Origin of the sequence: [Leptolyngbya] sp. PCC 7376 (assembly GCF_000316605.1) — a bacterium.
In the GTDB taxonomy this organism is placed as follows: Bacteria; Cyanobacteriota; Cyanobacteriia; order Cyanobacteriales; family MRBY01; genus MRBY01.
This window is the reverse complement of sequence record NC_019683.1, coordinates 3,399,313-4,322,058: the sequence shown is the minus strand read 5'-3', so window position 1 is coordinate 4,322,058 and position 922,746 is coordinate 3,399,313. Positions and strand designations below refer to the sequence as shown.

Here is a 922,746-nt window from a genome sequence, read left to right as displayed (position 1 = left end):
AATTGCAACTGTATTTGGGAGGTGAAACCTGCCGCATCAACATTTTTTTGACCTACGGCCAACATCGATGGTGCTAAATCAGCGGCAATAATTTGCCATTGCGGGCGTTGCTCAGCGACAAAAATTGGAATTCTCGCCGTACCTGTCCCCAAATCTAAAACCGTTGCAGTAGGCTGCGGGTAAGTTGCGACCACTACATTTGCAAAATCTTGATTTACATCGGAAAAATCCATCGCATCATAGGCGATCGCCTCAGCGGGATCATCCATCACTTCCGGTTCCAAAATACGCGCAATAACCATTGATGACACTCTAAACACAAAAGGTTGCTTAAATTTTGTACACTGTGCGTGACTCTTTTACGACTATTTCCGTGAATCTACGCCTTCTTTCCTGTGCCAGTGTCTCATCTCTCAGCCTCATCACTCTCAACGCCTGCCAAAGTATTGACCCTGTAGTCTACGAATGTCAGGAGTTGCTTGAAACGATTAATGATGTCGTGATCGAGGCCCAAACAATTACTCAAGCTGAACAAACACTCGAAGGCGAAGAGCCGAACCTTGATGTCTGGCTCCAAGCAGCAGATACCTTAAAAACAGGAGCTGAGGCGATCGCCAATATTGATATCAGCAGCCCCATCCTAGAAAATTACCAAGACAAAATTAGCGAAGTCTACAGCGAGCAAGCAGCAGCAACATACAGTATGGTTGAAGCTTGGCAAAAGAAAAATCTTGAAACGGCTCTTGCAGCTCAAACACGCACTCAAGCTGCTGGTGAACTTGAGAAAACGATTGGTGAATCTTTAAATAATTACTGCCAAGACAAAGAAAAAGAATTACAGCAAACAGATACCTAATCTATTGATGATTAGGGAAGTGGGCGATCGCCACTCCAAATGTCCGCTCACAACAAAGGGTATGGTCAACTTAAGTTAACGTGAGTTCCGGATAAGGAAAAGAGACTCTAATTGAGTTGGAGAGAAGGTGTCTTAGGCTGATGACAAGAGGCAATCAAGCCACAGAGCAAATTGACGCAGAAGTTCGCTGGACTACGATGCCTAGAGTGCTCAATCTGAGAAATGTTCTTCAGTTGGTCAATCACGGTTTCAATCAAAGCTCGTTTACGAGCGATGAATGTATCTTGCCAGAGCATCAAGTGATTCTTCATATTGCGGCGAGGTTTAGCAATTAACATCACATCATGTTCTTCTTTGAGATGTTGTGCCAGAGCTTGGGACACATAGCCCTTATCTCCAAAGACTTTGCTGAATAAATTCCGTAACAGTTCGACGACAGGCTTTCTGTCATCAATATTGCCAGGAGTGATTTGTACATGAAGTAATTCTCCCCGATCATTAATGACCAGATGGAGTTTGAAGCCAAAGAACCACCCAACAGAGGTTTTACCTCTAGCGGCATGACCGTTAAAGACTCGATGTTGGACAATACGGCGATTGTGACAAACTTTGATACTGGTGGCATCAATGAAACTAATGCCTGTGCAATCTCCATAACAGTCACATAAATAGGCACATAGAGGCACTAAGCTGGAGGGCATCCATGCCACAAAGCGTTGATAACTCACTGCTTTGGGAAAGGCTTTTTGCCAATAGTGTCGCATCATCAGGAGATAGAAATACTTGAAATTACGATAGTGAGATTGATGAAAAGCGATGAGTATCGTCATCACCTCACTCAAGCTTAGGCTTCTAGAACGGTGACGATACCTTTTGCAAGAGCTAAGTAATTCTTGATGCCACTGAGGTTCAAAGACTGGGCAGAAATCGTCAACGTCACAAAATAAAGCGTCTAAACTAAGCATAGGAGAAAGTGCATATTGTGGAAGTTAATAAGCAGTCCACCAGCTTCTCCCATGACCAGTCTTTGAACCTCAATGGCAACAGCAATTACTGGCCTCAAAGCAAAAGCGACGGCGTCGCCCCAGAAGCCTTAGTCTCAGCGAGATAATGACGATATTGATTGCTTTTCACCAATCTCACTATCGTAATTTCAAGTATTTCTATCTCCTGATGATGCGACACTATTGGCAAAAAGCCTTTCCCAAAGCAGTGAGTTATCAACGCTTTGTGGCATGGATGCCCTCCAGCTTAGTGCCTCTATGTGCCTATTTATGTGACTGTTATGGAGATTGCACAGGCATTAGTTTCATTGATGCCACCAGTATCAAAGTTTGTCACAATCGCCGCATCTCTCAACATCGCGTTTTTGAAGGTCATGCCGCTCGAGGTAAAACCTCTGTGGGTTGGTTCTTTGGTTTCAAACTACATCTGATTATCAATGACCGTGGAGAATTACTCAATGTTAAAATCACGCCTGGCAACACCGATGATAGAAAACCGGTAGTGGAGCTTTTGAAAGGGTTATCGGGAAAAGTCTTTGCCGATAAAGGTTACGTCTCTCAAGCTCTGGCACAGTATTTACAAGAAGAATATGATGTGAGGCTTCTAGCTAAGCCTCGTCGCAATATGAAGAATCACCGGATGCTTTGGCGTGACAAAGTTTTGGCCCGCAAGCGAGCTTTGATTGAGACAGTCATTGACCAACTGAAGAATATTTCTCAGATTGAGCATTCCCGCCACCGCAGTCCTGCCAATTTTTGTGTCAACTTGCTTTGTTGTCTCATTGCCTATTGTCATCAGCCCAAGAAACCCTCTCTAAAACTTGATTAGAACATTTATTCCTTATCCCGAACTCACGTTAGTTAGTATTTTTCTGCATTAATTGGGCGACGCTTTCCACTTCTTTTATATTGTTTTTGATATTCACGGCGTTGCTTTGTCACTTCATATAAAACAATCCCCGATGTTGTGCCCAAATTTAGGCTTTCAACCATGCCAAACATCGGAATACTCACACACATTTCACTGTTTTTCACAGCAACCTTACTAATACCGTGGGATTCATTCCCAAACCATACTGCTAATTTCGTATAAACAGTGTAATCAACTTCATGGAGGATGCAGTTTCTTTCACCTTTAATATGTGGTGAAGTAACGATAGAGTGAAAGTGCTTATTCTTAAGATGAGCTAAGCAATCTTCTGTTGAATCAAAGCGTTTTACAAAACTCCATTTGATTGCAGAGACAGAAAGCCGCGATAAAGATTTACGTTCTCGCATATCTTGCCAATCATCAGGCAATTTTTTGAAAGGATCGATAATATAGGTTTTTTCAACTCCCAAAGCATTGACATTGCGAATTACTGAGCCGATATTTTCAATGTATTTGGGGTTTTCTATAACAGCAATTAAATTTTTACATTGATATCCTTTAATCTCATCTGCTCTTTTTCGTGCAGCACTTTTCTGCGTAGTATTTTCTTCGGATGTCATTCTGTATCTCCTCCAATTGAGCTTTTTTCCCTAATCGGCATCTAGAAAAAAAAGTATTTCTTCATGGTTTTTGAGAACTATGGCGATCGCCTCCTCTTTTTTGTATAGCAATTTCTAGTCGAGTGAGGTGCAATAGCAGCAATGTGTAAACCAGCATCGAATATCATCAAGGGTAATCTTGGAAAAAGCTACCTCAATTGCCTTGTCTAGAGCTAGATAAGTTCTTGCCCCGATACTTTTCAAGGTACTTTTCAACTTTGACCAGCAATTTTCAATGGGTGAAAAATCTGGAGAATAGGGAGGAAGGTAAATCAACTTAGCTCCCACGGCCTCAATCATTGTGCGTACTGACTCTCCTAAATGAATCGAACAGTTATCCATCACCACACATGCTCCCGCCCATAAGTTTGGTATTAACTTCTGGCTGATGAATGCTTCAAAGGTTAATCCATCCGTACTCCCCAGCAGATGATAATTAGCGACCATTCCCTTGAAGCCTAATGCTCCAATCAAAGAAACATTCTTGCCTCGTTTACTGGATTTCGGACTATAAGCTCGTTTCCCTTTCTCAGAACGTGCCCTCAGTCTTGTCATGGCTAAGTTCACGCCCGATTCATCGATAAAAATCAAGTTTTTCGCTAGAGTCGCTTGCATTTTCTGCCAAAAATCATATCTGGCTTGTTGCACTCGTTTTGTCGCCTTAAGGTCTGGATAGAATGTTTTTTTTGAGGCTATATCCCATTCTTCTTAAGGTGCGATGCATGGTGCTATTGGCCACACGGAGACCAGTGCGTTTCTCCATCTCATCACATAGTTCCGCTAGCGTCGCATCGTTTTTCTTGGTGAGCAACTGGCGCAATATTGTTTGATGCTCTTCGTTTAATTTGGGAGGTGTTTGTTGGCTTCGTTTTTTCGGAGCAATCGACCCTGTCAGTCGTTTTTGGTCGAGGAGCTTTTGTACAAAACTTTTCGCCACTCCAAATTGTCGGGCAAGACTACTTTGACTCACACCACCCCTTTCGTAGGCATCCACTATTTTCTGTCTTAAGTCTAATGAGTAGGCTTTCGGCAAGATGCTACTTTCTTCCTCACCAGTCAACTCACCTATACTACTTCATACACCTTGCTAGGCTGAAATTTGCTGTAAGGCATTACGGCAACTACATCATGGTAAACCCGATATAGAGCACCATTAATGCCATCATTTCTATTGATAAAATATGGATCGCCACTACCAATCAAACAAATTGCCACCGGAATAAAACCATCTGGAGCAACAGCAATGCCTGGATAAAATTCCTCACTTTCTTCTATCGCTTCATTCTCATTAAAAAATTGTAACTCAGCGCCGAGCCCCGATAAATCTTTGGATTTAGGAATGGTGGCGCTTTTGCCAGTTAGATAATGCTGTGCGAGAAAGTCAGACCAATATCGAGGAAACATTGTTATTCGTTTTTGTAAGCATCCATTCCTTCACATGAACAAACAAGGTTGCGATCGCCAAACGCATTATTAATTCTGCCAACAGATGCCCAGAACTTCGATTCTTTGAGCCAAGCCGTAGGATAAGCTGCCACTTCGCGGGAATAAGGATGCTCCCAATCTCCACAGATTAAAGATTCAGCAGTATGGGGAGAATTTTTGACGGGATTATCATCCTTGGCAATATTGCCGACTTCAATCTGGCGCACTTCCTCACGAATCGCAATCATTGCATCACAGAATCGATCTACTTCCTCAAGAGATTCACTTTCTGTTGGCTCGATCATCATCGTTCCAGCCACAGGCCAAGAAATGGTTGGTGCATGGAAGCCATAATCCATCAGTCGTTTTGCAATATCTTCCACTGTGATTTCCGCAGACTTTCGCATTTGGCGCAGGTCGATAATACATTCATGGGCAACACAATCATTTGCCCCCTTAAACAGCACTGGGTAATGCTCATCCAAGCGTTTAGCCATATAGTTTGCACTGAGGATTGCTGTTTTAGTGGCCTTTGTTAATCCCTCAGAACCCATCATGGCAATGTACATCCATGAAATTGGCAGGATGCTCGCACTACCCAAAGGAGCTGCCGAAATGAAACCGATATTGGTTTCATTTTCTGTGAGCTCGGTTTTGGGGAGGTAAGGAACTAAATGTGCTGCAACACAAATAGGGCCAACGCCAGGTCCACCACCACCGTGAGGGATACAGAAGGTTTTGTGTAGGTTGAGGTGACAAACATCTGCACCAAAATCACCGGGACGACAAACGCCGACTAAGGCATTCATGTTTGCGCCATCGAGATAAACTTGACCGCCATGGCTATGGATAATCTCACAGATACCTTTGATGCCTTCCTCGAACACACCGTGAGTTGAGGGATAGGTCACCATCAATGCTGCGAGATTATCTTTATACTTTTCAGCCTTGGCTTTGAGATCTTCAATTTCAATATCACCCTGACTGCTACAGCATTTCACCGGCACAACTTTAAAGCCACACATCACCGCACTGGCAGGGTTAGTGCCATGGGCAGATTCTGGAATTAGACAAATATTACGTTGGCGATCACCGTTCTTGATATGAAACTGACGGATAACTTGCAAGCCAGCATATTCCCCTTGAGAACCCGCATTCGGTTGGAGTGAAACCCCAGCAAAACCTGTGATTTCTGCGAGCCAGCCTTCTAGCTGGTCACACATTTCCTTATATCCTGCTGTTTGGCTACGGGGAGCAAAGGGATGAATTTTACCGAAGCTTGCCCAGGTGACCGGAATCATTTCCGCTGTCGCATTGAGTTTCATCGTGCAGGAACCCAATGGAATCATCGATGTGGTCAAGGATAAGTCCTTACTTTGGAGATGATGAATATAGCGTAAAAGTTCGGTTTCAGACCGGTGAGTATTGAAAACAGGATCGGTTAAAAATGCGCTGGTACGCAGGAGATTTTCCGGCAAAGCATCGGTGATTTCCCGCTCGATTTGTTCAAGGGTAAAGGGCAATTTTTCTTGTTCAGCAAAAAATCCCCATACAGCTTTCACGTCATCAGTGGTGCAAGTCTCATCAAAGCTAATGCCGATTTTTCCATCATCAAAATAGCGCAGATTATATTCTGCTGCTTCTGCATTTTCGCGAATAGTTGTAGCTTGTTCTGTTGTCGCGATCACCTGAATCGTATCGAATGTAATGGTCGAACTAATTCCAAAACCTAATTTTTCTAAACCTTTCGCACAAATTTGGGTCAACTGGTGAATTTCCGTGGCGATCGCCTTCAGGCCTTCAGCACCGTGATACACCCCATACATTGAGGCCATTACGGCGAGAAGAACCTGAGCCGTGCAAATATTACTGGTCGCTTTGTCACGACGAATATGTTGTTCACGGGTTTGTAGTGCTAAACGTAACGCAGGTTTACCGTGAACATCCTTCGAAACGCCTACAATTCTGCCGGGGATTTGACGCTTAAACTTTTCCTTCGTCGCAAAGAATGCTGCGTGGGGGCCACCATAACCCAATGGAACCCCAAATCTTTGGCTGGTTCCAACTGCAATGTCTGCACCCATTTCACCGGGCGTTTTCAGCAAACATAAGCTCATTAGATCGGTTGCGACTGTCGCAAATGCTTTTTGGTTGTGGACTTTTTCGATAAATTCGCTGTAATCAAAAACCGAGCCATTGGTCGCCGGATATTGCAGCAGTGCCCCAAACACATCTTCGGTTACTTCAAAGGTTTCGTGATTACCAATGACCACATTGATATCGAGGGGCATCGCACGGGTCAGTACAACTTCGATTGTTTGGGGATGGCATAATTCCGACACAAAAAAGGTATTGGCTGTTTTCTTCTTGCAGAGTCCATAACTCATGCTCATTGCTTCGGCGGCGGCGGTTCCTTCATCGAGTAGTGACGCATTGGCAATTTCTAATCCAGTCAGCTCAATCACCATGGTCTGGAAATTTAAAAGCGCCTCTAATCTGCCTTGAGCAATTTCTGCTTGGTAGGGTGTATAAGCGGTGTACCAACCCGGATTTTCTAAAACATTTCGCTGGATGACAGGTGGCGTGACGCAATCGTAATAGCCCATCCCAATCAAATTTTTGAAAACTTTGTTTTGGTTGGCGATCGTCTCAAGATCTGAAAGCGCTTTTACTTCAGTTCGTGCGTGGGGAAGACCGAGTTCTAATTTCTGACGAATTGGATCAGGCACAGTCTGACTAATAAGATCTTCGAGAGAATCAAACCCCAAAAATGCCAACATTTTTGCTGCTGCATCATCACTAATCCCGATATGACGGCGGATAAACGCTTCATTTTTCGGAGTTGCTGGCAGAGTAGGGAGCTGTTGCAGATTGACCATGAAATCACCAGAAAATTACAGGATTAGAATTGATCATATTATTAACGAAACGCAATATTTTGTTTCTATATCCAAGGAGACATTAATCTTAACTAGCTTTAATTCTGCCTATTTTTCGTTGCTTTTCGACGTCTTTCCTAAATTATCATCTGAAATAAAACTTCATAACTTGCTGAATCAAAAAAACTGTGATTAACTTGTGAGAGTGCCCGAAACGGGGGTGTGGCGGAATGGTAGACGCTGCGGACTTAAAATCCGTTGACTGTTATAGGTCGTGAGAGTTCAAGTCTCTCTACCCCCATCTAAAAATATTGAAAGTAGATAAGCCCTGATTAATTCTGCTTAAGTCTTTCTTGTTTAATCTATTTCTTTTCGAGAGTTTCAAGTAAGTAATGCTATAACAAAATGGAGTGAGTCGTTTCCTTGGAAGTCTCGCTATGACAATTCACTGTCCCCAATGTAATGCTCAAGACATCATCAAAAGTGGATTCGCTAAAAATCGTCAACGATTTAAGTGTAAGCAGTGCAATTATCAATTTACAAGCTTTTCTAAAGAGCGGGGCAAGCCTCTCTGGATGAAATTAGAAGCTGTATTGATGTATATGAGTGGTATGTCCATGAATGCGACAGCCAAGATTCTCGGTGTATCAGCTCAATCAGTGCTCAATTGGGTAAGAGATTTCGGTGAAGCCAATTATGAAAAGCCCACTCCTGAGTCTGCTGTCGTGGTGGAGCTAGATGAGCTATGGCATTTTATCCAAGAGAAAAAAACAAACTTTGGGTCTGGAAAGCATATGACCGTAATACTGGGCGACTCATTGACTGGGAATTGGGAAGTCGTGATAGTCGAACTTTAGGTCATTTACTAGAGCGGTTATCGCAATGGCAAATCACTGTCTATTGCACCGATAATTGGGAACCCTATCAACAGCTATTAGAGAATCACCCAGATGCTTTTCATGTCATTAGCAAGAAAGAGACAATAGCAATTGAGAGAAACAACTCAGACAATCGCCATTGGTTTGCTCGGTTTCATCGCAGGACGAAGGTCGTCTCTAAATCAAAACACATGGTGGACTTGAGCATGGCACTGTTTGCGAAATTTAGAGTGAATGGAAGTATTGAGCTACTGCGCAATTGGCGTTTAACATTACTCTCTTGAAACTCTCTTCTTTTCTTTATCTCCGAAGCAGAGTTCGTTATTTGAACATGCACAAAAAATAAGGGCTATGGTGTTCTTTCTCCATAGCCCAAATCCATATATTGCTTTTTTCGGCGATCGCCTAACCTATTTACGAACTGGCAAATCCTAAATTTTTAGAAGCGTTCAACACTACCAAGGAAAATCGGTTCAACGCGAATAGCATGAATGCTTGCGGGACGAACCACCATAAATTCTCCTTGGAGATTTTTTATGGGGACATTAATAAAACCCTTCTCATCAGCTTTTGGGATGAAAATATTGCTGTACCATTTCTGAAACTCTTTGATATCAGCGAAACGGACTTCCTCACGGTGACCACCTTCGATTAGGAAGTAAACGGCATATTCGTCTGCTTGTCTGGGCATAGCGTTGCTTGTCTTAAAAAAGTTGGAATAAAAGAATTAAAGCGTGGAGATAACCGTGAAATACAGTCTCCAGACTTAGTTTATCTCAGGTTGCTCAGAATGTAATTTAAGAAATCAGACGGTATGGTTGCAGGCTACTTTCAAGGAGAGTTGGCAACATTTTGGCCAGTTCTTGTTGGCTACTAAAGCCTAATTGACGGTGTTCTGGCAGATCAAATGGCATTGTCCCTGTTAGCTCTGAATCGGTTTGGGATAGTAATAAAATTTGATTAGTGTGTTTATTTTGTAAGCTATAGCCGAGTTCCAAGGCTACTTGCGGGTCGCAAATTAGTCGTCCGTTCTGCTCGGCGATCGCCGTAACATCGACTATATGCAATAGACTCTGCCGAATCGCCCGCAACTGAGTATTATTTACGCGCCAAGGTGCATCTGTTGGCGCTTGGGAAAGCTTAAGTTCGATGGGTATCCGGCTGGATTTATTCAGTACTTCTATAGCTTTCTCTAGTTCTATGGCGATCGCCTGATTAACCTTTTCCTTAACCGCTTGTGCACTCACAAAAATATACGGTTGGAGCCAGTTTGCTGTTTGTTTTTTTGCAAAGTAAATCTCTTGCGACAGTAAATCGACATTGGCGATTTCGTACGAACCACTGCCTTCAATATAAAATTCGACCGTTTCTCCCTCAAGGTAACGCTGAAACCAAACCGAGCTTTCGATAGATTTCGCTTCGTCGAGAAAATCAGTCCGCATTGCGGACTTCAACAGACTATTACGATTTAGCCGTAGATCATGGGGACGCTGAATCACATCAGCAACGGGCTGGTAATACTCCAAATACCAAGCCTTAAGCGCAATGATTGCCATGGGAGATATGCTCGATCAAAAATCAGTACTGATGATCTTAGCAGTAAACTCCGATATCTTCACCTACTTCATCGGCGAGATAGCATAATGCCCGGAAACGGAGCGCCACGAGTTCATCATAAACAGGGTTAAGTTTGCAGAGGGGCGGAATACTGAATAGGACGCGGCCGAGTAAGCTGACATCACGAGCAAAGGGACATTGGGCTGGAATAAGACGGCATACGAGACGAGCTGACTCTGCTTCAGAAAACTCGATGGCATTGAGCCAAAACCGGAGAGATTGAAAAATATCGAAACGACGGTTTTCGAAAGAACCAGAATACTGGAGATTGTTGCGATTATTGTCTGAAAGTTGCATAGTGAGTGCCTAGATAGTTAGGGACTATTGGAGTAGAAACGTCCTCACTCAAAATGTTCGAAGCGTGGAGGTTTCTTTCTATGTTTCTCTTCAAAGTTTTAGGGGAGAATTACAAAAAATATTTGTAATTTCAACGGAACGAATCAACTGCTTACTCTAAAGAAGGGAGAGAAAAATAGACTTTTGTTTAACTTAATTCCAGTATCTCTAAGGCTTTCTGGATAAACGGTGATCTAGGTAACACTTGGAGGTGACTAATGCAAAGAGTGGGTGAAGTTCGTGTAAAAATTCTATGCTTGGTCGAGAATTTCAGGTATTTCAAACTATTAGCTAGGTAAGGGGTGTATAAAGTTTGGTGGCATCTCTAGAGGTTGTACTGCCAGCGGTCTGGATTTCTCTGAAGGTCGCGGGTTTAGCGACGGTTTTTGCTATGGTTTGGGGCGGAGGTTTGGCTTATGTTGTGGTGCGGTATCGGTTTTGGGGTAAGTTTTGGCTAGAGGCGATCGCCACGTTACCGTTAGTCATGCCGCCAACTGTGGTTGGCTTTTTTTTATTGCAGGTATTAAGCACACAAAATTTTTTAGGGAAATGGCTGGAGCAGAGTTTTGGGATTCGACTTATTTTTTCTTGGCAGGGGGCGACAATTGCGGCGGCGGTAATGGCTTTTCCGTTAATGTTTAAAACAACGAAGGCAGCATTGCAAAGTGTCGATCCGATTTTTCTTGAGGCAGCAGCAACGCTCGGCCAGCCAGAATGGGCGATCGCCAGCAAAATCTGGATTCCTTTGGCAAGTCGGGGAATTTTAGCTGGGATATTATTGAGCTTTACGAGAGCTCTGGGAGAGTTCGGTGCAACGCTGATGGTGGCCGGAAATATTCCGCGTGTGACCCAAACAATGCCGATGGCGATTTACGAGGCGGTACAAACAGGCAATGATTCGCTAGCCATGATTTTTGTGGGAATTCTAACGAGTTTGTCACTGTTGAGTTTGGTGATGACGCAATATCTCGAACGCCGTTCCATTGTGGTTCATCATCATTTTTTGCGGTAGGACATGATGCGAGGAACACAGCGATTTTATGATTCAACATCATTCTGGGTATTACTCGGCGTGCTGTCGATGAGTTTGCATGGGGCGATCGCCTTATTTTGGTTACAGAAAGTGATTAGCCTTAATATTGCGGAGCCAACTTTTGTACCCATTGAACTTGTGACATTGCCTGAAACTTCAGCGAGTGCCATAACATTGCCACAATCCTCTGTGCCAGAAACTCAGACTGAGACAACGGACCAAGTTCCGGCGATCGCCTCGCCTGCCACTCCAGTTCCAGAGACCAGTCCGCAGCCATCATCACCCTCTCCAACGCCATCACCAACACGCCAACAACCATCAAATTCCCCCGCTCCAGCATCGACCCCAGCTCCCTCTAGCTCGCCTTCCCCAGCTCCATCACCCTCTCCAACGCCTACGCCTGCAACACCAACACCAACTCCTATTAGCCCATCCCCACAACCAGTTCCAACTCCTAATCCTGTACCTGCGAGTCCGGCACCAACGCCACAACCAACTCCCCTTAGCCCAATACCAGCACCTCCAGCTCCTGTACCAACGCCTACCCCACAACCAACTCCGAGTCCAGCATCAGCTGCACCAAGTCCAACACCGAATCCTATTCCTAGCTCTCTAAATGTTAGTTTTGGGAAATTTGAGTTGAGCGATCAAAATCGTGATATCCCTGACCAACCCGCTAAGCCCCTCCGCACCCAGCAGCAACTAGAGGCGATCGCCTATCTCAATAGCCCCGATTTATCTTTGAGCGAAACCATCACAATTGATGTGGTTTTCACAATTAATCAGCAAGGGCAATCTGAGCAAATAATCCAGGCCATTTCAACCAGCACAAGTATTACTAAATCTCAGGCTGAATCTTTAGCTTCCGAAATCCTTAGTCGCTGGCAATTTGACCCGACCTATATGGCGGGGAAACCCGTTTACCAATCCTACCGTGCCCAACTCAGAATTGAGCCTATTTTTTAGTGAAAATCACCTACTACTCTTGGCATTTTTAGAAGAAGACATTATACTCGTACAAGTGTCTAAACCATTTCTTGCGGGTGTAGTTTAGTGGTAAAACCTCAGCCTTCCAAGCTGATGATAGGGGTTCGATTCCCCTCACCCGCTTCCGGCGTAAGCCTACCATCATCCAGCTTTCAGGCTAGATAGCTTACCTACTTAACATAAAACAGAAACAAAACAGAAACAAAACTGGGTTAATTATAGCTCCCGCTCTAGTTGTTGGCGAAGCTGGCGTTCACGCTTTAGCTCTTCCCCGATGGCCATCATCTGTTCTGAATAAAAGATGATTACGTCAGAGCAACCGAAATAAAACTTGGCTAGTATAAACGAGCTGAGCAAGTACGTAAAAATTCTAAACGGTGGGAGTATCTCTCCTGCAATAATCAGGGCTGAATTAAGTACAGCTAGTCCATATATGTAGCGAGTAAAATCGCTTAATGCTTGTCTGTCTTTGCGTCTCATCATGCTTTTTTCATCTCCATAACTAATCCTTCATTGGCGTAGACCTGAGTGAACCTGTTTAGGAAATGTGCGCCGCCCCAATAAGTCCAAAGTGAATCTCTGTCATTACCATTCTTTTTCTTCATGCCTTCTGGATAATCAAAATTGATTCGATGGTTAGGCAAGCAAATGGCGCGGGCATACTTTTTGAACCAATGCTGCGATGTCTTGGTTTGAATCAACGAAGCATGGGTAAGAGTGATCGCCACTGCATCGGGATAACCTTGCAAGTACTCGCATAATCGAGCGATGAATGGATGAGAATTGCTGTAGGGCGGGTTCATATAGATTTGGCTAGACGGGAAACCGCTGCAAGCAGATGTCCAGTCAGTGGTTAAACAGTCATCTTGCTCGGTGATATGGAACATCGCATCGACTCTTTTATCAGGGTCAGCAGTGGGATCTAGATTGATGACCTGCAATGTGTCGTAGACAAGCTTTAACTCTTTAGATCTTGTGTATCTTTGATCTGATGGTTTCGACTGAAATTTCTGCATAGTTAGGGGCATTATTGAGGGTTAGGGTAATTAATTACAGTAAAAAACTAGGGTAGTTTTCGGATGGGTATGTCTTTGCGTCTCATTTCAATATCTCTCTAATTTTTTTTGTGATTTTCTGGATGGAGGTTTCGTACCGCTCAATAAGCTCATCATGTTTATTCATGACTTTGATTAGAGGTGTGCTTGAAAATTCTTTCTTGCCGTAAAGCCCTAGGCGATAGATCCCAGTAAAATCAAAAAATGACTTAGGCGAAGCCCTTGCGGAAAATTGCCCGTGCTTTTCACAGCAAATGATGTAGGTCGAATCACACCGAAACATTTTCAGCAAAGTTAATTGTTGTGAAAAGCCTAAATGCGAGGCATCACAGAAAAAACGTAATCCGTTTTGTGTCCTGAAAACATGGGCGCAAACGCCGTATTCGCTCCCTACTTTGTTGATTAACTCTAGTGCTTGTTTTTGAGTGGTTGGCGGGGTGTCTCTGTTGCCCTTGAAATCAATGTCACCAATAACAATGCTTCTCGTGTTGAGATAATAGATACCTTTGAGAGACTTGCTTACTGTGTAATAACTTGAAACATGACCCATTGGATCGCGAATAATCTTTTCTTTCTTTTTGGCAAAGGTGCTCATAGCTGAGGATTAGGGTAATTAATTACAGTAAAAAACTAGGGTAGTTTTCGGATCGTCATACCCTAGGACTTTGGTATTAGGTCTTCACCCAATAGCCACGTTTAGAGATGCTCTTGATTGTGTAACCAAGCGAAAGCATAGTCTCGGTAAGCTCCCTAGCCCGTGGTTTTTCGAGGATGACCTTTTGCTGTAGCCATGCCTCTATTTCAGCGTCAAGCTTGGATACCTCCATATTTGGAGACATAAGGTTATTTTCTTTAGCTTTCTCCTCATAGTCATGCAATTTTTCAGCAATTAGACGCTTCAATGGCTTAGTACCATCTTCCGCAATTTCTTCTTTGTAGATGAAGTATTTTTGCCAGAAAGAAACGACCTTATCTAATGGCATTAACCCAGTGGAAACCATCACCGCTGAAAGGTCATGGAGTACAGCTTTTTCACTTGCCCCGATATGGTTTAGAACTGTATCCAATGCATCACCAGCATCATTAAAATCAAGGACATAGTCTAGGGTATTCCAGTAGCGTTTATGCTCTGAATTAAAGCCCTTCCATTCAACACTAGGGATAGAGATTAATTGATTTTTATCGAAGCTTTTGACCTCATCTAATGACTTTGATTTAATCACTAAAGATCGTCTCTTTAGCTCAGGGTCATAGTTGAATAATGGCTGAGTAGAGCTGAGGATTTTAGGGCAATAGATGAACTGCTCGATAAGGCTTTCTGGCGACTCACCGCAAACTGAGTGTAACCGGAAGAACGGTCATAGCCTAGCTTTAGCAATCGGTAGATGAGTTCTCCATTCTGCTTAAGGACACCAAAATCTAGATCCTCATACACTAAAAAAACGTTTTGCTCATACTCTTTGGTGTTCTTGTATAAATACCTTGAATTGTTCAGGATTCGGCGCAATGCAGCTTCTGTATCATTCGATGTTCTGGACTTAACCCCAAACACCTTACAAGCGAGATGGCCTAAAGTTGATTTCCCTGTACCAGCAGTTCCATATACCTGCAAAATAGGTACTCTCTCAGTAATCGCTGAAGGGAAAATAATGTAGGAAGCAATTAAGGGGTATAGCCAGTCTTCAGGTATTACGAAAGAACGCTTAAGTATGTTTAGGATATTCTTTGGATATGACAGTTCATCGTCATATAAATCCTGCCATGACTGACGCTTGCGGCGTAGCGCTTTGAAGTCTAACGCTTGCATACCAATGTCATGCAATTCTGGCGGTTGCCTTGGCTCACTTTCTTTTTCTTCTTCCTCTAACCCTTCCTCGATTGCCTTTTTTAATTCTTCTCCCAATGCTTCTAAAGGCGTTGTTTTGTCTGTGCTGGGCGGTGGTGGCTGTAATTCTTCCTGCAAAGATTTCTTGAGCTGATCTAATTCATCAGCCAAAGATTCTTGAGGATCATCATCATCGTCAAAAGGACAAGGAAGTTGATCGCTATCAGTATCTGAAGGATCGTCTGATTTTTGTTCAGCGCTTTGATTACCATCCAGTTCGGCGCTAGCCTCGATGGTCTCAGGTTCTGTTTCGTCATTGCCATTGTTCTCTAACTCTACTTTTAGCTGTTGCTGTAGTTCCTCTAAATCCATCCCTAACTTGCCTCAGCTTCGGTATTTAATCTGAGCATTAAGAATTCTCTAAACTCTCTAAATTTTTTCCAGTCGCGTGACTTGGCGCTAGCCTCTAAACACTTGTGATTGAACCGATTAAAAGAGTCCAAGACCTGATAGGCAGACTTGATGCACTCTTTCAAATCAACGTATGTATCTAGCTCATCACCATCATTGGAAAGTGCCTTAACCGAGTAAACAACGGGGTCAACAACAATCCCCTTCTCAATCAGTATTTCCTCAAGGTTTAAAGCGACCAACTGATGACCGTTAATAGGACATTGATAATTTATTTCTACTTGCATTTCTATCCTTCAGTGGGGGGGTCAACTGAGGGTTACCGTAGTTTTTTACAGTAGTTTTTTACAGTAACCCTACGGGTGGCTATAGGCTGGCAATCAAGTTGATTACTACATCAACCATTGGGACTTTAAGTGATGCTGGATCATCAACATCGCTATCAAATAATCCAGACTGCGAACGGATAGCAAACGCTTTCTCTGTTGCTAGCTTGATGGTGTCAGCGTCCAGTTTTTCTAGTTTTTCCTTCAAGGTTGGGTAGCGACGACTATTAGCACCGCCATACTCTTGAGGCTCAGGCAAAGGATTGTCTTGCTTTTCAGGGTAAGTAACACCTGACACGAGCATCGAACCAACCATGGTCTTTACCGCGTCTTCTTCGTTGGCGTAATTCCCTACCTGAGCTTGAGCATTGCAATCATTGATATTCAGGGTGCAAGAAACTTGAGCTTCGAGGCCTAACTCTTCTGCATAAGCAAAAAGGAATTTCTCGAAGTTGGAAACAGATTTTAGTTGCTTATCTTCCCATTGCCCAGATGATTCATTCTTTTCGCGATACTTCATTCCATCGGTGTGGAAATCCATGATTACATCAACTGGGAAATTCTTGGATGCATCAAAATCTTTAGGCTTGTAAGCCATGTTTAGAGGGCTGATAGAACGTGCTTTACCACGCAATGAAATACCGCCTTCAATCTTCACAAACTGCATGTATTCCCAGTCGATAGTGCATGGAGAAATACCATCTTTATCAGGGGTGATAGTTGCATATGTACGAGTCTTGTAGGGAAGGGATACGATGAGTGTCATTGTTTATTCCGTAATGATTGGTTATTGATAGTTGGTCAACAGATATTTAATGTCTTTCTAGTCCCAGACAATTGAGCTATTTGTCTTTTACAGAGTCATAGAATGCAAGGGCATCATCGATTGGCTTTATTGTGCCCCCTGTTACGGTCTCAACAGTGCAAGTTTCTAGTTGGCGCTTTGCCTTTTGCAGAGTTCTAATGTACGAACTCAGAACATATACTTCGATAGTTGGATATGGCTTTGATTCAGGCAGAATTACCTTGTAGCGAAAGATAATCTCAGCTTCGTTGCTCTTGCACTTCCAACCTTGTCCCACTTCAACAGAGAAAGCGTTTTCTTGTCGATAATCTGCATTCTTTAGCCCTTCAAGCAATTGCTCAAAGTCTTCGATTTTCTTTTGATATTCTTCCTCCATTTTTGGAAGGTATTCTTGCAGGAAATTAATAGCTTCTTCGATGCGCTCGATTAGCTTTAGTCGATCTAGTTTTATACGTAGTGTTCCCATGTTTAATACCGTTAAAGTAGTTAGTTGTAAGTGCGGTTTTGGCAGTAATCAGAGATAGCGCCATCCAGCATTGATAAGCCTTCTGTAGCAGCAAGGGTCAAGAGACCTCCGATTAAGAGACTTATTAGGATGGTTGCGATTGTTTTGAGCTTCATGGCTTTACCTCAACTTGTGGCAAATGAAATTCGATTGTTGTGTCTCTGTGATTGCTGTAGTAGTAAACAAACAAGCCTAGGAATGTTGCGATAATAAGCATCACTAGAAAGGTTTCAGCTTCTCGATTCATCGCGATCAACAGCTTTTTTGGCGACAATGCTTGCGCTAGATTGGTTAACTTTTTCCATAGCTTCACTTGGAGAATTAGCGGATGTTGTTGTGTACGCATCTACCTTTTCCCCATTGCCAAGCTGTGCAGTGACTTCCACTGTGTAACGCTTTTTCATGATTATTCAGTTGGATAAAATTTACAGAGTTGTGATTAATGCTCGGTGTATCTAGACAGAGTTACCTCTAGATTTGGATACCTGATTTTTCCTTTGAAAAGAGCTTCTGTATCACTCATTACCTCTACTTGAAAAGGTAGTTGCATGAACCCGTTGCCGTCTTTTTTAGGGACTTTTCTGAATAAGGTGTAGATTCTCATTGTTCCAAGAAAGTGCTAATTACTTTCGGTAGTCTTGTAAGTGTGCAAGCTTTACCTTGTAACCATTTAGGAAGCTTTTGAATGTCCCTTTGGGACTTGGTTACTATCAGTAAGTTTGCAAATAATTTTGGGTGAACTGCATCAAGCAAGTTGAGCTTTAGCCTTGCTTCGGGCGTTAGTTTACCTTTGCTCTCAATGACTATCTGTTTGTTAGGGATAGCTATTAAAAAGTCAGCTACATAGTCGATTTTCGGAGAGTTTAAGCCAGCTTTTAGAGTGATAGGGAATTGCAACATCAACCCCTGTTTAGGGAGTGCTTGATAAGTATTAGCTTCAAGCTTTGAGTCGAACCTTATCCACTCAGGTAATTTGTCTTGATGAGGCTTTTCGTGGGTGGTAAGTTCAGTGTTCTTTTTGTTCACCCATGTGAACTTATTCCCATATTTTCGATAGCTCAACCCAAAGAAGCAATCAAAGCACTCAACGAAGCGTAAATGTCTCTCAATGCACTACAGTCTGGGAGTTCATCAGAGTCGCAGTTTTCGCGAATACTTAGAGCTGATTCATGGATTGCTGTAGGGGCAACGGATCCTACTTCAGGGCAATTCAGGGCGATCGCATCCCAAACTTGCTTGTAATCTTCGATAGTTTCAGCGTGAGGCATCAAGCGATTTAGTAGATTGCGTTCGATCCAGTGGCGGACATATTCAGCATCGAAAATCACATCGCCGTGATAAGCCTCAGCTCGTTTTGTGTGCTTAGACTTCGCGTTGTAAACCCAGTCAGTCTTAGGCAGGTCTTTGGTCGTCTTGCAAAATTTCGTGAGACCTTTCCCATCAAACATCTGAGGGTCTAATGGGGTCATCGCTGCTTTGCCTGTCCGCGTAACACTCCAGTAGATAGGCTCATCGACTTGTAATGGCTGTGCATCTTCGTTAGATGTCACAGTGTTTAGTACGTCTGTACTTTGGGGACTATTCCCACTTGTGGATACGGGATTCATCATCAATAATTGGGGTAGTTATTTAGTAACCGCCTAAGGGGTATTCAAGTACTCCTTAGGTTTGATTAGGCTTAGTTGCCTGGCACTTAACAATACAACCGTCATGCCGTGACGGATCAACAGTAAGTGCGAACTACTTTGAGCGTTTGTACCACACTCTCTTTATACTCATAAATCTTTGTTGCCAATGGATAGGCTAAAAGCCTTGATTTTAGAGAAATACACATCAGTATCCGAATGTGCCAAAGAAGCTGGTATGAGTGATTCGGTACTAAGGTCTTACATAAAAAAACGAGCAAAACCATCAATAGATTACTTCTTCTCTCTAGCCGATGCTTTAGAGATCACAACTGATGAACTACGAGAGTTGATGGACTATAGCGATAGTTTTGCTGTTGCTGAAAAGAAAGCTGACTATAAGTGCAAATAAAAAAATTACAGTAGTTATTTACTGTAATTAATTAGGGTAATCCTCCGAAGTGTTCTCTATCTATGATGAACAATAAGGACAATCGACAGCCGCCGCTATCATCATCTAAAACAACAGATTCTTTTCCTCATAAGTGTTGGAGACTTAATTGTTTCTAGGAATTATTCGTTTACTTCATGCCCGTTTGCTGATCGATGATTCCTCGTAAATACAATTTAACTATGCAATAGCATCTACAATTGTGTAGAAAAAACATTAGAGGTAGGTGCGTGCAGAGAATCAAGGACTGGCCTGTATTCGTCAAAATCTGCTTCGGGATAATTATTTCGGCACTATCATATGCAGGCATAACAGTCATACCGCAGATAGTGACTCAAGCCCCGATTCAGTCTGAGAATTCAGAGAGTGAAACCACAGAATTGATAAATGTTGAAATTATTGTGCTGGATTCTGGCGAAAATCTTCCAATACAAGATGTAGAAGTTCGCGTTGTCTCTACCGGGGGACCCGAAGTCAGAAGGACCAATACTGATGGATTTGTTCAAATTGAGATTCCCACAAGAGATGATGTTGGCATTACCTTAGCCAAAGACGGGTTTCAAACATCAAGACATTCGATTAATTTAAAGAACGATCCCAATCGAACCAGAGAATACTATCTAGTCAAAGAATAAGCTTATTAATCGAACTTTTGTTTAATGAAATCAATAATAAAAATTGACCAATTGTTCACTTTTCAACAGCCTCTTTTCCTCTCTCTATTCGAACTTATAACGGAACTTTTTGCATTAGGGATTTTTTCTGTTGAGGAAGGTCCAAAAGCATGGTTTGAACTCATATTAGTTACAGCAGCATTGTGTGGTGCATGCTCAATGGTTTGGTGGCAAACTGTCTTTGTGCTCTTAAGCATATTCCTTGCGACTCTAGCGGCTGGAATGTTTTCTGTCCTATCACCTCAATACTTGAAGGCAAATAATCAAGGAGTTGATCAACAGATCGTATCAAAGCTGAATAAAATATCACAAAAAACACTCAAAGAGATCCCTAAACTTTCAGAGACTGAAGCAAATATCCGCTTAAAAAAACTTGCTAAATTCAATAAAAAAATTTCTTCCTATCAAAATCTAGTCGATCTCATTCCAGAGATTCAGGACACCTTTGATAATTTGGAAGTTGCATATGAAGATATCAGAGAGAAAGTTGATAAATATGAGGAGCTTCGTGAAGAAGAGCGTAAAAAAAGAGAAAAAGAAGAAAGAGATTACTGGAAATATGTGTACTCAGAACGTAGCAAAAAAAACTTGGAGTTTGGTGTTCCTCCTAACAGAAGTAATCAATGTCCATGGGATTTTCCTATTAGAGCTACGGCTAACCTAAACAATTTTGATGCGAGAGGGATATATTATTTCGGTGATGAAAGGATCGGTGTTGATGTTTACTGGTGCTTTGCAGACGAAGATGAAGCTAGAGCAAGCAACTTTCGCCGCCCTAAAAAGAAACCACCGAAGCAGCAACCAAGATGATTTAAAAATCAAACTCAAAACATCCCCAAACACTCATCCATCCACAACCGCCACACCCACCACTACATTCTGACTGCCATCCACTTTGAGCATGATTTAATAGCATAAGTGTAATTCAGGCAATTAGCCATGCTTAGAACCCTTGCCACCGTATTAAGTTTGCTTGTTGTCGCCAGTGGTTTCCCTTTAAACGCAGCGGAACTACTTAAAGGCAAGGTGGTAAAAATCACTTATGGGGATACATTGAACGCTCAGGTAGGTAATTCAACAGTTCGGGTGCGACTAGCCTGTATCGATACACCTGAGAAAGATCAAAACTTTGGGTCACTTGCGACACAACGCCTTAATCAACTTGTACCCGTTGGTTCCACTGTCGATATCTACAAAGTCGATACAGATCGCTATGGCCGTACTATCGGTGTCATTGTTGGGAGTAGTGGCAACGTAAACCTTCAGATGGTTCGTGAGGGTTACGCCGTTGTATATGACCAGTACCTCTACAACTGCCCCAATAGTCGTAATGACTTACTCAATGCAGAGAATCAAGCAAAAGCAAACAGTCGCGTTTTCTGGAGTCAATCTAATCCTTGTATGCCGTGGGATTTTAGACGTAACCGTTGTTAACCAGATATAGGCACACATCTGAAAACTACAGTAATTAATTAGAGAGTTTCAATTCAGTAATGCTATACGCCAGTTGCGCAGTAAATTAATGCTTCCATTGACTCTGAATTTTGCAAACAATGCCATAGTCAAGTCAACCATCTGTCTCGATTTTGAGACAACTTTCGTCCTGCGATGAAACCTAGCGAACCAATGGCGATTATCTGAATTGTTTCTCTCAATTGCTATTGTCTCCTTCTTGCTAATGACATGAAAAGCATCTGGGTGATTCTCTAATAGCTGTTGATAGGGTTTCCAATTATCGGTGCAATAGACAGTGATTTGCCATTGCGATAACCGCTCTAGTAAATGACCTAAAGTTCGACTATCACGACTTCCCAATTCCCAGTCAATGAGTCGCCCAGTATTACGGTGATATGCTTTCCAGACCCAAAGTTTGTTTTTTTCTCTTGGATAAAATGCCATAGCTCATCTAGCTCCACCACGACAGCAGACTCAGGAGTGGGCTTTTCATAATTGGCTTCACCGAAATCTCTTACCCAATTGAGCACTGATTGAGCTGATACACCGAGAATCTTGGCTGTCGCATTCATGGACATACCACTCATATACATCAATACAGCTTCTAATTTCATCCAGAGAGGCTTGCCCCGCTCTTTAGAAAAGCTTGTAAATTGATAATTACACTGCTTACACTTAAATCGTTGACGATTTTTAGCAAATCCACTTTTGATAATGTTTTGAGCGTTACATTGAGGACAATGAATTGTCATAGAGAGAATTTTAAGGAAACGACTCCCCCCATTTTGCTATAGCATTACCTACTTGAAACTCTCATTAATTACAGTAAAAAATTGGTGTAATGGGACTACTCTGGTTCGTTATATGCCTAGACCTTCAGCAGTACCCATCAGCTTTTCGCCATCTACGTCGAACACCGCACAGACGATTTCACGGTCACCTTCTTCCCAGGTCGCCAAGGTGGGATAGAGCGTCAAGATATCAAGCTTGGAATCTTCATAAGTCCTGCCAACAAAATTATCAAAGCGTTTAGTACAGGCTTCTACTGCCAACCTAAAGGTCTCATCGTCAGACTCATAAGTTGGTAGTGGAATGTCGAATACCGCATAAACCTCATTATCATGGGGTTCTGCGCAAGGCACAGCAGGCAGAGTGGTTAGATTTGAGAAATCTGTATTATTGAAGCAATCACCTTGCTTGATCTCAAAGGAGCCGATTTCCCCTTCGCTGACAATATCGCCGCTGCCGTCCCGCCTAGCACTTGTGAAGTGATTATAGACACCGAATCCAATGAGGCTGATTATGAAAACAATAAGTCTAAGTTTCATCTCGGTCTCCTAGATAATTACGTTGCGTCAATAGTTAGATTAATAGATGAACAGTAACTTGAATGTTCATTTTCTGGCGTTGGTGAATTGAGGTATGAATCTATGAGGGTCGAGGGATAGGAACATCCCAGAACTTGAGATAGTGAATCAGCAATCGAATCGAATGCTCTAACATTTCCACAGACTTTGAATAACATAAGGTCTTTCGATGGAGTCGAGCGAGATAATGCCGCAATCGAGTGTTCTCTCCTTCGACTCGAGTCATATAGGTCTTACTGACAATCTGGTCCCCATCGGGTACAAAGATGGGATAAACTTTCCAGCCATCTGTGACGTAAAAGAAGCATCTCCAGAGACTAACGATTGCCCATAGTGGCTTGAATGTCTCTGCACTTCTGTCACCAATAGTCCAAGCAAGAATACCTGGTTGAAAGTGGTCTACTGCTGTCCAGAGCCAGACCTTGTTTTTTTAGCACCGACGAATGTTTGAAGTTCATCGAGTTCCCCGACCTGAGGCATCTCTTCCGGTTCATAAGCATCAGGCAGCAATGCACCGACTTGTTTGACCCAAGTGATGACGGTAGTGTGGTGCACTCCTTTCACCCGTTCAATGGCTCGAAAGCCCATACCGTTGACATACATTTTGAGGCATTCACGTTTGAAGGCATTTGAGTAGCCGAGCTGACTATAGTGGTCGATAAACTGACGACCGCAATCTACACAGATGTGATTCTGTTTGCCTTTTTTCTTTCCATTCTTACGGATATGAGTAGATTGGCATTCTGGACATTCCATTGAGTCAACAACCTCCATTCATACCTCTATTCTGCAACGCCCATTTTCTAAATACTTTTTGCTCAGTACACCCTTGATTGCTGGTTATGCATCTTGACCTTGAGGGAAGTTTCTCACAATCTCACAGACTCTTTCGTATTGCTCCTCTGACGGGAAATATTTCCTGGGTAAGAGATAGAAGGTGACCTGAGTTGTGAAAATCAAAATCATACTTGGAGTGATTACATGGTATTCAAACCATCGCAACACCCTATCCTCAGTGTCTGCGTAGATTTTGATGTCTTGTTCATTGAACTGAAATAGGTGTTCTTGACTATATTGCTTGCGGCATAGATGAAATCTAAGTCTGCCTTGCACACGGAAGAGGAGACGCTCAGGAAACGCGAAGATAAGCACAAGAATCAAACCGAATGCTGGAAGCAAAGTGTTGAATATATGTCCTCGCATAGCCCAAGTCACAATGTTCATCACAAAGTAAATCCCAGCCATTATGAGTAGCCCTTGCATGATTTTTATCACTGCACTCTGCCTAGCCCAAATTATGTTCGCATCTATATAGTCATTAACATTGAGCTTGAGTCGTACTTCTTCCATATCGATCCAGTGAGTGACTATTACCCGTTTACTTTTTACTCAGTTTGGATCTCATGTTAGCCAATACAACACTTACTCGATCATGTTCTTCGTCTTCTGCTTGGATCATCTTTTAACTTAATTCTATCTCGCCAACAAATCGTCCTCATCGACTTCTAATTGCACATCCAATCGTTCTTGGGAAAGAATAACTCCAGTACTATCTGCATAAAGGTAATCTTCTGGCAGAAATGTTACACCACCAAAGTTGATCGCTACATCTACTGCGCCAGTGCCCTGAGAGCTTGCCCCAACAGGGATAGAAGCTACAGCCTGAATTCCTACGGTCATTTCTCGCAATGCGTCAACCTCTCTGACACAACCATGAACAACCAATCCTTCCCATTCGTTTTCTTCTGGGTAGTGGTGCACTAGTAATGGTTGTGGAAGAATAGGGGCAAGATTAAACGTCAAGTCTCACCGTGCTCACTTGCCCTCAATGTCAGTCTCCCAGCACCATTAAATATGGTCACACCCATTCGGGAAAGCAGCGCTATCGTTGCCATGAATGTGGTCGCCAGTTTGTGGAACATCCTGCCCACCCTCCCATTGCAACTGACACTCGTCAATTGATTGACCGTCTCCTATTAGAACGTCTCTCTCTCGCTGGTATCACTCGTGCCACAGGGGTCTCTCTGCGCTGGCTACAGTACTATGTCAATGCCAAATTAGAGACTGTGCCTCACGAGTTACCTGTGACTCAAAAAAAAGAGGGCAACTGACCATCGAAATGGATGAATTGTGGTCTTTTGTCGGTAGTAAAGGTGAGAAAGCATGGATTTGGCTGGCTCTTGACCGAGACACCCGAGAGGTGGTGGGATATGCCATCGGAGACCGTAGTCAAAAGACTGCGAAACAATTATGGGATTCTCTGCCTCCTGTGTATCGTCAGTGTGCGCTGGTCTACACCGATTATTGGGATGCCTATGGCTGTGTCTTACCGAGTAAACGTCATCGAGTTGTGGGCAAGGAGACTGGACAAACAAATCATATTGAGAGATTCAACAACACTCTACGTCAGAGAACGTCCCGCTTAGTCCGTCAGGCACTTTCCTTCTCGAAGAAGTGGGAAAACCACATTGGAGCAGTGGTCTATTTTCTCAGACACTATAATCTCTCTCTTCAGTTATGACCATTACTTGTGCATCACTACCTTCTTCTGCTATTGATGCTAATTCGGCATCTACTAAAGCACGTTTTAATGAGCCACCACCATCAACCACGAGTATACGTCCTAGTCCGTCTTGTTCAAGAACCTCACGGATCAGACCGTTATCCTCGGAACATTTGATTGTTGTAATCTGCCCTGCAAAAGATGAGCAACCGCCAAATTCTTTAAGCAGCAGAGGCTCAAGTACGTTTATTTGTTCAGAATATGAAAATGTCAGGATTGGGTAGCCAAGTTGGCATCCAAGACGAAACATCATTTTTCTTCGATAAGCCTGTTGTTAAGCGGCATTGAAAATGCTGTGTAATGCTTCGATTCTTTGGAGAAACCTATCTCTTCGTTCAGACGAAGACACTACTTCTCCCATTTGACGACGAGGTCTCAGAACATTATTCACCTCATCAAAAGCCTGACAGAATCTCTGGGCTGATTCCAAGGCTCCAAATCCAAGAGTCGGATAATATCGGTCTTTCTGGCCACGATGACTTTGCTCCACTGGATTACCCTGACAGCCAATCACTTGATGCTCCACCTCTTTTCCTAATTCTTCATCAATGGCTCTGGGGTATGACTTAAGACCATCAGTAAAGACTTGCTCGGGACTTTCCCCTGATATCTCTCTGGCCATTTCAAAAAAGGCTTTAGTCCCTGCCATGTCCCGTTTATCAGAGAGCCTCACATCCACAAGATTGCCATCTTGATCAATGCCACGGTATAGATAGCACCATCGCCCAGAAACTTTGACATAAGTTTCATCAACAAACCAGACTTGCCCTATTTTTCCTCGTCGTTTTTCTCGAATGTGTTCGGTGAAATAAGGCAGGAAACGCTCCTCCCAGTCCCGAACAGTTTCATGGCTGAATTGAAATCCGCGAAGCAAATAGAATTCAGCGACATCTCGATAGCTGAGTTTATATCTGACTCGAACGAATAACACTTCGAAGATAATGTCTGTAGGCACTTCAATGAAATTGAAAGGTGTTGCAGTGCGCTCGTTATAGGTGCGATGGCAAGTTTTACACTGAAAGCGATCGTAACCAAGGTTAGTCTTTCGTTGTAGGACTGAAAATCTTGTCGAGTCACAATGAGGGCAGTCCATAGAACGGTTTGAGAGCGATGGTTTAAGTTGACTCAAACAATATCAGACGGTCACATTCAAACCTATTTTGACAACTCAACTCTGACAGAATCTTCTAAATCAGGAACAGCCGTCCTTGTAGAAAAATAGTGGCTACATTCCTAAAACCTTCAGTTAAGTTGACAATGCCCCCAGAAGCGATACGAGTATGCCTACAATAGAGCTTGTAACAAACCGCAACATTTACCGCTGCTATGTCCTTTCATGTCTCTGCTTGGTCGATAAAAAATCCCGTGCCGACCCTTATGGCTTTCATCATTTTGAGCATTGTGGGGCTCTATTCATTTTTTAATTTAGGCATTGACAATACGCCAAATGTGGATGTCTCGGCAGTGATTATTAATGTGTCGCAGCCCGGCGCAGCCCCAGAAGAGATTGAAACAGAGATTACAAAAAAAATTGAGGATGCGGTGGCGAGTTTGGCTGATATTGATCAGCTCACTTCGACTGTGACTGATGGTAGCTCCCAGACGATTATTAACTTTGAAATAGGCACCGATACCGACCAAGCCACCAATGATGTGCGGAATGCGATCGCCGAAATTCGGACATCATTGCCACAAGATATTACCGATCCGGTGGTACGAGAACTGGAATTTGCGGGTGGCTCGGTAATGACTTATTCGTTTTCGTCAGAGAAACGGAGTGTCGAAGAGCTTAGCGATCTGATTGACCGGAAAGTGGGACGTGAACTCGTTAATGTCAAAGGCGTGGCAGAGATTCGGCGTTTAGGGGGACTTGACCGCGAAATTCGGGTGGATCTCGACCCTCAGCTTTTGCAAGGCTTGGGAATTTCGGCTTCACAGGTGAATGACCAGATTGCGCGGTTTAATCTCAATCGTCCGGGTGGACGGGTAGAACTGGGCGGCAGTGAGCAGAATGTTCGGACTCTTGGTAGCGCTAAAAATATTCAAGAACTCCAGCAATATCCCATCACTCTCCCTAATGGCGATACCGTTGCGCTACAAGCCTTAGGACGAGTGGAAGATAGTTTCAGAGAACCTCGTGTAGCTGCGACTTTGGATGATGCACCAGTGGTTGCATTCTCGGTTTGGCGGAGTCCGGGTAGTACAACTTTTGGGGTTGATCAGGGCATCAGAAAGGCGATCGCCAAACTCGAAAAAACTTTACCTGATGACCTGAAATTCCAACTCATTTTCACTCGTGCTGATGAAATTAAAGCCTCCTATGACGGTACCGTTTTAGCCCTTGTAGCGGGTTGTATTTTGACAGTAATGACGGTAGGTATTTTTCTGAAAGATTGGCGTGCGACCCTTATCACCGCAACCGCTCTACCTCTATCGATCATTCCCACCTTTTTCGTGATGCGATCGCTGGACTATACGCTCAATGGCATGACATTGCTGGCATTGGCGTTGGCGATTGGTAATTTGGTTGATGATGCGATTTGTATGATCGAAAATATCGACCAACATTTGCAGATGGGTAAACGACCCTTTCAGGCGGCGATTGATGGCGCGATGGAAATCGGTCTGGCCGTTGTCGCAACCACTGCAACAATTGTGGCGGTATTTTTGCCCGTTGCCTTTATGGGGGGGGTTCCTGGCCAATTCTTCCAACCGTTTGGTGTAACCGTTGCCGTATCGACGATGTTTTCGACCCTCGTGGCCACGACCATGACACCAATGTTGAGTGCTTATTTACTCAAATCGAAGCTCGATGGTTTCAACGCAGATAATCAACCTGGCACCTACCGCAATATTTTGACCTGGGCACTCCGTCATCGCATCACAACGTTGCTTATTGCCTTCGCCTTTTTCGTTGGCAGTTTGCAGCTTGTACCCTTTATCCCAAAAGGATTGTTCAGTACGAGTGACACAGGCATTAGTGTGGTGTCCTTTGACTTGCCTCCCGGCTCAACCCTTGACGACAGTAAAAGAGTGATGGGATTTGTGGGCGATCGCCTCCGCGAAAATCCTGCTGTCAAGAGTGTTTTAGCAACAGCGGACAACATCAATAGCGGTTTAATTTACGTCAATCTGATCGACAAAAAAGAACGTATTTCCCAAAGAGAATTTGAACAGGGAATGCGCACAGAATTCCGCAAAATACCTGGTGCGCGTGTGGCTTTCCGTAGTAATAGTGCTGGGGGAACCTCAAAAGATTTAACGATTATTTTGAAGAGTGAGGATGCCACAACTCTTGTCGAAACAGCCCAAACCCTAGAGCAGCAGATGGCAAGCATTTCCGGTTTAGTGGAAATTGCCTCGAGCGCCAGTCTCGTTAAGCCCGAATTGATTATTAAACCAAACCCCCAACGAGCGGCGGATTTAGGTGTTTCCGTTGCAGCGATTTCCCAAACGGCTTCTTTAGCGCTGATTGGTGACCAAGACTTTAATTTGCCGAAATTTAATTTGAGCGATCGCCAAATTCCGATTCGTGTACAGCTTGCCCCTGAAAAACGTCAGGACATCGACACGTTGAAAAACCTGCTCGTACCAAGTAGCACCGGAGAGATGGTTCCCCTCGCCGCTGTTGCTGATTTGCGGTTGGGCAGTGGCTCCGCTCAGATTGACCGCTTCAATCGTTTCCGTCAGGTAGAAGTTGGCGCAAACTTACAGGGAGTGGCCCTTGGTGATGCCTTTGCACAAGTGAATGCTCTGCCCGTGATGAGTCCTCTCCCCCCTGCCGTTACTCTCGAGCCTTCCGGTGATGCAGAGATTATGCGGGATATTTTTAGCCGCTTTTTGACTGCATTAAGCGCTGCGATTATTTGTATCTACGCCATCTTGGTCTTGCTCTACAACAACTTTTTGTATCCTCTTGGCATCCTGTCTGCCCTACCTTTATCCATTGGTGGTGCGTTGATTGGTCTATTGATTACTCAAAAGGAATTAGGACTTTTCGCACTGATTGGTATTGTCCTGCTGATGGGTTTGGTGACAAAGAACGCAATTTTGCTGGTGGACTTTACCCTTGCTGGAGTGCAGGAAGGTAAAAGCTTGCGGCAATCGCTTTTGGAGGCTGGGGTTTCTCGTCTCCGCCCGATTTGTATGACGTCCATTTCCACCATTGCCGGGATGATGCCCATTGCCTTGGAATTAGGGGCTGATGGTGCAACTCGCAGTCCAATGGCGATCGCCGTGATTGGAGGGTTTAGCACCTCGACAGTCTTAACGTTGGTCGTTGTACCAGTGCTGTTTACCTATATCTATAACCTGACGCAATTTTTGATTAGACCCTTCCGTGCGTCGTCCCATATGCCGCAGGAAACTCAAGCCTAAACACCAAAACCATTGAGATAAAAAATTTGCCAGGAACCCTGCCATCAAATGGGAGGCGATCGCCCCTGCCAGCATGGTGTCAAGTTACAAACTGTGGTCAAAATTACAGATTTTGTCAGAACTGTTCTTTACACCAGATTTTTGTGTCACCATAGTACATCCGGAAAAAATATCTCCGGTAAAAAGTGATACCGAACTCATATGCCTGCTCCCTCACAGGCAGCCCTACCAGCTCAAAATCTAGAAGAAACTCTATGACCACGACAACTACCAAAACTTGGAAAGACGTTCTTGGCGATCGCATCACCCCACAGATGGCTGAGGAAATCGATACATTCGAGAATCAAATGGCGTTGCGCCGTCAAAACAAGCTAGATGAAAAGGTCTTTGCCGAGCTGCGATTGCGCCGGGGAGCCTATGGACAGCGCTATGACAACGGTTTTCGGAACGATGGCGAAAAACCTAAGCCTATTCCTTTCCCTCGCACAGAACTAACGAAAGGCCCTGATACAAAATGGCAAGCACCGGGAATGCAGCGCATCAAAATTCCCTATGGTGGCATGACTGCCGAGCAGATGGATCTGATTGCAGATATCTGCGAAGAATATTCCGACAATATTATTCACATCACTACCCGTCAGGACATTCAACTTCATTTCCTGTCCCTCGACAATATTCCTGACATGCACCGTCGTTTGGCGGCAGTGGGCATCACTGTTCGGGAAGCCTGTGGTAACTCTGTCCGTAATGTGACTGCTTGTCCTCTCGCTGGCGTTTGCCATGACGAAGTTTTTGATGTCTCTGGCCATGCCCAAGAACTTACAGACTTTTTCCTCGGACACCGTGATATCCAAGACTTTGGACGTAAACTCAAAATTGCCTTCTCCGGTTGTGAAGACAATCCCTGCGGTTTGACATCCATGCATGACCTTGGCTTTATTGCTAAGACAAAGGTTATTGATGGCGTCGAAGTTAAAGGCTTCAAAACATTTGTGGGTGGTGGTCTTGGTTCTGTACCATTCCTTGCCAAGCTCTATTCTGACTTCGTTCCCCTCGAAGAAATCTTCCCCCTCTCCCAAGCAATTTTCCGTGTCTTTGCTCGTCTCGGTGAAAAGCAAAACCGTAACAAGGCTCGTATTAAATTCCTCATCCAAAAACTGGGTCTCGATGAATTCCGTCGCTTAGTCGAAGAAGAACGCAAAATTATTGAACCTGATCCAGGTTGGACTTCATGGATTGAAAAGCTCTCCACTTACCAAGAAAGCGGTAAAGCAGAACCTGTATCTCCTGGCTCAACAGTGGATGACACTGATGCTTATGAGAAGTGGAAAACGACAAACCTCTACCCTCAACGTCAAGATGGCTATATCACCGTGGCGGTTTCTCTACCCCTTGGTGATGCAACATCTCCTCAGTTCCGTGGTTTAGCCGATATCGTTCGGAAATATACAAATGACACGATTCGGACAACTGTTGAACAGAACGTTTTAATCCGTTGGGTACATGAGGCCGACTTACCCGCGCTCTATATGGATCTAAAAGCGATCAATATGCACCATGGTGGCGCTCAATCCATTATCGACATCACTGCTTGTCCTGGTACTGACACTTGTAAGCTCGGTATTGGTAGCTCCCGTGGTTTGGCTGGTGAGTTAAGTCGTCGGATGGCTGTAAAGGGTTGGCAGTATAACCAAGCCATTAAGGATATTCGCATTAAGATTAGCGGCTGCTTTAACTCTTGTTCTCAGCATATGGTTGCAGAGATTGGTTTCTACGGTTCTAGTCGTCGCATTCAACGTCGCCGTGTCCCTCACTTTAACCTTGTACTTGGTGGAGCATGGGACAATAACGCCTCTACCTATGGCAAATCAATGGGTGTTTTGCCTTCCAAGCGTATCCCTGATGTGGTGGAATTCTTAGTTGATACTTTCATGAAAGAACGCCAAGGTGATGAGAAATTCCCTGCTTTCTTTAACCGCATTGGCCGTAAGGAAATGAAGGATCGCCTCAAGCCGTTTACTGAGGTTCCCAGCTATGAAGAGGATAAGTCGTTCTATTCTGATTGGGCTGATAGCCGTGAGTTTACCCTCGGTGATATTGGTATTGGGGAATGTGCGGGTGAAGTTGTAACCCTTACTGATTTCAGTATGGCTGATGCGGAAAGTCTTCACTTTGATGCAACAGTCCTACTCGATGAAGAGCCTCAAAATGGCAATATTCAACAGGCTGCGGATAAGGCGATCGCCTCAATGGTGAGCGCAGCCCAAGCCCTAATTAAATTCCAGAACATCGACATTAAAGATGATCCTGAAGTTGTTGCAGCGGAATTCCGTAAGTATTTTTACGATACGCAACTCTTCTTTGACCCCTTTGCGAAAGGTAAGTTTGCTCAGTATTTCTTTGCTGCTCTAGAAGATAAGGCTCCTGCTTCTGTAGATCGTGCCCAGCAACTTGTTGAAGAAGCACGTCTCTTTATTGAAGCGGCTCACTCCTGTAATTCCCGCATGGTGGACGAGGGGATTACGAGCCCTGTGAGCTTTAAGCAGTGGATGTTGAAGAAAGGCGTTAGCTAATTGCTTGTAGCGATGCTTACTTGAAGCACTTCTAGTCAGGTGGGACATTTCCGCCTGACTACCAATTTTTAAATTGACTTTTTATTTACTTAGAGATAAACCCGTGCATATTGAACGTTTTTGTGTGAAGTTTCCGGCCCAAGCTCCTGATGGCTTTGATGAAGGTTCTTTGATTGGTATTTTCCAAGAGTGGATTCGTAACGAAAAAATTGGTGGCACATTAATTGATGTTGTCGATTATCGTCATGTGCCCGATGGTCCCGGCATGATGCTGGTGACCTATGAGATTAACTATATGCTTGAGCACCAAGACTTCTACGGTCTCTATGTACAGCGTCGATGGCCAGAGGTTGAGGGTCAATCCCATGTTGATGGCATTATTGATCTCGTTAAATCTGCGGCAAAATTTGGCACACTTCTAGAAAAAGATGCGGGTGTCACCCTCAAAGGGAATGAATTTCACTACATCAGCAATGATCGCCTTAATGCTCCCAATACAGAGGAAGCTTTTAGCGCAGTGAAAGTCGATCTCTCAGAGGCTTTGGGTAAGATTTATGGTGGTGCAAGTTTTTCGATTGAGCGTTTGCAGAACAATCCGAAGGATCGCCTCACGCTTGTGGTCAAGGTAGATAGTCCAGTGGCGATCGCTGATCTTTATGCTGTAGCCTAGGGCGTTGCGCCAGACAAAAAAAATCGATTAATATATTCCTAACAGGATTAAGCCTACTGTGTTGGTGACTGCCAATATTGTTTGTTGATCTATGCTTGAGCTAATTGGGAACGCCAGTCATACGCTCGCTGAAGTAGACCGAGCTTGTACTCGGAAATGGATGCAGTAGCGATGATGTTCCCCCCTGGATTTTCCAGGTCAGAAGCTGAGGTAAGACGGCACGGCGGGTGGTAATCCTGTATTTTTTTGTCTGAAATTTTTGCCACAACCTAGATTTCGGCGCTGATCATGTTTGAAAGCTTCTTTTCATAAGGAAATTAATAGGCATGGACAGCAAGTTCTGTTATCTTTAGGGACTTAGAAAGTCTGGGAGTATGCCGCACGGAATGTCTATGTTAAAAGCTCTAAGGTTGGCGATCGCCTGTAGTGTGGCGAAGTCAGTGACGGCAGTGGTGCGGGGTCTGAAGCTCAGTGCTGGTAGCGTGTTGGCCGGGGCGATCGCCAGAAAGATTTTTCCCAACGTTTTGCCAGAGCTATTCGAGCAAGCAAAAAAAGGCGTTATTTTAGTCGTTGGTACCAATGGCAAGACCACCACATCCTTGCTTATTAAAGCCATTTTGACGGCACAGGGTTACAAAATTGCCCATAATGCCACCGGCGCAAACCTCATTAATGGCCTAGCGACAGCCTTACTTGAAAGGGCAAATTTAGTCGGTAAGTTGGATATTGACTATGCCATCCTCGAAGTAGACGAAAATATTGTTCCTATTCTCCTAAAAACTTGCACACCGACCCACATGGTCACGCTCAATCTTTTTCGAGATCAGCTAGACCGCTACGGCGAAGTGGATACTATCAGTAAACGTTGGCAGGAGGCGATCGCCCCTCTCCCCACAGAAACAACCATTATCGTGAATGGCGATGACCCAACCCTCAACCATTTTGGACAACAGCTTTCCCAAACTGTTAAGTTCTTTGGTCTCAGCGAACCAGACCTTTATCTTGATGCCATTCCCCATGCCGTGGACTCGATCTATTGTCCCCAATGTGGCGCATCGTTAAATTACAAAGGCGTATATTTATCCCACCTCGGTGATTATCACTGTGATAGTTGTGGTTTCTCGAAAAATGTCCTCGATATCCATAGTCCAGATTGGGGACAAATTTTGATCGGTGTTTATAACAAATACAACACCCTTGCCGCGGGATTACTTGCAGAAGATTTAGGCATTCACCGTGATGTAATTGACGAAGAGATTCAAAATTTCAAAGCAGCCTTTGGTCGAGCAGAGGAATTAGAAGTTGATGGAAAAGCTGTCCGCATCCTTCTCTCGAAAAATCCAGTGGGAATGAATGAAACAATTCGTGCTGTCACCGATCTCCAAAAGCAAGGTAAAACGTCTACGGCTCTCGTAATCCTCAATGACCGTGCTCCTGATGGTACCGATGTGTCATGGATTTGGGATGTGGATATGGAAAAAATCACCCAGTTTCCCGGCAAAATTATTATTAGTGGCGATCGCACCCACGATATGGCGCTGCGACTCCATTATTGCCAAGGCAATGCACAATTGGCAGTGGAAACAAATCTCGAAAAATCGATTCAAATGGCATTAGACGCGACCCCAGCAGACCAAACATTGCATATTCTGCCGACCTATTCTGCAATGTTAGAAGTGCGCCAAATTCTTACTGGTCGCAAAATTTTATAAGATTTTTTTAGTTAAAGATGGATACAAGCACCACCATATTGTTTGAGCAAGGAAAAGACGCATTTTTACAGGGTGAATATCGTCTGAGCCGTGATTTTTTACTGGAGGCGATCGCCAATGTCCCCAAACTCTCCCGCGAAGGGGGTGAACTGCGATTGTGGCTATCAAATGCATACCAAGCGAATAACCAAATTGAAGATGCGATTGATCTTTGTCGCGAATTAGCAACCCATCCTTTTCCTCAAACTGCTGAACGAGCTCGCCGTCAACTCTATATCCTCGAAGCACCAAAACTAGAACGGCCCAAGGAATGGCTCACCCAGATACCGAGCATGGAAAACTTTGAATCCACCCAATCCCTTTATGTCGAAGGGAAACAACAACCGACTAAAAAAGAATTATCTATTGACGATTTTGAAGATCTCTCGCAAATTGAAACCGAAGACAATCAGTTTGTGTGGGTTGCTTTAGGATTAGGCGTGGTTGGAATGACAGTTTGGGCGATCGCCGGATTTTAGAGGATATTCAATTTTCCTGTGATAGTTGCCTATTCCTTAGCGATGAGGTAGAGGATCGCGGTAAAACTCAACATAGAAGCATACACCTCGATAGGGAACAACCTCATGATGAATTGTGGGCTCTACAATGCCAAATTGGGTAGGAGTCAACAAAATTTCTTCGATAGTTGGTTCCAAAATTCGGTAGGTTAGCTCGCCTGCCAAAACAACGATTTTCCCCCAAACCTCTGCTTTTGTACTGTGACTATGGAGCAAGCCTTGAGGGATGGAAGTCTTGGTGAATTCTGGGGTTCTTTTATAAGCAACAAGATTGTCAGGTAGCGCCTTGAGCAAAATATTCGCCCTCGTTCTTCGTGATCTGAGTTTCCCACGATGAAAGTGATGACGCTACCAAACTTAAGTAATCCTACACACGACAGAATTTACGCTCATTATCTGAAGTTGGTTCCTGCCATGAATAAGCAAAATGACTGACGCTGTCGATCCGAGGGAAATTTGCGCGGATGGCGGCCATTTGATCTTTTAAGGAAGGACGATTGCCAATGGCCCGATCCCAATCTCCGGCGAGTGCTGGAATGATTTCAGTGTCAGAGGACGCAAATCGTACAACTCGCGCAATCTCATTGACAATGCATTGGGGGCTACCGCAAACCGAATAAGCCATCGCGTGCCATTCAAGGGAGGAAGGAAACTTATCCCAAGGTTGTAGGCGCGAATCAAAGCCTCGCTGACCGACAATTTGATTGCCCCCAGGGAAAAATACAGCACCTGCAGGAACGCCTTGTCGTTGCGGGGCTTGGGCAATCAAATTCACAAAATCAACTACACCTTGGGCTGCATGACCTACCGTCAAATACCACAAATCATTTTGTAAGCGTTGGTGAAGCTGGGAGTCTGAGAGATTCTTTTCGGAAGCTTGAGCATTACGTCCCTGCCAACGCGGTGTATCTTCATTGGGGTGTTGGGCGCGAACAGCTGTAACGTCACCAACGGTGATCTTACGGTTGCGGAGATATTTTTCGATGAGGACTAATCCTTGTTTATTCTGGGCGCGGTTGTAGAGGGCTTGGATTGCTGCTGGGCTATAAATCCACAAATCATTGACTGACGCTGTTACGGATTGGGTGCCAGTTCCCCGAGGATAGCGAATGTAGTCAAATAACACGCCATCAGGTTTGCGCTTCAGAATTTCTTTGACGAGTTTATAGTAATCTTCTTGAGCCGTACGATTGTAGGGATCTGCAAAGGCTTGGGCGCCATCTTTCACAAAATCGAGACTGGTTTGACCGAAGCCATTCCGTGCCATTACTGTGCGGCGATCGCTCCGATTTGCATAGACATAACCAAAATTAAGGCCAAACATCCAAGCGTAGACTTTCAAGCCACGGGCATGGCCTTTCGCGATGATTTCTGCCATGAGATCTCGATCTTCGAGACCGTTTGTCTTTAAAACTGAAGGCCAAGCGGTTTTATTTTGGTTTTCTGGGAGGAGTGCCTGACTGTCATAAAACACCTCAAGATAGAGGTGGTCATAGCCTTTATTAACGATGTCATCAAGGACTTTATCGATCACGCCTGCTCTGGTATCACAGGGATAAACACGCAGCCAAATAGCTTGATCTTTCGGCCAATTTTTCTGACGACATTCATTGAGCTGTTTGCCGTGCTCGTCGAGTAATTTTGTATATTCTTGCTGGGCGGTTTGGTCACCGCTTAATGCCTTTTCTCGCAGCTGATCTTTGGCGGCGATCGCCTGAGCATCGAGACGACAATATTGGTTTGTTTTTGCCTGAACTGGCTGAGATAAGAGGGCCAGTGGACTGAGACTACCGATGCCGAGGGCAAGGGATAAAGCCATTAATCGCTGCTTGAACTGAGAGAAAGTTGAGAAACCGAAACCACCCATAAATTACTGCGCCACGTTGGACTGTCTGCAAATGATAGCAAATAAGTTTTCATGGCCCACACACCATTTTCCGGTGAAGATGACAAAAAATTTTGACTGAATTTCACCAAGCTCTAAGGATGATTGGTTACTGCTTTTGAAAACAGCCTGTAATAACGTAATGCAGAGGTATTTATACTGGTTCGTTCGGGTTAATTACTATTTTGGGGAAGTTTAATATCAGGTAGCTCAATATTTTCGGGAAGCTCGACCCCTTCAGGTAGTTCAATATCTGAGAGGTCAATTTCAGCGGGAAGTGCTTCGGATAGTTCCTCTATGGATGTGGGTAAAATTTGCTGAAAGAATAAGGCTTGTAATTCCTGCATTGCAGGTTGACCGAGAGCAATCAACAATTTCTCGCTAATGTTTTCATCAGTCACATCGGTGATGGTTGTCGCTGGAATCGTGATGTTATGTTGCAATCGTTCTGTTTGCCAAGGGACTTCGAGATCAAGGTTTACGGCGATCGCCCCAATTTCTAGTTGTTCGATACTAAAATCAGTGGCTGATTGGGTCGTGTTATTCGACGTGGAGAGTTGATCTGCTAACTCGTCTAGAGCAACTTCGGAGTGCCCCGGCTGGCCACCATAGGCGAAGAAAGCGGATTGGAGCTTACTTGTATCTCCGTCAATATTGATTGTGATGCCTTCCACCTTTGCTTTGTCAACACTGACCGCATTATCTTTTAGGTTGGGCTTATCGAGGGTGAGTTGTTGAATGCTAAGGAGTTTTTCGGTCGCGATCCCCTCAATGCCATCAACTTGAATATCTTTGAGCGCTATCCTTTGGCGAAGCAATTGGACATCAACACTACCTACCTCAGACATACCGCCTGTCGCTTCGAGTAATTGTGCTTCAACTTCAGTTTCAGCTTTGTTATCCAGCCAAGAGTCCGCCAGTGCATAGCCACCGACACCCAGTACCGCAACTCCAGCGATCGCCACGCCAACAATGGTGAGTGTTTTATTCATGGATTTTGCCTAAATTTAGAAATAGGAATTTGCAGGATTACGTTCTAAACTTCAAGGTCATCCCAATTCATTTCTGAAAAATTCTGAGGAATTACCCGACGATCAATGCCCACTTTACGACTTTCCTGTTGCAGCCTCGGATTAATGGCGATCGCCTCGAAGCGAATTTCGATAGCTCCCTGGGGAATTAAAACTTGCGTCAAAGTCTCCGATTCACCATTGTCATTAGGCGTAAAATCCGTCAGTTGATAAGGGCCTGCCAACAAAGTTCGACTTTGTCGATCCTGTAGCCAAAGTTTGACGTAAAGGCGATCAGGATGGGGCGGTAAGGTGACTTGTACAACGGCCATATCTTCAGGTCGATATTCAGTTTTCGTCAAACTTAAAACCGGTTCCGGCGTTGGTTGAGACGCTTGAATGGCATTATCGGGAATATCCGAATCTTGCAAAAACTCTGGTGGGTGAGGCAATCCGGAGGCATCATAACTAGGTTCGATGGTTGCTTGAGGCTCTGCGGTTGCTTCAGCTTCTTCCCATAGACTATCTACCACGATTTCCATCGTATTTGGTAGACTTTCACCCTCTTCAGGATCTGGCGTTAAAGGCTGCATTGCCATTACATCCTTTTGGAAAATGACCACTGAATCTTCCGCTTCGGATTTGTTTTGTGCCGTATCCTCTAGCCATGCTGAGCCAGAAGTATCCGTTGCCATGACGTTAAGGCGTTGGAAGAAACGGGAATTCCAGTCGAGATCTGGTACGCCAGTAGAAGCATCTTCTTCTGTTTCTACCTCTGTTACAGTTGGTATTTCTTCATCAGTATTATCTTGGATTTCCCCATTCTCTTGAGTCTCCTCAGGCGTCAAAACAAATGGGTAGGGAATATCATCTTCTGCTTCTGATGTTGGGGTTTCTGAATCTTCCGTTGTTGGCGATCGCTCTCCCATCACAACTGGTTCATCGCCACCAGGTAGTGCTTTGGTCTCTGGTTCTGATGCTGAATCTGAATCTGAATCGGTGGGTATTTCAGTGATTTCTGCTTCTTCGAGGACAGCTTCACCAATCGGGGAATGATCTGCATTGGCAGATGTTTTCATAAATGTTGGCAATTCGGGAGCTGCCGCGGTGGTACGCCCTTGAGTGCTAAGTTTGGGCGGCAAAATCGTCGTATTAGGATTCGAGTCAGGGACTGTTTCTGCAACAACAAAAGACTCGGGTTCGGGCAAGTCAATATCACCATCGTTTAGTAGCGCTTCATCCTCAGGAGGCACTTCTGGAAGGTGAATATTTGCGGCGATCGCCTGATAATCAGCAATGAGATTTAAACCTTGAGTCGCTAAGATCTGTGGAGGCTGTTCATTCGTTTCTACGGTAATATCGCCCACAATTGTGAGGGTTTGCCAGTTTGGATCGATGGCAATCACTTGTCGGAAGTTGTGGGGAAATTCAGGGTTATTGAGTTGCTGCTCGACGGCAACTTGCTGCTGGGAATTTTGAGGGTTAACTAGCTGAAAACGGATTTTTATTTGTCTGAGGGCTGGCTGGTATTGTTCGGGAATATCTTTTGTCGCGCGTAATGTTCCTGCGATAGTGACCGGGCGATCGCCTTGCCATGTTAAAACCGGCTGCTCCAGAGTGACCGCGAGGAAATCAGGTTGCGATAACTCCTGTGCTGATTGAGCAGCTTGTTTTTGAGCCGTGCGATCCATTTCTTGCCAAATGGGCTCTAGCTCAGCCTTGAGGAGCTCATCTAACTCCTGCAATGAACCTTGTAAAAGACCAGCTGCCGTTTCGGTATCACTCCAATCTTCTAGCTCAGTTTCTGTGGGTGTTGCTTCCTGAACCTCAAGATCTTTGAGGGTATCGCTCACTGTTTCTTTTAGACTTTCGGCAGCAGTGGCATCCTCATTTTTCGTTGCCATCAATTTCGCGAGGGAACGATCTAAAACCGTTTCTTCGGTATCAACTGACTCAACAACTTGGGGTTCTGTTTGTTCTGGTTCGGTGGTGCCGAGAGAGCCATCAAAGGAAAAAAGGTTGGGGTTGGGAGGGAGCGGGAGCGGTTTGAATGTTTTTGGTTTGGCGATCGCCCCTTTGACCTGGATATTGAGGACTTTCTCCCAAGGATTATTTTGGTCAAGACTCTGACAGCTAATGGTCCATTGACCAGCTTTAAATTCGGTAAAGGGCACAATTGCCAACAATCCCTTCGCATTAGTACGTTTTGCTCGGGTTTGGGTTTTGGGAGCCTCTCCTTCCGATGCCGTTTCACTGGCAAACTCAACGGTGACTGCCACATCAACACTGGGATCTCCCTTCGCTGCAATGCGATAGCTCCCTGCCTTGAGTTTCAGATCGGATTTATGGGCAGTACCCCATTGTTTATCGCCTGTTTTTTGTAAGAGAAAGTCCCAGTTACCCATCGTAAAAATCCTTGGTTTTATGCCTGTTGCTTGGGTGTGTTCCATAAAATTTGTGTTTTCCAGAAACCGCTCTTATCGAGCAGCTCAGATTGTGCAAGGGTTAGCTGCTCCTTTGTTTGGAGCCACTTTAGTTGCACTTGGTCGTTTGCCGCTTCGTCATCGCCGAGCACCAGACAGGCGATCGCCCCGCTCCGGTCTGCCCGCTTAAACTGTTTCCCAAAGGCACTGCCACTAAGATCCAGCTCGACGGAAAAGCCTGCTAATCGTAATTTGTGCGCCAAAACTCCAGAAGAAGCCTCCGCTGCATCCCCTCGGGACACCACATAAAAATCAAGGCTTTGGGTCGGCGTTTCAGCCAACTGCTGCAATAGAATGACGAGTCGCTCTAAACCAATTGCCCAGCCCACTGCCGCTGTTTCAGGGCCACCCAGTTCTGAGACCAAACCATCATAGCGGCCGCCACCACAAACTGTTGCCTGTGCTCCCAAATCATTCGACTGAATTTCAAAGGCGGTGTGGGTGTAATAATCCAAACCCCTGACTAAACAAGGGTTGAGCTGATAATCGATACCCAAATTGGCGAGGGAGGCTTGCACCTTATCGAAGTGAGCTTTTGAGCTCTCACTGAGATAATCCAAAATGCTTGGGGCATCTTTGGCGATCACCTGAGTTTTCTTATCCTTGCTATCGAGAATGCGGAGAGGGTTACGGTCTAGTCGATCCTGAGAATCTTTATCGAGGTCTGCTTTAAAGGGTGTTAGATATTCCACCAAAGCATCTCGATATCGTTGGCGATCTTCTTTATTGCCAACAGAATTGAGCTGAAGACTTAAATTTTTAAGACCTAACGTGCCTAAAATTTGGGTAGCGATCGCAATTACTTCCACATCAGCGCGGGCATCATTAGTACCGAGTACCTCAACACCAACTTGATGAAATTGCCGTTGCCGACCAGCTTGGGGACGTTCATAACGAAACATTGGCCCCGTATACCAAAGCCGTTGCACACCACCCTGGGCAAATAATTTACGCTCGATGTAAGCACGTACCGCACCAGCTGTTCCTTCTGGTCTGAGGGTAAGGGAGCGATCGCCACGATCTGTAAACGAGTACATCTCTTTGCTGACGACATCGGTGGCTTCACCAATACCCCGCTGAAATAAATCCGTTTGTTCAAAAATAGGCGTCCGAATTTCTTGGTAGGTTGCCCGCCCTAAACAATCACGCACCACCGCTTCCACCATCTGCCAATAAGCGATTTCTGGTGCATAGATATCTTTTGTCCCTCTAAGTGCCTGAATATTTGCCATGAATTACTGAGATGGAGTGTTGTTATTGTTTAGCAGAGGTAAAACTACCATGTATCCAGCGCCAAACGCCGTCAGGATAATGGCGATCGCCGCGAGGACAATTACCCAACCATTAATCCCACCCTCAACATCTTCAGAGCTTTTGAGCTTAGGCTGAGCAACAGTTGTCACTTGCTTAGGAGCATTTGTTGCAGGGGTCATTGTGGGAGAGGCCTGGTATTGAGCCGTGCCATTTTGAGAAGGCGGTGCAGCGACAGGTTGAGGCGCTTGGAATTGTTGTGCTGAGGGATATTGTGCTGGAGGAGCTGCCGCAGGTAATTGGGGCTGAGGCGTGGGCGGCATCATTTGTTGAGGCGGTTGCGGAACGCTTTGTGCCTGAACTTGATAGGTTTCTGCCCCAAAGTCATAGCGATTCACCATCTGTTTGAGGTGTTCTGCTGCCTGAATAACCTGGTGAACCTGGTTTTGTAATTTCTGATTATTAGAGCGTAGTTGCTGATTTTCTGATTTCAGCGCCACCACTTCTGTTTTCACCACATTCAACTCTCCGGCAAGCTGTTTATAAACAGAAATTGGGACGGACGGGCTACTGTAATTTGCCGGGTTGGGAGTTTTAATTCGTTTTGGTTGGGGCAGCTCAGCGGGCATGGGGACTCAATAATTAGAGAAAGATTATGTTCTACATTATTATGATTTTTCAAATCTTGTCATCCCTCTTACGATCTCTTTAGGCTTAGGGCATTCGGGATCGATACACCCGGCGATCGCCCCACGAATAGGACAATTCAAATAATCAAGTTATATTTCAATCAGAGTGCTTGGTGACACTTTCCGAGTTTTTCGTCGCTTTCTCAGGCTGAAGATCTGTTGAAAGTTGTGGTTGCGGCTGAGTCTCAAATTCTTGAAGATGACCTTGTTCTACCGTCAGAATTTGCGCATGCTTAAGCCAATTTGCATCAAAAGAATTTAAATGAGTTGTCGTAATAATCGTTTGAAAACGAGACTGAATTGTATCGAGCAACTGATTTTGTCGTGACGGGTCCAACTCCGCTAAAACATCATCCAATAACAGCAAAGGGGGTTCTCCGACGACCTCTTCAATCAGCTGTAACTCTGCCAATTTCAGTGCCAAAACTAACGTTCTTTGTTGTCCCTGCGAACCATAGAAACGGGCTGGAGTGCCATTGATTTCAAACTCAATCTCATCGCGATGTGTTCCGACCATACTGCTACCTTGATGCTTTTCTGCCGTGCGTCGTTGCTCAATTTTTTCGAGGAAAGCTTGTTGTACCGATTCCGGCTCATCTTCCGTCCACACAACATTTGGTGAATAGGTAATTACTAAATTTTCGGTATGGCTACTAATTTCTCGATGCCACTTCTGCGCTAAAGGTATTAACCGAGCTAAACTCCGCGATCGCCGCCTTGTAACGCGAGATCCTGCTGCTGCCAATTGCAGATCCCAAAGTTGGAGTTCTTGCAACGCATCAGAAGACAGTGAAACCCCTTCCTGAGTGAGTTTACGAATTCTTTTCAGGAGTGCATTACGCTGCCGAAGCACCTGCTGATACTGCTGAGAAATATGAGCATATAGAGGCTCAAGCTGCACCAAAAGCCCATCAATCCAGTTGCGCCGATAATCAGGGCCACCTCTCACCAAATCCAAATCGAGACAAGAAAACTGCACCGAATTTAAAATACCAAGCGCATCCATTTGACGGCGGACAGTCTCCCCATTGAGTACAAGAGTGCGTCGACCCTTCGTTCGCAAAACTGCATTTAGTTCAGAATCTCCATATTCCCGACTAATAACCGCTTGTAATGAACCACTAGACTCTGGCTGTAGGACAAGATCAGCATCACGGCTAGTGCGATGGGTTTTTAATGTGGAGAGTAACTCCACCGCTTCTAAAAGATTAGATTTTCCTTGGGCATTATTGCCAATCAAAATTGTTTTCTGGGCAGTGAAGTCAATGTATTGCTCACGATAATTCCTGAAATTACGCAGGTGGAGACTTTTCAGATACATAGCTGACCAGAGCCGAAACAGAATTCTGATCCTACCTCAAGTTGCTTACTCTCTGTTGGAAAAGATACAGCTGCGATAAGCCATAACATTTCTAGAGAGAAGGGTTTTCTTTTAGATCAAAAGTATCTTTTTCTAAATCAAATAATAATTCTTCAAGAATGCCGAGTACTTGGGTCATCCGACCGATGGAATTGCCACTTGTCATTTTCTCTGCGAGTTGATTCAAACGCTTGACGTAGAGTATGTCTTGATTTTGAAAAAAGATCTCAACCAAGTTATTTACTGTTGTCAGCCAAGCCATAGATTGATAGTAATAATCTCTCTTACTATCTTCGTATTTATCGATATCATATTCTCGCAGCTTAATAAGATGATTTTGTCCTTTCTCAATCAAATTTTGTAATCGGTAAACAAAGGCTCCCAGATGTCTAACTTGTATTTTTTCTTGGGGATAAAAAAAGCCATCGAGGGATTCTTCTAAAATTTTGTTGATAATAAATTGATATCCTTCTTCAGATAAATCTCCTTGTTCTTGTAGCGTTCGGAGGATTGCATTATCTAGATAGAAAGAGACTTTTGTTTTGTTCGCTGGTTGCTGGACAATTGCGCCTTGGCGCGCCTCACTAAAATCGTATTCTGGTTTCATACATATATTTCTCTGAAGGTGTAGCCAGTCGCGCTGACATTATTTTAATGTGACTATCATGGAAATCATAGGCAATCACAGAGGTACGAAAAAGTTGATCGATACCGATTGCGATATATTTTCTGCCGCCTTCTATGAGTGTTTCACCGAGTTCGAGGGTATTGCTGTCATAGAAAATTGCGACGACATCAGAAAAGTGAAGGCCATAGGTCTGAAAATTGATGGCTGCAGTTTTTTTATCCCAAGTAATTTTCATCTATAAGTTGGAAGTTTGTCTCTTAAATTTCTTGGTTTAAACATTGACTTTATAGTTGAGCTTCGCTTCATCACCAGTCATCCCTCGAAATCCCCAATTACTGGCAGGAGATTCGATAATAGTAATTTCTACATCTACTGGCGAAATATCAAGCACCGATTCAATCTTTTCAAATAATAAGTGGATGAGTTTTTTCTTAGTCTCAACAGTCCGGCCAGCTATCATCGTAATTTCAATTACGGTGTAGGCTTCGGAACGGTCAGTTGGATAATAAAAGTCTTCTGAGGCAAGCGGTATAAATCGATGCGATCGCTTACTATCGGGAAATTTTAGTGTTTCCACCATGCAGTGATGAACCACATCCGAAAGTTTGGCTTTGATCGGATTTAGCTGTTCACGGATGCCATAGATACGAATCATTGTTTATCTCTGATAGTGATGATGTTGGGAAAGGATTAAAGGCGATCGCCCTTAGATTTTCAGAACTTAGGCTTTCATTTGTTGCTTTTTCTCTTTTTTGAGATCCCGCTTCGCTGCGGCGGCAAGATCTGCATCCATAAGAGTTTGACCGGTTGCTGCGAGATAAACATCATCCAAACTTGGGCGGGATTGACTCAAGCTAAAAATCGGTAAATTTGCAGATTGAATCGTCTGTTCAATAGCGCTGAGATGATTGCCTTGACGACTGACGACTAAATTTAAAGAGTTACCTTGAGCTCCATTTATAATAACTGTTTCGACAAAATCTAGCTTCTCAATAACCTCTGTGGCTTTTTGTGCCTCTTCATCAGATGTAAACTCTTGAATTCTGAGGGTAACGCGATCGCCACCAACTTTATCTTTCAGTTCGTTAGGAGTTCCTGCTGCAATCACCTTACCTTTGTCAATAATGGCGAGATTATCCGCAAGGGCATCAATTTCTTCGAGATAGTGGCTCGTAATAATCACTGTTGTCCCGGCCGCTCGTAAGTGCTGCAGGAAATCCCAAACGACCACCCGACTCTCGATATCGAGACCAACCGTCGGCTCATCTAAAACCAAAACGTCTGGCTGATGGAGTAGACCTGCGGCCAAATCAAGACGTTTACGCAGACCCCCCGAATAAGTCCCCGTTTTCTGGTCACCATATTCTGCTAAACCCAAAGCCCCAAGAAGTTGCTCTACTCGCTGGGGAATAAATTTTTTCGGGAGATGATAGAGCGCCGCTTGCAAATTGAGGAGTTCGCGTCCGGTCAAAATTTTGTCGATCGCTACCTCTTGCGCCACATATCCCAAGCGTTGTCGCACTGCTTTGGGTTTGGCTAAAGCTGAAATACCGCAGACATCAATGTTTCCTGCATCCGGTCGTGCCAAAGTACAGAGACACCGAATCGTGGTGGTTTTCCCTGCGCCATTTGGCCCCAATAATCCAAAAATTGTGCCACGCTCCACCTCGAAAGACACATCCTTTACTGCAGGATTTGTGCCGTAGCTTTTCTGAAGATTATGAATGGCAACTGCAACGGTCATGACTATCCTACGTCCCTTTTCAAATGCTCAATATATGCGCCCAAGTATTTTATCGAATTCCTTACAACTCGTATTTTTTCCCGCAATATCTTTAAAGGGAAGTGGAACTAACGGTTTCTGATGTCTGTTGTACGCCATGTTTGGAGAGCTGTGGAATCATCACTACAAATTCTGTGCCCTCACCAATTATCGAGTTGCAGGAAATATGGCCAAAATGTTTTTCAGTAATGATTTTATAACTAATGGACAGTCCCAGGCCTGTGCCCTTACCTAAAGGCTTAGTGGTGAAAAATGGGTCAAATAACTTTGCCTGAACTTCTGGTGGAATGCCACCAGCATTGTCGCGGATACAAACCCTAAGCCAGTTATCTTCGATTAGAGAGGTTGTAATCGCAATATGTGGATCTAGGGCTTCAATTTCTTCGTAAGTTTTGTCTTCTCCTTTACTCTCTAGGGCATCGATGGCATTGACAATCAGATTCATAAAGACCTGGTTGAGTTGACCCGGAAAACATTCAATATTTGGGAGCTGACCATAATTTTTTCTGATTTCGATTCTTGGGAAACTACCACTGGATTTGAGACGATTTTCGAGAATCATTAAGGTACTATCAATACCCTCATGAAGATCGACTGCTTTAAACTCTGCTTCGTCTAGTCGCGAAAAGTTACGCAGAGATTTAACGATTTCTTGGATACGTTCTGTGCCTGTCCACATGGATTGCAGCATCTTTGGCAGGTCTTCTTTGAGAAAATCCAGTTCAATTTCTTCTGTGAGATCCGCAATATCATCGGGAGGCTCTGGATTGTGGTCTTGATAGACATCTAGCAGTTCTAATAAATCATTTGTGTAATCGATCGTGTGCCTAATGTTGCCGTGGATAAAGTTAATGGGATTATTGATTTCATGGGCGACTCCTGCGACGAGTTGACCGAGGCTAACCATTTTTTCGCTCTGCATCAGCTGGGTCTGAGTCGTTGTCAGCTCTTCCATTGCAATTTGGAGCTTGAGGGCTTTTTCTGAGGCGATCGCCTCACTTGTTTTTAGTGCTTCAGCCTGTTCCTGTAACTCCTGAACTAAAGTGCGAACATTGCTGGACATCAGGTTAAAACTATTGGCAAGGTCAGCCAGCTCTTGTTCACCTGCCACTGTGATTTTTTGGTCGAGATTCCCTTCCGCCAAATCTTTGGTGGCGGCAGTGAGTTCCCGCAGAGATTCTGTAATAGAACGACTTAATATCCTTGCCAGGATTATGCCAATAACAACCGCAAAAATCGCTAAGACAAAACCTTGATTTCTCACGGCTGTAACTTTTGCTTTGAGAGCATCTGTAGACAGACCAATGGCGATCGCCCCCCACACATCACCGCCAATAGAGACAGCCCGACCCACAATCAGCTGATTGTCTTCCCAAAGGTAAACAATATTTTCGGAGGCGATGAGCTGTTGTCCGAACGGCTCCGCCTCTAGGGAATAAATTTCAATATCAGCTTGGTATGCGTCTGATACAACGCGTCCATCTGATTGGTAAACGCGTCCGAAGCTAAATAAATCATCTTCTAGGGTTGACCCCAGATTATCCATAAACCGCTCAAGATCATCGAAATCTCGCTGATAAAAAGCATCACTGGTCATGGCCACTACAGTGTTGAGCATCACTTCGGCTTGCTGCTCTAACTCTGAGCGGAAAGTGTTACGTTCTCTCGCAATCGTCAAACCACTCACCCCCGCAACGATACTGACAACAAGTGCTGTCATTGCGAGGGTATATTTCGCCGCAAGGGAGTTCGCTCGCAGACGAAACTTAAAGTGTTTTTTTAGGTGCTTCACGCTTGTTTTGTGTGGCGATCGCCCGCCATGAGAGAAAGAAATGAGCCGATTTGGAAATCAGTTTTGGGATTGTACTAAATCATAGAAAACATCCATTTTCTCAAGGGAACTTTCATCAGGCAGCTCATCAAATTGAGCTGTTTTTTCAAACAACTGGAGCACATCTTGACCTTCTGGTGTTTCATCCATATTAATCAACACCTCTTTAATCTTGGTTGTTAGTGCCTCATCTAAATCTGGAGCCACCATTGTTAAATTACGCGGCACAACTTCTGTTTCCGCAATAATCAACATTGCATCTCGTACAGATTGGTCAAGTTGATCAAAAGTTCTATTGTCAACAGCTCCCGCTTCAATCTCTTTACTAATGACCCATTCCACCGTATTTTCATCGTCACCACTAAAAATATAGCCAACAGTATCTTCGGTAGGTTGAGCGTTGAGAGAGGCTTTCTCTTCAACTTTAAATTCTGATTCGAGTAGAAAACCAATCGGCAACATAAAGCCCGTTGTTGACTCAGGTTCATCGATGGCAAGTAATTTTCCTTTTAGATCTTCGAGGCTTGTAATGCCACTTTCTTTTAGAACAAAGAATACTGTGTGATACTCAGCCTGTCCCTTTTTCCGTCGCCGTAGTAGTGGTTTTGCTTGGGCATTTTTTTGCATCAACATTGCCGGAAATGGACTGTCAAAATAGAGATCAACTTCGCCACTTTTCAACCAAGCGATCATCGTATCGATGTCCGGTGCAACTTTGACTTTTCCTTTGGTAATGCCTTCTGCTTCTAGTTGTGCTGCGAGGTAATCAGCTAAGGGCTGGAAACGCTCAATTTTTCGGGTAGGGTTTTCTGAAACATCTCCTAAAACAATCATTGACTCTGGATTTACAGCTTCTTTATCCGTTGAGCTGGAATTTTCTTGAGGTATTGTAGTTGTTGGGGATTGGACTTCTGGAGAAGTCGCACAACCTGAAAAAAAACTAACTAATGCGAAAGGTAAGAGCAAACGAAATATTGTTTGTCGCATGGCTTAGAGAAGAATTATTTTCTACCCATAAGGTGATCAAGATTCTTCTTTTTCTATTTTTGAAGGTGAGAAATAGAAGGTCTTATCTCCCAATTCTAAGCAACTCATCTAAGTCTAAATAAGTATTTTTCATGATGATTTAGTTGATTCAATTAATGCTAAGTAAAGATTGAATTAAAGTCTTTATAATTCATATTTTTCACATACGCGATCGCCAATAAATTGAACCAACGGTTTAAATATATCTACTAAATCTTCGCGACTTGCTGTGACACAAGGGAAAGGTCTACTGCCATAATCTTTGCCAATTTCTAACGGAAAAATCGCATTGGGTTCGAGGGTGGCGATCGCCCCACCAGCCGCTTGCACAATGGCCCAAACTGCGGCAATATCCCAAATTTTAGGTGTGGCTTCTACGCCACCGAGGGCAGCTCCTGTCGCCACAATGAGCACGTTATAACTCGCCACACCCATTAACCTAATTTTGCAAGGAAAAGATTTTCCTGCTGCCACATCGGTACTTCTGGCACAGAGATTAAAAATATGGTTGAGACTGGGTTCGTCGGGACTCGTATGAATCGGTTCGCCGTTACAGTAGGCACCTGTTGGCCCGGTCAAACCAGAATCCCCATACCAATAGCCATGAAAAGATTGGCGAATCACTGGGAAATGTACATATCCGAAAACTGGTGTGCCTTTATAGAGAAGACCGATAGAGATGCCCCAGATAGGAATGCCCCGTGTAAAATTTGTGGTGCCATCAATAGGATCAATCACCCAACACCAATCATTCGCCGGAAAAATATGTTCTGTCTCTTCGCTTAAAACGCCATGCTCAGGAAAAGTTGTGGCGATCGCCTGCCGAATCTCTGCATCAGACCATTTATCCGCTTCAGTGACGAGACTGCCATCATCCTTGCGTACCGCTTGTAACTTCCCAAACTTTCCGATCAGCTCATCCCCGATTCGATGACTCGTTTGTGAAGCGAACGTAAGGATATCATCCCAAAACAAATTCTCAGTCATAAAATCTTTGCCAAAAAGCTTGTATTTTTAGGTGGTGGCGATCGCCCTTAGCCTAGCAGTAGAGTTGCCCAGAAACAAGCTATACGTACGTATAGCAAGGCTTTGCAGGTCGTTGGGATGGTTGGTCTCTCCCCCCGTTGCATATGGCGCATCAATGAGTATAATTACAAATACGAATATAAAGATTCAGTGAAGACTCCTCAAAAACGCATCTACCATGGCCGTCCCTTGTAATTCTAAGCTCGATAAAGCACCATTTCAAACTTACCGCGACCCTGAAACAGGTGAATGGCAAATTGAGAAAGGTCAAGTAGAATCTTCCCCTAACTACTGTAAGGTTTTGCCGTTTCGCCGCTCGACACAGGCGTTCGCAGAAGCAAAGAGAAAAGCTAAGTAGACTATTTCCCATTTAAAAAAACGATGATTTTCTGAATACTTTCAGAAAATTTTGTCATGTTTTAAGGCAGTCTGAAATTTTGAAGCCCAAAAGAAATTCAACCAGATTAATCGCGGATAAATATTTGGTTTTCTCGCTTTAGTCACTACAAATATTTGAAGACATTAGGCAAAATTCAAAAGCTTTTAAATAAGTGTAAAACAGGCATGAATTGTTTTGATCACTTCCTTCTTTGTTTTTATAGAGTGTGGCGATCGCCGTTGAAATTCTCCCATTGCCAGTTCATCATCAGTTGCATTCTGCGGTTTCAACCATATCCATGCAATTGATCAGTTTTTTCTGAGTGCGTCCACTCCACACAAAAGCAACAATACCGACTAAAGCATTAGAAACCGTTGCCGCGACGAACACACCTGCGACGCCAAAAATACGACTGCCCAGATACGCCAAAGGAATATAAAAAACGAACATCCTCAAGGCTGTCATCGTAATCGCGGGAATTGGTTTACCTAGAGCATTAAACGCTGAGCTTGCTACTTGGATAATGCCACTTGCGCCATAGGTTACCGGGACAAACAATAGATAAACTGCGGCAATTCTGACCACCTCGCCATTGTCATTAAATAACGTTGCCAACTGTGTCCCAAAAATAGCAAGGGCGATCGCCATCAAGAGACCCCAGCCTAGACAGAAAATATAGCTTTGCTTAAGCGCTTCGGCGACCCGTCCATACTCCTTTGCACCCCAGTTTTGCCCCACGAAAGGCCCAATGCTGGCAGACAGTGCCATCAAAGCAATCATTGCAAAAGATTCGATACGTGATGCAATTCCAAAACCGGCCACAGCCACAGAACCATAACTCGCGAGTAGACCTGTGATAATGCCAATAGAGATGGGCGTAATCATACTCGCCCCAGCCGCAGGTAAACCCACAGATAAAATATCTCGCCAACACCAGAGTGTCTCCTCTAAATCTGGGAAGTGTGAAGACAACATATCCTCTTTAAATTTCAAGACACACAGAGACGCGGTTAGGGTGATTGCCCGAGAAATCAAGGTTGCCCAAGCAGCCCCTGCCAAACCCAATTCTGGAAAACCAGCCACCCCAAAAATCAACAGTGGATCAAGCAATATGTTGATTCCTGCGGCAAAGATCATAATCAAACTCGGCGTCACCGTATCCCCCGCAGCCCGGATTGCACTATTGCCAATCATCGGGATGACGAGAAAAACAATGCCAAAATACCAAATTTCCATGTATTGCCGGACATAAGGCAGCACTGCTTCATTTGCCCCTAGAGCCGTAAATAATGGCCCAATGGTCAAAAGACCAATCGAGGCGAGTAAGGCCACTGCCACCACACCGAGGGTCAAACTATTTGTCGTAAAACGTTGTACCCGACTGCGATCGCCCACACCGATAGCTCGCGCAATAATCGACGAGGCACCAATCCCCAAACCCATCGCTAAACTGCCTAAGGTCATAACCACTGGGAAGGTAAAACTCATCGCTGCGAGTTCATTTGTGCCGAGTTGACCGACATAGTAGGTATCAGCAAGATTGAACGCAACAATGGCGAGAATGCCCCAAACCATTGGCAAAGTGAGCTTCACTAGTCGTTGACCAATAGCACCTTCGGTAAGCGATTGTTTCATGGGAAATCTATTGTTGTAGGAGCCTTACTAGTGTGCAGGAAAACGTCCCCAGAATTCTGATTAATTAGGGAAGCGTACCGCTCTATTTTGCGTAAGAGAATTTTAGAAAACCTCTATCTAAACATCTCTAACTTTCTTCTGGAATATCGCAAGCTGGCATCTCGGTGATGGGCAAACAGACCGTAAAACAAGTTTGTCCTGGTTGAGATGTGACTGTCACAATTCCTTCATGGCGATTACGAATAATTCGACTCACTGCATCTAGTCCTAAACCAGAGCCTTGCCCCATCTGCTTTGTCGTGAAAAATGGCTCAAAAATTCTGGTCTGAATCTCTGGGTCAATACCAGCACCTGAATCAATGATTTCGACGCGCACATAATCGCCATCCCGACAGGTAATAATTTTCAAAGTGTCTTTTTCGTCCATCGCGGCGATCGCATTATCGATTAGATTCGTCCAGACCTGATTAAGTTCACTACCATAGGCGCAAATTTTGGGGAGGGAGCAATCATACTGCCGTTCGACTTTGATGCCATGCTTGAGCTTGAACGAAAAAAGTTTGAGCGTATCCTCCAAGCCACTATGCACATCCACAAACTGCTGTGCCCCGCGATCCATATGGGAATAGGATTTCATCGAAGTCACTAACTCAGAAATTCGCTCTGCCCCCCGCAAACCATTTTTGATCATCGACATCACATCAAAAGATACCGCTAGCCAGCGCACTCCCTGATCTCGCAATTCATCGGGGCGATCGCGCCACCGTTCAGTTAAACGCTCTAACGTTGCCGCTTCAATGCCTGCCGAAGCAAGGGGTTCTGTCAATTTCCACGCATCTTCTACACCATAATCTTCAAGCCAATCTAAAAGTTCGTCCTCGCGATCACTTAAAGTCATCGCATCCATGGTTTGATGCAAAATCACCTCGTAGCCCTGATCACGGGTATCCTGCCAATCTTGAGTATGTTCAGGATCTGGATTTTGTTGGCCATAAACCAAACTCATCCATTCCAATTCACGGATATTAGGCAATACATCTTTTAGAGCTCGGACTAACGCAGCGGCTGGATTATTCAGTTCATGGGCTAATCCTGCTGAAAGAGTCCCCAAAGCGGCCATTTTTTCTCGGCTACGAAGGAAGGATTCTAACCCTCTTGTGCGAGCTTGCATGGTGCGAAAAATACTCCGCTCAAAGCCTCGGCATTCATGGAGTAATGTCAAAAAATCACAGCAATTCAGTTGGTACAAATCGCATTCACTTAGGGCTCGCATTGACACAGCATGGGGATTTTCGGTCAGTACGGCAATTTCCCCGAAGAAGGCTGGTGCTTCCTGCTGTCCAATGGGCATTTCCACACCTTCACTTAAGCGGCTAATACTAATTTTGCCTTGCACCAAAATAAAAAAGCCATTGGGCGCTTCTCCTTCTTGCATGAGAAAGTCACCAGTTTTCAGCTTGACTTCTTTTGCTCGCTCACAAGTCCATTCCAGCTTGTCTTGAGGTAATTCTTGGAAAGCGTCGATCGCCAATAAATTTTCGATGCAAAGCATAGTGCTCTCCTATAGATTGCTGAGATAACGATGCACAAATTGCACGCAAATACTACCTTCCCCAACGCCAGAAGCTACACGCTTAACGGAACCATGGCGCACATCTCCAACGGCAAAAACACCCGGGACATTGGTTTCGAGGAGGAATGGGGCGCGCTCCTGCAACCAACGATATTGCCGGGGAATGCCTAGGCGATCGCCATGTAAATCTGGCCCTGTGAGAATGAACCCCCGCTCATCGCGACTGATGAACTCATCAAGCCATTCGGTTCTTGGGACTGCACCGATAAAGATAAAGAGAGATTTGGCGGGTTCGGTGGTGATGGTTTCTGTCGCAGAGTTTTGGATAACGAGAGATTCTAAGCGAGTCTCACCCTGAGCTTCCATGATGCTGGAATGGGTACGAACCTCGATATTTTCGGTCTCACCAATTTGATCGATGAGATATTGAGACATACTTTTTGTAAGGGATTCGCCCCGCACCAACATGATGACTTTCCGCGCAAATCTCGAAAAATACATGGCCGCTTGTCCCGCAGAATTTGCGCCACCCACCACATAAACATCTTCTCCTTTGCAAGCGATCGCCTCAGTTTGAGCAGCACCATAGTAAACTCCAGCGCCCGTAAATTTCTCGATTCCCGGCATGGATAACCGTCGCCAAGAAACCCCCATCGCCAAAATTACGGCGTGGCTCGTCAACTCTGCACCACTTTTTAGGGTGACAATCCGATAGTCATTTTCAATGCGAATGTTGGTGACCTCTTGGGGAGTCAGGATTTCTACGCCGAAGCGTTTCGCTTGGGTTACTGCTCGCCGCGCTAAATCTCCGCCGCTGAGACCGACTGGAAAGCCTAAATAATTTTCAATGCGAGAACTTGTTCCTGCCTGACCACCGGGAGCCTCCTTTTCGAGCATCACAGTGCGCAATCCTTCAGAAGCGCCATAGACGGCGGCAGCCAATCCGCCGGGGCCACCACCCACAATAATCAGATCATAAAAAGGTTTTTCTGCTTCGGTCTGTAAGCCAATCTTCTCGGCGATCGCCAAATTACTGGGTTTCTTTTGGGAGTCACCATCGGGAAATAAAACCAATGGCAAACAAGGATCTTGCACCTTGGCATATTCGATTAACTCTTTGGCCTTAGCATCCCGCTCAATATCCAACCAACGGTAGGGGATTTGGTTTCGTGCCAAAAAATCTTTAATGCGGTGGGAATCTGCCGACCAGCGATCGCCAATCACCCGTATCCCTTGAAATTCTGGCTGGAAACTGGCGAACCAATCATCGACTAGATCATCCAAAACCGGATAAAGCTTTTCTTCTGGTGGATCCCACGGTTTGAGCAAATAATAATCAAGCCGCGCCACATTAATCGCCCGAATCGCTGCTTCCGTATCTGCATAGGCGGTTAGCAAAACTCTCTTGGCTTCCGGGAAAACAGGCGATGCTTGTTCTAAAAACTCCACCCCAGTCATTTGGGGCATCCGTTGATCAACTAGAAACAGAGCAACAGTGTCATTGCGGAGTTTGAGTTTTTGCACCACATCCAAGGCTGTTTGCCCTGAATCTGCCCGGATTATCCGAAAACGATCTGCATACTTTTTTCGCAAATCACGGGCGATCGCCTGCAATACTTCTGGATCATCATCAACCGTAAGAATTATGGGCTTATTCATAGAAAAAATGTGCTGTGTGATCCAAGCAAATCGATAGATCTTATGGCGTTACTGGCATCCTAGCCCAATCATTCTGTTACGAATATGAAATTTAGTGATGGAATCATAAAGGCGATCGCTTCCCCTAAAATTCAACATGTGAGATCGGTCAAAAGATTGTTTCAAAGCGCTTGGCGATCGCCGAATTATCAGACCACGCCGAACAGGGTTAGAATAGGCGACTGACCCCTACAACGGAGATACATTCAGTGGAAACGCGCTACAGTGCTGCCGATATCGAATCAAAATGGCAACAGCAATGGCTAGAACTCGGACTTGATCAAACCCCGGCAAAAAGTGACAAGCCTAAGTTTTATGCCCTGTCGATGTTTCCCTATCCCTCCGGTAAGCTCCACATGGGTCACGTCCGCAATTATGTGATTACTGATGTGATCGCCCGCTACAAACGTATGAAGGGTTTCCGGGTGCTCCATCCTATGGGTTGGGATGCTTTTGGTTTACCCGCCGAAAATGCGGCGATCGATCGCGGTATTCCACCTGCAAAGTGGACGTATCAAAATATTGAACAAATGCGTGACCAGCTCAAGCAATTGGGTTTGTCGATTGATTGGGATCGTGAAGTTGCCACCTGTTCCCCAGACTATTACAAATGGACGCAATGGCTCTTTTTACAGTTTTATAAATCCGGCCTCGCCTATCAAAAGGAAGCCGCTGTGAATTGGGATCCCATTGACCAAACAGTACTCGCTAATGAACAAGTAGATGCGGAAGGTAAGTCTTGGCGTTCTGGGGCGATCGTTGAAAAGAAGTTACTTCGTCAATGGTTCCTCAAGATCACGGATTACGCAGAAGAATTATTGCAAGATCTCGATCAACTTGGAGGTTGGCCCGATCGCGTCAAAACGATGCAGCAAAACTGGATCGGCAAATCGTCCGGTGCGCTTCTCGAATTTCTCATTGTTGGGAGTGATGAGAAAGTCGCTGTATTTACGACTCGTCCCGATACCGTTTATGGCGTAACTTACGTTGTCCTCGCGCCGGAACATCCCCTCGTTGCACAGGTCACAACTGCTGCACAAAAAGCAACTGTTGATGCCTTTATCGAGGAAGTCAGTAACGAAAGCGAGGAAGAGCGTACTGCCGATGACAAGCCGAAGAAAGGTGTGCCCACTGGCGGTAAAGTCGTTAATCCTTTCACTGGTGAAGAAGTCCCGATTCTTATCGCAAACTATGTGTTGTATGAATACGGCACTGGAGCGGTAATGGGTGTTCCAGCTCATGATACCCGCGACTTCAAATTTGCCAAGGAAAATAGTTTGCCCATCAAAACAGTGATCATCCCTGAAGGTGGCGACGCTTCGGCTGAACTAGAAGAGGCATATACCGAAGTCGGTGTGATGGTGAATAGTGGTGAATTTGATGGCACTGTTTCTACTGATGGGAAGCAAGCCATTATCAAATTCGCAGAAGAAAAAGGTTACGGAAAAGAGCGTATCCAATATCGTCTCCGGGATTGGTTAATTTCCCGCCAGCGGTATTGGGGTTGTCCTATTCCCATGATCTACTGTGATGATTGCGGTGTCGTGCCTGTTCCTGAAGCAGATTTACCTGTGGTTCTGCCTGAAGATGTAGAGTTTTCTTCCCGTGGTGGTTCACCTTTGGCACAGATGGAAGATTGGAAGTCTGTAGATTGTCCTTGCTGCGGAAAACCTGCTCGTCGTGAAACCGATACGATGGACACTTTTATCGATTCATCTTGGTACTTCCTTCGTTATACCGACGCAAAAAATGAAGAAAATCCTTTCAAGCTCGATCAGGTTAATGATTGGATGAGTGTTGATCAATATGTTGGTGGTATTGAGCACGCTATTTTGCACCTTTTGTATTCTCGCTTCTTCACTAAAGTTGTTCGAGACAACAAGTTGGTATCAGTGGATGAACCCTTTAAGCGGTTGTTGACGCAGGGAATGGTGCAAGCGCTGACCTACAAAAATACGAAAACCAATAAATATATTCCCGTTGATCAAATTGATCCCGAAGATCCTAAAGATCCAGAAACTGGTGATGTGCTCAAAGGCTTCTACGAAAAAATGTCGAAGTCAAAGTACAACGGTGTAGATCCTCAGGTTGTATTGAGCAAATATGGAGCAGATACTGCACGGATGTTTATCTTGTTCAAGGCTCCCCCAGAGAAGGATTTGGAGTGGGATGATGCCGATGTGGAAGGTCAATTCCGTTTTCTTAATCGTATTTGGGCATTAGTTTCTGGTGCTGATTTGTCGGCTACAAAAGAGGCTTCTGGGGATTATTCTAAGGAAGAAAAAGATCTCCGCCGCGCTATCCATACCGCAATCAAAGAGATTCAGGAAGACCTCGAAGGTGACTATCAATTTAATACGGCGATCGCCGAATTGATGAAACTCAGTAATGCCCTCAAAGATGCGAAATGTACTGATTCACCAGTGTATGCAGAAGGCATTAAAGCATTGCTCTTACTAGTTGCTCCCTTTGCCCCTCACCTTGCCGATGAACTTTGGCAAAATTTGGGTCATGCAGAATCTATTCACACAGTCGATTTCCCAACTCTTGATAAATCAGCCTTAACTGTTGATGAAATCACCCTAGTTATCCAAATTATGGGTAAAACTCGCGGCACAATTCAGGTTCCTGCAGGGGCTTCCAAAGCAGAACTTGAGCAATTTGCGAAAGATTCAGAAGCGGCCCAACGATATATTGAAGGCAAAGAAATTCGTAAAGTAATTGTTGTCCCCAATAAACTTGTGAACTTTGTAGTTGCAAAGTAAAACAGCTTAAATCAATTCAATATTGTGAGAAGGAATCATTGTTTTTTAGCATAAGCAGTGATTCCTTTTCCAGTTGAAGCGAAATACTAAGACCAAGAAATTCCAACTAAACGATCCAGACATAGTAAAAACAATTTTGCATTGGGTAAATTCGAATAATTAAATGAGTATTTTCCTTTCCCAGACCACCACTTTGCATTGTTGTGGACAAAATTAAAATTGCCACTTCCAAGGGTGATTTTTTTCATGTCTTTAGCACCCACTCGCTGGGTCGAATTATCTTTTAATACAAACTCAAGAAAGCCGCTGCCAACCCTTACAGCTTTTGGATTTCCTTTCATTGCAAACTCAATAAAACCTTGTTTGTCTAGATCTTGATTAAGTTGTCGTAAACGATAATTGCTCCATACCGCTTCGCCAGAATTTGCACAATGCCAAGCATGCCCTTCTTCTGGCCAACCTTTTTTATTGTGATAGCTACCTGCTAGCCGGAAAGGTTTTGTTCCAGATTTTATCCATTTGTATAGATAGTTTGTCCCAGTGTAAACACCATTCGTATACATACGAGTTTGGGCTGTATATAAATCTTCTGCTTCATTGAATTTCAGTCTTTGGCTTATCAATTTACCTTGCCTAGATCCCGATATTTTATGTTCTTCAATACCCTGATCGCCCACATAAGAACACAGATATGAAAACGAGGTTTTCGTATGGATGATGAGTCCCACCGTCAATGCAGAAACAACAGAGGCGATGTGCCAGCCGATACTACTGCCTAAACCAAAAATTAGAGGAAGAATCTGAAAAAATGCACCACCCAAAAATGCCCCTAATAGGATAAACATCCAGCATTTACTCGTTTCCATTTCCTGTTTAGAGGTCACAAGATTACTATCAGCAGTAATAATTGTGCCAATTTCAGGAGATGGGGCAACAAAAAAGTCCGTGTCCGCGGCGATCGCCCCACCGGAATGGCGAGTAACCCCTTCAGAAGGATGCCATTTTGAGTGCTGCATAATGTCTCACTTAGAAATCCACTCTCATTTTGAGCGAGCTCACTAAACCTGCGCACTGCCACGCAAAATAAATTAGTAAACTAACGTTCAAAAATTACACTTAGGAATCAATAGTGAAGCTGTTTGCCATTTTTTCAAAAATTGGGCGACGCGTTTCAAAGTCTTCCTTTCCGGTGGCACAAGTAATGACCCATGCTTTATTATCGCCTCGCACAATATAAACAGATTCCTTCACTAAACTACCTGCCATTTCCAACTCAATAATTAAACGAACAGCTGGCTTTGAATTAATTTCAATAAACTCTTCTTCAACAATATTAAATTGTGCCGGCAACTGCTGTTTTGTAATATCAAGATAGGTCTCAATTGTGAGGTTACTAGGTAGAGCTTCACTAATAATGTTGATATTGGTTAGAAAAGGTTGCTCGCCAATTTCAGAATCAAATGCCAACAAACTAAACATGTCTGGATTTTGTTCGATCATTGTTGCGATCTGTTCAAAATCTGGATTGATTTCACGAATACGAGTGGCGATAAATTCAAGATCTTCACTAGGTACACCACCATCGTATGTTCCCGGTAACCAGATCGATGCACCTCCACCTTCAAACTTTTTCCAACCTTCTTCTGGCGCTGCCACTTCTACTTGTTCAACTGATTCTGCCTCTTCCTCTTCTGCCGCAGTCGGAGGCGTCTCAGTTTCTTCTGTTACTTCGACCTCAGAAGTTGTCGCTTCTTCGGCTGGTTCTGGAGTTGAGCCACCACACCCGAAGAGACCACCTAACAATAATAAGTTGAGGATCAAAAGAGTTGATATTTTTTTCATGAATAATATCCTAAGTTATTTTTAATGAATAATTGATGGAAGACCCCGGAAAAATAATCGCAAGAAAGAATATTTGCACAATGAGATATTGTGGCTTAAACAAAAAAATAAAATCCAATATAATTATAATCAAAAGAGCATTTCTCAAATATTAGTAATAGATATGGAAAACTTCTATTTGATATTGTTTTGATTTCTTCCTAAGGAATGCATCTATGTAAAGCATTTTGTCTATCTTTGATGTACATTTACAAACATGAGACTCAGCAATATTGAACACAACTAAAACTCGAAAACTTTAATTTAGGCAGCTATGGATTCTTTCTTTTGTTTTGGCGATCGCCGCCGCATCAGAGATCTAAAGGTTATCTTCAACCCATACTTCTGAAATTACAGATTTTAGTGGCCATGCTCGAATTGAAAAAAGTTGCTCGGCACTCACATTGAATCTTCTGGCCAAATGGAAAGTGTCAGGATTGAGTAGCCAAGTCAGTATTCGAGATGAAACATCATTTTCCTTCGATAAGCTTTTAGTTGAGTAGCATTGAAAATGTTGTGTAATGCTTCCACTCCATGAAAGAATCTATCTCTTTGTTCAGATAGAGACACGAATTCTCTCATTTGACGACGAGGCCTCAGAAAGTTATTAATCTCATCAAAAGCCTGACAGAATCTCTGGGCTGATTCCAAGGCTCCAAATCCAAGAGTTGGATAATATCGGTCTTTCTGGCCACGATGACTTTGTTCCACTGGATTACCCTGACAGCCAATCACTTGATGCTCCACCTCTTTTCCTAATTCTTCATCAATGGCTCTGGGGTATGACTTAAGACCATCAGTAAAGACTTGCTCGGGACTTTCCCCTGATATCTCTCTGGCCATTTCAAAAAAGGCTTTAGTCCCTGCCATGTCCCGTTTATCAGAGAGCCTCACATCCACAAGATTGCCATCTTGATCAATGCCACGGTATAGATAGCACCATCGCCCAGAAACTTTGACATAAGTTTCATCAACAAACCAGACTTGCCCTATTTTTCCTCGTCGTTTTTCTCGAATGTGTTCGGTGAAATAAGGCAGGAAATGCTCCTCCCAGTCCCGAACAGTTTCATGGCTGAATTGAAATCCGCGAAGCAAATAGAATTCAGCGACATCTCGATAGCTGAGTTTATATCTGACTCGAACGAATAACACTTCGAAGATAATGTCTGTTGGAACTTCAACAAAATTGAAAGGGGTTGCAGTGCGCTCGTTATAGGTGCGACGGCAGATTTTACAACGAAAGCGATGGTAACCAAGGTTAGTTCTTTGTTGAAGGAGAGAAAATTCTGTTGAATGACAATGAGGACAGTCCATAGAGAATGGTTTGAGGGCAAATGGTTTAGGCGGACTCAAACAATATCAGACAGTCACATTCAGAGCTATTTTGGACAATCAGTCCTGACAGAATCGACTCAACTCCTACTGAAATCTTCGCTAAGCAGTTGGTGAATGCTGCAACAAAACCAAATCCTCCAGCTATCATTCGCCTTGGTAAAAAGAGTTTTTATCTGCCCTTTCTCTATGCAGTTTTACCGACTCGCATCTTTGAGAACATCCTCTCTAAAAAGTTTTCTCTCGATCAACTAAATTGAATTTTTCAGAGTCAGCAAAAGGGCGATCGCCTCTGTTTCAATTTTAGAATCCGCATCTTGCGCTGGGAATTGTGTGACTACGATGGGACAAAGACACACAATTTTTTCTAGAAAGGTTAGGTCGTACCAGTGAATTTGAGAGCAGCACAGATTGTAATCTCCACAGGTGTAATACTGGGCGTTTCGTTTGGTTGCGCACAAGAAATTCCGGAGTCTCCTTCAGCAACCACATCAGAAGACACTCGTCCATCTGTCACTGAGTCACCAGAAGAATCTGAACTGGAACCCAAAGCTGTTGATCCGAAACCTAAAACAGCATTACCGCCCCAGACTAAAAACCCAGTTACTTCTAGCTCTGATGGATTGTATTTTTATGGCGAAGTCCCCACAACAGAAGCTTTAGGCAAAGAATATTTGCTCTTCCGCCAAGAAGGCACCCAAGTGATAGGTTGGAATGCTCGCTGGGCAACGGATGATCGCTCCTGTTTGCGAGGCCAGCGTCAGGGCGACAAAATCACAAATATTGAAACGGCTATTGCGCCCCTTGGTCCATCAGAGACTTGGGTGTTTTCGATGTTGGACGATATTCCTCTGAGTAATTACAGTGTGCTCCCAACTCAGCCATTACCGGAAGGTTCACAAGGGTTACTTGATGATTGCGTCAAGATTCTCGAATGGCAGACCAATGTCGCGCGATCGCCAAATTATGGCCTAAACAGTTGGGTCGGCAATTATACATTCAGTGAAGCCACAAGCTCTGGAGCACCACAGGTGATGGCTTATCAAATCGATATTTTCGGTGGTGAAGAACAAGGCAGAGGCAAAGTCAGTATTGATGGGCAGATGACGGCAGAACGCCTCATTGTCGAAGTTCGTCCCGAATCTCCCACTAGCGTTGGACTGTATTTCCAAGAACATACCGGGGAATTTCCAACAGAAAGATCTTTACTGAAGCCGGGCGATCGCCTCTTTGGTATAGAGCTGATCGATGGCGGTAATCTCCAAATTAGCTGGGATAAATGGGAACCGCTAATAATTGTCAATCAAGGCTTTTTTGTACCAGATGATCTCTCACGCCAACCTCTTTAAGAGACGAAAAAATTGATGCTACAAACTACTAAATCGCCAATTTTGGCTCGTATCCTAGGCAGCATAATTCTGGTTTTTATTGGAGCCTTGCCTTTCGCGATTAAACATTTCCCACGCCAGCAAAAATGTCCATCCTACGCCGAACAGAAGGTTCAAGTTTTGGAGGCAAATCCTTTTGTCTATGAGTGTGGTGGAGAATTTTATATTCGCAATGGCACAAATACAGGTTCAACACAAATCTACGTCGATCTTGAAAGCTTTGAAGTGCTGCCCGACTATTACGCCAAGGATAAAAACAACGTTTATTATGTGGCTCCCGTTGGTGATGATTTATTTGGTGGCCACGAATTCAGGGCGATCGCCGGCGCAGATCCCACAACATTTGATGTGCTCAACAGTGACTTTAGTAGTGATGCCCAGTGGATTTATTACCTCGATTCTAATTCTTGGGAAATATTGACCCTGCGTAAAGACAACTGGCCAGAGTTTCGGGATAATATCGAACAAATTTTGGTCACCATACCGAATAGAGACTAGTGGCGATCGCCGATTTAGTTTCCCAAAGGCTAGATAAATTATTTGTTACGATATGAAACTCCATAACAAAGCATTTGGGAGATTTGAGGGTATGGCGTGGGAATCAAAATTAGAAGCATTACAAGATTTCTTTAAAGAATTAGATCAAGCTCTCATCGCCTATTCTGGTGGCATCGATAGTACTCTCGTTGCAAAAGTCGCCCATGATGTCCTTGGGGAAAAAGCATTGGCAATGACTGCGGTTTCTCCGTCTCTACTCCCTGAAGAACTAGAAGATGCTCAGGTGCAGGCGCAAGAAATTGGGATTAAGCACGAGTTAGTAGAAACCCACGAAATGGAAAACCCCAACTACACCAGCAATCCTGTTAATCGTTGCTATTTCTGTAAGAGTGAACTACATGACACCCTTAAGCCCATTGCCTTAGAGCGGGGTTATCCCTACGTCATCGACGGAGTGAATGCGGATGATTTACAAGACTATCGCCCCGGTATCCAAGCGGCTAAAGAGAGAGGGGGGCGATCGCCTCTGGCAGAGGTCAGCATTAGCAAAATGGAAGTCCGCGAAATCTCTAAAAACCTAGGCTTACCTTGGTGGGACAAACCAGCACAACCTTGCCTAAGTTCTCGGTTTCCTTATGGCGAGATGATTACCACTGAAAAGCTACAACGTGTCGGACGCTGCGAGGTCTATCTTCGGAAATTAGGCTGGCAGAATCTACGGGTGCGATCTCAGGAAGATATCGCCCGTATCGAACTCCCTCCAGCACAAATTAAAGACTTTATGGCGCAGATTGATCTTGATGAACTTGTAAAAACCTTTCAAGGAAATGGCTTCACTTATGTCACTCTCGATCTCGAAGGTTATCGCAGCGGCAAACTAAACCAAGTTCTCGACACAAAAACCTTAGCCATCCATTCCGCCTAAAACCAAGAAAAAGTCCCCCTTTCTCAAGGCAGGGCTGTTTCATTCTTGAGAGAAAGAAGCTAAGCAGTACACAACGATAGTAAAAACGGTAATCGGTGAGAAATCAGAGCTATGGCTTCCGTTATGGATGAATAGCCGTTCAATCTCAATAGCGAGATTACCCAACTACGGAAGATGGCAAAGTTCTCTGGAGCATGGCCATCTTTTTGTTGTGCTTTGTCTTCCCCAAGAAGTGCATCCTTTACCCAATGTAGGTTGTTCTCGATTTGCCAATGCTGTCGAATTACTCGACTCAGCTTTAGTCCTTGTGGTGGTAATGAAGTGATGTAGAACATCTGATTTTCATAGTCTTGGCTCTGCCTCTGTCCCCACCGAGTCATGCGGACAACGGATTGTATATCTTTCCATTCTGGCGTTAGTGAAGTCGGCACAGACCAGACTTCTACTCGTCTTTTTTCAGAACGACCATGACCAACATTTTGGGATTCATGTTGAGCGATTGGCTTTTGTTCCTGACAGTAGTTTGTTAAAGCTTGATACAGCTTTTTCTGGTTGCCTTTGACTGTCACTAGGTAGTCATGTCCGCGTTGTCTGAGTAACTGGATTGTTTTTTTGAGTGTGTAAGGCATCTAAAGTCACAGTGGCTGATGGTAAATCTAACTCTGTCAGTAATTGCCGGATTACTGAGATTTCACTCTCTTTCTTATTCCGACTCATTTTCATGCCCAAAACAACTTGTCGCTGCTGACAGAATAAAGACACTGCTGTGACAAAATCTTGACTCTTGTTGTCATAGTTTTGCACGGTGTTTTTGAGGGATTTACCGTCCCCAGCCACAATGTCTCCCTTTCTCACATATTGTCTTGCCCATTGGTTAAAGACTTGTGTCACTTGCTGGAAATCTAATTCCATCATCACTCGCCGTACCGTTGAGTAGGAGGGGACACGAGCTTCAGGAATCTGTAAGGTGCTATAGCAGCGAAGGAGAAGGTTAGGACATAGAACAGAAGGCTATTCTGATGGCATCGAACAAATCCTCAGTCTTCTTGATGAGCTTACTTACCTCCTTCTTTAACCTCCCCCAAAACTTCTCTATCTTGTTCAGGTGTGGTGAGTAGGGTGGCAAAAATATCACTTCACATCCTGCCTTCGCCACCAATGTTTGTATTCTTTCCTTTGGATGAACACTGGCATTATCCAGAATAATAATTTGACCCGGAATCAACTCTGGCACTAAGCAATCCTCTACCCATTGGCAAACTAAGGCGCTGTTGGCATAGCCCTCAAATACCATCGGTGCTATCTGCTCTCCCTCTCGCCATCCTCCAATCACGCTAACTCGTTCTGTACGATGACCTAACTTCTCTGCGATAAACCTCTCTGACTTATGGCAGTAGCCATACCCATAATCTAAGGTATTATCAAATCCACTTTCATCGATATATACGAGTCGTTCTTGGCCATACTGCTTCAGTTGTGCCACAAATGCTTTTTCTAATTCTTTATCTCTCTCTTGATATCGATAGGTCTTTTTTTTCGAGTAAATTCAATTTTCCGTAGAGCTTCACGTCTGGATGCATCACTAATAGACTCTGGCCATTTCTCCGCCATTTCCTTCTGGGTTAGATGCCCATATTCCTCTGCAAAAGCACGAAAAGCATCTAGATCATTAATCTTCGGTTGAGGGCCTCGACGGTAATCTGTCTTCGGAGCGACTGAACCGATTTTCTCTCGTCGTTTCAGCCACAGGTCTAGCGTATTTCGGCTAATACCAAAGAAGCGACAGATATCACTTTTTCGTTCACCTTTATCGAAGGCGGCAACAGCTTTTAGGCGTAAATCAAGACTATGGGGAGCAGGCATGGCATCTATGTTTATTGCTTCTATCCTATTCTGTCTTAACCCACTCCTTGCCTGCTATAATCAGCTCCCGGCGATGTCGCTCAATAAATCGCCCAATACCTCGATATCCCCATTCACCACTCATACCTGCCATGATGATTATCAGTAATATCAAAGATAATGAGTGTCTTCGTCCGGAAGCCTGTCTCGGGTTTTCAATACGACTCAGTGCATCGAGTAAGCTTTCGCTCATTTTTCATCGTTGAACGCCTATCTCCTCTTATTCTCTCTATTTTTTCTAAGAATGAAACAACCCTGCCTTGAAAAAGGGGGATTTAGGGAGATCATCTTGTATTTGAAGTCGCTTTCGCTGCTTTATCTCTAAGCAGTCTGCGCTTGTTGAGGCTGCTTTTGAGGCTGGAATTGGAAGAGAGAATAAACTACATTCCGACGAATATCGATCATCATCTCAAGGAACATTTCGTAGCCTTCTTGCTTGTATTCGATGAGTGGATCTTTTTGACCATAACCTCGTAAGCCAACAGATTCACGCAATGCATCAATCGCCTGGAGGTGTTCACGCCAGAGCGTATCGATTTGCTGGAGGATAAAGAAACGCTCTGCCTGACGCATTAGACCAGGCTGATTTTGGTCTACCTGATGCTCTTTAATGTCATAGGCTTTCCGAATTTCCTCATGAAGGAACGTCTTCATTTCAGGCACAGTCATATCTTCAATATCGCTGGGCTGTAGATCTTCGAGGAGATAAACAAACTCTTTCGACTTATCGAGAAGCTTGTCGAGCTTCCATTCCTCAGGCGGTAAATCCTGATTCACATAAGCATCCACAATTTCACTCATGGTCTTCTCGGCGTACTGAATCACTTGCTCCTTAAGATCTTGACCTTCTAGGACGCGACGACGTTCTGCATAGATTGCACGACGCTGATTGTTCATCACTTCATCATATTCAAAGACCTGTTTCCGGGCATCGTAGTAGAAAGTTTCCACTTTCTTTTGTGCGCCTTCGAGGGAACCAGTCAACATCTTTGATTCAATAGGCATATCCTCTTCGACGCGGAAAGCATTCATCAGACCAGCGACGCGATCGCCACCAAAAATACGGAGGAGATTATCTTCGAGACTGAGGAAGAAACGAGTCGAACCAGGGTCACCTTGACGGCCGGCACGACCACGGAGCTGATTATCAATCCGGCGGGATTCGTGACGTTCTGTACCCATCACGTGTAAACCACCATTCTGAATCACTTCATCATGTTCAGCGCCAGTTAAAGAAACATAGGTAGACTCAATCGCTTTGTAAACTTCTCGTAATTTTTGAATTACAGGATCATCAGTCGGGGCATTCTCTGAGGCGATCGCCAACTTTTCCTCAGCTTCCAGTTCCGTGAGATTCTGCTCGCCATACTTACTCACTGCGAATTTCACTGCATCCTTGAGCATCTTCTCTGTTTCTCCAGATAGCTCAGTCGGATAGATATCAAGAGTTGTCTTCCAAGTCTTTTTCTTTTTCTTGGGTGCATTCGCATCAAATCCTTGACCGCCACCGCTACCATTGCCGCGGCCACCGGCAACTATCTGATCATCCTCAGGACGCACAATCATAGGCATAAAATACTCGCGCATCTTCAGACGCGCCATGTATTCAGCATTACCACCCAGAATGATGTCTGTACCACGACCAGCCATGTTGGTGGCGATCGTTACGGCCCCTTTACGGCCGGCTTGTGCGACAATTTCTGATTCTTTCTCTACATTTTCAGGACGAGCGTTGAGTAGATTATGCGGAACCTCAAGCTCTTGGAGATAGTTAGAGACAACTTCAGATTTCTCGACACTGGTTGTACCAACGAGAACAGGGCGACCTTTTTTATGCTCTTCGGCTGCCTCTTCTGCTACAGCCTTCCATTTCGCTTGTTCATTCTTATAAACAACATCCGACCAATCCTGACGTGCAATTGTACGGTTCGTCGGAATAATTGTTACTTCAAGGTTATAAACTTTTTCAAATTCAGTCTCTTCAGTTTTTGCTGTACCCGTCATGCCCGAAAGCTTTGGATAGAGCAGGAAGAAATTCTGGTAAGTAATATTCGCGAGTGTTTGCGTTTCCTTCTGAATCGGCACATTTTCCTGTGCTTCAATCGCTTGGTGTAAACCATCACTCCAACGACGACCAGGCATTACACGACCCGTAAATTCGTCTACGATCATGACTTCTTCGCCACGAACCATATAATTTACGTCGCGCTTAAAGAGTTCCTTAGCCTTAACTGCATTGAAGATGTAATGTGCCCAAGGATTATCTGAATCATATAGATCATTAACACCAAGTAGTTGTTCTGCCTTCGCAAAACCTTCATCAGTCATCAAGACGTTGCGAGCCTTTTCATCAACTTCATAATCACCAATGCCGTCTTCCTCTTCCTGAGGGATCAACTGACGAGCGATCTCAGCGGCTTGCATGTACTTTTCAGTTGGTCGCTCAACCTGACCAGAGATAATGAGAGGTGTTCTTGCTTCATCAATGAGAATCGAGTCAACTTCGTCAATTACGCAGTAGTTGAAGGGACGTTGTACAACCTCTGACATCGCTGTGGCCATGTTATCGCGGAGATAATCAAAACCCAGTTCAGAGTTAGTTGTATAAGTAATGTCGCAATTATAATTTTCAATCTTTTCGGCGGGACCCATTGCATTTTGGATTAAGCCAACGCTCAATCCTAAGAAACGATGCACTTGTCCCATCCATTCCGCGTCACGACGAGCAAGGTAGTCATTTACTGTGACGACATGAACACCTTTACCCGTTAAACCATTGAGATAGGAAGGAAGCGTCGCGACGAGTGTTTTACCTTCACCCGTTCTCATCTCTGCGATTTGACCTTTATGGAGAACGATGCCGCCCAGTAATTGCACATCAAAGTGGCGCATTCCAAGTACTCGACCACCAGCTTCTCTTACCAAAGCAAAGGCTTCAGGCAGAATATCATCTAAAATTTCTTCGGTTTCTTCGTCACTGTCAGATTTATCCAGTTTGTTGCGAAATTCTATTGTTTTGCGAGCGAGGTCTTCATCTGTGAGTTTCTCAAAGTCCTCTGCCAGAAGATTAATTTCCGCAACGATGGGTTGAAACTTTTTGAGTTTACGGGCGTTAGGATCGCCAAATAACTTCTTGAACATAGGATTTTTGGGTAAACCGACAGAGATAAAAAAGATGATTAAGACGGACTAAGTCTAAAACAGGGTCGCTTCAGACTAAAAATTTGGCAATAAGCCAAATCCGTGATGTGAAAAACCACTTACGATCCAGATTGTCATTATGTTATCACTCTAGTTTGCTGAGGGTGAGGGCGGTAAACGCGACATTCAATGCGGTTATCTCTTATAACTAGTTGCAACTTATGTAGTCTCGGTCAGTAGTGCAATGGATAAAACGCTATCATCACAGAATTTTGTCCATCGATGATTAGAGACTTGCTCTATCGATATCACAGACTTGATGGGCACAAATGAGATGAATATTCTGAGTGTTTCCAAATCGTAAATACCTCGTTTGTAATATGGTGCATATGTTTTGATGGTCAAACAGGATTCTCAATTCACCTCATTTGGCCGATTCTGTCAGGACTGATTGTCCAAAATAGCTCTGAATGTGACTGTCTGATATTGTTTGAGTCCGCCTAAACCATTTGCCCTCAAACCATTCTCTATGGACTGTCCTCATTGTCATTCAACAGAATTTTCTCTCCTTCAACAAAGAACTAACCTTGGTTACCATCGCTTTCGTTGTAAAATCTGCCGTCGCACCTATAACGAGCGCACTGCAACCCCTTTCAATTTTGTTGAAGTTCCAACAGACATTATCTTCGAAGTGTTATTCGTTCGAGTCAGATATAAACTCAGCTATCGAGATGTCGCTGAATTCTATTTGCTTCGCGGATTTCAATTCAGCCATGAAACTGTTCGGGACTGGGAGGAGCATTTCCTGCCTTATTTCACCGAACACATTCGAGAAAAACGACGAGGAAAAATAGGGCAAGTCTGGTTTGTTGATGAAACTTATGTCAAAGTTTCTGGGCGATGGTGCTATCTATACCGTGGCATTGATCAAGATGGCAATCTTGTGGATGTGAGGCTCTCTGATAAACGGGACATGGCAGGGACTAAAGCCTTTTTTGAAATGGCCAGAGAGATATCAGGGGAAAGTCCCGAGCAAGTCTTTACTGATGGTCTTAAGTCATACCCCAGAGCCATTGATGAAGAATTAGGAAAAGAGGTGGAGCATCAAGTGATTGGCTGTCAGGGTAATCCAGTGGAACAAAGTCATCGTGGCCAGAAAGACCGATATTATCCAACTCTTGGATTTGGAGCCTTGGAATCAGCCCAGAGATTCTGTCAGGCTTTTGATGAGGTGAATAATGTTCTGAGACCTCGTCGTCAAATGAGAGAATTCGTGTCTCTATCTGAACAAAGAGATAGATTCTTTCATGGAGTGGAAGCATTACACAACATTTTCAATGCTACTTAACTAAAAGCTTATCGAAGGAAAATGATGTTTCATCTCGAATACTGACTTGGCTACTCAATCCTGACACTTTCTTAATAGAATCAGATGAATTACGCTAACAAACACCAGTGTATGTGATGGAAAGAAATTCTAATATCAGATACATAAATAATAGAAGAAATGCTCGCAGTGATAAATGTGTCCTTGAAATATCTAATAACAATTTTGTGATAAAAAATACAATATTGATTCGTTTATCTTAGAAGGTTTCCTAGGTGAATCCTGGAGAGATATTGTATCTTTTTCGACAAATACAAAAAAGTTCACATCTCAAGTAAAAGTATAGTAAATATCTCTTGAAGATATTTACTATGAGATAGTAGGATTTTAATGGATGTTTAAAGCGACCTACACATCCTAGAAAACCTCACTAAAGTACATGACTAAATATTTTTTCTAGTCAAACAACTTAATAAATGGTCTATCTAACCCCTAGTTATTAGTGTTTCTCATTTTTAAAAAGTTCTTTCAGACATAACTCGAAAGAACTTTTCAAAAGGAATATTTTTATACTCTATTTATTAAATACAACTACTGCTTTGTCGGGAGATTTTTCTTCCCTCTTAAATTATAAAATCTATTTTACAAACAAATGGCAAGTCCCATGCTAGACAATAATATTTTAAATGCCCTAGGCTTGAGTGAGTATTACCCAAATAAGTTGGGTCGTGAAGAAGTATATACGCTAAGTCAATATTCTTTGTCTAACACAACTTCTCAGGCAACTCAAGACTTGCCATTTTATTTCCTTGCTAACTTATTAGCTTTAAATTATCAAGCAAGATGGCTTAAAGTCGAGTATCAAAGAGAGGAATCTGATGATGATGATGATATCTGGAACGAAGATGAATCTAATATTGAGCCGACTACACAACAGGTTCATCCATTAGATGTCATTATAGCGACCTTACTTTGCTGTCACCCTATTATCCATCAAGACCTTGTTGTGAAACTTTGGGAATGCAAGCTAGCCATTCCTTTAGTAGTTCAAGAAAGCCAAGAGCATCCTCCAAAGTTTTTCTTATGGGCTATGCGTGCTCTTGTCATGAGGTGGAAAAGAACTCAAGGCCAAGAACTCCGCTCTGAAGAACGGGCTATTGCTGATTATCCAATGCAAACGATCAGCTTTATTCGATTAGATCGATCTGAAATCTCAAAATCTGCTCTGCTTAATACAGTTATATTTGGGAGTAACCCTCATGATGTTTTCTTTCACAGAGACTCGGAAGGTTCTAATCACTATCGTCAACTTGCTGAAGGTTCTATTGAACTGGCATGGCACTTACCAGAAGGTGATTTTTTAACAAACACTGGGACTCAAAATAATTTCCAACTTGATAATATTACTGCTTTTGCCAATCTACGAGGAGATGCTAGACAGTATCCGCAACAACTAGAATTAATCAAGCATATCTCTTCATATATCTTTCTTTTTGTTTCTGCTAAAGAGCTCCAATCTTCCGTTTCTATTATCAAAAAATTCTTGTCCGCGGGTAAAGCTGTCATCTTATTGCTCACTAACAAGAGTATTGAACCTATCGATAATCAGTCGATCAAAGACTGGATAGAGAATTTCAAAACTGAAAATAAACTTAAACAAATCTCTTTTATTAAGCTTTCTGGAAAATCCATACCAGAAATTCGAGAAAAGATTCGACAGCAACTAACAAGATTGAATCCTATTATTGATAAACCTGAAATAAGCTTGGAAAGCCTTGCCGAAATAATGTCTCAAGAGGGTATGGATATTGATGAGTACGATGATGACTGTCAGCAAGGTATTCAACAAGCAAACAAAATTCTAGAAATTGTACGTCAATATCCCCCTGATGAACGAAAAGCAAAACTACTCCCATTACAAAACAAACTTTGGAAAGATTGGGCAGATGCAGACAAAGAAATGGTTCGACAACAACGCAAAACATCAACAGAATCATCGGGAGAGTATGCAAAAAAGCAATATAACCGTCGAGCTTGTAGCCGTAAAGAACAAATCCAACTAGTTCAGCAAGACAATCTACCATTTATTATTGTATTTTTCTGTAAAAAATTACTTCAGAATAGAGCACAAACAAATGAGTATTTTATTAGACAATTAAAACTCCAGTTGGATGCTTTATCAAGAGTGGAACTCCCTGAATTATATTCAGCCTATGGTGAAAAGATGAGGTTATTAGGAGAATATCCAGCCATTCCAATCTCAAATGAATTCAATGTATCTCAAGCTGATTCTCAAGAACAAGAATTACACACCAGAAATGCTATAAATCAAGAATTACAATTGATTGATGCAGAAATTACGTCGCAATCATTTGGATTGGAACATTTACTTCGAGAAATTGGACAAATCTATTTAGCTCTTAAAAGTATTGAAGCCTATGGGGAAAATCCTAAGCACAAATTTCATCGTACTAAAGAACAAGAGGAATGGTATCAAGAGCTTCCAAATATAGTTGCAAAATTACTGTTGTATGGTTATCCATTAGAGATTATGGATGGAGAAGTAAGTTCTGTTCCTTTGGCATGGGTTCAGGCAGTTCTCCAAGCATTTACTCAATTAGTTAAACGAAAACTAAACAAAGATAATCCTTCCATCTTTGCTTTATCAGCAATGGGAATTCAAAGTTCTGGAAAATCGACATTACTAAATGTTATGTTTGGACTGCAATTTGCAGTTAGTGCAGGGCGCTGTACAAAAGGAATTTTTCTACAACCTGTCAAACTGAGTGAAAGCTTACAAGAAAAGCTAAAAGTAGATTATATTTTTGTAATTGATACAGAAGGAATCAAATCCTCAGAACAATCTTTAGATCCGGACACACTACATGATAATGAACTATCAACCTTCGTCATTGGGTTAAGTGATCTAACACTTATTAAAGTATCTGGAGAAAATTCTGAATATCTAAAGGATATTTTACCTATATCTGTACAAGCATTCTTGAGAATGAGGCAAGTATCCTTAAAACCTAAAACTAAAATTATTCATCGTAATGTTGACACCTCTTCCTCAGAGAAACTAAACAAACAAAATGTACATTTGAATAATACTCTTGATAAATATACAGCACTAGCTTGTAGAGAAGAGAGACAACCGATTCAACCTTTTCGAAATATTATCAATTTTGATTTAAGAAAAGATGTGGAATATCTAGGAACTTTATATAAAGGAACTTCTGGAAGAAATCCTATAGATCCTGATTATAGTAAAAATGTAAAAGAAATAACAAACGAAATAATTGATGAAATCACCCAAGTTAGTATATCGTCCATCAATAAGTTTACAGAACACATTGAGAATCTTTGGGATGCAGTAAAAAAAGATGACTTTGTTTATGAATTTAAGAATACAATTCAAATTCAAGCTCGTGGAATACTTGATAGGTTTTGGAGCGAGATTATACAAGCTAGTGATGAGGATATTGCAAAGTTAGTAAGCCTTTCTTATAGAGAAATTCGTAGTTGTCGTTCAGAGTTAGATGTGGACAATGTAACGAGTAAGTATAAAAGAGAATTATCATCACTAGCTCAACAGATTTTAAAATCTAACAATGAGAAAATTGAGGATTTTTTCAAAGCACAAGATGGCCATTATGAAAATGCAATGAAAAAATGGGAAGCAAGTACTATCAACAGCTTTGAAGAATGGCTGGATAATAAAAAAAGAACTTCTATACAACAGATTGAATCTTATCATGACAGCCGACTCGCTGCACTAAAGCGAATGAAAAAATCTGTTGGCTATAAAGAGGTATTTACAAAGCGTATAACTGCATATGTTAAACAGAAAAAACAGAATAAGGGAGCAGAAATATTAATCAATCTCCAAGAAACAGAACTACGTCATGAGTTTGATTCTTTATGGGAAGACTTACTAAAAGAGATTAAAAGTCCAACGTTTAAGTCAGAAAACGTAGTGTTAGATATTGAAAGTATTCTTTCTGTTCGGTATAGAAAAACATTTAGCTCAATCACTCAGCGTAAGGGAAGAAAAGTATTACAAGATTGTCATATAGAAGAATTTAAGATTTCAAATGAATATTACAGAGAACTTGGCATACAAGGATTCATAAATACTCTTAATAGAAAAGATATTTTAGAGATTGAAGAACAGATTAATAGATTAAAAAATAATTTATTAAAAGAGTTATATGAAAAGTTAGATAGGGCAGAAAGAAAATTAACTCCATATAATCAAAATCTTTCAATGTTCAGTAAGTTTTTAGTTAGAGTGGATGAGCAGTTTCTTAAAACATCTGAAGATGCGCGAGGAGTATTGAAGATACTTGGTTTTATTCTAACTCGGGAATGTAAATCTGACCTTTTTATGATCATATCTGGAGAGGCCATCAGAAGGTTAGAAAAAATTCATAAACTTTGGCGTGAAGAGCAAGATCCAGTACTTACAATGGATAAAGAAAGAGAAAGCTATTGGCAGCTCTTTTTGACAATGTTTCAAAGTGCTAATTTACAACAGGCGACAATAGCTATTCTTAAAGAGATTATTGAAGAAGGAATATCCCAAAATATAGAAAATGAGTTGCCCAATTGGATATTAAATATACGCCAAGAACTTAAATATAATAAATTCTTCAGAACCAAGCAGTCCTTGATCGCTGGAATAATGATTGATTTATCTGAAAAAGATAATTTTGAAGACTATTTAGAATATATCCGATATCCTAAAACTGCCTTTAAAAAATGGTTTGCTCAACACATTGATCATTACAATCGAGATGGAAAGATTCGGAGGATTGTTGAAACAGAGATCGATACATCAGTTCAGCAAGCAATATCTATCATACAGAAGACAAATGCATCAATTTTTGATAGTTCAGACAAATCGTATTCCATATTAAATTGGTTAGATAAATTCTTAGAACTTGATGGCTCCAATTTAATTAGCGAAAATATTGAACGAATTGAACGACTGGCTGAACAATTCCCCAAAGAAGATTTTATATTTCCAGATAATGAAATCCATGAAAACTTACAAGAAGTGAAGAACAATCTACTTACTTCAGTTCTGTTAAGTCAGTTATCAAAAGCGACTAGTGAGAAATACCAAAAGATAAGAAATCAGGTAGTTCAAAAAATTTTCGATGACAACTTACAGTGCGTTGAATCTTGCCCATTTTGTGGAGAAATTTGTATGTTAGGTGCTAAGCATAAATCGGATATCTTACATGTTTCTTTTAAGAATATTCATCGACCACAAGGACTCACGGGATTTAGCGATGACCAAACAAACAGACTCAATATTGAAAGCTGTTCAGAACTCATAGCTGGAAATTATAGATTTAAAAACTATGACACCAACGGAGAGTGGAAAAATTATAAGAGTTATCGAGATATTTATCCTACTTGGGATATCAAAGGTGATTTTTCATTGGAAGTAGAAGATTACTGGAAATGGGTTATGTATAAATATAATAGTGAATTCGCAAAACAATATTCTGCAAAAGAAGCAGATATACCTGAAGCCTGGAAGATGATCACAAAGGAGCAAGCAACAGAAAATTTACGTCAAATCATTGATGGCCAACTTTAATAAAATCTTTAATATAAACCTAAAATGTTTGAACTATTGGGTCTAAGTGAGTATTACCCAAATAAGTTGGGTCGTGAAGAAGTATATACGCTAAGTCAATATTCTTTGTCTAACACAACTTCTCAGGCAACTCAAGACTTGCCATTTTATTTCCTTGCTAACTTATTAGCTTTAAATTATCAAGCAAGATGGCTTAAAGTCGAGTATCAAAGAGAGGAATCTGATGATGATGATGATATCTGGAACGAAGATGAATCTAATATTGAGCCGACTACACAACAGGTTCATCCATTAGATGTCATTATAGCGACCTTACTTTGCTGTCACCCTATTATCCATCAAGACCTTGTTGTGAAACTTTGGGAATGCAAGCTAGCCATTCCTTTAGTAGTTCAAGAAAGCCAAGAGCATCCTCCAAAGTTTTTCTTATGGGCTATGCGTGCTCTTGTCATGAGGTGGAAAAGAACTCAAGGCCAAGAACTCCGCTCTGAAGAACGGGCTATTGCTGATTATCCAATGCAAACGATCAGCTTTATTCGATTAGATCGATCTGAAATCTCAAAATCTGCTCTGCTTAATACAGTTATATTTGGGAGTAACCCTCATGATGTTTTCTTTCACAGAGACTCGGAAGGTTCTAATCACTATCGTCAACTTGCTGAAGGTTCTATTGAACTGGCATGGCACTTACCAGAAGGTGATTTTTTAACAAACACTGGGACTCAAAATAATTTCCAACTTGATAATATTACTGCTTTTGCCAATCTACGAGGAGATGCTAGACAGTATCCGCAACAACTAGAATTAATCAAGCATATCTCTTCATATATCTTTCTTTTTGTTTCTGCTAAAGAGCTCCAATCTTCCGTTTCTATTATCAAAAAATTCTTGTCCGCGGGTAAAGCTGTCATCTTATTGCTCACTAACAAGAGTATTGAACCTATCGATAATCAGTCGATCAAAGACTGGATAGAGAATTTCAAAACTGAAAATAAACTTAAACAAATCTCTTTTATTAAGCTTTCTGGAAAATCCATACCAGAAATTCGAGAAAAGATTCGACAGCAACTAACAAGATTGAATCCTATTATTGATAAACCTGAAATAAGCTTGGAAAGCCTTGCCGAAATAATGTCTCAAGAGGGTATGGATATTGATGAGTACGATGATGACTGTCAGCAAGGTATTCAACAAGCAAACAAAATTCTAGAAATTGTACGTCAATATCCCCCTGATGAACGAAAAGCAAAACTACTCCCATTACAAAACAAACTTTGGAAAGATTGGGCAGATGCAGACAAAGAAATGGTTCGACAAGAATACAATACTCAAGAAGAAGATAGTGGGAAATACTATAGAAGACACAATTCAATAAAAAAAAATAGTCGTCAACAACAATTAGATATTATTCAATCAAGTCAACTATCCCAAGTAGTAAGAGACTTTATAACAGGGTTATCTCAAAATAGTAAAAATATACGTAAATATTTTATCAAGCAACTACAGTTAGAGTTAGACAATCTTTCAAGAAGTATTCTTTCTGATTTGAACTCAGCATATACTAATAAAATTAATCAGTTGACAACTCATGATAAGTCTTTAGATTTAAAAAATAGTGATCAGCATCAAAAAATACATCGAGAGTTAGCGGAAATTGATAAACAAATCATAGCTCAGTCTCTTGGCTTAGAGAACTTATTAAGAGAAATTGGACAAATTTATTTAGCAATTGGGACGAGTAACTCTCAAGATTTAACACCTCTATTAAGGGAATTATATAAGAGTCTTCCACAATTAGTAGCAGAATTACTGATGAGTGGGTATCAATTAGAAATTATCGATGGAGAAGTAAGTTGTCTTCCTTGGGAATGGGTAGAAGCAGTACTACAACAATTTATTCAATTATTGAAAACGCAAGGTCTCCAGAATCCTCGTATATTTGTCTTGTCTGCAACTGGCATTCAAAGCTCTGGAAAATCTACACTACTCAATGCAATGTTTGGGTTGAGCTTCAATGTTAGTGTTGGACGTTGTACAAAAGGCATATCCTTGCAAACAGTCAAGCTAGATGAAAATTTACGGAACAAGTTTCACATAGACTATATTTTTGTACTTGATACAGAAGGAATAAAATCCTCAGAGCACTCTTCCCACTCAGGGTTAGAGCATGATAATGAATTATCAACCTTTGTGATTGGTTTAAGTAATCTTTGTTTAATAAAAATATCCGGAGAAAACTCTATTTACTTACAAGATACTTTGCCTATATCTTTAGAGGCATTTATGCGAATGCCTGAAATAGTTTTAAAACCTCAAATAAAAATCATCCATCGCAATATTGAAGTATGTTCTAGTGAAAAGTTAAATAAGCAAAATCTTATCTTGACAAATAAGCTGGATGAATATACAAAAATTGCATGTGAAAATGAAAATAGATCTCTCCAATCTTTCAATGAAGTCATCAATTTTAATATCAACCAAGATGTTCATTACCTAGGGGGATTATATAATGGTACATCTAGTTTGTCTCCTATATCAAAAAGCTATATTCAAGATATCCATAACTTAAAAAATAAACTTTTTGGAAATCTTGACATAACGCATATATATAACATAAATACTTTTTTGAGAACGATTCGAATTCTATGGAATTACATAAAGAATGATCAATTCATTTATAGTTTTAGAAATGTCATAGAGGTTAAATGTCAAATAGAAATTGATGATTTTTTGAACAAAGCTATTCAAAAGTTTGAACACGAAACTTGTGACCTTCTTCGTATAACTTACTTGGAAATTAGTAAGAGTTCATATACAGCATCTAATTCTATGATTCTTGATAAATCTGAAAAGAGAATTTTCGATTTTTTGAATAATCTTTGGCTTAAAGAGAACAGTAAACTCGATCTCTTTTTTGAAGATTTAAAAGCACGATATGGCAGGTCTTTCAAACAACAGAAATTGATATCTTCTCAAAAACTTGATGACCTGAGAGAAAGATTAAAAAGAGAATCAAGATGGAAAACGAAAAAGTACCAGGAAAATTATCATCATGACCTAATACTTGATAAAGATTCTAGTTTATTTCATCAGAATTTGATTGATGAAATCATCAAATTCACTACAAGAGAAAAAGAATTTTTGTGCAACTTATCACATCGAGAATTACGACAAAAGTTTGACATAAGTTGGGATAATTGGATTGAAAAAATATCTGAAAATATTTCTTGGTCTTTTACGATTGAAACGGATATAGAATATATTCTTCGCCATCAGTATAGTCTACTTTATAAGACTATCATTGTACGCAAAGGTAATAAAAATTTTCGTGACTGCCAACTACAAAGCTTTTACAGCCGTCGAGCATACTACAGCTATTTTAGTAGATCGATAGCAAGTGATATGGTGTTTAGAAATGAGACCTATATTCATAAGGTTATCCAAAGCTTGAGAGATGATTTATTAAAATCTCTAAGAGCAGACTTATATCATCGAGAGAAAGAATTACAGCGTTATGAGTCGAGTTATTTAAACGTTTTTCTATCTCAAGTCAATTCCTACTTTGAAAAAACCTCAATGAGCTTGGAAAAAGAAGGTGTGATTTTAACAAAGGAATGTCGAGCTGATTTATTTATAATACTTTGTGGTTATGCTATCAGAAAGTTAGAAAATATCGATTTTTTATGGCGAGAATCTTTAAAGCCAATTATCAAACTTAAACAGGAGAAAGAGAGGTATTGGCTGTTTTTTTTAAAAAATAGATGAAGTCACAGATTTCCTGAACTTATTCTTTCATCAGAAAAGCTTGTTTCCAATAAAAAATCACTAAGGTCTGAAAATAATGATGCCATAGGTGCACAATCTACTTTTTAGTTCTTCAAAGAATAGTTAAAGTCTCAGGATTCTTTTTGGAGAACGCAGACAACCCGAAAACCAATATCACCAAATTTAGCATCACGATTACAGTAGCGGCGTGATGCAGATCTACACGCTTCGAAAGTACTATACCAAGAACCCCCACGACAAACTTTTTGACGACTTGTATTCCTTAATAACTGGCTATTAAGAGAGTATTCTCTATAGCTTTCACTCCAATTGTCCAGACACCATTCCCATAGATTTCCATGCATATCATATAAGCCAAAATTATTTATCGGAAATCCCCCAACTTCAACGGTACTTGTAGAGCAACAATGAATAGCTTTTAGATCTTTATTGGAATATCCATAAGGCTGATAAAACTTTTCATTCCACTCCTGAATAAAAGATATTTCTTCTTGTTTTGATAAGAATTCACTAGAAAGTGATGTATGAAAATCATCAACTGATCTGCAAGCATATTCCCATTCTGCTTCTATTGGTAATCTATATTCTTTACCTGTTTTCTTACTCAGCCGAGCACAGAACTCTTTCGCATCATACCATGATATTTTTTCAACTGGTTTACTACTCCTACCCTTAAAGTAAGATGGGAGCAAATCTAACTTTCTTTCAACTTGATTCCAGGAAGCAACTTCTTGCCACTGCTCTTGAGTCACAGGAAAACGCCCTATATAGAATGCTGATACACTTACCGCATGCTGAGGTCTTTCATTATCTTGGCTATTCTCATCACTTATTGGTGCTCCTATAACAAAATTTCCTGCCGGAATGTAAGCCATTTCCAATAAAATTTTTGTCTTCAACTCTTTTTTTTGTTCAGAAGTCTTACTGCTTTCTAACAGTTTATTTTCGTTTAAAACTTCAATAAATCCATCTGCTATATCAACTTTATTTTGAGAATTTCGTTGATTTTGAGTCATCCATAAATTTCTCTTAATATCAATATATTTTTTCTGCCAGACATCTAACTTTTTAGCTAGTCTTGATTCTGGTTCTAGTTTACAAACTATTTCTCTTAGGTCTATAGCAAATCGTTCTAATTCTGTATACTCATCCCTTGAATATTGAGATAGTGAAAATAGTCGCTTTTCAAGATCTTTCAACAAAATATCATTGTCTTTTAACTGCTTTAAATCACTTTTTTCACGAAGTATTCGATTATAAAGCCCATCCAACAAATCATTAATTGAAATTTCTTTAGATTTTTCCAGCCTAAGTATATCAAATAATTCTTTTATTCGATCATCTTCACAGTACTCTTCTAAAGGCTTCCAAGCTCTCAATAGCAATGATGTTGGTATCATCAAAGCGACTTTGGAATCCGGATTTCTTGCATTTTCTCTCTTTGCAATACCAAGAAGCAACTGACTTTTATCGTCTATAATTGCGGTACCACTAAAACCAGGCTGAATTCTAGAACCAGTAATAGTTTCTCCATCAATCTGGATTAAACCATTACTAGTAACACCTCGAATCTTTCCTTTAGCCAGTTCACCGTCATTATTACCTGCAGGAAAACCAAAAGCAGAAACACTACGTCCAATCAAGCTAGAAATATTAACAGCTTTTAATTTGATATAGCGATCTACGACCTTTGGGTTATCATTAACTAGCTCTAAAACTACAATATCTTTTAAATCTCTAATCTTAGACACTGTAGGATACCAAATAATGACTTTGGCTTTGTATCGACGCAAAAACCTATCGTTTTTATCTATGGCATCAAGACAAGGGAATTCCAGTTCAATTAAGTCCTCTGGCTTTTCTTGAGTGTTTAACTTTAGGCCTAAACTCAACAGTACTACATGCGAACAAGTAAGAAGGTACCTCTCCGAAAAGAGAATAGCAGCGCCAGCAGTCGCCCCATTAACTTTATTAAAAATTCTTGCAGTCAAACAAATATAATTCATCATCCTCTAACTTTCATGATTGTCTAGTAATTCTTACTCTACAAGCTTTTCAAACCCAGTAGTCTCTCTGTATTTTAAGTCGATAATTCTATTTTGTTGGTGAATTGCGATGGCAATCACCCTCCCACCCCCCAAAAAAAAGAGAGGCGATGATTCTGTCAGAGTTGAGTTGTCAAAATAGGTTTGAATGTGACCGTCTGATATTGTTTGAGTCAACTTAAACCATCGCTCTCAAACCGTTCTATGGACTGCCCTCATTGTGACTCGACAAGATTTTCAGTCCTACAACGAAAGACTAACCTTGGTTACGATCGCTTTCAGTGTAAAACTTGCCATCGCACCTATAACGAGCGCACTGCAACACCTTTCAATTTCATTGAAGTGCCTACAGACATCGTCTTTGAAGTTCTATTCTGTCGAATCAGATATAAACTCAGCTATCGCGATGTCGCTGAATTCTATTTGCTTCGTGGATTTCAATTCAGCCATGAAACTGTTCGGGACTGGGAGGAGCGTTTCCTGCCTTATTTCACCGAACACATTCGAGAAAAACGACGAGGAAAAATAGGGCAAGTCTGGTTTGTTGATGAAACTTATGTCCAAGTTTCTGGGCGATGGTGCTATCTATACCGTGGCATTGATCAAGATGGCAATCTTGTGGATGTGAGGCTCTCTGATAAACGGGACATGGCAGGGACTAAAGCCTTTTTTGAAATGGCCAGAGAGATATCAGGGGAAAGTCCCGAGCAAGTCTTTACTGATGGTCTTAAGTCATACCCCAGAGCCATTGATGAAGAATTAGGAAAAGAGGTGGAGCATCAAGTGATTGGCTGTCAGGGTAATCCAGTGGAGCAAAGTCATCGTGGCCAGAAAGACCGATATTATCCGACTCTTGGATTTGGAGCCTTGGAATCAGCCCAGAGATTCTGTCAGGCTTTTGATGAGGTGAATAATGTTCTGAGACCTCGTCGTCAAATGGGAGAAGTAGTGTCTTCGTCTGAACGAAGAGATAGGTTTCTCCAAAGAATCGAAGCATTACACAGCATTTTCAATGCCGCTTAACAACAGGCTTATCGAAGAAAAATGATGTTTCGTCTTGGATGCCAACTTGGCTACCCAATCCTGACATTTTCATCTCTACAACATCAGCAACCAAACTGAGACTTTGACTTTCATTGATAGTTAAATCAGCAAAACTTTGGATACTCCCTTGATAATTACGGAGTGCATTGGGGAAGATCGCATTTGGATCAATACTGAGTAGTGCATCTGGTGCAGCACTTGAAATATTTAACAGACTGCCATCATTTAGTTCGATATCTGTTGCAGTAGTTGCAAAAAGAGAACCCCGGAGATCTAGACTAGCCTCTACTCCGAAAGTAATTCCATTGGGATTAATGAGAAATAGATTCGCACCACCATCAACCCCGAGAGTTCCAAAAATATTACTACCGTTATTTCCAGTTATACGGGCAATAATATTGTCAATACCTACAAGATTCTGGAAATAAACTCGTTGACCTAAATCAATATTAAAGTCACGAAAACTGTGGATTGTACTGCCATTAAGCGAAAAGCCACCGGTAATAGATTCCGCCAAATCTCCTTGCACCATCTGATTCGGCAGAACATCAGTTAGTGTAGTCCCATCAGGTATTGATTGCGCCAATACAGGTAGAGATATTAATGATAGAGAAATAGAAGTAATTACACCGGGTATTACGCTTGGGAAATAGTTCATAATGGGTCCTAAATATCTTGCTGAGAGTTGAAACTTATTGCTAACGATAAAAGATAAACTTCGATGTCTCATGCTTGATATACAAATATCAGTTTATGATCATTGTATTTATCAGAAGATGTTTTTTCAGTGATGAACAAGTCGCTCTCTAAATCATGAGAGAAAAGATAAATTGAGAGCCATAAAACAAACCTTACTTACTTAGCCAGTAGTTATGAATCATGTAAATCTAAGCTATTAGAATTAGAGTCGATAAGATATATTTTTTGCTCACAAAGGCTAAACATATTCACTTGGCTCCCTCAAGCTTAGTGATCTGAGATGGCATCACTTTCCTGTCTATAGAAAGATCATCAAAAGAAACTTCATATAGCAATTTCTAGTCGAGTGAGGTGCAATAGCAGCAATGTGTAAACCAGCATCGAATATCATCAAGGGTAATCTTGGAAAAAGCTACCTCAATTGCCTTGTCTAGAGCTAGATAAGTTCTTGCCCCGATACTTTTCAAGGTACTTTTCAACTTTGACCAGCAATTTTCAATGGGTGAAAAATCTGGAGAATAGGGAGGAAGGTAAATCAACTTAGCTCCCACGGCCTCAATCATTGTGCGTACTGACTCTCCTAAATGAATCGAACAGTTATCCATCACCACACATGCTCCCGCCCATAAGTTTGGTATTAACTTCTGGCTGATGAATGCTTCAAAGGTTAATCCATCCGTACTCCCCAGCAGATGATAATTAGCGACCATTCCCTTGAAGCCTAATGCTCCAATCAAAGAAACATTCTTGCCTCGTTTACTGGATTTCGGACTATAAGCTCGTTTCCCTTTCTCAGAACGTGCCCTCAGTCTTGTCATGGCTAAGTTCACGCCCGATTCATCGATAAAAATCAAGTTTTTCGCTAGAGTCGCTTGCATTTTCTGCCAAAAATCATATCTGGCTTGTTGCACTCGTTTTGTCGCCTTAAGGTCTGGATAGAATGTTTTTTTTGAGGCTATATCCCATTCTTCTTAAGGTGCGATGCATGGTGCTATTGGCCACACGGAGACCAGTGCGTTTCTCCATCTCATCACATAGTTCCGCTAGCGTCGCATCGTTTTTCTTGGTGAGCAACTGGCGCAATATTGTTTGATGCTCTTCGTTTAATTTGGGAGGTGTTTGTTGGCTTCGTTTTTTCGGAGCAATCGACCCTGTCAGTCGTTTTTGGTCGAGGAGCTTTTGTACAAAACTTTTCGCCACTCCAAATTGTCGGGCAAGACTACTTTGACTCACACCACCCCTTTCGTAGGCATCCACTATTTTCTGTCTTAAGTCTAATGAGTAGGCTTTCGGCAAGATGCTACTTTCTTCCTCACCAGTCAACTCACCTATACTACTTCATACACCTTGCTAGGCTGAAATTTGCTGTAGCAATCTCCATATGATGCGCCCAAATGATAGCCAGAAATTACTCCTTCACGGGATGTTTCATCATATTTAACAAGAACACGTGTGCCAAGCTTGAAAAATTCAATTTTCTTGAGGTGACTGGTTGAAACATTATTTTCAGCAAACCCAACATCCAGATAACGGACTTGATAAGTCGTAACATTTTTAGATGATTCGACACTTAAAATCTCTCCGTATCGCCAATCACCTTTTCGTAAGATCTCAACTGTTTCTCCAACTGTAAAAGCACTTGCTTCAGAAGTTTCTAAATTATTATTGCCCTTTGACTCTTTTGCCGTAGATACAGTCTTTCTATCAGATAGAAGCGGTTTAAGATCGTTGTTTTCTGCAAACTCATAATTGCTCTGAGCGATAGATAACTGAGGTGAAAAGATTGAGACACATACTACATAGATCCAAATACCTCTTGATAATCTCTTCGAGGTAATACGACCTATTTGCAATCGTTGTTTAAATCGAAACATCCGAGCCAATGAATGCAGTTGATCTATGTTTAACTCAGAAAATTGTTTTTGGCCTGATTGTTCTTCATGAGAGGTAGGTAACATATTCTTTCTCCTTAAGCACGAGGACTGCTTGATGCTCTTTTCTATTTTGGGATGAATTTCATCCCTACTAATTTCAACGACCCACGGGGAAATAATTCGCAGTTTGAGCTTTACGAAGAAAAATCAACCTTAAGTGCGAAAGACTGACTTAAGGCTCGTAGTAATACATAGGGGATCATCCAAGTGAATTTTTCTGGCTAGATTGGATTGCAACTCAATCCGGCATTCTAAGCTAGGGACATTCATATACCCAATCAAAACAAAGAATCCTTAAAACTTGACTATTTCTCATCTGATATATCTAAAATGGCAGTTCCTAACGATGATCAGTTACAAAAACTTGTAATGGAGGCTCATGCAACAGAACTTGGTACACCAAAATATATTCGTTTAATAGACCGTATTTTTATTGGTGTAATGAACTCTAAAAAGCTTTGGAAATCAAAAGAGGTATTCTATGAAGATGCATTGCAAGAAGCACTTGAATACTGCCTACAAAATCTTACAGAGTATGTAGAGCAATATTCTAAACTTCAAAGATTCATGACCTGGATTAACGATTGGGTCAGAAAGAAACTTCGACTTTACCGGGATAGGCAAAATCGACAAAGAAAACGTCAAATAAATATTTATTCTGCTGACAAAGACAAGGATGACTTGCTGGAAGAGTTACCTAGTAGAACAGATTTAAACCCTAGTCTTAGTATGTGGAATGAACTGCTTGAATGGATTGAGACTGACCCAGAGAAAGTTCTAATTAGCCGGAAATGTAAGAGATTTGCATTTATCAATGCTCAGGTTCTTCTTCTGAGAAAATTATCCTTGGACAATACCTCATGGGAAACAGTTGCAGAGGACTTGGGTTGTCCAACATCAGAAGGCAAGTATTTAGCTCAGTGGTATAGCCGTTACTGTAATCCCATAATACGAGAATGGGGAGAAAACAAAGGATTTATTTAAAAAACTAGACTGTAATTATAACTTATTGATCATGCTTACTGACTCCGATTTCCTCCAGGAATATATTACTCTTCCAATTACTGAACAAGCATTAGAATATGCAAGAAATTTTGCGGCTCTCCAACTTGAGTCTGAGCAATCTAAACGAGTTTTTAAAAATACTCTCACTGTATTTATAGTGAAAAAGTATTTCGATATCTTAGGGATTGCCTCAAATTTAGTTCAATGCGAAAGTTGGCATCCACTATTTCAGATGTCAGGTGATTTTGCAGATTTAGAAATTGTAGGAAAAGGAAAACTAGAATGTCGTCCGATTGACAATCAAGATAACTGTTTAAGAGTACCTTTTGATTCTCAAACTGGACGTATTGGATATCTCGCTGTCCAGATAGACGAGGAAGAGAAAGTTCTTCATCTTTTGGGTTTTACTGACTCTCTAGATGGTGAAGAAATTGCCGTAGATAAACTTGACCCAATCGAGAATTTTATCCCGTACATACTACAGGCTAGCCCAATTGTCAGATTAGATGAGTGGCTGAATGATAAATTTGATGTTTCATGGCAATCAACCGAAAAAATACTATATAATGTAGCGCCAAACTCTGCTCGTTATTCAGATCATCGTATTGTTTCTCGTGTAAAAAAACTCAAATGGTCTAAGACATCCGAACTACCGACTATCCTATTACTCGTTATGTTGAGTTCAGAAGAAGAGGAAGTTTATAAAATTCGGATACAGTTACATTCTCATATGACCACTCCTTCAAAGCCTTTGCCTCAAGGCTCAGTCAAGTCAGACTATAGATTCATTTCTTCTACTAAGCAACACCTTCCTGCAAATATGCAACTTTCACTACTTTCAGAAGATAATGAAGTGTTGCAAACAGTGACAACAAGAACAAATCCACCTGATGATTGGATACAACTTAATCAGATCCGTTGTAATGCTTTTGAAAAATTCTCAATTGAGATCAAACTTCTTGGTGAAGTAATTACTCAAGAATTCATTATTTAGAGGTATTTTGTTGATATCAACTTCTATTGAAGAATAGCGACTATATCTCAAGAATACTGAAAATCAATATAGAGGCAATATAAATCAGGAAGCGAGTAATGAGTCAGCTTGTTATTTTGAACTTAGGTTCTGGTGATTTAGAAAATGGTTTTCCAGGTATCGTCGCAGAAATTTGGGAAAGAGAGAACGAGCCACCAGTCAGACTCGTTGGCTCCCTACCTCCTCGCCCTAATCTTCAGAGACTTTATTATCGCTGGAAAGCTATTTATCAATCACTTCTAGATTTATCTCGCAAAAATCTAGACTATAGAATTGAGTTGGAACCTGATGAGAGCCCTAATAATATATCTATCTCAGAATTTAATACACTAAACCGAACATTACCTCAACAACTGAATATATGGCTAAATTCAAAAGGGTTTGGTCAGTTAGAGCGTCGACTAAGAGCAAGGCTTAATTCACAGGAAAATATACACTTCATTATTCAGGCTGAAGATAAGGTCTTGAGGTTGTTACCTTGGCACTTATGGAATCTATTTAAAGATTTCCCTAATGCAGAAGTCGGCTTAAGTTTGCCAGACTATGAACGAGCATCCGTTCAGCGAACAAAAATAGGTACAGTGCGGATTTTAGCTATTTTTGGTAGTGATGAAGGGATTAATCTCGACGTAGATCGCCAAATTCTCGATAAGCTTCCCAATGCTGAAGTCAGTATTCTCACTGAACCAGATCTCAAGAGATTAAATGAATATCTTTGGGATGAGAGAGGGTGGGATATTCTTTTCTTTGCTGGGCACAGCAATACTAACTTTGACAGTATGAAAGGCTATCTGGGCCTTCATCCTGGTTACAGTCTTTCGATTGGACAGCTTATCAATAGTTTTAAAAAAGCGATTGAACAAGGTTTACAAATGGCGATTTTTAATTCATGTGATGGCATGGGGCTTGCTACAGAATTAGCAAGATTAAACATCCCTCAAACCATCGTCATGCGAGAACCGGTGCCAGATATTGTGGCCCATGAGTTCCTTAAAGATTTTCTTACTTTGTTTTCTAATGGCCTGCCTTTATATCGAGCAGTTCGTCAAGCTAGAGAAAAATTAGTTGGATTAAAAGATTCTTTTCCTTGTGCAGACTGGCTTCCTGTCGTTTGTCAAAATCCCACTCAACCTCCAGCAACATGGCTGAGTCTACTGAGAAGCATGAAAGCAGAATTAACTTTGCCCTCTAATGTTTTAAGAGAAGAGCATACTGATAGTTTGGTGACATTAGTGTTTACTGATCTCGAAAATTCAACGTTACTGAAATCATCATTACCAGGGAAAGACATTACAGAAAAGAATCACATCTACTATGAAAAGTTTTTGCTACCACACCGTCGTTATATATCTGAAGGCATATCTGAATATGGTGGACGAGTAGTGGAGACTGAGGGTGATGGTCATTTTTTGGTATTTGGTAGTGCAATTAAAGCAGCTCAGTGGTCAATCAAACTACAAGAAGATTATCGTCTCAAGCCTATCCATACTCCACTGGATAGATTGAAGGTACGGATTGGCATTCATACTGGAAAACCTATTAAAGATGGCTCAGGATATAGCGGACAGGAAGTTGATAAAGCTGCTCGAATTTTAGGATTTGCCCACGGAGAGCAAATACTTTTATCCCAGATGACTAGTCTACTGATACAAGATTCAAAGGTTAAAGATTTAGATACATTCACTCATCCTCCCGTATTTTTAAAAGGTATCGGTAATGAAGTATTGACTGAGCTTTTGTATCTTGATAAGCAGCCTAATATTCCTCGAAGGCCATATGATTCTTTATCTAATCTTTTGAGCATTGGTGTGGCTACTCTGGCCAGTATTGCTGTTGTTGCCATGCGTCTTACTGGACTACTTCAGCCACTGGAACTTAATGCTTATGACCAGCTCATGAGAATCCGACCTATTGAAAATCCAGATACTCGTTTTGTAATCATAGAAATAACAAAAGATGATGTTGAAAGCCAAGATCTCCTAGATAGACAGAAAGGGTCTTTAGGAGATAAGTCATTGGATAAGCTACTAAGAAAGATCAATCAAGCTCAACCAAATATTGTCGGTCTAGATATTTACCATGAGCTTAAAGTCGAAGAAGACTATCCTTATTTAGCTGAACAATTTAGAAATAATGTTAATTTGATTCCAGTTTGCCAGGGAACATCGGGACCAAACCAAAGTGGGATTAATCCTCCACAAGAAATTCCAGAAGGAATTTTAGTTAATAGAGTGGGATATAGCAATTTTGTTTATGATGGATCGGATGGAAAACTTAGAAGGGCTTTAGTTGCGAGTAGATTTGACACAACTAACTCTTCATTATGTAAGGTTTATTTCTCCTTTAGTTATCTTATTGCTTATCGTTATTTAGTGGATAAAGGTTTTGAATTTGATTTTCATGAAGAGAGAGGTGTTTTAGTAAGTGATGAGAAAATATTTTCTCCAATGAAACTATTTAGTGGAGGTTATTATTCATTTGATAATTATGGATATCAAATCCCAATAAATTTCAGATCCAGAGAAGATTTAAAAGATATTACACTAGATTATTTGACTTTAACTGAAGCTTTAGATCATCCAAGCTTAGAGGAAGTAATTCATGACAAAATTGTACTGATTGGAACTACTGACTTAAGTTTTGGTGACTACCATAGAACCCCTTTCAGTAAAGGCTTTATTGGTAGAGATGCATCAACTCCGGGTGTGGTATTACATGCTCATATGGCTAGTCAGTTAATTAGTGCAGTGATAGATGATCGGCCAATAATATGGTGGTGGAATGAATTATATGAAGTTGTATGGATCTTAAGCTGGGGTCTGATCAGTGCATATATCTCTATACAATCAATGCCTTGGCTGAAACAGAAATTGTCAATATTAATTTTATCAATCTCTCTTGGATTGATTTGTTACATAACCTTGTTATATGGTGGCTGGCTTCCATTTGTTCCGGCACTTCTATCGATCATCCTAGCTTCTTCACTCGTATCGCGAAGACAGAAAATACTGGAAAACTTTACAAAAATAAAAAATATCAAGTTGATTTAGGTTGATAGTGCGAAAAATATCTATCATGGCCGTTGAAATAAGTAAGGCTCATCAACTTGATGTTGAAATCGTGTCGATTCATATCTCATCTGGCTATCAAATAAAGCAATGAAAAAAAATCTTCTTTTATCAAGCTTCAATTGCTCTACTAAGGCAAACCTACTTTTAGGTTTAGTGATCATCTGGAGCAGCTTATCAGTTGATGTTTTTTTCAATAGAAGCTTTAGTGCGTTTGCGACTAGCCTTGATTCTGAGGAAAAATCAGAGACACCGACACCACCACCTAATAACGGGGCTCCAGATAACACAGTTGCTGGAGGATCTCGTGGCGAGTGCACAGAAGACTCAACTCCTATCGCTCTGGCTCCCCGGAGAGGAACAGGAGCAGTTATGTCAGAAGGTTCAACAAAACTATATTTCTTTATTCCTCAAGGGGCTGATTTAGAAAGTAGCAACGCCACCGAGAAGGAAAAAGATACATTGACGTTTAGTTTCACTGATGTTTTAACTGGCGAGTCTCTATCTGAGACCAAAGTGGAGGCAGATACGCCATCATTATTGACAATTGATTTAGCTCTTTTAGATACACCAATTTCATTGGAAACAAATCGAAGATACAGGTGGAATTTGACTTTAGAGTGTGAGACCACCAAGGAAGTTGACAAGCAACCTAGTGTATCTGGATCTATCCAAAAGAGAGAATTTGATGCAGTTCTAATATCAGAGTCAGAGAAACTCGCGCTTTCAGAACGTCCGATATTTTTCTCAAATAATTGGTTGCAGTATGACGCAATCACTGCACTTATCGAGTGGGTTAAAGCTGATCCGACTGACCCAGAGATCAAAGAAGTATGGAGATATTTATTGCCTGATATACCTTTTGAGCTAGTTAAGCCAGGGTTCGAAAATGACTCTGATAATCAAGAAATTATGCCTTAGAGAGTGACCTTATTTCTGATAGGTATTAGAGAAAGTTATTGCTAATAGGTGAATTCAAACAAGCTACATCTATATAGAGGTGATTTTCTCTACTAAATCCAACTGATATCGGTTGAATCTTTATTTAATTACAGCATCTTCTTAAGTCGTTTTAGAGGCTGAGACTTAGACATGATAAAAATACATCAATCTAGTAAATCCAACGTTTGGGTTGCTTCTATTTCTCTATCGTTAATATCTCTCCCAGTATCAGCACAATCTATACTTGATGGAACTACACCAACTGATGTTCTGCCGAATCAGATGGTGCAAGGAGATTTGGCGGAATATATTACCGGTGGCTTTTCGCTTAATGACAGTACAATCCATAGTTTTAGTGACTTTAATGTGGATGTCGGCCAAAGAGTTTATTTTCAGAATCTTGTTGGTATTGACAATATTATTACCCGTGTAACTGGAAATAACGGCAGTAATATTTTTGGAACTCTCGGGGTTGATGGTGGTGCGAATCTATTTCTCATTAATCCCAATGGAATTACTTTCGGAGCAGAGGCTAGTCTAGATCTCCGGGGTTCTCTTTTTGCAACTACTGCAACAGATATCGAACTAAATGATGGCAGTCTGTTAAATATTTCAAGTGCTGCACCAGATGCACTACTCAGTATTGATCCAAATGCGATCTTCCCCAATGCACTCCGTAATTATCAAGGGAGTATCCAAAGTTTTGCTGATTTAACTATCAATGAAAGTCAAAGTCTCAGTTTGGTTGCTGATGTTGTAGAGATTGATGGTTCTTTGACTGTCCCTGATGGCTCTATTGCGCTTTTCGGAAACACAGTAAAGCTACTGGATAATGCAGACATTGCTACAGGTGATGGCTCGGTTGAGTTGGGAGATGTGGCTTCTGTAGAGGAGAAGACTGCTTATGTTGTGAATGATGGGCAAATTTCTGCTCAAGATATTCAGGTTAACGCGCGGACTTTAATTAATTACGACAGTCTAGATGTATCTGGGGAAACAGGCGGAAATATTCAGACGGATGTTGAGTATTTTTCCAGTAGTGCCAGAGGTGAAATTCTCGCAGATGGTAGTGCTGGAGATGGTGGAAGAATTTCTATTCAGGCAGATCAGAGCATTTTGTTTACTGCGGATAGCATCTTCTCCGCTCAGGGAAAAAATCATGGTGGTCACATCATTCTTGATGTGGGAGAAAAAAGAAATCAACTATTATCAGGAACTATTGATGTTTCAGGGAAAACTGACATTGGTGGGAATGTCATAATCACGGGAGATCGCCTAGGTATATTTGGTGCGACGATTAGAGCAGATGGGATGATTGGTGGTGGAACAGTCTTAGTTGGCGGAGATTACCAAGGCACTGGTGGTTTACAGCGCTCTTCAGCGACAACAGTAGGGCTAGATTCTTTAATTACCGCTAATGCATTAATTAATGGTGATGGCGGTAAGGTTGTCCTTTGGTCTGATGGTGTAACAAACTTTGGAGGAGCTATTGAAGCCCATGGGGGAGAACTCAGTGGTAACGGTGGTTTAGTTGAGGTTTCTAGTTTGGAGGGAGGGCATTTTGCCGGGATTGTAGAGGCCTCAGCTCCTAGTGGAAAAGCTGGCAGTCTTCTATTAGATCCCCAAAATATCACCATTGCCGATGAAATACTGAAGGGAGGCTGGAGCCTTGCTCAAACTTTCCTTAATCCTTCCACCACAGATAGTAGAGTGGTGGAGGGGTCTTCCTCACCTGTAGCGCTTGATGGTGACAATATTCTTATTGGTTCTCCTACCAATGATATTGAGGCACAAAATGCAGGTTCTGCCTATCTTTTTAATACCAGTGGTACTTTACTTCAAACATATAATAATCCCACCCCTGCTTTTTCTGATCGGTTTGGTTGGGATGTGGCAATCGATGGAAATAATGTCCTTATTGGAGAATTAGCCTTCCTAGGTTCTACCTATCTCTTTGATACCGAAGGGAGGTTGTTGCAAACATTTAATAACCCTACTGCTGATCCTCTTTTGAGCTCTTTTGGCAAGTCCATAGCACTCGATGGCAGCAATGTCCTCATTGGTTCTCCTCAAGAAACATCTTCTGTGGGTTCTGCTTATCTCTTTAACACAAACGGTACTTTACTCCAAACCTACAATAATCCCACTCCAGAAGAAGGAGATCGTTTTGGTTCATTTGTGGCGCTCGATAACCGTAATGTCATTATTTCGGCTCCTTTTGATAATACAGGGGCAGTCAGTGCGGGTTCTACCTATCTTTTTGATACCAGTGGTACTTTACTACAAACATACAATAATCCCACCCCTGCTTTTTTAGATCGGTTTGGTGATGGAGATATAGCAATCGAGGGCAGCAAAATCCTTATTGGTTCTCCTTATGAGGATGCAGGTTTGGCTTATCTCTTTAATACCAGTGGTACCTTGCTAAAAACCTATAATAATCCTATCCCTAATCCTAATTTTAATAGCAGGTTTGGCCAGTCTGTGGCAATTGATGGTAGCAATATTCTCATTGGTGATCCAGCAGGAAGATTAGATAAGGGTATTGGCTTTGCCTATCTCTTTAATATCAAGGGCAACTTACTACGAACATACAATAATTTCACCTCTGGTAGTCGTAGGTTTGGTCAGTCTGTGGCCATCGATGGCAGGAATATTCTTATTGGTGCTCGTTCCGATGAAACGGGGGGAAATGATGTTGGAGCAGCTTATCTTTATAGCTTAGACATTCCCAATCTCTTCAACGAAGAACCCAATGGTAGCTTTACCTTTGATGCTGACTTAATCACGAATACAACTAATACTGGTACCAATCTCACTCTTCAAGCTAATAATGACATCACCATAAATGAAGCCATTCTCAGCAATAATCTAAGTGGTAATGGCGGGGATCTTCTCTTCCAAGCTGGTCGCAGTATTAATGTCAATGCCGATATTTTTACCGATAATGGCTCTCTGAGTCTGACAGCTAATGATACTCTTGCTAATGGTGTTGTTAAGTCAGAGCGAGCTCCTGGGGTCGCCAATCTCATCATTTCAAGCGATGTTATTCTCGATGCAGGCACAGGAGATATCCGTCTAGTTTTAGACGATGGAAAAGGCTTAACTCATAGCGATAGTGGCTCTGTTATCCTCAGCAAAACAGAAAACCTTACCCAGATTAAAGCCCAAAATTTAACTGTTGAATCCAGTGGTTCAATCGCCGGCACCAGTGACTTAATTATCGCGAATGATGCCACATTTATTTCTCGTTTAGCTGAAGCCGGTACAGTCAATATCCTGACGGATGATGAGCCTCTCACTATTGGGACTTCCTCCATTGGCGGCAATCTCAATATCACTACAGAAGGAACAGTCAATCAGGCTATTGGCGAACCTCTCCAAGTTGCAGGAAATATTTCCATTAATGGAGGTGGTAGCGATCCTCTCATCAAAACTCTTGGCGATCCTTCTGGAGAAATCACTTTGCCCAATGGTGATGTCATTATCACTCAGGTTGGGACAGTGGATCTTGATGCCAAAACAGTAGCTGGCAACCTCACAGTTAATAGTATTCCAGAAGCAGTAGTAGGCTTTTCTGGCATCTTCGAAGATGTCGCCATTAGCTTGCTTGGCAGTAATTCATTTGGAGGCACAGTTCGTTTCCAAACATCCCTTGATGATGCGGTCACCATCTCCGGCACACCTGGTATCACCCAAAATGGTGCACTAGATGTTGCTGGCACAGCTCAATTCAATGCTGATATAGGCAACATCAACCTGAGTAATCCTACCAACCAATTCGGCAATCTGGGTTTTATTGGCAATGACGTTAATATTACTGAACTAAACGACAGCAATTTTGTCAGCTCCATAGCAACCGGCAATTTCTCCTTTCTTTCCGGTGGTCTGATTACCCAATCTGGCGGTCTCGATATTGATAGCAATATAGAGCTGATAACCACCCATCCCCAAGCAGGCAATGTTGAACTAAGAAACACTCTTGCTACATCTCTTAGTCGATCTCTAATCGGTGGTGACTTCACCCTCAATTCTGGCGGCGAAATCACCCAAGTTCCTGGTACATCTCTGCAAGTAGCAGGGGCACTTAGCCTTTCTCCAACAGTTGATCTAAGTACTTTTAATCTTGATGGTCTGATACCACGAGTTATCACCCAAGCCAATGGTGACGTAATTATTACTGATGTCGGACAAGTCGATCTTGCAGGTATGACTGTCAATGGTAATTTAACTGTTAATAGCCTTCCTGAACTATTAGATTTCAACAGTACTTACAATGGCGAAAATGGCATTATCTTAAATGCAAATAATGCCTTCAGTGGAAACTTAAAAATCACCACAGATGCCGATGTGATCATTTTAGAATCTGGGATTCCGGGTATAAGCCAACAAGACATTTTAAACGTTGATGGAACAGCAGCTTTTAATGCTGAAAATGGCATTATTGATCTCAATCTAGACAATAACTTTGGTCAGCTCGGTTTCTTTGGAGAAGATGTTTCTATCACTGAAGCTAGTGGGATAAATCTGATTTCATCCTTCGCCACTGGAAACTTAGAACTTACCGCCAATGACTCAATTACCCAGAGCAGTAGTATTCAAGTACAAGGCACATCCAAATTTACCGCAACTGATTCTCCGATTACTTTAAATCAAGCGAATCAATTTTCAGACAATATTAGCTTCAATACAAGTGGTGACGTGATTTTCACCAACACATTGAGTAATACCATACTTGGCAATAGCGAGATTGGTGGAGACTTTTTAATTACTTCGACTGGAGATATAACTCAAAATGCACCACAAAAAAACACAGGTTTAACACGTTTTTATGTTGGTAATGGTGACATCAATTTACCTGATGACAATGATTTTAACCGTATCAGCATTGATGGCGGTAATAATATCTTTCTCAATGAAATTACGGATATCAAAATTGAAGAATCAAATGTGACGGATAATCTCACTGTCCGTGCGCTCGGCAATATTAAAACAGATAGCATCTTTAGCCCTAGTGGTGTAATTGATTTACAGAGCTTTGCTGGTGATATCGATACGACAAATGGAACTTTAAGTACCTTTTCTCTAGGAGCAGGCGGTAGAATCACGCTTACTGCGGATAAAGGCAGTGTTTTTCTTGGTGATCTTAATTCTAGTGGTTTTAATTTTGCTGGTGGCGACATCAGCATTCTAAGCCCCAACGGTAATATTTTTGTTTCAGGAAAAACTATTGGGAGTAATACTTTTGGAAATAAACGAGCAGGAAATGTTAACTTTAGTGGAAAATTCATCCAGATAGATAACGAAAGTTTTGTCTCAGTAAGTACTTTTAGTCTTGGCTTGGGCGGAACTATTAATATTTTTGACACTGAAGAAATCCATCTTTTAAATGGTTCTCGTATCCTTTCCCGCGCAGTGAATGACGGTGATGCGGGAAGCGTGAAATTTGATGTACAAAGGCTTTTAATTCAAAACAGTACCGATAAATTTACGGGTATTGGCGCAGATACAGCCCGGAATGTCAGTGGTGCTGGTGGCAAAGTGGATATTAATGCCTCTGAATCAGTCATCATTATTGGGAATCAACCTGGAGCTTTCATACCAGACACGCTCAGCTTTAGTAGTATCCTTGCAGCTGGAGAAGTCAATACTGGTATTTCATCTTCAACTTTAGGAAGTAGTAATGCAGGAAATATCAATCTAAAAACACGCACTCTCATCGTCAAAAATAATGCAGGGATTGCGTCTGCTGCACTCAATCTCACTCCTGATGGCGGAGATGCTGGCTCACTGAGTGTGACAGTCAACAAATTTGAAGCTCAAGGATTAGCAGGATTAGCAACAACAACTATTGGGGCTGGGGATGCAGGGAAATTGTTTTTAGAAGCCAATAAACTAACACTGCGAGATGGAGCTGTTATTACGGCTGATACAATCAGAGGGGCATCCGGTGATGCTAACGATGTACAAATCAATGTTGCTCAGCTGAATCTTCTTGATGGTTCACGTATTGGAGCTGCCACAGCGAACGAAGGAAATGGCGCATTGATTGATATTTCCGCAACAGAATCTATCAACATTGCAGGCGTTTCACCAGATCCGACTATTGTCAGTGGTATTTTTTCGCAAGCATTGGAAGATTCAACAGGTGCAGCTGGAAATATCATCATCATAACGCCAGAACTCAGATTAGATGATCGTGCCACTATTGCGGCTTCTACTGATGGCTCAGGCCCTGCTGGAAGAATTCAAATAAACTCTTTACAAACATTTCTAGGCGACAGCTCCAGCATCCAATCAACTACATCTAATGGTCTTGGCGGCAAAATCTTTGTCGCTGGCAATCTTTTACAAGCTACTAATGGTGGCCAAATTAATACATCCACTTTTGGCGCTAACCCTGCAGGTGATATCGATATTCAGATCCGCGACAACATTACCCTTACTGGTGAAGGTAGCGGACTTTTTGCGAGTACAGCCCTTGGTTCGACTGGCGATGGTGGCAACATTGGCATTGATCCAATTCGCTTCAATATCTTTGATGGGGCGGCGGTTGCTGTCGATAGTGATGGTTCAGGTATTGGAGGGAATGTAGAAATCTTTGCTAATCTACTCAACCTGAATAAAGGGCGCATATCCACTGAAACCCTCAGTACTGATGGCGGTAACCTTTCTCTCAATATTTTTGACTACATTCTTCTGGAAAATAATAGTAATATCACCGCTACAGCAGGCACGGCTTTTGCAGGTGGGAATGGCGGCAATATCAATATCACCACTCCTTTCATCATTGCTATGCCTGGAGAAGATAGCAATATTCTCTCCCAAGCCTTTGCCGGAAACGGAGGCAATATTCTCATTAAAGCCTTTGAACTCTTTGAAATTGCTTTTACTGGAGCCGATATTCCGACTCGCAATGACATCAACGTTTCTTCTGTCTTTGGAAATGAAGGAACAGTCGACCTATCTCTACCAGAATTAGATCTAACTTCTGGGGTAAACGAATTATCAGGAGATTTGACTGACCCATCAGATAGAGTAGCTAGTCGCTGCTTGGGTGGAAGGAATATTAGTCAAAATGAATTCAAGGTAGTGAATGAAGGTGGCCATAAACCACAACCGGGAGGGACATATGATGTGGATCAACCCTTCGAGGATATGGGGCTAGCTCCTGAACAACTAACTGGAAATACATTAATCGAATCTACAGTTACAGAATCAGCAGGTTCCATGATTCCCATGGTTTCTTCCCAAGGTTGGCAACGCGTTCCGGGCAATAAAATTCAGTTAATTAGAACCAATCATCAAAACAGAATATTACCTCTCATTCATACTTCACCTCTCTGCAAATCTTAAATTGGGAGATATCAATGTATAGCTTGAAAATTCTATCTGCTCTATCGCTTCTAAGCCTATGTTTAGTTGGTACTACTCCCCTAGCATTTGGGCTTGATTCACCCAGTTTACCTAGCGCTACTCAAAATGCTGTGAAAACAAATCTCAGTGAAGTAAGTTTGACTGCAGCAGAATTATTAACCCAAGGAAGACAGCAATATCAGTCAGGTCAATATAGTGCGGCAAGTAATAGCTTGAAGCAAGCTATTTTACTGTCAGATAATGAGCCGCTATTGAAAGCAACTGCGCTTTCTAATTTAGCCTTAGCTGAAAAACAAACTGGTAATTGGACTACGGCCCAAAGCGCAGTGGATAATGCGAAAAAACTTCTTGTAAATCTTGAACCTGATCCAACAATCATTCGTGTTTTAGCCCAAATATGGAATACTCAGGGCACCATATATTTAGAACAGGGTAAATTTGATTTCTCTTTAGATGCTTTTAGGCAAGAAGAGAAACTATATGCATCTCTGCCTTCAAGTCAAGATAGGAAAAAAAGTCTGATCCGTAATCAAATTAATCAAATAAAAGCATTGCAATCGCTCGGTCTGTTCCAATCAGTCAAAGAAAAGCTAGAAGATTTAGAAGAAGATTTAATTCAGGAAACAGATTATTACTTTGCCGCAGAAGCATTACGTAACTTAGGGAATACTCAGGCAACAATTGGTCGATTAGCAGATGCAGAAGAGAGTCTAAAGCTCAGCTTGGAAAGGGCTACTACCACAAAGTCCTCTCTACAAATTGGCAAATCTAGGTTAAGTCTAGGTAGGGTGCGCCATGCAATGTGGAAATCGGGCAATAGTGGCAATGAAAAGGAACTCCCAGGCCTCGAGGCACTTGTAGAGAAAGATTATCTAGCTGTAATAAGTCGTGAGCTTCCAGAGCCTATTAGAGTTAAGGGATTAGTGAACTTACTACTATTTTGCTTTGATACAACAATTTGTATTAAAAATCCCCAAGATATACAAGCTGAAATTACAGAAATTTTGCCGCATTTAGCATTGAGTCGTTTTAGCATTAATACACAAATTCAATTTGCAGAATTACTTTATGAACTCCCAGTAGAGCAACTTTATGACTCACAAAACATCAAAAGTAAAGAGTCACAACAACAGAAAGTAATTTATTGGTTAAGGAAGGCGCTTGTTCAAGCTCGTCAGTTAGAAGATCAACGTTCTGAATCTTATGCACTGGGGATTCTTGGGCAGATTTATCAGGAAGCAGGCCAAACGAAAAAGGCAAAACAATTATTTCAGAGAGCCATTGATTTAGGAAAGTTGAGTGACTCTGACGATATCACTTATAAATGGCAATGGAAACAGGGCCAAACTTTAAAACAAGAAGGCAATATACCCCAAGCAATAGAAGCTTATGAGGGGGCAATCGCAACATTAAAAAATATGCGAGGAGATATTGCTATTCTCGATCCGGAGACACGTTTTAACTTTAGTCAGAGCATCGAACCTATTTATCGGGAAACAGTCAGTCTAACGCTTCAGTCAATTGATTCATCAGATTCTGAAGAAGAAGAACAAATACATCTCAAACGAGCCAAAGAATTAATCGAATCCCTTCAGGTCACTGAACTGGTAGATTTTTTTCAAGCAGATTGTATTGCTGAATCTCAAATTATTATCGATGAAAAATTAGAAAATAATGAAGTACTAATTTATCCGATTCTTGTGGATGACCGCATGGAAATATTGCTCAGTCGCAAAGACGAGAATATAGTCAGAAAGACTGTTTATCTGAATGCTAAAGACATTAACGATATTGCTAAGCAATTTCAAAATGCTTTGTCCCACCCTGACAACAGAAAACAAGCAGCAAGAGGTAATGGCATAACTCAATCAACTTGGGAAGTTCCTGACTTTCTACCTTTGGCACAAGAACTTTATTCCGTATTAATTGAGCCTGTGGAAGAAACATTAAATGCAACTGGTACCGAGACGATTATTTTTGTCCTCGATGGTACTCTGCGGAATATCCCAATGGCAGCTCTTCATGATGGTGAGAAGTATTTGGTGGAAAATTATGCTGTGGTTATTTCGCCTAGTTTAAAGCTTCTAAATCCTGAACCATTAGCTAGCAAAGATATTCAGGCAGTAGTGGGAGCCTTATCTGAAGGACGTTTTGAGTTTCCTCCGATACCAGCAGTAGAAGCTGAAGTAGAACAAATCAAGCAACAGGTAGATTCAGAAGTATTACTGAACCAAAATTTTCTTGACGAGAATTTAGAGAGAACAGTAGGTACAGTTCCATTCCCAATTGTGCATCTTGCGACCCATGGCCAATTTAGTTCCCGTAGAGAAGATACTTTTCTACTAGCTTGGAATAGAAAAATTGGAATTGAACAACTCACCGAGCTACTGCGTGATAGTGAATTAGAAAGAGGAGTACCAATAGAACTATTGATCCTAAGTGCTTGCGAAACAGCGAAAGGAGATACTCGGGCAGCTTTGGGTTTAGCTGGGATTGCTGTTCAAGCTGGTGCTCGAAGTACCATTGCATCTCTATGGAAGGTAAATGATGTCGCCACATCTGTACTAATGGGTCAACTTTATGAAGAGTTAGGAAATAAAGGGATTAGTAGAGCTTCCGCACTTCAGAAAGCACAACTCGAATTACTTTATGAGCCGACTGGTAGATATGCTCATCCCTATTTCTGGTCACCATTTGTCCTTGTGGGCAATTGGTTGTGAATTTAATAATCAATACTTCTTTCGGAGATCTCTCTTAACGGCATTGTCAACTTAATTTGTGTGGCTTCCCATTATGTCCCAGGATTCTAAACTCATTTAGCAAGAAAGATACGAATAAACAGTCTTCTATTAAAGTTAATCTTCAGATTTGCTCCAGATAAGAAATTTCACATCCTAGTGATCGCCCTTTAATTCACCCATAAAAAATCATGGTCTAGAATTGACCTAAATAATCCTGAAACGCTGATTTAGTAAGACTTTGCTAAGGCCTCATAAGCCCAAGGTCGGCAGTTCAAATCTGCCTCGAGCCATAGTGACAGCGTAGTATTTTTGTTCTCCTCTATATACAGGTAGTTCATCCTTACTAGTTATACCTACCTTGGTCTCAAGGCTTCGTGGGTTTCCCGCTTGGTCTGTCTTATTTAAGCCAGATTTAACACATGTTATAGCAGCGAAGGAGAAGGTTAGGACATAGAACAGAAGGCTATTCTGATGGCATCGAACAAATCCTCAGTCTTCTTGATGAGCTTACTTACCTCCTTCTTTAACCTCCCCCAAAACTTCTCTATCTTGTTCAGGTGTGGTGAGTAGGGTGGCAAAAATATCACTTCACATCCTGCCTTCGCCACCAATGTTTGTATTCTTTCCTTTGGATGAACACTGGCATTATCCAGAATAATAATTTGACCCGGAATCAACTCTGGCACTAAGCAATCCTCTACCCATTGGCAAACTAAGGCGCTGTTGGCATAGCCCTCAAATACCATCGGTGCTATCTGCTCTCCCTCTCGCCATCATCCAATCACGCTAACTCGTTCTGTACGATGACCTAACTTCTCTGCGATAAACCTCTCTGACTTATGGCAGTAGCCATACCCATAATCTAAGGTATTATCAAATCCACTTTCATCGATATATACGAGTCGTTCTTGGACATACTGCTTCAGTTGTGCCACAAATGCTTTTTCTAATTCTTTATCTCTCTCTTGATATCGATAGGTCTTTTTTTTCGAGTAAATTCAATTTTCCGTAGAGCTTCACGTCTGGATGCATCACTAATAGACTCTGGCCATTTCTCCGCCATTTCCTTCTGGGTTAGATGCCCATATTTCTCTGCAAAAGCACGAAAAGCATCTAGATCATTAATCTTCGGTTGAGGGCCTCGACGGTAATCTGTCTTCGGAGCGACTGAACCGATTTTCTCTCGTCGTTTCAGCCACAGGTCTAGCGTATTTCGGCTAATACCAAAGAAGCGACAGATATCACTTTTTCGTTCACCTTTATCGAAGGCGGCAACAGCTTTTAGGCGTAAATCAAGACTATGGGGAGCAGGCATGGCATCTATGTTTATTGCTTCTATCCTATTCTGTCTTAACCCACTCCTTGCCTGCTATAATACTGATCTTCGTGATTTGAAGGTCGGGGTTTCAGTGCAAATTAGAGGTAATAATCTCTATCTACAGGCAACCCGAAAACCGATGTCGATGTCCCTGAAGTCGCGCGAAATGTCGACACGATACGCAGACCGACAGTCCCACGGATAGCTGACCCAATCACCGCCGCGTCTTACTTTTGAAGCATTACTGTTATTTTTATCTAGCCATGCACTTTCATCAGTTGGTGCATTTTGATAGCTATCGTGCCAATCATCCTCACACCACTCATACACGTTGCCAGGCATGTCATATATCCCAAACCCATTAGCTAGGAAACTACCGACTGCCACTGGAGAACTTGAGTTGTAGCAAGCAACTTCTGGACTCAGGCGATCACCATAGCTATAGGGCTGATAATAATTCTCGTTCCAGTCTTGGATTAATGATTTCTCTGCTTGTGGCGATCGCTCTTCACTGGTGACTGATGACTGAAAACTGGCGATCGCTCTGCAAGCATATTCCCACTCAGCCTCACTTGGTAACCGATACTCTCTTTCTGTCCTTTGACTCAGCCTTGCACAAAACTCCTTTGCATCGAGCCATGACACTTGCTCCACTGGATAACGCTCATTACCACTGGATTCAGATGGTTCAGGTTCTAATTTTCTCTCTATCTGTTCCCAGCTAGCCACTTCACGCCATTGCTCCTGAGTGACGAGAAAGCGCCCTAAATAAAACTCCGGTACAGTCACCAAATGCTGTGGTCTTTCTCTATCAAAACTGTTGCGATCTGACTCCGGCGCACCCATTACAAAAGTGCCTGCTGGTATCCTCACCATCTCTAGCCCAAGCTGTGCCTCTAACTCTTGGTCACCTTCATAGGTCGCCATTTCCTCAGGCGTATAGCCTTCTTTCAGTATTTCGATCAAACCTTCAGTCGTTTTTGTTTCCCGCTCTAGCTCTTCCCCTACAAATCTTGCCGTCTCAAACTCAAAAGTAACCGTATCCTCAATAATCAGATCAACAGTTTCAAACTCCAGAGTTTTCCATTGAGGGTATTGATCGAGTAATAGGGCTTTTTGAAGAACTTCCCCTATGTGGGTATTAAGGGTGCGCATCAACGCCTCATCGTCCGCACTAAAACTCGCCCGCCACTGTTCTGGAGCTTCCGGCCAATTCTCTGGGTTATAGGGAGGAAACTCTCCTTCTTTTTCTTTGTTTACCAATTGGATCACACCAATTAATTCACCATCGGGGTTAAAGATGGGCATACAAAGCAAACTACAAGTACGAAAGTCACTCCGTTGGTCGGATGTTTTAGAACCTGCTGCATCAGGATCGTCGTATAAGTCAAATTGAATGTTGAGAATGTACCCATCTTGGGGGCGATCATCCTTGAGATTTTCTGCTACGACCTTACCCGCATAACCAATATCAATGGGAGTCCGTATTTCACTACTATGACCGTCAGGCATCCGAATTTTAGCCCAAAGATCATTTTGCTCATGATCGAGTATCCAGAGAGTACTACGAGCAGCATTCACCAGTTTTCTCGTTGCCCTTCTCACCGGACTAAAGATTGACTCAAGGTCAAGATTTTCTTCACTAAGAGCATTGATGGCATCGATCAGCGCTTGCCGTTGCTGCTTCTCTTGAAATACTGCTGTCTCAAACTCATATTCCAGTAGATTGCTTTCTTCCAGTGGTGGCGGTGGCATTGCCAGTTTCACCTGTCGGGCAAAGGAACTGTATTCACCCCCAAGATTACTCAGTACCTCCACACTGACCCGCGCAAATGGTAATACTCGTTCTCTATCCACTTCACTGTAGGAAGGCAACAAGGTTAACAGCGCCATAAAGCTATTCACCTGACGATTGAGGTCTTTCCCAATCTCGATTGATAGTTCATCTAGTACTTGCAGAAGCTCATCCCGTCGCATCAAACCATTCAGGATTTTGCGGACTCCCTTCACAAAGTCATAACGCCCTGGACTCTGGCGATCCGCTTCCATTAGCCCACCCATAAAGACCTCAGCCACATGTTGCGGAGCCGCATCTTTTAGCATCGTCTTACGAATGAGATTAACCACGCTCATATCCACTGGCACAGCCGACATCAAACCCGCTAACTGCTGGGAAGGAATTAGCGCTGTCGCCAAGAATCGATTTACTCGCATTTCTGGGGTGAGTTCAGTAGGAACCGTTTCTACAGATGATTGTTCATCTGGTTTTGACTTGCGTTTCGAGTCATAGAACTTCGAGGTATAGATGACGTACAACGGAATACGCCCCATCGAATTACCTGATTGCACCCGACACCATTGGTAAATCATCTCCCATTCCATTGTCAGAATCGGCAAGAACAAATCCTGTCGTGTTTTGAGACGGGGCTTTGCATAATTTGGCACATCGATCAGCTTTAAGCGTGAGTTGATCGACCCCATATCACTGGATTTCGCGAAGAACTTTTGACCATGATCGAGCCATGTACTTTGCCAGCGACTCTCCGGGAAAAGCTGCACCAGACCGAGCATGGTGGACTGAGACCATTTGTGTAATGTCGGGTAGATTTTTCCCTCTTCCCAAAGCGCAGAAGTGCAATCACTAACGAGTAGAATCATGCTCCGTCGTTCTGGATGACATAGCTCTTTGAGACGATGTTTGCGTTGCCGTTTTTTACTGCGATGCCGAGACTCCAGAACAATACCATGGCGATCTGGTTTCAGGTTCCATACTCGGATTTTTCGGAAAGCGCCGTGGGTTTCTAATATCTTCTGAAACTCATCGATCATCTCTTGCCAAATCATATTTGATTCGGTCACTTCGATCACGAGTTCGACATTAAGCCATCGTTCCCGTTCTGGTTTGGTTTCCACCGACCAAAATTCCTGACCATAAATTAATCTTTCGGCGATCGCCTCTACAGTTTTGTCTACATCGACTACCTGTGTGGTTTTTGAAGGAACCTTACGACGTAGGGGACGAAAAGCCTGTCGAATTAGACGAGTTTTTAAGAATGTTGGAGCTTTAGGGACACGAATCGGCAGGCTATCCATCTGTGGCGATCGCCCTTCAAATTTAGATTGCTCACCTTGGGTAGTGATATCTGCCTTTGGTGGTGGGCTATTGTAGTTGCCTGAAACTGTACTGGAGGATGTTCCTTGAGCTGGACGGCGATCACCACGATTCTCATTACTTGCCTGATCATCCGAGCTTTCATCTTCTGTCTCAGTAATATCCGGCGATCGCTCCTGTATTTGTTGAGCTAGCCAGAGCATATCGGCAATATCAAGATCATCTGCGCAAGTACTCTGAGGATTTTTGGTCAGCAGCAAATCTGAGCGTCCCAGTGTAGTGATGAAACCCTCTAGCGGTTTGTCTAGGATTGCCTTACTCAAAATCTCCTTCAACCATCCCGAGGTCTTTCGTTAGGATTTTGACCAAATCATCCTTCCCTTTGATTTTGCCGTCACACCGATTGTTGAGCACCATATAAACAGCATTTAAGAGCTGATCCGTAGCAAGGGTTTCAGCGCCAGTCTTGATGCGATCATGAAAGTTTTTAATCATGTCTTTAACGAGCTTGCTATCAATTTTCGTCTCATCAAATTCATCTTTGAAATGCGCTTTGACGATATCAGTCAACATTTCCTTTGTGGGATTCTCCATCGTCAGCCGCAAACAACGCCGTAAAAATGGGGCTGGGAAATCACGCTCACCATTACTGGTCAACACAATGAAAGGAAAGGATGTACAGCTCACCAAACCATTCTTGATTTCTTTGCGGCGATCGCCCTTCGTATTTTCTTCATCGTCGCTGTAGGAAGTCCTAACCCAAACCTTTGAGTCATTAGTCTTTTTACCAGAATTAAATTCTTGCTTAAGCCGTTCTAATTCTGGAATGATAAATTTTCCTTCCTCAAAAACCGTAAGCAAATCATTGGGTAAATCGATATCGCTTTTATCAATCTCATCAATAATCAATACCCTTGGTTTGTCCGAAGGCAGTAACGCCGTCCCTAATGGCCCCAATCGTATATAGTCTCCGATACTTCTCTCGCCAGCATCTGGATCTTTCACATCCTGCAATCGGGCGATCGCATCATAGTTATAAAGACCATCCTTTAGAGTTGTGCGGGTAGTGATCGGCCAATAAAGAACTTCGCCTAATTCCAACTGATGCGCGACAGCATAGGCGAGGGATGATTTCCCAGTACCGGGATTACCAGTGATGAGCAGAGGACGACGCAAAAACAACGCCGCATTAATCATCTCTTTTTCGTGTTCTCTAACCTGAAATGTCTCGCCACGTTTCTTAGGGCGATCGCCTTCTTTACCATCTGACTCTGATTGCTCTGCACCAAAAGTTCGCCAAGGTGGAGCTGGCGGTAGATCATCGTTCGCTAAACCGATCACATTGATCTTACCGTCCGCGTCATTACCCTTAAATACATACCAATCTGGTGACTTCTTACTCATGATGCTTAGGCTGGTTTAGGTAATTGTAAATGGTTAGTTGGCTTCGGTAAGTTCCACAAGATCACAACATTTTTACCAATGTGCTCACAATGTTCTTCAGTCTGGGCATCACAGGCATCTCGACGTGCTTCATAGATAGCCTGCGGTAAATCTTTTAGCAAACAGTCCTCAAACAGCTCTTCCAATGCCTTGCGGGAATTTCTCTTTAGGCGATCGCAGTTTTTCTTTGTCCAGACCACGATGATCAAACCTGCTTTTAAAGTCTCGAAAATAACCTCTTCTCGCTTCTGGGAGGTTAGGTACTTTTCAAAGGCGATCGCCGCCCGACTTTCTGGATAGATATTGAGCTTAAATTGTTTGACTGGAGTGTGGGGCAGAACCTCAATCAGTGCAGTTGTCGGGTCATCTAAACTCTGACTGACAAGTTTCGATTTTGCCCGTCGTAAGATTGCTGTTTGAATAAACTCCGGATTTTTTGCCAGATTATCCTGCTCTTCTTCCAGATTCAAAATAATTGGGCATTTCTCCCCAATACACAACCCAGAGAATGATTCCTTTAACCATGCATCGAGATGACAAAGCTTTGATTTCTGGTACAGGCTGGCGATCGTTGGGAATGAAAAATAGATTCGTTGTATACAAATCGTCTCTTCTTCAGTTTGAGCTAGATAACTATGACACTGACGAGACACCGAATTAACATAGGCTGTCATCGACTTTTTACAGGCTAAGTCGATATCAGTTTCACCAATAAAGTAAGTTTTCTCAGCACAATTATGACGATGATATTGGTCTATATCTTGTATCAGCCATGCCTTAGCAACAACTGACTTTTTCGATTGTCCCGGTAGTGGTGTACTACGCTCAAATTTCAGAAACAAAGCTGGTTTCCGAACTATTTTAAGCGAGTCTTTTCCTTTGCCTCCCTTACCTTTTTTCGTGTCAACAGAGGAAGGAAAATATTTAGTCAGCCATGTTTCTAGCTGCTCACAGAAATCTGTATCGGAAGCTTTAATTGCCTTCAGTTGTAGGACTAATGTCTGTAATTCCGAACGCTTTGATAAATCATCAAGTTGTTTCTCAAGGGTATTAAGCGAATCATCTCCAGCGACTCTCGGCAGAACACCTTTATCTTTCAAAATAGAGAAATATAGCTGTGCGATTAACGCTTCCATAGGTTGCTGCGTTTGCAGAATATCTAATAAATCCTCCACTGTATTACTCTCACAATATGAGGCAAGAGGCTCCCATGCCCTTAGGAGTAGCCGGGTTGGAATCATCAAAGCAACCTTAGCATTTGGATCGTCTGCATTAACCCTTTTTGCAATCCCCAAAATAACCTTATTCTCTCTGTCAAAAATTGCAGTGCCACTAAAGCCCTGTTTAATTTTTGAGCCACGCTGCTCACCATCAATCTCTACTAATCCTCGACCGGATATATCGACGACTTCACCATAGGCATTTTCACCATCAACATTTCCCTTGGGGAAACCAAAAGCAGCGATCTTGCGACCAATTAGCTGTTCACGAGTTAATGTTTTGAACTTAACTAGATTACCGACCGGATTAAGAATGTCTGGAGAATCACCAATCAACTCCAGTACGGCCACATCCTTTAATACTTTTCTCGGCACAACCGTCGGATGCCATCCCTCTTTCACAACCTTTGCTTTGTAAATTCGAATTTCATCGTTGTCCTCACTACCATCATCCAAACAAGGAAACTCCAGCGAAATCTCTCCTGTCGGAACCTCTTGAGTATTTGTTTTCAAACCTAAAGCGAACAGAACAACATGGGCACAAGTCATGAGATAGCGACCCGAAAACAGAAACCCAGATCCAGCCGTTGATATACCATCCCTTTCCAGGATTCTTGCTGTAACTAGATTCAAACCCATCTATTCTTCCGAATCTTCCGTCTGTTCAGCTTGCTGTTGTTGACGCTGCTGCTGTTCTAATTTTTTCTGCTTATTCTTCTCTCGGTTATCCCATTTCAGGGTGATTTCGTAATTAACCTCGCCACCAGTTTTCGCGACAATCGCCCCAAGATCCGCAGCCAGATTAACACCAAACGTCACTTCAACTTCATCCGCAGGTTCATTCATTTCCTGCACTCTTTGGACAATATTTTCACCGATACTATTGCCAATATCTTTGATGCTGGACATTGCGCCTTCAAAGGTTTGTGATGCGGCATGAATCAAATTCTCCGCAACATCACCAATACCCGCTAAGCCTTCGAGATCGGGGTGCGTCGCAGGGGTGGATCCAGCTAGTTTGTCCTCTACTTCCATATAGATAGAAGACCCGTCATCTCGCTTAAACTCAACAATCGCCATACTAAATCCTTAGCAATTTCGGTCATTCTATCTAAATCTACAGTGATTGATGCACACCTCTAAAATTCTGAAACAAATAATCAACCAGTACTGCTCAATCTCAAAAAATGATCGCCTCACGGCGAGATTTCATAGTTCATTTGTTGCAATGTTGATCTTCTTAGCCTAAAACCTACATGCATACTACAAAAAATTGCAGAGGGTTAAGGGATAAGTGTTAAGGGATCCCGGGGAAAGAACAGGCAACCCGAAAACCGATGTCGAAGTCCCTGAAGACGCGCGAATAGTTGATTCGACACGCAGACCGACAGTACCTCGGATTGCTGTACCAATCACCGCCGCGTATTACTTTTGGAGTATCTTCGTCATCTGTTTCGTCAAGCCATACGCTGCCATCTGTTGGTGCATTTTTATAATCGCCATGCCAATCATCCTCACACCACTCACCTACATTTCCGTGCATATCACTCAGCCCAAAGTCATTCGCTGGAAATGAACCCACAGGAGTTGTTTTCTGTCTATACTCGCCTTCAATCCCTCTGCCATAGGTGTAATTCGCACGATAGTTGGCTATTTCTGAGGTCAGCGTCTTCCCAAAACTAAATGGCTTGTGATATTTCTGATTCCATATTTGAATCACTCCGCCATCTCCCACCGGAGGGTTAGGAGGCATCTTCGTAGTTGCTCTACAGGCATATTCCCATTCCGCTTCGCTGGGGAACCTATAGTTTTTCCCTTTCGTTCTTTGATTTAGCCTCGCACAAAACTCCTTAGCATCCAGCCATGACACTTGCTCCACAGGTAGAAGATCCTCACCTTTGAAGTTTGATGGCTCAGGCTCTAATGTTTGTTCTACCTGCTCCCACCCCGCAACAACCCGCCATTGGGCTTGAGTTATTGGATACCTCCCCAAACAAAACTCTGACACTCTCACCATATGCTGAGGGCCTTCGTCGTCGTCTCTGTCCTCTTCTGTCTCCGGTGACCCCATCACGAAGGTTCCTGCTGGTATCTGCATCATATCCAGATCCACACCATCAAGGTCTTCCGTGAAATATTGAGCCGTCTGAGGACGTTGTCTTAAGATGATTCGCGGCATCTGGATTACCGGAGATTTCTACACAATTAGGGCGGAGCTAGACAACGTTTCGCATTTAGAACCTAAACCTACTAAGCCCTCTAGCCCCTTTGATTTTCGGATACCTAGAGAAACCTCTAGACATCGCCGGAATAGGTCTGGACTCCCCTTCACACTCTCGACGAATTCCCACCCGCCAACTCTGGCACAAGGAAGTACGGGGAAAGAACAGGCAACCCGAAAACCGATGTTGTTGTTCCTGTTGTCGCGCGAATTGTTGTTTCGATACGCAGACCGACAGTTCCTCGGATTGTTGTTCCAATCACCGCCGCTTTTACTTGCCTATCCCACCATCATTATCGAGTAGAGTTTCAAAAATTTCTCTAACGTTTTCTATATTTAGGAGCGTCTAGGACATTTGCCAGATATAGATTCTCTTCATCGCCGTAATACGTTCTGGAGTGCAGCCGATGAGTGAGCTATCGATTATTCAGAAAACCTATGACCTCCTGAAATGGTACATCCCGATCCTGAATCGATTACCCAAGGATTTTCGGTTTAGTTTGGGTTCCCGCATGAGTGATGTTCTCTATGGCCTACTCGAAAATCTACTCAGAGCTAGGTATGCGAAAGATAAAACACCGATCCTAGAAACGCTCTCTGGTGAACTCAATGTACTGATGTATCAAACTCGTTTACTTCACGATTTTGAATTGATATCGACCCAGCGCTATGAGTTTGCATCGCAGTTACTTGATGATCTTGGTCATGAATTAGGCGGTTGGCTCAAGCAACAATCACAGCAAAAGAAACGATAGCTCCGTGAAACGCTACGAAAATCTTTGGGGAAAGATTATTGATTTTCAGAATTTACTAGATGCCTCGAAACAAGCCCAGAAAAGCAAACGTTATCGGGATAATGTCCTCGCTTTTAATAATCAACGAGAACGTAATCTACTGAAGTTACGGCATGAACTCATCACCAAAAGCTACCGACCTGGTGGATATCGTACTTTTCGGATTTTTGACCCCAAACCTCGCTTGATTTCCGCTGCTCCCTATCGAGATCGAGTGATTCACCATGCGTTATGTAATGTGATCGTCCCTCTGCTAGATAAATCGTTGATCGATACCACCTACGCCAACCGAACTGGATATGGAACCCACCGTGCTTTAAAGCAGTTCATTACACTTGCGCGGTCTAGTCGCTACATTTTGCAGTGCGACATTTCCAAATATTTTCCGAGCATCGATCACCAGATTCTGAAGGCTCAACTCCACCACAAAATCAAATGCAAGGATACGCTTTGGTTGATTGATCTAATTATTGACTACAGCAATCCTCAGGAGCCAGTGCATCATTATTTTCCGGGGGATACTCTTCTAACTCCTTTAGAGCGTCGTCATGGTCTACCGATTGGCAATCTGACCAGCCAGTTTTTTGCGAATTTCTATCTCAATGGTTTTGATCATTTCGTAAAAGAACAACTCCACGCTCGAAAATACCTGCGGTATGTGGATGACTACGCGCTTTTTAGTAATGATTATGGTTTTCTCAAGGATGCCAAAGTTGCTATTCGTGATTATTTGGAGGGGTTGAGGCTACGTATGCATCCGATCAAAAGCCAACTGTTTGAAACAAAATACGGAGCAAATTTTGTGAGATTTAGGATTTTGCCGGATCGGGTGCGGGTCAGAAATGATAATCTGCGCCGCGCTAGACATCGCCTGAAACAGTTGCAACAGGATTATGCGACGGGAATGATTTCTCTGGCAGATTTACAGCTACGGCTCCAAAGCTGGGAAGCTCACCTCAAGCATGGGGATACGAAAACCCTTCGGCGCGATATTTTCAGTCAATATTCTTTTGTCCGCCCGGAACTAGAGGAATAAGCTAACTTTTAACCGTCTCAGAAAAATTGATCGCCGTAAGGCGAGATTGATGACCTGTTTGTTGCTATTTTGATCTTTTCGGTATTCGAGTTACATGCATACTACAAAAAATCGCAGAGGGTTAAGGGATAAGTGTTAAGGGATCTCTGGGAAAGAACAGGCAACCCGAAAACCGATGAGGCCGTTCCTGCTGTCGCGCGAATTGTGGTAGCGAGACGCAGACCGACAGAACCACGGATGGCTGTACCAATCACCGCCGCGTCGAATTTTTCTATTGCTGTCTTTTTTTAACCATGCAGAACCGTCATCAGGGGCATTTTCATAACTCTCATGGAAATCATCTTCGCACCACTCCGAGACATTACCATGCATATCATATAGCCCAAAGTTATTCGCCGGGAAGCTTCCCACTGCTGTTGTTTCTTTTCGGTATTCCCCTGATGTACCCCTGCCATAAACATTATTCGCGGCATAGTTAGCGACTTCGTCACTTAATGTTTCCCCGAAATGAAAGGGCTGTTGATGGTTCTCATTCCATTGCTTCTGATCTTGCTTTGTTAAAAACTCTTCAGACCATACTGCACGACAGGCATACTCCCATTCTGCTTCTGTTGGCAGTCGATAATTGCGTCGAGATTCTCTACTTAGCCGCGCACAAAACTCTTTCGCCTCTAGCCATGACACCCTCTCCACAGGTAAGTCATCTCCTTTCCAGTTCAATGGTTCTGGTTTCAGCGATCGCTCTACTTCCTCCCATCCTGCAACAACTCGCCATTGGGCTTGGGTTACCTGATATTTCCCAATAAAAAATTTGGGGATATTTACCCAATGCTGTGGCGATTCATTTCGATACCACTCATCACTATATTCTTTGCAGATTCGTTCTATTTCCTCGTTCGGGGTTCCCATCCAGAAGCCACCTGCCGGGATTTTCGTCATCTCTAGGGCAATTTCACTCGGCTCAGTCGCAAGGATTTCTTTGTAGTAGAGTGCCTTTCGTTTCGTTCTTACTAATTCCAGCTCTGCCATATGACCTCAGAGGTGAGCAGACATCCTAAGCTTATCTAACTCTTTGATATTGTTCTTCTTCATTTGTTGTTTGCATATATCGCTTCTTCTCGTTGGGAAAATTGCGGCGACCTAATTGTATTTTTCCCTCTGAGTTTGGGGGCGATCACCTTTCGAAACGGGTACCTGACTCACCATTTCAGACTATTCCCGACAAGGTGAAATCGCTCTATAAACCTTGTATAGTAGGGGGTCTAGACTAAATGCCGCGACTCCTCATAAGCCCAAGGTCGGCAGTTCAAATCTGCCTCGAGCCACTATATGTGGAATAAATTCTCGCGTCACACTAAATGTGGGATAGTGAGCACTCATTCTCGAATCCTATTGGCAACATAATTTTACATTCCCTTGCTTGGAACGTCTGATTTAGTCCAAATTTAGTCCATGAATTTGACTCAAATTAACGCCGAGCTAAAGGCTCTAAGCCTTGGTATTACAGTGGAAATGAGAGGTGGCAAGCTTTCCTTAAGAGCGAAGTTACCACCCAAATTTAAGTCCAAAAAGTCAGTTCCTTATCAACAACGCATCTCTTTAGGGCTTCCTGCGAATCCTGCTGGCTTGATTCGCGCCCGAGGCGAAGCAATCAAATTGGCAGGCTTACTCGCTTGTAATGAGTTTGATTGGTCGTTGTATATCGATGAGGAAGGTCTCACCTGTGAGGAGTGGTGTGCTCGGTTTAAACAAGACTACTTCCATCGCAGAGCTGACACCGCTCAAGTTCGCAATACCTACCGCAGTGATTATCACCAGATATTCAAAAAGCTGCCTCTACATAAGCCGATAACGGAGAAGATCTTGGTAGATACGTTGCTATCAATCAAGCCGGATACTCGACAGCGTAAACGTGGAACCGTTGCATTGACTCAGTTGGCTGAATTGGCCGGGATTGAAGTAGAGCTGGGACGATACAAAGGCAATTATTCTCATGCCAGCCGACAGCGTCGCAAGCTGCCCTCTGATGAGACCCTCATCAAGGTGGCTCAGTCTATACCCAGTGGGCGGTGGAAGAATTTTGTTTTATAGCAGCGAAGGAGAAGGTTAGGACATAGAACAGAAGGCTATTCTGATGGCATCGAACAAATCCTCAGTCTTCTTGATGAGCTTACTTACCTCCTTCTTTAACCTCCCCCAAAACTTCTCTATCTTGTTCAGGTGTGGTGAGTAGGGTGGCAAAAATATCACTTCACATCCTGCCTTCGCCACCAATGTTTGTATTCTTTCCTTTGGATGAACACTGGCATTATCCATACTACTAATTTCCCTCGCAATCAACTCCTGGCACTCATCAATCCTCTACCCATTGCCAAACTAAGGCGCTGATGGCTTACCCCTCGAATACCATCAGTGCTATCTGCTCTCCCTCTCGCCTTCCTCCAATCACGCTAACTCGTTCTGTACGATGACCTAACTTCTCTGCGATAAACCTCTCTGACTTATGGCAGTAGCCATACCCATAATCTAACGTGAGTTCGGGATAAGGAAATGAGGTTCTAATCAAGCTGAAGAGAGGGTTTCTTAGGCTGATGACAGTAGGCAATGAGACCGCAAAGCAAGTTGACACAAAAGTTCGCTGGACTGCGATGGCGAGAGTGTTCAATCTGAGAAATATTCTTCAGTTGGTCAATGACGGTCTCAATTAAAGCTCGCTTACGAGCCAAAACTTTGTCACGCCAAAGCATCAGGTGATTCTTCATATTGCGACGAGGCTTAGCTAGAAGCCTCACATCATATTCTTCTTGTAAATACTGTGCCAGAGCTTGAGAGACGTAACTTTTATCGGCAAAGACTTTTCCCGATAACCCTTTCAAAAGCTCCACTACCGGCTTTCTATCATTGGTGTTGCCAGGCGTGATTTTAACATTGAGTAATTCGCCATGGTCATTGATAACCAGATGTAGTTTGAAGCCAAAGAACCAACCCACAGAGGTTTTACCTCGAGCGGCATGACCATCAAAAACGCGATGTGGAGAGATGCGGCGATTGTGACAAACCTTGATACTGGTGGCATCAATGAAACTAATACCTGTGCATTGTGCTGTAGGTAGACACATAGAGGTACTAACGTCGAAGGCATCCACTCCACAAAACGTTGGTCACTCACGGCTCTGGGAAAGGCTCCTCGCCAGTGATGACGCACATTGATGAGATAGAAATACTTGAAGTGACGATAGTGAGATTGATGAAATGCAATCAATATCGTCATTATCTCGCTGAGACTAAGGCTTCTAGGGCGACGTCGCCGCCGTTGTTTCGAGGCCAGTAATTGTTGTTGCCATTGAGGTTCAAAGACTTGGCAGAAATCATCAATGGAACAAAACAAAGGTTCTAGACTGGTCATGGGAGAAAGTGGTGGATTGCTTATTAACGTGAGTTCTGGATAAGGAAATGAGACTCTAATTGAGTTAGAGAGAAGGTTTCTTAGGCTGATGACAATAGGCAATCAAGCCACACAGCAAATTGACGCAGAAGTTCGCTGGACTACGATGTCTAGAGTGCTCAATCTGAGAAATGTTCTTCAGTTGGTCAATCACGGTTTCAATCAAAGCTCGTTTACGAGCGATGAATGTATCTTGCCAGAGCATCAAGTGATTCTTCATATTGCGGCGAGGCTTAGCAATTAACATCACATCATGTTCTTCTTTGAGATGTTGTGCCAGAGCTTGGGACACATAGCCCTTATCTCCAAAGACTTTGCTGAATAAATTCCGTAACAGTTCGACGACAGGCTTTCTGTCATCAATATTGCCAGGAGTGATTTGTACATGAAGTAATTCTCCCCGATCATTAATGACCAGATGGAGTTTGAAGCCAAAGAACCACCCAACAGAGGTTTTACCTCTAGCGGCATGACCGTTAAAGACTCGATGTTGGACAATACGGCGATTGTGACAAACTTTGATACTGGTGGCATCAATGAAACTAATGCCTGTGCAATCTCCATAACAGTCACATAAATAGGCACATAGAGGCACTAAGCTGGAGGGCATCCATGCCACAAAGCGTTGATAACTCACTGCTTTGGGAAAGGCTTTTTGCCAATAGTGTCGCACCATCAGGAGATAGAAATGCTTGAAATTACGATAGTGAGATTGATGAAAAGCGATGAGTATCGTCATCACCTCACTCAAGCTTAGGCTTCTAGAACGGTGACGATAACCTTTTGCAAGAGCTAAGTAATTCTTGATGCCACTGAGGTTCAAAGACTGGGCAGAAATCGTCAACGTCACAAAATAAAGCGTCTAAACTAAGCATAGGAGAAAGCTGTGGATTGGTTTCAACTGCCACGATATGAGCTTTCTTCTTTTCTTTCCTTATCCAGAACTCACGTTATCGAAGAAAAATGATGTTTCGTCTTGGATGCCAACTTGGCTACCCAATCCTGACATTTTCTTTCGTTTCAACAAGAGTTCACTACCCTCAATAACTCTTAGGGTTAAGTATCTTAGGCGATCGCCTCCCAACCAACGCCTTCAAAGCGGAAGAATCCAGCGGCAACTTGATTCGCGATAACACTATCTCTTTCGATAATAGAATTGGTGAAGAAATGAGCGCCTGTATTGATATTAGAGAATCTATAAACGTCCGTTGCTAAGCTTGGAATAGAGTCCTCTAAAGCATAAAAGGCTATACCTTCATCTCGAAACACCCCTGCAGCTACTTGATTAGCTTGGACTGCCGCAATTTCATTTGTATCAGAGGTAAAGAAATGCCCATTTGTTTGCTTGTTATAAAAACGACGAACAGCTTTTAATCCATCACTGGGAGCATTACCCGCTAAAAATATTGCACCATTTGTCGCTACTCCTGCTTCTTCCGTGAAAATTCCTGGATTAGCTCGGAAGACAGCAATCTCATTAGGATCTGACGTATACAAATGAGACCCAGCATCTTTGCGGTAGAACCGATAAACTTCTGTTGTCATTCCAGTTAAAGGATCAAACTCTACCGTCGTAGTTGTATCGGCACCTAATGGTGTACTTTCTTCATTGCCGACATTATCTTTAGCGACACTATAAAAACTATAAGTGTTACCGTCCTCTCCGTTGTAGGTTGCTGCTATGTCGGTGGTATCGTCAAGCCAGAGATTGAAGCTACTGCCATTCTCAGAAACGTAAATGTCATAGGATGCAATGCCACTACCACTATCTGTTCCTGACCAGCTCACCTCAAAGTTGCCAGATGTTGTCATTGTAGGTAACGTGTTAACTCCGCTACTCGGAGCATCGATATCAACAATGCTAAAAATTTCTGGTGTTTCCACTAAATCATCGCCATCAAAAATAACGTTAGCTTGTGAATAGAGAATATCTCCAGTCTGTAGATTGCTATCAGTACTGACTGTATATTTGACAACACCTTTCCCCCCATTCTGAGCGTTATTTGGCATCAAGAAAGCAAGGTTAGGATTTGCAGGAAGTTCTCCTGTTGCTGGATCAATGGTTTTAAAGTTCCAGATCGCTTCGCCAGTGGCAGGATTAAAGTCTCCAGAAATATCTAGTAGAAAACCATAATCGGTTGTGAAGTTTATTTGATCATTAAAGGAAATCTCTTCACCATTGGGAACATCGAAAGTAAAGTCACCCCAACCAAAGCTATCTAGTTCAAATGAATCCCAGTCAAAATCAAGATCAAGGTTCTGGGTGATAGTTACTTCCTGAGTCGATGTTGTCGAAACTGCTTCGTTTTCAAAACTAATGCTGTATTGGAAAGTACTGGGGACAGAAATCCAGTTTTCAGAACCATTTAAGCTTCCATCAATGATTGTGAAATTAAATTCATCGCTGATGGTGTCACCTTTGTTATCATCAGCGGTTACTTTGACGGTGATTGTCTCGTCGGAGGTGGGTGTGCCGCTAAAGGTTTGGGTTGAGGGGTCAAAGTCTAACCAGGTAGGTAGAGCGGGGCCGTCTGCTAGGGTTGCTGTATAGATGAGGTTGTCATCGTCTTCATCCTTGAAGGTTTTGCTAAAGAAAGTGAAGTTAAAAAACTCTTCTATTTCAAGGATTTGGTCGGGGATGGTATTGAGCAGAATTGGATCGTTATTCAGCATGATGATAGTAGATACGTCGCTGGATAAAGGAAGCTCTTCGGTATTACCGACGTTATCGGTGGCAACGCTAAAGAAGCTATAGGTTTTGTCGAAGTCTCCGGTATAGCTACTAGATGTATTCGTTGTATCGTCAAGCCAAAGTTCAAAGCCACTATTATCTTCAGAAACGTAGATGTCATAGGTGGCAATGCTGCTGCCAAGGTCTGAGCCTCCCCAAGACACAGTAAATTGTGCGGTGTTTTGGTCTGTATAAATAATGCTATAGCAATTTCTAGTCGAGTGAGGTGCAATAGCAGCAATGTGTAAACCAGCATCGAATATCATCAAGGGTAATCTTGGAAAAAGCTACCTCAATTGCCTTGTCTAGAGCTAGATAAGTTCTTGCCCCGATACTTTTCAAGGTACTTTTCAACTTTGACCAGCAATTTTCAATGGGTGAAAAATCTGGAGAATAGGGAGGAAGGTAAATCAACTTAGCTCCCACGGCCTCAATCATTGTGCGTACTGACTCTCCTAAATGAATCGAACAGTTATCCATCACCACACATGCTCCCGCCCATAAGTTTGGTATTAACTTCTGGCTGATGAATGCTTCAAAGGTTAATCCATCCGTACTCCCCAGCAGATGATAATTAGCGACCATTCCCTTGAAGCCTAATGCTCCAATCAAAGAAACATTCTTGCCTCGTTTACTGGATTTCGGACTATAAGCTCGTTTCCCTTTCTCAGAACGTGCCCTCAGTCTTGTCATGGCTAAGTTCACGCCCGATTCATCGATAAAAATCAAGTTTTTCGCTAGAGTCGCTTGCATTTTCTGCCAAAAATCATATCTGGCTTGTTGCACTCGTTTTGTCGCCTTAAGGTCTGGATAGAATGTTTTTTTTGAGGCTATATCCCATTCTTCTTAAGGTGCGATGCATGGTGCTATTGGCCACACGGAGACCAGTGCGTTTCTCCATCTCATCACATAGTTCCGCTAGCGTCGCATCGTTTTTCTTGGTGAGCAACTGGCGCAATATTGTTTGATGCTCTTCGTTTAATTTGGGAGGTGTTTGTTGGCTTCGTTTTTTCGGAGCAATCGACCCTGTCAGTCGTTTTTGGTCGAGGAGCTTTTGTACAAAACTTTTCGCCACTCCAAATTGTCGGGCAAGACTACTTTGACTCACACCACCCCTTTCGTAGGCATCCACTATTTTCTGTCTTAAGTCTAATGAGTAGGCTTTCGGCAAGATGCTACTTTCTTCCTCACCAGTCAACTCACCTATACTACTTCATACACCTTGCTAGGCTGAAATTTGCTGTATTCCATATAAATAGTTGGCAATTCCTCCTCCGTTTTCAGAAGCTAAATTATTAGAGATAGTAGAATTACTAAGAAAAACTGAACTACGAAGTGGAGGACTGATTGCTTCTCCATAAAAATTAAAAATCCCCCCTCCAGATCCAAAAGCTTTGTTGCCTGAGATCAGCGATTGAGAGATAACTGCATCTCCAAGACTATTGTTAGTAATACCCCCTCCGCCCGGTCTGAGACCCTCTGGACCAGCTTCATTATCAGAGACAACTGAATGACGAAGATCTAGTTCCGCAAGGTTGGCAATTCCCCCACCTACATCACTTGCAGCATTATTAGAAATAGTAGAGTGCGTAATATTTACTTTGCCACGAAAGTTTAAAACCCCAATTCCCCCTCCACCAGAAACCCAGTTCATAATCCCGCCTCCTATACCCCCTCTCAAGCTGTCTCCAGACGCAGAGTTATTAGAGATAACTGAATTGTTGAGATTCACTTCACCACCAGCATTGGCAATTCCCCCCCCATAATTAGCACTATTACCTGAAATGTTGGAGTTGTTAATATTGACTATACTTTTAGGCGTTGTTAGATCTTCTATATTTTCAGGTATTATTCTAATTCCGCCACCACTTGTTACAACTGGATTTCCTTCAGCTCCAGTTTCTCCGCGTGTAATTGTTACATCGTTGATATTAATTGTTGATCTATTATTAATAATATCGATAACTCGTTGATCGCCTTTCCCACTCAAAATAATAGAGGTTTCTACTCCTGTGACTACTTCAATAGGAACTTCATCTACTCCTACGAAGAAAGTTCCATAAGTCAAGTTTGCTGGAGTTGCAGCTTGAAGTGTGACATCTTTATCGATGTTTATAGTTTTCCCCGCAAAAGTTGTAGTTTCTCCTACAGGAGCATGTAAATTAATAGTTGATTTTCCTGCTATATTACCTATCGAATTGATGGCATTATTAATAGAGTTTGAAGGAGGATTTATCTCCGAATTAACTGCATTAAGATTAAAAACTAAATCTCCACCAAGCTCAAAACTTCCAGAATCATGAATAAATCTTCTACCAGTTAGTGTTAGAGAATTCTTACTATTCGGATTTGAAACATTTGAATTGAGTGTGATGTCACCATTGCTAACCGGAAATGAAACAGCAGTACCCGTTACATTACCTGCTCCCTGAGTCGAAACCTCAACATTACTTGAAGCTAAATTAGAGGTGATTGTGCCAGCCAAAGCTGTATCAATCAGAATATCTACTGGGTCTAATAGCCAGGTTCCTGTAATTCCGATTTCTCCTCTGGTATCAATTAGTCCCGTCACATTTATGATCGGTGCTGAAGTCTCAATAAAACCGCCATCAATTGTTCCCGAAGCATCCAAAATCGAAGCACTCGATACTTGAACCGTATCAGCACCTAGAACATAAATATCTCCACCATTGATACCTGAAACATTAATAATGGCATCATCTAGAACAACATCACTTCCCAGAACAGTGACCGTTCCTTCTGCTGAAGTCAATGAGCCACTATGAGAAACTTGATTCCCTTGTAAGGTTAGAGATTGATTAGTCCCAACCGCCAAATTTGCGGCATTAACTATATCACCCTGATAATCTCTGAATGCATTATTGAATAAAGCATTAGGATTGACTGTCAACAACTCATTTTTTGTTGCAGTACTGATACTGACAAAACCATCTTCTGTCAGAATATTGCTTGTTGTTGACGCTGTAAAAGAACCTAATATATCTAAACTTGCATCTGCTCCAAAATAAATTCCATTCGGATTAACTAGAAATAGATTTGGGCTACCATACACCCCAAGCTTACCGAGGATATCTGAGGAATTATTACCTGTTACTCGTGTGAAAATATTGAGCACAGACGCTTCAGGAACGAAATAAACTTCCTCCAATGCTGGAACATTAAACTCTTGAAAACTATGAAAAAGATTGGTTTGTCTGAGTGCACCACCACCAATCTCTTGCCTAGTAGCATCAATGCGATTCACTACGGAACTTTCTAAACCCAAAGTTGCATCTGGTATAAGCTGCGCAGAAATTGAAAGAGGTAGAAGAGAGAGAGAGCAAGAGACGGAGATCGCCCCAGTCGCGAAGATGGTAGAGCTTTTCATAGGAGTTGGCTCAAGAAAAATAAGGCATTTACCAACCAATATAAAAGCTTTATCGGAAACCTTTAATCAACCAAAATAAATATTGATATTGAAGTATTTTCTTGGCTTATAGTCAAAAAAAGTCATGAAGCAATGCATATAGTTCTAGATAACTAAACTGTTTTTATTTTAAAAAATATGATATTAAAAAGTTGTCAAATATGACATTTTATAATCTTCAAGAACTCGCCATAAATTTCTTGAGGAAGTGAAGTGAAGCTTATATGAAATTGTGGCGCAATTAGACTTTCATTTTTTAGGACTTTGGCGTAAATATCACCTTTGATACTATGGGGATTTGCTGGAAAAAAATTGAGTTTTAGATTTGAAAATGGTTCGGGAAGTAATAATTCAAAATTGGATAAGAGTAAATATGCTTCATGCTCAGATAGTTTTTGGATATATGCTAAGTGAGGCTGCTCTTCAATGTCCTTACCTTCAACAAAATAAAAATTAATAGGTATTACTTTGGGTATAGGTCTTAATACTTTGACTTCACGGGGTATAATTCGCTGTGATAAATCGAGATCATATTTTCCTCTAATCCCACCAACTTCATAGATTGTGAGCGTTTTTGTTATTCCTTTAGGCGTGACTTGCTCATAACCAAGAATCATTAGTTGGTCTTGTTCCTTTATACTTTTGTAAGTATTCTCTGAAATGAGGATTTGGCCTCCTAAAGTATAGGATTCTATACGATAAGTCAGATTGACTTGATTACCAACAACACCATATTTTGATCGTTTCTTTGAACCAATATTACCAACTAACACTTCTCCTGTATTTATTCCTATACCCATTTCAAGAGGTCTTAGATTCATTGCTATAATCTTCTCATTAACTTTATCTAAAGCTTGTTGCATAGAAATAGCACAGGCGATCGCCCTTTCCGGATCATCATCACGCTCAATAGGAGCCCCAAATAAAACTAAGATCCCATCTCCCATAAATTCATCAATCGTCCCTGAATATCTAGTAATTACATCAGCCATTTTTCCTAAATATAAATTGAGGACTTCAATAACTTCTTCTGGATCATGACATTCAGAGAAACTAGTAAAACCTCGAAGATCTGAAGTTAGAATTGTAATAGTTCGTCGTTCACCACCCAAATTTAGACCACCAGGTTTATCCAGTAAAGTCTCCACGATTTCGTCACTTAAATATCGCCCAAAGGTATTACGAATTTTTCCTGCTAGTCTTCCAATAAATGCCGTGCTAGAGACAATAGCTAGAGTAAAGCTAGAAAAGGGAGCAACAAAAGGAATCCAAATATTTTCAAGAAAAAGCCAATAGGTTATTCCATACGATGACAATGACAATGGTATAAATAATAATAAAGCCAACCTTCTTTTTGTTGCATAGAGACCAAAGCTTGAGCCTAGAATTGCCCATAAAAACAGCCAACCCCATTCTGAAAATTCATGCCATGTCCGAAATAAAACATCCCCTTTTAATGCTGCATCAATCAATTGACTTGTGACATGAGCATGGATTTCAATACCTGAGAATAAATTTTGATTACTATTAGTATAAGGTGTACTATGCGAGTCGCTAAGACTAGAAGCAAAAGGTCCTAAAATAACAACTTTATTCTCAAGAAAATCCGAGTCTATTCGTTCTTCTAGAATATCTTCTACCGATACGATAGGAAATTTACATTGTTCGACTTTCTCACACGAGTTACCTCGATAATTTATTAAAATTTGGCTGCCATAAATTTTTTTTTGAGCATATCCACCATCATTTTCTTTAAATAAATGAAAAATACTCTCCCCTAATTGATACGAAGATTTGGTATTAGGGACTGCCTTAAGTTGAATATCTTCTTCTTCTAAAAAACGAAAAGCAAGCATCACAGCCAAGCTCATTTTTGGGTTGTTATCATCGCTTTTGACAGAGACAGTAAGAAAATAACGCCTAACTGAGGAATCTCTGTCAGTAATAAAATTAGATATCCCTACCAGTTTCTTTTCTTTAAGAACTACTGGAGGCTCAATATGATGAGGGAACTCATCTAAGTATTCAACGCCAATAATATTATTAGTATTTCTGAAAAAGTCAGCTAAGGTATCATAGCCATCCATTACAGGAATATCTCTATATAAATTTAATCCAATAACCCTTGGATTTTGCTTTTTGATGTTTGTCAAAATCTGAGTTAGTTTAAGATCAGATACTGGCCAACCGTTTAAATATTTTATATCTGATTCTGTGATGCCTACCAGTACTATATTGGGATCAATACTACGTTCAGGTCTTTTCTGAACTAAGTGATCAAAAAAATGTAATTCTGCCAATTCTAAGGCTCCATTAGAGCTGAGAATTATTATAACTAGCGTTGACAGCAAACTATTAACAGCAATAATACGTAAATTTCTGGATTTTAAAAACAAAAATAGTTTTACTATCATAAGACTTTAAAACATAGAGCTTTAAATTAGAATCCAAAATATTTTTAATAGACATGAATATCGGTGACTGGTGCATCGAAAAATATACTATTGAGATGGAGATAACTTTTTTTCTAGATTTTGAATATAGTTTTCCCACTCTTCCAACAAAGTTTCTTGGTTCGAGATAGTGCTATGATCTGGCGAACTTTTTAGATCAATTAGAGCATTAATAGTATCTATCCAAATACCATTTTCCAGATATCCTTGAAGGTTATTTGATATTCCACCATCCGGTATTCGATGAATAACTCCAAAATCTCCTACAATATTTGTGTTTTTTGGTATTTTTGCAATGTCTTCATGAGTCGCGCCACATAGAATTTGGATTTCCCATTGATACTTTTTGTTGACTAGTAATCCTTTATCAGAAGGGATTTGCAAAGAAATCAATCCATTTTCAGACAGTGTATATGGCTTTGTCACAATTTCAGGAAAAACATTAATCCCAATGTTCTCAAAATTAGTAGGCTTATCTATATCAGAAATATTAGAGCTGTTTTCGTTTTCTGCATCTAGAGGTGTGAGGCGTAAATTTACTTGCACAGCTAACTGTTGATTTTCTTGTTGAAGATTCCTGATATAAACCCAAAATGTCGGGTTTTCTTGAATGGTGGAAGTATAACCATGTTCAAGCATGATTGTCTGATAGTGACATTCACCTCGTGAGGCCCCCCCAACACCTCCAATATCTCCTTTTTTAACAGGCTTAGTCGGAGCAAAACCGTATTTTGATAAAAAAATTGAATCCTGGGCATAGCTACTATGTAAGTTATATCCCCAAATGGATATAGTACAGACGAGTCCCATCAATAAACTTTTTGGAATATATGAATTAAACAGGGATATCATAGTTTCAACGGAGATTTCAGATTGTACTAGATAGTAGGCTATTCAAGCTTTGCTACATATTAAGATTGTTCCCACTCTATAGACTAATTGCATTAGAGAATCATTCTAATATTTAAATACCTTAATAATTTCTTCTAATAAAAATCTAAAACCAGTTCCCAATCATTACAAATGGTGCCCAATAATAAGGATGTCGGAAATTAGAATCTTTGAGCAGTTCAAGTTGTGCGTAGCGTAGTGCATCAGATTTATTCAAAGTTGGGTCTTGGAGAGCATCATAAAATATGCCCATAAATTTGGCTGTGGATTGATCATTCACTGACCATAGGGTTGCGACAGTAGTTCGAACACCTGAGCGAACTGATAATCCGGCTAAACCAAGAGCTGCTCTTTTATCGCCTGCAGCAGTTTGACAAGCACTTAGAACCATCATTTCAATAGGAATTCTATCAGGACGATTTCGTTGTTCAAGCAATGTCCTAAGTTCTAAAATCGAAAGTTCTTGATCCCACATTCGCAAAAATGTTCCTTCGGGACTAGAACTAAATTCTCCATGAGTAGCGAGATGAACGATTGGGTAATTCAGATTCTTCACCAATTCACCAAAGGCTTTTTCTGTTAATGCTTCATTTAAGAGTAGTTGCTCTTCGGTACGAGCACTGATTTGCTCAACTTCCTTTGTAACATCAGGGAGGGGAGGACTATTTGGTGTTGATTTACTTATCCCTCCGAGAATGACTTGTTGCAGTTGTTGCGACGATAATTCTGGGGATTGAAGTAGCTTTAAGCCAGGAGTGAGGGCAATCGCATATTTTTCGATGAGATATTTTTCGCCATCATGGAGCGCTGCCATAGGAATATTTCGCAGACTACCATCAAGAACAAAGACTAGGCTGGTGACTTCTTGGTCTTGGAATTCATTTTCAAAAGGCTTTATTAAACTCTGATAAAACAATAAAGAAATTTCTATTCGCTTTTCCGTAGGGTAGGCTCGACTGAGAGAAGCTCGCATCTCTTGGATTACTAATTCAAGTCTTTCTGATTTAACCGAGGTGCTTTTATAGTCGAGCGTGCCGTTGGGGAAGGAAGTGATGACGGCTAGGCGATCGCTAAGAATGATTGGGTAGATAACGGCTGCACCTAATTCATTCTGGTCAATGATTTTATCAATTTCTTCTTCTTGGAATGGGATACATGCATCGCGAAAAAAGTTATCTAGTTCAGCGAGCTGAAGAGCTTCAAGTACAGTCCGAGCTTGAAGCAAATTTTCTTGGGATGGTTTTGCTTGGCCAGCATCTGGAGTGAGGAGTAAGTCAATAAACTCTCGATAAACCGGTTCAATCTCCTCGTTAAAAGAAAATCTAGTGTCAGAGGTAACAGCGATGAGTTCACTCCGAATCTCCTGGAGATTATCAAATGCTCCTTTATAAGCGATAATCGCCTCGATGTTGTTATCTTGTTGACGATATATTTTGCCAAGTTGCCATTGCCATTGATAACGTAAATCTTCTGAGCCAACTGGTAAGATGGCGATCGCTTCGTTAGTCAGTTTTTTGGCTTCTATGAGACGATTTCCTGTGAGATACAGTTTCCCGAGGAGTCCTAGGACATGGGATTTTGAGCGGATATCGCCTAATTGAATCGCTTGCTTATAAGTAGTGGTGAGTTGCTGTTGGATCAGATCGCTATTGGACGTTGGTTCTGAGAAAAGACGACGGACAAAGTTGATACGAGCATAAAGCACGGGACGAGTGGGTGGAAGTACTTTAAGACTTTCCTGGATCTGCTCAATTTGCTCTCGGGTCGTATTAGTCGTAATGTCAATTTCATCTGCTTTATTTTGCAATAACCCAAGGATATTAATCTGAGCTTGCACGCCAAATATGGTGTTTGTGGGAATGTGTTGGTATTGCTCAATTGCTGCAGTGTATTTCTCTTCTGCTAAAACAAATTTTTTCTTAGCCACTTCACCGACTTTTCCATTGTTTGTTGCTTTATATGCTTCTCCCTTACTTTGTTCTATATTTCCGAGTGACTGATAAGCATTGCCTAAATTCAATGCAAGTTCCGGTAAAAGCTCCACATAGTTATTGTTTTTAGCAATCGATTGTGCTTCTTCTAATTTGATGATCGCTTTCTCGTAACGATTGAGGCGGGACTCGATATCTCCAAAAGTTTGTATTGCTTTAACCTTTGTCGCATTATCGGACTGTTGTTTGAGCCATTCATAGTTTAGCTTTATCTGTTTTTCGGCTTGGTGATAATACCCAAGATTTTGTAAGGCTTGAATCTGATTCAGTACAGCAAGGGAGAGAGCATTGTTATCTCCAGCTTGACGATAAATAGCAGCTGTCTTTTTCCATGTTTCTAGAGCCTCAGTATTATTGCCTTGCAGCATACTTATGTATGCATCGACATCGAGGATATGAGCATGTAAATGATTGAATTTATCCTCACCTTCCGCGATTGTGAGGAGAGCTTCGCTTTCTTGTAATGCTTTTTTTGCCTTATCTAATTCGCCAGTTTTGGCATAGTAAAGCGCTGTGTCTCGCCATGTCTGCCAGTCCGCAACAGTCTCTCCGGTATTGGGTTGCTGTTGATCTGAGTTGATATTGATGGCGGATAAGCCATTACTAGTATCTATTGTTGCGGCAATGCTCGGTCGAATTTGAAGTGGGACAAAGCTCAGGAAAGTAAGGAAAAGGAAAAATTGTGGTTTCATTTTCTAGTTCTCCTGTGCAACGCAATAAGGGTGTTTAGGAAGTGAATTTTGTACAGTTTGGGATTCCGACGAAGGCATATCAAACGTCAATAGAAGAGTCCCATCTTCTAGCTGTTGCCAGCCTCGGGCCGTTTTGGGGACTACAGAAGAGTTTTGAGCGGCTACAGGTGATGTCTGAGAATCAGCTATTTCTTGAATATTATCGGGATTACCTAAATAAATCAGTATCGGTGAAGAGATACCCACATTTCCCTCAGGTTTATTTGATAGGCCTCCTTTTCCAATGAGAGTTAAATCACTGCCACCAGCAATTTTTTCATCTTCAACCGCACAGCCATGTAAACCCACTAAGTCTTCTGCATCAACTAAGTCCGCAGGTAATTCATTAAGACCTGCTGTTTCATCAATTTCTGGAAGGCTAATGAGGACTTCCCCATCTACTCCTAAGTCTGATTTTGCAGAAATATCGTTTCTAAGGGCTATGTCTTCTCCTGTAAATTCAATCCCGAATAGAGAAACTGAATCATAGGCTTTGGAAAAAATATTGATCTTACCTCCATTTCCAGCTATCGCTTCAGCCACAATATTATTGTCTTGATTGGGTAGGGCGATAATAAAAGGAGTAATGATATTTATATTGCCTCCATCGTCACCTGAATTAGTCGTGATATTACTGTCGCTTGTTAGAAATAAATATTCGGGGACAAAAACATTGATATTACCCGCGTCAGTACGATCACTTATTGCATTCAGTCTGGAGTTGTTGATGAGTGATAAACGATTTGATATTAATTCAATGCCTCCGCCAATACCATTTCCTTGAGCACTGACTGCAATATCTGAATTGTCTAAGACTGTACTGATTGGGTCGATAATTATGTTGCCACTATTGCCACTGGACTCGGGTAAGGCACTAGATAGAATTTTGCTATTTAGAATATTTAGATCTTCGGCAACCGTTAGCTTAATATTACCGGCGTTTCCTGAACCAGCAGTAGAAGTTGATATAGTTACATCTTCACTCAGCGTAAGATTTTGACTTGTAATATTGATATTACCCGCATCACCAGTGCTAGATGTTTCTGCTGACAATAGTCCGGCGCCACTAATCTCAATATTCCTAGGTGCTAAAACTATTAAATCACCTCCTCTTCCGCTACCAGATGTTGAGGCAGATATTTTTGAATTTGGGAAGAGTTCTACATTTAAATCAAGGTTATTTTGATATGGTTTTAAGGCTAATATTCCTGCTGGAGATTCTCCCTGTGTTTCAGCAAATATGCCTACTTCTCCTCTCAAATTCATTTGGTCAGAATTCAATCGAATACTGCCACCTCCTTCTCGACTTGAAGAGTTTTCGGTTGCTGTCGCTGTGACTCGTGCTGTATCAAAAACATTTAAGACAGGAGTATTTACAATGATATCTCCAGCTTTTCCAGCACCAGATGTTTCTACAGAAAGTATTGGAGAGAAATCTTGTACTCCACGACCTAGATTGACGTCGCTTGAAGCATTAATAGTTATTGTGCCGCCATCGCCTAATCCATTAGTTTGAGCAAGAACTCTACTCCCTTCTAAAATATTCAGAGTTGATGTATCAAATTGGATATTTCCGGCATCACCAAAATCGTTACTATCACTGATTACTGAGCTTCTAGCTAGAGTAATAGTTTTTGGACTAATTATATTTACATTTCCTGCTGGCTTACTACTATTACTCTCACTGGTAATGGAGCTATCAATTAAATTTATATTGCCCAAACTCTCAATCAATACATTTCCTGACTGCCCTAAACCACCAAGATCTACAGAGAACTTAATTTCAAATGGTTGACTTCCTAATTTAATTTCTAATTGTTTGCTTGTAACGACATCGATATTATTTAGTTCCAAGTCGTTACTGCCCAAAATGCTTACAGCTCCTGATTGTGACGTAGAAGAAAGAGTGAGAATTTCAACGTTTTCTAGTATATTCGGAGTTTCAATTATAATATTTCCACCAAAACCAGATTCCCCGAAAGTCGAAAATGTACTGGAAGTGAGCAAAGCATCACTTCTCAATAAAGAAGATACAATAGGGGCTAAATCCCCTTGAAAACCTCTGTCACTACCAACAATTGAGATATCGCCTTTTTCTTTGATTGACAGATAGATATCTCCACCATTTCCAGAATCTCCCAAAGGGAAAGAAGCACCACTCATCATTAAATTGTATAGTACTAAATCAGATAATGAAAAAGAAGAGGCAGATATAGCTTTTGATGTAATATCTCCGTTAAATGTAGATATCTGAATATCTCCAGCATCTCCTGAAGGTGAAACAACAAAGAAGTTAGAATTAGGGAAATTGGGATTAAAATTAGGATCAAAATCAGGATCAAGAATAATAGTAGAGTCAGAGCTTGTAGCAGCTATAGAATCAGAACTGATAAAACCTGTTTTGACATCCCCAATATTTGTCAATATCGAGATTTTACCTCCATTACTCCGAGAAATACCTCGTGAAGAAATTGCAGCAGAAAAAACATCACCTGTTACTATGCCTCCATTAATTGTCGAAAGGTTGATATTCCCTCCACCTCCATTAATATTAATATTTGAAAGTAAAAAAGAAAGAATATTCCCCACAAATATACTACCTGTATTAGTTGATATATTTATATCTCCCCCTTTAACTATTTGAGGGTGGAATTGAGGGACTTCAAACAGTTCAGAAGTGTCTAGTGAGGAATTTACTGATTCAATTAATATATCCCCTGACAGTGTCGATATACTCAGATCATTGCTGTTACGAAGAACATCACTAAAGCGTTCATTTTCAGAAGAGGTATTAACTTGACCCATTGAGATATCACCGGATAACGCAAATACGTTAATCTCACCTCCGATCACATTATCGGTTTGGATGTTTCCCGTTACTGTTGATATATTTATATTTCCGTTATCACCATGATAAAGAAATTGATTTATCTCACTAGTAGAAATGTCTCCTACTGTAGTCAACAAATTTATATTTCCATTATTCCCATAATAAAGATATTGCTCAATATTACCAGTCAAAATATCTCCTGTCATAGTCGATATTTTTATGTTCACATTCTCACCACTATAAGAGTATTGATAGATATAATCGGTCGAAATATCTCCTGTTATAGTCGATATATTTATATTTCCATTCTCTCCAGAATATGAGTATAGCAATTTCTAGTCGAGTGAGGTGCAATAGCAGCAATGTGTAAACCAGCATCGAATATCATCAAGGGTAATCTTGGAAAAAGCTACCTCAATTGCCTTGTCTAGAGCTAGATAAGTTCTTGCCCCGATACTTTTCAAGGTACTTTTCAACTTTGACCAGCAATTTTCAATGGGTGAAAAATCTGGAGAATAGGGAGGAAGGTAAATCAACTTAGCTCCCACGGCCTCAATCATTGTGCGTACTGACTCTCCTAAATGAATCGAACAGTTATCCATCACCACACATGCTCCCGCCCATAAGTTTGGTATTAACTTCTGGCTGATGAATGCTTCAAAGGTTAATCCATCCGTACTCCCCAGCAGATGATAATTAGCGACCATTCCCTTGAAGCCTAATGCTCCAATCAAAGAAACATTCTTGCCTCGTTTACTGGATTTCGGACTATAAGCTCGTTTCCCTTTCTCAGAACGTGCCCTCAGTCTTGTCATGGCTAAGTTCACGCCCGATTCATCGATAAAAATCAAGTTTTTCGCTAGAGTCGCTTGCATTTTCTGCCAAAAATCATATCTGGCTTGTTGCACTCGTTTTGTCGCCTTAAGGTCTGGATAGAATGTTTTTTTTGAGGCTATATCCCATTCTTCTTAAGGTGCGATGCATGGTGCTATTGGCCACACGGAGACCAGTGCGTTTCTCCATCTCATCACATAGTTCCGCTAGCGTCGCATCGTTTTTCTTGGTGAGCAACTGGCGCAATATTGTTTGATGCTCTTCGTTTAATTTGGGAGGTGTTTGTTGGCTTCGTTTTTTCGGAGCAATCGACCCTGTCAGTCGTTTTTGGTCGAGGAGCTTTTGTACAAAACTTTTCGCCACTCCAAATTGTCGGGCAAGACTACTTTGACTCACACCACCCCTTTCGTAGGCATCCACTATTTTCTGTCTTAAGTCTAATGAGTAGGCTTTCGGCAAGATGCTACTTTCTTCCTCACCAGTCAACTCACCTATACTACTTCATACACCTTGCTAGGCTGAAATTTGCTGTACTGGTAGATATCACCAGTTAAAATATCTCCTAGTTATTGTCGATATCTTTATATTCTCACTATCTTCAGAATCATAAGAATACTGTGTAATATCACCAGTTGAAATATCCCCTGTTACAGTCGATATATTTATATCTCCAATGTCTCCGTCATAAGCATATTGCTCAATAGAACCAGTAGAAATATCTCCTGTTACTGTTGAAAGGTGAATTTTAGCTCCAGTATTTATGTCACCTTGGATTTCCAGTATGCCATTCGCTGAGATATGTAAGCTTTCGCCAACCTTCAAATCTGCTTCACTTGTGATTTGTCCTTTATAGTTGCGAAGAGAATTATCGAATAAAGAATCGGGATCTATAGAGAGTAAATCACTAGGGGGCGCACTATTAATACTGAGTAGAGTTCCATTGTCTAACTCGATATCAGTAGCGGTTGATAATAACAATGAACCATCAATATCCAAGCTGGCATTATCTCCAAAAAAAATACCATGTGGATTTATCAAAAATAGACTTGCATTACCATCAACTCCTAACGTCCCAAGAATATTACTTGCTGTTGATCCAGTAACACGGGTAATAATATTGTCTATAGTGACTGGATTTGCGAAGTAAAGTCTTTGATGAGGATCGATATTAAACTCTCTAAAACTATGAAGGACACTTCCATTCTGAGAATCACCACCGATGACGTATTTTGCTAAGCCTCCACGAACTAACTGATCCGACAAAATATTTGTTGTTGTTGTCCCATCTGGCAACAATTGTGCGGATAAAGGTGAAGGAATTAACGTGAAAGAAACAGAAGCGATAACTATCGCAGTCGCGAAAATAGTGGAACTTTTCATCGTGAGGGGCAGATACGAGAACAAGGCTTGACAACCAATATAAAAGGCTTATTCGAGGGCTCTAAACAATGACAATAAATATTGATATTGAATTATTTTTTATCTTTTAGCCATGCAGTCAGGATGCATTGGAATATTTTGACTTGACTGCAGGGAGGATTGATTAACCAGTGCAATCTTGCCATCAGGAAGTCTTTGCCATCCTTTAGCTAGTTGAATTTCTTCAGGTGTCACTATTCTTGTCGTCGAGAGTGGTGTTGAATCGTGAGGGATATCGGTAGCGATCACCTGAATATTCTTAGGATTGCCAAGGTAGTCCAGAGTTGCAGTAGGGATACTTGAATTACCATTCGGGTTAACAGGTAAGCCTCCTTTCCCTGTGACCACTAATTCACTACCGCCAGCAATTTCTCCTTGCTCGACCGCGCATCCATGCAAACCAACTAAATCTTCCGCATCAACTAAATCTCCTGGCAATTCATTTAGTCCCTGGGCAGGATCAAAACTAAGATTCAGAAATGTCACGTTACCAGAGATACCTAACTGTGAGCTTGCACTGGCATCACTGCTTGTATTGTTACGTAATTCTAAAGTTGAAAAACTATTTTGAGGCGTTAACCCAAAAATACGATTAGCAGTAAGCGAAACATTACCACCGTTTCCACCGACTGCATTGGCTACAATGTCGCTGTTTTCATTAAATAACGCAATAATAAAGCCAGTATTTATATCAACATTGCCGCCACTACTTACATTAGCAATGCTAGTGGATTCAGCATTAATAAAACTACCTCGGCGCAAAAGAACAAGATCATTCACATCAAGTATGATATTGCCCCCGCCAAAATCAGAAGCTGTTCTTGCAGACAGTTCAAGTCCTTGGTCTAATACAACTGAATTGGCAAAAACATTTACATCACCTGTTTCACCAGAGTCTGATGATAAGCTTTCAACAGTTAATGCCCCTTTACCCTGAATAGTTACTAACTCAGTCCCCTCAATTGTGAGGTCACCCCCTCTTGCTGGACTGTTTGTTGTGGCACTGATTACGCTGTTATCTGCCAGAGTAATTAGTAAATTCGAGTTACTTCTTGACCTCAAAGTGACTGAACCAGCTGTTCCTCGATCAACAGTACTGGCACTGACTGCTCCCTTATTGAAGACTGAGAGAGTATCCGTCGTAATGTCAATGCCTTCACTATTGCCTGTCGCTCCTTCATTCACCTGACTGGCAATGGTAGAGCCAATGCCATCCACCAGGATATTGCCTGTAGCATCAATTTGTAATAGACCAGCATTACCCTCAGCCCCTGTAGAGGTATCTACTTTGCCACCAGCCAACACATTTAGATTTCCGGTATTGATGTCAATCCCTCCACTATTCCCCTTGGAACCTTCATTGACTTGACTGGTGATGCGAGAGTCTAGATCTCTTACAGGATCAACAACAGGAATATTATCGCCAATGACATTAATGTCACTCATAGCACTGATTTTCAATTGACCAGCATTCCCCTGAGCTCCATCAGTGGTCGTAGCAGTGATGAGACCTCGGTTTCGCACTGAGAGATTATTCGTAGTGATATCAATACCTTCACTACTGCCTGTAGCTCCTTCATTCACTTGACTCGCAATACTAGAGCCAAGATCCGAAACTAAAATATTCTCCCTAGCAGCAATTTGTAATAGACCAGCATTTCCTTGGGCTCCAGTCGAGGTATCTACTTTGCCACCACCTCTAACATTCAAGTTTGCAGTGATTATATCAATTCCCCCACTATTCCCCTTGGCTCCTTCATTGACTTGACTGGTGATGCGAGAGTCTAGAAACGTTTCTGGGTCTGTATTAGGATTGTTATCCCCAACAATATTTATATCGGCGATCGCATTAATCTTGACTAGACCAGCATTCCCTCGGGCTGCATTGGTAGTTGTCGCAGTGATCAGTCCTCGATTCTGCACTGAGAGATTATTGGTGTTGATATTAATGCCCTCACTATTTCCAGCTGCCCCTGGATTTACCTGGCTGGCGATGCTAGAACCCAGGCCATCAACCAAAATGTTTCCTCCAGTCGCAATCTTTAACAGGCCAGCATTCCCTTCCGAGCCTGTCGAAGTATCTACTTTGCCACCACCCATGACATTTAGATTGCCAGCAGTAATATCAATACCCCCACTATTACCTTCTGAGCCCACATTTACTTGGCTGATAATGCGAGAGTCAGCAATCGTTTCAGGGTCTGTCGCAGGATTGTCATCACCAATTACATTAATATCGCCTGTTGCAGTTATGGTGACTACGCCAGCATCGCCTTGAGCTCCATTAGTCGTCGTCGCGCTGATCAATCCTTGGTTCAGTACTGAGAGATTATTAGTACTGATATTAATGCCATTACTATTGCCTGTAGCTCCTGGGTCCACCTGACTAGCGATACTAGAGCCAAGGCCATCAACCAAAATATTTCCTCCAGCAGCAATCTTTAACAAGCCAGCATTACCCTCCGAGCCTGTTGAAGTATCTACTTTGCCACCACCCGTAACATTTAGATTGCCAGCCGTAATATTAATCCCGCCACTGTTGCCTTCTGAACCCACATTCACTTGGCTAACAATGCGAGAATCAGCAATCGTTTCAGGATCTGTTGCAGGATCGTTATCACCAATGATATTAATATCACCCATTGCAGTAATGGTGACTACGCCAGCATCACCTTGAGCTCCAGCAGTAGTCGTAGCGCTTATAAATCCCTGGTTCAGGACTGAGAGATTATTAGTAGTGATACTAATGCCATCACTATTGCCTGTAGCTCCTAGATCCACCTGACTGGCAATACTAGAGCCAAGGCCATCAACCAAAATATTCCCTCCAGCAGCAATTTTTAACAGGCCAGCATTACCCTCCGAACTCGTCGATGTATCGACTTTGCCACCAGCCCTAAGGTTTAGATTTCCAGTGGTTATATCAATGCCTCCACTGTTGCCCTCTGAACCCGCATTCACTTGACTAATAATTCGAGCATCGGAATTGGTGATGGGGTCATTGTCTCCAACCACATCAATATTACCCGTTGCAGAAATAATGACTAATCCAGCATTGCCTTGAGCATCGTTAGCGGTTGAAGCACTTATAATGCCTTGATTTTGTACGGAGAGATTATTCGTTGCAATATTAATACCATTGCTACTACCTACAGCTCCTTGATTTACCTGGCTAGCGATACTAGAACCAAGACCATCAACTAAAATATTTCCTCCAGCAGCAATCTTTAACAAGCCAGCATTACCATCAGCCCCGGTAGATGTATCTATCTTGCCACCAGCCCTAACATCCAGGTTCTCGGTTGTTATATCAATACCACCACTACTTCCTCCTGAACCTTCATTTACCTGACTAATAATGCGAGAGTTGAGAGGAGAGTCAGAACCATCACCAATAACATCGATATCACCTGTTGCCGTAATCTTCACTAATCCAGCATTACCCTGAGCTCCAGCAGTAGTCGTGGTACTGATAGCTCCTCTATTCTGAACAGAAAGATTGGTTGTAGCAATATCAATCCCTCCACTATTACCTGTCCCACCTGGATTTACCTGACTGGTAATACTAGAACCTACCCCATCCACTAAGGCATTAGTTGCAACAACTCGTATTTGACCAGAGTCGCTCTCATTATTTGTAGATGTATCAAGCTTTCCACCAGCAACAATATTCAAGTTTTCAGTGAGGACAATAATATCTCCTCCTCCTAACTGCTCTAGTGAAGCTCCGGAAACATTAATGTTCGGAGCTCTAAGGGTTAAATCATAGATTTCATCATTGGTCACACTATCATTGACCTGAATTGTTTCAGCAGCTTCTAAAGTCAGACTATTTTGACGCAGCAAGTTTCCAACTGTATTCGGCAATAGGTGAATATTTTGTCCTCCATATTCTGTCTCTGCAAGAAAAAAATCATCAAAGACTGGATCCTGTTCATCAGTCAATGTATTAAATCCAGCGGGAGCAACAACAGAAATAGTTATATTGATAGGATCCAGCAGTAAGCTGCCAGGTTGTCCATTAAAAGCTCGAGTATCAACTTCACCGTCAAAATATAAGCTCCTTTTACCTGAAACCTCTACAAACCCACCGTTACCGGAATTATTTCCCCCTTGAGCGCTAATTTCTCCGAAAAAGCGAGTAATGTTATCTGCCCAAATAACGACATAACCACCATGTCCATCGGCTAGAGCATCAGCTCGAATATTTACCTCTGGTCCCACATATGTCTGAGTTGCATTTGGGACTGTACCCAAACCTTGATAATCTCCTCCAATTAACACCTTGCCATTACCCGCATTACTGGAGACATCAACCTCAGCCTGATCAATTAGCCCAACCCGATTTCCCAAAATCATCACAGTACCGCCAGTGGCGGTCAAACTGCCACTGTTCAAGACAGTATTTCCAAAAAATGTCAGGCTTTGCCCTATACCTACTGAAAGATCACCTTTATTCGTAATGTCACTTTGGGGTTGGCTGTTAAACTGCACCCCTAAGGGCACACTTATACTTAACAATTCATTACCATCTGTAGGTGTAGAGCTAAAGTTATTACCATCTGTAAATGGAATACTCTCTGCCGTACTTGCTGTAAATGAACCGGCGATATCCAAACTCGCATCTGACCCAAAATAAATTCCATTTGAGTTAATCAGAAATAAATTTGAACTCCCTTCAACTCCTAAAGTCCCTAAAATTTCAGAAGGATCATTTCCTGTTACTCGTGTAAGAACGTTGAGCACAGATTTATCAGGGACAAAATAAACTTCCCCAGATGCTGGCACATTAAAATCTTGAAAACTATGAAATAAGTTGTTTAACCTCTGTGCTCCACCGCTAATCTTGTACCGATTAACATCGATCTGATTAACTATTGAACTTTCTATTCCCAGAGTGTTATCTGGGTGAATCTGGGCTGAAATTGATAGCTGGTAGTAAGGAACAGAAGAAAAAAAGACTGAAGCACCCAACAAAATTTTCTTTTTCACACAGAGAACCTCCCAAAAAGAAAGAAAGTATCAATTAGGAATGAATATGCTGTCATTCACTTTAGAAAAAGTGCCTTAGAGGATGTCTGAAAAGTCTTTATGTTCGATAAATACTGCGTAAATTCCGCCAGGTTGATCGCCTGAAGTGCTTATTGTTACGTGCAACTCATTTCGACAAAAGTTACGGTCAGACCCTTTTCAGACATCCTCTTAGAGCTCAACTCTGTAATGTCTCAACTCATTATTAATGTCTCAACTCATTATTGGTCACTAATTTCGACAATATTCACACCAGCCTGAAGTTGGATGACTGCCTGCTCAAAAGTAGCAGAGAGTAATTTTCTGAGATTGCGATTAGTTACATTGCCACAAGTAATCCAGAGAATTTGAGGTGGCATTCCTAGACGACAAACGAGATCAACGAAATCGCTGTCTTTCGTCATGATGACTACATTGGCTTGTTCTTGAGCTGCACCAAAGATCTCTTCATCCTTAGCATCGCGTAAACCTATATCTCTCAAGGCTTCAGCTTCCACATCGAATGTAGAACTTAACCAGCCTGCTAATGAGGGTGGCAGTTGAGCATCTATCCAAAATTTCATGCTGTTAAACGCGGAAATTCAGTACGTTTAGCGGCAAAGATCAAACAGGCTTGGATATCAGCAAACTCCAGATCGGGAAAGTCTTCCAACAGTTCATCCACACTGACACTTTCAGCAAGCATTTCGAGGATGTCACACACTCGAATGCGCATACCTCTTATGCATGGGCGACCACCACACTGACCGGGGGTTTGAGTAATACGTGAGAGTAAAGTATTCGATGTATTCATCGCGCGTGACTGTGACTATCAAGAGAGGTCTTAGCCATCATCCTAAACCGCACAGTAAAGAATGTAACCAAGATAAGTTTTCTGGTTTAGAGTGATCGCCCAACTCTAAATAAGAGGTAGATGCAAAAGGTAATCAGATTTAATCAAGCATAGGTGGTTTTGGTCAAGCTGAATTTAACCGAATACTTTCATTCACCCGCATCACATCATCCTTCGTATACCAATGGTGATAAATCCTGAAATGCACATCTAGACTATGCCCCATCAACTTTGCTGCATCCACAGGCTTTAAACCAAACTCCTTAGACCGTCGTGCGTAACAATGGCGCAGATGATAAGGTGGAAAACCCACACCATAGCGACGAAATTGATTGGTCACCCGATGGCCAAGCGCATCATAATTCGGAGGATTAGACTCCAAGTTTTTCGGGGGACATAAATTTGCTTCAAGCTCAAAAAGCGCTACCCATTCTGGATAAAGCGGCGATACATGACGAGAACCAGTCTTTCCTTCACTGACCCAGATAAGGCCATCCTTATCAAAATCAACAAAGAAAATTTCATGAGGCCGTAAACCATAGGTTGCCAACATGCCGTAGGCCCATCGCCAAACAAGATTAGGCAAACTACTAACCTTGTCTGCAATCACTTTGTCTTTTGGCAGAATACGTGTTTTCAAACTCTTTTGACCGTAGTCGCCTTTATAGCGCTTTAGATCACAATTTAGCCCTGCAAACTCGGCCAATTTAGAAAGCGCCATAGTCCCTCTCTGACGTTGTCTCGTTCCTGCTGGAATAGACAAGAGAGTATCTTTTAAGACCTTAGCCGATAACTTTCTATGAGCTGGTAACTTACGAAAAATTTGGTCGTAACTAGTGCGGTAAGTCGTGTAAGTTTGCGGACGATCTGGTCGCCGCTGAAAATAATCTTGTTTGAACCGATCACACCATGCATCACAAGTCTCACTACGATCTCTGAGGTAGGGTAACCAGTTGAACTCACCATTGGTAAGTAGCTCACCTAACTTAATCGCTTCTTCTTTAGCAATCTGTAACCCTGCTTCATTCGCATTAATGCCTAAAGAGATGCGTTGTGAAAAAGCAAACTGGCGTTTTGAGTCAGGCTTAGGGGGAAGAGTCGCACGCAAATACAGCTTGTGCCCCTGTCTTTCAACGGTGACGCGAATGTGAAGGGACTTCAAATGACTATTGAGTTGTTCAAGATCCATATTTGTCTAGACAAAATCTAGACAAGAACCAACCGAATATTGAGCGTACCGTACTAACCAAGTACTGGTGTATTGTAATCCTTAACCTACATAGGATGCAAGCACAAAGTTGCTGGGTAGTGATGCACAAGTAATGGTCATAACTGAAGAGAGAGATTATAGTGTCTGAGAAAATAGACCACTGCTCCAATGTGGTTTTCCCACTTCTTCGAGAAGGAAAGTGCCTGACGGACTAAGCGGGACGTTCTCTGACGTAGAGTGTTGTTGAATCTCTCAATATGATTTGTTTGTCCAGTCTCCTTGCCCACAACTCGATGACGTTTACTCGGTAAGACACAGCCATAGGCATCCCAATAATCGGTGTAGACCAGCGCACACTGACGATACACAGGAGGCAGAGAATCCCATAATTGTTTCGCAGTCTTTTGACTACGGTCTCCGATGGCATATCCCACCACCTCTCGGGTGTCTCGGTCAAGAGCCAGCCAAATCCATGCTTTCTCACCTTTACTACCGACAAAAGACCACAATTCATCCATTTCGATGGTCAGTTGCCCTCTTTTTTTTGAGTCACAGGTAACTCGTGAGGCACAGTCTCTAATTTGGCATTGACATAGTACTGTAGCCAGCGCAGAGAGACCCCTGTGGCACGAGTGATACCAGCGAGAGAGAGACGTTCTAATAGGAGACGGTCAATCAATTGACGAGTGTCAGTTGCAATGGGAGGGTGGGCAGGATGTTCCACAAACTGGCGACCACATTCATGGCAACGATAGCGCTGCTTTCCCGAATGGGTGTGACCATATTTAATGGTGCTGGGAGACTGACATTGAGGGCAAGTGAGCACGGTGAGACTTGACGTTTAATCTTGCCCCTATTCTTCCACAACCATTACTAGTGCACCACTACCAGTTGCTGAACTCTCTTTTTTCAGAGAGAAACCTTTGACGAAGAAAATAGTGACTAGAAAGCCCCGGATATCCACCGCGTAGAACTGAGCCATTATTTATTGTCTGGAGAAATTCAAGACTTTTGTGGAATTTTCCTACGCCTTAAGCAGATATAAACGTCGTTCTCGCTGTCGCTCTGGGGTATTAAACTGCAATAACTTTTCTGTGGTTCTACCAACTGGCGTTTGACCAACAATACGGTCTTCTTCCAAGGAAAAGTGCTCAGACCAATTCTGATTACGTGGGTGATAGAGAAACGTGAATTCATCGGTAATCGGATCAAAGGAACCTAAGTCAGAACCCTTATATCGATTACATCGCCAACAAGCATAGGCTAAGTTTTCTAGCTCTGTTGCACCGTCATGTTTTTCCGCAATGATGTGGTCGATCTCATGGGGAAAGAAACCGATATTCGCAGGTATTCGACAATACTCACAACAAGCATTTGCCCGTTGGATAACCTGTTCTCGGAGTTTATTGGAGATATAGCTCATGCAGCAGTCGGCAAACTCTTAAGATTACCGAGCTTGAGCATCACAATTAAATGTTCGATGCGTTCATATTCCTGCAACTCAGACTCTTCTTGAGATGTTAATGTCCCAGCTTGGTTGCGCTCTAGCAATGTCTGCAATCTTTTCTGCATATCTGGGGTCGGACGAAATTCGGCGATTGCTTCAGGGGATGGATTGCTAATCAGAAAACCGAGGATATAGCTATAAATATGGGCTGGCATCACAGGCTGATTTAAGCCAATAGATAGTACTTCACCAAGACGATCACTTTGAGCAAGGGCTTGTACCTGCTCGGCAAGATCATCGGGTAAGTCTAAAAGTACTTGAGCCATAGCTAAACCGTCGTAGTTACTTTTATTCTAAACCTCTTGCACTAAACCATAATTTTCTATCCGAATAGTGCAACCATCCAGCATTAAGGAACTTCGAATATCAAGCTGCTTAAAAGCGATTAACCGTCTAGACAAAATCTAGACAAACAAAAGTCGCATATCGAACGAACTCAACCAACTAAGTACAAATACATCAAACCTCTTGTATTGCATCGGTTTTGAGTACAAACTTACTGACGGAATTTGATTGTGATAAATACTTTTCGAGCGGGGCAAGAGCTTATGAGTCCCCTGCTCTAACCAACTGAGCTACCGAGCCGTGTTTTTTTACTGGTTATATTCGTTTTTCAAACAGAACCAGTCGTAACCATTTCAAATAGGAATGTCAAGTTTGTTTCCTTGATTAATCCGAAACTGGGAAAATCACCTAGGACTTCTGTCCTCAGTTCCTTAATGAGAATGGAATCGTCATTGAGGCCACTATGGTGTGATTGGCCATACAAAGATATCACGACGCGCTCTGGAAACAAGGAAAGATTATTCCAGGGTATTTCTCACCAAAATCGAGGTGATTTGCAGCGCCAAAGCCACAAAAAAGATTCTGTCAGAGTTGAGTTGTCAAAATAGGTTTGAATGTGACCGTCTGATATTGTTTGAGTTAACTTAAACCATCGCTCTCAAACCGTTCTATGGACTGCCCTCATTGTGACTCGACAAGATTTTCAGTCCTACAACGAAAGACTAACCTTGGTTACGATCGCTTTCAGTGTAAAACTTGCCATCGCACCTATAACGAGCGCACTGCAACACCTTTCAATTTCATTGAAGTGCCTACAGACATCGTCTTTGAAGTTCTATTCTGTCGAATCAGATATAAACTCAGCTATCGCGATGTCGCTGAATTCTATTTGCTTCGTGGATTTCAATTCAGCCATGAAACTGTTCGGGACTGGGAGGAGCGTTTCCTGCCTTATTTCACCGAACACATTCGAGAAAAACGACGAGGAAAAATAGGGCAAGTCTGGTTTGTTGATGAAACTTATGTCAAAGTTTCTGGGCGATGGTGCTATCTATACCGTGGCATTGATCAAGATGGCAATCTTGTGGATGTGAGGCTCTCTGATAAACGGGACATGGCAGGGACTAAAGCCTTTTTTGAAATGGCCAGAGAGATATCAGGGGAAAGTCCCGAGCAAGTCTTTACTGATGGTCTTAAGTCATACCCCAGAGCCATTGATGAAGAATTAGGAAAAGAGGTGGAGCATCAAGTGATTGGCTGTCAGGGTAATCCAGTGGAACAAAGTCATCGTGGCCAGAAAGACCGATATTATCCGACTCTTGGATTTGGAGCCTTGGAATCAGCCCAGAGATTCTGTCAGGCTTTTGATGAGGTGAATAATGTTCTGAGACCTCGTCGTCAAATGGGAGAAGTAGTGTCTTCGTCTGAACGAAGAGATAGGTTTCTCCAAAGAATCGAAGCATTACACAGCATTTTCAATGCCGCTTAACAACAGGCTTATCGAAGAAAAATGATGTTTCGTCTTGGATGCCAACTTGGCTACCCAATCCTGACATTTTCAACTCAGAAGCTTTTAGCCACTGAAAAGCTTATAAAACAAGAGGTTGGCAAGCAGTTTACACCCTGCCCTACTAAGCGTATGGATAGTTTGTTTAGTTTTTCCAGCCAATCTTTTTTATGCTTAGTAGGGCAGGGTCAACGATCTTCAAAGTTTCAATTAGGAGATTCAGTGATTTTTGGAATGGTCGCCAGTGGTTACGAGGTTTTATTAGAACAATAATGCTCGGTCGTGGGATACCTAATGAATATCGAGTTGTTGATTTTAGAGGTACTGGTTTATTTTTACCGGAAACGTTAATTTTTTTTGAGAGTTAAATATTTTATCGTTATGCCACAGCAAAATCCGTAATTTTTCTACGCTCGATGCTTTTAAAAGCTAAAACAATTTGTTCTGGAGGGATACCAAGTTTGACGAGTTCGTTGGCTATACCCTCTTCAGTACTGTCGTTCTGAATCCAAATTTTTCCTTTGAGTAGATCAATATGAATTAAGCTTCCATAGATGCGTTGATTTTTATACCACCCAGTTTCTAATAGTAGATAGTGATTATTGTTCTCGTCGATGATTAGTTGTAGTTCACTATCTGGGTCTTGACCGAGAAAGTCGTAATAGTCCTGTAGTACCTGGATAGCGGCTTGCTTTAGTTGTTTTAAGTTATCCATCGGGTAATTGCCTCTTGATTAATATTGAAGGTAACTAAGCGAATGATTTGGTCTTCCAGTAGTACTTGTCCGGCCTCTTCTTCGAAAATAGATTGTTGTACGTCGTCTGATACGGCTAAATACAGTTTACGATCTGGTTCATAGCGTTTGAGCAATCTTTCGTATAAAACAAACTGACCCACAGCTTCTTCTAAATCCTTCATCTCGGAGGCACTGCGGAAACTTTTGACTTCGATAGCAATTTTCTGAATATCTTTTTCTGCGGCAATGAGTTGTTCTGCGCCTAGGTCAATGTATAGATTCCTTCGACGGGTAAGCTTAAGACGGTAAGGGTCATGAGTAATTTGCCAGCCGTCTTTCTCTAGTGCTTTGCAGACTGTTTCATGGTAGTAATCGCGGGCTGGCATAGAGCTTCTTATTGAAGTAAAGAGAGTTTGATCATTATCCTCTCTAATCATTCTATCCAGGGCAAAAATTTGATGCTGATATCAAACTCGTATTGGAGCCGGATGGGGAAAACCTTAAAGTTTTTTTTATGCCTTTAGGACTTAGGCGCAAATAGATTGAATCGAGATTGTGTGATTTTGCCTGTTCTGACAAAACAGTAGCCAAATTTATAGAAGTAATTTGTCCTGCCGCTTCTACAAATCTGGCTACTGTTTTGGATTTGATTTAAAACTCTACAGATAGTGAGCCAATAACAGTAAATCCTTCACCTGGATTAATTTCACTATTTCGGCTGTTCCCAGTTCCTTCAATGTAGTCAACATCAAAAAGGTTGCGGAAATTTAAAGCTGCTCGCCAATCATCCTTTTCATAGGCAATTAGGGCATTAGCTAAAACATAGCCATCGAGTAGGAAAGAATTAGCATTGTCGCCAAAACGCTCGCTGACCACATTTACTCCTCCCCCAATTGTTAAACCAGTAAGAGGACCCTTTTGGATCTCATATGTAGCCCAGAGGTTAGCGTTGTGTTCTGGCACATTAAACAGTTTGTTGCCTTTATCGCTGTTTCCTCCGGCATCTGCGTTATCTTCTGTGATTTCGCCGTCAATATAGGCGTAATTCGCCACAATATTAAAGCCATCACTCACTCTACCAATGACATCCAACTCAATACCCCGCGATCGCTGTTCTCCTGAAGCTACAGAAAAAAGAAAGTTGTTTGGATCAGGCACGGCCACATTATTTTTTGGAAAATGTCAGGATTGGGTAGCCAAGTTGGCATCCAAGACGAAACATCATTTTTCTTCGATAAGCCTGTTGTTAAGCGGCATTGAAAATGCTGTGTAATGCTTCGATTCTTTGGAGAAACCTATCTCTTCGTTCAGACGAAGACACTACTTCTCCCATTTGACGACGAGGTCTCAGAACATTATTCACCTCATCAAAAGCCTGACAGAATCTCTGGGCTGATTCCAAGGCTCCAAATCCAAGAGTCGGATAATATCGGTCTTTCTGGCCACGATGACTTTGCTCCACTGGATTACCCTGACAGCCAATCACTTGATGCTCCACCTCTTTTCCTAATTCTTCATCAATGGCTCTGGGGTATGACTTAAGACCATCAGTAAAGACTTGCTCGGGACTTTCCCCTGATATCTCTCTGGCCATTTCAAAAAAGGCTTTAGTCCCTGCCATGTCCCGTTTATCAGAGAGCCTCACATCCACAAGATTGCCATCTTGATCAATGCCACGGTATAGATAGCACCATCGCCCAGAAACTTGGACATAAGTTTCATCAACAAACCAGACTTGCCCTATTTTTCCTCGTCGTTTTTCTCGAATGTGTTCGGTGAAATAAGGCAGGAAACGCTCCTCCCAGTCCCGAACAGTTTCATGGCTGAATTGAAATCCACGAAGCAAATAGAATTCAGCGACATCGCGATAGCTGAGTTTATATCTGATTCGACAGAATAGAACTTCAAAGACGATGTCTGTAGGCACTTCAATGAAATTGAAAGGTGTTGCAGTGCGCTCGTTATAGGTGCGATGGCAAGTTTTACACTGAAAGCGATCGTAACCAAGGTTAGTCTTTCGTTGTAGGACTGAAAATCTTGTCGAGTCACAATGAGGGCAGTCCATAGAACGGTTTGAGAGCGATGGTTTAAGTTGACTCAAACAATATCAGACGGCCACATTCAAACCTATATAGCAGGCAAGGAGTGGGTTAAGACAGAATAGGATAGAAGCAATAAACATAGATGCCATGCCTGCTCCCCATAGTCTTGATTTACGCCTAAAAGCTGTTGCCGCCTTCGATAAAGGTGAACGAAAAAGTGATATCTGTCGCTTCTTTGGTATTAGCCGAAATACGCTAGACCTGTGGCTGAAACGACGAGAGAAAATCGGTTCAGTCGCTCCGAAGACAGATTACCGTCGAGGCCCTCAACCGAAGATTAATGATCTAGATGCTTTTCGTGCTTTTGCAGAGAAATATGGGCATCTAACCCAGAAGGAAATGGCGGAGAAATGGCCAGAGTCTATTAGTGATGCATCCAGACGTGAAGCTCTACGGAAAATTGAATTTACTCGAAAAAAAAGACCTATCGATATCAAGAGAGAGATAAAGAATTAGAAAAAGCATTTGTGGCACAACTGAAGCAGTATGTCCAAGAACGACTCGTATATATCGATGAAAGTGGATTTGATAATACCTTAGATTATGGGTATGGCTACTGCCATAAGTCAGAGAGGTTTATCGCAGAGAAGTTAGGTCATCGTATAGAACGAGTTAGCGTGATTGGAGGATGGCGAGAGGGAGAGCAGATAGCACCGATGGTATTTGAGGGCTATGCCAACAGCGCCTTAGTTTGCCAATGGGTAGAGGATTGCTTAGTGCCAGAGTTGATTCCGGGTCAAATTATTATTCTGGATAATGCCAGTGTTCATCCAAAGGAAAGAATACAAACATTGGTGGCGAAGGCAGGATGTGAAGTGATATTTTTGCCACCCTACTCACCACACCTGAACAAGATAGAGAAGTTTTGGGGGAGGTTAAAGAAGGAGGTAAGTAAGCTCATCAAGAAGACTGAGGATTTGTTCGATGCCATCAGAATAGCCTTCTGTTCTATGTCCTAACCTTCTCCTTCGCTGCTATATTTTGACAACTCAACTCTGACAGAATCGATCTACAGAGTGACCCTCTACCTCAAAGGCAGATTGAGATTAAGTTAGCCAGTCGTTATCGCTATGCGGATCTATCGGTGAATGGTTACACCGTCGAGCTATTCGAGAAAGTCAGCTCCAATGTTGTGTATCCACCAGTCCAGCAACACCCGGTAATGTTCAAGGTGGCGGGAATAGTTCTGGAAATTCAAGTAATTATCCTCCCGGTCTTCTGTGATGTTTGATTCTTTTGCATTGAATCCAGATAGTTTTATCACTGCGAGTAAGTCTTTTGCTGCTTATGAACGACGACAGCAACTCTTAAATCTACCCAGGGTACATGAGGGTTTTCTCGTTAGGACAGGAGCGATATCGCAGGGTGAGACCAAAGCGATTAGTTTTGCTGAGATACCCTTTGATTTTCGCTTGATGTCGGTTTGGGTATGGATGCCGGGGGCGACTGATAATGACGGCATTGAAATCTCGATTCTCTACAGTGGCATTGAGCAAACGAGGTTCGATTTACGTCGTCAGGATGTGCCTTGGGAACCACCTTTTAATATCTTGGGAGCGAACCACAGCATTAATATCAAGCCTGACCGGGCGGTGGCATCTATCTCTCTATTTATTCAACCTGCAAAATTATTAGATGTGGAGGGCGTGTAATGGATACTAGCGACTTTTTAAGGGATTCGATCCTTGGATTAGAAAAAGATCTAAAGGAGACTCAGCAAGAATGCCAACATTTGCGAGGTTCCGTGACTAAACTCGATAAGCATTTGGCGATACTGGAAACGAAGATCACCACCAAAGCGAAAAACCAATCGGCATGGATTGCTTTCTTTGTTGCTTTGGCACTGCAAATCACCTCGATTTTGGTGAGAAATACCCTGGAATAATCTTTCCTTGTTTCCAGAGCGCGTCGTGATATCTTTGTATGGCCAATCACACCATAGTGGCCTCAATGACGATTCCATTCTCATTAAGGAACTGAGGACAGAAGTCCTAGGTGATTTTCCCAGTTTCGGATTAATCAAGGAAACAAACTTGACATTCCTATTTGAAATGGTTACGATTGGTTCTGTTTGAAAAACGAATATAACCAGTAAAAAAACACGGCTCGGTAGCTCAGTTGGTTAGAGCAGGGGACTCATAAGCACTGCTTCCTTCGTTAAAAAAGATTTTTTAGAAGTAAATATCATTCAGTAAGTTTGTACTTGCAATCTATACAGGGCAAGGTTTACAATACATCAGTACTTGGTTGGTACGGTACGCTCAATTTTCGGTTGGTTTTAGTCTAGATCTAGTCTTGGTCAGATATGGATCTCGGACAGGTTAATAGTCATTTAAAGTCTCTTCAGCTCGGCGTTGCCGTTGAGAAGCAGGGACAAAGGTTATGTTTGCGTGCAACTCTTCCTCCCAGACCTGACTCAAAACAAAAGTTTCCTTTTCAACAACGCATCTCTCTCGGTATTAATGCGAATCAGATTGGCTTAAGACGAGCACAGGAAGAAGCAATTAAATTAGGTGAGTTGATTTCTAGTGGCAAGTTCGACTGGTCACTTTATCCAAGGATTACTTGTTATACATGCGCTGCATGGTGTGAGCGTTTCAAAAAAGACTATTTTCAAAGTCGTCCAGATCGGCCCTCAACTCATACGACTTACCGCACTAGTTACGACCAGATCTTTCGTAAGTTGCCAGCTCAAAGCAAGTTATCAGCCAAGGTCTTAAAGGACACTCTATTGATTATTCCAGCAGGGACGAGACAACGGCAAAAAGCAACGATGGCTTTGTCTAAGTTGGCAGAGTTTGCAGGTCTAAATTGTGATCTAAAGCGCTACAAAGGCGACTATGGCAGTAAGAGTTTGAATCCTCGTATTTTGCCCATGGACAAGGCGATTGCGAAGAAAATCAGTATCTTGCCTAATCCTTCTTGGCGTTGGGTTTATTGCATGTTGGCAACTTACGGTTTGAGACCCCATGAAATCTTCTTTGTTGATTTTGAGGAGGATGGCATTATCTGGCTCCGTGAAGGGAAAACAGGGCCAAGACATGTATCGCCACTTTATCCAGAATGGGTGGAGCTTTTCGAGCTGGAAGCGGATTTATGTCCACCACAAAATAAGAGAAAATCTGAACAGAGTGGGAGCACATCTAAGTCAGGTTCACCCGATTATGATGCGCTTGGACATCGAGTAACGACACAGTTTCTGCGTTACGGAGTGGGTTTTCCTCCTTATCATCTGCGTCATTGTTATGCACGGCGTTCAAAGGAGTTTGGTGTGAAGCCTGTGGATGCGGCAAAGTTGATGGGTCACAGTCTAGATGTGCATTTCAGGATTTATCACCATTGGTATACGAAGGATGATGTGGTGCGGGTTAATGAGAGTATTCGACTTAATGAGGCGAGACCGAAACCACCCATGATTGACTAAATCTGGTTTTATTTTGCATCTACTGATCATTCAAGTGAGGCGACTATTTTGAATGGTTTTCTGAGTACATGAGTACAATTGAAAGACGTGCAGCACTGGTGATATCTCAATGGTTGTAACGACAACGGTACAGAAAAATCTGAGTCTGAATGATTTTTTGGCAATGCCAGAAACTAAGCCTGCCAGTGAATATATTGATGGAATTATCACCCAAAAACCGATGCCTAAAGGGAAACATAGTCGTATCCAAAGTCGTTTGGCACGGGAAATTGATTTATTTGCAGAGGACAAAAAAATTGCTCTTGCTCTGACGGAACTACGTTGTACATTCGCTGAGCGCTCCCTAGTGCCAGATATTGCAGTCATTCGTTGGGAAAATTTACCTAAAGATGAAGATGGGGAAATTGCAGATCGTTTTGAACGTCACCCTGATTGGACGATTGAGATTTTATCGCCAGATCAATCTGCCATAATAGTGATGGAAAAAATCATTTTCTGTTTAGAGCAAGGCACAGAATTGGGATGGTTAATTGATCCTCAAGCAAAGTCGATTTCGGTATTTCAACCATCAGGTCTACCTCAAATTTATTCAATAGAAAGAAGACCAAAAGAATCGATAATGATGGTCGATGGCTTTGAAGATTGGCAGCTATCTATTACTGATATATTCGATTGGTTAAAAATCTAAATATGGGTAGATCCGTTTGAGTTGGAGTTAGTTGGCAGTCTCTAGAATGCATGAATCGTATCTTTTAAAGCTGGTTCTCGTAAATGCTCTCTTAGTGCCTCTTCTAAACCTAAATCGATATTGCGTTGAAATAAGCCTTTGAGGAAATAACGCAGCTTAAATATTTCAAATAAGGAAGGTTCATTGATAAATTCAACTAAAAAATCGGGCATTGCAGAATAGAGGAATGAATCTATGAGCATTGGGAGACAGGAACATCCTCGAATTTGAGGTCATGAATCAGCAATCGAATCGAATGCTCTAACATTTCCAGAGACTTTGAATAACATCAAGTCTTTCGATGAAGTCGAGCGAGATAGTGCCGCAATCGAATATTCTCCCCTTCCACATGAGCCATGTAGGTCTTACTGACAACCTAGTCACTATCCGGTATAAACATGGGATACACTTTCCAGCCATCTGTGACGTAGAAGAAATGACCTCTTGCAAAAGGTTATAGCAATTCAAAATTGTAAAGACCAGCAATGAGATTGAGTCTTAATCCCCATCTCCGACGGCGGTTACGATATCGACTGGATAAGAGGCGGAATCTTTTGAGCATTCTGAATACCATCTCAATGATGATTCTTTGAGCTGCTAAGAGCTGATTCTCCTGTTTCTGTTCCGCAGTCAACTCTCCTCCTTTAGGCTTCTTGTGAGGAGTGTGACTCCGCTGATGCCGCTTGTGTAGACCTTGATATCCGGCGTCGGCAAGGCAGAGTTGTCCCTGCTGAAAATGCACTCTACTCTTTTTGAGTAGTTTGAAGTCATGGGTGCTACCTTTCTCACAGTCACAACAGATAATCTGTGCCCACTGCCAAGCAATAACTATTTGAGCTTTAAGGGAATGATGTTTCTTTTTCCCTGAGTAGTAAAGACGTTGTTTTTTTGGGCTTTTCAATCGCCTGTTCTGTGGCATCCATCACCACTACTGTTAGAGATAACTCTTCTGAACCATGGAGCTGTTTCATGCCGGGTAAGTGGCAATCGGTTTCTTTGATGAGTGTGTTCTCTGTTTTTTGCACCATGCGACAAACTGTTGATTCATGAATGCCCCATGATTGAGCGATAGGAAAATAAGTGCGATATTCCCTCGGATATTCCAAGGTGAGGAGTAACTGATTTTCCAGGGATAAAACACTGGGACGACCGGGTTTTTGCTTTGCTTTAGCTTCTGCTAGGACTTCTACCAGACGATTGAAGGTCTGAAGCTTAACTCCACAGGCTCTCCTGAATTGTTCTGGAGATAAATGTTGGAGCTGTTCGTAAGTTGGCATTTCTATCGCTATGGCTCTGATACTTTCCTCTTTTTTACCTACTCTCACCCCTTTTGCAAGAGCTCAAATCTACACAGATGTGATTGTGTTTGCCTTTTTTTTCGTTCTTACGGATATGATTAAATTGACATTCCGGACATTTCATTGGGTCAGCATCATCCATTCATACCTCTATTCTGCAATGCCAAAAATCGATATCACTATCATCCTTAGCTTCATCTCTAGCAGCAGAACCAAATAACCGTAGTGATTTAACGCCTATTTTTTCTAGTTCAGGGCGATGTAGAGCTAAGGTTTGAAGTATTTGGTCAGAGGTGATCGCCACCACTTATCCTCTCGATATGGAACATCAGTCTCCATTAGGAGTTTATCGATTCAATTACAGCATCATCATCTAAGCGATCGCCTCCCAACCGACGCCTTCAAATCGGAAGAATCCTTCCGCCACTTGATTCGCGATAACAATATCTCTTTCGATAATGGAGTTGGTGAAGAAATGAGCGCCTGTATCGATGTTAGAGAATCTATAAACATCCGTTGCTAAGTCTGGAATAGAGTCCTCTAAAGCGTAAAAAGCTATACCTTCATCTCGGAAGAAACCTGCGGCTACTTGATTAGCTTGGACCGCCGCAATTTCATTGGTATCAGAGGTAAAGAAATGCCCATTTGTTTGCTTGTTATAAAAACGACGAACAGCTTTTAATCTATCACTGGGAGCATTGCCCGCTAAAAATATTGCACCATTAGTAGCTGGTCCTGCTTCTTCCGTGAAAATTCCTGGATTAGCTCGGAAGACAGCAATCTCATTAGGATCTGATGTATATAAATGAGACCCAGCATCTTTACGATAAAAACGATAAACCTCTGTCGTCATCCCAGTTAGAGGATCAACTTCAGGGATGTCAATTGGCGTAGTGGTTGCATCTGCTGTTATCGGCGCGTCTTCGGTGTAGCCAACGTTGTCTTTAGCCACACTATAGAAGCGATAGGTGCGTCCGGCTTCCCCTGTGTAGGTGGCTGTGGTGTCGGTGGTATCGTCTAACCACAGTTCGTAATCGCCGTCATCGACAGAAACATAAATGTCGTAGTGGGCGATGCCACTGCCGTCGTCGGTGCCGCTCCAGGAAACGTCAAAGATGGGGAAGACGGTGCCGGAGAAGGCGGTGACTTGGCTGCTGGGGGTGCCCACATCTAGGGTGTTGAAGATGGGGGGTGTTTCGATCGCTTCGTTGGTGTCGAAGACGATGCTGGCTTCGGCGTCTAGGCGGGTGCCAGTGGGCAGGTCAGGTTTGGCGTTGATGCGGTAGCTGACGAAGCCCTCGCCGTCGCGGGTTTCGTTGTTGGGTGGAAGGAAGCCAGCATCAACAGCGTCGGGGATGTTTCCGGTTTCGTCGTCGATGGTGGTGAGTGTCCAGAGGACTTCACCCGTTTCTTTGTTAAGGCTGGCTTCAAAGTCTACGTAGTCGCCGAGGGTATCCCGGAGATCTAGGCGTTGACTGTAGTTTTGGAAGCCTTCGGGAACGTCGATGTAGATGTCGCCGAAGCCGAAGTCGCCGAGTTCAAAGGTGGAAAGGTCAAGGTCAGCATCAAGGGTTTGGGTGATGGTGACGAAGACGGCGGGCGCGGTGGCGCTGGCTTGGTTTTCGAAACGGATGGTGTAGGGGAGGGTTTGATCGGGGGTGATGTAGTTGAGGGGGCCGAATCCAGCGGGGCCGAGGATATCGTTGGGATCAGAGGATCGGCGAACTGAAGTACTAGATTCACCACTCGGATTGAAAGGGCTATTAGGATTATTGGGATTGAAAGGGCTATTAGGATTATTGGGATTGAAAGGGCTATTAGGATTATTGGGATTGAAAGGGCTATTAGGATTATTGGGATTAAAATTATCAGACCCAGGAGGTGTGTTGGGGTTGTTAGGGCCAAAAGGTGTGTTGGGGTTGTTAGGGCCAAAAGGTGTGTTGGGGTTGTTAGGGCCAAAAGGTGTGTTGGGGTTGTTAGGGCCAAAAGGTGTGTTGGGGTTGTTAGGGCCAAAAGGTGTGCCGGGATCTGACAAATCTGATGGGGTTGTTGGATTAGAGTTTTCTGGAGGTGTTGGATCGTGGTCATCACAGCCTTGATTGTAGGTATCAACAGCTTGTCCAATCTTCTCAAATACTGCGGAACCAACACCAGAACCAACACCACCACCTATTATTCCACCTATTCCTATTCCAAGTCCCCCACCAATCGGACTCAGAGCAGGATTTATAGCAAAACCAATACCAGCACCAACTAAACCACCAATACCAGCACCAATTGCAGCACCTGCTACGGCAGTGAGACCCGCACCAGTCGATTGCATCACAAGTCTCTGGTCTGAAGAGATACAAGCCCGCAATCCTAGGGGATCCGTAAATAGAATTGGATTGTTGCTAGTATACGCATATAGATTGACCCCGCCATTTATTCCAACCGGGTCAAGATTGATAAATCGCCCATCATCAAAACTGTAAAATCGTGCTCTCATGAAGCTGATGCTATTGCTTTCATGCATCACTCCAAATTGACCTACGTATTCAAAAGAGTTAGCAATAGCTTCTGTTGTACTGAGTGTCCTCCCAAACGGTAGATAACTATATTTGTTGACATATCCTCCAGTTGAATCGCTCAATCCAACGATAGACCCAATCGCATCTGAGTCATAGTATTTGGCGATATCATCAATACCGACCTGATTCACTAACCCTATGCCGTATGTGTAAGAGATAAAATTAGTACTACTATACTCTCCTACTACATCTACTAAACTCGTAGGATCTAGCAGATATTCTGTGCGATCGCCCCCTTCAATACTCGCAATTCGATTTCCCAAAGCATCATACTCATGCGCCCAAGTCCCATCAGGCGTCGTCACTCCAACTAACCGATTCTCAATATCGTATGAATACGTCCAAGTATCATCACCATCAACCTTAGAGATCAGATTGCCATCAGTGTCATAGGTATAAACAGCATCACCAACAGTCGTATATTGATTCAGATTATTCGTGGCGTAATTTGTTCTCACACCATCATCCGTCACAGAAATCCGATTACCCGCTGCATCATACTCATAAACAATCTCTCTTCCATTGGGCAATTCAACAGAAGTGAGCTGACCCGTCGCATCATAGCCATAGTTAGTCTTACCCTCTAGTGTGGTCATGCTTGTCCGCTGACCTAGCTCATCATAGGTATAGTCATAGCGAGAATTAATATCCCCATCCGGCTGATAGTTAACAATGCTCAGCAACTGCCCCGCCGCGTCATAGCCATACGTTGTATATGTGCCATTGCCATTATCTTCTCGCGCTAATCGACCTATCTCGTCATAGCTGTAGGTAATAACATTCGCATCATCTTCATCGGTCAACTGCTTCAGCCGACCCACCTCGTCATACAGATAGTTCGTCGTAAAGCCATCTTGATCCACCATGCGGCTCCGGCGACCGCCCGCATCGTAGTCAAACTCCAGAAAGCGTCCAGTACCATAGGTCACTTTCGTCAACCGATTCGCACTGTCGTAGGCATAGGTGACGCTACTATCCGAATCTACTGCCTTCGTCAGATTGCCGCGCTCATCATATTCAAAAGTCGCTTCCGTGCCATCAGCAAACGCTTTCTTCGTCAGCAAACCGCGCTCATCGTAGCTGTAGTTAATTGCCTGCCCACGCCGATTAATCGAAGTCGTGACTTCTCCATCCGCGTTGTACTGATAGGTTTCACTAGTGCCAACCGCATACACAATCCCATCCAGATTGCCCGCATCGTCATAGCTGTAGTTAATTCTATTCCCGCGTTGATCGCGCACGGTTTGAATCTGATTAAACTCACTGTCGTAGGTAAACGACACCTGCTGCCCCAGCGGATCGGTAGAGCTAAGCAAATTGCCACGGCTGTCGTAGTTAAAGGTAGAAACATCGCCATTCGGAGCCACAATCCGAGTCAAGTTCCCAGCATCGTCATAGCGAAATTCTGTTATTCTCCCCAGCGCATCTACCGTGCGACTCACCTGCCCATCCGCATTCTGGAAGAGCTGCGCAGCATTGCCCTCCGCGTCGGTCACTGTCACCTTACCTGCCGAATCGTAGGTATAGGTCACCGTTTCCTCGCCACCGTTGCGACTCTCCTTTGTCACCCGGCCCTGGTCGTCATACTCATACAGCGTCTGGGTGCCATCCGGGAAGGTAATCGACTTAATCGCGTTCGCCTTCGCCCCTTCTGTTTCGTAGGTATAGCTCACCGTGCCGCTCTCGTCAGTCACGCTCAGCAGCCGCTCATTCGCCGCGTCGTAGGTATACGTCGTCTTCTGCCCGAAGGGGTCAGTCACCTCGCGCACCTTCCCGGCTGCGTTGTAGGCAAAGCGCACCACATCACCATTGCTGTAGGTGAGCGTTGTCAGGTTATCGCCGCTGTAACCTGCAACCACCTCATTCCCATTGGTATCGGTAATTGCCGCCAGCTTGCCATTGTCCAAAAAGGCAATAACCGTGCCATCTTCCTCACGTAGTTGAAGCGTCTCTCCTTCCTGAGTCAGCGTCGCCGCATCGCCATCATCCCCGCGATAGCTGCCATTCGCCTGCCGCTCAAAAAAGCGTAAGCTGCCGCCATTGGCAACTACCACATCGCCCTCACCATTCGCCGTCGCCGTCACATCCCAAGGATTGTTCCAACCCCGACCAAAAGAGCCTTCTGTAAATCGCTCAAAGATTGCCTGACTATTACCCTGCTGCAACTCAAACGAGAGCAACCGTGACACATCTCCGGTATACTCACCCAGCTCACTGAGGCGCGACGCATTCTCCGCCAGCACCTTTTCATACTGACCCGCCAAATCACCCACTTCATCCGTAAAGTTCTGGAAAATAACATCCCAAGTCTCCACCGGAATATTCTCAGGGCGAGAACTCTCTTCAATCGCATTCCAATCTACTGTTTCACCCGTAGCCAGCGAATTAACCGTAAAGTCAATATTATTCACTCCAGGATTAGGCTGAAACTTTACCGTGTATGTACCCGTAGCTCCTGGCGGCAATACACCTGCATCGCCCTCTTTATTAATGGCCAGGAACTGCACTGTCCCATCGCTATACTCGCCATCTTCTTCAAAGTTTGCCCCTTCCGCATTTAGCGTCAGCAGTGGCGCAGTAATATCAGAGTCACCGCTGTTGCGATAGGTGACAACAACTTCTCCTGTACTCCAGGGACGCAAAGCACTCGGCGCACTGATAAACACATCTAGCTTACCGGGCGTACCTGTGATGACATTAAACAGATCATTCGCAGTGGCTATACCCGCCTCATCTACGACTTTTACGTCATAAGCACCTTCGGCTAGCCCTACCAGATTAAAAGTTGCCGTCAGAGAAGATTCACTCTGTATATTTACTGTGTCAGCGACAAACTCTGTGCCCGTCGCATCGATAATGCTGACCTGTGCTGCCGAGGTGAATTGACTGCCCTGAACAGTGATGGTGGTCTGGCCTACGTTACTGCCTTCTACAGGAGTTACTGCCTCAATTTGGAATGGCCCTGCGGCTTCTGGAATAGCAGAAAATGAAACATCGTAATAGGTATCGCCACCAATCACTTGAGCGTAGTAGCTGCCTGCCTCTAGATCCGTGGCAATAGTATCGTTAGATGAGTCGACTAAATTGCCTTGGCGATCCAACAATCTAATTGAGACTGATTCTCCCAATAGTTCAGGGGAAATGCCTAGATTCACATTACTGTCAGATTCCAGCTCGAACTGATAGAAGTCATTCCGATCCAAATCACCGATGTAGTCAGTAAAGGTGCGAGATCCATCAAGATTTCCAATATCTCTGGCCTGCCCGAGCGTATTACCTGCCAAATCTAGTATGGGTGCGCCCGTAGCAGTAATGGCATAGCGGGTGCCTTCGAAAAAACCGGGTAGGATTTGGAAATAGTAAATGCCTGCACCCAGAGCCGCATTTAATGTATTACCATTTGTGCTTTCAATGAAGTTACCTTGCTCATCTAGCAATTGGATAGAGGTATTTGTCTCAGCAGTGAATTTGTTTAAAGCCAAACTGAGGGTGCTGGTTTCCTTAAATTCAAACTTGTAAAGATCGATACCGTCTTGAATGAGATCGAAAAAGTTACCAATGAAGTCTTCAAAGGTTCGTGAATCCTCTAGAACTCCAATGTCTTTGGCTGCGGCTAAGGTATTGCCAGCGTTGTCTTGATAAACTCCCAAGGAGCTTGCCTTAACCTCAATTTGATAGGGTGTGCCTGTCTCACTATTTCTCGCAACATTGAGGAAGTAACTTCCTGCTCTCAAATTCTGAGTAATTTTGCCATTGCTATCAGCTGTTGCAATTGCTGATTCAATTACTCGGCTTCCATCGCTGTTGTAGAGTCTTACACCTGCTTGCTCAACTAGATTCGTTAGATCAATTTCGATACTGCTGTTTTCTGAAAGTTGAAACCTGTAGTAGTCACCAGTATCAAAACTCAAGCCGTTAAAACTTCCGGCATAGTCATCAATGATGATTGCCTCTTCGCCTAACACACCCAATTCTCTGGGCTTATCGAAGGTTTCACCTGCACCATCAACAGGAATAGGACCTAAAGATGCCGCAGAAACCTCTAACTGATAGGGCGTACCAATACTCCCGCTAACAACTCTAATGGAATAAATTCCAGCTCTTAAGTTACGCTCAATAACTCGATCTCCATTGTCTCCGCTATTCGAGATAGCCAGCTGTTGGCTATTATCTCCATTGAACAGATAGAGAGTAGCATTTTCATTCAGCCCATTTAGCTTTAGGTTCAAGGCACTGTTTTCAGCCAACTCAAACTTGTAATAATCTTGGTCGTCTAAGCTGAGGCCACTGAAGTCGCCAATGAAGTCATTGAGCGTCACAGCCTCTGCACCAACAATGCCTAAATCTTTGGCTTTATCAAAAGTATTATCCGCACTGTCTGTAGGAATAGGGCCGAGAGATGTGGCAGATGCTTTGAGTTCATAAGGTGTACCCACACCCGAGACTCGTAAATAATAGGCTCCTGCTGTCAGGTTTCGGGTAATAACTTCATCTGCACTACCTGCATTTCTTGACTCAGCCAGTACTCGGCTACCATCAGCGTTGTAAAGATCAAGGGAGGCATTTTCACTGAGTCCCTCAAGCGTTAGTGTGACATCACTATTTTCAGAAATCTCAAACCGATAATAGTCTAAAGAATCGTTGAAAAGGGTATTAAAATTGCCAATGTAGTCTGAAATGGAAGCTTCTGCTTCACTGAGAACACCTAAGTCTCTAGCGGTCGCTATTTCCTCACCTGCCAAATCCTGCGGAGTTGCTCCTAAAGAGATGACTGATGCCTCTAGCCGATAAGCCGTTTCATTACCTGTAACACGTACATAGTAGCTGCCAGCCTTTAGGTTCCGGTTAATTTCTTCGTCATCGCTACCTGGATTGTTTGATTGCCTTAAGACAGTACTGCCATCTGCGTTATGTAGATAGAGAGAAGCTGCACTGCTAAGCCCACTCAGGGTTAGATTAACTGCACTATTTTCAATAAGTTCAAACCGATAATAATCATCGGCATCAAGACTAAGCGTCTCAAAATTCCCGATATAGTCCTCAATCGTTAAACCTACTGAACTCAGTACACCTAAGTCAGTAGCTTTCTCAAACGTTTCTCCCGCCCCATCAACAGGGAGAGGCCCTAGTGATATCGCCGATAACTCCAATCGATAGGTAGTGCCAGTCGTATTACTGCTGACCTTGAGAAAATAATTGCCGGCTCTTAGGTTGCGGCTAATGACTTCGTCTGCATTCCCTGCATTATTGGATTGGCGTAATAACTGACTACCATCAACGTTATAAAGCTCAAGCGAAGCATTTTCGCTTAGCTCGCTTAATGTAAAGTTGACTGTACTATTTTCAGCTAGGTTGAACTGGTAATTGTCGTTGAAGTCTTGGCTGATACCGTTAAAGTAACCAATGAAATCCTCTGAAATGATGCTGGTTTCTGTGAGAGTGCCTAAGTCTTTGGCTTTATCGAACGTGTTGCCAGCCGCATCAATGGGGATTGGGCCAAGGGAAGTGGCGATCGCCTCTAATTGATAGCTTGTGGCGCCACCAAAGAAACCACTACGAATTTCGATATAGTAAGTTCCTGATCTCAGGTTACGGTTAATATTCCGGTCAACCGATTCTTCTGAACTTGCTATTGCCTGACCACCATCTTGATTGTAGAGAGAGAACACAGCACTTGCTTCTAGACCGCTAAGCGTTATATCGACTTCGCTGTTCTCCGCTAATTCAAATCGGTAGTAATCAACAAAGTTGTTACGGTCAATAGCATCACTGAATGTAACTATAGAGTCACCTAACTGACCAATATCAGTTGCTCCATCAAATGGTCCAGGTTCAGTTATTTCTACTGGACTAGCAGACGTTTCTAACTGATAAGTCGTCCCACCAGTACTGGCATTCCGACTGATATAGATGTGATAAACCTCAGGTAATAGGTCTAATGTGAGAACTTTATCGTCAGTTCCTGACTGATCTGATCTTGAGTCTGCAAGCGTTTTCGTAGAGTTCCGATTAACAACTAGGATATCCGCCGATTCACTAAGCCCACTGAGCTTAACGTTTACTTGGCTGCTTTCGGTCAGCTCAAACCGATAATAGTCCATAGAGTCGCGACTAAGGCCATTGAAATCACCAATAAAATCATTGACAACAACACTGTTGCTGTCCAGCACCCTCAGATTCTTGGCTTGATCTAATTGCTCGCCTGCTTCATCCGTGGGGATAGGCCCTAAAGAAGTCGCCGATGCTTCTAAAGTGTATGTAATGCCATTAGGATTATTGGAAGTATTGTTAAAGAGACGAAGATAATAAGTGCCAGCCTTCAAATTACGTTCAATAATGCCATCAGTGCCAACAGGAGGATTGGACTGCTCAATAGTTCTACTTCCATCTGCATTTCTCAAAGAGAAAAAAGATCGTCCATCGAGTCCTTTTGCCCTGAGACTTACTGCGCTGTTTTCAGTCAGCTCGAATCGATAATCGTCAAATACATCAAAAGTAATTCCATTGAATCCTCCCAAAAAGTCTTCAATAGAAATGACATCTTCGCTCAGCACACCTATATCGCGAGCTTTATCAAGTGATTCGCCAGCACCATCTGTAGGTGTTGGGCCAAGTGAAATGGCAGAAGCTTCTAACTTATAAGTCGTCCCCGCACTGGTTCCTTTATTCACTCTCAGCGTATAAGTGCCCGGTGCGAGATTTCGTACAATTAGCTCATCATCAGTCCCCGGATTTGAGGAATTAGTCAGTAGCTGAGATTGATCAACATTGTAGAGAAGTAACGAAGCCGTTTCACCGAGTCCGCTTAGCTTAAGGTCAACGGTACTGTTCTCAGTTAGCTCAAAAGTAAAATAATCATCAGGATCAGAGTTGAGGCTATTAAAATCACCTACGAACTCATTAACGGTAGTGACATTTTCGCTGAGAGCACCCAAATTTCTAGCTCTTGAAAGTGTCTCACCTGCTGTATCAAGGGGCATTGGCCCTAGGGAGACGGCAGAAGCTTCCAGTTGGTAAGGGGTTCCAACATTATTATTCCTGTCAACAACAATCGTATAGCGGCCTGCTGCTAGATTGCGAATGATCAGTTCATCAGCACTTTCAGCATTAACTGAACGGTTGAGTTCTTGAGTGCGATCGCCGTTGTACAAAAACAGTGAAGCATTTTCAGTGAGTCCGCTAACCTTCAGCGTAACGGTACTATTTTCTGCCAGCTTAAACGTGTAATGATCGTTGGAGTCGGGCGTCAAGCTATTGAAATTTCCTACATACTCATCAACAGTGATGCTAGTTTCACTAAGAACGCCTAAGGATCTGGCTTTTGCTAAGTTTTCACCCGCTGTATCAACTGGGGTTGGCCCTAGAGATATTGCTGAAGCCTCTAACTGATAAGGCGTACCAACTCCGCTATGATTCACGCGTAGGTAGTAGATGCCTGCTTTAAGATTGCGAGTAATATTTTTATCTTCGATATCTGGATTAAATGCACGAGTTAGTTCTTCACTGATATCGGCATTAAGCAAAGAGAATGAAACGTTTTCACTTAATCCACCTAGAGTGAGAGTAACTTCGCTATTTTCAATTAGTTCAAACCTGTAGTAATCAATTGCGTCTCTGACAAGACCTGCGAAATTACCGATGTAATCATTAATAGAAATTTCATCACTATTTAGAACACCTAAATCTTTTGCCTTGTCTAAAATTTCACCAGCGTTATCTATTGGTGTTGGGCCGAGAGAAGTTGCCTGGGCTGTTAACCGGTAAGGCGTAGCTTCTCCACTTCCTGTACGGCTCACATAAAAAAAGTAACTATCTGGTTTGAGGTTTAATTCAATCTGCTCGTTAACCGTACCCGCATTGGCAGAACGACTGATTTCTCTACTACCGTCACTATTCCGAAGAAAAAGCGTTACATCCTGACTTAGATCGCTCACTAAAAGGGTGACAGCACTATTTTCAGATAGCTCGAAACGATAGTAATCTCTGGGATCTTCGCCTCCTACCTCATCTTCAAAAACTTGTGGAATAGAACTTAGGATATGAATATCTAAAGCTGTATTAAGCGTATTACCAGCAATATCTTGCATGCTAGGGACCTACTATTAGGGGATAAATTGAGTCAAAGAATTGCTGATTTTTCTGTAGAGAAGGGTTGGAAAGGGCAAGATAACGCAAAACCTGTTTTATGGTACATGTTGTTGATTAACAGCACTTGCGTCTGGGATCAATAGATTTTTTTGTTTGCGTGCCATAAGCCTCGAGCCCATTTCAAATGCTTGCAAAGCCAGTAGTCATAACCTTGGGAAAAACAATATTTCCTGCCAGCCAATCTGCTTGCAGCCTTTTGATATCGATATCTTCACTAAAAATCGCCTTCATTTGAATCTGAAAATCAGGCGAGAGAGCGAATTCTGTTCGAAGCTGAATAAGTTGTGGGAAACGTTATCGCTCAAGAGTCATAGTCAAATCTCCCAAAAAATGAGCCCTATATATACTGCGTAATTTTACTTAAGTGTATCGATGATGATTACTGCGCTTAAAAACCAAGTCACGTTAATTCACATTTCTTAATCTTCTTGCAAAAAAACATCAAGCCAACTTTTGGAGAAGACTTCTCTAGAGCTTGAAGATCCAAGTTTTGAAGTCTGTCTATCGGACAGACGTTGTCAATATTTAGGTTGATCGTTAAAGAGTATGGCTGCATTTTCCAAGATCTCACTAGCCTTGACATTTCCTGTCCTGAATAAGCAGCGAATTCGTATCTGTCTGTTTTGATTTAATTCCGGAATGATCTCCATTGATATCTAGGAATAAGAGTCTAATCGCGTTAAGGCATTACAAGGAAAGCTAATATTCAGTATCAAAATTTACAGGAGATATCATTCTTTCGATTTTATTAATAAGTCATGATGAGTGAAATATAGTTTTCACTTATTTTTTTGATTAATATCTTCGTGCTTCCCAAATATGGTTCTAAAATGACACCAAGCTTGTTTACTTACGTAGTAGTCCAATATTTGCTTGTTGTTATTTGAAAGGGTTGATTAATGACTTTAGAGCTTAAAGATTTCCCGGAATTTGTTCATATTCTTCAGGAATTCTCTCTCTCCCTAGATTTTCAAGCTCAAATGCAGCTTGTTTTCGGAAAGGGTCTAGACTTTTTGTTACTAGAGTCATTGAGAGAAGAGTGGAGAACTGCTCAGATTCTTCTCCCAGAAATACAAATTATTAATACTTCAACCATTAGCAATGCTCTAGGGGCATATGGTAAAGAAACACGGACTATTTATTTGTCGCAGGATCTTTTCAGTAATTCTAATAATAAACTGATCATTAAGGTTTTACTGGAGGAATACGCTCATTATCTAGATTCTCTATTTGAGAGTTTCAAGAGAGTAATGTTAAACGCCAATTGCGCAGTAGCTCAATACTTCCATTCACTCTAAATTTCGCAAACAGTGCCATGCTCAAGTCCACCATGTGTTTTGATTTAGAGACGACCTTCGTCCTGCGATGAAACCGTGCAAACCAATGGCGATTGTCCGAGTTATTTCTCTCAATTGCTACCGTCTCTTTCTTACTAATGACATGAAAAGCATCTGGGTGATTCTCTAATAGCTGTTGATAGGGTTTCCAATCATCGGTGCAATAGACAGTGATTTGCCATTGCGATAACCGCTCTAGTAAATGACCTAAAGTTCGACTATCACGACTTCCCAATTCCCAGTCAATGAGTCGCCCAGTATTACGGTCATATGCTTTCCAGACCCAAAGTTTGTTTTTTTCTCTTGGATAAAATGCCATAGCTCATCTAGCTCCACCACGACAGCAGACTCAGGAGTGGGCTTTTCATAATTGGCTTCACCGAAATCTCTTACCCAATTGAGCACTGATTGAGCTGATACACCGAGAATCTTGGCTGTCGCATTCATGGACATACCACTCATATACATCAATACAGCTTCTAATTTCATCCAGAGAGGCTTGCCTCGTTCTTTAGAAAAGCTTGTAAATTGATAATTACACTGCTTACACTTAAATCGTTGACGATTTTTAGCGAATCCACTTTTGATGATGTCTTGAGCATTACATTGGGGGCAGTGAATTGTCATAGCGAGAATTCCAAGGAAACGACTCACTCCATTTTCCTACAACGTTACTTACTTGAAACTCTCAAAAAGACCTATCGATATCAGGAGAGAGATAAAGAATTAGAAAAAGCATTTGTGGCACAACTGAAGCAGTATGTCCAAGAACGATTCGTATATATGGATGAAAGTGGATTTGAGAATACCTTGGATTAGGGGTATGGCTACTGTCATAAGTCAGAGAGATTTATAGCAGAGCAGTTAGGTCATCGTACAAAACGAGTTAGCGTGATTGGAGGATGGCGAGAGGGAGAGCAGATAGCACCGATGGTCTTTGAGGGCTATGCCAACAGCGCATTAGTTTGCCAATGGGTAGAGGATTGCTTAGTGCCAGAGTTGATTTCGGGTCAAATTATTATTCTGGATAATGCGAGTTTTCATCCAAAGGAAAGAATACAAATGTTGGTGGCGAAGGCAGGATGTGAAGTGATGTTTTTGCCACCTTACTCACCACACCTGAACAGGATAGAGAAGTTTTGGGGGAGGTTAAAGAAGGAGGTCAGCAAACTCATCAAGGAGACTGATGATTTGTTCAATACCATCAGAGTCGCTTTTCGCTCTGTGTCTTAACCCACTCCTTGCTCTCTATATCATCAGTGTTGCCAGGTGTGACTTTCACATTGAGTAATTCTCCACGGTCATTGATGACCAGATGTAGTTTGAAGCCAAAGAACCAACCCACAGAGGTTTTCCCTCGAGCAGCATGGCGATCAAAAACACGATGTTGAGAGATACGGCGATTGTGACAAACCTTGATACTGGTGGCATCAATAAAGCTGATACCTGTGCATTGGCCATAACAGTACTGTAGGTAGACACATAGAGGTACTAATGTCGAAGGCATCCATTCCACAAAACGTTGGTAACTCACGGCTCGTGGAAACGCTCCTCGCCAGTAATGACGCACATTGATGAGATAGAAATATTTGAAATTACGATAGTGAGATTGATGAAAAGCAATCAATATCGTCATTATTTCGCTTAAACTCAGACTTCCGGGACGACATCGTCGGTTTTGTTTCGAGGCCAGTAATTGTTGTTGCCATTGAGGTTCAAAGACTTGGCAGAAATCATCAACAGCACAAAACAAAAGCTCTGGACTAGTCATGGGAGAAAGTGGTGGACTGCTTATCAACTTCCACAATATGCACTTTCTCCTTTTCTTCCTTATCCCGAACTCACGTTTGAATACTTTGTTCTCACGTATTACTCAAACCTCCAGTCAGTATGGTGGTAGTTCATACATAAGAGATATACGTATTAGGGTTTGTTACATCCTCGAAATGTCCACTGAAAGTATCATTGTCGATGAACTGTTGGAAGACTTTCTCCATCAGGAGTTATCGATTCAATTACAGCATCATCATCTAAGCGATCGCCTCCCAACCGACGCCTTCAAAGCGGAAGAAGCCAGCGGCCACTTGATTCGCGATAACAATATCTCTTTCAATAATAGAGTTGGTGAAGAAATGAGCGCCTGTATTGATATTGGAGAATCGATAAACGTCCGTTGCCAAGTCTGGAATAGAGTCCTCTAAAGCATAAAAGGCAACACCTTCATCTCGAAACACCCCTGCAGCTACTTGATTAGCTTGGACTGCCGCAATTTCATTTGTATCAGAGGTAAAGAAATGCCCATTTGTTTGTTTGTTATAAAAACGACGAACAGCTTTTAATCCATCACTGGGAGCATTACCCGCTAAAAATATTGCACCATTTGTCGCTACTCCTGCTTCTTCCGTGAAAATTCCTGGATTAGCTCGGAAGACAGCAATCTCATTAGGATCCGATGTATACAAATGAGACCCTGCATCTTTACGGTAGAAGCGATAAACTTCTGTCGTCATCCCAGTTAAAGGATCAAATTCAGGGATGTCAATTTCAAAGACATCTTCCACAATGCCGCCTTTACCGTCATCTCCCGCAATCGTAATTTCAGCACTACCAGTCTGATTGTCTTGATAATCAAGAATGAGTTGACCATTATCGATAGTGGCAATGACTAAGTCGCTATTACTATTGCTAACAATAGAAAAAGTGATCTCATCTCCATTCTCATCGCTAAAGACATCACTGAGATTAATAACGCTATTCTCCGCACCTTCCTCAATGGTTAGATCCGCTAAAGGATTGGTGACTTCTGGTGCATTGTTTGCAGGAATGATGTTGATCGCAAAAGTATTAGTCCCAATATTGCCATCGACTCCATCGAAAACAGTGAAATTAAAGCTATCGATGGTATTTGCTGTTCCATTATTTATATAGCTGAGTAAATCATTATCTATATCGTCCTGTGTAAAGGTTCCATTGAGCGTGAGAGCGACATTATTTAGCAAAAGATCTCCGTGATTAGGTAGATCAGTTACGGTGAAGGTCAGTTGCTCTGGTGTATTGTCGGCGTCTGTAACTTGTAGTTCATCAGCGGTAATGGTTGCAGTCATATCTTCATTAACATCAAGTGACTCATTCACACTCAGAACTGGTAGCTCGTTAGAGCTACGAACGAAGACAGATGCTTGAGCTTCTTCTGGGCCTTGTTGGCGGTTGCCAGCATTATCTATAGCGACAACGTAGAACTGATAAGTTTTGCCTAGTTCACCGAGGTAGGTGGCTTCGGTGAGCTGGGTGTCTTCGAGCCAAGGGATATACTCGCCACCGTTTTCGGAGACATAGACGGTATAGCCCGCAATGCCAGATCCGTTATCGTCATCGGTACCTGTCCAGCTGACGAGAAACTCGGGAACATCGGAGGTGGTGGGCAGAACATCGATTGTGCTACTTGGTGCTCCTGCATCGATGGTATTGAAGATGGGAGGTGTGTCGATAGGAGCTTCAGTGTCGAAGACGATGGTTGCTTGGGCATCGATGACTGCACCTGTCTCGACATCGTCATCGACCTGAATGGTATAGGTGACAAAGCCTTCGCCAATAGCCTCTTCATCGTTAGGTGGTAGAAAGCCAACGAAGGCATCATTAGTTTTTTGACCAGTTTCGGGGTCAATGGTGGTAATCGTCCAAGTGGCAACGCCTTCGATGACATCGATGCGGGCAACAACATCGACTAAGAAGCCATATTCTTCGGTAAAGTCGATGCGTTCTTGGTAGAAAGATCGGTTTTCGGGAATCTCGAAGGTGAAGTCGCCCCAACCAAAGCTACCGAGGCGGAAGGTACGCCAGTCGAGATCGGGGTCAAGGGGATGGGTGATGACAACTTCTTGGGCTGCTCCGGTTGCCTCTGGTAGATTTTCGAAGCGGATGATATAGGGCAGAGTAGTTTCAGCAGTGAGCCAGTTGTCATCACCGATGCCAGAAGGACCGATGATATCGTTAGGGTCAATTCCAGAGAGAAGATTTGAGAATGCTCCAGATAAATATCTATATGCCCAAGTATCCCAAAGACGATCAAAATTAGATGCAATATATAGTGATCCCTTTCCTAATAGATTTCCTAAAAGTAAAGCGCCACCTATACCTGCAAATAAAGGCGCGGCAGGCGCAAGACCAAAATATAAACCTCCTACATATCCAACTTCTAGCGCTGGAAAAGCGGCTCCAAGTGTTTGTAAGGCAACTGTTAGACCTCCTATACCAAGGGCACCATTTCTGGCATCTTGAAAACCACCTAAATTTTCGTATTCTTCAGGACTGGATTGAACTCCATAAATGAATCCAATACCAGCAGAAACTGCAAGAACCGTTCCCACACTAAGGGTGATAACAAATTCACCTTCTGGATCAGAATAGTTAGCAGGACTATTATTTGCATACTTGTAAAGGTTGGGGCTTCCGCCCTCAAAGCCACGAGGGTCATTAGATACAAATCTTCCCAATTGAGAGTCGTAGAAGCGGGCGCGCATAAAGTCAAGGTTACTAGTTGACTCCATAACTCCATATTGACCAATAAATTCAAATGGATTAGCAATCTGCTCTTCATCAGTTAATCGAATTCCAAACGGTGAATAGCTATATCGGTTAAGAATTTCGCCAGATGAGTCTGTTAACTGGGCCGTTGAACCAATTGCATTAAAGTTATAAAAAGAGACAACGCCGCTATTATTCGACTGACTTTCTAAACCCAATCCATGTACATATTGGACAGCGTTATTTTCATCACCATAGTATTCGCCAACAACATTACTCAATCTTGGGGAACTGAGTGGAGAGTATAAATCAACTAAGTTGAACAGAGGATTGTCCGATTGGAAAGTTGGTAACTGTAGTAAGCCAATTGGATCCACTAAGTAGTCAATTCGTTCTCCATCGCTAATGCTGGCAACACGATTACCCAGGGCATCATAGACATATTCTGTAAATACGCCACCAGGCTCTTCAATGCTTACCAAACGGTTAAAATCGTCGTAATTAAAGGTCGATTGTCCATCATCATCGACTTTGGAAATTAAATTACCATCGGCATCATAGTCATAGACAACGGTGCCTGCGCTAGTGTACTGGTTCAGATTGTTAGCAGCATAGTTGGTCGTTTCACCATTAACGATAGTGCGTCGCCGGTTGCCACTGGCATCATATTCGTAGGTGATGTTCTGATTTTCAATCGCTGGATTCGTGGACTCAAAGACCGCTCCAGACAATTGTCCCAGTGCATCGTAGGTATAACTCCAATTACCATCTATGTTGGTGACACCAGTTTGCAGTCCGAGATCGTTGTAGATGTATTCAAAGCTGGAGTTGGTAGAGCCATCGGGTGCATAGTGAATTAGTTTGACCAGGCGGCCAGCATCGTCATACTGATAAGAGGTGTAAGTTCCATTGCCTTTATCTTCTCGCTCCAAACGACCTAGCGCATCGTACTGATACTGCACAATCAGACTATCTGTTACATCTCTCAGTTGATCTAACCGACCAGCATCGTCATATTGGTAATTAACGACGTTACCATCTTGGTCTTCTAATCGAGTGCGACGTCCGGCACCATCAAATTCATAGGCTAGAAAACGACCATTAGGATAATCAATTCGCTCCAGAAAGTTAGTTTCAGAGTCATAGGTAAAATTAATACTGCTGTCGATACCATCTCGACTTTCGGCGGCAACAGTTAGTTGTCCTAGGTCGTTGTACTGGTATTCAATGTAGTCACCATCCTGAAAATCAATGCGGGTTATTTGACCCCGGTCATTATGCTCAAAGTCGATAGGGATATTTCGCCGATTCGTATATCGTTCGATGTTGCCTTGGGCGTCGGAGACAAACTTCTCTACTGAACCATCTGCATAGGTAATTGCTTCTAAATTGCCGCGATCATCATAGCTATATTGGACAGGATTACCATTTTCATCAGTAACACTAGCTAGATTGTTGAAGGCTGAATCATAGGAAAACTGAATATCGTTTCCGAGTGGGTTTGTCTGACGAATAAGGTTCCCAAAAGCATCATAGCCATAGTCTAGAGTGGCACTATCTGGTCCTTGTAATCCAATGAGGTTACCGCGAGCATCGTACTGAAGCTCTAGAGTATTCCCAAGAGGATCGTTGATCTGACTAACCTGTCCCTGAGCATTCAAAATCAGTTCCGTCTCGACACCATTCTCGTCAGTAACAGTAATGCCGCCTGTGGAATTGTAGACATAGTTCAGAGTAGATTCCCCGTTTGTCAGACTTTGGGAAATGATTCGTCCGCGACTGTCATATTCAAACTCGACAGAAACACCTGTTGCATCTGTGAATTTAGACAGCAAACCGTTTTCATACTCATAGCTGATAGTGCCTGCAGGTGTGGTGACCTGACTTAAGAATTGGCCTGTCGGGTCATAACCAAAAGTAGTCTGTACACCAGCGTGATCGGTTGCTATTTCGATACGACCAAAGGCGTTGTAAGTGTAATCTATAAAATCACCTGTAGAGAATGCCAAGCGAATAAGACGGTTATTTTGATTAGCATCACGAACAAAGGTGATTTGATTATTGTTAGGATCTTGCACGCTAACGATGCGACCATCACCTTGGAAAGTCGTGATTGTGCCATCCAATTCCCGTAGTTGATAACCACTACCGACTTGCGTAAGGACACCATTATCTCCCGGTTGCCCTTGGTAGCTCCCATCCGTTTGCTGTTCAAATAATCGCAGCACACCGTTGTAATCAATGACTACATTGCCATCTTCATCTTCCAGAACTTGCACATCGCCAATAAAGCTTTGCCCTTGCCCTAAAGAACCTATGCGTAGTTGTTGAGCCAGTGCTTGATATTGACTGACCTGCTGTAACTCAGCAGTCAAAAGCTCACCAATATCGTTAGTTGATTCTCCCAGTGCTGCTAAGTAGGTGGCATTCTCTGCGACTAATTCTTGGAAACTAGTGGTATCGTCACCAATCTCTGCGACGAAGTTATCGTAGACGACATCCCAAGCCGCATCTGAATAACCTAAAGGCTTAAACGCATCTTTGAAATCCAACCAGTTGATCGCGAGATCCTCTTCTAAGGCACTGGCAAAGAATGCAATTGGAGGGCTTGAAACGGGTCCTCCGCTGCCCTCTCCTAGATCTATGGTAGGGACAAGTTCTTGAGGGATAGTCTCATCAGATAGAACATGTCGAAAAGCGAATGAAACATTGCCACTATCCCCGGGGGCAAGAATCCCTGCTGGACCATCAGAATTTATACCAAGGAATTGAATGGGCTGCTTCGTAAAGTCTTCATCTGATAGCGCAATCTGACTTGTGAAGAATCTTCCATCACTGGTCTGAAAACTCGAAACTCTCTGCTCGGCTAACTCCGCATAATAAGCATCAATAGCCAGAACAGGAGCCGTAATATCCGTTTCACCGGTATTGGTATAGATAACTTGTACTGTTCCCGATTGTCCTGGTCTTACCGCTTCAGGACTGATAACTTGAACCTGTAAATTGCCAACTGGCCCGTCATTAACAGTAAAGCTATCGTCTAAAGATGTAACGACATTCCCATCTGCCACGACTACATCATAAAGACCTGTCTCTAAACCCTGTAAGTCGAAAGTTGCCCAAATCTCAGTCTCATCTTTCCAGATTAGATTCGTGGCTTCTCTCTCAGTGCCATTGTCGGCGATGACTTTCGCAATAGTATCCGGAGTGAATTTTGCCCCTTTTAGAGTGAGTGTTACTTGTCCTTTATTGCTACCAGAGTCAGAGCCAATATCACTCAAGGAGAAGTCCAGCACATCTGCTGTCAGACTAAAACCTGCGCTGCCCTCCGGCACTTGTGTCCCAAATGCCTGAATGTAGTAAGTACCGGCTTTTGTATTAGGGAAAACAAGCTCCACATCTGAGCCAAAGGGATTCGTTTCACTAAAGTCAAACTCACTTCTCGTTGGCACGTCACCATAGCGGATGGCAAGGGTATTAGTCGCAGAGGCAGAGTCACTATCTAGTTCAACCTTTAGGATTTCCCCTGCTGCCACATCCACGCGGTAATAGGTAGATTGACCATCAGCTAAAGTGCTTTCAACCGTATTGCCTAAGGTTAAGGCAGAAATATCCGTTGTAATCTGCTCCGCCGACACCGCCACATTATTCGTTTCATCTACCTCTGCAAAGGTATTGCGGATATCACTGCGCACAATGACGTGATAATCCCCCGGCAATACTCCTGGTAGGGTAACGGTTAGATCCTGCGCATAGGATTCTCCATTCCCTAATGTTTCTGAAACCTGAATCTGTCCCAGCACTGCATCACCAATATCCCATTGGTTATCAGCAGAGAGATAAACCGTATCAAACCAGGTACCACTAATTGTGGCTGTACCTTCGTTGGTCACTGTGTAGGAAATAGTTGTGGCTTCACCTGAAATACTAGTAGCGGGAACTGCGATGGTTCCTACTGCTAAGTCATAATCATCTGGCGGAATCGGCAACACTTGGATCGCAGTGCTATCGAGGGTTACATTGTTCGTCCGATCAGTGTCATTAAGTCGCTCCGTACTATCTGTGACCACAAAGGCATAGAGCGGCCCTGATAAACCTACTGACACATCGAAAGATTTGGTAACTTGGTAGCTTTCTCCCGCGCCCAAGCCAGTACGTTCTACGGCACCTAGATAATTGTCCGTATTAGGGTCAAACACCTGATCCTGAGACAAGTACACTGCGTCATACCAAGTACGGCTCCCTATTGCCTCACCGTTATTTTGGACTGTCCAGGAAATCTCGAGAGGTTGACCACTATTGCCATCACTCGGTGCTTCTACTGCTACTACACTTAAATCGACAGGTAGCTCTACTACATCGGGATCAATCGTTTCAACAGGAGGAAGTTCAGGATCCGCTGTTTGGAATGCGACTACTCTCGTTGCTTCAGCAGTGCTGGCGATATTCCCTCCTTCAGTCGGTTCCGTAACTTGGTTGCGGCTATCCGCTTCCACAAAGACATAAAAGTCCCCTTCTGCATTCGGCGGCACAATAAAGGTTTGCTGCGCAGTATATTCCTGGCCGGACTCTAGGGGATTGGTATGACGGATTTCTCCGAGCAGAATGGCATTATCTTTATCTAGAGTAGGATCACTAGAGAGATAAACATTGTCGTACCAAACCGTGCTGTCAGTACTACCAACACCAGTATTCTCTACAGTCCAGCTTATCGTTAGGAATTCTGCACCTCGGGCAACCGTTGGACTATTGACTGCTGTCACTTCTAAGTTAGCGAGGCTCTCCGATAATTCCGGCAGAGTCACAGGCAACCCATCGGAAGCATTGTTATCTTCCTGAGCCGCTTCATAGACATTATTTCTGGCGTCAGTAACTACAAATAAATATTTATCGCCTGCAAAAGTATTGGGGAAAGTCACCAACTCATTGCGGGTATAGCTCTCTCCAACATCTAGTAAACCTGTCTGGTTAAAGGTTGCTAAAATCTGGTCGTCTTCATCTCCAAGTATGTCGTTGTCAGAAATAATGACACGATCAACCCAGCTTGTAACGGACGTATCTCCGGTTCCTTCGTTGGTTACTGTCCACTCAACTCGCGTGGCTTGTCCTGCCTCAGCGGTGGCCGGGGTATTGGCGTCGGAGATCACCAAATCAGCTGGTTGAGAAGTAATCGTAATCGTCTGGGAAACTAGATTTGGACTTACATCAGCATTAGAGCCTTCTGCGACATCATCCAGCTCAAAGACAGCATTATTACTGTCAGTAACCACAAAGATGAAATATTCGCCACTCACTTCATTTGGCAAAGTCAATGACACCGAGTTTTCATAGGTAGTCTCTGGATCGAGACGACCAGAATGAGTTACTTCCCTAAGTTTTAAAGCTGTATCAGGGTCAAAGTCTGGTGTGCTTGAAAGATAAAAGGCATCCTGCCAGGAAGAGTTGGGCGTAGTTGTAGAACCATCATTAGTAACTCGATAATTAATAACGAGGCTGCGACTCGCTGTCGCCCCAGTAGGAGCTGCTAAAATCTCAACCCCTAGATCTGGAGGTGGTGTGAGGTTAACCTGAATCGGCGTTACTGTATGGTTCTGATTATTATCTTCGAAGCCTCCTTCAAATACTGCATCTCTAAGGCTACTGGAGCCAAAAGACACTCCATAGAGGCCTGGGTTTGGTTGTAAGACATCAGTCTCCGCAATTACGAAAAAGTTGCCGCTAATGCCTATAGGAAGGGTGACGTTTTGAGTTTTGGTATAGCTTTCTCCACTAGTTAGAGGACCGTCATAACTGAAGGTTCCTAACAAAATATCTTCTGAGTCTAATTCTTGATCCGCGGATAGATAAAGCTTGTCTTGCCATGAGATATCTAATGGATCCCAAGCATCGCCAAAACCAAAAGACTCAGTAAGTGTCGACTGGATAAAAAATCCCAGACCATTGTGACGTAACGTTGTTCCTATACCCTCATTTGAAACAGTCCAAGTAATTGATGTAGTTTCTCCAGAAAAGCCTTGGGTAGAGGCTTGAACATCTAAAACTTGTAAATCTGGCGGTGGCGTTAGGTTGACCTGCGTTGAAGCTCCAAGACCAAGATTGTCGGTTCTGTCTGACTCTAGTAATCGACCAAGTCCATGGTGTCTACCTGCGGACCATTCTTCGATATTGGAGTAGACAACAAAGTAGTAGTTCCCATCAAGTCCTTCTGGCAAAGTGACTTCTAAGCTACTGCTATAACTTTGACCTGGTTCCAGATAGCCTGCATTTTGGATTTGCCCTAGGAAAATATCCGTTGGAATGGGAAGTTGATCTGGACCAAGCTCTGTTCTTGGTTCTAAGGAAAGCCAAACTTGGTCGTACCATTCACCTGCAGCACCAGTTCCAGCATTGGTAACCGTCCAGTTAACCACCGTTGACTGATTAGAAAATGCCTGAGCTGGAGGCGTGACGCTACTAATCTGAAGATTCGGGATCGTTGGTTGGAGAACAGTAATGGCCTGATCACTTATCGCCGTATTATTTGCATCGCTTTGCTCAAATAGCTGATTGTTGGCATCCGTCGTAACAACAATGTGTTGGTTGCTCTGAATATTACTGGGGATGGTAATCGTCTGAACTCGTTCCAATGATTCCCCAGCACCAATCGAGCCATTAAACTCGAAGGATGCCAGCGAGATATCCTGACCGATTGCATCATCGCTAGAGGCGTAAACAGTGTCTGTCCAAGTCCCACTTGCAGGTCTACCGCCTTGATTTGTTAGCGTCCATTTGATTTGGACAGCTTGCCCAGCGACAGTTTCGGTTGGGACAACAATGGCACTCACTACCACGTCAGGTAAATCCGTAGGCAAGGTAAGGTCAATTACTGCATCGCTAGCGGTGACGTTATTTACTTCATTTGTTTCGGGGCGATCGCCGAGGCCATCAGTTTCTACTAGTAAGTAATAGTTACCCGGTGCAGTGCTCGTATCCAATGGCAAAGTAACCGTGGCGTTCTGGGTATAATCTTGACCCGGATCAAGAACCGTAAAATTATCAATCGGTTGGGTAAATAACAGACGATCATCCGCACTTAGAGCCGTATCCGTAGAAAGATAGAGGCGATCGCTCCAACCGGCAAGCGTAGGCACATCACCTTGGTTACTTACTGTCCAGCTCAGCTCAATATCATCCCCTAAAGTTCCTGTTCCTAGGGCCGAAGTTACTGAATTAACTTGCAGATCAGGCCCATCGAAGTCAGGATCTGTAATTGATAAGATCAGCTGATTATTTTCAAAGAGAGTCTCAATTTCGTAGTCAACTGCATCGCCAATTAGACCTTCAACAGTAATGTTGGCGAAATCTCCTGTAAAGGAATCAAACGTTGCCACGGTAAAGGTCTCACCCAATAAAGGATTAAACCCATCGATAAAGCTAATATTTAAAGTGCCATCAAAATTAGCATTACCGTCAATATTTAGGCGATCAACCGCTGTTACTTCACGCCCTCCAATCTCAAAATTGATCGTACCTGTAGCAGATTGTGTGTAGTTCCCCACAAGGTTTAAAGTGCCTATCCCAACCCCTGGATTGATTTCCCCGGAACTACTTATACTTGCGTTCAGTAGACCGAAACCTTCTAGAGATCCTCCCTGAATATCTAAAGGTGATGATGCACTTAGTGAGCCTCCAGCAAGGCGTGTGATTCCTGCAGATTGAGTAAAGCCACCAAGAAGAGATAAAGTGCCACTCTGGACATCAACACCACCTATATTATTCACTTGAGCTTCAATGGTGGCTGTACCGTTGCCCGCAGATTTACGTAGGGTTCCAGCATTGTTGATAACAGGCACTGCACCGCTGTCAAAATAGTGCTCTAGGTACAAGTCACCTTGAATATCAAAGACCGCAGTGCTGGTATTGTTCCAGGTCGCACCATTCCAGGCTTGGATCTCCCCTGAATCCCAGATAGTGGTGCCCTGGGTTTCTAGAATCCCACCATCGAAGTTTTTATTCCCGCCTGTAGCCTTTAGAGTGCCGCCTTCAATGAGCTTGAGGCCAGTACTGTTGTATGTGCCCCCTGTCCAAGTCAAATTATCAAGTTCAGCATCACCTATCAGACTGCCGCCACTAAACTCCAATGTGCCAGAGGATGAGATTATCCCGTCTAGCGTGAGTGTGTTGGCATTGACTAGGACTTTGCCATCACCAGTAATTTGACTGCCATTGTTGAGAGTGACACCAAAAGTTGGGTTTAAGATGCCACTTTGGATATCAATGATGCCAGAGTTATTGAGCTGAGCCTGAATAGCGGCGGTACCAGCACCTCCGGATTTGCGCAGGGTTCCAGCATTGTTAATGATGGGCACTACTGTGTCACCGGTGGAGGCATTCTCGAAGGTGAGGCCATCCTGAATATCCAAAACCCCGGTAGCGGTGTTGTTCCAGGTTGCTGGAGTATTGTTAGTGCGAATTGTGCCACTCTGCCAATTCGTCTGCCCGTTAGTTTCAAGGATGCCAGCAAAAGTCTTGGTGCCTCCAGCAAGAGTCAAAGTGCCGCCTTCAATGAGCTTGAGGCCAGTACTGTTGTATGTGCCCCCTGTCCAAGTCAAATTATCAAGTTCAGCATCACCTATCAGACTGCCGCTACTAAACTCCAGAGTGCCAGAGGAGGAAATTGTCCCGTCTAGCGTGAGTGTGTTGGCATTGACTAGGACTTTGCCATTACCAGTAATTTGACTGCCATTGTTGAGAGTGACACCAAAAGTTGAGTTTAAAACGCCAACCTGAACATCAATAACGCCAGAGTTATTGAGCTGAGCTTGAATAGTGGTAGTACCAGCACTTCCGGATTTGCGCAGGGTTCCATCATTGTTAATGATGGGCACTACTGTGTCACCGGTGGAGGCATTCTCGAAGGTGAGGCCATCCTGAATATCCAAAACCCCGGTAGCGGTGTTGTTCCAGGTTGCTGGAGTATTGTTAGTGCGAATTGTGCCACTCTGCCAATTCGTCTGCCCGTTAGTTTCAAGGATGCCAGCAAAAGTCTTGGTGCCTCCAGCAAGAGTCAAAGTGCCGCCTTCAATGAGCTTGAGGCCAGTACTGTTGTATGTGCCCCCTGTCCAAGTCAAATTATCAAGTTCAGCATCACCTATCAGACTGCCGCTACTAAACTCCAGAGTGCCAGAGGATGAGATTATCCCGTCTAGCGTGAGTGTGTTGGCATTGACTAGGACTTTGCCATCACCAGTAATTTGGCTGCCATCATTCAGAGTGATGCCACCAGTGGGTCTCAAGAGGCCACTCTGAACATCAATAACGCCAGAGTTATTGAGCTGAGCCTCGATAGTGGCAGTACTATTACCCGCTGATTTGCGTAGGATGCCCGCATTATTGATAACTGGCACTGCACCGCTGCTATTCAAATGATCAAAAAATAGATCACCTTGAATATCAAAAACCGCAGTACTGGTGTTATTCCAGGTAGCACTATTTGAGGCTCGTATCTGACCAGCATCCCAGAGGGTGGTGCCTTGGGTTTCTATGATCCCACCGCTAAAATCTTTATTTCCACCTGTAGCCTCCAAGGTGGCGTTTGCGAGTAATGCTAGGCCAGTTCCGTTGTAAGTTCCCCCAGTCCAAATAGAATTTGACTCTACACCAATGTTGCCAGCCCCAGAAAGTAAGCCACCAGAAAGCTCAAATCCTCCTAAGCTGCCGGAACCATTTAAAACGAGGCTCCCTGAAAGAATCCTTAGAGGAGCATTGATCTCTAGATTACCTTCTACAGTTAAGCTCCCTCCAGAGATAGCTAAAGATGCTTCGGAGATAAGACTGCTGATAAAAGTATTACCGGTACGATGAGTCGTTTCGATGAGACCTTCAAGATCGATTAACACCTCATCCCCAACATTTGGAACAATATCGTCAGACCAGTTGTCTGCAATATCCCAAAATCCACCAACGACGTTATCCCAAATTCGCTGAGGCATTTTCTACTCCCTTATTTACATCTAAAGGTTTAGTTCAAGTGATAGATGTCAAATAAAAATAGACATCTAGTCAAAATTTGTGAAGCTGTTTGAAACTAGTTCTAAGGTGATTTTTCTTACATTAGCCATAACGTAAAGTAGCAGCCCCTACTTATAGGCATAAAATCACTAAGGTTTTAAAGCTCAATTTAGACCATGGTTAATAACTTGAAATCAGTATGTTGGAAACTTTAGAGAAAGTTATCGGAAAGTTATCGGAAAGAATTCTGTAAAAGCTTGTTTAATAAGGGTTACAAGCTTATGAAAGATCACATAAACTTATTTATTAAGTTTTAATTGACCATTTGTAGATTCATGAAACGTTCTCGAGGAGTAGCTTTGACTTTGCTGGGTAAATACAGACTAGAAACAGCAATTCAGTCTGCTCAAGATCGAGAACAGTGGGGTGGGTATTTCACCCAACAGCAGTTAGCTAAGCGTGCTGGAATTGTGTACAAGACAATAAAGAAAATCCGTGAGCGTTCTGGACCAGCAGATGTATCATCGCTCCAGAAACTTTTTAAAGCTTTTGAATTAACGCTAGAACCTCGGGACTATTGTCTTTATGATGCTGCCAAAAAAAAAATTCAGACAGCTTTATTCAAAACTGGTCGCCGAGATTGGCTTGAGGCAAAAAAAGTCCCCAACTTTCAGGGACGAAAAACTGAATTAGAGATACTAAGAAATTGGATCCTTGACGAACAATGCAAATTAGTAACATTGTTAGGAATGGGAGGGATTGGCAAATCAGTTTTAGCAGAGAAACTGGGGACTGAAGTGGCCTCCTATTTTTATGCGGCCATTTGGCTTGATTTAAGAGAAACACCCCCGATTGACCATACTTTGTCACGTCTTATTGAGTTTTTATCAGATCATACTGAAAGTAATATAGCGACGCCTTTCAGTAGCTCTCTTTCTAAGATCATTCACTATCTACAAAAAGAACGTTGTCTAATAATCCTAGATAACTTTGAAGCTCTTTTTAAAAGTGGAGAGTTTTCAGGTGGATATAAAGAATCCTATGAGAATTATGGAAAACTCATTCAACGTATTGGAGAGAGTGATCACCAAAGCTGCCTGATTATCACGAGTCGCGAAAAGCCCCAAGAAATATGCCAGCTAGAGCAATTAAAATATCAAGCTAGGACATTAGAAGTAAAGGGATTTTCCATAAGTGAAAGTAATCATTTTCTGATGTCTATTTCTGGAAGAAATGATGGTTTTTACTTGAGTAGAGTGTATAAAGCTTGTGGTGGAAATCCATTAATGATGATATGGGGAATAAATATTATCAGTGAGACTATTGAGCGAGAGTCTCCTCATTTTGATGTGAATCAGATAATCTTTTTCAAAAGCTCACAGGATTTATTAGACAAACAATTTAATTGCCTTACAGAAATTGAGAAAGAAATTCTTTATTGGCTTGCAATTAACCGTGAACCCATTTCTTTTGAGGAATTGAGAAAGGATTTTTTCCCTACACCTCAAGATCATAAAATCCTAGAGGCTTGGCACTCATTGATTAGGCGAAGTTTTATCGATCAGACAACCAGGAAATTTACGCTGCAAGCAGTTGTGATGGAGTATATTACATCGCGACTGATCCAAAAGATATCTCAAGAGCTTGCCAGCCAAGAGTTTAGGCTTTTCAATAAACTATCATTAACAAAAGCAAACATTAAAGATTATGTCAGAAGCAATCAGGTTCGTCTCATACTTGAGCCAATTATCGAACAAATTCAAGATTTTCATGTTTGCATACGTAGAACCCTCTCTACAATTCGTCAGCAACGCCAGCTAAGCGAGGGTTATGCACCAGGTAATCTGCTTAATCTCATTATCTGTAAACCTGATAATAGATATGAGTATGATTTCTCGGGTTTTACTATTCGACAAGCTTGTCTGAAAAACTCAAACCAAAATAGATTTATCTTTAGGAATTCTCTATTCGTTAGACCAGCTCTATCTGATAGTTTTGGCCTCATCTTTTCTGTCAGAATAAGTCCGGACGGAAATCACCTGTTTGCTGGTGGTAGCGATGGCACAATTCACGTCTGGAACATTCACACTAGAGAATATACTGCTTCATTACAAGGGCATTCTTCGTGGTTAAGAGCAATCGCTATGAGTGAGCACAATCGGCTTATTGCAGGTAGCCATGAACATGGAGAAATACGATTTTGGGATTTAGATACATTTCAACATTTAGAGACACTCAAACTCCAGGGAGGCTCTGTCTTATCCACTGCATTTAGTCCGGAGCAAGATATTCTTGCTGTTGGCTGTAGGGATGGTCAAATTCGTCTATGTATGATTGGAGAAAGGATTGAGTGTTTTCAAACCATCAAAGCCCATAGTTTAAGAATATTCTCTGTTCGATTTAGTCCTGATGGAATGCTTTTGGCGAGTGGCAGTCAAGATGGATGTATCAAGTTATGGAATACAACTAGCTATAAATGTGTAATCGAATTAGTAGCAGATTCATATGTATTTTCTGTTGCTTTTCACCCGAATGGTTCTCTTTTAGCGAGTGGTCATGAGGATAAGTGTATTCGCCTATGGAATCTTCACACAGGTCAATGTTTAAACTGCTTTCAATTGGAAGAATTTGTATTTTCTGTCGCTTTTAGTCCTGATGGAGAAATATTAGCAAGTGGCAGTGAAGATGGCAGTGTTAGGCTTTGGAGTGTTCAAGATAGAAATTGCATAAAAGTTTTTCAGGATCATACCCAACGCATTTGGTCAGTTGCATTTCACCCCATAGATAATATGTTGATCAGTGGCAGTGAAGATTGCAGCATCCGATTTTGGGATATAAAAGAACAAAAATGCTTACAAGTACTGCAGGGATACCCTTATGCACATTGGTCGTTAGCTTATAGTCCTAATGGTCAATTCTTAGCTACTGGTAGTGAAAAAGGAAATTTTTGCTTGTGGGATCTGAATAAAGGCGCATATATTCAGCCACTGAGACAGCATAGTAACGTTGTCGCTTCAGTTGCCTTTAGTCCCGATGATCATTTCCTAGCTACTGGTAGTGGTGATGGAACGATTTGCCTTTGGGATCTTAAAACGCTTGGTTGCATTAAAGTTTTTGCTTTTGAGGATGGTAATCATGCTCCAGCGTGGTCCCTTGATTTTAATAGAAGTGGCACGAGGCTAATTAGTGGTGGTGTTGATAGAAATCTAAGGATATGGGACTTAGAAAATTATCAGCTGTTGCAACGTTTATCCGGTCACAACGATTGGATTTGGAGCGTTACTTATAGTCCAGATAACCAAATAATTGCTAGTGGGGATGAGAGCGGACTAATAATTCTTTGGGATGGCAATAGTTTTCAGCAAAAGCATCAATTCCAAGCGTCTTCTGGAGCAATCCGATCAATTGCTTTTCATCCCAATGGCGATCGCTTTGCCAGTATGGGCGACGATGGGCAGGTTTGTGTATGGGACGTCAACACCCATCAATGCCTCGTAACTATCGAGAGTCATGAACATATGAATTTTTCAGTTGCCTTCAGTCCCGATGGGAAGTGGCTCGCTTGTGGAAGTTACGAAAATACTATTCGCCTTTGGAATACAAAAGACTATCAATGCTCTCAGGTACTCTCAGGACACAATGAGCCGGTATGGCTGGTTGCGTTTCATCCTCAAGGAAAGACCTTGGCAAGCGGGAGTCAGAACGGTCATATCTATCTTTGGGATTTTGAGGATGGTAAATGCACAGCTAATCTTATAGCTCCTAGACCTTACGAAAATACCAATATTACAGGTGTTAGAGGATTAACGACAGCACAACGCGCAGCAATGAGAAGTCTTGGAGCTATAGAGTCAGAAGAAGCAAGTTGAAGGGCGATCTCCCTAAGCTGTTATCTGAGTGAATATTTGAAAAATAATGGTCAGCTTTAGGAGAGTCCCTTCGCTTGCCTGACCACCTTCATAACAAACTCTGTCCCAACTTCTGCGGTTCAGCACAGGACGACCATTGAACACAGCAAGAGAAATTGCTTCATCTCTAGTCTGCGCAATACCTAAAGCGATCATCTCATTAATAAACTCAACCGGGGTAAGCGTCTGATATTCGACACCGAGAGTACAATTATCTTTAGCCATTCGCTATGTCTCCTTAAGGTTTAGCGCTCTGGTTAGCCCTCAGTTGATGCTACCAACATCAATTGGGGGCGTTTTATTTGTCCGTTATGGTAACAGATTACAAGAGTTCATAAACGCTTTATTATCAGATTGTAAACGCATTAAAAGCGGTTTTAAAGTGTTTCCAAAGTGTTTGTAGTTTGTGAAATAGTCCATGAAACATATCCCGTCTATAGTCGCCAACAAGTCCTGGAAGCATTGCAAATAGGTGCAGATCGGCTTAGAGGTATCACAGGTACGCTCAATAAGCTAAATCCTGTCGGCTGGGATTACTGCCGTTACCAACGCAATTTCTCTAGTGAATCTTTTGAGGTTTTAAAACTATATAAAAGCCTCGTGGATTCCCTTGGAGAAAAAGGCGCAATTCTCAATATTCATTCTGTTTGTAAGGAGAAATTTAAAGATGTCGTCCAATCTTAATGATGTGATTCAAGAAGCAAATGCCAACGCTCGTCAAAACGATGCTTGTCACTCAACGCAACCATCCCAATCCGTACCAGAAGCAAACCCCTTATCCAAAGCCCGTGACCAACTGAAGCGCTCCACCAAACTCTATGCAGCCAGCGGTATTGTCGAGGGTCTGAATGAACTACTGGTCGGTGATTTCAGTGGCATTGAGGAAGAATTATCTATTGCTGTAGATGATTTTTCGGAGCGGGTTGCCCACCCAAAGTCATCCGACTTGGAGATCGCACCCTCATCACCTTCGTTTTTCGCGCTGGCTCCAGCGGAGTAAGTCATCATCAACGCCCTCTATTCCCAGACTTCTCGATGGGAATGGGGGTCTAGTTCTATCCCTGTAAACCAATGTCAGATTCTAAAAAAGGTGGGGCGATCGCCCGAGAGATTTTTACGCGAGAGGTTCATTATTCAGAACCGATTAGCACTGAAACAAGCTCAGATAGTGATTCAGATTCGACGCTTGTTTGGCTATTGAATCAGCCGTTGTTTTGGATAGCGGTAGGAGCCGTGGCGATCACCCTCATGACCGATGATCGAGCGCCAGTAATCATCAACAATCAAGCACCGCCCCCAATCATTATCAACAACTAACCATGTTTGGAAGTAGATACACCCCAGAACGAAAGCGGCGGGCTGAGCGAAAACTTGAACGGGCAAAACAACGGCTGGAGATCGCCAAACAGGTTGTCGGCATTGAGCAGCAAACAATTTTGGTCAATGCCCAAGTCGATGCCCTGGAAACTGCCAACAAGAAAATCACCAACCATCAACTGAAATTACTGAAATCCACAAACAAGAAGGCGATCGCCGCGCAGATTGCGGGAATGGATGCCCAGGTGGAAAAGTCATTACCCAAGATGCTGGAGTCGAGGCATCAGGCGGGTCAGAAGATGATCAGCAGCAGCTCAATGCTAATCCAATCAGTGAAAGACCGGGCGAAATCATAGATGTTGAGGTGATCGAATGAAATATTTCTGTTCCTATGCCGTTGGTGGCTGTCTCTCGGCGATCGCCTTCTCTGCGTTTCTGACTGAAATTGCGCGGTTGGTGCCTGCATTGACGACTGGATTGTTGGTGTTTTGGGGTGTGGTGGCGGTTGTGAGTGGTGTGGTTATTCGATTATCCGACACGACAAAATCATTCGGTCAATTATGGCTCTGGGCAAACCTATTAATTGGCATGGGGGTCTGTTTTGGTATCGCTTAAACATCTACAAAATAAGCCCTTGGATGAATCTGATGATTTCTCTTTGAGTTGGGCTTGGGTTTGGGTAGTCACCCTCTATCTCATCGCAGCCGGAACCCTATCCGCCTCATTCATCAAGTTTGAAGGCAACAACAATATCGCCACTCGTCTAGCCATTCGGTTATTAGGGTTGGGGGCGATCGCCACAGGTATTGCCAAGACGAGAGAGATTCAATATTTCGCGAAGTACAGCGGTTACCGTGAAGTTCTGCGTGAGGATCGCTTTATCGAGCGGTTCATGAAACCCAACGCCAAAGCTAAGACTGAATCAGCACAAGAAGAAGACGAAATCGCCATTTATGATTGGCAGCGCCTCCGGTCTGAAGCGACAGGCATCATGATTGCGGGTAATCCTGGCCATGGTAAATCATCAGTTGCTTTGTGGGCATTAGGTTGGCTAACTCAACTTGAAGCGGCAAAGATTGAGGTCTGTGACCCTCATGCGGCGGTGAATCGCGGTTGGGCTGAAAATGGCTTTCATCCGGTTAGTGACTATGCAGACATCGAACAGAAATTTACTGATGCTCTAGCAGAGTTTAAGGCGAGGAAAAAGCGTGCAGAGCAAGGACAAGATATCGGTCGCAAATACATCCTCGTGGCAGATGAGACAGATAGTTATGATGATAATTTCGAGGATGCAGAGTTAGTCTCTAGGGTTCAGACTGTCCTGGGTAAGGAAGGGAGAAAATACGGCATTATTCTCATCTTTGTGACCCACACATCCAATGTCACTAACAAGAAGATTGATGCTCAGGAAAGGGATTGTTTTACATCGATTACGCTAGGTGTTTCTGCAATTTCCAAAGCTGAAAAGGTATGGGGTAAGAAGTCACAGGAATGCAAATTATTGAAGCAACAAGCATATCCATGTGTGGTGATATCGAATGGTATTCCTCACCTCGCAATTCATCCGACCCATGGTGAATATGAGGAGTTTAAGCAGTCAGGTAATCCACCGAAAAATCTGCTACCAATCCACCAAATCCATGATTTTGGGCAGCAACACCAGCAACAGTCAGCAACATCTCCCAGCAACACCAGCAACAATTATCTAGAACGCCTATGGAATCTGGAGTTTGACTTGGGCAGCAACAGTCCAGCAACATCAGCAACACCGACAGATGGCAGCAACAATAATCCTGATATTTGCCCTTTCTGCGATAGCAGCAACACTAAATGGCATAACAAGAAAAGCGGTAGGCGGTATTGCAAAGATTGTGATTCGACTTGGACAGTTAGTAAACAATGAATAATCTCAATCTAAAAAGTAAAGATGTGCATATGCTTTTAAATTCAATTTGATACTCTGCGATAGTATAATTGCTCAAACAAATATTTCCATGTCTCACTAGTCTGATGCGAAAGCAAGGAGAGAAAGAGTAACGTTTTGACTGAGCCAATTATTGTCGAATATCTCGTTATCGTCGATCCAAAAAAAGGTCTAGCATGTGACATTCCAGGTCTCCGGTATTTGCTTGAGGCTCACGATAAATTGACGCTTTCAAATGGCAGTATCTCGTTTGAAGACTCCGAAGTTTCATTCGAAGTGTCCACAGATGAAGTCGTGGGCGATGCTAATCTTCGTTTCTTTCACTTGATACTTACTGTAGATGAAGAGCAGATAGTTATCTTTCAGAGTGTACTTAGGGCTGTACGTTCTGTCCTTTCAAAAGCAGCAGAAATGCCAATACAGATTCTTCGCGATGGAGTGGGGTTTTATTATGCAAAGCTTGCGTATCCTCAGATTCACCGCATTGAGAATCTCATGCGTAAGCTCATTACGAAATTTATGATCACACGTGTAGGTATGGGCTGGACGACGGTAAATGTTCCTCGTGAGGTTACTAGTGCGATTCGGACGAATAAGAATAAACGTCATCACGATCTCCTATGGGATACTGATTTTATTCAGCTTGCAAATTTCCTTTTTAAGCCATACGCTCAAAGCGATAATTCTGATCTACAAGTGCTTTTATCCTCTTGCACTGGTGAATCGCTTCCAACTTCAGCACTCGCACCATTTGTCTCTCTCTCTAATTGGCAACGATACTTCGATGAACTTGTAGCCTGTGAAGGCGATTACCTTGAAAAACGGTGGATACGACTGTACGAGTTACGTTGCAAGATTGCGCACAATAATGTCATCACCGTAAAAGAATCTGATGAGATTACGCAGCTAGTAAATGATTTAAGCGAAAAGCTTGAGGAAGCAGTCGCTCGGCTTGGTGAGGTCGAAGTTCGACTTGAAGACCGCGAACAGTTGGCAGAAGATGCTGTAAGTATTCACGAGATAACTGGACAATTCATCGAAGCTTGGAGAACTCTCGAGAAACTCATACTCCATATTTCGAAAAAAATCGATCTGAAAAACGAGAGGCTCGTCAAGCGCGGAGCTCGAGGAAATATTAGTGGATGCGTTGTCGTACTCCGCGACCAGTGTTACCTTCCAGAGGAGTTACTCAAACCTCTTGTCGAGCTTTGGCAACTACGCGATTTATTGGTGCATCACCATGATGCTGAATTCGATAAAGCTCGACTAAAAAGCGAGATTGCGAGGGTCGAAATTACAGTACAAGCCATATCCGAGTGGTTCGCAGAGCAATAATAGGTTGAGGAACGATCGCCTGTTTCTTCAGAATCGCCAACCAGATAAATTTCATCACTAGAATGAGGTGAACGGCATCGTCTCCAGTGATCATGGCAGCAGAGCAGAATCAAGACCCTTCGCAAATCAATCAGACTGGTACTTTTGGTATCGGCGTGAATCAAGGGACGATTGAATCTGGTGCTGTAGTTGCGGGTCAATACACAGTCATCAATCAGCCACCTAAGCCAAAACCAATTCCTAGTAATGTGCGACGTGGCTCAAAGAATTATGTTGAGCGGGAAGAAAATACTCTCCAGCAAATTCACGATAAGTTGCAAGCGGGTCAAGGAGTCATCGTCTGTGCAGTAGAAGGAATGGGCGGTGTCGGTAAAACTGAGTTGTCTCTGCAATATGCCCAACATTACAAACAGGAATATACAACACAGTATTTTCTGTCACTTAGAGAAACGAAATTACCGCAAGCTGTGGTGACATTGGCGAGTCCATATTTGCCATTGCCAGAACCAATGCAGTCAGCAACCATCGAAGAACAAGCCGCATGGTATTGGCAAAACTGGCTACCGGATGAAGGCAAGATGCTAGTAATTCTGGATGATGTGCCCAATGCTGAAAGTATTCCTGATTTGGCGATGCCTTTCGACCCAAGGGTAAAGGTATTAGTCACAACGAGAGAGCGTCAACTTGATCTAAATTTTGACTCATTATCGCTAGAGGTTTTGTCAGAGGAAAAAGCCATTGCTCTTCTAGTGAATATCGTTGGGGAGAAAAAAGTCATCAAGGAGATTGCAACAGTAAAAGAGATTTGTAAAACCCTTGGTTATTTGCCATTAGGACTGGAATTAATCGGGGAATATCTCGGGCAAAATCGCTTTCTGACCTTTGCAGAATTACAAAAACGGCTATCCATTGCGGATGAATCTCTATCGCGAGAGCGACCAAAGAAATTTTATGGCCAGCGTGGTGTAATGGCGGCAATCCAGCTCAGTTGGGATGATCTCAGCGAAGCCTCAAAACGAGTAGCGATGTGGCTAGGATTATTTGCACCAGTGGAAATTTGGTGGGAGTTAGTCGAATGGCTCAGCTCCAAGGTTGAGATCACAGAGACAGAACTGAATGAAGCACGGGGCGAGTTAGACCGTTTAAATTTGATTCAACCGACCGATGATAGCTATGACTTTTATACGATTCACTCTTTAGTGCGAGATTTCTATGGGATGAAGTTATCTGATGCACAGGAAAATCAGATATTCAGAAAGGGATTTGTAAAAGGTCTGCTGAGGCTTGCTCAACTAATGCCTCGCGTCCCAACAACAGAATGGTTTTCAATGTTTACTCTAGTGATTCCTCACTTGGAGTTAATGAGTCGGGAGATGTTGGATGATATTCAGAATCAAGATGAAGACTTAATTTGGGCATTTATCGGAACAGCCGGATTCTATAGGGGACAGGGGTTATATACATTAGCTGCGAAGCCATATCAGAGATGCTTAGATGTGACGCGAGAGCTACTAGGAGAGAGGCATTTGCATGTCGCCGCTAGCATTAACAACCTTGCAGAATTGTACAGATTGCAAGGGAAATATGAAGAAGCTGAACCCCTGTTTTTACAATGCCTATCGATGAGAAAAGAGCTATTAGGTGATCAAAACCAAGTTGTCGTCGATATTATTAACAATCTTGCAGGATTGTATCGAGAGCAAGGGAAATATGAAGAAGCTGAACCCCTGTTTTTACAATGCCTATCGATGAGAAAAGAGCTATTGGGGGAGCGACACCAAGATGTCGCCAGTAGTATGCAACATCTTGCTGATTTGTACCAAAACCAAGAGAAATATGAAGCAGCAGAACCCCTGAATAAAAAAGCCCTATCAATGAGGAAAGAGCTGTTAGGAAAGAGTCATCCAAGTACTGTTACTAGTGTGCATAACCTTGCATTCTTATATAAAGAGCAAGGGAAGTATGAAGAAGCAAAACCTCTGTTTGAAACAGTTCTATCGATGTACCAAGATCGATTAGGAGAGCAGCATCCATATGTTGCTACTAGTATGAGTAACCTTGCAGAACTGTATAGATTGCAAGGGAGATATGAAGCTGCGGAATCGCTGCAAAAAAAATCCCTATCGATGAGAAAAGAGCTATTAGGGGAGAGCCACCCAGAGGTCGCCAGTAGTATGAGTAACCTTGCATTAGCGTACTCATCGCAAGGGAAATATGAGGCAGCGGAACCCCTCTATGAACAAGCCCTCTCGATGGCACAAGAACTATTAGGGGAGCGCCACCCAGATGTCGCCAGTAGTATGAGTAACCTTGCAGGATTGTATCGAGAGCAAGGGAAATATGAAGCAGCCGAAACCCTCTTTCAACAAGCCCTCTCGATTTATATGTCTGCGCTGGGACAAGACCATCCTCATACTCAAAACGTTCAGAACGGTTTTCTCATGAATAAGCTGCATATTGCCACTGGTTTAGATGAGGAAGGATTAGCACAAATGGAGCAGAACAACCCAGATGAATTTCAACGACTACTCCAGCAAATCATGTCAAATTAACGTGAGTTCTGGATAAGGAATGATAGGTCTAATCAAGCTGTAAAGAAGGTTTTTTGGGTTGATGGCAGTAAGCAATCAGCCCACACAGCAAGTTCACACAAAAGTTTGTGGGACTGCGATGTCGGGAATGTTCAATCTGTGAGATGTTCTTCAGTTGGTCAATAACTGTCTCAATCAAAGCCCGCTTACGAGCAAAAAGTTTATCTTGATAAACCATCAAATGATGCTTCATATTTCGACGAGGTTTAGCCATTAGGGTCACCTCATGTTCCTCTTGAAGATGCTGGGCTAAAGATTGTGAGACATAGCCTTTATCGGCAAAGACTTTACCCCATAAGTCTTGCCATAACTCCACTACAGGTTGGCGGTCATCGGTATTTCCGGGCGTCACTTGGACGTTGAGTAATTCTCCTCGCTCATTGATGACCAGGTGTAGTTTGAAGCCGAAGAACCATCCCACCGAAGTCTTGCCCCTTGCCGCGCAACCTTCAAAAACACGATGTTGAGAGATACGGCGATTATGGCAAACCTTGATGCTGGTGGCATCAATGAAGCTAATACCAGTGCATTGTCCGAAGCATCGTCGCAGATATGTACAGAGAGGAATCAAGCTCGAAGGTATCCATGTCACAAAGCGTTGATAGCTCACAGCTAGAGGAAACTCTTGTTGCCAATCGCATTTCACCTTGATGAGATAGAAATGCTTGAAATTTCGATAGTGAGATTGATGGAAAGCAATGAGAATAGTCATCACCTCACTCAGACTGAAGCTTCTCTGACGGCGACGGTATTTTTTGCCAGAGCTGAGTAACGCTTGATGCCATAAGGGTTCAAAGACTTGGCAGAAATCATCAACATGGCAAAACAGAGCCTCTAGACTGGACATGGGAGAAAGCCGTGGATTCGTTACAACTTCCACGATATGGGCTTTCTCCTTTTCTTTCCTTATCCAGAACTCACGTAAATTAGGCAGTTTTATCTGTTTAGTGATCGCCACACACCCACATCCTTCTCAAATCATTCGGCGATCGCCTTTTTCTCTTCAGCTAATTTTTCTACCAGTGAGTCCAGAAACATAAAATCTCTGTTTCAAAGAGCCGTTTGTAAAAATCTGAGAGCTTCCTTGGCTGCTAGCTTCTTAGCTTGCTTTTTTCTCGTTCCTGTTCCTTCTCCCTTATAAGGAATGTCGCCCGCCTTTCCTTCGCAAGTACATAGAAAACCATCATCTACCTCTGTCATGGAGTAGGAGGGGAGTGCCCATTGATTAGACTGACACAGTTCCCCTAGGAGGCCAATGAAGTTTTGACCATCCTTGAGATGAGTAGTAAGCGAAGGGTGTTTTTTAAGCTCAGAATCATCTTTGATCAAGTTAGGCTGTGGTTCAGCTCCCGATGGTAATTGGCGTTGCTCTGGTTCTACTAGCTTCCCGCTGACATGGGCATTCAGCCAAGCGAAACATCCATGATGTTTGGCAAGCTGCTTTTTCTTCCCCGCGCCAGGGAGCCGACTGGTCATAGACTGCCCATCGACAGTAACTACAGCCCAGCAAACAAAGTTCTTCTTAGACTTTTGCTCAATGAATGAGACCTCTTCCCACTGCGGCAAAATATTATTGGCGATCGACATAATGCTTGGCGCATCACACACTCGACTCTTTAACGCTTCAAGCGCTATCTCCTGTAATGCGTTGTCCTGATTTTCGAGCAACAGCAAAAAGAGATCATGGATGGCTAGAGAGCCATCCGACAGTCGCTGATTGAGGGCTGGTTTCAACGGAGCAACATTATTTTCGCGAATGCCATGACGGAGAACCCGCGTAAATTCTTTCGCAGAGAGCTGCGTTAGCCCTTCAACTTTAGCCAACTGCTTAGAATGCTCCGCCTTCGCTTGTTCCTTAAAAAAAGCTTTTGAACTCTCTTCCGCCTGCCGATTAACGTCCTCAATATGGTCTGCAATGTTGCTGAGTTCTACACTCGGATATGGCGATGCTTGTTCCTGTAAAACAGCTTTAATGATGCGGTGGTTAATCAGATCAGGTAGTCGTCGAATCGGGCTAGTGAAATGAGTATAAGCCGTTAGATTCAGCGCGAAATGTCCTACCAATGCAGGACTATAAACAGCTCGATTCAGCCAGTTTTGCAGTTGTTGTCGCATCATGGCTACATTGCCTGATGTAAACAACGCTTGAATCAACTCACTACGCTCTGGGGCGATCACCTTTGCTGTATGGTTGCGATACAAAATAGGCAGGTCTCGATCTGCACACCACTGTGCGACGGCGCGATTGGCAAGGATCATAAATTCCATGATGATCCGCTGGGAATGAAAATTTCCACCCGGACTATCAATAATCCGACCCTCTTCATCCAGAAGGGTGTCACCTGCTCCAACCATTCCACCAAATGCACCAGAAGCCTTACGTCGCTTACTGAGCTTTGCCGCCCACCTTTGGCATAGTTTTAGCTGATCATGGAGGGGATGACTGGGGTCATTGCAAGCCTTATCCGCCTCTTCATAGCTAAACCGCTTGCAGCTAACCAACTGAGTCTCATAGAGATCGACTTTTCTAATCTCCGCATTCTGATCAAGAGCAATCTCCACAGTGAGCGTTGGTCGCTGTTGATTCGGCATTAGGCTGAGCAGATTTTCAGACAATGCATAAGGGAGCATTGGGGTATTGCCTTGTCGGTGATAGAGGGTTCGCGCACGTACCATTGCCGCCTGATCCAAAGCTGAACCTATCTTTACCAACTCAGCGACATCGGCAATATGCACCAATATCGTCACGCCAGCATCGTCTGCCGTTCTGACCCAAATCGCATCATCGAGATCCTTGGAGGTGGGGCCATCAATCGTGAATCCTTCTGCTTGAGGACGCTTCGATAACCTATTTGGCAAAGATATCTTCTTGGCCTCTTCCAGGGCTTTCGTCCAAGCAGTGTTGATTAATGGTGGTGTTTTCTGTTGCTCAATCATTTTGATAGTGATCGTCTTTGATATCGAGAAGGCTAATGCATCAGCATTCTCGAATAGGTGGTTACTTTTTTAGTAGCGGTCATAGATTTCTAATACTCTACATAATATATATGTACTCTTCAGAACATAGCTATGATGCCTGAGAAGATCGCCCCTCAAATAATTCCACAAATAAAAAAGGCGATCTCCTCCAGAAATATCCGGAAAAGGCGATCGCCTATAGAACATATGATCTCTTCTTATGATGCCAAATCGTCGTGGAGGTCTTTGAATCTCAGGTTCACTTCTCCGAGTAATTCATCCAAAATTTTTACTTGTTCAATAGAAAGTGAAGGTTTGTGAACTCCATTTTCCCACGCCGAAACCGTAGTTCTAAGAACGCCTAATGCCTCAGCAAATTGGGCTTGGTTCATTTTCAGTCTTTTACGAAGAACTTTCAAAGTGATTTTTTTGTTGCGCTCATTTACAGCAATCATTATACTATGGATGTCGGGTTGTCCCGACAAAAGCCGCCGTTTAGAAAGGTAGGGAGGAACTGGCATTCCTTCCTACCCATCACAGACATAAAATCTGCTTGGAACAAGATTTTATTATGCTGTGAGTCTTACTGTGTGCGGGTTTCAGGACACCAACAGTAAACACCAACAGGAGAAAGTACTACATCTGGACAATAATCGCCGAATACTGAGTCAAAACCATATCCATAGCGGATACGCAAGTACTAACAGCTAACAAATAATTTTTTTGAATGAATACTTCTCATGCTTTTGATCGACATGAGGCTTTTCAGATCTATCTAGGTCTGATTAATGCTTCTGCTGGGAAAAATATTGATTCCCTTCTTCAACCTGCCATCGAGCTGGCCAAGAACTTTGAGGCCCATATGGATGCTCTTCCTGATATCCTCTCTGTTCCTCAAATCCTCCCTCTTGATGTCTTTTGCAGATTTTTTCACAAGGATAATTCTGTTTTGATTGAGACTTCTGGTGGGGAGAGATTCCTTGTTGCTGAATATCCCAATTCAGTCATGGCTTCTAGAACGGCTACCACTCTCAATTCTTGGTTTGAAGAGGAGGTTAATCATGGATTTTGAAGCTTTAACTCTCGTTGCTGCCTTTACTGATAAAGGCATTTCTATCCATGCAGATCCTCGCCAAGTCCATGAGCTTGGTTTGGGGAAATCTATGCTTGCTTATGCTGCTATCCAAGAGCACTGTGATTCTGTTGTCTCTGAGATGGTTAAAGAGCTTGGCGAAGAGTCCCTCGCTGAACTCCTCGCTGAGATGAAGGCAAAACAGGCAGAGGAAACCGATGGCTGATCCTTCTTTGGTATCTGCTCAGCATCCAGATTTTGATGAACTCGCCGATACTTTTGCCGACATCCATTCCCAGACTGGCACCTTAGAGCGAAAAATGGCACTGCTCTTACGTGACCTTGCCCCTTCTTTGCCCACTTCGACTCCTATCCAAACCAATACTTGCATTGAAAATAATTCAGGCATTGAGTTATGACTCCTACTCCAAACTTTGATGCAATCCATCAAACTGGATTGTCCCTTGTTGCTGCTCACGATTATTACGACTCTTTAGTTCGCCAATACCCTGTTGGTCTCTGTCCTGTGGAGAATTTAGATATGGCCTTATCTCTCCTTACTGAGGACACCAATACACTCCTTACCTTATGCCGAGATTTGAAGGAAGAGGTGATTTTAATTCCGACCAAGACTCAGCTTTATTCTCTCCACTTAAATTACCGTTCATGGCTTGTTGATGTGAAGTTAGCCGCCAATATCAGTGGAGGTCTTGATCTGCTGATTAAGAGTTCTGTTGATGACTAATCGCCCACCCTCTCGTCTCTTTGTTCTAGCTGAACGGGTTGAAGCTGAGGTGATTATCTCTAACTATTTCAACCCTCAGGCGATCGCTTCCGTCAATGTCCTGACTAAGCCATCTGGCCATAAAAACGTCACTATCTTTTGGCTATCCGGTCACAAATCAGAGCTGAAGGGTGAAGCTGCCAAATCTTTTCTCAATGCGTTTGAGCAGGGTCAATCTCCCCTTTAATCTTGTAGCGCTCTTCAGAACAATTACCAACATTTAAACAATCGAATAATGCAACAACTACTGTTAGATCAGCCCGTAGTGGAGGGGGCACAGCCTTTTCCTGCGAAAGCTTATGGTGTCATTTATGCCGATCCACCATGGCAATACGAAGACAAAAAGAAAAACCGAGGCGGTGCGGAACGTCATTACCAGACGATGAGCGACCATGAGATCCAGAACTTACCTGTGTCTCAGATTGCCGAAAATGATTCCCTGTTATTCCTGTGGGCAACATGGGCAAAGCTCCCAGCAGCATTACAGACGATCCATTGTTGGGGCTTCACTTACAAGACCGAGGCTTTTCTGTGGGTAAAACGAAATAAACGAGCAAAGAGTTTGTTTATGGGCATGGGCTCCTACACCAGAGCGAATAGCGAGTTTTGCTTATTAGGGGTTCGTGGCAAGGGTTTAAAACGTAAATCGGCGAAAGTTCATCAAATCATCGAAGCACCGATTAGAAGACATTCTGAGAAACCGCCTGAGACCAGAGAGCGCATTGTCGAATTGGTGGGAGATCGCCCGCGTATCGAATTATTTGCACGTGAAACCGTAGACGGCTGGGATAGCTGGGGAGATGAGCTTTAATGTCTGCATTGAACTTCAAGAAACAATTTGTCCCACTGATTGAGAGTGGGGAAAAACGGCAGACTATCAGATGTCGCAAGCGTCCTATCAAGGTAGGTGAACGCCTCTACCTTTACACCGGGCAGCGCACTAAAAGCTGTCGAAAAATTGCTGAATCAATTTGTGGGAAAACCCATGATTTTGTGCTCAGCAAATATCAATTAGATGATTATGCCCGCATCTTCATCGATGGGGAGCAAATTTGCAACGCACACATCCGAGAGCTTGCGTTCAGGGATGGATTTGAGACTGTGGAAGACTTTGTTCAATTTTTCCTAACCTCTCCAAAAGTCGAGACCAAAAGCCGCGTCACAAGTTTTTCAGGGCAAATTATTAAGTGGGGGATGTTATGCAAACCTTAGACAAAACAGCGTTGCAAACCGAACTTGATGCTTCGGCGATCTCCCCAGATATTCAGCATAATTTCATCCCGATTAAAGGGCGTGATAAAGCCATTCCAGATGTGGATGAATTGGCTTGGGATTACCTGTTTTATCTTCAGGTCTACCGCAAGAATAACGGTGGATTACGTAAGAAATGGCTTGATAACTACAGCCATATCGACGCTGGTGGCTGGTAGTGCTCGACCCTAGACATCATCAATGGAGATCGTTCTCCATGGGGCTGTTTTAAACCCAACACCCCTCGCAAAAACAGAGACGGCAAACTCATTAAATATGAGCATCCTCCGAAAGAGCCAACGCAACCATTCTTCCTCGAACTCAATCGTGACCGATGGGAACGGATTGCCGGCGTTGCAGAATAGAGGTATGAATGGAGGTTGTTGACTCAATGGAATGTCCAGAATGCCAATCTACTCATATCCGTAAGAATGGAAAGAAAAAAGGCAAACAGAATCACATCTGTGTAGATTGCGGTCGTCAGTTTATCGACCACTATAGTCAGCTCGGCTACTCAAATGCCTTCAAACGTGAATGCCTCAAAATGTATGTCAACGGTATGGGCTTTCGAGCCATTGAACGGGTGAAAGGAGTGCACCACACTACCGTCATCACTTGGGTCAAACAAGTCGGTGCATTGCTGCCTGATGCTTATGAACCGGAAGAGATGTCTCAGGTCGGGGAACTCGATGAACTTCAAACATTCGTCGGTGCTAAAAAAACAAGGTCTGGCTCTGGACAGCAGTAGACCACTTTCAACCAGGTATTCTTGCTTGGACTATTGGTGACAGAAGTGCAGAGACATTCAAGCCACTATGGGCAATCGTTAGTCTCTGGAGATGCTTCTTTTACGTCACAGATGGCTGGAAAGTTTATCCCATCTTTGTACCCGATGGGGACCAGATTGTCAGTAAGACCTATATGACTCGAGTCGAAGGAGAGAACACTCGATTGCGGCATTATCTCGCTCGACTCCATCGAAAGACCTTATGTTATTCAAAGTCTGTGGAAATGTTAGAGCATTCGATTCGATTGCTGATTCACTATCTCAAGTTCTGGGATGTTCCTATCCCTCGACCCTCATAGATTCATACCTCAATTCACCAACGCCGGATTGCCAATCTCCATGGCGTAGGTTTTCCCGACTTATCCGACGTGCCAACATCAACAGATTCATTTGAGTTTTGGGAGTGGGTCAAGGCAAACCCTGAACTACCAATCATCATTACTGAAGGGGCAAAGAAAACGGCGCTGAGGTGATTATCTCTAACTATTTCAACCCTCAGGCCATAGCTTCCATCAATGTTTTGACTAAGCCATCCGGTCATAAAAACGTCACCATCTTTTGGCTATCCGGTCATAAATCAGAACTTAAAGGGGAAGCCGCCAATTCATTCCTCAAAGTATTTGAGCAGCAATCGCCGAGTAATCAATAACCATCATTTAAACAATCGAATAATGCAACAACTACTGTTTCATCAGCCCGTAGTGGAAGGGGCTTTACCTTTCCCTGCGAAATCTTATCCTGTCATTTATGCTGACCCACCTTGGCAATATGACGACAAAAAACAGAATCGTGGTGGTGCTGAACGTCATTACCAAACCCAATCAGATCGCTGGATTCAGAATTTACCTGTTAGTCAGATTGCAGACAATAATTCAGTGTTATTACTTTGGGCGACTTGGGCGAAACTGCCAGCGGCGATGGCGACAATGTTTGCTTGGGGTTTTACCTATAAGACCTGTGGTTTCCTTTGGGCAAAACGCAACAAGCGGAAACCGACTTGGTTTATGGGCATGGGTTCTTATTCCAGGGCTAATACTGAACCTTGTCTATTAGGTATCCGTGGCAATGGTCTAAAGCGTCAATCAGCCAAAGTGCAGCAGCTTATTGAAGCGCCGATTGGTCGCCATTCCGCTAAGCCTCCAGAAACAAGGGAGCGCATTGTCGAACTGTTTGGCGATCTCCCGCGTATCGAATTATTTGCACGTGAAACCGTAGACGGCTGGGATAGCTGGGGAGATGAGCTCTAATGCCTGCACTGAACTTTCAGAAACAGGCGTTGGTGAATTGAGGTATGAATCTATGAGGGTCGAGGGATAGGAACATCCCAGAACTTGAGATAGTGAATCAGCAATCGAATCGAATGCTCTAACATTTCCACAGACTTTGAATAACATAAGGTCTTTCGATGGAGTCGAGCGAGATAATGCCGCAATCGAGTGTTCTCTCCTTCGACGCGAGTCATATAGGTCTTACTGACAATCTGGTCCCCATCGGGTACAAAGATGGGATAAACTTTCCAGCCATCTGTGACGTAAAAGAAGCATCTCCAGAGACTAACGATTGCCCATAGTGGCTTGAATGTCTCTGCACTTCTGTCACCAATAGTCCAAGCAAGAATACCTGGTTGAAAGTGGTCTACTGCTGTCCAGAGCCAGACCTTGTTTTTTTAGCACCGACGAATGTTTGAAGTTCATCGAGTTCCCCGACCTGAGGCATCTCTTCCGGTTCATAAGCATCAGGCAGCAATGCACCGACTTGTTTGACCCAAGTGATGACGGTAGTGTGGTGCACTCCTTTCACCCGTTCAATGGCTCGAAAGCCCATACCGTTGACATACATTTTGAGGCATTCACGTTTGAAGGCATTTGAGTAGCCGAGCTGACTATAGTGGTCGATAAACTGACGACCGCAATCTACACAGATGTGATTCTGTTTGCCTTTTTTCTTTCCGTTCTTACGGATATGAGTAGATTGGCATTCTGGACATTCCATTGAGTCAACAACCTCCATTCATACCTCTATTCTGCAACGCCCAGAAACAATTTGTCCCACTGATTGAGAGCGGTGAGAAACGACAAACCATTCGCAGCCGAAAGCGTCCAATTAAGGTTGGCGATCTCCTTTACCTCTATACCGGACAGCGAACTAAAAGCTGTCGAAAAATTGCTGAGTCTATCTGCACTAAAACTCACGATTTTCAGATTAGTAAATATCAAGTAGACCTCTATCCTCGCGCTTGGATCGATGGTGAATTGATCTGCTCCTTGCACCTTAAAGAACTGGCTCTCAGAGATGGATTTAAGGAAGTAGAAGACTTTATTCAGTTTTTTCTCCAATCTCCCAAGGCTCAGACAGAGAGCTGTGTCACAAGTTTTTCAGGTCAGATTATCAAGTGGGGGATGCTATGCAAACTATAGGAAAAACAGTTTTACAAACCGAACTTGATGCTTCGGCGATCTCCCCAGACCTCCAACATAATTTTATTCCGGTAAAAGGTCGTGATGAAGCCATCCCAGATGTTGATGAGTTGGCTTGGGACTATCTGTTTTACCTCCAGACTTACCGCAAGAATGATGGCGGGTTACGCAAGAAATGGCTTGATAACTATGGGCATATCGACGCAGGCGGTTGGTGGTGTCCCACGTTAGACATCATCAATGGAGAGCGATCTCAGTGGGGTTGCTTTAAGCCCAACACTCCGCGAATCAACCGAGATGGAAAGCTCGTTAAGTATGAGCATCCCCCAAAAGAACCGACGCAACCCTTCTTCCTCGAAATCACAAAAGAACGATATTGGAGCATCGTTATCAATAATGCTGTGCAGCCTGAAGTTCCTGACCAAGCAGGTATACCAGAGGAATCTTTCCCTTTTGCTTTCTGGGAAATTGTTAGGCAAGTACCAGAAATCCCCATCATCATTACCGAAGGGGCAAAGAAAACCGCATCGTTACTCAGTGCCGATTATTGCGCTGTGGGAGTCTCAGGCATTTGGAATGGCGCACCAAAACAAAAAGCAGGGGATGGCACTCCATTAGAGAAAAAACTCAATCCTCAATTAGAGAAAATCGCCACACCAGGACGTGAAATCATTTTCTGTTTTGATAACGATGACAAACCGAAAACCATTGCATCGGTGACTAAAGCTATCCAATCGATGGCTACATTATTCGAGGCTCAGGGCTGCACCGTTTCGGTAATGAGTTGGCGCGACATCTACGACGAGAAAGGTATTGATGATGTCCATGCTATTCACGGCTCTGATGCTGTTGATCAATTGGTGGGAGAGCGCCTTTCCTTCGATGACTGGCAGAAGCTGATGAGCAAGCCGATTCTCAAGACTCAGGAAACAACTGAAGAAGAGAACGAACGTTACCACCAAAAATTGATTGATGCAGAGCGCATCATGAGAGAAAACGATCCAGAAGCCTATACAGAAGTTACCAGCCGGATGGAAAAGGTGGAAGCTTTTACTTCTACCCCCCTCGCACCCGTCAGTCAATATGACCCCGCACTAGCACCAGAGCGCAATGACACAGCAGAAACAGAAGACTTAGAACCCGCCCTCACTTACCAAGAAATTGCCCTGAGAACGATTTATGGCAAGGGTCATTATCTTGCGTTACACAATCAACTTTACGCCTTCAATGGCACCCATTACGAACAATTGATACCCCAAACCGAAAAGCTCAAAATCAAAGCTTGGGCTGAACAATATTGGGTGAAAGACCCCAAAACCAAACGCCGTACCTTACGCTATCTCAACACCCGTAGTATTAATGCCATTTGGGACTGGGCATTACTCAGCTTCGGTATCAATCCAGAGCGCGTTAATCCCCCTGGCCTTAACCTCACGAATGGTGTATTGCGTATCAGTTGGCAAGGACGTATACCAAAATGGCAACTATGCAAACATACCTATCGCGACTTTTATCTGTATTGCTCAAAAGTTTCCTATGAACCCGACGCTGACCCTAGCCAATGTAATCGACTATTAGCTTGTCTTGACCCCGCCCCTCGCACCGCTTTATTACGACAATTAGCCGCAGCGTTTGACCTCCAGACCATTCGCAAATTACACAGTCGCGGTATCAAAGCAGCCATTGCCAAAGGTACAGGAGCCAATGGTAAAGACTCTATTCGTGCTGCGATCTCCAAAATCTTCTGCAATCAGATGACAGGTATCGGCTTAAGCGAATTTCAGACCTATGACAAAGGCAAAAAATATGGCTTAGCTCCCCTGGAACATTCCCTTGTTAATTGGTCGAGTGAGAACAATATGGGTACACCTCTAGATCGAGTTGAAAGCCTTAATATCTGTGTCACTGGTGAAGAAAACGGACTGTGGATTGAAGATAAACACGAAAAAGCGCGTCCTTGCACCCCAAAAGGCATTCACATTTTCAACACCAATCAACTCCCAAAACTTAAATCCGGCATGGAGTCCTTACTCTCACGTTTTGTGGTCTACGACTTCAATAAAACCTTTAAGCACAGCCCGAATCTATCAAGGGGCGAACTAAAAGCAGATCCAAGATTCCATGATGACCCCCAATTTCTAATACAAGAGGTTTGTCCCGCCCTGATTAATCGTTTACTCGAAGAATTGATCAACTTGGCGAATGATGGCATCGATTACGACAGTATCAAGGGTGGACTCGATGAGCTTCAGGAAGAATCAACCCATCTCTGGGCTTTTGTGAATGACGTGGGTTTAGAAGTTGCTCCAGAGGGCAAAATCTGGGTATCAGAACTCTGGGAAAGGCTCCGAAAATGGTACATCGACACCGGGGCGCTCGAAGTTGAGGAATTCGAGAATGGCAAGACCAAAAATACCTGGTTTGAGCAAGCCAACCCTTACGACCGAAACGTTAAGGGCATGAACCAAATTTACAAGCGGTTTAAGATGCTGTTCCCTAAAATCAAACGGGTTAGAGAAACAGCAGACCCAATTGCCAAAGGTCGTTGTTATATTTTGGGAATAACTTTTAATACATCTAACCCACTGCCTCACAACTCAGATAAATCAGGGGTTATAGCCTCACCAACTGCCCCACCTATCCTTACTCTTCCTCATTCTTCTATAGAAAAAGGTGAGGGAGAAAATGAGGGAAGTGGAAAGGCTACAAGTCTTGCTAAGACTTCAAGTGAGGCAGTAAGCCATACATCTCACAAATTAGTCAACTTTTTTTCGCAGCCAGAAAATTTACCAGAAATCCCAGAAAAATATGCCAGAGCGAGTTTTAAGTTTGCGCTTGGTGAAATAGTGCAGCAGAAGTCATCACGGCGATATGTAGAGATTGTTGAGTATCCTGGCATTGGTTTCCGCTTCAGTAATCGAACTTATCGGTGTCGGTGGCTAGAATCTCTCTCCAGTGATCCAGAACCAACAGAGTGGATTAATCAATCTGATTTAAGGGAGATCGACTAATGCCAATGAAACGTCATCTCTATCCATCCAACTGGGATACCATCGCCACCATCATCAAGTACATGGCTGATTGGCATTGCACCAAGTGTGGTCGCCCTTGTCGTCGTCCCGGTCAAATGTGGGATGTCTTCTGTTGGGAGCTTCGTCATGAAGGCTCGAAATGGTGCCAAGAAACAGACAAGCCCGGACGTTTTGTTCTCACCGTTGCCCACCTAGACCAAAACCCCGGCAACAATGCCCGCGAGAACCTGAAAGCCCTTTGTCCCACCTGTCACAATCGCCATGATGCCAAAGCGCGGGCGATCAACCGCTCACACACCCGCGTGGTGAAGTTAGAAGATGCAGGGCAATTCAGAATTAAGGGAGTCTAGATGTATGTATCTTGAAATTACCGCTGGTGAGTTTGAGGGCTGGATTGGGTGGTGTAAATACTATGATTTTGCTTCCGATGGTAAAACCAAAGTTTTTATAACTCACGTTTATGATTCCCAAGGGAAATATCATGACATAGTGCTGATTCCTGAAGGCTGGATCAAGTGGCTAGGTCTGTAGGAAAGTTGGTCACATACTCTGGCGTACCAAAGGGTACATCCTCTGTCCAGAGCGTAAACTGTATCTTCTCCTGCTCATATTTCTTCCCAGCCAAATCACGGCGTGTCCCTTCTGTTCTCTCTCGTTTGAGGGTCACAATCGCCTTCTCTGGATAAGCCGCAGTTGGTGTTTTGACCAGTGAAGGAGCTAACTCCTCTTCTGTCGCTGTGACGCGAATGAAATCCTCTTCACAGAGATCCTTGATGATGCCCTTCAGAGTCGCCTTACCCGCCTCTTTCTCCGCTGCGAATAGGAGGATGGTTATCCGACTCTCTAAAGTGGCTTCAATCTTCCATGCTCCCCAACGATGGTTGCGTAACGCCCGCTTGAAATCTATCCATCGTAGATTAGGCTTCAGTGCTTTTAACGTGAGTTGATACCGTGCCGCTGGCCCACCCGTTTCATTAATGAAAGGTGGCTTGGCCACATCTCTAAACACAATCTTGCAGGTTCTCAAGTAAGGCTGTAATACCTTTCTGCCATCATCCTCATTAGTCATTGTGCCAATGTCTCTGTTTCTGATTAATCGGTATTGGTTAATTAATCCGTTGGCTTGAGCGATCGCTAAATTAGAGGGCACTTTCGTCATGCGGACTTTCTCGCCGTCATTATCCTTATCCAGCTCTAGGGTTAGCGATCTATCCTCTCCTAAGACTTCTAACCGAGTGGCTTTAGCGGCTTGCATTTGCTCATCCCAGAACCGAGCGACGACATAACCCCCCTCAATAAAGCTTTCCCAGCCTTCTTCGACAAACTCTTCTACAAATGCCCTAACGTATTCATTCGGAATACTGTCGATTCTTTCCTCGATCTCCTCTGCAATACTCCAACGACTGCCTTCTTCAGTCCCCCAAACACTTAATCTCTCTCTCAAGCCGGGGGGTAAAAACTTTAAAGATTCAGCATTCTCTCGAATCGCTTTTCGCACTGCAATGTAACTGTTGACAGCAATACTCTTGACGATGGCATTAAACGTCACCCGCAGGGCATTCTTGAACTCATCCCACAGCTCATCACCCCGCTCCTGTAGTAATGCGCTAATCGTCCCTAAAGCTAAAGCTGTACCGCCAATCACTGGTAAAGCAAAGGATATCCCTACTCCTACTGCACCAACGGCAATGGTTCCAGTCAGTTGTCCAAAGAACCCACCCCAAGCAGAAGCCACTGAAATATTGTGTTGTTTTAGTCCACCCCTTAACTGAGCATCCGACGCTAACCAGTTGAATGTAGATAATTGGCTAGCCTTGCCCACGAGCCAACCAAAGGCATTGGCAAAACTTAGGACGAGCTGCGGTAACTTCGATGCAAAACCAATTAACTTACGCCCTGTAATGAAAATCCGTTCAACTAGATTGGTGGATGAGTCATCATCAAAAACATTGAGCAGGTCTTGAATGATGCGACCTTCCGGGGCGACGATATCGCGAATCTCACGAGAGATTAAATCTTTGGCCTCTAATGCAAACCCCATTACTCTGCATCCTCATCATTAAAGTCACGGATGAAGGGTCTGTCTGGTTCATTGAGGTTAAAGAAACTATCCGGGTTATTCACCTCATTAACAAAGTTATTCCAGCCATTATCAGCATCAGCTAATGTCTCATCGGCTAAATCTCGAATATTGTCGATGTCTGATTCATCAGTGCGTAAGAATGCCGATTTGATGATGCTGGCAGCGTACATAAAACGCGGCAAATATTCTAAAAGGATGGCACTATCATCAAACTCAAACCCCTGATATTTATAGCTTTCAGACCGTAATATCTGCGATAAAGACTTAACGTTGTTGGGGTTAACCTTGGCGATATTAAACGCGCTTTGGGCATCACGTTTCTTTCGCTTGGTGCGATAGCCCATAAACTCTTGATTCGCGATGGCTAAGTCTTGGTTGATTAAGGTGGCAGTCTTTAGGGAAACAGTTTCAGCCGCTAATCGCAGCATGATATTCGTTTGGGCATTCTGGACGATTAATGATGATTGTCCATAGCCATAAATATCGGCTAAGGCTTCGGCAATATTTTGGACTTCGACTTCTAACTCTTGATTCCCTTCTGCGACTAAATCAGCATCTTTAATCTTGATCTTGAACGGAAACTCTCCAATCAAGGCATCCATCTGTTTCACGATCCAGAGGATGAATTGCACCAAATTAGGGATTTTCTCTATGCCTGCTCTTTCGGGGTTGTCACCAGAGTTCAACAAGGTTTTTGGTACTTCACCGGGAAACTCATTAATCCCGATAGCATCAGCCATCTTCTCTAATAGTTGTCTGGTGGATAGATTGCTGATGTCAGTATCAGTTTCATTGTCGATGTCAGTAGTGGATGAGCCACCACAGATGATTGCTCCTAATGCCCCTGCTACAGTGTTTGTTCCTGTAATCGGTGGATTATCACCGCAGGCTAATGGGTAGCTACCAAGCTTCCTATCAACCCCTTGGATCGCTGCCAAGATGCTTGCATCATCAAAATTGAAGTCTGGAAAGTCTGTTGGGAGTGCCTGAATTAAAGACCTTAAAGTCTGGAAGTATTGATTGATTAAGTTCTTGAGAAAGTCTTGTGCGCTAGTAATAATTGATTCTAGATAAGGGGCAATTTCCTTGGCTGCATCGAGCGTCTCAATCCACAGTCTTTCACCTGTAGCAAGAGATTGAAGGATTACTCGTTCAGTGGAACGAATCAGGTTATCAAGCGTGTTAAACCCAGCCGTGGCAATGTCTTCTACGTTTTGAGTGATACCCTCGATGTTTTGAGTGATACCCTCAATATTTTTAGTGATGCCTCTGACATCTTTGACGATTGAGGTCACACCATTAATGCCGTTAACAATGACGTTTTCTGTCCCCTCTATGGCAGCAGTAACGACATTTTCACCACTTTTAATGCTTTGGGTGATGACATTCTCTGATGACTTTATTGCTTGCACAAGACCAGCCTCTAGAAGGTCAAAACCACCCTCAATCGCTGCAACCATTGGAGCTCTGACCAAGCTAATCAGACTATCGAAAATATTGGCAATGGCACCGGGGATGCTGGTGTCTATTCCGGTCTCTACTCGTCCCAACTTAGATAAGATTTCATTCGCCTGTTGCTTCGTTGCTAACTGCGATAACAGTCGTGATTCTAAATCATAGAAATCTTGCTTAACCGCTAACTGCTCTGGACATCCCATCTCTATGTTCTCCGAATAAAGCTATCGATTAATCTGCCGTTCTCGTCGTAACAGCAATTCAGCGCTGACCCTGCACAGGGATTGCAGCAAGTCTCTGGTGGGCATTCTCTATCTCCACATTGAAAAGCGAGGGGTTCCCCGCCATAGGGGTCAATGGTTTTTAAGATGCCACTGTTATCAGAAATCTCTAATGTCTCGAATTTGGTGATATCAACATCACAAGGCACTTCGCCATAATCAAACGTGGAACCGTCTAAGTAATTGATGGTTAGACCACAGACTTCAGGTGTGCAGTCTGGGATGAATCCCGCAGGTTCGATGGTGTATGGTCTCCCTGCATTTGTCATTGAGTGACCATATCCGGGATAAGTACCACCCGCCGCTGCCGCTGCCCCAAAACGGCAGTATCTACCATCCCAACTCCCCTCTCCAAAGATGTGATATCTGCCATTAATCACAACATTGACGTGCTTTGGCTTGTAAACATAACCAATAGCCAAACCAAAGTAGTAAACCGACCATTTAACCCAACCACCCGTCGTCCCTTCTGGCTCAAATATGCCCACTGTGTAGGGATTGTTTGGGTCTAGTGCCTGACTCCCTATAAACACATCTCCATCAATGGATAATATCGTTTTTATCTCACGACAAATAGGCGGATTAAGGGATAGTATTTCCTGTCTATCAGGAGAATCAGGATTGATGATCAAATAAGCCTTTTCTGCATTTTCACAGTCGCAAACCTTCGTCATGCTACCCCTCGCAATTTATGCATAATTGCGCGCTCTCGTAATAGCTGGTTATAGATTTCATCCATACTCATCCCTGTTTCTCTGGATAGTCGAAGTAAAAGCCTTGGTCTGGGGTTGTAAATATAAGGTTGACCATATTTCTTCTTTGTTTTAAGCATTGCCCGCCGTGAACAAGTGCTTAATTTCTGCCATAAAAAGATCTGACTCATAGCTCAAAATATGTGCTTGTCAACATTGTAATTTGACTACCTGTCTTAGATGCGGGTTAAGTCTATTTCTAAGACAGGTTTGTTTGGCTATACCCAAATAAGTTTATCTGTACTATTACTATTGATATAGGTCAACTTATAACGTTTTGGATTACAGAAATGTCTCTAACTTTTTTCGATAATGCTGTTGCGGCTGGTGGGGGTAATGGTGTACCCGCTGGTTTATTTCTTCCGATTGCAGTTCTACCCGGTGTTGTGGCGGGTGAGTTTGGGGCGGGTGAATCCCAAGCCACCAAAGAAGGCAAGGCACTCTTGGCAATGAGTAATGCGCTGTTTGATTACTACACAGCAAACTCGACTAATTTGGTGGGTTTGTTAGCGACTCGCGCCAAGGCTTCTGCTTCTGATGTGTTGGATAACATCACCTTTACCTTCCAGCATCAATATGTGTCTAAGTTGTCTGATGCTTCCTTTGGACAAATTCCTCTCCCGGCTGCTGGTGCTAATTCTGGTGTGGGTGGGTTTGCGGTACAAGACATTTTCGCTGCGGCGGCTGATATTGCGGCGGAAGGGGCAATCAGTGGTGAGGGTGTTGTGATTCCCTACGCTGACCTTTCTGCATTTGGTGGTTCTGCTCCAGCCGGAATTACAGCGGGTAATGATAACCGTGATTTGATTGCTGCAATGAACCGAGCGATGGCTGATTTAGTGGTGGTGCGTGATGCGACGAATGCTTCGGCGGTTACTGCGGCAACTCAAGCGAACTCTATTTCCTTTACCCTTGCTGCTGCTGCCACTGCAACAACAGATCCCACCACTGGATTGGTGGCGGGTGAGTTAGACAAGATTTCCACTGTGCAGATGTCTACGTCTTATACCGTGCAAGTGGCTCTGAATCAGTCGACTCAAACCTTTGATGTCAATGTCGTTACTGCGTAGGTCGAACGCTTCTTTCGTAACGAAGAACAATTAACTAGGTAAAAGGTAAAAAATAATGGCTCGTGAATATGGTTCCGGTACATGGCGTTGGGTCAGTTTGGTGATTGGCTCTACCACGCTGAAATATGTGTTTGATTCCAAGCTCAAGGACAGTCTGAAGAGTGAGTTTGGACAGATCGATGTCACTGCTCAATTCAATGTCACCAATGCGGTGTTATCCCCTAACAGACCAAAGCCTGCCCGCGCCTCTAAGCGCTTGGCTGATGGTCATGAAGGAAGTTTTTGCAGCTCTGACAAGATTAAGCCCCTGAAGGCGGATGGGTTTCAGATTACTCGTCCCAAACTGGCCACCTTTAATCAGACGACTCTCAGTCGGGTGTTATTCGTCACCCTTAACGGTGTGAAGTATGCCTGGCGACGACCTCGGAATACGGGTGGGGAGGTGGATGTTAACCCAGTGGGTGCTCAAGATGCGACGGATGAGACGGATTTAGTGTTTGGTGCTGATTTCCCCAAGCCAGCCCAAGGGGTAATTCTGATTCCCGGTCAAGGCTCCTATCGCTGTTTTGTGGATAACACCAAGGTAGATGGTGCGACATTGGATGCGGCGGCGGCTTCTGCTGGTTGGGCGTTGACCTCTCCCCAAGAGATTAATGTCGAAAGTCTGTTAAATCGCACGATTGGTTAAACAAAACGATGTCTCTGATATTGACCCCCGGTAATCCTGAATATGAGTTCATCATGGCCAATATGCCACCGCCTCCCAACTGGAGATCTCACGATGCCCATGGTGAGGTGGGACTGATTCAGGATTTGGAGACGGGCATGTGGCAACCTGCCAATCAGACTGAATTTATTGAGGTGATGATGGAACAGGGAGACTTATATTTCCCTGATTCGTCGGGGGTCTAATGCCGATAGTCGATGACTTTGGGGTGTGGGAAGGGCTAGGGACTGTAGTGCCAGCGTTTGATTGGCAGTTGTTTCCGCTTTTCCCTTCTACTCCTAATGCTGCGTTTAGGATTTTCTATACAGGTGATTTTGCGAAGACGTTTTATCCACCAGCATTTCTTAGGGGTGTGTACTTTTCAGGGCAACGCTATTTCTTCGATAACAACTGGGTGAAGGTATTTCCGAAGGATGAGCCTGAGATTATTCAGCTTCCCTATCCACCCGATTTACAAGCTGAGCCATTACCCCAGCGACAAATCCAGATTAAGTTAGCCCGTCGTTATCGCTACGCGGATCTCTCAGTGAATGGTTACACCGTCGAGCTATTCGAGAAAGTTAGTTCCAATGTTGTTTATCCCACTAGTCCTGCAACACCCGGTAATTCTCAGGGTGGTGGCGTTGGGTCTGGAAGCAACGGTAATTATCCTCCCGGTCTCTTGTGATGTTTGATTCTTTTGCCCTAAATCCAGATAGTTTTATTTCATCGAGCAAATCCTTTGATGCCTATGAAAGGCAACAGCAGCTTTTAAACCCACCGAGAGTACATGAGGGTTTTCTGGTGAGAACTGGAGCGATCTCCCAAGGTCAAACGAAAGAAATATCGTTTGCAGGTATACCCTTTGATTTTCGCTTGATGTCTGTGTGGGTCTGGATGCCTGGGGCTACGGATAATGACGGCATTGAAATCTCGATTCTCTACAGTGGCATTGAGCAGACGAGGTTTGACCTGAGAAAGCAAGATGTGCCGTGGGAACCACCATTCAATATCTTGGGAGCGAACCACAGCATCAATATCAAGCCTGACCGGGCGGTGGCATCTATATCCCTATTTATTCAGCAAGCAAAGTTATTAGATGTGGAGGGCGTGTGATGGATACCAGCGACTTTTTAAGGGATTCGATCCTTGGATTAGAAAAAGATCTAAAGGAGACTCAGCAAGAATGCCAACATTTGCGAGGTTCTGTCACTCAACTCGATAAGCATCTCGCCATCCTTGAAACGAAGATCACCACCAAAGCGAAAAATCAATCAGCATGGATTGCCTTCTTCGTCGCTTTGGCGCTGCAAATCACCTCGATTTTGGTGAGAAATACCCTGGAATAATCTTTCCTTGTTTCCAGAGCGCGTCGTGATATCTTTGTATGGCCAATCACACCACAGTGGCCTCAATGACGATTCCATTCTCATTAAGGAACTGAGGACAGAAGTCCTAGGTGATTTTCCCAGTTTCGGATTAATCAAGGAAACAAACTTGACATTCCTATTTGAAATGGTTACGATTGGTTCTGTTTGAAAAACGAATATAACCAGTAAAAAAACACGGCTCGGTAGCTCAGTTGGTTAGAGCAGGGGACTCATAAGCCCAAGGTCGGCAGTTCAAATCTGCCTCGAGCCACTATATGTGGAATAAATTCTCGCGTCACACTAAATGTGGGATAGTGAGCACTCGTTCTCGAATCCTATTGGCAACATAATTTTACATTCCCTTGCTTGGAACGTCTGATTTAGTCCAAATTTAGTCCATGAATTTGACTCAAATTAACGCCGAGCTAAAGGCTCTAAGCCTTGGTATTACAGTGGAAATGAGAGGTGGCAAGCTTTCCTTAAGAGCGAAGTTGCCACCCAAATTTAAGTCCAAAAAGTCAGTTCCTTATCAACAACGCATCTCTTTAGGGCTTCCTGCGAATCCTGCTGGCTTGATTCGCGCCCGAGGCGAAGCAATCAAATTGGCAGGCTTACTCGCTTGTAATGAGTTTGATTGGTCGTTGTATATCGATGAGGAAGTTCTCACCTGTGAGGAGTGGTGTGCTCGGTTTAAGCAAGACTACTTCCATCGCAGAGCTGACACCGCTCAAGTTCGCAATACTTACCGCAGTGATTATCACCAGATATTCAAAAAGCTGCCTCTACATAAGCCGATAACGGAGAAGATCTTGGTAGATACGTTGCTATCAATCAAGCCGGATACTCGACAGCGTAAACGTGGAACCGTTGCATTGACTCAGTTGGCTGAATTGGCCGGGATTGAAGTAGAGCTGGGACGATACAAAGGCAATTATTCTCATGCCAGCCGACAGCGTCGCAAGCTGCCCTCTGATGAGACCCTCATCAAGGTGGCTCAGTCTATACCCAGTGGGCGGTGGAAAAATTTTGTTTTAGTTTTGATTACCTATGGTTTGAGACCGCATGAGGGGTTTTATTGTGATTTTAGTGATAGTCCAATTCTCTATGTAACGAACGGAAAGACGGGACCACGCCATGTTGCCCCACTACGTTCGGAATGGGGGGAGGAGTTTGATTTTGAGCATGCTGAGTTTCCACCAGGAGGTGTAGCAATGAAGAATAAAAATTGGGAAGCGCTAGGGGCACGGGTGAGTACTCAATTTCGTCGCTATTCCATCCCTTTCCCAACCTATGTCCCTCGTCATGCATACGCTAAACGGTGCAAAGATTTTGATGTATCACCAATTGATGCGGCAAAATTGATGGGTCATAGTCTGCAAAATCACTTCAAGTATTATCACCACTACTACGATAAGGAGAACGTTATGCAGCTGGCGAAACAGCTTGGTTCCAAGAGTTAAACCGAGATAAAAGCATCTCTAAAATCGCTCCTAGAGTATTGCCTTTAGGAGCGATTACCGCACAACAATTTCGGGATTATTCTAAGCCTTTCCTGATGAGAATCGATGAGATTTGCAGCGCCAAAGCCACAAAAAAAGCAATCCATGCCGATTGGTTTTTCGCTTTGGTGGTGATCTTCGTTTCAAGGATAGCCAGATGCTTATCGAGCTGAGTCACAGAACCTCGCAAATGTTGGCATTCTTGCTGAGTCTCCTTTAGATCTTTTTCTAATCCAAGGATCGAATCCCTTAAAAAGTCGCTAGTATCCATCACACGCCCTCCACATCTAATAATTTTGCAGGTTGAATAAACAGAGAGATAGATGCCACCGCCCTGTCAGGTTTGATATTGATGCTGTGGTTCGCTCCCAAGATATTGAAAGGCGGTTCCCACGGCACATCCTGACGACGTAAATCAAACCTCGTTTGCTCGATGCCACTGTAGAGAATCGAGATTTCAATGCCGTCATTATCCGTAGCCCCCGGCATCCATACCCACACCGACATCAAGCGAAAATCAAAGGGTATCCCAGCAAAACTAATCGCTTTGGTCTGACCTTGGGCGATACTTGCCGTTCGTACCAAAAAACCCTCATGTACCCTTGGTGGATTTAAGAGTTGCTGTCGTCGTTCATAAGCAGCAAAAGACTTACTCGATGAAATAAAACTATCTGGATTGAGCGCGAACGAATCAAACATCACAGAAGACCGGGAGGATAATTACTTGAATTTCCAGAACTATTCCCGCCACCTTGAACATTACCGGGTGTTGCAGGACTAGTGGGATACACAACATTGGAACTGACCTTTTCAAAAAGTTCTACTGTGTAGCCATTTACCGATAGATCCGCGTAGTGATAACGACGGGCTAACTTAATCTCAATCTGCCTTTGGGGGAGAGGGTCACTCTGTAGATCTGCTGGATAAGGAATCTGAATAATCTCAGGCTCATTTTTGGGATAGAGCTTCACCCAATTCCTATCGAAAAAGTATTGAGAACCAGAGAAATAAACGCCCCTTACAAATGCTGGAGGATACCAAGTCCGGTCAAAGTCGCCAATGTAGAACACCCGAAACGCAGCATTAGGAGTGGAAGGGAAAAGTGGGAAGAGCTGCCAATCAAACGCTGGCACCACCGTTCCTAACCCTTCCCATACCCCAAAGTCATCGACTATTGGCATTGACTCTTAACCCTCAGTCTCTGAGAAGTAAAGCTCACCCTGTTCCATCATCACCTCAATAAATTCAGTTTGATTTGCAGGTCGCCACATACCCGTCTCCAAATCCTGAATCAAGCCCACCTCGCCGTGAGCCTCGTGAGATCTCCAGTTGGGAGGGGGTGGCATATGCGCCATGATGAACTCATATTCAGGATTACCGGGGGTCAATATCAAAGACATTGTTTGTTTATCCTTGGCTTTGACCAATCGTGCGGTTTAACAGACTTTCGACATTAATCTCTTGGGGAGAAGTCAAAGACCAACCAGCAGAAGCCGCCGCCGCATCCAATGTCGCACCATCCACCTTGGTGTTATCCACAAAACAGCGATAGGAGCCTTGACCGGGAATCAGAATTACCCCTTGGGCAGGCTTGGGGAAATCAGCACCAAACACTAAATCCGTCTCATCCGTCGCATCTTGAGCACCCACAGGGTTAACATCCACCTCCCCACCCGTATTCCGAGGTCGTCGCCATGCATACTTCACACCGTTAAGGGTGACGAATAACACCCGACTGAGAGTCGTCTGATTAAAGGTGGCCAGTTTGGGACGAGTAATCTGAAACCCATCCGCCTTGAGGGGCTTAATCTTGTCAGAGCTGCAAAAGCTCCCTTCATAACCATCAGCCAAGCGCTTAGAGGCGCGGGCAGGCTTTGGTTTGTTGGGGGATAACACCGCATTGGTGACATTGAATTGAGCAGTGACATCGGTCTGACCAAACTCACTTTTGAGACTGTCCTTGAGCTTGGAATCAAACACATATTTGAGCGTGGTAGAGCCAATCACCAAACCGACCCAACGCCATGTACCGGAACCATATTCACGAGCCATTATTTTGTACCTAGTTAATTGTTAATCGTGAGAATATCCTCGTTACGAAGCGTTCGACCTACGCAGTAACGACATTGACATCGAAGGTTTGAGCCGACTGATTCAGAGCCACTTGCACGGTATAAGACGTAGACATCTGCACAGTGGAAATCTTGTCTAACTCACCCGCCACCAATCCAGTGGTGGGATCTGTTGTTGCAGTGGCAGCAGCAGCAAGGGTAAAGGAAATAGAGTTCGCTTGAGTTGCCGCAGTGACAGCAGACGCATTCGTCGCATCACGAACCACCACTAAATCAGCCATGGCTCGGTTCATGGCAGCAATCAAATCACGGTTATCATTACCCGCTGTAATTCCGGCTGGAGCAGAACCACCAAACGCAGAAAGATCTGCGTAGGGAATCACCACACCCTCACCACTGATTGCCCCTTCCGCCGCAACATCAGCCGCCGCAGCGAAGATGTCTTGTACCGCAAACCCACCCACACCAGAATTAGCACCAGCAGCCGGGAGAGGAATCTGGCCAAAGGATGCATCAGACAACTTAGAAACATATTGATGCTGGAAGGTAAAGGTGATGTTATCCAACACATCAGAAGCCGAAGCCTTCGCACGAGTCGCCAGTAACCCAACCAAATTAGTTGAGTTCGCCGTGTAGTAATCAAACAGCGCATTACTCATCGCCAATAAAGCTTTACCTTCTTTGGTCGCTTGGGATTCACCCGCACCAAACTCACCCGCCACAACACCGGGTAGAACTGCAATCGGCAGAAATAAACCAGCGGGCACACCATTACCCCCACCAGCAGCAACAGCATTATCGAAAAAAGTTAGAGACATTTCTGTAATCCAAAACGTTATAAGTTGACCTATATCAATAGTAATAGTACAGATAAACTTATTTGGGTATAGCGAAATAAACCTGTCTTAGAAATAGACTTAACCCGCATCTAAGACAGGTAGTCAAATTACAATGTTGACAAGCACATATTTTGAGCTATGAGTCAGATCTTTTTATGGCAGAAATTAAGCACTTGTTCACGGCGGGCAATGCTGAAAACAAAGAAGAAATATGGTCAACCTTATATTTACAACCCCAGACCAAGGCTTTTACTTCGACTATCCAGAGAAACAGGGATGAGTATGGATGAAATCTATAACCAGCTATTACGAGAGCGCGCAATTATGCATAAATTGCGAGGGGTGGCATGACGAAGATTTGCGACTGTGAAAATGCAGAAAAGGCTTATTTAATCATCAATCCTGATTCTCCTAATAGACAGGAAATACTATCCCTTGATCCTCCTATTTGCCGTGATATAGGGACAAGTGGGCTACTAGTTAATGACATAGAAGTTTTACGAGAGAAGGAATTAGACAGCGATCATCCATATCGTCTATTGTCCGGCTCTATATCCTATGAGAAGCAAACGACCGGAGAGACAATAGAAGTATTAGGGGCTAAAAGTTTTCGTCTTTCTTTAGATAAAACCCTGAAAACTTTTTTAATGCCTTCTTCATGTCAAGGGATTGTCAATGCCGAATCTTATGGATATTTGTTGGGAGACAATTACAGCTTTTCATATACCTATGCTGGTAGTGGGCATGGCACAAATAGGTGGTTCACATTTGTCACAGAAGAGGATATCACCCGACCTTTTTCGATTGATTATGATCGCTTTTTCACCACTCCAAATAGACCTTCAAGTTGCCCAACAAGATTAAGTTTTTATAATGGGACATTCCCCGTAGACTTCGATAAAAGAGCTTATAGTTCTCATTCTCACAATTATGGGAATATGCCCCACAACCCACTTTTTCAAGAATACCCGGTGTGGGAATTCTTTGACGAAGGAGGACTGTTGATTATGTATGAGCACGACATTATTGGGTCTCCTGCTAGTGCAGGTTGCGAGCTAATTTTCTACTACGCAGATGGCACAACCGAAACTTTGACCTATGAAGAATGTCCAAATGTCTCTGTATTGAAATGTCTAGAGGTGAGCGATCAAGGGGGAATACTCACGAAGATTTGCCCTTATGACGGGGCAGACCCACTTTTTCAATGTGGCGATCGCCAATGCCCACCGGAGACTTGCTGTAACCCCTGTGCAGGGTCTGCATTGAATTGCTGTTACGACGAGCAGGGCAGATTAATCGATTCTTTTGTGAGGCGAACTTAGATGGGATGTCCAGAGCAGTTAGCGGTTAAGCAAGATTTCTATGATTTAGAATCACGACTGTTATCGCAGTTAGCAACACAGCAACAGGCGAATGACATTCTCTCTAAGTTGGGACGAGTAGAGACCGGAATAGACACCAGCATCCCCGGTGCCATTGCCAATATTTTCGATAGTCTGATTAGCTTGGTCAGAGCTCCAATGGTTGCAGCGATTGAGGGTGGTTTTGACCTTCTAGAGGCTGGTCTTGTGCAAGCAATAAAGTCATCAGAGAATGTCATCACCCAAAGCATTAAAAGTGGTGAAAATGTCGTTACTGCTGCCATAGAGGGGACAGAAAACGTCATTGTTAACGGCATTAATGGTGTGACCTCAATCGTCAAAGATGTCAGAGGCATCACTAAAAATATTGAGGGTATCACTCAAAACATCGAGGGTATCACTCAAAACGTAGAAGACATTGCCACGGCTGGGTTTAACACGCTTGATAACCTGATTCGTTCCACTGAACGGGTCATCCTTCAATCTCTTGCTACAGGTGAAAGACTATGGCGTGAGGCTTTAGAAGCAGCCAAGGCAATTGCGCCTTACCTTGAGAGCATTATTACTGGAGCGCAAGACTTTCTCGAAAATCTCATCAATCAATACTTCCAGACTTTAAGGTCTTTAATTCAGGCATTACCCACGGACTTCCCAGACTTCAATTTTGATGATGCTGGCATCTTGGCTGCTATTCGAGGGGTAGATAGCAAACTAGGCAGCTATCCTCTGAGTTGTGGTGATAATCCACCGATTACAGGGACAAATACCGTAGCAGGGGCATTAGAAGCAATCATCTGTGGTGGCTCATCCACTACTGACATCGACAATGAAACTGAAACAGATATCAGCAATCTATCCACCAGACAACTACTGGAAAAAATGGCTGATGCTATCGGGATTAATGAGTTCCCCGGTGAAGTGCCAAAATCATTGCTGAATTCTGGTGATAATCCAGAAAGAGCAGGCATAGAGAAAATCCCTAACCTCGTACAGTTCATCCTGTGGATCGTTAAACAGATGGATGCTCTAATCGGTGAGTTTCCCTTCAAGATCAAAATTAAAGATGCTGACTTGGTGGCAGAAGGCAATCAAGAGTTAGAAGTCGAAGTCCAAAATATTGCCGAAGCCTTAGCCGATATTTATGGCTATGGCCAATCATCACTCATTGTGCAGAATGCCCAAACGAATATCATGCTCAGGCAAGCGGCTGAGTTGGTTTCATTGAAGACTGCCACTTTAATCAACCAAGACTTAGCCATCGCGAATCAAGAGTTTATGGGCTATCGCACCAAGCGAAAGAAACGTGAGGCGCAAAGTGCCTTTAATATCGCGAAGGTCAACCCGAATAACATCAAATCCCTATCGCAGATATTACGGTCTGAAAGCTACAAATATCAGGGGTTTGAGTTTGATGATAGTGCCATTCTTTTAGAATATTTGCCGCGTTTTATGTACGCTGCCAGCATCATCAAATCGGCATTCTTACGCACTGACGAATCAGACATCGACAATATTCGAGATTTAGCCGATGAGACATTAGCTGATGCTGATAATGGCTGGAATAACTTTGTTAATGAGGTGAATAACCCGGATAGTTTCTTTAACCTCAATGAACCAGACAGACCCTTCATCCGTGACTTTAATGATGAGGATGCAGAGTAATGGGGTTTGCATTAGAGGCCAAAGATTTAATCTCTCGTGAGATTCGCGATATCGTCGCCCCGGAAGGTCGCATCATTCAAGACCTGCTCAATGTTTTTGATGATGACTCATCCACCAATCTAGTTGAACGGATTTTCATTACAGGGCGTAAGTTAATTGGTTTTGCATCGAAGTTACCGCAGCTCGTCCTAAGTTTTGCCAATGCCTTTGGTTGGCTCGTGGGCAAGGCTAGCCAATTATCTACATTCAACTGGTTAGCGTCGGATGCTCAGTTAAGGGGTGGACTAAAACAACACAATATTTCAGTGGCTTCTGCTTGGGGTGGGTTCTTTGGACAACTGACTGGAACCATTGCCGTTGGTGCAGTAGGAGTAGGGATATCCTTTGCTTTACCAGTGATTGGCGGTACAGCTTTAGCTTTAGGGACGATTAGCGCATTACTACAGGAGCGGGGTGATGAGCTGTGGGATGAGTTCAAGAATGCCCTGCGGGTGACGTTTAATGCCATCGTCAAGAGTATTGCTGTCAACAGTTACATTGCAGTGCGAAAAGCGATTCGAGAGAATGCTGAATCTTTAAAGTTTTTACCCCCCGGCTTGAGAGAGAGATTAAGTGTTTGGGGGACTGAAGAAGGCAGTCGTTGGAGTATTGCAGAGGAGATCGAGGAAAGAATCGACAGTATTCCGAATGAATACGTTAGGGCATTTGTAGAAGAGTTTGTCGAAGAAGGCTGGGAAAGCTTTATTGAGGGGGGTTATGTCGTCGCTCGGTTCTGGGATGAGCAAATGCAAGCCGCTAAAGCCACTCGGTTAGAAGTCTTAGGAGAGGATAGATCGCTAACCCTAGAGCTGGATAAGGATAATGACGGCGAGAAAGTCCGCATGACGAAAGTGCCCTCTAATTTAGCGATCGCTCAAGCGAATGGATTAATTAACCAATACCGCTTAATTCGGAACCGTGATATCGGCACGATGACCAATGAGGATGATGGCAGGAAAGTTTTACAGCCCTATCTCAGAACCTGCAAGATTGTGTTTAGAGATGTGGCTAAGCCACCTTTCATTAATGAAACAGGTGGGCCAGCGGCACGGTATCAACTCACGTTAAAAGCACTGAAGCCGAATTTGAGATGGATAGATTTCAAGCGGGCGTTACGCAACCATCGTTGGGGAGCATGGAAGATTGAGGCCACCTTAGAGAGTCGGATAACCATCCTCCTATTTGCAGCGGAGAAAGAGGTGGGTAAGGCGACTCTGAAGGGCATCATCAAGGATCTCTGTGAAGAGGATTTCATTCGCGTCACAGCGACAGAGGAGGAGTTAGCTCCATCACTGGTAAAAACACCAACTGCGGCTTATCCAGAGAAGGCAATTGTGACCCTCAAACGAGAGAGAACAGAAGGAACCCGTCGTGATCTGGCTGGGAAGAAATACGAGCAGGAGAAGATACAGTTTACGCTTTGGACGGAAGATGTCCCGTTTGGTACGCCAGAGTATGTGACCAACTTTCCTACAGACCTAGCCACTTGAGCCAACCTTTAGGCATCAATACGGTGTCACGATACTTGCCGTCATCACCATATAGATGAACGGAAAAAACATCTTGCTTCCAAGCAGAACTGTAACCCCAAAATTCTGCGATGCCAATCCAATCTTGAAATTCACCAGCAGTCACTTTTACATACATTAGAGTCCTCCTAGCCTTAGCTGGCCTGCATCTTCCAGTTTCACCACGCGAGTATGGGAGCGATTCACAGCTCTGGCTTTGGCATCATGGCGATTGTGGCAGGTGGGACAAAGGGCTTTCAGGTTCTCGCGGTTGTTATTGCCGGGGTTTTGGTCTAGGTGGGCAACGGTAAGGACGAACCGCCCCGGCTTGTCTGTTTCCTTGCACCATTTCGATTGTTCATGGAGAAGACCTGAGCAAAACTCATCCCACGTTTGCCTTGGACGACGGCAAGGACGACCACACTTTGTGCAGTGCCAATCAGCCATGTACTTGATAATCGTCGCAATAGTATCCCAATTCTTTGGGTAGAGATGACGTTTCATTGGCATTAGTCGATCTCCCTTAAATCAGATTGCTGGATCCATTCCGTTGGCTCCGGGTCGCTGGAGAGAGGTTCCATCCACTCACAGAGATAACTTTTAGAACTAAATCGACTGCCAATTGGTGGCAACTCTCGCACCATCACATATCGATTCGATGTTTTTTGCTGCAAAATTTCGTTTTCTGCGAATTTAAAACCAGCGCGTGAATATTTTTCAGGAATCGTTTTTTTTGTTGGTAGGTCGGTACATATCGCCTCAATCCCTTGCTGTACAGGCATTTTGGATGTACCAACCTCTGTTAAAAAGGTTGGTACAGTTTCGTTTTGGTCGGTACATTTCCCGGCTTGTACCAACCCCCCAAAAGGTTGGTCAACAGGTTGGTACATCTGGGAGCTTTGTATATCAGGGGTTTTACCATTGTTACCAACCTTTTCCTCTAAAAAAGAATAAATATTGGTATCAGAGGCAGTCTCCACATCCATTTCTATCTGTTCTGACCTTGGTTTATATCGCACTCTGATGGATTGGCCTTCCCTTCGGATTCGTTTTTCTTCTGTCCAACCCAGTCGGGTAAGAATTTTACTGACCCTCATTTCATCTCGCTTGCCAATGTCTTTGAGATCCATCTTGCAAACGGTCTGAAGTATTTCGCGGCTGTTCACATATTCATGCAGCTTTAGGTAAGACTCTATTGGCTCCTGCCAGGGATCGATCTCTGCAAAGTCATCGGCGATCTGCCGTAGGATGTCTTTCTCTTCACTGGTGGGATACCAAAGCTCTCCAGCTAAATAAGCATCAACAGCAGAAGCCCATATACCATCCCGTTCTTCTGCAATCAACTGCACATTGATATCTGAGGAGAGCACAGGAACAACCCAAAAGCGGCGATTCTCATCATCAATCAAAAAACGGCTTGGGTTTACTGTGCCGCAAAATACTGAGCGCCGTGCGTGTGGCTTAGATTTCCGGGCGTATGGCACTCGAAACTCATCTACTTTGGTGGTTAAGAAGTGCTTGAGTGTGGCAGCGGCTTTCTTACTGGTAATCCCATCAATTTCAGCCAGTTCGAGTATCCAGTTTGAATGCAATGCCATGAGAGAATCTTTTGCTTGGATATCCCCCATCGACTCGTTGAAGTAGCCACCACAAAGTGCTCCGAACCAAGTGGATTTTCCTTTCCCCTGTCCACCTTGTAGAACGAGAACATGATCTACTTGACACCCTCTATAGTTTGGGTCTCCATCTCGATTCGCGGTTTGGAATTGACGAGCCACAGCAGAAATTAGCCACATTTTGATACAGCGGTTATACATCCATGCTTTGCGCTTTTCTTTATCGTCTGAACATTTATCTGGGTCTTGACCGAAGTATCGAGTGGCGATGTTATCAATGGAAATACGGGTCGCTTCTCTCTGGCATCGTCTGAGGTCTTCCACCACAGGGTCAAAAGATTTTTGGCGGGCAAAATAAACAATGGTTTTGTAGATATCACCTTCTTTTGCGGTTTCGCCATACTCACAGAAAAACCAAGGTCTCAGTTCATCAGCCATCTGGAATATTTCCCCATCCAGAAGGACTTGACGACGCATCAGGTCAAAGGATAATCGCGACGCTAAATTGTATTGGATGAATTGGTAGAGCTGAGCGTAATTTAAGTCTTTGCGGCCACCATAAATCGTTTCTGTTTCAGGGTGGCTCTTGGTTAATGGTGTTGTTGTTTTGGCTGATATTTTTTCTTCGGAGGGGTCATAGGTGCGAACTGGTGCAATAGGTGTTGATGTCACGGCCTCTATCTTTTCCGGCTCGTCACTACCAACCTTCAAGATGGGTTTACTCATCAGCTTCTGCCAGTCATTTAGAGTAAGTCTGTTACTCACCAACTGATCAACAGCATCAGAACCATGAGCAGCATGGATATCATCAATACCTTTCTCGTCGTGGAGACCACGCCAGCTCATTACCGATATGGTGCAGCCCTGAGCCTCGAATAGCTCAGCCATTGACTGAATCGCTTTGGTTACCGAGGCAATGGTTTTTGGTTTGTCATCATTATCGAAACAGAAAATGATTTCTCTTCCTTCAGCGGAGAGTGCCTGAAGCTGCTCATTTAATTGTTTTTCTAATGGAGTACCATCACCTGCTTTTTGTTTTGGTGCGCCATTCCAAATGCCAGATAAACCCACCGCACAATAATCGGCACTGAGTAATGATGCGGTTTTCTTTGCCCCTTCAGTGATGATGATAGGCAGTTCTGAATGCTGCTTAACCCATTCCCAAAATTCAAAACAGTCAGATGATTCTGGAATGTCTTCTAGATCTGGGAGAAGTACCATCCCATTTCGTGCGATCTTCTCCCATCGTTCTCGATTAACTTCGAGAAAGAATGGCTGTGTCGGTTGTTTCGGCGGGTGCTCATATTTAACAAGCTTTCCTTCCTTGTTTTTGCGGGGTGTATTAGGTTTAAAACAGCCCCATTGGGAGTAATCGCCATTGACGATATCTAAGGTCTGACACCACCAGCCGCCTGCGTCAATATGGCTGTAGTTATCGAGCCATTTCTTTCGTAATCCGCCGTTGTTCTTGCGGTAGACCTGAAGATAAAACAGGTAATCCCAAGCCAGATCATCAACATCTGGGATGGCCTCGTCGCGACCTTTAACCGGGATAAAATTATGCTGAATATCTAGGGAGATTGCCGATGCTTCTAATTCCTGTTGTAATGCCGATTTGTCTAAGGTTTGCATAGCATCCCCCATTTGATGATTTGCCCTGAAAAACTTGTGACACCGCCTTGCTCTATTGCTTTGGGTGAATGAATGAAAAAGTCGCAAAATTCACTACGCTTCTTAAAGCCATCGGCGATCGCCAATTTGTGAAATTGGAGGATGTTGATTATCGAGTGGTTTACATGAATGATTGGAGCGCTAGCAGACCGACTCATGCGGAAATCGAAATGCTGAGTTTCAAGGCAAATTGACTCAGCAATTTTTCGACAGTTTTTTGTGCGCTGTCCGGTATAGAGGTAAAGGAGATCGCCGACCTTGATTGGACGCTTGCGGCATCTAATAGTCTGCCGTTTTTTCCCACTCTCGATCAGTGGGACAAATTGTTTCTGAAAGTTCAGTGCAGGCATTACTTTTTTCTCTCTAGGAAATGAATGTGAAAAGAATTTAGGAGTCGATAAAACAGCCACATCCTCCGACAAATTCATCAAATAAAGAAGGCTGCACTGAGAGTTCTGACTCAATGCTTAGCCGCCATTCCTTTAGGGTCATGCCAACGGTTCTTTTCTCACCATTGACTATTGCGGTCTTCCTTAAAATCCCGACAGACTGGTTCTTGTGATGCCTGAGGAAATCCTGCTCTTTTTGTTCATGAAAGGAATAACGTTCGGGCAACTGTTGAAGTAAAAGCCTGTAGTGAGCTTGACCTGCCTTTGGGCAAAAGCCGCCACAATTGGCATGGGCAAAACCCATTTCGTATAGCCGAGGGGGGTTTAGTCCAGCCCGATAAAGCTCATTGAAAATAACCGTTCTATCAGCCCAGCCAAACTCATCCCAGCACAGAGGAATATCAACAGGAAAAGGAGTCCAGTTTTTAGAGATAGCTTCTAACCGATGTAACTCTTCAAAGTTGATACCGAAGTATAATGTCGTCTCTTCTGGGGAAAAATCTTGCTCTCTAAGCCATTGTTGAGCTGGAGCTATTTTTAGGAGATGAGAGCATTTAATGCCTCGATGGGATAGCCATTTTGTACTCTCAAAAATATCCCAGGGAGTACGGCCATCTTTAAGCCAAATCAATTCCCCGCCGATCTTGTGATGAGCTTCAACAAGAAAGCGATAATTATCCTCATCCTCGATTAAGGTATCGGAGAAAACGAGATAGAGTGATTTGGTACCGAACTTTTGTGCAACTCGCAGAGCAGCAACAGTAGAAGCAGCACCACTACTGAAAAAGACAATATGATTCATTAGATTTCATCTCCCCAGCTATCCCAGCCGTCTACTTTTTCTCTGGCAAATAATTCGATACGCGGGAGATCGCCTACCAGTTGAATAATTCGGTCTCTGGTCTCAGGTGGTTTCTCGGAATGTTTACCAATCGGTGCTTCGATGATTTGATGAACTTTCGCTGATTGGCGTTTTAAACCCTTGCCACGAACCCCCAATAAGCAAAACTCGCTATTCGCTCTGGTGTATGCACCCATGCCCATAAACCAACTCTTTGCCCGTTTATTTCGTTTCACCCACAGAAAAGCATCGGTCTTGTAAGTGAAGCCCCAACAGTGGATCGTCTGTAATGCGGCTGGGAGTTTTGCCCATGTTGCCCACAGGAATAAGAGGGCATCATTTTCGGCGATTTGAGACACAGGCAAGTTCTGGATCTCATGGTCGCTCATCGTCCGGTAATGACGTTCCGCACCGCCTCGGTTTGTCTTTTTGTCTTCGTATTGCCATGGTGGATCAGCGTAAATGACACCATAAGCTTTCGCAGGGAAAGGCTGTGCCCCTTCCACTACGGGCTGATCTAACAGTAGTTGTTGCATTATTCGATTGGTTAAATGTTGATCGGTGAGATGAGGAGATAAGTCACTTAAGTTGTTTCGCCAAGTGGGGAGAGATACAAAATAGTTCCAATCACCATGAAGCCGATTCCCATGTAAAGCTGGAACTTGTGCTGTGCTCCAAATGCATTCGCTATTCCAATCCCTTGCAATAAACCTGCGACGTTCCCAGTGATGCGAGAGTAGGGGGTCATCGTCATTTCGCTCCCTCAAATGCTTGGAGAAATGCCTTAGCAGCTTCGCCCTCTAGATCTGTGGGGTTATTCTTTCCCATCCAATAGATATGGACATGAAAACTATTGCCTTTTTGGTTCTTAATCACTTGGGCGATCGCCGCAGGATTAATGTAATTAGTACGAAGCTCAACTTCAGCTAAATCAGGACGTTCTACCTTGATAAATAGTCTCGATGGTGTTCGATTAGTCATAAATTGGTTTCTTGATCAACTCATCAAGTCCCCCACTAATATTTGCCGCTAACTTCACATCAACAAGCCAAGAACGATAATTCAAATGAAGAGAATAAAGCTTTGTTTTTGCAGGGATTAGAATCACCTCTTCTTTTAAATCCCGACATAAAGTGAGTAGATTATTTGTGTCTTCAGAGAGGAGAGATAAGGCGATATCTAAATCCTCCACAGGACAGAGACCAATGGGGTATTGACGCACTAAAGAGTCGTAATAATTATGGGCAGCGACAAGGGATAATCCAGTCTGGTGGATGGCATCAAAATTAGGAATAGGAGTCATAGTTCAATCCCTGAATTCTCTACATAAATATCTGAATCTTCCGGTGATAAATTTTGATGGGTTAATTCTTTAATTCCACCAATCAAATGTTTCAAATGGTCTAGTAAATGATTGGTATGCCATTGAGCATTTTCAAGGTTTTCGAGAATCTTCTCTAGATCAGGGTCTTTTAAAAGAGTTTCGTAAGTGGTAAATCGATGTGTGCAATGAAGGCATTCACGGCGACGGCGCTTGGCGTTATTTAACCGCCGAGACTCTATGACTTTTGTCTCACCATTGCAGATTACGCAAAGGTCAGACATTGGTTTGAGCCTCCTGTTCTAGAGCTTGAGCTTCCAAAACCTCAATCTTTTCTTGGCAATATTCCTGGGTAGCTTCGAGGGCATCAATGACATTGATGTCGAGATATCCTTCAGCACCAATAGCCTCATCAATAAGGTAATCATCGCCGTTGAAAGTGACAGTGATAGTGAGAGATTTAGCCATCACCTTCCCCCTCCATCACTGCTCGAACATCCTTGATGACATCTTGTCCAAGATCTTTGGCGACAGCTTCGATAACGCTTTCACAGTGAGCTTTGATAGAAGCGTAGGCCATTAGAGTTTTTGTCATGCCCAGTTCTCGTATCTGGTCGTGGTCTGTGTGAATGGAGACTCCTCCATCCTTGATCTGAGCCACCATCGTTAGAGCTTCAAAATCAGTCATCGGGTCACCTCCATGGCTTTATTGAGGGCGATCGCCAAATCTAGCGCTTGTTGCGGCTGGGAATATTCAGCCTTGAGGATTTTGACCCCATCTGAGGTTTCTTCACAGAGGCAATGTTCAGAGGCGTAGAATCGCCCAACACTATAGATAGGCTTGTGGGCAGGGAAATTCATGATGGTGGGATGAGTCCCCATTTCAGACTGGAATATCTGAGCCATTTCTACGGCGACAGAGACCAGCGTTGCCGGGGTACGGCCATCAGGATTCTGGAGCAGGGTTAAATAAATGCGTAAGCATTCCTCCCTGTCGAAAGGTTGTTGGTTATTCATTTGAAAAAATTATTCGCAGTCGGTTAATACGAATGTATCCACTATGGATAGGGTCACGGCTCGGCATTCAATTGGGGAAAGTCTATATTTAGCGTTTTCTCCTGTTAGTGTTTACTGGTGTTTTTCTTGAAACCCGCACACAGTAAGACTCACAGCGTAATAAAATCTGATTGAGCACCTAATTTTATTAGGTGGAGCATCGAATTTATTCGGTGAGAGGTAGGGGGAATGCCAGTTCCCACCTACCATTTTTCTTCGGTACGTTTTGCCCGCTTGTCCGGGCAATTCACAGTATAATGATTGCTGTAAATAAGTGCAACAACAAAATCACATTGAAAGTTCTTCGTAAGAGACTAAAAATGAATCAAACCCAGTTTGCTGAAACGTTAGGGGTTCGTCGATCTACGATTTCGGAATGGGAGACCGGAGTTCACAAACCGTCACTTTCCATTGAACAGGTAAAAGTCTTGGACAAGTTACTAGGACAAGTGAACTTAAGGTTTGAAGACCTCCCTGATGACATAGCCTCCTAGAAAGTAGTTCGTATGTTTTGTGTGGCGGTCGTCGAATGTGGCGATCGTCTTTTTTATTTCCCAGAAAAACAGTAACTTCATACTACTTGTGTGCGTGCCAAAAACCGGACACTTTCTCCTCGGAATATTACGCTTCAGACGAAAACACCTCCCCAGATCATCGGAGAGGTGTTTTTGATTATTTTGGGACAGTGGTTTGCTTGGCGATCGCTTTTTTATTGTTTTTGTGAAGTATGACGGCGATCGCTCTTTTTTTGAGAGGGGATTTAGGACGTTCACCCTTTTATTATTCCGCTACGCTTGGTGGCAAAAGTGAAAAAATATTAGAGAATTGCCCTAAACACGTGGTGATTATATGACTGTCAAGATCTCATAAAGCCTTGCCTGTCAAGCATTTATGAGGTTTTCCAAGGGATATAATAAAGCCAGAAAAAATATTCTTTATCCCTCTTAAATCCCCTGAAACGGTTGTATGGCAAGGTCTATTAAAGCCCTCATCAATCCAGTAATGCTCAAATATGGACGCGAGTCTCTAGGTCTTAGCGTGGGGAAAGTTGCGGGAAAATTAGGGATCTCCAATCAGAATCTGATTGATTGGGAAGAAGGTATAGACAATCCTTCATTATCAACATTTGAGAAATTAGCAAAACTCTATAAACGACACACAGTATTTTTTTATCTTCCAAACGTCCCGAATAAATGTAAAAGACGTGAAGCTGACTTTCGCACTTTTCCGAGATACCATTCCACACCACAGCCATCGCTGGAGTTTTTGCACTATTTGAAAGACGTCTACCGCCGTCAGGCGATCGCTCTAGAGCTTTTAGAAGAACTTGAAGAAAAAAGTGTCCCTCGGATTCCTGCATCACATCTACATGAGAATCCAGAGGATGTCGCCGCAAGACTTCGTTTAGCACTAAACATCATATCGCCGACCCAGTTTAGATGGGACGAAAGCTATCAAGCTTTGTCTGCGTGGATTTCTGCAGTAGAAAAACTTGGAATTCTAGTTTTTAAATCCTCTCATGCAAAAGTCCCTTTGGAGGAAATGAGGGGTTTAGCTATTTGGGATGAATCATTACCAGCCATTGCCCTCAACGCCTCAGATACCGACAATGGGAAAATTTTTACTCTGATGCATGAACTGGCTCATCTTAGCCTTCATAAGAATGGAGTCTGGGGGCTTCATGAAAATCTATCTGGTTCTGCGAGTGATATAGAAGTTTTTTGTAACCATGTTGCGGGAGCAATTCTAGTCCCGAACCAAGCTTTGACAGAAAATCCAGTAGTAATCCCATTGCCCTCTGACTGTGACTCTCTCTCGGACGATGACATTCGTTTCATTGCGCGAAAATTTTGTGTTAGTGGAGAAGTAATCCTAAGGAGATTGTTGATATCAGGCAAAATCTCTCAGTCTTTTTACGAGGAAAAATGCAAATATCTAAGATCTTTGCCTATTTCAAAAAGAGGTGGCGGAGGCAATTCTCAATACGCAAAAAAAATTGTTAGTCGCGAAGGATCTCTTTTCCCAAATATCGTTCTCAGAGCAATGTTCGCCGAAAAAATCCCGATGAACAAAGCTTCCTCTTACTTGAATACAAAAGTTAAACACTTCGGGGATTTGGAGGCATTGGTTCTATAAAAGGATGGAGAATAGACGACTTACCTACTGCACCTACTGCTTTGACACAGCTGGCTTCATGCAGCCATACCGGAACAATTATCCCTTTGATCTTTTCCCTACATTTTGGGAAAACCTTGATGTGTTGATCGGTGAAGGAAGGCTTTTTTCCGTCCGAGCTTGTTATGACGAAATAGTTTACCAAGAGGACGAATTAGCTGATTGGGCAAAACAACGCAGACACATTTTTTGGGAACATACAGAAGCTCTTCAGCAAGAATTAAAAGAAGTTCTTAGCCAAGTCCCTACCCTTTATGAAGCTCACACTGATCGTAGTGGTGGAGACCCTTATATTGTTGCACTCGCCAGATTTAAAAATGCAGTATTAGTATCTGACGAACAGCGGTCTAGAAAGAAAAAGGACTTAACGATCCATCAGGCTTGTGACAAATTGAATATCCAATCAATGCGAGTAGTTGAATTTATGCGCAAAGAGCAATGGAGATTCTAGTTTCCTTCGGCTCCGATTTATTTTGACAGCATGATGGGCGATCGCCTTTTTATTGCTCACCCTCTCCAAGCCATTGCTGAGCCTGACGCTTGAGTTTACTAATTTGCTGGTGCATTTCTTTCTTTTCTGCAAGCAGTTTTTTTTGCTTGTTTGCCAAACTAATTATTTGGGCGTGTTTCTTCTGATCATCCTTTTGCAATCGCTTGTTTTCTTCCTCGATATGGAAATAGGAAATGTAGCCATATATCGCGATATAGGACAGCGGCAGAAACGAGAATAGCGCCATCTCTTGAGTCTCCCCGCTACATTCCCCTGCCACATCGATCAGGGACATTCCTACGACGATAAAGCTAAAAATCCATAATCCCCGCAAAAATTTGCTCTTCGATTTCATGGCAGTCATTAAACTTACTATCCTGATAATAGGGTGTTCGTGTCATAGTTGGTTCAAGCTTTGGCAAAATGGGTTTAGCACTGGAGTAAGTATGAAGCGGAAATTATCTGTATCTGAACGTGTGGAGATCGCCCGTCAATTAATCTCATCAGTGAGTAAATTTAGAGAGATATTATTGACATTAAGCCAACTAGTAAAAACAGAACCTAAGCATCAGTATCCGAATGTTATAGATGTAAATAAACGCGGCCCTGATAAATGGTCATAAGAAATATTTGAGATTGATATTGGCTTTTAATTAGTCCTTGATTGTCCAAGTATTGTTGCAGTCTTTGCATTTCCTCCGATTCTTTCTTCTGTCATGCCATTTACTACTGTGGCTGCCACACTCAGGACAGATATAGCTAGATTCTGTGTCTAATTGTGGCTCCTGTGGCTGTGTGGCTGAACTGTGGCTGTCTAGGTCAAACTCCAGACTATACAGGCGGTCTACGTAATTTGTGTCTAGGTGTGGCTGAGTGTGGCTACTGTGGCTGCCGTGTGGCTGCCCAAAATCATGGATTTGATGGACTGGGAGTAAGTTTTTGGGTAGGTTTCCTGATGTTTTAAACTCTGTATATTCAGCATGGGTTGGGTGAATTGCTAATGCAGGAACACCATTCGATACAACTACACAAGGATAGACTTGTTGTTTGAGAAGCTTGTACTCTTCAGATTTTTTCCCCCATGTCTTCTGAGCTTTTGCCATTGCAGAAACACCCAGATTAATGGAGGTAAAACAATCCCTTTCTTGCGCGTCTATTTTCTTGTTGGTGACGTTCGCTGTGTGAGTAATAAAGATTAGGATGATGCCGTATTTTCTACCTTCCTTTCCAAGTACTGTTTGTACTCTAGAAACTAAATCTGCATCCTCGAAATTATCTTCATAGCCATCGGTTTCATCAGCCACGAGAATAAACTTTCGACCGATATCTTGTCCTTGCTCCGCACGTGTTTTTCGAGCTTTAAATTCTGCTAGAGCATCTTTGAATTTCTGCTCGATTTCACCGTAATTGCTAACAGGATTAAAGCCATTTTCAGCCCAACCTCGGTTAACGCCTGCATGGGGGTCACAGATTTCTATATGTGCTGCTTCTAACTGGGTGAGCCACCCTAATGACCACAGAGCTACGGAGGATTTACCATGACCTGGATTTCCGGCGATCATAATGCCCGTTGCTTCAGACCGCAGCCGTTGCCAGTCGTAAATAGCAATTTCTTCCTCGTCTGCATCCGCTGTTTGGTGGGCTTCGGTTTTCTTGGAAGATTTCACAAATTTAGAGATGAAATTATCCTCGCGCAGTACCTCACGGTAACCGCTGTATTTGGAGAAGTATTGCACCTCTCTGGTTTTACCGACTGCGGTGGCGATCGCCCCTAAACCAAACAATCGGAACATCAGTCGAGCTGAGATACTATCTTTCCCTTCAAATGAGAGAAACGAAGCGGATAGAGTCCCGGCTGCGAAAAAGTACAGCGTCGCAACCCAGACCCAAGACCAACTAATTGAGAAGTCGTCAGATTCCTCCAACGGCTTATTTTGCAAGTGCTTAAGCGATACCAAGACCCACCCCCAATCCAATTAGGATATTGCTCCAAATCCACATCGCACCAAATGCTTCCGCGTACCCTGAGACCTTCAGCACCACGCCGCTAATCACTGCAACCACAGCCCAAAATATCAATGCTGCGGGAATGATTTCGGGTAATAATCTGGCGATTTCTGTGATGAATGCAGAGAGGGTGATCGCCGCTAAGCAGCCCCCCACTGCATAAGAAACAAAGTATTTAAGCATTACTCGATTAACCTCTCTGCTTTAACGTCTATGATTTCGCTCTGTCCTTGACCGATTGGATTAGCATTGAGCTGCTGCTGATCATCTTCTGACCCGCCTGATGCCTCGACTCCAGCATCTTGGGTAACGACTTTTCCACCTGGGTATCCATCCCTTCTATCTGAGCGGCGATCGCCTTCTTATTCGTAGATTTGAGTAATTTCAGTTGATGGTTAGTGATTTTCTTGTCGGCAGTTTCGAGGGCATCAACTTGGGCATTGACTAAGGTTGTTTGCCGCTCAATACTGACGACCTGTTTGGCGATCTCAAGCCGTTGCTTAGCCCGTTCGAGTTTGCGCTCAGCTCGCCGCTTTCGTTCTGGGGTGTACTTATTTCCAAACATGATTAGTTGTTATTGATGATGACTGGTGGCGGCGCTTGATTGTTGATGATCACTGGCGCTTGGTCATCGGTCATGAGGGCGATCGCCAAAGCTCCTATCGCTATCCAGAACAACGGCTGATTTAAGAGCCAAACAAGCGTTGACTCTTCTGAATCACTATCTGAGCTTGTTTCAGTGCTAATCGGTTCTGAATAGTGAACCTCTCGCGTAAAAATCTCACGGGTGATCGCCTCACCTTTTTTAGAATCTGACATTGGTTTACAGGGGTAGAACTATACCCCCATCCCCATCGAAAAGTCTGGGAATAGAGGGCGTTGATGATGATTTACTCTGCTGGAGCCAGCGCGAAAAACGAAGGTGACGAGGGTGCGATCTCCAAGTCTGATGACTTTGGGTGGGCTACCCGCTCCGAAAACTCATCAACCGCAATCTCTAGCTCTTCTTCAATCCCACTGAAATCACCAACCAGTAGCTCATTCAAGCCTTCCACAATGCCGCTGGCAGCATAGAGCTTTGTTGAACGCTTCAGTTGGTTACGAGCTTTTGCAAGGGGATTATCTGTTGGTGATTCGCTGGTGGACTGATGCGACTGCGGTTGCTGGTTGTTGACCGCTTCCTTGATTACTTCACGAACTTCTGTTCTAGCCATTTGGTTTACCTTTCATTACGTTATTGATGTTTAAGATTGCCTGTGGTCTTCCTACGCTTTGAACCAAACCTCTAAATATCGATAACACTTCAAAAGATTGACGTGTGAATCCTCTATCTCCAGAGCGGTAATCCCAACCATTAGGAGATAGTTGACTTAAATACTTCTGATATTCACGGAGAGTTGGAAGGCTTATACCTAATAGGTCTGCAACCTGTTTTCTTGGCAGGAAAGCCACGCAATCATCAACTTTTAAGCAATTTTTCATAGCCGATGAAAAAGTGATGATGATATGAGGATAACTCGCTGATCTGGTGTGGTAAACTGTCAGTGACATACAAAAAGAGAGCCCCCACAAATGGTGGAACATTTGCGGAGGCGTGACCAAAACGTAATGGAGTACGTTATGGCTAAAAGTAATCTTAACCCCTATCCATTAGGGTTTGAAGAGTTTAAGCACATCTGTTTTCAGCATGGGCGATCTCCCTGGGATGCGGTAAAAGCGGACTACATCACCAGAGATGACTACACCAATCTAGGCAGAGGCCGCAAAGCATCCAAAGCGTTAGGTCGCTGTCTATTCTTCTTTGTAAGAGATCAGGGATTGATTTAAAGGTGATATTGAGGAGAGTAGAGAGAATAGCCCTACTCTCCTCATATCCAATCTTCAGAGAATAACTAGACCGAAACTTTAGTGTAGTTATCTGATTTTTAGGCGTTTAGTTTTAGTAGTTGAACTAAACTGTATTTCAGTTATTAGCGATCGCCACACATCGCTTTATATTCATGTCGGCTATTTACGATAATTGCGATTTCCCATTGCTGCCGGAACTTAAGCACTGTCTGAAGGAAGGTTATCGTTCCGATTTTTGTGTGGGGTACTTTAATCTACGTGGTTGGTCTGAGCTGGAAAATGAGATTGAGCAGTTTGGATCGGGAGAAGGGAAAAATTGTCGTCTACTCGTTGGGATGCAAAAGTTACCTGGTGATGAGCTAAAGCGTGAGTTTGCCATCGGTAAGCGCAAAGAACGTATTTCTAATGAAATTGCCAACAAATTAAAGAAAGTCATGGCTCAACAGTTTCGGGAGCAATTGACCTATGGTGTACCGACTGACAAAGATGAAAAAACGCTGAAACGGCTACAGGCACAGCTTAAGGAGGATAAGTTAGAGGTTCGTTTATTCCTGCGGCATCTACTCCATGCCAAGCTATATCTGATTTACCGAGAGGATAAAATCACGCCCCGTATTGGTTATGTCGGGAGTAGTAATCTCACATTTTCAGGGCTCAGTGGTCAGGGTGAACTCAATGTAGAGGTTACTGACCGAGATGATACAAAAAAGCTGGAAGAGTGGTTTGAGGATCGGTGGAAAGATAAATTTGCCCTTGATATCTCGAAGGATTTAATTGAGGTTATTAATGAAAGTTGGGCGGGTTGTCAGCTCAAACCTTTTTATATCTACCTCAAAATGGCTTATCACTTGTCACAAGAAGCACGGGATGGTTTAAGCCGCTATCAAGCTCCCAAGAACTTTGGCTTGTTAGAGTTTCAGGAACAAGCTGTACGGGTTGCGATGCAGCATATTGATAAGCGCAATGGTGTGATTATCGGTGATGTGGTGGGCTTAGGGAAAACCTTAGTGGGAACGGCGATCGCCCATGTCTGTGAAGAGGAGTATGGGACAAGTACTCTGATTATCTGCCCGAAGAATTTGGAATCGATGTGGAAGGGCTATGTCGAGCGATATGGTCTGCGAGGAAAAGTCGTACCCATCAGTCAGGTTGAAAAAGTCTTACCGGAAGTCCCTGCTCGATTTCGGTTGGTACTAATTGATGAAAGTCATAACCTCCGAAACCGTGAGGGCAAACGCTATCAGGCGATTAAGGAATATATGGAGCAGAGCGGTGCGCGGTGCATCATGCTCACAGCCACGCCCTACAACAAAGGCTATTTAGATTTATCTTCCCAGTTACGTCTATTTCTGCGAGAGGAAGCTGACCTAGGGATCAAACCGGAAGCCTATATCCGTGGGCTAGGTGGAGAGATGAAGTTTCGGCGGCGACATCAAGCCCCAGTGCGATCGCTCATGGCATTTGAACATAGTGATGAGCCGGAAGATTGGCAGCAGCTCATGAGTCGCTATATGGTGCGGCGTACCCGTGGCTTTATCAAAAATACCTATGCAAAACAAGATGAGCGGGGTTCCTATCTGGAGTTTCCCAACGACAGTAAATTCTACTTTCCTACCCGTCGTCCCTATACGGTGAAATTTAATACCACTGGGGAATCTGACCTCTATGCGCGGCTATATGGTGATCGCGTGGTGGATATTATCAATAGTCTTTGTTTGCCTCGTTATGGTCTAGGGAATTATGTAATTCAATCGCCTAAGAGTCGTAAGAAAGCTCGAACTAAAGCCCCCGGTCAGATGAGTTTGGCAACGGGATTTGAGCATTTAGATCTGACTGAGGCAGAACGGAAAATATTAGCGAATCTCTCCCATGCAGGGCAGCGATTAATGGGATTTTGCCGAACGAATTTGTTTAAGCGTCTCGAAAGTAGTGGTACTGCTTTTCTCCAGTCTATTGATCGCCACATTCTGCGAAATTATGTCTATCTCCATGCGATCGCCAACGATGTACCCATTCCGATTGGAACGCAGGATGCCGCTCTATTGGATGGAACAACCGATGAAGATCAAGATTCTCTGTTAGTTCAGGATTGGGAAAGCGATGAGGGCATAGATGAAGATCAACTGTCCCCCAGCGAAGAGTTTAAACAACGGGCAGCGGCAGTCTATGAGCTGTATCAGGATAAGTATCCTCGTCGGTTTAAGTGGATTCGTCCTGACTTATTCCAACCGGAACTTGCTGAAGACCTAGAGCGGGATGCCCAATGCCTTGTCACAATCCTAAAAATTGCTGGGGGTTGGGATGCAACACAGGATAGTAAGTTAACTGCTCTGATTGAGTTATTGACTGAAACCCACCCAGAGGAAAAGGTTCTAATCTTTACCCAATTTGCGGATACCGCCCGTTATCTGGCTCAGACATTGGAAACGGAAGGCATCGATAAGATTGGTCTAGCAACAGGAGGAGCGAAAGACCCAACAGAGCTAGCTCGGCGTTTCAGTCCAAAAAGTAATGAAAAAACGATGCCACAGGAAGAACAGCTAAGGGTTCTCATTGCTACTGATGTGCTGAGTGAAGGTCAAAACCTACAGGATGCAAGGATTATCCTGAATTACGATTTGCCCTGGGCGATTATCCGGTTAATTCAGCGGGCAGGTCGTGTGGATCGAATTGGGCAGGAAGCGGACGAAATTTTCTGTTATTCATTCTTACCAGCGGCAGGGGTAGAACAACTTATTAATCTGCGGGGGCGTCTGCGTGATCGCCTGAAGGAAAATCAGGAAGTTGTGGGCACGGATGAGGCGTTTTTTGAGGATGAGGAAGAACGGGCGATGCTGCTCAATCTCTACAATGAAAAGTCTGGTGTCCTCGATGATGATGACGATGAAGGGGAAGTTGATTTAACTTCGGAAGCTCTACAGATTTGGCAGACAGCAATTGACGCGAATCCCAAACTTAAACGAATAATCGCTGAGTTACCAGATGTGGTATTCTCTACCCGCTACCATGAGCCAACAGCTTTAGATCCAGAGGGTGTTTTACTTTATTTACGGACTGCGGAAGGGACTGATGCTCTGGCATGGATTGATAAGCATGGCAATAGCGTGACCCAATCCCAGATGCGCATTTTACGGACGGCGCGATGCAGTATTGATACCCCAGCTCAAGACCGTCATCCCCAGCACCATGATCTAGTCCAAAGGGCATCTCGATTAATCACTGAGCAAACCAAGAAAGTTGCTGGCACGTTAGGTAGTAAACGGGGCGCAAGGGCAAGGGTCTATGAACGATTGATGGGCTATTGCCAAGAAATTAAAGAAACGGCTCCGTTATTGGCTCAGGGTGAGGAGTGGGAAAAGTTAGAACAGGCGGTGGAACTTGCCCATACTTATCCCCTTAAACAAAATGCGATCGCCACGTTGAACCGAGAGATGAGGGCAGGGATTTCTAATGAGGATTTGGCGCAAAAAGTAACTTACCTAATGGAGCATGATGCGCTCTGTGTGGTGACTGCGGATGGGACGTTTGAGGGAGCGAGGGTTATTTGTTCGATGGGTTTATTTGATAGCTCTACATAAATACTCTGAAACATTGACCCAATCCATTTTCTTTATCTGATTAGCTACATCCTAGGGAAAACTCCTTATGAAACTGAACCGCAAACGCACTGAAAAATATCTCAAAGACTTTGATTTTGAATCCCTATTTATTGAAGAGTTGGGCTGGGATGAGGCTGATGCGGTAACGATTCCTTTGGAGGTAGATGAGGAAGAGTTTGATGCGGAGGCGATCGCCCAGAAGCGTGGCTTTACGGTTTATCAGTGTATTTGCGAAAAAATTCCCCTGCGAAAAATTCAGAAGCAGCTCGATAGTCAACTGACTGTTTATTCCAAATCCCATCTCTTAATTTTTGGGGATGAGGCACAAACTCAGCAGGTGTGGATGTGGGTTAAGCAGCAGGGTAAAAAGCGTAAACCTGTTTTTCATCCCTATCAGTTAAAGCAGTCGGCAGAAGGGATTATCCAGAAGTTAGAGCCGCTATTTTTTAGTATTGATGAGGAAGATGATGCGACCCTTGTAAAGACTGTCGAGAAGGTGGGTAAGGGTTTCAACATTGAAGCGGTCACCAAGCAGTTTTTCCAAGATTTTGAAGGGTTACATCAGAATTTTTGTCTGGAGATTGAAGGTATAGATGATGAGAGTGATCGCCGTTGGTATGCGTCGGTAGTGCTGAACCGTTTGATGTTCGTCTATTTCCTTCAGAAACGGTATTTTTTGGACAATGAAAACCCTGACTATCTGGATAATCGCCTTGAAGATTGTCTGGAGCAGGGGGAACCGTTCTATGGTTTCTTGACGGATCTGTTTTTTGAGGGATTTGCGAAACCAGAGGGCGATCGCGCAGATGACATCAAGGCTTGGCTAGGGAAAATCTGTTATCTCAATGGGGGTTTATTTCTCAAGCATTCCATCGAGCAAAAGTATTCTCAAATTTCCATTAGCGATAAGGCTTTTGAGGATGTCCTGAAGCTATTTTCGTCCTATTCTTGGCACTTGGATGATCGCCCCGATGCGGAGAAAGAGAGCAACGAGATTAACCCGGATGTGTTGGGCTATATCTTCGAGAAGTACATCAACCAAAAGGAATTTGGGGCTTATTACACTCGTCCTGAGATTACGGAATATCTTTGTGACCGCACGATCAATAAGGTGATTGTGGATAAGGTCAATAAGCAGGCAGGTAAAGAGTTTAAGGATGTTGAGGAGCTGAAAAATAATCTAAGTAATGAGCTTTGTCATCTACTGCTCAAAAAGATTTTGCCGACCTTGACGCTACTCGATCCGGCTTGTGGGTCGGGGGCATTTCTGGTGGCAGCGATGAAGACGCTGATTCCAATTTATGACGTCATCATGGGTAAGGCAATTCGTTCCAATGATGGGCATTTAAAATCTTGGCTGATGGAGATATTAGATGGTCATAGTTCGCCAGATTATTACATTAAGAAGCGCATCATTACGGACAATCTCTATGGGGTGGACATCATGGAGGAGGCGACGGAAATTTGTAAGTTGCGGCTCTTCCTCTCACTGGTGTCTGCGGTGGAGAAGGTGGATGACCTCGAACCTTTGCCCAATGTGGATTTTAATATCATGGCGGGTAATTCGCTCATCGGTTTGATTCGGGTGGATGGGAATGCTTTTGATAGTCTCGGTTGCTCGCAGACTGAGGGCACTGGGGTTGATCCGACCCAGCTTAATCTCATTGGTCAGACGGTGATCCAAGGGAATCTTTTAAATGCTCTGGCGGCTTCGGAGTATCAGCGCATCCTAGAGGATAAGAATAAGAGTATTGATCTCTACAAGAAACATTCTTTTCTATCGGACGAGTCACGGGGTGCGGATGAACGATCAAAGGATCAGAGTGTGTTGGCGTTGCGGAATCATATCGACAAGCTCAACGCGGAATCTCAGGCAAAGTTAAATCGGCTTTTGTTGGATGAATTTAGTACGAAGTTGGGGATTAAGTTTGAAGAAGCTCAACTCAATACCAAGAAGACAAAAAAACGGCTGTTAAATATTGGGGATATTGATGCGCTGGAGCCGTTCCATTGGGGTTATCACTTCGATAAGGTGTTTGAACGGGGTGGGTTTGATGCCATTATTGCTAATCCCCCATGGGAGATTTTCAAGCCTAATGCACGAGAGTTTTTTCTTCGCTACGATGACTCTGTGAGAAAAAGCAAGATGAATATCAAGGAGTTTAAAAAAGTACAAAAGAAGCTTCTTGAGAATCCCAAAATTGCAACGGAGTGGTGCAAGTACCAGAGTCAATTTCCTTATGTCAGTAGCTATTTTCGTTCGGCAGAACAATTTAAAAATCAGATTTCTGTAGTTAACGGTCGAAAGCAAGGAACCGATATTAATCTCTATAAGCTTTTCCTCGAACAATGTTTTAATTTGCTACGGGATAATGGGCGGTGCGGCATTATCATCCCGACTGGAATCTATACCGATTTAGGAAGTAAACAACTTCGGGAAATGCTATTTAAGCAGTGTGAGGTTGAAAATATTTTTGGTATTTCTAATGAGCGATTTATTTTTGAAGGTGTAGACCATCAGTTTAAGTTTTGTTTATTAGATTTTGAAAAAGGGAATGAAACACCACATTTTTATTCTGCTTTTCGTATTGACCCCAGAGAAGCAATCAGACCGAATGAGTTAACAGCATTTTTTGAGAATCGAGATATACATCTGAAAATCTCTACTGATTTGGTACGGAAGCTATCGCCGGATTCTTTGTCTGTGATGGAGTTCAAGCAACCGATAGATATTTCTATTGCCGAAAAAATGACGCGATTTCCCTTACTCGGTGAACAGATTGAAGGGAAATGGAATTTAAAACTTAGTGCTGAATTTCACATGACAGGTGATAGTCATCTCTTTCAAATAGAGACAGCAGAGGGACAATTACCGCTCTATGAAGGCAAAATGATTCATCAATTTACCCATGAATTTGCAGAGCCACGTTATTGGGTTGATGAAAAAGAAGGACGTAAAGCTGTTATTGGTGTAAGAGGAACAGATAACGGTCAAGTTTTAGATTATCAAGATTATCGGTTAGCTTATCGCTCAGTTGCATCCAGTACTAATGAAAGAACTTTGATTAGTTCTATATTGCCGAAAAATATATTTTTTGGTCATTCAATGAATGCAAGTATTGTTTATACAGACAATCAAAGAAGTATATGTAATCGAGAATTATTGTTTGTTTTATCTTGCCTAAATTCATTTGTTTTTGATGCTTCTTTAAGGTCGAGAGTTAGCCAAAACATCACCATGTTCTATATCTATCAAATCCCCGTACCTCGCTTACAAAAAGGCGATCAATGGTTTGATGAGATAGTAGAGAGAGCCGCCAAGCTAATTTGCACCACCCCCGAATTTGATGACCTTGCCGCCGAAGTCGGTTTAGGCTCCCACGAAAACGGTGTAACCGATGAAGCAGAACGGGGTAAACTTCGCGCCGAACTCGATGGCATCATTGCCCACCTTTATGGCCTTACCGAAGCAGAATTCACCCATATCCTCAGCACCTTCCCCATCGTTTCTGAAATCATCAAAAATGATGCACTCAATGCTTACCGTGATGTCAAACTAGGGCTGATCAAATAAACACCGGAGAAAATCATGCTGAAAAGAATCAAGGTTAAAAATTTCAAATCTATCCGTGATAGTAAAAGTCTCAAACTCGGACAGCTAAATGCATTTATTGGCGCAAATGGCTCAGGCAAAAGTAGCTTGATTGAGAGCTTGCTCACTTATCAAATGCTCATCCAAGATGGACTAGATGAAGCAATGAACTATTGGGGAGGGTTTGAATTTATCCGTAATCGTTCTGTTTCCCATACACCTCGCTCTATAGCTAATCAGAGATCGTTTCAGAGTAATCCAATCACTTTTAATTTATCCCACCAAGATTGGCGCACGGAGTTAGAAATCACATGCTCTCAAAGCGGAGATAAGGTTTTTATAAGAAAGGAAGAACTAAAAGTCAGGTCTTATACTGACCAAGAAGCATTTTTTATCAAACTCAACAATTCAAGTAATGAACGTGGAATAGATATTTCAAATGAATCTATTCGTCCCCCTGAAAGGATGATTGATGATGAATCAATAATTACAGCATTTTCTTTTCTCGATGAGCAAGCAAGGTCAGTATATAGAACTATTAGTGATTGGCAATTTATTGACTTAAACCCTTCAATCATGGGTTTACCTAATCTTCAGAGACGTACAGACAAGAAAATTAGACTGAATAGAGATGGTTCAAATATTGCAGAATACTTATTAGATATCCGAGAAAAAGACTTAAATGTTTTTAATGGCATTGTTGAAACTTTACAGTTTATATTGCCATATGCTCAAGACTTACAGCCAAATATCACGTCACAATTAGAGAGAAAAGTATATTTACAACTATCAGAAGCTGGATTTAAAATTCCCGGTTGGCTCCTCTCAACAGGAACACTTCGGTTAGTTTCCCTCCTTGCTGTTCTACGTCATCCAGAGCCGCCGCCATTAATTGTGATTGAAGAAATTGAAAATGGATTAGACCCTAGCACTATCCATTTAATTGTTGACGAGCTATCAGATGTAGTTAGAGAAGGTAAAACTCAAATAATTATCACAACCCATTCACCTTATCTCTTAGATTTATTAGACATATCACACATTGTTTTAGTAGAGCGTAATGATGATGGAGAACCAACTTTTACAAGACCAGAAAACAACAAAGACTTATATGACTGGGCTGAGGAATTTAGAGTTGGTGAGCTTTATACAATGAGCAAGCTTAAAAGAGGATAGAAAGTGAATGAAGATAGGAATGATTTTTGAATGTGGACCTAAAGGTGCTGACTGGCAAGTTTGTGAATTTCTAGTCCGAAAGCTTGATCCTAATATTGAGATACATCAACCACCCACTACACTAAGCAGCAAACCAAAATTAATACAAGATTGTGGAAAAAGTGCAAAGATTTTACTCAAGCAAGGTTGTGAGCGAGTAATTATTATTTGGGATTTATATCCAGCTTGGAGAGAGAACAAAGAGAAGCCATGTCTGAAGCAGGATAGAGAAAAAATATACCAATCTTTAGACGAAGCTGGTGTTGCCAGAGAAAAGATAGATTTGGTTTGTATTCAAGAAGAGTTGGAAGCATGGCTTATCGCAGACCATCGACCACTTAAAGAGTTTTTGGAAGAGAAGACTCATCCACATCCTTTAAATATAAGACTAAAAAGCAAAAAGCATCCAGATCGAGTCAACAATCCGAAAGGTAAGCTAACAGATATTTTCAAACAAGCTACGGGGCAAAAGTATAAAGATCATATTGACGCGATCAAAATCATCCAAAAGTTATCTGATTTTCAAAAACTAAAAAATAGCCTTACCTTTAAAAGGTTTGTGCTCAAAACTACAGGTCAAATCTTACCCTAATTTAGAAATAACTTCTCTTCATGAAATTTGAGACAATTAGAGGAAAATTTAGCATCCAGATCCCTGGCAATCTCCTTGAAGATGTACCGACAAAAGCTGCATTTATTCTCCGCTCCCAGACATGGCGGAGCCTTTATAAAAATAGAATCTACGGTGCTGAGTATTGCCTAATAGATAATGTTAAGCAACCATCCGAAATACCTGCTCTATTGGAGCTGATGACAAACACCATAAAAGATGGTTATTTCATCGAGGGTGGATTATTTAGTAAAACTCTGTTTAAAAAAGGCAGCGTCGATTGCCTAAAAAGCATCATTTTTGGTAGACCAAACGCAGATATGCACGAATCCTTTGAAAAATATAATCTTCCAATTGAGAGCAACCTTGTCTATCGCATTGATATCACATGCTGTCAGCGTAACCGAATAGTTAAAGCTTATATGACCACAACGGATCAAGAACAGTTAAAGCTTGGCAAAAAATACCTTCGCACATTACAGCTTAAATTTTGACTAATCAACCGATACAAAGAAAGCCCAGTGGCAAGGAAGAGTATATTTTTTCTATGGCTTAAACTCTGCGAGGTTTGCTGCAATGATTCGGCGATCACCCCTCAACTCAACGATAAAAACGGCTCAATTGTAGGCGAGAAACGAGCTCTTTTATAGTAACTATGTACTGGGATTTCATAAGCCCAAGGTCGGCAGTTCAAATCTGCCTCGAGCCATTTCCTGGAGCTTTTACACTGCAAAGGTTTCAGTATTTTACGCTAATGCTTCTATTAACCGATCCTTAACCTTTGGACTAAATTTTGGACTAAATCTAATAACGCTATTGCGCTTGTTTGAATTTAGCTGAAACTCTTGCTAGGCATGGGTTTGAAGGAGGGAAAGTATAGCTTTAAAAGTGAAAATGATAATTGTTGAGTCCCAAGGTCAAGCAATGAAAGTATCTTGATGTTTTTATGTGGCAGATGATTGGTTTAGACAACAGCTTTTAATTGATATGAACATTGAAAATTACAGTCCACTACCAATGAGGATAGTATTGTCCAATTAAATCTAAATTTTGTAGTTATTGAGAATGCAGAACTTAAGATCGCTTTTAAAAAGCATATTTTGTGTTTTCAAAATCACTCTATTCTCAACAACAATCTTTGACCTGAGTTAAGTTGACAATGTCCGAGAGGGCTAAGTCATACTTGAGAGAGAGCAAGCAACCCGAAAACCGAGATCAGGGCTACCACCACTTTCACGCAGATGCCCGTCACGATTCGCTGACCGACAATGCTTCGGATCGTTAAGCCAAGAACCACCCCGTTCTACCCGTTCAAGGTAGAAGACGTCACTTTGATCCTCCCACTCCCATGCCGACCCATCATTCGGTGCGTTTTGATAGCTAGAATCTAAGTCATCCTGGCACCATTCCCCAACATTGCCAGACATGTCATATAAACCAAAATTATTAGGCTTTTTCTCACCAACAGGATGACTTTTAGCGTTGGAATTAATATTCAACCAAGCATAGTCACCTAGCGAGCTATAGTTGTCATCATCACCAAAATAAAAGCGAGTTAAATATTTCTGGTTCCACAATTCAAGAGTTAAATTTTCAGGAGTTTCTACAGGTCGCACAGCCCTACAAGAATATTCCCATTCTGCTTCAGTCGGTAAACGATATTTTCTACCTGTTCTACTACTCAATCTTTTACAAAACTCAACCGCATCTAATGACAAAACTTGTTCAACGGGAAGATTATCGTTGCCAGTAAAATACGAAGGCTCCAGCGAAAGTTCCCGCTCAATTGCATCCCAACTTGCTACACTACGCCATTGCGCCTGAGTGATTTCGTATTTCCCCATAAAAAACGCAGGGACAGAAACTTTATGTTGAGGGCCTTCATTATCATGCCGATCTTTTTCCGTCTCTGGTGAGCCCATCCAGAATGTCCCTGCTGGTATTGCCACCATTTCTAATGGAATATCAGCAGCAATCCCATTTTCTGTGAAGTTATCAAAAGATTTTCGTTTTGGTGCACGTTTCAATAGATTTCCTGCTCCACAAGCGCCACTTAAACTTAATCCTCCAAGTGCAATATACTGCAAAGCTTTTCGACGCGAAATAACTAATTTTGGTAGTTGCAATTTTGGTAGTTGCATAGATAAAATTTCATGGCCTTTTTTTGTATTTCTAGAAACCTTCACCATCCTATAAATTCGAGCAGAAAAGGATGTCAAAAAAATAAGACAATCTAGATAGGAACTCCTTCACAATAAACAATTTTCTAAAAAATAGGGATTTTGTAAGAGATTGAAACAAAAACATCAAGCTTGTGCAGTCAAGTTGGCATTCACGACGAATGCTCTTCAGATAAATTCATCCCCCAATATCGACAAAGATTTTTCACCTATTCGCTTTCAAAATTAAAGCAGGTGATCGCCTCTCAACTTTCTCGGATTGCAACGATAAAACAGCTCAAATTTAAGCGAGAAGCAAGTCATTTTCATAGTACTCATGTACTGGAGACTCATAAGCCCAAGGTCGGCAGTTCAAATCTGCCTCGAGCCATAGTGACAGCGTAATATATTTGTTCTACACAATTTGCAGTGTAGTTCATTTGTTCGCTCAAGATATTGCTCTTGCTTGGTTTATGGGTTTTATAGCAGCGAAGGAGAAGGTTAGGACATAGAACAGAAGGCTATTCTGATGGCATCGAACAAATCCTCAGTCTTCTTGATGAGCTTACTTACCTCCTTCTTTAACCTCCCCCAAAACTTCTCTATCTTGTTCAGGTGTGGTGAGTAGGGTGGCAAAAATATCACTTCACATCCTGCCTTCGCCACCAATGTTTGTATTCTTTCCTTTGGATGAACACTGGCATTATCCAGAATAATAATTTGACCCGGAATCAACTCTGGCACTAAGCAATCCTCTACCCATTGGCAAACTAAGGCGCTGTTGGCATAGCCCTCAAATACCATCGGTGCTATCTGCTCTCCCTCTCGCCATCCTCCAATCACGCTAACTCGTTCTGTACGATGACCTAACTTCTCTGCGATAAACCTCTCTGACTTATGGCAGTAGCCATACCCATAATCTAAGGTATTATCAAATCCACTTTCATCGATATATACGAGTCGTTCTTGGCCATACTGCTTCAGTTGTGCCACAAATGCTTTTTCTAATTCTTTATCTCTCTCTTGATATCGATAGGTCTTTTTTTTCGAGTAAATTCAATTTTCCGTAGAGCTTCACGTCTGGATGCATCACTAATAGACTCTGGCCATTTCTCCGCCATTTCCTTCTGGGTTAGATGCCCATATTCCTCTGCAAAAGCACGAAAAGCATCTAGATCATTAATCTTCGGTTGAGGGCCTCGACGGTAATCTGTCTTCGGAGCGACTGAACCGATTTTCTCTCGTCGTTTCAGCCACAGGTCTAGCGTATTTCGGCTAATACCAAAGAAGCGACAGATATCACTTTTTCGTTCACCTTTATCGAAGGCGGCAACAGCTTTTAGGCGTAAATCAAGACTATGGGGAGCAGGCATGGCATCTATGTTTATTGCTTCTATCCTATTCTGTCTTAACCCACTCCCATTAACCTAAAATCGACACTCTAGCAGATGGACGGCGATCGCCTTATCTCATTTTTTGATTTTGTTGAATTAAAACGAATCCATATTTTGAAGTCATCTCTAGCAAACTTGTGCGGTAATATTCCACGTAAATTAACGTGAGTTCTGGATAAGGAAAGAAAAGAAGAAAGCTCATATCGTGGCAGTTGAAACCAATCCACAGCTTTCTCCTATGCTTAGTTTAGACGCTTTATTTTGTGACGTTGACGATTTCTGCCAGGTCTTTGAACCTCAGTGGCATCAAGAATTACTGAGCTCTTGCAAAAGGTATCGTCACCGTTCTAGAAGCCTAAGCTTGAGTGAGGTGATGACGATACTGATTGCATTTCATCAATCTCACTATCGTAATTTCAAGCATTTCTATCTCCTGATGGTGCGACACTATTGGCAAAAAGCCTTTCCCAAAGCAGTGAGTTATCAACGCTTTGTGGCATGGATGCCCTCCAGCTTAGTGCCTCTATGTGCCTATTTATGTGACTGTTATGGAGATTGCACAGGCATTAGTTTCATTGATGCCACCAGTATCAAAGTTTGTCACAATCGCCGTATTGCCCAACATCGAGTCTTTAACGGTCATGCCGCTAGAGGCAAAACCTCTGTTGGGTGGTTCTTTGGCTTCAAACTCCATCTGGTCATTAATGACCGAGGAGAATTACTTCATGTACAAATCACTCCTGGCAATATTGATGACAGAAAGCCTGTCGTTGAACTGTTACGGAATTTATTCAGCAAAGTTTTTGGAGATAAGGGCTATGTGTCCCAAGCTCTGGCACAACATCTCAAAGAAGAACATGATGTGATGTTAATTGCTAAACCTCGCCGCAATATGGAGAATCGCTTGATGCTCTGGCAAGATACATTCATCGCTCGTAAGCGAGCTTTAATTGAGACCGTCATTGACCAACTGAAGAATATTTCTCAGATTGAGCACTCTAGACATCGTAGTCCAGCGAACTTCTGCGTCAATTTGCTGTGTGGCTTGATTGCCTATTGTCATCAGCCTAAGAAACCTTCTCTCTAACTCAATTAGAGTCTCATTTCCTTATCCAGAACTCACGTTAATAAGCAATCCACCACTTTCTCCCATGACCAGTCTAGAACCTTTGTTTTGTTCCATTGATGATTTCTGCCAAGTCTTTGAACCTCAATGGCAACAACAATTACTGGCCTCGAAACAACGGCGGCGACGTCGCCCTAGAAGCCTTAGTCTCAGCGAGATAATGACGATATTGATTGCATTTCATCAATCTCACTATCGTCACTTCAAGTATTTCTATCTCATCAATGTGCGTCATCACTGGCGAGGAGCCTTTCCCAGAGCCGTGAGTGACCAACGTTTTGTGGAGTGGATGCCTTCGACGTTAGTACCTCTATGTGTCTACCTACAGCACTGTTATGGTCAATGCACAGGTATTAGTTTCATTGATGCCACCAGTATCAAGGTTTGTCACAATCGCCGCATCTCTCAACATCGCGTTTTTGAAGGTCATGCCGCTCGAGGTAAAACCTCTGTGGGTTGGTTCTTTGGTTTCAAACTACATCTGGTTATCAATGACCATGGCGAATTACTCAATGTTAAAATCACGCCTGGCAACACCAATGATAGAAAGCCGGTAGTGGAGCTTTTGAAAGAGTTATCGGGAAAAGTCTTTGCTGATAAAAGTTACGTCTCTCAAGCTCTGGCACAGTATTTACAAGAAGAATATGATGTGAGGCTTCTAGCTAAGCCTCGTCGCAATATGAAGAATCACCTGATGCTTTGGCGTGACAAAGTTTTGGCTCGTAAGCGAGCTTTAATTGAGACAGTCATTGACCAACTGAAGAAAATTTCTCAGATTGAACACTCTCGCCATCGCAGTCCAGCGAACTTTTGTGTCAACTTGCTTTGCGGTCTCATTGCCTACTGTCATCAGCCTAAGAAACCCTCTCTTCAGCTTGATTAGAACCTCATTTCCTTATCCCGAACTCACGTTCGATAAGCCTGTTGTTAAGCGGCATTGAAAATGCTGTGTAATGCTTCGATTCTTTGGAGAAACCTATCTCTTCGTTCAGACGAAGACACTACTTCTCCCATTTGACGACGAGGTCTCAGAACATTATTCACCTCATCAAAAGCCTGACAGAATCTCTGGGCTGATTCCAAGGCTCCAAATCCAAGAGTCGGATAATATCGGTCTTTCTGGCCACGATGACTTTGCTCCACTGGATTACCCTGACAGCCAATCACTTGATGCTCCACCTCTTTTCCTAATTCTTCATCAATGGCTCTGGGGTATGACTTAAGACCATCAGTAAAGACTTGCTCGGGACTTTCCCCTGATATCTCTCTGGCCATTTCAAAAAAGGCTTTAGTCCCTGCCATGTCCCGTTTATCAGAGAGCCTCACATCCACAAGATTGCCATCTTGATCAATGCCACGGTATAGATAGCACCATCGCCCAGAAACTTGGACATAAGTTTCATCAACAAACCAGACTTGCCCTATTTTTCCTCGTCGTTTTTCTCGAATGTGTTCGGTGAAATAAGGCAGGAAACGCTCCTCCCAGTCCCGAACAGTTTCATGGCTGAATTGAAATCCACGAAGCAAATAGAATTCAGCGACATCGCGATAGCTGAGTTTATATCTGATTCGACAGAATAGAACTTCAAAGACGATGTCTGTAGGCACTTCAATGAAATTGAAAGGTGTTGCAGTGCGCTCGTTATAGGTGCGATGGCAAGTTTTACACTGAAAGCGATCGTAACCAAGGTTAGTCTTTCGTTGTAGGACTGAAAATCTTGTCGAGTCACAATGAGGGCAGTCCATAGAACGGTTTGAGAGCGATGGTTTAAGTTGACTCAAACAATATCAGACGGTCACATTCAAACCTATTTTGACAACTCAACTCTGACAGAATCTTTGCAAGAGGTCAAATCAATCAAATCAGTCAGAGTTTCGGCTTCAGATTGATCGATGACTTGCTAGAGCAATGTGTAGACTCCATCAAGCCATTCTTTTACAGGTTTAATTGCGATCAATATGTCATAGCTATCGGGATCTGCTTGCAGATTTAGCTCTTTAAATCGGTAGCGGGGTAAGGGTTCGCCAGTCAGAATTTCATCCACGAAATCATATTGGATGAGGCGAACTAAGTAGAGGTGATCGATTTGTAAGGGAGCTGTGCTTGGCGATCGCCTCCATATATTAAAAAAAGACCTCCCAGTATTGGGAAGCCTTGGGGTATCTAAAACTTGCAGACTAGATGCCTAAGTCGAACTTTTAGTACGCAACGCCTCGATAGATCAGACCTTTGGGTGTAGAGTCTGGGGTGATCGGCTGACGAATTGCAACGACTTGTCCACGATATTTGGTTGTGTGGGTCTTACAAGTAGGTGTATGAATACGAGTAGGTTGATAGGTGAATTGAGAACCACGAAAAGTGAGAGTTGTCATTATTTTGCTCCGAGATAAGAAATTGTTGATAAGGGAAATGTGACAAAAAAGAAAGTGAGTTTTTAGTTGCAGAAATCAGCTAGCGAGTTGGCAGACGCCAGATTATGAGCGGAGAATAAACTGTAAAGAACAAAGCGAAAATTGCATTGATCTCTAGGACAGTTACAAGGTCATGATTCATCGGATTAACCTCTGAGAAAGAATGTTGTGTGAACTTGATTGCTTTCACTATCGCTCTAATTTCCAGCAGAAAAAATACCGAAAAAGTCATTTTTGGTCATGTCTTTGATTTAAAAAAGTCACTTTCTCTAAAACTTACAATTTAGAATCCTACGGGAGTAAAGCTTTACCCGCAGCGAGAAATTGTTGGCTCGTCAGTGTTTCGCTGGGCTGGGCATTGTGGGAAAAGATCTGAAAATCCATTGATAGAGGCAGTTTATAGGGTTCCAACTGTTGGGCGATCGCCTGTTGCACTTCAGTGAGGTGATTGGCGCTAACACCAGGCATCAAGATCGCGACTGTAAAGGGGGCAAAATGAGCGACTTCGACTTGCTCTAGATCCACAAGAGACAGGAGATGGGTAATAAGGGTCTGCCACTCAGCAGGAAAATCGGTATGCACTCCCACAGAGAGATAAGAAAATTTCACCAGCACTAATGCCATACTCTGTTGCGCGGCGATCGCCCCTGGCCATTTTTCTGTAAGACGTTGCTCAAAATAGTCCCGCGTCATCAGTCCCATATGGGCATCGACTAATCCCGCATCGCGAAGTAACCGTTGGCTGTATTGGAGATGGGCTGATAGCCGCCGAAACTGTTGGTAAGCCTTCGAAAGATTGAGTTGATTCGTAATACGGGCGATAACTTCCACTACCTTGGGTGGTTTGGTGATGTAGTCTGCCGCACCTACCGAAAACGCCTGTACCTTATCCCAACTCTCATTAAGGGCACTAATAAAAATGACGGGAATCGAAGCAGTGCTGGGATCTGCTTTCAGCTGACGACACACCTCATAACCATTCATCTCAGGCATATTCACGTCTAGCAAAATGAGATCAGGCGGCTGAATTTTTACAACATTAAGCGCAAGTCGACCATTAATCGCTTGGCGCACATCGTACCCTTCGCTTTCGAGCATATCGGTGAGGAGGGCGAGGTTTTGGGGCTGATCATCAACTAATAAAATAACGGCTTTGGCATTACTGGTCGGTATTGCCGCTGTCGGAGTTAAGAGAGAAACTTTTGATGTTTCTGCTGGTTGTGATGTAGCTTGCTGAGTTGTTTTGGGTTGGGGTGGATGTTGTTTTTGGTATTGAGAAAGCACAGCAAAAATATTACTTTTGCTGACTTTCTCACCAAATAGTTCCGAGAGCAGTTGCCAGAGGGTAGGCGCAATTCCTTGTTTAATGTATTTCGGTGAGTAACCCGTTTCGTTGGCGATCGCCTCATAAGTTTTGCGTTTACCCGAATCATCTAGGGATGCGGCCAAAATAATGCGTTGCAGATCGCTAAGATATTCCCCCTTCTGCTCATGAACTAGGGTCTCAACTAATTCGAGGAGTTCATTTTGATCGCTCATAGATAACCGTTGACTTCCAACCTAGGCACTGCCTAGTCTTCATCATAAAAGTCTTAACCCAAAAAGTCTTCGTGAATTCTCGGGAAAAACGATCTTACGGAACAGTATGGGCAGTCACGTCTGTTGTTTGCTTCATGGTCAAAGCTTCGGCGATCGCCACTAAATTTGCTTGTTGCTCCGTCGTCTCCAATGAGGCTAGCTGTTGCAATAAATCAAGGCGTTGCGTCTCATCAGCGAGAGTAAAAGCATCTAACCAATAACCGGCATCGGCATAAATTTCTGATTGTGTTGCAGCATCAGCAGTATCTGCCACTTCTGTCTGCACTGCTTCTGGTAAAGCCTCTAACTCAAAATAGGCGATCGCCTCAGTATGATATTGGCTGGCATCATCACAAGCGAGTCCTGCATGTATCTGATAGCGACCTGTTTCTAATATCATCGTCACAGGCACCGAGACAATCCCCGGTTCAGTACCTGTTGCTTCAATAAATTCAAGGAATTCACCATCGCTATCGAGGAGACCGATATCGACGCGATACTCTGAGGTTGTGGGAACATAAAAAGCAAGTTCCGGCTGGCGATCGCCCTTCGCGAGGTGAGTCAGCGGAATAAGAGGCGTAAATGCGGTGTTGCCCTCTTCCATAATGCAGGAAGTGCGAGAACCATTCGCAACGGTGGAGCCATCAGGGACTTCTGCATCGGGGGGATTGTAGTCAGCCAGAGCAACAGAACCCGAGCCGAGTACCGAAAAGAACACAGCCCAGCTGATTTGAGAGAAGAAATTGTTAGAAAACATTTGACTCAGTAAGAAAGATTTGTCATGTGTCGTTCGATCTTCTGAATGACGACAATTACAAGTATAATGTTTCCTCCCAAGCAGTTTGCCAGCCTCACAAAGTCCTCTTTCTATAGCAGTCGCCGATAGATTAAGACACTCCATAATGGTTTTGCAGACAGGCTCAGGATTGAGGTTCATATGACGTATCAAACTAAATGACCACTGCTATAACTTCATGGATAAGCAAGGTATTCAACGCACAATCCATCTTGCACTCTGCGATCTGTTGACAATGCCGTTTTGAGGTATTGGAAATTGACTAAGCGCCTGGATTTTCAGCCTTGCCGAGAAGCCAATAAGTTGTCATTGCGCCTTTTCCTTTGACGGAGATCATGCCACGTTGCTCAAAAATATAGTCATCTTTGAGAAGTTCATAGGTAGATTCGGTGACTTGGATAAGGTTGGGCTCACCGCTGCTTTCCATTCGAGAAGCAACATTCACTGAGTCTCCCCAAAGATCGTAAATGAATTTTTTTGTGCCGATGACGCCTGCAATGACCTCGCCTGTATTGATACCGATACGAATCCGCAAGAGATGGTTTAGTTGGGTATTTTCATCTAGTTGCACTTGGAGAGGGCTCATATTCTGGGCAATGTCGATCATCGCTAAGGCCATATCGGCGATCGCCGCGACGTGATTTGGGTCGGGAATGGGTAATCCCCCTGCAACCATATAGGCATCACCAATTGTTTTGATTTTTTCGAGACCATATTGGTCAGCAAGTTCGTCAAATTGCGAAAAAACTTGGTTGAGGATATCGAGCAAAGCTTGGGCCGACAGGCGTGAGGCGAGGGGCGTAAAGTCGACGATATCAGCAAAAAGAATCGTAGCTTGGTCATATTGTTCAGCGATGGTACCTGGCTTTTCTTTTAGTTGGGTGGCGATCGCCTCGGGCAAAATATTGAGGAGTAAAGCCTCTGCCTTTGCTTGCTCTTGTTTGAGTGCTTCATCTGCCTTCTTTTGTTCGCTGATATCGTTAATTACACCCTCAAGGCAGCGATCTTCCTGGTTATAACGCCCAGAAATGAGGACATGCAAAATGCTGCCATCTTTACGTCGAAATCGAGTCTCAAAGTTATGCAGCTCATAATCCACCACCTGCTGCAACATCTTTGTTCGGTCTTTTAGATCCGCATAAAAATCGGCTGCCGTTAACCGACCAATGACTTCATCACCGCTGTCATAACCCATCATTTCAACACAGCGGGCATTCGCATCAATTACTAGACCATTGTCCACTCGTGTTCGAAAAATCCCCACCTGGGAATTGTCATAAATGCCACGATATTTAATTTCACTGGCTCGCAATTCCCTTGTGCGTTCTTGCACTTTTACTTCTAAACCACTCTTTGCTTTGGCGAGATCATCAAAAGATTTTTGGAGCTCTGAACGCATCCGATTGAAAGCTAAGGCTAATTTCGTGGTTTCTCGCATCATGCCCACTCGAGCCGTTTGGTAATTTGGAATAAAGACATTCCATTCTCCTTCCGCCAGGGCGATCGCCGCCTGAGAGAGTTGCAAAATCGGGCTGGCAATCCAGCGAGAAGTCATTAGCCCTACCCAAGACGCAATACATAAACCCACAAACATCATCAAAATCGTGTTGCGAGTATTCACATGAATCTGCGCCATAAAATCTGACTCAGGAATCGTTTGAATCACGAGCCAATCTAACCCAAACTCATCCTGATATGGACTCACTTGTAAAAAATGCGTTTTCCCGTCTAAGTTGATGCGACCCTTTTCCTGTTGATCAATATTCTCTAGCGAGCCAAATTCTTGCCTGAGATAACGAGTGGTCGATTCAATCAGGTCATCCTCACTAACCTCTGCCAATAAACGCTCTGGCCGCTCCTGATCATTCTGAAAATTGAGGCTACTCCGCAGGGTCGAACTACCTATTAATGCACCATTCCGTTCAAGGATAAAGGCCTGTCCTGTTTTACCCACCTCAAGGCTTTTGAGAAAAATATTTAACTCCGCCAACAACACATCTGTGCCGATCACTCCAATCATTTCGCCTGAGGCATTCTCAACAGGTTCCGCCAATGTCAGCCCTAACATGCGATTGCTAAACATCACATAAACCGGACTCCAACGGGTTGCCTGTGCACCAACTGGGTTTTTAAACCAATCGCGATCTTGCAATACATAGTTTTCGCGGGTGTTGTAAATATAAGTTGTTTTACCTTCGCTATTGAGTCGGAGCGTTTGAAATTTGCCATCCATCTCACGGGTCGCAATCTTAAGGACAGGCTCACCTTTTTTCCAGCGTCCGATACCGATATAGTCACCCTCTAAGGAACCATATTGAATTGTATTAATTTGTGGATTGTCTTTGATTAACCGCCGAAAATAAGTCGTTAAAGCATTTTGATCGGTTGGATCAACTAACCCTAATTCGACAGCAGCAATGGTGGCGCGATTGGCAAAATCTGGCTCCCGTAAATAACTGCGTAAATGGAGATCAATCTCCCGTCCAATTTCAGTCTGGAGTTGCTGGACAAGAGTATCGACAGATTTTTGACCATTGCGGAGCGACCAATAGCCAACTAATCCCACCACTCCAAATATTTGCAGCAAAAACGGTACAACCAATACGAGCCGTAGAGGGAGCTGCTGGGATTTGCGAGTAAACCATTTCAGCTGGTCAGTCCAAACCATAGGTGAAATTTATTTGCCAGCGACAGTTTAGCGATGAGCATAGTGTTCTAGAGAAATACTGACATATCCATCTGGGTTTAGGGTTTGCTAATCGTTAAATTATTCTGAGATTCTAAGGATTCAGGATGTTATGGAAAGCTCTCGTTTTTTGATAGAGGCGATCGCCTCATATTTCTCTCTAATATTTACCTGCTTAATTGTCGAGTTCAGCTAACTCTAGCCAACGTTCTGTTTTTGTTTCAATTTCTTGGTTGAGCTGAGCGAGATTATCAGAAAGGGCTTGGAGTTTTTCGTAGTCACCATCAGCTTGTTGACAGAGCTGTGCTTCGAGGGCTTCTTTTTTCTCTTCCAGCTCAGGAATAATTTTCATTTCGAGGCGTTCGAGTTCTTTCCGTTGATAATTTGAAAGACGATTCGAGGCAGACTTAGGCTTCTGATAAGTTTTGGCTTTTGTCTTGGTCGCAGTCTTTGCCGGTAAGGATTTTGCTTGAGCAGCTTCGAGTTCAGCTTTCTTTGCTTCCTCAGCTTTTTTGTAATCGAGGTAAATAGAATAATTGCCGGGATATTGGCGGAGTTTTCCTTGCCCTTCTAACGAAAAAATTGTGCTGACAGTGCGGTCAAGAAAATAACGATCGTGAGCCACAATCACAACGCAACCATTGAACTCTTCGAGATATTCTTCGAGAATTGATAGGGTTTGGACATCAAGGTCATTTGTTGGTTCGTCAAGAATCAGCAGATTTGGGGCGGCCATCAACACTTTGAGCAAAAATAAGCGGCGTTTTTCACCACCGGACAGTTTATGGATGGGGGCATACTGCTGGTCGGGCGGAAATAGGAAGCGCTCCAACATTTGCGACGCGGAGATTTGTGTGCCATCAGCCGTTTCGACATAGGTTGCGACATCTTTGATGTATTCGATCACGCGTTGAGTTTGAGTTTTCTCATCAAGATCATCTGAATGCTGGTCAAAATAACCAATATGAATCGTGCTGCCAATATCGACTGTGCCGGAGTCCGGTTCGATGCGGTGGGTAATCAGATTTAAAAAAGTGGATTTCCCTGCGCCATTACCGCCAATAATGCCGATGCGATCGCCAGGATTAAATTCATAACTAAAGTCTTTAATAATCGGGCGATCGCCGTAGGATTTCGAGAGATTTTCGACTTCGATTACCTTTTTACCGATGCGTCTGCCGGGTGTGTCAATATCAACCTTTCCCTGCGCCTCTTTAAAGACTTTATCTTTCATCTCATGAATGCGGTCAATGCGGGCTCTTTGTTTTGTTGCTCGTCCTTGAGGGCCACGTTTAAGCCATTCCAATTCTCGACGCAAGACCCCTTTATGCTTTTGTTGACTGCTAGCTGCCGCTTCCTCAGCTAACGCTTTTTTCTCTAAATAATAGGAATAGTTTCCCGAATAGGCATAGAGATCACCTCGGTCAATTTCGAGGATACGATTGGTGACTTGATCGAGAAAATAACGGTCGTGAGTAATAAGCAATAGAGCGCCAGAATATTGATTGAGATAACTTTGCAACCATTCCACCGAGTCGGCATCCAGATGGTTTGTCGGCTCATCCATTAACAACAAATCGGGTTCAGAGAGTAGCGCTGAAGCTAGTGCAATTCGCTTACGATACCCCCCCGACAGGCTACCCACTTTGGCCTCAAAATCCGTAATACCTAACTTACTCAAAATAATCTTGGCATTGGTCTCCATCTCCCAAGCGTTGAGAGCATCCATTTTTTCGGTAATCGCCGAGAGTTTACCCATCAAGCTATTTAACTCATCCCCTTCCGCCTGGGACATTTTGTGAGAAAGCTCTTCGTAATCTTTAACCCATTTCATCTGCTCGCCACAATTCGCAAAAACCTGATCAAGCACCGTATTTTCAGGCTCAATTTCTGGTTGCTGCGGCAGATAAATAATTCTTGCCCCGGAACGCACAAGACGTTTCCCACCATCAATTGGTTCGATACCTGCAATCATTTTGAGCAACGTGGATTTGCCACCACCATTTACCCCAATCAGCCCAACCTTATCTGTGCCGTCAACGCTGAGATTTCCGTCTCGCAGGATCTCTTTAATCCCAAAATCTTTAGTAACGGATTGGAGGGTGATGATGCTCATTGCAAGTGGAGTAAAGGACGAACTCCATTACCTTAACTGATTCGGTCTCTTCAGATATAAGCAGAGGGGCGATCGCCCTTCATCTTAACCATCTAAATATTTTGGAGGAGTGGCGCTGCTCCGAGTAGTTTCTGAGTGTAGGGATGCTGCGGATTTTTAAATAGATCTTCAGTGTTGCCAAGTTCAACGATTTTGCCCTGATTCATCACTGCAATGCGATCGCATAAAAATTTCGCGACCCACAGATCATGGGTAATAAATAAATAGGTCAAATTAAATTCGTCTTTGAGATTCTGCATTAACTCCAGAACCTGCGCCTGAATACTTGCATCGAGCATACTAACTGGTTCATCACAGATTATGAGGCGGGGACGGGTAATTAACGCTCTGGCAATGCCCACTCGTTGCTGTTGCCCACCGGAAAGTTGCCGTGGAAAACGCGAATAGTAATCTTCAGTTGGCGTTAAACCAACCTTTTCGAGCATTAGCATTACTTGTTCTTTAATCTCATCGCCTTCAGCTAAACCATGAATTTGGAGTGGGTCGCCAATATTTTCGCCAACAGTCATCAAGGGATTGAGAGAGGCATGGGGATCTTGGAAAATCATCTGGAGGTGACGACGTTCGGGACGCATTTCCGCGACAGACAACCGATTTAATTCCTTTCCTTCGAACATCACTTTGCCGCCTGTGGGAGGGACAAGTTGCAGAATCGTGCGGGAAAGGGTGCTTTTACCGCAACCGGATTCACCGACTAAACCGAGAATTTCGCCTTCATAAATATCGAGATTAATACCGTCAACGGCTTTAATCACTTGGGTCTTTTCACCAGTAATAAATTGCTGGAAAAAGTTGCTTTCAAGAATATAGTGCTGTTCTAAATTTTCTAGGGAGAGCAGAGGCTGAGTTTCGATTTCAGCATTTAATTCTTTGTCACTATGGAGATGGAGCGCTGCTTCGAGAAGAGATTGGGTATAGGGATGGTCTGGCGTTTTGAAAATCTTTTGAACACCGCCCATTTCAACAATTTTGCCTTCATGCATCACAGCAATTTCGGTGCAATATTCTGCCACCATCGCAAGGTCATGGGAAATCAGCAGCAGCCCCATATCTCGCTCAGCACAGAGTCTGGTTAATTCTTGCAAAATCTCGTTGGCGACAGTGACATCAAGACTGGTTGTCGGTTCGTCGGCAATAATCAGCTTCGGATCGAGGAGTAAAGCTAAGGCGATCGCCACCCGTTGTCGCATACCACCACTAAATTCATGGGGATATTGATCCCAACGGTTTGCCGGAATTCTGACGGCTTCTAACGTTTCGAGAGCTCTTTGCTTTGCTTCCTTCTTATTCAGTTCGGGGCTATGACAGCGCAGAGTTTCGAGGCAATGATTGCCAATAGTCATCAACGGATCAAGGCGAGTCATCGGGTCTTGGAAAATCAAACCCATCACTTCACCGCGATAATGCCGGAGCGCTTCGCCAGTCAGATTGAGAATTGGTTTCTCTTGAAACGTTGATTCACCACGAATTTGAGACCCCCTCGGTAGCAGTTGTAAAAGTGCCCGCCCAATGGTCGATTTACCGCAGCCGGATTCTCCTACTAAGCCAAGGCGATCGCCATGTCCCACAGCAAAAGAAACACCATCAACAGCCCATTGCAAAATCTTCGCTTGACCTCTTGGTGGATAGGCAATCCCAAGATCTTGAACCGAGAGTAGGGATGTTTCGTGAGTGTTCATGGGTGACTTGGCAAAACTGACCCTCTGATTTTATCTCCCTAAGTAAAATTCTCCGCCCAATTCGCAGGCGATCGCCCACAGTCGTACAATTTGGATTCAGCAAATACCCTCACAAAGTTTTGCTCTCTGCCATTTCGCCCCTCTGTCATGCGCCCACTTTATTTTCTTGTCCCCGGAGTTAGTGAAAAATTTTCGAGCGGTGGCCTCTTCGCCGAAATTAATGCCTATGAGCTCGCCGCAAAACTCCAAACAGCGCATTTAGTCACCTACCGCGAACAATCGGCAGATCATCTTTTTCTTCCTGAAGTACTCGAAAAAACAGAGCCAAATTCTGCCATTTTTGTGATCAGTTGGGGTTTTGATATTCCCCATCTCATCAAAACTTTGCGATCGCACCACGTTATTTACCATGCCCATAGCACGGGTTATAACTTTAAAATTCCAAGCTCAATTCCGATTTTGACCGTGAGTCGCAACTCGATGGGCTATTGGGGAGATAAAGCGCCGAATAATCTGATTTTTCATTTGCCGAATCAAATTGCGCCGATTTTCAATAATCGCAATCTAGAACGGGATATAGATGTGCTGGTACAAAAGCGTAAGACTTCTAGTTATGTTCTGAATCAACTGATTCCTGAACTCCAAAAATCCTGTCGCGTCAAAGTCCTCGATCATTTCGTCCCAGACCTCAGCGAAGTCTTTAATCGTTCCAAAATTTATATTTACGACTCCGCTGAATATTGGGGAAATAATGCTGTCAGTGAAGGGTTTGGTCTCCCGCCCCTAGAGGCGATCGCCTGCGGATGTGAAATCTTTTCCAGTGTGAATGGCGCATTAGCCGATTATCTTGACCCCGGTTTTAATTGCAAAAAAATCAGCACCTATAACGTTAAATATGACGGCGATCGCATCCTCAAAGCGCTCGAAAACTTTTCTGTTTCCTCTGAGAATAGCGACCTCGTCAACCATTACCGCGAAGCCGCTATTGTGCCGCGACTCGAAACAATCCTCAAGGAAGTCAATCACTTCTTTGATTACAAAGAAATTTCCCCACCAACAATTACCACCCATCGCAAAAATCAGTTCCTGATTCAGCTCAAACTCGAACTTCGTAAACTCCGCGCCAAATTTCGGACTTAATGAATTAGCTTTCCTTGGTGCTGTCTCTACCAAAAGTAAGTGGTTGGTCGAGATAAGTTCTCAAAACTGGCGAATGCCGCTACGATTATCGTCACTAGACGGACATGAAGAGATGTAATGTCGTTGCTGTCTTAAGCCCCAAACACTATGACGATCGCCAGAACAATTTGCCTAGGATTTTTAGGCGCGATTTTACTCGGAACCTTGCTCCTGATGTTGCCACTTTCCATGGCGTCAGGGTCATGGAATGATCCATTGGTTGCGTTGTTCACCTCCACCTCGGCAGTCTGTGTAACGGGTTTAAGCGTGGTGGATACAGGCACTGCGTTCTCGACTTTTGGGCAATGCGTGATTTTATTTCTGATTCAGATTGGTGGTCTGGGCTATATGACCTTGTCCACTTTTTTGATGCTGTTAATCGGTCGACGCTTTGACCTGGCTCAAAAATTTGCGATCAAAGAATCTTTTGACCAGCCCTATAACCAAGGCACTCGCACCCTAATTCGTTCGATCATTGCGACGACGCTGATTGGTGAACTGACCGGGATTTTTCTGCTATATATTCGATTCAGTCAAGATTTTGGCGCAGCATCGGGTCTCTGGATGTCGATTTTCCATAGCATTAGCGCCTGGAATAATGCGGGTTTTAGCCTGTTTAGCGATAGTTTGGTTGGTTACCACAATTCGTGGATTATTAATCTCGTTATCCCTGCCCTCGTAATCTTTGGCGGGATTGGTTATGAGGTGATTATCGAGTTTTATTTATGGTTGCAGCATCGTCGAAAAGGGAAACTTCGCCGCTTTAATTTTTCGCTGAATTTCATTGTAGTAACGCGTACAACGTTGTGGTTATTGGGTATTGGCACGATCGCCTTTTTGTTTGTGGAGTGGAATAATCTCAGTACCCTTGCACCGATGGCGAGTTTCAGTGATAAGGCGATCGCCGCATGGTTTCAGTCGATGACAACCCGGACTGCTGGATTTAATAGCATCGATATCGGCAATATGACCACTGCTGGGCTTTTTATCACAATGGGTTTAATGTTTATTGGGGCAAGCCCTAGTGGTACTGGCGGCGGCGTCAAAACCACAACGATGAGTATCTTGGCTAACTGCACATTATCCGTTTTGCGGGGTCATAATACGGTCACTATTCACCAGCGGGAAATTTCTCAAACGATTATTTTTAAGGCGATCGCCGTCGTGTTTGGTTCAGCCACTGTGATTACCCTAGTTACCGCAATTATTTCTGTCAGCAACCCCAACCTCGAGTTGATTGATGTTTTATTTGAAGTGATTTCAGCCTTTGCGACAGTGGGCCTCTCAACGGGTATTACAGCAAGCCTATCGGGGATTGGCAAAATTGCGATTATTGGCACAATGTATTGCGGAAGAGTCGGTGTATTACTGCTAATGTCGGCAATATTAGGTGAAGCTACACCCCAGCGCATTAGCTACCCTGAAGAAAATTTGCTTGTGGGATAATAACCTTCAAATTGCTGCTGCCGAACCAGCATAACTTTTTAACCTTAACCATTCAGTTTTCAAATTAAGAGGATAAGTAACACGTGAATCTGCCTAATTGGAATTTCCTATTTCAGGGTTTGCGACGGGGCGAAAATCGCCAATTTGCCGTTATTGGTCTTGGGCGTTTCGGGCGAGCAGTTTGTGGGAAGTTGCACGAACTGGGTTACGAAGTGATGGGGACTGACATCAACGAAAAACTTGTTGCCACAGTGATGACTGACAAACTTGTCTCTAAAGCAGTTCAGCTCGATTCCACTGAAGTGACAGCTTTGCGTCAAGCGGGAATTTTTGAGTTTGATACCGTTATTGTGGCGATCGGTAATTATCTCCAAGAAAGCATCGTCACGACTCTCAATGTTAAAGAAGGCGGTGTGGAAAATGTGATTGCGAAGGCATCCTCTAGTGTGCATGGCAAATTATTAAAACGGGTCGGTGCAGACCGCATTGTTTATCCGGAGTATGAAGCCGGGGCAGCCTTGGCAATGACCTTGACGCGACCCTCGATCCTCGATCGTTTTGCCATTGATGATAAACACTGCATTGTGGAAATTCGGATTCCTGAAGAGTTCCACGGTAAAACCCTTGCGGAGTTGTCTCTCCGGTCAAATTATGGTGTCAATGTTTTAGCGGTGGGTAATGACGATTGTTTTGAAATTAATCCCTCACCCGAAAAACGTCTTGATAAAGAATTAATGATGATGGTGATCGGTACCAACGAAGCGATCCATCGTTTGCCATTTTGTAAGTAATGCCATGAAAAAACCTTACCAATCGGTTCCTCTCGTTCCATCTGAAGAGCCTCTCGCACCCATTCCCAAGGATTTATTCTCGATTATTGAGCCACATCCCTATCTGAAATTAGGCGCAGACTATGATGGGCGATCGCCATATTTTTTGCGGGAGTTGGTTTTAAGACGGCTAATCGCAGCGCAGATTTGCTTGCAGGAAGAACGACCTGAACTGACGCTTCAAATCTTTGATGCTTACCGACCGATTGCGGTGCAGCAATTTATGGTGGATTACACGTTTGCGGAACTGAAGGGCGATCGCCTCCTAAATGAATCTGAGGAAAAAGAGGTTTGGGAACAGGTTTATAAATTTTGGGCTGCTCCCAGCGATAATCCCGCAACGCCACCACCCCACAGTACTGGTGCAGCAGTAGACCTAACCCTTGCAACGACCGAATCTAGTGGCTCCTTAAATATGGGTGGCGATATCGATGAAATTGGCGATCGCTCCTATCCAGATTTTTATTCGGAGAAAACAGATGCCGAATCCCAGCAATATCACCAAAATCGTTGCCTCTTGCGACAGGTGATGACGAAAGCTGGCTTTGTGCAGCACCCGAATGAATGGTGGCATTTCTCCTACGGCGATCAGATGTGGGCCTGGCAAAAGAAAGAGGCGATCGCCCACTACGGTAGAATCTAGAGCGTGATTTTTGGGGATGCTGATGGGAATTAAAACTTGGCTCGAAATTCCATTTGCGCTGCTTTCTTTTGGCTTTTATAAGGTCAACAAATTTGTCATCGGTAATCTCTATACCCTCTACCTCGGTCGTAATACAGAGCAAAGCAAAACTTGGCGAATCATTTCCGAAAACCTCCTGAAGAAACCGCTCAGTTTGTCGGTTCTAATGACGAAAGCACCTCGCTGGAATACCCATGCGATTATCGGTACTTTAGGGCCAATTCCGGTGGAGTCAGAACTCACAATTAACCTTGATACGATTCGTAGCTCGACTGAATCTTGGGTTGGTTGTATTTACGATTTTCCGTCTTACCGAACCGTCACAAACTTTGAAGCTTTAACGGATAATCCAGAGCAATCTGAACTGAAAATCAAGTTACCAAAAGGCAAATACACGGTTGGTTTACGCTATTACCATGCAAAAGAAAATATCGTTTATCCAACAGTAACTACTGACGCAGACATTCAAGTGCCAACGCTCAAAATAGAGTCTGATAGCAATGATTTTTATAAGACTTTAGCGGGTAAAACAAACTGGTATTTTTCCGCGCTGCATTACTATATCTTCACAATTTTTCAGTTACGGGATCTACTACCGGAAAGCTTCGTGAAATATGAGTTTTTGCCCGTTGGTGCGACAGATACTCAATTTTTCTTTGGTGCTTTAAAGCCTGATGAAACGCTACAAATCAATATCGCTGAATCGCGGCGATCGCCCTACAGCTATTACTTGACCTTTTACAATCGAGCGAGTTTTCCGTTGAGCTGGCAAAAGTTAGAAGGTGAAACAACAATTTCTGCATTGGGCGAAGAAGCTTATTATCTAATTCGGATGCGCCCCAATACTCTCGATGCCCAGAAACAGATGACGGTGATTACTGGAAAAGAAAAACAATTAGCAGCAGATAAAAAGCAACTCTCCATTCAATAATTTAGCCTCGATAATCCCCATGACCTCATTCAATTTTTTACAGCAATGGTATCCAGTCGCTTTGCTAGAAGATTTAGACCCTTCGGCACCAAAAGCGATTACTATTCTTGGTAAACCACTGGTCATTTGGAAGCCTCGTGCTCAGCAAAAATATTCTGTTTTTCTGGATAAATGTCCCCATCGTCTTGCCCCTCTCAGTGAAGGTCGCATCGATGAAAAGAGCGATCGCCTAATGTGTAGCTATCACGGCTGGGAGTTTGATGAAGCGGGTAGTTGCCAACGAATTCCTCAGTTAGGTCAGCCCGAAATTCTAGAAAAACGTCGCGACAATTTTTGTGTTGTCTCATTCCCGGTGCAAACTGAGCAGGATTTACTCTGGGTTTGGTTAGACGAAACGACACCGGATTTGGCCGCCGAAATGCCGCTACCTTTATCGCCCAATATTAGTGAAACAAAGGGATTTGTGTGGTCGACTTACGCCCGAGACGTGGATTATGACTGGACAACTCTCGTCGAAAATATTGTTGATCCGAGCCATGTCCCCTTTGCGCACCATGGTTTACAAGGGAAACGTGAGATGGCAAAGCCTCTAACTTTTGAGATTATCAGTTCTGAAATGACCTGCATTGAGGGTAAGGTCACCAGCGGTTTTAAGACCAATATCACCTTCAAACCACCTTGTTTGGTCGAGTATGAAATTCCATTTCCGTCGGGGAAACAGGTTGGTCTTGTCACCTATTGCGTGCCGACTTCTCCCGGCAAAGCTCGCTTAATTGCCTTTTTTGTGAGGAATTTCGCGAAACAATTGGGTCGTCTTATTCCGCGTTGGTGGGAGCATCGTCAGACCCGAAATGCGGTGATAGATAGTGACATGATTATTTTGCAGCGCCAAGAATATTTTAATCATCAGTCTTCAGAAAGTTGGAAAGATGCCTACAAAATGCCTGCCGAAGCAGATCGATTCGTGATCGAATTTCGGCGTTGGTTTGATCAACATTGCGAAGGTAAATTGCCTTGGGAAAGTTTGGGCATTAAACCACAACCTCTACCCATTGAAACTGATCGCCCCGTAGTTCTAGATCGATATCGACAGCATACTCAACATTGCAGTAGCTGTAAGGGCGCACTAAAAAATACGAAATTGGCGAAACGTATTCTGGTAACTATGGCGATCGCCTCTGTTGCTGCAACAGCGATATTGCCAGATGCTAAGCGTCTCAAAGTAGGTGCTGGTCTATTGGGTTTTGGTGGGATTTGTGGGGCGATCGCCGCTATGTTGCATTACAAATTAGAATCGGAATTTTATTTTATTGATTATCGTCACCCAGAGCATAAATAGTCTTTACGTTTTAAAAGTCGAGGATTTCTATTCAAGATGGCATCGAATAGCAAAAGAATAAATCCCCGACTTTTGAGTAGTCTCATGAACTTTAGTGGCTATCAAAATCATCGGTAAGTTCATCAAGGCGGTCATTCGTAGATGAGTTGAGACGGATGAGCTGATAGCTAACGGTATTAGAAATCGGCGTTGGTGAAATGAGAGAGGAGGAGTAAGCTGTCAAATAAAAAATGAACTGTCCTGAATGCCATTCAGAGCATATCTGCAAAAACGGCTTTCGTCATGGCAAGCAAAATCATGAGAAAGGTTTAGAAATCGCTCGACAGAAATTTGATGCTAGTGGTTTAACTCAGGAGAAATTGGCTGAAGAAATCGATATCCAAAGTCGGGACACGATCTCCAAGTTTTTTAATCAGAAAAGTATCAGCCGTACAAATTTTGTCGTGATTTGTAAGGTTCTTCAGATTTCACTGGAAGAGGTGATGCAGACTGAAAGCTCTGTCGCTACAGGAAAAGCAGGTCAGGCGAAATCTAAGCAAAAGAAGATTCAAACAGTAGCCGAAGATATATGTCCTTACGTCTGGCTAGAGGCTTTTACTCAGGATACGGCGCAATTTTTTAAAGGGCGTGATGTTTTTGTATAGCGACTGCTCGACCAGTTAGATAAGTCTAATTTTGTGCCCGTAATCGGTGCGTCGGGTAGTGGAAAATCGTCTTTGGTGCGGGCAGGACTTATTCCACTCCTGAAAAATCAGGGGAATATTCAGATCTTGCCACCCATTAAACCGGGAGATTCGCCTTTAGATCCGATGAATGAAATCAGTCGGACATTGATGCAACTATGCCCCAAGACAAGGCTGAAACAAAAGATTTGTACGAAGATTTCAGGGGGCAATTTGGCGGCAGCGGTTGAGTTGCTAAAGCTGGAACAGAAATTATTGTTGGTGGTAGACCAGTTTGAGGAAGTATTTACGGTTTGCCCTGAGGCAAAAGAAGCTGAACGCAAGGCTTTTATTGATCTGTTGGTGGGCGCTGCTGAGCTGGAAGATTCGCCTCTAAAAGTCGTCACGACAATGCGGGCCGATTTCTTTCAAAATTGCTTAGATTATCAGAGCTTAGGGGAAATCTTGCAGAAGCATCAGGTACTCTTGCTACCGATGGAGCCAGAGGAACTAGAAACGGCAATCATAGCTCCGGCAACGATAGCGGGTTATGGGTTTGAGGCAGGGCTAAAGGAACTTATCCTACGGGATGTGCAACAGGAAAAGAATTTCTTGCCGTTGTTGGAGTTTGCCCTAACGCAACTATGGGATAGGCAACAGGAAAGAACTTTTACATTAGCGGCCTATACCGATGAGATTGGTGGGGTGAAAGGGGCGCTGGATGTCCATGCGGAGTCTGTTTATGGGGAGTTGGAATCAGAGGAGCAGGATTGGCGAAGCGGATTTTTTGAAGTTGGTGCGGACTGGCCAAGGGACACAGGATACCCGGCAGCGACAGCTTAAGGTTGATCTGTTGGCTTTGGCGACGGGGGATGAGCAAGACAATCTAGGGGAATTATTGGATTTCTTGGTGAGTAAGGATAGTCGGCTGCTAGTTGCTGGAGGGAAAGAAGAGGTGTGGGTGGATCTGGCCCATGAAGCATTGCTAGAGGGCTGGCAACGGTTTGCGGAATGGCGGTCTGAAGATCGGCAATGGCGGCGGCTGGCGGATTGGGTGGAGGATGCCCATAGGGAATGGCTAGGGAAAGGAAAAAATGAGGATTATTTCTTGCCGAATGGCTTGATGCTGGAGGTGCGGGCAGACTGGGAAAGCATTAAAGGCTATAGCAGGCAAGGAGTGGGTTAAGACAGAATAGGATAGAAGCAATAAACATAGATGCCATGCCTGCTCCCCATAGTCTTGATTTACGCCTAAAAGCTGTTGCCGCCTTCGATAAAGGTGAACGAAAAAGTGATATCTGTCGCTTCTTTGGTATTAGCCGAAATACGCTAGACCTGTGGCTGAAACGACGAGAGAAAATCGGTTCAGTCGCTCCGAAGACAGATTACCGTCGAGGCCCTCAACCGAAGATTAATGATCTAGATGCTTTTCGTGCTTTTGCAGAGGAATATGGGCATCTAACCCAGAAGGAAATGGCGGAGAAATGGCCAGAGTCTATTAGTGATGCATCCAGACGTGAAGCTCTACGGAAAATTGAATTTACTCGAAAAAAAAGACCTATCGATATCAAGAGAGAGATAAAGAATTAGAAAAAGCATTTGTGGCACAACTGAAGCAGTATGGCCAAGAACGACTCGTATATATCGATGAAAGTGGATTTGATAATACCTTAGATTATGGGTATGGCTACTGCCATAAGTCAGAGAGGTTTATCGCAGAGAAGTTAGGTCATCGTACAGAACGAGTTAGCGTGATTGGAGGATGGCGAGAGGGAGAGGCAGATAGCACCGATGGTATTTGAGGGCTATGCCAACAGCGCCTTAGTTTGCCAATGGGTAGAGGATTGCTTAGTGCCAGAGTTGATTCCGGGTCAAATTATTATTCTGGATAATGCCAGTGTTCATCCAAAGGAAAGAATACAAACATTGGTGGCGAAGGCAGGATGTGAAGTGATATTTTTGCCACCCTACTCACCACACCTGAACAAGATAGAGAAGTTTTGGGGGAGGTTAAAGAAGGAGGTAAGTAAGCTCATCAAGAAGACTGAGGATTTGTTCGATGCCATCAGAATAGCCTTCTGTTCTATGTCCTAACCTTCTCCTTCGCTGCTATATTTAACGATAGAAGCCCAGGATTATTATCAACTCAGTGAGGAGAGTGCCACCGAAAAAGTTGCATTCATTGAACAGAACCTCGCTGAAATCAAGCTGCGGGAAGAGGCAATGCAGGTTTTGAATCTTTTGCCTACGCGTCCGGTGCAGGGGTCGATGGAGTCGATTCGTTGTGCAGGGGAAAACCTAGAGAAGATTACGACGAAAAGAGAGTTTCAAGTAAGTAATGCTATAGCAAAATGGAGTGAGTCGTTTCCTTGGAAGTCTCGCTATGACAATTCACTGTCCCCAATGTAATGCTCAAGACATCATCAAAAGTGGATTCGCTAAAAATCGTCAACGATTTAAGTGTAAGCAGTGCAATTATCAATTTACAAGCTTTTCTAAAGAGCGGGGCAAGCCTCTCTGGATGAAATTAGAAGCTGTATTGATGTATATGAGTGGTATGTCAATGAATGCGACAGCCAAGATTCTCGGTGTATCAGCTCAATCAGTGCTCAATTGGGTAAGAGATTCCGGTGAAGCCAATTATGAAAAGCCCACTCCTGAGTCTGCTGTCGTGGTGGAGCTAGATGAGCTATGGCATTTTATCCAAGAGAAAAAAACAAACTTTGGGTCTGGAAAGCATATGACCGTAATACTGGGCGACTCATTGACTGGGAATTGGGAAGTCGTGATAGTCGAACTTTAGGTCATTTACTAGAGCGGTTATCACAATGGCAAATCACTGTCTATTGCACCGATAATTGGAAACCCTATCAACAGCTATTAGAGAATCACCCAGATGCTTTTCATGTCATTAGCAAGAAAGAGACAATAGCAATTGAGAGAAACAACTCAGACAATCGCCATTGGTTTGCTCGGTTTCATCGCAGGACGAAGGTCGTCTCTAAATCAAAACACATGGTGGACTTGAGCATGGCACTGTTTGCGAAATTTAGAGTGAATGGAAGTATTGAGCTACTGCGCAATTGGCGTTTAACATTACTCTCTTGAAACTCTCGACGAAAAAACAAAAACTGCTGACGCCCATACAGGGTCTGCTACGCAGCTCAGTGGAGCTAAGCCGTGAGATCCAATGCTTGCAGGGCTATGGGGGTATGGTATGGTCAGTGGCATTTAGCCCGGATGGAGAGCGCATCGCTGCCGGAGACGATGCGCTCTCCATCCGGCTGTGGCGGGGAGGCAGTTGGCAAGAGGCTCTGGCGGTATGTTGCAATCGGTTGCGTCACCACCATGTTTTTAATCCGCCGCAGGGTGAGCTGGCGCGGGAGGCTTGTGAAGTTTGCCGGAAGTATGTGTGGTCTTCTCAAGTTCCCCCTTTCTCAAGGCAGGGCTGTTTCATTCTAAAGAAGAAGTAAGAGAATGAGAGTAAAGAAGAAGTTGGTGTCAAAAAATGGGCGAAAGTTTGCTGGAGGCATTGAATCGTATTGAAGACCCAAGAGAAGCATCAGGACGAAGATACTCACTGCCTCTAATCTTGTTAATTATCATCATGGCAGGTATGAGAGACGAGTGGGGATATCGAGGTATTGGACGCTTTATCGAACGACATCGTCGTGAACTGATTAAGACGCTGCAGATTCCTCAAGCCCGTGTGCCCTCCTATTCAACTGTTCGGCGAGTAATGATGGAGTTAGATTTTGAGTAGGTAGCCAAAGTATTTAATCAGTGGGCAAGGCAGCATGTAAGAAAAGGGGATGTAGTGGCAGGGGATGGTAAATCTCTTAAGAATACAGTGGAGAACTATGACATCATCAGCATGATTATGTGATTACAGTCAAAGGTAATCAGAAAAAGTTGTATCAAGTTCTTATTGACTATTGTCTGGAGCATGAACCACTCGCCAAAACTGAATCAAAGGATATTGATCATGGTCGTCAGGAGAAACGGTGGGTGGAAGTTTGGTCTCTACCGACATTTTTCACAACGCAATGGTGTGATGTCCAGTCTGTTGTGCGAGTAACTCGTTGGGGTTGCAGACAAAACAAAGACTATGACAATCAAATGTTCTACATCACATCACTATCACCCCAGGGGCAGAAGTTAAGCCGGGTGATTCGTCAACATTGGCAAATTGAGAACAACTTGCATTGGGTCAAGGATGTCATCTTCCAAGAAGACCAAGCACAACAGACACGAGGTAATGCTCCGCAGAATTTTGCTATCTTCCGTAGCTGGGTGATTTCGCTATTGCGATTACATGGTTATCACTCCATGACGGAAGCCATGGCGATGATTTCTCATAAACTACCTCTCTTACTGTCTTTTTGTACTTCTTAGCCTTTTTCTCGACAGAATGAAACAGCCCTGCTCCTTGGAGGTGAACTTTTCACCAAACTAACTAAACTCTGCATTATCAATCTTTTCGATATTGTAAATTTTGCGATTATCCGTCACTGTTCCAGTCGAAGAACTTGTTGCTGTGTCGCTATCCGCCGCTGCTGCCGACAAACCCAATAACTCAAAATTATTTTTAGCGAGCTTATCCAACTGATTCCCGAAATGCTCCCGCAACCCCTCAATGGTTTCGTAGGGCGTTTTGTAATGCTTGAGTTCGTTGAGCTTATCCTCAAATGCCCAGAGACTTTTTAGCTCATCCCGATCCCTACTGGTAGACGGCTTGACATATGTGAAAATAAACGGCTTTTTATTTTCGGTAAACGAACCAAACGCCTTCTCAAATTCCTCAGCGGTATATTTGCCAACCTTATTCCACGCGAGCAGCACAAAAATATCACAGTCCTGAATCGCTTTGTTATATTCACTCTGAAGACCCGTCGCCGACATCGCATCCAGAAAATCTTCCCAAATATCAAGATGTAAGAAAATCCCATCATCAAAGCGTTTCTTACATTCCCGATAAATAAAAATCTCGAACTGCTCCCGATCTGACCTTAGCTCAGACGAAGATGCGAGGAAAATCTTAATCTTTTGCATACTCGTTTCAACTGCTACCTAGTCGTCATTCTAGCGATAGATTTCAACCGCAGATTTATCCCCGAAAAAGTCACATTGTTCAGGCGATCGCCCAAACTTCAAGAAAGATTTAAGACAAGCGTAGAGTGTCGGTTTATGATCAACCGTAGGTATTTATGTTTAATGTGTCGTTATGGTGCTTCAAGTCCAGATTGGTGAGCAGAAACTAGAGCAGGAGCAACTGCTGTCACTCTTGGCGCAATATCAACTTCTCCCTCGTTTAGCGCAGGAAATGATCATCGATCAGGCGATCGCCAGCACACCGGAGATGGACTGTAGCCAAGAAGAAGTCCAAGGCGCGGTTAATGCATTGATGCAGCAACGCCAAATTAAATCTGAAGAAGAACTGAAAACTTGGCTCAAAAAAAATGGCCTCACAATTGAACAATTACCGGCGATCGCCTCACGCCCACTTCTTCTCGAAAAATTCAAACAATTACGCTGGGGGGATAACTTAGAATCGTATTTTGTCGAACGAAAAAGTAAACTCGATCGCGTTATTTATTCCCTAATTCGTACCGATGATCCCGGTGTTGCCCAAGAACTTTATTTCCGCATTCTTGATGACCCCAGCGTAATGCCAGAGATTGCACGCCAATATTCTAAAGGCGCAGAGGCACAAACCGGTGGACTTGTTGGCCCTGTGGAAATGAGCGTTCCTCACCCAGCGATGATTCAGGTTCTTTCATCCTCTAAACCCGGAGAACTCAAGCCCCCTATGAAAATTGGCGAATGGTTTGTGATTTTACGCCTCGAAAAACTCGCACCCGCCAAATTAGATGATGCAACAAAAAAACGATTAGTAAATGAGCAATTTGAACAATGGCTAAATCAGCAAGTACAAGAACAAATACTCATCGAACATTTAGAATAATCTAGCGATTTTTTAACGGATCTTTAGTCTTATCCACCCATTTCTTTTTATCATTATTTAAATACCGAGATTTGCCTGCAATATGAAGCTCAATTACCAAGAATTTCTGAGTCAGACGGCTCCTTTTAATCATTTACCAGCCGCCACACTAGAGGCACTCAGCAATAAGGTAACGGCGTTCCGCTATCGCATGGGACAGCCCATCATGCAGCGCGGAAAATTGCTCCATCAAGTCTCGATTATTTATCAAGGGCAAGTGCGCGTTCTCGGTTATGAACCCCGCACCCAAGCACCAACCACTTTGAAACTGATGAGTCCGGGTGGGGTGATCGGTTGGGTTAATGCGGTGCGGGGTGTTGCTTGCGAAACGGCGATCGCCTCTACCGAAGCCATTTGTCTAAATATCACTAGCCAAGAATTTTTGCAGTTGCTGCAAGAGTCTCCAGAACTTAAAGAAGAATTCTATGACCGCTGCTCGATCACCGAAACATTTGATTTGCTCGGCTATTACTTTTCCCAAAAAGCCAAGGTAAACGGCAATCTCAAAGATATTGTCCATGCCGCAATGGCAGAGGCTCAGGTCTGCAATTTGCCGCCGGGTTATTACGCCGAAAATAGCGCTGAGCAAAAAATCCTCCGTAAATCTGACAAGCTTTGGTTTGTAAGTGGTGGCGGGAGTCTGATGTCCTGCCCGCCCCGAACTCAGCTCGATTTTGAGCAAACAGAAAATTTAGAAGTGAAGGGCATTCAACCCGCACGATTGATTGGTTTTCCAGAAACGGCCTGGACGCACATTATTGAACAACAAAAATCTGAACCAACAGAGCCACCTTTACCGATTGATGTCATTCCCGACCCGTTTGCTGATACACCACCACCAAATGGCAACGGTAATGTCACAGTGATGGATGCTCCCGACGACAAAGAAGAGGAAGAAGAAATCCCTTATGCTCCTGTGGAAATTGTGGGGTTAACGCCAGAGCAATCCGCAGAAGAACGACGCACAAGACGTTATCCACTCATTAAAGCTAAAGGGGAAGATGGGGTGGCGATCGCCTGTTTTCAGATGTTGGCGCAATATTTTGAGATGCGGTTTAAAGGTGATGTGATCCGGCGGGTGGTCGGAGATCAAATCCAACGATATGGGGGATTGTCATTACCGATTTGCGGCGCAATTTCCGAGTTGATGGGACTGAATGCCCAACTCATTAAAATTCCGATTCAGACAGTGACACGCTTGACTGTGCCCGTGATGGTGAAATGGCGGGACAGTTTGGCGATTATTTATGAAGTGGGCGATCGCGAAATCATTGTGGCGGCTCCTGATATCGGTCTCGTCAAACGTACACCCCAAGACTTTATCGAAGGCTGGGGCGATGAACAGGGTCAAGTGGAAGTGCTCCTCCTGAAAAAAGGGAAATACACCCCCGAAGAACGATTTGGCCTGAACTGGTTTATCCCGTCGATCAAAAAATATAAATGGGTGTTGATTGAAGTATTAATTGCTTCTTTCCTCTTCCAGATGTTGGCCCTCGCGAACCCGTTGATCATTCAGCAGATTATCGATAAAGTCATTTCCCAACAAAGCGCTGACACCCTACAGGTTTATGGATCGCTGCTTCTGATTTTTGCGATCGCCGAAGGAATTTTAGGGTTTGTGCGAACAAGTTTATTTGTGGACACCACGAACCGTATCGATATGACCCTCGGCTCGGAAATTATCGATCATCTGTTCCGACTGCCACTGCAATACTTTGAGAGACGGCCTGTCGGTGAAATTTCGACAAGGGTAGGTGAACTCGAAAAAATTCGCTCATTTTTAACCGGTACAGCCCTTACCGTTGTGCTTGATGCCGTTTTCTCAGTGGTCTATATCTTTGTAATGCTCTGGTATAGCCCACTTCTGACGGCGGTATCTCTCGCGGTGATCCCCGTCTTTATTGTCACTACCCTGATTTTCTCCCCAATTATCCGTAAACAGCTCCGCACTAAAGCCGAGAAAAATGCCAAGAGCCAGTCCTATCTCGTCGAAGTAATGACGGGTGTCCAAACCGTTAAAGCACAAAATATTGAACTGCGATCACGCTGGAAATGGCAAGAGAAATATGCGAGTTACGTATCCGCTGGTTTTAATACCGTGGTCACCTCTACCGCCTCCAGCTCCATCAGTAATTTCTTGAATAAACTGTCGGGTTTGTTGGTGCTATGGGTCGGAACATCCTTGGTTCTAAAAGGCCCCGAAGATGGCATTACCCTCGGACAACTGATCGCCTTCCGAATTATTGCGGGTTATGTGACCTCGCCAATTTTGCGTCTGACTCAGCTCTGGCAAAACTTCCAAGACACGGCTATTTCCCTTGAGCGTTTGGCTGATATCGTTGACCATCCCCAAGAAGGTGAAGAAGACCGCGACAATATCCCAATGCCTTTAGTTAAGGGTGAGGTGATTTATGAAAATATCAGCTTCCGATTTAAAAAGCATGGCCCCCTAAATCTCAATAATGTCAGTCTGATATTTCCGGCAGGAACCTTTGTGGCGATCGTCGGACAGAGTGGTGCAGGTAAAAGTACCCTGACGAAATTATTATCGAGACTCTACGAACCTGAAGCCGGCCGTATCCTAGTCGATGGATACGACGTAAATAAGGTCGAACTCTATTCGTTGCGTCGTCAGGTGGGTGTTGTCCCTCAGGAAACGCTCTTATTTGAAGGAACAGTTCAGGACAATATTGCCCTCACCAATCCAGAGGCAGAGCCTGAAGAAATCGAATACGCAGCGAAAGTTGCCGATGCCCACGACTTCATTATGGAATCTTTGCCCAATGGCTATAACACCCAAGTGGGAGAACGAGGTTCATCTTTATCCGGGGGACAAAAACAGCGGATTGCGATCGCCCGTTCAGTATTGCAGCGACCCCAGATTTTAGTCTTGGACGAAGCAACCAGTGCCTTGGATTACCTCACTGAACGCAAAGTTTGTAATAACCTTAAAGACGCCTTTGACGACACGACAGTCTTTTTTATTACCCACCGTCTTGACACGATTAAAGATGCCGATACGATCATCTTGATGCATGAAGGCTCCCTTGGTGAGCAGGGAACCCATGACGAGCTAATGGCCATGCGCGGTCGATATTACAGCCTTTACCAGCAGCAGACGCGGGGTGGCGGATCGTAACTTGAGAAAAACTTTTTTTTAATTTCTTTTTTTAATATCCAAAATATTTAGATTCCTAGGCGATCGCCCAAACCATGACCCAATCCCCAGCAGACACAAACGGTAAAACCGCTCAGCAAGCTCCGCCCCCACCAGTCCAAGAATTTGACCAACCGGTGGTTCTTCGGCAATCCCCAGTTCTCTCGCGGGCAGTGATCTGGATTATTCTCATCTTTACAGGCGTTTTTGTAAGTTGGGCATATTTTGCGAGGCTCGAACAAGTGGTCTCCGGGGCGGGCAGACTGGAACCCAAGGGCGACGTAAAGGAAGTGCAAGCGCCAGTTAATGGCATCGTCAAAGCCGTCGAGATCGAAGATGGTGACAAAGTTAAAAAAGGTGATCTGCTGCTAACCTTTGACTCTGATGCCGCCCTTGCCAACCAACAATCTCTCCTTGAAATCCAGAATTCTCTCCGTCAAGAGAACCAACTTTACCGCGCCATTATTAGCGATAGCGCAGACATAACAGCTCTCGAAAGTCTGATTATTCAGCTGAATGTGCCAGCCGAGGTTGCGGCTCTCGCACGTAATCGTTTGAGTCTTGTCGGTGAAGCCCAGGTGATTCGTGCGCAACTGGGCTTAAATAGAGGCAATCTCAACGGGAAACAAGCTGCTAGGTTAAATGCTTCTCTACAAGAAATTAATTCCCGGCTTAAAGCCTCGGAATTAGAGCTCCGACAACTTCAAGAATTAGCTGCCCAAAATAAACTACAGATCGGCGATCGCCGCACCCAACTGAAAACGGATCGCGAAGTACTCGAAGATATCCGCGATCGTAACCGAGACTCGATGGCACAAGCAGAAGAAAGCCTACAGATTGACACCGAGATTTTGGAGACTCTCGAGCCTCTCGTCGCAGATGGTGCAGTAGCTCAATTGCAGTTGGAACGGCAACAACAGCAGGTGAATGACCGTACCGAACGGATGATTGACCAAAGAGCGAATGGTGGTATCGAATTACAGCAACAGCAACAGCGAGTCGATAGCCGCATTGCCGAAATCGATCAACTTCTCAAAGAACAACAGCGATTACAACTTGATATTCGTCAGGCAAGGCAAGAACTAGTGAATACGAGCTCAGCATCTGAACGGAACTTACGAGAGCAACTCGATAATGTGGAGCAGCGGTTGGCCCTTGTCGATAGTGAGCTGAATAAAGTGATTGTCGAAAACGAAAAACGACTTTCAGAAATTACAGCGCAACTGATCCAAAACGAAGAGACTTTGGAATATCAAGAGGTGATCGCACCGATTAGTGGTACGGTCTTTGATCTCAAAGCTGGTGAAGGATTTGTTCCTCGCTCTGGTCAGGCTGAACCGCTCCTGAAAATTGTGCCGGATGACGAGCTGGTGGCAGAAGTTTTTGTCACCAATAGCGATATTGGTTTTGTGCGCCAACGGTTTGATGAAGAACTCGCTGGTGGAGACCCAGTCAAAGTTGATGTGCGGATTGATACCTATGCGTTTAACCAATATGGCGATATCGATGGCGAGATTTTAAGTATTGGTTCTGATGCCTTGCCGCCCGATCAAATTTATCCTTATTATCGCTTCCCCATTCGCATCGCACTGGATGAGCAAGATTTGTTGGGTCGCCCGCTTCAGTCAGGAATGTCGGTGAATGTTAATATCAAAATTCGTGAAGATCGCCGCGTTTACAGTGTCTTTACAGATTTGTTTGATCGCCGCGTTGATGACCTCAAGCGATCGCGCTAAGTCAGTTAATAAGTTTGATTATTTGTTCGGGAGCATCATGTTTTCCAAAGAAACCTTATTTGCCATTTCGCTATTTCCCTATTTGGGGTTTCTCTGGTTTTTAACCCGCTCTGGCAAAACACCAAAGCTCGCGCTGATTGGATTTTATGTACTGCTAGTCTTCGTCGGGATCACCATCCCTGCGGGCATCTACGCCAAAAATCAGTATGGCGCAGAGCTAGCTAATATCGATTGGCTCCACGGTAGTGCAGAATCGTTTTTAACGTTATCGAATGTGATGGTGGTGCTGGGCTTTTCTGGGGCGATCGCCAAACTCAAAGCCTCACAATCTGAACAATCTGACGAAGACACATCCTCCTAAATTCCCATCAAATTAGATTTTAAAAACCCCTTCTGGATTTACGGAGAGAATCGGGCGACGGCTCAAACCTTCTTTCTGAATAATTTGGTTCGCAGCAAGTAAGCCGCTACTGGTTGCCCGCTCCATTAAACCGCAAGGGAATGGCATCTTTACCCAATCTCCTGCATACATCAAGTTCGGGATTTCACTTTGAGTTTCGGGGCGATCGCCATAACTATTCGGTGGATAACCAGAGAAATTCTTTTGATTCACCAACTGACGATGTAACACTGTTGCCCCTTTCAGATCAGGCACAATTTCGTATAGTTCACTTTCAAACGTCGCTAAAAGATCGGCTTGTGTCGGGAACTCTTTTTCCTTGTAGCAATAGGCATGTAGCTCAACAACACTGCCGCCAGTCTTTGCCGCCCAGTCTTTAAATTGCGTCTGAATGCGATGGTACAGCGTAATACTGTCCGTGAGCGCATAGCCAGACAGAGACGTAAACCAACTATGCTCCCAATCAAAGTCACGGTCAAACCAGAAACGTCCCACTGCAAACGGATCAGACACCGCAAGGGTATTAATGCGTCGTGTGGCCTCAGTGTGGCGATCGCCAGTCATGCGCGTAAATAAGTGACGAGTCCCCGGCACATCAGCGGCAATGACAAAATAATCCGCCTCTAGAGTTGCTTTTTCTAGATCAGAACTTGGATTGGTCGCCACCAATTGCACTTCATCTGACGTTTTATCTTGTACTTCAAAAGTCGCTAAATCTCTTTGGGCTGGGCCACTGAGCCGCTTACCATCCTTGTCATATCGCGCACCATGACAAGGACAGAGGAAAGACCCATCCGGTTGCCGACCGACAGTACAACCCTGATGAGTACAAGTGAGAGAAATCCCCTCATCGGTCTCCTCATTTACCGCATACATCGTATCGCCAGCACCATAATAAGCCAGGCTATCATCCTCAATCAGCGTATTTTCCTGTACCCAAAATGGAATATCCGTTTGCTCATCACCCTTTTGATAGCTGAGGGATTGCACTTGACCATTTTCACAGTGAATATTTCCTACCGATACATCCGTTAAAATTTGGCCACCTCTAGCTTCAATAGCGCGGGCGATCGGTTGCACCAAACTGGTTCCCATATCGTCCACAGTGCCATTAAACGCAAGACCTTCAGGATTTCCAAAAAAGTAAAAGTGGAAAAATTGCAGTAATTCTCCAGCGCTCAGGGTATCCGGTGCATTGAGGCTAGACTTTGCGAAAGGCAGAAAATAAAGATCATAAAGCCCTTTTGGAAAATCCTTATTCACCCATTCGGCAACGGTAATCGCATCGTAATTTTTAAACGTGCGGGGAATTTTAAAACCTGTAATCGCATGGAAAACTTCAAGGTGTTTTACGTTGGTGAGATTAATGCCCCATTGCAATCGATTTGGCGATGAGATGGCTAGATCAACGATATTCCAAGGGAAGGCTGTATTCGTTGGGCGAAAAACTTCGGGACGATAAGCATCTGGATCTTTAAAGACTAGGGAATAAAAATCGAGAGACTGAAAATTATTTTTGATACTGAGCTCTTCAACCAAACTTTTAAGGTTGTAATACTGCGGGAAGAAGCCATGGAAACCATGCTCCATCATGAACTCATCTTCACCAACATTGATTTTCCAGCTCGCGATCTTACCGCCTAACTGAGGTGCTTTTTCGAGGAGCGTTACCTGAAATCCCCGCTGACTAAGTTCATATGCAGAGGCAAGACCAGCTAAGCCACCACCAACAACAACGACTTTTTTCCCCTTACTGAGGTGCTGGGGTAAATCGAGGGTATCCTGCTGATGAATAGTGGGTTGCGGTGTAGCGAAACGAGAATATCCTGCAACTGATCCAACGGCACCAACTCCGAGTAGTTTTAAAGCTGTACGTCTGGAAATAGGAGGAAGAGAAGGGTTTTCGCTCATGCGTTAAGTCTGGGAGGCGCAGTGGATGTTGACTATTATTAGCGCACTTTCTCAGGAGAAGTTGAGGGATTATGACGGACTGTTAAGCGAACAATACTATCAGTCGTTGTGATATTGTCCGTCACATTAGGTGGCGCGACGAATATTAAAGCAACACCATTCATCTTTTTTCCACAAAGCCGCAATTACCCAGCCATGTTGTTCGAGGGTATCGGCGATGGGTTTGATTTGCTCAATTAAAATGCCGCTAAGAATTCCCCAACTCGTGGGCTTGGCGATCGCCGACATTTGAGGAATCAGCTCAATAATAATTTCAGCCAAAATATTACAGACAATGCCATCAAACCCCTCGCTGTACATTGTGAGTAGATGATCTAAACTGCCCTTTGCCACCTTCATCTTATCGGGATCAATGCCATTCAAATCGCGATTACTTTCTGAAGCATCAATCGCCAAAATATCCGTATCCACCCCAAACGTTTGCTGCGCACCGAGTAGTAGAGCGCCAATCGAAAGAATGCCAGACCCACAGCCAATATCTGCAATCACTTGGGTTTCTGGCTTATAGCCCAATCGCATTTCCAGTGCTTCTAGGCAAAGCTGAGTCGTTTGGTGAGTGCCTGTGCCAAAAGCAGCACCAGGATCAAGCTTGAGGATAATACGGTCTGTTTCCGGTGGCTCAATCCACTCTGGACAAATCAGGAAGCGATCGCCAATATCTTGCGGTTCCCAATGGCTTTTCCAGCTGCTCGACCAATCCTCATCATCGAGCATATTCCAATTTACGATGGGACGAGGCAAACCCATCATCAAAGAATCTTGGCGGAGCAGTAAACCCAAGGCCGCCAAATCTAAATAGTCAAATTCTGCTTGAGGGCTATAAGCACGGATGAGAAAAGATTTACCTTTTTTTTCGGAGGCCATCCCTCGACAACCAAAATCATCCAGTCGCCAAAAGATACTTTCCTCCAAACTAGGCTCACATAAAACTTGAAGTTCCCACCAGTTTGTTGACATTGTTAATCGCCCCTGCGTTGAGGAAGAAAGCCAAAAAACATTGACTTTCCCCACTATCCATTCACATTACAACTTAACGGTGTAAGCGTCCCGGATTCCGGTAACTTTCATAATCTCGCTCAAAACACCTTCAGGTAAAGGATCATCCAAACTGAGAACCATCACAGCATCACCTCGAACAATTTTGCGTCCTACCTGCATACTTGCAATGTTGACATTAAAACTGCCCAATAGCGAACCGATCTTACCAATAATGCCCGGTACATCGCGGTGCAATGTAAAGAGCATATAGCCCGTGGGAGGCACATTAATTGGGAAACCATTGATATTAGTAATGCGAATTTCGCCATCACTTAGTAGTGCTCCATTCACAGAGTTTTCACCATCTGCACCAGTAGCTTCAAGATGAATTGCGCCAGTATAATCACGAACTGATTCATCACGGGTTTCAATCACACGGATACCCCGCTCTTTCGCTTCAATTTCAGCATTGACGTAGTTGACACGCTCACGTAATGCAGGCGAAAGTAAGCCCTTGAGAGCTGCGACAACGAGTGGCTTAGCTTCTTTCTCAGCCAAATCTCCCTGTAGGGTGACATTAAGCTTCTCGATACGACCACCAGCCAATTGACCAACCATATTGCCGAGAGTTTCCGCCAACTGGAGATAAGGGCGGAGCTTTTCCATCACATTGGCATTGAGACCTGGAATATTCACGGCGGAACGCGCAGGTAATCCTAGGATGACGTCACGGATTTGTTCAGCAACATCAACAGCAACGTTAACTTGAGCTTCAGCAGTAGAAGCACCAAGGTGAGGTGTGAGGACAATTTCCTCTAAATCACGCAGTTCAGATTCACCAAGAGGCTCTGATTCGAATACATCGAGGGCAGCGCCAGCGAGACGACCCTCACGAATTGCTTTAGCGACAGCTGTTTCGTCAACAACACCACCACGGGAGCAGTTCACAATGCGTGTCGTGGACTTCATCTTCGCTATGGACTCTTCACCGATGAGGTGAGTTGTTTCAGGAGTCTTAGGGACGTGCAAGGTAATATAGTCAGCTTCTCTAAAGAGATAATCGAGATCAACAAGCTGACAACCGATTTGGCCTGCACGCTCTTCGGAAATGAAGGGATCATAAGCAAGGAGCTTCATGCCCATTGCTTTACCAACAGTGGCAACGTGAGCGCCGATTTTACCGAGACCAACAACGCCAAGGGTTTTTTTATAAACTTCTGCGCCAATGAATTTCTTGCGGTTCCACTCTTTTGCTTTAACGGATTGATTCGCGCTCGGAATGTGGCGAGAGAGGGATAGCATCATGGCTAAGGCATGCTCAGCGGCGGCAATAGTATTGCCTTCAGGGGAATTTACTACGATGACACCTTGGCGGGTTGCAGCGGGAATATCTACGTTATCTACACCGACGCCTGCACGTCCAACGATTTTGAGGTTTTTCGCGGCTTCAATCACTTCTTTGGTGACCTTGGTGCCAGAGCGGATCATCAGGGCATCGTATTCGGGAATAATGCCGATGAGTTCTTCGATGGGGAGTCCAACTTTGACGTCTACTTGTGCAACCTGCGAGAGTATTTCAATCCCCGCTTGATCGATGGAATCGGAGACGAGAACTTTAGCCATAACAATTCAAATAAAAATAAATTTTTGCGGTTCAAATGGGTCTAACTATTGGGCGTGATCGCCGGATCGCTCAGCCAAATAGTTAATTTTTTGTGAAGAACAAAGCATCATTTTAGCCCGACTGCTCACAATGAACAGATTTTGTCTCTGAATCTGTAGCACTTTGTTCAAAGTTTGTTAAATTATCGGGCTAAGACTGCGGAGCTTCACCAAACAATCCCGGAGGGGCATTGACTTCTAGCTGCTGTTCGACAAGATCCACAACGGGTACAATTTCCTTCACAAATGGCACTAAATGTTTTTGTTTGTTCGCATCGGTGACTTCTAAAAGATCTTGGCCTGCTGAGTAGATATCACTCACAATTCCCAATTTTTCTTTTGTGTCCACATCTAAGACATTCAGACCAATGAGATCACTGACATGGTATTCACCTTCTTCCAATTCTGGGCGATCGCCTGCCCGCACCAAAATTTCTGCACCTCTTAGCGTTTCCGCGTGATTGCGATCAACGACGTGCTCAAACTTAACCACAAAGATATTTTTTCCAGGAACCCGTCTGCCTCGCTCCAACTCAACGGACTCAGGAGATTGATTCGGCATTCGGAGCCACCGTTGACCCGCCACTTCAAACCGCTCTGGAAAATCAGTGCTGGGATTCACTCGAATCTCACCTTTTAAGCCCTGAGCTGCGACCACTTTCCCGATTACAATCCACTCTTGCTCTGTCACGCTTTACCTTTAATATCTTGAAGTTCAATAAAAATACTGTGCGGCCAAGATTTGTCAAAATCCATGGCTTAATACGATACCTGATTTTTTCGGCACTGTCGTCACGTTACAAAAATCCAAAATAGTTGGGCATTCACTGCAACAAATCCCGAAGCGTTAAAACCCACAGAAATCTTGGCAGATAAGCCTTTGCTCAATAAAGCCTTCATAAAACGTTAGGTAAAAACGCCTAGGAATTGGTTACGCTCAAATCATCGAAATTTCTTTTAATAATTACGTCGAGAGTGCAATTTAGTTCATGCTGATGAGCCTGTTTGATCAATTGTGTGAGTTTTCCCGGAACCATTGCATCGGTATCTGTGGGTGTCTTGTTCCTTTCAATCTCATTTTGAGTTTTTTGACCCTCGTCTATGTTGGACGGGAAATGTCGCCACAGCTCGTCCGAAAAAATGCGATCGCCGTCTATAGTGGCGTAACCTTGATGGTGCTTCATGTGAGCACATGGTTTTTGATTGGTGTGGTTATGATCCCAACTTTTGTATTGCCAGTCTTTGGGGCAACCTGTGTAGCAATCCACCTCTGGGCAACGAAATCTCCCGTAACAATGCGACGTTTTTTGCTGTGGTTGTTACAACCTGTGCTGAATCAAAAACAACGTGCCACAATATAGAGCCGCTAGTTTTTCGATCAATTTTTAGGTATTGATATGAGCGATCAAGAGCCGCAGTCACCGCCAAGCTCAACAGACAAAACGGAGTCCCTTGGTTACCGAATTTGGGACAATGCCAAAATTCTTGGGATCGCTTTAATTATTGCTGTAACAGTGCGTTGGTTTATTGTTGAGCCGCGTTACATTCCTTCTGGTTCGATGTTGCCTACTTTGCAATTGGGTGATCGCGTCGTTGTAGAGAAGGTATCTTATCGCTTCCAGCCGATTGAACAAGGCGACATTGTCGTTTTCCGGACGCCACCACAATTAGAGCTATTCGGCTATGACCCACACCAGGCTTTTATTAAACGGGTGATTGCAGAGCCAGGACAGACGATTGCGGTACATGATGGTGTTGTTTATCTGGATGATGAGCCCCTTGAAGAAGGCTTTATCGCAGCACCGCCGGAGTATGAATTGCAGGCGCTAACAGTGCCACCCAATAACTTTTTTGTGATGGGTGATAATCGCAACAACAGCAATGATTCCCACATTTGGGGATTTGTGCCAGAGCAAAATGTGATCGGCCATGCGATCGCCCGTTTTTGGCCATTGAAGCGTTTTGGACAACTCTCCTAGTCCTCAAAACTTATTCTGTTGTCGTTATATTCCAAACAAAATCTGCGGGCTCAGCATCTTCGACAGGATTATCTGAACTGAGAAAAACGGTTTTCTGCAAACCATTTACATCGGGGATTCGGCGAGCAACTCGGTCAGGAATCCCAAAGTTATTTTCAATGTGGGCTTGACCGACAAAAGTGATGAATTGCTGATCCTGGTGAGCTTGAAGATAATCGGCGATCGCCTCAGCCATTGTTTCATCCCAGAGAATTTGCGCTGCGATGAAATTATCTGGATTTTGAGCTTTGTTGCCATAGTCATTTTCCATATGTACCCGGAAGCTCTCCTCAATCTGCGCCAAATAATCTTCATTTGAGAAATCTAAATCTTCTCGCGCTGGAATGTAGCGATAGTCTTGCCTTTCTAAACTATCCAGACCTTCAATCGCAACCTTATTGGTGATTTCAGAGGGTGTATTGAGAGCCAATAACGGTATTTTGTGAGCCTTTGCAAACCGCAATAACGGTGCGTAATATTCCCAGTCAAATCCCCATCGGCTATCGTATTCGCTTAATTCCTGTAGTTCTAATTCTGTGATTTCGTCCGCTAGATAGCGAGACAAATAAGGCTGAAAAGGCCGCTGAAACATCTCAAAACCCACAGCCAAATTTTGATTATTTATATATAACTTCTTCAGTAGCTCAAACTCTGTTTCATGATCCTCTGGGTAGTCATGAACTTCACCTAGGTAAATCACAGGAGCCTGCTCTAAAGCCCTCAAAATTTTGGTTTGAGAGTCAGTGAATTCTGCGGCAAAAACAGGTGGACTCCAACACAAACAAAAGGCAAGAAAAAGACCGAAAAAACAATGCATTAAACTCACTCTAAAGTTTGCGGGCAAGGGTCAAACCATCGGCGATCGCCAACAAACTGAGGTCAACTCGTTTGTCATGGTGGAGAGCCTCATTAAACTCGTGAATGACAGGCGTACGCTTATCGTCATCATCTGGATCTGCCACTCGTCCAGACCACAGAACATTATCAATAGCAATCACGCCACCAGTTCGCAATAGGGTCAAAGACTTTTCAAAGTAGTTAATGTAATTACGTTTGTCAGCATCAATAAACGAAAAATCAAACGTTCCTGCTTCACCGTTTGCAATTAGCTTATCCAAAGTGTCCAGGGCATCCGCTAAGCGCAACTCGATTTTGTGGGCAACCCCAGCCTTCTGCCAATATTCTCGGGCAATTTTTGTACAGTCTGGATTGCGATCACAGGCCACAACTTTGCCGTCCTCTGGCATCGCTAAAGCCGCCACTAACGAGCTGTAGCCAGTAAACACCCCAATATCGAGGGTCTTTTTTGCACCCATCAATTGCAGGAGCCAAATCATAAACTGCCCTTGATCCGGCGAAATTTGCATATTCGCAGCTCGCTGCGTCGCAGTAAATTGCCGTAACTCTGTAAGGACAGGATGCTCCCGCAGCGAATTATCGAGGAGATATTGATACAGTTCTGGCGTGAGGTTAAGGGTTTTATTCATCGGTTCCCTTAGGAATCTTCAGCCAGTAAAAATTTGTAGCCCAAGTAGCCAGCAAAGAGCAACACAGCAACGACAATGGCAGACATGAGGAGTTTGAGAACGGTGCTCAAAATTGCTAGTCCCAAGATCAAAGCGACGGCGATCGCCCCGACTTTCGCGACGGTGCCCAGTTTATTAAATGTTTCTGCCAAAGGCTTTAAGAAATTAGCACTGCCTTCTGAAGAAAACTCTTGTGCTACTGTCGACGCTGCATCATTAAGGTCTGATTCCATCTTTTCAAGCTTGCGCCGCATCTCATCCGAATTACTCATAAATAAATGCCCGAACTTCTACAATCACAACGGTATTTTCTTGATGGTAACTAAAATCCTTAAGCTTCGTGCATGACAAAATACTCCCAATTTGGGATTCATCCTTTACAATTTGTTATAAACTAGTGCAAATCTAAACAGGAGCCGTTTCCTTATGTTACGACTTGAGCATATCCGCAAAATTTATCCCACAGGCGAGGTTCTCAAGGATGTTAACTGGGAAGTAAAGGCTGGAGAACGTGTTGGCTTAGTTGGCGTCAACGGTGCAGGCAAATCAACTCAGATGAAAATCATCATGGGTGAGATCGAAGCCACTGATGGCGAAATCATCCGTCCTGCAGACCTGAGGATTGCGCACCTCACCCAAGAATTTGATGTTGTCCCCACTCGCACTGTACGCGAAGAAATGTGGACAGTCTTTGTCGAAGCGAATGCCGCACAGGAAGAAATTAACGAGATTCAGCACAAGATGGCTGAGCCTGATGCGGATCTTGATGACCTAATTAATAAGCTTGATCGTGCCCAGCGGAAATTTGAAGCCCTTGATGGCTATCGTTTAGAGTCGAATATCGAAAAAATTCTTCCCGAAGTCGGCTTTGAAATCGAGGACGGCGATCGCCTAGTGAGTTCCTTTAGTGGCGGTTGGCAGATGCGGATCAGTTTAGGCAAAATTTTGCTGCAAGACCCCGACATTTTGCTGCTGGACGAGCCGACAAACCACCTCGACCTTGAAACCATTGAGTGGCTAGAGAATTATCTACGCGGTTTAACGACACCGATGGTAATTATTTCCCATGATCGGGAATTCCTTGACCGTCTCTGCACCAAAATTGTAGAAACAGAGCGCGGGGTTTCGACGACCTACCTCGGCAACTACTCTCAATATCTCCTCCAGAAAGAAGAAAACAAAAACGCTCAGCAATCCGCCTTTGAACGTCAGCAGAAGGAAATTGCAAAACAGCAAGAATTTGTCGAAAAATTCCGTGCCAGCGCCACCCGTAGTACCCAAGCTAAAAGTAGAGAAAAGCAGCTCGAAAAAATTGAACGAGTGGAAGCAGTCGTCAGTGATGTACGTACTCTTCGCTTTAAATTCCCTCCTGCTCCTAGAGGTGGGGAGGAAGTCGCAACAATTAGCGATCTCACCCATTCCTACAACGATAAAATCCTTTTCCTTGGCGCGAATCTCCAAATCGAGCGCGGTGATCGCATAGCCTTCCTAGGCCCCAATGGTTGTGGTAAATCGACTTTATTGCGCTTTATCACTGGCAGCGAAGAACCGGAAGATGGCTCTGCTAAATTCGGTGCTCACAATATTCTTCCCGGCTACTTTGAGCAGAACCAAGCTGAAGCTCTAGACCTCACCAAAACAGTAATGGATACTATTCACGACGAAGTGCCCGACTGGGAAAACCGTGAAGTGCGCACCCTACTCGGCCAGTTTTTGTTTAGTGGCGACACAGTATTCAAAAAAGTTGGCTCCCTCAGTGGTGGTGAAAAAGCCCGTTTAGCTCTCGCGAAAATGCTTCTTGCTCCGGCGAATTTCCTGATTCTCGATGAGCCAACAAATCACCTTGATATTCCAGCAAAGGAAATGCTCGAAGGGTCTCTCAAAGAATATGACGGCACGATGGCAATCGTTTCCCACGACCGATATTTCATTTCCCAAGTCGCCAACAAAATTGTTGAAGTCCGAGACGGTGAACTCGTTGTTTACAATGGTGATTATCATTATTATTTAGAGAAAATCGAACAAGAAAAAGCGGCGGAAAAAGCTCGCATTAAAGCAGAACAGGATGCTAAGAAAAAAGCAGCGAAAAAAGCAAAAAATGAGGCAAAGAAAGCAGCTAAAAAGAAAAAAGTCAAAGTATAAATGTAGTATCTACCTAACCTAGCTTGTAACTTTTTTCTTCTAAATATTTTTTAAAAGTCTCTTGGATAACCGAGAGATTTTTTTCTACTTCTGGCAAAAGGTCAACTTTTCTTGGGCTAATATTTTTAGAAAAATCTATCTTCTGATCTATATTCAAGTTCAAAAAATCCAAGATATCTTGAACTCTCTGATTTGGATTAGAACAAAATTCTTCATAAGTTAGTTCAAAATAGTCATGCTTATCTAACTTTCCAATATCTTCTAGATAAGCTGTTGAAGATTCGATAGATTGACTTAAGGCTCGCTTAACTCCTAAATCAAAAAAGTTAGAATACATCATCCGATAGAAAGCACGACGTAGTGGATTTTTAAATATTTCAGAATACCGTTTTGAAATTAGTGCAGTATAAGGACTCCAAACTGAAAGGGTTTGTCTTATTGCCTTAAGCTTTGAGTTGATAACATGACTAGGATTACGGTGAATGAAAATAAATTTTGCATCAGGAAACTGCTGCTTAATAAAAAGAAAATGGGGATTGCACCAAGGATTTTTCAACAGTAAATAATTTGCTTGAAGCTGAATATATTGAGATTTTTGACAAATTTCTTCCATAAAAGAAATATTCTCTTGATTAATAAATCTTTCATAGCCAGCATTTGACAAAATAAATCCATACTCTTCTGGTAACGTCGGTGTAACCTCAACTTTATCAAAAACGCGATCGCCTATACCAAGCTGCTGAAATTTTTGGGTAAGCTTCTCGATTTCTGAATCTGTGGTACCTTGTTCAAAATCGTCAATTATTTCAGTGAATCTGATAATTTGATAAGCATTAATATAAGCAAATAAATTTGTTTTGACTAAGGTTTGATATAAGAGAGTTGTTCCAGAACGATGATCACCCATGATGAATACAGGTTTAAATATTTGTTGTTCAAATTTTCTGGAAATGAGATCAGTGCTAGTCATTAATATTTACAGGAGATTTAATGGGAACTCTTAACACATAATTAAACTATACTGTTGTGTAAATAACTTATCTCATAGAACTTCGAGGTAAGACTTGTCTTCTCTACTAAATAAATAATCTTCATGCATATTGGATTATATTGTCCTGCTGAGACTGGGCATTTAAATACAATGTTGCCGATTGGTGAGGCACTTAAACAAAAGGGACATCAAATTACATTTATCGGTGTCGAAGATGCCCAAGATAAAGTAGAGGCTGCTGACCTGGATTTTTGTGCTGTAGGTATCGACGACTTTCCTAAAGGTAGTGCCGAAATAATGTTTGCAGAGCTGGGTGAACTAGAAGGAATTTTGGCTCTTCTATACACCATTGATTTTTTTAAGAAGCTCACAGAAATTGTTCTAAAAGATGCTGTAGATGTTTGTAAGGAACTAAAGTTAGACGGTTTAGTTGTCGATCAGTCGACTGTTGAGGGGTCAGCGATCGCCGACTATTTAGATGTTCCCTATGTAACGGTTTGTAGCGCGTTACCTTTTAATCAAGAGAAAGGCATTCCGCCTGTTTTTAGCACGTGGGAATATCGCGATATATGGTGGGCAAAACTAAGAAATCAATCGGTTCATTTGTTAGGATCATTCATTGGTAAATCAGTACAAAAACCAGCTAGAGACTTCCGTAAAAAATACAATTTATCAAATCCCAAAAACTTTGATTCTCCCCTAGCAATTCTTTGTCAAGAGCCGGCAGGTTTGGAGTTCCCACGTCAAAAGCTAGCAGAGCACTTTCATTTCACTGGCCCTTACCATACGACTAGTAGCCGTGAAAATATTGACTTTCCTTGGGATAAATTAACAGGTCAACCTCTAATTTATGCCTCGATGGGAACGCTGCAAAATCGATTAGATAATGTCTTTCAAATGATTGCAACAGCCTGCAAAGATCTTGATGCTCAATTGGTGATTTCTCTGGGCGGCGCATCAAATCCAGAAGATATTCCACCACTCAAAGGTAATCCATTGGTTGTGCGTTATGCACCACAGATTGAACTTTTACAAAAAGCTACTTTGACGATTACCCACGCAGGTATGAATACAACTCTAGAGTCCTTGACCTATGGTGTTCCTTTAGTAGCGATTCCAGTTACAAATGACCAACCCGGAATTGCGGCACGAATTGCATGGTCTGGAGTTGGGCAATTCATCGATGTAAAAAAGCTATCATCACAAAAATTACAGACAATAATTCAACAAGTTTTAACCACACCCTCCTACCGTAAAAATGCCCAGCGATTACAAACTCAAATTCAATCTGCTGGTGGTGTTAATAAAGCAGCTGAGATTATTGAAAAAGCATTAACAACAAAACAACCAGTTATCAATTATTAACGATGAAGCAATTTATTCAGGCAGGAGATTATCAAGCTGCTTATACTGCGGTAGGAAATGGTAAGCCACTTATCTTATTACATGGTTTTTTTGGCAACTCATCGACATTAAGTCAGTTGGCAGAAAATCTTCAGTCAAAATTTCAATGTTTTAGCTTGGAGTTACTTGGTTTTGGTGATTCTGCTAAACCTAAAATCAACTATTTAATTGATGATCAGGTTGACTTTGTAAAAGGCTTTGCAGAAGCTCTCAATTTGAATGATTTTTATCTTGTTGGTTATTCTTATGGAGCCTGGGTTGCTTCAGCTTATGCTATTCGCTATCAATCAACGTTGAAATCTTTGGGTTTAATAGCCCCTGCGGGGATTCGTGATGATAGCTTTGCTGGGAATTATGATCATCTTAAGCCTCTGCTCTGGAAAACAAAATTAGTTGATCTGACGATCACCCTCTATAAACCATTTGCTTATCTGCGAGGTGATAAATCAGGCTATAAAAAAATTGCCCAAGCCCGCCACGCTCTAATGACTCAGCCAGCTGCCGCCGCGATGCTTAAAAGCCGCCTCAATCCTGAAGATGCAGTGGACACTGTTGAAAAAGACATTTACAAAATAGCCCTCAAAACAATTGTTATTGCGGCAGAAAATGACAGTACTATTCCCCATTGGCATAGCGAAACCTACGCTGGAAAAATTCCCCACACTGAATTTCAAGTTATTGCCGATGCAGACCACGACTTTGTTGAAACTCATGCAAAAGAAATTTCAATTTTTCTCCACAACTTTCTTATGAAATCTGCTCTAGAACAAACCATGACGCCGCATGATTAATTCGCCCAAACATTGTTACTTTTGCTGGCGCATTAAGACCACTTAACCACTGATGAATTTCTGGGTTCAGTGTAATAAGTCGAAACCCACCTTGATTATTATCTAACTGCACAAAATAAAGGCGATCACCTACTTTCTCGATAGTGCCCATATATTCTTTTGCTTGCGATGTTAAAGATGATTGAAAATCACTGCAAGGACAAATTCCAGTTTGGGGATATTGGTCAGGATTATCTAAGTAAAATCGTTGCCATTTAAGCCATTCAGAATGCTCTAAGGGTAAATTATAAAACGGTATAACTGCAGCAGGTGCAGATGTGTCTGTGAGTAATTTTTCTTGAAGTTCTCGCACCGAAATATTCCGAGGAGAACAGTTATTTTGAATTGCTAAGGCCGCAGTTTGTCCGGCAGCTTGCCCTGTATTCATCACTAACGGTTGTAATCGTGTTGCCCCATTCGCCATATGGGACACCGCAATGTTTTTTTCACAAGCAATTAACCCTTCAGTTTCTGCTGGAATTAGCACAGAAAATGGCAATGTAAAAGGTGTGCCAGTGACTCGTCCTCCCCAAGTAATTGATTTAGGGAATAGGGGAAATTTAAAACCAGGATAATGATGATCATTCGGATAATTTCCAATGGCGATCACCGTGACTATTCCCTTATCATCTATGGGTAACAAAGCAACATCACCATCAGGTAAAAGTTGTTTTTCGATAAACGTTTCTGTACCAATAATGCGGCGGCTTTCTCGGAAATAAGGCATTAATGCAAAACTGCCTTCTCCTAAATCATGAGGAAAAATCTCTTTTGCCAATCCATATTTACCATTGGATTCTCGATAAATATGGTCTGCAAAAGCAAAACTGTGGGCTTGGGCATCTTTATAGAAATCTTGGCGGGTAGTGGGGTCCAATAATCGATTAGCATCTAAGCCATAATCATTGCCATCAATCGGCCAATTCAGCATAAATTTACCGCCAGGCAACCCACCATAATTCATAAATAAGTCAAGATCGCCCTCTTTCCAAGCACCTTTGAATTTGGTGTAATCGCGATAATCAACAGGAGGTTTTGCACCGTTTTCTTGCATATAAAACACCCATGTCGGTGACTGAACCGGATAGGTTTCGGTCATTTTATTGGGTTGCTTTACAACGCTGGGTTCATCCATGGTGATCCCCTCATCCCAGTCCCAACCCCAACGGTGGGGCAGATCTCCCAATGCAAGAATATCTCCCAACTCTGTGCCGTCGATAATAATATCTGCGTGAATTTCGTACTTTCCAAAACGAACTCCAGTGAGGCGATCGCCCTGTTTTTTTACCTCAAGGGGAACCTGACCAGAAATCCAAGTTAAATTCTTTTCTGTCTTCACCCATTCCGCAAAAATTTCAGCACCCAAACATGGATCAAAGGTGAACATACTGACCCAACTATGATCGAGACCCTCTTTTTGGCGTTTTTGTAACTCCCGCAGAAAAGTGCCCCATAGACCTGTTTGCCAAGGAAGTAGCTCATTGCCATCCGGTGCAGCAACTCCAGCTGCTGTTAACATCCCGCCCAACCACTGAAATTCACTCACAAGGATTGTCTCAACACCATTCCGCGCACATTGCAGAGCTGCCGCTGTACCACCAGTACCACCACCAACCACCAAAACCTTTGTCTGAAGCGTTTCCATCCTGCCATCTCCGCAACGAATCGCCCTTGATTTTAGCGAGATTTCGGTACACCATCAGCGTGATAAAAGAAAATATCAACCAAAACTTATCTCCATAATGGAACAGTCATCACCCAAAGTGGAACCATAATTCAGATGATTAATTTGTTGAAATAATGACTTTAATGTTGCTGGTTTCGATTGCATATAAGTCAAAATCAAATCTTTCCAATTTTCTAACCCAAACATTTCTTGGTGCTTATCTACAAAAAATTCATACACACCATCACTATAAATAAATAAATGACTATCTAATGGCACTTCCACTGATGCTGCCTCAAAAGGAAAATCAGAAAACAACCCGACTGCAATATTATCAGTACTTAATTCTTTAATTTGGTGCTCTTCATTATCTTCGTCAGCAACAATTAATAGCCCTTGAGGATGACCTGCAGAAGCATATTTCAAGACACGAGTTGAATGATTGTAGATGCCATACCACATTGAAAAATAATCATCACCACTCTCACTCATTTGGAATAAACGATTTAAAGCAGTGAGTACAATTTCTGGCTCATAAAAATCAATATTAGAGTAGCCTTGCCGTCGCAAAATATTCAAAATTGAGACTGATAGTAATGCAGGTTTAACACCATGGCCAGCAACATCCAGCACATAAAACATCAAATTATCTGAATCGAGCCAAGTATAGTCAAATACATCCCCACCAAGAGCATTTGAAGGTTGAAATAAAGTATCAATCTGTACCGAACAATGTTGTGATTCTTGAGCCTCAGGCTGTGGTAGTAACGACTCGACATAACGAGCAGCTTGATTTAATTCCCGTTGTAATAAATCATTCTTTTTCTTTAATTCTTGTTCTGCTTCTTTGCGTTTGAGATACTGTCCTAATTGCTTTCCTAAAATTTCTAATACCATCGAAAAAGTATCGTCCATTTTATTTTTTTTGTCGTTCCAAAATACCATTAGACCCAGAGTTTGTGTACCATGACTAACCACGCACTGTTGAACACAGCGCCACCGGTCAAAAGGAGGGTGGGAAGATTTGTTTTTTGATGCAGCAACTGCTTGCTCTGCTCTGATTTCTTCGATATATGACGTAATATCATGGACACTTTGCATCCAGTCTTTGAGGTAAAACTTAATAGATGAACCAGAAAAATCATTATAGGCATCATTTCTTAAATGCCAATAAGTGGAGCTACTTAATTCTTGGCTACTTTCGTCTAATGACCAATACTCAGCAAAAGGAGTTTCTGAGTTACCACTGATTACTTGCAAAACACGACGAATTGCCAAATCAATATCTTCGGAATGGGAAAGAATTCGATTAACGGTATATTCTAGACGGCGATATTTTTCGCTTAAGGCTCTTTCTGTAATGTCGTAAAGTCTGCCAGCAATTCTGATTAGTTCACCTGTTTGTGGATCAGCATTACCACAAATTTGTACTTCGACCCACCGAATCTCTTTCTGTTTTGTAATGAATCGCGTTGTGTATCTGAAACACTGATCTTTGTTTTTGCTAGTGAGTTGAATTTTTGCTGTGTTGCGCTTGTGTTCAATGGGGTGGATAAAGTTCAGAATTTGCGCGCCAATTGTTTCGATGGGACTGTAGCCCATAATGTCGTACCAAATGGGATTGATGAAGATGATTTCTCCATCTGGTGTGAGCTGAAATAAAACTTCCTGAAGACTGGTAACAAGGGAACGATATTTTTCTTCGCTATTTCGCAGTTCTTGCATGGCGTGGAGAGACTTCAGCATGCAACGCATCCGACCGAGGAGTACGGAGGGATGGATCGGTTTTGTAATGTAATCACTCGCCCCAGCTTGGAAGGCTTTATTGACGGATTCGGTATCTTCGAGGGAGGTCACCATCAAAATAGGAATGTCTTCGCCACCGGGAAGTTGCCTGATCGTGCGGCAGCATTCAAAGCCATCAACCTCTGGCATAAGGCCATCTACTAAAACCAATGAAGGCGATCGCTCTTTAAATAAAGCAATACCTTCTGCGCCATTTTCGGCTTCTGAGACTCGGTAGTTTGCTTGTTTTAGAACATGTCGCAAGAATGTTCTTGAGAGACGAACATCGTCAATGATTAAAACTTCAGGTGAAGAATCAGGCATCGGTAGAGGAGAAATACTCACATTTGGGAAGATTATTCACGGAGGATATTTACTGGTAACACCAGTTTTATAGTCAAATCAGATAGGGACATTTTCTCAAATCTCTCTATTTCTACTTGTATCCAGAAAAAGAAGTTTGTTTTCAGGAGTATTTCAATCATTTTTTCTTTCTGAGATATTTCATTTTTTTCGCTAAGATTTTATGGCATCATAGCAGATAAAAAAATCGGAGAAAGTCGTTTATCTACAGTAGCAAAAAGTAGAAAAAAAGATATTCTTAAAGTGTAGAGAAAAATATAGCATCGTAGAAAATGCTTAATATTCAAGAGAATACTCAATGATTTGGCGTAAAAAATAAAGAAGAGTATCAGAATAAGAAAATCCTGATTTTAAAAGAGTATTTTTGTAAACTATAGATATTCAGTTTGAGTTTTTTTAGAGTTCATGCAAGATGAAGATTTTGAAGGGCCACCAACAGTTTGGGTCGTTGGCACGGTCATTGCAGGTGTGTTATCTGGCATTGGATTAGTGATGGTCTTGGAATACTTCAGCGATCGCCTTTCACCAGATCAAAGTTGTTTATCTGGGCAATGTGGACTTGAAGTTGTCGTAGAAAATCCTTCCACACAAGTTCATTTAAAAACTGATGTTTAAAGAAATACCGTTATAAATTCTTTTTCTAGTGATTTATTGCGTCATATTTATTCAAGCTTTTAATTAAAAGATTGCATGTCTTTACTTAGTATTAGTCGTCGATGGAAAAAGTTTTGTTCTTGGATCGCAGTTGGTTTATTTCTTTCTTGTTGGCTTAGTTTTATTCAGGTTTCTCCAGCACCAGCCCAAACGCCAGCAACAATGTGTGGAGCGATCGCCCAGCCATTGACACCAGAGGAACAAAACTATGCTCAGTCCGCATGGAATTATTTTGTGGATAATGTGCAGCCAGAGACAGGATTATCTAATTCTGCGGGAGGTTACCCTTCTGGCACGTTATGGGATTTGGGAAATTATTTAACGGCGATGAATGCAGCTCTTTGGATGGGATTGATTGACCACGGGGAATTTGATAGCCGCTTAAACCAGTTCCTAACGAGTTTGTCGGAGTTACGACTATTTGAAGATACGTTGCCAAATAAGGTCTATAACAGCGCAACAAAAGAAATTGTTGACTATGGCAATAATCCTATCGAGCGAGGTATTGGTTGGTCGGCTCTCGATATCGGACGTATTTTGGCGGCGTTCCATATTATTCGCACTTGTCATCCGCAATATTCAGATTGGATGGCGGGGATTGTTGCGAGTTGGAATATTTCGGCTTCCCTCGAAAATGACATGCTTTACGGCGCAACGGTTTTACCCGATGGCTCAACGTTAAAAGTCCAGGAAGGACGTCTCGGCTATGAGGAATATGCAGCGCGTGGTTATGCCCTCTGGGGATTTAATGCACCGGCGGCGATCGCCTATGATCCGTTCAAATTTGTCGATATTTATGGTCTACAGATTCCAGTAGATCAGAGAGATTATTTCGAGACCAATGCAAATAATTATGTCGTCAGTGAATCCTATATTTTGGATGCAATTGAATTCGGATTACAGGGCGATCAAGCGGAATATGCTCGCCGGGTTTTTGAAGCACAGAAGCGACGCTATGAAGATACAGGTCTTTTGACGGCAGTGTCTGAGGATAATATCAATCAGCCGCCTTATTTTCTTTACAGCACGGTTTATTCTAATGGCGAACCTTGGGCTGTAATCACTGAGAGTAACGAGTTACACCCGGAGCTACGGACGTTAAGTTCTAAGTCGGCATTTGGTTGGCATTATGTTTATCCTGATGATCCTTATGCTCAGCAAATTTTCGACCATGTCAAAGACACAACCAATTCCGGGCGTGGCTATTATGCAGGAATTTATGAGTCGGGATTGTACGATCCGCAGCCCCCTCTTAACGATATTTTGACGGGCAACACGAATGGCCTAATTCTCGAAATTTTGTATTACAAGGCGCGGGGTTATCAGCCCATGCTCGGAGAAAATAGTGCCCCTCAATCCACGGCGATCGCCACCCCTACTCCAGCAGTTAGCCAAAGTATAGATTTACCGCCACCTCCCACAACTCAGGCCAATAATTCTCCCGAAGCAATAGATTCACCTCCTCTAGTCGCTTCTACTCAACAAGTCTCTGCCTCCAATGATTCAGGCATAGAGGTTGCGGCCATTGATCCTGTGGATGCTGCAAAATCCAGTAGCTGTCCCCTTCCGAAAAAAAAAATTAGTGTTACCGATGCTCGATATGCGGCGATCGCCTGGCAATATTTTGATGCCAATTATGAACAGACAGGGTTAGTGCCAGATCGAAGCGATCTTGATGGTTCAACAGTGTGGGGAATCGGTGATTATTTGGCTGCCCTCCATGCGGCACGGACTCTGAACGTGATTTCCCCAAAAACCTTTGATGAGCGAGTGCGACATCTTTTGGGTGCTTTGCAGGAAATGGAGCTATTTGCTGGGGAGTTGCCCTACCGCGCTTACAACACTCTTACCCTCGAACCAATTGATTATGGTGGCAATTCGGATCGCGAAAATAATGGTTGGTCAGGCTTAGATATCGGTCGTCTCTTGGCATCACTTCATGTCCTGAAAACCTGTCATCCCGAGTATGAAGAGGCTATTGACCAATTGGTTTTAGATTGGTCATATCTCCGGGTTGTCCGTGATGGCAAAATTTCAAATGCGACTTTAGCAAAAAATAGTCGAGGTAGACATCAAATTCAGGTACAGCCAGCCCAGATTCTCGGCTATGAAGAATATGCCGCACGGGGATTTCAGCTATGGGGATTTGATGCGCAACGATCATCCATTAGCGGTGAATATGTCACAAAAAAAATTTCTGACGAAAAAATTCCGGTTGAGCGATCGCAATTAGAACAACGTCAGCAAGATGAACAGCTCAACACTATTAGCACCCCGTTTATTTTGTATGGCTTGGAATTTGGATTTGATCCCCAAAGCCGCAATTTAATCGAAAGTATTTATCGAGCCGAAGCCAAACGCTATGAGCAAACTGGTATATTCAGCGCTTCTGGAACCACGCTTATTCAAAATGAACCCTACATCGTGCACAGTACCCTTGTGGCCGATGGGGAGCCTTGGGCCGCAGTTGACGATGATGGCAATCTAGTGGAACAAGGTCGTGTGGTTAGTACGGCGATCGCCTTTGCCTACCAAACGCTATTTGCGGGCGATGATTATGGTCAAGAACTATGGCAAGCAACTCTCGATTTATATAATCCAATTTTGGGCTATTACGAAGGCTTTTATGAAAATACTGGCCAACGGACTTTTGGGCTAACGAGCAGTACCAATAGCCTTATTTTGCAAGCATTACTGCACAAAAATATTGGCCGCCAACCGATTATTCAGCCCCACGAAACGCTCAGTAGCCCTTGGTGGAAAGCGATTCGAGACGGCGATCGTGATGGCTTAGGATTACCTACCCAACGAACCCCAGCTATTGAACTTAAACGTTCTGCGGAAAATCAATATTGGGATCTCAAAGCGAATGAGACTCAAGCAAATAACAGTTTTACAAATACTGTGGCTGTAGTGAATCAACCACAAGACAAACAAGATACTCTGATGGTTTCGGAAATGCCTTCTAATCTCTCTAAGGCGATCGCCCTTCTCCCCCACATTGCGACAACCAAACCCTCAGCCGCGGCTCAAAAAAAAACACTTAATCAAATTGCACTCCCGTTGACGAGCATTGAACAGATACCCGATGCCCAAGATCAAATTGCTGCCAAACAAGCATGGCAATACATTGCTAATAATTGGCAGGGCAATACCGGGCTGGTGAATTCTGTTGATAACTATGATTGGACGACATGGTGGGATCAAGGCAGCGCTATTTTTGGTCTTCATGCCGCCTATCAATTGGGCTTGATTGGGCAGCAGGATTTCCAAATAAAACTAATTACCCTCCTCAATACCCTCGAAACTCTGCCATTACCCAAAACGAATTTACCGAATAAGGCATACAGCACTACCACAGCTCAGATGCGTACTCTCAGTAATAAGTCCGATCCAGGTGGGCGGAGTGGTTGGTCAGTGCTGGATTTATCTCGATATCTCCTTGCCCTCCAAACCCTGAAAACTCACTACCCAGAATTTGGCGATCGCCTAGATAAAATTATTGCCCGCTACGATCTAAGTCAACTGGAAAAAGATGGTTGGTTACAGGGGAGCGGTTGGGGAAAAAATGGCTTGCAATATTGGCAGGAAGGTCGTTTAGGCTATGAGCAATATGCAGCTGAAAGTCTTCAAAAATCGGGAATTACTGCCACCAATGCATTGCATCATTCGCCAACCAAAACAGTCCGCGTTGAAAACATTGCACTAGAAGTGGATCAGCGCAATAGAAAATCCTCTGGCGCAAGTAATTATCTCGTTAACGATCCCTATACACTCTGGGGCATGGAAATAGGCTGGACAGACCAAGCCCAAACTCAAATTCGAGCCTTGCTACAAGCTCAAAAGAATCGTGCCGAACGCACCGGATTTCTCACAGCAATTAATGAAGATTCACTAGACCGCAAGCCTTATTTTCTCTATTACAGTGCCTATGCCGATGGTGAACCTTGGTCAATTAAAACTGTCAGCGGAAAATCCCATCCCGAATTACGGTTTCTCAGCACAAAAGCTGCTTTTGCCCTCGCTAGTTTGTTTCCTGAAGATGATTATTGTCAACAACTGCTCCGCACGGCCCAAACCTTAGGCGATCACCAGAAAGGTTTTTTCGCTGGGAAATATGAAAATGAAAAATTAGGGATAAACCATTCCCTGAATATCAATACCAACGCCATCATCCTCGAAAGCCTGCTCTACAAACTCAAAGGCAGCCCCATCAGCAATCCCAACTAACCCCAAGCACCATGAATTTTTTCAAATACATTTCTCGTAAATCATTAATATCCCTTTGTCTTGGTAGTCTCAGTTTCAATACCCTAATCGCCTGTACCCAAACGCCAGCACCGATAGCTCTCCAAGAAGAAGAAGAAGTAAGTCCTGTCGCTGCTGAAGAGACCGAGTTGAGTAATGCTATTTGTGGCGATTTGCAAAGCCCACTCACTCAGAAAGAACAAGTATATGCAACGGCGGCTTGGCAATATTTCGTCAATAACTACCAATCAGAAACAGGTTTCACCAATGCGGCAGATCAATTTCCGTCAGGGACTCTCTGGGACCAAGGCAACTACCTGATGGCCCTGAATGCCGTGCGATGGTTCGGCATGATTGACCAAGCAACCTTTGATGTCCAACTGAATCAATTTCTAAATACCCTTGGTGAGCTTCCCCTTGTTGACAATGCCTTACCGAATAAGGTTTACAACAGCGCTACCGCAGAGATGGTGGACTATGGCAATCAACCAACGACTGAAGGGATTGGATGGTCAGCCTTAGACTTGGGGCGACTACTGACATCGCTACATATTATTCGCTCCTGCCATCCCCAATATGAAGACTGGATTTCTGGGATTATTTCCAGTTGGCAACTGCCTCGTTCTATTAAAGATGGTCAGCTCTATGGCGCGGCGATCACCGAAGATGGCAGCATCACATTACTCCAAGAAGGACGGCTCGGTTATGAAGAATATGCGGCACGCGGCTATGAACTCTGGGGCTTTCAGGTAGAGGAGGCGATCGCCCTCGAACCGATGGAGATGGTAACCATATCCGGCATTGAAATTCCTGTGGATAGCCGCGATTACGAAAGCACGAATGCCAATAACTACGTCGTGAGTGAGTCCTATATCCTTGAAGCGATCGAATTCGGTTGGGATGAAACCATGGCACAACATGCAGAATCTCTATTTCAAGCCCAAGAAAATCGCTATCAAGAAACCGGCTTTTTAACTGCTGTATCCGAAGACAATATAGATCAAGCTCCGCATTTTCTCTACAGTACTCTGTTTGCCAACGGTGAACCTTGGGCAGTGATTACCGAAGACAACGAACCTTACCCGCAACTCCGTACCCTCAGCACAAAAGCTGCTTTTGGTTGGTATTACCTATTCCCTAAAAAAACATACTCTCTCGAACTCATTAAAGCGACCCAAAATTTGCAAGACCCCAATGGTGATGGATTTTATGCTGGTATTTATGAGGAAACAGGCAATATCAATACTATTTTGACAGGCAATACCAACGGTTTAATCCTCGAAATCCTTTATTACAAAGCTCTTGGTAACCAATCCATACTGCAACGTCTCAACACCGCTCAAACTCCAAAGGAATCAGAAAGCTAAAACTTGGCACGCAATTGACTACTCCAAGTCCGGTCATTAAAAATGCTGTTGCCTCCTTCGCCGGGGATATTGCTGAAGTTGTATCCGAGATCCCACTCCACATTGTCACTAACCTTTGTGGTGCATTTACCGTTGTAGCCATAGGCAAAAGTCCATTCCCCTTCGGAATGTTGTTGACCAGCAGAGGCCGCGGCTCGACAGGATAACCAATCAAAAATGTCTTTTTCCCAAACAATTTCGCCATTAGCGACCAAAAAATCTAAGGGGGAAAAATAACCACTCACTGATTCATTGTCTTCTCGGTATCGCCAATTAAATAGATTGGCTGCGACCTTAAATTCACCACGGGTATGCTCTAGGCGGCTAAAGGATTGTTGCTCATGATTGCCATCGTTATAGCGACCCCAGCGCACCAAACTAAAAAAAGTTGTATCGGGAGAGATTTGCCAGAATAAATTGGGGCCGTAACGCCAAGATTTGATTTCATTCTGGATGGTTTCCGCGTTGAATTTATAGGGGCTATGCTCGATATGGAACGATAATTTCGCTTTTTTGCCGATGGGGACACTAGTCTGGGCACGAAAATTTAGGGCGAGAGGCACTTCATCAAACCAGTCAATGCCACCACCAATGCTTGTTGCTAAACCAGCAATTTCTCCTTCCCAGTCCAGTTTAAAGGGAATATTTTGAACAGAATTTATCTCCGGCTGCTGAAATTGGTTCAAGCCACTTGTAATGCTCAGGCGATCGCCATTCGGTAGAATGCCAGTAACAGTCGGCTCAATAAACTGATTATCTTGCCCAAAATTGCTCACATTATCTTTAAAGTCCACCGTGACTGATTCTGGCTTCCATAGTGGCACTGTAGGAGTTTCAGACTCTTGATCAAGTTCAAGCTCTGGGGCGATCGTCGGTTCCTCTTCCACCTCTATTTCAACGGGCTGCTCCCGTAAACCTGGATTCAAATTTTGAGGCGCTGCCAAATAAAAAAAACGTTCTCGACTAACCCTCCGAACCTGAGCCTGAGCCATTCCCCCATCAACCAAGTCATACATCACAAAAAACATTAATCCAACGACTAAATATCTCAGCGTACTCCCTTGCATTTGGCTCATAAATAGATATCTCTTTGAGGGTGTATATCACCCTTGATATTTGAAATCAGTAACCCATTTTTGTCTAAAAAATCAATTTCAATTTCTAACAAAATCAGAGTAGAGATTCGAAAAAAGACAACAATTAATATATTCCTAGTACAAGTTACATACACCTAAAATATCCGGTTTCAGTAGAGAAGAAGCGAAACAAGAAAGATAAGATCCACCAGAAACAATCCCCCTAACCCAACCAGCACATAAATCACCAGATAGTGAACCTCTGTTCATTCTATGAGCACCCTAGAACCACAACTTTCTCTGAAAAATAAAACCGTTACCCTACGCGATCGCACATTGCTCTTACGCTATATGGTGATCGTTAACCTCATTATCGGGGTGTGGTACCTACATTGGCGCTGGACAGACTCATTAAACATGCAGGCATTATGGTTTGCTGTGCCCCTCATTTGCGCAGAAACCTATATGTTTTTTGGGGGAGTGATGTTTTTCTACTCCCTGTGGCGGCCCATTAAGCGCACCACGAAAAGCTTAGCCGCCTTAACCCCAAGCTTTCCGACAGAAAACTATCCCACCGTTGATATTTTCATCACCTGCTACAACGAACCAGCAGATATGGTTGAGCTCACCGCTAGAGCTGCCCTAAAAATGGACTATCCTTCCGAAAAATTGCGGGTGTATATCCTTGATGATGGCAACTCTCCTGAAATGAGAGACATGACCGCAACCTTGTGTCTCGAAGATCTAAAAACACCAGCTGTAAAGAATGCTGCTGAACATATCAACCAACAAAAATATCGATGTGAAACTCGTATTAATCAACTCAGAATCCTCAAAAAAGATTTAGTAGAAGTAGAAGGATTTATAGATTCCTATCAACTGAGCATCCCAAGCAAAAAACAAGAATTAGCCTATGTCATGGACTGGCTTAATCAGCTTCGCCCAAACAAAGTTTCAGAAAAGACTTGGATTATTTGTCAAACTATTCTTGGAGAAGGTTTAGATAATGCCATTACCCATGCCCATAAATATCTATCACCAGATCAAAAAATAGACCTCGAGTTTTCTCTTTTTAACCATGCCTTTATCCTAAAAATTTGGGATCAAGGAAGCTTTTTTGATCTAGAGGCTCATCTCCAAAACTTGAAAGAAGAAGTTGATGTCGAGGCTGAACATGGACGAGGTCTTGGCATTATTCGTCAGCTCGTCGATTATTTTTCATATGTGCGCACTGATAATGAACAGAATTGCTTAGTTTTAATTAAAAAATTTGAGTCAGAAACTATTTCTACTGAGCGAGATCGCATTGCTCAAAACCAAGGATATATTCATAGCCTGAGGGAATTACTGTTACTTAGCAATCCAAACCATCACACGACAACCGATATCTGTAACAGCGAAATTCAACAATTAGAAAAACAAGTCAATAACTATACTCAACGATTAATTGACTTGCCTCGATGTCGTTACATCGCTCGAAAAAAGCCAAAAGGTCGTCCCCACCATGCGAAAGCAGGCAATATTAACCATGCTATTTTTAGTGGTGAAACCCATGGTGAACTCGTTTTAACTTTAGATGCAGACCATATTCCGCAAACTAAGTTTTTACAGCGTGTTATCCCAAATTTTTATCGCTTCAATGTTGATCGAGGTCATTATGAATTAAACAAAGTGGCATTCGTCCAAACTCCTCAAGCTTTTTCTAACCTTCCATCTGACGATCCATTTGGTCATAATGCTCGTGTTTTTTATGGGCCAATCCAACAAGGAAAAGATGGCATGAACTCTGCCTTTTATACAGGGACTAATGCAGTACTGAGACGAGAAGCATTGATTCGTATGGGTTTGCAACATTTTGCAGATGACTATGCTGCTGATGAACGAAAGTTAGAAGAGTTTGAAATGATTGGGGGACTATCGAGTATTAGTATCACTGAAGATATGAATACAGCTATGCGCCTCCACTCCAAAGGATGGTATTCGATCTACCATGATGAAGTGTTAGCAGAGGGTTTAGCTCCGGATGATCTGAGTTCGACTTTGCAGCAAAAACTGCGCTGGGCTCAGGGAACAATCCAAGTACTTTTGCGAGATAATCCTCTGTTTAAAACAGGCTTAAGCTTCAGCCAGCGCGTGCAGTATTTTCAGACGATGTATAGCTATTTTGCTGGTTTTTTCGTTTTGGTATTGCTTCTTTGTCCGTTGGTTTCACTAACCACAGGCTTAATTCCAGTAAATACGTTTGGTATAGATTTTGCGTGGCATTTCGTCCCAGCCTACATTTTGAATCGTATTACCTTCTGGCTAGCCAGTTGGGGGATTCCTTGGCGTGAACTCTGGCGTAATGAACAGTATGCGATCGCCCTCTTCCCATTACAGATCCAAGCAGTGACCAGTGTCTTTACTGGCAAATCTCTGAAATTCAAAGTCACACCAAAACAACGGCAATCTGGTGTTTATTTCAGACTTATTCCTGTTCAGATTTTATTCTTTATCGCCACAATTTTGGCTTTGATCTGGGGAGGGATTCAAGTATTCATAAGCACTAAATTATCAAGCTCAACCTACCTTATTAATACAGTATGGTGCATTTATCATTTAGCTTTATTGTGGAGTGTAATTAGAGCTGCTTATTGGCAACCAAAAAATAATAATTGATATTCTCAATTTGCTTCCATAATAAAATTATTTCAAGCAATTCTTCTCATCATCACAAAAAAATCTTATGTCTAAAAAAATTACGATTGTTGAACCTCAAGGCGTTCTCGACGGCCTCACTACAAATGAATTAAGGCAGCAGATTATTGATATTCTTCAGGGGCCAGTTGATGTCATCTTGGTTGATCTAAACAAAATTACATTTATGAATAGCTCGGGAATTGGCGCATTCGTTGCAATCTTAAAGCTTGTCCGTGCTGGAGAGAAAGAACTATATTTATGTTCTTTAACTGAGCAAGTACAAATGATTTTAGAGCTAACAAAGATGGATCGTGTTTTTACCATTTTTGCAACCCGGGATGATTTTAATGCAGCGATTTTAGAGTCTTCGCCATCTTAAAGATATTTTGTACTTGGAAACCCGAAGACTCAATGTTGAGTCCTCGGATTTTATTCTGAACTAAATTATCTTTTTGGTTGCGAGATTATTCTGTCTCTTCCATCGCTTCTAGCCAATCTCGCCCAACCCGGATCGTAATATCTGATTCAATTTCGCCGATTGAAGAAGCTTCTACTCGCCCAACACCAATCACATCGAGTAATAAATTTGCGGCTTCAAGATCCCCTCGTTGAACAATAATTTGAGTGTGGTCAAGGATGTCGGAATAATCACGCGCCAAATAAGTGTTCGTAAAATCCTCAGTCATCAAATAGCGAGACATTTGACCCGCAATACCATTCTCATTAGTCGCATTCTGAATCGCAATCCGTAATCTTTGAGGGGCGATCGCCCCAGATTCACCATCACCCAAAACCTGAAGTGGCGGCTCCACCCCAAAGAAATCCTGCATTACCCGGTTCTTCTCTTGATTTGAAACCAGCCAATAACTGCGGTTATATTCCCCCGCATCACTAAAACGCCCCGGCAACATCACCATATTGAGATGATCTTTTTCCAGTTGACGCGAAAAATTCATCAACGCCAACATCTCCTCCCAACTCAAATCTGTATCAATATGCTCTTGCACCAAACTAATCAAATTCGGTAAACGCGGAATAATCGCAGGAGACTGAACCTTTTCCCGTAACGCCTTCAGCAAAACCTGCTGACGCTGTACCCGACCAATATCCCCAAACTCATCATTCCGGAACCGTGCAAACTGCTCTGCCTGATCCCCATCCAAAACCTGCCAACCCTCTTCCAAATCAATCTCTAAATCCTGCGTCTCATCCTTATATTTCATGTCATAGGGCACAAAAACATTCACACCACCTACTGCATCCACCAATTCCCTAAACGTATCCGTCGTAATCCGCACATAGCGATCCACAGGCACATCATTAAGCGTCTCACTCACCACTTCTGCCGCTAATTTGCCACCACCATAAACATTTGCATCATTAACCTTGGTTAGTCCCACATCAGGAATCAACACTTGAGTATCCCGAGGAATAGAAAGCATATTCACCCGCTTATTTTCTAACTCAGGATCAAATCGAACCAATAGCATCGTGTCACTACGGCCACCAAATATTTCACTGCCTTCAGTACCCTCTACCCGGTCGATCCCCATCACTAAAATATTGACAGGTCGGCCTAGAGAATAACTCCCAAGCTGCTGCAAACCTTCCTGCTTCAGACTTTCGAGAGAACTCGGCAAAAACGGTAAGACAATCTGTGATAAGGGTGTGTAGAGCGCAAGCCAAGTGCCTACCGCTGCCGAGAGGAGGGTTGTCCCCATAAAACCCGAACCCCAGAGAAAACCTTTCAGCAGGAATGATAATTTCCTTCCACCATCCGCATTACGCTGCTGCTTGCCAAGAAGCTTTGTGGAAGCCTTAGCTACCTGTTCTCCTGTCTTAACTTCTTGCCCTCGAGTCATCGCGTATTTTCTCCTAGAGATCAAAAATCAAATCTCCCTTAATAAAATTTTATAGGGTCAATTGTCGAATCCCTAAAACTTTCCTTCAGCCCAACCCACTGACTTTCCTAAAAGTCCAACCAATACCTAGAAAGCATGCCTAATTCATAATCCCTTGCGTTAACCTAGAATCTAATCTCACAACGCAGTAGACTGGAAAGCTGCACTCGTGTTCTTGGTCGTGACCCCAGACCTCACATCTTAAATATTTTCCTCAGAACACCCTAATGTTAAATCCTAATTTAGACTCCATAGAACTAACAAAGGATGACTACGAACGCTATTCTCGGCATTTGATTTTGCCGGAAGTGGGCGTAGATGGACAAAAACGGCTCAAAGCAGCCAGCGTCCTTTGTATTGGTAGTGGAGGTCTTGGCTCTCCTCTACTTCTTTACCTTGCTGCCGCAGGTATCGGTCGCATTGGTCTGGTCGATTTCGATATCGTCGATTTCTCCAACCTCCAACGACAAATTATTCACGGTACTTCATGGGTCGGCAAACCAAAGATCGAATCGGCGAAAAATAGAATTCTTGATATTAATCCATTCTGTCAAGTTGATCTTCATGAAACACGTCTCAGTGCTGACAATGCACTGGACATTATTAAGGGCTACGACATCGTCGTTGATGGCACAGATAACTTCCCTACTCGTTATCTCACCAATGATGCTTGCGTTCTCCTAAACAAGCCGAATGTATATGGTTCGATCTTCCGGTTTGAAGGACAGGCAACTGTTTTCAACTATGAAGGCGGCCCCAACTACCGAGATCTTTATCCTGAGCCACCACCACCAGGGATGGTTCCTTCTTGTGCGGAAGGCGGAGTCCTCGGTGTGCTTTGTGGCATTATTGGCACTATCCAAGCAACGGAAACAATAAAAATTATTTTGGGTAAGCCGAATACTCTCAGTGGTCGGCTCATGCTCTATAACGCATTAGACATGAAGTTTCGGGAGCTGAAGTTGCGCCCGAACCCTGTACGTCCAGTGATCGAAAAGTTAATCGATTACGAACAATTTTGTGGTATTCCCCAAGCTCAAGCTGCGGAGGCTGAACAGCAAAACAATATGGAAGAAATGACAGTAACAGAGCTTAAGGCTCTTCTCGATAGCGATGCTGACGATTATGTACTTATTGATGTGCGTAATCCCAATGAATACGATATCGCAAGTATTCCTGGTGCGACGTTGATTCCTTTACCAGAGATTGAAACTGGTGATGGTGTGAGCCAAGTACAAGAACTTGTGACTGATGGGAAAAAGCTCATTGCTCACTGTAAGATGGGCGGTCGTTCTGCAAAGGCACTCACAATTCTGCAAAATACTGTAGGAATTGCTGGTACCAACGTTCAAGGTGGTATTCGTGCTTGGAGTGAAGAAGTGGATTCTTCTGTTCCCACTTATTAGATAAATCAATATCGATTCATTTTGAATTAAAGGCAGGGCTGCTTGATTATTTATTCTCAGCTCTGTCTTTTTTCTGTGCAGAGAAGGAAATTCAAGTGTTGGCGATCGCCTCAATCTTTCACCTATCCTAAAACTTCAGACAATATAGCGATCAGAAAAAATCCGGTATAGACAGACAATCGATATATGTTTGATCACCAATAGACTTCTCATGGCAATCATCCCTTAAATAAGCAGAATTGCTCATCCATACTCATCTCAAAAAGCGCAAATATCTTGATCCTGACTTGGATTGAACCTTTTCATTAAAAAACTGAGTGATCCCTGGCATAAAAGAAAACTATTGCCATAGATTTTCTCTGCAAAACAATACCTATCTAAAAGCTTAAAAATACTGATGAATCATCATCCGATTTATAGTTGCTGCCTGGCAGATAGATGCATTATGGTTGAACAAATTTTTAGAAATCTCCTATTAAATCCGAGGGAAAGAAAGCTTCATGTATGTTGTCCAAATCGCTTCAGAATGCGCACCCGTTGCGAAAGTTGGTGGACTAGCGGATGTCGTATATGGACTCAGTCGCGAACTCAGCATTAGAGGTCATAATGTCGAGATTATCCTGCCCAAATATGACTGCATGCGCTATGACCATATCTGGGGACTCCATGTCGCCTATGAGAACCTTTGTGTACCTTGGTATGATGGCGCAATCTACTGCACTGTTTTCTATGGTTGGGTACATGGACAACAATGCTTTTTTATCGAGCCTCACTCTGGAGACAATTTCTTCAATCGAGGTCACTTCTACGGTGGTTTAGACGACCACATGCGTTTTGCCTTTTTCAGTAAAGCAGCCCTCGAATTTTTACAGCAATCTGGCAAACGCCCCGATGTGATCCATTGCCACGATTGGCAAACTGGTCTGGTTCCAGTCATGCTCTTCGAGATGTATAAATACCATGGCCTTTGGGATCAGCGTATTTGTTATACCGTTCATAACTTTAAGCACCAAGGGATTACAGGAGCAGATGTCCTTTGGGCAACAGGCTTAAATAATGAAGGCTACTACTTCAACTATGATCGCCTCCGGGATAACTTCAATCCTTTTGCCTTAAACCTAATGAAAGGTGGTATTGTCTACGCGAATGCTGTCACCACCGTTTCCCCACACCACGCTTGGGAGGCACACCACACGGATATCAGTTGCGGTTTAGGCCATACACTTCACCGCCATCAGGATAAGTTTCAAGGCATCCTCAATGGTATTGATTACAGTATTTGGAACCCGGACAGCGACAAAAATATCCCAGTTCAATACAGCTGGGACAGCATTCAAGACAAGCAAAAGAACAAAAAAGCACTGCGACAAAGACTGCTTCTAGATGACTCTGACCCGAATAAGCCAATTGTTGCCTATATCGGTCGTCTAGATGATCAAAAAGGGGTTCACCTCGTACACCATGCAATGTACTACGCACTTGAGCGCGGTGCACAATTTGTCCTTCTGGGCTCAGCAACAGAAAACTCGATCAATTCTTGGTTCTGGTGGGAGAAAGGACATCTCAATGACAACCCCAATTGCCACATCGAGCTAGGGTTCAATGCAGAACTTGCTCACCTCATCTATGCTGGGTCAGACATGATGGTGGTTCCAAGTAATTATGAGCCTTGTGGTTTAACCCAGTTGATTAGTCTCAAGTACGGAACTGTGCCAATTGTCCGTGGTGTGGGCGGTTTGGTAAGTACAGTATTTGACCGCGACCATGATCAACATCGTTCTACTAAAGAACGTAATGGCTATGTATTCTACCAGACGGATAATAATGCCCTCGAATCAGCAATGGATCGAGCATTAGGCCTTTACTATGTCTACCCTGAAGAGTTTAAGCAATTACAGATTCAAGGAATGCAAAGTGATTATTCCTGGAGTTCTCCAGGAGATGATTATGAGGAACTCTATAATTTTGTTCGAGTTTAATGTCCTATGAGTCTAGTTACTCATCAATGATCATTTTAAATATTTAAACAAGTCGCTCCGATAAAGATTGTCAAAGATCTAGTCGGGGCGATTTTCCACAGAAAAAAATTCTTTTCCACAACATTTCCAGAGTTTTCCACAGCCTTCTCTTCAAAGGTTAAATAATCCTTAAGGCAAGACCAATTCCTTGTTTTTGTGTATTGTCAGATACAAGATTTATGTGATTTATTGATACTCAAATGAACAGAAAGGCGATCAATTGTGGAAAAAGTAAATTCCAATCTCTAAAAAGGGCGATCGCCGATAGGAGAGATAAATGAATTTAAGATTTAAAACACAGAATTGTTCGGTGTCAAAAAGACTTAATCTAAGACCTTGCCATCAGGCAAAATTGTATTGTTGAGGTATAACTTGTAATCGTAGTTATCAAGTGTAAAGCCGATCACATCTCGCAAATTAGCGTTATCTAAGTTTGTCTCTTTAAACGTAGAACCTGTGACATCAGCGCCTGTCAGGTTTGCCCAACTCAAATCTAAGAAGTTGAGATTTAGGTTGCAAAGTTTGGTATTTGTGAGGTTGGTGCCACTTAGATCTCCCTCGAAATTTAGACCTGTTAAATCCATATTTTCTAGGTTCGCACCATTACAATTCATACGATAGGTATCAGATTCTTTTAATTGTGTCCCTCGCAAATCAGTCATTGTAAAATTGGCATCTTTAAGCACTGCACCTTGAAGATTAGCATCAGAAAAATTACTGCCTGTAACATTGGCTTCGCAAAGATCGGCTTGGGTAAGATTTGCTCCTGTGAAATTAGCTTCTAAACAAATCGCTCTTAGGTGCGATCGCCGCAAGTTGGCAGAGCTTAAATTTGCATCAGATAAATCACAATTATCAAGATTGGCTTGTTCTAAATTTGCACCGCTAAAATTCACCTTTGTTAAATCTAATTCAGAGAGATCATAGTGCTGTAAATCTTGTTTACTCAAATCTTCACCAGCAGCAACTAATAATGCACCTTCTGGTTGAAATCCTTCTGGAAACATCGTTTTTGTACTATAGATTGCTCCAGATAAATCAGCATTCGTGAGGGTGGTATTGCGCAGATCTGCATGAATTAAGTTGGCACGACATAATAAGGTTTCTGTCAGATCCCAGCCACTACAATTAACGCTGCGTAGATTAACGCCAATCAGCTTTGCCCGTCGTAAATTGGCCTGTTTAAATTCGGGAGGACGCGTTAAATCCAGATTGCTCAAATCAGCCCCTTCCAGGTTTGCGCTGATAAAACTCGTACGGCCATTAAACAAAATCCCTTTGAGATTGGCATTGGCTAAATTAGCCTGTTCAAAGTTGGCACGTTCTAAAGATGTGTACTCGAGATTGGCATTGGCCAGGTCGCAATTTTTAAAACTGGTATCTCGCAGGTCAGAGTTTTGTAACTGGCTGCCATTGAGGTTTGTTTTATCGAAGACGCAATCCCGTAGATTTTGCTGGGTGAGCTGAATCTGTGGAAGTTGAAACCCAATGAAATAATGTTGGCGATTTTCAATACGGGAAACAATTTCAGCGGCAGTTAATTCAATAGAACTAGCAGTTCCGTCTGATAGAGAAGTCTCAGCATCAGTTAGTTCTTCTGGATCCTCTGTATCAGTAACAGGTATTCGGGGATTAGATAAAGCTGATTCAGATTCTACGGAAATTTCACTCGCCTCATTTGGGGATTCTGGGGAGGCGATCGCCACATCCTCTACATCTAAAGATAAAGAGTCTATTTCGGGCTCATCTATTTCGGGTTGATCTATTTCTGATTCGTCTGTGCCTAAAGAAAGTTGTTCTGAAGTTTGACTCGCATCATCGGTGATGCCTGGTGAAGGCTCATTAACTTGCTCAAATTCCGTCGTGCTGATCGATTTGATCTCTTCTTCTGGGACTGGTGTAATTGATGGTGGCTCTAATAAGTCATCTGCAATATTCGGAATGGTAGACTCTGATTCGACCTTAAAATCAGTCATGTCGTCGTAGTCTGGCATCTCAGCTGCAATTTCTAATTCGAGATTGTCCATGTTGAGATCGAGCTCTCCCATATCAGTGGTGATCGCCAAATCCGGTAATTCAATATTGTCGAGCTCCATCGGCATCTCAGCAGAAGGTTCTGTTACTGCTAGCTCATCATCATGATCTTCCGTTTCTGCTGGGCGATCGCCAGACAAATCAATCGTCGGCAAATGTTCTCCCAAACTGAGATCATTGAGCTCCACGCCGGTAAGCTCTTCTATATCAAGATCTGACAAATTTTCTAGATCCATCCCGTTCATCGCCAATGGATCCAGCTCCATGTTTTCCAGCTCAACTTCTCCACCAAGCTTGGATATAGGTGTTCCTTCAGCATCAGAAAGACTAACGGCATTACCATTTAGCTGCTCATTATTAAGCTCAGGCAAGTCATCCGCATCATTGACTTGTTCTACATCTGTCAGCTCTAGTGCCTCAAGATCGCTGGATAATGAGTCTGATAAGTCGAGGCTCAGATCGACCTCATCACTAACACCTCCCAGAGCATAAATATCTAACTGTTCAAGTTCGTCTAGGCTGATATTTTCTAAGTCAATATTGTCTAAATCGAAGTCTAATGTCGAGAGGCGATCGCCGCCATTATCTTCGAGAGCATCTGCCATATCCAAATTCATGGGATCTAATGCCAGACCATCAAGATTCGCCGCATCATCAATCTCCAGAGTGTTGAGGAGAGTGGACAAATCTGACGAAAGATCCGCATCAAGAGCCTCCTCCAGCTCGGAATCGTTCTCTAAAATTGGCATCACCAAAACATCGGGATCAATTCCCCCCATCGTTGTCTCTGAGGTGCGGATCGGTTGTGGTGTTAAGGCGGCATCTATATCTATACTGGAATCGAGGCGATCGCCAAATCGAGCGAGTTCATCTAAGGTATTTTGAATTGAGCGAACCTGTGCCAGCTCAGGGCGATTCTGAAAAGAAGTGGCCAAGCCATCAACCTGTTTTTTCAGAGAAAGGAGATTATTTTTTAAAAGATTTTGACGCGTTTCAAGCTTCTCTAGCCGTGCCAAAATTGCTGTGAGTTTTGTTTGGGTAACCGTCATCTCAAACCTATCCGCTGGAGGGCACTAGTCTCATTCTCTTCACATCTTAGCCAGTAACTTCAGAAATATATGTGGATGTGTATTCATCCCTGGTAGAGGCTAAATTTTCTTAACGTTTTGCCACGTTTAAAAAGTGGTTAAACCTACTATGGAGAAATCCTCAGCGACGATCACAACAGACTGGCATTAAATAAAACCATTATGACTACTGCATCCACAGGCGATCGCCACCTTCCCTATCAGGGATTAACAACGGAGGAAGTGAACGCCAGTCGCACCAGTTATGGCGAAAATGTTTTGACGCCACCTCAACGCGATCCTTGGTGGACTTTGTTTCTCGAAAAATTTGAAGATCCCGTGATTCGTATTTTGATGATTGCGGCGGTTGTCGCCCTAACGGTGGGGTTATTACAGGGTGAATTTGCCGAAGGACTCGGGATTATTATCGCGATTTTATTGGCGACTACCGTTGCATTTTTTAATGAATTTAAAGCGAATCAAGAATTTGCTCTCCTGAACCATGTCTACGATCAGGTCAATGTCAAAGTGATTCGGGATGGACAATATGTTAATTTACCGCGCCAAGAATTGGTAGTTGGCGACATTATATATGTAGAACAAGGACATGAAATTCCAGCAGATGCGGATATCGTCGATAGTGTCTCAATGTATATTGACCAAGCGAAGTTAACAGGCGAATCGGAACCAGTTTATAAAGCTCATGACAAAGATCCCTTTCAACCGGATGCAGAAGAAAGTACCTATCCGTTTCATCGGGTGTATCGCAGCACGATTGTCACCCAAGGCCATGGCTTTTGTAAGGTTTTGGCAGTGGGCGATCGCACAGAAATCGGGAAATTAGCCCAGGCCGTCGCAACAGTTGAGGACGATAAAAATACGCCCCTAAACCGGCAGCTCGAAGAACTCAGCCAGGCCATTGGTGTTGTGGGCTTATCGGTCGCGATGTTGACCTTTATTGCCTTATTCATTAGGGGAGTGTTAACCCATGAATTATTACTGACTGGACAACAGGGTTATGTAGTTGGCATCTTACTAAGCACAGTAATGATCGTCCTCATTCCAGTGTGGTTACCTGTGGTCGATGACGGTCGCAATTTATTAAAAAAAGGGGGCTATTTACCCAGTGCACTGGATTTAGAACCACCGGAAATCACTGAAAATTGGCTCTTAATGTTGGCGGTTGGGATCGTTTTTTTTGGGCTGACGATGCAGATTGGTGGGAAGCTCGGTTGGACGCCCACAACTTTTGGAGAGTGGCTTCCCGGTGATGTGGGGCTGGCGCTGCTGAATTATTTTATGGTTGCGGTCACCATTATTGTGGTGGCAGTGCCAGAGGGTTTGGCGATGAGTGTGACTCTGTCCTTGGCCTATAGTATGCGCCGGATGACTGCGGAAAATAATCTTGTACGCCGGATGCATGCCTGCGAAACGATTGGCGCAACCACCGTAATTTGCTCGGATAAAACAGGGACGCTCACTTGTAATCAAATGCAAGTGCAGGAAATTGTAGTGCCGGGTTTAGGGGAGAGTTCGGATCAGCTCAATCAAAAGGTCAACGATATTCTCGCCGAGGCGATCGCCGCTAATAGCACCGCTGATTTGGAATATTCTCCTGAGGGTTTGCCGGAGGTGATTGGCAATGCCACGGAAGGTGCATTATTGCTATGGCTCGATGATCAAAAACTGGATTATTTAACCTATCGCTATGATTTTGATTTAACTTCCCAAGGGGCTTTTTCCGCAGAAAAAAAATATATGACCAGTTTGGGGCGATCGCCGATTCTCAAAGAAGAGGTTTTATATCTAAAAGGCGCACCTGAAATTGTATTGCAGCGGTGTGATTATATGCTGACGTCCACTGGCATTAAACCTCTGACCGAGCGGGCAAAGATTATCCGCAAACTACAAGATTTCCAGCAGCGGGGGATGCGAACCCTTGGCTTTGCTTATCGTCCTCTCGGTGATCTGAGTGATTTTAAAATTACCGAGATTGAGCAACATTTAGTCTGGCTAGGCTTTTTTGCTATCGTCGATCCGCTCAGAGATGATGTCCCCCAAGCGATTCAAGCTTGTATGGAAGCAGGGATTCAAGTCAAAATTGTCACCGGAGATAGTCCTCAAACGGCAAAAGAAATTGGTCGTCAGATTGGCTTACTCACAGAAGATATCGATCCCCGCCACCCCCAACATTTAACAGGGCCTCAATTTGCCGCTCTCGATGACAAAGCAGCTTTTGAAGCGGTGCAATCTTTGCGGATTTTGTCGCGAGCTTGCCCCCTCGATAAATTGCGGTTGGTACAACTTTTACAGAAAACTGGAGCTGTGGTCGGCGTCACGGGAGATGGCACAAATGATGCAGCTGCACTTAAACAAGCTCAAGTGGGTTTAGCGATGGGTAGCGGCACGGCGATCGCCAAGGAAGCAAGTGACATTATTTTGCTGGATGACTCCTTTAGTAGCATCGTAAATGCTGTGCTCTGGGGGCGATCGCTCTACGAAAATATCCAGAAATTTTTGCTGTTTCAACTCACCATTAATGTGGTGGCCTTGGGGACGGCACTGCTCGGTCCTTTCATCGGGATCGAGCTGCCTTTGACTGTGACGCAAATGCTTTGGGTCAACCTGATTATGGACACCTTTGCCGCTCTTGCCCTTGCGACCGAACCGCCAAATCCTGAAGTGCTCAAGCGATCGCCTCGTTCTGCAGATGCATTTATTATCACCTCAGAAATGGCTACCCAAATTACCTGTCTGGGCTTGACCTTTTTGATCTGTATGATCGGATTATTGAAATACGATATGCGCGATGGCGGGATTAATCTCTACGAATTGTCCGTCTTTTTTGCAATTTTCGTCTTCCTACAACTTTGGAATTTATTTAATGCTCGCTGTTTCGGTCTGACAATTTCAGCCTTCACTGGCCTCCGAAAAAACCCTGCCTTTGGGGCGATCGTAGCAACCATTTTTATTGGTCAGGTGGTGATGGTGCAGTGGGGCAGTAGCGCCTTTCGGACGGTTCCTCTCGCTTGGCAACATTGGTTTTTAATTATTGTGGGTACATCCGTTGTACTTTGGCTAGGAGAACTTTGGCGGCAGGTTTCTCCGCGCCGTAGCCAGCCCAGAACTTAAGCAGATTTCCCTTCCAACGCAGGATTAACAGTATCAACCGGGCAACCTAAATTTATCGCAGTAGGATAAAGAGTCGGGTTTATCTCAAATCCACTTGATGTTTGGGGGGGGAGGCATTCATGGCAACACAGAGGATTGAGAAAAGCAACTGCCCCATTGCTGCACTTATTTTTGGAGGGCTTTGTCTCCAAATCAGTGGGTTCTCTTCTATGGCGATCGCCCAGTCCATGCCTCCCGGTGTTGGCTCCCCTCCTTCAATCACTGGGATCACCATAGATCAAAATAATACGACCAATACACTGATTCGGAATTCGATACGAGGAGAACCTCGAGATAGCATCATCATCGACCAAGGCCTTTTGAGTAATAATGGCGCTAATTTATTCCATAGCTTTGGTGAGTTTGGGATTAGCAGCAATGAATCAGTTTATTTCGATGCTCAAGGTGCCAACAGAATTATTTCGCGGGTCACTGGAGATTCTGCCAGCATTATTAATGGCTCTCTAAATGTCCTTAATGATGCGATGGGCGGCAGTGACTTTTATCTCCTAAACCCAAAAGGCTTAAGTTTTGGGCCAGATGCCAGTCTAGATTTACAAGGAGCATTTATTGGCTCCACTGCTGAAGCCATTAAGTTCGCAGATAACACGGTATTTAGTGCCGTCAGTAATCACATTCCTTTACTGACAGTTACGGCTCCCATCGGTCTACAGTTTGGTCAAAATCCTGCCCCTATTCTTCTTAACCAAGTGAATATCAGCCTCGATGAAGCGCAAGAGTTTATGCTCTATGGCGGTGATATTACGCTAAATGGAAGTGACGTTAACTTTGGATCTACTCAGAACCCTGTAGAAATTCTTTTCGTTAGTGTCGGAGAAGCTGGTACAGTCCGTCTACCAAATGGCATTAACCGCACTCTGACATCGATTAAATCATTAGGTGATTTAGTGAATCCGGCGATCGCCCGTGGAGATATTACGATCACGAACGGCAGCATTGTAAATACATTAAATGGCGGCTCCCTAAATTTTATTGGTCGTAACTTTGCATTGTTAGAGAATTCCCAGTTATTTGCCCCTCTAGATGGTGCAGTAGATGGCGGTGATATCTTTTTCAATTTTCAGAATGTTCGCATTGAAGATAGCCTCATTGGGTTAGTCACAAGAAATGGGAGTAGTGGTAATGGTGGCTCATTTATTGTTGAAACCAAGACTTTTAATCTCTCTGACTCCCTAGTCACAACGGATACATTATCGGATGGGAATGGCGGACTGATTCGTATTATGGCTTCAGATTTTGTGCGCTTAGTGGCGTCAGGTGCAGATACCAGTCAGCCTGTAGGCCTGACCAGTGGCACGAGAGTTCTCAACAATGTTGGTGGAGATGGTGATGGTGGCTTGGTTATCGTCGAAACCAAGGATTTATTTATTATTAATGGTGCACAGATTAATACTTCAACCAGCACTGGAGGCGAAGGCGGCAGAATTTTTGTCAACGCAACAGGAGATGTTGTTCTAGAGAGTTCAGTCGAGCGTCCTAGCAGTATTCAATCTATTAGTAACTCTGATGCCAGCAATGTTGGTGGTGGAGTTAAAGTACTCGCTAAAAATTTGAGGGTTCTGGATGGGAGCCAAATTTCTGCATCTACTTTTAGTGGTGCGAATGGTGGCAATGTCGAAGTTGTTGTAACAGAGCAGGCCTTGATTTCAGGCATCAATACGCAACTTGAAGACAATACTCAAGACAGTTCATTCTTTTTTGATCGAGGGATTTTACCCAGTGGTATTTTTTCTGTTTCAGAAAGTAGTGGCGATGCGGGCAATGTATTTTTCCATGCAGGGGAAAGCTTGATTACACAGGGTGCACAGATTTCGGTCAGTAATGTCGTGGGTGGTGGCGCTGGCAGTATTAATATCAGTGGCGATCGCCTATTTGCAGACAATAGTTTTATCAAGGCCGAGGCTTCTGCTGGCGACGATGCCAATATTAATTTTGACCTGAGTGAATTTGTCTTTTTCTCTAATGAGAATTTCGTCAGTAGCAATGCGATAGGCAATGCCACCGGGGGGAACATTACGTTCAATGTTGGGTTTTTGCTAGCCAGTAACAATAGTGATATCACCGCAAATTCTGCGAATAGCGAGGCTGGGCAGGTCACCGTAAATGCAACAGGTGTCTATGGTGCTGTCTTTCGAGAGATGCGAACTCCAGATAGTGACATCACAGCATCATCCCGACTAGGCGTTGAGTTTGATGGTGTTGTAACGTTGAATGTTCTGGATGTTGACCCAGTGTCTAGTGTGGCCAAACTGCCTGTGACTTTGAATGATCCGAGTAATCTGATTACGGATCGTTGTGATGTTGCGCGGGTGAATACTTTTACAACATCAGGACGAGGTGGCATTCCAACAAGTCCCGATAATTTACTTTCTGCTGATGCATGGACTGATTGGCGGCGATCGCCCACGATGACATCCTTCACCAAACACACCCCCATAGTTTCAACACAATCACAATCGATCCGACAAGTTACAAAGTGGGAACGAACGCCAGAGGGACACATTCAACTGTTTGCCCAGCGCGAGATCGAAAATCCTTGGCGATCGCCCGAAAAAAAATGCAGAAATTCCAGATAACGCCCTGAAATTCAAGAAGAAGTTAGCTAAACCTAAAAACCAAGTCAGTAGCTTTGGTTGTCGCGAGAGGCCAATTCAACTGGAATTATCTCGGAATCTAATTTCATAAAAAGGGAGTTGCATGATGGAAAAAACAAGTATCTTAATTGTTGATGACAAGCCAGAAAACTTGCACTTACTATCAGATGTATTACTCGCTGAAGACTATGTTGTCCGCCAAGCAATTAATGGCAATATGGCTTTAAAATCTGTCGTTTTCGAACAACCAGATATCATTCTTCTCGATATAAAAATGCCTGGAATGGATGGTTTCGAACTCTGTTTTCGCTTAAAAGAATTACCCAAGACAAAAGATATCCCAGTTATTTTTCTAAGCGCCCAAGATGATGTTGTTTCTAAACTCAAAGCATTTGATATAGGTGGTGTTGACTACATCACAAAGCCTTTTCGATTTCAAGAAGTTTTAATTCGTGTCAGTCGCCAAATAGAAGCAAAGAAGCAGCAAAAAGAGTTGAATAGCTGCCATAAAAAAATTGAAGAGCTAGAGACACTGACCAATATTTTAGCTGATAAATTAGAGCAAGCCAGGCTACTGTTAGAGAAAGCTGGTATCAGAGAAATTGCTCTGTAAAGTATCGATTTTGAGAGATGTTTCAAAATAAAAAAGAAAGTTACTTTAAATAATCGAAGAACTCAGCTTATCGTCATAGGCTAAAATTAACCCATGAAAAATCGTTCTTATATCTTTGGGTTAATTGGCGGATGTGCTCTGTGGGGGAGTCTCCTCAGTGCAACGAGCTACAGCTTCACAATGCCTAATGTCTCGCCATCTATCTCACAGCGACAAACAGGCGAGGCCCTTACTGCAGCGATTAAACAGGCCTATTCACAAGAACGTTATACCGAAGCAAACGCATTACTTGAACAGGCGATCGCCACTGCCCGTCAACAAAATAATCAAGAAGATATAGCCTATTACCTCAACATCCTCTCCCTCACGCAACAACAACTGGGATTATGGGATGCAGCCGAACAATCTCTCTCTGAGGCGATCGCCTTTCAAGGACAAGATCAGGCAACTTTCACCTATGCCCAAAGTTTAAATAACCAAGGTCGTTTACAGCTAAAAAAAGGACAGGCAGAAACTGCATTTCAAACATGGCAACAGGCAGAAAAACTCTATCGTAAACTCGATGATAAAACAGGCATTCTTGGTACTCGAATCAATCAATCTCAAGCATTACAAACCCTCGGTTTTTATCGGCGTGCTCGTAATATTCTCAGCGAGCTAACGCCACAAGTGCTTCAAGGAAGTGACCCATTATTACAAATTCAACAGCTCCGAAGTTTGGGTTTGGCTTTAGTCGCTATTGGGCAATTGGAAGATGATTTATCTCAAACAAAAGCAACAGAGAAGGAAAATCAAGATAAAGATATCGATGAGATTTTAAGTGCCAAAACAGCATTTGAGAAAAGTTTAAAAATTGCTGAAGATAATCAAATTAATCCTACGACTATTTATTTGCACTTAGGGAGTATTGCCAAGCAACAAAAAAAGGGAAATGAGGCGATCGCCTATTATGAGAAAGCCTATTCAGAAGCTGATAGCGAAACTATTCGTGTCAAGGCATTACTGAGTCAACTGCGTGTTCTTGTCGAACAGAAGAAGTATGGCCAAATCCAGGACATTCAGGCAGAACTACAAACAAAAATCCTTGGGCTACCTGCCAATCGCAGTAATATTTATGCCTTGGTAAATTTCGCCGATAGTTTGCAACGCATTCCTGATTATTCCCAACCCCAACAAATTGTCGAATTGCTTCATGAGGCGATCGCCAAAGCTCAGACCCTTAATGATGTCCGTGCCGAATCCTATGCCCTTGGCACATTGGGTGTATTTTATCTCAAACAAAATCAGCTTACTAAAGCCCAAACCTTTTCGCAACAAGCATTTGAGTTATCCCAGATGCTCAATGCCGAAGATCTGATTTTCCGGTGGGCTAGTCAACTTGGCAAAACCTACCGCGAACAAGGAGATCAAAATGGCGATCGCCCCAACGATAAAGCGCAAAACTATAAATTATCGGCTAATTACTATGACATTGCGATCACAGCGTTGAACAAAATCCGAGGTGATCTAATCGCTGTTGATACAGATGTCCAGTTTGATTTTCGAGAACGTGTTGAACCTATTTATCGCGAATATGTCGATGTTTTACTCACGCCAACTGCTGGTCAAGACCAGCCGAGTCGCCAAAATATTGAAGCTGCCCGCGGAGTAATCGAAGCTCTACAAGTGTCTGAGTTGGCAAACTTTTTTCGGACTGCCTGCATCGATCTTGAGCCGACTTCTATTAATGAGCTAATCCAAAATAACGATCCCCACGCTGCCGTCGTTTATCCCATTATTTTGCCTGAACGCCTTGCAGTCATCACTTATCTTCCTTCAGGGCGATCGCCCCAAACTAAAAATAATTCGGATAAAACAAAAACAGACCCCCAAGACCAATACATCTACCACAGCACTCCCGCGAAGCAGACCGATCTAGAAAAGGTGATTCAGCGACAGCGGCGAGCTATTCTCAACCCAAGCTATCCGAATGTTTCTCGTCTACAACTCTCCCAAGGCCTTTACCAGTGGCTCATTCAGCCCGTTGAACCACAGTTAAAAGAGCAAGATATTCAAACCCTTGTTTTTGTGTTGGACGGTGGTCTGCGGAATATTCCGATGGCAGCTTTGCATGATGGACAACGGTATCTCATCGAGAAATATGCGATCGCCCTCACCCCAGGTTTACAACTCCTCCAGCCCCCGGAACTTTCTAGCAAACAATCCCAACAAATGATTATTGGGGCCCTCACTGAAGCCCGCCAAGGATTTAGCGCTTTACCCGCTGTTGCTGCCGAAGTTGAAACCATTAGGAAAAGTTTTACCGAACAAACTCTCTTTAACGATTCATTCACGACAAAAGCCTTTCAAAGCACAATTGACGAATTTGCTTACCCCATCGTCCACCTCGCGACTCACGGACAATTTAGCTCTGATCCCAATGAAACATTTTTGCTGACTTGGGACGAAAAAATTTCGATTGAAGGTTTGAAAAGTATCGTTGAACAACGCTCATTAGCCAACGAAGTCCCGATTGATTTGTTGGTGCTGAGTGCTTGCCAAACTGCTGCGGGAGATGACCGTGCAGCCCTAGGTTTGGCAGGGCTTGCAGTTCGCTCTGGTGTTCGAACTACAGTGGCAACCCTCTGGTCAGTAAATGATGCTTCCACAGCCCAGGCGATCGCCAAATTTTATGAAAACTTACAGCAGCCAAACACAACCAAATCCGAAGCCCTGCGCCAAGCTCAACTATCCTTGCTCTCAGAAAATTCGGCTTTCCAGCACCCGTACTATTGGGCACCTTTTGTCATGGTGGGCAACTGGTTCTAGCGAGGGTCAATTAGCCTTATATGGATATTATTAAAACTTCATCGGAAAATTGTCGGAAATCATCAGCTTCTTCTAGAAAATAGAGAATAAAACTTCCCCAAAATTTTCGCTGTGCTCTGAAATAATATTTTTCGATAGCTGAATCTTTTGTCTGACCAATAACGTCATACTATCCAGAACTTTCTAAGTATCTACGATCCCACATGTTTTCTCTTCTATCAAAATCCCTTAAACTCGCGCTACTCAGCATGGTGGCGATCGCTGCTATTGCGGAAACTAGCTATGCTCAGTCTTCTCCGCCAACATCTAAACTCTTCCAAGAAGCAAATTTTGACGCACCACCCGATGAAAATGGTGGTCTTCAAGGCGGTACGGGTGGCGCAACCCGCAGTGAAGAAGAGACATCAATTGTTGTGACAGATAGTTGCACCTATGCCGCTATCATCCCAGAGCATAAATTTAGTACAACAGGGAATTCTCACCCAACTTTTTGGCTGTATGCTGAGCCTAGTCAGACAGAAGAAGAAGAAACATTTGTACAAGCGAGTCTCTATTTAACCCCTTACCTTACAGAGGCAGAAGTCTTTGATTCGCTCCAGACAAAAGAAAATATGGCGCCAGACCTCGATGCCAACTTAACCATTGCCCCAGATACTTTATTAGAGAACACCGCAAATTTTGATTTCCCTATTGTTCGTGTTAAGGATAAATTAACTGAAGGTAGTCTGATTAGCCTTAAGGTTCCTCAGTACGATGAAGGTTTATCTGATCAAGAAACCTATCTTGCAGTGATTGAGGTTGCCTGTGGGGCTTCAGAGGAATTATTAGAAGAGGATATAGATAATGTTGTTCTAGACATTAATGGTAGTCGCTCTATAGATATCGTTGTTTCTCGGAACGCTGAAATTACAACAAATTTTGATACAGCAAATTATTTACAACAACAAAGCTGGCTAGATACCGTGGATGCAGTTGCTCGTCTCTACCAAGAGACAGAAACACCTATAGATACCACAACAGCAATCTTAATTGAAGAATGGAATAACCTTTTGGTTAATCTTGATACAAAGATTCAGGATAAAAAGTCACTCTAAACTCCAGAAATAAGTATCTTTAAATAATGATTTAGCGATGTCCTAACCCCCAAAAGACTACGGAGAATTAGGGTATTGCTTTTTCTATGAGTAATTTAAAAATTGATTGATTTTATTGACAATCACATGAGGAGATCGCCTGAGAAATAAGTCTATATAAATTGGGTTGGCGGTGGTCAACAATAAACAAATTTTTGACGATGAGTTTTGTGAGGCGATCGCCTCAACTCGAACCAGCTCATTGAGGCTAAATGTTTGTTGCCATCGACGACCGAAGAGACTCTTTTTATATCTGAAATAGCCTTGGGATTTACTAAAATCTATTGTCACAATCGAGCCTAAATGACGGAGTAAATCAATTGCAAAAAAGATAAATCCCATACAGGATAAGCTAGCAAAGATCCGAAAATCAGAATGATTAATAATTGCCCAGACACAAGGTGCGCCTAAAACAAGGCTCAAAAAAACAGAACATAGCCACAATAAAATTGGCCGATAGACTAAACGAAAGTGTTTAGAACCATCTTGCTCGATTGTGATACTGCCGAGAAAGCCTAGTTTTTTCTTCATTGATAATGCAAAACTGGGTACAGCTGATACCGACTCGTTTTAGGGTTTATCTAATCTCAGCAGTCTAGACTAAGTTTTTAGCTCCTATTCACAAATCCCAGTAAAGTGCAATATCTCGTCACGCAGCCATCAGACCACAATGTTTGGCGATCGCCTCAAATCCTCCCCTCTACATTCACAACATTATCCTCACGATTTAGGGTTCGAGTAATGCTTTTTCAATTTCAGCCAGCGCTTTTGGGTCACTGAGCATCCATGGATGAAATGCTACTGGTAGTTTCACTTCGCGCCCAATGGGAAGACGTGTACTGTCTGCTGGCAAAATCATCAAATCAAATGGTGTCCACATCCAAGTCACCCGGATTTTTTCGAGGCAAGATTCCACATCATGATTTAAATCTTCGAGAAATTCGCTATTGGGGCGCATTTGTTTAATTCCCGGAAATGGCAGACTAAAAGCCGTCAAAGTGCCATTATTTGGAGCAGAAACATTAATATAACGTTCCACTCGCTCATTACCGCCCATTCGCTGGAGATAATACCGAGTCACCAAGCCGCCCATACTAAAGCCGAGCAAATCGAAATTTGGGTAATGATTAAGGTTTTCTTCAATAAAAAGCTGTAACTGCGATGCCAATTCCGGTAGGGACTTCCGCCCATCATTCGGAATAAGGTCGAGTGCATAAACACTCCAACCTTTGGCTTTGAGATAACGCACCATCGATTTAAAAATATATTGGCGATCTAGAAAACCATGCACCAACACAACCGGATTAGTAGGGTTCACCTCACTATGCTCCATTGAAAAAGTCTTGTGGCATTCATTACAATTTTATTAAGCTTTCATACAGGTTTTGTAATGCCCCAACTCAGTTTAGCCGAAATTTCTCAGCAACTCGATAGTGAGAATTCTCGCGATCGAATGATTGCGTTGGCAAATTTACGGGACTATAACGCAGAAGAATCAATGCCATTAATCAAAAAAGTCCTTGATGATGATGTGCTACAAATTCGCTCTATGGCAGTTTTTGCCCTCGGTGTAAAGCAAACGAATGAGTCCTATGGATTGCTGATCAAGCTACTGGAAACAGATAAAGACTATGGTATTCGGGCGGATGCAGCAGGAGCACTGGGTTATTTGGAAGATGAACGGGCATTGCAACCATTGCTGCGGGCATTTTATGAAGATACGTCTTGGTTAGTGCGATTTAGTGCGGCTGTTTCTCTAGGAAATCTCGGGAAACCAGAAGCGAAGGATGCGTTACTTCAAGCTCTGAACAGTGAGGAAGTCGTGATCCAGCAAGCGGCGATCGCCGCCCTCGGAGAAATTGGTGCAGTGGATACCGTTGATAAGTTATTAGCCTTTGCTTCATCGGATAACTGGCTCATTAAGCGACGTCTTGCAGAAGCATTGGGAAATTTACCTTGCGAGAAAAGTTTAGCGGCATTGAAATTTATGGCGAAGGATGATCACCCTCAAATTCGTGCTGCGGCAGAGTATGGTCTCAAACAACTCAAATCAGCTGAGTAATGTCTACTCGCAAGATTTTACTAACCTCTTTTCGACCTTGGTTAGAGCACCAACAAAGTAATTCTTCAGATGATCTTTTGGCATTGGTTCAAGATCTCGACTTCCCCAAAGTTGAGCTTATTTTTCTGCGCCAGTTAATAGTAGATACTAAACTTGCCAGTAAAAAAGTCATTGCGGCGATCGCCCAACATCAGCCTGATATCATCTTGTGCTGTGGTATGGCAGAATCTCGTCAAATATTAACCTTAGAATCTCAAGCCTCTTACAAGGAAAAACACTTTCAAACTCAGCTCAATCTAGAAAAATTTTGTGGAAATCTAAGACAAGCAACAGTTAGTAATGATGCTGGGAAATTTGTTTGCGAAGGCTTATATTTTCATGTGTTGGAATATCTCCAAAAAAAGCAGTTGTCGACCCAAGTGACTTTTGTTCATATCCCATCTCTAACTGCAACCAATAAAGATATTATCTTCAAAGATTTTCAAAAAATAATTGAGTGTTTAGGCTGGAATCTAGAAGACTATTTAAACTAAACTTGCTATATCAATAAGGAAAATATCATTATGAGTGCGGCTAAACTGAAGCGACTAAAAAAGATCAAAACGCTGAGTAAACTGCTCGATAATGCCATCCCAATTCCCGGAACAAAACAAAAAATCGGACTCGATCCAATTATCGGTTTATTTCCAGCTATCGGCGATTATTTAACACTCATTGTTTCAAGCTATATCGTATTTGAAGCAGCAAGTCTCGGTGCCAAACAGGAAACCCTCGTTAAGATGGCTACTAATATTCTGGTAGATAGTTTAGCGGGTTCGGTTCCCGTTGCTGGCGATCTTTTTGATGTGGCATGGAAAGCTAATCAAAAAAATATAGAACTACTTGAAAAAGATGTTCCGCAACTGAAAGAAGGGAATTCTAAAGAGTCAGAGCTTACAGAAACAAATACTGAAAAAGTTGACTGGAAACCAATCATTCTTATCTTCGGAGCTATTGTTCTCGTTATTGCGATCAGCTCTATTGTCTTCCTATGGATACTTAAACTATTATTAGCTTTTTTATTTAGTAGCTAAAATATCCTTTAAATCGAGATTTGGGTAATAGCAATATTGCCAGAAAAACAAATATCCACATCGGTATTCGATTGGCGTGGTCGATCGACATAGCTACCTGAATACTGATAGGTAGACTCGATTTTTTCGTAAGCAACTTGCATTGGAGCTGTACTTCGTTGACAGTAGATTACTTCGGGAGTTTTTTCGGGTACTAAATGCGGTAAATTCACATTCCAGAAATGATTTTTTTTAAGGTCTTTTTCGCTCAACTCATTAAAAATCTTTGTCGTCCAATGGGTCACTAAGTCCCAGTCAATTTCGAGGGGACGCCGAATAAAATGGGAAAAGGCGATCGCCTGTTTACCGAGAATGGTTGCTTCCCGCACCGATGCAACAGTGCCAGAGGTATAAATATCGACGCCGAGATTACCGCCAGCATTTACCCCAGATAATACCCAGTCCACATCTGCCGCAAATTGACTCAGGCCTAACCGCGTACAATCTGCCGGAGTGCCATCCACTGCATAGGCTTCTTCAGAACGTTGTTCTACATCGATAGGCGATCGCACCGTAAACCGATGTCCACATTCTGACATTTGATGTTTTGGCGCAACAATAACTTTTTGTCCGGCGATCGCCTGATTTAGAGCTGCAATGCCTGGTGCATCAATGCCATCGTCATTCGTTAAAAGAAATTTCACTAAAATTACGATCCTAAATATGCTTCAAGAACTTGGTCATTATTCTGAATTTCTGTCGGTGTGCCATCCGCCAAATTTGTCCCTTCCGCCAACACCCAAATATGGTTACAGAGAGTCATAATCACGTCCATATTGTGTTCAATAATCAGGAATGAAATTCCCTCACTATTCCATCGCACAATGTGATCACAAATCTGGTTGATTAGCGTCGGATTTACCCCAGCAGCAGGCTCATCGAGCAAGATTAATTTCGGATCACTCATCAAGGCCCGCGCCATTTCGAGAAGTTTTCTCTGCCCACCAGACAATGCACCCGCATAATCTTGCGCTTTTTCTGCTAATCCGACAGACTCTAAAATCGCCATCGCTTTTTCACGATTCGCTCTTTCCTGACGACGAATATTGCCCTGCTGAAACCAAACTTTAAGAATATTTTCACCAGTTTGATGCTGTGCTGCGAGGAGCATATTTTCTAAGACTGACAGCCGTGACAATACCCGTGCCACTTGAAATGTTCGAACAAATCCTTTCAATGCAATCTCATGGGAAGGCAAATGTTGCACCTCTTGGCCGTCAAAGATCACTTTCCCTTCATCTGGTTGGATAAAGTTTGAGAGCAGATTAAAAAGGGTGGTTTTTCCTGCACCATTAGGCCCAATTAAGCCTGTGATATTCCCTTGCGGCACATCGATGTATGCATTTTGAACAGCATGGATACCCCCAAAACTTTTTCGGAGTCCGGAGGCTTGGAGCAGCAGGGAAGGGTCACTCATAATTGTGCGAGAGATGGATCGCCCTATATCCTACCGAGCAATGGGTCGAGATGCTAGGGAGTAACAGGAGTTTCCTCGGCATACTGAGGTTCTTCGCTGAGGGTGCCAACGCGGTTAAAAGGCCAAAAACGAACAAAGGCTTTTCCGACTAACTTTTCGCGAGGGACAAATCCCCAGTAGTGAGAGTCATAGCTGTTATTGCGGTTATCTCCAAGAACTAGGTAATGGTCTTCAGGAATACTGACAGGACCATAATCATAATCTGGGGTCTCGTAAATATACCCTTCTTCTAGTTCCTTGCCATTAACGTAAACTCGCCCAGCACTAACTTCAACAGTGTCACCAGGAATACCGATCACACGCTTAATAAAAGCATCCTTGTAGTTTTGCTGTTCAAGGATTTCCGTTGGCTGAAAAACGACAACATCACCACGTTTTGGATCTTTAAAACGGTAGCTGATTTTCTCGATGATGAGGCGGTCTTGAACTTCCAAAGTCGGCAACATCGATTCGGATGGAATATATCGCGCTTCAGCGACAAATGTGCGAATCCCGATAGCTAGGATACCCGCTGTCACAAGGGTTTTAAAGGTTTCCACCCAGGGATTTTCCTGTGGTTGTTCTTCTTTGGTTTCACCCTGTGCTGGTTGTTGGTTCGGGTCTAGGTTGGGATTCTCTGTCATATTGTTCGGCGATCGCCTTATAGAATTCGTCTTTAGATAATGCAAGACTATTGATCTTACGCTAACTCATAAAGTAGATGAACTTGCAGTACTCAAAATCACTTTTTTATATTATATGTCCTTAAATTATTGATTGGGAATGTGTAATGTATAGGTTTACAGATTTTCCGTCAAACAATTTTTATTAGCTTTACCAGTAAAATTATGGAAGGAAAAATGGCAACTATGTTGCTGGACTTTTTGATGTGATAACCTCTACATCGCGAAGTAAGTGGATCGAAAAATCAAGGCAAATGGTCGTCACTTCAAAAAAAATCAAATTCGCCCTTGACGTTTGTTCTTTATCTTGTTCAAATTATATTTTGTTTCGGAATCGGTAACTCAGTTAATTAGAGTAAGGGACTCACTAAGCAATTTTCCCCTTTTAAGAATTTTCTCTCAAGTAAATATATATTCGATAAGTTCCCGATTGTATTCCGCTATATGAAAGGAATATAGTAAATTCATATACCTTTTATGATTGTCGGAATAGAGCTGATTTTAGTCTACATAGAGTAAGCACTTTGGAAAGAAATTTCTTGTGTCATCATTAAGACTGGCTTTGAGTTTACATAACTTAATTTGTTGTTTACCTCCGTATTCCTCTTTAGTTTTCAGCTTATCAAGAATCATTTGCTAAATTCTTTGAAAAGACATCTTCTTATATTCTTGTAGGTATTAGAAAATGTTCAAAAAGAAACTTTAGCTATTTTTTAACTCACTTATGTTTGTTGTTAAATCACCAACTAAAGCATCATAAAGAGAACCATGAACGCAAAGGTTGAAAACTCCTATTTGGCCAATGTATAAGAGATTATTGAGTGCTTTTTCTCGTGTGATCTCTTAGAGGATGTCTAAGAGGATGTCTGAAAAGGGTGGCGCAGAAGAAAAGTCAGAGATTTAGTCTGTAAAAGTACTGAATCTCTAACCTCAAAAAGATGTGTCTATCCTATCTAACAGACCTGAGTGACGACCAATGGTATCTGATTGAACCTCTATTGCCTGAGGCGAAGTCTGGAGGAAGACCTCGCTCTACAAATCTACGAGATGTTCTCAATGCCATACTTTACGTGCTTATGGGTGGCATTGCTTGGAGACTATTGCCCCATGACTTTCCCAAATGGCAAACGGTCTACCACTACTTTCGACAATGGCGTGATGATGGCACATGGCAGCAGATTAATCACAAATTACATCAGTGGGAGAGAACTACTGGTCATGACCGCCCTCATCCCCAAGCTATGGAGTGGTGGATTCTCAGTCGGTGGATACCGCCACAATGATGCATCAGGATGTCGGTATTGATGGCAACAAAGGAGTCAAAGGTCGTAAACGTCATGTCATGGTTGATAGTCTAGGTATTACGATAGCTGCGGTGGTGACAGCGGCCAATGTTTCCGATAACCAAGGATTACGTTTGCTATTGGAGCGAGTGCAGTACTTGGACTTAAATCTAGAGCGTCTCTATCTGCTTTATGCTGACGGCGGCTATCGTGATTCTAATTTAGTGCGATGGGTCATGGATAGCTTTGGTTGGATATTGGAGATAGTCCTACGTTCTAAAGAACAAAAAGGGTTTACTCCTTTACCAAGACGATGGGTGGTAGAGAGAACCTTTAGCTGGTTTTATTGGTGTCGTCGTTTGAGTCGAGATTATGAATGTTCCACTGAGAGTGCAGAGGCATGGATTTATATAGCTTCTATCCGCTTACTTCTCCGACGTTTAGCCTAGACTTCTACTTTTCAAACATCCTCTAAAAAGGGTCTGATTGTAACGTTTGTCGAAATGAGTTACACGCAAAAATAAGCACTTCAGGCGATTAACCTCGTGGAAATTACGTGGTATTTATCAAACATAAAGACTTTTCAGACATCCTCTAAGAGGATGTCTGAAAAGGCTATTGGGGAGAGAAAAAGTTAGAGATTTAGTCTGAAAGAGTACTAAAATCCATAACCCAAAAAGATGTCTCTATCTTAGAGGATGTCTGAAAAGTCTGGTTTCAGGCTAATCGTCTTAATAGTAGACGCATAGAGGCAATGTAAATCCAAGCTTCTGCACTTTCGGTTGAACATTCATAATCACGACTCAAACGCCTGCACCAATAAAACCAGCCAAAGGTTCTTTCTACAACCCATCGCCTTGGTAGAGGAGTAAAACTCTTTTGTTCTTTTGGACGTAACACAACCTCCAATATCCAACCGAAGCTATTCATCACCCAGCGCACGAGATTCGCGCCATGATAGCCTCCATCGACATAGAGCAAATAGAGGCGCTCTAAATTTAAATCTAGATGTTGAACTCACTCTAGTAGGAATCGCAATCCTTTGATATCAGAGATATGAGCTGCGGTGACTACCACTGCTAGAGGGATGCCCAAGCTATCAACCATCACATGGCATTTACGACCTTTGATGCGTTTGTTGCCTCATGATTTTCCTAAGTGGCAAACGGTTTACCACTACTTTCGCCAATGGCGTAACGACGGCACTTGGCAAAGGATTAACCCTCAGCGTCATCAGTGGGAGAGAACGATGAGTCATGACCTCCCTCTTCTCCAAGCTATGGGGTGGTGGATTCTCCATCGGTGGATACCGCAACAATTGACCTCTTGCAAAAGGGGTGAGAGTAGGGAAAAAAGAGGAAAGTAACAGAGTCATAGCGATAAAAATGTCAACTTACGAACAGCTCCAACATTTATCGACAGAACAATTCAGGAGAGCCTGTGGAGTTAAGCTTCAGACCTTCAATCGTCTGGTAGAGGTCCTAGCAGAAGCTAAAGCAAAGCAAAAACCCGGTCGTCCCAGTATTGTATCCTTGGAAAATCAGTTACTCCTCACCTTGGAATATCTGAGGGAATATCGCACTTATTTTCCTATCGCTCAATCATGGGGCATTCATGAATCAACAGTTTGTCGCATGGTGCAAAAAACAGAGAACACACTCATCAAAGAAACCGATTGCCACTTACCCAGCATGAAACAGCTCCATGGTTCAGAAGAGTTATCTCTGACAGTAGTGGTGATGGATGCCATAGAACAGGCGATTGAAAAGCCCAAAAAAACAACGTCTTTACTACTCAGGAAAAAAAGCATCATTCCCTTAAAGCTCAAATAGTTATTGCTTGGCAGTGGGCACAGATTATCTGTTGTGACTGTGAGAAAGGTAGCACCCATGATTTCAAACTACTCAAAAAGAGTAGAGTGCATTTTCAGCAGGGACAACTCTGCCTTGCCGACGCCGGATATCAAGGCATACACAAGCGGCATCAGCGGAGTCACACTCCTCACAAGAAGCCTAGAGGAGGAGAGTTTACTGCGAGCAGAAACAGGAGAATCAGCTCTTAGCAGCTCAAAGAATCATCATTGAGATGGTATTCAGAATGCTCAAAAGATTCCGCATCTTATCCAGTCGATATCGTAACTGCCGTCGGAGATGGGGATTAAGACTCAATCTCATTGCTGGTCTTTACAATTTTGAATTGCCATAACCTTTTGCAAGAGGTCAAATGCACTGGTATTAGTTTCATTGATGCCACCAGTATCAAGGTTTGCCATAATCGCCGTATCTCTCAACATCGCGTTTTTGAAGGTCATGCTACTCAAGGTAAAACATCTGTTGGTTGGTTCTTTGGCTTCAAGCTGCATCTAGTAATCAATGACCGTGGCGAGTTACTCCAAGTGAAAGTCACCCCCGGCAACACTGATGACCGCAAGCCAGTGCTGGAACTATTGCAGAATTTATTTGGCAAGGTTTTTGCAGATAAAGGCTATATCTCTCAACCTCTGGCACAGCATTTACAAGAAGAGCATGATGTGAAGTTGATGGCTAAGCCTCGGCGCAATATGAAGAATCACTTGATGCTTTGGCATGACAAAATCCTTGCCCGTAAGCGAGCTTTAATTGAGACGGTCATTGACCAGCTGAAGAATATTTCTCAGATTGAGCACTCTAGACATCGTAGTCCAGCGAACTTCTGTGTTAACTTGCTTTGCGGGCTCATTGCCTACTGCCATCAGCCGAAAAAACCTTCTCTCCAGCTTGATTAGACCCATCTTGCTTATCCCGAACTCACGTTAATTCAGTAATCCGATCCTGACGATATTCTTCGACAGTCATGGGTGTGTAGGTCAGATTTGTCCCAAAAGCGCTGCTCATATATTCAGCCAGTTGGTATTGCGTCATCGCTTCACCGTGCAAGTTATAAGTCTGACCGTTATGCTTTTCTTCCGTGAGCATTCGCGCATAGGCATAAGCCAATTCTGGTCGCATCGTATAACCGCATTTGCCATCGCCAGCACAATTAGAAATGCCACCTAATTTTTTGTAAGTTTCAATATATTCAATGTCCGGCTCGATATAAATCCCATTCCGTCCGATCGCCCAATTCATGCCACTATTGCGGACATCCTCTTCTGTTTGACGGTTGGACTGAATCACGGGAGAAAAAACCGTATCTTCTTCGGCTCCCTGAACGCTGGTATAAACAATCTGGCGTTGCAGAATAGGAGTATGAATTTGAGGATGCAGACCCAATGGAATGTCCAGAATGCCAATCTGCTCATATCCGTAAGAACGGAAAGAAAAAAGGCAAACAGAATCACATCTGTGTAGATTGCGGTCGTCAGTTTATCGACCACTATAGTCGGCTCGGCTACTCAAATGCCTTCAAACGTGAATGCCTCAAAATGTATGTCAACGGCATGGGCTTTCGAGCAATTGAACGGGTGAAAGGAGTGCACCACACTACCGTCATCACTTGGGTCAAACAAGTCGGTGCATTGCTGCCTGATGCTTATGAACCGGAAGAGATGCCTCAGGTCGGGGAACTCGATGAACTTCAAACATTCGTCGGTGCTAAAAAAACAAGGTCTGGCTCTGGACAGCAGTAGACCACTTTCAACGAGGTATTCTTGCTTGGACTATTGGTGACAGAAGTGCAGAGACATTCAAGCCACTATGGGCAATCGTTAGTCTCTGGAGATGCTTCTTTTACGTCACAGATGGCTGGAAAGTTTATCCCATGTTTGTACCTGATGGTGACCAGATTATCAGTAAGACCTACATGACTCGTATCGAAGGCGAGAACACTCGATTGCGGCATTATCTCGCTCGACTCCATCGAAAGACCTTATGTTATTCAAAGTCTGTGGAAATGTTAGAGCATTCGATTCGATTGCTGATTCACTATCTCAAGTTCTGGGATGTCCCTGTACCTTGACCCTCATAGATTCATACCTCAATTCACCAATGCCAACAATCTTTTTAACGCCGCTAATTTTGGCGGCTTCGATGACATTTCGATGTTGACCAATCCGTTTATCTGGCGCATCCATTCCCGAAACTAATAGCACCGCATCGATACCCTGCAACGATGTTTTTAAAGCACTTGGATCGTTGTAATCACCGGGACGAATTTCAATCCCCAAATCCTTTGCTTTCTCAGGAGTGCGAGCCAGTCCGACTACATTTGCTTTGCCCACTAATGCGATAGTTGCGTTGGTGATCGCCCATCCTAATTGTCCACTGGCAGCGGTGATTGCTATTTTCACTGGCTTCTCTTTTCGTATTGACGATAGCTAAATTTCTGCCCATATCCTGCCGCAGCCTGCCAAAGATAGCCTTGGCGCGATGCAAAAACTTTACGGTTTACAAAAGAATTTAGCTGAAGTTAGCCATTGGTCGAGAACGAAAATTATCGCTTCATTTGTTCGAGTAATTGGCTTAGTTGCTTTTTGGTGTAAGTGATTTCGGTGATTAATCCTCCGATATAAATAGTGCTCAAAGCATAAACAAAGGCTGGTGGATAGTCCCGAGGGTATGTGGCACGATCCATAAAAATCTCAACGGCGATCGCCCCGATCAACATAACCGTCATAAAAATCGCGAGGGAATCAGGTCGAACAAAATACTGGGTTGGTTTGGTTGACTTTGTATTTTCAGAAATGATCGCCAAAGAATGGGGCAGCAATAGACGAAAAGCACCGCGCCTTGGAGCAAACTTCCGACGTCGTCTCACCACCAATTTTTTACTATCCGCTTCCATATGAAACATTGGGCTAGTTGCCAATATCTGCTTAACAGCTTCAAATTCACTCTGGGATTCCATTTTCTTCGTCTCGTTGGAAATTCTCTGTTCATCCAAAATAATAGAGAACATTTCTGGTTCTTCACGAAAACTGCTTAGAATCCCTTTTCTGGAGACGAGAGGCGATCGCCCTGTTTTCTTTACCAGAAAGATTAGATGAAGCTTTGGCTAGTCTTCTATTGTTGAAACAATTGCTTTAAAAGAGATTATCGAGCGAATGAAATCTCAACTGAACTCAAACAAACTCTTTCATAACCACGCAGAAAAATATCGGCAATTACTTTTGATATTGATATTTACATTTGTGATTAGCCCTTTTCTGCGCAATGGGCCGGGCGAGATCGTTCCTGGGCTGCTGCTGCTCTATACTCTCGTTGCCATCCTTAAAAGTATTGACCTACCGCGCCTTTTTCTCACTATCTATATGGGCTTGGCATTATTTGCGTTTAGCCTGCAAATCATTTCTATCCTGGATATTTTTCCCGCTTCGCGTCCAATTTTAGGCATCATTGTTCAGGGGAGTTTTGCGTTGTATTTAGGAGGTTCAGCTTATTGGATTTCGCGAGATATTGTAGCTAATCCGAAAGCCACTTTAGATACGGTTCAGGGAGGGATTAGCGTTTATCTTCTGCTCGGTTTTATTTGGGCATTGCTCTATGGCATGGTGGCGATCGCCAACCCAGAAGCTTTTTCACCACCTTTAAATCCTGACGCTTCATTTCTGCGGGCACTGCACTTTAGCTTTACGACCCTCACGACTTTGGGCTATGGCGATATTGTCCCCAAAGGAGATCTTGCCTTAGTCCTCACAAATCTAGAGGCGATCGCTGGTCAAATGTATTCCAGTATTTTTATTGCCATTCTGGTGGGAGGCTATCTCATCTCACGACGCCCATGACTAACTCAGCCTAAAAATTTTAAAGACACCCAAAATCACTTTAATCCAGTCAAAAATTCTCTCGATATATTTCAGTACGGTTATATTTTTCACAAGAAGCTTTTAAATTTGAGGATAAGTCATCCGACATGAGCGATCGCCACGCTACTGCCTCGATCTGTTTAGTCCATTTACCACCACACTAGTCCCATGGAAAACGAGCAACAGAGTACTCTATCGCCGGAACCTACTATTGAGGAGCAAGAGACTGATGTTGTTGTCGCAACGCCTCCGTCTCCTAGATTTCCTTTTGATCTGAGTTGGAAGGTTTGGGTGCTAGGGGCTGCGGGAGTTGTGCTGGGAATTGGGATAATCTGGGCGATCGCCTCACCGAAATCTGAGACAACTTCACAGGAAGCAACGACAGAGCAGGCACGGATCACAGTTAAAACGATCCCAGTCAAAAATGAAGCGATTCGTTCTTGGACATTTGGGGATGGCTATGTCAGTGCCCTCGTGAAAAAGCATTTAACGTTTCAGGCGGAAGGCACGATCAATTATCTCAGACAAGTCGGTGGCCGGGATTTGCGAGAAGGGGATTTTGTGCGACAGGGTGAATTATTAGCGCAGGTTGATCGCCGTAAATATGACGCAGACATTACCGTTGCGACCACCGGAAAAATTGAAGCAAATAACCAAGTTCAGAATGCGATCGCCAGTTTAAAACAAGCCGAAGCCTCTCTGGTTCAAGTGAAAGCGGATTTGGAGCGAGCAAAAACGAATGAGGAATTTGCCGAGACAGATCTAAAACGCTACGAAGATTTGTTAGAAGAGGGAGCAATTGAGGAACGGGCAGTGGATGTGCGCGTTACCGACCTCAAAAATGCCAGAGCCTCAACAAAAGCGGCGATCGCCGCAGTCGAGTCCACAGAAGCACAGGTCGCTGCTGCCAGAACTCAAGTAGACACAGCCGAGGCCGGAATTCGTTCTGCTGATGCAAGGCTTAGCCAAAGCACCATTAATAGTGAAGATACCCAACTTATTGCACCGTTTGATGGTGTAATTGCGCGGCTCAATATTCGGCAAGGAGATTACTGGACACCACAGATTATTAATGCGGGCGGCGACTATGACACGATTGTCGAACGGCTCCCGATTATTATGATCGACCCCACCCAATTTGAAGTGAATGTGGAGTTGCCTGCTTACCAAGGTGAGGAAGTTCAACCCGGTCAACAGGCTTTAATCATCTTGGATGGCGATCGCAGTCAAGTAAATGCTAATAATTTTACTGGTCAGGACTTAAATACCTTAGCCAGTGCCCGAGGCAGAGTATTTTCGGTGAGTCCCTCTGTATCGCCCGGCGAACGGTCTATTCGAGTTACCATCCGCATCGAGTCAGGCGGTGCAACGCTTCAGGACGGTCAATCAGTGTCTGCATGGATCGCCACTGAAACGAAACCTTCTGCTGCCGTTGCCCCTTTTAGTGCTTTTATTTTCCGCGATCGCCGCCCCTATGTTTTTGTGGTGAATGAGTCGGATAACACAGTTGAACAGCGACAGATTCAGCCAGGAATCGAAGGGTTGTCGAAACGGGAAATTATCAAAGGTGTTCGACCTGGAGAGCTTTTGGTCGTCGAAGGCCAAAACCGCCTAGTCAATGGCGCACCAGTGGAAGTGTTATCTGATTTCTAGAAACTTACCCGTTCATTTATGTCAGTAAAAATACTCGCTTCAAACAATCTGGCTTTTAGACCATGACGAATACCAAGCCCAATCCAGAGCTAGAGCAAATCCATGTGAACCATGACATTCCCGATGAGGAGAATGCGTCGGCGATCGCCAAATTTTTCTTCTTAAAAACAGTCTTTGGCATTTTACTAATGTTGCTGCTTATCGTGGGCGGTTATATGGCTGCCTCAACGATGGTAAAAGAAGGTGACCCTGATATTAATATTGCGATCGCCACAGTGCAGACCAATTGGGGTGGCGCAGATCCAGAAACCATTGAGAATCAGGTTACCGACAAGATTGAGAAGGAGTTAAAGTCCCTCAAAGGATTAAAAGATCTTAGTAGTGCATCCTTTGATGGTTCGTCATTAATTCAGGTGGAATTTGAAGCGGAAGCCCCTATTGCCGAATCCATTGCATTGGTGCGGGCAGAAGTAGACGAAGCGAAACCCGAAATTGCTGATGATGCCGAGGAACCAAAAGTTGAGCAAATTTCTAGCCAAGACACACCAGTCCTCACCCTTGGACTGTATGGCGATATTGACCTGGCTTTATTGAGTAGTGCCGCCGAAGAAATCGAAGAAATCCTAGAGACAGTCCCCAATGTCCGCAAAGTGGATCTCAGTGGCAACCGCGAGGAAGTCGTGCATGTGCAGCTTATTCCGTCGCGACTCAGCAGCGTTAGTATCTCCGCCACCCAAGTCGCCGATGCCATTCAACAGAGTAATCGTGACTTACCTTGGGATCAGATCGAAAGTGATGAAATTGGCACACAGCTCCGGTACTACGGGCGGTTTCGCAGCCTTGATGATCTAAAAAATCTGCCCATTACCCGTTTAGATGGCGAACTTGGGGGACGGGTTGTGCGGCTTCAGGAAGTGGCAGAGGTTAAACGGGATTTAGAGCGGGAAAGAAACCGAGCATATCTCAGTGCCGAACAGAGCGAATTCCAAACCGTTATTAATGTTGATCTTGTGAAAGTGCCAGGATCAGACACCATCAAAGTCATCAATGATTCATTAGCCGCCATTGAAACCGTCAAACAAAATCCCAACATTTGGCCCTATGGCATGGAATATCGGGTCATTAGTACCGACGCGGATGTCATTAATGATGAGCTAAACAATGTTTTTACGAATGCTTGGCAAGGGGTTCTCGGTGTTTTTGTCGTACTCTTTTTCGCCCTAACTTGGCGTGAAGCGATTGTGGCAGGATTGGCAATTCCTATCACGTTTATGGGTGCTCTTGCTGTTCTATTTTTATTAGGTTATACGCTCAATACGATGGTTCAGGTAGGGATGATCCTCTCGCTCGGATTGTTGGTAGACGTCTTTATTTTGATGATGGAGGGAATGCATGAAGGGATTTTCGTTGAAGGATTAAATTTCGGTCAATCAGCTCTCAAAACCGTCAAAACTTATGCTGTGCCAGCATTTGTCGGCCAGCTGACTACCATTCTTGCCCTAGCACCTCTGATGGCGATCGGTGGCACCATGGGCAAATTTATCCGGCTTATTCCAATTAGCGCCATTATCTGTTTGGTTTTGAGCTACATTATTGCTCTGTTCGTTGCGATTCCTCTCTCGCGCTATCTCCTTGGAAATATCAAAGCGACTGGCGAGAAAAATTTTGTTGATCGCCTGACGGAAGTAGCCTCAGATAAATTTCGTGATTGGAGTCTAGCCACCACTATCCGTAATAAACTCACTGCCAAACTCTGGATTTGTGGGGCGATCGCCTTGTTCATGGTGGCGACAATTTTGGTCGGCACAGTACCAGGCACATTATTCCCCGAAGGAGATGGCCGTAAACTCAGTATCAATATTGAGATGCCACCCACCACCACCATCGAAAGCTCTCAAATTGCAGCGGATGAAGTAGGTGAATTGCTGCGGGAAAAAGATTACCTCGAAAGCGTCATTAAACTGGTCGGTCAACGGAGTAGCCTCATCCAAGAAAGCGGCATCAAACCTAATAATGGCAACTATTTAGTCGGATTTTCCGCGATTTTCACCCCAGAAGATGATCGCGCTAAACCATCCTTTGAATATGTCGATGACCTCCGCACAGAACTGAATGAGTTAATTCGGAAATATCCCGGTGCTTCATTAGTTGTGAACGGTCAACCCACGGGTGAAGCTGGCGATCCCATCGAGATTGAGCTAATTGGTACCGATATGAATCGGTTACGACAAATCTCTGGGGAAGTGCAACTTGCCCTACGCCAAATTCCGGGAGCAATCGACGTGCGGGATGACTTGGGTGCATTACGACCAGACATCAAATTACGACCCCGCCGTGAAGCTCTAAATTTCTATGATTTATCGGACAACGATTTAGCAACCCAAGGCCGTTATTTAATGACAGATAACGACATCGGAAACTTTTCACTGGGTGGCGGCCAAGAAGATCTCGAAATTCGTCTCAGTACCCAATGGGCATCCCGCAATGGTAGCGTTGGTGGCCCAACTCGTCGCGATGAATTATTGAGTTTGCCATTGCTAGTCGGCAGTGGCGAAACGATCGCCGGAATTCAAGTGCTCGATCCAGAATTTGGTAATGCGCCATTATCAATTACCCACAAAGATGCCCAACGCACAGTAACCGTCCTCGCAAAAAATAGTGGCCGCACTGTTGGGGAAATTGTCGCAGAGCTCGAACCCGCAATGACTGAGATGAAAAAGACTTGGGGACAAGGCTATGACTACAAATTTGCAGGCGAACTAGAGACCCAAGGCGAAACTTTTTCCTCTGCGGGACAGATGGGTATTTTAGCGCTATTTCTAATTTTTTCAGTATTAGTCATTCAGTTCAGTTCCTTCACTCAGCCGCTGATCATTATGCTGGCGATTCCTTTTGCTTTGATTGGGACATTTACAGGCTTTTTCGTTTTCCAAATTCCTATGTCTTTCCCTGCCGTTATCGGCATTATCGCTTTAATCGGAATCGTGGTGAATGATGCGATCGTTATGGTCGAAACCATGAACACTCACCGCGAATCTGGGATGAAAGTTCGTGATGCTGCGGCAAGAGGAGCTTCAGATCGATTGCGACCAATTTTAACCACCAGTATCACGACTATTGTTGGTGTAATTCCATTGGCACTAAGCGATCCGATTTGGTTTCCACTAGCGAGTGCGATTGGCTTTGGATTAGTCGCTTCAACCTTAATTGCTTTACTTGTTGTTCCTTGTCTCTATTGGGTGCTTACACCCAGCAAAACCTAGCGGCGATCGCTAACTTTTGAAAATCATCAAAAATGATGAAATAACAACATGAAAAACAATCAATTATTCAAACCAATCGAAAATCGTAGCGAAGCTATTAAAGTCATTAAGGATATCTCCTATGTCTTCTTTTTTATCGCGGGTTTACAAGCAATATTAGGATTTTTCATTTCTCCGATCGCAGTACTAGATGGAATTATTTATGCTGTATTAGCAGGACTTCTTTTAACGACTAAATCAAGAATTGTCGCAATACTGCTCTTGCTCCTCAGTGTCATTTCAGTTATCTCAACTTGTCTAAATGCCCTAGGTATAAGTGAAGGTGGCACAAATATAGTTTTATCATTCATTATTTTTTACTCGTCAATCCGGGCTTTACACGCCACTTTTGTATTACAAGGAGCATCTTCGACCGAGAATAATGCTGATAAAACCAAAGAATTAAATCAATAAAGCCTCAAAAAATATAAGACACTTCCATTAAGGTAATTAATTATCTAAATGTCTTCATTTGTCGGTCATGGTTTAGCTGGAATGACAGTTGGAATTCTTGGTAAATCGCCATCATTTATAAAAACGACCTACGGCAAAATCTTTTGGCTTAGCTGGCTCATTGTGGTGGCGATCACCCCAGACTTCGATTATGTTGTGCCTTTTTTCCATCCCAGTGCAAATTCAGGAATAAGGATTACCCATTCAATTTTTTATGTCAGTCTTCTACCGAGTCTTACGCTGATTGTCTTAAAGATTGCTCGTCTTGACCGCAAAGAATTACTCGCAGCAGCTCTGCCGCTTTGCCTCGCCAGTTTTTCCCATCTTTGTCTAGATTTATTAGTCGGTGTCACTGCCATTCCGCTCGCATGGCCACTGGATAAAAGAGTCTTCAAATTACCTTTTGGATTACTGCCAAGTGCTGGTAAACCAAGTCTCAGTAACTATTTTTTCTATTACAACTTAGGTATTGAAATAGGTGTGCTACTGCCTTTGAGTATATCTTTGGTGCTTATTAGATCACAAAAAACAACTTGGTGGAAGTGGGGCATTATCGGTTTGTTACTCGCGATTTCAATCTTTTTTATGCATTGGGCATATGGTCTCAGTCGCTAAAAAGAGGCGATCGCCATTCATGATGCCAGAGATCATGTTTATGTAGTGTTGTATTTAACGTGAGTTCTGGATAAGGAATGATAGGTCTAATCAAGCTGTAAAGAAGGTTTTTTGGGTTGATGGCAGTAAGCAATCAGCCCACACAGCAAGTTCACACAAAAGTTTGTGGGACTGCGATGTCGGGAATGTTCAATCTGTGAGATGTTCTTCAGTTGGTCAATAACTGTCTCAATCAAAGCCCGCTTACGAGCAAAAAGTTTATCTTGATAAACCATCAAATGATGCTTCATATTTCGACGAGGTTTAGCCATTAGGGTCACCTCATGTTCCTCTTGAAGATGCTGGGCTAAAGATTGTGAGACATAGCCTTTATCGGCAAAGACTTTACCCCATAAGTCTTGCCATAACTCCACTACAGGTTGGCGGTCATCGGTATTTCCGGGCGTCACTTGGACGTTGAGTAATTCTCCTCGCTCATTGATGACCAGGTGTAGTTTGAAGCCGAAGAACCATCCCACCGAAGTCTTGCCCCTTGCCGCGCAACCTTCAAAAACACGGTGTTGAGAGATACGGCGATTATGGCAAACCTTGATGCTGGTGGCATCAATGAAGCTAATACCAGTGCATTGTCCGAAGCATCGTCGCAGATATGTACAGAGAGGAATCAAGCTCGAAGGTATCCATGTCACAAAGCGTTGATAGCTCACAGCTAGAGGAAACTCTTGTTGCCAATCGCATTTCACCTTGATGAGATAGAAATGCTTGAAATTTCGATAGTGAGATTGATGGAAAGCAATGAGAATAGTCATCACCTCACTCAGACTGAGGCTTCTCTGACGGCGACGGTATTTTTTGCCAGAGCTGAGTAACGCTTGATGCCATAAGGGTTCAAAGACTTGGCAGAAATCATTAACATGGCAAAACAGAGCCTCTAGACTGGACATGGGAGAAAGCCGTGGATTCGTTACAACTTCCACGATATGGGCTTTCTCCTTTTCTTTCCTTATCCAGAACTCACGTTAATTAACAAGATTAGAGGCAGTGAGTGTCTTCGTCCTGATGCTTCTCTTGGGTCTTCAATACGATTCAATGCCTCCAGCAAACTTTCGCCCATTTTTTGTCACCAACTTCTTCTTTACTCTCATTCTCTTACTTCTTCTTTAGAATGAAACAGCCCTGCTTTTGTAAGGGGGCTAGGGGGGATCCTGTTTTAAACATGGCTTTCACCACCAGCCAATTAATGGCGCTGACTTCATTCTGCTTCGATAAATCCTTTTGTTCCGGCAATGACAATCGAGGCGACGGGATGGGAAATGGCTTCCTCGAATGCGGCGACAGAGGCTTCTTTGATAGCATTAATAACGCGGCTTTTTAGGGTGGGGTTTTGGCTAATGCGGCTCACGATTTCTGTGCCCATCTGCATGTTGCCCATTGGTGTCGATTCGTAATCGCCTTCAAGTTGGTCGATCAACGCTTTAATGTCTGCGGCTGCCTGGGCAAGATTTTGTTCGGTGGCTTCGTTATATACGCCAGCGACTTTCGCGCCACTCTGAATTTCGCCGCCACTCATATGACCAATGCCAAAGTTGCCGGATTGTTTGATGTTGTCGCCTGCCACTGCTTTTGCCTCAACGGTGATGGGTCTATTTGCTAAAAGTTTAGCGATTTCGGTCATGTTTGCGCTCTCTCGGCGGTAACTCTCAATCTCGCGATCTTTGGCTTGGAGTTTCCGTTGATAAACGCCTTCGAGTCGTTTTAGTTCGCCTTCATAACGTTCATAAAATTCGGCTTCGAGATCTGCTTTGTTTGTGCTTTCTGGGACATCGACACGAATAACAAAGGAGCCATCTGGTGATTTTTCGATAGCGCGAATATCTAGTTCACCATGATCACTTTCGAGCTGGACATTTTGATAAGAGCTTAAAAATGCTTGCCAATCAATGCCTTCACGAAAAAATAAATCAACTGTTTCGTGAGCGATCTGAAAAACTTTCGTGAATTCGCCTGGCTCAAAATTGCGACTGGGATCGGCAGGGCGACGTTCGGTGGGTTTATTGTTTTCGTAATCCCATTTTAAATAGACATAATCACAAATCACATCTTCAAAATTAGTTTTGTTGTTGATATGCCAATCTTCGATGCAAGCCCCAGTTAACGTCGCATTTTTAAAAGATGTTCCTATCGCAGTTACTACTCTAAGGAGTCCGTTTGAAAGGTCTGCGTTGTAAAATTTGGCATTTTCAAGGTTGGCAAAGTTGAGATTACTGTTGTTAAGGTTCGCATATTCGAGTTCAGCGGAAGTAAGGTTCGCATTTTTTAAGTTGGCAGCAACGAGTTCTGCGTTGTTGAGGTTGGCATATTCGAGTTCGGTAAAAGTTAGGATTGCATTTTTGAGATTGGCAGATGTGAGGTTACTGGAGTCAAGTTCTACATTTTTGAGATTGGCATTTTCTAGGTTAGCGGCCTTAAGGCTTGCGTTATAAAGCTGGGAATTTTCCAGGTTCGTGGAATCGAGTTGAGCATTTTTGAGATTGACGAAATCGAGGTTAGTATTTTGCAGATTTGCATGACTAAAATTGATTTCTATATTTGGATTGTCCTCACGCCATTTATTCCACTGCTTCACACCACCAGTAGTTAGCAAATTAACTTGTTCTAGATTTGCCATATTTTAAGTTGTCATATCTCACCTCATTTTTAGGATAAAGCAGCTATTCTTTCGCTGTACCAAAGGAAATGACATCATCCCCTACAATGTTCGTGCTCGAAAAACATGGCAAGCTGTCCACATCGGGATAGCAAAATTACATCTATGCAAGTCGAAAGTTGTTGTCAGGCGCTCCTGAAGGAGATTTTGCCGGAGATAGATCCCGACCGAAAAGGGATTTGCGTGGATGTTGGGGTTGGCACCTTTGCTTTCTACTGCGAACTCTTTGCCAAGCTCGGCTTTCAAACCATTGCTGTCGAACCTTCCCCAGTGAAAAAGCTCGAAAAATTGTGCGATCGCCAACCCATTCAGCTCGTCGAAGCCTGCCTGTCTGACAAAAATGGCACCCAGACCTTATATATGGGCAACTTTGCGAGCATGGCCAACGAAAACTTTAATTCCCTTGAACCCGCGTGGTTTGGCTCATCTCCCGACACAAAAGAGGTGAAAGCTCTTGATTTGCCGACATTTCTGAGCGACACAAATATCGAAAATTTGACCTGTCTCAAGCTCGATATCGAAGGCTGGGAACCTGTCGTGATGAAGCAACTCCCGACAATTTCGGCTGAGCAACTCCCGCAAATTTTGATGTTTGAATATGGTGGCGGTAGTCCCCGCAGTCAGGGCGGCAAGGGTTGGTCGGAGTCATTCCTAGAGGGCACAATGCTTTGCCTCGAAACCCTAAAAAACTGCGGTTATGGCTTCAGTATTTTGATCGATTATGCCCATGAGGCCACCTCGAAAATCTTTGACCTCCAGACCCAAACCCTCAACCCTGATGAGCTATTCCTCGAAAATGCGCTCTATGGCAATATCATCAGCTTTCGGGAAGGGAGTTTTTCTGAGGAGGCGATCGCCAAAATTTGTAAGCCTTACAAAGGTGGCGTGATTAATTGGCTCGTGGGTAAGGCTGTCTCGAAATAATTATTTCCCCTTTTGGGAGGGGATTAAGGGGTGGGTTTCGGTGGGTTATGTAGATTGTCGAAACCCCTTCCGCCCTTCGGGCACCTTCCCCAAGGAAGGATGGTTATTTTTGTGTGAGTAAAAAGCTGAGTTGTGAATATTTTTGAGATTCCGATTGTTTCATCCCTGATTTTTTTAGCGCGATACTTCACCGATAAAAGCGCCTTTAAATCCCAAAAAAAACTAATTACATTGCGAGAACCAACCATTTTTGATGTTGGTGCTCACGTCGGCCAAACCGCCAAACAATACCGGCGCTTTTTCCCGAAGAGCAAAATCTATTCCTTTGAACCTTTCCCTGATTCCTTTGAGAAATTACAGGCAAAATATCAGAAAGATCAGCGAGTTTTCCCGCAGAATGTTGCAGTCTCTGAAACTTCAGGAAGATTGAGTCTCAATGTCAATTCTGATGCCGCGACAAATTCTGTGCTTCCCATCGCCGATGAAGGGAAAGTCTGTTGGGGCGATCGCCTGAAGAGTAAAGACAACCTAGAAGTAAAAAGCGTTTCCATCGACGACTTTTGCGCGGAGAATTTAATTCACCATATCGATATCCTGAAGCTGGATTTGCAAGGCCATGAATTAGCCGCACTGAAAGGAGCAAAAACCATGCTCCAAAAACAGGCTGTTGATCTGGTTTATCTAGAATTATTAGTCAGTAAAAGTTATGAAAATCAGCCGCAACTGCATGAATATCTAACGCTCTTTGCCGAATATGATTACAAATTTTTGGACTTCTATAGCCCCATCCGAAAAGGTGTGCAGCTTATTCAATGTGACTTGATTTTTGTTAGCCAAAACCTTAACGACAAAATTCTCCGCAGCATCAAAAAAGGTGGCTTTAGTACAAGTTAATTTGGAAGCTTTGCTGAATTAACTTGTAGGGGCGGTTCTCGAACCGCCCCTACTTTAGGTCAACGCATTGAGCAGAGATGTCAATTTTAATTGCACTTCCGCATATTCCCGTTCCGGCTGCGAACCCGCCACAATGCCTGCACCACCGTATAAACGTGCGTGTTTGCCTCGGATTAATGCTGACCGAATTGCCACAATAAATTCTGCATTGCCATGGGAATCCAGCCAACCGATGGGAGCCGCATAGAGATTGCGATCAAAAGGTTCTGCTTGGCGGATATGGTCACAGGCGATCACCCTCGGCACACCAGCAACAGCAGGAGTTGGATGCAACTTCGCGACAATTTCGAGGGGATGAATATGTTCGGGAAGATTCGCTGTAATCGGTGTCCAGAGGTGCTGAATATTTGAGAGTTTTAGAAGGGTTCGCTCTGCCACTTGAGGCTGTAATTTTAGGTCTTGCAACTGTTCAATCAAGAAATTAGCAACAGCTTGATGTTCCCGGCGTTCCTTTTCGCTATGCAATAAATTGTGAGCAAAGGCATAATCTGCCTCATCGGTAGTTCCCCGTGGCGCAGAACCCGCTAAAGCATCGGTCAACAACTTGCCATCCTGAATCGCTAGTAATCGTTCGGGACTCGCACCAATAAATGTATCTCCTCGCAGATTTCGTCGCGAAAATACACAACAATCTGGGTGGCGATCGCGTAGATTATCGAGGGCATTGACGATATCGAAAGGCTTCTCTGCTGTCACATCGAGAGCATGGGCCAGCACCACTTTGCTCAAATCACCTTGCTCAATCAGTTGCAATGCATTTTTTACGCCACCCACAAAACTATGGGAAGAACTATGCATAATGACCTGACTCGCCTTTTTTCCAGAAAGCTTGAGGGTTGGCAGATTCTCAATAAACCGCTTGACTTGTTTTGCAATGCGGGCAAGCATTGAACGATGGCGGTGATCGCCATTTACCACTAGAAAATATTGCTGATCTAACTGAAAAATCTGGATGCGCGGAATCGAAATTTGTGCTGCTGGGAAAGGTGAATTTGGTTGTTGGTGTGCAAAAAAAGTAAACCCACAATCAAAATATGGAATCGCCACATCTAAAGTGTGATGTAGATTCCGTTGGCATTGCTCAATGAAATCTTGGGCAATTTGAAAGCGGCGATCGCCATCTAAAATCAGTTCCCGCAACACTCCCAAACCTAAAATTGCTTTCGTTTGAGTCCGTTGCTCCCAGTAAAAATGATTGAGTTGGATATTGACCTTGCGCTCAACTCCTCGAAGCACTTGCAGCAAATCCACTGGCTGTATCGGTAGCACTTCGCTAAAAATTTCGTCCTGCCGAATCGAAGCTGGAGTCGTTAAAAATTTTTGCCATTCGGGTTGAGAAATTTGTTGACGCGATTGATAGACGGTCGGTGAATTCCCTACCGTCGCTAAACCACTGCCATGGTTAGGGTCTAGGTGATCGCGCCAAAGCGTTTTTCCCACAATCAAGATTCCTCTAGATGACGAACAGAATCGGTGCTGAAACAGTCGATCGGCTTGGGCAACTAAGCGATTTCCATCTTTTCTGGAATCTTGCTCATCTCAACAAAATTCGGCGATCGCCTCCCATCCCCAATTGAATGTCTCAGGTTTAATTATGGTAACGAAACGAAGACTAACTTCATAGGCTGAATGGTCTATTTCACGCGAGTTTTGACAGAAAAAAGCCTTCCTTGGATATTTTTTACTTTTTCTTAAGTTTTTTCTTGATTTTCGATGAATTTGGCGACTTTATGCAGATATAGAAAAACTTAGATTCATGTGAGTTCGGGATAAGAAAGAAAAAGGAGAAAGTACATATTGTGGAAGTTGATAACCAGTCCACTACCTTCTCCCATGCTCAGTCTAGAACCTTTGTTTTGTTCCATTGATGATTTTTGCTAAGTCTTCGAACCTCAATGGCAACAACAATTACTGGCCTCAAAACAAAGACAGCGGCGTCGCCCCAGAAGTCTGAGTTTAAGTGAGATAATGACGATACTGATTGCTTTTGATCAATCTCATTATCGTCACTTCAAGTATTGACCTCTTGCAAAAGGTTATGGCAATTCAAAATTGTAAAGACCAGCAATGAGATTGAGTCTTAATCCCCATCTCCGACGGCAGTTACGATATCGACTGGATAAGATGCGGAATCTTTTGAGCATTCTGAATACCATCTCAATGATGATTCTTTGAGCTGCTAAGAGCTGATTCTCCTGTTTCTGCTCGCAGTAAACTCTCCTCCTCTAGGCTTCTTGTGAGGAGTGTGACTCCGCTGATGCCGCTTGTGTATGCCTTGATATCCGGCGTCGGCAAGGCAGAGTTGTCCCTGCTGAAAATGCACTCTACTCTTTTTGAGTAGTTTGAAATCATGGGTGCTACCTTTCTCACAGTCACAACAGATAATCTGTGCCCACTGCCAAGCAATAACTATTTGAGCTTTAAGGGAATGATGCTTTTTTTTCCTGAGTAGTAAAGACGTTGTTTTTTTGGGCTTTTCAATCGCCTGTTCTATGGCATCCATCACCACTACTGTCAGAGATAACTCTTCTGAACCATGGAGCTGTTTCATGCTGGGTAAGTGGCAATCGGTTTCTTTGATGAGTGTATTCTCTGTTTTTTGCACCATGCGACAAACTGTTGATTCATGAATGCCCCATGATTGAGCGATAGGAAAATAAGTGCGATATTCCCTCAGATATTCCAAGGTGAGGAGTAACTGATTTTCCAGGGATAAAACACTGGGACGACCGGGTTTTTGCTTTGCTTTAGCTTCTGCTAGGACCTCTACCAGACGATTGAAAGTCTGAAGTTTAACTCCACAGGCTTTCCTGAATTGTTCTGTCGATAAATGTTGGAGCTGTTCGTAAGTTGACATTTCTATCGCTATGACTCTGTTACTTTCCTCTTTTTTACCTACTCCCGCTCCTTTTGCAAGAGGTCAATTGTTCATCTGATACGCAATAGCCTGAAATTCGTTTCTTGGAAAGACCGTAAGTCCGTGGTGGCAGACCTCAAGCCCATTTATCCGGCCGCCACAGTTGCCAAGGCAGATTCTGCCTTAACTGCTTTTGCGGAGCGTTGGGACGGCATCTACCCCACTATTTCCCAGACATGGCTGAATCATTGGGAAAACATCATTCCATTATTTGATTATCCAGCTCCCATCCGTTGCATCATTTACACCACTAATGCCATCGAAGCAGTCAATCGCTCTTTGGGCAAGGTGTGAAAAACCAAGAGCATGTTCCCCCATGCAGATGCTGCCCTGAAATTGCTGTATTTAGCCCTGAAGAATTTAATGAAGAGATGGACGATACCAATACAATACCCCATTGGAAAAGAGCTTTGAGCTATTTTTCCATTGATAATCCAGAGTATTTTCTTCACTAATTTTCTTGGCTTACACAAAATTCTTGACACTCCCTAGCTTTCAAAAGAAACAAGCGATATTATCCAGTTTTACGGAAACTTTTTTCCACAGCTTTGGTTCTTTATTGACTAGTATCCTGCCGATCGCCTCTAGATCCCTTCATTTATTGTTTGTGTGAGAGTCTTATGACAAGTCCATATTTATCTTCTTTCCTTGCCCTCGGTTTAACAGTTGCTCTAACACCAGCGGTCATTGCCCAATCTCCTGATGAAAATCCATCCAATCAGGAACAGGTCCAAGTTAATGGAACTTTAGCCTTCGGCTTAAACAGCGCTAAAAATCTAGCCCGCCAGACGATCGAAAAAGAGTATGGCGGCATCCTTAAATATCGTGCTGAACCGTCAATGCATGGAACCCCTGAGGAGTCACCTTATGTCGAAAATCCAAACGGTGGTTACACTTTTACATTTAAAGGTCTTGTTCCAGATGAGAATTATGACCCCGACAACCCAAACTACATTTATGAAAGCGAAGTGACGGTTAATAACAAAGATTCAATCGTTATCAATTACAACGGAGCAATTCGTACAACATCAGCCGTCAATAATACAAACACGGAGGTTGTACAAAGCACTAGTACCACCGTTGGAGATAGCTCTAATAATGCATCAATCTCACTTGGTCTGAATCAAGCAAAAAATCTCGCTCGCCAAGCAGCGGAAGTCAAAAATGGCGGCTTAGGTGAATATCGGGCAGAAGGCTCAATGCACAGCACTGCTAGTGAGTCTCCATATGTCGCGAACACAGATGGGAGCTACACCTTCACTTTTAAGGGACGTCATCCTGATTCTCTCGATTTCATCTATGAGAGTGTTGTCACAGTGACTTCGGATGGTACGGCTACAGTCGATTCTAATCTCAAAGATTCAGTGCCATACTCTGCGGAAAGATAGGCGATCGCTCCCTGAAATAATTTAGTTTGTCAGCCCTGTAGTCGAGCACTATGGGGCAATTATTTTGAGGACTAGATGGTGGGATATACTGAATGACTGTGCCGAAATGCAACTATCAAAAACCAATGACAGTCTCCACTGAAGCTTTAACTGCCCTCGATAACGAATATTCCAACCGTCACATTGACCTCGATCCCGACGGTTATTTCCTCATCTATCTCGACCGAGAGCAGGGGTTAATTTGCGCGAAACATTTTACAAATGCGATCAATGATCAGGGTTTAGCAACAGATCCAGAGACTGGCGAAGTTTTATCCTGTAAAGGAGATTTGGGGCGATCGCACACAACTGTTTATACAGGTCGCACCGCAAAAGAACTTGGCATGAAGATCACAGAAGAAGCCGATCCTTGCCCTATTTCAATGTTTGACCATGCTCTATATTTGGGCAGAGAATTTGTTCGGGCAGAAATGGCACTTCTCAGCGGCGAAGAATATATTCAAGACTAAGATGTAGAAAAAAGCTATGCCTCAATTCCTCACCACTTCAGGCACTTCGTATCATATTGAGCGAATCGTTACCGAGGCAAAAAAAAATATTGTTTTTCTTTCTCCCTATTTAAAGCTTTCACAGGCACTTCTTGTGAGGCTACAAGATGCAGATAGAAGAGGAGTTAAAACGTTAATTATCTTTAGTCAAAACCACCTCAATCCATCGGAATCAGAGCTTCTCAGTAAACTAAAAAATTTGCGAATCAAGTATTTAGAGAAGCTGCACTCCAGATGCTATTTCAATAGAAATAATATGCTTATTACTTCTATGGATTTATCCAGAGTGTATGAGCAAGACACTCACGATACGGGGATTTTAATTAATCAAAAAAAACATAGAAAACTTTACAAAGATGCTTACTGTGAGACATCATCAATTTTTAATGCAGCGCTAGATTGCCAATTCATTGAGAACACTATCGTTGTTCTGCGAAGTCAACTTAAACCACAAGAAAAAATTAGAGCGGCCAAGAATGCTTTCTGTATCAGATGTTATAAAAGTATTCTCTTCAGACCGTCTCGTCCCTTTTGCCCCATATGCTATTTACAGTGGAGTCAACTCGAGAGTAAATCAAAAAAGCAAAAGTACTGTCATGAATGTGGTTTAGAAAAAAAAGTTTCTGTCTCTAATCCTCGTTGTAAAAACTGTTGTATTCAAAATAATATTTGTATTCTTCACTACTAATCAATTATGCAATCGATACTATCTCAACTCAAAAATGCAAATTCTGCTGCTTTGGCAAAAGCCTTTGGTGAAGAGTATAAAGATACAGATCCACTGGTTGTACAAGCTAGTAATCCAAAGTTTGGAGATTATCAATCCAATGTGGCTTTGTCGCTCACCAAAATATTAAAGAAAAATCCTCGGGTCATTGCCCAAGAGATTATTGATGCCCTTGATGTTGCTGATCTTTGTGAAGCGCCAACGATTGCAGGACCTGGGTTCATCAATTTCACTCTCAAGCCTAGCTACCTAGAAATACTCCTAAAAGAACTACAACAGAGCGATCGCCTTGGCATTGATAAAACGACAGATCCTCAGAAAGTCATTGTTGATTTTTCTAGCCCGAATATTGCGAAGGAAATGCACGTTGGGCATTTACGGTCAACTATTATTGGCGACTCGATTGCGCGGGTTCTAGAGTTTCGTGGACAAGATGTTGTCCGCCTCAATCATGTCGGAGATTGGGGCACACAATTCGGGATGTTGATCACTTATCTCCGCGAAGCCTATCCCGATGCCCTCACCCAAGCAGATGCTCTTGATATTGGCGATTTGGTGGCATTTTATAAAAAAGCAAAAATTCGATTTGACGACGACGAGGAATTCAAAGAAAACTCAAGGAAACAGGTTGTTGCTCTCCAATCTGGTGATGAAGAAAGTAATCAAGCTTGGCAATTGCTATGTGATCAATCTCGCCGCGAATTTCAGAAAATTTATGACATCCTTGACATCAAAATTACAGAACGGGGTGAATCTTTTTACAATCCCTACCTTGCCGATGTGGTGACTGATCTCAAAAAAGTGGGTCTCCTCGAAAAGGATGCTGGCGCGCAATGTGTCTTCCTCGAAGGATTCAAAAATAAGGACGGCGATCGCCTGCCGCTGATTGTGCAAAAGTCCGATGGTGGGTTTAACTATGCCACGACAGATTTAGCAGCGATTCGATATCGGATTAAAGAAGATGGTGCAGAGCGTATTGTTTATGTCACCGACTCCGGCCAAGCGGGACATTTCGCCCAAGTTTTTCAAGTTGCAAAGCGTGCTGAGTTTTTAACTGATGATGTGGAAGCCGTGCATGTGCCTTTCGGTTTGGTGCAGGGTGAAGACGGCAAAAAATTGAAAACCCGTTCCGGCGAAACTATCAAGCTCAAAGATCTCCTCAATGAAGCAGTGGTTCGTTCCCGTGCAGATATCGAAAAACGGCTTCAAGAATACGATAGTCAAGAATCCCCAGAATTTATCGAGCAAGTCGCAAAAGTTGTGGGCATTGGGGCAGTGAAATACGCAGACCTTAGCCAAAACCGCACTAGCAACTATATTTTTAGCTTCGATAAAATGCTTACGCTACAAGGTAACACCGCACCCTACATGCTCTATGCCTATGTGCGGGTTCAGGGGGTCAGTCGTCAGGGCGGCATTGATTTAGCGAATTTGCCCACTGACACTCCAATTATTTTGTCGGAGCCAGCGGAGCTTACCCTCGCGAAACATATTTTCCAGCTTGGGGAAGTTTTAGAGGTAGTCGAACGGGAGCTAATGCCTAACCGTCTCTGTGAATATCTCTATGAGCTGAGCCGAAAGTTTAACCAATTCTATGAAGCTTGCCCCATTCTCAAAGCGGAAGGCGATCGCCGCACATCTCGACTCATCCTCGCAGATACTACAGCGAGAACTCTAAAACTCGGTCTATCCCTACTAGGCATTGAAGTACTCGACAGAATGTAAAACTGACATTCCCAGACATCACATCAAAAGAACATTAAGAGACGTAAAGAATAGATAGCCCTTCCTGATATCTCTGATAACTTATACATAAGGTACAAATAAGGGTTTTGAAACAGCTCTTATCCATCAGAGAGATTGATAAGTGTACCTCCTAATTCAGTCTCACTCGGTAGTCCTACTCATTACGTAAATTTTTTGAGATAGACTCGGTTATACCGCCTAACGGTACTGGATAAACGAGCTATGATCATCGCCTGTTAGGCAAACTCTTGAGAAGCACTAACTGAGTTCGTATAAACCTCAATTTGTTGTCTGGTAAATCTTTTTTGTTAGTTAAATTCAAATGTTGAACCTACTCCCCCTGAGTAGGTTTTCGCATGTTTAGGGGTCAATATTTCCAGAAGCGAATTGAATGAAGCCTTTCCACAAAAGAATAAATACTCGATAAAATTCGGCGACAATAGAGAATTTTGAGTAAACAGACTAAAATTTTGAAAGATAGTTCGGCACAGTTTTGGTGATTATGGCGCTTAGTATTCAACGTTTAGGTCAACTGAAAGGTCTCGGATTAGCCGCTCTCGCCCTATCCTGCTGCACGGCGATCGCTCTATTACAGCAATCCAGACTAGAAAGCATTCAGGGTAGCGGCACATTAACTCCTGAAATAGTTGCCCGCCAAGCAGAAACAGAAAAAACAAATATCGAGATTTGGCGAAAAGCTCCGGCCTTTGGCTTTGATAATTTATTAGGAGACTGGGCTTTTTTACGATTTTTACAATATTTTGGTGACACAGAAGCCCGTGAAATGGGCGATTATCGGATGAGTGCCGATTTTTTTGATGTAATCGTTGAGCAAGATCCTTGGTTTATCGAAAGTTATTTTTATCTCTCAGGTAGTAGCTCCCTCTTTGCAGGTACACCAGAACGCACCGTTGAAATTTTAGAAAAGGGCTTAGCGGAGATGACTCCATTAGAGCCAGAAGGCTCCCCATTTCTGTGGCGTATGAAAGCGATTGACGAGCATTTATTTTTGGGAGATATCGACAATGCCATTAAGTCTTATCTCAGTGCTGCAGAATGGGCTGGTTATCATGATGACCCCATGAGCCGGGATGCAGCTTTACGTTCGAAAGATACGGCAGCTTTTTTAGTGCGAGATCCTCGAAGTGTTAGGGCACAGGTTACTGCGTGGGTGACACTATTAAGTAGTGCTCGCGATAATGTGACGCGTCAGCGAGCGCTGAGTGAGTTGGAAGCACTGGGCGTCGAGCTCACCTTAAATGAAAATGGCACGGTGAGCTATCGGATTCCAGAGGAAGTCTGGCAGGCGGAAAGAGAAGCATTAAATATTCAAGAATAATTTCAAAAAAATCAATCTTAATCGATAGTTAAGAAAAAATCAATCTTAATCGATAGTTAAGTTTGCTTGTAATAGGTTGATCAACTCTCTCATTTGTTGTGGAGTATGAGTTGCCATTACCGATACTCGAATCCGGCTTGTAGGTACCGTCGGTGGGCGAATTGCTGGCACGAAAAAACCTTTTGCTAGCAGTAAATCACCTAAGTTTAAAGCTTGCTCAGAATCCTCTAAACCAAAACATAAAATCGCTGATTCGGACGATACAATTTCTGCGTGCCCAAGTGCTCGTTTTAATTGATTAATGTTTTGCCAAAGTTGTTGTCGCCGTTGGGGTTCTGTTTGGATAATCTCAATAGCGGCGATCGCCGCAGCGGTATCAGCGGGAGAAAGTCCCGTTGTGTAAATCCATGTGGCAGCGCGATTGCGTAGAAAATCAATTAGTTTTGCTGGAGCAGCAACATATCCCCCCAAACTGCCTAATGCTTTACTGAGAGTGCCAATCTGAATAATTGGTTTACCAGTGCAATTAAAATATGCTGTTACACCTGCACCAGTTGTTCCCAAAACACCTGTAGCATGGGCTTCATCGACGAGGAGCATCGCATTAAACTCTTCCGCAAGTACGATCAGTTGCGGCAAGGGACATAGATCGCCATCCATACTAAACACACTATCCGCTGTAATTAGACAACGACGATATTTAGCTCGATGTTCAGTCAGCTGTTCTCGCAGAGTTTCGACGTCATTATGGGGAAAGTCAAAGCAGGTTGCGCTACTAAGTTTTGCGCCATTTTTGAGACTGGAATGATTATATTGGTCGCCAAAAATCACATCGCGTTTATTGACAATAGCGGAGATTGTGCCGAGATTAGCGAGATAACCAGAACTAAAAACGAGAGCATCTTCGGTTTGTTTCAGGGTGGCGATCGCCTGTTCTAATTCCCGATGTAATTCTCGATGTCCACTGGTGAGACGGGAGCCAGTGCTGCCAGTGCCAAATTCTTTAGTGGCGGCAATTGCGGCGTTAATTAGTCGGTCATCCCCTGCCAATCCTAAATAATCGTTACTGGCAAAATTGACAACCTGCCGCCCATTGAGTTCGACAACTGCTCCCGCTTTCCCGGCGATCGCCTTAGTTTGGCGATACCAATTTGCTTTTTTGATCGTCGTTAAGGACTTGTCGAGCCAACCATAAACATCTGTTTGTGCCATCGTTATTTTGCTTCCATCCAGTTCGCACCACGGTTAATTTCGACGACTAGAGGAATTGATAAACTCACCGCATTTTCCATAGTTGATTTGATTTTTTCTTGTAGTTCGTCCCACTCTTCTGGTGGCATTTCAAAAACCAATTCATCATGCACTTGCAACAATAATTTCGCTTCGTAATTCTTCAACAATTCCTGAATTTGAATCATTGCGACTTTAATAATGTCAGCACTAGAACCTTGAATCGGAGCATTTGCTGCTGCTCGCAAAGCTTGAATATCGTTGTAATTGATCTTGCGATTTTTCTGGAGTGTTTCTATATCAATCGCTTGGGCATCACTACCTTTTAAAGCTTGGAGTGAGGGACTGGCAAAATTAAAGTTACGGCGACGGTTCAAAATTGTTGTGACATATCCCTGGGCGATCGCCTGTTTTTTTACAAGCTCAAGATATTCAAAAACCTTCGAATAACGCTCATGATAACGCTCGATAAATTCCTTACTTTGAGATTTTGGGACACCTGCCTCTCGGGCAAATCTTTGGGAGCCCATACCATAAATCACACCAAAGTTAATAATTTTACCCAGTCGCCTTTCTTCAGTTGTCACTTCCTCAGGAGTATCTTTTTCAAAGATAAGCTGAGCAGTGATACGGTGAACATCTTCACCAGTATTGTAGGCATTTAATAATGTTGGCTCTTGACTCAGATGAGTGAGAATTCTGAGTTCAATTTGAGAATAATCCGCAGCTGCCAAAATCCAGCCATCTCTAGGAATAAAAGCTTTACGAATTCGCTTTGAAAACTCGGTTCGAACCGGAATATTTTGTAAATTTGGATTAGATGAAGATAGTCGTCCTGTCGAAGTAATTGTTTGATTGAAATCTGTGTGAACACATCCTGTTTTCTTGCTTACGAGAGTCGGCAAAGCATCAACATATGTCGATTTCAGTTTCGCTAGCGTTCGATATTCAAGAATATAATCAATAATCGGATGATCACCTTGGAGTTTTTCGAGAACAGATTGATTCGTTGAATAGGCACCAGTTTTCGTCTTTCTAGTTTTCTTCGTATTCAACCCTAATTTATCAAATAAAATCTCACCAAGTTGTTTAGGAGAGTTCAGATTAAATCGCTCATCAGCCGCGTTATAAGCACGGTCTTCAATATCATCTAAATCTGCACCAAGCTCATCCGACAATTCTTTAAGATAACCCAGATCAATGCGAATACCATCGCTTTCCATCTGGCACAAAACAGGTTCTAAAGGCAGTTCAACTTCGCGGAGTAATTTATCAACATCCTCAACTTTATCTAACTCATTTTTTAACTTTTCAAATAAAGCATAGGTCGTATAAACATCTAATCCACAATAGTCTGCAGCAGTAGGAATATCGAGATCGGCGATCGTTTGTTTTTTAGTTAACCCTAAATCCTTATAACTCTTGGCAACAATATTACCAATATACCGTAAACTCAAATCTGTAAGGTTGTGTTTTGACTCGGGGTGGAGGACATAACTTGCTAACATCGTATCGAAGACAACGCCATTTAAATCTAGTCCTTGGTGATTAAAAATTGCGCGGTCAAATTTAGCGTTTTGAAAAACTTTGGGATACTTGTCACTCGCTAGAATCGGCTGGAGTGCTTGGTAGATTTTCTCGCGTGATAATTGCTCACCAGTTGTATGAGCAATAGGAATATAGGCAACATCTGTCGGCTCTACACCCCAACCACAACCAATACCAACTAAATCCACTTCACGCGGATCTAGACCAGTCGTTTCCGTATCCCATGCAATCGGATCATTGGGGTCAGTTTTAGTTTTAAGAAGCTCAACTAATTCATCTAGTTTCTCAGCTGTATCAATAATTGACGGCTTTAAAAATTCTTCAGTAATAGCCGGTTCAGGAGGCTTCGATTCAGGAATTTCCACTGCTGGACTCGCAAAAATTGAAAGCTGTTCATTGCCTACAGCATTAACTTGACTATTATCGAGATTGACTGCTGTAGGCTTCGGAATTTCAATTTTCTCTGCACCGAATGTTTGCTGGAGTTTCCCAATTCCTTGGATAAATTTTTTCAGTTCGAGTTTAGTTAAAATTTCGACAGCTTTATCAACTTCGAAGCCTTTAAGATTGAGATCAACCAAAGGAATATCAAAGGGGGCTTCGAGAGAAATTCTTGCTAGCTTTTGGCAATGATAGGCACTCTCTTTATCTTCAATAAGTTTCTTTTTTGTTGCACCTTTAATATTGTCGAGATTCGCATAGATATTATCGAGAGTACCGAATTCTTTTATGAGTTTAATGGCAGTCTTTTCGCCGATACCTTTTACGCCTTTATAGTTATCGGATGAATCTCCGGCAAGAGCTTTAAAATCAATAACTTGTTCGGGCAGAACGCCTAATTTTTCTTCGACAGCTTCTGGGTCAAATTCTTGGTAAGCGCCGCTTCTCACGCCTCGGGTATCCAAGTAAAGAATACTGGTACTTTTTTCGGGATTGACGAGCTGAAATAGGTCGCGATCGCCCGTGAGAATTTTAACTTGTTGTCCAGCTTCACTCGCTTGGTGGGCAAGGGTTGCCAGCACATCGTCGGCTTCATATCCTTCGGCGGTTACCTGGGTGACATTGAGGCTAGTAAGTAGGTCCCGAAGATTGAGATAGTCCGGTACAAAATCATCGGGAGTCTCACTGCGATTGGCTTTATAGTTTTCGTCGGCTTCATGACGGAAAGTGGGTTTGGGAAGGTCGAAGGCGATCGCCACACTGGTCGGTTTTTGATTTTCGATCACCCGTTCGAGAGCATTGAGAAACCCAAAACAGATACTCGTGGGAATTCCCGTAGATGTCCGCAAAGCCCCATTTCTGGACTTCGAAAAGGCGTAGTAACAGCGAAACGCCAAGGAATGTCCATCAATAAGTAGTAACAGAGGCTTAGTCATGAAAATCTCGTGCAAAATCAATCAGCTTAGATCTTCGCACAGCTATGGATTTTAATCATCGGAGCAACAGAAAATTTGATTTAATGCATTGCCCGAACACAACTCGGGTGGCTCGGAAGCTCTTGCTCAGCTTGGATAGTCACCGGGCTGCCAGCCGCAACAAGTTGAATCGATCCATTAGGAAGTCTTTCAAATCCTTGGGCGATCGCCAATCTTTTCATTGGGAGAGAAAGGTTAGATGATTCAGGGATAGCAACAGGTGTTTGCATTGAATTACCACGCCTAAAATCAGTCCAGAAGAGCTCGTCAGACAGAATTTCAGCCTCTTGGTTCGGTAAACCCCCACGACCTATGACACTAAATGTATTGCGATTTTTTATCTCGCAACTTTCATCAATTTGGTCTCTTGGATCATTCAAATCCTCCGGCAATTTAGCCACTCCAGAGGTCGAATCAAATCCTTCATTAAGTGTCACAATACCGTCTGTCCCAAATACAGAACTAACTGTAATATCATTCCGAACAGGAATATTTTCACCCGTAAAAGCAATCCCAAATAATCGATTTGTGGCGATATTAATATTGCCGCCACTACCACGAAAAGCATTCGCAGTGATATTACTATCTTGATTGGGAAATGCCACCAAAAATGGCGTCACGATATCAATATTGCCACCATTGCCAACGGAATCAACAGTTCCTGCACTAGCAGTAATATTGCTGGCATTTCTCATCAATAAGAATGTAGGTACATCCAGACTAATATTGCCACCAAAAGCGTTTAATGTTTCGGCACTGATATTAGAACCATTTCGAAGCTCTAAAATATCAGAAACTAGTAGAATATTTCCTCCCGCACCAGTTCCTAAATTACTTACTGCAACTGTCGAATTGTCCAGCAAAGTAAAGAGAGGATCAATATCAATCGTGCCGCCATCTCCAGTCGACTCAGGTGTCGTATTCGCTAAGACAAAACTATCTTGCAAAATTAAATTCTCGGCAATTTCAAACACAACATCACCAGCATCACCAGTATTTGTCGACGCAGTAGAGATAGTCACGCCATCTGCCAAAGTAAGATTTTCACTAGTAATTCTGACCGTACCGCCTTTTCCTGCTCCAGACGTAGACGCAGATAAACTTCCCGCACCGCGAATCTCGATATTACGAGGAGCTGCAATCACCAAATCTCCGCCATCACCAATACCAGAAGTCGAAGCTGAAATCTGAGAATCAGTAAAAAGATTAATATCTAGATCGAGACTTTGTTGGAAAGGTTGAAGTCTTAATGATCCTGCTGGCGATCGCCCTTGAGTCTCTGCAAAAATGCCCACCGTTCCAGCCAGATCCATAACATCAGCATTAATATTGATACTGCCGCCACCATCTAGATTTGTCGCTGTTTCTGTCGCTGTCGCTGTAATACGAGCTGTTTCTGCTAGTCGAAAATTAGGCGTATTGATGTTGATATCGCCAGCTCGACCAGCATTACTCGTTTCAACTGTAATCACAGGCTCAAAATGCTGAAAGCCATCCCCTAAGTCAATAAATTGGGAACTATTAATATTTAAAGTTCCGCCATCCCCAGCCCCTGATGTTTTGGCTGAAATTTCACCACCTTCATTAATTTGTAAAGTAGCACTGTGGAGATTGACTTCACCCGCACTACCTTGACCTGAAGTACTAGTAAGAATCCCAGAAGGAAAAGTAGGATCACTTACACTACCACCCAAACCCTCAATTAGAGGCGTTTCAACTGAGATATTAAGGTCGTATTGTATTTGATTTTCATTAGGAACAAAAATAACTCCTCTGGGATTACCGCCTATGTCTTCTAACCTTAGTTCAAAACTGTCGAAGTCACTGTCAGTAGGATCATCTATTGAACTAACTTTAAAGTCACTAATCCTACTAAGATCTCTATCTTGCGGTGAGACATTAAATATCGTAGTAAGAGGATCATTAATGTTAAGTGAATTGCGATCAGCTACACTCCTAATCGCATTATCATCAGTACCTGCTACTCTAAGATAATATGTACCTGTTTCAGCAAAAGTATGCCGTAAATAAGGATCAAAGTTATTACTACTGCCACTACCACCAAGTCCAATAAAAGAATCATCATTGCCAATCGGGTTATTATTGCTATCTAATAGAAGATCACCATTGCTATCTAGTAGAGTGAGTTTCAAATTTGGCTGGATAAATTCAGTGAAGTCTTCCTCATTTTCATCCTCATAAAAAAACAGAATAGCCTCAGCATCTATATCAAAAATAATATTCGTCCCGGCTGTGACTTCAAACGCATAAATATCTACTGTATTATCATCTCCAGTAGCTTGAATAGATGAATAGGGAATACGAGTAGAAAATTCGACATTACCATTAGCATTATTAGGATTATTAATCTGAAAATCCGAATCTGTCAGGAATTGAGCACTAGCAATATTTTCATTACTAGGTTGTTCCAAAATTTGAGTAGGAGCAGAAGTTTCTATATTAGTAAACGTTAACGGTTTATCACCTAAATCTAATTCACTAAATCCATCAATAACAACATCGTTCTCTATATAAATATCTATGTCTCCTGCATTTCCATTTCCTTCTGTTAATGCCTGTAACTGTGAGCCATTAGTTAAAATCAAAGTATTCGCTGGATTGACGACTGAACCGATCTTTATATCGCCACTATTTCCTATTGAGGTTGCCGTAGCAGCCGTACTAATCACGCTACGGTTATTGAGGATCACATCTCCAACTATATCTAAGCTGATATTTCCTGCATCACCACTATTTGTAGTTAAAGAACGGACAATACTATTATCTTCCAAAAAAAGGTTATCTGAAATAATGTCTACATTGCCAGCATTACCTTCACTATAGGTACTGGTATCAATCAGAGAGAAATTCGTTAAATTGAGTTGATTGGCTTTAAAATTAATATCACCCCCCGAAGCTGTTGAGCCAGGTTCAGAGGTAGTGAATAAACGGCTATTATCGAGAGTTATATTTCCACTACTATTTATATTAAGAACACCTGATACCCCACTCTCTGAATTAGAAGTAGTAATATCACTATTCAGAAAAGCAACTGATGGACTCTGTAGATTAAGGCTTAAGTTATTGCTGTTACTACGGATAATGACGCCATGAAAATTCATTATATCTGTAGCAGTGAAGTTTAATTCTCCATCGATAAAACTAGATGTATCAATAAATGAGTCTTCAAAATTTAATTGGAGAGCATTGAGCTCAAAAGGAGAGCTGACAATCAAATTTGTATTTACTAAAGTAAAAGATAAATTATCATTTATTGATACTCTTCCTTGAGTTTTAAATATTCCGCCTTCCTCAGTAAAAGCCTTAAATATATGATCGCCTATTAAGGTAACAATGCCATCAGAATCATTAGTAATATCCGTATCTGTGTTTTCCTGAAATACACTATTACTGAGCGTAACTTCTCCAGAATTAAAAATACCTCCGCCGTCTAAAGAAGAGTTGCCAGAGATTGTGGAGTCAGCAAGATCTACTGTTGAATAATAAGCATTGAAAATTCCCCCTCCATTTGAAGAAGAGTTGCCAGAGACCGTAGAATCAGTAAGATTCACTATGTAACGATTAAAAATCCCTCCCCCAAAACTAGCAGAATTATCAGAGACAGTGGAATTAGCTAGGGTGATTGTTTCATTGTTATAAATCCCGCCCCCACTAACATTGGCAGTATTACCAGTGATTGTGGAATTGGAGAGAGTCACTTCTCCATAAATATTGATAATGCCTCCTCCATCCTCATTCGCAAAATTTCCAGAGACAATTGAATCAGTTAGGGTTACTGTTCCGAAGAACCCATTGAAAATGCCTCCTCCAATAAAACCACTGGAATTATTAGAAACAGTAGAGTCTGTAATGGTTACTGTTCCAAAAATATTGTCGATTCCTCCTCCAGAAGAATTGTAGGCATTAACGAAATTATTAGAGACTGTTGATGTCGTAAGGGTTAATGTGCCTCTATTGTTAATCCCCCCTCCCCCTCCAGAAGCAGAATTCTCGGAGACAATGGAGTTTGTGAGAGTGGCTATTCCAGTCGTACCATTATGGATGCCCCCTCCCCCAGACGCAGAATTCCCAGAAATAGTAGAGTTTGTAATTGCTACTGTTCCACGGTTATAAATACCTGCACCTATAGAATGAGCAGAATTATTTGAGACGACAGAAGTCGTTAAGGTAACTATTCCATTATTTCTATTAAATATCCCTCCTGCGTAAATAGCAGAATTCCCAGAGATATTGGAATTGCTTGAGACAACTGTTCCAGAAGCATTGGCAATCCCTCCTCCAAAAGCATTGTTAGCATCAGCAGAATTCCCTGAAATTGAGGAATTAGTAAGGGTTACTGTTCCGGAAGAATTATCGATTCCTCCACCATTGTCTTTGGAAGAATTATTAGAGATGGAAGAATTATTGAGAGTTACTGTTCCAGAAGTATTGTCAATACCTCCAGCATTATCGTTAGCGGAATTATTAGAAACTATGGAATTGGTAAGGATGATATTTCCAGAATCATTAACAATACCTCCTCCATCATCCTGAGCGGAATTATCAGAGACAAAGGAGTTGGTGAGAGTTACTGTGCCAAAATCATTTGCAATACCTCCCCCATCAATTGCGTTTCCTTGTCTAATCCCGATATCGTTAAAGTTAGCACTTGCGCTAGTGATATTAACGACTTGTCGAGTGTCTTCTCCATCGAGAAACACCGTTGGAGTAACGTCTATCACAACTCTATTATCATCTGTCATAAGAACAGCAGGATTCAAAGCCTCAATCGTGATATCTCTGTTGATATTGAGTGTTTCTCCGGCAAAAGTGCCATTCCCCAACCGAATAAGGCGATCGCCTTGCACCATACCAATTGATGAAATTGCAGCATTAATTGAACTTGAGGGTGTATTTGTTTCTGGGTTAACTTGATTAAGATTAAAAATCAAATCTCCGCCGAGATTAAAATTGCCAGAATTCCGAGTAAATCTTCTCCCAGTCAGCGTTAAAGAATTACTACTCAGATTGGAAACTGTTGCATCTAGAGTGATGTCACCGGCACTATCTATCCCAATAGCAGTAGAAATTTCGACATTATTTGTGTTGAGTTTGGTGCTAATAGTATTCGCTAAAGATGCATCAATATTAATATCTACTGGATCGAGCAACCATGTCCCTGTTAATCCAGTTTCTCCATGAGTATTGATGAAACCCATTACATTGACGGTGGGAGCAGAAGTCTCAATAAATCCCCCATTCACTTGCCCGGATGCATCCAAACTCGAATGCTCTAAAACATCAACGATATTTGCTCCAAATAGATAGATTTCACCACCATTTTTTCCAGAAACATTGATTTCACCATCATTCAGAAAGACATTATTTCCTAATAAGTTGACGCTTCCTGTTTCTGTAGTCAGTAACCCCTGATGGAATAGATTATTTCCCTGAAGTGTTAATGATTGACCAATACCAACGGCTAAATCACCTTGATTTGTGACATCACCTAAATAATTCCTGAGTCCATTACTAAATAGTGCTTCAGGATTTACTGTCAGCAGCGTATCTTTGATGGCTGCATTGATATTTGTAAAAGACGACTCTTGAGTTAAAATCTCTTGTGCTGTGGAAGCCAAAAATGAACCAGAGATATCAAGGCTTGCATTCTCTCCAAAATTTATACCGTTGGGATTGATGAGAAACAAATTTGCATTGCCTAAAATCCCTAAGGTTCCGTCGATTACGGAAGTATTGACACCTGTGACACGGGTGAATATATATTCAACGGTATTGGGGTTTGTGAAATAAACTTCTTTGAATTCAGGTACATTAAATTCCTGAAAGCTGTGGAGTAGAAGATTATTTCTAAGGGCTCCTCCACTGACTTCTTGGCGAATGGCACTCACTTGGGAAAATGTAGAGCTATCGGAACCGAGGCTATTATCTGGAATTAGGGTTTGCGCCTGTACCTGAAGAGCTAGCATGATGGGCCAACCTGCAACGATACTAATCCCAACAGCAAAATTTTTTTTCATGAATGGTTCAAAAAACCAATAGATTCTAAAGCATTGTAGAAAATCATGCCTGAATCATCATCTGCTTCATAAAGAGTTATGGCAGATAAAATAAATGTGCGTCATTTAAATTTTGGGCGTTGCAGACTAGAAGTATGAATCTATGAGCCTTGGGGGACAGGAACATCTTCGGATTTGAGGTAATGAATCAGTAATCGAATCAAGTACTCTAACATTTCCAGAGACTTTGAATAACATATAGCAGTGGCCAGATAGTTTTAGAATGAGGAGAGAAGTCTGTATCTAGATTAAAATACCAGTTGCTGATAGTGATGACCTACAATGTCAAGCCCTTGCTGCGATAGCACTAGGTATCCCGCAAAAAGATGTCTGTGAAATGTTCGGTCTTGGCCTTAATAGCCTTTATCTCTGGATACAACGACTAGAGCAAACAGGAAGTTTTACAGCGCCAAAACAGGGTATCAGAAAGGCTCGGGTCACAAAATCACAGACTGGGAAGCATTCAAAAGCTTTGTGCAACAGCATCCAGATAAAACCCAGGCAGAAATGGCAGCGGGTGATGTGAGTCGTCGCACCATATCGAGAATGTGGAGAATTACTCAATTTCAAAATCACGCCTGGCAACATTGATGACAGAAAGCCGGTAGTGGAGCTTTTGAAAGGGTTATACGGCAAAGTCTTTGCAGATAAAGGTTACGTCTCTCAAGCTCTGGCACAGTATTTACAAGAAGAATATGATGTGAGGCTTCTAGCTAAGCCTCGTCGCAATATGAAGAATCACCTGATGCTTTGGCGTGACAAAGTGCTGGCTCGTAAGCGAGCTTTAATTGAGACAGTCATTGACCAACTGAAGAATATGTCTCAGATTGAGCATTCCCGCCACCGCAGTCCTGCCAATTTTTTTGTCAACTTGCTGTGTTGCCTCATTGCCTATTGTTATCAGCCCAAGAAACCTTCTCTTCAGCTTGATTAGCACCTTTATTCCTTATCCCGAACTCACGTTAGATTAGAGCCCCAAATCAGCTGAGATAAAGAGAAATAACCGAACGATTCAAGGATTTGCTAAAAGTATGTGAGTTCGGGTTAAGGAATTAGGATGAAATCCCGACAAGTTAGCCTGAAACTCCTATAAATCAAGAGTTTGTTTGGAATTTCATCTATGTACTGATTCGCAATAAAGCATTCTAATTGAAAATATTGTATTGATTGAGCTCAATCAATACAATATTGCATAAAATAATCGTTGCTCAATAAAGAATCAAGAAGCCTCAAACCCAGATTGGGAAAGACTTTTTTCCTGTTGTTCTTATCCCGAACTCACGTTAAAAGTCTAAATTTAGTGCTGAGACTCAGAATTTAGATTTTTGGCATTCAGATTTTTACCGTATCTCCCCAAACTTTTAGAGGGAAATGATCAGATATTGATCTTGGAATTTCGCGCCTTTCACGGGAGCACCTTTAAGGGGAGGTGGCAACAAAATATTACGTCTTTGGTCGCCTGCCTCGATGGTGATTTCTGTGCCGTACTGGGTCAGCTTCACTTGTTTTTTGTCGAATGTGGGTAAAAAGACTTTCACTTGGCGAGCAGAACTGTCAATAATCAAGGGCTTCGGTGCGGTGATCGCCTGTTTAAAGTCTGGTAGATTACTTTGCAAAGTTTCCCAATCCCCTTCATTCGCTTTTGGCAATGTACTGATCGATAGGGGCGCAAAATTATCGCCGAGAGCATCGCTATTGTCGCTTTGGTTGAACACAACGCCGCCGATGGTCACATTAACTTGCTGGGCACTCCCCCAAAGATATTTCGCTTTTGCGATAGATGCAGCACTGCCATTGGTCACAAGATAAGCGGCAAATTTCGCGGGATCGGCGATCACCTTTTTACCTTCGTCGAGGATTTGATTCGCTTCATTGGTAGGCTCATCCCCAAAAGTATCCATTGTCCAAGACACATTGAGAATAGCGCTGGTGACCGGTTGCACAAAGGGAGAAATGGCACGACCGAGATCAGATTGTTTAAACACTTCTCTGAATCGACGGACATACCAACTGCCAATTTCGGGCGTACCCAACAGTCTCAAAGTATTGAGATCGCCGTCACCGTCATAAACGATGACATCATAATTGCCGCTTTTGTCGTAATCCCAAATTTGCTTCAGAGCAACTGCACCATCCATCCCCGGTAAAATGCCCAACTCTTGACCATAAACGTTTTTAAGCGTTGGCGATCGCAGATATTTCGCTTCAATGGACTTCACCTCTTCCCAACCATTTTCGAGGGCCGCCACAGTCATAATTTGCACTGCTGACAAATTGGCACCAATACTTTGAGGTTCAGAACTTGGTTCAATGCCCAATGGCAAACCCCATGCTGGACTAGGATCCTGACCGACGAGTAATACCCGTGATCCTTCGCTGGCAAACTTCTTCGCTGCGGCGATCGCCACCGTGGAACAACCGACCCCACCTTTGCCCAAAAACGTCAAAATAAATGCCATAGTTTTCGCCCTCTGCACACAAAACAAACAAAATCATCAATGCAGTGATTGTAACGATTTGGGCAGTCTCATTTCGAAATTGAGCGCAAGTTCCCCAGAAATCTATGATCAGAGTGCAAATATTGGCGAAATTTTTAGGGCTTTCTATATGCGATGGCTAGGCATTGACCCCGGATTAGCAATTATTGGTTGGGCTGTCCTCGATGAAACAGGGGGAACGATTCCCGATATTCTCGAATTCGGCACCATTGAAACCGACAAAGCCCTATCCACTCCCCGTCGCCTCCTCGAAATCGAACAGGATTACAGCGAACTGCTCAATGAATTTCAACCCGAGGCGATCGCCGTAGAAATGCCTTTCTTCAGTCGTCAAATTAAAGCAGCAGGGGGAGTCTTACAAGGAGTCGGGGTTCTAAATATGGTGAGTTTGAGAGAGCGGGATATCGAACCAATTTTCCTACACCAATCCAGCTGGAAATGCCATATCGGTAATGCAAAAGCCGATAAACGCGAAGTTGCGCTGATGGTGCAATCAATTTTTAATATCGAAAATATGCCCATCGATGACAGTGTCGATGCCATTGCGATCGCCTATGCTGCATCCTGTGGGCTTCGCAATAATATCTAATCAGACTCATTTTTCTGAAAAACTTATCTCTTTTTCTTTTTGAACACCTCAATATCTTGCAGAATTCACCTAAAAAATCAGGAACTAATGCACAAGATAATTATCGGATTTTAGATTAAGAAAATTGAGTCTGATTGCAATGGTGTTAATTCTGAGTAGATTATGTTTTCTGAAACTTGCGCCCACGAATTGTGCTTCTTTTTTTTGGATTGGGCTAATTCAATTTCAGTGCCCTTGGGTTCAAAGACTTTTTCCTATCTCAACCCTAAAAGCTTTAGGAAAGCGACAAAATGTTAGAGAGTAAACAAACGGTAAAAACTTGGTGAAAGCGACAGAATTGATGAAGTGGGAAAGAAAGTGTCGCAAACAAATAACATTTTGTAGTTAATCTTCACTTAATCTAAATCGAATTCGAACTTAGTAGAAATATGTACCACCGGGAACAACTTTCTCTGGATAACCGTCGCGACCAGATCCATTGCCTTGACTCTCTTCAGATTGAACAGGAGCATTGGCAATTCCCATACAAATTAGAGCGATAGTAGAAAAAAGTAAAATTTGACGTGGCATATATTTAAGGTTAGGTAGAGATGACATGATCCTGATGATTGGAGTGAAACATTTGGAAACAGAAGTTCCAAAGCAGTTCAGTCGAAACAATTATAAGTTAAGTGCTTTAACGCAACTTGAGAAGTGGTGTAGTACCCCCTCCCCACCTCGTAAAGATACGGATATCTAGCGTAACTATTCATTTTTTTGTGATTGGTGAGTGAATTTTCACTAAAGTGTTTATTTGGAAAAATAGCAGAAACGTTGATTCTTCAAAGTCTTGGGCATAAGTGATGGATTGGATATTTTCTCTGAGATGACCCGTGCAATTTATATTTGTCTTTTTGCTGACAAAAAATATTAAGGTGCATCATTATTTTGTCATGGTGTTTGTTTGTCTCAAAGGTGAAACGATAGTAGGGCTAATGATATTTCGGCATGATTTTGATCAGACTTGATTGAAACCTTGTCTATTTTTTTATATGAAGATGTTTTGAGCTGTAAGGTTAATTACAATTGCTCGGCTTGATTTCAACTATTAGTAAGTAAAGTTTGGGTTTTTAAGTTTTGACCCAAAATATCTAATAATTTTGCTCTGGCCTCATGTTGTCAGACGGTACCATGCAACCGAGGATAATCATTTGTGGCTTAGGGCGCACGGGATACAAGATTTTTCGCCTACTCTCGCAACAAGGGGCTGAGGTCATTGGTATTAGCGATCGCCCAATGTCTCTCAACTCTAAAGCGGTCATTGTCGGAGATCCGCGCCAAGCAACGACATTAATCCACGCAGGCATCCGTGAGGCTCAAGCTCTAGTCCTGGCCAATAATGATGATGCTTTAAATCTGGCAGTGCTTACCCAGGCACAAGTCCTAAATCCGCATCTCCGGATTGTGAATCGTCTCTACAATCAAACGCTTGGCGATCGCCTCGATCAGACTTTGCCAGAGCATGTCTCGATGAGTGTTTCTGCTTTAGCTGCCCCTATTTTTGCGTTTGCAGCTCTGGGCAATAAGGCCATCGGTCAACTCAATTTATATGAAAAAACATGGCCTATCCATGAGGAAGTTATCGATCGTGATCATGAGTGGCTAGGGCATTCTCTGAGTGAATTCTGGGAAAATCCAGATCGGATGTTAATTCACTATTTGCCCGCGAAAGGTGAGGAAGATCTGGTGTCAGCCGTTGTTGCTGGCAAACAGCTGCAAGTGGGCGATCATCTTATTTTAGGGACACCGCCAACAGTTAAAAGTAAGCGTGGCTCCATCTTCCGTAAAATCCTGAAGGCGATCGCCAATCTCCGGCAATATCAACATCATGTACGCCCAATGACCCTCGTGATTACGGCGTTGTTAATCACGATCTGTGTCGCCACCTTTACCTATGTTTTCGTCAATTTTGATCTGTCCTTAGTCGATGCTCTGTATTTTTCTGTGGGGATGATCACAGGGGCAGGGGGCAAAGAAGAAGTTGCTGAACTCGCACCTGACTGGGTAAAACTGTTTACCGCGATCATGATGGTCGTTGGGGCTGGGGTCATCGGGATTTGCTATGCCCTAATAAATGACTTTATTCTCGGTAGTCGGATCCGACAATTTTGGGATGCAACAAAAATTCCTAACCAAAATCATTTTGTAATTTGTGGGCTTGGGGGCATGGGCATGGCGATCGCCCGTCAGTTGCACCAGCAAGGCCATGATGTTGTCGTTCTTGAAGATGACCATAAAAACCGCTTTTTAAATAGTGCCCGCGCCCTTGGTATTCCTGTAATTATTACCGATGCTAGCGTCGGAGACAGTTTACACGATGCCTATATTAGCCGTGCTGAAGCTTTAATCGCTGCGACAAGCCAAGACATGACCAACGTTGAGATTGCCCTCAGTGCCAAGGCTATTCGCCCAGATCTCTCCGTCATTGTCAGAATTCAAGACGCAAATTTTGCGCAATCAGCCCAAGAAGTTTTCGACTTTGATCTTGTCCTTTCTCCCACCGAACTCTCCACCCATTCCTTTGCTGCGGCTGCCCTTGGTGGTCGCATTCTAGGTAATGGGATGACCGATGATCTCCTCTGGGTTGCCCTTGCGACAAACATCACCAATATCCATCCCTTCTGTGGTCAGGTGGTTCGCGATGCGGCGATCGCCATTAATTTTGTGCCGCTCTATGCTGAATCTGCTGGTGAAAATATTCATGGCTGGCCTTTACTCGACCACACCTTAAACCCTGGAGATGTGCTGTATCTCACCATTGCGGCCAATGGCTTACAAAATTTATGGCGGCGCAATATGGATGATGAACCTGACCTAAATCCCTCTCTCAAAAACGCAAATGTAAAGACCCTCGGCGCATTTATCCCGCAGTCTCCATAAATCGTCGTAATATTAAGGCAACTCTTAGGATAAAAAATCTACCGCTGCCTAACTTTATCTGAACCGACGTTGCCATGAAGCCTAATTACGGAAACAATTCAGCTGCTTTGAACCCTGTCACCCGCCGCAATAAAACATATCTAAGCTGCTGGTATCACCCCAAACTTTTTAGCCGTGTATTGAGCCTTTGTCTCGTACTGTTCGGTAATGTTATCGTCACGAATATCCCAATAAGCCCTGTTTTTGCTGCGACCGCCTGCACGACAATGAGTCGTGGTTCTCAGGGCGACAATGTTAAAGCACTCCAGCAAACCTTAACTAACAATGGTTTTGATGCTGGCCCCGCCGATGGTCAATTTGGTGAGCTTACAGAAATTGCACTGAAAAGTTTTCAGAGAACGAATAATCTTGACCCCGATGGCATGGTTGGCCCTGCGACCTGTACTGCTTTAATTCGTCTGAATAATTCTGAATTGATTGCAGCGGCTCCTACGCCCACAACATCTCCCCAACCTGCTCCTTCTGGTGGAGTAACAGCTACAGCATCTCCCGTTCCGACACCTGCAACGCCGCCACCATCCAATGTGTCTCCTTCTCCGGCACCCGTTGCGCAACAGCCGAGTCCTGCCCCCTCTAGCAGCTCAAAACCCTACCAAGTAGTCATTCCCGTTAGAGATAATGAGAATACTTTGGGTTCTGTCCGCTCAATTGTTTCCGGGGCAAAACAAGATCGCACTCGTCTCGGTACTTTTGTGAATGCCGGCAACTATAGTAATCGTTATGAGGCAGAAAGTCTTAGTAATGCTCTGAAAGCTCGTGGGTTTGATGCACGGGTTGTCCGACGCTAATTTCTCTTGGTTTACCAGTGGTAAGTTACGTCTCAAATGGAGCGATCGCCAAAATAAAAGTCTTAAAATCGTAAATGTCGAACGTCAATTGCGGTGATAGCAGGCTTTGAATTTTTGGACATTATTAGTGCCTCCAGTGGCGGGCACTGTCATTGGTTATTTCACCAACGATATAGCAATCAATATGCTATTTCGCCCCTATAAGCCCATCTATCTTGGCGATCGCCGTCTCCCTTTCACTCCTGGCCTCATTCCCCGTAACCAAGACCGTTTGGCCCGCAACATTTCGCGGATCATTATGGGGTCTCTACTGACGCCAGATGAACTCCAAAAATTAGCAAAAAAACTCCTCCAGACTGAACGGATCGATTCAGCTATTCGTTGGCTACTGAAACTTGCTTTCGAACAAATTCAAGGAGAACAAGAACAGAAAACAGCAAATATTTTGGCGGATATTTTGCATGATCTGTTTAGTGAATCATTACCTCGACTGATTAAAATTTGGGCACGAGAAGAAGATTTTTTAGAAGATCAGGCCTATCAACTTTTTGACCAAGTCATCCTAGACTTTCAGCTGAGTGAAACCCAATCTCGTCAATTTACAGACTGGATTTTACGCGTTATTTTGACGCCCGATAATATTCGTCAAGCCCTAATCGATTTTTTGACTGATAAAAATATTGAAATTATCGATGCTGGTTTTCGGGAAAAATCTAGTGGTACCTATTGGGTTGTCGCGAATATCTTTGGCCTGAAAAGTAGTCTCACACGCCTACGGGCATTTTGTTTAGAAGAACGAGAAATTGCTAACGCACGCCTACAAGAATTACTACTCTCGTTAAAAGTACGAAAAAAATTACGGCGATGGTTGCAAAGTTTATCCTTGCAGAATCTACCAGTGGCGACAGTCCGACAGCTCCGTAAAACCTTCCATCAAACTATCCGGAGTTATCTGCAAGATAAAGGGTCAGATCTCATCAAATATGTTGGTGATTCGGTGGATTGGAAGAATATTGCGTTGATAATTTTGCGTCGCTTGCAATCCTCGCGAGTTGTCAATCAATCTCTTGGCGCAGTCAGTCAAGAACTGGCTCTGGTGTTGGAGCGCTATCTCGAAAAAGATCTCGAAAAATTGATTGCTCAGGTGATTCCTATTTTGGCGATCGATCAGGTGATTATTGACCGCATTAATGCGACTAGTCCTCGTGAACTCGAACGCGCTATCCAAGGCATCGTAAAAAATGAGCTTCAGGCGATCGTTAATCTAGGTGGAATTTTAGGCTTTTTTGTGGGAATAGTTCAGTCGGTGATTTTGCTGGTGAATTAGGCATATATAAGCTGCTTAAATCTTTTTCCTAAGAATTGGCTTAGGCTTAGGCCGAGGGAGGTTTTGGGCTTTTACTGGCTTCTGAATTTTATTGGATGGGATAGTGACTTCTTTTAAAGCTTCGGTAACCTTCTCAACTTGAAAGTGATCTAAACAATCTTGTTTCTGTTGTATTAATCTCACCAAATCTACAAGAGAAGAAAGTGTTGGCACTGAACACTGTTTAACTCCAAGCCATTGGGCTGCAGGAAAAATAACAGGTGCAGATATAGTTGTAGGGTTGATTTCTAAGTTCTGGGTCTTTATCCACAACTTAAACATTCTCTGATGATATTGATTTTGCTTTGTCGGACTCTTTTGGATTGATACCCATTGTCTTCCAACTCTCCTCTTCCAAGAATCCTTGTATGCAGAAAAAGAACCTTTCCAAGTTTTAACTTCGATTAAAAAAATCCCCCTTGTTCCTACGATGAGAAGATCTACTTCGGTTAACTTGCCATGATTAGTTGGAATAAAGATATTGCGACCCATTGCCCATGAATCCGGCAATCGATTGAATAAGGACGCCGTCAACTCTTCTCCATAATTACCTTTTAATTCATTTACCCAGTTTTTCCACTGATTGGCTCCAGCCATCCAATCCCCGATCTGATTATTGCCAAAATGACGATAAATCTTCTGAGTTTGTTCGTTTTTCTTTTGTTGAATGCTTTGAGCAAAGAACTCTTGTAATTGTGGCGACTGGGTAATTTGTTTCATTTGTTCTCTTAAATATCAAAGTCTTGATACAACGAACTTCAATGAATATTTTGGATTTTTCTGAAAATTTATTCGTTAGATTGCCAAGGTGTTTGACATATCACCCTAGCAACTTTTTAAGAAACAGATTTTAGAGCACAGCAATACATTCAATTTCAACAAGCACATCTTTTGGTAAGCGTGCAACTTCGACGCAGGCACGGGCAGGAGCTGTCGCTTCATCGAAATAAGATGCATAGATTTTATTCACAGCACCAAAGTCATTCATATCCTTTAGGAAAACGCCTGTTTTGACCACATTTTCCCAAGTTGCACCGGCTGCTGTAAGAACAGCTTCGAGGTTAGCCATTACTTGTTTTGTTTGAGCTTCGACATCGCCATCAAGGATTGTGTTGGTGCTGGGGTCAATAGCAATCTGCCCAGAGCAAAAAAGCATTTTGCCACTGGCGGCGATCGCCTGATTGTAGGGGCCAACGGGTGCGGGGGCATTGTCGGTACGAATGATTTGCTTTTCCATGAATCAAATTTATGTTTTACGTTTGCGCTCAAAAATAACTAGGCACCAAAGCAGGGACGAATCCCGTGGTGGCGGTATGACCAATAATCCTGCAAAATGTGCCCATGATCAAAACATAAATCAGTTGGCGTTTCCCAGGGTTGAAAGATTTGAATCGTCTTAGCGTCGTCAGCAGCCTTTGGCTCCCCTGTCGCTGTGGCAATAAACACGATGCTGATTGTATGTTTGCGGCGATCGCGCGACGGGTCAGAGTAAACACAAAATTGCTTAACTAAGCTGATTTCCAGCGATGTTTCCTCTAAAGCTTCTCGTTTTGCTGCGGTTTCGACAGACTCACCATAATCAACAAATCCACCAGGGATTGCCCAGCCGAAGGGTTCATTTTTACGCTCGATTAAGACAATTGGTCGATGAGGACGGTTTATAAGCTCGATAATGATATCGACAGTAGGTGCAGGATTTCGATATGTCACGAATTATGTTCAGGGTTACGTACGTATAGGGGAATAATACATTGTCTGCTCACTTCCCATGAGTAAGGCGATCGCCCATTGCTTTAATACAATTTGGTGGGCGATCGCCTTAATTGTTATTGCTCGATCAAACTAATCAGATCAGGATTTAGCTGACAACCGGTTCTTTTGTTTGTTCGACTTTTTTAACTGCCGCATAGAGACGGTTGAGTGCCCCCATGTAGGCTCTCGCAGACGCGACAACAATGTCAGTATTTGCTGAATGACCAGAATAAATTTGACCCTCATGGCGCAGACGAATCGTCACTTCACCAATAGCATCAATACCTGCCGTTACCGACTGAACTGAATATTCAATCAGCTCATTGGGAACCTGTACGACACGGTTAATGGCTTTATAAATCGCGTCGACAGGGCCAGTACCAATGGCAGCATCACTAAGTTCTTGGCCATCAGGCGTACGAATTGTGATTGTTGCAGTAGGGTTGGCATGGTCGCCACAGGACACTTGCACAAGCTCCAAGCGGAATAGCTCAGGAGGTTGTTGCGTTTCGTCCTTAACGATCGCCTCTAAATCCCAATCAGTGATTTCCTTTTTCTTGTCTGCCAAGTCCTTAAAACGCACAAACGCTTTATTGAGGTCATTCTCAGACAGATCAAAACCGAGTTCTGCCAAGCGGGTACGGAAGGCATTACGGCCAGAGTGCTTACCCAAAATGATTTGGTTATCAGTAAGGCCGATGGATTGCGCATCCATAATCTCGTAGGTGAGCTTATTTTTGAGCACGCCATCTTGGTGAATGCCAGACTCATGAGCGAAGGCATTCACACCCACAATCGCCTTATTAGCCTGTACTGATAAACCGGTGAGACTGGAAACTAGGCGAGAAGTCTTATAAATCTCTTTGGTTTTGATATTCGTCAGAGGCGTTTCTGATTCAGGGGGACGACCGAGGAACGGATTGAAATATTGACGGCGGACATGGAGTCCCATCACCAATTCTTCAAGGGCTGCATTTCCAGCCCGCTCACCGATGCCATTAATAGTGCATTCAAGTTGACGTGCGCCATTTTTAACGGCTTCGAGGAAGTTCGCGACAGCTAAACCAAGGTCGTTGTGACCATGCACCGAAATAATCGCTTTGTCGATGTTGGGCACATTATCTTTGATACCTTTAATCAACGCACCAAATTCAGCGGGGGTTGTATAGCCTACTGTGTCAGGAATGTTGACAGTTGTTGCACCAGCTTCGATGGTAGCTTCGAGGATTTGGTATAAAAACTCAGGGTCAGACCGTCCAGCATCCTCTGGGGAAAACTCGACATTATCTGTAAATGTTTTTGCGTAGGCCACCATTTCAGGGGCGATCGCCAAAACATCTTTACGACTCTTGCGGAGCTTATATTCCAAATGAATATCCGAAGTCGCAATAAAGGTATGAATCCGAGGATTAGCAGCGGGAGCAAGAGCTTTTCCTGCTGCTTCGATATCGCCTTTAGTTGCACGGGCTAAGCCACAAATGGATGGGCCGCCTTCGACACCGACTTCTGCCGCAATGCGTTGAACCGCATCAAAATCCCCTTTACTGGCTCTTGGAAAACCTGCCTCAATAACATCAACTCCCAGTCGAGCAAGGGCACGGGCGATCGCCAGTTTTTCGTCTCCATTTAGGGTTGCCCCTGGAGATTGTTCACCATCACGTAAAGTCGTGTCGAAAATAATAATGCGATCGTCTTGTTGAGTCATAATTTCCTGCTCCTTTGGAGTGAAAATATTGGGCAGTGCTAATTCTTTATAAATTTGCAAAGATGAAAAGGTTTGAAAATCAATCTTTCCCCTAAGGAAAAATGATTATTTCCCTAGCATAAACTACTTCTTTCGGAAATTGACAATCTCCAGAAACTCTAGGCTCACCAAGAAATTTGTTTTGTCAACAAAAGATCGTGATCGATATTTAATCTATGCTTGCGGCGATCGCCAATTTTTCCGCTATCTGAATAGCCTCAGATTTGTCATTGCTTTGCCTGGGAGATACATCAAAAACTAAGGCTCTTTTTTTTCAATTTGGGGACGAAGATCATTGAGATCGATATAGTGATCAGTCGCATTGCGTAACTCTCTGGCGATCATCCCTTCCGTCGAAACCACCGTAATATGGGTACTTTTAGAGCGTAGTAATTCAATCGCCCGCTCAAAGTCACCATCACCACTAAACAAAATGACTTGGTCATACTGCTCAACGGTATTAAACATATCCACCACAATTTCAATATCGAGGTTGGCCTTTTGGGAATGGCGACCAGAAATATCGTCGTAGTATTCTTTTAAAATTTTTGTGCGCACCGTGTAACCCAAACTAATGAGGGCATCCCGAAACCCTCGTTGATCCTGGGAATCTTTGAGACCGGTGTACCAAAAAGCATTGACGAGGCGAATGGTCGGATCGCAGGTGAAATAGTCGATTACTCGACGGGGATCAAAAAACCAATTATTTTTTTGTTGGGCATAAAACATGTTGTTCCCATCTATAAAAATAGATAGGCGCGTCTTATAAAAATTCATTCTAAAGTTAGCCCTAAATAACTAGGATTTAGGGTTCTATAAAAGTTTTTTGAGAAATTAAATTTGAGAGTTGGATATGGCTCCCAAATGCACATAAATATAAGTATGTGAGTAGATGTATCTCTTGGTTCGGAATGAGCCGAATTAAAGGTACAAATTTAAAATAAAAATAAGTCTATCGCGCTATTGTAAGGGCAAAGGGCAACGCTCCGCAATTAGAATGCTGGCGATCGCCCAAGGTTTAAATCGGACAATTCACCTCGACGTTTCGCATGAAATTTCTCCGCAAAAAACAATTTCAGCAACAGCTTCGCCAAGATCCTTATTATCGTTTCAAATCCTTTGAGGAAATAATCTGGGCAGCGGAATTTGGGGTGAGTATCGATATTAATCGCGCTTCAGTGGATGATTTTTTGCGGTTACCGGGGATTTCTATCCACCAAGCTAAGGCTGCGGTTGCGTTAACGGAAAGTGGTGTGCAATTTCTATCAGTAGAAGATTTAGCTGGCGCGCTCGGCTTGGCGATCGCCCGTTTACAACCTTTTGAACCTATCCTCAATTTTTCATATTACGCTCCAGAAATCACACCACGGAAATTACGAATTAATCAAGTCGAAGCAACAGAATTAAGCGGAATTCCAGTCATAACCAATGCTTTAGCCCAACGGATTGTGCTGGAACGTCAACGAGGGGAGTTCAAAAATTTAGCCCAACTTCAACAGCGATTAGGTTTATCTGGTCAACAGGTGAGTGAGCTGTTACCGTGGTTGAGCTTTTCGTAACAGCCATGCCGCTCCGCTAAAAAAGTTGTTACCGTGGGAGAAATCGCGTTAATTTCGAGCACGATCATGAGCCGCCAAAATCATCAAACATCTGAGGCGATCGCCAAGGAAGTCACCCAGCAAGTCACCATCATTGGGGGATTTCTATTGATCTTTTGGATTCTGGAAATTAGTGACCAATTTATTTTCCAAAATCTCTGGCGTGGTGGCCTTGATATCTATGGCATTATGCCTCGTAATATGACAGGATTACGCGGTGTTTTATTTGCCCCATTTTTGCATGGCGACTTTCAGCATCTCATAGCCAATAGCATTCCTTTCGCGATTCTCGGTTGGCTCGTGATGTTTCAGCGCATCAGGGACTTTTGGGTTGTGACGGCCAGTGCCACATTGGTCGGAGGGCTGGGAGTCTGGCTTGTTGGTGCCCAGAACTCGGTACATTTAGGCGCTAGCATCCTTATTTTTGGCTACCTTGGCTTTTTACTCTTTCGCGGCTATTTCCAACGAGATATCCCGTCGATTGCCATCGCTTGTGTTGTGTTCTTTTTCTATGGCAGTGTGCTTTGGGGTGTGTTGCCGACAGCTCCTGGTGTGTCTTGGGAAGGTCATTTATTTGGCTTAATCGGTGGTGGTGTCGCAGCAAAACTTTTAAGCCAATCGAAGCATAAAGCCTAAAATTAGCTTTTCATTTTCAGGGTAATTAGTTTTACTGGCTCAATCTTCTAATCAGCCGAAATCAAAAAAACTTCCCTCAAGCACCAGCATTGAAGGGAAGCTATTTAGGTGTAAGACAACGGTAAAAAGGTTTTTATTGTTTGTTTATTATTCGTTTTTATTAAATTGAGGCAATCGACTGATCTAGAGATCGATTTCAGCGACATCAGTGATTGGGTCAAGACTTCCTGTGACAGCTTGAGATTGGACTGGACGCTGAGTCAGTACAAATCCAGACATCATTACGAGTACAGCAGAGGCGATCGCCATCCCACCGACAGCGAGACGCTCTTCAAGACGCCATGCCCGCCAGAGTCTTTTTGGTAAAGGTTGCAACTTCACTGGCAAACCTTTATCGATTGGGGTCACAGTGATTTCTTCATTTTGAATTCGGACTAAACCTAAACTGATGAGGCGCAAAAAAGCACGGTCAACCTCTTTAATCGAGAACCGTTCTTCTAAAAATTCCTCTGACCAGATCTGGAAGTTCGCCAAATTGAGCTTACGAAAAGCATCACGATTCAGCAGCCAATGATATAGGAGAGTGGCGCAGGGAGTTAAACGTTCTTTCAACATGGCAAAAATCTAGACAACTGCAAGACTGTAACAATTGATACTAAATATTTTACTGTTAGCTTTTAAGGAAGTCCGTATATCTGAAGCTTTATTTTATGAACTTTCAATGATCACTCCGCCAGTTCTGACCGATTTTGCGATCTAGAAACATCACATCATGCGTGATATTGACTATTTTCTTGCTTTTTAACAAGGCGATCGCCCTAAAGAAAAAACGGCAGCACAGCGCACAATGCTGAGCTGAGCTGAGCTGACACTAATAAAATATCAAGCACTATCGCACTTCACTTAATTCCCGATCTTGTCTCTGTGATCGCCGCAATTTTTGTAACTTGATTTTGAGTCGAATCTCTTTCCAAGTAAAAATCGTATTCAACGTAAAGCTGGAGAAAAATGAGATGAATGTTGCAATGGCAGCACCAATCGCCCCAAATTGAATGGTGAGCACCACAAGGAATGGTAAATAAATCCCCAGAATCGCAATGCTATTTACTCTCAGTGAAATCTGCGGTAGCCCCATCGCAAACAATGCAGGTTCTAGTAGACAGTTCCCCATATTGAAAATGCCAGCGGTAACCATCACCATCAAAGTGGCATAGGCCGGAATAAAGTCTTCGCCCATTGCGTAGTAGAGTAAGTCTTTGCCGAACCAGAAGCCCAGCAAAAATAAAAACAGTCCAAACCCTTTCAGAATGAAGGTGAATTTAAGGATAATTCGACTAAATTTGCGCCAGCGATCGCGGCTACTGAGGTGGGCAAGCTCCGGATAAACCGAATGGGTAAACAGCAAAGCCACTTCCCGTAGTGGGGTCGCCAGCTCATAACCTGCTCGATATAAACCGACTGCCACTGGATTTGCAAAAATACCAATGATTAATGGACTCACCGTCATGACGAGAGGTAATGATGAGTTGAGATTCGAGACTAAACAAAACTTGAGAAGCGTTCGATCCACTTTGAATAGATTTGGGCAGGACCAATTCATCCCTTCTAAAAGTCCTTGGCGACGTACTTCCCGCCAACCGAGGAATAGTAGCGATACACCATTCATCGCTTCGGCAAAGACCCAGATAAATAGGTAACTCCAGAATGGTGCGTCGAGAGATAGAGCAATAATTGTGCCAGCTAAGCGGGTAAAGGAAGGGATTGTTTGCTGTAGTGCGAGCCAGTTAAATCGATCAAAAAGTCTGAGTAAACCCATCGGCGTAGAACCCAAGGTAAACAGCATTAGAACACTGCAACATTGCACTTCGCGGATCGTGGCGGCATCCCAGTTCACTAAAGGGCCAATAATCGGCGCGAGACAAACCGCAATGAGAAAGCCACCAAAAGACCCAAGGATGTCGAGGAGGGTGGTGACTTTGATCAGATGTTGTAAGGCATGTCGATTTTTCTCTTTTAGGTAAACCGCACCATATTTAATGAAGGCTTGCCAGGACTGAAAGGTTGTCACACCAATCAAAATCTCGATAAATGCCCGCGCTAGGATGAATAATCCAAAAAGCTGAAGACCAAGGCGATGGGCCGTCAGACTGAGGTAACCAAAGTTGGCGATCGCCACGAAAATCTGTCCGATCAGGAGCCAGCTAAAATTTTTAAGAATGCGGCGAAAAATACCATCAGCGAAGAGACCCTTGATCATTAATCTATTTTTTTATTTAATATATTTTTTATAAGTGAATTTTTTAAAGCCTAGTTGCCGTGTCGAAATAATTTGACGAGAATTAGATTTCTTAAATTATTTAGAACAATGTATTGGTCTGATTTATGAGTGCTATTCTGTTGTCTATTTCAACACCCTAAATCTGCTTTATTTACATCACAATTTATTCAGTTTGATTATTTTTCGAAGTAGATGTCATGGCGACTCTAATACATATCGTAGTCATTGCTACATTTTTTCTTCTCGCATTTTTGTTCGGCAGTTTTATTGAATACTGGATCCATCGAGTATTCCACGTAAGACAGTCTCACCCGATTAAAAAAGTTTTCCCGAAGCTTGGCAAAGGACACACACGTCATCATCTTGGGGGTGAAGGTCAAGGATTTCTCTGGGAATTTCGGAACTATGTTTTAGGCACTTGTCCTGTGATGATTCCGATGTTTTTTATATCATTGGAAGCGGGCATTAGTTGGGCTTCTGGCATTGTTGTCTATGCTGCTTTTGCGGCCTATGCTCACCAATTACAACACGACACTCCGATTAAATGTGTCTGGATGAGTATACCTGTTCACTATGTTCATCACAAGTACAATCAATGGCATCACAACTATGGTATTGGTGTGGATTGGTGGGATCGAATCTTTGGTACTTATAAATCTCAGGAATGGATTGAATCGCAAGAATTGAGTCAATCTGAAGCAACAATGCTTGCGATCAAATGGTACTAATTTGTGAATTCTCAGGATTATTTCCTGTTCAAAATTTGAGCTTTATTATGAAATGAAATCAAGGCGTTGACTGTTAAAGTTAACGCCTATTTTTTATTGATTTTGCAAAGCCTAGATGGCGATCGCCTCATTATTCTGAAATAGGTATTGTAAGAAGCTATGACTGAGTTCTTGATTGAGGGTTCCCAGTCTGACCATTACCCGCATAAACGTAAAACCGAGTTCAATAATGTGGGGTAATTCTTCAAAATGAGCTATTTCGTTCAGTAAATTGTCAGCATCGGTACGTTCTGCATGATGGTGATTAGCGAGGGTGAGGAGATTTTTAGTGGAAAATTTCACCTGTTTTAAATATGAATCTCCAAATGCCCAGCGACTAAAGCCCCAAAATTTCGCGAGGTGATTCACTTCATCTTGTAGAGGTTGGGCGATCGCCTTTTGTAGTTCTCCCGTGGAGTGAGCCATCAGCCAAAGATAAATTGAAGTGGCACTCCATTCTGTCGAAATTCGACCATGCAAATGATGTTTTAGATCCTTGCGGCGATCGCCTGTAGATTGATAACCAGTGACAGTATTGGGATTTATAGGCGGTAATTCCCCTGTTAGTTTCTGGTGAATTTTTTTGAATACAGGCGTATGCTGTCGTTCTTCTTTTTCCCAAATACCGACCGTACGTTTTTGAGTTTCTGTCGCTGGGATACCTCCGACAAAAGAGGCCATATCAGGATGAATCTCTGCTAAATACGCCATACTTTCAGCCGCATAATCTTGAATTGGTGCTTCAATTTCGGTGGCATTAGCGACAATGCTGACAAAGATTTCTGGATCTACGCCAATGATCTGATCACCATTAATCTCTGACCAATAAATACGCTGCCATGGACGAGGCTGAGGTGTTTTAAATTGTCGAGGTAAATCAACTAAATGACCAATTAAAACTTCGAGAGAAAGATAACGATCAATTAGGCTATTAATCCGTTTTCTCGTTTGGAGATAATGGGGATTTTTGACGCAATGTCCAGCAAGGTCAACGACAGATAAACTCATAGTGATATGTGAATGCTTGATTGTTTGGAGATGGGGAAAGTGACTTGTTTATTTAGTGAATGGGTCATATTCTGCTAAAAGTTTTTCGAGTTTTGCCTCATCTACTCGGCTAACAATCCGCTTAGATTCTTCAATATCACGAGTTGTTTTCGCCATACTAATGGTCGAGCTAATCGAAAAAATATAGCCCATGCCGAGATAGCCTTTGACCCAGCCATTAATTGGCAGTAGATAAATGCCAATCGTAGTCGCCGCGAGGGACAGCAAGAATGCGAGCCAAGTTTGAGCAATCCATGCACTGGTGTGGGTTGCGGGTGCTTGAAATTTAGGAGTAGCCATGTCGGAAACCTCAATGTTTTTTTGTCTACATCTGCATTCTGACAAGGTGATTTCTGCAATGACAATGAGCAAACTCAAGTCACCACAAGGGTTTTGTAGTTATCTGTAACTGGCAGAACCAAGGTGAACTAGGGTGAAGTACCATGAAGTTATCATCCCTCATATTGCATTCATGTTTGATTTAGAACAGTTAGAGCTTTGGTTCTCATCGGAGCGGCGATCGCCCCTGATTCAGCAACTGATGCAAACGGTGGGTTTAACTCGAATTCGGGCAGATTACTTTGTACGGTTGTGGGTGTATCTCTCTATCAAACATGAGACAACAAAAAATCCCCAACTCAAACCACCACTACATACTTTAAAAACAAATTTTGGGACGATTATTTGCACCCATCGTGAGGCCGCAGAACTTTTTTATGCGGATAAAGATCAAGGAGGCGATCGCGCTGCCGGGATGATGCTAGATAAATTGGCGGCTCTTGGATTATTAAAAAAACACTTTGATGGCAATACAACCTGTATTGAAATTTTGCCGCTCCCCCAAAATATTCAGACAAATATAGCTGCCGAAAAAATAGCGCTTATTCTGGACGATTTTGACCCGCGTTGTGATGCCATTCCTGTCGCGAATTTACTAGCCACCAACTACAACTGGATGAGCAACAACAATAATGCTGTCCCCCAAAGAATTGCTCGGCTATTGCGCCAATGGGGTCGTAAATATAATGTCGGTATGAGAGTTTTGCGGCGAGAAGATAATCAAAATCCTGTTGGCTTTTATCTTCTTTATCCAACTAACAGTGAGTCTGATATCAATTTTTTTAAGCCAGCAAAAAATGCATTGCATCTGAGCACAATGTCTGACATTGACCCTTTTGAAATGGCGGAAATCGATGATGAAGACTGTGTTTCAATTTTTATTCGAAGTTGGATGATTGATCCAAAATTCCTCGAAGAATACCGTGCTGACTTTGTGAAAGATGCTCAGATCACTTTAAAAAAGATGCAGAAAGATTTCCCGAATATCTGCGATCTTTATACCCTTATCATTCATCCTTTCTACGCTCAAATCGCTGCATCTCTTGGGTTTCAGCACACCCACCAAGATTCCCTTTCAAAAATACATTGGATGTATCAAGCCCTAGATCGTTTCATTGCTTTAGATATCGAACAGGCGATCGCCACAGCCTATGATTCTTGAGTTTTCGACTTTAATGCTTGAACAATCCGAGCAATATTTCTCGCATCATCAATACCACGGTGGTGAGTACCAATTAACGGCAGCCCGAGCTTTTCAAGTGCACCATTCATGCCAAACTTTTTAGAGCTACTGATAATTGCAGAAAAGCTTTTCTTGAGATTGATATGCTTGCTCGGGAAAGGATAGTCTACATTATGGCGCTGACAATCCCGTTCAAACTGTGTCTTATCGTACTTGCCCCAAGAGCAAAACACATAGCTTCTAAAGGGATAGAGCCACTTCTGTAACCCTTGGATTGCCTCGGGAAAATGAGGTGCTTGATTAACGTCTCCTTGAGTAATAGAAGTGAGAGTCTTACAAAAATCCGTGAGAGTCGGATTCAAAATAGGCTGCACAAAAGTTTGATATTCACTCTCTATCTCAAGTGTTTTAGAGTGGAGTAAAACTGCGCCAATCTCAATAATTTCCATCTTGTGACGCGGAATGGACTTGTCATCACAGCAAGTCGCCTCAAGATCAATAATCAGATAATAATCTTGGTCTATTTCCATAAATATTTCGATATTGTGGCCATAGTAATGGCGATCGCCCAACGATAACAAGATTTACTCAGATAAGTTCACTTCAGCTGGAAAGCATCAACAAATAATCATTGAGGCTCATTGGAATGGCTACTAGATCTAGATCAAAATTCCCATTGTCATCATATCTTTCGTAGCCTCTTTGGATTTGTAGGGAGGAGTCAATTTTGATAAAAATGCCAGGGAAACCATTCGTGTCAGATAAATCTCCAATAGCAACATCTGTTTTTAAAGTTGAAGCTAACAAACAGCTCGTCTCTATAAATCTTTGATCATCGATATCATCAGTTAAAACTACATTGATGAATGTTCGGTAACCAGTTGCTTGATACACAATGTCAATTCCCATCAGTAATGTATCCGGTTGCATACATCGAGAGAAATACTCTGTTTGACTGCCAATAAACTCGAGGGGGATGTCGAGAATATCTCCTAGTAATTTGGATATTTGACTAACAGTGAATTTCTCGCGTAATGAAAACTCGTATATGTCCATCAAAGAATGGGATTGAAGTTAGGCGATCGCCCCAAATAGAGCAGTAGTGATTGTCCAAATATCCACTAAGCCGAGCAACATGGTGATGCTAAATAGCAACATATACATCCAAGGTTGGGATAGGGGATGGACATCGCTAGTGTCGATATTAGTTTTCTCTTCAACAATGCCAACCATCTTCGCAAAGCCAGCTACTCGCATTGGCAGTAAGTAAGCGCGATCACGATCCGCAGTGACGAAATAATAAACCATGCCGCCTTGTCCAGTGGTGCGCATTTTGAGCTGAGCAATTTCAGACCATTTCAATGACCAGCCTTTGCGGGAAATCATCCGAAACCATTGGGGATAGGTAACCTGAATACCTTCGTCATCCAACAAAACTTTTTCGCTGAGAGCACCATATAGAAAAACGCCACCGACAACGAAACCAATCCAAAGCCATGTTGAAGGCACTGGAGCATTGGTTACATCCGCCAAGAATGGAATCGGCACAATCAAAGTTGTGTAGAGACTCAATAAGGTGATGCGGATGAGAGGGGAAAGGTTGAAGGTTGTCGGCATAGCTGTAGGGCAAATCGAAATCAGAACAATCTAGGATGTAAAGTTTTGGGTGATCCAATTACGAATAATTTGGTTTACTTCGTCGGGAGTATCGTCGTGGGGACAATGTCCAGAGTTTAAATAATGTTCTGTGAGTTCGGGTCGGTATTGTTTGAATTTTGCGCCACGTTCTCTGGCCTTAATCCAAGGATCTTTCTCACCCCAAATCATCATCAGAGGTCGTTCCAATTGTTCGAGAAGGTGGTCAACCTTTGCGCCTTCAGGAGTGTTGAAAACTGCCCCAAATACTTTTCTTGCGCCGGGGTCATCAGATGGGCGACGGATTTCATCAATCAGTCTTTCGGTTACCGCATCTTGGTTTACATAAACTTTCTCAAGGGTTTTGCGAATAGTGGAGCGACGCTTTGTGTACTGAAAAATCATAAAGGTCGAAACGGGGCTAAAAAGCACTTTGCGTAATGCTTTCTGGAACGGCGATCGCTCCTTTTTATTAGGGTCACTAAAAGGGCCAGCGCTGTTGAGCAGAATCAAACCCTTCGCGGATTCGGGTCGTTGCGCTGCCACACAAAGGGATGCGTAACCCCCAAGGGAGTTTCCGGCGAGAACTACGGGTTTACCAACCACTTGAGTGACAAAATCATGGATTTGGTCACGCCATAAACTGCCACTATATTCTGTGTCTGCCTTTGGCGATCGCCCAAAACCAAGCATATCAATCGCCCAAATTGAAAAATCTTTTTGTAGTTCTGTAATATTTTTGCGCCAGTGATCCGTCGACGCACCAAAACCATGCACTAGCAATAGAGGTGGCTTGCCATTTGCTGCTCCAGCCTGCACATAGTGAATTTTGTGTCCACGCCAAGTCCAGTATTGACTCGGAGGATTTTCCGTAGTCGTAAGATTTGTTTCAGTAACAGCAGTCATATGGACGCTTTTGTAAATAAATGTTAATTCCTCATATTGTATCGCTTTCTTACTGAGCTTTCAGCCGATTATTCCGCGCTAAGATGAGAGCAACTTGATGTGCCATAACCAAAGCACCATCCGTTCTCTTTTTGAACGTGATCCGAGGCGATCGCCCAACATTTATCGCTCAGCAAAATCTTTTTGTCGAAATACTTTAAAGCAAACTAACCAAACAACTTTTTAGGAGATTCAATCATCATGTCTACAGGTGTGATCGAAAAGCGTTCTGCGGCCACAGTCCGTAAGCCAGCTCCCCGTTACCGCGTCCTACTCCACAACGACGACTTTAATCCTATGGAGCATGTCGTCCAAACCCTTATTCAGACTGTTGCGGGACTCACTCAGCCCCAAGCTGTGAGCATCATGATGGAAGCTCACACAAACGGCCTAGCCCTTGTCATCACATGTGTCCAAGAACATGCTGAATTTTATTGTGAAACCCTAAAAAGTCATGGCTTAAGCAGTACTATTGAGCCCGACGACTAAGCAATTTCTCAAATTCAATTCGCAAAATAGCGGGCTATCATCTCGGTCTTAATCCGCTTTAAAACAAATCTCGTTAGAGTAAGGAACAACTGCTAATTAGCGGCTCGTTGCTTACTTTTTTATTGTTTATTGCACACATCCCCATGGGACATTATTTTTCGCCTGTCTTTGCGGTTTTACTCATTAGTAGCTTGGGATCAATAGCGGGTTGCGCATCCCAATCTTTCACCACTGAGGCGATCGCCCTGATGAGTCCAGACGTGGAAACGTTGCCTGTAGAGGAGGTCGAGCTAGAAATTATTGCAGAGGGATTAGATCATCCTTGGGGTATGGCATGGCTACCAAATGGCGATATTTTAATTACTGAGCGGGCTGGCAAACTCAGAATTGTTCGGGAGGGGGTGTTAGAGGAAAAGGCGATCGCTGGAGTTACGGAAGTCGCAGATATCACCGCCCAACAAGTTTTTGCATCGCGGCAGGGAGGATTGTTAGATATTGCCTTGCATCTCCGCTTTGAAGAAAACCAATGGATTTACTTCACCTATGCCCATGGCACCCAAGATGCCAATCGAACCCGTGTCGCTAGAGCAAAATTTGATGGTGAAGCATTAAGTGATTGGGAAGTTATTTTTGAAGTTGCTCAAGCAAAAAAAGGCGGTCAACATTTCGGCTCCCGCTTGACATGGCTTCCCGATGAAACCCTCCTCATTTCCATTGGTGATGGCGGTAATCCCCCGTTAAAAGTTGATGGCGATCTCAGCCGCAAACAATCCCAAAACCTCGGTAGTCATCTCGGCAAAGTTTTACGCATTCATGACGATGGCAGCATTCCTGACGACAACCCTTTTATCGATAATCCCGAAGCAGAACCAGAAGTTTGGAGCTATGGTCACCGCAATATTCAGGGCATGGTCTTTGATTCTTACCGACAAAAAGTTTGGGCTACAGAACATGGCTCACGTGGAGGTGACGAACTAAATTTAGTGAAGGCAGACAATAACTACGGTTGGCCGGATGTGTCTTTCAGTGCCGAATATTCCACAGGTCAGCCCGTTGCTCCGGTGAATACCCGTGAAGATATCACCAATCCCACTAGGGTTTGGACACCTTCTATTGCCCCATCTGGTCTCGCTGTTTATACGGGCGATCGCTACTTGGGTTGGCACGGCAATCTGTTTGCAGGCGGATTAGTTTCAAAAGATATTCGGCGAATGCAAATCGAAAAAGATGGAGCGATGGTCATCGAATCTCGCATTATTATTGGCCAGCGAGTCCGAGATATTCGCCAAGCTCCAGATGAACATCTTTATGTTTTGACGGATGAAGATTCAGGCCAACTTCTTAAACTCAATCCCCAATAAAAAAGCCCAAGTCCCCTTTCTAAAGAGCAGGGCTGTTTCATTCTTGAGAGAAAGAAGCTAAGCAGTACACAACGATAGTAAAAACGGTAATCGGTGAGAAATCAGAGCTATGGCTTCCGTTATGGATGAATAGCCGTTCAATCTCAATAGCGAGATTACCCAACTACGGAAGATGGCAAAGTTCTCTGGAGCATGGCCATCTTTTTGTTGTGCTTTGTCTTCCCCAAGAAGTGCATCCTTTACCCAATGTAGGTTGTTCTCGATTTGCCAATGCTGTCGAATTACTCGACTCAGCTTTAGTCCTTGTGGTGGTAATGAAGTGATGTAGAACATCTGATTTTCATAGTCTTGGCTCTGCCTCTGTCCCCACCGAGTCATGCGGACAACGGATTGTATATCTTTCCATTCTGGCGTTAGTGAAGTCGGCACAGACCAGACTTCTACTCGTCTTTTTTCAGAACGACCATGACCAACATTTTGGGATTCATGTTGAGCGATTGGCTTTTGTTCCTGACAGTAGTTTGTTAAAGCTTGATACAGCTTTTTCTGGTTGCCTTTGACTGTCACTAGGTAGTCATGTCCGCGTTGTCTGAGTAACTGGATTGTTTTTTTGAGTGTGTAAGGCATCTAAAGTCACAGTGACTGATGGTAAATCTAACTCTGTCAGTAATTGCCGGATTACTGAGATTTCACTCTCTTTCTTATTCCGACTCATTTTCATGCCCAAAACAACTTGTCGCTGCTGACAGAATAAAGACACTGCTGTGACAAAATCTTGACTCTTGTTGTCATAGTTTTGCACGGTGTTTTTGAGGGATTTACCGTCCCCAGCCACAATGTCTCCCTTTCTCACATATTGTCTTGCCCATTGGTTAAAGACTTGTGTCACTTGCTGGAAATCTAATTCCATCATCACTCGCCGTACCGTTGAGTAGGAGGGGACACGAGCTTCAGGAATCTGTAAGGTGCTAATCAGCTCCCGGCGATGTCGCTCAATAAATCGCCCAATACCTCGATATCCCCATTCACCACTCATACCTGCCATGATGATTATCAGTAATATCAAAGATAATGAGTGTCTTCGTCCGGAAGCCTGTCTCGGGTCTTCAATACGACTCAGTGTATCGAGTAAGCTTTCGCTCATTTTTCATCGTTGAACGCCTATCTCCTCTTATTCTCTCTATTTTCTCGACAGAATGAAACAACCCTGCTTTAGAAGGGGCAGGGCTGTTTCATTCTGTCGAGAAAAAGGCTAAGAAGTACAAAAAGACAGTAAGAGAGGTAGTTTATGAGAAATCATCGCCATGGCTTCCGTCATGGAGTGATAACCATGTAATCGCAATAGCGAAATCACCCAGCTACGGAAGATAGCAAAATTCTGCGGAGCATTACCTCGTGTCTGTTGTGCTTGGTCTTCTTGGAAGATGACATCCTTGACCCAATGCAAGTTGTTCTCAATTTGCCAATGTTGACGAATCACCCGGCTTAACTTCTGCCCCTGGGGTGATAGTGATGTGATGTAGAACATTTGATTGTCATAGTCTTTGTTTTGTCTGCAACCCCAACGAGTTACTCGCACAACAGACTGGACATCACACCATTGCGTTGTGAAAAATGTCGGTAGAGACCAAACTTCCACCCACCGTTTCTCCTGACGACCATGATCAATATCCTTTGATTCAGTTTTGGCGAGTGGTTCATGCTCCAGACAATAGTCAATAAGAACTTGATACAACTTTTTCTGATTACCTTTGACTGTAATCACATAATCATGCTGATGATGTCGGGTAGCTGAACTGTTTTTTTGAGTGTGTAAGGCATCTAAGGTCACAGTCACTGGAGGCAAATCCAACTCTTCCAGTAACTGCTGAATCACCGATATTTCACTTTCTTGCTTATTTCGGCTCATCTTGATGCCCAAGGCTATTTTTCGTTGTTGACAGAATAAGGATATTGCTGTGACAAAATCTTGACTGTTGTTGTCGGGGTAATGCAAGCGTAGCTGTAACGAAGTGCCATAAGCTTAAAACATTTGTCCTGTATGGGTTCCAGCCCATGTTTTCCGCCACCGTAAAAAACTAGCAATCGGTTAAATGATAAGTTTCACTTATATTGACTGGTGTGACCTGACGCTCGCCAGAGACGTGATTCTAAAGGCCTGGAATGAAACGAAAATGGGAAAATCAAGAGCTAGTTGAGCATTGGACAATTGACCAAGATGACCGACTCCTTGTCTTGCAAAAGCGTGGGGTTAATCGTCTAGGTTTTGCCCTCTTACTGAAATTTTTTCAGTGGAAAGGACGATTTCCGGAAAAGCAATATGAGATTCCTCGTATGGTTCGTACTTTTATTGCAGAGCAGCTGTCAGTAGATGTAGAAGGCTATGGCCAGTATGACTGGAAAGGAAGAGGCATCAAGCGCCACCGAGTCGAAATTCGCCAGCGATACAGCTTTCGGCGTACGGGCAAAAAAGAGCTTGATAATCTACGTCAGTGGCTAATTGAAGAGGTTGTGCCACGGGTAATTAATGATAGACAACTGAAGGCATCGCTCTATGAAGAGCTAAGAAGCCGCAAGCTGGAACCGCCGACCTATGCGCAAATCGAACGACTGATTAATTCAGCTCATCACCAGTTTGAGCTCCAGCTATGCGATTCGATAATGAAACAATTGCCAGTGAAATGCCGCAAAGGATTGGATAAACTCACTGGACCACAGTCAGATTCCTGGGTTTTAGACCCCGATAAAATTCCGCTGAACCAACTCAAGGAAGAGGTGGGGAGAGTAGGTCTCAACAGCTTGAAGGCAGAGTTATCAAAACTCTCAACAATCGAAGAGTTAGTGCTACCCATAGAGCTGTTCAAAGACCTAAATAACGTGAGTTCGGGATAAGAAAGAAAAAGGAGAAAGTGCATATTGTGGAAGTTGATAAGCAGTCCACTACTTTCTCCCATGACCGGTCTAGAACCTTTGTTTTGTTCCATTGATGATTTTTGCCAAGTCTTGGGATCGTCAAGAATTTTGTGTAAGCCAAGAAAATTAGTGAAGAAAATACTCTGGATTATCAATGGCAAAATAGCTCAAAGCTCTTTTCCAATGGGGTATTGGTATCGTCCATCTCTTCATCAAATGCTTCAGGGCTAAATACAGCAATTTCAGGGCAGCATCTGCATGGGGGAACATGCTCTTGGTTTTTAACACCTTGCGCAAAGAGCGATTGACCGCCTCAATGGCATTGGTGGTGTAAATGATGCGACGGATGGGAGCTGGATAATCAAATAATGGAATGATGTTGTCCCAATGATTCAGCCATATTTGGGAAATAGTGGGGTAGATGCCGTCCCAACGCTCCGCAAAAGCAGTTAAGGCGGATTCTGCCTCGGAAACTGTGGCGGCCTGGTAAATAGGCTTGAGGTCTGACACCACGGACTTACGGTCTTTCCAAGAAACGAATTTCAGGCTATTTCGTATCAGATGAACGATACATAATTGCACTCTCGTTTTTGGGAACACCGCTTCAATGGCAGCGGGAAATCCCTTCAACCCATCCACACAAGCTATACAGATATGTTCGACTCCCCGATGGTGGATTTCATTCAGCACTGATAACCAAAATTTTGCCCCCTCTCCTCCCGAGGATAGCCACATTCCTAAGACCTCCTTGTGACCGGACTGCTTCACTCCCAGTGCTAGGTACAGAGTGTGATTCGTGACCCGTCCTTCCTCTCTGATTTTTATTCTCATGCCATCCAGCCACAGGATTGGATATATCTCCTCCAGAGGACGATGCTGCCATGCTTTGATTTCTTCCATCACTGCCTTGGTATTACAGTTGACCTCTTGCAAAAGGGGTGAGAGTAGGTAACGTGAGTTCTGGATAAGGAAAGAAAAGGAGAAAGCCCATATCGTGGAAGTTGTAACGAATCCACGGCTTTCTCCCATGTCCAGTCTAGAGGCTCTGTTTTGCCATGTTAATGATTTCTGCCAAGTCTTTGAACCCTTATGGCATCAAGCGTTACTCAGCTCTGGCAAAAAATACCGTCGCCGTCAGAGAAGCCTCAGTCTGAGTGAGGTGATGACTATTCTCATTGCTTTCCATCAATCTCACTATCGAAATTTCAAGCATTTCTATCTCATCAAGGTGAAATGCGATTGGCAACAAGAGTTTCCTCTAGCTGTGAGCTATCAACGCTTTGTGACATGGATACCTTCGAGCTTGATTCCTCTCTGTACATATCTGCGACGATGCTTCGGACAATGCACTGGTATTAGCTTCATTGATGCCACCAGCATCAAGGTTTGCCATAATCGCCGTATCTCTCAACACCGTGTTTTTGAAGGTTGCGCGGCAAGGGGCAAGACTTCGGTGGGATGGTTCTTCGGCTTCAAACTACACCTGGTCATCAATGAGCGAGGAGAATTACTCAACGTCCAAGTGACGCTCGGAAATACCGATGACCGCCAACCTGTAGTGGAGTTATGGCAAGACTTATGGGGTAAAGTCTTTGCCGATAAAGGCTATGTCTCACAATCTTTAGCCCAGCATCTTCAAGAGGAACATGAGGTGACCCTAATGGCTAAACCTCGTCGAAATATGAAGCATCATTTGATGGTTTATAGCAGCGAAGGAGAAGGTTAGGACATAGAACAGAAGGCTATTCTGATGGCATCGAACAAATCCTCAGTCTTCTTGATGAGCTTACTTACCTCCTTCTTTAACCTCCCCCAAAACTTCTCTATCTTGTTCAGGTGTGGTGAGTAGGGTGGCAAAAATATCACTTCACATCCTGCCTTCGCCACCAATGTTTGTATTCTTTCCTTTGGATGAACACTGGCATTATCCAGAATAATAATTTGACCCGGAATCAACTCTGGCACTAAGCAATCCTCTACCCATTGGCAAACTAAGGCGCTGTTGGCATAGCCCTCAAATACCATCGGTGCTATCTGCTCTCCCTCTCGCCATCCTCCAATCACGCTAACTCGTTCTGTACGATGACCTAACTTCTCTGCGATAAACCTCTCTGACTTATGGCAGTAGCCATACCCATAATCTAAGGTATTATCAAATCCACTTTCATCGATATATACGAGTCGTTCTTGGACATACTGCTTCAGTTGTGCCACAAATGCTTTTTCTAATTCTTTATCTCTCTCTTGATATCGATAGGTCTTTTTTTTCGAGTAAATTCAATTTTCCGTAGAGCTTCACGTCTGGATGCATCACTAATAGACTCTGGCCATTTCTCCGCCATTTCCTTCTGGGTTAGATGCCCATATTTCTCTGCAAAAGCACGAAAAGCATCTAGATCATTAATCTTCGGTTGAGGGCCTCGACGGTAATCTGTCTTCGGAGCGACTGAACCGATTTTCTCTCGTTGTTTCAGCCACAGGTCTAGCGTATTTCGGCTAATACCAAAGAAGCGACAGATATCACTTTTTCGTTCACCTTTATCGAAGGCGGCAACAGCTTTTAGGCGTAAATCAAGACTATGGGGAGCAGGCATGGCATCTATGTTTATTGCTTCTATCCTATTCTGTCTTAACCCACTCCTTGCCTGCTATATCAAGATAAACTTTTTGCTCGTAAGCGGGCTTTGATTGAGACAGTTATTGACCAACTGAAGAACATCTCACAGATTGAACATTCCCGACATCGCAGTCCCACAAACTTTTGTGTGAACTTGCTGTGTGGGCTGATTGCTTACTGCCATCAACCCAAAAAACCTTCTTTACAGCTTGATTAGACCTATCATTCCTTATCCAGAACTCACGTTAAATAGTCGTCTGGTAGAGCGCTATCGGCAGCGGGTCGAAACCGAGTCACTCACAGAGATTCGTCGACACCCAATATCAATTCGCTACCTGTTGTTATCGGCGTTCTGTTCTCAGCGCTCGCAGGAGATAGTGGATAACATCATTGAATTGTTTATTCTGTTGGTGCACCGGCTAGAAAGCCGTAGCCGCAAGCGAGCCTCTTCAGAGCTCATTGCAACAGCCCAGACAACAGAAAACCATGACCAACTGCTTTATCAGATTGCAATGGCAGCGCTTGCTCAGCCAGAAGGCACAGTCCAAGAAGTAATCTATCCAGTAGCGCACGAGACCCAGCTAGAGACTATTGTGGAGCATTTAGGTGAAGGTGGCCAAAGCTTTAGAGAACGCCTCCATAGTAAGATGCGCCTTGCTTATACCCGCTACTATCGTCGCCTATTACCGCTGATTCTCAAGGCTCTGGAGTTTCGCTCTGATAGTCTCAATTTGCAGCCATTACTAAAGGCTATCAAGGTGCTAAAAATCTCTGCTGAATTTCCCAGTGCTGAACCTTATGCAGCAGAGATAGATGTGCCGATGGATGGAGTACTGAGCATGGATTGGCAGGAAACTGTAATGGTCACTGGAAAGGGAGGTGAACCTAGGGTTGACCGTGCTCATTATGAGCTAGGAGTCTTACGCACTATCCGCGAAAAACTGCGCTGTAAGGAATTAGCTGTAAGGAATTATGGGTGAAGGGAGCTAAACGCTATTGCAATCCCGATGATGACTTGCCTCGAGACTTTGAAAGCAAGCGAAAGCAGTATTATCAAGACCTTCAGCAGCCACTAGATGCTGCGACTTTTATTGAGGACCTTCAGTCGGAAATGACAGAAGCACTCACCGAGTTCAACCAAGGACTGTCAAACAATCCAAAAGTGAAACTCCTGAACAATCGAGGAGGGTGGATTCATCTGATACCGGTTCCCAAACAGCCGGAACCAGAGCGTTTGATGGCATTGAAGAAAGAGATTACCAATCGCTGGTCAATAGTGCCATTGCTCGATGTGCTGAAAGAGACAGAAATGCGGCTTCAGTTCACTGGGCACTTCAAAAGTATAGGGAGTCGTGAAGCACTGGCTCCAGGGGAGTTACGCAAACGGCTGTTACTCTGTCTCTATGCAGCAGGGACTAACCTCGGTATTCAGAGGATTGCCCACGGTGAACATGGGGTCAGTGCCTCTGAGCTTCGCTATATCCAACGCAAGTTTGTCTCGAAAACGGCATTGTCTCAGGCAATTGGTGATGTGGCCAATGCCATCTTCCGCGTCAGATTACCTCACATCTGGGGCGAAGCCACTACTGCCTGCGCTTCTGACTCCAAGCAGTTTGGCACTTGGGACCAGAATTTGATGACGGAATGGCACGCTCGCTACAAAGGGCGCGAGGGGTCATGATCTACTGGCATGTAGAAAAAAAGGCTGTCTGCATTCATTCCCAGCTCAAGCGTTGCTCCTCCTCAGAAGTCGCTTCCATGATTAAGGGGGTGCTCAGACATTGCTCTCAAATGTCCATCAACAAAAGCTATGTTGATACCCATGGCCAAAGTGAGGTCGGCTTTGCCTTTGCTCATCTCTTAGGTTTTCAGTTAATGCCTCGGATTAGGAACATTCAGAAGCAGAAGCTCTATCTATCAGAAAAGGGACAAAAACAGCAATTGGAGAATCTCGCATCAATCATCAAGCGACCTATCCGCTGGCAGCTGATTCGAGCGCAGTATGATGCCATGGTCAAGTTTGCCACTGCTCTTAAAACAAGACACTGCCGAGCCAGAAGTGATTCTTGCTCGCTTTACGCGCAATCATGCCAAACACCCAGTTTATCTCGCTTTAGCTGAGCTGGGTAGAGCAGTGAAAACCGTCTTCTTGTGTCGGTATCTACATGATGAGCGAGTTAGGCAAGAGATTCAGGAAGGTTTGAATGTTGTTGAGAACTGGAACAGTGCCAATGATTTTATCTTCTATGCCAAAAATGGTGACCTCACCGCCAGCAGAGTCGCACTACAAGAGATCTCCATGCTCTGCCTACATCTGCTCCAGATCAGTTTAGTTTACATAAACACACTGCTGATTCAGGAGGTTCTCTCTGACCCGCAATGGATGCAACAAATGGGTGTGGATGAGCTAAGAGCATTAACACCGCTGATTTATTCTCATGTCAATCCCTATGGCATTTTCGCTTAGTCATGACTGAACGATTGCTGATTGAGGATATTGCAAGCTGATGACTAGATTTTTGTGACCATCTCTTTTGCATCTCTGAGACGGAAAAAACCATCTTTGGAGACATAAGTTTAACTTATGGAAATACACCCTATTTGCTGCATGTGAAAGCTTGCACCATGCTTAGAGGATGTTTAAAAAAGGTATCGCAAGCAGAAAAAAAGAGATTTAGTCTGTAGAAGTACTGAAATCTCTGAATAAAATCATGTCTGAATCATATCCAACAAATCTCAGTGATGACCAGTGGCATCTCCTAAAACCATTATTGCCATCAGTAAAGTCTGGAGGAAGACCTCGCTCCGTTGACTTGAGACAGGTGGTGAATGCCCTGCTGTATATCCTGATGGGAGGGATTGCCTGGCGTTCCTTGCCCCATGACTTTCCCAAATGGCAAACAGTCTATTGGTACTTTGCCCAATGGCGCGATGATGGCACCCTCGAATGTATCAATCAGACCCTCTACGAGTATGAGCGTACAGCTAATCATGACCGCCCTCCTCTCCTAGCTATGTGGTGGTGGATTCTCAGTCGGTGGATAGTGCCTCGATGATTCATGAGCACGTTGGGATTGACGGCAATAAACGGGTAAAGGGGAGGAAACGACACATCATAGGAGATAGCCTTGGTCTTTTGATGGTTGCTGTTGTCACTGCCGCTAATGTTAGTGATACACAAGGATTACGACTGCTATTAGAGAGATTACGACAAAATTCATTCAATTTTCGAGAGTTTCAAGTAGGTAATGCTATAGCAAAATGGGGGGAGTCGTTTCCTTAAAATTCTCTCTATGACAATTCATTGTCCTCAATGTAACGCTCAAAACATCATCAAAAGTGGATTCGCTAAAAATCGTCAACGATTTAAGTGTAAGCAGTGCAATTATCAATTTACAAGCTTTTCTAAAGAGCGGGGCAAGCCTCTCTGGATGAAATTAGAAGCTGTATTGATGTATATGAGTGGTATGTCCATGAATGCGACAGCCAAGATTCTCGGTGTATCAGCTCAATCAGTGCTCAATTGGGTAAGAGATTTCGGTGAAGCCAATTATGAAAAGCCCACTCCTGAGTCTGCTGTCGTGGTGGAGCTAGATGAGCTATGGCATTTTATCCAAGAGAAAAAAACAAACTTTGGGTCTGGAAAGCATATGACCGTAATACTGGGCGACTCATTGACTGGGAATTGGGAAGTCGTGATAGTCGAACTTTAGGTCATTTACTAGAGCGGTTCTCGCAATGGCAAATCACTGTCTATTGCACCGATAATTGGAAACCCTATCAACAGCTATTAGAGAATCACCCAGATGCTTTTCATGTCATTAGCAAGAAAGAGACAATAGCAATTGAGAGAAACAATTCAGATAATCGCCATTGGTTTGCTCGGTTTCATCGCAGGACGAAAGTTGTCTCAAAATCGAGACAGATGGTTGACTTGACTATGGCATTGTTTGCAAAATTCAGAGTCAATGGAAGCATTAATTTACTGCGCAACTGGCGTATAGCATTACTGAATTGAAACTCTCCAATTTTCAACGATGGTATTTGCTCTATGTCGATGGAGGCTATCGAGGTCAGGCGCTCTGCCATTGGGTAATGGATACTTTTGGCGTTATTTTGCAGATGGTGCTGCGCCCATCTGAACGCAAAGACTTCTGCTTACTCCCTCGTCGTTGGGTGATTGAGCGTACCTTTGGATGGTTTTATTGGTGTCGTCGTCTCAGCCGCGATTATGAATACACTACTGCAAGTGCGGAGGCCTTTCTCTATCTTGCTTCTATTCGGTTATTACTGAGAAGACTTGCTTAAAACTTTTACTTTTCAAACATCCTCTTATGGCACTTCGTTGCAGCTACGCTTGCATTACCCCTTGTCAGAGTTCTCCACTGTATTCTTAAGAGATTTACAATCCCCTGCCACTACATCCCCTTTTCTTACATGCTGCCTTGCCCACTGATTAAATACTTTGGCTACCTGCTCAAAATCTAATTCCATCATCATTCGCCGAACAGTTGAATAGGAGGGCACACGGGCTTGAGGAATCTGCAGCGTCTTAATCAGTTCACGACGATGTCGTTCGATAAAGCGTCCAATACCTCGATATCCCCACTCGTCTCTCATACCTGCCATGATGATAATTAACAAGATTAGAGGCAGTGAGTATCTTCGTCCTGATGCTTCTCTTGGGTCTTCAATACGATTCAATGCCTCCAGCAAACTTTCGCCCATTTTTTGTCACCAACTTCTTCTTTACTCTCATTCTCTTACTTCTTCTTTAGAATGAAACAGCCCTGCCTCTCGGGAGGGGACTGAGGGGTGGGTTCTCCGTAGGTTGCGACACTCATCGAAACCCCTTCCTCATACGAAAAACTTCCCCAAGGAAGGATTTGACCCACCGAAATCTGGTTATGACAGAGAAAATCTACAATATCGGCAATATCGAAACGGCGAATTTCTTCGGGCAGTCGCTGGATTATCAGAACCTCAAGCAACGCATTGAGAAGAAACAACGGGATATTGAAATTTTCCAGAAGGTTGGCGAGACAGAAAGGGCACTTGAAGCGGATGGGGAACTGCAACAACTTCTCAAACAACTGGCACAACTGAAAGAGTCGGTTTTTAAGTTATACGAAACCTTTACGAAAATAGAGATCAATACAGAGCGACTCCGACAGGCGAAGGCTTATTTTGAGCAGGGGCAATTTCGGGAGGCGGATGCGATCCTTAAAGCGGAGGAGATGAACGCCGATCTGGATCAACTGTTGGCACGGCAAGAACAGCTCCAGGCGGAACAAGCAAAGATTGAGACTAGTAAAGAGCAGATCGCCGATGAATTTCTGATTAAGGCACGGCTGTGGGCAACTTTCTATGAGAAAGCAAACTGGTTTGGACGGGTCTGTGAATATTTTGAGGGGGCACTGCGGGCAAAAAAAACGACAGAATCTTTGTTTGAATATGCGCTCTTTCTTCAGAATCATAATCAATTTAAAAAAGCACTACCTCTCTACGAAGAAGCCTTAGAGAGATATCGGCAATTAGCGGCGAGCAATCCCCAGTCCTATCTGCCCGATGTGGCGATGACCCTGAACAATTTGGCGAATTTGCACAAAGCATTGAACGAATATGAAACGGCATTAGGGGAGTACGAAGAAGCCTTAGAGATATATCGGCAATTAGCGGCAACGAATCCCCAGTCCTATCTGCCCTACGTTGCTACGACCCTGAACAATTTGGCGAATTTGCACAAAGCATTGAACGAATATGAAACGGCATTAGGGGAGTACGAAGAAGCCTTAGAGATATATCGGCAATTAGCGGCAACGAATCCCCAGTCCTATCTGCCCTACGTTGCTACGACCCTGAACAATTTGGCGGTTTTGCACAGTGATCGCAACGAATATGAAACGGCATTAGGGGAGTACGAAGAAGCCTTAGAGATAAGGAGGCAATTAGCGGCAACAAATCCCCAGTCCTATCTGCCCGATGTGGCGATGACCCTGAACAATTTGGCGATTTTGCACAGTGATCGCAACGAATATGAAACGGCATTAGGGGAGTACGAAGAAGCCTTAGAGATAAGGAGGCAATTAGCGGCAACGAATCCCCAGTCCTATCTGCCCTACGTTGCTACGAGCCTCAACAATTTGGCGGTTTTGCACAAAGCATTGAACGAATATGAAACGGCATTAGGGGAGTACGAAGAAGCCTTAGAGATATATCGGCAATTAGCGGCAACGAATCCCCAGTCCTATCTGCCCGATGTGGCGATGACCACAATTAATCTCAGTATGTTTTATCAGGATAATGTTCCCAATCGTCAAAAATCTATTGCCCTTGCTGAAGAATGCATTGAAATTAGTAAAGATTTTTCCTTTATTCTAATTGTTCAAAGATATGCTGCCGCTGCTCAACAGGTTCTCAACATTTGGGAGCAGAAGTAAACTTGCCATCACCTGAGCTTTTTTAAAATTGGGATCGATCGCCACTGTTCTGGTTTGATTTTGTCCCAGTCTAAGCCCTGCGGTTGTGGGTGATTATGGTTTGTGGCAATTGCCTTTTCCGGCGTACAAATCCAGGTAGTGATGCACAAGTAATGGTCATAACTGAAGAGAGAGATTATAGTGTCTGAGAAAATAGACCACTGCTCCAATGTGGTTTTCCCACTTCTTCGAGAAGGAAAGTGCCTGACGGACTAAGCGGGACGTTCTCTGACGTAGAGTGTTGTTGAATCTCTCAATATGATTTGTTTGTCCAGTCTCCTTGCCCACAACTCGATGACGTTTACTCGGTAAGACACAGCCATAGGCATCCCAATAATCGGTGTAGACCAGCGCACACTGACGATACACAGGAGGCAGAGAATCCCATAATTGTTTCGCAGTCTTTTGACTACGGTCTCCGATGGCATATCCCACCACCTCTCGGGTGTCTCGGTCAAGAGCCAGCCAAATCCATGCTTTCTCACCTTTACTACCGACAAAAGACCACAATTCATCCATTTCGATGGTCAGTTGCCCTCTTTTTTTTGAGTCACAGGTAACTCGTGAGGCACAGTCTCTAATTTGGCATTGACATAGTACTGTAGCCAGCGCAGAGAGACCCCTGTGGCACGAGTGATACCAGCGAGAGAGAGACGTTCTAATAGGAGACGGTCAATCAATTGACGAGTGTCAGTTGCAATGGGAGGGTGGGCAGGATGTTCCACAAACTGGCGACCACATTCATGGCAACGATAGCGCTGCTTTCCCGAATGGGTGTGACCATATTTAATGGTGCTGGGAGACTGACATTGAGGGCAAGTGAGCACGGTGAGACTTGACGTTTAATCTTGCCCCTATTCTTCCACAACCATTACTAGTGCACCACTACCTGGCTTCCTTAGGACCTTGGACAGTAGAGGATATCCTGTTACATTTTGCCCTTGACTATAAAAATGAGGAAGATTGGCCTTTCTCGTGTCAGACAATAAATGATTTCTTCAGCTCCAGCGATCAAATAGAGCTGAGTGATAATTGCTAAAAAACTAAGAGTTGACCTTGGTTTTGAATCAGTTGGCGATCACCGTAAATTTAGTAGCGATTCTTCTTACTTGCATATCCATCTCCATCAATTGCAGCATTCTATAACCAGCTGCCGACCATTACGAATGGTGCCCAGAAAAATGGATGGCTATATTCTTCACTATTCAGCAAACTTAATTGCGCTTGGCGGAGTGACTCACTGCGGGAAAGATTGTCTTCAGCAGTGAACTTTGCATAGAACTCCGTCATTAATGTAGTTGTGGATATATCACTGACTGACCATAGAGTCGCAAGAGTACTTCTCGCACCAGACTGCACCGCAAATCCGGCTAGGCCAAGGGCTGCTTGCTTATCACCTGCGGCTGTTTCACAGGCACTCAAAATCAAAAGTTCGATGGGTTGCTCTGGAATGAAAGAACGTTCATCAATGATATTTTTAAATTCCTCCACTTCAATTAGCCCATCCCAACTAAGCAAGAATGTCTCATCGGAATTAGAACTAAATTGACCGTGAGTGGCCAAATGCAAAATAGGGAATGGATCAGCAAGAATTTCTTTCCGAAGGTTTGATTCAGTAAAGGATTCGTCGAGCACAATTTGACTAGGAATAGCCTGATCAATGGCTGCAAGTTCTGCTTTCACACCGGGTAGAGGTGGGAAATTTTGGCGCGATTGGCTTAGACCAAGGGCAAGGACTGCAGCCGTATCGCGGTTAATCGTGCTGGGGTCAACGAGTTGTAATCCGGGAGCGAGGGCGAGGTTATATTTTTCGACGAGATATTGATCACCGTCATGGAGAGCGGCCATCGGAATACTCCGCAAAAAACCATCCAGAACAAAGACAAGAGTTTCCGTTTTGTCCAAGTCTTGTTCAATCGGTTGGATCAGCCATTCATAGACTGTTTTAGATAATCCGAGACGGTATTTGTCGTCAAAGGCTGGGTTTAGGGATTGAAGAAATTCTTCGAGGGTGGCTTCAACTTCATCTTTGCCGATATTAACAGTGTGGTGCTGGAGGGGTTTACCCGGTATCGAGCTAATCGTGACGAGGCGATCGCCCAAAATGATGGGATATAGAACGGTGGCAGTACTATCGATATCTTCGATGCTTCTTTCTGGGAGATCGATACAAGCAGAGCGGAAAAAGTCTTCTAGTTCAGCAAGCTGCAAATCTTCAATCGCGGCACGGGCTTGCTGCAGTTCAGCAGGGGTAGAATCTGGGCGAATAAGCAGAGAAACGAGTTCACGATAGACGGGTTCAACACTGTCTCGAAAAGAAAATTGAAACTCTGCATTCGTTGCGAGGAGATCCCCTCGAACTTTATTTAGGGTATCAATGGAAGCTTGGTAAGCATCAATGCCCTTTTGGCGATCACTGAATTGGAGGGCAATGCGTCCCAATTGCCACTGCCAGCGGTAGGCAATGTCCCCAGCTTGGGCTTGGGTCGCTAATGCCAGTGCTTCATTGGTTAGGGTTTGAGCCTCTTCCCACTGCTGATTTTGCTCATACATCGAACCGAGAATGCCTTTTGCAAAGGATTCTGTTCGGACATCTCGCAGTTGTTGGGCTTGTTGAGTTGCTTTTACGAGCGTTGATGCAATGTAATCCGATTGCAATTCTTTAAGGGAGGCGATCGCCTGCAATTCCTGATGTTCTATCGCTAAAGATTGCAACTTGAGAAGCTGTGTCGCCCAATTAATTTGAGTTTCGATACCTTGGCGGCTCAAAGATGCTTGGGCGAGGTCGGCCTTTAAATTTGGAATTAACGCAAGAAGCGTTTGGTCAGTCCCCTCTAGCATTTGCTCTGTCGCAAAATTTTCGCTCAGCAAACTAAGATAATTGAGGCTACTGTCTACCCGTAACTCTTTAGTTGGGGATTCGGCGATCGCCTGTTGATAATACTGGGCAGCCTGTGTGATTGCTTCTGGTGTCGAGCGTTGGCGAGCAATATTACCGAGACTATTCGCAATCCGACTTTGCAGAAGATCATTATTGAGGGTATTGGCTAACTCCTGAGCTGCGTTGAGCTGGGTTTCTGCCTCATCTAATGTCCCCATCACTTGCAGCAAATCACCAAAATTCTGAAGGGCGATCGCCTTAAGCTGATCATCGGGTTGCTTCGCGAGATCTGCCTTAACCTTTCCTGTTAGGCGATTAGCTTGCCGAAAATATCCGAGCACCTGCAATGCTTGCATTTCATTCAGTTGTGCTCCAATCGTTCCTTGGCGATCGCCGGACTGTCGATAAAACTTTTGGGCGCCTTGCCAAGCTTCAACTGCTTCCATTGCCTTTCCCTGAGCCAAAAATACCCGACCTTTCGTATTTAAAATAACGCCAAGCAAATTCGGATTTTGTTGCCCATAAGGTTCTGCCAAAGATTCTGCTGTGGCGATCGCCGCCGCCGCTTCTTCCAATCCCCCTAATCTTTGATTTGCGAGGGCAAGATAATTATTGACTAACGCCTGACTTTGACTTTCACTCGCAACTTGAAAAAGTGACTCTGCTTCTTGCCATACCTCTAGAGCAGCTTGATACTGCCCCGCCTGATAATATTGCTGGCCTGCCTGTAGCTTCGTCAGACCCGTCGTTTGTTCAGAGAGAAGAATGGTTGGTGTCGCTGTTTTATCACCCGCAGTATTCTCTGGTGTAAAAGCTTGCACTGATGGTAAGCACACCAGAAAACAAGACATCAAACCTAATGCAGCAAGTCGTTGCCACGGTTTGGGGAAGAAAAAATGCGGTTTAAACTTTGCCATCGACCTATCCTAAAATTCTAAAAATGTTGAAATTAAATGACTGAACTTACCCAGGGAGATTTGGACAACCTTTTGCATCATTCTGCGCTAACAGCATCGGTTCCGATTGTGCAGCAGTTGAGACTAATTCATATTGTCCTTTGGCATTTTTCACCAAACTCTGTGCCTGAATAATATCGGTTGTGGTGGAGGCTGTGGTTGTTGGTTGGGCTAAAGTCGCCTGTTGAATCCCATTCTCAGAAATCCCGATAAGTTGCGCATCAAAGCGCATATCTTCCCAAGTATCAATATTCGTTCTCAACCCAGAAGGTATCGTGGGTAATCCGCCACGCCCCGAAATAACCAATTGATCGGCTTGAGTCGCCTGACAAACAGCTTCGACAAGTCGCAAATCATTGAGAGGATTTGGATTTGATACTTCTACTTCCCCAACTTCTCCCTTTTGAGTATTAATAATGACTCGACCATTAGACGCAACTCCAAGCTCAGACGTGACAGTGATGTCGTTTAGGGGGGTCAGGCGATCGCGGACTTCAAGTCCTAAAACGATTGTGCCTGCTTCACCTTCTGGAAAAATATCAACGCCGGATAAAAGATCAGCAATCGTCAGCCCCGAATCATAGCCCGAAATCGCGACCCGTCCGCCGAGAGCCTGTTCTGCATTCGCCGTAATGTCGCTATTGTTAGTACCAATCAAAAATTCAGAGAGAATTAAGATATTTCCGCCATTGCCTGTGCCAAAACCATTGGCGCTAATTAGACTGAGATCGTCTAGAATCACGACTGGTGATCGCAGTTTAATATTTCCCTCACCACCACTTGCTGAGAGCGTACCTTGCTCGAAAACAATTCCTCCTGATTCGGGTGTCGAAATGGTGATATTGCCGGCTGAGTTACTAAGAGCTGCATCCGAAGTGATTACACTGCCATTGGTCACTTCCACATCACCAGCCACAATCTCGATATTGCCTGCGGCTCCTAAACCTTGAGTTGTAGCTGGTGCATTGGGATTACTGGCGAAATTACCGACATTAATCGTTGCGCCATCGCTCACCACTAATTTTCCAGTTATTAACGAAATATCACCGCCGTCACCAGCACTGTTAGAAGAGCCACTTGGATCAATAAAAGAGGGAACTGCTTGTGATAAAGCATTTGCAAAAATGCCACTGCGCCCATTAGCAACCTGTCCGGTCAATTCAATGGAGTCTGTCATATTAATTTCGACATTACCCGCCGGGTTACTCAAAGAGACAGTTGAAGAAGAAATCTGAGCACCACCTGTAACGACAAGGCGATCGCCTTCAAGAACAATACTGCCACCATTACCACCCCGGAAAGATTCCACTGCCGATTGAATTGAGCTAGGGCCTCCAGTACCAAACCCAGTTAATTCAACATTTCTAGCTTTGATATTTGTTTGGCCCGCATTGCCTAAACCAAAACTGCTATTTAAAATTTGACCACCATCAGTCAGGGTCAAATTTTCAACGAAACTATTGTTGCCAAAACCTTGAATTGTCAAATCACTCGCTGTAGTTGCCTGTAAATCTAAAAATTCTTGCGGACTTCCTGGAGGACCTAAACGCGGCAGTATTGCTGCATACACACCACTAAAACCACCTGGTGAATTACCTGACGCCTCAAGGTTATTGGTTTTGACAATTAGTGAACCTGTTTCTCCAATTCCTGCTGTCCCTAAACCAATCTGGGCTTCACCAGTAAGCCTGATTAGCGGGGATTCAACAGATAAAATATTGCCACTCGTCCCTCTCGCACCAACGTTGACAATCAAACCAATACCACTGGGAATAGTACTTTGTCCCGGTGTTGGGGAGACAAAATATGACGATCTCCCATCCGCAATAAGACTTTCTGAAGCCTTTATAAAAATTTCACCGCTACCTTCAGTGTTAATTTGAGCAGCGATTCCCGAACCATCCTGTAGCGAGATTCGACGACCTTGCACTTGTATACGACCGACATCACCCCCGATAATTCCAGCAGAGGCAGCATCCGTCAATGTAATATCGGCAAAAGTACCAACATTAGAGTAATCTACGGCAAATGACCCGGATTCTAAGGTCACGGACTGATTTGCCCCAACAGCACCCAACTCGATATTGCCAGTGGATGCTGTTAAGTTACCGCCTTGTAAATTGAGATCGCCGCCGATTAAAACTAAATTTTTGTCCGCATTAACTTCTAAGCCTGCAGGGCGGTTACTAACATCTAGAGTGAAATCTGGGTTAAACAGCGTTTGACTACCATCACCTAAGACATTGATCGCCGCAGGGGTTGTTGCCCCAAATTGAAGACCGACAGGGGTATTAATAGTTAAGAGTGGTACAGTGGTTGTTGGATTTGTTGCACTAAATTCTGCGCCATCAAAAGTAATTGCCTCTGCGGTGCTCGCTACGAAAGAACCATCAAGGTTTAAGCTCGCATCTCTTCCGAAAGTAATGCCATTGGGATTAATTAGAAATAGATTGGCTGTGCCATTGGCTCGTAATTCCCCTTCAATGAGTGATGTGCTATTGCCTGTTACACGGCTAAAAATATTAGTGATTGATCCAGCATTATTGAAAGTTGCAGAGCCAGTAGCTGGGACAGAAAAGGTATTAAAACTATGAAATAAATTTGTACCTTGGGTAGTTCCACCATCGACGGTGAAGTCTAAACCTATAGAACCAACTGTTGTCCCAAGGTTACTACCAGCCGCCATATCCGCCACAACCTGTGCTTGGGCGATCGCCCCCGGCCCCATAGACGAGAGTAAACCAAGACAGATAGAAGTAACCAGTGAAAAATTCGACAAACTAGAACCAGTTCGATCCATTGATTTTTAGCCTAGACAAGACGATACCGTAGCAACTAAATCATAGAAGAATTGTAAATGCGTGGCTGGAACAAACTGCCCGATGTTGCATTTAAGCTAATTATTCCAAGCTAATCTCCATAAATGATCACCCTTTCATCATTTCCCTTAGTTCGCCAATGAATAGCAAAACATTAAATTTAGTTAAACAATGACCACTATATTATTGGGACACGCAAATAGTTGGATGATAACGGCTTTTCTTTAAAGGTTTCCTCGGAATACTGGACTATCAGGGCGTAGCGCACGGCCACAAATAATTGCCATTGACCATGTGTAGTCACCATTTGCTGCATCGAGATCACCAAGGACATCGCCTGAGATCAAGGCCTGATTATTATTGACTGGGACAAAACCTTGGTACAAAGTGTTATTACTCGCATCTCGTAAACTGAAAAAGACTTGCTTCGCCATCCCTTCAGGGAGTTGAGCCGTCAATGCAGAACTTGTTTGCTTAAACGAAACACTCGCTAAATCTCCACCGGAACAAAGGCCTCTACTAGCTCCACCCACTGTCTGAGCAGGTTCACCTTCATTTGGTGGATTGAAAGCCTTCGACATTAACGTCGTACTGTCAGTAATCTCAGAGTTTGCAGGGGTTTGAGAGAAAACAGTGCTAGTACCAGTGGCTACCGTTAGAGCGAGGCTCAAAGATGCACAGGTTCCGAAGTTCAAAATCTTTTTGTTGCCGTTTAAGAAGCTCATAACGTTATCCTTGTCGTTTTTATTTAAGACTGGTCAGTAAAGTGTGATTTTTTTAGATACAAAAAGCGATGCCTAGTTTAAAGTCCCGATTCTGAGAGTTAGTTCGAGCAATAAACTGTTTTGATATCAGTGCCACAGATGTTGTATCGGGTCCCGCCACCAACGAGATCTCCGGGGAAACCCTCGCGGTCATCACCCTGGTTATAAATCTCTGTATGGCCAAGATGTGCATTCATATCTACTGGTCTAATAGCAGCTTGCGCCGAATGCCCGAGTATGGTCGTCACTAGGGGAAGTGTCGAAATTGTGATGCAAGAGATTAGTAAGTTTTGCATGATAACTAGGGGGCTTAAGAATGCTATGGCATTGCTGGTTTAACTCTGTGGAAAGGAATTGCTTCAAAAGCAAAAATTGATATTGAAATTTTTGATTGATTAGGAGTTTTAAAAAGTTGATGAAAAGTTGAGAGTTTTTTGAAGTTGAGAGAGTCTTCAATTTTTGTTAGCTAGTGATCAAGTCATTACGGATCACTCACTATAAAAATTGTAGAGCTGAGGGTCATATTAGAACCTCCGCTAAAGCGCGCAATCAGATCTTCACCTTGCCAATACAAAAGGCTGTCAGAGCCTTCGCTGACGAGGGTATAGTCTTCGAGTAAACCAGACAGATTAACGTGATCTGTGCCTATTTCGAAGTCTGTAATAAGGGCATAGTCTGCATCACCTCCTTGGCTGTAATATGCCGATTCTGTGTCTCCGAGAATAAAGGTGTCGGAGTCAGAACCACCGGTCAAAACATCTAGCTCATTGGCACCTAAGCTGACATCATCTGTGCCGAGCAAAATGTCATTTCCGCCACCGCCGTTTAAGGTGTCATTGCCAGCTCCACCAATCAGGTAGTCATTGCCGTTTAATGAGTTAGGTTGCGACGAAGTTAATGCCTCAAAGACGATATTTGCGGTCTGAACTAAATTATTAGGAATTAAAGAAATACTGGAGCTGTCGAGCTGCTGATCATAGAGGCGTACATCACTGAGATGCCCAGCAAAATGATCGCGAACGTCATCAGCGACCAAATCACCACTAGTTATCTGGGTTGCACCTAGGACAATTGGTTCATAGTTGCCGAGACCTCCAGATGTTATGCCAAGTCCTCCGGTATAGCTATGAGTGTCTTCAAGGACGCCATCAAGCCATAATTCAAGGCCATTGCTACCAAATGTGATCGCCACATCATAGTTTTGATTCGCACTAATTTCAGTGTCAAGGAAGTAGGTTTGGCTTGTACTTTGTACCCGGAGAACTAATTCTCCATTTTTGATATATACAGTCAAATGACCACCATTGTCGTAACCATAAGAGTCTTTTGAGAAGAGTCCCTGTTTTTGGCTCACACTACTAGCGTTGAAGTTGAAGCTTAGTGTGCCATTGTTTAGAAGGAGGTCATTCGTGTGATCGAGTATGACGGGATTGCTGCCATCAAAGTTATTCGTTATGGGAGTATCTGTTGTTTGAGGAGTTGAGTCGCTGCTTTGGTTTACGTCAACGATGAGTCGAGGGGCATAACCGCTCTCTGAGGAATAGAAATCAACACCTTCATCGCCTGTGGATGACAAAACCCAGCCGCGATTTTGTGCAGGATCTGCTTGCCAAGCTTGTAGGCTTGAGGTTACGTCAATTTGTAAAGTTCCGTTCGCTGTATTCTCGACGATAGCAATTGGTGTACTTGCGGCTTCCACATCATTTGTTTGAATGCCATTCCCGAGGGAACCCCATGTTGCATTGTCTGACCAGCTTTGCAGCATGTTGTGAAGCATAAGGCGATCGCCAGCATATGTCAGATCAATTTCCAATATTGCAGAAGTTACAACGTCATTCTCATCAATCTGACTCGACTGACCGCCAAAAATATCGTCAAAGCGCAGCAAACTCTGTACAGCGAAACCACCATAATTATCGTCTACGAGGAGAGTCTGCGCTGACCCAAAACCAGTTACTTGAGAGCCGTAATACTCATCCACGTAAGTATCAACGGTACCTTGATAGCCATTGATGCCCTGCTGGAAAGTCAGAGTTGTAGGTGTGAAAGTTTGAGTAGGAACAGGAGCCACATTTTGGACGGAGCCATCGGTGTCGCCGTAGAGAGTATCGTTACCAGCATCACCGTAAATGGTGTCATTGCCTTCGCCACCGTAAGCGATGTCATCACCATCGCCACCACGGATAATGTCGTTATTATTGCTATCGCCACTATCGTCGTCAGTCTCTGCTGGAGTAACTTCTGGTGTTTCTTGGACTGCAATGAATTCGATATAGTCGATGCGGGCAAATTCAGAGGATTCTTGGTTTGCATGAATTTCCAAGCGAGAACCATTCTCGAGGCTAACAGCATTACCTACAGTACGAGTTACAAAATTATTCGCTGTCGCAAGGTTACTGTCTAGGTTTTGGTCAAAAATCCAACTATCAAGTTGATTGCCATCTAAGTTAACTGTGACAGGGGATTCACCATCATTTTCATCGTAATAACCGATAACGATGTTATATAGACCCGCAGTCCCAGTGAACTCCGTGGTTAATGTGTAACCCTGTGAATTTTTGGCTCTGACGAGGCTGCCACCGGAAGCAAAGCTTTGAGATTCGAAGCGATACTTACCGCTTAGCTGAACTTTGTCTGTATCTTCTGCTTCGATTCGGATGGTTTCTGGTAGACCAGATGTTTCTGGAACGTTGGGGGCTTGCTCGACAATTTCTGTAGTTTCAGTAGGCTGCTCAACTTCAATGAATTGGATATAGTCAAGGTTTCCGCTATCGCCAAGATGAGAAGTTGCCCCAATTTCAATCAAATCTTGGTAGGTGATATAAACACCTTGGGCGACGGTTCGAGTGATTAAAGCATCTGAATTAACTAGGGTGGTGCCTAAGCTCTCATCGGAATACCAGCGGTCAACTTCTTTGTTGTCAATGCCAATCGAAATTTCTGCTGTGCCATTACTGGTGTCGTAGTAACCAACTACAACGTCGTAGTAACCTGTGTCGCCAGAGAAAAGGCTGGTTGCTCCAAAACTACTACTAGAGCTAGTCGAACCAGCTAGAAGAGTTCTGTAGTAATCCAATTGTGCGTCGCTGTATTGCGAAAGGTCACCCAGAACTTGCGTTAAATATGCATCCGAAACAACTGTGGAATCGCCATTTGTACTGACATATTGGCCATTGGAAGCGAATTCTCCTGACTGGATAATTGCGCCACTGTTTAAATCCATCTGCTCAACTTCGAGCTGGATAATGTTTTCCTGATTGCCAACGACTTCATAGAAGCCATCAGCGGGAGCGCCATTTTCATCGAGATTTGGCGTAAATCCAGTGGTGAGGATATCGAGATAGTCGATGCGAGCTTCGTCATCACCATCGGAGTCACCCCAGATAACGATCTTGTCGCCTGACTCTAGATTGAGTCCTGAAATTTTATGGGTGTAAGCTCCTGTCGCTTCAGATAAGTAGAATGTGTGGCTATCTTTTAGCCACAATCCATCCCAGACCATTATGGTGATATCAGCAATGCCATTGGATTCGTCTTGGTATCCAAGAACAAAGTCATAAATACCATCGGCCCCATTAAAAGTAGTGGTGGCTGAACCTTTCCATTTTGTCGAGATGAACTCATCACCAGAAGCTTCGAGTTCTCCGTCTTTGACTTTTTCTTTTTTATATTTCCAGAGCCACATGTCTTCGGCTTCGATGCGTGTCCAGAAACCTAGGTTGGCGATCGCCTCATCTGCAGTAGTAACGACTGGTATGGTGCTGTTTGGTTGGTCATCGGGTTGGCCATCGGAGTCATCAGTATCAGAGCCACCCTCAGCTGGTGCTAAATAGTTGTCACCATAGAGAACATCATTACCAGCACCGCCAAGTACAATGTCTTGACCTGTTCCACCAATTGCAAGATCGTTGCCAGAACCACCATTCAGTTGATCATCACCGGCGCCACCATCGAGCACATCATCGTCAGTGTCGCCTTTTAAGACATCACGACCTTCACCACCACTGATGTTGTCTGCACCGCGACCACCAGAAAGAATATCGTGTCCAGCTTCACCAAAGATTTGGTCATCGCCATTTTCCCCAGCAATAAAGTCATCACCTTCGTCACCAAAGACGACATCATTGCCCTCTGCACCGTAGGCAATGTCGTTACCTTTTCCTGCAAGGATAATATCGTTACCACCTTTACCGTCGATGAGATCATCACCGGCCTTACCGTTAATCAAATCTTGACCTTCACCACCAGCTAGGATGTCGTCGTTATCACCCCCAGTCATGGTTTGGTCGCTATTAGTTTCTACGTCATCACCAACAAGGTTATTAAGAACTTCTTCAGCAGATTGAACATCTCTTGTGTAGTCTTCGATTTGCTGCCACCAGCCACCAGGACTAAGTTCAAACGCTTGCCACCAGCCGCCAGGTGTCAACCACCAACCACCAGGAACGAGCTCAACTAAATCTTCCTCAAACTGTTGCCACCAGCCACCGGGATAAAGCTCAATTACTTTGTCCTCGAACGCTTGCCACCAACCACCAGGGCCAAGCTCTAGAATCGCCTCACCAAAAGCATCCCACCAGGAATCGTAGCCAGAACCCAACAAGTCTGCTTCAAATTGCTGCCACCAGGCTCCATAACCGAGTGACTCCATTTGCAATTCAAAGACTTGCCACACACTGCCGAAGCTCTGCTCCACCATCGCTGGTTCAAAGGTTTGCCACCAGCCACCGGGAGACAACTCCCACATAGCTGTCTCAAATTCTTGCCACCAGCCACCGGGAGCGAGTTCAAACTCTTGCCACCATCCTCCTGGTGCTAGGTTCGCTGCATAGTCTTCGAAAATTTGCCACCAAGAACCGGGGCCTAGCTCCAACATTTGTTGGTCTAGTTGTTGCCACCAACCACCGGGAGATAAGGCTGCTGCTTCTGCTTCAAAGGCTTCCCACCAGTCGCCATAACCTAGGTCAATCATCTGGGATTTGAATGTTTCCCACCAAGTTCCCCGTGCCAGGCTGTACCAGTCATCACCATTTTCTAAGGCAGACTCCACAGCGTCGACACCGACCTTGAAGTCTTCACTAATTGCGGCGATCGCCTCTTGATAGAGCCAGTCTAGATCCAGCCCAGCACTTAATGCACCGTAATCTACGTCCCATCCCAATACATCAAATGCTTTTAGGTCTAACTCTGAAATATCTGTACGTTCTTGATATCCCAGTGTCGGATCCATGATCCCAAGGGCATTTTGTAACCGTTGCCAGTGACTCGCTTGGTAATCATCTCCGCCCTCAAAATTTGCTTCGGATGTTTCGCCACCATCAATAGAGAAATAAGTATCACTTCCGAAAGTGAGATCACTTACTGTGCCATCGGGATTATTAACATCGACGCTCGTTTCGCTGTAACGCAATAAATCGAGAGCCGTCATTCCTTCTGTGCGAATCTCACCGGAATACATCTCAAAGGATTCAATTAGTCCATCAAGACCACTGACAAATCCCAAACTATGACCAATCTCATGGAGCGCCATAGTAAGGAAATCTAACTGCCCTTCTTCCACATCGTCTTCGCGGGTGAGGTCATAGCTCCAGTCATAGCTATTGTTAATGACGATATAACCATCTAAAGCATCGGGATTTTCTAAAACGTCACGATCCCAAGTGCTGCCGTTATCTAAGAGAAGCTCATCTTCCATCCCCAAGGCTTTTGCCTGAGCACGGGTGAGCATAATTGTTGTATTACCGTCGACGACCTCGGACGTTCCATCACCATCTGCATCGATGAGAACATCAACAGTATTTCCTTCTTGAAGAGCATCAACGACAGAATCATCTTGTTCTGATGTGGCATCATTCGCTAAATACTCTTGATAAACGCCGTAGTTAACTTCATGGAAGATGGGGACAGCGCCGCCCACTGCTTCATTGCCATTTAACCCATCGATTGCGCCGATATGTAGGTTAATCTCTACATCGTCTTGTAATAAGGTTGCCCAGATACGAGCTGCCATCTCGAAAGCAAGTCGTTGCTCCAAGGTGACATTCAAATCATATGTAAGGTTAAAAGCAGGCATAAGTTTGCTCGAACTTTCGAAAAAATGGGTTAATGAAGAGTGTAGATAAGAGTAAAAGTTAGAAGGGCAATCCCGTAAGCTTGTTTATTCTATCTAGGGGGTGAGAACCTACACATCGGTACAAATACTGAAGGATTATTGACTAGAACTTCGTTATATAAACTTCTAGTAAAGAGATGAAGAAATACACTAATTAATCCCAGTTTAGACAAAACAATAACTTTGTGTATTGCTTGTATGCCTTGGTTTTCAGGTTGATTGCTTCAAAAACCGAGTTAATATCATCAAGATAAATCAAGCCATTATATATTTACGAAAAATTCATAAAACAAAAAATACAAAAGAGATTTAAGCTCTTATTGAACTGTCGGAAAAATAGTCATGTTGCATAAGTTTTAGGAGGAAATCTTTCCTCCAATCGATAAGAGAATTAAAAGATTTATTGGCAGCTTATGTAATTGTTGATTAGACAACAAACTGAAAATCATTACTCATCAGATCGAGATTTGTGACTCCATTAAATTGGGCGATTAGGTCTCCCTGCCAAAATAATAAAGTGTCAGAGCCTTGGAGAATAGTGCTGTAATTACTCGTAGAACCATGTAACTGCACAGTGTCGATATTAGAGACGAAGTCTTTGATAGTTACGTAATCGGCCACTGCACCTTGGTGATAGTAGACAGACGCTGTATCGCCTACTATGAATAGATCAGCGCCACTACCGCCGACTAAAATATCTTGTTCATTTAGGCCAAGGGCAACTTCATCTGTACCAAGCAAAACATCATCACCACCGCCACCGCTTAAACTGTCATTGCCACTACCACCAATTAGAGTGTCATCACCTGACTCACCTTGTGAGCTATTGTTCTCGGCTACTGGAGTATTCGTTTTTTTGACATCAATGATTAAGCGAGGAGCATAGCTTCCTTCGGCAGAGTCAAAATTAACGCCTCCACTACCTGTAGGCAAGATCGCCCAACCATTATTGGCTGTTGGGTCTGCTTGCCAAGCAAGTAAGCTTGCGGTGACATCAATTTGTAAGAGGCCTGTACTGACTGAGCTAGTTGTGGCGATCGCCGAACTGCTAGCTTCTATGCCATTAGCCTGAATACCGCTACCAAGGGAATTCCAAGTGTCGGTGCCAGACCACTCGGTAAGCATGTTGTGGAATGCGAGGCGATCGCCTGGATCTGTTACGTATATTTCTAATGTTGCAGAGTCAATCGTGTCGTTAAGATTGATTTGGCCTGTTTGATTACCGAAAAGAGCATCGAATCGGATCAGACTTTGGACAGAAGACCCTTCGTCATCATCGTCATCGTCTTCACTCCCATCTACATCGAGTGATGTTGCGCCACTATTATTTGCATTACGAGAGCCGCTATTTATAAAAGTGTCAACAGTGCCGTTATAGCCATCTACACCTTGTTGGAAGATTAGAGTGGCTGGAGTAGTAACTTCAACACTTGGGATTACAACCTCGTTATCAAAATCTCCATAGAGTGTGTCATTACCAGAGTCGCCATAGATACTGTCATCTCCGGCTCCACCGTAGGCAATATCATCTCCATCTCCACCTCGTAAAATATCGGCATTTTCACTAGATATTTCTTTGTCACTAGTGTCATTAGTCGGCTCTTCCGGCGCAACCGCAATAAACTCTACATAATCAACGCGAGCATATTCGTAAGAGTTGCGTGATGCTTGAAGTTCGAGCATCATTCCTGCGTCGAGGCTCACTGCGCTCGCGACTGTACGAGTAACGAGGTTATCTGTTCCCGCAAAGCGATTGCCTAGATTTTGATTGAAGATCCAGCTATCTAGTTGAGTGCCATCTAGAGAAACAGTGACTGGCGAGTTGCCATCATTCTCGTCGTAGTAAGCAACGACAATATCGTATAGTCCTGCTGGTCCATTGAACTCAGTTTTGGCAGTGAGGCTAGAGCTTGTCTTAATCAGCTCAGAGCCTGAGGCAAAAGTCTGACCCTCAAAGTTATAGTTACCCGATAAAAGCATATCTTCGGCTTCTACTCGAATAGGTTCGATAGGCTCAGGCGGTGTATCGACGATTTCTGGTGCTTTGACTTCGATGAACTGGATATAGTCAACGTTGACTTTGTCACCATTGTCTTCGATACCAGTGATTGAAACTAAATCTTGGTGAGTGATTTGGATACCTTGAGCGACAGTATGAGTGGTCAAACTTTGTACAATCGCTTTATCAGTACCAAACTCTTCATCTGCATACCATCGGTCAAGTTCCTGATTATCGATACTCAGGGAGATTTCAGCCGCACCTTTATTGCTATCGTAATAGCCGACAATCACGTCATAGAAACCTGTTTCCCCATCAAATAAAGTCGTACCAGTAAAGCTACTACTGGTTTCAACAAAGCCCCCACTATAGGCAAACGTTTCTGTTTTGATATTGCCTTGGTTCGACAAATCCATCTGCTCGACTTCGATTTGGAACACTTCAGGTGTCGTAATTTGTGCTGGAACAAATTCGATGTAGTCAACATGGACTTGGTCACCACTCTCTCGCAAACTTGTGAGGTGAAAGACATCACCAGCATCGAGTTCTACGTTAGTGATGGTGTGGGTTGTGAAAGTTTGGCGGGCAACATCGTTATGACCTAAATCTTGATTTGCCACCCAAGTGTCTTGCTGAATACCACCGACGCTGGCTGTGAACTGGGCTAAACCATCATTTTCATCGTAATAACCGACAATGACGTTATAGGTTCCTGCTGTTCCCGCGAAAGTAGTGTTGAGATTGATTGTCTTCTTGCTATCTTCTGATTTAGATTTGACGGCTTTGCCACCAGAGGCAAAATCAAATTCTTTAATGTCATAGTCGCCGCTGACGATATTCATATCTTCAGCTTCAATGCGAATGATGGTATCAGGCAGGATAATTTCAGGGGCTTCTACTTCAATGAACTGGATGTAGTCGAGATTGACGCGATCGCCATTATGTCCAGTGGCATTAAGTTGAATCAAATCTGATTCTGTCAGCTTTATTGCCTCTACAACAGTCTGTTTAACTAAACCATCACGACTAACGGAAGCACTCCCTAAGTCTTGACTTGAAAACCATCGAGCTAATTCTTGATCTGCGACTTTTAGTGCAATTTCGGCAGCACCATTATTTGTATCGTAATAAGCTACGACAATATCGTAATAGCCTGTCTTTCCAGTGAATGAACTCGTTGCCTGAAAGCTAGCAGCGTCATTTGTCGCAACATAGCGGCCATTAGAGCTAAAGAATTCTTGTTCAATCTGGACTTCACCCACCAAATCCATTTGCTCAACTTCGAGCTTGAAGCCTTCTGCCTGTTCTACCACTTCATAAAAGTTGCCAGTGGCTTCACCGCTCTCATCAAAAGTCGGTGTGCTACCAACCGTGAGAATATCGAGATAATCTAGGCGGGCTGAGTCAGCATCGCCTTTCAGTACAATTTGCTGGCCTGTTTTGAGAGTGACTCCAGAAATGGTGTAAGAGCCTCTGCCAGTCTTGGTTGCGAGTTGAGCTGTATATTCAGTTGGTGATCCCTTTCCTCAAATCACTACAGTGATTTGAGAAACGCTACCAATTTGATCTTGATAGCCAATAATTAGGTCGTAGGCACCATCCGGCCCACGAAAAGTGGTTTTGGCTTTACTGTTATTATTTTGACTCGCAATCAGGCGATCGCCAGAAGCACCAGCTTGAATTTCCTGATTATATTGAACGAGCTGCATATCCTCAGCTTCGATGCGCGTCCAGAAATCTAGGTTGGCGATCGCCTCTTCTGCACTTGTGATATTCTCGGCTACCACTGGTTGTTCAGATGAAGTACTACTGCTAAAGACGCCATCATTAACCGGAACAAAATAGTCATCACCATAGAGAACATCGTCTCCATCGCCGCCACTAATGACATCTTGGCCTTCGCCACCAATCGCGACATCATCACCTGAACCAGCGCTCAGCTGGTCATCGTCAGCACCACCATCAAGCACATCGTTATCTGTATCACCTTTCAGAACGTCGCGACCTTCACCACCGCTGAGGATGTCTTCACCACGACCACCGGACAAAATATCATGCCCAGCTTCTCCAAAAATCTGGTCATTACCATCTTCTCCAGCAAGAAGGTCATCGCCCTCATCACCAAATAAAGCATCATCACCTTCCGCACCGTAGGCAATGTCATTACCCGCACCAGCAAGAATAATGTCATTCCCACCTTTGCCATCGATGAGGTCATCACCTTTTTTGCCACCAATTAAATCTTGCTCGTCACCACCTGCCAAAATGTCATCGTTGTCACCACCTGTAACAGTATTGCTGCCATCACTGTCGTTGGTAATATCGGCGATCGCCTGATCCGCATCTTTGACTTCGTTGGTGTAGTCTTCGATTTGTTGCCACCAGCCACCGGGACTGAGTTCAAAAGCTTGCCACCAGCCGCCGGGACGAAGCCACCAGCCACCGGGTACAAGTTCAACCAAATTTTCTTCAAAATCTAACCACCAACCACCGGGGTATAAATCCAGAGCTTTCTCTTCAAACGCTTGCCACCAGCCACCGGGGCCTAGCTCTAAAATTCTGTCACCGAGGGCATCCCACCAAGAGTCGTGACCCTCTGCCACCAAATCAACTTCAAATTTTTGCCACTCACTGTCATAACCGAGGGCAAGCATCTGCTCTTCAAAGACTTCCCAAACACCAGTAAAACTGGTCTGGATCATTTGCGGCTCAAAGATTTGCCACCAGCTACCGGGAGCTAGCTCTAGCATATTTGTCTCGAACTCCTGCCACCAGCCGCCAGGGAAAAGCTCAATCATTTCTGATTCAAACTCTTGCCACCAGCCACCAGGGAAAAGATCTAACATCGAGTCTTCAAACTCTTGCCACCAGCCACCGGGTCTCAGTTCAAATTCCTGCCACCAACCGCCAGGAGCAAGGTCCGCGACCATATTTTCGAAGATCTGCCACCAAGAGCCGGGGCCCAGTTCTAGCATCTGCTGATCGAGTTCCTGCCACCAACTGCCCGGATAGAGAGCTGTTAACTCTGTTTCAAAGGCTTCCCAAAAATCGCCATGACCCAGAACAATCATTTGGGACTTAAATGTTTCCCACCATGTGCCACGGGTCAGGCCATACCAATCTTGATCTGTTGCTAAGGCAGTCTCGACATCAGATGATGTTACGCCAAAGTCTTCACCAACTGCGGCGATCGCCTCTTCATAGAGATCCTCTAAATCCAGACCATCTTCTAGCGCTTCATAATCTGCATTCCATCCCAATACATCAAATGCTCTGAGGTCTAGTTCTGAAATATCAGTCCGTTCTTGATAACCCAGGGTTGGATCCATAATCCCAAGGGCATTTTGTAACCGTTGCCAGTGACTCGCTTGGTAATCATCACCTTCTTCAAACTCAGCTTCTGAAGTTTCGCCACCATCGATGGAGAAGTAAGCATCCCCCCCAAAAGTAAGTTCACTCACTGTGCCATCGGGGTTATTAATATCGACGCTCGTGTCGCTGTAGCGCAATAAATCGAGCGCCGTCATTCCTTCTGTACGTATCTCACCGGAATGCATCTCAAAGGATTCAATCAGTCCATCAAGACCACTGACGAATCCCAAGCTATGACCAATCTCATGGAGAGCCATAGTAAGAAAATCGAGCTGTCCTTCTTCCACATCGTCTTCGCGGGTGAGGTCATAGCTCCAGTCATAACTATTGTTAATGACGATATAGCCATCTAAAGCATCGGGGTTTTCTAAAACGTCACGATCCCAAGTGCTGCCGTTATCTAAGAGAAGCTCATCTTCCATCCCCAAAGCCTTAGCTTGGGCACGGGTGAGCATAATCGTTGTATTGCCATCCACCACCTCGGATGTACCATCGCCATCTGCATCGATGAGAACATCAACAGTATTTCCTTCTTGCAGAGCATCAACGACAGAATCATCTTGTTCTGATGTAGCGTCATTCGCTAAATACTCTTGGTAAACACCGTAGTTAACTTCATGGAATATGGGGACAGCGCCGCCAACTGCTTCATTACCATTCAAGCCATCGATGGCACCAACGTGTAGGTTAATCTCTACATCATCTTGTAATAAGCTTGCCCAGATACGAGCTGCCATCTCGAAAGCAAGGCGTTGCTCCAAGGTGACATTCAAATCATATGTAAGGTTAAAAGTTGCCATTGTGCGGGATGCCTTGTGAGACAGAATTGTTGTAGAGAGAGACAAACGACAGAGATGCTTAATTTGGGAGATATTTGTGAACGAACAACCCGAATACTGCTCCCATTTGTGCTGACATCTTATATGGGGGGCGATCGCCCATACATCTGTGAAAATGCGGAGATACATTAGTATCCGGAGTCGTTTTAAAAACTTTCTGTAAAGCCCAGAGTGTTTTTTAACCTTTTAGAATCGTGTCAATTGCCCCCCCACAACGAAAAAGCTTTGCCTCAACTGGATTTCGGCTGTTTTGTCATCAACTTAAAACAGTTCATGTTTGATGTGATGATGGTTAAGAATACTTATTCGAAACTTTACACAAAGCTATTTTTTCGGCGGCTAAATATAGATTTTTATCTCGCAATTGTTGACGTATCTTTTACTCTGATGACTTAGGTACTAAGTGCCAAAGGTGTTTGTAGGTAAGCGCTTAGTGTTTTTTTGTGACACTGTTTGAAGATGAGACAACAGCATCACAATAGTTACAGGGACAAATTATTTTAAGGGAAATATTTTTTGCCTTCTTCTCCAGAGTCAGTCATTATGCCTAGTTCCGAAGCTCTTGCTACTAGTACAATGAAAAAAATTGCAGTTGTGGTTGTAAGACGCACTGCTGCCTTCAATATTTTGTCAATACTTCTTCTCACTCGATAGATTGTGAAACGTCCCTCTTTAGAAAAGTTTCAAAAATTCAGGTTATTGCCTTGGTACCAACATTGTGCCAATGCAACTTTGTCGGCGGCGATCGCCATTGGCTTGAGTTTTACTGGGGGATTTCAGCTTGTAGAGTGGGCTTTCTTTGATCAGACCATTCGCATGAGACCAAAGGAGCAGCCAGATCCCAACATTGTTGTTGTGACCTTTGATGAGGTGGATTTAGAAAAAGTCGGTACTTGGCCGATTCCCGACGATACATTGGCTACTATTCTTGACCGAGTAACAGCCTATGAGCCGCGGGTTATTGGGCTAGATCTTTACCGGAATTTACCCGTAGGGAATGACGGCTATGAAGCTTTAGTTCAAGCATTTTCTTCAAATACGAATTTATATGGAGTCAGTCAGCAGGTTGAAGGTGAAACGACTGGTGCTCCGGAAATCCTAAAAAAATATGATCGAGTTAGGCTTGCCGATCTGATTTTGGATGTGGATAGTAAAGTGCGGCGGGCATTATTGTCGATTCGGGATCCAGAGGGCGAGATTAAATTGGCTCTGGGGACACAGCTAGCCCTGAACTTTTTAGAAGCGGAAGGAATTGAGCCAGAGGTTTTAGATGGCGAGTCTATTCAGCTAGGAAATGCACGACTTTTCCCATTGCATGGCACTGAGGGAGGTTACGTCAGAATGGATGGAGGTGGTTATCAAATCCTCCTGAATTATCGCGGTATTGAGGCTGATTTTCACACGATTTCGATTACAGATATTTTAGAAGAACGTATGCCAGAGGAGTTGATCCGCGATCGCATCGTTATCATTGGAGCCACGGCCAGTACCCTCAATGACTTCTTCCAAACGCCCTACAATGGCTCGCTGAGTAGCACCTCCATTTCTCCGGTGCCAGGGGTGATTATCCACGCCAATATCACCAGTCAATTGGTGAGTGCGGCCCTTGGCGATCGCGCCTTAATTCGCACGCTACCTGATTATGTGGAATGGCTCTGGGCTTTTGTTTGGGCCATGCTAGGTACTGCGATAACGGCTTGGTCTTTAAATAATTCCCAGAGATTATTTGGCGGAAATCGAGACAAGCTCAATATTTTTATTGGGTTTGTACTGCTAGAGTCCGCATTGCTGGCGATCGCCACAACATCCATGCTCCTCAATGTGTGGATTCCGATCATGCCAGCTAGCTTAGGGCTTGGCCTTGCAATTTTCTCTAGTTTGCTCCTCTCAAACCGTCAGCTCCATGGCCTAGCCACCCTTGATGAACTCACCAAAGTTGCCAACCGTCGTTCCTTTGATACTCAACTCTCTCAGGCAATCGCCGACCCAGATTCGAATTGCTCATTGATTTTATGTGACATCGATAATTTCAAACTTTATAACGATACCTATGGCCATCAGGCAGGGGATACTTGCCTTTATCGTGTTGCCCAGAAAATGCGAGAAACTGTCCGGCAGCGAGATATTGTCGCTCGCTATGGTGGAGAAGAATTTGCCATTATTCTCAAAGGCACATCCCTCGAACTCGCCGAAGAAATCGCCCAGCGCATTTGTAAACAAATTTTTTCTCTAAACATTCCCCACGACACATCGAGCAATAGCGCCAAAGTTGTCACCATGAGTTGTGGTGTGAGTATCCGCCGAACAACCCAAAAGATGACCACCACTGAACTAATTCAGATGGCAGACCAAGCCCTTTATCTCTCCAAAAAACAAGGCCGTAACCGCGTTACGCTCTATAAAAAAATGAGTAACCAATTGCCTGACTCTCTCAATTCCTAGGCGATCGCCTAAACTTTGAATCTAGAAAAACGCTTGATTAGATTCAATTAATGCCTCTGCCTCAAACACTCGTAGCGGCTTTGCAAATAGATATCCTTGACCAAACTCACAATCCAAACCCTTTAAAATATCGCGCTGCTCAGCAGTCTCGATTCCCTCTGCCACGATGGTCATCCCCAATGCATGGCTGAGGGTCACGATGGTTTGCACAATCGCATAATCTGCATCGGACTCCTGCATTTGCACGACAAACGAACGATCCACTTTCAGCGTATCAATCGGGAACTGACATAAATAACTCAGAGATGAATAGCCTGTTCCAAAATCATCAATACTCAGCTGCAACCCAAGCTCCTTCAGCTCTAACAGCAGATCAATGCTTTTCTCAACGTTTTGCATTGCAATACTCTCTGTGACCTCCATTTTGAGGCAATCAGAAGAAAGTTGCGTTTCATCAAGGGTTGAACGAATATCTTGTACCAAATCAGGATGACTAAACTGTCGTCCTGATAAATTAATGCTTAGACCCAAGTTAGAATGCTCTGGAAAAAGCTCATGCCATGTTTGCATTTGACGGCAAGCAGTTTGGATAATCCATTTTCCCAGGGGAATAATAAAGCCTGTTTCCTCAGCGACCGGAATGAAATTGTAGGGCGAAATAATCCCAGAAGGATGATTCCAACGTATAAGGGCTTCAAAACCGATCAATGTTCCCTGCTTTAAATCGATCAGCGGCTGATAATACAGTTCCATCTCATCGCGAGTCAGAGCATAACGGAGGTCCGTTTCCATTTTCAAACGTTCCGTCATCTGGTTTTTCATCCCCGCCGCAAACACCTCGTAGGAGGAGCGACCCAGCATTTTTGCACGGTACATCGCCGTGTGGGCATTGCGCAGTAATTGTTCCGGCTCGTAAGTCTCGCTGGGTTGACCGAGGGCAATCCCAATACAACAGCTCAAAATGAGTTCTTTCCCTTCAATGAGAAAAGGCTTTTGGACGATCGCCTGTAATTGGTCAGCTTGGACTTGGATTTCGTCCGAATTTTGCATATGGGGTAGCAAAATGGCAAATTCATCACCTCCGACTCTGGCAAGTAAAGGCGTGGTCTCAATGTCATTGAGCACTGTTTTAATACGTTGGGCTAAACCAGTCAAGATTTTGTCACCGACAGCATAACCAAAACTGTCATTGATAATGTTGAATCGATCAATCCCGAGAAACAGTACCGCAAATCTCGACTGACGACTCTGGTTTGAATGTTTGATCGCAAAGCGTAAATGTAGAAAAAATTGCTGACGATTTGGGAGATGGGTAAGCGGGTCAACAAAAGATGTGTCAATCAGTTTGTGGGCGAGAACTAAAACGCTGCATAGACCCAGACCAAACAGCGGCGAAATCATCGGGATCCAAATATATTGCTGGAAGAGCAGCTCGGTCACCAAGATTAGTAAGCCACCTGCCGCTAGCTCAATGAGAATCAACGAACGTAGGTTTTTTGCTGTACGAATAGCCACAGCTCCCACAGCACTCCAGCCAATAATCCAGAGGATTTCTTGCCATTCTGTCCAGAAGTAAAAAGGCTTGACCTCACCGAGGGAAATATTCAGAATTTGGTTAACTTGTTGGGCATGAAGTTCTACTCCTGAAAAGAGAGGGTTAATGCGATTGCCCTTATGGATGGGAGTCCGAAAAGTATCTTTGAGGCTTGGGGCAGTGCTACCAATCAGAACAACGCGATCGCGGATCAACTCGGGGGGCGCAGCACCTTCCACAACAAGGCTAAAGGGCAGGCGATCAATATTCATATTGGGAGGCTGATTGAGGAGAATCTGATAGCCCGCTGCATCTAAATTTTGGTATGCGCCAGAATTGTTCCTAAGAGCTGAGAATTTAGTGTCTGCAATTGTCAGTCCATCCGGCGATCGCCCCACAGACAAATTGTCCTGCCCAAGGTAACCCAAAGCCAAAAGCAGCGAAAATGAATAGAATTCGCGCTCACCGGTATAGGTATAGAGCAAATGTCTTCGCACTACGCCATCAGGATCCAGCACAAGATCATTAAACCCTTGCCGATTTTCAGGAATAGATGGTGGCGCATCAACCCGACCGCCAACATCGTAGATCGCCATGACATTATCTTTGGCAAATTCCCGCTCAAGGTCTTCTATTCCTTCACCCTGGGGTAAATTTCGATAGAGATCCACACCAATCATCCGTGGCTGATGCTCCTGTAATTCCCGCAAAGCTTTCGCCAGCGTTAGATCTGAAAAAGGCCATTCTCCTTGCTTTAAAAGATCTTGCTCTGTAATTTCGACCACAACAATCTTTGATTGCGCTAGATCTTCCTGGGATTTTTTCTGAGGCAACGTGCGCGTCAAGCGATCAAAAACCGCTAGTTCAAGAAATCCAAATGCACCTATCTGTTTGCCAGCTGTGGTGAATAGAGTAACCAGTAAGACAAGAACACAAAGGGTTTGATTAACCGATAAATGGATGAGAGAAAGCTTTGCGAGTCTGTAATAGAGAAGTGAGAAAGGAGATTCTGTGGATCTTCGCATGTGGTAAAAACTCGCCGGCTACTCTGAAAAGGATGGTTTTCGATGATGCCCTGAAAAATGATGATTCAAAATGCTTCAACTTAATTTTAGAGCGAATCATCTACACTCCATCAGGAAACTCGTCTGTATTGATGCTAACTAGTCGAGTGGATATCTGCTCCAAAATATTTTGAGACAAAAATGGCGATCGCCCCATCTTAAAAGATAAATAGGCGATCGCCACTAATTTTAAAGTCAAATTTGTTCGAGGTTTAGAGAGAGTTCAGGCTCACTAGGTCCGCAGTTTGTAGATTCGTCTGTGTTTCAACATGGGCAATCTGAGCTTGACTCACCGTCGCATTTAACGTTTGAGTTTTTGCGTCGTACATCTGCATTAACGTCTTGGGATAAAGACCAACGGCAATAATTAGTACAGTAAAACAAGCCGCAATAAATACTTCTCTAGGTCGTGCATCCTCATAAATTGCCTTGCTAGGTAACACACAGTCATTACCGAAACATACTGGTAAACTACCTGCCGTAATACTACGGTTTTTCTTCTGTGCCCCAAGGTCACAGCTCAGCGCATCCATATCTTTCTTATAGAAAATTTCGCGGAGCATGGAGAGAAGATAGATGGGCGTCAGGATAACGCCGACAGCAGACAAGAATACGGTAATGGTACGGAACGTACTGCTGTAAATATCGCTTGTTGCTAAGCCAACGAAAACGGATAATTCACCGACAAAGCCACTCATACCGGGTAGTGCCAGAGAAGCGAGTGCACCGATGGTAAACAAGGCGAATACAGTGGGCATAACCTGTCCTAGGCCACCGATTTCCGACAAAACCATAGTCTTGGTGCGGTCATAGGTTACACCAGCTAAGAAGAAGAGCACTGAGGCGATTAAACCGTGAGACAACATTTGCAGCATTGCGCCGTTAATCCCAAGGTCAGTAAAGGAAGCCAGACCGATCAACACAAAACCCATATGGGAAATGGATGAATAGGCGAGACGACGTTTCATGTTGGTTTGTCCGAAGGAACTAAATGCACCGTAGACAATATTCACAACACCCAACACAACCAAAACAGGTGCAAAGAAAACGTGGGCATCAGGCAGCAATTCGAGGTTAAAACGCATCAAACCATAACCACCCATTTTTAGTAAGACACCCGCTAAGAGCATCGAAATGGGAGAAGAGGCTTCACCGTGAGCATCGGGCAACCAAGTATGGAGAGGGAAAATTGCGAGTTTTACACCAAAGGCAATGAGCAAGCCTGCATAGAGCCAAAGTTGTAGATTTAAGGGGTATTGATGCTCGGCGATCGCCGCAAAATCAAAGTTGGGACCACCGGGAAGATTTAAGCTGAGGGCAAAAGCTGCGATCAAAATAAAGATTGAAGCTGCGGCTGTATAGAGCAAAAACTTCATCGCTGCATAACGACGGCGCTTACCACCCCAAATGCAAACCAGTAGATAAACCGGAATCAACTCCACTTCCCACATGAGGAAGAAGAGGAATAAATCTTGCGCTGCAAATACACCAATCTGAGCGGCGTAAAGCAACAGCATCAATGAGTAAAAAAGCTTTGGACGACGATTCACTTGCCATGCTGAGAACATCGACAAGGTTGTCACAAAACCCGCTAACAAGATCAAAGGCATCGAGATCCCATCAACAGATAAGCTCCAGCTGATTCCCAAAGGTTTGATCCAGCTATAGCTTTCCGCTAGTTGAAAGTTCGCAAGGCTAGTGTCAAAGTTCTGCCAGAAGGCATAACACATGATGCCGAAGTCGATGAGACCAACCAAAAGCGCGAACCAACGAACAGTCTTCCCGTCTTTGTCAGGAATGACCGGGACAAGCAGTGCGGATATAGCTGGGAGGGCAATCATTGCCGTCAACCATGGGAATTGTTCAGCCATGAGTTGTTAATTTTCTAAATATGAAGAAATGTTGAGAGCAATTGCATCATATCAAACTACTTAACACTCCTTTATAAAATTATTCTTTATATGGTTGATAAATTTAGATAAATGTGTTCGATCCTCTTGATATTCGCGGGGATCAGGCGATCGCCACCCTATTTTTTAAGTTGAGCTATAAAAAAGACCCAAATTCGAAAAAACCTGAGTCAAAAGGATGAATTTTAAAATTTCGACCAGCTCCTAGCTCTCCTGAACCTTGACGCGGTGGGACACAAGGGTAATGCCATCGCTACGGATAATAATCGCGGAATACCAGACATCACCGGTTTCTTCAGGGGCTTCAACTCGTTTAAAAATGCCACCTGCAGGCAGAATATCTAAATCAAAATCATCGGGATTGCTATAAGTCGTGTCGCCAATAATTTGTTCAGTAGCAGCACCTAGCAAAATTTCGTTGCCGAGGGGATCATTGACGATGACATCAAAGCCAAAATCTTCTTTTGGTTTCACCACTTCAGGGATGAGAACACTGACAATGGGAGGATTATCGCCACTGGTCAATTCAGAGGATTCTGACAAAATTTCTTGTTCAACGAGCTGACCATTTTCAAAATACTGCTTGGCGCGGACAGTGCTGTGGAGATGAGACCAACGGCCACTTTCCTTGCGAATACCGCGTAGTTTAGTTTCGGTCTCTGCGATGAGGCGATCGCCCTCCTGTTCCCAACTGAGGAGATTGATGTCATATTCCATGCGAGGATAATCTTCCCAAAGACCAGCGAGGAACTGGCCATAGGATTCACGACTTAAGCCATCGGAATGTTGAAAACCTTCGCTATAGAATCCAAGGGTTGTGTCTAGCTCATGATTATTGGCTGCTGTTTCAATGCTATTGAGGAGAGTGGTTAGGGTTTCTGGGGCAGTATTCGGCGTATTGGCATCGCTGCGGAGGCCTGTGCTGAGGGTGACTGCGGTTGCGGCGATCGCCACCAAAGAAAAACGTTTAACGGACTGCCAATAACCCATAAATTCCTTGTTACTCCACGTGATGAAATTAGGTTCTCTCGATCTGGTCGGAGGTTTCGTCTATTCTAAAACCTGAGACGAAAAACGACAGATAATGTGGCAATGACTCGAATTTTAATCGCAGCTAGTGGAACCGGAGGGCATCTTTTCCCTGCTTTAGCCGTGGCGCAAAAACTCTCAGACTGCGATATTCAATGGCTCGGTGTCAGCGATCGCCTCGAAACAACTCTCGTTCCAAAAACCTATCCTCTCAATATTGTCACTGCGAAAGGTTTACAGGGAAATCCACTCCGTAAAGCTCTGAATGGATTGCAATTATTAAGGTCGATTTTTCAGACCAAACAATTAATTAGTAAGCACAAAATCGATTTAGTTTTTACCACTGGCGGCTACATTGCGGCTCCAGCAATTCTTGCGGCGAAATGGCAAGGTATTCCGGTTATCCTTCATGAATCAAATGTGCTTCCCGGTAAAGTGACCCGCTTTCTCGGTAAGTACGCGGATACGGTGGTCGTTGGTTTTGCTGATGCTGCGAAATATTTACCCGATGCGAAAACGCTGCATCTTGGGACGCCTGTCCGCGAAGAATTTTTGACCCCTCAACCGCTCAGCGCAGATCTTAAAGAAAAACTTTTAGGCGATCGCTTTGTGATTTTGGCGATGGGTGGTTCCCAAGGAGCAGTTGGTTTAAATCAATTGGTGCGCCAATGTGCGGCAAGCTGGATTGAAGCAGGAGCATTTATTGTCCATATCACCGGGAAAAATGACCCTGATGTGGATTCCTTCCAAGACCCAAATTATTTGGCGATGCCCTTTGCCCATGACATTGCGGCACTGATTCAGAATGCTGATTTCGTTATTAGCCGATCTGGGGCGAGCGCATTAACCGAATTAACTATTACAAAAACACCGTCCGTTCTAGTGCCCTATCCCTATGCTGCGGAAGATCATCAAACGTTGAATGCCGAAGTCTTCGCAAATAATGGCGCAGGACTACTCGTTCAGCAAAATCGTATTAGTCCTGATGAACTAATAGAAATGGTTCTGGAGATTATGCGATCGCCCGGAAAACGCCAAGAGATGTCTGATAAGACTGCAGCCCTCGGCATCCCCGAAAGCGCCGATAAAATTGCCCATTTTCTTAAGAGCAATTTTTAGAGCGAATTAATTTTCGTCGGTTTCAATAGGCTGCTCAATCTCAGGCGTTGAAGGTTGTTGCGGCGATTGATTACGGCGAACCAGCCAATCTAAACCAAGGGCAAGAGCCACAGTTACAACAACTAGCGCGATCAAACCAAAAATGATCAACGTCAAAGAGTTGCTTTCGCCTTCATCAGTCCCTTCAAGATCATCGTCATCGTCTGTCGATGGAGCTTGATCTTCTTCTGAATCTTCTGATTGGGCAGTGGTTTGTTCCTCAATCTCTTCACCAGCCAAAGGTTCAAAGAGTAGATCGCCAGACTCAGGCAATGTTGTCAGTTCACCTGCATTGATCACCACTGGATGCTGAGGTGTAATCCCATAAAAGGCGATCGCCGCTGTGATGTTATCCTCTGTGTTTTTGTCTACCGCTTGACCCATGAGGGCTTGGAGCATCATCTCTGGTGTTAGACGTTCCTGAATAATTACTGGCGCAAACGTTTGCCAATTTTCTTCGAGGAAACCGTTATCACTGAGACCATCAGAGCAAACAACCAGAACCCCATCTTCGTCCAAAATAAAGCGTCGAATCGTGGGGTGGAGCGCTGTACCATCTCTTGTGCCAAGTGCTTGGGTAATGGCAGCGGCATCAACCCGTTCCTTTGCACTGCGATAAAGACTACGGCCAGCTTGCACCTCACGACTGACTACGTCATCATCCACGGTTAAACATAAACATTTCGTTTCTGTTAACCAGTAGGCGCGACTATCGCCCACATTAGCGATGTAAAGCTCGTGGCCATTACCAATGCCCGAATCATCTTCATTCAGTTTTTGAGGCAACTGCAACGCCAAAGTCAAAGTGGTGGCCATCCGTTTGCGGGAGGCTCGACCTTGTTCATCATTCCGTGCCGTAATCACGTTATTGGCGACGCGAATATAGGCGGCTAGTTGCTGCATCACCACATGGGGCTGCAACACATCGTCGGCGATCGCAATCTCATTCAGTAATCCTGTGAGCTGTAATTTCAGAGATTGAATCGCGAGTTGACTGGCAATTTCGCCTCCTTCATGACCCGCAATGCCATCACAAACCATCAATAAATGATTTGCAAGATTATCTGTTTCTTGTTCGGTAGCAGTCGGGAAATAGTGATCTTCATTAATTTCTGGCTCTTGCCCAGTTTCTGTCGCAGCTGTTACTTTGATTCGCAAAAGCTGTTGACTTGATTGTGCAATCAGTAAATTATTCAGGCTGACTTGAATGTCCTTCAGCGCGACTTCTGGCTCTTCCAGTTGCGCCAATAATGTTTCTAAATCGGCACGAATTGCTTGGCTACTCCGAATCTGGAGCGATCGCCAACTTTCTGCAATATTTTTGAGGGAAATCTCTGAATCTTCGGGATCTTCAATGAGTTCCATGACCCGAATACACCAGCCATCGACGCGGATATTTTCCAGTAAAAGCACTGTCGAAACGGCATTAACTTCTTGTAGATCTTCCCAAAGATCTAAAATTTGCCACAGCCAGTAAAGTTGCCGTAGTGGTGAACTATCCACCCAAATTGAGGCTAAAGCTGGCAGAATTTCGCCATTATCTGAAACAGGAATATTGTCGAGTAAAAGCAGCTCCCCCTCAGGTAAAGGGCAAATATCGTAAACCCGCGGTACGTGGAGTTGGCGCGGATAGAGTTTGCCGTAGAGCTTGGCGATCGCCGAAGGATGTTCACAAATTGGAAGGAGTTCTGGTTTTGTATCCTGCCAAATTTGCGGTGCAACCACGCGATAGCGATCAGCAACGAGATCAGAAATCTGAAAATGGAGAGCGAGGGAACCAGATGCCCGTAAGAAAGAAGCTGCGGTAGCAGAAGATGAAGACATAAAAACTAACGAAACATTACAGCACAGGCAACAGAATGGCATTGCCGGATCCTGCACCAAAGCGGTCAAGCTATGATTAAATCTACACCCTATTTAGCGAAATCGACGCATGGGCGTTACGTATCGATTCAAGTTGTTTGTTCGAAATTGTTTGTGAAAAAATCCCCGTAAGGTGTAGCAGCAAGTGAATAACCCAATGTTGATCTGGCTCGTTATTGGCGGCGGGCTATGTTCCCTCGAATTTTTCTTCCCGACAGCCTTTGTTGAATTCATGATGGGCGTTAGTGCTCTTGGTGTTGCAGCAGTTTTGCTCGTTTTCCCCATCCCGCCGAATATACAAATTGCTCTGTGGCTCGTGTTATCGACTACGGCAGTGATTGCCTCTCGTCGTTTTCTGACGCCCAGAACTTCGAAACGTACTCTCAGTGATGATTCTGAAGCTGAAACTCTTACGGCGATCGCCGCAGGAAAAACAGGCAGAGTCTTGTATGAAGGAAACTCATGGCGAGCAAGATGTGCGGATGAAACAGTAGCAATCCAACCAAATGAAACAGTCTATGTTGTGCGCCAGGAGGGGACGACTCTCTACGTTATGCCTCGTCACCTTTTGACCTAACTTTTTCTGAACACCTCACAACACATAACTCGGAAGAAACACACACTTAATTCACGAAATAATCCAAAATCGGCATAGGATGTCTATGCGGAGTAAAAAGTATTGAAATGTAAACTTTTCCGTATTTCCTGTAGTCATTGCCACAAGGAAAACCGCTTAGGCGGCTATATTGTTACAATAACTTAAAGAAAATACCAGTAAATTTAATCTGTATTAGCTATGGGTCGTGTTGGGGTCTTATTACTTAATCTAGGTGGGCCAGACAAATTGGAGGACGTTCGTCCTTTTTTATTCAATTTGTTTGCTGATCCCGAAATCATCCGTTTACCTGCGCCTTGGATGCAGAAACCATTAGCTTGGCTAATCTCCTCCCTTCGTGCTGGTAAGTCTCAAGAGAACTACAAAGAGATTGGTGGTGGCTCACCACTGCGGCAAATCACGGAAGATCAAGGTTCCGCGCTCTCTGAAAAACTCAAAGAATGGGGACGTGATGTCAAAGTATACGTGGGTATGCGTTATTGGCATCCTTTCACTGAAGATGCGATCGCCGAAATTAGGAATGACAACCTAGACAAATTGGTTGTTCTCCCTCTGTATCCACAATTTTCGATTAGCACGAGTGGCTCTAGTTTCCGTGTTTTAGAGGAAATGTGGCGCACAGACAAGGAATTGGCGAAGATTGACTATACTTTGATTCCCTCTTGGTATGATCAACCCCAATATGTTGCCGCAATGGTGGATCTAATTCGCAAAGAATTGGATCAATTTGAAGACCCTAGCAAAGCTCACATTTTCTTTAGTGCCCATGGTGTTCCTCAAAGCTATGTGGAAGAAGCTGGCGATCCTTACCAAAAAGAAATTGAAGAATGCACCCGTCTGATTATGCAGGCGCTTGAGAGACCGAATGACCACACTTTGGCTTATCAAAGTCGAGTCGGTCCTGTGGAATGGTTGCAGCCTTACACCGAAGATTCTCTCAATGAACTGGGTGAAAAAGGTATCAAAGATCTATTGGTGATTCCGATCAGTTTTGTTTCTGAGCACATCGAAACACTACAGGAAATCGATATTGAGTATCGTGAAGTTGCTGAAGAGGCTGGAATTACTAACTTCCGCCGTGTCCCTGCCCTCAATACCCATCCTATATTTATTGAGTCTTTGGCAAATTTGGTGACTGATTCTTTGGAGGATCGTCCTTGCACTTTTGGGCAAGTTACTCACCCGAAGGAAAATATGAAAATGTACCCACAGCAACTTTCTTGGGGCTTAAATACAGGGGCAGAAGTTCTAAATGGTCGCCTCGCAATGATTGGCTTTTTGGCCCTCCTCCTCGAACTATTGAGCGGCCAAGGTCCTTTGCACTTTGTCGGCATTATGTAAATCCACAAGTTTTCATTGGGATTAATAACCTATAGAGAGGCACAGATTCTGTGTCTCTTTTCTTGTTTGGTGGTTAAAAGCAATTAGTTGCGGCGATTGTATTGTTCGACAGCTTGTTGAGCGATCGCCTGCCAAGGTTGCCCGGTTTTTCTGGCGATCGCCGCGCAGTCTTCATATTCTGGCTGAACGTTATAAATTTTGTCGCCCCGAAAACCGATTTTTAGATTAATACCACCATCGGATGTGGAGATTTTTTCAAAGCAACGGTCAAGAATCGAACGGTTTTGGGTTTGGCGGCGAATGCCGAGAGTACTGGTTTCGGTAAATATAATATCTTCGCAAGTTTCAACTAAATCCACTGGGCAAATAACGGTTAACAGGGTTCCCAATCGATTTTTCTTCATCGCAACCCCTTGCGTAAAAACATCCATCGCACCAGCATCCCGTAATTTTTCGCAGGCATAGGCGATCGCCTGCGGATTGAGATCATCGATTTGTGTTTCGAGGCACATCACTGTTTCTAGATTCACTGAAATTTCGACGTGGCCAATCCATAACCGCAATAAATTCGGTAATGGCAAATCAATGGTGCCTGATCCAAGGGAAATTTTTTCGAGTTGCATCGCTGGAGGTTCACCAAAATCTTTTGCGAGAGTTGTGGCGATCGCCGCTCCTGTTGGCGTGACTAATTCTTTTTTTATGCCATTGCTGTAGACCGGAACCTGGCGTTGTTGCCAAAGTTGAAGCACTGCAGGAACAGGCACGGGCAAAATTCCATGAGCAGCTTTTACCGTACCCCCTCCCGTTGGCATCGGCGAACAATACAACTCATCAATGTCTAGCCAATCTAAACCTAGACAAGTTCCAACAATATCCACCAACGCATCTGTTGCTCCCACCTCGTGAAAATGAACATCTTCAGGCGTTGAACCATGTACCGTCGCTTCGGCGATCGCCAAATTTTGAAAAATCTCTAAACTCCACCGCTCAACTCGTTCTGGCAAATCTGCATCTTTAATCATTTGCCTGATTTCTGGTAGATGGCGATGCTGTGCATGACTTTCAGAGTAATGGTGATGTTTATGAGGATGGTGATGATGTTCATGGCTATGCCCATGGTGATGATGGCTGTTAGCAGACTGAGTTACCAACTCCTCATTTGATGTTTGATCATTGATATTTAAGAGATCCACAAAGACCTTCGTTGCCCGTTGTCCTTGACGAATCACCGTTTCCGCCCGAAGATCGTACTCAGTGACGATCCCCAGCCGATTTAGCTGATTTACGAGATATTCCAACGGAACGCCCCCATCTACTAATGCTCCGAGGCACATATCCCCAGCGATCCCTGTCGGACATTCTAGGTAAGCAATCTTTTTCATGGTGGCAACAATGGCTAAATTTTATTCTCTACACCCAAAAAATCCTCAACAACGCGACCTTGAGGCGATCGCCAAACAGTTGCGAAGCGGTGCAGTGATGCTCTATCCAACAGATACAGTGTACGCCATTGGCTGTGATCTAACTGCAAAACAAGCCGTCCAGAAAGTCCGTAAAATCAAACAGCTTGCCAACGATAAACCCCTCACGTTTTTGTGTTCTTCCCTGTCTAATATTTCTGAATATGCCCTTGTCAGCGACGAAGCCTATCGCATCATGAAACGGGTGATTCCGGGACCTTATACTTTTCTTTTGCCCGCAACCAAACAAGTTCCAAAATTAGTGCTTAGCCCGAAACGGCGCACCTCTGGTATCCGTGTGCCAGACCAAGCCATTAGCCAAGGACTATTAGAAGCACTCGGCAATCCCATTATTTCGACTTCTGCCCATATCCCCGATGAAGATGGTGAGCTCTTTACCCTCGGACTCGAAAAAGCTCGATTATTTGATGCTCTCGATTCCCTTGTGGATATCATTATCGATACCGAAGATGAGCCAGGCTTTAAAGTATCCACTATTCTCGACTTCACATCTAATCAGCCAGCCTTAATTCGAAGAGGCTTGGGTTGGGAAGAATTAGAAAGCTGGATTGATGTGATTGATCTTTCCGAAGATGAAGAGGATTATTAACCCCGTTGACCTGTTGTCATATAGGAGACCCGTTGCGCAACATTAGTGGCGTGATCGGCCATCCGCTCTATGTCTCGAATGATCAACCCCATCAAAATAAAAGGTTCTACCGAACCGCCAATAATCTGCTGGGTAGCCAGAGATTCGTACAGACGATCATAATCATCATCCACCCGATCATCCAGTTTTTTTACATAGGCGCCTGCATCCTGATCCAAATCCGCTAGAGCCACTAAACTCGTTGACAGCATCAGACGGGCGTGGGCAGACATCGATTCAATTTCTGCCATTAGAATATGGGTGGGATAAGGCACTAACTTCAACGCCATATCTGACAAGTCTTTGGCATAGTCCGCAATTCTTTCGAGATCTCGCACCAATTGCATAAATGCACTCACGATGCGGCAATCTTTACCCACAGGGGCTTGCAAAATCAGTATTGCTGCACAGTCTGCTTCAATCTTCCGATAATAGCGGTCTATTTTTTTGTCTAGTTTAATTAATGATTCCCGTGCCTCTAAATCTTCTTTAAATAAACAGTTATGCCCAAGACGGTATGCCTCTTCCACTAAGGCTCCCATTCGCAGTACTTCTTGCTCTAGTCTTTGTAAAGCACGTTCAAAGTTGGTGCGTGTTTTCTGGGTCGGCTTTTGTGATAAGTGCATAACTATTAAAAAGATTTAAATTCTTTGTATCGCATTTTTTATAATTTCGATTGTTTCATTATACTTACAAAATAAATAAAAGATAAAGTTATTGTTCGGTTAAATAAAACCATCAATTTATGACACTTCTAATAAATACAAAAAATATAAAATATTTTTATTGCTAGGCTTTTTTATTTATAATTCCCTTTCTGTTTTTTATGATCAAAGCTCCTCTTCAGGCTTTTCTCCCCAAGGCTTTTTGGCTTCGGCAGCACGATTGCCGATTTCAGTTCTCGGCAAAACTCTTGTAGGCTTGCTTTGTCTTTGTAGTGGCGATCGCCGCCGTTCAGAAGTGTATTCTTCGTTTGTATTTTTTGCTACCAATTCATAAAGAATTGCCAATTTATTTGGTGAATTTCCTTTGCGTAAAATTCGTCCAAGTCGTTGAATGTATTCTCGGGAAGATCCCGTTCCAGACAAAATAATTGCAACTTTAGCAGCGGGGACATCGACTCCTTCATTTAGGACATGGGAGGTCACTAAAATATGATACTTGCCGTGACGGAAGGATTCGAGAATACGATGTCTTTCTTTAACGGGCGTTTGATGGGTTAAGGCTGGAATAAGAAAATCTTGGGAAATACGGTAAACGGTGGCGTTATCGTTTGTGAAAATTAATATTTTGTCAGGGTAATGTTTCTGGATGAGCTCACTGAGAGTGCGAAGTTTCCCTGTGGTACCAGCAGAAATATCTTTGGCTTGACGGTGGGCAAGCATAGCTCGACGACCTTCTGGGGAACGACAACTGGCTGAGACAAAATATTGCCAACCTTGCAGGCTCCCTAAGGAAATATGTTGGTCTCTAAGGAATTGATTTCGGGTGGCGATCGCCTGCTCATAGGCTTTTTGCTCAAGCTCAGTCAATTCAACGGGAATTTGAATGCTCTGAAATTCGGCAAGGGCAGTGCCTGATAAATTATCAGGGGTTTGATCGTAGACAATCTTGCCAATGAGCCAGTCAAGATCTTTATCCTTGCCATCACTCCGTTCTGGTGTTGCTGTTAAACCAAGACGGTAGGGCGCAAGGGAATATTCAGCGATGACTCGAAAAAAATCGCTAGGAAGATGGTGACATTCATCGAAAATTTGCAGGGCATATTGATTGCCCAAGGTTTCGGCATGGATCGCGGCACTGTGATAAGTGGCCACCAAAATTGGCGTGCGATCACGAGAACCTCCCCCCAACAAACCCACTTCGGCACCGGGAAAGGCCTTTGTGAGTTGCTCATACCATTGGTGCATCAAGTCGAGGGTAGGCACCAAAATCAAGGTGGAGCGTGGCGTTGACTCAATGGCGAGTTGGGCTAGATAAGTTTTTCCCGCGGCAGTGGGCAGCACGACAACGCCTTGGCGATTGCCTTGTTTCCAGGCCGTTAACGCTTCTGTTTGGTGTAGGTAAGGCGTGAGAGAAAAACTCGCCTGTAGATCGAGGGGAGTGAAAGTTTGACTCGCGTCAATAAATTCCGTCGGAGCTTGATTTAAGGTTTTAACGAGGCTGCGATAGTGGTAAGCCGGGATACGGAACTTTTCGATACGGTCATCCCAGGTCGCAAAATCGAGCCAGTCTTTACCCCGTGGCGGTGGATGCAGCGTTAGAGTGCCACGGTCATACTCTAGTTTAGGAAGCCTCGGCATCGCCCATAATGCGGTCTAGTTGCCACAAAATTTGGTTACCTTCACGCTTCACACGGGAAACGATCCAATTACGCCATGTCCATTCGTGGCCACGGCTAGTTACAGCACTGGCATTTACATCCATGAGATCAGCAAGTTCGGAGCTACTGATAAAGTAGCCTTTCTCTGCGATTTCATCGGCGATACGGAGGCTCTCAATTAAGGCAGATAGCTGGTGAACGCGCTCTTGACGGGATAAAACAAGTTCTTCTGTAGAGTTTGTAGCGGAGTCAGTCATGGGATTTTGTCGCGATTCGTTTTGAATCACTATAGAGTTTTCATTGGAATCTGCTGACAATTCTGTTACGGATGGTGAAAGAATATCTCTGGATTTGGGAAGATTTTGTATTTTTTCGCCGTTTTGTAAACGAGGTGTTTTTAAAATGGGTGCTTTGCCACGGGCAAAACTGTTGGCGATCGCATCGGCACGTTCATTCCCAGGCTCACCGCTATGGCCTTTAACGTGAGTCCATTGCACAGCAGGGTGATTCAGTTTATCCATTTCCTGCCAGAGATCTTTATTGAGGACTGGTGCACCGGATGATTTTTTCCAGCCTTTCCGTTTCCAGCCTTTAATCCACTTCGTAATGCCATCAATTACGTATTTACTATCGGTAAGGAGCTGGATGGGTTCGCGCTGATCGCTATCTCGAAATTGTTTGAGGGCTTCGATGGCAGCTTGCATCTCCATGCGATTATTTGTGGTTTGGGCTTCATGATCGCCAAGTTCGGAAACAGAGCCATTTTGATATTGAATCACAACGCCCCAGCCACCGGAACCGGGATTATTGATGCAGCCGCCGTCGGTATAAATTCGTTTGATCATGATGATTTGACAGTAGAAAGATAGCCCTCCGAAGGGAAGGCGTCATAGGTGGATAGTTTTTTGTAAGTTTGCTCGTAAAGCTATGGCGAGAGAAGAGAATCTCAGCTCATTTTGGGTCTCGATTTAAGCTTCTGACCAAGGGTCAGAGTCTGAGTTTGGTGTAATCACTTGACCAGACTGCAAAAGTTCGAGACGTTGTTTTGCCTGGGCGAAGTCGGGTTCGAGGGCGATCGCCTTCCGATAGTTAATCTGGGCGTTATCAAATTTCTCTAGACGCTCCAGAGTGCATCCTCGCTGAAACCAAGCTTCTGCGACATTATCTCGTAAATCAATCGTGTGATTCCAACTTTCGAGGGCATCTTGCCAGCGTTCAAGTTTCATGAGGGCATAGCTACGATCTTTCCAAGCGACAACGCCTTCCGGCAAAATGGCGATCGCCTTATCGAAACATTCCAGTGCGGATTGAAATTGCCCAATGCAACCAAACGCACTGCCGCGGTTATGCCAAACCTGGGGAATGCGGTCATTCATTTTTAAAACTTCATCCCAGTCGGCGATCGCCCCTGTGAAATCCCCTTGATCTGCTTTAGCAAGACCGCGATTAAACAATTCTTGTAGGTTTTGATTTTGAGGCGAAACAGGTTCAGATTGGGCTGCTGCTGGCTGAGGCTCTACTGGAGTTGTGCTAGGCGTTGGTGGGGCTGGTTCTGCGGGCTGTTGAATATCTTGTTGAATGGTGGTGTCATTGGCCAAAGGCTCTGGCGAAGATTGAATGACCGTTTCAGTCTGCGGAGGTTGAGGAGTGGGCGCAGAGGTCGCCGTCGCTGTAACGGTTGGTGCTGCGGGTTGTGCATCGGCAACAGGCTCGGCCTGAGTCGTAGTTTCGGCGATCGCATCGGGGCCATCATATTCCCAAATAAGATCGAGAGTGCCTTCTTTCTTCCCCGTTACGAGTTGTTGACCATACTTAGTAAAAACTTTCGAGAGGCGTTGTAATTTAGGGGAGGAGTTTAGGGCATCGCTAATGTAGATGAGGCGAGTTCCGATTTGGCGTTGCTGTGTACGCTGGGATTGTGCCAAAATCCTTGCACTAAAATCTTTCAACCAAGCTTCCCAAGCAGAGGCTTTGCCGCGACTCCCAAGATCCAACATAAATACTTCCACACGATCAGGCTGCCAACCGTGGGCAAGACCTTGGAGGAGTTGGTCTAATAAAAATTCAAAATCGGCGTCTGTCAGAGCAGGAAGGTTATCCTCGACTAGGAGCTGTTTTTTAGCCGTCGATTTATCTGCCGAAAAAAGTTTTTTTAGCAAACCCGCCATATACTGATAATCCTCTTGTTTGACTCTGCCTGTTTACGGTAACCATCATTTTAGGTCATAGATTTCCTTCTTCTAAATTGAATCTGAGATTCACGTTTATTCGTTTGCTGTTCTGACTGTCTGGTTTGCATGATGCCCTATGAACCGCTCCATCATAAATATCGCCCCCAGATGTTTTCGGAACTGGTGGGACAGGAGGCGATCGCCACAACGCTGAGTAATGCCCTAGAGAAAAAGCGCATTGCGCCAGCCTATTTATTTTCGGGGCCACGGGGAACAGGAAAGACGTCTAGTGCCCGTATTCTCGCGAAATCTCTCAATTGTTTAAATGCAGCGAATCCAACGCCGAGTCCCTGTGGGGAATGTGAAGTTTGTCGGGCGATCGCCAATGGATCAGCTTTGGACGTGATCGAAATTGACGCGGCGAGTAATACAGGTGTCGACAATATTCGCGAACTGATCGAGCGATCACAATTTGCGCCAGTGCAATGTCGTTACAAAGTTTATGTGATCGACGAGTGCCATATGCTCAGCGTGGCAGCGTTTAACGCCCTACTGAAGACATTAGAGGAACCACCTGCCCATGTGGTCTTTGTCCTGGCGACAACTGATCCTCAGCGAGTGCTCCCAACGATTATTTCGCGCTGCCAACGGTTTGATTATCGACGGATTCCCCTCGACGCGATGGTGGGACATCTCCGCAAAATTGCCCGCAACGAAAATATTGAGATTCCCCTCGAATCAGTCATCCTCGTTGCTCAGATTGCCAATGGTGGTTTGCGAGATGCCGAAAGTTTGCTCGATCAGCTCAGTTTGCTATCGGGAGAAATTACGCCAGATAAGGTCTGGGATCTAGTCGGTGCAGTACCTGAACGAGATTTGCTTGGGCTGATTCAGGTGGTGCGTAGTAATAATCCAGAAGCTGTGATTCAGCAATGCCGAAGTTTATTGAATCGTGGCCGTGAACCGTTAGTAGTGCTGCAAAATTTAGCGAGTTTTTATCTCAATTTACTGATCGCTAAAACTGCACCACAACGAGGCGATTTGATTGCTGTCACTCAACCGACTTGGCAAGCCCTTTGTCAGGAAGCACAAGGATGGGATGTCGCCTTAATACTGAAGGGTCAGCAGCATCTCAAAGAGAGTGAATATCAGCTAAAAAATACAACCCAACCCCGACTCTGGCTTGAAATTACGCTGTTGGGATTATTGCCTTCGGCTTTGGCGAATATTCAGGTTTCGACTGAAACTGTCACTGTTCAACCGTCTATTGTTCCGGCACAAGTTGCTGTACCCCCAGTAGTTCAGCCTCAACCCGCATCACCCAAGCTAGAAGCACCAGTTCATCCTTTCGGAGAAGAAGCCCCGGCGATCGCCCCACCAACTCCGGTTTCTGCTGCACCAACAATCCAACCTGAACCTGTCATTCAGTCGCCAGCTCCTGCACCAATTTCAATATCCACACCGCCAATACCAGAAGAAAGTGGGCGATCGCCAGCCCCTACTACCATTCCAGAAGTTGTTCCTCCTCCGTCAGTCCCTACACCTGAACCGATACCTGAGCCAATAATTGCAGAATTACCTGTTGAGCTGACCTCTGAGCCAACATCTCAACCAATTCCAGAGCCAAAAACACAACCTGCCGCAACGACTACTAGTACTAGTCCAACTATTTCTGCTCTAGAGCGAGAACAGCTGTGGGAGACAATGCTGGCCCAATTACATCCACCTGCAACTCAGCAACTTTTACGTCAAACAGGTCGTTTGGTTAGTTTTAATGGCAATATGGCGTTGATTGGAGCCAAAACACAACCCCTGTTGTCTCTTACAAAAGGCAAACAAAAAAATATTGAAGCTGCTTTTAAAAAAGCTTGTCAAAAAGATATTAAAGTTTCATTCCAAGTTGGATATGAACCATCAGGTGATATTGAGATGTCGGCGACTGTGTTCGACACACCAGTCCCAACCTTTGCCCCAGCTCAAGCATCTCCATCTGCTCCTACACCGCCAGTAACTCCACCCAATCCGACTCCACAAAAAGTTTCATCTGCTCCATCGACAGCTCCGAATCCTTTTAGCGAAACTGCTCCAGCTGCTCCTACGCAACCTGCTGCGCCAAAAGTACCTGCACCACAACCAACAGCTTCATCTCAACCTACTGCCATAACTCCAACCTCCCAATCACCACAGCCTTTGAGCAATGGCAATAGCAACGGCAATGGTAATGGCCACACGCATCATATTGCTGAGCCACCACAAGTTTTAGAATCACAAGACCCGGCACAGTTAACAGAAAATTCTCCACTAGAAACATTAGAAGCGGAGGGCGATCGCCTTAAAGGAGCAGCGTTAGAATTTGCTGAATTCTTTGAAGGAGAAGTTATCGAATTAACCCACCTTGCCCCACCTGATCCAGAGACTGAAGCCACAGCGGCAATTAAACCTGCAACTCCGGCATCTCAACCCGAACCAGCACTAAGTTCAGTCAAAGGTCGCCCCTCTGTCCCTACAGAAATTTCTCCAGAAGACGATATTCCGTTTTAGAAAGCCCGTATGATTGTCATAATCGCTGTTCAATCTGTGTTTATGACTTTACTCCGCACGCCTCTCTACGATCTTTCTGCCGCTGCCAAAGCCCGTTTTGTCGAATTTTCTGGCTGGGAAATGGCAGTACAGTACAGCGGTTTAAAAGCAGAACATAATGCCGTTCGAGACAATGTCGGGATGTTTGATATTTCCCACATGGGGAAATTTGCCTTGGCTGGCGAGAACCTAGTAGAAGCCCTGCAAACCCTTGTCCCTTCAAACTTGGCGCGCCTTGAGGTTGGAAAAGCTCAGTACAGCGTTTTACTCAACGAAAAAGCCGGCATTATTGACGACATTATTTACTATCATCAAGGCGACCACAAAGGTTTTCTCATCGTGAATGCTGCCACTACCCAAAAAGATTGGGATTGGCTAACCACCTATTTGGAACCCAAAGGCATCATCCTTACCGATGTCTCGCGAGACAAGGCGTTAATCGCTGTTCAAGGTCAAAAAGCAGAAGCTATCCTACAGCCCTTTGTTCAAAACTTAGATTTATCGAGCCTCAAAATGTTTAATCATGCTGAGGCTGAAATTGATGGAAAACAAGCCTTTATCGCGCGGACGGGCTATACCGGCGAAGATGGTTTTGAAGTAATGGTTTCACCCGAAGTCGGGCAAAAACTGTGGGAGCAGCTCAGTGATGCAGGGGTTGTGCCCTGCGGGTTGGGCTGTCGCGATACGCTTCGTCTAGAAGCCGCATTGCACCTTTATGGTCAGGATATGAATGACGAAACGACACCTCTAGAAGCGGGTTTAGGGTGGTTAATTCATTGGGATGAAAAAGGTGATTTTGTCGGAAAAGATATTCTCGTTGCTCAAAAAGCAGAAGGTGTGACGAAGCGTTTAGTTGGTTTAGAGATGCAAGCTCGCGGTATTGCACGCCACGACTATCCAGTACTGGTTGATGGTCAAGAAATTGGCATTGTCACCAGCGGTACAATGTCGCCCACTCTCAATAAGGCGATCGCCCTTGCCTATCTCCCGCGTGAATTTGCGAAAAAAGGGCAAGCTGTAGAAATTGAAATCCGTGGCAAACACTACCCTGCCAAAGTTGTGAAAAAACCTTTTTATCGCTCTCCGAATCGTTAAATTTAAATTCATTTCAAAATTGGCAACTTAGGACAGTAATCCTATGGCACAACCAACACAATCCGAAAAAGTCCCACAGAAAATGCAGGCGAAATACGACGAAATTGTCGCGATTACCAATACTTTCGCCGCAGAATATCTCAATGAAGATTATGCTCAGTTAGTGCGATATGCAACTGCCGCACTCGCCCGAAAAAGACCCTCACCCCTCAGCAAAGGTCGAGCAAAATCTTGGGCTTGTGGCATTACTCACGCTATAGGTATGGTCAATTTCCTCTATGATCCCAGCGTGACTCCCCATATGAAAGCATCGGAATTGTACAAGGCTTTTGGGGTAGCCACTAGTACAGGCCAAGGTAAATCAAAAACCGTCCGGGAAACATTAGATCTGATGCAAATGGATCCTGACTGGTCTACCCAAGAAACCCTCAAATATAATCCTTTAGCCACTACAGTAGTCATCAATGGTCAAATTATTGATGCGAGCCTTCTACCTCGACAAATCCAAGAAATGCTCCATGAATCTGGCATGTTACCCGTTATTCCGGAGACCAGTAACGAAGATATTCCTGTAACTATTGGCGAACCAGAGGCGATCGCCCTAGAAGATATGGAACCCAGACAACCACCAGTTGCTGCCACCAAAGATGATATCTTCCACTTCGAAGTTTTTATTTTTGATGGCTTACTCACAGACGAATTTATTGAAGCAAACCCGGTAGTTTGTCGCGAGATTGAAATTTTAGGGAAGCATACCTTGGCTGATTTTCATCGTATTATCTTTAAAGCTTTTGACCGTGAAGAAGAGCATATGTACGAATTTCAAGTCAGAGGCTCAGCACCTAACGCTCCCGATGCCGAACGTTATGTTTTACCGGAAGCAATGAATAACTCTGATGACGAAAATAAACCTTCTGGCTGCGTTAATGATACGGTGATCGCCGATCTGAATTTATCCCTAGACGATGTAATTGGTTACCATTTTGACTTTGGTGATAGCTGGTGGCACCAGATCAATCTACTAGAAGTAAAATCAAAACCTTCAGGACGTAAAAAATATCCTCGCATTACTGTCAGAGAGGGAGCTAGCCCACCACAATACCCTGATTTTGAATAAACCGAAAAAATAAAACCTCCTTTTGTTTGTTTCAAAAAGGAGGCTAACAATTCGATTGGCAGCAACAAATTAGGAAAAGCCTTTACCCCGATTATCTGAGGGAATACAAAAACAATTCTCAATTTGCTCCCGGAGCTTCGCCTTATCCAGATTTTGGCCGATGAGAACAAGTTGATTTTGTCTTACTTCGCCTTTCTTCCACTCCGAATCATCAATTGAAAAGCGCTTACCACTGAGGTGGAAAATGTGACGGAGCGGACTTTCTTCAAACCATAATAAACCCTTTGCCCGAAAGACATTTATCGGCAGTTGGTTATCGAGGAAATATTGGAATTTCCGGATATTAAATGGCTTATCGCTCTGGATAGAAATCGAGGTAAAGCCGTCATTTTCTAAGTGATGGGAATGATCATGGTGTTCGTGGTCATGATCGTGGCTATGTTCGTGATCATGGTTATGGTCATGGGCATGAGCGTGGTTGTGATCGTGATCATGTTTATGCTCATGGTCGTGATCGTGGCTGCGTCCGTGGTCATGGTCGTGATTATGATCATGATTGTCCACTTCGTCGTAATATTTATCCGACTCAAACAAGCCCACACTTAGCAGTAAAGGCAAGGGAACTTTCGACTTTTTAGTGCGGAGGATTCTGGCACCATCTTTGATATCACGGATCCGTACTTCTAAAGAATCAACATCTGCTTCATCAACGAGATCAGTTTTATTGAGGAGAATAATATCGCCGTAAGCAATCTGGCTATAAGCGGCCTCGCTATTAAACAAATCCAAACTGTAATTCGCAGAATCGACAACGGTCACAATCGAATCTAGTCGAGTCATATCTCGCAACTCTGTGCCGAGGAAAGTCAGGGCAACAGGGAGGGGATCTGCAAGACCTGTGGTTTCAACCACAAGGTAATCAATTTCGTCTTTACGCTCAAGGATTTTATGGACAGCATTAACGAGGTCTTCGTTGATAGTGCAGCAAACACAGCCGTTATTGAGCTCCACCATATTGTCGTCATCGGTGGTGATAATCAGCTCATTATCAATACCAATTTCACCAAATTCGTTAACCAAGACCGCAGTTTTTAAGCCTTCTTGGTTTGTGAGAATGTGGTTAAGGAGGGTCGTTTTACCGCTGCCCAGAAAACCTGTGATGATCGTAACGGGTAAGCCACCTTGGTTTTCGGCTGTGGCATCTGCACCGGGAGCTTGACTACTGGCTGTCACCATAATGCTTTCGGAATATATGTCTTCTAGATTACTTTTTTCTATCTTAAAACTGATTGAAAAAAATTGTGCTAATCGATGGGTCTTCTGTAATGTACTGCTCAAATAGAAAGGAAATATAAGACGGCGATCGCCTTGCATCCCAGCCATCAAAAAAGAGGATCATTAGTTAGATCCCCTCTATCGAAGCTTTGATTAAATTTATTTCGCAAGCAATAAATTAACTACTCGCGAAACGATAAAAACTTAAACGACAGCCGCTTTCTTTTGTGCAACCAGCTTTTCGTAAGTTTGACGCATCTTAAGACCAATTAAAATCTGGAATAGACCAGTACCATTGTCAGAACCAGGATAGTCTCTATGCTTGAGAACTAGCTCAGTCATTTCACCGTAGTACTTAGTACCTGTCTTACTGAGGTGACTTTCGATATAGATCATCTCATCAAGGTTATCGAACTTACCATCAACTTCGAGGATGGAAACCTCGTTGCCAAGATAGCTATCGGGTCCGTAGTACATCTTGATGCCTGGGTAGTTACAAGTCAGCTTACGACCGCAAGGACGCCAGTGAATTGTGGAACCTTCATCGAACAAGTAAGCAGGCTCAAAGTTCTCGATACCTTCCTGCTGTACCAAACGAACGCGCAGGTACTTACCTTCCTTATCTTCAACCAGCTCAGTGGGAAGAACTTGCATGACAACATCCGCAAATTCGCGCTGAGGTTCGATGTAAGCACTGAAGTCAGGCTTACGAGCGTTAATAGAGGCCAAAACGTCATCATACGTATGGCCACGCTCAGCCATATCCCGCTGAATCTTCCACTGGATTTTCACTTCGTCGCTAATGTCAAAGTAGACGCTGAAGTCAATCTGCTCACGAACTCGCTCATCATAGAGGGGGTGTAAACCTTCAATGACAACGACTTTGTTAGGTTCGATGCGCTCAGGAGGATCGAGTTCACCAGTCTCGTGATTGTAGATAGGCTTATCGATCGCCTTACCATTTTTAAGATCACGAACTTGCTCAGCCATGAGGTCAAAATTATTTGCCTTAGGGTTGAGTGCAGTCACGCCTGCTGCCTTACGACCTTTACGATCAAGGCTATGATAATCGTCTAGGCAGATTACCGTCATAAACTCTGCGCCGAACAGATCGGTAAGACGGCGTAAAAAAGTTGATTTTCCGCAACCGGAGTCTCCGGCAACACCAATAATGACTACACGGTCTGTCTGACTGGTCATAGATTTCCTCTAGGTCTGCAAATTTTAATGTTTTAAACTTATACTTTTTATAAATGAGGCGGTTGTGACTAGCATCATTTACTCACTATCTTCGAGCTTGTAAATTGAAGCTTAAATATAGTCACGTTTAAGACCCCATAGTATTCCCAATGGGCTACTATACGTCGTTTTGCCGCCAATTATACAACGGCAACTACATTTAACCACGGCAGTTACCCATAAGCTAGATGAAGTGAAATATTTTGTTGGGCTCTTTTTGTCTCCGCATAGAATGGTCTCAGGGTTTATTTCATGCGGATACTGGTAACGCTAGTGAGCTACCTGAATAGCTTAGTTTGTACGAAGTTTAGAGAATTTAATAGTTCAGTGATCATGATGTTTTTTCTAGGTTGTGGGTATTTTGCATGAATGTGGAGCAGACATTTAATCTAATTGATTCGCTTTTACCATTTGAGGTTTGTTCATATCATCAAATTTTGCCTTTAGCGGTACAGGGTGAATCATTGATTCTTGGCATGGTCGATCCGACGAATGTCGCAGTGTTGGACTATGTGCGCCCACTCTTGAAACCAAAGCATTATTTTATTAAGCGCCGCACCTTAGATAGCAAGATTCATCAAGATGTGCTGACAAGGTATCAGGAATATCAAAAGCAGCAGCGAGCAAAGGAAGAAAGTAATGATGATTCTGAGGCCACTTTGATTTTTGGCCACGAATCTTTGGGGAAAAAAGAGTCTGTTCTTAAAAATGAAGAGGTTAATACTGTACTCTCGGCGGCGCCAATTAAGGAAAAGGGATTTCTCGGTTCTTTGCAACTTTTGGAAGTGAGTGAGAAATATGTAAGTACTCCCGCGACAATGTTGTCACAACTCCCTCCCCACGAGCTGATTTTAGAGTTGTTCGGGCGATCGCTCCTCCAGAATGTGAACCAAATTTCCTTAGAGCGTAAAGAAACTAATGGTCGCATTATTTGGAGCCGGAATAATCGTTCTAAAGTTTTACTCGATAAGCTGCCACTGCCACTGTTCCAGAGCTTAATCCATGAACTGAAAAGACTCACCGATTTTCCGGTACGCCCAGTGGAGAAGCCTAAAAAAATTGAAATGTTGCGTCTATACAAAGAAGAACCGTTACTGTTGCGGCTTCGCTTTATCCCTGGTGAATTTGGAGAACAGGTTTCGATCCAGATTTTTAGAGGGCAAATGCTACAAAAATATCAAAAGTCTCAGATGGCAAGACTCAGTAAAGAGCTGATGCAGATTGCCAGCATGATGGATCGTAAACTTCGCCAAGCTGCCGCGCGATCGCAGATCAATCCCGAAAAAATAGAAGCCCTCCCACTCTTACAAAAAAATCTTGCCAAGATGAATCGCAATATCGAGCACATTCAAAAGAAGCAGGTCGAGTGGTAAAAATTCCCTCTCAAGATTTTTAAAGTCTATCGAGGCAGTCAAAACTCAAGGAGAAATTTTTCGGCGACTCAGAACAATTCCATGTTCTTTAAGCACCTTTCGCACTGTTTCCCGACAAATACTTTTTACCAATCCTCTCGCTTTTAGCTCCGATACCAATAAACTCAGCGACCAATAATCTTTCCCTTTAGGTGGTTGGCTCGCATATAGTTCCAATAATCTTTGCGCTTTCTCCCCAGCAATCTTTGGTTTCACTGGTGGTGTCTCTCGTACTTTCCGATTCAGAGCGCGCTCCTCACCCCCAGTGACAAATAATTTACGAATTCTCGCCACCGTATTGGAATGGACACTGAGTGCTTGAGCAATTTGCAAATCTGTCCAATTCCCTTCAGGATGAGCACGATCTGCCATCAGCAAAATTCGGGCATGCAGGATCATTTTCGCGGACTGATAGCCATTACGAGCAACTCGTTGTAAATCCTCTCGTTGCTCTGGCGTTAAACGTACGTTGTATTTCGTTCCAGCTCCCATTTGTACGTATAAAATAAAGGCTACGTAAATATACTCAATGTGTTTTTCAACGCCCCTAATCTATCATGACCATCGCGCCTCGTAGCCAAATCCGTCGTACCAAGCGCAATCGCACCAGTCTATGGTTTGAAAGGGGAATGGCAGTTGTAGCTTCTGTCAACCTTGCTTTTGTATTATTCGATCTGAGTTATATTCCACTACGGAATTTTTGGTTACAGGGCAGAGTTCAGTTTTACGCTCGCATCAATGAATATGAATGGACATTTCCGGAAGAACCAGTCAGAATTCTACCTGTTGATGTCACTAAGCGATATGACTGGGTCAAAGGCATTGTCGATAATCGGGATACTGCCTACTATCTACAGCGAGTGGAAGACTTAAAGGAAAAGGTTAAGCAAATTAATGATCTAACCATTAGCTCTAGTTCCGAATCTAGTGAATTGCTGACGCCTTCTGATCAAGGAGATATTGTCGAGGATTTACAACGCTACAACGCAGAAAAAGAAGAAATTTTGGCAGAACTGCGAGAACTGAGTATCGAGATGATTGATACTAATCCTTTCGAGATCGCCAATAAAACGGGAACGCTCGAAAAGATAAAAAACAAGATGCGTCGTCATATCTTTGATGATCTCGATGAATCCTCCAAGGAAGCTTTTCGAACTTATTGGAATTCAGATTATTTTAGTGAGAATAATTGGATTGAAGGCCTAAACTTCTTTGACCGAGAAATCAAACCCCTCCTTGAAACAAACTATTTCAGGCCGATCGGAGAAAACGGGGAAGCGGTTGATAATTTTGGCATTCTCGATTTTCCATTTTTCCTACTGTTTCTCCTCGAATTTTTGGCACGGAGTTGGTATATCAGCAGCCGCCGTACTGGGGTAAGTTGGTTTGATGCGATGCTCTGGCGATGGTATGACATTTTTCTACTTATTCCTTTGTTCCGTTGGCTACGGGTCATTCCGGTGACAGTTCGTTTAAATCAAGCAGACATTATTGATTTGAGTGCGATTCAGAAGCAGGCAAGCCAAGGCTTCGTTGCGGGGATTGCAGAGGACATTACTGAGGTGGTTTTTATTCGTATTATTAATCAGGTGCAAGGTTCGATTCGACGCGGAGAATTTTCAACACTTCTCTCCCAAACAGCGGGTCGTGAGTATGTGGATTTAAATGATGTGAATGAGCCTGTGGAGTTGGCTAAGCTCATGGCCAATCTTGTAGTGAATCAGGTTCTCCCAAAGATCCAGCCCCAAGCGGAGGCGTTAATTGGTTACACGTTAGATCGTGTTGTGTCTAGCTCGCCTGCTTATCAAGGTTTGCAAGTGTTGCCCGGTATCGGAGAACTCAAGGTAACTTTGGCACGGGAAATTTCCCACCAATTTTATGAGATTGTGGCGGAAACGTTGCGGGCAATACTGGAGGAGGATCCGGAGTTTGACGAACTGTTGGAACAATTGATGTCGCAGTTTACGGATAGTATTACGTCTGAAATCCAGGCTCAGGAGAGTCTTGAGCGGATGGAATCTTTGATTAATGATTTGCTGGAAGAAGTGAAGGTGAATTATGTCGAGCGTCTCTCGGAAGAGGATGTGGAGGACATTTTGGAGCAAACTCGTGCTCTTAGACAAATGTCTCGCTAAGTGCTGATTTTTCTAATTTGATTTTTGGGTGGTGATTGAGGCGATCGCCACCCATTTTTTTAGCGTGAAAATTTTAGTCTAAATTCTCTAAAATCCATATTGCACCATCCTGAAGATTTTCTGCGACATAATCAGGCTTAGTCTGATGTTGGTATGCACCACCCAAAACTTCTTTGCCATAGCCTGTCTGCACAAGAATCCCCTTCAATCCAGCATTATGGGCTAAGTCAACATCCGTTGCTTTATCACCCACCATAAAGCTTTGACTGAGATCCAGATCATGTTCCCAAGCTGCAGCAACAAGCATTCCCGTATTGGGTTTGCGCCATGTACCCCATTTTGTGAAGTTAGGGTTTGTGCCGCCTGCGGAATGACTCAGGTAAGGACAATAAAATAAAGCGTCTAAGTAGGCATCTGCTTCTTTTTTTAATAATTTGCAAAGACGATCATGGAGTTTCTCTACATGATCAATGCCGTAATAACCTCTCGCAGGGCCGGATTGGTTCGAAACTAAACAACAGAAAATACCTCGATCATTAAGCGATCGCACCGCGGCAGCAGAACCAGGGATTAAATTGAGATCATGAACATCACGGATATAGCCCGCTTCAATGTTTAGAACGCCATCACGATCGAGAAAAACTGCTGGTTTAGCCACGCCAAATTTTAGCTAGTACGTCTGTGGGTTTGATATCTGCAATGCGCCCAGTGGGGGATTGGATACCAATAAACTTATCACTACTTGGGGGTAGCAGTCGTTCCCGCTTCGTTGGGCCAAACAGTGCGATTGTATAAGTTCCAACAGCAATAGCAAGGTGCATAGGGGCGCTATCGGTACAAACCATCAAGTTTGCGCCAGCGATCATTGCGGCTGATTTACCCACGTCCTCGGGCACAGTAACCCTTAGATCTGGAAAGATTTCAACGAGCTGCGCGACCCAATCATAATCCTCAGGGCCATGCAGAAGGGCGATCGGCAAATTGGGCTGTTTCGCCTTAATATCGTTAATTACTTCTTCCCATTTTTCAATGGGATAAAGCTTTTCAATCCCTTTTGCTTGGGATATTTTGCTAGCACCTGCATGGATCAAAATATAGCCATCATTAAGGCCGAGACGCTTTTGTTCTCCTTCTGCCCACTGAATATCAGAGCTAGGGACATTTATTTTTGGGAGGTTACAGGGCTTGTTAATATCTAATGCTTTAAGCAAATCGTGATAGGTTGCCGCCGCATATTGCTCTTCGTTGAGGGGAGCAGGATTCGAAATAAACCAAGAGGTATTGGTTTTGTAACCAATACGGGTCGGAATGCCATTTAGCCAAAGTAACAAGCCAACTATCCAACGTCGGCCAAGGGATAGGGCAATTTCATATTCGCGATCACGGATTGTTCCGAGCACATTGAGATAATCTGCTGGGCCATTTCGATCTTTAAAATCAAACGTCAAAACTTCATGGACAGTGGGACAGACACGATAAGCCGCTTTGGCACGGGGCTCTACCAAGACATCTACCATCGCTTCGGGGTACTGATCTTTGAGATCTGCGAGGGTAGGAAAAAAAAGGATTTGGTCGCCGACTCCGCCGGGAACAAGGGCTAGTATTCGCATCGTTGGGGGCAGTTTGCTTGAATTTACTTATCCAGACATCATTTTAGAAGAGAATAGGCGGCAACGTTTAGTAATTTCGCAAAAATAATGATTCATTTATTACTCCCGGCTGCTGGGGTCGGAAAACGTATGGGGGGCGATCGCAACAAATTACTTCTCCCATTGCGGGGTGAACCTCTCTTTGCTTGGACATTGAAAGCGGCAGAGGCAGCAAGTTCTATTGGCTGGATTGGCATTATTGGACAGCCAGTGGATTTTCCTGATTTTGAATCGATGTTGTCTAAACTCCAGCTCACAAAGTCAGTGAACTTTATTCAGGGTGGCTCCACGCGACAAGAATCTGTTTACAACGGTTTACAGGCTTTACCCGATGATGCTGAAGCTGTGTTAATTCACGATGGCGCCAGGTGCTTGGCAACGGCCGGGTTATTTAATCGTTGTGCAACTGCTTTAGAGAGTTGTGATGGTTTGATTGCAGCAGTGCCTGTAAAAGACACAATCAAAGTTGTTGGTGACGCAGGGATTGTGAAAGATACGCCTGATCGATCGGCATTATGGGCTGCCCAGACTCCCCAAGGGTTTAAGGTGCAACAACTCAAAGAGTGCCATGATCAAGGTAAGTCCCTCGGCTGGGAAGTGACGGATGACGCGGCTTTATTTGAACGGTGTGGTTTGCCCGTCAAAATTGTTGAAGGGGAAGAGACAAATTTGAAAATCACAACGCCTGTGGATTTGGCGATCGCCGAATTTATTCTTCAGCGGCGTATCGATCAAACGCCCTAACGACAACAAAATATTCGGCAATTTAACGCCTGAATCTTTAGAGAGACTTAACGGCCTCTGTCGTTTTACGCATGAGGCGTTGGCGAGTTTGGTGACGATACGTACGATAGACCTTGACTGCACGATCAATACCCTTAAAACGCCCTTCCCCCATTGGAGAAAATAATTTCTGGTGGCTCGGACGAATCAAACCATGGGTTGGATCACTAATCACACACTCTCCTGGTGGACAAATGGATTCGATTCGGGACGCAAGATTCACGGTAGCGCCTAAAACCGTGTAGTCCAGACGCTGGGAACTGCCAACATCTCCCACAAAGGCTTTGCCGCTGTTGACCGCGATACGGAGCTGGATGGGTTTATTCCATTTCCCTTGGGCATTGAGCTTATCGAGACGGTTTAACATCCCTAAAGCTGCGGCGATCGCCCGTTCTGCATGGTCTTCCTGGGGCTCTGGCGCACCAAAAAAAGCCATAATGCAGTCGCCAATAAACTTATCGAGAGTGCCGCCCTGCTCAAAGACAGATTGCAGCATTTCCTCGAAAAAGATATTCAGTAGATCAGCGATCTCACTGGGCGTTAAGGCTTCAGACATCGATGTGAAACCGACAATGTCCGCAAACAAAATACTAATTTCCGCTTCCTTCGGTGGTAAGCGACCATTATCGAGAGCACCAACCGAAATCAGTTGTTGAACAACTCCGGGAGAGTGATAACGCTCTAACTTTTGACGGATGTGCGCTTGCTCTTGAAGTTGTCGACTGAGAAGCCAACGCTGAACACTCGCTGCCACCAAATTACCAATCGTCGAGAAGAAACTCAGGTCATCATCGGCGATCGGTTCAGAATCTTCTAGGCGCAAATGGGCATCACCATATAGCACCCCAACCACTTCGGTTTTATCCCATAGAGGGACTGCTAGCACCCCACGAATCCCCTTCGCAAGAATACTGTCCTCTCCCTGAAATCGTGAATCGCTCTGGGCATCTACGGACTTCAGGGCGACTCTCTCTTGGAAAACTTTCTGGCAAATCGATTTACTAATCCAAGAGCTATTGCGCACAATTGGGTGGTCGTCGGGGAAGTTTCGAGCTGATGCATTGAGAAGCTCTAACGTACCTGTGCCATTCGTATCTGTAAGCAGTGCCATCCGCTCCAATGTGGGTAATTCACGGAAAACAACATCACGAATTAAGGCAAAAATCCCTTCAATAGATTCGGCTGAGCTTAATTTTTGGGCAATTTCAACAAGGTCTTTTAGACGAGCGATCACCGTTTGTGATTGCGGTTGATCGGTATCGCCCTCTTCCCCCTGCATCCATTGTTCTTTTAACTCTTCTGCATTACGAAGAATCGTTCGAACATCATTACTATCCTTCGACTCGGCGGGATTCGTGACTCTGTAGTTTAAAAGGGTGTTCTCTTCAGCATCAGCGGATTCTAGGACAACTAGAATTGAAGTGGTGCCGATTCGGAGAATGTCGCCATTATTTAAAAGCTGTAGCACCCGGAGGCGTTTGTCGTTGAGATAGGTGCCATTTGTGCTTTTTAGATCTTCGACATACCATTGATCATCTTTGCGTTGGATGCGGGTATGATATCGAGAGACTTGCGACAGGGCAAGGGTTACAGTACATTCTGGCAGTCGACCAATCACAATCTCGCTTTGATCGAGATTGAGGACTTCCTCAGAATTTCCTTCAGTTTGTAGGCGGAGTTGCAGCTCTGTCATGGATGTCTTGGGACAAGAATCCACAGTCTCAGCAGTAATAGTGAAACGATGGATCGGAGTAGGACAAAAAGGCCAAAAATGGCTTTCGTTTTTTCTGTAGCGATAGCACCCAAGACATGGAGCGGCTTTTCCGTTTTCAGGACGCTTCATCCATTTGTCTCTTTATATCTTAGCCAAGTTGTTAGAAAAGTTTATTTTCTGCATGTTTGACTGTTGATGGTGGCGATCGCCATAAAAAAACCTTGCTACTGTCTTCACCCAACAGAAGTCATTTCCGTAAATTGTCAGGAATTGGTGGCGGCGCGACAATTACAGAGCCAGGAATCACCGGTGGCAAGAGGGCTGGCGGATATTGAAAAGCATTATTTTCGGTCGAATCATTATTATTTTGGGCAACAGGACTATCCCCAAAACTTAGTTTCCAGAGCGTTTCTCCACTCTCTGTTGGAAAAGATCGCAGTTTAAGGTTTTTTGTATTGAGTGATTCGTTTGGATCTGATGTTTCCAGAACAAACCGCGTCACACCTTCCGTAAATTCTGCTATCCGAATCTGACTAATTTTACCGTTGTAGGATTGGCTCACACTTCCTTCATCCCAACGAGCTCCTTGGATATCAATGACAACACGGCTCGGTTCTCGGAGTAAAAAGTAGCTGGGCTCTGCTGTCGTTACCGTTTGAAATTCTAAAGTTTGTACATCTGATTTAAAGTGCCATTGCCCAAGCACTGGAAATTCTGTTTCGGCGATCGCCCATCTTTGCAAAGCGCAACTCGCTGCGATGCTGACGAATAAGATACGACCTAATCTAGTGACCATTCTGATGCTCTAGCTCCTAGCTCTAATCGCACACTCACCGCTTTACCAATGCGTGGTTGTTCCTTTGTTTCTTCAAAAAAAACAGTTACCTGTTCTACCACACCCCACTCACTTAAATAATTGGCGATCGCCTGTAGATGAGATTCGTACTCAGGTTCCGACAAAGGAAAAGAGACTTGCTCCAAATATTTCCACATCACCTGTAAATACCATTCCCCTTTAATTTGACGGAGCTGCACATCAAACGAACGCCCCCACTTGCGCCAAATAATCTCTCGTAACTCATTGCCCGTCATAACTCTCTCCAAAATCTGTCTCAGACCTGTTCAGTGCCGTCTCACGGACATCCCGAATCTGTCATAATTTAAGTCAAGAAAATTGTTAACCTTCCTTAAGGCTCACAGTCACTACCAATCGGCTAGACCATTTGAATACTGGTGCTGTGCTTGTCTTCATAGATGATATTCTTCATAAGAAGTATTGTAGAAACGTTTACAAAACTATACAAAAAGGCCCCTTAATTATGACTCAGTTATCCGGTTCCTCCGATGTGCCAGATCTAGGTCGCCGTAATTTTTTAAACCTGCTTTGGGTAGGTACGGCGGCGGGAACTGCCCTTGGTGGACTTTATCCTGTTATTAAATATTTTATTCCCCCCTCCAGTGGTGGCGGTGGTGGTGGTGTGATTGCTAAGGATGCCCTCGGCAATGACATTATCGTTAGCGAATACCTCACGACTCACGGTGCTGGCGATCGCTCTTTGGCTCAAGGCCTTAAAGGCGACCCCACATATATCGTGATCGAAGGCGACGGAACCATTGCAAACTACGGTGTGAATGCAATCTGTACACACCTTGGTTGTGTCGTACCTTGGAACACTGCCGAAAACAAATTTATGTGTCCTTGCCACGGCTCTCAATATGACGAGACTGGTAAGGTTGTTCGTGGTCCTGCACCATTGTCCCTTGCCCTTGCCCATGCGGATGTGACTGACGATAATGTCTCCTTCACTGAATGGACAGAAACTGATTTCCGTACTGACGAAGATCCTTGGTGGGCATAAATTTTTGACCCCCCGGTTCATCCTTAAGATAAATCCCTTGCAAAAATTACGATGAAAATTTCCGAAATGACGGCGATCGGGCAGCGGATCAAAACTGCATTTTTAGTAGTTGTAGCTGCTTTCGGTCTATTGATCGCCAGCGATTTAGTACTACCCCAATCTGCGGCGGCCTATCCTTTTTGGGCACAGCAAACGGCACCCGAGACTCCCCGTGAGGCAACTGGACGGATTGTATGTGCGAACTGTCACCTCGCTCAGAAAGAAGCTGAGGTCGAAATTCCCCAAGCTGTATTACCAGATGAGGTTTTCGAAGCAGTTGTTAAAGTTCCCTACGATCTCGATAGCCAGCAGCCTCTCGCTGATGGTTCTAAAGGTGGCTTAAATGTCGGTGCAGTTTTGATGCTCCCTGACGGTTTTAAGATTGCGCCTGCGGATCGTTTAACTGAAGAATTAAAAGAAAAAACTGAAGGTTTATACTTCACGCCTTACACAGCGGATCAAGAGAATGTCGTGATCATTGGTCCCCTACCCGGCGATCAATATCAAGAGATTGTTTTCCCTGTGCTCTCTCCTGATCCCAAGACTGATAAGAATATCCACTTTGGTAAGTTTGCTGTTCACCTCGGTGCAAACCGTGGTCGCGGCCAAGTTTATCCTACTGGTGAGCCTACTAATAACAACCTAGTTAAAGCTTCTGCATCTGGTACCATTGCGGCGATCGCCTCTGATGAGGCTGGTGGTTTCAATGTGACTATCGCAACTGCTGATGGCGATGTTGTTGATAACGTTCCTGCTGGTCCCGATGTGATTGTTGCTGAAGGTGCGGCGATCGCTGAAGGTGAACCCCTCACTAACAACCCCAACGTTGGTGGCTTCGGTCAGAAAGACACTGAAGTTGTCCTCCAAAACCCTGCTCGTATCTTCGGCTATATGGCGTTTGTTGCGGGTATTATGTTGACTCAGATTTTCTTAGTCCTTAAGAAGAAGCAAGTCGAGCGCGTCCAAGCTGGTGGCCAACTTGATTTCTAAAGTCACAACTGAGCTTCGTTCTCAGCAAAGGACTTTTTAGATAATCGAAAAATAAGAAATCCAAAACAGGCATTCTCCGGAATGTCTGTTTTTTTTGCTTTTATGACAAAGCTTCGCTTAATGACAAATGCTTAGCGTGAGCATCATCCTGAATCTGGGTGCATGGGACTTAATGAGTCGTAGTCGAAAAAATGGATTTGGAAATGAGCCAATCACTCCAGCAATATCTTGCCTGAAAGGTATTTACTAAAATCATCACAGAAAGCTCTTTTGTATCAATCTTGTTTTCTATTTTTAAAGAATTTTCGATTGCCTAAGAGGATATCTGAAAAGTCTTTATGTACGCTAAATACTGTGTGATTTCCACTAAGTTGATCGCCTGAAAGACTAATTCTTTCGTTCAGGCCATCTCGATAAAAGTTACGACTAGACTCTTTTCAGACATCCTCTAAGAGATGTTTACCTAAGAAAAAAGTGTTCGGTTTACAGCTTTGAGTGAAGCATGATGTTTTTTGATAACAACAAAAAACATCCGAAAAAATACGTAGAGAAAAATGCTTTAAACTCTCTTCTTTTTTGAATAATAAAGTTACATCAAGATTTTTCTTGTTCAGTAAAATAGCGGATTGTTTTAAAACTGGATGTTTCTATACTTTTTATAGAGGAGTGAATATGTTTATAGGAATTCTATTCTGTCATTCTTTTCAAGCGATGTATTTAAGCGCATGTATTCCCAAAAACACCTTCTCTAATGTTCAAGATGAATCTATCTAATCTGTGATTATTGCGGAGTAGTGATGTTGGAAAATACCCCAAAAACTTTCCTTGGACGATTCAGTTTTACCCAAAAGCTGGGAGGCTTAGCTGCATTTTTCCTAGTTCTTTTGGGGAGCTTATCAGGTTATTCTCTGCTCGATTCTTATGAAATTCGACGTGAAATTGAAGAGATGACCTATTCTGATATGCCTTTATTTCGGACAGCGATTGAAATTAAGCAGCGCAATCAGGAATTTATTAATACCCTTGATTTGATCCAGAATTATCGTACAAGAAACACAGAGATACAGGCAGAAAAGATCATCGCTTATCTCCATAGATTAGATAAACTGTGCATGGAAATTGATGCTTTATCAGAGGAAGGAACTCAGCAAGCAAAATATGCGTTAGAAGAAGAGCGAATAAAAGAAGGTACATTTCGTCTTAATCAATCCTTTGAGGATTACGAAAAAATATCTGCTTTATTTTATCGGTTTCAGAGTAGTCATCAACTGCTACATTTCTCTCTAGATCAGCTGAGTCGCGGTGTACACCAGGATGGTAGTCTCCATAATTCTAGCCATAACGGGATTTTTCAAGATTTAAGGCGAGAAACTCTGAAAACAGATGAAACTGTCGAAAAGATTTTTTCCCATCTTGATCTACAGATGCAATCTTCTCTAAAGGTTGCAATGCATGAACAACAAAAACTGCAATTATTCAATTTGACGTTGGCTTTGACGGCTTTAATATCGGGGACAATTTGCGCAATTATTTTAATAGGGCAGCTCAAAAATTCTATTGTTCCTGTAACTCGAAAGGCGAAAAAGATTGCCCAAGCTCTTAGTCAAAATAATGATGAGGGTATTCAGGAGGGTTTGAATGCGGAAGAAATTGCAAAGGCAGTAATGGCCGGGAAGGAAATTGCTGAATTGGGTCTAGCTTTTAATCAGATGGTCGACAATTTGGCTCGCAGTCATCAGGCTCAATTGAAATCGGAGCGACTTTTAGCTGAAGAGAAGAATTTAATGGCCTTTACGCTGAGTTCGATTAGTGATGGGGTGATTACCACTGTTCCTGATGGAAAGATTTTGACGGCAAATGTAGCGGCTGGAAAGTTGCTTGGTTATAGTGTTGAGAGCTTGATTGATCAGGATCTAATTACGCTTTTAACGCAGAATGCGACGGTTCCTTTTGATGTCTTTAATCAGAAGCTTGCCTGCGATCGCCAACGGATTACGATTGAGACTCCTGATGGCAGAGAAAAGGTTTTGGATATTTCTCACGCCCCGATTTGTTCTGAAACAGATGAGGTGCTGGGCTATGTGATTGTGCTTCGAGATCTGACTCAAATGGTCGATACTAATCGGAAGCTAACTTGGCAGTCCAGCCATGACTTTTTGACAGGCTTAGCGAATCGCCGCGAATTTTTAGCTGCTTTGGAAAGACTTCATGAGGAGGGTACTGTTGTCTCTACTGATCACACGGTGCTCTATCTCGATCTTGATCGCTTTAAGATCGTGAATGATACCTGTGGTCATGACGCAGGAGATGAGCTGCTCATCCAGATTTCTCACTATATTTCCAACGAAGTGCGTAAAGGGGATTTGGTGGCGCGGCTTGGGGGTGATGAGTTTGGGATTATTCTTGAAAATTGTCCTTTAAGTCGGGCGATCGCCGTTGCAGAGAAAATACTTTTGGCGATACAAAAATTTCGATTTTTCTGGCTGGAGAAAAAATTTTCCTTGGGCATTAGCATTGGCGTGGTTGCCTTCAGGCCGAATCAGGATGACCCTGTGATGATTCTAAAAGCCGCAGACCAAGCTTGTTATCAAGCCAAAAATACTGGTCGCAATCAAGTTTATGCAGTGCCAGATACCGAACGCCACTTGGCTGCCCAAAACGCCGAAATGAATTGGTTGACCATCATTAATCGAGCATTATCGGAAGATCATTTCCAACTCTTCCAACAAAAAATTGTAGCCATCAATGACACTACAGGCCAACACCATAAACACTACGAAATTCTATTGCGCTTAAAAACGTCTGATGGGAAGATTTTGCCACCTGGTGCTTTTTTACCGATTGCTGAGCGTTATGAGCTAATGGCAAAGATTGATCGCTGGGTGATTTCGCATTTTTTCGAGTCCCAAAGTGATTATTTACGGTCTCTTTGGCGTACTAGTCAATCTGGTGATTCTTCGGGTCGTAGTTTTTATAGTTTAAATTTGTCCTCTGAGAGTTTAAATGATCCCCAATTAATATCCTTTCTTGAACAACAATTTGCGCTACACCAAATTCCGCCAGAAATAATTTGTTTTGAGATTACCGAAACCATGGCGATCGCCAACCTTCATCGAGCCTCTCAGATTATTCGCTCCATCAAAAACCTTGGCTGCCGATTTGCCCTAGATGACTTTGGGAGTGGCATGTCATCCTTTGGCTATTTACAGACCTTACCCGTTGATTTTCTGAAAATCGATGGCCAATTTATCCGGGAGCTCTGCCAAAACTCGATGAATGCAATTATTGTTGAAGCACTCCAGCAAGTTGCCAAGGCTGTAAAAATTAAAACCATCGCAGAATTTGTCGAGGATGAAGAGACACTCCAGAAATTGCGAGAACTTGATGTTGACTATGCCCAGGGATACGGTATCCATCGACCATCACCCCTACGTCATATGGAAATTATTAAAAGTCAGAATTCAATGACACAAAATATACTCAAGCAGTCTTTTTCGAAATCCTGAGCTGGAAAACAAAAATCTTTTTGCCCAATAAAAAATCCCCTAATTCCTTAGGGGATTGTGTCTGGATATTTTCTATAAATTTAGCGAGTAATCGAAAATTAGAGACCTAGTCGAGGTAGCCGATCAAAATATCGATGTCATCAGTTTCGTTAGGTGCAACAGGGCGCTTACCCATAACAAAAGTGTCGCTGACCTGAAGCAGACTTGCAGCAATAGGACGATTGCCAGAAATAGTCATTGTGCTAGAAATTTCCATTGTGCCAGCAGTGACAGGACGATCAGCACCGACAGACTTATAAGTGCTAGTCACTTTGAGGTGGCTAGGCTCGATGGGACGATTGTTAGGTAAACCTAATTTTGTAGGTTCCTTTACGGAGAGTGCAGTCACTTCTTTGGTCTCTTTTTTAGCGGTGCTGCGGCTACGGGTTGTTTTAGCGGTCGTCGTCGTTTTCGACGCAGTGGAAGACGTATTCTCGGTGGTCATTGGATCTCTCCTAATTTATCTGAGCCAACACCTACTAAAGAATTTTGAGTAGGATTATGTATTAAGGATGTTTTCGATACTTTAATTATCCCAAATAATGGGACAAAGATTCTTAGCTGATCTTAGACACAATCTGTCATAATCTCACAACTTTGTTTCTAAAGTATCTCATTAGTTTAAGTTATGTCCATTGAGGAAATAAGCTTTGTTTCGTCTGCACGCACCGTTTGAACCCACTGGCGATCAGCCCCAAGCTATTAGTGAGCTTATTGATTCACTGAATTCCGATGCTAAATTCCAAACTCTTTTGGGAGCGACGGGCACGGGAAAAACCTTCACAATGGCGTCAGTAATTGCTCAGATTGAGAAACCGACTTTAGTCCTTGCCCATAATAAGACTTTGGCGGCACAGCTCTGCAATGAACTGCGGCAATTTTTTCCTTACAATGCAGTCGAATATTTCATTAGCTATTACGACTATTACCAGCCAGAGGCCTATATCCCCGTCACGGATACCTATATCGAGAAAACGGCTTCGATTAATGATGAGATTGATATGTTGCGGCACTCAGCCACGCGATCGCTCTTCGAACGGAAGGATGTGATTGTGGTGGCATCGATTAGCTGTATCTATGGTTTGGGGATGCCCGCAGAGTATTTAAAGGCGGCGATCAAGATTGAAGTGGGTGAGGAAATCGACCAGCGGGAAGTTTTACGCAAATTGGTGACAGTACAGTATCGCCGCAATGATACGGAATTGATTCGCGGTAATTTTCGGGTGAAGGGGGATATTCTCGAAATTGTGCCGGCCTATGAGGATCGGGTAATTCGGATTGAATTTTTTGGGGATGAGATTGAATCAATTCGTTTTCTTGATCCGGTCACGGGAGAAATTCTCCAAAGTTTGACGCAGATTAATATCTATCCTGCTCGCCACTTTGTGACGCCCCAAGAACAACTTGAACGCGCCTGTGAAGACATTAAAAAAGAGTTAGAAGGACAACTAACATTTTTAGAAAAAGAGAATAAACTCCTCGAAGCGCAACGTCTGAGGCAACGTGCCAGCTATGATTTAGAACTGTTGCAGGAAGTAGGATATTGCAATGGAGTGGAAAATTATTCGCGGCATTTAGCGGGTCGGGAAGCGGGTTCGCCGCCGGAATGTTTGGTGGATTATTTCCCTGATGATTGGATGTTAGTCGTCGATGAATCCCACGTGACTGTGCCACAAATTCGTGGGATGTATAACGGTGACCAAGCTCGCAAAAAGGTTTTGATTAATCATGGGTTTCGGTTGCCTAGTGCCGCCGATAATCGCCCGCTGAAGTCGGAAGAGTTTTGGGACAAAGTGAATCAATGTGTGTTTGTGTCAGCAACACCCAGCGCTTGGGAAATTGAGCAATCGGAGGAACGGGTGATTCAACAGGTGATTCGTCCGACGGGGGTGCTTGATCCAGAAATTTTTGTGCGGCCAACGGATGGGCAAGTAGACGATCTCCTCGGCGAAATTAATAAGCGAACGAAGAAACAGGAACGGGTACTAATTACAACGCTGACAAAACGGATGGCGGAGGATTTAACAGATTATTTCAGTGAACAAGGCGTTGCGGTGCAATATCTCCACTCGGAAATCAAATCCATTGAGCGCATCGAAATTATTCAGGCGTTACGGCAGGGGGAATTTGATGTGTTGGTCGGCGTAAACCTCTTGCGGGAAGGTCTTGATTTGCCGGAAGTTTCCCTGGTGGCGATTATGGATGCGGATAAGGAAGGTTTCTTGAGATCTGAGCGATCGCTGATCCAAACGATTGGACGAGCAGCCCGTCATATTTGTGGTCAGGCTATCCTCTATGCCGATAATTTGACGGATAGTATGGATAAGGCGATCGCCGAAACAGACCGTCGTCGGAAGATTCAGATTGCTTACAACAAAAAACACAACATTACGCCGCAGCCGATTGTAAAACGTGAGCAAAATGCGATTCTGTCATTCCTTGATATTTCCCGTCGTCTCAATTCCCAGCAACTCGAGCAAGTGGTTGAGCATATGGAGTTTGTTCCGTTGGAGAAAATCCCTGAAGTGGTCAATCAGCTCGAAGAGAAAATGAAGGAAGCTGCGAAAAATCTTGAGTTTGAACAGGCAGCTCTGATCCGCGATCAAATTAAAAAGCTACGAGGAAAATTGTTGGGCGATCGCACAGAAATCTCTAATTAATCTGTATTTTCTGCTGGAAAGTTTTACGGATTTTGTTGAGAGAATCAGAGGAAATCAAAAGTTTTTCTAGGAATTTTTTTTCGATATCAGGGAGAAAAATGCTTTCATTAACTTTCTGATAAATATCTTCTTCTAAACGGAAAAAACTCAATTCTTCTTTCTGCCAGAACCAAACTTCTTGAACACCCATTACACGATAGATTTCTAATAAATCCAAGCCGCCACTTGTAAAAATCACTTCAATTGCTAGATCTGGATATTCTCGATTTGAGTCAAAGCAATAGCATTCATCTGGCTCAATTCCTTTTTTTGAAAGCTCATGCCTGAAGGTGGTCGAACCTAATGGAATAACCTCAATATCTTTCTCAAAGAAATAACATTCTAATAAGATTCCCAAGAGTTTTTTTACCTGTTCATGATTACGACCGGGAGCCATGATTTCTAGTTCACCTTTTAAGTATCGAAATAAAGTGCCGCGTTGTTCAGGAATCGCATCTAACAATTCATTAAATTCTTCCCAGCTAATATTGCTAAGCACAAAAATTTCTTCAGAACCGGAATTTCGAGTCTGTGCCAACTCAAAAAGTTGTTTGAGGTGCTTGATTTTGCTGGGTGCAATAACGGCGGTCATGGTTCCCCCACGAGAAGCTTATTTATGATTTTAGAGGATTTATAAAATGGCGATCGCCGCCAGAGTTTCTTTTATTCGTTGGATACAATAGGAACTAGTATTCTGACCACAGGAGTGATGTTCGATGGTTGCGACAGTCACGAAACGCTATAGCTTTGAAGAATATTGTCAGTACGATGATGGTACAAATACTCGGTATGAGCTGGATAATGGTCGGTTAATTGCGATGACACCACCTAAAGGTTTGCATTTTTTAATTGCGCAACGTTTAGAACGCATTTTCACAGCACAAATTCAGAAGCAGCAACAATCTTGGCTTTGTCTGAAAGAGGCTGGACTCAGAACCACAGAACACAAATCTAGAATGCCTGATTTGATGGTGGTGGAAGAAAAGTATTTTATGGCATTGTTGGATGAGGCTCTCATTTTTGAGCAGCCTCCCATCGTTGTTGTTGAAATTGTGAGTCCAGAGTCTATCATTCGCGATTATAGCTATAAGCGGTCTGAATACGCAGCTATTGGCGTGCCGGAATATTGGATTATTGATCCGCAAGAACAGAAAGTTATTGTCCTAATTTTCAATGAAGGACTCTACGATGAAACTGTTTTTAGCGGTGCGGAAAAAATTGCCTCGCCGCAGTTCCCGAAGTTGGTAACAACACCCCAAGAATTATTCAAAATCTAATAAATAGTGGTTTTAGATCAGATTAACCGTAGCCAACTAAATAATTCAGTTGCTGTAAGTTGCCAATTTTCGAGAATAGGCAGCACCGGGAGTGTCGCGTCCTGTTCTTTAAATTCCGCAAGTTTATCGGGATGAAAAACCGTAACAGAATAATCGTCGGGAGCAATTAGCCAGCCAAGTGTTGAACCTTGTTGTATTGAGAAGAGAATTTTCTCGATGACGCGCGGTGGACTTTGTTCGGGGGAGAGGATTTCGATGACCCAATCGGGAGGAACAGTAAAACGATTCTGGATTTCGCCGTTGTCATCTACTGGAATATTTGCCCACTCAAATACAGCAATATCCGGCACAAGAGAACGATCGCCAAAGGTACAACGCAATTCTGGGAAAGCATAGACTAATTTTTCGGGTTGTCCCACACGATTAATCTCAGTGGCGAGACGACCTTGCAATGTGCTGTGTTTTCCTTGGGGCATGGGTTTTTGATAGATCTTCCCATTGATATATTCACTGGCTGGTTTTGTTTCAGGTAATGCCAAAAACTCAGATAGGGAATATTCCTGGGAAACGGCAGTAACTGTCGCCATGGCAATTTCTCCTGTTCACCATACAACTATTTTATTCATCAAGTGATTGATATGTTCTACAAAGTATCGAGATCCCCGACTTCTAGCAGAAGTCGGGGATCTACACCTAGCCACAAAAATACTATAAAAAATGCGGGGATGCTAAGGACAAGAGTGCTGAAGGACTAACCTCAGACAGAACAAGCAACCCGAAGACCGTAAATATTGCTCCGGTCGTCACGCGAAATAAAAAAACGATCTGCTGACCGACAATCCCACGGATAGCTGAACCAAGAACCACCACGTAACACTTTTGAAATATTTCCGTCACTTTTATTTAGCCAAGCAGAGCCATTATTCGGAGCACCTACATAACTAGGATGCCAATCATCCTGACACCACTCCCAGAGGTTGCCATGCATGTCATAAAGTCCAAAATTATTTGGTTTCTTTTCACCAACGGGATGGCTCTGTGAGTTGGAATTCTGTCCATACCAAGCATACTGACCAAGGGAGCTATCATAATTGTCATTCCCGGAATAGAAACGAGTTAAATATTGCTGATTCCAAAGTTCTAAGGTCAACTCTTCGGGGCGTTCTACTGGTTTAACGGCACGACAAGCGTATTCCCATTCCGCTTCACTGGGTAAGCGATATGCTCGTCCCGTCCCTCGACTTAGCCTTTTACAAAATTCTACAGCCTCCAACCAAGTCACACTATCAACCGGATAGCTACCGCCTTGAGAATTTTTGGAAGGAGCCCCAGGTAAATCACGATCAACTTTTTCCCAGCCCGCGACTGCACGCCACTGGATCTGAGTGACCTCATACTTCCCCAGATAAAACTCTGGAACAGAAACCTTATGCTGGGGTCCTTCATCCTCATTGCGATCTGTTTCACTCTCAGGAGTTCCCATCCAAAATGTCCCAGCAGGTATTTCTATCATCTCCAGAGGAATATCGGTTGCAATTCCTTTCTCTATGAAAGATTTAAGAGATTGCGGTGAGGATTCTGACTCATCTAAAACTGTATTAAAAGCAGTATTAGTTTCACGTACAAACTTGAGTATTTCTCTGATTGAGAGTGCTGTTCCTAAACCAGTTACTCCGAGGGCGCTATAACGAAGCATTTGCCGACGAGATATGTCGATCTTTGGGCTTGATGGCACAATAATTTTGGACTTGGAGACAGATGCAGGAAGTAGAGGATTAACTAATTTAGACGTTTCGGGAATAGTACTCTTCAGATTAATTTGATTTTTGACTTGTTGATAAATTCTGCTAGTTTCTTCATCTCGCAAATTCAGTTGAAGCTGTAAATCTTCGAGGTTTTTTACTGCCTCTTGGTCTAATGGAAAACATTGCTGTATTTCCGCTGTGAGGGCATTCCGATAAGTCTGGAGATTTGCTTCATGCTCCCGAAACGGACGTAAAAACTCAAACTCAATTTGCTCGGTTACATCCTGGGATAAATTCAATTCCTGCCTCAAGACATCCAGAATTGATCTTGCAGAAGGCCGAATTTTGCCAGTGGCAGCATACTTTTTAACTGCTCGACGATACTTAAGCTTTGGATCGGTGGGCTGTGTCTTGGAAATTACAACTTCGTAGCCCTGATCTTTGAGGACAATGATTTTCGGCTTCATCTTCGGTTCTGCATCTCGTACCCGCTGGGAAACATAATCATGCAGCTCATCCGCTCTTATCGCACCATCCTCATCCAGATCCCCCGCCCCGGTCTTGATGCCTTCCACCAAAAAACGAGTGTAGATTGAAAGATCCATCCCCTTACGTTCAAAGGAATATTCCAACCCACTCGATGAGGCAAACGCCACACGACCATCTGCCCCAGTTGTACCCACCATTTGCCGCAAATCGACAGAGTTATCTGCCATCGCATTGGACTGAGGATCAAACGCGCCACTAAAACAACAATCCAAGATCACAATTTGTCGCTTTGCCCAACAGGTATTCATTTGCTGATGCACCCATGATGCAAGCACTGCCGTTGCACCTAATAAATTCCGTTCACTATCTTTCGCCGCAAAATACAGCCGACCGCTATCGTCCTTTACGCCATGCCCTGCGAAATAAAATAGCAGCGTATCTTTTTTGCTGCGTTCAGGGGAAAAGAGAATGGCGATCGCCCGTCGCATTTCAGATTCAGTGGGGTGAGTGAGCACCTGAACCTCATTAAACCCACCAATCTCCGGATCTTCAAAAAGCTGTTGTAGAGCCGCAACATTACGCGCCGCCGTCTCTAGCAGATTAAAATCATTTGGATATTGATAATCTCCAGAACCGATAAGTAGTGCGACCTTCGATGCCATTGTTTGTGGGAGAGATTAGGACTCGATAAATTTCTGCGCTTCAGCTATCGCAAATTGTAGTTCTTCTTTGCTAGACGCTTCCACCTCCAACACTTTGCCATTCCCCTCAACCTTTAGTTTGATTGACTTATTGCTGAGGCGATCGCCCAAGAATCCCAACAATCTTTTGCCATTTTCTACGGTTACTTCTGCCGTTAACATCCCAGTTAAAAATGCAAACGCAGACATATTTCCTTCTGGTGGATTGGGGTCTTTAACCCGACTGATATCCTCTACTTCATCTAACTGACGCAATTCACGCATTAATGAAGTGGCATGGCGATCGCTAATTTCTTGATCCTCATCAGTAAACATTACAGTTAGCAACAGATTACTCATCAAAATTCCCCTTTAAAATTGCCGATATCCTAGCAATCTGTATATGAGAATTTCCATCATCATTTTGATGTTAGGAGCAAAGCCGAAAATTGATATGAGCTCCTTCTTTTTCTGAGAGAGAAACCCACGCATTTTCCTGATGATTCTGCTGCAACAATAACCATTGCCTACCTGTAGTGTCAGGAATAATTAAAGCTGGCGATGATTGATCATAAACCTTAGAATCGTTCGTCAAAATCCCGATGATTGGCGCACTGAGATTATTGTCTTGCCGTAACCTGAGACCATTACCGATATCACTTTGCACTTGAAGGCAGACCGGGTAGGAGATATCGGTTTTGACTGCTGTCATGATGTGTGTAGCGAAAGGTTCATCGTTAATGGAGCACCGATATTCCACTTTTCCAGTGCCAATATAGTCCAATAAATCACTAAAACGATAGGAGTACTCGGTTTCGATGTTGGCTTCTGTCGCTTGGTCATTACAGTAATATTCAAAGTCTAAATAACCGCCTAACTCTATATTTGAAAAACCGGCGCTAAAGTTTTGTTCCTCATGAATAGCAATGGGTTTCCAGTCTCCCCAACCCGGTTTCGTTTCCGCAAAAGATAGAGGGGCGATCGCCAACATCAAGCCTGTACTTAAGCAAAATAGATTAGTCGTTCTCATGACTTGTGATTCTTCCGCTACTACTCACGACTATAGCCAACCAGACTTAAGCTGTTGCCGAAAAATCAGTGAAATTTTAAGAGCCTCATAGGCTGAATATTTCGAAGTGAGCTACCGTTTAAGCGTTAGATAGTGAACCCCGAAAAACCGATGGATCAAGAATCAGCCTATACGCCACCAACAGTCTGGCAATGGGACAAAGGGAGTGGCGGGGAATGGGCAAACATTAATCGTCCAATTGCAGGTGCTACCCATGACAAAGAACTTCCAGTCGGAGACCATCCGCTTCAGCTCTATTCACTGGCGACACCGAACGGGCAAAAGGTCACCATTATGCTGGAGGAATTACTGGCTCTAGGCATTACTGACGCAGAATATGATGCCTATCCCATCAAGATTAATGAGGGTGATCAGTTTGGTAGTGGCTTTGTAGAAGTAAACCCAAACTCGAAGATCCCAGCTCTGGTAGATCGCAGTACAAATCCTCCGACTCAGGTGTTTGAATCAGGGTCAATTTTGCTCTACCTCGCAGAAAAATTTGGCGTTTTGCTACCTTCCGAACCAGCCCAACGAACAGAATGTTTATCGTGGCTATTTTGGCAGATGGGTTCAGCACCTTATCTTGGCGGTGGTTTTGGTCATTTCTATAGCTATGCACCCACCAAAATCGAATATTGTATTGATCGATTCACGATGGAAACTAAGCGTCAGCTTGATGTCCTTGACCGACAGTTAGCGGAGAATCCCTATATCTCCGGCGAGGAATACACCATTGCAGACATTGCGATTTGGCCTTGGTATGGCGGACTAGTTTTAAATCGTCTTTACAATGCCGCAGAATTTGTGGATGCTCAATCCTACACTCACCTGATGCGATGGGCAAAAGCGATTGATGCTCGGAAGGCAGTACAGCGAGGACGAATGGTGAATCGAACATGGGGTGAGCTAGAGGAGCAACTTCATGAGCGTCATTCTGCCAGCGATTTTGACACTCAAACCCAAGATAAACTCAAAAAATAAAAGGGCGATCGCCTTTTTAGAGAGAGCAATAAAAAGAGATCAGTAAACCAACTGTTTTAAAATCTCATTTCCTAAATCTTTTGGCTAGATTAGAAATGGGATTTTTATTTATATAACATTCAATTTTCAGAAGAGAGAAAAGCAATAAACCCAAGAAAATCAAACAATAACTCAAGCCAAATTCTTGTTTTTTAAATAATTCCTTAAATGAGATAAAGCAGTGATTTTAAATCAGAAAATCATTTTGACCTTTATCGGATTTTACAATTTTTAAGAAAGATTGATCCCCTGAAACTTTATAATACTGCGATTAAGACACACGAAAACGAGCTAATGATTTCATCGCAGAATCAATAGTTTTCATTTTTATCTCCAACCCTTTAAAAAAAATTTTTTTCTTCTAAATCCCTATTAATCATTTAGAGCTTATCAACAATGACTGGTAACGTATCTCCGCTCCTCGCAAGTCGTTCAGCCAATACTAATAGCAGACCCTTTGATGTTTCCGAAGCCATTGAACTTACGGCAAATGCTTCTGTCGAAGAAATTCAAACTGTAATTCGGGCAGCTTATCGACAAGTATTTGGCAATATCCATTTAATGGAGAGCGAACGCTTAGCCACGGCTGAATCCCAGCTTCAAAATGGCACCATCAGTGTCAGAGAGTTTATTCGGATTATCGCCAAATCTGATTTCTATCGCGCTAACTTTTTCGAGACATGCTCTCGTTATCGTTCCATCGAATTGAATTTCAAGCACTTATTAGGGCGTGCTCCTAGTAGCTATGATGAGACTGTTCCCCATAGCCATATTCTAGATCAGCAAGGATTTGAAGCAGAGATTGATTCTTATCTTGATAGCGATGAGTATCAAAGCAATTTTGGAGATTTCATTGTTCCTTACAATCGTGGTTATAACTCTCAGATAGGGCAAAATCTTTCGGGTTTTGTGAATAACTTCAAGGTATATACGAGCCTCTCCACCAGTGACAGAGTTGGTACTGATATCAAAGAAAGCAATCAATCACGTCTTGCTGGTGTTCTCTTACAAGACACCACTCCCTCGATTCCGATCACTGACTTCAGACAGTTTCTTAGAAAGGTGTTTGCCCCACCTAAAGTTACACAGGATAATCTTCTAGCTCCCGCTCCAGTGCTCTCAGCAGAAGAATTAAGGATCCGCGCTAAGGAAGAAGAGCAGTCTCAAATTATTGATGATTTGCGTAAACAATTGGCAAGCTTAGAATACACATCTAATTTAGGTGCTCAATTCTTAGGCCAGGAATATACCCTATCAACAGGGAATACTTCGGATGGTCAATTAGGATTGCAATTTGGCTCAACGAAAGTACAAGAGCAAGCAAAGGAAATCGAAAGACTACAGGGTCAATTGATGACGGCCAATAGTCTGACGATGATTGCAGAAAAGCGTCTCGGAAAATGGCGCACAAAAATGTTTTCCTAAACTTATTTAGGTAAGTAGAGACAAGTCAAACAAAGTGTGGAATTTGATAATGCCCTGAAGAGTCAATGATTCTTTTGGGTATTTTTTTGTTCTGCTTAGATCTCAAAAATCAAGATTGGCGATCGCCTCTCAGCTTCAGAGATTCTTATGCTTTGATTAGCTCAAAAGATAGACTTTCAAGAATTTGCCCATTCACTCGTACATTAATTTGGTGAGTGCCAGGAAATAAACTCCTTGTTGTCATTAACCGCATTGGATGCCTTTTCTTGAGTTTGGTCGTCTCATCTTTCTTGAGAACAAGCTGCTTTATTTTAAAAATCTTTTGTGACTGCTTTCTCCCTGTACCTGCATAAATCATGCTGTAATCCACAAGGATGTCTTGTTTTTTATCGGCGTAAATTTCCAACGAAAATTCAAATGCACTACCAATTTTTACAATGGGAGTACTCGTCATAAGGTTAGTTATTTTAACCGAGGGTTGTTGGTTGAATCCTAGTAGCGCTAAAGCTTCTGGATTTCCCTGTTTGGTTAGGGTACGCAGTGCGTGTTTGGTGAGAAAAGCTAATTCTTTTTCGGTTTGGCGATCGCCCTCCTTCCATTTCCGAAGTGTAGTGAGAACAAGGTCAGGATCAATTTTGCTGATGTCGTTGAGATGGTTGGCGACGGAGCGTGTCACATAGCGAGTTTTATCGACATAAAGAATATCCAAAATCGGCAGTGCTCGATGGCAATCGATGGTGATTTTCTGTGCCCAAGGTAGTTTCGGTCGCGTTCCTTCACTAGCTAATCGCCGCACATGATAATTTTCATCCCGCGCACATGCCAGCAAAAAAGTGAGTGTTTGATCAGGAAATCCATTAATGAAATATCGAATGGCATCTTCTGCTGAAAAGCGTTTGGTGATTTCTTTTAAAGCTTCGAGAGAAAGCTGTAAATATGGCTCTTCGCAGCCATAGGTCGCCGCATACATCGAGAAGGGTGCAAAAATAAAATCCCCAAAATCATCATCTGTTTTCGTTGGGTCTAATTCTGGGGGGAGCGATCGCCGCAAAATCTCCAGAGCTGTTTCATAATCCTCTGGCAGATAACGATGCAAACATTCGGTGATGTGGGTAATTCGCTGTTTAAGTTCTAGTTTTGGAAACTTCGAAACGACTACCGTATGGAATTTATCTGTCTCAAAATCAGGATATGCCTGAGCAATGAGATTCGCGAGATAAGTGACTTTGGCCGCATTGAAAAGGTGATCTTTTAGCGCAAACGACGATTTAGCTTTCATACAGACAAAGTCACTAAAAATAGTTTGTATTTACTATTTTATGCTTTCTTTTCAGCAATGCATCTCAATTCAATATGGGTGTTTGTTCTGCTGATTTCTGTTCTGTTTGACGAGTGAGGAGATAGAACAAGGGGCCAAAGGAACCACATGTAAGCGTTAAAACGATCCAGCCCCAAGGATTACGCCCTAGGCTTTTCGCATCCCGCCACATCCATGTCATGAATAAGCTCAGCGCAATCACCAAATCAGCCAACACTTGTCCTTCCCCGAAGCTATGGAAATGCGGCTCTAAAATTCCCCAATAGCCATGCTGCCAAAGGGCCACAGCACTGAGTGCGCTAAAAGGAATCAAAACGAGAATGAGTAGACTACGTTGCATGGATTTAACCTCGAAAATCTGTACAGTTCCAATATTGATTGCTTCTTTTATTCGTGCAATTACCTCTGAGGTAATTGAATTCAACCCAGTCCACCGCTAGATTTTCAGTAAGCAAACCCATATCTGCGATGACGACAATATTCACCACCACTCTGCGACAACTGCGAAAAACATTGCAGATTAGTCAATTGGATTTATCCTTGCGACTCAATATTTCCCAACGCCATGTCAGCTTTGTAGAAAGTGGTCGGTCGAAACCGAGTCGAGAATTATTAATTGCGTGGCTCCGAGAATTGCAAACGCCGTTAGCGATTAGTAACGAAGTCATGTTGCAAGCGGGCTACGCGCCAACCTATGAGACCACGCCTCTCGATGATCCGTCTCTGGCTCAAATTAATTTTGCACTCGAACAGCTTCTAAAAGCCCATGAGCCCATCCCTGCTTTTGTGCTGGATTCTCACTGGAATTTGTTGCGATTAAATCAAGGCGGACAATGGTTAGCGCTTACATTACTGCCCTGGGCAAAGGATTTGATGGGGCGATCGCCGATAAATATGTTGGACTTGTTGGTGCATCCAGAAGGGTTGACGAAATCGATCACAAATTTGGCGGATGTGGGGCCACCAATGTTGGCGCATCTTCGGCATGAAGCCTCCACCCAAGAAAGTTTAGCTCCCAAAGTAGAAGTCTTTGCAGAGCTATTAACGAATAAATTGGGTTCTAAGGTTGCGTACCATACTGCCCGATCCATTGCTCCTGTCCTGACGACTCGCTACCAAACCGAATATGGCGAACTGGCTTTTTTCAGTATGTTCACAACTTTTGGTACACCTCAAGACATTACGCTGGCTTCTTTGAGAGTGGAACATTTATTTGCCGCAAACGAAGCGACACAGGCGGTTTTGATGAAATATGCTTGCCCAGAAAATAGGCAAAATGAATAATCTGACTCGGCTGAAATGTGATCCCAGGCTTTCTTTTTATTGATCTCGCTTACTCAAATACGTAATTCAAATCAATACTTTTGTTGACAAAACACCTACGTATATGAGCTGTGCGTCACTTAAATTTCATCTTGTCTCCGTAATAATAAGGACATCGACAACAATTTCTTCTTTCGGGATAAACGGTATGACTAGTCAGCTTAAGGGTATAGAATCTGCATTCGACTCGTTTTTGGCAAAGGGAGAGGTGACTCAGCTTCAATCGTCTACCTCTTTTTCTCGCTCAAGAACACAACAAACACGCTATTCAGCGAGGCGATCGCCCAAACAGACGGCATCAGATTTTTCGCTCTCAAAGGTTTCCAGTGAAGTGAAATATGCTCAGACAGAAATTCTTGATTATTTTCGTGACCTAACTCGGACAGCATCTCTGCAAACATTTCTAGAGTATTTCGAAATTTTCTTTATTAACCATGAGCAAAATCGTGTCCCTCGATGTTTGCAAGATGAAATCCACTGCTTACTCCGATACAACTCGGCGGATGCTTTTTTAGAGCTGCTCAACAATGTTTGTTATGTCTTTATCGACGGTTGTTTTAAGCGTAAAAAGCCGAACTGTATTCCTGAACTTTTCACACTAATCAACAAAGAGACTCGCTGTTCCTCGCTAGCGACAACATCAAAGCGCCGCGTGAGAAATTGGCTCAATACTTTCCGTCAAAGCAATGAATATCAAGCCCTCACAATTTTTGTGCCGAAACACAAGTCTGAGCGTCAATGGGGCGATCGCTACCAGATTTTTAGTTTATTTAGTCAGCGTAATCAGACGTCGGTAGTGGATGAGCAATATGAGGCGAAACAAACCCTCTATCGCTATCTCCAAAACCGCTATAAGTTCCAATTGGCTATGTTTCTAAATAAAGGGGATGTGTCTAAAACGGTTGCTCAGTCCCCGGCAAATCCGACATTGTTGCCTGCGACTTCTCTGCGGCTAATGCACAAATTCCTAAACAAGCAACAGAATGGTTTTGGGCAGATGGCTCAGGATTTTCTAGGGCGATCGCTCGGCAAAGATTATGCAAGTTTCAAGATGGATTTGGTTGATTATCTTTGTCTCAATGTGGAAGGCGATCGCCATTTGCAGTGGTTACCGAGAAAAATTAGAGGTTATTTGCTGGATTTAAATACCGAAAAAAATAGTTATCAAGTGGGTTCCCATCTGCTCAAGAAAACCTGTAATGCCACGGTTGATTATTTTCTTAACCCCGAAAATCTCAAAGATCCGTCCCACCCATTCACTGTGTTGATGGTGCAAAACGAGTTTTTAACTTTGAGTGTGTTGTTACTCAAACTGATCTTGATTTCACCGGGAAGTTACGCCCATTTGATGTTGGCATTAAATAAATTACTTGCAGCGAACCTCGATATGCCTCAACAAAGTAATTCTTGGCTAATTTGCTTCCTTGAAACCATTCGCGTGGTGATGACTATCGGTCTCCAAAACTCCCAGTGGACAGCTAATATGCAAAAGCTTGAGCAATCTGCTCCATCAACCCAAGTGGCTTAGGCTTCTAGGAAATAAAATCTTTTCTTGGGAAATGTACTCGAAGGAGAGTTTTTTACTCTTAGGGATCTTGAATATTCCGGAAATAGGCAAAAAGCTCTTCTATCCCGCCAGAATATGCACTATGCACAATTGGATCGAGAGGATTTTGATAGAGGGAAAGTATTACTAGATTAGTGAGTTGGGATATCGACTCAGGTATCGTTGTGAGCTGATTATAAGAAAGGTCAAGTGTTTCGAGATTGGTGAGTTGAGCGATCGCCTCAGGTATTTCTGTGATTTGGTTGTTGAAAAGGGAAAGCATTTTGAGATTGGTTAGTTGAGTGATCGCCTTGGGGACTTTCGTGATTTGATTTTTATAAAGCAAAAGTTCTGTCAGGTTTGCTAGTTGGGAAATTTCTTTCGGTATCTCTGTGAGGTGATTTCTACCAAGACGAAGACTTGTGAGCTTAGTGAGTTTGGTAATTGCCTCAGGTATTTCTGTTAGTTGATTATAGGAAAGAGAAAGCGTTGTGAGATTGGTTAGTTGAGCGATCGCTTCAGATATCTCTGTCAGCTGATTATGGGAAAGGTTAAGCGTTGTGAGATTGGTTAGTTGGGCAATTGCCTCAGGTATCTTGGCTATTTGATTGTTTTTAAGAATAAGCATTGTGAGATTTCTCAGTGGAGCGATCGCCTCAGATATCTCTGTTATTCGATTTTCACTAAGGTAAAGCGTTGTGAGATTGGTTAGTTGGGCTATGCTTTCAGGAACTTCAGTTATTCGATTATGATCAAGTTCTAGCCTTGTGAGATTGGTTAGTTGAGCGACGCTTTCAGGAACTTCAGTCAGAGCTAAACCGCTCAAATCCAGATCTGTTGCCTCTGTTTTTTGCGCTGTTTCAATCCGCTCTTTTGCAATCTGATACGCTTTGTTTTTTGCCATCAGTAGCTCTCTGACTGTTTAAAATCCCGCCGACAGATCCAGTTATAGCTTCTAGTTTTACCCTTGAGTTACCGATGTATATCTGGTTGGATTTCGTAATAGCTACCCAACCGATGATTAAATTATTGAGAGTTTCAAGTAAGTAATGCTATAGCAAAATGGAGTGAATCGTTTCTTAGAAATTCTCGCTATGACAATTCACTGCCCCCAATGTAATGCTCAAGACATCATCAAAAGTGGATTCGCTAAAAATCGTCAACGATTTAAGTGTAAGCAGTGCAATTATCAATTTACAAGCTTTTCTAAAGAGCGAGGCAAGCCTCTCTGGATGAAATTAGAAGCTGTATTGATGTATATGAGTGGTATGTCCATGAATGCGACAGCCAAGATTCTCGGTGTATCAGCTCAATCAGTGCTCAATTGGGTAAGAGATTTCGGTGAAGCCAATTATGAAAAGCCCACTCCTGAGTCTGCTGTCGTGGTGGAGCTAGATGAGCTATGGCATTTTATCCAAGAGAAAAAAACAAACTTTGGGTCTGGAAAGCATATGACCGTAATACTGGGCGACTCATTGACTGGGAATTGGGAAGTCGTGATAGTCGAACTTTAGGTCATTTACTAGAGCGGTTATCGCAATGACAAATCACTGTCTATTGCACCGATAATTGGAAACCCTATCAACAGCTATTAGAGAATCACCCAGATGCTTTTCATGTCATTAGCAAGAAAGAGACAATAGCAATTGAGAGAAACAACTCAGACAATCGCCATTGGTTTGCTCGGTTTCATCGCAGGACGAAAGTTGTCTCTAAATCAAAACACATGGTGGACTTGAGCATGGCACTGTTTGCGAAATTTAGAGTGAATGGAAGTATTGAGCTACTGCGCAATTGGCGTTTAACATTACTCTCTTGAAACTCTCGAATAATGTTTCCAGCTCGATGATATTAAGGTGATCGTCCCAAGTCAAAATAAATGTGTCTTCGAGTTTTGAACTAAATTCTCCATGGGTTGCAATATGGACGACTTGATAGGGATGTTCTTCAATTTTGGTAGAGAAACTAGGGCGTGTCATCAAATAGAGATGTGAACAAGAAAAAGCTTAGGATTGAGTCGATAACAAAGCAAATTAGTGTGTGATATGAGTAGTCGCCGTTATGCCCTTAGAGAGGACCAATGGGACAGAATTAAAGATTTCTTGCCCGGTCGCAAAGGCTCTGTTGGACGTACAGCAAGGAACAATCGTTTATTGGTGGAAGCTATTCTCTATCGATATCGTGCGGGCATCCCATGGCGGGATTTACCTGAGAGATTTGGTGATTTCCGAGTGGTGCACACTAGGTTCACTCGCTGGAGCCGTCAAGGTGTGTGGGAGGGAATATTCCAAGTCTTAGCTCAAGATGCAGACAATGAATATGCCATGATTGATGCCACTATCGTCAAAGCTCATCAACATAGTGCTGGCGCCCCCAAAAAAAGGAGAGGACCCTGCCATTGGTCGCAGTAGAGGAGGTTTGACTACGAAGATTCATGCCACTTGCGATGCCTTGGGGAAACCCACAGGATTTTACTTAACGGCAGGTCAAGCCCATGATTTAGATGGTGCGGATGCATTGTTGCCAGAGATAAAAGCGGGAGCACTATTGGCGGATAGAGCCTACGATGCAGAGAACAGAGTGCGGCAACTGTTAGCAAACGATAATTGTGAAGCCGTAATTCCTTCCACAAGAAAACGAAAAGCTCCTTATGGCTATGACAGAGAGCTTTATAAGGCTCGCCATCTCATTGAGAACTTCTTTGCCAAGCTGAAGCAATATCGAGGAATTGCTACTCGTTATGACAAAACTGCCCAGAACTTTTTGGGAGCCATCTATCTGGCTGCTTCTGTCATCTGGCTTAATTGATGACATGCCCTAGTTTCAGTAAAAGTTTCATTTATAGCAGGCAAGGAGTGGGTTAAGACAGAATAGGATAGAAGCAATAAACATAGATGCCATGCCTGCTCCCCATAGTCTTGATTTACGCCTAAAAGCTGTTGCCGCCTTCGATAAAGGTGAACGAAAAAGTGATATCTGTCGCTTCTTTGGTATTAGCCGAAATACGCTAGACCTGTGGCTGAAACGACGAGAGAAAATCGGTTCAGTCGCTCCGAAGACAGATTACCGTCGAGGCCCTCAACCGAAGATTAATGATCTAGATGCTTTTCGTGCTTTTGCAGAGAAATATGGGCATCTAACCCAGAAGGAAATGGCGGAGAAATGGCCAGAGTCTATTAGTGATGCATCCAGACGTGAAGCTCTACGGAAAATTGAATTTACTCGAAAAAAAAGACCTATCGATATCAAGAGAGAGATAAAGAATTAGAAAAAGCATTTGTGGCACAACTGAAGCAGTATGTCCAAGAACGACTCGTATATATCGATGAAAGTGGATTTGATAATACCTTAGATTATGGGTATGGCTACTGCCATAAGTCAGAGAGGTTTATCGCAGAGAAGTTAGGTCATCGTACAGAACGAGTTAGCGTGATTGGATGATGGCGAGAGGGAGAGCAGATAGCACCGATGGTATTTGAGGGCTATGCCAACAGCGCCTTAGTTTGCCAATGGGTAGAGGATTGCTTAGTGCCAGAGTTGATTCCGGGTCAAATTATTATTCTGGATAATGCCAGTGTTCATCCAAAGGAAAGAATACAAACATTGGTGGCGAAGGCAGGATGTGAAGTGATATTTTTGCCACCCTACTCACCACACCTGAACAAGATAGAGAAGTTTTGGGGGAGGTTAAAGAAGGAGGTAAGTAAGCTCATCAAGAAGACTGAGGATTTGTTCGATGCCATCAGAATAGCCTTCTGTTCTATGTCCTAACCTTCTCCTTCGCTGCTATAGTAAAACTTCTGCTTGGGTCGTATTTTGAATCGCTTGTAATTCGTTCTCTACCGCAGGTAAGGCATCAAAACCACCGATTGCCTTACTGATACCCGCACTGAGGGTTTGAGTTTTGTGCTGTTGGGTCACTTGGAAAGGTTGTGGGTCAATAAGTTGGAGGCTGGGTACAACTGCTACATTTGACCTCTTGCAAAAGGGGTGAGAGTAGGTAAAAAAGAGGAAAGTAACAGAGCCATAGCGATAGAAATGCCAACTTATGAACAGCTCCAACATTTATCGACAGAACAATTCAGGAGAGCCTGTGGAGTTAAGCTTCAGACCTTCAATCGTCTGGTAGAGGTCCTAGCAGAAGCTAAAGCAAAGCAAAAACCCGGTCGTCCCAGTATTGTATCCCTGGAAAATCAGTTACTCCTCACCTTGGAATATCTGAGGGAATATCGCACTTATTTCCTATCGCTCAATCATGGGGCATTCATGAATCAACAGTTTGTCGCATGGTGCAAAAAAACAGAGAATACACTCATCAAAGAAACCGATTGCCACTTACCCAGCATGAAACAGCTCCATGGTTCAGAAGAGTTATCTCTGACAGTAGTGGTGATGGATGCCATAGAACAGGCGATTGAAAAGCCCAAAAAAACAACGTCTTTACTACTCAGGGAAAAAGAAGCATCATTCCCTTAAAGCTCAAATAGTGGCATTGCAGAATAGAGGTATGAATCCATGAAGGTCAAGGTACAGGAACATCCCAGAACTTGAGATAATGAATCAGCAATCGAATCGAATGCTTTAACATCTCTAAAGACTTGGAATAACATAAGGTCTTTCGATGGAGTCGAGCGAGATAATGCCGCAATCGAGTGTTCTCTCCTTCGACACGAGTCATGTAGGTCTTACTGATAATCTGGTCACCATCGGGTACAAACATGGGATAAACATGCCAGCCATCTGTGATGTAGAAGAAGCATCTCCAGAGACTAACCATTGCCCATAATGGTTTGAATGTCTCTGCACTTCTGTCACCAACAGTCCAAGCGAGAATACCTGGTTGGAAGTGGTCTACGGCAGTCCAGAGCCAGACCTTATTTTTTTAGCACCGACGAATGTTTGAAGTTCATCGAGTTCGCCAACCTGAGGCACCTGCTCAGGTTCATAAGCATCAGGTAGCAATTCAGCGACTTGTTTGACCCAAGTGATTACGGTAGTGTGGTGCACTCCTTTCACCCGTTCAATGGCTCGAAAGCCCATACCGTGGGCATACATTTTGAGGCCTTCACGTTTGAAGGACTTTGAGTAGCCGAGCTGGCTGTAGCGGTCGATAAACTGACGACCGCAATCTACACAGATGTGATTCTGTTTGCCTTTTTTCTTTCCATTCTTACGGATATGAGTAGATTGGCATTCTGGACATTCCATTGCGTCAACAACCTCCATTCATACCTCTATTCTGCAACGCCCAAATAGTTATTGCTTGGCAGTGGGCACAGATTATCTGTTGTGACTGTGAGAAAGGTAGCACCCATGACTTCAAACTACTCAAAAAGAGTAGAGTGCATTTTCAGCAGGGACAACCCTGCCTTGCCGACGCCGGATATCAAGGTCTACACAAGCGACATCAGCGGAGTCTCACTCCTCACAAGAAGCCTAAAGGAGGAGAGTTGACTGCGGAACAGAAACAGGAGAATCAGCTCTTAGCAGCTCAAAGAATCATCATTGAGATGGTATTCAGAATGCTCAAAAGATTCCGCATCTTATCCAGTCGATATCGTAACTGCCGTCGGAGATGGGGATTAAGACTCAATCTCATTGCTGGTCTTTACAATTTTGAATTGCTATAACCTTTTGCAAGAGGTCAAATAACGCTACGGGATCTGCATTTACGATATTCATTATTCCTATCTCACCTAGGTTTATTTCCGAAGCGGTAGAGATGAGAAATGCACCTGAAATATCTAAGCTTGCATCTGATCCAAAGATAAATCCATTAGGATTCACAAGAAATAAATTTGCATTACCATCAACCCCCAACGTCCCGAGAATATTGCTACCATTTGAGCCAGTAATACGGGTAATGATGTTGTTAATAGCAGTCGAATCAGCAAAATAAACTCGCTGTCCAACATCAATATTAAACTCACTAAAACTATGACGAAGGTCATCGTTTAGCGAATTGCCATCAGTGATATATTCTGCTAAATCTCCACGAATAATCTGATTTGAAAGGATAGTCGTTGTTGTTGTCCCATCTGGTATCAGTTGCGCTGAGACGGGTAGAGAAATGAGAGTAACAGAGAGAGAGGCGATTGCCCAAGTCACAGAAGCCTTTGAGTATTTCATGAGGACAAGCAAAACCTCTCTAAGGCAGATTACTTGTCATCAAATCTAAAAGGAACACTTACGTATTTCAATTCATTTACATAAATATTGATTTTGAATTTGAAAAAGCCTTTTGATGCAAACAGGTGATCATCCTCCTAATTGTTTAGGGGGATTTTTTAGATTCCTGGGACTTTAGAATGAGCGATTTGGTGAATCCATTGCTATGGATTTACAAATAATTTCACTGTAAATATCGTGCCTTGATCAACGTGGCTCGTGACTGTTATAGAGCCTCCCAGAAGCTCCACAAATTGTTTGACAATACTTAAACCGAGGCCAGTACCCGGCACATTGCTTACATTGCAGCCTCGATGAAAAGGCTCAAATAAATGGGTCTTATCTTGCTTCGGAATGCCAATCCCTTCATCCTCAACTCTGAAAATGACAGTATTTTTCCATTTGTGAACTCTAAGTCGAATCGGTTTATTTTCTGGTGTGTAGCGTAGGGCATTAGACAATAGATTGCCTAAGATAGATCGCAATAATCTTTCATCAAAACTCGCGATTATTTGACGACTACGACAAATAAATTCGATGGGGGTTTGTTTACGCTGAAATTCGCCTTCTGTGAGGAGGGTTTGGCAAAAGTCCACAATATCAATACTTTCTTGATTAATTTCGAGAACTTTCGCTTCGATTTTGCCCATCACCAAAATATCGTCAGTAATTTGCGTGACTCGTTCAACATTGGTATTGATATTTTCTAAATAATCTTTTTTTTCTGCTGGTGAAAGGTGGGCATCATAACGATTTAGGGAAGAGGCGGACAGGGTGATGTTGTTCAGGGGATTCCGAAATTCGTGGCAAACCATTGCAATGAAACGAGACCGCATTTCGTTGAGTTCTCGCAAGCGTTGATTTGCTTGGCGCAACTTTCTGGTTCGCTCTTGAACTTTTAGCTCAAGTTCTTCGTTTGTACGCTCCAAAATCTGTTCAGCCCAACGCCTTTGCGTAATATCCCGAAAGGTAACGACAGCCCCAATGAGTTCACCGTTATCTTCTCGCAAGGGTGTGCTGATGTATTCAACGGGAAAACTCGTACCATCTTTCCGCCAAAAGACTTCATCCATAACGCGATGGGTACTGCCATCGTGAAGCGCTGCATAGATTGGGCAATTTTCTTTTGGGTAATGACTGCCATCTGCGTGGGAGTGGTGTAAGACTGCATGCATTGATTTGCCGATTAGTTCTTCGATCGGCACATTGATCATTTGTACCGCGGCAGGATTTACAAAGGTCACATTACCGTCCAAATCTAAGCCATAAACCCCTTCTCCGACAGCATTGAGGATGAGTTGATGCTGGCGGCGGAGTTTTCTTAACTCCTGTGCTGCTAGCTCATCGGTTAATTTACGTTGTGACTGATTCATCTTGTTCTGTCTGGTATCTGAGGGGAGGCGATCGCCACTAGGTTCGTGTCTTTCTAGGAAATATCGTGTAATGTGGGACTAGTATCGAGTGATAAATAAAAAGGTTAAGGAAAATATTTTTGTATTATTTACTACATTTTGGTTGGCGTTCTTCTATGTTAATAGGGTCAGTTATGAGGTAAAGCCTTGATTAGGTAGCCCTGTGAGCTATCGGCTTAATACCTAGAGTATTGATTGGATTGTTTTGGAGTTAAAGACTCATTAACAGTGTCTTATGAAAACAATTTTAATTATTGAAGATGAAGTGGAAACTCGCAACGTATTTTTGAAATGCTTAGAGTTTGAAGGATTTCAAGCCTATGGTGCAAAAAATGGCACTGAAGGTATTGAGCTCGCAAAAAGCAAGTCTCCAGATTTGATTGTTTGTGATATTTTTATGCCAGATATGGATGGTTATTCTGTCCTCGAATTTTTACGGCGATCGCCTCAAACTTCGGCAATTCCTTTCATTTTTCTGACGGCCAAAGTGACGATGGAAGATTTACGTCATGGTATGCAATTAGGAGCAGATGATTATTTGACAAAACCCTGTACTGTCGAACAATTTTTGGCGGCGATCACTACTCGCCTAAAACGCTATGAAGAAGTTATAAAAGCCCAAGAAATCTCAAAGAAAGATACTGCTTCATCTGTGAATTCGCAAACTGAAGATAGCGAAGATTTAAAGTTCTCTTTTCCAAAATCCGGTGGTTTAAGACCTGTCTTTGAATTCATAGAAGCTAATTATACTAGGCCTTTGAAGCTCAAGGATGTTGCTCTAGAGGCCGGTTACTCCTCTGCTTATCTGACGACCCTTGTTCAGAAGAAAACAGGTAAAACAGTAAAACAATGGATTATTGAAAGACGGATGGTCTGTGCTCGAAATCTTTTGCAAAAGACAAAAGAACCTGTCGCTAAAGTTGCAGAACTATCTGGATACCTTGATGCTGGATATTTCACAAATCAATTCCGTAAAATTCACGGTGTTTCACCACTAGTTTGGCGTAAGAAAAATGTTTTCTAGAATCTGTCTATATATAACCTGCCTCTACAGGAGCTTGACATTTCTAAACCTGTATAAACCTAGAAGTACTCTTTGTCTTTATTCTGGAATTTTAGAATTTGATGCTGTATCTTTTGAATCGCTTTTTGTCTCAAATAATACAAAGCAATGTTCTTTTTATAAATAACAGTCGCTCACTTTGATTTGTTAACCTGAGACCCGTCTGTAGCTAATTTTACACAACTCTTGTATATTTCAAGAGAATACTTAAGTGCCAAAGAAATATACATTTTCTTCAAAAAAAAATCTAATGTCTCTCGTTGAAATAGTTGTTAAGATGCTGCGTAATCTTTCGAGTCATTAGATATTTCAAAATCAAACATAAGAGAATTTCTTTGGATGTTTGATCGGTTTAATTCGATAATTTCTGGTAGGCATTATCTATGAGTTTGATTTCAGCACAACAAACATTGCAAGGCTTGGGACAACCCGGTGTAGGTACCAGTCGCTCCAATCTCCAAACACTTTGCGTGACTTGCGGTGATTACCATGCCGCCGGTGATCATTCGAGCTTTATGGCGACCATGCCAGAGGATCCCGTGGAGCTTGTCGATGATTTCGTCAAGATGGGTCTCTATAAGGAAAACCAGTTTCGAGCAGCTGATGGTGTTAACACTTATGAGCTCAGAAAAGCCTTATTTCTCAAGCGTGTGGGTCGTGGCGATCCAAAGCGAGAGAAGCTGATCTCAGACTTATGTGAACAAGCTGGTGGAATTGATAATGCCTTCGCTGCGGCCTTTGGACCGAAAGCTGGTTTGTTTTTCTCTGATGCCATTCGCAATGGTAGTCAGACAAGACGAGAATTTTTGCGGAATATGGCTGTTGGCGCAGCGCTGGTTAGCTTAGCTAGTTGTGGCCAAGATACAACTCCTCCTCCTGCGGGAGATGCGCCAGCAGATGTTGAAGTAAGTGATTTAGAAAAAACTGAGTTGCAGATTGGCTTTATTCCTATTACCTGTGCTACGCCCATCATCATGTCCGAGCCTCTAGGCTTCTATGAGAAGTATGGCTTCAACGCAAAGGTTGTGAAAATGCCTAGCTGGGGTGCAGTCAGAGATTCGGCGATCGCCGGCGAATTGGATGCTTATCATATGCTTGCACCAATGCCGATTGCGATGACCTTAGGTCTTGGTTCCGAAGCCTTTGGTGTGAAACTCGCCAGTATTGAAAACATTAACGGTCAAGCCATCACCGTTGCCGAACGCCACAAAGGTAAAGTAAATGGCCCTGCTGACTTTAAAGGCTTTACCATCGGGGTTCCATTCCCTTACTCGATGCACAATCTCTTGTTGCGTTATTACCTCGCGACAGGCGGCATTGATCCTGATGTGGATGTACAAATCCGTCCCGTTCCCCCACCAGACAGTATTGCTCAGTTGATTGCTGGTGATATCGATGCATACCTTATGCCCGATCCTTTCAACCAACGAGCAGTATACGAAGGTGCCGGCTTTATCCATATGCTCACGAAGGAGCTATGGCCTGGACATCCCTGTTGTGCCTTTGCGGCAAGTGACCAGTGGATTGACGCAAATCCCAATACTTTCCGCGCTCTCAACAAATCCATTATTGAAGCAGCGGCTTACGCTCAGGTTCCAGAAAATCGTCCAGAGATTGCTAAAGCGATTTCCGAGCGAGCCTTCCTCAACCAGCCCGTCGAAGTTGTCGAAGCAGTTCTCACCGGGAAATTTGATGACGGTAATGGCAATAGCCTTGATATTCCTGATCGAATTGGCTTTGACCCTTATCCTTGGCAGAGTTTTGCAAATTGGATTTCGTCTCAACTTGTTCGTTGGGATCTGCAAGGTGATGATCTCGCCCCAACAATCATTCCTGAAAAAGGCTATGACACTGTCGGTACAGATGTCTTCCTCACAGACCTCGCGAGGGAACTGGCTACAGAACTAGGCCAAGAAGCACCTGCTGAGATTTACCGCGAAGAGACCCTTAAATTTGACACCTTTGACCCTGCTGATCCTGCCGCATATGTGCAAGAGCAAATCGATGAATATGGCGTTTAAATTTTAGGAGTTTTTTAGTTATGGCAGTTACGAGTAAACGACTACCAAAATCGGCCTATGCCAGGCCGAAAGAATCAATTTGGCAGAATGAGAATTTTCTAGCCTTTCTACTCTTTGTTGGCTCTCTGGCTATTTTTCTAGGAGGATGGGAAATCGGTGCTCGCGCGGGAATTCTCGCCAAGGGCATGCCCACTGCATCGAAAACCATCCAGGAACTATGGTGGTGGACAACCCATCCGTTCTTCGATAATGGCCCTAACGATCTAGGTATTGGTTGGAATTTATTGATTAGCCTCCGACGGGTGGCGATCGGTTATATTGCGGCTTCTTTTGTTGCTGTACCGCTAGGGATTTTAATCGGTATTTCTCCTATTGCCAGCAAAGCCTTTAACCCTTTTATCCAGCTTCTTAAACCTGTTTCGCCTCTTGCATGGTTGCCTCTTGGTCTTTATATCTTGCGAGACTCTGAACAGACTGGTGTTTTTATCATCTTCATTTCCAGTATTTGGCCAACGCTGATCAACACTGCTTTTGGTGTAGCGAACGTCAATAAAGAGTATTTAGATGTTTCAAAGACTTTAGGTGCTTCTCGGCTCCGCACCATCTTTAAAGTGATTATCCCTGCAGCTCTACCCAATATTTTGTCGGGTCTGAGGATCAGTATGGGTATCGCTTGGCTGGTAATTGTGGCAGCAGAAATGCTCCTAGGTACAGGTCTTGGTTACTTTATCTGGAATGAATGGAATAACCTTTATATCCCGAATATTTTGGTGGCGATTTTCATCATTGGCTTAGTTGGTCTAATTCTGGATAGTGGTTTTGCGGCTGTCGAAAAATTTGTTGCATTTGGTCGAAAATAATGAGTGTTACTCCTGTGAATCACGCAACTCCCCTTACACCGGAAGATACTTTTTCTGATACGGCTCAACTTTCGATTCGTAATGTGACAAAGGTCTTCCATGGTAAGCAAAGTTTACTGAATAAGGTCACTGGCAAAAAATCTAAGGATTATGTGGCGATCGAGGATATTAGCCTTGATATTGAGCCTAATACCTTTGTTTCGATTATTGGACCCTCTGGCTGTGGTAAATCCACGTTGCTCGATATGATTGCGGGTCTCTCTCCCGTAACGTCTGGTGAAATTCGCCTGAATGGTATGCCGATTACTGGGCCAGGGCCAGACCGGGGCATGGTGTTTCAAAGTTATGCATTGATGCCTTGGATGACGGTAGAGGAAAATCTCTATTTTGCGGTGGAAACGGTTTATCCGGATATGCCTAAAAAGCAGATCAAACGCACGATTAAGGAGCATATCCAATTAGTGGGTTTATCTGGTGCGGAGAAAAAGCATCCTCATGAAATTTCAGGTGGTATGAAACAGCGGGTGGGTATTGCCCGTGCTCTGGCGATTAATCCACAAATGTTGTTGATGGATGAGCCGTTCGGAGCATTGGACGCGTTGACCCGTGGTTTCCTGCAGGACGAGATCGAACGTATCTGGGAGCGGGAACGCAAAACGGTGATCATGATTACCCACAGTATTGACGAGGCGCTGCTTCTGTCCGATCGCATCATCATGATGACCCGTGGCCCTGCTGCTGGTGTGGATGAGATTTTGGATGTTCCTTTCCCTCGTCCTCGCAATCGTGAGGAGTTGGATCAGTATCCGGCTTACCACGATCTGAAGGTTGAGATGGAGCGTCATCTATCTCGCGAAACTCGTGCTGTTGAAGCGGCAAGGGTCACTCGTTAATCGACGCATTGTGATTTTTTTACGTTGTAATTTTAGTTTTTTAGAGGATTCTAAAGATGGCAATTTCTGAAGTAACGGAAAAGCTTTTGGCTGCGAAAAAAGCTGCTGGTATTTCTTTTGCGGATCTAGAAGCAAAGATAGGCTGTGATGAGGTGTGGATTGCCTCTGTGTTCTATCGTCAAGCGAGTGCTTCTTTGGAAGAGGCAACAAAGATGGTGGAAGCAATTGGTGCTGATGCGTCTTTGATTGAGCCTTTGACTGAGTGCCCTGTGAAGGGTGGTTTGGATCCTGTTGTTCCGACTGATCCGTTCATCTATCGTTTCTACGAAATCATGCAGGTTTATGGAATGCCTGTGAAGGCGGTTGTTCATGAGCAGTTTGGTGATGGCATCATGAGTGCGATTGACTTCTCCATCGATGTTGAGCGCGAAGAAGATCCTAAAGGCGATCGCGTCAAAGTCATTATGTGCGGTAAGTTCTTACCCTATAAGAAGTGGTAAGGATTGTCGATATTTAAGGTTTCGTTTCCATTCAGATATAGAAAGACTGCTAGTTTCAAGCTAACAGTCTTTTTTTATTTGTCGTTGGTTTGAAGCCTACTTCAATAGCTTCGATACTTTCTCTTTGAGGGCATATTCTTCTAAATCAAATGCGTCAACTTGAATCGCATCATTACGGGCAAGTTCAGCTTTTTGGACTAACTCTAATTCAGATTTGGTAATAACATCACGCATTTGGGCGAGATCAAGGAGTTTTTCTGGTCTGTCTTTCGGTAATAGTCCTTCGGCGATCGCCCCTTTGATTTTTCTCAGAATTGGTTGGCTGGCATGAACAAGCGTAAAAGCTTTTTCGAGTCGTCCGAGGGCTTCGGTTTCGGCTTGGGGCACATAGATGCCTTCGGTTAAACGTTCGCGAATAAATCGGTTATTGCGCAAGAGTTGGGCGACATCATGGCCAAGGCGATCACTCGGTAAATCGCTAAGTTTATTCCAGCGCACCCATGGCAACGAAGTACTGCGCAACATTCCACCAACAACGGGCAGATCGATATTATTCAAAATGCCTTCAAATGCCATCTGGACTTGGTAGAGAGCATATTGCAAACTCCAGTGGACAAGCGGTAATTCTTCTCTGGGTTGACCACTGGCTTCATAGCGACGGAGGGTGCAAGTGGCGAGATACATCCAGGTGAGGGCATCTGCAAAACGTCCCGTTAATTTCTCTTTGCGCTTCAGTTTGCCGCCATAGGCCACAAGAGCAAAGTCACTGAGTAAGGCAAAAACGGTGGAGGCAAAAGTTAGTTTGCGGTAGTATTTTGCGGTTGCGCCGGAGACTGGGGAGAGGGTTAATGTGCCGCCGCTAAGACTCAACATAAAAGCGCGGAATTTATTGGTGGCAAAGGAACTGAGATGTGACCACAATGTGCGATCAAAAGCCGCTAAATCTTTGTCGTTTAAGGCTTGGATTTCGTCGTAAATATAGGGGTGACAACGAATTGCGCCCTGACCAAAGATCATTAGGGTGCGTGTCAGAATATTTGCGCCTTCGACGGTAATAGCAATAGGCATCGCGGTATAAACATTGGCGAGTAAATTGCGTTCGCCACGACAAATACCGGAACCACCCAAAATATCCATGCCGTCCATCACAATTTTGCGGCCTAGCTCGGTACTAATATATTTGGCGATCGCCGCAGAAATGGCGGGTTGTTTGTTGTTATCGACTGCGCCACAGGTGTAGAGCCGCAACGCATCGAGCATATAGGTGAAACCAGCGATGCGGGTGAGGGGTTCTTCGATGCCCTCAAACTTGCCGATGGATAGCCCAAATTGTTTGCGATTGACGCTGTGGGCACTAGCGACGCGAGCCACCAATTTTGCGACTCCGGTACAACTTGCAGGGAAACTAACTCCACGACCAGCGGCCAATGATTGCATTAACATCCGCCAGCCTTTACCCGCATTTTCGACACCGCCAATAATTTGCTCGACGGGCAAAATGACATCATGGCCTTCCGTCGGCGAATTGTAGAACGGCACGCCCATTGGGTCATGGCGCTGGTTAATCACCACACCCTCGGTATCCGTCGGCACCAGCACACAGGTAATGCCCACATCTTCGCCTTTGCCCAGCAAATGGTCTGGGTCATAAACCCGCACTGCTAAGCCCAATAATGTGGCGATCGCCCCGAGGGTGATGTAGCGTTTTTTCCAATTTAGTTTGAGGTAAAGTTTGCCGTCTTCCCCTTTAAACACCTCGCCTTTGGACACCAAACTGGCCGCATCAGATCCCGCGTTCGGTTCGGTGAGAGCAAAGCAAGGCATTTCCTCGCCGATAGCTAATCGTGGTAAATATCGGGCTTTTTGTTCTGGTGTGCCGTAGCGAATCAGGAGTTTTGCGGGGCCGAGAGAATTGGTAACACCGACCGTTGCGACATGGGTAAAGGAGCGTGATGCTAGTTTCATCATCACGGCGCTGTAGGCCAAATTAGAAAATCCCAAACCACCATATTCCTTGGGAATCATCATGCCAAAGAATTTTTCGTGTTTGAGATATTTCCAGAGTTCTGGCGGCAAATCTTTGTGTTGATAAATCTGCCAATCCGTCGCCATTTCACAAGCAGTTTCGACTTGGTTATCCAGAAAATCTTGGATTTCGCGGTCTACTTTTGGATAGGTTTCATTGAGGATAAATTTCCAGTCGGGTTTGCCTGTGAAAAATTCTTTTTCGACCCAGGCATTACCTGCTTCGATGGCCTCTTTTTCGGTGTTAGAAATTTTCGGTAAGAGTTTTAGTTTTTGAATCCCGGCAAAAATCCAGCGAGTGATTAGATTTCGCCGCAAAACAGGGAAGAGAAAGATTGATAGTGCGAGGAGAAATCCCCCTAAAACCATTGTCCCCACGAGGGATGGGGTGACATGGGGCAGATAATAAAAACCATTCATAAATCCTATCCAAATCAGTATTAATTTCGGGGAAGGGCGTTTCGCGAAACGCCCCTACAAAGGCGGGTTACAGCATCATGTTTTCGAACACACCAGCCGCCCCCATACCACCACCAACGCACATGGTGACCAGGCCATATTTCACGCCGCGTCGTTGCATTTCGTGGAGTAATGTTGCGGTCAACTTCGCGCCAGTACAACCCAATGGATGACCGAGGGCGATCGCCCCACCATTTACATTCACCAGATCTTCGTTGAGACCCAGCTCCCGAATCACAGCGAGGGATTGGGCGGCAAAGGCTTCGTTTAGCTCAACAAGTCCAATATCTTCTAAGGTTAAACCGACTTGTTTGAGAACTTTCGGCACTGCTGCGACCGGGCCAATGCCCATAATTTCCGGGTCAACGCCCACCGCCGTAAAACCGAGTAATTTCGCGATTGGTTTAATGCCCAGTTCCTGCACCATTTTTTCGCTCATCACCACCGTCGCGGCTGCCCCATCGGACATTTGAGAAGATGTTCCGGCAGTGACAGAACCTTTGGCATGGAAAACAGGTCTTAAATCTGCCAAGGCGCTCAAACTGGTATCGGCGCGGATTCCCTCGTCGGCTTCAAAAATGGTTTCAACGAGTTCCGATTTGCCATCGACATAGCGGGTTTCGCGGACGGTAATTGGCACAATCTCATCTTTGAAATAGCCTTTTTCGCGGGCAATCAAAGCTTTCTGGTGACTCCGCAGTGCAAACGCATCTTGGTCTTCGCGGGAAACTTTAAACTTGGTGGCGACTTTCTCCGCCGTTAATCCCATCGGCAAATAGGCGGCTGGCATATCCTCAAACAAATCGACATTCGGCAGCCAATTATGACCACCCATCGGGATTTGGCTCATGGATTCTGCGCCACCTGCCACGATGACATCCGCCGACCCGAAATTAATCGCCTGGACTGCCATGGCGATCGCCTGTAATCCCGACGAACAAAGCCGATTTACGGTGACCCCTGCGACATGATTTGGTAAGCCTGCCCGCAGCGCGATCATTCGCCCAACATTAAAGCCCTGTTCAGCTTCCGGTGAAGCACAGCCCATAATCACATCGTCGATTAAATCAATGATTGATGTCTCGTTTTTGGTGGCTGCCAATTGATCAGTGACGACTGAAATTGCACCTTTAACAGCAGTGGCTCCGAGGTCATCGGCGCGGACATTTTTGAGGCTACCCCTAGGGGCTTTTCCGGCGGCGGTGCGGACGACACTCACGATGTATGCATTCATTTTTTTGCTTCCTACAACTAACTGAGGGATCCCCCCTAGCCCCCCTTATTAAGGGGGGAAATAATTCACTTGTATGTCTGGGAAGTCCCCCTTTCAAAGGGGGATTTAGGGGGATCTCCCACAAGTGGCGCAATTAATTCCGCAATGGTTTCTTCGTCTTGAGCATGTGCATAATGCGCTCCTTGGTCTTCGGCTCATCGATGAGTGGCATAAAGTTTTCGCCCTCCAATTTGAGAAGATATTTGTCATCCACCCAGGCCATCTCCGTCAAGTCACCACCCGTCAACACATAGGCAATGCGGTGCGCCAACATCTGGTCATAATCCGAGGCATAGCCCCCTTCCTTCATCGTGTAGACCATATGCTCCAGAACGGTTCGCGCCGATTTGCCCAGTACCGGAATCGGATCTTTCGCGGGCGGCACATAACCCAATCGATGCAGACATAACGCCTCTTGTTTGGCGACATAAAGGAGGCGATCGCCATTCATCACGATTTTGGTGTCGGCTGGGAAGAAACCCAGTTCGATGCCTTCGTGGGCACTACCGGAAACTGTCGCTGTACCAACGGTCTGGAAGACTTTTTTCAGTAATGGCATTAGATCCGCTGGGGTTTCACCATTGGCTGTTTTAGCAATCCACCGCGCCCAACGCATTAGGCCACCACCCGCCGGAATTAGACCAACTGCCATTTCCACGAGACCAATATAGGTTTCCGCATCGGCGACGATATGGGGGCAGGCGATCGCCAATTCACAGCCGCCACCGAGGGCACGACCATGGACAGCCGCCACAATCGGTTTATGGAAATAATGGATGCGCTGCACAAAAGCTTGCACCTGTTCGAGAAGTTTGCGCACACCGCCATGGTTGCGACTGAAGGGGTTGAGGTTTTCTAATTCCACCATCTTGCCCACTTCGCCGAGATTCAAACCCACACAGAAATTTCGGGCATCATTACCGATTACCACGCCTAAAATTTCGTCGTGGTTCGTCACATAATCGAGCATGTCCCCAAAGCCTTCGATCACTTTTGCGCTTAAGGTATTGGCTTTAGAGCGTAGGTCACACAGCGCAATACCATCGCCGAGGTCGAGTAACGCCATTTCAGAATTTTGCCAGAGGGTTTTCTCATCGATGCGATAGTCCGCCAAATGAATTTCATCGTCATGGCCATCCAGTTTTTGGTAGGTCATCCGATTGGGCGAATAGACCGTTTTATTTTCGCTATAGAAACGGCTGTGACCCATGGAAGCCATCTGTTTCACCCAGTGGGGAATGAAATAATTATGGCTATTTAGATCGCCGAAAATGCGGTTAAAGCCCAGCTCATCCCAAATTTGGAATGGCCCCATTTCCCAGCCGAAACCCCATTTCATCGCGAGGTCGATCATCTGCGGTTCATCGGCAATTTCTGGCACTCGATTCGCGCTATAGGCCAATGTCTGCAACATCAAATTCCGGAAGAATTTACCTGCTCGCCCATTGTCGTCATACAGTTTGCGGAGGCGATCTCCCAACTCTAGCTTCTTCAATTTATCGAGGTTACCCAACTTCATCGGTTTGGGTGAGTCGTACCCAAAGGTTTCTGGGTTGAGAGACCGAATTTCGCCGTCTACTTTTTTATAGAAACCCTGGCCAGCTTTTGCGCCTAGACTACCTGTTTCCACTAGCTTCCCGAACAGCTCTGGCACTTGGAAAACCTCGCGTCGTTCATCCTTGGGAATGGCCGGATAGAGATTTTTTGAAACATAGAGAAGCGTATCCAACCCCACCAGATCAGCCGTGCGGAACGTCGCCGATTTTGGCCGCCCCATCAGCGTGCCAGTGAGGGTATCAATTTCCTCGATGGTGTAGTCGCCGTCGGTAAAACTTTGCAGGGCGAGGAATGAGACAAAGACACCGATACGGTTGGCGATGAAATTCGGTGTATCCTTCGCCAGCACAATGCCTTTGCCCAAAACCATCCGCCCAAATTTCGACAGGTGCTCCACAATCAGCGGATCAGTTTCAGCCGTCGGAATGAGTTCTAATAATTTGAGATAACGGGGCGGATTAAAAAAGTGTGTCCCGAGAAAACGTTTCCTAAATTTTGGTTTGCAATTCGCGGCGATCGCCTCAATGGATAGCCCACTCGTATTGGTCGAAATAATGGCATCAGTCTTAACTGTTTTTTCCAGACGCGCCATCAAATCCCGTTTAATATCCAGATTTTCGATGACCGCTTCAATGACCCAATCCACGTCCGCCAGCCGATCCCAATGTTCGTCATAATTCCCGAGGATGACCCGCTTCGCCATTTTCTTGCTGTAAAACATTGGCGGCGATCGCTTGAGCGCTTTTTTAAAAGCCCCTTCAACCAAATCATTTTTACGACCTTGCTTGGCTGGTAATTCTAGGAGATGTACCGTTAAACCCGCATTAGCCAGATGAGCAGCAATTTGAATGCCCATCACACCCGCACCAAGGACAGCGGCAGTGCGAATTGGTTTATACAGTTTAGACATAGAATCTTCCTCGTGACGATGACATTACTAAGGGGAAAATATTCAGTTTTTTTCAAAGAAGAAAAGGGATAAAAAGTCGAGGTGTATCCGTTGAAGTTAGTCGCGGACTGATGACCCATTCACCAGTTCTTTTTATCCCCGAAAAGTCGACAACAAACCTGTTTTAGTTGGCGAGTAAAGCTAGCTGTGCATCAGCGATTGGGCAAAGGTTGGGCAAGCCTGAGGTGTAAATAAATCTGTAGGTTTTTCCATTGCATCATCCTTTGATTTACTCGACTGATAAAGCTTATTGATATCCGAGGCAAATCGCAGGTAAACTTGGCTCCGCGATAATGTGCCATCAGCATTCATAAAACTCTCTGGAATGTCCTGTTCCATCAAGGTGAATTTACGAATATTCGACCAATAGGGCAGATGACAATTCGCTTGGTTCACCAAGTTTTGGTACAGCGCAATAATCTGCGGATCGTCCAAATCGTAATCAATATGATTGGCATTCAGGAGTTCGATTAGGGCATTGCGTTCTGGGAAAATCAACATCCCGCAAAACTTTTGGTTCATGCCCACGGCGATCGCCCATTGCACCAGTTCAGATGCTTGCACCGCATTTTCTAAGGGCTTCAGGGAAACATATTTGCCCGTCGCCAGTTTGAACTGTGCTTTTTTGACGCCTTTGATCCGTAAGAAGCCTTCCGGAGTCAACCCACCAATATCACCGGTATGCAACCAGCCATCTTCCATCACTTGGGCAGTACCCACAGGATCTTTGTAATAGCCTTGCATCACAAACGGTGCTTTAATCAGAATTTCGCGATCGCCCGCAATTTTGATCTCAGTAAAAGGCATCGGCAGACCGACCGTATCTGCCCGGTGATTATCTTTGCGGTTGTAACAAACTACGCCACTGGTTTCCGTCAGACCATAGCCTTGGATCACTGGGATTCCAGATCCATTAAAGAAATTCACTAATTCCGGTTTGAGAGCCGCACCACCGCAAATCAGAGCGTGTAACTTGGTGCCAAAAACATCTTGCCACTGACTAAATACCCATTTTCGGGAAATCTCCCAAGGCATTTGGGCTAATCCTCTTGGAGGAGCCGAGACATCATAACGGTGAGCTAGACGAACAGCTTGTTTTAAAGCCGTCGATTTAAGCTGATTTTTTAGACCCTTTGTCTCAAATAAGTCTACTTTTGCAAGGACACGCTCATAGATTTTTTCGAGGAGACGCGGCACCGTAATCAAAATAGTGGGATTAATCATCCGCAGATGACGAATGAGACGAGTCGGACTAGAGAAATACAGACTATGACCATAGGCCAAATGCCCATATAGAAAGACCCGCGCAAAAATATGGGTCAATGGCAAAAAGAGTAAAACCGTTTCAGCGTCACCAGTTTTTAGGTTGGGATAGCTACTGAAAGCAGTTAAGGCATTGCTCGTCATATTTTCATGGCTGAGCATGACCCCCTTGGGTTGTCTATCTTCGCTGGCAATATAAATAATCGTCGCCAAATCCTTGGGCTGTAGCTGATCCTTTAACGGGGCGATCGCCTCCTCTGACCACAATTTTTCGCCTGGAGTTTGCAATTCATCTAGAGACAATAAGCCAATACAACGGTGTGGCCAACTTTGCACTGTTGGCTGATGGGTGTGAGAACTCTCTCCAGTCAAAAACTGGGATAGGTGCAAACAAGCATTCGGCGCAATGGCCATAGATTTGGATGCGTCTTCAGACTGCAAGCGCTTTTCCCGCTTTTCTTCCCAATCTTCATCGGTATTTGCCACAATAATCCAGCGCAAAAACTCTGCCTGAGCTAAATAAGGAAGAAGCTGATCAAGCAATTTCAGATCCGAAATCACGAGTGCTTTGGCTTCCGAATGATTAAGACAATAGAAGATATTTTCAATAGTCTGGGTCAAATCAATTGGCACATTTACAAATCCTGCCAGCAGTGACGCAAAGTCAACCAACGCAAACGGAAAATCGCTATGCATTAACATCGCCAGGCGATCGCCTTTTTCTAGAGCCAGCACAGAAAATCCAAGAGCTAGTTCTTCCACCCTGCGGCGAAACATGAGATTAGAGCAAGTCTGCCATTGCCGCTCAGCATAACGATTTAACGCCAAAATATTTGGGTGGCGATCGCAGCCCATATCAAGCACATCTGGAACCGTAGCCCCTAAAACATTCGCTTGATTGATATCACTTAAAAATTGAGTCATCGATCCTAGAAACGACGTAGCCGTTTCCCTAAATCAGTAGAGATGATTTTTGCAATAGAAAATTGTTGTCAACCCTATAGAACAACGCCAGTTTTGCACTAAAAAATAGGAGAAGAGCAGAGGACGCTATTCCACAAAGTTGATTGTTGTCAGATACCTACTTCTTTTTGTGATCCAAACAACAACAAATAATCCAATAAGAACATAAAGAAAAGCAGTGAGATTTCACAGGAAATCAAAATATTTAAGTGCTAATTTTGTGACAGACTTAATTTTATTTCAGGAACAAGCTGACACAGCATAGACTTTAGATGAAATTCTTTTCCTGGAATTCATCAACTCTCAATGCTTTGCTAGAACATGTTTACATTATAACTTTTGCTGATTATAAATAAGGTGGTATGTAACGATTGAATATGCAACTTTAACGCAATCTTTAAAAATGACATTGGATAGCAAATTTGACTAAGTGTTTTTCCTTAAAAAGTTTGGGGATCAAGGATAAAAGCTTCATAAAGCATCTCTAATTGATGAAGTCTTATTTTTTGCGTTTATGTTTTTTTAATGTTTTGGACGGGTTTTCAAGATGAATTGGAGTATTTTGATCGAATGCAAAACTGATGAATAAATCTAATATTCGTTTCTTCTGGGATTCGCACAATGATAGCTGAACTATTGTGCAACTAATCTATGTAGGCAAAAATATTGAAGAATCCTCAACCTTAAACTGCGCTTTGTCTTCATTGGTGAGCATATAAAGATTGCGAGGCGATCGCCCTAAGTATTTGCCATAGTTTGCACAGAGATATTGAGTATAATCTGTCTGCCCAAGGAGATAGGCATTAAAAAATGCCAAGCTTAGGGCTTGGATATTTTGTGTGAAAATTGTTTGTTGAACTGATGGTTTGTGGGGCGAAGTAACCGTGATTTTTAAGCCTGCTGCCTGAGTCCATTTGCGTAAATTCTGGACATGGAGCTTCCCATCCATGACTACTAGATATGTTTGTTCTGTTTGCAACCATCGAAATAGACGAATTTGTTCTAGAGCAAAGGGAGTCGTAATATCATGACTTCCAGCGATCGCCATAACGGGAATATTCACTGGAGTTAATCCTTGTTGACCAAAAATTTCGCTGCCAACAAAGTCCCAGACACAAATACAGCTCACCCTTGGATCGTTTAGGTCTTGCAGTTCTTGCTGAAATCCTAATGCTTGGCATTGCAAGAGTAATGAAATATTAGGCTCACTGCTATTTTCACCACAGGCGAGTTCTAAATGGTCAAATTGAATAGTTGCCCCAGCTAAAGTTAAGGCAGTATACGCCCCAAAGGAATGCCCCATCACCCCAACTTCCAAAAGATGTAGCTTGCCTTCAAATTGCTTTTTATTGAGGTGTTCTAGTTGATCTAAGATTTCTGTAATTCTATGGGGGCGATCGCCGAACTCTGAAAAGGGAAAAACCTCGTCAACTTCCCCTTGTAGCATCAATTTAAGGCGATCACTGTTGCTACCATGATGTTGAGGAGTTACCACTAGATAGCCATGGGAAGCTAAATGGATAGCAAAGGCTTCTAAATCCTCTGGCATTGCCCCTAAACCATGGGAGAGAGCAATAACAAAAGTCTTCTCTGGTAATGGTTCTGGCTGGTAAAGCAATGTTTTGGCAACACCTTCCAATTCATTAATGAAGACAGCGTATTTTCCTGATTCTCTTAGATCTGGGAGTTCTGCAAAACGGTTGACTTGATCCTCATGGATATTTTTGGTGGCGATTGTCTTTACTTCTCCAAGGAGTTGATTCGTATGGTTAACCAAAGTCTGAATTTTGGCTGCCGTCGCCATTAGTTGATCGATATTAATCTGCATCTGTTCTGGGACAAGACGCAAAAGATGCAGTAATGAAATACCTTCTTGTTTCCCTGCCATATCTACAAATAGTTGTCGTAAACCATGGGCCGAATTCGGCTGATCTGGGAAATGGAATAAAGGAGATAATTTTGCTAGAATTTGCCGCCCAATAGACGTTTGTAAGAAATGCTTGAGTTGCTTACCGTCTAGTTCAATACGGGTTTGTAGAATACTTTGGCATTTGCGACGGCTGGACTTTTCCTTTCTGAAATACACTCGGCAAGCCTGGTTCGCAACATAAGGCAATTTCCGCTCATCGAGAAACCGCTTAATCCAAAGGAACAGACGGATTAATAATGTTTTGCTTTTGCGGGGCGGGGACTGCTCCGGCGAGTGAGAACTAGGGGAAACCATAACGACACTCCAAACCAACGGCCACTAAAAAATGTCCGCTCTTCCCCTATCTATATGGTGGCCCAAAAATTTGTGATTTGGTTTTTGTGTAAAGACAGATGGCAAGCATTTCAGATTTTCCTTTGACTATTTGAGGCGATAAGAGCAAGATGCACTTAGCGAAATATTGAGATGAAACTTGGCGGATTATCCCAGAAAATACAGGCGATCATCCTAGTTGATATTTCTGCTGTGAATTTTGACAGTTTAATGATTCGCAATTTCTAGAGCTTTATCAATATCCTCAATCAAAGCATCACTGTTCCCATAACCAATACTGAGTCGAACCAAACTGTCACTAATCCCTATGTCTTGTCGTTCTTGTGGAGAAAGATTGTAGTAAGTGAAAATGCTACACTGCTCAATCATGGCTTGACCTGAGCCAAAATTGCTTCCCATGCAAGGAATTTGCAGAGCATCTACAAATTTTGAGGTTGCTTTCTCATTCATATCCAATTCAAAAGAAATCACTCCTCCATGTCCAGTTAAATATTTTTTTGCCAAGTGGTGATGAGGATGAGTTTTAAGACCTGTATAGAAAACTTGTTTGACTTGATGATGATGATATAAATACTCGGCTATTTCCAAGCCAACTGTATTAAAATGCTGCATTCTAATCTCTAAAGTTTCCAAACTTCGATTGAGCAAAGAAGCTGTGTTAGGAGCGGTAACTCCTCCCATAATATTTCGGTAGTTTCGAATATGTTCAATTAAGTCTTTTGAACCAGCCACACTTCCGGCCAAGACATCTCCATGACCGCCAATATATTTGCTACAGCTATGAATTGTCAGATCGGCCCCCCATTTTTGTGCTTGGAAATTCAATGGCGTGGAAAGCGTGCTATCGACAACTAATAATGCATCAGCGTGCATTTTTCTTTTAATCTTCGTAATATCTACCAAGTATAGATGAGGGTTTGATGGCATTTCAAGAAATACCATTTTTGCATTTTCTAAACACTTATTCGAGAAATTATTATCATTATTAGTAGGATTTATTGATATTGTCTTGATTCCCCATTTTGGTAAGATTTGGCGAAAGAGCTGTTTGGTTTTTCTATAGCATCTTCCTGTATACGCTAAAGTGTCATTCTGTTCCAGTAGGGCACAGGCTGTGGTAGTAATAGCATTCATTCCAGATGAAAAAATCAGGGCACTCTCATAATTATCAAGAGCTGCTATTTTATTTTCGAACTCTAGCCAATTAGGATTATCATACCTTCCATATCGTCCTACACTAACCTTGCCTTCATAGTATTGCCTCACCTGAGCTGTATCTTCAAAAAAATAGGCTATATTCTGATAAATAGGTGTAAGACAGCTGTTACGGTAAGATTGTTTTTTTTGTTTTGACACAGCTTGCTCCGTGAACAGAAAAAATTTCTTTCGCTACGCAAATTTAAAATTCTAGTAGCAAGGATTACAACTAGAATTTTAAATTTACTTTTTTATTGTCAAATCAGCTGTTTGGTATATTACCCACTTTTGTTCCAATAATGGCGACATAGTACAAAGGACGACCATCCAAATAGAATCGATGACGGTACTTGTGCGTTTTAGTAATATTGAGAATATTCTCATCACTCACCCAAGGATGCCATGCAACGAAAGAGTCTGTTCCTTCATTTTCCCAGCGTTCGTTTTGGACATTAAAGGCGATCCAACTATTAGGAGCAATTACATTAAATGCCTTTGCCCACGTCTTAGCTGGAATATGGTTGAACCCAAGTGCGGAACCACAAACAATGCAATCAAACTTTTGTTGAATTAATGCTTCTTTTGTTTTTGGGCTTAGATTATTTAAGTCCTCAATGTAGTAGCTGCTATAGACATCTGGATAGTCTCTATCCACGGCTTCTTTTGCTTCAGGAACAATGTCAATACCAACAATAGATTTAACGCCGAAATCTGACAATGTTTTACCGACTGCTCCACTGCCAGCTCCAACTTCCAGTATCGTCAAATCCTCCATTTTTTTCCCAGAACTAACAATATACTCCTTGAGTAAAGAAGGCAAAACAATATGAGATTGTTCTTGTTGTTGCTCCATTATGGATTGGTATAAACGAGGAATACTATATAGTTCCTTGTAGTCATGCAATCTTATTTTACGTTTTTTGCCATCTTGTAGGAGATAGAAAAACTCTTCTTGGATAACTAAGTCTTCGATGTTTTCCGGAATAATGATTTCGTAGTTTGATTCTGTCATCGATTTGCCTCGTTCTGAATGCTAGAGCGTTGATCTTTAATGTTGCAAAGGTTCCGACAAGTGCTAGAAAAATCGATTGAAGCTTTTTTCATACTTACGCAAGATTATCTTGGAGCATTTCGCCCATTTTGCCAAGCTGCTGATCACACTTTTGGCGATCGCCTTGATCTTTCTTGTTCTGATATACATAGCGCTCGCATCCCATTTTTCTTGGGCTATTAGAGGTTGAATTGAGATTGACAGTTATCTGGCAAATACATTGTATTTACTTATCTTTAAGTTGTCATGTAGTCATGATGAACTTATGAGTGGTGAAGAAGTAATAAGACATTAACGCGCAGACTTTAGTTGCAACGAAAATGAGAGGCGGTCATGATACAGACCGTCATTTTTTTGAATTTATTGGGGAAGCTCAACGATGACAACGCCTTTAGTCCCTCCTTTTACCCGAGAGATTGCGATCGCCAAAGTACGGATGGCGGAAAATGCATGGAATGGTCGCAACCCAGATAAGGTTTGTATGGCATATACGGAAGATAGTTTCTGGCGTAATCGAGCTGAAGTGTTTCAGGGTCGCGAGAAAATCCGTGAGTTTTTGCGCCGTAAGTGGGATAAAGAACTAAATTATCGTCTTGTAAAAGAATTGTGGGCCTATGGCGATGATCGTATTGCAGTACGTTTTCAGTACGAATGGCAGGATGATGCAGGGCAATGGTATCGCGCCTATGGCAATGAAAACTGGGAATTTGATGAAGCCGGTTTGATGCGTCGCCGCGAAGCAAGTATTAACGACAAACCAATTGCTGAATCTGAGCGTCGTTTTTTCTGGGATGCGCCCGGCGATCGCCCCTCGGATCACCCTGGTTTAATCAATTCTCCTGAGTAGTCAGCTATCAAAATAAATTTATGGTTCAGTAAATCCATTCGTATAATGAATGGATTTTTTATGGAGAGCAAAATCTAAAATATATAACTCAGTCAAAACATTGTATTAACGCTAAAAATGCCGCATTACGATTGTCATAATCAAGTTGATAAGCTTGAGTCTGAGCAGATAAATCAACTAGTGCATTCATTGCAGATTGTTTGTGTAAGGGAAAATTAATTGTCTGCTCAAGTAGCTTTATAACAGCCTGACTTGAAGATAGTTTTTCTAAAGCTATTGTAGATTCTGAATGATATTTTAAAAATACTATTCCCTTAACTTCACAAGGACTTGCCTGTACCTTTTCTATTGGAATAGTGACGATTTCTTTCGCTATCGAGTTAATCTGATTTTTATCCTGAATCCACTTATTGATCGACTTCCGAGGACGTGGAGTTTGAGGAAAGCCAATGAGCTGATTCGTCACAAGATCAAGAGCAACAACATCATCACTTAGATATTGCCATCCTTCTTGTACTAGCAATAAGACAATAGAGCTTTTGCCGCCTCCAGGTGGAGCCAACAACCAGATAGCTTCATTGTTTTTGGCAGCAGCAGCAGCATGAAACCACAAAAACTGGGACGTGTTTTCAAGTAGTGTTGTAACTAGATGATATTTGAGTTGTGTAGTAAATACATCTAGTTGTGATGTGCTGAAAACTAATTTTGAATCACCTTGTATTAATTGACTTAACTCATACTCTGACTGACTTTGTATGGCCGAAAACTTTGCGATAGGGTTGCTCTGTGAATCAGATAAAAGATGATCAAATATGCTCAGTACAAACTGCTCAATCGATAGATTATTTGTTTCGATCAGTAAAGCTTGATGTTGAAATTCAAGTTGCAATATTCGCATCTTGGAACAATAGTTAAATGACTGCGATATTGATTGTTTTAGCTAGAAAAAATGCGCGTTACAACATAGAAAGGACGGATAAACCAATAGATAAAGGAGAAAGATTTTGGCAGTTTGACTAAATTTTGGTCACGCCAACTTGGGGCAAATATGCGTTTCAGAATATAGGTGAAACGATCACGCCAGCGTTCTCGGATTTGTAAATCTAATCGAATATCTTCTTTTATTGTTTTGAATGAAACTGGTTTATTCTGAACTTCAAAAAGCTGATTATTTAGGTACTGTAAATGCCATGTCAGATCATAGTCGGACTGAGCCTGGACAGATTTTGGTAGTTCCCAGTCTAAGATCTGGGCTGAAAACTTGAGTCCTAATTGCAATGCTCGTTTGACACCTAACTGATGCGATCGCCACCAGATATAATCCCAATCAAGATCTGGTGTGGAATGGATAATCTCATATAAATCCCGCAGCCAAATAAGCTTACGCCATCGATCTTTTAGCCCATGAATGCTTAGCAGCAACAGCAGATCTTCAGGGGAAGGCATCATCACCGTCTGATCTACAAGTTGTAGGGAATGGGCATTCTCTAACAAGTCTTCAAAACGGCAGGAGAACCCATAGAAACTTGGTACTGCTGCACGATGTAAATCAATTGCCATACGACTCTGATGATTTCGGAGTACTAAGTCGAAAGCATGATCGGTATGGGGGGTCAGCAAACGATAGCCAACTTTTGTCAAAATATTTTTTGCTTCCTCGAAATATTCAGGAGCAACCAATAAATCCAGATCACTGAACTGACGCGCGAGCAGGTCACCATAAGCGGCGATCGCCAAAGATGGCCCTTTGTAGGCTAAAACTGAAATTTGGTGAGTATCCAGTAACTGCACTAGACTCGCTAATTCTTGCTCATAATTAGAATTTCGGATGATGTGAGAACGGTACTCTTGTTTAAGTTCCTGTTGAGTATGTTTTGGTAAATCAGCCAGAATATCGAGTGCTTGCAGACGCTGAAAAAGGAGTGGAAAAACACCATGTTTAATCGCAAGTCCAATTAGATATTTCCAATCAAGTCTTCCCGTTAAAATAGCTTTCCACTCTTCTTCTCCAGAGAGTTGGTGTTGAGGTTGAGTGCAGTAGAGAAGAATGTCACGTTCTCGTAATTTATGGTTAATGCCGACTTTTTTCGCCTGGCGATCCCGTTGGATTGTATTGAGCTTTGTCTCTCCGCCAATCATAAACTTGGCAAAATTGATATTAAGACGGCGCTCCAATTCTGCCAAAGATCGAACTTCACCAAGGCCATACTCCCCAAAATCAATGACTTGGGGCTCCATTCCTAATAACTGCCGAATATATGATTCGGTACGTTTTTGGCGCTTGTTCCAAGTGGGGTTGTCAGACCAATTGAGAACGCGTGTTTCACCGGAATTGTAAAAATGCCAGCAAACAGGTTTATGGGGATTGTACACATCCCAACCATGGGTCCAGAGCCGAACCCCATAGGGGACTTCATCTGTAAAATAGATGTTGGGATCTTGGGGGACTTCTTGAATCACCTCTGCGCGAGAAAAGCTAAAGCCCCCCGCGATTAGCATCCCAGATTGGGGAGCCTCAAATTTACTCAAGTCATCATATGCTTGCTGACGTAAATCACCTGATTTCAAAAAGAATTTCGGTCTAATGCGAGTCGCATTATGACTAACTAAATGACGAGGGGGAATATAGGCAGGAGGATAGGAGCTAAGTAAAGGTTTCTCGCTAGGACATTGGGCCAGCATCTCGATGAGCTGTTCGTCCCAACGAGGAGCAAAACGCATATGGGCATCGATTTGTAGACTATATTCTTCGCTGTCCCATAACTGCTGTGTTTTATGGCGTGCCCAACCTAATCCCTGAGACTGTTTGGCGGGAATAGATTCAACACGACAGTTGGGAATATCTTTGAGCAGTTCAACATAATAAAGTTCTGAATCTGCATATTGCCAACAAATGCCAAAGCTTAATCGCTCAAGTTTGGCAGCTTGGGCGATCGCATCTTTAACCGTCGGCACAAGCTCCAGATCTCGATATGCGGCAATTTGGATAAAGATGCGAGCATCAAGCATAGACTTCATTTGCTGTATTTCCGTTACGAGTGCTTATCTAGGCGTCTCTGTAGTTTCAAGAGGAGTTGTTGTTGGTGCTTCGGTGGTTGTCGTGGTGGTAGTTGTCGTGGTGGTTGTCGTCGTCGTTACTTCGTTTTCGGGGGCTGCTGTTGTCGTGGTTTCCTCAGTAGAGCCTCCAGAAACCTGAGCTTGAGCGCGTTTGCTGAGACCTACTACTGTGACAATAGGTACTATCCAACCGGCTGTAATGAGAGCCCGGCGCTTCATCTTATAGGTGTGTTTCAACTCATGAGCTTGGTTTGTTTGTTTGTATTGCCCATAAAGCTCTAGTAGGGCGATCGCCTCGGAACTTGACCAAGTATTTTGCGCCCACTGATATACGTCTTCTCCTAGCTCCATGGCATAGACCAAAGCCAGTTCCGGTGTGCTGTAGGTCCATAAGCTGCCATTAATTCGCTCAGTCTCTAATTGCCCAACTAGACCAACCACGAATTCTTGCTGAGAATCTTGGAGTACATCTGCCTGAGTTTGACGCTGCACGTCACTAAGTAAATTCTGAGCCGATGGAGTTTTAATCCAAGCTAAAGGACGCTTTCCATTGGGTCTTTTGGCTGCTTTCCACAAATCTGTCAGACAGACTAAATTTGTGTCGGGATATTTATGGATAGTGACGCCCAAACATATATCAATGGTCATTCGATTTTATGCTCCTGACTATGCACGAAAATAATGGCAAGCAGTCATCACATCAACTAAATTATTTACTTAGTCACTACTGCAATTTAGCTTGCAAAAAACATAGTAAAACCAAGATCGAAGACATTCAATCTTCTTCAGGTATCCCGACTTATATATAGACAAAGATTAATCTAATATTTTGGAAGCAACGCAAGAAAAAACAAGTTTTAAAAACGTTTTTTTCTAAATCTTTACTTTGATTAAGAAGCCAAAATAAATGTGTAGTTTGTTTGCTGGGAAACCTACGAGAGTTAACGAGTAGATAGCTCTAAAAAACCAACTTGCTCTAGGCGAGTAATTGTTGCTACAACATCACCAAAAATGTCTTCGAGTTCGATTTCTGGTAAAGAATCTGCCAATTCTTGACTAATATCCTTAATAGAATGTACGCCACGACATAGCTGCCAAATCTCTTTTGCTGAGGCATTTAGGGAGACAGCAACTTCATCATCAGCATGATAGAGCAAGAGATCTGGCTCTAGGGCATGCACTTCTACATTAGGAGCATGGAGTGGAATTGTTCGCTCATAAAATGTTGCTGAGTTTGTCTTTTGCTGCTCCAATCTATTCCCTTTACTCATGGTTGCTACCCCTAATACAAAATGTTTAAAACAGGCGTAAAATAATAAGCTTTGAGGCTTCTATATGCTTGATCAGCATTCTAACTAACAATAATAGAAACTCTCAAAATCCAAGGTGAATCACGCAGTCTATGTAAACTTTTTGTATTGTTCACGCTTTTGAAAAGTTCGATTATGTTTTGGATTCTGAATCTCTATTCTCATTAAGAAGGCGATCGCTTCTTTAAATCAAGCATCCCGATATGATTAATGCCCTTAAATAAAAATTGTCGCAAATTATTTGCTAAAAAAAGTATTTCTATATAGGCAGTTTTTCTGATGAAATTCTAGAGTATGTAACGTAAATTACAAAAATGTAATTTATCATAAGCCTCTTTTACCCCAAGTCTGATTATTATGTGTGGTGCAGCAAAAGCTGCTAACACAATTTATACGAGATAATTGCAAGATGTTTTTCCCTACCGACCTCGCTTATGATTTTTCTGAAGATCCATCTTCTAAAATCGTACTCATTGAATCGGATTCATCGCAGCAAATAGAAAATTCTCTCGATCAAAAACAAACTTTTGATGCTTCGCAAACATCACCTTATTTCCTAGGTCAACTGGAGCAAGAAGAACGATATATTCCTGTGCGATATTTTAAGGATGTAGAGCCGAGCGACTGGGCCTATGAAGCAATCCGTAATTTAGTCGATAAATATCAATGTCTCTCTCCAGAGACCGATACCCTTTTTCGTGGTGATGAAGCGATTTCTAGATATGAATTTGCTGTGTCGCTCAATACTTGTCTGGAAGCTATCTACTTAATCATAGACGCTGACACTAGTATGTCTGGAGACGAAGAATTAGTTGGTACTCTCAATCAACTCACCACAGAATTTAATAGTGAATTAGCTTCGATTAGCCAAGATGTCGATGAGCTAGAAGAAGCGGTTTCTGGTTTAGAGTCAAGCTTATTCTCTAAGTACACCAAATTAGATGGAGAAGCAATTTTTGCTTTAGCAAAAGCCTATGGCGATAACTTTGTTGAAGGTAGCGAAAATCTCTCTTTTCTACCCGGTGTTTCAGTTAATTTAGATCCAAATTTAGTTGCGGCTTTTGATGCGCGAAATCGACCAATCCCTCGTGTTGATGCCTTAGTTGATAATGAACAAGTTGCGGTCTTTGGTTATCGCATCCATTTGGATCTTGATACGAGTTTTACCGGAAAAGATAGTTTATTAATTCGTTTGGCTGCCACTAATCTCAGACCTTTTACGGCGAACAGTCGTGGTCGTTTTAAAGCGCCAGCTATCCCACCGTTTTTGCCTCGCCCTCTTGATGCGCGTTTTGTGGGTAATACAGGGGAGACATTCCAGAGTTTAAATATCAATGAATCAAAGTTAATTTATTCTTTTCCGGTTGGGGGAACGAGGTTTAATGTTGCGGCGGCTGGTGCAGCTTGGCATGATTTTGCGCCCACAAGTAATCCTTTCTTTTTTGATCATGATGGCGGTCTGGGAGGTATTTCAACGTTATCGTCTCACAGTCCCATTTACCGGATTGGAGGTGGTACTGGTTTAGTTATTAATGCGCCTTTAGCTTGGAAAAAAGAAACGAACAAAGGAATTGATTTAACGTTGGGCTATCTGGCTGGTGCGGATGTTGCGGATCCTTTTTCCGGTTTTGCGAAGGCGAGTTATGGTGTTTTAGCCCAAACATCTTTTGAGATGGGAAATTTTGATTGGGGTTTGACTTATGTTCATGCTTACAATCGCGAGAATGATGCTCTGTTTAATCATGGGTTTAGAAACCGAGATGGTTTTGTCGGAACGCAATTGGCGAATCTCCCTGGTACGACACTCCAACGTCTTACTGAGCCTTTAGTTGGTTTGTCACCGACAGGTGTTGTCAGTAATTCTTATGGTGTTCAAGGGGCATGGAAAATTAGTGATGCAGTTTCTCTGAGTGGTTATTTTTCCTATACAGATCTGAAAATTTTGGGTCAAGGGGATGGCGATCTCTGGACTTATGGTGTTGGTTTCGCGCTACCGAATTTTGGGAAAGAGAATAATTTATTGGGGGTATTTTTCGGTGCTCAGCCCTATATTTCTAATCTCGATTTACCGAATATTACCTACCGTAATGAGACGACACCTTTTCATCTTGAGGCTTTCTATCGGCATCAGATTATGGAAGATATTTCGCTCACGCCTGGTGTAATTTGGTTGATGGCTCCTAATGGGTTTGACTCTGATGTGGTGATTGGGAGTTTGAGAACGACTTTCCATTTTTAAAGTTTGTTCGAGACTCGAAAATAAGTGGCGATCGCCTCTTGATTTGGAGCTATCACAATTTAAGATGGTGTTTGAATGTCAGGCTTAGCCGGATTTTGAAATGCTTCGACTGCAGTGTTTATCGTCGGGAAAATTAGATCCGCACCAATTTTATGAAGCATTCCTGAGCGATGGAGTTGGGCATACAAATCTTGCTTGACTCGCATCATTGCGAAAGTGATATTTTGCGCGGCTAGCTCTTGGATAAATTCTTCCAGCATGTCTGAGGCGGTAATGTCTATTTCGGCGATCGCCTCTGTATTGAGCACAAACCATTTCACTGGCTCTTTTTCTGCTGCTATGGCTGCCTTTGCTCGTTGCTTGAAATTTTCAGCATTAGCAAAACAAATTGGCGCATCGTAACGGTATAAAACTAATCCCGGAATGGTGACGGAATGATCCCAATCGTCGATGTCATGCCAACCTGCTAACCCTTTGATTTTTCCCAGCACAGCATCATGAGGGCGAGCAACACGGCCAAACAGCTCGACCACAGATAAGGTAATGGCGATCGCAATGCCGATTAACAAGTCAGTGGCTAGAACGCTAACCATGGTGATAATAGCCAATGCAAACTCAGAATTGCGAAATCGTTGTAGTCGTTTAAATTCCTGAATTTCGATTAATCTCGTCGCCGCAAAAATCACTAAGGTTCCCAGTGCAGCCGTAGGAAAAGAAGCTAAAACAGGTCTCAGAAAGAGCAATACTAAAATTACTGAAACCATTGCCACCAGAGAAAATAACTGAGTTTTATTGCCCAGAGCATTACCGATTACCGTGCGGCTGCCACTACTACTAATCGGAAATCCCTGCATTAGACCAGCACCCATGTTTGAAAAGCCCAGAGCCAATAACTCTTGATTGGCATCAATGGTGTAATTATTGCGAGCCGCAAAAGCCCGGGCGGTTAAAACATTATCTGAATAGCCCACAACAGCAATACCGACAGAAGCCGAGACTAAAGCTAAAAGTTGACCATTGGCAAAATCCGGTAGACGCGGTATTGGTAAGCCGCTGGGAATTTCGCCGACGACTGCAATCCCCAATTGATCGAGCTGAAAAAATTTGACGGCAGCAGTTGCCGCCAATACCGCAATTAAAGGCCCTGGCGCATTGGGAAAACGGGCTTGAATAACAAACAGAAAAATAAGGAGAATGATGGACAGGATGAGGGTCGGAATGTGAGCTTGGGGTAATTGCGTTAAAAAGCCTTGAATTTCGCCAGGAATAGTTTCGGCGTCAATGGAAAGGCCAGCTACTTTACCCAACTGACCCGAAATCATGATTACCGCCACCCCTGCCATATACCCAATCAAGATCGGTTTAGACAGTAGATTGGCGAGGAACCCTAGCCGCAAAAAGTAGCCAACAATGTAGACCCCTCCAACAATCACCGCCAATAATCCAGCTAATGTCGCATAATCACTACCATCTGCGGCTGCAAGGGGGGCGATCGCCACAGCGGTCATCACAGCGGTTGTCGATTCGGGGCCGACAGATAGTTGAGGCGATGATCCGAGAAGGGTATAGATCACCATTGCTGGCAAAATTGCCCAGAGGCCAGCAACTGGTCTTACCCCAGCTAATTCACCGTAGGCCATACATTGAGGGATTAGGTAAGCAGCAACTGTTAAGCCAGCGAGGATATCTCCCCGTAACCAAACTTTTTTGTATGACAGTAGTCGTTTTAACCCTAATGGTGCTGAAAACATAGTGAAATCTGACGTTGCGGCTTTCACTTATCGTAACGTTCTGGCTTTCACGATTATGTAAACAAGGCAATTTAGGCAGTAAACAGCGAAAATTAAAAGGACTGAGATTACTTTTCTCACTTCAATTATTTTTCACACCGCACTATGCCTTTAGACCGTGACACCCAACGTCAAATCAGTAATCTCGGTGCCATCATCGCCGCATTTTTTACCAATATCCTCGCCAATATCAAACCTCTAGATGGTCTGACGATCGCCGAAATTTCTGATCAGTATTTTGACCCTGTGTTCATCCTGCCGAAAAGCTATGCGTTTTCAATTTGGGGATTAATTTATGTGGGGCTAATTTCGCTGGGAATTTATCAAGCACTCCCGAGCCAGAAAAATAATCCACACACGAAGCAATTGGGCTATTGGCTCACTTATGCCAGCATTGCTCAGATTATCTGGGTTGTTCTTTTCCAATACCGATTGTTCGCTGCATCGCTAGTAATGATTGGCCTGATCACTTTTTTTCTCGTAAGGCTTTACATCACAGTCAACAGCAACCTAAAAGCGCCATCCAGCAAAATCAAATGGCTAGTTAAAAGACCTGTCTCGATTTACTGCGCTTGGATTACGGTCGCGACCATCGTGAATGCAGCTTGTCTTTTACATTTCCTCGATTGGCAAAGATGGGGCATTGAGCCTGAAATGTGGGCTGCCATTTTATTAGTCATCGGAACTGGACTAGCAGGGTTTATCACTTTGAAGCATAGAGACATCGTCTATGGTGGTGTATTTGTTTGGGCTTGGGTGGCGATCGCCATCAAAAATTCAGAGGCAGAACTCGTTCCCATCTTTGCCGCTATCGGAACAATCATCCTCATAAGTTTCTGTATCCTCGCCATCTTTATCTCAAAATCTCGGACTTCCTTTCCCCGTAGAAATTAAGCCATGGCGATGGAGTCAAATAAAAAACTTGGGGCGATCGCCCACTAATTTCACCAACACAAATCAATCAATCAAAATGGTCAAAACCAACGGTATTGAATGGTATAAGATGGGGCAGTCTTGGGGGATGTCCCTTTTTTTCGTACTTTATTTCGAGCACTCATGGTCGGCTATCTCGTTTATCTCACCATCTCCGCAGCAACCTACGCGATTTTTTGTCTTGGCCTCAATCTCCAATGGGGCTTCACTGGACTAATTAATTTTGGTCATGTGGCTTTTATGACCATCGGTGCTTACACAACAGTTTTGCTCGCTTCAAAGGGTGTGCCCTTAATTTTTGCGCTTTTAGCTGGGGCGGCGATCGCCGCATTGCTAGGCTTGTTTATTGGTCTATCAACGTTACGATTGCGGGAAGATTATCTGTCGATTGTGACCATTGGTTTTTCAGAATTGATTCGCCTTGTTGCCCTCAACGAAGAATGGTTGACCCGTGGTGCTTTCGGTGTGCAGGGCTATCCATTACCGCTGGGAGAATTTCGCCCGAATCAAGTCGGTAAGCTGTCGCTAATTTTATGGCTGACTTTAATCGCAGTATTTGCAGGATGGCAACTATGGCGGGGGATTCGTTGGCGTTGGAAAAGACTTAAAAAACAAGGTCAATCCGGCTTAGATGCAGGCGTTTGGGGCGTAATCGGCGGCGGCATTATTCTCAGCCTATTTATCAATGGTTGCGTAGCGCTTCAGGATTACAACTATAAAGCAGGCCTGATGTTAATTTCCCTTGTGGCCTTGGCATTGGTTTATGCGGGACTGGAATATTTGGTGCATTCTCCTTGGGGTCGTGTCCTGAAGTCTATCCGTGAAGATGAAGAGATTCCTCGTGCCCTCGGAAAAAATGTTTTTTGGTACAAGCTTCAATCTTTTATGCTCGGTGGGGCGATCGCCGGATCTGCGGGTTCATTCTACGCCTGGCAGCTAACGAATGTTTACCCCTCGAACTTTGACCCCCTCGTTACCTTTAATGCTTGGACAATCGTTGTTTTGGGCGGAGCTGGCACAAACCCCGGCACATTAATCGGCTCACTAATTTTCTTTGCCTACGATTCCATCACCCGATTTGTTTTGCCTCAGCTAAACCTTGTCGATGATGCTCGTTTGGGCGCATTACGAATTATGGTGATCGGTCTAATCCTGATGCTACTGATGGTGTGGCGACCCCAAGGACTTTTGGGTAATAAAGACGAGTTAACCCTCGGCAAGTAAGAAAAAGGTCGCGGTTATAGTCGTTTCACATGGCTATGAGGTAACTGAAAAGCTCAAGTCCCCCTTACAAAGGCGGATTTAGGGGGATCCTATGTCTCAGGCTAAATTCAAACAATCACACAACAAAATTAGTGGGGAAGATGAGGATCATTTTCCCCGCGATACAGCTTAGTTAAAATGTTCTATCGCTGTTAAGCCACTGGTTTCTAAGACCTGACCGCGATCAACGGTGGCATAGATGAGGTGGCGATCGCCGCAGGGCATTTGTTGTTGAACGGTGCATTCAAGATAGGACAGAGCATCTTGGAGAATGAGGCAGCCGTTTTCGCCAATGGTCGTAGGTAAAGACTCGAAAGGATTGTCGTCAATGATGCTGTGGTGGAAAAAATAACGGCGGACATTACGGCCTTCTTTAAGAATATTGAGGGTAAATTTATCGCCCTGACGCATCATGAGATCCGCGTTTTGACCTGCACCAATGGCAATGACTAATCCCGGTGGACTAAAACTCGCTTGGGAAACGGAGGAAGACAACACACCTCTATGAGTGTCGCCATCGCAAGTTGTGACAACGCACAAGGAACCAACAATTCTTTCAACAGCTTGAACGGTGCGATCCCCTTGAATTTTTTTGCGGTGGAGTTTGGGAGTGCGGAGCTGCTTATTGGTTTTGAGAGTTTGAGCAAATTGCTGGGCAGACTCACGACAGGTTTCAAGTACTGCTGCATTGGGGGTGAATTTCACGCGAATAGCGTCAAAGCCAAAACGATAGTTAGCATCCCGGAGTTTATTTTCGAGGAAACCAATCGCCTCACCACTCCAGCCGTAGGAACCGAAAACGCCAGCTAATTTTGTCGGTGTCGCCGCCGCAAGAATAATCCCTAAAGCTGTCTGAATCTGGGTGGGGGCATGACCACCGAGCGTTGGGGAACCAATCAAAAAACCATCGCAGGCTTCAATAGCAGCGGTAATGTCTTCAGGTTCTGCAATTTCGCAATTGACCGTCTGAACGGAAATTCCTTCATCCACCAAACTTTGGGCGATCGCCCGTGCCAGTACAGCGGTATTGCCATAGGCCGATGCGTAGAATAATGCCACCGTTAATTTCTTCGATTTTTGCTGCTGACACCATTGGCGATAGTCGTAGGTAAAGCGGCTCAAACTGTAGCGCACCAAGGGGCCATGGCCGGGAGCATAGGTTTGGGCGGGAAATGTTTCGAGTTTATCGAGTGCCTTTTCCACCAGTTTGCTCTGGGGGGCATGGAGACAGTCGAAGTAATAGCGGCGATCGTCATCCAAAGCTCGCCAGTCTTCATCGAAGGCTGCATCACTGCACACATGCGCCCCAAAAAACTTATCGGTGTACAAAATTTTCGTCGTCGGATCATAGGTGCAAATACCATCAATCCAGCGGGGTGTGGGCACTGTTGTTAACACTAAAGATTGATCTGAGTAAATCTCTAACTTCGATTCTCCCCGTACAATCTGGACGCGATCGCCCCATTGAGGAAAAGCCATCCGAAAAGTATTGGCTCCCAGATGAGAACAGACTACTGTCGCCTGGGGTGCTTTTTCTAAAAGGGCTTCCAATGTCACCAGTCGATTGGCGTTGACGTGACTCAAAATCACGTAATCCAACGTACTCAAATCCAGATGTTCTTCTAAAGCTTCCAGATAAATATCGGTAAACGATTCTCCCGGTGGATCAATCAATACTTGGCGATCGCCCCGAATTAGAAATGAATTTGCCGTCGTTCCCTGTTGGCGAGCATATTCAATTTCAAACTTCAAACGATCCCAAGTGCGCGATCGCAACATCAACGTATTGGGCGCAATCTCGACAGTTTGAACATCTTTGGGGCGAGTAGGACTCATGGTTGCAGTGGCCATAGACATGGAAAATAACCTCACAAAAACTGGTGACGAATAAATTGGTAAACAATGTGGGATCGGTATCCTTCCTTGGGGAAGGTGGTCGAAGTCCGGAAGGGGTTCTTTCAAAAAATGTGACGACAACCTTGGTGGGCGCATCTCGATGACGCCCCTACATTTCAGGTTTCTATTGGTTGTAGGGGTCGTTCGCGAACGACCCTTCAGAAGGATTCAGTACTAACCTTTTCTTAGGTTCGATACCTTGGTGGGCATATCTCGATGACGCCCCTACATTACTAACCTTTTCTTAGGTTCAATACCTTGGTGGGCATATCTCGATGACGCCCCTACATTCGTGGTTTCTGCCGTAGGGGTCGTTCGTGAACGATCCCTCAGAATGACTCGGTATTACCCTTTTTCTGAAACTGATTGGGAATGACGTTTACTAATCGCTTTTTCGGGGTCAATGCCTTCAAACGTTGGCGGAATCCAAACCCGCACAACCAGCAGAACTCCCAACACAATCAAAAAAGCACAGGCTGCCAAAATCTTTGTCCAATCGGTTTCTAGCACGCCACTGACAATAATTTCCCGCAACACTGAAACGATAGAAACTTCTACTGCCACCCCAATCGAAATACGTTGTTCTTGGAGATAAATAATCAGTAGCCGAAATAATTCCACCAAAATCAGCAGAAACAAAATATCCGCTGTGACCATATGGAAATGCACAGGTGGCAACATTGAGAGAAACATGTCCCGCATCTGCAACACCATAAAGCTAAATAACCCGATGCACAGGGACACCACGATCAGATCCTGCACAGATTCTAGGAGACGGACGATGCGACCACGGTTAATTTCGTACAAAGAAATAGGCGGTTGTTGTCGGGTTTTGGGGGGATTAATGGTTTGTTGCATGGCGAAAAAGATTCTCCTAGAAGGTTTAGCGGGGCGGTTGTTTGTAGACGGCGTCTTAAAAATTTAGTAATGACTACCCAGTTTGCGGTGGTGAACGGCGGTCAGACCATGGACATCGGCGACGCGTCCGGTGTGGACGGTGCTGTAAATGACCCAGTGATCACAACAATCCATGCGGCTAGAGACTTCACATTCGATGTAGGCCAGAGCATCGGCAAGGATAGGACAACCATTGCTGGCGGGATAGGTTTTTACTCCGGCAAAGCGATCACCGCCCGGTGGAAACCGCTTGAGGAAATGTTTCATCAGAGGTTGATAATTGCTTTCTTCGAGAACATTGAGCACAAAGCGATCGCCGCCCTGCATAAATGATTCGATGGCACGGTCTTTAGCGACGGCGATCGCCACCCCGAGGGGGCTGCCACTGGCTTGGGTCACCCAAGAGGCCAACATCGCACTACTGAGGTCGCCTTTTTTCGCGGTAATCAAATAAAGACCGGTGCTAATACGTCCAAGGGCTTGCTCCAAAGTGGCATCGATTGCCTGAATTTTCTTTTGAGTGCGATCGCGAGTGAGCCATTGCCCCATATCTGTGCCTGCCTCATCACACAGCTGATCCATTGCTGCTTGGGGAGCTTCTTTTACCGAGATAGGCGGAAAGGCTTCCGTGAGTCCAATATCCCGGAACTTGTTGCGCAGCGGATAAATCGGTTCATCTTCACTACCGCCTGTTTCAAATAAACCAACCGCTTGTTTTTTATGAGCTGCGGCTAAAACCGTACTTAGCGCCGTCTGGGAAATGGGACAGGATTGAGGCGGCATCCCGACAATTAAACCTTTAGCCGCTTCCACCCATTCCCGTAATTCTTGGGGAGAAGTTTGCTGTAAATCGATTAATTCAACCTGTACCCCATTGCGATTCACACCGTGGGCGATCGCCCGGGCGAGGTGGTCACTGTGGCCATAATCTTGGCAATAAAATAACGCGACAAAAGTATCGGTTTTCGTTTGGGCTGCACTCCAAGACTGGTATTGCTCCAGCCAGTGGGGAATCGATTCTTTGAGTAATGGGCCATGGCCAGTGGCGACCAACTTAATATCTAATTTGGCAATCCGTTTGAGCGCAGCCAATACTGAGCGGGCATTGGGAGCCATCAGACAATCATAGTAATACCGAAAATCGGCTTCTAAAATCTGAGGATTTGTGTCGTAAATTTGGTCATCACAGTAATGCATCCCAAACACATCGCAGGTGTATAGAATGCCTGTGCCATGGTCAAAACTAAAGATGGTATCCGGCCAATGGAGGTTGGGCGCTGACACAAATTCCAACTCATGGCCTTTCCCTAAATCGAGGAGATCGCCACTTTTAACGATTTGCGACTCAAAGGGATAATGCACCATATTTTCTAGAAACTTGATCGCCACTTTCGCCCCGACAATAACGATATGTGGCGCAATAACCAATAAATCTGCGATGAGCGCACTATGGTCAGGTTCTGTGTGGCTAACGACTAGATAATCAATGGTTTTGATGTCAACTAGCCCAGCCAACGCTTCTAAATAGAGCTGCTCAAACTTGCGGTGGGATGTATCGACGAGAGCGGTCTTGTCGCCGCGAATTAGAAAAGAATTGTAAGTTGTGCCGTTGCGTAGCCCGAACTCAATATCAAAGCGATCGCGATCCCAATCCAAAGAACGAATAGCTGTTGTATTCTCAGCAAGCTCGGCAGTTTGTATCGTTAAACGTTGGCGGTTTTTTTCTTGAGTGGACTGAACTAGAGTAACCATTGGGTCTCTCTCCAAGATTAGTTAAAACATCACATAAATCTCTATGACCCCTATGATGACTTGGTTTCACGGAAGTGTAAAATACTAATCGTCAACCAGTTTAATTAGTTGAACTTATACTTTATTAATTTAACTAAAAGTTTGATTGATGTTTTGGTAGGGGCGATCACTCCATCTACTGCGACTCTCAAGCACTTACGATCAAGCCATATTGCTCTTCCAAATTTCGATGGTTTTGAGGCCTTTTATGCCATGACGATCTGAAAAACTGTGGGTAATAAGGATGAGTTAACCTTCAGCAAATAAAATCGGTGATCCCCATATGTATCAAGCTTTTTCAGGTCGACTGCGTTACGCTATATAAAGATATTTTGATCTTTTTCCCATGAGCAGTGTTAGCCTAATTGCCGCCAAATCCTATGAGCTTGACCAGTTGCGTCAGTCCCTAGAAACCTTGTTGGAGCCTTTAGGTGGTATGGCGGCTTTTGTGAAACCAGGCGATCGCGTTCTCCTCAAGCCCAATATGCTGACGGGTGCTCGCCCCACAAAAGAATGTACGACTCGCAAAGAAATCGTCTATTGCGTCGCGCAAATGGTGATGGATGCAGGCGGTAAACCTTTTATTGGGGATAGTCCGGCGTTTGGTTCTGCTCACGGTGTTGCGAAACAAAATGGCTATTTAGAACTGCTAGAAGAACTCAATATTCCCCTCATCGAGTTCCACGGCAAGCGCTACGAAACAGAAAGCGACAATTACAAAAATCTGCGCCTCTCCAAGGAAGCAATGGAAGCAGATGTCGTGATTAATCTGCCGAAGGTAAAATCCCACATTCAGCTCACCATGACCCTCGGCGTAAAAAATTTATTTGGCTGTGTCCCCGGCAAGATGAAAGCTTGGTGGCACATGGAAGCAGGCAAAGAACCGGAAACATTTGCCGATATGCTCATCGAAACTGCAAAGGCGATCGCCCCGGATTTAACTATTATCGACGGAATTATTGGTCACGAAGGTAATGGCCCTAGCGGTGGTGAACCCAAAGATTTAGGTGTGCTGGGTGCATCGGCTGATGTATTTGCATTGGATCGGGCAATGGTTGACATCCTCGGCGTTGACCCAGAGCTTGTTCCTACTGTCGCGCTTTCAATGAAAAAAGGTCTTTGTTCGACCACAGAAGCGATTGATTTTCCCCTCGAAGAGCCAAAAACTTTGGCGATCGCCGACTGGAAACTACCAGAAGCATTAATGCCTATTGACTTCGCTTTGCCAAGGATCTTGAAATCAACCTTTAGACATCTTTACATTCGATTCATAAAAGAGCCGATTTCGTCTTATTCAGACAAATAGGTTTAAAAAAAGCTAAAGAAGTTAAAAAATATACATTCAGCTCTTGATCCCCGCGCTAATCTAAAAATACCCTCCGATTGCTTATCAAGCTAGACCGTCCTAACCCAGCGACGGTTTTTTTTTGCCCAATTTTTTTGGCTATAAATTTGCCTCCGAAAACAGACCTAAAAATTGGGGATCGTCCCATAAAGATTCAGCTGCTGGGGTAAGATTTCAAAGTCTTTTTCGTACAGGATGTCTATGACCCGTTATGCATTTGTCCATGAATGGCTGACTCCCCATGCCACAGGTGGATCTGAGCTAGTGGTCAAAGAAATTTTGCAACATCTCGACGCAGATCTATTTGCCCTGATCGATTTTGAGTCGAGTAATCCTAAAAGCTATCTTTATGACAGAAACATTGGCACCAGCTTTCTCCAAGGGTTCCCTCGCGCGAAATATGGCTTACAAAATTATTTGCCTCTGATGCCCATTGCCATTGAGCAGCTCAATCTCGAAAATTACGATGTGATCTTGTCATCGTCCCATGCGGTCGCGAAAGGTGTTATCACCCGTCCCCAACAATTGCATATTTGTTATTGCCACACACCAATGCGTTATGCCTGGGATTTGACTTTTGATTACCTCAACAATTCTGGCTTAGGGAAAGGCGTTAAAGGACTTGTCGCGCGTTATTTTTTGCATCGATTGCGGCAATGGGATGTGATTTCCGCAAATCAAGTAGATTATTTTATTGCCAACTCAAAATGGACAGCCCAACGAATTTGGCGTTGCTATCGACGGGAAGCGGAGGTGATTTATCCGCCAGTGAATATCGAGCGTTTTCCGTTTGTTGAGCAGAAAGAAGATTTTTATGTGACAGTTTCTCGGCTGGTGCCCTATAAAAAAGTCTCTTTAATCGTTGAGGCGTTTAATGAGCTGGGCAAAAATTTAGTGGTGATCGGTGGTGGCAAGGAGCTGGAATATTTACGGGCGATCGCTAAACCAAATATCAAAATCCTTGGGAGACAACCCGATGATGTCGTTGAAAAATATATGTCTGAGGCAAAAGCTTATGTTTATGCTGGTTGCGAAGATTTCGGGATTGTACTGGTTGAAGCCCAAGCTTGCGGAACCCCTGTAATTGCCTTTGGACAGGGAGGCGCGACAGAAACTGTTCGTGACATACGAAACTCTTCGTTCGGAACGGGTATTCTCTTCTCAGAACAGTCTACACAGTCATTAGTGGCAGCCGTAAATTCCTTTGAGCAGCACCAAACCCAAATCTCTGCCGAAGCTTGTCTACAGCAGGCAAAACGATTTACCTCTGACATTTTTTGGCAAAGCTATGTAGAATTTGTAAACAACTGTCAAGAAAAATCTGAGTAATCGGTCTATTTCTCTTACTTTCTCGGTTTGCAGGGATCAGTCCCCTCTCGCTCATGTAAGTCTGGCAGTTCTGGTGTGTGGAGACTCTAAACGAATATGACAGTTTATCGGCAATTTGATGCACTCAAGCTGCTCACTGCCCTCGCAAGACAAGGCTCGGCGATCGCCCTACCTGAAGCTCGGGAGTATCCCAATGCGCTTCAGAAGCTCTTGAATGGTGCCTTTGCCAAACGTACTTTTGATATTTGTTTCTCCCTGGGCGTCCTGCTTTTTCTCTCACCGCTTTATCTCACCCTCGCCCTAATTATTAAACTCTCTTCACCGGGCCCTGTTTTTTATGTGCAGCGTCGCGTCGGTAAGAATTACAGACCTTTTGGATGTATTAAATTTCGGACAATGGTGCTCAATGCCGATCTAGTGCTTGAGGATATGTTGCGGCGATCGCCTGAACTCCGCGCCGAATTTGAACAAGATTTTAAACTAAAAAAAGACCCTCGCATCACCGCCATTGGAAATTTTTTACGCCTTACTAGCCTCGACGAATTCCCTCAATTTTGGAATGTACTTGTTGGCGATATGAGCATTGTTGGCCCTCGTCCCTTGGTGCCTCGCGAAATTTATAAATACGGCCGCCATATGGATAAGGTTCTTACAATTCGACCTGGTTTGACGGGTCTCTGGCAAGTGTCTGGTCGTAACGATATTCCTTATGCCACTAGGGTTAGAATGGACTCCTACTATGTCCATCACCGTCATTGGTTTATGGATTTGTGGATTGTCTGCAAAACCGTTTTTGTGATGCTGGTACCCAAAAACAATGGCGCTTACTAAATAAAGCAAAAGTAAGTCGAAAGGGCACGGTAGAATATAACAGCGAAAATTCCAAGCAAACTTTTACCCAAGAGATATATGAACGTTTTCGGCATCGGTCTTCCAGAAATGGCACTTATTTTTGTCATTGCCCTACTGGTGTTTGGCCCCAAGAAACTTCCTGAGATTGGTCGTACCCTAGGTAAAACGCTCAAGAGTTTTCAGGCAGCATCAAATGAGTTTCAGGAAGAGATCAAAAAGGAAACTGACAAGATTGAGAAGTCTGTCACGATGCAGGCTCGCTTAGAAGAGAGTGAAGCTGAAAAAGCTGAAAAAGTGGAAGTAGAAGAAGCAAATGCGGAAACCTCTTCGACCGAAGCCTAAGTTGCCAGCACTTTTCTAAACACAAAAGAGGGTCAGCAATTAAGTGACCCAATAAAGCTTTTTGATAAGTGATTTAAGTCCCCCATGGGACTTTTTTAGTAGCGAATTGTCAGAGTTACTGAAGCATTAACCTTTTGCTCGCCGCCTTCCACTGGTGTGATGGCAGCATCACTAGCTTCTAGAGATACTTGTTGTCGCATTAATAAGGGCATTGGAGTAGCGGGTTGACTGCCATTTACTTGAATTTGAATAATCTCCTGTGAATTTAACCCCAAGGATTCGAGGACGACTTCAGCTTGGGTTTTCGCATCTTGAGACGCTTCCCCAAGGGCAATTGTTTCAGCAGCGGCGATCGCCTCATCCGTTGCTCGGAAAGAAATGCCATCAATGCGCGTTGCCCCAGCTTTAACCGCCTCATCCATAATGCTGCCAGCGGACTCAGTGGGCACTTCAAAACTTACTGTATTTGTGGCGATGTAACCAATTAAGCGGCGTTCGTCACCACTCCAATCGTACTGGGGCTGGAGGTTAATGCCAGTGGTAGTCAGCTTTTCGACATTTTTTCCTTTAAGGAATTCCACCACCTGTTGGCTGCGGTTTGCCATGTCTGCTTGCACTTGCTCAGCGGTTTTGCCTTTAACTTCCACGCCCAAGCGCACTTGTGACAAACTTGTGGCGATCGCCTCTTGTCCTTGCCCGGTGACGGTGATGGTTCGGAGTAATGTCGCCTGATCGTCAGCAATAACGCTAGTCGTACATCCCAAACAAATCAAACCTGTAAAGATAGGCAACCAAAATTTCTTACGACTCATATTTCTGTTCCATGCTCATAGAAATCAACTTAATTTCAGTCTAGAACCCCGAAAAAAATAGTTGGGATTCGTTTACAAAACTGCAACTACATCGCCAAAATTTAAGCTGTTACGAAAAGCGAAACCTTTGTCGCAGCGAGAAAGTCACCAAGCATACTGGTAAACAAATATAGGAAGGGAGTGAACTAATGCCCTTTAGTGATGTTCGTGATTTTCAGATCGCGATTTTGTCAGGTTTTTTATTACTTGGTGTGTACACCAGAGATTGGACATTACATTTAGATTGGGTTGCTTTTACTGTGGTAGCTTGTGTGCTAACTCAATGGTTATTTAGCTTATATTTAGGTAAACGTAACGCCACTAAAGAAAAGCCTTTTAAAGTAAGGCCAGCTTTAGTTTCAGGACTACGGAGTTCGCTGATTACAGCCTTAGGTTTATCTTTACTACTCCGCACAAACCATGTCGGGATTTTGATGTTGGCAGGTTGTTTGGCGATCGCCAGTAAATTTTTGCTGAAATATGAGAAAAAGCATTTCTTTAATCCGGCGAATTTCGGAATTATCAGTGTATTGCTGCTAACCAATGATGCTTGGGTTTCGCCGGGACAATGGGGTACTGATTGGTGGTATCTAATCTTGTTTTTCTCCGCAGCTGGCTTAGTGCTAAACAAAGTCGGGCGTTGGGATACATCCATTGCATTTTTAGCAGCCTATGGTGGTTTAGAGATCCTCAGAAATTTCTGGCTTGGTTGGACATGGGACGTCGTTTTTCTACAACTAAGTAGTGGTTCGTTACTACTGTTTGCCTTCTTTATGTTGACCGACCCTCGCTCGATTCCTAATGCAAAAAAAGGACGGATTTTCTGGGCAATTAGTATCGCCTTGCTAACCTTTATTCTGCAAAATGGTGTTTATTCTTCTAGTGCAATTTTCTGGGCTTTATTTGCTTTAGCTCCAAGCACGATTGTGATAGACAAAATCTGGAAAGGGAAGCGTTTCAATTGGAAACAATCAGAATCGAAAGTACAGGATTTAAAACCAATTAATTTGTCCACTCAAGCGATGAATTTAGTGTGAGGGAAGAAAGATGTTTTTACGATATTTGAAAGGACTATTTATTAGTCTAGTTAGTTTATTATTACTGTCTCAACCAGCATGGGCATTTTGTGGCTTTTATGTCGCAAAAGCTGATACAGAACTCTATAACCAAGCATCCCAAGTGATTATTGCTCGGGATGGCGATCGCACCGTTTTAACGATGGCCAATGACTATCAAGGTGATGTCGATGATTTTGCGATGGTTGTCCCTGTCCCGGTAGTGCTAAAAGAAGACCAAGTCCATGTGGGTGAATCGAGAATTATTAAACGGCTCGATGACTTTAGTGCACCGCGCTTAGTCGAATATTTCGACGAAAATCCCTGTCAAGTCCATGCATTTGATGATTTTGGTGGTGGCATGCTCAGAAGCCAAACAACTAGTGCACCTGTGCCAGCAGCAGCCCTAGAAAGTGCCGCGGATCTTGGAGTAACTATCGAAGAAGAATTCAGCGTTGGGGAATATGACATTCTCATCCTCAGTGCGAAAGAATCCGATGGTTTGGAAACATGGCTCCGACAGAACGAATACCAGCTCCCCGATGGCGCGAGTGATTTACTTAAGCCCTATATTCGCAGCAAGATGAAATTCTTTGTGGCGAAGGTCAATCTCGAAGAGTTCGATAGCAATGGCGTGAATGAATTACGACCGTTGATGATGGCCTATGAATCTCCGAAGTACATGTTGCCCATTCGCTTGGGGATGATGAATGCAAATCAGGCTCAGGATCTACTTGTTTATATCCTGTCTCCGAAGGGTCAAGCGGAAGTCACAAATTACCGCACCGTTAAAATCCCATCGAATGTTGAAGTTCCTGAGTTTGTCGAAGATGAGTTTGGTGATTTTTATACCACCATGTTCGAGAACGATTATCAGCGACAAGGGCGTAATGATATTTTCCTAGAATATGCTTGGGATATGAGCAGTTGTGATCCTTGCTCTGCACCGAATCTATCAAAACAAGAGCTCAAAGATGCTGGCGTTTTCTGGGATAAGGATTCGTATATTCCGCAGGTATTTATTACGCGACTTCATGTGCGCTATACCCGCGATAAATTCCCGCAAGATTTGAAGTTCCACGAAACGTCGAACCGTCAATTTTTCCAAGGACGTTATGTGATTCGTCACCCATTCCGCGATAAGGAACAACTGACTTGTGATGCAGCTTCGGACTATCTGGATCGCACCTATAGACGTCAAGAAGAGGAAATCCATACCCTTGCGAAATTAACGGGTTGGGATAAGTCAGAGATTCGCGACAAGGTTGATTTTGTTGATACAGCGACGCCTCCCAAAGGAGATTGGTGGGATTCGATCTGGTAAACAGTAAACTCGATAATTTTTGAATTGTATGATCCTTGATTTGGTTAGAAATTGAGGATCATTTTTTATTGAGTAAAATAAGGGTGATCGCCTAAAACTCTTTCTCCGCCAGCAATCTGAAATGAGGGGCATGATTTAAGTTGAGGTCTCCCCCTAACTTTGTATCTATGATTGAGAGCAAAAAGATATATTCACTTCAGGCAGAAGTATTGATATGAGATTCTCTAAATCTCTCACTGTATGTCTCTATCAGAAAACAGCCGAGAACAGCAGCACAACCAACTGCTAAGCGTGCATGTCTTGCAGTGAGCCTATATTGTTTCTGGGAATCTGTACGACCATGAAAACTACTATATTTGGTTCTTAGTACTCCTATGCCAGTGGCTGCATTGGTTATTCCACCTAAAATTTGCTTAATATCAGAGTCCGCGTGATCCTCGGGGGATAGGTTCATTATTTTATAGGTACTTCTCACTAATGAACGTAGAGCCATATCTTTAGGAAGAGGTTTGTCCATTCGCTCTAAAATCCCTTTACAAATGCTTTCTAAAATTGCAGAGGCACTGCCGATTGCTTGCTCTGGATCTCTCTCTATAAATGCTCTAGCACGTTCAAAATCATCTTCTGCAGCTCTGTATCCTTGGTCTCTCAAATATTTTTCTAGATCATCTGTTACGGCTGGTGATGTCTGAACAATTCCAAGCTCAATAGCGATTAATTGAACTACATTTGCCGGTGTTGATACGAGAAGTTTTTCAACATAAACTCTCTTTGATGCGACTATTGAAACTTTTGCACATTCAATACCAAAGCCACTGAGAAAAATATTTATGCTTGTGGTATTCATCGTCTGCTGTAGTTCATATGCGATTGAACTAATCAATTGCATTCTTTCGAGTTGTCGCATAAAAGTACTTTAATTAAAAGACTAGAGACTTCATCGGAGATTACTGCCTGCCTGGTTTATTCTACTTAACCAAAGTGAATACCTAGCAAAATCTTTTTGGGATTTCCTTGAGCTTGGTAGGTTACGTATAAGAGATAGGAGAAACCAAATATTCCACCAAGAAAAATACTCAGAAAACCAAAGACAAATCCTTTAGCCGAAAAGCCTTCTCGCCATGAGATTCATGTTCCAAGTAAGAAAAGGTGAATGAGAAAATCTGTATTGAACTGCGATCGCCTTACTGATACAAGCACTATATGATTATGCAATATATGAAGATCACAAAGTCTTATCACTTTTCACAAAAGGTACTAAGTGCAACATATAGTCGCGTTTCCCAATGGGTACACCAGCCATGCGCAGAATGTCATAAGCCGTCACTAGATGAAAGTAGAAGTTGGGAATTAGAAAATCATTCACATACACACTGCCCAACAACTCAAGATAGTCTCCTTCACCAAGTTCTAGACGCATCAACTCATCAAGTTTCGCTTTTTCGAGATCAATATTCGCGAGAGATTCTTTCGTCTTTGCAATATGTTCATAGGCATGGGCAAGAGATTTAACTTCTGGATGCAGATGCTCTAAAGGCTTATCCTCACACCACAACGCAAAATTATGAGGCTGGTCACAGGTAAATGCAACTTGTGTACCGAGGGGCAACATATCCTCAATGATTCGTTTCTGAAGAAATGACTCATCTCCATCAAAATAAGTATTTGCCACTCCCAACAGATGCTCTAGAGTAACTAGACGACTTTGAAAAACAGCCCGAATTGAATCCAAATTATGAGTGTGCATCAGAGCAAATCCTCCAAAACAGAATTCATCTAGCCTAGCGATATGGATAGGTTCTTGGGGTCGAAGAATTAAGACTTAATATGAACACCTAATAAAATCTCTTTGGGATTCCCTTGAGCTTGGTAGGTTGCATATAAAAGATAGGGGAAACCAAACATTCCACCAAGAAAAATACTCAGAAAGCCAAAGACAAATCCTTTTGCCGAGAAGCCTTCACGCCACGAAATCCAAGTTCCCAGCAGAAATAGGTGAATCAAAAAATCGGTATTGAACTGCGATCGCCAATTTAGATAGAGTAAATCCCCGAAGTAGACTGCGGGCCAATTAAACCCTTGACCAATCACGGCATAGATAGTGACCCCAAAGATTGCGACCGTTGAGAAAATCAGAAAAGTTCGTAATACAGTCATCAGCAATCATCTCTCAGCAACTTCTACATTTTAAGTAAATTAAACACGCTCTCAAATCCGATAGGCGATCGCCCATCATCTAAAAACTACGCTTATTAATCCCTTCCCAAATTTCCATCACATCAGATTGCTGACGTTTTTGGCAGCGTTCAACATAAAGTCTGGCAACACTATCTCCCGGATTGATCGCTAAAACTTCCTCAAATATAAATCTTGCGTCGATAAAATTTTGTTGGTGATAGGTCTCAATCGCTGACTCAAATAGTTGTTTTGTTTCAGTTTTTAATTGATTTTTCATTTCTCCATTATCACCATATAGCTCATAGATTAAAACCACCTCATTTTTGCCTTTCACTTTGACACGATCAAGAAATCTCACATTGTAATTAGCATCTTCATCAAGTTGATTTTTAGTCCGTTCACTAATTAAAATCTCAACGCCATATAGCTTTGTTAAACTCTCCAATCGTGCTGCTAAATTCACGGCATCAGCAATCACCGTAGTTTCCATTCTTTCAGGCTCACCTATCGTCCCAAGCATGAGATTTCCGAGGTGTAACCCAATGCCAATTCTGATCGGCACTAGCCCCGCTTCTCGACGGTCTTGGTTAAACAATACGACTCTTTTCTGCATGGCGATCGCCGCCTTTGCTGCACCATCCACTGACTTAGGGAAGAGCGCCATAATCGCGTCGCCAATATATTTATCGATGAAACCATGGTGCTCTCGAATTACAGGACTAACTCGACTTAAATAAGCATTAATAAAATCAAAGGTATCCTGAGGAATCATTTTTTCAGCCAATGTCGCAAATGACCGAATATCTGCGAACATAATTGTCATTTCTTGCTGCACTTGATTCCCAATCTGAACCTCAAGAATGCTCTCTTTATCTAGGAAATCAAGAAAGTCTCTAGGCACAAATTTTCCATAGGCCGAACTCAATTTTGCTAGATTCAAATGAGTTTTCATTCGAGCTAAAAGTTCTTGTTTTTGGATAGGCTTCGTTAAATAATCATTCGCACCAGCTGTAAATCCCTCAACAATACTTTCAACTTGATTTTTTGCCGTCAACATCACAATTGGTAGTTCATGAGCCAGAAACTTTTGCCGAAGAATGTGGCACACTTCATAGCCAGTCATATTCGGCATCATGATATCTAGCAAAATCAAATCAGGCAGCAGTCCATCATTGATAATATCTAAAGCTTCTTGCCCATTACTTGCTTCCGTAACCGCATAATCATAGGGAGAAAGATGATTAATTAAGACCTGCCGATTAATGGGTTCATCATCAACAATCAAAATCTTTAATTCCTTCTCGGAAGAACTCTCTCCACGCATCTGCGAGATTGGTTCTGGCGTAATAATGGGATTGAAATTTTCGTGGATTACTGAAACCGAAGGAGCATCATCATTTACTTTTTCTTGGGCAATAGGCAACGTAAATGTGAATTTTGAACCGACTCTCACCTGGGACTCGACCTCGATTTTGCCACGGTGCAACTCAACCAGTTTTTTGGTGACCGCTAGCCCTAAACCTGTGCCGCCATATTCTCTGGCTGTTGACCCTTCCGCTTGTTCAAAGGATTGAAAAATTCGGTCTAATTTATCCTCTGCAATGCCGATGCCTGTATCTAAAACGGCGATCGCCAATTCTTCTCTGGACTCTGAATGGATTACCTTTGCAGAGATTTCGACTGTTCCCTCTGGTGTGAACTTGATGGCGTTATTGATCAAGTTATAGAAAATTTGTTGTAGGCGATTTTCGTCGGCCTTTGCAGAGGGAATCTCTTGAGGAATCGCATTAACGAGCTGGATATTTTTTTGATTAGCGAGAGGCTGACTAAGGGTCAAAATAATTTGAGCCATACTTCTCACATCAACCGATGAGAGTTGGAGCTCAATGGTTTTATGTTTGAGCTTAGAGAAATCAAGGATGTCATTAATTAAGCTCGCAAGGCGGCGGCCACTAGAGACGACTAATTGCAGATTGGTTTGGGTTGATTGTGGCAATTCTCCTGTCACACCATCAATGAGAGATTCTGCAATACCAATAATTCCGTTTAGTGGGGTTCGCAATTCGTGGGATGTATTCGCCAAAAATTCATCTTTGAGTTGATCAAGACGTTGAAGCTCTTCATTCTTCTGAGCAAGGGTTTCTTTCTGAGATTCCAGCGCTGTAAAGGAATCCTGCAGTTGTGCCGCCATCGTATTGAACGATTGTTCGAGAGTATCAATCTCTTCAATATCGATAGCATTCGCTGCATCTAACTGTTTATCAAGGTCTCCATCGGCTAGCTCTTTTGAGGCTTCGGTTAAACGCGACACTGGTTGAGTAATCAGACGGGCGGTCAACACCCCAACAGTTAAAGCTAATCCTAATGCCGAAAGACTTAGGATTAGGGCATTACGTCGACCTGCATTAATCTGCGCCATAAAGTCAGATTCGGGCACAGTTAAGACAATTAGCCAGTCAAGATTTCGGTTTTGGAAGGGAGCAATTTGCACATATTGTTTTTCGCCATCCAGCTTGAAATCTAGTTGCTGAACATCTTGGATTTTGGTCAGATCAGCAAACTGATTATCTAAATACTCGGCAGTGCCTTTGATCGAGGCATTGTCACTATTCCGGGCAAAAAGTCGTTCTGTTTCCTCTCCTTCGCCCTCGGTCATCGATTCTGGCGTGGAGGTTGCAACGAGTTTACCGGAGCGCTCAATGATAAAAGCTGTACCATTTTCGCCAATCTCTAGCGTTTTTAAAAAGTTGCTCAGTTCCTGCGGTAAGAAAAAGTCAATGCCGCACACACCAACGAATGAATCATCGACGGTGCTATAGATGGGCATACTCGCCGTGACAGTCGGGACAAGGATCGAAAAATCAAGGTAGATATCGCTCCAGACTGCTTCTCCTGTTGCTTTGGCGGCTTCATACCAAGGACGAACGCGAGGGTCATATAGTTTGGTGATGAGTTCGGTGTTGGCGGTTTTTTGTCCTTCGCCATCAAGCTGAATGCTATGTCGAATAAATTCGGTGGATGGGTTTACAAATTGGAGTCTGAGTTTGGGCTGTTCATCCTCGATATAGCGAGCAACCCCCATAAATGCGCCATTTTCATCACCACAATAGATGTAGCTAATGTCTGGGTAAATCTGCATCTGCTGCCAGAATTGATATTCGCCCGTGGCGTTGAGAATATCGATATTACCTTGGGTAACCGTGCTGATATTTAGACGGTTAATTGTGTGGGGAATTTCGGCATAGGAAGCGAGTTTTTCATTGATGCGGTTCGTCAATTCACCACGGAGTTGCCCAGCGACTTCATTAACGGCTTCTTGTCCGCTACGGAAAGATAGGTAGCCGACTAATCCGACAGCTCCAAGGATTTGCAGGACAAAGGGAACGACCAGAATTGTGCGCAGACGAAATTTTTTATGGGTAGGCTTTTTGCGATCCATAGCTGGCAATGGTTTCACTGATTCTTGTGGCGATCGCCTGAATTAGATAACTCTCAGATCTACACGAGGCAAGCTTCACAAGTAAATTCTGGTATTACACCGCAAACTTTACTTTTACTATCTCAGCAAAAGTCATAACTCCCTTAAGTATGTAGTAATTCGAGGGTATCCAGCGCCATGCAGGATAAAATTTGCATTTCTCTCGACTTGCTCCCATAGTCTCAGTTTTTAAGCTCACTATCACTAAACTGTTGTTGATAGCTGTTGACATGGTGTGGAAAGAGATTTTCATATTCGGGATATCCAATACCGACTAACTCAAGCACAATCTCATTCAAGTCTGAGCAAACTGATATATAACCACCCATATATTCCAATACTTTTTGGTCACTGTTAATGACACGGAATTCTTTGCTCAAAGGTAATCGAATAATTCCACCTTCATTATTTCCTCCTAGTGAATCAATCAGGTTAATAAACTCGCTAACTTGCAATTCAAGACGTAAAACGCCTGAGACACAACCCATTGGAGGATCTCCACATTCAAACTCTGAGTACCCAATCATTATGTTTTGATATAAGAAAGAATACATTTCGTTCTCTACTTGGACTACTCGTTAAACAATCAAAACTTGCCTAGCATCTCCTATTAGGAAAACTCAACGCAATGCTCTTTTGTACTAGACACAGTGAGCATACTTCCAAAAACCCAAATATATTTTGAGTCAAAATCTTTAATAAATGGTTGAAGCTTTTTTAGTAAATTGTATGCATCAGACCATGAAATAGCTCTTTCTAACTCTTCAAATTTTGGTAAAACTATTCCAGTTATAGGACTTACATACTCAGATTTTATAAACGAAACAAGTGAAGCACTTTTATATGCCTTCATAGAACTAAAGGTGCCAGTATCCCTATTATCAACATTCAATATCAATTCATACTGATTGCCAGATATATCTCCATAAATGGCACTCAAAGAGCCTCCATTTCGATAAACACCTAGCGATATTAATTTATTAGGACTCGGTATCACTTGTATTTCTAACCAGAGCTTGTGGCGTCATCTAAGATAGTGCGCCTAATCTACATAAAATATTACCGCCCTTTTCCAAGCCCAAATGACTTAAACATCATCTTTCAGGAAGTCAAAGCCTAAATAGATGATCGTCTATTTAGACTTTATGGAAAGCTTGAAAGTATTTCAAAGCAAATTCATGAAACTGTATCCAAGGGGCGATCGCCAGACAATCCAATACCGTAAATCGATACTGGACTATTTGATCCGATTAAGAACAACAGTCAAAATCTTCGTCTCGACAATCAGACTCTCCAAAACAAGTTTTCCCGAGTTGAGTTTTGGCACATTGCCCCAAATAAGTTTGCTCTGACAAATAGAATGCTGCAAACTTCTCTTCAAAATCTTCCGACACCGATTTCTCAGCCAAGCCAGTTTCCAACAGCTGTTTTTGCAAGGCTTTCACTTTGGGAAACTGACAAATGAAATCGTAGCCAGAATACTACTCAATAATTGAAGCTCGATGCAGTAAAGGTAACTATGCAACATCTACCATCCCCAATTGATTACCGTCAAAGAATTTTTCATTCGCTAGCTTGGCTTCCAACTTAGCAAAAGCCTTAGATATAGCGTTTTCCAGATGAGTTAGAGGCAGTAGCAACAGTGAGTAAACCAATGCTTGATATGAGCGGGAGTTACTTGTTTGAGATTGAAGTCAAAATCTTCTAATAGCTGAAGATAAGTACATGGTTTATCTCCTTTTAGACCATTCTTGAGCTTTGACCAGCAGTTTTCAATGAGTGAAAAGTCAGGAGAATAAGATGGCAAATATATGAGCCGTGCTTTCTTTGATACGAGGAAGTAGCGAATCATCTCTCTTCCATGAATGCGAGCATTATCCATGACAACACAGGCTCCTTCCCATAGTTGTGGCACTAGATTTTTCAAGATAAAACCTTCAAAAGTAGAGCCATCAGTATTGCCATAGATAAAACGCCTTACCAGCATACCTTTGAGACTCAAAGCACCAATGACTGTTACATTTCTTTCTGTTTTTGTAGGTATCGTACCTCTCGCCCTTTGCCCTCTTGTGGCTCTAGCATGACTGCGCGTCAGAGCTAGATGTACTCCCATTTCATCTATGACAATCATATCTTCGACTTTCAATGTCCTGAGCTTTTCCCAGTACTCAGCTCTCTGAAGTTGAACTCTATAGCAGTCGCCAGATAGATTAAGAAACTCCATAATGGTATTGCAGACAGGCTCAGGATTGAGGTTCACATGACATATCAAACTAAATGACCACTGCTATATCTGTCCCCTTATTCACCAGACTTCAACAAGATTGAACAATGCTGGTCTTGGCTAAAAGTCGTATTCGGAAGCAACTCAGACATAGTCTATCCCTCAAAGATGCCATGGAGATGACTCTGCGTACAGAAACTTCTTAACCCTTTTGACCACTGCTATAAAGTCTCTGGAAAGGTTAGAGCATTCGAATCGATTGCTGATTCATGGCCTCAAATTCGAGGATGTTCCTGTCCCCTAACGCTCATAGATTCATCCCTCTATTCTGCAACGCCCTATTTCTTTATACTCTACTAGACCGGAATTTGCTGTAATGTGAAAAGAATGAGCAGCAAGATATCAGTTTAGGCTTACCATTTTGTGAAAAGAATTATGGTATTTGCTCAAGGCAATTTTGTGATCGAGAGCATACTGCAGCAAGGAACAACGGTTACAGTTTCATTTCAGAGGACTATTCGAAATCGATATCTCGCTTAAGGTTAATGGCGACTGGAAGACTTCAGAAGCGATAGACTAAAATTCATATTTGTTTAATCTCGGCGATCGCCCCTATGAAGCTACTTGTGCAGCCCCCGTCTATTCCCGATTGTGCATGGCAACGTCCCATTGGGTTAGGTTGGGAAAATCCCTATACGGTGCGTTACGCGAGTAATCTCGATGATGGGCCGTGGCATGGGATGCCTCTCGGTGGATTTGGGGCTGGCTGTATCGGGCGATCGCCACGCGGTGATTTTAATTTATGGCATCTGGACGCGGGAGAGCATACTTTTCGGAATGCTGGCGCTTGTCAATTTGGTGTCTATGAATATGTTGAGGGCGGCGAAGCTCAAGCCTATGCAATGGCGACGGAGCCACCTGATGATGGCACGCTAGAAAGTTGGGATTGGTATCCCACAGAGAAAGGGACATATTCAGCGTTATATCCCCGCAGTTGGTATGAGTACAAAGATGTTTTTAATGTTGAGCTAACCTGCGAGCAGTTTTCGCCCATTGTCGCGGAAAGTTATCAAGAGACAAGTTATCCAACAGCTATTTTTGAATGGTCTGCTCATAATCCCACCGATAAGCCAATTACGGTCAGCATTATGATGAGTTGGCAGAATATGGTCGGCTGGTTTACGAAAGCAACAAAAACGCCCAAGGTTGAGCTACGAGATGACGGTTCACCAGTTTATGAATATCAATCCCGGTGGGGTGATAGCACAGGTAATCTCAATCAGTGGATTCAAGATCGCTATCGAGTGGGATGTCTATTAACGCGTGTGCGTCCCCACGATCAAATTAGTGAAGGGGAAGGGCAAATTTGTTTTGCAACGGTGACCAATCCAACCCTTGAAGTCTTCTATCACAACCGTTGGAATCCGTCGGGTGATGGTCGTGATGTTTGGAATTATTTTGCGGGCAATGGTTCGCTACCCGATGTCGAAGATGAAACGCCAGCCTCCCCCGGTGAACAAATTGCTGGGGCGATCGCCGTGCGGTTTACGGTTAGACCCGGTAGAACGAAAAAGATTCCATTTTTCCTAGCATGGGATTTTCCGGTGATGGAATTCGCGCCAAACATTACTTATTTTCGACGTTATACCGACTTCTTTGGGCGTAGTGGCCACAACGTCTGGTCAATTATTCGCACTGCAATGAAGCATAGTGATTTGTGGAAAGAGCGCATCGAAGAGTGGCAAAAGCCTTTTCTGAGTCGTGCAGATCTACCAGATTGGTTCAAAATGTCGTTGTGCAATGAATTGTATTTATTGGCACAAGGCGGCAGTCTTTGGACGGCGGCGACAGAGGATGATCCGGTAGGTCAATTCGGTGTGTTGGAATGCCTAGACTATTCTTGGTATGAAAGCCTCGATGTGCGAATGTATGGCTCTTTTGCGTTAGCGATGTTGTGGCCAAAATTAGATAAATCTGTGTTGGAAGCATTCGCCCGCGCCATTCCGAGTAGTGATGATACCCAGCGAGCAATTGGCTACAACAAATTAATGGGTTACGACAATTTCATGGCTGCCCGTAAACGTGCTGGGGCAACGCCTCATGACCTCGGTGCCCCGAATGAACATCCTTGGGAAGCAACAAATTACACGGCATATCAAGATTGCAATCTCTGGAAAGATTTGGGGGCAGATTTTGTCTTGCAGGTTTATCGTGATTTTGTGATGACAGGCTCGAAAGATACAGAGTTTCTCTGGTCTTGTTGGGAAGGGGTCGTTCAGGCGTTAGATTACCTCAAAACATTTGACTTAGATTGTGACGGCATTCCCGAAAATGGCGGGTCACCTGACCAAACATTTGATGACTGGAAACTGAAGGGCATTAGTGCTTATTGTGGTGGTCTTTGGATTGCAGCTTTAGAGGCGGCGATCGCCATTGCAAATATCCTAAAAAATAAGGCTAGCATCTACGAAGAGCATCAAAATCAAGTGAGTACTGAGGAATTCGAGGCGGCGATCGCCAAATACCAAGATTGGCTCAAACAATCCCGACCGCTTTACCAAGATACTCTCTGGAATGGCAGCTACTACACCCTTGATACAGGCAGTGATTCTAAAGTTGTGATGTCAGATCAACTCTGCGGTGAATTTTATACTCAGCTTTTAAACTTGCCGAATGTCAATCCAGAAAATAGAACAGCGATAACCTTACAAACCATTTATGAAGCTTGTTTTCTCAAATTCCATGATGGCCAATTTGGTGCGGCTAATGGTCTAAATCCTGATGGCTCCCCTGAAAAAGAAAACGATACCCATCCCCTCGAAGTTTGGACAGGCATTAACTTTGGCATCGCGGCCTTTATGATTCGGAATGGTATGAAGGATGAAGCTTTAAAAATGACTGAAGCAGTTATCCATCAAGTCTATTCAAATGGTTTGCAGTTCCGTACCCCTGAAGCCATTACTGCCAACAATACTTTTCGGGCTTGCCATTACCTTCGGGCAATGGGAATTTGGGCGATTTATGATGCATTAACTTAAGCCGAAATCTTACTAATTTCAAAGGCTTTATTTTGCAACATGCCAGCGATCGCCACCTTCTTCCTTCGCCTTCTCCACAGAAATATCAACTGACCCAATCCAATCAGCAAGCTCATCATCTTCAGCAGGCATTAAACTTACAATCCCCATACTGATGGTGACATGATCAGCGATGGGCGAATCTTGGTGGGGAATCGCCAGTCCATTAATTTTTTCTTTAATGATCTTGGCTAAATCAATCGCCTTTTCTTCCTCGATGTTGGGCAATAAAACCCAAAATCTTGCCCATGCAGTTCGCGCAACACATTCCCCGGCCCGTTTCACCATACCGTCTATTGCTTGGGCAATCGTGTATAAAGAATCATCTGTCGTCATCTCACCGTAGGCTTTTCTATATTGCTCAAAACAGTCCAAATTACAAGCAATTAAAGACATCGATTGTTGATTGCGCTTAGCCCGTTGAAACTCCTGCTCGACCAAGGGCATAAACTGTTCTTTTGTCATCACTTGAGTAAGTGGATCTTTCTCTCTAACCTGCCGAAAAAAATCCAAATCCTCTGCAATTCTTTGTTTTAATTCTTTGTTCTCTGCCCTTACTTTTCGTAGAACGAACAGCAAACAGATAATGATAATGGTGAGTACGATAATGACTGGCATGGGCGGTTATAACGTTACGAAATTACATTTAGAACAACGTTCGATCAAAAGGGAAAAAGAAATTTTTTATATGGCTCAGAAAAAGAAAAGCACCATTCGTTTTTTTGTAAATTAAGTATCCAGCGATAGGAACATAAAACGATTACGACCGTTTTCCTTCGCTTGATAGAGAGCTTTATCCGCCATTTTAATTAACTCTTCTGGAAGAGTTACTTCTGTTGGAATGACCGTAGTCAAACCCAGACTGAGAGTCACATAGGGTGCTGTAGTAGATGCACGATGCTCAAGGTTGAGATTGCTAATAGACTCCTGAATTAAACTGGCAATTTTTGTGACCTGTTCAGCATTAATGTTTGGCAATAGAATGATAAATTCTTCACCGCCACATCGAGCCGCAAGGTCTCCTGCGCGCTGAGTATAGCTTTTGAACACCTGAGCAACAGCATACAGGCAATCATCGCCAGCCTGATGACCATAGGTATCATTATATTTTTTGAAATGGTCAACATCGCACATAATCAGCGAGATGTGATGTTTTGCACGGGTTGCTCGCCGTAATTCTTCGCGAAAGACTGTTTCAAAGTGTCGACGGTTAGCAAGGGTTGTGAGGCAATCTGTTGTAGCTAGTTCCTGAAGTTCTTGGGTACGCTGAGCAACTTTGTCCTCTAAATCTTGATTTACGCTGCGTAGCCGACTAATGACAATAAAAATGCCGGCGATCGCCAAAGAGAGAATAATCGTCAGCACAAAAGAAATCGTTTTCAGCCCATCCTGTGCGATAAGCATAATCGTATCCAGTGGCTGGGTAATCTCCACAACACCACGCACATCTCCCACTTTCCAATCCTTTTTCGGACTAATATCCAAAGAGTTATGGCAAGCGACACAACTTGGTTCCATCACCACAGCTTCGGCATAACGAAAGGAAACGTGATTGCCTACTTGGTCTTTGCGATAGAAAGAATCACCAGGATGCTGTCTGAGATAAACTAATGCATCTTTCTCAAACTGATCTCTTGGCCCACCCGTTGCTTCCCGATTTGGAAATGGATAATCACTATATAAACGAAACAACATCCCTGGCATCTCGTCACTGAGGAGTTGCCCTAGCTCAATCGTAAAAGTTGCAGGATTGGGAATACCTCCCTCGATCTCATGATATTTCGCATCAACTGTCACATTATCGAGATCTTTAACCCGCCCAACTACATTACTGCTGTAAAGTTGCCTTGCCTCATTTAGCGTTTTAACAGCAACCTGTGCATAGTGCATTGCCTGAGAATCGATCAAATTAGCCGATAGTCGATAAGTCCCGATATAGGCAAAACTTAACCCAAGCGCCAAAAGACCAATGAGAATGAGAATGATGTATCGATTTAGTAGTCGAAAAAGCTGACGACTGATTTTTTTTAGATGACGGCTGAGCCTGCCCATTGTGTCTTTACTAAGAATGTATTGGACTCCATCAATTTTAGATTTGGAACATCCCACCAATAAATATTAGGAGTCCTGGAGAATTTCTGGCATGGGCGTATATTCCCCAATGGCGTAGTCCTGCATCGCAATCAACTCATTTAAAGCTGTCACTCGTTTGGCGGGTGCTGGGTGACTGGTTAAGAAATCCCAGTCCGCTCCAATGCTTTCGGACAAGCGTTCAAAAAAGTCTGTTGCCCCTGCCGCTTGACCATAATTTTTATAGAGTAAATCAAGGCCATATTTATCCGCTTCTTTTTCTTGGGCTTGGGAAAAGCGAGTACTACTGACGATCTGTGCAGCATCAGCAATAAAGGTAACATCTCCAAAAATTGTGGAAACAACAGTTCGAATCACAAGGGCTTTACCGATACTACGAAGGTGATCACGATTGGCAAAGTGACCAATTTCGTGGCCTAAAACCATCATTAATTCGTTTTCAGATTCCATTTGATCAAGCAAGCCCTGATAGACAAGAATCGTATCGCCCGGAATTGCCCCTGCATTGACGACATCTGTGGGGATATAGAGCACGTTATAGTCGCGATTGGCCTTCGAGTCGGCAGGAATTTGAGCCTCCAATTGATCCACTAGCTCATTAAGTTTGTCTTGTTGAGGAGATTCAAGGGACTGAGGTTCATAAATTTGAACGATCGCCTGACCCAGTTGCCGCTCCCAACTCACAGGCATCTGGACAATCAGCCAACTCACCAAAAAGTTAAATAACCAGATCAATAAAATTATTAGACAGAGAAACATCCCACCAAGGGTAATGAGCTCTTTTGCTTCTGGGGGTTTGTTGCGATCGCTCCACTGTGAGTCTGGGTTAGGGTCTTGGGATTCGCTCATGGTTTTTTATGGTTTGCGACTTTCTCGCTAGGCTAATTCATTCCCTAGGGTCGTTATCTGCGGCAAGATCTTGGCAAAGGCTCGACCACGGTGACTAATTCGATTTTTGAGATCGGCGGACATCTCTGCAAAGGTCTGTTGATATTCTGGCACATAGAAAATCGGGTCGTAGCCAAAGCCACCCTCGCCCTTCATTTCCCGTAAAATTTTGCCAGGACAAATGCCCTCTTCAGCAGCAGCAATGGTGCCATCCGGTCGAGCGATCGCCACCACACAGATAAATTGTGCTAAGCGTTGATCATTTTCACCTAATTCTTTTAGTAGCCGATCAATACGTTCTTGATTTGTTTTGCCATACCTTGCCGAATACAATCCTGGCGCACCATCGAGAGCATCTACTGCTAAACCAGAATCATCGGCGATCGCCCATTGACCCAGAGCTTTAGCGACTTGCGATGCCTTAAGCTCAGCATTTTCGAGAAATGTCGTGCCTGTTTCCTCAATATCCAATTCTGCTGGCTTGAGCTGCAAATCCCAGACCGTATCATGCAAATATTCCTGCATTTCCGTTACCTTGCCCGGATTTCCCGTCGCCACCACAAGCACCGCCATCACATTTCCTCTAGAGAATCACGCCTCATTCTAGAAAAATTCCTCAAAAAAAAAGACGGTATGAAACCGCCTGTTACAAACTTATGCTGTTGAGTGTTGTTTGAAAATTAAAATTTCCGGGATTGTCTCTACTGGAAAATACCAATTACGCCATGGCCAGTGAAAACTTCGAGAAGAAGTAAAGAAGCAAAACCGATCATCGCAGCGCGGCCATTGAACTTTTCTGCATACTCAGTGAAACCAACGCGAGTGTTTTCTTCAACAACGATGTTGGGCTCAATAGCAAAGTTGTTTAGCTTACCTTGCTCGTCGATGATGCCGCCTTTCATTTGCTGTGCCATGGGTAATAAATCCTGTAGAGATAAATAAAATATTTTTTATGATGCCAACAGCTTAACAAAACTTTGTAATGTTTTGCAACACAAATTACCTTGGGCTTGACATCACTGCTTTTTGTGTGCGTTTTGCTATGGGCTTTTAACTCAATTATCCAGATAAGAACATATTTCAGGAAAAATAGAGGCTCTCAAATAGGGTGATCAAAAAGTTTCTACAGGATAAAAGCGCTAAGGGTGGTGTGAGATGTGATTTTTCCTTACACTAGTAACCTAATACGTTTTTCTTGGCGATCGCCGCAAAGTTATGACACAAACCCTCCTTGATCGTATGCCCACGAACCCCATCTTTAACCCAGATGGCAATGATGACGTTTCTAATCGCTCTGTGTGGTTCGGCGAAACAACGAATTTAATGCAGCTCAATGATGTGCGTTATTCCTGGGCGGTCGGTTTGTATCAACAGATGCGGGAAAATTTCTGGATTCCCCAAAAACTCGATATCACTCAAGATGTCACAGACTATTGGAATCTCACCCCTGAAGAGCGTCGTGCCTTTGATGGCATATTGAGCTATCTAACATTCCTCGACTCAGTTCAAACTTGTAACCTTCCTCACATTAAAAGCTCAATTACAGCACCAGAAATTAGTCTCTGTATGGCGGAGCAAATTTCCCAAGAGGGAATGCATAACCAGTCTTATCAATACATGATCGAGACGATTATCCCCAGTGAACGTCGCTCTAATGTCTATGAATTTTGGCGGACAGACAAAGTGTTGCGCGATCGCTGCGAATATATTGCGGGCTACTATCAACGCTATATCGACAGTCCTACCCCAGAAAACTACTTCATGGCTTTATTAGCCGACTACATGCTGGAAGGGATGTATTTCTATAACGGCTTTATTTTCTTTTACAATCTTGCATCACGGATGTTGATGCCCGGTTCGGCTGACATTTTCAAAATGATTAACCGTGATGAGTTGAGCCATGTGCGCCTCTTTCAGAAACTGATCCCCGAAGCGATGGCAACCTTTACACATTCAGAAGATCAGATCTACGAAATGTTTGATCGCGCCGTGCAATATGAATGTAAATGGACAAACCATATTGTCGGTAATGACATTTTGGGCATTACTGAACAGAGCACCGAAATCTACACGAAATATTTGGCAAATATGCGTCTCAAGGCAATTGGCTTAAAGCCTTTGTATGAAGGGGATCTCTATAAAAAGAGTCCTTACCGCCATCTAGAAAGATTTTCTGATACGAAGAAAGCAGGTAATACCAAAGCCAATTTCTTTGAGGCTGGTGTCACGAGTTACACAATGTCATCTGGGGTGACGGGCTGGGATGAATTTTAAGGTTTGCTCATAACACACATCATAAAAAGTATGACTGGAGGCGATCGCCACTTATTTTATTTCGGTGACCGAGCATTAAATTGTGTTATTGAATCGGGTTGCAGGAATACCTGTATATTATAGAATTGGCGTTACGCCAAAGTTCCGTGAGAGGAGGAAAGAGCCATTCCTGAACCACTAAATCTGACGGTAAGTTTGAGAGGAACTTACGAAGTCATCGACAACAAATATCAAATTTTCCGCTTAACAGGTTTACTGGATGCTTTTTCAGAGCCTGTCTTCACCTCTGTGATGAAGCAGCGGATTGATGCGGGTCCAAGCACAATTATTTTGTCTCTAGCGCAAATTGATTTTGTGGATAGCTCCGGGATCGGTGCCCTTGTGCAGATCGTTAAGTATTCGCAAAATGCTGGTGGTACGATGCAGCTGGTCACAAATCCCCGCGTGACTCAAACGGTTAAGTTGGTTCGTCTAGAGAAGTTTCTCTCTCTTCGCTCCTCCATTGATGAAGCAGTCGCCAATCTTGATTAAGTGACAACTCACCGCTGAATCAAAACACCAAATTACAACTTTCATTATTTTTGTTCACGCCATCAATTTCAGATGAACATCTCAAACAGTTGTCTCCTACTGCTCTAGCCTATGTAGGAGACGCTGTTTATGAATTATTTATTCGCTGTCACTATCTCACACCACCGAATCGGATTCGGACTCACCATCAGCGAGTCGTTGCTGAAGTTAAAGCAGAAACCCAAGCTGCTTATCTTAATATTTGGGAACCCTTATTACAGAGCATAGAACTTGACATCGTTCGGCGCGGCAGAAACACAGCGTCAGGTAAACCAAAACGAGTCAGTATCGATATTTATAGGCGGGCTACAGGTTTCGAAGCATTAGTTGGTTATTTATATTTGACAAATCATGGGCGGCTCACAGAATTATTTGCCCTTTTACCTTTAAAACAACATTGACCTGCTATAGTTGTTAGTCTTTGATTTTTTTCCGTTGTTCACTAGTAATGCAGTTTGGCTTAGAGATCTCCGATATTTGAGTTAAAGGAGTCTAAAGTTTGTTACTGGCGATCGCCGCGAATTGAAATTTTTCGATCCAGTTTTTTCACAGAGATAAACCCAACCCAAACCAATGAGTAAGCCCCATCGTTCGGAGTCCGGTAAGAAATACGGCAAACCTTCTTTTAATAAGGGGGGCAGCGGCAATAAACCAAGTAAACGATACGGCAAACCATCCAACCGCGATGACCGAGGCGATCGCCGTGAAGATGATCGTCGGGGTGGCGGTCGCTACGATCGGGATAATAATCGCGGTAGATACAACGATGATGATCGTCGAGGCGGTGGCCGCTTTGATCGAGATAATCGGGGTAGCCGAAATGATGATCGCCGTGGTGGTGGTCGTTACGATCGAGAGAATAATCGCGGTAGATACAACGATGATGACCGTCGAGGCGGTGGCCGCTTTGATCGGGATAATCGGGGTAGTCGAAATGATGATCGCCGTGGTGGTGGTCGTTACGATCGGGATAATCGCGGTAGATACAACGATGATGACCGTCGAGGCGGTGGCCGCTTTGATCGGGATAATCGGGGTAGTCGAAATGATGATCGCCGTGGTGGTGGTCGTTACGATCGGGATAATAATCGCGGTAGATACAATGATGATGATCGTCGAGGCGGCGGCAATCGTTCTTATGGGCAAAATAAGCGTCGGTTTGAAGGCGATCGCCCCCGGCCAAACAATCGAGAGAAGCCCAGAACGAAATATGACAATGACAATGGCAAAGTTTCTGCGGAGAATTCATCCCATGATGGTCTTCAAACTACAAATGCAGACACAGACAATACCGATAACGATCTAATTTATGGTCGTCATTCCGTTTTTTCCGTTCTTGAAAGCGGTCGCACCTTTAATAAGATTTGGGTGACTTCGAAGCTCCGCCACTCTTCAAAATTTCATACTTTATTACAACAAGCGAAATCTCAAGGCTGTGTCATCGATGAAGTGAACATGACTCGCCTCGACTATCTCACCGAGCGCGGCGTTCACCAAGGCATTGCCGCCCAAGTTGCGCCCCATGAATATATGGAGTTGCCTGACCTCATTGAGCAAGCAAAAGCAGCAACAGAATCCCCCGTTATTGTGATCGCTGATGGAATCACTGATCCCCATAATCTCGGTGCAATTATTCGTACCGCCGAAGCAATCGGAGCCAATGGCATCGTGATCCCCCAACGTCGTGCCGTCGGGATCACGTCCACAGTGGTGAAAGTAGCCGCTGGTGCCATTGAGCATTTTCCTGTTGCTCGAGTGATTAATCTCAGTCGTGCGATGGAAGAACTTAAAGAAGCGGGCTTTTGGATTTACGGAACTGCTTCGGGTGGCAGTAAAACATTACACAATATAAAATTCACAGGGGCTGTAGGATTAGTTATCGGTTCAGAAGGTCAAGGTTTAGGCCTCCTAACCCAAAAGTGTTGTGACGAGCTTGTTTCTATCCCAATGGTTGGCAAAACACCCAGTTTAAATGCTTCCGTTGCAGCGGCGATCGCCCTCTATGAGATTCATCGTCAAAAGCTGACACAACAGACCACAATAAATCTTGCTGATACACCTTAAGAAGGTTTTCAAAACCGAAAATAAGGTATATACCAAAAATAGGAAAGAACCGTTACTAAGGATTCTTCCTCGACTAAACCACCCCATCACTCAAAGCATTTTTCAGAGTAGAACGATCACCACTCAAGGGAAAATATGAAAGAACTTGTAACCACTCTTCTCGATATTGTCGGACTTGCTTATTGGCTAGAAGTTACGACAGAAACACCAGAGTGCACCTACTACTTTGGTCCTTTTAATAATCGTGAAGAAGCTGTCTCTGCCCAGGGAGGCTATCTAGAAGATTTAGCAAATGAAGGAGCTGTAAACATCCGGGTTAATCTCAAACGTTGCTCAACTCCGAAAGAACTGACTATTTTTGATGAATCATTAGTAAAAAAAAATGATAAGACGCTAATAGCAGCTTAATGTCTTAAGAAAAAGACTTTTTGCGATCTTTCCCCAAATTTCCCTTGGGGATTTTTGTCTTTTTATAGCTTTTTATAGATTAATAACGGCTTTAAAGCATGATGAAGACCATGCTCAAGCCGTTAATTTGTTTAGGTTGTGTAGCCTCTAATTTTGGGGATCAATAACTTGTAAAAATTCACGTCGGGAAAATCAAGCGCCTGTAAGGTGTTGTGCTATCTTCTTATGGGACAATAATTAACTCGCAACAGCGTTTGAGGCAAAGAAGCGTGTCGTTAAATTTTCAATCTATCATCGCCACTCTCAATCAATTTTGGAGCGATCGCGGTTGTCTAATTGCACAGCCCTACGACACAGAAAAAGGGGCTGGCACAATGAGTCACCACACTTTTTTGCGGGCGATCGGACCTGAGCCTTGGTCTGTTGCCTACGTTGAACCTTGCCGCCGACCCACAGATGGACGTTATGGCGAGAACCCAAATCGCGTCCAGCATTATTATCAATATCAGGTGATTATCAAACCTTCCCCTGATAACATCCAAGAAATTTATATTGAGTCTCTCAAAGCATTGGGGATCAACCCTGAGGATCACGATATTCGCTTTGTAGAAGATAACTGGGAATCGCCAACCCTTGGAGCATGGGGTGTGGGCTGGGAAGTTTGGCTCGATGGCATGGAGATTACTCAGTTCACTTATTTCCAACAGTGCGGCGGGATCGATTGTCGTCCAGTGTGTATAGAGATCACTTATGGTCTAGAGCGTTTGGCGATGTATCTCCAAGAAGTGGACGCAATCACGAAAATTCGGTGGAATGATACAACGAATTATGGTGATATTTTCCTCCAGAGTGAAATTGAGCAATGTACTTATAACTTTGAAGCATCGAATCCCGACCTACTATTTAAGCTTTTTGCGTTGTATGAAGAAGAAGCAAAACAGCTCATTGAAAAAGGATTAGTGATGCCAGCTTTGGACTATGTGCTGAAATGCTCCCACTCGTTTAATTTACTCGATGCTCGTGGTGTGATTGCGGTGGCAGAACGTACACGCTACATCGGTCGCATTCGGAATATGGCACGCAAAGTCGCAACTCTCTATTTAGAGCAACGTGAAGAGCTTGGTTTCCCTCTTCAGGCGATCGCCCAATCCTAGATTTAACTCAAGAAAATCATGAGTACTTTTTGGCGGGAAATTTCAGATCATATTACGGCTATTACAGGTCATGAATTTGAACTGGAAAAGCAACGTTCTGTTGGCGGTGGCTGCATTAATGAAGGCTATCAAATTGAAGGCAGTAGCCAACGATATTTCGTCAAGCTAAATCGTCCTAATCACTCGGAAATGTTTGCTGCGGAAGCTCTGGGTTTGCAACAGATGTTTGCTACGAAAAGCATTTTGGTACCGCAACCGATTTGCTGGGGTGAAACCCAAAGTAATAGCTATATCGTGATGGAATGGCTAGAGCTGGGTTCTGGTGGAGCTGGCGCTTGGCAGGAAATGGGAAGGCAGTTAGCTGCAATGCACAAAGCTGGTGGCTCAGAGCAGTTCGGCTGGGATCGCAACAATACTATTGGCTCAACACCACAAATTAATACATGGTGCGACGATTGGGCAGAATTCTGGGCAGAGACTCGTATCGGCTATCAGTTGCGTTTAGCGAATCGTAATGGTGGTGGCTTCCCTGATATGAAACAGGTGGCTGCTCGTATCAAAGAAATTTTGAGTGATGTGCAACCTCAACCATCCTTGGTACATGGGGATCTTTGGTCTGGTAATGCGGCGATCGCCGCAGATGGGACTCCAGTAATTTTCGATCCGGCTGCATATTATGGGGATCGCGAAGTGGATATTGCAATGACTGAATTATTTGGGGGATTTCCGCCGAGTTTTTATAAGGGCTATAACGAGGTTTGGCCGCTGGATTCAGGATATGGCGATCGCCGCGATTTATACAACCTTTATCATGTACTCAATCATTTCAATCTCTTTGGTGGGGGATATGGTTCCCAGGCTCAACGGATTATTCAGCGGTTGATATAGGGTTTTGCGATTGCACTCTTTCCCAAACTGCTAAGTCTTCTGGATAGTCGATGTCGTTGAGCGGTTGCAAAACGTTCACAAGTAAACTCATTACTTCAATTCGTTGCAATGTTTCGGCTAACACCGTTTCAATACCCCATTGCATTTCTTTGAATAACTCAGGAATTAATTCTTGCAAGCCGACTAAGTAATAGCCTCCATCCGTCGCTTCTCCCAGCACCACATCATGGGTTTCAATAGCGGTAAAAGCTTGTTTCAAAATGTCTGTAGTTATCTCAGGGCAATCGATCCCAATGACCACTGTTCGTTGATAGCCCTTATTTTTGCTCTGCTGAATCGCATGGATGAGGCGATCGCCTAAATCATCCCCAGATTGTGGTTGAAAGTGCCAATGGTCCCCGAGCCAAGACTGCATCTGTGGGAGAGTGCCACCAGAAAAATAAATCGTGGTATCAGCAGTTAATCCTTCTACCTGACGTAAGGTATGTTCGGTCAATTGCTTTTGTAGCGCTGCCGCTCCTTCCGCCCCCAATGCCGGGATCAAACGAGTTTTTGTTGTGCCAGCGACCGGATAACGAGTAAAAATGATGAGGTGATTGGGATTCATTAATTAACGGGCTTGGGTTTTGTGGACGGGGTGTTGGCCGTAAAATGGCACAACTTTTCCCCACGGAGCGACAGGATTTTGTTGCCATCGCAAATAAGCTAACTCTAAAACTGACTCTGCTGTGCAGCCCAATTCTTCTGGCGATCGCCCAATTATTGCCTTATTTTCCTTCGCCAACTGCTCAAAAGTTTCTGGTAAAAAGAGTTGATCTTCAATAACAGGTTCAACGCCCGTCTTTGTGATGCGGTAAATTGCCCCAAATATTTCGCCTCGTCGCGCCGGTAATGAGATAGCAATATTTTGATCGGTTTCTGCTTTAAATAAATGCCAGGCGATCGCCCCTAAAGTTGAAATGCCATAGAGCGGTATATCCAATTGTTGCGCCATTGTCCTAACGGTGACCACTCCGATCCGAGTGCTAGTAAAGCCACCAGGCCCTTTCGCAACCGCCAGAAATTTCAATGTTTCCCAAGGTTGCTCAGCCATAAATTCTTGCAAATAAATCTGTAGCTCTGATGCTAAGGCCCGACCTAAATCCAATACTTCGGAATGGCGATCGCCTGTGTGGAGATTATGGCGCGCTAAACCCAATTGCGGTGTCGTCGTATGGAGAGCCAAACCGAATTCATTCATACCAACAGTTACCCGTAACTCAAGAAAATTTCAACATCGACCATAAAAGGCAACCCTCAGAATAATCTATTGCCTAACAATTGAGAGCAGCAACCCATGACATCATTCGAGCGAGGACTTTTTTTATATCGGACTTTTCGTCAAAATAATAATTATCGGGTAACTAACAATCAAAAGCGCGATTCAATACATTGTTTTTGAATAGAATTCAGTATCATTTGTAACTTAAAGCAAAATATGGATTCGATTGTTCTCAGTTTCTGACAAACTTAAGTGTAAACATACAAGCGATTCTTCCATTATTCTCCGAATTGTACGGCAGGAAATAAAGATTTCATGCTCTAACTGAATTTCCGTTACCAAACTGCCTTTGTCCCCAATGAAGACGAATTAATATTTTGAGTCGTCACAAGCCCTGCTAAACAGATGATATTACCCATATTTCTTTGATGTTTACTCTAGAGTTTTTTAGTACTATTCTCATCCTGATCGGAGCAGGGGTGATGTTGTATGCCATCTTCGAGACGAATACTCTATTGGGTCTCATCGAAGGAAACGAATCGAGCAAAACCTGGCGATTTTTATATTATTTGATGCTCTTTTTCTTGCTCGGTTATGGCGCTGTGGCATTGATGGTCAGTCATGGAGTAGAGTCTTTTATTTTCCTCGTGATTGGTTCTATTTTTATGCTGGGGTCTTGTTTTGTTGCTTCAGTAGTAAAAACCAGTATGTATACCATTAGAGAATTACAGACCTTGGCGGCTGAGCAGTTAGAGACTCAACGAGACAAGGAAACAGCTGAGGCGATCGCCAAGCTCCACACAGAATTCCTAACAATGATTAGTCATGAGCTGCGGACGCCTTTAAATGCCATTGTTGTGTTTTCCGAGATGCTTGAGGATTCGATAAAATCCTCTGAAGATCTTGAATTTTTAAAGCATATTCAAAATAGTGGTAATGACTTAGCTAACATTGTTGAAACGGTTCTGAAATACACGGAAATCAAGTCAGGTAATTTTAAAACACTCCATGAATCTTTTAATCTCAAAGATGTCGTTGAGGCTAGTCTCAAAACACAATCACAACTTTCTGAACAGCCAGACTCAATAAAAGTATCTTGCACTTTTTCCGACCAATGCCCAACACAAATTGACGGCGATCGCCGCCATCTCGAAGAAGTTTTTAATCATCTGCTGAATAACGCCTTTAAATTCACAAACCAGGGCGAAATTTATGTGGGTATTACTATCAATAATTCCTACCTTTACTGTACGATTCAGGACACTGGTATTGGGATAGCACCAGAACACATCCAATCGCTGTTTCGCCCATTCAGCATGGGAGATACAACGACAACTCGACAGCATGGTGGCTTGGGTTTAGGGTTGATTCTCGCCCAGGGGTTGTTGGAGGCAATGGGGGGACAAATTTGGATGGAAAGCCAAGGGCTTATCGCTGGGACTCCGCCACAATTCAGTCCTGAGCAAACCCATTGGCAAGATCTTTTTGAGTTACCGAATGATCTGATCGATCAAATTAAAACCCAAGTCTTTTTTCGTATTCCCAGTCAATCTCCAACTTAAGTCATGCAGCTTTAAGCAGGTTGCCATTTGCCATGAAAACTCGGCGGAATAATTTTAGGTAAAGCAAGGATACAGATAGGTTTGTCTGAAAGGCGATCGCCGTCGTAAATTCTCAGTTCACTGCGATTTGCTGGCGCATTAAAGACCACCGTTAAAATCCAAGTTTGCTTAGGATTATCAGGATTTTGGACAGGGATTGGCTCCGAAGGATAATGTCCAGCTCCCAGATCTGCAACTGTATATTCTTTTGTTTTCTGGTCAACGCAGGCAATGCCATTGATAAGTTCGTGGCCAATATCCGACTCGTCACGATGAATACCGATAAAGGTTTTATCCCAATGCTGTCCGGTTTGGGAGTCGAGGGTAATCGGAAATTCGCAGGAGCGATCGCCGACCTGAAAACTATCGAGAATTTTGGCAGTTTTGGGGTCAATTCGGTAATGCCACAGCGTTCCTTTCGTGTAGGTTTGAATGCTACCACGGGGAATTTCGACAAATTGTTGATTGCTTGCAAAATCATTGAACCGAACCATTTCCAGCTCGATTTCATCGTATTCATTTACAAAGCCATTCGTGAAATGCCATTGGAACCAAGGGTCATTTTTTGAGCAACTGACAATCTCTAAAGTATGGCGATTCAAAATAATAATTTCGGTGCCCAGTTCCGGCTGCCATTGCAGACAATCACTGACACTTTTGAGGCCAAATAATGCAGGAAAAGGTTGCAAGCGTACTGGACAAATACTGAAAATTAAATAGTCTCCAGCCAACACAAAATCATGGGTCAACGGCAAACCCTTTACCGTAAATTGACCGCGTTTTAACAGCTTGGCTTGGTTGTCAAATTTATAAACTTGGAATGTGGCATCTTTTCCGAAAACTGTGCCAAAGTTATAGATTTCTCCAGTAACTGGGTCAATTTTATGGTGTGCTGAAAAAGTGTCATTTTTAGCGAGACCCAAAGTTTCTTCGCCCAAGGTTTCTAGGGTTGCGACATCTAGAGCATGGGGTTTGCCGCCTTCCCATAACGCTAATAGGCGATCGCCCAATGGCAGAACAGAAGTATTCGCCGAATTCTTTGCAGGTTTACCCCATCGTTGCCAAACTTTGCCTGGTGCGACTGTTCCGTAGTTGGGATAGAGCAATTTATCTGCTGCTGATTCCTCTTGGAAATATTGCGTTTCAACGTAACGATATTGCGCCTTCACCCCCTCATCTGTGAAATAAACACCCAAAATTACGCCGTCACCATCAAACCAATGACCCATGCGATCATCGCCACGAGTTAACTGTCCGGGCCCATTCCGAAATAAAGTGCCGCGTAGATTCTTCGGTACTGAGCCAGCTAAAACATCTAAATTGGTTAGCGCAAATGGCTCGGCTGGCTGTTCAAAAAGTTTTGACCAAGCGGGTTTGGTAACAGCGAGATTTTGATTTGGAGCGGCAACCATGAAGGATTCAAAATGCAGAATGTCAACCATTGTAAACCTGTTTTTTGATGCTGTTCTTTAGGCAATGGGGATTTGTGCCTAAAATAATGGAGGTTTAATGATTTGTGAGGAGTTCTTCTTAACCATGAGGAAATCAAAATTTAATGTGGCGATCGCCCTATCGGTGGCGGCGTTAACAGCCTTTACGACAGCTTGTCAGGACACAACTGTGCCTACTGATGGCGGTGGCGAAACTAGCACTGAAGCTTCCTCCGGCGGCGAAGGTGGCCTCAAACTTGGCGCCCTAGCCCCGTCCACTGGTGACCTCTCTTCTATTGGTCAAAATATGCCTGTCGCAGCGCAGCTTGCTGTGGATACGATCAACATGTGTGGTGGCGTGAATGACGCAGATGTAACACTTATTCAGGAAGACTCCCAAACTGATCCGACTGCGGGTGGTGCGGCGATGACTAAGCTTGCTGAAGTCGATAAAGTTGCGGGTGTTGTTGGTTCTTTTGCGAGTAGTGTTTCCAGTTCTGCGGTTGATGTGGCAGTGCGCAATGGCGTGATGCAGATTTCTCCCGGTAGTACTAGTCCTGTCTTCACTGAACGCGCGGCAGCTGGTGACTTCGACGGATATTGGGCAAGAACTGCGCCACCAGATAGCTACCAAGCACCTGCATTGGCTGTACTGGCGAAGAAGCAAGGTTTCGACAAGGTTTCCACTGTTGTCATTAACAACGACTATGGTGCTGGCTTCGAGCAAGAATTTGTAAAAGCATTTGAAAAACTTGGCGGAACCATCGTCAACAAAGATAACCCTGTGCGCTACGACCCCAAAGCGGCAACTCTCGATAGTGAGGCAGCCGCAGCATTTGCAGGGGAACCCGATGCGGTTCTCGGTGTACTCTACGCTGAAACGGGTAGTATTCTCCTTAAGTCTGCTTATGAGCAGGGTTTGAGTGAAGATGTCACCGTTCTTCTAACTGATGGTGTGTATAGCCCAGACTTTACGCAGCAAGTCGGTACAACTGAAGATGGGAAGTCGATTATTGCAGGTTCACTCGGCACAGTTCCCGGTGCGGATGGTCAAGCTTTGGCTGATTTCGAAACGCTTTGGGTAGAAGAAACTGGCGGTGAAATTACTGCATTTGTTCCTCATTCTTGGGATGCGGCGATCGCCATGATGTTGGCAGCAGAAAAAGCAGACGTTAATACTGGTGAAGGTATTCGCGATAACCTCCGTGCTGTAACTAATGAGCCTGGTGAAGAAGTGAGTGATCCCTGTGAGGCGATCGCCATGATTCGTGAAGGTAAGGAAATCAACTACCAAGGTGCGAGCGGCAACGTTGAATTTGACGACAACGGTGACCTTGCAGGTAGCTATGATGTATGGCAAGTCAACGAAGATGCCAGTCTAGAAGTTATCGACACTGTTAGCCCTGTTGATGCACTTTAAAGCTTAAATCCACCATCGTGATTGAGATTGAGATCTACTCTAAATAGATCTCTTTTTTTTGTTCAATAATGAATATAGCAATTTCTAGTCGAGTGAGGTGCAATAGCAGCAATGTGTAAACCAGCATCGAATATCATCAAGGGTAATCTTGGAAAAAGCTACCTCAATTGCCTTGTCTAGAGCTAGATAAGTTCTTGCCCCGATACTTTTCAAGGTACTTTTCAACTTTGACCAGCAATTTTCAATGGGTGAAAAATCTGGAGAATAGGGAGGAAGGTAAATCAACTTAGCTCCCACGGCCTCAATCATTGTGCGTACTGACTCTCCTAAATGAATCGAACAGTTATCCATCACCACACATGCTCCCGCCCATAAGTTTGGTATTAACTTCTGGCTGATGAATGCTTCAAAGGTTAATCCATCCGTACTCCCCAGCAGATGATAATTAGCGACCATTCCCTTGAAGCCTAATGCTCCAATCAAAGAAACATTCTTGCCTCGTTTACTGGATTTCGGACTATAAGCTCGTTTCCCTTTCTCAGAACGTGCCCTCAGTCTTGTCATGGCTAAGTTCACGCCCGATTCATCGATAAAAATCAAGTTTTTCGCTAGAGTCGCTTGCATTTTCTGCCAAAAATCATATCTGGCTTGTTGCACTCGTTTTGTCGCCTTAAGGTCTGGATAGAATGTTTTTTTTGAGGCTATATCCCATTCTTCTTAAGGTGCGATGCATGGTGCTATTGGCCACACGGAGACCAGTGCGTTTCTCCATCTCATCACATAGTTCCGCTAGCGTCGCATCGTTTTTCTTGGTGAGCAACTGGCGCAATATTGTTTGATGCTCTTCGTTTAATTTGGGAGGTGTTTGTTGGCTTCGTTTTTTCGGAGCAATCGACCCTGTCAGTCGTTTTTGGTCGAGGAGCTTTTGTACAAAACTTTTCGCCACTCCAAATTGTCGGGCAAGACTACTTTGACTCACACCACCCCTTTCGTAGGCATCCACTATTTTCTGTCTTAAGTCTAATGAGTAGGCTTTCGGCAAGATGCTACTTTCTTCCTCACCAGTCAACTCACCTATACTACTTCATACACCTTGCTAGGCTGAAATTTGCTGTAACAGGATAAAAAGCCATAGCAAATAAATATTATTTACTGCGAATAAAAAAGATGTATGCTAGCGTCTTTTTTTCTTACAATAAAGTTATTGCGCATTGGAATTATCGTCATGGCTAGTAGACAGCGACAGACAAAAACGTCAGTACAAAAACCTAGTCCGGCGATCGCCCCAAATCCCGTCTCCAAAATTCCTGAGTGGACTGATAAGCCACAGCAAAAAAACGAGCCGAGTAACCCTAACTTTTCTGGTCTCTCCCACGAGTTATCTTTTCCGGTACAAGCCAAACTCACCATCGGTGAACCAAACGACAGATACAAGCAAGGAACCGACAGGGTTGAAGGCCAAGTTGTTCAGCAGATTCACGCCCCAGTAATTAATCAATCGGCAGATGATTCTATTCAGCGAAAGGAAGATCCAGAAAAAGGGCGATCGCCGAATATCACCCTTCCCAAGCTTGCTTCACTTCAGAGAAAACCCACAACCAAGGGAAATGCAGTTGCATCAGGCTTAGAATCCTCTATTAATCACAAGAAAAGAAACAACACGGGTTTACCTGATAATTTAAAAACAGGAATGGAGAACCTTTCTGGCATATCTTTGGATGATGTAAAGGTACATCGCAACTCTGATAAGCCAGCTCAATTACAAGCCAAGGCTTATGCCCAAGGCACAGATATTCATTTAGGACCAGGACAAGAAAAACACCTACCCCACGAAGCTTGGCATATCGTGCAGCAAAAACAGGGAAGAGTAAAGCCCAGTTTTCAGATGAAGGGAGCAGCGATTAACGATGACTCCTCGCTAGAACGAGAAGCGGATGTGATGGGGGCTAGGGCATTATGTTCAAGTCTTCAAACTACCCAGTTAAAAAAACAGGATGCTCTGGCCCCCGTACTGCAGCGCAAAAAAAACAGCTTTCCAGACGATGCTGAAGAACAGCTCAAGGAAATGGGAGTATTACAAAAGAAAGCGAAATCCAGCCCAATTCAGTTCAGGGGTGGCCCCACTGTTGGAGTATTGAGGATTAGAAGTACTCATGTTGCCTCTTCCCTACTTGCTGGACATGCTTGGTTGTCCTATCAACCTACGGTAGGAGGAGAAACGACCCATGGCACTTGGGGAAACCAAGATCCCATCGGTTATCATCGCGACATAGAACTGGGATTTACAGGGGGCTATCAAGCCGAAAGAGGAACCAATGTCGACAATACTGACGTAAATAATCTCCATACTTTTATCGCAGCTAATCAGAGTTGGGGAATGATAAACAACTGTTCTTCTTTCGCAGCGCGGGGATGGAAGGCAGTCACAAAAGAAAGACTGGCATACAAATCTTGGGGAATTCCAAACCCTAGTGCATTAGGTGTCGGTATCGTCGCGGCGAACGGCGGCACAACCGGTGGTGTCCTTCCCGAAGATCGAAGTAGTAGCGTCAATAGTGTCAGCAGCACGTCCAGCAGCAGCATAGGTATTTCCAGCAACACAGCGAATAGTGCCCTTGGTAGCGGTAGCGTAAGTGGCACTATAAGTAGTACAAGTAGCAGCCTAGGTCGCCGCGCAAAGAAGAGTTCGAAAAAGTCAAGTCTATAGCTATCCAGTTAGGTTTGTTTTTAGTTATGGAAAATTTCATAGGATTATTGCTCAGAACTTTAGAGAGTGCGGGTATCTTTCTGGGGAAAGAGCAAGTTCAATTCGATGAGTTAAAAGAAAAGCCTAAACTTATTTTGGCAGGCAACCTACTCAAGATTGAAACTAAACATAGCTTGAGAAATTCTGCGAAAGAAATTTATAAGTTTGAGTTGAAATTCAAAGAAAAAAAATTTTTAATTAAAGCCTTTCAAAAATTGGTTAGTCCACCATTTAACAGCAGCTATCGCCAAGAGTTTTTGATATCGGAACAGTTGCAACAATCAAATCCCGCTAACTTAGAGTTTTATTGGGTAGATCCGGATGATACGTTGCATGCGCTCCCAATAAACGAAACAAGCCATTGAATTGGGCGCTTACTTTACTACGATCCTTCTCATTCTCAGAAACAGACTTGAACCGAACCTAAAAATGGCAGCTAGCACTACAGAGACTTAGTTTCAGGATTATTACAATAAAGAGGTTACGCAGCAGGCTCTAAAGATTTTCGCAACGAAGCGAGCCGATTTTTCTAGCCGGCATCGTTAACTTAAATAGAATGTCTTTATTGCAGAGATTTTGTAGGATGAGCAAATAAATCATTTCTACAAAACCCTGGCTTTGGGAACAGCTTTGGGAACACTCTATTTAAGTTGACAATGGCCCTAAGCGATGTCAGATACAATCGGGAGATTTAGATCTTGATTTGTGCTTTCCATCTGGTCTGAATTGAAACTATCTAATGCGAGGAAACGGAACGTTTCTTGGTACATGGTCTGCCAGAATGCATTCGACATATTTTGGCTCACTTCCAACGGGTCAACCATTGGATGAGGTACAAGATCATCGGCGGGATAAGTATAGAGAAAATGGCCATTGCGTTCTCGACCGAGGGATTTGGAAAACTTTTGATTAGTCTTAATGTCTGCTGCATCTTCGTTTTCAGTCAAAATCATCAAAGTTGGTGTTTTTTCTAGTACTTTCTCGTTCTGTCGCTGTCGAACGAATGCACCAAAACGGTTAGAGGCAGTAAAACAGCCGAGGGGAAAACGCAGATCATCCCAACCAAATTCTTTAATATCCAATGGCCCTGCAATATTCACATACCGTTCGCGAGTTTCACCCCAAACTTCCAACAAGGGTGCATAGGCAACGACTTTTTTGATGCGGGCTGGATTTGCAGCGGCTAGGGCTAAAGCGACAGCACCACCAACGGATAAACCTAAGGTATAGATCGGGCCAGGCATTGCCTCTAGTTCTGCTAAACGCTCTTCAGCATCCTTGAGATAATCCATATGGTTGGAGTCGTAATAGCGATCAAAATCTGGATCATTACTTCGTTCCACTGCCAAAATCATGTCTACAACTTTGGAGTCTAGACGGCGCAAACGACGCACTAAACTCAGCATTTGGAGTGGGGAGGGAGTCGCTGCAGTTTGACTGTCTGGATTTTTGAGATTTTGGAAAAAACGACTTAAAACAGGATCTTTTTTGACCTTAGTACTTAATGGTTCGCGGATATCAGATTTGAGATCTACTTGTGGCCAATTATCCTCAGGATTAACGTAAGAGTGTCCTGCAATAGTGCATTGATAAACGTTAAATCCATTCGTGAATAGGTAATCAGCGAGTCGCCACATTTGGTGTGGGCGGGCGCTAAAACCATGAAACAGCATTACTGTGCCGTGAATTTTCTTACCAGGAGGGTGGAATAGATAGTAGGGAAAAGCACCATCTCGTTTATCTGGGTGATTTTGAATTGTTTTGATGTGGGCATCAATGCGATCGCTTGTAATTTTTAGTGCTTCGGCGGGAACAGCGAAAGAAGACGTTTCGATAGTCTGCTCTAGAACAGTCATTGGAAATTGCCTCAAAGAAAGAAAATTGTTGCTTTCCTTGAATCATAAAAAAGCTTCGTGTCACTTAAGTGCCAATTAGTACACTTTTGAAAATGTCACACTTAGTGGTTTAGAAGGACGATCGCCAACGAAAATAAACTTTTGGGCTTTCCTCAAAATCCAACAATCCAAATAACAGCAAACTTTTGTAAGTCTTTTGTTATATCTGGTTACTTTTCGCTAGTAAATATTATTTTGTGGTAGCTTCTTTTCTAAAATATAGTCATTGCGAGTCGAGATGATTGTCATGACTAGAACACGCCTCACTAAACCTCAGAGCAAACAATCTAGTTCGGCGATCGCCCCTGCTCACTCTCAGAACACACCAGTATTTAGTCAAGAGCTACAGCAAGCGACGAAACCTCTTAACTCAAATTTTTCAGGCCTATTCCGCGACTTATCCTTGCCGCTTCAGGCCAAACTCACAATTGGAGAACCCAACGACAAATACGAGCAAGAAGCAGATCGAGTTGCGGATCAAGTTGTTAAACAAATTCAGTCCCCCGATATTTCTAAATCTGAAGACGATCAGATTCAGCGTCGAGAAGAAATAGATAGAGGCTCTCCCCGTGTTACACCGCTCAAATTTTCTGCGCTTCAAAGAAAAGATGGAGACTCTTCTGCTGCCATTCCTTCCAAACTAGAGACCTCAATTAACCAAGTAAGAGGGTCGGGAGAGACATTGCCGGACGATCTTCGTCCCCAAATGGAGAATGCATTCAGTTCGGATTTCAGTAACGTCAGAATTCATCACAATGCCCATGCAGATGATCTGAATCGATCCATCCAAGCAAAAGCCTTTACCACAGGTCAAGATATCTTTTTCCGTCAAGGAGAATATCAACCCAATTCACATAATGGACAGACACTTTTAGCTCATGAATTAACTCATGTAGTGCAACAAAGTGCAGATAAAACTGTTGCAATGAGAGCGCTTATACAGAGATCGGAGGAAGTAAAAAGAGTCAAGAAAGCAAGCGAGGAATTGGGATATGCAGGGGATGACAGAATAGTTCCAGAATCAGTATCGGCAGCCCGATATCCCTTAGCAGGAAGCATGTTGCCTGGAGAGAAAAGAATAGAGAATTTTGTGCAAGCTAATGATGGAGATATGCTAAATGGTTTGCTTATTAAAATGTCTAACTATCCGTACATCACCGAATCGCATTACAACGCATATTGTGAAGAGCTACTGAAAGATTCTCTTATTGCAAGGGGCAATAATCACTTTAGTGAAAATGTGATGGCTGATTCAGCTCCGTATGCATCTTACGCATTTTATCCCAAAGGAGAATCAGAAACTATTTATTCAATACATAAGACAAAAGGAGGGAAGATTTTTACAATCTGCCCCAAATATCCATTTGACATGAAAGCGATGAGGAGAATTATGAACTTACAAGGTGAAGCGAAAAAAGCGAAGCTTGTGAGTAGATTTGGAGAACATGATTTTGTACATTCTGGAACTCATCTCAGGGGAGCTCCAGTGGAAAGTAATATGCACATACACCAAGGTGGTTTCGGCATTAAAGTTTCAGGGGAGATGGTGGTAAAAGTAATTAAAAAATTAAAGAAGTGGAATATGATCACCGAGGAAGGATATGAAGGAGCTATGAATGTCAACTGGGGTTAGAAGTCTTAAAAACTTCGATACCATCCTTCCTTGATTCATAATGAGCTAAACAAACTATCGCTTAGATCCAGACTTCTTCTAATCGAATATATGTTGTTTTTAAAACTCTGCGTTTAGAGGTGTTCGTGGGAAAGGAATAACGTCACGGATATTGGCCATACCCGTCATAAACTGCACCAAACGCTCAAAGCCCAAACCAAAGCCAGCATGGGGCACGGAACCAAAACGACGCAGATCGAGATACCACCATAAATCATCTGCTTCGATATCCATTTCTTTAATACGGCGTTCGAGGACATCCAGACGTTCTTCCCGTTGGGAGCCACCGATAATTTCACCGATTTTTGGTGCGAGAACATCCATTGCAGCCACGGTTTTATCGTCATCGTTCAGACGCATATAAAATGCTTTGATATCTTTTGGATAATTGGTCACAATCAAAGGCTTTTTGAATAATTCTTCAGCGAGATATCGCTCATGCTCGGACTGCATATCAATCCCCCATTCCACTGGAAACTCGAATTTCTTTGAACTTTTCTCTAAAAGGGCGATCGCCTCAGTATAGGTAATGCGCTCAAACTCGTTATCGATAATATTATTGGCTGTTTCAAGGACAGTTTTGTCGATACGCTTATTGAAAAACTCCATATCATCGGGACAGGTCTCGATGACATATTTGAAGACATAGCGCAAAAATTCTTCGGCTAAATCCTGATCACCGATGATGTCGCAAAAAGCCATTTCTGGCTCTACCATCCAGAATTCTGCCAGGTGGCGAGAAGTATTCGAATTTTCAGCGCGGAAAGTGGGGCCAAACGTATAAACATCCTTAAAAGACATTGCCATCACTTCGGCTTCGAGCTGGCCACTCACCGTGAGGTAAGATGGACGGCCAAAAAAGTCTTCGGCATAATCGATTGCGCCTTTGTCATCGCGTTTAGGATTGGCAATATCAAAATTCGTGACGGCAAACATTTCGCCAGCACCCTCACAGTCACTCGCTGTGATGATCGGAGTATGAGCCCAAATAAAGCCTTTGTCTTGGAAAAATTGGTGAATCGCAGTAGCGCAAGCATTTCTGATCCGCATTACCGCGCCGAGGGTATTGGTTTTGCTGCGAAGATGTCCGATTGTCCGCAAAAATTCAAAGCTGTGGCGTTTTTTCTGAAGCGGATAGGTTTCGGGGTCTGCACCGCCATGAACTGTAACAGCCGAAGCTTGTAATTCGATGCGTTGCCCTTTACCAGGAGACTCAACGACTAATCCCTCAGCCGTGACCGATGCGCCTGTATTGAGCTGTTTAACAATATTGTCGTAGTCCTCTAAATCCTTGTCGATAATGACTTGGATTCCATTCATTGTGGAGCCATCACTAATCTCGATAAAGGAAAATGCCTTGAGTTCTCGCTTCGTTTTCACCCAGCCTTCGACGGTAATGGTGGACTGAATTTCAGCAGATTTGAGGATTTCTTTTACGCGCATAGTGATTGCTTCTAATGGTTCGAGATAAACGGGCGATCGCCACTGTTGTTTATCTTATCGATTTTGTTGGCTGTCAGGGCATCGAACTGAGTAGGGAAAGGCGATCGCTAGGATGAATTTCTAAGAAAATAAGGTGAAATTTGAGGCGATTTCGTGAGGCTAGTGACAAGGCCTTAAGATCGGGAAGATAATAATCCCAGCACAACAGAGAAAATTTGTGAATACAGACCAAGACCATAAAACTATTGCTATCCTCGGGGCTGGTGCGTGGGGAAGTGCCTTAGCAACTCTCGCTGCTGTAAATAACCATGAGCTTCGGATTTGGTCGCGACGCAATGAACTGAGTCTTTCTGAGGCGATCGCCAATGCTGATATCGTCCTGTTTGTAATTTCGATGAAAGGTGTACCTAGTGTTGCGGCACAAGTAGAAGAAATTGGGATTTCCAAAAAAACAATTCTGGTGACAGCAACAAAAGGCCTTGACCCAAAAACGACCCTGACACCCTCGAAAATTTTGCAGGAGACTTTCCCCGATAACCCAATTGTTGTGTTATCTGGTCCAAATTTGTCTAAAGAAATTGAAGCCGGTTTACCAGCCGCAACGGTTACAGCTAGTCACGATCTTGTCGCAGCAGAAACCATCCAAGAAGTCTTTTCTTCTGATTATTTTCGGGTATACACAAATAACGACCCCCTCGGTACAGAGCTAGGCGGTACTCTAAAAAATGTGATGGCGATCGCCGTCGGTGTTTGTGCCGGATTAAAACTCGGCACAAATGCCCAATCTGCTCTAATTACTCGTGCATTGCCTGAAATTATGCGCATCGGTACTCACTTTGGCGCACAGCCAGAAACCTTTTTAGGGTTGGCAGGATTAGGAGATATGTTGGCGACTTGCACAAGTCCGCTCAGTCGTAATTATCGAGTTGGAATGGGATTGTCCCAGGGAAAAGATTTGGAGCAAATTCTCGAAGAGCTGGGCAGTACAGCGGAAGGCGTAAACACAACACAAGTTTTAGTGAATTTGGCGAATCGCGAAGGTATTCCGATTCCTATTTCTCGTCAGGTTTATCGTTTGCTAAAAGGTAAGATTACGCCTCTTGAAGCAGTTGGCAATTTAATGGATCGCGAACTGAAGCCAGAATCCTGCGACATATTAGATGAAAGCGTTGGCTAGAATGCAGCATTCCGAAAACTCTCCGGTCAAACTCATTAATGTGGCGATCGCCCTCGGCAGCAATTTGGGTGATTCTTTAGCTATCCTTGAGCAGGCAATTGAAACGGTCAGCACAGAACCAAACGTCACACTACTCCGCAAATCATCGTGGTATCGGACCAAGCCGATTGGGCCACCACAGCCGGATTATATAAATGGCTGCATCACCTGCCAAACCTCATTAACACCAGAAGTTTTACTCGCAAAACTACATCAAATTGAAAACCTATTTGGGCGAGAACGCAAAGAACATTGGGGAGCCAGAACCTTAGATTTAGACTTGATTTTGTATGGCGATCGCCTCATTAATACTCCAGATTTAATTGTGCCTCACCCGAGAATGCAAGAACGCGCCTTTGTTCTAGTTCCCTTGATGGAAATTGCGGCAGATTGGATAGACCCACGTAATAATCTGAGAATAAAAACCTTGGGCGATCGCCTCGATCAGAGCGAAGTTTTCCGAATATCGTAGGGCAACAAATTTAACTTTTCGCCTTTTTCTTCGCTAATTTTTTCAGCTGATCCAGTTTGTTTTGCACCGCTTCAATAACTGTTTCAATCACAAACACCCGCGCATAAAGCTTGTCATTCGCCGGGACCACTGTCCAAGGGGCCGCAGGCGTATTTGTCCGGGCGATCATTTGATTAACAGCCACCTCATATAGACCCCATTGCTCACGATTCCGCCAATCCTCTTCTGTCAATTTGTACTGCTTGAAAGGATCATTTTTTCGCTGATCAAACCTTGCTAACTGCTCATCTTGATTGATATGGAGCCAAAATTTAAGAATGACGTAGCCAGAATGAACAAGCTCCGCCTCAAACTCATTCAGCTCTCGGTAAGCTCGCCGCCATTCCAACTCAGTCGCAAAATTTTCAACCCGTTCGACAAGTACTCGCCCATACCAACTGCGGTCAAAAATTCCGATTGTTCCTTTCCCTGGTAGTCGCCGCGAAAATCGCCAAAGATAATGATATTGATGCTCCTCAGTCGTTGGCGCAGCAAAAGCATCCACCTTATAGCTGCGAGGGTCAAGCACTTCCGTTAATCGTTTAATTGCCCCGCCTTTTCCAGCTGCATCCCAACCCTCAAACATCAATAAAACAGGCAATTGATAATTATGAATTTGTTGTTGTAACTGCCGTAATTTAAGCTGTGCTGCCCGTAAACGTTCTTTGTATTCGTCTAACTCTAGCTTGAGATTTAGATCAGCCTTCGCGAGAAAATCTGGCTCAGTGGGAGAAAGCTCTTTTTGTGGCTTGAGAGGAACTGACGCAGGCAATTCAATCCGACGACGATCCAAAGCTTCTGTGATGGTCGCAACTAACTGAGAAAGCACCTTAACCCTCGCCCAACGACGATCATCCCCTTCGACCAAAACCCAAGGCGCAGCTCCTGTGCTGGTCTGAATCAACATTTCTTCAGCAAGTTGACTATATTGCCGATAATTTTCTGCCTGTTGCCAATCTTCTGGCCGTACCCGCCATGCTTCGAGCTCATCTTTGGCCGCCTTTTTAAGGCGTTTTTTTAGTTCATCCTGTGATAAATGAATCCAAAATTTGGCGATCGCCATGCCATCTTCCACTAGCTGTCGCTCAAAACTATTCACTGTTCGTATGACCATCGGCACATCTTCAGCAGGTAGCCGCTCAAATAGCCTATCTTCTAAAAGATGTGTATACCAACTGTGATAGAAAAAAGCGACACTTCCACGCGCGGGTAGCTTATGCCAGAATCGCCACAAAAAAGGATAACGTTCCTCTCGTGAAGATGGTTCAAAAATCGGTAAGACAGAAAACCCACGGGGATCCATATAACGGGTCATTTTTTTGACTAAGGCGCCTTTTCCGGCAGCAGCCCATCCTTCCAAAACCACTGCCACTGGAAGCTTGTGTTGCCAACAAGCATTTTGAAGCGCTCGCAACTGACCCATCAGCTCATCAATCTGAATTTTATAATCTTGTTTCGAAAGCGTCAGCTCTAAATCTAATGTTTTTAGCACAGTTAGCAACAATAAAAATTGACTAACTCTAGTATGAAGATCATTACCTGGAGAAGCTTGAGCTCCTCTGCAAAAATTTATGAATCCAAATTTTAATTAACTAATGGATACGACCTGAGCTGGGAAATACTAGTTAGTGATGTTATTCATTGGATCAGGACAAAACAATGCGGAATTTGTTGCATCCCATTCTGGTACTTTTTGAATCTCGGAACCTTGCTGCGGTGATTCGCAAATAATTGTTTTTACAAGTGCTTTATTTTGATAGAGTGTTGCGGCGCCAGTGTATGTCTTACCAGTATCCTCAACTAAAGGGATAGCCACAACTGAACCTTGAGTTTGTGTAACGACGAAACTGTAGGAATAATATTGAGATTTCTTATTTCTCACAAGATCAAGACGCTCAACGCTATCGGCAAATTCAAGCCTTTCCATCATGTAAGCCTGTTGGGCACGGTTAATGGCACCGACGAAGGATTTGGCTTCAGATTGCCTAGCTTTGGCTGCTTGGCTAAGGAAGGCTGGCAAGGCGATCGCCCCCAAAATCCCAATCATAATAATCACGACAAGTAACTCAATGAGTGTAAAGCCAGAAGCATTATTATCTCGGTATTTGCCATTGCTTTTATCGTCTTTGTAAATGAGCATCATAAAAACAAACTCTAAAATATTCATACAAACAAGGCGATGCAATGGCAACAACGGTAAATCCTAAATACATTACCCATTTTGCCCAACAAGACGATCAAAGAAAATAAACTCTAAAGGAATTTTTACTCCAAATTATTTTCGAAAAACCACTTATTTATTTCCCTGATTGCAAACCATAAACGAGCGGTAAAGCAAGACCAAACAATCACCCCAACGGTTTTCTCTGAAGCAATACCACCAAGCATTGGGCCCTTCAAATATGGCAGAATTCAAACACCTAGTTAAACCATAACAAAGGATGAATTAAGACAGAAAAAAAAGAGGAAATAGTAAAAGAAAATTATGATAGTGGAGCTTCCAGCTCAGATACTATGATGTTCCTCCTTCGGGTATTGCTCTGTGTTTAAAGACGAGCGATAGTCCCACAAAAATTAAGCTATGCTTAGAAGATGAATGGTTACGAGAGTCTACGAAATAACCATCTCTTACCTTACGTTTTTGTTCTGATTATTTCGGCAATATTTCATGGATACTAAAGCTTTTAGTGAGCTTTTCCCTCTCTTCGGCAACGCAAGCCCTGAAACCATCGAAGGGCTTTTATCAATCACCACAGAACATCAGTATCCGGTGGGACGCACCGTACTCATGGAAGACTCGTGGGGAAATGCTGTTTATTTTATCCAATCAGGTTGGGTGAAAGTGCGGCGTTTGACGGGTGAGAGCACAATGACCCTTGCGATTTTGGGGCAGGGAGATTTCTTTGGTGAGATGGCCATTCTTGACGAATCTCCTCGGTCGACGGACGTGGTGGCTTTGTCTCAAGTGAGTTTACTGAGTGTTTCTGCCCAGAGATTTATTCAGACTCTCTTTCGCGATCATCAGCTTCATCACAAAATGTTGCAACTGATGGTTCAGCGATTACGTAATGCCAATGCTCGCTTCCAATGGCGTAATCAACCTCCTGCTCTGAAATTAGCAAAAACCTTGATTTTATTAGCGGAGAGCTATGGTGAAGCAACAGATCAAGGGGTCAGAATTATTAATATCCCAGCAACAGATCTTGCCGAGGTTGCGGACATTAAGCCTAAAGAAGTCGAAATTATCCTAACGAAGCTGCAGAGCAAGGGTTGGCTGGAGATGGACGATGCTACTATTCATTTTATTAATTTCAAGCAATTATCGAATCTAGCCGGGCGGGCTTAGGATAAATCTTAACTAATGGGTAAAACAGTTACTTCTGCAGAGCTTTCGAAAGCCGTAAAACGTGAGGCATTGGTAGGGATCACTTATGGCGTGAAGATGCCAAATCCCCACCAGCATTTGTTTGAAGTAACGATTCAGATCGACAATTGGTCTAAGGCTGTTTTGGATTTGAAGATGCCCGTATGGACACCAGGTTCTTATTTAGTCCGGGAATATGCCCGCCATGTTCAGGATTTTCAGGCGATCGCCACAGCTCCTGAAACACCGCTCTCTTGGCAAAAACAAGGGAAAAATCACTGGCAAATTACGACTGATACAGCAGAGACAGTCACCATTTGTTATCGAGTTTTTGCGAATGAACTCACGGTACGCACCAATCACCTCGATAATACCCATGGTTACTTCAATAGCGCTGCCCTCTTTTTCTTTGTTGAAGGACATCAAAATCAATCTTTTATTCTCGATATCGAACCGCCAAATGAAGCATGGCAGATTAATACAACTTTGCCATTGCTAGAGGATTCGGAAACACGGTTTTGGGCGGACAATTTTGATGTGCTGGTGGATAGTCCGGTGGAAGTCGGCATTCATGAGAGTTATGAATTTCTCTATGCTGATAAGCCTCACCGCTGGGTTGTTTGGGGTGATGGGGATTTTGACGCAGACAAGGCGATCGCCGACACGAAAAAAATCATTCAAGTCGAAGCTGATATCTATGGTGGAGGTTTACCCTACGATGAATATATGTTCCTATTGCACCTGTCAGGCAGTGGCTATGGTGGCTTAGAGCATAAAGAAAGCTGTTCGTTAAATTACCCACGTTTTGGGTTTGGAGAAAAGGATAATTACAACCGCTTTATGCAGCTCGTTGCCCACGAATTTTTCCATCTGTGGAACATTAAGCGTATTCGCCCGAAAGCTCTCGAAATCTTTGATTACGAAAACGAGAACTATACAACTTCTCTCTGGTTTGCTGAGGGAGTCACCAGTTATTACGATCTCATTATTCCGCGCTGGGCCGAGATTTATGACGAGGACTTTTTCCTAGAGAGTCTGAGCAAAGATATTACGCGCTATCTTAAGACGCCAGGTCGCTTAGTTCAGCCCCTAGCAGAATCCAGTTTTGATGCCTGGATTAAGCTCTATCGCCGTGATGCCAACAGCAATAATAATCAGATGTCCTATTATCTCAAAGGGGCTATGGTGTCGTTAATGCTGGATCTGATGATTCGCGATCGCCACGATAATCAAAAATCTCTTGATGACGTAATGCAACGGCTATGGCAAGAGTTTGGGAAGGACGAAATTGGTTTTACACCATCCGAAGTAGAAAATATTATTGCTGACGTTGCGGATTGTGATTTGGCGGACTTTTTCGTACGTTATCTCCATACCACTGAAGAATTGCCCCTTGCCGAATCCCTTAATGCATTTGGATTACTTTTAGAGCCCGTCTATGAGGATGAAAAGATTCCTTATCTCGGTGCAGAGATAAAAGACAAACACAATCGCACAGTGGTGAAATCTGTGAATAGTGGGTCTCCTGCCCATATCGCAGGAATTGATCCAAAGGACGAAATCTTGGCGATAGCCGGCTACCGTGTGAACACCGAGCAACTGAAGAAACGCCTCCAGAACTACCATGCAGGTGATACAATTTCGATCACGATTTTTCAACAGGATCAACTTAAAACCCTTGATGTGACGCTCGCTGAACCTCAGCCTAGCCGTTATCAAGTAAAGAAAAATCCGAAAGCTTCTGCCCAACAACAAGCGAGATTAACCGGTTGGCTCAATCGCTAATCCCACTCCTTAATCGTTGACCAGAACCATCAAAATTAAATTTACATCGACTAAAGTCGCCTGCTCCTTAACCCAATGCATAATTTTCTCCCTAGCGCCTATTTTCAAGGAAAATTTGTTCCGTTTGCAGAAGCAAACATTTCCATCGCAACCCATGCATTGCACTACGGCACAGGCGCATTTGGCGGGTTACGGGGTATCCCTGATCCGAACGATCCAAGCCAGATTTTATTATTCCGTTTAGAGCGCCACTGCCGTCGTCTCAGCAATAGCGCAAACTTCCTTCAATTTGATTTACCTGCGGACAAAATTGAGCATGTCATCGTCGACTTTGTAAAAAAGAATCGCCCTGAAAAATCGTTCTATATTCGTCCATTTGTCTATACATCTGATCTAGGTATTGCGCCCCGCCTCCACAAAATTGACAAAGACTTTTTTGTCTATGGTCTAGAACTAGGCGATTATCTATCTCCTGATGGTATTTCCTGCCGGATTAGTTCTTGGACAAGACAAGAGGATCGGAGTTTTCCATTGCGGGGCAAAATTAGTGGTGCATATATTGCGTCAGCCCTAGCAAAAACCGAAGCGGTTGCATCTGGATTTGATGAAGCGCTTTTGATGAATTCTCAAGGTAAAGTCTGTGAAGCATCTGGGATGAACGTCTTTATTGTGCGAGATGGCAAACTGATTACGCCGGGTTCGGATCAAGACATCCTTGAAGGGATTACCCGCGATAGCATTATTACTTTGGCGAAAAACTTTGGGATTGAGGTGATTGAACGTCCTATAGATAAGACTGAGCTGTTAATTGCGGATGAGGTATTTCTCAGTGGTACGGCAGCGAAGGTGACTCCTGTAAAGCAGATTGAGAACTATAAGTTGCCCGGCGATCGCCCGATCACAGAAAAGTTACGCGATAAGCTCACTGCGATCACTAAAAATCAAGATAGTGAATTCTCCGAATGGGTTTACAAAATTCCTTTGAACTAATTTTTGAGACGAAATACTCAAATTAGCTGGCAGGTTCGGGTTCTACAAATTGAAGTTTCCCGAACTGAATTTCATCAAGCACACGATTAATGCTGTGACGTTCGTCGGTATTCACAAGGGCATCATTCAGGCAAGTTGTCATCAATTGCATATGTTCATCGCGGGTGAGTTCGCCGGCACTGAGGATGCGATCGCACACTTGTTGAATATTCATCAAAATTTCTAAGTTGGTGGTGGGCATAGCTCAAACGGGACAGACGTTACAGCCAGTTTAAGACCAATCTTGATACTATCGACGCGATACTGCGAAACGTTTCTGGAAAATTATGGAAATTATCCGTCTACCAGCTTTTCATGACAATTATATTTTTATTTTGGGCGATCGCTCCGTCGGGCAAGCAGTAGCTGTGGATCCAGGAGATGGCAAGGTTGCATTGACTTACCTCCAGCAGGAAAATTTACAATTAACAGCGATTTTAATTACCCACCATCACCATGATCACATCGGTGGTAATCGACAACTTTTAGCACATTTTCCAGACGCAAAAGTGTACGCGAGTGAACATGACTGGCATCAAGGTCGCATCCCTGGTCAAACAGACCGTCTCAAAGAAGGCGATCACCTAGAGATTTTTGGTCGCACCGCTGAAATCATGTTTGTCCCCGGCCATACCCAAGGTCATATTGTTTATTATTTTCCCCCTATTGCACCGGATGCGATGGGGGATTTATTTTGTGGAGATACTCTGTTTGCTGGGGGCTGTGGTCGCTTACTCGAAGGTAATCCCTCACAAATGTGGCGATCGCTCCAGCGGATTCGGGCACTACCCGATCAGACAAATATATGGTGTGCCCATGAATATACTTTGACCAACTTGCGTTTTGCTCTCGGTCTCCAAACCAAGAATCCTCAGTTGCAAGAACGATTTCAGCGAGTACAAATCCTTAGAAACCAAAATCAGCCCACAATCCCCAGCTTGCTCAGTCTTGAGAAACAAACTAATCCTTTTTTACGATGTGATTGTCCAGAGATTCAAGCCGTGATTAACCATCCAGATCCTGAGCGAGTCTTTAGCAAATTACGTGGTAAACGGGATTTATTTTAAATATCAATAGCCAATTCATTCGGCGATCGCCTCCCTAGGACTAGAGGACTTCATACCGTAGAAACATGGCTATACGTCATCAGAAAGATTCCCTAAATTCGAAAACCGACTAATGTAAAAGTTAATATTTTTAAGATGTAACTCTTACAAACTTAGATAGTTTTCCTCTAAATAACCCTGTTTTAGCCACATCATGGCAAACCTTGGTTAAGGCAACTAAACAATTATTGCCACAACAATAACCCCAATTTATCTCCGGTGATTTCCACAATGCCTACTGTGACTACATCTGAACAAGTTCATCAGATCGTTTCAAACCACCATGACAATCCCCATACTATTTTGGGCCATCACTCCATTGAATTGGGCGGAACAATGACATGGTTGGTGCGTACCTATCTGCCTAGAGCTGAGCAGGCTTGGGTCATCGATCCAGTATCACAAAAGGAATACCCGATGACATCGGTGCATAATCCAAACTTTTTTGAATGTATTCTTGAGCAAGAGTTACCGCCTCAATACAAACTGAAATACAAGTCTGGCGATGACTATTTCACGATTTATGATCCTTACGAATTCGTCGAAGCCCCCCATATCAGCGACCTAGACCTCCACTTATTCGCCGAAGGCAATCACCACCGCATTTATGACAAGCTCGGCGCACATCTCCTCAATATCAAAGGTATCGAAGGTGTCTACTTTTCTGTTTGGGCACCCAATGCTCGCAATATCTCCGTCATTGGTGACTTTAATAATTGGGATGGACGCGAACACCAAATGCGCAAACTTGGCGTCGGTGTTTGGGGCATTTTCATCCCAGAACTAGGTGTCAACACCCAGTACAAATACGAAATTAAGAACTACGAAGGACATATCTACGAAAAATCAGACCCCTACGGTTTTTTCCAAGAAGTCCGACCCAATACAGCTTCTATCGTCGCAGATCTCGACCAATACGAATGGAATGATGAAGCTTGGCTCAAACAGCGTGAAGCGAGCGATCCACTCAAACAACCGGTCTCCATTTATGAATTACACCTAGGTTCTTGGCTACATGCCTCCGCAGAAGAACCAATGGCATTGCTCTCTGGTGAAGTAGCTCCTATTCCTGTCAACGAAACAAAAGAAGGAGCACGGTACCTTAGCTACTATGAACTAGTAGATAAGCTCATTCCATATGTCGTAGAAATGGGCTATACCCATATCGAGCTACTACCGATTGCGGAGCATCCCTTTGATGGTTCTTGGGGTTATCAAGTTACCGGCTATTATGCACCGACCTCCCGTTTTGGTCGTCCCGAAGACTTGATGTACTTTATCGACCAATGTCATGCGAATGGTATTGGTGTTTTGGTGGACTGGGTTCCGGGCCACTTCCCAAAAGACGGTCATGGCCTAGCGTTTTTCGATGGCACACATCTTTATGAACATGCAGATCCTCGCAAAGGTGAGCATAAAGAATGGGGAACTTTAATCTTTAATTACAACCGAAATGAGATCCGTAACTTCCTCGTTGCGAATGCTTTATTTTGGTTTGACAAATATCATATCGATGGCATTCGGGTAGACGCAGTTGCATCTATGCTTTACCTCGACTATGACCGTGAAGATGGAGAATGGTTACCGAATGATTACGGTGGTAATGAGCATTTAGAAGCAGTCGATTTCCTCCGTCAAACAAATAACCTGATTTTCAAGTATTATCCTGGCGTCATTTCTGTGGCAGAAGAGTCCACAGCATGGCCTATGGTGTCACGTCCCACTTATCTCGGTGGCTTAGGCTTTAACCTCAAATGGAATATGGGTTGGATGCATGACAACTTGAGTTATTTCAGTACAGATCCCTGGTTCCGTCAGCATAATCAAAACAGCATCACCTTCAGCATGTGGTATCACTTCAGCGAAAACTATATGTTGGCGTTGTCCCATGATGAAGTTGTCCATGGCAAGAGTTCGATTCTTGGCAAAATGCCTGGAGACGACTGGCAAAAGTTCGCAAATGTTCGAGCATTGTTTACTTACATGTTTATGCATCCGGGTAAGAACACAATGTTTATGAGCATGGAGTTTGGCCAGTGGAATGAATGGAATGTCTGGACAGATCTAAATTGGGATTTGCTCGATCATGAACCTCATGCGAAGTTAAAAAGTTTCTTCGCTGCCTTAAATGCTTTTTATAAGGAGCAACCAGCTCTCTATGAGCTAGATTTTGAGGAAGAAGGTTTCGACTGGATTGATTGCTCAGATAATCAAAATAGTGTAGTTTCATTTGTTCGCCGGGCAAAAGATCCTAAAGACTTTTTAGTTGTGGTTTGTAATTTCACACCACAGTTACACCCGCATTACCGGGTTGGGATGCCCGAAGCGGGCTGCTATGACGAGGTTTTCACAAGTGATATGGAGACGTTTGGCGGCAGTAATAACAAAAACTTTGGCGGAGTCTGGACTGAAGAGTGGGGAATGCATGGTCAGCCTTACTCTGCCGATTTGTGTTTACCATCACTTGGCGTGGTTGTTCTTAAAATTAATCGTGAGCGCACAGCTGAGGCGATCGCCTCCCAGCAATCTCAAACTGAATCACACTCTCTCACCTAAATATAATTTCCAAAATAGCGAAGTCCCTAAATAACGTGAGTTCGGGTTAAGGAATTAGGATGAAATTCCGACAAGTTGGAATTTTATCTATGTACTGATTCGCAACAAAGCATTCTAATTGAAAATATCGTATTGATTGAGCTCAATCAGTAGAATATTGCCTAAAATAATCGCTGCTCAATAAAGAATCAAGAAGTCTCAAACCCAGATTAGGAAAGACTTGTTTCCTGTTGTTCTTATCCCGAACTCACGTTAAGAGAAGAAAAAGAGAAAGTGAATATTGTGGAAGTTGATAAGCAGTCCACCACTTTCTTCTAGGATCCGTCTAGAATCTTTGTTTTGTTCCATTGATGATTTTTGCCAAGTCTTTGAACCTCAATGGCAACAACAATTACTGGCCTCAAAGCAAAAGCGACGGCGTCGCCCCAGAAGCCTTAGTCTCAGCGAGATAATGACGATATTGATTGCTTTTCACCAATCTCACTATCGTAATTTCAAATATTTCTATCTCATCAATGTGCGTCATCACTGGCGAGGAGCTTTTCCACGAGCAGTGAGTGACCAACGTTTTGTGGAGTGGATGCCTTCGACGTTAGTACCTCTCTCTCTGTGTCTACCTACAGCACTGTTATGGTCAATGCATAAGTATCAGTTTCATTGATGCCACCAGTATCAAAGTTTGTCACAATCGCCGCATCTCTCAACATCGCGTTTTTGATGGTCATGCCGCTCGAGGTAAAACCTCTGTGGGTTGGTTCTTTGGCTTCAAACTATAGCAATGGCCAGATGGCTTAGGCAGTAGTATGGGAATGTTGTGTGAAGTAAAGAAATGCCAGCTGCTTATAGTGATGACCTACGCCGTAAAGCTCTAGCAGCAGTGGAGCGAGGCATTCCCAAAAAAGATGTATGTGACATGTTTAATATCAGCCGCAGCAGCCTTTCTCTCTGGATACAGCGACTAAGGCATACAGGGAGCTACAGCGCCAAAACAGGTTATCAAAAGGGCTATGGTCACAAAATCATAGACTTAGCAGCATTCAAAAACTTTGTGCAACAGCACCCGGATAAAACTCAGGCAGAGATGGCATAACTATGGCCAGAAGATGTGAGCCGCCGCACTATCTCCAGAATGCTGAAAAAGATAGGTTTTACTCGAAAAAAAGACCTATGGCTATCGAGAAAGGGATGAACAGAAGCGACAGGCATTCAGACAACAACTCGCCAACTTAAGACCAGAACAAATTATTTATTGCGATGAGTCGGGAATGGATGAGCGAGATGGAAACTACGATGATGGCTATAGTCCCGAAGGTGAACGGCTCTACGACCTCAAGTCCGGAAATCGTCGCGGCAGAGTCAATATGATTGCTGCATGGAGTCAGGGCAAACTGTTTGCACCCTTTACAGTAGAAGGCTCCTGTAACCGTAATGTGTTTGAATTGTGGCTAGAGAATTGTTTACTGCCAGAATTAAAACCTCATCAGGTCTTAATTTTGGATAATGCTACTTTCCATAAGGGGGGAAGAATCGCAGAAATTCTGGCACAGGCGAAGTGTGAGCTATTGTCTCTACCTCCTTATTCACCAGATTTGAACAAGATTGAGCGGTGCTGGTCTTGGTTGAAAAGCCGCATTCGAAAGCAACTCAAACACTGTCCATCTCTCAGAGATGCGATGGATATGACTCTTCGTTCTGCTACGTCTTAACTCTTTTGACCACTGCTATACATCTGGTTATCAATGACCGTGGAGAATTACTCAATGTGAAGGTCACACCCGGCAACACCGATGATAGAAAACCGGTAGTGAAGCTTTTGAAAGGGTTATCGGGAAAAGTCTTTGCAGATAAAAGTTACGTCTCTCAAGCTCTGGCACAGTATTTGCAAGAAGAATATGATATGAGGCTTGTAGCTAAGCCTCGTCGCAATATGAAGAATCACCTGATGCTTTGGCGTGACAAAGTGCTGGCTCGTAAGCGAGCTTTAATTGAGACAGTCATTGACCAACTGAAGGATATGTCTCAGATTGAGCATTCCCGCCATCGCAGTCCTGCCAATTTTTGTGTCAACTTGCTTTGCGGTCTCATTGCCTATTGTCATCAACCTAAGAAACCTTCTCTAAAACTTGATTAGAACCTTTATTCCTTATCCCGAACTCACGTTAGTTAGAAGCGTTATCCATGATTTAGCTCTGGTAGAAGAGATAGTTTGGCGGTGGTTTGTTTGGACAGTGAATCTAGGAATTAATTGTTCCGGTTTGGGGAGAACTCGCCGTTGCCATACTCTTCACTGGAATCCGCCCCGCTAAATAGGCCAAACGTCCTGCTTCTGCGGCTAAACCCATCGCTCGTCCCATTTGCACCGGGTGTTGAGCAAGGGCGATCGCCGAATTAATGAGTAGAGCATCAGCGCCCATCTCCATCCCAAAAGCAGCTTCGCTAGGAGACCCAATGCCTGCATCAATCACGACCGGAATATTACTCTGCTCAATAATAATTTTGATATTGGCTTCATTTTGAATGCCTTGGCCAGAACCAATCGGTGAACCAAGGGGCATTACTGTGGCACAACCTACTTCTTCCAAGCGTTTTGCGAGCAAGGGGTCGGCGTTGATATAGGGTAAAACGGCAAAGCCTTCCTTCACCAAAATTTCTGCCGCTTCGAGAGTACCGATAGGGTCAGGCAACAGATATTTTGCATCGGGAATCACTTCCAATTTGACGAAATTATTATCTTCCTGACCCAATAATCGCGCCATTTCTCGACCAAGCCGAGCAACCCGAATTGCTTCCTCCGCTGTCTTACAACCCGCAGTATTCGGTAACATCCAAATTTTGTTCCAGTCGAGTGCTTCTGCTAATCCTTCATGCCCGGGGGCTTTAGTTTGGACGCGTCGTACTGCCACCGTAACGATTTCACAGCCACTCGCTTCCACACTCTGTTGCATCGCAGGGATAGACGGATATTTACCTGTACCTGTCATCAATCGCGACCGGAATGTTCGTCCTGCAATTACAAGTTGGTCATCAGCAGGTAACCCACCGATTTTTGTATGTGTGGGTGTAGAGATTGGTGTTGCGTAAAGTGTGGCGCTAGAACCGTTATTCATCGGTTGCTCCTCTAGAAAACGTTGGTAAGAAAAATGTTTAAGTAAGGGATCGTCTGTGCCGTGGATGAGGCGATCGCCAATTAATTTAGCAGTGACGGGCGTTAGCAAAATGCCATTGCGATAATGACCAGTTGCGTAGGTCAAATTCTGGCAGGGAGATTCACCAAGAATCGGCATTTCATCTGGTGTTGCAGGACGATAACCCCACCAAAATTCTTTAATATTCCAATCTTGGATCGCAGGGAGTAAACGAGCTGCTTTACTTAATAAATATCGAATCCCTTTAGGCGTATTATTCGGCTGCCATTGCACCTCTTCCACTGTCGCCCCAACGATTAATGTGCCATCTTGCCGAGGTACCAAATAAATGCCATCGCCAAATAAAACGCGTCGTAAAATATCGGGAGTCGGCATTTGCAACGCTAACATTTGCCCTTTCACTGGATAGATTGGCAAAGGCGTAATTTGAGCTGACCATGAACCCGCTGCTAAAACATAATGCTCTGCGGTGAAATTGCATTGGTCAGTTTGAACGGCTAAAACCTCACCTCCAGATTGCTGTAATCCGAGGACGGTGACGCCTTCTTTAAGCGTGACCCCTAACCCTTGTGCTGCCTGCAATAAAGCTTGAGTAAGTTTACGATTATCGACTTGTCCATCTTCGGGGTACAACCAAGCACCTGCAACTGATTCACCTAAATTCGATTGGTAGTAACCGAGCTGAGTTTTATTCAACCAAGTGCCATTGTGCTGCGGTGTAGTGACATTTGCAGGAGTTTCTTCGCAAGGCGCAAAAATGCCACAAGGTAAATATCCAACCTCCATGCCGCTAAGCTGTTCAATTTTTTGTGACCACTCAGGATACATATCGCGCGATCGCCGCCCCAATTCCCACATTGGCCCCGTTAGACCTTCTGCTTGAGGCGCTAACATACCCGCTGCAGCATGACTAGCTGCTTCACTAAAGCGACGACTTAAAACGGTAACTTGACGACCCTGCTGCTGTAACTCGACGGCAATACTTAAACCGATTATGCCGCCCCCTAAAACCAAAATATCTGAATGCTCTGCCATAGCTTTTAACCGTCTCTATCCTCGCCGCATACTTTACGCTACATCTACCACCAATGAGCTAGCCATTTTCGCAATAGAACGAAAAATCCCCATTCCGATGAACGAGGATTTTATTAAATCAAATTACAGTTAATTGATTTCGGAAATTAAGCGATTAGGCGATCGCCAATTCCTTCTGAGCACGCCCAGTTAGCTTTTCCACTTCCGCCAATTCCTTCATCACCGCGTCGAATGCATCGGGAGTGAGGGACTGAGGGCCATCGGAAAGCGCTTTTGCTGGATTAGGGTGAACCTCGATCATCAAGGAATCAGTACCCACTGCAATAGAAGCCTTCGCCATTGGTAAGACAAACTCAGACTTACCAGTACCGTGGCTGGGATCCAGCATCATGGGGAGGTGAGTCAAACTACGCAACACAGGTACGACAGAGAGGTCGAGGTGATTACGAGTGTACTTACGATCGAAGGTACGAATACCACGCTCACAGAGAATAACTTTGCTGTTGCCTTCCGCAAGGATATATTCCGCAGCCATGAGCCAATCATCAATCGTTGCAGCCATACCGCGCTTGAGGAGAACAGGCTTATCCTGTGCACCAACCTTCTTAAGAAGAGCGAAGTTCTGCATGTTGCGCGCGCCTACTTGGAGCACATCTGCGACCGCTGCGATTTTGTCTACATCTGCAGTGTCCATGACTTCAGTAATGATGCCAAGACCAGAAGCATCACGAGCCGCGGCGAGAAGTTCTAATGCACTCTCACCGTGACCTTGGAATGCATAGGGGGAAGTTCTGGGCTTGTAAGCACCACCACGAAGGAACTTTGCACCAGCGGCCTTCACTCGGAGAGCCGTTTCAACGATCATCTCTTCGTTCTCAACGGAACAGGGGCCTGCGACAACGACAACGGGGTGATTAGGGCCAAAGGTGACATCGCCATTGGGAGTGGGGACAACAACTTCGCTATATTCACCGTGGCGATATTCTAAGCTTGCGCGCTTAAAGGGCTTTTCCACTCGCAACACACTTTCGATCCAGGGGCTTAGCTCTTGAATACGCTCGATATTAAACGCTGCAGTGTCGCCGACTAACCCAACGACAACTTTGTGCGCACCGACAATCTTTTCGGGGATAAGACCCAATTCCTCTAGCTCACTCCCTAAACGATTAATTTCAGCTTCAGGTGAGCCAACCTTCATGACAACAATCATGCTTGTTCCTCTGGAGATTACAACAATAAAAACTTGAGTATGCTTTTTTCTATGATGACGCTATAAAAAATAACTTGCCGGCGATCGCCATTGTTCTCAATATCGATGGGATACATTGATGCAGAGAAAATTTTGATAGCCGACAAAGCATATACGAGATATTTAAACTCGGAAACCCTAAAAAACCAAGGGTCTAAACTTTAAGATTTACTGCGAGCCTCCTTTCGGCCTTCCTTCCATGCCTGCACCATGCGGCCTAAATTCAGGGTAAATTCATCACTACCCAAAAGACTGCCAGTACGTTCTTCGTCCCAAGACGTGGAGAGAAGACCATAGCTGAGACCGATCACACCAAGTCCAAAGAACCCAAGGCTCACAAGCAATACAGCAACACTGGGTAGTTCAATGATTTCATTAATCACAATGTAATAGGAAATCACAAAGGAACTGATCCCCAGCGCTGTGGGAATGCCCGAAAAGAAAGCCATGCGACGGATCATCCGTTTGCTGACTGCTTCTGGGATCGCACCTGGATCGCGATTATCTCTGCGATTTTGACGACGTTTATCTGTCTTTGCAGATGTTTTCGTTGTCGGTGCAGCAGCGACTGGCTCTTTTTTAGGAGTCTTTTTCTTAGTCTGGCGCGGCTCAAAAGGCAATGGCTCGCGAGATGATTCAGAGGGCATAAATCTTAAAAAACAAATGATTTCTTAACGTGCCGAAGTAAATTCTAGCGACGGATGCCGAGGCGACCGATGAGAGCTTGGTAACGAGCTTGGTCTTTTGCCTTAATAAATTGCAGTAGGCGCTTACGCTTACCGATCATTTTGAGGAGACCACGACGAGAAGAGTGATCCTTCTTGTTGATTTTGAGATGCTCTGTGAGCTGGTTAATGCGAGTTGTGAGGAATGCGACCTGGAGATCCGCAGATCCAGTATCAGTTTCATGAATCTGATACTCGCCCATGAGTTCCTGTTTACGCTCTTGCGTTAAAGCCATAATTCCGTGTTGTGTAAAAAATAAAAATACAATTAGTTGCAGTCTAATACTCTAACATCCTTTGCTGAGAAATCCTATGGTTTTCGCTCTGGATTTGAGGCCTAAAATATTCGCTAATAGAAATGGATGTAGCGACTTACCAACCGCTAAAGGCATAGGGCTGTGCTTCGTTGCTGGCGATCGCCTCTTGATTGGCTTCCTCTTCAGTTTGAACGCGCTCTTCCATACAGAAAGTCGTCGTATTAAAACCACCAAAACGTTTAACGGTACTGGTTCTTAAACGAAGATTTTCATTAGCAAACCAGAAACGCTCGTAAATAGTCATGGTGTCGTATTCAGTGGTGAGCACTAGACCATTTTCTTCGTCGAGATGGTATTCGCCAGCTACAGGCACAATTTCTGCATAACCGCGTTCCCGCAAGAGCTTGCCTTGGCGAGGATTTTCGGGGTCAGGAATTAGTGCAAAAACGGTACTACCATCGTGATTTTCATCTGCTTTATCCCACTGCATTGAACCTGCCCAGGTTACGTAGGAACCGCCAACACTGTTTGCTGCATCCATTTCGTGCATGCCACAGATTTCAATGATGCGCTCGTCATCTTTTTCGAGATTTTCCACTTTAATGTCGGAGCCACCAGATTCAGCACGGCGGAAGGGCAAGTGGTGGGTGACTCGCCTAGAACGCCATTTCCCAGCACTGTATTGAAAAAACTCTTTGGCATCCGCAAAGCTTTGCATAACAGGGTTTCCTAAAAAATCTTCTTATTAGCGTATTAGTGTATCTGGTTCGTTAGGGGCAAGGCACGGAAATTTCATGAATTCGCCATAATACCTTAAGAAATGTTTTATTTTTAACAGAATTCTTGACAGAGTTCTTATTGAATGTATTCAGAAACATACATGGCGATCGCCACTTCACTAAAAAGGAGTAAGGTTATGTCCTCAGAAAATCCGTTGTCCATCGATCAAAGGCTCAAAGTACAACTATTTGAAGCGAGAGCACGCAACTTATCTTTAGAGCAAACCCAAGAATTTTTACTAGAGCTATTCCGTCAAAATATGGTTAAGGAAAATCTTTTATCAAAACTTGCTGAAGGTTAACGTTTCAGCTTCAGAGTTATCCGCGATTTGTTAATCCCCACTGCAAAGTTAGTGGGGATTTTTTATGCTTTTAGGAGCCATAAACCGCTAAATGTAACATCGGAGTCATCTGGCTGTACGAGTAGAAAATGGAGTCCTTTGGCAGCGGCTAGGCGTTGTTGATAGCGTTGTCCTGCCGTGGCGATCGCCTGATCATGGAAGGTTAATGTGACCCAGCGTTGTTGAGCTTTGTCATTGAGCAATAATCCACCCGCTAAATTTTTTTCAGTTTCTTGGTAGAGGTGAGTTTGGGGCTTTCGTTCTGCTACCCAGCCCGCTAATTGCATGGATTGTCGTCCACCATAAATCACCACGCCCGGAATAAACGTATTAGATGCAATGCCGAGATTGACAGGTTTAAATTCGATCGGCATTGAGAGAAAAGGAATGGGGCGATCGCTGAACATATCCCACAGATCACCCGCCGGAATACTGGCAAACCGCCATTCCTCACCCCAAAGTTCATCAGGCAAAGGCTGTGGTGGCGCTGGCATCTGATCGTTCATTTTTTTCTCAACCCCAAATTATGCTTTTAGCAATATAACGTTTGAATCCATTCCCATTCATGGCGTAATCCTTCTGATAGGCTCACCTGTGGGTCATAGCCCAAAATCGTTTTTGCTTTCGTGACATCGGCACTAGTATGTCTCGCATCTCCCCGCGCGCGATCGCCATAATTCCGCGTGATGGGTTTGCCAACGATGTTATCGATTTCATCTAAGACGTCATTCAAAATAACCCGGCTACCGCCACCAATATTGAAAATTTCGCCTACTGCTTCAGGAGTCTTCATCGCCAGAAAATTGGCTTGAACCGCATCACTAATAAATGTGAAATCACGGGTTTGTTTGCCATCACCGTAGATTGGAATCGTTGTGCCTTTAATTGCTGCTTTAAAGAATTTATGGAATGCCATATCGGGTCGTTGATGGGGCCCATAAACCGTGAAGTAACGCAGCGAAGTCACTGGGACATTGAAGTTGCGATGGTAAAGAAAACACATCCGTTCTGCGGCTAATTTTGTGATGCCATAGGGAGAAACAGGCTGTGGAGGAATAAGCTCTGAGGTGGGCATCGTTTCTGCGTTGCCATAGACAGAAGAGGTGCCTGCATAGATAAATCGTTCTAAAGTGCCAACGTCTTTTGCTGCCTCTAACATGATTTGGGTTGCACTAATATTGCGTTCAGTATAGTCCCGAAAGCCTTTTCCCCAGCTTGCTCGAACCCCTGCCTGTGCCGCTTGGTGAAAGACAATATTCGCTTCAGAAAAAAGCGATCGCCAATCAAGATTCTGGATATCGTCTTCAATAAACTGAAAATTCTCGAAACCCTCTAAAGCTCCAAGATTTTTTCGTTTTAAATTTTGGTCGTAATAGTCATTAACTTGGTCAACTCCGATCACCTTTTGTCCTTGGCTTAGGAGTGTTTCCGCAATATTTGAACCAATAAATCCAGCTACGCCCGTAACAATAACTTTTGACATGTTTTTCTTTAAGTTAAACAACCACTTATTTCTCCAAAATAAAACACTATCTGGACTGCTGATAAAAAGTTTAAATAACGTGAGTTCGGGTTAAGGAATTAGGATGAAATTCCGACAAGTTAGCCTGAAACTCCTATAAATCAAGAGTTTGTTTGGAATTTTATCTATGTACTGATTCGCAACAAAGCATTCTAATTGAAAATATCGTATTGATTGAGCTCAATCAGTAGAATATTGCCTAAAATAATCGCTGCTCAATAAAGAATAAAGAAGTCTCAAACCCAGATTAGGAAAGACTTGTTTCCTGTTGTTCTTATCCCGAACTCACGTTAAGAGAAAGTGAATATTGTGAAAGTTGATAAGCAGTCCACCACTTTCTTCTAGAATCTTTGTTTTGTGCTGTTGATGATTTCTGCCAAGTCTTTGAACCTCAATGGCAACAGCAATTACTGGCCTCAAAGCAAAAGCGACGGCGTCGCCCCAGAAGCCTTAGTCTCAGCGAGATAATGACGATATTGATTGCTTTTCACCAATCTCACTATCGCAATTTTAAATATTTCTATCTCATCAATGTGCGTCATCACTGGCGAAGAGCTTTTCCCAGAGCCGTGAGTGACCAACGTTTTGTGGAGTGGATGCCTTCGACGTTAGTACCTCTATGTGTCTACCTACAGCACAATGCACAGGTATCAGCTTCATTGATGCCACCAGTATCAAGGTTTGTCACAATCGCCGCATCTCTCAACATCGCGTTTTTGAAGGTCATGCCGCTCGAGGTAAAACCTCTGTGGGTTGGTTCTTTGGTTTCAAACTACATCTGGTTATCAATGACCATGGCGAATTACTCAATGTGAAAGTCACGCCTGGCAACACCAATGATAGAAAGCCGGTAGTGGAGCTTTTGAAAGGGTTATCGGGAAAAGTCTTTGCCGATAAAGGTTACGTCTCTCAAGCTCTGGCACAGTATTTACAAGAAGAATATGATGTGAGGCTTCTAGCTAAGCCTCGTCGCAATATGAAGAATCACCTGATGCTTTGGCGTGACAAAGTGCTGGCTCGTAAGCGAGCTTTGATTGAGACAGTCATTGACCAACTGAAGAATATTTCTCAGATTGAGCATTCCCGCCATCGCAGTCCTGCCAATTTTTGTGTCAACTTGCTGTGTGGTCTCATTGCCTATTGTCATCAGCCAAAGAAACCCTCTCTTCAGCTTGATTAGAACCTTAATGCGTTATCTCGAACTGACGTTACTTAACGTCAGTTCGAGATAACGCATTGGGCTGAAATCCTCATAAATCAAAAGTTTGTTTGGAGTTTTATCTATTTTCTGATTCGCAACAAGGCGTTTTTACTGAAAATATCTTGTGTATTGTGCCAGACTAGCAAAATTTTGCATAAAATGATCCTTGTTGAATAGATAGAAAAAAGCCCGAAACCTAGAGAAGAAGAGACTTTTTCATATTTCTCTTATCCAAGACTCACGTCTTTTACACTAATTTAGTGTCGCAGCCAACCGTTAATCGTAAAGCGACTATCTGGAAACTGTTCAGAAGGGCAAATAACAGGCATCACCTCATGCTGACAATCGCTATTAAAAAATACAATGCTATTATTCTGCGGTTGAACTTCTTGAAATTGCGTTTGGGATAAAGGATGTTTGCCTTTTAATGTTGTGTCGTAGAGCCGCAATTCACCACCACTAAAGGCTTGCGGCTCGCGATAGAAATAATAAACATATGTGAGTTCTCGTGTGTAGGTATCCTCACTGCCTGAATCGTTATGGAGCTTGTAGAAATTGTTGTGGTTATGGGCCGTCATTTGCATTTCAATTTGGCTCATGCGGAAATATGGGCGTTGCAATTGGTGGCAAATTCTAGGGAAATGTTTGAGGATAGAACATTTCATCCATTCATAAATGACAGGGAAATCGTAGGAAAATGCGACGAGAGATTGCCGATAGTTTGTTTCTTGGGTAACGGTTGAGGATGCACGAAATAATGATTGGCAGGTCAGAGTGAAATTCAAAATTTCATAGTATTTTTCCGGTGGCAAAAAGTCAGGAATGATTACACTATCGCCTTTTAGGAAACGGGTTTGTGTTGAGGTGGGTTTTGATTGGGTAGTTAATAAGGACATCAAACTGTTGTTAGCGAAATTTTGACCAGATTTTAGCGATTGTTTCTTCTACCCAAACCATTATTTGATCGACTTTTTTGAGCAGTTTTTCGAGAAAATGATATTCATAGCCTGCGCTAAGAGCTTCTGTTTCTATCCACTCGGGTTGGGCTTCAATTTCCACTTCTGGGCTGTCGTTTGATGTGTTGGTTAGGTCGGTCGTTGTTTCTGTTTTGACTGTCGCTAACTCGTTAGTTTCAATGTTGTTTGCAGGAGTCAGGTCAGGCGATCGCCCTTCTTCTTGCTCTGTTGTGAGTTCAGTATTTAGCGCAACAAATGATGTGACATCGCTAGTGATTTCTGGTGTTGGGATAATGGCCGTATCTCGCTGATCTGTTGAATCTACTGTTTTTGCTTGAGATTTAAATAAATCTGTCCAACTAAGCCATGATTTTTCGGCTGGTGGCTCTGTCGTTGAATTTTCAGTCAGAGGGTCTGGAGTTGAAGGTTGAGATTGGTCTGAGGTAATGGAGTTTGGGGTGAATTTACGGAGAAATCGCTGTAATGGTGGCAACTCTGACTCAGTATTTTCTACCGCAGTTAGCTTTGACGATTCCTCGGTAGTGGGGACAATAGCTGTGTTTTTCAGCTCACTTGGGTTTGGGAGATTAGCAGAATTTGTTTTGGGTTTAAATAAATCTGTCCAACTAAGCTGCGATTTTTCGGCTGGTAGTTCCGTCGTTGAATTTTCAGTCGGAGAGTCTGGAGTTAGAGGTTGGCTTGAAGTGATGGGGTTTGGGCTAAATTTACGGAAAAAACGCTGTAATGGTGGCAGCTCTGGCTCAGTACTTTCTACAGCAGTTCGCTTTGATGATTGCGATTGCTCGGTAGTGGGGACAATAGCTGTGTTTGCTAGCTCACTTGGGCTTGGGAGATTAGCGGGATTTGTTTTGGGTTTAAACAAATCGGTCCAACTAAGCCAGGATTGCTGATCTGTCGGTGTGGATTCTGGGCTAGAGGATGGTGACTCGGTAGTTTGGGGTTCGTCAGTTGCAGCAGGCTTTGGGGTAAATCTGCGAAAAAATCGCTTTAGAGGTGGGAGATCTGATTCGCTAGTGAAATCGACATCTGAGTTTAATAATTTCGTCTCAAGCGCAGCAACACGATCATCGAGAGGCGTCAGAATAGGCTCAAGAGGAAGCGGAGGAAAGAGTTTAGGAGAATATATTTCGAGAGGGACAACTGCTGTGCGCCAGTTTGATTCGCCAAAGAAATCAAGGGCGATCGCCACGGGACTTTGTTCGAGCCAACTTAAGCCTTGGAGTGCCCATCGAACCGGAGCAAACAATGTTGGATTTTGGGGCTGGACTGGCGGGAGAATGCGTGGTTCTTGCGGTGGAAGAGCCGTTTGGCGATCGCGACGTTTTTGATAATTGAAATTGCCGAGCTCAAGACTAATTTGCTTCTGAAGAGATTCTTGGGATTGGTCAGGTATAACGAGCTGATTTTGTTGATCGACAAAGAAAATTTGCTGGGAGGTTAGGTCACAGGCTAGACCCTGTAACTTTACGTCTGAACTATCCGAAGCATTCAGCGCCAAAATTTCACTGGTCATGTCCGATGTCACAGCAGAATCAGAAGTTTGGGCGATCGCCTGCTGTTCTTTTTGCTTTTTCGAGCGGGAGGCGGCGAACTGTCTCGTGGCAACTCGGCTACTTTGAACGAGGAGATACAGTGGATAAACCGCAATTTGTGAGCCCCATTCCACTGTGATTTTGAGACGACGTGCAGCCTGAGCCAAACGAGTATTCCACTGAATCGATTGACGATTTAGAAAATTAAAGAGTTTACTTTTGTAAGGGCTTGTGGAGGTCATTATCGACGTTTTATTGCACAACCATCTTGTTCATTGTCCCACAGACTTTTCCCCAGAGCTTTTCTATGGGTTATTCATACCAACGCACTATCCATTTAAACGATACTGATGCCGCTGGCGTCGTATATTTCGCAAATCTTCTCCATATTTGCCATGAAGCCTATGAGCATTGCCTCACTGATCTGGGTTTCGATTGGCAAAATTTACTTGAGCGTGGTGAAATTGCTCTTCCCATTGTTCACGCAGATATTGATTTTTTTCGTCCTATCCGGTGGGGCGATCGTTTACTCATTAAGCTTTTCCCAGTAGTCAACCCAAAAAAGCCCAACAAATTTACGGTGCAATATCAACTCTTAAAAGCTGGCTCAGACAAATTAGTTGCTCAGGCCACGACAAAACACACATCAATCTCCGCAACAGATCGTAAACTTGCCCAACTGCCCAAGATTCTCGAAAAATGGTTACAGAATGCGCCGAAATACCCAGACCAGAAAAGTTAACCTGTACAATTGTCTTGGATTTGACCATTTCGCTGCTAAAGCGATGCTAAAACAAGTCAGCAAGCGAATTTAATTCCGTTTATTTCACATCATCTTTAAAATCCCGCACAAGAAAAAGGAGTTATCTCAATGAAAAAAGTAGAAGCGATTATTCGTCCTTTCAAGCTCGATGAAGTAAAAATTGCCCTTGTCAATGCTGGAATCGTTGGTATGACCGTATCTGAAGTCAGAGGCTTCGGTCGCCAAAAGGGTCAAACAGAACGCTACCGTGGTTCTGAATACACTGTTGAGTTTCTTCAGAAGCTCAAGCTTGAAATCGTAATCGACGACGACCAAGTGGATAACGTTGTCGATAAAATCGTTGCTGCGGCTCGTACTGGTGAGATTGGCGATGGCAAAATCTTCGTTTCCCCCGTTGACGAGATCATTCGTATCCGTACTGGTGAAAAGGATCTCGAAGCAGTTTAAAACTTTCGACCATCTGATTTTCGCGAAATAATTTATTCAAAAATTCAGTCTCTCTTTTGGTATTAACAGAAGGGAGATTTTTTATGGTCATTTCTTGGGCGATCGCCATCAACCATAAGGATTCCAGATAGTGAAAAATAAGTAAGGAGCTCAAACTATCTTTTATAAAGGCGATGAGGAGGAATCTCTATTTCAGCATTTATTGAAATCCCAAAAGTATCACAGAGAGCCTTTTCAAACCCATCGTTTTGATCCCCAGAATTAACAAGCAAGTGACGAAACTTGCTACGATAAAGCTTCCTTAATTAATATTAAGGTTTGCAAAAAATAAAATGGAGGTTAAATCATTGGATCATGAAGTCCTTATCTGCAAGTGCTCTAGTCTTGGTGGATGGCTATAACGTTATTGGAGCTTGGAATGAGCTAAAAGAAACCCGCGACGAACATGGTCTAGAAATGGCAAGGGACGAACTAATAGAAGTTCTGATTAACTATGCCTCCCACAATACTTACAAAACAAAAGTTGTTTTTGATGCCCAATATCAAAACACACCGAGCCACGAAGAAGACTATACTCAGCTTTTATCCGTTTGCTATACTGCGTTCTCCGAAACCGCCGACACATATATTGAGAGAACCTGCGCAAATTTTCGCCACACCTATACCATCCCCAATCGCATCATCGTTGTCACTTCAGACCAAGCCCAACGCCACACAGTCGTAGGCTATGGTGCAGAATGGATGTCCTCTTTAAAACTACAAACGGCTATCATTGCAGCGAACCGTAAATCTCGCAACCATCACAAAACACACCGATCAAAACGTGGTCGTCATCTCCTCAATAGTCTTGACCCAAAAACACAACAGAAGTTAGAACAGCTCCGTTTTGGTCGTTAAGAAATAAGTGTTTTTTAATAGGGCTTTTTCAATATCGAGAGTCTATTTTGTAGTCCATCGATGCGTTGAAAAAGTTAAGCTATGATCTCGTCAGCATCGGGGAGAGATCATGAAAAATTCTTTTATTTGGGCAGATCTATCTACCTTTGATCTGGCAGCTGCTAAGCAATTTTATCGTCGATGTTTTGGGTGGAAATTTCAGGATATTGGTAATCAATATTTGCTTTGCCAGGCGAAGCGTGAGCCAGTGGCTGGACTGTACCCTATGCCTAAAAAATTTCAGCGCATTAAGATGCCATCTTTTTGGATGTCTTATATTCAGGTGCAAGATATTCAGGCGATCGCCGAACGCGCTCCAAAACTCGGTGGTAAGGTAGAAGTCAAACCTGAAGCTGCTCCTGGGGGCGGAGCCATTACTTTGATTCGAGACCCATTAGGTGCTGGATTTACTTGCTATGAAGGAGAGGCTTTCGCTACGCAGAATACAGTTCAACTTCAAGGCCAGAGGGCATGGCATGAGCTACATATTTCAGATTTAGAGAGCGTTAAAGAGTTCTACACTCAGCTTTTTAATTGGGAAATTAGATCTACGAAGGAAGGCGATCGCCACGAAATTTATAGTGATGGGAAATTAATCGCAGGCATTCGCGTTACGAGTAATGAGATCAAAGGTGATAAAGAATATTGGGGCGTTTATTTTGCCGTTGAGAATCTTGATGCTGCATATCAATCTGTTGAAAAGGCTGGTGGTCAGGTTGTAGCAGAAGATAAGGTCGGCGATCGCCCAGCACTCCTCGCTTATGACTCCCAAGGAGCGGCTTTTTATCTTATCGAGACGAAAAAAGAATCTGGCGCTACTAAGCATTCCGAGAAATCTCAGTTTAAATGGCGAGCTAGTTTAGGCTTATTTTTTGTTACTCTGGCAATTATTCTCAACCTCAATTGGGTATGGGGTATTCTTTTTCTGCTTTGGGTGATTCCAGACATCCAGAGCGGTTCAACTTATTTCTTTGAGCTGGTCGAATGCCGTGAAAATCCAATTATTTATTGGTTAATTATGGTGATGTGGATTGCTTTATCCATCTATTTTTTCTTCATCTAAAATAAATCCCTAGCTCAATTAAAGAACCAGGGACACATGCAAATTATTTAGCCTTTAACTAAGCTTTCTGAAAAACAGCCGCTGCGGCCTTAACCGCTGCACCAGACTCAAAACCAGTGTGGCCAAGACCCTGCAAAGTTGCTTCGAGGGCTGCCATCGCTGTAATTACGTCACGTTCATGCACGAAACCGAGGTGACCAATGCGGAAGATTTTCCCTTTGTAATCATCCTGGCCACCAGCGAGCGCAATATCAAACTGAGAACGCATTCCTTTGCGGATATCTTCAGCACCGATGGGAGCTGGATCAACGGACGTAACCGCCTTACTTGCATGGGTATCAGGTGCAAATGTTTTAAGACCAATAGCTTTCACTGCTGCACGGGTTGCTTCAGTGAGGCGTTCATGGCGCGCAAAAATTTCTTGGAGACCTTCTCGCTTCATCATTTGCAGTGCGGTTTGCAAACCGAAAATCAAGTTTACGGGAGGGGTGAAAGGTGTGGTGTTTTTCGCGAGACTCTTCTTTGCAGCTTTTAGATCGAGATAGAAGCAAGGAATTGTCGCAGTTTCATAGGCTTCCCAAGCTTTATCACTCACGGAGACAAAACCTAAACCGGGGGGCAACATAAAGCCTTTCTGGGAACCGGTGGCAACCACATCGAGACCCCACTCATCAACGGGCACATTGCAAGAGCCCATGCTAGTGACAGAATCCACAATCATCAATGCACCATGCTCTTTCACATAACCACTGATGGTTTCGAGGTCGTTGAGGACACCAGTCGATGTTTCGGAGTGGGTGACGACAACGCCTTTAATTTCTTTATTTGTGTCTGCGTCTAATTTTGCTTTAAAAGCTGCGGGGTCGAGAGGTTGTCCCCAGGGCGCTGCGATTCGCTCCACATCCATGCCATATTTTTCGCAGATAATGGCCCAGCGATCGCCGAACTTACCATTAGTGCCAACGAGAACTTTATCTTTAGGGCTGAGAAAGTTAATGAGACCAGCTTCCATCGCGCCAGTGCCACTAGCCGCAAGACAGAACACATCATTTTTCGTTTGGAAGAGCCATTGGAGATTTTCAGTTACCTCCGCCATGATCTCGCTAAATGCTGCACTCCGATGACCAATGGGATGCTTTGCCATCGCCAAAAGCACACTCTCTGGGACTGGTGTTGGCCCCGGAATCATCAGCATATGTTTATCTTCCATTTCGTTATTTCCTCGCGTAGATTTTGTCTTAAAACGCCGCCACCCAATAGTGTTCGATGGTTTTGCAGAGCTAAATCCTATCCTATGCGATCGCCCAGATCAAGATTTTTATGTGTGTATAGACATTCATGAAGAGTAATATCCCGCCAAATCTTATCGCGGGAACATTACGGATAGTTGCAAAGCGTCACAAAACACGAAAATACGCGCTCTAAAGACTATCCTAAAATGGCTCAAAACCCACTGATTTTCTACGATTTTCCGCCCGACCTATGAGTGACCAAGTTGTTAAGACAGAAACGATTGGCTATTTTGAACGCATCAAAAATTCGATTATTGGCGTGTTCCTTGGGATTTTGTTATTCCTCATATCCTTTGGGGTGTTGTATTGGAATGAAGGACGGATCGATTTATCCAAGGTCGCCAAAACCTCTACGGAAATTGCAGCCACTGGCGCACCCACCACAGATGTTGGCGAATTTGTCTCGGTCACAGGCAATCTAAACACGACTGAAACCCTTGGCGATAATCCCTATCTCGCACCGGGCAACTATATTGCCCTTGAGCGTAAAACGGAAATGTTTGCGTGGGTTGAGCAAAGCAGTACTGAAACGAAGAAAAATACTGGCGGTTCAGAGACTAAAACAACGACCTATTCCTATGAAAAAAGGTGGACAGCGAGTCCCGCGAATTCCGCGAATTTTGAGCAACCAAGTGGCCACCAAAACCCCACAAAGACAATTGATAATGAAAGCTTTAAAGTTGGTGCTGCCAACGTAGGTGATTACAAATTAGATTTAGCTCGTTTGTCCTATCCAGTTTCTACTGGTGTGAGTCTTTCTCCTGAAAATGTCTTACCGGAATATAAGTCGAAGCAATCTGGAAACTATCTCTTTTTAGGTCAAGGAACGCTGCAAGCGCCGCAAATTGGGGACATTCGTCTCAGTTACCAATCTCTTCCCAGCGATATTCAAACAACAGTATTTGGTGAATTAGGTGCATCGCAAAGTTTGGCTCCCCATGACACACGCGGGATTTCGGTTTATCGGTTGTTGAAAGGGACTAGAGAAGAGGCGATCGCCTCCCTTGCGTCATCTCATAAAACAATGACTTGGATTCTGCGATTTGTCGGATTCGGCATGATGTGGGCTGGTTTAAGCATGATGGTTGAGCCTTTGAGCGTAGTGCTCGACTTCATTCCATTTCTGGGTGGTTTAAGTCGAAATGCGTCGGGGTTTGTCGCGTTTATCCTTGCGGCGATTTTGTCCAGTGTCACTATCTTGATCTCGATCATTCTGCATAGTCCGATCATGATCTTTTTAGCCCTCGGACTCAGTGGCTTTGCCGCCTACCGTTGGACAAAACGACGCAAAAATAAAACTGCCGACGCATCCGCTTAGGTGAATTAGGCGATCGCCTTTTTGAGTTGGATTAGCTCAATTTTGTAGCCATTGGGATCTTCGACGAAGGCAATGACTGTAGTGCCATGTTTCATTGGGCCTGGTTCGCGCGAAATCTTGCCGCCGAGTTCACGGATTTTCTCGCAAGTGCCGTAAATGTCATCAACACCGAGAGCCACATGACCAAAGCCGTTGCCGAGGTCGTAGCTATCGGTATCCCAGTTGTGGGTTAGTTCGATAACAGTATTGTCTTTTTCGTCACCATAGCCCACAAAAGCAAGGGTGAATTTGCCACCAGGGTAGTCCTTTTTACGCAAAAGCTTCATGCCGAGGACATCACAGTAGAAGTTTATCGATTCGTCGAGGTTTCCCACGCGAATCATGGTATGTAGCATTTTCATAGCTGATTTTTCCTGAGGTCAAGTCAATAATCATTTTAGAAAGTCTTGGGGATTAGTTCACAGCAAAAGCGATTCTACTTTTTTGGATTTTGCTGCTTCACCTCACAAATATAGTAATTTCGAATAAAGAATAGAGACGAGAGGATGTATAGCTTAGACCTGAGAAAAAGAGTAGTAAACTTCGTACGCTCTGACGGCAGCAAAGCAGAAACGGCAAGACGCTATGAAGTCTCAGAAGCCACTGTCTATAGTTGGCTCAATCGCCCAGATTTACGTCCCACCATCGTGACACGTCGTCGCCGTAAGTTGGACTGGCAAGCAGTCACTGAACATGTAAAACAACGTGAGTTCGGGATAAGAAAGAAAAAGGAGAAAGTGCATATTGTGGAAGTTAATAAGCAATCCACCACTTTCTCCCATGACCAGTCTAGAACCTTTGTTTTGTGCTGTTGATGATGTCTGCCAAGTCTTCGAACCTCAATGGCAACAGCAATTACTGGCCTCAAAGCAAAAGCGACGGCGTCGCCCCAGAAGCCTTAGTCTCAGCGAGATAATGACGATATTGATTGCTTTTCACCAATCTCACTATCGCAATTTTAAATATTTCTATCTCATCAATGTGCGTCATCACTGGCGAAGAGCTTTTCCCAGAGCCGTGAGTGACCAACGTTTTGTGGAGTGGATGCCTTCGACGTTAGTACCTCTATGTGTCTACCTACAGCACTGTTATGGTCAATGCACAGGTATTAGTTTCATTGATGCCACCAGTATCAAGGTTTGTCACAATCGCCGCATCTCTCAACATCGCGTTTTTGAAGGTCATGCCGCTCGAGGTAAAACCTCTGTGGGTTGGTTCTTTGGTTTCAAACTACATCTGGTTATCAATGACCGTGGAGAATTACTCAATGTGAAAGTCACACCCGGCAACACCGATGATAGAAAACCGGTAGTGGAGCTTTTGAAAGGGTTATCGGGAAAAGTCTTTGCAGATAAAGGCTATGTCTCTCAACCTCTGGCACAGTATTTACAAGAAGAATATGATGTGATGCTTCTAGCTAAGCCTCGTCGCAGATATGTACAGAGAGGAATCAAGCTCGAAGGTATCCATGTCACAAAGCGTTGATAGCTCACAGCTATAGCAGCGAAGGAGAAGGTTAGGACATAGAACAGAAGGCTATTCTGATGGCATCGAACAAATCCTCAGTCTTCTTGATGAGCTTACTTACCTCCTTCTTTAACCTCCCCCAAAACTTCTCTATCTTGTTCAGGTGTGGTGAGTAGGGTGGCAAAAATATCACTTCACATCCTGCCTTCGCCACCAATGTTTGTATTCTTTCCTTTGGATGAACACTGGCATTATCCAGAATAATAATTTGACCCGGAATCAACTCTGGCACTAAGCAATCCTCTACCCATTGGCAAACTAAGGCGCTGTTGGCATAGCCCTCAAATACCATCGGTGCTATCTGCTCTCCCTCTCGCCATCCTCCAATCACGCTAACTCGTTCTGTACGATGACCTAACTTCTCTGCGATAAACCTCTCTGACTTATGGCAGTAGCCATACCCATAATCTAAGGTATTATCAAATCCACTTTCATCGATATATACGAGTCGTTCTTGGCCATACTGCTTCAGTTGTGCCACAAATGCTTTTTCTAATTCTTTATCTCTCTCTTGATATCGATAGGTCTTTTTTTTCGAGTAAATTCAATTTTCCGTAGAGCTTCACGTCTGGATGCATCACTAATAGACTCTGGCCATTTCTCCGCCATTTCCTTCTGGGTTAGATGCCCATATTCCTCTGCAAAAGCACGAAAAGCATCTAGATCATTAATCTTCGGTTGAGGGCCTCGACGGTAATCTGTCTTCGGAGCGACTGAACCGATTTTCTCTCGTCGTTTCAGCCACAGGTCTAGCGTATTTCGGCTAATACCAAAGAAGCGACAGATATCACTTTTTCGTTCACCTTTATCGAAGGCGGCAACAGCTTTTAGGCGTAAATCAAGACTATGGGGAGCAGGCATGGCATCTATGTTTATTGCTTCTATCCTATTCTGTCTTAACCCACTCCTTGCCTGCTATAGAGGAAACTCTTGTTGCCAATCGTATTTCACCTTGATGAGATAGAAATGCTTGAAATTTCGATAGTGAGATTGATGGAAAGCAATGAGAATAGTCATCACCTCACTCAGACTGAGGCTTCTCTGACGGCGACGGTATTTTTTGCCAGAGCTGAGTAACGCTTGATGCCATAAGGGTTCAAAGATTCGACAGAAATCATCAACATGGCAAAACAGAGCCTCTAGACTGGACATGGGAGAAAGCCGTGGATTCGTTACAACTTCCACGATATGGGCTTTCTCCTTTTCTTTCCTTATCCAGAACTCACGTTTTAGTAGATAGAGCACAGTACTTTGGTGTGAAGATCAGTTCAATGCACTATGCCTTGAAGCAAATGAAAATAACCAGAAAAAAAAGAGCAAAAGTATCGTGAACGTGCTCATCGAGAACGACAACAATATCTGAGAGATCTACGAGCAATCTTCAAAACTGTTAGGCCAAAGAAACTCGCTTTTATCGATGAATGAGGCTTTGATAATCGGGTCTACACAAGATATGGCTGGTCGCGCCGAGGTCAGGAGCTTTACAGCAGCAGAATAGGTAAACGAGAGAAGAGAGAGAATCTACTAGCTGCCAGACAAGATGGGAAAATCATCGCACCGATGTTAGTGACGGGTAGTGTGAATGTTGCCTGCTTTGAAAAATGGCTATCACAATGGTTAATGAAACGGTTATCGCAGAAGTCTGTACTGATTCTGGATAATGCTCCGATTCATTGCAAGAACAAGATCAGAGAAATAGTTCAGCAGCAAGGTCATCAAGTGAAATTGCTACCGAAATATTCACCAGACCTCAACAAGATAGAACATGACTTTGCCGAATTAAAGAAACGAAGACAGTATATAGATTAGAGGAAGGGATGAGTCTTGACGAGCTGATAGTCGACTACTGCTATCGCAATCAATCCTCTAGAACTCATTCGAAATGACTATATGTAGAGATTGCACCTTGATTTCTATACACAAAAAGTCCTCAACTAAATAGAAAAGGACTATATTTATTTGGCTAATAAATTAATTTATGCGAAAACTTAGCCACGGTTAGAGCTGTAGGAACGACGGCCGCCACGGCGATCGCCACGGTAACCACCGCCACCACCTTTGCCTTTGTAGCCACCTTTGCCACGGTAACCGCCGCCACCACGACGACCACCGCCACCTTTAACAGGCTTAGGTAGACCACCTTTACCAACTTCAGGAACATCCCAATCTTCAGTCATCCAATCGGGAGTGTGCTGATCGTAGGTCATCTGCAATACTGCAGCGGCGATCGCCTGAGGATCGTACTCATCGCCTAAACGCTTAACGATGGGGAGGAAAGAGGCCATCCGCTCACCAGCAAGCGCTTCACGAACCTGAGTCTCAAGACGGTTAATGCGATTTGCTTCAACCTCAGGACGACTAGGAATTTTGCAAGTTGTTAGGGATTGCTTCACACGACGCTCAATCTGGCGCAACAAGCGACGATCACTAGGCTCTACAAGGGCGATCGCCGTACCAGTTTTACCAGCACGACCAGTCCGACCAATCCGGTGAATATAGCTTTCCGTATTGTCAGGAAGGTCGAAGTTCACTACGTGGCTGAGGTTTGCAACATCAAGACCACGCGCCGCAATATCAGTTGCAACGATCATCTTAATGCGGCCATCCTTGAATCGCCGTACCAGCTTTTCACGCTGAGCTTGGCTGAGGTCACCATGGTACTCATCAGCACTTTGACCTGCTTCAAGCAATTCATTTGTTAACTCAGATGCCGTTCGCTTCGTTCGTACAAAAATAATGGCTGACTCAGGATTTGCCATCTCAAGAATAGGCAACAAAGCCTTTGTCTTAGACCAACCGCGAGGAATCATATAAGCTTCCTGCTTAATGCGGTCAGGTGTAACCTGAGGCTGCTTAATCGTTATATTGATGGGCTCTTCAAGGAAGTTTGCAACCAAATCACGAATTGCGGGGGGCATTGTCGCAGAGAAACAAGCCGTTTGACGAGAAGCAGGAGATTGACGCAAAATTCTCTTTACATCATCGATGAAGCCCATGCTGAGCATTTCATCTGCTTCATCGAGTACTGCCCAACGAAGATCTTCAAAAGACAATTTACCGCGCTCTAATAAGTCGATTACACGACCAGGCGTACCAACAACGATATGAACGCCCTTTTGGAGGCTACGGATTTGACGTTCCATGGATTGACCACCACAAACAGTCAAGACCCATAGGCGACGGTCTACAGCAAATTGCTTAAGAGCCTGGGTGACTTGCATTGCCAACTCACGAGTTGGTGTCAAAATCAGACCCTGTACAGCTTTATCTTGGAGATCAATTTTTTCGAGGAAAGGTAAAGAATAGGCGGCCGTTTTACCTGTACCAGTCTGGGAAAGACCGACGACATCTCTGCCTTCAAGAATTGCGGGAATCGCCTTGGTTTGAATTTCTGTGGGCTTCTCGAAACCAATATTTTCTAAAAGGTTAGCGCGTGCTTCAGAGAGGCCGATGTTTTGAAAAGTGGTGGTCATAAAAAAGTTATAAGGTTTATGGATGGGTAATTTGCTAAGGTTTTACAAAATTGCGAGATTCACATAAAAATTGTGTCAATCTCTCCCCCAACCCTTTCTTCCCAAACTGGGTTTTTTAGTTAAACCAATTGGATGCTGCTTAACAGTCTGGACAATGCCGGGGGCTGTGGCTGAACGGTCTAGTTACGAGAATTATTAGGCGATAGTGCCGTAAAGATCGTAAATATCCGCAGCGGTAATTTGAACAGGGACAAGGCTACCCAAGGAGGCTTCTCCTTCGATATACACAAGTCCATCCACGTCTGGTGCAAATCTGGGCGATCGCCCGACTAGCTCTCCAGTTGTGGGATTTTCCTGTTCGATCAGCACATCCACCGTTTGTCCGACACAAATTTCGTTGCGGCGGGCAGCAATCGGCTGTTGAATTTCCATCAGAGCATCCCGACGGCGATCCTTCACGTCCTGCGGTAGTTGATTTGGGAGATCAATGGCGGGCGTCCCTTCTTCCGGAGAAAAAGTAAACACGCCGACATGATCAAACTCATGGCGTTTCACAAACTCTACGAGGTGCTGGAAATGCTCCTCAGTTTCGCCGGGGAAACCCACGATAAAGGTGGTGCGCAAAATTGCATCGGGCAAGGCAGCTTTGAGGTTCTCAATGATCTCGTCATTGACTCGCCCCTGCCAAGGACGGTTCATCGCCCGAAGGATTTCTGGATGGGAATGTTGTAGCGGTAGATCCAGATAAGGAATAACGTTTTTGGTGTCTCGCATCGCTTCAATCACTTCAGGTGTTAACCCTGTGGGATAAGCATAATGGATGCGGATCCAAGGAATATCGACTTCACCTAAAGCTCTGAGAAGTTCAGCCAGTTTAGGTTTGCCATAAATATCTTTGCCGTAATTTGTGGTGATTTGAGAAATCAGAATAATTTCTTGCACACCCTGAGCTGCTAACTGTTTTGCTTCAGCAACAATGGATTCAATGGGACGTGATCGCTGATCCCCTCGGAGATGGGGAATAATGCAAAACGCGCAGCGATAATCACAACCTTCTGCCACTCGCACATAGGCAACAGCTTCATTGGTAGTGCGATAACGGGGAACTGTTTCATCCGCGATATAAGTCAGCTCTTCTGAAACTTCCTTAACAATCTCACCTTGCTCGGCACGCTCAATGACATCAACAATTTTGTGATAGTCACCAGTGCCCACCAAGGCCACGGCTTCTGGTAATTCTTCTAAAAGCTGTTCTTGAAAATGTTGCGCCATACAACCAGAGATAACGATTTTCTTGTCTGCTTCGGCAAGCTCAACAAGAGTTCGTACTGATTCTGCGCGAGCATCTTCAATAAAACTACAGGTATTGACGATGACATAATCCGCTAACTCTTCATTTGCATCCACGTGGTAACCAGCTTCGGCTAATAGCCCAATCATGTGCTCTGAGTCGATGCGATTCTTCTCGCAGCCGAGGTGTGAAATTGCAATTGAAGGTTTTGTGGTCATGCAGTCTCTAGTAAAAAATGGTACTTAGGTCAATGCCTGGAAACAAATTGTTAATTTATTGTAATAGATTTTGAGCTGCTGCTAAAAGTTTTTTTTGCAGTTGTCAGCAAACCTTGTTACTTTTCCGAATGAAATCAGAGGTTTTTTTCGATTTTTTGAACTAATTCGGCAATATTATGGCGATTGGCTCGGTAGCTGATGGGGTGGGCAATAAGACGTACTGTGCTTTGAAATAAAATTTCGATTTCTTCCAGGTTATTTTCACGCAGGGTATTACCTGTGGAGACGAGGTCGACAATCGCCTCAGACATACCGGTAATAGGTCCTAATTCAACGGAACCGTGGAGGGGAATAACTTCGATGGGTAAATCTAGCTCACGAAAATAGTCTTTGGCACAGTTAACAAACTTGGAAGCAACGCGGCAATTGGGCGGAAGTTGACGAGGATCTTTGTAGGGACTGGCTTGGGGCACGGCTACAGAAAGGCGGCAGCCACCAAATTTAAGATCGAGTAAATTTGCAACGTCTGGTTTTTTTTCTCTTAATACATCGTACCCTGCAAATCCGAGTTGTGCCTGCCCATATTCAACATAAACGGGCACATCATGGGTACGTACCAATAATGCTTTTGCTGTACCAGTCGGATCTGTGATTTGAAGTTGGCGATTTTTTTTGTCTAAGAAGGCGCTAAAGTCTAGTCCCACTTCCTGGAGTAGGGCGATCGCCTGAGGGAGTAGACCTCCTTTAGGAATGGCAATAGTAATCATAGATAGTCGAATCGTATATTTTTGAATAAATGCTGGAGATTTCGAGATGAGCTCTAGAGAGTTTCAATTTTTGGGTCGTCGCTACTAGATACCCAGGCGAGGTTCGCAATTTTGCTGCGTTTGGCGTAATCGTAAATGTCTTCTGGCGATCGCCCACCCAATTCCACTTCCACGCGGACAATCTCATCCCCCTGGCGTAAAGTTTGGGCATATTGAAAAACTTGCTGTTGTGCTGCTGAATCTTTCGCAATGACGAGCCAAGCATTTCCATCCAACTTGTTTGGCAGTTGTGGGCTTTGCAATAAACAATTATGGATTTCTTCTAGATTGAGGCAAAAACCAATGCCAGGATGATCTTCTTTTTGAGGGTGGTAAAGGCCGAGGAGCTTATCATAACGCCCACCCTGACCAAGCACCCGGGATTGATTATTTGTAAAACTAACCGCTTCAAACACAATACCTGTGTAGTAATCAAAGGTTTGAATAAGCGTTAAATCCAACAAAATCGGTAAAGGTTTGTCGGTGCTACCTGTAAGCAATTCAAATAATGCTTTGAGATTGGCTACAATTTTTTGTGCGTCGGGAGTCAGTTCAAATTTGCTGACACGCTCTAAAACCCCCATTGGTTCACCGCGTAGCTCGAAAATATCGAGGGCATAGGCTTTAAGTTCGTCGCTTAACTCCAAACTTTGCAATCTAACCCGATCTAAATGGGCGATACAGTGGCGTACAGTTTCGCGAATATCTGCGGGAAAAGACTGTAGGAGCGATCGCCCAAGGGCCGCTTCCCCAAGAATTAACTGCCAATCCTCCAGACCCAGCTCATTTAGAGAATCCGTTAGAAGTAATAAAATTTCAGCATCTGCAATAATACCATCGGCGAATAACAGTTCAACCCCTGCTTGGTAAAACTCCATTTGCTTACCGTGGGTGCCATCGGGGGGATGCCGAAACACATTGGCTCGGTAGCAAAGTCGCTGTGGAAATGTATTCTCTGCCATTCTTGTCACAGCAGCACGGGCGATGGAAGCCGTCAATTCAGGCCGTAAACCGAGAGATTGGCTCGCTACTGTTTGCACCTGGACTACCTGCGAGCCATCAATTGCACCACCCGCCGTCAATGTATCCAGCCATTCCAATGTCGAGGTAACGATACGTTGGTATCCCCACCGTCGAAAAACACGCTGTAAATTGTCGTTAATCCAAGCCTTTTGGGCGACCTCAAGCGGAAGGAGATCCCTCGCACCGGCGGGGGGTTGGTGAATCATAAAACTGGTTTCTCAGGTTTGCCGTCGCCTATTCTACTTCTTTTTCCCGCCAAACAAACCGCCGAAGAGCCCACCTTTTTTCTCATTGCCAGATTTTTTCGAGCCTGTCTGGGTTTCGAGGGCACTACCCATCGCCTTTTCAAGAAGCTGTTTTGCTTTACGAGCCAGAGGGTCACTAGGCTTAGCCATATAGGCTTTCTTGATATGGACTTTAGCCATCGCAATCTGCTTTTGTTGGAGATAAGAAATACCCATTAAGGCATGGGCTCTGACGGAGTTGGGATCAAGTTTGATTGCTTCACGAAATTCGAGGGTTGCTTTCGCAAATTTTTTCTTTTTGAGGTGCTGCTCACCTCGCCATATCGCAGCTTCGAGGGACGATGATGTTGTTGTTTTCGCTGGAGCAGTAGTATTCCTTTCTGGGGTTACTGATGCTGGCGAAGAGGATGATGTGGTACGAGAGTTTGTTCTTGTTGTGCGTCCTGGCGAAGTGCTATTGCTCAATAGGCCTGTATTTTCCTGGACTGTATTTTTCAGAAAAACTAGATTTAATTCGCTGAGGGCACCAATGTTATCGAGTGTTGTTGAGAGATCTCGATAATTTGTCTGGGCTACTTCCCGAACTTTATTGTGATATTCCACTTCCAGCTTGTCTAAATCTTTGACTAAATCTTGGGCGATCGCCGACTTAAGTTTGAGGGGAGTATCGCTTTTTTGATTGAGCTGTTTCGAAAGCTGCTTAATAACCACTTGAAACTCAGACCAAGAAACAGGTTTAGAGAGTTGTTCGTAGGCCGGATTCACAAGCTTAGATAGGAGTTCACTCGCTAGCTGTTTCTCCGCGGCATCCTTTGCCTTACAAGTATCTGGGTGTAATCGCTGAGCAATCTTAAGATATGCTTTCCGCACTGTTTTTGACCCTGCATCCACTGGTAAACCGAGAACAGCATAGTGGTCAGCAATATCTAGTAAAAACAGTCCTTGGCGGATAACAAATGACATATCTCAGAAATTCTCGGGCGTAATGGTTTTAATTATGACGGATTTAGCGATTGAACACAGCAGAGTGCCATAGTAGTTTAGCTCTTGTAATAGTCCATAAACCACCCCTTTGCTGACCCTAGGGTTTGGCTCAATTGACTATGAATTTTGTGATTTGTCGCAAGCAATCGGCCATTCTGCAATTTCAATGGACTCTCATCATAAGCGGTAACTAGTCCCCCTGCCTCCCGCAAAATACAGATTCCTGCGGACATATCCCAAGGTTGAATACCTCGCTCCCAATAGCCATCCAATCTGCCACAAGCAACGTCGGTGAGGTCAAGGGCTGCCGAGCCACCGCGTCGCACTCCTTGGGTTTTGTGAGTGAGACAGCAAAATTCGATGTAATTATTGTCTTTCGTTTGACGACGATCATAGGCAAAACCAGTGGTGAGGAGGCTATCCTGTAACTTTTCTGTTTTAGAAACATGAATCGGCTTACGATTTAATGTTGCCCCTGCTCCCTCTGCTGCCCGGAATAGTTCATCGCGATAAGGGTTGTAAACCACTCCAACAACGGGGTTCTCTTCATATAAAAGGGCGATTGAGACAGAGAACATCGGATAGCCATGAGCATAATTCACCGTTCCATCGAGGGGATCAATCATCCATAGGAAAGGGCTATCTATTGCGCCAGAAATTTGGCCAGATTCCTCTGCATGGATTGGGAGATCTGGACACTGCCTTTGTAATAACTCAATGATGATTTTTTCGGAAGCAGTATCAGCCTCGGTAATCAAGTCACCAGGGGTATCTTTTTCTCGTACCTGTTGGAGATTTCCGTAGTAATGCTTTAGCGCAGCTCCAGCGCTCAACGCTGCTTCTGTTGCAATCTCAAGGTAAGTCTGACGTTGTTCGCTTGTGGGATAGGTCATGCTCGGTAATGGCTGGGGATATCTAGTGGAAATTGTGGCGATGTTTTATAGAAGCAAAAGAAAGGGGCGATCGCCCCTTTCCTTTTAACGTATCTAAATCAAAAAAACCTAGTCATCTTCGATTGGGAAACCAAAACGCGTTTTACCTTTCCCAAAATTGCGCCCAAATTGTAGTTCGTAGACTTCATCTTCATCCTGAGTTTCTACAACCAAATCGCTTTTTGCGTGGCTCACACACATGAGGGCATAGCCCTGTCGTTGGAGATCCGGTGATAAACCCATTGCATATTTTTGCTCTAGGTCACCAGACTTGACCCGCACAGCACAAGTCGTACAAGCCCCATTACGACAAGAAAAAGGAATTTCAAAGCCCTGTTGCTCCAGACTACGCAGAATATATTCATCCTCTGGGACAGTAAAAGTTTCTGTTTTATCTATTTGGCGGTAATTTACCGTTATTTTGTGCGTTTTAGACATAAGTCAAATAAAAGCTTGCCTTTTTCAATGGGTATTGTATAATCTTTAACCGTGCCCCATCTGGAGAGATGGCCGAGCGGTTGAAGGCGCAGCACTGGAAATGCTGTTTAGGGGAAACTCTAACGAGGGTTCGAATCCCTCTCTCTCCGTTTCAAAAAAGAAGTGATTCTGAAGCATTTTTCATGGCTCATTATGAGTTTTATATAGTGCTTCAAATCGTACTTCTCAACAGGTTTTATTATTAGGTAAATAAACGAAAGTAATGATTTTTTCGTTCACCTAAAATAGTTCAAAAAATAAAAAGCAGGGAAGCTAGATTGACTTTCCTGCCTTTGTTTTAAGTTTTTTCTTCATGTTGGTGATGAGCGTCGATTTCAAAACCAATCTAAAAAAATTCTGTTTAACGGAAACGCTTCTTGCGGCGAGCTACAGCTTTGCGCTTGCGTTTTTCGATGGGAGTTTCGAAGTGACGGCGACGCTTGATGTCAGCGAAAATACCGGCTTTGGAAACCTGACGCTTAAACCGACGTAACGCGGATTCGATGTTTTCGTTTTGTCCGACAACCACTTGGGTCATACAGTATCCTCCTTTGAACACTAATAGGTTAGTAAGCAATTAAAAATAAATATTGACGTAAAACTTTAATATAAAGTTTAGCCATATCATAAGACATACTATTTTAGAGTTTTGTCGGTCGTCAGCGCAAGCGATGAATATAAAAATAATTATGTTTTTGTATCGGTGATCTTGCGGTGATCAAGGATTAGTTTTGGAGTTGGGGCTGAATTTTCTACCGAGTATCAATTGCTATGGAACAAATAATGAAGCCATTAAAGTGTTGGGTAGCTTAGAGAGCGATCGCCTTTCTGATTTTCTCAGAGAATTCACGGAAAAAGAACACATTAAGGCCACTCTCCTAAATAGTTTGCGATACTGGTAGCCGGTAAATTTTGCGCAATTAGGGAAAGTTTCTTATGGCTGGCAGTGAGCTTAAAGCGGACTATTGGGTTAATGAATACATTACGCCGTGGGATATCTACAGTCACGGCATCACAAAATTATTGGTCTATAAGCAAACACAGTTTCAGGAAATGGCGATCGCCGAAACGGGTGCTTATGGTAAAGCCTTAATTCTTGATGGTAAATGGCAGTCCTGTACAGGTGATGAGTTTTTGTACCATGAACCACTCGTACAACCTGCAATGATTGCCCATGGAAATCCGAAAAAAGTTTTGGTGCTTGGCGGTGGTGAAGGGGCTACGGTGCGAGAGATTTTGCGATGGAAATCCGTCGAAAAAGTGATGATGGTGGATATTGATGGCGAAGTGGTAGAGGCTTGCAAAGAGTTTTTGCCGGAAATGCATGAGGGGGCTTTTGATGATCCCCGACTCGATCTCCGCATTGAGGATGCTTTCAAAATTTTGGATACCACCACAGAAAAATGGGACATTATCATTTCAGATTTATCTGATCCTATCGAGGAAGGCCCTTCTTTTAAACTCTTTACGAAAGAGTATTTTGCCCAGTTAAAGAGTGTATTGGCTCCTGGTGGCTTAGTCGTTGTGCAGGCTGGCCCAACAGCTCCAGCAGAAGTGAAATTACATTGCCGCTTGGTCAATACCCTCAAAACTGTTTTCACTAATGTGACTTCCTACAGTTCCTTTGTCTCGACCTATGGTGCGCCTTGGGGCTTTGCGCTGTGCCGGGATACTGAATTAGATACGATGCCTGATTCTGCAGAAGTGGATCAGCTCCTCGCCGAGAAAACTAATGGTGGCTTGAAACTGATCGATGGTCAAACACTTCTAGGTTTGTTGCAGACGAGTCTTTTTGTTCGTCAGGCGATCGCCACCCACACCGAAGTCTATACCTTAGCTGAACCACCCAAATTCTTTGGTAAAGGCCAAGCTACTTCCAACTAACCCGATAAAAAAAGGGGACTAACTTCATAAACAGTTAATCCCCTCTTTCAGATTTTTGACGTAATCAATTAGATTTCGGCCATTGCTCCTTTTGCCATGGAGGCGATCGCCTGATCCGTTGCTTTGGGCAGACGATAATATTTACCGCCTGCTTGCTTAGCCAACTCCTTACCAAAACCAGAAGAGATAAACTTTTTCTCCGTATCGATAATCAAGAGTTTCGTACCAGAAGCACGGATTTTCCCTGCAATATCAAGGAGTTCTTCCTTAATATCTGGTTTCGCTTCGCCTTCCTCCGGCACCTCACCCAAAGAACGCGCTAATGGAATATTGCCACGACCATCGGTAATCGCCACAATAACGACATCACCGACATCACCAGACATTTTCGCATTCATGCCAACATGAACCGCCTGAGTTAAACCATGTGATAACGGTGAACCACCACCACAAGGCATCGTCTCCAGACGGTTTTTAGCGAGGGTAATCGAACGTGTGGGTGGTAATAGAACCTCCGCCATTTCACCACGGAACGGAATCAATGCAATTTGGTCACGATTTTCATAGGCTTCTGTCAAAAGACGCATCACTGCACCTTTTGCTGCATTCATTCGGTTAAGGGCCATAGAACCCGACGCATCTACGAGGAAAACAATTAATGAACCTGCTTTCCGAGCCATTCGCTTTGAGCGCAAATCGCCTTGTTCAACGATAACGTTACGACCAGGATACTTAGCACGACGAGCTTTCTGGTAAGGTGCCGCAGCTCTTAGGGTTGCATCCACCGCAATACGACGAACTTTACCTCGTGGCAACATTGGCTTGATATAACGGCCACGATCATCAGAGAAAATTAGACCCCGCTTACCAGAACTACCTTGACTCTTGTTCTGCATCATCTGCGCAAAAGCAAGGATATTAGGATCTAAGACGACCCCTTCTGGATCAAAGATAAATTCTTCGGGAATTGTCGGTTCCTGTTCGGGCTGCTCTTCCTGATCTTCATCTTGATCATCGTCGTCTTGATCTTCATCATCCTGATCATCGTCAGAAGACTGATCGTCATCGTCTTCATCTTGAGATTGTGGTGGAGGCGGAGGTGGTGGCTGCATATCGTCATCTTCCGGCGTGGGAATCGTTGTTGCACGCGGTAGAATAACCAATTCCACGGCAGTCCGCAAATCGTCCGCTGTAACGATATTGCGACCATCTAAAGCAGCTGCAGCCATTGCGACCCGAACTGCAAAAAGTTCTGCCCGATGACCTTCGACCGTACCTCGTACTGCTTCGTTGACGAGATAGGCTACTTGATCTGTTGTGATATTTACTTCCTTGAGCCATTCCCGCGCCAAAATAATTTGAGTTCGCAGGGCATCTAGATCATCTTCGTAGGATGCTAAAAATTCTTTGGGTGATTCAGAGTATTGCACCACTTGTTCTACGGCAGCTACTCTTTCTTCCAAGAGCAAAGGACGATCAGCGGAGAGAGTAATGGCGATGCGATCTCGCAAATGTTCTCTGAGATCACCTTCTTCGGGGTTATAGGTGGCAATTAATAGCGGACGACAAGGGTGGGAAAAACTAATGCCTTCCCGCTCAATTTGGTTACGACCATCAGTCAGCACGCTTAAAAGTTGGTTGGCAATCTGATCATCGAGAAGATTAATTTCGTCAATGTAGAGAACACCTCGATGTGCCTGCGCCAAAAGTCCGGGTTGAAATACAGGTTCACCTTGCCGTACTGAAGCTTCGACATCAACAGAACCAAGTAAGCGATCTTCCGTGACTCCCAAAGGAATTTGCACGAAGGGAGCCGCAATCACTTCTGTCGGAATATTTTCAGGATTTGTCCCATTAAATTCGAGTGCGGTTAGATCATCCCAATCACTTGGATTAGTCGGATCACAATTGTATGGATTATCTTTAATAATTTCGATAGGTGGCAACAATGAATGAATGCCCCGCGCCATCACTGATTTAGCCGTGCCGCGTTTTCCGGCGATCGCCACCCCGCCCAGAGCCGGGTCAACCGCACCGAGCAGAAGGGCTGTTTTAATCACATCCTGACCGACAACCGCCGTCAAGGGGAAAGATGTTCGAGATGTCGTTAAAGTAGGCATCTATCTAAAAAATGGTGTTAAAAAATAAAAAAGTGAATTTAAACATTTTTTGTAAAAACGAGGAGAACATCCCGCACAAATGAGACCTTTCTCCTCTAACAAACTTTGCTCCCTGCTTAAGGTTGCAAAAACAGATTAATGAAAATGTTTACACAAAGTTAACCAAGCGGGCAAAACTATCGGCTTCTAGGCTGGCACCACCGACTAGAGCGCCATCAATTTCTGGCTGAGCCATAATTTCATCAACATTCGCAGGCTTAACAGAGCCACCATACTGAATGGTCACATTTTTATTGGTAAGCTTTTCGCGAATTAGACCAATCACACGGTTCGCTTCCTTCGCATCACAGGTTTCACCTGTACCGATCGCCCAAATGGGTTCGTAGGCAATAACAAGATTATTTTGATCAACATCAACCAAGTCCTTAGCAAGCTGGTTTGCGATTACTGTATCTGTTTCGCCAGCATCGCGCTGAGCCTTGCTTTCACCAACACAGAGAATAGGAATTAAGCTATGACGTTGAGCCGCTTTGAGGCGTTGATTAACCGTTTCGTCCGTTTCACCAAAGTACTGACGGCGCTCACTATGTCCGACCACAACATACCGTACCCCGACCTCCGTGAGCATTGCCCCAGAAATTTCACCAGTAAATGCACCTTCATCTTCCCAGTGAATATTTTGTGCTCCGAGGCGAATCCGCGTACCGTGGAGACTTTTCGACATAATCCCTAGGTCCGTAAAAGGAGTACAAAGTACAACCTCCCGTTCCTCATGACCATCGGCAATTTTGGGTAATAATGCCGTGAGAAACTCTAAAGACTCTGCTTGAGTCTTAAACATTTTCCAATTGCCCGCAATAATAATCTTTCGCACGGTGATCCTAAACTTTCGGCTCGCTATATTTATGATTTATGCACAGTTAGACAGTTTACCTTATAGAGGAATTTGCCCTGCAATATCCATCTCACTCTTCCTTGATAGGATGACTTTGACTACTTCTTAAACTAAGTAACTTTGAGCATCCTGAGGGTAAAAGTGTTCTTTAAGACCTTGTGTTTGCTCTAAAATAAATTTATATTCATTGACTTTTAAGCGAGCTTTCCATGAAGTGATAATTTGTCGAGGATCTCGTTTTTTCAATGCTGGGCTATCTGCATCAAGTGATTCAGTTTTGGCGGTACTTACATTTGTAAACTTATCAATTCTCTTAATCACTGACTGATCATAATTCAAATCTAAACTGCCATATATTTTCTCAAATTCCAACACCGGATTGAGAACAAGGTCTTCATGTCGTATAAACAACCAATGAGGGTGTTTTTTTTGATAACTTTTGATCACCTTATGGAATAAAACCCACAGGAACGCGGCTTGTTGAACGTAACTAAATTCTTTAGCGGCAAAGAGTTCAATTTTTTTTCGCTCTTCTGGGAATAGATCATCAATCAAATTTGGCTGTTGAAGAAAATGCTCAAAAGGAAAAGTCCATTGCCATTTTTTAATGCTGCTACAGAAGGCAAGAGGATGGCGAATCATGCAAATAACCTTCATGTCAAAGGTTTCTGCTAGAGTCGGTGCAGCGAAAAGTGCAATTGGATCTTTCATTAATGGGCGCAGTTGTTTACTACGCTTTTGAAAGTTTTCCCAACTCCGCTGTAGTTTGATACGAGCAGCAAAGTGCCATGAATAGTCATTGGAAAGTGCTGGCTGGTACTGATAACTCAGACATTGGGCAAGATCAGTTAAACATTGATTACGTGATATTTCATCTAGGCCTGCGAGATAGGTAAACCAGTATTGCAGTGGGTAATCATGACGAGGCTCATTGTTTTCTATATTGAAAGGTTCAAATATATATGCAGTCTGAGGTGTATTGAGTATTTTTCCAACCCAAGTGGTGCCAGAGCGATGTGAACCTGTAATGAGAATAGGCTTCTTTTTTTGAATTTCCGGGAAAGTGGGAAGCATTAGTTACTACTTAGATGTTTGTTCTGTGTGCTGATTGGGCTATTAGTTTTCCTTGATCTGCGTCAAGGGTAGTGATCGCTCCGGAAATTAAGCTGCAATTTACGCCATCATGCCCAAAGGGTAACTCAGCAATGATAGGAATATTTAAATCTTTGAGGCGATCGCCAAGAACTTCCATTGTAGAAAAGCTATCTTTTGAACCCAATTCATCACACTGACTAAAGCGACCAAGAGCAATTCCTTTGATCTTCTCAAAGGCACCACATAATCGCCAATGAGTGAGAAGGCGATCAATGCTATAAGGAGCTTCAGTAACATCCTCTAAGGCAAGAATGACATTCTCAAAATTGGGTTGCAATTTTGTATTGAGTAGATGAGTTGCAACGTTTAGATTTGCAGGCAATAAAATTCCCGTTGCGCATCCACTGACCCAGCTCTTGCCGACTAATGGCTCTGTCGGTTTCCCTTGCACTATCTTAAATAATCGCTCTAATGACTCATCGGGTTCTTTGGGTAAAGTCGTTAAAACAGGTGCATGTAAACTTCCTACACCCACTGTCGCTAGACTCCAAAGCAAGCTCGTAATGTCCGAAAAACCGATCAACCATTTTGGCTTGACTTGATTGATTTTCCAGTCCCAATTCTCAAGTAAACGCATCCCACCATAACCACCACGCGCGCACAAAATTCCTTTGCATTCAGGATCAAACCATGCTTCTGCCAAAGAGTTTCGGCGAGTTTCATCATCACCTGCAAGGTAGCCATATTTTTGATCCCAGCCATTCGTGAATTCGACGCGATATCCTTGGGATCGCCAAATTTCAACGCCAGCCATCAGGTCATCATGTTCGAGAAGTCGACCACTCGGTGAAACCACTTTCAGTAAATCACCGGGTTGTAGAGGGTCAGGCATTCTTAACGGTTCCATCAGCACAGTCCTGAATGAATTAACGTCAATTTACCAAGGTAAGCGATCGCCATTCCAGGAGAAAAATTCGCCATTATCCTGCGGTGTGAGATTGTCGATTACAGTGCGGAGTAAAGTTACTGTTTTTTCAGGAGGGAAAAGCTTCCCTTCAGGGACATTTTTTTGGAAAGGTTTGGATAACTCTGTATCGGTTGTGCCTGGATGAAGCAGAGCGACAATGATATTGGGAGCAACCCTTCGCCATTCGATAGAGACATTTTTGAGGAGCATATTTAATGCGGCTTTTGAGGCACGATAGCCATACCAACCGCCTAAACCGTTATCGCCAATGCTCCCTACTTTCGCCGAAATTACCGCAAAAATTGCCGGGTTAGAACCTCGTAAAAGAGGGAGAAGGTATTTCGCCCAAAGAACGGCTCCAATAGCATTCACTTGAAAATACGACACAAGATTTTCTGACTGGATATGGCGCAAACTTTTTTCTGGTTGCATCTGCCCATCATGCAATACACCAACGGCATAAATGACTTCATTCAAGGTCATAGTCTTTTGTTTAATTGTGGCGATCGCCTCCTGGATATCCGCTTCGATGGTGATATCCACCTGCAAACAGACGAGTTTCTCGGGATAAGTTGCGGCTAAATGAGTTAATGATTTAGAGGATTGCCGAAAGGTCGCAAATACTTTCCCGTAAGCGGGATCCTCTAAATATTGCCGCACAAATTCTAGACCAATGCCTCGTCCAGCCCCAATCACCAATGCATTCATACTTGAGCCATTTCCTGAGTTTGCTCTGTTTCAGTTAGAGGTTGCTCAATGGTTGCGGGACGGAGGGTCAGATAAATCGCCATGCCGAATGGAGGAGTTAAGGCGATCGCCCAAAAGATCCATTTTTTCTCAGCTAAACCACGGCGAGCCAAATCGTCTTTTAACAGCGTTGGGAAAAGCAATGACAATGCACAAAAATCCAGACTCATCACATGGATAAAACGATCACTCTGAAACCGTATTGCATAGTCAGCCCAATCTCCCTGACTAAATCCATAACCAAATAAAACAATCAGAGCAATTAGCGTAAGTGTGCCCAGAATTCGCGAATCCTGCCATTTAAGCCACCAGTTTTTTTGTCCCGTAAAAGTTGGATTGTCACGACGGAGAGCAAGATAAGGCATCAAAGCAAATGCCCCAAGAAAAAAACTACCCGTTGAAAAAGCCCAAGCTGGTAGCTTTTGTCGATGACCATCGGTGAAGAGAATTGCGCCATACATCAACGGCAAAATACCCATCACATTAAACAGAGCAATAATTAGCGGATTGATCTCATCCCAATTGCCACTAGAGAGCTGCGTAATCAAATCAAAGGTATCAGGCTGATTCGGCGGCGCAAACACAAAAGCGTAAATTGAAAAACTTAGCCAAATCAAGCCAATAGCGATCGCACGGGAAGTATTCATGAAAATCTTGTTTATCTCTCAAAACTTGGATGAAAAATCTTTTAGAGAGTGTGGAGATAACTCAGCAGATCTGCCATCTCTTCGGGTTCAGGCTGGAATTTAGGCATGGGCGGTGTGTTGCCGCTAATCACCTGCTGGATAAGACGACTATCCGACTTTCTTTGGGTGACGCCTTTGAGACTGGGGCCAACATTGCCATCTGCTTGAATGCCATGACAACCTGCACAATTAATCTGGAAAATGGCGTTACCTTGCAAATCATCTCCCACCAACGTTAAAACTTCGCGAGTATATGGATCACTCGTTGCTTGGGACGCATAAACTCCTACAAAACCAGAAGCGACGATTGCCAAAATTAAGCCCAAAACGAGGAGCAACTTGGGAGGCTGATTAGAAGTAGTGTTGTCAGAATTAACCACAGAACTTGAAAAGGGGACAGTACGATCTCGTTGACATTACGCAACGTTTCTTAACAGTAATGGTACTGCGATCTTCAAGCCTTGTCGATCAAAAATTAAAGTCAGTTCTTGGCGATCGCCGACCTTATCCCATAAAATAAGCAACAATTGAGATAATAACTTTTAACAAAACGATTCAGGAGACCCTAGCGTGATCGAACCCCTCTTGTTGGGCATTGTCCTTGGCCTTATACCCATTACCTTAGCTGGGCTTTTTGTAGCAGCATATCTACAGTACAAGCGTGGTAACGACCTTGGTATGGAGTAAGCACTAGCTCCTGCCGCTATCAAAACAGTTTCATCAGAAATACGATGACAGAAAATGTTTTACCGATAAACGTCCTTGCTCAAGCGCAGCAAGGATTTTTTGTAGCTAATCATTTTTCTGCCACCTCCCAGAAAGTCTGAGACATATTCCTCAGGATTTTGGTTTAGTCTTAGCGCTATGGAAGTATCACTTTCCCCAAGTATGAACTTCCGTAAATAGTTCTCTGTAAACTCATCCCATCAGTAGAAATTGCGCTCAAGACGAAATTCCCTTGCTACAATCGCTTCATATTAAAATGCGAGTGAGCTGCGAATGTCTTTGATCAGACAATCCTGTGATAGCCCATACTCCAACAATTTTTTTCGGTATTCGTGAGGTCATAATCATTGTCGTCTAGTACTACTGTCCAGCGTAAAGTCCGCCGAGTTAAACGCAAGCGCAAGAAGCAAGCCCATCCCGTCCTGAAATTTGTGGGAGGGGTTTTTCAAAATGCGGCCGGAACAGTTATAGGAACCACAATGATTGCCAGTGCGATCGCCGCAGGAGGATTAGTCGGATTAGCCGTTAGTTTCCGAAATCTGCCTGACGTCCGTACCCTCAGAGGCTATGTCCCCACTGAAACTAGTTATATCTATGACATTAACGGCACCCTGCTTCTCAGTCTCCACGGCGAAGCAAACCGAACCAACGTTGATCTTGAAAACGTTTCCCCTCATCTAAAAATGGCTGTGATTGCCATTGAGGATAGTCATTTCTATCAGCACAAAGGCATTAACCCTACTAGTGTGGGACGTGCCATGCTCAGTAACTATGAAGAGGGAGCCATTGTCGAGGGTGCATCAACGATCACGATGCAGCTCGTTAAAAACCTATTTCTTGCCCAAGATCGAACCTATAACCGAAAACTAGCAGAAACTGTCCTTGCCCTTCGTATTGAACAGATTTTCCCAAAAGCTGAAATCTTAGAAATGTACCTCAATAATATTTATTGGGGTCATAACAATTACGGTGTCCAAACTGCAGCCGAATCCTATTTCAACAAAAAAGCTGATGAGTTAACCCTGGCCGAATCCGCAGTAATGGCGGGGATGATCCAAGCTCCCGAAGAATATAGCCCGTTTAGAGATTACCAATCGACGAAGCAGCGCCAAAGGATGGTGTTAAATCGGATGCGCGATCTGGGCTGGATTACTAGCGAAGAAGCAGAGACTGCCTATAAAGAACCATTACTTGTCGGCCAACCGACGGCATGGAAAAGTAGTGCTTCGCCTTATATCACCCAGGCTGTTGTTGAGGAGTTGAAGCAACGTTTTGGGGAAGAACTCGTTCAGAAAGGTGGAATGCGGGTTCAGACAACAGTTGATGTTAATTTTCAGAGACAAGCTGAAGAAACAGTTCGGAAGGCATTTCGAAGGGCGCAAAATCGTGGTTTACGGGCCGATCAAGTGGCTTTGGCAGCTGTTGATCCCCGGACGCATTTCGTAAAAGCACTTGTGGGTGGCACGAGCTATGAGAATAGCCAGTTTAACCGTGCAACGCAATCGAAGCGGCAACCAGGCTCCTCATTTAAGCCGTTCGTTTATTACGCAGCATTCGCGAGTGGACGTTATAGTCCCTACACAACCATTCAGGATACGCCTGTCAAGTATAAGGATGGTACGAAATGGTATGAGCCTCAAAATTATGGCGGTGGATTTTCAGGCACAGTTTCTCTGTTTGATGCGCTGAAGTCTTCTAAGAACGTGCCTGCCGTAAAGCTCGGTAAATCAATTGGCTTAGACCGTGTGATCGAGGTGAGCCAACTTCTTGGCATCGAAAGCGAGTTACAGCCTGTTGTGTCTTTGCCACTGGGTGCTGTGGGTATTAGTCCCCTGGAAATGGCGGGAGCTTATGCGACATTTGCGAGCAATGGTTGGCAGAGTGATACGACATTAATTTTGAGAGTGACGGACAGTCAGGGCAACGTTCTGCTCGATAATACGCCGGATCCGAAACTCGTACTTGATCCTTGGGCTACAGCTTCTCTTACCAGTATTTTGCAAGGGGTAATTGATAGTGGTACAGGAAAGAGGGCTAAATTAGGTGGTCGTCCTGCTGCTGGTAAAACAGGGACAACGTCTTCGGAGCGGGATGTCTGGTTTGTCGGTTATACCCCCCAAATGTCTGCAGCAGTTTGGGTCGGTAATGATGATTATCGTCCCATGGGGAAAGGGGTTACTGGAGGTACCCATGCAGCACCCATCTGGCAAGCCTTTATGCAGGACGCTCTTAAGAATGAGAAGCCTCAGTATTTCCCTGCCGCGTCTAAGTATGATCGACCTTCTCCCTAATTTTGATAGATAAGGATGGCGGGCGATCGCCTTACTTTTTAGTTAGACTACCTTTTATACTTGGCATTCTTCTAAACTACAATTCCGTCTTTCTTCCCGTTCTTGAATGAGAGTAATGAGATCGGGACGACCTGTTACTTTGAGACGATACTTTGCCCATACGCCATAGGCTGCATCGACTGCACCGCCAATGATTGGCAATTTCGTGATGGCATAAACCCAACCCATTCCCAGCACTTCATAGACGTATCTGAACACTGCGACATTTTTTTAAATTGTGCCGTTGGGTAAATAAGCATGAATTCGCTCCATTGCTTCAGTGAAAGTAATGCCCCAATTTGCTTCTGGCTCATAATTATCATCTGCCACATCAACAAATCTTACTAAGCCATGTCCATTATCTGGTAGTCCTAAAGAGGTAAGGATGAGTTGTAGTGATGAACAAAAAGCCAAATATAGCAGGCAAGGAGTGGGTTAAGACAGAATAGGATAGAAGCAATAAACATAGATGCCATGCCTGCTCCCCATAGTCTTGATTTACGCCTAAAAGCTGTTGCCGCCTTCGATAAAGGTGAACGAAAAAGTGATATCTGTCGCTTCTTTGGTATTAGCCGAAATACGCTAGACCTGTGGCTGAAACGACGAGAGAAAATCGGTTCAGTCGCTCCGAAGACAGATTACCGTCGAGGCCCTCAACCGAAGATTAATGATCTAGATGCTTTTCGTGCTTTTGCAGAGAAATATGGGCATCTAACCCAGAAGGAAATGGCGGAGAAATGGCCAGAGTCTATTAGTGATGCATCCAGATGTGAAGCTCTACGGAAAATTGAATTTACTCGAAAAAAAAGACCTATCGATATCAAGAGAGAGATAAAGAATTAGAAAAAGCATTTGTGGCACAACTGAAGCAGTATGTCCAAGAACGACTCGTATATATCGATGAAAGTGGATTTGATAATACCTTAACGTGAGTTCTGGATAAGGAAAGAAAAGAAGAAAGCTCATATCGTGGCAGTTGAAACCAATCCACAGCTTTCTCCTATGCTTAGTTTAGACGCTTTATTTTGTGACGTTGACGATTTCTGCCAGGTCTTTGAACCTCAGTGGCATCAAGAATTACTTAGCTCTTGCAAAAGGTATCGTCACCGTTCTAGAAGCCTAAGCTTGAGTGAGGTGATGACGATACTGATTGCATTTCATCAATCTCACTATCGTAATTTCAAGCATTTCTATCTCCTGATGGTGCGACACTATTGGCAAAAAGCCTTTCCCAAAGCAGTGAGTTATCAACGCTTTGTGGCATGGATGCCCTCCAGCTTAGTGCCTCTATGTGCCTATTTATGTGACTGTTATGGAGATTGCACAGGCATTAGTTTCATTGATGCCACCAGTATCAAAGTTTGTCACAATCGCCGTATTGCCCAACATCGAGTCTTTAACGGTCATGCCGCTAGAGGTAAAACCTCTGTTGGGTGGTTCTTTGGCTTCAAACTCCATCTGGTCATTAATGACCGAGGAGAATTACTTCATGTACAAATCACTCCTGGCAATATTGATGACAGAAAGCCTGTCGTTGAACTGTTACGGAATTTATTCGGCAAAGTTTTTGGAGATAAGGGCTATGTGTCCCAAGCTCTGGCACAACATCTCAAAGAAGAACATGATGTGATGTTAATTGCTAAACCTCGCCGCAATATGAAGAATCACTTGATGCTCTGGCAAGATACATTCATCGCTCGTAAACGAGCTTTGATTGAAACCGTGATTGACCAACTGAAGAACATTTCTCAGATTGAGCACTCTAGACATCGTAGTCCAGCGAACTTCTGCGTCAATTTGCTGTGTGGCTTGATTGCCTATTGTCATCAGCCTAAGAAACCTTCTCTCTAACTCAATTAGAGTCTCATTTCCTTATCCAGAACTCACGTTAATAAGCAATCCACCACTTTCTCCCATGACCAGTCTATAACCTTTGTTTTGTGCCGTTGATGATTTCTGCCAAGTCTTTGAACCTCAATGGCAACAACAGCTGCTGGCCTCGAAACAACGGCGGCGACGTCGCCCTAGAAGCCTTAGTCTCAGCGAGATAATGACGATATTGATTGCATTTCATCAATCTCACTATCGTAACTTCAAGTATTTCTATCTCATCAATGTGCGTCATCACTGGCGAAGAGCCTTTCCCAGAGCAGTGAGTGACCAACGTTTTGTGGAGTGGATGCCTTCGACGTTAGTACCTCTATGTGTCTACCTACAGCACTGTTATGGTTCATGCACAGGTATCAGCTTTATTGATGCCACCAGTATCAAAGTTTGTCAAAATCGCCGCATCTCTCAACATCGCGTTTTTGATGGTCATGCCGCTCGAGGTAAAACCTCTGTGGGTTGGTTCTTTGGCTTCAAACTACATCTGGTTATCAATGACCATGGCGAATTACTCAATGTTAAAATCACGCCTGGCAACACCAATGATAGAAAGCCGGTAGTGGAGCTTTTGAAAGGGTTATCGGGAAAAGTCTTTGCTGATAAAAGTTACGTCTCTCAACCTCTGGCACAGTATTTACAAGAAGAATATGATGAGAGGCTTCTAGCTAAGCCTCGTCGCAATATGAAGAATCACCTGATGCTTTGGCGTGACAAAGTTTTGGCTCGTAAGCGAGCTTTAATTGAGACCGTCATTGACCAACTGAAGAATATTTCTCAGATTGAACACTCTCGCCATCGCAGTCCAGCGAACTTTTGTGTCAACTTGCTTTGCGGTCTCATTGCCTACTGTCATCAGCCTAAGAAACCCTCTCTTCAGCTTGATTAGAACCTCATTTCCTTATCCCGAACTCACGTTAGATTATGGGTATGGCTACTGCCATAAGTCAGAGAGGTTTATCGCAGAGAAGTTAGATCATCGTACAGAACGAGTTAGCGTGATTGGAGGATGGCGAGAGGGAGAGCAGATAGCACCGATGGTATTTGAGGGCTATGCCAACAGCGCCTTAGTTTGCCAATGGGTAGAGGATTGCTTAGTGCCAGAGTTGATTCCGGGTCAAATTATTATTCTGGATAATGCCAGTGTTCATCCAAAGGAAAGAATACAAACATTGGTGGCGAAGGCAGGATGTGAAGTGATATTTTTGCCACCCTACTCACCACACCTGAACAAGATAGAGAAGTTTTGGGGGAGGTTAAAGAAGGAGGTAAGTAAGCTCATCAAGAAGACTGAGGATTTGTTCGATGCCATCAGAATAGCCTTCTGTTCTATGTCCTAACCTTCTCCTTCGCTGCTATAGCTCCAATGTGGTTTGCGACTTTCTAAGAGGATGTCTGAAAAGTCTTTATGTTCGATAAATGCTGCGTAAATTCCGCCAGGTTGATCGCCTGAAGTGCTTATTTTTACGTGCAACTCATTTCGACAAAAGTTACAGTCAGTCTCTTTTCAGACATCCTCTTAGAAAAGGATAAAGTCTTTCTCACCAAGCGCGAAACTCTTTGCCTCAAAGTACAGTTGAATCGCTCAATATAACTTGTCTTTCCTGTCTCTTTGCTTACGAATCGATGACGTTTGCTAGGGAAGATGAGGCCATAAGCAGACCAAAAATCACTGTAAGCTACTGCGCATTGGCGATAAACTCCGGGTAAAGATTGCCATAACCTTTTGCAAGAGGTCATTTGTAACCAGGGTTCTGAGACATCACAAACTCGAGCAATTCCAGCCAGAGGAATCTTTTCGAGGAGTAGCTTATCAATTAACTCCGTGGTGTCAGAAGAGATGATTTTCTGTTGAGAATTTTCTACAAATTGTCTACCGCAGTCTCGAAATCTATGGTTTTGTTTGCCGTTATGGATACGAGCATTTTTTACAACTTTTGTGGATTGACAGTTGGGACAACGAAGCATTTGAGAGAGACTGGTGACTTAACTTCCCTTCTTAACGTGAGTTCGGGATAAGGAATAAAGGTTCTAATCAAGCTGAAGAGAGGGTTTCTTAGGTTGATGACAATAGGCAATGAGACCACACAGCAAGTTGACACAAAAATTGGCAGGACTGCGGTGGCGGGAATGCTCAATCTGAGAAATATTCTTCAGTTGGTCAATGACGGTCTCAATCAAAGCTCGCTTACGAGCAAACACTTTGTCACGCCAAAGCATCAGGTGATTCTTCATATTGCGACGAGGCTTAGCTAGAAGCCTCACATCATATTCTTCTTGTAAATACTGTGCCAGAGCTTGAGAGACGTAACCTTTATCGGCAAAGACTTTTCCCGATAACTCTTTCAAAAGCTCCACTACCGGCTTTCTATCATCGGTGTTGCCGGGTGTGACTTTCACGATGCAGCGATTGTGGCAAACCTTGATACTGGTGGCATCAATAAAGCTGATGCCTGTGCATTGGCCATAACAGTGACGCAAATAGATGCACAGCGGTACTAATGTTGAAGGCATCCACTCCACAAAACGTTGGTAACTCACGGCTCTGGGAAAGGCTCGTCGCCAGTGATGACGCACATTGATGAGATAGAAATACTTGAAGTGACGATAATGAGATTGATCAAAAGTAATCAGTATCGTCATTATCTCACTGAGACTAAGGCTTCTGGGGCGACGCCGCTGTCTTTGTTTTGAGACCAGTAATTGTTGTTGCCATTGAGGTTCAAAGACTTGGCAGAAATCATCAATGGAACAGAACAAAGGTTCTAGACTGGTCATGGGAGAAAGTGGTGGACTGGTTATCAGCTTCCACAATATGCACTTTCTCCTTTTTCTTTCTTATCCCGAACTCACGTTACATGAGGAAGACCACTGCTATTGTTGCTGAATTGAGCAATGCAGATAGCTTCACTTGCATTTCGCGCTTGGACAATAAAACTATTAGCGCCAGATTGCAGAACGTTGTTACCTATAATGGTTACCTGATTAAGGAAAGAGGTGTCATTATGGGTAAGAATACCTGTGCCATCAGCATAGTTGCCTGCCGAAGATACCGTATTGTCTGTGATTACAGCTTGCTCAATTGTTGCATTAGGCCCTGCTGCACGCATGATGATTCCGTCTTAATATATTTCCAAATGTTTGTACTGTATTGCCCGATATGGTAGAAGTTTCGATTTTTCCATTGAGATTTTGAGCAAGTACATAAATACCACTAGCGCTATTTCCAATTGTCGTAACGGTATTGCCTGAGACCATAGTATTCTGCAAAAGGATTGTGTTGACATTCATTTAGGCACCAAAGGTATTAACGTCTCCAGATGTTGAGATGTTGTTGTCGGTGATAGTTACATCATCGATTGCAGATTGACTGTTTCCTTTGATATATAGCAGTGGTCATTTAGTTTGAATACATCATGTGAACCTCAATCCTGAGCTTGTCTGCAAAACCATTGTGGAGTGTCTTAATCTATCTGGCGACTGCTATAGAGTCGATGCTCGTGAGATTGTGGGAGTCTACGTGGGAGACTGCTCTGAGTTAGGAGCAAAGCATTTGTGGGAATCTTTACCTGAGGTCTATCGTCAATGTGATGTGGCTTATACTGATTTTTGGTCAGCCTATGGCACTGTCTTCCCTCGTAAACGTCATCAAGCTGTCGGTAAAGAGATAGGTAAAACCAGCTATAGCAGTGGCCGAATAGTTTTAGAATGAGGAGGGAAGTCTGTATCTAGATTAAAAATGCCAGTTGCTGATAGTGATGACCTACGTCGGAAAGCTCTTGCTGCAATAGCACTAGGTATCCTGAAAAAAGATGTCTGTGAAATGTTCGGTCTTGGCCTTAATAGCCTTTATCTCTGGATACAACGACTAGAGCAAACAGGAAATTTTACAGAGCCAAAACAGGGTATCAGAAAGGCTATGGTCACAAAATCACAGACTGGGAAGCATTCAAAAGCTTTGTGCAACAGCATCCAGATAAAACCCAGGCAGAAATGGCAGCGGGTGATGTGATGAGTCGTCGCACCATATCGAGAATGTTGAAGAAGATAGATTTTACTCGCAAAAAAGGCCTATGGGTATCAGGAAAGGGATGAACAGAAGCGAGAAGCATTGAGGCAAGAACTAGCAAGATTAAAACCCGAACAAATCATCTACTGTGATGAGTCGGGAATAGATGAGAGAGACGGTCAGTATGACTATGGCTATGGCCCTGAAGAGGAAAGAGTTTATGACCTCAAGTCAGGAAGCCGTCGCGGAAGAGTTAAGAGGATTGCCGCATGGAGTCGAGGCAAACTGTTTGCACCTTTTATTGTGGAAGGCTCTTGTAACCCCCATGTGTTTGAGGTGTGGTTAGAGAACTGTTTGCTACCGGAATTAAAGCCCAATCAGATATTGATTTTGGATAATGCCACTTTCCATAAGGGAGGAAGGGTTGCAGAAATCCTGGCAAAGGCGAAATGTGAGGTGTGGTATCTGCCTCCCTATTCACCAGACTTAAACAAGATTGCACAATGCTGATCTTGGCTAAAAAGTCGTATTTGGAAGCAACTCAGACATAGTCCATCCCCCAGAGATGCCATGGATATGACTCTGCGTATAGCAACTCCTTAGCCCTTTTGGCTACTGCTATACTTCATATTTGGTGACACCTCCTAGACAAGTAGATTTAAGAGAAGTAATAACTGAAAGAATAGGTGATCGCCAGCCAAACTTTTCTACACCAGCAACTGGTGGGTAAGATAACCAAATTTATCCTTGGTAATTCTTTACAGATAAAGATCGGCTAAATTTGACTATTTCTGACAGTCACTTCACAACATCAGTGAAATTAGCCTGCTGCGGAAGAACCAACTTGAGCAACCCGAAAGCCCATCTGGCACTGATAAGTCGGCATTTGATCGCCAATTGCATTTTTAATGGCTCGGCCACATTTCAGCACACCATGGCGTACTCGCGGAGCGCCACTTCTGTCTGCCATCAAACATCCTTGGCAAACTTGGTCTGTTGGTACAATTTGTCCCTCGGTTAGGATGACTAGCATCAAACTTCCTCCCAGAGCGGTTCAACAGCGTCTCTATATCTAGTATTGTAAGCTCAACTTTCAGAAAAGTTAGTTAATGATGCGACACATTACGACCCTAAAGACTTTATGATGAGAGTTTTGGTGAAAAAGATTTGCTAAAATCTTAGCTGCATAATGGTGAAATCTTTAGCCCACCGCCCCAAGTGACTACTTGACATTGAAGAAATAGGGAAGACTTTAACAGTGACTCATACCAACCTTGATTTTTTGGCACAAACTGATGATGTTGTCGCCGGAATGATTGCCAGCGAACTCAATCGCCAACGGGTACACCTCGAACTAATTGCTAGTGAGAACTTTACGTCTCCGGCAGTGATGGCAGCCCAAGGCTCCGTCCTGACAAATAAGTATGCGGAAGGTTTACCGAAGAAACGCTACTACGGCGGTTGTGAGTTTATCGATCAGGTTGAGCAGGTTGCCATTGACCGCGTTAAGGAACTGTTTGGTGCAGCCCACGCAAATGTTCAACCCCACTCCGGTGCGCAGGCAAACTTTGCAGTATTCCTTACCTTGCTTGAGCCGGGCGACAAAATTATGGGGATGGATTTATCCCATGGTGGTCACCTCACCCATGGTTCGCCAGTGAATGTTTCTGGTAAGTGGTTTGAAGTGGTTCAATACGGCGTTAATAAAGAAACTGAACGCCTTGACTACGACGAAATTCGTGAGATTGCCCTCTGTGAAAAGCCGAAGATGATTATCTGTGGTTATTCTGCTTATCCTCGCATCATTGAGTTTGAAAAATTCCGGGCGATCGCCGATGAAGTGGGTGCATACCTCATGGCAGACATTGCACATATCGCCGGTTTGGTTGCGACGGGTCACCACCCCAACCCCCTTCCTCACTGCCACGTTGTGACAACGACAACTCACAAAACCCTCCGTGGTCCCCGTGGCGGTTTGATCATGACCAACGATGCAGACCTCGGCAAGAAATTTGATAAAGCCGTTTTCCCTGGGACTCAAGGTGGCCCCCTAGAGCACGTGATTGCTGGTAAGGCGGTTGCTTTCGGTGAAGCCCTCAAGCCTGAATTTAAAGACTATTCTGCCCAGGTTATCGCCAATGCCCAAGCGATGGCAAAAACCCTTGTAGCGCGTGGCTTTAAGCTCGTTTCTGATGGCACTGATAATCACCTCATGTTGGTGGATATGCGTTCTATCGGGATGAACGGTAAGCGTGCCGACAAACTCATTAGCGAAATCAATATCACGGCCAACAAGAACACTGTACCTTTCGACCCAGAAAAGCCTTGGATTGGTAGTGGTATTCGTCTCGGTTCGCCTGCAATGACGACCCGTGGCTTGTTGGAAGAAGACTTTGCAGAGATTGCTAATATCATTGCAGATCGACTCCTAAATCCTGAAGATGAGGCGATTAAGCAAGACTGTCTCGGCCGGGTTGCAGACCTCTGTGAGAAGTTCCCACTCTATGCTCATCTACAAATGCCAGTGACTACCCCTGTGTAAGTAAATTAATTTTCAACAAATACGGAGAGCTTAGGTTTAATGAAGTAAATAAGCCTAAGCTTTTTCTTTGCTTAACTCGATCTTTATGACCGCTTACGAGCCAATGCCAACGGAATTTCTCTATCCCAGTATTTTTCTTGTTTCCTTGACTATCGTTCTAGTACTCACGCCCATTGTGAAATCTCTTGGGCTAAAGAATGGTCTTTTTGATCAACCGGATGAGCGAAAGGTGCATAGTCAACCCATGGTGCGATTGGGGGGCATCGCGATTTTTCTGGGTACGATGACAGCGATCGCCGGGGGACTGTGGCAATCGGGATTTGAAATCACGGAAGGTGGATCATTACTGGCGTTGCTCTGCGGGGCGATCGCCTTTTTTGCGTTTGGCCTATTAGATGATGTGTTTGAGCTAAGTGCAATTTCAAGGTTGATTTTGCAATTTTTTGTCGCGGCGATCGCCTGGTATTTCGGCGTACGGATCGACTATTTAGCGTTGCCATTTGTGGGCGCATTTTCGGTGGGGTTGCTGAGTTTGCCTTTTACGCTAATTTGGCTCGTGGGTATGGTGAATGCGATTAACTGGATCGACGGTCTGGATGGGTTGGCGGCTGGCGTAACAAGTATCACCAGCATTTTGTTGTTTGTGGTGATGGTCGTCGTCGGTCAACCTGCGGTGGCGATTGTGGCGATCGCCCTTGCGGGTGCGGCAGTGGGATTCCTGAGGTACAACTTCAATCCAGCACAATTATTTATGGGGGATGGCGGCTCCAATTTTATTGGTTTTATTTTGTCTGGCCTCGCCATTTTCGGGTTGTCCGGCGAACCGAAAGCGACAGCGGTGATGTTGCCCTACATTATTTTGCTCGTGCCGCTCATCGATATGACTGTGGTGGTTTTCACGCGTTTAGGAGATGGTGTGTCGCCGTTTAAACCCGATAAGCGTCACCTACACCACAAATTATTAAAAGCTGGATTTTCCCAGAGAACCGCCGTCGTATTTATCTATGCCCTCACCCTCTGGTCTGGGAGTTTTGCGTTGGCGATCGCCGGATTGTCCCAAGGATTAATTGTGGTGGCGGTATCTTCCGGTTTGCTGGGGATGATTGGCTGGCAATTTTGGCGCGTGCGGGATATCCCCAATCCTCAAAAATAACGATGACGGGTAGTGGTGCACTAGTAATGGTTGTGGAAGAATAGGGGCAAGATTAAACGTCAAGTCTCACCGTGCTCACTTGCCCTCAATGTCAGTCTCCCAGCACCATTAAATATGGTCACACCCATTCGGGAAAGCAGCGCTATCGTTGCCATGAATGTGGTCGCCAGTTTGTGGAACATCCTGCCCACCCTCCCATTGCAACTGACACTCGTCAATTGATTGACCGTCTCCTATTAGAACGTCTCTCTCTCGCTGGTATCACTCGTGCCACAGGGGTCTCTCTGCGCTGGCTACAGTACTATGTCAATGCCAAATTAGAGACTGTGCCTCACGAGTTACCTGTGACTCAAAAAAAAGAGGGCAACTGACCATCGAAATGGATGAATTGTGGTCTTTTGTCGGTAGTAAAGGTGAGAAAGCATGGATTTGGCTGGCTCTTGACCGAGACACCCGAGAGGTGGTGGGATATGCCATCGGAGACCGTAGTCAAAAGACTGCGAAACAATTATGGGATTCTCTGCCTCCTGTGTATCGTCAGTGTGCGCTGGTCTACACCGATTATTGGGATGCCTATGGCTGTGTCTTACCGAGTAAACGTCATCGAGTTGTGGGCAAGGAGACTGGACAAACAAATCATATTGAGAGATTCAACAACACTCTACGTCAGAGAACGTCCCGCTTAGTCCGTCAGGCACTTTCCTTCTCGAAGAAGTGGGAAAACCACATTGGAGCAGTGGTCTATTTTCTCAGACACTATAATCTCTCTCTTCAGTTATGACCATTACTTGTGCATCACTACCGGAAGCCATATAGTCAGGATAAATATCTTGGAGCGATCACCAGTATCCTGCATGTTTGACTAGCAAAACCTCACCAGAACACAGAAATACTAAATGTCTCAATTCTGGTGAATGTTTTATCTTGTGGTTGTGAAGAATCATTCTCTAGAGATCACCAAAGCCTTTTTTCTTCTTATTTTTTTTCTTTTTCTTACGACCACCGCCACGTCCAGGGCGACCACCCATCCCGGGCATTCCAGGCATTCCGCCGCCGAACATATCACCCATGCCACCCATACCAGGCATGCCGCCACCTTGACCCATCTGCTGCATCATTTTACGCATCCGAGTGAAGTCTGTGATCAATTTGGATACATCCTTATCAGACATTCCAGAACCTTTCGCAATACGGGTGCGACGCTTTGGTGTTTGAGCTAATAAATCTGGATTTTTGCGCTCCTCTTTCGTCATGGAATTAATCATGATTTCTACGCGCTTAAGTTGTGCTTCACCCTGCTCCAACATGCCGCTGTCGAGTTTACTTCCCATCCCGGGAATAAGCTTCATCAAGCCACCCAGCGAACCCATATTTTTCAACAGGCGCATCTGTTTAACGAAGTCGTCAAAGTCAAACCGAGCTTCGAGAAGCTTGGACTGCATTTCCTCTACATCAGAGAGGTCAATTGCTTCCTGAGCTTTCTCAACGAGGGTTAAGACATCACCCATATTGAGGATTCGGGAGGCCATCCGGTCGGGATAGAACGGATCGAGGGCTTCGACCTTTTCACCAACACCAATAAATTTAATAGGCTGGCCAGAAATGGTTCGGACAGACAGCGCCGCACCACCACGGGTATCGCCATCCATTTTGGTGAGGATCGCACCAGTTACGCCAATCTCTGTATGGAATGTCCGGGTTAAGCTTGCAGCCTCTTGGCCTGTCATCGCGTCGACAACAAGCAGGGTATCGTCGGGCTGAATGGTGTCTTTGATTTGCTTCAGCTCGCCCATCATGTCGGCATCGATCTGTAAGCGACCGGCCGTATCCACGATGACGTAATCAACGCCTAATTCTTTACCTTTCTCGATACCTTGGCGGGCAATTTCAACGGGGTTTGCATCGCTACCGAGGTCGAATACAGGTACATCAATCTGGGCACCAAGGGTTTTTAACTGATCAATCGCCGCCGGACGATAGACGTCGGTTGCAACCATTAAGGTTGTCTTTTCTTGTTTGCGGAGGAAAAGGGAGAGTTTCGCGGTTGCAGTAGTTTTACCTGTACCCTGCAAACCTGCCATCAAAATAACGGTCGGTTTATTTTCTGCTTCGGCGAGGGGAGCATTGCTTTCCCCCATAATTTTGATCAGCTCATCGTTAACGATTTTGATGAACTGCTGACCGGGATTCACACCCGAAATAACGTCTGCACCGAGGGCTGCTTTCTCGACATCCCCAATAAAACCTTTCACCACCTGCAAGTTCACATCGGCTTCCAACAGAGCACGGCGCACTTCCTTTAGGGCATCTTTAACATTAGATTCACTGATCTTGTCCTGCCCTCGCAGGGATTTCCAGGCGTCTTCTAAGCGTTCTGCTAGTGCGTCAAACATAAATCTTGTCTACTTTCGGTGGCTGCTAATTACTTTACCAAGTCTCGGACTCTGGCATGTTCGGCAATCTCTCTTTATCTATGGGTGAGGCTTTTTTGTCAAGAGGCGGGAAATTTCGCACAGGGATTAGTCACTTAACACTAAAGTTTTGTTGGTAAAGGATGGCTTTAGGGTAATCCTACAAAACCAGGCGGCGATCACTCTTGATTCCATCTGTTTTTCAACGCAATATATTTTCAGACAACTTTATACCATTGTCAGGGTGAATTATCGAGAAAAAACTATATTTACTAATAATTGACATGCCACTTTAGGGTGATTTTTTTGGATAGTACAACATCCAAAAGTATTCTACGTTACAATCTAATTACGCCAATATTAAATCCTGACAAGAAATAATATTTTTTGCTTTGTTAATGAAGGTATTTTTTGAATTCTAATTACTCTTAAGAACTGCCTGATTATACAGGAATGATTATTTTTTCTCATTAAATCCTAAATAATAAAAAAGATCAGATCTCAATACATAATATATATTTTTATGCTTGAGAATATTAAGTTTTAGAAAGGAGAGATGATTTCAAAATAGCTTTTCAAGAATTTTTTGTGATAATTTATTAAAGAGCAGATTACTTGATGACAATCACGAAAAAAACGGCATTGATTTACTGCCAAGATCAATTCGGTTTAGTAGACGGAAAAACAGCAGCTGCCTTGGTTCGACACTCAGAGCTTTATACAATTGTTGGTGTGATTGATAGCTTGTCAGCAGGTAATGATGCAGGCGAAATCCTAGGCGAAGCAATAAGTGATATTCCCATTTTTTCCGATTTTCAGGACGCCTTAGCTCATCTGTCAGAAACTCCTCACTGCTATATTTATGGCAAAGCTCCTTTAGATGTTTGCATTCCCAGTGACGAGAGACTTTTGATTTTAGAAGCCATGGAACATGGTATGAATATAATTAATGGCCTCCACGAATTTTTCTCTGAAGATCAAGAATTTGTTGCCGCTGCTGTCCAAAATAATGTCCAAATTAAAGACATCAGAAAATCACCAAATGTGAAAGATCTGCATGTTTTTTCAGGGCGAATCTATGAAATTACTGTGCCAGTCATCGCTATATTAGGAACCGATTGTGCTTGTGGCAAAATGACCACCGCAGTCGAGCTAAATAATGCTTTAAATAGGCTTGGGATCAAGTCCGTGTTCGTCGCCACGGGCCAGACTAGTCTGATGCAGGGAGCGATTTATGGTGCTTCGATTGACGCTCTAATTTCGCAGTTTGTAATCGGTGAAATCGAAAATGCTGTGATTCAGGCATTCGAGCAAGAAAAGCCAGACATCATTTTGGTCGAGGGTCAAAGTGCTGTAAGTCACCCTGCTTTCATGAGTTCTCTGGGTATTTTGAAAGGTAGTATGCCGGATGGAATTATTCTGCAACATCCACCAGCTAGGGAGTTTCGATGTGATTTTCCGGCTTTATTGATGCCGACTATTGAAAGCGAAATTCAGCTGATTGAGACAATTTCTAGTGCTAGGGTTTTGGCGATCGCCTTAAGTCATGAAAATCTGGCAATTGAAGAAATTTTGAGCACGATCCAGCAATATGAGACTCAGCTGAACCTGCCGACGACGGATGTATTGAGCTACGGATGCAAAAAACTGATTCAAGCATTGGCCGTTCACTTCCCTAAACTCAGTCAAAAGATTAAGCCAGAAAATTTCCCAGAGACACGTGTTTTAGCAAAAGCGTAGACTATTTGTCTAACAAATAAATGCAACCATTTATGCCGAGGATGGAAATAGATCTATCCAAAATACGGGATAATACTCGGATTCTGGCAGATCTTTATGGGGCACAGGGTATTTCCATTATGGGCGTTTCTAAGGCTGTCCTTGGGGAACCCGCTATTATCGAAGCGATGATTCAAGGGGGGGTTAAATTTATTGCTGACTCTCGCCTTGAAAATATTCAAAAAATGAAGGCTGCGGGTATATCGACTGATTTTGTGCTGTTGCGTACGGCTCCCAGTCAGGCAGAATTGATTGTTGAAATTGTCGATATTAGTCTAAATTCTGAGCTAGAAACGATTAGAAAAATCGCCTATTATGCGGGTTTAAACAATAAGATTCACCAGATAATTTTAATGGTAGAGTTGGGCGATCGCCGCGAAGGGATACTGCCTTGTGATCTAGCCAAATTTATCAGAGAAATTTTAACGTTAAGCCATATCAAAATTGTGGGGATTGGTTGTAATTTGGCTTGCTATGGCGGCATTAAACCAGACGATCAAAATATGCATGGGCTATCAGAACAAGTTGAGCTACTCGAAAAGGAATTTCAGATTAATTTAAGCATTATTTCAGGGGGAAACTCCGCCAACTATGAGTGGTATAAAGAGACTCAAGATGTAGGGAGAATTAATAACCTGCGTTTGGGCGAATCTATTTTATTAGGTTGCGAAACAGTTTATGGCAATGTGATTCCAGGCTTACAGACTAAAGCTTTTCAGCTGGTGGCTGAGGTGATCGAATCAAAAAAAAGCCATCTTTGCCCTTTGGTGAAATTTGCAGAGATGCTTTTGGCAACGTACCAACTTTTCAAGATCAAGGTATACATCAAAGATCGATCATTGCATTAGGAAGACAAGACACTTTAGTCTCTGGTTTGAGCTTAGATAGCCGCTTAGAAATCTTGGGTTCTAGCAGCGATCATCTAATTATTGATAGTGAAGAACACAATTTACAAGTTGGGGATGCCGTGAATTTTAGCCTCAATTATGGCAGTCTACTTAAGGCGATGACTTCTCCATTTATACGTAAGCAGTTTATGGATGGTTGAATGGCTAATTATTCTAGTTCGCTACAAAGATTGTAGTTTGGAGATATAGACAGGCGATCGCCCTCCTTATCAATACCAGTAAATCAAATTGTCAGAGCTAAAATATATTCATAGCTCATTTCTCAACAAGGGCATTTTGTATGAAAAAGACATCGATTATCTTGAGTGCTTTGGTGAGTGGATTGAGCTACTTCGTCTGGATACCTACAGTACAAGCTCAAGAATCATCAGATCAGAACTGTGCCAATGAACCAGCAGGTATTCTTTTCGATGAAACCACTTTGCAATGGCAAGAAGTTAACCGACTGACCTGCGAAGACCGATGGGAAGAAGCCACAGCCCTAATGCATCAGATGACTTTGGAGCAAAAGGATGATTTGGGCTGTCCTCTCTGCAAAGTCACATTGCCCCTTGGAGAAGTATTAAGACAAAAATGGCAATGGCAAGAAGCATTTGAGTTTTATAACTTTGCCCTATCCAGCCCAGTAATTCTAGACGGCTCTGAATATGATGCAATTGGCTATCATCTGGTCGTTCATGGACAGTACTATGCGGCTCTCGATGCCTTTCGTCCCTTAGGTGAAGAGTATTTAGGGTATGAAGATGGCACCGCCTATGCATACGTCCGATTGGGGGATACGCTCAGCACCCTTAAGCAATGGCACAATGCCGAGGTTGCCTACGAAAAGGCACTCAGCATCGATCCTCAACAACCTTTTGCCTATCAAGGTTTGGGATTGGTTTTTATGCAATATGAAGAATGGGAAGAGGCGATCGCCGCATTTGAGAAAGCCCTAGAATTTCATCCCACCCTGACAGAACCTGTCGAATATATCGAAGAAGCACGAAAAAATCTCCAGCCCTAATAGCCTTCGGTTTTCCGGCGCTGATTTTGCCGTTCATTTTGGGTTATACCTAAAAGGTAACGAAATGTAACGAGTATTTTCATGGCAGGGCAAACAGTCGCGGTAATCGGTGCAGGGATTGGTGGGTTGACCGCTGGGGCATTACTGGCCAAGCGTGGTTATGACGTGACTGTTTATGAGCAGGCGGCGATCGCCGGAGGATGCGCATCGACCTTTAAGCGGCGGGGATTTACGTTTGATGTGGGGGCAACTCAGGTAGCCGGACTAGAAGAGGGCGGCATCCATCACAGAATTTTCTCGGAATTAGGAGTGGATTTACCGGAAGCGACATTCTGTGATCCGGCTTGTGCTGTGTTTTTACCGGGTGAATCTGAACCAATCAATGTGTGGCGCGATCGCCAGAAATGGCATGAGGAAAGATTGCGTCAATTTCCCGGCAGCGAAAAGTTTTGGGCATTATTGCAGACATTGTTTGATGCCAGTTGGAAGTTTCAATCCCGCGATCCTGTTGTGCCACCCCGCAATCCTTGGGATGTGTTGAAATTATTGCAAGCATTACGGTTGGATACCTTGGTGACTGTGCCGTTTACCTTGATGACAGTTTTAGATGCATTGAAATTATGTGGTGTGGTATCGGATAAGCGCCTGAAAACATTTCTGGATTTACAACTCAAGCTTTATTCGCAAGTTGATACTTCAGAAACAGCACTGCTTTATGGCGCGACAGCCCTAGCAGTCTCTCAAACACCCCAAGGTTTATTTCACCTTCAGAGTAGTATGCAAGTTCTGAGTGATCGCCTAATCGAAGCCCTTGAAAAACATGGCGGCAAACTATTGATGCGGCATCGAGTGAAGGAAATTACACTTGGTAATGCCCAAACAAAAATTACTCTTTTCAATCAGCGAAAAACAGAGATTTTCGAACAATCTTTTGACCATGTGGTGGCGAATACAACGGTTCAGGATCTCAAAAAGTTAGTCGAAAATCCCCCGAGTTCCGTTTTTAGTGAGAGTTATCAAAAACGTATTGAAAATTTAGACAAACCATCCGGTGCATTTGTTGTTTATCTTGGCGTGAAGCGTGAGGCTATTCCAGAAAATTGTCCGCCTCACCTACAATTTCTCTACGACCCAACTAAAGAAATTGGCGAGAATAATTCGTTATTTGTCTCGGTCAGTAAACCCAATGATGGCCGTGCGCCAGAGGGTCATGCCACGATTATCGCGTCATCTTTTGTGGAAGCTGAGCTTTGGTTTGGGGAAGGTTATGAAGAACGAAAGGAGCGATTTACAAACGAGGCGATCGCCAATTTGAGTTCCTATTTCGATTTATCGCCAGAAAACATTGTGGTGCAGGAAGCCGGCACGCCTCGAACATTTGCCCACTTCACCGCGCGAGAAAAAGGCTATGTTGGTGGCGTAGGTCAACGGGTTTCAACTTTCGCACCTTTTGGATTAGCCACGCGTACCCCTTTCAAAAATGTTTGGTTGGTGGGAGATTCGGTGCATCCAGGTGAGGGGACAGCCGGAGTAACTTATTCAGCTTTAACCGCAGTGCGACAAATTGAGCAAGCCGACAGGAATTAATATTGGCGACTATAAGGAAAACGTTGTTCGGGCGATCGCTCTAAAAGAAACGCTTTCATTCCAATTTTTGTCGCACCATCATAATCTTCAAGCTCACTGTCACCGATGTGCCAAGCTTGACTCGGTAAACAGTTGTGCTTATCGAGGGCAGACAAAAACATTTTGCTATCGGGCTTAGCAGCGCCAACCACCGATGAAATCGTAATGCTACTAAAATACTGTTTCATGTCGAGCAGTTCGACAATTGCAAATAGACGCGAATCAAAATTAGACACAAGACCCAGTTCGATGCCTTGCTTATGCCAACTTTTAATGGATGGCATCACATCCTGAAAAACAAACCAAGGATCTGGGGTCGCAAAATGGGCATAGAGCTGAGTAAAAAAGCCAGAAAAATCTTCGAATTGATCAATCACACCCGCTTCAGTAAAAGTATCTCTGGCGATCGCCTCCCACCACTGAAACTCTTTTTCGGGAATTTGGAAAGAGTCTACCCCCGGAAAAATAGGCGGTCTTGAGCGTTTAAATGCGGCACGAAAAGCCTTTTCGAGAACATCTGGATCTGTATCAACATTATTTTTTTTCGCAATTTTGGCATAGGTTTTACCAACACCCTCTTTGACGCCGAATAAGGTACCTACCGCGTCGAAAAAAATAACCTTAGGCTTTTGCTGCTTCATCTTTTACGCATCCTGATTTGCCAAAAACTTTACCACTGGTTGCACCATCCAATTTAGCCCAACATTGAGCTGATGTTGCCAAGTGGGTAGCCGATATAAATATACGAGTCGCCGGGCAATATGTGCTAAATTTCCATCTAATTCAATGCCTAATCCGCTCAGGGTGGCATTATCTTCGCCGAGAGTAAGCATTTCACCGAGATCATAAAAATTGAAAGAGAGTAACGGTTTTTCTTCAATTAGTGATCGCAAATTCCAAGCGCACACATCAGCTTGTTGGATCGCCACCTGTGCTGTCATCGGTAAGTCTTGATCAAACTGGGCGACATCCCCAAGGGCGAAAATATTGGGATGATCATTCACTTGCAATTTTTCGGAAATTTCGAGGCGACCATTTTCCGCATGGGGTAAATCAAGTGCTTCAACCCAAGGGGCGATCGCATTCCCCACTGTCCACATCACGAGATCAACGGGAATCTCATCCACTTGATCTTTGTATTCGAGACTAATGGTTTCAGGCGTTAAACCCACAACCTTGGTTTCGTAGTCCACCCAAATCTTTTTAGCTTCAAGGGCTTCTTTCGCTGCTGTTTGATTGAATTTTGGCGCATTATCAAGAATTTCTTTACCACGATCAATGAGTCTTAAACGGCCGCGATCGCCCAATCGGTCAGCTAATTTGCATGCTAATTCGACGCCACTATAACCACCGCCTACTACTGCAATCCGAATTTTTTCCGCCTCAGAGTTTTCGAGTAACCGTAATTTATCCTTTAGTCGCAGCGCATCATCTAATGATTTGAACGGAATCGCATTTTCTTTGAGACCGGGAATATCAAGGGTTTTTGTCGTGCCACCCGCCGCAATCACGAGATAGTCATACGAGATTGGCTCCTGTTCATTGCAAATGACAGTCCGCGCTGCCACATCAACACTTGTCACTTGCGTTTGCCGATATTGAATCGAGCTATTTTCGAGCAGTTTTGTATAACGAGGCGCCACTTCCCAAGGTTCCATTTCCTCAGTAATTAATTCATAGAGCAATGGGCTAAACACAAAATGATCTTGGCGATCGATTAGGGTAATCTCAGGGCAAGTCGCATCTTCCCATGGAAATTCCACCAGACGTAGGGCTGTGTACAATCCGGCAAAACCGCCGCCGATAATAACGATGTGCTTTTGGCTCATGAAACAGGGCTTTTTTTAATTCCTATTTATTGTGCCTTAATTTCTCTAGCAGGGTGGTGTCCAGCTGGCGATCGCCCATCACTATGCTCAACATTCATTTCGTTTCGACATGACTATCCATGACCCCAAATTATTCCTCAGAGCATTACCGTAACTGCATCCGTCAAGCTTTAGACCTCGCTGATGAACTCGCAACCCAGGCGATCGCCACCGAACACCAATATTTTAAAAAGGGAATAAGGGATTTTGCTCTCGATACAGACCACAATATTGAACGACAGTTGCAGACATTGCTCACGAAGTTAACGCCAGACATTCCAGTTTTAGGCGAAGAATCTTTTATAAAAGACGCAACTTTACCACCAAATTTTTGGATAATCGACCCTATTGATGGCACGGTGAATTTCTCCCGCCAACTACCTTTATTTGGTATCACTATTGCGCTCATTGTGAATTCTCAGGCGATCGCCGCCGGGATTTCTTTCCCCAACCTTCGAGAACGATACGAAGCAATTAAAGATCACGGCGCAACCCTAAATGGCTCACCTCTCAAAATTTCACAGACACACAATATCAAAGACGCAATTATTGGCTTAGGTGATTTTTCTACAGGCAAACAGGCGATCGTCAAACACAAATTAACCCATAACTTATTGCAGCATTATGCTGGACATTGTCTGCGGATCAGAATGCTCGGCTCAGCGGCTTTACAGTTAGCGTGGTTGGCAGCAGGTCGTTTGGATTTAAGCATTACACTCTCCAATAAACCTTGGGATGTGCAAGCCGGGAAATTGCTCGTTAGCGAAGCTGGTGGTCGAGTTTTTGATTATGACGGTTCGACTCATAACCTCAATTCTCGCTTCACCCTAGGAAGTAATACTCATCTCAGTCCACAACTCATTGATGCCTTACAACGCTTTGCTGTAAATCAGTAGAAATTCTTGGATTTCCTCATCAATATTTTTGCTTTTAATGGTTCGCAATACTCTGAGGGGTCTGCACTAGCGTCTATTGTTTTGAACCTAAAGCTATTTCAAGAAACACTACTGCAAACCCTTTGGAGAATCTAGCTCACTGATAATAGAGAGGAGCTCACACGAGGTGAAACCACTAGGTCAAGAGAGTAAAACCTTTAAAAGAAGTTACATCGCTTGTCTCAATACGATTTGAAGGGGCGATTGTGCCAAAGCCAACATATTTTTCTCTTTACGACTGAGTAACTCGTCCCTAGAAATTAATCTATAGAGGTATTCCAGATGAGTAAGCTTTTAGAAAATATCATCAGCTACATATCGCAGGCGATCGGCGGAATTTTTGCACCAAATGAAGAGCCAGTCCCTGAAATCGGTACACAACCCTTTGAAGGCGAACCTTACGCAAACTATCTCGAATAAATGAATGCCGCTGGAGAAATCCAGATTTGATTTGATTTAACACAAGCATTGCAGTTGAACAAAATTTAGGTTTATGACTGAGTATCAGAGTCCTTGGGCTGGTACTCTTTTTCTTTGTTTCAAAAAGATGCCACATAAAATAATTTCAATACCCAAACAATAGGAAAAGCTATTTTTCATTCACAAAAGCTTTTGAAAGTAAATAGTCTAGGTCACCAACAATTTGTTCTGACGACACCAACCAAGGTGATCACTGTCACGGAAATCCCAAGAAATCATAGATAGTGTACTTATGTCTGCATAACTCAAAAGCCATAAAAAGCTTGGGCAATATGAGGCTCTGACGACGCACTTTTAGTGTCTTCGAAATACTCGGAACTTCATCAATAAATACATGTAGATACACTAACAGAAAATTAAGATTCTATTCGATTATGCATAGCATCGAGAACTTAATTAATTTACATTTTGCGTGTGACAATCGTCACTCAACAAATCTATGAAAAAGCTGACTAATCTATTTCTTTCCTTTGCTCTCGCCTTCACTGTATTTGCTTTTGTTCCACCGACTCCCACCGCTCTAGCTGATTCTGGTTGTCCACCAGTCACAAATCTTGTTAAATCGATTAAGATCCCGGCTAGTGGTGACTTTAAAGTTGCAACTCCCCCTATTGATTTTGGTTGTACAAAAGTAATTCGTTCTGTCGTCATTTCCTTAAGTCCAAAGGATACAACTGGCACGATTAACAGCATTAACATTACACGCAGTGATGCTGTTCAGAAATCCAATCCCAAAGCCCTCAAGCCGCCAGTAAGTACTGAATTTGGTTGTGTGAATGCGAAAGTAAAAACTGGTGATGACCTCACACTTATTTGTGGTGGCCCTGCGGTATTAGAGCCTGGTTTCACTGTTTATCAAGCGAGTGGTAGTGGTTTTGCTTCCAAGTCTAATCCTGGTTCTGAAATCAACTTATCAGTAACATTAAACGACACCTATTCTGACCAATACAAGAAAGTGTATGGAACTGCTGAAGACAGCACAGTCAAGAGTGTTCAAGACTTATATGGACTATAAAAATCAAATATTGCTAACTGTTCGTTAACTAAATAATTTGAGCATTCTGAAATGCTTTTATCGACTGAACTAATTGCAAAACTAAATTTGAACTTTAAAGGAGAAGTTAGACAGAGAAAGATTTATTACTTTCAAACTCTACTTCTCTTTTTCTATATTTTGACCTTGGAAAAGACATGAGTGATTCAGCAGATAAGCGGATTTTTACACCAGATTTTGGATTTATTGCCCTATGTTTTGCTATCGGTTTGGTAGGTTTTGGCTATATTTTGACTAGCTTACCGAGTATTGCTGATACCTGTCCTAATGCCGCAGAGATTACTGGGATCTGGAAATATGGTTTGGTTTCGACCCATATATTAACTTTTGCATTAATTCCTGTCGCAATGCGTATTTTTTATGAAGGATTAAAAAATCTGCAAGTCCCTTCAAAAAGTATTTTCGCATCACAATTGGGATTGGGATTCGTAATGGTGGCGATCGCAGGTGAAATTGGCTGGCATGTGACCCAAGGTTGGTATTATGCCAATGATTTCACGATGTTGAACTTTATGTTCTACTTTTTTCTGATCTCAGCTTTTGCCTTGTGGGCTGGAGGCTTAGTAGAACAGGAAACAGTATTAACAAGAATTTCTAATGCTGTTTTTGCCCTTGGTTTATTAGCCGTTTCAATTCTTTATCCTATGGGGGCCAAGGTTGGTAATGACAGTTGCAAAATTCCTATTTATATCTTGATGACCTTAGTTTTTGCTGTGCTTACATACCGAGGTTACAAACTACTGAAAGATTGGAAAATTGTATTTGTACCCTTGCTTTCCGTGGGTGTAAATCTCACTTTTATTATGTTGTTGGATAAATATGGTGGGGATCCTTGTAGTGATCCTCAGGTGGTCTACAATGCCTTTTTTCATATTTTGCATGACTTAGCAGGAACCTTGGCTGGGGTCGCGGTCTTTACTTGGTTGGTTTATGACAAAGGTATTGCCAACTTTAAGCCTGAAAGCGAAGCAAATTAGGGAGTTTTAGCTCATTATAGTTATGAAAATTTTGACTTCTTTCCTTAAAAAAACTCTTTTTTGGCTTTATCCGATTGCCCATCTGGGTTTAGCAACCATTGATTGGTTTCTGATTGGATGGTCTATTCGCTTGAATAAAAAGGCAGATAGCTTGGGAACCCTCGTCTTACCTGTTTTGCTGGTGAGTTTAAGCTTTGACAATTTTGTCTTGGGTGCGGGTTGGGCTATTGGCGAAGGGAATATTCTCGAACGATTGAGTATGTTTCGCTTCCTGTTTCATTACCTCATTGTGCCTTTCTTCATTGTGGTCGGTGTGGAAATTGCCCATGAAGCTGGGGCACGCTGGGCTAATAAATTCACGCGAGTTTTATCTTGGATTGTGGCAGTCGGATTGGCGATTGCTGATGTGTCGATTAATTATGTTGGGCTGGAACTAGAGCCCACCCATTATCTGGGGATGTTGCGCTACACCGCCGCAAATCTCAGTGGGCCGCCTTTGGTAACCATTGCTGTCAATGTCTTTATGTTGGTGATCGCCATTGGTGTTTGGATTCGGATGAAATGGTCAATCCTGTTTGTCGGTACATTAATTGCTTTTATCGGCAATGCCATTACTGCAGGGGGAACTTTGCCGGGCAGTGCCGCGGAAACCATTATGGCTTTGAGCTTATTGCTAACCGAACAATTTATTCAAGTACGGGATGAAAAGGCTACTGAGCCAGAGACTGATCCCTTTCAAGATTTTGTTTGGGAGGAAGAGAAGAAGCCCTATCAGCTAATTCAAGAAGATGACAAATATAAAGTACAACCTATCTCTGTAGAAGAGGCTGACTTTTATCTTTATCAAGCAGGTAATCATAAAGATGGTGATTTTATTCAAGCTTATGTGCCCAAAACACCCCAGAAAAATAGTGAGGGCAAGTTAAAAGTCATTGCCTATTTGCATGGTTTTGCTCTGGGTTTGCCTCGGTTTTATCAAATTCACTTGGCCGAATTGGCAGCGAAAGAAGGTTGTTATGTCCTGTTCCCTGACTTTCAGGTCAGCACCTATAGCGACGAACTCGATGCAACTCCAGAAGGCTTCGACGAAACTTCGCCCCTTACATCTTTGTTTGAACTTCTAAAGAAGGCGATCGCCAAAGCTAAGGATGAAAAATTGGATTTGGGAGATATTTTCAAAAGTGTAAAAAAATCTAGTTCTAATAGTAAGACTAAGGTGATCGCCCGCAAGCTAATCGAGCCTAGCACTTTAAAATATGTGCGGGTTTCCATCTCTTTAACCTTAATTATTTTGGCGATTCGACTAACCGTTTCGCTGGTCAACAAAAAATTAGGGGATAATTTTGTTAAGTTAGTCACAACAGTCGCAGTGAGTTTAGCTTATTCGCCACAACAATGGGGAGATCAAGCTTTTGATTTGACCGCGATCGCCTGCAAAAAACTCAGTGAAGAATATTCTGATCTACAAGCCGATTTTGACTTTTATGTATTTGGTCATTCCTTGGGTGGCTTATTGGCGCTCAGTTGGCCTTATTTCTATGAGAGAAATCTCAAGGAAACCCAAAACCATCCCTATCTAGACTTTATTAAACGCTTTCAGGCTAAACAGATTGTCACGGCGGATCCCTCTCCCAGCACAGAAATGGGCGTTCCTGGCTTTATCGTGCCTTTCTTAAAAATCTTTAATATTCCTTTCCTTGAATCCCCAGTAAAAATTGCTGATACTGGCGAATACCTAGAAGGTACTCCTGTGGGAATTTTGCATGGAGAGAGTGATCGCATTGTGCGTCCAAAGGCTTGGGTCAAAACAACTTTATTCTCTGATAGTACGAGCTATGATCAGATTAAAGGCAATACCAAAGCCATCTATTTTTCTGTGTCTAAACCTGAGAAAAAATTGGTGGCATTCCATAACCAAGCATTGACAGATACCACCTATTTTTCAGAGGAGTTGTTCAAGAATTTTGGTGGCGTGAAAACGGGCCCTAATGCCTATAATTTTGACTATGTTTGGCAGGGCTTAAGTCTCGTCACTCAAGACCAAAAGCCAGCCCACAAATTGCTGAAGCTTTTCGATAATGGCGATACCTTCGATATTGTTACCGAGTTATCCACAGGCAAACCCATTCTTGAACGGATCTTAGGTGTGTTAGGTGTTATTGGTTTATTCGCGGCGTTGTATTGGTTGTTTACCCATGGTTTGATTTTCGCATAGACCATCAACCCGGCGAATCAAAATTTTAGACAGTAGATTACAGCTATTTCCCAGATTGGGAAGTGGCTGTTTCTTATGGAAGTTAGGTGTTGGCTTGCACAACCTTAGTGACGTAGCGCTCCATTTCCGGGCTTTCGTCGCCATAGATACTTTCGATATGCTCTACACAACAATCAATGGCAAACTGCTGTAACTCGTCTTTGGGCACTTCAAACATTTCATCAAAAGTTTCGGGCAAAACGCGGCAAAAACGAGGTCTCTCCTCATAAATGCTGCATTTACGGTTGTCTTTATCGTAATTAATGCACCAGCCATCTTCCCCAACCATCGACATATATTTAGTGAGCTGTTCAGGAGTGAGATAGTCTTCTAAATCGGGGCGATCGCCGGGTTCTAGGTGACAACAAGCTCCACAGTTTTCAATACATTGCCAAGTTGCCATCGCCTTTTATTCCCGTTGTGTTACAAAACTTCATTGATTTTCTCCAATTCTCAGACAAGCACGCGTAGACAACAGGGTATGATAGACAATGATTTTTAGGAAAAACACTTTTACCCTGTCTTTTGCCCAATTCAGGAATAGGAGAAATATGGATTTTATCACAGGTTTTTTTGGTGCCCTTGACTTTGAAGTGATTTTTCAGTTGACTTTCGTCGCTCTGATTCTCATTTCTGGCCCCGTCATCATCTTTCTTTTGGCTGCTCGTGGCGGCGACATGTAAGTCTTTTTTTCAGAAAAGCAATTTTAAAAAGTATTTATTACTCAGCGGTTGATCTTCGGATTAATCGCTATTTTTTTGTTGATATTAGTGCGTTTTTATCTTCAGAAATTATTCATCTAAAGTGGCGATCGCCTTTTTTATCATCTGAAAAAATGGTGGCTGGGTCACGTCTACAATTTGCTCACCAAGTTTGCCCTGTCGTTTGCCTTTTTGTACCGTTAAAATTTTGCCTTGATCGTTGGAAATCTTGAGTATTTTTCCTTGATTTTCGAGCTGACAAAGATAAAGACGATTATTGTAATCAAATGATTTTTCAGCAGGATTAGATAATGTTTTGACAACAGGTGGCGTAAGGTGCGGAATCGCTTGCTGTTGAGGAATATCAGCATTTGCATTCGTTTTGCTGCTTGGTCTTGCACCGACTAATTCCAGCTCGAGGTTAACCTGATCGTTCCAGTGATTTTCCTTAAGCTTGTAGGCAATGTCCATCTCGCGCGGCAACGGATAATAGTCTCCCCAGCGCCAGGCGATCGCCGTAATCGAAAATGTTTGATTATTGATGGTTTGTCCAAGGGAAAATTTTACGTGGTTTTTGCCGATTGCCCGTTGCTCTAATACTTTGACCGCTGGCGTCCAAAAAATGGGCTCACGGTTACCGATTCCCCAAGGATGAAGCTTATCGATTTGTTGATAAAAATCCGGCGTAATATCTGTGAATTTTGCTTCAGCATCAATATTAACGAGAGGTTTTAAGTGTTCTGGCTCAAGGCATTTATGGGCAAATTCACTTAACTTTTGGATGAATGTTTCGAGATTCTTTTTTTCTAAGGAAAACCCGCCAGCAGCTTTATGCCCTCCAAATTTTCCCAACAAATCTTGGCAGTAATTTAGCCCATCAAAAATATTAAATTCCTCGATGCCACGCGCAGAGCCACGCAGGTGTCCATCTTCCTCATCGGTGCAAATAAACACGGGCACACCATATCTTTCGAGCAAGCGCGATGCCACAATGCCAATCACACCATGATGCCAGCCACTTTTACACAACACTAAAACTCGCAAGCCTCGATAATCAATAGGCGTTTCCTCTACAAGGGCGATCGCCTCTTCTTCGATTTCGGCGCACATTTGTTGGCGCTCTTTATTAATTTGTTCGCACTGCATTGCCCGTTCGAGCGCGATCCCTTCATCTTCCGTAATTAAAAGTTCAATCACTTTTTGCGGGTCGTCGATTCGTCCAACCGCATTAATACGCGGCCCAAGTCGAAAGCCAATATCATCTGGTTTCAATTGTTTTTGTTTCTCATCAACGCCCGCCATTTGCATCAGAGCTTGCACACCCGCCAAATTGGACTGAGGTAATAGTCTTAAACCTCGTTTTAACCAACGACGATTTACCCCTATTAAAGGGGCCAGGTCAGCGATTGTTCCGAGAGTAAATAACTCTAAAATCTGTGAGGTTAACCCTTCTAATTTGCCTAAAGCCTGTGCTAAACAAACCGCTAAAACATAGGCAACGCCAACCCCCGCCAAACCATAATAGGGTGACATTGTGGGGATTAATTTGGGATTGAGAATTGCGTTTGCTGGCGGTAATTTTTCGGGTAAATCGTGGTGGTCGGTAATGATCACATCCAGTCCTAAATCCCGCGCGACAGCAACCGGATTGTAAGCAGAAATGCCATTGTCAACGGTCAAAATAATGCCGACACCTTCCTCCGCAAATTCGGTGACAATCCGCTCATTAATGCCATAGCCATCCTTCATTCGACTCGGAATCGCATAGGTGACGTTGGCTCCCAAGTGCCGCAATGCCCGCAACAACAACGCCGTGCTGGTCATGCCATCTGCATCATAATCTCCACAGATTGCAATCAACGTCTCTTCGGCGATCGCCTCCCGGAGCAACTCAACACTGAGAGCTAGATCCTCAAACTCCACCATCGGCGCAGGTAGACGTTCGGCTTCGGGTTGGATATAAATTTGGGCTTGCTCAGCTGTGCGAATATTGCGATTAGCGAGAACTTGCGCGACCAAAGGCTTGACATTCACTGCCTCAACCAAAGCTGCAACGATTTCAGGTTGACTCTCAGCGATACGCCACCGTTGTTGGGGAAGTCTAGACATCTCGCCTCACAAAACATTACTCAAAAATCACGGTCTCATATTATTGCCTAAGACGAAACATAGATCGACCCATTACATTTCATTGATATTCCTCAAATAACGGGCGATCGCTGACCTAGCATGAATATCAACAACTATTGTGATGATTAGCAATGCGTTTCCCAAAGCTTGTTTTCGGCTTGTGCTTTATTTGGCTATTGGTGAGCTGTGGCGAAGAGACCACCCCAGTATCAACAAGTTCTGAAAATCAAGTTAGCAATACTGACAATAGGAGTCCTGAGCAAGATTCCTCTGATACTTCCCAGAAGAAGGAACCATCGGGTACTTTTTGCTACGGCTTCAATGATCGATACGTTAGTATTTGGAGCCGTTTAGAAATTGATGACAATCAAAACGTAACAGGAGAATCACACATCAGTAACTATAGTGCTGAAGCTGATTATTCTGCCTATGCATTCCTAGAGTTTAACGGCACTCTTGAAGATGAAGAATTAGATTTACTCGTAACGACAACAATTGAAGGATCTACCGATAGCGCGGATGAAACGTGGTTCTTTAGGGTGAAGGAATTGGAAACTACAGTCAATCTTTTAAGCATTATCGGCTGTAATGAATATGCGGATCATCTCGAATATTTCGAAGCAAATCCACCCTGGGATCTACTCAGCACATTAGATGAAAACGACACGGATTTTGTGGACGAAGATCTCGCATCCGATACTTTTTGTGACCCGAATGACAGTGTTTTCGTAATTGCTGAGACAGAGAATTTTTGGCTGAATATTTGTGGAGGAGACTTACCCCATACTTATATCGGCGTGAGTAAAGATACGGGCGATGAACTGCGTTTAGGGTTGTCCTATTACGAAGAAGATGGCAGTTATTTTGAAGCGATTAATGGCGACTATACTTACAGCATTATTTTCGAGACGGCAAAAGGCAGTTTCCTAAGTGTGACCCAAGGAGACAAACAAATTTTGCAAGAGCCTTTAACCAGTTGGTAAGCTCCAAAATTTATTCTGAATGACTGGAAGTGTGGCGATCGCCTATCCTTTAAACCTTGGCGATCGCAGTCAACATCTCAATGAATTTCTTCAGTGGCCAGTTTTTTCGGCTAGACACTTGACCATCTCCCAACTCAACAAGTCGCAACTTTCCTTGGGCATTTTCGATGATGTCAATCGAATAAAAAGGCGCATCAATTAAATGATTAATTTCAGTGACAAGGTCAGGAATTTTTCTATTAGGTGAATAGGCTTCTCCTCGCACAACAAAATAGCGACATTCAGTGTTTGGTCGATATTCTTCGACTCGCCGAATACTAATGCCTCCTTCAATCTCGCCTCGATACAGTTCTAGTTGCTCCACAATTTCTCGCACTTGCGCGGGAGACTGAGCGATAGATCCTTTATTGGCATTATTCGATTTCACAAAGTCTTTGACGAAATATGCATCCCATCCCAATGCTGCAACATTTTTTTCTAAGTCTTCATCAACCTCAAAAAAATGGGATTCAGCTGTAAATTCTGAGCATTTGTCATACCAACTGGGTAGATGATGACAACACACATACTCCGTGTGGGAAGTGATCGGAATTCCTCCTTTTTGTTCAATTTTTTGAGTTAAAGTGTCATAGTTTTTGACATCCAACCTCGATAGAGAAGGCGATCGCCTGTTTGAATTTTTGGTCGAGGCGCAAAGTCACCAAAAGATAAAGCATCAAAATCAAACAAAGAACAGTCATAGCCCGCTGCTTGCATCGCGAGAAATTCTTCGTGATAGATGTCGTCTGCTTCAGACTTATTTAATGGATTCTCAGGAAATAAAACTCTCATAGAATACATTCCTCACCCAATTGGCGATCGCCCTTCTGACTAACTTTTATAAGCTGTTAACTTTGGCGACAGTCCATTCCATCACTTTCTTACCGAGGGAAAGACCATCAAGGCGATCTGCTTCTCGCACCCCAGTAGGACTAGTGACATTCACCTCAGTTAAATTGCCACCGATAATATCTAAGCCAACAAAATAAAGGCCATCTTCTTGAAGTTTGGGTGCAACGGTTGCGGCAATGTGGCGATCGCGCTCTGTAATATCCACTTGGGCAATACGTCCACCCACTGCCATATTTCCACGGAAATCACCGCCTGTGGGAATCCGGTTGACAGCACCAATCGGTTCACCATCGAGAACGATTAAGCGTTTGTCACCATCTTTTGCGGCAGGGAGAAATTCCTGTACCATCACGGGTTCTGTTCCATTTTTAGTACTGATTTCGAGCAAAGAATTAAAGTTGCGATCGCCCTTCGGTAAAAACAAAATTCCTGCGCCAGCCATACCTCCAAGGGGTTTGATAACGGCAGCTCCTTTTTCTTCAACGAACTTTTTCACAATCGAGGTTTGAGTCGTGACAATACTTGTGGGAATGACAGAACTGAAATTCAGAGCATATAATTTTTCGTTTGCGGCACGGATACCTTGGGGATTATTCACCACAAGGGTTTTCGCTGGATCTACCAAATCCAAAATATAGGTGGCATAGAGATAAGCTTGATCAACAGGTGGGTCAGTGCGCAGAAAGACCGCATTCATTTCGGTGAGAGGCATAAATTTCTGCTCGCCCAACTCAAACCAATTTGCCTCCGTTCGCCATAAACCATCGATAAGCTGCACTGGTTTTAGGGAGACAGATTGCAAGGTTGCCCATGCCTGATTTTTGACAATGCTTAATCCTTCGATCTGAGTGATCCAAACTTCATGACCGAGCTGTTGTGCTGCTTCCATAAAAGCGACGGTGGTGTCATGACCAGGATCGAGATTGGCGATGGGATCGAGGATAAAAGCGAATTTCACGGCAAGGAACTCTAATTTTTTGCTCTGTCGATCATAGTCAATTGCGACAGGGAAACATAGGGGATAACCAAATGGCGATCCCCTATGTTTTTGATAATTGGTTTGTCTATCTGATTAAAAAAGTAAAATCATTACCATCGGAAGTTCTTTGAATAACGCCAGCAACGCTATCTGAGCCACAAACCCCTACCCATGTCTCATTCCAACGAGGTACTCTCAAAACAAAACTCCCTCCAGAAACTTCACCCAGAACATCTTCTTCATGGGTTCCGTTGACTTGATACCCACTCCAAGTACCGTCGCTTCGGATTTTTGTGATTTTCAAAGTACCACTATTGTGAAATACACCATTTTCTCGTGTGCTCCAAGTTAAAGTTTTTCCCTGATATACATAGTTGCGACACGAAATTGTTTGAGCTGAAGCTAAATTAGTTGTGCCTAAAGTTCCAACAATTCCTGATGATAGGGCCAATAATGTGCTAGTAACCGATAGAGATAATCTCTTAAACACATTTTGCTTTTTGTTCTTTTCCATTGTGACTCCTCCAGAAGAATCAGCGGTAGATAGATATTTGCTCAGGACGCCTAAGTATACTTACAGGTTCCTATTTATTTTGTAATAAGACTTACTTAAGCAACGTAGACGTGAGCGACTCAAACTAGTGATTGAGTTCTTGTCTTGATGAACGCATATGATAATTATTGTGATCATCAAGATAAGAACTCAATAACTGCCTGATTAAATGCTGCGGGTTCAACAATATGTGCCCAATGATTTCCGGGTACAACTTGCCAAGTCAAATGTTTGAGGTATTTACGGTAGGGTGCTAGCTGGAAACTCAGGCGATTTAAACCTTTTTCCGGCTGAATAAATAAGCTCGGGATTTCAATCTCACTGCCAACACCTACTTCCTGCATCACATCAAGGAAAATACCATCGCAAGCGCGCTTCACAAATTTACTGCGATATCTGCCATGCTCGGTGGGTTCAATGCTGGCTTTAAAAATTGCTTCCTGCCACTCATTCCAACCTCGAAATTGTTTTAAATTCTTGGCGATCGCCTCTACTTTTTCGTAGCTCGGAAATTCCCCCATCAGTTTTAGGAAGGGCAATACTTTATAGGCAATGGGAAAAGTGATCGTCCACCAATTTGGAATTTTGCTGTTAAAAAATGGGTCAGCCAGCATCAGGCTTTTAAAATATTGCGGTTCGCGAGTGGCCCAAATCGCTGCTAATTTCCCAGTCCAACTATGTCCCAACACATGGGCTTGTGACCAACCCAGATGCTCAAATAACGCGTGGAAATCTTCTATATAGTCGTCGCAAGCATAGCCCATTTCAGGTTTTGCACTATCGCCATGTCCCCGCAAATCGAGTGCCACGACATGATATTTCTCAGCTAAAAATCCCCCCAATTGCGACCAAACCAAAGCATTATCCGCGAGACCATGAAGCAGTAAAACAGGCTCACCACCCTGCCCCCATTCGAGATAGGACAGTTCGAGTCCGTGATTAAGCTTAGGCGATCGCCGCGTTGGGGAAATAAATGTCATTTGAAAAATAAACTTACAAAATTAGGACTCTTCTTCAGTATTGTTGCCAGGATAGCCACCGATGAGACCACTCTCAATCATCAGCCCCAAACCCGCGTTGATCACAGCCAAACTGACCGTGCCCCACCAAAACCAAGGCTCACCATTAATCCGACGGGTAATAGATTCGCCCAACAGACACAGCCCAAAAGGAAACATCAATACGCCAATCTGTGCTGTGATGTACCACGTTAATTTACTTGATCTAATCTTTTTCCTTAAATTCATGGCGATCGCCCAAAAGCCTCTATAAAATTTCGCTCCAGCAATTATAGAGAAAGATAGGAACAGCCCCAAAATTGAGATTCATCCGTGAATACCAGCTTGACTCTACCAAAAACTTTGGCACTTCAAGGAGATTGCCACTACTAGACGTCAATCGATTAGTACATCACTATTGGTTAATTAAGTCCTTCGCAGTTTTTACCAGACAGAAAATAAATAGAGCACTGAGCAATATGAACACAAAGATTGACTGCCCCTTTAAATAAGGCAAATTTTATCCAACTCTAACCCTTAGCCATATTTTTTACAGTAACAAACCTAACAACCTGCTTAATATGATTCTTATGTCAACCAGAATAATGCGGGATATAGGCATCAAAAAAATAATGATATACCCTTGTTTTTATTATTTTCATGTAGTAATCATTTATCTAATAGTTGTATTTGCAAACAATAGCAATAATCTTTAAACAAGATTAAAAGATATCTTGATGACAAAAATGTAGAGGTTAACCTATGCAATCAATAAAGTGATCTGCTAAGCTTGAAAAAGGGAAATACAAAGGAATTATAAAACCGTATTCTTTAAAACTGAATATCTAAATTCAATTCTGTTATAGACCCCATATGGATCCAGAGAAAATACCATGACTGATGTCATATTCCAGAAAATAAAAGCTTGGATAAATCCAAAAAATCCTTATAAGCTAGCAGGGATATTAAGTGTATTTGTTTGTTTGTTGTTGGCAATTTATATTAAGTATTGGTTTGATTTCCGTTATATAAACAAGATAGCCATCAAATCAATTGAGTTGGAATTGCCATTGCTAGAGACAGTCTCAGAACTAGCTATTCAGAGTGAAAATCATGCAACGGATATTGATTTTATAATCAAAGAACTGCCAAGCCAAAAGAATAAAGAAATGGCTTTTGTCAAAAACTTCCTTCCAGATATAAGTAACAGGCATGAAAAAATAAAGGCTACGTTTAACAAAGGAAAAGAATTAGCATTATTTCACTCAGCAGACTTTAAGAGAGATTTGAATTTTCTCTCTAAACATAAGCTAACAGAACACGAGACGCTAACTATATTATTTGATCAATTTTATGAAGCTCATCATAAATCTATGCAAATGTTTGAGAACTATATTCAGCAGAAATATAGTTTGAAACTAAATAATCAATATAGTGAAGTCGAGAACTTCAATATTTTTAAATCTGATAATTCAAAAATACACACGCCTACAATTTCGACGTTAGAAGAGATTGATAATTCTATTAACCGGAGCATTGCTATTCTCAAACAAATTCAGCAAGGTCTTGAGAAAGATATTGAAACATCCCTTGCCTTTACTTTAAAAGAGCAGGAGCAACTGAAGGTTTATGACCTATCATTACTCGTCATAACCTTAGCTTTTGGCTCTGGATTAATGCTGTTAACAATGCGACGGTTTTCTCATTCTCTAGAAAAAATCACTCAAAAATCCTTATGGATTAGTCGTAATGCCCAAGCCGATAAAGATGATTGGTTAAGTGAACGTCTCACAGAACAAGAGCTGGATAAGGCGATCGCCCTGAATGATGGTGTTGCAAATCTAAGTTTGGCCTTTAATCAAATGGTGGAAAGCCTTGCAGAAAATCGTATTCAGCAAGTGAAAATCAAAGAGCAACTTGCTGAAGAGACACAGCTTCTCTCCTTTACTCTGCGCTCTATCGGTGATGGCGTCATCACGACGAATCAAGAAGGTATTATTACCTCCGCAAATTTAGCTGCAGAAGCTTTGCTTAGCTGTCCTGCTACACAAATCCGAGGCAAGACTCTCGATGAAATTTTCAACGATCCACAAGAAGATGAAAAGAAACAATGGCATTTATCAAAGTCCCAAGAATCCTGTTGGTTAACGTTAAAAAACTATGGTAATGAGGCTAAAGTTTTTGATATTTCCCATGCGCCAATCCTTTCTGAGGACAAGGAAGTTCTAGGGATTGTCGTTGTTTTTCGCGATATGACGGCTTTGCTAGATGCAACAAAAGAGCTTTTTTGGCAAGCTTCCCATGATCCATTAACGAAGTTAGCTAATCGTCGAGAATTTCAATCTCAACTCGAAAGTTTACGACAGACTCATGATGATCCCAATACGATGCATTCGATCTTATATCTTGATTTAGATCGGTTTAAAATCGTCAACGATACCTGTGGTCATGATGCTGGTGATGCATTACTGAAACAGATTTCTCAACGCATGAAAGAAGAAATTAGAGCAGGTGATACACTGGCTCGTTTAGGAGGAGATGAGTTCGGCATTATTCTCAAATATTGTCCTGTTACAAATGCGATGATTGTAGCCGAGAAAATTCTCACCATGATGCAAAAGTATCGTTTTATTTGGGGACAACATCAATTTTCATTAGGGGTAAGCATTGGTGTTGTTCCCTATTCGCCAAATGAAGATGAGCCTCTGATTGTGATGAAAGCTGCCGATGCGGCTTGTTATGGTGCAAAAAATCAGGGACGCAATCAAATTTATACGGTTGATAATAATGAAAGTCATCTTGATGGCCAAAATCGTGAGATGAACTGGCTGGCAAGAATTAATCATGCCTTAGAAAAAAATCATTTTTGTTTGTATCAGCAAAAAATCAGCAGTCTTGTTGTCGATGATATAGCTCATGAACACTTTGAAATCTTAATTCGTTTACGGACTGAGGATGGCAAGATCTTATCGCCTGGTAGCTTTTTACCCATTGCAGAACGCTATCAATTAATGACCAAAATTGATCGTTGGGTCATCTCACATTTTCTTGAGTCGCAACATATTTATCTACAGGAAATGTGGAATAAGTACTCCTCTGAAAATGTCTCAAAACAGAGTTTTTATAGTCTAAATTTGTCAGCTGATAGTTTAAATGATCCCGAGTTTTTACCTTTCCTCGAAGAACAGTTCAGGCAATATCACGTTCCACCAGAGGTGATTTGCTTTGAGATTACAGAAACAGTGGCGATCGCCAATTTACATCGAGCAATCAAAATTATTCGTGCGATCAAAGATCTAGGATGCCGCTTTGCCCTAGATGACTTCGGGAGTGGCATGTCTTCCTTTGGCTATTTGCAAACATTACCCGTTGATTTCTTGAAAATTGATGGCCTATTTATTCGAGAGCTATGCCAAAATTCGATGAATGAAATTATTGTTACGGCTCTCAATCAAGTGGCAAAGGCGGTTAATATTCAAACCATTGCAGAGTTTGTGGAAGATGAGGCCACGATTGAAAAACTACAGGAAATTGGAGTTGATTACGCCCAAGGTTATGGCATTGCAAGACCACAACCCTTACCGCAGCGACAGCGAACTTCATCTAAAGAACTCACAAAAACAATAATCCATTAAAAGCGATTCGGTCGCTCAAAAAACCTAGGACTTGTAGCAGGATGGGAGTGAAAATTTGGAGATCGCCCACTATTTGCATCTACCGAACAATTACTGTCCAAACAAAAATCGGGTCGCCTAAACATCAAGCACCCGATCGGATTGTTCGTTTTAAATTGTGTAGACAAAATTACGACATGGACTGAGTAATAAAGTCAAAGTAAGGTGCCGCAATGCTAGCTTCTTCGAGATCGAGAACGCCAAGAGCTGCTTCCTTCAGACAACGGATCGCATCAATCATCCCTGTAACAGGTACATCGAGAGCGTTGTACATTTCTTTAACGCCAATTAAACCAATATTTTCGATGGGATCTTTATCGCCAGCAAGCACACCATAGGTTACAAGGCGCAAGTACCAACCATAGTCCCGAAGACATTGGTTATACCGCTTAGTTGTGGAGGCATTCCCACCAGCAGCACGATATTCGGGGTGAATCGCAAATAATTTTTTCTGGGCTTCATCAACGATTTTTTTCTCGCTGTCTGCTAATGCTTCAGCGATCCGGATGCGGATTGCACCTGTTGCGAGAAAACTCTCCATGCCGGTCAGCTCACCGCTGCTGGGATAGCGGAGTTCGTCATCGGCTTTTAAGATAACTTGACTAACGACGCTCATATGATTGGTATTTTAAATTAGTTGATTCTTAGTTTAGTTTAATAGCTTCGCCTATTGTCTCACAAGGAATTCAGCCTGCTGCGATTGCCCTCATTTTTTTAAGAAAAGTTACGTTTCTCTCTAATCATCATGTCTCTCTATCCATTCTGGAATATTTTGCGAGATTCTATCGCCTTTTAATTCAATGAGGAGATCGCCATTATCTCTAATGGAACAAAATAAATTTTCACAGTCACTTTTCATAATGTTCGAAGGGCTGCTGAATCCACGGATTATGTTCTAGATATTCCACAAAATAGTCGGGTTTAGCGTGAGATCTAGCCTTATACCAGAGGACTGCGGTACGGATTTCGATGAGATGAGGCGCATAATTTTGCAGCCAATCCAAGGTTCTTTCGAGGCTCACCCCCGTATCCACAAGGTCATCCACTAAGAGGAGACGATCGCCCAATTCTCCAAAATTTGTGAGATGTTCTGCAAAACGAATTTGACTCTGTTGTCGATTGTCGTTGCCGCCATAGCTACTGACATTCAGAATGGCGAGGGGTTGATCAAAAATTCGAGCCAAAATATCGCCAACTCTTAATCCTCCTTTTGCAAGGCACAAAATTTGATTAAATTCCCAACCTGAAGTTTGGATTTGTTCAGCCAGCTTCTCAATCGTTTGGTGATATTCAGTCCAAGAGATAACGCGATCAACCATTATTTCCGACTCCGTTTTCGAGAGGATGAAGCTCTGCGACGACGTGATGATTTACGTTTGGTTTTTTTCTGCTCGAAAATTCCTGCCAATCCTTTTTTCTTAAAGCGTTTAATAGTGGATCCGGTCCAATCACTGACTGAATGGCTCATTGCTCCTGTTTCGAGTCCGGCAAATAAGGCTAAAACTTCTGCCCAATAATTTTGCTGAACTTGCTGTCCACCAACCACAAAAAATGATCGCCAATTCCAATCAAATCCCCACACACCCTGGGCGATCGCCACACCAATAATTCCGACAACTAAAAGAAAGATTGAAAAATAAAGAACACGTAATGTCGTTCCCACTAAAAATCCATGGGAAAGACTAGAGCGGTGACTGAGGGTTTTTTGATAAGGCAGCCAAATCCAGCGGAACATCCCCCAACGCTTAAATTGCACCGAGTGAATATCAAGATCCGGGCCAAACATTAAGCCGCTAAATAAATAGGCTAAACCCACGATTAATGTTAGTTCGCCATTGCGGGTAAGGATGTAGGCGATCGCCACAACCCAGGGTAATCCCCACAGTGTTATGCGGTCATGGGTACGGCCAGAAGGCATCGATTAGAGAACAGCTGAGGACTGGATAAACCACTGCTCACCCTGACGAATGAGACCATAGCGCACCGTCAACTGAGAATCGTAGGAACGTCCTGAATCTAGTTCTCCGCCTGGCAAATAATACTTTGCATTTTCAGTGACTTCTGCAACGACATTGGCCACATCAGGACTTTCTGGGTCAAAACTCACTTCAGAAATACTCAGCTCATGCTCATACTCGCGATAGTTGCCTACAGCTTCCACATCCCTCGCACCATTTACCCAACGAGAGAGTAAAGGCTCTGCCAAAATTTCTGGCAAACTCGAAGTGTCGTGGCTTTCACCAAAGGCAAGGGCTTTGCCATCAAGCCATGTTTGAATAAGACGTTCGGCGATCGCCGCATCAAATTCCCCTTCAGGCACCTTACTTAACGGCGCCTCTGTGGCAACTTCTTCAATAATCGGAATTGGAATCGGAGGCTCACCAGTCACAGAGACTTGCAATGGATCTTTGATGGTATTACCGCCACCAACTAAAGAGGCGATCGCCTTCACCACCAAAATTAGTGCAACAAGACCACCGACAAGGATCGCAATGCCCTTGAAAGGAAAAGGCTTACGCTTCAAATTGCGATTAGATTTGCGCTTTTTCGGTTTCTTTATCTTTGCAGTTTGAGCCGGGGTTGCAGTCTGAGTTCGAGGTGTTATAGGTGCCGAACTCGGTCGAGAAATAGGTGTTACTTTCGACGTTGCTGTAGCGCTTGTTGTTGGAGCCGTTTCCTCTGGTTTACTAACTTTAGATGGTCTGCTCACCGATAAATCAGCAACGGGCTCTAAACGAGTTTGTCCAGTAGGTTTCGCAGATTCACTGGCAACGATTGACCAATCTTGAGCGCCACTTTCTGCAGGTAGTTGCTCAAGATATTGCTGAACTTGATCATCCGCAAAATACTCAGTCAAAGATACCGATTCGCTGCTGAGATCTCGGAAGTGGGAGAACACTTCAGTTTTGAGCCATTTTTCGCCGTAGAGACAAAGTCCTGGTAATAAATCAGGGGCATCTTTTGAGTTATCACGAATATAGGCGATCGCCTCATATTCCTGACTCAGTTCTAGCGCTTGATTTGCTTCCTCAGTCTGGCCCAAAAGCAACGCACAAATCGCCTGCTCTAAATGGACATCCTGACGTTTGCCGAGACGTAATAATTTTTCCTTGGCCTTGATAATTGATTCTGGTTGTCGTGACGAAAAGCCACCAGCAAGGAGCGCATAAACCGCAAGATAAGTAGACACAGCCGAAGGACGCTTCGACTCAGCGATAAATAAATCTTGCTGCTCTTTGACTGTCAGATAACTACGCAGCTGCTGAATAAACCGCAGAAAATCATCCATACTGAGGCCGGACTGATCATCTCCAGCGCCATCGATGCCACCACGTGCATCAAGCATCGCTTGCAATAACTGCAATCCCTTGGTGCGTAAGGCCGTTTCAGATTCTGGTTGCGATAATAATTCCAGTGCTTGGTAAGGGCGGAGACGATCCAGATCTCCTTGGATCTCTCCTCGCAAGCTTGGGAAAATACCCGCATCAATTAATAGCTTTTGACCTGCTAAGCCAGATTCTGCCGCTGCTTCATAACGACCTTGTTGCCACTGTTCACGACTCAGTTCGAGATACGCCAACGCCAAACAGAGAATCAATTCGCTAGTAACAACTTCTGCCGATCCAAACAAATCTTGCTTAACGAGATTGCTTTTGGATTTCAAATAGGGAGGCACAAGCTTTAAAACCAGCTCATATTCCCCGAGTTCCAGAAGCAATAAAATCCCACCAAGAAAATCTGTTTGCTCAATGGCGATCGCCGGATTACTAGTTTCAGCATCCTCCGCCGCTTCTATCTCACTACTCTGGAAAGGTAATCGGAGACGGCTCTGGGACTCTAGCTGGTAAGTATCATTTAAAAACTCATTGTCATAGACAGCTCGCTTTTCTGTCTGAGAGAGCACTTGGTACGACTGCTCAATAATATTGTTGCGAGCTTGAATTGCCAGATCGCTATGTTCACGACGAGGCAATTGCGCAACGCGATCACGATAAGCCTGAGTAATTTGGGCAGTGGTCGCCTTAGTGGGAACCCCAAGGATTCGGTAATAGTCGAGCGGAATGCGCACAGTTTACTTTCCTATCAGCAAAAGTCACGTCAATTAAGGTTATATTAACCAAAGAATTTTCACACTAAAAGTTGCAACATTGTTTCGTGGTTTCCCCTTGCATCCTTGATAGCATTCCAGCAAAATAGGATGTCTTGAGATGATGTGGAATCCACAACAGACACCTGCTGGCTTCTCTGGAAGTCAGTTTAATTCTAAACTGTAGTTGCAGTTTTCACACAGTCTATAGTCAGCGCAGTGAGCCACAGCGCCGATCACTCAGAAAATCACCAATTTAATGATGCACACAGAACGGACAGCCCCAAAATTTGATCACTCTTCGGTAAAAATCACCAAAGAAGAAGCATTAATGCTCTACGAAGATATGACCCTTGGTCGTATGTTTGAGGACAAATGTGCTGAGATGTATTATCGCGGCAAAATGTTCGGCTTCGTGCACCTCTACAACGGACAGGAAGCGGTTTCCACTGGCATTATTCGCACCATGAAACCCGGCGAAGACTATGTTTGTAGTACCTACCGTGACCACGTCCATGCCCTTAGTGCTGGCGTCCCGGCTCGCGAAGTAATGTCAGAGCTTTTCGGTAAGGAAACGGGTTGTAGCAAGGGTCGTGGCGGCTCGATGCATATGTTCTCTGAAGAGCATAAGCTCCTCGGTGGTTATGCATTTATCGGTGAAGGTATTCCAGTTGCGGCTGGTGCAGCACTCCAAAGTAAATATCGCCGCGAAGTAATGGGCGATAAGTCAGCAGATAATGTAACGGCTTGTTTCTTCGGTGATGGCACGTCCAACAATGGTCAATTCTTTGAGACCTTGAATATGGCGGCGCTCTGGAAGCTTCCCATTATTTTTGTGGTTGAGAATAATAAGTGGGCGATTGGTATGGCCCATGAACGCGCCACTTCCCAGCCTGAAATTTATAAGAAAGCTAGCGTGTTTAATATGCCTGGTTATGAAGTGGATGGTATGGATGTCCTTGCGATGCGTGACGTGGCGCAAAAAGCGGTAGCCCGTGCCCGTGCTGGTGAAGGCCCAACTTTGGTTGAAGCCTTGACTTATCGTTTCCGTGGTCACTCCCTCGCGGATCCAGACGAGCTTCGTTCGGCAGACGAGAAAGAGTTCTGGGCAAAGAAAGATCCGATTACGCAATTTGAGTCGTTCATTCTTGGTCGTAAGCTTGCGACTGCTGAAGAGCTAAAGGCGATCGCCGATAAGATTCAGGCAGAGGTGAATGAGTCTGTTACTTATGCGGAGAGTAGTCCTGAGCCCGATCCAAGTGAACTTCGCAAGTATATTTTTGCTGACTAAAATTTTGTCCTTAAAGTTAATACTTAATTTTTTAGGTATAGCCCCTGATTTCTACTGGAAGTTGGGGGTTTAACTATTTGGTCGAAAAAATTTTGCTACCATCTAGTTCACATCAAACTACGCAATAAATAGAATCGATGGGCATTACATTGCAGGAATATCAGCAACGTCGTCGGGAAGTGATGGCGAGAATTGGTCAGGGGACAGCGATTTTCCGGAGCGCTCCCTACGCGGTAATGCACAATGACGTGGAATATAATTTTCGGCAAGAAAGTAATTTCTATTATTTGACGGGTTTTAATGAGCCGGAAGCAGTGGCGGTTTTGGCTCCCCATCATGAAGAGCATCAATTTATTTTGTTTGTACAGCCCAAAGATTTAGAGAAAGAAACTTGGGTTGGTTATCGTACTGGGGTGGAGAATGCAAAAGAGCGATATGGTGCGGATATTGCGTTTTCGATTACAGAGCTTGCGGCAAAATTACCAGAATATACGAAGGGTAGCGATCGCCTGATTTATCATTTTGGGAATGATGAGAAGTTTAATAACACCATCCTGCGTCATTACCAGTGGTTATTAGCGACCCGTTCAAAGCGCGGCACGGGGCCAACGGCTTTGGTGGATAGCAACCAAATCACGAATCCATTGCGAATGGTGAAAAGTCCAGCGGAAATCGAAATGATGCGGCGAGCGACGGCAATTTCAGCTCAAGCTCATCTTCGAGCGATGGAATATACTCAACCTGGCCGATACGAATATCAGGTGCAAGCGGAAATCGAGCATACTTTTTTGCAGGAAGGGGCGCAGGGTTTTGCCTATCCATCAATTGTGGCTGGGGGCGCGAATGCCTGTGTGTTGCACTACATCGAGAATGGCGATCGCCTCAATGACAATGAACTTTTACTGATTGATGCGGGTGCAGCATTTAAGTACTATAACGGCGATATTACCCGCACATTCCCTGTCGGCAAGACCTTTACGCCCGAACAGAAAATCCTCTATGAGCTTGTCCTTGATGCTCAAAAACAGGCGATCGCCGAAGTTATACCGGGAAATTCCTATCGTGCTTCCCATGAGATTGCTATTTGCGTGATCACCCAAGGCTTAATCGATTTGGGACTACTTAAAGGGGAGCTTGAAGAATTAATCGAAAAAGAAGCCTATAAACCATTCTTTATGCATGGAACAGGCCACTGGCTTGGTTTAGATGTCCATGATGCTGGTACTTACAAACTCAGCGCAGACAAAGACGATTGGACAATCCTAGAAGCTGGCAATATTATCACTGTCGAACCAGGAATTTATATCTCGCCTTACATCAAACCCATCGAAGGGCAGCCCGAAATTCCAGAACGCTGGCAGGGCATTGGTATTCGCATTGAGGATGATGTTCTCGTTACCTCCGAAGGTAACGATATTCTTACCGCGGCAGTTCCGAAAGAAATCAGTGATTTGGAGAATCGTTAAGCAACCTCATGTCTGTGGATCTTCTCAAATTTGCTTTGTTTGCGATCGCCCTTGGTCTGTATCTCTTATGGTCTGCAAAAACTGAAATGGGTACTAAACTTTTTCAGCGACCTGAAGACAAAGAGTAAGGCGATCGCCTCTAAGCCCTAGAGCAAACGTAGCAAACGTAACAAATTTCAGATTAAGTCTTGATCTTGGCAAAATTCCGGCATAGAGTAGCCGAAGGGTCAAAGACTGTATAAAGGATCATTCGTTCTCGTCTGAACCCACAATATCTTTCATTCTTGGGAAATACCTATGGCACTTGATTACCCCGATGACCTCCGCTACCTTGATAGCCACGAATATATTCGACTAGATGGTGAAATTGCGACTATTGGCCTCAGTGCCTTCGCACTTGATGAGCTTGGTGACATTGTTTTCCTCGAACTCCCAGATGAAGGAGATGCTCTCGAAGTAGGTTCAACTTTTGGATCGATTGAATCAGTGAAGGCCGTCGAAGATCTCTATGCTCCTATTTCAGGCACAGTGATTGACCGCAATCAAATGGTGATTGATAACCCAGAGGCGATCGCCGAGGATCCCTACTTGGAAGGCTGGTTTTTAAAGGTTAGAGTCGATAATCTCGATGACGAAATGCTCGCAGAAACCATGACTGCCGACGAATACAGACTTCGAGTTGCAGGTGATGATTCGTAAGCTTTTCAGTTTAGGGAATTAGACCCTACGGTCTGAAGTCTGAAGCAGCTTAAGGAATAACCCCATCAATCACAGGTCGTACATCTTGATTGACAAACGGATCTGTAGAGCCACTCCAATCAAAATCATTAATCCTGAAATTAAAGGAGCCAATTTCAAGGACGGGATTATAGCGAATTAAGATTGAATGGGTACGACGGCTGTACTCAAGGAAATAATCTGTGCTAATCGCATCATTATTATCGAGATTAATTGCCGTTTGAAAACCTGCACGGATAGGGCCATAAATTTGTTGTGTTAGACCGAATGAAAGGGTTTTGGAGTCAGCGAGACGGTCAAATAAGAATGGCGATTCTCCTCTTGAACCAAAGGAATATGCAACATTGAAACCTGTATAGTCGAAAAAGTTATGGGAAAAATGTCCAATCTGCCCCTGTAAGCCAATACGCGCTGTACCCGTAATTTGTTGATCGCCATTACTGTAGAGAGACGACACACCTCGAACACCTGTTTGTAGGGAAAGGTATGGTACTACTGGCCGAGCACTAAATCGTAATCCTTCATCCGGGGTCGAGGGCAATGCTTGTCCACTCCAGAGAGGAAGACTGTGATTTAAGGAGGCAGTGGCTTGATATCGAGTGAGATTTACTTCATCTTGGCTTAAAGGATTATCGATACCCAATAGCTCACGGCGGTCTGTATTCGCCACAATATTTTGGATACTAGCCTGATAGTCCAAGACAAATCCAGATCTGCCTAAAACATAACGAGGCGATCGCAGGACAATACCTAAGCTTCTCTGTACTCGCTGGAAACCCAAAGAACCATTAAAGAGGCGATCGCGGTAATTAAATTCCTGACTAAGACGAAAAGGGTTTGCAAGATTTCCCAATAATTGCTCAAATCGGAAATTCACTTTTAGGTCATCTTCAAGATTTTCAAAGCTCAGATTCGGGATAGACCCTTTCGCAATCACAAAAACGCGAGGATTGAAATTGTAATTAAAATCTGTCGTTAAACCAAAAACATCGGGTGAAATAATTGCAGAATCATCCCCTTCAGTCCCACCAAATTCGTTGTCAGGAAACAGTACTTTCTGAACAAGATATTGGGGAGTCACTGTCCATTTTCCCTGCTGGTTTTTGAAGAGAGTAAATCGCCGCTGAATAAAAAAACCACCTCGATCTTCGTCATCAAAACCAATAGAAACTAAGCTAAAAATACCTTCATCATCAGAACTATCAAAGCGATAGGTACGAGGATAGATTGGCAGTGAAACATTATCGTCAATGACTAAGCGCGTATCAGTGGTAACCAGTTCACTCGTAAACTCGTCAATATCTCGGTAAGTGGCTGTATCAGCAATGACCTGCAGCTCTGGAGGATTAAAGGGATCATTCGTTAATCGAATATTTTTGGCTTCCCAACGATCTTCGAAAAACTCTACTTCTTCGGCATAATATCGGATCCGATTAACGGTACCAATATTGTTTTCCAGTGGAGGACGATTCTCAATACCTCTACTACTACCCACAACGATATTGAAGCCATCGTTAGTCTGATTAACATTACTAATAGGCTGATCTAGTAATAGTCTCTCATTCAGTAATATGGCTGGATCGGAGATATTCGAGATGGAAGGAGTTGGCTGAGCACTGAGGTCTTGGCTGAGATCTTGCTGGGAAACTTCACCTTGGGCTTGGCGAATATAACCACGGTTTTGCACAAAGAAATAGTCAAAGCGATCACCCCGAAGAAGTTGCTGTCCTCGCTGTAATGCAACATTACCTTCAGCGATCGCCAATTTTGTATTGAGATTAATTTGGAGCCGATCTGCGGTTAAAACTGATTCATTAAAGCGGACAACCACATCTCCAACAGCCGTGACGATATTGGTCAATTCATCATATTCTTGGCGATCGCCAATCACTTCAAGGACACGTAATTCTTCTTCTGCTACCTCGACTGATGCTTCAGTTTCTGTCCCGTCTTCCGTGGTGGGTGTTATGGGAGGATCTTCCAGCGAAAACTGCTGCTGTGATTCATTCGTTCGATCTTCAATTTGCACACCATTAAAGATTGGTTCCTCGGCAGGAAACTCCTGTGGCTCGACGTCCGCCGGAATTTGCGCGATGGGCTGAGGGGATTGCGCAGTAACATCCGCTGGTATAGAAGCAACGGCACAGTTTAATGCACAAAAAGCGGCGATCGCAGACATAGCAGAACTCATTAGGGCAAATTGATACAGAATCTATCCTAATCGTTATTCTCTCAACTACAAGGTTTTTCCTGAAACTTACCGCAAGGATTAGTTTAAGTCTTTGCTCTTGTTTTGCAGTCAAATAGTCGGTGATCGCCCAATCTTTTCCTAATTCTACGAATTGTCATTCCCTATAGCGGTTGCAAAAGGATTAAGACATAGCTGCGCGAAGAGTGATATCCATGGCATCTCTGAGAGAGGAACTCTGTCAGGAATTACTACATAAGGTAGATGAGGTTAAGGTAGTGAAATGACTTCTTTTACTCACATTAGATTACTGTCAGTATTTATTGCCCAATTATAGCAATAGCCAAATGGTTTAGGAAGTATTATGAGAGTTATTGCGTGAAGTAAAAAATGCCAGCGGCTGATAGTGATGACCTACGATGTCAAGCCCTTGCTGCGATAGCACTAGGTATCCTGAAAAAAGATGTCTGTGAAATGTTCGGTCTTGGCCTTAATAGCCTTTATCTCTGGATACAACAGACTAGAGCAAACAGGAAGTTTTACAGAGCCAAAACAGGGTATCAGAAAGGCTCGGGTCACAAAATCACAGACTGGGAAGCATTCAAAAGCTTTGTGCAACAGCATCCAGATAAAACCCAGGCAGAAATGGCAGAGTTGTGGTCGGATGATGTGAGTCGTCGCACCATATCGAGAATGTTGAAGAAGATAGGTTTTACTCGCAAAAAAGACCTATGGGTATCAGGAAAGGGATGAACAGAAGCGGGAAGCATTGAGGCAAGAACTAGCAAGATTAAAACCTGAACAAATCATCTACTGTGATGAGTCGGGAATGGATGAGAGAGACGGTCAGTATGACTATGGCTATGGCCCTGAAGAGGAAAGAGTTTATGACCTCAAGTCAGGAAGCCGTCGCGGAAGAGTTAAGAGGATGTTTGAAAAGTAGAAGTCTAGGCTAAACGTCGGAGAAGTAAGCGGATAGAAGCTATATAAATCCATGCCTCTGCACTCTCAGTGGAACATTCATGATCTCGACTCAAACGACGACACCAATAAAACCAGCTAAAGGTTCTCTCTACCACCCATCGTCTTGGTAAAGGAGTAAACCCTTTTTGTTCTTTAACGTGAGTTCTGGATAAGGAATGATAGCTCTAATCAAGCTGTAAAGAAGGTTTTTTGGGTTGATGGCAGTAAGCAATCAGCCCACACAGCAAGTTCACACAAAAGTTTGTGGGACTGCGATGTCGGGAATGTTCAATCTGTGAGATGTTCTTCAGTGGGTATGTAAATTAATTTGTGTAAGCGGTCAAAATCAACAAATGGTTAAGGAGACCGTGACCCATGAAAAAACAGAATCAAACCAGTAGAGCCGATGAACTGATTGATGAATTACTGCCAGATTGTCCCGACTCGGAATCAATTCTGGGAGAATCAGGCTTACTACAGCACTTGAATCAGAGATTAATTGAAAGAGCCTTGCAAGGGGAATTGAGTCATCATCTGAATCAAGCCAAAGAAGCAGGTAAGCAGAATAGTCGAAACGGCTATTCCAAGAAAACAATCAAATCAACCCAAGGGAAATGGATATCAGCATCCCAAGGGATAGGAAAAGTGAATTTGAGCCGCTGTTAGTACCCAAAGGTCAAAGGCGTATTCAAGGGCTAGAAGAGAAGATACTGGCTTTGTACAGTCGAGGTATGAGTACCAGAGATATTCAGGCACAAATGCAAGAACTGTATGGGGTGGAGATTTCTGCTGGGCTAGTGAGTGAAGTGACCTCGGCAGTGATGGAGGAAATCAAAGCATGGCAGCATCGCCCTCTGGAGGAGATATATCCAATCCTGTGGCTGGATGGCATGAGAATAAAAATCAGAGAGGAAGGACGGGTCACGAATCACACTCTGTACCTAGCACTGGGAGTGAAGCAGTCCGGTCACAAGGAGGTCTTAGGAATGTGGCTATCCTCGGGAGGAGAGGGGGCAAAATTTTGGTTATCAGTGCTGAATGAAATCCACCATCGGGGAGTCGAACATATCTGTATAGCTTGTGTGGATGGGTTGAAGGGATTTCCCGCTGCCATTGAAGCGGTGTTCCCAAAAACGAGAGTGCAATTATGTATCGTTCATCTGATACGAAATAGCCTGAAATTCGTTTCTTGGAAAGACCGTAAGTCCGTGGTGTCAGACCTCAAGCCTATTTACCAGGCCGCCACAGTTTCCGAGGCAGAATCCGCCTTAACTGCTTTTGCGGAGCGTTGGGACGGCATCTACCCCACTATTTCCCAAATATGGCTGAATCATTGGGACAACATCATTCCATTATTTGATTATCCAGCTCCCATCCGTCGCATCATTTACACCACCAATGCCATTGAGGCGGTCAATCGCTCTTTGCGCAAGGTGTGAAAAACCAAGAGCATGTTCCCCCATGCAGATGCTGCCCTGAAATTGCTGTATTTAGCCCTGAAGCATTTGATGAAGAGATGGACGATACCAATACCCCATTGGAAAAGAGCTTTGAGCTATTTTGCCATTGATAATCCAGAGTATTTTCTTCACTAATTTTCTTGGCTTACACAAAATTCTTGACACTCCCTCTTCAGTTGGTCAATAACTGCCTCAATCAAAGCCCGCTTACGAGCAAAAAGTTTATCTTGATAAACCATCAAATGATGCTTCATATTTCGACGAGGTTTAGCCATTAGGGTCACCTCATGTTCCTCTTGAAGATGCTGGGCTAAAGATTGTGAGACATAGCCTTTATCGGCAAAGACTTTACCCCATAAGTCTTGCCATAACTCCACTATAGGTTGGCGGTCATCGGTATTTCCGGGCGTCACTTGGACGTTGAGTAACTCTCCTCGCTCATTGATGACCAGGTGTAGTTTGAAGCCGAAGAACCATCCCACCGAAGTCTTGCCCCTTGCCGCGCAACCTTCAAAAACACGATGTTGAGAGATACGGCGATTATGGCAAACCTTGATGCTGGTGGCATCAATGAAGCTAATACCAGTGCATTGTCCGAAGCATCGTCGCAGATATGTACAGAGAGGAATCAAGCTCGAAGGTATCCATGTCACAAAGCGTTGATAGCTCACAGCTAGAGGAAACTCTTGTTGCCAATCGCATTTCACCTTGATGAGATAGAAATGCTTGAAATTTCGATAGTGAGATTGATGGAAAGCAATGAGAATAGTCATCACCTCACTCAGACTGAAGCTTCTCTGACGGCGACGGTATTTTTTGCCAGAGCTGAGTAACGCTTGATGCCATAAGGGTTCAAAGACTTGGCAGAAATCATTAACATGGCAAAACAGAGCCTCTAGACTGGACATGGGAGAAAGCCGTGGATTCGTTACAACTTCCACGATAGGGAGTGTCAAGAATTTTGTGTAAGCAAAGAAAATTAGTGAAGAAAATACTCTGGATTATCAATGGCAAAATAGCTCAAAGCTCTTTTCCAATGGGGTATTGGTATCGTCCATCTCTTCATCAAATGCTTCAGGGCTAAATACAGCAATTTCAGGGCAGCATCTGCATGGGGGAACATGCTCTTGGTTTTTCACACCTTGCGCAAAGAGCGATTGACCGCCTCAATGGCATTGGTGGTGTAAATGATGCGACGGATGGGAGCTGGATAATCAAATAATGGAATGATGTTGTCCCAATGATTCAGCCATATTTGGGAAATAGTGGGGTAGATGCCGTCCCAACGCTCCGCAAAAGCAGTTAAGGCGGATTCTGCCTCGGAAACTGTGGCGGCCTGGTAAATAGGCTTGAGGTCTGACACCACGGACTTACGGTCTTTCCAAGAAACGAATTTCAGGCTATTTCGTATCAGATGAACGATACATAATTGCACTCTCGTTTTTGGGAACACCGCTTCAATGGCAGCGGGAAATCCCTTCAACCCATCCACACAAGCTATACAGATATGTTCGACTCCCCGATGGTGGATTTCATTCAGCACTGATAACCAAAATTTTGCCCCCTCTCCTCCCGAGGATAGCCACATTCCTAAGACCTCCTTGTGACCGGACTGCTTCACTCCCAGTGCTAGATAGAGAGTCTGATTCGTATCCCGTCCTTCCTCTCTGATTTTTATTCTCATGCCATCCAGCCACAGGATTGGATATATCTCCTCCAGAGGGCGATGCTGCCATGCTTTGATTTCCTCCATCACTGCCGAGGTCACTTCACTCACTAGCCCAGCAGAAATCTCCACCCCATACAGTTGACCTCTTGCAAAAGGTTATGGCAATTCAAAATTGTAGAGACCAGCAATGAGATTAAGTCTTAATCCCCATCTCCGACGGCGGTTACGATATCGACTGGATAATATACGAAATCTTTTGAGCATTCTGAATACCATCTCAATGATGATTCTTTGAGCTGCTAAGAGCTGATTCTCCTGTTTCTGTTCCGCAGTCAACTCCCCTCCTCTAGGCTTCTTGTGAGGAGTGTGACTCCGCTGATGCCGCTTGTGTAGACCTTGATATCCGGCGTCGGCAAGGCAGAGTTGTCCCTGCTGAAAATGCACTCTACTCTTTTTGAGTAGTTTGAAGTCATGGGTGCTACCTTTCTCACAGTCACAACAGATAATCTGTGCCCACTGCCAAGCAATGACCATTTGAGCTTTAAGGGAATGATGTTTCTTTTTCCCTGAGTAGTAAAGACGTTGTTTTTTGGGGCTTTTCAATCGCCTGTTCTGTGGCATCCATCACCACTACTGTTAGAGATAACTCTTCTGAACCATGGAGCTGTTTCATGCCGGGTAAGTGGCAATCGGTTTCTTTGATGAGTGTGTTCTCTGTTTTTTGCACCATGCGACAAACTGTTGATTCATGAATGCCCCATGATTGAGCGATAGGAAAATAAGTGCGATATTCCCTCGGATATTCCAAGGTGAGGAGTAACTGATTTTCCAGGGATAAAACACTGGGACGACCGGGTTTTTGCTTTGCTTTAGCTTCTGCTAGGACCTCTACCAGACGATTGAAAGTCTGAAGTTTAACTCCACAGGCTCTCCTGAATTGTTCTGGAGATAAATGTTGGAGCTGTTCGTAAGTTGGCCTTTTTATCGCTATGGCTCTGTTACTTTCCTCTTTTTTACCTACTCTCACCCCTTTTGCAAGAGGTCAAATTCTTGCATTTGAGCCTGAATATCTCTGGTACTCATACCTCGACTGTACAAAGCCAGCATCTTCTCTTCTAGCCCTTGAATACGCCTTTGACCTTTGGGCACTAACAGCGGCTCAAATTCACTTTTCCTATCCCTTAGAGGATGTCTGAAAAGTATATTTTGAGCATAGACATGTAGGTGATTCCACAAAGAAAATCCTCTGAAATTCCTATTTTTTCGTCAGGCTCATAATGACAAAAGTTACAGTCAGACCCTTTTCAGACAACCTCTTAGGATGCTGATATCCATTTCCCCTTGGGTTGATTTGATTGTTTTCTTGGAATAGCCGTTTCGACTATTCTGCTTACCCGCTTCTTTGGCTTGATTCAGATGATGACTCAATTCCCCTTGCAAGGCTCTTTCAATTAATCTCTTACTCAACTGCTGTAGTAAGCCTGATTCTCTCAGAATTGATTCCGAGTCTGGACAATCTTGCAGTAATTCATCAATCAGTTCATCGGCTCTACTGGTTTGATTCTGTTTTTTCATGGGTCACGGTCTCCTTAACCATTTGTTGATTTTGACCGCTTACACAAATTAATTTATAGCAGCGAAGGAGAAGGTTAGGACATAGAACAGAAGGCTATTCTGATGGCATCGAACAAATCCTCAGTCTTCTTGATGAGCTTACTTACCTCCTTCTTTAACCTCCCCCAAAACTTCTCTATCTTGTTCAGGTGTGGTGAGTAGGGTGGCAAAAATATCACTTCACATCCTGCCTTCGCCACCAATGTTTGTATTCTTTCCTTTGGATGAACACTGGCATTATCCAGAATAATAATTTGACCCGGAATCAACTCTGGCACTAAGCAATCCTCTACCCATTGGCAAACTAAGGCGCTGTTGGCATAGCCCTCAAATACCATCGGTGCTATCTGCTCTCCCTCTCGCCATCCTCCAATCACGCTAACTCGTTCTGTACGATGACCTAACTTCTCTGCGATAAACCTCTCTGACTTATGGCAGTAGCCATACCCATAATCTAAGGTATTATCAAATCCACTTTCATCGATATATACGAGTCGTTCTTGGACATACTGCTTCAGTTGTGCCACAAATGCTTTTTCTAATTCTTTATCTCTCTCTTGATATCGATAGGTCTTTTTTTTCGAGTAAATTCAATTTTCCGTAGAGCTTCACGTCTGGATGCATCACTAATAGACTCTGGCCATTTCTCCGCCATTTCCTTCTGGGTTAGATGCCCATATTCCTCTGCAAAAGCACGAAAAGCATCTAGATCATTAATCTTCGGTTGAGGGCCTCGACGGTAATCTGTCTTCGGAGCGACTGAACCGATTTTCTCTCGTCGTTTCAGCCACAGGTCTAGCGTATTTCGGCTAATACCAAAGAAGCGACAGATATCACTTTTTCGTTCACCTTTATCGAAGGCGGCAACAGCTTTTAGGCGTAAATCAAGACTATGGGGAGCAGGCATGGCATCTATGTTTATTGCTTCTATCCTATTCTGTCTTAACCCACTCCTTGCCTGCTATACATACCCATTCAAGCCTCTATGTTGTCTATGCTCTACCCCTTTGAGTATGTTCTTTTTAGCGGCTCCATAACTCTTGAGTCTATCGGTGACTATCACTCTGGGGCTCTCTATTCTCCCTTGAGTAATCTCTTGAAGAACTTCTCTGCTGCTGTTCTATGTCGTTTGGATTGCAGAAGAATATCCAGCGTTTGCCCCTCTTTATCCACGGCTCGCCAAAGGTAGTTTTGCCTTTTATTTTGAGCACGACTTCGTCTAGATGCCATTTATCTGCTGGCTTAGCTCGCTTACGACGAAGGTGGTTGGCAGAGGTTTGAGCAAACTTATGACACCATTTACGGATAGTTCCATAAGTGATATCGATACCACGATATTTCATCATCTTTTGGATATCGCGGTAGCTCAAGGGAAATGTGTAGTAGAGCCAAATGCAACGATAGACGATCGCTCTCGGATAGCAATGTTTTTGTAGAAATGATTTATTGACTCATCCTACAAACGCTCGACTATGAATATTTCCAACTTAAAGTAGCCAACTATTTGATTTCTATAGGTTGCTCGCCACTTCCTTCATTTATGTTGGTTTCATAACGAGTCAATAAACAATCTCCAAACCTTTGCAGAGTTTAGAGAAAAATATCAGTCAATATTGAGGGAAGTATATGAGTTGAGATGAGATCTGCTCTTAAAGACTATCCAGTTGGTGATTTTTTTCGGTGATTTTAGCTTGATTACGACGTTTTGCTGCTGCACATAAACCACTTAAAATTGGTAAAATAGCAGCTGGTGTTGGTACTGGCTCTGAAATACGGTAAGCATGATTGTCAGTTTCAAATGCGATATTGTTAGATTGAAAAACAACTCGATCAAAATTTTCTCCTTCTTCTGCAAAAATATTTAGAAAAAGAGCATTGTTGATATTATGAGCACCATTAGCTAGAGTGAGAATATCTTCGCCAGTTAAAGAAGTAATGAGTGTCTCACCATTGTAGAAATATAGATTGTTATGATTGTCGATTGAACCGAAGTAAAAACCAAAATAATCAGACTCAACATCTAAATTAATGGTCACAATATCTGAAGATTCGTTTCCAAAACTACCGACGCTCAAGTAAGGATTATTGGTATTATTATAATCACCTTGGCTTGGAGGAGCGGCATAACGACCACCTCCATGACCTTGGACAATGTCGCCACCAATACCTGTGTAAGAAATGCCACTTTTATCAATATATTCTACGCCACCACGTTGAGTTCTTAAGCTTAGGTCACGAAGTGGAGCATCATCAAAAGTGATAGTTTGTGCCCTTTCAACAGTAGAAAAAGGAGTATTTTCTTGAGCTGTAATAACGAGAGCTTGAGCAGGAACAGCCATCAAAGCTATCATTGAAGCAGCTATTAAACCGATACCAGCAAGCATTTTTGAAAAAGAAGAAATGCATTCTTCTCTAAAGATATATTCATCCGAGTTACAAACATATTTATCATCTTGTTTTCCATCGTAGATAAATCCATAGTTCATGCTCATGTTGTGTGCTTCCTTAAAAAATGACTTATTGCAGTTCTGCTGTTGTTTCCACTATCGCCAAATTCTTCGGCAGAAAAAATACCTATTTAGTCATATTTGGTCATGTCTTTTCATCACAAAAGATCATCAAAAGTCATAGTGGTGATATCGATCTATGCTGGTTTGTAACGGCGATCGCCACATGATTCAAGCGCAAAAAAAATTGCTCCCACGATGAGAAGCAATTACCGAATACAACAACAAAAATTAAAAGCATGAAACCCTCGTAGAGATAGGGCAACAGTTTCAGAACAGAATGTGAGATTCTCATCCTGTTCTGAAGGGATTATTCTCCTAGAGTTCAAAACCAGTTAAGGTGCCGCTATTACCGTTAAATGCGAGGTAAGAAACTGACTCATGATTGTGACCGATCTCTGGTGTCAAAGACTGATCTTCTTGGACAAAGGCATCAAAACCAGTCGTCGAAATGCTGCCACTATCAAGTCGGAGTACTGATGGGTCGAGACCACGAGTAGAGCCAAGCTTGGCAATCAAGGTGGGAGTCACATCGAAACCTTCACCGAAAGAGATTGTCTCCCAGTTCTCATCGACAGAAGCTCCTGTAGTACCACCCTGAAGCAACAGATCTCCATCTGCATCATGGCTAACTCCCTGCTCGATCGCCAACCAACCAATAGTCTCTTCCACATGGTTACCAGTATTTAACGAATCCTCTTCCTGCATCCCTAAGCTGAAGCCAGTGCTAGATTGTCCCTTGAGGCGGGTGGTAACCCATTGACTACCTCCTTCGTTTGTTCCGTTGGTTTGGATTTGGGACAGGACAGTCGGAGCACTCACAAAATCAGTTAGACCATTGTCCGTGAAATCAATCGTGTCAAAGTCATTTTGAGCCGTAATGAGATTGTCAGTTCTATGTAAGCCCGCCGCAATACGAGTACCATCTGCCAGTTCCCATTCGCCAGCTTCAACGACAAAGAAAGACACCGTCTCCCCAAAGGTATGAATATCGTTGAGGTAGTCTGCTTCCTGAATGCGGATTTCAAAGGAATCACTATCAACATTACGGAGACGAATACCGGAAAAATCACTCCCATTGAAGGTGGGGTCAGAGGCGATCACAACAGGATCGATGTAGTTGCCATCTAGCTCAATGGTTTGCCAAACATGGGTGAGGTTATCCACCGTGCCATACTCACCAATCGCCCTTTCTGTTCCCGGTAATGACGTATGGGCATCTAGCTGCTCAGCGGAGACAAATTTTATATGCTCATGGGCATTAAACCCAACGGCATTTTCCAAAGCAAAAATTTTCTTACCACCCATAGAGAGTGTCTGCGTCGGAATATTGTAGGAAGCCATGCCAGGGAAAGCATCGCGATCAAGCCAAATTTCATCCCCTTGAGACGCATTAAAATCAGTGATCACATCATAAGAATTCGGATTACGCAGAACAAATTTATCTGCGCCAGTGCCACCTGTTAGATAATCATGGCCGTCGCCACCATCAAGGAGGTCATTGCCAGCACCACCCACCAAAACATCATCAACTTCGAGAAGCTTCTCAACCTTAATGGAAGAGGTTTCATTATCAAAGCCATTACCAACATAGGATGTGTTAGAGGTGAAAGAAATGGAATCACCGCTAAAGTTTGCGTGTTCATACAAGGTGACTTCATAGCCTTCTGCAACCTTTAACGAACTTAGCTGCTCATTACCGATATAGGATAAACCGCCGACATTGTAGGAACCAACACTCAGCTCCTGTCTCCGGCCACGGTAGGACCCATCTCGATAAATGGTCACTGGTGGTGCTTTTTCGATCACAATTGAGGAAGTTTCATCGTTAAACCAATCGCCAATATAGGTTGTACTAAAGTCGTGGGTCAGACTATTACCTGTCCGGTTATGGTGCTGATATAAGGTCACTCGATAGCCATCAGCAACTTTTAAAGAGCTGAGGGCATCGTTGCCGATTCCAAGCTGATGATCGGTGAAGTTGCCGAGATCATAAAATGCTTTGGATTTGCCGCCGTAACTGTCATGCTGATAAATAGTGACCAAAGGCGATCGCAGTGCAGACTCCGGTAATTCACCCCGCGCCACAGCCAGTTCTGTTTCGCTATAGCGACCCACATCACTGGTACCACTACCGATCAAGATGTCATTTCCTTGGCCACCATCAAGGTAGTCAAAACCTAGTCCTGCAATGAGGCGATCATTACCTAAACCGCCAACCAGAATATCGTTGTTGCCGCCACCTTTAATGATGTCATTACCAGCGCGACCATCTAAATTGCTGGAGATTTCTAGGGCTGAAGCATCAATGGTATTGTCGCTGTCACCAGCCTCAACAACAACGGATTCAATATTTTTAAATTCATCTATTCCTTGACCAGAGACTCTATATTCCCAAGTGCCACTTTGCTTTGTAAATGTGAAATTAGCATCATTACGGAAAATAGCGACATCTGAGGCAAGGTCATTATCGTAAAGACTATCTTCTCCGCCATCGATAAGATCGTTGCCACCACCACCAATGAGGATGTCCGAACCAGTACCGCCTTTTAATACATCGTTCTTATCTTGTCCGATAACGGTATCATCGTCGGCTCCACCATTGAGAATATTGCCATTACCACGGCTATGACTGCCAATAATGTAGTCATCACCTTCACGACCGTAGGAATCTCCGTTGCCAAGCAGAGTATCATTACCCTCACCGCCATCGGCTTTTTTATTGTCTACAAGGATATCCTGGCCATCTTCTCCATAGGCTTCATCTGAGTCAGTGATGTAGTCATCATGATTTCCTCCATAAGCTTTTTTTGCACTGCTTATGTAATCGTTATCATTTTCTCCATAAGCCTCGTATTTGACATTGGTAATGTAATCATCGCCGGTTCCTCCCCAGGCATATTTAACGTCTTTAATTTGATCATCGCCATTTTCTCCGTAGGCTTTTTTGACGTTGGCAATGTAGTCTTTTCCTTTGCCTGCGTATACTATGATTTGGCTCGTTGAACGGGAATTATGTCTACGATCCTCAAAATCTAGATAATCATTACCATCCCCTTCTCTGAAGATATATTCAGTGTAATTGAAGATAAATCCCTCTTTTTCTTGCGTTTCGTCGTACATGAGGGTGGGACGCGTTCCATTTATGGCGTCTTTTAGAGTCTGGCCCAAACTTGAACCAATATTGAATTCAAAAAAGAGGTCGATAGAGGTATTAATCCCCTGTAGGACATCATATGCAGCTTGAACTAGCGACTCATAGGCATTGGCCTCAAGTGTGTCTAATCCCGAGTCAAAGTCGATACCGTAGTCGTTACCGAAGTAGCCGGCAATCTCATCTTCTCCATAGCGCTCCAGCATCGCACTGATAAATTCACCAGCGAACATGATCGCGTAGTAAGCGGCATAACTCTGGATCGTACTTAGACGAAGAAATCCAGGCGCATAGGTGAGCAAGGTGGTCAACGCAAAGTTCGCACCATTAAAGTACCCTGTGTTCGACTCTGAGAAGAGATCGCTCTCAATGGTCTCTTCGATTTCCTTATTTAGGTCTAGGTATGCTTGAATCTCGGGGTTATGACGGTGGTCTGTGCTCATAGCTTTCACCTATTGGATAAGAAGATGTTGCTGCTTTGTTGTTAATTCCACTATCGTCAAATTGCCTGGTAGAAAAAATACCGAAAAAGTCATGTTTGGTCATGTCTTTTAGGGCAATAAGGTCATAAAAAGTCATGTTGGTGATGTCAGTCTTTGTCTCGTTGTGACGGCGATCGCCAAATCATCCAGCAAACAAAAAAATTGCTCCCACAGTGGAGAGCAATCTATAAACACAACCGATCAAACATCAAAACTTTTTAGGGGCAGGGCGATCGCCACAATCAACTTATCTAGTTGAGCTGATTGATTCTGCTGATTACCTCAGTCTCTAGAGTTCAAAGCCGGTTAATGTGTCGCCAGTGCCATTGAAAGCGAGATAAGACACAGCTTCATTTGTGTGATCAAGTTCAGAGTTTAGAGACTGTTCTTCTTGGACAAAGGCATTAAAGCCAGTAGTCGAAATGCCAGCGCTATCGAGTCTCAGTACTGATGAATCTAAGCCATAAGCAGAACCCATCTTTGCAATCACCAGCGGATTAATATCAAAACTCTCATTGAAGGCGATCGCCTCTATGTTTTCATCAACATAAACGCCCGTTGTCCCACCTTGGAGCAACAAATCACCGTTGGCATCGTTACTGACACCTTGCTCAATCGCCAACCAACCAATCGTTTCTTCTGCGTGAGTTCCTGTGTTTAACAGCTCCTCTTCTTGCATGCCCACCTGGAAACCCGTGGTGGATTGATTATGGATGCGAGTTGTCACCAACTGAGAACCTTCATAGGTCTGAACTTGAGACAAAATAGTTGGTGCATTGTCAAAATCAGTTAATCCATTATCTGTAAAATCGATGGAATCAAAATCATTCTGATCTGTGACTAGATTGTCAGTATCGTGCAAGCCAGCCACAATGCGAGTACCGTCTGACAGCTCCCATTCCCCAGCTTCAACAACAAAATAGGAAACCGTTTCTTTGTTGGTATGCACTCCATCGAGGTAATTTGCTTCTTGGATGCGAATTTCAAAGGAATCACCATCAACATTACGGAGACGAACAGCAGAGAAATCTGACCCATTGAATGTGGGATCGGAAGTAATGACAACTGGATTGATATAAGTGCTGTCTAACTCAATGGTCTGCCAATTGTGATCTAGGTTGATAACAGTACCGTACTCACCAAATGTTTCTTCGGTAGGGGTATTTGTCGTAGGTTGAGTCGGTGCAGCATTGGAGTTAGATCTTGTTTCAGGGCCAAAAGAGTTCTTGGTGATAACCTGTTCACCTTCTGACGCATTACCGCCGCCAGCATTTAATGTCTCTCCTTCAGAGTCATCATTAATTACAACTTCATCTAATTCTGTTTCATCTTCTGTCGCCACAATAATGACGGGAGTATTATCTTCTGGTTCAGGCTCTGTAATCGTTATCGTCGGCGTAATAGTTGGGATAATAATCGGATCAAGAGAGATTGGCTCTTCAACTTTTAAGATGAGATCGTTATCTTGTTGGAGCAAGGTGTAATTGTAGCCATCGCCATTCATGTTATCTAAGTTATCAACGGCAGCAACAGCAGCGCTTAAAACATTTTCGTCAATGGAAAGCGTACTACCATCAGCCACATCAATGAGAGTGTATGTGCCAGGAATAGTGGGGACACTGTCTATGTCAAAGGCAAGGACACCACCATCAAGCAAGGCATCGCCTTTCACTGTCAATGTTGAGTCTTCCCCAAAGCTTTCAAAATTCAGGGTGCCGCTACCATCCAAAGCAAAACTTGAAACTTCACCCGAATATTCAGCAGTGCTGTAAGTGCCAGAATCGACCACAGCAACTTTGGTAATAGTGATTCCATCTGGGAAAGCGTCCTCGGCGATCGCCAAATCTGAGTCATCCATCTGAATCGTGACAGAAGTCAGATTTGTATTCGCAAAAGCACTAGCCCCGATGGAAGTCACAGAATCAGGGATTGTAATTGAAGTTAATTCAGTACTAGCAAAGGCGCGACTGCCAATTGATGTAACAGAATCAGGAATCGTTATCGATGTGATGGACAGGCCAGCGAAAGCATTATCCGCAATCGATGTAGCCGAATCATTAATAATCAACTCGACAGAGGCACTGTCTGGAAAAGCATTCCCGGCGATCGCCAAGCTGTTGCCATCTGAATGAATCGTCACTGATGTCAGATTTGTATCGACAAAAGCTTGCTCCCCAATGGAAGTAACAGAATCAGGGATTATGACTGATGTGAGATGTGTGTCAGCGAAAGCCCAGTGACCAATGGAAGTGACTGAATCAGGGATTGTAATTGAGGTTAGTTGAGTATCAGCAAAGGCGCGACTTCCAATCGATGTAACAGAATCGGGAATAGTTACCGATGTTATTGGCAGACCTGCAAAGGCCTTATTCGCAATCGAGGTGATCGAATCACCGATGATCAATTCGATGGAGGCGCTGTCTGGGAACGCATAGGTGCTGATCGCCAAACTTGCGTCATCTACCTGAATCGTGACAGAAGTCAGATTTGTGTTTTCAAAAGCTCCGCCCTTGATGGAAGTGACTGAACCAGGGATTGTGATTGAGGTTAATTGAGTATTGTTAAAGGCATTACTTTCAATCGATGTAACAGAATTAGGAATCGTTACTGATGTAAGAGGTGTGTTAGCGAAAGCCCAGTGACCAATGGAAGTGACAGAATCCGGAATTATCACCGATGTTAGAAGCGTATTTTCGAAAGCTCCATCCTCGATAGAAGTGACCGAATCAGGGATTGTAATTGAGGTGAGCTGAGTATCGCTAAAGGCATACTCGCCAATCGATGTAACAGAATTAGGAATCGTTACTGATGTAAGAGGTGTGTTAGTGAAAGCCCAGTGACCAATGGAAGTGACAGAATCCGGAATTGTCACCGATGTAAGAAACGTATTGTTGAAAGCTCCATCCCCAATATTTTCAACGGAGTTAGGAATCGTTACTGATGTCAGCGCAGTATTAGCAAAAGCACTGTCCCCGATAGAAATGACCGAATCAGGAATTGTAATTGAAGTTAATGGGCGAATCCAATCTGACGATCTCTGAGGGATACCTCTAAAAGCACCAGCTCCGATGCTAGTAACTGAATCAGGAATTATCGCTGATGTTATGGGAAGTCCAGCAAAAGCATCCTCCGCAATCGATGTGACAGAGTCATTAATGATCAGATTGATGGAAATGTCATCTGGGAAAGCACCATCGGCGATCGCCAAACCTGAGCCATCCGAATAAATCGTCACAGAAGTCACATTGGTACTAGCAAAAGCATTAGCCCCGATGGATGTGACTGAATCAGGAATTATTACCGATGTTAAGGAAGTCTCCTTAAAAGCCGAACCTCCGATACTAGTAACCGAATCAGGAATTGTAACTGAGGTTAGCTGTGCATATGCGAAAGCTCCAGTGCCGATGCTAGTGACAGAATCAGGAATCGTCACCGATGTTAGGGAAGTATTGGCAAAAGCATAACTACCAATCGTAGAGACAGAATTCCCGAGCGTTACCGATATTAGAGGAGTATTGTTGAAGGCATAATCATCAATCGAGATGACAGAATTCCCGAGTACAACGGATGTGAGAGCCGAATCTTGAAACGCGTTACTGCCAATCGAGGTGACAGAATCGGGAATTGTTATTGATGTAAGGGAGGTATTGTTAAAGGCATAATTGCCAATCGAAGTGACAGAATTCCCGATCGCCACCGATGTTAGAGGAGTATTTCTGAAGGCACTATTTCCAATACTCGTAACGGAATCAGGGATGGTTACTGATGTGAGAGCGGTATTGGAAAAGGCCCCTCCCCCAATGCTAGTAACAGAGCTGCCGAGCACTATCGACGTTAAAGCAGCGTGGGAAAATGCAGAATTTCCAATTGAGGTGACTGAATCAGGAATTGTGATGGAGGTTAGAGGTGTTGTACTGAAAGCATAACTGCCAATCGAGGTAACCGAATCAGGAATTGTCACTGATGTGATATTGCTCTCAACAAATGCAAAGGCTGCAATTTCGGTAACCGAGTCGGGAATTATTACGGCATAGGAACCATATCCGTCCGGTAGAACAGGGAAATCTGAACTGCTGGCTGCAATTACTTCGTAGGCAGGTAAGACGTTAGCTGTACTCATGTTCCGTATCTCTTTGGATAAATGACCTATGACGGATTCACCGTTAGTTTCACTATCGCTAAAATCAACGGCAGAAAAAATACAGGTTTAGTCATGTTTAGTCATGTCTTTTGGGGTAAAAAGGTCATAGAAAGTAATGTTGGTGATGCCAGTCTGTTTGGCGTTGTGACGGCGATCGCCAAATCACTCTTCTCACCAAAGCTCTTCAAACAAGCAGGGATTTATGGGGGAGGCGATCGCCTTAATTTCCCTAAGTAAACGACAGACCATGACAAATTAAATTCCCCGCAAGATGGCATCTTGGGGAAAAAACATGACCAAAAGTGACTAAACAGGTATTTTTTCTACCACGATTTTCAGCCACGATTAACGACAGAGACAAAATTCAATTTCGTTTTGCTCTAAGTCCGCTAACTCAGATAGGAAAATGAAAAGTTTAATTGGAAAGTTAGGTCTAGGTTCTGCTGTAATCGGATTAGCAATGATGACGGCACCAGCTGCAGAAGCCTTTGTGATTACGACAACAAATTTTGGTTCGTATGATGTTGACGTTATCTTCGGTAACTTCAACTCAAATGAGGATATTTTGGCAGATCAAGATTGGTGGGGAAATCAAGGATTGGCGGATGAAATCGGTGCAGCTCTTTTTGTTGACTGGGAAAAGTTTCACCGTAGCCAACAATGGTCTGATCCGGGCGACGTTGAATTGCATGGTGCCATGCTTGCATTTGAATTGAATCTCAGCAGTCGGGGTGATCGTGCTGGAACAGTGCTCATTGAAAGTGAGGAAGTTAGATTATCTTCTCCACTGTCACAAGTGAATTTTAATAGTCGGGGTGATCGAGGCATTTTAGGCAATTCGGGATTTTATTACTTAACAGGGACATCTGTTCCTACGCCTACGACGGTGGTTCCCACTCCAGCAGCAGTTTTGCCTGGCTTATTTGGCATGGGTCTTTCTGCCATGCGTAAGCGCAGAGATTCTTCCTCTGAAAACATTTAATCAGTTGGCGATCGCCGAGACCTCAGAGATCTTTAACCCATCAGCGATCTGAAGCACGAATATATTCTTTATAGTTTTTGTTGGTGGCAGAAGACGGACAATAAAAAAGAGAGCCTAAACTTTATAGTTATGGACTCTCTTAAGTCTTAGTATTTTGAAAATAGCCGTTATCGCGAAGAAACAAGGCTGATTTCGGTAGCCATGAGTCTAGGATTTGGTGAATTCTAAGCCATTTTGTTTACCATAACGCTCCATAAAGCGTAAAAAGCGTTCCCACTCTTCGGGCGATCGCATAATGAGACGAGCTTCAATGACGCGAGCTTTACCATCATAAAACTTACCTTTGACTTCGCGAGTGATAATCTCACCTTCTTCGTCAATGAGGTACATGCCTGTAATCTCGTCAGTGCTGTCTTGGGCAAGAGCCGCAGGATCTTCAAAGGTGAAAACAGCGGTTCCAGTGCTGCCATCTTGGGCGCGAGTTACACGAATATCTGGGATTTCAGGCTCATCGATGCCTTGAGAAAATTGGATAACTGCCATAATCTAGCCTGCTCTTTATATTTCTTTATAAAACTATCATCTCATAATCGTTAATTTTTTCCGACTGTATATAGGCTGAGATATTAGTCGTCTTGGGGATTTTCTGACTCTGGTTCCCAAGGTTTTTTTGTGTTGATAATGGACTGGATACCATTAAAGATGTGGTAGCAGTGATTCTGTGTTTGGAGGGGGAGTTCTTCGTTTTTTGCGACAAAATCAACCTGGATGGAGTCTTGGTCGGGTTTGGTACGGTCGTAAAGAATCTCGACTTCGACGAGTTTCGGGAAGGCCACATTACCAGGTTTTTCTTTTGCCATAATGTAACCGCCTGTTTCGTAGGTAAGGTTAAGGTCGCACTCATCGATGATCTCTTTGAGTGAGGCGATCATCTCTTTTTCTGGTAGTCCGACGTGGTAAGAACAGGTGTAACGCGCCATAAAAATGCTTTTGTTGATACTAATGCTGTTGCATTCCTATTTATATTACCCAAGTAATGAACAATCGTTATGATTTCTCTTGATCAGGTTATTGGACAACAGCAGGCTATAACACTTCTTCGTCGGGCGATCGCCACGGATCAGATTGCACCAGCATACCTATTTGCAGGGACAGCAGGAATCGGCCGAAGCCTTGCAGCACGCGGATTTAGTACTGAGTTGATGACCCAAGGAGTTGACTCAGAAGCCCAACGATTAATTCGTTACAAATTGCACAAAAATAATCACCCAGATCTGCTTTGGGTAGAGCCGACTTATCAACACCAAGGGAAACTTTACACACCAGCCCAAGCATCGGAAGCCGGTTTAAAGCGAAAGGCTCCTCCTCAAATTCGCATTGAGCAGATTCGACAGATTTCGTCATTTCTGGCGCGCCCAGCTTTGGAAGCTCCTCGATGCTTGGTGGTAATTGAGGAGGCCCAAACGATGGCAGAAGCTCCTGCTAATGCTCTGCTAAAAACGTTGGAAGAACCCGGTAATGCCACGCTTGTGCTGTTAGCGCCCAGTGCGGATAGTATTTTGCCGACTTTGGTTTCTCGCTGCCAAAAGATTCCGTTTTACCGGTTATCTCAGGAAAATGTCGCTCATATTCTCACAGAGAAGGGTTATCAACATATTCTCGATGATGAAACAATTTTGGCGATCGCCCAAGGGAGTCCGGGAGAGGCGATCGCCATTTATGAGCTGCTCGGTAATGTGCCGCAGGATTTACTCGGGAAACTGAAAAAGATGCCCACCAATCCACTCCAATCACTCACCCTCGCCAAAGAATTGACCGCTGCGCTCGAAACCGAAGTGCAGATGCGATTAATTGATTATTTGCAATATCATTATTGGCAATTAACTGGTCAAAGGGATGCCATCGAAAAATTAGAAGAGGTGCGAAAATATTTGCGGAGATATGTCCAACCACGTCTAGTGTGGGAAACTTTTTTCTTGGGAAATTGTAGCTGATTGCGTCGCGTAATCACTTTTATTGGAAGGCGATACAAGGTTTCCAATATTTAGCCTTTGACACCACTGCCACTATCCGTTGGAATGATATATCGCTGAAGAAATCCAAACAGAATCATCACAGGTAAGAGTGAAATAATTGAACCCGCTGCTACTAAACGCCAATCAAGGGAAAATTGTCCAGCAAGGGTCGCGACACCGAGGGGAAGAGTATAGAATTCGGGGCGATCAATGACGATTAATGGCCAGAGAAAATCACTCCAGGATCCGATAAATACAAAAATAGCGAGGGTGATAAGAGCGGGTCGCACAGCTGGAATCATAATGTGCCACCAAATGCCTAGCTCTGAGCAACCATCAATTCGGCCTGCTTCTTCGAGTTCTTTTGGGACACCCTGAAAGGCTTGACGTAATAGAAAAATGCCAAAGGCAGAGGCCAGACTTGGGAAGATAATGCCGAGATAGGTATTGCGTAACCCTAGTTGCACAGTCAGCACATACAGGGGAATCATCACAATCTGAAACGGAATCATAATCGTCGAAACTACTGTCGCAAAAATGATATCGCGTCCCCGAAAATCCAAGCGTGCCAATGGATAGGCGGCAAGGGCACAGAAGAGTAAATTAAAGACAACGGTTAATACAGCGATCAGGGTGCTGTTAAATAGATATTTGCCGAAAGGATGATTCTGCCAGACGGTGACAAAGTTTTGTAGGGTAGGTGTTTCGGGGATGAGTTGTGGCGGAAAGCTGAAAATATTTTCGGAGGGAGATTTTAGAGCAGTACTCAGCAGCCACAGTAATGGAAAGAGCATCACAAGGGCGATCGCCCCAAGAAATAGATAGGTTCCAATTAATTTAAAAGTCTTTGACATTACCGTCTGCCCACAACGATTTTCGGTTCTCTCGATTTTGTCACATCTGGGCGATCGCCACTATTGCCATTAGCTAAACTCAAAGTGCTGATGGATGAAAAATTTATGCCTGAATTGATTTGGGAAAAACTGAACTGTAAAAATCAACCTTTCGGTGGTTTAGGGATATGGCGGGCAAAAGTGCCTGGTGGTTGGCTAGTGGCAGTGCGTTCTGGTGGTAGTAAAGGGGGTGGCGTAACTTTTTATCCAGATCCAAAGCACCAATGGGATGGTGGCTCTCTCAAATAAATTTTTCTAAAAGTGTTGAAAGCTATTTTGTCGTGAGAGGGTTTGCGATCGCCCATCCTTTCTAATGAGTCGCACGGTTTTATCAGCGGTAATTTCACCAATAATGCTGCAACCTTTGCCGAATTTTTGAACTAACATTTCAGCTGGTGATCGCCTCATACACAAAACAAGCTCAAAATCTTCCCCTCCATACAACGTCCACTGTAATGCTTTGTCTAAAGATTGGTAGCGAGAGAGAGCATGTGAAATTGGTATTTTCGTTTCATTAAGAACAGCGCCAGCTTGACTCATTTCACACAGTTGTAAGACCGCATCTGCTAGGCCATCGCTACTATCCATCCCGGCAAAATTTCGATCCGTTTCAATGTCATTTAAATAAGCTGACACATCTAAACGAGGTAGCGGCTTTTGGTGCGCAAGGATGAGGTATTGGCGATCGCCCACCGTTAAATTCCGACCAGTTTCAGGATTGAGGAGTAGCTCTAAACCAGCCCGAGAATCCCCATGAAATCCAGTTGCAATAATGACATCTCCCACCTGCGCGGTATTCCGTCGGATAACATTTTTTTTTGACACTGCTCCCAATGCTGTAATTGCAATCGTTTTCACGGGCGATCGCGTGATATCTCCCCCCACTAAAGGCGTGTCATAAGTTTGCAAACAAGCTCCAATTCCTGCGTACAAATCCTCTAGCCAACGTAATTCAGTTTTTGGTGGCAATGATAATCCCACTGTTATGCTCACTGGTGTTGCGCCCATCGCAGCCAAATCTGATAAGTTTGCGGCCACGGCTCGCCACCCTGCCATTTTCGCTGGAGTTGTGCGATCACTGAAATGGACGGTATCCACCAATACATCGGTTGTAACAACGAGATCTTTATTGTTTTGCCACGCTAAGACGGCTCCATCATCCCCGATAATTTCTGCTGGACAAAATCTCTGCAACACCTTCAATATCTCAGGTTCACGCAAATCGGAAAGGTGTTTTATCTGTTTCATTGAGGCGATCGCCCACTGCTCTTTTATGGAATTAGGGCAAAATTTTGCAACGTATTTCGTAAATTTTAATGAGTAAAGTCTTTACTTGTCTTTTCATCCTTCCCTAAAATCGGTGGAAGAAGTAATGGACTATGAAATCATGGGTACAAAAAATAAGGCAGTAACGGCTTACCTGCCAGCTGATATCGAAATACGACTCGCTGAATATTGTTTAGAGCATGGTCTATCTCGCCAAGGGAAGAAGAGCGGTAAAGAAAAGCCTGCTCTCGGTACAGGGATTATTGAGGTATTGCGGACTTTTTTCGGGACAGAGATGAATGGTAATGTCGCAGGGACTGTCATCGATAAAAAAGAGATCCAAAAAATTATCTCGAAAACTTTGCCAAGTAATGTACCCACTGAAGATTGGGTGAAAGCGGAAATTCAACAGGCGATCGCCGCCCTCAAATCTGAGCTTGCGACCGATGAAACTGTAACAGAGGAGAAGACGGATAATACTGATAAATCAGAGGCTGATGTCACACCAGAGGCCTCTGAACCTGCACCAAAAGCAGAAACAAAATTGATTTTAAATCAGGCTGATCTGTCCCGTCGCCTCAGCTCAAATCCTTCCACATTAAGCCGACACCAAAAGAAAGGTGAGTCTCACTTTGCGCAATGGTCGAAGGCAAAAGATCCAGAAAAGTTAGCGTGGCAATTCGATGGCATTAAGAACAATAGCAAGATGTTTACGCCCATAAAATAGATCGTTTTGGTAAGAGTCGCTAAGCTATCGAATTAGGAGCTCAACTCTTATCAAAAAACATGGCGATCGCCCCAGAGCTAGAGTCGAATATTTGCTAAATTTTTGCGGGGTTTAAAATCCCCGATGCTCTGTAGCTTCTGGTAGCATTCCTTTTCAGCTGCGGTGGGATTTTTTGGTACTGCGATCTCGATTTTTACCAACTGATCTGTGCGATCGCCTTTTGGTTTCACCCACCCTTTACCTCGTAGACGAAGAGACTGACCCGCTTTGATTCCGGCAGGGAGACGCATTGTGACAGAGCCATCTGGAGTCGGCACATCGATAGACGTTCCCAAAACCGCTTCGTCAGGCGTGATGGGCACAGTACAGACGAGATTATCGCCGTCAAACTGGAAAAAGCTGTGAGGCGTTACTTGCACGATTAAATACAAATCGCCAGGTTGTCCGCCTGTATTACTCGGCATACCTTTGCCTTTAACGCGAATCTTTTTTCCTGTGGTGACCCCTGCGGGAATTTTGACATTAATGTTTTCTGAACCAAGGCTAAGGCGTTTTTCGACTCCCCGAAATGCTTCCCCGAAGGTGAGTTTGATATTTGCTTCTCGATTAGCGCCGGCGGTGGATCTTGCCCCTGCTGTGCCTGTATTAAACCCAAAGTCACTGTAGTAGCTACTGCTCGAACTACTGGAACTGGAATAGGAGCTTGATGTTCTTCCGCCACCACGACCTAATAATTCACTAATAAATTCTTCGAAGCTACCAAAATCACCAAAATCGAAGTTATTAAAATCGACATTGACGCCAGCCCCTGCACCGTAGGGATTACCACCGCCACCCGGACGCGCTGCTTGTTGCCAATATTGACCAAATTGGTCGTATTTTTTGCGTTTCTCTGCATCGGATAAAACTTCGTAAGCTTCGCTAATTTCTTTGAATTTTTCTTCCGCGACAGTGTCTCCAGGGTTGCGATCGGGGTGGTATTTGAGAGCAAGTTTCCGAAACTTTTTCTTGATCTCGTCGGCAGAAGCGCTTTTGCTCACTCCAAGAATGGAATAGTAATCTTTGAAGTCTGCTGCCATCGCAGGGATTCCTCCGGATGCTGGTCATGGGTTTCTCCATTTCAGAATACCAAATCTCCCTAGCCCCATCAGTGCTGGATATCCGTATCTTTTTCAGGTTGTTGATATCACATGGTATTGTCAACTTAACTGAAGATATTAGAAATTTAGTCGCCATTTTTCTACAAGAACGGCTGTTCCTGATTTAGAAAGCTTTCTCTAGAGATGTGAGTTTCTGCCAACTCTCTATTCGTTGGCTCATTATCTCCCGATATTCTTTGGCTGGATGCTGGTGTTGATGTGGATGGAAGTATCCTCGTATCGGTTCAAATGCTGATAAAAATCGTTGGGCATGACCAGAGGACTTGAATCTGCCCATTCGCCTTTCCCTCACCCTCGTCGGTCGATGGGAATTCTATGCTCGATTATTCAAGCCTCTATGCTATCTATGCTCTACCCCTTTGAGTATGTTCTTTTTAGCGGCTCCATAACTCTTGAGTTTATCGGTGACTATCACTCTAGGAACTGTCCCTTCTCCCTTGAGCAATCTCTTGAAGAACTTCTCTGCTGCTGCCCTATTTCGTCTGGATTGCAGAAGAATATCTAGGGTTTGACCTTCTTTATCCACGGCTCGTCAAAGGTAGTAATATTTGCCTTTTATTTTGAGCACGACTTCGTCTAGATGCCATTTATAGCAGTCGCCAGATAGATTAAGACACTCCATAATGGTTTTGCAGACAGGCTCAGAATTGAGATTCACATGACATATCAAACTAAATGGCTACTGCTATATCTGCTGGCTTAACTCGCTTACGACGAAGGTGGTTGGCAGAGGTTTGAGCAAACTTATGACACCATTGGCGGATAGTTTCATAACGTGAGTTCTGGATAAGGAAAGAAAAGGAGAAAGCCCATATCGTGGAAGTTGTAACGAATCCACGGCTTTCTCCCATGTCCAGTCTAGAGGCTCTGTTTTGCCATGTTGATGATTTCTGTCGAATCTTTGAACCCTTATGGCATCAAGCGTTACTCAGCTCTGGCAAAAAATACCGTCGCCGTCAGAGAAGCCTCAGTCTGAGTGAGGTGATGACTATTCTCATTGCTTTCCATCAATCTCACTATCGAAATTTCAAGCATTTCTATCTCATCAAGGTGAAATGCGATTGGCAACAAGAGTTTCCTCTAGCTGTGAGCTATCAACGCTTTGTGACATGGATACTTTCGAGCTTGATTCCTCTCTGTACATATCTGCGACGATGCTTCGGACAATGCACTGGTATTAGCTTCATTGATGCCACCAGCATCAAGGTTTGCCATAATCGCCGTATCTCTCAACACCGTGTTTTTGAAGGTTGCGCGGCAAGGGGCAAGACTTCGGTGGGATGGTTCTTCGGCTTCAAACTACACCTGGTCATCAATGAGCGAGGAGAATTACTCAACGTCCAAGTGACGCCCGGAAATACCGATGACCGCCAACCTGTAGTGGAGTTATGGCAAGACTTATGGGGTAAAGTCTTTGCCGATAAAGGCTATGTCTCACAATCTTTAGCCCAGCATCTTCAAGAGGAACATGAGGTGACCCTAATGGCTAAACCTCGTCGAAATATGAAGCATCATTTGATGGTTTATCAAGATAAACTTTTTGCTCGTAAGCGGGCTTTGATTGAGACAGTTATTGACCAACTGAAGAACATCTCACAGATTGAACATTCCCGACATCGCAGTCCCACAAACTTTTGTGTGAACTTGCTGTGTGGGCTGATTGCTTACTGCCATCAACCCAAAAAACCTTCTTTACAGCTTGGTTAGACCTATCATTCCTTATCCAGAACTCACGTTTCATAAGGGATATTAATGCCGCGGTATTGCATCATCTTTTGGACATCGCGGTAGCTCAAGGGAAATGTGTAGTAGAGCCAGATGCAATGGCAGATTATCTCGCTTGGGTAGCGATGTCTTTTGTAGAAATGATTCATTGACTCATCTGACAAAGTCCTTGTCGTGAAAACCTTTCACTTAAGTTGACAATGCCCTCAAAAGACATGACTAAACATGACTAAACCTGTATTTTTTCTACCGAGGAAATTGGCGATAGTGAAACCAACGGCACCGCCACCATAAGCCACTTATCCCAGAAGGCGCGGAACATGAGCAACAATTCCTACCAAGACAGCTATGACGTTCAAGAATACTTAGATTTGAACCGAGAAATTGAACAGACTGCTGAAGATTCTGGTAGTGACATGTCCAATTCCATCTACTTCAACAGCGCTAACTTTGCGTTGACTTGGATGCTAACCGCAAATGTCGTTCCCTCTGCCATTCGACTCAGTACGATGCAGAGCTACGTTGCTTATTATGCGGTTATGTTTGTCGGCGAATTCATCAGTGAAATGCTCGAACGCAATGGGCAAGGTGAAGCCGCGAGCTACTTTGGTAATGACTATGACATGGAAATGGACTGGGGTGATGCGTGGTATGACGACCTCGGTGAATCCGTCATTCAAGCGGCCTATGACACATTAATGGGCATCCAATCCACTGTTGACCTTGTGATTAAAGGTTTTGATTTGGGCAGCTTAGAAGAGACCTTAAAAAATTCCATTAACGGCGAACTGCCTCGACTGACCCACGATGAGAAAAAAGAAGAGGCTAAGATTTGGAACGCCGATGAATACATCTTCAGAGAAGGAGGTGGCAATGACTATCTAGACATGGACAAGCGGAAACATGATGCTTCTAGTTTTCTGCAAAAGTTCACGGTGTATGGCGGCGGCGGTCATGATTACATTGCCAATGTGGATAAGGCTTACGGAGAAGATGGTAATGATCAAATCAAAGATGCGAATAATGCTTGGGGTGGTAAGGGCGATGACTATATCACTAATATCTCTAATACTGCCAAAGGTGAAAGTGGTGACGACTATATAAAAAATGCAGATGTTGCCTATGATGGCGATGATGATGACTACATCATTAACAGTGCTCGCGAAGCCCATGGTGATGAAGGTGTAGAGACAATTACCTTTGGTGAAAGTTTTGATGCCACTCCCATCGTCATAGCAAAACTCGGTTCTTTGAATGGTATCGATACCGCGACCTTACGACTCGGTAGCAGCAGTATTTCGAGTACTGGTTTTGATGCATTCGTTCAGGAAGATTTGTCTTTGGATACTGAGCTTGATCACGCCAATGAAGCTGTTTCTTACCTTGCTTTCAATGGCGGCGGTGGTTCTTTAAGAGGTTTTGCAATCTAGGAGAGTAATAGGTGCTGATACTCTCAATGATGATTGTTTAGATTTGCCGATACTAATTGCTTCTCATAGGGAGGCAATTTTTTTTGCGTCTCGATAGAGTGATCGCTTCCCCAATAGCCCTTTTATTTTTGAAGATTTTTGGTGAGAAGGATGATTGGGCGATCGCCGCAAATTTCGACAATGTTTGCATTTGCCAGCCATCACAGTAAAATTTCCACGGCTGGATTATTGTTTAAATAAAGCTACGGATCTAATTTAGATACCTTGTAACGAGAATATCACCATAAAAGTCTCTTCAATCTCGTTCATGACATCCTAATTTTTTTGTTCAATCTATGTTCCAGCAGGGCTTCAAATATAAACTCAGTCTCGCTTTCCAGGATCTAAAAATCGGTCTGTGGCCTAGTTTGATGCTGACACTCTTGATCATTTGCGGACGATGGTTCGGCGCTTTGCAATCTTTAGAATTTTCTGTACTTGATGCATTTATTCATTGGGGACAACCAGAAGAAACAGATTCTCGCATTACGATTATTGCTATCGATGAACCGACAATCCAAGGTGCTGGACAATACCCTCTCAGCGATCGCCAACTTCTAGAACTGCTGCAAAAAATCCAAGCTCAAAAGCCCCACAGTATTGCCCTCGACCTATTTCGAGATTTGCCAATACCACCTGATACTAAAGCTTTTCAGGAATTTATTGCGACTCAAAAAAATCTCTTTGCTATTGATAAAGTACTCCCTATCACCGTAGATCCTCCCCCTGGTTTTCCAGCTAAACGACTTGGGTTTACGGATGCTTTTATCGACAATGACGGAATGCTGCGGCGCACGATTCTGGGTACACAAACTGAAGATGGTTTTCGATTTTCTTTGGTGATGCTGTTGGCCCAAGACTATTTAGCACAATACGATATCTCTCTCGATAATGGCGATCGCGATGAGACAGCGATGCAGTTGGGAGAGGTCGAAATTCCGCGTTTCTACGGGCGCACTGGTGGATATGTGCAATCAACGAGGGCAGGTGCAATCGAAACGTTAATCCATTTTCGACGTGGGCAAAAACCTTTCAATACCTACTCTGCCCAAATGTTGCTAGATGGAGAAATTCCCGCAGATGCTTTAACAGGGCAAATTATTCTAATCGGCGTGGCTAGCCCCAGCATTTCCGATTACTTTAATGCGCCACCAATTTCCAGCTTTAATCCTGACAATGAACTAATCTACGGTGTTGAATTACAAGCCCATGTCCTCAGTCAATTACTCAGTGGGATTTTGGATCAACGTCCTTTGTTACGCAGTCCGACTGAAGGGATTGAGTATGTTTGGATTTTCAGCTTCGGGTTACTCGGTTTTTTATTTGCGGCGTTAGAAAAATCCCCTGTAAGGACGGTGCTATGGACATCTATCACGGGACTAATCTTTTGTGCATTTTGTTATGGAGCATTTCTACTTGGTTGGTGGCTTCCTCTCGTGCCTAGTTTGTTACTGCTTGGTCTGAATGGCTATGGTTTAACGGCATTTCATGAACATGCTCGCAACCAAAAACTCCGCATTCATATGCAAGAACAGGCGATCGCCTTGCTGGAGGTCAACAATGAAATTCTCGAAAGTAAAGTCACTCAACGTACCGCCGAATTAAAACAAGCAAAGGAATTTGCGGAGGCATCAAGCCTAGCCAAATCCAATTTCCTTGCCCATATAAGTCACGAACTGCGTACTCCTCTAAATTCGATTTTGGGGTTTAGTCAACTGCTACAAAAAGAGGAAGACCTCCAATCCCAGAACCAAGACAGAGTACAGATGATTTATCGGAGTGGCTCTCATCTTTTGACACTCATTAATAATATTTTGGATTTAGCGAAGGTCGAATCTGACAAACAAGATTTAAATCTACAGCCTTTTCATTTAAGGGAAATCTTCGCAACATTAGATGCCATTTTTCGCCTCCGCATCGAACAAAAGGGAATTCGATTTATCTGTCAATTTGCTGATGATTGCCCTGCGAGCTGGATTGGCGATCGCCCGAAACTCGAACAGATTTTAATTAATCTTTTAGGTAATGCTTTAAAATTCACCGAGTCTGGCTCTATTGTCCTTAATATCGAGCCAGATCGAGGGATGCTTAAATTCTCCGTTGCCGATAGCGGTAGTGGTATTCACCCTGATGAAATCAAAAAATTATTTGTCGCTTTTGAGCAGACAGCCAGCGGCAAATCCCTGGGGAAAGGGACAGGACTGGGATTGGCGATTAGTTATCAGCTCGTACAATTGATGGGCGGCGAACTCCAAGTGACCAGCGAAGTCGGTAAAGGAACGACCTTCTTTTTCTCTATCCCTCTCGAACCAGTCCAAGACTTGGAAGAAACATCTCCCAAAGCAGACGAGATTCCAGTGTCTGTTGTTGAGGCGATCGCCGATCCGAATGTTGTAATGCGAGACGTTTTAACGGCAGAAAAAGCACAGCAATATTTTCAGCAAATGGATTCAGCATGGCAGACGCAAATGCAGCAGGCGATCGCTAGCCTCAATGGCAAACAAATTCGTTTTTTAATTGAACAATTACCCGATGAACATCAGGCATTTAAAGAGGTCTTAAAAGAGCTTGCTCAAAATTATGCTTTTGATACTTTAGAAGCCATTTGTAGCAGCTAAAATCAGGGCTGAATCGGGGAATCCACAACAATATAGTCCGCAAGATCCTCTAGAGCTGTAGCTTCAGATTGATCGATGATTTGCCAGAGCAATGTATAACCGCCATCCAACCATTCTTTTACGGGTTTGATAGCTATTAAAACGTCGTAACTGTCAGGGTCAGCCAGTAAATTCAATTCTTTAAAGCGATAGCGTGGGAGAGGTTCGCCAGTGAGGATTTCTTCGGCAAAATCATACTGGACAAGACGTACTAAGTAGAGATGGTCAAGTTCTAAAAGAGCTGTGCTTGGCGATCGCCCATCTTTTTGGAACAGTAAACGGCGTTGTTCTTGTTGAAGACCAGCGAACGTAGTAGGGGATTCGTATTCAGTTACAGGTGTTGCGGTGTCTAAATCTTGGATATTGCCAAAGTCTGTTTCACCCAGATCTGTAATGAGTCCTAGGTTGAAGGATTCGGGGACAAATTTCAGCACATTATCCTCAACGAGCAATGGCAAATTGGGGAATGGTGCGGTTTCGCCTAACTTTGGGAAGGGAAATTTTTCAACTAATTCGGGCTTTAGACTGCTGGCCGTGTAGTTTTCTTCGTAGGCTTCGCGGGGCAGTAAGCGGGTTAAACCTGTGTTGGGTTGCGCTAAAAAGTCAGTGTGCCATTCATATTCTTTGGCAACGGGGACATATTGATAGCGAGTTGTGGTTGTGGTGAATGTCGTGTCTTCTTCTAACAAAAAGCCATTGGGCAGACTGGGATTTAAGGCTAGTAAGGCTGATTTTTGATTGGCGATCGCCTTTTTCGTTTCAGGTAGAGGGGCGATCGCTGGACGGGTAATATCCCCTTGGTTTTGGGTTGGTTTCGCATCGCCAATCACGAGAACATCGAATGTATCTTGCTCGCTTTGCCAACTCTCCTGAGGATCAAGTTCTGGAGAGAGCAACGCAATACTTCCCGGAGTCAAGAAACTAGACTCTGCCGTACTCAAACGCAGCTGCCGTTGTTCTGTCGCAGCAAGCAGTTGGAATAGGAGTGGGCGGGAATTTAATAATGAGCAGTAAATAGATAATTCGGGATTATCGAAGGATTGCGCGGAACAGTCAGTCGCGATGGGATCACCAAAGCGATCTAGATAACGATCAAGCTCGCCAATGTGAAAAAACAGCTTGCGGTAGCTCCCCTGAACAAAGCCATATTTTGTGCTGTAGAGAGATTGTTCTACTTCGGTCAATAAATCAATCTGCTCTTGAGCGAGGCTCACGGAGTTTGCCCAACCACCGTCATAGAAATAGGAGGCGATCGCCGGAGTTGCCATCGATGTCGCCAAAACAGTAGCGAAACCACCCATTAAGCCATTACTCAAAAACCGATTCATAGTCATCTCCTACTTCACCAAAGCTGCGCCACAACACAAGCTCAATTGTAAAACTTCTTTTTTAACTCACCCCTAATATTCTGCCCAAAATACGGCCAATCCCTTACAGCACAATCGAATAGCTCAATCCCGACTATTTTTATCGGGTATTGTTGACGTAGGCTTTTTTACTGACTACTATGATTTTCAAGCATTCAGCATTCATGGAAACGGAGAAAACACATCATGGTTCAAGCACCCATAGATACCGCCATTAAGTCTTTAGACACCGCTAACTTCTCACAACTCACTTGTAAGGAATGTGGTGCCACATACGAAGCAGAAGCCAAGCACGTTTGCGAACTCTGTTTTGGCCCCCTCGAAGTTACATACGACTACGAGAAGATTAAGCAAAAGGTTAGCCGCGAAACGATTGAAGCTGGCCCTAACTCCATCTGGCGCTACAAAGAATTTTTGCCCGTCGAAACTGACACACCCATCGATGTCGGCACAGGCATGACTCCTCTCCTCAAGGCAAACCGCTTAGCTCGTCGCCTCGGTATCAAAGAGCTTTACATCAAGAATGATGCGGTAAATATGCCCACGTTGAGCTTTAAGGATCGCGTTGTATCCGTTGCTCTCACCCGTGCCCAAGAACTTGGTTTCTCTACCGTTTCCTGTGCAAGTACTGGTAACCTTGCCAACTCCACTGCGGCGATCGCTGCCCACGCTGGCCTAGACTGCTGCGTCTTTATCCCTTCCGACCTTGAATCCGGAAAAGTCCTCGGAACGTTGATCTACAACCCCATTTTGATGGCGGTTCACGGCAACTACGACCAAGTAAACCGTCTCTGCTCTGAAGTTGCGAACTCCAAAGGTTGGGGCTTTGTGAACATTAACCTCCGCCCCTACTACTCCGAAGGTTCCAAGACCCTCGGTTACGAAGTCATTGAGCAACTCGGCTGGGAACTCCCCGACCACATCGTTGCGCCTCTAGCTTCCGGTTCACTCTTCGGCAAGATTTACAAAGGCTTTAATGAATTCGTTAAAACTGGCCTCGTCGAAGACAAGGATGTCCGCTTCAGTGGTGCCCAGGCAGAAGGATGTTCTCCTATCTCGACAGCATTTAAAGAAGGTCGCGACTTCATCCAACCTCAGAAGCCCAACACCATCGCAAAATCCATTGCAATCGGTAATCCTGCTGACGGTATCTACGCTCTTGAAATTGCTCGCAAGACTAACGGCAACATCGAAGACGTTACTGATGCAGAAATCGTTGAAGGCATGAAGCTCCTCGCTGAAACTGAGGGCATCTTCACTGAGACTGCTGGCGGTACAACAATCGCAGTGCTCAAGAAGCTCGTTGAAGCTGGCAAAATTAATCCTGACGAAAAGACTGTTGTGTACATCACAGGTAACGGTCTCAAAACTCAGGAAGCAGTTCAAAATGCAGCAGGTGAGCCTTACACAATCGATGCGAACCTTGATTCCTTCGAGGCTGCTCTTGACCGTGCCCGCACCCTTGAGCGCTTAGATTGGCAAGAAACTTCTGTATAATTGCTTGTCTGAATTGGGTGAGTGTTTTCTCGCTTGCCCAGTTTTCTATTGTTTATTTATTAAAAATCTGTCCTGTTGCAATGGCCGTTAAAGTTTTAATCCCGACTCCTCTCCAAAAGTTTACGAAGAACGAACCCACCGTTGACTGTGATGGTTCTTCCGTTAAAGAATTGCTCGATTCCTTAGAAGCAAATTGCCCTGGTATCAAAGCTCGTCTTTGTGATGACCAAGGTAACCCTCGTCGTTTCCTCAATATTTACGTTAACGAAGAAGATATTCGCTTCCTCGATAATGTAGATACTGCTTTAAATGATGGTGACGAAGTAAGCATTGTGCCTGCGGTAGCTGGCGGCTAAGGATTCAAGCAATAACCATGAATGCTTGATACGGGGGAAGTTATGCTTTCCTCGTTTTTTTACAAAAATATCTTGTTTTACAAGATGCCAAACACCATCAAATATTTAACAATCATATCTTTAATAAGAAGGAAATGAAGCGGAGAGAAACAATCAAAAACACAAGCAATCCAACTCCTTGAATTCGAAATATTAACCAAGAATTCAAATCGCTTCTGAATACTCTGTCTAGACTGATTACGTTAATCTAAATTGCTACCCAGTAAGAATAATCCGTATACTCTTTTGAAGAGATGAGCTTTTAATAAGCGGCAGTATTTTTGCGTTAAGTATCCATACTTGCATGTATGTTATTATCACCGAAGAAAAATAAACAATTAAAAATTCGACAACAAAAAAATATCTTGGAGTTACTCTCATAAAAAGGATATGCCATAAATATATCCACATTGAATTTTGAGCAACAAACAAAATAAATGACTGTAAGTAAGTAACTCTATTTATTACTTTTAGTACTCTTGGACTGTTGATCCATAACAATATAGAAACGAACATCGCATAAGACAAATAGTATATTGATGGAGGATATTTAAATGCCTGAGTCGGGACAAATTCACCATATTTAATGTATAGCAAAGACGACATAAAGCAAAAGGTGAGCAATGAAAGCAATGCTATTTGACAAAGTTTTTTGATATCTGAAGTTGGCAATAAAAGACCGAAGGCAAATACTATTGCATAGGGAATCAAGTAGAGAACAGTGGAGTTAAAAAGTCCTGCTATTGCCTCTGGCAAGTAGATCAAAGAAAAGTATCGAATACCTTCATTCAGCATTAGGACCATAAATAGAATTACAATATATTGCCTGTCTGATATCCTATTGGTGAATAGCTTCTTGATAAGTGGAGCACATAATCCAACCATTAGAAAAACTCGTATAATCCAGACAAAACCAATACCGTCATCAAGAACATAGCTCTCCAATACTTTAGTTATCGGAGGAAAAGAATGATAATAAAATCTTAGGAAAAGGAAGTAAATACTTAAGAATAGCCAAGTTGAAAATACTAATCTTTTGACTCTCTTCCAGAAATAGAATAAAAAGGGTTGATTTTTGTAAGAAAGACAAAACGAACTTCCTGAAATTAAAATCATCAAAGGGACATCAAAGTTTCGAAACTGAAAAATAATCTCTGGAGGATTCACATGGGCAAGAATAATCAGAGTTATTCCTATAAATCGAAGTAAATCTATTCTTCTGTCTCTAGTATCGTGCTGAGCCATGATTATTTTCTCTAAAGTCACTTTCAGAATATAAAAGGCAAGTAATAGGTAATGATGAACAGAAATTTGATATAGCGATTAATGTCCTTACCTATTTGTAGAAAAAAACTGATTTTTTATAAATGTAAAAACGCTAAGGTTATAATATGCTGTTACAGCACGGAGAGGATTAAGAATCATGACAGCAAAAGTCGAAGTTTACACTTGGAGTACTTGTCCATTTTGTATCCGCGCGAAGCGTCTGCTGGATAACAAGGGGGTTGAGTATACGGAATATTGTATTGATGGCGATCGCCAAGCCCGTGAAGAAATGACAGATCGTGCAAATGGCAGCAGCAGCTTACCTCAGATTTTCATCAACGATCAGCATGTTGGTGGCTGCGATGATATTCATGCTTTAGATCGTCAAGGCAAGCTAGAGGCATTGCTCGTTTAAATGAGTTAGTTCGCTTCACTGTTACTTTTTGCTTTTCTAAATAAAAGTACTGATTTCGTCCCTCACAACATGGGGGATTTTTTAGTGCAAATTATCGCTAAAGAATTTGTCGAGGAAATCCAATGGTTTTAGAGGGATAAAAATTGGTTAAACAGCCCAATCGTGTTGTCTGTTACAGAAGTCTAGTCGGGTCTTTTTTTAGGTTAAGTAGAGCCTGTGATTATCTCTAGGAGTTCAGTGGTGATCTGCGCCGATTTTCCTGTTATTTATTCCACGTTGTCGGCGATCGCCATAGTGGAGAGAGTGTTACCTCTCTTTGGTTTAGCGAATGTGGAGCGGTGTGAACTCTGGCATCGTGGCTTGAGTGATATTTATCTCGTGCAAACGCCTAGAGGACTAAGGGTCTTAAGAGTTTCCCATCACCATTGGCGATCGCGCACAGATATCAATTTCGAAGTCGATTTTTTAAACTTTCTGGCCAAACATCAAATTCCTGTTGCCGCTCCTATAGCGACTGTTGAAGGAGATTATGTCGTGGAAGTAGGCGCACCAGAAGGGATGAGATATGCAACCTTATTTCCCTTTGCACCTGGTGAAATTTCCATGGGTGGCTGGACAGTTGAGCAGAGTCAGAGGCTAGGAAAAGTCGTTGCACATATCCATCAAATCAGTACAGAATTTAGCTGCGATCATTCCCGCCAAGCACTAAATTTAGACTATCTCCTCGACGAATCACTGTCTTATATTTTGCCGTTTTTCGGCGATCGCCCCCACGACTGGCATTTCGTCCAAAAGACGGCTGAGGATATTCGAGACAAACTTGGAGATTTTTCCAAAGCAAAACCTTTTTGGACAGTCTGCTGGGGCGATGCTCACAGCGGTAATGTGCATTTCACTAAAGATCAAGAAATCACGATGTTCGATTTCGACCAATGTGGTTATGGCTGGCGTGCCTTTGAAATTGGGAAATTTTACCAAGCAGCCCTCACAACCGGATTGTGCCGCAAGGTACGCGAGGCATTTGTGACCGGTTATCAATCCCAAACTGTGTTTACTGAAGCTGAAGAAATAGCCTTACAAAGTTTGACACAACTTGCCTATATTTGGTCATGGCGTATCAGCTTACAAAATATTCTTTTGTTTAATAATAGTCAATTAGACCGACACTATTTCACAAAGAGACTTGAGCGCTTAAGATCTTTATCTACAAAAGCTTGGAACCTATTTTAGTTTTAGTAGAGATAGATAGTTGAACTCACATTAAAAGCTGAATTAACACAATTAACTAGAGCAATAATTTTTGTTTTTTTAGCGCCAATCAATAAGCAGAATGACTCAAGATAAAAAGCAGATATTTATAAGAAAACCTGCTTTTACCGAATGATAATCGAGACGTTTACCATTACTGATTATCTTAATTTAAATTTTTTAATAGCGAATAGTGAAGAACTTGCTCATGGGGGTAACCGACTCGAATTCCTAGATCAATGCATTTTCATTATTGAGACTTTTTTAGAAATTGCAGCTCTAATCATTATTATTCTAGCTTCGCTCAAAGCCTTACAAAGACTTGTTTTGCGATATTTAAAACATCAACAACTTATTGATTACAACGAAGTTGTCCGTCTCGAATTTGGACTATCTCTAGCTTTATCTCTAGAATTTTTGCTTGCCGCCGATATTGCAGCAACAGCAGTCGCTCCTTCATGGGAAGCTCTTGGGAAATTAGCTGTAGTTGCGGCAATCCGAACCTTCCTAAACTTTTTCCTTGAGAAAGAAGTAGAAAAACTTGAGGACAAAAATAAACGAACGAAAGTTCTGATTCGTCAAATCCGAGAGTTTGGGAAATTGCCGAGAGAGTAAATGGCGATCGCCCAACAATTTCAACTCAAAATATTAAAATTCAAAACAATAGATCAGATACCAGAACCATCTAAATATTGTTGAATCTCTTTATTTGCGATGCGACAAGATTGAGTCCGATCAACTTCACCAGAAGGAGTAACAACATTCACTGTCACTCGATCAGAAGAAGATTTCTCGTCTATTTCTTGTAACTGTTCTTCAAGCGCTTCAATACGATCGACCAATGCCCGAATGACTGTTGCTTCCGAGTCGGGTAAACGGCCATGTTCGAGGGGACTAACTTTCGCGCCAGAACGATAGACAATCCGTCCGGGAATCCCAACAACAGTACAATCAGAAGGTACGTTACGCAGCACTACTGAGCCTGCGCCAATCCGCACATTATTGCCAATTTCAATATTACCGAGTACTTTTGCGCCGCCGCCAACAACGACATTTTCGCCAAGAGTGGGGTGACGTTTACCGCTCTCTTTACCTGTACCACCGAGAGTAACGCCCTGATAAATCAAACAGTAATCACCAATAATTGCTGTTTCGCCAATGACCACTCCCATACCGTGGTCAATAAACACACCATGACCAATCTGAGCGCCGGGGTGAATCTCAATCCCAGTTAAAAATCGTGCAATGTGAGATAAAAACCGAGGGAAAAATGGGAGACCTGACTTAAAAAGTGCGTGGGAAACGCGATGAAATAAAAGTGCCTGTAGACCTGGGTAGCAAAATAAGACCTCAAGCCAGTTACGGGCAGCGGGATCTCTCTCAAAAATAATGCGAAAATCAGCAAGGAGAGTGGAGAGCATAGCGGTTTTGGGGAGATAAATTCGGCAGACAGCTGAGTAAAATGACGAAACCGTTTCTATACTATCCGCTGAATGGCGACACTGGTAGCAATTCAGTTTAGTAATTTCATCACCGTAATGTTAAATATTGGCTGCTGTCCAGCGAGTTCATTGCGATGGAATAAATGCTATTTTAATCGTCCTGACCGCAAGATACTAATAATCAACCAGAGTCCCAGCAGGGTTGCAAAGGTAAACAAAATATCATTCAAAATCAGCACTTGGCGATTTGGAGAGGTACTAACGATCGCCGCCCCCATAATCAATGAACCCACCACCACACTAAATGACAAGCGATTCGCTGAATCATCGATGCTACGTCGCAAACCATCAAGGTCTTGTACCTTTAGGTTCCACTGCAATGTCTCTGAACTGAGGCGGTCTAGAATGACATCAATCTGGCGGGGCGATCGCAGCGAAAATGTTTTCAGATCGAGCACAGTGCGGAACATCGTTTGAAACGGCGTATCTCCGATTAGCTGACGCCGGAAAATATCAGTGATCAGTGGCTTAATCTCATCGAGTAGATTCACCTCTGGATTGAAATTACGCGCAACCCCTTCTAAGTTTGCGAGACTCTTGGCATAAAGACCCAAATTACCGGGAAGCTTTACTTTATTATTTCGAGCAACTTGAAGAATTTCATAAAAGACCTCACTAAAATTAAGCTGCGTTAAACTGCGGTCATAATATTTCCGCAAAAGCTTGTCATAGTTGGCTTCGAGGCGAGCAAGGTTCACATTAGTAGAGTCTTCTGACAGCTCCAAAGTCAGTTGTGCACAGCTCTGGGCATCAATATCAACGATCGCCAACAACATTTCCGTAAGCAGCTTTTGGGTGCGGGGATCCAAACGTCCCACCATGCCACAATCGATGAGGGCAACGCGACCATTATCTAGGTAAAAAATATTGCCGGGATGGGGATCCGCATGGAAAAAACCATCCACAAAAATTTGTTGAAAAAAGGCACGAAACAGAATCGTGGTGATTGCTTGTCGTTGTTTTTTCGACGGCACGTCTCCTTCCAGTAAAGGTTTACCGTCGAGCCATTCCATCACCAGGAGTTTGCGGGTCGTTAAATCCCAATTAATTTCAGGGATTGCCAGCTGCTGCTGATCAAACCAACGACTTTTGGACAAATTTCGACGTAGCTGATCGGTATAGCCTGCCTCAGTTCGAAAGTCTAATTCGGCATTAACAGCTTTCGTGAAATCTTTAGCTAAAGCAACCACATCATAGTCTTGGCCGATTTCTGTAAGGGCAGCTAGTTCAGCGATACCTGTAATAAGGACAGTGTCTTGCGAAACGATTTGATCAATGCCGGGACGTTGGACCTTGAGAGCGACAGCTTTGCCATTTCTGAGGACAGCACGATGAATTTGGGCAATAGAACCAGCGGCAACTGGGTTGGGATTAATTTCCTGAAAGACTTCGCTGAGGGGCTTCCCTAATTCTTGGCTAATGGTTTGCTCAATTTCGAACCAGGGTACAGTCGGGACTTTTGCCTGCAGGTCAGTCAGAGTTTCAATATATTTTGGTGGTAGCAGGTCGGGACGAGTGCTCAGGAGTTGACCGAGTTTGACGTAAAACGGGCCCAGTTCGACGAGGATATTCCGAAAAACTTCTGGGGGAGGGATCTGAGGTTTATCTGCTTTGCCGCCAGTAAGCAAGCTTTTCATAAAGTCCCAACCATTACCGAGGACAACTTCAATAATCTCTCGTTGGCGGGAACTGCTTTTGGTAAGGGAAAAAACCATTAATAGCCTGCTGTGCGGAATTGTGAGCGGATCGTTTTCACTATCCTACAGTTTTACTCTTTAAATTATTGGACAGAAACTATCTTTTGGGCGATCGCCACAACGTTAGGAAGATTTTTTCTTGTGATTGTCGATTATGATTGGGAAAAATTTACGGTGTAATGGCAACGTATGGGCTGGCAACGGTTGTTTAAGGTAAATAGTTTTTTTCTCGCCTCGCTGGGCATTTGTGGGATAACGCAAGGGGCGATCGCCCAAACATGGTCAGAAACGGACATTTTTCCGACGAACACCTATGGCACTGATTTCCGTTTACCCGAGCGCTATCAGCCCATTCCTCAAGAATATATTCGTCTAGGGAAACAGCTCGAAGCGATGAAATACCGTTGGCAGAGCAGCCAGCTCACCGCCCAGAGCCAACAATCATCAGCCCAAAGCAGTGCCGATTTCCAGAAGAGTAATACTGTCACACAACAGGATTTTCTCAACAAAGTTCAGCGCAGAATTGATGCCTATTACTATTTTCTAGAGGCGAGGGAATTTTCCCTAGCAGCAGCAGAAGCAACCGATATTGGTCAGATGATTGGGGCGGCTTATCAAAATAATGCTCCTACCGAATCTGCTGAAATTAGAGCGGTTTGGTTAGATCGTGGCACCATTGTCGATGCTCAAAATGAAGCAGGTTTAGCGAAGGTTTTTGATCGGTTTGCAACGGCGGGCATCAATGTGGTGTTTATGGAGACGGTCAATGCAAGCTATCCGATTTTTCCGAGTAAGGTCGCACCAGCACAAAATCCAGCTCTGAATGGTTGGGATGCCCTCGCCAGTGGGATTAAGCTTGCCCATGCCCGGGGGATGGAATTACACGCTTGGACTTGGATTTTTGCGGCGGCAAACCAACGCCATAACGAAATCATGGGACAGCCTCGATATTATTTGGGGCCTGTTTTAAGTCAAAATCCAGACTGGGGGGCAGGCGATCGCCGGGGAGACCCGTTCCAATACCGCAGTCGCAAAGCCTTTTTTGATCCAGCCAATCCCGAAGTCCAAAAATATCTGCTCGATTTGCTCACAGAAATTGCCACAGACTACGACGTTGATGGCATTCAACTCGACTATATTCGCTACCCTTTCCATGAAGTGATTCGCAACGAAGCCTATGGTTTTGGGGAAGCCGCCCGCGAGCAGTTTCGGATGAAAGGCTACCGTGATCCCACTTATCTGCGCATCGGCGATCGCCACTGGCAGGAATGGCAAGACTTTCGGATCGAACAAGTGGATCAATTTGTCGCCAAAGCCAGCCAAACCCTTAAACAAAAACGACCAGATTTAACCCTTTCCGCCGCCATCTTCGCCATTCCTCGCGCTCAACGCCTCGAACAAATTCAACAAAATTGGGAAGCTTGGATCGAGAATGATTATCTCGATATGTTGGTGCCGATGACCTATGCCGAGACATCCCCTGACCTAGCGGCTCTCACCGAAAATCTCCTGACATCTTTCCCCAATCGCAGTACATTGCTGTTACCGAGTATCCGACTACTGGATTTGGACTCTGGCCTAGCTCTCGACCAACGCCAACTCCTGCGGCAGCTACCCACTGTTGGCAATTCGTTTTTTGCGGCCTCAGATCTAAATCGAGATTTGGTGACAAAACTGGGGACAACTCCCGCAATTTTGCCCCACCGCGAACCGCTAGAGGCGATCGCTCAACGCTTCCAAACCTTGCAACAAGAATGGTTCATCAGCTTTACCGAGACTCCATGGCAACCCACCGCAGATACTTTTCTCGACAATTTGCAACAAACCCAACGCAGCTTCAATCAAAAAAACGTATTATTAACACAAAGCTACTGGGCAGACTTTAAAGTTGCCTTTAAGCCCCATCTAGAAACCTACGCCAAACAAAACCCCTACCAAGCCGAAGTTTGGCAACATCGCCTCGACAGCATCGACCAGCTTCTAAACTACGGCGATCGCCAATTATCTGCCACCAACTAAAACCTAAAATAAAATGTTGGTAGGTACGCAACGCACCCAAACGCATGAACATTCGCCCCTTTTCCCTAGGTGATTGGCTCGCGATTAAAGCAGTCGATCCCTTGAGCAAAAAAGTTAGACTCCCAAAATTTCTTATTTGGGCGGTTTGGAGTATCTGTCTAATACCCTCCCTTCTCAACCTATTGGGCGTTAGCTTTGCCTCCGAGCAACTGCCCTATCAACCCGAGCAATTTACAGCACAAACTCCGATTGACGTGCTGTACTTTACCCTTACCGGAAGTTTCACCCACACCATCCTCGAATGGAGTGCCGTTTGCGCCGCAATATTTACCGTCATCCTCGCCTTTATCCATTTTCGACTCCAGAGAGACGTCACCACCCCAGTAATTGGTGTTGCACTGCTTTGCTCTGGTGTGATGGACGCTTTCCATACCCTTGCAGCAAGTCGCCTCGTTGAAGCAGTTGCCGATAACCAAGACTTGATTCCTTTCACCTGGGCAATTTGTCGGATGGCAAATATCCTACTAACTTTGCTGGGTGTCAGTATTTTCCTAATCTTAAAGCCAGAAAAATGGCAACGCAGTATTTATATAATTTTAGGAATTAGTGTCTTATTTTGTGTGCTTTCCTATGGTGTAATCGACCTCGCCGCAACGAGTCAACATTTACCAAAAACGACTTATCCTGATGCGCTGTTTACTAGGCCTTGGGATGTCGTCCCTCTATACCTATTTCTGTTTGCTGGGGTTTTTATTTACCCTCGTTTTTACCAACAATATCCCAGTATTTTCTCCCACTCCCTGATCATTAGTACGATTCCCAACACAATGACGCAATTGCATATGTCATTTGGGTCTACAGCACTATTTGATAATCATTTTAATATCGCCCACTTCCTCAAAATCATTACTTATGTTGTGCCTCTCGCTGGTCTAATTTGTGATTATTATTGGACTTACAAAGAAGTTGATTCCGTCAATCGCGACCTAAATCTTAGAATACAAGCCCAAGAAGAAACTGCTGCGGCTCTACTGGATTCAGAAAATTTACTCCTCACAAAAAATCAAGAATTAGAAGACGCATTTTCCTCGTTGCAAGAAACCCAAACGCAATTAATCCAAACGGAAAAAATGTCTTCCTTAGGGCAAATGGTGGCTGGAATTGCCCATGAGATTAATAATCCGGTGAATTTTATTCATGGCAATTTAACCCATATACGACAGAATTTTGATGATTTGATGGAATTAATCGATCTCTACAATGATGAATATCCCCAAGAGGATGGAGAGATTGCCGAGCTGATCGAAGACATCGAATTAGATTTTTTGAAGAAGGATATGCCGAAGATCCTCAGCTCGATGAAACTAGGTTCAAATCGCATTCGAGAAATGGTTTTATCGTTACGTAATTTTTCGCGATTGGATGAAGCGGATATCAAACAGATTGATCTTGTTGAAGGTATAGAAAGCACTCTGATCATTCTCAATAGCCGAATAAAAAATAAAATCCAGGTACTCAAGCGGTACGAAGACCTACCACTAATTAATTGCTATCCAGCACAGTTAAATCAGGTTTGGATGAATTTGATTAGTAATGCCATTGATGCAATGGACAGTGTGCTGGAGGAAAATCCAGATTTTCAACCGCAACTAACGATCGCCACACAGATTTTGAATGATGAGTACATTTGCGTGGCGATCGCCGACAACGGTATCGGGTTTAATAACTCGACCCAACAGAAAATTTTTGATCCCTTTTTCACAACAAAACCGATTGGCCAAGGTACAGGATTAGGCTTATCGATTGTGTATCAGATTGTGGAAAAACATGATGGACAAATCAAGCTAGAATCCAAGCCAAATCAAGGCACAACCTTCCAAGTTATTTTGCCGACGAACCTAATCGATGTGACTTAGATATTTGTCGGATAAGGTAAGGAGAGCGAAGTAAAGCTAAATTCTGCCCATGATCGGCGATCTATGGGACGATGCTGAAAGAAAATCATTGGGACTGGCTCATTTTATGACTAATGCCAAGGAAAAAAAATCCGGTTTAGGGATGTTTGGAGGGGTGTATACCCCTTCTATTTTGACTATTTTGGGGGTCATTATGTACCTCCGATTTGGTTGGGTGGTGGGAAATGCGGGTCTGTTAGGCACGCTGGCAATTGTCACCCTCGCCAATGTCATCACCTTCCTGACAGCTCTCTCAATCTGTGCGATCGCCACGGATAAAGTGGTACGGGTGGGGGGCGCTTATTACATGATTAGTCGTTCCCTTGGCCTCGAAACGGGTGGAGCTGTCGGCATTCCGTTATATTTTGCCCAAGCATTTTCTGTAGCCCTCTACACCATCGGTTTCGCGGAGAGTGTGGTGCGGGTCTTCCCCAATCTCAGTCAGCTTTATGTCGCATTAATTGTGACAGTCTTAGTGGGAATTCTGGCAATCACTTCTGCCAGCATTGCGATTAAAGCGCAGTATTTCATCATGGCGGCGATCGCCCTATCGCTCATTTCTTTTTTCTTTGGCAAACCAATGGCTGAGGCTGGAGATATTGCCATGTGGGGATCAACGGCAGAAACACCGATTCCCTTTTGGACAGTATTTGCAGTCTTTTTTCCGGCAGTAACAGGCATTATGTCCGGCGTGAATATGTCCGGCGATCTAAAAGACCCAATAAAATCAATCCCCTTTGGCACATTGGCGGCCGTCGCAACAGGCTATTTGATCTATATGATCATTCCCCTATTTCTTTTTCAACGGGGAAACACAGCCAGTCTGATCAATGATCCACTCGTCATGCAAAAAATTTCTCTCTGGGCACCGGCTATTTTGCTGGGGGTCTGGGGCGCAACCCTCAGTAGTGCAATTGGTAGTATTCTCGGCGCACCTAGGGTACTACAAGCTTTGGCAAGGGATGGCGTACTTCCCAGTTGGTTAGGATTTCTCGGGTCGGGTAGTGGTCGTGATGATGAGCCACGCATTGGCACCATTGTCACTCTCGGGGTGGCGATCGCCGCCGTTTGTATTGGGGATTTAAACCTGATTGCTCCAGTCTTAACGATGTTCTTTTTGACGACTTATTTCGTCCTCAATGTCTCCGCCGGGATCGAAACCTTTTTGCAAAGTCCTTCCTTCCGACCAACCTTCCGAGTCCACTGGGCATTATCCCTACTCGGCGCATTAGGTTGTCTCGGCGTCATGTTTCTGATTAATGCGATCGCCACAATCGTTGCGGCCTTAATCGTCCTTTGCATCTATATTTGGTTACAACGCCGCGAACTCGAAACTGCATGGGGAGATGTGCGACGTGGATTATGGATGGCGCTGATCAGTAAAGCAATCTACCAAGTGCTTGGCACAGACGACAGTAAAAATTGGCGACCTCATATCCTTGTTTTATCTGGAACGCCCCGCAAACGTTGGTCATTGATCGAACTCGCCGATACCTTTAGCCATAACCGCGCTTTAATGACCGTTGCCAGTATTTTGCCAGCAGGCTCTCGCGATGCCGGACAACAAGTCAAACTCGAAACCACCATTCGCGACTACATCAGCAAGCGAGGTATTCGAGCATTAGTGCGGGTGAGTACAGCAGAAGAGCCCTTTACTGGAGCAATGAATCTCATTGAAACCTATGGCCTTGGCGATCTGATTCCCAATACAATTTTGCTCGGAGCCAGTGAGTCTCCAGAACGATTAGAACCCTATTGCAATCTCATCAAAAATATCCACATTGCCGAACGGAATGTTGTCATTTTCAGGGAAAATCCTGAGCTTGTTTTTGGAAAACGACGACGCATCGATATTTGGTGGGGTGGTGTCCAGACCAATGGTGGTTTGATGTTGATGCTGGCCTACCTTTTGCGTACCGATATTGAATGGCGCAATGCTCAGATCTATCTCAAGCTCGTTGTCCATGACGAAGCTGGTGCCCAGGCAGCAAGGCAAAACCTAGAAGATTTAATCACAACGTCCCGTATCAAAGCAGAACCCATTGTCATCGTTGCGGGCGATCGCCCCTTCGATCAGATTCTGCATGAATCCTCTACCCATGCCGATTTAGTTTTTCTTGGCATGGCACGTCCCACCGAACATCCTGACTTTTTCCATTACTACACCACCCTGCAAGAACGGATGCAACGTTTACCCAGTACCGTTTTTGTCCTCGCTGCTCCGAATTATGCTTTTGCGGAAGTGATTGGCTCTAATCGAAATAGCACCTAAATACGCCAGCCATCACAGACCTAGCATCATCAATTACGATGCTGAGGTTTGAAAATAACTACAATAACCATCAACCGAGACTCTTTTCTAAATCCCTATGTCTGAGCGGAAAGTTACCGTTTCTCTGTCGACCTTATTGCTGATTGTTGGTTCAGTGCTGCTACTGTTTTTACTCTGGCAGCTACGAAGCCTATTGGTCGTATTGATGATTGCTGTAGTGATTGCTGCGACCCTTGCGCCAGTCATTCGCACCGCCGAATCTTTTAAAGTTCCTCGTTGGTTAGCTGTCATCGGTGTTTATCTCGGATTAATTTCTATTTTTATCAGTTTTGTTGTTTTGATGGGGCCAACCTTAGCCGACCAACTTCAAAAACTGGCTCGCAAACTACCGCTCTATCTCGAAATCCTCGGCGTCTTAGCACAGTCACTCCTTGTGCGATTGGGAATGACAGAACCAGATTTACTCGATAAACTCAGCCAACTTTTTGATCTCCAATCCTTAACAGCTTGGGCATTTCGTTCATCGCAGGAAGTCCTAATTCGTTCCTATGGCATCACACGCGGAGTAATCGGTGGAATCCTTAGTTTAGTATTGGCGTTCTTTCTCTCTGCCTATATGCTTTCAGGCTCAGACAAACTCCTCAAAGGATTTACTAGCATCTTTCCAGAACCCTGGGACAAACAATTACTGGCACAAGCTGAGCCTATGAGCGAACGGATGGGTGGTTATATCCAAGGCCGATTTTTGGTATCAGGAATTTTAGGTGTTGTAATTACGATTGGATTACGTTTACTCGGCATCTCAGATCTTGCTCTCGGTCTTGGGGTAATTGCAGGTGGTACAAATCTCATTCCGTTTTTTGGCCCAGTAATTGGTGCTGTGCCGGCTCTAATCGTGGCGATCGCCCAAGGTGGTTGGACATTCCTCTGGGTCTTTCTGCTTTTCCTCTTCATCCAAAATCTAGAAAGCTATGTCCTAGATCCATTACTGGTTGGCTCCTCCGTCAAAGTTAACCCTCTATACCAATTGTTAGCCGTATTGGGGGGTGCCCAAGTCCTTGGCATTTTAGGCGCTGTTATTGTGCCCCCTTGGGTTGCTGGAGCTGCTGTTCTACTTGACAACCTCTATCTCAAACAAAAAGCTGACACCCCTTTAAAAATTGCATCTCCCTTCAATAAGCTCACATCCCAGAAAAACTAGGGTATTGTAGCGATTCTCCCCCTTTGTCCTCTATCTAAGGGGGATATTTTCAGCAAAAAAAGTAGATTTGAAGTTTTGAAACAAAAAAAATTGTTGAAATCTATGTAAATTAATGCTTTCAGCGATCCTTTTTACCTAAAGAGCGCTTAGAATAATGCAGGAAAACATCAGAATAGCTGTCTTTGGGCCGTTAGTCGTTCCGAATGCGCCAGCACAGTTCTTGTTTTCCCTGATTTTTTTACATATACTGCTCACAATTACTCAATATTTAGGAGATTCTTGATGAATAAGGGCGAATTAGTCGATTTGGTCGCATCTAAGGCAAGTATCAGCAAAAAGCAAGCGGATGCTGTTGTTAGTGCTACCGTAGAAGCCATCATGGAAGCTGTCGCTAATGGTGACAAAGTTACCCTTGTTGGTTTTGGTTCTTTCGAGCCTCGTCAACGCAAAGCAAGAGAAGGCCGTAACCCTAAGACAAACGAGAAGATGCAGATCCCTGCAACTGTTGTACCTGCATTTTCTGCTGGTAAACAGTTCAAGGAAATGGTCGCTCCTAAGAAAAAATAGGGTTAGCTGGCAAAAATTTCAGACTCGTTTTGTGGAGGCTTAGATTGTCGAGATGGTGACTTTCTGAGCTTTTTTGTAACTAATCATTAGTTATAAGTTTGAAATTTCGTGTTTTTTGCCTCAGAAGGTTGAGCTGTGATGCAAGTCATCACAGTTTTTGCGTTTTCAAAGGCAAGCATTCAGATAAATATAGGCAATCACCTATATTTCAAGTTGAATAGTCAAAATGGATAATGGCCGTAGGTTTTTAGTTGGAGTTCACTCTCATAAAAATAGCCATTAAAAAAACTCCCAGAACTAGACTGGAAGTTTTTTTAATGGGGGATTTTTTTCTTTTTCTCATTGAGTCGGAGCGGCGGGATTTGAACCCACGACCCCCACTACCCCAAAGTGGTGCGCTACCAAGCTGCGCTACGCCCCGTTTTCTCAACAGTTTTACATTCTAAACGCATATTTTAGAAATGGCAAGTTTTTTTCACTGAAAAATTGAGTAATTGTTATGATATCTGTGCATCGGGCTGTTTCTTTTTCTTGGTAGTTTGTGGGTTATGCAGAAGACTTGGCAGGTAGGGGCTGTATTTGGTATCCCGCTTTTTATTGATCGTTCTTGGTTTTTGATACTCCTTTTGATTACGAGTGTCGATGCTAATGACGTAGCGGTCAGGGCGATCGCCGGGTCAACGTGGCTATCATGGCTAACGGGATTAACGATGGCTTTGCTCTTATTTTTATCAGTGTTGCTCCATGAGCTAGGCCATAGTTTAATGGCGCAAGCCCAGGGCATTCAGGTGAAATCGATCACCTTATTTTTGTTTGGTGGGTTGGCTTCGATCGAACGGGAATCAAAAACGCCGCTTGAGGCTTTCGCGGTGGCGATCGCCGGGCCACTAGTCAGTTTCATTATTTTCGGACTATGCAGTGTTCTACTGATGTATACGCCGAAGATGAGTCTGATTCATTTCTTTGCGCGGGATATTTCCCGCATTAATTTAATTTTGGCGCTCTTCAATTTGGTGCCTGGGCTACCACTCGATGGTGGTCAAATGTTTAAAGCAATTATCTGGAAATTAACAGGCGATCGCCTCAAGGGTGTTCGTTATGCCGCGACAAGTGGCAAGGTTCTGGGAAGTTTTGGTATTGCAGTGGGGCTCTTAGTAACTCTATTGGCTGGCGAAGTGATGGGGCTATGGGTCTCATTACTCGGCTGGTTTATTCTGCGGAATGCCAGTGCTTATGAGCGATTCTCTGATCTACAAACCATTCTATTGTCCCTGACAGCCCACAAGGTCATGAATCGCGATTTTCGGGTTGTAGATGCCCATTTAACATTGCTGGCTTTTGCTGAAAAATATATTTTGCCCCAGATGGCGATCGCCCCGAAAAAAGCAATTTTTGCGAGTTCAGAAGGACGTTATCGCGGCTTAATCCGACCAGACGCATTGCAAAGTATTGAACGAAGCCGTTGGAATACTTTGGAGCTAAAAGATATTGCGATCGCTCTCGACCAGATTGAATCGGTTTCGGAGAGCTCGAGTTTAGTACAGGTGATTTGTAAATTAGAGACACTCAACGACAACTTTATTACCGTTTTATCACCTGCTGGTGCTGTGGCGGGGATCGTGGATCGGGCGCAAATCATTCTGGCGATCGCCCATGAATATGGCCTTGAGATGTCCTCCGATGAAATCAAAAAAATGCGTAATGAGCGGATTTATCCAAAAGGATTTCCCGTCGTCGAAATTGCGGCACAGCTTCAGGAAGATAATTAATCTGCCAGTAACTTTCACGGGATTTATAATGCTGAGGAACCTTGATTTGACCCGTGATCGCTTCACTACGAGCTGACAAGTTTTATTGTGCAAGATTCCCAGCCGACCTTTAACCCCAGAACCTATCTACAGCTCTATCTCGACGGCGACTATGACCAGTTGTCTGTCGCATTTATCGAGATGCTGGCACATTTTGAAACGGTGCTCTACACCGAGATCACGCCAGAGCTGCAATATTTTATTGACGTTTTTATTAAAAATTTTCTGTATTTATTTTCCCAAGCGGATTATGTTTTGGGCGATCGCCATGCATTGAGATTTATCCAGCTCAACCCCATCATTGCCAATCTCACCGCTATTTCCCATCAAAAAACCACCGACTATTACCTGCATATCCTGCAAAAACAGCCGCAGAATTTCATTAAAATTCTGACTCTCCTGAACCCCCGCTGCAAAACAGAAGTCGATTATCCTCTGCTATTTTCTACAAATGCTGCCCTCGCTGCACGCTGGTATTCCTATTACATCGAACTCTATCTTTCAGCACAGGTGAATCCAATCGCCCGCAAAAATCTTCGTCGCCACATCGCTTATACCGATGATGAACGTTTGATTGAATTTGCCAATATTGCTGATGTCTATTTCGGGGCAACTTATATTAATCACGAAGGCGATCGCCCAATTAAACAGCGCTTAAACCAAGCCATCCGCGACAATACCTTTTGTCAAACGGCGAATATCCAAAATATCAACCCGAATCCCCGCAAAATTGCCATCATTACAGCCTTCTGGCAACAAAATCATTCCGTTTATCGAACTCTCCACATTTTCCTCGAAGCCTTAATTCCAGACTATGATCTCACCCTGATTTATCTCGGCTCGAATCTCGACACCGTTGATCAAACTTTGTTTAAAGATGTCATTTCATTAGAAGTGGTTGATGGTGCTTTAAATCTCGATCCCATTCGCCAAAACGATTTCGCGATCGCCTATTTTCCAGATGTGGGCATGAGTCCAGAAAGTATTTTGCTCTCAAATTTACGCATTGCATCTATCCAAATTGCGGGAACAGGTCACCCTGTCAGCACTTATGGATCAAATATTGATTACATAATTTCCGGTGGCACGGTGGAGGTGAGATCACTAGCGACAAAGCATTATGACGAACGCCTGGTTTTATTGCCTGGTAATGGCGCGGTTCATGATTGCCCCAACTACGAATTACAGAACCCGAAAAAATCTCGCTCAGAAATTGTGATTAACTGCCCGTGGCTTGGTCAAAAAATCAATGAGCCGTTGGTCAAACTGCTGGGATTTATCCACAAAAAAGCCACTAAAAAAGTATTTTTCCGATTTTTCCCCAGCCACTCTCTCCGCAAAAATGGTTTAATTCCCTTCTCGCGGGATCTTGCACAAATATTGCCTTCAGAATCATTTGAAGTAATTCTTGGCAAACCCTATTCAGACTATATGGCACTGCTGGAGGAAGGAGATTTTAGTTTGGACTCCTATCCTTTTGGGGGATCAAACGTGATGTTGGACAATCTATATCTCCGCAAACCGATCGTTGGTTATGAGGGGAAAAAATGGGCAAATCGCATCGGCCCTCAATTACTGCGTCAGGTGGGAATGGCGGAACTGGTTGCAACCAACGCAAATGATTATGTCAAACTCGCTCTCAAGCTCGTGGATAATACGGCCTATCGACAAGGGGTGGGCGATCGCCTCCGAAAAGTGAACCTCAACAAGCAAATATTTCAGACCGACGAACCACAATACTTTAAACGGGCGATCGCCTATTTGCAGGAACACCATGAGACCCTTCACCAAGACAATTCTCGGAAACCAATCGAGATAAAAGCAGATGCCGATGGCTAAAGTTGTTTAGCATAGAGAACATTGTTTTTCGTTTGGTGAAACGTCTTTATGTTGTCCCGCTTCTACGCCATCATCCTTGTCTGTCTCTTCTGGTGTCTAACCCCTGCTGTTAGCTCCGCCGCCTCGCTTTTCCCTGGTGCTTCCCCCACAAATATCGGTATCGAAGCTAATCATCTCGCCCCTTGTCCCGACAGCCCGAATTGCGTCGCCAGCGAAGATGCGGATGACACCCATACCATTGAGCCCATTGCCTATGTCGGCGATCGCCAGACAGTACGCCAAGCCCTTGAGCAAGTTTTATCCGTTGTTCCCCGCACAAAAATTGTCGAGTCAACAGATAACTATATCCATGCCGAATCCAGCAGCCGTCTATTAGGTTTTGTTGATGATGTCGAGTTTTATTTCCCTGAAAATGACTCCACAATTCAGCTCCGTTCCGCTTCTCGCCTTGGCGAATCCGATCTTGGCGTTAATCAACGTCGCATTGAGCAAATTCGCTTAGCCCTACAAGACCTAGGCATTGCCCAATAAATGTGACCTAGCTCACAAAAAAGTGGGTTGAAAATCACGTCTTAATTACTGTGGGGATCACCCAAAAAATCAAAACTTTTAAGGACTATAGAAGTAGTCAAATATAAAGTTTCGATGATCATAATGCCTTGCCCGAACATTACACTTCTACCTGGAGCTGTCGCTGAGATGCTCGTCTCAGTGTCGATATCAGGGAAGTTAACTTTGGGCGATCGCTACGGTTTGATGGCTGCGTCCCTAGACGAGCATTTGTCAGAAGACGAACGACGCGCAGTAAATCGCATCCTTCGCTCTGTTAATCGCGGTAAAGTCGATGTGACGAAAGAAATCTAATCTTTTTTCCATAAAAGCAAGCATAAAAAAAGCCCCCAACAAGTCATTTTTTGTTGGGGGCTTTTTTATGAAGTATTCAGGTCTGAGTTTCTTAAAATGAAGTCGTATTTGTTGGCAAAATAATTTCAAACGTTGTCCCAACATCAATCTCTGACTTACACAACAATTTGCCATTATGCTGAGCCACCACTTGCTGACAAATCGCAAGACCTAAACCTGTACCTTCACCGATGGGTTTCGTACTAAAAAATGGTTCAAAAATCTTCTCTTGTAGAGCTTCAGAAATTCCCGCAGCATTATCTGAAATGCAAATATAAATATATTCTCCATCACATTGCTTCGTAGAAACACTAATCGTCGCTTGATGAGGGCTCTCATGCTCAGCACCAACACCTTGTGCCAGGGCATCAATCGCATTGTGCAACATTAGCATCACAACATGATTAATCGACCCAATATTACAAATAACACTCGGTAGATTTTCGTCATAATCTCGCACTAGCTCAATCGCAGAGCCTTGCTCATCAAGCTGGGCCTTTAAGAGGTCAAGCGTTGCATCAAGATTTTCATTCAGATTTATATTTTTATTCCCTTCCTCACCAAGACGTGAAAAGAGTCTGAGGGATTTCACAATATTCCGGATACGCTCAGCTCCGTTCAGCATCGAATCAAACAAATTCGGGAAATCTTGCCGGAGATATTCCAAGTCAATCTCTTCTTTTAATTCAGCCAACTCCGGTGACTCAACTTTCACATCATTCTGATATTGATCCAAGAGTTCAAACAAATCTGTGGCATAATCCTCTAGACTTTTCAAATTGCCAAAAATAAAATTCACCGGGTTATTCACTTCATGGGCAATGCCTCTCACTAAATGCCCCAGAGTAGACATTTTTTCAGCATGAATCAAACTAGTTTGAGTTTGTTTCAGTTGCTCTAAGGTGTCTTCTAAAACTTCTTGTTTTTGCTGTGAGACTTCGACCTGGTGCTGCAGTTGATTTGTCTGTTTAAACAGTTCCAGTTGACTTACAACTTGACGGCTGAGTGCTTCTAAAGCTGTTTTTTGAGCGTCACTTAAATTACGAGGTTGATCATCAATGACACACAATGTCCCTAAAGCATAGCCGTCAGGATTAACCAAAGGCGCACCAGCATAAAAACGAATATGTGGGGCCGCCTTAACAAGTGGACTGACTAAAAAACGTGGATCCTCTAAAGCGTTTGGTACAACCAGTACTTCTTCAGGATCCATAATGGCATGGGTACAAAATGAATGACCACGGGGTGTCTCAGTTGCGTCAATGCCTTGGCGAGATTTAAACCATTGTCGCTCTTTATCAACCAAGCTAATTAAGGCAATGGGTGTTCCGCAAATCTGGGCGGCGATCGCCGTCAAATCATCAAAGCTCTGCTCAGGCAAAGAGTCGAGAATTTGGTACTCCTCAAGGGCATCCAAGCGCTCTGCTTCATTACTCGGGATAGGAAATATATTGTTCTCTAACTGATTCATTGCAGTCATCGCCATCTTCCTTTTTAAAGTCCAGATTTTCTTGATCAATAAAGGTCAATATTCAACCTAAGCTCATTAGTAACACGGAGTGAGAGCACCTTGAATTCTCCAGTATCAATGTGAGCAATTATTGTGTGTTGCTATCTCATTAGATTTACAACAATGAACAAACAACCTGTTTAAATAGTACTTTTCATCGACGAAATCATCATCGGCTAAAGCGCTGAAATAGTTTCTTATCACAAGATCATTGTCTCAATCTTTTCAGTGCATTGTTAAACACAAAAGTTCTGTAGTAGTGGCAGAGAAATCAATATATAAAGAGGAATTCCTAGACTTTTATCACACTTCTAAAATATAAAGTTTTATCGATAGCAATCAAAATCAAGCCAGCCAGATTGCGGAGATACATAGACACGAACTCTCTCCCTCAAACTACTCGCTATACTAAAAAAAAGCTGAGATTTAATTCATGATTCTAACGACAACAAGTACTATCCAAGGCAAAACAATTGAGTCTTACCAAGGCATTGTGACAGCAGAAGTGGTTTATGGAACGAATGCACTTCGCGACTTTTTTGCAGGCATCCGAGACATGATTGGTGGCAGAACTGGTAGCTATGAAAAAGTTTTTCAGAAAGGACACCAAGATGCCCTTAAAGAGCTAGAACGAAATGCAAAAAAACAAGGTGCAAATGCTGTAATCGGAATCAGTATCGACACCGGAACTATTAACGTCGATGAGAAAGGGGCATTACTATTGATCACTGCGACAGGTACTGCCGTGACTCTCGGAAACTAGAGACACACTTCCATCTGTATTCTTTGATTCAAACTGGGGTGCTAGGATTCGAACCTAGGAATGGCGATACCAAAAACCGCTGCCTTACCACTTGGCGACACCCCAAAGCATTAAACTTTGTTTGCTTAAGCCTTAACTACTATATCCAGACAAAATTGGATTGTCAAGGGACAAACGGATTTTTTTTCAGGCGTAAAATGTTTCGATGTGACTGTAGATTTTATTGTCAAAAGTTCGAAAATCCAGTACACCATTACAGTTGCTCTCAATATTTCTGATGTCAGATCTGCGCGAACAGTTAAAAACGGGTTTCGGGGAAAGTGAATGGGAAGATCTCGCTCCCCACGCGGGTCGAGATGCGATTATTGTTGTCCATCCTTCTCTTGATCTATTAATGGTGGGTGAGGCGATCGCCACGGACAATACAGCCCTTGTGAGCCAGTGGATGGAAGGAACTCTGGTGCGCAAGCCAACCAAGGAAGAATTGACTGATTGGAGTAAAGCAAAGGGGCAAAAATTCCCAACATTAATTGTGCAACCTTTTGTTCTGGTTAACTACGACAGGGTAGAAGACTAAACTTACGTATTTATTATCTTCATCTGAAGCACAAAGTTTTCTCAGCACCATGCGCTAAACTGATCGAATAGATCCGCCCATCCTTGTGTGGATCAGGGCATCATGTCCTATGATTTGAACGGCGTAATCGCCTAATTTCCTTCGGATTAACGTCCTGAAGTGCTGAACAGTACAGTAATTAATCGAAACTGTGCAATTAATTTTGCATGTGAGTATGAATGAGACCGTGAGCGTAATGCCCAACCCTAGTACATCCCAACCTTCAGCATCAGATCAACCTTATCTGTTGCGAAATTTGCCGGATATTTTACCGGAGGGGAAAGCTTTTCCTCGGCGCGCTCAGCAGCAAATCGATTTACTTTTATTGGCTCTCGAAGCGCTCGAACTTGGTGGTTCGGAACTCATGCTTGCTTCCGCCAAACGCCTTGAGCTCGACAGTATTGTGACGAATCGGGTCGCATTTTGGCGGTTACGATGTAGTAATCCTTGGCGGCGATCGCACACCCACCAGGATTTGACGCCCACTCAAGCGAAAGCCCTTGTTCTTATTGTTGGCGATCGCGCGAAACAGCTCACCGCATTATTACGTCAGCTACTCCTCGCAGAACAACAGGTACGCAGCCGACAACTCCCGTTTGATAACCATTTCCGTTTATCCGAATACCTAGAGCGCTTTCGTGCCCACTTTAAAAGTCGCATGAATAACCGTCGTGTCCGCGTGATGCTCTATAACCAATCCAAGCAAGACCTTAACGAACTTGCTTTAGATCTACTTCAGAAACTACTATTTTGTACCGGAACCGTTGGCGCACAACGGCTTTGGGTTAGCTTATTTGATGGAGAAGTCAGCTAGATAACCGATGAATATTCTCAGACAATACAGCCTCCCAAATTGCACCCTCATCCTCGAAGGCTTCGATGATGGCACTGGTGATTCTCTCCAAACCCTCGCAGTACTCTCCAATGTCGAATGTCGATTTCTCTCATCTCGACAAGTCTTGAATGGCGGAAAGGTTTTTTTCGATCACCTCGTTCAAGCAGTCAGTGAGTATGCCCAAGGATTACTCAGTGGCATGCAGCACCCCATTGATCCCGAAGGCACAATCGAGAACGGTCAAGTTCTGATCGAAACGATCGAACCTAGCAATGTCCACCGTGTTCTTTGGCAGCAGGGTGAAACAACTCCTTCGGATCAGTCGAATAGTGAAGTGCACCTAACCACTGCCGAACTCTTTGATCTCACAGAGGCAATCGATCAGTTCTTGGCTGACGGATTAACGCTCCCAAATTTTGTTCTTCCTTTAACCCCACTCAGTAAGCGCTACAGTATTCCTGAGCAGTCCTTGGCAGAGCGAGTGACCCCCCCTCTGATTGGTGTGAGTAGTTTTGCGCTGACAGCTTTTGCACTGTTCTTTGCACCGGTACCAGAAGCCACTCGACCAATAGAAGAAGCCGCCAACAATAACGGTTCTGAGACAATCGAGCAAACAACGGAGAATACGGGAGAAGAAACTGAACCTGGCATTTCGACAGAGGAAGAGGCTATCTCCAATGCAACAGTCCCAGAGGAAGCGTCTATTTCTGATGCAGAATTGGACGAGCTTTTAAATACCGTCCCTGAAATTGATGACAGTTTAAGTTTGGCGATGATGCAGACTTACCTTTATCAAACCTTGAATGAAGCTTGGACAGATCGCCAGGAAGATCAAACTGCCGCTTATCGTCTTTCTGTTGCGACAGATGGTGCAATTGTTGGTTATCAAGCCATTGAAGATACGCCAGAAGATTTGGTGAATTCAACGCCATTGCCACAGCTAGCTTATTCTTCCGTTGATGAGGCGATCGCCAGTTCTGAAGAAGTGGGTCAGTTTAAAGTCGTCTTTGATGACAAAGTTTTAGAGGTTAGTCCTTGGAATGGCACTGCGGGTGATATTTCCTTTGATACAAGTGAAGTGCGCGGTAATGCACTACGAGAGCTTGTATCGGGTGTTCGCCGTGACATTGCAGGTGCTTTAGAAACAAAAAGTGTTGCTACCGATAAACCATTGCGATATAGCATTGGCGTTACTGATGACGGGGCGATCGCCTTCTACATTTCAGAAAGCGCATCAGCAGAAGCCGCAGTCATAGAAACGCCTTTACCAGCTCTCATCCAGCCAGAAGCCGCAGGGATTATCCCTGGCACTAGTATTCTTCCTCAAGAACCACTCACACAGGTTAATGTTGTTTTCCAACCCAATGGGGTAGTGGAAGTCAGTCCTTGGGCAGGGTATCGTTAGAAATGATGGACTGACTCGAACGTCATGACCTACAGCACCGAAGATCTAATTCGTATCCTTGACCAAGAGCTGAAAGCTGCATGGCGAGGTGATCGCCTCTTGCTCTCCTCCGAAGATCGAGTGGGTGTACCAATTGTGAGTATGGCCTTAGATCTAGAACAGGTTGGGAAGGTTTTTGCTTGCAAAGATTTCACCCAACAAATCCATAATTACCAGCTTGAGCAGCAAGTGTCAGGTATTATTTGGCGTGATCTTAAGGTCGGTGAGTACGAGCTTAAACTTCCAGAAATTCATCATCAACTAATTGCGATTGACTCAGATAAAACAGTTCTGCAAAATGCAAAAGAAACTGTGATGCAATTCTGGTGGAAAATTACCGCAGGCCTAAATTTCTGGGAATTAAAAAATCACGAAACTCACCCACTGACAGCGGAGAAAATTCGCCTGGCGGGTCAGCTAGCTGAATGGGCAGAAATTGATATTGGTCGCGATGAAGTTTATCTCGCCCTCTGTTGGGGCAATCCCAAGGAATGCCATTATCGCTGGGCATATCCAGATTCTGGTTGCGATCGCCTCATTGCAGCAGCCTCAGAACCGAAACAACTCAACATTTTCTAACCCATTGAGAAGCCATTATTTCGCATAAATCTGCTGGGCGATCGCCGCGAGCCTTTCTACAGCAGTCTCGATATCTTGATCACTAGCTGTCAAACTAATGCGCAAACATTGTTGTTTATGCTCCCAAGGCTCTTGTAAACCGGGGAAAAATGGACCACCAGGCACGACAATCACACCAACTTTTTTCAATTCTTGATAGAGTTCCCAGTCGGTCATTGGCAGTTCATCAAACCAAAGCCACGCGAAAATTGCGCCTTCTGCACGGTGAAGATACCACGGAATATCATCCGACATACATTGGTCTAGTTTAGCCGTGAGAATCTGGATTTTATTTTGGTAATAAGGTCGAATCACATTTAGCGCAATTTCGGCTAAGGCTCCCGACTGAATCGCGCGGGTGGCGATCGCCTGGCCATATCGAGAGGAATGGATACAGGCATTCGTGAGAAATGCTTGCAAAATACTTACAAATTTTGGCTCACCGATGGCAATACCCACTCGTTCACCGGGCAGACCAGCCTTCGATAAACTCATACAGTGAATAATGTTGCCACCAAATAACGGTTTCATTTCCGTAAAATTCAGAGCTGGAAAAGGCGGTGCATAAGCCGAATCAATTAAAACAGGTACATCATAAGTTGCGGCAAGGTCTGCAATTTTTTTGGTTTCATCATTACTGAGAACATTACCTGTCGGATTACAAGGACGCGAAAAAATAACGCAACCAGACGTTTCATCGATTTTCAGTTGGCTAAAGTCTGGACGATATTTAAAACGATGGCTGGCTCTATCAATATCGAGACTTGGCTTAAAAGCTTTAACTGCTTCGGGATACAAACTTACGCCACCATAGCCTGTGTAATCAGGGCTCAGAGGCAAAATAATTTCTTTGAGGCGATCGCCCGCATCATATCCTCCGAAAGCATTTGCCGCGAGAAAATAAAGCGATTGAGAGCCGGGGGTAATAACAATATTGTCGCTAGTAAGGTTCAACCCATAACGCTTATTAAAGTCTGTGGCGATCGCCTCGATGAGTGGCTCATAACCCTGAGATGAACCATATCGACAAACCACTTCACCGTATTCTGCACTCGCCAATAAATCTGCTGTGCAATCACGCCAGAGCTGTTCCACCTCGGGAATAATTACTGGATTACCCGCACTGAGATTAATGAATTCTTGTCCTGCTCCCGCTTTTAGGGTATCGATAATATCCTTCATAATGGCGCGCACCCCGGTTAAACGAGACATCTGCGTACCAAATTTCGAAAGCTGGGGAGTCTGGGACATCACACTAAGGGGTCAATTGAATTGCTCTATCTTACCTTTTCAGCCAAAGTTCACATGCCGAAAATAAAACTAAAACTCTAATTCCATTGCTGCGTTGACTGATCATCGTTCAAATGGGCTACCGAATATAAATCTGCGGCATCAACATTGAGAGCTGTTTGGAAAAAAGGGTCTAGGTTCGCTCTTAAAATTCCTGTGGGGTAAGTTTGTAACTTAGGTTTTTTGGGAGATCGCCAGAAGCTAAAAAAAAACTGTTTTTGATCAGAAGATGATGGTTGTTGAGCACGCGCCGCTGTAATTTTAGTTTGGGGCAAATGGCTCAGAAATTGCTCCAGCTCTGTAGAAATTTCTTGGGTTAAACGTAGTTGAATGGCGTCACTCGACAAAGATTGCACATAGCCAGCGGATAAAAAGTCACCATAAGTTTCTCCAGCTTCATCATGACGTTCGACAAAACTTAAACTCAAAGCCTTTAACATTTCCCGTACGGGTTCAGCTTCAGCGCCCATCACTTCCGGCACCAAAGTACTTTGCGACAAGAGATTATCTCGATTACTCAAATCCGTCACACTCATGTGGGTTGCGCCATCAGCCACCACTAAATATTTTTCACCACCCAACTCTTTAAATGGCAAAAGTTGGTGAGTCAAACTTGGAGTAATGGCATCTTTTGTACCCGTAAGCACCATAGTCGGAATATCAATTTCACTTAAGCCATCCGTCCCAAAAACTTCCCCAATAATCGGATTCAGGGCGATCGCCTGTTTAATGCGGTCATCCTTTAAATTAAGACGACCATAGGGCAACTCCGAAGCCGCACATTGCAGCCAATCTCCGGGCGCACGCATCAAAGGATTCGATTGATTACAGTGGTTGCGAATCGCAGGCGGATCGACAACTCCTCCCGCCAGAGCCAGCGCCGTAAACCCACCAAAGGAGTGACCAATCACCGTGACATTCGTCGTTGCAAACTGTCCTGGATATTCCTTTGATACATTCAGGGTTTCCAGCTCATCCAAAACAAAACTAATATCTTTTGGACGCTCAATAAATTCATCAGCTGGCAATAAATTTTCAAAATTCAGACCAGAATCAAACAGCGATTGCACATTACTACCGGGATGATCCGGTGTAACCACGGTATAACCATGAGATGCCAGATGATAGGCCAAATAGTCTAAAAAACGACGATTGGCAGCAAAACCATGGGACAAAACAATCAGTTGATTTTTCGCGGAAGGACTATCGTAGATATCCACTGGAATTGTGCGATCACGATCAGAATCTCGCAGCACTACAGTTTGACGACGCACTGACTGCTCACCAGCTGCTGTGGGGTCTAAACTTGACGGAATAATTGCAACTTCTTCTGGTTCCACCTCTAGATCATCTGTAATCCTAGGGCTCAGGATTTGGCTTTGTAAATTCGGCAAATTCGTTTGTAACAGCAATCCTGCCACCGCCGTTAAATCAACCGTTAATTCTTTCGCAGGATAAGCTCTTAAAACATTTAAAGCACTGATATTGAGCTCTTGACCCGCTACAGCATTTAACGCAGTTTTCAGTCCATCGACAGAAGTATCAGGTAGCGCAATTTGCAATTGATCTAGGACAATTTTTCCGGTAGGTGACTCCCACAATTCATCTAAAAATTGGGTTGCGACTTCAGGCTGCACATTCAAACTTTTCTGGAGAAAGCCCCGCATATTCCCGCTGAGAAAACTTTTGTAGGGCAGCAGTTTTGTGGGGATATCGCCAGTCTCTGCAAAATTTTCTAAATCATCAACAGCCAAGGTTTGCTGCAATGGGCCAATCCGTAATCTCAAGGTATCTGCGGCGATCGCCGCAGAGCTAGAGCCTATCACCAAGGCGATCGCCCCAATCATTGTTCCGACAGATTGCGGGCTCCACCATTGACCTTTGCTCATATCGACCTTCTCTTAACGCTCCAGCTGAAATTTAATGTGCAAATACTTGCTTTATTGACTATGCGATTGAGCGACAAGTTCCTGCTTAGTCGCACCTTATCCATGTTCAAACTAGCAAAAATCAGCCAAAACTAGAGACAATAACTACTGGCCAATCCTTATTACATCTAATTAAAAAGCCTCAGGAAGGGAATTCTCGGCGATCGCCTCACTCTTAGATTCAGCAATAAAGCTCATCAATCCATGAATGAACAAAATGACACCCGTCATCTCCAGACTTTCTTCAACTGTCGCAATCATACTATAAGCAAAATTATCAACACCATATAGCTCGAAAAAATAACCGCCAATCAACTCTGTTCCAATCGCCCCAGCAAGAAAAATTGCAGCAGACATTATAAAATTTCGGCGAGTATGACGCGGTAACTCCATCACAAAATTCCAGAAATAAGGGATCAACAACATCACCAATACAATTCCTGGAATAACCCACGCAAAACGAAAAAGTCCTAAATGCTCAACATTTAACAAACCAGTCAAAAGATTATGTGTTGGCTGAATTAAACGTTCATGTAGCGAGAACATCTCATCAATTGACATAAATGCGAATCCACATGCAAGCACAAACCAATGACTAGCAGCTAATTTTTTCTTAACCTGATTAAGAGCAATTGTGAATAAGAGAATTGCCGCAAACAACAACAGTAAGCTCGCAAATGTAGTCGGAACATTATGTTCACGGTCAACATAGAACATCGTGGATAAAATGTATTGAATCGAGTTGTGGTGGGGCAAATAGTACATTGCTTGACCAATGATACTTGCCATCACTAGACTTCCCGCTATCCCCCCCAGAAAGTATGTCGTCAACCGAACTTTGCCTTGCTCAGTAATCATCACTTAATCACCGGTTAAATACATTAACCAGATCTTAAGCCTTTATTTAAATAAACAATGCAAGTTTAAAGGAAGATTATAAAATTTCAGTTAAGAGGGTGTTTGAAAAGCCTAGCTTTAGGCTAATCGCCTCAAGAGTAGACGGGAGTGTCAAGAATTTTGTGTAAGCCAAGAAAATTAGTGAAGAAAATACTCTGGATGATCAATGGCAAAATAGCTTAAGGCCCTTTTCCAATGGGGTATTGGTATCGTCCATCTCTTCATCAAATTCTTCAGGGCTAAATACAGCAATTTCAGGGCAGCATCTGCATGGGGGAACATGCTCTTGGTTTTTAACACCTTGCCCAAAGAGCGATTGACTGCCTCAATGGCATTGGTGGTGTAAATGATGCGGCGGATGGGAGCTGGATAATCAAATAATGGAATGATGTTGTCCCAATGATTCAGCCATGTCTGGGAAATAGTGGGGTAGATGCCGTCCCAACGCTCCGCAAAAGCAGTTAAGGCAGATTCTGCCTTGGCAACTGTGGCGGCCAGATAAATGGGCTTGAGGTCTGACACCACGGACTTACGGTCTTTCCAAGAAACGAATTTCAGGCTATTTCGTATCAGATGAACGATACATAATTGCACTCTCGTTTTTGGGAACACCGCTTCGGCGTTGCAGAATAGAGGTATGAATGGAGGTTGTTGACGCAATGGAATGTCCAGAATACCAATCTACTCATATCCGTAAGAATGGAAAGAAAAAAGGCAAACAGAATCACATCTGTGTAGATTGCGGTCGTCAGTTTATCGACCGCTACAGCCAGCTCGGCTACTCAAAGTCCTTCAAACGTGAATGCCTCAAAATGTATGTCAACGGTATGGGCTTTCGAGCCATTGAACGGGTGAAAGGAGTGCACCACACTACCGTCATCACTTGGGTCAAACAAGTCGCTGAATTACTACCTGATGCTTATGCACCTGAGCAGGTGCCTCAGGTTGGCGAACTCGATGAACTTCAAACATTCGTCGGTGCTAAAAAAATAAGGTCTGGCTCTGGACTGCCGTAGACCACTTTCAACCAGGTATTCTCGCTTGGACTGTTGGTGACAGAAGCGCAGAGACATTCAAACCATTATGGGCAATGGTTAGTCTCTGGAGATGCTTCTTCTACATCACAGATGGCTGGCATGTTTATCCCATGTTTGTACCCGATGGTGACCAGATTATCAGTAAGACCTACATGACTCGTGTCGAAGGAGAGAACACTCGATTGCGGCATTATCTCGCTCGACTCCATCGAAAGACCTTATGTTATTCCAAGTCTTTAGAGATGTTAAAGCATTCGATTCGATTGCTGATTCACTATCTCAAGTTCTGGGATGTCCCTATCCCTCGACCCTCATAGATTCATACCTCTATTCACCAACGCCCAAAATCGATTGCTAAATATTATTCTCTATGCTGATTCTCTAGGAGTTGAGACTTTCACAAAGCAAGTTGGCAAGCATCTTTTTCGCGCCAACCTCTCTAACGCCTACCTCGAAGACGCCAACCTCGAAGACGCCAACCTCAACAATTCAATTTTGTTGAAAACAGATTTTCGTCATGCTCGAAATTTGACATCGAGTCAACTCAGTAGCGAAGATTCTCCGCCATTACTTTGTGGAGCTTTACTACCAGAAGGTTTAGGTCTTGACCCAGACCGCGATTGGGATCGTTTAGCTCTGGTTTTACATGAGCGATATCCAGAAGATTTTAATACGCTCGAAGAAGCAGAAAAATGGGTTGAGGAGCGTCGTCCAAAATGAGTTTGATCCCGTCGATAGAAATCCGACAGCTTGCGGCTACTGACATTGAGTTGATGCGTCAGTTGCTTACTGTTTTTGGTGATGCCTTTGAGGACAAAGAATCCTATTGCCAGAACCAGCCCACCGATGAGTACTTACAGAATTTGTTAAACCGGGATTATTTTATTGCTGTTGCAGCGCTGAAGTCTGGACAAGTGGTGGGAGGACTAGTCGCCTATGAACTCCAGAAATTCGAGCAAGCCCGCAGTGAAATTTATATTTATGACCTTGCCGTTCTCTCTGAGCACCGCCGCCAAGGTATTGCCACTGCTTGCATCGAGAAAGTTCAAGAAATTGCGGCTGAGCGGGGAGCCTATGTCATTTTTGTGCAGGCTGATTATGGCGACGACCCGGCGATAAATCTCTATTCAAAATTAGGAAAGCGGGAAGATGTCATGCATTTCGACATTCCTCCCGCTTAAACGGTTTTGTTTGAATAATTAGTCTTGAAAGTTCCCCTCTTGGGAGGGGTTAGGGGTAGGTTTTCCATGGGTTGTAAAACTTTCTGAAACCCCTTCCGACCTTCGGCCACCTTCCCCGAGGAAGGATGTATGCTTTCCTTAAAACTTATTCAAAATGACTGTATTCACTTGGTATTTCTATGCGTCGATGTAGAGATCTTCGCCTTCTTGAGAAACAGCAAAACTTGCAACATCAGTGGGCTCTTTACCCATTGCAACCATCTTTTTAGCCACGCCGGGGAGGGGAATACCAACGAAAGAATCTACCCATTCAACGTTTTTGCCGCTGCATAGATCAAATTTAGAGCCGTGGAAAGGGCAAGTGATAGTGCCGTTCTCAACCTTGCCTTTTGACATGGGTAAATTGAGGTGGGGACATTTCCCGGCGATCGCACAATAGCTGTCACCAGACTTCGAGACGAGCACTGGTTGACCGTTGACCTTTGCCTTGAGCACCTTATCTCCGCTGACTTCTGACGTGCTGGCAACCTTTGATTTAGCCATGATGTAAAAAATTCCTACTTCGCAAGTGTGTTTAAAGGGTTTTGAAAATATTGGTCAAATCATACAGGAGAAGTCGGCGATCGCCCCGGTAATGCACGTGATTGTTTATAAGGCTTATCGACGACTCGTTTAATATCGTTTTTTGATGACGACAACAACCATAAATTAGGCGATCGCCACAGGGGATGAATTCAACAGAAATCTCAATTAGGATAAAAACACACTTACCCAAAGCCCGCTCTGAGATCGATCATGAATGGTTTTGATATCCTAATTTTGTTCGTTTATGCCATCGTGCTCTGGTATGTCTATCAAAGCATCGTGGACGAAATCGATAAGCTGACAGAGGTTCGCCTCAATAAAGACTTTCTCTCAGCACAGCTCACAAAATTTGGTCTCGACGAAAAACTATCATTTAGCTTTGATTTTGGGCGATCGCCCCTCACCGATACCCTGAATAGTTTTAGTATCAGCCTCGAAAACAAAACCTTTGAACAATACTTTGAGATCCACTGGAACCGAAGCAGTTTGATGGATTTTGATGGCAAATCCCAACGGATTATCCGATTGCCACCCGCTCTCAATATCGATCTATTTCAAGCCCAGGCCAGTAGCATCATTTCTCCCCGCGAAATCCTCAACGACAAACTCACTATCGAATCAAGCCTCACCCTAAAAGACGAAGACAAACTTATCTACGACATTACCCAGCCGATTTTTTCGTCCGATCTCCTCAAAACAGCTAGAGATGAAGACCTCGATTTTGAAGTAACACTGATGATCCGGTGTTCAGAATATGGCTCCGATAAATTTTATCCAGTACTGTATCCGATCATCTGTAATTTTGAGGTCATTAAAAAGCCATGGCAAAAAGCATTGTATTGGCGACCAAAGACCAATCAGAAACAATCTGATCAGAATAAAAAAGACAAAATCAAAAAGACCCGTAAAGCTCGCAAAAAGGCCAAAGATGACTACCGTACCCAGCAACATCAGCCGCCCAAAAATTGATAGTTCGGGAACCCGTACATTGCAGGGTGTTGTATGTATAGAAACATCTCCGCTAAATTAGCACTCAGAGATCGAGAGTGCTAAGCTCTGAACTCGCAACCAATTTAGTCATTTCAAAAATCTGGAGATTTTATCCATGGCAGCAATTAGCATCAATGTTTCTACCCTCAAGCCCCTCGGCGATCGCGTCTTCGTCAAGGTAAGTGAGTCCGAAGAAAAAACTGCTGGTGGCATCCTTCTTCCCGATAGTGCAAAGGAAAAGCCTCAAATCGGTGAAGTTGTTGCAGTGGGCGAAGGCAAGCGCAACGATGATGGTAGCCGCTCTGCTGTTGATGTAAAAGTTGGCGATCAGGTTCTCTATTCTAAGTACGCTGGCACTGACATCAAGTTCGGTGGCGATGATTATGTTCTCCTCTCCGAAAAGGACATCCTCGCAACAGTTGCGTAATGATTCCCGCAATTAGTTTGCGAAATCACCAAAATTAGATTCTTTTTATTTTTTCTCGTAATTCTCTACAGATAGAAATTTACTCCCTATGGCTAAGTCTATTATTTATAACGAAGACGCACGTCGCGCTTTAGAGAAAGGCATCGACCTTCTCGCTGAAGCAGTTGCTGTCACTATTGGCCCTAAAGGCCGTAACGTCGTCCTCGAAAAGAAATTCGGTGCACCTCAAATCGTTAACGATGGTGTAACCATTGCTAAGGAAATCGAACTCGAAGATCACATCGAGAACACTGGTGTTTCTTTGATTCGTCAGGCTGCTTCTAAAACTAACGATGTAGCTGGTGACGGTACAACCACTGCAACTGTCCTTGCTCACGCAATGGTTAAGGAAGGTCTCCGCAACGTTGCGGCTGGTGCAAACCCCATCGCAATTAAGCGCGGTATCGACAAAGCTGCTGACTTCCTCGTTGGTCGCATCCAAGATTTGTCTAGCCCTGTAGAAGATTCCACGGCGATCGCCCAGGTTGGTTCCATCTCCGCTGGTAACGACAAAGAAGTCGGCGAGATGATCTCCAAGGCAATGGACAAAGTCGGCAAAGAGGGCGTTATCTCCCTTGAAGAAGGCAAGTCCATGGAGACTGAGCTAGAAATCACTGAAGGTATGCGTTTCGAGAAGGGTTACACTTCCCCTTACTTCGTGACTGATACTGATCGCATGGAAGCGGTTCTCGAAGAGCCCTACATCCTCATCACTGATAAGAAAATCACCCTCGTTCAGGATCTCGTTCCTGTACTTGAGCAGGTTGCTCGCCAGGGTAAGCCTCTCATGATTATCGCTGAGGACATCGAGAAGGAAGCCCTTGCAACGCTCGTTGTAAATCGTCTTCGTGGCGTACTCAACGTTGCTGCTGTTAAGGCTCCTGGTTTTGGCGATCGCCGTAAGCAAATGCTTGAAGACATTGCCATCCTCACTGGTGGTCAACTCATCACTGAAGATGCAGGCCTCAAGCTTGAGAGCACAACAATTGACATGCTCGGTACAGCGCGTCGCATCAACGTCACTAAGGACAACACCACAATCGTTGCCGATGGTAACGAAGCTGGCGTTAAGAGCCGTTGCGATCAGATTCGCCGCCAAATCGATGAGTCTGAATCTTCCTACGACCAAGAGAAACTCCAAGAACGCCTTGCGAAGCTCTCCGGTGGTGTTGCAGTGATCAAAGTTGGTGCTGCGACTGAAACTGAAATGAAGGATCGTAAGCTCCGCCTCGAAGATGCGATTAACGCAACTAAGGCAGCAGTTGAAGAAGGTATCGTTCCTGGTGGTGGAACAACTCTTGCGCACCTCGCTCCTGAACTCGAAGCTTGGGCAAACGACAACCTCACTGCAGAACAACTCACTGGTGCACTTATCGTTGCCCGTGCCTTGACTGCTCCCCTCAAGCGTATTGCTGAGAATGCTGGTCAGAACGGTGCGGTAATCGCTGAGCGCGTTAAAGAGAAAGACTTCAACACTGGGTTCAATGCTGCAACTAACGAATTCGTTGACATGCTTGCTGCTGGTATCGTTGACCCCGCGAAGGTAACTCGTTCTGCAACTCAGAATGCTGCTTCCATCGCTGGCATGGTTCTCACAACTGAGTGCATCGTTGTTGACAAGCCTGAAAAGGATGCTGCTGGTGCAACTCCTGGCGCTGGTGACTTCGACTACTAAGCCTTATCGCTAGTCAAAAAACGAACTTAGTCTAAGTTTTGATCCCTCTGAAAGTGATTTCAGAGGGATTTTGTAATTATGGAGATATTTTATTTCCATGGCTAGAATAAATAACGTAGCTTTTCTAATGCTTATGCATAACCAAAATTAATTATTTTTTTTTGTAAGAAAAACTACAAATCAAAGAGCTTTAAAAACGTTTTCATGAGTATAAACAAGCAGAATGATGTCGTGACTTCCGTTATTAACTCAGCTGATTCTCAAGGGCGATATATCAGTTCTGATACTTTGAAGTCTCTAGCTAAGTATCTAGAAGAAAACACTCGTTTAACTGCTATAGCAGAAAAAATTGCTAGAAAACATGACCAAATTTTAAAGCAGACAATATCGAATTTTTGGGATACATCTGAGTTTGAAAAGGTTTCTTCCGGTCAATATACTGCTTGTCTTCGCGATCTAGACTTTTTCCTTCGGTATTCAACATACACAATGATCGCTGGAGATTACTCGATCTTAGACAAACGAGTATTGAATGGATTGGCAGAGACATATACTAGCCTAGATATACCAATAAGCAGAGTATTAGAAGCATTACAGTCAATGAAGAGAGTATTAATAGAACTCATTGATGAAGACAATTTGGAAATAGTGACTGATTGCCTGGATTATCTTATTAATGGGCTGAACAAAGATACTCAATTACTATCAAGCAACAACGCTAGTTGGGAGCCACAAAGCTATCATGAATGGCTCAAAATGGATAGATTAGCACAATATATTTTGAAAAATTATCCGAATTCTCTAATTGAAGAAGAAGCAAAAGTCTTTTTTGAGTCTTTGCAACTGATGCCATACCCATTAAGAAAAAAAGTATGGTGGGAACGCGAAGTAATGACTACACTTTATGAAAAAATGTCTAACTTTGAGGATAAGCCAGGATTTGTCTCAATTGCTGTTGGAGAAAAGGAAATTGATAAAAAGCAAGTTTTAGTTGGAAAGGTTGTGTTCACAACTTTTCTTCCAGAAAAGGAAATAAAATCCAAGTTTTCTATACCTGATTACATTCAAGTTGAATCATCAATCAATGCTCTATCAAAATTTCCTTCGAAAGTCCCGATAGTTATAGAATTGGCCAATAGGCCAATTCCACTAAATTTTAAAACTCCCCTTGAAATAAAGGATGATATGAAGCAATCTACGTCGGTTGTGAAGATACAGAGTGGAGATGCAATTGTCGGAAAGAGTAGTGTTGGCACCTTTGGAAAGAAAGTGACTTTGAGTACTTTTCTGGCAGAAAAAAAAATCATTGATTCTTGCGATTCTAAGTTCCAAGAAAATATTTATGCTTTAACAGTTGGTCATGGATTTGAAGTTAATACACAGAGTATTCATTCCCATAGAGATACTTTTACTTCTCCTCAGATAGGTACTATTTTCTCCAAAGAAAGTCATTCTTACCAAGAAAAAATCAAAAATTTAGATATAAGTCTCATAAAATTAGATGAAAGTCTCAAATCTAAAATTGATCTTAATTTGAAGTGGGTTGATCAGATACCAAAAAAGATAGTTCCTATATTTGCTAATATGCCGGTACAAATGTTTGGTGCAACTAGCAAGCATCAAGTAGGCTATGTTCGCAATAGTGGTGTTTTGACTGCTGGTTATAATCCTTCAATAATCCCCTCATTTAGCGTTGATATAGAAGCTGCTCCTGGTGATTCAGGAGCACTTTTAGTAGGAGGTCATCACGATCAATATCCTATTCCAAAACATCTTGAAGAACATTACAGCAGAGAATGGCGCGAAAGCGTGACCTGTTCTGCATGTGGCATTTTAATTTCATCGTCTAATATCATTGGACATCCAAAGGAAGTATTATTTAGACCAATGTTGAGTATTGTTTCTGCTTTAAAGATGAGCATTCCAAAATAACCCTTATGAAAGATATTTGACATCACTCATCTTGTTTATAGTCAATCATTTTGATTGTCAAAACAGATTAGCTCAATGCTAGAGCGTATAAAAACAAATCCGCCTATAGCCGCAATCATAATAGGTGAAGAAAAAGAGAGAGTAATTAAACCACCTGATAATAGAGTAGCAATCACGGCAGAAACAGTACCGACAGAAATTCCACTTATGTCATTTGATAGAAGGCGAAGAGCTGCACAAATTCGCTTTTTAGAGTTTGGTTTTGTTAATTCTTGTTGGATTTTATCTACAAGTTCATTAGCTTCCTGTTCACAATCACGAACAGTACGGCCAGTTTTAGAGGCTATTTTGTAAGCCACACTTCTTTTTAAATTTCTCAAAGGGTCTGAACCAGAAAAAGGTGTGATGCCAGATTCTTTTTCTTCACGGTCTAGCTCAGATATATTTTTTTCTAGTTGTTCTACCAGGGTGAAAAGATCTGTTCCAAAATCTAGGCTATTCATAAATCAAAGAAATTTTTGTGAAAATCTTATTATGCTCAGATTCTAAATTAAGCCTTCTGCTTCGAGTTCTTCGATCATTTGGAGTCCGTTAGGATCGCCGACTCGTAATAATGCTGCACGGGCATCTTCTTTCACACCAATATCTTCATCTTCTACCAGAGATTCGATTAATGCGTCGATCGCCGTCGCATAGATAACGTTAGAAGGCATTTCGCGGCAAAGTTGTCCGAGAGACCAAGCGCAATTACTGCGGACTGCGGCCATCTTGTCGCGGCGTAATCCTGCAATAAGAGGTGGAATGGATTGGATAATGTCGTCATATTCAAGTTTTGCGACTTGGGCGACGCTACTCGCAGCCCAGAGTCTAACGGCTGAAATATCGGTTTTGAGAGCATGAATTAGAGGCTCTACAGCGCGGCGATCGCCACAATTTCCGAGCGCCCAGACAACCCCTTTTCGGACATAGCCATTCCAATCATTCTCTAGAAGCTCGATCAGCGTGGGGACAGCCTCTGCAGAAGGATTACGACCGAGCGCATAGGCTGCACTCACCCGCGTTAATGGACAATCATTCGTCGCAATAATATTGATTAATGGGGCGATCGCCCGTTCATCGCGATGATCACAGAAATACCGCGCCGCGATCATACGCTTCGTTTTATCTTCAGCACGAAGGGACTCAACCATATCAGTCGCATCAGGTTGAGACGCAGTGACCTCGGCATCCTCTCCTGGAGTACCGAAGGTTTCATTAAGTAAATCTAGATCGTTAGGACTTGGCATAATTTAATACCCTACTATCCCTGATATCGCTCAGGCAACAGTTGTATTTCAATGAATTACGAGACAATTTGGGCAAATATCGTCCACTATCTTCTCCGAGATAATGTCGGAGGATTGACGATGGCAAAAGAGGGAGTTGGAAACTTTATAATAGAGTCAGAACATTAGTAATAAACCAAAACTATGGCATTAGCACTCACCACAGAAAATGTCGAAACGACCCTCGATGAATTACGCCCTTACCTCATGGCTGACGGCGGTAACGTTGAACTTGTCGAAATCGATGGCCCCATCGTCAAACTGCGCTTACAAGGTGCTTGCGGTTCCTGTCCTAGCTCTGCCATGACTTTGCGTATGGGTATTGAGCGTAAGCTCCGCGAGGTGATTCCTGAAATCGCTGAAATCGAACAAGTTTTCTAAATGACGGTTTAGTACTCGTACATTCGTGAATTACAAACCTTGAGAAAACCCCACCATTTTGATGGGGTCTTTTTTTATGTCTTTTTAACGTGGACAAATGACCGATAAATCAGCCTGTATTTCTCATACCAGCCGCAATACCGTTAATAGTTAACAAAGCACCTCGTAATAACTCTTCTTTGCTGTAACGGAAGTGGACAATACTTGCTTTGGTTTCGCGGGTATATTGGCGCAAGCGTTTTAGGAGAGAAACCTGCAAAAAGCCGAGAGGAACAATAGTGCCATTTCTCAACTGAACCGAACGCTGGAGAGGGCGATCGCCATCGAGTAGTGTCTCATTTTCAGTAATTTGGAGTACTAGTTTTTCCGTGAGCTTATACTCCTCCGAAATCTTGTCAAAAATCGGTTGGAAACGCTCATGATCAGCAGGATCCGCTAGCTCATGGACATAATGACTTGCCATTTGGAGATCCACCTTCGATAGCGTCATCTCAACTTTCGAAATCACCATGCGGAAGAAGGGCCACTTCGAATAGAAATAGCGCATCAACTTGAGGTTTTCTTCGGGATCTTGCTCAAAGAATTCCTGTAAAGCAGTACCCACGCCATACCAAGCAGGCAAAAGGAAACGACTCTGCGTCCAACTAAATACCCAAGGAATTGCTCGTAGACTACTCAAATCCTTTTTGCCAGACTTCCGGCGAGCAGGACGAGAACTAATTTGGAGCTGACTAATTTCTGGCAGTGGCGTTACTGACATAAAGAAATCAAGGAAGTCAGGCTCCTCATAAACCAAAGAACGATACGCCGCCCGGGACTGCTGAGAGAGCTTCTCCATGATGCGATTCCAGGGTTGAATATCATCAAATCCACTCACAAGCAGACTGGACTGAATGACTGCTGTAGAGACACTTTCGAGGTGATATAACGCGAGATCTGGAAGGGAGTATTTCGATGCAAGGACTTCCCCTTGTTCTGTAATTTTGATGCGACCATTAATGGTGTGGGGTGGTTGCGCCAAAATCGCGGCATAAGCGGGGCCACCACCACGACCAACGGAACCACCACGACCATGGAAAATTCGGAGGTCAATACCATAAGGATCAGCGACTTGCTGGAGATTCTTTTGGGCTTTGTGAATTTCCCAGTTACTACTGAGGAAACCAGAGTCTTTATTACTGTCGGAATAGCCCAACATAATCTCTTGAAGATCTGGAGACAGGCGATCGCCAAACACTTCATCAAAATTGCCACTTTCAGGGGGATTGTAACCACCCGAGAGACAAGATCGATAGAGCGGAATATCGAACAAGCTCTTCATAATGCCTGGCGCATTTCGCAGGTCATCCACCGTTTCAAATAGCGGTGCTATCCGAATAGTGGTGGTGCCAGCCACAGGGTCGTATAAACCAGCTTCCTGGGCAAGCAATAAGACTTCGAGGACATCACTCGCCTCGTTGGTCATACTAATAATGTAAGTTTGGCAAATACCGAGGCCGAATTCCTGTTGTAGACGTTTTAGAACTTGCAAAGTTTGAATCGTTTCAATCGCCTTCTCCGAAAAATCCATTTCCTTTGGAATTAGCGGGCGACGAGTTTTGAGTTCTTGAACAAGCCAATCAACCTTTTCGGAATCCGTTAAGTCGTTGTAGGACTTATCCATTACGCCAAGGTAATCAACGATTTCGGCGATCGCATCAGAATGGCGCGTAGATTCTTGACGGAAATCAAGGCGGGTTAATACAAACCCGAAAATTTCCACTTGGCAAATCAATTTATCGAGAGCAGCACAGTGGATTTCCGTTTGCACAAGGCTATCTTTCAATAGCTGAAGATCTGCGAGAAAATCAAGACCAGACGCATAGACACGCTCATCAGCAACTTCTACCTTGTTTTGCCAAGCAGGCATATTCGCTAAACGACGATTTCGATCTAGCGTATTTTCCAAGCGACGCTTAATGTAAGCCAATTTCAAACGATAAGGCTCTTGACGATAGCGGATTGCTAGCTTGTCATAAATATCTGGGAAGATTGTTTGCTCTTGCTCTAGAGAATCCAAAATCTCTGGCAACACATTACTCCAGTGCAAAGACAAACTTAAAATGTCTGCTAGCTGATCGATGGATTCGATATACCTCTCTAAAACAAGTCCCCGTTGATAACAAGCAGTTCGCCAAGTGACATCAGGGGTAACAGAGGGATTACCATCGCGATCGCCTCCGACCCAGGATCCAAAATTACAGAAATTTTTCAGAGGGACTTCAGTGTGAGGAAAAGATAATTTCACAGCTTGCTGTAACCGTACAGAAAGCTCAGGCAATGCCTCAAACAACACTTCCTCAAAATAGTGCAGTGCATAGTCCACTTCATCTAACACCTTAGGTTTGAATTGGTGTAGCTCATCAGTTCGCCACCAAAGGCGAATCTCTTCCGTCAATTTTTGCTTGATCTCGTCTACTTCCCAAGACATCGTCGGATCTGTAGCAGCTTCTCCTTCTCGCATCCGATCGAGTTCACGCAAAATTCCAGCAATACGTCGCTGCTTATTCCGAATCGTGTGGCGCACAATTTCCGTAGGGTGTGCAGTAAAAACGAGACGAATATCCATTTGGTTGAGCAGCCGCTGGATTTTTTGGGGCGGCATATTTTGACGCTTCAAATAAGGGAAGAGCCAATTAAACGTTCCAGCTTGAGTTGGTGCAATTTCTTCAATCTCTTCTGTCGCTTTACCATTGCCACTGCTATCGCCATTGCCAATCGTCCGGCGGGAAAGTTGCTGTTCCCGTTGTTCGTAATGTTGCTCGACACTATTAATTAGTTGGAAATAAAGCGCAAAAGCACGGGCTGCACTAATCGCATCCTCTAGACTCAAACTTTCGATCAGTCGGGAAATTTCTTCGGGGAGAAAATCACCAATACGACCATCCTCTGAACGACTCTCCCGTAATCGTTTTAGGCGCTTAACGAGCTGCGGATCACACTCCTTTTCTAAGACAGCTTGCCAAAGGTCTTCTACCATCGAGAGACGATGCCGCAGGAGGGATTGTGATGAGGAGAGAATATCGGCTTCGGCGCTGGGAGGTTGCATGATCTGATTCATGGTTTTGGCAGTCTATGGCTAGGATGATCTGTGCGTTAGATAACAATCTGGCAAATCTAATCGATTGTAATGGGAAAGGCTCTCTGGGGGTAGTGCAGCAGGATACTCCGCTGGGCAGGGATCGACTTTCCGCTTTGACGCATTGTGCTAATTTTCGGTGTTACGCGTCTGGAGTTGCGCTGTTGTCCGGATCTTCCGGCTCAGGAAATGGAAGGGTTGGTAGGCGATCACCCCGTAGAATTTCTTCACTCCAGCAGCCAACGCTCACCAGAGATTGGGCTAAACTTTCCCCCCACTGGTGGGTAATGAGATAAGACGGAGCGAGTATACTCAAAACAAATTGGGATGGAATTGGCGATTGAAGGTTCATCTGCACTCTAGTCTGTAAGCCATGTCCATCCTACAAGCGGAATCCTTTTAGGACAATTTTTTGACGCTTTCGTTTATCTTTGTTGTTATCGACTCACCCTAGATTTTTAACCCCTAGTGCTTATGGTGAATGTGTCACGCCGAAAAACCAGTCGCCCCCGTCTTGCCCCGTGGCTCCACGAGGCAGTGCGTCAAGCGATTCCCCTCGGTAGTCATGTTCATCTCCGGGTACGGTTGCGGGGAAATACGCTGCATTTGCTCTGCGAAACGAATTGCCCCACGGAAAAGGAAGAGATTGCTGGGGCAATTATGCAGGCAATTCGATCAAGTAAACCGCCCCTGGTTTTATTAACGCCAGAACCCAGTGACCCAATTTATCGACTCATTGTTTATGGTCGGCTGGAAGGGACAGAAAATAGTCTCTGGGTAAATTCGATCAATATTTTAGAGCTGCTCGAAGAACCGCAAATTATTGCGCCCAACGATACTGAACAGCTTCTTGTTACCTATCAAAGTTTGGCGCGTTCTGGGGCTCCGGAGGCGATCGCCCGGTATTTGAGCGATTGTTTTAGCCATTTGGGTGTGGGAATTCAGGCTGATGTGCAGACCTATCCCGCAACAAAATCTGAGCCTGAATCAAAACGTCTGTGGATTACTTGTCAGTGTGATTACAGTCCGGAATATGCGCTGCTCACAGAGCCTTTGGTGCAGGAGCTGCGAGAACTCCAAATCGATGGTTTTCGGGATGGCGTTATTCGCTGTCAAATTCGTGGTGAACAAAAACCAGAATGGTTACTCTGGGTTGATCTAACGCCACCCCAAACGATGCTGCGGGACTGGGGACGTTGGGGGGATACCCAGGCGATCGCCCACCTCTTAAATCAGGGAATGGTTGCCCATGGCATTGCGGTCAAAGTTTCCCAGAAAAACGAAACCCTCCATGTTTTTTGTTACCCAATTGATCCCCTAGAAGACGAAGGACTTAATAAACAAACAGCCCTGCAAGTTGCAATTCCGATCCTGGAAGATTTAGCTCCTCAGGGGCAAATGTCCGCGACGATTTACGGCACGCTCAGCGATGATACCAAGCCGCTATGGGTTGAATGGTTACCTCTCGCCGCTCAGGATATTGAGAAGTTACAGACCTCCCCTCAAGATCTTGCAAAACAAGGCAATTTAGATGCGCTGTTGTTCTTAATGCAACGGTTGCTCAATCCTCATCTTTCTGACCGTTTGGCCACTGGTGGCATTCGCGTCAAACTCTTTACGAAGGGCAAAATCCTCCATGTAATGACCGAGGCGATCGCCTGCCCAACGAAAGATCAAGTTGTTGAAACCTTGATCCCCTTCTTTAAGGAATTAGACAGTCCGCAGATCGAGGGGATTCGTCTCTATGGCCGTCGTTCCGGTCAGGTTAAAGCCGTTTGGCAACACCGCATTGATTTAGTCGAAGTACCAGCTGCCTTTAAGGAAAATCTTGGTGAGGGTATTACTGAAGATGAGTTGTTGGATAGTACAACTGCCATTAGCCCAGAAGAATTACGCCAACAGCAATACGCGCCTACTGTTCTTGAAGAGCTAAGCCAAACGCTCCGAACAGTTCTCTGTGCAACAAAGCTCTGGACACCAGAACAAAATATTTCTAGCCCTGTACTGAGTAAGCAATATCAACAACCTTCAAACGTCCCTTTATTAACGGATAAAGGTGTTCGAGTTGCATTAGTTTGGGGTTTCCTAGGATTGCTTCTCACCGTCCAAATCGATTGGCTAACAGGACAATGGTTGCAAAATAATGCTCCAGAAGAACCTGATTTTGCGGCCGCTTCCGAATTGGATATTGCTCTCAGCCAACCCATTGACTTTGAAGAGGTTGAGTTTCCTGATTTGTCGCTCCAGAAATCAGAGTTTCTAGACCAAGAGACAGCTGGGTTTACGGCTGCTGGCACAACAGAATTGACTTTGGCTCCGAAAACAGAACTTGCAAAACTAACAACAGCACCCAAGGCGATCGCCCCACCAGATAAAGCTGAGCATCCGTCTTTTAATAGTCCGATGTTGGATGAAAAACTGGCCCTCTACCAAAAACGGGTACAAGAAAATGGTGTGCCGGATATTTTGATTGTTGGAAGTTCTCGGGCATTGCGGGGACTCGATCCCTTTGCATTACAGACAGCGCTGGTAAAACAGGGTTATCCAAAGCTCGATATTTTTAACTTTGGATTAAATGGTGCGACTGTCCAGGTTTTTGACTTATTGTTGCGACAAATTATCCCCGCCGATCAGCTCCCTCAAATGATTATTTGGGCTGATGGCTCCCGTGCCTTCAATAGTGGTCGCAAAGATATTACCTTTGACATCATCACCCAGTCCGAGGGCTTCCAAAAATTACAAGATGGCACTTTCCCTAATCTCTTTATTCGAAAAGATGAGGCGATCGCCACTGATACGGAAGCTGAAGCACAAGAACCGTTTGACCTGGATCGAGAAGCAAACCAATTTTTAGCGGAACTCTCCGTTGTTTACGAACAAAAAGAAACGTTAAAAACAAATCTCATCGAGCAAGTCTTCCCGCAATTTGACGCCCTTGAGCCGCTAAATGCTGTGGAATTACCGGAAGGAGACTCGATCGAAAATGAAGTTCGTACTCTCGAAGTTCAAGGCGAAACCATTAACCTCGATGGCTTCCTTGCTTTATCTCGTCAGTTTGAACCTGATTATTACTATCGTTATCATCCTCGAGTGACAGGCTATTACGATAACGATTATTCAGAATTCAACCTCGAAGGTGAACAGCACCAAGCCTTTACCGAGTTATTGCGTTATTTAGCAGCACATCAAGTCAATTTGGTCGTCATTAATCAGCCTCTAACGGATCAATACCTTGACCCAGTCCGCGAAGAATACGAAGCAACTTTCCGGAATTACATGGATCAAATTTCAACTCAGAAAAATCTAGCTTTTCTAGATTTTGTCAGTAAAGAAAATTGGCAACAGCGCTATAAATATTTCTCTGACCCTAGTCACCTGAACCGTTTTGGAGCATCTCAAGTCGCACGACAGTTAGCCAAAGATCCAATGTTGCAGTGGCCAATACAAGCGAATTATCAGGATACAGAGTCCGTCCCAGAATAATTTGCTGCTATAAGGATTGACGGTAGCTATCAACCACGGAGCGCACTGGCATAGTCAACCATTGATCGTATTGTGGATATACAGCCAAACGCGGTTCTAATTGCCATCCATGCTCTCCTAAAAATGTTTTTAGTTGCATCAAATTGAGATGCTCATAATCTGGATTCACTTCATCCTTCGGCACAATCCCGCCTAAATCTGACGCACCAGCTTCAATACAACGCAATAACCATTGAAGATCTGAGACAAGATTGGGAGGGATTTGAATGGCGATCGCCTCAGGTAATATTTCACGCGCTAAACCAATTACCTCTGGTAAACGCTGAGTCTCAAACCCTAAACCATCAAAAGTTTGAGTTTGTCCTGGACTGTGAGGTTGCAAAATCACTTCTTGGATATGACCCCATTTGCGATGGCTCATGGCGATCGCCTCCAATGTTTTCACCCAATCCTCTTCAGTTTCTCCAATCCCCAAAAGTAAACCTGTCGTAAATGGAATTTTGAGCTGACCTGCCCAGTTCAACTGCTGCAAACGTAGTTCCGGCGATTTACTCGGTGCATTCCGATGCACGGCTAAAGAACTCATTTGCTCCAACATCAGCCCCATGGAACCGTTTACATTTCGCAAATATTTCATCTCCTCAAAACTGAGAGGACCAACATTAGCATGGGGAATAAAACCCTGTTTTAATGCCAGGCTGCATATATCTTTAATCCTATCTATCCAAGCATTACGGCGATTTGAGTCTGGATGTATTTCACCACTTAAAATCAGAATCTCATAAATATTGCGTTTCTTTAAGCATTTAAGTCGCTCTTCTGCCTCGCTAAGACTTAGCCAAATGTCCTTATGGGGATCTACCCGAAAATTACAGTAGGTGCAGCGATTAAAACATTCATAGGTCGGAACCAGCGTGAAAGCCGGACTATAGGTGATTTTCTTCACGTTTGTCTGAAGGGAGCGATTGCCACACTAATAATAAGGGGAATCTATCCTTGACATAACCATGAGCTTACTTATTTTGCTTTACAAAACTAAATAAATTGGTTAGTATTAACTCATAGGTTTTGCACCTTGATAAATTCATAGCAATCATAAACACATGACTACTACTATCCAGCAAAGCAGCAATGCTTCTTTGTGGGAGAAGTTCTGTCAGTGGATCACTAGCACCGAGAACCGCATTTATGTTGGTTGGTTCGGCGTTCTCATGATCCCTACTCTTCTCACTGCAACAACTTGCTTCATCATTGCGTTCATCGCAGCTCCTCCCGTTGACATCGACGGTATTCGTGAGCCCGTAGCAGGTTCTCTTCTTTACGGTAACAACATCGTTTCTGGTGCTGTTGTTCCTTCTTCCAATGCAATTGGTCTCCACTTCTACCCCATCTGGGAAGCTGCTTCTCTTGATGAGTGGTTGTACAACGGTGGCCCTTACCAGTTGGTAATCTTCCACTTCCTCATTGGCGTTTTCTGCTACATGGGTCGTGAGTGGGAACTTTCCTACCGTCTCGGTATGCGTCCTTGGATCTGTGTTGCTTTCTCTGCTCCCGTAGCAGCTGCAACTGCAGTCTTCATGATTTACCCCATCGGTCAGGGTTCTTTCTCTGATGGTATGCCTTTGGGTATCTCTGGTACGTTCAACTTCATGATCGTATTCCAAGCTGAGCACAACATCCTCATGCACCCCTTCCACATGCTCGGTGTGGCTGGTGTCTTTGGTGGTTCTTTGTTCTCCGCTATGCACGGTTCTCTCGTTACTTCTTCTCTCGTTCGTGAAACAACTGAGACTGAGTCCTTGAACTACGGTTACAAGTTTGGTCAAGAGGAAGAGACTTACAACATCGTTGCAGCTCACGGCTACTTCGGTCGTTTGATCTTCCAATACGCTTCCTTCAACAACAGCCGCTCCTTGCACTTCTTGCTTGGTGCATGGCCTGTAGTTGGAATCTGGTTCACTGCTCTTGGTGTATCCACCATGGCATTCAACCTCAATGGTTTCAACTTCAACCAGTCTGTTCTTGACAGCCAAGGTCGTGTAATCAACACTTGGGCTGACATTCTTAACCGTGCAAACCTCGGTTTTGAAGTAATGCACGAGCGTAACGCTCACAACTTCCCTCTCGATTTGGCTGCTGGCGAGCAAGCTCCTGTTGCTCTTCAAGCTCCCGCTATCAACGGTTAATATCCGCAAGGATTTAATCTAGTCGAAAGGCTTAGTTGAAATGCAAATTAATTTGATTGCTCTGAAAAGACAATAGAATACTTTTGCTAAGCAAGAACCCTCATCCGTAACGATGGGGGTTTTTGCTTTGGTGGGTTTTTATGAATAGAAAAAATATGATTGCAAGTTCTTAATGTTTCTAGTGTATTTGCTCTTTTGGAATTTACTGTGGAGGCAAGCCCTTAAGTAATGGTGATGTGATTCAATGATGGATTCTACAAAGGACGAAGTACAGGCGATCACCCGAAAGGGAAATGGCAATGGCCATCAAGATAATGAAGGGTTCGAAACTAGTCATGAAGAACAAATCATAGTAAAAAATCTTAAGAATGAGGGTGCTGAGAGTAAGGAACAGCAGGACTTAGTACAAAACGAAAGAGTCAGGTATGATTTGGCAACTCAAAAGAAAAAGCGTCAAGAAGAAGAGACAGAATATATCAAAGAGAAACAGAAGAGATTAAAGCAAGAAGAATCTCTATATGTTTCAAATAAATCGATTTTTATCGCTGGCGCAGTTGGTGGTGTCGGTAGTGTTTGTATCAAGCTGATCGGTGAAGACAATCTTACTAATGAAGTTATCCAAACTTCGGAGACGCAAAACCCAGAAATTGATTGGTTACCCGGAGAGCTTTCACAGGTTTCTTTTGGTTTGGGTGTTGAATTTTTACTTTATCTGATGATGAGCATTTTTCTGGGAGCTCTATCTGGTTTTATTTTGATTAGCATGGGTGGTATTTCAACCCGTATTGATAATCGGCGACGCTGTTTGGCCAGTGCTATTTTATTTGGATTATTTTTTCCGTCCAGTATTCAGTTAATGAAGCAAAATTTAGATAGCCAGATCACTATCGAAACTCAACAAAAAGAGGTAGAAGAGCTAAAGGTTAAAGAAGAAGATCTAGTTGTCAAAAATGCAGCTTTACGAGAAGAAAGTAAAGAGGCGATCGCCACTCTAACTGAGACAGAAGAAGTACAAGATAACCCTGAATTGAAGCAAAAAGTTTTAGACGGATATATCGACGTTTTCCGTAATGTTGATGAGATAAATGAGCAGGAGGATTTACTGATAAATATTGCAGATGTAGGGCGCAGCAATACGACAGATAATACGCCTATCACAAGAGATGCCGTGAATTTTTTAGAGTTAGTCAAAAACGATGAGCAGTATGAGAATTCTGTCCAGGAAAAAGCAGAAGAAGAACTCTCTGAGATTCTGATGAAATGTGATGCAGAGCAAATTGATTGCGGCTAAAGAAAGTGATTGTTTTTTAATACTTGAAATAACTTTGAGTTTGCAAGATTTGCCAGTATATTAATCAAGTCACAAATATTTTGCAGGAAGGTTATGGCGAAATTAGAGGCTTTGATTTTTGATGTAGACGGCACTCTTGCTAATACAGAAAAGGATGCCCATCGAGTTGCGTTTAATCGAGCGTTCGCGGATGCAGATTTAGGCTGGGAATGGTCTGTTGAACTCTATGGAAAGCTGCTGAAGGTTGCGGGTGGTAAGGAGAGAATTCGATTTTATATCAATGACTGGAAGCCTAAAATGCCGGAAATCGAAGACCTGACAGAATTTATTAAAGGTTTACATGCGAGTAAAACGAAGCATTACTGTGATCTTTTAGCGAATGAGGTTTTGCCATTACGTCCCGGTGTTCGACGTTTAATTGACGAAGCGCGAGAAAAAGGAATTCGGTTAGCGATCGCCACGACTACGACTCCTGCAAATGTGACAGCTTTAGTGACCCATTCCCTTGCACCAGATGCAATGGATTGGTTTGAGGTCATTGCAGCAGGCGATATGGTTCCCCAGAAAAAACCTGCACCAGACATTTTCCTTTATGCTCTTGAAAAAATGAATCTGTCGGCAGATCAATGTGTTGCCTTTGAAGATTCTGGTAATGGCTGGTTATCCGCAAGAGATTCAGGTTTGACAACAGTTGTAACGGTCAATAATTACACTGAAAATCAAGATTTTAGCGGCGCAGATCTAATCCTTAGTAATCTTGGTGAACCTGATCAGCCGTTTAATATTGTATCTGGTGATGTTGGAGAAAAGAGCTACTTTGATGTGGATTTGGCAGCAGATCTATTAAGTCGGAAAAGTAATACTTGATTGACTTGATCTTCATTGAAATTGTTATCACTAACTAAAATTAAACTTTGACTTCCATCTGCCAACCTTGGCCCTAAGGTCATACCTTCGAGATTATCTAAACCAATACCAATGGTTCTAAGATCAAAAAGCAAAGTTTTTTGCATAGGTGTGGTGGTGTCCGCAATTTCAGTGAAGGATTCGATGCGTGATGTATCGGTGGCATTGCCAATTGTCGCCTGGAAGAGTTTAGCTCCTGCACCGCCAACACCATAGGTGCGTTCTAAGGTTAGAAAATAGCCTTCCTCTGGTAGGGCAATCATCTCAACTAAGCCATTGGCAATCACACCTTCAGCAGAGGGTTCTAAAGGATAAAGGTGCTCGCCAACTAAGACTGGGTTGCCAATGGGATTGATGACATAGTGCAAGAAGCGTATTGGTTCGGAAAGGCGATCGCCTTGGTCTTGAGTTAAGGCTGATTCTGGAGCGACAAATAATCGAAATGGGTCATCCGGAGCGATGGATGGTGTACTCAGGCTGAGAGCTTCAAAGCCGAGATTATTTTGCACGCCTTGTTCAGGAGTGAGTGGCAAGAATCGATCGGGAATCTGAATATTTTCAATTTCTTGACCATCGAAAGTAAATTCTTTAATGAAAGGCTCAATCTGTTTTTTAGTTACACCTTCACTGGAAATAAAGAAGCTATTACGAGGCGAAATATTAAGGCCTTCTGGATCAATGCTGCCATTGGTAAATTGGTTGCCGTTTTCATCAGTGAGAAATGTCACTTTTTGGAAATCAACATCATCGATTTGTGGAATAACACCAGATTCATCTAGTTCAATTTTTAAGTCATAAAAACGTGCTGGCGAAAAGTTAGAGCGATCATCACTAAGAGCATAAAAAAGATCTTTTTTAGGATCGTAATCAATGGCAGACAAACCGCCAATTTTTGTGTTTTCAAAGCGGCTATCTAGGATGTGATATTCGTCTAGAAATTCGACAGATAGATTATTGAGAAATGTGCGGGGATTGGTTGAGTTCGGTTGTGGAGAAACACTATCGGCACAGCCTGAGAGAAACAGAAGGCAGAGGCAACAAAAAAGGGGCAAAATGCGTGGCGATCGCCCATTGCGGCTAAACATGATCACAACCTTACAAACTGAATAGAGCAAAAATTGACAAGAAAAAAGGGGGATAGTCCCCCAATAAAGTTAACAAATACCCTCGATCTTGGGCGGCGATCGCCGCAAATCTAGAGCGAATTAATTGTCAAATTTAGATTTCGCCATAGGCACGGTCAATCAAGCTACGGGCAATCGTTTGAGTGCCAGTGTGCTCATAGTAGTTAGTGCTGACATCAATGAAAGCCGCCACATAATCCAGCTTGTTATCAGAAACATCAATGATGTCACTGATACTATCCATCACCTTGTCAGGAGTTAGACCACGATCAGTGACAAAGCCTTCCATCCAATCTTTCATCGAGTCGAAACTATTGTTGATGAAACCGAGTTTGCCATCAGCACCATCACCAGGAATGAAATTACTGATCCGCTTAAACGCTGCATTTTCAGACAATTCACCACTAGAGATGCTGTGAATAGTGTCTTGAATCTTCCGCAGAAAATCTGGGCCAAGGGGAATTAAGCCATCAACACAGACGAGGGTCGCCAAGCGCATAATTTCTTCGCCACTATAGCTACCAACAGCCCCCATAAAGTCGCCGATACTGTCACCGGGAATGCCATTAATTTTGCAATAAGCTGTGATTTCCGCAACAAGTTTAATGCTGAGATCGATCGCCTGCGCTTTATCGGCACTAGGGGTGACTTTTTTCATAAAGCCGCCAACGAGAGGGATTTTATCGCCTACTTTATTCGCCAAAGCAGCAGCAGCAAGGGCTTTATCCGCATTATCTACGGTTTGATAAATCCACATTGCCCGTTGATAACCTTGATCCTTATCCGTATAGAGCACAATGGCACGATCGCGGATTTGCTGAATCATTTCTGGATCATCTTCGCCGGTGACTTCGGTAACCATCTTGTCAAAGCCAACGATATTGTTCCATTCTCCCGGCACCACAAAATCAAGGCTGTTAAGCATCATTGTGGTGAGATTACGTTGGGGTAGATCGTCCATTAACTCAACGATGGATTCACTCATACAAACTCCTAAATTGTTGTCAATAAAAAATGTAGTTAGCTATGGCAGATGCAATTCTCTTAAAGAGAAAGCCGAGAATTTTATAAGCTGGAAAGTCCTTTCAAATCGACCTTGCCGAGCCATGCCTTACGATCTGCATCCGTAAATGATGCATCTCGGGACATTACCTTTACTTGGTAGCGATCGCCGACGAGGGTCGCATGAGCTTTCTTGCCCTGAGCAACCATTGGGAAACCAGAGACCTTGTCCTTTGCATCCTCAAACTTGCTCCGTGCCGTCAAATTTGTGACGGTGTCAGAGATCGAAATTTTTGCCATTTCTTTCCCTTTCATCGAGAGTTTGACCTCAGCAAACCCTTCCTTTTCCTGTGTAAAGGTCACATCAAATTCTGACCCCTTCCCATCAGGAAAATACTTATTAAACGCACTACCTTTCTGGGGAGGCAAACCCGCAATATCCTTCAGCGAGGAAGCGGGAGCCGCCTCTTCCGTTACAGCAACTTCGCTTGTCGATTCCTGTGTTGCAGTTGGTGCTGTCGAGTCTGGCGTATTAGAAGTTGTGGTTGTCGTTGTCGTCGTAGAGCTACCTGAGCCACCTGTGCTAACCGGAGGTGGCGCTGACGTGCCACAAGCCGTTAGCAAAAAGACGGTTAAGAGAAGTGGCGTAATCGCCCGGTGAATTGGTCTAATATTCATAATGTCAAAAGCACAACGTAACGTCGTCATTAACTCCAATTGTGGCGGGACTTTTTACGGATCATTCAAAAAATTAATAATCTCGCAAGATATTTTGAGGTCAAACTCATTCTCAAACGCCTCAGTCGAAAGCCTTTGAATCTAGCTTTACAGCGCCTTCACAACCTTTCAAGAAGTAAGGCATGTCATACTTTGAAGATATGTAACGCTTAATTCTAGTCAATATGCAGCTTTTTCCCCCATTTCCACGGCTAGAGTCCCCTTTCGATGGTTGGTCGTTAGATGGTCGTGATCCGAAGGTTATTGAGCAATGGTTACCTGTGTGGGAATGGCTCTATACGCATTATTTTCGGGTACAGACAAGTGGCTGGGAGCATGTGCCAACAGATGAAAATGTTTTAGTCGTCGGTTCTCACAATGGCGGTTTGGCAGCGCCGGACATGTGGATGATGATGTATGACTGGTTTAAGAAGTTTGGGACAGAGCGGCTAACCTATGGCTTGATGCATCGCAACATTTGGCGCGTATTTCCGGAGTTGGCAAAGTTTGCGGTCAGGACTGGAGCATTGGAAGCTCATCCAAAAATGGGCATTAAGGCGTTAAAAGCTGGGGCTGATGTGTTGGTTTATCCCGGTGGTGGTCAGGATGTGTTTCGTCCCCACGGCGATCGCCACAAAATTTATTTTGCCGAGAGAAGAGGGTTTATCAAATTAGCGTTGCGGCAAGAGGTACCCATTGTGCCAGGGATTTCTTGGGGAGCCCACGACAGTATTTTTGTGATCGACGATATTTATGATGAGATGAAAGCGTTTCTGAAAACGTTTAATTTGCCGTGGTTATTTGGCATTGATCCAGAAGTCTTCCCGGTATATCTGGGGTTACCTTGGGGCTTCGCGTTTGGCCCTTTCCCAAATTTCCCACTGCCCACGCAAATGCACACTCGGATGTGCGCCCCGATTCGTTTTGAGAAATATGGTCGTAAAGCGGCAGGCGATCGCGAATATGTAGAGGCTTGTTATCAGCAAGTGCTAACGACGATGCAAGCTGAACTGGATCAACTTATTGCCGAAGTCGAAGGGTAAGTGGTTAGGTTGACGAGGCGATCGCCAGAGATTGTAATAGCCCTGCAATTTGCTGCTTGGTTTGCCATTCTCCGAAAAAGTCTCCTTGTCCAAATGTGCAATTAAAAGTGCGAGCGATTTGTTGCTGCTGTTCTGTTTGGATACCTTGCACTAAGATCTCTAGATCAAGACTGTGGGCAAGATGCACTAACGCACCAAATAAAGCAGACTCCGCATTTTGTTCATTGGCAATATCCTTGAGGATTTTTGCTTTAATATTTACTCCTTGAATGAGCTGATAATGTTGAGAGTTTAGTGCAAGATTAGTGTCGCCAAGATCATCGAGAAATAGCTTGACTCCAAGGGTTTTCAGTTGGACGAGATGTTGTCGAATTTCAATATCAGTAACATCTTCGGGATACTCACAAAACTCTAAAATTAGCTGTTGATAGTCCAGGCCATAAGTCGTTGGCATGGCTGTAATCAGATGAAGGAGCTGGGGATCCCGAAGTTGTTGAGCGGAAATATAAAAGTGTAGTTGGAGAGTCCTGCCCAAGGTCTGTTGCCATTGTTGTAAATCCTGACAGGCTGCTCTCAATCCCCAACGCAGTAAAGGTCGACTTAAGCTTGTTTCAGTGGCGATCGCCCAAAAATAATCAGGGTCAATCAAGCCATCCCGAGGATGTTCCCAATTAATCTGAGCGGCAATCCCCACACATTCACCATGATCTAGGCGAATAATTGGCTGGTACCGCATCGTTAAACTCTGCTCGGCGATCGCCTGTCGTAGATCCTGCTCCAGATGTCGACGATTTAAAACTTCCTGTTGCAGCTGATGGTCAAACACCTCTGAGCGCGATCGCCCGCGAGATTTTGCTTGATACATCGCCACATCCGCATCCCGCAATAAGGCCTCTGGACTGCTATAGTTCATCGACCCTTGCACAATGCCAATACTGACATCCACAAAAATATTCTGCGCGGCTAATTTGAATGGCCATTGCAACGCCTCATGAATTCGTTGTGAAATCTGTAGCGCAAAACTTTCCTGGTGAATCTCATCCAGCAAAATTACAAACTCATCCCCTCCCAACCGCGCTAAAGTATCCGTTTTTCGGAGGCAATCCTGTACCCGCAATGCAAAAACTTGTAGCAGCTGATCACCCACTGGATGCCCAAGACTATCGTTGACCCATTTGAAATGGTCGAGGTCGAGAAAGAGTACTGCGAAATTATAATTTGGATAACGTTGGTGACGCTGAATCGATTGCTGGAGACGCTCTTGGAGTAGGGAGCGATTTGGTAAATTGGTCAGAGAATCGTACAGTGCATCTCGAATAAGTTGCTGCTCCATATGTTTGCGATCGCTAATGTCAACCATTTGCCGAATCACATGGTGTGGCTCGCCTGCTGCTGTTTGCACCAAAACTGCCTGCATGATTGTGTAGATCACCTGGCCATCTTTTGTGAGATAGCGCTTTTCTCGCTGAAACTGTTTAATTTGACCGGCTTGTAAGGCCTGATTTTGATGTAAATCTTCGGAGATATCTTCGGGATAGGTCACCTCTAGATAGCTCAACTCCTGTAAGGCTCGCTGTTCATAGCCAAGGGTTTTGCTCCATGCCTCATTCACAGTAATGTAGCGTCCTTCGAGATCGGTAATAGCCATCCCAATCGGTGCGAGATGAAACATCTGGCGAAACTGGAAATCACTTTCATAGAGATGTTCGGCGATCGCCCGCTGCTCAGTAATATCTTTTTGAATGCCAATGAAGTGGGTAAGAGTACCATCGGTATCTTGAACAGGAAAAATCTGTAAATCATTCCAAAACATATCCCCAGATTTACGATAGTTACGGAGAATGACATGGCAGGGTTTGCCTTGGAGAACAGCATCTCTCAATTTGTTTAGGGACGCTTTTTCTGTTTGTTCTCCCCGGAGGAAATTACAATTTTTACCAAGAATTTCTGAGGCGTTGTAGCCTGAAATATTCTCAAAACCTTGGTTTGCATAAATAATTGGATTTTTACTCTGGCGCGGATCAGTGATGATGACGCCTTGATCAATAGCATTAATAGAGTGGTGCAATAAATTCATATTGCGGGTTTGCTGCTCACGATGAACGGCGGTGGCAATGATATTGGCGATCGCCTGCAAAAAGTTAATTTGATCTTTCGAAAAAGCTTGTATCTCCAAGCTGTACACAGCCAAAACTCCCCAGAGATTTTCGCCAGTCCCAACCAGAACACTCACACCACTAACAACCCCATGTTTATTGAGCAGTGATTCTGCCCTAAAGCGTTTTTCGAGTCGTAGATCATCAATAACCACCGTATCCTGAACTGAGATGGTGTGGCCAATATGACTGAGGGAGGATTCCCGACTGACCGTTGCTATACCTACCAGCTCTTCTGCCCAGCCATATCCCGCTTCTAGTAAACAAGTTGTGTCACTAGACTTGACTCGGTATAGAGAAGCTAGAGGTAATTCCATCATCCGTGCCACAGCGATAACACTCTGGTAAAACAATTTATCTAGTTCTTTGTGATCAAGCTGCTCTGCCTCTAAACTTAGTTGGCCAAGACGGGAAATAGTCGATTGTTGTCTTGCTTTTGTCCGTAATTTTTTCTCCGTGATAATCGGCTCACTTTCATCCTCGATAAACATCAAAATCTGATCCGGCTCAAGGTAGACATAGTCCACTTTGAGATACAGCTGCCGATGGCGAAATTCTAGGTGGTAGGTACTTGATGTTTGAGATTGATAGTTATCACTGAGGTAACGGTGTAGAGCAGGGCACTCTGAAAATAATTTTTCTGGCTTGTGACCAATGGCGACAGTGCGATGGCCGAGTTTATCTTGGCTAAAGCGGGCAGCAGCAGGATTAAAGTCGATCAACTGTAGGGTTTCGTCGGCATATTGCCAGCTATAACAGGGAATGGGCAATGAAAAGTATTGTTGGTACTGCTGGCTATATTGGTGGTCAAACTGCTCTCTGAGGTCATGATATTGGTGCATTGCCTCGTGATATTTGCAGAGCGTTTGCTGCATAGAGGCTTCGAGTGTTTCGATTTCTTGCGCCTGTGCCTGAATCTTGGCGATCGCCTGACAATAACTCTGTAACAGCAGGACAAAAGCCCATTGCTGTGGTGGGAAAGTGTCAGGAGAAATCGAATTAGACATTAACTAACCTTGAATTGTATTGTCCAAAGAATTCTTGAACTACACACCGCCGCTATTTTACGGGGTAAAAAAAGACGATTTTTTATCGTTTTTAATGTGAGTGTAAATTATTGCTGAGTCAGTTTAATACTTGCTTATTTTCATAAAAATCAATGCACTATTAAAGCAATAATGAATTATCTTGATGTCAAGAAAAATATTTATTTTGATTCTTTATCAATCCTAATCGTACCAAATTACTTCTGCTGGCCAATACTTTATTCCTTAGTGAATTGAGCAATTTAATGAATTTCAATGTGATTTTTTTCAGGGTGGGTAATTTGGGTGCAGAATTAAATAGTGTAACTTTTCTATTTACTTAATCTTTCCTTCTCGGCTTAAGGCATTTTTGTGATGACTGCTGCTTGGTACTGCTCGACGACCTATTGTGGACATGAATCTTGGGTTCGGGCGATCGCTGTGAGTCCAGATAAACGCTTTTTTGTGACGGCTAGTGGCGATAAAACAGCAAAAGTTTGGTATCTAGATCAATCGAAAGCGATCCATAGTTTTGGCGGCCATGAGTCCTGGTTACGATGCGTCGCCATTCAACCAGATGGCCTCGCCATTGCAACGGGAGGCAATGACACAAGCATTGAAATTTGGGAGCCCTTCACCGGCAAAAAACAATTTAGTTTGATGGGTCATAAAGATTGGGTACGGGCGCTGCTATTTAACGAACATACGTTGGTCAGTGCTGCTCAAGATAAGACCATTAAGCTATGGCAACCGAACAGCCATGAGGTGCTCGCGACCCTAGAAGGCCATGACCATTGGGTTGTCAGTTTGTCACTCAGCAAACAGCAGCAAATTTTGATGAGCGGCAGCAAAGATCAAACGGTACGGTTGTGGTCGCTTTTCACAAATCAATTGCTAAAGGTATTGACGGGACATCGCTCTGAAGTCTTGACTACTGCGGTTTACCCCACAGGAAAATTAGCGGCAAGTGGTGACGCTGATGGCGTGGTGAAATTTTGGTCGGTGACGGATCAGCAGCTTCAGCAAAGTTTCCAGGCCCATGATCAACCAGTTAATAGTGTTTGTTTTAGTGATGATGGCAAGCTGTTTGCGACAGGCTCTCAAGATCACACAATCAAAATTTGGCACCTAAAAACAGGAAAGGCGATCGCCACTTTAAAAGATCATCAGGGTTGGGTCTGGTCAATCACCTTTCTCCCGAAGAGTTATGACCTCTTAAGTGCCAGCTGGGATCGCACTATTAAATATTGGCAGTACAAACCGTAGTCTTAAACACACACAATAAGATTTCTCAGCTATCCCAAATATTTGGAGTCGAAACAAGGATCAATACAGAATCAATGTCTACGCCCTATTTCTATTGATAGATCCTGAAAATATTCTAAAGAAAATATTTAATGAGTAGTGATACTTAACTCTGAATAAACGTTAATAATTATCAAAAAAATGTTGCAATTTCATTGTTGAAAGGCTTCATTGTTTTTGAGAATATTGCCCACAACCTTATTATTCTGTTGGTGGCTAATCTCCTTAATTATATATATGCCCAAAGGTGGTTAAAAAATAGGTCTAAATCTCTTTTACTGAATGAATGCATCATCGTTGCATTTACGTCTTTTCTCTCTTCATGAGTCTATGGTTTCAGCAAGCACTTCAGATCGCATATTGGTAGTAGATGACTCCCCCGATAACTTATTGTTAATTCAGAGTATTCTTGAAAATGAAGAATTAGAGTTGATTACTGCCACTAATGGGACTGAAGCTCTTGAATTAATTGAAAAAGAACCCTGCCAACTAATTTTGTTGGATGTGATGATGCCGGATATTGACGGCTTTGAGGTGACCCGCCGTATTCGCAATAATGAATCATTACCCTATATTCCGATCTTGTTGATTACAGCCCATGCCCAGCCAAGTGTTGCTTTAGGACTCGATATTGGTGCTGATGATTTTATTCGTAAGCCTGTAGAGATTGATGAATTGGTTGCCAGGGTGCGTTCTCTTTTGCGACTGAAACATACAGTGGATGACCGCAATGCGATCGCCCGCCAACGGGAGGACTTTGCGTCGCGCCTGACCCATGACATGAGAACGCCACTCATCGCCGCTGATCGGATGTTAAATCTGATGCTCAATGGTGCGTTCGGAGATCTCTCTGAGCCGATGCTGGAAGTGCTGCACACCATGTCCCACAGTAATGCCAACCTTCTTGAAATGGTCAATAATATCCTGGAGGTTTATCGCTATGAATCAGAACGGAAAACATTTTATTTCAGCAAAACTGACCTCAAAAAAGTAATCGAGAATGTGATTCAAGAGCTCAATCCTCTAGCGCTTGAAAAAAAACTTACCCTTGATATGTCGGTACCAGAGGAGACCGTCTGGATTGAGGGCGATCGCCTCGCTTTACATCGTGTCATTACAAACTTGGTAAGCAACTCCATTAAATTTACGAAAAAAGGCTTCGTAAAAGTTGACTTGAGTTGTGAAGATACAAACACCATTCTGGTCAACGTGACTGATAGTGGCTCCGGCATCCCGATTAGTGACCAAGCAGAAGTTTTTGAACGATTCCGACAGGGTAAGCATTTCAAAGGCGGTAGCGGTCTTGGTTTGTATTTGTCGCGACTGATTATTGAAGCCCACCAAGGCGATATCTCTTTCAAATCTAAACCGAAAGAAGGAACAACTTTTTCCATTACCTTGCCCACATACCACACAACCAACTCCGACGAGGAATAAAGGATGTATCATTGAAGACCGTGAATTAAGTAATTACAGTCATTCAGTCACATGAGCAAGGGCACTCTCTTCGATAAAGTTTGGGATTTGCACACAGTTAAAGTTTTGCCATCTGGTCAAACTCAACTGTTTATTGGGCTACATCTGATCCATGAAGTAACCAGCCCCCAAGCCTTTGCCATGCTGAGAGAGCGCGGTCTGAAAGTGATGTATCCCGAGCGGACAGTGGCAACGGTGGATCACATTGTCCCCACAGAAGATCAAGCGCGTCCTTTTGCGGATCCCCTCGCTGAAGCGATGATGCAAGAGCTCGAACAGAATACAAAAGAAAATAATATTCGTTTCTATAACGTCGGTTCTGGTAGCCAAGGGATTGTCCATGTGATTGCGCCGGAACAGGGTTTAACACAGCCGGGGATGACCGTTGCTTGTGGCGATTCCCATACATCTACCCATGGTGCATTCGGGGCGATCGCCTTTGGTATTGGCACATCAAATGTACGGGATGTCTTAGCCTCTCAAACCCTTGCGTTGGCGAAACTGAAAGTTCGTAAAATTGAAGTGAATGGCGATCTTCAGCCTGGTGTTTATGCCAAAGATGTGGTTTTACATATCATCCGTACATTGGGTGTGAAAGGCGGTGTGGGTTATGCCTACGAATATGCTGGCAGCACTTTTGAAAAAATGTCGATGGAAGAGCGCATGACAGTCTGCAATATGGCGATTGAAGGTGGTGCGCGCTGCGGCTATGTCAATCCTGATCAGATTACCTATGATTACCTCAAAGGTCGTGATTTTGCGCCTAAGGATGGGGACTGGGATAAGGCGATCGCCTGGTGGGATAGTCTCCGCAGTGATACTGATGCTGAGTATGATGACGTGGTCACTTTTGATGCGGCTGACATTGCACCCACTGTGACTTGGGGGATTACCCCCGGCCAGGGTATTGGTGTTGATGAACCTGTGCCAACAACCGACAGTATGCCCGCTGATGAACAAGCCCTTGCCCTTGAAGCTTACAAATATATGCAGCTCGAACCGGGTCAACCTCTCCAAGGCACCAAAATTAATGTCTGCTTTATCGGGAGCTGCACCAACGGTCGTTTAAGCGATCTTCAAGAAGCGGCAAAATATGCTCAAGGTCATCATGTGGCAAGTGGTGTTAAAGCCTTTGTGGTGCCGGGTTCTGAACGTGTTAAGGTTGCGGCCGAAGCTGAAGGTCTCGATAAAATTTTTACTGAAGCAGGCTTTGAATGGCGTGAGCCAGGTTGTTCGATGTGCCTTGCGATGAACCCCGATAAATTGAAGGGGGATCAAATTAGTGCATCATCTTCCAACCGTAATTTTAAAGGTCGTCAAGGATCGTCCACTGGTCGTACGTTACTGATGAGCCCTGCAATGGTTGTCGCTGCAGCGATTAAAGGCGAAGTCAGTGATGTGAGAGAGTTAGTTTAATCTACGTCGTTGACAAAATGATTTGATAGAGGCTTGTTGGGTTAAAGCGATTAATCCTGACAAGTCTTTAAAATTTAGTGGATAATTTTCGATATTCCACTCATGCGCGCCAAAGCGTATCTGAACTTTCCTTCAAAATCGCTACATTAGACATAGAAAATTTTTGATAGTGCCATGCAAATTTACCTTGACTACAGTGCGACAACACCGCCTCATCCGTTGGTGCTGGAGAAGGTTCAAGAAGTTTGCACAGCGGACTGGGGCAATCCATCGAGTCTGCATAGTTGGGGAAATCGAGCAGCCACTTTGATTGAGATGGCACGGATGCAAGTGGCAGGTCTAGTGGGAGGAACAAATCCTGACAACATCATATTTACTGCTGGCGGCACGGAAGCAGATAATTTGGCAATTTTTGGCATTACTAGTCAATTTAAAACACCTCAGCATTTGATTATTTCGAGTGTGGAACATCCGGCGATCGCCAAGGCTGCGGATTATCTCGAAACGCAAGGTTGGCAAATCACACGTTTACCTGTTGATCATTTTGGTCGGGTAAATCCAGAAGAGTTTGAACGAGCAATTCAACCAAATACCATTTTGGCTTCGATTATTTATGGTCAAAGTGAAGTGGGAACATTGCAACCTATTGAAGAGCTAGGGGCGATCGCCCACAAACATGATGTGCTGTTTCATACTGATGCAGTGCAAGTTGCGGGTCGTGTGGCAATTGATGTGGAAACGTTGCCCGTTGATTTACTCTCCCTGTCTAGTCATAAAATTTATGGTTTACAGGGAACTGGGGCACTCTATATCCGCGATGGCGTCCAGCTTCAGCCTCAACTATTCGGCGGTGGTCAGGAAAACACATTGCGTTCAGGTACTCAGGGTGTTCCGGGCATTGCTGCATTTGGAGTAGCCGCAGAGTTAGCAACGGAAAATCTTGTCACAGAATCAATACGATTACAGCAATTGCGGGATTTATGTTTTGAGCTATTAGCTGATTGTAAACATCTGCAACCCACAGGCGATCGCAACCATCGTTTGCCACATCATATTAGTTTTGTGATTCGTGATGATTCACCCTTGCGAGGCCTTACAGGCAAAAGTCTTGTACGCCAGCTCAACCTCGCGGGAATAGGCATTAGTGCGGGTTCAGCTTGCCATAGTGGCACCCTCAGTCCTAGCGCAATTCTGAAGGCAATGGACTATTCTGACGCGGCCTCCCTCTCCGGAATTCGTTTGTCCTGCGGTGCCCAAACTCAAAAAGAGGATATAGAATGGACGGCGATCGCCCTTAAGCAAATTCTCAGACAACAGGCAGCGAACCTTCTCCCCACCTAACGTCTCTACCAAACTCTATGTCTTCTGATTTTTCCAAGAAGCACCCTTCATCCCCTGCAAACTGGATTACTCAGCAATCAGAGCATCATGAAAAGGATTTTTATGTGTTGTATCTCTATGTTGCTGGAAGGACAAGCAACTCTCGCTCGGCAATTAAGCAACTCAAAGGTATCTGCAATGAATATCTAGTGGGTCGCCATGAGATTCGTGTTATCGATATTTATGAACATCCCGATCTCGCAGAGTCTGATCATATTGTTGCAACCCCCACTTTAATTAAAAAATTACCTCCACCACTGCGCAAACTTATTGGGGACTTGTCTGATCGTGAGAGTTTATTGATTGGTTTAGATATTTGGTAAAGATCATCGGGGCACGGCATCAACCGCTATACTGACTACGTCACATTTCAAGTTCGGATTAGACAGCTATGGCGGGGGGAAATCCTGAGGCAAATTTATCGCGTTGGTTAACGTTTTTTGGGGTGGGCATCACAGGTTTATTTGTGGCGATCGCCATCGGTGCACCTCTCCTCGAAAATATCGGTTGGCTAAAAGATCCCCTCGATTCCCTCAGTTTCCCCATCCATGAACCACCGAGTTGGGAGCATTGGTTTGGCACGAGTCGCCAAGGCTATGATGTTTTATCTCGGACTTTATTTGGTACCCAGGCTGCTTTAAAAGTTGTCCTGCTCGCCACTAGTATTAGTCTCATCATCGGTGTGCCTTTGGGAATGGTGAGTGGCTATTTCGGCGGTAAAGTAGATCGCGCTTTGCTCTTCCTCATGGATACGATTTACACATTACCCGGCCTATTACTCTCCGTAACGCTGGCTTTTGTCGTGGGAAAAGGGGTTTTTAATGCGGCGATCGCCCTAAGTATTTCCTATGTGCCCCAATATTTTCGGATCGTTAGAAATCGCACCACTAGCGCCAAAACAGAACTCTTTATCGAAGCTGCCCAGGCAATGGGTGCAACTCCCAGTCGTATACTTTCAAAGTATCTTTTCCGGAATGTAATTCAGAGTGTCCCAGTCCTTTTTACGCTTAACTCTGCAGATGCAATTTTGATTTTAGGTGGTCTGGGATTTTTAGGCTTAGGTTTGCCCGATGGCACACCAGAATGGGGACATGATTTACGTTTGGCCCTCGATGCTTTACCGACCGGAATTTGGTGGACAGCCCTTTTCCCCGGATTAACCATGACAATGATGGTAATGGGATTATCATTGATGGGTGAAGGGTTAAACGAATGGCTCAATCCCACCAGCCGTGACTAATATGGCACTATGTCGACTCTTCAGAAGCCCAATATTCCAGACTTTAATCCTTCCGAAATCTTACAACTTTTTTTAGTAAAAGATATTGAGGCGATCGCCACACAATACCTCAACATTCTTAGTTACTTTGAACAGCGTGTTTATACCCAGCTCCCCACAGCTTTAAAAGTATATTTAGAGCAATTTTTAAATAACTTTTTTTATCTGTTTACTCAACGTGAATTTGTCTTACCTGAGCAATATTCGCGTTCCTTTATTCGTTGTAATCGTATTATTGCTAATCTCGCTGCGATCACAAGCTTTCAGAATACAGATACCTATTTAAAAATTCTCCTCTCCCAAACCGATAATCTCAACAAAATCCTGACTCTATATTCACCCCGAAATGAGATTTACGTTGACTATAATAAAATTTTCACGTCTAATTCAGACCTCGCCTGTTATTGGTATAGCAATACATTTAGTCATTATTTAACAGGGCTTGCAGATGAAAAAGTTGCAGAGAGAATCAAGTTTCACTGTGCCTATGATCATCCCCACTTAACGCATTTTTATAATCATCCTGATCTATATTTTGGATCGACTTATATTGACCCAAAGCTTGATCGCATCCTGAAATATAAAATCAATTTCTCGCTACAACAAAATCAGGCAGCTCAGATAACAATTCAGAATCAACCTGATCCTAAAAAAATCGCAATTGTCAGTGGCTTCTGGTATCCGCAGCATTCTGTTTATCGGACATTGTCCCAATATATTGCTGCTCTTAAAAATGACTATGAGTTAACGCTAATTAATTTTGGGAATGATTATTCCCTTGTGGATACGAAATTATTTAAAAAGGTTATTTATTTAGAGTCGAAAGATGGTTCATTAAATCTTGATGCACTACGAGAGAATCAATTTTCTCTCGTTTATTTTGCTGATGTGGGGATGAGTGCAGAAAGTATTGTATTGGCAAATATGCGCCTTGCACCCATTCAATGCTGTGGCATGGGACATTCAGTCAGTACCTATGGCTCAAAAATCGACTATTTTTTCAGTGGTCAATCCGTCGAAATTCCCGAAGGAGCTGAGCAATTTTATTCTGAAAAACTCAAGTTATTACCTGGTGCTGGGGTAATTCATAATCAACCCAATTATGAACGCTTAGGGCGATCGCCAGTAAATTTTAGAGTGGTAATTAATTGTCCTTGGTCAGCCCAAAAGATTAATGTGCCGCTGCTTAATGCTTTAAAACGGATCACAGAAAAAGCTGTGCAGCCGCCATTATTTCGATTTTTCTGTGGGTCTTCGTTACGCCAAAATAGCTATCTCGCATTTGCCCAAGATATTGAAACTATTCTGCCGCGTGAATATTTTGAACTCGTTCCGGCGATCGCCTATCAAGACTATATGAAACTGATGGAAGCGGGAGATATAGCCCTCGATTCATTTCATTTCGGAGGCTGCAATTCGGTCGTCGATAGTCTTTATCTCCATAAGCCAACGGTCGTTTTTGAAGGCGATCGCTGGTACAACCGCATTGGCGCTCATATTCTCCGACAAGTTGGCTTAATGGACTTAATCGCCACAACCGAGCAAGACTATATTCAGACTGCTCTCAAATTGATTTTGGATGAAGAGTATCGACAAGCTGTAGGCGATCGCCTGCGTCAAGTTGATTTTGACGCAACGATATTTAGTACAGTCGATGCCCCTGCCTTTAAAACAACAATTGACTCATTAATCCAACGTCATTTTTCAGAAACAGAAATGAACGAATAACTATTAGAGAAAAGAATGATTTATTCAAAATCTTTTTCGAGATCTCTAAAGAAATCATTGTAGGCTTCCATACCGTGCTCACCGATATCTAAACCTTCCACTTCTTCCGCTTCCGATACGCGCAAATCCACAGTGAAAGCGAGGAGTAACCAGATCACTAGGCTGAAAACTCCAACAAAGAGACTGACAGAAACCACACCTAATAATTGAATTAGTACTTGCCCCATGCCACCGCCGAGGAGTAAGCCTTTTGCTGGCCCGCTCGTTGCTGTATACCAGTCATAAATGCCGTCGCCAACACTAAATAAACCCACTGCGATTGTGCCCCAGATACCACACACTAAGTGCACAGAAATTGCACCCACAGGATCATCAACTCGGACTCTTTCTAGGAGAAGGACTGAATTTACGACAACTGTGCCGCCGATCGCCCCAATCACAATCGCAAAAGGAATACTAACAAATGCACAACCTGCCGTAATGGAGACCAGCCCAGCTAATACACCGTTGCCAATCATGGAAAGGTCAGGCTTAGTAAAGAGAACCGAGGATGTAATAGCTGCTGCTAATGCTCCTGCTGCTGCAGACATATTGGTGACGACAAGAATATGACTGATAGCCTCTGGGTCTGCACTCATGGTTGAACCCGGATTAAACCCAAACCATCCCAGCCACAAAATCAAAATACCGAGGGTTGCAGTACTCATGTTATGACCGGGAATGGCATTGATGCGATCGCCATTATATTTTTCGATCCGAGGCCCCAAAAGAATTGCCCCTGTGAGCGCAGCCCAACCGCCAACCATATGAACAGCTGTCCCACCGGCAAAATCATAAAACCCAAATCCTTCTAACCAGCCACCCCCCCAAATCCAATGACCTGTGATGCTGTATGGCAGAGCCACAAGTACCAAACTAAAACTTACGAATGCCGGAAACTTAATACGCTCCGCTACTGCACCAGACACAATCGTTGCAGCAGTTCCAGCGAATGCTAGTTGGAAGAAAAATTTGGCGTAGAGAGGGACGCTCGCCCAACTCAAAGATTGGAAAACACCGCTATACATTTCCCCAGTCATCGGGCTATTATCCGCACCGCCTAGGAAAAAACCATTTAGTCCGAGGAAACCATTACCATCCCCAAACATTAGCCCAAAGCCAATCGCCCAGAATGCAAAACTCGAAATGGCAAAGACAATAAGGTTTTTCGCCAAAATATTAACGGTATTTTTTGCGCGGCAAAAACCACTTTCCACCATTGCAAAACCGGCGTTCATGAAGAAAACCAAAATCGCTGCAAGAATCACCCATAGGGTGTCTAAAACAACTTGAACTTCGAACGGTATTTCACTGACTGCATCTTGGGCGATCGCTGTGCCAGCCCACAAAATTGGCAGCAAACAAAATAAACAAAGAAAACGTAACGAACGAGAACGATTGCGCCAGGAAGATGGCAGTGATGGAAGATTTGGAAAACGAACGACTGGAGATGGGATCATTATCAAATGGGTCAGATTTTTATAAGCTCGAAAAACTCCATTCAAAGTGTGGAGATTTTTGTCCGGAAAAGATATCTTCGGAGAAGAGGCAATAATAAGAAAATGTTAGAAATATTCACGATATTTTGTCCCTATTTCTATTTAACCTATAAGTAGTAAGTAGCGAAAAATTAGTCAATAAAAATTAGGATTTGCAAATTTAATTTGATTAATGCTGATTGCCATCAAGACTGGCTCTGAAACTAACAAAATCTTTCCTATTCAATGCATCTACCGCCTTTCATAGCTCAAAAAAAGGCAATGAGAGTGCTCCCAAAACCAGTAACTCAGTTAATTAGGAACACATCTTTTTGAAATCACTGGAGTATTAGATTGTGAATGTTTTTATTTTGCACCAATCAGATTTACAAGTTCGTGTCTGGAAAAAAATATTAAAATCTCAAGGAATTGCAGTATATACACTGAATTTTGACCAAGATTTAAAGCAACAACTATTAAGTGAAGAAATCACAAATAAACGTTCGCCAGATGCACTTTTAATTGATAAGACATTACCCAATCTTGACCCAGCTGAATTCTGTGATTGGCTTAGTTCTCGATCCCAATCAGTGCCAGTGATTTTAATTGATGAACAAGTCCATAAAAGTAATCCGATTGCCCGGCAAAGTGTCAAACAAGCAGGTGTCTTTGATCTCGTTCCTCAATTTGCATCGGAAACCATAGCAATTGATGCAATCACTGCCTCAAAATGCATCACATCAGCCCTTAATACACCACTAATTAAAGAGAATTTGTCGAGTTGCATTGTTGAGATTCAACAGGAATTTAGAGCAAGTGCATCATCTGATTTTGATGACCAAGGCTCAGCTCAAGGCTCTTCTTTTTTGAATTCCATCACCAAAAGTTCTCATACTAGAAGGAATACCCAGTCTGCGGATATAGACAACACAGAAACATCTGATAGCCCTCCAAAACAAAAAAAGACTCAGAAAAAATCGACACGCAAATATCGTGGTCGAGATTATTAAATCTAGATCTTCCGCAAAATTTAAAACTTCAATTTTTGTGGGATCAGAAAAATATTTGTCAAAAAAATAGCCCCACTCTCATCAGAAAATAGGACTTGCATAATATTGATTTGATTTGTTTTGATTGATGGGTTATACGGGGAAATTCTAGCCCACTTTGACGTAGATATCGGTGCCTTCTTCTTTCACTTCATAGACAGCTAAGCCCTCGGTGGCAGGGCCAGAAACATAGCTGCCATCGAGTTTAAAGAGAGAGCCATGGCAACTGCATTCAAGTTCGCTACCATCAAGCTTGACAGGGCAGCCTTGGTGATTGCAAGTTGGGTCTAGGGCAACAATACTTTCGTCATTTGGGTTTTGGAAAACGTAGACTTTTTTTCCATTAACTTCGCTAGAAATAGTTCCACCCTCAGTAAGCTGACCTGCATCGCCAACTTTAGTAAAACCAGCGATGGTTGCTCCTGCTTCTTCGGCTTTGGCGATCGCCGTTTCACCTGCTTCTGTAGCAGTCTCTTCGATTGTTTCTGTGATTTCCTCAGTTGTATTATTGGAGCATGCAGCCAATACGATGGGTAGAGATGAGGCAAACATCCCAACTCCAAATAACCCCATAAATTTACGGCGTTCCATAATTATTTTTCCTCATGTAATAGATTTAAAAATCCTGATGCTGTTATAGCGAATTTGTTCAGGTTTCTTCTGTTACTGAGGGCAAAAATGTTACGAAATCTTATGCTTTGCTTTGGCTTGTTAGTTCTGGGTAACCCGCTTTAATTAAGGCTTCATCGCGAATACGACAGGAATCACATACGCCACAAGCTTGCTCTCCGCCTTCATAACACGACCATGTGTCGGCGATCACCACACCGAGTTTGATTGCTTTTTGAACAATTTCGACTTTGCTATCGAGGACAAGAGGCGCAACTAATTTTGGCGCATGGCCTTCGATACCCGCTTTTGAGGAGAGATTTGCAAGGGTTTGATAGGCCTCAAGATATTCTGGACGACAATCAGGATAGCCAGAATAGTCCACAGCATTGATACCCAAATAAATGGCCTCTGCTTCTTTCGCTTCTGCTAGGGATAAGGCTAAGGCTAAAAACACAGTATTGCGCCCTGGCACATAGGTTGAGGGAATCATATCCGTTTGCACGCCGTCTTTCGGGATTTCTTGAGTAGAATCAGTCAGGGATGAGCCACCCCATTGAGACAGATTTACATCCATCACAAAATGCTCAGTGATGCCGAGCTGAATGGCAATTTGTTTTGCCGCTTCGAGTTCGCGACTATGTTTTTGGCCATATCGAAATGACAACGCAATCACTTCAAAACCATCGGCGATCGCCTGGGCGGCACTAGTGGCAGAATCGAGACCACCGGAAAGTAAAACAACGGCTTTTTGCATTTACTGTACCCCCAAAAACTTGTGCGTTTGTAAGCCGAGTCGCCAATCTGGATGTTTGAGAATGTACTGAAAAATCAAATCTTTGCTGTCAGAATTTTCCCATTGTGGTTGTAGATATTTAGGGATGGTGGGGTTGATTTTATTCGCTTCAGATTCTGCCCAATCAAAATCGGCCTCGTTATCAATCACCACTTTTAGTTCATTCACAAAGGCATAAATTTCTGGCAGAGGCTGCTTAAATGTTTTCGGCGATAGCGTAATCCAGTCAAATTCACCGCTAAGAGGATGGGAGCCAGAGGTTTCGATGTGTAGCGGAATATCGAGAGATTTCAGCGCATCGGTTAGCGGTTTTAAATCATGCATTAATGGCTCACCACCTGTGATCACAATAATGCGCGGCATGGCTTTTTTTACTTGCTCGGTTAATGTGGCGATCGCCACCTGATGGTGATGTTTCGCGCTCCAAGAAATTTTTGTATCGCACCAAGGACAGCCCACATCGCAGCCCGCTAGCCGAATAAAAAATGCAGATACACCACACCAGACTCCTTCTCCTTGCAACGAATGGAAGGTTTCAACGATGGGATAAGTTTTGGTGTGAAGCGAGTCAGTAGGAGAGACGAGCACAGGGGAGAACACAACGTTAGTGGCGACAGTTGCCATAAATAAACACGAAAAAGAAACAATACAGTAACCTCTTCGTATTGTAAAAGGTCTACCTAATACAACAGGCGATCGCCGCTCAATTCCATTGCAACAATCTAAGCTTTTTCTGTGTCATCAGCAGGAGGTGTCTCTGTTGCTGTAGCCGTAGGAGCTTTTTCTACAGGTTCAGAACTTTCCTTTGTCTCAGGAGTAGTGGACTCCACCACCTCTGCAACTGCTGGTGCCTCAGATTGGGGTGTTGTAATTTCAGTCGTTTCAGTTTGTACGACAGTGGTCGTTTCTACTGGCACATCTGCATCATCCAAAGTTTTCTCTGTTTTTTCGATGGTCTGGACCGATTTTCTCACTGTCTTGACATCATCTTCATCCTCCTGATCCTCTTGCTTCTTCATCATCTCTGCGTTGTAACCTTCCACATCTTTCTGGATGATTTTTTCCACGTGGGACGCAAATGTTTTATAGGCTTTCGCGTGACTCGCGGCATCTTCATAAGGACCACTGAGTTGGAAGAAAGACCAACCCTCGATTTTCATGCCCTCAGCAGTATTTCGGAAGCGGCGGTAGCTCTCCCCATATTGAAAAAATTCCTCAACGGCGGCACTAACTGCAACCGTCAAACTTGTCACAAAAGTAATCCAACTGATCGCATTGCGGATTCTTGTATTTTCAATATTATTCAAACTAACCAACGCAGGGACAATCACACCACCGACAATGGTGATCATGCGTAGACGAAAATATTTTTTCTGATCTCTACTTGCTCGCTTATCTGCATAGATGAGCTGATCGAGCCAACGACCCTTAATGAAGTGTTTTTCTCGCGCGGTCAAATCGAGTTGATCGATTACTGTTTCGAGGGGCTCTTGCAGATAATGTGGCATAACTTACGCAGTCAAGTAAATGCTGGCTAGGGAACTTAAAGAATGATAGAAAATTTATGGCTGATTTTGGATGAATTTTTGGTAAAAAACGATATTTAATCGCAAAACGTTAAGCCTTCCACAAAAAAAAGTCTGTGAAATGTGATTTTTAGACACTATTTTGGTTCTTAGCAAGTCTGAGGAGGATCAAAGTTGGGGTGTTGTAGCGTCAATAATTTGCCCCAAACTATCGTGAAAAAATTGTACTTAGAAAAACTGGAGTATCTAGTTGCAACTAGGCTTCGGGTTGAGTGAGGGAGATACCGAAGAGGTCTGCGAGCAAGACTTGTAAGTCGCTGGGAGAAGTGTGCATAGAGATGGCGTGGATCTTGCCGCGTTCGATTATTTTTTCGGCACGCTCATTCTGTTCATTGCCTTTAAGGGTTTCTGCTAGGATATCGGCGGTTCTGCCGCTACCTGCAAAGGTAACCACAGGTCTATTTTCGTCAATGCTGCACTCGATATCTTGCCATGTGATGTTGCCGCCATTGATCACAAAGGTGACGGATGGGTATTCAGCGGCGATCGCCGTAGCTGTGCCAGCGAGCCAAGGAGATTCATCGCCCCATTCCTCACCGGGCACCAGTACAAAATGACTGTGGTGGGGCTCGAGTTCAGCGGCATAGGGATTCGTGCCGGGATGCTCAGGTAAATTCACCGTTCCTTCAGCGACGACCCCAATTAATGGAAAAGTGCCTTGAATCGTTTCCCTTGCTACCCCAATGAACCGCATAATGCCGGCATCTGTACCGCCATCCACAACGGCTAAACCATGAGCTTCTGCCCAAGGAGCCACACAATCAATAAAAAGTTGCTGTAGCGTATCGCAATCTTCTTCTGCAATCCCCCCTGCACCACCCACGATCACTAATGTCGGCCTCGGCGTTTTGAACTGCCATTGGGCAATGTAATGGTTAAGTTCTGGTTTCGATTCAACGGCGATCGCCTGAGAGTGGTACTGCTGAGAAATCTGAGTGAGGGGAAGTTGCATTCTAGACTATGCCCTATAATCGCGAAAATCTTTGGGGTGCAAAAGATTCATAGGTTATTTCTAAAATCTTAAGGGAAATTACTCGAATCGGATAATTAAGCTTCTTTACCAAACAGCGAAGCAGATCCCCGACGACCGTCAATAAGTCTATCTTTAAAATCAGTAAGATACCGTGCCAAGCAAACATCTCCATAAGTAGGTGGTATAAGATATGGCGCGTAACTCCACAAACTACATTTCCCTTACCCAGAGATTATGGCTGAACACTCATCTTCTCCTCAAACAGCAGCAATTTTCCGGATTTTAGATGCAAATCTCGACCGCGCCCGCGAAGGCCTGCGCATTGTCGAAGAATGGTGTCGGTTTGGCTTAGATAATGCAGATCTAGCAGGCAGTTGCAAAGAGATGCGCCAAACCCTTGCTCAATGGCACAGTGAAGAATTCCGGGCTGCGCGGGATACTCCCAATGATGTTGGTACAGCCCTGAGTCACCCGAATGAAGAAAATCGTAGCGATCTCACTCAATTGCTGCGAGCAAATATCTGCCGAATCGAGGAAGCGCTGCGAGTGATCGAGGAATATAGCAAGCTTTACAACGGGGAGATTGCCCAAGGTTGTAAGCAAATGCGATATCAGGTCTATAGCCTCGAAAGTCAGCTTTTTGCTCCCCAGCTCAAACAGAAGTTGCAAGAGGCTTATCTTTATCTTGTCACCTCTCCTCATGAGAATTTATTGGGGGTAGTCGAGGAAGCGTTGCAGGGTGGTGTGCACATTGTTCAATATCGCGATAAGCACAAAAATGATGAGGAGCGATATGCAAATGCCCTTGCGATGAAAAAGTTGTGCGATCGCTACGGTGCTTTATTTCTCGTGAATGATCGGGTGGATATTGCCGCGGCAGTGGATGCGGATGGGGTACATCTTGGTCAAACAGATTTACCGATCGCCACGGCTCGCGAAATTTTAGGGGCTGGCAAAATTGTGGGTCGTTCCACAACTAATCCTGAGGAGATGGATAAGGCACTCAAGGAAGGGGCAGATTATGTGGGTGTCGGGCCTGTGTATGAAACGCCAACTAAACCAGGGAAAGCTGCGGCTGGTTGTGCTTATGTGAGCTATGCACAGGAATATTGCACTGTGCCATGGTTCGCGATTGGTAGTGTGAATACGGACAATATTCATGAGGTGCTTGAGGCCGGGGCACAGCGGGTGGCAGTCGTTCGGGCGATTATGCAAAGTGAGCAGCCAACCTTGGCGACACAATTTTTCGTGGCACAGCTCAGTCGTAAGCAAACTTTGATGCGTATCGAGGGGGCGAACTAGGCCATGATTCAAGTGTGGGTAAATGGTGATCGCCAATCAGCGCCGGGCGAGTTGACCATGCCAAAATTTTTAGAGCATATGGGAACGAATCCCCGTCTAGTTGCGGTGGAATATAACGGCGAAATCCTCCATCGTCAGCTCTGGGGAAATACGATTATTCAAGAAGGCGATCGCCTAGAGATTGTCACCATTGTCGGGGGCGGCTAAAACGTTACACTACGGTATTTAACCCCTTTTGATTTACCGACCTTAAAACAATGACTCAAACAGTAAATTGCGCAGTGGATTGCGTTGATGGCTGTGTCCTTGGCGATGATTGCCCGAATAAAGGGTATGTCGAGGAGGCGAGCCAATTTATGCAAGAAACATCCCTTGATCGGATGCTGGAAATGGCAGAAGAAGCCCGTTTGAAAAAGTTAGCGGAACCACCAAAATGGGTGATTCCTGACGAGTTATAAACTCTCACCACAAAAAAAATGAATGAGGCTAATCTGAACTGGGATGTTCCAACGTTTAGATTTAGCCTCTTTTTTTGTGAACTTTTTGCCTCAGTGCTCTCTCGAAAACTGATTGTCGTAGAATCAAGCAATCACTAATTCTCGCAACAACGCTGTGTTTACTGGATTAATTCAAGCTCTCGGTACGGTAAAGGCTCTCGGGGGCGATCGCTTCGAAATTTCGATCTCAGCTGAGGGCGCAGCGCCAATTATGAAAGATTTAGAGATTGGCGACAGTGTGGCTGTAGACGGCGTTTGTCTCACGGTCGAAGTCATTTTAGAGCAAGGATTTGTGGCGACAGCTTCCCCCGAAACCCTGAACCGAACTATTCTCGGTCAGGCGATCGCCCGATCAGAGAAAGTCAATATCGAAACATCATTGCGGGTGGGCAGCAAAATAGGGGGTCACTTTGTCACAGGCCATGTGGATAGCGTTGGCAGCCTCGAAAAATCAGTGCAAACCGCCCAAGCTTGGGAAATGTGGTTCACTCACAATCGCGAGAATGAAGATACCTGGTGGGAGAATATTGCACCTTGTCTTGTGCCAAAGGGGAGTATTGCTGTCAATGGTATTAGTCTGACTGTCGCGGAGTGCGATCGCCAGGGCCATTGGTTTAAAGTTGCCGTTATTCCCCACACCTATGCCGAAACCAATTTGATTTATCTCCAGCCTGGCAGTTGGGTAAATCTTGAAGGCGATATTTTAGGGAAATATGTGCAGCGATTTATTAGCTACAAAGACCAGTCGAAAGCCTCATCCATCACCAATGATTTTCTGGCAGAACACGGCTATCTTTAAATTCTTCACTGCTTAGCATCAGGCGAGAAAATATCGCTAGCATAACGACAATTTTAAATTTTCAGTGCATGGCTAATTCAGATTATGCCCTCGATTCCAGACCACTACAGAACGCTAAATATTTCACCACGGGCAACGCAGCAGGAAATCAAAATTGCTTACCGCAAACTCGCGAAGCAGTTCCACCCAGATGTTTGTGAAACCACTGCACAACAAGGGAAAGAACGTATTGTCGAGATCAATCAAGCCTATGAAGTTTTAGGGGATGAGCAGCATCGGCGGCAATATGACCATGATCGCAATGCCGTCATGTTTCGAGGGATTCGTTCTGCCCAAGGGGTGAATGTCAAGCCTCGTCGTTCGACTGAAGTGGATCTGGAGGTGTGGCTTAAGAAGATTTATCGTCCTCTGAATCGCACGATTAATGCCGTTATTGATCCGCTTGAAGAGCAAATCGAAGATTTATCGGCTGATCCGTTTGATGATGAGTTGATGCAGGTTTTTATGGATTATTTGGAAGAGTCAAAAGAATCGGTAGAACAGGCTCAAAAGATTTTCCAATCACTCCCTAATCCCGCTAATGTCGCCCGGATCGCGCGAGATTTATATTATTGTCTCAATCATCTCAGTGATGGTCTGGAACAGTTTGAATGGTTTACGCTCAACTACAGTGAGGATTATCTATACACTGGTCAGGAAATGTTTCATCGTGCCTATCAGTTCTCTCGGCAAGTACGACAGGCGATCGCCGAACTCGGTTAGCGCGATTGAAGATAAACTCGCTATCCTTCAGGGATAATCCACACTTTCTCCAGAATCCCATGAGCGACGACACAATTTCTTTGATTACCTATCTGCCCGAAGACAAAAATGCAGCAGCTCTGAGTAAAGGTTTGTTGGGGGAGGCGATCGCCGGAAATTCTGACCCATCGACAGGACAGGAGAAAAGTATTGGTCGTGTGGAAGTACCCATAGAGGCTATGGAAGCGCAGATGACAAACCTCCTGAAAAATGTCGGTAAGCTTCTCAGTCGAGTGAAGCAGTCAGCGGGAGATGTTGCGGGTATGGAGTTGCAAGAGGTGGAGCTGTCTGTGTCGATTAATGCGGCGGGAGAGGTTAGTCTGTTAGGGATTGGTGGAACCCAAGCGGGTGTGGAAGGGGCGATTACCCTCAAGTTTGGCAAGCCTGATTGATGCCACAATTTGTAGGGGCGGTTCACGAACCGCCCGATTTTGAATTTTTGAAACCAACTCGATTTTTTGTTTGCTATGCCTCGCAATGTCGCCATCACCATCGGCGTAAATCATTATCAATATGAACGCTCGCTGGAGTTTGCAGGGAATGATGCGAAAGCGATGCAGTCCTATCTTCAGCGGAATGGCTTTGAGGAAGTGATTCTCTACGCGGACGGGGAAAAAGATTATCAGCCAGAGTTGACGAACTTGCTGATCGGCATCAAGCGAATTTCGAATACGGTGCGTTTAGGAAAAGAGGATAGTTTTTGGTTTTTCTTTAGTGGTCATGGCGGTCGGCAAGAGGGCAGGGATTATCTTTTACCCACATATGGTTCTTCTCAAACTTTAGAGCGTTCGGCGATCGCCATCGAGGAAGTCGTTCGAGCTTTAAGGCGTTGTGGTGCGGGAAATCTCGTTCTGATTTTGGATGCTTGTCGGAATGTTATTCCAAATTATGGCAAGGGTAGCCACCAAACTTTAGAGCTGGTAAAGCAAGCAGGAATTATTACGCTATTTTCCTGTGAGCCGGGTCAGAAATCCTATGAGCTAAAGGATCTAAAACAGGGAGCTTTTACCTATGGTTTATTGCAGGCGCTGGAAGGTGAATATCATCCCAGTCGTTGTAATGCCCAACAGCTCAGCAAATATTTGCGGGAAACGGTGCCAAATTTGGTGGCAGAAAAACTGAAGTCACAGCAATGTCCCTATGTGATCGCAGAGCCGATAGAAAAGGCGACTCAGATGTTATTGCCGGTGCCGCAACGGGTGGTGACAAATATTCCTGGTTCATCGCACAACACTGATATCAAAAGTCTGATGTGGGATGCGATGGTCGCGACTCAGCAACAGCAGTGGCAACAAGCAGAAAAGTTGTGGGAACAGGTTGTCATTCACGCGAACGATCCGAAAGATAGGCAGCAGGCACTAGAGCAGCTCAGATATGTGGGCAGTCAGCAGGTAAAAGCTCCAGAATTTGCTTCGCCGAAACCGGAGGCTGTTGTCCTGAAATCTGAGGAAAAAGCAGCTAAAACTTTGCCGAAATCGCTGGTGGAAGAACTAGGGAATGGGGTGAAGCTGGAGATGATTCTTATACCAAAAGGAAACTTCTTGATGGGGAATACCGATGAAGAAGTGGCGAGATTAATTAAAGAATCAGGTGATGACTGGTACAACTGTGAAAAGCCTTTGCATCGAGTTGAAATCACGGAAGCGTTTTATCTTGGCAAGTTTCAAGTAACGCAGGGGCAATGGCAAGCAGTAATGGGAGATGATAATCCGTCACATTTCAAAAAGGGTGATGATTATCCCGTGGAACAGGTGTCATGGGATGACTGCCAAAAGTTTCTAGAGAAGTTAAATCAGAAAACGGGCAAACAATATCGATTACCAAGTGAGGCAGAGTGGGAATATGCTTGTCGTGCCGGAACGACTCGGCGGTATTACTTTGGAGATAATGCAGAGCAATTGGGTGATTATGCTTGGTTCGCGGACAATAGCGGTGATAAAAGACTTGATAGTGCAGAAATTTGGCGCATAGATTCAGCAAATTATGGAGGACGAATTACAGGAAATAATTGTAGAATCCATCCCGTGGGTCAGAAAAAGCCAAATCAATTTGGACTGTACGACATGTATGGAAATATCTGGGAATGGTGTGAGGATAGCTGGGAAGACAGCTACAAAATATCAAGAAACCAAAAACCTTTTGTAAATTCTGGTGCTAAAAAAGTTATTCGCGGCGGCTCTTGGATCAGTAATCCGCGCAATTGCCGTTCTGCGTACCGCAACTACAATACCCCCGGCGTTCGCAACTACAGTGTCGGTTTCCGTGTTGTGTGTGTGCCCTGAGGCATTCTTGCCCTCTTTCACTTTTGCCCTCTTGCCCTTCTCCGACGCACAGCTTTTTGTAGTACAAAAGTAGCTTTCGTGTATTTTGGTGGTTTATGATGCAAATAAATGTCTTGAGCATTCTCGCCGTTAGGCGATCAATTTTGTGACCTAGATCCCCGACTTCTGCGGCTAGATTTTCAGCTCTATTTCCACGCAGTAAAAGAAGTCGGGGATCTTCCAACCCACCGATCAAGGCATATCGTAAAACCAATAAAGGCAGGGTTTTCTATAATATTTGTCTGACCATTGTTGCCATTGGGATATGACGACCCTCCTCCAAAGCCCATTAATGAAAGACCCTGAAAGGTTGCAGCAGCGCCTCAAGGAAATCCCAGCGGAACCGGGTGTGTATTTTATGCACAGTCGTCAGGGCGATATTTTGTATATCGGCAAATCGAAAACTCTACGAAATCGGGTGCGGTCTTATTTTCGGGAATCGCGGATGCATAGCCCTCGCATCGAAATGATGGTGCAGCAGGTCGCCGAAATCGAGTTTATTGTCACCGATACCGAAGCTGAAGCCCTTGCCCTCGAAGCAAACCTCATTAAGCGCCATCAGCCCTATTACAACGTTCTGCTGAAGGACGACAAGAAATATCCCTATGTCTGCATTACATGGTCGGAGGATTATCCACGCTTTTTTGTCACTCGTAAGCGCTCTCTCGGTCGTAAAGGCGATCGATATTATGGCCCCTATGTAGACAGTAGGTTGCTGCGATATACCTTGGGCTTGATGAAGCGAATTTTCCCATTGCGACAACGACGGAAGCCTCTATTTAAAAACCGCACCTGCTTGAATTACGATATTGGTCGCTGTCCGGGGGTTTGTCAGAAAGTTGTGTCGCCAGATGAATATCGTCAAACCGTGCAAAAAGTGGCGATGGTTTTTCAAGGGCGCAGTAATGAACTCGTCGAAGCGCTGACTGAGCAGATGATGCAGGCTGCTGAAAATGAGCGATTTGAAAAAGCCGCGCAACTGCGGGATCAGATTAAGGCGGTTAGTGCTCTCAATGCCGACCAAAAAGTAAGTTTGCCGGATGACCGAGTGTCCCGCGATGTGATCGCCCTGGCAGCGGATGACCACCATTGCGCAATCCAGTTGTTTCAAGTGCGTGCTGGGCGATTAGTTGGACGGTTGGGATTTTTTACTGAGTTACCCGAAAACCTTGGGGAAGACCGCGATGTTGAGTACGGCAAAATTTTGCAACATGTCCTGGAGAACCATTATGCGAATGTCGATGGAGTCGAAATTCCGTCCGAGATTTTGGTGCAATATCCTCTCCGCGATCAGGAATGGCTCGCAGGATTTTTAGGCGATCGCCGCAACGCGAAAGTACAAATTATCCAACCGCAGCGACAACTAAAAGCAGACCTAATTGCAATGGTGGAACGCAACGCCCAACATGAACTGAATCGTACCCAACGCGCTGCCGATAGAAACCTGAAAGCGATGGAAGACTTGGCGACATTGCTCGATTTGCCCGAATTGCCGAAGCGAATTGAAGGCTATGACATTTCCCATATCCAGGGTTCAAATGCCGTTGCCTCGCAGGTTGTGTTTATTGATGGTGTGCCTGCAAAACAGGATTATCGCCACTACAAAATTAAGAACCCAGATATTCATATTGGCCGTTCAGATGACTTTGCGAGTATGGCGGAGATTATGCGTCGTCGTTTCCGCAAAGGTCTGACAAAAGATGCTCCCGACCTAATCATGATCGATGGTGGTAAAGGCCAATTGTCGGCGGTGATGAAGGTAATGGAAGACCTCGACCTTGTCGACAAACTCAACATTGTCAGTCTCGCGAAGAAACAAGAACAGGTTTATTTCCCCTACGAATCTGAACCCATTTCTAGCGAAAAAGACCAGCCCGGTATCCAGTTATTACGACGCGTCCGTGATGAATCCCACCGTTTTGCCGTAAGTTTCCATCGCCAACAACGCATGAAATCTAGTCGGCGATCGCAACTTGATGACATCCCTAGACTCGGCCATCATCGAAAAAAACAACTTTTAGCCCATTTCCATTCCCTCGACTATCTCCGCGAAGCCAAACCCGAGCAAATCGCAGAGGTGAAAGGAATTGGTCCTCGCTTAGCCGAAGATATTTATAACTACTTTCACCCAAAAAATTAATTGCTTGCTGCGTCATATGTAATAAGTTTGAAAACTATTTCTGGCGATCGCCTGCAAAACATTTAGGATGATTTCTTCGGTTGCACCACTGGAATTTCGATCGCAAACATTGCTCCTTGACCTGACACCGAAATACAGCGTAGATCTCCCCCATGACGCTCCACAACAATTTTGTAGCTAATAGAAAGTCCTAGCCCTGTGCCCTTACCAATATCCTTGGTCGTAAAAAATGGATCAAACAATCGTGTCTTAACTTCTTTAGGAACACCAGGGCCATTATCAGAAATATAAATACCAATGACATTATCAGGTAGGGACTTTGTCTGAATTTGAATAGTGGGCGTCCGATGAGAATAAAAAGTCTCCGTTTCTCCTTTTATTCTCAGGGGTTCTAATGCATCAATCGCATTGGTCAAAATATTCATAAAGACCTGGTTGAGCTGACCCGAATAGCACTCGATTTTCGGTAAATCTCCATAATTTTTTTCTACTGTTACAGCCCCATAACTAGACTGGGGACGAAGCCGACTTTGGAGAATCATCAACGTACTGTCGAGTCCTTCATGGATATCAGCGGGCTTAATTTCACCCTCACTATGACGAGAAAAAACCCGTAAGGAATTCACAATCTCACGAATACGCTCAGCACCGACATTCATTGATTCCAACAATTTAGGAAAGTCTTCTCTAATAAAATCCAGACCTAAATCATCTATCTCAGCCTTCAGATTCTTAGGTAACTGAGACTCTATCTTTTGGTAAATCTGTAATGCTTTAAGGAGATCTTGGGCATAAGTTTCAGCACATTCTAGATTGCCATAGATAAATGTGACTGGGTTATTAATTTCATGGGCGACCCCAGCCACAAGCTGTCCTAATCCCGACATCTTTTCTTGGTGAATGAGTTGAGATTGAGCTTTTTGCAGTTGATCCAAAGTTTGACTCAACTCCTGCTTTTTCTGCCTCTCTTCTATCTCTGACTCTCGCAGCGCCTCTTCTATCTGTTTACGCTCATGGATTTCCTGTTGCAAATGCTTATTTTTTTCGCTCAGAGCTTCCGCTTGAGCGATCAATTGCTTTTGCAAGTGCTGTAGCTTTAATTGGTGACTGACTCGGGCATGAACTTCCTTGAGCTGAAAGGGCTTAGTAATATAATCAACTCCACCAACATCAAAAGCTCGCACTTTATGAGCTGAAGCATCCAAAGCACTCAAAAAGATCACGGGAATATTGCAAGTATGAGGGGATTTTTTTAATTGGCGGCAAACATCATAGCCATTCATATCGGGCATCATGACGTCCAAAAGGATCAAATCTGGTAGAGAATTCGAGGCTCTAAGGGCCATCTCTCCTGACAGAACTCCCCTAACTTTATGACCTTTCTCAGAGAGGGTACGAGAAAGTAACTGAACATTTTCAGGGACATCATCAACGATCAGAATATGACCTGTTATATGCTGTGGGAAAGCGTCATTCATGCTTTAACACCTGCTCTGTACAAATGATGATTTTCCCGTAATCAAATTGATCTACTAGATGCCGAATCGCTAAGGCTAAAGAGGGATTGGAATCCATAATATCGTTGACTAAATCAATGATGTTTTCCTGCTCAGCGAGGCAAGCTTCATCGTGAAGCTGTTTAACCCATTCCACAGAGATTGTCTGCAACATTTCAACGCTAAGTTCAGCAGCATTCCCATGAGTTGTGATGTCTATGTCTGAAACGGGCGATCGCCCCTGAAGTGTAGAGTGAACCTCCATTTCTTGATATTGATAACAAACTCCCAAATGATCAGCCATTTTCTCCAGAATTAGCTGCCGTTGAATGGGTTTACAAACAAAGTCGCAACATCCCGCTGAAAACATCTGCTGGCGATCAATCTCAAAGATCTTGCCCGTTAGCGCAATCACCACAGGAAAATCTTGGGAGACAACAGAGTCAATATTTTTTTCTTCTTTTGCGTGGAGAACTAAAGACGACTTGCCAACAACTTCCGCCATAATGTTCGTCTTTTTATTGATGGCTTGAGACTGCAAGGGTAAAACCCAATGGGATGCTCTTTGAGTTTCAGCCCACTGTTTAATTTGTCGAGTCGCCTCATAACCATCCATAACCGGCATATTGAAATCCATCCAAATGAGGTGCGGATACCATTCCTGGCAGCGTTCAAGAGCTTCCTGTCCATCACTTGCTGTCTTTACAGAAAATCCAACCCCAGTCAAAAGTTGCACCATTAGTAACTGACTAGTTTGATTATTCTCCACAACCAAAATTCGATAATCCGGTTGGTTCTCAGCTAGTTTGGCGATCGCCCGTGATTTTACCAAGCTTGGATTGACCGAAGAAGCTATTTCTACAGGCAGTTCAAAACTAAATCGAGTCCCTTGTCCCAACTGACTTTCAACCCGAATTTTTCCTCCCATCAGCTGAACAAAGCTCTGACTAATGGCCATCCCTAGACCAGTACCACCTTGCTGCTTGCCATGTTCACCTTGGCTAAACGAATCAAATAGATGTTGTAATTCTTCGGGAGTAATACCTGGGCCAGAATCTATAACCTCAAAGGTTAATACCTGACTTAAAGCTGATGTCGCCTCTAATCTGCTTTCTGGATTTTCTTCAGATGCATTAGTTTGAGTGACCTGTAATTGAACTTGCCCATCCTGAGTAAATTTCAGGGCATTACCAAGTAGGTTAATTAAGACTTGGCGCAGTTTTTGCTGATCTGTCCGAATCCACCGAGGTACATCGGGAGCGCAGTCAATTACGAGATCTAACCCTTTAGACTCAGCCTTAAACTTCAGCATCGCTTCTAAAGTTTCTAGTAGCTTCGGGAGATTAAAACTATCTTTATTGAGCGTGGATTTCCCTGCCTCAATCTTGGACATATCTAAAACATCATTAATAAGTGCGAGAAGATGTTCGCCACTCTGATTAATAATGTTGAGGTGATTATTTTGCTCTGTCGTCAGGCTATCGTGATGCTGCATAACTTGAGTGAACCCCAAGATGGCATTTAGCGGGGTACGCAGCTCATGGCTCATATTAGCGAGGAAACTTGATTTAGCCTGATTCGCGATTTCTGCTTTTTCTTGAGCCTTTTGAATAACTGTTATTTGGCTACGAATCTTCGTGGCCATTGCTAAAAAGGTCTCCGCTAATGTCCCCACTTCGTCATTGCCTTGGGGCAATTCACCAATTTCTTCAAAGTTTCCTGCTGCCACTTCTTGCATCCCTTGAGCCAATTGCTGTAGACGTTTAGCGAGTTTTCTCGCACCTTGCAATTGCAGAATGACAAGCCATATCAAAACAATAAAGGCACTACTAAAAATAGCGATGGTTTGAATTGTGGAGCTGCGGCGCTGCGATCGCAATTTTTCAGAGGTTTCTTCTAAAATCTGATCGATTTTGTTCTGACTAAGAGCCATTTCCGGGGCAATCCGGTCATAGTGGAGGGTACTTTCTGCGATGGATAGTTCTAGTTCAATGGTGTTGTTAATAAATGCAGAAACCAGTTTTTCGTAGATAGCAATTTCGTTTAGCAACATTCCCTTCAAATCTGTGGAGAGAGTCGAAGTTTGAATCGCTAAGTCCATTTCCTCGATTTGATCATTTAGTTGATTTGCTAGCCGCATATCGAGGGTACTGCTAAAGTCTTTTTCCTGGATTTGCATGTGAGCAAATTCAAAAATCAAGTCTTTTTTTTCGGCTAGATCCAAATATTTTTCGATGGTCTGGTTAGAGGTTTTTAGCTGAGTCAAAATACCATCAACATCATCTAAGCCCATCTCCCGTTGCAGGTTGCGAGTATTGGAAACTGAGTTCTGATAATTCTCAAGATGTACAAGCGTGGTGGTTAGAGGTTCACGGATTTCTTTATCGCTAGACTCTTCAGTTAGGTTTTTCGTTTGGGCTTCAACCTGCTCTAACTTTGCTTCAAATCCTTTAAAGAAAATGGATTTTTGTGTATTAATTAATTGCGATTCATTGAGTCTTGCTCTTAGTAAGTCCTGATTAGCTTGGGTAAGTTGCTTTTTTAAGAGTAAAAGTGTCTGTTGCTCTATCAGGATACGATTGACTTCTGAACGATCGCGAAAATCGAGAATGGCTAACATCAGAGTGACCACTAGAGCGACCACAGCTAATTGCGAAAACTGATTAAAAAATCCTGGTCGACGCCGATTCATAGAGCAACGTAGAGATTTGATACTGCCTTAGGATTGTGTCCTTAACTAATTCAAAAAATAATCCAGAGGGCGATCGCCAATTGTTGAGATAGAGACAAACCAGTAATCCCTCATCTCCCGAACACTCTTGAGACAAGGGAATTTTGATAGGCTAACCCTTAAATTAGACCCGTTTGATTAAGAGGCTTCGAGCTCTTCTGGAGACTTATCTCGAATAGTAGGCCAAATTTCAGCAACCCTACTTAGATTTCCGGACTCATCCTGTAAAAATTTTTCTTTAACTTCTTGGTTGAGGAAAACGTGAAGGCGATCATTGTGGACAGACCAAACTTCTGGGTCACCATCAAATTTTTTGGCCAGCACTACCCCAAAAGTACAATATCCACCATTTGCAGGAGCGTATTTCTCTGGGTCGCTGATGAATTCATCCCGATTTTCGGCTGTCGCAAAATAATATTCGGCATCATTCCATCGAAAGCTAAATTCTTGATTGCCAACAACAGGTTCATTATTCGTAAAGTAAGCCACTGGATCATTGCCTCGCAATGCCCTACCCTTTTCGTCGATATTGACGCTGTAGTTAGCCGCTGATGGCTCTATTGTTTCGGTCTGTTCGGTCGATGAATCAGTCTGTATCGTCTCTGAAGTCTGCTCAGCTTCACCACACCCAGTGAGCGCAATAATTGCAGCAAAGCTGAGTAACAACGATGGAATCTTGATGTTTTTTATAGCCATGAGACATGCACAATCAGTGAGTTGATCTGTTGAGTTTATTGGACTTCAAGGATAACCGAAAGAACTTTTACTGCACCATTTATTCTCTGAACTTAAAGAACATGAGCTTACTTGATAATTTAGGGATGACTTAAAGCGACAAAGATCAATCCAGGATTTCATTTCTTTGATGTATTCAGAGCGGATCTCCACCACAAACAGCTCATGAAGTCTATTCGGCGATCGCCACTCGATGACATTCCAGACTTAGAACATCATCGTAAAAAAATTGCTCTTAGCTCCTTTCCATTTCCTCGACTACCTTCGCGAAGCAAAACCAGACCAAATTGCTTCAGTGAGAGGCATTCAGCCTTGATTAGCCGAAGATATTAATAACTATTTTCATTCTCAAAACCAGATTTTCTCAGACTAAAAAAATTAGCGACTATCGCGATCTTTTACTTTTGTAAGCACTTAACAAGAAGCATGAACTCTTGTAGCTGATTTATGAAACCTTTATTTGAAAATCAGATAGGAAATATGCCTCTATACCTGTTTAGGAAATGCTTTTGAGGATTACAAGCCAGTTTATGCTTTATCGATCCTTTACGTAGCCAACATTTTTTAATTGAAAAAGACGGATTTTTCTACATTATTTTGCGGATATAGATTCATCGATGGTGGATCTAAAGTTTAGATGGGTTCAATAAACAAAGTTTGAGAACCCTCTCGACAACTCTTTCTTTTTTCCGGAGCAAAAACAATGTCTGTACAACTTATCGCTGTTTTACAACTCACTGGTATTTTTGCCGCATTCCTCGGTGCATATGTTTACCTTCTCGAATACCTAATGCCCAGTCCCTCTCGTTCGTTTCCCACTGTAAGCGGCAAATAATCGGCTTATTTATTATTTCCTCTCACAAAAAAGACGTACATAGAGTACGCCTTTAAACAATTCAATTTCAGATGAGACTTAAAGTTCTTTCACCTCAGAGGCAATCTTTTCGACCATGTCTTTTGCACTGCCAAAAAGCATCATGGTTTTGTCTTTAAAGAACAACTCATTCTGAACACCAGAGAAACCAGTATTCATACTGCGCTTAATCACAATTGTGGTCTTTGCTTTATCCACTTCTAGAATAGGCATTCCGTAGATTGGACTGCCTTTGTCGTGGCGTGCTGCGGGATTAACTACATCATTGGCACCGATTACCAATGCGACATCGGTGTTATCAAATTGGGTATTGATATCATCCATGTCATAGAGCTGGTTGTAAGGTACGTTTGCCTCAGCTAGAAGCACGTTCATATGACCAGGCATCCGTCCCGCTACAGGGTGAATGGCATATTTCACATCAACGCCATTTTTTTCGAGCATGTCAGCTAATTCTTTAACGGAGTGCTGTGCCTGGGCTACCGCCATACCGTAACCAGGGATGATGACAACGTTGCGAGCATAACCGAGCATCATCGCACTTTCTTCAGCATCAACGCTCTTTACTGTGCCGTCGATATCTGCGCCTGCACCACCTGCTACGGCCGTGCCACTGTCACTACCAAATCCGGCAAAGAGGACATTGGTAATGGAGCGGTTCATCGCCTTACACATAATCTGGGTGAGGATAATACCTGACGCACCAACCAATGCACCTGCGATGATGAGCATGTTGTTCCCAACCACGAAACCAGCGGCACTTGCTGCCAAACCAGAATAGGAGTTGAGCAAGGAAATAACCACGGGCATATCGCCACCACCGATAGGGATAACGAAGAGTACGCCGAGGAAAAGGGAAATCCCAACAAGGACGAGGAAAATATTGGGGTCTGGGTTAAGGAAGAGATAAACACTTCCTGTGAGGAAACCGCCTAAAATCCCGAAGTTAATCAGTTGTTGGGCTGGGAAAATAACGGGACGACCGGGCATAATGCCTTGCAATTTGGCAAAGGCAATAAAGCTACCAGTTAAGGTCACACCACCAATTAACACGCCCAAGATAATGGTGACGGTTGTGGTGATGGTGATAGTTTCACCAATAGTCAATAGCCGCCAGAATTCGGCGATCGCCACCAATGCAGAAGCAGCACCACCCAGACCATTAAACAAACCCACCAGTTGGGGCATATCGGTCATTTCAACCTTCTTCGCGGTGATCAAACCAATGATGGAGCCGATGACAATACCACCAGCGATCATGCCGTAATTGAGCACCTGCTGGTCGAGTAACGTAGCGACAACAGCGAGAAGCATTCCCACTGCGGCTAACTGATTACCGCGCCGGGCAGTCGCAGGGGAACCTAATTTTTTTAGACCGAGAATAAACAGAGATGCGGCAACGAGATAACTGAGCTCGATACCATTTCCTAAAACGCTATCCATTGTTTAGGCCTCCTTTTTCTTAAACATTTGCAGCATCCGGTCAGTCACGAGAAAGCCACCAACGACGTTGATTGTGGCGCAGACCACGGCGATGAGACCGAGGATGACGGTGAGGTTGAGATTGCTGTTGTCGCCAGAGACAAGCAGAGCACCCACAACGGCAATACCAGAAATGGCATTCGCACCGGACATGAGGGGAGTGTGGAGAGTTGGTGGGACTTTATTAATGATTTCAAATCCCACAAAGGAAGCCAGCACAAATACGAACAGGCTACTGAGTAGCGTTGCTGTTGTCATGAACAGTAATAACTCCTGTTGTTAGTGAATAAATTTTTAAGATTTAGGAAAAGGGCTAAGCTGTCACCGCTGTTTGGGCGATCGCCCCTTTAACGCGTTCATTGCGTACTTCCCCGGCATGGGTGACACAAACCGAATCGATAATGTCATCTTCAAAATCGAGATTAATTTCGTTTTCGGGGATCAAAAGTTGCAACAGCGTGGACATATTCTTAGAGAACATTTGGCTGGCATGAACAGACACTGTCGACGGTAAATTAATTGGTGCAATAATTGTCGCGCCATGAACTTGCGTCTCTCGACCAGCGACACAACCTTCACAGTTACCACCTTGTTCTCCCGCAAGATCCACGAGGATTGAACCAGGATTCATCTCAGCGATCATCGCATCAGTCACGAGGACAGGGGCGCGTCTACCGGGTACTTGAGCAGTGGTAATGACAACATCTGCTGTGGCCACATGCTTAGCAATCAGTTCCTGACTCTTTTTCTTGGAGTCTTCAGAAACTTCCTTGGCATAACCACCAGCGGTGGCTGTTTCTTCGTTTAATTCAACTTCAACGAATTTTGCGCCCAAACTTTGCACTTCTTCCTTGACTGCAGGGCGAATATCAAAGGCTTCAACAATAGCGCCCAAACGACGGGCTGTGGCGATCGCCTGGAGACCGGCAACACCTGCACCAATAATAAACACCTTAGCTGGACGAATTGTGCCCGCCGCGGTAGTTAACATTGGGAAAAATTTGGGGAGTGCTGCCGCTGCCATTAATACAGCTTTGTAACCAGCAACCCCTGCTTGGGACGACAAAACATCCATGCTTTGGGCACGGCTGGTACGGGGGATCAATTCCATCCCCAACGCTGTAATCTTTTTATTGGCTAATTGTTGGATAACTTCCGGTTGGCCCAAAGGATTTAACAAACTTGCAAACATCGATCCCTCAGGCATGAGATCAATCTCTTCCGCTGTTGGAGGCGCTACTTTAACGAGAATGTCGCCCGACTGCCAAAGCGTTTGGCGATCGCCTTCGATAGCTGCCCCTGCTTGTTGATATGCATCATCAGTACTGAGGGAATTATTACCCGCCCCAGACTCAACAACGATTTCCCAGCCCTTTTTAATGAGACGAGAAACCTGATCCGGGGTTAGTGCTACTCGGTGTTCCCCAAGGACACTTTCCCTAGCAACAGCAATTTTCATAGAAACTCCTATAGTGAAACGATAGCTGAAACACTGAAAAAATAATGTGGAGAAGCTCAGTGACAGTCGACAGAAAACCGATGCTGAATCACGGATTTTCAATCACAAAGCACCGTAAATTTCCCGCCTGTTCGCAGTGTAGAACTATCTTTTTGGAGAAGGGGACTGTCTGTAATGTGTCTTATCAGTTTTTGTAAATCTCTGTTGCGTGGGCACTTCTTTGTCGGGATTTCGTCAAGGGAGTTGCTGAAAATGCAAACTTTAGTCACAATCAGTAACAGATTCTGAAGGTCGTCCTTAATATGCAATTCTTCCGCTCCACACTCTCTCGTTTGGCGATCGCCACCACATTACTTGGCTCTACATTGGCGATTATTCCCCAAGCCGTTGAAGCTCGACAGCCCTGCGGCTCATTTACGATCAACTGGGGAGGTACCGTCCGCCAAGGCGATATCCTGAAATGTGCTGTTGAGTGGAATACAGGCGCTGGACGCAATGACCGTTATTATCTCGACATCAAAAAGAGTAAAATCTCCGACAATTTCCGTACCTTTGAGCTGAGTTTCCCTAAGGAATTTGATGGCGAGATTAACGACGAGAAGATCCGTGTTCGCGTCAATGGCAAAGAAGTAGAACTCATCGCAGAAGATACTGCGTGGGATCCCGTCGCTTCTCCAGTTTTAAGTAACACCCAAAGTTCTAGCGAAACCGTTGCCAATATTGAAAATGCTTCCGCTTCTGCTCCTGCCCCAGGTAATACAGGTGGCGAATTGGTTATTGATGAGAGCGGCAATTTAGTCTTTGTTGATCAAGCTGAACTCGCAGAGCAAGAGGCGATCGCCAACGCTGTTAGCGACAATTCTGCAGAAGCAATCGAAGACGAGGCAGAAGTAGACTCCGACGAACCCCGTAGCCGTTCACTATTTATCACCCTTGCTGAGCCCCTAAAGAAAGAAAGCGAAGTAGAAATCATCCTCGACAGAGTGGAGAACCCATCCAGCGGTGGTATGTATGTCGTCACCGCTTTTGCCCGTACCCAAGGTGCCCCATTCCCAAGCAAACTAGGTGCTTGGTTCCTCGACGTTGAATTTTAAAATGCCAATGAATCTGGGCGATTACATCCTGTCGCCAAGAGTTCAATCAAGACTTCACCAGAAAAAAGTACGAAAAACTTTGGCGAACTTGACATCATCGGTATAATGGTTAGCTGTCGCTTTTATTGAGTAGAAAGCACAAGTACCCAAGGAAGTGACAGCAATCTCGCAAGAAAAAACATAAGGAATCGAGGAGGACATCGTAAGTTATGACTAAGCGAACTCTAGGCGGTACAGTCCGCAAACAAAAGAGAACATCTGGTTTTCGCGCTCGCATGCGTAGCCACACTGGCAAAAACGTTATCCGTGCCCGTCGTAAGAAAGGTCGTCATCGTCTCAGCGTCTAATCGCACTAAATAAAAATCATTTATTTTAGTGGGGGGACAAAATCGTCTCCTTCACAGGGTTTTTGTGGGACTTCCGAAAGCACATCGGCTTAAACATTGGCGAGATTTTAGGACAGTTTATAAGCAGGGCAAGCGATTTCATGGCAAGCATCTGGTTTTAATTGTTCATCGGTCGACTCCTGCTGATCAACCAACCAACATTGGGATCAGTATCAGTCGAAAAGTCAGTAAAAAAGCCGTTGTTCGCAACAAGATTAAACGCCGCTTACGCCATATCTGTAGACTGTTTTTACCCAGCATGAAGCATCATAGGCAAGTGATCATCATTGTGCGTTCGGGCTCCGCAGAATGCGAACATGAAGATTTTTTGCGAGAATTAGAACAGTTACTGATCAAAGCTGAGGTGCTTGATGGGCATTAAAGAAGACGTTATCTATGAAGGTGGCCCCCATATTGGTGATCTGATCATCAGTATTTTGATGGGATTCACCGTGATTTTTCTCCCGTTGACCGTTGGAGCTGTTGTACGTGCACTTTGGTTGCGGTATCGCATTACTTCCCGCCGTATCTCTGTGACAGGTGGTTGGAATGGCCGTGATCGCACAGATATTATTTACAGCGAAGTCCGTAAAGTTGTGAAGATCCCTCGGGGTCTTGGTCTCTACGGCGATCTTGTTGTTACGCTCCAAGATGGTAGCCGTTTGGAACTACGCGCTATGCCAAACTTCCGCGACATTTATGATCACATTGCCCAGAAAGCATCTGCTCGTACAGGTGTTCCTATTGAGGCAATCACTGCCATTTAAAGTTGAGTGAAAACTCATTCATTACAAATAACTTGTAGGGGAATTACGAATTAAACGACGGTAATTCCCCATTATTTTTTTAATACGCCATTTAAAAACAGCAACTAAAACACTTAAACTGGCATTATCAACTCACAGTTAGACAAATAATCAGAAGCATGGATTTTGGGATCGGATTTTTATCAAATAATGTGATGTTGCCAATCCTAGATTTTTTCTACGGAATTGTGCCAAGTTATGGCTTTGCAATCATCGCGCTCACCCTCGTCATTCGCTTTGCGGTTTATCCCCTTAGTGCTAAATCAATTCGGAGCATGAGACGCACCAAGATTACGCAGCCGCTCATGCAGAAACGCGTTAAGGAGATCCAAGAACGTTTCAAAAATGAACCAGCGAAGCAGCAGGAAGCGATGTCGCAGGTCTACAAAGAATTTGGCAATCCATTAGCTGGTTGTTTGCCAATTGTGCTCCAAATGCCAATTTTGTTTGCGTTGTTCGCAACATTGCGTGGTACACCTTTTGCGAATATTAACTACACTGCAAATATTCAAATCCTGCCTGGCGAGAAAATGGAGCAGGTGGAGATTCAGCCCACCACTGTCAAAACTCAAAATGTCTATTTTGATAGCGGTGTCCATTACCCCATCACTTTATCTTTGCCGACAGGTAATAAAGTGGGTGTTGGTGAAGAGTTCCAGTTTGCATTGCAGAGCAAAGAAGGCAAAGCTTACAGTAACATCGCAGCTGAATACCCAGACAATAACCTCAAGCCCATCTTTGAGGTTACTAAAGGTCAAGAACGCCTCAAGATTAATGATGATGGCAGCTTGGTCGCTTTAGAAACTGGTGATGCAACGGTGCAGGTGACAATTCCTGGTATTGCGGCAGACAGCGGTTTTCTTTTTGTTGAAGCTTTGGGCCGCATTGGCGTTAATGGTGAAGATGGTATCCACTGGGATATTTTGGGAATGGTTCTCTTCTTCGGTATTAGTTTGTATATCAACCAGACGATTTCTGGTGGTACTCAGCAAAAAGCGACTGGTGGTGACGAAAAAGCTCAAGCTCAGCAAGCTGTGAATAAAGTTACACCTCTTATTTTCTCGGGAATGTTTTTATTCTTCCCTCTTCCTGCTGGTGTCTTGATGTACATGACGATCGCCAATGCTTTTCAAACGGTACAGACGTTTATTTTGACGAAAGAGCCGCTTCCTGAAAATTTACAAAAAATGGTAGATGAGGAAGAAAAGGCAAAGAAAGGTCGTGAGACATTACCCTTTGAGCGTAAGAAAGGCTCGAAACGTAAAGAAAAGACTTCAGGATAATTTAGGACATGAGTGAAACCAAAATCCAACAAGGTCAGCAATGGTTAGAGGAACTGCTCCAACTGATTGCTCTACCTGCTTCTGTAACACCTGAAGTCTTACCTGAGGCGGAAGGGGGCGACGGCTTCTGGCTAAAGATTAATCACGAAGATTTGTCTGAAGCGCAGATCATGCGTGTCATCGGTGAGCGCGGCACAACGATTGATGCGCTGCAATATCTCACGAATATTACGCTGAACCACGGTATTCCCAGAGAGGAACAACATCCCTTTACTGTGGATATCGGCAATTATCGTCAAAAGCGTTTGTCTGAACTAGAGGCGATCGCCAACGAAGTTGCTGCGAGAGTACAAGATACAGGAGAGGAAGAAGCCATTGAGAACTTGTCTTCTGCTGAACGCCGCCAAATGCACACCTTCTTTAAAGAATTTGGCAATCTAGATACCGAAAGTCGTGGTCAAGAACCTAATCGTAATTTAGTCGTGAGTTTACGCCCGTAGTGACGATTCTCCGGATTTAAATTTAGGTTTTGAATTTTTAGAAGCGGGCAATGTCCCGCTTTTTTCTATGGGGATTTACGGTAGGATAGGGTCTGTAATGCTCTAAATCAAGGAGTTTCACGCGATGGAACCCATATTTATTCCTCGTTTATTAAAAGCCCCCCAACAGCAAGAAGTTTTAACGGTAGACGAAAATCTTGCTGATTTAGAGACCCTTACACCTGTGCGCGGTTCTGTGACCGTTGCTCACCGCCAAAACTATTTAGAAATATCTGCCCAAGCAACTGCCATTGTGACTTTGGCATGCGACCGTTGTTTACAGAATTACAATACTCGCCTGCAAGTTGAAACCGTTGAGTTGATTTGGTTGCATAGTCCCAATGAGATGGAAGTGATCCCCAGTGAACGAGAAGTGAGTCTTGATGACTTAGAAGAATCAGTTGATCCCCATGGCTATTTCAATCCAGAAACTTGGCTCTATGAGCAATTTTGTTTGGAAATGCCATTGCGTAAAGTTTGTGACCCAGAAAATTGTGCTGGGGCTGATACGACAGAGAATGACGCAACGCCACAAGTTGATGCGCGTTGGGCAAAGCTGGCTGATCTGAAACAACAGCTTTCATCCTAATTATTTCTTATTTAATCCCTCTAGCAAATCCCGCGATCGCCTAATGCCCATGACCTTTCGTGAAGAATTCGTACTGCTCCTGAGAGCTTGCTATCCATTACTCTATGTGCCGACCTTAGAGGAAGAACGGGTTGAAATGGCGATCGCCGAATGCGTCAAAACTTTCCCGAATCGCACGGTGTACACATGGGATTTTGTGGATGGTTATCAGGACAATCCGAATTGTATGGGAGTCGGTCAGCGCAATCCGTTGCAAGCTCTGGAATTTATCGAGAAACTACCCAGTAATGTTGGTGGGGTTTTTATCCTGCGGGATTTTCAGCGATTTTTAGAAGATATTTCCATTGCCCGTAAATTGCGGAATTTAGCCCGTCGCCTTAAATCAGAACCCAAAAATATTGCCATTATTGCCCCTGATATCAATATTCCGGCAGATCTGCGGGAGACGCTAACAATTGTTAGATTTCCTTTGCCTGAGGCCACTGAAATTCGCGCGGAAATTATACGACTATTGCAATCGATTGGTCAGAATTTAAGCGTCACATTAATCGATGAATTGGTCAGAGCAGCGCAAGGTTTATCGCTAGAGCGGATTCGGCGGGTTTTGACACAAATTTTGGCAGGGGGAACAGAGATTACGACAGAAGATGTCGAATTGATTTTGGCGGAAAAACGTCAATCGATTCAGCAAACACAAATTTTAGATTTTTATCCAGCAAAGGAAGAGATTACGGATATTGGTGGTCTCGATAATCTCAAGGAATGGTTATTGCGACGGGGTGGTGCATTTAGTCCGAAAGCACGTGAATATGGTCTGCCTTATCCCCGTGGTTTGATGCTTGTCGGGATTCAAGGTACGGGAAAGTCTCTCACGGCTAAGGCGATCGCCCACCATTGGCATTTACCGTTATTACGTCTCGATGTGGGGCGGTTATTTGCGGGATTGGTCGGTGAATCGGAATCTCGAACTCGGCAAATGATTGAGCTGGCAGAAGCGTTATCTCCCTGTATTCTCTGGATCGACGAAATTGATAAAGCCTTCGCTGGGACGGATAGCAAAGGAGATGGCGGTACAACCAGCCGCGTTTTTGGGACGTTTATTACTTGGCTTGCGGAAAAACAAAGTCCAGTATTTGTAGTGGCGACAGCGAACCAAATTCATCAACTCCCGCCAGAAATGCTGCGGAAAGGACGTTTTGATGAAATCTTTTTTGTGGGATTACCCAATCAAACAGAACGAGAAGCTATTTTTAATGTCCATCTAACGCGGCTACGCCCCCACAATCTAAAAAGCTACGATATTAAGCGATTGGCTTATGAAACACCTGATTTCTCGGGCGCGGAAATTGAGCAAACATTAATCGAAGCCATGCACCTCGGATTCAGTCAGGAGCGTGATTTTACAACGGATGATGTGCTTGAGGCAGCGAGCCAAATTATTCCTCTTGCTCGGACGGCGAAGGAGCAAATCGAATTTTTGCAGAACTGGGTTGCCTCCGGAAAAGCGCGCCTTGCATCCCGCCAAAGTTTCTTGTCTTCGTAGGTTCGCTAAATCCTCCTTTATAATGCCTAGATAATTTCTAATAAAACTTTTTTAAATAATTTTTTCTAGCGGCGATCGCATTGGAGTGTACTGACGATGAGTATTTCTGGATTTTTTCAATTCATTTTTGGGTTTATTTTGGGTGTTTTATTGCTAGTCGCGGGCAGTGTCGGCGCAGCATATTACATCTTTAATCGCATGGCTTCTGCGCCACCAAAACCGGTTTTCTCTGAAACCATCGAGGCTCCAGTGGAGGAAACACCTGCTGAAACTGAAGCACCTGTAGAGGAGACCGCAGCGGCAGAAGCTGAGGAAGAAACGGAAGCAGTAGAGGAAGCTGAAGCTGAAGAAGAGGATGATGTTCCTGAAGGAGCTTTCAATGCTCGGGTAACTTGGTCTAGTGGCTTAAGTTTGCGGGATGAGCCGAATGTAAATGCGTCACGTATTGGCGGTGTTGATTACAACGAAGAGCTTTTAGTCATCGGTGAAAGTGATGATAAGGTCTGGCAAAAAGTCCGTACTCAAGGTGGTCAAGAGGCTTGGGTAAAGGCAGGTAACGTCGAGAAAATCAATTAATCGTAGTTTGGCGATCGCCACAGATTTTTTCCATGGGCTCGAAATCATATGCCACGGGAAACTGACTCAGATTTAGCACCGGGGCGATCGCCAATTTTTCGGCGTATTTTGTCTGGTCTAAGTTTACTGGTTTGTGTTGGGGCAATCGCCACTGTTTATCGTGGTTTACAGGAGACCGATTGGCCTTTAGTCTGGGCAAATTTAAATCAGATTTCCCTGCGGCAATTAGGATTCGCGCTGATTTTTGTGGCGTGTAGTTACGGGGCGATCGCCTGTTATGACGTCCTTGCTTTTCGCTATCTTCAAAAGAAACTCGCTCTTCGGAAAATCTTATTTGCGGGTTTAATTACCTATTCGATTAGTCCGAATGTTGGGTTTGCATTTTTGTCAGGTAGTGTTTTGCGATATCGCCTATACCGTCAATGGTGGGTTTCGAATGTCGATATTGCCAAAATTATTGCTTTTACAAATTTAAGTCTGTGGGTTGGTCTCATTCCAATGACTGGCCTTGTTTTTGTCGCTACAAATTTTGAGCTACCCGAGACGATCGCCACATCATTTATGCTGCTCACCCCAACTCAGTTCGGCGTTATTTTATTGGTTATGAGTGCGTTATATCTTGGAGTTGTGGGGCGAATCCAGAAGCCAATACGATGGCGAAAATTCTCTCTAGAATTTCCGACTTGGCAACTTACTATCCAGCAAGTTGGTGTCTTTGCCTTTGATTGGGGATTTGCGGCGCTCACCTTATCTTTTTTGTTGGGGCATCCGCTGCTATTCCCAACATTTTTTAGAGTATATGTGATTGCAATGGTGGCAGGATTGATGAGTACGATTCCCGGTGGATTAGGAGTATTCGAGACGGTGATGGTCTTTTTTCTAGAGCCAAATCAAACAAGAGAAGATATTTTGGCTGTACTTATCGTTTTTCGCTGTCTCTATTATTTTTTACCCTTTACGCTGGCTGTCTTTGCCCTGATTAGCTTCGAGGTTATGCAACGGCTTCGTAAAATCTAAGCACTGAAAAAAATAGGCTAAAGTTTTCGTTCAATATTTTGCAATCTTAGGGCATTGGTCACGACAGAAACTGAGCTCATTGCCATCGCTCCTCCAGCAATAATTGGATTTAATAGAATGCCAAAACTACTCAGCACACCAGCAGCAATCGGGATGCTCGCAGTGTTGTAAAAGAAGGCGAAAAATAAATTTTGACGAATATTAGCAAGGGTCGCACGACTGAGTTTAATCGCAGTTAAAATCCCCTCTAAATCCCCTGAAATTAAAGTCAAATCACTCGCGGCGATCGCCACATCGGTACCCGTGCCAATGGAAATCCCTACATCAGCCTGGGCAAGGGCTGGGGCATCATTAATACCATCACCGACCATCGCAACTTTTGGGTGATGATGCTGGTCTTGCAAGGATTTAATGACAGCAGCTTTTTCGCTGGGGCGTACTTCAGCATAGACTTTTTCGATATTGACTTGGGCGGCGATCGCCTCGGCAGTGCGTCGAGAATCTCCGGTTAAGAGCACCACCTTTAAGCCTTGATTTTTTAGGCGTTTAACAGCTTTTTTACTACTGGATTTAAGTTGATCGGCGAGGCCAATAACACCAACAACCTCTTGATTTTCAGACACCCAAATCACCGTTTTCCCCTGTCGTTGCCAGACTGCCTGTTGGCTCCGAAATTTTTGCGGTAAGGCGATCGTCAATTCAGTAAACCATTTCGCTGTACCGATATGAATCGTGGAATTTTCAATCGTTGCCTGCACCCCTTTTCCTGTAATGGCTTGAAAATTATCGATGGGTAAAAATGGATAATTTTGGCGCTGAGCATAGGCGAATAAAGGTTCAGCTAGGGGGTGTTCCGAAGATTGTTCTAGGCTAGCCACCAGTGACCATAGACGTTTTTGTCCAATTAAGCTTTGGCAATCGGTAATGCTGGGTTTACCTTGAGTTAATGTTCCGGTTTTATCGAGCACAATAATGTCTAATGCGGCGGCGACTTCGAGGCTTTGGGCATCTTTGATTAGGACACCTCGCTTGGCACCCACTCCAGTGCCGACCATGATTGAAGTGGGTGTCGCTAACCCCAGCGCACAGGGACAGGCAATAATTAGGACGCTTACACAGGTCACAATGGCGAGAGATAAATTTCCCAACAGCACCCAAACCATAAACGTCAGCAGGGCGATCGCCAATACAGTCGGCACAAACCAACCGATTACCTGATCTGCTAATTTTTGAATTGGTGCTTTACTGCCTTGAGCTTCTTCTACGAGCTGAATAATTTGCGCGAGCACAGTATCTTTCCCCACATGGGTCGCCTGAATTACTAATCGCCCCGTTTTATTGATGGTCGCCCCGATCACCCGCTCGCCAATATTTTTTTCAACAGGTATAGATTCTCCGGTCACCATCGCCTCATCTACCGTTGAATGCCCTTCAATCACTTCTCCATCCACAGGGATTTTTTCACCAGGACGAATTAACAGGCGATCGCCAACCATCACGTGTTCAATCGAAATATCTTTGGTTTCCCCATCTCGCAAAAGTCTTGCTGTTTTTACCTGTAACCCCATCAGTTCTTTAATTGCTGCCGCTGTTTTTATGCGTGCCTTTTGCTCTAATAGTCGCCCCAACAAAATCAAGGCAATAATCACCGCTGCACTTTCAAAGTAGACATCCGTCGGCATTTGCCAGCCTTGTAATTGCGAGGTGAAAACCGTAGCGATCGCCGAATAAACATAGGCCACCCCCGTGCCCAGTGCCACAAGCGTATTCATATCAGAGCGGCCTTTCTGCAAACTCTGCCATGCCCCAACAAAAAAGTCCTGCCCTGCCCAAAACATAATCGGTGTTGTTAACACCCATTGCAGCCAGGGATTGTGCCACCAATGGGCAATAAACGGAATTGGCATACCAAGCATCATCGGCAGACTACCAATGACCAAAACCGCACTTAAACCCACTGCAATCCAAACCTTATGCGTTAAGTCCTGAAGTTTTCGTCTCTGTTCTCGTTCCCGCTGTTGCTGCTGTGCTTGGCGATCGCCTTCTACTAAAGGAATTGCTTCATAACCGGCATCCGAAACCGCCCGCTGTAATCCATCTAAATTTATGGCCGTTTCATCAAACTCAACCCTTGCCTGCTCTGCCGCAAAATTGACTTGGGCAATAGTGACACCAACTGTTTTATTCAAAACCCTTTCAACAGCCTGACCACAGGCCGCACAACTCATTCCTGTAATTTGAAATCGTCGCGTTTCCATTGATATTTTTTTCTTCTTACATAATGAGCTTTTAATCTAAACCTTCTAGCTAACTGTAGAGTCAAGCTTTATTGCCAAAAGAAAACCCCTCAGAGTTGAGGGGTCATAAAAGTTAATCAGTTTGTGTACTATCTATTCAAGAAAAACCTTCTTAGTACAACCAGCTTTTGAGCTTGCGAGCAACCTGAGGACGACGGAGTTTACGCATCGCCTTGCTCTGGATTTGTCGAACACGCTCGCGGGAAAGATTGAAGATACCACCCACTTCCTCAAGGGTATGGGGCTGCTCAGAAGACAAGCCATACCTAAGGGCAATCACTTCCTTCTCACGGTCGGTCAACACATCACCGAGGACATCCCAAAGCTCTTGGCGCATCATTGCTTCACTCATGCGCTCTTCGGGAAGCTGGAGACCATCATCTTCCAGCAGATCGACAAGTTCTGTGTCTTCGCCTTTACCGACACGGTGGTTAAGGGAGAGAGACTGACGACGTAACTGTAGGAGGTGATGGAGCTGATCCGCAGAGATATCGAGCTCTTGAGCAAGTTCCGTTTCGCTGGGGTTGCGCTGGAGCTTTTGCTTGAGGGTACGTTGTGCTTTCTTCAGTTTGTTGAGCTTTTCAACAATGTGAATGGGCAAACGAATGGTGCGAGCATCATTGGCAATGGTGCGAGTGATCGCTTGACGAATCCACCAGTAAGCATAGGTTGAGAACTTGTAACCTTTGTTGGGGTCAAATTTCTCAGCTGCACGGTTAAGACCGATCGCCCCTTCTTGAATCAAATCGAGGAAAGGTACGCCACGGTTGAGATAACGCTTTGCAATGGACACAACCAAACGCAAGTTGGAGCGAATCATCTTACGCTTCGCAACACGCCCTTTATAAAGCTGAGAATTTAGCTCTCTAATGGTTGCTATTTTTAGAACGGCTGCCCACTCTTCTTTCGAAGGCGATCGCCCAAGCTCTTCAGTAAGAGCTAAACGCTTTTCTTCAGCATCATTGAGGAACTTAACGCTATGGGCCAACTGAATCTCTTCATCAGGCTTGAGTAGTGGGTACCGCGCCATTTCTTTAAAGAATGCACCAACCGTATCCTCACTCCTACTGCGAGAAGACCTAAGGCTACTTGCGTTGGCATCAAGATCAGAATATTCAGCTTCAACTGTTTTCCTAGCAGCCTCGAGCTCTACTAGTTCATTGTCATTAGAAGTTTCTTGGGTAACTTCCAAGGTGTCTGAGACGGAATCTATTGGGGGAGTTGTATCGAACATAATCCTACTAATAAAAAGTTAGAAAGAAAGTTGAGCAAAGGAACTGTGCATGAAGCGAGGATTAATTGGTTGAAGAATGTGATTACTTGAAAGCAAAGTACCCAAACTAGAGTGGACAGGAAACATTATTTAAATGAATCTCGATTACGAAAGGCGCAATAAGAAATTCGCTTAGAACTGTTATACCCTTAGATGTTTCATGGCTGTAAATGAGCTTTTAATAAAAGTAAACATCTCTTGCCATTAAATTAGGTTTCTGAAAAGTAGATGCTAATAGAAAATTACGCTAGAAAAATATGAGATTAAGAACAACCTATCAGTTTTGTTCACCCTAACTGGTCTAGTTAAATACAAAATTAAGATTTCTCATGGTGCTCAACGTCAGGATATACAGCATTTGTGAACTTTTCTTAAAATACTTGCAAATTAGTAAAACACCATTTTACGCGATCGAACAATTATCTAAAAGTACAGAAATACGAAATAATTCTGATGCGAACAGATAGTAGATATAGTCGTTACTCTAATCCTATAAAGTAAGATTTTAATTTACCCAACCCAAGATTAACTTCTCACAATGAGTTTGGCTTTTCACTCTGTCGGTAGTGGGATATAGAGAAATATGATTGCCTTGAATTGAATTGATAAAAAAACATGGGGTATAGTTAGATCTCATTTTGTTTTTGGGAAGGGCATGGTTGAGGCAAAACCTTGGGTAGAAGTTTTAGTAGACTCTTCCTATGCACAAGGGTTATTTACTTATGCTATTCCGCCAGGATTAACAGTGAATCCGGGTGATATTGTGACGGTGAATTTTGGATCTCAGCAACTGGGAGCGATCGCCATTCGTCTGTTGCCGCATATCCCTTCCTCTCTTGATCCCGAACGAATTAAGCCTATCGAGGGGATCGTTGCTCAAGGTTTTTTTTCTCCGAATTATTGGCAGCTTTTGCTGCAGGTTGCAGACTACTATCAGGCAGACACCATGGCGGTGATTAAAGCAGCACTTCCTCCTGGCTTACTACGGCGATCTCAGACTCGGATCCGGCTAAGGCAAACAAGCTTTACAACAAAGGAACGTCAAGCGCTTTCACCAGCAGCGACCGCAATTTTAGACCGTTTGGAGCAGGGATCCGCAGCAGGCTACACGACAAAGTACCTCAAACGACAGATCAAAGCTGCCCAAATTGGTATTCAAGAGTTGCGAAAATACGGCTTGATCGAGCAATATTTGCAAACGCCACCATCGACAAAAGTGCAACACCGCAAGTCTGTCAGTGTCTTATCGCATCAATCGGAATTGAGTAAGCGTCAGCAGGAAATTTTGTCAGTGCTGCAACATCATGGTGGTGAAATGTGGCTAGATGAGTTGGTTGCGGTGGGAAAGACAACGGCTGCAACCCTCGACAAAATGGAAAAAGTTGGTGCTGTGGCGATCGCCACCCAAGAAAAATTACGCTTGCATAAATTAGCCAATCAAGATCGTGATCAGATTAAATCCCTAACGACCTCCCAGAAAACGGCTCTCCAACAAATTACTCAGATCGATGGTTATGGCGAAGTTCTCTTGCATGGTGTCACTGGCTCTGGCAAAACTGAAGTCTATCTTCAGGCGATCGCCCATATTTTGACGCAACAAAAATCAGCTCTGGTGCTCGTTCCTGAAATTGGGCTCACCCCACAATTGTTAGATCGCTTTACTGCCCGCTTTGGTGACAAAGTTTTGGTCTATCACAGTGGATTGTCGGCGGGAGAACGGTTTGATACGTGGCGGCAAATGTTAATGCCTGTCAGTCAAATCGTAATTGGGACGCGCTCTGCTATCTTTGCCCCCTTGCCGAATTTAGGAATGATTATCCTCGACGAAGAACATGACAGCAGCTACAAACAGGACCAAAAATCACCTCATTATCATGCCAGAACTATTGCCCAGTGGCGTGCCCACCAAGAATATTGTCCACTCATCTTGGGATCAGCAACCCCTTCTCTAGATACTTGGCGACAATTTCAAACGACCAAACTTCAACATCACTATTTGTCTTTGCCAGAACGGATTCAAGCGCGTCCTTTACCACCAGTCGAAATAGTCGATATGCGTCAGGAGTTACGTCGAAAAAATTTTTCATTATTTAGTAAAACCCTCCGCAATGCTTTAGGTGAATTAAAGGAAACAAAAGGTCAAGGAATTTTATTTGTGGCACGGCGAGGTCACAGTACATTTGTTTCTTGCCGGAGTTGTGGTTATAAAATGTGCTGCCCATATTGTGATGTGACGCTGTCCTACCACTATGTCAAAGAAGGGAGTGCTCAAACCCTGAGATGTCATTATTGCAACCATAGCCAACTGCAGCCTAGTCACTGTCCAGATTGTGGGTCGTCGTTGTTTAAATTTTTTGGCAATGGCACCCAAAAAGTTATCCAGTCCATCCGTGACGAATTTCCAGAGTTGCGATGTTTACGGTTTGATAGTGACACCACCAGACGTAAAGGTGCTCACCGGGATTTATTAGGACAATTTGCCCGGGGTGAGGCAGATATTTTGTTGGGCACGCAGATGTTAACGAAAGGTTTGGATGTGGCTCAAGTAACCCTTGTGGGAATTTTAGCGGCTGATGGTTTGTTATTTCAGAGTGATTTTCGGGCAGCAGAGAGAACCTTCCAAACTTTGGTGCAGGTGGCTGGACGAGCTGGTCGAGGCGATCGCCCTGGAAAAGTCATTTTGCAAACCTATTCACCGGACGATCCCGTCATTCAAGCGGTAAAAGACCATAATTATAAAAATTTCGCGACCCAGATTTTAGCCGAGCGGGAAATGCTGAATTATCCACCTTTCGGCAAACTTGTGCTTATTCGTCTCACTGGAGAAAATCATGACGTCGTTCAAAAAACTACCGAGGCGATCGCCGCAGCCTGCAACAAAATCCTTGATATCGATGATGAACTTTTGGGGCCAGTGCCTGCCAATATTGCCCGCATTGCCAACCGATGGCGCTGGCAAGTGGTTTTAAAATTCTCGCCTGATAAGACAAAGATCCCAGAGCTTAGACATTTGCAAGAACTCTGTCCGCGTCAGGTGGGTTTCTCAATTAATGTTGATCCTGTTTATCTTGACTAAGCTGTAATTTTCATACTGATGTCCAGCCACGGCGCACGGGTAATCGTTGCACTGGTGGAAATAAAATCAATGCCTGTTTCTGCCACAGCGCGAATAGTTTCAAGAGTAATATTGCCCGAGGCTTCTAGTTTAATGCGGGGATTGATCTCACGCAGAGGAGGGATCACCTCAGCCATTTTTGCGGGAGACATATTATCGAGCATCACAATATCTGCACCTTGCTGCACAGCTTCGATTGCCTGCTCTAAGGTTTCTGCCTCTACTTCGATGGCTAATGGATAAGGACTATTCGCACGAACTGCGGCGATCGCCTCGGTGATCCCACCAGCAGCCTGAATATGATTGTCTTTAATCATCATCGCGTCATCCAAGCCATAGCGATGGTTGCGCCCACCACCGACGCGCACTGCATATTTTTCGAGCAACCTTAAGCCCGGTGTGGTTTTGCGAGTATCCACAAGAGTTGTCGGCAAATCTTCGATTTTACGAGCATAATGAGCTGTCTCCGTCGCAATCCCACTCAGCCGCATCAAAATATTTAAGGCGACTCGCTCCCCCATCAATAATGTGTCGAGAGGTGCAGTCAAAGTAGCAATCAGTGTTTTTGGTTGTCCATCTTTGCCTTCTGCTAAGGCTGCTTGCATCTCAAAATCTGGACCAATTAGCTGAAAAACGCGTTCCACAAATGGTAGACCCGCCACAATACCTGGAGCCTTTAGTATTAATTGAGCTTGGCCAGTGGGGATTTTTTTATTTGTAAATAATGCTTCTGTAGTGCGATCACCTCGACCCAGATCTTCTTGCAGCCATTGCTTTAGGAAGGGATCAACTAATAACCAAGCGGGAGGTGTAACCAAAACTTTATGCGTCGCTATCCGAATTGTCATTGCCAGGGGAAGCATTATAAAGATTATCTAGACGTTGCCTTGCATCTTCAACATCTAGGGATCTTACGACTAAAAGCGGTTCACTGATCGGACGACCCGCATCATCAAGCATTTCGGGATGGGGTGTCACTTTCTGACGAGGCAGTTGAGGGGAATCCCTTTGAAAATTCGGATACATCCTTGTTTCACTACTCAGCATCATAAAGCTGCGGATTAAATTAAGTACCGCGATGGTCGCAATCGTACCAAATGCCAAGATGAAGAGAAAATGAAACATACTTTTTCAAACTCCGCCCACAGAAACTTTATGCCGTGGCGATGAATATTTCTTATATTTCCATATTATCCCGAAAAACTTACCCGCTTGCAAAGGGCGATCGCCATCCCTCGGGACAAATTTATGAATACTTAATCTCTAACTCCACAACAAAAAAGAGATAGCCTTAATCGACGACCTCTCAAATGATGAGACAGCGCTCGGGGAAATTTATAAAAAAATCAACCTGATACTTGTCTCCAATTATTTATAAATATCTTTTAGAAACCATAGCTCCAGCGCGCCTTATAGCCTCGAGCATCAATGTGAGTGAAACAGCTAGCACTAGCGATCCCACCACGGCTACCCCACCAAGGCTCTAACATTCTGTTGACCTTTGGAGGTGAAATACCTGCGACAACAAAGTCAACCGCATCGCCAACCATATGACGTGAGCGCTTCGATCCGCCAGCTTTACGGTTACTAACCGGATCACGATACCAAGAGTTAATTGTGATGGGTTTCGCGCCAACATATTCGCGCACTTCTTCCATCACCTTCGCGATCTTGATAATATTCTTCGTTACAGAGCCATCAACGGGAATCCGACTACCATTTTTTGTGGCCTCAGCCCAACTGAAGTGACCGTTGGGAATAATTGGCTGACAAAGATAAACACTGCCATGACCAGGGAGTGTGATTTTTGGGCCAGAATAGGACTTGCTGATTTTGATTGTATTTTTCGCGGGCTGATCATTTGGCTTATTACCGGGCTCATTGCCATCAATAAGCACATGGGGAGGGTAGATAAACCAAGTCGTGCGGTTTTTGGGACCGAGGAATGTATTCTTAAATGCCACTTTGACATGACCATTGATCAAAGACATGTCATAGGAATGCACTGGGTATTCCTTGCCATCTTCAACAAAAACTTTTTGATCGTCGGTTAGGTCTGCACCCTGTTTAGGCTCTTCTTTAAAAAAAGTATCGACTTGAACGACCAGCTTAATATCAGACATTGATGCTGACACCTCATGTTTAAATCTCCCCTAAAAGATATCAAGGGATTTTCTGGTTGGAACAAGTCTAAAAACTTATGCAAAGAAATTGCAACATTTGTTCAATGGCGTTCATGGCCTAAGGTTAAAGCTTTGATCTCTTGTTAGCATAATGTTCGGAATCGTTAAAGGTGATCCTGTAGGATAAAGGCATGATCCCCTGCTAAAAAATGCTGGATACGTATGACCTTTGAGTTGAAAGATAGCGATAATCTTGTGCCTGTTAGCCAGCTCAATGAACAGCAGCAGCAGGCACTACTAAATATTGTCTATCGCATTCGTGAATCTCTGGATGTTCAGCAGATTTTAAATACAACGACCCTGGAGATCCGACAAATGTTGGGCGCGGATCGGGTCGGGATTTTTCGATTTAAGCCCCACTCTGGTTATCGTATTGGTGAGTTTGTGGCAGAGTCTTTGGGAGAAGGACTACCTTCGGCGATCGCCACCCCTGTGAGAGATCAATGTTTTGGCGATGAATATGCCCGAAATTATCAGAATGGCCGCATTCAAGCCGTTAGTGATATCCATAATGCCAATTTAAGTCAATGTCATATTGATGTCTTGGCGCAATTCAAGGTGCGAGCGAATTTAATTGTTCCCCTCCGCATTAAAGGTCATTTATGGGGATTGTTTTGCGTACATCAATGTCATAGTTCTCGGGATTGGCAAACGCAGGAAATAGAGTTCATTCGGCATCTTGGCCACCATTTAGACATTGCACTACAGCAAGGTGAATTACTTGAACATACGCTTGAACAATCCGCACGGCTGCGGTCACTAACTCAAGAACGCGATCGCTTCTTTAGCTTGTCCCCCAATTTATTCTGTGTGATTGATTTTGATGGTGAGTTTATCCGGGTTAATCCAGCTTGGGAAGATATTCTCGGCTATGTTCAGGATGAATTGATCAATAGTAATTTTTGGTCTTTTGTCCATCCTGATGATGAGGAACTCACGGAAGAGGCTTGGCGTAAGCTACAGGAAAGTCGAGGGCGTGAGGCGTTGCTACTAGAGCATCGATTTCGCTGTGCTGATGGGAAGTATAAATATTTATCTTGGTCTGGCACTTGCATTTCAAGAGAAAAACGAATTTATGCGATCGCCCGCGACATCACGAAGCGCAAGCAATTGGAATTTACCCTTGGTCAACGGACTCGGGATCTTGAACAAGCTTTAGCAAAATTGCAACAAACCCAAGTTCACCTTGTCCAGAGTGCCAAGATGTCAAGCCTCGGACAACTTGTCGCAGGTGTTGCCCATGAGATTAACAATCCCATGAATTTTATCTATGGCAACATTGGCCATATCCAAGACTATACAAGTGCTTTAGTCAATATTGTCGATGCCTATCAACAGTCTCATGAGGAGCAGCCGCCGGATATCGTAGCGCTATGTCAAGAAGCGGATCTTGAATTTATCCTTGACGATTTACCGGCGATTATCAGCTCGCTTCAATTGGGGGCAGAACGAATAAAGAAGATTATTACCTCCCTACGTAATTTTTCTCGCCTCGATGAAGCCCCTGTCAAAATGGCTAATATCCATGAAGGGATCGATAGCACGATTCTGATTTTGCAAAATCGCATTAAAGCAAAACCTCATCAACCGGAAATCACAATTCAGAAGCGCTATGGTGATCTCCCGGAAGTTGAGTGCTATCCAGGTCAGCTCAATCAAGTCTTTATGAATATTCTGAGTAATGCGATTGATGCGATCATTGACTCGAAAAAATCGAATAATGGAGTCATCTCTATTTCAACTGCTGTCCTAACTCATGAACAGGCGATCGCCATCATGATTCGCGATAACGGCTATGGCATGGATGAACAAACCTGTAATCGAATCTTTGATCCTTTTTTTACCACAAAAGATGTTGGTAAAGGTACTGGACTCGGCATGTCGATCAGCTACCAAATTATCACCGAACATCACCATGGCTCCCTTGCTTGTAAATCTCAACAGGGTGTAGGAACAGAATTTACAATCACTTTGCCGATCAACCAATCAACATCTTGATTTGATAGCTTCCTATTAAAAAATCGCCCCCACAGCAAAATGCTGTAAAAGGGCGATCGCCACATTCAAAAATATTGAACCAATCCTAAAAACTTAGAATAAGCCGAGAGTCAAAGACTCATCAATAGGGAAGCAAGAACCCGCACCGAGCCAAAGAGTAACAGCTGTTCCAAAGAGGAATACAGACATTGCTACAGGGCGACGGAAAGGATTCTGGAATTTGTTTACACTCTCGATAAAAGGAATCATCATCAAACCGAGAGGAACAGCACCTTGGCAAGCAATACCAAGAAGCTTATTCGGAAGAACGCGCAGAATTTGGAAAACAGGGTATAAATACCACTCAGGTAAAATTTCCAAAGGCGTTGCAAAAGGATTACCAGGTTCACCGATCATCGCAGGGTCAAGAATTGCCAAGCCAGCAACTAGACCGATGGTTCCCGCAATACAGATGGGGAAAGTGAACAAGATATCATTAGGCCAAGCAGGCTCACCATAGTAATTGTGTCCCATGTTTTGAGCCAACTTTGCCCGGAGTGAAGGATCACTGAGATCCGGTTTTTTCATGATAGACATGATAAAAGTTTCTCCTCAACAGTTAAGTCGTTATGAGCAAAGAAGTAAGAACTAATCCTTACAAAGGACCAGAGATACCTTGCTTACGGATCATGAGGAAGTGAGCCAACATGAAGACCGCAATTAACCAAGGCAATACGAAAGTGTGAATGCTGTAGAAACGAGTCAAAGTAGCCTGACCAACACTCGTGCCACCACGAAGTAGTTCAACCATTTGATCACCTACAACAGGAATCGCAGCGGGTACACCGGATACGATTTTCACCGCCCAGTAACCAACTTGGTCCCAAGGGAGGGAGTAGCCAGTAACACCGAAGGAAACGGTAATACAAGCCATGATTACGCCAGTAATCCAAGTTAATTCACGAGGGCGCTTAAAGCCACCTGTGAGGTAAACGCGGAAAATGTGCAAAATCATCATTAAGACCATCATGCTCGCAGACCATTTGTGAATGGAGCGAATCAGCCAACCGAAGTTAACGTCATTCATGAGGTACTGAACGGACGTGAAAGCTTCTGCTACAGTGGGTTTGTAGTAGAAGGTCATTGCAAATCCAGTTGCGAACTGGATAATGAAACAAGTTAGGGTAATACCGCCCAAGCAATAGAAGATATTGACATGGGGTGGAACGTATTTGCTAGAAATATCATCGGAGATCGCCTGAATTTCTAGCCGCTCGTTAAACCACTGATATAATTTTGAGTCGGTAACTTCTTTTGTAAACATGAAGCCTTATTAGAAACGAAAAATCTCTTTACAAAAATGTAACACAGCTTGATCGCCAAGGGAGTCTGAAAAGACGATTGTCACGTGTTTTGCTGAATCTTGTAACAATTTCTCTGGTCAATGCGTTGGGGGATTCGTAATTCGTCTTACCTTCCCCTATGCCACGAGAAACTCGCCATTGTGTTGTAGAAATTGTCTCGACTTCAAATCACGCTGAATTAGCTATAGTGTTGAGAACATTAAAGTCTTTTTCATAAAACTCGACGAATGCTGAGAAAACGCTTTTGGGCGATCGCCTGTGGTCTGTTACTAGTTTTAGGGACGGTTTTTGCGCCGGTGGATGAGGCTGTAGCCCTTACAGATGAGCAAAATCTTTTTCTTCAGGCTTGGCGATATGTGAGCCAATCCTATGTCGATGAAACATTTAATGACAACAATTGGTGGATACTACGCCAAAAGTTCCTCAAGCGTCACCTAGATACAACAGAGCAGACATACGATGCGATTACAGAGATGCTCGCAGTTTTAGATGATCCCTACACTCGTTTATTGCGTCCTGAGCAATATCGCAGCCTGAAAGTCAGTACTGCGGGAGAATTATCGGGCGTTGGTCTACAAATCAATATTAATCAGGATTCTGGGTCACTAGAGGTTATTGTGCCGATTGCTGGATCGCCCGCTGATGAGGCTGGGATTGAAGCAAAAGATCTGATTTTGGCGATCGATGGTGTTGATACAAAAAATATTAGTCTCGACGAAGCAGCGGCAAGAATGCGAGGTCGCAAGGGGACAACGGTTGCCCTCACTGTTCAGTCCGCCGCAACACAAGAAGTTAAAACATTAAAACTGGCGCGGGATACGATTTCGCTAAATCCTGTGTACGCGAAGTTGGAGGAATATGACCATCAAAAGGTCGGATATATTCGGCTAAGTCAGTTTAGTGCAAACGCTAAAGCTGAAATTGAAAAATCGTTGACTGATTTAGGAGAGAAAGGGGCAGATCGTTTTATTTTGGACTTACGGAATAATCCTGGTGGTTTGTTGCAGGCAGGTATTGAAATTGCACGCCTTTGGCTTGATCAAGACACTATTGTTTATACAGTGGATCGTCAAGGGATTTCTGATAGCTACAACGCGACGGGTAATGCGATCACTGATAAACCTTTAGTTGTGCTGGTAAATCAGGCCACAGCTAGTGCTAGTGAAATTTTGGCTGGGGCGCTACAGGATAATGGTCGTGCGCTACTGGTTGGTGAGAAAACGTTTGGTAAGGGACTCATTCAGTCTTTATTTGAGCTTCCCAATGGTGCGGGTATGGCTGTGACGGTGGCCAAGTACGAAACACCGCTCCACCATGACATTAATAAGTTGGGCATTATGCCAGACAAGGTGATTGAGCAAAATCCCATTCCCTATCGCATGATGGCAACATCTGATGATGGTCAGTATCAAGCAGCACTTGATTTGCTGAGTCAACAGTCTACTCTGGCCAATGCCGTATCTTAGATCTCCTTTTATCGAACTAACATTACTGCAAAATATTGCTTGATTCCGGCGATCGCAACTTATCTGTTTCCCGAAGTCTTTGGCTGAGAAAACGGCATATTTCGAGGATTATGTGGGGACGTTGGGTGATGAGGCTGAGAAACCGATTTTTTTCGAGTTTCAGTAATGTGCAGTCTGTTTGGGCGATCGCCCCGTCCCAAAGTGGTGCATCATCAAACAGCGCGACTTCGCCAAAATAATCACCGATGGTTAATTGTTTGGTGGTGCGGGGCGTGCCATCAATTTTTTTTCTGAGCTGGACTGTGCCCTCGGCAATGATATATAGATAAGCAGCCTGTCCCCCTTCATCGAAAATTGCAGTCTCTGCTAAAACTTGCGTTTGCTCAAGGCCATCATCGATCAACATCAACTCGTCGAGGGAGAGGTTGCGAAAAAGTTTGACCGTTTTCAAGAGCAACAGGCGATTCATAGCGGTTTTGGCGGGCACATGGGTTTCAAAGAGTTGTCCAGCAACCTGTTTTACAAAAGGGTCGGGATCATTCGCTAGCACTGACGGTACCATCTCTAGGGCGATTAGGGCGCCAATCTTGATCCAGCGATCGCCTGATTCCATCGCCTCAAGTAGTAAGCGGTAACCTTTCTCTCGCAACCATTTGGGTGTGATGTGGGTTGATGTTGTTTCTCTAGTTGGTTCGTCCTGTTCAACGAGGGCTTTAAGCTTTGGTAAAAGGGGCGTCACAAAACGGCGATGGTTGAGAGATGTGAGAAATTCAATCGCATTTTCAAGTTCTGCTTGGGCGTTAGTCGCTAGCAAACGGTTGATCACATTAACCGTTGGGGCATAACCGAGGGCTGCTAGTACAAATAAAACTTTTTGGGTGAGGCGATCGCCATAGTCTTGAATGGCAACCTGCAAAACTTTTAACTCTGGAGAGTCCGGCAAATCTGCTTGCCACTTCCGAGTCTGTTCTAAAAGTTTGTAGTTTGGCTCCAAATACCGAAATAAAATATCGCTGGCATATCGCGTTTTGACTGCGCCAATCGCCGTAATCGCTGCATTTACAATTTCTGGGCGTAAATTCTGAAGACTCGGTTGGGCAGCATCAATGCCTTGGCGACCATAGCTGGCAAGAGTTTTTGCAGATCTTTCGCGCACTCGTGGCTCTGGGTCTTCAAGGGAATGGGCGATCGCCTCAACGAATTCGGGACAACGAGCTTCCTGCAATAAATCTAAAGCCGCAATCCTCACCATCGGTTCGAAATGGCTCAGTTTACTGTGGGCAATGCTAGCAGTTTCTTGGTCCCCCTTTTGGGTCAACGGCAAAAGAGCTTCAAGTCCGGTTCGGATAATGTCAGGGTCAGTTTGGGTGAGAACAACATTGGGGATCAGCGGCGCAAAAATCGGATTATTACTGGTGGCAACAACACGGGTCATAATTCTGGCAGTGACTTCATTCAGCTCTTTACCCCAATCTTTCGGGAGCTTATCCCATTGCTGAAGTTCGGCGATCGCCCCCAAGGTTTGCATCTCTGGGCTGGAATGATTGAGCCAATCTTGAATTTGTTTGGGGCTAGGAATAAAGCGATTAATTAATAAAATTTCGAGGGCAAAAGCTTGCCAGTCAGGATTCTCTAAACGCTTTTCAAGACTCTGTTGTACCGTTTCTGAACAGTCTGTAAATAAGGCGATCGCCGCGCTATAAAGTTGCGGATCATCAGTGGCTGTATTTGGAGATAAAAGCGTTTCGACTTCCGGTAAAAATTGCTCGGGCTGATCCAGTCGTCTCGCAAGCTCTAAACCCTTGAGCTGGCTGTAGCGATCACCTTCCTTGAGGAGTTCCCGAATAGCTTCATTTGATTGGGCATTCAGCGGAATAGGGTCAAGGTCAAACGCATCCAAATCAATACTGTCAGAGCGAATCATCTCCTCTAAACCATTGGCATAAAAGCGCCCCATCGGCAGCCGCACCGCTAAGAAAATCAAGGTTAAACCTGCGACGAACCAGGCCATTTGTTGAAGGTCGAGATACATTTCTCCCAACCAGAGAACGACCCCCGCTAAGGTTAGTCCTATCGCATAAATTAGCCCATCACTGAGAGCACGAATACGCCCAACAAATTCCCGTGGAATGGCATTGTAATTAAGCTGGTGAATCGGTAAATTAATTGCTTTGTAGAAGGCATCGCCATTGATATGTAGGGCGATCGCCGCAGGTAGTCCAAAACTCGACAACAAAATCCCAAAACTGGTTAAAGTTGTGAGTGGATAAACAGGGTTGAGTCGCGCTACCCCAAGAATTTCTAATAACGGTCGTGTCGCCCCATAAATTACAACCACTTGAATCAGACTGATGACAATGCGCATTAATCCCAAAAAGCCTGTTAATGCTTGATCGCTGAAATTATCGCCGTAGATGTTAAACCATAAAAATTCTGAGCTGATGTAAATAATCACCAGCAAAAAGCTACTACTCGCCAAAAACAAACTGAGAGGATAACGTTTGACGAGTTCAGGAAAAGTTCGAATGGATTCCCAGAGTCCAACCGATTCAGAGCTTTGATTTGGTTGGGCTAATTGCCGCTGTGATCGCTCCAAATACAGCAGTTGAAAAATCCCTAAAACATAAAAAATCGGCAGATAAAATAGCAGATCCTTTGTGGCAAAGTAATGCGATAACAAGGTGGTTAAAGCACCGCCTAATAACGTCCCCACTGCTTGGGCGATGCCGATATTAGGGGCATAGCGTTTGTATTCGAGTGTGCTGAAATAATCAGTGAGGAGGCTAGGATACAGCACATTATTGTGAAAATCCCACTGAAAAAAGATCGCGATCAGCAGCAAATAGTACAGGTAAGGTGAATCGTAATTCAGCACAAAACGTAGACCGAGTATCACTGGCACAGAGCCAATCAGCACATAGCGAAATAATTTTGTGCGACTGTAGCGATCAACTAATTGTGAAAAGATCAAATAAGCTGGCATCGAACAAAGTCCGATCAAAGCAAAAGCGAAGGGTAACTGTTGTGCACCAACTTTGCTGACAAATAATGAATTGGCGATCGCCATGCCAAGAACGCTGTAAATCAAGACCGTTACAGCGAGGCACAATAATTGCAATAGTCGATCGAACTTGATAGAAAAAGGTCGTGAAAAAACAATCTGCACGGCTACTCTGATAGGTCGCTAAATATTTCGGCGTTTTGGGCTTTTCGGAATTGCGATTTCTCTATTATCTAAGGAGAGCTGCCGATAAAGCTATGAGATTAGCGGTTTTTCTGCCAGATCTTCCAAAATTGTTGTAGCAGTAACCAATTGATTATGGGGCGCTCCGACCGCTGATTGGACAAAGGGCATAAGCATGGCCGCAATCAACAGAAAGACGCCGCCACACACCACTGCAAATAAACGATTTTCGTGCAAAATATGCTCCATAATCCAACCGAAACCTAGTGCAATTCCGATTTCAGGGAGCACAATAAAAAAGTTAAAAATGCCTTGGTAAATACCGCGTCGCTGGGTCGGCAAGGCATGGGTCAAAATCGCGTAGGGAATTGACTGAGCACTGGCCCAAGTTAAACCAAATCCCGCCATCGAGAGGAGCAGTAGCCAAGGATTGTGGATAAAGAGCAGAGCAATTAGACTCATTCCTCCACACAGGAGACAGGTGATGTGAATGGCTTTGCGCCCGAAGCGACGAGCTAGCCAAGGCAAGACAAAAGAAAAGGGAATACAAACGATATTAAACATGGCGAAACAGAGTCCAGCCCATTCAATGCCTTCGTTATAAAGCGCCGAATTGATATCCACCGCGCCAAAAATATTGCGGGCGATCGCCGGAGGAAAGTAAATAAAAAAGCAGAAAATTCCTAACCACGTAAACATTTGCACCCATGCCAATTGCTTCATAGTTGGGGGCATCTCGCCGAGCACTTGCCAAGTCTCCTCTAGGCTATGGAAAATACCGCCCCGTTCTTCTTGGAGCTTGCCGAATTTTTCGAGGTCGGCGGGAGGCGATTCTGGTGTGGTGACAACTGTCCAAATTACAGTGCCAAGGAATAAAGCAGCTCCCAGATAAAATGACAATTCAACGGTTAACGGAATTTGTCGAGTGGTATTTGTCGAAGGATCAACACCCAAAATATGGTTAAACAACCAAGGCATCACTGACGCGGCGATCGCCCCGAGTCCGACCATCACACTCTGCATCGCAAATCCTTGAGTCCGCTGCTTTTTCGGTAAAAGGTCACCCACAAATGCCCGAAACGGCACCATACTGACATTGGCACTACTATCTAGCAGCCACAGCAATCCTGCTGCCATCCACAAACTTGAACAGCGTGGCATTAAGACCAAGGCAATAGATGCGGCGATCGCCCCGCCAAGTAAATAAGGCCGCCTACGCCCAAAAATCCCCCAAGTATGATCACTTAAATTGCCAATAATTGGCTGCACAATTAAGCCAGTCAAAGGTGCTGCAAGCCAAAGAATCGGGATGCTGTGGGCACTGGCTCCAAGATGTTCAAAAATCGAACTCATATTTGCCATTTGGAGACCCCAGCCAAACTGAATTCCCAAAAAACCAATACTCATATTCCAGAGCTGGAAAGTCGAAAATCTCTCCTGATCAGCCGTCTGTACTTCGACACTATTTTGCTGCTGCTGAGAGGTCTGTACTTCCCGAGCTAAATCCATATAAAAAACACTCCTTTAAATGCAGACCCTGCCAACGCCATCACCACTCAACGGTTTATCGTCTGCCGATTCCGTCCTTATTCTAAATAGGACAATAGTTACAGTGCCCCCGCCAGTAACAATCTGTACCTTAATCTTGAATCGATATCGCCCGAAACTCGTCTCGTAAATATTTTTAGGCAAAAAAAAGGGACTAACCACGACATGTCAATCCCCAATCTTTGTACCGACCCCAACTTGTACTGAGTGCGATCGCCCACCTGAAACGCCAGAAGAAAACGACGATCCGCATCAGTTAAATCTTACGAAATCTTTTTGATACTTTTATTGCAAGTGATTATTATTTTTTAGTCCGGTAAGCCTAAGGCTTTTTCAAATAAAAAATGTAAAAAGTCAATTAAAAACATTTGACAACTCCCAAAATGTGGCTTTTATTAGCATTGCATCATTAAACTAAATTACTTACTAGATGACATAGCATAGCCTTCCGAAAAGGCTTCTAAAACGTCAGTTTCAGGCTCTTCTGAATCAATATTTGTATCTAGATGATCACCAGATGCTTCTGCCAGAAACAGCTCTTGCCGTGTCATTCTCAGATAAGCAGCAATGGTGCTTGCACCACAGGAACGAACAATCCTCATTTATCTATAATCTTTCTCAATTAGTGACAATCGAATTGTACGGAGTACTAGACTACTTCGTCAAGTCTATTGCAAATAAAAATCAATAACTATAAAAATAAAGCTTGTGAATGCGGTTCGTGCGGTTGTTTGAAGTTTTGTATCGAATATTATGCAGGGGTTGAAGTTTTTTGCGATCGCCACATTAGCCAAGCCAAAAGTGACAGTCCGATAATGCCGCATAAGCCACCTAGAGGATTGCCATCAACACCTGTTATCCAAGGGGAAATATTGTTGTGATACTCAATTAAACCGCCCACATTAAAGATGTAATATCCCCAAACCAAGCCGCCATGTAGGCCAATCGGTTTACCGAGTCGTCCGCGACAGCCACGCTTTGCCCACACAAGGGTCATCCCTAATAGTGTTAAGCCTGGCAGGACAGGTAAAGTGCGAATCATTTCCATTAATGGTTTTAGAAAGTGGGCGATCGCAAAAATGCCACCACAACCCCAGAGCACTGTTGTTGGGCTATAGTCTCGCTCTAGTTCGTCGTAAATCCAGCCACGAAAAACTAATTCTTCAGCGAGGGCAACTCCCAAACCACTTAATGCTCCCTCTATCGCAAAGCGAATCAAAGTTGTTGACGGCGGCAAAATTGTCAGCAAACCTAGCAAATGTTCAATAATCAGTAGACCCCATGTAAAGCAAAACCCCAGCGCCAAACCTTGTAGTAGTTCGATGCCGTTGATTTTTTGCCACACTAAGCCGTACTGCGAAAAAGGTTTTTTTAGGTCATGCACTCGCTTCACCCAGAGGGGTAAATAAACGAGGAAAATCACGAAGAGTAACCCCATTGTCAAAATGGTAGTCAGATTCTCATCTTGCCGTAATAGTAGGTAGATTGGTGCCGCGAAGGGTAGCCAGAGAATGGCGAGAGATATGAAAAAAAAGCCTAGCCGTAATGGTGCTGGAGACTGCCGGCACAGTTGCCAAAATGATTTCAAAGGGTTACGAAAATTCGTCAACTCCTAATGTATCGCTAAGGTTCATGATCCAGAGAGAATTTGGTGGCGATCGCCCATTCTAAAAATCTGCCTTATTGTTTGCTTCAGGTATTTTCGCTAGTTCGAGCTCGTAGAGGTAGAGTGCCACAGGTTGAGTCTTTGCCTGAAAAAAATTGGGGTCATTGGGTGACAGATAAATCGCTGTAATTTGTTTCGCCGTAATTAAATCTGGTGTTTGTAAGGTGTAATCTGTCGTCGTCTCAACAGTATTGAGATAAATCTGTGGTGTCCCTCGAAATTGTTGTCGTGTAATTTCAGAACTTAAAAATTCTTGCCCATTTGGAAATTCAGTAACTCTAGCAGTAATAGTTGAAATTAGAGTGCGATCGCCATTGAGACGAGTCAGTTGTCTATTTGGATTTGTTGGATCTACTTTGACCGCTCGCAAACCAGCTTCACCCAAATAGGCTGTCGCAATTTCTGTGCCATTAAATTCTCGGTTCGCAACAATTGGGCGATCGCCACTCAGTAGCTTTGGTAAGGCAAAAGCTTGTTGAGCAAAATATTGCTGTGGCTCAAACTTCACACAAAAAATTAGTGGCTGATCGATAAATTGACGATTTTGCTCAAAACCTGGTGTCACAATCTCTGGCGCTAAAGGCGCGGTTTGCTCGCGGAGAGTGCTGCTTACTTGCCATGTTCCCTGCATCCAGTCTGGATAAATTAAATCCTCTGACCCTTGAACTGTTTCAACCGAGGGTAAATTTGACCAATTAGGATAATCCTGGATGCGATCTTGTAAGGTTTCTGCCCAAGCCATCGTTGCGATATTGCACCACAAATAAATGGCAATACTTAGTATTTGAAGGGGTTTAAGCATGTTTGGGTCAAAGACAATGAAAAGCAAGATATTGGTAGACGCTCAACCAATAGATTAATTAATAGTGTCGAAACTGAATGTCGATGCTAAAACTGGACGATCAGACAACGCTTACTAAAAATTTACTGAAAACATCCAGAATTTATCGTGAATTGTACGGTTTAGGGGGGATTTTGTTTGTCAGAATAGGTACTGTCATCTGCGATCGCCCTGATGGTTTACTGCCTCAACTACCATTGTCCAAATCCTGAAAACCCTGACAAAGGAAAATTTTGTCTTCACTGTGGCCAAAAATTATGGCTCAGTGATCGCTTTGGTGGACTGAGTTTAATCCAGCATGGAGTAAAGGGTCGAACGATTCTCGGAATAGATCGCGGGACAAATCCTGTAAGCTATTGCGTCATTAAGCAATCTCTGATTACAGGGAGTGTAATGCCCCAAGACTTTCTCACAGAGTTCAACAAAAATCTCACCCAACTTGAAAAATTAGGCGATCGCCGCGAATTCCCCAAAATTCTCCACAGCGTTATCCCGCAACATTTAAAGCCCTCTGAGCTGTTGCCGATGATTGTCTTCGAAAAAATCACCGGGGAATCTCTTTTACAACAGCTCAATACCCATGGCTGCTTTAAAGAAGAAGAACTCGTCGATTTTTTGCAAGAAATCCTGCCATTACTGCAAATCATCCATGACCATGGCCTGGTCCATCGCGATTTAAGTCCAGCAAATTTAATTTTTACGCCTGAAAAATATTGGACAATTGTTGATTTTACAGCAGCAAAAGTGACATCAAAAGTTGCCAATGCCCATCCTGGCACCCTTATTGGCTCAGGGATTTACACGGCACCGGAGCAGCTCCACGGCAAAAGTTATCCGGCGAGTGATTTATATAGTTTAGGGATCATTTGTCTAGAGCTATTGACGATGATGCACCCCTTCGAATTATTTAGCGATCACGAAAATCGTTGGGTCTGGCGCGACTTTTTAACCACTCCGATCAGTGACTCCTTGGCAAACTTATTGGACATGCTCATTGAAGATCGGGTTGGTGATCGCCCTGCTTCTGCCCAAATGGCCCTCGACCATTTACAAGGCAAAATATCTTTGCCTATTCCTATACCTGTCCTCACCACACCCAAACCCAGTCCACCGCCACAAAAATCCAACCCCGCATCACCAAAGCAAACGACTCCTCCGACAGAAGAATGGCATTGCTTTAAAACCCTAAAGGGGCATCGTGGTTATATCAGCGATCTGAATTTTGATGAGACTGGTCATTTTTTGGTAAGTGCGTCAGCTGACCAAACTATTCGGGTTTGGAATACTGAATATTACTGGGAAGTGGGTTGTCTGAGGGGGCATCGCGGTATTGTGTCAGCAGCAACTTTTTTCGGCTCCCAAATTATTTCGAGTAGTTGGGATTATACGGTGCGGCTTTGGGATTGGCGCACCAAAACCGAGGGCGATCGCCTCGAGAAACGTCAAGCCTGGATTACTGATTTAGTTCTATTGGAGAACAAACATAAACTGGCAACCCTTGGCGCAGATCATCATATTTCTCTGTGGGATCTGAAAACCAAAACATTTTTGGATAGCTGGCAAGCAGACAGCTCCGGATTAATAGATGCAGACGGCCTATCCCCTGTCGTTGCTAGTGCTAATCACCACGACATTCTCCTCTGGCAAAATCAAAAAGCAATTAGTAATCTATCCGGTCACCTCGACCAAATCACAGCCTTTCAAATCAGTACGAATGGAAAATTTTTAATCAGTGCGGGTGCCGATAATACCCTCAGGGTTTGGTCAGTTTTAAACCGCAAGTGCGACAAAATTTATCAGCTCAATAATCCCATTCAAACCATCGCCATCTTTCCGAACAAACGCTTTTTTGCTGCGGGCGATGACCAAGGAACCCTTCATATCTGGCAACTTGGACAGGAACATCCCATCACGAGTCTCTCTGGACACCGAAGTGCAATTAGAGCGATCGCCATTTCCCCAGACAACCAAACCATTGCCACAGGCAGCCAAGATAAAACCATTAAACTCTGGCGATTCGGGATACAATGACCACCTAAATTAAAAACCCTGATCTCCAGAAAAAATCCATGCTACGAGCCGGAATCGTCGGACTGCCCAACGTCGGAAAATCCACCTTATTTAATGCCCTCTGCGAAAATGCCAAAGCAGATGCCGCAAATTTTCCATTCTGCACCATCGAACCGAATGTTGGTGTCGTTGCAGTTCCCGATCCACGCTTAGGTGTGCTCGCTGAGCTTTCTAAATCTGCAAAAATTGTGCCCACCCGCATGGAGTTTGTTGATATTGCTGGACTTGTTGAAGGCGCTAGTCAAGGGGAAGGTCTCGGTAACCAATTTCTCGCCAATATCCGTGAAGTCGACGCAATTGTCCACGTGGTGCGCTGCTTTGATGACGACGATATTATTCATGTTTCCGGCTCCATTGATCCTGTCCGCGACATCGAGATTATTAACCTTGAGTTGATTTTGGCGGATATGTCTCAGGTAGAAAAACGCCTTGAGCGCGCCAAAAAACAAGCAAAAGGTAAAGCGAAGGAAGCCATGCTAGAGGTGGCTGTCCTCGAAAAAATACTTCCTATCCTCGAAGATGGGAAACCCGCTCGCCAAGTAGAGCTAGATGCAGACGAAGAAAATGCGATTAAAGCCCTTGGTTTATTGACCCGTAAGCCTGTTATCTATGCGACCAACGTGTCTGAAGATGATCTTGCAGAAGGAAATGAATGGGTTGAACAAGTTCGTGGTGTGGCAGCCACAGAAAACGCCCAAGTTGTGGTTGTTTCCGCACAGGTAGAGGCAGAACTTGTGGAATTAGAGGAAGCAGATAAAGCCGATTTCCTTGAGGCTTTAGGTGTTTCGGAAGGAGGATTGCAATCCTTAATTAGTGCTACCTATGAGTTATTAGGTTTAAGAACCTATCTCACCACAGGGCCTGAAGAAACAAGAGCTTGGACAATTCTCGTTGGGATGAAAGCACCTCAAGCAGCAGGTGTGATTCACACTGACTTTGAAAGGGGATTTATTCGAGCTGAGACGATTGGCTACCAAGAGTTAGTAGATTGCGGTTCGACCAATGCGGCTAAAGAAAAAGGCTTACTGCGCTCTGAAGGAAAAGAGTATGTGGTTCAAGAAGGGGATGTAATGCTATTCCGCTTCAATGTTTAGGATTTCTGAGGGGTGGCGATCGCCTCTTCGCTTTTACCTGCAAAATGTAAAAGTTAGAATTAGACCAACATCACCGTCTGCACCCTACTTATTTGGCCATGACTTCTGCCCAACCTACAGATAATATCCCAGCGAATAATCCCCAAGTTGTTGAGCTTAAACCCAGCTACAACATTCCGATTATCTTGATCACAGCCGGGATTAGCATTGCCTTTTTGCAAATTTGGGTCGGTGGCATCATCGGGTTATTTGGTGCCTTTTTGCTGATTCAAACCCTGACATTGCGTTTGCAATTTACAGCGACAGACCTTGATATTTATCGGTTGGGTGAGCGGATTCGTCAGTTTCCTTATGCCGAGTGGCAAAACTGGCGGATTTTTTGGACAAGAGTTCCAATCCTGTTTTACTTTAAAGAAGTCAAAAGTATTCACTTTTTGCCCATTATTTTTGACCCGCGCACCCTACAAAGCGAACTAGAAAAACACTGCCGTCGCAATTAGGCTGTTCTGCGATTAACCCTGCATTCACCGTGCGCTTAGGATTTTTATTATGAGTTCAGACCCCCAAGATAGACCGAAGTTAGACCTGAAACCAGCGCCTCCACAACCCATTGATCTACCTTCTGGTGATCAATCTGGTGAGATTGGTGAGGAGAAATCTGTAGAGGCGATCGCCGCACCTAACCTCCCCGAAGTTGCAGCGGAAATAGTCGAGACTGAATCTCCTGAATCTAAGACGCTTAAAGAAGAGCTTGTCGCCCTTGAAGAGCAAAAAGCTGCTTTGATTGAAGAAATTGCTTCTCTAAAACAAGAGAAAGACGCGCTCTTTAATGAAGAAACGGGTGGTCTACAAGAGCAAATGCAGCAGTTTATGACACAAAGTTTGCAGACCCTCGAGGCGAAACAAGCATCTCTCCAAAAATCTGTTGATCAGCTAGAACGTCGTCGTAACCGCATCCGAGAAGAAATGCGTACGACTTTTGCGGGAACGTCCCAAGAAATTGCGGTACGTGTGCAGGGATTTCGAGACTATCTTATGGGTAGCCTCCAAGATCTTGTGATGGCGGCGGAGCAGCTTGATTTTCCAACCTACGACGATAATTGGACATCAGCACCCACATCAGCTCCAGAGCCTGAACCTCAAAAAACAAAATTAGAAGTACCTCAGTTTACAAAGCAGAGTTTTGCGGCGCGGGTAAAAAATATCGAAGATACTCTCAAGCAGTATCAAATGTCTCCCGATTATTACGGCCCACCATGGCAACTACGCCGAACCTTTGAGCCAATTCATGCTGAGCGTGTGAAAAAGTGGTTCTTTGAACAGGGAGGTCGTGGCGCTGTGCGGAGTATTGGCAGCCGTTTGCAAAATATTTTGGTTGCGTCCGCCAGTGTTTCTGTTCTCTACAATATGTATGGCGATCGCCTGAGAGCCTTAATTTTGGCCAACACCCCAGAAAGATTAGGGGAATGGCGACGGGGATTGCAGGATTGCCTGGGCATTTCACGGAATGATTTTGGTCCTAATAGCGGTGTGATTTTATTCGAAAATCCAAATGCTTTAGTTCAAAAAGCAGATCGTCTCGTAGAAGATGATAGACTACCGCTAATTATTATTGATGAGGCTGAGGACAATATCAGTCTGTCGCTGCTGCAATACCAGTTATGGCTTGCATTTGCGCCAGAACCCCAGTCTGATTCTTCGTATTTCTTCTAGTTCTAGCGTCTTTTTCGGACATTACTTCGGATCTTCGTTATGCATATTTTTTTAGCGATCGCCGCAACTTTTTGTTTTGTTGCGTATATTTTGGGCTCTATTCCGACAGGTTATCTAGCGGGGAAATGGTTGCAGGATATTGATATCCGTGAACATGGCTCTGGTTCGACAGGCGCAACAAACGTTCTACGTACTCTCGGTAAAAAAGCGGCGATTGCCGTTCTGCTCTGTGATGCATTGAAAGGAATGGTTGGGATTTGCCTTGTGCAACTACTATTTGTCCATCCCGAATGGATTGCAATGCCTCCTGCATATCGAGATTGGATGATCGTTGGTGCCGCATTTTGCGCTGTGATTGGTCACAGTAAATCTATTTTTCTTGGTTTCCGAGGTGGTAAATCCGTCGCAATTAGCATTGGTGTGTTACTCGTCATGACACCGCTAATTGCCCTCGGAACCGTTGCAACATTTGGTTTTGTGATCGCGGTTAGTCAGATTGTTTCCCTGAGCTCGATTAGCGGGGCGATCGCCGTAATGGTGTTGATGATTATCTTCCAGAAGCCATTGCCTTATATTCTGTTTGGTGTATTTGCAAGCGCCTATGTGATTATCCGCCACCGTTCTAATATCGAACGTATTTTTGCGGGAACAGAACCCAAAATTGGCAAAAAACTAAGTCAAGAAAACCCCTAACATCGACACAAATCACACTGCAATTTAAATCCAAACTCGTGGATTATTAAGTTGCCAAAAATCAGATTTTGGCATCACACTGACTGCTGCAAAATCACATTAATATCGTCAGCAGGTAAAGGTCGACTAAATAAATAACCCTGACCAAAATCACAATTCAAATCAGATAATAAATCCTGCTGTTCCCGAATTTCAACACCTTCAGCGATCACCTTAAACCCTAAATTCTTACTTAAAGCTGCAACTGTTTTGACAATTTCATAGTTTGTACTGTCAGCTTGCATCTGTCGGATAAAAGACTTATCAATCTTGAGATTGTCAGCAGGTAATCGGTGCAAGTAACTCAGAGAAGAGTAGCCAGTCCCAAAATCATCAAGACTAATCTGAATACTGCGAGCTTGCAATTCTCCCAATAATTCCACTGTTTCGCTTAAGTCTTTCACCAAAATCCCCTCTGTCACCTCAAGGGTTAAAAATTGACCATCTAGACCAATTTTCTTCAAAATCTTGTCTACTCTGCCGACGATATCAACATTCAGGGTTTCAACAGATAGGTTAACGCTCACTTTGAGTGTTGCTAAATGAGGGTAAGTTAAATGCCATTTTTGTAATTGAATACAGGCTGTTTCTAAAACATATAAATCTAAATCGGCAATAAGACCTGATTCTTCTGCGATTTGAATGAATTCATCAGGAGGAACCATTCCTTTCTGTGGGTGATTCCATCGGACTAATGCCTCAAACCCAATTAGCTTGCCAGTGTTCATGACGACAATGGGCTGATAATGCACAATGAATTCTCTACGGGCGATCGCCTGCCGTAAATCATTGCTGAGATTGAGACGGCGTACGGCCTGCTCATACAATGCATCATTAAATATTTCGTAGCAAGCTCTCCCACTTGCTTTCGCTTGATACATTGCTAAATCAGCATCCCGCAAAATATCGGCAGCTTGATCATAACTGTGATCCGCAAGGACAATACCAATACTCGGTGACATAAAAATATGCCGTTCATCGAGTAGAAAAGGCTTCTGAAACTGTGTCTGAATCTGTTCTGCGATCTCTACTGCTTCCTCAATATCTCGGACATCGTCGAGTAATAAAATAAATTCATCGCCACCAATGCGTGCGGCAAGATCTGGTGGCTGAATGGAATTTTCTAAGCGACGTGCAACTTCAATTAATAGGCGATCGCCCGCTAGATGACCCAAACTATCATTAACAACTTTGAACTGATCCAAATCTAGAAATAACAGCGCACATTGATAATTAATTGACCGGTTTAAATGCACAACCGTTTCATCCAATCGCTCCATCAACAAATTACGGTTCGGTAGATTCGTTAAAGCATCATACAGAGCATTATGGATAAGCTGAGCCTCCATGGCCTTTCGCTCACTGATATCCTGAAAAACAGCGACAGCCTCCCGAATCTCTTGCTGTTCGTTATAAATTGGAGACGCCTGCACTTCAAGGGAAATTACCCGATTATTGCGGTGCAGCTCAATATCTTCAGTACGAACAAATTCACCTCGTAAAGCACGACTAATCGGAATCTCTGCTGAAGAGTAACGCGTTGAGGTTTGAGCAGAGTAAATACCGTAACTTTCAAGCTGATCATCTAGAGCCACTGCTTGAACAAGCTCATCATTCAGTAATTGATGTCCAACTTGATTAAGGTAAGTCAACTCACCATCAGGATCATGGACAGCGACCCCTACAGGTAAAGCATTTAGTAACTGATTTAAGCGGCTTTCATTATCAGATAAAACTTGATTGAGCGATCGTAACTGAGTAAAAGAAGCTTCAATTTGATCCGTCATCTGATTAAATGACTTTGCCAACTCGCGCACTTCCTGCACATGGCTCAAAGGAACAGTCTCACGTAAATTGCCTCGGGCGACTCCTTTAGCTGCCGCATTAAGGTCAGAAAGGGGATTTGCCACTAAACGCGCTGTCACAATCCCAGAGTAAATTGCGACAACAAGAGCCCCAAAACACAACAAGATTGTTATCCGAGTATTCTCATTGATTTGAGCCATAAAATCTGACTCTGGAATCGCGACAATAATCAACCATTCAATGCCCCAATCGTCTTGATATGGCAAAACATCAACGAAATAATTTTCTCCAGCAATCCGATAATCAAATTGCTGCATCTTTTTAATGGCGTCCAGGCTACCAAAGTTGATCCGAAGGTACTCCGTTGTTTCTCGAATAACATCATCATTACTATTCGCCGCTTGGATACGCTGAGTTCGATTGTCCGCGTCAGTTAAAAAAGGTTGAGATAACGTTGAACTGGCAACGAGATCGCCATTTTTTTCCACAATAAATGTTTGACCTGACTTGCCCACCTCTAGTTCGCTGAGAAACTCACTGACTGCATTCAGAGAGAGATTATTACCTAATACGCCTTGCAAATTGCCATCAGCATCTTGTAACGGTACGCTAGCTGGCAAATCAATTTGAGGGATAACCTGAAGGGCAAAAATATTCCCCCATGTATCTGTCTGTGCTTGAGTGGCGGCCTTGTACCAAGGGCGTTCTCGAATATCGATAAAGTTTGGGATATCTCCCTTGAGAGTTTCTAATTGACCTTGGTCGCCAGCTTCATATATTTCGGCAGGGGTATCAAGAGATTCTCGTTTTACAAAAATAAAATCTCCGCTATTGGTAATCCTTTGTGCTGCTACAAATCGCCCTTGCTCGTCACCATAATAGATAACGCCTTTTGATTCAAAAAGTTGGAGTTGTTCCCAAAAGTATTTACCAAGATCTGATAAATCTTCCGTTTGTAATAAACCGGATTGAATATTTTTTTTATTGATCTGATTAACGAGGTGGGATGTTTCGAGGTATGAATCTAAATGCTGTTCAATTCTTGCAGCGACCTCGTCTTGAAGTTGACTAGAAAGATCAACGACTGCTTGTTGTCCGTTACGGAAAGATAACCATCCTGTGAGGCCAACAACGGTCACAATCTGAGTCACAAAAGGCACAACAAGGACGACATTTAAGGGGACTTTCCGAAATATTTTCCCGATTTTATCGCTGATAGGCCTTTGATTCATTCCGACGCGACAAGACTATTACTTATGTCATTACAGCACAAGTGCCTAAAGAATTCAGGTTGGATATCACTGCACCTTAGTGTTTTCGATCCTATAGGTGATCGCCTAACTACACACTTTACTTTGATACTTGCTACTCAACTTTTCTAAAACGAGAACGCATATTTTCTCTTAATCAAGAATACTTAGGAGCCTCCCTGGAGTGCTTGCATTAGAGCCTGTTGACTAGCAGCAGTATAAACTTGCTGGAGATAACTTTGAAAAACCAGAGCTTCCTCCTGAGGGAGATTTAGTTGACCGAGCACTTCTAGCGTGGTTTTACCATCTGTTGGCGGTGTTAAAACGACAAGGCTAGGATCCAGAGGCTGATCGTACTGCCAAAACTTTTCGAAATCGAGTGTTTGCTTTGTCTTTGCTTTTTTAACTGTTGTTGAAGCAGATTTTGTAGATTTCTTTTGTTCCTTTTCTGGCTCAACATCAGCATTCTGACCTAGACGAAAATCTTTGAGAGCATCGAGGATTTGAGGTCGAGTGCGACCACGTAACTGAAAAATGACAAAAGGGTCTTCACTAAAGCGATCGCCGAGCTGATAATACACTGCACCAATGTGTTTGCAGGGATTGGCTTTGTCAGGACAACTACACTTAGATTTCACATCTCCGAGGGTAAACGGAAAGAGATTTAAACCATTTTGTGTAAAAACTTCTTCGATGGCAGCAGGCATCTCTCCAGCCAATAATTGCGCTGAAAAAATCGCTTTTTGTCCTAAAGATTCGATCACAAATCCCCAATCTTCGCCACTAAAAGTAGACAGCGTCAACGAAACTTTGTAGGGTTCCGGTTCACTGCCTTGAACGGCGGCGATCGCCTTAGAACCGACAAAATCAATGCTCAGTACATTTCCCTCTTTCGCATAGATACGTGCCCGTTCCAATCTTTTTTTGAAACGATAGGAATCAAGCAATTCTAACCAGCGCTGTACCCACCATTGGGTTTGAGGGAGAGAGTCAACCATAGGATTTTCGCAATATATTTTTTATTTATTTAGTTCTCTGTTTCAGTGTCTGACTCGGCGGCTGTCTCGCTAAAATTGCGGGATTTATAAAATAGTTCGAGGCTATCTTGGTCGCCGACAAATCTCCAATGCCAAGGCTCATAGGCAATGCCTTGGGGATTATCGCGAGGGAAAGATAGCTCAAAACTAAACCGCGCAGCATTACTTTGTAACCAATTGAATGCGGCAGTATTTTCAAAACTTGGGCTGAGATTTGTGCCGGGGACATTGCCATCACCAATATCGACAGCATAGCCTGTGTGATGCTCGCTGTGACGGGGAGGTGCACTGACTTCTGCCCGTTTTGTCGCATCTTGGGCTCGCTGTTCCTTTACTTCAAAAAACAGATATTCTTGTTCCTCAATGGAACGAAAGCCAGAAATAAGCTTAAGATTAATGCCATTTTGGCGGGCTGCAGCTGACATTTGCCGATATTTTTCTGCTGCTGCCGGACGTAATTTTAATGTGCCACTGGGGTAAACAAACTCTAATTCCCAACTTGGCGCTTCATCGTAGGCAAAATGCCCTAGGAGTTGATCGGGTTGGACTCCTGTATTTGATGTGGTTTCTGGCTCTGTTGTTTCAGTAATAGCCGATTCTGTGCTGGCTCCTGTTGTCTCACTGGTTTCGGAAGGAATAGAGCGCACTAAGACAAACTGCCAGAGGGCGATCGCCCCAACTGCAAGTATCCCGAATCCAATACCACCACCAATTAACAGAGGCATAACACCACTGCGACTATCTTGCTTCGTAGTCGTTATGGTAATGGACTCATCCCGCATTACCTCAGGAATATCCATTTCGTCTAAAACAGAAAGATCGTCGAGCTCTTCAGACACACTCACACCTAGACACTATATTCCCTAAATTTCGTGGTTATATTATGCCGCTTTACTGCGCCAAAAAAACCTTTCACCAAAAAAGTCTCCATCCCTTCCTCTTAAGTTATTTACTCATGAATAATGTTGACTCCTACTTTTGATTGCGCGATCGCCGATAAGCAGAAGAAAATAGTCCACCAATCAAAGGTAAAACTGCCGTTGGCGTCGGCACCGCAGGAACGACGGCTCCATATGTTGTTAAGACTACGGTCAAATTATTTCCAGCAGATGGAATCTCAACTGTTCCAGGAAAGATTGCCTTCACAATTAACGAACCATCGTCATTAATTAAATCTCTGATATCTAACGCGAAATCCTCAACAAACGAAAACTCTTGATCAAATGAACAACCATCCTCCTCTATATCACCAAACAAATTGATAATATCTGGCGCCACATAACATCCATAGCGACCAACAATATTGTCGTCAACTGAGAGATCAAAATATTCACCTAGCTCATCAATATCAAAACCACCATCAAAGGCTCCTGGACTAAACTCATTTTCCCCAGACAATAATCTCAATTTGCCATCCGCACCAGCGGAGGGAGCAAGATTATCAAACGGAACAGTTAAACTCCAGCCAGTACCAAGTTCCATGGCTCCCACACAACCTGCCGTCAAGCCATTCGCGGCGATCGCCCCAACACCAGCCAATAAAACTTTTTGGATACTATTCATAATCTATTCACCACTGCAAGCCAGTATGAAATTAACATCAGCAATACTCGATACCCACAACCACAATTTGCCATAGATATCAGCCTGAATATTTTGGAAAACTAGAACTTCATTCAATCTTTAAATCACTTAAGTGGATAACTTTGGGAACCCTGACTCAACTTGCAATGCTACTTTTCGCAACCACCCCTAAAACTGGCTGTGTCGGTAAACTAATCACAAACTCTGACCCTGAACCCGGAAAAGAGTTGCAAGAAATTGTGCCACCATGGCGCTGCATAATCCTGTAGGTCACAGATAATCCAAGACCTGTACCACTCCCAATTGGCTTAGTGGTGAAGAAAGGATCAAAAATATTTTCAAATGCATCAGGATCAATGCCTGTGCCATTATCAATAATCGATATTTGCAAAGTCTTCTCTGAAACCAATAGCGTCTGAATTGTAATGATGCCGCGCAATTCTGGGGAAGATTCTTGCTTTGTTTCAATCGCATCAATCGCATTTGCAATCACATGCATCAGAGCCTGATTAATATTGCGAAAATGGCAGTAAATCCGAGGCAGCTGTTTATATTCACGGACAATATCAATATGCTTTTCTTCCAGTTGTTGTTGCATCAAAGTTAAGGTGTTATCGATGCAATCGTTAAGACTCACTAATTTGATATCGGCCTCATCTAGCCCAGAAAAACTTTTCAGAGATTGCACAATTTTATTAATGCGTTTGGTTCCTGTGGTCATTGAACTTAAGACCTTAGGGATATCTTCGTTGAGATATTCGAAATCGATATTTTTCATGAATTCTTCAATCTCTGGTGGCAATGTCTCCTGTTTTTCCAGAAATAAATCGATCAAATCAAATAAATCTTGGAAATATTCCTTGAGATACTGGATATTGCCGTAAATAAAATTGGCTGGATTATTAATTTCATGGGCAACTCCCGCCACAATCCGACTCAGACTCGACATTTTTTGGGTCTGGACAAGTTGTGATTGTGTTTCTTTAAGTGCTTTATTCGCAATTTGTAGCTGATTAAAAAGCTTTTTTTGCCTTAGTCCAGCATGGATACGTGCGAGCAACTGACTTTTATTGACTGGCTTGTTTAAAAAATCGTCAGCACCGGCCTCTAGGGCAAAAACTTGATCTTCAACAGAACTTTTGCCAGTGAGAAGTATAAAAATAGTGCTGGTTAACTTCGGATTTGACTTTATTTCTTTGCAAACATCAATGCCAGAAATACCAGGCATCATCCAATCACATAGGACTAAATCTGGTTTTTCACTATAAATAAAATCTAATGCTGCTTGACCATTATTAACGACATGAAAGTTGAAATTGTGACCTTTGAGACATTGCTTGAGGACTATCGCTTGGGTCGCTTCATCTTCAACTCCCAAAATTAAGGGTGACTGGTTTTCGTTGACCATCGGTTAGGTATAACGTGCAAGGTCTGCAGCAGAACAGTATGATTTTTATGATCATCATTACAGCTACTTTAACGCCGTTTTCCACAGATAAACCCCTTAATTATCGCATATCGAATCTTAAGATTTCGTTACATTAACGTTGATTTAAGAATGATTATGACAAACGCTTTTCTAAATACTGACCCACCATTACTTCTTGACCAGCTTTTGAAATAATCGTTTGGCGAGTGCGATGGTGCTGTCCGACAAATTTGATTTCCTCTTCAAATTTCGAGCCGTCATAGGCTGTAGAGAGGTGCAGGATTTCTGAGCTAGGAATATCAAATGTAGCGATAATCGGTTTGGCGGTGGAGAAACCGCGGTCTCGATACATTTTATTATCACGGATACCGAACAAGGTTGTGCCGATGAGAGGTTTGCGTTCAACGTTTGTGTAGGTACTTTGCCAAACTACTTTGGCGCCGCAGGTGAAAGAAAAAGACGGAGCGAGGCAGTGTATTTTCGCTAATGATTTGAGTTCTGGGCGATCGCCTTCCAGGAAGAAAATTTCGAGTTGAGAATCGGCTTCGAGTACAGGGTCATTACTGGAATTGAGGGTGTAGTAGCGGCGCTGAGAATGCCATTGGCCGGCTGAACGATGAAAAAATTCTGCGACAACTGAGGGAGAAACGGAGCAAAGCGTCATTATTCTGTAAATACTCTTGCAGTTTTATTGATTCCAGAGTTTGTCAAGATACTCTAGCTCTATTGTTACATTTATTAATGTTTGATCACAACTCAAATACTAGATTTGTTCAAATACAAATCTTAGATATTGATTTTCTTGAATAGACTGCGGCGATCGCCTGTTGAATAGAGCCAAGCCAACCTCAATCAAAGAAGAGGAGGTCAGCATATTATTTCGAGCCTGACCTAAAAACTATCTAGCCATAGCATTAACGAATGTATTCCCACTTCTTCTGGATTAGAGATAAGAAGGTCGCATAGCCATCAGAGCTTGAAGGTAGGTCCGGTTTATTGTGATTGGGAAATTCGGTGTAGGGCTTCCATGGATCAACGGCGCTCATCCGCAAATACAGTACTCCGACTGACGACCCACCAGTCGGGCTCCATGTCATCTGTCCAACCTGTTTCACAGTAACTCCTTGCACAAAGCAGTCAACTTAAATAGTAATTAATACTCATTATGGTGATTGGTCAGAATAATTCCGCAAGAATTGTTACAGGGTAATTGACAAAAGTCACAGCATCAAAACTACTTTGCAGATTGTAGAGATTAATGTTGATTTTGATCGGCGATCGCCTGTTGTTTAATCAGTTTTTGGACTGCGACGATGGTGCGGTTGAGTTCAACATTCCGGCGTTTAGGGTTGGCGAGATAAGCCTGTTGCTCTTGTTCAATCATTTCCACATCCTGTACCACTAAACCATCTAGTAATTTTTGAGCGGCACCAAACAAAGAATCTTTGACGAAGCGACGGAACTTAATTGGTAATTTATGTAATCGCCAGAACGCATTGAGTGAGGTGAAGTGGATTAAATAAGCCTTTGTGTGAGTTTCATTGGTCGGGCAAAACAAGCAAGTAATTTTAAAATCTTTTCCTAAAGTTGCGTCCCAATTTGGGTAGACATAGCTCACATCTAGTGGCTCAGGGTGGAGCTTACGCAACGCTGGGAAAAAAAGCTGGGAAATTGACCAAATTTTATCGATTTTGTAATAACTCTGCGCTTCATAATGAGCATCAACTCGCATCTCAGACGACTCCAAACCCTCTAATTTTGCAGAGGCCCAGGCTTGATAATCATTGTGGAGATGACCGTGGTACATATCCATCAAATTTTCGATGAGGTAGGAAAAATGCCCTTCGCAGTCAATCACTGAAACGGTCACAATATAATTTAGATGAGCCCATTCTGGTAAGGAAAAAGGCTCAATCTTTTGCTCTTCTAGAGTTTCTAGATCACCAGGGAATACCCAAATAAAGCCATCCTGTTCCCGTACGGGTAATGAACGAATTTTGCAGTTTGGACGACGTTGATTTTCAGCGAGGTAGGGCACATGGGCGCAAGTTCCTTCTGCATCAAATTGCCAGCCATGGTATGCACATTCGAGGCGATCGCCCACCACTTGACCAGAACTGAGCTTCACCTGTCGGTGGGGACACCGATCTTCGAGGGCATGAACAGAGCCTTGGCGATCGCGAAATAAGACAAATTTTTCCTTCCAAAGTGTCAACCCGAAAGGCTGATCTATCACCTCACGGCTGAGTGCGGCTACATACCAATGATTTTTATTGATGCCACAGACCCGCACATCCGAAGAACCTGAAACGGCGATCACTGATTGCTGAGATGTGAGCTGTTGCATAAGAATGGAAAGGTCAGGAAACTGGGACTTTAATTTAAACAGATCCACCCTAGAAATTCATGGTTTTTCAAGAAATTTGCAATTCTTATTTTTCTCAAAAAAATCCCCCAACCATTCCCCACAGTTTCCCCAAACCGCTTTGAGATTTTCCACAGTTTTCCCAAAGTTTTCCACAACTTTAAACGTGTTTCTTTAACTTGAGATGATCCTTGGGGAATTCGATCTTTTTCTATCCACACACCAGGATTACAAACGAATTATTTGTGTAATGTAAACAAAATGACGCTGAAACACCTAATATCTCGTTGATAACAGTCTGATCACAAAAGGCTCGTTACATTTCGCAATATTGACAAACCCACCCCTACTTGGCTCACAATAGGGCGGCAAGGAAAAAAAATTAAGTAACTTATAACCCCGTAATAACCGAAAATATCAAAGCGAATTTTTTCTGGCACGGCATATTTTTACCCCTTCATTGAATAGAGTTGGCAAGGCATAAGGTAATCATGAATACAACCACCGTGAGCATTTTGGCAGAGATTCCTGAGGTACTTCACGAGTCACTGCAGGTCTATCTCGAAACCCACACCAGCTGGGATCAAGATCGTGTTTTTGCAGCAGCATTGTCTCAATTTCTATTGCAGCTCGGCGAGGGGAATACACCCCAAGAGGCGGAAGGCTATCGTTCTTGCGCCAGAGTATACTTAGAGACGCTATTTGAGCAATCAAAGTCTTACTAAGTTTTTGTCGAATTTTTCATGGGTCAAACCACATCTTTAATCATTCCTCAGTTGATTGTGGGTTTAGGGAATCCTGAGCCAAAGTATGATCGCACTCGCCACAATATCGGTTTTGAGTTTGTTGATCGTCTCGCAAGTGACTGGGGTGTTTCTTTGCAAGAAAATAAAAAGTTTCGCGGATATTGGGCAGAAGCACGCCGCAATGGCAAAAAGCTCGGTCTACTGAAGCCGACAACCTATATGAACCGCTCTGGACAATCGCTACGGGCAGTTATTGATTGGTATAAGATTCCGCCGGAGTCTGTGTTGGTTGTCTATGATGATATGGATTTGCCCTTGGGTCGTTTACGTTTGAGATTAACGGGTTCTGCAGGCGGTCATAACGGTATTAAGTCGATTATTTCTCACCTTGGCACAAAGGATTTTCCGCGATTACGAATTGGGATTGGGAAAGCAAGGGTGCAGGGCGATCGCCAAACGATTTCCCATGTACTGGGTAAATTTGCACCGAACGAACAGCCTGTCCTCAAGAAAGTTTTAACCCTCTCTGAAGATGCGCTCTCGATGAGTCTCAAGGAAGGGGTTGAGAAAGCCATGAGCCTTTACAATGGGCGCAGCGTTGAATCGTAAAGAGTCTTCGATGTAAAGCTTTTAGTGTGTTGTTCGTTAGGCAAGTTTCAGAAACGTTGAAAGATTTACTCAAAAAAATCAAACCTTATTTGCGTTGGTTAATTATTGGGCTAACGCTCTTTTTTTTGTTGGCCGCCTTGCGGAGTCATTGGCAAGAGGTCTCAAAAATACGATTAGGACTAGATGATTGGGGTTTAATCGGCATTGCGATCGCCATTACGACGATTGCCCATATTTGGTCAGCAGTGGTGTGGGGCGGCATTCTTAAATTGTTTCACGTAGATATTCCGCTATTAGCAGCGACTCGTATTTATGTGAGGACAAATTTAGCGAAGTATTTACCGGGCAATGTTTGGCATTTCTATGGACGAATGACAAAGGTTGTCGAGTCAGGAAGTTCTTGGGGAGTAGCGAGTTTATCAGTGCTACTCGAACCGCTTCTTCTAGCGGCAGGGGCGGTCATGATCGCCATATTGGGGCTAGGAGTCAATCTGGCAGAAATTGCGGCAATGCCAGCTTTAAAATGGCTCATTCCTCTCGGTTTAATGGCTGTGTTGACAGGCATTCATCCCAAGTTTTTTAATCCGGTAATTCAAAAAGTTTCTAAGGGAAAAACAAAGGATCATGCGCCAGTTTTTCTCAAGGTTTATCCGTGGCAACCACTTCTTGGTGAAATAGGCTATGTCTTGCTGCGAGGGGTTGGTTTTCTCTTAATATGGCAGGCGATCGCCCCGTTAGAGATAGCTCAAATTCCGGCATTGTTGGGAATTTATAGTGGTGCATGGCTGGCTGGCTTTATTGTGCCGGGAGCGCCAGGAGGCATTGGCGTCTTTGAAACGGTTGCAATTATCCTGTTAGAAACAATTGGGCAGACAGGAGTCGCCGAAGGAAATCTACTAATTATTGTGGCGATTTTGCGTTTAGTGAGTACCATTAGCGAACTGTTACCATTTGCTTTTTTAGGGTGGCGATCGCCACAAATGCAGCCAAGTCTTGAAGGACATGAAGTAGCGGAAGATATTGCGGAACAGTGATAAATCGCTAGAAAAATTCTTGTTGATTTGGGGCCTGTTTAGATTTGGGCTAAACTCTGTTACTCCAGTGGTTTTATCGGCACATAAACTTGATTGCGCCAGAGCCATTGTTTGAAAGTCCTTCAGACAAAATTAACTTGCTCCAATGAAATCAATTCCCTTACCTTCCCATGTTCACTATGAAACGATTTTGCAACTTTTAGAACGCAAAACCCAACGGGAAGCCTATCAAAACAAAATGACTCAAGAGCAAGTACAAAGCCTCATTCTCACGTTACGCAAGGCTTTTTCGCAGCAGAAACAGTTAGAACGAACTTGTGATCAGCTCCGTATTCCCTACGAATATCATTGGTCTCTCTCTGCGCAAGATCCGAGTCAAAGCAAAGATGTGAATGAAGAATAATTGGTTGGAGATTAGCGATCCGCGACGGACAACATTTCACCTAAGCTAATGCGATTACCGCCAGTGGCGATCGCCTCTTCTAGAGCTTGTTGGGTGGAAGTCATCAAGTCTGATGGCAAAATTGCGAGGGTCGGCACAATCGAGTTAATGCCGATGCTCACTGTCACATGCTTATCGATGGGGGATTGGAGATGGTCAATCCCTAATTTTGGAATGCTAGAAAGGATCTGATCAGCGAGGAATAAAGCGCCATCAAGATCCGTATTCGGCAAAATCACGCCAAATTCTTCCGCACTACAACGGGCAACTAAATCAGCAGGGCGTTGGCAAACTAAGGCGATCGCCCAAGAAACTTGCTGTAAACATTGGCGAGCTAATTCTTCACCATAGGTATCGTGATACAAGTCAAAATGATCGATCTTGCAGCAGAGAACTGTTAGGGGCAAATCCTCACGGGCAAGTCGTTGCCATTCCTTTTCAAGCACTTGCTCAAATCGACGAGCATTGGGAATGAGAGTCAATTCATCGGTAGTATTGGTTGCCGCAATTTGCTGTTGACTTGTCGCAAGCTGTTGTTCAAGTTCGTACTGATGGATGGCGATCGCCAATTGATTGGTCAGGACCTCTAAAAACTCAATCTCTTCCGCCAACCATTCCTTTTGTTGATAACAACTGTGGAGTAGCAGTACGCCCCAGAGATGATCTTCCACAATAATTGGAAAACTTAGGCAGGTTTTAACATCTAGTTCATGTAAGAGCGCTCTAATTTTGCGAGCTGGGTCTTCGGTCACTGCTCCGACATGGTTGCACTGGACTTGGCTATAGAAGCTCCAAACCCACGGGTTATTTTGAAAGTAAAGATAATAATCTTTGAAGTTACCGATATGGGAATTCACTGACCACTCGAACCGCATTCCCTCTGGCGCTTTGCCATCGAGCTGATAAACAATAGCTCGTTCGACCGCAAAGACTTGGCCCAGTTGATTAACGACATTGCGTAAAATTTCTTTCGGCGATCGCTTCTGAATGGTTTGCGACACCAGCATTGCCAAAAGTTCTTGTCGTCTTTTTGCGACGAATGCTACGCCTTGGTGATCAAACTGAGGCGCTGCAAAACATTGAAAATTCCAAATTCGCCCCAACACTAACTGATCAAGGCGGACAGGTTTACTAATCAGTTCAAAACTACGCCCATCAATAGTGTGTAGGAGCTCTTGGGTTTCGATTAGGGGTTGGGTTTCAGTGATATGAACTTCATGAATAAACGTCCCTTCATCACGCATCAGACTACCGATATAGCTAATCTGACTTTCGTAGGACATTCCGTACCGCACCTCATCAGGAATACGAAATATCTCGACAAACGAATTATTCATGAGCATCTGACCCTGACTATCGAGGCTAATCAGCACCCCCCAGTCAAATGAATCGATAAATGCCTGAATCATGGTCTGTTCTTTATCTTTCATGAATAATGAGGTGCCGAAAATCTAAAGGGTAGTTGTACTCAGTAGCGGTCATTCTGTTTATCTCGTCTATCGTCATAACTCAAGATTTGATGGGTGTTTTGACCGAGTTGATGCTGCCTTCTACGACTATTTTGGCTAACAATCCGTATGCTTAGGGAATGTTTTCACAATTTGTTTTAAGTTATCGATGTCCTCTCTTGTAGCCAGTATGCTGTGATTACTAGGGCTATTTTCCCTGGGAAATTAGGTGATTTTTGGTGGGAATAAATGGGCGATCGCACCTTACAGAAATTAGAGTTATTGCGGAAATGGTATGTCCGCATTCGAGCGGCACAATCAGGCCATTATCGGCAAGCATTGTCCTATCGCCGTCAACATTTATATTTGGGTGTGCCTGTCGTAGTTCTCTCTGCGGTGGTTGGCACTACGGTTTTTGCGACGCTCAATGATGCTGAAACGCCGGCTCTAATTAAAATTATTCTCGGTTCTACGAGTATGCTCACGGCGGCGATCGCCTCCCTCCAAACCTTTTTAAATTACGATGCCCTTTCCGAAAAACATTTAGCGGCAGCAACAAAGTTATCAGCGATCAAAAAAGAGATTGAAGAGAAAATGATCGTCTTAACTAAGGACGAAGAATTCACAGACTTTATTGAAAAAGTGCGTCTCGAATGGTCAAGCGTTACCGACGAAGCACCGCAAATTTCTGACAAGATTTGGAAAAAATACTGCGCAAAAAATACGCGAGGTCAGTTTCTCGATTTTGAAAGAGTCAAACAAGTTCATTCTCAAACAGATTCAACTATTTCTGAATCCTGAAAAGTCAAACATGCTTAGAGAGCTTTTGTTTAGGCGATCGTCTCTAGTACAATATCCAACCTCAAATAACTTACAATCAGAATAGATATAGCAAGCAATCTTTTCAAGGCAATGTCATATAGTGATTTCACCCTAAAAAAAGTAAAATCTGCCTTTGATTTAGAAATCATTGAAACTCAATCATCATTTGCCGATATTCCACCGATTACTCCGAGTGACTATCTTTTAAAAACAATTAGGTCGCAATGTCCCTTTAGCCTTATCAATCAATACAGAAAAGGCTCGCTCTGAACTCATTATCATTAATGTTTTACTTGAGATAAAAGATCAACTTGATCAGAAAATCAGCCTTTTTTCTGGCATAGATTTTAGTGTTGACAAAGAAAAGGGTTTAGCTGGCTTTTGTGACTACATTATTAGTGCTTCAGGAGAACAGCTCTATCTAGAAAAACCAGTAGTAACTATTGTCGAAGCTAAAAATGAAAATATTGTTTCTGGTTTAGGCGTTGCAGAATAGAGGTATGAATCCATGAGCATTGGGGGACAGGAACAGGGAGTGTCAAGAATTTTGTGTAAGCAAAGAAAATTAGTGAAGAAAATACTCTGGATTATCAATGGCAAAATAGCTCAAAGCTCTTTTCCAATGGGGTATTGGTATCGTCCATCTCTTCATCAAATGCTTCAGGGCTAAATACAGCAATTTCAGGGCAGCATCTGCATGAGGAAACATGCTCTTGGTTTTTAACACCTTGCCCAAAGAGCGATTGACCGCCTCAATGGCATTGGTGGTGTAAATGATGCGGCGGATGGGAGCTGGATAATCAAATAATGGAATGATGTTTTCCCAATGATTCAGCCATATTTGGGAAATAGTGGGGTAGATACCGTCCCAACGCTCCGCAAAAGCAGTTAAGGCGGATTCTGCCTCGGAAACTGTGGCGGCCTGGTAAATAGGCTTGAGGTCTGACACCACGGACTTACGGTCTTTCCAAGAAACGAATTTCAGGCTATTTCGTATCAGATGAACGATACATAATTGCACTCTCGTTTTTGGGAACACCGCTTCAATGGCAGCGGGAAATCCCTTCAACCCATCCACACAAGCTATGCAGATATGTTCGACCCCCCGATGGTGGATTTCATTCAGCACTGATAACCAAAACTTTGCCCCCTCTCCTCCCGAGGATAGCCACATTCCTAAGACCTCCTTGTGACCGGACTGCTTCACTCCCAGTGCTAGGTACAGAGTCTGATTCGTATCCCGTCCTTCCTCTCTGATTTTTATTCTCATGCCATCCAGCCACAATATCGGATATATCTCCTCCAGAGGACGATGCTGCCATGCTTTGATTTCCTCCATCACTGCCGAGGTCACTTCACTCACTAGCCCAGCTGAAATCTCCACCCCATACAGTTCTTGCATTTGTGCCTGAATATCTCTGGTACTCATACCTCGACTGTACAAAGCCAGTATCTTCTCTTCTAGCCCTTGAATACGCCTCTACTGGTTTGATTCTGTTTTTTCATGGGTCACGGTCTCCTTAACCATTTGTTGATTTTGACCGCTTACACAAATTAATTTACATACCCGTAGGAGCCAAGTTAATCTACCTTCCTCCCTATTCCCCAGACTTTTCGCCAATTGAAAACTGTTGGTCAAAGTTCAAGGGCACATTAAGGGGTATCGAGGCAAGAACTTATCCAGACTTAGCTCAAACGATTAATGTCGCTTTTTCTGAGATTACCCTTGATGACATTCGAGCTTGGTTTACTCATTGTTGCTATTGCACCTCATCAGACTAGAAAATGCTATTATATCGGGAAAGAACATTTGAGACATTGTGATATTTATTGTCTCAATCATCTAAAAGTTCTGCCATTATCTTGACCAATTGTCGCAAATTAATTGGCTTACCTAAATATTCATTTGCGCCAGCCTGAATGCATTTTTTCTTGTCTCCTTTCATGGCTAGTGCTGTAAGAGCAATGATCGGAATATTCGTTAATTCTGGATGCTCCCTCATTCGACCAATCGCTTCAAATCCATCCATATCAGGCATTTGAATATCCATTAGAATTAAATCTGGCGATCTAGACAAAGCTGTATCAATTCCTTTTTTGCCATCTTCCGCCACAATAATTCGGTAACCTTTTGCGATTAAATAACTCTTGATTAAGACAACATTGTCTGGGTTATCCTCTACTACGAGAATGAGAGGTTGAGATTGGGCTTCCTTTAATGAGATTATTTCGTACTGATCATTATTGATTTGATCTTTATTTTTCTCGATAGTATTTGATGCTTTGATGCAAGGTAGTTCAATTATAAAACAGCTACCTTTTCCTACTTCACTTGTTACACCTACTTTCCCTTTATGAAGTTTAACAATGCGTTTGGCTAGAGCTAGTCCAAGACCTGTTCCAGCATATTGACGATTTAACGCACTATCAATTTGAGTAAAAGGTTGAAATAGTTTGTTGAGGAAATTTTGATCAATGCCAATACCCGTATCCGTAACAATAAATTCAATGATATCTCGGGTGTTTGATTCGATATTTGAAGTCAACATATAATGCTTGACTTCAAGACTAACGTTTCCTCCTTTAGGAGTGAATTTAATTGCATTAGTAAGTAGGTTGATCAGCACTTGTTTGATTCGCCGTTCATCCAGGATTAATTCTGGTATTGTGTAAGGCAATTTTGATTCTAGATGAATGCCTTTTTCTTGGGCTTGCTGAGCAACAACTGACAAACTAAATTGGCAGAGATTGACAATTTTTGTGGGTTTACAATCTAATTTAAGTGTTCCAGATTCAACTTTTGCTAAGTCTAATATTTCATTAATTAATTCCAATAAATGGTGGCCATTTCGCTCGGTTGTTCTGATGGATTTAAGTTGTTCTTTATTAAGAGGGCCAAAGATTTCTTCACCTAACGCTTGCATCATCCCGAGGATTGTATTGAGCGGTGTTCGGAGTTCATGGCTCATATTTGCCAGAAATTCATCTTTTAGTCGAGTGGCTCGTTCTAGTTCTAAATTAGTAATAGCGAGTTCTTCATTGCGTTGGCTCAGTGCTTTTTGGGCTTCTTGTCGCTGGACAAGTTCTGTTTGTAGCCGCTCAAAAAGTTCTGCTTGTTGAATGGCGATCGCCAAACTTATTGACAACTGTTGGGTTAAATCAAGCTCCGATTTTTCCCAATGCCTCGTTGCATTACATTGATGGACACAGAGTAAACCCCACAAACAATCTTTTAGAGATAGAGGGAAAACCAGGTTCGCTCGAATTTGGAACTGCTCAAGAATATCAATATGACATTGAGATACTCCTGGTTCATAGATATCCTCAATTGCAAGATATTTTCCTTGCAAATAATGGGTGGCATAATTCTCACCGAAGGAATGATCATGAACTCGTTTCTCTAAAACTGATTTAATATTTTCTGCTATTGATTCCGAAACGAAAATACCATCGTCGAAGTTAGACTCTGGAATAAATTGAAAAATACAAACACGATCAACTTGTAAAAAATCTCTAATTTCACCACAAGCAGTATCAAAAATCGTCTGTAGATCAAGATGTTGGCTAATTCGCTGGCTAATTTCTCGGGATAATTTTTCTCTTTGTGCTTGTCTATTAATAACGACTTCTGCTTGTTTAAGTTGGTGAACTTCTGCTTTCAGTTGGTTAAACAAAGTAGCTCGTTCAATGATTACAACACAATGATTTGCTAATTGTTGTATGACATCAATATCGGCATTGTGCCATTGACGAGGGGATGAGCACTGATGAACGCATAATAAACCCCAGAGATTACCTTGATTTTGAATTGGCACAACTAAATTTGCTCGTACCTGAAAGCGCTCTAAAATCTTGATATGGCAATCGAGTAAGTCGTTGTTGTAAATATCATCAAGGGCAAAACATTTGCCTTGAAAGTAGTGTGAGGCATAATGTTCGCCAAAACAATGATCTTCGATACGAAGCTCAATTACTGAATCAAGAGTTTCTATTTTGGACTCAGCCATAAATGCTCCGGCACAATAGTTTGAATTTTCTTCAAACTTAAAGATGCCGACTCTATCTGCCTTGATGAATTTCCGGATCTCTTTACAAACTTTCTTTAAAATGAAGTCGATATCCAAGGACTGACTCATCAGTTGTCCAACTTGTCTTAAGAGCTTTTCTTTTGCCAGTTGTTCCTGGATAATATTGAGCTGTTCTTGGATTATGTCTTGCGGAGCCATCTTTTTGTTTTCACTACCTTCCTAATGAAATTCAAATCAAAAAGTATATAAATTTAAAATATTAATGTAATTGATCTAAACCTCAATAACAAAAATCCAGAAATAATAGAGTGAAATATTGATTTCTTTACTTAGAGCAATATTTATCTTCATCAATCGCAAAATCAAACAGTTAACAAAAATGATTCTCTGCTATTATTTCCCAAATTTCTTTGTAGGATCCTTATGAAATTTTATCATTTATATATTCTCTATGTGCTTTGACGTTAAGAAATAAGAGTATGATGCTTGTCTGAGTTTCTGGATTGAAATTTCAGCTTTTTTCACTAATATTTTAAGACCATATATAGTGAAGTTTGCTGCTAGGCTCCTTTCTTTGTGAAACTATTCAGATATTATTTTTAGCATTTACAGTCATTATCAAAATAAGTTTTGAAGTCGCTTAAATCTAAGATAAGTAAGAAGTGGCTGATTTCTGATCTGAATTCAATTGTTGTCTACTACAGAAATTTCCTTCATTTATACTTTAAGCGGTTTACTGAGCAAACTTATAATTGGGAGATACAGTAGAAAGTTATGTTGATAATGAATAAGCATTTATGGTGTGCTACTTTAGCTGGATGCCTTTCCGTGGCGATCGCCCCTATTGCCGATGCTGCTCCAGCCAAAATTTGGACAACTTGGGAACAAACGAACCTATCTCAGAAGCGATGCTTGTCTCGGGCGAAAAATGTAATTCGAGATTTGGGCTATGACTATCAAACGCTGACATCTGGTGTCTATGGTGAGTATGACGATTACAGTGTGACAATTCGTTGTATCACTGACATGAATATGGTGTTTTTTATTGCCACTCATCCCAATACTGATTGGGCGTCTGAAGAACTAATTAATTTGGTTGATGCTTTTTAGTGATCGCCACACAAATATTTTCAAGATTAATTGAAGAATATTGAAGAATATTGAAAAGAATATATCAAACCATCTTGATGGGAAGATACATTCTTTTTTATTAGGTCTAAATAATTAAGCCCTGACTTCTTTGAGAAGTGAGATATGGAAAGCAACACTTTTGTTGCTTAAATCTAATCATATAAAGAAAGGTGAAATTCTAATGAGCTTCGTGATCTAAATAAATATTTGATGACTTTTTAGAATGTCCCTGAAGTCTTTGTGTATAAGGGCTTGTGTGGGATTTGTGATCTGCTATACATAGCATTCAGCTAAGCAAGATAACAACTTCCAAAGAAACCTAAAGACCTTAGCCAACTGTATTTTTGATTGCGTTAAAACAAAGGGAGATAAGACTTCATTGAACAAGCTTAATTGCTGAATTTGATGAGTCTAACCTTTCAGAATCTCTTACGGAGAGAAATGCATGATCCGTATCTTAGTTAGTATCTTAGTTTTTGTAATCAATAAAGTTTATGCCAACCGCCCCTACCCAAGATTTTATGTGCTCGAAACGGTAGCACGAGTCCCATATTTTTCGTATTTATCGGTTTTGCATCTTTATGAAACCTTGGGATTTTGGCGTAAAGCTGATTGGCTAAAAATTCATTTTGCAGAGTCTTGGAACGAGCTACATCACCTATTGATTATGGAGTCCCTCGGTGGCTCTAACTTTTGGCTAGATCGTGCGCTCGCCAAAACTGTAGCTCTTGCCTATTACTGGATTATCGTTGGGATCTATATTGTTTCGCCACGTTCTGCCTATCGCTTTATGGAGCTTGTAGAAGAGCATGCTTATGCGACTTACGACAAATTTCTAAAAGCTGAGGCTGAGACTCTCAAAGGTCAACCTGCTCCGGCGATCGCCATCAACTATTATCGCGATGGAGATTTGTATTTGTTCGATGAGTTTCAAACCGGACAAATCCCCGAACATCGTCGTCCTAAAGTTGATAATCTCTACGATGTCTTTGTGGCCATTCGTGATGATGAGCAGGAGCATGTGAAAACAATGTCTGCGTGCCAGCAAGATAACGCTAATTTGATGGTCGTCAGTCCTCACGCTGCTGCGATTGAACAGCAACAAACACAGTCACCAGAAGCGTTGCCCACGCCGAATACTTTGGCTCAATAGCAATAGTTACAGGTTAGCGGCTAAAAACTTTAGGTTGAAAAACATATTGATAAGTTATCTGGGGTGATCTGGCGATCGCCCCACTTTTTTTATGAAAATCATATACACAGTCAAGAAAAATTCACGCTATGATAAGCTGTGCTACGGGCTAACTGAATAGCACTTCTGGAGAGATGGCAGAGCGGTTGAATGCGCCTGACTTGAAATCAGGTTTAGGGTCAAACCTAACGGGGGTTCGAATCCCCCTCTCTCCGCTTTGAAATCAATAATGTTTAGACTAAGGCTACGTTAATTTCTGGTCGCAGCCACAGTGATTGCAATGATACTGTGCCAATTTTTTTACCGTCACAAAATTAATATCCAGTTCAAGCTTCCTTCGGCAGAATAAAAGAAAAGCTGTACTCGACTGTGTATTGATTCTTATGTCTAATCCCGATTTCTTTCCGACACAAACGCAACCATTGCTTGTGCGTGTGATGCAAGGTCTGTCGTATTGGATTGCCAGATTTAAATACCAGCTAAAGTTGCGGGTGAGCAAAGAGGATTTAGAAAAGGTTCGGCAGCTTGGTGATGCGCGGATTGTATTTATGCCGAATCACCCCACTTTTGATGATGGTCTTGTCGTATTTTTGTTTTCTGCGCAGCTGCGTGAAGGATTTAATTATTGGTAGTGGTGCACTAGTAATGGTTGTGGAAGAATAGGGGCAAGATTAAACGTCAAGTCTCACCGTGCTCACTTGCCCTCAATGTCAGTCTCCCAGCACCATTAAATATGGTCACACCCATTCGGGAAAGCAGCGCTATCGTTGCCATGAATGTGGTCGCCAGTTTGTGGAACATCCTGCCCACCCTCCCATTGCAACTGACACTCGTCAATTGATTGACCGTCTCCTATTAGAACGTCTCTCTCTCGCTGGTATCACTCGTGCCACAGGGGTCTCTCTGCGCTGGCTACAGTACTATGTCAATGCCAAATTAGAGACTGTGCCTCACGAGTTACCTGTGACTCAAAAAAAAGAGGGCAACTGACCATCGAAATGGATGAATTGTGGTCTTTTGTCGGTAGTAAAGGTGAGAAAGCATGGATTTGGCTGGCTCTTGACCGAGACACCCGAGAGGTGGTGGGATATGCCATCGGAGACCGTAGTCAAAAGACTGCGAAACAATTATGGGATTCTCTGCCTCCTGTGTATCGTCAGTGTGCGCTGGTCTACACCGATTATTGGGATGCCTATGGCTGTGTCTTACCGAGTAAACGTCATCGAGTTGTGGGCAAGGAGACTGGACAAACAAATCATATTGAGAGATTCAACAACACTCTACGTCAGAGAACGTCCCGCTTAGTCCGTCAGGCACTTTCCTTCTCGAAGAAGTGGGAAAACCACATTGGAGCAGTGGTCTATTTTCTCAGACACTATAATCTCTCTCTTCAGTTATGACCATTACTTGTGCATCACTACCTAATTATTTAGTTGCCCACGAGAACTTTAAAGGATGGCTCGGCGGCTTTCTGCAAAAAACAGGATGCTATTCGATTCGGCGTGGGTTAGGCGATCGCCGCAGTATTTCCCATACGCTGGAATTATTGAAGAAAGACCGAGCGCGGATGGTGATTTTTCCAGAGGGAGGTTGCTCCTTCCAAAATGACGCAATTATGCCGTTCCGAACTGGAGCCATCCAACTGCCATTCCAAGCGATGCAGTCAATTGCTAAGAAAACAAAAGAATTCCCACCCTGTTACCTGGTGCCGATCAGTATCAAATACCGTTATCTCAAGTCTGGCAAAAACATTATCGAAAAAAGCTTGCAAAATCTGGAAAAGCATTTTGGGATTAAGCCAGGATCCAGTGATTTTTATCCCCGTTTGCGTCGAGTATCTGAAGCTGTGATGTCGAATTTGGAAGAAGAGTACGATATTAAGCCCCCAGCAGATGCTGATTGGAATGACCGGATTCGCACCACTCGTAAGACGGTATTACAACTGTGCCAAGACGAACTAGATGTGTCGTTCCCCGAGGATTTTCCATTGCGGGAACGGGTCTATAAAATGCAGGCCTTACTGATCGAAAAAGCCAATGATGAGTTTGCCCTCGATCTCGAAACCCACGAAAAGCTTTACCAGTCTACAATGCGGCTCCTGAATTTTGATGCAATTTATGACGGCTATGTCGGTGCATATCCCACCACAGAACGCTTTATTGATACGTTGACTCGTTTAGAACGGGAAGTGTTTAAGGTGGAGATTCCGCAGCCAAAAGGATTGCATGAAGGCTGGCTAAAAATTGGAGATCCGATTAATCTTCAGGATTATGCTGATCAGTATAAAGGCGATCGCCAAGACACCATTGCGCAGCTCACTGAAAAGATGCAATTCCAGGTTCAGAACAATCTTATGGAGATGATGTTTGATGATCGCCCAAAGATGGATTCGCTAGTGTAAATATTTCGTCAAAATAGCTTAAGAACTTTCAGTACAATTAAAATCTAGACCGTTACAAATTTAAGGACTATGCGGATAGCGCCCGCAATCCTTGATAACGTAAACAAAGCTCGGGGTGATCGCACCCTGCCCAGACTCTGTTAAACATTGCACCCCAAGATGTGAGGGAAAGAATCCGTGGATGCTGCCAGCCAACAAAAAATTCTCGGTTACTTTATCGAAGAAGCCAAAGAACACCTAGAAACGATCGAGCAAGGCATTCTCGACCTCGGTGGTGCTGCTGATGACACCGAGCAGATGAATGAACTCTTTCGGGCAGCGCACTCGGTGAAAGGTGGTGCCGCGATGTTGGGGTATTCCAGCATTCAGAAAACGGCTCACCGCCTCGAAGATGGGTTCAAGATTTTTAAAGAAAACAAGATTAATGTCGATCACCAGCTCGAATCATTATTCTTGAACGCCTACGATGTCTTGTCCGCTCTTCTCGATAAACTGCAAAGTCCCTACGGCCTCAAGGACGAAGAAGGGCAAGAAATGGTGAAAGAGGCAGAGCCACAATTTGCTGAGCTCCAGGCTTATCTCGAAAGTTTGGCCAATGGCGAAACCCCTGTTCCTTCAACCGCATCGGCTCCGGCCTCCGCTGCAATTGGTGAACAGTTGCGCAATCATCTCCGTCAAATGTTGGCACTCTTCAAACAGGAAGCAACTCCTGCAAATCGTCAGCAACTCCAAAAAGTTTGTGTTGGCCTAGCGAAACTTGATAAGGAGACAAAGTCTTGGCAAACGGTTCTCAAGGCCGCTCACAAGGCGATCGCCAACCAGAGCCATTCTTTTGATTTATTAGCGCCTGTTGTGATCAAAGAACTCAAAACAGCGGGCGATCATCTAGATCTTGGTCAAACGCAAAATATTACCCTCAGCCCAGAACTGAAAAACTTGGCGATCGCGAAAGTGCCCCAGATTCTTGTGCCTGTCGATCCCAAACATGCAGCCCAAACTTTGGCAAAAGCCTTCAACAAAAAGCAAATTGCTCAGCTCGTTCAAATGCTTAGCAGTTAAGACTTTTCAAAATGTCTAAATTATTACCGGCGATCGCCTCCAGATTGTCGGTGATTTTTTGTATATCCCAATCCCACCAAGCAATTTTTTCGAGTGACTCAATCACTTGATCATCGAATCGTTTACGAATGAGTTTGGCTGGATTTCCACCCACAACACCATAGGCTGGCACATCCTTTGTGACCACTGATTTCGCCGCGATAATGGAACCATGACCGATTTTGATGCCCGGCATAATCACACTTTCATAGCCAATCCACACATCATTGCCAATTATCGTGTCGCCTTTGTTGGGATATTCTTCTTGCTTCGGCATGACCCGCGCCCAATCTTCTCCAAAGATCTCAAAGGGATAGGTCGAAAATCCAGACATTTTATGGTTCGCACCATTCATGATGAATGTCACACCGCGGGAGATCGCACAAAACTTTCCGATAATTAGGCGATCACCAACAAAGGGAAATAGATAGAGAACATTGCGCTCGAAATTCTCCGAATCTTCTGGGTCATCGCAATAGGTATAGTCACCAATGATGATTTGGGGATTTTTGACCGTGTTTTTGATGAAACAAACCTGCGGAAAATTCGGTAGGGGATGTACCTGTCGCGGATCGGGATAATTCATCGGATAGCCCTACTTCTAATGCTGATGGCAATTAGGATAAGCTAACTCACTATGCTGATTTTTTTAAACTCAAAATCTTGGATCTTAATTTTGAATGTCAAATATTAAAGGCTGATTTATTCAATACAGTTCGTCGTAGTCCGCTATTTCTACTCGTCTAGGTTCTGTACGAGATAGTGGCAGAAAATCACCACGTCTCATCGTTCCTGAATGGGGATTATGAGGATGAATGACATTTACAGTCCTAGGAGTCTTAGTTTGACGTTGTTTTGGGGCAGCAAACAAAGATATAACCCCCGCCGTAACCACACCACCGCAGACAGTCAATATTGCCCCACCTACAGCCCAAAATATAGGTGATTCCAACTGAGAGTTTTGTTCCACTGGGGGGAGTGCTGTTACTTCTTGCTGATTTTGTTGCTGTGCTAAATGCCACTGCTGTTGGGTCGTAAAACTTTCAAGTTGGACTTGGAGTTGTTGATTTTGCAACCTTAATTGTTGATTATCGGCTTCTAACTTCTCCATCTGCATATTCAGATTCAACCTTTCCAATTGCAGCGCTTGGTTGGGATCTGGTATTGGTTGCTGTCCGTAGTTGGGAGTATACGGCATGGGTTGTTGTACTGCTTGGGGGGCTTCAACAGTTGGCATTTGTGGAGTAACAGCAACATTCGGTGGTTGAGCAGGGGTACCTGTTCCTTTAACCAAGACAAGTGCTGCTAACCCAGCTATAGAAACTCCACCGATAAACGCAATACCTTCACTCATATTATTTTATTCCTCAACTAGAACTTGAGCTTTACTTGATTTGGACTGGCGCGATCTCCGACTCATAATTTATCGCCTGTTTTTAAATTCAGATTCAGACTCAAATTGTAGGCCAACATCTCAGGTGATTTTTCACTTGGCGACGGCTTGCTATCTGCTATCACCATATAAATATCACATGAGTCTAGTTGTACACCAAAAAATGACAAAAAAAATCATACTGTGATACAGGATGTTCGACTAGGTTTTAACCTTTATAGAATCAGGGTTGCAGAAGTTGTTGATTTTATCGTAAGTAGTGGTGCTCTTACCTAAGCTAGTAAGCCTTACAAAGTTAGTCGTGTCACCCTTTATTTACGGCTCAGCCGCGACAATCCCGCACTGACAAAATTTTCTCGGCGATCGCAAAATGGAATTAGTAAGCTTTAGCCGAAGATGTTGTCTAATGAGAATCTATTCTAATTCCCCAAGAGGCGACCGGAAAAGACTTGAATTTTGGCTAATATCTCGGGGGGCAAATGCTCATAAAGCAAGCCATACATCTCCAAATTCTCTCTGTCTATGTTTGATGACGGCAATTGAGATAAGCTAACTAAAGCAATTTGGAAGATGAGAGTATCAAAGCTTCATGAGTGAACAATTTGATTATGACTTGATCATTATTGGTGCGGGCGTTGGTGGCCATGGCGCAGCACTCCACGCAGTGAAATGTGGTCTAAAAACAGCAATCGTTGAAGCTGCAGATATGGGCGGAACTTGTGTAAATCGTGGCTGTATCCCTTCAAAAGCTTTATTAGCAGCTTCCGGAAAAGTGCGGGAAATGAGCGATCAGAAGCACCTCCAACAGTTTGGCATCGGTGTAGAACAGGTGAGCTTTAGTCGTGAGGCGATCGCCGCCCATGCGAATGACTTGGTGAGTAAAATCCAGAGCGATTTAACCAATAGTCTAAAGCGTCTCAAAGTCGATATTATTCGTGGTTGGGGAAAAGTTGATGGCGCACAGAAAGTTTGTGTAATTGGTGATGATGGCGTGAAGAATCTCACTGCCAGAGAAATCATGATCTGCACAGGTTCCAAGCCTTTTGTTCCCCCCGGCATTCAAGTAGACGGCAAAACTGTTTTCACGAGTGATGATGCGGTGCGCCTTGAGTCCTTACCTGATTGGGTCGCAATTATTGGTAGTGGTTACATCGGCCTCGAATTCTCCGATGTTTACACAGCTCTCGGTTGCGAAATCACTATGATCGAAGCGTTAGATGATTTGATGCCTGGTTTTGATCCTGAAATTGCAAAACTTGCGAAACGCGCTCTTATTGACCAACGTGATATTGAAACCTACACAGGTGTATTTGCCACCAAGATTATTCCTGGCTCCCCTGTCAAAATTGAGTTGACCGACGCGAAGACAAAAGAAGTTGTCGAAAACCTCGAAGTTGATGCTTGTCTCGTTGCAACGGGACGTGTCCCTGCCACTAAAAATCTTGGCTTAGACAGCGTCGGCGTTGAGACCAATCGTCGTGGATTTATCGATGTTAATGGCAAGATGCAGGTAATCAAAGACGGTAAAGTTGTGCCTCATCTTTGGGCTGTCGGCGACGCCACTGGCAAAATGATGTTGGCGCACGCGGCTTCGGGTCAAGGTGTTACCGCTGTCGAAAATATGATTGGTAACGAGATGACAGTTGACTATGCTGCAATTCCCGCCGCTGCCTTTACCCATCCTGAAATTAGTTATGTGGGTATGAGTGAACCTCAAGCACGTGAAGCTGCTAAAGAGAAAGGATTTGAAGTGGCCACTGCGAAGACTTACTTCAAAGGCAACTCTAAAGCCCTGGCCGAAAAGGAAACTGATGGTATCGCCAAAATCATTTTCCGTAAGGACACTGGCGAACTCCTCGGTGTTCACATCATGGGGATTCACGCCTCTGACCTTATCCAAGAAGCGGCTAATGCGATCGCCAACAAAAAGCCTGTACAAGAATTAGCATTTAATGTTCACGCCCACCCAACTCTATCGGAAGTTCTCGACGAAGCTTACAAACGCGCGAAAGTGACAGCTTAAGATTAACTAAAAATCTAAATTCATTTAAGAATTTCTAATCCTCTGCCAAATTATCTGGTAGAGGTTTTTTTAGATCTCACTTTACAGAGGGGGTTTTCATAAGTTGTGTGTAGTACTATAGCAATGGCCAAAAGAGTTAAGATACTTCCGCACGCAGGGTTGTATCTATTGTCTCTCTGGGAGATTGGCTCTGTTGCAATTGCTTTCGGATATGGCTTTTTAACCAAGACCAGCATCGCTCGATTTTGTTTAAATCTGGTGAACAAGGGGGTAGATAACATACCTCACATTATGCCTTTGCTAGGATTTCTGCAATCCTTCCTCCTTTACGGAAAGTGGATATGCAGACCAACAAAGGACATAAAGACTAACCAACCCTATATGTAGTAGGTAGTTATTATTTTAGGATAGGGATTGACGATCGCCGAGCGGAATATTTTTTAGAAAGAGAATTTATCTGAATCATGCAAAACGAGGGGATGAATCTTAGTTATGTCGTTCTCTACGTCAGCGATCTCCAACAGTCATTTAAGTTTTATCGTGATCTTGGATTTGGGTTGACTGCAGAGCAACATGGAAACGGCCCACCACACTACTCCTTTTCTGTTGGTGACTTGCTCATTGAACTTTACCCAGCAAAAGATAAGAAGGTGTCTCAATTCAGACTTGGGATTGCTTTAGGTAATAGTTCTCCACTCTTGCAACTACTAGACATAAACAACGAGAAAATCGTGAGGGATCCAGATGGGAATGTCTTACATTTCACGAAGATTCTTAATTGATGCTTTTGGTATGGTGCAAACATGAATTTTTGAGGTGATCATTTCGACCATCATGATTTGTTGAAAGAGGCGAGATGGCAGCTACGACTATAGCCACATAGCGATTAAGTTCTTAACCATAACTATCCTGCATTTACGAAGTTCTGACTGTCAATTGTTTATAGGTGATGTCAAAGCCAATTACGGAAACCAATATTTTCCAAGATAAACAACAAATTATCTGTTACCTTAAGCAAATAAAAACTGGGTTTCTGAGACTTCGTATCTTAGAGCAAACCTCCAAATTTGGAAGCATCAACCTTCCCTCAAAGACATTTGTTTATCCTAAATAAATAGACAGCTTAGTTAGATATAAATATCGATATGGCGATCGCCCCTCCCGACACCCAAATTATCGACGCAGGAAAAGCAACTACCACTGAAGCCCTTGCTCTATTCGATAGCCTTGAGCCCGTCGATTTAGAATTTATGTGGGGGCGCTGGCATGGAAGAGGCATTGAGACAGAACATCCGATGGACGGCATGTTAGAAATGTCCAACTGGTATGGCAAAGAATTTATCGATGCGGAAACCGTTCACCCACTGCTCTTTGCCGATAGACGCGGCGAAATCTTTAAAGTAGCCCCTCATCCAATGGCGATGGATATGGTCTTAAAATTTCCGATGCCCAATAATCCATCCCTAAAGCCATTACTCATCGCCCTGAATTCCCTCTTCAAAACAGATAAAAGTCAAGCCAGACTACGAATGATGGAAAATCGTGGACAAGTCACTGCAACCATGATCTACGATTATTTGCCAATTAACGATTCCTTCCGAAAACTTGATGAGAATCGCGTCTTTGGGATTATGGATTATAAGAAAATCGAGCAGCCTTTCTTTTTTGTCTTAACGCGAGATTTACTTTAAAGGTGGCAAATTCTGATAGGGCTGATAAATCGCCTGGTTGCGACCTTCTGCTTTCGCGACATACAGTGCCCGATCAGCGCTAGCAATAAGTTCGACTGGACTAAGTTGAGAGTGGGCAGTCACGCTCGACACACCACAACTAACGGTGACAAACGGAGAGGTTAATGATTTTTCGTGTTCGACTTTTAGCTCCGCCACCTTTTTGCAAATACGCTCAGCAACATGGGCAGCTCCTAACTCATCTGTATTGGGCAACACGATGATAAATTCTTCACCACCATAACGTGCCACAAGATCACTATCCCGTAGACTCTGCTGAATGCTGTTAACGACTTGCTTTAAACAGCGATCGCCTACCTGGTGACCGTAGAAGTCGTTATAGAGTTTGAAATGGTCAATATCACACATGATTAGAGAGAGAGGCTTCTGCTCCTTCTCGCATTTCCACCATGCTTGGTAGAGATATTCATCGAAATATCGACGATTTGCCACCTGTGTTAACGCATCTAATGTCGCTAACTTTTGCACTTCATAATTGTGATAACTGCCCATAATCAGAGATGCAGCCACAAAACCACAGATTGCAGGCACCGCCGGAATCCACCACCCAAACACAAATGCAGTGTAGGAACAAGTCACAATCACAATCGAACCAACACCAAGGCCTGTGACAACAAAGATATTCTGTATCGCCACCTGTTGTGACAGACTGCGTATATTGAGCACTAGCCAACGACTACTCGCTCCGGCGATCGCCCAAGCAAAGATCCAAAACCACTCCCCTTGTTGCGGCAATACCTTAAAAAATGCTCGCCCTTCGGTTGCGCCCTGAATAAGCTGACTAATGATGTGAGCATGAATAAACACACCGGGCGTTGCCTCTCCCTGTTCGCCCGAACCATTATTGCGACTACCACCCGCACGATTATAGGGGGTGAATAATGTTGTGCCATTACCATCAGCGGTAATACCGATCAGAACAATGCGATCCTTAAGCGGCGGCTGATTAACATTTTGAACCAACTCTGCTGGAATTTCGCCCTTCATCAAAGCGCGCATCGAAACAGTATAGAAGTTTTGAGACCCACCACCACGGTAATTCAGCAGTAACTGATAGCCACCATTATCAACTCGCACGTAGCTGCCATCATTACTTTCCAGCGGTCGAAATCTCACCTTCCCCAAACGCAGGTATTCACGATCATTAAAGCCAAAAAAGGGCAGTCTCAACGGTGGTGGTTCTGGCTCTACTATGATGTCATCTTCTTTTAAGTAGTTCAGTGCAATCTGAGTTGCAAAACTTGCTTCTGCACCTTCCCCATTCTTTGAGCGCACTGAAATTAAAGCTCGCCGAACTACTCCGTCAGGATCAATAACAAGATCCGAAAAACCAATTTGTCCTTTTTCTTCCAGAATTTCCGGTGCAGCAACCTCTGTTCCAACAGCCTTTTTGGTGCCAATGAGATGAGGCATAGAAGAAAAAACTTCATCTAGCTCTTCCTTACCATTATCAATGGGAAGATTACGAAATAAATTAAGACCAATTACGCGAGGCTCTTGTTCATCAACCTTTTTGATGAGATCAGCTAATAATTGATCCGAAATCGGCCAAGCACCCAACTCATTAGCATCCTCTTCACCGATAGTGACAATGACGATATTTGGGTCTTGAACCTCATAGGAACGCCAAATAAAATACTTATCCCATAATGACCATTCAGGACTTTGAAAGACACCTGTCAATGATGTCAGAATAGTCAAAATTGACGTCCCTAAAGCTACTTTTGCGATCTGTGAAAATCGTAATTTAGAATCAGGTGTATGCACTTGATTTAGGGACATAGAACCAACAAGTAAAGGAGTAGACACGACGTTGAAATTGACATCCAAGGTTAAAGAAGTCTCTATTCTTTAGATACTTCCATAAATGCCTGCCTGAAGAGGAAAATGTCTTAACCTAGTGATGGTTCTCCAGTCAATTACTGAATTTCAAAATAAATTATGAGCTAGAAGAAGCTGCGCGTGTATTTGCTGGATTCGGTGCACCATCATTGCCTGATGCAGGTTCTGGCACCATATTCAGTGAGGCAGAGGCAGAATCCATCACTTGAGATTGAGAATTAACTGGGGATACACCACTTTGGGTTATTGCCTGAGCGGAAACCGTCGCACTTACTGTACAGACCCCGACAAAAACAACTAGAAAAGCAGTAGTTCTAGAAACGGTAGATTGTAATCCTTTCATTTTCGAATCACCCTAGATAGCACACAAGACAAACTGTCTACATTCATATTAGGGATTCTGGAAATGCTTGAAAACAGCTCTTTTACTGAACTTCAGCTTTTTTTAGGCTCTCTCATTCCCCGTAAAAATACGCATTTTCTATGATCGTTTTATATTGTCATGATCACGCATTTTTCTAGGTGGAGAGCCTGAAAGCTTCTGCTACTAAGGGGATTCACCGGGATTTAGGGGTTTTTAAGGTTTTGTAAGGTTGGTAGAGGATTAGTAGATTTAGCTGATTATCAGTTGGGATAATACTTTAAATCCATGATCGGGTTGCGCCACTTAAAGTATTATCCGGTTCCCCTTTGTCTTTTGGATTAAACGGACTGCTGGCGATCGCCTTTTCAGTATCTAGTTGTTTGGGTTGAGTCGAGAAATCAGCTGTTGCTGGACGAATCAGAAATAGTGCATTACCTAAAGAAAGAGCAGCGAGTGAGAGAAAGAATGTTTTACGGGTAAGCATAATAATAATGTCCTTGGTAGAGTCGAGGTCTCTGAAGATGAGAACCCTGGTCTTAAGGCGATATCTACAAAACAGGCTGTCTGTTGTGCCTGATGATCACCAAGAGTTCCTGAAGTTAATCAATACCAACGTCTATGATAGTGTTTTTTGGACGTATTGATGGGTAGTGATGTTAAGACCTACTATCATTCCGGCAAGTCTTCAGGAGAAAAACCCAAGTTTTATGGAAATAGAAAATATTCAGGAGAGCTGGACATAAGCCGGGTTCTGTTCTTGGGCAATGCCAAGGGCAGTTATCTATCTGGGATGGCTGTTGCCAGTCACCTCTAGCGGTTCACCAAACTGGGATAGGAAAAAGACCAACCTATATCCCACCGACCTTGCTCCCAACCGGGGTTTACCGAGCCAGCACCTCTCGATACTGCTGGTGCGCTCTTACCGTCACCTTTGCACCCTTACCTTTTCAGGTTTCAGATTTTCGTGAGAAAGATCTGTTCACTGTTACGGCGGTATGTTTCTGTGGCACTATCCTCACGCTCGCGCGCACTGGGCGTTACCCAGCAAGTTTGATCTTTCGGGAGCCCGGACTTTCCTCGGAGCTAGAGCCAAATGTTTTGGTCTAGTCTGCAACTGCCGCGCCAACTCTCCATATATTTAGTTTAGGAAATTTACGCCAAAATTGGGAATTATTAGAGAGTAACTTGTCTGGGCGATCGCCATTCCTATGGAGGGAGACGAGAACTTTCCCTTAAGAGTTGCGTCAATAAATAGGTCTTTATCCTGAGGCGATGAATCTAAATTAGGATATTGACCCTACAATGCTTTCTTTCCGGCCAATTCTTTGGTTGCTGTTGCAATGATGCGTACGAAATTCTTCTCTCTCTCTCTCGCAGCTCTCAGTTTAAGTATGGTGATGGCTCCAAATGGGTTGCTCTCCAATGTTGAACCTGCTGCTGCTACTGAAAATGTTGGACACCAACAGTCTGGTGGTGAACTAAGCCAAGATAATTTTGGGGAAGGGAGTTTAATCGCGCAATTTGGTCTGTCCGATATTATTAATATCGAAGACACGATTGATAATAAAGTCGATCAGGTTGAATCCAATATCCGCAGCCGTGTCCCCAATATTCTGCAACCGCTATTACCGGATGATTTGTTCTCATTAGAGAATGAGCGGCTTTTTGAATTTTCAAATTATTTCAATCAAGATTTACCCGAGTTTGAACAGCAACCTGAAGATGTCCAGCAAACTTTAGCTGATGTTGCAGTCATCACAGGACAGCGCCACGCTATGATCTACATTTCATATGTGGAAGATGGTGGTCTAGAGTTTCTCTTGTTTACACCGGATACTCCTCCGCAAACGCTCTATACAGAGGATGTGGAGCAAGAAACACTGACTGAACAGGTGGATAAGTTACGCTCTGATTTGTATTTATCCCTCAGACGCAAAAATATTAATTACCTTGAAACGAGTCAAGATCTTTATCGGGAACTGATTACGCCAATTGAGACTTACCTTAAAGCGAATCGCATTGATAGTCTGATTTTTTCGTTGGATGAGGGATTACGGAGTTTACCGATTGCGGCTCTCCATGATGGCGATCGCTATTTGATCGAGAATTATAGTTTGGCTGTGGTTCCCAGCTTTTTTGATATTACGAGCGACTATAGTTCCCTAAAAAATGTGCCAGTCTTAGCGATGGGAGCTGATAGTTTCGAAGAGCTTGATCCGCTGCCTGGTGTTGAGGTGGAAGTCGGGGCGATCGCCAACCTAACGAATGGCAAAGGAGTGCTCAACGAAGAATTCACAGTACAAAATTTGAAAAACCTTCGTAATACTGAGGGCTTCCCCATTGTTCACCTGGCAACCCATGCCCAATTCAATTCAGGCAAACCAAAAAAATCATCTATTCACCTATGGAATGACCAACTCAAACTTAGCGATTTAGACGATCTCAGCTTAGACAATCCACGTGTTGATTTACTCGTACTTTCCGCTTGCCAAACCGCCCTCGGTAGCCGTGATGCAGAACTCGGATTTTCTGGCTTAACAATCGCCTCCGGTTCTAAGAGTGCCCTCGGTAGCCTCTGGTCAGTTAGCGATTCTGGCACTTTGATTTTGATGCAAAACTTCTATCAAAAGTTGAAAACTGAGCCGACAAAAGCCGCCGCCCTACGCCGCGCCCAACTCGAAATGTTGCACGGAGATTTACAAATCGTCAACGGACAAGTACGTCTTGCTTCTGGCCTTGCCACAAACATTCAAATTTCTGAAAAGGTACAGGCTGTTACTAGTGGAGAACTCGTGCATCCCTTCTACTGGTCAGGCTTCACCCTTGTCGGGCGTCCTTGGTAATTCGGCAAGATTACAGCTCATCTTTTTATTGTCATCAGCGTTTTCATTACTTTAGAAACATCACGACAAATAAGTACAAGGTTCAACCAAAAAAGTGATGCTAAAATCTAAACCTGACGCTAGGGGTGTCTGTCGTAAAAAAATCAGACTGAGATAGTCCCTTAGAACCTGAGACTGGGTAATACCAGCGTAGGGAAGCTGTTAATTAAGGACAATAAGAATATGAGAGCTGATTGGGTTGCCAAACGGCAAGGTCAAGGTAATGTTTCGCAGATGCACTACGCACGCAAAGGCATCATTACCGAAGAGATGGATTATGTTGCAAAGCGGGAAAACCTTCCCGGCGATCTAATCCGAGACGAAGTGGCGCGTGGACGGATGATTATTCCCGCGAATATTAACCACACAAACTTGGAACCGATGGCGATCGGCATTGCCTCCAAGTGCAAAGTCAACGCAAACATCGGTGCATCACCAAACTCTTCTGAAATTAATGAAGAACTAGAAAAGATGCATCTCGCCGTGAAATATGGCGCAGACACCATCATGGACCTCTCTACTGGTGGCGGTAACCTCGATGAAATTCGTACAGCCATTATCAATGCTTCTCCCGTGCCTATCGGAACAGTGCCTATTTATCAAGCACTCGAAAGCGTCCATGGCGAAATGTCGAACCTGACTGCCAACGATTTTCTCCACATCATCGAGAAGCACGCGCAGCAAGGTGTGGACTATATGACCATCCATGCTGGGATTTTGATCGAGCATCTTCCTCTCGTACGCAATCGCATTACAGGTATTGTGTCCCGTGGCGGTGGTATTTTGGCTCGCTGGATGATGCACCACCATAAGCAAAATCCTCTCTACACTCACTACGCTGACATTATCGAAATTTTCAAGCGTTATGATGTGTCCTTCAGTTTGGGTGATTCTCTACGTCCGGGTTGTACTCATGATGCTTCGGACGATGCTCAGCTCGCAGAACTGAAGACTCTTGGTCAACTCACTCGCCGCGCATGGGAAGATGACATTCAAGTGATGGTGGAAGGCCCCGGTCACGTCCCCATGGATCAGATCGAGTTTAATGTGCGTAAGCAAATGGAAGAGTGTTCTGAAGCGCCTTTCTATGTGCTTGGGCCTTTGGTTACTGATATCGCCCCCGGCTATGACCACATCACTTCGGCGATTGGTGCAGCAATGGCTGGCTGGTACGGCACTGCGATGCTTTGCTACGTTACGCCCAAAGAACACCTCGGTCTACCTAATGCTGAAGATGTTCGTAATGGTTTAATCGCTTATAAAATTGCAGCCCACGCCGCAGATATTGCTCGCCATCGTCCTGGCGCGCGCGATCGCGATGATGAACTCTCGGCAGCACGTTACAACTTTGATTGGGATAAGCAGTTTGAATTGTCTCTCGATCCTGAGCGTGCTCGCGAATATCACGATGAAACTCTTCCCGCAGATATCTACAAAACTGCTGAGTTCTGCTCCATGTGTGGACCTAAGTTCTGCCCCATGCAAACCAAAGTTGATGCCGATGCATTAACCGAACTTGAGAAGTATCTCGCTAGTACATCTTCAACAGAAGAATTAGCAAAAGCTTAATTTTTACTGTTTACTAGGGTATGTTTTTTAATGAATATACCCTAGTGTGATTTTTGGTTCCATTGTTAACCAACCTTAGAGGATGTCTGAAAAGGGTCTGACTGTAACTTTTGTCGAAATGAGTTGCACGTAAAAATAAGCACTTCAGGCGATCAACCTGGCGGAATTTACGCAGTATTTATCGAACATAAAGACTTTTCAGACATCCTCTTAAATTCTTAGAAAGTTCACTGATGACAGTCAAGAATCATCATCTCACGATTCTAAAGTGGTAGTCCTAAAAGTGTAAGGATGAGAGAGAAAGGAGCAAGAAAAAAGTCCTCACGAGAATGCCCCATTGCCCAAACTGTCAGTCTACTAATGTCGTTAAAAATGGTCGTATCCATAACGGCAAGCAAAACCATAGATGTCGTGACTGTGGTAGACAATTTGTCGAAAATCCTCAACAGAAAATCAGCTCTGCTGAAACCAAGCAATTCATTGACAAGCTACTCTTGGAAAAGATTCCTCTGGCTGGTATTGCTAGAGTTTGTGATGTTTCAGAGCTTTGGCGACAGAACTATGTCAATCAAAAATATGAAGCCATACCGAAACAAGTGAATGTGTCATCGAAAAAAAAGGCGATTGATAGTTCAATGCGATGAAATGTGGTCTTTCGTCAGTAACAAACAGCAAAAATACTAGATTTGGTTGGCATTGGATATCGATACCAGTGAAATTGTTGGACTTTATGTGGGAGCTCATGACGAGTTTGGGGCAAGACAGTTATGGGCATCTTTACCTCCGGTCTATCGTCAATGTGCTGTGGCTTATACGGACTTTTGGCAAGCCTATGGCATGGTATTCTCGGACAAACGTCATAAGGCTATGGGTAAAGAGACTGGTAAAGCCAGCTCTATCGAGCGTTTCAACTGTACTTTACGTCAGAGAGTTTTACATCTGGTCAGCAAAACGTTGTCTTTCTCCAAGAAAGTAGAGAACCATATCGGAGCTGTCTGGCTTTTTGTCCATCACTACAACGCATCCTTATCTCGTTAGGACTACCGACTACCCATTGGGGAAGGGCACAAACCACATGGCGCAAAATCTGTCTCACATGGGCGCGGTACAGGGTTGCTTGGTGTTGATGTCGTTTGGGACAGAGAGTATGCCCATGAAACTTATAGAGGAACTCTTGTGTATCTCAGCGCCATCCAAATTCAACTCTCTCATTGAAGAACTCTTAAATGATGAAAGGCTTCACAATAGCCCTTGCAGAAACGGTGGTTTATTCTACCGAAATAAGCACAAGTTCAATTTGGGTCAAGTAATCCAATGGACTGAACAGTATGAAGAGATTGAATTTGATTAATCAAATATTTAACTGGTTGATTAATCAAAAATGAATAGTTGACCTCTTGCAAAAGGTTATGGCAATTCAAAATTGTAGAGACCAGCAATGAGATTAAGTCTTAATCCCCATCTCCGACGGCGGTTACGATATCGACTGGATAAGAGGCGGAATCTTTTGAGCATTCTGAATACCATCTCAATGATGATTCTTTGAGCTGCGAAGAGCTGATTCTCCTGTTTCTGTTCCGCAGTCAACTCTCCTCCTTTAGGCTTCTTTTGAGGAGTGTGACTCCGCTGATGCCGCTTGTGTATACCTTGATATCCAGCGTCGGCAAGGCAGAGTTGTCCCTGCTGAAAATGCACTCTACTCTTTTTGAGTAGTTTGAAGTCATGGGTGCTACCTTTCTCACAGTCACAACAGATAATCTGTGCCCACTGCCAAGCAATAACTATTTGAGCTTTAAGGGAATGGTGCTTTTTTTTTCCTGAGTAGTAAAGATGTTGTTTTTTTGGGCTTTTCAATCGCCTGTTCTGTGGCATCCATCGCCACTACTGTTAGAGATAACTCTTCTGAACCATGGAGCTGTTTCATGCCGGGTCAGTGGCAATCGGTTTCTTTGATGAGTGTATTCTCTGTTTTTTGCACCATGCGACAAACTGTTGATTCATGAATGCCCCATGATTGAGCGATAGGAAAATAAGTGCGATATTCCCTCAGATATTCCAAGGTGAGGAGTAACTGATTTTCCAGGGATAAAACACTGGGACGACCGGGTTTTTGCTTTGCTTTAGCTTCTGCTAGGACTTCTACCAGACGATTGAAAGTCTGAAGCTTAACTCCACAGGCTCTCCTGAATTGTTCTGGAGATAAATGTTGGAGCTGTTCGTAAGTTGGCATTTCTATCGCTATGGCTCTGTTACTTTCCTCTTTTTTACCTACTCTCACCCCTTTTGCAAGAGGTCAGATCACTCCAGATAACGTAATGACTTACATCTCATTTCAATAAAAAAAGCCACCGAATTTAACTTCAATGGCTTGGGAGAATCGTCAATTATGGGCAGTATTGATTTCTCAAAACCGCCTAATTTCTATTCAGTTTCAATAGCAGTCAAACGCTCGATCTTCGCACCTAATGCCTTGAATTTACCTTCGAGGTCATCATAACCACGATCCATGTGATGAATGCCATGCATGGTGGTTGTGCCTTCTGCGGCAAGACCAGCCAAGACCAATGCAGCCGAAGCTCGTAAATCTGTAGCCATTACAGGAGCACCAGAGAGGAAAGGAACACCGCTAATAATTGCATTGTTGCCTTTAATCTTGATTGCAGCACCCATACGACTCAATTCTGCAACGTGGTGCATCCGGTTTTCAAATACTGTTTCAGTGACAACACTACTGCCTTCACAGAGGGTTAATAACGCCATGAATTGCGCCTGCATATCTGTGGGGAAGCCAGGATAAGGGAGGGTCTCAATATCTGTAGCGCGTAATCCTTGGGGTTGTAAACGGAGACGATTTGGAGCCTCTTCAATTACGTTTGTGCCTGTCTCTTTAAGCTTCGCAATGACGGGAAGGAGGTGAGCAGGAATGACAGGGAAAATACTGAAGGCAGACTGAGTAATCGCACCAGCAACGAGGAATGTACCTGCTTCAATGCGGTCTGGGATGATTGGGTAATCTGTGCTGTGGAGGCGATCGCATCCTTGAATGACAATTTTGTTGCTGCCGTCACCGATAATTGTTGCGCCCATGGAGCGGCAAAAATCTGCAAGGTCAACAACTTCAGGCTCTTGTGCTGCATTTTCAATGATGGTTTGGCCTTCAGCGAGGGTCGCCGCCATCATCAAAGTTTCAGTCGCACCAACGCTAGGGTAATCTAAGTAGATTTTTGCGCCTTTGAGTTTACGGCGACTGCCCTTAACCGTTGCGTGAACGACACCATGTTCAATAATGACTTCTGCACCCATTGCCCGCAAACCACGAACATGGAGATCAACAGGACGCGCACCGATCGCACAGCCACCCGGCAGAGGAACCTGAGCTTCACCCATTCTGGCGAGTAGAGGGCCAATAATGAAAAAGCTGGCTCGCAACTTTGAGACGAGATCGTAGGGAGCTTCAGAAGTGCTTAAATGTCTTGCATCAAAATCAAGGGTTCCGGGGCTTGCTGTAATCCCAACGCCTAACGCTCGAATTACCTCACTCATTCGCTTAATATCAGCGAGATCTGGAATGTTCGTGAGGCGACATTCATCACTACAGAGAATGGTGCCAGCCATGATTGCGAGGGCGGAATTTTTCGCCCCGCTAATCCGAACTTCTCCACTTAGGGAGTGTCCACCTTCGATTTTTAGAACTGTTTCAGATTTCTCAGGAGCTTCGGTTTGTGCGTTGACGGGAGCAGAAATGTTAATGGGTCGATCCTCCACCATGGAATTAGGGGAAATGTGGAAATTTGTCAAAATTTCGTTTTGATTCTACATGAATAAGTGTGATCTCACTGGTTTTAATCACAGCTGTTCGTTCACCGTTCTGAATGGCTATTCAGGAAATTGATAATCTTTTAGCAATAGTCTTGACGTTTATAGAAAAGCCGAACATAATGGGTGATTGTGTGATTAAATTTGCGCCTGCGGGACTGGCGGAATTGGTAGACGCGCTAGATTCAGATTCTAGTGGGAATTAATCCTGTGCGAGTTCAAGTCTCGCGTTCCGCATAAAGCATTGTTAGCCCTTGTGTTGAGCTGAGATCGAGGTTTACGAGGACAAGTCGTAAGCCAAACTGATTGAAGGTTATCGTAGGGTAAAAGTTTCAATAAAAATGCTAACGAGTTTACAAAATCCTCTGATTAAGGACTTTCGTAAGTTACAAAAGAGCCGCGAGAGGCGACTACGGGGTCTTTGCCTTCTAGAGGGAACAAATTTAGTAGAGGCAGCGATCGCCAATAATCTCGCATTTTCGACGGTTCTGTTTACGGAAGCTTGGGCAGAAAGATATCCAGGTTTACGGCAAAAGTTAACGGGCGATCGCCTCGAATTAGTTTCACCGGAACTTTTGCAAAAAGTCGCGACGACGGTAAACCCGGATGGCATTGTTGCCAGTTTTCAGAGTGCTTTAGTTCAGCGACACCCCCCAGCAATGTTGCAATTAGGTGTTGCGATTGAACGGCTCCAAGATCCAGGGAATTTGGGGACAATTATTCGGACAGCAGCCGCAACTTCTGTGGATGCGTTGCTACTAAGTCCTGACAGCGTAAATCCTGAGAATCCAAAGGTTTTGCGGGCATCAGTGGGAGCATGGTTTCAAACGCCGACAATTGTATGCTCAGATTTTGCGGCGCAAATTCAGACTTATCGTCAACAAGGAATGCAGGCGATCGCTACCCTGCCCAACGCATCAAAAACCTTTTGGGATGTGGATTGGAGGCGTCCGAGCTTGATTTTGCTAGGTAATGAAGGAGCAGGACTATCAGACGAAATTGCTAGTCTTGCAGATGAACAAGTGACGATTCCGATGGCGCAAGGCGTGGAATCTCTCAACGCGGCGATCGCCTGTTCTCTATTACTCTACGAAGCCCAGCGGCAAAACCGATAGAACATTTCATCACTACTCTTTAAATTACAGTTACCTAGTAGCAATTTTAATTGAGTAAAAATACTCTGCTAGATCATTATTTATTCATGAAGTTTAGATAATGTGCAAACTTTACCAAGATTGTTCTTTTGTAATATTCACCGAGAGAAAACCCAGCGTAAATACCTATAGCCATAGGGCTAATGTTTACTTTTATTGTTAGGGCGAAAGCAGATAGTTATTGTTTGGGAAAATGCCGGCATAGCAAAAGATTTTTGGTTCCCTTAATCGGGAATAATGCCTTATGAAACTCGCCTATTGGATGTACGCTGGTCCTGCTCATATTGGGACTTTAAGGGTTGCCAGTTCTTTTAAGAATGTTCATGCAATTATGCACGCACCATTAGGCGATGATTATTTTAATGTGATGCGATCAATGTTGGAGCGGGAAAAAGACTTTACGCCTGTGACAGCAAGTATTGTTGACCGGAATGTTTTGGCGCGTGGTTCCCAAGAGAAGGTTGTCGATAATATTGTCAGAAAAGATCGAGAAGAACGTCCAGATCTTATTGTCCTCACCCCCACCTGTACGTCTAGTATTTTGCAAGAAGATCTTGAAAATTTTGTTTCTCGTGCTCAGCTCGATGCCAAAGGAGATGTGCTTTTAGCCGATGTTAACCACTATCGAGTCAATGAGTTGCAAGCTGCCGACCGTACATTGCAGCAAATTGTTGAGTATTACATTAAAAAAGCGCGGAAAAAAGAAGATTTAGACACAGAAAAAACGGAAAATCCTTCCGTCAATATTATTGGTATTTCAACACTCGGTTTTCATAACAATCACGACATCCGTGAGCTGAGAAAACTGATGGCTGATTTAGGCATTGAAGTTAATCTTGTGATTCCGGATAAAGCTTCTGTTCATGATTTGAAAAAGTTGCCAAAAGCTTGGTTTAACTTTATTCCTTACCGTGAACTGGGCCATGGAACGGCGAAATATCTAGAAGAAGAATTTGGAATGCCCTATGTAGATATTACGCCGATGGGTGTAGTGGAAACAGCACAGTGTGTCCGCAGTATTCAACGGGTACTGAATGATCGCGGAGTCGCGATTAATTACGAAGATTTCATTGATGAGCAAACACTCTATGTTTCCCAGGCAGCATGGTTTAGTCGCTCTATTGATTGCCAGAATTTAACAGGGAAAAAAGCCGTTGTGTTTGGGGACAATACCCATGCCGCAGCAATGACGAAAATCCTCACGCGGGAAATGGGTATCCATGTCGTTCTAGCGGGAACTTACTGTAAATATGATGAGGACTGGTTCCGGCAAGAAGTAGGCGATTATTGTGATGACATTCTTGTTAGTGAGGATCATGGGGAAATTGCTGATGCGATCGCCCGATTAGAACCAGCAGCAATTTTCGGGACGCAAATGGAACGCCATGTGGGCAAGCGTCTAAATATTCCCTGTGGCGTGATTGCAGCACCAATTCACATTCAGAATTTCCCAGTAGGCTACCGTCCATTCCTTGGGTATGAAGGGACAAACCAATTGGCAGACCTTGTCTATAATTCTTTCACATTGGGTATGGAGGATCACCTCCTTGAAATCTTTGGTGGTCACGATACAAAAGAAGTGATTACCCAAACCATGACAGCAGATGGCGATCTGAGCTGGACTGCGGAAGCACAAGGCCAACTCAATAAAATTCCTGGATTTGTGCGAGGTAAAGTGAAGCGCAATACTGAAAAATTTGCTCGGGAACGAGGCTTTGCTGAGATTTCCCTTGAGGTCTTATATGCCGCCAAAGAAGCAGTTGGTGCATAGGCAAAAATAGCAAAAATCTAACTGCAGATTATAGGAGCAGAGGTAAGATATCGTAATCACGTGTCTTGACTCTGCTTTTTTGTTAGTTCATCTCGTCTTTGTTTATTTTTTAAATATGCTGCTCGCGGATATTTTATTCTTTTTATTTGAACTAATCCTTCGTTCACTATCCCAAAAACGATTGACCAACCAACTAAGCCAATAGCAATTTGCATTAACCAGTCTATTCCTAAAAGTCGAAATCCACTATTCCAAAGCATATGAAGAATGACTGATGCCATAAAGACTTTCATAAAAGTAGATTGGTTTAGCATCGAAGCTTTAAATTTATTATTCCTTTTAATCTTCCAGATTGCGGCACTACTGATCGACGTCCAGACAATATGGCTAAAAGGAGCAAGCAAACCTCTTATCGTGATGTTTTCCAACATGGCATTGCTAATCCAAGCTAAGTCAAAGTAGTGCTCTTGTAGACTTTCATAGAAAGAGCCTAAGAATATACTGAACGCATAGCCCGCCGATTCAAATGCAGCAAATCCAGCACCAATGGCCGCTCCAAAGAGCAATCCATTAAGGATATATGGATATTTTTTATTATTGGCAACCAGTATAAGTGCCATTAATTTGCCTGGTTCTTCGATGACTCCAGCAATAGAAGCACCTAGTACATCTAGACCAAAACCATCAACGATACTGAACAAAAAGAGTGACGATAGAATCGCCAAGGTTCCTCCCGCAAAGAATAATTTGGCAACTTGATACAAAGAAATATTTTTGCGGATATTTAATTCAAAGAAAAAGACTAGGGTTGCTAAAGGTATTGTGAATGATCCAACAATAATCAAACCTGGAATTAAATAGATATTTTGAAATTGCAACCATCCAAACAAAAATAAAAGATATAAAATCCCACTTCCGAGGAATGCACGGGAAAATAACCATGGTTGCGGGTACTCAGTTTCAACTTTTTCGATTTTAGAAACATTATTACTCACTCCGATAGTTAAACATTCTTCTATTTCTTCATCTGAGTGATGCTTGAAAACCTCCGCAAACATACTTTTCAAATCTAGATTGCTAATGGAAGCGACTCCGACCACAGAATTAATAAGGTTTAAACAGGTTTTTATTAGATTCTGGTTTGATTTGCTTTTAGGCATTAATTTCAATGGCCATATTTTTGCTTTGTCTATAGTTTAAAAAATTCGCAAAAAAAGTGATCATATATTAAAAATCATGAAAGTTCACCATGAATTTCCTGATGAAGAATCAATATTTTTTGCTATCAGATGGAGCCAGATGATTTAATAAGTCAGTATTCTGATATTTAATCAAGTTGAGTTTAAAGTTTCGATGCTAAAAGTTGTCTTTTTTGGCACTCCACAATTTGCCGTCCCATACCTAGAACGTTTACTAGATCATTCCGGGATTCAAGTGATTGGAGTAGTAACACAACCAGATAAGCGACGGGGCAGAGGCAGTAAGCTCATTCCTTCTGCTGTAAAAAAGGTGGCGATCGCCCGTGATTTACCGGTATGGCAACCGAAACGCATTAAAAAAGCTTCCGAGACATTAGCTGAGCTGGAAGCTTTAGATGCAGATATTTTTGCGGTCGTGGCCTATGGTCAAATTCTCTCGAAGCGGATTTTGGAGATGCCGCGTCTCGGTTGTGTCAATGGTCATGGTTCTCTGTTACCGAAATATCGTGGTGCAGCACCAATTCAATGGAGCATTGTCAATAGCGAACCAGAAACAGGCATGACCACAATGCTAATGGATGAGGGGATGGACACAGGTGCAATGCTACTTAAGGCAGTTACACCGATTACTCTCTGGATGAATGCTCATGATTTAGCGGTTCAGCTCGCTTCTTCTGGTGCGGAATTGCTGGTCGAAACCCTACTGAAATTAGAGAAAAACGAAATTAAACCAGAAGCTCAAGATCATGATGCAGCAACGTATGCACCCTTAATCACAAAAGAGGATTTTATTCTAGATTGGCAACAGTCGGCGATCGCCCTTCACAATAAAGTAAGGGGTTTTTATCCTGGTTGCGTTTCTACATTTCGAGGTCAAAAATTGAAGGTACTAGATACAGTACCCATTACACCGGAATGTTTTGAGGCATACCCTGCGGAATTTGAAGCACTAAAAACAGTGTCTCCGGATAAAGGCAATGTAGGGCAAGTCGTGGCAATTGTTAAAAAGCTTGGTGCAATTGTCCAAACGGGGAATGGATTAATCTTGCTTAAACAAGTACAACCTGCTGGGAAAAAAGCCCAATCAGGTTGGGATTTTGTTAATGGACAACGCATTGAACTAGGTGAAATTATCGGCGATTCAAACTAGTGAATCAAGTATCAATTTCTGTAACTATTTTATCAAAATATCTTTCTTTGATTTCTAATAGGCTTAGGTCATTTAATTTAGGATTACGATGAAACTCGCTGAAGCATTAATCCTCCGTGCTGATAGCCAAACAAAAATCTCACAGTTGCGACAACGCTTGGTCAATGTTGCGAAAGTCCAAGAGGGAGAAATCCCTTCAGAAGACCCTCAAGATTTACTACGCGAACTAAACGAGTCTTTTAAACAGCTAGAAACATTAATCCAGCAGATTAATCGCACTAATTCCCAAGCAAATTTTGGCGAAGATTTAACATTATCAGATGCTTTAGCAAAACGGGATGTTTTATCGATGCGGCGGAAAATGCTAAATGCATTAGTAGAGGCAGCATCATCTCTCCAAAGTCGCTATAGTCGTTCAGAAATCAAAATGTGTAGCACTATTGATATCGCTGAAACCCAAAAACAAATTGACAGATTAGCAAAGCAATATCGAGAACTTGACACAAAAATTCAGGCCATGAATTGGCAGATAGATTTATTAGAATAATTGCGATGATCGGTAACTAAATAAGAATTGAAGCGAGTGCAAAAGCTGCCAACAAGCTTAACTGTTGGATTCGAGGTTCTATAGATTTCTGTATCACCTCGCCCTTTGGTAGATGTTATGGGCAACATCATAGGTTCGACCCCTCTTAATGGGTATGCCCAGCATTGTTACAAGGGTACAAATTACTGTAAATGTTACAGACCATGCACTGATCAATTCATTTATTTAGTGAGGGTGGGAACGGGGATTTTTCGCAATTTTATTGATTCTTTTATATTCCTAAGATGGGGAGTTCAATAGTAAATATTGTGCCTTCTCCAAGTTGGGAGTCACAGGTGATGCTGCCATTATGTTTTTCTGTAATGATTTGATGGGCGATCGCCATCCCTAGACCTGTACCTTTACCAACTTCTTTGGTTGTAAAGCCTTGCTCAAAAATTCGCTGCTGAGTTTCGGGTTTCATGCCACAAGCATTATCTTGAATCTTGATTTGAATATGCTCTGAACATTCTGCCGTTTCAATCGTGATCCGATTTGGGTCAGCTTCTATCTCTTTAAACGAACGACCTTGATTTATTTCGTCAAATGCATCGATAGCATTGGCCAACAAATTCATGAACACTTGATTCAGTTGACCCGGGAAACATTCAATTGTTGGTATGTCGTTATACGCAGTTTCAATTTGAATTTTAGGCCGCTCTTCATTGCCTTTAGTACGGTGTTTCAGGATGAGTAATGTACTATTGATGCCGTCATGTACATTGAAATTAACTTTGTTAATACGATCTTTTCGTGAAAAAGTTCTGAGGCCATCACTAATATTTCGAATTCGATCGACACCAAGATTCATTGAATCTAACAGTTTCAATAAATCTTCTCGGACAAAGTCAAGCTCTATTACTTCTAATTCTATTTCAACCTCTTTATCATCATCAGGGCATCGCTCGACTAGAAAATCAATTAGTCCTAAAAGATCGTTGACATAGTTTTGAGCATGAGAAATATTGCCTTTAATAAAACCAGTGGGATTATTGATTTCATGAGCAATGCCAGCCACAAGATTACCCAATGTTGACATTTTCTCACTTTGGACAAGTTGCAATTGAGCCTTTTGCAATTCTTGTAATGCCCGCTCTAACTGCGTTGTTTTTTGAAGAATGGAAGCCTGGATCTGTTCGCGCTCGGTAATATCCTGCACCATCGACAAAACACCAATAATATTATCGTCATGGTCTCGGAGAGGTGTATTAAACCATTCACAGGTAATGACAGTGCCATTCTTACGGATATTTTGATTCAGGCTATAGTAGCCACCTCGATCCTGCATGATGTCTGACATCACCTTCGCAACAAGAGGCCGCACTTCTTCTGGAAGAATCTGTTCAGCATGGTGTCCAAGCATTTCTACCGCATCATAACCAAAGATTTTTTCTGCGGCCGGATTCCAACCCATGATCTTGTAGCTAGTACTCCATTCGACAATCCCAATTGGATTTTGTTTAATCAAAAAGGCCAATCTTTCTTGGACTTTATCTGGCCTCACCCCAGCCAGTTCAAGTACTTCTCTTTTTTTTAGCTCTAAAAACTGCTCTTTCAGGAAATAGCTATTGCGTTTTTCTTGTTCGTAAGAATATGCATTTGCTAAAGCGATCGCCCCTTGTTTACCCAGCAAATCCAAGGTCTCTAAGTCATGCTCATTCCAGATGGAATCCTTGGTCTGATGTTCCAGGTAAATCAAACCTTTGATCATTCTATTTTCAAGTAGTAATGGCAGACAAAGTACATTACTTGACTGGTACTTCTCCAAATAAGGATCTTGAACTGGAGCTTTCTGCTTTTGAGAAATGATTTGAGTTTGCTGTGTTTCTTTGACGTGATCGATAAGCTGAATCGGAAAATCTTCGACTGCTTCAATGGCGATCGCACAAAGCGTAATTTTCTTAGGAGTGGCGATCGCCTTAAGTTGTAATGATGTCGAATTTTCGTCTAACTGCCCACATAGGAAAACACCGCAGCGATCACAATGAGAAAATTTCAGGAAAATCTTGGACAGTTGCCATAGCAACTCATCGGTCTCTAGACAGCTTGCAATTGCTTGAGAAGCCTTGAAGATCGCCGCGAAATCGTCGAAAAATTCACTGCCTATAACTTGAGAAGAAGCGGCAAGTGGTTCTTGCGGTGAGTGTTCCTGTTGGATTTCGTGCATCGGAATAGGTCGCGGACTGCGAAACAATTAAAGTATGCCGCACATGCCTACATATATACATAGCCCAAACTACTAAATCGGTCTCATATTTGTGTGGAAAGTGTGAAATTCTTCATTTTTTGACTGCCTTTTCCTTAAGCATTAGCCTCAAACATCTCATTCAATCCATCAAATCATTATCATCTAGCTCGAATTTTTCGCCTTTAAATTAAGCTTACGGAAACTATCAGTTTTACACACATAAGCTAATAATATACTACAAGCAAAATGCCTATACAGAGATCGATACAGCTCTTCATAATCTAAAAAGTTACACAAAAAATTACTTAATTAATAACATTAAATACCCAAAAGATGGATAAAAAAACATCTTTTTAATCCCAATAGACACTCCCTCGACTCGTCTACTTGGCGTGACGTTCAGACTGAAGGATTTGTTAAGCGGGATTTCTGGAACATAGTTGCGTATCACGGCGAGGCGGTATTGATTCAGCAAATCCCCATTAAGCAATATGTCGATATTTAGATTGGCTTCCCTCGTCCTTTCGTCCACGATCACCCCGGATATGACGAAGTTATCGAACGGGTAATTTTCAAAAGTCACAGCCGCTGTTTCCCCATTCGCAAGCGACCCTAATTGTTGACAGAGTCATCCGTCATTAAAGTAATGATTGAACTTTTAGCACCGGATATATCTAAGCCCACAATCGGCAACGGAGTTTGAGGAGCGGCGAACAGCATCGGATTCTTGTTGGCTCGGTAAATGCTGCCATATGCAGTGATCACCCCGTTTAAGTCGATTAAGGGCTGAAGGAATACTGGGGCAACCGTTCTGTAGCCGTCATAGAACCCTGTAACTGAATTCGTTAGTAGTTGGACATGCACATAGTCAAACGTTGGCACGGCTAATAGTCTTTTCGGGGTCTCTACTTGATACGTTTTGATGGCTTGTAGTGACATGGCGACAAAAAAAGAAGAGCGATCGCCTGCCCTCCTTCTCCTTATATTCAGATTACGTTAAACGATTGCATCAGGGGTCACATCGACAGTCGCTGTGATGATTTGCACATCGTATTGAGGGTTAAGCTCTTGAAAAAAAGCTTTCTGAGTGCGTACCTGTCCAATGGTGAAATCTCCAAAGCCAAAGATTTGAGCATTGTTATAAGCGTCTGCATCCTGTGCGAGGAATCGGTCTTGACCGTTCGTGTCAGGCGTAGTCTGGGAGCCATCATCAACCCAAGCCGGGTTAGGGACATCCGCCGCCGCGACGGTAAAAGTACTGTTGTCAGTGTTCAGCACAACATCGACCGTGTTATCTGTTTCGTCTGAGGTTCCGACGATAAGCCATGCGTTAGCCATAGTTCTAGATAGGGGGTAAAGGGGATAGTGTGGTTAATCAAAAAAGGAATAGACAGGGAGGAATCTAGGCGTAGGAGAACTTACGCTTACGAGGTTGACGGACGCGGCTGATCGCTTTTCCTCTATAGGATTTGCTTGCTAGTCCAGTTGTTGGCTTCAGGGCAGTGTTTACGTTGTCCCGTGGGATAACAATGCCGCCTTGTTGTGTCTTCAATTTCCCTGTGACGGGGTTCTTGCCGACCGAGTATGTGACGTTCATGAAAATAACGAGGTTATCGTCAATCGCTTCGTCCAAAGTGATTTGTCGCGCGCCTTCAGGAGGATCACCAGTGACTTTCGTCATACCAAGTACACCTGCAAGGGAAGCATAGACAGCATCCTTAAGAGACAGGATGAATTGCTCGCCATCCACCGTAAATAGGAAGCCTTCACGGGCGTTTTTTGGGTTAGCTCCAGCTTTCGACATAGTCTTTGCTCAATAGGTTATTTGACTCTTTCAAACTAACAAGCTTATTCGTCTACTTTCGCCCCCAATACCTTAAGGTTTAGGGAATAAGTATCAAAAATGAACATAGGCGGGTTAAATCTCTTTTAGAGGCCGATAAATCAGCGTCTTATCTAGCCCTGTATTGCCGCCAATAAACTCAACGGAAACAAGGGCAACCCTGCTTACAACCTTCCTTCTCATTCGGGTGGTACTCTCTCCTAGAACCCGAACTGTTTCCTTAACCGCAGCCTCTTGATACTTGACACTCTTGTTTAGCCTTGTGGGGTCAAATTCTCTACTAAAGATATAACAGATGTCTTTCACAAACTGAGCCGCTTGGTTCTGGTTCGCGGCCTGTATCTGTGGCATTTGCAGAGCTGATACAGGATCGTAATAGCTATATTTTTCTTGCCCACATAAATACAAATCCCCTTGGCTTTTTGGCAAGGGAAATCGCTGATTGATACGATTAGTTATTTGCGTTATCTCTGCAACGGTAACCTGTGTTGCGTCCTTGAGTAAGGGGATAGATACTCTCATCCGTTTAGGATGCTTTCGATTCGCTCTTCTTCGATATTTAGAAGGCTCTTGGAAGTAAAATATGACTTGAGCTTGAATATTGTTTCTACGCTGCTTAAAATCCGTTTTTGGAGTGCCGTAAAAGCGTTCACCAATTTCCGCTGTTAGACGGCCACACATCAAAACATAGAAAATCATTTTTGCAACATTGAGAATCAAAGATGCATCAGGCTCTATGAGACAAGCTCTTTTCAATGCAGCATTAGGGGTCGTGATATTCTCGTCTGGGAATTCACCATTAGGGTCGAAATAGTCCCTTATTTGTGGGTTTAAAGTTTTTGAGACAACTTGTAGAAAGTGAGTTTTTGAGTTGTAGTTTTGTGGTGCAGGTGGGTTTGTTTGGGGCATTTCTCTACAGAATCGACATCTAAGATAGAATTAGGTATATTTGTATTAATTCTATCACCTGGAAACAATGACTATTCAGAATATAGTTTCAGATTTATTCCCTGCAATAACCTTTACGTTTGATGATGTCAATGGCAATATAACAGGGGTTAATTTAGATACAACCCACGCAAGTATTACCCAATCATGGACAGGGTTAGGGAACTTGGCTCATAACGATGAATCGGTATTGGTAGCACTGATTAGAGAGTTATTTTCTCAGTTCAAAAACAAGCTTACTAATCTTGACTGCCCTGTGTTCTCTGATGAGAATGCGGAGTTCTTTGATGCACAAGGATTCACGGAAAGAGATAGCGGCACAACCGATGTAGGCGATAACCCTATTACTGAGCTACAGAAGTTCTTGAAACTATCTTTTGTACTCTTCTTTAAGTACGACCCTGCCACTGACTTCAATTCCTCTAGTGCGGTGAATGATAATGATTAATGCTGGTTTTCTTGCCTTATTTGGGGGGAATTCGGGGGTAGAAGTCAGCGTTATTCTCGTTGTAGTAGGTATCTTTCTACCCCTTGCATTAAAGGCTTCTAAAGATATGCAGAGTGCCGCAAGACATATGGGACGACTAGACGCTGAAGTTGCAGGGAACAAAGAGGAATTAAAAGAACTAAAAGAATCTCACAAATCGATATTTCAGTTTCTTTTAAACAACTCTCAATCATTCCGTGATAGTAGATGAGTAGACGACTATCTATTGATGGGGAAACTTTAACAGGGTCAAAAGAGATTGACCCTGTTAATCCTTATTCCCTACAGCCCACGAATACCCGTATTCTTTGGGGAACAGGGGAAAATACCCAAGGGGCGTTTGAAGCTTCCAAAGAAATAGCTAACGCGGAAAAGGTCTGTGGGGTTAGCTATAGGAAGCAAACAACTGGGGAGACTCAATCAGTAGAGGATGCGGTGAGCTTCCAATTGTCCCCAGACAAGACCCTAAAAACGTTCCTGATGCCATCCTCATGTCAAGGCATTGTAGAGGCGGAATCCTATGGCTATGTCTTAGGCAATAACTACAGCTTTTCCTACACCTATGCAGGGAGTCAGTATGGGACTAATAGATGGTTCACTTTCATTACTGAAGGGGATACAACCAAGGCTTTTACCATCGACTATGACCGTTTCCTAGGAGCGGCGAACCGTCCGAGTACCTGCCCAGCAAAGCTTAATTTCTACAACGGAACATTTCCCGTCGATTTTGACAAAAGAACTCAGACATTACATTCCCACAATTACGGCAATATGCCAGCCAACTCGCAGTATCAAGAGTTCCCTGTGTGGGAGTTCTTTAATGCCAGTGGTGTCAGAGTCTTGTATGAACATGACGTACAAGGAAGCCCGGTTTCAGAGGCGAAAATCTCAATATCTTATGTGGACGGGACAACAGAAGACTACCCCCTTAATTCTTGCCCTGAATGGGTTCAAATCGGGGGTTGTGTTGTGAGGGTCAATTATGCGGATGGTACAACCTATGACCTGCCTCCCAATGACACTTGCCCAACTGTCGAACTGGTCGAAGAAGAGCTGTGTCAAAAGGTCTGTAATTTAGCCAATCAAATAATAGGGAAATTATGAGTTGTAATTGTAGTGAATTCTCCGGAAAACTTACCCTGATCAACAGCAAGATTGATGCCTTACTGAAAGAGAATACAGCGTTAAAAACAAAGCTTAAAAAGAAGGCTGATTTCTCCCAGTTGAATAGAGTTGAATCTAACATCAATAGTCGCAACAATCCTTTCTTCGAGAAGGTCGATAATGGGTTAGATATTCTAGGGCAAAGGATTAAAGACCTTGTAATTAAAGATAATCAAGAATTAGAAAAGCAATTTAAGAGAGAGGCGGCCTATGCAACGAAATCGGATATTGCCCGGCTAGAACGTCGATTGTCGAGTGTTGAAGCATTTATTAGAGAGTCTGAAAAGGATAAAGAAAGCGGTCTGTTTGCAACCAAAGCTGAATTAGAAAAGCTAAGAAGAGAAGCAGCAACAAAAGATTATGTTGACCAAAAAGATAATGCCCTAAAAAGGTCATTAGAGAAATTGATTGACAATGCAGAAGACGATATAAGCGGCCTACAAAGGGAATTATCCGCAGAGGTGAGGGAGAGAAAACGGTTAATAAATCAGATTAAGTCCACTGCTGAATCGGCAAAAACGACGGCTGAAAAAGCCTTGAAGGAAGCAAGAAAGAAGAAGGAAGCAGTTGATAACTTTGCCAGAACTCAGATAGCGAAACTAGAAGCCAAGGTTAGCGCTTTGGCACTCAAGGTAGCAACGAATACCGCCAAGATAGCTGGATTAGCAGCGGCGGTTGCTTTAATCAAGAAAACCCTAGCAGGAGTTAGTCTAGTACTGGCGAAATTAACGCCTCTACTGGCATTAGTTGGAACGATTGTTTCAGTCTTTGGAACAGGTTTTTCTATTGCAAGTTTCTATCAAACAAGCAATCGCATCAACAAGTTAGAAGCGGAGGTACTTTCATTAGGTAATGAGATATCCAGAATACTTGGAAAATTCATCACTCCACTAGTTGCAAGAGTCCGTAGATTAGAGAATCAAGATAATGTCACAAGCCAAGAATTATCGCGTGGTTTAGCTAGTTTAGGCGCATCTCTAAATAGTCGATTAAATCGAATTTCTGGTGTTGCAAATATCGCCCAAGTCAAGGCTAACGCAGCAGAATTAAAGACCCTTGCACTGCAAACTATTGTAGGGACGACAGCGACAATCTTTACCAGCAGAGTAATCAATATAATCACCAATCGTTATCCAAATATTGGGCGTAATACCGTGACTAGAGAAGTTATTACTAACAACAACACTCGAATTATTGAGAGACAGCCAATAATCCAACCTCAAAAAACAATTGTCAGAGAAACAAGAACGGTTAACAATAATACGAATACCATCACCAATAATACGGTGAGAGAAGTTATCCGAGATATCCCTGATAACAAGGTTGACTACAGCAGAATTAAAACCATTGCGAACAATGCAGTGAAACCGACAGAAAAAGCCGTTACCTCTACTCAAAGAGAAGTGAGAAATAACGGTAGAAAGCTGTCAGGAATTCAGGGTAGTATTGCAGCGGTACAGGCGAATGTATCAGCTCAGGCAGCACAGACTAGAGGATGGATACAGACTCAATTACAGCCTGTTGTAAATATCACGAATGATATTAAGAAAAAAGCGGATAGTTTGTATAATAATCAATTTACTCAGACGGCAATCAATCTGCTAAATACGATATTTCATGTCCACATGGCAGCAAGGGTATCAGTCGATGCAGCGCAATTTGTTGGGGATGTTGTTGACCAAGTAATTGGAAATTTCGGAATAAATTTTAGTGATGAAAATGGTGCAGATATCACGCTAAATCAAGTGATTGGGAATAAATTAAATGGCGTTGTTGATGCCATTATTCCGGATGTTACGCAGGAAGGAATTAGAGATGCTTGGTTAAGGTCGAATACTATCTTTAGATCAGCCAGCAATATCTATTGGTCAGTAGAATCACTCGGCGACATTACCAGAAGCGTCACAGAGATAACGAATGACCGATTAGGTTTGTGGATGAACACGGCACGTAATGAAGGGTTAGTTAGTCCCAACGCATACCCTCATCAGCCACCGATTAGCACCAGTTCCCGCTATGGCCGGACAAATGCATTCCTCGCAAAGGTCAATCGCGGCGTAGATGGGTGGGACAACACGGTTAATCAGATTGAAGACTCAGCCAGTACCGTTTCATATGTCGCATCAGTTCCCATAGAGGTGGGTGAAGAGATAAGCCAAATCCAACAGGAACGTGCGGCGATCGCCAACGCGACGACGGTATCGCAAACCACAGTAGCGACAGCGGAGGCTAGCCAGTTGCTTGATAATGAAGCACCAGAGACTTTGGTTAGTCCAACTCAATTTTTAGAGACTGATTTATAGGGCGATCGCCATCAACAGTTATAAGGAAACAGGTCTTTTTGCTGAATCCATTCAGAATCACCATGATCATCAACACAGAGATACTCTTTGCGCATGAATTGAACACCGGGCGGTGGAAACCCAGAAATAGTAAAGACTTCAGACGTTGAGCCTCTAATAACCTTCTGCCCAACACCATACTTAAATCCTTTATTTAAATAATGTTTGGGGACGGGCAAATTGTCGGTAAGGTTGGTACACTTCGGCTGTATCGCTTGCGGCACAATGGTTTCAGATGTACCGACCTCTAATAATGGGTTTTCAAGGTTGGTACGTACCGACCTCTCGGCAGGTTGGTCACTAGGTTGGTACAGCTGGGAGCCTTGCAGGATAGAGCTTTTACCATTGTTACCAACCTTTTTACTTAAAGGAGAAATAATATTGGTATCTATGTCGCTTTCAATTTCCATCTGCAATTGTTCTGATTTGGGTTGGTAGCGAACTCGAATTGATTGACCGTTCTTTCTAACCCGCTTTTCTTCAGTCCATCCAAGGCGCGTCAATATCTTAGAAACTCTCATTTCATCGCGTTTCGCAATATCTTTGAGTTCTAATTTACAAACGGTGAGCAATATCTCACGGGTGTTCACAAAATCATGAATCTGTAGGTATGACTCGATAGGTTCTTGCCAAGGGTCTATCTCTGCAAAGTCATCGGCAATGAGTCTGAGTACCTTTTTCTCTTCGAGGGTGGGATACCATTTCTCTCCATTTTTGTAGGCTTCCACTGCGGATGCCCAAATGCCATCACGTTCTTTGGCGATCGCCTCAATATCGATAGCGTCTGAGATAACTGGTATCACCCAAAATCTACGGTTTTCATCATCAACTAAAAACCGAGACGGGTTAACGGTGCCACAAAACACAGACCGTCTGGCATGGGGTTTATTTTTCCTTGCGTATGGTGTCCTGAATTCATCTACTCGAATGGTCAAAAAGTGTTTGAGTGTGGCGGCGGCTTTCTTACTGGTAATGCCGTCAATTTCAGCTAATTCAAGAATCCAATTAGAATGGAGCGCCATCTTTGAGTCATTAGCTTGGATATCTCCCATAGATTCGTTGAAATAACCGCCGCAAAGCGTCCCAAACCATGTCGATTTACCTTTGCCTTGTCCACCTTGCAACACCAGTGTGTGGTCAGCTTGACAGCCGCGAAAATGGGGGTCACCGTCACGCCCTGCGGTCTCGTATTGACGGGCGACAGCAGAAATTAGCCACAGCTCAATGCAGCGGTTATACATGCTTGCTTTTTGCTTATCTAAATCGTTGTGAAATCTATCAGGATCCTGTCCAAAATATCGAGCGGCCAAATTATCAATCGGAATCTTTTTTACTTCTCTGTGGCATCGCTCTAGATCCTCTAACACCGGGTCAAAGTTATTCTGCTTTGCAAAGTACACAATCGTTTTATAGATATCGCCTTCTTTCGCGGTCTCTCCAAATTCTGAGAAGAACCAAGGGCGCAGCTCATCCGCCATATGAAAGGCTTCGCCATCAATCAGCAGCTCACGGCGCATCAAGTCAAACGATAATCTAGAGGCCAAATTTTCTTGGATAAATTCGTACAGTTGAGCGTAATTAAGATCCTTCCGTCCTCCATAGATTGTGCGAGTTTCGGGGTGATGTTTCGTTAATGGCTTAGTGGTCTTTGCTTCAATCTGTACCACTGCTTCAGGGTCATTTTGTTTAACGATTTCCTGTGCTGTTTTTGATTTCTCTTTATAAATTTGGTTCTCAAATGCTTTGGCGATCGCCCGATTGATATTTTCAAAAAATACCGCATGATCAATCGTTTCACGTTTTGCAATTACCCAGTCGGCAATATCCCCACCATCAGGCATCTCAGGCCAAATATCTAACGGGTTAAGCACCAAACACGGAAACCATGTTTGGCGCAGTTTTCGAGTAATTTGTCTGATTTTTTGTACCCCGGTTCATCATGATCCGGAATGATGATTAACCCCTCGATGGTTCCCTTCAGTTTGGCGATCGCCCGACTAAAATCTTTAGCTGTCCATGCCGACCCATTAAAGGTAATGCTAGGAATCCCAATCCACCGCATAGCTTCAACACATTTTTCGCCTTCGAGGACGGCAACAAACTTACCAGCCGCAAACTCTAAAGCTTCATCGATTCGGTAGGCATCCCACGGGCGATCGCCTTTCCCCATGACTTCACCAGTCCCAGACTCTAAATCTGGTTTGTGATAGGGGAGAATGTCTTTCCCTTTCTTTGAATCGGTACGTTTAACGCTATGCCCATCGCCATACTTGTAATAAGTAATGGTCTTGGTGCCAGCTCTCCGCTTAAAAGGATATTCTCGCTCTTCTGGTAATGCTCCTAACGTCGGCAAATCCTTGATAATCACGGGTTTAGCCTTAGCCTTTGGTGGGAGTACTGTTCTAGTAGCGGACTCTGGTGTATTACCATCAGTCTCCATTGGGGCGATCGCCTCTCTGATGTCTGCGTTATCGCACTGATTCGAGTGGCAACGGTAAGCACCAGTCAAACTCTGAATCCCAAAGTTTTTCGAGCCACAAACCGGACAATGATAAAACCCTCTTCGTTTTGAAGGGGTCAGCTTGCCCAAGTGCTCTCTAATATCAAAAGCCATTATTCTATTCCTGAAAAGTTGGCAAAAAAATAGGGCGATCGCCACCCCATAGACCGGGCGATCGCCAAGTGATTAATTAATTGAGGTGTAAGACCAAAACCAAATTTGGAGTTGGTTATCAAAAACGGCCTGAACCAGATAAACAGTGCCTTTCTTGAGCACATAATCTGGTGCTTCCCATCGGTCTTGCTCGTTGTCAGCTTTAAACGAAAGCTCGAACTGCTCGGAAGCCATCAGTCGATCAGGAGTCATTTCTCATCCTCATCTGTGAGACGCGCTAACTGTTCTTCCGCATAGTCAATCATCGACTCATAAACCAAACCCTGCTCTGACGGCGACAATCGCTCTATATCACCCGTAAACAGTCGAACTAAGGTTTGCTCATTCCAATTGTCAATGGTCACACTGAAACCAAGATGCTTGTCGTACACAACGCCACCATCACTTGTCTCTGTTTTGACGGCCTGAGAGATAGCCGCAGCAGCACATTCCGCCACACTGCGATACTCATGAATCGCTATCTGTTGTCCATCCTTAGTGAGGAAATAGAGCGTTGTTCCGTGGGGGACAAATTGACCAAACGATTCCCGTACAATCTGTTCCGGAGCATCGTACTCCTGCATCGCCGTCTCGAATGCTTGTGCCGCTTCGATAGATTGCTCTATCACTCTAGAGAAGCCATGGCCGCCAATCAGTGCAAATCTTTCCGCAAAGAGTCGGAAAGCTTCGCCTCTGTCAAATTCCTGTGTCATTTAATTATGAGCATTTGTACCACCTATATATAGAGGAATGGCGATATAGAATCACTCACTCCACTATATGTAGGGGGCAACAAATAAGTTAGGGTTTGCAACCCGCTTCGGACAAAGAACTCAGCAATTTAAAATACAGATCGGTTAGGAGTCTATATGATTCTCACCTCGATAGGTCGTAGTTCGTGCTATGGCCTATCTCTCTTCTTTACTTTTGCGGATATGCGTCATAGCGCATATTTACAGTATAATGATGGCTGTTGACAATTGCAATGGGAAAGTGATTAAAGATATTCGACGATGCCTAGGCTTGACTCAAAAACAGTTCGGGAAAGTTGTAGGGAGAAGACAGGAACAAATATCACGTTGGGAGAACTCGACTGTGAAACCTGAATTCGGACTGGATGCCATGCTCACTCTAGACAAAATGCTTGGGGATGTAGGGAAACGGCTTAGTGACTTTACTCAGGATGATAGGTAATCCTACTGATGAGGTGAAGGTAATCAGGACACTGTTTATTTCTGAATAAAAAGATTGGGCGATCGTCACTGCGGCGATCGCTTTTTGTTAGGAACGATTTTGTCGTAAATAAGCAAGAGATTCTTTAGTACTCACTGTGTCGGGATGCTCAATACCCAGAACAGATTCCCGAATATCTAATGCTTGTGACAACAGGGACTCCGACTCATCGTAGCGATTCTGGTAATAATACAAAACAGCGAGGTTATTCATACTAGTGGCGACAGATGGATGGCGCTCCCCTAATAGTTCTTGCCTCAGCTCAAGGGCTTGGACATACAGGGGTTCCGCTGCTTCATATTTCCCTTGCGCTCTGTACAAGTATGCGAGGTTATTCATACTACGTGGCGACATCTGGATGGCGCTCCCCTAATAGTTCTTGCCACAGCTCAAGGGCTTGGACATACAGGGGTTCCGCTGCTTCATATTTCCCTTGCGATGAGTACAAAAGTGCGAGGTTATTCATACTAGTGGCGACATCTGGATGGCGATCGCCCAACATCTTCTGTGTTGCCTCCAAGCACCTTTGATTGGGTTCTTCTGCTAGAGCATAGAATCCCTGTCCTTCATAAAATCTAGCTGTACCAATAAAAGCCCAAATTAAGTCTTCATCATGATTGGGAATATCATCCAGCATTTCCCGACTAAGTAGTTCTAAATGGGGGATGGCGGGTGTAACCTCTCTAATTTTTTCCAATATCGGTGATGAGGGCATTGATTTTGCAATATCGAGCAACCCGATCACAAAACCCTGTCGATACGGCTGATTTTCCTCTGCTTCCGACAGCTTTATCTGGCAGAATTCACGCACTAGAGCATGAACCGTATAAAAATCAAAGTCTTCCTCCACTGGCTTAATCAGATGTAAGCGGTCTAATTCTCCTCGCGCTTGATTCAGCTCTGCATCATTGAGCGCCACCTTGTCACCAAGACTTGCCACCAAATCCCAAGAGATATCCACTGGCGCAAACAATCCTAACCACATCGCCACTCGCTGTGACGCTTCACTTAGCTCATCCCAACTCAGTTGAATTGCTGCGGCGACTCCACGTTGCCCATAAATTAGCCCCGCGCGATCTCTTGATAAAGACTCATCGGCTAAGGTCAATCGCTCTTGTAAGTCTGCGAAACTGAGAAAGCGATTTTGCCGGAGATATTCACCAATCAGCTCCAACCCCAAAGGTAAACAGCCCAACGTACTACAAATTTGCTTAACGATATCAATTTCCTTCGCAACCTTCGCCTTGCCGACGATGTTTTCCAACAGGGCGATTGCCTTAGCTTCTGACAAGACATCTAACGACAACGACTCAAACTGTAAATTGAGTTCCCGTTGCCGCGTTGTCACCAAGACTTTGATTCGCGGCTCAGAAGGCATTGCCAGCTCTGGGATACTTGCAGCGTTTGGCACATCATCCAGAATCACCAGCAATTCCCCTTGATCCGGCAACCAATTGCACCAATACCAATCCGCTTGCTGTTCCAGAGTCTCGGCCTGTAATGCTTCTGGTAAATCGATATAGGGACTGGCAAAGCTAACCATCGCCTGAGCTAAACCCTTTTCCCGCAACGATAGAAAATACTGCGCTTTATATTCTGACTTGTAATGAGCGGCGTATTGCAGTGATAGCTCAGTTTTCCCGACACCGCCCATCCCTTCCACAGCACAGACGATCACCCCTTGAGCTGACTGCAATTTCTCATGAATGTTTGCGACAGTAACCGCCTTTTCACCATCCCGCTCCACGAAGTTGTTCGATCCTTGTCGCACATTGCTCGGAATAGGTTTCGGTGTTTTCGGTTGATTAATAACGTTGTATTGACCCGCGACGACAGCTCCGGATTCAATCGTCCCGCCTGTCATCACCCCAATACCGAAATTTCCCTGAGATTGCTCGATGTTGGAAGGCTCTCGATTCTGCTCTGTCACAGCGACCACAAATAAGTCAATTCATTTCATTTTAGTTCTTACAAATAAAAGCAGATCTCCATTAAGGAGATGAACCAAAATTCCTAATTCTTTTTAATAGAAACAAGCGTCCAAGAGCGTACTACAAAAGCGGGCTTGTAGTATGTTTTGTCCGTTCCTGTACTGATTATCGTACTACGCTACACTCAAGGCAGTAGTAGGTTTGTACGCTCTACTAATAGAGTTTGACCAAAGCAATAATTATGCGACTAAAGCCGTGCCCTCATGCCCGATAAAGCGTTGCTAAATTAAGCTTACGGAAACTATCATTATCGTAAGCTAATAGAATAGAAGCCTTATTTGGCAATATTTCCAGCAATAGGATAGATTGAACTCTAAGACCTCCTAAAAATCCTTTCTTGGGGAAGGTGGCCGAAGGCCAGAAGGGGTTTCAATAGGGTACGCAACAAACTAACAGCCGACCCCTCATCTCTATCAGAAGTGCAAATGTAGTTCGTATTAGCGCCGCAATGACCAATGCCCTCGCCAAAGCTGAAGTTTTCCCTGCTCTAGAACAAGAGTTCGATATCCTCGCGCAACTTCTAGAAAATCAAAAGTCTCCCAACACATGGCGTGCTTACAAAAAGGATATTCGCGATTTCTTTCGGTTTGCGGCAGATGCGAATGAACCTACGTCCATCCTCATAGATACTTTCCTAAAACTTGATCAGACTCAGGCTTTGTCTCTCGTACTGCGTTACAAAAATGATTTACGGGACGTACGAGGCCTAAAGGAAGCAACAATCAATCGTCGGTTGGCTGCGTTGAAATCTTTGGTGCGTCTAGGCAATCAATTGGGGCAATGTGGCTTTACGCTCGACGGAATTAAAGGCGAAAAAGTCGTTCATTATCGGGATACGACAGGCATAAAACAAAATTTATATAGACAAATATTGCTAATTCCAAATCGAGAGACAGTAAAAGGCAAGCGTGACTTCGCTATTCTAAGACTTCTCTGGGATAATGCTTTGCGGCGAGGGGAAATTGTCCAGATTAATTTAAGTGATTTGCAACTTGAGACTCGAAAATTGGCGATTTTGGGGAAGGGAAAAGGGACACAAAAGCAGGAAATTACGTTGTCGAAAGCAACAATCGCAGCATTAGAGGAATGGATTGCGGTGCGGCCAAAGCAAAAGGGACGGGTTCAACCTTTATTTGTGGCGTTGGATCGTGCCCATGCGGGTCATCGATTGACAGGAACAGCGATTTATCAGCTTGTGCGGAAAACTGCGAAAAAGGCAGGCATTGAAAAGGTGATGTCGCCCCACCGGATTCGGCACTCGGGGATTACAGCAGCGCTGGATGCGACCAATGGGGATGTGCGGAAGGTGCAAAAGTTTTCGCGGCACTCTGACCTCAATACCCTCATGATTTATGACGATAATCGTCGGGATATGCAGGGTGAAGTGACGGATCTGTTGGCGGATTTGATTTAGGGGCTTTATAAAACAATAAAAATAAAATTGACAAGTTTTGGTAAACGAAGAAGAAAGTGCCAAAAATTTCTGTGAAAACACCTTGAATTTGAGTAAATATTTAATCTAAACAAATACTTTGTCTAGATTAATTTAGTTCTTTAAAGGTTAAAGTCAAAAATAGCAATTTTTATCGATGAATAAATAAGGTGTATTGGTAAGGTTTTCAAGAGTTTTCATGGTGATGCAGAGACAGATGTAGTTAGATAGAAAGAAGCAAAAATAGATTCTCGCGACATCGATGAGCCGAAATTGGGCAATCTGCATTGGCATTAATGAATACGACTATTTTCAGGATCTCAACTACGCCGTGCAGGATGCGGCAGCGATGCAGGCTTTTTGTCGGGATGAGGTACAGTTTGAGAAGGTTTATTATTTTGCGGATGATGCAGCAGCTCTTCAGTTAGGGCAAGGGAAAACTTTTAAGGCACAGCCCACTAGCGACAATTTAGAGAATTTTTTGTTTGATCGCTTCGAGAAGAAATTTCTAGAGCCAGAGGATAATCTTTGGTTCTTTTTTGCGGGGCATGGCAAGCAGATCAATGGTCGGGATTATCTGCTACCGAGTAATGCAAATCCCCGCAATATTGAGCGTCCAGGGTTAGCGATTCGAAATATCGCGGATCGGCTGCGGCGCAGTGGAGCAGGCAATGTGGTGATGTTTATCGATGCTTGCCGCAGTGAAGGATCGCGAGATGGTCGTGGTGTGGGAGACGAGAAGCAACAGGGGGTTGTGACGATGTTCTCCTGTAGTCCCAGCGAGGTGTCCTACGAGATTGATGCGCTGAAGCAAGGGGCATTTACCCACGCGCTGTTGCAGGGGCTACGGATTAATGGCGAAGGAAATTGCGCGACGGTGGAACGTCTGGATCAGCATCTGAAGATCCAAGTGCCGAATCTTTGTAAAACTCACGGCAAGGTAGATGAGCGAGGTAATGCGCTACAAATGCCCTATACGAAGATTGAACCTATCAGTAAATCCCATTTGATTCTATTAGCGGAGAAGGCAAATCTGGCGGATGTAAATGCTCTGAAACTGGATGCTCAGGAAGCGGAGCTAGAAAATGAGTTCGATCTTGCGGAAGAGCTATGGACAAGGGTTTTAGCGGCTTCGCGGCGGGTCGATCCTCAAGCGATTAAGGGGCTTCAGAGGATTGCGGTGCGGCGAGCAAATCTCCAGCAAAATCAGCTGTCTCCTCCCCCACAAGTGGCGAAAAGTCAGGTAGCTAGTTCCCGTCAGTCATCGATAGAGACACCGCCGGAAATAGTGGAGCTAGTGGAACCAGAGCCGCCCCCAACCAAAATTGCAATACCGACGCAGACTTTTTCTTTTGAGACGGTCAAAGTGAATGACCGTGGGAAAATCGTTGAGCGTAATCAAGGAGAGGCTGAATACTATCCAATTGATTTGGGGAATGGGGTGACGCTAGATCTCGTCAAAATCCCCGCGGGGATTTTTATGATGGGCTGTCCTGATGGCGAGGAAGACGAAGATGATTCACAAAAGCCGCAGCATAAGGTTACTCTCAAAGAATTCTGGCTGGGGAAATATCCGGTAACTCAGACTCAGTGGCAGCGGGTGGTGATGTTGCCGAAGGTAGAGCGGGATTTAAACTCAGATCCAGCCCACTTTAAAGGGGATAATCGCCCGATTGAAAGGGTCAATTGGCTGGAGGTTAAAGAGTTTTGTGAGCGACTGTCTCAGGCGACGAAGAAAACGCTTAGATTGCCATCAGAGGCGGAGTGGGAATATGCTTGCCGGGCAGGGACAACAACACCTTTTTATTTTGGGAAAACGATTAGCTCAGAAATTGTGAACTACGATGGCAACTATATCTATGGCGATGGCGTAAAGGGGAAATACAGAGAAGAAACAACGCCTGTGGGTCAGTTTCCGCCGAATGCATGGGGTTTATACGATATGCACGGTAATGTATGGGAATGGTGTCAAGATGATCGGCATGACAATTATCAAGACGCTCCAGATGATGGCTCTGTATGGGAAAGTGCTAGTGACAAGAGTACTTCAAAAGTATTACGCGGTGGTTCTTGGCTCGACTATCCGTGGCTCTGTCGGTCGGCGATTCGTCTCGACTTTTCGCGCGATTTCAGGTACTACTTCTACGGCTTTCGGGTTGCTTGCTCTCTCCCAGTAGACCCTTAGCTCTCTTGCCCTTAGCCCTCCCGCGTTTTTGTAGTATTCTTGTAGTTCTCATGTTGATTTGAAGGGTTATTGAACAAATTAATAGCCTGATCTGATCGTTCTCGCCGTTAGGCGATCAAATTTGTAGGATGGGTGGAGCGAGCAAATAATCTTTTGAGCATCATTTTCCAATTCACATCGAGCGCAACCCATCTTTTTCATTGATTTATAACCTCTCAATGATGGGTTACGACGGATAATAATATTTTCGGTAATGAATAAGAAGTTTCTCCCGTCTCCACCCATCCTACGCTCATGAATAATGACAAAATTTATATCGTCACCGAAACTCCCGAAAGCAGCCCAACAGGCGGACGCAATGACCGAACTGCGAGCAATCCTTTCGATGACGAGCCAGAGACAAAACCTATCCAAGTGGGTAATAAGAAATTAAAACGAGTACCCATCGATGCCAAACTTCTCAAAGCCCAAATGAGCGGCATGATCGCGACTCTCGAAACCTTGTTTGAAGAAGCGGAACACAAGAAAGGGTTATCCCTCAGCGAAGTGCAACTATCGGTGGAGATTAATGGTGAAGGTGAGGTTAGTATTCTCGGTTCTGGGGCAACGCTGGGTAATACAGGGGCGATTACGATGACTTTTACACGGCAATAGTAGGGGAGATCCCCCTAAATCCCCCTTATCGAAGGGGGACTTTGAATGATTTTGTGGGCTGGATAGATGGCGATCGCCCTCCAGTTTTAGAAGAGCTTTGTTATAATCGGAAACCTAAGAGCACGTACGTAAGATGAATATCATTTGTCATGAGCTATTCATCCAGCTAGGGAGCGTATGGATTTAAGGGTTTCATCACCATATGGGAATGATTAAAACTGTCAGATAAATATCTGGTGGGCGGAACAGTTTTCCCAAAACAGTTGTCTATGCAGTAGATGGTAGATTGTAATGACCGCAGTGGTTCTAGAGAAAGCTTTGAAAAAATCCTTACTGGCGATCGCTCCTGAAGCGACCCTAATAGCCTGCTATTCCGCAGTTCTTGGCATGATGGGAAGCACGGCAACAATTGCCCAACCTGTACTCATCGCCCAAACACCCCAAGAGGCTCCTGCGCCACCGCCAGACGTACAAACAGAAATTCCCACAGAGCCAGAGTTAACCCCAGCAGAGATTGCCCATGAAGCAGGCTTTGCTGCATTAGGGCAAGGAGATTTTCAGAAAGCTATCGAGCAATTCACTGAAGCTATTTCCAAGAACTCTCTCTATGTAGAGGCCTATAACAATCGCGGTATTGCTCGTGGTGAACTCGGTCAACTACAGGAAGCTTTAGCCGACTTTAACCAAGCATTGGCGCTGGATTCGCAATTTGCCGCCTCTTATTTCGGTCGTGGCACCATTCACCATAAGCTTGGCCAAGCACAACTTTCATATAATGACCTCTCGCAGGCGATCGCCCTTGCACCACAATGGGTTGACCCATACATTAATCGTGGCTTAATTCTTGTGAATTCCGGGTTACGGGACGATGCCTTAAACGACTTCAATCAAGCCTTAATCCTCAATCCGGACAACATCATTGCCTTAGTAAATCGTTCTAGCCTATATGTGCGCATAGGCAACTACGAAGGAGCATTAGCTGATTGCAATCGGATTCTCGCGCTCAACCCCCACATTGCGATCGCCTACAACAATCGCGGTATTGCACTCGCTGCCCTCGGAAATAATGCCCAAGCGAAGCAAGACCTAGAAATGGCATTGAACCTTTTCACTCAACAGGGCGATACAACAGGTCAATCACGTGCCCAAAAATTCCTTAACACTCTTTTTAACTAGACAAATTGCTTTTTAGAAGTTTCTAGACAAAGGCGATCATCATTAAGACAAGCAAATATTTTTCTGAAGACTCTGCTCATTCCTTATTTTCACAGGATTTGATGAGCAGAGTTTTTTGTAAATCAAAAGCTTGAAAGCCTTGTAAAAAGAGTTTTTTATCAGTTTATATCTCAAGCCAAATCCTTGAGTTTTTAGATTTTTATCGCGAAATTCACATTGCCAAACACGAAACAGACATTGAACCCTCTACAGGATTTTCCATATAGAAATCGGATAGCGAGTATCCATACGCAGATTTGTCTATGTTTAATTTGTTTAATCATTTTTTGGACGCATTTTTGAGGTGATCGCCAATCGGCTAATTTTATTTACTAAAATAAAATGGACAAATAAAATAGAAAATCAATTCAAGTATTATCTGAAAAATCATAAATCAAAATTTTCTAATAAAAATCTAGATTTAAAAAATATTTGTTTTCGCCTAAATATAAAAAATTGAATATATATTCAAAGTTATTTTTTTCTCCTTATTCATCTTTTCTCAAATCAAAAAAGATAAAAATATATCAGAAATAGCCCCTAAATCCAGTAAAAAAGCGGTGTTTTACAGCTAAAATAAATACTCAAATTCTTATCTCATAGGAAAAAGCCTCTGTTTTCTTTGGAATAACAGAGGCTTTTTTTATTAAAAAAAAATTTTTTCTCACTGTTCAAAATTCAATGAATATCAAGAAAAAATCTTTTAGTTCAAGTTAAATCAAAAAAATAGATCTTGGAGAGAAGAATGTACCACAGTATTTTTGTCCACATTTAAACCATAAAATAGAGCTTTGTTTTTGGCGATCGCCTCGTATCCTTCATTTGCAAGCTGTAGGACATAGGGCAAAGTGCTGTTGTTGAGCGCTTGAGTTGCCGTCCAAGGCACAGCACCGGGCATATTGGGAATACCGACATGCACAACATCCTCCTCGGTATAGGTGGGATGACTATGGGAAGTGACATGAAGCGTTTCAATACAGCCCCCTTGATCCACTGCCACATCAACAATCACAGAACCTGGTTGCATTGTTTTCACCAAATCCCGCGAGACCAAAATCGGCGCACGTCTCCCCGGAATAAGCACTGCCCCAATTACTAAATTGGCTTCTTTAATATGTTTCTGAATATTGGCAGGATTGCTATAGAGTAGCGAAACCCTTGACCCAAAGAGCGTTTCGAGATAACTCAAGCGGTCAACATTAATATCAAGAATCTGTACCTCTGCCCCCAGGCCGATCGCCATCTTTGCCGCTTCAGTACCAACATTGCCACCTCCGAGAATCATCACTCGACCAGCCGCAACACCTGGTACTCCACCAAGCAAAACTCCTTTACCACCTTGCTGTTTTTCTAAATATCGCGCTCCAAACTGCACAGCCAGCCTTCCAGCGATAATGCTCATTGGCGCTAATAATGGCAATCGACCCTGTTCATCCATCACCGTTTCATAGGCGATCGCCGTCGTGCCGGATTCAATTAACCGCTCAGTCAGTTCTCGTTGTGCAGCGAGATGGAGATAGGTAAATAACAGTTGGCCTTCGTAGAGAAAATTGTATTCACTGGACAAAGGCTCTTTTACCTTAATCACTAACTCCTGCGACCAAGCCGATGCCGGATCAGGAACAAGCTTTGCCCCAATCTTTTGATAATCCTCATCCGTAAAACCAGAACCGAGACCAGCTTGATGCTCTACATAAACCTCATGTCCAGCTTTCACCAAAACATCTACACTGCTGGGGCTTAGGCCAACCCGAAATTCTTGATCCTTGATTTCTTTTGGTACACCAATTTTCATCTGATCACCTTTGAATGCCTTAATTCCAGTGTAGGCAGATCAAAAATGAAATTGGTGGAAACCCTTATTCAGCCTTAATGTTCGGATAGAGACATTCCTGAAAACGATAACCCTGTAAGTCCATACCACTAATCGAAAAAGACTTAGGTGTGCAAGCATATCGGTCATTGGGTAAAGCCCTATAGGCATCCGCCGTAATCAATATCTCTTTTTTCTCCGCGAGATCTTCCCCTAGCTTGCAAGTGATATTCATCTCTGCACCAAACAAATCTTTCTCATCAATAATTAGCGTTTTGCCATAGCCAATACCGATACAACCATAGACATGCCGTTCTTCTGGGGACACATCATTCATCGCATCAAACGCCCGACAAATATCAAGGGCAGCTTCTAAAGCTCTGGTCGGATGCGGAAAAATCGCAAATAAGTTGTCGGCTTCTTGCTTAATAACTTGACCGCCGTTTTCTATCACCGCTGGACATGAAGCCTGTTCCATCTGATGAATCATAGCGAGGAAATGAATAATGCCATATTTAGCAGAAATTCGGGAAAAGCCAGACATATCCAACACAAGAATCGCAACTTCGCGACCAAACAACTCCCAAATCTTTTCGTCGATTTTCTCTGTTCTATCGGGATATTGATTGCGTTCGGATAATAACTGCTTCAGTTGGAGCTTGTCGGGTTGATTACTGAGATGTTCAGGAGTTTCTGGCATGGTGAGCACGGTGGATATTCGGCAGATAGATCTTTCTTACGCCGCCAAATGCACTATTCCTGAGAAAACCCACACTCGATCGATTTAGTGACAGTATTCTCTTCTTATTTCGTTAGCTTTAAAGACAATCACACATCTTTAGACTCAAAACTATAACCACAAATAAACTTATGAAAAACCGCCGTTACTTTCTATAGCTAAATGCTAGCATTCAGGTGAATCATCCTATTTCCTGAGCTTCTGTAACTGTCATTTATAGAAGAAATCCAAACACTGTGGTTGTTACTATTTATCCCAGAAATTCTTTTACTTTTAAACAAACTAATCAGTTAGGTTCGGATGCTCATTGGGTGATACAAAATAGCGATCGCCAAACTTTGGGTTCCTATTCTCTCTGGTGGCAAAACACATCCAAGCTCAACAATCAAAAAGTTGGTTATTTAGGCGATATTTCAGCTACCAATCAAGAAGAATTTTCTGCTCTATTGCGTCACGGATGCGCAGAATTAAAAAAACAAGGCTGTAAATTGGCGATCGCCCCGATAGATGGCAATACTTGGCAAAGATATCGGGTGGTTACAGAGACAGATAATAGTCCACCATTTTTTCTGGAATCGCCCTACCAAACTCTCAATCCTCAAGTCTTCACGCAAGAAGGGTTTGAGGTGGTTTCAAGTTATCATTCTCGACGAGTGGCTGACTTACAAACAACGGATCGGCGATCGCCCAGAATTGCAGTAAGATTATCCAAGCTAGGAATTACAATTCGGCATTTAGATATTGCTAATTTAGAACAAGAGTTAGAAAATCTCTATCCAGTTGTCCATCAAAGTTTTCAGTCTCATTTTCTCTATAGTCAAATTTCAAAAAAAGATTTTATTGAGCAATACTTGGGATTAGAGAAATATATTATTCCTGAGCTTATTCTCATCGCAGAAAATCAGACTAAAATTGTTGGTTTTATTTTAGCCATCCCAGATCTTCTCAATCCAAATCAGAGAAATAATGCTCGAGTTATTTTTAAAACATTAGGGATTTTGCCTGAGAGAAAATATTCAGGTTTGGGAATACTTTTATTAGAAAAGATCCGCGAAAAATCGATGCAAATGGGCTTTCAAGAAGCAGTTTATGCCTTAATCCAATCTGGCGGGTTGTGTGACAACATGACTCGCAACCACGGCGAGCTTTTTCGACGTTATGCTCTGTTCGGTAAAACATTATGAATCTGTTTACTCTACTCGAACAACAGGCGATCGCCCAGCCGACAGTCACTGCGATTATCGAAGGGCACAATAAACGGACGAGCTTTGCCACTTTAGTGGAACGTTCGGCACGCGGGGCCGCATTTCTAGAGCAATACGGCTTAAAAAAAGGCGATGCTGTGTTGGTATTTTGCCCTATGTCGGCAGAACTATACATCATCCTCGGCGCGTTATGGCGATTGGGATTATTAGCATTGTTTATCGAACCGAGTGCCACAGCAAAACAGTTTCAGCAATGTTGTGACCTTTGCAAACCCAAAGCAATGATTGCGCCAAGTTTCGCTTTTACCCTATTGAGGCGATCGCCAAGCTTACGACGCATCCCTCACAAACTAACGCTCGATATGCCTTTCCCCACCGCCAATATTTGGTGGACAAGTCGCTGCTGGCAACCAAAATCAAAAATTATCGATTGTGAGCCGGAACATCCTGCCCTACTTACCTTTACTAGTGGCAGCACAGGCAACCCCAAAGCCGCCGTCCGCAGCCATGGCTTTCTACTGAAGCAATATCAAATCCTTGCAAAGTATTTACAACCCAAACCCCAGCAAATTGAGTTAACTCATCTGCCGATTTTTGCCCTCGTTAATCTTGCATCTGGACGAACCACGATTATCCCTCAAGGGAAACTGCAAAAACCTGCGGTGATCGCCCCCAAACCAATCATTCGGCAAATTCAACGCAAACAACCTACAAGCATTCTTGCTTCACCTGCATTTTTAGAACGGCTATTAGATGAGTGCCAGAGGAAAAATATTGCGCTGCCATCAGTGCGGCAAATTTTTAGTGGTGGTGCGCCGATTATGCCCAGGCTTCTTCGCCGATTACAGCAATTCATGCCCGCTGCCAGTATTCATATTCTCTATGGCTCTACTGAAGCTGAGCCGATTAGTATTCTGTCTCACGCCCAACATCAACTTTCTCCAACCCAAAAAGGATTATGTGTCGGTCAACCCATCCCTGATATTCAAGTCAAAGTCTTACCGCTGCAAAACTCGGCTTCTAGCTATAGCTCATATTGGTTTAAAGCCATTTGCCTTGCCCCAAACCAAGTCGGTGAAATCGTCGTTGCCGGAGACCATGTCCTCAATAGCTATCTCCAAGGGGCAGGCGATCGCCACACAAAAATCCAAGTCGGCGAAACCATTTGGCATCGTACCGGAGACGCGGGGTATTTCGACGAAAACAATCAACTTTTGTTAGTGGGACGCTGTGATGAATGCCGTAACGCTGAGAGTTCACAGCTTTATCCGTTTGTGCTCGAAACATTTTTACAACAACATCCGCAAGTAAAGCGTGCCGCAGCAATTCACTATGCAGGGAAAAATCTGATCTTTATTGAGCCTGTTACTCGAAAAACGCGACCTGCACCACAAGAATTACAAGAATTACTCCCTCAACCCCACGAAATTCACTTCATTAGAAAAATGCCTGTTGACCGTTGCCATAACGGAAAAATTCTCTATCGCAAACTACTCACAAAGACTGTGGCGCTTTTTTGAGAGCCATCACAGGTTCCACGACAGTACGCCCCAACACCCATACACTGATAAACCCAAATCCGATGCCAATTAATCGCACTACCAACGCAAAGTATAGATTTTGCCAATCACTTGGCGGTGGCACAGAGAGCAACAATAGTAGCGAAGTAATTGGGCAGATTCCCACAGACACCACTACCAAAAATCCTCGTTCATAGAAGGATAGGGAATGGAGGGAATGGGCTGCCAATGATTTAGCCATTTTTATATTGCGGAAGAGAATTGGGTAAAGCTTTGGTTGACTACTCAGCTCGATGGCAAAAAAGCTTTGGGTAATGGCAACCAGCGCAGAGATAGTGATCGAAACGGGCAAGTACAGAAAAATATTGGGATTCAGGGCGTCTGGTGCCAGCAGCAATACCCCTAGAAAAACTGGAATACACAGATTCTTGGACGATCGCCCAAGAATCTGGAGAGATAACTTGTCTGGATTAAATAACGAATCGCGCCTCTCACATAAGATTTACACCATATGAAAAATTAGAGCCTCAACTTCTTGAAAGTCCCTTTCCAGAGGCTGTATTGAACAACCTAAAAATTCGTTTTTTGTTTGTTGATATTGCTTGAGTCAAGACCTAAATCTCTTATTCTGCCTCATGGATAAATACCCACCAATTGCTAATTCCCAAGACAGTTATCGCGATCTTTGATATCAAAGATTTTGCCGAAATTTTTATTTTTAATAGTAATCGCGATGTCACTAAATTTGCTTTCTTCGATTACCTCTGTCTTGTATTAGTAATCATGAGACTATATCCGTTTAACTGATAAGTAATGTATATAACCTAATAAACCTATGAAAAGCAGAGCGTTTTTCTCAATGCAGTGGATTTTGAAAGAGATATTTAAGCTACTTGTAATTGATTTGCCTAATGAATTGTCTCAAACATTATATACTTGCGCTTAAGGTCTGAAGTCTGCTTGTGGAACCCATTACTGCTGTGCTTTTAGATACAAGACTCATTGTTTTTTGTGTAAAGTTATATTGCTTAGTCCCAAGGAATTAAAGTATTTCAAAAAGTCTTTCGATACTGTTCATAGCCAAGAGAAGCTTGTAGTTTCCTGGAAACAGTACACACTATAATTCTCTGATTTTACGAATTTTTTTCACTAACTCATTAATTTATAAAGTACGAGGAGAAATAAATGCTTGACGCTTTTTCTCGCACTGTAACCTTATACGGAGAAAACCTGTGGGAAATCTAAATAATTCTGCAACTCTTGGTTTAGACGCTTTTGAAGGCTCTCCCTTAGAATTGCGGCCTAATGCACCAGAGAGTGATTTACAGCAAGTTGTCAATGCTGTTTATAAGCAAGTCTTAGGCAATCAGCATCTCATGGAAACTGAGAATTTTGCTAGTGCAGAAGCATTGCTTCGCAATGGTGATATAACAGTCCGCGAATTTGTTCGATCGGTAGCCCAGTCTGAACTTTATAAATCGCTTTTCTTTTATTCTTCATCCCAATATCGCTTTATTGAATTAAATTTCAAGCATCTTTTGGGGCGTGCACCTCAGAGCCAAGATGAGATTAGAGAGCATGTCATTCTCTATAACACAGAGGGATACGATGCAGAGATTGATTCATATCTCAGTAGCAACGAATATCTCTCCAACTTTGGTGAGAATGTTGTTCCTAGTCCCCGTGGCATTAAAACTCAGACTGGTTTAAGCAATGACAGCTTCAATCGTATGTTCTCACTGCTTCGAGGTTCAGCAACGAATGACAGTGGAAGAGATGCACAGTTGATCACATCAATTGCCGCAAATACAGCCACTGCAATTCAGCCACTGCTGACTGGTAATGGAGCAAACTATGGTAACTCTGGCAAGCGTTTCCGCATAGCTTACTCTAGCTCCAAGTCTTCTGCCAGCTTAGCAAAGCGTTCTAAGCAAGAACGTGTAGTTAGCTACAGTCAGATGTCACAGGCTATTAAGTCTTTGACTAAAGGTGGAAGCATTGTCATCAATATTACTGAGCTCTCCTAATCTTGAGCTGTAATTTAGTTGTTCGATAAGTATAGTGATTTTGAATATTGATAACCTCTTGAGAATTTGTTCTCGGGAGGTTTTTTTGTTTTAGGCAAAATTTTCGGAGTTCAAGATTGAGAAATACGAACACCATGGCGATCGCCCAATCAATTCATTCAGCTTGTTGACATTTACCTACTAGATGGTAAACAATGGATTTATGGAGAATAAAACAGCTCTCAAAATACTCGATGTTGCCCAAGATATGGTGCGTAACCGTGGCTATAGCGCCTTTAGTTATGCCGATATTGCGGCGGAAGTCGGTATTCGGAAGGCGAGTATCCACTACCATTTCGCGTCAAAAGATGACCTCGTGCGATCGCTTGTCCAGCGTTACCGAGCGAATATGAGTCGCGATTGTGATTGGATTTCTCACTATTCAGAGCGCCTTGATATTCGGCTCATGCAATTTGTGGGTTTGTATCGAGATGGCCTCGACAAAAAACAAATTTGTCTGTGCGCCATGTTGTCCGCTGACTTTGCGGTTTTGCCCGAGGCGACCAAAGAAGAGATTCAAGCTTTTTTTCAAGAAACTGAAACTTGGCTGACCGAATTACTTCAAAAAGGCGAAAGCAATAGACTTTGGGCTTGTCGTCCTTCAGCACAGGCGGAAGCAAAAGGCCTAATTGCTTTATTGCAAGGCTCACAGCTTATTGCTCGTTCTTCAGCGAACCCAGCCGAAACCTTTGACAACATCGTCAGACCATTATTGGCAGCTAAGTTTTCTCTCCAATACTGAATTTTTCGAGCTTTTTAATAGCGCTTTAGAAATTCAGATATTTTTTTTATACATCCATCTACCTTCTAGTAGGTAATAAATCAAAAAAGAGGTTTTTGTTATGTCTCAAGAATTCGCAAATCAAAAACTAATCGTTGTCGGTGGTACAAGCGGTATGGGCAAGGCCACAGCCAAGCTTGTTGTCGAGCAAGGTGGTGTCGCGGTAATTATTGGTCGCAATCGAGAAAAACTGGATAATGCGATCGCCGACCTCTCGAAATATGGCCAAGCGATTGGCATTCAGGCCGATATCGTTAATCCTGGCGATCGCCAAGCTCTCCTTGAAAATCTCCAGCAAAACCATGCCGATGCGACTTTGCTTGTTAATGCGGCTGGAGTATTTCTGCCAAAATCATTTTTAGAGTATGAGGAGGCCGACTATGATCTGTATCTCGATCTCAACAAAGCTACCTTTTTTGTCACTCAGGCGATCGCCAAAAATATTGTGAATCAAAAGACTGCTGGAGCCATTGTTAATGTCGGTTCGATGTGGGCAAAGCAAGCTGTGCAAGCGACTCCTTCGTCTGCATATTCGATGGCAAAAGCTGGATTACATTCTCTCACCCAAAACCTCGCGATGGAGTTAGCCGAACATAAAATCCGAGTAAATGCGGTTTCCCCTGCCGTTGTCGAAACCCCCATTTACGAAGGCTTTATTCCCAAAGAGCAAGTCCATGATGCTCTCCAGGGCTTTAATACTTTTCATCCCATCGGGCGAGTGGGAACTTCCGATGACGTCGCTCAGGCGATCGCCTTTTTACTCTCAGAAAAAGCAGCATGGGTCACAGGTGCAATTTGGGATGTGGATGGCGGTGTAATGGCCGGACGTAATCAATACAACTAAAGCTAGATTCAAGACAATAGGGGGATTCGCGGAATGCCCTTGCACAATTAGATTCACAATTTCAGGCCAATTGGATTCAGAAAATCATGAAAATTAACGCAGATTTTAATCAACGAGTCGTTTTAGAAACAAATCAACTAGATTGGCAAGATTCACCCATGCAAGGCGTGCGGAGGCGGATGTTAGATCGAGATGGAGCAGAAGTTGCACGAGCAACATCTCTTGTGAAATATGAACCTGGTAGTTATTTTACTGCCCATACCCATGGCGGTGGTGAAGAATTTTTTGTCGTCGAAGGAACGTTCTCCGATGAACATGGCGATTATTCCGCAGGTACCTATGTCCGTAATCCTGTTGATTCGAGTCATGCCCCCTTCAGCAAAGATGGCTGTACTATTTTCGTGAAGCTCTGGCAAATGTCCCCAGAAGACGATCAACAGAAAGCGATTAATACAAATACTGAACACTGGCTGCCCGGTATGGTTCAAGGCTTAAGTGTTTTGCCACTCCATGCCCATGGCACTGAAAATGTTGCCCTAGTGAAATGGGAACCCGGTACAAAATTTCAAACCCATCGACATTGGGGCGGCGAAGAAATTTTGGTGCTCGAAGGGACATTTGCCGATGAGCAAGGTATTTATCCCAAAGGAACTTGGCTCCGTAATCCACCCAACAGCATTCACACACCCTTTAGTGATGAAGGTTGCATCATCTATGTAAAAACTGGGCACCTGTCCTAAAGTTCATCCACTCGGATACTCACAAACATTTGGAGCAGATTCACTATGGCAACCGTAAATGTTTCTTCTAACGGCGATCGCTACGGACAAGACGTTCAGATCCGAAATTTTAAGCTGATTGCAGATGAACCCGAAAGTATTGGTGGTAATGACAAAGGCCCCACTCCGATGGAATACGTTTTAGCAGGATTGGCTTCCTGTAAGGCAATTACGATTCGGATGTATGCGGAACGAAAAAAATGGCTGCTCGAAAAAGTTGATGTTCAGATTGATTATCAAGGCTCAAAAGATAAGAAGTCTGTAGTTCGCGCTGAATTAACCATTGAAGGGGATTTAGATACTGCCCAAAAAGAACGTCTCAGAGAAATTGGCGATCGCTGTCCAGTGCATCGTTTTCTATCAGAACAAGTCACCATTGAGACAACATTAGTGGAGTCCTAACAAGCCTGATGACCTTTGAGCCATTCATAATCTTGATCTTGGCTTTTTTGATTTTTCTTGGGTGAAATTAAAATTTGATAGCCTGATTCTTTTTTGCACTTCTGGAAATAAATCCGCATCAAATTAATGTGAGGTACACGACATTCTGTCCATTTTTTATCCGTTGCCCGTACTTTCGTTGGGGAGTAGGGATGCCCATCGTAAATATCCTTAATGGCTGTAATGAGCTTTACGAGATTTTCGGGTTGTGAAGTCAAGATAGCAATGGAGTCGCGCAATAAAACGATGTCGGGAAATAAGCTTTTCAGAAGCTCTGTAATTTGATCTGTTGTCCAGCCAGAATCTTCCGCATTGCCACTTCCTGAAGCGTTAGATTGACGATTTTGTTTTAGGGTGAATAATTCGACTTTTAATTGCTCCAGATTAATGGCTAGATCTCTATTCTGTTCCTGTAATGTAAGGATTTCGAGGTCTTTATTTTCAAGGATGATTTTTTGGTCTTGTTCTAGTGCTTCAAGAATTTCGTCAATATCTTTATTGCTTTTTCTGAGTTCTCTTTGGCGAGCTTGAGTTTTCTCTTTTTCTTTTTCTAGTTGCAATAAGATATTTTCTTTCTCTGCTATTTCTTGATGAAGTTGCAGCTGTAGCGACTGTATTTCGGCAGTTTGATTTTCTTGTTGACCACTGACTAATTCTTCATGGGATTGAACTTGTTTGAGCTGGCGTGCGAGCTCTTCTTTTGCTTTTGTTTGTTGCTTGAGGTGTTGCTCTAGCTGGTGTATCTCTGCAATGTAACAAGCTTCTTGATCGTTGATGAGCTGATCATATGATTCTGCTTTTTGCTGTAATTCTTCGGTGTAGGTTTCTTGCTGATTTGAGAAATATCGCTTGAGCTTAATAACCTCTTTTTTATGGAGGGTTTGGAGAATAGCAAATGAGCCAATGCTCCCGAAGATTACACCCAAAAATAAAGATAAGTTCATTGGTCTGTCCGCAACCTATTGCCACCTGCGCTATTAATCTAATTTAACTTAGAGTTTTGATGATTTACCGCCCCGTAGAACCGAACCCACCCGTACTTCTCGTTGTTTCTGAGAGTTCGTTGACTTCTGTAATTTCGGCGCGAATGATCGGGTTCATCACCATTTGGGCAATGCGCATACCAGGGGTGACCTGAAATGTTTCGGTGCCATGATTAATCAAAATCACACCAATTTCACCGCGATAGTTGGAGTCGATGGTGCCGGGAGTATTGAGCACAGTAATGCTGTGTTTGAGGGCGAGGCCACTGCGGGGTCGAATTTGGAGTTCGGTAGTGGGAGGGATTTCTGCGGATAATCCGGTTTTGATTAGTGCTGTGGTGTGGGGGGCGATCTCCATGGATTCGATGGCATGGAGATCCATTCCTGCATCTCCCTCATGTTGATATTGGGGAATAATTGCGTCGGGGTGGAGTTTGCGGAGCCGAAGATGCATAAGGAAACTATAAAAAAATTCTGCTAAAAAACTTGGTGATTGATTTAATGAACAGCGGCTTGGAGACGGTGTTTTAATTTTTGAGGGTCGCCTTTCTCAACGACACGACCATTTTCGAGCAAAAAAGCACCATCGCTATAGTCCAGTTCATCGAGGCGATGGGTTACCCATAAAGCTGTCATACCCCGTTCTTTTACGAGGGTACGTACTTGTCTGACCAAATCGAGTTGGGTGTCGCTATCTAATAATGCAGTTGGTTCGTCGAGAAGCAGCACTTCACAATGGCGGGCGATCGCCCCGGCGATGGCAACCCGTTGTTTTTGACCACCGCTGAGGGCATAAATGGGGCGGCGCGCAAAAGCCTGTAGTCCGACAGCACTTAATGCTTCAGAGACGCGCTCTTTTGTTGCTTTAATCGATAATTTTTCGGCGACCAATCCAAAAGCAACATCTGCACCCACGGTAGGCATAACGAGTTGGTGGTCGGGATTTTGGAAGACAAACCCTAAAGGTTGACTGAGTTCAACTTCCCCAGATATTGGCTTTAATAGGCCCGCTAAGATACGCAATAATGTCGATTTGCCGCTACCATTCGCGCCGAGCAACATCCAAAATTCACCCTTAGGAACATCGAGATTACAGTGGTCAAGAATTTTACGGTCTGGTTGCCAACTAAAGTTGAGATTCTGAACGGCGATCGCCGGCATAGTCATGGGCTAAAGCAAAAAGAGAGAAAATAAAAATAAAACAAAAAGAGACCTACGCTTGGTAAGCCTCCCAGAATAAAATTAAAAAAAATTATTCTGCGCCTTGGGTGGCAAAGAAGCCTGGAGTCCGACCGGAAGCCGCTGCACCACTACGCTTATTGAGAATAACGGCACTGATCTGATCGCTCAGGAATGCAACTTTTTTATCCTCATCCTTCTCACAAGTTAATTCGATGACAGTGGCAGTTCCAGCTTTCATCGTATCTAATACAGATTGGTAAAGTGCTTTTGCAGCCTCCTCTTCCTTACGTTGGACAGAAACGGGCATGGGGCTATATTTCAGAGTGAGATCGAGACTATACATTCACATTCAAAGAATTATATTGCTGACTTTATCTTAAACGTTTTCAGAAACCTAGGCTGACCATTCGCCACCTAAGGTTGATTTGCCTCGGCGATTGTTTTAATCCGTCGTAGTTGAGCCTTCATATCTTTTTTTGTGAGGCGAGCCGCAAATACATTAAAGCCCCACCGAATTATCGGATTGGGAATTTCAAACTGAAAGCGGTTGACAAGTTGTGTCCCTGTCTCATTCGGTAAACATTCCCAGCGATCGCGCCCCTGAAAAAAACCAGAAAATTGCCACACAATTAAACCCGGTTCCCGTTTGACCACTCGATTATTTAACACAAGATTGACGAAAGGAATCCGCAACCAGAATCGACTGCGACTATCCAAATCCGTACTCCACTCCTCTCCAATCGGCTCACAGCGCAGCATTGGATTGAGCCAACGGTGCATTGTCGGAAGATCGGTGAAACATTCTTCAATGCAGGTTGCACTGGCCCTAATCTGAATTGATTGCTCAAAAACGTCCATAAATGCTTGATGTTTAACCGACAAAATGGATTTTCCTTAAGTTACGACACAAAATATAGCGAATTTCAGACATTTAGACTTTTGACTGGTGAATAATCTCCTGCTTCTTTGTATCGTTAGGTTTGTGGTAATGATACGTAGGTGTACCTATGTCTCTGAGCCATAACTTTTTTTGAATTGAACACTCGAATTTTGAGTTGATAAACAACGATGTCACAGATGATTGAATCCCTTTCTTTTGTGCCAACATCAATCCCCCATTCTCAACTAGTCGCGTTCCAAGCGCTTCCTACCGAGCTACAAAACCTCCTCGGTGAAGACGCTATTAATATTGTGAAGGCGATCGCCATTTTGGTGGTGGGCTGGATTGTGGCACTAATTGTCAAATCCATTATCCAAGGATTATTAAATAAAACCGATATAGACAACAAAATTGCAGGCTGGGTGACTGGCGCAGGCGAAAAGTCAGACCTCCCCATTGAAAAATGGGCTGCGGGTGCTGCCTTTTGGTTTGTCATTCTGTTTACGATTGTTGCGGTTCTTGAAACCCTTAAGCTTGATGCTGTTTACACTCCCCTCAACGAGCTCCTCAGCGAAGTAACCAACTTCGTTCCGCAGCTTTTTGGAGCAGCATTGTGGCTTGGTGTAGCGTGGCTTGTTGCAACAATTGCAAGGCTTATCGTCATTAAAGGTCTCGGTAGTTTTGACCTTGATAAGCGACTCAACCAAGAAATGGTTGATCTCGATGGCGATGGTAAAGAAGATGTTGGTGTTACTGAAACGATTGGTAATGCGCTCTACTGGTTCGTTTTCTTCTTCTTCCTTACACCTATTCTTGAGACCCTTGGTCTAGAGAGTACTCTCTCTCCCCTACAAGGTTTGGTTGATGAAGTTCTACTCATCCTTCCTGACCTATTTGCCGCAGTTCTAATCGGCGTTGTGGGTTGGTTTATTGCCCAGATCGTCCGCCGCCTCGTTACCAATCTGCTTAAGGCTACTGGTGCTGATGCTTTTGGTGCGAAGTTCGGTTTGACTGGTACTGATGGTCGTCAGTCTCTCTCTTGGATTCTTGGCACAATCGCTTACGTATTGGTCTTGATCCCTGTTGCTATTTCCGCATTTGAGGTTGCCCAAATCGAGGCAATTTCAACTCCGGCGATCGCCATGTTGGATCAAGTATTGATGCTCTTACCGAAGATTCTCGGTGCGTCAATTATCCTCACCTTTGCTTATGTTGTTGGTGATTATGTTTCTGAATTGGTGACAAGTGTCTTAACTGGTTTTGGTTTTGATAATGTCCTCACTTGGTTGGGTCTAGACAGCATGATCGGTGCGACTCCGGCGAATAGCGAAGACGGCAAACCCGCGAAAACACCTTCTCAGGTCATGGGTACTGTTTCTCTCGTCGTTATTCTTTTGATCGCAACACTCACTGCGGTTGATGTACTTGAAATCGAGGCGTTAACTTCTGTTGTTGGTATTCTTCTAGCGATCGCCGGACAGGTATTGGTTGCGTTATTGATCTTTGCTTTAGGTCTCTACTTCTCCAATATTTCCTTCCGTGCGCTTTCGTCTTCAGGTACTCGTCAGTCTAAGATTCTTGGTCAGGCAGCTCGCATCATTATTCTGACTCTCGTTGGTGCAATGGCCCTTGAGCAAATGGGTATTGCGACAAATATTGTTAACCTTGCGTTTGGTCTCCTTGCTGGTGGTATCGCTGTGGCGATCGCCCTTGCTTTTGGTTTCGGTGGCAAAGACATTGCTGGCGAACAACTTAAAGGTTGGCTCGACTCCATGAAAGATGACTAGAACTTTCATTGCGCAATTAAATTTCTAATCATTCAAATTTAGATAAATCATTTTGAGACACGACTATAGTCGTGTCTTTTTTGTCTTTAACCTTGCTATTAGATCACGAAAGCACTCACCATTTGCAAAAATTCACGAAATAACAACATCACCTTAACGTTGCCATTAAAGAACCATGCAAAGCTTCAGGAAATAGACTTTCAAAGAATCTATCTGTGTTCTTGCCGCAAAATATTTAGTCGATTTCAGCACTAATAAAGGGAATGGTATGGCGTTAAACGAAAAAAATAGTCAGCGAGATCTTCAGGCTGCCCATGAGCAAGGATTTCTTGGTTCTGACCATCCCAATACCCTGACCATAGCCTCTTGTCCATTCCAGGCTCCCTGCACTCAACGCCAAAGATTTGTGTTTCGAGGTGATGCCACTCGTCCAACCACTGGCATTGAAGTCGAAAATAATATCTCAAGTCGTTATCAAATTCCGACTGCAACAAGTTTGCCTGTTCATACGCCTTTCCGCCTGAAAATCCTTCATTTTAACGATTTACATGGACGGATTAGTCACCTCACATCTACCGGGAATACACCCGTTTTTTCGCGCATCGTGTCCCGATATAAAAATCAACAGCAGAAATATCGGAATAATCCTCAAGCGGGCGCTCTCCTCCTATCGGCGGGTGATGACATGGTTGGTACGCCCTTCGATATTCTCATGGCAGAACAACATCATCCTTATGAGCTTTACCAAGATCTTGGGGTAGATGCGGCAGCGTTAGGTAATCATGATCTTGATTTAGGGATTCAAACTCTCAGCCATATTATTGAGCGCTCGAAAAAATTTCCCGTCTTATCAGCGAATCTCCATGTACCACCGACTTTAAAACCATGGGTTTATCCGTCAGCTTTAGTGGATGTGAAAGGGGTACGGGTTGGCATTATTGGATTAACAACAGCGGCTCAGATGAAGAGTGCAGAGGCGAGGCTGCTGAAGTTCGCAGATCCAGTTGAAGTCGTGAATAATTTACTACCTGTGCTGCGTCCTTATTGCCATGTGCTTATTGTATTGAGTCATCTTGGCTACGATCTTCACGCGACGAGTGCTGCTATGGAAGGATATGGCGATCGCCAACTAGCTGAAGCTTTACCCTATGGCGCTGTGGATGCAATTATCGGAGGCCATACTCACCATATTTTGAATGAAAGTGGGTTAAGTCCAAATAATATTGTTAATGGGATTCCGATTATGCAGGCGGGATCGATGGGGCGTTTTCTTGGTGAGCTGACCATTACCCTCCAGGATCAGCAAACGGTGACAGTGACAAATGCCAAATTAACAGCAACGTCAGATTTACCGATTGACCAGTCTTTTGAAGAAGAGCATATTGCGCCAATTTTGGGTTCGCTAGAGCAGAAGTTAACCCAACCACTCGGAAAAGTGGAAACTCACCCAGATCTTGCGATTGATGCTGTATTGAATGATTTTGCGAGCCGGGAGTTGGCGATCGCCAATTTTGTGACAGCGGGGATGCTCGCCCAGGTCAAAAAACAGGGATATGACGTTGATTTTGCGATGACCGATGCAACGGTGCTCAGTACAGGTTTGCCTGCGAGACCATTGATGTATTCAGATTGGTTTGCGTTGATGCCCTATTCCGATACCCTAAGTTTGTTTCAGCTCACGGGTAAACAACTTCAGCAATTTTTATTGGATAATGCGCGTCGTGCCAATCGTCGCCGGGAGCCTCATATTGAACGGGGATTTATTCAATTCAGTGAGCAAATTCGCTACAAGATTATTCGGGGCGGCGATCGCCACAGTACCCAGATTGCAGAAGTTTCTGTGAATGGGTGTTCTCTTCAAGAACAGCTAGATCAGACTTTTACGATCGTGAGCCATAGCTTTTTACGCCAACCTGCAAGTCACTGGGAAACTGCTGCCCAAGAACAAAAACTGGCTGTGATGAAACTCGACACATTACCGACAAAAGATACAGGCTTATTTCTTCGAGAAGAGTTGATTGATTATACAAAAAGTCAGGGCGGTGTTCTACGTTCTGGTGGTGCAAAGACTGATGAACGTTTGCATATCAGTGACTAAAAGTTTTCGTTATTCTGAAGAAGTGCTTTTTTAGATGAATTTTCAGATCTATGCAATATCGTCGTTTTGGTCGTACCGAACTGCAAATGCCTGTCTTCTCCTGTGGTGGGATGCGCTACCAGTTCAAATGGCAGGATCAGCCCCCCGCAGATATTCCTGATGACAATCAAAAAAATCTGGCTGCTGTGATTCGGCGATCGCTTGACCTCGGCATTAACCATATCGAAACGGCACGGGGTTATGGCACATCCGAAATGCAGCTGGGTTGGGTGCTCTCGCAATTTCCCCGCGAGAAAATGATTATCCAAACGAAAGGCTCCCCAAAAGCTGACCCAAAGGAATTTCGTCGGAGTATCGAAAAGTCCCTAGATTATTTGCAGCTAGATTACATTGATCTATTTGGCATCCACGGCATTAATAACCAAGAAACGTTTGACTTTACGTTTAAGCATGGCTGTATTGAAGTGGTGCGAGAATTACAGAAACAAGGGCGTATCCGTCATGTGGGCTTCTCAACTCATGGCCCAACGGACATTATTGTCAAAGCAATTGAAACGGGTGAACTCGACTACGTAAATCTGCATTGGTACTGGATTAATCAGGACAATTGGCCAGCCATTGAAGCAGCGACGCGTCAAGATATGGGCGTGTTTATTATTAGCCCATCGGATAAGGGTGGGCATCTCCATACGCCAACGCAAACATTGACTGATCTGTGTAAGCCATTGCACCCGATGGTGTTTAATGATTTGTTTTGTCTATCTCACCCGCAGGTTCATACATTGAGTTTGGGGGCTGCTCGTCCCAGTGATTTTGATGAGCATTTAGAAGTTTTACCGCTGCTGGATCAGGCTGAGCTGATTTTGCCAGAAATTTTGGTGCGTTTAGAAAATCAGGCGATCGCCACCCTTGGGGAGGATTGGGTAAAAACTTGGAAAGTCGGTTTACCCAAGCATGAAGATACTCCCGGCGGTATTAATGTACCGATGATTTTGTGGCTCAGAAATCTGGCGATCGCCTACGACATGATCGAATATGGACAAGCGCGTTATAACTTGATGGGCAATGGCGGCCATTGGTTTCCTGGCCGTAAAGCCGATAAACTTGCTGAGTATAATTTGACAGAGGTTCTACATCTCAGTCCCCATCGCGATAAAATCCCGCAATTGTTGAAAGAAGCTCATGACATTTTAGGTTCAGCAGAAGTAAAACGTCTTTCTCAAAGTTAAAAAGAAAGTTCGATTCAGCAGAAAAAGCTCTTCTTTACCAATGAAAAAGTTTGAACTGAATTGAGAAATAAACTTCTCGTAATAGGAATGGGAATTTTGTTTTCCACGAGCGATATCTTGAGTAAGGAGTTGCAGAAGTTCCGGCTTTAATACCGAGCCAATGAGCCACCATAAAACTACGTTGCAAATGAAAGTGATCGGACACGATAATGGCTGTATTTAGATTATTTTTCGCCATCACTTTTTGGGCTTCAATCAGATTTTGCGGCGTAGTTTTAGATTGTTGTTCGAAAAAGATCTTATTTTGGGAAATGCCATTATTTGCGGCATAAATAGCGCCCGTTTCACCTTCAGATAGGTGATCGCCATCCCCTAATCCCCCAGTGAAAATCAGATTCCTAACAATATTGCGGTGGTATAGATCAATGCCATGTTTCAGTCGAGCTTCAAAAACTGGTGTGGGTTTTGAGACATCCACTGCTGCCCCAAGGACAATGGCGCAATCATAAGTTCCCTGATAATTCACTTTCGGGTAAGTGGCGATGCTCACTCCAGAGGAAAATAAAATGACAATTAGCGCACTAGCCGCAAAGAGTAAAGCTGTTGATAATTGTTGAGTTATTCTTTTGAGCTGTTTATAAAATGTCTTCGATCTGATTTTTATTGGTGAAGAAGATGAAGAGAACCACATTTTTGTAATAAAAAAGGATTGAAGATGGCAATAGTATTGATGATCTCTGTTGAATGAAATCATTCACATATATCGAGCGAAATGTTATCTATAAAAGCAGCGAAACCATAATTTGAAATTAAAAGTATCGCAGCGAGTAATGATAAAAGATATAAGGTTCGTTTTTGGAAAATAAACAGATGTAGGATTGTCAAACTGATCCAGTAGATGGGTAGAAAAATAAGGTGAATCCAAATAGAAATAGATTCAGAAATAACGCTAATTATATTATTTAAAAAATTGCCTGAGAGGAATACAGCAAATTTCAGCCTAGCAAGGTGTATGAAGTAGTATAGGTGAGTTGACTGGTGAGGAAGAAAGTAGCATCTTGCCGAAAGCCTACTCATTAGACTTAAGACAGAAAATAGTGGATGCCTACGAAAGGGGTGGTGTGAGTCAAAGTAGTCTTGCCCGACAATTTGGAGTGGCGAAAAGTTTTGTACAAAAGCTCCTCGACCAAAAACGACTGACAGGGTCGATTGCTCCGAAAAAACGAAGCCAACAAACACCTCCCAAATTAAACGAAGAGCATCAAACAATATTGCGCCAGTTGCTCACCAAGAAAAACGATGCGACGCTAGCGGAACTATGTGATGAGATGGAGAAACGCACTGGTCTCCGTGTGGCCAATAGCACCATGCATCGCACCTTAAGAAGAATGGGATATAGCCTCAAAAAAAACATTCTATCCAGACCTTAAGGCGACAAAACGAGTGCAACAAGCCAGATATGATTTTTGGCAGAAAATGCAAGCGACTCTAGCGAAAAACTTGATTTTTATCGATGAATCGGGCGTGAACTTAGCCATGACAAGACTGAGGGCACGTTCTGAGAAAGGGAAACGAGCTTATAGTCCGAAATCCAGTAAACGAGGCAAGAATGTTTCTTTGATTGGAGCATTAGGCTTCAAGGGAATGGTCGCTAATTATCATCTGCTGGGGAGTACGGATGGATTAACCTTTGAAGCATTCATCAGCCAGAAGTTAATACCAAACTTATGGGCGGGAGCATGTGTGGTGATGGATAACTGTTCGATTCATTTAGGAGAGTCAGTACGCACAATGATTGAGGCCGTGGGAGCTAAGTTGATTTACCTTCCTCCCTATTCTCCAGATTTTTCACCCATTGAAAATTGCTGGTCAAAGTTGAAAAGTACCTTGAAAAGTATCGGGGCAAGAACTTATCTAGCTCTAGACAAGGCAATTGAGGTAGCTTTTTCCAAGATTACCCTTGATGATATTCGATGCTGGTTTACACATTGCTGCTATTGCACCTCACTCGACTAGAAATTGCTATATGAAGTTTCTTTTGATGATCTTTCTATAGACAGGAAAGTGATGTAGCAGACCAATTGACATACCAATTAATAAATTTGGGATGTCTGCAAGTGTGACTTCTGATTTGATTGCCCACAAGAAATTACCGAAGGAGAGACTGAGGGCGATCGCCCACAATCCGAGCACAGCTGCAATTAGAATTTTCTGAGAAGAAATTTTATATTGAAAAATATTAGACCGATTCATATTACGCTTCCTTTCTCCATACGATGCTGTCTCGATGCTTCATGATAGAGACTGAATTTCCTTAAAAAGTCGTTATTTCTTTAATGTCTGTAATCTTTGAATAGCTACGCTTTATCCCATTTCATCAAAGCCACCAACAACAAACTCCGAACAGCCATAAGTTGATGTCAGTATGGCGATCGCCAATAAAACTAAAAGAACCCAACGGCGCGTTTGAAATAGGGCAATATGCAAACCGATTAACGCAGCCCAGTACCCAAAAAAGTAAATGAAGTGGAACCATTGAGGCGTAACTTCGTGGGTGAGTCCGGTGACATTGTGGAGAAAATTTTCTGGAATGAGCATCCAACCCATTAAAACAGCAATGGGTAGCGAGGTAATAATGAGACTGGGGTTGCCCAGAGCTGGACTGCCTAACCCAATCACATAGGCGATCGCCCATAGACTAATCACAGACAAAATCAAGATCTTTTGAGAACCAATTTTGCGCTGAAAAATCTCCAAAATATTCATCTCTGCTTAGTTTCTCCCCAGTATTTTCTTGCTTAAGATCTTCACGAATGTCAGAGACTTTCCTTAAAAAGGCGATCGCCTTGACTTTATTTAGATAAAAAAAGAACCAGTTCCGAAGAGCTGGTTCTATCGCATCAACAATAGATTAAGAGGGGATAAAATCAATCACAAAAAATAATTATTGTTTTTCGTAGCCCGAGTTAAATTCATTAAAGGCACGGCTGGGCTTTAGGAGATTTTCGCCTTCGCGGAGAGGCAGATCGAAAATCTTACGGAAGATATTGTCGATGATATTGAAGTCGGATTGACCAGCTTCATTAAATAAGATCTCGCCATCTGCACCGAGGATAACGGTTTGAGGAACTTTCCCGGAGTAGTAGTACCCCACTTCGTTTTTGTCGTAGCTTTTTTTTACAGGAATAGCGTCGATCGCAACGGGAATAATGCTGATCACTTTCTCGTAATAGGCTTGAACCTCGGAAACAGTTGAGGCAAAACGCTTACTATCACTGCTATCGTCGGCATAAAAGACGATCATTGCAGGGATTTTTCGGTCAAAGGTTTCCTTCAGCGTCAGACGAGAGGGTACAAGAGAACCATTGCCTGCGTATAGTACAAAAATATTGCCATCATAGCGATCATCATCCATGCCCGCCCAGACGGGGGAAACGCAAATTGAAAGCACTGTCATAAGCGCAATACAGAAACTGAGAGCAATACGCTTAAAAATAGGTTGCCGGGCTGAAATCATGGAATTTTTCGGCTCAAAAATCTTTACTAAAGGTCGTCACGAATCCTAATTATCGCATTAGCCTAGGGGCATGGGTAGGGCGATCGCCAAAAAGCTAAGAAAAAATACTTATTCGATGACCCATTTAATGAAATATCAAAGATTCAGATGGCCGCGAACGGTTGTTCGTTTTGGCAGATGTTATGGATGAGCAACGACAAGCCGTTTTTTTTCGGGAATTAGCGGCAACCTTAAAAGCTGGGGTTGGCTTGGGTCAAGCTGTTCGGCTCTCATCTCTTAGTGCTAAAGGGAAGCGTCGGGAACAGTGGCAACGGATTGCGTTGAAGTTAGATCGTGGCGCAAGTCTGCACTCGAGTTTACGCTCGATGACTAAAGAGTTTTCACCCTGGGCTATTGCTGTGGTGGGCATGGCAGAAAAAAGCGGTGCTCTGGCGATCGCCTGTGAAGATTTAGCAGAAACATTGCTGGAAATGTCTGCGCGCCGCCGTTTGATTCGTGGCATGGTGTTGCGATTGTTTCGGATGCTGTGGTCTTGGGCAATGGTGATTTTTTTGCTGCTGGGCGGTGTGGTTACTGGTATTCAGTTTTGGTTCGTGGCAACGTTTGTAGCCTTGGGACTAGTCGGGTTTATCTATGCCGCAATTCATTGGCAACCTTTGGGCGATCGCCTGCGTTCCCTTCCTCCTTTTAAGAACTTATATGCCCTACAAACCCTCATTCACCTAGGCTATCTGCAACTGCCCCTTGATTGTGGTGTGTCTTTAGGCACTGCCCTTACTTGGCTTAAACGGGATTTCCCTGACCCTGGCCTCAAACAAATTTTGCAGCGTGTTGAACCCCAAGTCCGCCGTGGAAAACCCCTGTCGGAGCTCATTCACCCCCATGTCTCGCTCATGGTGGCGCAGATGATTCGCACTGGTGAGGAAGCCGGTACATTACCCCAGAGCTTCAAACAGATTCGGCAGTACCATCAACGAGATTTACGCCGCTCTATTCAGCTCCTCAATCTGCAAGTTTTGTTTATTAGTTTGATGAGTTTTGGTTTTTTCGTATTTTTGGTGGGGGCGCAGATTTTAAATTTACTGGTGAATACTGCACCGACAGCTTGAAATTAGCCTTGTTGCAAAGCTTGGACAACTCGACTTAAGCCCACGGAATTGGAGGCTTTGAACAGTACGCGATCACCCCCTTTAAGCTCTTGTTTGAGGTGGGAAATCAAAGATGTGTGGTCGGTAAAACATTGGCTCGGAATACTAGGAGCTGCTGTGGCGATCGCCTCTGCTACTGGTTCATCGGCCAAAACAAATAATTGATCGAGATGTAACGCTTCAACCCTAGACCCCACTTTGCTGTGAAGTTCGGCTGCAAATTCCCCCAACTCTTTCATTGTGCCGAGCACGGCAATCCGGCGATCGCCCTTTGCGCTTTTAAGTAGATCTAGAGCTGCCAACATCGATTCGACGCCTGCATTGTAAGTTTCGTCAAAGAGCAAAATGTCATTCGGTAACTGGATTTGCTGTGATCGCCCCTTCGGCATCGAGAGACTCACGCCCTGTTCGAGTTGCTCCCAACCGAGATTGAGCACCTGCATCACTCCAAGCGCTGCCAAATAATTTAAAGCATTGTGTTTACCCGCTAATGGCACAGGAAACGTTTGAGTCGCAACCGTCACTTGTCCCGCATCATATTCTCCGTGGAGTTCACCCTTTTCTAAGCCATAACTGAGAGTGTGACCAGGCCAAACTGTTTGTGCTGTTGTCATTAACCGTTCATCATCACCATTGAGGATTGCGACTCCGGTATCGGGCATAAACTCTAAAAGCTCACACTTTGCTTCGGCGATCGCCTGTCGAGATCCCAGACGGCCAATATGCGCCGTCCCCACATTGGTAATTATCCCAATCGTCGGCACTGCAATCTCTGCTAAACGCGCAATTTCGCCTTTGCCCCGCATCGCCATTTCAATTACGGCAAAATCATGATCCGACGTTAGGTTAAGTAATGTTTTCGGAACACCGATTTCATTATTAAAATTTGCTTCAGTTTTTAGGACATTACCCTGAGTCGCCAAAACACCCGCGATTAATTCTTTTGTGCTGGTTTTGCCGACCGAACCTGTGATCGCAATAATCGGAATATCTACCTGCTTACGCCACCAATAACCGATATCTTGGTATGCCCGTAATGTATCGTCCACAATCCATTGAGGGACATCGATATCTATTTCATGGCTTGTAATGACAGCGATCGCCCCAGAAGCGACAGCTTTTGTCACATAATCATGACCATCGAATCGTTCTCCAACGAGGGCGACAAAAATATCCCCTTTCCCGATTTCTCGCGTATCAGTAGAAATATGTCGTACTTCGCCGCTAACTTCTCCTGCTGGCGATCGCCGCAGATTTTGCCCCAAGATCTCCGTTAATAGCGACAAATCCAGCGAAATACCCATAATCTTTTATCAAAACCAGCATGACTCTCAGGCATCTTATGCCATTTTTGCCCCACCAGCTAACCCAACGGCCTATGAACGTAACCGCTATCATTGAAGGGTAATCCAGAAAACATGACTCTCGTATACAAAAAAATTTCCCTAAAACTTGGGGGGATGGCGATCGCCCCTCACAATCTTCATGAAATCCTTACGCTATGTTTCCGGAATCGACTTTAGTATGAAAAAATACTTAGCACTCGAAACCTGACACTGCCAGAAGAAGTCTAAAATAATTTAAAAGGTCAACATTTCACCGAAATCAGGCTTATTTAGATGGAAATGGTAATCAACCCAGATGTATTAACTGATGCCAAATAAGCATCCCGAATACCTCAAAATTATTACTATTGTCCTTCGGCCATGTAATTCTCCTGTCCCAGTTCACCCCACTCTAACGAAGAAACAGCGTGACTAAAGCTTCTCCTCCTGTATCTCCGCTAAGGCATACAACCTATGCCGAGCAGAAGCTCTATGACTATTTGCTTTACTCCGTTCAGACACAAACCCCCGAAGAACTACTACCCCAATTTCAACAATTTTTATTAGAAGGACGAGATGCCCCTAGCGATGAACTGAAACAGGCTCTCTATGAAGTTTTAAATTCCTCTGGTATCGACGAAGACTTTAAATTTATTCTTAATCGTTGCTGCCATATTCTGATCAACCGTTGGCAAATTCACCCGCAGCTCCAGAAAGCAATCCCCAAACTGGTTGATCTCTTTAAATCTGTTCCACCACCAAATATCTCCAGCTCACGTTTTACTCGACGCCTCAGACAGCTTGTTGCTGAGTTTATTCGAACTGAGCAATATCTGACCCTACAGCGGATATCACGGATTATTGAGCTTGGCGGTAAAGATTTTACCTGGAGTAACGGCGATATTGCCGTAGGTCAGCTTATTCGTCGCTATCCCTATCTATACGAACATTGTTTGCTGAGTGAAGATAGCAGCATTGAACACCAACAAACTGTGCGGCAAGTACAATCACGGATTCAACGCTCGTTTGAGCTAGAGCTGTCTAAATATGTCACTTATCAAGTTCGTCTAGCTCAGTTAGCACGGCGAACCCAGTCTATGAAGCAAGCCCGGAGAATGCTTCAAGGCGTCCATAATCCAACGCTACTCACCGAAAAGGAACTTGGGACAGCTCTTAAACGATTTGTCGGGAAGCCTGAGCGCGGCTATAGCTATCGGGATTTATCGCGGCATTTTTTGCGGCGTAGCTCTGAGGTGGTTTCCTATCAAGAGTTTAAAAATGAGCTATATGGCTATCTAATTTCCAGTGTAGATAGTAAGTATGGCGATTTGCGGTTTAATAAACGGCTTTATCAGAAACTACAAACGATTTTGCCGCGATATGATGACCATCGTCCCAATGAGCTGTTGATGATGCGGACGACGAGCCAACTGCTGAATTTCTTGGTGGTGGATAGTCCTCAAAATCCTGAGCACTATGTGTTTGTGGATATGATCACGAATCTGGGGCCGACAGCAACTGTCGCACTACTTTTGAAACTGGTTTTGATGTGCGGTAAGGCGAAACCGCATTTAGAGAGGCGTTTTTCGATTTTATTTAGTCATTATGAGGCTCAATCTAAGGAAGGTGTACCTTGGCTTGTGAAGTCTTTAGAGAATTTGCATATTGCGCTCAGTGTACATTTTGGGGATGCGGACGTTTCGTTCTTGAAGCAAATTATGTAAGCTGACCTCTTAATAGTTTGTTTTTTGATTTATGGCTCTAAATCCAGCTCATATCACGGCAACAACTTCGGCGATCGCCGCTGTTATTTTCTCGAAAGCCCTAGAAAAAAGTGGAGAGCATATGGGGGAGGCTGTTTACCAGCGTGTAGGACAGCTCATTCAGTCTGTACGAGAGCAATTTCAAAAACAAGGCTCGATTGAAACCCTAACGGAAGCGGAAGAAAATCCTTCTGAGCAAAATATTAGTCAGTTTACGAAGGAATTAGGGACTTTAATGTCAAAAGATGAAACCTTTGCGGAGTCGATAGAGCGTTCCCTTGTGGTAGTGTCGGAGGATGTTGCGTTCAAAAAAATCTTGAGTCAGGCAGATTTAGATCATGAATATTGGTCGTCTCAACCCTTGAGTGTGGAGCAGTTTAAAGAGCCATCTCAATCAGAAAATCCAGCGGCAAAAAAGCCTTTAAAAGTTTCGCAACCTTCCTTGGAGCCATAGGTTGTTCTCTCGCATTTTGCTCTGGTAATACAAAATACGGCGTTGCAGAATAGAGGTATGAATCTATGAGCATTGGGGGACAGGAACATCCTCGAATTTGAGGTCATGAATCAGCAATCAAATCGAATGCTCTAACATTTCCAGAGACTTTGAATAACATCAAGTCTTTCGATGAAGTCGAGCGAGATATAGCAATGGACGGCATTGTCAAGTGAAGTGAAGGGTTTTCACGACAAGGATTTTGTAGGATGAGTCAATGAATCATTTCTACAAAAGACATCGCTACCCAAGCGAGATCATCTCTCATTGCATTTGGCTTTACTAACGTGAGTTCTGGATAAGGAAAGAAAAGAAGAAAGCTCATATCGTGGCAGTTGAAACCAATCCACAGCTTTCTCCTATGCTTAGTTTAGACGCTTTATTTTGTGACGTTGACGATTTCTGCCAGGTCTTTGAACCTCAGTGGCATCAAGAATTACTTAGCTCTTGCAAAAGGTATCGTCACCGTTCTAGAAGCCTAAGCTTGAGTGAGGTGATGACGATACTGATTGCATTTCATCAATCTCACTATCGTAATTTCAAGCATTTCTATCTCCTGATGGTGCGACACTATTGGCAAAAAGCCTTTCCCAAAGCAGTGAGTTATCAACGCTTTGTGGCATGGATGCCCTCCAGCTTAGTGCCTCTATGTGCCTATTTATGTGACTGTTATGGAGATTGCACAGGCATTAGTTTCATTGATGCCACCAGTATCAAAGTTTGTCACAATCGCCGTATTGCCCAACATCGAGTCTTTAACGGTCATGCCGCTAGAGGTAAAACCTCTGTTGGGTGGTTCTTTGGCTTCAAACTCCATCTGGTCATTAATGACCGAGGAGAATTACTTCATGTACAAATCACTCCTGGCAATATTGATGACAGAAAGCCTGTCGTTGAACTGTTACGGAATTTATTCGGCAAAGTTTTTGGAGATAAGGGCTATGTGTCCCAAGCTCTGGCACAACATCTCAAAGAAGAACATGATGTGATGTTAATTGCTAAACCTCGCCGCAATATGAAGAATCACTTGATGCTCTGGCAAGATACATTCATCGCTCGTAAACGAGCTTTGATTGAAACCGTGATTGACCAACTGAAGAACATTTCTCAGATTGAGCACTCTAGACATCGTAGTCCAGCGAACTTCTGTGTCAATTTGCTGTGTGGCTTGATTGCCTATTGTCATCAGCCTAAGAAACCTTCTCTCCAACTCAATTAGAGTCTCATTTCCTTATCCAGAACTCACGTTAATAAGCAATCCACCACTTTCTCCCATGACCAGTCTAGAACCTTTGTTTTGTTCCATTGATGATTTCTGCCAAGTCTTTGAACCTCAATGGCAACAACAATTACTGGCCTCGAAACAACGGCGGCGACGTCGCCCTAGAAGCCTTAGTCTCAGCGAGATAATGACGATATTGATTGCATTTCATCAATCTCACTATCGTAACTTCAAGTATTTCTATCTCATCAATGTGCGTCATCACTGGCGAAGAGCTTTTCCCAGAGCCGTGAGTGACCAACGTTTTGTGGAGTGGATGCCTTCGACGTTAGTACCTCTATGTGTCTACCTACAGCACTGTTATGGTCAATGCACAGGTATTAGTTTCATTGATGCCACCAGTATCAAAGTTTGTCACAATCGCCGTATTGCCCAACATCGAGTCTTTAACGGTCATGCCGCTAGAGGTAAAACCTCTGTTGGATGGTTCTTTGGCTTCAAACTCCATCTGGTCATTAATGATCGGGGAGAATTACTTCATGTACAAATCACTCCTGGCAATATTGATGACAGAAAGCCTGTCGTTGAACTGTTACGGAATTTATTCGGCAAAGTCTTTGGAGATAAGGGCTATGTGTCCCAAGCTCTGGCACAACATCTCAAAGAAGAACATGATGTGATGTTAATTGCTAAACCTCGCCGCAATATGGAGAATCGCTTGATGCTCTGGCAAGATAAATTCATCGCTCGTAAACGAGCTTTGATTGAAACCGTGATTGACCAACTGAAGAACATTTCTCAGATTGAGCACTCTAGACATCGTAGTCCAGCGAACTTCTGTGTCAATTTGCTGTGTGGCTTGATTGCCTATTGTCATCAGCCTAAGAAACCTTCTCTCCAACTCAATTAGAGTCTCATTTCCTTATCCAGAACTCACGTTTTACTACACATTTCCCTTGAGCCACCGCGATATCCAAAAGATGATGAAATACCGTGGTATCGACGTCACTTATGAAACTATCCGTAAATGGTCAGGACTTACGCAAGAGTCATAGAAATAGTGTGTCGCTGAAGCTGTGCAATGAGGTATTGGGAAAGCATCCCGTGCTTAATTTGATAAATGGTTTGAGTACTTTGATAAGCAAGGCTCTTAAGGCGAGTCCAAACCAATAAGGCGCAGGCAATATGATTGCGTTGAATTCGTCCCTTGCGGCACTGACAAGCATCCACACCAGTGAGTTGTTTGAGTTCGCGGTGAAACTCCTCAATCTTCCAACGGATGCCAGACTCATCTTGTACGGCATCGGTAGAATTCTGAGTCAAGCCGTTCGTTGCGACATAGTCCGTCCGGCGGGAAGACACCGTGACTCGGAATAGTCTCACCTTCTTGTCTCTGGGGCTTAATCTGTGTGCCATGGGCTAAGGTGTCTTCATCCCAGTGAAGTTCTTCTACCCGTTGGTAGGATTTACTGCCACCACTGTCATCGACTCGGCGATTGCGTTTGAGTGGACAATAGTAAATTTTGTCCAACTAGTCGATTTGAGCCATCAGTTTTTGGGTGTCATACCAACTATCCATCAGCACTGTCCGAAAGGCTAACTCTTTGGAGAAGACAAGATCCTCAAGCATTTCAGACAGATGCTCAAGCTTACTTTTCCCATCCCCCTCTCTGTGATAAAGGCGATAGTCAATCACCCAAAACTGCTGGGTCAGAGGATTGACATACACACAATTGACGAGTCCGATGCCATTGATGACTCGGTGTTCGTTGCCGCTATACTGTCGCCTTGCCAACTCTATCGAGCTAGCAAATCTCTTATCCAATACTGTGTCATCAAAGACGATGTATCCATTCTCATCAGGACTCAGAGGGGGTTTGACATTTTCCCACAGCAGTCGGGAGGTCAATTTTTCACCGCGTAAATAGCGATTAATTCGGTCGTGGCTTATTCCTTCCAAATGCTCAGCTAAATTTGTCACAGTGTAGTTGACTGGACTGCTTAGTAGATATTGACAATAGTCTAATTTCGTAAAGCTCATACCTCAATTCTTATCAGACCTTTTTGCGTAAGTCCTGTTCAAGCAAAAAACAGACTTCGAGCATAATACGGTTATACTTCAAGATTGTCCTTAGTTCGAGAATTGATATGTCATTCAACAACCAAGAACTGAAAATATGGGTTTTACAAGCTGTTGTTAATCTTCAGAAAGCTGTGCATGAGCAGAAAGAAACAGCCGTTGCTTTAAGCGAGTTTATCCAGATCACTAGCTTTCTACCCATCACAAAGCTTGAGCGTTGGGAAGCTTGGTTGCGTTCGCCGCTCCATTGTTTGCGACGGTTCTCTCTTCAAAAGACTGTTCAAAGTAACTGGCCACCATTTACTAACTCTTCAAATATTTCGCCATGGTTGGATTTGTGCAGCGGGAATGGATTTAAACGAGAAGAAGTTTTAATTGGTATCAAAAGCGATGCACCTAATGCATTTCTGTTTGCTTTAGTTCTCAGGCGACTCAATGATTGGGTTCCAGCAGTTTGCGATGCAGCGAGAAGGCAAGTACCAATTATTGCCACCCAAACAAGACCCGAATATGTGGTGGACGCACTTTGGGGAATTTTGTCTCATCTATCCAGTTGGGGACGTATATCCAAGCAAGAGCTGGAGGTGCTGCTAAATCTTCTTTATTTACCGGATATTGCTCCACTTATATCCAAGCGAATTCAAGAACGACCAGCAGGTCCAGTGGCTTCAATCATGAGTCAGATTGGTCGTATTTCTGTCCTAGATAACGATTTATTTGACATTGCTGAAAATGCTATTCAGCCAGCAGTGCGTGCCAAGGCTTACCGTTATCTCCTCGAGAAAAAAGTGGTGTGGTTAGAGGGTCGTCGCTGGCAGTGGTCAGATCAATACTTCAGAGACGGTAAATATAAAGCTGTACTTGGGACAAGGGTAGTGATGCACAAGTAATGGTCATAACTGAAGAGAGAGATTATAGTGTCTGAGAAAATAGACCACTGCTCCAATGTGGTTTTCCCACTTCTTCGAGAAGGAAAGTGCCTGACGGACTAAGCGGGACGTTCTCTGACGTAGAGTGTTGTTGAATCTCTCAATATGATTTGTTTGTCCAGTCTCCTTGCCCACAACTCGATGACGTTTACTCGGTAAGACACAGCCATAGGCATCCCAATAATCGGTGTAGACCAGCGCACACTGACGATACACAGGAGGCAGAGAATCCCATAATTGTTTCGCAGTCTTTTGACTACGGTCTCCGATGGCATATCCCACCACCTCTCGGGTGTCTCGGTCAAGAGCCAGCCAAATCCATGCTTTCTCACCTTTACTACCGACAAAAGACCACAATTCATCCATTTCGATGGTCAGTTGCCCTCTTTTTTTTGAGTCACAGGTAACTCGTGAGGCACAGTCTCTAATTTGGCATTGACATAGTACTGTAGCCAGCGCAGAGAGACCCCTGTGGCACGAGTGATACCAGCGAGAGAGAGACGTTCTAATAGGAGACGGTCAATCAATTGACGAGTGTCAGTTGCAATGGGAGGGTGGGCAGGATGTTCCACAAACTGGCGACCACATTCATGGCAACGATAGCGCTGCTTTCCCGAATGGGTGTGACCATATTTAATGGTGCTGGGAGACTGACATTGAGGGCAAGTGAGCACGGTGAGACTTGACGTTTAATCTTGCCCCTATTCTTCCACAACCATTACTAGTGCACCACTACCGGGACAAGATATATTCAACCTCAACAATCGTTCCTCATCACATTGCAAAAAGCTGCTCAAGATCGTTCTGCAATTGTGCGTCGCGTCGCTGGCAATGTTTTGTTTCAAGAGATAGGAGACGATATACAAGTAAATGATTTGGTGGCGATCGCCGAGCAATTATCTAGGGATGTTTCTCCATCCGTGGCTGAACGAGGAAAATTTGCACTCAAAAAATTCCAATAATTTCTAAGTAATTTCTAGGCTGGAGGCTAGCCAAGTTCGCCGTTTTATTCTTAGAATAGTTAGGCCTATCTGGAGAGGTGGCAGAGTGGTTGAATGCGGCAGTCTCGAAAACTGTTTTAGGGTCAAACCTAACGGGGGTTCGAATCCCCCTCTCTCCGTACCCAATCAAAGCATTACAGCGTCAGGCTTTTAGACGTTTTAGATGCTTCTGGAGCAAATTCAGTTTTGTTTGTAGATATTCTGTATTTGCGGCCTGTCCGCCATAGCGCCAATTGAGATAAGCCTGAGTAATTTCAGAGATGATGCCCACCGCTTCGGGTTGGTACTTGTTTTCTAATCTTGCGACAAATTCGGATGGGGTCTGGCTATCTTTTTTGTTATGACCCTTAAGTTTGAGCTGAGCCAACATTTGCTGATAGAGCTGTTCCATCTGGGGTAAACGAGCAAACTTTCGGCGTTTTAACCAGCCACGAATTTGTCGGAACATAAACCAGATGCCCATACCTGCAAATGATGCGGCGATCGCCCCGACCACAGCCCCGACAATACTGCCAGAGATAAATTGCCAGACACGGATAATGACGTAGCCCACAATCTCAAGGCTTGTCGTCCAAAGCCCTTCAAAGAACGCCAAAATTGGTGGAGGCAACCAGCTTGCAACCCATTCCCAAAACCATGTCACCACATTAAAAGCACCGGAATCTTCAAAGGAAGTTGGCACAATCTCATGACCGGGCAACGGATCAAACGAAAACCAACCTTGCCCAGCAAAATAAGCTTCAGTCAACGCATGGGCATCAGTATTGTGAACGAGATAATAACCGGTAAATGGATTGAAATCCCCTTCGCCAAACCCTGTCGCAAATCGCGCAGGAATACCAATTGACCGCAACATAATTGTGAGAACCGTTGCGTAATGGTCAGCATAACCGCCTTGATATTTAAAAAGAAAAGACTCCACTAAATCTTCGCCATCCTCGAAAAAGGGAATCTCCTGTGCTGTCGGAAATCTTTGTTTGAGACCCTGAGTCAGATAAAGCGCTTTTTCGTAGGGGGATGCAATTTCGCTATTGGAGCGCGACAAAATATCCTCTGCCACCTCCCGCACTTTCTCTTCAAGTTCTGGTGGGACTTGCAGATATTTATCTCTGATTTGCTCGGGATATTCTGAACCAGAGATCGCTAATTTCGCGCGATCGCGATACGGAACTTCCGAAACGACTGTATAGGTCAAACCTTCCAGCAAACCCAATGGAGAGCGTAAATTTCCGAGGCGATCGCGACCAATTTCTTGGGTCGGGAAATAAAGCTCCGAGGGATAAGTCATCGCGGGCACAATATTAGGCAACGACTTAACCGCAGTGTAACTTTGAATGATTTTCTTTGTTTGTACCGTCGGTGGAATAAAGGGAGATAAGAAAAAACGTCCTCCCCAGCGCGATCGCTCCGTTAGACTTAGTTGATCAGGATTGGTAACTTCCCAACCTTGCCCGGTGTAATGATCAAAAGCCATAACTCGCCAAAAACCTGGTGCCTGCGATCGCACCCGCATCACAAGACTTTTCTCCATCTCGCCACGTAGATTCTGATTAATCTTGTCGTTAAAACCGTAGTAGTCAGTTTTATCGATTTGGCCTTGGCCTTCTAATGGACTACCTTCTCCTTGACCACCTCGGCCTTCACCATCTTCGTCGCCACCGCCAGCATTACCATCACTAAATCTCTCGCCGCCAGTGCCGCCATTTTCATCGTTGCCTCGGCGCTCATAACCGGGGTTCGCCAAACTTCGATTCGAGTTATTAAACCTTTGATTTGCAGGGGCATCACTCGGCAAACTGACGGGCAATGTACTCAGTTGATAGCCAGGAAAGCGCGGCATGATCGCAAAAATCCCCATACCTAGCACCAGCACAATTCCTAAAATTGCACCTAAGCGTTTAGGTGACAAGGGTGAATATTGCAAAAGATTTTTGCGAATGCTTCGTTGACTACTCCTGCGTTTCCAGAGAAGTTGGTCTAAACTTTCAAGCCCCAACCTTGAGCGATAATCCAGCACTAAAACGGGCAGGGCGATCGCCAAAAATAATAATAAGAACGGGGAAAAGACTAAGGATTGGGAGACAGTTCCCGCAACGCCGATCAGGATCAAACCAATCACCATCGAATAGCCCAAATCCTTACGGCGAGGCATATCAAAACCATGGAGAATTTGTAGCTGAATTAAAAGCTCGGCGAGGACTAAACGGGTGTCATTAAAGTTTGCGTAGAGATTACGGAAGAACAAGAGCAACATTGCCAACATCCCAATGGCAATCAGAAATTTAACGCCAATATTGGAGTCCTTACGACTTTTCCAACTCCATAATCCAGCGGCGATCGTCAACGGTACCGCAAAAATACTGACAGGCAAATTAAACCAACGTAACGACCATTCTGAAGCAACATCTGTGGCGATAATCCCGATAATGACCAGCACCTGCACTAATATCCGCAGGATTTTCGATTCTTCGGGGGTAGGCTTCGGTAAATTACGAATTCGCGCGAATATCTTGGAAGCTGGCGGTTTCTTCTGGGACGGTGTGGGATTAGCTGTCATTGGGACAATGCGGCGACATTAGGTCAAAACTCTTCCCTAGACTAACTTTAATTTTTCTCGATTGACCGGAATAATCTGCTCAAATCTCTCAATAAAAAGACGATCGCCACTCATCCTATAAACAAGACTAGGGCGATCGCCAAACATATTTTCAAACTAAAAATTACAACTAAAAACTGAAATCTTACTTATTCGGCTGGGGAGTCATCCGAAGATAAGGCTTAATTTCCTTGACCCCTTTCGGGAATTTCGCTTTCGCATCCTCAGTGGAAATTGCGGGAGAAACAACAACATCCTCGCCATCTTTCCAATTCACAGGCGTTGCCACACTATAATCATCCGTCAATTGGAGAGAATCGAGCACCCGCAAAATCTCTTGGAAATTACGACCAGTCGCAGGTGGATAAGTAATCGTCAATCGAACTTTGTGCTGAGGATCGATCACAAATACAGTACGGACAGTCACCTTCGGATTCGCGTTGGGATGAATCATGTCGTAGAGCGTTGCCACTTTCTTGTCTGCATCAGACAAAATTGGGTAATTTACCGCACAGCCTTGGGTTTCAGTAATATCACCAACCCAGCCATTATGGGACTCCGTATCATCAACGCTGAGGGCAATGACCTTTGCATTGCGCTTAGCAAATTCACCTTTGAGGCGAGCAACTTCACCGAGTTCAGTTGTGCAAACAGGCGTAAAATCCGCTGGGTGAGAGAACAACACAACCCAGCTATCACCTGTCCAGTCGTAAAAATTCAGCTCTCCTTCGGTGGAGTCTTGGGTAAAGTTGGGCGCAACATCGCCTAGTCGAAGAGACATAAAATTTTGATGCTCCTTTTGTTGTATTGGCTACAAAAATTTATTATGGCGTAACTTCCATAAAAACCTAGAACCACGGCGATCGCCCGCAAGAAAATGATAGAAGTCGCAACGTTAGCAGCTAAATCATGAACTTTTGTTACCGTTCCTCAGGTTCAAAAACCGAAAGATGACAATCAACGACAAAAAATGAAATAATAAGCCAGAATTTTCCATGTCTGTGGCTCTAGTTCTACTGGAGACCCGAATTTGAAATATACATACTAAAAATCATCAAAAGCTTCTAAAAGCTTAGGAGGAGTCAATCGTAATGAGTAGAATTGTGAGTGCAGTAATGGGGTTTGTCCTCATGATCGGCTGTGTATTTTTCGCGGCTCAGCCCCAAGCTCAAGCTGTCGATTTGAGCAATGGTTTCGTTTCAGCGGCAGTACTCGGTGAACGTGTTAACGCAGCCGATAAAGTACTCGAAAGTGAGTATGGCCAGAAACTTGACCTCAACAACGCAAATGTTAGATTGTTTCGCGAACTCCGAGGTTTTTACCCCACCCTCGCCAAACTTATTGTTAAGTATGGTCCCTACGAAAACGTTCAAGATGTTCTCGATATCCCTGGTTTGAGCGAGAGACAGATTGCAAAGCTCGAAGCAAATCTCGACCGTTTCACCGTTACACCTCCCTCTGATGTATTCCTTGAGGGCCAAGAGCGTTTAAACAACGGTAACTACTAAATCGTCATTTCCCTAAATGAAGAATTAAATTGCATATTTTTTAAATTAAAAAGCCTACCCGACTGGGTAGGCTTTTTATTGAATATTTACTTGATGGCTATTTTAAAGCTACCGAAAATCCACGCCCAGTCCATAGGTTACTGGGTTACCGGAAAAAAGTTATGTGTTTCCAAGAATGGCGAGTTGTTTTGCCAGCTGAGTATGAAGTTTATGGCTTGCTTTGTAGGCAAGATAGTGAGCAGTAGGAATTGTTCCCAATAGACTCAAATCACCGATTAAATCGAGAAGTTTATGGCGGGCGGGTTCATTATCGTAGCGGAGAGGTGGATTGATCCATTTTTCGTGGTCGCACACGAGGGCATTCTCCAGGCTTCCTCCTTGAATTAAGCCAGCTTTCTGCAGTTGCTCAATCTGATCCGCAAAGCCAAAGGTGCGGGCAGGGGCGATCGCCTGTTCGAAGGGTTCTGCTACTGGACTCCAACTATGCCACTGATTACCGATGGGCTTATAGGGAAAATCAATACCATAGCTAAACCGCAATTCTTCTGAAGGCAAAGCTGCAACAAAAGTATCCCCTTCTCGTATCCAAATAGGCTCGGACACGACTAGAGATTCGCTAGACTCCGAACTTATAGTCTGAATTCCTGCTGAGGCGATCGCCGCTGCCCAGTCTTTTGCAGAACCATCCAGTAACGGTAACTCAGCTCCAGAAATTTCAATGCGGGCATGATCTACACCTAAACCCGTTAGGGCTGCCAATAAATGTTCCGTTGTCCTTATTGTGACACCACCAACCCCTAATTCTGTTGAAAGCATGGTTTGACCAACTGCATCAATCTGAGCACGAATTTCTGGCTGATCTGCTAAATCTGTCCGCACAAAATAGCGGCCAATAAGGCGATCGCAGGGCATCAATTTCACGGTGGTTTCTTTGCCAGAATGCAGCCCAATACCAGAGCAAGTCACTGCCGTTTTCAGAGTAGTTGCCATAACAAAAAAGGGGGATTATTCCCCCATAATTTTATTGATTTAGTAATTTGTTTTAGAAACGCTCACCAATACCGAAGTGAATCCGGCTATCGCCTTCATCATTCAGACCATAGTCGACACGAATGTTACCGAGAGGGGAGTCTACACGGACGCCAATACCATAGCCGAAACCATCGCCAGGCTTACCGCGTGTTCCAGCAGGGTCACCAGGGACATCATCACCAGAGCCTAAGTCTGTTGCGTAGTCCACAAACAGCGCACCGCCTACAACAGAGAAAACAGGGAAACGATATTCCGCCGTTGCCTGAAGATAATGGCGACCACTACCAACATCTCCTTCCTCAAAACCACGGACAGAATTACTACCACCCAAAGAAAAGGCTTCGTAGGGAGGTAGATCGCCAATAATAGTTCCACCTTGGATATTAAAGGCCAGAGTATGAGGCTTTTCCTTATTCACCAAAGGTAGCTTGAGCGGAGAAGGTACATAGAAACTATGGCTACCACGAATTCGATTAAAGAAAATACCGCCTTTACCAATAGGAATGGTTTGGTCAGTACCAATACGAGTCACAGAGCCACGGGTTGGTGCTGCTGGGTTATTACGCTTATCGCGGACGAGATTAAACCGGAGAGTTGTGAGGTCATCCTTACCGTCATCAGAGAAACTGAGTTGATTACCAGCTTCATCAATAAATTCGACATCGCCATCGCCATCCGTAATGGTGACTCGTTGATATTGCAGACCAAGGGAGCCGCGCCAATCTGACCGAGCAAAAACATTTTTGCTGAGAGGACGACTGAAGGTTACGCCACCACCAAGACGATTAATTCGGGGGCGATCGCCACTTTGCGCGAGATCAATATCATTATCGCCACCATCAAAGATCAAAGAAATCGAACGACGACGGAAGGCATTCACGCTGTAGGAGGTACGGAAAGGATCATTCGCAATCCAAGGATCTGTAAAGGAGACATCAAACAACGCTTCCCTAGTACCAAGCTGAAGCTCTGTTGCCAGACGATGGTTATTACCACCAAGGTTTTGTTGCTGATAACTAACCGTTCCGAAGAAACCACTCGCAGAACTAATACCACCACCTGCAGCAATAGAGCCAGTATTTGCTTCAATCACGTTGAGATTGAGGATTGCTTTAGTGGGATCTTCTTCACCAGTTGTAAAGTCGAGCTGTACATCTTCAAACAAGCCGAGGTTGAAAACACGCTGGAGATCGTTTTGAGCAGTGGCACGGTTAAACACATCACCGGGCTTTAGCTGAACTTCACGAGTCACGATAAATTCTCGCGTTTTACCTTCCACAGGCTCATTGTCAGTGTTGATGAAGTTGACGCGAATATCTTCAATGACACCTTCTACAACGACTAGGGTAATCACGCCATCAGAACTAGGCTCATCAATACCCACAACCTTTGCAAGGTCATAGCCATTATTTTGATACCAAGCCTCAAGTTGGCCGAGCTTACCGCTACCTTCTTGGAAGTCGTTGAGGTTAATGATCTGGCCGTAGCGATCGCCAAAAATATTATCGATAACTTCGGGTGGTGTGATCCCACGATTATCATCTAAGGGCAATGCTTGGACTGTCACGTTGCTCAGGACGGGATTAGGCACAACTTCATAAGTCACCTTCACACCGAAAGGTGTATCTTCAGGTGTTGCGGTGACGTTAGAAAATAGACCTGTTGCATAAATGCGATTAACATCGGCTCGAATCTGAGTAACCGTGGTAGGACGTCCAGCCTGTGTTTCGATGGCTTGGACAACACTCTGTTCTAATTCAACATTGCCGCCTGTGCCGTTAATCGCGATCTCCGCGACCAATACCCGTGCTTCACTTGGAGCACCTTGGGCAATTAAAAGCTCTTCTTCTGGAGTTTCAGCAACTGGCACTAGAGCAGTTTCCAGCTCGGTTGTGGGCTGTATCGCAAACTCTTCTGTTTCGTTAACGATTGGGGTGATCGCCATGTCTACTGTTTCTGTCTCAACCACAGCACTAACAATGGTTTCTGGTGCTACAACAGGCTGCTCAGCAGTTAGCTCGGCTACACCTGTTTCTTCTACCGCAATGCTTTCGCTAATCTCGATATCCGTTGGCTCTTGAACCAAGGCAATCTCAGTGGGAGCCTCAGGCGTAGTTGGCGCAGACTCAAAAACGACATTTGTGAGTGATGGTGAAACGTTGGTTTCATCCGAAGTCGCTACGACAGACATTTCTTGCTCTACTGGGTTTGTCGTAGAAGCTGCTGTCGCTGTTACAGAGTTCTCAGCGCCACTTGCAACAGTGTTTAAGGCGATATCAGATAGGTTCTGATGGGTCTCAGCTTGGGCTGGTGACATCGAGCCGAGGGCAGCAATAGTTGCCCACAGTGCAAGTGTTCGGGGATCAAAACGGTCTTGAGTTTGTTTTTTTTGCACGTCCACACCAAGTCAAACGAAAGTTATATGAGCAATGAGCACTGCACTGAGGTAGTGCCAGTTGGTAAATTTTTCCAACAGGTTAATCTATTCTGCTGGATTGTACCAGAGTCGTTAGACGTGGATATTATCGATAAGTTTCGCTGGATGAATAATAGGCGATCACCAACTTATCTAAACTGATAATGCTTCAGCCTGAGCGAGGACCCTTGCTTGCACTGCTTGGTAAGCATCTTCAACCTTGCCGAGATCTTTCCGGAAACGGTCTTTATCCATGACGCGAGCATTGGGATCAGCAATGGTATTGTCCCAAAGGCGACAAGTGTCAGGACTAATCTCATCGGCTAAAAGAATTGTGCCGTTTTTGTCTGTGCCAAATTCAATTTTGAAATCCACGAGGGTAATGTCACAGCTTGTGAAAAATTCCTGCATCAACACATTGATTTTCAACGCGTAGTCAGTCAACTCTTTCACTTGAGCCTCCGTCACAATATTGATCAGCATCAGGCGATCGCGAGTCAAGAGAGGATCACCGAGGTCATCATCTTTAAGGAAAAATTCCACGAGGGGTTGTGGTAAGACAGTGCCTTGCTCTAATCCTGTTTGCTTACAGAGGCTACCTGCCGCAATATTTCGGACGACCACTTCCACTGGCAAAATAGTCACAGCTTTAACTAACATTTCATTGGGCTTAGGCTGCTCGATTAGGTGGGTGGGAATGCCCTTTGTTTCAAGCCATTTCAGAAGTACTGAGGCGATTGTGCAATTCACTTCCCCTTTGCCGCGAATAGTGCCTTTTTTCTGGGCATTAAACGCCGTAGCATCGTCTTTAAAGTAGGTGAGGAGAATGTCTGGATCGGCTGTGCTGTAGAGAATCTTAGCCTTTCCTTCGTACATTTTTTGGGGTTGATGATCACTCATGATGTGAAGACTCTTCATTTAAACCATCCACCATTGTATGTGCTAATGCTCTAGTGCTTTTCTGAATACTTTTGCTAATGATATGCAACAATATTCGCGACAGAATTTTCTTCACTTTTTCCTGTGATCGCGATTTATCCCGGCAGTTTTGATCCCATTACCCTCGGCCATCTCGACATTATCCAACGGGGCGATCGCCTCTTTGAGAAGGTGATTGTAGCGGTGCTCTGTAATCCTAGTAAATCTCCTGTGTTCAGCCTCGAAAAGCGCGTTGCTCAGATTAAGCTCTGTACCCAGCATTTACCCCATGTGGAGGTAGAAAGTTTTACGGGGCTCACTGTTGAATACGCCCGGCAGAAGGATGCAGGAGTATTGCTCAGAGGACTGCGTGTCTTATCAGATTTTGAAAAAGAACTGCAAATGGCGCATACAAATAAGACGCTTTGGGCTAACATCGAGACAGTATTCCTCGCGACGTCGAACGAGTATAGTTTTCTCAGTAGTAGCGTCGTCAAAGAAGTTGCTAAATTCGGTGGTTCTATCGATCACCTTGTCCCCGATAATGTCGCAAACGATCTCTACAAATGCTTCAGAGTTCAACACCCACCGAAACCCCAGTAGCATCTCCGGAATCTTCATCTCTCTACAAAGATGTTGATCTCGATGTGCAGCAGCAGCTGACTCAGCTCGAAGAAATTATTTTTGATAGCCCTCACATTCCGCTCACGGGTATCACGATGGTGGAGGAAGAAAAACTTCTTGATCAACTCGATTTGGTACGTGCCAGTTTGCCGAAGGTAATTGAGGCAGCAATGGAAGTGCTCCAACAGAAGGCACAGATTATTGTCGAAGCGGAAGATTACGCTGAGGAGATTATGGCGGCGGCAGAACGCCGGGCCGCGCAACTCCTCGATGAAATGCCACTCGTTCGTCAGGCAGAACAAAACGCAGAGCAGATGCGCCAGGATGCTGAGCAAGAATGTTTAAATATGCGTCAGTCTTTAGCGGCTGAGGTGGAAGAAAATCGTCGCAAAGCCTATGAGGAAATTCGGGAAATTCGGGAGCTGGCGATCGCCGAATCTGATGAAATCCAAGAGGGTGCAGATCAATACGCCAACCAAGTGCTGTCTGGTTTGGAAGGGCAATTGATTCAAATGCTTAATGTTGTGCGCAATGGTCGTCAACAGTTACAACCCTCTGAATCCGCCAACACTGAAGCACCTGCCGCAGAACAGAAATCTAAAGCTCCTGCAAAGCTTCAACCTCAACGCCGCCGCAAATAACAAACACCTGCGTTCTAATTGCAAGGTGTTGTTACTTGTGATTGAGCATTCGATTTTCAGTCCTTTGGATTAGAGAATTCACTAACCAAATCCGGCAGTTTTCCCGTAACGGATTGTCCGAAAAACGAGCTTGTCGGTTTCAGGGTTGTAGAGCGTATAAGTGGCTTGTTTAGACTGTCTGCCTACATTTCCTACGCCAATGACAATGCGATCGCCCAAATCATAGTTTTGCTCTTCTTTTACCGAATCAAGAGTGGTAACCGTTGCTGCTAACCGTCCTTTGGCAAGCTGAAACTTAAAGGTTTGGCCAGATCGCCCGCAAAACAGACGATTACTCCCTGTTCGAGCTAGTCGATCCAATAAAATCAATGGCGATAAATCTGGTGTCAACTTTTCAAACACATTCAAACTGCTCCCGTGGACAAGCAAACAATCTAGCTCTGCAAATCCAAAGTGCAGTTGACTAAACCATTGCACCATTTCCCTCGGGACGTTATCCCAAAGTTGTTTGAGAATATCGCCACCCTTTTCTTTGATAAATGACTTGTCTTCCGGTTCTGCCGCGAGACCCCGCACAATAAGACATTGTTCTTCCCACGCACCTTTACAGACCTGGGGCATTAATTCGCCTCTTTTGGGGTTGCGGATGCGATCAACGACGGCATTTCCTTCAGGAGTGCCATCGATAAGATCGCCCAAAATAAATAGGTCTGTCACTTTGGGAGTTTGTCTGTGAACATCCCGCAAAACCGCTTCATAGGCTTCGAGATTGCCTTCAATGCCACTTAAAATTGCCCAATGCATTTTTATACCCCCCGCTCACAAAGATGGGTCGGATCATCGGCACGCTCAGCAAATTCCATGCCATTCGCCAACCGCCACGCAAAGATTTTCGGTAAACCCTTCTCAATAATCGCCGCGCAGGTTTTTTTATAGTCGTATTCCACTTCCCGAAAGGTTACTTGCTCCGTGTCGGTGTCATAAATAACGTAAGTGGCATTGGGACGGCCATGGCGTGGTTCTCCCACTGATCCGGCATTGATAATTCGTTTGATTGAAGTGCTAAATTCCTGTTCAGAGGGAGATTTGTTGGAGTCAGTTTGCACAGAAAAACGTAGGGAGCCTTCGTCAATGGTTCGTACATAGGGCACATGGGTATGGCCGCAGAACAGCACATCGGCTTCGGTACTGAGAACACGCTCTAGGGCAAGAAAGCCATCTAGTTCTGGCAGGAGATATTCATGTTGGCTTTGGGGGCTACCATGGGTAAATGCGAGGCCATCTTTTTTGATCACCAACGGTAATTCGGCAAGATATTCTCGGATTTCTGGATGAATTACTTCATCTGTCCACACATGGGCGGCTTTGCCTCGTTTTTCGGCCAATAGGGAAGGATAACTACAGTCACAAGCGTTTAAGCCATCGACAATATCTTCGTCCCAGCAGCCTTGGGTCGTGGGAATATCCAGCGATCGCATTAAGGCCACCACCTCATTGGGGTAGGGGCCATAACCAACGAGGTCACCAAGGCAATAAATTTGGTCAACATTGTTTGTTTCTATATCGTCGAGCACTGTGGTCAGCGCTTCGTAGTTCCCGTGGATACAGGAGATAACTGCTATTTTCATGGTCGTAGGGGTCGGTTTGACTGGGGAATGGTAGAAAAAATTTATGCTTGAGCCGGAGGTTATTGCACAGGACTAGGTTGTTTCTGTTGCTGGATTTGCTGACGAATTTGCTCTTGGTAATCACTGAGCAATTCATCGTTTAGACAGCAATCTAAAATGGTGTCCGCGATTTGTTGCCCGTCGAGTTTTGTTCCAACTACTTCTAAACCACTAAATCGCTCTGGTCTACCGTCCAACCAGATTTTCACGGGTAGCTCATGGTAAAGGCTTTCTGGTTTATGGGAAACGTAGTCGAGATAGAAGGCGCGACCGTCAACGATTTCGACAACCCCTTTTGCGCGCTGGATATCACCGTAGGCACCGCTGGTTAATTCTTCCCAGAAAATATTGAGGCTATTGGGATCAAATACTTGTCCTTTTGTGGGCGATCGCCAAATTTCGAGATTACGAGCAGGTAAGGGTATAGCCACTTCGATAATTTGGTCTGCCCACACATGCCAAGGAGAATTGGCCATTTGGTCGGATACAAAGGCGAACCGTTCACAGGAAAATCCTTCTGCTTCGAGGGTCTTCAGTAATTGTTCACCGGATTCCGGCGCGACATAAAAGCCCAATTCCAGCACGGCGATCGCCCCCTGTTGCAAGGCTTCGATGAGCTGCAATTCCTGCCCTTCCGCTAAAAACTGCCACGAGGGAAAGTCGAGTTCAAGGCAATGGCGATCCACTGGGCAATCGGTTGTTTGAGGTGCGAAATAGATGACCTCATCACTTTGATCTTTTAATTGCTCTCGCAACCATTGGGTCTTTCCGGCTCCCGCTAATCCGGCGATCGCCAAAATTTTTGTTTTAGTCCAATCAATCATGGTTTTCCTAACTGCTGCCAGCCGATTCGCTGACTTGCGATCGAATAATAAACCACTATCTATATTACGATAATGATTATCATTCTCGTTCTATCGTAGGTTTGCTGTGAAAATGCCTTTTGCTTCACTAACCGACAAGAAAAACCTACAGCAATGTGACATTGCTGTGGTCGGGGCCGGAGTACAAAGTTTGACTTTGGTGCTGCATCTCCTCAAAAAGCGACCTAAGTTGCGTCAGCGAATCACGGTTTTTGATCCCCATGGCCAATGGCTTGCCAATTGGCATCATCAGTTCGCCGCCCAGGATATCTCCCATCTGCGCTCGCCTGCTGTACATCATCCTCATCCAGATCCATTTGCGTTAAGACGGTTTGCTGAAAAGCGTGCCAACGAATTATTTCCGCCCTATGATTTGCCCGGCACAAAATTGTTTGCGGATTTT

At 43.7% G+C, this 922,746-nt stretch carries 791 protein-coding genes, 9 tRNA genes, 2 other RNA genes, 51 pseudogenes and 1 riboswitch (2 of these 854 cut by a window edge); of the genes and pseudogenes, 414 read left to right on the top strand and 439 right to left on the bottom strand.

What is annotated here, in order from left to right; all coding sequences use genetic code 11:
• A protein-coding gene (locus LEPTO7376_RS19435) for a class I SAM-dependent methyltransferase (protein ID WP_015135775.1) crosses the window boundary here: on the bottom strand, positions 1-302 show its start. Its footprint begins 370 nt before the window's first position; only the first 302 of its 672 coding nucleotides appear in the window; its start codon is at positions 300-302; its stop codon lies off the left edge, out of view.
• Positions 303-373: 71 nt separating this feature from the next.
• Here LEPTO7376_RS19435 and LEPTO7376_RS19430 point away from each other — a divergent pair, with 71 nt between their 5' ends.
• A complete protein-coding gene (locus LEPTO7376_RS19430) occupies positions 374-856 on the top strand; it encodes a hypothetical protein (protein WP_160148522.1) in 483 nt (160 codons plus the stop codon).
• A 107-nt stretch (positions 857-963) separates the two neighbouring features.
• On the opposite strand, the gene LEPTO7376_RS19425 is transcribed toward LEPTO7376_RS19430, so the two are convergent.
• Positions 964-1,821, bottom strand: a complete 858-nt coding sequence (locus LEPTO7376_RS19425) for an IS982 family transposase (protein WP_015135773.1) — start codon at positions 1,819-1,821, stop codon at positions 964-966.
• An 88-nt stretch (positions 1,822-1,909) separates the two neighbouring features.
• On the opposite strand from LEPTO7376_RS19425, the gene LEPTO7376_RS19420 reads away from it, so the two are divergent.
• Positions 1,910-2,689 carry an IS982 family transposase gene (locus LEPTO7376_RS19420; RefSeq protein WP_071880716.1) on the top strand — a complete coding sequence of 260 codons (780 nt, stop codon included), beginning with the start codon at positions 1,910-1,912 and terminating at the stop codon, positions 2,687-2,689.
• Between the two features lie 32 nt (positions 2,690-2,721).
• Here LEPTO7376_RS19420 and LEPTO7376_RS19415 read toward each other — a convergent pair whose 3' ends face one another.
• The 5 genes from LEPTO7376_RS19415 to gcvP form a co-directional block, all read right to left on the bottom strand.
• Positions 2,722-3,351 (bottom strand): RNA methyltransferase, encoded by a 630-nt coding sequence (locus LEPTO7376_RS19415; RefSeq protein WP_015135772.1) that lies wholly within the window; start codon positions 3,349-3,351, stop codon positions 2,722-2,724.
• Positions 3,352-3,465: 114 nt separating this feature from the next.
• The gene (locus tag LEPTO7376_RS27970; protein ID WP_041763060.1) at positions 3,466-4,038 is read right to left on the bottom strand and encodes an IS630 family transposase; all 573 of its coding nucleotides are present in this window, start codon (positions 4,036-4,038) and stop codon (positions 3,466-3,468) included.
• Positions 4,039-4,051: 13 nt separating this feature from the next.
• Entirely contained in the window at positions 4,052-4,450 is a 399-nt protein-coding gene (locus tag LEPTO7376_RS27965) for a transposase (RefSeq protein ID WP_225901096.1), read from the bottom strand.
• Between the two features lie 5 nt (positions 4,451-4,455).
• Positions 4,456-4,794, bottom strand: a complete 339-nt coding sequence (locus LEPTO7376_RS19400; protein ID WP_051188827.1) for a hypothetical protein — start codon at positions 4,792-4,794, stop codon at positions 4,456-4,458.
• Positions 4,795-4,796: 2 nt separating this feature from the next.
• Positions 4,797-7,694 (bottom strand): aminomethyl-transferring glycine dehydrogenase, encoded by a 2,898-nt coding sequence (gene gcvP, locus LEPTO7376_RS19395; protein ID WP_015135771.1) that lies wholly within the window; start codon positions 7,692-7,694, stop codon positions 4,797-4,799.
• A 216-nt stretch (positions 7,695-7,910) separates the two neighbouring features.
• On the opposite strand from gcvP, the gene LEPTO7376_RS19390 reads away from it, so the two are divergent.
• Positions 7,911-7,995, top strand: a tRNA-Leu gene (locus tag LEPTO7376_RS19390).
• A gap of 136 nt (positions 7,996-8,131) precedes the next feature.
• A protein-coding gene (locus LEPTO7376_RS26010) for an IS1 family transposase (RefSeq protein ID WP_015135770.1) occupies positions 8,132-8,856 on the top strand; the annotation gives its coding sequence in 2 pieces (ribosomal slippage) (positions 8,132-8,459 and positions 8,459-8,856; 726 coding nt in all).
• Positions 8,857-9,011: 155 nt separating this feature from the next.
• On the opposite strand, the gene LEPTO7376_RS19380 is transcribed toward LEPTO7376_RS26010, so the two are convergent.
• From LEPTO7376_RS19380 to LEPTO7376_RS19370, 3 genes are all read right to left on the bottom strand, one after another.
• Entirely contained in the window at positions 9,012-9,263 is a 252-nt protein-coding gene (locus LEPTO7376_RS19380) for a hypothetical protein (protein ID WP_015135769.1), read from the bottom strand.
• Positions 9,264-9,369: 106 nt separating this feature from the next.
• Complete coding sequence (locus LEPTO7376_RS19375; protein ID WP_015135768.1) at positions 9,370-10,128, bottom strand: hypothetical protein; 759 nt, start codon at positions 10,126-10,128, stop codon at positions 9,370-9,372.
• 37 nt (positions 10,129-10,165) lie between these two features.
• Positions 10,166-10,486: a Mo-dependent nitrogenase C-terminal domain-containing protein gene (locus tag LEPTO7376_RS19370; RefSeq protein ID WP_015135767.1), complete on the bottom strand. Its 321-nt coding sequence runs from the start codon at positions 10,484-10,486 to the stop codon at positions 10,166-10,168.
• Between the two features lie 355 nt (positions 10,487-10,841).
• Between LEPTO7376_RS19370 and modB the strand changes: the two genes are divergently transcribed.
• From modB to LEPTO7376_RS19355, 3 genes are all read left to right on the top strand, one after another.
• Positions 10,842-11,537, top strand: a complete 696-nt coding sequence (gene modB, locus LEPTO7376_RS19365) for a molybdate ABC transporter permease subunit (RefSeq protein ID WP_015135766.1) — start codon at positions 10,842-10,844, stop codon at positions 11,535-11,537.
• A gap of 3 nt (positions 11,538-11,540) precedes the next feature.
• Complete coding sequence (locus LEPTO7376_RS26610) at positions 11,541-12,524, top strand: hypothetical protein (RefSeq protein WP_041764174.1); 984 nt, start codon at positions 11,541-11,543, stop codon at positions 12,522-12,524.
• Between the two features lie 73 nt (positions 12,525-12,597).
• A tRNA-Gly gene (locus tag LEPTO7376_RS19355) sits at positions 12,598-12,668 on the top strand.
• Between the two features lie 356 nt (positions 12,669-13,024).
• Here LEPTO7376_RS19355 and LEPTO7376_RS19345 read toward each other — a convergent pair.
• From LEPTO7376_RS19345 to LEPTO7376_RS19300, 11 genes are all read right to left on the bottom strand, one after another.
• The gene (locus tag LEPTO7376_RS19345; RefSeq protein WP_015135763.1) at positions 13,025-13,561 is read right to left on the bottom strand and encodes a DNA N-6-adenine-methyltransferase; all 537 of its coding nucleotides are present in this window, start codon (positions 13,559-13,561) and stop codon (positions 13,025-13,027) included.
• Positions 13,562-13,643: 82 nt separating this feature from the next.
• Positions 13,644-14,195: a hypothetical protein gene (locus LEPTO7376_RS19340; protein WP_015135762.1), complete on the bottom strand. Its 552-nt coding sequence runs from the start codon at positions 14,193-14,195 to the stop codon at positions 13,644-13,646.
• 76 nt (positions 14,196-14,271) lie between these two features.
• The gene (locus tag LEPTO7376_RS19335) at positions 14,272-14,823 is read right to left on the bottom strand and encodes a hypothetical protein (RefSeq protein ID WP_015135761.1); all 552 of its coding nucleotides are present in this window, start codon (positions 14,821-14,823) and stop codon (positions 14,272-14,274) included.
• A gap of 14 nt (positions 14,824-14,837) precedes the next feature.
• The gene (locus tag LEPTO7376_RS19330; RefSeq protein ID WP_015135760.1) at positions 14,838-15,797 is read right to left on the bottom strand and encodes a hypothetical protein; all 960 of its coding nucleotides are present in this window, start codon (positions 15,795-15,797) and stop codon (positions 14,838-14,840) included.
• 2 nt (positions 15,798-15,799) lie between these two features.
• Entirely contained in the window at positions 15,800-16,123 is a 324-nt protein-coding gene (locus LEPTO7376_RS19325; protein ID WP_015135759.1) for a hypothetical protein, read from the bottom strand.
• 79 nt (positions 16,124-16,202) lie between these two features.
• Positions 16,203-16,928, bottom strand: coding sequence for a hypothetical protein (locus LEPTO7376_RS19320; RefSeq protein WP_015135758.1), 726 nt, complete (start codon positions 16,926-16,928; stop codon positions 16,203-16,205).
• A 76-nt stretch (positions 16,929-17,004) separates the two neighbouring features.
• On the bottom strand, positions 17,005-17,433 hold the full coding sequence (locus tag LEPTO7376_RS19315; protein WP_015135757.1) for a hypothetical protein: 429 nt from the start codon (positions 17,431-17,433) through the stop codon (positions 17,005-17,007).
• A gap of 20 nt (positions 17,434-17,453) precedes the next feature.
• Positions 17,454-17,588 (bottom strand): hypothetical protein, encoded by a 135-nt coding sequence (locus LEPTO7376_RS28480; RefSeq protein ID WP_015135756.1) that lies wholly within the window; start codon positions 17,586-17,588, stop codon positions 17,454-17,456.
• A gap of 114 nt (positions 17,589-17,702) precedes the next feature.
• Positions 17,703-17,876, bottom strand: coding sequence for a hypothetical protein (locus tag LEPTO7376_RS26860; RefSeq protein ID WP_015135755.1), 174 nt, complete (start codon positions 17,874-17,876; stop codon positions 17,703-17,705).
• Between the two features lie 196 nt (positions 17,877-18,072).
• The gene (locus LEPTO7376_RS19305; protein WP_041764169.1) at positions 18,073-18,498 is read right to left on the bottom strand and encodes a DUF1064 domain-containing protein; all 426 of its coding nucleotides are present in this window, start codon (positions 18,496-18,498) and stop codon (positions 18,073-18,075) included.
• Positions 18,499-18,530: 32 nt separating this feature from the next.
• Positions 18,531-19,082, bottom strand: a complete 552-nt coding sequence (locus tag LEPTO7376_RS19300) for a hypothetical protein (RefSeq protein WP_041764167.1) — start codon at positions 19,080-19,082, stop codon at positions 18,531-18,533.
• Between the two features lie 184 nt (positions 19,083-19,266).
• Between LEPTO7376_RS19300 and LEPTO7376_RS19295 the strand changes: the two genes are divergently transcribed.
• From LEPTO7376_RS19295 to LEPTO7376_RS19280, 4 genes are all read left to right on the top strand, one after another.
• Positions 19,267-19,509 (top strand): helix-turn-helix transcriptional regulator, encoded by a 243-nt coding sequence (locus LEPTO7376_RS19295; RefSeq protein ID WP_015135752.1) that lies wholly within the window; start codon positions 19,267-19,269, stop codon positions 19,507-19,509.
• Between the two features lie 368 nt (positions 19,510-19,877).
• A complete protein-coding gene (locus LEPTO7376_RS19290; RefSeq protein WP_225901130.1) occupies positions 19,878-20,183 on the top strand; it encodes a carboxypeptidase regulatory-like domain-containing protein in 306 nt (101 codons plus the stop codon).
• A 24-nt stretch (positions 20,184-20,207) separates the two neighbouring features.
• On the top strand, positions 20,208-21,032 hold the full coding sequence (locus LEPTO7376_RS26005) for a hypothetical protein (protein ID WP_015135750.1): 825 nt from the start codon (positions 20,208-20,210) through the stop codon (positions 21,030-21,032).
• 129 nt (positions 21,033-21,161) lie between these two features.
• A complete protein-coding gene (locus LEPTO7376_RS19280; protein WP_015135749.1) occupies positions 21,162-21,656 on the top strand; it encodes a thermonuclease family protein in 495 nt (164 codons plus the stop codon).
• A 48-nt stretch (positions 21,657-21,704) separates the two neighbouring features.
• On the opposite strand, the gene LEPTO7376_RS26000 is transcribed toward LEPTO7376_RS19280, so the two are convergent.
• The 4 genes from LEPTO7376_RS26000 to LEPTO7376_RS19255 all read right to left on the bottom strand — a co-directional run bounded on the left by LEPTO7376_RS26000 (position 21,705) and on the right by LEPTO7376_RS19255 (position 24,847).
• Positions 21,705-22,429, bottom strand: a protein-coding gene (locus tag LEPTO7376_RS26000; RefSeq protein ID WP_015135748.1) for an IS1 family transposase whose coding sequence is annotated in 2 segments (ribosomal slippage) — positions 21,705-22,102 and positions 22,102-22,429 — 726 coding nt in all. Because the reading frame shifts where the segments join, the coding sequence is not laid out codon by codon here.
• A 108-nt stretch (positions 22,430-22,537) separates the two neighbouring features.
• Positions 22,538-23,005, bottom strand: a complete 468-nt coding sequence (locus LEPTO7376_RS19270; protein WP_015135747.1) for a septum formation family protein — start codon at positions 23,003-23,005, stop codon at positions 22,538-22,540.
• A gap of 100 nt (positions 23,006-23,105) precedes the next feature.
• A protein-coding gene (locus LEPTO7376_RS25200; RefSeq protein ID WP_015132314.1) for an IS1 family transposase occupies positions 23,106-23,800 on the bottom strand; the annotation gives its coding sequence in 2 pieces (ribosomal slippage) (positions 23,106-23,476 and positions 23,476-23,800; 696 coding nt in all).
• A 717-nt stretch (positions 23,801-24,517) separates the two neighbouring features.
• Positions 24,518-24,847 (bottom strand): hypothetical protein, encoded by a 330-nt coding sequence (locus LEPTO7376_RS19255; protein ID WP_083891170.1) that lies wholly within the window; start codon positions 24,845-24,847, stop codon positions 24,518-24,520.
• Between the two features lie 8 nt (positions 24,848-24,855).
• On the opposite strand from LEPTO7376_RS19255, the gene LEPTO7376_RS25195 reads away from it, so the two are divergent.
• A protein-coding gene (locus LEPTO7376_RS25195; RefSeq protein ID WP_225901104.1) for an IS1 family transposase occupies positions 24,856-25,565 on the top strand; the annotation gives its coding sequence in 2 pieces (ribosomal slippage) (positions 24,856-25,135 and positions 25,135-25,565; 711 coding nt in all).
• On the opposite strand, the gene LEPTO7376_RS19240 is transcribed toward LEPTO7376_RS25195, so the two are convergent.
• Both LEPTO7376_RS19240 and LEPTO7376_RS19235 read right to left on the bottom strand, forming a co-directional pair.
• Positions 25,534-25,860 carry a hypothetical protein gene (locus tag LEPTO7376_RS19240; RefSeq protein WP_264308917.1) on the bottom strand — a complete coding sequence of 109 codons (327 nt, stop codon included), beginning with the start codon at positions 25,858-25,860 and terminating at the stop codon, positions 25,534-25,536. The two genes, LEPTO7376_RS25195 and LEPTO7376_RS19240, sit on opposite strands and share 32 nt — an antisense overlap.
• Before the next feature lie 21 nt (positions 25,861-25,881).
• Positions 25,882-26,700 carry an IS6 family transposase gene (locus LEPTO7376_RS19235; protein ID WP_015135745.1) on the bottom strand — a complete coding sequence of 273 codons (819 nt, stop codon included), beginning with the start codon at positions 26,698-26,700 and terminating at the stop codon, positions 25,882-25,884.
• Positions 26,701-26,933: 233 nt separating this feature from the next.
• Between LEPTO7376_RS19235 and LEPTO7376_RS19230 the strand changes: the two genes are divergently transcribed.
• The 6 genes from LEPTO7376_RS19230 (at position 26,934) to LEPTO7376_RS19210 (ending at position 35,457) form a co-directional block, all read left to right on the top strand.
• The gene (locus LEPTO7376_RS19230; RefSeq protein ID WP_015135744.1) at positions 26,934-29,984 is read left to right on the top strand and encodes an efflux RND transporter permease subunit; all 3,051 of its coding nucleotides are present in this window, start codon (positions 26,934-26,936) and stop codon (positions 29,982-29,984) included.
• Between the two features lie 254 nt (positions 29,985-30,238).
• Positions 30,239-32,557, top strand: a complete 2,319-nt coding sequence (locus LEPTO7376_RS19225) for a nitrite/sulfite reductase (protein ID WP_015135743.1) — start codon at positions 30,239-30,241, stop codon at positions 32,555-32,557.
• A gap of 103 nt (positions 32,558-32,660) precedes the next feature.
• Positions 32,661-33,227, top strand: coding sequence for a hypothetical protein (locus LEPTO7376_RS19220; protein ID WP_015135742.1), 567 nt, complete (start codon positions 32,661-32,663; stop codon positions 33,225-33,227).
• 47 nt (positions 33,228-33,274) lie between these two features.
• Positions 33,275-33,461, top strand: a non-coding RNA gene (gene ssrS / locus LEPTO7376_RS25190) — 6S RNA.
• A 152-nt stretch (positions 33,462-33,613) separates the two neighbouring features.
• Positions 33,614-34,939, top strand: a complete 1,326-nt coding sequence (locus LEPTO7376_RS19215) for a Mur ligase family protein (protein ID WP_041764163.1) — start codon at positions 33,614-33,616, stop codon at positions 34,937-34,939.
• A gap of 17 nt (positions 34,940-34,956) precedes the next feature.
• Positions 34,957-35,457, top strand: a complete 501-nt coding sequence (locus LEPTO7376_RS19210; protein ID WP_015135740.1) for a hypothetical protein — start codon at positions 34,957-34,959, stop codon at positions 35,455-35,457.
• Positions 35,458-35,493: 36 nt separating this feature from the next.
• On the opposite strand, the gene LEPTO7376_RS19205 is transcribed toward LEPTO7376_RS19210, so the two are convergent.
• The 14 genes from LEPTO7376_RS19205 to LEPTO7376_RS19140 all read right to left on the bottom strand — a co-directional run bounded on the left by LEPTO7376_RS19205 (position 35,494) and on the right by LEPTO7376_RS19140 (position 50,429).
• Positions 35,494-35,790, bottom strand: coding sequence for a DUF1971 domain-containing protein (locus LEPTO7376_RS19205; RefSeq protein ID WP_015135739.1), 297 nt, complete (start codon positions 35,788-35,790; stop codon positions 35,494-35,496).
• 73 nt (positions 35,791-35,863) lie between these two features.
• Complete coding sequence (locus LEPTO7376_RS19200; RefSeq protein ID WP_015135738.1) at positions 35,864-37,363, bottom strand: family 10 glycosylhydrolase; 1,500 nt, start codon at positions 37,361-37,363, stop codon at positions 35,864-35,866.
• Positions 37,364-37,554: 191 nt separating this feature from the next.
• Positions 37,555-38,373, bottom strand: a complete 819-nt coding sequence (locus LEPTO7376_RS19195; protein WP_015135737.1) for a hypothetical protein — start codon at positions 38,371-38,373, stop codon at positions 37,555-37,557.
• Between the two features lie 44 nt (positions 38,374-38,417).
• Positions 38,418-40,841: a hypothetical protein gene (locus LEPTO7376_RS19190; RefSeq protein WP_041764162.1), complete on the bottom strand. Its 2,424-nt coding sequence runs from the start codon at positions 40,839-40,841 to the stop codon at positions 38,418-38,420.
• A complete protein-coding gene (hisS, locus tag LEPTO7376_RS19185; RefSeq protein ID WP_015135735.1) occupies positions 40,814-42,106 on the bottom strand; it encodes a histidine--tRNA ligase in 1,293 nt (430 codons plus the stop codon). The genes LEPTO7376_RS19190 and hisS overlap by 28 nt, the downstream gene beginning before the upstream one ends.
• 3 nt (positions 42,107-42,109) lie before the next feature.
• On the bottom strand, positions 42,110-42,754 hold the full coding sequence (locus LEPTO7376_RS19180) for a hypothetical protein (protein ID WP_015135734.1): 645 nt from the start codon (positions 42,752-42,754) through the stop codon (positions 42,110-42,112).
• Positions 42,755-42,911: 157 nt separating this feature from the next.
• Positions 42,912-44,135, bottom strand: coding sequence for a DNA replication/repair protein RecF (recF, locus tag LEPTO7376_RS19175; protein WP_015135733.1), 1,224 nt, complete (start codon positions 44,133-44,135; stop codon positions 42,912-42,914).
• Positions 44,136-44,226: 91 nt separating this feature from the next.
• Positions 44,227-44,781 (bottom strand): hypothetical protein, encoded by a 555-nt coding sequence (locus LEPTO7376_RS23950; protein WP_015135732.1) that lies wholly within the window; start codon positions 44,779-44,781, stop codon positions 44,227-44,229.
• The gene (locus tag LEPTO7376_RS19165; protein WP_015135731.1) at positions 44,759-45,037 is read right to left on the bottom strand and encodes a BrnT family toxin; all 279 of its coding nucleotides are present in this window, start codon (positions 45,035-45,037) and stop codon (positions 44,759-44,761) included. Before LEPTO7376_RS19165 ends, LEPTO7376_RS23950 begins: the two co-directional genes overlap by 23 nt.
• Before the next feature lie 36 nt (positions 45,038-45,073).
• Positions 45,074-45,457: a tautomerase family protein gene (locus LEPTO7376_RS19160; protein WP_015135730.1), complete on the bottom strand. Its 384-nt coding sequence runs from the start codon at positions 45,455-45,457 to the stop codon at positions 45,074-45,076.
• Between the two features lie 66 nt (positions 45,458-45,523).
• Positions 45,524-46,546, bottom strand: a complete 1,023-nt coding sequence (locus LEPTO7376_RS19155) for a daunorubicin resistance protein DrrA family ABC transporter ATP-binding protein (RefSeq protein ID WP_015135729.1) — start codon at positions 46,544-46,546, stop codon at positions 45,524-45,526.
• A gap of 91 nt (positions 46,547-46,637) precedes the next feature.
• Positions 46,638-48,377: a sensor histidine kinase gene (locus LEPTO7376_RS19150; protein WP_015135728.1), complete on the bottom strand. Its 1,740-nt coding sequence runs from the start codon at positions 48,375-48,377 to the stop codon at positions 46,638-46,640.
• A 57-nt stretch (positions 48,378-48,434) separates the two neighbouring features.
• Positions 48,435-49,403 (bottom strand): phosphate/phosphite/phosphonate ABC transporter substrate-binding protein, encoded by a 969-nt coding sequence (locus LEPTO7376_RS19145; RefSeq protein ID WP_015135727.1) that lies wholly within the window; start codon positions 49,401-49,403, stop codon positions 48,435-48,437.
• 183 nt (positions 49,404-49,586) lie between these two features.
• Complete coding sequence (locus LEPTO7376_RS19140) at positions 49,587-50,429, bottom strand: inositol monophosphatase family protein (RefSeq protein WP_015135726.1); 843 nt, start codon at positions 50,427-50,429, stop codon at positions 49,587-49,589.
• A 217-nt stretch (positions 50,430-50,646) separates the two neighbouring features.
• On the opposite strand from LEPTO7376_RS19140, the gene LEPTO7376_RS19135 reads away from it, so the two are divergent.
• Complete coding sequence (locus LEPTO7376_RS19135; RefSeq protein WP_015135725.1) at positions 50,647-50,826, top strand: hypothetical protein; 180 nt, start codon at positions 50,647-50,649, stop codon at positions 50,824-50,826.
• Between the two features lie 288 nt (positions 50,827-51,114).
• Here the strand turns inward: LEPTO7376_RS19135 and LEPTO7376_RS19130 are convergent, their stop codons facing one another.
• From LEPTO7376_RS19130 to LEPTO7376_RS19120, 3 genes are all read right to left on the bottom strand, one after another.
• Positions 51,115-52,482, bottom strand: a complete 1,368-nt coding sequence (locus tag LEPTO7376_RS19130; protein WP_015135724.1) for an MATE family efflux transporter — start codon at positions 52,480-52,482, stop codon at positions 51,115-51,117.
• A 127-nt stretch (positions 52,483-52,609) separates the two neighbouring features.
• Complete coding sequence (locus LEPTO7376_RS19125) at positions 52,610-54,034, bottom strand: ATP-binding protein (protein ID WP_015135723.1); 1,425 nt, start codon at positions 54,032-54,034, stop codon at positions 52,610-52,612.
• Positions 54,035-54,043: 9 nt separating this feature from the next.
• On the bottom strand, positions 54,044-55,714 hold the full coding sequence (locus LEPTO7376_RS19120) for an FAD-dependent oxidoreductase (RefSeq protein ID WP_015135722.1): 1,671 nt from the start codon (positions 55,712-55,714) through the stop codon (positions 54,044-54,046).
• A 248-nt stretch (positions 55,715-55,962) separates the two neighbouring features.
• Between LEPTO7376_RS19120 and leuS the strand changes: the two genes are divergently transcribed.
• Positions 55,963-58,518 carry a leucine--tRNA ligase gene (gene leuS / locus LEPTO7376_RS19115; RefSeq protein WP_015135721.1) on the top strand — a complete coding sequence of 852 codons (2,556 nt, stop codon included), beginning with the start codon at positions 55,963-55,965 and terminating at the stop codon, positions 58,516-58,518.
• A gap of 86 nt (positions 58,519-58,604) precedes the next feature.
• On the opposite strand, the gene LEPTO7376_RS19110 is transcribed toward leuS, so the two are convergent.
• The 3 genes from LEPTO7376_RS19110 to LEPTO7376_RS19100 form a co-directional block, all read right to left on the bottom strand.
• A complete protein-coding gene (locus tag LEPTO7376_RS19110) occupies positions 58,605-59,534 on the bottom strand; it encodes a hypothetical protein (RefSeq protein WP_015135720.1) in 930 nt (309 codons plus the stop codon).
• A gap of 100 nt (positions 59,535-59,634) precedes the next feature.
• The gene (locus LEPTO7376_RS19105) at positions 59,635-60,360 is read right to left on the bottom strand and encodes a hypothetical protein (RefSeq protein ID WP_015135719.1); all 726 of its coding nucleotides are present in this window, start codon (positions 60,358-60,360) and stop codon (positions 59,635-59,637) included.
• A gap of 489 nt (positions 60,361-60,849) precedes the next feature.
• Entirely contained in the window at positions 60,850-61,713 is an 864-nt protein-coding gene (locus LEPTO7376_RS19100) for an IS6 family transposase (RefSeq protein WP_015135718.1), read from the bottom strand.
• A gap of 407 nt (positions 61,714-62,120) precedes the next feature.
• On the opposite strand from LEPTO7376_RS19100, the gene LEPTO7376_RS19095 reads away from it, so the two are divergent.
• The 3 genes from LEPTO7376_RS19095 to larE all read left to right on the top strand — a co-directional run bounded on the left by LEPTO7376_RS19095 (position 62,121) and on the right by larE (position 64,542).
• Positions 62,121-63,080, top strand: a complete 960-nt coding sequence (locus tag LEPTO7376_RS19095) for a DUF5991 domain-containing protein (protein WP_015135717.1) — start codon at positions 62,121-62,123, stop codon at positions 63,078-63,080.
• Positions 63,081-63,095: 15 nt separating this feature from the next.
• Positions 63,096-63,617 (top strand): DKNYY domain-containing protein, encoded by a 522-nt coding sequence (locus tag LEPTO7376_RS19090; protein ID WP_015135716.1) that lies wholly within the window; start codon positions 63,096-63,098, stop codon positions 63,615-63,617.
• Positions 63,618-63,708: 91 nt separating this feature from the next.
• A complete protein-coding gene (gene larE / locus LEPTO7376_RS19085) occupies positions 63,709-64,542 on the top strand; it encodes an ATP-dependent sacrificial sulfur transferase LarE (protein WP_015135715.1) in 834 nt (277 codons plus the stop codon).
• Positions 64,543-64,601: 59 nt separating this feature from the next.
• Here larE and LEPTO7376_RS19080 read toward each other — a convergent pair.
• The 4 genes and pseudogenes from LEPTO7376_RS19080 to secA form a co-directional block, all read right to left on the bottom strand.
• Positions 64,602-65,454, bottom strand: a pseudogene (locus LEPTO7376_RS19080) (ISAs1 family transposase).
• Between the two features lie 79 nt (positions 65,455-65,533).
• Positions 65,534-66,405, bottom strand: a pseudogene (locus LEPTO7376_RS29255) (IS630 family transposase).
• Positions 66,406-66,430: 25 nt separating this feature from the next.
• Positions 66,431-66,637, bottom strand: a complete 207-nt coding sequence (locus LEPTO7376_RS19060; RefSeq protein ID WP_041764160.1) for a transposase family protein — start codon at positions 66,635-66,637, stop codon at positions 66,431-66,433.
• A gap of 128 nt (positions 66,638-66,765) precedes the next feature.
• Complete coding sequence (gene secA, locus LEPTO7376_RS19055; protein ID WP_015135712.1) at positions 66,766-69,585, bottom strand: preprotein translocase subunit SecA; 2,820 nt, start codon at positions 69,583-69,585, stop codon at positions 66,766-66,768.
• A 529-nt stretch (positions 69,586-70,114) separates the two neighbouring features.
• Between secA and LEPTO7376_RS19050 the strand changes: the two genes are divergently transcribed.
• The 3 genes from LEPTO7376_RS19050 (at position 70,115) to LEPTO7376_RS19040 (ending at position 80,288) form a co-directional block, all read left to right on the top strand.
• Complete coding sequence (locus tag LEPTO7376_RS19050) at positions 70,115-70,933, top strand: IS6 family transposase (protein ID WP_015135711.1); 819 nt, start codon at positions 70,115-70,117, stop codon at positions 70,931-70,933.
• 631 nt (positions 70,934-71,564) lie between these two features.
• Entirely contained in the window at positions 71,565-76,523 is a 4,959-nt protein-coding gene (locus tag LEPTO7376_RS19045) for a hypothetical protein (RefSeq protein WP_216700260.1), read from the top strand.
• 24 nt (positions 76,524-76,547) lie between these two features.
• Positions 76,548-80,288: a hypothetical protein gene (locus LEPTO7376_RS19040; protein WP_015135709.1), complete on the top strand. Its 3,741-nt coding sequence runs from the start codon at positions 76,548-76,550 to the stop codon at positions 80,286-80,288.
• Between the two features lie 131 nt (positions 80,289-80,419).
• Here the strand turns inward: LEPTO7376_RS19040 and LEPTO7376_RS25995 are convergent, their stop codons facing one another.
• Positions 80,420-82,318, bottom strand: a complete 1,899-nt coding sequence (locus tag LEPTO7376_RS25995; RefSeq protein ID WP_051188825.1) for an SUMF1/EgtB/PvdO family nonheme iron enzyme — start codon at positions 82,316-82,318, stop codon at positions 80,420-80,422.
• A 240-nt stretch (positions 82,319-82,558) separates the two neighbouring features.
• Between LEPTO7376_RS25995 and LEPTO7376_RS19030 the strand changes: the two genes are divergently transcribed.
• A complete protein-coding gene (locus LEPTO7376_RS19030) occupies positions 82,559-83,377 on the top strand; it encodes an IS6 family transposase (protein ID WP_015135586.1) in 819 nt (272 codons plus the stop codon).
• Here LEPTO7376_RS19030 and LEPTO7376_RS23940 read toward each other — a convergent pair.
• The 4 genes from LEPTO7376_RS23940 to LEPTO7376_RS19010 form a co-directional block, all read right to left on the bottom strand.
• Entirely contained in the window at positions 83,364-84,056 is a 693-nt protein-coding gene (locus LEPTO7376_RS23940; protein WP_015135707.1) for a filamentous hemagglutinin N-terminal domain-containing protein, read from the bottom strand. The genes LEPTO7376_RS19030 and LEPTO7376_RS23940 overlap by 14 nt on opposite strands.
• Before the next feature lie 379 nt (positions 84,057-84,435).
• Positions 84,436-85,008: an IS630 family transposase gene (locus LEPTO7376_RS27950; protein WP_041763060.1), complete on the bottom strand. Its 573-nt coding sequence runs from the start codon at positions 85,006-85,008 to the stop codon at positions 84,436-84,438.
• A 13-nt stretch (positions 85,009-85,021) separates the two neighbouring features.
• Positions 85,022-85,420, bottom strand: coding sequence for a transposase (locus LEPTO7376_RS27945; protein ID WP_225901096.1), 399 nt, complete (start codon positions 85,418-85,420; stop codon positions 85,022-85,024).
• 5 nt (positions 85,421-85,425) lie between these two features.
• A complete protein-coding gene (locus LEPTO7376_RS19010) occupies positions 85,426-86,055 on the bottom strand; it encodes a hypothetical protein (protein ID WP_041764146.1) in 630 nt (209 codons plus the stop codon).
• Positions 86,056-86,361: 306 nt separating this feature from the next.
• Between LEPTO7376_RS19010 and LEPTO7376_RS19005 the strand changes: the two genes are divergently transcribed.
• The 6 genes from LEPTO7376_RS19005 to LEPTO7376_RS18980 all read left to right on the top strand — a co-directional run bounded on the left by LEPTO7376_RS19005 (position 86,362) and on the right by LEPTO7376_RS18980 (position 102,176).
• Positions 86,362-87,015: a hypothetical protein gene (locus LEPTO7376_RS19005; protein ID WP_015135706.1), complete on the top strand. Its 654-nt coding sequence runs from the start codon at positions 86,362-86,364 to the stop codon at positions 87,013-87,015.
• Positions 87,016-87,046: 31 nt separating this feature from the next.
• Positions 87,047-88,030 (top strand): DUF1822 family protein, encoded by a 984-nt coding sequence (locus LEPTO7376_RS19000; protein ID WP_015135705.1) that lies wholly within the window; start codon positions 87,047-87,049, stop codon positions 88,028-88,030.
• A 98-nt stretch (positions 88,031-88,128) separates the two neighbouring features.
• Positions 88,129-91,119 carry a CHASE2 domain-containing protein gene (locus LEPTO7376_RS23935; RefSeq protein ID WP_015135704.1) on the top strand — a complete coding sequence of 997 codons (2,991 nt, stop codon included), beginning with the start codon at positions 88,129-88,131 and terminating at the stop codon, positions 91,117-91,119.
• 108 nt (positions 91,120-91,227) lie between these two features.
• Positions 91,228-92,058, top strand: a complete 831-nt coding sequence (locus LEPTO7376_RS18990; protein WP_015135703.1) for a DUF928 domain-containing protein — start codon at positions 91,228-91,230, stop codon at positions 92,056-92,058.
• Between the two features lie 171 nt (positions 92,059-92,229).
• Entirely contained in the window at positions 92,230-99,435 is a 7,206-nt protein-coding gene (locus LEPTO7376_RS18985; RefSeq protein ID WP_015135702.1) for a filamentous hemagglutinin N-terminal domain-containing protein, read from the top strand.
• A 158-nt stretch (positions 99,436-99,593) separates the two neighbouring features.
• Positions 99,594-102,176, top strand: coding sequence for a CHAT domain-containing protein (locus LEPTO7376_RS18980; protein WP_160148519.1), 2,583 nt, complete (start codon positions 99,594-99,596; stop codon positions 102,174-102,176).
• Positions 102,177-102,640: 464 nt separating this feature from the next.
• Here the strand turns inward: LEPTO7376_RS18980 and LEPTO7376_RS29250 are convergent.
• The 6 genes and pseudogenes from LEPTO7376_RS29250 to LEPTO7376_RS18940 form a co-directional block, all read right to left on the bottom strand.
• Positions 102,641-103,512: pseudogene (locus LEPTO7376_RS29250) on the bottom strand (IS630 family transposase).
• Positions 103,513-103,629: 117 nt separating this feature from the next.
• Positions 103,630-106,950, bottom strand: a complete 3,321-nt coding sequence (locus tag LEPTO7376_RS27925; protein ID WP_015135700.1) for an SAV_2336 N-terminal domain-related protein — start codon at positions 106,948-106,950, stop codon at positions 103,630-103,632.
• The gene (locus LEPTO7376_RS18955) at positions 106,943-108,031 is read right to left on the bottom strand and encodes a MoxR family ATPase (RefSeq protein WP_015135699.1); all 1,089 of its coding nucleotides are present in this window, start codon (positions 108,029-108,031) and stop codon (positions 106,943-106,945) included. The genes LEPTO7376_RS27925 and LEPTO7376_RS18955 overlap by 8 nt, the downstream gene beginning before the upstream one ends.
• 5 nt (positions 108,032-108,036) lie before the next feature.
• Positions 108,037-109,929, bottom strand: coding sequence for a trypsin-like peptidase domain-containing protein (locus LEPTO7376_RS18950; protein ID WP_015135698.1), 1,893 nt, complete (start codon positions 109,927-109,929; stop codon positions 108,037-108,039).
• Positions 109,930-110,370: a CU044_2847 family protein gene (locus LEPTO7376_RS26975; RefSeq protein ID WP_015135697.1), complete on the bottom strand. Its 441-nt coding sequence runs from the start codon at positions 110,368-110,370 to the stop codon at positions 109,930-109,932. It abuts the gene before it with no gap.
• Between the two features lie 217 nt (positions 110,371-110,587).
• Positions 110,588-111,469, bottom strand: coding sequence for a formylglycine-generating enzyme family protein (locus LEPTO7376_RS18940; protein ID WP_015135696.1), 882 nt, complete (start codon positions 111,467-111,469; stop codon positions 110,588-110,590).
• Here LEPTO7376_RS18940 and LEPTO7376_RS26605 point away from each other — a divergent pair.
• The 3 genes from LEPTO7376_RS26605 (at position 111,456) to LEPTO7376_RS18930 (ending at position 113,341) form a co-directional block, all read left to right on the top strand.
• Positions 111,456-111,815, top strand: coding sequence for a hypothetical protein (locus LEPTO7376_RS26605; RefSeq protein ID WP_160148518.1), 360 nt, complete (start codon positions 111,456-111,458; stop codon positions 111,813-111,815). The genes LEPTO7376_RS18940 and LEPTO7376_RS26605 overlap by 14 nt on opposite strands.
• A gap of 103 nt (positions 111,816-111,918) precedes the next feature.
• Positions 111,919-112,266 carry a diversity-generating retroelement protein Avd gene (gene avd, locus LEPTO7376_RS18935; protein ID WP_015135695.1) on the top strand — a complete coding sequence of 116 codons (348 nt, stop codon included), beginning with the start codon at positions 111,919-111,921 and terminating at the stop codon, positions 112,264-112,266.
• Between the two features lie 4 nt (positions 112,267-112,270).
• Entirely contained in the window at positions 112,271-113,341 is a 1,071-nt protein-coding gene (locus tag LEPTO7376_RS18930; protein ID WP_015135694.1) for an RNA-directed DNA polymerase, read from the top strand.
• A 135-nt stretch (positions 113,342-113,476) separates the two neighbouring features.
• Here the strand turns inward: LEPTO7376_RS18930 and LEPTO7376_RS18925 are convergent, their stop codons facing one another.
• The gene (locus tag LEPTO7376_RS18925) at positions 113,477-114,370 is read right to left on the bottom strand and encodes a formylglycine-generating enzyme family protein (protein WP_015135693.1); all 894 of its coding nucleotides are present in this window, start codon (positions 114,368-114,370) and stop codon (positions 113,477-113,479) included.
• A gap of 423 nt (positions 114,371-114,793) precedes the next feature.
• Between LEPTO7376_RS18925 and LEPTO7376_RS18920 the strand changes: the two genes are divergently transcribed.
• Positions 114,794-115,432 (top strand): hypothetical protein, encoded by a 639-nt coding sequence (locus LEPTO7376_RS18920; RefSeq protein ID WP_051188823.1) that lies wholly within the window; start codon positions 114,794-114,796, stop codon positions 115,430-115,432.
• 15 nt (positions 115,433-115,447) lie between these two features.
• Here LEPTO7376_RS18920 and LEPTO7376_RS29245 read toward each other — a convergent pair.
• The 22 genes and pseudogenes from LEPTO7376_RS29245 to LEPTO7376_RS18810 form a co-directional block, all read right to left on the bottom strand.
• Positions 115,448-115,874, bottom strand: a pseudogene (locus LEPTO7376_RS29245) (transposase); the annotation flags it as partial.
• Between the two features lie 25 nt (positions 115,875-115,899).
• A pseudogene (locus tag LEPTO7376_RS18910) lies at positions 115,900-116,747 on the bottom strand (IS982 family transposase).
• A 64-nt stretch (positions 116,748-116,811) separates the two neighbouring features.
• A pseudogene (locus LEPTO7376_RS18905) lies at positions 116,812-117,661 on the bottom strand (IS982 family transposase).
• A gap of 190 nt (positions 117,662-117,851) precedes the next feature.
• On the bottom strand, positions 117,852-119,783 hold the full coding sequence (locus tag LEPTO7376_RS18900; protein WP_041764141.1) for a putative Ig domain-containing protein: 1,932 nt from the start codon (positions 119,781-119,783) through the stop codon (positions 117,852-117,854).
• A complete protein-coding gene (locus LEPTO7376_RS27910) occupies positions 119,731-120,303 on the bottom strand; it encodes an IS630 family transposase (RefSeq protein WP_041763060.1) in 573 nt (190 codons plus the stop codon). Before LEPTO7376_RS27910 ends, LEPTO7376_RS18900 begins: the two co-directional genes overlap by 53 nt.
• Before the next feature lie 13 nt (positions 120,304-120,316).
• Positions 120,317-120,715, bottom strand: a complete 399-nt coding sequence (locus tag LEPTO7376_RS27905; protein WP_225901096.1) for a transposase — start codon at positions 120,713-120,715, stop codon at positions 120,317-120,319.
• Between the two features lie 27 nt (positions 120,716-120,742).
• Positions 120,743-122,905, bottom strand: coding sequence for a filamentous hemagglutinin N-terminal domain-containing protein (locus LEPTO7376_RS23915; protein ID WP_015135691.1), 2,163 nt, complete (start codon positions 122,903-122,905; stop codon positions 120,743-120,745).
• Between the two features lie 194 nt (positions 122,906-123,099).
• Positions 123,100-125,358: a CHASE2 domain-containing protein gene (locus LEPTO7376_RS18880; protein ID WP_015135690.1), complete on the bottom strand. Its 2,259-nt coding sequence runs from the start codon at positions 125,356-125,358 to the stop codon at positions 123,100-123,102.
• Positions 125,359-125,445: 87 nt separating this feature from the next.
• Positions 125,446-126,207 carry a DUF928 domain-containing protein gene (locus tag LEPTO7376_RS18875; protein ID WP_041764140.1) on the bottom strand — a complete coding sequence of 254 codons (762 nt, stop codon included), beginning with the start codon at positions 126,205-126,207 and terminating at the stop codon, positions 125,446-125,448.
• 187 nt (positions 126,208-126,394) lie between these two features.
• Positions 126,395-128,971 (bottom strand): CHAT domain-containing protein, encoded by a 2,577-nt coding sequence (locus LEPTO7376_RS18870; protein WP_015135688.1) that lies wholly within the window; start codon positions 128,969-128,971, stop codon positions 126,395-126,397.
• A 3-nt stretch (positions 128,972-128,974) separates the two neighbouring features.
• The gene (locus LEPTO7376_RS18865; protein ID WP_015135687.1) at positions 128,975-132,046 is read right to left on the bottom strand and encodes a hypothetical protein; all 3,072 of its coding nucleotides are present in this window, start codon (positions 132,044-132,046) and stop codon (positions 128,975-128,977) included.
• A 129-nt stretch (positions 132,047-132,175) separates the two neighbouring features.
• On the bottom strand, positions 132,176-132,748 hold the full coding sequence (locus tag LEPTO7376_RS27900; protein ID WP_041763060.1) for an IS630 family transposase: 573 nt from the start codon (positions 132,746-132,748) through the stop codon (positions 132,176-132,178).
• Positions 132,749-132,761: 13 nt separating this feature from the next.
• Entirely contained in the window at positions 132,762-133,160 is a 399-nt protein-coding gene (locus tag LEPTO7376_RS27895; RefSeq protein WP_225901096.1) for a transposase, read from the bottom strand.
• Between the two features lie 57 nt (positions 133,161-133,217).
• Positions 133,218-134,054 carry a filamentous hemagglutinin N-terminal domain-containing protein gene (locus tag LEPTO7376_RS25160; RefSeq protein ID WP_015135686.1) on the bottom strand — a complete coding sequence of 279 codons (837 nt, stop codon included), beginning with the start codon at positions 134,052-134,054 and terminating at the stop codon, positions 133,218-133,220.
• Positions 134,055-134,153: 99 nt separating this feature from the next.
• Positions 134,154-139,085 carry a filamentous hemagglutinin N-terminal domain-containing protein gene (locus LEPTO7376_RS18845; protein WP_015135685.1) on the bottom strand — a complete coding sequence of 1,644 codons (4,932 nt, stop codon included), beginning with the start codon at positions 139,083-139,085 and terminating at the stop codon, positions 134,154-134,156.
• A 260-nt stretch (positions 139,086-139,345) separates the two neighbouring features.
• A complete protein-coding gene (locus LEPTO7376_RS18840; protein ID WP_015135684.1) occupies positions 139,346-139,687 on the bottom strand; it encodes a DUF5615 family PIN-like protein in 342 nt (113 codons plus the stop codon).
• Positions 139,684-139,917, bottom strand: a complete 234-nt coding sequence (locus LEPTO7376_RS18835) for a DUF433 domain-containing protein (protein ID WP_015135683.1) — start codon at positions 139,915-139,917, stop codon at positions 139,684-139,686. The genes LEPTO7376_RS18840 and LEPTO7376_RS18835 overlap by 4 nt, the downstream gene beginning before the upstream one ends.
• Before the next feature lie 163 nt (positions 139,918-140,080).
• Entirely contained in the window at positions 140,081-141,145 is a 1,065-nt protein-coding gene (locus LEPTO7376_RS18830; protein ID WP_015135682.1) for a phage integrase, read from the bottom strand.
• A gap of 137 nt (positions 141,146-141,282) precedes the next feature.
• Positions 141,283-141,992, bottom strand: a protein-coding gene (locus LEPTO7376_RS25155; RefSeq protein ID WP_225901104.1) for an IS1 family transposase whose coding sequence is annotated in 2 segments (ribosomal slippage) — positions 141,283-141,713 and positions 141,713-141,992 — 711 coding nt in all. Because the reading frame shifts where the segments join, the coding sequence is not laid out codon by codon here.
• Positions 141,993-142,019: 27 nt separating this feature from the next.
• A complete protein-coding gene (locus tag LEPTO7376_RS28470; RefSeq protein WP_015135681.1) occupies positions 142,020-142,148 on the bottom strand; it encodes a hypothetical protein in 129 nt (42 codons plus the stop codon).
• Positions 142,149-142,190: 42 nt separating this feature from the next.
• A complete protein-coding gene (locus LEPTO7376_RS18815) occupies positions 142,191-142,589 on the bottom strand; it encodes an HNH endonuclease (RefSeq protein ID WP_015135680.1) in 399 nt (132 codons plus the stop codon).
• Positions 142,586-142,939, bottom strand: coding sequence for a hypothetical protein (locus LEPTO7376_RS18810; RefSeq protein WP_015135679.1), 354 nt, complete (start codon positions 142,937-142,939; stop codon positions 142,586-142,588). The genes LEPTO7376_RS18815 and LEPTO7376_RS18810 overlap by 4 nt, the downstream gene beginning before the upstream one ends.
• Positions 142,940-143,628: 689 nt before the next feature.
• Here LEPTO7376_RS18810 and LEPTO7376_RS18805 point away from each other — a divergent pair.
• Positions 143,629-144,447 carry an IS6 family transposase gene (locus tag LEPTO7376_RS18805; RefSeq protein ID WP_015135678.1) on the top strand — a complete coding sequence of 273 codons (819 nt, stop codon included), beginning with the start codon at positions 143,629-143,631 and terminating at the stop codon, positions 144,445-144,447.
• A gap of 21 nt (positions 144,448-144,468) precedes the next feature.
• Positions 144,469-144,738, top strand: coding sequence for a hypothetical protein (locus LEPTO7376_RS18800; RefSeq protein WP_160148515.1), 270 nt, complete (start codon positions 144,469-144,471; stop codon positions 144,736-144,738).
• A 106-nt stretch (positions 144,739-144,844) separates the two neighbouring features.
• On the opposite strand, the gene LEPTO7376_RS18795 is transcribed toward LEPTO7376_RS18800, so the two are convergent.
• The 4 genes from LEPTO7376_RS18795 to LEPTO7376_RS18780 form a co-directional block, all read right to left on the bottom strand.
• Positions 144,845-145,180: a XisI protein gene (locus LEPTO7376_RS18795; RefSeq protein ID WP_015135675.1), complete on the bottom strand. Its 336-nt coding sequence runs from the start codon at positions 145,178-145,180 to the stop codon at positions 144,845-144,847.
• Complete coding sequence (locus tag LEPTO7376_RS18790) at positions 145,168-145,587, bottom strand: XisH family protein (protein ID WP_015135674.1); 420 nt, start codon at positions 145,585-145,587, stop codon at positions 145,168-145,170. Before LEPTO7376_RS18790 ends, LEPTO7376_RS18795 begins: the two co-directional genes overlap by 13 nt.
• 265 nt (positions 145,588-145,852) lie before the next feature.
• Positions 145,853-146,359: a TonB-dependent siderophore receptor gene (locus LEPTO7376_RS18785; protein WP_225901128.1), complete on the bottom strand. Its 507-nt coding sequence runs from the start codon at positions 146,357-146,359 to the stop codon at positions 145,853-145,855.
• 88 nt (positions 146,360-146,447) lie between these two features.
• The gene (locus LEPTO7376_RS18780; RefSeq protein ID WP_015135586.1) at positions 146,448-147,266 is read right to left on the bottom strand and encodes an IS6 family transposase; all 819 of its coding nucleotides are present in this window, start codon (positions 147,264-147,266) and stop codon (positions 146,448-146,450) included.
• A gap of 124 nt (positions 147,267-147,390) precedes the next feature.
• Between LEPTO7376_RS18780 and LEPTO7376_RS29240 the strand changes: the two are divergent.
• The 5 genes and pseudogenes from LEPTO7376_RS29240 (at position 147,391) to LEPTO7376_RS18750 (ending at position 151,415) form a co-directional block, all read left to right on the top strand.
• A pseudogene (locus LEPTO7376_RS29240) lies at positions 147,391-148,262 on the top strand (IS630 family transposase).
• Positions 148,263-148,526: 264 nt separating this feature from the next.
• Positions 148,527-148,955, top strand: a complete 429-nt coding sequence (locus tag LEPTO7376_RS18765; RefSeq protein WP_015135672.1) for a hypothetical protein — start codon at positions 148,527-148,529, stop codon at positions 148,953-148,955.
• Entirely contained in the window at positions 148,955-149,188 is a 234-nt protein-coding gene (locus LEPTO7376_RS18760; RefSeq protein WP_015135671.1) for a hypothetical protein, read from the top strand. Before LEPTO7376_RS18765 ends, LEPTO7376_RS18760 begins: the two co-directional genes overlap by 1 nt.
• A 420-nt stretch (positions 149,189-149,608) precedes the next feature.
• Positions 149,609-150,727 (top strand): phage integrase, encoded by a 1,119-nt coding sequence (locus tag LEPTO7376_RS18755; RefSeq protein WP_015135670.1) that lies wholly within the window; start codon positions 149,609-149,611, stop codon positions 150,725-150,727.
• 109 nt (positions 150,728-150,836) lie between these two features.
• On the top strand, positions 150,837-151,415 hold the full coding sequence (locus tag LEPTO7376_RS18750; RefSeq protein WP_015135669.1) for a Uma2 family endonuclease: 579 nt from the start codon (positions 150,837-150,839) through the stop codon (positions 151,413-151,415).
• A 41-nt stretch (positions 151,416-151,456) separates the two neighbouring features.
• Here the strand turns inward: LEPTO7376_RS18750 and LEPTO7376_RS18745 are convergent, their stop codons facing one another.
• The 6 genes and pseudogenes from LEPTO7376_RS18745 to LEPTO7376_RS25965 form a co-directional block, all read right to left on the bottom strand.
• Positions 151,457-151,657: a nucleotidyltransferase gene (locus LEPTO7376_RS18745; protein WP_216700258.1), complete on the bottom strand. Its 201-nt coding sequence runs from the start codon at positions 151,655-151,657 to the stop codon at positions 151,457-151,459.
• A pseudogene (locus LEPTO7376_RS26600) lies at positions 151,608-151,890 on the bottom strand (IS1 family transposase); the annotation flags it as partial. The pseudogene LEPTO7376_RS26600 and the gene LEPTO7376_RS18745, both read right to left, overlap by 50 nt.
• An 18-nt stretch (positions 151,891-151,908) precedes the next feature.
• Positions 151,909-152,731 (bottom strand): IS5 family transposase gene (locus tag LEPTO7376_RS23910; protein WP_225901127.1). Its coding sequence is split into 2 segments (ribosomal slippage): positions 151,909-152,338 and positions 152,337-152,731, totalling 825 coding nucleotides; the frame shifts between segments, so codons are not numbered across the junction.
• A 190-nt stretch (positions 152,732-152,921) separates the two neighbouring features.
• Positions 152,922-153,059: pseudogene (locus tag LEPTO7376_RS25140) on the bottom strand (nucleotidyltransferase family protein); the annotation flags it as partial.
• Between the two features lie 66 nt (positions 153,060-153,125).
• A complete protein-coding gene (locus tag LEPTO7376_RS18730; RefSeq protein WP_015135667.1) occupies positions 153,126-163,409 on the bottom strand; it encodes a pre-peptidase C-terminal domain-containing protein in 10,284 nt (3,427 codons plus the stop codon).
• A 1,300-nt stretch (positions 163,410-164,709) separates the two neighbouring features.
• Positions 164,710-165,434, bottom strand: a protein-coding gene (locus tag LEPTO7376_RS25965) for an IS1 family transposase (RefSeq protein ID WP_315861535.1) whose coding sequence is annotated in 2 segments (ribosomal slippage) — positions 164,710-165,110 and positions 165,110-165,434 — 726 coding nt in all. Because the reading frame shifts where the segments join, the coding sequence is not laid out codon by codon here.
• A 63-nt stretch (positions 165,435-165,497) separates the two neighbouring features.
• Between LEPTO7376_RS25965 and LEPTO7376_RS18715 the strand changes: the two are divergent.
• Positions 165,498-166,040: pseudogene (locus LEPTO7376_RS18715) on the top strand (IS630 family transposase); the annotation flags it as partial.
• On the opposite strand, the gene LEPTO7376_RS18710 reads toward LEPTO7376_RS18715, so the two are convergent.
• Together LEPTO7376_RS18710 and LEPTO7376_RS18705 are read right to left on the bottom strand one after the other, a co-directional pair.
• Positions 166,012-166,578, bottom strand: a complete 567-nt coding sequence (locus tag LEPTO7376_RS18710; RefSeq protein WP_041764121.1) for an IS982 family transposase — start codon at positions 166,576-166,578, stop codon at positions 166,012-166,014. The pseudogene LEPTO7376_RS18715 and the gene LEPTO7376_RS18710 sit on opposite strands and share 29 nt — an antisense overlap.
• Before the next feature lie 259 nt (positions 166,579-166,837).
• Positions 166,838-179,302 (bottom strand): CARDB domain-containing protein, encoded by a 12,465-nt coding sequence (locus tag LEPTO7376_RS18705; protein WP_015135665.1) that lies wholly within the window; start codon positions 179,300-179,302, stop codon positions 166,838-166,840.
• A gap of 354 nt (positions 179,303-179,656) precedes the next feature.
• Between LEPTO7376_RS18705 and LEPTO7376_RS18700 the strand changes: the two genes are divergently transcribed.
• Entirely contained in the window at positions 179,657-183,190 is a 3,534-nt protein-coding gene (locus LEPTO7376_RS18700) for an NB-ARC domain-containing protein (protein WP_015135664.1), read from the top strand.
• A gap of 12 nt (positions 183,191-183,202) precedes the next feature.
• Here the strand turns inward: LEPTO7376_RS18700 and LEPTO7376_RS18695 are convergent, their stop codons facing one another.
• Positions 183,203-183,454 (bottom strand): hypothetical protein, encoded by a 252-nt coding sequence (locus tag LEPTO7376_RS18695; RefSeq protein WP_015135663.1) that lies wholly within the window; start codon positions 183,452-183,454, stop codon positions 183,203-183,205.
• Between the two features lie 168 nt (positions 183,455-183,622).
• Between LEPTO7376_RS18695 and LEPTO7376_RS18690 the strand changes: the two genes are divergently transcribed.
• From LEPTO7376_RS18690 to LEPTO7376_RS18655, 8 genes are all read left to right on the top strand, one after another.
• The gene (locus LEPTO7376_RS18690) at positions 183,623-183,913 is read left to right on the top strand and encodes a hypothetical protein (RefSeq protein ID WP_015135662.1); all 291 of its coding nucleotides are present in this window, start codon (positions 183,623-183,625) and stop codon (positions 183,911-183,913) included.
• Positions 183,897-184,229: a hypothetical protein gene (locus tag LEPTO7376_RS18685; protein ID WP_015135661.1), complete on the top strand. Its 333-nt coding sequence runs from the start codon at positions 183,897-183,899 to the stop codon at positions 184,227-184,229. Before LEPTO7376_RS18690 ends, LEPTO7376_RS18685 begins: the two co-directional genes overlap by 17 nt.
• 71 nt (positions 184,230-184,300) lie before the next feature.
• Positions 184,301-184,546: a hypothetical protein gene (locus LEPTO7376_RS18680; RefSeq protein WP_015135660.1), complete on the top strand. Its 246-nt coding sequence runs from the start codon at positions 184,301-184,303 to the stop codon at positions 184,544-184,546.
• Positions 184,547-184,548: 2 nt separating this feature from the next.
• The gene (locus LEPTO7376_RS18675) at positions 184,549-184,902 is read left to right on the top strand and encodes a hypothetical protein (RefSeq protein WP_015135659.1); all 354 of its coding nucleotides are present in this window, start codon (positions 184,549-184,551) and stop codon (positions 184,900-184,902) included.
• A 16-nt stretch (positions 184,903-184,918) separates the two neighbouring features.
• Positions 184,919-185,161 (top strand): hypothetical protein, encoded by a 243-nt coding sequence (locus tag LEPTO7376_RS18670; RefSeq protein WP_015135658.1) that lies wholly within the window; start codon positions 184,919-184,921, stop codon positions 185,159-185,161.
• A gap of 19 nt (positions 185,162-185,180) precedes the next feature.
• Entirely contained in the window at positions 185,181-186,449 is a 1,269-nt protein-coding gene (locus tag LEPTO7376_RS18665) for a hypothetical protein (protein WP_015135657.1), read from the top strand.
• Positions 186,450-186,587: 138 nt separating this feature from the next.
• Positions 186,588-187,805 (top strand): HEPN domain-containing protein, encoded by a 1,218-nt coding sequence (locus LEPTO7376_RS18660; protein ID WP_015135656.1) that lies wholly within the window; start codon positions 186,588-186,590, stop codon positions 187,803-187,805.
• Between the two features lie 92 nt (positions 187,806-187,897).
• Positions 187,898-190,357: a tetratricopeptide repeat protein gene (locus tag LEPTO7376_RS18655; protein WP_015135655.1), complete on the top strand. Its 2,460-nt coding sequence runs from the start codon at positions 187,898-187,900 to the stop codon at positions 190,355-190,357.
• Between the two features lie 28 nt (positions 190,358-190,385).
• Here the strand turns inward: LEPTO7376_RS18655 and LEPTO7376_RS18650 are convergent, their stop codons facing one another.
• The 3 genes from LEPTO7376_RS18650 to LEPTO7376_RS18640 form a co-directional block, all read right to left on the bottom strand.
• Positions 190,386-191,243, bottom strand: a complete 858-nt coding sequence (locus LEPTO7376_RS18650) for an IS982 family transposase (protein ID WP_015135654.1) — start codon at positions 191,241-191,243, stop codon at positions 190,386-190,388.
• A gap of 203 nt (positions 191,244-191,446) precedes the next feature.
• Positions 191,447-193,333: a ribonuclease catalytic domain-containing protein gene (locus LEPTO7376_RS18645; RefSeq protein WP_015135653.1), complete on the bottom strand. Its 1,887-nt coding sequence runs from the start codon at positions 193,331-193,333 to the stop codon at positions 191,447-191,449.
• A gap of 239 nt (positions 193,334-193,572) precedes the next feature.
• Positions 193,573-193,875 carry a helix-turn-helix transcriptional regulator gene (locus LEPTO7376_RS18640; RefSeq protein ID WP_015135652.1) on the bottom strand — a complete coding sequence of 101 codons (303 nt, stop codon included), beginning with the start codon at positions 193,873-193,875 and terminating at the stop codon, positions 193,573-193,575.
• Between the two features lie 206 nt (positions 193,876-194,081).
• Between LEPTO7376_RS18640 and LEPTO7376_RS18635 the strand changes: the two genes are divergently transcribed.
• From LEPTO7376_RS18635 to LEPTO7376_RS18590, 12 genes are all read left to right on the top strand, one after another.
• A complete protein-coding gene (locus LEPTO7376_RS18635) occupies positions 194,082-194,426 on the top strand; it encodes a hypothetical protein (RefSeq protein WP_015135651.1) in 345 nt (114 codons plus the stop codon).
• On the top strand, positions 194,416-194,652 hold the full coding sequence (locus tag LEPTO7376_RS18630) for a hypothetical protein (protein ID WP_015135650.1): 237 nt from the start codon (positions 194,416-194,418) through the stop codon (positions 194,650-194,652). The genes LEPTO7376_RS18635 and LEPTO7376_RS18630 overlap by 11 nt, the downstream gene beginning before the upstream one ends.
• Positions 194,645-194,845 (top strand): hypothetical protein, encoded by a 201-nt coding sequence (locus LEPTO7376_RS18625; protein ID WP_015135649.1) that lies wholly within the window; start codon positions 194,645-194,647, stop codon positions 194,843-194,845. The genes LEPTO7376_RS18630 and LEPTO7376_RS18625 overlap by 8 nt, the downstream gene beginning before the upstream one ends.
• Positions 194,842-195,171, top strand: a complete 330-nt coding sequence (locus LEPTO7376_RS18620; protein ID WP_015135648.1) for a hypothetical protein — start codon at positions 194,842-194,844, stop codon at positions 195,169-195,171. Before LEPTO7376_RS18625 ends, LEPTO7376_RS18620 begins: the two co-directional genes overlap by 4 nt.
• The gene (locus tag LEPTO7376_RS18615) at positions 195,164-195,397 is read left to right on the top strand and encodes a hypothetical protein (protein ID WP_015135647.1); all 234 of its coding nucleotides are present in this window, start codon (positions 195,164-195,166) and stop codon (positions 195,395-195,397) included. Before LEPTO7376_RS18620 ends, LEPTO7376_RS18615 begins: the two co-directional genes overlap by 8 nt.
• Before the next feature lie 48 nt (positions 195,398-195,445).
• Positions 195,446-196,021: an MT-A70 family methyltransferase gene (locus LEPTO7376_RS18610; protein WP_015135646.1), complete on the top strand. Its 576-nt coding sequence runs from the start codon at positions 195,446-195,448 to the stop codon at positions 196,019-196,021.
• Positions 196,021-196,422, top strand: a complete 402-nt coding sequence (locus LEPTO7376_RS18605; RefSeq protein ID WP_015135645.1) for a hypothetical protein — start codon at positions 196,021-196,023, stop codon at positions 196,420-196,422. Before LEPTO7376_RS18610 ends, LEPTO7376_RS18605 begins: the two co-directional genes overlap by 1 nt.
• The gene (locus LEPTO7376_RS18600; RefSeq protein ID WP_041764108.1) at positions 196,410-196,640 is read left to right on the top strand and encodes a hypothetical protein; all 231 of its coding nucleotides are present in this window, start codon (positions 196,410-196,412) and stop codon (positions 196,638-196,640) included. Before LEPTO7376_RS18605 ends, LEPTO7376_RS18600 begins: the two co-directional genes overlap by 13 nt.
• A 212-nt stretch (positions 196,641-196,852) precedes the next feature.
• Positions 196,853-197,547, top strand: a protein-coding gene (locus LEPTO7376_RS25130; protein WP_015135644.1) for an IS1 family transposase whose coding sequence is annotated in 2 segments (ribosomal slippage) — positions 196,853-197,177 and positions 197,177-197,547 — 696 coding nt in all. Because the reading frame shifts where the segments join, the coding sequence is not laid out codon by codon here.
• Between the two features lie 69 nt (positions 197,548-197,616).
• On the top strand, positions 197,617-197,721 hold the full coding sequence (locus LEPTO7376_RS29235) for a DUF3854 domain-containing protein (RefSeq protein WP_071880712.1): 105 nt from the start codon (positions 197,617-197,619) through the stop codon (positions 197,719-197,721).
• A complete protein-coding gene (locus tag LEPTO7376_RS25120; protein WP_071880711.1) occupies positions 197,718-197,897 on the top strand; it encodes a hypothetical protein in 180 nt (59 codons plus the stop codon). Before LEPTO7376_RS29235 ends, LEPTO7376_RS25120 begins: the two co-directional genes overlap by 4 nt.
• Positions 197,898-197,919: 22 nt before the next feature.
• Positions 197,920-198,495, top strand: coding sequence for an MT-A70 family methyltransferase (locus LEPTO7376_RS18590; RefSeq protein ID WP_015135643.1), 576 nt, complete (start codon positions 197,920-197,922; stop codon positions 198,493-198,495).
• A 50-nt stretch (positions 198,496-198,545) separates the two neighbouring features.
• Here LEPTO7376_RS18590 and LEPTO7376_RS25115 read toward each other — a convergent pair.
• Positions 198,546-199,240, bottom strand: a protein-coding gene (locus LEPTO7376_RS25115) for an IS1 family transposase (RefSeq protein ID WP_015132314.1) whose coding sequence is annotated in 2 segments (ribosomal slippage) — positions 198,546-198,916 and positions 198,916-199,240 — 696 coding nt in all. Because the reading frame shifts where the segments join, the coding sequence is not laid out codon by codon here.
• On the opposite strand from LEPTO7376_RS25115, the gene LEPTO7376_RS18580 reads away from it, so the two are divergent.
• From LEPTO7376_RS18580 to LEPTO7376_RS18570, 3 genes are read left to right on the top strand one after another with little or no spacing between them, the layout of a single operon-like run.
• Positions 199,240-199,665, top strand: coding sequence for an ASCH domain-containing protein (locus LEPTO7376_RS18580; RefSeq protein WP_041764104.1), 426 nt, complete (start codon positions 199,240-199,242; stop codon positions 199,663-199,665). The two genes, LEPTO7376_RS25115 and LEPTO7376_RS18580, sit on opposite strands and share 1 nt — an antisense overlap.
• Positions 199,653-202,676: a DUF3854 domain-containing protein gene (locus tag LEPTO7376_RS18575; protein WP_015135642.1), complete on the top strand. Its 3,024-nt coding sequence runs from the start codon at positions 199,653-199,655 to the stop codon at positions 202,674-202,676. Before LEPTO7376_RS18580 ends, LEPTO7376_RS18575 begins: the two co-directional genes overlap by 13 nt.
• Positions 202,676-203,047 (top strand): HNH endonuclease, encoded by a 372-nt coding sequence (locus LEPTO7376_RS18570; RefSeq protein WP_015135641.1) that lies wholly within the window; start codon positions 202,676-202,678, stop codon positions 203,045-203,047. The genes LEPTO7376_RS18575 and LEPTO7376_RS18570 overlap by 1 nt, the downstream gene beginning before the upstream one ends.
• Positions 203,048-203,208: 161 nt before the next feature.
• Here the strand turns inward: LEPTO7376_RS18570 and LEPTO7376_RS18565 are convergent, their stop codons facing one another.
• From LEPTO7376_RS18565 to LEPTO7376_RS18555, 3 genes are read right to left on the bottom strand one after another with little or no spacing between them, the layout of a single operon-like run.
• Positions 203,209-204,738, bottom strand: a complete 1,530-nt coding sequence (locus LEPTO7376_RS18565) for a hypothetical protein (protein WP_015135639.1) — start codon at positions 204,736-204,738, stop codon at positions 203,209-203,211.
• Positions 204,738-206,438 (bottom strand): hypothetical protein, encoded by a 1,701-nt coding sequence (locus LEPTO7376_RS18560; RefSeq protein WP_015135638.1) that lies wholly within the window; start codon positions 206,436-206,438, stop codon positions 204,738-204,740. Before LEPTO7376_RS18560 ends, LEPTO7376_RS18565 begins: the two co-directional genes overlap by 1 nt.
• A 2-nt stretch (positions 206,439-206,440) precedes the next feature.
• Positions 206,441-207,190 (bottom strand): hypothetical protein, encoded by a 750-nt coding sequence (locus tag LEPTO7376_RS18555; RefSeq protein ID WP_015135637.1) that lies wholly within the window; start codon positions 207,188-207,190, stop codon positions 206,441-206,443.
• Positions 207,191-207,558: 368 nt separating this feature from the next.
• Between LEPTO7376_RS18555 and LEPTO7376_RS18550 the strand changes: the two genes are divergently transcribed.
• From LEPTO7376_RS18550 to LEPTO7376_RS18515, 8 genes are all read left to right on the top strand, one after another.
• Entirely contained in the window at positions 207,559-208,338 is a 780-nt protein-coding gene (locus tag LEPTO7376_RS18550; RefSeq protein WP_015135636.1) for a hypothetical protein, read from the top strand.
• 55 nt (positions 208,339-208,393) lie between these two features.
• Positions 208,394-209,026, top strand: a complete 633-nt coding sequence (locus LEPTO7376_RS18545; RefSeq protein ID WP_015135635.1) for a hypothetical protein — start codon at positions 208,394-208,396, stop codon at positions 209,024-209,026.
• Positions 209,027-209,034: 8 nt separating this feature from the next.
• Positions 209,035-209,250, top strand: a complete 216-nt coding sequence (locus tag LEPTO7376_RS18540; RefSeq protein WP_015135634.1) for a hypothetical protein — start codon at positions 209,035-209,037, stop codon at positions 209,248-209,250.
• A complete protein-coding gene (locus LEPTO7376_RS18535) occupies positions 209,250-209,732 on the top strand; it encodes a hypothetical protein (RefSeq protein ID WP_015135633.1) in 483 nt (160 codons plus the stop codon). The genes LEPTO7376_RS18540 and LEPTO7376_RS18535 overlap by 1 nt, the downstream gene beginning before the upstream one ends.
• Positions 209,732-210,160, top strand: coding sequence for a hypothetical protein (locus LEPTO7376_RS18530; protein WP_015135632.1), 429 nt, complete (start codon positions 209,732-209,734; stop codon positions 210,158-210,160). The genes LEPTO7376_RS18535 and LEPTO7376_RS18530 overlap by 1 nt, the downstream gene beginning before the upstream one ends.
• Complete coding sequence (locus LEPTO7376_RS18525) at positions 210,160-210,393, top strand: hypothetical protein (RefSeq protein WP_015135631.1); 234 nt, start codon at positions 210,160-210,162, stop codon at positions 210,391-210,393. Before LEPTO7376_RS18530 ends, LEPTO7376_RS18525 begins: the two co-directional genes overlap by 1 nt.
• A gap of 218 nt (positions 210,394-210,611) precedes the next feature.
• A tRNA-Met gene (locus LEPTO7376_RS18520) sits at positions 210,612-210,685 on the top strand.
• A gap of 127 nt (positions 210,686-210,812) precedes the next feature.
• Positions 210,813-211,874 (top strand): phage integrase, encoded by a 1,062-nt coding sequence (locus LEPTO7376_RS18515; RefSeq protein WP_015135630.1) that lies wholly within the window; start codon positions 210,813-210,815, stop codon positions 211,872-211,874.
• Between the two features lie 76 nt (positions 211,875-211,950).
• Here the strand turns inward: LEPTO7376_RS18515 and LEPTO7376_RS18510 are convergent, their stop codons facing one another.
• From LEPTO7376_RS18510 to LEPTO7376_RS18485, 6 genes are read right to left on the bottom strand one after another with little or no spacing between them, the layout of a single operon-like run.
• A complete protein-coding gene (locus LEPTO7376_RS18510) occupies positions 211,951-212,184 on the bottom strand; it encodes a hypothetical protein (RefSeq protein ID WP_015135629.1) in 234 nt (77 codons plus the stop codon).
• Positions 212,184-212,612 (bottom strand): hypothetical protein, encoded by a 429-nt coding sequence (locus LEPTO7376_RS18505; RefSeq protein WP_015135628.1) that lies wholly within the window; start codon positions 212,610-212,612, stop codon positions 212,184-212,186. Before LEPTO7376_RS18505 ends, LEPTO7376_RS18510 begins: the two co-directional genes overlap by 1 nt.
• On the bottom strand, positions 212,612-213,094 hold the full coding sequence (locus tag LEPTO7376_RS18500) for a hypothetical protein (protein ID WP_015135627.1): 483 nt from the start codon (positions 213,092-213,094) through the stop codon (positions 212,612-212,614). The genes LEPTO7376_RS18505 and LEPTO7376_RS18500 overlap by 1 nt, the downstream gene beginning before the upstream one ends.
• 6 nt (positions 213,095-213,100) lie before the next feature.
• The gene (locus LEPTO7376_RS18495; protein ID WP_015135626.1) at positions 213,101-213,313 is read right to left on the bottom strand and encodes a hypothetical protein; all 213 of its coding nucleotides are present in this window, start codon (positions 213,311-213,313) and stop codon (positions 213,101-213,103) included.
• A gap of 7 nt (positions 213,314-213,320) precedes the next feature.
• Positions 213,321-213,965, bottom strand: a complete 645-nt coding sequence (locus LEPTO7376_RS18490) for a hypothetical protein (RefSeq protein ID WP_015135625.1) — start codon at positions 213,963-213,965, stop codon at positions 213,321-213,323.
• Between the two features lie 58 nt (positions 213,966-214,023).
• A complete protein-coding gene (locus LEPTO7376_RS18485; protein WP_015135624.1) occupies positions 214,024-214,803 on the bottom strand; it encodes a hypothetical protein in 780 nt (259 codons plus the stop codon).
• 368 nt (positions 214,804-215,171) lie between these two features.
• Between LEPTO7376_RS18485 and LEPTO7376_RS18480 the strand changes: the two genes are divergently transcribed.
• The 3 genes from LEPTO7376_RS18480 to LEPTO7376_RS18465 are packed head-to-tail and all read left to right on the top strand — an operon-like array spanning position 215,172 to position 219,376.
• Positions 215,172-216,146 (top strand): hypothetical protein, encoded by a 975-nt coding sequence (locus LEPTO7376_RS18480; protein WP_015135622.1) that lies wholly within the window; start codon positions 215,172-215,174, stop codon positions 216,144-216,146.
• Positions 216,147-217,847 (top strand): hypothetical protein, encoded by a 1,701-nt coding sequence (locus LEPTO7376_RS18470; RefSeq protein ID WP_015135621.1) that lies wholly within the window; start codon positions 216,147-216,149, stop codon positions 217,845-217,847.
• Positions 217,847-219,376: a hypothetical protein gene (locus tag LEPTO7376_RS18465; protein ID WP_015135620.1), complete on the top strand. Its 1,530-nt coding sequence runs from the start codon at positions 217,847-217,849 to the stop codon at positions 219,374-219,376. Before LEPTO7376_RS18470 ends, LEPTO7376_RS18465 begins: the two co-directional genes overlap by 1 nt.
• Here LEPTO7376_RS18465 and LEPTO7376_RS26850 read toward each other — a convergent pair.
• Genes LEPTO7376_RS26850 through LEPTO7376_RS18410 form a run of 13 tightly spaced genes read right to left on the bottom strand, consistent with a single transcriptional unit; the run spans position 219,357 to position 226,249 of the window.
• Complete coding sequence (locus LEPTO7376_RS26850; protein ID WP_015135619.1) at positions 219,357-219,533, bottom strand: hypothetical protein; 177 nt, start codon at positions 219,531-219,533, stop codon at positions 219,357-219,359. The two genes, LEPTO7376_RS18465 and LEPTO7376_RS26850, sit on opposite strands and share 20 nt — an antisense overlap.
• The gene (locus tag LEPTO7376_RS18460; RefSeq protein ID WP_015135618.1) at positions 219,533-219,904 is read right to left on the bottom strand and encodes a hypothetical protein; all 372 of its coding nucleotides are present in this window, start codon (positions 219,902-219,904) and stop codon (positions 219,533-219,535) included. The genes LEPTO7376_RS26850 and LEPTO7376_RS18460 overlap by 1 nt, the downstream gene beginning before the upstream one ends.
• Entirely contained in the window at positions 219,904-222,642 is a 2,739-nt protein-coding gene (locus tag LEPTO7376_RS18455; protein ID WP_041764088.1) for a VapE domain-containing protein, read from the bottom strand. Before LEPTO7376_RS18455 ends, LEPTO7376_RS18460 begins: the two co-directional genes overlap by 1 nt.
• Entirely contained in the window at positions 222,630-223,031 is a 402-nt protein-coding gene (locus tag LEPTO7376_RS18450; protein WP_015135616.1) for an ASCH domain-containing protein, read from the bottom strand. Before LEPTO7376_RS18450 ends, LEPTO7376_RS18455 begins: the two co-directional genes overlap by 13 nt.
• 37 nt (positions 223,032-223,068) lie before the next feature.
• Complete coding sequence (locus LEPTO7376_RS18445; protein WP_015135615.1) at positions 223,069-223,872, bottom strand: phosphoadenosine phosphosulfate reductase family protein; 804 nt, start codon at positions 223,870-223,872, stop codon at positions 223,069-223,071.
• The gene (locus tag LEPTO7376_RS18440; protein WP_015135614.1) at positions 223,872-224,447 is read right to left on the bottom strand and encodes an MT-A70 family methyltransferase; all 576 of its coding nucleotides are present in this window, start codon (positions 224,445-224,447) and stop codon (positions 223,872-223,874) included. The genes LEPTO7376_RS18445 and LEPTO7376_RS18440 overlap by 1 nt, the downstream gene beginning before the upstream one ends.
• Positions 224,448-224,494: 47 nt before the next feature.
• Positions 224,495-224,659 (bottom strand): hypothetical protein, encoded by a 165-nt coding sequence (locus LEPTO7376_RS26590; protein ID WP_160148514.1) that lies wholly within the window; start codon positions 224,657-224,659, stop codon positions 224,495-224,497.
• A 2-nt stretch (positions 224,660-224,661) separates the two neighbouring features.
• Positions 224,662-224,892: a hypothetical protein gene (locus LEPTO7376_RS18435; RefSeq protein ID WP_015135612.1), complete on the bottom strand. Its 231-nt coding sequence runs from the start codon at positions 224,890-224,892 to the stop codon at positions 224,662-224,664.
• Complete coding sequence (locus LEPTO7376_RS18430) at positions 224,885-225,214, bottom strand: hypothetical protein (RefSeq protein WP_015135611.1); 330 nt, start codon at positions 225,212-225,214, stop codon at positions 224,885-224,887. Before LEPTO7376_RS18430 ends, LEPTO7376_RS18435 begins: the two co-directional genes overlap by 8 nt.
• Positions 225,211-225,516: a hypothetical protein gene (locus LEPTO7376_RS28465; RefSeq protein WP_015135610.1), complete on the bottom strand. Its 306-nt coding sequence runs from the start codon at positions 225,514-225,516 to the stop codon at positions 225,211-225,213. The genes LEPTO7376_RS18430 and LEPTO7376_RS28465 overlap by 4 nt, the downstream gene beginning before the upstream one ends.
• A complete protein-coding gene (locus tag LEPTO7376_RS18420; RefSeq protein ID WP_015135609.1) occupies positions 225,509-225,700 on the bottom strand; it encodes a hypothetical protein in 192 nt (63 codons plus the stop codon). Before LEPTO7376_RS18420 ends, LEPTO7376_RS28465 begins: the two co-directional genes overlap by 8 nt.
• The gene (locus LEPTO7376_RS18415) at positions 225,693-225,920 is read right to left on the bottom strand and encodes a hypothetical protein (RefSeq protein WP_015135608.1); all 228 of its coding nucleotides are present in this window, start codon (positions 225,918-225,920) and stop codon (positions 225,693-225,695) included. The genes LEPTO7376_RS18420 and LEPTO7376_RS18415 overlap by 8 nt, the downstream gene beginning before the upstream one ends.
• Positions 225,917-226,249, bottom strand: coding sequence for a hypothetical protein (locus LEPTO7376_RS18410; RefSeq protein ID WP_015135607.1), 333 nt, complete (start codon positions 226,247-226,249; stop codon positions 225,917-225,919). Before LEPTO7376_RS18410 ends, LEPTO7376_RS18415 begins: the two co-directional genes overlap by 4 nt.
• Positions 226,250-226,545: 296 nt before the next feature.
• On the opposite strand from LEPTO7376_RS18410, the gene LEPTO7376_RS29230 reads away from it, so the two are divergent.
• The 3 genes from LEPTO7376_RS29230 to LEPTO7376_RS18395 all read left to right on the top strand — a co-directional run bounded on the left by LEPTO7376_RS29230 (position 226,546) and on the right by LEPTO7376_RS18395 (position 228,914).
• Entirely contained in the window at positions 226,546-226,782 is a 237-nt protein-coding gene (locus tag LEPTO7376_RS29230; RefSeq protein WP_015135606.1) for a helix-turn-helix transcriptional regulator, read from the top strand.
• 472 nt (positions 226,783-227,254) lie between these two features.
• Positions 227,255-228,424 carry an ImmA/IrrE family metallo-endopeptidase gene (locus LEPTO7376_RS23900; RefSeq protein ID WP_015135605.1) on the top strand — a complete coding sequence of 390 codons (1,170 nt, stop codon included), beginning with the start codon at positions 227,255-227,257 and terminating at the stop codon, positions 228,422-228,424.
• Positions 228,425-228,428: 4 nt separating this feature from the next.
• The gene (locus LEPTO7376_RS18395) at positions 228,429-228,914 is read left to right on the top strand and encodes a DUF4411 family protein (protein WP_041764063.1); all 486 of its coding nucleotides are present in this window, start codon (positions 228,429-228,431) and stop codon (positions 228,912-228,914) included.
• A 49-nt stretch (positions 228,915-228,963) separates the two neighbouring features.
• Here LEPTO7376_RS18395 and LEPTO7376_RS18390 read toward each other — a convergent pair whose 3' ends face one another.
• The 7 genes from LEPTO7376_RS18390 to LEPTO7376_RS18360 all read right to left on the bottom strand — a co-directional run bounded on the left by LEPTO7376_RS18390 (position 228,964) and on the right by LEPTO7376_RS18360 (position 232,511).
• Entirely contained in the window at positions 228,964-229,317 is a 354-nt protein-coding gene (locus LEPTO7376_RS18390) for a hypothetical protein (protein WP_015135603.1), read from the bottom strand.
• 289 nt (positions 229,318-229,606) lie between these two features.
• A complete protein-coding gene (locus LEPTO7376_RS18385) occupies positions 229,607-230,878 on the bottom strand; it encodes an ATP-binding protein (RefSeq protein ID WP_083891228.1) in 1,272 nt (423 codons plus the stop codon).
• Positions 230,879-230,897: 19 nt separating this feature from the next.
• Positions 230,898-231,143: a hypothetical protein gene (locus tag LEPTO7376_RS18380; protein ID WP_015135600.1), complete on the bottom strand. Its 246-nt coding sequence runs from the start codon at positions 231,141-231,143 to the stop codon at positions 230,898-230,900.
• A 28-nt stretch (positions 231,144-231,171) separates the two neighbouring features.
• Positions 231,172-231,525: a hypothetical protein gene (locus tag LEPTO7376_RS18375; RefSeq protein ID WP_015135599.1), complete on the bottom strand. Its 354-nt coding sequence runs from the start codon at positions 231,523-231,525 to the stop codon at positions 231,172-231,174.
• 2 nt (positions 231,526-231,527) lie between these two features.
• Positions 231,528-231,779, bottom strand: coding sequence for a hypothetical protein (locus tag LEPTO7376_RS18370; protein ID WP_015135598.1), 252 nt, complete (start codon positions 231,777-231,779; stop codon positions 231,528-231,530).
• 71 nt (positions 231,780-231,850) lie between these two features.
• Positions 231,851-232,174 carry a hypothetical protein gene (locus LEPTO7376_RS18365; protein WP_015135597.1) on the bottom strand — a complete coding sequence of 108 codons (324 nt, stop codon included), beginning with the start codon at positions 232,172-232,174 and terminating at the stop codon, positions 231,851-231,853.
• The gene (locus LEPTO7376_RS18360) at positions 232,167-232,511 is read right to left on the bottom strand and encodes a hypothetical protein (RefSeq protein WP_160148511.1); all 345 of its coding nucleotides are present in this window, start codon (positions 232,509-232,511) and stop codon (positions 232,167-232,169) included. The genes LEPTO7376_RS18365 and LEPTO7376_RS18360 overlap by 8 nt, the downstream gene beginning before the upstream one ends.
• Positions 232,512-232,580: 69 nt before the next feature.
• Here LEPTO7376_RS18360 and LEPTO7376_RS18355 point away from each other — a divergent pair, with 69 nt between their 5' ends.
• From LEPTO7376_RS18355 to LEPTO7376_RS18330, 6 genes are all read left to right on the top strand, one after another.
• Positions 232,581-232,787 carry a hypothetical protein gene (locus LEPTO7376_RS18355; protein ID WP_160148510.1) on the top strand — a complete coding sequence of 69 codons (207 nt, stop codon included), beginning with the start codon at positions 232,581-232,583 and terminating at the stop codon, positions 232,785-232,787.
• A 173-nt stretch (positions 232,788-232,960) separates the two neighbouring features.
• Positions 232,961-236,386: a helicase-related protein gene (locus tag LEPTO7376_RS18350; protein WP_015135594.1), complete on the top strand. Its 3,426-nt coding sequence runs from the start codon at positions 232,961-232,963 to the stop codon at positions 236,384-236,386.
• A 67-nt stretch (positions 236,387-236,453) separates the two neighbouring features.
• Entirely contained in the window at positions 236,454-239,981 is a 3,528-nt protein-coding gene (locus LEPTO7376_RS18345; RefSeq protein WP_015135593.1) for an Eco57I restriction-modification methylase domain-containing protein, read from the top strand.
• A 15-nt stretch (positions 239,982-239,996) separates the two neighbouring features.
• The gene (locus tag LEPTO7376_RS18340; protein WP_015135592.1) at positions 239,997-241,175 is read left to right on the top strand and encodes an AAA family ATPase; all 1,179 of its coding nucleotides are present in this window, start codon (positions 239,997-239,999) and stop codon (positions 241,173-241,175) included.
• Positions 241,176-241,194: 19 nt separating this feature from the next.
• Entirely contained in the window at positions 241,195-241,806 is a 612-nt protein-coding gene (locus tag LEPTO7376_RS18335; protein WP_083891226.1) for a DUF4276 family protein, read from the top strand.
• Between the two features lie 20 nt (positions 241,807-241,826).
• A complete protein-coding gene (locus LEPTO7376_RS18330) occupies positions 241,827-242,318 on the top strand; it encodes a hypothetical protein (RefSeq protein ID WP_015135590.1) in 492 nt (163 codons plus the stop codon).
• Between the two features lie 678 nt (positions 242,319-242,996).
• Here the strand turns inward: LEPTO7376_RS18330 and LEPTO7376_RS18325 are convergent.
• Positions 242,997-243,965, bottom strand: coding sequence for a formylglycine-generating enzyme family protein (locus LEPTO7376_RS18325; RefSeq protein WP_083891160.1), 969 nt, complete (start codon positions 243,963-243,965; stop codon positions 242,997-242,999).
• Between the two features lie 519 nt (positions 243,966-244,484).
• A pseudogene (locus LEPTO7376_RS29225) lies at positions 244,485-245,356 on the bottom strand (IS630 family transposase).
• Positions 245,357-245,615: 259 nt separating this feature from the next.
• Between LEPTO7376_RS29225 and LEPTO7376_RS18310 the strand changes: the two are divergent.
• The gene (locus LEPTO7376_RS18310) at positions 245,616-246,464 is read left to right on the top strand and encodes an IS982 family transposase (protein ID WP_015135588.1); all 849 of its coding nucleotides are present in this window, start codon (positions 245,616-245,618) and stop codon (positions 246,462-246,464) included.
• 64 nt (positions 246,465-246,528) lie between these two features.
• Positions 246,529-247,386: an IS982 family transposase gene (locus LEPTO7376_RS18305; RefSeq protein ID WP_015135587.1), complete on the top strand. Its 858-nt coding sequence runs from the start codon at positions 246,529-246,531 to the stop codon at positions 247,384-247,386.
• A gap of 44 nt (positions 247,387-247,430) precedes the next feature.
• On the opposite strand, the gene LEPTO7376_RS18300 is transcribed toward LEPTO7376_RS18305, so the two are convergent.
• The 8 genes from LEPTO7376_RS18300 to LEPTO7376_RS18270 all read right to left on the bottom strand — a co-directional run bounded on the left by LEPTO7376_RS18300 (position 247,431) and on the right by LEPTO7376_RS18270 (position 257,830).
• Positions 247,431-248,249: an IS6 family transposase gene (locus LEPTO7376_RS18300; protein WP_015135586.1), complete on the bottom strand. Its 819-nt coding sequence runs from the start codon at positions 248,247-248,249 to the stop codon at positions 247,431-247,433.
• Between the two features lie 155 nt (positions 248,250-248,404).
• On the bottom strand, positions 248,405-248,548 hold the full coding sequence (locus LEPTO7376_RS26585; protein WP_160148509.1) for a hypothetical protein: 144 nt from the start codon (positions 248,546-248,548) through the stop codon (positions 248,405-248,407).
• A gap of 154 nt (positions 248,549-248,702) precedes the next feature.
• Positions 248,703-248,876 carry a DUF4278 domain-containing protein gene (locus LEPTO7376_RS25105; protein ID WP_015135585.1) on the bottom strand — a complete coding sequence of 58 codons (174 nt, stop codon included), beginning with the start codon at positions 248,874-248,876 and terminating at the stop codon, positions 248,703-248,705.
• 330 nt (positions 248,877-249,206) lie between these two features.
• Positions 249,207-250,454 carry a response regulator gene (locus LEPTO7376_RS23895; RefSeq protein ID WP_015135584.1) on the bottom strand — a complete coding sequence of 416 codons (1,248 nt, stop codon included), beginning with the start codon at positions 250,452-250,454 and terminating at the stop codon, positions 249,207-249,209.
• Positions 250,455-250,548: 94 nt separating this feature from the next.
• Positions 250,549-251,250: a DUF928 domain-containing protein gene (locus tag LEPTO7376_RS18285; protein ID WP_041764042.1), complete on the bottom strand. Its 702-nt coding sequence runs from the start codon at positions 251,248-251,250 to the stop codon at positions 250,549-250,551.
• A 301-nt stretch (positions 251,251-251,551) separates the two neighbouring features.
• The gene (locus LEPTO7376_RS23890; RefSeq protein ID WP_015135582.1) at positions 251,552-253,957 is read right to left on the bottom strand and encodes an adenylate/guanylate cyclase domain-containing protein; all 2,406 of its coding nucleotides are present in this window, start codon (positions 253,955-253,957) and stop codon (positions 251,552-251,554) included.
• A gap of 193 nt (positions 253,958-254,150) precedes the next feature.
• Positions 254,151-256,091 carry an ABC-F family ATP-binding cassette domain-containing protein gene (locus tag LEPTO7376_RS18275; RefSeq protein ID WP_015135581.1) on the bottom strand — a complete coding sequence of 647 codons (1,941 nt, stop codon included), beginning with the start codon at positions 256,089-256,091 and terminating at the stop codon, positions 254,151-254,153.
• A gap of 92 nt (positions 256,092-256,183) precedes the next feature.
• Positions 256,184-257,830, bottom strand: coding sequence for an ABC transporter ATP-binding protein (locus LEPTO7376_RS18270; protein WP_015135580.1), 1,647 nt, complete (start codon positions 257,828-257,830; stop codon positions 256,184-256,186).
• 147 nt (positions 257,831-257,977) lie between these two features.
• Here LEPTO7376_RS18270 and LEPTO7376_RS18265 point away from each other — a divergent pair, with 147 nt between their 5' ends.
• The 6 genes from LEPTO7376_RS18265 (at position 257,978) to LEPTO7376_RS18240 (ending at position 264,237) form a co-directional block, all read left to right on the top strand.
• A complete protein-coding gene (locus LEPTO7376_RS18265) occupies positions 257,978-258,970 on the top strand; it encodes a glycosyltransferase (protein WP_015135579.1) in 993 nt (330 codons plus the stop codon).
• 147 nt (positions 258,971-259,117) lie between these two features.
• Positions 259,118-260,455: a TrkH family potassium uptake protein gene (locus tag LEPTO7376_RS18260; RefSeq protein ID WP_015135578.1), complete on the top strand. Its 1,338-nt coding sequence runs from the start codon at positions 259,118-259,120 to the stop codon at positions 260,453-260,455.
• A gap of 83 nt (positions 260,456-260,538) precedes the next feature.
• Entirely contained in the window at positions 260,539-261,246 is a 708-nt protein-coding gene (locus LEPTO7376_RS18255; RefSeq protein ID WP_015135577.1) for a TrkA family potassium uptake protein, read from the top strand.
• A gap of 4 nt (positions 261,247-261,250) precedes the next feature.
• Positions 261,251-261,928, top strand: coding sequence for a M15 family metallopeptidase (locus LEPTO7376_RS18250; protein ID WP_015135576.1), 678 nt, complete (start codon positions 261,251-261,253; stop codon positions 261,926-261,928).
• A 22-nt stretch (positions 261,929-261,950) separates the two neighbouring features.
• The gene (locus LEPTO7376_RS18245) at positions 261,951-262,898 is read left to right on the top strand and encodes a DUF6208 family protein (protein WP_015135575.1); all 948 of its coding nucleotides are present in this window, start codon (positions 261,951-261,953) and stop codon (positions 262,896-262,898) included.
• Positions 262,899-262,917: 19 nt separating this feature from the next.
• Complete coding sequence (locus LEPTO7376_RS18240; RefSeq protein WP_015135574.1) at positions 262,918-264,237, top strand: Rieske 2Fe-2S domain-containing protein; 1,320 nt, start codon at positions 262,918-262,920, stop codon at positions 264,235-264,237.
• A gap of 91 nt (positions 264,238-264,328) precedes the next feature.
• Here the strand turns inward: LEPTO7376_RS18240 and LEPTO7376_RS28460 are convergent, their stop codons facing one another.
• Positions 264,329-264,460 carry a hypothetical protein gene (locus tag LEPTO7376_RS28460; RefSeq protein ID WP_264308915.1) on the bottom strand — a complete coding sequence of 44 codons (132 nt, stop codon included), beginning with the start codon at positions 264,458-264,460 and terminating at the stop codon, positions 264,329-264,331.
• 7 nt (positions 264,461-264,467) lie between these two features.
• On the opposite strand from LEPTO7376_RS28460, the pseudogene LEPTO7376_RS29220 reads away from it, so the two are divergent.
• The 10 genes and pseudogenes from LEPTO7376_RS29220 to LEPTO7376_RS27835 form a co-directional block, all read left to right on the top strand.
• A pseudogene (locus LEPTO7376_RS29220) lies at positions 264,468-264,539 on the top strand (IS1 family transposase); the annotation flags it as partial.
• Between the two features lie 12 nt (positions 264,540-264,551).
• Positions 264,552-264,881, top strand: coding sequence for a helix-turn-helix transcriptional regulator (locus LEPTO7376_RS27860; protein ID WP_225901227.1), 330 nt, complete (start codon positions 264,552-264,554; stop codon positions 264,879-264,881).
• Positions 264,882-264,914: 33 nt separating this feature from the next.
• Positions 264,915-266,085, top strand: a pseudogene (locus tag LEPTO7376_RS23880) (hypothetical protein).
• Between the two features lie 35 nt (positions 266,086-266,120).
• On the top strand, positions 266,121-266,489 hold the full coding sequence (locus tag LEPTO7376_RS27855) for an IS630 transposase-related protein (protein WP_041763033.1): 369 nt from the start codon (positions 266,121-266,123) through the stop codon (positions 266,487-266,489).
• Between the two features lie 11 nt (positions 266,490-266,500).
• Positions 266,501-266,701, top strand: coding sequence for a hypothetical protein (locus LEPTO7376_RS27850; protein WP_051188736.1), 201 nt, complete (start codon positions 266,501-266,503; stop codon positions 266,699-266,701).
• The gene (locus tag LEPTO7376_RS27845) at positions 266,691-266,993 is read left to right on the top strand and encodes a transposase (protein WP_041764549.1); all 303 of its coding nucleotides are present in this window, start codon (positions 266,691-266,693) and stop codon (positions 266,991-266,993) included. The genes LEPTO7376_RS27850 and LEPTO7376_RS27845 overlap by 11 nt, the downstream gene beginning before the upstream one ends.
• Before the next feature lie 289 nt (positions 266,994-267,282).
• Positions 267,283-268,007 (top strand): IS1 family transposase gene (locus tag LEPTO7376_RS25935; RefSeq protein WP_015135572.1). Its coding sequence is split into 2 segments (ribosomal slippage): positions 267,283-267,610 and positions 267,610-268,007, totalling 726 coding nucleotides; the frame shifts between segments, so codons are not numbered across the junction.
• A gap of 59 nt (positions 268,008-268,066) precedes the next feature.
• Positions 268,067-268,372, top strand: coding sequence for a WD40 repeat domain-containing protein (locus tag LEPTO7376_RS29215; protein WP_398339587.1), 306 nt, complete (start codon positions 268,067-268,069; stop codon positions 268,370-268,372).
• 35 nt (positions 268,373-268,407) lie between these two features.
• Positions 268,408-268,662, top strand: a complete 255-nt coding sequence (locus LEPTO7376_RS27840; RefSeq protein ID WP_051188817.1) for a transposase family protein — start codon at positions 268,408-268,410, stop codon at positions 268,660-268,662.
• A 119-nt stretch (positions 268,663-268,781) separates the two neighbouring features.
• Positions 268,782-269,294: an ISAs1 family transposase gene (locus tag LEPTO7376_RS27835; protein ID WP_051188816.1), complete on the top strand. Its 513-nt coding sequence runs from the start codon at positions 268,782-268,784 to the stop codon at positions 269,292-269,294.
• A 57-nt stretch (positions 269,295-269,351) separates the two neighbouring features.
• On the opposite strand, the gene LEPTO7376_RS18200 is transcribed toward LEPTO7376_RS27835, so the two are convergent.
• Complete coding sequence (locus LEPTO7376_RS18200; protein ID WP_015135571.1) at positions 269,352-269,951, bottom strand: hypothetical protein; 600 nt, start codon at positions 269,949-269,951, stop codon at positions 269,352-269,354.
• 172 nt (positions 269,952-270,123) lie between these two features.
• On the opposite strand from LEPTO7376_RS18200, the gene LEPTO7376_RS18195 reads away from it, so the two are divergent.
• The 4 genes from LEPTO7376_RS18195 to LEPTO7376_RS18180 all read left to right on the top strand — a co-directional run bounded on the left by LEPTO7376_RS18195 (position 270,124) and on the right by LEPTO7376_RS18180 (position 276,157).
• Positions 270,124-270,864, top strand: a complete 741-nt coding sequence (locus tag LEPTO7376_RS18195; protein WP_015135570.1) for a peptidylprolyl isomerase — start codon at positions 270,124-270,126, stop codon at positions 270,862-270,864.
• An 82-nt stretch (positions 270,865-270,946) separates the two neighbouring features.
• The gene (locus tag LEPTO7376_RS18190) at positions 270,947-274,042 is read left to right on the top strand and encodes a peptidase domain-containing ABC transporter (RefSeq protein ID WP_015135569.1); all 3,096 of its coding nucleotides are present in this window, start codon (positions 270,947-270,949) and stop codon (positions 274,040-274,042) included.
• Positions 274,043-274,116: 74 nt separating this feature from the next.
• Positions 274,117-275,796 carry an HlyD family efflux transporter periplasmic adaptor subunit gene (locus tag LEPTO7376_RS18185; RefSeq protein WP_015135568.1) on the top strand — a complete coding sequence of 560 codons (1,680 nt, stop codon included), beginning with the start codon at positions 274,117-274,119 and terminating at the stop codon, positions 275,794-275,796.
• A gap of 37 nt (positions 275,797-275,833) precedes the next feature.
• Positions 275,834-276,157, top strand: a complete 324-nt coding sequence (locus tag LEPTO7376_RS18180; protein WP_015135567.1) for a DUF3593 domain-containing protein — start codon at positions 275,834-275,836, stop codon at positions 276,155-276,157.
• Positions 276,158-276,169: 12 nt separating this feature from the next.
• On the opposite strand, the gene LEPTO7376_RS18175 is transcribed toward LEPTO7376_RS18180, so the two are convergent.
• The 4 genes from LEPTO7376_RS18175 to rimM all read right to left on the bottom strand — a co-directional run bounded on the left by LEPTO7376_RS18175 (position 276,170) and on the right by rimM (position 281,498).
• A complete protein-coding gene (locus tag LEPTO7376_RS18175; RefSeq protein ID WP_015135566.1) occupies positions 276,170-278,107 on the bottom strand; it encodes an FAD-dependent oxidoreductase in 1,938 nt (645 codons plus the stop codon).
• A gap of 126 nt (positions 278,108-278,233) precedes the next feature.
• The gene (gene prmA, locus LEPTO7376_RS18170; RefSeq protein ID WP_015135565.1) at positions 278,234-279,124 is read right to left on the bottom strand and encodes a 50S ribosomal protein L11 methyltransferase; all 891 of its coding nucleotides are present in this window, start codon (positions 279,122-279,124) and stop codon (positions 278,234-278,236) included.
• A gap of 66 nt (positions 279,125-279,190) precedes the next feature.
• Complete coding sequence (serA, locus tag LEPTO7376_RS18165; protein ID WP_015135564.1) at positions 279,191-280,768, bottom strand: phosphoglycerate dehydrogenase; 1,578 nt, start codon at positions 280,766-280,768, stop codon at positions 279,191-279,193.
• A 190-nt stretch (positions 280,769-280,958) separates the two neighbouring features.
• Entirely contained in the window at positions 280,959-281,498 is a 540-nt protein-coding gene (gene rimM, locus LEPTO7376_RS18160) for a ribosome maturation factor RimM (protein ID WP_015135563.1), read from the bottom strand.
• 304 nt (positions 281,499-281,802) lie between these two features.
• On the opposite strand from rimM, the gene LEPTO7376_RS18155 reads away from it, so the two are divergent.
• A complete protein-coding gene (locus LEPTO7376_RS18155; protein ID WP_160148506.1) occupies positions 281,803-282,168 on the top strand; it encodes a hypothetical protein in 366 nt (121 codons plus the stop codon).
• 36 nt (positions 282,169-282,204) lie between these two features.
• Complete coding sequence (gene lepB / locus LEPTO7376_RS18150) at positions 282,205-282,786, top strand: signal peptidase I (RefSeq protein WP_015135561.1); 582 nt, start codon at positions 282,205-282,207, stop codon at positions 282,784-282,786.
• A gap of 10 nt (positions 282,787-282,796) precedes the next feature.
• Here lepB (LEPTO7376_RS18150) and LEPTO7376_RS18145 read toward each other — a convergent pair whose 3' ends face one another.
• Genes LEPTO7376_RS18145 through LEPTO7376_RS18135 form a run of 3 tightly spaced genes read right to left on the bottom strand, consistent with a single transcriptional unit; the run spans position 282,797 to position 284,623 of the window.
• Complete coding sequence (locus LEPTO7376_RS18145; RefSeq protein WP_015135560.1) at positions 282,797-283,642, bottom strand: ChaN family lipoprotein; 846 nt, start codon at positions 283,640-283,642, stop codon at positions 282,797-282,799.
• 10 nt (positions 283,643-283,652) lie between these two features.
• Positions 283,653-284,312: a class I SAM-dependent methyltransferase gene (locus LEPTO7376_RS18140; protein ID WP_015135559.1), complete on the bottom strand. Its 660-nt coding sequence runs from the start codon at positions 284,310-284,312 to the stop codon at positions 283,653-283,655.
• Positions 284,313-284,320: 8 nt separating this feature from the next.
• Positions 284,321-284,623 (bottom strand): hypothetical protein, encoded by a 303-nt coding sequence (locus LEPTO7376_RS18135; protein WP_015135558.1) that lies wholly within the window; start codon positions 284,621-284,623, stop codon positions 284,321-284,323.
• A gap of 154 nt (positions 284,624-284,777) precedes the next feature.
• Here LEPTO7376_RS18135 and LEPTO7376_RS18130 point away from each other — a divergent pair, with 154 nt between their 5' ends.
• On the top strand, positions 284,778-286,493 hold the full coding sequence (locus tag LEPTO7376_RS18130; RefSeq protein WP_015135557.1) for an ABC-F family ATP-binding cassette domain-containing protein: 1,716 nt from the start codon (positions 284,778-284,780) through the stop codon (positions 286,491-286,493).
• A gap of 13 nt (positions 286,494-286,506) precedes the next feature.
• On the opposite strand, the gene LEPTO7376_RS18125 is transcribed toward LEPTO7376_RS18130, so the two are convergent.
• Positions 286,507-287,463 (bottom strand): sulfotransferase, encoded by a 957-nt coding sequence (locus LEPTO7376_RS18125; protein WP_015135556.1) that lies wholly within the window; start codon positions 287,461-287,463, stop codon positions 286,507-286,509.
• A gap of 123 nt (positions 287,464-287,586) precedes the next feature.
• On the opposite strand from LEPTO7376_RS18125, the gene LEPTO7376_RS18120 reads away from it, so the two are divergent.
• Positions 287,587-288,849 (top strand): glycosyltransferase, encoded by a 1,263-nt coding sequence (locus LEPTO7376_RS18120; RefSeq protein ID WP_015135555.1) that lies wholly within the window; start codon positions 287,587-287,589, stop codon positions 288,847-288,849.
• Positions 288,850-288,851: 2 nt separating this feature from the next.
• Entirely contained in the window at positions 288,852-289,679 is an 828-nt protein-coding gene (locus tag LEPTO7376_RS18115; RefSeq protein ID WP_015135554.1) for an alpha/beta fold hydrolase, read from the top strand.
• Here the strand turns inward: LEPTO7376_RS18115 and LEPTO7376_RS18110 are convergent.
• A complete protein-coding gene (locus LEPTO7376_RS18110) occupies positions 289,636-291,363 on the bottom strand; it encodes an FAD-dependent oxidoreductase (RefSeq protein ID WP_015135553.1) in 1,728 nt (575 codons plus the stop codon). The two genes, LEPTO7376_RS18115 and LEPTO7376_RS18110, sit on opposite strands and share 44 nt — an antisense overlap.
• A 75-nt stretch (positions 291,364-291,438) precedes the next feature.
• Positions 291,439-293,493, bottom strand: a complete 2,055-nt coding sequence (locus tag LEPTO7376_RS18105) for a SpoIIE family protein phosphatase (protein WP_015135552.1) — start codon at positions 293,491-293,493, stop codon at positions 291,439-291,441.
• A gap of 444 nt (positions 293,494-293,937) precedes the next feature.
• Here LEPTO7376_RS18105 and LEPTO7376_RS18100 point away from each other — a divergent pair, with 444 nt between their 5' ends.
• From LEPTO7376_RS18100 to LEPTO7376_RS18090, 3 genes are all read left to right on the top strand, one after another.
• Positions 293,938-294,147: a hypothetical protein gene (locus LEPTO7376_RS18100; protein ID WP_015135551.1), complete on the top strand. Its 210-nt coding sequence runs from the start codon at positions 293,938-293,940 to the stop codon at positions 294,145-294,147.
• Positions 294,148-294,222: 75 nt separating this feature from the next.
• Positions 294,223-298,416, top strand: coding sequence for a DUF3131 domain-containing protein (locus tag LEPTO7376_RS18095; RefSeq protein WP_015135550.1), 4,194 nt, complete (start codon positions 294,223-294,225; stop codon positions 298,414-298,416).
• Between the two features lie 11 nt (positions 298,417-298,427).
• A complete protein-coding gene (locus LEPTO7376_RS18090) occupies positions 298,428-299,801 on the top strand; it encodes a DUF3131 domain-containing protein (protein ID WP_015135549.1) in 1,374 nt (457 codons plus the stop codon).
• Here the strand turns inward: LEPTO7376_RS18090 and LEPTO7376_RS18085 are convergent.
• Positions 299,798-300,916, bottom strand: coding sequence for a hypothetical protein (locus LEPTO7376_RS18085; RefSeq protein WP_015135548.1), 1,119 nt, complete (start codon positions 300,914-300,916; stop codon positions 299,798-299,800). The genes LEPTO7376_RS18090 and LEPTO7376_RS18085 overlap by 4 nt on opposite strands.
• A gap of 273 nt (positions 300,917-301,189) precedes the next feature.
• On the opposite strand from LEPTO7376_RS18085, the gene LEPTO7376_RS18080 reads away from it, so the two are divergent.
• Both LEPTO7376_RS18080 and LEPTO7376_RS18075 read left to right on the top strand, forming a co-directional pair.
• Positions 301,190-303,574 (top strand): glycosyltransferase family 2 protein, encoded by a 2,385-nt coding sequence (locus LEPTO7376_RS18080; RefSeq protein ID WP_015135547.1) that lies wholly within the window; start codon positions 301,190-301,192, stop codon positions 303,572-303,574.
• 67 nt (positions 303,575-303,641) lie between these two features.
• Complete coding sequence (locus tag LEPTO7376_RS18075) at positions 303,642-303,974, top strand: STAS domain-containing protein (RefSeq protein ID WP_015135546.1); 333 nt, start codon at positions 303,642-303,644, stop codon at positions 303,972-303,974.
• 85 nt (positions 303,975-304,059) lie between these two features.
• Here LEPTO7376_RS18075 and LEPTO7376_RS18070 read toward each other — a convergent pair whose 3' ends face one another.
• Complete coding sequence (locus tag LEPTO7376_RS18070; protein WP_015135545.1) at positions 304,060-305,457, bottom strand: LCP family protein; 1,398 nt, start codon at positions 305,455-305,457, stop codon at positions 304,060-304,062.
• 266 nt (positions 305,458-305,723) lie between these two features.
• Here LEPTO7376_RS18070 and moeB point away from each other — a divergent pair, with 266 nt between their 5' ends.
• Positions 305,724-306,902 carry a molybdopterin-synthase adenylyltransferase MoeB gene (moeB, locus tag LEPTO7376_RS18065; RefSeq protein WP_015135544.1) on the top strand — a complete coding sequence of 393 codons (1,179 nt, stop codon included), beginning with the start codon at positions 305,724-305,726 and terminating at the stop codon, positions 306,900-306,902.
• Positions 306,903-307,402: 500 nt separating this feature from the next.
• Complete coding sequence (gene glgA / locus LEPTO7376_RS18060; RefSeq protein ID WP_015135543.1) at positions 307,403-308,881, top strand: glycogen synthase GlgA; 1,479 nt, start codon at positions 307,403-307,405, stop codon at positions 308,879-308,881.
• 362 nt (positions 308,882-309,243) lie between these two features.
• Here glgA and LEPTO7376_RS23865 read toward each other — a convergent pair whose 3' ends face one another.
• The gene (locus tag LEPTO7376_RS23865; protein WP_015135542.1) at positions 309,244-312,003 is read right to left on the bottom strand and encodes a pentapeptide repeat-containing protein; all 2,760 of its coding nucleotides are present in this window, start codon (positions 312,001-312,003) and stop codon (positions 309,244-309,246) included.
• A gap of 201 nt (positions 312,004-312,204) precedes the next feature.
• On the opposite strand from LEPTO7376_RS23865, the gene LEPTO7376_RS18050 reads away from it, so the two are divergent.
• From LEPTO7376_RS18050 to LEPTO7376_RS18030, 5 genes are all read left to right on the top strand, one after another.
• Positions 312,205-315,153, top strand: coding sequence for a calcium-translocating P-type ATPase, PMCA-type (locus LEPTO7376_RS18050; RefSeq protein ID WP_015135541.1), 2,949 nt, complete (start codon positions 312,205-312,207; stop codon positions 315,151-315,153).
• A 119-nt stretch (positions 315,154-315,272) separates the two neighbouring features.
• The gene (locus LEPTO7376_RS18045) at positions 315,273-317,789 is read left to right on the top strand and encodes a filamentous hemagglutinin N-terminal domain-containing protein (RefSeq protein WP_015135540.1); all 2,517 of its coding nucleotides are present in this window, start codon (positions 315,273-315,275) and stop codon (positions 317,787-317,789) included.
• Positions 317,790-317,910: 121 nt separating this feature from the next.
• Entirely contained in the window at positions 317,911-318,420 is a 510-nt protein-coding gene (locus LEPTO7376_RS18040) for a response regulator (protein ID WP_216700257.1), read from the top strand.
• A gap of 93 nt (positions 318,421-318,513) precedes the next feature.
• On the top strand, positions 318,514-321,228 hold the full coding sequence (locus LEPTO7376_RS18035; RefSeq protein ID WP_015135538.1) for a CHAT domain-containing protein: 2,715 nt from the start codon (positions 318,514-318,516) through the stop codon (positions 321,226-321,228).
• 203 nt (positions 321,229-321,431) lie between these two features.
• On the top strand, positions 321,432-322,322 hold the full coding sequence (locus LEPTO7376_RS18030; RefSeq protein WP_015135537.1) for a hypothetical protein: 891 nt from the start codon (positions 321,432-321,434) through the stop codon (positions 322,320-322,322).
• Between the two features lie 84 nt (positions 322,323-322,406).
• Here the strand turns inward: LEPTO7376_RS18030 and LEPTO7376_RS18025 are convergent, their stop codons facing one another.
• Positions 322,407-322,892: a hypothetical protein gene (locus LEPTO7376_RS18025; RefSeq protein WP_015135536.1), complete on the bottom strand. Its 486-nt coding sequence runs from the start codon at positions 322,890-322,892 to the stop codon at positions 322,407-322,409.
• Between the two features lie 196 nt (positions 322,893-323,088).
• Positions 323,089-323,694: a triacylglycerol lipase gene (locus LEPTO7376_RS18020; protein WP_015135535.1), complete on the bottom strand. Its 606-nt coding sequence runs from the start codon at positions 323,692-323,694 to the stop codon at positions 323,089-323,091.
• Positions 323,695-323,751: 57 nt separating this feature from the next.
• On the opposite strand from LEPTO7376_RS18020, the gene LEPTO7376_RS18015 reads away from it, so the two are divergent.
• From LEPTO7376_RS18015 to LEPTO7376_RS18005, 3 genes are read left to right on the top strand one after another with little or no spacing between them, the layout of a single operon-like run.
• Entirely contained in the window at positions 323,752-324,423 is a 672-nt protein-coding gene (locus LEPTO7376_RS18015; protein ID WP_015135534.1) for a HEAT repeat domain-containing protein, read from the top strand.
• The gene (locus LEPTO7376_RS18010) at positions 324,423-324,956 is read left to right on the top strand and encodes a pyrrolidone-carboxylate peptidase (RefSeq protein WP_015135533.1); all 534 of its coding nucleotides are present in this window, start codon (positions 324,423-324,425) and stop codon (positions 324,954-324,956) included. The genes LEPTO7376_RS18015 and LEPTO7376_RS18010 overlap by 1 nt, the downstream gene beginning before the upstream one ends.
• Before the next feature lie 30 nt (positions 324,957-324,986).
• Positions 324,987-325,496, top strand: a complete 510-nt coding sequence (locus LEPTO7376_RS18005; protein ID WP_015135532.1) for a DUF4112 domain-containing protein — start codon at positions 324,987-324,989, stop codon at positions 325,494-325,496.
• Between the two features lie 8 nt (positions 325,497-325,504).
• Here LEPTO7376_RS18005 and surE read toward each other — a convergent pair whose 3' ends face one another.
• The 3 genes from surE to lepB (LEPTO7376_RS17990) are packed head-to-tail and all read right to left on the bottom strand — an operon-like array spanning position 325,505 to position 327,635.
• Complete coding sequence (surE, locus tag LEPTO7376_RS18000) at positions 325,505-326,179, bottom strand: 5'/3'-nucleotidase SurE (protein WP_015135531.1); 675 nt, start codon at positions 326,177-326,179, stop codon at positions 325,505-325,507.
• Positions 326,180-326,184: 5 nt separating this feature from the next.
• Positions 326,185-326,952 (bottom strand): ABC transporter ATP-binding protein, encoded by a 768-nt coding sequence (locus LEPTO7376_RS17995; protein ID WP_015135530.1) that lies wholly within the window; start codon positions 326,950-326,952, stop codon positions 326,185-326,187.
• Between the two features lie 53 nt (positions 326,953-327,005).
• Positions 327,006-327,635: a signal peptidase I gene (gene lepB / locus LEPTO7376_RS17990; protein WP_015135529.1), complete on the bottom strand. Its 630-nt coding sequence runs from the start codon at positions 327,633-327,635 to the stop codon at positions 327,006-327,008.
• 977 nt (positions 327,636-328,612) lie between these two features.
• Between lepB (LEPTO7376_RS17990) and LEPTO7376_RS17985 the strand changes: the two genes are divergently transcribed.
• Positions 328,613-329,406 (top strand): IS5 family transposase gene (locus tag LEPTO7376_RS17985; RefSeq protein ID WP_225901125.1). Its coding sequence is split into 2 segments (ribosomal slippage): positions 328,613-328,915 and positions 328,918-329,406, totalling 792 coding nucleotides; the frame shifts between segments, so codons are not numbered across the junction.
• Between the two features lie 268 nt (positions 329,407-329,674).
• Here LEPTO7376_RS17985 and LEPTO7376_RS29210 read toward each other — a convergent pair.
• Positions 329,675-330,064: pseudogene (locus LEPTO7376_RS29210) on the bottom strand (transposase).
• Positions 330,065-330,089: 25 nt separating this feature from the next.
• Between LEPTO7376_RS29210 and LEPTO7376_RS26570 the strand changes: the two are divergent.
• The 5 genes and pseudogenes from LEPTO7376_RS26570 to LEPTO7376_RS17975 all read left to right on the top strand — a co-directional run.
• A pseudogene (locus tag LEPTO7376_RS26570) lies at positions 330,090-330,183 on the top strand (transposase); the annotation flags it as partial.
• A 159-nt stretch (positions 330,184-330,342) separates the two neighbouring features.
• A complete protein-coding gene (locus tag LEPTO7376_RS28765; RefSeq protein ID WP_041763972.1) occupies positions 330,343-330,789 on the top strand; it encodes a transposase family protein in 447 nt (148 codons plus the stop codon).
• Positions 330,786-331,019, top strand: a complete 234-nt coding sequence (locus LEPTO7376_RS28760) for a transposase family protein (RefSeq protein ID WP_315861595.1) — start codon at positions 330,786-330,788, stop codon at positions 331,017-331,019. Before LEPTO7376_RS28765 ends, LEPTO7376_RS28760 begins: the two co-directional genes overlap by 4 nt.
• 23 nt (positions 331,020-331,042) lie before the next feature.
• Entirely contained in the window at positions 331,043-331,162 is a 120-nt protein-coding gene (locus tag LEPTO7376_RS28755) for a hypothetical protein (RefSeq protein ID WP_315861532.1), read from the top strand.
• On the top strand, positions 331,125-331,721 hold the full coding sequence (locus LEPTO7376_RS17975) for an IS982 family transposase (protein ID WP_264309035.1): 597 nt from the start codon (positions 331,125-331,127) through the stop codon (positions 331,719-331,721). The genes LEPTO7376_RS28755 and LEPTO7376_RS17975 overlap by 38 nt, the downstream gene beginning before the upstream one ends.
• 22 nt (positions 331,722-331,743) lie before the next feature.
• Here LEPTO7376_RS17975 and LEPTO7376_RS17970 read toward each other — a convergent pair whose 3' ends face one another.
• Positions 331,744-332,208, bottom strand: a complete 465-nt coding sequence (locus LEPTO7376_RS17970) for a hypothetical protein (RefSeq protein ID WP_216700255.1) — start codon at positions 332,206-332,208, stop codon at positions 331,744-331,746.
• Here LEPTO7376_RS17970 and LEPTO7376_RS25075 point away from each other — a divergent pair.
• Positions 332,208-332,893, top strand: a protein-coding gene (locus LEPTO7376_RS25075) for an IS1 family transposase (RefSeq protein ID WP_015135527.1) whose coding sequence is annotated in 2 segments (ribosomal slippage) — positions 332,208-332,532 and positions 332,532-332,893 — 687 coding nt in all. Because the reading frame shifts where the segments join, the coding sequence is not laid out codon by codon here. The two genes, LEPTO7376_RS17970 and LEPTO7376_RS25075, sit on opposite strands and share 1 nt — an antisense overlap.
• On the opposite strand, the gene LEPTO7376_RS17960 is transcribed toward LEPTO7376_RS25075, so the two are convergent.
• On the bottom strand, positions 332,865-333,224 hold the full coding sequence (locus LEPTO7376_RS17960; protein ID WP_083891156.1) for an NAD(P)H-binding protein: 360 nt from the start codon (positions 333,222-333,224) through the stop codon (positions 332,865-332,867). The genes LEPTO7376_RS25075 and LEPTO7376_RS17960 overlap by 29 nt on opposite strands.
• A gap of 143 nt (positions 333,225-333,367) precedes the next feature.
• On the bottom strand, positions 333,368-333,832 hold the full coding sequence (locus tag LEPTO7376_RS17955) for a hypothetical protein (protein WP_015135526.1): 465 nt from the start codon (positions 333,830-333,832) through the stop codon (positions 333,368-333,370).
• A 232-nt stretch (positions 333,833-334,064) separates the two neighbouring features.
• On the opposite strand from LEPTO7376_RS17955, the gene LEPTO7376_RS17950 reads away from it, so the two are divergent.
• The 5 genes from LEPTO7376_RS17950 (at position 334,065) to LEPTO7376_RS17930 (ending at position 340,702) form a co-directional block, all read left to right on the top strand.
• Positions 334,065-334,658 (top strand): potassium channel family protein, encoded by a 594-nt coding sequence (locus LEPTO7376_RS17950; protein ID WP_225901124.1) that lies wholly within the window; start codon positions 334,065-334,067, stop codon positions 334,656-334,658.
• A 189-nt stretch (positions 334,659-334,847) separates the two neighbouring features.
• On the top strand, positions 334,848-336,332 hold the full coding sequence (locus tag LEPTO7376_RS17945) for an efflux RND transporter periplasmic adaptor subunit (protein ID WP_015135524.1): 1,485 nt from the start codon (positions 334,848-334,850) through the stop codon (positions 336,330-336,332).
• Between the two features lie 62 nt (positions 336,333-336,394).
• Positions 336,395-339,595: an efflux RND transporter permease subunit gene (locus LEPTO7376_RS17940; RefSeq protein WP_015135523.1), complete on the top strand. Its 3,201-nt coding sequence runs from the start codon at positions 336,395-336,397 to the stop codon at positions 339,593-339,595.
• A gap of 48 nt (positions 339,596-339,643) precedes the next feature.
• Complete coding sequence (locus tag LEPTO7376_RS17935; RefSeq protein WP_015135522.1) at positions 339,644-340,048, top strand: hypothetical protein; 405 nt, start codon at positions 339,644-339,646, stop codon at positions 340,046-340,048.
• A gap of 48 nt (positions 340,049-340,096) precedes the next feature.
• Positions 340,097-340,702: a metal-dependent hydrolase gene (locus LEPTO7376_RS17930; RefSeq protein ID WP_015135521.1), complete on the top strand. Its 606-nt coding sequence runs from the start codon at positions 340,097-340,099 to the stop codon at positions 340,700-340,702.
• Positions 340,703-340,788: 86 nt separating this feature from the next.
• On the opposite strand, the gene LEPTO7376_RS17925 is transcribed toward LEPTO7376_RS17930, so the two are convergent.
• The gene (locus LEPTO7376_RS17925; protein ID WP_015135520.1) at positions 340,789-341,646 is read right to left on the bottom strand and encodes an IS982 family transposase; all 858 of its coding nucleotides are present in this window, start codon (positions 341,644-341,646) and stop codon (positions 340,789-340,791) included.
• A 308-nt stretch (positions 341,647-341,954) separates the two neighbouring features.
• A complete protein-coding gene (locus LEPTO7376_RS17920; protein WP_015135519.1) occupies positions 341,955-343,370 on the bottom strand; it encodes a pentapeptide repeat-containing protein in 1,416 nt (471 codons plus the stop codon).
• A 144-nt stretch (positions 343,371-343,514) separates the two neighbouring features.
• On the opposite strand from LEPTO7376_RS17920, the gene LEPTO7376_RS17915 reads away from it, so the two are divergent.
• Together LEPTO7376_RS17915 and LEPTO7376_RS17910 are read left to right on the top strand one after the other, a co-directional pair.
• A complete protein-coding gene (locus LEPTO7376_RS17915; protein WP_041763964.1) occupies positions 343,515-344,333 on the top strand; it encodes an FkbM family methyltransferase in 819 nt (272 codons plus the stop codon).
• Positions 344,334-344,465: 132 nt separating this feature from the next.
• Positions 344,466-345,227 carry an FkbM family methyltransferase gene (locus LEPTO7376_RS17910; RefSeq protein ID WP_015135517.1) on the top strand — a complete coding sequence of 254 codons (762 nt, stop codon included), beginning with the start codon at positions 344,466-344,468 and terminating at the stop codon, positions 345,225-345,227.
• A 54-nt stretch (positions 345,228-345,281) separates the two neighbouring features.
• On the opposite strand, the gene LEPTO7376_RS17905 is transcribed toward LEPTO7376_RS17910, so the two are convergent.
• Complete coding sequence (locus LEPTO7376_RS17905) at positions 345,282-346,727, bottom strand: isochorismate synthase MenF (protein ID WP_015135516.1); 1,446 nt, start codon at positions 346,725-346,727, stop codon at positions 345,282-345,284.
• A 393-nt stretch (positions 346,728-347,120) separates the two neighbouring features.
• Between LEPTO7376_RS17905 and LEPTO7376_RS29205 the strand changes: the two are divergent.
• Positions 347,121-347,306, top strand: a pseudogene (locus LEPTO7376_RS29205) (IS982 family transposase); the annotation flags it as partial.
• Positions 347,307-347,323: 17 nt separating this feature from the next.
• Here the strand turns inward: LEPTO7376_RS29205 and LEPTO7376_RS28750 are convergent.
• Positions 347,324-347,443: a hypothetical protein gene (locus tag LEPTO7376_RS28750; RefSeq protein WP_315861532.1), complete on the bottom strand. Its 120-nt coding sequence runs from the start codon at positions 347,441-347,443 to the stop codon at positions 347,324-347,326.
• A gap of 23 nt (positions 347,444-347,466) precedes the next feature.
• Positions 347,467-348,144, bottom strand: a complete 678-nt coding sequence (locus LEPTO7376_RS17900) for a transposase family protein (RefSeq protein WP_315861531.1) — start codon at positions 348,142-348,144, stop codon at positions 347,467-347,469.
• Between the two features lie 66 nt (positions 348,145-348,210).
• Here LEPTO7376_RS17900 and LEPTO7376_RS23860 point away from each other — a divergent pair, with 66 nt between their 5' ends.
• The 6 genes from LEPTO7376_RS23860 to LEPTO7376_RS17865 all read left to right on the top strand — a co-directional run bounded on the left by LEPTO7376_RS23860 (position 348,211) and on the right by LEPTO7376_RS17865 (position 353,952).
• Positions 348,211-348,498, top strand: coding sequence for a transposase (locus LEPTO7376_RS23860; RefSeq protein WP_083891154.1), 288 nt, complete (start codon positions 348,211-348,213; stop codon positions 348,496-348,498).
• A gap of 326 nt (positions 348,499-348,824) precedes the next feature.
• Complete coding sequence (locus tag LEPTO7376_RS23855; protein WP_015135515.1) at positions 348,825-349,592, top strand: hypothetical protein; 768 nt, start codon at positions 348,825-348,827, stop codon at positions 349,590-349,592.
• A 92-nt stretch (positions 349,593-349,684) separates the two neighbouring features.
• Positions 349,685-350,101, top strand: a complete 417-nt coding sequence (locus LEPTO7376_RS17880) for a DUF4346 domain-containing protein (RefSeq protein ID WP_015135514.1) — start codon at positions 349,685-349,687, stop codon at positions 350,099-350,101.
• 16 nt (positions 350,102-350,117) lie between these two features.
• Complete coding sequence (locus LEPTO7376_RS17875; protein ID WP_015135513.1) at positions 350,118-350,828, top strand: phospholipase D-like domain-containing protein; 711 nt, start codon at positions 350,118-350,120, stop codon at positions 350,826-350,828.
• A gap of 6 nt (positions 350,829-350,834) precedes the next feature.
• Positions 350,835-352,592 carry an arginine--tRNA ligase gene (argS, locus tag LEPTO7376_RS17870; RefSeq protein WP_015135512.1) on the top strand — a complete coding sequence of 586 codons (1,758 nt, stop codon included), beginning with the start codon at positions 350,835-350,837 and terminating at the stop codon, positions 352,590-352,592.
• A 523-nt stretch (positions 352,593-353,115) separates the two neighbouring features.
• Positions 353,116-353,952 carry a hypothetical protein gene (locus LEPTO7376_RS17865; RefSeq protein ID WP_015135511.1) on the top strand — a complete coding sequence of 279 codons (837 nt, stop codon included), beginning with the start codon at positions 353,116-353,118 and terminating at the stop codon, positions 353,950-353,952.
• Positions 353,953-353,997: 45 nt separating this feature from the next.
• On the opposite strand, the gene bioF is transcribed toward LEPTO7376_RS17865, so the two are convergent.
• From bioF to LEPTO7376_RS26565, 4 genes and pseudogenes are all read right to left on the bottom strand, one after another.
• Positions 353,998-355,164 carry an 8-amino-7-oxononanoate synthase gene (gene bioF, locus LEPTO7376_RS17860; protein WP_015135510.1) on the bottom strand — a complete coding sequence of 389 codons (1,167 nt, stop codon included), beginning with the start codon at positions 355,162-355,164 and terminating at the stop codon, positions 353,998-354,000.
• A 2-nt stretch (positions 355,165-355,166) separates the two neighbouring features.
• Complete coding sequence (polA, locus tag LEPTO7376_RS17855; RefSeq protein WP_015135509.1) at positions 355,167-358,106, bottom strand: DNA polymerase I; 2,940 nt, start codon at positions 358,104-358,106, stop codon at positions 355,167-355,169.
• An 80-nt stretch (positions 358,107-358,186) separates the two neighbouring features.
• On the bottom strand, positions 358,187-364,183 hold the full coding sequence (locus tag LEPTO7376_RS17850) for a filamentous hemagglutinin N-terminal domain-containing protein (protein WP_015135508.1): 5,997 nt from the start codon (positions 364,181-364,183) through the stop codon (positions 358,187-358,189).
• A 140-nt stretch (positions 364,184-364,323) separates the two neighbouring features.
• Positions 364,324-364,422: pseudogene (locus LEPTO7376_RS26565) on the bottom strand (IS1 family transposase); the annotation flags it as partial.
• 350 nt (positions 364,423-364,772) lie between these two features.
• Here LEPTO7376_RS26565 and LEPTO7376_RS17840 point away from each other — a divergent pair.
• Positions 364,773-365,156: pseudogene (locus tag LEPTO7376_RS17840) on the top strand (transposase); the annotation flags it as partial.
• 427 nt (positions 365,157-365,583) lie between these two features.
• Here LEPTO7376_RS17840 and LEPTO7376_RS17835 read toward each other — a convergent pair.
• Complete coding sequence (locus LEPTO7376_RS17835) at positions 365,584-366,681, bottom strand: ArsA family ATPase (RefSeq protein WP_015135507.1); 1,098 nt, start codon at positions 366,679-366,681, stop codon at positions 365,584-365,586.
• Positions 366,682-366,829: 148 nt separating this feature from the next.
• On the opposite strand from LEPTO7376_RS17835, the gene LEPTO7376_RS17830 reads away from it, so the two are divergent.
• Positions 366,830-367,309: a crossover junction endodeoxyribonuclease RuvC gene (locus LEPTO7376_RS17830; RefSeq protein WP_015135506.1), complete on the top strand. Its 480-nt coding sequence runs from the start codon at positions 366,830-366,832 to the stop codon at positions 367,307-367,309.
• 417 nt (positions 367,310-367,726) lie between these two features.
• Here LEPTO7376_RS17830 and LEPTO7376_RS26560 read toward each other — a convergent pair whose 3' ends face one another.
• Positions 367,727-367,879, bottom strand: a complete 153-nt coding sequence (locus LEPTO7376_RS26560; protein ID WP_216700254.1) for a hypothetical protein — start codon at positions 367,877-367,879, stop codon at positions 367,727-367,729.
• Between the two features lie 600 nt (positions 367,880-368,479).
• On the opposite strand from LEPTO7376_RS26560, the gene LEPTO7376_RS17825 reads away from it, so the two are divergent.
• The 3 genes from LEPTO7376_RS17825 to LEPTO7376_RS17815 all read left to right on the top strand — a co-directional run bounded on the left by LEPTO7376_RS17825 (position 368,480) and on the right by LEPTO7376_RS17815 (position 372,403).
• Entirely contained in the window at positions 368,480-370,228 is a 1,749-nt protein-coding gene (locus LEPTO7376_RS17825) for a TrkA family potassium uptake protein (protein WP_041763957.1), read from the top strand.
• Positions 370,229-370,302: 74 nt separating this feature from the next.
• Complete coding sequence (locus LEPTO7376_RS17820; protein ID WP_015135503.1) at positions 370,303-371,076, top strand: peptidoglycan-binding protein; 774 nt, start codon at positions 370,303-370,305, stop codon at positions 371,074-371,076.
• Between the two features lie 106 nt (positions 371,077-371,182).
• Complete coding sequence (locus LEPTO7376_RS17815; protein ID WP_015135502.1) at positions 371,183-372,403, top strand: DUF445 domain-containing protein; 1,221 nt, start codon at positions 371,183-371,185, stop codon at positions 372,401-372,403.
• 15 nt (positions 372,404-372,418) lie between these two features.
• Here LEPTO7376_RS17815 and LEPTO7376_RS17810 read toward each other — a convergent pair whose 3' ends face one another.
• The 5 genes from LEPTO7376_RS17810 to LEPTO7376_RS17790 all read right to left on the bottom strand — a co-directional run bounded on the left by LEPTO7376_RS17810 (position 372,419) and on the right by LEPTO7376_RS17790 (position 376,715).
• Positions 372,419-373,162, bottom strand: a complete 744-nt coding sequence (locus LEPTO7376_RS17810; RefSeq protein ID WP_015135501.1) for a nuclease-related domain-containing protein — start codon at positions 373,160-373,162, stop codon at positions 372,419-372,421.
• Positions 373,163-373,292: 130 nt separating this feature from the next.
• Positions 373,293-373,679: a RidA family protein gene (locus LEPTO7376_RS17805; protein WP_015135500.1), complete on the bottom strand. Its 387-nt coding sequence runs from the start codon at positions 373,677-373,679 to the stop codon at positions 373,293-373,295.
• A 38-nt stretch (positions 373,680-373,717) separates the two neighbouring features.
• A complete protein-coding gene (locus tag LEPTO7376_RS17800; protein WP_015135499.1) occupies positions 373,718-374,152 on the bottom strand; it encodes an NUDIX hydrolase in 435 nt (144 codons plus the stop codon).
• Positions 374,153-374,300: 148 nt separating this feature from the next.
• Positions 374,301-375,899, bottom strand: a complete 1,599-nt coding sequence (locus LEPTO7376_RS17795) for a 2-isopropylmalate synthase (protein WP_015135498.1) — start codon at positions 375,897-375,899, stop codon at positions 374,301-374,303.
• Between the two features lie 297 nt (positions 375,900-376,196).
• Positions 376,197-376,715, bottom strand: a complete 519-nt coding sequence (locus LEPTO7376_RS17790) for an NYN domain-containing protein (RefSeq protein WP_015135497.1) — start codon at positions 376,713-376,715, stop codon at positions 376,197-376,199.
• Positions 376,716-376,987: 272 nt separating this feature from the next.
• Between LEPTO7376_RS17790 and LEPTO7376_RS17785 the strand changes: the two genes are divergently transcribed.
• Together LEPTO7376_RS17785 and LEPTO7376_RS17780 are read left to right on the top strand one after the other, a co-directional pair.
• Positions 376,988-377,497, top strand: a complete 510-nt coding sequence (locus LEPTO7376_RS17785) for a helix-hairpin-helix domain-containing protein (RefSeq protein ID WP_015135496.1) — start codon at positions 376,988-376,990, stop codon at positions 377,495-377,497.
• A 66-nt stretch (positions 377,498-377,563) separates the two neighbouring features.
• Positions 377,564-378,172 carry a rhomboid family intramembrane serine protease gene (locus LEPTO7376_RS17780; RefSeq protein WP_015135495.1) on the top strand — a complete coding sequence of 203 codons (609 nt, stop codon included), beginning with the start codon at positions 377,564-377,566 and terminating at the stop codon, positions 378,170-378,172.
• Positions 378,173-378,355: 183 nt separating this feature from the next.
• Here the strand turns inward: LEPTO7376_RS17780 and LEPTO7376_RS17775 are convergent, their stop codons facing one another.
• Together LEPTO7376_RS17775 and LEPTO7376_RS17770 are read right to left on the bottom strand one after the other, a co-directional pair.
• Complete coding sequence (locus LEPTO7376_RS17775; protein WP_015135494.1) at positions 378,356-378,787, bottom strand: hypothetical protein; 432 nt, start codon at positions 378,785-378,787, stop codon at positions 378,356-378,358.
• 274 nt (positions 378,788-379,061) lie between these two features.
• Positions 379,062-380,429 (bottom strand): lipopolysaccharide biosynthesis protein, encoded by a 1,368-nt coding sequence (locus tag LEPTO7376_RS17770; protein ID WP_015135493.1) that lies wholly within the window; start codon positions 380,427-380,429, stop codon positions 379,062-379,064.
• 218 nt (positions 380,430-380,647) lie between these two features.
• Between LEPTO7376_RS17770 and LEPTO7376_RS17765 the strand changes: the two genes are divergently transcribed.
• Positions 380,648-381,178 (top strand): sterol desaturase family protein, encoded by a 531-nt coding sequence (locus tag LEPTO7376_RS17765; protein ID WP_015135492.1) that lies wholly within the window; start codon positions 380,648-380,650, stop codon positions 381,176-381,178.
• Positions 381,179-381,289: 111 nt separating this feature from the next.
• Here LEPTO7376_RS17765 and LEPTO7376_RS17760 read toward each other — a convergent pair whose 3' ends face one another.
• Both LEPTO7376_RS17760 and LEPTO7376_RS17755 read right to left on the bottom strand, forming a co-directional pair.
• Entirely contained in the window at positions 381,290-382,225 is a 936-nt protein-coding gene (locus tag LEPTO7376_RS17760) for a hypothetical protein (protein WP_015135491.1), read from the bottom strand.
• 48 nt (positions 382,226-382,273) lie between these two features.
• On the bottom strand, positions 382,274-382,564 hold the full coding sequence (locus LEPTO7376_RS17755) for a YiaA/YiaB family inner membrane protein (protein WP_015135490.1): 291 nt from the start codon (positions 382,562-382,564) through the stop codon (positions 382,274-382,276).
• 172 nt (positions 382,565-382,736) lie between these two features.
• Between LEPTO7376_RS17755 and LEPTO7376_RS17750 the strand changes: the two genes are divergently transcribed.
• Complete coding sequence (locus tag LEPTO7376_RS17750; protein WP_015135489.1) at positions 382,737-383,765, top strand: hypothetical protein; 1,029 nt, start codon at positions 382,737-382,739, stop codon at positions 383,763-383,765.
• On the opposite strand, the gene LEPTO7376_RS17745 is transcribed toward LEPTO7376_RS17750, so the two are convergent.
• The 4 genes from LEPTO7376_RS17745 to LEPTO7376_RS17730 all read right to left on the bottom strand — a co-directional run bounded on the left by LEPTO7376_RS17745 (position 383,753) and on the right by LEPTO7376_RS17730 (position 386,327).
• On the bottom strand, positions 383,753-384,316 hold the full coding sequence (locus LEPTO7376_RS17745; protein ID WP_041763952.1) for a 3'-5' exonuclease: 564 nt from the start codon (positions 384,314-384,316) through the stop codon (positions 383,753-383,755). The genes LEPTO7376_RS17750 and LEPTO7376_RS17745 overlap by 13 nt on opposite strands.
• Positions 384,317-384,389: 73 nt before the next feature.
• Positions 384,390-384,695, bottom strand: coding sequence for a hypothetical protein (locus LEPTO7376_RS17740; protein ID WP_160148505.1), 306 nt, complete (start codon positions 384,693-384,695; stop codon positions 384,390-384,392).
• Between the two features lie 165 nt (positions 384,696-384,860).
• Positions 384,861-385,403 carry a hypothetical protein gene (locus LEPTO7376_RS17735; RefSeq protein ID WP_015135486.1) on the bottom strand — a complete coding sequence of 181 codons (543 nt, stop codon included), beginning with the start codon at positions 385,401-385,403 and terminating at the stop codon, positions 384,861-384,863.
• A gap of 30 nt (positions 385,404-385,433) precedes the next feature.
• Positions 385,434-386,327 (bottom strand): alpha/beta fold hydrolase, encoded by an 894-nt coding sequence (locus tag LEPTO7376_RS17730; protein ID WP_015135485.1) that lies wholly within the window; start codon positions 386,325-386,327, stop codon positions 385,434-385,436.
• A gap of 240 nt (positions 386,328-386,567) precedes the next feature.
• Here LEPTO7376_RS17730 and clpS point away from each other — a divergent pair, with 240 nt between their 5' ends.
• Complete coding sequence (clpS, locus tag LEPTO7376_RS17725; RefSeq protein ID WP_015135484.1) at positions 386,568-386,855, top strand: ATP-dependent Clp protease adapter ClpS; 288 nt, start codon at positions 386,568-386,570, stop codon at positions 386,853-386,855.
• A 143-nt stretch (positions 386,856-386,998) separates the two neighbouring features.
• The gene (locus LEPTO7376_RS17720; protein WP_015135483.1) at positions 386,999-388,216 is read left to right on the top strand and encodes a PQQ-dependent sugar dehydrogenase; all 1,218 of its coding nucleotides are present in this window, start codon (positions 386,999-387,001) and stop codon (positions 388,214-388,216) included.
• Positions 388,217-388,273: 57 nt separating this feature from the next.
• On the opposite strand, the pseudogene LEPTO7376_RS25920 reads toward LEPTO7376_RS17720, so the two are convergent.
• Positions 388,274-389,360: pseudogene (locus LEPTO7376_RS25920) on the bottom strand (ISAs1 family transposase).
• Between the two features lie 108 nt (positions 389,361-389,468).
• Complete coding sequence (locus LEPTO7376_RS17705; RefSeq protein ID WP_071880708.1) at positions 389,469-390,212, bottom strand: ISAs1 family transposase; 744 nt, start codon at positions 390,210-390,212, stop codon at positions 389,469-389,471.
• A gap of 167 nt (positions 390,213-390,379) precedes the next feature.
• Here LEPTO7376_RS17705 and LEPTO7376_RS17700 point away from each other — a divergent pair, with 167 nt between their 5' ends.
• The gene (locus LEPTO7376_RS17700) at positions 390,380-391,108 is read left to right on the top strand and encodes a DUF4158 domain-containing protein (protein ID WP_051188814.1); all 729 of its coding nucleotides are present in this window, start codon (positions 390,380-390,382) and stop codon (positions 391,106-391,108) included.
• A gap of 147 nt (positions 391,109-391,255) precedes the next feature.
• Here the strand turns inward: LEPTO7376_RS17700 and LEPTO7376_RS17695 are convergent, their stop codons facing one another.
• Complete coding sequence (locus tag LEPTO7376_RS17695; protein WP_083891152.1) at positions 391,256-392,158, bottom strand: IS256 family transposase; 903 nt, start codon at positions 392,156-392,158, stop codon at positions 391,256-391,258.
• Here LEPTO7376_RS17695 and LEPTO7376_RS17690 point away from each other — a divergent pair.
• Positions 392,157-392,843 (top strand): annotated as a pseudogene (locus LEPTO7376_RS17690) (IS982 family transposase); the annotation flags it as partial. The gene LEPTO7376_RS17695 and the pseudogene LEPTO7376_RS17690 sit on opposite strands and share 2 nt — an antisense overlap.
• 8 nt (positions 392,844-392,851) lie before the next feature.
• On the opposite strand, the pseudogene LEPTO7376_RS29200 reads toward LEPTO7376_RS17690, so the two are convergent.
• Positions 392,852-393,723, bottom strand: a pseudogene (locus tag LEPTO7376_RS29200) (IS630 family transposase).
• Between the two features lie 63 nt (positions 393,724-393,786).
• On the opposite strand from LEPTO7376_RS29200, the pseudogene LEPTO7376_RS25915 reads away from it, so the two are divergent.
• From LEPTO7376_RS25915 to LEPTO7376_RS17655, 8 genes and pseudogenes are all read left to right on the top strand, one after another.
• Positions 393,787-393,963 (top strand): annotated as a pseudogene (locus tag LEPTO7376_RS25915) (transposase); the annotation flags it as partial.
• Entirely contained in the window at positions 393,956-394,726 is a 771-nt protein-coding gene (locus tag LEPTO7376_RS25910; protein WP_160148503.1) for a hypothetical protein, read from the top strand. The pseudogene LEPTO7376_RS25915 and the gene LEPTO7376_RS25910, both read left to right, overlap by 8 nt.
• 131 nt (positions 394,727-394,857) lie before the next feature.
• Positions 394,858-395,867 (top strand): annotated as a pseudogene (locus LEPTO7376_RS29195) (Tn3 family transposase).
• The gene (locus LEPTO7376_RS28450) at positions 395,749-396,213 is read left to right on the top strand and encodes a Tn3 family transposase (RefSeq protein WP_083891145.1); all 465 of its coding nucleotides are present in this window, start codon (positions 395,749-395,751) and stop codon (positions 396,211-396,213) included. Before LEPTO7376_RS29195 ends, LEPTO7376_RS28450 begins: the two are co-directional and overlap by 119 nt.
• 244 nt (positions 396,214-396,457) lie before the next feature.
• On the top strand, positions 396,458-396,802 hold the full coding sequence (locus tag LEPTO7376_RS17670; RefSeq protein ID WP_051188812.1) for an IS5 family transposase: 345 nt from the start codon (positions 396,458-396,460) through the stop codon (positions 396,800-396,802).
• The gene (locus LEPTO7376_RS23840) at positions 396,784-397,029 is read left to right on the top strand and encodes a transposase (RefSeq protein WP_216700253.1); all 246 of its coding nucleotides are present in this window, start codon (positions 396,784-396,786) and stop codon (positions 397,027-397,029) included. The genes LEPTO7376_RS17670 and LEPTO7376_RS23840 overlap by 19 nt, the downstream gene beginning before the upstream one ends.
• Positions 397,030-397,039: 10 nt before the next feature.
• Positions 397,040-397,764, top strand: a protein-coding gene (locus LEPTO7376_RS25890) for an IS1 family transposase (RefSeq protein ID WP_015135481.1) whose coding sequence is annotated in 2 segments (ribosomal slippage) — positions 397,040-397,367 and positions 397,367-397,764 — 726 coding nt in all. Because the reading frame shifts where the segments join, the coding sequence is not laid out codon by codon here.
• A gap of 8 nt (positions 397,765-397,772) precedes the next feature.
• Positions 397,773-398,054 (top strand): annotated as a pseudogene (locus LEPTO7376_RS17655) (transposase); the annotation flags it as partial.
• A 54-nt stretch (positions 398,055-398,108) separates the two neighbouring features.
• On the opposite strand, the gene LEPTO7376_RS17650 reads toward LEPTO7376_RS17655, so the two are convergent.
• A complete protein-coding gene (locus tag LEPTO7376_RS17650) occupies positions 398,109-398,474 on the bottom strand; it encodes a transposase family protein (RefSeq protein ID WP_051188810.1) in 366 nt (121 codons plus the stop codon).
• A 179-nt stretch (positions 398,475-398,653) separates the two neighbouring features.
• Between LEPTO7376_RS17650 and LEPTO7376_RS23835 the strand changes: the two genes are divergently transcribed.
• Positions 398,654-400,186 (top strand): tetratricopeptide repeat protein, encoded by a 1,533-nt coding sequence (locus tag LEPTO7376_RS23835; RefSeq protein WP_015135480.1) that lies wholly within the window; start codon positions 398,654-398,656, stop codon positions 400,184-400,186.
• 156 nt (positions 400,187-400,342) lie between these two features.
• On the opposite strand, the gene LEPTO7376_RS25045 is transcribed toward LEPTO7376_RS23835, so the two are convergent.
• The 7 genes from LEPTO7376_RS25045 to LEPTO7376_RS23825 all read right to left on the bottom strand — a co-directional run bounded on the left by LEPTO7376_RS25045 (position 400,343) and on the right by LEPTO7376_RS23825 (position 420,096).
• Positions 400,343-401,052 (bottom strand): IS1 family transposase gene (locus LEPTO7376_RS25045; RefSeq protein WP_225901104.1). Its coding sequence is split into 2 segments (ribosomal slippage): positions 400,343-400,773 and positions 400,773-401,052, totalling 711 coding nucleotides; the frame shifts between segments, so codons are not numbered across the junction.
• 313 nt (positions 401,053-401,365) lie between these two features.
• Complete coding sequence (locus LEPTO7376_RS17630; protein ID WP_015135479.1) at positions 401,366-404,023, bottom strand: CHAT domain-containing protein; 2,658 nt, start codon at positions 404,021-404,023, stop codon at positions 401,366-401,368.
• 46 nt (positions 404,024-404,069) lie between these two features.
• Positions 404,070-406,862, bottom strand: a complete 2,793-nt coding sequence (locus LEPTO7376_RS17625; RefSeq protein WP_015135478.1) for a filamentous hemagglutinin N-terminal domain-containing protein — start codon at positions 406,860-406,862, stop codon at positions 404,070-404,072.
• A gap of 243 nt (positions 406,863-407,105) precedes the next feature.
• Entirely contained in the window at positions 407,106-407,606 is a 501-nt protein-coding gene (locus tag LEPTO7376_RS17620) for a DUF928 domain-containing protein (protein ID WP_015135477.1), read from the bottom strand.
• Positions 407,607-408,126: 520 nt separating this feature from the next.
• Complete coding sequence (locus tag LEPTO7376_RS26970; protein ID WP_015135475.1) at positions 408,127-413,718, bottom strand: NF038122 family metalloprotease; 5,592 nt, start codon at positions 413,716-413,718, stop codon at positions 408,127-408,129.
• A 465-nt stretch (positions 413,719-414,183) separates the two neighbouring features.
• On the bottom strand, positions 414,184-417,069 hold the full coding sequence (locus LEPTO7376_RS17605) for a DNRLRE domain-containing protein (RefSeq protein ID WP_015135474.1): 2,886 nt from the start codon (positions 417,067-417,069) through the stop codon (positions 414,184-414,186).
• Positions 417,070-417,282: 213 nt separating this feature from the next.
• Positions 417,283-420,096 carry an NF038122 family metalloprotease gene (locus tag LEPTO7376_RS23825; protein WP_015135473.1) on the bottom strand — a complete coding sequence of 938 codons (2,814 nt, stop codon included), beginning with the start codon at positions 420,094-420,096 and terminating at the stop codon, positions 417,283-417,285.
• Positions 420,097-420,624: 528 nt separating this feature from the next.
• On the opposite strand from LEPTO7376_RS23825, the gene LEPTO7376_RS23820 reads away from it, so the two are divergent.
• Positions 420,625-422,409, top strand: a complete 1,785-nt coding sequence (locus tag LEPTO7376_RS23820) for a CHASE2 domain-containing protein (RefSeq protein WP_015135472.1) — start codon at positions 420,625-420,627, stop codon at positions 422,407-422,409.
• 21 nt (positions 422,410-422,430) lie between these two features.
• On the opposite strand, the gene LEPTO7376_RS17590 is transcribed toward LEPTO7376_RS23820, so the two are convergent.
• The 4 genes from LEPTO7376_RS17590 to LEPTO7376_RS17580 form a co-directional block, all read right to left on the bottom strand.
• Positions 422,431-424,968: an EAL domain-containing protein gene (locus tag LEPTO7376_RS17590; RefSeq protein WP_015135471.1), complete on the bottom strand. Its 2,538-nt coding sequence runs from the start codon at positions 424,966-424,968 to the stop codon at positions 422,431-422,433.
• A 100-nt stretch (positions 424,969-425,068) separates the two neighbouring features.
• On the bottom strand, positions 425,069-425,206 hold the full coding sequence (locus tag LEPTO7376_RS26555; RefSeq protein ID WP_160148500.1) for a hypothetical protein: 138 nt from the start codon (positions 425,204-425,206) through the stop codon (positions 425,069-425,071).
• A gap of 13 nt (positions 425,207-425,219) precedes the next feature.
• The gene (locus LEPTO7376_RS17585; RefSeq protein WP_015135470.1) at positions 425,220-426,878 is read right to left on the bottom strand and encodes an NAD(P)H-quinone oxidoreductase subunit 4; all 1,659 of its coding nucleotides are present in this window, start codon (positions 426,876-426,878) and stop codon (positions 425,220-425,222) included.
• Between the two features lie 243 nt (positions 426,879-427,121).
• Complete coding sequence (locus tag LEPTO7376_RS17580; protein ID WP_015135469.1) at positions 427,122-427,907, bottom strand: hypothetical protein; 786 nt, start codon at positions 427,905-427,907, stop codon at positions 427,122-427,124.
• A 102-nt stretch (positions 427,908-428,009) separates the two neighbouring features.
• Here LEPTO7376_RS17580 and murG point away from each other — a divergent pair, with 102 nt between their 5' ends.
• On the top strand, positions 428,010-429,065 hold the full coding sequence (gene murG / locus LEPTO7376_RS17575; RefSeq protein ID WP_015135468.1) for an undecaprenyldiphospho-muramoylpentapeptide beta-N-acetylglucosaminyltransferase: 1,056 nt from the start codon (positions 428,010-428,012) through the stop codon (positions 429,063-429,065).
• A 6-nt stretch (positions 429,066-429,071) separates the two neighbouring features.
• On the opposite strand, the gene LEPTO7376_RS17570 is transcribed toward murG, so the two are convergent.
• Positions 429,072-430,928 carry a PP2C family serine/threonine-protein phosphatase gene (locus tag LEPTO7376_RS17570; protein ID WP_015135467.1) on the bottom strand — a complete coding sequence of 619 codons (1,857 nt, stop codon included), beginning with the start codon at positions 430,926-430,928 and terminating at the stop codon, positions 429,072-429,074.
• A 196-nt stretch (positions 430,929-431,124) separates the two neighbouring features.
• On the opposite strand from LEPTO7376_RS17570, the gene LEPTO7376_RS17565 reads away from it, so the two are divergent.
• Together LEPTO7376_RS17565 and hemH are read left to right on the top strand one after the other, a co-directional pair.
• Positions 431,125-431,544 (top strand): NfeD family protein, encoded by a 420-nt coding sequence (locus tag LEPTO7376_RS17565; protein ID WP_015135466.1) that lies wholly within the window; start codon positions 431,125-431,127, stop codon positions 431,542-431,544.
• A gap of 219 nt (positions 431,545-431,763) precedes the next feature.
• Positions 431,764-432,924 carry a ferrochelatase gene (hemH, locus tag LEPTO7376_RS17560; RefSeq protein ID WP_015135465.1) on the top strand — a complete coding sequence of 387 codons (1,161 nt, stop codon included), beginning with the start codon at positions 431,764-431,766 and terminating at the stop codon, positions 432,922-432,924.
• Positions 432,925-433,007: 83 nt separating this feature from the next.
• Here the strand turns inward: hemH and larC are convergent, their stop codons facing one another.
• Entirely contained in the window at positions 433,008-434,306 is a 1,299-nt protein-coding gene (gene larC / locus LEPTO7376_RS17555; RefSeq protein WP_015135464.1) for a nickel pincer cofactor biosynthesis protein LarC, read from the bottom strand.
• A 10-nt stretch (positions 434,307-434,316) separates the two neighbouring features.
• Here larC and LEPTO7376_RS17550 point away from each other — a divergent pair, with 10 nt between their 5' ends.
• The gene (locus LEPTO7376_RS17550; RefSeq protein WP_015135463.1) at positions 434,317-434,994 is read left to right on the top strand and encodes an L-threonylcarbamoyladenylate synthase; all 678 of its coding nucleotides are present in this window, start codon (positions 434,317-434,319) and stop codon (positions 434,992-434,994) included.
• Here LEPTO7376_RS17550 and phoU read toward each other — a convergent pair.
• From phoU to LEPTO7376_RS23815, 5 genes and pseudogenes are all read right to left on the bottom strand, one after another.
• The gene (gene phoU / locus LEPTO7376_RS17545) at positions 434,991-435,659 is read right to left on the bottom strand and encodes a phosphate signaling complex protein PhoU (RefSeq protein ID WP_015135462.1); all 669 of its coding nucleotides are present in this window, start codon (positions 435,657-435,659) and stop codon (positions 434,991-434,993) included. The genes LEPTO7376_RS17550 and phoU overlap by 4 nt on opposite strands.
• 204 nt (positions 435,660-435,863) lie before the next feature.
• Complete coding sequence (locus tag LEPTO7376_RS17540; RefSeq protein WP_015135461.1) at positions 435,864-437,336, bottom strand: DEAD/DEAH box helicase; 1,473 nt, start codon at positions 437,334-437,336, stop codon at positions 435,864-435,866.
• Positions 437,320-437,613, bottom strand: coding sequence for a hypothetical protein (locus LEPTO7376_RS28745; protein ID WP_315861594.1), 294 nt, complete (start codon positions 437,611-437,613; stop codon positions 437,320-437,322). The genes LEPTO7376_RS17540 and LEPTO7376_RS28745 overlap by 17 nt, the downstream gene beginning before the upstream one ends.
• 222 nt (positions 437,614-437,835) lie before the next feature.
• Positions 437,836-438,201: pseudogene (locus LEPTO7376_RS28740) on the bottom strand (ribonuclease H); the annotation flags it as partial.
• Positions 438,202-438,324: 123 nt separating this feature from the next.
• Positions 438,325-439,524, bottom strand: coding sequence for a tetratricopeptide repeat protein (locus LEPTO7376_RS23815; protein WP_015135459.1), 1,200 nt, complete (start codon positions 439,522-439,524; stop codon positions 438,325-438,327).
• 132 nt (positions 439,525-439,656) lie between these two features.
• Here LEPTO7376_RS23815 and LEPTO7376_RS17525 point away from each other — a divergent pair, with 132 nt between their 5' ends.
• From LEPTO7376_RS17525 to LEPTO7376_RS17515, 3 genes are read left to right on the top strand one after another with little or no spacing between them, the layout of a single operon-like run.
• Complete coding sequence (locus LEPTO7376_RS17525; protein ID WP_015135458.1) at positions 439,657-442,068, top strand: DNA polymerase III subunit gamma/tau; 2,412 nt, start codon at positions 439,657-439,659, stop codon at positions 442,066-442,068.
• A 42-nt stretch (positions 442,069-442,110) separates the two neighbouring features.
• Complete coding sequence (gcvT, locus tag LEPTO7376_RS17520; protein ID WP_041765855.1) at positions 442,111-443,202, top strand: glycine cleavage system aminomethyltransferase GcvT; 1,092 nt, start codon at positions 442,111-442,113, stop codon at positions 443,200-443,202.
• Positions 443,203-443,245: 43 nt separating this feature from the next.
• The gene (locus LEPTO7376_RS17515) at positions 443,246-444,319 is read left to right on the top strand and encodes a DUF6398 domain-containing protein (protein WP_015135456.1); all 1,074 of its coding nucleotides are present in this window, start codon (positions 443,246-443,248) and stop codon (positions 444,317-444,319) included.
• A 69-nt stretch (positions 444,320-444,388) separates the two neighbouring features.
• Here the strand turns inward: LEPTO7376_RS17515 and LEPTO7376_RS17510 are convergent, their stop codons facing one another.
• Complete coding sequence (locus LEPTO7376_RS17510) at positions 444,389-445,555, bottom strand: GTP-binding protein (RefSeq protein WP_041765852.1); 1,167 nt, start codon at positions 445,553-445,555, stop codon at positions 444,389-444,391.
• Between the two features lie 243 nt (positions 445,556-445,798).
• A complete protein-coding gene (locus LEPTO7376_RS17505; RefSeq protein WP_015135454.1) occupies positions 445,799-446,794 on the bottom strand; it encodes a phosphoribulokinase in 996 nt (331 codons plus the stop codon).
• Between the two features lie 404 nt (positions 446,795-447,198).
• Between LEPTO7376_RS17505 and LEPTO7376_RS17500 the strand changes: the two genes are divergently transcribed.
• Positions 447,199-448,206, top strand: coding sequence for a hypothetical protein (locus LEPTO7376_RS17500; RefSeq protein ID WP_015135453.1), 1,008 nt, complete (start codon positions 447,199-447,201; stop codon positions 448,204-448,206).
• Positions 448,207-448,251: 45 nt separating this feature from the next.
• On the opposite strand, the gene LEPTO7376_RS17495 is transcribed toward LEPTO7376_RS17500, so the two are convergent.
• Complete coding sequence (locus LEPTO7376_RS17495; protein WP_015135452.1) at positions 448,252-448,737, bottom strand: helix-turn-helix domain-containing protein; 486 nt, start codon at positions 448,735-448,737, stop codon at positions 448,252-448,254.
• Between the two features lie 65 nt (positions 448,738-448,802).
• On the opposite strand from LEPTO7376_RS17495, the gene LEPTO7376_RS17490 reads away from it, so the two are divergent.
• On the top strand, positions 448,803-450,380 hold the full coding sequence (locus tag LEPTO7376_RS17490; RefSeq protein WP_015135451.1) for a hypothetical protein: 1,578 nt from the start codon (positions 448,803-448,805) through the stop codon (positions 450,378-450,380).
• Positions 450,381-450,453: 73 nt separating this feature from the next.
• Here the strand turns inward: LEPTO7376_RS17490 and LEPTO7376_RS17485 are convergent, their stop codons facing one another.
• Both LEPTO7376_RS17485 and LEPTO7376_RS17480 read right to left on the bottom strand, forming a co-directional pair.
• Positions 450,454-451,038, bottom strand: coding sequence for an HAD-IIIA family hydrolase (locus LEPTO7376_RS17485; RefSeq protein ID WP_015135450.1), 585 nt, complete (start codon positions 451,036-451,038; stop codon positions 450,454-450,456).
• On the bottom strand, positions 451,031-451,990 hold the full coding sequence (locus tag LEPTO7376_RS17480) for a glycosyltransferase family 9 protein (protein WP_015135449.1): 960 nt from the start codon (positions 451,988-451,990) through the stop codon (positions 451,031-451,033). Before LEPTO7376_RS17480 ends, LEPTO7376_RS17485 begins: the two co-directional genes overlap by 8 nt.
• A 90-nt stretch (positions 451,991-452,080) precedes the next feature.
• Here LEPTO7376_RS17480 and ispD point away from each other — a divergent pair, with 90 nt between their 5' ends.
• Positions 452,081-452,773 (top strand): 2-C-methyl-D-erythritol 4-phosphate cytidylyltransferase, encoded by a 693-nt coding sequence (gene ispD / locus LEPTO7376_RS17475; protein WP_041765850.1) that lies wholly within the window; start codon positions 452,081-452,083, stop codon positions 452,771-452,773.
• A gap of 37 nt (positions 452,774-452,810) precedes the next feature.
• Here the strand turns inward: ispD and LEPTO7376_RS17470 are convergent, their stop codons facing one another.
• From LEPTO7376_RS17470 to LEPTO7376_RS17460, 3 genes are all read right to left on the bottom strand, one after another.
• Positions 452,811-454,505 (bottom strand): adenylate/guanylate cyclase domain-containing protein, encoded by a 1,695-nt coding sequence (locus tag LEPTO7376_RS17470; protein WP_041765848.1) that lies wholly within the window; start codon positions 454,503-454,505, stop codon positions 452,811-452,813.
• Between the two features lie 268 nt (positions 454,506-454,773).
• Positions 454,774-455,322 (bottom strand): AMIN domain-containing protein, encoded by a 549-nt coding sequence (locus tag LEPTO7376_RS17465; RefSeq protein ID WP_015135446.1) that lies wholly within the window; start codon positions 455,320-455,322, stop codon positions 454,774-454,776.
• The gene (locus tag LEPTO7376_RS17460; RefSeq protein ID WP_015135445.1) at positions 455,307-455,618 is read right to left on the bottom strand and encodes a DUF3067 family protein; all 312 of its coding nucleotides are present in this window, start codon (positions 455,616-455,618) and stop codon (positions 455,307-455,309) included. Before LEPTO7376_RS17460 ends, LEPTO7376_RS17465 begins: the two co-directional genes overlap by 16 nt.
• 227 nt (positions 455,619-455,845) lie before the next feature.
• Between LEPTO7376_RS17460 and petC the strand changes: the two genes are divergently transcribed.
• The 3 genes from petC (at position 455,846) to LEPTO7376_RS17445 (ending at position 460,920) form a co-directional block, all read left to right on the top strand.
• Positions 455,846-456,385, top strand: coding sequence for a cytochrome b6-f complex iron-sulfur subunit (gene petC / locus LEPTO7376_RS17455; protein ID WP_015135444.1), 540 nt, complete (start codon positions 455,846-455,848; stop codon positions 456,383-456,385).
• A 51-nt stretch (positions 456,386-456,436) separates the two neighbouring features.
• Positions 456,437-457,414: a cytochrome f gene (gene petA, locus LEPTO7376_RS17450; RefSeq protein WP_015135443.1), complete on the top strand. Its 978-nt coding sequence runs from the start codon at positions 456,437-456,439 to the stop codon at positions 457,412-457,414.
• Between the two features lie 797 nt (positions 457,415-458,211).
• A complete protein-coding gene (locus LEPTO7376_RS17445; protein ID WP_015135442.1) occupies positions 458,212-460,920 on the top strand; it encodes an EAL domain-containing protein in 2,709 nt (902 codons plus the stop codon).
• Between the two features lie 106 nt (positions 460,921-461,026).
• On the opposite strand, the gene LEPTO7376_RS17440 is transcribed toward LEPTO7376_RS17445, so the two are convergent.
• Positions 461,027-461,404 (bottom strand): hypothetical protein, encoded by a 378-nt coding sequence (locus LEPTO7376_RS17440; protein WP_015135441.1) that lies wholly within the window; start codon positions 461,402-461,404, stop codon positions 461,027-461,029.
• 205 nt (positions 461,405-461,609) lie between these two features.
• Between LEPTO7376_RS17440 and uvrB the strand changes: the two genes are divergently transcribed.
• Positions 461,610-463,619 carry an excinuclease ABC subunit UvrB gene (uvrB, locus tag LEPTO7376_RS17435; protein ID WP_015135440.1) on the top strand — a complete coding sequence of 670 codons (2,010 nt, stop codon included), beginning with the start codon at positions 461,610-461,612 and terminating at the stop codon, positions 463,617-463,619.
• Here the strand turns inward: uvrB and LEPTO7376_RS17430 are convergent.
• Positions 463,612-464,250: a Uma2 family endonuclease gene (locus LEPTO7376_RS17430; protein ID WP_015135439.1), complete on the bottom strand. Its 639-nt coding sequence runs from the start codon at positions 464,248-464,250 to the stop codon at positions 463,612-463,614. The two genes, uvrB and LEPTO7376_RS17430, sit on opposite strands and share 8 nt — an antisense overlap.
• Before the next feature lie 124 nt (positions 464,251-464,374).
• Here LEPTO7376_RS17430 and LEPTO7376_RS17425 point away from each other — a divergent pair, with 124 nt between their 5' ends.
• A complete protein-coding gene (locus LEPTO7376_RS17425) occupies positions 464,375-464,935 on the top strand; it encodes a Uma2 family endonuclease (RefSeq protein WP_015135438.1) in 561 nt (186 codons plus the stop codon).
• Between the two features lie 17 nt (positions 464,936-464,952).
• Here LEPTO7376_RS17425 and LEPTO7376_RS17420 read toward each other — a convergent pair whose 3' ends face one another.
• The 4 genes from LEPTO7376_RS17420 to LEPTO7376_RS17405 form a co-directional block, all read right to left on the bottom strand.
• The gene (locus tag LEPTO7376_RS17420; protein ID WP_015135437.1) at positions 464,953-465,522 is read right to left on the bottom strand and encodes a Uma2 family endonuclease; all 570 of its coding nucleotides are present in this window, start codon (positions 465,520-465,522) and stop codon (positions 464,953-464,955) included.
• Positions 465,523-465,692: 170 nt separating this feature from the next.
• Positions 465,693-467,831 carry a caspase, EACC1-associated type gene (locus LEPTO7376_RS17415; protein ID WP_015135436.1) on the bottom strand — a complete coding sequence of 713 codons (2,139 nt, stop codon included), beginning with the start codon at positions 467,829-467,831 and terminating at the stop codon, positions 465,693-465,695.
• Between the two features lie 15 nt (positions 467,832-467,846).
• A complete protein-coding gene (locus tag LEPTO7376_RS17410; protein ID WP_015135435.1) occupies positions 467,847-468,209 on the bottom strand; it encodes an effector-associated constant component EACC1 in 363 nt (120 codons plus the stop codon).
• A 70-nt stretch (positions 468,210-468,279) separates the two neighbouring features.
• Entirely contained in the window at positions 468,280-468,879 is a 600-nt protein-coding gene (locus LEPTO7376_RS17405) for an SH3 domain-containing protein (protein WP_160148498.1), read from the bottom strand.
• Positions 468,880-469,029: 150 nt separating this feature from the next.
• Between LEPTO7376_RS17405 and yghU the strand changes: the two genes are divergently transcribed.
• The gene (gene yghU, locus LEPTO7376_RS17400; RefSeq protein ID WP_015135433.1) at positions 469,030-469,899 is read left to right on the top strand and encodes a glutathione-dependent disulfide-bond oxidoreductase; all 870 of its coding nucleotides are present in this window, start codon (positions 469,030-469,032) and stop codon (positions 469,897-469,899) included.
• A gap of 435 nt (positions 469,900-470,334) precedes the next feature.
• Positions 470,335-471,363 (top strand): phycobilisome rod-core linker polypeptide, encoded by a 1,029-nt coding sequence (locus LEPTO7376_RS17395; RefSeq protein WP_015135432.1) that lies wholly within the window; start codon positions 470,335-470,337, stop codon positions 471,361-471,363.
• A 145-nt stretch (positions 471,364-471,508) separates the two neighbouring features.
• Here the strand turns inward: LEPTO7376_RS17395 and LEPTO7376_RS17390 are convergent, their stop codons facing one another.
• Together LEPTO7376_RS17390 and LEPTO7376_RS17385 are read right to left on the bottom strand one after the other, a co-directional pair.
• A complete protein-coding gene (locus LEPTO7376_RS17390; RefSeq protein ID WP_015135431.1) occupies positions 471,509-472,642 on the bottom strand; it encodes a hypothetical protein in 1,134 nt (377 codons plus the stop codon).
• Positions 472,643-472,706: 64 nt separating this feature from the next.
• Positions 472,707-473,021, bottom strand: coding sequence for a DUF2834 domain-containing protein (locus LEPTO7376_RS17385; protein WP_015135430.1), 315 nt, complete (start codon positions 473,019-473,021; stop codon positions 472,707-472,709).
• 128 nt (positions 473,022-473,149) lie between these two features.
• Here LEPTO7376_RS17385 and LEPTO7376_RS17380 point away from each other — a divergent pair, with 128 nt between their 5' ends.
• Together LEPTO7376_RS17380 and LEPTO7376_RS17375 are read left to right on the top strand one after the other, a co-directional pair.
• Positions 473,150-473,965, top strand: a complete 816-nt coding sequence (locus LEPTO7376_RS17380; protein ID WP_015135429.1) for a helix-turn-helix domain-containing protein — start codon at positions 473,150-473,152, stop codon at positions 473,963-473,965.
• A 187-nt stretch (positions 473,966-474,152) separates the two neighbouring features.
• On the top strand, positions 474,153-475,532 hold the full coding sequence (locus LEPTO7376_RS17375; RefSeq protein WP_015135428.1) for a hypothetical protein: 1,380 nt from the start codon (positions 474,153-474,155) through the stop codon (positions 475,530-475,532).
• A gap of 58 nt (positions 475,533-475,590) precedes the next feature.
• Here the strand turns inward: LEPTO7376_RS17375 and LEPTO7376_RS17370 are convergent, their stop codons facing one another.
• Positions 475,591-476,454, bottom strand: a complete 864-nt coding sequence (locus LEPTO7376_RS17370) for a leucine-rich repeat domain-containing protein (RefSeq protein ID WP_015135427.1) — start codon at positions 476,452-476,454, stop codon at positions 475,591-475,593.
• 190 nt (positions 476,455-476,644) lie between these two features.
• On the opposite strand from LEPTO7376_RS17370, the pseudogene LEPTO7376_RS25885 reads away from it, so the two are divergent.
• Positions 476,645-477,369: pseudogene (locus tag LEPTO7376_RS25885) on the top strand (IS1 family transposase).
• Here the strand turns inward: LEPTO7376_RS25885 and LEPTO7376_RS29190 are convergent.
• The gene (locus LEPTO7376_RS29190) at positions 477,311-477,529 is read right to left on the bottom strand and encodes a CHAT domain-containing protein (protein ID WP_398338226.1); all 219 of its coding nucleotides are present in this window, start codon (positions 477,527-477,529) and stop codon (positions 477,311-477,313) included. The pseudogene LEPTO7376_RS25885 and the gene LEPTO7376_RS29190 sit on opposite strands and share 59 nt — an antisense overlap.
• Before the next feature lie 66 nt (positions 477,530-477,595).
• Between LEPTO7376_RS29190 and LEPTO7376_RS25880 the strand changes: the two genes are divergently transcribed.
• A protein-coding gene (locus LEPTO7376_RS25880; protein ID WP_015135426.1) for an IS5 family transposase occupies positions 477,596-478,358 on the top strand; the annotation gives its coding sequence in 2 pieces (ribosomal slippage) (positions 477,596-477,922 and positions 477,924-478,358; 762 coding nt in all).
• A gap of 91 nt (positions 478,359-478,449) precedes the next feature.
• A pseudogene (locus LEPTO7376_RS29185) lies at positions 478,450-479,321 on the top strand (IS630 family transposase).
• Between the two features lie 15 nt (positions 479,322-479,336).
• Here LEPTO7376_RS29185 and LEPTO7376_RS28445 read toward each other — a convergent pair.
• Positions 479,337-479,471, bottom strand: coding sequence for a hypothetical protein (locus LEPTO7376_RS28445; RefSeq protein ID WP_264308912.1), 135 nt, complete (start codon positions 479,469-479,471; stop codon positions 479,337-479,339).
• 117 nt (positions 479,472-479,588) lie between these two features.
• Between LEPTO7376_RS28445 and LEPTO7376_RS17340 the strand changes: the two genes are divergently transcribed.
• Entirely contained in the window at positions 479,589-480,026 is a 438-nt protein-coding gene (locus LEPTO7376_RS17340; protein WP_051188808.1) for a DDE transposase family protein, read from the top strand.
• A 46-nt stretch (positions 480,027-480,072) separates the two neighbouring features.
• Here the strand turns inward: LEPTO7376_RS17340 and LEPTO7376_RS25030 are convergent.
• Positions 480,073-480,758, bottom strand: a protein-coding gene (locus LEPTO7376_RS25030; protein WP_160148647.1) for an IS1 family transposase whose coding sequence is annotated in 2 segments (ribosomal slippage) — positions 480,073-480,434 and positions 480,434-480,758 — 687 coding nt in all. Because the reading frame shifts where the segments join, the coding sequence is not laid out codon by codon here.
• Here LEPTO7376_RS25030 and LEPTO7376_RS25025 point away from each other — a divergent pair.
• Positions 480,758-481,180: a transposase family protein gene (locus LEPTO7376_RS25025; RefSeq protein ID WP_315861528.1), complete on the top strand. Its 423-nt coding sequence runs from the start codon at positions 480,758-480,760 to the stop codon at positions 481,178-481,180. The two genes, LEPTO7376_RS25030 and LEPTO7376_RS25025, sit on opposite strands and share 1 nt — an antisense overlap.
• On the opposite strand, the gene LEPTO7376_RS17330 is transcribed toward LEPTO7376_RS25025, so the two are convergent.
• Both LEPTO7376_RS17330 and LEPTO7376_RS17325 read right to left on the bottom strand, forming a co-directional pair.
• Entirely contained in the window at positions 481,146-481,679 is a 534-nt protein-coding gene (locus LEPTO7376_RS17330; RefSeq protein ID WP_051188807.1) for a filamentous hemagglutinin N-terminal domain-containing protein, read from the bottom strand. The two genes, LEPTO7376_RS25025 and LEPTO7376_RS17330, sit on opposite strands and share 35 nt — an antisense overlap.
• A gap of 203 nt (positions 481,680-481,882) precedes the next feature.
• Complete coding sequence (locus LEPTO7376_RS17325) at positions 481,883-483,091, bottom strand: PAS domain-containing sensor histidine kinase (protein WP_015135424.1); 1,209 nt, start codon at positions 483,089-483,091, stop codon at positions 481,883-481,885.
• Positions 483,092-483,365: 274 nt separating this feature from the next.
• Here LEPTO7376_RS17325 and LEPTO7376_RS17320 point away from each other — a divergent pair, with 274 nt between their 5' ends.
• From LEPTO7376_RS17320 to cynS, 5 genes are all read left to right on the top strand, one after another.
• Positions 483,366-484,154, top strand: a complete 789-nt coding sequence (locus tag LEPTO7376_RS17320) for a response regulator (RefSeq protein ID WP_015135423.1) — start codon at positions 483,366-483,368, stop codon at positions 484,152-484,154.
• A gap of 422 nt (positions 484,155-484,576) precedes the next feature.
• Positions 484,577-486,214: an ABC transporter substrate-binding protein gene (locus LEPTO7376_RS17315; RefSeq protein ID WP_015135422.1), complete on the top strand. Its 1,638-nt coding sequence runs from the start codon at positions 484,577-484,579 to the stop codon at positions 486,212-486,214.
• Between the two features lie 20 nt (positions 486,215-486,234).
• On the top strand, positions 486,235-487,074 hold the full coding sequence (gene ntrB, locus LEPTO7376_RS17310; RefSeq protein ID WP_015135421.1) for a nitrate ABC transporter permease: 840 nt from the start codon (positions 486,235-486,237) through the stop codon (positions 487,072-487,074).
• A complete protein-coding gene (locus tag LEPTO7376_RS17305; RefSeq protein WP_015135420.1) occupies positions 487,074-487,967 on the top strand; it encodes an ABC transporter ATP-binding protein in 894 nt (297 codons plus the stop codon). The genes ntrB and LEPTO7376_RS17305 overlap by 1 nt, the downstream gene beginning before the upstream one ends.
• Before the next feature lie 56 nt (positions 487,968-488,023).
• The gene (gene cynS / locus LEPTO7376_RS17300; RefSeq protein WP_015135419.1) at positions 488,024-488,467 is read left to right on the top strand and encodes a cyanase; all 444 of its coding nucleotides are present in this window, start codon (positions 488,024-488,026) and stop codon (positions 488,465-488,467) included.
• A gap of 96 nt (positions 488,468-488,563) precedes the next feature.
• Here cynS and LEPTO7376_RS17295 read toward each other — a convergent pair whose 3' ends face one another.
• The 7 genes from LEPTO7376_RS17295 to LEPTO7376_RS17265 form a co-directional block, all read right to left on the bottom strand.
• Positions 488,564-490,912: an acyl-CoA dehydrogenase gene (locus tag LEPTO7376_RS17295; RefSeq protein ID WP_015135418.1), complete on the bottom strand. Its 2,349-nt coding sequence runs from the start codon at positions 490,910-490,912 to the stop codon at positions 488,564-488,566.
• 67 nt (positions 490,913-490,979) lie between these two features.
• The gene (locus LEPTO7376_RS17290) at positions 490,980-492,185 is read right to left on the bottom strand and encodes an acetyl-CoA C-acyltransferase (RefSeq protein ID WP_015135417.1); all 1,206 of its coding nucleotides are present in this window, start codon (positions 492,183-492,185) and stop codon (positions 490,980-490,982) included.
• A gap of 133 nt (positions 492,186-492,318) precedes the next feature.
• Positions 492,319-494,691: a 3-hydroxyacyl-CoA dehydrogenase/enoyl-CoA hydratase family protein gene (locus LEPTO7376_RS17285; RefSeq protein WP_015135416.1), complete on the bottom strand. Its 2,373-nt coding sequence runs from the start codon at positions 494,689-494,691 to the stop codon at positions 492,319-492,321.
• A 180-nt stretch (positions 494,692-494,871) separates the two neighbouring features.
• Positions 494,872-496,917, bottom strand: coding sequence for a long-chain fatty acid--CoA ligase (locus LEPTO7376_RS17280; protein ID WP_015135415.1), 2,046 nt, complete (start codon positions 496,915-496,917; stop codon positions 494,872-494,874).
• Between the two features lie 688 nt (positions 496,918-497,605).
• Positions 497,606-499,180: an alpha/beta hydrolase gene (locus LEPTO7376_RS17275; RefSeq protein ID WP_015135414.1), complete on the bottom strand. Its 1,575-nt coding sequence runs from the start codon at positions 499,178-499,180 to the stop codon at positions 497,606-497,608.
• Between the two features lie 246 nt (positions 499,181-499,426).
• Positions 499,427-500,575, bottom strand: coding sequence for a PLP-dependent transferase (locus tag LEPTO7376_RS17270; protein ID WP_015135413.1), 1,149 nt, complete (start codon positions 500,573-500,575; stop codon positions 499,427-499,429).
• 103 nt (positions 500,576-500,678) lie between these two features.
• The gene (locus LEPTO7376_RS17265) at positions 500,679-501,428 is read right to left on the bottom strand and encodes a class I SAM-dependent methyltransferase (RefSeq protein WP_015135412.1); all 750 of its coding nucleotides are present in this window, start codon (positions 501,426-501,428) and stop codon (positions 500,679-500,681) included.
• 418 nt (positions 501,429-501,846) lie between these two features.
• Here LEPTO7376_RS17265 and LEPTO7376_RS17260 point away from each other — a divergent pair, with 418 nt between their 5' ends.
• Positions 501,847-502,314 (top strand): DUF1348 family protein, encoded by a 468-nt coding sequence (locus LEPTO7376_RS17260; RefSeq protein ID WP_015135410.1) that lies wholly within the window; start codon positions 501,847-501,849, stop codon positions 502,312-502,314.
• An 88-nt stretch (positions 502,315-502,402) separates the two neighbouring features.
• Here the strand turns inward: LEPTO7376_RS17260 and LEPTO7376_RS17255 are convergent, their stop codons facing one another.
• The 4 genes from LEPTO7376_RS17255 to LEPTO7376_RS17240 all read right to left on the bottom strand — a co-directional run bounded on the left by LEPTO7376_RS17255 (position 502,403) and on the right by LEPTO7376_RS17240 (position 506,642).
• Positions 502,403-503,203 carry a hypothetical protein gene (locus tag LEPTO7376_RS17255; RefSeq protein WP_160148497.1) on the bottom strand — a complete coding sequence of 267 codons (801 nt, stop codon included), beginning with the start codon at positions 503,201-503,203 and terminating at the stop codon, positions 502,403-502,405.
• A 47-nt stretch (positions 503,204-503,250) separates the two neighbouring features.
• A complete protein-coding gene (locus tag LEPTO7376_RS17250; protein ID WP_015135408.1) occupies positions 503,251-505,332 on the bottom strand; it encodes a GlcNAc-transferase family protein in 2,082 nt (693 codons plus the stop codon).
• Between the two features lie 24 nt (positions 505,333-505,356).
• Positions 505,357-506,019: a KilA-N domain-containing protein gene (locus tag LEPTO7376_RS25870; RefSeq protein ID WP_015135407.1), complete on the bottom strand. Its 663-nt coding sequence runs from the start codon at positions 506,017-506,019 to the stop codon at positions 505,357-505,359.
• A 293-nt stretch (positions 506,020-506,312) separates the two neighbouring features.
• Positions 506,313-506,642, bottom strand: a complete 330-nt coding sequence (locus tag LEPTO7376_RS17240; protein ID WP_015135406.1) for a PqqD family protein — start codon at positions 506,640-506,642, stop codon at positions 506,313-506,315.
• Positions 506,643-507,090: 448 nt separating this feature from the next.
• Here LEPTO7376_RS17240 and LEPTO7376_RS23810 point away from each other — a divergent pair, with 448 nt between their 5' ends.
• Complete coding sequence (locus LEPTO7376_RS23810; RefSeq protein ID WP_015135405.1) at positions 507,091-508,920, top strand: iron uptake porin; 1,830 nt, start codon at positions 507,091-507,093, stop codon at positions 508,918-508,920.
• Positions 508,921-508,979: 59 nt separating this feature from the next.
• Here the strand turns inward: LEPTO7376_RS23810 and LEPTO7376_RS17230 are convergent, their stop codons facing one another.
• Complete coding sequence (locus LEPTO7376_RS17230) at positions 508,980-510,671, bottom strand: SulP family inorganic anion transporter (RefSeq protein WP_015135404.1); 1,692 nt, start codon at positions 510,669-510,671, stop codon at positions 508,980-508,982.
• Between the two features lie 144 nt (positions 510,672-510,815).
• On the opposite strand from LEPTO7376_RS17230, the gene LEPTO7376_RS17225 reads away from it, so the two are divergent.
• Positions 510,816-511,604: a tryptophan-rich sensory protein gene (locus tag LEPTO7376_RS17225; protein WP_015135403.1), complete on the top strand. Its 789-nt coding sequence runs from the start codon at positions 510,816-510,818 to the stop codon at positions 511,602-511,604.
• 162 nt (positions 511,605-511,766) lie between these two features.
• Positions 511,767-512,867 (top strand): branched-chain amino acid ABC transporter permease, encoded by a 1,101-nt coding sequence (locus LEPTO7376_RS17220; RefSeq protein WP_015135402.1) that lies wholly within the window; start codon positions 511,767-511,769, stop codon positions 512,865-512,867.
• A gap of 168 nt (positions 512,868-513,035) precedes the next feature.
• On the opposite strand, the gene LEPTO7376_RS17215 is transcribed toward LEPTO7376_RS17220, so the two are convergent.
• The 3 genes from LEPTO7376_RS17215 to LEPTO7376_RS17205 form a co-directional block, all read right to left on the bottom strand.
• Positions 513,036-514,757 (bottom strand): diflavin flavoprotein, encoded by a 1,722-nt coding sequence (locus LEPTO7376_RS17215; protein WP_315861593.1) that lies wholly within the window; start codon positions 514,755-514,757, stop codon positions 513,036-513,038.
• 390 nt (positions 514,758-515,147) lie between these two features.
• The gene (locus LEPTO7376_RS17210; RefSeq protein ID WP_015135400.1) at positions 515,148-515,660 is read right to left on the bottom strand and encodes a phosphate-starvation-inducible PsiE family protein; all 513 of its coding nucleotides are present in this window, start codon (positions 515,658-515,660) and stop codon (positions 515,148-515,150) included.
• Positions 515,661-515,723: 63 nt separating this feature from the next.
• Entirely contained in the window at positions 515,724-517,451 is a 1,728-nt protein-coding gene (locus LEPTO7376_RS17205; RefSeq protein ID WP_015135399.1) for a diflavin flavoprotein, read from the bottom strand.
• A 385-nt stretch (positions 517,452-517,836) separates the two neighbouring features.
• On the opposite strand from LEPTO7376_RS17205, the gene LEPTO7376_RS17200 reads away from it, so the two are divergent.
• The 4 genes from LEPTO7376_RS17200 to LEPTO7376_RS17185 all read left to right on the top strand — a co-directional run bounded on the left by LEPTO7376_RS17200 (position 517,837) and on the right by LEPTO7376_RS17185 (position 521,358).
• Positions 517,837-518,796, top strand: a complete 960-nt coding sequence (locus tag LEPTO7376_RS17200; RefSeq protein ID WP_015135398.1) for a DUF362 domain-containing protein — start codon at positions 517,837-517,839, stop codon at positions 518,794-518,796.
• Positions 518,797-519,036: 240 nt separating this feature from the next.
• Positions 519,037-520,164 carry a glycosyltransferase gene (locus LEPTO7376_RS17195; RefSeq protein ID WP_015135397.1) on the top strand — a complete coding sequence of 376 codons (1,128 nt, stop codon included), beginning with the start codon at positions 519,037-519,039 and terminating at the stop codon, positions 520,162-520,164.
• A 96-nt stretch (positions 520,165-520,260) separates the two neighbouring features.
• Positions 520,261-520,995: a sugar transferase gene (locus LEPTO7376_RS17190; RefSeq protein WP_015135396.1), complete on the top strand. Its 735-nt coding sequence runs from the start codon at positions 520,261-520,263 to the stop codon at positions 520,993-520,995.
• A 78-nt stretch (positions 520,996-521,073) separates the two neighbouring features.
• On the top strand, positions 521,074-521,358 hold the full coding sequence (locus tag LEPTO7376_RS17185) for a TatA/E family twin arginine-targeting protein translocase (RefSeq protein WP_015135395.1): 285 nt from the start codon (positions 521,074-521,076) through the stop codon (positions 521,356-521,358).
• A gap of 95 nt (positions 521,359-521,453) precedes the next feature.
• On the opposite strand, the gene LEPTO7376_RS17180 is transcribed toward LEPTO7376_RS17185, so the two are convergent.
• The gene (locus LEPTO7376_RS17180; protein WP_015135394.1) at positions 521,454-522,170 is read right to left on the bottom strand and encodes an SIMPL domain-containing protein; all 717 of its coding nucleotides are present in this window, start codon (positions 522,168-522,170) and stop codon (positions 521,454-521,456) included.
• 188 nt (positions 522,171-522,358) lie between these two features.
• Between LEPTO7376_RS17180 and LEPTO7376_RS17175 the strand changes: the two genes are divergently transcribed.
• A complete protein-coding gene (locus LEPTO7376_RS17175) occupies positions 522,359-523,246 on the top strand; it encodes an RnfABCDGE type electron transport complex subunit D (RefSeq protein WP_015135393.1) in 888 nt (295 codons plus the stop codon).
• A gap of 10 nt (positions 523,247-523,256) precedes the next feature.
• Entirely contained in the window at positions 523,257-524,588 is a 1,332-nt protein-coding gene (locus tag LEPTO7376_RS17170; protein ID WP_015135392.1) for a DUF2330 domain-containing protein, read from the top strand.
• A 196-nt stretch (positions 524,589-524,784) separates the two neighbouring features.
• On the opposite strand, the gene LEPTO7376_RS17165 is transcribed toward LEPTO7376_RS17170, so the two are convergent.
• From LEPTO7376_RS17165 to LEPTO7376_RS17130, 8 genes are all read right to left on the bottom strand, one after another.
• Positions 524,785-525,495, bottom strand: a complete 711-nt coding sequence (locus LEPTO7376_RS17165; protein WP_015135391.1) for an abortive infection family protein — start codon at positions 525,493-525,495, stop codon at positions 524,785-524,787.
• 318 nt (positions 525,496-525,813) lie between these two features.
• Positions 525,814-526,335, bottom strand: a complete 522-nt coding sequence (locus LEPTO7376_RS17160; protein WP_015135390.1) for a DUF1993 domain-containing protein — start codon at positions 526,333-526,335, stop codon at positions 525,814-525,816.
• A gap of 68 nt (positions 526,336-526,403) precedes the next feature.
• On the bottom strand, positions 526,404-526,745 hold the full coding sequence (locus LEPTO7376_RS17155) for a hypothetical protein (RefSeq protein WP_015135389.1): 342 nt from the start codon (positions 526,743-526,745) through the stop codon (positions 526,404-526,406).
• A gap of 79 nt (positions 526,746-526,824) precedes the next feature.
• Complete coding sequence (locus tag LEPTO7376_RS17150) at positions 526,825-530,223, bottom strand: ATP-binding protein (RefSeq protein ID WP_264308911.1); 3,399 nt, start codon at positions 530,221-530,223, stop codon at positions 526,825-526,827.
• Between the two features lie 203 nt (positions 530,224-530,426).
• Positions 530,427-530,732, bottom strand: a complete 306-nt coding sequence (locus LEPTO7376_RS17145; RefSeq protein WP_015135387.1) for a hypothetical protein — start codon at positions 530,730-530,732, stop codon at positions 530,427-530,429.
• A gap of 122 nt (positions 530,733-530,854) precedes the next feature.
• Positions 530,855-531,184 carry a hypothetical protein gene (locus LEPTO7376_RS17140; RefSeq protein WP_015135386.1) on the bottom strand — a complete coding sequence of 110 codons (330 nt, stop codon included), beginning with the start codon at positions 531,182-531,184 and terminating at the stop codon, positions 530,855-530,857.
• A 310-nt stretch (positions 531,185-531,494) separates the two neighbouring features.
• Entirely contained in the window at positions 531,495-531,680 is a 186-nt protein-coding gene (locus LEPTO7376_RS26965; protein ID WP_216700252.1) for a hypothetical protein, read from the bottom strand.
• A gap of 188 nt (positions 531,681-531,868) precedes the next feature.
• Positions 531,869-532,375, bottom strand: coding sequence for a transposase (locus LEPTO7376_RS17130; RefSeq protein WP_160148496.1), 507 nt, complete (start codon positions 532,373-532,375; stop codon positions 531,869-531,871).
• Between the two features lie 153 nt (positions 532,376-532,528).
• Here LEPTO7376_RS17130 and LEPTO7376_RS25855 point away from each other — a divergent pair, with 153 nt between their 5' ends.
• Both LEPTO7376_RS25855 and LEPTO7376_RS17125 read left to right on the top strand, forming a co-directional pair.
• A complete protein-coding gene (locus LEPTO7376_RS25855; protein WP_083891224.1) occupies positions 532,529-532,651 on the top strand; it encodes a transposase in 123 nt (40 codons plus the stop codon).
• Between the two features lie 431 nt (positions 532,652-533,082).
• The gene (locus LEPTO7376_RS17125) at positions 533,083-535,506 is read left to right on the top strand and encodes a GH116 family glycosyl hydrolase (protein WP_015135384.1); all 2,424 of its coding nucleotides are present in this window, start codon (positions 533,083-533,085) and stop codon (positions 535,504-535,506) included.
• Positions 535,507-535,533: 27 nt separating this feature from the next.
• On the opposite strand, the gene LEPTO7376_RS17120 is transcribed toward LEPTO7376_RS17125, so the two are convergent.
• The 5 genes from LEPTO7376_RS17120 to LEPTO7376_RS17100 all read right to left on the bottom strand — a co-directional run bounded on the left by LEPTO7376_RS17120 (position 535,534) and on the right by LEPTO7376_RS17100 (position 539,438).
• The gene (locus LEPTO7376_RS17120; RefSeq protein WP_015135383.1) at positions 535,534-536,163 is read right to left on the bottom strand and encodes a diguanylate cyclase domain-containing protein; all 630 of its coding nucleotides are present in this window, start codon (positions 536,161-536,163) and stop codon (positions 535,534-535,536) included.
• Between the two features lie 111 nt (positions 536,164-536,274).
• Positions 536,275-537,597 (bottom strand): diguanylate cyclase domain-containing protein, encoded by a 1,323-nt coding sequence (locus LEPTO7376_RS17115; RefSeq protein ID WP_015135382.1) that lies wholly within the window; start codon positions 537,595-537,597, stop codon positions 536,275-536,277.
• A 66-nt stretch (positions 537,598-537,663) separates the two neighbouring features.
• Entirely contained in the window at positions 537,664-538,485 is an 822-nt protein-coding gene (locus tag LEPTO7376_RS17110) for a M48 family metallopeptidase (RefSeq protein WP_015135381.1), read from the bottom strand.
• A 27-nt stretch (positions 538,486-538,512) separates the two neighbouring features.
• Positions 538,513-539,097, bottom strand: coding sequence for an RdgB/HAM1 family non-canonical purine NTP pyrophosphatase (gene rdgB / locus LEPTO7376_RS17105; RefSeq protein ID WP_015135380.1), 585 nt, complete (start codon positions 539,095-539,097; stop codon positions 538,513-538,515).
• 128 nt (positions 539,098-539,225) lie between these two features.
• On the bottom strand, positions 539,226-539,438 hold the full coding sequence (locus LEPTO7376_RS17100) for a CAB/ELIP/HLIP superfamily protein (protein ID WP_015135379.1): 213 nt from the start codon (positions 539,436-539,438) through the stop codon (positions 539,226-539,228).
• 325 nt (positions 539,439-539,763) lie between these two features.
• On the opposite strand from LEPTO7376_RS17100, the gene LEPTO7376_RS17095 reads away from it, so the two are divergent.
• The 7 genes and pseudogenes from LEPTO7376_RS17095 to LEPTO7376_RS17065 all read left to right on the top strand — a co-directional run bounded on the left by LEPTO7376_RS17095 (position 539,764) and on the right by LEPTO7376_RS17065 (position 545,882).
• The gene (locus LEPTO7376_RS17095; RefSeq protein ID WP_041765816.1) at positions 539,764-540,798 is read left to right on the top strand and encodes a ribonucleotide-diphosphate reductase subunit beta; all 1,035 of its coding nucleotides are present in this window, start codon (positions 539,764-539,766) and stop codon (positions 540,796-540,798) included.
• 183 nt (positions 540,799-540,981) lie between these two features.
• Positions 540,982-541,329 carry an STAS domain-containing protein gene (locus tag LEPTO7376_RS17090; protein WP_041763875.1) on the top strand — a complete coding sequence of 116 codons (348 nt, stop codon included), beginning with the start codon at positions 540,982-540,984 and terminating at the stop codon, positions 541,327-541,329.
• A gap of 89 nt (positions 541,330-541,418) precedes the next feature.
• Positions 541,419-541,769, top strand: a complete 351-nt coding sequence (locus tag LEPTO7376_RS17085) for a Mini-ribonuclease 3 (RefSeq protein ID WP_225901120.1) — start codon at positions 541,419-541,421, stop codon at positions 541,767-541,769.
• A gap of 799 nt (positions 541,770-542,568) precedes the next feature.
• Positions 542,569-543,432, top strand: a pseudogene (gene rlmB, locus LEPTO7376_RS28735) (23S rRNA (guanosine(2251)-2'-O)-methyltransferase RlmB); the annotation flags it as partial.
• A gap of 135 nt (positions 543,433-543,567) precedes the next feature.
• On the top strand, positions 543,568-543,840 hold the full coding sequence (locus tag LEPTO7376_RS17075; RefSeq protein WP_015135374.1) for a DUF1816 domain-containing protein: 273 nt from the start codon (positions 543,568-543,570) through the stop codon (positions 543,838-543,840).
• 269 nt (positions 543,841-544,109) lie between these two features.
• Positions 544,110-544,994 (top strand): glycine--tRNA ligase subunit alpha, encoded by an 885-nt coding sequence (gene glyQ, locus LEPTO7376_RS17070; protein WP_015135373.1) that lies wholly within the window; start codon positions 544,110-544,112, stop codon positions 544,992-544,994.
• Between the two features lie 18 nt (positions 544,995-545,012).
• The gene (locus LEPTO7376_RS17065; protein WP_015135372.1) at positions 545,013-545,882 is read left to right on the top strand and encodes a fructosamine kinase family protein; all 870 of its coding nucleotides are present in this window, start codon (positions 545,013-545,015) and stop codon (positions 545,880-545,882) included.
• On the opposite strand, the gene LEPTO7376_RS17060 is transcribed toward LEPTO7376_RS17065, so the two are convergent.
• On the bottom strand, positions 545,863-546,489 hold the full coding sequence (locus LEPTO7376_RS17060; RefSeq protein WP_015135371.1) for a TIGR04282 family arsenosugar biosynthesis glycosyltransferase: 627 nt from the start codon (positions 546,487-546,489) through the stop codon (positions 545,863-545,865). The two genes, LEPTO7376_RS17065 and LEPTO7376_RS17060, sit on opposite strands and share 20 nt — an antisense overlap.
• A 3-nt stretch (positions 546,490-546,492) precedes the next feature.
• Positions 546,493-547,122 (bottom strand): tRNA (adenosine(37)-N6)-threonylcarbamoyltransferase complex dimerization subunit type 1 TsaB, encoded by a 630-nt coding sequence (gene tsaB, locus LEPTO7376_RS17055; protein ID WP_015135370.1) that lies wholly within the window; start codon positions 547,120-547,122, stop codon positions 546,493-546,495.
• A 449-nt stretch (positions 547,123-547,571) separates the two neighbouring features.
• Here tsaB and LEPTO7376_RS17050 point away from each other — a divergent pair, with 449 nt between their 5' ends.
• Positions 547,572-548,705: a HAMP domain-containing sensor histidine kinase gene (locus LEPTO7376_RS17050; RefSeq protein ID WP_015135369.1), complete on the top strand. Its 1,134-nt coding sequence runs from the start codon at positions 547,572-547,574 to the stop codon at positions 548,703-548,705.
• Between the two features lie 11 nt (positions 548,706-548,716).
• Here LEPTO7376_RS17050 and LEPTO7376_RS17045 read toward each other — a convergent pair whose 3' ends face one another.
• Positions 548,717-550,156: a carotenoid oxygenase family protein gene (locus LEPTO7376_RS17045; RefSeq protein ID WP_041765810.1), complete on the bottom strand. Its 1,440-nt coding sequence runs from the start codon at positions 550,154-550,156 to the stop codon at positions 548,717-548,719.
• 124 nt (positions 550,157-550,280) lie between these two features.
• Here LEPTO7376_RS17045 and LEPTO7376_RS17040 point away from each other — a divergent pair, with 124 nt between their 5' ends.
• On the top strand, positions 550,281-551,594 hold the full coding sequence (locus LEPTO7376_RS17040) for an ABC transporter substrate-binding protein (RefSeq protein WP_015135367.1): 1,314 nt from the start codon (positions 550,281-550,283) through the stop codon (positions 551,592-551,594).
• Positions 551,595-551,678: 84 nt separating this feature from the next.
• On the opposite strand, the gene LEPTO7376_RS27785 is transcribed toward LEPTO7376_RS17040, so the two are convergent.
• Both LEPTO7376_RS27785 and LEPTO7376_RS27780 read right to left on the bottom strand, forming a co-directional pair.
• Positions 551,679-552,251 carry an IS630 family transposase gene (locus LEPTO7376_RS27785; protein WP_041763060.1) on the bottom strand — a complete coding sequence of 191 codons (573 nt, stop codon included), beginning with the start codon at positions 552,249-552,251 and terminating at the stop codon, positions 551,679-551,681.
• 13 nt (positions 552,252-552,264) lie between these two features.
• Positions 552,265-552,663: a transposase gene (locus LEPTO7376_RS27780; protein ID WP_225901096.1), complete on the bottom strand. Its 399-nt coding sequence runs from the start codon at positions 552,661-552,663 to the stop codon at positions 552,265-552,267.
• A 156-nt stretch (positions 552,664-552,819) separates the two neighbouring features.
• On the opposite strand from LEPTO7376_RS27780, the gene LEPTO7376_RS17025 reads away from it, so the two are divergent.
• Both LEPTO7376_RS17025 and LEPTO7376_RS17020 read left to right on the top strand, forming a co-directional pair.
• Positions 552,820-554,301: a DUF4157 domain-containing protein gene (locus LEPTO7376_RS17025; RefSeq protein ID WP_160148495.1), complete on the top strand. Its 1,482-nt coding sequence runs from the start codon at positions 552,820-552,822 to the stop codon at positions 554,299-554,301.
• Positions 554,302-554,327: 26 nt separating this feature from the next.
• On the top strand, positions 554,328-554,705 hold the full coding sequence (locus LEPTO7376_RS17020) for a hypothetical protein (RefSeq protein WP_015135365.1): 378 nt from the start codon (positions 554,328-554,330) through the stop codon (positions 554,703-554,705).
• A 297-nt stretch (positions 554,706-555,002) separates the two neighbouring features.
• On the opposite strand, the gene LEPTO7376_RS17015 is transcribed toward LEPTO7376_RS17020, so the two are convergent.
• Positions 555,003-556,196, bottom strand: coding sequence for a hypothetical protein (locus LEPTO7376_RS17015; protein WP_015135364.1), 1,194 nt, complete (start codon positions 556,194-556,196; stop codon positions 555,003-555,005).
• Between the two features lie 286 nt (positions 556,197-556,482).
• On the opposite strand from LEPTO7376_RS17015, the gene LEPTO7376_RS23800 reads away from it, so the two are divergent.
• On the top strand, positions 556,483-557,868 hold the full coding sequence (locus tag LEPTO7376_RS23800; protein WP_160148494.1) for a DUF4157 domain-containing protein: 1,386 nt from the start codon (positions 556,483-556,485) through the stop codon (positions 557,866-557,868).
• Positions 557,869-557,967: 99 nt separating this feature from the next.
• Here the strand turns inward: LEPTO7376_RS23800 and asnS are convergent, their stop codons facing one another.
• The gene (gene asnS / locus LEPTO7376_RS17005; protein ID WP_015135362.1) at positions 557,968-559,350 is read right to left on the bottom strand and encodes an asparagine--tRNA ligase; all 1,383 of its coding nucleotides are present in this window, start codon (positions 559,348-559,350) and stop codon (positions 557,968-557,970) included.
• Positions 559,351-559,567: 217 nt separating this feature from the next.
• Here asnS and LEPTO7376_RS17000 point away from each other — a divergent pair, with 217 nt between their 5' ends.
• A complete protein-coding gene (locus LEPTO7376_RS17000; protein ID WP_015135361.1) occupies positions 559,568-560,527 on the top strand; it encodes an NAD(P)H-dependent glycerol-3-phosphate dehydrogenase in 960 nt (319 codons plus the stop codon).
• Between the two features lies 1 nt (position 560,528).
• Complete coding sequence (gene folK, locus LEPTO7376_RS16995; RefSeq protein WP_041763872.1) at positions 560,529-561,038, top strand: 2-amino-4-hydroxy-6-hydroxymethyldihydropteridine diphosphokinase; 510 nt, start codon at positions 560,529-560,531, stop codon at positions 561,036-561,038.
• A 10-nt stretch (positions 561,039-561,048) separates the two neighbouring features.
• Here folK and pap read toward each other — a convergent pair whose 3' ends face one another.
• Positions 561,049-562,569, bottom strand: a complete 1,521-nt coding sequence (pap, locus tag LEPTO7376_RS16990; protein ID WP_015135359.1) for a polyphosphate:AMP phosphotransferase — start codon at positions 562,567-562,569, stop codon at positions 561,049-561,051.
• 129 nt (positions 562,570-562,698) lie between these two features.
• Entirely contained in the window at positions 562,699-563,220 is a 522-nt protein-coding gene (locus LEPTO7376_RS23795; protein WP_071880752.1) for a type IV pilin-like G/H family protein, read from the bottom strand.
• 525 nt (positions 563,221-563,745) lie between these two features.
• On the opposite strand from LEPTO7376_RS23795, the gene LEPTO7376_RS16980 reads away from it, so the two are divergent.
• The 3 genes from LEPTO7376_RS16980 (at position 563,746) to LEPTO7376_RS16970 (ending at position 567,216) form a co-directional block, all read left to right on the top strand.
• Complete coding sequence (locus tag LEPTO7376_RS16980) at positions 563,746-564,423, top strand: Crp/Fnr family transcriptional regulator (RefSeq protein WP_015135357.1); 678 nt, start codon at positions 563,746-563,748, stop codon at positions 564,421-564,423.
• Between the two features lie 15 nt (positions 564,424-564,438).
• Complete coding sequence (locus tag LEPTO7376_RS16975) at positions 564,439-566,226, top strand: M61 family metallopeptidase (protein WP_015135356.1); 1,788 nt, start codon at positions 564,439-564,441, stop codon at positions 566,224-566,226.
• Positions 566,227-566,301: 75 nt separating this feature from the next.
• The gene (locus tag LEPTO7376_RS16970; RefSeq protein ID WP_015135355.1) at positions 566,302-567,216 is read left to right on the top strand and encodes a branched-chain amino acid transaminase; all 915 of its coding nucleotides are present in this window, start codon (positions 566,302-566,304) and stop codon (positions 567,214-567,216) included.
• Between the two features lie 22 nt (positions 567,217-567,238).
• On the opposite strand, the gene LEPTO7376_RS16965 is transcribed toward LEPTO7376_RS16970, so the two are convergent.
• Positions 567,239-567,457, bottom strand: coding sequence for a hypothetical protein (locus tag LEPTO7376_RS16965; RefSeq protein WP_015135354.1), 219 nt, complete (start codon positions 567,455-567,457; stop codon positions 567,239-567,241).
• Positions 567,458-567,542: 85 nt separating this feature from the next.
• On the opposite strand from LEPTO7376_RS16965, the gene gloB reads away from it, so the two are divergent.
• From gloB to LEPTO7376_RS16940, 5 genes and pseudogenes are all read left to right on the top strand, one after another.
• Positions 567,543-568,322, top strand: coding sequence for a hydroxyacylglutathione hydrolase (gloB, locus tag LEPTO7376_RS16960; protein ID WP_015135353.1), 780 nt, complete (start codon positions 567,543-567,545; stop codon positions 568,320-568,322).
• A gap of 270 nt (positions 568,323-568,592) precedes the next feature.
• On the top strand, positions 568,593-570,917 hold the full coding sequence (glgB, locus tag LEPTO7376_RS16955) for a 1,4-alpha-glucan branching protein GlgB (RefSeq protein ID WP_015135352.1): 2,325 nt from the start codon (positions 568,593-568,595) through the stop codon (positions 570,915-570,917).
• Positions 570,918-571,236: 319 nt separating this feature from the next.
• Positions 571,237-571,690, top strand: a pseudogene (locus LEPTO7376_RS25005) (transposase); the annotation flags it as partial.
• 56 nt (positions 571,691-571,746) lie between these two features.
• Positions 571,747-572,623: pseudogene (locus LEPTO7376_RS25845) on the top strand (IS630 family transposase).
• Positions 572,624-572,640: 17 nt separating this feature from the next.
• A pseudogene (locus tag LEPTO7376_RS16940) lies at positions 572,641-573,048 on the top strand (IS982 family transposase); the annotation flags it as partial.
• A gap of 103 nt (positions 573,049-573,151) precedes the next feature.
• Here LEPTO7376_RS16940 and thiO read toward each other — a convergent pair.
• The 5 genes from thiO to LEPTO7376_RS16915 form a co-directional block, all read right to left on the bottom strand.
• The gene (gene thiO / locus LEPTO7376_RS28725; RefSeq protein ID WP_015135351.1) at positions 573,152-575,098 is read right to left on the bottom strand and encodes a glycine oxidase ThiO; all 1,947 of its coding nucleotides are present in this window, start codon (positions 575,096-575,098) and stop codon (positions 573,152-573,154) included.
• Positions 575,099-575,252: 154 nt separating this feature from the next.
• Positions 575,253-576,308, bottom strand: coding sequence for a 3-deoxy-7-phosphoheptulonate synthase (gene aroF / locus LEPTO7376_RS16930; RefSeq protein WP_015135350.1), 1,056 nt, complete (start codon positions 576,306-576,308; stop codon positions 575,253-575,255).
• A 200-nt stretch (positions 576,309-576,508) separates the two neighbouring features.
• Positions 576,509-576,994 (bottom strand): PAM68 family protein, encoded by a 486-nt coding sequence (locus LEPTO7376_RS16925; protein WP_015135349.1) that lies wholly within the window; start codon positions 576,992-576,994, stop codon positions 576,509-576,511.
• Positions 576,995-577,038: 44 nt separating this feature from the next.
• Positions 577,039-577,308 (bottom strand): 30S ribosomal protein S15, encoded by a 270-nt coding sequence (gene rpsO / locus LEPTO7376_RS16920; protein WP_015135348.1) that lies wholly within the window; start codon positions 577,306-577,308, stop codon positions 577,039-577,041.
• Between the two features lie 136 nt (positions 577,309-577,444).
• Complete coding sequence (locus LEPTO7376_RS16915; protein ID WP_015135347.1) at positions 577,445-578,047, bottom strand: phycobiliprotein lyase; 603 nt, start codon at positions 578,045-578,047, stop codon at positions 577,445-577,447.
• Positions 578,048-578,191: 144 nt separating this feature from the next.
• Between LEPTO7376_RS16915 and LEPTO7376_RS16910 the strand changes: the two genes are divergently transcribed.
• Positions 578,192-578,410 carry an NblA/ycf18 family protein gene (locus tag LEPTO7376_RS16910; protein ID WP_225901119.1) on the top strand — a complete coding sequence of 73 codons (219 nt, stop codon included), beginning with the start codon at positions 578,192-578,194 and terminating at the stop codon, positions 578,408-578,410.
• Positions 578,411-578,472: 62 nt separating this feature from the next.
• Here the strand turns inward: LEPTO7376_RS16910 and LEPTO7376_RS16905 are convergent, their stop codons facing one another.
• Both LEPTO7376_RS16905 and LEPTO7376_RS16900 read right to left on the bottom strand, forming a co-directional pair.
• On the bottom strand, positions 578,473-578,955 hold the full coding sequence (locus LEPTO7376_RS16905) for a Tab2 family RNA-binding protein (RefSeq protein WP_051188805.1): 483 nt from the start codon (positions 578,953-578,955) through the stop codon (positions 578,473-578,475).
• A 26-nt stretch (positions 578,956-578,981) separates the two neighbouring features.
• The gene (locus tag LEPTO7376_RS16900) at positions 578,982-579,932 is read right to left on the bottom strand and encodes an NAD-dependent epimerase/dehydratase family protein (protein ID WP_015135345.1); all 951 of its coding nucleotides are present in this window, start codon (positions 579,930-579,932) and stop codon (positions 578,982-578,984) included.
• Between the two features lie 389 nt (positions 579,933-580,321).
• On the opposite strand from LEPTO7376_RS16900, the pseudogene LEPTO7376_RS16895 reads away from it, so the two are divergent.
• Positions 580,322-581,151, top strand: a pseudogene (locus LEPTO7376_RS16895) (IS982 family transposase).
• Between the two features lie 278 nt (positions 581,152-581,429).
• Here LEPTO7376_RS16895 and LEPTO7376_RS16890 read toward each other — a convergent pair.
• Both LEPTO7376_RS16890 and LEPTO7376_RS16885 read right to left on the bottom strand, forming a co-directional pair.
• Entirely contained in the window at positions 581,430-582,068 is a 639-nt protein-coding gene (locus tag LEPTO7376_RS16890; RefSeq protein WP_015135344.1) for a 2OG-Fe(II) oxygenase, read from the bottom strand.
• Between the two features lie 10 nt (positions 582,069-582,078).
• Entirely contained in the window at positions 582,079-583,923 is a 1,845-nt protein-coding gene (locus LEPTO7376_RS16885) for a hypothetical protein (protein WP_015135343.1), read from the bottom strand.
• A gap of 65 nt (positions 583,924-583,988) precedes the next feature.
• On the opposite strand from LEPTO7376_RS16885, the gene LEPTO7376_RS16880 reads away from it, so the two are divergent.
• The 4 genes from LEPTO7376_RS16880 to LEPTO7376_RS16865 all read left to right on the top strand — a co-directional run bounded on the left by LEPTO7376_RS16880 (position 583,989) and on the right by LEPTO7376_RS16865 (position 586,890).
• Complete coding sequence (locus LEPTO7376_RS16880) at positions 583,989-584,423, top strand: thioesterase family protein (protein WP_015135342.1); 435 nt, start codon at positions 583,989-583,991, stop codon at positions 584,421-584,423.
• 129 nt (positions 584,424-584,552) lie between these two features.
• Entirely contained in the window at positions 584,553-584,891 is a 339-nt protein-coding gene (locus LEPTO7376_RS16875) for a P-II family nitrogen regulator (protein ID WP_015135341.1), read from the top strand.
• A gap of 354 nt (positions 584,892-585,245) precedes the next feature.
• Positions 585,246-585,788 carry an NYN domain-containing protein gene (locus LEPTO7376_RS16870; protein ID WP_015135340.1) on the top strand — a complete coding sequence of 181 codons (543 nt, stop codon included), beginning with the start codon at positions 585,246-585,248 and terminating at the stop codon, positions 585,786-585,788.
• Positions 585,789-585,897: 109 nt separating this feature from the next.
• Positions 585,898-586,890: a VOC family protein gene (locus LEPTO7376_RS16865; RefSeq protein ID WP_015135339.1), complete on the top strand. Its 993-nt coding sequence runs from the start codon at positions 585,898-585,900 to the stop codon at positions 586,888-586,890.
• Positions 586,891-586,948: 58 nt separating this feature from the next.
• Here LEPTO7376_RS16865 and LEPTO7376_RS16860 read toward each other — a convergent pair whose 3' ends face one another.
• Entirely contained in the window at positions 586,949-588,100 is a 1,152-nt protein-coding gene (locus LEPTO7376_RS16860; RefSeq protein ID WP_015135338.1) for an alanine--glyoxylate aminotransferase family protein, read from the bottom strand.
• Positions 588,101-588,372: 272 nt separating this feature from the next.
• Here LEPTO7376_RS16860 and LEPTO7376_RS16855 point away from each other — a divergent pair, with 272 nt between their 5' ends.
• A complete protein-coding gene (locus tag LEPTO7376_RS16855; protein ID WP_015135337.1) occupies positions 588,373-589,500 on the top strand; it encodes a TMEM43 family protein in 1,128 nt (375 codons plus the stop codon).
• A gap of 5 nt (positions 589,501-589,505) precedes the next feature.
• Here the strand turns inward: LEPTO7376_RS16855 and gloA are convergent, their stop codons facing one another.
• Positions 589,506-589,901: a lactoylglutathione lyase gene (gloA, locus tag LEPTO7376_RS16850; protein ID WP_015135336.1), complete on the bottom strand. Its 396-nt coding sequence runs from the start codon at positions 589,899-589,901 to the stop codon at positions 589,506-589,508.
• A 144-nt stretch (positions 589,902-590,045) separates the two neighbouring features.
• On the opposite strand from gloA, the gene LEPTO7376_RS25000 reads away from it, so the two are divergent.
• A complete protein-coding gene (locus tag LEPTO7376_RS25000) occupies positions 590,046-590,354 on the top strand; it encodes an IS630 transposase-related protein (protein WP_071880703.1) in 309 nt (102 codons plus the stop codon).
• Positions 590,320-590,970: pseudogene (locus LEPTO7376_RS16845) on the top strand (IS982 family transposase); the annotation flags it as partial. The gene LEPTO7376_RS25000 and the pseudogene LEPTO7376_RS16845, both read left to right, overlap by 35 nt.
• An 85-nt stretch (positions 590,971-591,055) precedes the next feature.
• On the opposite strand, the pseudogene LEPTO7376_RS29180 reads toward LEPTO7376_RS16845, so the two are convergent.
• Both LEPTO7376_RS29180 and LEPTO7376_RS16830 read right to left on the bottom strand, forming a co-directional pair.
• A pseudogene (locus LEPTO7376_RS29180) lies at positions 591,056-591,927 on the bottom strand (IS630 family transposase).
• A 57-nt stretch (positions 591,928-591,984) separates the two neighbouring features.
• A pseudogene (locus LEPTO7376_RS16830) lies at positions 591,985-592,218 on the bottom strand (IS982 family transposase); the annotation flags it as partial.
• Between the two features lie 11 nt (positions 592,219-592,229).
• Between LEPTO7376_RS16830 and LEPTO7376_RS29175 the strand changes: the two are divergent.
• Complete coding sequence (locus LEPTO7376_RS29175; protein ID WP_083891143.1) at positions 592,230-592,397, top strand: IS630 transposase-related protein; 168 nt, start codon at positions 592,230-592,232, stop codon at positions 592,395-592,397.
• 106 nt (positions 592,398-592,503) lie between these two features.
• Positions 592,504-592,875, top strand: a pseudogene (locus LEPTO7376_RS25835) (transposase); the annotation flags it as partial.
• Positions 592,876-593,054: 179 nt separating this feature from the next.
• Here LEPTO7376_RS25835 and LEPTO7376_RS16820 read toward each other — a convergent pair.
• The 7 genes from LEPTO7376_RS16820 to LEPTO7376_RS16790 form a co-directional block, all read right to left on the bottom strand.
• Positions 593,055-594,539, bottom strand: a complete 1,485-nt coding sequence (locus LEPTO7376_RS16820) for a DEAD/DEAH box helicase (protein ID WP_015135334.1) — start codon at positions 594,537-594,539, stop codon at positions 593,055-593,057.
• A 195-nt stretch (positions 594,540-594,734) separates the two neighbouring features.
• Positions 594,735-596,048, bottom strand: a complete 1,314-nt coding sequence (gene rimO, locus LEPTO7376_RS16815) for a 30S ribosomal protein S12 methylthiotransferase RimO (protein WP_015135333.1) — start codon at positions 596,046-596,048, stop codon at positions 594,735-594,737.
• A 134-nt stretch (positions 596,049-596,182) separates the two neighbouring features.
• Complete coding sequence (gene hisG, locus LEPTO7376_RS16810) at positions 596,183-596,815, bottom strand: ATP phosphoribosyltransferase (RefSeq protein WP_015135332.1); 633 nt, start codon at positions 596,813-596,815, stop codon at positions 596,183-596,185.
• A gap of 53 nt (positions 596,816-596,868) precedes the next feature.
• Positions 596,869-598,083, bottom strand: coding sequence for an ATP phosphoribosyltransferase regulatory subunit (locus tag LEPTO7376_RS16805; RefSeq protein ID WP_015135331.1), 1,215 nt, complete (start codon positions 598,081-598,083; stop codon positions 596,869-596,871).
• Positions 598,084-598,116: 33 nt separating this feature from the next.
• Complete coding sequence (locus LEPTO7376_RS16800; RefSeq protein ID WP_015135330.1) at positions 598,117-599,085, bottom strand: DnaJ domain-containing protein; 969 nt, start codon at positions 599,083-599,085, stop codon at positions 598,117-598,119.
• Between the two features lie 77 nt (positions 599,086-599,162).
• Entirely contained in the window at positions 599,163-599,999 is an 837-nt protein-coding gene (locus LEPTO7376_RS16795; protein WP_015135329.1) for an inositol monophosphatase family protein, read from the bottom strand.
• 108 nt (positions 600,000-600,107) lie between these two features.
• Positions 600,108-600,476: a 2Fe-2S iron-sulfur cluster-binding protein gene (locus tag LEPTO7376_RS16790; protein ID WP_015135328.1), complete on the bottom strand. Its 369-nt coding sequence runs from the start codon at positions 600,474-600,476 to the stop codon at positions 600,108-600,110.
• A 62-nt stretch (positions 600,477-600,538) separates the two neighbouring features.
• Between LEPTO7376_RS16790 and LEPTO7376_RS16785 the strand changes: the two genes are divergently transcribed.
• A tRNA-Ser gene (locus tag LEPTO7376_RS16785) sits at positions 600,539-600,625 on the top strand.
• Between the two features lie 251 nt (positions 600,626-600,876).
• Here the strand turns inward: LEPTO7376_RS16785 and rpsU are convergent.
• Positions 600,877-601,053, bottom strand: coding sequence for a 30S ribosomal protein S21 (gene rpsU, locus LEPTO7376_RS16780; RefSeq protein WP_012307353.1), 177 nt, complete (start codon positions 601,051-601,053; stop codon positions 600,877-600,879).
• 398 nt (positions 601,054-601,451) lie between these two features.
• On the opposite strand from rpsU, the gene LEPTO7376_RS16775 reads away from it, so the two are divergent.
• Positions 601,452-602,399 (top strand): spermidine synthase, encoded by a 948-nt coding sequence (locus LEPTO7376_RS16775; protein WP_015135327.1) that lies wholly within the window; start codon positions 601,452-601,454, stop codon positions 602,397-602,399.
• Between the two features lie 68 nt (positions 602,400-602,467).
• Here the strand turns inward: LEPTO7376_RS16775 and bchD are convergent, their stop codons facing one another.
• The 7 genes from bchD to LEPTO7376_RS16740 form a co-directional block, all read right to left on the bottom strand.
• On the bottom strand, positions 602,468-604,519 hold the full coding sequence (gene bchD, locus LEPTO7376_RS16770; RefSeq protein ID WP_015135326.1) for a magnesium chelatase ATPase subunit D: 2,052 nt from the start codon (positions 604,517-604,519) through the stop codon (positions 602,468-602,470).
• 148 nt (positions 604,520-604,667) lie between these two features.
• The gene (tpiA, locus tag LEPTO7376_RS16765; RefSeq protein WP_015135325.1) at positions 604,668-605,393 is read right to left on the bottom strand and encodes a triose-phosphate isomerase; all 726 of its coding nucleotides are present in this window, start codon (positions 605,391-605,393) and stop codon (positions 604,668-604,670) included.
• 126 nt (positions 605,394-605,519) lie between these two features.
• Complete coding sequence (locus LEPTO7376_RS16760; protein ID WP_015135324.1) at positions 605,520-606,488, bottom strand: sulfotransferase; 969 nt, start codon at positions 606,486-606,488, stop codon at positions 605,520-605,522.
• Between the two features lie 10 nt (positions 606,489-606,498).
• On the bottom strand, positions 606,499-607,401 hold the full coding sequence (locus tag LEPTO7376_RS16755) for an LD-carboxypeptidase (RefSeq protein ID WP_225901118.1): 903 nt from the start codon (positions 607,399-607,401) through the stop codon (positions 606,499-606,501).
• Positions 607,402-607,446: 45 nt separating this feature from the next.
• Positions 607,447-608,184, bottom strand: a complete 738-nt coding sequence (locus tag LEPTO7376_RS16750) for an SDR family NAD(P)-dependent oxidoreductase (RefSeq protein ID WP_015135322.1) — start codon at positions 608,182-608,184, stop codon at positions 607,447-607,449.
• Entirely contained in the window at positions 608,181-608,870 is a 690-nt protein-coding gene (locus LEPTO7376_RS16745) for a hypothetical protein (RefSeq protein ID WP_015135321.1), read from the bottom strand. The genes LEPTO7376_RS16750 and LEPTO7376_RS16745 overlap by 4 nt, the downstream gene beginning before the upstream one ends.
• Before the next feature lie 41 nt (positions 608,871-608,911).
• Positions 608,912-609,289 carry a cytochrome c gene (locus LEPTO7376_RS16740; protein ID WP_015135320.1) on the bottom strand — a complete coding sequence of 126 codons (378 nt, stop codon included), beginning with the start codon at positions 609,287-609,289 and terminating at the stop codon, positions 608,912-608,914.
• Positions 609,290-609,479: 190 nt separating this feature from the next.
• On the opposite strand from LEPTO7376_RS16740, the gene petG reads away from it, so the two are divergent.
• On the top strand, positions 609,480-609,596 hold the full coding sequence (gene petG / locus LEPTO7376_RS24980; protein ID WP_071880701.1) for a cytochrome b6-f complex subunit V: 117 nt from the start codon (positions 609,480-609,482) through the stop codon (positions 609,594-609,596).
• Between the two features lie 386 nt (positions 609,597-609,982).
• Positions 609,983-611,926, top strand: a complete 1,944-nt coding sequence (locus LEPTO7376_RS16735) for a transglycosylase domain-containing protein (RefSeq protein WP_015135319.1) — start codon at positions 609,983-609,985, stop codon at positions 611,924-611,926.
• Between the two features lie 54 nt (positions 611,927-611,980).
• Here the strand turns inward: LEPTO7376_RS16735 and LEPTO7376_RS28435 are convergent, their stop codons facing one another.
• Complete coding sequence (locus tag LEPTO7376_RS28435; protein ID WP_264308910.1) at positions 611,981-612,184, bottom strand: hypothetical protein; 204 nt, start codon at positions 612,182-612,184, stop codon at positions 611,981-611,983.
• A 255-nt stretch (positions 612,185-612,439) separates the two neighbouring features.
• On the opposite strand from LEPTO7376_RS28435, the pseudogene LEPTO7376_RS16725 reads away from it, so the two are divergent.
• The 4 genes and pseudogenes from LEPTO7376_RS16725 to LEPTO7376_RS16710 form a co-directional block, all read left to right on the top strand.
• Positions 612,440-612,891, top strand: a pseudogene (locus tag LEPTO7376_RS16725) (IS630 transposase-related protein); the annotation flags it as partial.
• 76 nt (positions 612,892-612,967) lie between these two features.
• Positions 612,968-613,816: an IS982 family transposase gene (locus LEPTO7376_RS16720; RefSeq protein ID WP_015134747.1), complete on the top strand. Its 849-nt coding sequence runs from the start codon at positions 612,968-612,970 to the stop codon at positions 613,814-613,816.
• Positions 613,817-613,898: 82 nt separating this feature from the next.
• Positions 613,899-614,738: an IS982 family transposase gene (locus tag LEPTO7376_RS16715; protein WP_015135318.1), complete on the top strand. Its 840-nt coding sequence runs from the start codon at positions 613,899-613,901 to the stop codon at positions 614,736-614,738.
• Between the two features lie 25 nt (positions 614,739-614,763).
• A pseudogene (locus LEPTO7376_RS16710) lies at positions 614,764-615,189 on the top strand (transposase); the annotation flags it as partial.
• 124 nt (positions 615,190-615,313) lie between these two features.
• Here the strand turns inward: LEPTO7376_RS16710 and LEPTO7376_RS29170 are convergent.
• From LEPTO7376_RS29170 to LEPTO7376_RS16700, 3 genes and pseudogenes are all read right to left on the bottom strand, one after another.
• Positions 615,314-615,577 (bottom strand): annotated as a pseudogene (locus tag LEPTO7376_RS29170) (IS1 family transposase); the annotation flags it as partial.
• A gap of 303 nt (positions 615,578-615,880) precedes the next feature.
• On the bottom strand, positions 615,881-616,627 hold the full coding sequence (locus LEPTO7376_RS16705) for a transposase (protein ID WP_015135316.1): 747 nt from the start codon (positions 616,625-616,627) through the stop codon (positions 615,881-615,883).
• 71 nt (positions 616,628-616,698) lie between these two features.
• Positions 616,699-616,959 carry a hypothetical protein gene (locus LEPTO7376_RS16700; protein ID WP_015135315.1) on the bottom strand — a complete coding sequence of 87 codons (261 nt, stop codon included), beginning with the start codon at positions 616,957-616,959 and terminating at the stop codon, positions 616,699-616,701.
• Between the two features lie 410 nt (positions 616,960-617,369).
• Between LEPTO7376_RS16700 and LEPTO7376_RS26545 the strand changes: the two genes are divergently transcribed.
• Both LEPTO7376_RS26545 and LEPTO7376_RS25815 read left to right on the top strand, forming a co-directional pair.
• Positions 617,370-617,561, top strand: coding sequence for a hypothetical protein (locus tag LEPTO7376_RS26545; RefSeq protein ID WP_216700251.1), 192 nt, complete (start codon positions 617,370-617,372; stop codon positions 617,559-617,561).
• A 27-nt stretch (positions 617,562-617,588) separates the two neighbouring features.
• Positions 617,589-618,461 (top strand): annotated as a pseudogene (locus LEPTO7376_RS25815) (IS630 family transposase).
• A gap of 217 nt (positions 618,462-618,678) precedes the next feature.
• Here the strand turns inward: LEPTO7376_RS25815 and LEPTO7376_RS16680 are convergent.
• Positions 618,679-618,891 carry a hypothetical protein gene (locus tag LEPTO7376_RS16680; RefSeq protein WP_015135314.1) on the bottom strand — a complete coding sequence of 71 codons (213 nt, stop codon included), beginning with the start codon at positions 618,889-618,891 and terminating at the stop codon, positions 618,679-618,681.
• 225 nt (positions 618,892-619,116) lie between these two features.
• Here LEPTO7376_RS16680 and glyA point away from each other — a divergent pair, with 225 nt between their 5' ends.
• The 3 genes from glyA (at position 619,117) to LEPTO7376_RS24970 (ending at position 622,334) form a co-directional block, all read left to right on the top strand.
• A complete protein-coding gene (gene glyA / locus LEPTO7376_RS16675; protein ID WP_015135313.1) occupies positions 619,117-620,400 on the top strand; it encodes a serine hydroxymethyltransferase in 1,284 nt (427 codons plus the stop codon).
• An 85-nt stretch (positions 620,401-620,485) separates the two neighbouring features.
• Positions 620,486-621,553, top strand: coding sequence for a glycosyltransferase family 4 protein (locus LEPTO7376_RS16670; RefSeq protein ID WP_015135312.1), 1,068 nt, complete (start codon positions 620,486-620,488; stop codon positions 621,551-621,553).
• Positions 621,554-621,624: 71 nt separating this feature from the next.
• Positions 621,625-622,334, top strand: a protein-coding gene (locus LEPTO7376_RS24970; RefSeq protein ID WP_225901104.1) for an IS1 family transposase whose coding sequence is annotated in 2 segments (ribosomal slippage) — positions 621,625-621,904 and positions 621,904-622,334 — 711 coding nt in all. Because the reading frame shifts where the segments join, the coding sequence is not laid out codon by codon here.
• Positions 622,335-622,500: 166 nt separating this feature from the next.
• Here the strand turns inward: LEPTO7376_RS24970 and ffh are convergent.
• Entirely contained in the window at positions 622,501-623,946 is a 1,446-nt protein-coding gene (ffh, locus tag LEPTO7376_RS16655) for a signal recognition particle protein (RefSeq protein ID WP_015135311.1), read from the bottom strand.
• A gap of 636 nt (positions 623,947-624,582) precedes the next feature.
• Between ffh and LEPTO7376_RS16650 the strand changes: the two genes are divergently transcribed.
• From LEPTO7376_RS16650 to crtD, 5 genes are all read left to right on the top strand, one after another.
• Positions 624,583-625,704, top strand: coding sequence for a DUF1611 domain-containing protein (locus LEPTO7376_RS16650; RefSeq protein ID WP_015135310.1), 1,122 nt, complete (start codon positions 624,583-624,585; stop codon positions 625,702-625,704).
• A 41-nt stretch (positions 625,705-625,745) separates the two neighbouring features.
• Entirely contained in the window at positions 625,746-626,591 is an 846-nt protein-coding gene (locus LEPTO7376_RS16645; RefSeq protein WP_264308909.1) for an alanine racemase, read from the top strand.
• 26 nt (positions 626,592-626,617) lie between these two features.
• Entirely contained in the window at positions 626,618-626,791 is a 174-nt protein-coding gene (locus tag LEPTO7376_RS28430) for a hypothetical protein (RefSeq protein WP_264308908.1), read from the top strand.
• Between the two features lie 140 nt (positions 626,792-626,931).
• A complete protein-coding gene (locus tag LEPTO7376_RS16640) occupies positions 626,932-627,657 on the top strand; it encodes a tetratricopeptide repeat protein (protein WP_015135309.1) in 726 nt (241 codons plus the stop codon).
• An 81-nt stretch (positions 627,658-627,738) separates the two neighbouring features.
• Positions 627,739-629,244, top strand: coding sequence for a C-3',4' desaturase CrtD (crtD, locus tag LEPTO7376_RS16635; protein ID WP_015135308.1), 1,506 nt, complete (start codon positions 627,739-627,741; stop codon positions 629,242-629,244).
• Here the strand turns inward: crtD and LEPTO7376_RS16630 are convergent.
• Positions 629,241-629,924: an HAD-IA family hydrolase gene (locus LEPTO7376_RS16630; RefSeq protein ID WP_015135307.1), complete on the bottom strand. Its 684-nt coding sequence runs from the start codon at positions 629,922-629,924 to the stop codon at positions 629,241-629,243. The two genes, crtD and LEPTO7376_RS16630, sit on opposite strands and share 4 nt — an antisense overlap.
• Before the next feature lie 3 nt (positions 629,925-629,927).
• Entirely contained in the window at positions 629,928-631,112 is a 1,185-nt protein-coding gene (locus LEPTO7376_RS16625; RefSeq protein WP_015135306.1) for an NAD(P)/FAD-dependent oxidoreductase, read from the bottom strand.
• 119 nt (positions 631,113-631,231) lie between these two features.
• On the opposite strand from LEPTO7376_RS16625, the gene LEPTO7376_RS16620 reads away from it, so the two are divergent.
• From LEPTO7376_RS16620 to LEPTO7376_RS26960, 5 genes are all read left to right on the top strand, one after another.
• Positions 631,232-632,047 (top strand): inositol monophosphatase family protein, encoded by an 816-nt coding sequence (locus LEPTO7376_RS16620; protein ID WP_015135305.1) that lies wholly within the window; start codon positions 631,232-631,234, stop codon positions 632,045-632,047.
• A 321-nt stretch (positions 632,048-632,368) separates the two neighbouring features.
• A complete protein-coding gene (locus LEPTO7376_RS26825; protein WP_015135304.1) occupies positions 632,369-632,506 on the top strand; it encodes a hypothetical protein in 138 nt (45 codons plus the stop codon).
• Between the two features lie 499 nt (positions 632,507-633,005).
• Positions 633,006-633,581: a hypothetical protein gene (locus tag LEPTO7376_RS16615; protein WP_015135303.1), complete on the top strand. Its 576-nt coding sequence runs from the start codon at positions 633,006-633,008 to the stop codon at positions 633,579-633,581.
• Between the two features lie 176 nt (positions 633,582-633,757).
• Complete coding sequence (locus tag LEPTO7376_RS16610) at positions 633,758-634,597, top strand: hypothetical protein (RefSeq protein ID WP_015135301.1); 840 nt, start codon at positions 633,758-633,760, stop codon at positions 634,595-634,597.
• 22 nt (positions 634,598-634,619) lie between these two features.
• The gene (locus LEPTO7376_RS26960; RefSeq protein WP_015135300.1) at positions 634,620-636,812 is read left to right on the top strand and encodes a hypothetical protein; all 2,193 of its coding nucleotides are present in this window, start codon (positions 634,620-634,622) and stop codon (positions 636,810-636,812) included.
• A gap of 82 nt (positions 636,813-636,894) precedes the next feature.
• On the opposite strand, the gene LEPTO7376_RS16595 is transcribed toward LEPTO7376_RS26960, so the two are convergent.
• Complete coding sequence (locus LEPTO7376_RS16595; RefSeq protein WP_015135299.1) at positions 636,895-637,254, bottom strand: YkgJ family cysteine cluster protein; 360 nt, start codon at positions 637,252-637,254, stop codon at positions 636,895-636,897.
• 148 nt (positions 637,255-637,402) lie between these two features.
• Between LEPTO7376_RS16595 and psb30 the strand changes: the two genes are divergently transcribed.
• On the top strand, positions 637,403-637,534 hold the full coding sequence (gene psb30, locus LEPTO7376_RS16590; protein WP_015135298.1) for a photosystem II reaction center protein Ycf12/Psb30: 132 nt from the start codon (positions 637,403-637,405) through the stop codon (positions 637,532-637,534).
• A gap of 108 nt (positions 637,535-637,642) precedes the next feature.
• On the opposite strand, the gene recJ is transcribed toward psb30, so the two are convergent.
• Positions 637,643-639,661 carry a single-stranded-DNA-specific exonuclease RecJ gene (recJ, locus tag LEPTO7376_RS16585; protein ID WP_015135297.1) on the bottom strand — a complete coding sequence of 673 codons (2,019 nt, stop codon included), beginning with the start codon at positions 639,659-639,661 and terminating at the stop codon, positions 637,643-637,645.
• A 152-nt stretch (positions 639,662-639,813) separates the two neighbouring features.
• On the opposite strand from recJ, the gene LEPTO7376_RS23790 reads away from it, so the two are divergent.
• On the top strand, positions 639,814-640,665 hold the full coding sequence (locus LEPTO7376_RS23790; RefSeq protein WP_015135296.1) for a hypothetical protein: 852 nt from the start codon (positions 639,814-639,816) through the stop codon (positions 640,663-640,665).
• 49 nt (positions 640,666-640,714) lie between these two features.
• Here LEPTO7376_RS23790 and LEPTO7376_RS16575 read toward each other — a convergent pair whose 3' ends face one another.
• From LEPTO7376_RS16575 to LEPTO7376_RS16555, 6 genes are all read right to left on the bottom strand, one after another.
• Positions 640,715-641,230, bottom strand: coding sequence for an ATP-grasp domain-containing protein (locus LEPTO7376_RS16575; RefSeq protein WP_225901116.1), 516 nt, complete (start codon positions 641,228-641,230; stop codon positions 640,715-640,717).
• A gap of 53 nt (positions 641,231-641,283) precedes the next feature.
• Positions 641,284-641,496, bottom strand: coding sequence for a hypothetical protein (locus LEPTO7376_RS27755; RefSeq protein ID WP_225901115.1), 213 nt, complete (start codon positions 641,494-641,496; stop codon positions 641,284-641,286).
• A 46-nt stretch (positions 641,497-641,542) separates the two neighbouring features.
• Positions 641,543-642,514, bottom strand: a complete 972-nt coding sequence (gene gshB, locus LEPTO7376_RS16570) for a glutathione synthase (RefSeq protein ID WP_015135295.1) — start codon at positions 642,512-642,514, stop codon at positions 641,543-641,545.
• Between the two features lie 106 nt (positions 642,515-642,620).
• The gene (locus LEPTO7376_RS16565) at positions 642,621-643,049 is read right to left on the bottom strand and encodes a hypothetical protein (protein ID WP_015135294.1); all 429 of its coding nucleotides are present in this window, start codon (positions 643,047-643,049) and stop codon (positions 642,621-642,623) included.
• A 176-nt stretch (positions 643,050-643,225) separates the two neighbouring features.
• Positions 643,226-644,068, bottom strand: coding sequence for an alpha/beta fold hydrolase (locus LEPTO7376_RS16560; RefSeq protein WP_015135293.1), 843 nt, complete (start codon positions 644,066-644,068; stop codon positions 643,226-643,228).
• 21 nt (positions 644,069-644,089) lie between these two features.
• Entirely contained in the window at positions 644,090-644,335 is a 246-nt protein-coding gene (locus LEPTO7376_RS16555; protein WP_015135292.1) for a hypothetical protein, read from the bottom strand.
• 1,130 nt (positions 644,336-645,465) lie between these two features.
• On the opposite strand from LEPTO7376_RS16555, the gene LEPTO7376_RS23785 reads away from it, so the two are divergent.
• The gene (locus LEPTO7376_RS23785) at positions 645,466-647,721 is read left to right on the top strand and encodes an EAL domain-containing protein (protein WP_160148493.1); all 2,256 of its coding nucleotides are present in this window, start codon (positions 645,466-645,468) and stop codon (positions 647,719-647,721) included.
• 169 nt (positions 647,722-647,890) lie between these two features.
• Here LEPTO7376_RS23785 and LEPTO7376_RS16545 read toward each other — a convergent pair whose 3' ends face one another.
• The 4 genes from LEPTO7376_RS16545 to LEPTO7376_RS16530 form a co-directional block, all read right to left on the bottom strand.
• Positions 647,891-648,376 (bottom strand): allophycocyanin subunit alpha-B, encoded by a 486-nt coding sequence (locus tag LEPTO7376_RS16545; RefSeq protein WP_015135290.1) that lies wholly within the window; start codon positions 648,374-648,376, stop codon positions 647,891-647,893.
• 232 nt (positions 648,377-648,608) lie between these two features.
• On the bottom strand, positions 648,609-649,079 hold the full coding sequence (locus LEPTO7376_RS16540) for a phosphoribosyltransferase (protein WP_015135289.1): 471 nt from the start codon (positions 649,077-649,079) through the stop codon (positions 648,609-648,611).
• Entirely contained in the window at positions 649,079-649,678 is a 600-nt protein-coding gene (locus LEPTO7376_RS16535) for a metal-binding protein (protein WP_015135288.1), read from the bottom strand. Before LEPTO7376_RS16535 ends, LEPTO7376_RS16540 begins: the two co-directional genes overlap by 1 nt.
• A gap of 3 nt (positions 649,679-649,681) precedes the next feature.
• The gene (locus tag LEPTO7376_RS16530; protein ID WP_015135287.1) at positions 649,682-651,829 is read right to left on the bottom strand and encodes an IMS domain-containing protein; all 2,148 of its coding nucleotides are present in this window, start codon (positions 651,827-651,829) and stop codon (positions 649,682-649,684) included.
• A 280-nt stretch (positions 651,830-652,109) separates the two neighbouring features.
• Here LEPTO7376_RS16530 and pdhA point away from each other — a divergent pair, with 280 nt between their 5' ends.
• From pdhA to gcvH, 3 genes are all read left to right on the top strand, one after another.
• Complete coding sequence (gene pdhA / locus LEPTO7376_RS16525) at positions 652,110-653,138, top strand: pyruvate dehydrogenase (acetyl-transferring) E1 component subunit alpha (RefSeq protein WP_015135286.1); 1,029 nt, start codon at positions 652,110-652,112, stop codon at positions 653,136-653,138.
• A gap of 137 nt (positions 653,139-653,275) precedes the next feature.
• Positions 653,276-654,604 carry an aminopeptidase P N-terminal domain-containing protein gene (locus tag LEPTO7376_RS16520; RefSeq protein ID WP_015135285.1) on the top strand — a complete coding sequence of 443 codons (1,329 nt, stop codon included), beginning with the start codon at positions 653,276-653,278 and terminating at the stop codon, positions 654,602-654,604.
• A gap of 297 nt (positions 654,605-654,901) precedes the next feature.
• The gene (gcvH, locus tag LEPTO7376_RS16515) at positions 654,902-655,303 is read left to right on the top strand and encodes a glycine cleavage system protein GcvH (protein ID WP_015135283.1); all 402 of its coding nucleotides are present in this window, start codon (positions 654,902-654,904) and stop codon (positions 655,301-655,303) included.
• A gap of 49 nt (positions 655,304-655,352) precedes the next feature.
• Here the strand turns inward: gcvH and LEPTO7376_RS16510 are convergent, their stop codons facing one another.
• Positions 655,353-657,533 (bottom strand): DUF3769 domain-containing protein, encoded by a 2,181-nt coding sequence (locus LEPTO7376_RS16510; protein WP_225901114.1) that lies wholly within the window; start codon positions 657,531-657,533, stop codon positions 655,353-655,355.
• Between the two features lie 387 nt (positions 657,534-657,920).
• Here LEPTO7376_RS16510 and LEPTO7376_RS16505 point away from each other — a divergent pair, with 387 nt between their 5' ends.
• A complete protein-coding gene (locus LEPTO7376_RS16505; protein WP_041763834.1) occupies positions 657,921-658,283 on the top strand; it encodes an IS630 transposase-related protein in 363 nt (120 codons plus the stop codon).
• A gap of 16 nt (positions 658,284-658,299) precedes the next feature.
• Positions 658,300-658,473 (top strand): hypothetical protein, encoded by a 174-nt coding sequence (locus LEPTO7376_RS26540; protein ID WP_160148492.1) that lies wholly within the window; start codon positions 658,300-658,302, stop codon positions 658,471-658,473.
• Between the two features lie 4 nt (positions 658,474-658,477).
• Here the strand turns inward: LEPTO7376_RS26540 and LEPTO7376_RS24960 are convergent.
• Together LEPTO7376_RS24960 and LEPTO7376_RS26535 are read right to left on the bottom strand one after the other, a co-directional pair.
• Positions 658,478-658,639 (bottom strand): annotated as a pseudogene (locus tag LEPTO7376_RS24960) (IS5/IS1182 family transposase); the annotation flags it as partial.
• A 39-nt stretch (positions 658,640-658,678) separates the two neighbouring features.
• Positions 658,679-658,804 (bottom strand): annotated as a pseudogene (locus LEPTO7376_RS26535) (IS982 family transposase); the annotation flags it as partial.
• A gap of 64 nt (positions 658,805-658,868) precedes the next feature.
• On the opposite strand from LEPTO7376_RS26535, the pseudogene LEPTO7376_RS16500 reads away from it, so the two are divergent.
• Positions 658,869-660,088: pseudogene (locus LEPTO7376_RS16500) on the top strand (IS256 family transposase).
• Here LEPTO7376_RS16500 and LEPTO7376_RS16495 read toward each other — a convergent pair.
• The 7 genes and pseudogenes from LEPTO7376_RS16495 to LEPTO7376_RS23770 all read right to left on the bottom strand — a co-directional run bounded on the left by LEPTO7376_RS16495 (position 660,085) and on the right by LEPTO7376_RS23770 (position 665,728).
• A complete protein-coding gene (locus tag LEPTO7376_RS16495) occupies positions 660,085-660,861 on the bottom strand; it encodes an IS982 family transposase (protein ID WP_015135281.1) in 777 nt (258 codons plus the stop codon). The pseudogene LEPTO7376_RS16500 and the gene LEPTO7376_RS16495 sit on opposite strands and share 4 nt — an antisense overlap.
• Before the next feature lie 227 nt (positions 660,862-661,088).
• Complete coding sequence (locus LEPTO7376_RS16490) at positions 661,089-661,751, bottom strand: IS256 family transposase (protein ID WP_051188799.1); 663 nt, start codon at positions 661,749-661,751, stop codon at positions 661,089-661,091.
• Positions 661,752-661,778: 27 nt separating this feature from the next.
• Positions 661,779-662,607, bottom strand: a protein-coding gene (locus tag LEPTO7376_RS23780) for an IS5 family transposase (protein ID WP_225901222.1) whose coding sequence is annotated in 2 segments (ribosomal slippage) — positions 661,779-662,208 and positions 662,207-662,607 — 831 coding nt in all. Because the reading frame shifts where the segments join, the coding sequence is not laid out codon by codon here.
• A 62-nt stretch (positions 662,608-662,669) separates the two neighbouring features.
• A pseudogene (locus tag LEPTO7376_RS29165) lies at positions 662,670-663,197 on the bottom strand (transposase); the annotation flags it as partial.
• Positions 663,198-663,271: 74 nt separating this feature from the next.
• Positions 663,272-664,143: pseudogene (locus LEPTO7376_RS29160) on the bottom strand (IS630 family transposase).
• Between the two features lie 167 nt (positions 664,144-664,310).
• Positions 664,311-664,466, bottom strand: a complete 156-nt coding sequence (locus tag LEPTO7376_RS29155) for a DDE-type integrase/transposase/recombinase (protein ID WP_083891135.1) — start codon at positions 664,464-664,466, stop codon at positions 664,311-664,313.
• A gap of 419 nt (positions 664,467-664,885) precedes the next feature.
• Positions 664,886-665,728 carry a PTPA-CTERM sorting domain-containing protein gene (locus LEPTO7376_RS23770; RefSeq protein WP_015135279.1) on the bottom strand — a complete coding sequence of 281 codons (843 nt, stop codon included), beginning with the start codon at positions 665,726-665,728 and terminating at the stop codon, positions 664,886-664,888.
• Positions 665,729-665,748: 20 nt separating this feature from the next.
• Between LEPTO7376_RS23770 and LEPTO7376_RS26525 the strand changes: the two genes are divergently transcribed.
• Complete coding sequence (locus LEPTO7376_RS26525) at positions 665,749-665,913, top strand: hypothetical protein (RefSeq protein WP_160148490.1); 165 nt, start codon at positions 665,749-665,751, stop codon at positions 665,911-665,913.
• Between the two features lie 148 nt (positions 665,914-666,061).
• Here LEPTO7376_RS26525 and LEPTO7376_RS28720 read toward each other — a convergent pair whose 3' ends face one another.
• A complete protein-coding gene (locus LEPTO7376_RS28720) occupies positions 666,062-669,340 on the bottom strand; it encodes a hemolysin-type calcium-binding protein (protein ID WP_015135278.1) in 3,279 nt (1,092 codons plus the stop codon).
• Positions 669,341-669,668: 328 nt separating this feature from the next.
• On the bottom strand, positions 669,669-673,499 hold the full coding sequence (locus LEPTO7376_RS23765) for a leucine-rich repeat domain-containing protein (RefSeq protein ID WP_015135277.1): 3,831 nt from the start codon (positions 673,497-673,499) through the stop codon (positions 669,669-669,671).
• 21 nt (positions 673,500-673,520) lie between these two features.
• Between LEPTO7376_RS23765 and LEPTO7376_RS26520 the strand changes: the two genes are divergently transcribed.
• Complete coding sequence (locus LEPTO7376_RS26520) at positions 673,521-673,757, top strand: hypothetical protein (protein WP_015135276.1); 237 nt, start codon at positions 673,521-673,523, stop codon at positions 673,755-673,757.
• A 169-nt stretch (positions 673,758-673,926) separates the two neighbouring features.
• Positions 673,927-674,502, top strand: a complete 576-nt coding sequence (locus LEPTO7376_RS16435; RefSeq protein ID WP_015135275.1) for a PTPA-CTERM sorting domain-containing protein — start codon at positions 673,927-673,929, stop codon at positions 674,500-674,502.
• A gap of 207 nt (positions 674,503-674,709) precedes the next feature.
• Here the strand turns inward: LEPTO7376_RS16435 and psb28 are convergent, their stop codons facing one another.
• Together psb28 and LEPTO7376_RS16425 are read right to left on the bottom strand one after the other, a co-directional pair.
• Positions 674,710-675,045: a photosystem II reaction center protein Psb28 gene (psb28, locus tag LEPTO7376_RS16430; protein ID WP_015135274.1), complete on the bottom strand. Its 336-nt coding sequence runs from the start codon at positions 675,043-675,045 to the stop codon at positions 674,710-674,712.
• Between the two features lie 83 nt (positions 675,046-675,128).
• Positions 675,129-675,482: a hypothetical protein gene (locus LEPTO7376_RS16425; RefSeq protein ID WP_015135273.1), complete on the bottom strand. Its 354-nt coding sequence runs from the start codon at positions 675,480-675,482 to the stop codon at positions 675,129-675,131.
• 69 nt (positions 675,483-675,551) lie between these two features.
• On the opposite strand from LEPTO7376_RS16425, the gene LEPTO7376_RS16420 reads away from it, so the two are divergent.
• Positions 675,552-676,496: a DNA polymerase III subunit delta' gene (locus tag LEPTO7376_RS16420; RefSeq protein WP_015135272.1), complete on the top strand. Its 945-nt coding sequence runs from the start codon at positions 675,552-675,554 to the stop codon at positions 676,494-676,496.
• 50 nt (positions 676,497-676,546) lie between these two features.
• Here the strand turns inward: LEPTO7376_RS16420 and LEPTO7376_RS16415 are convergent, their stop codons facing one another.
• Positions 676,547-677,371: a carbohydrate ABC transporter permease gene (locus LEPTO7376_RS16415; protein ID WP_015135271.1), complete on the bottom strand. Its 825-nt coding sequence runs from the start codon at positions 677,369-677,371 to the stop codon at positions 676,547-676,549.
• A 63-nt stretch (positions 677,372-677,434) separates the two neighbouring features.
• Between LEPTO7376_RS16415 and LEPTO7376_RS16410 the strand changes: the two genes are divergently transcribed.
• On the top strand, positions 677,435-677,659 hold the full coding sequence (locus LEPTO7376_RS16410; RefSeq protein ID WP_015135270.1) for a hypothetical protein: 225 nt from the start codon (positions 677,435-677,437) through the stop codon (positions 677,657-677,659).
• Positions 677,660-677,665: 6 nt separating this feature from the next.
• On the opposite strand, the gene thiL is transcribed toward LEPTO7376_RS16410, so the two are convergent.
• Entirely contained in the window at positions 677,666-678,658 is a 993-nt protein-coding gene (gene thiL / locus LEPTO7376_RS16405; protein ID WP_015135269.1) for a thiamine-phosphate kinase, read from the bottom strand.
• An 85-nt stretch (positions 678,659-678,743) separates the two neighbouring features.
• On the opposite strand from thiL, the gene LEPTO7376_RS16400 reads away from it, so the two are divergent.
• On the top strand, positions 678,744-679,403 hold the full coding sequence (locus LEPTO7376_RS16400; RefSeq protein WP_225901113.1) for a hypothetical protein: 660 nt from the start codon (positions 678,744-678,746) through the stop codon (positions 679,401-679,403).
• A 77-nt stretch (positions 679,404-679,480) separates the two neighbouring features.
• Here LEPTO7376_RS16400 and LEPTO7376_RS16395 read toward each other — a convergent pair whose 3' ends face one another.
• Together LEPTO7376_RS16395 and LEPTO7376_RS25800 are read right to left on the bottom strand one after the other, a co-directional pair.
• The gene (locus LEPTO7376_RS16395) at positions 679,481-680,482 is read right to left on the bottom strand and encodes a DnaJ C-terminal domain-containing protein (protein ID WP_015135267.1); all 1,002 of its coding nucleotides are present in this window, start codon (positions 680,480-680,482) and stop codon (positions 679,481-679,483) included.
• A gap of 312 nt (positions 680,483-680,794) precedes the next feature.
• Positions 680,795-681,152: pseudogene (locus LEPTO7376_RS25800) on the bottom strand (IS6 family transposase); the annotation flags it as partial.
• Between the two features lie 260 nt (positions 681,153-681,412).
• Here LEPTO7376_RS25800 and LEPTO7376_RS16385 point away from each other — a divergent pair.
• The 3 genes from LEPTO7376_RS16385 to LEPTO7376_RS16375 all read left to right on the top strand — a co-directional run bounded on the left by LEPTO7376_RS16385 (position 681,413) and on the right by LEPTO7376_RS16375 (position 686,375).
• Positions 681,413-682,270 (top strand): IS982 family transposase, encoded by an 858-nt coding sequence (locus LEPTO7376_RS16385; RefSeq protein ID WP_015135266.1) that lies wholly within the window; start codon positions 681,413-681,415, stop codon positions 682,268-682,270.
• Positions 682,271-682,608: 338 nt separating this feature from the next.
• On the top strand, positions 682,609-683,718 hold the full coding sequence (locus LEPTO7376_RS16380) for an H-type lectin domain-containing protein (protein WP_015135265.1): 1,110 nt from the start codon (positions 682,609-682,611) through the stop codon (positions 683,716-683,718).
• Positions 683,719-684,053: 335 nt separating this feature from the next.
• Positions 684,054-686,375 (top strand): CHASE2 domain-containing protein, encoded by a 2,322-nt coding sequence (locus LEPTO7376_RS16375; RefSeq protein ID WP_015135264.1) that lies wholly within the window; start codon positions 684,054-684,056, stop codon positions 686,373-686,375.
• A 2-nt stretch (positions 686,376-686,377) separates the two neighbouring features.
• Here the strand turns inward: LEPTO7376_RS16375 and LEPTO7376_RS16370 are convergent, their stop codons facing one another.
• Positions 686,378-687,742 (bottom strand): hypothetical protein, encoded by a 1,365-nt coding sequence (locus LEPTO7376_RS16370; protein ID WP_015135263.1) that lies wholly within the window; start codon positions 687,740-687,742, stop codon positions 686,378-686,380.
• A 225-nt stretch (positions 687,743-687,967) separates the two neighbouring features.
• Between LEPTO7376_RS16370 and thrC the strand changes: the two genes are divergently transcribed.
• The gene (thrC, locus tag LEPTO7376_RS16365; protein WP_015135262.1) at positions 687,968-689,278 is read left to right on the top strand and encodes a threonine synthase; all 1,311 of its coding nucleotides are present in this window, start codon (positions 687,968-687,970) and stop codon (positions 689,276-689,278) included.
• Positions 689,279-689,358: 80 nt separating this feature from the next.
• Positions 689,359-689,634 carry a MoaD/ThiS family protein gene (locus tag LEPTO7376_RS16360; protein ID WP_015135261.1) on the top strand — a complete coding sequence of 92 codons (276 nt, stop codon included), beginning with the start codon at positions 689,359-689,361 and terminating at the stop codon, positions 689,632-689,634.
• A gap of 255 nt (positions 689,635-689,889) precedes the next feature.
• Here LEPTO7376_RS16360 and LEPTO7376_RS16355 read toward each other — a convergent pair whose 3' ends face one another.
• Entirely contained in the window at positions 689,890-690,918 is a 1,029-nt protein-coding gene (locus LEPTO7376_RS16355) for an acyltransferase family protein (RefSeq protein WP_015135260.1), read from the bottom strand.
• 178 nt (positions 690,919-691,096) lie between these two features.
• On the opposite strand from LEPTO7376_RS16355, the gene grxC reads away from it, so the two are divergent.
• The 3 genes from grxC to LEPTO7376_RS16340 all read left to right on the top strand — a co-directional run bounded on the left by grxC (position 691,097) and on the right by LEPTO7376_RS16340 (position 693,217).
• Entirely contained in the window at positions 691,097-691,354 is a 258-nt protein-coding gene (grxC, locus tag LEPTO7376_RS16350; protein ID WP_015135259.1) for a glutaredoxin 3, read from the top strand.
• 237 nt (positions 691,355-691,591) lie between these two features.
• A complete protein-coding gene (locus LEPTO7376_RS16345; protein ID WP_225901111.1) occupies positions 691,592-692,584 on the top strand; it encodes a phosphotransferase enzyme family protein in 993 nt (330 codons plus the stop codon).
• Between the two features lie 150 nt (positions 692,585-692,734).
• Complete coding sequence (locus tag LEPTO7376_RS16340) at positions 692,735-693,217, top strand: DUF1622 domain-containing protein (RefSeq protein ID WP_015135257.1); 483 nt, start codon at positions 692,735-692,737, stop codon at positions 693,215-693,217.
• 53 nt (positions 693,218-693,270) lie between these two features.
• On the opposite strand, the gene cysE is transcribed toward LEPTO7376_RS16340, so the two are convergent.
• Together cysE and LEPTO7376_RS16330 are read right to left on the bottom strand one after the other, a co-directional pair.
• Entirely contained in the window at positions 693,271-694,023 is a 753-nt protein-coding gene (cysE, locus tag LEPTO7376_RS16335; RefSeq protein WP_015135256.1) for a serine O-acetyltransferase, read from the bottom strand.
• A 167-nt stretch (positions 694,024-694,190) separates the two neighbouring features.
• Complete coding sequence (locus tag LEPTO7376_RS16330; protein ID WP_015135255.1) at positions 694,191-695,819, bottom strand: AarF/ABC1/UbiB kinase family protein; 1,629 nt, start codon at positions 695,817-695,819, stop codon at positions 694,191-694,193.
• Positions 695,820-695,990: 171 nt separating this feature from the next.
• Between LEPTO7376_RS16330 and LEPTO7376_RS16325 the strand changes: the two genes are divergently transcribed.
• The 5 genes from LEPTO7376_RS16325 (at position 695,991) to LEPTO7376_RS16305 (ending at position 703,815) form a co-directional block, all read left to right on the top strand.
• A complete protein-coding gene (locus LEPTO7376_RS16325) occupies positions 695,991-697,820 on the top strand; it encodes a glycoside hydrolase family 10 protein (RefSeq protein ID WP_015135254.1) in 1,830 nt (609 codons plus the stop codon).
• A gap of 44 nt (positions 697,821-697,864) precedes the next feature.
• Positions 697,865-699,736 (top strand): ATP-binding protein, encoded by a 1,872-nt coding sequence (locus LEPTO7376_RS16320; RefSeq protein ID WP_015135253.1) that lies wholly within the window; start codon positions 697,865-697,867, stop codon positions 699,734-699,736.
• Positions 699,737-699,842: 106 nt separating this feature from the next.
• The gene (locus tag LEPTO7376_RS16315) at positions 699,843-702,047 is read left to right on the top strand and encodes an amino acid permease (protein WP_051188878.1); all 2,205 of its coding nucleotides are present in this window, start codon (positions 699,843-699,845) and stop codon (positions 702,045-702,047) included.
• A 97-nt stretch (positions 702,048-702,144) separates the two neighbouring features.
• Entirely contained in the window at positions 702,145-703,248 is a 1,104-nt protein-coding gene (locus LEPTO7376_RS16310; protein ID WP_015135251.1) for an AI-2E family transporter, read from the top strand.
• 282 nt (positions 703,249-703,530) lie between these two features.
• Positions 703,531-703,815 carry an HU family DNA-binding protein gene (locus tag LEPTO7376_RS16305; protein ID WP_015135250.1) on the top strand — a complete coding sequence of 95 codons (285 nt, stop codon included), beginning with the start codon at positions 703,531-703,533 and terminating at the stop codon, positions 703,813-703,815.
• A gap of 347 nt (positions 703,816-704,162) precedes the next feature.
• Here LEPTO7376_RS16305 and LEPTO7376_RS16300 read toward each other — a convergent pair.
• Positions 704,163-704,236: transfer RNA gene (locus LEPTO7376_RS16300), tRNA-Pro, on the bottom strand.
• A gap of 127 nt (positions 704,237-704,363) precedes the next feature.
• On the opposite strand from LEPTO7376_RS16300, the gene LEPTO7376_RS16295 reads away from it, so the two are divergent.
• From LEPTO7376_RS16295 to LEPTO7376_RS16280, 4 genes are all read left to right on the top strand, one after another.
• On the top strand, positions 704,364-705,584 hold the full coding sequence (locus LEPTO7376_RS16295; RefSeq protein WP_015135249.1) for a site-2 protease family protein: 1,221 nt from the start codon (positions 704,364-704,366) through the stop codon (positions 705,582-705,584).
• 87 nt (positions 705,585-705,671) lie between these two features.
• Complete coding sequence (locus tag LEPTO7376_RS16290) at positions 705,672-707,462, top strand: hypothetical protein (protein WP_015135248.1); 1,791 nt, start codon at positions 705,672-705,674, stop codon at positions 707,460-707,462.
• A 48-nt stretch (positions 707,463-707,510) separates the two neighbouring features.
• Positions 707,511-707,993, top strand: coding sequence for a DUF1499 domain-containing protein (locus tag LEPTO7376_RS16285; protein ID WP_015135247.1), 483 nt, complete (start codon positions 707,511-707,513; stop codon positions 707,991-707,993).
• Between the two features lie 123 nt (positions 707,994-708,116).
• Positions 708,117-708,326 carry a hypothetical protein gene (locus tag LEPTO7376_RS16280; RefSeq protein ID WP_216700250.1) on the top strand — a complete coding sequence of 70 codons (210 nt, stop codon included), beginning with the start codon at positions 708,117-708,119 and terminating at the stop codon, positions 708,324-708,326.
• 91 nt (positions 708,327-708,417) lie between these two features.
• Here the strand turns inward: LEPTO7376_RS16280 and LEPTO7376_RS16275 are convergent, their stop codons facing one another.
• The gene (locus LEPTO7376_RS16275; protein ID WP_015135245.1) at positions 708,418-709,845 is read right to left on the bottom strand and encodes a sensor histidine kinase; all 1,428 of its coding nucleotides are present in this window, start codon (positions 709,843-709,845) and stop codon (positions 708,418-708,420) included.
• Positions 709,846-710,308: 463 nt separating this feature from the next.
• Here LEPTO7376_RS16275 and LEPTO7376_RS16270 point away from each other — a divergent pair, with 463 nt between their 5' ends.
• On the top strand, positions 710,309-710,638 hold the full coding sequence (locus LEPTO7376_RS16270; protein ID WP_015135244.1) for a YbjQ family protein: 330 nt from the start codon (positions 710,309-710,311) through the stop codon (positions 710,636-710,638).
• Between the two features lie 33 nt (positions 710,639-710,671).
• Here the strand turns inward: LEPTO7376_RS16270 and LEPTO7376_RS16265 are convergent.
• Positions 710,672-710,743: transfer RNA gene (locus LEPTO7376_RS16265), tRNA-Gln, on the bottom strand.
• Positions 710,744-710,915: 172 nt separating this feature from the next.
• Here LEPTO7376_RS16265 and LEPTO7376_RS16260 point away from each other — a divergent pair.
• From LEPTO7376_RS16260 to LEPTO7376_RS16245, 4 genes are all read left to right on the top strand, one after another.
• On the top strand, positions 710,916-711,215 hold the full coding sequence (locus LEPTO7376_RS16260; protein WP_015135243.1) for a DUF2288 domain-containing protein: 300 nt from the start codon (positions 710,916-710,918) through the stop codon (positions 711,213-711,215).
• Positions 711,216-711,429: 214 nt separating this feature from the next.
• Positions 711,430-712,068 carry a DUF3038 domain-containing protein gene (locus LEPTO7376_RS16255; RefSeq protein WP_015135242.1) on the top strand — a complete coding sequence of 213 codons (639 nt, stop codon included), beginning with the start codon at positions 711,430-711,432 and terminating at the stop codon, positions 712,066-712,068.
• Positions 712,069-712,075: 7 nt separating this feature from the next.
• Complete coding sequence (locus LEPTO7376_RS16250; protein WP_015135241.1) at positions 712,076-713,494, top strand: DUF4335 domain-containing protein; 1,419 nt, start codon at positions 712,076-712,078, stop codon at positions 713,492-713,494.
• A gap of 24 nt (positions 713,495-713,518) precedes the next feature.
• Positions 713,519-714,112, top strand: coding sequence for a hypothetical protein (locus tag LEPTO7376_RS16245; protein WP_015135240.1), 594 nt, complete (start codon positions 713,519-713,521; stop codon positions 714,110-714,112).
• A gap of 15 nt (positions 714,113-714,127) precedes the next feature.
• Here the strand turns inward: LEPTO7376_RS16245 and LEPTO7376_RS16240 are convergent, their stop codons facing one another.
• The 4 genes from LEPTO7376_RS16240 to LEPTO7376_RS16225 all read right to left on the bottom strand — a co-directional run bounded on the left by LEPTO7376_RS16240 (position 714,128) and on the right by LEPTO7376_RS16225 (position 718,878).
• Positions 714,128-715,402, bottom strand: a complete 1,275-nt coding sequence (locus LEPTO7376_RS16240) for a valine--pyruvate transaminase (RefSeq protein WP_015135239.1) — start codon at positions 715,400-715,402, stop codon at positions 714,128-714,130.
• A gap of 77 nt (positions 715,403-715,479) precedes the next feature.
• Complete coding sequence (locus LEPTO7376_RS16235; RefSeq protein WP_015135238.1) at positions 715,480-717,330, bottom strand: alpha/beta hydrolase; 1,851 nt, start codon at positions 717,328-717,330, stop codon at positions 715,480-715,482.
• 171 nt (positions 717,331-717,501) lie between these two features.
• Positions 717,502-718,158 (bottom strand): hypothetical protein, encoded by a 657-nt coding sequence (locus tag LEPTO7376_RS16230; RefSeq protein WP_160148488.1) that lies wholly within the window; start codon positions 718,156-718,158, stop codon positions 717,502-717,504.
• 246 nt (positions 718,159-718,404) lie between these two features.
• The gene (locus LEPTO7376_RS16225) at positions 718,405-718,878 is read right to left on the bottom strand and encodes a transposase (protein WP_071880700.1); all 474 of its coding nucleotides are present in this window, start codon (positions 718,876-718,878) and stop codon (positions 718,405-718,407) included.
• A 47-nt stretch (positions 718,879-718,925) separates the two neighbouring features.
• Here LEPTO7376_RS16225 and LEPTO7376_RS24940 point away from each other — a divergent pair.
• From LEPTO7376_RS24940 to LEPTO7376_RS16210, 3 genes are all read left to right on the top strand, one after another.
• Positions 718,926-719,620, top strand: a protein-coding gene (locus LEPTO7376_RS24940; RefSeq protein ID WP_160148640.1) for an IS1 family transposase whose coding sequence is annotated in 2 segments (ribosomal slippage) — positions 718,926-719,250 and positions 719,250-719,620 — 696 coding nt in all. Because the reading frame shifts where the segments join, the coding sequence is not laid out codon by codon here.
• A gap of 34 nt (positions 719,621-719,654) precedes the next feature.
• On the top strand, positions 719,655-720,023 hold the full coding sequence (locus tag LEPTO7376_RS16215; RefSeq protein ID WP_071880699.1) for a pentapeptide repeat-containing protein: 369 nt from the start codon (positions 719,655-719,657) through the stop codon (positions 720,021-720,023).
• 5 nt (positions 720,024-720,028) lie between these two features.
• Positions 720,029-720,484 (top strand): AAC(3)-I family aminoglycoside N-acetyltransferase, encoded by a 456-nt coding sequence (locus LEPTO7376_RS16210; RefSeq protein WP_398339579.1) that lies wholly within the window; start codon positions 720,029-720,031, stop codon positions 720,482-720,484.
• A gap of 177 nt (positions 720,485-720,661) precedes the next feature.
• Here LEPTO7376_RS16210 and LEPTO7376_RS16205 read toward each other — a convergent pair whose 3' ends face one another.
• Positions 720,662-721,027 (bottom strand): Rieske (2Fe-2S) protein, encoded by a 366-nt coding sequence (locus tag LEPTO7376_RS16205; RefSeq protein ID WP_015135234.1) that lies wholly within the window; start codon positions 721,025-721,027, stop codon positions 720,662-720,664.
• A gap of 252 nt (positions 721,028-721,279) precedes the next feature.
• Here LEPTO7376_RS16205 and LEPTO7376_RS16200 point away from each other — a divergent pair, with 252 nt between their 5' ends.
• The 4 genes from LEPTO7376_RS16200 to LEPTO7376_RS23755 all read left to right on the top strand — a co-directional run bounded on the left by LEPTO7376_RS16200 (position 721,280) and on the right by LEPTO7376_RS23755 (position 726,132).
• Positions 721,280-722,038 (top strand): hypothetical protein, encoded by a 759-nt coding sequence (locus LEPTO7376_RS16200; protein WP_015135233.1) that lies wholly within the window; start codon positions 721,280-721,282, stop codon positions 722,036-722,038.
• Between the two features lie 136 nt (positions 722,039-722,174).
• On the top strand, positions 722,175-722,486 hold the full coding sequence (gene groES, locus LEPTO7376_RS16195; protein ID WP_015135232.1) for a co-chaperone GroES: 312 nt from the start codon (positions 722,175-722,177) through the stop codon (positions 722,484-722,486).
• An 88-nt stretch (positions 722,487-722,574) separates the two neighbouring features.
• Positions 722,575-724,200: a chaperonin GroEL gene (gene groL / locus LEPTO7376_RS16190; protein ID WP_015135231.1), complete on the top strand. Its 1,626-nt coding sequence runs from the start codon at positions 722,575-722,577 to the stop codon at positions 724,198-724,200.
• Positions 724,201-724,404: 204 nt separating this feature from the next.
• The gene (locus tag LEPTO7376_RS23755) at positions 724,405-726,132 is read left to right on the top strand and encodes a Phycocyanin (RefSeq protein WP_015135230.1); all 1,728 of its coding nucleotides are present in this window, start codon (positions 724,405-724,407) and stop codon (positions 726,130-726,132) included.
• A 41-nt stretch (positions 726,133-726,173) separates the two neighbouring features.
• On the opposite strand, the gene LEPTO7376_RS16180 is transcribed toward LEPTO7376_RS23755, so the two are convergent.
• A complete protein-coding gene (locus LEPTO7376_RS16180; protein WP_015135229.1) occupies positions 726,174-726,635 on the bottom strand; it encodes a hypothetical protein in 462 nt (153 codons plus the stop codon).
• Positions 726,636-726,677: 42 nt separating this feature from the next.
• On the bottom strand, positions 726,678-727,418 hold the full coding sequence (locus tag LEPTO7376_RS16175; RefSeq protein ID WP_015135228.1) for a HEAT repeat domain-containing protein: 741 nt from the start codon (positions 727,416-727,418) through the stop codon (positions 726,678-726,680).
• A gap of 183 nt (positions 727,419-727,601) precedes the next feature.
• Here LEPTO7376_RS16175 and LEPTO7376_RS16170 point away from each other — a divergent pair, with 183 nt between their 5' ends.
• Positions 727,602-727,838 carry a NifU family protein gene (locus LEPTO7376_RS16170; protein WP_015135227.1) on the top strand — a complete coding sequence of 79 codons (237 nt, stop codon included), beginning with the start codon at positions 727,602-727,604 and terminating at the stop codon, positions 727,836-727,838.
• Positions 727,839-727,947: 109 nt separating this feature from the next.
• Here LEPTO7376_RS16170 and ppc read toward each other — a convergent pair whose 3' ends face one another.
• Together ppc and LEPTO7376_RS16160 are read right to left on the bottom strand one after the other, a co-directional pair.
• Positions 727,948-730,938, bottom strand: coding sequence for a phosphoenolpyruvate carboxylase (ppc, locus tag LEPTO7376_RS16165; RefSeq protein ID WP_015135226.1), 2,991 nt, complete (start codon positions 730,936-730,938; stop codon positions 727,948-727,950).
• Between the two features lie 160 nt (positions 730,939-731,098).
• Positions 731,099-731,272, bottom strand: a complete 174-nt coding sequence (locus LEPTO7376_RS16160) for a hypothetical protein (protein WP_225901110.1) — start codon at positions 731,270-731,272, stop codon at positions 731,099-731,101.
• A 167-nt stretch (positions 731,273-731,439) separates the two neighbouring features.
• Here LEPTO7376_RS16160 and LEPTO7376_RS16155 point away from each other — a divergent pair, with 167 nt between their 5' ends.
• Positions 731,440-734,439, top strand: coding sequence for an SGNH/GDSL hydrolase family protein (locus LEPTO7376_RS16155; protein WP_160148485.1), 3,000 nt, complete (start codon positions 731,440-731,442; stop codon positions 734,437-734,439).
• Positions 734,440-734,446: 7 nt separating this feature from the next.
• Here the strand turns inward: LEPTO7376_RS16155 and cofG are convergent, their stop codons facing one another.
• Positions 734,447-735,385, bottom strand: a complete 939-nt coding sequence (gene cofG / locus LEPTO7376_RS16150) for a 7,8-didemethyl-8-hydroxy-5-deazariboflavin synthase subunit CofG (protein WP_015135223.1) — start codon at positions 735,383-735,385, stop codon at positions 734,447-734,449.
• Between the two features lie 157 nt (positions 735,386-735,542).
• Here cofG and psbA point away from each other — a divergent pair, with 157 nt between their 5' ends.
• The 3 genes from psbA to LEPTO7376_RS16135 all read left to right on the top strand — a co-directional run bounded on the left by psbA (position 735,543) and on the right by LEPTO7376_RS16135 (position 738,783).
• Positions 735,543-736,625, top strand: coding sequence for a photosystem II q(b) protein (psbA, locus tag LEPTO7376_RS16145; RefSeq protein ID WP_015132342.1), 1,083 nt, complete (start codon positions 735,543-735,545; stop codon positions 736,623-736,625).
• A 244-nt stretch (positions 736,626-736,869) separates the two neighbouring features.
• Complete coding sequence (locus tag LEPTO7376_RS16140; protein ID WP_015135222.1) at positions 736,870-737,916, top strand: hypothetical protein; 1,047 nt, start codon at positions 736,870-736,872, stop codon at positions 737,914-737,916.
• A 93-nt stretch (positions 737,917-738,009) separates the two neighbouring features.
• Entirely contained in the window at positions 738,010-738,783 is a 774-nt protein-coding gene (locus LEPTO7376_RS16135) for an HAD family hydrolase (protein ID WP_015135221.1), read from the top strand.
• Here the strand turns inward: LEPTO7376_RS16135 and LEPTO7376_RS16130 are convergent.
• The 3 genes from LEPTO7376_RS16130 to LEPTO7376_RS16120 form a co-directional block, all read right to left on the bottom strand.
• Complete coding sequence (locus LEPTO7376_RS16130) at positions 738,729-739,907, bottom strand: esterase-like activity of phytase family protein (RefSeq protein WP_015135220.1); 1,179 nt, start codon at positions 739,905-739,907, stop codon at positions 738,729-738,731. The two genes, LEPTO7376_RS16135 and LEPTO7376_RS16130, sit on opposite strands and share 55 nt — an antisense overlap.
• A 133-nt stretch (positions 739,908-740,040) precedes the next feature.
• Positions 740,041-740,931 carry a hypothetical protein gene (locus tag LEPTO7376_RS16125; RefSeq protein ID WP_015135219.1) on the bottom strand — a complete coding sequence of 297 codons (891 nt, stop codon included), beginning with the start codon at positions 740,929-740,931 and terminating at the stop codon, positions 740,041-740,043.
• A gap of 80 nt (positions 740,932-741,011) precedes the next feature.
• The gene (locus tag LEPTO7376_RS16120) at positions 741,012-741,656 is read right to left on the bottom strand and encodes a hypothetical protein (protein WP_015135218.1); all 645 of its coding nucleotides are present in this window, start codon (positions 741,654-741,656) and stop codon (positions 741,012-741,014) included.
• Positions 741,657-741,850: 194 nt separating this feature from the next.
• Here LEPTO7376_RS16120 and LEPTO7376_RS16115 point away from each other — a divergent pair, with 194 nt between their 5' ends.
• Entirely contained in the window at positions 741,851-742,708 is an 858-nt protein-coding gene (locus LEPTO7376_RS16115; RefSeq protein WP_015135217.1) for a lysophospholipid acyltransferase family protein, read from the top strand.
• A 4-nt stretch (positions 742,709-742,712) separates the two neighbouring features.
• On the opposite strand, the gene LEPTO7376_RS16110 is transcribed toward LEPTO7376_RS16115, so the two are convergent.
• Positions 742,713-745,871 carry a diguanylate cyclase domain-containing protein gene (locus LEPTO7376_RS16110; RefSeq protein WP_015135216.1) on the bottom strand — a complete coding sequence of 1,053 codons (3,159 nt, stop codon included), beginning with the start codon at positions 745,869-745,871 and terminating at the stop codon, positions 742,713-742,715.
• Between the two features lie 393 nt (positions 745,872-746,264).
• Here LEPTO7376_RS16110 and LEPTO7376_RS16105 point away from each other — a divergent pair, with 393 nt between their 5' ends.
• From LEPTO7376_RS16105 to LEPTO7376_RS16075, 7 genes are all read left to right on the top strand, one after another.
• Positions 746,265-747,155 carry a WD40 repeat domain-containing protein gene (locus LEPTO7376_RS16105; protein WP_015135215.1) on the top strand — a complete coding sequence of 297 codons (891 nt, stop codon included), beginning with the start codon at positions 746,265-746,267 and terminating at the stop codon, positions 747,153-747,155.
• A 369-nt stretch (positions 747,156-747,524) separates the two neighbouring features.
• Complete coding sequence (locus tag LEPTO7376_RS16100; protein ID WP_015135214.1) at positions 747,525-748,631, top strand: hybrid sensor histidine kinase/response regulator; 1,107 nt, start codon at positions 747,525-747,527, stop codon at positions 748,629-748,631.
• A gap of 51 nt (positions 748,632-748,682) precedes the next feature.
• On the top strand, positions 748,683-750,086 hold the full coding sequence (gene leuC, locus LEPTO7376_RS16095) for a 3-isopropylmalate dehydratase large subunit (RefSeq protein WP_015135213.1): 1,404 nt from the start codon (positions 748,683-748,685) through the stop codon (positions 750,084-750,086).
• Between the two features lie 174 nt (positions 750,087-750,260).
• Positions 750,261-751,427: a cysteine desulfurase family protein gene (locus LEPTO7376_RS16090; protein WP_015135212.1), complete on the top strand. Its 1,167-nt coding sequence runs from the start codon at positions 750,261-750,263 to the stop codon at positions 751,425-751,427.
• Between the two features lie 17 nt (positions 751,428-751,444).
• Complete coding sequence (locus tag LEPTO7376_RS16085; RefSeq protein WP_015135211.1) at positions 751,445-751,789, top strand: circadian clock KaiB family protein; 345 nt, start codon at positions 751,445-751,447, stop codon at positions 751,787-751,789.
• A gap of 68 nt (positions 751,790-751,857) precedes the next feature.
• Complete coding sequence (locus tag LEPTO7376_RS16080; protein WP_015135210.1) at positions 751,858-752,706, top strand: ABC transporter permease; 849 nt, start codon at positions 751,858-751,860, stop codon at positions 752,704-752,706.
• Positions 752,707-752,715: 9 nt separating this feature from the next.
• Positions 752,716-754,473 (top strand): hypothetical protein, encoded by a 1,758-nt coding sequence (locus tag LEPTO7376_RS16075; RefSeq protein ID WP_015135209.1) that lies wholly within the window; start codon positions 752,716-752,718, stop codon positions 754,471-754,473.
• A gap of 20 nt (positions 754,474-754,493) precedes the next feature.
• On the opposite strand, the gene LEPTO7376_RS16070 is transcribed toward LEPTO7376_RS16075, so the two are convergent.
• Positions 754,494-755,861 carry an ammonium transporter gene (locus LEPTO7376_RS16070; RefSeq protein WP_315861525.1) on the bottom strand — a complete coding sequence of 456 codons (1,368 nt, stop codon included), beginning with the start codon at positions 755,859-755,861 and terminating at the stop codon, positions 754,494-754,496.
• A gap of 485 nt (positions 755,862-756,346) precedes the next feature.
• Here LEPTO7376_RS16070 and LEPTO7376_RS16065 point away from each other — a divergent pair, with 485 nt between their 5' ends.
• Complete coding sequence (locus LEPTO7376_RS16065) at positions 756,347-757,000, top strand: response regulator (RefSeq protein WP_015135207.1); 654 nt, start codon at positions 756,347-756,349, stop codon at positions 756,998-757,000.
• Positions 757,001-757,147: 147 nt separating this feature from the next.
• Here LEPTO7376_RS16065 and LEPTO7376_RS16060 read toward each other — a convergent pair whose 3' ends face one another.
• The 5 genes from LEPTO7376_RS16060 to LEPTO7376_RS16040 form a co-directional block, all read right to left on the bottom strand.
• Positions 757,148-757,630, bottom strand: a complete 483-nt coding sequence (locus LEPTO7376_RS16060) for a ubiquinol-cytochrome c reductase iron-sulfur subunit (protein WP_015135206.1) — start codon at positions 757,628-757,630, stop codon at positions 757,148-757,150.
• Between the two features lie 100 nt (positions 757,631-757,730).
• Positions 757,731-758,405, bottom strand: coding sequence for a 7-cyano-7-deazaguanine synthase QueC (queC, locus tag LEPTO7376_RS16055; RefSeq protein WP_015135205.1), 675 nt, complete (start codon positions 758,403-758,405; stop codon positions 757,731-757,733).
• Positions 758,406-759,068, bottom strand: a complete 663-nt coding sequence (locus LEPTO7376_RS16050) for a 7-carboxy-7-deazaguanine synthase QueE (protein WP_015135204.1) — start codon at positions 759,066-759,068, stop codon at positions 758,406-758,408.
• A gap of 98 nt (positions 759,069-759,166) precedes the next feature.
• Positions 759,167-759,952 carry a DUF4231 domain-containing protein gene (locus LEPTO7376_RS16045; RefSeq protein ID WP_015135203.1) on the bottom strand — a complete coding sequence of 262 codons (786 nt, stop codon included), beginning with the start codon at positions 759,950-759,952 and terminating at the stop codon, positions 759,167-759,169.
• A 274-nt stretch (positions 759,953-760,226) separates the two neighbouring features.
• Positions 760,227-760,982, bottom strand: coding sequence for a hypothetical protein (locus LEPTO7376_RS16040; protein ID WP_015135202.1), 756 nt, complete (start codon positions 760,980-760,982; stop codon positions 760,227-760,229).
• A 255-nt stretch (positions 760,983-761,237) separates the two neighbouring features.
• On the opposite strand from LEPTO7376_RS16040, the gene LEPTO7376_RS16035 reads away from it, so the two are divergent.
• The 8 genes from LEPTO7376_RS16035 (at position 761,238) to uvrC (ending at position 768,863) form a co-directional block, all read left to right on the top strand.
• Positions 761,238-762,305 carry a thiamine phosphate synthase gene (locus tag LEPTO7376_RS16035; RefSeq protein ID WP_015135201.1) on the top strand — a complete coding sequence of 356 codons (1,068 nt, stop codon included), beginning with the start codon at positions 761,238-761,240 and terminating at the stop codon, positions 762,303-762,305.
• A gap of 3 nt (positions 762,306-762,308) precedes the next feature.
• Positions 762,309-762,512, top strand: coding sequence for a sulfur carrier protein ThiS (thiS, locus tag LEPTO7376_RS16030; protein WP_015135200.1), 204 nt, complete (start codon positions 762,309-762,311; stop codon positions 762,510-762,512).
• A 50-nt stretch (positions 762,513-762,562) separates the two neighbouring features.
• On the top strand, positions 762,563-762,763 hold the full coding sequence (locus tag LEPTO7376_RS16025) for a hypothetical protein (protein WP_015135199.1): 201 nt from the start codon (positions 762,563-762,565) through the stop codon (positions 762,761-762,763).
• Positions 762,764-762,917: 154 nt separating this feature from the next.
• Positions 762,918-763,601, top strand: coding sequence for a riboflavin synthase (ribE, locus tag LEPTO7376_RS16020; protein WP_015135198.1), 684 nt, complete (start codon positions 762,918-762,920; stop codon positions 763,599-763,601).
• Positions 763,602-763,685: 84 nt separating this feature from the next.
• Positions 763,686-764,363 carry a J domain-containing protein gene (locus tag LEPTO7376_RS16015; protein ID WP_015135197.1) on the top strand — a complete coding sequence of 226 codons (678 nt, stop codon included), beginning with the start codon at positions 763,686-763,688 and terminating at the stop codon, positions 764,361-764,363.
• 59 nt (positions 764,364-764,422) lie between these two features.
• Complete coding sequence (locus tag LEPTO7376_RS23750; protein ID WP_015135196.1) at positions 764,423-764,794, top strand: hypothetical protein; 372 nt, start codon at positions 764,423-764,425, stop codon at positions 764,792-764,794.
• Between the two features lie 75 nt (positions 764,795-764,869).
• On the top strand, positions 764,870-766,684 hold the full coding sequence (locus tag LEPTO7376_RS16005) for an SUMF1/EgtB/PvdO family nonheme iron enzyme (protein WP_015135195.1): 1,815 nt from the start codon (positions 764,870-764,872) through the stop codon (positions 766,682-766,684).
• 304 nt (positions 766,685-766,988) lie between these two features.
• Positions 766,989-768,863 (top strand): excinuclease ABC subunit UvrC, encoded by a 1,875-nt coding sequence (uvrC, locus tag LEPTO7376_RS16000; RefSeq protein WP_015135194.1) that lies wholly within the window; start codon positions 766,989-766,991, stop codon positions 768,861-768,863.
• Positions 768,864-768,925: 62 nt separating this feature from the next.
• On the opposite strand, the gene LEPTO7376_RS15995 is transcribed toward uvrC, so the two are convergent.
• From LEPTO7376_RS15995 to LEPTO7376_RS15985, 3 genes are all read right to left on the bottom strand, one after another.
• Complete coding sequence (locus LEPTO7376_RS15995; RefSeq protein ID WP_015135193.1) at positions 768,926-770,341, bottom strand: response regulator; 1,416 nt, start codon at positions 770,339-770,341, stop codon at positions 768,926-768,928.
• Entirely contained in the window at positions 770,334-773,051 is a 2,718-nt protein-coding gene (locus LEPTO7376_RS23745; protein ID WP_015135192.1) for an ATP-binding protein, read from the bottom strand. Before LEPTO7376_RS23745 ends, LEPTO7376_RS15995 begins: the two co-directional genes overlap by 8 nt.
• Before the next feature lie 177 nt (positions 773,052-773,228).
• Complete coding sequence (locus tag LEPTO7376_RS15985; RefSeq protein ID WP_015135191.1) at positions 773,229-773,786, bottom strand: YHS domain-containing (seleno)protein; 558 nt, start codon at positions 773,784-773,786, stop codon at positions 773,229-773,231.
• A 742-nt stretch (positions 773,787-774,528) separates the two neighbouring features.
• On the opposite strand from LEPTO7376_RS15985, the gene LEPTO7376_RS28415 reads away from it, so the two are divergent.
• The gene (locus tag LEPTO7376_RS28415; protein WP_015135190.1) at positions 774,529-774,660 is read left to right on the top strand and encodes a hypothetical protein; all 132 of its coding nucleotides are present in this window, start codon (positions 774,529-774,531) and stop codon (positions 774,658-774,660) included.
• Positions 774,661-774,738: 78 nt separating this feature from the next.
• On the opposite strand, the gene LEPTO7376_RS15980 is transcribed toward LEPTO7376_RS28415, so the two are convergent.
• Genes LEPTO7376_RS15980 through LEPTO7376_RS15970 form a run of 3 tightly spaced genes read right to left on the bottom strand, consistent with a single transcriptional unit; the run spans position 774,739 to position 777,640 of the window.
• The gene (locus LEPTO7376_RS15980; RefSeq protein WP_015135189.1) at positions 774,739-776,142 is read right to left on the bottom strand and encodes an NAD(P)(+) transhydrogenase (Re/Si-specific) subunit beta; all 1,404 of its coding nucleotides are present in this window, start codon (positions 776,140-776,142) and stop codon (positions 774,739-774,741) included.
• Between the two features lie 3 nt (positions 776,143-776,145).
• Positions 776,146-776,439: an NAD(P) transhydrogenase subunit alpha gene (locus LEPTO7376_RS15975; RefSeq protein WP_015135188.1), complete on the bottom strand. Its 294-nt coding sequence runs from the start codon at positions 776,437-776,439 to the stop codon at positions 776,146-776,148.
• 55 nt (positions 776,440-776,494) lie between these two features.
• Positions 776,495-777,640 (bottom strand): Re/Si-specific NAD(P)(+) transhydrogenase subunit alpha, encoded by a 1,146-nt coding sequence (locus LEPTO7376_RS15970; RefSeq protein ID WP_015135187.1) that lies wholly within the window; start codon positions 777,638-777,640, stop codon positions 776,495-776,497.
• Between the two features lie 302 nt (positions 777,641-777,942).
• On the opposite strand from LEPTO7376_RS15970, the gene LEPTO7376_RS15965 reads away from it, so the two are divergent.
• The 10 genes from LEPTO7376_RS15965 (at position 777,943) to LEPTO7376_RS15925 (ending at position 785,473) form a co-directional block, all read left to right on the top strand.
• The gene (locus LEPTO7376_RS15965) at positions 777,943-778,734 is read left to right on the top strand and encodes a DUF2808 domain-containing protein (RefSeq protein ID WP_015135186.1); all 792 of its coding nucleotides are present in this window, start codon (positions 777,943-777,945) and stop codon (positions 778,732-778,734) included.
• Between the two features lie 209 nt (positions 778,735-778,943).
• On the top strand, positions 778,944-779,081 hold the full coding sequence (rpmH, locus tag LEPTO7376_RS24935; protein ID WP_015135185.1) for a 50S ribosomal protein L34: 138 nt from the start codon (positions 778,944-778,946) through the stop codon (positions 779,079-779,081).
• 64 nt (positions 779,082-779,145) lie between these two features.
• Positions 779,146-779,502: a ribonuclease P protein component gene (rnpA, locus tag LEPTO7376_RS15960; protein ID WP_015135184.1), complete on the top strand. Its 357-nt coding sequence runs from the start codon at positions 779,146-779,148 to the stop codon at positions 779,500-779,502.
• A complete protein-coding gene (locus LEPTO7376_RS15955; protein WP_015135183.1) occupies positions 779,492-779,887 on the top strand; it encodes a PH domain-containing protein in 396 nt (131 codons plus the stop codon). The genes rnpA and LEPTO7376_RS15955 overlap by 11 nt, the downstream gene beginning before the upstream one ends.
• Before the next feature lie 158 nt (positions 779,888-780,045).
• A complete protein-coding gene (yidC, locus tag LEPTO7376_RS15950) occupies positions 780,046-781,209 on the top strand; it encodes a membrane protein insertase YidC (RefSeq protein ID WP_015135182.1) in 1,164 nt (387 codons plus the stop codon).
• An 8-nt stretch (positions 781,210-781,217) separates the two neighbouring features.
• Entirely contained in the window at positions 781,218-781,709 is a 492-nt protein-coding gene (locus tag LEPTO7376_RS15945; RefSeq protein ID WP_015135181.1) for a R3H domain-containing nucleic acid-binding protein, read from the top strand.
• Positions 781,710-781,833: 124 nt separating this feature from the next.
• Positions 781,834-782,337 carry a DUF177 domain-containing protein gene (locus tag LEPTO7376_RS15940; RefSeq protein ID WP_015135180.1) on the top strand — a complete coding sequence of 168 codons (504 nt, stop codon included), beginning with the start codon at positions 781,834-781,836 and terminating at the stop codon, positions 782,335-782,337.
• Between the two features lie 49 nt (positions 782,338-782,386).
• A complete protein-coding gene (locus tag LEPTO7376_RS15935; protein ID WP_041763778.1) occupies positions 782,387-783,880 on the top strand; it encodes an AAA family ATPase in 1,494 nt (497 codons plus the stop codon).
• A gap of 96 nt (positions 783,881-783,976) precedes the next feature.
• Positions 783,977-784,456 (top strand): SH3 domain-containing protein, encoded by a 480-nt coding sequence (locus LEPTO7376_RS15930; RefSeq protein ID WP_015135178.1) that lies wholly within the window; start codon positions 783,977-783,979, stop codon positions 784,454-784,456.
• Between the two features lie 48 nt (positions 784,457-784,504).
• Complete coding sequence (locus tag LEPTO7376_RS15925) at positions 784,505-785,473, top strand: lysylphosphatidylglycerol synthase domain-containing protein (protein WP_015135177.1); 969 nt, start codon at positions 784,505-784,507, stop codon at positions 785,471-785,473.
• Between the two features lie 17 nt (positions 785,474-785,490).
• Here the strand turns inward: LEPTO7376_RS15925 and LEPTO7376_RS15920 are convergent, their stop codons facing one another.
• Together LEPTO7376_RS15920 and LEPTO7376_RS15915 are read right to left on the bottom strand one after the other, a co-directional pair.
• Positions 785,491-787,731 (bottom strand): cation-translocating P-type ATPase, encoded by a 2,241-nt coding sequence (locus LEPTO7376_RS15920; RefSeq protein ID WP_015135176.1) that lies wholly within the window; start codon positions 787,729-787,731, stop codon positions 785,491-785,493.
• Positions 787,732-787,882: 151 nt separating this feature from the next.
• A complete protein-coding gene (locus LEPTO7376_RS15915) occupies positions 787,883-789,004 on the bottom strand; it encodes an RNA polymerase sigma factor, RpoD/SigA family (protein WP_015135175.1) in 1,122 nt (373 codons plus the stop codon).
• A 694-nt stretch (positions 789,005-789,698) separates the two neighbouring features.
• On the opposite strand from LEPTO7376_RS15915, the gene priA reads away from it, so the two are divergent.
• A complete protein-coding gene (priA, locus tag LEPTO7376_RS15910) occupies positions 789,699-792,119 on the top strand; it encodes a primosomal protein N' (protein ID WP_015135174.1) in 2,421 nt (806 codons plus the stop codon).
• On the opposite strand, the gene nadC is transcribed toward priA, so the two are convergent.
• The 3 genes from nadC to LEPTO7376_RS15895 all read right to left on the bottom strand — a co-directional run bounded on the left by nadC (position 792,116) and on the right by LEPTO7376_RS15895 (position 794,281).
• The gene (gene nadC / locus LEPTO7376_RS15905) at positions 792,116-793,006 is read right to left on the bottom strand and encodes a carboxylating nicotinate-nucleotide diphosphorylase (protein WP_015135173.1); all 891 of its coding nucleotides are present in this window, start codon (positions 793,004-793,006) and stop codon (positions 792,116-792,118) included. The two genes, priA and nadC, sit on opposite strands and share 4 nt — an antisense overlap.
• Positions 792,981-793,283, bottom strand: a complete 303-nt coding sequence (locus tag LEPTO7376_RS15900) for a DUF2973 domain-containing protein (RefSeq protein WP_015135172.1) — start codon at positions 793,281-793,283, stop codon at positions 792,981-792,983. Before LEPTO7376_RS15900 ends, nadC begins: the two co-directional genes overlap by 26 nt.
• Before the next feature lie 260 nt (positions 793,284-793,543).
• Positions 793,544-794,281: a D-Ala-D-Ala carboxypeptidase family metallohydrolase gene (locus tag LEPTO7376_RS15895; RefSeq protein WP_015135171.1), complete on the bottom strand. Its 738-nt coding sequence runs from the start codon at positions 794,279-794,281 to the stop codon at positions 793,544-793,546.
• Between the two features lie 222 nt (positions 794,282-794,503).
• Between LEPTO7376_RS15895 and LEPTO7376_RS15890 the strand changes: the two genes are divergently transcribed.
• Entirely contained in the window at positions 794,504-796,339 is a 1,836-nt protein-coding gene (locus tag LEPTO7376_RS15890; protein ID WP_015135170.1) for an ATP-binding protein, read from the top strand.
• Positions 796,340-796,432: 93 nt separating this feature from the next.
• Here LEPTO7376_RS15890 and petD read toward each other — a convergent pair whose 3' ends face one another.
• Together petD and petB are read right to left on the bottom strand one after the other, a co-directional pair.
• Entirely contained in the window at positions 796,433-796,915 is a 483-nt protein-coding gene (gene petD / locus LEPTO7376_RS15885; RefSeq protein ID WP_015135169.1) for a cytochrome b6-f complex subunit IV, read from the bottom strand.
• A gap of 58 nt (positions 796,916-796,973) precedes the next feature.
• A complete protein-coding gene (petB, locus tag LEPTO7376_RS15880) occupies positions 796,974-797,642 on the bottom strand; it encodes a cytochrome b6 (RefSeq protein ID WP_015135168.1) in 669 nt (222 codons plus the stop codon).
• Between the two features lie 267 nt (positions 797,643-797,909).
• Between petB and ctpA the strand changes: the two genes are divergently transcribed.
• Positions 797,910-799,148, top strand: coding sequence for a carboxyl-terminal processing protease CtpA (ctpA, locus tag LEPTO7376_RS15875; RefSeq protein ID WP_015135167.1), 1,239 nt, complete (start codon positions 797,910-797,912; stop codon positions 799,146-799,148).
• Positions 799,149-799,170: 22 nt separating this feature from the next.
• Here ctpA and LEPTO7376_RS15870 read toward each other — a convergent pair whose 3' ends face one another.
• From LEPTO7376_RS15870 to LEPTO7376_RS15850, 5 genes are all read right to left on the bottom strand, one after another.
• The gene (locus LEPTO7376_RS15870; protein ID WP_015135166.1) at positions 799,171-802,314 is read right to left on the bottom strand and encodes a cyclic nucleotide-binding domain-containing protein; all 3,144 of its coding nucleotides are present in this window, start codon (positions 802,312-802,314) and stop codon (positions 799,171-799,173) included.
• 90 nt (positions 802,315-802,404) lie between these two features.
• On the bottom strand, positions 802,405-803,841 hold the full coding sequence (locus tag LEPTO7376_RS15865) for an MFS transporter (protein WP_015135165.1): 1,437 nt from the start codon (positions 803,839-803,841) through the stop codon (positions 802,405-802,407).
• 458 nt (positions 803,842-804,299) lie between these two features.
• Positions 804,300-804,482, bottom strand: coding sequence for a hypothetical protein (locus LEPTO7376_RS15860; RefSeq protein WP_015135164.1), 183 nt, complete (start codon positions 804,480-804,482; stop codon positions 804,300-804,302).
• 149 nt (positions 804,483-804,631) lie between these two features.
• Positions 804,632-805,468 carry a CPBP family intramembrane glutamic endopeptidase gene (locus LEPTO7376_RS15855; RefSeq protein ID WP_015135163.1) on the bottom strand — a complete coding sequence of 279 codons (837 nt, stop codon included), beginning with the start codon at positions 805,466-805,468 and terminating at the stop codon, positions 804,632-804,634.
• 79 nt (positions 805,469-805,547) lie between these two features.
• Positions 805,548-806,348, bottom strand: coding sequence for a DUF6816 family protein (locus tag LEPTO7376_RS15850; RefSeq protein ID WP_015135162.1), 801 nt, complete (start codon positions 806,346-806,348; stop codon positions 805,548-805,550).
• Positions 806,349-806,561: 213 nt separating this feature from the next.
• On the opposite strand from LEPTO7376_RS15850, the gene LEPTO7376_RS15845 reads away from it, so the two are divergent.
• From LEPTO7376_RS15845 to plsY, 5 genes are all read left to right on the top strand, one after another.
• Positions 806,562-808,418, top strand: coding sequence for a WD40 repeat domain-containing serine/threonine-protein kinase (locus LEPTO7376_RS15845; RefSeq protein ID WP_015135160.1), 1,857 nt, complete (start codon positions 806,562-806,564; stop codon positions 808,416-808,418).
• 38 nt (positions 808,419-808,456) lie between these two features.
• Positions 808,457-809,551 (top strand): redox-regulated ATPase YchF, encoded by a 1,095-nt coding sequence (gene ychF / locus LEPTO7376_RS15840; protein WP_015135159.1) that lies wholly within the window; start codon positions 808,457-808,459, stop codon positions 809,549-809,551.
• Between the two features lie 98 nt (positions 809,552-809,649).
• The gene (locus LEPTO7376_RS15835) at positions 809,650-810,051 is read left to right on the top strand and encodes a DUF3119 family protein (protein WP_015135158.1); all 402 of its coding nucleotides are present in this window, start codon (positions 809,650-809,652) and stop codon (positions 810,049-810,051) included.
• A 49-nt stretch (positions 810,052-810,100) separates the two neighbouring features.
• Positions 810,101-811,264, top strand: coding sequence for a DUF3086 domain-containing protein (locus LEPTO7376_RS15830; RefSeq protein WP_015135157.1), 1,164 nt, complete (start codon positions 810,101-810,103; stop codon positions 811,262-811,264).
• Positions 811,265-811,309: 45 nt separating this feature from the next.
• Complete coding sequence (gene plsY, locus LEPTO7376_RS15825; protein WP_398339576.1) at positions 811,310-811,957, top strand: glycerol-3-phosphate 1-O-acyltransferase PlsY; 648 nt, start codon at positions 811,310-811,312, stop codon at positions 811,955-811,957.
• A 74-nt stretch (positions 811,958-812,031) separates the two neighbouring features.
• Here plsY and LEPTO7376_RS23740 read toward each other — a convergent pair whose 3' ends face one another.
• The 8 genes from LEPTO7376_RS23740 to LEPTO7376_RS15790 form a co-directional block, all read right to left on the bottom strand.
• Positions 812,032-815,034: an EAL domain-containing protein gene (locus LEPTO7376_RS23740; RefSeq protein WP_015135155.1), complete on the bottom strand. Its 3,003-nt coding sequence runs from the start codon at positions 815,032-815,034 to the stop codon at positions 812,032-812,034.
• Positions 815,035-815,219: 185 nt separating this feature from the next.
• Positions 815,220-816,050, bottom strand: coding sequence for an SWIM zinc finger family protein (locus LEPTO7376_RS15815; RefSeq protein WP_015135154.1), 831 nt, complete (start codon positions 816,048-816,050; stop codon positions 815,220-815,222).
• Between the two features lie 29 nt (positions 816,051-816,079).
• A complete protein-coding gene (locus tag LEPTO7376_RS15810) occupies positions 816,080-816,928 on the bottom strand; it encodes a D-alanyl-D-alanine carboxypeptidase family protein (RefSeq protein ID WP_015135153.1) in 849 nt (282 codons plus the stop codon).
• 133 nt (positions 816,929-817,061) lie between these two features.
• Complete coding sequence (locus LEPTO7376_RS15805) at positions 817,062-817,652, bottom strand: PTPA-CTERM sorting domain-containing protein (RefSeq protein ID WP_015135152.1); 591 nt, start codon at positions 817,650-817,652, stop codon at positions 817,062-817,064.
• Between the two features lie 157 nt (positions 817,653-817,809).
• Positions 817,810-819,081, bottom strand: coding sequence for a response regulator (locus LEPTO7376_RS15800; RefSeq protein ID WP_015135151.1), 1,272 nt, complete (start codon positions 819,079-819,081; stop codon positions 817,810-817,812).
• Positions 819,082-819,235: 154 nt separating this feature from the next.
• Positions 819,236-819,766: a phycobiliprotein lyase gene (locus LEPTO7376_RS15795; protein ID WP_015135150.1), complete on the bottom strand. Its 531-nt coding sequence runs from the start codon at positions 819,764-819,766 to the stop codon at positions 819,236-819,238.
• Between the two features lie 250 nt (positions 819,767-820,016).
• The gene (locus LEPTO7376_RS24930; protein WP_015135149.1) at positions 820,017-820,217 is read right to left on the bottom strand and encodes a hypothetical protein; all 201 of its coding nucleotides are present in this window, start codon (positions 820,215-820,217) and stop codon (positions 820,017-820,019) included.
• Positions 820,218-820,357: 140 nt separating this feature from the next.
• Positions 820,358-821,449, bottom strand: coding sequence for an aromatic ring-hydroxylating dioxygenase subunit alpha (locus LEPTO7376_RS15790; protein WP_015135148.1), 1,092 nt, complete (start codon positions 821,447-821,449; stop codon positions 820,358-820,360).
• A 509-nt stretch (positions 821,450-821,958) separates the two neighbouring features.
• Here LEPTO7376_RS15790 and LEPTO7376_RS15785 point away from each other — a divergent pair.
• Positions 821,959-822,192: a DUF2811 domain-containing protein gene (locus LEPTO7376_RS15785; protein WP_015135147.1), complete on the top strand. Its 234-nt coding sequence runs from the start codon at positions 821,959-821,961 to the stop codon at positions 822,190-822,192.
• 18 nt (positions 822,193-822,210) lie between these two features.
• On the top strand, positions 822,211-822,822 hold the full coding sequence (gene pth / locus LEPTO7376_RS15780) for an aminoacyl-tRNA hydrolase (protein WP_015135146.1): 612 nt from the start codon (positions 822,211-822,213) through the stop codon (positions 822,820-822,822).
• Here pth and LEPTO7376_RS29150 read toward each other — a convergent pair.
• Positions 822,764-822,895 carry a zf-TFIIB domain-containing protein gene (locus LEPTO7376_RS29150; protein ID WP_225901107.1) on the bottom strand — a complete coding sequence of 44 codons (132 nt, stop codon included), beginning with the start codon at positions 822,893-822,895 and terminating at the stop codon, positions 822,764-822,766. The genes pth and LEPTO7376_RS29150 overlap by 59 nt on opposite strands.
• Here LEPTO7376_RS29150 and LEPTO7376_RS15775 point away from each other — a divergent pair.
• Together LEPTO7376_RS15775 and LEPTO7376_RS15770 are read left to right on the top strand one after the other, a co-directional pair.
• On the top strand, positions 822,849-823,856 hold the full coding sequence (locus LEPTO7376_RS15775; RefSeq protein WP_015135145.1) for a hypothetical protein: 1,008 nt from the start codon (positions 822,849-822,851) through the stop codon (positions 823,854-823,856). The genes LEPTO7376_RS29150 and LEPTO7376_RS15775 overlap by 47 nt on opposite strands.
• 145 nt (positions 823,857-824,001) lie before the next feature.
• Entirely contained in the window at positions 824,002-824,259 is a 258-nt protein-coding gene (locus LEPTO7376_RS15770) for a DUF5340 domain-containing protein (protein ID WP_015135144.1), read from the top strand.
• 11 nt (positions 824,260-824,270) lie between these two features.
• Here the strand turns inward: LEPTO7376_RS15770 and LEPTO7376_RS15765 are convergent, their stop codons facing one another.
• On the bottom strand, positions 824,271-825,728 hold the full coding sequence (locus tag LEPTO7376_RS15765) for a diguanylate cyclase domain-containing protein (RefSeq protein ID WP_015135143.1): 1,458 nt from the start codon (positions 825,726-825,728) through the stop codon (positions 824,271-824,273).
• A gap of 267 nt (positions 825,729-825,995) precedes the next feature.
• On the opposite strand from LEPTO7376_RS15765, the gene LEPTO7376_RS23735 reads away from it, so the two are divergent.
• The gene (locus LEPTO7376_RS23735) at positions 825,996-826,547 is read left to right on the top strand and encodes an SLATT domain-containing protein (RefSeq protein WP_015135142.1); all 552 of its coding nucleotides are present in this window, start codon (positions 825,996-825,998) and stop codon (positions 826,545-826,547) included.
• Between the two features lie 586 nt (positions 826,548-827,133).
• Here LEPTO7376_RS23735 and LEPTO7376_RS15750 read toward each other — a convergent pair.
• Positions 827,134-828,042: an IS256 family transposase gene (locus LEPTO7376_RS15750; protein WP_225901220.1), complete on the bottom strand. Its 909-nt coding sequence runs from the start codon at positions 828,040-828,042 to the stop codon at positions 827,134-827,136.
• Positions 828,043-828,140: 98 nt separating this feature from the next.
• On the opposite strand from LEPTO7376_RS15750, the pseudogene LEPTO7376_RS24925 reads away from it, so the two are divergent.
• A pseudogene (locus LEPTO7376_RS24925) lies at positions 828,141-828,350 on the top strand (transposase); the annotation flags it as partial.
• 53 nt (positions 828,351-828,403) lie between these two features.
• On the opposite strand, the gene LEPTO7376_RS15745 reads toward LEPTO7376_RS24925, so the two are convergent.
• The gene (locus LEPTO7376_RS15745) at positions 828,404-830,794 is read right to left on the bottom strand and encodes a GAF domain-containing protein (RefSeq protein ID WP_015135141.1); all 2,391 of its coding nucleotides are present in this window, start codon (positions 830,792-830,794) and stop codon (positions 828,404-828,406) included.
• A gap of 585 nt (positions 830,795-831,379) precedes the next feature.
• Here LEPTO7376_RS15745 and LEPTO7376_RS15740 point away from each other — a divergent pair.
• The 7 genes from LEPTO7376_RS15740 to LEPTO7376_RS15705 all read left to right on the top strand — a co-directional run bounded on the left by LEPTO7376_RS15740 (position 831,380) and on the right by LEPTO7376_RS15705 (position 836,379).
• The gene (locus tag LEPTO7376_RS15740) at positions 831,380-831,706 is read left to right on the top strand and encodes a hypothetical protein (protein WP_041763759.1); all 327 of its coding nucleotides are present in this window, start codon (positions 831,380-831,382) and stop codon (positions 831,704-831,706) included.
• Between the two features lie 466 nt (positions 831,707-832,172).
• Positions 832,173-832,880, top strand: coding sequence for an alternative oxidase (locus LEPTO7376_RS15735; RefSeq protein WP_015135139.1), 708 nt, complete (start codon positions 832,173-832,175; stop codon positions 832,878-832,880).
• Positions 832,881-833,047: 167 nt separating this feature from the next.
• Positions 833,048-833,134, top strand: a tRNA-Ser gene (locus LEPTO7376_RS15730).
• 168 nt (positions 833,135-833,302) lie between these two features.
• Positions 833,303-833,551 carry a hypothetical protein gene (locus tag LEPTO7376_RS15725; RefSeq protein WP_041763747.1) on the top strand — a complete coding sequence of 83 codons (249 nt, stop codon included), beginning with the start codon at positions 833,303-833,305 and terminating at the stop codon, positions 833,549-833,551.
• 58 nt (positions 833,552-833,609) lie between these two features.
• A protein-coding gene (locus LEPTO7376_RS24920; RefSeq protein ID WP_225901104.1) for an IS1 family transposase occupies positions 833,610-834,319 on the top strand; the annotation gives its coding sequence in 2 pieces (ribosomal slippage) (positions 833,610-833,889 and positions 833,889-834,319; 711 coding nt in all).
• Positions 834,316-835,320 carry a 1-acyl-sn-glycerol-3-phosphate acyltransferase gene (locus LEPTO7376_RS15710; RefSeq protein WP_083891125.1) on the top strand — a complete coding sequence of 335 codons (1,005 nt, stop codon included), beginning with the start codon at positions 834,316-834,318 and terminating at the stop codon, positions 835,318-835,320. The genes LEPTO7376_RS24920 and LEPTO7376_RS15710 overlap by 4 nt, the downstream gene beginning before the upstream one ends.
• A gap of 177 nt (positions 835,321-835,497) precedes the next feature.
• Complete coding sequence (locus tag LEPTO7376_RS15705) at positions 835,498-836,379, top strand: Hpt domain-containing protein (RefSeq protein WP_015135138.1); 882 nt, start codon at positions 835,498-835,500, stop codon at positions 836,377-836,379.
• Here LEPTO7376_RS15705 and LEPTO7376_RS15700 read toward each other — a convergent pair.
• Together LEPTO7376_RS15700 and LEPTO7376_RS15695 are read right to left on the bottom strand one after the other, a co-directional pair.
• Positions 836,369-837,004, bottom strand: a complete 636-nt coding sequence (locus LEPTO7376_RS15700) for a Vat family streptogramin A O-acetyltransferase (RefSeq protein ID WP_015135137.1) — start codon at positions 837,002-837,004, stop codon at positions 836,369-836,371. The two genes, LEPTO7376_RS15705 and LEPTO7376_RS15700, sit on opposite strands and share 11 nt — an antisense overlap.
• Positions 837,005-837,124: 120 nt before the next feature.
• Entirely contained in the window at positions 837,125-837,772 is a 648-nt protein-coding gene (locus tag LEPTO7376_RS15695; protein ID WP_015135136.1) for a hypothetical protein, read from the bottom strand.
• A gap of 628 nt (positions 837,773-838,400) precedes the next feature.
• On the opposite strand from LEPTO7376_RS15695, the gene lpdA reads away from it, so the two are divergent.
• Positions 838,401-839,834: a dihydrolipoyl dehydrogenase gene (lpdA, locus tag LEPTO7376_RS15690; protein WP_015135135.1), complete on the top strand. Its 1,434-nt coding sequence runs from the start codon at positions 838,401-838,403 to the stop codon at positions 839,832-839,834.
• Between the two features lie 216 nt (positions 839,835-840,050).
• Here the strand turns inward: lpdA and LEPTO7376_RS29145 are convergent.
• Positions 840,051-840,162, bottom strand: a pseudogene (locus tag LEPTO7376_RS29145) (transposase); the annotation flags it as partial.
• A 151-nt stretch (positions 840,163-840,313) separates the two neighbouring features.
• On the opposite strand from LEPTO7376_RS29145, the gene LEPTO7376_RS23725 reads away from it, so the two are divergent.
• Together LEPTO7376_RS23725 and LEPTO7376_RS15675 are read left to right on the top strand one after the other, a co-directional pair.
• Positions 840,314-840,616 (top strand): VOC family protein, encoded by a 303-nt coding sequence (locus LEPTO7376_RS23725; protein WP_160148481.1) that lies wholly within the window; start codon positions 840,314-840,316, stop codon positions 840,614-840,616.
• A gap of 363 nt (positions 840,617-840,979) precedes the next feature.
• On the top strand, positions 840,980-841,525 hold the full coding sequence (locus tag LEPTO7376_RS15675) for a DUF4334 domain-containing protein (protein ID WP_015135133.1): 546 nt from the start codon (positions 840,980-840,982) through the stop codon (positions 841,523-841,525).
• Here LEPTO7376_RS15675 and LEPTO7376_RS23720 read toward each other — a convergent pair.
• The 4 genes from LEPTO7376_RS23720 to rnpB all read right to left on the bottom strand — a co-directional run bounded on the left by LEPTO7376_RS23720 (position 841,517) and on the right by rnpB (position 844,922).
• Positions 841,517-843,394, bottom strand: a complete 1,878-nt coding sequence (locus LEPTO7376_RS23720; protein ID WP_051188792.1) for a CHASE2 domain-containing protein — start codon at positions 843,392-843,394, stop codon at positions 841,517-841,519. The two genes, LEPTO7376_RS15675 and LEPTO7376_RS23720, sit on opposite strands and share 9 nt — an antisense overlap.
• Before the next feature lie 130 nt (positions 843,395-843,524).
• Positions 843,525-843,770 carry a hypothetical protein gene (locus LEPTO7376_RS15665; protein ID WP_015135131.1) on the bottom strand — a complete coding sequence of 82 codons (246 nt, stop codon included), beginning with the start codon at positions 843,768-843,770 and terminating at the stop codon, positions 843,525-843,527.
• A gap of 298 nt (positions 843,771-844,068) precedes the next feature.
• Positions 844,069-844,275 carry a hypothetical protein gene (locus LEPTO7376_RS15660; RefSeq protein ID WP_015135130.1) on the bottom strand — a complete coding sequence of 69 codons (207 nt, stop codon included), beginning with the start codon at positions 844,273-844,275 and terminating at the stop codon, positions 844,069-844,071.
• A 240-nt stretch (positions 844,276-844,515) separates the two neighbouring features.
• An RNA gene (gene rnpB, locus LEPTO7376_RS24100) (RNase P RNA component class A) lies at positions 844,516-844,922 on the bottom strand.
• A gap of 194 nt (positions 844,923-845,116) precedes the next feature.
• Between rnpB and LEPTO7376_RS15655 the strand changes: the two genes are divergently transcribed.
• The 3 genes and pseudogenes from LEPTO7376_RS15655 (at position 845,117) to LEPTO7376_RS25785 (ending at position 849,280) form a co-directional block, all read left to right on the top strand.
• Positions 845,117-846,634 carry a CHAT domain-containing protein gene (locus LEPTO7376_RS15655; RefSeq protein WP_160148480.1) on the top strand — a complete coding sequence of 506 codons (1,518 nt, stop codon included), beginning with the start codon at positions 845,117-845,119 and terminating at the stop codon, positions 846,632-846,634.
• Positions 846,635-846,745: 111 nt separating this feature from the next.
• Positions 846,746-846,847, top strand: a riboswitch (TPP riboswitch).
• A gap of 9 nt (positions 846,848-846,856) precedes the next feature.
• Positions 846,857-848,242 carry a phosphomethylpyrimidine synthase gene (gene thiC / locus LEPTO7376_RS15650; protein ID WP_015135128.1) on the top strand — a complete coding sequence of 462 codons (1,386 nt, stop codon included), beginning with the start codon at positions 846,857-846,859 and terminating at the stop codon, positions 848,240-848,242.
• Between the two features lie 329 nt (positions 848,243-848,571).
• Positions 848,572-849,280: pseudogene (locus tag LEPTO7376_RS25785) on the top strand (IS1 family transposase).
• A 369-nt stretch (positions 849,281-849,649) separates the two neighbouring features.
• On the opposite strand, the pseudogene LEPTO7376_RS15630 reads toward LEPTO7376_RS25785, so the two are convergent.
• A pseudogene (locus LEPTO7376_RS15630) lies at positions 849,650-850,472 on the bottom strand (IS5 family transposase).
• Between the two features lie 191 nt (positions 850,473-850,663).
• A complete protein-coding gene (gene murA / locus LEPTO7376_RS15625) occupies positions 850,664-852,010 on the bottom strand; it encodes a UDP-N-acetylglucosamine 1-carboxyvinyltransferase (protein WP_015135126.1) in 1,347 nt (448 codons plus the stop codon).
• A gap of 200 nt (positions 852,011-852,210) precedes the next feature.
• On the opposite strand from murA, the gene LEPTO7376_RS15620 reads away from it, so the two are divergent.
• The 3 genes from LEPTO7376_RS15620 to bchB all read left to right on the top strand — a co-directional run bounded on the left by LEPTO7376_RS15620 (position 852,211) and on the right by bchB (position 854,983).
• Positions 852,211-852,295: transfer RNA gene (locus tag LEPTO7376_RS15620), tRNA-Leu, on the top strand.
• Positions 852,296-852,399: 104 nt separating this feature from the next.
• The gene (locus LEPTO7376_RS15615; protein WP_015135125.1) at positions 852,400-853,173 is read left to right on the top strand and encodes an RNA methyltransferase; all 774 of its coding nucleotides are present in this window, start codon (positions 852,400-852,402) and stop codon (positions 853,171-853,173) included.
• A gap of 283 nt (positions 853,174-853,456) precedes the next feature.
• On the top strand, positions 853,457-854,983 hold the full coding sequence (gene bchB, locus LEPTO7376_RS15610) for a ferredoxin:protochlorophyllide reductase (ATP-dependent) subunit B (RefSeq protein ID WP_015135124.1): 1,527 nt from the start codon (positions 853,457-853,459) through the stop codon (positions 854,981-854,983).
• 56 nt (positions 854,984-855,039) lie between these two features.
• Here the strand turns inward: bchB and LEPTO7376_RS15605 are convergent, their stop codons facing one another.
• On the bottom strand, positions 855,040-856,041 hold the full coding sequence (locus LEPTO7376_RS15605; RefSeq protein WP_160148479.1) for a PrsW family intramembrane metalloprotease: 1,002 nt from the start codon (positions 856,039-856,041) through the stop codon (positions 855,040-855,042).
• A 295-nt stretch (positions 856,042-856,336) separates the two neighbouring features.
• Between LEPTO7376_RS15605 and fmt the strand changes: the two genes are divergently transcribed.
• On the top strand, positions 856,337-857,332 hold the full coding sequence (gene fmt, locus LEPTO7376_RS15600; protein WP_015135123.1) for a methionyl-tRNA formyltransferase: 996 nt from the start codon (positions 856,337-856,339) through the stop codon (positions 857,330-857,332).
• Positions 857,333-857,420: 88 nt separating this feature from the next.
• Positions 857,421-857,879, top strand: coding sequence for a DIP1984 family protein (locus LEPTO7376_RS15595; RefSeq protein ID WP_015135122.1), 459 nt, complete (start codon positions 857,421-857,423; stop codon positions 857,877-857,879).
• A gap of 271 nt (positions 857,880-858,150) precedes the next feature.
• On the opposite strand, the gene LEPTO7376_RS15590 is transcribed toward LEPTO7376_RS15595, so the two are convergent.
• The 5 genes from LEPTO7376_RS15590 to LEPTO7376_RS15565 all read right to left on the bottom strand — a co-directional run bounded on the left by LEPTO7376_RS15590 (position 858,151) and on the right by LEPTO7376_RS15565 (position 862,858).
• Entirely contained in the window at positions 858,151-860,085 is a 1,935-nt protein-coding gene (locus tag LEPTO7376_RS15590; protein ID WP_015135121.1) for an ATP-binding protein, read from the bottom strand.
• Positions 860,086-860,718: 633 nt separating this feature from the next.
• On the bottom strand, positions 860,719-860,988 hold the full coding sequence (locus LEPTO7376_RS15580; protein WP_160148478.1) for a hypothetical protein: 270 nt from the start codon (positions 860,986-860,988) through the stop codon (positions 860,719-860,721).
• A gap of 114 nt (positions 860,989-861,102) precedes the next feature.
• Positions 861,103-861,444 carry a hypothetical protein gene (locus LEPTO7376_RS15575; protein WP_015135119.1) on the bottom strand — a complete coding sequence of 114 codons (342 nt, stop codon included), beginning with the start codon at positions 861,442-861,444 and terminating at the stop codon, positions 861,103-861,105.
• Between the two features lie 64 nt (positions 861,445-861,508).
• The gene (locus LEPTO7376_RS15570) at positions 861,509-861,910 is read right to left on the bottom strand and encodes a hypothetical protein (protein WP_015135118.1); all 402 of its coding nucleotides are present in this window, start codon (positions 861,908-861,910) and stop codon (positions 861,509-861,511) included.
• Between the two features lie 114 nt (positions 861,911-862,024).
• On the bottom strand, positions 862,025-862,858 hold the full coding sequence (locus tag LEPTO7376_RS15565) for a hypothetical protein (protein ID WP_015135117.1): 834 nt from the start codon (positions 862,856-862,858) through the stop codon (positions 862,025-862,027).
• A 67-nt stretch (positions 862,859-862,925) separates the two neighbouring features.
• On the opposite strand from LEPTO7376_RS15565, the gene LEPTO7376_RS15560 reads away from it, so the two are divergent.
• From LEPTO7376_RS15560 to LEPTO7376_RS15545, 4 genes are read left to right on the top strand one after another with little or no spacing between them, the layout of a single operon-like run.
• A complete protein-coding gene (locus LEPTO7376_RS15560) occupies positions 862,926-863,345 on the top strand; it encodes a hypothetical protein (RefSeq protein ID WP_015135116.1) in 420 nt (139 codons plus the stop codon).
• A complete protein-coding gene (locus LEPTO7376_RS15555; RefSeq protein WP_015135115.1) occupies positions 863,338-863,595 on the top strand; it encodes a hypothetical protein in 258 nt (85 codons plus the stop codon). Before LEPTO7376_RS15560 ends, LEPTO7376_RS15555 begins: the two co-directional genes overlap by 8 nt.
• Positions 863,592-864,488 carry a hypothetical protein gene (locus LEPTO7376_RS15550; RefSeq protein WP_015135114.1) on the top strand — a complete coding sequence of 299 codons (897 nt, stop codon included), beginning with the start codon at positions 863,592-863,594 and terminating at the stop codon, positions 864,486-864,488. Before LEPTO7376_RS15555 ends, LEPTO7376_RS15550 begins: the two co-directional genes overlap by 4 nt.
• Entirely contained in the window at positions 864,485-866,851 is a 2,367-nt protein-coding gene (locus LEPTO7376_RS15545) for a hypothetical protein (protein ID WP_015135113.1), read from the top strand. The genes LEPTO7376_RS15550 and LEPTO7376_RS15545 overlap by 4 nt, the downstream gene beginning before the upstream one ends.
• 11 nt (positions 866,852-866,862) lie before the next feature.
• Here the strand turns inward: LEPTO7376_RS15545 and LEPTO7376_RS15540 are convergent, their stop codons facing one another.
• From LEPTO7376_RS15540 to LEPTO7376_RS15525, 4 genes are all read right to left on the bottom strand, one after another.
• The gene (locus LEPTO7376_RS15540) at positions 866,863-868,761 is read right to left on the bottom strand and encodes a virulence-associated E family protein (RefSeq protein WP_041763733.1); all 1,899 of its coding nucleotides are present in this window, start codon (positions 868,759-868,761) and stop codon (positions 866,863-866,865) included.
• Positions 868,746-869,504, bottom strand: coding sequence for a helicase superfamily 3 (locus LEPTO7376_RS15535; protein WP_015135111.1), 759 nt, complete (start codon positions 869,502-869,504; stop codon positions 868,746-868,748). Before LEPTO7376_RS15535 ends, LEPTO7376_RS15540 begins: the two co-directional genes overlap by 16 nt.
• Positions 869,505-869,576: 72 nt before the next feature.
• Positions 869,577-869,756: a hypothetical protein gene (locus tag LEPTO7376_RS15530; protein WP_015135110.1), complete on the bottom strand. Its 180-nt coding sequence runs from the start codon at positions 869,754-869,756 to the stop codon at positions 869,577-869,579.
• Positions 869,753-870,256: a hypothetical protein gene (locus tag LEPTO7376_RS15525; protein WP_015135109.1), complete on the bottom strand. Its 504-nt coding sequence runs from the start codon at positions 870,254-870,256 to the stop codon at positions 869,753-869,755. The genes LEPTO7376_RS15530 and LEPTO7376_RS15525 overlap by 4 nt, the downstream gene beginning before the upstream one ends.
• A gap of 190 nt (positions 870,257-870,446) precedes the next feature.
• On the opposite strand from LEPTO7376_RS15525, the gene LEPTO7376_RS29140 reads away from it, so the two are divergent.
• Positions 870,447-870,737: a helix-turn-helix domain-containing protein gene (locus tag LEPTO7376_RS29140; RefSeq protein WP_398338092.1), complete on the top strand. Its 291-nt coding sequence runs from the start codon at positions 870,447-870,449 to the stop codon at positions 870,735-870,737.
• An 87-nt stretch (positions 870,738-870,824) separates the two neighbouring features.
• On the opposite strand, the gene LEPTO7376_RS26955 is transcribed toward LEPTO7376_RS29140, so the two are convergent.
• Complete coding sequence (locus LEPTO7376_RS26955) at positions 870,825-871,115, bottom strand: tetratricopeptide repeat protein (protein WP_216700248.1); 291 nt, start codon at positions 871,113-871,115, stop codon at positions 870,825-870,827.
• A 1-nt stretch (position 871,116) separates the two neighbouring features.
• Positions 871,117-872,715, bottom strand: a complete 1,599-nt coding sequence (locus LEPTO7376_RS26950) for a tetratricopeptide repeat protein (protein WP_015135105.1) — start codon at positions 872,713-872,715, stop codon at positions 871,117-871,119.
• A 500-nt stretch (positions 872,716-873,215) separates the two neighbouring features.
• On the opposite strand from LEPTO7376_RS26950, the gene LEPTO7376_RS15510 reads away from it, so the two are divergent.
• From LEPTO7376_RS15510 to LEPTO7376_RS15495, 4 genes are all read left to right on the top strand, one after another.
• A complete protein-coding gene (locus LEPTO7376_RS15510; protein WP_015135104.1) occupies positions 873,216-874,181 on the top strand; it encodes a tyrosine-type recombinase/integrase in 966 nt (321 codons plus the stop codon).
• Between the two features lie 280 nt (positions 874,182-874,461).
• A complete protein-coding gene (locus LEPTO7376_RS15505; protein ID WP_015135103.1) occupies positions 874,462-876,384 on the top strand; it encodes an SUMF1/EgtB/PvdO family nonheme iron enzyme in 1,923 nt (640 codons plus the stop codon).
• A gap of 294 nt (positions 876,385-876,678) precedes the next feature.
• Positions 876,679-877,038, top strand: coding sequence for a hypothetical protein (locus LEPTO7376_RS15500; RefSeq protein WP_015135102.1), 360 nt, complete (start codon positions 876,679-876,681; stop codon positions 877,036-877,038).
• A 291-nt stretch (positions 877,039-877,329) separates the two neighbouring features.
• Positions 877,330-878,214 carry a tetratricopeptide repeat protein gene (locus LEPTO7376_RS15495; RefSeq protein ID WP_015135101.1) on the top strand — a complete coding sequence of 295 codons (885 nt, stop codon included), beginning with the start codon at positions 877,330-877,332 and terminating at the stop codon, positions 878,212-878,214.
• Positions 878,215-878,971: 757 nt separating this feature from the next.
• On the opposite strand, the gene ald is transcribed toward LEPTO7376_RS15495, so the two are convergent.
• Together ald and LEPTO7376_RS15485 are read right to left on the bottom strand one after the other, a co-directional pair.
• Positions 878,972-880,048, bottom strand: a complete 1,077-nt coding sequence (ald, locus tag LEPTO7376_RS15490) for an alanine dehydrogenase (RefSeq protein ID WP_015135100.1) — start codon at positions 880,046-880,048, stop codon at positions 878,972-878,974.
• A gap of 64 nt (positions 880,049-880,112) precedes the next feature.
• Positions 880,113-880,766: an adenylate/guanylate cyclase domain-containing protein gene (locus LEPTO7376_RS15485; protein WP_015135099.1), complete on the bottom strand. Its 654-nt coding sequence runs from the start codon at positions 880,764-880,766 to the stop codon at positions 880,113-880,115.
• Positions 880,767-881,041: 275 nt separating this feature from the next.
• On the opposite strand from LEPTO7376_RS15485, the gene LEPTO7376_RS15480 reads away from it, so the two are divergent.
• Positions 881,042-881,989, top strand: a complete 948-nt coding sequence (locus LEPTO7376_RS15480; protein WP_015135098.1) for a hypothetical protein — start codon at positions 881,042-881,044, stop codon at positions 881,987-881,989.
• Positions 881,986-883,530: an AMP-binding protein gene (locus LEPTO7376_RS15475; RefSeq protein ID WP_015135097.1), complete on the top strand. Its 1,545-nt coding sequence runs from the start codon at positions 881,986-881,988 to the stop codon at positions 883,528-883,530. The genes LEPTO7376_RS15480 and LEPTO7376_RS15475 overlap by 4 nt, the downstream gene beginning before the upstream one ends.
• On the opposite strand, the gene LEPTO7376_RS15470 is transcribed toward LEPTO7376_RS15475, so the two are convergent.
• Positions 883,505-883,927 (bottom strand): hypothetical protein, encoded by a 423-nt coding sequence (locus LEPTO7376_RS15470; RefSeq protein ID WP_041763717.1) that lies wholly within the window; start codon positions 883,925-883,927, stop codon positions 883,505-883,507. The two genes, LEPTO7376_RS15475 and LEPTO7376_RS15470, sit on opposite strands and share 26 nt — an antisense overlap.
• 835 nt (positions 883,928-884,762) lie before the next feature.
• On the opposite strand from LEPTO7376_RS15470, the gene LEPTO7376_RS15465 reads away from it, so the two are divergent.
• The 5 genes from LEPTO7376_RS15465 (at position 884,763) to LEPTO7376_RS15445 (ending at position 888,402) form a co-directional block, all read left to right on the top strand.
• Positions 884,763-885,557, top strand: a complete 795-nt coding sequence (locus LEPTO7376_RS15465) for a phycobilisome rod-core linker polypeptide (protein WP_015135095.1) — start codon at positions 884,763-884,765, stop codon at positions 885,555-885,557.
• 202 nt (positions 885,558-885,759) lie between these two features.
• The gene (locus LEPTO7376_RS15460) at positions 885,760-886,338 is read left to right on the top strand and encodes a TetR/AcrR family transcriptional regulator (RefSeq protein WP_015135094.1); all 579 of its coding nucleotides are present in this window, start codon (positions 885,760-885,762) and stop codon (positions 886,336-886,338) included.
• A 100-nt stretch (positions 886,339-886,438) separates the two neighbouring features.
• Positions 886,439-887,221, top strand: a complete 783-nt coding sequence (locus tag LEPTO7376_RS15455; protein ID WP_015135093.1) for an SDR family NAD(P)-dependent oxidoreductase — start codon at positions 886,439-886,441, stop codon at positions 887,219-887,221.
• Positions 887,222-887,307: 86 nt separating this feature from the next.
• Positions 887,308-887,961 carry a cupin domain-containing protein gene (locus LEPTO7376_RS15450; RefSeq protein WP_015135092.1) on the top strand — a complete coding sequence of 218 codons (654 nt, stop codon included), beginning with the start codon at positions 887,308-887,310 and terminating at the stop codon, positions 887,959-887,961.
• A gap of 45 nt (positions 887,962-888,006) precedes the next feature.
• Entirely contained in the window at positions 888,007-888,402 is a 396-nt protein-coding gene (locus tag LEPTO7376_RS15445) for an OsmC family protein (protein ID WP_015135091.1), read from the top strand.
• Here the strand turns inward: LEPTO7376_RS15445 and LEPTO7376_RS15440 are convergent.
• From LEPTO7376_RS15440 to LEPTO7376_RS15420, 5 genes are all read right to left on the bottom strand, one after another.
• Positions 888,399-889,385 carry a hypothetical protein gene (locus LEPTO7376_RS15440; protein WP_015135090.1) on the bottom strand — a complete coding sequence of 329 codons (987 nt, stop codon included), beginning with the start codon at positions 889,383-889,385 and terminating at the stop codon, positions 888,399-888,401. The genes LEPTO7376_RS15445 and LEPTO7376_RS15440 overlap by 4 nt on opposite strands.
• Positions 889,386-889,449: 64 nt before the next feature.
• Positions 889,450-889,878, bottom strand: coding sequence for a dUTP diphosphatase (dut, locus tag LEPTO7376_RS15435; protein WP_015135089.1), 429 nt, complete (start codon positions 889,876-889,878; stop codon positions 889,450-889,452).
• A gap of 44 nt (positions 889,879-889,922) precedes the next feature.
• The gene (locus LEPTO7376_RS15430) at positions 889,923-890,591 is read right to left on the bottom strand and encodes an energy-coupling factor ABC transporter ATP-binding protein (RefSeq protein WP_015135088.1); all 669 of its coding nucleotides are present in this window, start codon (positions 890,589-890,591) and stop codon (positions 889,923-889,925) included.
• An 85-nt stretch (positions 890,592-890,676) separates the two neighbouring features.
• A complete protein-coding gene (locus tag LEPTO7376_RS15425) occupies positions 890,677-890,949 on the bottom strand; it encodes a hypothetical protein (RefSeq protein ID WP_015135087.1) in 273 nt (90 codons plus the stop codon).
• Positions 890,950-891,020: 71 nt separating this feature from the next.
• Positions 891,021-891,464, bottom strand: a complete 444-nt coding sequence (locus tag LEPTO7376_RS15420; RefSeq protein ID WP_041763714.1) for an SRPBCC family protein — start codon at positions 891,462-891,464, stop codon at positions 891,021-891,023.
• Positions 891,465-891,674: 210 nt separating this feature from the next.
• On the opposite strand from LEPTO7376_RS15420, the gene LEPTO7376_RS15415 reads away from it, so the two are divergent.
• The 3 genes from LEPTO7376_RS15415 to LEPTO7376_RS15405 all read left to right on the top strand — a co-directional run bounded on the left by LEPTO7376_RS15415 (position 891,675) and on the right by LEPTO7376_RS15405 (position 896,600).
• Complete coding sequence (locus tag LEPTO7376_RS15415) at positions 891,675-893,273, top strand: mechanosensitive ion channel (protein WP_015135085.1); 1,599 nt, start codon at positions 891,675-891,677, stop codon at positions 893,271-893,273.
• A 268-nt stretch (positions 893,274-893,541) separates the two neighbouring features.
• Positions 893,542-895,371 carry a bifunctional UDP-sugar hydrolase/5'-nucleotidase gene (locus tag LEPTO7376_RS15410; RefSeq protein ID WP_015135084.1) on the top strand — a complete coding sequence of 610 codons (1,830 nt, stop codon included), beginning with the start codon at positions 893,542-893,544 and terminating at the stop codon, positions 895,369-895,371.
• Between the two features lie 50 nt (positions 895,372-895,421).
• Complete coding sequence (locus LEPTO7376_RS15405; RefSeq protein WP_015135083.1) at positions 895,422-896,600, top strand: aldo/keto reductase; 1,179 nt, start codon at positions 895,422-895,424, stop codon at positions 896,598-896,600.
• A 34-nt stretch (positions 896,601-896,634) separates the two neighbouring features.
• On the opposite strand, the gene LEPTO7376_RS15400 is transcribed toward LEPTO7376_RS15405, so the two are convergent.
• Entirely contained in the window at positions 896,635-897,291 is a 657-nt protein-coding gene (locus LEPTO7376_RS15400) for a YdcF family protein (protein ID WP_015135082.1), read from the bottom strand.
• Positions 897,292-897,631: 340 nt separating this feature from the next.
• Here LEPTO7376_RS15400 and LEPTO7376_RS27705 point away from each other — a divergent pair, with 340 nt between their 5' ends.
• Positions 897,632-898,030 carry a transposase gene (locus LEPTO7376_RS27705; protein WP_225901096.1) on the top strand — a complete coding sequence of 133 codons (399 nt, stop codon included), beginning with the start codon at positions 897,632-897,634 and terminating at the stop codon, positions 898,028-898,030.
• A 13-nt stretch (positions 898,031-898,043) separates the two neighbouring features.
• Complete coding sequence (locus tag LEPTO7376_RS27700; RefSeq protein ID WP_041763060.1) at positions 898,044-898,616, top strand: IS630 family transposase; 573 nt, start codon at positions 898,044-898,046, stop codon at positions 898,614-898,616.
• Positions 898,617-898,964: 348 nt separating this feature from the next.
• On the opposite strand, the gene LEPTO7376_RS15380 is transcribed toward LEPTO7376_RS27700, so the two are convergent.
• Positions 898,965-899,366: a hypothetical protein gene (locus LEPTO7376_RS15380; protein ID WP_015135080.1), complete on the bottom strand. Its 402-nt coding sequence runs from the start codon at positions 899,364-899,366 to the stop codon at positions 898,965-898,967.
• A gap of 178 nt (positions 899,367-899,544) precedes the next feature.
• Positions 899,545-900,117 (bottom strand): thylakoid membrane photosystem I accumulation factor, encoded by a 573-nt coding sequence (locus tag LEPTO7376_RS15375; RefSeq protein ID WP_015135079.1) that lies wholly within the window; start codon positions 900,115-900,117, stop codon positions 899,545-899,547.
• A gap of 182 nt (positions 900,118-900,299) precedes the next feature.
• On the opposite strand from LEPTO7376_RS15375, the gene LEPTO7376_RS15370 reads away from it, so the two are divergent.
• The gene (locus LEPTO7376_RS15370; protein ID WP_015135078.1) at positions 900,300-901,226 is read left to right on the top strand and encodes a type II secretion system F family protein; all 927 of its coding nucleotides are present in this window, start codon (positions 900,300-900,302) and stop codon (positions 901,224-901,226) included.
• Between the two features lie 2 nt (positions 901,227-901,228).
• Here LEPTO7376_RS15370 and murF read toward each other — a convergent pair whose 3' ends face one another.
• Positions 901,229-902,569 (bottom strand): UDP-N-acetylmuramoyl-tripeptide--D-alanyl-D-alanine ligase, encoded by a 1,341-nt coding sequence (gene murF, locus LEPTO7376_RS15365; protein ID WP_015135077.1) that lies wholly within the window; start codon positions 902,567-902,569, stop codon positions 901,229-901,231.
• Positions 902,570-903,018: 449 nt separating this feature from the next.
• On the opposite strand from murF, the gene LEPTO7376_RS15360 reads away from it, so the two are divergent.
• The 4 genes from LEPTO7376_RS15360 (at position 903,019) to LEPTO7376_RS15345 (ending at position 906,978) form a co-directional block, all read left to right on the top strand.
• Positions 903,019-904,314 (top strand): hypothetical protein, encoded by a 1,296-nt coding sequence (locus LEPTO7376_RS15360; RefSeq protein WP_015135076.1) that lies wholly within the window; start codon positions 903,019-903,021, stop codon positions 904,312-904,314.
• A gap of 31 nt (positions 904,315-904,345) precedes the next feature.
• Positions 904,346-904,807 (top strand): hypothetical protein, encoded by a 462-nt coding sequence (locus LEPTO7376_RS15355; protein ID WP_015135075.1) that lies wholly within the window; start codon positions 904,346-904,348, stop codon positions 904,805-904,807.
• Between the two features lie 400 nt (positions 904,808-905,207).
• Positions 905,208-906,065 carry an IS982 family transposase gene (locus tag LEPTO7376_RS15350; RefSeq protein WP_015135074.1) on the top strand — a complete coding sequence of 286 codons (858 nt, stop codon included), beginning with the start codon at positions 905,208-905,210 and terminating at the stop codon, positions 906,063-906,065.
• A gap of 55 nt (positions 906,066-906,120) precedes the next feature.
• On the top strand, positions 906,121-906,978 hold the full coding sequence (locus LEPTO7376_RS15345; RefSeq protein WP_015135073.1) for an IS982 family transposase: 858 nt from the start codon (positions 906,121-906,123) through the stop codon (positions 906,976-906,978).
• A gap of 128 nt (positions 906,979-907,106) precedes the next feature.
• Here LEPTO7376_RS15345 and LEPTO7376_RS15340 read toward each other — a convergent pair.
• A pseudogene (locus LEPTO7376_RS15340) lies at positions 907,107-908,109 on the bottom strand (transposase).
• Between the two features lie 107 nt (positions 908,110-908,216).
• Here LEPTO7376_RS15340 and LEPTO7376_RS15335 point away from each other — a divergent pair.
• Entirely contained in the window at positions 908,217-909,038 is an 822-nt protein-coding gene (locus tag LEPTO7376_RS15335; RefSeq protein ID WP_015135072.1) for a hypothetical protein, read from the top strand.
• Positions 909,039-909,041: 3 nt separating this feature from the next.
• On the opposite strand, the gene LEPTO7376_RS24910 is transcribed toward LEPTO7376_RS15335, so the two are convergent.
• Positions 909,042-909,751 (bottom strand): IS1 family transposase gene (locus LEPTO7376_RS24910; RefSeq protein WP_225901104.1). Its coding sequence is split into 2 segments (ribosomal slippage): positions 909,042-909,472 and positions 909,472-909,751, totalling 711 coding nucleotides; the frame shifts between segments, so codons are not numbered across the junction.
• A 105-nt stretch (positions 909,752-909,856) separates the two neighbouring features.
• On the opposite strand from LEPTO7376_RS24910, the gene LEPTO7376_RS15320 reads away from it, so the two are divergent.
• Both LEPTO7376_RS15320 and LEPTO7376_RS15315 read left to right on the top strand, forming a co-directional pair.
• On the top strand, positions 909,857-910,039 hold the full coding sequence (locus tag LEPTO7376_RS15320; RefSeq protein ID WP_041763709.1) for a hypothetical protein: 183 nt from the start codon (positions 909,857-909,859) through the stop codon (positions 910,037-910,039).
• A 71-nt stretch (positions 910,040-910,110) separates the two neighbouring features.
• Positions 910,111-910,197, top strand: a tRNA-Ser gene (locus LEPTO7376_RS15315).
• 23 nt (positions 910,198-910,220) lie between these two features.
• Here LEPTO7376_RS15315 and LEPTO7376_RS15310 read toward each other — a convergent pair.
• Together LEPTO7376_RS15310 and LEPTO7376_RS15305 are read right to left on the bottom strand one after the other, a co-directional pair.
• Complete coding sequence (locus LEPTO7376_RS15310) at positions 910,221-912,635, bottom strand: DUF3488 and DUF4129 domain-containing transglutaminase family protein (protein WP_015135071.1); 2,415 nt, start codon at positions 912,633-912,635, stop codon at positions 910,221-910,223.
• Between the two features lie 184 nt (positions 912,636-912,819).
• Positions 912,820-913,455, bottom strand: a complete 636-nt coding sequence (locus LEPTO7376_RS15305) for a peroxiredoxin (RefSeq protein WP_015135069.1) — start codon at positions 913,453-913,455, stop codon at positions 912,820-912,822.
• Positions 913,456-913,765: 310 nt separating this feature from the next.
• Between LEPTO7376_RS15305 and psbU the strand changes: the two genes are divergently transcribed.
• Positions 913,766-914,182: a photosystem II complex extrinsic protein PsbU gene (gene psbU / locus LEPTO7376_RS15300; RefSeq protein ID WP_015135068.1), complete on the top strand. Its 417-nt coding sequence runs from the start codon at positions 913,766-913,768 to the stop codon at positions 914,180-914,182.
• A gap of 159 nt (positions 914,183-914,341) precedes the next feature.
• Here psbU and lpxC read toward each other — a convergent pair whose 3' ends face one another.
• The 3 genes from lpxC to purC all read right to left on the bottom strand — a co-directional run bounded on the left by lpxC (position 914,342) and on the right by purC (position 918,530).
• A complete protein-coding gene (lpxC, locus tag LEPTO7376_RS15295) occupies positions 914,342-915,172 on the bottom strand; it encodes a UDP-3-O-acyl-N-acetylglucosamine deacetylase (RefSeq protein ID WP_015135067.1) in 831 nt (276 codons plus the stop codon).
• 52 nt (positions 915,173-915,224) lie between these two features.
• A complete protein-coding gene (locus LEPTO7376_RS15290; protein WP_225901106.1) occupies positions 915,225-917,609 on the bottom strand; it encodes a BamA/TamA family outer membrane protein in 2,385 nt (794 codons plus the stop codon).
• A 174-nt stretch (positions 917,610-917,783) separates the two neighbouring features.
• Positions 917,784-918,530: a phosphoribosylaminoimidazolesuccinocarboxamide synthase gene (gene purC, locus LEPTO7376_RS15285; RefSeq protein WP_015135065.1), complete on the bottom strand. Its 747-nt coding sequence runs from the start codon at positions 918,528-918,530 to the stop codon at positions 917,784-917,786.
• 123 nt (positions 918,531-918,653) lie between these two features.
• Here purC and coaD point away from each other — a divergent pair, with 123 nt between their 5' ends.
• On the top strand, positions 918,654-919,151 hold the full coding sequence (gene coaD, locus LEPTO7376_RS15280; RefSeq protein ID WP_015135064.1) for a pantetheine-phosphate adenylyltransferase: 498 nt from the start codon (positions 918,654-918,656) through the stop codon (positions 919,149-919,151).
• Complete coding sequence (locus LEPTO7376_RS15275; protein WP_015135063.1) at positions 919,115-919,813, top strand: hypothetical protein; 699 nt, start codon at positions 919,115-919,117, stop codon at positions 919,811-919,813. Before coaD ends, LEPTO7376_RS15275 begins: the two co-directional genes overlap by 37 nt.
• Positions 919,814-919,894: 81 nt before the next feature.
• Here LEPTO7376_RS15275 and LEPTO7376_RS27695 read toward each other — a convergent pair whose 3' ends face one another.
• The 3 genes from LEPTO7376_RS27695 to LEPTO7376_RS26940 are packed head-to-tail and all read right to left on the bottom strand — an operon-like array spanning position 919,895 to position 922,304.
• Positions 919,895-920,617 (bottom strand): metallophosphoesterase, encoded by a 723-nt coding sequence (locus tag LEPTO7376_RS27695; protein WP_015135062.1) that lies wholly within the window; start codon positions 920,615-920,617, stop codon positions 919,895-919,897.
• Between the two features lie 2 nt (positions 920,618-920,619).
• The gene (locus LEPTO7376_RS15265; protein ID WP_015135061.1) at positions 920,620-921,441 is read right to left on the bottom strand and encodes a metallophosphoesterase; all 822 of its coding nucleotides are present in this window, start codon (positions 921,439-921,441) and stop codon (positions 920,620-920,622) included.
• Positions 921,442-921,500: 59 nt separating this feature from the next.
• Positions 921,501-922,304, bottom strand: coding sequence for a GTP-binding protein (locus LEPTO7376_RS26940; RefSeq protein WP_015135060.1), 804 nt, complete (start codon positions 922,302-922,304; stop codon positions 921,501-921,503).
• 112 nt (positions 922,305-922,416) lie between these two features.
• Here LEPTO7376_RS26940 and LEPTO7376_RS15255 point away from each other — a divergent pair, with 112 nt between their 5' ends.
• Positions 922,417-922,746: the 5' portion of an FAD/NAD(P)-binding domain-containing protein gene (locus LEPTO7376_RS15255; RefSeq protein WP_015135059.1), read on the top strand. 936 nt of this gene lie beyond the right edge of the window; 330 of the gene's 1,266 nt are visible here — the first part of the coding sequence; the start codon lies at positions 922,417-922,419; the stop codon falls past the right edge of the window.

Coding starts and splice junctions, on each gene's coding strand:
- LEPTO7376_RS19425 (WP_015135773.1), bottom strand. CDS start 1,821: ATGCTTAGTTTAGACGCTTTATTTTGTGACGTTGACGATTTCTGCCCA.
- LEPTO7376_RS19415 (WP_015135772.1), bottom strand. CDS start 3,351: ATGACATCCGAAGAAAATACTACGCAGAAAAGTGCTGCACGAAAAAGA.
- LEPTO7376_RS19400 (WP_051188827.1), bottom strand. CDS start 4,794: ATGTTTCCTCGATATTGGTCTGACTTTCTCGCACAGCATTATCTAACT.
- gcvP (WP_015135771.1), bottom strand. CDS start 7,694: ATGGTCAATCTGCAACAGCTCCCTACTCTGCCAGCAACTCCGAAAAAT.
- LEPTO7376_RS19380 (WP_015135769.1), bottom strand. CDS start 9,263: ATGCCCAGACAAGCAGACGAATATGCCGTTTACTTCCTAATCGAAGGT.
- LEPTO7376_RS19375 (WP_015135768.1), bottom strand. CDS start 10,128: ATGGCAATCATTGCGCTTAAGGCTTGGTATTTGGAGTATTACCAGCCC.
- LEPTO7376_RS19370 (WP_015135767.1), bottom strand. CDS start 10,486: ATGCAACTTTCAGACAATAATCGCAACAATCTCCAGTATTCTGGTTCT.
- LEPTO7376_RS26610 (WP_041764174.1), top strand. CDS start 11,541: ATGATGCGAGGAACACAGCGATTTTATGATTCAACATCATTCTGGGTA.
- LEPTO7376_RS19345 (WP_015135763.1), bottom strand. CDS start 13,561: ATGCAGAAATTTCAGTCGAAACCATCAGATCAAAGATACACAAGATCT.
- LEPTO7376_RS19340 (WP_015135762.1), bottom strand. CDS start 14,195: ATGAGCACCTTTGCCAAAAAGAAAGAAAAGATTATTCGCGATCCAATG.
- LEPTO7376_RS19330 (WP_015135760.1), bottom strand. CDS start 15,797: ATGGATTTAGAGGAACTACAGCAACAGCTAAAAGTAGAGTTAGAGAAC.
- LEPTO7376_RS19325 (WP_015135759.1), bottom strand. CDS start 16,123: ATGCAAGTAGAAATAAATTATCAATGTCCTATTAACGGTCATCAGTTG.
- LEPTO7376_RS19320 (WP_015135758.1), bottom strand. CDS start 16,928: ATGACACTCATCGTATCCCTTCCCTACAAGACTCGTACATATGCAACT.
- LEPTO7376_RS19315 (WP_015135757.1), bottom strand. CDS start 17,433: ATGGGAACACTACGTATAAAACTAGATCGACTAAAGCTAATCGAGCGC.
- LEPTO7376_RS28480 (WP_015135756.1), bottom strand. CDS start 17,588: ATGAAGCTCAAAACAATCGCAACCATCCTAATAAGTCTCTTAATCGGA.
- LEPTO7376_RS26860 (WP_015135755.1), bottom strand. CDS start 17,876: ATGAAAAAGCGTTACACAGTGGAAGTCACTGCACAGCTTGGCAATGGG.
- LEPTO7376_RS19300 (WP_041764167.1), bottom strand. CDS start 19,082: ATGATGAATCCCGTATCCACAAGTGGGAATAGTCCCCAAAGTACAGAC.
- LEPTO7376_RS19295 (WP_015135752.1), top strand. CDS start 19,267: ATGGATAGGCTAAAAGCCTTGATTTTAGAGAAATACACATCAGTATCC.
- LEPTO7376_RS26005 (WP_015135750.1), top strand. CDS start 20,208: ATGAAATCAATAATAAAAATTGACCAATTGTTCACTTTTCAACAGCCT.
- LEPTO7376_RS19280 (WP_015135749.1), top strand. CDS start 21,162: ATGCTTAGAACCCTTGCCACCGTATTAAGTTTGCTTGTTGTCGCCAGT.
- LEPTO7376_RS19270 (WP_015135747.1), bottom strand. CDS start 23,005: ATGAAACTTAGACTTATTGTTTTCATAATCAGCCTCATTGGATTCGGT.
- LEPTO7376_RS19240 (WP_264308917.1), bottom strand. CDS start 25,860: ATGATGTTTCGTCTTGGATGCCAACTTGGCTACCCAATCCTGACATTT.
- LEPTO7376_RS19235 (WP_015135745.1), bottom strand. CDS start 26,700: ATGGACTGCCCTCATTGTGACTCGACAAGATTTTCAGTCCTACAACGA.
- LEPTO7376_RS19230 (WP_015135744.1), top strand. CDS start 26,934: ATGTCCTTTCATGTCTCTGCTTGGTCGATAAAAAATCCCGTGCCGACC.
- LEPTO7376_RS19225 (WP_015135743.1), top strand. CDS start 30,239: ATGACCACGACAACTACCAAAACTTGGAAAGACGTTCTTGGCGATCGC.
- LEPTO7376_RS19215 (WP_041764163.1), top strand. CDS start 33,614: ATGTCTATGTTAAAAGCTCTAAGGTTGGCGATCGCCTGTAGTGTGGCG.
- LEPTO7376_RS19210 (WP_015135740.1), top strand. CDS start 34,957: ATGGATACAAGCACCACCATATTGTTTGAGCAAGGAAAAGACGCATTT.
- LEPTO7376_RS19200 (WP_015135738.1), bottom strand. CDS start 37,363: ATGGGTGGTTTCGGTTTCTCAACTTTCTCTCAGTTCAAGCAGCGATTA.
- LEPTO7376_RS19195 (WP_015135737.1), bottom strand. CDS start 38,373: ATGAATAAAACACTCACCATTGTTGGCGTGGCGATCGCTGGAGTTGCG.
- LEPTO7376_RS19190 (WP_041764162.1), bottom strand. CDS start 40,841: ATGGAACACACCCAAGCAACAGGCATAAAACCAAGGATTTTTACGATG.
- hisS (WP_015135735.1), bottom strand. CDS start 42,106: ATGGCAAATATTCAGGCACTTAGAGGGACAAAAGATATCTATGCACCA.
- LEPTO7376_RS19180 (WP_015135734.1), bottom strand. CDS start 42,754: ATGCCCGCTGAGCTGCCCCAACCAAAACGAATTAAAACTCCCAACCCG.
- recF (WP_015135733.1), bottom strand. CDS start 44,135: ATGTATCTGAAAAGTCTCCACCTGCGTAATTTCAGGAATTATCGTGAG.
- LEPTO7376_RS23950 (WP_015135732.1), bottom strand. CDS start 44,781: ATGAAACCAGAATACGATTTTAGTGAGGCGCGCCAAGGCGCAATTGTC.
- LEPTO7376_RS19165 (WP_015135731.1), bottom strand. CDS start 45,037: ATGAAAATTACTTGGGATAAAAAAACTGCAGCCATCAATTTTCAGACC.
- LEPTO7376_RS19160 (WP_015135730.1), bottom strand. CDS start 45,457: ATGATTCGTATCTATGGCATCCGTGAACAGCTAAATCCGATCAAAGCC.
- LEPTO7376_RS19155 (WP_015135729.1), bottom strand. CDS start 46,546: ATGACCGTTGCAGTTGCCATTCATAATCTTCAGAAAAGCTACGGCACA.
- LEPTO7376_RS19145 (WP_015135727.1), bottom strand. CDS start 49,403: ATGCGACAAACAATATTTCGTTTGCTCTTACCTTTCGCATTAGTTAGT.
- LEPTO7376_RS19140 (WP_015135726.1), bottom strand. CDS start 50,429: ATGACTGAGAATTTGTTTTGGGATGATATCCTTACGTTCGCTTCACAA.
- LEPTO7376_RS19135 (WP_015135725.1), top strand. CDS start 50,647: ATGGCCGTCCCTTGTAATTCTAAGCTCGATAAAGCACCATTTCAAACT.
- LEPTO7376_RS19130 (WP_015135724.1), bottom strand. CDS start 52,482: ATGAAACAATCGCTTACCGAAGGTGCTATTGGTCAACGACTAGTGAAG.
- LEPTO7376_RS19125 (WP_015135723.1), bottom strand. CDS start 54,034: ATGCTTTGCATCGAAAATTTATTGGCGATCGACGCTTTCCAAGAATTA.
- LEPTO7376_RS19120 (WP_015135722.1), bottom strand. CDS start 55,714: ATGAATAAGCCCATAATTCTTACGGTTGATGATGATCCAGAAGTATTG.
- LEPTO7376_RS19110 (WP_015135720.1), bottom strand. CDS start 59,534: ATGCAGCACTCAAAATGGCATCCTTCTGAAGGGGTTACTCGCCATTCC.
- LEPTO7376_RS19105 (WP_015135719.1), bottom strand. CDS start 60,360: ATGAAAAAAATATCAACTCTTTTGATCCTCAACTTATTATTGTTAGGT.
- LEPTO7376_RS19100 (WP_015135718.1), bottom strand. CDS start 61,713: ATGGACTGTCCTCATTGTCATTCAACAGAATTTTCTCTCCTTCAACAA.
- LEPTO7376_RS19090 (WP_015135716.1), top strand. CDS start 63,096: ATGCTACAAACTACTAAATCGCCAATTTTGGCTCGTATCCTAGGCAGC.
- larE (WP_015135715.1), top strand. CDS start 63,709: ATGGCGTGGGAATCAAAATTAGAAGCATTACAAGATTTCTTTAAAGAA.
- LEPTO7376_RS19060 (WP_041764160.1), bottom strand. CDS start 66,637: ATGAGCGAAAGCTTACTCGATGCACTGAGTCGTATTGAAAACCCGAGA.
- secA (WP_015135712.1), bottom strand. CDS start 69,585: ATGTTCAAGAAGTTATTTGGCGATCCTAACGCCCGTAAACTCAAAAAG.
- LEPTO7376_RS19050 (WP_015135711.1), top strand. CDS start 70,115: ATGGACTGTCCTCATTGTCATTCAACAGAATTTTCTCTCCTTCAACAA.
- LEPTO7376_RS19045 (WP_216700260.1), top strand. CDS start 71,565: ATGGCAAGTCCCATGCTAGACAATAATATTTTAAATGCCCTAGGCTTG.
- LEPTO7376_RS19040 (WP_015135709.1), top strand. CDS start 76,548: ATGTTTGAACTATTGGGTCTAAGTGAGTATTACCCAAATAAGTTGGGT.
- LEPTO7376_RS25995 (WP_051188825.1), bottom strand. CDS start 82,318: ATGATGAATTATATTTGTTTGACTGCAAGAATTTTTAATAAAGTTAAT.
- LEPTO7376_RS19030 (WP_015135586.1), top strand. CDS start 82,559: ATGGACTGCCCTCATTGTGACTCGACAAGATTTTCAGTCCTACAACGA.
- LEPTO7376_RS23940 (WP_015135707.1), bottom strand. CDS start 84,056: ATGAACTATTTCCCAAGCGTAATACCCGGTGTAATTACTTCTATTTCT.
- LEPTO7376_RS19010 (WP_041764146.1), bottom strand. CDS start 86,055: ATGTTACCTACCTCTCATGAAGAACAATCAGGCCAAAAACAATTTTCT.
- LEPTO7376_RS19005 (WP_015135706.1), top strand. CDS start 86,362: ATGGCAGTTCCTAACGATGATCAGTTACAAAAACTTGTAATGGAGGCT.
- LEPTO7376_RS19000 (WP_015135705.1), top strand. CDS start 87,047: ATGCTTACTGACTCCGATTTCCTCCAGGAATATATTACTCTTCCAATT.
- LEPTO7376_RS23935 (WP_015135704.1), top strand. CDS start 88,129: ATGAGTCAGCTTGTTATTTTGAACTTAGGTTCTGGTGATTTAGAAAAT.
- LEPTO7376_RS18990 (WP_015135703.1), top strand. CDS start 91,228: ATGAAAAAAAATCTTCTTTTATCAAGCTTCAATTGCTCTACTAAGGCA.
- LEPTO7376_RS18985 (WP_015135702.1), top strand. CDS start 92,230: ATGATAAAAATACATCAATCTAGTAAATCCAACGTTTGGGTTGCTTCT.
- LEPTO7376_RS18955 (WP_015135699.1), bottom strand. CDS start 108,031: ATGAGTAAGAAGTCACCAGATTGGTATGTATTTAAGGGTAATGACGCG.
- LEPTO7376_RS18950 (WP_015135698.1), bottom strand. CDS start 109,929: ATGGGTTTGAATCTAGTTACAGCAAGAATCCTGGAAAGGGATGGTATA.
- LEPTO7376_RS26975 (WP_015135697.1), bottom strand. CDS start 110,370: ATGGCGATTGTTGAGTTTAAGCGAGATGACGGGTCTTCTATCTATATG.
- LEPTO7376_RS26605 (WP_160148518.1), top strand. CDS start 111,456: ATGATTCGCGGCATCTGGATTACCGGAGATTTCTACACAATTAGGGCG.
- LEPTO7376_RS18940 (WP_015135696.1), bottom strand. CDS start 111,469: ATGCCGCGAATCATCTTAAGACAACGTCCTCAGACGGCTCAATATTTC.
- avd (WP_015135695.1), top strand. CDS start 111,919: ATGAGTGAGCTATCGATTATTCAGAAAACCTATGACCTCCTGAAATGG.
- LEPTO7376_RS18925 (WP_015135693.1), bottom strand. CDS start 114,370: ATGGCAGAGCTGGAATTAGTAAGAACGAAACGAAAGGCACTCTACTAC.
- LEPTO7376_RS18920 (WP_051188823.1), top strand. CDS start 114,794: ATGAATTTGACTCAAATTAACGCCGAGCTAAAGGCTCTAAGCCTTGGT.
- LEPTO7376_RS18900 (WP_041764141.1), bottom strand. CDS start 119,783: ATGATATTCGATGCTGGTTTACACATTGCTGCTATTGCACCTCACTCG.
- LEPTO7376_RS23915 (WP_015135691.1), bottom strand. CDS start 122,905: ATGAAAAGCTCTACCATCTTCGCGACTGGGGCGATCTCCGTCTCTTGC.
- LEPTO7376_RS18880 (WP_015135690.1), bottom strand. CDS start 125,358: ATGATAGTAAAACTATTTTTGTTTTTAAAATCCAGAAATTTACGTATT.
- LEPTO7376_RS18875 (WP_041764140.1), bottom strand. CDS start 126,207: ATGGGACTCGTCTGTACTATATCCATTTGGGGATATAACTTACATAGT.
- LEPTO7376_RS18870 (WP_015135688.1), bottom strand. CDS start 128,971: ATGAAACCACAATTTTTCCTTTTCCTTACTTTCCTGAGCTTTGTCCCA.
- LEPTO7376_RS18865 (WP_015135687.1), bottom strand. CDS start 132,046: ATGACAGGAGATATTTTGACTGGTAATATTGAGCAATATCTTTATTAT.
- LEPTO7376_RS25160 (WP_015135686.1), bottom strand. CDS start 134,054: ATGAAAAGTTCCACTATTTTCGCGACTGCGATAGTTATCGCTTCTGTT.
- LEPTO7376_RS18840 (WP_015135684.1), bottom strand. CDS start 139,687: ATGAAATTTTGGATAGATGCTCAACTGCCACCCTCATTAGCAGGCTGG.
- LEPTO7376_RS18835 (WP_015135683.1), bottom strand. CDS start 139,917: ATGAATACATCGAATACTTTACTCTCACGTATTACTCAAACCCCCGGT.
- LEPTO7376_RS18830 (WP_015135682.1), bottom strand. CDS start 141,145: ATGGATCTTGAACAACTCAATAGTCATTTGAAGTCCCTTCACATTCGC.
- LEPTO7376_RS28470 (WP_015135681.1), bottom strand. CDS start 142,148: ATGGCTCAGTTCTACGCGGTGGATATCCGGGGCTTTCTAGTCACTATT.
- LEPTO7376_RS18815 (WP_015135680.1), bottom strand. CDS start 142,589: ATGAGCTATATCTCCAATAAACTCCGAGAACAGGTTATCCAACGGGCA.
- LEPTO7376_RS18810 (WP_015135679.1), bottom strand. CDS start 142,939: ATGGCTCAAGTACTTTTAGACTTACCCGATGATCTTGCCGAGCAGGTA.
- LEPTO7376_RS18805 (WP_015135678.1), top strand. CDS start 143,629: ATGGACTGCCCTCATTGTGACTCGACAAGATTTTCAGTCCTACAACGA.
- LEPTO7376_RS18800 (WP_160148515.1), top strand. CDS start 144,469: ATGATGTTTCGTCTTGGATGCCAACTTGGCTACCCAATCCTGACATTT.
- LEPTO7376_RS18795 (WP_015135675.1), bottom strand. CDS start 145,180: ATGGATAACTTAAAACAACTAAAGCAAGCCGCTATCCAGGTACTACAG.
- LEPTO7376_RS18790 (WP_015135674.1), bottom strand. CDS start 145,587: ATGCCAGCCCGCGATTACTACCATGAAACAGTCTGCAAAGCACTAGAG.
- LEPTO7376_RS18780 (WP_015135586.1), bottom strand. CDS start 147,266: ATGGACTGCCCTCATTGTGACTCGACAAGATTTTCAGTCCTACAACGA.
- LEPTO7376_RS18765 (WP_015135672.1), top strand. CDS start 148,527: ATGTTTGATTCTTTTGCATTGAATCCAGATAGTTTTATCACTGCGAGT.
- LEPTO7376_RS18760 (WP_015135671.1), top strand. CDS start 148,955: ATGGATACTAGCGACTTTTTAAGGGATTCGATCCTTGGATTAGAAAAA.
- LEPTO7376_RS18755 (WP_015135670.1), top strand. CDS start 149,609: ATGGATCTCGGACAGGTTAATAGTCATTTAAAGTCTCTTCAGCTCGGC.
- LEPTO7376_RS18750 (WP_015135669.1), top strand. CDS start 150,837: ATGGTTGTAACGACAACGGTACAGAAAAATCTGAGTCTGAATGATTTT.
- LEPTO7376_RS18745 (WP_216700258.1), bottom strand. CDS start 151,657: ATGCTCATAGATTCATTCCTCTATTCTGCAATGCCCGATTTTTTAGTT.
- LEPTO7376_RS18730 (WP_015135667.1), bottom strand. CDS start 163,409: ATGCAAGATATTGCTGGTAATACGCTTAATACAGCTTTAGATATTCAT.
- LEPTO7376_RS18710 (WP_041764121.1), bottom strand. CDS start 166,578: ATGACTAGTCCAGAGCTTTTGTTTTGTGCTGTTGATGATTTCTGCCAA.
- LEPTO7376_RS18705 (WP_015135665.1), bottom strand. CDS start 179,302: ATGCCTCAGCGAATTTGGGATAACGTCGTTGGTGGATTTTGGGATATT.
- LEPTO7376_RS18700 (WP_015135664.1), top strand. CDS start 179,657: ATGAAACGTTCTCGAGGAGTAGCTTTGACTTTGCTGGGTAAATACAGA.
- LEPTO7376_RS18695 (WP_015135663.1), bottom strand. CDS start 183,454: ATGGCTAAAGATAATTGTACTCTCGGTGTCGAATATCAGACGCTTACC.
- LEPTO7376_RS18685 (WP_015135661.1), top strand. CDS start 183,897: ATGTCGTCCAATCTTAATGATGTGATTCAAGAAGCAAATGCCAACGCT.
- LEPTO7376_RS18680 (WP_015135660.1), top strand. CDS start 184,301: ATGTCAGATTCTAAAAAAGGTGGGGCGATCGCCCGAGAGATTTTTACG.
- LEPTO7376_RS18675 (WP_015135659.1), top strand. CDS start 184,549: ATGTTTGGAAGTAGATACACCCCAGAACGAAAGCGGCGGGCTGAGCGA.
- LEPTO7376_RS18670 (WP_015135658.1), top strand. CDS start 184,919: ATGAAATATTTCTGTTCCTATGCCGTTGGTGGCTGTCTCTCGGCGATC.
- LEPTO7376_RS18655 (WP_015135655.1), top strand. CDS start 187,898: ATGGCAGCAGAGCAGAATCAAGACCCTTCGCAAATCAATCAGACTGGT.
- LEPTO7376_RS18650 (WP_015135654.1), bottom strand. CDS start 191,243: ATGTCCAGTCTAGAGGCTCTGTTTTGCCATGTTGATGATTTCTGCCAA.
- LEPTO7376_RS18645 (WP_015135653.1), bottom strand. CDS start 193,333: ATGATTGAGCAACAGAAAACACCACCATTAATCAACACTGCTTGGACG.
- LEPTO7376_RS18640 (WP_015135652.1), bottom strand. CDS start 193,875: ATGCCAGTTCCTCCCTACCTTTCTAAACGGCGGCTTTTGTCGGGACAA.
- LEPTO7376_RS18635 (WP_015135651.1), top strand. CDS start 194,082: ATGAATACTTCTCATGCTTTTGATCGACATGAGGCTTTTCAGATCTAT.
- LEPTO7376_RS18630 (WP_015135650.1), top strand. CDS start 194,416: ATGGATTTTGAAGCTTTAACTCTCGTTGCTGCCTTTACTGATAAAGGC.
- LEPTO7376_RS18625 (WP_015135649.1), top strand. CDS start 194,645: ATGGCTGATCCTTCTTTGGTATCTGCTCAGCATCCAGATTTTGATGAA.
- LEPTO7376_RS18620 (WP_015135648.1), top strand. CDS start 194,842: ATGACTCCTACTCCAAACTTTGATGCAATCCATCAAACTGGATTGTCC.
- LEPTO7376_RS18615 (WP_015135647.1), top strand. CDS start 195,164: ATGACTAATCGCCCACCCTCTCGTCTCTTTGTTCTAGCTGAACGGGTT.
- LEPTO7376_RS18610 (WP_015135646.1), top strand. CDS start 195,446: ATGCAACAACTACTGTTAGATCAGCCCGTAGTGGAGGGGGCACAGCCT.
- LEPTO7376_RS18605 (WP_015135645.1), top strand. CDS start 196,021: ATGTCTGCATTGAACTTCAAGAAACAATTTGTCCCACTGATTGAGAGT.
- LEPTO7376_RS18600 (WP_041764108.1), top strand. CDS start 196,410: ATGCAAACCTTAGACAAAACAGCGTTGCAAACCGAACTTGATGCTTCG.
- LEPTO7376_RS18590 (WP_015135643.1), top strand. CDS start 197,920: ATGCAACAACTACTGTTTCATCAGCCCGTAGTGGAAGGGGCTTTACCT.
- LEPTO7376_RS18575 (WP_015135642.1), top strand. CDS start 199,653: ATGCAAACTATAGGAAAAACAGTTTTACAAACCGAACTTGATGCTTCG.
- LEPTO7376_RS18570 (WP_015135641.1), top strand. CDS start 202,676: ATGCCAATGAAACGTCATCTCTATCCATCCAACTGGGATACCATCGCC.
- LEPTO7376_RS18565 (WP_015135639.1), bottom strand. CDS start 204,738: ATGGGGTTTGCATTAGAGGCCAAAGATTTAATCTCTCGTGAGATTCGC.
- LEPTO7376_RS18560 (WP_015135638.1), bottom strand. CDS start 206,438: ATGGGATGTCCAGAGCAGTTAGCGGTTAAGCAAGATTTCTATGATTTA.
- LEPTO7376_RS18555 (WP_015135637.1), bottom strand. CDS start 207,190: ATGACGAAGGTTTGCGACTGTGAAAATGCAGAAAAGGCTTATTTGATC.
- LEPTO7376_RS18550 (WP_015135636.1), top strand. CDS start 207,559: ATGTCTCTAACTTTTTTCGATAATGCTGTTGCGGCTGGTGGGGGTAAT.
- LEPTO7376_RS18545 (WP_015135635.1), top strand. CDS start 208,394: ATGGCTCGTGAATATGGTTCCGGTACATGGCGTTGGGTCAGTTTGGTG.
- LEPTO7376_RS18540 (WP_015135634.1), top strand. CDS start 209,035: ATGTCTCTGATATTGACCCCCGGTAATCCTGAATATGAGTTCATCATG.
- LEPTO7376_RS18535 (WP_015135633.1), top strand. CDS start 209,250: ATGCCGATAGTCGATGACTTTGGGGTGTGGGAAGGGCTAGGGACTGTA.
- LEPTO7376_RS18530 (WP_015135632.1), top strand. CDS start 209,732: ATGTTTGATTCTTTTGCCCTAAATCCAGATAGTTTTATTTCATCGAGC.
- LEPTO7376_RS18525 (WP_015135631.1), top strand. CDS start 210,160: ATGGATACCAGCGACTTTTTAAGGGATTCGATCCTTGGATTAGAAAAA.
- LEPTO7376_RS18515 (WP_015135630.1), top strand. CDS start 210,813: ATGAATTTGACTCAAATTAACGCCGAGCTAAAGGCTCTAAGCCTTGGT.
- LEPTO7376_RS18510 (WP_015135629.1), bottom strand. CDS start 212,184: ATGGATACTAGCGACTTTTTAAGGGATTCGATCCTTGGATTAGAAAAA.
- LEPTO7376_RS18505 (WP_015135628.1), bottom strand. CDS start 212,612: ATGTTTGATTCGTTCGCGCTCAATCCAGATAGTTTTATTTCATCGAGT.
- LEPTO7376_RS18500 (WP_015135627.1), bottom strand. CDS start 213,094: ATGCCAATAGTCGATGACTTTGGGGTATGGGAAGGGTTAGGAACGGTG.
- LEPTO7376_RS18495 (WP_015135626.1), bottom strand. CDS start 213,313: ATGTCTTTGATATTGACCCCCGGTAATCCTGAATATGAGTTCATCATG.
- LEPTO7376_RS18490 (WP_015135625.1), bottom strand. CDS start 213,965: ATGGCTCGTGAATATGGTTCCGGTACATGGCGTTGGGTCGGTTTGGTG.
- LEPTO7376_RS18485 (WP_015135624.1), bottom strand. CDS start 214,803: ATGTCTCTAACTTTTTTCGATAATGCTGTTGCTGCTGGTGGGGGTAAT.
- LEPTO7376_RS18480 (WP_015135622.1), top strand. CDS start 215,172: ATGACGAAGATTTGCGACTGTGAAAATGCAGAAAAGGCTTATTTAATC.
- LEPTO7376_RS18470 (WP_015135621.1), top strand. CDS start 216,147: ATGGGATGTCCAGAGCAGTTAGCGGTTAAGCAAGATTTCTATGATTTA.
- LEPTO7376_RS18465 (WP_015135620.1), top strand. CDS start 217,847: ATGGGGTTTGCATTAGAGGCCAAAGATTTAATCTCTCGTGAGATTCGC.
- LEPTO7376_RS26850 (WP_015135619.1), bottom strand. CDS start 219,533: ATGTATGTAAAAGTGACTGCTGGTGAATTTCAAGATTGGATTGGCATC.
- LEPTO7376_RS18460 (WP_015135618.1), bottom strand. CDS start 219,904: ATGCCAATGAAACGTCATCTCTACCCAAAGAATTGGGATACTATTGCG.
- LEPTO7376_RS18455 (WP_041764088.1), bottom strand. CDS start 222,642: ATGCAAACCTTAGACAAATCGGCATTACAACAGGAATTAGAAGCATCG.
- LEPTO7376_RS18450 (WP_015135616.1), bottom strand. CDS start 223,031: ATGCCTGCACTGAACTTTCAGAAACAATTTGTCCCACTGATCGAGAGT.
- LEPTO7376_RS18445 (WP_015135615.1), bottom strand. CDS start 223,872: ATGAATCATATTGTCTTTTTCAGTAGTGGTGCTGCTTCTACTGTTGCT.
- LEPTO7376_RS18440 (WP_015135614.1), bottom strand. CDS start 224,447: ATGCAACAACTACTGTTAGATCAGCCCGTAGTGGAAGGGGCACAGCCT.
- LEPTO7376_RS26590 (WP_160148514.1), bottom strand. CDS start 224,659: ATGACCCCCTACTCTCGCATCACTGGGAACGTCGCAGGTTTATTGCAA.
- LEPTO7376_RS18435 (WP_015135612.1), bottom strand. CDS start 224,892: ATGACTAATCGAACACCATCGAGACTATTTATCAAGGTAGAACGTCCT.
- LEPTO7376_RS18430 (WP_015135611.1), bottom strand. CDS start 225,214: ATGACTCCTATTCCTAATTTTGATGCCATCCACCAGACTGGATTATCC.
- LEPTO7376_RS28465 (WP_015135610.1), bottom strand. CDS start 225,516: ATGTCTGACCTTTGCGTAATCTGCAATGGTGAGACAAAAGTCATAGAG.
- LEPTO7376_RS18420 (WP_015135609.1), bottom strand. CDS start 225,700: ATGGCTAAATCTCTCACTATCACTGTCACTTTCAACGGCGATGATTAC.
- LEPTO7376_RS18415 (WP_015135608.1), bottom strand. CDS start 225,920: ATGACTGATTTTGAAGCTCTAACGATGGTGGCTCAGATCAAGGATGGA.
- LEPTO7376_RS18410 (WP_015135607.1), bottom strand. CDS start 226,249: ATGAATAACCAACAACCTTTCGACAGGGAGGAATGCTTACGCATTTAT.
- LEPTO7376_RS29230 (WP_015135606.1), top strand. CDS start 226,546: ATGATTGCTGTAAATAAGTGCAACAACAAAATCACATTGAAAGTTCTT.
- LEPTO7376_RS23900 (WP_015135605.1), top strand. CDS start 227,255: ATGGCAAGGTCTATTAAAGCCCTCATCAATCCAGTAATGCTCAAATAT.
- LEPTO7376_RS18395 (WP_041764063.1), top strand. CDS start 228,429: ATGGAGAATAGACGACTTACCTACTGCACCTACTGCTTTGACACAGCT.
- LEPTO7376_RS18390 (WP_015135603.1), bottom strand. CDS start 229,317: ATGACTGCCATGAAATCGAAGAGCAAATTTTTGCGGGGATTATGGATT.
- LEPTO7376_RS18380 (WP_015135600.1), bottom strand. CDS start 231,143: ATGCTTAAATACTTTGTTTCTTATGCAGTGGGGGGCTGCTTAGCGGCG.
- LEPTO7376_RS18375 (WP_015135599.1), bottom strand. CDS start 231,525: ATGTTTGGAAATAAGTACACCCCAGAACGAAAGCGGCGAGCTGAGCGC.
- LEPTO7376_RS18370 (WP_015135598.1), bottom strand. CDS start 231,779: ATGTCAGATTCTAAAAAAGGTGAGGCGATCACCCGTGAGATTTTTACG.
- LEPTO7376_RS18365 (WP_015135597.1), bottom strand. CDS start 232,174: ATGGCTAGAACAGAAGTTCGTGAAGTAATCAAGGAAGCGGTCAACAAC.
- LEPTO7376_RS18360 (WP_160148511.1), bottom strand. CDS start 232,511: ATGTCACTGACAGTTTACCACACCAGATCAGCGAGTTATCCTCATATC.
- LEPTO7376_RS18355 (WP_160148510.1), top strand. CDS start 232,581: ATGGCTAAAAGTAATCTTAACCCCTATCCATTAGGGTTTGAAGAGTTT.
- LEPTO7376_RS18350 (WP_015135594.1), top strand. CDS start 232,961: ATGTCGGCTATTTACGATAATTGCGATTTCCCATTGCTGCCGGAACTT.
- LEPTO7376_RS18345 (WP_015135593.1), top strand. CDS start 236,454: ATGAAACTGAACCGCAAACGCACTGAAAAATATCTCAAAGACTTTGAT.
- LEPTO7376_RS18340 (WP_015135592.1), top strand. CDS start 239,997: ATGCTGAAAAGAATCAAGGTTAAAAATTTCAAATCTATCCGTGATAGT.
- LEPTO7376_RS18335 (WP_083891226.1), top strand. CDS start 241,195: ATGATTTTTGAATGTGGACCTAAAGGTGCTGACTGGCAAGTTTGTGAA.
- LEPTO7376_RS18330 (WP_015135590.1), top strand. CDS start 241,827: ATGAAATTTGAGACAATTAGAGGAAAATTTAGCATCCAGATCCCTGGC.
- LEPTO7376_RS18325 (WP_083891160.1), bottom strand. CDS start 243,965: ATGCAACTACCAAAATTGCAACTACCAAAATTAGTTATTTCGCGTCGA.
- LEPTO7376_RS18310 (WP_015135588.1), top strand. CDS start 245,616: ATGCTTAGTTTAGACGCTTTATTTTGTGACGTTGACGATTTCTGCCAG.
- LEPTO7376_RS18305 (WP_015135587.1), top strand. CDS start 246,529: ATGACCAGTCTAGAACCTTTGTTTTGTTCCATTGATGATTTCTGCCAA.
- LEPTO7376_RS18300 (WP_015135586.1), bottom strand. CDS start 248,249: ATGGACTGCCCTCATTGTGACTCGACAAGATTTTCAGTCCTACAACGA.
- LEPTO7376_RS25105 (WP_015135585.1), bottom strand. CDS start 248,876: ATGACAACTCTCACTTTTCGTGGTTCTCAATTCACCTATCAACCTACT.
- LEPTO7376_RS23895 (WP_015135584.1), bottom strand. CDS start 250,454: ATGAGCGATCAAAATGAACTCCTCGAATTAGTTGAGACCCTAGTTCAT.
- LEPTO7376_RS18285 (WP_041764042.1), bottom strand. CDS start 251,250: ATGTTTTCTAACAATTTCTTCTCTCAAATCAGCTGGGCTGTGTTCTTT.
- LEPTO7376_RS23890 (WP_015135582.1), bottom strand. CDS start 253,957: ATGGTTTGGACTGACCAGCTGAAATGGTTTACTCGCAAATCCCAGCAG.
- LEPTO7376_RS18275 (WP_015135581.1), bottom strand. CDS start 256,091: ATGAGCATCATCACCCTCCAATCCGTTACTAAAGATTTTGGGATTAAA.
- LEPTO7376_RS18270 (WP_015135580.1), bottom strand. CDS start 257,830: ATGAACACTCACGAAACATCCCTACTCTCGGTTCAAGATCTTGGGATT.
- LEPTO7376_RS18265 (WP_015135579.1), top strand. CDS start 257,978: ATGCGCCCACTTTATTTTCTTGTCCCCGGAGTTAGTGAAAAATTTTCG.
- LEPTO7376_RS18260 (WP_015135578.1), top strand. CDS start 259,118: ATGACGATCGCCAGAACAATTTGCCTAGGATTTTTAGGCGCGATTTTA.
- LEPTO7376_RS18250 (WP_015135576.1), top strand. CDS start 261,251: ATGAAAAAACCTTACCAATCGGTTCCTCTCGTTCCATCTGAAGAGCCT.
- LEPTO7376_RS18245 (WP_015135575.1), top strand. CDS start 261,951: ATGGGAATTAAAACTTGGCTCGAAATTCCATTTGCGCTGCTTTCTTTT.
- LEPTO7376_RS18240 (WP_015135574.1), top strand. CDS start 262,918: ATGACCTCATTCAATTTTTTACAGCAATGGTATCCAGTCGCTTTGCTA.
- LEPTO7376_RS27855 (WP_041763033.1), top strand. CDS start 266,121: ATGCCTGCTCCCCATAGTCTTGATTTACGCCTAAAAGCTGTTGCCGCC.
- LEPTO7376_RS27845 (WP_041764549.1), top strand. CDS start 266,691: ATGGTATTTGAGGGCTATGCCAACAGCGCCTTAGTTTGCCAATGGGTA.
- LEPTO7376_RS27840 (WP_051188817.1), top strand. CDS start 268,408: ATGGGCGAAAGTTTGCTGGAGGCATTGAATCGTATTGAAGACCCAAGA.
- LEPTO7376_RS18200 (WP_015135571.1), bottom strand. CDS start 269,951: ATGCAAAAGATTAAGATTTTCCTCGCATCTTCGTCTGAGCTAAGGTCA.
- LEPTO7376_RS18195 (WP_015135570.1), top strand. CDS start 270,124: ATGGTGCTTCAAGTCCAGATTGGTGAGCAGAAACTAGAGCAGGAGCAA.
- LEPTO7376_RS18190 (WP_015135569.1), top strand. CDS start 270,947: ATGAAGCTCAATTACCAAGAATTTCTGAGTCAGACGGCTCCTTTTAAT.
- LEPTO7376_RS18185 (WP_015135568.1), top strand. CDS start 274,117: ATGACCCAATCCCCAGCAGACACAAACGGTAAAACCGCTCAGCAAGCT.
- LEPTO7376_RS18180 (WP_015135567.1), top strand. CDS start 275,834: ATGTTTTCCAAAGAAACCTTATTTGCCATTTCGCTATTTCCCTATTTG.
- LEPTO7376_RS18175 (WP_015135566.1), bottom strand. CDS start 278,107: ATGAGCGAAAACCCTTCTCTTCCTCCTATTTCCAGACGTACAGCTTTA.
- prmA (WP_015135565.1), bottom strand. CDS start 279,124: ATGTCAACAAACTGGTGGGAACTTCAAGTTTTATGTGAGCCTAGTTTG.
- serA (WP_015135564.1), bottom strand. CDS start 280,768: ATGGCTAAAGTTCTCGTCTCCGATTCCATCGATCAAGCGGGGATTGAA.
- LEPTO7376_RS18155 (WP_160148506.1), top strand. CDS start 281,803: ATGAGCCTGTTTGATCAATTGTGTGAGTTTTCCCGGAACCATTGCATC.
- lepB (WP_015135561.1), top strand. CDS start 282,205: ATGAGCGATCAAGAGCCGCAGTCACCGCCAAGCTCAACAGACAAAACG.
- LEPTO7376_RS18145 (WP_015135560.1), bottom strand. CDS start 283,642: ATGCATTGTTTTTTCGGTCTTTTTCTTGCCTTTTGTTTGTGTTGGAGT.
- LEPTO7376_RS18140 (WP_015135559.1), bottom strand. CDS start 284,312: ATGAATAAAACCCTTAACCTCACGCCAGAACTGTATCAATATCTCCTC.
- LEPTO7376_RS18135 (WP_015135558.1), bottom strand. CDS start 284,623: ATGAGTAATTCGGATGAGATGCGGCGCAAGCTTGAAAAGATGGAATCA.
- LEPTO7376_RS18130 (WP_015135557.1), top strand. CDS start 284,778: ATGTTACGACTTGAGCATATCCGCAAAATTTATCCCACAGGCGAGGTT.
- LEPTO7376_RS18125 (WP_015135556.1), bottom strand. CDS start 287,463: ATGACTAGCACTGATCTCATTTCCAGAAAATTTGAACAACAAATATTT.
- LEPTO7376_RS18120 (WP_015135555.1), top strand. CDS start 287,587: ATGCATATTGGATTATATTGTCCTGCTGAGACTGGGCATTTAAATACA.
- LEPTO7376_RS18115 (WP_015135554.1), top strand. CDS start 288,852: ATGAAGCAATTTATTCAGGCAGGAGATTATCAAGCTGCTTATACTGCG.
- LEPTO7376_RS18110 (WP_015135553.1), bottom strand. CDS start 291,363: ATGGAAACGCTTCAGACAAAGGTTTTGGTGGTTGGTGGTGGTACTGGT.
- LEPTO7376_RS18105 (WP_015135552.1), bottom strand. CDS start 293,493: ATGCCTGATTCTTCACCTGAAGTTTTAATCATTGACGATGTTCGTCTC.
- LEPTO7376_RS18100 (WP_015135551.1), top strand. CDS start 293,938: ATGCAAGATGAAGATTTTGAAGGGCCACCAACAGTTTGGGTCGTTGGC.
- LEPTO7376_RS18095 (WP_015135550.1), top strand. CDS start 294,223: ATGTCTTTACTTAGTATTAGTCGTCGATGGAAAAAGTTTTGTTCTTGG.
- LEPTO7376_RS18090 (WP_015135549.1), top strand. CDS start 298,428: ATGAATTTTTTCAAATACATTTCTCGTAAATCATTAATATCCCTTTGT.
- LEPTO7376_RS18085 (WP_015135548.1), bottom strand. CDS start 300,916: ATGAGCCAAATGCAAGGGAGTACGCTGAGATATTTAGTCGTTGGATTA.
- LEPTO7376_RS18080 (WP_015135547.1), top strand. CDS start 301,190: ATGAGCACCCTAGAACCACAACTTTCTCTGAAAAATAAAACCGTTACC.
- LEPTO7376_RS18075 (WP_015135546.1), top strand. CDS start 303,642: ATGTCTAAAAAAATTACGATTGTTGAACCTCAAGGCGTTCTCGACGGC.
- LEPTO7376_RS18070 (WP_015135545.1), bottom strand. CDS start 305,457: ATGACTCGAGGGCAAGAAGTTAAGACAGGAGAACAGGTAGCTAAGGCT.
- moeB (WP_015135544.1), top strand. CDS start 305,724: ATGTTAAATCCTAATTTAGACTCCATAGAACTAACAAAGGATGACTAC.
- glgA (WP_015135543.1), top strand. CDS start 307,403: ATGTATGTTGTCCAAATCGCTTCAGAATGCGCACCCGTTGCGAAAGTT.
- LEPTO7376_RS23865 (WP_015135542.1), bottom strand. CDS start 312,003: ATGACGGTTACCCAAACAAAACTCACAGCAATTTTGGCACGGCTAGAG.
- LEPTO7376_RS18050 (WP_015135541.1), top strand. CDS start 312,205: ATGACTACTGCATCCACAGGCGATCGCCACCTTCCCTATCAGGGATTA.
- LEPTO7376_RS18045 (WP_015135540.1), top strand. CDS start 315,273: ATGGCAACACAGAGGATTGAGAAAAGCAACTGCCCCATTGCTGCACTT.
- LEPTO7376_RS18040 (WP_216700257.1), top strand. CDS start 317,911: ATGATGGAAAAAACAAGTATCTTAATTGTTGATGACAAGCCAGAAAAC.
- LEPTO7376_RS18035 (WP_015135538.1), top strand. CDS start 318,514: ATGAAAAATCGTTCTTATATCTTTGGGTTAATTGGCGGATGTGCTCTG.
- LEPTO7376_RS18030 (WP_015135537.1), top strand. CDS start 321,432: ATGTTTTCTCTTCTATCAAAATCCCTTAAACTCGCGCTACTCAGCATG.
- LEPTO7376_RS18025 (WP_015135536.1), bottom strand. CDS start 322,892: ATGAAGAAAAAACTAGGCTTTCTCGGCAGTATCACAATCGAGCAAGAT.
- LEPTO7376_RS18020 (WP_015135535.1), bottom strand. CDS start 323,694: ATGGAGCATAGTGAGGTGAACCCTACTAATCCGGTTGTGTTGGTGCAT.
- LEPTO7376_RS18015 (WP_015135534.1), top strand. CDS start 323,752: ATGCCCCAACTCAGTTTAGCCGAAATTTCTCAGCAACTCGATAGTGAG.
- LEPTO7376_RS18010 (WP_015135533.1), top strand. CDS start 324,423: ATGTCTACTCGCAAGATTTTACTAACCTCTTTTCGACCTTGGTTAGAG.
- LEPTO7376_RS18005 (WP_015135532.1), top strand. CDS start 324,987: ATGAGTGCGGCTAAACTGAAGCGACTAAAAAAGATCAAAACGCTGAGT.
- LEPTO7376_RS17995 (WP_015135530.1), bottom strand. CDS start 326,952: ATGAGTGACCCTTCCCTGCTGCTCCAAGCCTCCGGACTCCGAAAAAGT.
- lepB (WP_015135529.1), bottom strand. CDS start 327,635: ATGACAGAGAATCCCAACCTAGACCCGAACCAACAACCAGCACAGGGT.
- LEPTO7376_RS28765 (WP_041763972.1), top strand. CDS start 330,343: ATGTCAACTTACGAACAGCTCCAACATTTATCGACAGAACAATTCAGG.
- LEPTO7376_RS28755 (WP_315861532.1), top strand. CDS start 331,043: ATGGTATTCAGAATGCTCAAAAGATTCCGCATCTTATCCAGTCGATAT.
- LEPTO7376_RS17955 (WP_015135526.1), bottom strand. CDS start 333,832: ATGTTCTCTATTATTTTGGATGAACAGAGAATTTCCAACGAGACGAAG.
- LEPTO7376_RS17945 (WP_015135524.1), top strand. CDS start 334,848: ATGGAAAACGAGCAACAGAGTACTCTATCGCCGGAACCTACTATTGAG.
- LEPTO7376_RS17940 (WP_015135523.1), top strand. CDS start 336,395: ATGACGAATACCAAGCCCAATCCAGAGCTAGAGCAAATCCATGTGAAC.
- LEPTO7376_RS17935 (WP_015135522.1), top strand. CDS start 339,644: ATGAAAAACAATCAATTATTCAAACCAATCGAAAATCGTAGCGAAGCT.
- LEPTO7376_RS17930 (WP_015135521.1), top strand. CDS start 340,097: ATGTCTTCATTTGTCGGTCATGGTTTAGCTGGAATGACAGTTGGAATT.
- LEPTO7376_RS17925 (WP_015135520.1), bottom strand. CDS start 341,646: ATGTCCAGTCTAGAGGCTCTGTTTTGCCATGTTAATGATTTCTGCCAA.
- LEPTO7376_RS17920 (WP_015135519.1), bottom strand. CDS start 343,370: ATGGCAAATCTAGAACAAGTTAATTTGCTAACTACTGGTGGTGTGAAG.
- LEPTO7376_RS17915 (WP_041763964.1), top strand. CDS start 343,515: ATGCAAGTCGAAAGTTGTTGTCAGGCGCTCCTGAAGGAGATTTTGCCG.
- LEPTO7376_RS28750 (WP_315861532.1), bottom strand. CDS start 347,443: ATGGTATTCAGAATGCTCAAAAGATTCCGCATCTTATCCAGTCGATAT.
- LEPTO7376_RS17900 (WP_315861531.1), bottom strand. CDS start 348,144: ATGTCAACTTACGAACAGCTCCAACATTTATCGACAGAACAATTCAGG.
- LEPTO7376_RS23855 (WP_015135515.1), top strand. CDS start 348,825: ATGACAAGTCCATATTTATCTTCTTTCCTTGCCCTCGGTTTAACAGTT.
- LEPTO7376_RS17880 (WP_015135514.1), top strand. CDS start 349,685: ATGACTGTGCCGAAATGCAACTATCAAAAACCAATGACAGTCTCCACT.
- LEPTO7376_RS17875 (WP_015135513.1), top strand. CDS start 350,118: ATGCCTCAATTCCTCACCACTTCAGGCACTTCGTATCATATTGAGCGA.
- argS (WP_015135512.1), top strand. CDS start 350,835: ATGCAATCGATACTATCTCAACTCAAAAATGCAAATTCTGCTGCTTTG.
- LEPTO7376_RS17865 (WP_015135511.1), top strand. CDS start 353,116: ATGGCGCTTAGTATTCAACGTTTAGGTCAACTGAAAGGTCTCGGATTA.
- bioF (WP_015135510.1), bottom strand. CDS start 355,164: ATGGCACAAACAGATGTTTATGGTTGGCTCGACAAGTCCTTAACGACG.
- polA (WP_015135509.1), bottom strand. CDS start 358,106: ATGACTAAGCCTCTGTTACTACTTATTGATGGACATTCCTTGGCGTTT.
- LEPTO7376_RS17850 (WP_015135508.1), bottom strand. CDS start 364,183: ATGAAAAAAAATTTTGCTGTTGGGATTAGTATCGTTGCAGGTTGGCCC.
- LEPTO7376_RS17835 (WP_015135507.1), bottom strand. CDS start 366,681: ATGGCATTTATTTTGACGTTTTTGGGCAAAGGTGGGGTCGGTTGTTCC.
- LEPTO7376_RS17830 (WP_015135506.1), top strand. CDS start 366,830: ATGCGATGGCTAGGCATTGACCCCGGATTAGCAATTATTGGTTGGGCT.
- LEPTO7376_RS26560 (WP_216700254.1), bottom strand. CDS start 367,879: ATGCCACGTCAAATTTTACTTTTTTCTACTATCGCTCTAATTTGTATG.
- LEPTO7376_RS17825 (WP_041763957.1), top strand. CDS start 368,480: ATGCAACCGAGGATAATCATTTGTGGCTTAGGGCGCACGGGATACAAG.
- LEPTO7376_RS17820 (WP_015135503.1), top strand. CDS start 370,303: ATGAAGCCTAATTACGGAAACAATTCAGCTGCTTTGAACCCTGTCACC.
- LEPTO7376_RS17810 (WP_015135501.1), bottom strand. CDS start 373,162: ATGAAACAAATTACCCAGTCGCCACAATTACAAGAGTTCTTTGCTCAA.
- LEPTO7376_RS17805 (WP_015135500.1), bottom strand. CDS start 373,679: ATGGAAAAGCAAATCATTCGTACCGACAATGCCCCCGCACCCGTTGGC.
- LEPTO7376_RS17795 (WP_015135498.1), bottom strand. CDS start 375,899: ATGACTCAACAAGACGATCGCATTATTATTTTCGACACGACTTTACGT.
- LEPTO7376_RS17790 (WP_015135497.1), bottom strand. CDS start 376,715: ATGAATTTTTATAAGACGCGCCTATCTATTTTTATAGATGGGAACAAC.
- LEPTO7376_RS17785 (WP_015135496.1), top strand. CDS start 376,988: ATGAAATTTCTCCGCAAAAAACAATTTCAGCAACAGCTTCGCCAAGAT.
- LEPTO7376_RS17780 (WP_015135495.1), top strand. CDS start 377,564: ATGAGCCGCCAAAATCATCAAACATCTGAGGCGATCGCCAAGGAAGTC.
- LEPTO7376_RS17775 (WP_015135494.1), bottom strand. CDS start 378,787: ATGTTGAAAGAACGTTTAACTCCCTGCGCCACTCTCCTATATCATTGG.
- LEPTO7376_RS17770 (WP_015135493.1), bottom strand. CDS start 380,429: ATGATCAAGGGTCTCTTCGCTGATGGTATTTTTCGCCGCATTCTTAAA.
- LEPTO7376_RS17765 (WP_015135492.1), top strand. CDS start 380,648: ATGGCGACTCTAATACATATCGTAGTCATTGCTACATTTTTTCTTCTC.
- LEPTO7376_RS17760 (WP_015135491.1), bottom strand. CDS start 382,225: ATGAGTTTATCTGTCGTTGACCTTGCTGGACATTGCGTCAAAAATCCC.
- LEPTO7376_RS17755 (WP_015135490.1), bottom strand. CDS start 382,564: ATGGCTACTCCTAAATTTCAAGCACCCGCAACCCACACCAGTGCATGG.
- LEPTO7376_RS17750 (WP_015135489.1), top strand. CDS start 382,737: ATGTTTGATTTAGAACAGTTAGAGCTTTGGTTCTCATCGGAGCGGCGA.
- LEPTO7376_RS17745 (WP_041763952.1), bottom strand. CDS start 384,316: ATGGAAATAGACCAAGATTATTATCTGATTATTGATCTTGAGGCGACT.
- LEPTO7376_RS17740 (WP_160148505.1), bottom strand. CDS start 384,695: ATGGGAATTGACATTGTGTATCAAGCAACTGGTTACCGAACATTCATC.
- LEPTO7376_RS17735 (WP_015135486.1), bottom strand. CDS start 385,403: ATGCCGACAACCTTCAACCTTTCCCCTCTCATCCGCATCACCTTATTG.
- LEPTO7376_RS17730 (WP_015135485.1), bottom strand. CDS start 386,327: ATGACTGCTGTTACTGAAACAAATCTTACGACTACGGAAAATCCTCCG.
- clpS (WP_015135484.1), top strand. CDS start 386,568: ATGTCTACAGGTGTGATCGAAAAGCGTTCTGCGGCCACAGTCCGTAAG.
- LEPTO7376_RS17720 (WP_015135483.1), top strand. CDS start 386,999: ATGGGACATTATTTTTCGCCTGTCTTTGCGGTTTTACTCATTAGTAGC.
- LEPTO7376_RS17700 (WP_051188814.1), top strand. CDS start 390,380: ATGAAACGAAAATGGGAAAATCAAGAGCTAGTTGAGCATTGGACAATT.
- LEPTO7376_RS17695 (WP_083891152.1), bottom strand. CDS start 392,158: ATGGGAGAAAGCCGTGGATTCGTTACAACTTCCACGATATGGGCTTTC.
- LEPTO7376_RS28450 (WP_083891145.1), top strand. CDS start 395,749: ATGATGCCATGGTCAAGTTTGCCACTGCTCTTAAAACAAGACACTGCC.
- LEPTO7376_RS17670 (WP_051188812.1), top strand. CDS start 396,458: ATGTCTGAATCATATCCAACAAATCTCAGTGATGACCAGTGGCATCTC.
- LEPTO7376_RS17650 (WP_051188810.1), bottom strand. CDS start 398,474: ATGGGCGAAAGTTTGCTGGAGGCATTGAATCGTATTGAAGACCCAAGA.
- LEPTO7376_RS23835 (WP_015135480.1), top strand. CDS start 398,654: ATGACAGAGAAAATCTACAATATCGGCAATATCGAAACGGCGAATTTC.
- LEPTO7376_RS17630 (WP_015135479.1), bottom strand. CDS start 404,023: ATGGCAAAGTTTAAACCGCATTTTTTCTTCCCCAAACCGTGGCAACGA.
- LEPTO7376_RS17625 (WP_015135478.1), bottom strand. CDS start 406,862: ATGGATCGAACTGGTTCTAGTTTGTCGAATTTTTCACTGGTTACTTCT.
- LEPTO7376_RS17620 (WP_015135477.1), bottom strand. CDS start 407,606: ATGAGCTTCTTAAACGGCAACAAAAAGATTTTGAACTTCGGAACCTGT.
- LEPTO7376_RS26970 (WP_015135475.1), bottom strand. CDS start 413,718: ATGCCTGCTTTTAACCTTACATATGATTTGAATGTCACCTTGGAGCAA.
- LEPTO7376_RS23825 (WP_015135473.1), bottom strand. CDS start 420,096: ATGTATCTCCGCATTTTCACAGATGTATGGGCGATCGCCCCCCATATA.
- LEPTO7376_RS17590 (WP_015135471.1), bottom strand. CDS start 424,968: ATGCGAAGATCCACAGAATCTCCTTTCTCACTTCTCTATTACAGACTC.
- LEPTO7376_RS17585 (WP_015135470.1), bottom strand. CDS start 426,878: ATGGCTGAACAATTCCCATGGTTGACGGCAATGATTGCCCTCCCAGCT.
- LEPTO7376_RS17580 (WP_015135469.1), bottom strand. CDS start 427,907: ATGGGTTATTGGCAGTCCGTTAAACGTTTTTCTTTGGTGGCGATCGCC.
- murG (WP_015135468.1), top strand. CDS start 428,010: ATGACTCGAATTTTAATCGCAGCTAGTGGAACCGGAGGGCATCTTTTC.
- LEPTO7376_RS17570 (WP_015135467.1), bottom strand. CDS start 430,928: ATGTCTTCATCTTCTGCTACCGCAGCTTCTTTCTTACGGGCATCTGGT.
- LEPTO7376_RS17565 (WP_015135466.1), top strand. CDS start 431,125: ATGTTGATCTGGCTCGTTATTGGCGGCGGGCTATGTTCCCTCGAATTT.
- hemH (WP_015135465.1), top strand. CDS start 431,764: ATGGGTCGTGTTGGGGTCTTATTACTTAATCTAGGTGGGCCAGACAAA.
- larC (WP_015135464.1), bottom strand. CDS start 434,306: ATGAAAAAGATTGCTTACCTAGAATGTCCGACAGGGATCGCTGGGGAT.
- LEPTO7376_RS17550 (WP_015135463.1), top strand. CDS start 434,317: ATGGCTAAATTTTATTCTCTACACCCAAAAAATCCTCAACAACGCGAC.
- phoU (WP_015135462.1), bottom strand. CDS start 435,659: ATGCACTTATCACAAAAGCCGACCCAGAAAACACGCACCAACTTTGAA.
- LEPTO7376_RS17540 (WP_015135461.1), bottom strand. CDS start 437,336: ATGCCGAGGCTTCCTAAACTAGAGTATGACCGTGGCACTCTAACGCTG.
- LEPTO7376_RS28745 (WP_315861594.1), bottom strand. CDS start 437,613: ATGACTGACTCCGCTACAAACTCTACAGAAGAACTTGTTTTATCCCGT.
- LEPTO7376_RS23815 (WP_015135459.1), bottom strand. CDS start 439,524: ATGGCGGGTTTGCTAAAAAAACTTTTTTCGGCAGATAAATCGACGGCT.
- LEPTO7376_RS17525 (WP_015135458.1), top strand. CDS start 439,657: ATGCCCTATGAACCGCTCCATCATAAATATCGCCCCCAGATGTTTTCG.
- gcvT (WP_041765855.1), top strand. CDS start 442,111: ATGACTTTACTCCGCACGCCTCTCTACGATCTTTCTGCCGCTGCCAAA.
- LEPTO7376_RS17515 (WP_015135456.1), top strand. CDS start 443,246: ATGGCACAACCAACACAATCCGAAAAAGTCCCACAGAAAATGCAGGCG.
- LEPTO7376_RS17510 (WP_041765852.1), bottom strand. CDS start 445,555: ATGGTGACAGCCAGTAGTCAAGCTCCCGGTGCAGATGCCACAGCCGAA.
- LEPTO7376_RS17505 (WP_015135454.1), bottom strand. CDS start 446,794: ATGACCAGTCAGACAGACCGTGTAGTCATTATTGGTGTTGCCGGAGAC.
- LEPTO7376_RS17500 (WP_015135453.1), top strand. CDS start 447,199: ATGAATGTGGAGCAGACATTTAATCTAATTGATTCGCTTTTACCATTT.
- LEPTO7376_RS17495 (WP_015135452.1), bottom strand. CDS start 448,737: ATGGGAGCTGGAACGAAATACAACGTACGTTTAACGCCAGAGCAACGA.
- LEPTO7376_RS17490 (WP_015135451.1), top strand. CDS start 448,803: ATGACCATCGCGCCTCGTAGCCAAATCCGTCGTACCAAGCGCAATCGC.
- LEPTO7376_RS17480 (WP_015135449.1), bottom strand. CDS start 451,990: ATGCGAATACTAGCCCTTGTTCCCGGCGGAGTCGGCGACCAAATCCTT.
- LEPTO7376_RS17470 (WP_041765848.1), bottom strand. CDS start 454,505: ATGACAGAGCTGCAACTCCGCCTACAAACTGAAGGAAATTCTGAGGAA.
- LEPTO7376_RS17465 (WP_015135446.1), bottom strand. CDS start 455,322: ATGGTCACTAGATTAGGTCGTATCTTATTCGTCAGCATCGCAGCGAGT.
- LEPTO7376_RS17460 (WP_015135445.1), bottom strand. CDS start 455,618: ATGACGGGCAATGAGTTACGAGAGATTATTTGGCGCAAGTGGGGGCGT.
- petC (WP_015135444.1), top strand. CDS start 455,846: ATGACTCAGTTATCCGGTTCCTCCGATGTGCCAGATCTAGGTCGCCGT.
- petA (WP_015135443.1), top strand. CDS start 456,437: ATGAAAATTTCCGAAATGACGGCGATCGGGCAGCGGATCAAAACTGCA.
- LEPTO7376_RS17445 (WP_015135442.1), top strand. CDS start 458,212: ATGTTGGAAAATACCCCAAAAACTTTCCTTGGACGATTCAGTTTTACC.
- LEPTO7376_RS17440 (WP_015135441.1), bottom strand. CDS start 461,404: ATGACCACCGAGAATACGTCTTCCACTGCGTCGAAAACGACGACGACC.
- LEPTO7376_RS17430 (WP_015135439.1), bottom strand. CDS start 464,250: ATGACCGCCGTTATTGCACCCAGCAAAATCAAGCACCTCAAACAACTT.
- LEPTO7376_RS17425 (WP_015135438.1), top strand. CDS start 464,375: ATGGTTGCGACAGTCACGAAACGCTATAGCTTTGAAGAATATTGTCAG.
- LEPTO7376_RS17420 (WP_015135437.1), bottom strand. CDS start 465,522: ATGGCGACAGTTACTGCCGTTTCCCAGGAATATTCCCTATCTGAGTTT.
- LEPTO7376_RS17415 (WP_015135436.1), bottom strand. CDS start 467,831: ATGGCATCGAAGGTCGCACTACTTATCGGTTCTGGAGATTATCAATAT.
- LEPTO7376_RS17410 (WP_015135435.1), bottom strand. CDS start 468,209: ATGAGTAATCTGTTGCTAACTGTAATGTTTACTGATGAGGATCAAGAA.
- LEPTO7376_RS17405 (WP_160148498.1), bottom strand. CDS start 468,879: ATGAGAACGACTAATCTATTTTGCTTAAGTACAGGCTTGATGTTGGCG.
- yghU (WP_015135433.1), top strand. CDS start 469,030: ATGGATCAAGAATCAGCCTATACGCCACCAACAGTCTGGCAATGGGAC.
- LEPTO7376_RS17395 (WP_015135432.1), top strand. CDS start 470,335: ATGACTGGTAACGTATCTCCGCTCCTCGCAAGTCGTTCAGCCAATACT.
- LEPTO7376_RS17390 (WP_015135431.1), bottom strand. CDS start 472,642: ATGAAAGCTAAATCGTCGTTTGCGCTAAAAGATCACCTTTTCAATGCG.
- LEPTO7376_RS17385 (WP_015135430.1), bottom strand. CDS start 473,021: ATGCAACGTAGTCTACTCATTCTCGTTTTGATTCCTTTTAGCGCACTC.
- LEPTO7376_RS17380 (WP_015135429.1), top strand. CDS start 473,150: ATGACGACAATATTCACCACCACTCTGCGACAACTGCGAAAAACATTG.
- LEPTO7376_RS17375 (WP_015135428.1), top strand. CDS start 474,153: ATGACTAGTCAGCTTAAGGGTATAGAATCTGCATTCGACTCGTTTTTG.
- LEPTO7376_RS17370 (WP_015135427.1), bottom strand. CDS start 476,454: ATGGCAAAAAACAAAGCGTATCAGATTGCAAAAGAGCGGATTGAAACA.
- LEPTO7376_RS29190 (WP_398338226.1), bottom strand. CDS start 477,529: ATGACACGCCCTAGTTTCTCTACCAAAATTGAAGAACATCCCTATCAA.
- LEPTO7376_RS17340 (WP_051188808.1), top strand. CDS start 479,589: ATGCCAACTTATGAACAGCTCCAACATTTATCGACAGAACAATTCAGG.
- LEPTO7376_RS17330 (WP_051188807.1), bottom strand. CDS start 481,679: ATGAAATACTCAAAGGCTTCTGTGACTTGGGCAATCGCCTCTCTCTCT.
- LEPTO7376_RS17325 (WP_015135424.1), bottom strand. CDS start 483,091: ATGAATCAGTCACAACGTAAATTAACCGATGAGCTAGCAGCACAGGAG.
- LEPTO7376_RS17320 (WP_015135423.1), top strand. CDS start 483,366: ATGAAAACAATTTTAATTATTGAAGATGAAGTGGAAACTCGCAACGTA.
- LEPTO7376_RS17315 (WP_015135422.1), top strand. CDS start 484,577: ATGAGTTTGATTTCAGCACAACAAACATTGCAAGGCTTGGGACAACCC.
- ntrB (WP_015135421.1), top strand. CDS start 486,235: ATGGCAGTTACGAGTAAACGACTACCAAAATCGGCCTATGCCAGGCCG.
- LEPTO7376_RS17305 (WP_015135420.1), top strand. CDS start 487,074: ATGAGTGTTACTCCTGTGAATCACGCAACTCCCCTTACACCGGAAGAT.
- cynS (WP_015135419.1), top strand. CDS start 488,024: ATGGCAATTTCTGAAGTAACGGAAAAGCTTTTGGCTGCGAAAAAAGCT.
- LEPTO7376_RS17295 (WP_015135418.1), bottom strand. CDS start 490,912: ATGAATGGTTTTTATTATCTGCCCCATGTCACCCCATCCCTCGTGGGG.
- LEPTO7376_RS17290 (WP_015135417.1), bottom strand. CDS start 492,185: ATGAATGCATACATCGTGAGTGTCGTCCGCACCGCCGCCGGAAAAGCC.
- LEPTO7376_RS17285 (WP_015135416.1), bottom strand. CDS start 494,691: ATGTCTAAACTGTATAAACCAATTCGCACTGCCGCTGTCCTTGGTGCG.
- LEPTO7376_RS17280 (WP_015135415.1), bottom strand. CDS start 496,917: ATGACTCAATTTTTAAGTGATATCAATCAAGCGAATGTTTTAGGGGCT.
- LEPTO7376_RS17275 (WP_015135414.1), bottom strand. CDS start 499,180: ATGGTTTCCCCTAGTTCTCACTCGCCGGAGCAGTCCCCGCCCCGCAAA.
- LEPTO7376_RS17265 (WP_015135412.1), bottom strand. CDS start 501,428: ATGACAGAATCAAACTACGAAATCATTATTCCGGAAAACATCGAAGAC.
- LEPTO7376_RS17260 (WP_015135410.1), top strand. CDS start 501,847: ATGACAACGCCTTTAGTCCCTCCTTTTACCCGAGAGATTGCGATCGCC.
- LEPTO7376_RS17250 (WP_015135408.1), bottom strand. CDS start 505,332: ATGAAGTCTATGCTTGATGCTCGCATCTTTATCCAAATTGCCGCATAT.
- LEPTO7376_RS25870 (WP_015135407.1), bottom strand. CDS start 506,019: ATGACCATTGATATATGTTTGGGCGTCACTATCCATAAATATCCCGAC.
- LEPTO7376_RS17240 (WP_015135406.1), bottom strand. CDS start 506,642: ATGAGTAAAGGGAATAGATTGGAGCAGCAAAAGACAAACTCAGCAACA.
- LEPTO7376_RS23810 (WP_015135405.1), top strand. CDS start 507,091: ATGTTTTTCCCTACCGACCTCGCTTATGATTTTTCTGAAGATCCATCT.
- LEPTO7376_RS17230 (WP_015135404.1), bottom strand. CDS start 510,671: ATGTTTTCAGCACCATTAGGGTTAAAACGACTACTGTCATACAAAAAA.
- LEPTO7376_RS17225 (WP_015135403.1), top strand. CDS start 510,816: ATGCCTTTAGACCGTGACACCCAACGTCAAATCAGTAATCTCGGTGCC.
- LEPTO7376_RS17220 (WP_015135402.1), top strand. CDS start 511,767: ATGGTCGGCTATCTCGTTTATCTCACCATCTCCGCAGCAACCTACGCG.
- LEPTO7376_RS17215 (WP_315861593.1), bottom strand. CDS start 514,757: ATGGCCACTGCAACCATGAGTCCTACTCGCCCCAAAGATGTTCAAACT.
- LEPTO7376_RS17210 (WP_015135400.1), bottom strand. CDS start 515,660: ATGCAACAAACCATTAATCCCCCCAAAACCCGACAACAACCGCCTATT.
- LEPTO7376_RS17205 (WP_015135399.1), bottom strand. CDS start 517,451: ATGGTTACTCTAGTTCAGTCCACTCAAGAAAAAAACCGCCAACGTTTA.
- LEPTO7376_RS17200 (WP_015135398.1), top strand. CDS start 517,837: ATGAGCAGTGTTAGCCTAATTGCCGCCAAATCCTATGAGCTTGACCAG.
- LEPTO7376_RS17195 (WP_015135397.1), top strand. CDS start 519,037: ATGACCCGTTATGCATTTGTCCATGAATGGCTGACTCCCCATGCCACA.
- LEPTO7376_RS17190 (WP_015135396.1), top strand. CDS start 520,261: ATGACAGTTTATCGGCAATTTGATGCACTCAAGCTGCTCACTGCCCTC.
- LEPTO7376_RS17185 (WP_015135395.1), top strand. CDS start 521,074: ATGAACGTTTTCGGCATCGGTCTTCCAGAAATGGCACTTATTTTTGTC.
- LEPTO7376_RS17180 (WP_015135394.1), bottom strand. CDS start 522,170: ATGAGTCGTAAGAAATTTTGGTTGCCTATCTTTACAGGTTTGATTTGT.
- LEPTO7376_RS17175 (WP_015135393.1), top strand. CDS start 522,359: ATGCCCTTTAGTGATGTTCGTGATTTTCAGATCGCGATTTTGTCAGGT.
- LEPTO7376_RS17170 (WP_015135392.1), top strand. CDS start 523,257: ATGTTTTTACGATATTTGAAAGGACTATTTATTAGTCTAGTTAGTTTA.
- LEPTO7376_RS17165 (WP_015135391.1), bottom strand. CDS start 525,495: ATGCGACAACTCGAAAGAATGCAATTGATTAGTTCAATCGCATATGAA.
- LEPTO7376_RS17160 (WP_015135390.1), bottom strand. CDS start 526,335: ATGCACACTCATAATTTGGATTCAATTCGGGCTGTTTTTCAAAGTCGT.
- LEPTO7376_RS17155 (WP_015135389.1), bottom strand. CDS start 526,745: ATGACTGTATTACGAACTTTTCTGATTTTCTCAACGGTCGCAATCTTT.
- LEPTO7376_RS17145 (WP_015135387.1), bottom strand. CDS start 530,732: ATGGGTTGTGTCTCAGGCGTTTTACGTCTTGAATTGCAAGTTAGCGAG.
- LEPTO7376_RS17130 (WP_160148496.1), bottom strand. CDS start 532,375: ATGATTGTCATAGATGAAATGGGAGTACATCTAGCTCTGACGCGCAGT.
- LEPTO7376_RS17125 (WP_015135384.1), top strand. CDS start 533,083: ATGAAGCTACTTGTGCAGCCCCCGTCTATTCCCGATTGTGCATGGCAA.
- LEPTO7376_RS17120 (WP_015135383.1), bottom strand. CDS start 536,163: ATGCCAGTCATTATCGTACTCACCATTATCATTATCTGTTTGCTGTTC.
- LEPTO7376_RS17115 (WP_015135382.1), bottom strand. CDS start 537,597: ATGGGCAGGCTCAGCCGTCATCTAAAAAAAATCAGTCGTCAGCTTTTT.
- LEPTO7376_RS17110 (WP_015135381.1), bottom strand. CDS start 538,485: ATGAGCGAATCCCAAGACCCTAACCCAGACTCACAGTGGAGCGATCGC.
- rdgB (WP_015135380.1), bottom strand. CDS start 539,097: ATGGCGGTGCTTGTGGTGGCGACGGGAAATCCGGGCAAGGTAACGGAA.
- LEPTO7376_RS17100 (WP_015135379.1), bottom strand. CDS start 539,438: ATGGCACAGCAAATGAAAGGCGGCATCATCGACGAGCAAGGTAAGCTA.
- LEPTO7376_RS17095 (WP_041765816.1), top strand. CDS start 539,764: ATGCCCACGAACCCCATCTTTAACCCAGATGGCAATGATGACGTTTCT.
- LEPTO7376_RS17075 (WP_015135374.1), top strand. CDS start 543,568: ATGAAAGAACTTGTAACCACTCTTCTCGATATTGTCGGACTTGCTTAT.
- LEPTO7376_RS17065 (WP_015135372.1), top strand. CDS start 545,013: ATGAGTACTTTTTGGCGGGAAATTTCAGATCATATTACGGCTATTACA.
- LEPTO7376_RS17060 (WP_015135371.1), bottom strand. CDS start 546,489: ATGAATCCCAATCACCTCATCATTTTTACTCGTTATCCGGTCGCTGGC.
- tsaB (WP_015135370.1), bottom strand. CDS start 547,122: ATGAATGAATTCGGTTTGGCTCTCCATACGACGACACCGCAATTGGGT.
- LEPTO7376_RS17050 (WP_015135369.1), top strand. CDS start 547,572: ATGTTTACTCTAGAGTTTTTTAGTACTATTCTCATCCTGATCGGAGCA.
- LEPTO7376_RS17045 (WP_041765810.1), bottom strand. CDS start 550,156: ATGGTTGCCGCTCCAAATCAAAATCTCGCTGTTACCAAACCCGCTTGG.
- LEPTO7376_RS17040 (WP_015135367.1), top strand. CDS start 550,281: ATGAGGAAATCAAAATTTAATGTGGCGATCGCCCTATCGGTGGCGGCG.
- LEPTO7376_RS17025 (WP_160148495.1), top strand. CDS start 552,820: ATGGCTAGTAGACAGCGACAGACAAAAACGTCAGTACAAAAACCTAGT.
- LEPTO7376_RS17020 (WP_015135365.1), top strand. CDS start 554,328: ATGGAAAATTTCATAGGATTATTGCTCAGAACTTTAGAGAGTGCGGGT.
- LEPTO7376_RS17015 (WP_015135364.1), bottom strand. CDS start 556,196: ATGACTGTTCTAGAGCAGACTATCGAAACGTCTTCTTTCGCTGTTCCC.
- LEPTO7376_RS23800 (WP_160148494.1), top strand. CDS start 556,483: ATGACTAGAACACGCCTCACTAAACCTCAGAGCAAACAATCTAGTTCG.
- asnS (WP_015135362.1), bottom strand. CDS start 559,350: ATGCGCGTAAAAGAAATCCTCAAATCTGCTGAAATTCAGTCCACCATT.
- folK (WP_041763872.1), top strand. CDS start 560,529: ATGCAGCATTCCGAAAACTCTCCGGTCAAACTCATTAATGTGGCGATC.
- LEPTO7376_RS23795 (WP_071880752.1), bottom strand. CDS start 563,220: ATGATGCTCATTTACAAAGACGATAAAAGCAATGGCAAATACCGAGAT.
- LEPTO7376_RS16980 (WP_015135357.1), top strand. CDS start 563,746: ATGGATACTAAAGCTTTTAGTGAGCTTTTCCCTCTCTTCGGCAACGCA.
- LEPTO7376_RS16975 (WP_015135356.1), top strand. CDS start 564,439: ATGGGTAAAACAGTTACTTCTGCAGAGCTTTCGAAAGCCGTAAAACGT.
- LEPTO7376_RS16970 (WP_015135355.1), top strand. CDS start 566,302: ATGCATAATTTTCTCCCTAGCGCCTATTTTCAAGGAAAATTTGTTCCG.
- LEPTO7376_RS16965 (WP_015135354.1), bottom strand. CDS start 567,457: ATGCCCACCACCAACTTAGAAATTTTGATGAATATTCAACAAGTGTGC.
- gloB (WP_015135353.1), top strand. CDS start 567,543: ATGGAAATTATCCGTCTACCAGCTTTTCATGACAATTATATTTTTATT.
- glgB (WP_015135352.1), top strand. CDS start 568,593: ATGCCTACTGTGACTACATCTGAACAAGTTCATCAGATCGTTTCAAAC.
- thiO (WP_015135351.1), bottom strand. CDS start 575,098: ATGGCAGAGCATTCAGATATTTTGGTTTTAGGGGGCGGCATAATCGGT.
- aroF (WP_015135350.1), bottom strand. CDS start 576,308: ATGATTGTTGTCATGAAGGTTGGCTCACCTGAAGCTGAAATTAATCGT.
- LEPTO7376_RS16925 (WP_015135349.1), bottom strand. CDS start 576,994: ATGCCCTCTGAATCATCTCGCGAGCCATTGCCTTTTGAGCCGCGCCAG.
- rpsO (WP_015135348.1), bottom strand. CDS start 577,308: ATGGCTTTAACGCAAGAGCGTAAACAGGAACTCATGGGCGAGTATCAG.
- LEPTO7376_RS16915 (WP_015135347.1), bottom strand. CDS start 578,047: ATGCAAAGCTTTGCGGATGCCAAAGAGTTTTTTCAATACAGTGCTGGG.
- LEPTO7376_RS16910 (WP_225901119.1), top strand. CDS start 578,192: ATGTATTCAGAAACATACATGGCGATCGCCACTTCACTAAAAAGGAGT.
- LEPTO7376_RS16905 (WP_051188805.1), bottom strand. CDS start 578,955: ATGAACGATCAGATGCCAGCGCCACCACAGCCTTTGCCTGATGAACTT.
- LEPTO7376_RS16900 (WP_015135345.1), bottom strand. CDS start 579,932: ATGTCAAAAGTTATTGTTACGGGCGTAGCTGGATTTATTGGTTCAAAT.
- LEPTO7376_RS16890 (WP_015135344.1), bottom strand. CDS start 582,068: ATGTCCTTATTAACTACCCAATCAAAACCCACCTCAACACAAACCCGT.
- LEPTO7376_RS16885 (WP_015135343.1), bottom strand. CDS start 583,923: ATGACCTCCACAAGCCCTTACAAAAGTAAACTCTTTAATTTTCTAAAT.
- LEPTO7376_RS16880 (WP_015135342.1), top strand. CDS start 583,989: ATGGGTTATTCATACCAACGCACTATCCATTTAAACGATACTGATGCC.
- LEPTO7376_RS16875 (WP_015135341.1), top strand. CDS start 584,553: ATGAAAAAAGTAGAAGCGATTATTCGTCCTTTCAAGCTCGATGAAGTA.
- LEPTO7376_RS16870 (WP_015135340.1), top strand. CDS start 585,246: ATGAAGTCCTTATCTGCAAGTGCTCTAGTCTTGGTGGATGGCTATAAC.
- LEPTO7376_RS16865 (WP_015135339.1), top strand. CDS start 585,898: ATGAAAAATTCTTTTATTTGGGCAGATCTATCTACCTTTGATCTGGCA.
- LEPTO7376_RS16860 (WP_015135338.1), bottom strand. CDS start 588,100: ATGGAAGATAAACATATGCTGATGATTCCGGGGCCAACACCAGTCCCA.
- LEPTO7376_RS16855 (WP_015135337.1), top strand. CDS start 588,373: ATGAGTGACCAAGTTGTTAAGACAGAAACGATTGGCTATTTTGAACGC.
- gloA (WP_015135336.1), bottom strand. CDS start 589,901: ATGAAAATGCTACATACCATGATTCGCGTGGGAAACCTCGACGAATCG.
- LEPTO7376_RS25000 (WP_071880703.1), top strand. CDS start 590,046: ATGTATAGCTTAGACCTGAGAAAAAGAGTAGTAAACTTCGTACGCTCT.
- LEPTO7376_RS16820 (WP_015135334.1), bottom strand. CDS start 594,539: ATGACCACCACTTTTCAAAACATCGGCCTCTCTGAAGCACGCGCTAAC.
- rimO (WP_015135333.1), bottom strand. CDS start 596,048: ATGACCACAAAACCTTCAATTGCAATTTCACACCTCGGCTGCGAGAAG.
- hisG (WP_015135332.1), bottom strand. CDS start 596,815: ATGATTACTATTGCCATTCCTAAAGGAGGTCTACTCCCTCAGGCGATC.
- LEPTO7376_RS16805 (WP_015135331.1), bottom strand. CDS start 598,083: ATGATTCACCAACCCCCCGCCGGTGCGAGGGATCTCCTTCCGCTTGAG.
- LEPTO7376_RS16800 (WP_015135330.1), bottom strand. CDS start 599,085: ATGTCATTTGTTATCCGCCAAGGACTGTTTTTACTAGATATTGCTGAC.
- LEPTO7376_RS16795 (WP_015135329.1), bottom strand. CDS start 599,999: ATGACCTATCCCACAAGCGAACAACGTCAGACTTACCTTGAGATTGCA.
- LEPTO7376_RS16790 (WP_015135328.1), bottom strand. CDS start 600,476: ATGTCTAAAACGCACAAAATAACGGTAAATTACCGCCAAATAGATAAA.
- rpsU (WP_012307353.1), bottom strand. CDS start 601,053: ATGACCCAAGTGGTTGTCGGACAAAACGAAAACATCGAATCCGCGTTA.
- LEPTO7376_RS16775 (WP_015135327.1), top strand. CDS start 601,452: ATGGCTGGCAGTGAGCTTAAAGCGGACTATTGGGTTAATGAATACATT.
- bchD (WP_015135326.1), bottom strand. CDS start 604,519: ATGCCTACTTTAACGACATCTCGAACATCTTTCCCCTTGACGGCGGTT.
- LEPTO7376_RS16760 (WP_015135324.1), bottom strand. CDS start 606,488: ATGCTTCCCACTTTCCCGGAAATTCAAAAAAAGAAGCCTATTCTCATT.
- LEPTO7376_RS16755 (WP_225901118.1), bottom strand. CDS start 607,401: ATGCCTGACCCTCTACAACCCGGTGATTTACTGAAAGTGGTTTCACCG.
- LEPTO7376_RS16750 (WP_015135322.1), bottom strand. CDS start 608,184: ATGAATGCATTGGTGATTGGGGCTGGACGAGGCATTGGTCTAGAATTT.
- LEPTO7376_RS16745 (WP_015135321.1), bottom strand. CDS start 608,870: ATGAATACTTCCCGTGCGATCGCTATTGGCTTGATTTGGCTAAGTTTT.
- LEPTO7376_RS16720 (WP_015134747.1), top strand. CDS start 612,968: ATGCTTAGTTTAGACGCTTTATTTTGTGACGTTGACGATTTCTGCCAG.
- LEPTO7376_RS16705 (WP_015135316.1), bottom strand. CDS start 616,627: ATGACCAGTCTAGAACCTTTGTTCTGTTCCATTGATGATTTCTGCCAA.
- LEPTO7376_RS16700 (WP_015135315.1), bottom strand. CDS start 616,959: ATGCGTGCAGCAGGGCCTAATGCAACAATTGAGCAAGCTGTAATCACA.
- LEPTO7376_RS16680 (WP_015135314.1), bottom strand. CDS start 618,891: ATGCTAGTCATCCTAACCGAGGGACAAATTGTACCAACAGACCAAGTT.
- LEPTO7376_RS16670 (WP_015135312.1), top strand. CDS start 620,486: ATGACCGCTTACGAGCCAATGCCAACGGAATTTCTCTATCCCAGTATT.
- ffh (WP_015135311.1), bottom strand. CDS start 623,946: ATGTTTGACGCACTAGCAGAACGCTTAGAAGACGCCTGGAAATCCCTG.
- LEPTO7376_RS16650 (WP_015135310.1), top strand. CDS start 624,583: ATGACAATCACGAAAAAAACGGCATTGATTTACTGCCAAGATCAATTC.
- LEPTO7376_RS16645 (WP_264308909.1), top strand. CDS start 625,746: ATGGAAATAGATCTATCCAAAATACGGGATAATACTCGGATTCTGGCA.
- LEPTO7376_RS16640 (WP_015135309.1), top strand. CDS start 626,932: ATGAAAAAGACATCGATTATCTTGAGTGCTTTGGTGAGTGGATTGAGC.
- crtD (WP_015135308.1), top strand. CDS start 627,739: ATGGCAGGGCAAACAGTCGCGGTAATCGGTGCAGGGATTGGTGGGTTG.
- LEPTO7376_RS16630 (WP_015135307.1), bottom strand. CDS start 629,924: ATGAAGCAGCAAAAGCCTAAGGTTATTTTTTTCGACGCGGTAGGTACC.
- LEPTO7376_RS16625 (WP_015135306.1), bottom strand. CDS start 631,112: ATGAGCCAAAAGCACATCGTTATTATCGGCGGCGGTTTTGCCGGATTG.
- LEPTO7376_RS16620 (WP_015135305.1), top strand. CDS start 631,232: ATGACCCCAAATTATTCCTCAGAGCATTACCGTAACTGCATCCGTCAA.
- LEPTO7376_RS26825 (WP_015135304.1), top strand. CDS start 632,369: ATGAGTAAGCTTTTAGAAAATATCATCAGCTACATATCGCAGGCGATC.
- LEPTO7376_RS16615 (WP_015135303.1), top strand. CDS start 633,006: ATGAAAAAGCTGACTAATCTATTTCTTTCCTTTGCTCTCGCCTTCACT.
- LEPTO7376_RS16610 (WP_015135301.1), top strand. CDS start 633,758: ATGAGTGATTCAGCAGATAAGCGGATTTTTACACCAGATTTTGGATTT.
- LEPTO7376_RS26960 (WP_015135300.1), top strand. CDS start 634,620: ATGAAAATTTTGACTTCTTTCCTTAAAAAAACTCTTTTTTGGCTTTAT.
- LEPTO7376_RS16595 (WP_015135299.1), bottom strand. CDS start 637,254: ATGGCAACTTGGCAATGTATTGAAAACTGTGGAGCTTGTTGTCACCTA.
- psb30 (WP_015135298.1), top strand. CDS start 637,403: ATGGATTTTATCACAGGTTTTTTTGGTGCCCTTGACTTTGAAGTGATT.
- recJ (WP_015135297.1), bottom strand. CDS start 639,661: ATGTCTAGACTTCCCCAACAACGGTGGCGTATCGCTGAGAGTCAACCT.
- LEPTO7376_RS23790 (WP_015135296.1), top strand. CDS start 639,814: ATGCGTTTCCCAAAGCTTGTTTTCGGCTTGTGCTTTATTTGGCTATTG.
- LEPTO7376_RS27755 (WP_225901115.1), bottom strand. CDS start 641,496: ATGAGAGTTTTATTTCCTGAGAATCCATTAAATAAGTCTGAAGCAGAC.
- LEPTO7376_RS16565 (WP_015135294.1), bottom strand. CDS start 643,049: ATGGAAAAGAACAAAAAGCAAAATGTGTTTAAGAGATTATCTCTATCG.
- LEPTO7376_RS16560 (WP_015135293.1), bottom strand. CDS start 644,068: ATGACATTTATTTCCCCAACGCGGCGATCGCCTAAGCTTAATCACGGA.
- LEPTO7376_RS16555 (WP_015135292.1), bottom strand. CDS start 644,335: ATGAATTTAAGGAAAAAGATTAGATCAAGTAAATTAACGTGGTACATC.
- LEPTO7376_RS23785 (WP_160148493.1), top strand. CDS start 645,466: ATGTTTGAGAACTATATTCAGCAGAAATATAGTTTGAAACTAAATAAT.
- LEPTO7376_RS16545 (WP_015135290.1), bottom strand. CDS start 648,376: ATGAGCGTCGTTAGTCAAGTTATCTTAAAAGCCGATGACGAACTCCGC.
- LEPTO7376_RS16540 (WP_015135289.1), bottom strand. CDS start 649,079: ATGGTTGATCGCGTTATCTCTTGGACTGAATATCACCAAACGATTGAG.
- LEPTO7376_RS16535 (WP_015135288.1), bottom strand. CDS start 649,678: ATGCCTTCTGGCCGTACCCATGACCGCATAACACTGTGGGGATTACCC.
- pdhA (WP_015135286.1), top strand. CDS start 652,110: ATGCACACAGAACGGACAGCCCCAAAATTTGATCACTCTTCGGTAAAA.
- LEPTO7376_RS16520 (WP_015135285.1), top strand. CDS start 653,276: ATGGGCATTACATTGCAGGAATATCAGCAACGTCGTCGGGAAGTGATG.
- gcvH (WP_015135283.1), top strand. CDS start 654,902: ATGGCACTTGATTACCCCGATGACCTCCGCTACCTTGATAGCCACGAA.
- LEPTO7376_RS16510 (WP_225901114.1), bottom strand. CDS start 657,533: ATGAGTTCTGCTATGTCTGCGATCGCCGCTTTTTGTGCATTAAACTGT.
- LEPTO7376_RS16505 (WP_041763834.1), top strand. CDS start 657,921: ATGCCAGCGGCTGATAGTGATGACCTACGATGTCAAGCCCTTGCTGCG.
- LEPTO7376_RS16495 (WP_015135281.1), bottom strand. CDS start 660,861: ATGTCCAGTCTAGAGGCTCTGTTTTGCCATGTTAATGATTTCTGCCAA.
- LEPTO7376_RS29155 (WP_083891135.1), bottom strand. CDS start 664,466: ATGGCATCTAGACGAAGTCGTGCTCAAAATAAAAGGCAAAACTACCTT.
- LEPTO7376_RS23770 (WP_015135279.1), bottom strand. CDS start 665,728: ATGAGCATGAACTATGGATTTATCTACGATGGAAAACAAGATGATAAA.
- LEPTO7376_RS26525 (WP_160148490.1), top strand. CDS start 665,749: ATGACTTATTGCAGTTCTGCTGTTGTTTCCACTATCGCCAAATTCTTC.
- LEPTO7376_RS28720 (WP_015135278.1), bottom strand. CDS start 669,340: ATGAGCACAGACCACCGTCATAACCCCGAGATTCAAGCATACCTAGAC.
- LEPTO7376_RS23765 (WP_015135277.1), bottom strand. CDS start 673,499: ATGAGTACAGCTAACGTCTTACCTGCCTACGAAGTAATTGCAGCCAGC.
- LEPTO7376_RS26520 (WP_015135276.1), top strand. CDS start 673,521: ATGACCTATGACGGATTCACCGTTAGTTTCACTATCGCTAAAATCAAC.
- LEPTO7376_RS16435 (WP_015135275.1), top strand. CDS start 673,927: ATGAAAAGTTTAATTGGAAAGTTAGGTCTAGGTTCTGCTGTAATCGGA.
- psb28 (WP_015135274.1), bottom strand. CDS start 675,045: ATGGCAGTTATCCAATTTTCTCAAGGCATCGATGAGCCTGAAATCCCA.
- LEPTO7376_RS16425 (WP_015135273.1), bottom strand. CDS start 675,482: ATGGCGCGTTACACCTGTTCTTACCACGTCGGACTACCAGAAAAAGAG.
- LEPTO7376_RS16420 (WP_015135272.1), top strand. CDS start 675,552: ATGATTTCTCTTGATCAGGTTATTGGACAACAGCAGGCTATAACACTT.
- LEPTO7376_RS16415 (WP_015135271.1), bottom strand. CDS start 677,371: ATGTCAAAGACTTTTAAATTAATTGGAACCTATCTATTTCTTGGGGCG.
- thiL (WP_015135269.1), bottom strand. CDS start 678,658: ATGAAACAGATAAAACACCTTTCCGATTTGCGTGAACCTGAGATATTG.
- LEPTO7376_RS16395 (WP_015135267.1), bottom strand. CDS start 680,482: ATGGCAGCAGACTTCAAAGATTACTATTCCATTCTTGGAGTGAGCAAA.
- LEPTO7376_RS16385 (WP_015135266.1), top strand. CDS start 681,413: ATGTCCAGTCTAGAGGCTCTGTTTTGCCATGTTGATGATTTCTGTCGA.
- LEPTO7376_RS16380 (WP_015135265.1), top strand. CDS start 682,609: ATGAGCAACAATTCCTACCAAGACAGCTATGACGTTCAAGAATACTTA.
- LEPTO7376_RS16375 (WP_015135264.1), top strand. CDS start 684,054: ATGTTCCAGCAGGGCTTCAAATATAAACTCAGTCTCGCTTTCCAGGAT.
- LEPTO7376_RS16370 (WP_015135263.1), bottom strand. CDS start 687,742: ATGAATCGGTTTTTGAGTAATGGCTTAATGGGTGGTTTCGCTACTGTT.
- thrC (WP_015135262.1), top strand. CDS start 687,968: ATGGTTCAAGCACCCATAGATACCGCCATTAAGTCTTTAGACACCGCT.
- LEPTO7376_RS16360 (WP_015135261.1), top strand. CDS start 689,359: ATGGCCGTTAAAGTTTTAATCCCGACTCCTCTCCAAAAGTTTACGAAG.
- LEPTO7376_RS16355 (WP_015135260.1), bottom strand. CDS start 690,918: ATGGCTCAGCACGATACTAGAGACAGAAGAATAGATTTACTTCGATTT.
- grxC (WP_015135259.1), top strand. CDS start 691,097: ATGACAGCAAAAGTCGAAGTTTACACTTGGAGTACTTGTCCATTTTGT.
- LEPTO7376_RS16340 (WP_015135257.1), top strand. CDS start 692,735: ATGATAATCGAGACGTTTACCATTACTGATTATCTTAATTTAAATTTT.
- cysE (WP_015135256.1), bottom strand. CDS start 694,023: ATGCTCTCCACTCTCCTTGCTGATTTTCGCATTATTTTTGAGAGAGAT.
- LEPTO7376_RS16330 (WP_015135255.1), bottom strand. CDS start 695,819: ATGGTTTTTTCCCTTACCAAAAGCAGTTCCCGCCAACGAGAGATTATT.
- LEPTO7376_RS16325 (WP_015135254.1), top strand. CDS start 695,991: ATGGGCTGGCAACGGTTGTTTAAGGTAAATAGTTTTTTTCTCGCCTCG.
- LEPTO7376_RS16320 (WP_015135253.1), top strand. CDS start 697,865: ATGAACATTCGCCCCTTTTCCCTAGGTGATTGGCTCGCGATTAAAGCA.
- LEPTO7376_RS16315 (WP_051188878.1), top strand. CDS start 699,843: ATGACTAATGCCAAGGAAAAAAAATCCGGTTTAGGGATGTTTGGAGGG.
- LEPTO7376_RS16310 (WP_015135251.1), top strand. CDS start 702,145: ATGTCTGAGCGGAAAGTTACCGTTTCTCTGTCGACCTTATTGCTGATT.
- LEPTO7376_RS16305 (WP_015135250.1), top strand. CDS start 703,531: ATGAATAAGGGCGAATTAGTCGATTTGGTCGCATCTAAGGCAAGTATC.
- LEPTO7376_RS16295 (WP_015135249.1), top strand. CDS start 704,364: ATGCAGAAGACTTGGCAGGTAGGGGCTGTATTTGGTATCCCGCTTTTT.
- LEPTO7376_RS16285 (WP_015135247.1), top strand. CDS start 707,511: ATGTTGTCCCGCTTCTACGCCATCATCCTTGTCTGTCTCTTCTGGTGT.
- LEPTO7376_RS16280 (WP_216700250.1), top strand. CDS start 708,117: ATGCCTTGCCCGAACATTACACTTCTACCTGGAGCTGTCGCTGAGATG.
- LEPTO7376_RS16275 (WP_015135245.1), bottom strand. CDS start 709,845: ATGACTGCAATGAATCAGTTAGAGAACAATATATTTCCTATCCCGAGT.
- LEPTO7376_RS16270 (WP_015135244.1), top strand. CDS start 710,309: ATGATTCTAACGACAACAAGTACTATCCAAGGCAAAACAATTGAGTCT.
- LEPTO7376_RS16260 (WP_015135243.1), top strand. CDS start 710,916: ATGTCAGATCTGCGCGAACAGTTAAAAACGGGTTTCGGGGAAAGTGAA.
- LEPTO7376_RS16255 (WP_015135242.1), top strand. CDS start 711,430: ATGAATGAGACCGTGAGCGTAATGCCCAACCCTAGTACATCCCAACCT.
- LEPTO7376_RS16250 (WP_015135241.1), top strand. CDS start 712,076: ATGAATATTCTCAGACAATACAGCCTCCCAAATTGCACCCTCATCCTC.
- LEPTO7376_RS16245 (WP_015135240.1), top strand. CDS start 713,519: ATGACCTACAGCACCGAAGATCTAATTCGTATCCTTGACCAAGAGCTG.
- LEPTO7376_RS16240 (WP_015135239.1), bottom strand. CDS start 715,402: ATGTCCCAGACTCCCCAGCTTTCGAAATTTGGTACGCAGATGTCTCGT.
- LEPTO7376_RS16235 (WP_015135238.1), bottom strand. CDS start 717,330: ATGAGCAAAGGTCAATGGTGGAGCCCGCAATCTGTCGGAACAATGATT.
- LEPTO7376_RS16230 (WP_160148488.1), bottom strand. CDS start 718,158: ATGGCAAGTATCATTGGTCAAGCAATGTACTATTTGCCCCACCACAAC.
- LEPTO7376_RS16205 (WP_015135234.1), bottom strand. CDS start 721,027: ATGGCTAAATCAAAGGTTGCCAGCACGTCAGAAGTCAGCGGAGATAAG.
- LEPTO7376_RS16200 (WP_015135233.1), top strand. CDS start 721,280: ATGAATGGTTTTGATATCCTAATTTTGTTCGTTTATGCCATCGTGCTC.
- groES (WP_015135232.1), top strand. CDS start 722,175: ATGGCAGCAATTAGCATCAATGTTTCTACCCTCAAGCCCCTCGGCGAT.
- groL (WP_015135231.1), top strand. CDS start 722,575: ATGGCTAAGTCTATTATTTATAACGAAGACGCACGTCGCGCTTTAGAG.
- LEPTO7376_RS23755 (WP_015135230.1), top strand. CDS start 724,405: ATGAGTATAAACAAGCAGAATGATGTCGTGACTTCCGTTATTAACTCA.
- LEPTO7376_RS16180 (WP_015135229.1), bottom strand. CDS start 726,635: ATGAATAGCCTAGATTTTGGAACAGATCTTTTCACCCTGGTAGAACAA.
- LEPTO7376_RS16175 (WP_015135228.1), bottom strand. CDS start 727,418: ATGCCAAGTCCTAACGATCTAGATTTACTTAATGAAACCTTCGGTACT.
- LEPTO7376_RS16170 (WP_015135227.1), top strand. CDS start 727,602: ATGGCATTAGCACTCACCACAGAAAATGTCGAAACGACCCTCGATGAA.
- ppc (WP_015135226.1), bottom strand. CDS start 730,938: ATGAATCAGATCATGCAACCTCCCAGCGCCGAAGCCGATATTCTCTCC.
- psbA (WP_015132342.1), top strand. CDS start 735,543: ATGACTACTACTATCCAGCAAAGCAGCAATGCTTCTTTGTGGGAGAAG.
- LEPTO7376_RS16140 (WP_015135222.1), top strand. CDS start 736,870: ATGATGGATTCTACAAAGGACGAAGTACAGGCGATCACCCGAAAGGGA.
- LEPTO7376_RS16135 (WP_015135221.1), top strand. CDS start 738,010: ATGGCGAAATTAGAGGCTTTGATTTTTGATGTAGACGGCACTCTTGCT.
- LEPTO7376_RS16130 (WP_015135220.1), bottom strand. CDS start 739,907: ATGTTTAGCCGCAATGGGCGATCGCCACGCATTTTGCCCCTTTTTTGT.
- LEPTO7376_RS16125 (WP_015135219.1), bottom strand. CDS start 740,931: ATGAGTGAATCCATCGTTGAGTTAATGGACGATCTACCCCAACGTAAT.
- LEPTO7376_RS16120 (WP_015135218.1), bottom strand. CDS start 741,656: ATGACGACGTTACGTTGTGCTTTTGACATTATGAATATTAGACCAATT.
- LEPTO7376_RS16115 (WP_015135217.1), top strand. CDS start 741,851: ATGCAGCTTTTTCCCCCATTTCCACGGCTAGAGTCCCCTTTCGATGGT.
- LEPTO7376_RS16110 (WP_015135216.1), bottom strand. CDS start 745,871: ATGTCTAATTCGATTTCTCCTGACACTTTCCCACCACAGCAATGGGCT.
- LEPTO7376_RS16105 (WP_015135215.1), top strand. CDS start 746,265: ATGACTGCTGCTTGGTACTGCTCGACGACCTATTGTGGACATGAATCT.
- LEPTO7376_RS16100 (WP_015135214.1), top strand. CDS start 747,525: ATGGTTTCAGCAAGCACTTCAGATCGCATATTGGTAGTAGATGACTCC.
- leuC (WP_015135213.1), top strand. CDS start 748,683: ATGAGCAAGGGCACTCTCTTCGATAAAGTTTGGGATTTGCACACAGTT.
- LEPTO7376_RS16090 (WP_015135212.1), top strand. CDS start 750,261: ATGCAAATTTACCTTGACTACAGTGCGACAACACCGCCTCATCCGTTG.
- LEPTO7376_RS16085 (WP_015135211.1), top strand. CDS start 751,445: ATGTCTTCTGATTTTTCCAAGAAGCACCCTTCATCCCCTGCAAACTGG.
- LEPTO7376_RS16080 (WP_015135210.1), top strand. CDS start 751,858: ATGGCGGGGGGAAATCCTGAGGCAAATTTATCGCGTTGGTTAACGTTT.
- LEPTO7376_RS16075 (WP_015135209.1), top strand. CDS start 752,716: ATGTCGACTCTTCAGAAGCCCAATATTCCAGACTTTAATCCTTCCGAA.
- LEPTO7376_RS16060 (WP_015135206.1), bottom strand. CDS start 757,630: ATGGAACGCCGTAAATTTATGGGGTTATTTGGAGTTGGGATGTTTGCC.
- queC (WP_015135205.1), bottom strand. CDS start 758,405: ATGCAAAAAGCCGTTGTTTTACTTTCCGGTGGTCTCGATTCTGCCACT.
- LEPTO7376_RS16050 (WP_015135204.1), bottom strand. CDS start 759,068: ATGGCAACTGTCGCCACTAACGTTGTGTTCTCCCCTGTGCTCGTCTCT.
- LEPTO7376_RS16045 (WP_015135203.1), bottom strand. CDS start 759,952: ATGCCACATTATCTGCAAGAGCCCCTCGAAACAGTAATCGATCAACTC.
- LEPTO7376_RS16040 (WP_015135202.1), bottom strand. CDS start 760,982: ATGCAACTTCCCCTCACTCAGATTTCTCAGCAGTACCACTCTCAGGCG.
- LEPTO7376_RS16035 (WP_015135201.1), top strand. CDS start 761,238: ATGGCTGAACACTCATCTTCTCCTCAAACAGCAGCAATTTTCCGGATT.
- thiS (WP_015135200.1), top strand. CDS start 762,309: ATGATTCAAGTGTGGGTAAATGGTGATCGCCAATCAGCGCCGGGCGAG.
- LEPTO7376_RS16025 (WP_015135199.1), top strand. CDS start 762,563: ATGACTCAAACAGTAAATTGCGCAGTGGATTGCGTTGATGGCTGTGTC.
- LEPTO7376_RS16015 (WP_015135197.1), top strand. CDS start 763,686: ATGCCCTCGATTCCAGACCACTACAGAACGCTAAATATTTCACCACGG.
- LEPTO7376_RS23750 (WP_015135196.1), top strand. CDS start 764,423: ATGAGCGACGACACAATTTCTTTGATTACCTATCTGCCCGAAGACAAA.
- LEPTO7376_RS16005 (WP_015135195.1), top strand. CDS start 764,870: ATGCCTCGCAATGTCGCCATCACCATCGGCGTAAATCATTATCAATAT.
- uvrC (WP_015135194.1), top strand. CDS start 766,989: ATGACGACCCTCCTCCAAAGCCCATTAATGAAAGACCCTGAAAGGTTG.
- LEPTO7376_RS15995 (WP_015135193.1), bottom strand. CDS start 770,341: ATGAATGACGCTTTCCCACAGCATATAACAGGTCATATTCTGATCGTT.
- LEPTO7376_RS23745 (WP_015135192.1), bottom strand. CDS start 773,051: ATGAATCGGCGTCGACCAGGATTTTTTAATCAGTTTTCGCAATTAGCT.
- LEPTO7376_RS15985 (WP_015135191.1), bottom strand. CDS start 773,786: ATGGCTATAAAAAACATCAAGATTCCATCGTTGTTACTCAGCTTTGCT.
- LEPTO7376_RS28415 (WP_015135190.1), top strand. CDS start 774,529: ATGTCTGTACAACTTATCGCTGTTTTACAACTCACTGGTATTTTTGCC.
- LEPTO7376_RS15980 (WP_015135189.1), bottom strand. CDS start 776,142: ATGGATAGCGTTTTAGGAAATGGTATCGAGCTCAGTTATCTCGTTGCC.
- LEPTO7376_RS15975 (WP_015135188.1), bottom strand. CDS start 776,439: ATGACAACAGCAACGCTACTCAGTAGCCTGTTCGTATTTGTGCTGGCT.
- LEPTO7376_RS15970 (WP_015135187.1), bottom strand. CDS start 777,640: ATGAAAATTGCTGTTGCTAGGGAAAGTGTCCTTGGGGAACACCGAGTA.
- LEPTO7376_RS15965 (WP_015135186.1), top strand. CDS start 777,943: ATGCAATTCTTCCGCTCCACACTCTCTCGTTTGGCGATCGCCACCACA.
- rpmH (WP_015135185.1), top strand. CDS start 778,944: ATGACTAAGCGAACTCTAGGCGGTACAGTCCGCAAACAAAAGAGAACA.
- LEPTO7376_RS15955 (WP_015135183.1), top strand. CDS start 779,492: ATGGGCATTAAAGAAGACGTTATCTATGAAGGTGGCCCCCATATTGGT.
- yidC (WP_015135182.1), top strand. CDS start 780,046: ATGGATTTTGGGATCGGATTTTTATCAAATAATGTGATGTTGCCAATC.
- LEPTO7376_RS15945 (WP_015135181.1), top strand. CDS start 781,218: ATGAGTGAAACCAAAATCCAACAAGGTCAGCAATGGTTAGAGGAACTG.
- LEPTO7376_RS15940 (WP_015135180.1), top strand. CDS start 781,834: ATGGAACCCATATTTATTCCTCGTTTATTAAAAGCCCCCCAACAGCAA.
- LEPTO7376_RS15935 (WP_041763778.1), top strand. CDS start 782,387: ATGACCTTTCGTGAAGAATTCGTACTGCTCCTGAGAGCTTGCTATCCA.
- LEPTO7376_RS15930 (WP_015135178.1), top strand. CDS start 783,977: ATGAGTATTTCTGGATTTTTTCAATTCATTTTTGGGTTTATTTTGGGT.
- LEPTO7376_RS15925 (WP_015135177.1), top strand. CDS start 784,505: ATGCCACGGGAAACTGACTCAGATTTAGCACCGGGGCGATCGCCAATT.
- LEPTO7376_RS15920 (WP_015135176.1), bottom strand. CDS start 787,731: ATGGAAACGCGACGATTTCAAATTACAGGAATGAGTTGTGCGGCCTGT.
- LEPTO7376_RS15915 (WP_015135175.1), bottom strand. CDS start 789,004: ATGTTCGATACAACTCCCCCAATAGATTCCGTCTCAGACACCTTGGAA.
- priA (WP_015135174.1), top strand. CDS start 789,699: ATGGTTGAGGCAAAACCTTGGGTAGAAGTTTTAGTAGACTCTTCCTAT.
- nadC (WP_015135173.1), bottom strand. CDS start 793,006: ATGACAATTCGGATAGCGACGCATAAAGTTTTGGTTACACCTCCCGCT.
- LEPTO7376_RS15900 (WP_015135172.1), bottom strand. CDS start 793,283: ATGTTTCATTTTCTCTTCATCTTGGCATTTGGTACGATTGCGACCATC.
- LEPTO7376_RS15895 (WP_015135171.1), bottom strand. CDS start 794,281: ATGTCTGATATTAAGCTGGTCGTTCAAGTCGATACTTTTTTTAAAGAA.
- LEPTO7376_RS15890 (WP_015135170.1), top strand. CDS start 794,504: ATGACCTTTGAGTTGAAAGATAGCGATAATCTTGTGCCTGTTAGCCAG.
- petD (WP_015135169.1), bottom strand. CDS start 796,915: ATGTCTATCATGAAAAAACCGGATCTCAGTGATCCTTCACTCCGGGCA.
- petB (WP_015135168.1), bottom strand. CDS start 797,642: ATGTTTACAAAAGAAGTTACCGACTCAAAATTATATCAGTGGTTTAAC.
- ctpA (WP_015135167.1), top strand. CDS start 797,910: ATGCTGAGAAAACGCTTTTGGGCGATCGCCTGTGGTCTGTTACTAGTT.
- LEPTO7376_RS15865 (WP_015135165.1), bottom strand. CDS start 803,841: ATGGATTTAGCTCGGGAAGTACAGACCTCTCAGCAGCAGCAAAATAGT.
- LEPTO7376_RS15860 (WP_015135164.1), bottom strand. CDS start 804,482: ATGAGGATTGTTCGTTCCTGTGGTGCAAGCACCATTGCTGCTTATCTG.
- LEPTO7376_RS15850 (WP_015135162.1), bottom strand. CDS start 806,348: ATGCTTAAACCCCTTCAAATACTAAGTATTGCCATTTATTTGTGGTGC.
- LEPTO7376_RS15845 (WP_015135160.1), top strand. CDS start 806,562: ATGGTTTACTGCCTCAACTACCATTGTCCAAATCCTGAAAACCCTGAC.
- ychF (WP_015135159.1), top strand. CDS start 808,457: ATGCTACGAGCCGGAATCGTCGGACTGCCCAACGTCGGAAAATCCACC.
- LEPTO7376_RS15835 (WP_015135158.1), top strand. CDS start 809,650: ATGACTTCTGCCCAACCTACAGATAATATCCCAGCGAATAATCCCCAA.
- LEPTO7376_RS15830 (WP_015135157.1), top strand. CDS start 810,101: ATGAGTTCAGACCCCCAAGATAGACCGAAGTTAGACCTGAAACCAGCG.
- LEPTO7376_RS23740 (WP_015135155.1), bottom strand. CDS start 815,034: ATGAATCAAAGGCCTATCAGCGATAAAATCGGGAAAATATTTCGGAAA.
- LEPTO7376_RS15815 (WP_015135154.1), bottom strand. CDS start 816,050: ATGGTTGACTCTCTCCCTCAAACCCAATGGTGGGTACAGCGCTGGTTA.
- LEPTO7376_RS15805 (WP_015135152.1), bottom strand. CDS start 817,652: ATGAATAGTATCCAAAAAGTTTTATTGGCTGGTGTTGGGGCGATCGCC.
- LEPTO7376_RS15800 (WP_015135151.1), bottom strand. CDS start 819,081: ATGGTCAACGAAAACCAGTCACCCTTAATTTTGGGAGTTGAAGATGAA.
- LEPTO7376_RS15795 (WP_015135150.1), bottom strand. CDS start 819,766: ATGACGCTTTGCTCCGTTTCTCCCTCAGTTGTCGCAGAATTTTTTCAT.
- LEPTO7376_RS15790 (WP_015135148.1), bottom strand. CDS start 821,449: ATGCAACAGCTCACATCTCAGCAATCAGTGATCGCCGTTTCAGGTTCT.
- LEPTO7376_RS15785 (WP_015135147.1), top strand. CDS start 821,959: ATGAATACAACCACCGTGAGCATTTTGGCAGAGATTCCTGAGGTACTT.
- pth (WP_015135146.1), top strand. CDS start 822,211: ATGGGTCAAACCACATCTTTAATCATTCCTCAGTTGATTGTGGGTTTA.
- LEPTO7376_RS15770 (WP_015135144.1), top strand. CDS start 824,002: ATGAAATCAATTCCCTTACCTTCCCATGTTCACTATGAAACGATTTTG.
- LEPTO7376_RS15765 (WP_015135143.1), bottom strand. CDS start 825,728: ATGAAAGATAAAGAACAGACCATGATTCAGGCATTTATCGATTCATTT.
- LEPTO7376_RS23735 (WP_015135142.1), top strand. CDS start 825,996: ATGGGCGATCGCACCTTACAGAAATTAGAGTTATTGCGGAAATGGTAT.
- LEPTO7376_RS15745 (WP_015135141.1), bottom strand. CDS start 830,794: ATGGCTCCGCAAGACATAATCCAAGAACAGCTCAATATTATCCAGGAA.
- LEPTO7376_RS15740 (WP_041763759.1), top strand. CDS start 831,380: ATGAATAAGCATTTATGGTGTGCTACTTTAGCTGGATGCCTTTCCGTG.
- LEPTO7376_RS15735 (WP_015135139.1), top strand. CDS start 832,173: ATGATCCGTATCTTAGTTAGTATCTTAGTTTTTGTAATCAATAAAGTT.
- LEPTO7376_RS15725 (WP_041763747.1), top strand. CDS start 833,303: ATGTCTAATCCCGATTTCTTTCCGACACAAACGCAACCATTGCTTGTG.
- LEPTO7376_RS15710 (WP_083891125.1), top strand. CDS start 834,316: ATGACCATTACTTGTGCATCACTACCTAATTATTTAGTTGCCCACGAG.
- LEPTO7376_RS15700 (WP_015135137.1), bottom strand. CDS start 837,004: ATGAATTATCCCGATCCGCGACAGGTACATCCCCTACCGAATTTTCCG.
- LEPTO7376_RS15695 (WP_015135136.1), bottom strand. CDS start 837,772: ATGAGTGAAGGTATTGCGTTTATCGGTGGAGTTTCTATAGCTGGGTTA.
- lpdA (WP_015135135.1), top strand. CDS start 838,401: ATGAGTGAACAATTTGATTATGACTTGATCATTATTGGTGCGGGCGTT.
- LEPTO7376_RS23725 (WP_160148481.1), top strand. CDS start 840,314: ATGAATCTTAGTTATGTCGTTCTCTACGTCAGCGATCTCCAACAGTCA.
- LEPTO7376_RS15675 (WP_015135133.1), top strand. CDS start 840,980: ATGGCGATCGCCCCTCCCGACACCCAAATTATCGACGCAGGAAAAGCA.
- LEPTO7376_RS15665 (WP_015135131.1), bottom strand. CDS start 843,770: ATGAAAGGATTACAATCTACCGTTTCTAGAACTACTGCTTTTCTAGTT.
- LEPTO7376_RS15660 (WP_015135130.1), bottom strand. CDS start 844,275: ATGCTTACCCGTAAAACATTCTTTCTCTCACTCGCTGCTCTTTCTTTA.
- thiC (WP_015135128.1), top strand. CDS start 846,857: ATGAGAGCTGATTGGGTTGCCAAACGGCAAGGTCAAGGTAATGTTTCG.
- murA (WP_015135126.1), bottom strand. CDS start 852,010: ATGGTGGAGGATCGACCCATTAACATTTCTGCTCCCGTCAACGCACAA.
- LEPTO7376_RS15615 (WP_015135125.1), top strand. CDS start 852,400: ATGCTAACGAGTTTACAAAATCCTCTGATTAAGGACTTTCGTAAGTTA.
- bchB (WP_015135124.1), top strand. CDS start 853,457: ATGAAACTCGCCTATTGGATGTACGCTGGTCCTGCTCATATTGGGACT.
- LEPTO7376_RS15605 (WP_160148479.1), bottom strand. CDS start 856,041: ATGTTTGCGGAGGTTTTCAAGCATCACTCAGATGAAGAAATAGAAGAA.
- fmt (WP_015135123.1), top strand. CDS start 856,337: ATGCTAAAAGTTGTCTTTTTTGGCACTCCACAATTTGCCGTCCCATAC.
- LEPTO7376_RS15595 (WP_015135122.1), top strand. CDS start 857,421: ATGAAACTCGCTGAAGCATTAATCCTCCGTGCTGATAGCCAAACAAAA.
- LEPTO7376_RS15590 (WP_015135121.1), bottom strand. CDS start 860,085: ATGCACGAAATCCAACAGGAACACTCACCGCAAGAACCACTTGCCGCT.
- LEPTO7376_RS15575 (WP_015135119.1), bottom strand. CDS start 861,444: ATGGCTAACGCATGGCTTATCGTCGGAACCTCAGACGAAACAGATAAC.
- LEPTO7376_RS15570 (WP_015135118.1), bottom strand. CDS start 861,910: ATGTCGAAAGCTGGAGCTAACCCAAAAAACGCCCGTGAAGGCTTCCTA.
- LEPTO7376_RS15565 (WP_015135117.1), bottom strand. CDS start 862,858: ATGCCCCAAACAAACCCACCTGCACCACAAAACTACAACTCAAAAACT.
- LEPTO7376_RS15560 (WP_015135116.1), top strand. CDS start 862,926: ATGACTATTCAGAATATAGTTTCAGATTTATTCCCTGCAATAACCTTT.
- LEPTO7376_RS15555 (WP_015135115.1), top strand. CDS start 863,338: ATGATTAATGCTGGTTTTCTTGCCTTATTTGGGGGGAATTCGGGGGTA.
- LEPTO7376_RS15550 (WP_015135114.1), top strand. CDS start 863,592: ATGAGTAGACGACTATCTATTGATGGGGAAACTTTAACAGGGTCAAAA.
- LEPTO7376_RS15545 (WP_015135113.1), top strand. CDS start 864,485: ATGAGTTGTAATTGTAGTGAATTCTCCGGAAAACTTACCCTGATCAAC.
- LEPTO7376_RS15535 (WP_015135111.1), bottom strand. CDS start 869,504: ATGGCTTTTGATATTAGAGAGCACTTGGGCAAGCTGACCCCTTCAAAA.
- LEPTO7376_RS15530 (WP_015135110.1), bottom strand. CDS start 869,756: ATGACTCCTGATCGACTGATGGCTTCCGAGCAGTTCGAGCTTTCGTTT.
- LEPTO7376_RS15525 (WP_015135109.1), bottom strand. CDS start 870,256: ATGACACAGGAATTTGACAGAGGCGAAGCTTTCCGACTCTTTGCGGAA.
- LEPTO7376_RS29140 (WP_398338092.1), top strand. CDS start 870,447: ATGGCCTATCTCTCTTCTTTACTTTTGCGGATATGCGTCATAGCGCAT.
- LEPTO7376_RS26955 (WP_216700248.1), bottom strand. CDS start 871,115: ATGAATAACCTCGCATACTTGTACAGAGCGCAAGGGAAATATGAAGCA.
- LEPTO7376_RS15510 (WP_015135104.1), top strand. CDS start 873,216: ATGACCAATGCCCTCGCCAAAGCTGAAGTTTTCCCTGCTCTAGAACAA.
- LEPTO7376_RS15505 (WP_015135103.1), top strand. CDS start 874,462: ATGAGCCGAAATTGGGCAATCTGCATTGGCATTAATGAATACGACTAT.
- LEPTO7376_RS15500 (WP_015135102.1), top strand. CDS start 876,679: ATGAATAATGACAAAATTTATATCGTCACCGAAACTCCCGAAAGCAGC.
- LEPTO7376_RS15495 (WP_015135101.1), top strand. CDS start 877,330: ATGACCGCAGTGGTTCTAGAGAAAGCTTTGAAAAAATCCTTACTGGCG.
- ald (WP_015135100.1), bottom strand. CDS start 880,048: ATGAAAATTGGTGTACCAAAAGAAATCAAGGATCAAGAATTTCGGGTT.
- LEPTO7376_RS15485 (WP_015135099.1), bottom strand. CDS start 880,766: ATGCCAGAAACTCCTGAACATCTCAGTAATCAACCCGACAAGCTCCAA.
- LEPTO7376_RS15475 (WP_015135097.1), top strand. CDS start 881,986: ATGAATCTGTTTACTCTACTCGAACAACAGGCGATCGCCCAGCCGACA.
- LEPTO7376_RS15460 (WP_015135094.1), top strand. CDS start 885,760: ATGGAGAATAAAACAGCTCTCAAAATACTCGATGTTGCCCAAGATATG.
- LEPTO7376_RS15455 (WP_015135093.1), top strand. CDS start 886,439: ATGTCTCAAGAATTCGCAAATCAAAAACTAATCGTTGTCGGTGGTACA.
- LEPTO7376_RS15450 (WP_015135092.1), top strand. CDS start 887,308: ATGAAAATTAACGCAGATTTTAATCAACGAGTCGTTTTAGAAACAAAT.
- LEPTO7376_RS15445 (WP_015135091.1), top strand. CDS start 888,007: ATGGCAACCGTAAATGTTTCTTCTAACGGCGATCGCTACGGACAAGAC.
- LEPTO7376_RS15440 (WP_015135090.1), bottom strand. CDS start 889,385: ATGAACTTATCTTTATTTTTGGGTGTAATCTTCGGGAGCATTGGCTCA.
- dut (WP_015135089.1), bottom strand. CDS start 889,878: ATGCATCTTCGGCTCCGCAAACTCCACCCCGACGCAATTATTCCCCAA.
- LEPTO7376_RS15430 (WP_015135088.1), bottom strand. CDS start 890,591: ATGACTATGCCGGCGATCGCCGTTCAGAATCTCAACTTTAGTTGGCAA.
- LEPTO7376_RS15425 (WP_015135087.1), bottom strand. CDS start 890,949: ATGTATAGTCTCGATCTCACTCTGAAATATAGCCCCATGCCCGTTTCT.
- LEPTO7376_RS15420 (WP_041763714.1), bottom strand. CDS start 891,464: ATGGACGTTTTTGAGCAATCAATTCAGATTAGGGCCAGTGCAACCTGC.
- LEPTO7376_RS15415 (WP_015135085.1), top strand. CDS start 891,675: ATGTCACAGATGATTGAATCCCTTTCTTTTGTGCCAACATCAATCCCC.
- LEPTO7376_RS15410 (WP_015135084.1), top strand. CDS start 893,542: ATGGCGTTAAACGAAAAAAATAGTCAGCGAGATCTTCAGGCTGCCCAT.
- LEPTO7376_RS15405 (WP_015135083.1), top strand. CDS start 895,422: ATGCAATATCGTCGTTTTGGTCGTACCGAACTGCAAATGCCTGTCTTC.
- LEPTO7376_RS15400 (WP_015135082.1), bottom strand. CDS start 897,291: ATGTGGTTCTCTTCATCTTCTTCACCAATAAAAATCAGATCGAAGACA.
- LEPTO7376_RS15380 (WP_015135080.1), bottom strand. CDS start 899,366: ATGAATATTTTGGAGATTTTTCAGCGCAAAATTGGTTCTCAAAAGATC.
- LEPTO7376_RS15375 (WP_015135079.1), bottom strand. CDS start 900,117: ATGATTTCAGCCCGGCAACCTATTTTTAAGCGTATTGCTCTCAGTTTC.
- LEPTO7376_RS15370 (WP_015135078.1), top strand. CDS start 900,300: ATGGATGAGCAACGACAAGCCGTTTTTTTTCGGGAATTAGCGGCAACC.
- murF (WP_015135077.1), bottom strand. CDS start 902,569: ATGGGTATTTCGCTGGATTTGTCGCTATTAACGGAGATCTTGGGGCAA.
- LEPTO7376_RS15355 (WP_015135075.1), top strand. CDS start 904,346: ATGGCTCTAAATCCAGCTCATATCACGGCAACAACTTCGGCGATCGCC.
- LEPTO7376_RS15350 (WP_015135074.1), top strand. CDS start 905,208: ATGCTTAGTTTAGACGCTTTATTTTGTGACGTTGACGATTTCTGCCAG.
- LEPTO7376_RS15345 (WP_015135073.1), top strand. CDS start 906,121: ATGACCAGTCTAGAACCTTTGTTTTGTTCCATTGATGATTTCTGCCAA.
- LEPTO7376_RS15335 (WP_015135072.1), top strand. CDS start 908,217: ATGTCATTCAACAACCAAGAACTGAAAATATGGGTTTTACAAGCTGTT.
- LEPTO7376_RS15310 (WP_015135071.1), bottom strand. CDS start 912,635: ATGACAGCTAATCCCACACCGTCCCAGAAGAAACCGCCAGCTTCCAAG.
- LEPTO7376_RS15305 (WP_015135069.1), bottom strand. CDS start 913,455: ATGTCTCTTCGACTAGGCGATGTTGCGCCCAACTTTACCCAAGACTCC.
- psbU (WP_015135068.1), top strand. CDS start 913,766: ATGAGTAGAATTGTGAGTGCAGTAATGGGGTTTGTCCTCATGATCGGC.
- lpxC (WP_015135067.1), bottom strand. CDS start 915,172: ATGGCAACTACTCTGAAAACGGCAGTGACTTGCTCTGGTATTGGGCTG.
- purC (WP_015135065.1), bottom strand. CDS start 918,530: ATGAGTGATCATCAACCCCAAAAAATGTACGAAGGAAAGGCTAAGATT.
- LEPTO7376_RS15275 (WP_015135063.1), top strand. CDS start 919,115: ATGCTTCAGAGTTCAACACCCACCGAAACCCCAGTAGCATCTCCGGAA.
- LEPTO7376_RS27695 (WP_015135062.1), bottom strand. CDS start 920,617: ATGCATTGGGCAATTTTAAGTGGCATTGAAGGCAATCTCGAAGCCTAT.
- LEPTO7376_RS15265 (WP_015135061.1), bottom strand. CDS start 921,441: ATGAAAATAGCAGTTATCTCCTGTATCCACGGGAACTACGAAGCGCTG.
- LEPTO7376_RS26940 (WP_015135060.1), bottom strand. CDS start 922,304: ATGATTGATTGGACTAAAACAAAAATTTTGGCGATCGCCGGATTAGCG.